At 70.7% G+C, this 909,990-nt stretch carries 823 protein-coding genes, 5 tRNA genes, 3 rRNA genes and 35 pseudogenes (2 of these 866 running past the window's edge); 378 read left to right on the top strand and 488 right to left on the bottom strand.

Going from position 1 to position 909,990, the window contains the following annotated elements; translation table 11 throughout:
* The 8 genes in view from nuoH to EDD90_RS23470 are tightly spaced (at most 13 nt apart) and all read right to left on the bottom strand, a layout consistent with a single transcriptional unit that may run on beyond the window.
* Positions 1-1,033: the 5' portion of an NADH-quinone oxidoreductase subunit NuoH gene (nuoH, locus tag EDD90_RS23435; RefSeq protein WP_123974911.1), read on the bottom strand. It extends 332 nt beyond the left edge of the window; the window shows 1,033 of its 1,365 coding nt (coding positions 1-1,033); the start codon lies at positions 1,031-1,033; the stop codon falls past the left edge of the window.
* Complete coding sequence (locus tag EDD90_RS23440) at positions 1,030-3,534, bottom strand: NADH-quinone oxidoreductase subunit G (protein ID WP_123974913.1); 2,505 nt, start codon at positions 3,532-3,534, stop codon at positions 1,030-1,032. The genes nuoH and EDD90_RS23440 overlap by 4 nt, the downstream gene beginning before the upstream one ends.
* Complete coding sequence (nuoF, locus tag EDD90_RS23445; RefSeq protein WP_123974915.1) at positions 3,531-4,877, bottom strand: NADH-quinone oxidoreductase subunit NuoF; 1,347 nt, start codon at positions 4,875-4,877, stop codon at positions 3,531-3,533. The genes EDD90_RS23440 and nuoF overlap by 4 nt, the downstream gene beginning before the upstream one ends.
* A complete protein-coding gene (gene nuoE, locus EDD90_RS23450; RefSeq protein ID WP_185149193.1) occupies positions 4,877-5,647 on the bottom strand; it encodes an NADH-quinone oxidoreductase subunit NuoE in 771 nt (256 codons plus the stop codon). Before nuoE ends, nuoF begins: the two co-directional genes overlap by 1 nt.
* On the bottom strand, positions 5,644-6,966 hold the full coding sequence (locus EDD90_RS23455) for an NADH-quinone oxidoreductase subunit D (RefSeq protein ID WP_123974919.1): 1,323 nt from the start codon (positions 6,964-6,966) through the stop codon (positions 5,644-5,646). The genes nuoE and EDD90_RS23455 overlap by 4 nt, the downstream gene beginning before the upstream one ends.
* Positions 6,963-7,706, bottom strand: a complete 744-nt coding sequence (locus EDD90_RS23460; RefSeq protein WP_123974921.1) for an NADH-quinone oxidoreductase subunit C — start codon at positions 7,704-7,706, stop codon at positions 6,963-6,965. The genes EDD90_RS23455 and EDD90_RS23460 overlap by 4 nt, the downstream gene beginning before the upstream one ends.
* A complete protein-coding gene (locus EDD90_RS23465; RefSeq protein WP_007383964.1) occupies positions 7,703-8,257 on the bottom strand; it encodes an NADH-quinone oxidoreductase subunit B family protein in 555 nt (184 codons plus the stop codon). Before EDD90_RS23465 ends, EDD90_RS23460 begins: the two co-directional genes overlap by 4 nt.
* 13 nt (positions 8,258-8,270) lie before the next feature.
* Entirely contained in the window at positions 8,271-8,630 is a 360-nt protein-coding gene (locus EDD90_RS23470; RefSeq protein ID WP_007383963.1) for an NADH-quinone oxidoreductase subunit A, read from the bottom strand.
* Between the two features lie 766 nt (positions 8,631-9,396).
* Between EDD90_RS23470 and EDD90_RS23475 the strand changes: the two genes are divergently transcribed.
* Together EDD90_RS23475 and def are read left to right on the top strand one after the other, a co-directional pair.
* Complete coding sequence (locus EDD90_RS23475) at positions 9,397-10,203, top strand: C40 family peptidase (protein WP_123974923.1); 807 nt, start codon at positions 9,397-9,399, stop codon at positions 10,201-10,203.
* Between the two features lie 268 nt (positions 10,204-10,471).
* Positions 10,472-11,098, top strand: coding sequence for a peptide deformylase (def, locus tag EDD90_RS23480; RefSeq protein WP_123974925.1), 627 nt, complete (start codon positions 10,472-10,474; stop codon positions 11,096-11,098).
* Positions 11,099-11,104: 6 nt separating this feature from the next.
* Here the strand turns inward: def and EDD90_RS23485 are convergent, their stop codons facing one another.
* Positions 11,105-12,439, bottom strand: a complete 1,335-nt coding sequence (locus EDD90_RS23485) for a geranylgeranyl reductase family protein (RefSeq protein WP_123974927.1) — start codon at positions 12,437-12,439, stop codon at positions 11,105-11,107.
* 48 nt (positions 12,440-12,487) lie between these two features.
* Here EDD90_RS23485 and EDD90_RS23490 point away from each other — a divergent pair, with 48 nt between their 5' ends.
* Positions 12,488-13,015, top strand: a complete 528-nt coding sequence (locus EDD90_RS23490; protein WP_123974929.1) for a GNAT family N-acetyltransferase — start codon at positions 12,488-12,490, stop codon at positions 13,013-13,015.
* 146 nt (positions 13,016-13,161) lie between these two features.
* Positions 13,162-13,482, top strand: a complete 321-nt coding sequence (locus EDD90_RS23495) for a PASTA domain-containing protein (protein ID WP_123974931.1) — start codon at positions 13,162-13,164, stop codon at positions 13,480-13,482.
* 15 nt (positions 13,483-13,497) lie between these two features.
* Here EDD90_RS23495 and EDD90_RS23500 read toward each other — a convergent pair whose 3' ends face one another.
* The 4 genes from EDD90_RS23500 to EDD90_RS23515 are packed head-to-tail and all read right to left on the bottom strand — an operon-like array spanning position 13,498 to position 18,399.
* Positions 13,498-14,193 carry a demethylmenaquinone methyltransferase gene (locus EDD90_RS23500; protein ID WP_123974933.1) on the bottom strand — a complete coding sequence of 232 codons (696 nt, stop codon included), beginning with the start codon at positions 14,191-14,193 and terminating at the stop codon, positions 13,498-13,500.
* 24 nt (positions 14,194-14,217) lie between these two features.
* Entirely contained in the window at positions 14,218-15,561 is a 1,344-nt protein-coding gene (locus tag EDD90_RS23505; RefSeq protein WP_123974935.1) for an acyltransferase, read from the bottom strand.
* The gene (locus tag EDD90_RS23510) at positions 15,561-17,999 is read right to left on the bottom strand and encodes a bifunctional polysaccharide deacetylase/glycosyltransferase family 2 protein (RefSeq protein ID WP_123974937.1); all 2,439 of its coding nucleotides are present in this window, start codon (positions 17,997-17,999) and stop codon (positions 15,561-15,563) included. The genes EDD90_RS23505 and EDD90_RS23510 overlap by 1 nt, the downstream gene beginning before the upstream one ends.
* Before the next feature lie 22 nt (positions 18,000-18,021).
* Positions 18,022-18,399 (bottom strand): hypothetical protein, encoded by a 378-nt coding sequence (locus EDD90_RS23515; RefSeq protein WP_123974939.1) that lies wholly within the window; start codon positions 18,397-18,399, stop codon positions 18,022-18,024.
* A gap of 305 nt (positions 18,400-18,704) precedes the next feature.
* On the opposite strand from EDD90_RS23515, the gene EDD90_RS23520 reads away from it, so the two are divergent.
* Complete coding sequence (locus EDD90_RS23520) at positions 18,705-19,742, top strand: chitinase (protein ID WP_123974940.1); 1,038 nt, start codon at positions 18,705-18,707, stop codon at positions 19,740-19,742.
* Between the two features lie 88 nt (positions 19,743-19,830).
* On the opposite strand, the gene EDD90_RS23525 is transcribed toward EDD90_RS23520, so the two are convergent.
* The 4 genes from EDD90_RS23525 to EDD90_RS23540 form a co-directional block, all read right to left on the bottom strand.
* Entirely contained in the window at positions 19,831-20,280 is a 450-nt protein-coding gene (locus tag EDD90_RS23525) for an imidazolonepropionase-like domain-containing protein (RefSeq protein ID WP_123974942.1), read from the bottom strand.
* Between the two features lie 7 nt (positions 20,281-20,287).
* Positions 20,288-21,487: a cyclic dehypoxanthinyl futalosine synthase gene (mqnC, locus tag EDD90_RS23530; RefSeq protein WP_123981534.1), complete on the bottom strand. Its 1,200-nt coding sequence runs from the start codon at positions 21,485-21,487 to the stop codon at positions 20,288-20,290.
* Positions 21,488-21,589: 102 nt separating this feature from the next.
* Positions 21,590-22,348, bottom strand: coding sequence for an A24 family peptidase (locus EDD90_RS23535; RefSeq protein ID WP_123974944.1), 759 nt, complete (start codon positions 22,346-22,348; stop codon positions 21,590-21,592).
* A complete protein-coding gene (locus EDD90_RS23540; RefSeq protein WP_123974946.1) occupies positions 22,345-25,365 on the bottom strand; it encodes a BTAD domain-containing putative transcriptional regulator in 3,021 nt (1,006 codons plus the stop codon). Before EDD90_RS23540 ends, EDD90_RS23535 begins: the two co-directional genes overlap by 4 nt.
* Positions 25,366-25,671: 306 nt before the next feature.
* On the opposite strand from EDD90_RS23540, the gene EDD90_RS23545 reads away from it, so the two are divergent.
* Positions 25,672-26,334 carry a hypothetical protein gene (locus EDD90_RS23545; RefSeq protein WP_123974948.1) on the top strand — a complete coding sequence of 221 codons (663 nt, stop codon included), beginning with the start codon at positions 25,672-25,674 and terminating at the stop codon, positions 26,332-26,334.
* Complete coding sequence (locus EDD90_RS23550; protein WP_123974950.1) at positions 26,331-27,389, top strand: hypothetical protein; 1,059 nt, start codon at positions 26,331-26,333, stop codon at positions 27,387-27,389. Before EDD90_RS23545 ends, EDD90_RS23550 begins: the two co-directional genes overlap by 4 nt.
* Here the strand turns inward: EDD90_RS23550 and EDD90_RS23555 are convergent.
* Positions 27,379-27,729: an SsgA family sporulation/cell division regulator gene (locus tag EDD90_RS23555; RefSeq protein WP_123974952.1), complete on the bottom strand. Its 351-nt coding sequence runs from the start codon at positions 27,727-27,729 to the stop codon at positions 27,379-27,381. The genes EDD90_RS23550 and EDD90_RS23555 overlap by 11 nt on opposite strands.
* 196 nt (positions 27,730-27,925) lie before the next feature.
* On the opposite strand from EDD90_RS23555, the gene EDD90_RS23560 reads away from it, so the two are divergent.
* Positions 27,926-29,452 (top strand): sigma-70 family RNA polymerase sigma factor, encoded by a 1,527-nt coding sequence (locus EDD90_RS23560; protein WP_123974954.1) that lies wholly within the window; start codon positions 27,926-27,928, stop codon positions 29,450-29,452.
* A 24-nt stretch (positions 29,453-29,476) separates the two neighbouring features.
* Here EDD90_RS23560 and EDD90_RS23565 read toward each other — a convergent pair whose 3' ends face one another.
* The 9 genes from EDD90_RS23565 to EDD90_RS23605 form a co-directional block, all read right to left on the bottom strand.
* Entirely contained in the window at positions 29,477-29,890 is a 414-nt protein-coding gene (locus tag EDD90_RS23565) for a pilus assembly protein TadG-related protein (RefSeq protein WP_123981536.1), read from the bottom strand.
* A gap of 44 nt (positions 29,891-29,934) precedes the next feature.
* Positions 29,935-30,363, bottom strand: a complete 429-nt coding sequence (locus EDD90_RS23570) for a TadE/TadG family type IV pilus assembly protein (protein WP_123974955.1) — start codon at positions 30,361-30,363, stop codon at positions 29,935-29,937.
* Positions 30,364-30,837, bottom strand: coding sequence for a TadE family protein (locus EDD90_RS23575; protein ID WP_398925217.1), 474 nt, complete (start codon positions 30,835-30,837; stop codon positions 30,364-30,366). It lies immediately after the preceding gene.
* Positions 30,838-30,889: 52 nt separating this feature from the next.
* Positions 30,890-31,141, bottom strand: coding sequence for a hypothetical protein (locus EDD90_RS23580; RefSeq protein ID WP_123974957.1), 252 nt, complete (start codon positions 31,139-31,141; stop codon positions 30,890-30,892).
* A 68-nt stretch (positions 31,142-31,209) separates the two neighbouring features.
* Positions 31,210-32,133, bottom strand: a complete 924-nt coding sequence (locus EDD90_RS23585) for a type II secretion system F family protein (RefSeq protein ID WP_185149194.1) — start codon at positions 32,131-32,133, stop codon at positions 31,210-31,212.
* Positions 32,130-33,137: a type II secretion system F family protein gene (locus EDD90_RS23590; protein ID WP_123974959.1), complete on the bottom strand. Its 1,008-nt coding sequence runs from the start codon at positions 33,135-33,137 to the stop codon at positions 32,130-32,132. The genes EDD90_RS23585 and EDD90_RS23590 overlap by 4 nt, the downstream gene beginning before the upstream one ends.
* Positions 33,138-33,143: 6 nt before the next feature.
* Positions 33,144-34,451 carry a CpaF family protein gene (locus EDD90_RS23595; protein ID WP_123974961.1) on the bottom strand — a complete coding sequence of 436 codons (1,308 nt, stop codon included), beginning with the start codon at positions 34,449-34,451 and terminating at the stop codon, positions 33,144-33,146.
* Positions 34,448-35,287 carry a hypothetical protein gene (locus EDD90_RS23600; protein ID WP_123974963.1) on the bottom strand — a complete coding sequence of 280 codons (840 nt, stop codon included), beginning with the start codon at positions 35,285-35,287 and terminating at the stop codon, positions 34,448-34,450. The genes EDD90_RS23595 and EDD90_RS23600 overlap by 4 nt, the downstream gene beginning before the upstream one ends.
* Before the next feature lie 17 nt (positions 35,288-35,304).
* On the bottom strand, positions 35,305-36,033 hold the full coding sequence (locus EDD90_RS23605; RefSeq protein ID WP_123974966.1) for a hypothetical protein: 729 nt from the start codon (positions 36,031-36,033) through the stop codon (positions 35,305-35,307).
* Between the two features lie 472 nt (positions 36,034-36,505).
* Here EDD90_RS23605 and EDD90_RS23610 point away from each other — a divergent pair, with 472 nt between their 5' ends.
* Positions 36,506-37,183 carry a hypothetical protein gene (locus tag EDD90_RS23610; protein ID WP_123974968.1) on the top strand — a complete coding sequence of 226 codons (678 nt, stop codon included), beginning with the start codon at positions 36,506-36,508 and terminating at the stop codon, positions 37,181-37,183.
* A gap of 11 nt (positions 37,184-37,194) precedes the next feature.
* Here EDD90_RS23610 and EDD90_RS23615 read toward each other — a convergent pair whose 3' ends face one another.
* The 5 genes from EDD90_RS23615 to EDD90_RS23635 are packed head-to-tail and all read right to left on the bottom strand — an operon-like array spanning position 37,195 to position 40,997.
* Positions 37,195-37,794, bottom strand: coding sequence for a hypothetical protein (locus tag EDD90_RS23615; protein ID WP_123974970.1), 600 nt, complete (start codon positions 37,792-37,794; stop codon positions 37,195-37,197).
* Positions 37,794-38,432, bottom strand: a complete 639-nt coding sequence (locus tag EDD90_RS23620) for a hypothetical protein (RefSeq protein WP_123974972.1) — start codon at positions 38,430-38,432, stop codon at positions 37,794-37,796. Before EDD90_RS23620 ends, EDD90_RS23615 begins: the two co-directional genes overlap by 1 nt.
* Positions 38,429-39,226, bottom strand: a complete 798-nt coding sequence (locus EDD90_RS23625) for a hypothetical protein (RefSeq protein WP_123974973.1) — start codon at positions 39,224-39,226, stop codon at positions 38,429-38,431. The genes EDD90_RS23620 and EDD90_RS23625 overlap by 4 nt, the downstream gene beginning before the upstream one ends.
* Positions 39,227-39,285: 59 nt before the next feature.
* Positions 39,286-40,698: a hypothetical protein gene (locus EDD90_RS23630; protein ID WP_123974975.1), complete on the bottom strand. Its 1,413-nt coding sequence runs from the start codon at positions 40,696-40,698 to the stop codon at positions 39,286-39,288.
* The gene (locus EDD90_RS23635) at positions 40,695-40,997 is read right to left on the bottom strand and encodes a hypothetical protein (RefSeq protein WP_185149195.1); all 303 of its coding nucleotides are present in this window, start codon (positions 40,995-40,997) and stop codon (positions 40,695-40,697) included. Before EDD90_RS23635 ends, EDD90_RS23630 begins: the two co-directional genes overlap by 4 nt.
* A 500-nt stretch (positions 40,998-41,497) precedes the next feature.
* Here EDD90_RS23635 and EDD90_RS23640 point away from each other — a divergent pair, with 500 nt between their 5' ends.
* From EDD90_RS23640 to EDD90_RS23655, 4 genes are read left to right on the top strand one after another with little or no spacing between them, the layout of a single operon-like run.
* Complete coding sequence (locus EDD90_RS23640) at positions 41,498-41,800, top strand: hypothetical protein (RefSeq protein WP_089099578.1); 303 nt, start codon at positions 41,498-41,500, stop codon at positions 41,798-41,800.
* 58 nt (positions 41,801-41,858) lie between these two features.
* Positions 41,859-43,001, top strand: coding sequence for an enoyl-CoA hydratase/isomerase family protein (locus tag EDD90_RS23645; protein WP_311737213.1), 1,143 nt, complete (start codon positions 41,859-41,861; stop codon positions 42,999-43,001).
* A gap of 9 nt (positions 43,002-43,010) precedes the next feature.
* Positions 43,011-43,679, top strand: coding sequence for a hypothetical protein (locus EDD90_RS23650; RefSeq protein WP_123974981.1), 669 nt, complete (start codon positions 43,011-43,013; stop codon positions 43,677-43,679).
* A gap of 36 nt (positions 43,680-43,715) precedes the next feature.
* Positions 43,716-44,606, top strand: coding sequence for a hypothetical protein (locus EDD90_RS23655; RefSeq protein ID WP_123974983.1), 891 nt, complete (start codon positions 43,716-43,718; stop codon positions 44,604-44,606).
* A gap of 179 nt (positions 44,607-44,785) precedes the next feature.
* Here the strand turns inward: EDD90_RS23655 and EDD90_RS23660 are convergent, their stop codons facing one another.
* Positions 44,786-45,082 (bottom strand): GntR family transcriptional regulator, encoded by a 297-nt coding sequence (locus tag EDD90_RS23660; protein WP_185149196.1) that lies wholly within the window; start codon positions 45,080-45,082, stop codon positions 44,786-44,788.
* A gap of 158 nt (positions 45,083-45,240) precedes the next feature.
* Here EDD90_RS23660 and EDD90_RS23665 point away from each other — a divergent pair, with 158 nt between their 5' ends.
* Together EDD90_RS23665 and EDD90_RS23670 are read left to right on the top strand one after the other, a co-directional pair.
* The gene (locus EDD90_RS23665) at positions 45,241-45,588 is read left to right on the top strand and encodes a hypothetical protein (RefSeq protein WP_123974985.1); all 348 of its coding nucleotides are present in this window, start codon (positions 45,241-45,243) and stop codon (positions 45,586-45,588) included.
* On the top strand, positions 45,588-46,022 hold the full coding sequence (locus EDD90_RS23670) for a hypothetical protein (RefSeq protein WP_123974986.1): 435 nt from the start codon (positions 45,588-45,590) through the stop codon (positions 46,020-46,022). Before EDD90_RS23665 ends, EDD90_RS23670 begins: the two co-directional genes overlap by 1 nt.
* Positions 46,023-46,236: 214 nt before the next feature.
* Here EDD90_RS23670 and EDD90_RS23675 read toward each other — a convergent pair whose 3' ends face one another.
* Positions 46,237-46,671 carry a cupin domain-containing protein gene (locus EDD90_RS23675; protein ID WP_123974988.1) on the bottom strand — a complete coding sequence of 145 codons (435 nt, stop codon included), beginning with the start codon at positions 46,669-46,671 and terminating at the stop codon, positions 46,237-46,239.
* 99 nt (positions 46,672-46,770) lie between these two features.
* Between EDD90_RS23675 and EDD90_RS23680 the strand changes: the two genes are divergently transcribed.
* On the top strand, positions 46,771-47,100 hold the full coding sequence (locus tag EDD90_RS23680) for a hypothetical protein (RefSeq protein WP_123974990.1): 330 nt from the start codon (positions 46,771-46,773) through the stop codon (positions 47,098-47,100).
* Here EDD90_RS23680 and EDD90_RS57510 read toward each other — a convergent pair.
* Positions 47,093-47,278, bottom strand: a pseudogene (locus EDD90_RS57510) (IS630 family transposase); the annotation flags it as partial. The gene EDD90_RS23680 and the pseudogene EDD90_RS57510 sit on opposite strands and share 8 nt — an antisense overlap.
* A 1,156-nt stretch (positions 47,279-48,434) precedes the next feature.
* On the bottom strand, positions 48,435-48,731 hold the full coding sequence (locus EDD90_RS23690) for a GntR family transcriptional regulator (protein WP_185149197.1): 297 nt from the start codon (positions 48,729-48,731) through the stop codon (positions 48,435-48,437).
* 158 nt (positions 48,732-48,889) lie between these two features.
* Between EDD90_RS23690 and EDD90_RS23695 the strand changes: the two genes are divergently transcribed.
* The 9 genes from EDD90_RS23695 to EDD90_RS23735 all read left to right on the top strand — a co-directional run bounded on the left by EDD90_RS23695 (position 48,890) and on the right by EDD90_RS23735 (position 55,100).
* Positions 48,890-49,237 carry a hypothetical protein gene (locus tag EDD90_RS23695; RefSeq protein WP_123974992.1) on the top strand — a complete coding sequence of 116 codons (348 nt, stop codon included), beginning with the start codon at positions 48,890-48,892 and terminating at the stop codon, positions 49,235-49,237.
* Positions 49,234-49,638 (top strand): hypothetical protein, encoded by a 405-nt coding sequence (locus EDD90_RS23700; protein WP_260328010.1) that lies wholly within the window; start codon positions 49,234-49,236, stop codon positions 49,636-49,638. Before EDD90_RS23695 ends, EDD90_RS23700 begins: the two co-directional genes overlap by 4 nt.
* 29 nt (positions 49,639-49,667) lie before the next feature.
* Positions 49,668-50,015, top strand: a complete 348-nt coding sequence (locus EDD90_RS23705) for a DUF6247 family protein (protein ID WP_123974994.1) — start codon at positions 49,668-49,670, stop codon at positions 50,013-50,015.
* On the top strand, positions 50,012-50,335 hold the full coding sequence (locus tag EDD90_RS23710) for a hypothetical protein (RefSeq protein ID WP_123974996.1): 324 nt from the start codon (positions 50,012-50,014) through the stop codon (positions 50,333-50,335). Before EDD90_RS23705 ends, EDD90_RS23710 begins: the two co-directional genes overlap by 4 nt.
* A gap of 626 nt (positions 50,336-50,961) precedes the next feature.
* Positions 50,962-51,609, top strand: a complete 648-nt coding sequence (locus EDD90_RS23715; RefSeq protein ID WP_123974998.1) for a hypothetical protein — start codon at positions 50,962-50,964, stop codon at positions 51,607-51,609.
* Positions 51,597-52,643 carry a hypothetical protein gene (locus EDD90_RS23720; RefSeq protein ID WP_260328011.1) on the top strand — a complete coding sequence of 349 codons (1,047 nt, stop codon included), beginning with the start codon at positions 51,597-51,599 and terminating at the stop codon, positions 52,641-52,643. Before EDD90_RS23715 ends, EDD90_RS23720 begins: the two co-directional genes overlap by 13 nt.
* A gap of 33 nt (positions 52,644-52,676) precedes the next feature.
* Positions 52,677-53,360, top strand: coding sequence for a hypothetical protein (locus tag EDD90_RS23725; protein WP_123975000.1), 684 nt, complete (start codon positions 52,677-52,679; stop codon positions 53,358-53,360).
* A 558-nt stretch (positions 53,361-53,918) separates the two neighbouring features.
* A complete protein-coding gene (locus EDD90_RS23730) occupies positions 53,919-54,584 on the top strand; it encodes a hypothetical protein (RefSeq protein ID WP_123975002.1) in 666 nt (221 codons plus the stop codon).
* A 6-nt stretch (positions 54,585-54,590) separates the two neighbouring features.
* On the top strand, positions 54,591-55,100 hold the full coding sequence (locus EDD90_RS23735; protein WP_123975004.1) for a hypothetical protein: 510 nt from the start codon (positions 54,591-54,593) through the stop codon (positions 55,098-55,100).
* Here EDD90_RS23735 and EDD90_RS23740 read toward each other — a convergent pair.
* From EDD90_RS23740 to EDD90_RS23755, 4 genes are all read right to left on the bottom strand, one after another.
* Entirely contained in the window at positions 55,078-56,553 is a 1,476-nt protein-coding gene (locus EDD90_RS23740; protein WP_123975006.1) for a DUF308 domain-containing protein, read from the bottom strand. The genes EDD90_RS23735 and EDD90_RS23740 overlap by 23 nt on opposite strands.
* 5 nt (positions 56,554-56,558) lie before the next feature.
* Positions 56,559-57,272, bottom strand: coding sequence for a hypothetical protein (locus EDD90_RS23745; protein ID WP_123975008.1), 714 nt, complete (start codon positions 57,270-57,272; stop codon positions 56,559-56,561).
* Positions 57,262-57,579, bottom strand: a complete 318-nt coding sequence (locus tag EDD90_RS23750; protein ID WP_123975010.1) for a hypothetical protein — start codon at positions 57,577-57,579, stop codon at positions 57,262-57,264. The genes EDD90_RS23745 and EDD90_RS23750 overlap by 11 nt, the downstream gene beginning before the upstream one ends.
* Before the next feature lie 412 nt (positions 57,580-57,991).
* Positions 57,992-58,294: a WXG100 family type VII secretion target gene (locus EDD90_RS23755; protein ID WP_123975012.1), complete on the bottom strand. Its 303-nt coding sequence runs from the start codon at positions 58,292-58,294 to the stop codon at positions 57,992-57,994.
* Positions 58,295-58,534: 240 nt separating this feature from the next.
* Here EDD90_RS23755 and EDD90_RS23760 point away from each other — a divergent pair, with 240 nt between their 5' ends.
* On the top strand, positions 58,535-63,100 hold the full coding sequence (locus EDD90_RS23760) for an FtsK/SpoIIIE domain-containing protein (protein WP_123975014.1): 4,566 nt from the start codon (positions 58,535-58,537) through the stop codon (positions 63,098-63,100).
* A 33-nt stretch (positions 63,101-63,133) separates the two neighbouring features.
* Here the strand turns inward: EDD90_RS23760 and EDD90_RS23765 are convergent, their stop codons facing one another.
* Together EDD90_RS23765 and EDD90_RS23770 are read right to left on the bottom strand one after the other, a co-directional pair.
* On the bottom strand, positions 63,134-65,005 hold the full coding sequence (locus EDD90_RS23765; protein WP_123975017.1) for a serine/threonine-protein kinase: 1,872 nt from the start codon (positions 65,003-65,005) through the stop codon (positions 63,134-63,136).
* 58 nt (positions 65,006-65,063) lie between these two features.
* Positions 65,064-65,912, bottom strand: a complete 849-nt coding sequence (locus EDD90_RS23770) for a menaquinone biosynthetic enzyme MqnA/MqnD family protein (RefSeq protein ID WP_123975019.1) — start codon at positions 65,910-65,912, stop codon at positions 65,064-65,066.
* Between the two features lie 338 nt (positions 65,913-66,250).
* Between EDD90_RS23770 and EDD90_RS23775 the strand changes: the two genes are divergently transcribed.
* Positions 66,251-66,454 carry a cold-shock protein gene (locus EDD90_RS23775; protein WP_007490911.1) on the top strand — a complete coding sequence of 68 codons (204 nt, stop codon included), beginning with the start codon at positions 66,251-66,253 and terminating at the stop codon, positions 66,452-66,454.
* 93 nt (positions 66,455-66,547) lie between these two features.
* Here the strand turns inward: EDD90_RS23775 and EDD90_RS23780 are convergent, their stop codons facing one another.
* Positions 66,548-67,111 carry a helix-turn-helix domain-containing protein gene (locus EDD90_RS23780; RefSeq protein WP_123975021.1) on the bottom strand — a complete coding sequence of 188 codons (564 nt, stop codon included), beginning with the start codon at positions 67,109-67,111 and terminating at the stop codon, positions 66,548-66,550.
* 72 nt (positions 67,112-67,183) lie between these two features.
* Here EDD90_RS23780 and EDD90_RS23785 point away from each other — a divergent pair, with 72 nt between their 5' ends.
* The 3 genes from EDD90_RS23785 to EDD90_RS23795 are packed head-to-tail and all read left to right on the top strand — an operon-like array spanning position 67,184 to position 68,869.
* Positions 67,184-67,882: an AzlC family ABC transporter permease gene (locus tag EDD90_RS23785; RefSeq protein ID WP_123975023.1), complete on the top strand. Its 699-nt coding sequence runs from the start codon at positions 67,184-67,186 to the stop codon at positions 67,880-67,882.
* A complete protein-coding gene (locus tag EDD90_RS23790; RefSeq protein ID WP_123975025.1) occupies positions 67,879-68,193 on the top strand; it encodes an AzlD domain-containing protein in 315 nt (104 codons plus the stop codon). Before EDD90_RS23785 ends, EDD90_RS23790 begins: the two co-directional genes overlap by 4 nt.
* A 37-nt stretch (positions 68,194-68,230) precedes the next feature.
* Positions 68,231-68,869 carry a class I SAM-dependent methyltransferase gene (locus tag EDD90_RS23795; RefSeq protein WP_123975026.1) on the top strand — a complete coding sequence of 213 codons (639 nt, stop codon included), beginning with the start codon at positions 68,231-68,233 and terminating at the stop codon, positions 68,867-68,869.
* 110 nt (positions 68,870-68,979) lie between these two features.
* On the opposite strand, the gene EDD90_RS23800 is transcribed toward EDD90_RS23795, so the two are convergent.
* Positions 68,980-69,822: an NAD(P)H-binding protein gene (locus EDD90_RS23800; protein WP_123981550.1), complete on the bottom strand. Its 843-nt coding sequence runs from the start codon at positions 69,820-69,822 to the stop codon at positions 68,980-68,982.
* Between the two features lie 103 nt (positions 69,823-69,925).
* On the opposite strand from EDD90_RS23800, the gene EDD90_RS23805 reads away from it, so the two are divergent.
* From EDD90_RS23805 to EDD90_RS23815, 3 genes are all read left to right on the top strand, one after another.
* The gene (locus EDD90_RS23805; RefSeq protein ID WP_123975028.1) at positions 69,926-70,624 is read left to right on the top strand and encodes a TetR/AcrR family transcriptional regulator; all 699 of its coding nucleotides are present in this window, start codon (positions 69,926-69,928) and stop codon (positions 70,622-70,624) included.
* A gap of 136 nt (positions 70,625-70,760) precedes the next feature.
* Entirely contained in the window at positions 70,761-70,964 is a 204-nt protein-coding gene (locus tag EDD90_RS23810; RefSeq protein ID WP_031161015.1) for a cold-shock protein, read from the top strand.
* Positions 70,965-71,051: 87 nt separating this feature from the next.
* The gene (locus EDD90_RS23815; protein WP_123975030.1) at positions 71,052-72,830 is read left to right on the top strand and encodes a DEAD/DEAH box helicase; all 1,779 of its coding nucleotides are present in this window, start codon (positions 71,052-71,054) and stop codon (positions 72,828-72,830) included.
* A 168-nt stretch (positions 72,831-72,998) separates the two neighbouring features.
* On the opposite strand, the gene EDD90_RS23820 is transcribed toward EDD90_RS23815, so the two are convergent.
* Complete coding sequence (locus EDD90_RS23820) at positions 72,999-74,870, bottom strand: long-chain fatty acid--CoA ligase (protein ID WP_260328749.1); 1,872 nt, start codon at positions 74,868-74,870, stop codon at positions 72,999-73,001.
* A 394-nt stretch (positions 74,871-75,264) separates the two neighbouring features.
* Here EDD90_RS23820 and EDD90_RS23825 point away from each other — a divergent pair, with 394 nt between their 5' ends.
* Positions 75,265-76,569: a 3-oxoacyl-ACP reductase gene (locus EDD90_RS23825; protein ID WP_123975034.1), complete on the top strand. Its 1,305-nt coding sequence runs from the start codon at positions 75,265-75,267 to the stop codon at positions 76,567-76,569.
* 82 nt (positions 76,570-76,651) lie between these two features.
* Positions 76,652-77,584, top strand: coding sequence for a MaoC/PaaZ C-terminal domain-containing protein (locus EDD90_RS23830; protein ID WP_185149622.1), 933 nt, complete (start codon positions 76,652-76,654; stop codon positions 77,582-77,584).
* Here EDD90_RS23830 and EDD90_RS23835 read toward each other — a convergent pair.
* The 9 genes from EDD90_RS23835 to EDD90_RS23875 all read right to left on the bottom strand — a co-directional run bounded on the left by EDD90_RS23835 (position 77,558) and on the right by EDD90_RS23875 (position 85,075).
* Positions 77,558-77,875 (bottom strand): hypothetical protein, encoded by a 318-nt coding sequence (locus EDD90_RS23835; protein ID WP_123975045.1) that lies wholly within the window; start codon positions 77,873-77,875, stop codon positions 77,558-77,560. The genes EDD90_RS23830 and EDD90_RS23835 overlap by 27 nt on opposite strands.
* A 361-nt stretch (positions 77,876-78,236) precedes the next feature.
* Positions 78,237-78,890, bottom strand: a complete 654-nt coding sequence (locus tag EDD90_RS23840; protein WP_123975047.1) for a TetR/AcrR family transcriptional regulator — start codon at positions 78,888-78,890, stop codon at positions 78,237-78,239.
* A gap of 40 nt (positions 78,891-78,930) precedes the next feature.
* Complete coding sequence (locus EDD90_RS23845) at positions 78,931-79,245, bottom strand: DUF4229 domain-containing protein (protein ID WP_123975048.1); 315 nt, start codon at positions 79,243-79,245, stop codon at positions 78,931-78,933.
* A 75-nt stretch (positions 79,246-79,320) separates the two neighbouring features.
* Positions 79,321-79,845, bottom strand: coding sequence for a GNAT family N-acetyltransferase (locus tag EDD90_RS23850; protein ID WP_123975050.1), 525 nt, complete (start codon positions 79,843-79,845; stop codon positions 79,321-79,323).
* Between the two features lie 212 nt (positions 79,846-80,057).
* Positions 80,058-81,221: an aminofutalosine synthase MqnE gene (gene mqnE, locus EDD90_RS23855; protein ID WP_123975052.1), complete on the bottom strand. Its 1,164-nt coding sequence runs from the start codon at positions 81,219-81,221 to the stop codon at positions 80,058-80,060.
* A 90-nt stretch (positions 81,222-81,311) separates the two neighbouring features.
* Positions 81,312-81,767, bottom strand: coding sequence for an Lrp/AsnC family transcriptional regulator (locus EDD90_RS23860; protein WP_123975054.1), 456 nt, complete (start codon positions 81,765-81,767; stop codon positions 81,312-81,314).
* Between the two features lie 79 nt (positions 81,768-81,846).
* On the bottom strand, positions 81,847-82,515 hold the full coding sequence (locus tag EDD90_RS23865; RefSeq protein ID WP_123975056.1) for a UbiX family flavin prenyltransferase: 669 nt from the start codon (positions 82,513-82,515) through the stop codon (positions 81,847-81,849).
* Between the two features lie 203 nt (positions 82,516-82,718).
* Positions 82,719-83,621 carry a menaquinone biosynthesis prenyltransferase MqnP gene (mqnP, locus tag EDD90_RS23870; protein ID WP_123975058.1) on the bottom strand — a complete coding sequence of 301 codons (903 nt, stop codon included), beginning with the start codon at positions 83,619-83,621 and terminating at the stop codon, positions 82,719-82,721.
* Positions 83,618-85,075: a menaquinone biosynthesis decarboxylase gene (locus tag EDD90_RS23875; RefSeq protein WP_123975060.1), complete on the bottom strand. Its 1,458-nt coding sequence runs from the start codon at positions 85,073-85,075 to the stop codon at positions 83,618-83,620. The genes mqnP and EDD90_RS23875 overlap by 4 nt, the downstream gene beginning before the upstream one ends.
* Positions 85,076-85,139: 64 nt before the next feature.
* On the opposite strand from EDD90_RS23875, the gene EDD90_RS23880 reads away from it, so the two are divergent.
* Entirely contained in the window at positions 85,140-85,703 is a 564-nt protein-coding gene (locus EDD90_RS23880; protein WP_260328014.1) for a TlpA disulfide reductase family protein, read from the top strand.
* Positions 85,704-85,727: 24 nt separating this feature from the next.
* Here EDD90_RS23880 and EDD90_RS23885 read toward each other — a convergent pair whose 3' ends face one another.
* Entirely contained in the window at positions 85,728-86,210 is a 483-nt protein-coding gene (locus EDD90_RS23885; protein WP_260328015.1) for a DUF3515 domain-containing protein, read from the bottom strand.
* Positions 86,211-86,320: 110 nt separating this feature from the next.
* On the opposite strand from EDD90_RS23885, the gene EDD90_RS23890 reads away from it, so the two are divergent.
* The gene (locus tag EDD90_RS23890) at positions 86,321-86,587 is read left to right on the top strand and encodes a PLD nuclease N-terminal domain-containing protein (protein WP_123975064.1); all 267 of its coding nucleotides are present in this window, start codon (positions 86,321-86,323) and stop codon (positions 86,585-86,587) included.
* A gap of 11 nt (positions 86,588-86,598) precedes the next feature.
* Here EDD90_RS23890 and EDD90_RS23895 read toward each other — a convergent pair whose 3' ends face one another.
* A complete protein-coding gene (locus EDD90_RS23895) occupies positions 86,599-87,543 on the bottom strand; it encodes an SDR family NAD(P)-dependent oxidoreductase (protein WP_123975066.1) in 945 nt (314 codons plus the stop codon).
* Between the two features lie 101 nt (positions 87,544-87,644).
* Here EDD90_RS23895 and EDD90_RS23900 point away from each other — a divergent pair, with 101 nt between their 5' ends.
* Complete coding sequence (locus EDD90_RS23900) at positions 87,645-88,490, top strand: helix-turn-helix transcriptional regulator (RefSeq protein ID WP_123975068.1); 846 nt, start codon at positions 87,645-87,647, stop codon at positions 88,488-88,490.
* 124 nt (positions 88,491-88,614) lie between these two features.
* Here the strand turns inward: EDD90_RS23900 and EDD90_RS23905 are convergent, their stop codons facing one another.
* The 4 genes from EDD90_RS23905 to EDD90_RS23920 all read right to left on the bottom strand — a co-directional run bounded on the left by EDD90_RS23905 (position 88,615) and on the right by EDD90_RS23920 (position 90,973).
* The gene (locus tag EDD90_RS23905) at positions 88,615-89,088 is read right to left on the bottom strand and encodes a LamG-like jellyroll fold domain-containing protein (RefSeq protein WP_123975070.1); all 474 of its coding nucleotides are present in this window, start codon (positions 89,086-89,088) and stop codon (positions 88,615-88,617) included.
* 278 nt (positions 89,089-89,366) lie between these two features.
* Complete coding sequence (locus EDD90_RS23910) at positions 89,367-89,897, bottom strand: hypothetical protein (RefSeq protein WP_260328016.1); 531 nt, start codon at positions 89,895-89,897, stop codon at positions 89,367-89,369.
* A 40-nt stretch (positions 89,898-89,937) separates the two neighbouring features.
* On the bottom strand, positions 89,938-90,114 hold the full coding sequence (locus tag EDD90_RS57515) for a DUF397 domain-containing protein (protein ID WP_260328750.1): 177 nt from the start codon (positions 90,112-90,114) through the stop codon (positions 89,938-89,940).
* Complete coding sequence (locus EDD90_RS23920) at positions 90,032-90,973, bottom strand: helix-turn-helix transcriptional regulator (RefSeq protein WP_123981554.1); 942 nt, start codon at positions 90,971-90,973, stop codon at positions 90,032-90,034. Before EDD90_RS23920 ends, EDD90_RS57515 begins: the two co-directional genes overlap by 83 nt.
* Before the next feature lie 91 nt (positions 90,974-91,064).
* Between EDD90_RS23920 and EDD90_RS58620 the strand changes: the two genes are divergently transcribed.
* Positions 91,065-91,706 carry a hypothetical protein gene (locus tag EDD90_RS58620; protein WP_185149199.1) on the top strand — a complete coding sequence of 214 codons (642 nt, stop codon included), beginning with the start codon at positions 91,065-91,067 and terminating at the stop codon, positions 91,704-91,706.
* Positions 91,707-91,712: 6 nt separating this feature from the next.
* On the opposite strand, the gene EDD90_RS23930 is transcribed toward EDD90_RS58620, so the two are convergent.
* Positions 91,713-92,063: a helix-turn-helix domain-containing protein gene (locus EDD90_RS23930; protein ID WP_123975074.1), complete on the bottom strand. Its 351-nt coding sequence runs from the start codon at positions 92,061-92,063 to the stop codon at positions 91,713-91,715.
* A gap of 139 nt (positions 92,064-92,202) precedes the next feature.
* On the opposite strand from EDD90_RS23930, the gene EDD90_RS23935 reads away from it, so the two are divergent.
* The 3 genes from EDD90_RS23935 to EDD90_RS23945 all read left to right on the top strand — a co-directional run bounded on the left by EDD90_RS23935 (position 92,203) and on the right by EDD90_RS23945 (position 94,768).
* Entirely contained in the window at positions 92,203-92,853 is a 651-nt protein-coding gene (locus EDD90_RS23935) for an FMN-dependent NADH-azoreductase (RefSeq protein WP_123975076.1), read from the top strand.
* A 120-nt stretch (positions 92,854-92,973) separates the two neighbouring features.
* Positions 92,974-93,225: a chaplin gene (locus tag EDD90_RS23940; RefSeq protein ID WP_123975078.1), complete on the top strand. Its 252-nt coding sequence runs from the start codon at positions 92,974-92,976 to the stop codon at positions 93,223-93,225.
* Positions 93,226-93,394: 169 nt separating this feature from the next.
* The gene (locus EDD90_RS23945) at positions 93,395-94,768 is read left to right on the top strand and encodes a cytosine permease (RefSeq protein WP_123975080.1); all 1,374 of its coding nucleotides are present in this window, start codon (positions 93,395-93,397) and stop codon (positions 94,766-94,768) included.
* 118 nt (positions 94,769-94,886) lie between these two features.
* On the opposite strand, the gene EDD90_RS23950 is transcribed toward EDD90_RS23945, so the two are convergent.
* Positions 94,887-95,966 (bottom strand): CorA family divalent cation transporter, encoded by a 1,080-nt coding sequence (locus tag EDD90_RS23950; RefSeq protein WP_260328017.1) that lies wholly within the window; start codon positions 95,964-95,966, stop codon positions 94,887-94,889.
* A gap of 43 nt (positions 95,967-96,009) precedes the next feature.
* Positions 96,010-97,389, bottom strand: a complete 1,380-nt coding sequence (locus tag EDD90_RS23955) for a PucR family transcriptional regulator (protein WP_123975082.1) — start codon at positions 97,387-97,389, stop codon at positions 96,010-96,012.
* Positions 97,390-97,500: 111 nt separating this feature from the next.
* Here EDD90_RS23955 and EDD90_RS23960 point away from each other — a divergent pair, with 111 nt between their 5' ends.
* From EDD90_RS23960 to EDD90_RS23980, 5 genes are all read left to right on the top strand, one after another.
* The gene (locus tag EDD90_RS23960; protein WP_123975084.1) at positions 97,501-97,950 is read left to right on the top strand and encodes a nucleoside deaminase; all 450 of its coding nucleotides are present in this window, start codon (positions 97,501-97,503) and stop codon (positions 97,948-97,950) included.
* Positions 97,943-98,923 (top strand): isopenicillin N synthase family oxygenase, encoded by a 981-nt coding sequence (locus EDD90_RS23965; protein ID WP_123975086.1) that lies wholly within the window; start codon positions 97,943-97,945, stop codon positions 98,921-98,923. Before EDD90_RS23960 ends, EDD90_RS23965 begins: the two co-directional genes overlap by 8 nt.
* Positions 98,924-99,068: 145 nt before the next feature.
* Positions 99,069-100,457: a condensation domain-containing protein gene (locus tag EDD90_RS23970; RefSeq protein WP_123975088.1), complete on the top strand. Its 1,389-nt coding sequence runs from the start codon at positions 99,069-99,071 to the stop codon at positions 100,455-100,457.
* A gap of 71 nt (positions 100,458-100,528) precedes the next feature.
* A complete protein-coding gene (locus tag EDD90_RS23975; protein ID WP_123975090.1) occupies positions 100,529-102,619 on the top strand; it encodes a hypothetical protein in 2,091 nt (696 codons plus the stop codon).
* Positions 102,619-104,166: a hypothetical protein gene (locus EDD90_RS23980; protein ID WP_123975092.1), complete on the top strand. Its 1,548-nt coding sequence runs from the start codon at positions 102,619-102,621 to the stop codon at positions 104,164-104,166. The genes EDD90_RS23975 and EDD90_RS23980 overlap by 1 nt, the downstream gene beginning before the upstream one ends.
* Before the next feature lie 97 nt (positions 104,167-104,263).
* On the opposite strand, the gene EDD90_RS23985 is transcribed toward EDD90_RS23980, so the two are convergent.
* The 8 genes from EDD90_RS23985 to hemL form a co-directional block, all read right to left on the bottom strand.
* Positions 104,264-104,614 carry an SRPBCC domain-containing protein gene (locus tag EDD90_RS23985; RefSeq protein WP_123975094.1) on the bottom strand — a complete coding sequence of 117 codons (351 nt, stop codon included), beginning with the start codon at positions 104,612-104,614 and terminating at the stop codon, positions 104,264-104,266.
* A 25-nt stretch (positions 104,615-104,639) separates the two neighbouring features.
* Positions 104,640-105,734: a c-type cytochrome biogenesis protein CcsB gene (gene ccsB / locus EDD90_RS23990; RefSeq protein WP_123975096.1), complete on the bottom strand. Its 1,095-nt coding sequence runs from the start codon at positions 105,732-105,734 to the stop codon at positions 104,640-104,642.
* Positions 105,731-107,446 (bottom strand): cytochrome c biogenesis protein ResB, encoded by a 1,716-nt coding sequence (locus EDD90_RS23995; protein ID WP_123975098.1) that lies wholly within the window; start codon positions 107,444-107,446, stop codon positions 105,731-105,733. Before EDD90_RS23995 ends, ccsB begins: the two co-directional genes overlap by 4 nt.
* A 3-nt stretch (positions 107,447-107,449) precedes the next feature.
* The gene (locus EDD90_RS24000) at positions 107,450-108,223 is read right to left on the bottom strand and encodes a cytochrome c biogenesis CcdA family protein (RefSeq protein ID WP_123975100.1); all 774 of its coding nucleotides are present in this window, start codon (positions 108,221-108,223) and stop codon (positions 107,450-107,452) included.
* A 1-nt stretch (position 108,224) separates the two neighbouring features.
* Entirely contained in the window at positions 108,225-108,815 is a 591-nt protein-coding gene (locus EDD90_RS24005) for a TlpA disulfide reductase family protein (protein WP_123975102.1), read from the bottom strand.
* Between the two features lie 77 nt (positions 108,816-108,892).
* The gene (locus EDD90_RS24010) at positions 108,893-110,146 is read right to left on the bottom strand and encodes a hypothetical protein (protein WP_123975103.1); all 1,254 of its coding nucleotides are present in this window, start codon (positions 110,144-110,146) and stop codon (positions 108,893-108,895) included.
* A gap of 133 nt (positions 110,147-110,279) precedes the next feature.
* Complete coding sequence (locus tag EDD90_RS24015) at positions 110,280-110,966, bottom strand: histidine phosphatase family protein (protein WP_123975105.1); 687 nt, start codon at positions 110,964-110,966, stop codon at positions 110,280-110,282.
* Positions 110,963-112,291: a glutamate-1-semialdehyde 2,1-aminomutase gene (hemL, locus tag EDD90_RS24020; RefSeq protein ID WP_123975107.1), complete on the bottom strand. Its 1,329-nt coding sequence runs from the start codon at positions 112,289-112,291 to the stop codon at positions 110,963-110,965. Before hemL ends, EDD90_RS24015 begins: the two co-directional genes overlap by 4 nt.
* A gap of 308 nt (positions 112,292-112,599) precedes the next feature.
* Between hemL and EDD90_RS24030 the strand changes: the two genes are divergently transcribed.
* A complete protein-coding gene (locus EDD90_RS24030) occupies positions 112,600-113,274 on the top strand; it encodes a hypothetical protein (RefSeq protein ID WP_185149200.1) in 675 nt (224 codons plus the stop codon).
* 77 nt (positions 113,275-113,351) lie between these two features.
* Here the strand turns inward: EDD90_RS24030 and EDD90_RS59060 are convergent.
* Positions 113,352-113,522: pseudogene (locus EDD90_RS59060) on the bottom strand (site-specific integrase); the annotation flags it as partial.
* Positions 113,523-113,780: 258 nt separating this feature from the next.
* Between EDD90_RS59060 and EDD90_RS24035 the strand changes: the two are divergent.
* Positions 113,781-114,419, top strand: a complete 639-nt coding sequence (locus EDD90_RS24035) for an MFS transporter (RefSeq protein WP_398928583.1) — start codon at positions 113,781-113,783, stop codon at positions 114,417-114,419.
* 87 nt (positions 114,420-114,506) lie between these two features.
* Here the strand turns inward: EDD90_RS24035 and EDD90_RS24040 are convergent, their stop codons facing one another.
* The 3 genes from EDD90_RS24040 to EDD90_RS24050 all read right to left on the bottom strand — a co-directional run bounded on the left by EDD90_RS24040 (position 114,507) and on the right by EDD90_RS24050 (position 117,430).
* Positions 114,507-115,754: an MFS transporter gene (locus EDD90_RS24040; RefSeq protein ID WP_123975113.1), complete on the bottom strand. Its 1,248-nt coding sequence runs from the start codon at positions 115,752-115,754 to the stop codon at positions 114,507-114,509.
* Complete coding sequence (locus tag EDD90_RS24045) at positions 115,751-116,875, bottom strand: PLP-dependent cysteine synthase family protein (protein WP_123975115.1); 1,125 nt, start codon at positions 116,873-116,875, stop codon at positions 115,751-115,753. Before EDD90_RS24045 ends, EDD90_RS24040 begins: the two co-directional genes overlap by 4 nt.
* 132 nt (positions 116,876-117,007) lie before the next feature.
* Complete coding sequence (locus tag EDD90_RS24050) at positions 117,008-117,430, bottom strand: hypothetical protein (protein WP_123975117.1); 423 nt, start codon at positions 117,428-117,430, stop codon at positions 117,008-117,010.
* Between the two features lie 438 nt (positions 117,431-117,868).
* On the opposite strand from EDD90_RS24050, the gene EDD90_RS24055 reads away from it, so the two are divergent.
* Positions 117,869-118,555, top strand: coding sequence for an alpha/beta hydrolase (locus EDD90_RS24055; protein WP_123975119.1), 687 nt, complete (start codon positions 117,869-117,871; stop codon positions 118,553-118,555).
* Positions 118,556-118,758: 203 nt separating this feature from the next.
* Here the strand turns inward: EDD90_RS24055 and EDD90_RS24060 are convergent, their stop codons facing one another.
* Positions 118,759-119,802: a hypothetical protein gene (locus tag EDD90_RS24060; RefSeq protein WP_123975121.1), complete on the bottom strand. Its 1,044-nt coding sequence runs from the start codon at positions 119,800-119,802 to the stop codon at positions 118,759-118,761.
* A gap of 82 nt (positions 119,803-119,884) precedes the next feature.
* Between EDD90_RS24060 and EDD90_RS24065 the strand changes: the two genes are divergently transcribed.
* Complete coding sequence (locus tag EDD90_RS24065; protein WP_123975122.1) at positions 119,885-120,196, top strand: helix-turn-helix transcriptional regulator; 312 nt, start codon at positions 119,885-119,887, stop codon at positions 120,194-120,196.
* On the top strand, positions 120,193-120,957 hold the full coding sequence (locus EDD90_RS24070; protein WP_123975124.1) for a hypothetical protein: 765 nt from the start codon (positions 120,193-120,195) through the stop codon (positions 120,955-120,957). Before EDD90_RS24065 ends, EDD90_RS24070 begins: the two co-directional genes overlap by 4 nt.
* A 391-nt stretch (positions 120,958-121,348) precedes the next feature.
* Here the strand turns inward: EDD90_RS24070 and EDD90_RS24075 are convergent, their stop codons facing one another.
* Genes EDD90_RS24075 through EDD90_RS24090 form a run of 4 tightly spaced genes read right to left on the bottom strand, consistent with a single transcriptional unit; the run spans position 121,349 to position 125,114 of the window.
* On the bottom strand, positions 121,349-122,017 hold the full coding sequence (locus EDD90_RS24075) for a response regulator transcription factor (protein WP_123975126.1): 669 nt from the start codon (positions 122,015-122,017) through the stop codon (positions 121,349-121,351).
* Complete coding sequence (locus EDD90_RS24080; RefSeq protein WP_260328018.1) at positions 122,014-123,303, bottom strand: sensor histidine kinase; 1,290 nt, start codon at positions 123,301-123,303, stop codon at positions 122,014-122,016. Before EDD90_RS24080 ends, EDD90_RS24075 begins: the two co-directional genes overlap by 4 nt.
* A 30-nt stretch (positions 123,304-123,333) precedes the next feature.
* The gene (locus tag EDD90_RS24085) at positions 123,334-124,173 is read right to left on the bottom strand and encodes an ABC transporter permease (RefSeq protein WP_123975129.1); all 840 of its coding nucleotides are present in this window, start codon (positions 124,171-124,173) and stop codon (positions 123,334-123,336) included.
* A complete protein-coding gene (locus EDD90_RS24090; RefSeq protein ID WP_123975131.1) occupies positions 124,170-125,114 on the bottom strand; it encodes an ATP-binding cassette domain-containing protein in 945 nt (314 codons plus the stop codon). Before EDD90_RS24090 ends, EDD90_RS24085 begins: the two co-directional genes overlap by 4 nt.
* Positions 125,115-125,435: 321 nt before the next feature.
* Between EDD90_RS24090 and EDD90_RS24095 the strand changes: the two genes are divergently transcribed.
* Together EDD90_RS24095 and EDD90_RS24100 are read left to right on the top strand one after the other, a co-directional pair.
* The gene (locus tag EDD90_RS24095) at positions 125,436-126,827 is read left to right on the top strand and encodes a glycosyltransferase (RefSeq protein ID WP_123975133.1); all 1,392 of its coding nucleotides are present in this window, start codon (positions 125,436-125,438) and stop codon (positions 126,825-126,827) included.
* Positions 126,824-127,558: a polysaccharide deacetylase family protein gene (locus tag EDD90_RS24100; protein WP_123975135.1), complete on the top strand. Its 735-nt coding sequence runs from the start codon at positions 126,824-126,826 to the stop codon at positions 127,556-127,558. Before EDD90_RS24095 ends, EDD90_RS24100 begins: the two co-directional genes overlap by 4 nt.
* Positions 127,559-127,611: 53 nt before the next feature.
* Here the strand turns inward: EDD90_RS24100 and EDD90_RS24105 are convergent, their stop codons facing one another.
* The 3 genes from EDD90_RS24105 to EDD90_RS24115 form a co-directional block, all read right to left on the bottom strand.
* On the bottom strand, positions 127,612-128,034 hold the full coding sequence (locus EDD90_RS24105; protein WP_123975137.1) for a nuclear transport factor 2 family protein: 423 nt from the start codon (positions 128,032-128,034) through the stop codon (positions 127,612-127,614).
* Positions 128,025-128,837: an MBL fold metallo-hydrolase gene (locus tag EDD90_RS24110; RefSeq protein WP_123975139.1), complete on the bottom strand. Its 813-nt coding sequence runs from the start codon at positions 128,835-128,837 to the stop codon at positions 128,025-128,027. Before EDD90_RS24110 ends, EDD90_RS24105 begins: the two co-directional genes overlap by 10 nt.
* Positions 128,838-128,942: 105 nt before the next feature.
* Positions 128,943-129,437, bottom strand: coding sequence for a MarR family winged helix-turn-helix transcriptional regulator (locus EDD90_RS24115; RefSeq protein WP_123975140.1), 495 nt, complete (start codon positions 129,435-129,437; stop codon positions 128,943-128,945).
* 144 nt (positions 129,438-129,581) lie between these two features.
* Between EDD90_RS24115 and EDD90_RS24120 the strand changes: the two genes are divergently transcribed.
* Entirely contained in the window at positions 129,582-130,001 is a 420-nt protein-coding gene (locus EDD90_RS24120) for a molybdopterin-binding protein (RefSeq protein ID WP_123975141.1), read from the top strand.
* A gap of 17 nt (positions 130,002-130,018) precedes the next feature.
* On the opposite strand, the gene EDD90_RS24125 is transcribed toward EDD90_RS24120, so the two are convergent.
* Positions 130,019-131,014 carry a cytochrome c oxidase assembly protein gene (locus EDD90_RS24125; protein WP_123981560.1) on the bottom strand — a complete coding sequence of 332 codons (996 nt, stop codon included), beginning with the start codon at positions 131,012-131,014 and terminating at the stop codon, positions 130,019-130,021.
* Positions 131,015-131,316: 302 nt separating this feature from the next.
* Here EDD90_RS24125 and EDD90_RS24130 point away from each other — a divergent pair, with 302 nt between their 5' ends.
* The 8 genes from EDD90_RS24130 to pstB all read left to right on the top strand — a co-directional run bounded on the left by EDD90_RS24130 (position 131,317) and on the right by pstB (position 142,842).
* Positions 131,317-131,979, top strand: coding sequence for a hypothetical protein (locus tag EDD90_RS24130; protein ID WP_260328019.1), 663 nt, complete (start codon positions 131,317-131,319; stop codon positions 131,977-131,979).
* 233 nt (positions 131,980-132,212) lie between these two features.
* A complete protein-coding gene (gene pstC / locus EDD90_RS24135) occupies positions 132,213-133,187 on the top strand; it encodes a phosphate ABC transporter permease subunit PstC (RefSeq protein ID WP_260328020.1) in 975 nt (324 codons plus the stop codon).
* A gap of 2 nt (positions 133,188-133,189) precedes the next feature.
* Positions 133,190-134,533, top strand: a complete 1,344-nt coding sequence (gene pstA, locus EDD90_RS24140; RefSeq protein WP_123975144.1) for a phosphate ABC transporter permease PstA — start codon at positions 133,190-133,192, stop codon at positions 134,531-134,533.
* A complete protein-coding gene (locus EDD90_RS24145) occupies positions 134,533-136,215 on the top strand; it encodes a substrate-binding domain-containing protein (protein WP_123975145.1) in 1,683 nt (560 codons plus the stop codon). Before pstA ends, EDD90_RS24145 begins: the two co-directional genes overlap by 1 nt.
* A complete protein-coding gene (locus tag EDD90_RS24150; RefSeq protein WP_123975146.1) occupies positions 136,212-138,827 on the top strand; it encodes a hypothetical protein in 2,616 nt (871 codons plus the stop codon). Before EDD90_RS24145 ends, EDD90_RS24150 begins: the two co-directional genes overlap by 4 nt.
* 177 nt (positions 138,828-139,004) lie before the next feature.
* Positions 139,005-140,996 carry an Ig-like domain repeat protein gene (locus EDD90_RS24155; protein ID WP_123975147.1) on the top strand — a complete coding sequence of 664 codons (1,992 nt, stop codon included), beginning with the start codon at positions 139,005-139,007 and terminating at the stop codon, positions 140,994-140,996.
* Positions 140,997-141,073: 77 nt separating this feature from the next.
* Positions 141,074-141,988, top strand: a complete 915-nt coding sequence (locus EDD90_RS24160) for a sortase (protein ID WP_123975148.1) — start codon at positions 141,074-141,076, stop codon at positions 141,986-141,988.
* A 32-nt stretch (positions 141,989-142,020) separates the two neighbouring features.
* Entirely contained in the window at positions 142,021-142,842 is an 822-nt protein-coding gene (gene pstB / locus EDD90_RS24165) for a phosphate ABC transporter ATP-binding protein PstB (RefSeq protein ID WP_123981562.1), read from the top strand.
* Between the two features lie 15 nt (positions 142,843-142,857).
* On the opposite strand, the gene EDD90_RS24170 is transcribed toward pstB, so the two are convergent.
* Positions 142,858-143,688, bottom strand: coding sequence for a M55 family metallopeptidase (locus EDD90_RS24170; protein WP_123975149.1), 831 nt, complete (start codon positions 143,686-143,688; stop codon positions 142,858-142,860).
* A 78-nt stretch (positions 143,689-143,766) separates the two neighbouring features.
* On the opposite strand from EDD90_RS24170, the gene EDD90_RS24175 reads away from it, so the two are divergent.
* Positions 143,767-144,030, top strand: a complete 264-nt coding sequence (locus EDD90_RS24175; protein WP_123975150.1) for a hypothetical protein — start codon at positions 143,767-143,769, stop codon at positions 144,028-144,030.
* Positions 144,031-144,198: 168 nt separating this feature from the next.
* Positions 144,199-146,010: a phosphatidylglycerol lysyltransferase domain-containing protein gene (locus tag EDD90_RS24180; protein WP_123975151.1), complete on the top strand. Its 1,812-nt coding sequence runs from the start codon at positions 144,199-144,201 to the stop codon at positions 146,008-146,010.
* An 88-nt stretch (positions 146,011-146,098) separates the two neighbouring features.
* Here EDD90_RS24180 and EDD90_RS24185 read toward each other — a convergent pair whose 3' ends face one another.
* The 7 genes from EDD90_RS24185 to EDD90_RS24210 form a co-directional block, all read right to left on the bottom strand.
* Positions 146,099-147,364: an ArgE/DapE family deacylase gene (locus tag EDD90_RS24185; protein WP_123975152.1), complete on the bottom strand. Its 1,266-nt coding sequence runs from the start codon at positions 147,362-147,364 to the stop codon at positions 146,099-146,101.
* Between the two features lie 35 nt (positions 147,365-147,399).
* A complete protein-coding gene (locus EDD90_RS57530; protein ID WP_260328022.1) occupies positions 147,400-147,585 on the bottom strand; it encodes a GNAT family N-acetyltransferase in 186 nt (61 codons plus the stop codon).
* On the bottom strand, positions 147,582-147,818 hold the full coding sequence (locus EDD90_RS57535; protein WP_260328023.1) for a hypothetical protein: 237 nt from the start codon (positions 147,816-147,818) through the stop codon (positions 147,582-147,584). Before EDD90_RS57535 ends, EDD90_RS57530 begins: the two co-directional genes overlap by 4 nt.
* Positions 147,815-149,236 carry a HAMP domain-containing sensor histidine kinase gene (locus tag EDD90_RS24195; protein ID WP_123981564.1) on the bottom strand — a complete coding sequence of 474 codons (1,422 nt, stop codon included), beginning with the start codon at positions 149,234-149,236 and terminating at the stop codon, positions 147,815-147,817. Before EDD90_RS24195 ends, EDD90_RS57535 begins: the two co-directional genes overlap by 4 nt.
* Positions 149,237-149,272: 36 nt before the next feature.
* Entirely contained in the window at positions 149,273-150,016 is a 744-nt protein-coding gene (locus tag EDD90_RS24200; RefSeq protein ID WP_123975154.1) for a response regulator transcription factor, read from the bottom strand.
* 198 nt (positions 150,017-150,214) lie between these two features.
* Positions 150,215-150,808, bottom strand: a complete 594-nt coding sequence (locus tag EDD90_RS24205; RefSeq protein WP_123975155.1) for an FMN reductase — start codon at positions 150,806-150,808, stop codon at positions 150,215-150,217.
* A complete protein-coding gene (locus EDD90_RS24210) occupies positions 150,805-151,911 on the bottom strand; it encodes an LLM class flavin-dependent oxidoreductase (protein WP_123975156.1) in 1,107 nt (368 codons plus the stop codon). Before EDD90_RS24210 ends, EDD90_RS24205 begins: the two co-directional genes overlap by 4 nt.
* Before the next feature lie 290 nt (positions 151,912-152,201).
* Between EDD90_RS24210 and EDD90_RS24215 the strand changes: the two genes are divergently transcribed.
* The gene (locus tag EDD90_RS24215) at positions 152,202-153,215 is read left to right on the top strand and encodes a thaumatin family protein (RefSeq protein WP_123975157.1); all 1,014 of its coding nucleotides are present in this window, start codon (positions 152,202-152,204) and stop codon (positions 153,213-153,215) included.
* Positions 153,216-153,259: 44 nt separating this feature from the next.
* Here the strand turns inward: EDD90_RS24215 and EDD90_RS24220 are convergent, their stop codons facing one another.
* Positions 153,260-155,152, bottom strand: a complete 1,893-nt coding sequence (locus tag EDD90_RS24220; protein WP_123975158.1) for a sigma-70 family RNA polymerase sigma factor — start codon at positions 155,150-155,152, stop codon at positions 153,260-153,262.
* A gap of 205 nt (positions 155,153-155,357) precedes the next feature.
* On the opposite strand from EDD90_RS24220, the gene EDD90_RS24225 reads away from it, so the two are divergent.
* Together EDD90_RS24225 and EDD90_RS24230 are read left to right on the top strand one after the other, a co-directional pair.
* Positions 155,358-156,383 carry a thaumatin family protein gene (locus EDD90_RS24225; protein WP_123975159.1) on the top strand — a complete coding sequence of 342 codons (1,026 nt, stop codon included), beginning with the start codon at positions 155,358-155,360 and terminating at the stop codon, positions 156,381-156,383.
* A gap of 118 nt (positions 156,384-156,501) precedes the next feature.
* Complete coding sequence (locus EDD90_RS24230) at positions 156,502-157,374, top strand: alpha/beta fold hydrolase (RefSeq protein ID WP_123975160.1); 873 nt, start codon at positions 156,502-156,504, stop codon at positions 157,372-157,374.
* A 35-nt stretch (positions 157,375-157,409) separates the two neighbouring features.
* Here EDD90_RS24230 and EDD90_RS24235 read toward each other — a convergent pair whose 3' ends face one another.
* A complete protein-coding gene (locus tag EDD90_RS24235) occupies positions 157,410-157,940 on the bottom strand; it encodes a YbhB/YbcL family Raf kinase inhibitor-like protein (RefSeq protein ID WP_123975161.1) in 531 nt (176 codons plus the stop codon).
* Between the two features lie 170 nt (positions 157,941-158,110).
* On the opposite strand from EDD90_RS24235, the gene EDD90_RS24240 reads away from it, so the two are divergent.
* The gene (locus tag EDD90_RS24240) at positions 158,111-158,806 is read left to right on the top strand and encodes a type 1 glutamine amidotransferase domain-containing protein (protein WP_123975162.1); all 696 of its coding nucleotides are present in this window, start codon (positions 158,111-158,113) and stop codon (positions 158,804-158,806) included.
* A 341-nt stretch (positions 158,807-159,147) separates the two neighbouring features.
* A complete protein-coding gene (locus EDD90_RS24250) occupies positions 159,148-159,945 on the top strand; it encodes a maleylpyruvate isomerase family mycothiol-dependent enzyme (RefSeq protein ID WP_123975163.1) in 798 nt (265 codons plus the stop codon).
* Between the two features lie 16 nt (positions 159,946-159,961).
* Here EDD90_RS24250 and EDD90_RS24255 read toward each other — a convergent pair whose 3' ends face one another.
* Positions 159,962-160,426, bottom strand: a complete 465-nt coding sequence (locus EDD90_RS24255) for a hypothetical protein (protein ID WP_123981566.1) — start codon at positions 160,424-160,426, stop codon at positions 159,962-159,964.
* Between the two features lie 120 nt (positions 160,427-160,546).
* On the opposite strand from EDD90_RS24255, the gene EDD90_RS24260 reads away from it, so the two are divergent.
* The 3 genes from EDD90_RS24260 to EDD90_RS24270 all read left to right on the top strand — a co-directional run bounded on the left by EDD90_RS24260 (position 160,547) and on the right by EDD90_RS24270 (position 161,887).
* Positions 160,547-160,879 carry a YnfA family protein gene (locus EDD90_RS24260; protein WP_123975164.1) on the top strand — a complete coding sequence of 111 codons (333 nt, stop codon included), beginning with the start codon at positions 160,547-160,549 and terminating at the stop codon, positions 160,877-160,879.
* Positions 160,880-160,949: 70 nt separating this feature from the next.
* A complete protein-coding gene (locus EDD90_RS24265; protein ID WP_123975165.1) occupies positions 160,950-161,708 on the top strand; it encodes an SDR family NAD(P)-dependent oxidoreductase in 759 nt (252 codons plus the stop codon).
* Positions 161,708-161,887, top strand: a complete 180-nt coding sequence (locus EDD90_RS24270; protein WP_123975166.1) for a hypothetical protein — start codon at positions 161,708-161,710, stop codon at positions 161,885-161,887. Before EDD90_RS24265 ends, EDD90_RS24270 begins: the two co-directional genes overlap by 1 nt.
* A gap of 433 nt (positions 161,888-162,320) precedes the next feature.
* Here EDD90_RS24270 and EDD90_RS24280 read toward each other — a convergent pair whose 3' ends face one another.
* Positions 162,321-163,514 (bottom strand): RtcB family protein, encoded by a 1,194-nt coding sequence (locus EDD90_RS24280; RefSeq protein WP_123975168.1) that lies wholly within the window; start codon positions 163,512-163,514, stop codon positions 162,321-162,323.
* 217 nt (positions 163,515-163,731) lie between these two features.
* Between EDD90_RS24280 and EDD90_RS24285 the strand changes: the two genes are divergently transcribed.
* From EDD90_RS24285 to EDD90_RS24295, 3 genes are all read left to right on the top strand, one after another.
* Entirely contained in the window at positions 163,732-164,643 is a 912-nt protein-coding gene (locus EDD90_RS24285; RefSeq protein ID WP_123975169.1) for a DUF3558 domain-containing protein, read from the top strand.
* Positions 164,644-164,775: 132 nt separating this feature from the next.
* Positions 164,776-165,663, top strand: a complete 888-nt coding sequence (locus EDD90_RS24290; protein ID WP_260328024.1) for a DUF3558 domain-containing protein — start codon at positions 164,776-164,778, stop codon at positions 165,661-165,663.
* Between the two features lie 99 nt (positions 165,664-165,762).
* Positions 165,763-167,064 carry a DUF2637 domain-containing protein gene (locus EDD90_RS24295; protein WP_123981568.1) on the top strand — a complete coding sequence of 434 codons (1,302 nt, stop codon included), beginning with the start codon at positions 165,763-165,765 and terminating at the stop codon, positions 167,062-167,064.
* Positions 167,065-167,121: 57 nt separating this feature from the next.
* Here the strand turns inward: EDD90_RS24295 and lysS are convergent, their stop codons facing one another.
* A complete protein-coding gene (gene lysS, locus EDD90_RS24300; protein ID WP_123981570.1) occupies positions 167,122-168,864 on the bottom strand; it encodes a lysine--tRNA ligase in 1,743 nt (580 codons plus the stop codon).
* 234 nt (positions 168,865-169,098) lie between these two features.
* Here lysS and argS point away from each other — a divergent pair, with 234 nt between their 5' ends.
* The gene (gene argS, locus EDD90_RS24305; protein ID WP_123975171.1) at positions 169,099-170,859 is read left to right on the top strand and encodes an arginine--tRNA ligase; all 1,761 of its coding nucleotides are present in this window, start codon (positions 169,099-169,101) and stop codon (positions 170,857-170,859) included.
* 91 nt (positions 170,860-170,950) lie between these two features.
* Here the strand turns inward: argS and EDD90_RS24310 are convergent, their stop codons facing one another.
* Positions 170,951-171,391, bottom strand: coding sequence for a peptidoglycan-binding protein (locus EDD90_RS24310; RefSeq protein ID WP_123975172.1), 441 nt, complete (start codon positions 171,389-171,391; stop codon positions 170,951-170,953).
* A gap of 262 nt (positions 171,392-171,653) precedes the next feature.
* Between EDD90_RS24310 and EDD90_RS24315 the strand changes: the two genes are divergently transcribed.
* The 3 genes from EDD90_RS24315 (at position 171,654) to EDD90_RS24325 (ending at position 174,201) form a co-directional block, all read left to right on the top strand.
* Positions 171,654-172,466 carry a peptidoglycan-binding protein gene (locus EDD90_RS24315; RefSeq protein WP_123975173.1) on the top strand — a complete coding sequence of 271 codons (813 nt, stop codon included), beginning with the start codon at positions 171,654-171,656 and terminating at the stop codon, positions 172,464-172,466.
* Entirely contained in the window at positions 172,463-173,362 is a 900-nt protein-coding gene (locus EDD90_RS24320; protein ID WP_123975174.1) for an XRE family transcriptional regulator, read from the top strand. The genes EDD90_RS24315 and EDD90_RS24320 overlap by 4 nt, the downstream gene beginning before the upstream one ends.
* A 65-nt stretch (positions 173,363-173,427) precedes the next feature.
* Entirely contained in the window at positions 173,428-174,201 is a 774-nt protein-coding gene (locus EDD90_RS24325; RefSeq protein ID WP_123975175.1) for a DUF4253 domain-containing protein, read from the top strand.
* 6 nt (positions 174,202-174,207) lie between these two features.
* On the opposite strand, the gene EDD90_RS24330 is transcribed toward EDD90_RS24325, so the two are convergent.
* Positions 174,208-175,401 carry a PLP-dependent aminotransferase family protein gene (locus EDD90_RS24330; RefSeq protein WP_123975176.1) on the bottom strand — a complete coding sequence of 398 codons (1,194 nt, stop codon included), beginning with the start codon at positions 175,399-175,401 and terminating at the stop codon, positions 174,208-174,210.
* A gap of 317 nt (positions 175,402-175,718) precedes the next feature.
* Here EDD90_RS24330 and EDD90_RS24335 point away from each other — a divergent pair, with 317 nt between their 5' ends.
* Positions 175,719-175,919: a hypothetical protein gene (locus EDD90_RS24335; protein ID WP_123975177.1), complete on the top strand. Its 201-nt coding sequence runs from the start codon at positions 175,719-175,721 to the stop codon at positions 175,917-175,919.
* On the opposite strand, the gene EDD90_RS24340 is transcribed toward EDD90_RS24335, so the two are convergent.
* A complete protein-coding gene (locus tag EDD90_RS24340; protein ID WP_260328026.1) occupies positions 175,865-177,160 on the bottom strand; it encodes a helix-turn-helix transcriptional regulator in 1,296 nt (431 codons plus the stop codon). The genes EDD90_RS24335 and EDD90_RS24340 overlap by 55 nt on opposite strands.
* A 178-nt stretch (positions 177,161-177,338) precedes the next feature.
* Between EDD90_RS24340 and EDD90_RS24345 the strand changes: the two genes are divergently transcribed.
* Positions 177,339-178,094 carry a DUF4232 domain-containing protein gene (locus EDD90_RS24345; protein ID WP_123975179.1) on the top strand — a complete coding sequence of 252 codons (756 nt, stop codon included), beginning with the start codon at positions 177,339-177,341 and terminating at the stop codon, positions 178,092-178,094.
* 7 nt (positions 178,095-178,101) lie between these two features.
* On the opposite strand, the gene EDD90_RS24350 is transcribed toward EDD90_RS24345, so the two are convergent.
* The gene (locus EDD90_RS24350) at positions 178,102-179,004 is read right to left on the bottom strand and encodes an SAM-dependent methyltransferase (RefSeq protein ID WP_123975180.1); all 903 of its coding nucleotides are present in this window, start codon (positions 179,002-179,004) and stop codon (positions 178,102-178,104) included.
* Positions 179,005-179,119: 115 nt separating this feature from the next.
* The gene (hemB, locus tag EDD90_RS24355; protein ID WP_123975181.1) at positions 179,120-180,112 is read right to left on the bottom strand and encodes a porphobilinogen synthase; all 993 of its coding nucleotides are present in this window, start codon (positions 180,110-180,112) and stop codon (positions 179,120-179,122) included.
* A gap of 99 nt (positions 180,113-180,211) precedes the next feature.
* Between hemB and EDD90_RS57540 the strand changes: the two genes are divergently transcribed.
* Positions 180,212-180,334, top strand: a complete 123-nt coding sequence (locus tag EDD90_RS57540; protein WP_260328027.1) for a hypothetical protein — start codon at positions 180,212-180,214, stop codon at positions 180,332-180,334.
* A gap of 121 nt (positions 180,335-180,455) precedes the next feature.
* Here the strand turns inward: EDD90_RS57540 and EDD90_RS24360 are convergent, their stop codons facing one another.
* The 7 genes from EDD90_RS24360 to EDD90_RS24390 form a co-directional block, all read right to left on the bottom strand.
* Complete coding sequence (locus EDD90_RS24360; RefSeq protein ID WP_123975182.1) at positions 180,456-181,166, bottom strand: hypothetical protein; 711 nt, start codon at positions 181,164-181,166, stop codon at positions 180,456-180,458.
* Between the two features lie 93 nt (positions 181,167-181,259).
* Complete coding sequence (locus EDD90_RS24365; RefSeq protein ID WP_123975183.1) at positions 181,260-181,838, bottom strand: suppressor of fused domain protein; 579 nt, start codon at positions 181,836-181,838, stop codon at positions 181,260-181,262.
* 100 nt (positions 181,839-181,938) lie between these two features.
* Positions 181,939-183,642 (bottom strand): uroporphyrinogen-III synthase, encoded by a 1,704-nt coding sequence (locus tag EDD90_RS24370; RefSeq protein ID WP_123975184.1) that lies wholly within the window; start codon positions 183,640-183,642, stop codon positions 181,939-181,941.
* On the bottom strand, positions 183,639-184,598 hold the full coding sequence (hemC, locus tag EDD90_RS24375) for a hydroxymethylbilane synthase (protein WP_123975185.1): 960 nt from the start codon (positions 184,596-184,598) through the stop codon (positions 183,639-183,641). The genes EDD90_RS24370 and hemC overlap by 4 nt, the downstream gene beginning before the upstream one ends.
* On the bottom strand, positions 184,595-186,307 hold the full coding sequence (locus tag EDD90_RS24380) for a glutamyl-tRNA reductase (protein WP_123975186.1): 1,713 nt from the start codon (positions 186,305-186,307) through the stop codon (positions 184,595-184,597). Before EDD90_RS24380 ends, hemC begins: the two co-directional genes overlap by 4 nt.
* On the bottom strand, positions 186,304-187,059 hold the full coding sequence (locus EDD90_RS24385) for a redox-sensing transcriptional repressor Rex (RefSeq protein ID WP_123975187.1): 756 nt from the start codon (positions 187,057-187,059) through the stop codon (positions 186,304-186,306). The genes EDD90_RS24380 and EDD90_RS24385 overlap by 4 nt, the downstream gene beginning before the upstream one ends.
* Positions 187,060-187,339: 280 nt before the next feature.
* Positions 187,340-187,615, bottom strand: coding sequence for a glutaredoxin family protein (locus tag EDD90_RS24390; RefSeq protein WP_123975188.1), 276 nt, complete (start codon positions 187,613-187,615; stop codon positions 187,340-187,342).
* A gap of 172 nt (positions 187,616-187,787) precedes the next feature.
* On the opposite strand from EDD90_RS24390, the gene EDD90_RS24395 reads away from it, so the two are divergent.
* From EDD90_RS24395 to EDD90_RS24405, 3 genes are all read left to right on the top strand, one after another.
* Entirely contained in the window at positions 187,788-188,717 is a 930-nt protein-coding gene (locus EDD90_RS24395) for an HAD family phosphatase (protein WP_123975189.1), read from the top strand.
* A 433-nt stretch (positions 188,718-189,150) separates the two neighbouring features.
* Positions 189,151-189,933, top strand: a complete 783-nt coding sequence (locus EDD90_RS24400; protein ID WP_123975190.1) for an ECF subfamily RNA polymerase sigma factor, BldN family — start codon at positions 189,151-189,153, stop codon at positions 189,931-189,933.
* A gap of 234 nt (positions 189,934-190,167) precedes the next feature.
* Positions 190,168-191,412, top strand: a complete 1,245-nt coding sequence (locus EDD90_RS24405; RefSeq protein WP_123975191.1) for a DUF5667 domain-containing protein — start codon at positions 190,168-190,170, stop codon at positions 191,410-191,412.
* 139 nt (positions 191,413-191,551) lie between these two features.
* On the opposite strand, the gene EDD90_RS24410 is transcribed toward EDD90_RS24405, so the two are convergent.
* The 12 genes from EDD90_RS24410 to EDD90_RS24470 all read right to left on the bottom strand — a co-directional run bounded on the left by EDD90_RS24410 (position 191,552) and on the right by EDD90_RS24470 (position 204,675).
* On the bottom strand, positions 191,552-192,631 hold the full coding sequence (locus tag EDD90_RS24410; protein ID WP_123975192.1) for a lysophospholipid acyltransferase family protein: 1,080 nt from the start codon (positions 192,629-192,631) through the stop codon (positions 191,552-191,554).
* A 14-nt stretch (positions 192,632-192,645) separates the two neighbouring features.
* On the bottom strand, positions 192,646-193,731 hold the full coding sequence (locus tag EDD90_RS24415) for an NAD-dependent epimerase/dehydratase family protein (protein WP_123975193.1): 1,086 nt from the start codon (positions 193,729-193,731) through the stop codon (positions 192,646-192,648).
* A gap of 170 nt (positions 193,732-193,901) precedes the next feature.
* Complete coding sequence (locus tag EDD90_RS24420; protein ID WP_003948845.1) at positions 193,902-194,000, bottom strand: 30S ribosomal protein bS22; 99 nt, start codon at positions 193,998-194,000, stop codon at positions 193,902-193,904.
* 129 nt (positions 194,001-194,129) lie between these two features.
* The gene (locus EDD90_RS24425; protein ID WP_123975194.1) at positions 194,130-194,339 is read right to left on the bottom strand and encodes a helix-turn-helix domain-containing protein; all 210 of its coding nucleotides are present in this window, start codon (positions 194,337-194,339) and stop codon (positions 194,130-194,132) included.
* Between the two features lie 130 nt (positions 194,340-194,469).
* Positions 194,470-195,285 carry a phosphatase gene (locus EDD90_RS24430; protein ID WP_123981572.1) on the bottom strand — a complete coding sequence of 272 codons (816 nt, stop codon included), beginning with the start codon at positions 195,283-195,285 and terminating at the stop codon, positions 194,470-194,472.
* Between the two features lie 320 nt (positions 195,286-195,605).
* The gene (locus tag EDD90_RS24440) at positions 195,606-196,778 is read right to left on the bottom strand and encodes an acetoin utilization protein AcuC (RefSeq protein WP_123975196.1); all 1,173 of its coding nucleotides are present in this window, start codon (positions 196,776-196,778) and stop codon (positions 195,606-195,608) included.
* The gene (locus tag EDD90_RS24445) at positions 196,729-197,946 is read right to left on the bottom strand and encodes an MFS transporter (RefSeq protein WP_123975197.1); all 1,218 of its coding nucleotides are present in this window, start codon (positions 197,944-197,946) and stop codon (positions 196,729-196,731) included. The genes EDD90_RS24440 and EDD90_RS24445 overlap by 50 nt, the downstream gene beginning before the upstream one ends.
* Positions 197,947-198,027: 81 nt before the next feature.
* On the bottom strand, positions 198,028-198,759 hold the full coding sequence (locus tag EDD90_RS24450) for a VC0807 family protein (protein WP_123975198.1): 732 nt from the start codon (positions 198,757-198,759) through the stop codon (positions 198,028-198,030).
* A gap of 93 nt (positions 198,760-198,852) precedes the next feature.
* The gene (locus EDD90_RS24455; RefSeq protein ID WP_123975199.1) at positions 198,853-199,497 is read right to left on the bottom strand and encodes an HAD family phosphatase; all 645 of its coding nucleotides are present in this window, start codon (positions 199,495-199,497) and stop codon (positions 198,853-198,855) included.
* 62 nt (positions 199,498-199,559) lie between these two features.
* Positions 199,560-199,676, bottom strand: a 5S ribosomal RNA gene (rrf, locus tag EDD90_RS24460).
* A 91-nt stretch (positions 199,677-199,767) separates the two neighbouring features.
* Positions 199,768-202,871 (bottom strand): 23S ribosomal RNA (locus EDD90_RS24465).
* A gap of 280 nt (positions 202,872-203,151) precedes the next feature.
* A 16S ribosomal RNA gene (locus EDD90_RS24470) occupies positions 203,152-204,675 on the bottom strand.
* The 16S, 23S and 5S rRNA genes sit together here, the layout of an rRNA operon.
* A gap of 823 nt (positions 204,676-205,498) precedes the next feature.
* On the opposite strand from EDD90_RS24470, the gene trpS reads away from it, so the two are divergent.
* Positions 205,499-206,545, top strand: coding sequence for a tryptophan--tRNA ligase (trpS, locus tag EDD90_RS24480; protein ID WP_123975200.1), 1,047 nt, complete (start codon positions 205,499-205,501; stop codon positions 206,543-206,545).
* 64 nt (positions 206,546-206,609) lie between these two features.
* On the opposite strand, the gene proC is transcribed toward trpS, so the two are convergent.
* The 8 genes from proC to EDD90_RS24520 all read right to left on the bottom strand — a co-directional run bounded on the left by proC (position 206,610) and on the right by EDD90_RS24520 (position 211,965).
* Positions 206,610-207,422, bottom strand: a complete 813-nt coding sequence (gene proC, locus EDD90_RS24485; protein WP_123975201.1) for a pyrroline-5-carboxylate reductase — start codon at positions 207,420-207,422, stop codon at positions 206,610-206,612.
* Between the two features lie 72 nt (positions 207,423-207,494).
* Entirely contained in the window at positions 207,495-208,292 is a 798-nt protein-coding gene (locus tag EDD90_RS24490) for an ABC transporter permease (protein WP_123975202.1), read from the bottom strand.
* The gene (locus tag EDD90_RS24495; protein ID WP_123975203.1) at positions 208,289-209,095 is read right to left on the bottom strand and encodes an ABC transporter ATP-binding protein; all 807 of its coding nucleotides are present in this window, start codon (positions 209,093-209,095) and stop codon (positions 208,289-208,291) included. Before EDD90_RS24495 ends, EDD90_RS24490 begins: the two co-directional genes overlap by 4 nt.
* A gap of 254 nt (positions 209,096-209,349) precedes the next feature.
* Entirely contained in the window at positions 209,350-210,147 is a 798-nt protein-coding gene (locus tag EDD90_RS24500) for a class I SAM-dependent methyltransferase (RefSeq protein WP_123975204.1), read from the bottom strand.
* A 209-nt stretch (positions 210,148-210,356) separates the two neighbouring features.
* Positions 210,357-210,863, bottom strand: coding sequence for an EamA/RhaT family transporter (locus EDD90_RS24505; protein WP_123975205.1), 507 nt, complete (start codon positions 210,861-210,863; stop codon positions 210,357-210,359).
* 55 nt (positions 210,864-210,918) lie between these two features.
* On the bottom strand, positions 210,919-211,257 hold the full coding sequence (locus EDD90_RS24510) for an SH3 domain-containing protein (protein ID WP_185149201.1): 339 nt from the start codon (positions 211,255-211,257) through the stop codon (positions 210,919-210,921).
* A 28-nt stretch (positions 211,258-211,285) separates the two neighbouring features.
* Positions 211,286-211,567 (bottom strand): SH3 domain-containing protein, encoded by a 282-nt coding sequence (locus tag EDD90_RS24515; RefSeq protein ID WP_260328028.1) that lies wholly within the window; start codon positions 211,565-211,567, stop codon positions 211,286-211,288.
* 77 nt (positions 211,568-211,644) lie between these two features.
* Entirely contained in the window at positions 211,645-211,965 is a 321-nt protein-coding gene (locus tag EDD90_RS24520; RefSeq protein WP_123975207.1) for an SH3 domain-containing protein, read from the bottom strand.
* A gap of 179 nt (positions 211,966-212,144) precedes the next feature.
* Here EDD90_RS24520 and EDD90_RS24525 point away from each other — a divergent pair, with 179 nt between their 5' ends.
* On the top strand, positions 212,145-214,274 hold the full coding sequence (locus EDD90_RS24525; protein ID WP_123975208.1) for a serine/threonine-protein kinase: 2,130 nt from the start codon (positions 212,145-212,147) through the stop codon (positions 214,272-214,274).
* A gap of 68 nt (positions 214,275-214,342) precedes the next feature.
* Here the strand turns inward: EDD90_RS24525 and ilvD are convergent, their stop codons facing one another.
* The 4 genes from ilvD to EDD90_RS24545 all read right to left on the bottom strand — a co-directional run bounded on the left by ilvD (position 214,343) and on the right by EDD90_RS24545 (position 218,899).
* A complete protein-coding gene (gene ilvD / locus EDD90_RS24530) occupies positions 214,343-216,196 on the bottom strand; it encodes a dihydroxy-acid dehydratase (RefSeq protein ID WP_123975209.1) in 1,854 nt (617 codons plus the stop codon).
* Between the two features lie 142 nt (positions 216,197-216,338).
* Positions 216,339-216,956, bottom strand: a complete 618-nt coding sequence (locus EDD90_RS24535) for a TetR/AcrR family transcriptional regulator (protein WP_123975210.1) — start codon at positions 216,954-216,956, stop codon at positions 216,339-216,341.
* Complete coding sequence (locus EDD90_RS24540) at positions 216,953-217,783, bottom strand: sugar phosphate isomerase/epimerase (protein ID WP_123975211.1); 831 nt, start codon at positions 217,781-217,783, stop codon at positions 216,953-216,955. Before EDD90_RS24540 ends, EDD90_RS24535 begins: the two co-directional genes overlap by 4 nt.
* A gap of 183 nt (positions 217,784-217,966) precedes the next feature.
* Entirely contained in the window at positions 217,967-218,899 is a 933-nt protein-coding gene (locus EDD90_RS24545; protein ID WP_123975212.1) for a Ppx/GppA phosphatase family protein, read from the bottom strand.
* 194 nt (positions 218,900-219,093) lie between these two features.
* Between EDD90_RS24545 and EDD90_RS24550 the strand changes: the two genes are divergently transcribed.
* On the top strand, positions 219,094-219,864 hold the full coding sequence (locus EDD90_RS24550) for a hypothetical protein (protein ID WP_394365655.1): 771 nt from the start codon (positions 219,094-219,096) through the stop codon (positions 219,862-219,864).
* Between the two features lie 275 nt (positions 219,865-220,139).
* Here EDD90_RS24550 and EDD90_RS24555 read toward each other — a convergent pair whose 3' ends face one another.
* Positions 220,140-221,846, bottom strand: coding sequence for a sigma-70 family RNA polymerase sigma factor (locus EDD90_RS24555; RefSeq protein ID WP_148098573.1), 1,707 nt, complete (start codon positions 221,844-221,846; stop codon positions 220,140-220,142).
* Positions 221,847-222,056: 210 nt separating this feature from the next.
* Between EDD90_RS24555 and radA the strand changes: the two genes are divergently transcribed.
* Positions 222,057-223,466 carry a DNA repair protein RadA gene (radA, locus tag EDD90_RS24560; protein ID WP_123975215.1) on the top strand — a complete coding sequence of 470 codons (1,410 nt, stop codon included), beginning with the start codon at positions 222,057-222,059 and terminating at the stop codon, positions 223,464-223,466.
* An 80-nt stretch (positions 223,467-223,546) separates the two neighbouring features.
* Entirely contained in the window at positions 223,547-224,671 is a 1,125-nt protein-coding gene (disA, locus tag EDD90_RS24565) for a DNA integrity scanning diadenylate cyclase DisA (protein WP_123975216.1), read from the top strand.
* A 116-nt stretch (positions 224,672-224,787) separates the two neighbouring features.
* On the opposite strand, the gene EDD90_RS24570 is transcribed toward disA, so the two are convergent.
* Positions 224,788-225,615 carry a hypothetical protein gene (locus EDD90_RS24570; RefSeq protein WP_185149202.1) on the bottom strand — a complete coding sequence of 276 codons (828 nt, stop codon included), beginning with the start codon at positions 225,613-225,615 and terminating at the stop codon, positions 224,788-224,790.
* Between the two features lie 214 nt (positions 225,616-225,829).
* On the opposite strand from EDD90_RS24570, the gene EDD90_RS24575 reads away from it, so the two are divergent.
* The 5 genes from EDD90_RS24575 (at position 225,830) to cseC (ending at position 230,287) form a co-directional block, all read left to right on the top strand.
* Positions 225,830-226,705: an A/G-specific adenine glycosylase gene (locus EDD90_RS24575; RefSeq protein ID WP_123975217.1), complete on the top strand. Its 876-nt coding sequence runs from the start codon at positions 225,830-225,832 to the stop codon at positions 226,703-226,705.
* Between the two features lie 270 nt (positions 226,706-226,975).
* Positions 226,976-227,515 (top strand): SigE family RNA polymerase sigma factor, encoded by a 540-nt coding sequence (locus EDD90_RS24580; RefSeq protein WP_123975218.1) that lies wholly within the window; start codon positions 226,976-226,978, stop codon positions 227,513-227,515.
* Positions 227,503-228,177 (top strand): hypothetical protein, encoded by a 675-nt coding sequence (locus EDD90_RS24585; protein ID WP_123975219.1) that lies wholly within the window; start codon positions 227,503-227,505, stop codon positions 228,175-228,177. Before EDD90_RS24580 ends, EDD90_RS24585 begins: the two co-directional genes overlap by 13 nt.
* Positions 228,178-228,206: 29 nt before the next feature.
* Positions 228,207-228,917, top strand: a complete 711-nt coding sequence (cseB, locus tag EDD90_RS24590; protein ID WP_123975220.1) for a two-component system response regulator CseB — start codon at positions 228,207-228,209, stop codon at positions 228,915-228,917.
* An 11-nt stretch (positions 228,918-228,928) separates the two neighbouring features.
* The gene (gene cseC, locus EDD90_RS24595; protein WP_123975221.1) at positions 228,929-230,287 is read left to right on the top strand and encodes a two-component system sensor histidine kinase CseC; all 1,359 of its coding nucleotides are present in this window, start codon (positions 228,929-228,931) and stop codon (positions 230,285-230,287) included.
* A gap of 16 nt (positions 230,288-230,303) precedes the next feature.
* Here the strand turns inward: cseC and EDD90_RS24600 are convergent, their stop codons facing one another.
* The 6 genes and pseudogenes from EDD90_RS24600 to EDD90_RS24625 all read right to left on the bottom strand — a co-directional run bounded on the left by EDD90_RS24600 (position 230,304) and on the right by EDD90_RS24625 (position 235,633).
* The gene (locus EDD90_RS24600; RefSeq protein ID WP_123975222.1) at positions 230,304-230,639 is read right to left on the bottom strand and encodes a hypothetical protein; all 336 of its coding nucleotides are present in this window, start codon (positions 230,637-230,639) and stop codon (positions 230,304-230,306) included.
* 11 nt (positions 230,640-230,650) lie between these two features.
* On the bottom strand, positions 230,651-232,246 hold the full coding sequence (locus EDD90_RS24605; RefSeq protein ID WP_260328752.1) for an IS200/IS605 family accessory protein TnpB-related protein: 1,596 nt from the start codon (positions 232,244-232,246) through the stop codon (positions 230,651-230,653).
* Positions 232,131-232,979 (bottom strand): class I SAM-dependent methyltransferase, encoded by an 849-nt coding sequence (locus EDD90_RS57545; RefSeq protein WP_260328030.1) that lies wholly within the window; start codon positions 232,977-232,979, stop codon positions 232,131-232,133. Before EDD90_RS57545 ends, EDD90_RS24605 begins: the two co-directional genes overlap by 116 nt.
* A 2-nt stretch (positions 232,980-232,981) precedes the next feature.
* Positions 232,982-233,415, bottom strand: a pseudogene (locus tag EDD90_RS24615) (VOC family protein).
* Complete coding sequence (locus EDD90_RS24620; RefSeq protein WP_123975224.1) at positions 233,412-233,903, bottom strand: helix-turn-helix transcriptional regulator; 492 nt, start codon at positions 233,901-233,903, stop codon at positions 233,412-233,414. Before EDD90_RS24620 ends, EDD90_RS24615 begins: the two are co-directional and overlap by 4 nt.
* Before the next feature lie 131 nt (positions 233,904-234,034).
* A complete protein-coding gene (locus EDD90_RS24625) occupies positions 234,035-235,633 on the bottom strand; it encodes an MDR family MFS transporter (RefSeq protein ID WP_123975225.1) in 1,599 nt (532 codons plus the stop codon).
* Between the two features lie 169 nt (positions 235,634-235,802).
* Here EDD90_RS24625 and EDD90_RS24630 point away from each other — a divergent pair, with 169 nt between their 5' ends.
* The gene (locus EDD90_RS24630) at positions 235,803-236,402 is read left to right on the top strand and encodes a TetR/AcrR family transcriptional regulator (protein WP_123975226.1); all 600 of its coding nucleotides are present in this window, start codon (positions 235,803-235,805) and stop codon (positions 236,400-236,402) included.
* Positions 236,403-236,441: 39 nt separating this feature from the next.
* On the opposite strand, the gene EDD90_RS24635 is transcribed toward EDD90_RS24630, so the two are convergent.
* Positions 236,442-236,993 carry a M23 family metallopeptidase gene (locus tag EDD90_RS24635; protein ID WP_123975227.1) on the bottom strand — a complete coding sequence of 184 codons (552 nt, stop codon included), beginning with the start codon at positions 236,991-236,993 and terminating at the stop codon, positions 236,442-236,444.
* Between the two features lie 456 nt (positions 236,994-237,449).
* Between EDD90_RS24635 and EDD90_RS24640 the strand changes: the two genes are divergently transcribed.
* Together EDD90_RS24640 and EDD90_RS24645 are read left to right on the top strand one after the other, a co-directional pair.
* On the top strand, positions 237,450-238,052 hold the full coding sequence (locus EDD90_RS24640) for an HAD family acid phosphatase (protein ID WP_123975228.1): 603 nt from the start codon (positions 237,450-237,452) through the stop codon (positions 238,050-238,052).
* 47 nt (positions 238,053-238,099) lie between these two features.
* A pseudogene (locus tag EDD90_RS24645) lies at positions 238,100-239,672 on the top strand (NACHT domain-containing protein); the annotation flags it as partial.
* 173 nt (positions 239,673-239,845) lie between these two features.
* On the opposite strand, the gene EDD90_RS24650 reads toward EDD90_RS24645, so the two are convergent.
* Complete coding sequence (locus EDD90_RS24650) at positions 239,846-242,371, bottom strand: ATP-dependent Clp protease ATP-binding subunit (protein WP_123975229.1); 2,526 nt, start codon at positions 242,369-242,371, stop codon at positions 239,846-239,848.
* 430 nt (positions 242,372-242,801) lie between these two features.
* On the opposite strand from EDD90_RS24650, the gene EDD90_RS24660 reads away from it, so the two are divergent.
* On the top strand, positions 242,802-243,494 hold the full coding sequence (locus EDD90_RS24660; RefSeq protein ID WP_123975230.1) for an SCO3374 family protein: 693 nt from the start codon (positions 242,802-242,804) through the stop codon (positions 243,492-243,494).
* On the opposite strand, the gene EDD90_RS24665 is transcribed toward EDD90_RS24660, so the two are convergent.
* The 10 genes from EDD90_RS24665 to EDD90_RS24710 all read right to left on the bottom strand — a co-directional run bounded on the left by EDD90_RS24665 (position 243,473) and on the right by EDD90_RS24710 (position 251,848).
* Positions 243,473-243,808: an Lsr2 family protein gene (locus tag EDD90_RS24665; protein WP_123975231.1), complete on the bottom strand. Its 336-nt coding sequence runs from the start codon at positions 243,806-243,808 to the stop codon at positions 243,473-243,475. The genes EDD90_RS24660 and EDD90_RS24665 overlap by 22 nt on opposite strands.
* Before the next feature lie 231 nt (positions 243,809-244,039).
* Positions 244,040-244,573 (bottom strand): amino-acid N-acetyltransferase, encoded by a 534-nt coding sequence (locus EDD90_RS24670; RefSeq protein ID WP_123975232.1) that lies wholly within the window; start codon positions 244,571-244,573, stop codon positions 244,040-244,042.
* A gap of 9 nt (positions 244,574-244,582) precedes the next feature.
* Positions 244,583-244,996, bottom strand: a complete 414-nt coding sequence (locus EDD90_RS24675; RefSeq protein WP_123975233.1) for a BlaI/MecI/CopY family transcriptional regulator — start codon at positions 244,994-244,996, stop codon at positions 244,583-244,585.
* Between the two features lie 182 nt (positions 244,997-245,178).
* Complete coding sequence (locus EDD90_RS24680) at positions 245,179-245,364, bottom strand: hypothetical protein (protein WP_123975234.1); 186 nt, start codon at positions 245,362-245,364, stop codon at positions 245,179-245,181.
* Between the two features lie 90 nt (positions 245,365-245,454).
* Positions 245,455-246,075, bottom strand: a complete 621-nt coding sequence (locus tag EDD90_RS24685; protein ID WP_123981580.1) for a hypothetical protein — start codon at positions 246,073-246,075, stop codon at positions 245,455-245,457.
* A 315-nt stretch (positions 246,076-246,390) separates the two neighbouring features.
* The gene (locus EDD90_RS24690; RefSeq protein ID WP_123975235.1) at positions 246,391-247,188 is read right to left on the bottom strand and encodes a type III pantothenate kinase; all 798 of its coding nucleotides are present in this window, start codon (positions 247,186-247,188) and stop codon (positions 246,391-246,393) included.
* 4 nt (positions 247,189-247,192) lie between these two features.
* Complete coding sequence (gene nadC / locus EDD90_RS24695; RefSeq protein ID WP_123975236.1) at positions 247,193-248,170, bottom strand: carboxylating nicotinate-nucleotide diphosphorylase; 978 nt, start codon at positions 248,168-248,170, stop codon at positions 247,193-247,195.
* A gap of 5 nt (positions 248,171-248,175) precedes the next feature.
* Positions 248,176-249,897 (bottom strand): L-aspartate oxidase, encoded by a 1,722-nt coding sequence (locus EDD90_RS24700; protein WP_123975237.1) that lies wholly within the window; start codon positions 249,895-249,897, stop codon positions 248,176-248,178.
* The gene (gene panC / locus EDD90_RS24705; RefSeq protein WP_123975238.1) at positions 249,894-250,895 is read right to left on the bottom strand and encodes a pantoate--beta-alanine ligase; all 1,002 of its coding nucleotides are present in this window, start codon (positions 250,893-250,895) and stop codon (positions 249,894-249,896) included. The genes EDD90_RS24700 and panC overlap by 4 nt, the downstream gene beginning before the upstream one ends.
* Entirely contained in the window at positions 250,892-251,848 is a 957-nt protein-coding gene (locus EDD90_RS24710) for a Rossmann-like and DUF2520 domain-containing protein (protein ID WP_123975239.1), read from the bottom strand. The genes panC and EDD90_RS24710 overlap by 4 nt, the downstream gene beginning before the upstream one ends.
* 185 nt (positions 251,849-252,033) lie before the next feature.
* Here EDD90_RS24710 and EDD90_RS24715 point away from each other — a divergent pair, with 185 nt between their 5' ends.
* Both EDD90_RS24715 and EDD90_RS24720 read left to right on the top strand, forming a co-directional pair.
* Complete coding sequence (locus EDD90_RS24715) at positions 252,034-253,230, top strand: low specificity L-threonine aldolase (protein ID WP_123975240.1); 1,197 nt, start codon at positions 252,034-252,036, stop codon at positions 253,228-253,230.
* 58 nt (positions 253,231-253,288) lie between these two features.
* The gene (locus EDD90_RS24720; protein WP_123975241.1) at positions 253,289-254,389 is read left to right on the top strand and encodes a DUF5937 family protein; all 1,101 of its coding nucleotides are present in this window, start codon (positions 253,289-253,291) and stop codon (positions 254,387-254,389) included.
* 63 nt (positions 254,390-254,452) lie between these two features.
* On the opposite strand, the gene EDD90_RS24725 is transcribed toward EDD90_RS24720, so the two are convergent.
* Together EDD90_RS24725 and EDD90_RS24730 are read right to left on the bottom strand one after the other, a co-directional pair.
* The gene (locus EDD90_RS24725) at positions 254,453-255,127 is read right to left on the bottom strand and encodes a response regulator transcription factor (protein ID WP_123975242.1); all 675 of its coding nucleotides are present in this window, start codon (positions 255,125-255,127) and stop codon (positions 254,453-254,455) included.
* A gap of 122 nt (positions 255,128-255,249) precedes the next feature.
* Positions 255,250-256,455 (bottom strand): sensor histidine kinase, encoded by a 1,206-nt coding sequence (locus EDD90_RS24730; protein WP_123975243.1) that lies wholly within the window; start codon positions 256,453-256,455, stop codon positions 255,250-255,252.
* A gap of 118 nt (positions 256,456-256,573) precedes the next feature.
* On the opposite strand from EDD90_RS24730, the gene EDD90_RS24735 reads away from it, so the two are divergent.
* Positions 256,574-257,596, top strand: a complete 1,023-nt coding sequence (locus EDD90_RS24735) for an SAM-dependent methyltransferase (RefSeq protein WP_123975244.1) — start codon at positions 256,574-256,576, stop codon at positions 257,594-257,596.
* A gap of 32 nt (positions 257,597-257,628) precedes the next feature.
* On the opposite strand, the gene EDD90_RS24740 is transcribed toward EDD90_RS24735, so the two are convergent.
* Positions 257,629-258,780, bottom strand: a complete 1,152-nt coding sequence (locus tag EDD90_RS24740; protein WP_123975245.1) for an NADH-quinone oxidoreductase subunit D — start codon at positions 258,778-258,780, stop codon at positions 257,629-257,631.
* A gap of 46 nt (positions 258,781-258,826) precedes the next feature.
* Between EDD90_RS24740 and EDD90_RS24745 the strand changes: the two genes are divergently transcribed.
* Both EDD90_RS24745 and EDD90_RS24750 read left to right on the top strand, forming a co-directional pair.
* Entirely contained in the window at positions 258,827-259,330 is a 504-nt protein-coding gene (locus EDD90_RS24745) for a PH domain-containing protein (protein WP_123975246.1), read from the top strand.
* Positions 259,327-260,655 carry a PH domain-containing protein gene (locus EDD90_RS24750; protein WP_123975247.1) on the top strand — a complete coding sequence of 443 codons (1,329 nt, stop codon included), beginning with the start codon at positions 259,327-259,329 and terminating at the stop codon, positions 260,653-260,655. The genes EDD90_RS24745 and EDD90_RS24750 overlap by 4 nt, the downstream gene beginning before the upstream one ends.
* A 289-nt stretch (positions 260,656-260,944) precedes the next feature.
* Here the strand turns inward: EDD90_RS24750 and EDD90_RS24755 are convergent, their stop codons facing one another.
* Positions 260,945-262,105 carry a hypothetical protein gene (locus tag EDD90_RS24755; RefSeq protein ID WP_398925335.1) on the bottom strand — a complete coding sequence of 387 codons (1,161 nt, stop codon included), beginning with the start codon at positions 262,103-262,105 and terminating at the stop codon, positions 260,945-260,947.
* Between the two features lie 130 nt (positions 262,106-262,235).
* Complete coding sequence (locus EDD90_RS24760; protein WP_123975249.1) at positions 262,236-263,363, bottom strand: esterase family protein; 1,128 nt, start codon at positions 263,361-263,363, stop codon at positions 262,236-262,238.
* 223 nt (positions 263,364-263,586) lie between these two features.
* Here EDD90_RS24760 and EDD90_RS24765 point away from each other — a divergent pair, with 223 nt between their 5' ends.
* The 6 genes from EDD90_RS24765 to EDD90_RS24790 all read left to right on the top strand — a co-directional run bounded on the left by EDD90_RS24765 (position 263,587) and on the right by EDD90_RS24790 (position 268,699).
* Positions 263,587-265,398, top strand: a complete 1,812-nt coding sequence (locus EDD90_RS24765) for a phosphatidylglycerol lysyltransferase domain-containing protein (protein ID WP_123975250.1) — start codon at positions 263,587-263,589, stop codon at positions 265,396-265,398.
* Positions 265,399-265,498: 100 nt separating this feature from the next.
* Complete coding sequence (folP, locus tag EDD90_RS24770; protein WP_123975251.1) at positions 265,499-266,413, top strand: dihydropteroate synthase; 915 nt, start codon at positions 265,499-265,501, stop codon at positions 266,411-266,413.
* Positions 266,410-266,913 (top strand): nuclear transport factor 2 family protein, encoded by a 504-nt coding sequence (locus EDD90_RS24775; protein WP_123975252.1) that lies wholly within the window; start codon positions 266,410-266,412, stop codon positions 266,911-266,913. The genes folP and EDD90_RS24775 overlap by 4 nt, the downstream gene beginning before the upstream one ends.
* 282 nt (positions 266,914-267,195) lie before the next feature.
* Positions 267,196-267,555 carry a dihydroneopterin aldolase gene (folB, locus tag EDD90_RS24780; protein ID WP_123975253.1) on the top strand — a complete coding sequence of 120 codons (360 nt, stop codon included), beginning with the start codon at positions 267,196-267,198 and terminating at the stop codon, positions 267,553-267,555.
* A complete protein-coding gene (folK, locus tag EDD90_RS24785) occupies positions 267,552-268,163 on the top strand; it encodes a 2-amino-4-hydroxy-6-hydroxymethyldihydropteridine diphosphokinase (RefSeq protein WP_123975254.1) in 612 nt (203 codons plus the stop codon). The genes folB and folK overlap by 4 nt, the downstream gene beginning before the upstream one ends.
* 50 nt (positions 268,164-268,213) lie before the next feature.
* A complete protein-coding gene (locus EDD90_RS24790; RefSeq protein ID WP_123975255.1) occupies positions 268,214-268,699 on the top strand; it encodes a DUF3180 domain-containing protein in 486 nt (161 codons plus the stop codon).
* Positions 268,700-268,711: 12 nt separating this feature from the next.
* Here EDD90_RS24790 and folE read toward each other — a convergent pair whose 3' ends face one another.
* The 6 genes from folE to dacB (EDD90_RS24820) all read right to left on the bottom strand — a co-directional run bounded on the left by folE (position 268,712) and on the right by dacB (EDD90_RS24820) (position 276,464).
* The gene (gene folE, locus EDD90_RS24795; RefSeq protein WP_123975256.1) at positions 268,712-269,317 is read right to left on the bottom strand and encodes a GTP cyclohydrolase I FolE; all 606 of its coding nucleotides are present in this window, start codon (positions 269,315-269,317) and stop codon (positions 268,712-268,714) included.
* Positions 269,318-269,451: 134 nt separating this feature from the next.
* On the bottom strand, positions 269,452-271,491 hold the full coding sequence (gene ftsH / locus EDD90_RS24800; RefSeq protein WP_185149203.1) for an ATP-dependent zinc metalloprotease FtsH: 2,040 nt from the start codon (positions 271,489-271,491) through the stop codon (positions 269,452-269,454).
* Between the two features lie 209 nt (positions 271,492-271,700).
* The gene (gene hpt, locus EDD90_RS24805; RefSeq protein ID WP_123981585.1) at positions 271,701-272,261 is read right to left on the bottom strand and encodes a hypoxanthine phosphoribosyltransferase; all 561 of its coding nucleotides are present in this window, start codon (positions 272,259-272,261) and stop codon (positions 271,701-271,703) included.
* A 66-nt stretch (positions 272,262-272,327) separates the two neighbouring features.
* Positions 272,328-273,422, bottom strand: a complete 1,095-nt coding sequence (gene tilS, locus EDD90_RS24810; RefSeq protein ID WP_123975257.1) for a tRNA lysidine(34) synthetase TilS — start codon at positions 273,420-273,422, stop codon at positions 272,328-272,330.
* Between the two features lie 192 nt (positions 273,423-273,614).
* Positions 273,615-274,748, bottom strand: a complete 1,134-nt coding sequence (locus tag EDD90_RS24815; protein WP_123975258.1) for a zinc-dependent metalloprotease — start codon at positions 274,746-274,748, stop codon at positions 273,615-273,617.
* 78 nt (positions 274,749-274,826) lie between these two features.
* Positions 274,827-276,464, bottom strand: coding sequence for a D-alanyl-D-alanine carboxypeptidase/D-alanyl-D-alanine-endopeptidase (gene dacB, locus EDD90_RS24820; RefSeq protein WP_123981587.1), 1,638 nt, complete (start codon positions 276,462-276,464; stop codon positions 274,827-274,829).
* 124 nt (positions 276,465-276,588) lie between these two features.
* Here dacB (EDD90_RS24820) and EDD90_RS24825 point away from each other — a divergent pair, with 124 nt between their 5' ends.
* On the top strand, positions 276,589-277,080 hold the full coding sequence (locus EDD90_RS24825; protein ID WP_046730908.1) for an inorganic diphosphatase: 492 nt from the start codon (positions 276,589-276,591) through the stop codon (positions 277,078-277,080).
* A gap of 129 nt (positions 277,081-277,209) precedes the next feature.
* Positions 277,210-278,865: a threonine/serine exporter ThrE family protein gene (locus EDD90_RS24830; protein WP_123975259.1), complete on the top strand. Its 1,656-nt coding sequence runs from the start codon at positions 277,210-277,212 to the stop codon at positions 278,863-278,865.
* Between the two features lie 123 nt (positions 278,866-278,988).
* Here the strand turns inward: EDD90_RS24830 and EDD90_RS24835 are convergent, their stop codons facing one another.
* Positions 278,989-279,903 (bottom strand): DedA family protein, encoded by a 915-nt coding sequence (locus EDD90_RS24835; protein ID WP_123981589.1) that lies wholly within the window; start codon positions 279,901-279,903, stop codon positions 278,989-278,991.
* Positions 279,904-280,059: 156 nt separating this feature from the next.
* Here EDD90_RS24835 and EDD90_RS24840 point away from each other — a divergent pair, with 156 nt between their 5' ends.
* A complete protein-coding gene (locus tag EDD90_RS24840) occupies positions 280,060-280,425 on the top strand; it encodes a YbjQ family protein (protein ID WP_123975260.1) in 366 nt (121 codons plus the stop codon).
* 12 nt (positions 280,426-280,437) lie between these two features.
* Here the strand turns inward: EDD90_RS24840 and EDD90_RS24845 are convergent, their stop codons facing one another.
* A complete protein-coding gene (locus EDD90_RS24845) occupies positions 280,438-281,199 on the bottom strand; it encodes a MerR family transcriptional regulator (RefSeq protein WP_123975261.1) in 762 nt (253 codons plus the stop codon).
* A gap of 113 nt (positions 281,200-281,312) precedes the next feature.
* Here EDD90_RS24845 and EDD90_RS24850 point away from each other — a divergent pair, with 113 nt between their 5' ends.
* A complete protein-coding gene (locus EDD90_RS24850) occupies positions 281,313-282,599 on the top strand; it encodes an ion channel protein (RefSeq protein WP_123975262.1) in 1,287 nt (428 codons plus the stop codon).
* 31 nt (positions 282,600-282,630) lie between these two features.
* Entirely contained in the window at positions 282,631-284,040 is a 1,410-nt protein-coding gene (locus EDD90_RS24855; RefSeq protein ID WP_123975263.1) for a glutamate decarboxylase, read from the top strand.
* 18 nt (positions 284,041-284,058) lie between these two features.
* Here EDD90_RS24855 and EDD90_RS24860 read toward each other — a convergent pair whose 3' ends face one another.
* The 3 genes from EDD90_RS24860 to EDD90_RS24870 form a co-directional block, all read right to left on the bottom strand.
* Complete coding sequence (locus EDD90_RS24860) at positions 284,059-284,595, bottom strand: DinB family protein (protein WP_123975264.1); 537 nt, start codon at positions 284,593-284,595, stop codon at positions 284,059-284,061.
* Between the two features lie 109 nt (positions 284,596-284,704).
* On the bottom strand, positions 284,705-286,165 hold the full coding sequence (locus EDD90_RS24865; RefSeq protein WP_123975265.1) for an aldehyde dehydrogenase family protein: 1,461 nt from the start codon (positions 286,163-286,165) through the stop codon (positions 284,705-284,707).
* A 155-nt stretch (positions 286,166-286,320) separates the two neighbouring features.
* On the bottom strand, positions 286,321-287,145 hold the full coding sequence (locus EDD90_RS24870) for a helix-turn-helix transcriptional regulator (RefSeq protein ID WP_123981591.1): 825 nt from the start codon (positions 287,143-287,145) through the stop codon (positions 286,321-286,323).
* Between the two features lie 354 nt (positions 287,146-287,499).
* Here EDD90_RS24870 and EDD90_RS24880 point away from each other — a divergent pair, with 354 nt between their 5' ends.
* Positions 287,500-287,979 (top strand): ATP-binding protein, encoded by a 480-nt coding sequence (locus EDD90_RS24880; RefSeq protein ID WP_123975267.1) that lies wholly within the window; start codon positions 287,500-287,502, stop codon positions 287,977-287,979.
* Between the two features lie 90 nt (positions 287,980-288,069).
* On the opposite strand, the gene EDD90_RS24885 is transcribed toward EDD90_RS24880, so the two are convergent.
* From EDD90_RS24885 to EDD90_RS24900, 4 genes are all read right to left on the bottom strand, one after another.
* Positions 288,070-288,339, bottom strand: a complete 270-nt coding sequence (locus EDD90_RS24885) for a DUF397 domain-containing protein (protein ID WP_185149204.1) — start codon at positions 288,337-288,339, stop codon at positions 288,070-288,072.
* 150 nt (positions 288,340-288,489) lie between these two features.
* Positions 288,490-288,993, bottom strand: a complete 504-nt coding sequence (locus tag EDD90_RS24890) for an SRPBCC domain-containing protein (RefSeq protein ID WP_123975268.1) — start codon at positions 288,991-288,993, stop codon at positions 288,490-288,492.
* Positions 288,990-289,343 carry a helix-turn-helix transcriptional regulator gene (locus tag EDD90_RS24895; protein ID WP_123975269.1) on the bottom strand — a complete coding sequence of 118 codons (354 nt, stop codon included), beginning with the start codon at positions 289,341-289,343 and terminating at the stop codon, positions 288,990-288,992. The genes EDD90_RS24890 and EDD90_RS24895 overlap by 4 nt, the downstream gene beginning before the upstream one ends.
* The gene (locus EDD90_RS24900) at positions 289,340-289,735 is read right to left on the bottom strand and encodes a VOC family protein (protein ID WP_123975270.1); all 396 of its coding nucleotides are present in this window, start codon (positions 289,733-289,735) and stop codon (positions 289,340-289,342) included. The genes EDD90_RS24895 and EDD90_RS24900 overlap by 4 nt, the downstream gene beginning before the upstream one ends.
* Before the next feature lie 218 nt (positions 289,736-289,953).
* On the opposite strand from EDD90_RS24900, the gene EDD90_RS24905 reads away from it, so the two are divergent.
* Together EDD90_RS24905 and EDD90_RS24910 are read left to right on the top strand one after the other, a co-directional pair.
* The gene (locus EDD90_RS24905; protein WP_311737215.1) at positions 289,954-290,535 is read left to right on the top strand and encodes a hypothetical protein; all 582 of its coding nucleotides are present in this window, start codon (positions 289,954-289,956) and stop codon (positions 290,533-290,535) included.
* Between the two features lie 153 nt (positions 290,536-290,688).
* Positions 290,689-291,222 carry a DUF4232 domain-containing protein gene (locus EDD90_RS24910; protein WP_123981597.1) on the top strand — a complete coding sequence of 178 codons (534 nt, stop codon included), beginning with the start codon at positions 290,689-290,691 and terminating at the stop codon, positions 291,220-291,222.
* Positions 291,223-291,307: 85 nt separating this feature from the next.
* Here the strand turns inward: EDD90_RS24910 and EDD90_RS24915 are convergent, their stop codons facing one another.
* Complete coding sequence (locus tag EDD90_RS24915) at positions 291,308-292,438, bottom strand: DUF2786 domain-containing protein (protein ID WP_123975271.1); 1,131 nt, start codon at positions 292,436-292,438, stop codon at positions 291,308-291,310.
* A gap of 134 nt (positions 292,439-292,572) precedes the next feature.
* Between EDD90_RS24915 and EDD90_RS24920 the strand changes: the two genes are divergently transcribed.
* The 3 genes from EDD90_RS24920 to EDD90_RS24930 all read left to right on the top strand — a co-directional run bounded on the left by EDD90_RS24920 (position 292,573) and on the right by EDD90_RS24930 (position 295,803).
* A complete protein-coding gene (locus tag EDD90_RS24920) occupies positions 292,573-293,199 on the top strand; it encodes a LysE family translocator (protein ID WP_123975272.1) in 627 nt (208 codons plus the stop codon).
* A gap of 51 nt (positions 293,200-293,250) precedes the next feature.
* Positions 293,251-294,015, top strand: a complete 765-nt coding sequence (locus EDD90_RS24925; RefSeq protein ID WP_123975273.1) for a Clp protease N-terminal domain-containing protein — start codon at positions 293,251-293,253, stop codon at positions 294,013-294,015.
* A gap of 99 nt (positions 294,016-294,114) precedes the next feature.
* Positions 294,115-295,803, top strand: coding sequence for a bifunctional 3'-5' exonuclease/DNA polymerase (locus EDD90_RS24930; protein WP_123975274.1), 1,689 nt, complete (start codon positions 294,115-294,117; stop codon positions 295,801-295,803).
* A gap of 59 nt (positions 295,804-295,862) precedes the next feature.
* Here the strand turns inward: EDD90_RS24930 and EDD90_RS24935 are convergent, their stop codons facing one another.
* The 3 genes from EDD90_RS24935 to EDD90_RS24945 form a co-directional block, all read right to left on the bottom strand.
* Positions 295,863-299,024, bottom strand: a complete 3,162-nt coding sequence (locus tag EDD90_RS24935) for a BTAD domain-containing putative transcriptional regulator (protein WP_260328034.1) — start codon at positions 299,022-299,024, stop codon at positions 295,863-295,865.
* Between the two features lie 423 nt (positions 299,025-299,447).
* Positions 299,448-300,341: a glycosyltransferase family 2 protein gene (locus EDD90_RS24940; RefSeq protein ID WP_123975276.1), complete on the bottom strand. Its 894-nt coding sequence runs from the start codon at positions 300,339-300,341 to the stop codon at positions 299,448-299,450.
* Positions 300,342-300,554: 213 nt separating this feature from the next.
* Complete coding sequence (locus EDD90_RS24945) at positions 300,555-302,219, bottom strand: phosphatidylglycerol lysyltransferase domain-containing protein (RefSeq protein ID WP_123975277.1); 1,665 nt, start codon at positions 302,217-302,219, stop codon at positions 300,555-300,557.
* A 388-nt stretch (positions 302,220-302,607) separates the two neighbouring features.
* Here EDD90_RS24945 and EDD90_RS24950 point away from each other — a divergent pair, with 388 nt between their 5' ends.
* The 7 genes from EDD90_RS24950 to EDD90_RS24980 all read left to right on the top strand — a co-directional run bounded on the left by EDD90_RS24950 (position 302,608) and on the right by EDD90_RS24980 (position 310,352).
* Positions 302,608-302,976, top strand: a complete 369-nt coding sequence (locus EDD90_RS24950) for a hypothetical protein (protein ID WP_123975278.1) — start codon at positions 302,608-302,610, stop codon at positions 302,974-302,976.
* 386 nt (positions 302,977-303,362) lie between these two features.
* Complete coding sequence (locus EDD90_RS24955; RefSeq protein WP_123975279.1) at positions 303,363-304,073, top strand: DUF5819 family protein; 711 nt, start codon at positions 303,363-303,365, stop codon at positions 304,071-304,073.
* Positions 304,070-305,119 (top strand): hypothetical protein, encoded by a 1,050-nt coding sequence (locus EDD90_RS24960; protein WP_123975280.1) that lies wholly within the window; start codon positions 304,070-304,072, stop codon positions 305,117-305,119. The genes EDD90_RS24955 and EDD90_RS24960 overlap by 4 nt, the downstream gene beginning before the upstream one ends.
* A complete protein-coding gene (locus tag EDD90_RS24965; protein WP_185149205.1) occupies positions 305,112-306,362 on the top strand; it encodes a M23 family metallopeptidase in 1,251 nt (416 codons plus the stop codon). Before EDD90_RS24960 ends, EDD90_RS24965 begins: the two co-directional genes overlap by 8 nt.
* A gap of 124 nt (positions 306,363-306,486) precedes the next feature.
* Entirely contained in the window at positions 306,487-308,475 is a 1,989-nt protein-coding gene (locus tag EDD90_RS24970) for a protease pro-enzyme activation domain-containing protein (protein WP_123975282.1), read from the top strand.
* Positions 308,472-309,920 (top strand): NAD(P)/FAD-dependent oxidoreductase, encoded by a 1,449-nt coding sequence (locus EDD90_RS24975; RefSeq protein WP_123975283.1) that lies wholly within the window; start codon positions 308,472-308,474, stop codon positions 309,918-309,920. The genes EDD90_RS24970 and EDD90_RS24975 overlap by 4 nt, the downstream gene beginning before the upstream one ends.
* 141 nt (positions 309,921-310,061) lie before the next feature.
* On the top strand, positions 310,062-310,352 hold the full coding sequence (locus EDD90_RS24980; protein WP_123975284.1) for a hypothetical protein: 291 nt from the start codon (positions 310,062-310,064) through the stop codon (positions 310,350-310,352).
* A 77-nt stretch (positions 310,353-310,429) separates the two neighbouring features.
* Here the strand turns inward: EDD90_RS24980 and EDD90_RS24985 are convergent, their stop codons facing one another.
* The 13 genes from EDD90_RS24985 to bldG form a co-directional block, all read right to left on the bottom strand.
* Positions 310,430-310,867 (bottom strand): ATP-binding protein, encoded by a 438-nt coding sequence (locus EDD90_RS24985; protein WP_260328035.1) that lies wholly within the window; start codon positions 310,865-310,867, stop codon positions 310,430-310,432.
* Positions 310,868-311,085: 218 nt separating this feature from the next.
* The gene (locus EDD90_RS56395) at positions 311,086-311,331 is read right to left on the bottom strand and encodes a hypothetical protein (protein WP_221305124.1); all 246 of its coding nucleotides are present in this window, start codon (positions 311,329-311,331) and stop codon (positions 311,086-311,088) included.
* Between the two features lie 481 nt (positions 311,332-311,812).
* A tRNA-Thr gene (locus EDD90_RS24995) sits at positions 311,813-311,889 on the bottom strand.
* A 107-nt stretch (positions 311,890-311,996) separates the two neighbouring features.
* Positions 311,997-313,610, bottom strand: a complete 1,614-nt coding sequence (locus EDD90_RS25000) for an alpha/beta hydrolase (protein WP_123975287.1) — start codon at positions 313,608-313,610, stop codon at positions 311,997-311,999.
* Between the two features lie 154 nt (positions 313,611-313,764).
* Positions 313,765-314,970, bottom strand: a complete 1,206-nt coding sequence (locus EDD90_RS25005) for a DNA polymerase III subunit delta' (RefSeq protein WP_123975288.1) — start codon at positions 314,968-314,970, stop codon at positions 313,765-313,767.
* 201 nt (positions 314,971-315,171) lie between these two features.
* A complete protein-coding gene (gene tmk / locus EDD90_RS25010; RefSeq protein ID WP_123975289.1) occupies positions 315,172-318,453 on the bottom strand; it encodes a dTMP kinase in 3,282 nt (1,093 codons plus the stop codon).
* A 223-nt stretch (positions 318,454-318,676) separates the two neighbouring features.
* A complete protein-coding gene (topA, locus tag EDD90_RS25015) occupies positions 318,677-321,508 on the bottom strand; it encodes a type I DNA topoisomerase (protein WP_123975290.1) in 2,832 nt (943 codons plus the stop codon).
* 255 nt (positions 321,509-321,763) lie between these two features.
* The gene (locus EDD90_RS25020; RefSeq protein WP_123975291.1) at positions 321,764-321,961 is read right to left on the bottom strand and encodes a hypothetical protein; all 198 of its coding nucleotides are present in this window, start codon (positions 321,959-321,961) and stop codon (positions 321,764-321,766) included.
* A gap of 226 nt (positions 321,962-322,187) precedes the next feature.
* Positions 322,188-323,717: a class I SAM-dependent methyltransferase gene (locus EDD90_RS25025; protein WP_185149206.1), complete on the bottom strand. Its 1,530-nt coding sequence runs from the start codon at positions 323,715-323,717 to the stop codon at positions 322,188-322,190.
* Positions 323,718-323,905: 188 nt separating this feature from the next.
* Positions 323,906-324,517, bottom strand: a complete 612-nt coding sequence (locus tag EDD90_RS25030) for a small secreted protein (protein WP_123975293.1) — start codon at positions 324,515-324,517, stop codon at positions 323,906-323,908.
* A gap of 321 nt (positions 324,518-324,838) precedes the next feature.
* A complete protein-coding gene (locus EDD90_RS25035; RefSeq protein ID WP_123975294.1) occupies positions 324,839-327,247 on the bottom strand; it encodes a sodium-translocating pyrophosphatase in 2,409 nt (802 codons plus the stop codon).
* Positions 327,248-327,571: 324 nt separating this feature from the next.
* Positions 327,572-328,006: an ATP-binding protein gene (locus EDD90_RS25040; RefSeq protein WP_123975295.1), complete on the bottom strand. Its 435-nt coding sequence runs from the start codon at positions 328,004-328,006 to the stop codon at positions 327,572-327,574.
* A gap of 242 nt (positions 328,007-328,248) precedes the next feature.
* Positions 328,249-328,590 carry an anti-sigma factor antagonist BldG gene (gene bldG, locus EDD90_RS25045; protein WP_010986038.1) on the bottom strand — a complete coding sequence of 114 codons (342 nt, stop codon included), beginning with the start codon at positions 328,588-328,590 and terminating at the stop codon, positions 328,249-328,251.
* A gap of 83 nt (positions 328,591-328,673) precedes the next feature.
* On the opposite strand from bldG, the gene EDD90_RS25050 reads away from it, so the two are divergent.
* Complete coding sequence (locus EDD90_RS25050) at positions 328,674-331,142, top strand: DEAD/DEAH box helicase (RefSeq protein ID WP_185149208.1); 2,469 nt, start codon at positions 328,674-328,676, stop codon at positions 331,140-331,142.
* Here the strand turns inward: EDD90_RS25050 and EDD90_RS25055 are convergent.
* The 7 genes from EDD90_RS25055 to ssd form a co-directional block, all read right to left on the bottom strand.
* Positions 331,093-331,644, bottom strand: coding sequence for an Rv3654c family TadE-like protein (locus EDD90_RS25055; RefSeq protein WP_123981599.1), 552 nt, complete (start codon positions 331,642-331,644; stop codon positions 331,093-331,095). The two genes, EDD90_RS25050 and EDD90_RS25055, sit on opposite strands and share 50 nt — an antisense overlap.
* Positions 331,645-331,658: 14 nt before the next feature.
* Complete coding sequence (locus tag EDD90_RS25060) at positions 331,659-332,015, bottom strand: TadE family type IV pilus minor pilin (protein WP_185149209.1); 357 nt, start codon at positions 332,013-332,015, stop codon at positions 331,659-331,661.
* Positions 332,002-332,190 (bottom strand): DUF4244 domain-containing protein, encoded by a 189-nt coding sequence (locus tag EDD90_RS25065; protein WP_123975297.1) that lies wholly within the window; start codon positions 332,188-332,190, stop codon positions 332,002-332,004. The genes EDD90_RS25060 and EDD90_RS25065 overlap by 14 nt, the downstream gene beginning before the upstream one ends.
* A gap of 59 nt (positions 332,191-332,249) precedes the next feature.
* Positions 332,250-333,029, bottom strand: coding sequence for a type II secretion system F family protein (locus tag EDD90_RS25070; protein WP_123975298.1), 780 nt, complete (start codon positions 333,027-333,029; stop codon positions 332,250-332,252).
* Entirely contained in the window at positions 333,026-333,886 is an 861-nt protein-coding gene (locus tag EDD90_RS25075) for a type II secretion system F family protein (protein ID WP_185149210.1), read from the bottom strand. The genes EDD90_RS25070 and EDD90_RS25075 overlap by 4 nt, the downstream gene beginning before the upstream one ends.
* A gap of 68 nt (positions 333,887-333,954) precedes the next feature.
* Positions 333,955-335,136: a TadA family conjugal transfer-associated ATPase gene (locus tag EDD90_RS25080; RefSeq protein ID WP_123975300.1), complete on the bottom strand. Its 1,182-nt coding sequence runs from the start codon at positions 335,134-335,136 to the stop codon at positions 333,955-333,957.
* Positions 335,133-336,230 (bottom strand): septum site-determining protein Ssd, encoded by a 1,098-nt coding sequence (gene ssd / locus EDD90_RS25085; RefSeq protein ID WP_123975301.1) that lies wholly within the window; start codon positions 336,228-336,230, stop codon positions 335,133-335,135. Before ssd ends, EDD90_RS25080 begins: the two co-directional genes overlap by 4 nt.
* A 570-nt stretch (positions 336,231-336,800) precedes the next feature.
* Between ssd and EDD90_RS25090 the strand changes: the two genes are divergently transcribed.
* A complete protein-coding gene (locus EDD90_RS25090; RefSeq protein WP_123975302.1) occupies positions 336,801-337,637 on the top strand; it encodes an HAD family phosphatase in 837 nt (278 codons plus the stop codon).
* 380 nt (positions 337,638-338,017) lie between these two features.
* Here the strand turns inward: EDD90_RS25090 and EDD90_RS25095 are convergent, their stop codons facing one another.
* Positions 338,018-338,842 carry an oxidoreductase gene (locus EDD90_RS25095; RefSeq protein ID WP_123975303.1) on the bottom strand — a complete coding sequence of 275 codons (825 nt, stop codon included), beginning with the start codon at positions 338,840-338,842 and terminating at the stop codon, positions 338,018-338,020.
* 76 nt (positions 338,843-338,918) lie between these two features.
* On the opposite strand from EDD90_RS25095, the gene EDD90_RS25100 reads away from it, so the two are divergent.
* Entirely contained in the window at positions 338,919-339,923 is a 1,005-nt protein-coding gene (locus EDD90_RS25100; RefSeq protein ID WP_185149211.1) for an ATP-binding protein, read from the top strand.
* A gap of 26 nt (positions 339,924-339,949) precedes the next feature.
* On the opposite strand, the gene EDD90_RS25105 is transcribed toward EDD90_RS25100, so the two are convergent.
* Entirely contained in the window at positions 339,950-341,212 is a 1,263-nt protein-coding gene (locus EDD90_RS25105; RefSeq protein WP_123975305.1) for a hypothetical protein, read from the bottom strand.
* 338 nt (positions 341,213-341,550) lie between these two features.
* On the opposite strand from EDD90_RS25105, the gene EDD90_RS25110 reads away from it, so the two are divergent.
* The 6 genes and pseudogenes from EDD90_RS25110 (at position 341,551) to EDD90_RS57555 (ending at position 349,541) form a co-directional block, all read left to right on the top strand.
* A complete protein-coding gene (locus EDD90_RS25110) occupies positions 341,551-343,962 on the top strand; it encodes a SulP family inorganic anion transporter (protein WP_123975306.1) in 2,412 nt (803 codons plus the stop codon).
* A 201-nt stretch (positions 343,963-344,163) separates the two neighbouring features.
* A complete protein-coding gene (gene acs / locus EDD90_RS25115; RefSeq protein WP_123975307.1) occupies positions 344,164-346,122 on the top strand; it encodes an acetate--CoA ligase in 1,959 nt (652 codons plus the stop codon).
* Between the two features lie 194 nt (positions 346,123-346,316).
* A pseudogene (nhaA, locus tag EDD90_RS25120) lies at positions 346,317-347,780 on the top strand (Na+/H+ antiporter NhaA).
* Between the two features lie 51 nt (positions 347,781-347,831).
* Positions 347,832-348,317, top strand: a complete 486-nt coding sequence (locus tag EDD90_RS25125; RefSeq protein WP_123975309.1) for a phage holin family protein — start codon at positions 347,832-347,834, stop codon at positions 348,315-348,317.
* On the top strand, positions 348,314-349,234 hold the full coding sequence (locus tag EDD90_RS25130; protein WP_123975310.1) for an alpha/beta fold hydrolase: 921 nt from the start codon (positions 348,314-348,316) through the stop codon (positions 349,232-349,234). Before EDD90_RS25125 ends, EDD90_RS25130 begins: the two co-directional genes overlap by 4 nt.
* A 127-nt stretch (positions 349,235-349,361) precedes the next feature.
* Positions 349,362-349,541, top strand: a complete 180-nt coding sequence (locus EDD90_RS57555; RefSeq protein ID WP_123975311.1) for a hypothetical protein — start codon at positions 349,362-349,364, stop codon at positions 349,539-349,541.
* A gap of 25 nt (positions 349,542-349,566) precedes the next feature.
* On the opposite strand, the gene EDD90_RS25140 is transcribed toward EDD90_RS57555, so the two are convergent.
* The 3 genes from EDD90_RS25140 to nth form a co-directional block, all read right to left on the bottom strand.
* Complete coding sequence (locus EDD90_RS25140; RefSeq protein ID WP_123975312.1) at positions 349,567-350,766, bottom strand: MarP family serine protease; 1,200 nt, start codon at positions 350,764-350,766, stop codon at positions 349,567-349,569.
* 13 nt (positions 350,767-350,779) lie between these two features.
* Complete coding sequence (locus tag EDD90_RS25145) at positions 350,780-351,487, bottom strand: CoA pyrophosphatase (protein ID WP_123975313.1); 708 nt, start codon at positions 351,485-351,487, stop codon at positions 350,780-350,782.
* 82 nt (positions 351,488-351,569) lie between these two features.
* Entirely contained in the window at positions 351,570-352,670 is a 1,101-nt protein-coding gene (nth, locus tag EDD90_RS25150) for an endonuclease III (protein WP_398925380.1), read from the bottom strand.
* A gap of 215 nt (positions 352,671-352,885) precedes the next feature.
* Between nth and EDD90_RS25155 the strand changes: the two genes are divergently transcribed.
* Positions 352,886-353,560, top strand: coding sequence for a Crp/Fnr family transcriptional regulator (locus EDD90_RS25155; protein WP_123975315.1), 675 nt, complete (start codon positions 352,886-352,888; stop codon positions 353,558-353,560).
* Positions 353,561-353,727: 167 nt separating this feature from the next.
* Positions 353,728-354,561: a nucleotidyltransferase domain-containing protein gene (locus EDD90_RS25160; protein ID WP_123975316.1), complete on the top strand. Its 834-nt coding sequence runs from the start codon at positions 353,728-353,730 to the stop codon at positions 354,559-354,561.
* On the opposite strand, the gene EDD90_RS25165 is transcribed toward EDD90_RS25160, so the two are convergent.
* The 5 genes from EDD90_RS25165 to EDD90_RS25185 are packed head-to-tail and all read right to left on the bottom strand — an operon-like array spanning position 354,558 to position 357,131.
* Entirely contained in the window at positions 354,558-355,388 is an 831-nt protein-coding gene (locus EDD90_RS25165) for an MBL fold metallo-hydrolase (protein ID WP_123975317.1), read from the bottom strand. The genes EDD90_RS25160 and EDD90_RS25165 overlap by 4 nt on opposite strands.
* The gene (locus EDD90_RS25170; RefSeq protein WP_123975318.1) at positions 355,385-355,570 is read right to left on the bottom strand and encodes a hypothetical protein; all 186 of its coding nucleotides are present in this window, start codon (positions 355,568-355,570) and stop codon (positions 355,385-355,387) included. The genes EDD90_RS25165 and EDD90_RS25170 overlap by 4 nt, the downstream gene beginning before the upstream one ends.
* 2 nt (positions 355,571-355,572) lie before the next feature.
* A complete protein-coding gene (locus EDD90_RS25175) occupies positions 355,573-356,460 on the bottom strand; it encodes an NUDIX hydrolase (RefSeq protein WP_123975319.1) in 888 nt (295 codons plus the stop codon).
* A 51-nt stretch (positions 356,461-356,511) separates the two neighbouring features.
* Positions 356,512-356,976, bottom strand: coding sequence for a RidA family protein (locus EDD90_RS25180; RefSeq protein WP_123975320.1), 465 nt, complete (start codon positions 356,974-356,976; stop codon positions 356,512-356,514).
* Positions 356,976-357,131 carry a DUF4177 domain-containing protein gene (locus tag EDD90_RS25185; protein ID WP_123975321.1) on the bottom strand — a complete coding sequence of 52 codons (156 nt, stop codon included), beginning with the start codon at positions 357,129-357,131 and terminating at the stop codon, positions 356,976-356,978. Before EDD90_RS25185 ends, EDD90_RS25180 begins: the two co-directional genes overlap by 1 nt.
* 107 nt (positions 357,132-357,238) lie before the next feature.
* Between EDD90_RS25185 and EDD90_RS25190 the strand changes: the two genes are divergently transcribed.
* Positions 357,239-358,216 carry an ArsA-related P-loop ATPase gene (locus tag EDD90_RS25190; protein WP_123975322.1) on the top strand — a complete coding sequence of 326 codons (978 nt, stop codon included), beginning with the start codon at positions 357,239-357,241 and terminating at the stop codon, positions 358,214-358,216.
* The gene (locus EDD90_RS25195) at positions 358,213-359,613 is read left to right on the top strand and encodes an ArsA family ATPase (protein WP_123975323.1); all 1,401 of its coding nucleotides are present in this window, start codon (positions 358,213-358,215) and stop codon (positions 359,611-359,613) included. Before EDD90_RS25190 ends, EDD90_RS25195 begins: the two co-directional genes overlap by 4 nt.
* Positions 359,614-359,634: 21 nt before the next feature.
* Here EDD90_RS25195 and wblA read toward each other — a convergent pair whose 3' ends face one another.
* On the bottom strand, positions 359,635-359,973 hold the full coding sequence (gene wblA / locus EDD90_RS25200) for a transcriptional regulator WblA (RefSeq protein WP_132856581.1): 339 nt from the start codon (positions 359,971-359,973) through the stop codon (positions 359,635-359,637).
* A 547-nt stretch (positions 359,974-360,520) separates the two neighbouring features.
* Here wblA and EDD90_RS25210 point away from each other — a divergent pair.
* A complete protein-coding gene (locus tag EDD90_RS25210; RefSeq protein ID WP_123975324.1) occupies positions 360,521-362,803 on the top strand; it encodes a transglycosylase domain-containing protein in 2,283 nt (760 codons plus the stop codon).
* 101 nt (positions 362,804-362,904) lie between these two features.
* On the opposite strand, the gene EDD90_RS25215 is transcribed toward EDD90_RS25210, so the two are convergent.
* Positions 362,905-363,372 (bottom strand): GatB/YqeY domain-containing protein, encoded by a 468-nt coding sequence (locus EDD90_RS25215; protein ID WP_123975325.1) that lies wholly within the window; start codon positions 363,370-363,372, stop codon positions 362,905-362,907.
* A gap of 149 nt (positions 363,373-363,521) precedes the next feature.
* Between EDD90_RS25215 and EDD90_RS25220 the strand changes: the two genes are divergently transcribed.
* From EDD90_RS25220 to EDD90_RS25230, 3 genes are all read left to right on the top strand, one after another.
* A complete protein-coding gene (locus EDD90_RS25220; protein ID WP_123975326.1) occupies positions 363,522-364,448 on the top strand; it encodes a metallophosphoesterase in 927 nt (308 codons plus the stop codon).
* Between the two features lie 110 nt (positions 364,449-364,558).
* Positions 364,559-365,317 (top strand): Pr6Pr family membrane protein, encoded by a 759-nt coding sequence (locus EDD90_RS25225; RefSeq protein WP_123975327.1) that lies wholly within the window; start codon positions 364,559-364,561, stop codon positions 365,315-365,317.
* A gap of 74 nt (positions 365,318-365,391) precedes the next feature.
* Positions 365,392-365,465 (top strand) — tRNA-Pro (locus tag EDD90_RS25230).
* A 116-nt stretch (positions 365,466-365,581) separates the two neighbouring features.
* On the opposite strand, the gene EDD90_RS25235 is transcribed toward EDD90_RS25230, so the two are convergent.
* The 18 genes from EDD90_RS25235 to EDD90_RS25320 form a co-directional block, all read right to left on the bottom strand.
* Positions 365,582-367,093: a LacI family DNA-binding transcriptional regulator gene (locus EDD90_RS25235; protein WP_123981603.1), complete on the bottom strand. Its 1,512-nt coding sequence runs from the start codon at positions 367,091-367,093 to the stop codon at positions 365,582-365,584.
* A 532-nt stretch (positions 367,094-367,625) separates the two neighbouring features.
* On the bottom strand, positions 367,626-368,891 hold the full coding sequence (locus EDD90_RS25245; RefSeq protein ID WP_123975329.1) for a DUF3631 domain-containing protein: 1,266 nt from the start codon (positions 368,889-368,891) through the stop codon (positions 367,626-367,628).
* Positions 368,888-369,070: a hypothetical protein gene (locus EDD90_RS25250; protein WP_123975330.1), complete on the bottom strand. Its 183-nt coding sequence runs from the start codon at positions 369,068-369,070 to the stop codon at positions 368,888-368,890. The genes EDD90_RS25245 and EDD90_RS25250 overlap by 4 nt, the downstream gene beginning before the upstream one ends.
* A gap of 191 nt (positions 369,071-369,261) precedes the next feature.
* Positions 369,262-370,164 (bottom strand): bifunctional DNA primase/polymerase, encoded by a 903-nt coding sequence (locus EDD90_RS25255; RefSeq protein WP_123975331.1) that lies wholly within the window; start codon positions 370,162-370,164, stop codon positions 369,262-369,264.
* A gap of 85 nt (positions 370,165-370,249) precedes the next feature.
* Complete coding sequence (locus EDD90_RS25260; RefSeq protein WP_123975332.1) at positions 370,250-371,044, bottom strand: hypothetical protein; 795 nt, start codon at positions 371,042-371,044, stop codon at positions 370,250-370,252.
* 82 nt (positions 371,045-371,126) lie between these two features.
* Positions 371,127-371,582 carry a single-stranded DNA-binding protein gene (ssb, locus tag EDD90_RS25265; protein WP_123975333.1) on the bottom strand — a complete coding sequence of 152 codons (456 nt, stop codon included), beginning with the start codon at positions 371,580-371,582 and terminating at the stop codon, positions 371,127-371,129.
* A 2-nt stretch (positions 371,583-371,584) separates the two neighbouring features.
* The gene (locus EDD90_RS55600; RefSeq protein WP_185149212.1) at positions 371,585-371,755 is read right to left on the bottom strand and encodes a hypothetical protein; all 171 of its coding nucleotides are present in this window, start codon (positions 371,753-371,755) and stop codon (positions 371,585-371,587) included.
* Positions 371,756-371,773: 18 nt separating this feature from the next.
* Positions 371,774-371,992: a hypothetical protein gene (locus tag EDD90_RS25270; RefSeq protein WP_185149213.1), complete on the bottom strand. Its 219-nt coding sequence runs from the start codon at positions 371,990-371,992 to the stop codon at positions 371,774-371,776.
* A gap of 172 nt (positions 371,993-372,164) precedes the next feature.
* A complete protein-coding gene (locus EDD90_RS25275) occupies positions 372,165-374,336 on the bottom strand; it encodes a hypothetical protein (RefSeq protein ID WP_123975334.1) in 2,172 nt (723 codons plus the stop codon).
* A complete protein-coding gene (locus EDD90_RS25280) occupies positions 374,333-375,406 on the bottom strand; it encodes a hypothetical protein (protein WP_123975335.1) in 1,074 nt (357 codons plus the stop codon). The genes EDD90_RS25275 and EDD90_RS25280 overlap by 4 nt, the downstream gene beginning before the upstream one ends.
* Positions 375,407-375,514: 108 nt before the next feature.
* The gene (locus tag EDD90_RS25285) at positions 375,515-376,792 is read right to left on the bottom strand and encodes a hypothetical protein (protein ID WP_123975336.1); all 1,278 of its coding nucleotides are present in this window, start codon (positions 376,790-376,792) and stop codon (positions 375,515-375,517) included.
* A gap of 6 nt (positions 376,793-376,798) precedes the next feature.
* Complete coding sequence (locus EDD90_RS25290; RefSeq protein ID WP_123975337.1) at positions 376,799-377,074, bottom strand: hypothetical protein; 276 nt, start codon at positions 377,072-377,074, stop codon at positions 376,799-376,801.
* Between the two features lie 3 nt (positions 377,075-377,077).
* Positions 377,078-378,070 carry a bifunctional lytic transglycosylase/C40 family peptidase gene (locus tag EDD90_RS25295; protein ID WP_123975338.1) on the bottom strand — a complete coding sequence of 331 codons (993 nt, stop codon included), beginning with the start codon at positions 378,068-378,070 and terminating at the stop codon, positions 377,078-377,080.
* 157 nt (positions 378,071-378,227) lie between these two features.
* Positions 378,228-379,931 carry an FtsK/SpoIIIE domain-containing protein gene (locus EDD90_RS25300; protein ID WP_185149214.1) on the bottom strand — a complete coding sequence of 568 codons (1,704 nt, stop codon included), beginning with the start codon at positions 379,929-379,931 and terminating at the stop codon, positions 378,228-378,230.
* A 206-nt stretch (positions 379,932-380,137) separates the two neighbouring features.
* Positions 380,138-381,163 (bottom strand): hypothetical protein, encoded by a 1,026-nt coding sequence (locus EDD90_RS25305; protein ID WP_123975340.1) that lies wholly within the window; start codon positions 381,161-381,163, stop codon positions 380,138-380,140.
* Positions 381,164-381,167: 4 nt separating this feature from the next.
* On the bottom strand, positions 381,168-381,551 hold the full coding sequence (locus tag EDD90_RS25310) for an RRQRL motif-containing zinc-binding protein (RefSeq protein ID WP_123975341.1): 384 nt from the start codon (positions 381,549-381,551) through the stop codon (positions 381,168-381,170).
* Complete coding sequence (locus EDD90_RS25315) at positions 381,551-381,883, bottom strand: hypothetical protein (RefSeq protein WP_123975342.1); 333 nt, start codon at positions 381,881-381,883, stop codon at positions 381,551-381,553. Before EDD90_RS25315 ends, EDD90_RS25310 begins: the two co-directional genes overlap by 1 nt.
* On the bottom strand, positions 381,880-382,173 hold the full coding sequence (locus EDD90_RS25320; RefSeq protein WP_123975343.1) for a hypothetical protein: 294 nt from the start codon (positions 382,171-382,173) through the stop codon (positions 381,880-381,882). Before EDD90_RS25320 ends, EDD90_RS25315 begins: the two co-directional genes overlap by 4 nt.
* Positions 382,174-383,353: 1,180 nt before the next feature.
* On the opposite strand from EDD90_RS25320, the gene EDD90_RS25325 reads away from it, so the two are divergent.
* Together EDD90_RS25325 and EDD90_RS25330 are read left to right on the top strand one after the other, a co-directional pair.
* Entirely contained in the window at positions 383,354-384,112 is a 759-nt protein-coding gene (locus EDD90_RS25325) for a helix-turn-helix domain-containing protein (RefSeq protein ID WP_260328040.1), read from the top strand.
* 2 nt (positions 384,113-384,114) lie between these two features.
* Complete coding sequence (locus EDD90_RS25330; RefSeq protein ID WP_123975344.1) at positions 384,115-384,588, top strand: NUDIX domain-containing protein; 474 nt, start codon at positions 384,115-384,117, stop codon at positions 384,586-384,588.
* Here EDD90_RS25330 and EDD90_RS25335 read toward each other — a convergent pair.
* Together EDD90_RS25335 and EDD90_RS25340 are read right to left on the bottom strand one after the other, a co-directional pair.
* On the bottom strand, positions 384,576-385,142 hold the full coding sequence (locus EDD90_RS25335) for an HD domain-containing protein (RefSeq protein WP_123975345.1): 567 nt from the start codon (positions 385,140-385,142) through the stop codon (positions 384,576-384,578). The two genes, EDD90_RS25330 and EDD90_RS25335, sit on opposite strands and share 13 nt — an antisense overlap.
* 1 nt (position 385,143) lies before the next feature.
* A complete protein-coding gene (locus tag EDD90_RS25340; protein WP_123975346.1) occupies positions 385,144-385,605 on the bottom strand; it encodes a GntR family transcriptional regulator in 462 nt (153 codons plus the stop codon).
* Positions 385,606-386,343: 738 nt separating this feature from the next.
* Between EDD90_RS25340 and EDD90_RS25345 the strand changes: the two genes are divergently transcribed.
* On the top strand, positions 386,344-387,129 hold the full coding sequence (locus EDD90_RS25345; protein ID WP_123975347.1) for a hypothetical protein: 786 nt from the start codon (positions 386,344-386,346) through the stop codon (positions 387,127-387,129).
* Between the two features lie 514 nt (positions 387,130-387,643).
* Here the strand turns inward: EDD90_RS25345 and EDD90_RS25350 are convergent.
* Positions 387,644-387,838 (bottom strand): hypothetical protein, encoded by a 195-nt coding sequence (locus EDD90_RS25350; RefSeq protein WP_123975348.1) that lies wholly within the window; start codon positions 387,836-387,838, stop codon positions 387,644-387,646.
* A gap of 82 nt (positions 387,839-387,920) precedes the next feature.
* On the opposite strand from EDD90_RS25350, the gene EDD90_RS25355 reads away from it, so the two are divergent.
* Entirely contained in the window at positions 387,921-388,469 is a 549-nt protein-coding gene (locus EDD90_RS25355) for an HIRAN domain-containing protein (RefSeq protein ID WP_123975349.1), read from the top strand.
* A gap of 597 nt (positions 388,470-389,066) precedes the next feature.
* On the opposite strand, the gene EDD90_RS55605 is transcribed toward EDD90_RS25355, so the two are convergent.
* Positions 389,067-389,213: a hypothetical protein gene (locus EDD90_RS55605; protein ID WP_185149215.1), complete on the bottom strand. Its 147-nt coding sequence runs from the start codon at positions 389,211-389,213 to the stop codon at positions 389,067-389,069.
* A gap of 207 nt (positions 389,214-389,420) precedes the next feature.
* Between EDD90_RS55605 and EDD90_RS25365 the strand changes: the two genes are divergently transcribed.
* Positions 389,421-391,283 (top strand): hypothetical protein, encoded by a 1,863-nt coding sequence (locus EDD90_RS25365; protein WP_123975350.1) that lies wholly within the window; start codon positions 389,421-389,423, stop codon positions 391,281-391,283.
* 377 nt (positions 391,284-391,660) lie between these two features.
* Here EDD90_RS25365 and EDD90_RS25370 read toward each other — a convergent pair whose 3' ends face one another.
* The 4 genes and pseudogenes from EDD90_RS25370 to EDD90_RS25390 all read right to left on the bottom strand — a co-directional run.
* Entirely contained in the window at positions 391,661-393,136 is a 1,476-nt protein-coding gene (locus EDD90_RS25370; RefSeq protein ID WP_123975351.1) for a sialidase family protein, read from the bottom strand.
* Positions 393,137-393,594: 458 nt separating this feature from the next.
* A complete protein-coding gene (locus tag EDD90_RS25375) occupies positions 393,595-393,870 on the bottom strand; it encodes a hypothetical protein (RefSeq protein ID WP_123975352.1) in 276 nt (91 codons plus the stop codon).
* 670 nt (positions 393,871-394,540) lie between these two features.
* The gene (locus EDD90_RS25385) at positions 394,541-394,888 is read right to left on the bottom strand and encodes a DUF1036 domain-containing protein (RefSeq protein ID WP_123975354.1); all 348 of its coding nucleotides are present in this window, start codon (positions 394,886-394,888) and stop codon (positions 394,541-394,543) included.
* A gap of 467 nt (positions 394,889-395,355) precedes the next feature.
* Positions 395,356-395,790 (bottom strand): annotated as a pseudogene (locus EDD90_RS25390) (sensor histidine kinase); the annotation flags it as partial.
* A 333-nt stretch (positions 395,791-396,123) separates the two neighbouring features.
* Between EDD90_RS25390 and EDD90_RS25395 the strand changes: the two are divergent.
* Together EDD90_RS25395 and EDD90_RS25400 are read left to right on the top strand one after the other, a co-directional pair.
* A complete protein-coding gene (locus tag EDD90_RS25395) occupies positions 396,124-397,047 on the top strand; it encodes an ABC transporter transmembrane domain-containing protein (RefSeq protein WP_260328041.1) in 924 nt (307 codons plus the stop codon).
* Positions 397,044-397,703, top strand: a complete 660-nt coding sequence (locus EDD90_RS25400) for a zinc ribbon domain-containing protein (RefSeq protein WP_123975356.1) — start codon at positions 397,044-397,046, stop codon at positions 397,701-397,703. The genes EDD90_RS25395 and EDD90_RS25400 overlap by 4 nt, the downstream gene beginning before the upstream one ends.
* Positions 397,704-397,738: 35 nt before the next feature.
* Here the strand turns inward: EDD90_RS25400 and EDD90_RS25405 are convergent, their stop codons facing one another.
* A complete protein-coding gene (locus EDD90_RS25405; protein ID WP_123981610.1) occupies positions 397,739-398,752 on the bottom strand; it encodes an ion transporter in 1,014 nt (337 codons plus the stop codon).
* Positions 398,753-398,978: 226 nt separating this feature from the next.
* Between EDD90_RS25405 and EDD90_RS25410 the strand changes: the two genes are divergently transcribed.
* Both EDD90_RS25410 and EDD90_RS25415 read left to right on the top strand, forming a co-directional pair.
* The gene (locus tag EDD90_RS25410; RefSeq protein ID WP_398928598.1) at positions 398,979-400,658 is read left to right on the top strand and encodes an adenosine deaminase; all 1,680 of its coding nucleotides are present in this window, start codon (positions 398,979-398,981) and stop codon (positions 400,656-400,658) included.
* A 9-nt stretch (positions 400,659-400,667) separates the two neighbouring features.
* On the top strand, positions 400,668-403,862 hold the full coding sequence (locus EDD90_RS25415; protein ID WP_123975357.1) for a BTAD domain-containing putative transcriptional regulator: 3,195 nt from the start codon (positions 400,668-400,670) through the stop codon (positions 403,860-403,862).
* Between the two features lie 7 nt (positions 403,863-403,869).
* On the opposite strand, the gene EDD90_RS25420 is transcribed toward EDD90_RS25415, so the two are convergent.
* Both EDD90_RS25420 and EDD90_RS25425 read right to left on the bottom strand, forming a co-directional pair.
* The gene (locus EDD90_RS25420) at positions 403,870-404,664 is read right to left on the bottom strand and encodes an ABC transporter permease (protein WP_123975358.1); all 795 of its coding nucleotides are present in this window, start codon (positions 404,662-404,664) and stop codon (positions 403,870-403,872) included.
* The gene (locus EDD90_RS25425) at positions 404,661-405,662 is read right to left on the bottom strand and encodes an ATP-binding cassette domain-containing protein (RefSeq protein WP_123975359.1); all 1,002 of its coding nucleotides are present in this window, start codon (positions 405,660-405,662) and stop codon (positions 404,661-404,663) included. The genes EDD90_RS25420 and EDD90_RS25425 overlap by 4 nt, the downstream gene beginning before the upstream one ends.
* 139 nt (positions 405,663-405,801) lie before the next feature.
* Here EDD90_RS25425 and EDD90_RS25430 point away from each other — a divergent pair.
* The 4 genes and pseudogenes from EDD90_RS25430 to EDD90_RS25445 all read left to right on the top strand — a co-directional run.
* Positions 405,802-406,200: pseudogene (locus tag EDD90_RS25430) on the top strand (sulfite exporter TauE/SafE family protein); the annotation flags it as partial.
* 35 nt (positions 406,201-406,235) lie between these two features.
* Positions 406,236-406,571: pseudogene (locus EDD90_RS25435) on the top strand (alkaline phosphatase); the annotation flags it as partial.
* A 258-nt stretch (positions 406,572-406,829) separates the two neighbouring features.
* Entirely contained in the window at positions 406,830-407,315 is a 486-nt protein-coding gene (locus EDD90_RS25440) for a cation:proton antiporter regulatory subunit (protein WP_260328042.1), read from the top strand.
* 4 nt (positions 407,316-407,319) lie between these two features.
* Positions 407,320-408,558, top strand: a complete 1,239-nt coding sequence (locus EDD90_RS25445) for a cation:proton antiporter (protein ID WP_123975360.1) — start codon at positions 407,320-407,322, stop codon at positions 408,556-408,558.
* Positions 408,559-408,806: 248 nt separating this feature from the next.
* Here EDD90_RS25445 and EDD90_RS25450 read toward each other — a convergent pair whose 3' ends face one another.
* The 3 genes from EDD90_RS25450 to EDD90_RS25460 form a co-directional block, all read right to left on the bottom strand.
* Entirely contained in the window at positions 408,807-410,252 is a 1,446-nt protein-coding gene (locus tag EDD90_RS25450; protein ID WP_123975361.1) for a hypothetical protein, read from the bottom strand.
* 121 nt (positions 410,253-410,373) lie between these two features.
* A complete protein-coding gene (locus EDD90_RS25455; RefSeq protein ID WP_123975362.1) occupies positions 410,374-411,093 on the bottom strand; it encodes a TIGR03943 family putative permease subunit in 720 nt (239 codons plus the stop codon).
* Positions 411,090-412,124 (bottom strand): permease, encoded by a 1,035-nt coding sequence (locus EDD90_RS25460; protein WP_123975363.1) that lies wholly within the window; start codon positions 412,122-412,124, stop codon positions 411,090-411,092. The genes EDD90_RS25455 and EDD90_RS25460 overlap by 4 nt, the downstream gene beginning before the upstream one ends.
* Before the next feature lie 171 nt (positions 412,125-412,295).
* On the opposite strand from EDD90_RS25460, the gene EDD90_RS25465 reads away from it, so the two are divergent.
* Positions 412,296-414,173, top strand: coding sequence for an NAD-binding protein (locus EDD90_RS25465; protein ID WP_123981615.1), 1,878 nt, complete (start codon positions 412,296-412,298; stop codon positions 414,171-414,173).
* 509 nt (positions 414,174-414,682) lie between these two features.
* On the opposite strand, the gene EDD90_RS25470 is transcribed toward EDD90_RS25465, so the two are convergent.
* Entirely contained in the window at positions 414,683-416,491 is a 1,809-nt protein-coding gene (locus tag EDD90_RS25470; protein ID WP_260328044.1) for a prolyl oligopeptidase family serine peptidase, read from the bottom strand.
* A gap of 146 nt (positions 416,492-416,637) precedes the next feature.
* Between EDD90_RS25470 and EDD90_RS25475 the strand changes: the two genes are divergently transcribed.
* Positions 416,638-417,423: an SURF1 family protein gene (locus tag EDD90_RS25475; RefSeq protein ID WP_123975365.1), complete on the top strand. Its 786-nt coding sequence runs from the start codon at positions 416,638-416,640 to the stop codon at positions 417,421-417,423.
* Between the two features lie 82 nt (positions 417,424-417,505).
* On the opposite strand, the gene EDD90_RS25480 is transcribed toward EDD90_RS25475, so the two are convergent.
* The 5 genes from EDD90_RS25480 to EDD90_RS55610 all read right to left on the bottom strand — a co-directional run bounded on the left by EDD90_RS25480 (position 417,506) and on the right by EDD90_RS55610 (position 422,730).
* Positions 417,506-418,582, bottom strand: a complete 1,077-nt coding sequence (locus tag EDD90_RS25480; RefSeq protein WP_123975366.1) for a hypothetical protein — start codon at positions 418,580-418,582, stop codon at positions 417,506-417,508.
* 185 nt (positions 418,583-418,767) lie between these two features.
* Positions 418,768-419,442, bottom strand: a complete 675-nt coding sequence (locus EDD90_RS25485; protein ID WP_123975367.1) for a SigE family RNA polymerase sigma factor — start codon at positions 419,440-419,442, stop codon at positions 418,768-418,770.
* Between the two features lie 523 nt (positions 419,443-419,965).
* Entirely contained in the window at positions 419,966-421,045 is a 1,080-nt protein-coding gene (locus tag EDD90_RS25490) for an aspartate-semialdehyde dehydrogenase (protein WP_123975368.1), read from the bottom strand.
* Positions 421,042-422,313 (bottom strand): aspartate kinase, encoded by a 1,272-nt coding sequence (locus EDD90_RS25495; RefSeq protein WP_123975369.1) that lies wholly within the window; start codon positions 422,311-422,313, stop codon positions 421,042-421,044. Before EDD90_RS25495 ends, EDD90_RS25490 begins: the two co-directional genes overlap by 4 nt.
* 249 nt (positions 422,314-422,562) lie before the next feature.
* The gene (locus tag EDD90_RS55610) at positions 422,563-422,730 is read right to left on the bottom strand and encodes a hypothetical protein (RefSeq protein WP_185149216.1); all 168 of its coding nucleotides are present in this window, start codon (positions 422,728-422,730) and stop codon (positions 422,563-422,565) included.
* A gap of 116 nt (positions 422,731-422,846) precedes the next feature.
* On the opposite strand from EDD90_RS55610, the gene EDD90_RS25500 reads away from it, so the two are divergent.
* Positions 422,847-423,569 (top strand): sulfite exporter TauE/SafE family protein, encoded by a 723-nt coding sequence (locus EDD90_RS25500; RefSeq protein ID WP_123975370.1) that lies wholly within the window; start codon positions 422,847-422,849, stop codon positions 423,567-423,569.
* Between the two features lie 39 nt (positions 423,570-423,608).
* On the top strand, positions 423,609-424,367 hold the full coding sequence (locus EDD90_RS25505; protein ID WP_123975371.1) for an SDR family NAD(P)-dependent oxidoreductase: 759 nt from the start codon (positions 423,609-423,611) through the stop codon (positions 424,365-424,367).
* 15 nt (positions 424,368-424,382) lie between these two features.
* Here EDD90_RS25505 and EDD90_RS25510 read toward each other — a convergent pair whose 3' ends face one another.
* From EDD90_RS25510 to EDD90_RS25525, 4 genes are all read right to left on the bottom strand, one after another.
* Positions 424,383-424,910: a VOC family protein gene (locus EDD90_RS25510; protein ID WP_123975372.1), complete on the bottom strand. Its 528-nt coding sequence runs from the start codon at positions 424,908-424,910 to the stop codon at positions 424,383-424,385.
* Between the two features lie 68 nt (positions 424,911-424,978).
* Positions 424,979-425,644 (bottom strand): DUF5063 domain-containing protein, encoded by a 666-nt coding sequence (locus EDD90_RS25515; RefSeq protein WP_123975373.1) that lies wholly within the window; start codon positions 425,642-425,644, stop codon positions 424,979-424,981.
* Positions 425,637-426,236: a recombination mediator RecR gene (recR, locus tag EDD90_RS25520; RefSeq protein ID WP_123975374.1), complete on the bottom strand. Its 600-nt coding sequence runs from the start codon at positions 426,234-426,236 to the stop codon at positions 425,637-425,639. Before recR ends, EDD90_RS25515 begins: the two co-directional genes overlap by 8 nt.
* Positions 426,237-426,329: 93 nt before the next feature.
* The gene (locus tag EDD90_RS25525; RefSeq protein ID WP_063777090.1) at positions 426,330-426,674 is read right to left on the bottom strand and encodes a YbaB/EbfC family nucleoid-associated protein; all 345 of its coding nucleotides are present in this window, start codon (positions 426,672-426,674) and stop codon (positions 426,330-426,332) included.
* A 271-nt stretch (positions 426,675-426,945) separates the two neighbouring features.
* On the opposite strand from EDD90_RS25525, the gene EDD90_RS25530 reads away from it, so the two are divergent.
* Entirely contained in the window at positions 426,946-427,698 is a 753-nt protein-coding gene (locus EDD90_RS25530) for an SLATT domain-containing protein (RefSeq protein ID WP_123975375.1), read from the top strand.
* Between the two features lie 134 nt (positions 427,699-427,832).
* Here EDD90_RS25530 and EDD90_RS25535 read toward each other — a convergent pair whose 3' ends face one another.
* Positions 427,833-428,840: a LacI family DNA-binding transcriptional regulator gene (locus EDD90_RS25535; protein ID WP_123975376.1), complete on the bottom strand. Its 1,008-nt coding sequence runs from the start codon at positions 428,838-428,840 to the stop codon at positions 427,833-427,835.
* A gap of 121 nt (positions 428,841-428,961) precedes the next feature.
* Here EDD90_RS25535 and EDD90_RS25540 point away from each other — a divergent pair, with 121 nt between their 5' ends.
* The 3 genes from EDD90_RS25540 (at position 428,962) to EDD90_RS25555 (ending at position 432,247) form a co-directional block, all read left to right on the top strand.
* On the top strand, positions 428,962-430,116 hold the full coding sequence (locus tag EDD90_RS25540) for a Gfo/Idh/MocA family protein (RefSeq protein ID WP_123975377.1): 1,155 nt from the start codon (positions 428,962-428,964) through the stop codon (positions 430,114-430,116).
* Complete coding sequence (locus EDD90_RS25545) at positions 430,113-431,102, top strand: Gfo/Idh/MocA family oxidoreductase (RefSeq protein WP_123975378.1); 990 nt, start codon at positions 430,113-430,115, stop codon at positions 431,100-431,102. Before EDD90_RS25540 ends, EDD90_RS25545 begins: the two co-directional genes overlap by 4 nt.
* 152 nt (positions 431,103-431,254) lie before the next feature.
* Positions 431,255-432,247 carry a transposase gene (locus EDD90_RS25555; protein ID WP_260328046.1) on the top strand — a complete coding sequence of 331 codons (993 nt, stop codon included), beginning with the start codon at positions 431,255-431,257 and terminating at the stop codon, positions 432,245-432,247.
* A gap of 105 nt (positions 432,248-432,352) precedes the next feature.
* Here the strand turns inward: EDD90_RS25555 and EDD90_RS25560 are convergent, their stop codons facing one another.
* A complete protein-coding gene (locus EDD90_RS25560; protein WP_123975379.1) occupies positions 432,353-434,161 on the bottom strand; it encodes a serine/threonine-protein kinase in 1,809 nt (602 codons plus the stop codon).
* 223 nt (positions 434,162-434,384) lie between these two features.
* Between EDD90_RS25560 and EDD90_RS25565 the strand changes: the two genes are divergently transcribed.
* The 4 genes from EDD90_RS25565 to EDD90_RS25580 all read left to right on the top strand — a co-directional run bounded on the left by EDD90_RS25565 (position 434,385) and on the right by EDD90_RS25580 (position 439,802).
* A complete protein-coding gene (locus EDD90_RS25565; protein ID WP_123975380.1) occupies positions 434,385-435,740 on the top strand; it encodes an aspartate aminotransferase family protein in 1,356 nt (451 codons plus the stop codon).
* Positions 435,741-435,924: 184 nt separating this feature from the next.
* A complete protein-coding gene (locus EDD90_RS25570; RefSeq protein WP_123981619.1) occupies positions 435,925-436,623 on the top strand; it encodes a GntR family transcriptional regulator in 699 nt (232 codons plus the stop codon).
* Positions 436,620-439,073 (top strand): dolichyl-phosphate beta-glucosyltransferase, encoded by a 2,454-nt coding sequence (locus EDD90_RS25575; RefSeq protein ID WP_123975381.1) that lies wholly within the window; start codon positions 436,620-436,622, stop codon positions 439,071-439,073. The genes EDD90_RS25570 and EDD90_RS25575 overlap by 4 nt, the downstream gene beginning before the upstream one ends.
* Positions 439,074-439,151: 78 nt before the next feature.
* Positions 439,152-439,802 (top strand): hypothetical protein, encoded by a 651-nt coding sequence (locus EDD90_RS25580; RefSeq protein WP_123975382.1) that lies wholly within the window; start codon positions 439,152-439,154, stop codon positions 439,800-439,802.
* 4 nt (positions 439,803-439,806) lie between these two features.
* Here EDD90_RS25580 and EDD90_RS25585 read toward each other — a convergent pair whose 3' ends face one another.
* From EDD90_RS25585 to EDD90_RS25595, 3 genes are all read right to left on the bottom strand, one after another.
* The gene (locus tag EDD90_RS25585) at positions 439,807-440,253 is read right to left on the bottom strand and encodes a hypothetical protein (protein ID WP_123975383.1); all 447 of its coding nucleotides are present in this window, start codon (positions 440,251-440,253) and stop codon (positions 439,807-439,809) included.
* Positions 440,250-440,516 (bottom strand): ribbon-helix-helix protein, CopG family, encoded by a 267-nt coding sequence (locus tag EDD90_RS25590; RefSeq protein WP_150133819.1) that lies wholly within the window; start codon positions 440,514-440,516, stop codon positions 440,250-440,252. The genes EDD90_RS25585 and EDD90_RS25590 overlap by 4 nt, the downstream gene beginning before the upstream one ends.
* 560 nt (positions 440,517-441,076) lie before the next feature.
* Positions 441,077-441,484, bottom strand: coding sequence for a hypothetical protein (locus EDD90_RS25595; RefSeq protein WP_123975385.1), 408 nt, complete (start codon positions 441,482-441,484; stop codon positions 441,077-441,079).
* Between the two features lie 124 nt (positions 441,485-441,608).
* Here EDD90_RS25595 and EDD90_RS25600 point away from each other — a divergent pair, with 124 nt between their 5' ends.
* From EDD90_RS25600 to EDD90_RS25610, 3 genes are all read left to right on the top strand, one after another.
* Positions 441,609-442,451, top strand: coding sequence for a helix-turn-helix transcriptional regulator (locus EDD90_RS25600; RefSeq protein ID WP_123975386.1), 843 nt, complete (start codon positions 441,609-441,611; stop codon positions 442,449-442,451).
* Positions 442,448-442,687: a DUF397 domain-containing protein gene (locus EDD90_RS25605; protein ID WP_123975387.1), complete on the top strand. Its 240-nt coding sequence runs from the start codon at positions 442,448-442,450 to the stop codon at positions 442,685-442,687. Before EDD90_RS25600 ends, EDD90_RS25605 begins: the two co-directional genes overlap by 4 nt.
* A 65-nt stretch (positions 442,688-442,752) precedes the next feature.
* Positions 442,753-443,052, top strand: a complete 300-nt coding sequence (locus EDD90_RS25610; protein WP_123975388.1) for a hypothetical protein — start codon at positions 442,753-442,755, stop codon at positions 443,050-443,052.
* Between the two features lie 65 nt (positions 443,053-443,117).
* Here the strand turns inward: EDD90_RS25610 and EDD90_RS25615 are convergent, their stop codons facing one another.
* Positions 443,118-443,510, bottom strand: a complete 393-nt coding sequence (locus EDD90_RS25615; RefSeq protein WP_123975389.1) for a hypothetical protein — start codon at positions 443,508-443,510, stop codon at positions 443,118-443,120.
* Between the two features lie 86 nt (positions 443,511-443,596).
* Positions 443,597-444,322: an SDR family oxidoreductase gene (locus EDD90_RS25620; protein WP_123975390.1), complete on the bottom strand. Its 726-nt coding sequence runs from the start codon at positions 444,320-444,322 to the stop codon at positions 443,597-443,599.
* A gap of 104 nt (positions 444,323-444,426) precedes the next feature.
* On the opposite strand from EDD90_RS25620, the gene EDD90_RS25625 reads away from it, so the two are divergent.
* From EDD90_RS25625 to EDD90_RS25635, 3 genes are all read left to right on the top strand, one after another.
* Positions 444,427-445,284, top strand: a complete 858-nt coding sequence (locus tag EDD90_RS25625) for a LysR family transcriptional regulator (protein WP_123981621.1) — start codon at positions 444,427-444,429, stop codon at positions 445,282-445,284.
* Between the two features lie 56 nt (positions 445,285-445,340).
* Positions 445,341-446,543 (top strand): FAD-binding oxidoreductase, encoded by a 1,203-nt coding sequence (locus EDD90_RS25630; protein ID WP_123975391.1) that lies wholly within the window; start codon positions 445,341-445,343, stop codon positions 446,541-446,543.
* A 144-nt stretch (positions 446,544-446,687) separates the two neighbouring features.
* Positions 446,688-446,999: an SCO4225 family membrane protein gene (locus tag EDD90_RS25635; protein WP_123975392.1), complete on the top strand. Its 312-nt coding sequence runs from the start codon at positions 446,688-446,690 to the stop codon at positions 446,997-446,999.
* Positions 447,000-447,010: 11 nt separating this feature from the next.
* Here EDD90_RS25635 and EDD90_RS25640 read toward each other — a convergent pair whose 3' ends face one another.
* Together EDD90_RS25640 and EDD90_RS25645 are read right to left on the bottom strand one after the other, a co-directional pair.
* On the bottom strand, positions 447,011-448,828 hold the full coding sequence (locus tag EDD90_RS25640; RefSeq protein WP_123975393.1) for a bifunctional UDP-sugar hydrolase/5'-nucleotidase: 1,818 nt from the start codon (positions 448,826-448,828) through the stop codon (positions 447,011-447,013).
* A 161-nt stretch (positions 448,829-448,989) separates the two neighbouring features.
* Positions 448,990-450,273, bottom strand: a complete 1,284-nt coding sequence (locus EDD90_RS25645) for an adenylosuccinate synthase (RefSeq protein WP_123975394.1) — start codon at positions 450,271-450,273, stop codon at positions 448,990-448,992.
* Positions 450,274-450,470: 197 nt separating this feature from the next.
* On the opposite strand from EDD90_RS25645, the gene EDD90_RS25650 reads away from it, so the two are divergent.
* Complete coding sequence (locus tag EDD90_RS25650; protein ID WP_123975395.1) at positions 450,471-451,310, top strand: diacylglycerol kinase family protein; 840 nt, start codon at positions 450,471-450,473, stop codon at positions 451,308-451,310.
* Here EDD90_RS25650 and EDD90_RS25655 read toward each other — a convergent pair.
* From EDD90_RS25655 to EDD90_RS25665, 3 genes are read right to left on the bottom strand one after another with little or no spacing between them, the layout of a single operon-like run.
* The gene (locus EDD90_RS25655) at positions 451,288-451,896 is read right to left on the bottom strand and encodes a Uma2 family endonuclease (RefSeq protein ID WP_185149217.1); all 609 of its coding nucleotides are present in this window, start codon (positions 451,894-451,896) and stop codon (positions 451,288-451,290) included. The two genes, EDD90_RS25650 and EDD90_RS25655, sit on opposite strands and share 23 nt — an antisense overlap.
* 35 nt (positions 451,897-451,931) lie before the next feature.
* The gene (eutC, locus tag EDD90_RS25660; RefSeq protein WP_123975397.1) at positions 451,932-452,690 is read right to left on the bottom strand and encodes an ethanolamine ammonia-lyase subunit EutC; all 759 of its coding nucleotides are present in this window, start codon (positions 452,688-452,690) and stop codon (positions 451,932-451,934) included.
* Positions 452,687-454,078, bottom strand: a complete 1,392-nt coding sequence (locus EDD90_RS25665; RefSeq protein WP_123975398.1) for an ethanolamine ammonia-lyase subunit EutB — start codon at positions 454,076-454,078, stop codon at positions 452,687-452,689. The genes eutC and EDD90_RS25665 overlap by 4 nt, the downstream gene beginning before the upstream one ends.
* A 150-nt stretch (positions 454,079-454,228) precedes the next feature.
* On the opposite strand from EDD90_RS25665, the gene EDD90_RS25670 reads away from it, so the two are divergent.
* The 3 genes from EDD90_RS25670 (at position 454,229) to EDD90_RS25680 (ending at position 459,476) form a co-directional block, all read left to right on the top strand.
* Complete coding sequence (locus EDD90_RS25670) at positions 454,229-455,740, top strand: APC family permease (RefSeq protein WP_123975399.1); 1,512 nt, start codon at positions 454,229-454,231, stop codon at positions 455,738-455,740.
* Positions 455,741-455,851: 111 nt separating this feature from the next.
* Positions 455,852-456,979, top strand: coding sequence for a DUF6801 domain-containing protein (locus EDD90_RS55615; RefSeq protein ID WP_185149218.1), 1,128 nt, complete (start codon positions 455,852-455,854; stop codon positions 456,977-456,979).
* A complete protein-coding gene (locus EDD90_RS25680) occupies positions 456,972-459,476 on the top strand; it encodes an NACHT domain-containing NTPase (RefSeq protein WP_123975400.1) in 2,505 nt (834 codons plus the stop codon). The genes EDD90_RS55615 and EDD90_RS25680 overlap by 8 nt, the downstream gene beginning before the upstream one ends.
* 34 nt (positions 459,477-459,510) lie before the next feature.
* Here the strand turns inward: EDD90_RS25680 and EDD90_RS25685 are convergent, their stop codons facing one another.
* On the bottom strand, positions 459,511-460,005 hold the full coding sequence (locus EDD90_RS25685; RefSeq protein WP_123975401.1) for a GbsR/MarR family transcriptional regulator: 495 nt from the start codon (positions 460,003-460,005) through the stop codon (positions 459,511-459,513).
* A 74-nt stretch (positions 460,006-460,079) separates the two neighbouring features.
* Between EDD90_RS25685 and EDD90_RS25690 the strand changes: the two genes are divergently transcribed.
* Positions 460,080-460,985: an ABC transporter ATP-binding protein gene (locus tag EDD90_RS25690; RefSeq protein WP_123975402.1), complete on the top strand. Its 906-nt coding sequence runs from the start codon at positions 460,080-460,082 to the stop codon at positions 460,983-460,985.
* On the top strand, positions 460,982-462,544 hold the full coding sequence (locus tag EDD90_RS25695; RefSeq protein ID WP_123975403.1) for an ABC transporter permease: 1,563 nt from the start codon (positions 460,982-460,984) through the stop codon (positions 462,542-462,544). Before EDD90_RS25690 ends, EDD90_RS25695 begins: the two co-directional genes overlap by 4 nt.
* Before the next feature lie 3 nt (positions 462,545-462,547).
* Here the strand turns inward: EDD90_RS25695 and EDD90_RS25700 are convergent, their stop codons facing one another.
* Positions 462,548-463,750, bottom strand: coding sequence for a cytochrome P450 (locus EDD90_RS25700; RefSeq protein ID WP_123975404.1), 1,203 nt, complete (start codon positions 463,748-463,750; stop codon positions 462,548-462,550).
* A gap of 146 nt (positions 463,751-463,896) precedes the next feature.
* Between EDD90_RS25700 and EDD90_RS25705 the strand changes: the two genes are divergently transcribed.
* Together EDD90_RS25705 and EDD90_RS25710 are read left to right on the top strand one after the other, a co-directional pair.
* Positions 463,897-464,637 (top strand): GntR family transcriptional regulator, encoded by a 741-nt coding sequence (locus tag EDD90_RS25705; RefSeq protein ID WP_123975405.1) that lies wholly within the window; start codon positions 463,897-463,899, stop codon positions 464,635-464,637.
* Between the two features lie 3 nt (positions 464,638-464,640).
* Positions 464,641-465,870 carry an MFS transporter gene (locus EDD90_RS25710; RefSeq protein WP_123975406.1) on the top strand — a complete coding sequence of 410 codons (1,230 nt, stop codon included), beginning with the start codon at positions 464,641-464,643 and terminating at the stop codon, positions 465,868-465,870.
* On the opposite strand, the gene EDD90_RS25715 is transcribed toward EDD90_RS25710, so the two are convergent.
* The 11 genes from EDD90_RS25715 to EDD90_RS57560 form a co-directional block, all read right to left on the bottom strand.
* On the bottom strand, positions 465,858-466,655 hold the full coding sequence (locus tag EDD90_RS25715; RefSeq protein ID WP_123975407.1) for an MHYT domain-containing protein: 798 nt from the start codon (positions 466,653-466,655) through the stop codon (positions 465,858-465,860). The two genes, EDD90_RS25710 and EDD90_RS25715, sit on opposite strands and share 13 nt — an antisense overlap.
* Positions 466,656-466,894: 239 nt before the next feature.
* Complete coding sequence (locus EDD90_RS25720; protein WP_123975408.1) at positions 466,895-467,560, bottom strand: response regulator transcription factor; 666 nt, start codon at positions 467,558-467,560, stop codon at positions 466,895-466,897.
* Positions 467,557-468,924, bottom strand: a complete 1,368-nt coding sequence (locus tag EDD90_RS25725) for a sensor histidine kinase (RefSeq protein ID WP_185149219.1) — start codon at positions 468,922-468,924, stop codon at positions 467,557-467,559. Before EDD90_RS25725 ends, EDD90_RS25720 begins: the two co-directional genes overlap by 4 nt.
* 131 nt (positions 468,925-469,055) lie before the next feature.
* A complete protein-coding gene (locus EDD90_RS25730) occupies positions 469,056-469,763 on the bottom strand; it encodes a response regulator transcription factor (protein WP_123975409.1) in 708 nt (235 codons plus the stop codon).
* The gene (locus EDD90_RS25735) at positions 469,744-471,216 is read right to left on the bottom strand and encodes a sensor histidine kinase (protein ID WP_123975410.1); all 1,473 of its coding nucleotides are present in this window, start codon (positions 471,214-471,216) and stop codon (positions 469,744-469,746) included. Before EDD90_RS25735 ends, EDD90_RS25730 begins: the two co-directional genes overlap by 20 nt.
* On the bottom strand, positions 471,209-472,426 hold the full coding sequence (locus EDD90_RS25740; RefSeq protein WP_123981625.1) for an acyltransferase: 1,218 nt from the start codon (positions 472,424-472,426) through the stop codon (positions 471,209-471,211). Before EDD90_RS25740 ends, EDD90_RS25735 begins: the two co-directional genes overlap by 8 nt.
* A 91-nt stretch (positions 472,427-472,517) precedes the next feature.
* Positions 472,518-473,435 carry an alpha/beta hydrolase family protein gene (locus EDD90_RS25745; protein WP_260328057.1) on the bottom strand — a complete coding sequence of 306 codons (918 nt, stop codon included), beginning with the start codon at positions 473,433-473,435 and terminating at the stop codon, positions 472,518-472,520.
* Positions 473,436-473,938: 503 nt separating this feature from the next.
* Entirely contained in the window at positions 473,939-474,814 is an 876-nt protein-coding gene (locus tag EDD90_RS25750) for an alpha/beta hydrolase (RefSeq protein ID WP_123975412.1), read from the bottom strand.
* A gap of 228 nt (positions 474,815-475,042) precedes the next feature.
* A complete protein-coding gene (kynU, locus tag EDD90_RS25755) occupies positions 475,043-476,239 on the bottom strand; it encodes a kynureninase (protein WP_123975413.1) in 1,197 nt (398 codons plus the stop codon).
* Entirely contained in the window at positions 476,232-477,071 is an 840-nt protein-coding gene (locus tag EDD90_RS25760; protein WP_123975414.1) for a tryptophan 2,3-dioxygenase family protein, read from the bottom strand. The genes kynU and EDD90_RS25760 overlap by 8 nt, the downstream gene beginning before the upstream one ends.
* A gap of 162 nt (positions 477,072-477,233) precedes the next feature.
* Positions 477,234-478,415, bottom strand: coding sequence for a M23 family metallopeptidase (locus EDD90_RS57560; RefSeq protein ID WP_123975415.1), 1,182 nt, complete (start codon positions 478,413-478,415; stop codon positions 477,234-477,236).
* Positions 478,416-478,656: 241 nt separating this feature from the next.
* On the opposite strand from EDD90_RS57560, the gene EDD90_RS25770 reads away from it, so the two are divergent.
* Both EDD90_RS25770 and EDD90_RS25775 read left to right on the top strand, forming a co-directional pair.
* Entirely contained in the window at positions 478,657-479,862 is a 1,206-nt protein-coding gene (locus tag EDD90_RS25770; protein ID WP_123971457.1) for an IS110 family transposase, read from the top strand.
* Positions 479,863-479,994: 132 nt separating this feature from the next.
* A complete protein-coding gene (locus EDD90_RS25775) occupies positions 479,995-480,414 on the top strand; it encodes a DUF3151 domain-containing protein (RefSeq protein ID WP_123975416.1) in 420 nt (139 codons plus the stop codon).
* Between the two features lie 136 nt (positions 480,415-480,550).
* On the opposite strand, the gene EDD90_RS25780 is transcribed toward EDD90_RS25775, so the two are convergent.
* The 4 genes from EDD90_RS25780 to EDD90_RS25795 form a co-directional block, all read right to left on the bottom strand.
* Entirely contained in the window at positions 480,551-481,012 is a 462-nt protein-coding gene (locus EDD90_RS25780) for a hypothetical protein (protein WP_260328058.1), read from the bottom strand.
* 181 nt (positions 481,013-481,193) lie between these two features.
* Positions 481,194-481,616 carry an ATP-binding protein gene (locus EDD90_RS25785; protein WP_398925449.1) on the bottom strand — a complete coding sequence of 141 codons (423 nt, stop codon included), beginning with the start codon at positions 481,614-481,616 and terminating at the stop codon, positions 481,194-481,196.
* 247 nt (positions 481,617-481,863) lie between these two features.
* Positions 481,864-482,652, bottom strand: coding sequence for a zf-HC2 domain-containing protein (locus EDD90_RS25790; RefSeq protein ID WP_123975418.1), 789 nt, complete (start codon positions 482,650-482,652; stop codon positions 481,864-481,866).
* A gap of 25 nt (positions 482,653-482,677) precedes the next feature.
* Positions 482,678-483,280 carry a sigma-70 family RNA polymerase sigma factor gene (locus tag EDD90_RS25795; RefSeq protein ID WP_123975419.1) on the bottom strand — a complete coding sequence of 201 codons (603 nt, stop codon included), beginning with the start codon at positions 483,278-483,280 and terminating at the stop codon, positions 482,678-482,680.
* Positions 483,281-483,464: 184 nt separating this feature from the next.
* On the opposite strand from EDD90_RS25795, the gene EDD90_RS25800 reads away from it, so the two are divergent.
* From EDD90_RS25800 to EDD90_RS25815, 4 genes are read left to right on the top strand one after another with little or no spacing between them, the layout of a single operon-like run.
* A complete protein-coding gene (locus EDD90_RS25800; protein WP_260328059.1) occupies positions 483,465-483,929 on the top strand; it encodes a plastocyanin/azurin family copper-binding protein in 465 nt (154 codons plus the stop codon).
* Positions 483,926-484,945, top strand: coding sequence for a metallophosphoesterase (locus EDD90_RS25805; RefSeq protein ID WP_123975420.1), 1,020 nt, complete (start codon positions 483,926-483,928; stop codon positions 484,943-484,945). Before EDD90_RS25800 ends, EDD90_RS25805 begins: the two co-directional genes overlap by 4 nt.
* Positions 484,942-485,346 carry a hypothetical protein gene (locus EDD90_RS25810; protein WP_123975421.1) on the top strand — a complete coding sequence of 135 codons (405 nt, stop codon included), beginning with the start codon at positions 484,942-484,944 and terminating at the stop codon, positions 485,344-485,346. Before EDD90_RS25805 ends, EDD90_RS25810 begins: the two co-directional genes overlap by 4 nt.
* A 17-nt stretch (positions 485,347-485,363) precedes the next feature.
* Positions 485,364-485,660 carry a hypothetical protein gene (locus EDD90_RS25815; protein WP_123975422.1) on the top strand — a complete coding sequence of 99 codons (297 nt, stop codon included), beginning with the start codon at positions 485,364-485,366 and terminating at the stop codon, positions 485,658-485,660.
* Here the strand turns inward: EDD90_RS25815 and EDD90_RS25820 are convergent.
* The 8 genes from EDD90_RS25820 to EDD90_RS25855 form a co-directional block, all read right to left on the bottom strand.
* Positions 485,657-487,126: an MFS transporter gene (locus EDD90_RS25820; protein WP_123975423.1), complete on the bottom strand. Its 1,470-nt coding sequence runs from the start codon at positions 487,124-487,126 to the stop codon at positions 485,657-485,659. The two genes, EDD90_RS25815 and EDD90_RS25820, sit on opposite strands and share 4 nt — an antisense overlap.
* Before the next feature lie 88 nt (positions 487,127-487,214).
* Entirely contained in the window at positions 487,215-488,237 is a 1,023-nt protein-coding gene (fbaA, locus tag EDD90_RS25825) for a class II fructose-bisphosphate aldolase (protein ID WP_089100088.1), read from the bottom strand.
* A gap of 161 nt (positions 488,238-488,398) precedes the next feature.
* On the bottom strand, positions 488,399-488,947 hold the full coding sequence (gene pyrE, locus EDD90_RS25830) for an orotate phosphoribosyltransferase (RefSeq protein ID WP_123975424.1): 549 nt from the start codon (positions 488,945-488,947) through the stop codon (positions 488,399-488,401).
* Positions 488,948-488,957: 10 nt separating this feature from the next.
* The gene (locus EDD90_RS25835) at positions 488,958-489,746 is read right to left on the bottom strand and encodes an aldose 1-epimerase (protein WP_123975425.1); all 789 of its coding nucleotides are present in this window, start codon (positions 489,744-489,746) and stop codon (positions 488,958-488,960) included.
* A 271-nt stretch (positions 489,747-490,017) separates the two neighbouring features.
* Positions 490,018-490,758: an SRPBCC domain-containing protein gene (locus EDD90_RS25840; protein ID WP_123975426.1), complete on the bottom strand. Its 741-nt coding sequence runs from the start codon at positions 490,756-490,758 to the stop codon at positions 490,018-490,020.
* A 41-nt stretch (positions 490,759-490,799) separates the two neighbouring features.
* The gene (locus EDD90_RS25845; RefSeq protein WP_123975427.1) at positions 490,800-492,434 is read right to left on the bottom strand and encodes a polyamine aminopropyltransferase; all 1,635 of its coding nucleotides are present in this window, start codon (positions 492,432-492,434) and stop codon (positions 490,800-490,802) included.
* 79 nt (positions 492,435-492,513) lie between these two features.
* On the bottom strand, positions 492,514-493,071 hold the full coding sequence (locus EDD90_RS25850; protein WP_123975428.1) for a DUF2617 family protein: 558 nt from the start codon (positions 493,069-493,071) through the stop codon (positions 492,514-492,516).
* A gap of 346 nt (positions 493,072-493,417) precedes the next feature.
* A complete protein-coding gene (locus tag EDD90_RS25855; RefSeq protein WP_185149220.1) occupies positions 493,418-493,711 on the bottom strand; it encodes a hypothetical protein in 294 nt (97 codons plus the stop codon).
* 332 nt (positions 493,712-494,043) lie between these two features.
* Between EDD90_RS25855 and EDD90_RS25860 the strand changes: the two genes are divergently transcribed.
* Positions 494,044-494,595 carry a hypothetical protein gene (locus EDD90_RS25860; RefSeq protein ID WP_123975429.1) on the top strand — a complete coding sequence of 184 codons (552 nt, stop codon included), beginning with the start codon at positions 494,044-494,046 and terminating at the stop codon, positions 494,593-494,595.
* Between the two features lie 191 nt (positions 494,596-494,786).
* On the top strand, positions 494,787-495,977 hold the full coding sequence (locus EDD90_RS25865; protein WP_123975430.1) for a pyridoxal phosphate-dependent aminotransferase: 1,191 nt from the start codon (positions 494,787-494,789) through the stop codon (positions 495,975-495,977).
* A gap of 364 nt (positions 495,978-496,341) precedes the next feature.
* On the opposite strand, the gene EDD90_RS25870 is transcribed toward EDD90_RS25865, so the two are convergent.
* Positions 496,342-496,896 (bottom strand): Uma2 family endonuclease, encoded by a 555-nt coding sequence (locus EDD90_RS25870; protein ID WP_123975431.1) that lies wholly within the window; start codon positions 496,894-496,896, stop codon positions 496,342-496,344.
* 199 nt (positions 496,897-497,095) lie between these two features.
* Between EDD90_RS25870 and EDD90_RS25875 the strand changes: the two are divergent.
* Positions 497,096-497,254, top strand: a pseudogene (locus tag EDD90_RS25875) (aminotransferase); the annotation flags it as partial.
* 26 nt (positions 497,255-497,280) lie between these two features.
* A complete protein-coding gene (locus EDD90_RS25880) occupies positions 497,281-497,496 on the top strand; it encodes a hypothetical protein (RefSeq protein ID WP_123975432.1) in 216 nt (71 codons plus the stop codon).
* Positions 497,497-497,648: 152 nt separating this feature from the next.
* Here the strand turns inward: EDD90_RS25880 and EDD90_RS25885 are convergent, their stop codons facing one another.
* Complete coding sequence (locus EDD90_RS25885) at positions 497,649-498,242, bottom strand: DUF402 domain-containing protein (protein WP_123975433.1); 594 nt, start codon at positions 498,240-498,242, stop codon at positions 497,649-497,651.
* 138 nt (positions 498,243-498,380) lie between these two features.
* On the opposite strand from EDD90_RS25885, the gene EDD90_RS25890 reads away from it, so the two are divergent.
* Positions 498,381-499,559: a hypothetical protein gene (locus tag EDD90_RS25890; RefSeq protein ID WP_394365551.1), complete on the top strand. Its 1,179-nt coding sequence runs from the start codon at positions 498,381-498,383 to the stop codon at positions 499,557-499,559.
* Positions 499,560-499,565: 6 nt separating this feature from the next.
* On the opposite strand, the gene EDD90_RS25895 is transcribed toward EDD90_RS25890, so the two are convergent.
* Both EDD90_RS25895 and clpB read right to left on the bottom strand, forming a co-directional pair.
* Complete coding sequence (locus EDD90_RS25895) at positions 499,566-500,108, bottom strand: YbjN domain-containing protein (protein ID WP_123975434.1); 543 nt, start codon at positions 500,106-500,108, stop codon at positions 499,566-499,568.
* A 217-nt stretch (positions 500,109-500,325) separates the two neighbouring features.
* Complete coding sequence (gene clpB / locus EDD90_RS25900; protein WP_123975435.1) at positions 500,326-502,935, bottom strand: ATP-dependent chaperone ClpB; 2,610 nt, start codon at positions 502,933-502,935, stop codon at positions 500,326-500,328.
* 113 nt (positions 502,936-503,048) lie between these two features.
* Here clpB and EDD90_RS25905 point away from each other — a divergent pair, with 113 nt between their 5' ends.
* Positions 503,049-503,462 (top strand): pyridoxamine 5'-phosphate oxidase family protein, encoded by a 414-nt coding sequence (locus EDD90_RS25905; RefSeq protein ID WP_123975436.1) that lies wholly within the window; start codon positions 503,049-503,051, stop codon positions 503,460-503,462.
* Between the two features lie 193 nt (positions 503,463-503,655).
* Here the strand turns inward: EDD90_RS25905 and EDD90_RS25910 are convergent, their stop codons facing one another.
* A complete protein-coding gene (locus tag EDD90_RS25910) occupies positions 503,656-503,952 on the bottom strand; it encodes a (2Fe-2S)-binding protein (protein ID WP_046730465.1) in 297 nt (98 codons plus the stop codon).
* 376 nt (positions 503,953-504,328) lie between these two features.
* Here EDD90_RS25910 and EDD90_RS25915 point away from each other — a divergent pair, with 376 nt between their 5' ends.
* The 3 genes from EDD90_RS25915 to EDD90_RS25925 are packed head-to-tail and all read left to right on the top strand — an operon-like array spanning position 504,329 to position 507,269.
* The gene (locus EDD90_RS25915) at positions 504,329-505,294 is read left to right on the top strand and encodes a helix-turn-helix transcriptional regulator (protein WP_123975437.1); all 966 of its coding nucleotides are present in this window, start codon (positions 504,329-504,331) and stop codon (positions 505,292-505,294) included.
* On the top strand, positions 505,291-506,289 hold the full coding sequence (locus tag EDD90_RS25920; RefSeq protein ID WP_123975438.1) for a helix-turn-helix transcriptional regulator: 999 nt from the start codon (positions 505,291-505,293) through the stop codon (positions 506,287-506,289). The genes EDD90_RS25915 and EDD90_RS25920 overlap by 4 nt, the downstream gene beginning before the upstream one ends.
* Positions 506,286-507,269, top strand: a complete 984-nt coding sequence (locus EDD90_RS25925; RefSeq protein ID WP_123975439.1) for a helix-turn-helix transcriptional regulator — start codon at positions 506,286-506,288, stop codon at positions 507,267-507,269. Before EDD90_RS25920 ends, EDD90_RS25925 begins: the two co-directional genes overlap by 4 nt.
* Here the strand turns inward: EDD90_RS25925 and EDD90_RS25930 are convergent.
* On the bottom strand, positions 507,223-508,284 hold the full coding sequence (locus EDD90_RS25930) for a helix-turn-helix transcriptional regulator (protein WP_123975440.1): 1,062 nt from the start codon (positions 508,282-508,284) through the stop codon (positions 507,223-507,225). The genes EDD90_RS25925 and EDD90_RS25930 overlap by 47 nt on opposite strands.
* Positions 508,285-508,677: 393 nt before the next feature.
* Between EDD90_RS25930 and EDD90_RS25935 the strand changes: the two genes are divergently transcribed.
* The 3 genes and pseudogenes from EDD90_RS25935 to EDD90_RS25945 all read left to right on the top strand — a co-directional run bounded on the left by EDD90_RS25935 (position 508,678) and on the right by EDD90_RS25945 (position 511,997).
* Complete coding sequence (locus tag EDD90_RS25935; protein WP_123975441.1) at positions 508,678-510,225, top strand: circularly permuted type 2 ATP-grasp protein; 1,548 nt, start codon at positions 508,678-508,680, stop codon at positions 510,223-510,225.
* Positions 510,222-511,154: an alpha-E domain-containing protein gene (locus tag EDD90_RS25940; RefSeq protein ID WP_123975442.1), complete on the top strand. Its 933-nt coding sequence runs from the start codon at positions 510,222-510,224 to the stop codon at positions 511,152-511,154. Before EDD90_RS25935 ends, EDD90_RS25940 begins: the two co-directional genes overlap by 4 nt.
* A gap of 1 nt (position 511,155) precedes the next feature.
* Positions 511,156-511,997: pseudogene (locus tag EDD90_RS25945) on the top strand (transglutaminase N-terminal domain-containing protein).
* A gap of 103 nt (positions 511,998-512,100) precedes the next feature.
* Here the strand turns inward: EDD90_RS25945 and EDD90_RS25950 are convergent.
* Positions 512,101-513,207: a sugar ABC transporter substrate-binding protein gene (locus EDD90_RS25950; protein WP_123975443.1), complete on the bottom strand. Its 1,107-nt coding sequence runs from the start codon at positions 513,205-513,207 to the stop codon at positions 512,101-512,103.
* Positions 513,208-513,500: 293 nt separating this feature from the next.
* On the opposite strand from EDD90_RS25950, the gene EDD90_RS59065 reads away from it, so the two are divergent.
* The 3 genes from EDD90_RS59065 to EDD90_RS25960 are packed head-to-tail and all read left to right on the top strand — an operon-like array spanning position 513,501 to position 515,010.
* Positions 513,501-513,755 carry a hypothetical protein gene (locus tag EDD90_RS59065; protein WP_398925470.1) on the top strand — a complete coding sequence of 85 codons (255 nt, stop codon included), beginning with the start codon at positions 513,501-513,503 and terminating at the stop codon, positions 513,753-513,755.
* A complete protein-coding gene (locus tag EDD90_RS59070) occupies positions 513,752-514,366 on the top strand; it encodes a hypothetical protein (protein WP_398925473.1) in 615 nt (204 codons plus the stop codon). Before EDD90_RS59065 ends, EDD90_RS59070 begins: the two co-directional genes overlap by 4 nt.
* A gap of 50 nt (positions 514,367-514,416) precedes the next feature.
* Positions 514,417-515,010, top strand: a complete 594-nt coding sequence (locus tag EDD90_RS25960; protein ID WP_123975444.1) for a hypothetical protein — start codon at positions 514,417-514,419, stop codon at positions 515,008-515,010.
* On the opposite strand, the gene EDD90_RS25965 is transcribed toward EDD90_RS25960, so the two are convergent.
* The 5 genes from EDD90_RS25965 to EDD90_RS25985 all read right to left on the bottom strand — a co-directional run bounded on the left by EDD90_RS25965 (position 515,007) and on the right by EDD90_RS25985 (position 520,276).
* Positions 515,007-515,453, bottom strand: a complete 447-nt coding sequence (locus EDD90_RS25965; protein ID WP_089100113.1) for a heat shock protein transcriptional repressor HspR — start codon at positions 515,451-515,453, stop codon at positions 515,007-515,009. The two genes, EDD90_RS25960 and EDD90_RS25965, sit on opposite strands and share 4 nt — an antisense overlap.
* Before the next feature lie 5 nt (positions 515,454-515,458).
* Positions 515,459-516,637 carry a molecular chaperone DnaJ gene (dnaJ, locus tag EDD90_RS25970; protein WP_123975445.1) on the bottom strand — a complete coding sequence of 393 codons (1,179 nt, stop codon included), beginning with the start codon at positions 516,635-516,637 and terminating at the stop codon, positions 515,459-515,461.
* 36 nt (positions 516,638-516,673) lie between these two features.
* A complete protein-coding gene (gene grpE, locus EDD90_RS25975) occupies positions 516,674-517,330 on the bottom strand; it encodes a nucleotide exchange factor GrpE (RefSeq protein WP_123975446.1) in 657 nt (218 codons plus the stop codon).
* Positions 517,327-519,162, bottom strand: a complete 1,836-nt coding sequence (gene dnaK / locus EDD90_RS25980; RefSeq protein ID WP_123975447.1) for a molecular chaperone DnaK — start codon at positions 519,160-519,162, stop codon at positions 517,327-517,329. The genes grpE and dnaK overlap by 4 nt, the downstream gene beginning before the upstream one ends.
* A 94-nt stretch (positions 519,163-519,256) precedes the next feature.
* The gene (locus EDD90_RS25985) at positions 519,257-520,276 is read right to left on the bottom strand and encodes an MraY family glycosyltransferase (protein WP_123975448.1); all 1,020 of its coding nucleotides are present in this window, start codon (positions 520,274-520,276) and stop codon (positions 519,257-519,259) included.
* 221 nt (positions 520,277-520,497) lie between these two features.
* Between EDD90_RS25985 and EDD90_RS25990 the strand changes: the two genes are divergently transcribed.
* The 3 genes from EDD90_RS25990 to EDD90_RS26000 all read left to right on the top strand — a co-directional run bounded on the left by EDD90_RS25990 (position 520,498) and on the right by EDD90_RS26000 (position 524,337).
* Entirely contained in the window at positions 520,498-522,780 is a 2,283-nt protein-coding gene (locus tag EDD90_RS25990) for a (Fe-S)-binding protein (protein WP_123975449.1), read from the top strand.
* Between the two features lie 130 nt (positions 522,781-522,910).
* Positions 522,911-524,131 carry a cytochrome P450 gene (locus EDD90_RS25995; RefSeq protein ID WP_123975450.1) on the top strand — a complete coding sequence of 407 codons (1,221 nt, stop codon included), beginning with the start codon at positions 522,911-522,913 and terminating at the stop codon, positions 524,129-524,131.
* A gap of 5 nt (positions 524,132-524,136) precedes the next feature.
* Positions 524,137-524,337, top strand: coding sequence for a ferredoxin (locus EDD90_RS26000; RefSeq protein ID WP_123981635.1), 201 nt, complete (start codon positions 524,137-524,139; stop codon positions 524,335-524,337).
* On the opposite strand, the gene EDD90_RS26005 is transcribed toward EDD90_RS26000, so the two are convergent.
* The gene (locus EDD90_RS26005; RefSeq protein WP_123975451.1) at positions 524,332-524,769 is read right to left on the bottom strand and encodes a MarR family winged helix-turn-helix transcriptional regulator; all 438 of its coding nucleotides are present in this window, start codon (positions 524,767-524,769) and stop codon (positions 524,332-524,334) included. The genes EDD90_RS26000 and EDD90_RS26005 overlap by 6 nt on opposite strands.
* A gap of 151 nt (positions 524,770-524,920) precedes the next feature.
* Here EDD90_RS26005 and EDD90_RS26010 point away from each other — a divergent pair, with 151 nt between their 5' ends.
* Positions 524,921-525,817: an NAD(P)H-binding protein gene (locus tag EDD90_RS26010; protein ID WP_123975452.1), complete on the top strand. Its 897-nt coding sequence runs from the start codon at positions 524,921-524,923 to the stop codon at positions 525,815-525,817.
* 15 nt (positions 525,818-525,832) lie between these two features.
* Here the strand turns inward: EDD90_RS26010 and EDD90_RS26015 are convergent, their stop codons facing one another.
* From EDD90_RS26015 to EDD90_RS26025, 3 genes are all read right to left on the bottom strand, one after another.
* Entirely contained in the window at positions 525,833-526,924 is a 1,092-nt protein-coding gene (locus EDD90_RS26015) for a sugar ABC transporter substrate-binding protein (RefSeq protein WP_123975453.1), read from the bottom strand.
* A gap of 355 nt (positions 526,925-527,279) precedes the next feature.
* Entirely contained in the window at positions 527,280-527,945 is a 666-nt protein-coding gene (locus tag EDD90_RS26020; protein WP_123975454.1) for a DUF402 domain-containing protein, read from the bottom strand.
* 174 nt (positions 527,946-528,119) lie between these two features.
* On the bottom strand, positions 528,120-529,118 hold the full coding sequence (locus tag EDD90_RS26025) for a LacI family DNA-binding transcriptional regulator (RefSeq protein ID WP_123975455.1): 999 nt from the start codon (positions 529,116-529,118) through the stop codon (positions 528,120-528,122).
* 201 nt (positions 529,119-529,319) lie between these two features.
* Between EDD90_RS26025 and EDD90_RS26030 the strand changes: the two genes are divergently transcribed.
* Positions 529,320-531,146: a hypothetical protein gene (locus EDD90_RS26030; protein ID WP_260328063.1), complete on the top strand. Its 1,827-nt coding sequence runs from the start codon at positions 529,320-529,322 to the stop codon at positions 531,144-531,146.
* 78 nt (positions 531,147-531,224) lie between these two features.
* Here the strand turns inward: EDD90_RS26030 and EDD90_RS26035 are convergent, their stop codons facing one another.
* A complete protein-coding gene (locus EDD90_RS26035) occupies positions 531,225-532,577 on the bottom strand; it encodes a S8 family serine peptidase (RefSeq protein WP_123975456.1) in 1,353 nt (450 codons plus the stop codon).
* 258 nt (positions 532,578-532,835) lie between these two features.
* Between EDD90_RS26035 and EDD90_RS26040 the strand changes: the two genes are divergently transcribed.
* Positions 532,836-534,161, top strand: coding sequence for a phosphatase PAP2 family protein (locus EDD90_RS26040; RefSeq protein WP_123975457.1), 1,326 nt, complete (start codon positions 532,836-532,838; stop codon positions 534,159-534,161).
* Positions 534,162-534,335: 174 nt separating this feature from the next.
* On the opposite strand, the gene EDD90_RS26045 is transcribed toward EDD90_RS26040, so the two are convergent.
* The gene (locus EDD90_RS26045) at positions 534,336-534,845 is read right to left on the bottom strand and encodes a DinB family protein (RefSeq protein WP_123975458.1); all 510 of its coding nucleotides are present in this window, start codon (positions 534,843-534,845) and stop codon (positions 534,336-534,338) included.
* 261 nt (positions 534,846-535,106) lie between these two features.
* Between EDD90_RS26045 and EDD90_RS26050 the strand changes: the two genes are divergently transcribed.
* Positions 535,107-538,184: an FG-GAP-like repeat-containing protein gene (locus tag EDD90_RS26050; protein WP_123975459.1), complete on the top strand. Its 3,078-nt coding sequence runs from the start codon at positions 535,107-535,109 to the stop codon at positions 538,182-538,184.
* A 205-nt stretch (positions 538,185-538,389) separates the two neighbouring features.
* Positions 538,390-539,067, top strand: coding sequence for a GAP family protein (locus EDD90_RS26055; RefSeq protein WP_123975460.1), 678 nt, complete (start codon positions 538,390-538,392; stop codon positions 539,065-539,067).
* 15 nt (positions 539,068-539,082) lie between these two features.
* Here the strand turns inward: EDD90_RS26055 and EDD90_RS26060 are convergent, their stop codons facing one another.
* The 3 genes from EDD90_RS26060 to EDD90_RS26070 are packed head-to-tail and all read right to left on the bottom strand — an operon-like array spanning position 539,083 to position 541,947.
* Positions 539,083-540,303, bottom strand: coding sequence for a cytochrome P450 (locus EDD90_RS26060; RefSeq protein WP_123975461.1), 1,221 nt, complete (start codon positions 540,301-540,303; stop codon positions 539,083-539,085).
* Between the two features lie 13 nt (positions 540,304-540,316).
* Positions 540,317-541,711, bottom strand: a complete 1,395-nt coding sequence (locus EDD90_RS26065; RefSeq protein WP_123975462.1) for an NAD(P)/FAD-dependent oxidoreductase — start codon at positions 541,709-541,711, stop codon at positions 540,317-540,319.
* Positions 541,708-541,947, bottom strand: coding sequence for a ferredoxin (locus EDD90_RS26070; RefSeq protein ID WP_123975463.1), 240 nt, complete (start codon positions 541,945-541,947; stop codon positions 541,708-541,710). Before EDD90_RS26070 ends, EDD90_RS26065 begins: the two co-directional genes overlap by 4 nt.
* A gap of 730 nt (positions 541,948-542,677) precedes the next feature.
* On the opposite strand from EDD90_RS26070, the pseudogene EDD90_RS58625 reads away from it, so the two are divergent.
* The 5 genes and pseudogenes from EDD90_RS58625 to EDD90_RS26095 all read left to right on the top strand — a co-directional run.
* Positions 542,678-543,103: pseudogene (locus tag EDD90_RS58625) on the top strand (cyclase family protein); the annotation flags it as partial.
* A gap of 161 nt (positions 543,104-543,264) precedes the next feature.
* Positions 543,265-544,004: pseudogene (locus EDD90_RS26080) on the top strand (GMC oxidoreductase); the annotation flags it as partial.
* Between the two features lie 164 nt (positions 544,005-544,168).
* On the top strand, positions 544,169-545,008 hold the full coding sequence (locus tag EDD90_RS26085) for an SDR family oxidoreductase (protein WP_260328064.1): 840 nt from the start codon (positions 544,169-544,171) through the stop codon (positions 545,006-545,008).
* Positions 545,009-545,044: 36 nt separating this feature from the next.
* Positions 545,045-546,487 carry a cytochrome ubiquinol oxidase subunit I gene (locus EDD90_RS26090; protein ID WP_123975464.1) on the top strand — a complete coding sequence of 481 codons (1,443 nt, stop codon included), beginning with the start codon at positions 545,045-545,047 and terminating at the stop codon, positions 546,485-546,487.
* Positions 546,484-547,524 (top strand): cytochrome d ubiquinol oxidase subunit II, encoded by a 1,041-nt coding sequence (locus EDD90_RS26095; protein ID WP_123975465.1) that lies wholly within the window; start codon positions 546,484-546,486, stop codon positions 547,522-547,524. Before EDD90_RS26090 ends, EDD90_RS26095 begins: the two co-directional genes overlap by 4 nt.
* Here EDD90_RS26095 and EDD90_RS26100 read toward each other — a convergent pair.
* From EDD90_RS26100 to EDD90_RS59075, 4 genes and pseudogenes are all read right to left on the bottom strand, one after another.
* Positions 547,521-549,380: a glycoside hydrolase family 15 protein gene (locus EDD90_RS26100; protein ID WP_123975466.1), complete on the bottom strand. Its 1,860-nt coding sequence runs from the start codon at positions 549,378-549,380 to the stop codon at positions 547,521-547,523. The genes EDD90_RS26095 and EDD90_RS26100 overlap by 4 nt on opposite strands.
* A gap of 107 nt (positions 549,381-549,487) precedes the next feature.
* Positions 549,488-549,982 carry a gluconokinase gene (locus EDD90_RS26105; RefSeq protein ID WP_123981640.1) on the bottom strand — a complete coding sequence of 165 codons (495 nt, stop codon included), beginning with the start codon at positions 549,980-549,982 and terminating at the stop codon, positions 549,488-549,490.
* A gap of 135 nt (positions 549,983-550,117) precedes the next feature.
* On the bottom strand, positions 550,118-550,309 hold the full coding sequence (locus tag EDD90_RS26110; protein WP_311737217.1) for a hypothetical protein: 192 nt from the start codon (positions 550,307-550,309) through the stop codon (positions 550,118-550,120).
* Positions 550,309-550,407: pseudogene (locus EDD90_RS59075) on the bottom strand (hypothetical protein); the annotation flags it as partial. The pseudogene EDD90_RS59075 and the gene EDD90_RS26110, both read right to left, overlap by 1 nt.
* A gap of 203 nt (positions 550,408-550,610) precedes the next feature.
* Between EDD90_RS59075 and EDD90_RS26120 the strand changes: the two are divergent.
* A complete protein-coding gene (locus EDD90_RS26120; RefSeq protein WP_221305125.1) occupies positions 550,611-550,805 on the top strand; it encodes a hypothetical protein in 195 nt (64 codons plus the stop codon).
* 122 nt (positions 550,806-550,927) lie between these two features.
* Here EDD90_RS26120 and EDD90_RS26125 read toward each other — a convergent pair whose 3' ends face one another.
* From EDD90_RS26125 to EDD90_RS26135, 3 genes are read right to left on the bottom strand one after another with little or no spacing between them, the layout of a single operon-like run.
* A complete protein-coding gene (locus tag EDD90_RS26125; protein ID WP_123975467.1) occupies positions 550,928-551,551 on the bottom strand; it encodes a DedA family protein in 624 nt (207 codons plus the stop codon).
* A 36-nt stretch (positions 551,552-551,587) separates the two neighbouring features.
* On the bottom strand, positions 551,588-552,964 hold the full coding sequence (locus EDD90_RS26130; protein ID WP_123975468.1) for an ATP-binding protein: 1,377 nt from the start codon (positions 552,962-552,964) through the stop codon (positions 551,588-551,590).
* 38 nt (positions 552,965-553,002) lie between these two features.
* Entirely contained in the window at positions 553,003-553,728 is a 726-nt protein-coding gene (locus EDD90_RS26135) for a response regulator transcription factor (RefSeq protein WP_260328065.1), read from the bottom strand.
* Positions 553,729-553,836: 108 nt separating this feature from the next.
* Here EDD90_RS26135 and EDD90_RS26140 point away from each other — a divergent pair, with 108 nt between their 5' ends.
* From EDD90_RS26140 to EDD90_RS26160, 5 genes are all read left to right on the top strand, one after another.
* The gene (locus EDD90_RS26140; RefSeq protein ID WP_260328066.1) at positions 553,837-554,490 is read left to right on the top strand and encodes a DUF4956 domain-containing protein; all 654 of its coding nucleotides are present in this window, start codon (positions 553,837-553,839) and stop codon (positions 554,488-554,490) included.
* Positions 554,487-555,320 (top strand): polyphosphate polymerase domain-containing protein, encoded by an 834-nt coding sequence (locus tag EDD90_RS26145; RefSeq protein ID WP_123975469.1) that lies wholly within the window; start codon positions 554,487-554,489, stop codon positions 555,318-555,320. The genes EDD90_RS26140 and EDD90_RS26145 overlap by 4 nt, the downstream gene beginning before the upstream one ends.
* Positions 555,317-556,165 (top strand): phosphatase PAP2 family protein, encoded by an 849-nt coding sequence (locus EDD90_RS26150; RefSeq protein ID WP_123975470.1) that lies wholly within the window; start codon positions 555,317-555,319, stop codon positions 556,163-556,165. Before EDD90_RS26145 ends, EDD90_RS26150 begins: the two co-directional genes overlap by 4 nt.
* Before the next feature lie 55 nt (positions 556,166-556,220).
* Positions 556,221-557,261 carry an FUSC family protein gene (locus tag EDD90_RS26155; protein ID WP_185149223.1) on the top strand — a complete coding sequence of 347 codons (1,041 nt, stop codon included), beginning with the start codon at positions 556,221-556,223 and terminating at the stop codon, positions 557,259-557,261.
* A gap of 132 nt (positions 557,262-557,393) precedes the next feature.
* Complete coding sequence (locus EDD90_RS26160) at positions 557,394-557,933, top strand: hypothetical protein (protein WP_123975472.1); 540 nt, start codon at positions 557,394-557,396, stop codon at positions 557,931-557,933.
* Between the two features lie 36 nt (positions 557,934-557,969).
* Here EDD90_RS26160 and EDD90_RS26165 read toward each other — a convergent pair whose 3' ends face one another.
* Positions 557,970-558,704, bottom strand: coding sequence for a DUF4239 domain-containing protein (locus EDD90_RS26165; protein WP_311737218.1), 735 nt, complete (start codon positions 558,702-558,704; stop codon positions 557,970-557,972).
* A gap of 192 nt (positions 558,705-558,896) precedes the next feature.
* Here EDD90_RS26165 and EDD90_RS26170 point away from each other — a divergent pair, with 192 nt between their 5' ends.
* Together EDD90_RS26170 and EDD90_RS26175 are read left to right on the top strand one after the other, a co-directional pair.
* A complete protein-coding gene (locus tag EDD90_RS26170) occupies positions 558,897-560,477 on the top strand; it encodes a hypothetical protein (RefSeq protein WP_123975473.1) in 1,581 nt (526 codons plus the stop codon).
* A gap of 89 nt (positions 560,478-560,566) precedes the next feature.
* Positions 560,567-561,214, top strand: a complete 648-nt coding sequence (locus EDD90_RS26175) for a GntR family transcriptional regulator (RefSeq protein ID WP_260328067.1) — start codon at positions 560,567-560,569, stop codon at positions 561,212-561,214.
* Here EDD90_RS26175 and EDD90_RS26180 read toward each other — a convergent pair.
* Complete coding sequence (locus EDD90_RS26180; protein WP_123975474.1) at positions 561,211-561,558, bottom strand: cupin domain-containing protein; 348 nt, start codon at positions 561,556-561,558, stop codon at positions 561,211-561,213. The two genes, EDD90_RS26175 and EDD90_RS26180, sit on opposite strands and share 4 nt — an antisense overlap.
* Before the next feature lie 113 nt (positions 561,559-561,671).
* Positions 561,672-561,881, bottom strand: a pseudogene (locus tag EDD90_RS59080) (acyltransferase); the annotation flags it as partial.
* 134 nt (positions 561,882-562,015) lie between these two features.
* Between EDD90_RS59080 and EDD90_RS26190 the strand changes: the two are divergent.
* Positions 562,016-562,702, top strand: coding sequence for a DUF2848 domain-containing protein (locus tag EDD90_RS26190; RefSeq protein ID WP_123975476.1), 687 nt, complete (start codon positions 562,016-562,018; stop codon positions 562,700-562,702).
* Between the two features lie 40 nt (positions 562,703-562,742).
* Here the strand turns inward: EDD90_RS26190 and EDD90_RS26195 are convergent, their stop codons facing one another.
* On the bottom strand, positions 562,743-563,105 hold the full coding sequence (locus EDD90_RS26195) for a carboxymuconolactone decarboxylase (protein WP_123975477.1): 363 nt from the start codon (positions 563,103-563,105) through the stop codon (positions 562,743-562,745).
* A 249-nt stretch (positions 563,106-563,354) separates the two neighbouring features.
* On the opposite strand from EDD90_RS26195, the gene EDD90_RS26200 reads away from it, so the two are divergent.
* Both EDD90_RS26200 and EDD90_RS55620 read left to right on the top strand, forming a co-directional pair.
* On the top strand, positions 563,355-564,542 hold the full coding sequence (locus EDD90_RS26200; protein ID WP_123975478.1) for a nitrous oxide reductase family maturation protein NosD: 1,188 nt from the start codon (positions 563,355-563,357) through the stop codon (positions 564,540-564,542).
* Between the two features lie 47 nt (positions 564,543-564,589).
* Positions 564,590-564,808 (top strand): hypothetical protein, encoded by a 219-nt coding sequence (locus tag EDD90_RS55620; RefSeq protein ID WP_221305126.1) that lies wholly within the window; start codon positions 564,590-564,592, stop codon positions 564,806-564,808.
* Here EDD90_RS55620 and EDD90_RS26210 read toward each other — a convergent pair.
* Complete coding sequence (locus tag EDD90_RS26210) at positions 564,779-566,173, bottom strand: hypothetical protein (protein WP_123975479.1); 1,395 nt, start codon at positions 566,171-566,173, stop codon at positions 564,779-564,781. The genes EDD90_RS55620 and EDD90_RS26210 overlap by 30 nt on opposite strands.
* A gap of 234 nt (positions 566,174-566,407) precedes the next feature.
* Between EDD90_RS26210 and EDD90_RS26215 the strand changes: the two genes are divergently transcribed.
* On the top strand, positions 566,408-567,541 hold the full coding sequence (locus tag EDD90_RS26215; RefSeq protein ID WP_123975480.1) for a hypothetical protein: 1,134 nt from the start codon (positions 566,408-566,410) through the stop codon (positions 567,539-567,541).
* Between the two features lie 83 nt (positions 567,542-567,624).
* On the opposite strand, the gene EDD90_RS26220 is transcribed toward EDD90_RS26215, so the two are convergent.
* Complete coding sequence (locus EDD90_RS26220; RefSeq protein WP_185149225.1) at positions 567,625-568,545, bottom strand: NADP-dependent oxidoreductase; 921 nt, start codon at positions 568,543-568,545, stop codon at positions 567,625-567,627.
* A 313-nt stretch (positions 568,546-568,858) separates the two neighbouring features.
* Between EDD90_RS26220 and EDD90_RS26225 the strand changes: the two genes are divergently transcribed.
* The 3 genes from EDD90_RS26225 (at position 568,859) to EDD90_RS26235 (ending at position 576,533) form a co-directional block, all read left to right on the top strand.
* Entirely contained in the window at positions 568,859-569,539 is a 681-nt protein-coding gene (locus EDD90_RS26225; protein ID WP_123975481.1) for a hypothetical protein, read from the top strand.
* An 81-nt stretch (positions 569,540-569,620) separates the two neighbouring features.
* Positions 569,621-571,633: an SPFH domain-containing protein gene (locus EDD90_RS26230; protein WP_221305127.1), complete on the top strand. Its 2,013-nt coding sequence runs from the start codon at positions 569,621-569,623 to the stop codon at positions 571,631-571,633.
* A gap of 130 nt (positions 571,634-571,763) precedes the next feature.
* A complete protein-coding gene (locus tag EDD90_RS26235) occupies positions 571,764-576,533 on the top strand; it encodes a DNA repair ATPase (protein WP_123975482.1) in 4,770 nt (1,589 codons plus the stop codon).
* Here the strand turns inward: EDD90_RS26235 and EDD90_RS26240 are convergent.
* Positions 576,515-577,561, bottom strand: coding sequence for a CdaR family transcriptional regulator (locus EDD90_RS26240; protein ID WP_123975483.1), 1,047 nt, complete (start codon positions 577,559-577,561; stop codon positions 576,515-576,517). The two genes, EDD90_RS26235 and EDD90_RS26240, sit on opposite strands and share 19 nt — an antisense overlap.
* A 130-nt stretch (positions 577,562-577,691) precedes the next feature.
* On the bottom strand, positions 577,692-578,126 hold the full coding sequence (locus EDD90_RS26245; protein ID WP_123975484.1) for a nuclear transport factor 2 family protein: 435 nt from the start codon (positions 578,124-578,126) through the stop codon (positions 577,692-577,694).
* Positions 578,127-578,284: 158 nt separating this feature from the next.
* On the opposite strand from EDD90_RS26245, the gene EDD90_RS26250 reads away from it, so the two are divergent.
* Positions 578,285-579,187 (top strand): helix-turn-helix transcriptional regulator, encoded by a 903-nt coding sequence (locus EDD90_RS26250; protein WP_123975485.1) that lies wholly within the window; start codon positions 578,285-578,287, stop codon positions 579,185-579,187.
* 9 nt (positions 579,188-579,196) lie between these two features.
* On the opposite strand, the gene EDD90_RS26255 is transcribed toward EDD90_RS26250, so the two are convergent.
* Both EDD90_RS26255 and EDD90_RS26260 read right to left on the bottom strand, forming a co-directional pair.
* Positions 579,197-581,860 carry a SpoIIE family protein phosphatase/ATP-binding protein gene (locus tag EDD90_RS26255; protein ID WP_123975486.1) on the bottom strand — a complete coding sequence of 888 codons (2,664 nt, stop codon included), beginning with the start codon at positions 581,858-581,860 and terminating at the stop codon, positions 579,197-579,199.
* Between the two features lie 130 nt (positions 581,861-581,990).
* Positions 581,991-582,614, bottom strand: coding sequence for a PadR family transcriptional regulator (locus tag EDD90_RS26260; RefSeq protein ID WP_123975487.1), 624 nt, complete (start codon positions 582,612-582,614; stop codon positions 581,991-581,993).
* Between the two features lie 33 nt (positions 582,615-582,647).
* Here EDD90_RS26260 and EDD90_RS26265 point away from each other — a divergent pair, with 33 nt between their 5' ends.
* A complete protein-coding gene (locus tag EDD90_RS26265; RefSeq protein WP_260328069.1) occupies positions 582,648-583,211 on the top strand; it encodes a hypothetical protein in 564 nt (187 codons plus the stop codon).
* A gap of 34 nt (positions 583,212-583,245) precedes the next feature.
* Positions 583,246-584,442 (top strand): NAD(P)/FAD-dependent oxidoreductase, encoded by a 1,197-nt coding sequence (locus tag EDD90_RS26270; protein WP_123975488.1) that lies wholly within the window; start codon positions 583,246-583,248, stop codon positions 584,440-584,442.
* An 11-nt stretch (positions 584,443-584,453) separates the two neighbouring features.
* Here EDD90_RS26270 and EDD90_RS26275 read toward each other — a convergent pair whose 3' ends face one another.
* The 5 genes from EDD90_RS26275 to EDD90_RS26295 all read right to left on the bottom strand — a co-directional run bounded on the left by EDD90_RS26275 (position 584,454) and on the right by EDD90_RS26295 (position 590,507).
* Positions 584,454-584,963, bottom strand: a complete 510-nt coding sequence (locus EDD90_RS26275) for a molybdenum cofactor biosysynthesis protein (protein ID WP_123975489.1) — start codon at positions 584,961-584,963, stop codon at positions 584,454-584,456.
* Between the two features lie 62 nt (positions 584,964-585,025).
* Positions 585,026-585,835: a DUF427 domain-containing protein gene (locus EDD90_RS26280; protein ID WP_123975490.1), complete on the bottom strand. Its 810-nt coding sequence runs from the start codon at positions 585,833-585,835 to the stop codon at positions 585,026-585,028.
* A gap of 171 nt (positions 585,836-586,006) precedes the next feature.
* Entirely contained in the window at positions 586,007-586,624 is a 618-nt protein-coding gene (locus EDD90_RS26285; protein ID WP_123975491.1) for a hypothetical protein, read from the bottom strand.
* Positions 586,521-587,258, bottom strand: a complete 738-nt coding sequence (locus tag EDD90_RS26290; RefSeq protein WP_123975492.1) for an RNA polymerase sigma factor — start codon at positions 587,256-587,258, stop codon at positions 586,521-586,523. Before EDD90_RS26290 ends, EDD90_RS26285 begins: the two co-directional genes overlap by 104 nt.
* Positions 587,259-587,402: 144 nt before the next feature.
* Positions 587,403-590,507: an FG-GAP-like repeat-containing protein gene (locus tag EDD90_RS26295; RefSeq protein ID WP_123975493.1), complete on the bottom strand. Its 3,105-nt coding sequence runs from the start codon at positions 590,505-590,507 to the stop codon at positions 587,403-587,405.
* 315 nt (positions 590,508-590,822) lie between these two features.
* On the opposite strand from EDD90_RS26295, the gene EDD90_RS26300 reads away from it, so the two are divergent.
* From EDD90_RS26300 to EDD90_RS26320, 5 genes are all read left to right on the top strand, one after another.
* Positions 590,823-593,687 (top strand): PKD domain-containing protein, encoded by a 2,865-nt coding sequence (locus EDD90_RS26300; RefSeq protein WP_123975494.1) that lies wholly within the window; start codon positions 590,823-590,825, stop codon positions 593,685-593,687.
* Between the two features lie 427 nt (positions 593,688-594,114).
* On the top strand, positions 594,115-594,879 hold the full coding sequence (gene snpA / locus EDD90_RS26305) for a snapalysin (protein WP_123975495.1): 765 nt from the start codon (positions 594,115-594,117) through the stop codon (positions 594,877-594,879).
* Positions 594,880-595,073: 194 nt separating this feature from the next.
* Positions 595,074-596,582 carry an FAD-binding oxidoreductase gene (locus EDD90_RS26310; RefSeq protein WP_123975496.1) on the top strand — a complete coding sequence of 503 codons (1,509 nt, stop codon included), beginning with the start codon at positions 595,074-595,076 and terminating at the stop codon, positions 596,580-596,582.
* A 234-nt stretch (positions 596,583-596,816) separates the two neighbouring features.
* Positions 596,817-598,238 (top strand): vanadium-dependent haloperoxidase, encoded by a 1,422-nt coding sequence (locus EDD90_RS26315; RefSeq protein WP_185149226.1) that lies wholly within the window; start codon positions 596,817-596,819, stop codon positions 598,236-598,238.
* Between the two features lie 239 nt (positions 598,239-598,477).
* Positions 598,478-600,067: an FAD-binding oxidoreductase gene (locus EDD90_RS26320; protein WP_123975498.1), complete on the top strand. Its 1,590-nt coding sequence runs from the start codon at positions 598,478-598,480 to the stop codon at positions 600,065-600,067.
* Between the two features lie 32 nt (positions 600,068-600,099).
* Here EDD90_RS26320 and EDD90_RS26325 read toward each other — a convergent pair whose 3' ends face one another.
* Both EDD90_RS26325 and EDD90_RS26330 read right to left on the bottom strand, forming a co-directional pair.
* Positions 600,100-601,161, bottom strand: coding sequence for a CU044_5270 family protein (locus tag EDD90_RS26325; RefSeq protein WP_123975499.1), 1,062 nt, complete (start codon positions 601,159-601,161; stop codon positions 600,100-600,102).
* Complete coding sequence (locus EDD90_RS26330; RefSeq protein WP_123981652.1) at positions 601,158-601,763, bottom strand: RNA polymerase sigma factor; 606 nt, start codon at positions 601,761-601,763, stop codon at positions 601,158-601,160. Before EDD90_RS26330 ends, EDD90_RS26325 begins: the two co-directional genes overlap by 4 nt.
* A gap of 254 nt (positions 601,764-602,017) precedes the next feature.
* Here EDD90_RS26330 and EDD90_RS26335 point away from each other — a divergent pair, with 254 nt between their 5' ends.
* The gene (locus tag EDD90_RS26335; RefSeq protein WP_185149227.1) at positions 602,018-603,364 is read left to right on the top strand and encodes a hypothetical protein; all 1,347 of its coding nucleotides are present in this window, start codon (positions 602,018-602,020) and stop codon (positions 603,362-603,364) included.
* A gap of 134 nt (positions 603,365-603,498) precedes the next feature.
* Positions 603,499-604,737: a D-alanyl-D-alanine carboxypeptidase/D-alanyl-D-alanine-endopeptidase gene (gene dacB, locus EDD90_RS26340; RefSeq protein WP_123975500.1), complete on the top strand. Its 1,239-nt coding sequence runs from the start codon at positions 603,499-603,501 to the stop codon at positions 604,735-604,737.
* Positions 604,738-604,750: 13 nt separating this feature from the next.
* On the opposite strand, the gene EDD90_RS26345 is transcribed toward dacB (EDD90_RS26340), so the two are convergent.
* From EDD90_RS26345 to EDD90_RS26355, 3 genes are all read right to left on the bottom strand, one after another.
* A complete protein-coding gene (locus tag EDD90_RS26345; RefSeq protein ID WP_260328071.1) occupies positions 604,751-606,337 on the bottom strand; it encodes a metallophosphoesterase in 1,587 nt (528 codons plus the stop codon).
* A 328-nt stretch (positions 606,338-606,665) separates the two neighbouring features.
* Positions 606,666-607,034, bottom strand: a complete 369-nt coding sequence (locus EDD90_RS26350; RefSeq protein WP_123975501.1) for a hypothetical protein — start codon at positions 607,032-607,034, stop codon at positions 606,666-606,668.
* Positions 607,035-607,091: 57 nt separating this feature from the next.
* Positions 607,092-607,610 carry a beta/gamma crystallin domain-containing protein gene (locus tag EDD90_RS26355; protein WP_260328072.1) on the bottom strand — a complete coding sequence of 173 codons (519 nt, stop codon included), beginning with the start codon at positions 607,608-607,610 and terminating at the stop codon, positions 607,092-607,094.
* A gap of 200 nt (positions 607,611-607,810) precedes the next feature.
* Between EDD90_RS26355 and EDD90_RS26360 the strand changes: the two genes are divergently transcribed.
* Together EDD90_RS26360 and EDD90_RS26365 are read left to right on the top strand one after the other, a co-directional pair.
* A complete protein-coding gene (locus tag EDD90_RS26360; protein ID WP_123975502.1) occupies positions 607,811-608,590 on the top strand; it encodes an inositol monophosphatase in 780 nt (259 codons plus the stop codon).
* Complete coding sequence (locus EDD90_RS26365) at positions 608,587-609,204, top strand: NAD(P)-dependent oxidoreductase (protein ID WP_123975503.1); 618 nt, start codon at positions 608,587-608,589, stop codon at positions 609,202-609,204. The genes EDD90_RS26360 and EDD90_RS26365 overlap by 4 nt, the downstream gene beginning before the upstream one ends.
* Positions 609,205-609,223: 19 nt before the next feature.
* Here EDD90_RS26365 and EDD90_RS26370 read toward each other — a convergent pair whose 3' ends face one another.
* A complete protein-coding gene (locus EDD90_RS26370) occupies positions 609,224-610,117 on the bottom strand; it encodes a LysR family transcriptional regulator (protein ID WP_311737219.1) in 894 nt (297 codons plus the stop codon).
* A 172-nt stretch (positions 610,118-610,289) separates the two neighbouring features.
* Between EDD90_RS26370 and EDD90_RS26375 the strand changes: the two are divergent.
* Positions 610,290-610,442, top strand: a pseudogene (locus tag EDD90_RS26375) (IS110 family transposase); the annotation flags it as partial.
* A gap of 100 nt (positions 610,443-610,542) precedes the next feature.
* Positions 610,543-610,695 carry a hypothetical protein gene (locus tag EDD90_RS55625; protein ID WP_185149705.1) on the top strand — a complete coding sequence of 51 codons (153 nt, stop codon included), beginning with the start codon at positions 610,543-610,545 and terminating at the stop codon, positions 610,693-610,695.
* A gap of 265 nt (positions 610,696-610,960) precedes the next feature.
* On the opposite strand, the gene EDD90_RS26385 is transcribed toward EDD90_RS55625, so the two are convergent.
* The gene (locus EDD90_RS26385; protein ID WP_123975504.1) at positions 610,961-611,503 is read right to left on the bottom strand and encodes a hypothetical protein; all 543 of its coding nucleotides are present in this window, start codon (positions 611,501-611,503) and stop codon (positions 610,961-610,963) included.
* Between the two features lie 840 nt (positions 611,504-612,343).
* Positions 612,344-613,699 carry a cytochrome P450 gene (locus tag EDD90_RS26390; protein WP_123975505.1) on the bottom strand — a complete coding sequence of 452 codons (1,356 nt, stop codon included), beginning with the start codon at positions 613,697-613,699 and terminating at the stop codon, positions 612,344-612,346.
* Positions 613,700-614,187: 488 nt separating this feature from the next.
* On the opposite strand from EDD90_RS26390, the gene EDD90_RS26395 reads away from it, so the two are divergent.
* Together EDD90_RS26395 and EDD90_RS26400 are read left to right on the top strand one after the other, a co-directional pair.
* Complete coding sequence (locus tag EDD90_RS26395; protein ID WP_123975506.1) at positions 614,188-614,445, top strand: hypothetical protein; 258 nt, start codon at positions 614,188-614,190, stop codon at positions 614,443-614,445.
* A gap of 107 nt (positions 614,446-614,552) precedes the next feature.
* A complete protein-coding gene (locus EDD90_RS26400; protein ID WP_123975507.1) occupies positions 614,553-615,464 on the top strand; it encodes an ADP-ribosylglycohydrolase family protein in 912 nt (303 codons plus the stop codon).
* 282 nt (positions 615,465-615,746) lie between these two features.
* Here the strand turns inward: EDD90_RS26400 and EDD90_RS26405 are convergent, their stop codons facing one another.
* From EDD90_RS26405 to EDD90_RS26450, 10 genes are all read right to left on the bottom strand, one after another.
* Complete coding sequence (locus tag EDD90_RS26405) at positions 615,747-616,034, bottom strand: SCO5918 family protein (RefSeq protein ID WP_123975508.1); 288 nt, start codon at positions 616,032-616,034, stop codon at positions 615,747-615,749.
* A 79-nt stretch (positions 616,035-616,113) separates the two neighbouring features.
* A complete protein-coding gene (locus EDD90_RS26410) occupies positions 616,114-616,524 on the bottom strand; it encodes a CBS domain-containing protein (protein ID WP_123975509.1) in 411 nt (136 codons plus the stop codon).
* 85 nt (positions 616,525-616,609) lie between these two features.
* Positions 616,610-616,975 carry a hypothetical protein gene (locus tag EDD90_RS26415; protein WP_123975510.1) on the bottom strand — a complete coding sequence of 122 codons (366 nt, stop codon included), beginning with the start codon at positions 616,973-616,975 and terminating at the stop codon, positions 616,610-616,612.
* Positions 616,976-617,249: 274 nt separating this feature from the next.
* Positions 617,250-617,456, bottom strand: coding sequence for a cold-shock protein (locus EDD90_RS26420; protein ID WP_123975511.1), 207 nt, complete (start codon positions 617,454-617,456; stop codon positions 617,250-617,252).
* A gap of 229 nt (positions 617,457-617,685) precedes the next feature.
* On the bottom strand, positions 617,686-618,030 hold the full coding sequence (locus tag EDD90_RS26425; RefSeq protein ID WP_123975512.1) for a helix-turn-helix domain-containing protein: 345 nt from the start codon (positions 618,028-618,030) through the stop codon (positions 617,686-617,688).
* A gap of 198 nt (positions 618,031-618,228) precedes the next feature.
* Complete coding sequence (locus tag EDD90_RS26430; RefSeq protein ID WP_260328073.1) at positions 618,229-618,705, bottom strand: STAS domain-containing protein; 477 nt, start codon at positions 618,703-618,705, stop codon at positions 618,229-618,231.
* Positions 618,702-619,196, bottom strand: coding sequence for a DUF5994 family protein (locus tag EDD90_RS26435; RefSeq protein WP_260328074.1), 495 nt, complete (start codon positions 619,194-619,196; stop codon positions 618,702-618,704). Before EDD90_RS26435 ends, EDD90_RS26430 begins: the two co-directional genes overlap by 4 nt.
* A gap of 144 nt (positions 619,197-619,340) precedes the next feature.
* Positions 619,341-619,637 (bottom strand): hypothetical protein, encoded by a 297-nt coding sequence (locus EDD90_RS26440; protein WP_123975513.1) that lies wholly within the window; start codon positions 619,635-619,637, stop codon positions 619,341-619,343.
* Positions 619,638-619,715: 78 nt separating this feature from the next.
* On the bottom strand, positions 619,716-619,976 hold the full coding sequence (locus EDD90_RS26445) for a hypothetical protein (protein ID WP_123975514.1): 261 nt from the start codon (positions 619,974-619,976) through the stop codon (positions 619,716-619,718).
* Positions 619,977-620,415: 439 nt separating this feature from the next.
* Positions 620,416-620,760: a hypothetical protein gene (locus EDD90_RS26450; protein WP_123975515.1), complete on the bottom strand. Its 345-nt coding sequence runs from the start codon at positions 620,758-620,760 to the stop codon at positions 620,416-620,418.
* A gap of 570 nt (positions 620,761-621,330) precedes the next feature.
* Between EDD90_RS26450 and EDD90_RS26455 the strand changes: the two genes are divergently transcribed.
* The 3 genes from EDD90_RS26455 to EDD90_RS26465 all read left to right on the top strand — a co-directional run bounded on the left by EDD90_RS26455 (position 621,331) and on the right by EDD90_RS26465 (position 622,965).
* Positions 621,331-621,735 (top strand): DUF5994 family protein, encoded by a 405-nt coding sequence (locus EDD90_RS26455; protein WP_123975516.1) that lies wholly within the window; start codon positions 621,331-621,333, stop codon positions 621,733-621,735.
* 229 nt (positions 621,736-621,964) lie between these two features.
* A complete protein-coding gene (locus EDD90_RS26460) occupies positions 621,965-622,645 on the top strand; it encodes a hypothetical protein (protein WP_185149228.1) in 681 nt (226 codons plus the stop codon).
* Complete coding sequence (locus tag EDD90_RS26465) at positions 622,642-622,965, top strand: hypothetical protein (protein ID WP_123975517.1); 324 nt, start codon at positions 622,642-622,644, stop codon at positions 622,963-622,965. Before EDD90_RS26460 ends, EDD90_RS26465 begins: the two co-directional genes overlap by 4 nt.
* Positions 622,966-623,520: 555 nt before the next feature.
* On the opposite strand, the gene EDD90_RS26470 is transcribed toward EDD90_RS26465, so the two are convergent.
* Positions 623,521-624,963, bottom strand: coding sequence for an aldehyde dehydrogenase (locus EDD90_RS26470; protein ID WP_123975518.1), 1,443 nt, complete (start codon positions 624,961-624,963; stop codon positions 623,521-623,523).
* A 124-nt stretch (positions 624,964-625,087) separates the two neighbouring features.
* Here EDD90_RS26470 and EDD90_RS59085 point away from each other — a divergent pair.
* A pseudogene (locus EDD90_RS59085) lies at positions 625,088-625,168 on the top strand (TetR family transcriptional regulator); the annotation flags it as partial.
* A gap of 123 nt (positions 625,169-625,291) precedes the next feature.
* On the opposite strand, the gene EDD90_RS26480 reads toward EDD90_RS59085, so the two are convergent.
* The gene (locus tag EDD90_RS26480) at positions 625,292-626,845 is read right to left on the bottom strand and encodes an MDR family MFS transporter (protein ID WP_123975519.1); all 1,554 of its coding nucleotides are present in this window, start codon (positions 626,843-626,845) and stop codon (positions 625,292-625,294) included.
* A 238-nt stretch (positions 626,846-627,083) separates the two neighbouring features.
* Here EDD90_RS26480 and EDD90_RS26485 point away from each other — a divergent pair, with 238 nt between their 5' ends.
* From EDD90_RS26485 to EDD90_RS26495, 3 genes and pseudogenes are all read left to right on the top strand, one after another.
* A complete protein-coding gene (locus tag EDD90_RS26485) occupies positions 627,084-627,572 on the top strand; it encodes a TetR/AcrR family transcriptional regulator (protein ID WP_123981668.1) in 489 nt (162 codons plus the stop codon).
* A gap of 50 nt (positions 627,573-627,622) precedes the next feature.
* Positions 627,623-627,742 (top strand): annotated as a pseudogene (locus tag EDD90_RS57570) (site-specific integrase); the annotation flags it as partial.
* Between the two features lie 84 nt (positions 627,743-627,826).
* Positions 627,827-628,081, top strand: coding sequence for a hypothetical protein (locus EDD90_RS26495; protein ID WP_123975520.1), 255 nt, complete (start codon positions 627,827-627,829; stop codon positions 628,079-628,081).
* A 188-nt stretch (positions 628,082-628,269) separates the two neighbouring features.
* Here EDD90_RS26495 and EDD90_RS26500 read toward each other — a convergent pair whose 3' ends face one another.
* Together EDD90_RS26500 and EDD90_RS26505 are read right to left on the bottom strand one after the other, a co-directional pair.
* Complete coding sequence (locus EDD90_RS26500; RefSeq protein ID WP_123975521.1) at positions 628,270-629,049, bottom strand: polysaccharide deacetylase family protein; 780 nt, start codon at positions 629,047-629,049, stop codon at positions 628,270-628,272.
* A gap of 242 nt (positions 629,050-629,291) precedes the next feature.
* Positions 629,292-633,137, bottom strand: coding sequence for a carboxypeptidase regulatory-like domain-containing protein (locus tag EDD90_RS26505; protein ID WP_123975522.1), 3,846 nt, complete (start codon positions 633,135-633,137; stop codon positions 629,292-629,294).
* 277 nt (positions 633,138-633,414) lie between these two features.
* Between EDD90_RS26505 and dacB (EDD90_RS26510) the strand changes: the two genes are divergently transcribed.
* On the top strand, positions 633,415-634,749 hold the full coding sequence (gene dacB, locus EDD90_RS26510; protein ID WP_123975523.1) for a D-alanyl-D-alanine carboxypeptidase/D-alanyl-D-alanine-endopeptidase: 1,335 nt from the start codon (positions 633,415-633,417) through the stop codon (positions 634,747-634,749).
* On the opposite strand, the pseudogene EDD90_RS57575 reads toward dacB (EDD90_RS26510), so the two are convergent.
* A pseudogene (locus EDD90_RS57575) lies at positions 634,730-635,415 on the bottom strand (cation:proton antiporter); the annotation flags it as partial. The gene dacB (EDD90_RS26510) and the pseudogene EDD90_RS57575 overlap by 20 nt on opposite strands.
* A gap of 177 nt (positions 635,416-635,592) precedes the next feature.
* On the opposite strand from EDD90_RS57575, the gene EDD90_RS26520 reads away from it, so the two are divergent.
* The 4 genes from EDD90_RS26520 (at position 635,593) to EDD90_RS26535 (ending at position 641,828) form a co-directional block, all read left to right on the top strand.
* The gene (locus tag EDD90_RS26520) at positions 635,593-636,672 is read left to right on the top strand and encodes a PEP/pyruvate-binding domain-containing protein (RefSeq protein ID WP_123975524.1); all 1,080 of its coding nucleotides are present in this window, start codon (positions 635,593-635,595) and stop codon (positions 636,670-636,672) included.
* 90 nt (positions 636,673-636,762) lie between these two features.
* A complete protein-coding gene (locus tag EDD90_RS26525; protein WP_095855686.1) occupies positions 636,763-638,577 on the top strand; it encodes a PEP-utilizing enzyme in 1,815 nt (604 codons plus the stop codon).
* 25 nt (positions 638,578-638,602) lie between these two features.
* Entirely contained in the window at positions 638,603-639,316 is a 714-nt protein-coding gene (locus tag EDD90_RS26530) for an HD domain-containing protein (protein ID WP_123975525.1), read from the top strand.
* 46 nt (positions 639,317-639,362) lie between these two features.
* Positions 639,363-641,828 carry a SpoIIE family protein phosphatase gene (locus EDD90_RS26535; RefSeq protein ID WP_123975526.1) on the top strand — a complete coding sequence of 822 codons (2,466 nt, stop codon included), beginning with the start codon at positions 639,363-639,365 and terminating at the stop codon, positions 641,826-641,828.
* 259 nt (positions 641,829-642,087) lie between these two features.
* Here EDD90_RS26535 and EDD90_RS26540 read toward each other — a convergent pair whose 3' ends face one another.
* Positions 642,088-643,863, bottom strand: a complete 1,776-nt coding sequence (locus EDD90_RS26540) for a sigma-70 family RNA polymerase sigma factor (RefSeq protein ID WP_123975527.1) — start codon at positions 643,861-643,863, stop codon at positions 642,088-642,090.
* Between the two features lie 174 nt (positions 643,864-644,037).
* On the bottom strand, positions 644,038-645,972 hold the full coding sequence (locus tag EDD90_RS26545) for an autotransporter (protein ID WP_123975528.1): 1,935 nt from the start codon (positions 645,970-645,972) through the stop codon (positions 644,038-644,040).
* Between the two features lie 359 nt (positions 645,973-646,331).
* On the opposite strand from EDD90_RS26545, the gene EDD90_RS55630 reads away from it, so the two are divergent.
* The 4 genes from EDD90_RS55630 (at position 646,332) to EDD90_RS26560 (ending at position 650,681) form a co-directional block, all read left to right on the top strand.
* The gene (locus EDD90_RS55630) at positions 646,332-646,502 is read left to right on the top strand and encodes a hypothetical protein (protein WP_185149229.1); all 171 of its coding nucleotides are present in this window, start codon (positions 646,332-646,334) and stop codon (positions 646,500-646,502) included.
* 143 nt (positions 646,503-646,645) lie between these two features.
* Positions 646,646-647,176, top strand: a complete 531-nt coding sequence (locus tag EDD90_RS26550) for a SigE family RNA polymerase sigma factor (RefSeq protein ID WP_095855682.1) — start codon at positions 646,646-646,648, stop codon at positions 647,174-647,176.
* Complete coding sequence (locus tag EDD90_RS26555) at positions 647,173-647,958, top strand: hypothetical protein (protein ID WP_123975529.1); 786 nt, start codon at positions 647,173-647,175, stop codon at positions 647,956-647,958. Before EDD90_RS26550 ends, EDD90_RS26555 begins: the two co-directional genes overlap by 4 nt.
* A gap of 302 nt (positions 647,959-648,260) precedes the next feature.
* Entirely contained in the window at positions 648,261-650,681 is a 2,421-nt protein-coding gene (locus EDD90_RS26560) for a non-reducing end alpha-L-arabinofuranosidase family hydrolase (protein ID WP_123981670.1), read from the top strand.
* 394 nt (positions 650,682-651,075) lie between these two features.
* On the opposite strand, the gene EDD90_RS26565 is transcribed toward EDD90_RS26560, so the two are convergent.
* Together EDD90_RS26565 and EDD90_RS26570 are read right to left on the bottom strand one after the other, a co-directional pair.
* Positions 651,076-652,773, bottom strand: coding sequence for an RICIN domain-containing protein (locus EDD90_RS26565; protein ID WP_123975530.1), 1,698 nt, complete (start codon positions 652,771-652,773; stop codon positions 651,076-651,078).
* A 526-nt stretch (positions 652,774-653,299) separates the two neighbouring features.
* Entirely contained in the window at positions 653,300-654,205 is a 906-nt protein-coding gene (locus EDD90_RS26570; RefSeq protein ID WP_123975531.1) for a LysR family transcriptional regulator, read from the bottom strand.
* A 146-nt stretch (positions 654,206-654,351) separates the two neighbouring features.
* On the opposite strand from EDD90_RS26570, the gene EDD90_RS26575 reads away from it, so the two are divergent.
* The 3 genes from EDD90_RS26575 (at position 654,352) to EDD90_RS26585 (ending at position 657,222) form a co-directional block, all read left to right on the top strand.
* Positions 654,352-655,470 carry a PrpF domain-containing protein gene (locus tag EDD90_RS26575; RefSeq protein ID WP_123975532.1) on the top strand — a complete coding sequence of 373 codons (1,119 nt, stop codon included), beginning with the start codon at positions 654,352-654,354 and terminating at the stop codon, positions 655,468-655,470.
* Entirely contained in the window at positions 655,467-656,864 is a 1,398-nt protein-coding gene (gene dctA / locus EDD90_RS26580) for a C4-dicarboxylate transporter DctA (RefSeq protein WP_095855677.1), read from the top strand. The genes EDD90_RS26575 and dctA overlap by 4 nt, the downstream gene beginning before the upstream one ends.
* A gap of 139 nt (positions 656,865-657,003) precedes the next feature.
* Entirely contained in the window at positions 657,004-657,222 is a 219-nt protein-coding gene (locus tag EDD90_RS26585) for a hypothetical protein (protein ID WP_123975533.1), read from the top strand.
* Between the two features lie 358 nt (positions 657,223-657,580).
* Here the strand turns inward: EDD90_RS26585 and EDD90_RS26590 are convergent, their stop codons facing one another.
* Together EDD90_RS26590 and EDD90_RS26595 are read right to left on the bottom strand one after the other, a co-directional pair.
* Complete coding sequence (locus tag EDD90_RS26590; RefSeq protein ID WP_123975534.1) at positions 657,581-657,883, bottom strand: hypothetical protein; 303 nt, start codon at positions 657,881-657,883, stop codon at positions 657,581-657,583.
* A 116-nt stretch (positions 657,884-657,999) separates the two neighbouring features.
* Positions 658,000-660,651 carry an RICIN domain-containing protein gene (locus EDD90_RS26595; RefSeq protein ID WP_123975535.1) on the bottom strand — a complete coding sequence of 884 codons (2,652 nt, stop codon included), beginning with the start codon at positions 660,649-660,651 and terminating at the stop codon, positions 658,000-658,002.
* Positions 660,652-660,904: 253 nt separating this feature from the next.
* On the opposite strand from EDD90_RS26595, the pseudogene EDD90_RS57580 reads away from it, so the two are divergent.
* A pseudogene (locus EDD90_RS57580) lies at positions 660,905-661,436 on the top strand (site-specific integrase); the annotation flags it as partial.
* Between the two features lie 401 nt (positions 661,437-661,837).
* On the opposite strand, the gene EDD90_RS26605 reads toward EDD90_RS57580, so the two are convergent.
* The 4 genes and pseudogenes from EDD90_RS26605 to EDD90_RS57585 form a co-directional block, all read right to left on the bottom strand.
* Entirely contained in the window at positions 661,838-663,445 is a 1,608-nt protein-coding gene (locus tag EDD90_RS26605; protein WP_123975536.1) for an alpha/beta hydrolase, read from the bottom strand.
* 233 nt (positions 663,446-663,678) lie between these two features.
* Positions 663,679-664,377 (bottom strand): response regulator transcription factor, encoded by a 699-nt coding sequence (locus tag EDD90_RS26610; protein WP_260328076.1) that lies wholly within the window; start codon positions 664,375-664,377, stop codon positions 663,679-663,681.
* On the bottom strand, positions 664,374-665,585 hold the full coding sequence (locus EDD90_RS26615) for a sensor histidine kinase (protein WP_260328077.1): 1,212 nt from the start codon (positions 665,583-665,585) through the stop codon (positions 664,374-664,376). The genes EDD90_RS26610 and EDD90_RS26615 overlap by 4 nt, the downstream gene beginning before the upstream one ends.
* Positions 665,586-665,939: 354 nt before the next feature.
* A pseudogene (locus tag EDD90_RS57585) lies at positions 665,940-666,182 on the bottom strand (IS30 family transposase); the annotation flags it as partial.
* 3 nt (positions 666,183-666,185) lie between these two features.
* On the opposite strand from EDD90_RS57585, the pseudogene EDD90_RS26625 reads away from it, so the two are divergent.
* A pseudogene (locus EDD90_RS26625) lies at positions 666,186-666,407 on the top strand (zinc-binding dehydrogenase); the annotation flags it as partial.
* 878 nt (positions 666,408-667,285) lie between these two features.
* Here EDD90_RS26625 and EDD90_RS26635 read toward each other — a convergent pair.
* Positions 667,286-667,630, bottom strand: coding sequence for a MerR family transcriptional regulator (locus tag EDD90_RS26635; protein ID WP_123975537.1), 345 nt, complete (start codon positions 667,628-667,630; stop codon positions 667,286-667,288).
* A 704-nt stretch (positions 667,631-668,334) separates the two neighbouring features.
* On the opposite strand from EDD90_RS26635, the gene EDD90_RS26640 reads away from it, so the two are divergent.
* A complete protein-coding gene (locus tag EDD90_RS26640; RefSeq protein WP_123975538.1) occupies positions 668,335-668,709 on the top strand; it encodes a hypothetical protein in 375 nt (124 codons plus the stop codon).
* 127 nt (positions 668,710-668,836) lie between these two features.
* On the opposite strand, the gene EDD90_RS26645 is transcribed toward EDD90_RS26640, so the two are convergent.
* The 5 genes from EDD90_RS26645 to EDD90_RS26665 form a co-directional block, all read right to left on the bottom strand.
* Positions 668,837-669,151 carry an SCO5918 family protein gene (locus tag EDD90_RS26645; RefSeq protein WP_123975539.1) on the bottom strand — a complete coding sequence of 105 codons (315 nt, stop codon included), beginning with the start codon at positions 669,149-669,151 and terminating at the stop codon, positions 668,837-668,839.
* Positions 669,152-669,198: 47 nt separating this feature from the next.
* The gene (locus EDD90_RS26650; RefSeq protein WP_059130431.1) at positions 669,199-669,468 is read right to left on the bottom strand and encodes a hypothetical protein; all 270 of its coding nucleotides are present in this window, start codon (positions 669,466-669,468) and stop codon (positions 669,199-669,201) included.
* Positions 669,469-669,579: 111 nt separating this feature from the next.
* Entirely contained in the window at positions 669,580-671,070 is a 1,491-nt protein-coding gene (locus EDD90_RS26655) for a DEAD/DEAH box helicase (protein WP_185149230.1), read from the bottom strand.
* 179 nt (positions 671,071-671,249) lie between these two features.
* Positions 671,250-671,453, bottom strand: coding sequence for a cold-shock protein (locus tag EDD90_RS26660; RefSeq protein ID WP_004986771.1), 204 nt, complete (start codon positions 671,451-671,453; stop codon positions 671,250-671,252).
* 493 nt (positions 671,454-671,946) lie between these two features.
* Positions 671,947-672,501: a PQQ-like beta-propeller repeat protein gene (locus EDD90_RS26665; protein WP_260328078.1), complete on the bottom strand. Its 555-nt coding sequence runs from the start codon at positions 672,499-672,501 to the stop codon at positions 671,947-671,949.
* 443 nt (positions 672,502-672,944) lie between these two features.
* Here EDD90_RS26665 and EDD90_RS26680 point away from each other — a divergent pair, with 443 nt between their 5' ends.
* Positions 672,945-674,909: a protein kinase domain-containing protein gene (locus EDD90_RS26680; protein ID WP_260328079.1), complete on the top strand. Its 1,965-nt coding sequence runs from the start codon at positions 672,945-672,947 to the stop codon at positions 674,907-674,909.
* A gap of 528 nt (positions 674,910-675,437) precedes the next feature.
* On the top strand, positions 675,438-676,154 hold the full coding sequence (locus EDD90_RS26685) for a DUF4232 domain-containing protein (RefSeq protein ID WP_123975541.1): 717 nt from the start codon (positions 675,438-675,440) through the stop codon (positions 676,152-676,154).
* Between the two features lie 160 nt (positions 676,155-676,314).
* Here EDD90_RS26685 and EDD90_RS26690 read toward each other — a convergent pair whose 3' ends face one another.
* On the bottom strand, positions 676,315-677,118 hold the full coding sequence (locus tag EDD90_RS26690) for an SDR family NAD(P)-dependent oxidoreductase (protein ID WP_123975542.1): 804 nt from the start codon (positions 677,116-677,118) through the stop codon (positions 676,315-676,317).
* A 139-nt stretch (positions 677,119-677,257) separates the two neighbouring features.
* Here EDD90_RS26690 and EDD90_RS26695 point away from each other — a divergent pair, with 139 nt between their 5' ends.
* Positions 677,258-678,166, top strand: coding sequence for a LysR family transcriptional regulator (locus tag EDD90_RS26695; protein ID WP_123975543.1), 909 nt, complete (start codon positions 677,258-677,260; stop codon positions 678,164-678,166).
* 95 nt (positions 678,167-678,261) lie between these two features.
* Here the strand turns inward: EDD90_RS26695 and EDD90_RS26700 are convergent.
* Positions 678,262-678,700, bottom strand: a pseudogene (locus EDD90_RS26700) (ATP-binding cassette domain-containing protein); the annotation flags it as partial.
* A 118-nt stretch (positions 678,701-678,818) separates the two neighbouring features.
* On the opposite strand from EDD90_RS26700, the gene EDD90_RS26705 reads away from it, so the two are divergent.
* A complete protein-coding gene (locus EDD90_RS26705; RefSeq protein WP_123975544.1) occupies positions 678,819-679,133 on the top strand; it encodes a hypothetical protein in 315 nt (104 codons plus the stop codon).
* Positions 679,134-679,377: 244 nt separating this feature from the next.
* On the opposite strand, the gene EDD90_RS26710 is transcribed toward EDD90_RS26705, so the two are convergent.
* From EDD90_RS26710 to EDD90_RS26720, 3 genes are all read right to left on the bottom strand, one after another.
* Positions 679,378-680,268 (bottom strand): glycoside hydrolase family protein, encoded by an 891-nt coding sequence (locus EDD90_RS26710; RefSeq protein WP_221305130.1) that lies wholly within the window; start codon positions 680,266-680,268, stop codon positions 679,378-679,380.
* Positions 680,269-680,670: 402 nt separating this feature from the next.
* Entirely contained in the window at positions 680,671-681,882 is a 1,212-nt protein-coding gene (locus EDD90_RS26715; RefSeq protein ID WP_221305131.1) for a DMT family transporter, read from the bottom strand.
* Positions 681,883-682,208: 326 nt separating this feature from the next.
* Positions 682,209-682,634 (bottom strand): organic hydroperoxide resistance protein, encoded by a 426-nt coding sequence (locus tag EDD90_RS26720; RefSeq protein WP_123975545.1) that lies wholly within the window; start codon positions 682,632-682,634, stop codon positions 682,209-682,211.
* Positions 682,635-682,935: 301 nt separating this feature from the next.
* Here EDD90_RS26720 and EDD90_RS26725 point away from each other — a divergent pair, with 301 nt between their 5' ends.
* Positions 682,936-683,871: a helix-turn-helix transcriptional regulator gene (locus EDD90_RS26725; RefSeq protein ID WP_123975546.1), complete on the top strand. Its 936-nt coding sequence runs from the start codon at positions 682,936-682,938 to the stop codon at positions 683,869-683,871.
* A gap of 253 nt (positions 683,872-684,124) precedes the next feature.
* Here the strand turns inward: EDD90_RS26725 and EDD90_RS26730 are convergent, their stop codons facing one another.
* Both EDD90_RS26730 and EDD90_RS26735 read right to left on the bottom strand, forming a co-directional pair.
* Positions 684,125-685,030 (bottom strand): helix-turn-helix domain-containing protein, encoded by a 906-nt coding sequence (locus EDD90_RS26730; RefSeq protein WP_123975547.1) that lies wholly within the window; start codon positions 685,028-685,030, stop codon positions 684,125-684,127.
* 113 nt (positions 685,031-685,143) lie between these two features.
* Complete coding sequence (locus EDD90_RS26735; protein ID WP_123975548.1) at positions 685,144-685,653, bottom strand: SRPBCC family protein; 510 nt, start codon at positions 685,651-685,653, stop codon at positions 685,144-685,146.
* Positions 685,654-685,928: 275 nt separating this feature from the next.
* On the opposite strand from EDD90_RS26735, the pseudogene EDD90_RS56410 reads away from it, so the two are divergent.
* Both EDD90_RS56410 and EDD90_RS59090 read left to right on the top strand, forming a co-directional pair.
* Positions 685,929-686,879, top strand: a pseudogene (locus tag EDD90_RS56410) (hypothetical protein); the annotation flags it as partial.
* A 17-nt stretch (positions 686,880-686,896) separates the two neighbouring features.
* Positions 686,897-686,956, top strand: a pseudogene (locus EDD90_RS59090) (hypothetical protein); the annotation flags it as partial.
* Positions 686,957-687,300: 344 nt separating this feature from the next.
* On the opposite strand, the gene EDD90_RS26745 reads toward EDD90_RS59090, so the two are convergent.
* Positions 687,301-688,128: a ZIP family metal transporter gene (locus tag EDD90_RS26745; protein WP_123975549.1), complete on the bottom strand. Its 828-nt coding sequence runs from the start codon at positions 688,126-688,128 to the stop codon at positions 687,301-687,303.
* Positions 688,129-688,621: 493 nt separating this feature from the next.
* Here EDD90_RS26745 and EDD90_RS26750 point away from each other — a divergent pair, with 493 nt between their 5' ends.
* The 5 genes and pseudogenes from EDD90_RS26750 to EDD90_RS26765 all read left to right on the top strand — a co-directional run bounded on the left by EDD90_RS26750 (position 688,622) and on the right by EDD90_RS26765 (position 692,348).
* Positions 688,622-688,753: a ferredoxin reductase gene (locus tag EDD90_RS26750; protein WP_260328081.1), complete on the top strand. Its 132-nt coding sequence runs from the start codon at positions 688,622-688,624 to the stop codon at positions 688,751-688,753.
* Positions 688,750-690,120: pseudogene (locus tag EDD90_RS55635) on the top strand (NAD(P)/FAD-dependent oxidoreductase); the annotation flags it as partial. The gene EDD90_RS26750 and the pseudogene EDD90_RS55635, both read left to right, overlap by 4 nt.
* Before the next feature lie 132 nt (positions 690,121-690,252).
* On the top strand, positions 690,253-691,380 hold the full coding sequence (locus EDD90_RS57590) for a cytochrome P450 (RefSeq protein WP_398928606.1): 1,128 nt from the start codon (positions 690,253-690,255) through the stop codon (positions 691,378-691,380).
* 39 nt (positions 691,381-691,419) lie between these two features.
* Positions 691,420-691,572 (top strand): annotated as a pseudogene (locus EDD90_RS57595) (flavoprotein); the annotation flags it as partial.
* 248 nt (positions 691,573-691,820) lie between these two features.
* A complete protein-coding gene (locus EDD90_RS26765; protein ID WP_123975551.1) occupies positions 691,821-692,348 on the top strand; it encodes a hypothetical protein in 528 nt (175 codons plus the stop codon).
* A 204-nt stretch (positions 692,349-692,552) separates the two neighbouring features.
* Here the strand turns inward: EDD90_RS26765 and EDD90_RS26770 are convergent.
* A tRNA-Gly gene (locus EDD90_RS26770) sits at positions 692,553-692,626 on the bottom strand.
* 525 nt (positions 692,627-693,151) lie between these two features.
* On the opposite strand from EDD90_RS26770, the gene dcd reads away from it, so the two are divergent.
* Together dcd and EDD90_RS26780 are read left to right on the top strand one after the other, a co-directional pair.
* On the top strand, positions 693,152-693,727 hold the full coding sequence (dcd, locus tag EDD90_RS26775; RefSeq protein ID WP_123975552.1) for a dCTP deaminase: 576 nt from the start codon (positions 693,152-693,154) through the stop codon (positions 693,725-693,727).
* Positions 693,728-693,737: 10 nt separating this feature from the next.
* Positions 693,738-694,244 (top strand): phosphoribosyltransferase, encoded by a 507-nt coding sequence (locus EDD90_RS26780; protein WP_123975553.1) that lies wholly within the window; start codon positions 693,738-693,740, stop codon positions 694,242-694,244.
* 96 nt (positions 694,245-694,340) lie between these two features.
* Here the strand turns inward: EDD90_RS26780 and EDD90_RS26785 are convergent, their stop codons facing one another.
* From EDD90_RS26785 to EDD90_RS26795, 3 genes are all read right to left on the bottom strand, one after another.
* Entirely contained in the window at positions 694,341-695,288 is a 948-nt protein-coding gene (locus tag EDD90_RS26785) for a Yip1 family protein (protein WP_123975554.1), read from the bottom strand.
* A gap of 137 nt (positions 695,289-695,425) precedes the next feature.
* Positions 695,426-696,901, bottom strand: a complete 1,476-nt coding sequence (locus EDD90_RS26790) for an FG-GAP-like repeat-containing protein (protein WP_185149232.1) — start codon at positions 696,899-696,901, stop codon at positions 695,426-695,428.
* A gap of 67 nt (positions 696,902-696,968) precedes the next feature.
* Positions 696,969-698,450, bottom strand: a complete 1,482-nt coding sequence (locus EDD90_RS26795; protein ID WP_123975555.1) for an FG-GAP and VCBS repeat-containing protein — start codon at positions 698,448-698,450, stop codon at positions 696,969-696,971.
* 337 nt (positions 698,451-698,787) lie between these two features.
* Between EDD90_RS26795 and EDD90_RS26800 the strand changes: the two genes are divergently transcribed.
* Entirely contained in the window at positions 698,788-699,744 is a 957-nt protein-coding gene (locus tag EDD90_RS26800) for a MerR family transcriptional regulator (RefSeq protein WP_123975556.1), read from the top strand.
* 15 nt (positions 699,745-699,759) lie between these two features.
* Here EDD90_RS26800 and EDD90_RS26805 read toward each other — a convergent pair whose 3' ends face one another.
* The 3 genes from EDD90_RS26805 to EDD90_RS26810 form a co-directional block, all read right to left on the bottom strand.
* Positions 699,760-700,383, bottom strand: coding sequence for a histidine phosphatase family protein (locus EDD90_RS26805; protein ID WP_123975557.1), 624 nt, complete (start codon positions 700,381-700,383; stop codon positions 699,760-699,762).
* 176 nt (positions 700,384-700,559) lie between these two features.
* Entirely contained in the window at positions 700,560-700,916 is a 357-nt protein-coding gene (locus tag EDD90_RS59095; RefSeq protein WP_398925555.1) for an alpha/beta fold hydrolase, read from the bottom strand.
* Between the two features lie 134 nt (positions 700,917-701,050).
* A complete protein-coding gene (locus EDD90_RS26810) occupies positions 701,051-701,584 on the bottom strand; it encodes an allene oxide cyclase barrel-like domain-containing protein (protein ID WP_123975558.1) in 534 nt (177 codons plus the stop codon).
* A 205-nt stretch (positions 701,585-701,789) separates the two neighbouring features.
* On the opposite strand from EDD90_RS26810, the pseudogene EDD90_RS26815 reads away from it, so the two are divergent.
* The 6 genes and pseudogenes from EDD90_RS26815 to EDD90_RS26840 form a co-directional block, all read left to right on the top strand.
* Positions 701,790-701,918, top strand: a pseudogene (locus tag EDD90_RS26815) (antibiotic biosynthesis monooxygenase); the annotation flags it as partial.
* A 178-nt stretch (positions 701,919-702,096) separates the two neighbouring features.
* Positions 702,097-702,747, top strand: coding sequence for a hypothetical protein (locus tag EDD90_RS26820; RefSeq protein WP_123975559.1), 651 nt, complete (start codon positions 702,097-702,099; stop codon positions 702,745-702,747).
* Between the two features lie 98 nt (positions 702,748-702,845).
* The gene (locus EDD90_RS26825; protein ID WP_221305132.1) at positions 702,846-703,577 is read left to right on the top strand and encodes a GNAT family N-acetyltransferase; all 732 of its coding nucleotides are present in this window, start codon (positions 702,846-702,848) and stop codon (positions 703,575-703,577) included.
* Between the two features lie 527 nt (positions 703,578-704,104).
* On the top strand, positions 704,105-705,520 hold the full coding sequence (locus tag EDD90_RS26835) for a hypothetical protein (RefSeq protein ID WP_123975560.1): 1,416 nt from the start codon (positions 704,105-704,107) through the stop codon (positions 705,518-705,520).
* Between the two features lie 250 nt (positions 705,521-705,770).
* Positions 705,771-706,004 (top strand): annotated as a pseudogene (locus tag EDD90_RS57600) (transposase); the annotation flags it as partial.
* Positions 706,005-706,057: 53 nt separating this feature from the next.
* Entirely contained in the window at positions 706,058-706,378 is a 321-nt protein-coding gene (locus EDD90_RS26840) for an antibiotic biosynthesis monooxygenase (RefSeq protein ID WP_123975561.1), read from the top strand.
* Between the two features lie 48 nt (positions 706,379-706,426).
* On the opposite strand, the gene EDD90_RS26845 is transcribed toward EDD90_RS26840, so the two are convergent.
* The 5 genes from EDD90_RS26845 to EDD90_RS26865 all read right to left on the bottom strand — a co-directional run bounded on the left by EDD90_RS26845 (position 706,427) and on the right by EDD90_RS26865 (position 713,361).
* A complete protein-coding gene (locus EDD90_RS26845) occupies positions 706,427-706,891 on the bottom strand; it encodes a DUF1877 family protein (protein WP_123975562.1) in 465 nt (154 codons plus the stop codon).
* Positions 706,892-707,099: 208 nt separating this feature from the next.
* Positions 707,100-708,305 (bottom strand): IS110 family transposase, encoded by a 1,206-nt coding sequence (locus tag EDD90_RS26850; protein ID WP_123971457.1) that lies wholly within the window; start codon positions 708,303-708,305, stop codon positions 707,100-707,102.
* Positions 708,306-708,795: 490 nt separating this feature from the next.
* Positions 708,796-709,995, bottom strand: coding sequence for an NAD(P)/FAD-dependent oxidoreductase (locus EDD90_RS26855; RefSeq protein WP_123975563.1), 1,200 nt, complete (start codon positions 709,993-709,995; stop codon positions 708,796-708,798).
* A gap of 114 nt (positions 709,996-710,109) precedes the next feature.
* Positions 710,110-711,054 (bottom strand): RNA polymerase sigma factor SigJ, encoded by a 945-nt coding sequence (gene sigJ, locus EDD90_RS26860; RefSeq protein ID WP_123975564.1) that lies wholly within the window; start codon positions 711,052-711,054, stop codon positions 710,110-710,112.
* 54 nt (positions 711,055-711,108) lie between these two features.
* Complete coding sequence (locus tag EDD90_RS26865; RefSeq protein ID WP_123975565.1) at positions 711,109-713,361, bottom strand: tetratricopeptide repeat protein; 2,253 nt, start codon at positions 713,359-713,361, stop codon at positions 711,109-711,111.
* Between the two features lie 161 nt (positions 713,362-713,522).
* Between EDD90_RS26865 and EDD90_RS26870 the strand changes: the two genes are divergently transcribed.
* Both EDD90_RS26870 and EDD90_RS26875 read left to right on the top strand, forming a co-directional pair.
* Complete coding sequence (locus EDD90_RS26870) at positions 713,523-714,935, top strand: hypothetical protein (RefSeq protein WP_123975566.1); 1,413 nt, start codon at positions 713,523-713,525, stop codon at positions 714,933-714,935.
* Positions 714,936-715,133: 198 nt separating this feature from the next.
* On the top strand, positions 715,134-715,559 hold the full coding sequence (locus tag EDD90_RS26875; protein ID WP_123975567.1) for an HIT family protein: 426 nt from the start codon (positions 715,134-715,136) through the stop codon (positions 715,557-715,559).
* Here EDD90_RS26875 and EDD90_RS26880 read toward each other — a convergent pair.
* Together EDD90_RS26880 and EDD90_RS26885 are read right to left on the bottom strand one after the other, a co-directional pair.
* A complete protein-coding gene (locus EDD90_RS26880) occupies positions 715,556-716,329 on the bottom strand; it encodes an SDR family oxidoreductase (protein ID WP_123975568.1) in 774 nt (257 codons plus the stop codon). The genes EDD90_RS26875 and EDD90_RS26880 overlap by 4 nt on opposite strands.
* 111 nt (positions 716,330-716,440) lie before the next feature.
* Positions 716,441-717,820, bottom strand: a complete 1,380-nt coding sequence (locus EDD90_RS26885; RefSeq protein ID WP_123975569.1) for an aminotransferase class I/II-fold pyridoxal phosphate-dependent enzyme — start codon at positions 717,818-717,820, stop codon at positions 716,441-716,443.
* Positions 717,821-717,974: 154 nt separating this feature from the next.
* Here EDD90_RS26885 and EDD90_RS26890 point away from each other — a divergent pair, with 154 nt between their 5' ends.
* From EDD90_RS26890 to EDD90_RS26920, 7 genes are all read left to right on the top strand, one after another.
* A complete protein-coding gene (locus EDD90_RS26890; RefSeq protein WP_123975570.1) occupies positions 717,975-718,463 on the top strand; it encodes a MarR family winged helix-turn-helix transcriptional regulator in 489 nt (162 codons plus the stop codon).
* Positions 718,464-718,530: 67 nt separating this feature from the next.
* Positions 718,531-719,646: a sugar ABC transporter substrate-binding protein gene (locus EDD90_RS26895; RefSeq protein ID WP_123975571.1), complete on the top strand. Its 1,116-nt coding sequence runs from the start codon at positions 718,531-718,533 to the stop codon at positions 719,644-719,646.
* Positions 719,647-719,676: 30 nt separating this feature from the next.
* Positions 719,677-720,453 carry an ATP-binding cassette domain-containing protein gene (locus tag EDD90_RS26900; protein WP_260328082.1) on the top strand — a complete coding sequence of 259 codons (777 nt, stop codon included), beginning with the start codon at positions 719,677-719,679 and terminating at the stop codon, positions 720,451-720,453.
* Positions 720,444-721,655 (top strand): sugar ABC transporter permease, encoded by a 1,212-nt coding sequence (locus EDD90_RS26905; RefSeq protein ID WP_123975572.1) that lies wholly within the window; start codon positions 720,444-720,446, stop codon positions 721,653-721,655. Before EDD90_RS26900 ends, EDD90_RS26905 begins: the two co-directional genes overlap by 10 nt.
* Positions 721,656-721,800: 145 nt before the next feature.
* Complete coding sequence (locus EDD90_RS26910) at positions 721,801-722,448, top strand: RNA polymerase sigma factor (protein WP_123981686.1); 648 nt, start codon at positions 721,801-721,803, stop codon at positions 722,446-722,448.
* Entirely contained in the window at positions 722,445-723,536 is a 1,092-nt protein-coding gene (locus tag EDD90_RS26915) for a CU044_5270 family protein (RefSeq protein ID WP_123975573.1), read from the top strand. Before EDD90_RS26910 ends, EDD90_RS26915 begins: the two co-directional genes overlap by 4 nt.
* A gap of 102 nt (positions 723,537-723,638) precedes the next feature.
* Entirely contained in the window at positions 723,639-726,035 is a 2,397-nt protein-coding gene (locus tag EDD90_RS26920) for a SpoIIE family protein phosphatase (protein WP_123975574.1), read from the top strand.
* 1 nt (position 726,036) lies between these two features.
* Here the strand turns inward: EDD90_RS26920 and EDD90_RS55640 are convergent, their stop codons facing one another.
* Positions 726,037-726,201, bottom strand: a complete 165-nt coding sequence (locus tag EDD90_RS55640) for a hypothetical protein (protein WP_185149233.1) — start codon at positions 726,199-726,201, stop codon at positions 726,037-726,039.
* A gap of 249 nt (positions 726,202-726,450) precedes the next feature.
* Here EDD90_RS55640 and EDD90_RS26925 point away from each other — a divergent pair, with 249 nt between their 5' ends.
* Together EDD90_RS26925 and EDD90_RS26930 are read left to right on the top strand one after the other, a co-directional pair.
* Positions 726,451-726,762 (top strand): hypothetical protein, encoded by a 312-nt coding sequence (locus EDD90_RS26925; protein ID WP_123975575.1) that lies wholly within the window; start codon positions 726,451-726,453, stop codon positions 726,760-726,762.
* Positions 726,763-726,793: 31 nt separating this feature from the next.
* The gene (locus EDD90_RS26930; RefSeq protein ID WP_123975576.1) at positions 726,794-726,973 is read left to right on the top strand and encodes a hypothetical protein; all 180 of its coding nucleotides are present in this window, start codon (positions 726,794-726,796) and stop codon (positions 726,971-726,973) included.
* A gap of 168 nt (positions 726,974-727,141) precedes the next feature.
* Here EDD90_RS26930 and EDD90_RS26940 read toward each other — a convergent pair whose 3' ends face one another.
* The 3 genes from EDD90_RS26940 to EDD90_RS26945 are packed head-to-tail and all read right to left on the bottom strand — an operon-like array spanning position 727,142 to position 729,373.
* The gene (locus EDD90_RS26940; RefSeq protein WP_123981688.1) at positions 727,142-728,284 is read right to left on the bottom strand and encodes an MFS transporter; all 1,143 of its coding nucleotides are present in this window, start codon (positions 728,282-728,284) and stop codon (positions 727,142-727,144) included.
* A gap of 38 nt (positions 728,285-728,322) precedes the next feature.
* Positions 728,323-728,493, bottom strand: a complete 171-nt coding sequence (locus EDD90_RS55645; RefSeq protein WP_185149234.1) for a hypothetical protein — start codon at positions 728,491-728,493, stop codon at positions 728,323-728,325.
* Between the two features lie 43 nt (positions 728,494-728,536).
* A complete protein-coding gene (locus EDD90_RS26945) occupies positions 728,537-729,373 on the bottom strand; it encodes an undecaprenyl-diphosphate phosphatase (RefSeq protein WP_123975577.1) in 837 nt (278 codons plus the stop codon).
* Between the two features lie 98 nt (positions 729,374-729,471).
* On the opposite strand from EDD90_RS26945, the gene EDD90_RS26950 reads away from it, so the two are divergent.
* The 7 genes from EDD90_RS26950 (at position 729,472) to EDD90_RS59105 (ending at position 734,285) form a co-directional block, all read left to right on the top strand.
* Positions 729,472-729,849, top strand: a complete 378-nt coding sequence (locus EDD90_RS26950; RefSeq protein ID WP_123975578.1) for a BlaI/MecI/CopY family transcriptional regulator — start codon at positions 729,472-729,474, stop codon at positions 729,847-729,849.
* Between the two features lie 22 nt (positions 729,850-729,871).
* Positions 729,872-730,822 (top strand): M56 family metallopeptidase, encoded by a 951-nt coding sequence (locus EDD90_RS26955; RefSeq protein WP_123975579.1) that lies wholly within the window; start codon positions 729,872-729,874, stop codon positions 730,820-730,822.
* A gap of 102 nt (positions 730,823-730,924) precedes the next feature.
* The gene (locus tag EDD90_RS26960; RefSeq protein WP_123975580.1) at positions 730,925-732,160 is read left to right on the top strand and encodes a permease; all 1,236 of its coding nucleotides are present in this window, start codon (positions 730,925-730,927) and stop codon (positions 732,158-732,160) included.
* A 169-nt stretch (positions 732,161-732,329) separates the two neighbouring features.
* Positions 732,330-732,770: a hypothetical protein gene (locus EDD90_RS26965; RefSeq protein WP_123975581.1), complete on the top strand. Its 441-nt coding sequence runs from the start codon at positions 732,330-732,332 to the stop codon at positions 732,768-732,770.
* A gap of 106 nt (positions 732,771-732,876) precedes the next feature.
* On the top strand, positions 732,877-733,806 hold the full coding sequence (locus EDD90_RS26970) for a hypothetical protein (protein ID WP_123975582.1): 930 nt from the start codon (positions 732,877-732,879) through the stop codon (positions 733,804-733,806).
* A gap of 108 nt (positions 733,807-733,914) precedes the next feature.
* Positions 733,915-734,118: a hypothetical protein gene (locus EDD90_RS59100; RefSeq protein WP_398925575.1), complete on the top strand. Its 204-nt coding sequence runs from the start codon at positions 733,915-733,917 to the stop codon at positions 734,116-734,118.
* Complete coding sequence (locus tag EDD90_RS59105) at positions 734,112-734,285, top strand: alpha/beta fold hydrolase (RefSeq protein WP_398925578.1); 174 nt, start codon at positions 734,112-734,114, stop codon at positions 734,283-734,285. Before EDD90_RS59100 ends, EDD90_RS59105 begins: the two co-directional genes overlap by 7 nt.
* Before the next feature lie 6 nt (positions 734,286-734,291).
* Here EDD90_RS59105 and EDD90_RS57605 read toward each other — a convergent pair.
* The 4 genes and pseudogenes from EDD90_RS57605 to EDD90_RS26995 all read right to left on the bottom strand — a co-directional run.
* Positions 734,292-734,481, bottom strand: a pseudogene (locus EDD90_RS57605) (LLM class flavin-dependent oxidoreductase); the annotation flags it as partial.
* 61 nt (positions 734,482-734,542) lie between these two features.
* Positions 734,543-735,768: pseudogene (locus EDD90_RS26985) on the bottom strand (RNA-guided endonuclease InsQ/TnpB family protein).
* A 175-nt stretch (positions 735,769-735,943) separates the two neighbouring features.
* Positions 735,944-736,609: pseudogene (locus tag EDD90_RS26990) on the bottom strand (LLM class flavin-dependent oxidoreductase); the annotation flags it as partial.
* Positions 736,610-736,642: 33 nt separating this feature from the next.
* Entirely contained in the window at positions 736,643-737,662 is a 1,020-nt protein-coding gene (locus EDD90_RS26995; protein ID WP_123975583.1) for an aldo/keto reductase, read from the bottom strand.
* A gap of 130 nt (positions 737,663-737,792) precedes the next feature.
* Here EDD90_RS26995 and EDD90_RS27000 point away from each other — a divergent pair, with 130 nt between their 5' ends.
* Positions 737,793-738,428 carry a TetR/AcrR family transcriptional regulator gene (locus EDD90_RS27000; RefSeq protein WP_123975584.1) on the top strand — a complete coding sequence of 212 codons (636 nt, stop codon included), beginning with the start codon at positions 737,793-737,795 and terminating at the stop codon, positions 738,426-738,428.
* 103 nt (positions 738,429-738,531) lie between these two features.
* Entirely contained in the window at positions 738,532-739,179 is a 648-nt protein-coding gene (locus EDD90_RS27005) for a hypothetical protein (RefSeq protein ID WP_123975585.1), read from the top strand.
* Positions 739,180-739,353: 174 nt separating this feature from the next.
* On the opposite strand, the gene EDD90_RS55650 is transcribed toward EDD90_RS27005, so the two are convergent.
* Positions 739,354-739,524, bottom strand: a complete 171-nt coding sequence (locus EDD90_RS55650; protein ID WP_185149235.1) for a hypothetical protein — start codon at positions 739,522-739,524, stop codon at positions 739,354-739,356.
* Between EDD90_RS55650 and EDD90_RS27010 the strand changes: the two genes are divergently transcribed.
* Entirely contained in the window at positions 739,523-740,140 is a 618-nt protein-coding gene (locus EDD90_RS27010; RefSeq protein WP_123975586.1) for a TOPRIM nucleotidyl transferase/hydrolase domain-containing protein, read from the top strand. The two genes, EDD90_RS55650 and EDD90_RS27010, sit on opposite strands and share 2 nt — an antisense overlap.
* A gap of 76 nt (positions 740,141-740,216) precedes the next feature.
* Here the strand turns inward: EDD90_RS27010 and EDD90_RS27015 are convergent, their stop codons facing one another.
* Complete coding sequence (locus EDD90_RS27015; RefSeq protein ID WP_123975587.1) at positions 740,217-741,074, bottom strand: LLM class F420-dependent oxidoreductase; 858 nt, start codon at positions 741,072-741,074, stop codon at positions 740,217-740,219.
* 229 nt (positions 741,075-741,303) lie between these two features.
* Here EDD90_RS27015 and EDD90_RS27020 point away from each other — a divergent pair, with 229 nt between their 5' ends.
* Positions 741,304-742,476: a right-handed parallel beta-helix repeat-containing protein gene (locus tag EDD90_RS27020; RefSeq protein WP_123975588.1), complete on the top strand. Its 1,173-nt coding sequence runs from the start codon at positions 741,304-741,306 to the stop codon at positions 742,474-742,476.
* A gap of 76 nt (positions 742,477-742,552) precedes the next feature.
* Here EDD90_RS27020 and EDD90_RS55655 read toward each other — a convergent pair whose 3' ends face one another.
* Positions 742,553-742,705 (bottom strand): hypothetical protein, encoded by a 153-nt coding sequence (locus tag EDD90_RS55655; RefSeq protein ID WP_185149706.1) that lies wholly within the window; start codon positions 742,703-742,705, stop codon positions 742,553-742,555.
* A 200-nt stretch (positions 742,706-742,905) separates the two neighbouring features.
* Positions 742,906-743,244 (bottom strand): annotated as a pseudogene (locus EDD90_RS27025) (helix-turn-helix domain-containing protein); the annotation flags it as partial.
* A 98-nt stretch (positions 743,245-743,342) separates the two neighbouring features.
* Between EDD90_RS27025 and EDD90_RS27030 the strand changes: the two are divergent.
* Positions 743,343-743,471: pseudogene (locus EDD90_RS27030) on the top strand (transposase); the annotation flags it as partial.
* Between the two features lie 31 nt (positions 743,472-743,502).
* Here EDD90_RS27030 and EDD90_RS27035 read toward each other — a convergent pair.
* The gene (locus EDD90_RS27035; protein WP_123975589.1) at positions 743,503-744,561 is read right to left on the bottom strand and encodes a glycosyl hydrolase family 18 protein; all 1,059 of its coding nucleotides are present in this window, start codon (positions 744,559-744,561) and stop codon (positions 743,503-743,505) included.
* 223 nt (positions 744,562-744,784) lie between these two features.
* Between EDD90_RS27035 and EDD90_RS27040 the strand changes: the two genes are divergently transcribed.
* Positions 744,785-745,825, top strand: coding sequence for a C40 family peptidase (locus tag EDD90_RS27040; RefSeq protein WP_123975590.1), 1,041 nt, complete (start codon positions 744,785-744,787; stop codon positions 745,823-745,825).
* Positions 745,826-745,899: 74 nt separating this feature from the next.
* Here EDD90_RS27040 and gndA read toward each other — a convergent pair whose 3' ends face one another.
* Positions 745,900-747,339, bottom strand: coding sequence for an NADP-dependent phosphogluconate dehydrogenase (gndA, locus tag EDD90_RS27045; RefSeq protein ID WP_123975591.1), 1,440 nt, complete (start codon positions 747,337-747,339; stop codon positions 745,900-745,902).
* A gap of 166 nt (positions 747,340-747,505) precedes the next feature.
* On the opposite strand from gndA, the gene EDD90_RS58630 reads away from it, so the two are divergent.
* Positions 747,506-748,270 (top strand): M23 family metallopeptidase, encoded by a 765-nt coding sequence (locus EDD90_RS58630; protein ID WP_311737220.1) that lies wholly within the window; start codon positions 747,506-747,508, stop codon positions 748,268-748,270.
* Positions 748,233-749,150 (top strand): glycoside hydrolase family 26 protein, encoded by a 918-nt coding sequence (locus EDD90_RS27055; protein WP_260328758.1) that lies wholly within the window; start codon positions 748,233-748,235, stop codon positions 749,148-749,150. Before EDD90_RS58630 ends, EDD90_RS27055 begins: the two co-directional genes overlap by 38 nt.
* A gap of 48 nt (positions 749,151-749,198) precedes the next feature.
* Here the strand turns inward: EDD90_RS27055 and EDD90_RS27060 are convergent, their stop codons facing one another.
* The 12 genes from EDD90_RS27060 to EDD90_RS27110 form a co-directional block, all read right to left on the bottom strand.
* Positions 749,199-750,302 (bottom strand): NADase-type glycan-binding domain-containing protein, encoded by a 1,104-nt coding sequence (locus tag EDD90_RS27060; protein ID WP_398925587.1) that lies wholly within the window; start codon positions 750,300-750,302, stop codon positions 749,199-749,201.
* Between the two features lie 374 nt (positions 750,303-750,676).
* The gene (locus EDD90_RS27065; RefSeq protein WP_185149236.1) at positions 750,677-751,246 is read right to left on the bottom strand and encodes a phage tail protein; all 570 of its coding nucleotides are present in this window, start codon (positions 751,244-751,246) and stop codon (positions 750,677-750,679) included.
* Between the two features lie 28 nt (positions 751,247-751,274).
* Entirely contained in the window at positions 751,275-753,236 is a 1,962-nt protein-coding gene (locus tag EDD90_RS27070; RefSeq protein WP_123975594.1) for a putative baseplate assembly protein, read from the bottom strand.
* A gap of 6 nt (positions 753,237-753,242) precedes the next feature.
* Positions 753,243-753,686 (bottom strand): GPW/gp25 family protein, encoded by a 444-nt coding sequence (locus EDD90_RS27075; protein ID WP_046734562.1) that lies wholly within the window; start codon positions 753,684-753,686, stop codon positions 753,243-753,245.
* A 40-nt stretch (positions 753,687-753,726) separates the two neighbouring features.
* The gene (locus EDD90_RS27080; RefSeq protein WP_123975595.1) at positions 753,727-755,640 is read right to left on the bottom strand and encodes a VgrG-related protein; all 1,914 of its coding nucleotides are present in this window, start codon (positions 755,638-755,640) and stop codon (positions 753,727-753,729) included.
* Positions 755,640-756,362, bottom strand: coding sequence for a LysM peptidoglycan-binding domain-containing protein (locus EDD90_RS27085; RefSeq protein ID WP_123975596.1), 723 nt, complete (start codon positions 756,360-756,362; stop codon positions 755,640-755,642). The genes EDD90_RS27080 and EDD90_RS27085 overlap by 1 nt, the downstream gene beginning before the upstream one ends.
* Positions 756,363-756,387: 25 nt before the next feature.
* Entirely contained in the window at positions 756,388-756,810 is a 423-nt protein-coding gene (locus EDD90_RS27090) for a phage tail protein (RefSeq protein WP_123975597.1), read from the bottom strand.
* A 59-nt stretch (positions 756,811-756,869) separates the two neighbouring features.
* Positions 756,870-757,586 carry a hypothetical protein gene (locus EDD90_RS27095; protein WP_123975598.1) on the bottom strand — a complete coding sequence of 239 codons (717 nt, stop codon included), beginning with the start codon at positions 757,584-757,586 and terminating at the stop codon, positions 756,870-756,872.
* Positions 757,587-760,190: 2,604 nt separating this feature from the next.
* Entirely contained in the window at positions 760,191-760,346 is a 156-nt protein-coding gene (locus EDD90_RS55660) for a DUF6760 family protein (protein WP_185149237.1), read from the bottom strand.
* Positions 760,343-760,810, bottom strand: coding sequence for a hypothetical protein (locus tag EDD90_RS27100; RefSeq protein WP_123975599.1), 468 nt, complete (start codon positions 760,808-760,810; stop codon positions 760,343-760,345). Before EDD90_RS27100 ends, EDD90_RS55660 begins: the two co-directional genes overlap by 4 nt.
* Complete coding sequence (locus EDD90_RS27105; protein ID WP_123975600.1) at positions 760,810-761,253, bottom strand: phage tail protein; 444 nt, start codon at positions 761,251-761,253, stop codon at positions 760,810-760,812. The genes EDD90_RS27100 and EDD90_RS27105 overlap by 1 nt, the downstream gene beginning before the upstream one ends.
* 63 nt (positions 761,254-761,316) lie before the next feature.
* Complete coding sequence (locus EDD90_RS27110) at positions 761,317-762,897, bottom strand: phage tail sheath subtilisin-like domain-containing protein (protein ID WP_123975601.1); 1,581 nt, start codon at positions 762,895-762,897, stop codon at positions 761,317-761,319.
* Between the two features lie 242 nt (positions 762,898-763,139).
* On the opposite strand from EDD90_RS27110, the gene EDD90_RS27115 reads away from it, so the two are divergent.
* From EDD90_RS27115 to EDD90_RS27125, 3 genes are all read left to right on the top strand, one after another.
* Positions 763,140-765,218, top strand: a complete 2,079-nt coding sequence (locus EDD90_RS27115; protein ID WP_123975602.1) for a DUF4157 domain-containing protein — start codon at positions 763,140-763,142, stop codon at positions 765,216-765,218.
* A gap of 119 nt (positions 765,219-765,337) precedes the next feature.
* Complete coding sequence (locus tag EDD90_RS55665) at positions 765,338-768,169, top strand: DUF4157 domain-containing protein (RefSeq protein WP_185149238.1); 2,832 nt, start codon at positions 765,338-765,340, stop codon at positions 768,167-768,169.
* A gap of 143 nt (positions 768,170-768,312) precedes the next feature.
* On the top strand, positions 768,313-769,749 hold the full coding sequence (locus EDD90_RS27125; RefSeq protein ID WP_123975603.1) for an RICIN domain-containing protein: 1,437 nt from the start codon (positions 768,313-768,315) through the stop codon (positions 769,747-769,749).
* 4 nt (positions 769,750-769,753) lie between these two features.
* Here the strand turns inward: EDD90_RS27125 and EDD90_RS27130 are convergent, their stop codons facing one another.
* From EDD90_RS27130 to EDD90_RS27140, 3 genes are all read right to left on the bottom strand, one after another.
* Positions 769,754-771,718, bottom strand: coding sequence for an ATP-binding protein (locus EDD90_RS27130; protein ID WP_123975604.1), 1,965 nt, complete (start codon positions 771,716-771,718; stop codon positions 769,754-769,756).
* The gene (locus EDD90_RS27135; RefSeq protein ID WP_123975605.1) at positions 771,715-772,377 is read right to left on the bottom strand and encodes a DUF4255 domain-containing protein; all 663 of its coding nucleotides are present in this window, start codon (positions 772,375-772,377) and stop codon (positions 771,715-771,717) included. The genes EDD90_RS27130 and EDD90_RS27135 overlap by 4 nt, the downstream gene beginning before the upstream one ends.
* A gap of 112 nt (positions 772,378-772,489) precedes the next feature.
* The gene (locus EDD90_RS27140) at positions 772,490-773,098 is read right to left on the bottom strand and encodes a response regulator transcription factor (protein ID WP_185149239.1); all 609 of its coding nucleotides are present in this window, start codon (positions 773,096-773,098) and stop codon (positions 772,490-772,492) included.
* 497 nt (positions 773,099-773,595) lie between these two features.
* Here EDD90_RS27140 and EDD90_RS27145 point away from each other — a divergent pair, with 497 nt between their 5' ends.
* Positions 773,596-776,328 carry a LuxR C-terminal-related transcriptional regulator gene (locus EDD90_RS27145; RefSeq protein WP_123975607.1) on the top strand — a complete coding sequence of 911 codons (2,733 nt, stop codon included), beginning with the start codon at positions 773,596-773,598 and terminating at the stop codon, positions 776,326-776,328.
* Between the two features lie 9 nt (positions 776,329-776,337).
* On the opposite strand, the gene EDD90_RS27150 is transcribed toward EDD90_RS27145, so the two are convergent.
* Positions 776,338-777,573 carry an amidohydrolase gene (locus EDD90_RS27150; RefSeq protein WP_123975608.1) on the bottom strand — a complete coding sequence of 412 codons (1,236 nt, stop codon included), beginning with the start codon at positions 777,571-777,573 and terminating at the stop codon, positions 776,338-776,340.
* Between the two features lie 110 nt (positions 777,574-777,683).
* On the opposite strand from EDD90_RS27150, the gene EDD90_RS27155 reads away from it, so the two are divergent.
* Both EDD90_RS27155 and EDD90_RS27160 read left to right on the top strand, forming a co-directional pair.
* The gene (locus tag EDD90_RS27155) at positions 777,684-778,712 is read left to right on the top strand and encodes an Lrp/AsnC family transcriptional regulator (protein ID WP_123975609.1); all 1,029 of its coding nucleotides are present in this window, start codon (positions 777,684-777,686) and stop codon (positions 778,710-778,712) included.
* Positions 778,713-778,793: 81 nt separating this feature from the next.
* Positions 778,794-779,027 carry an antitoxin gene (locus EDD90_RS27160; RefSeq protein WP_123975610.1) on the top strand — a complete coding sequence of 78 codons (234 nt, stop codon included), beginning with the start codon at positions 778,794-778,796 and terminating at the stop codon, positions 779,025-779,027.
* A gap of 2 nt (positions 779,028-779,029) precedes the next feature.
* Here EDD90_RS27160 and EDD90_RS27165 read toward each other — a convergent pair whose 3' ends face one another.
* From EDD90_RS27165 to EDD90_RS27185, 5 genes are all read right to left on the bottom strand, one after another.
* Complete coding sequence (locus EDD90_RS27165) at positions 779,030-779,968, bottom strand: MIP/aquaporin family protein (RefSeq protein ID WP_123975611.1); 939 nt, start codon at positions 779,966-779,968, stop codon at positions 779,030-779,032.
* Between the two features lie 95 nt (positions 779,969-780,063).
* Complete coding sequence (locus EDD90_RS27170; protein ID WP_123975612.1) at positions 780,064-780,729, bottom strand: SDR family oxidoreductase; 666 nt, start codon at positions 780,727-780,729, stop codon at positions 780,064-780,066.
* A 101-nt stretch (positions 780,730-780,830) separates the two neighbouring features.
* Positions 780,831-781,472: a DUF4328 domain-containing protein gene (locus EDD90_RS27175; RefSeq protein WP_123975613.1), complete on the bottom strand. Its 642-nt coding sequence runs from the start codon at positions 781,470-781,472 to the stop codon at positions 780,831-780,833.
* A 94-nt stretch (positions 781,473-781,566) separates the two neighbouring features.
* Positions 781,567-783,099, bottom strand: coding sequence for a hypothetical protein (locus tag EDD90_RS27180; protein WP_123975614.1), 1,533 nt, complete (start codon positions 783,097-783,099; stop codon positions 781,567-781,569).
* 105 nt (positions 783,100-783,204) lie between these two features.
* On the bottom strand, positions 783,205-783,873 hold the full coding sequence (locus EDD90_RS27185) for a hypothetical protein (RefSeq protein WP_123975615.1): 669 nt from the start codon (positions 783,871-783,873) through the stop codon (positions 783,205-783,207).
* Between the two features lie 179 nt (positions 783,874-784,052).
* On the opposite strand from EDD90_RS27185, the gene EDD90_RS27190 reads away from it, so the two are divergent.
* Positions 784,053-784,982 (top strand): formylglycine-generating enzyme family protein, encoded by a 930-nt coding sequence (locus tag EDD90_RS27190; protein ID WP_123975616.1) that lies wholly within the window; start codon positions 784,053-784,055, stop codon positions 784,980-784,982.
* 16 nt (positions 784,983-784,998) lie between these two features.
* On the opposite strand, the gene EDD90_RS27195 is transcribed toward EDD90_RS27190, so the two are convergent.
* Together EDD90_RS27195 and EDD90_RS27200 are read right to left on the bottom strand one after the other, a co-directional pair.
* Entirely contained in the window at positions 784,999-785,709 is a 711-nt protein-coding gene (locus EDD90_RS27195) for a DUF4232 domain-containing protein (RefSeq protein ID WP_123975617.1), read from the bottom strand.
* 160 nt (positions 785,710-785,869) lie between these two features.
* Positions 785,870-786,589: a DUF6445 family protein gene (locus tag EDD90_RS27200; protein ID WP_221305133.1), complete on the bottom strand. Its 720-nt coding sequence runs from the start codon at positions 786,587-786,589 to the stop codon at positions 785,870-785,872.
* Positions 786,590-786,837: 248 nt separating this feature from the next.
* Between EDD90_RS27200 and EDD90_RS27205 the strand changes: the two genes are divergently transcribed.
* Complete coding sequence (locus tag EDD90_RS27205) at positions 786,838-787,593, top strand: DUF4142 domain-containing protein (RefSeq protein ID WP_123981696.1); 756 nt, start codon at positions 786,838-786,840, stop codon at positions 787,591-787,593.
* Between the two features lie 21 nt (positions 787,594-787,614).
* On the opposite strand, the gene EDD90_RS27210 is transcribed toward EDD90_RS27205, so the two are convergent.
* Complete coding sequence (locus tag EDD90_RS27210) at positions 787,615-789,261, bottom strand: glycoside hydrolase family 13 protein (protein ID WP_260328088.1); 1,647 nt, start codon at positions 789,259-789,261, stop codon at positions 787,615-787,617.
* Between the two features lie 335 nt (positions 789,262-789,596).
* Between EDD90_RS27210 and EDD90_RS27215 the strand changes: the two genes are divergently transcribed.
* Positions 789,597-790,541, top strand: a complete 945-nt coding sequence (locus tag EDD90_RS27215) for an LAETG motif-containing sortase-dependent surface protein (RefSeq protein ID WP_123975619.1) — start codon at positions 789,597-789,599, stop codon at positions 790,539-790,541.
* Positions 790,542-790,645: 104 nt separating this feature from the next.
* Here the strand turns inward: EDD90_RS27215 and EDD90_RS27220 are convergent, their stop codons facing one another.
* The 3 genes from EDD90_RS27220 to EDD90_RS27230 form a co-directional block, all read right to left on the bottom strand.
* Entirely contained in the window at positions 790,646-791,641 is a 996-nt protein-coding gene (locus EDD90_RS27220) for a nucleoside hydrolase (RefSeq protein WP_123975620.1), read from the bottom strand.
* Positions 791,642-791,846: 205 nt separating this feature from the next.
* A complete protein-coding gene (gene thrS / locus EDD90_RS27225) occupies positions 791,847-793,064 on the bottom strand; it encodes a threonine--tRNA ligase (protein ID WP_123975621.1) in 1,218 nt (405 codons plus the stop codon).
* Positions 793,065-793,258: 194 nt separating this feature from the next.
* Positions 793,259-794,128, bottom strand: a complete 870-nt coding sequence (locus EDD90_RS27230) for an alpha/beta fold hydrolase (protein ID WP_221305134.1) — start codon at positions 794,126-794,128, stop codon at positions 793,259-793,261.
* Between the two features lie 128 nt (positions 794,129-794,256).
* Here EDD90_RS27230 and EDD90_RS27235 point away from each other — a divergent pair, with 128 nt between their 5' ends.
* Positions 794,257-794,436, top strand: coding sequence for a hypothetical protein (locus EDD90_RS27235; RefSeq protein ID WP_123975622.1), 180 nt, complete (start codon positions 794,257-794,259; stop codon positions 794,434-794,436).
* 114 nt (positions 794,437-794,550) lie between these two features.
* Positions 794,551-795,321 carry a hypothetical protein gene (locus EDD90_RS27240; RefSeq protein ID WP_123975623.1) on the top strand — a complete coding sequence of 257 codons (771 nt, stop codon included), beginning with the start codon at positions 794,551-794,553 and terminating at the stop codon, positions 795,319-795,321.
* 606 nt (positions 795,322-795,927) lie between these two features.
* Here the strand turns inward: EDD90_RS27240 and EDD90_RS27250 are convergent.
* On the bottom strand, positions 795,928-797,271 hold the full coding sequence (locus EDD90_RS27250; RefSeq protein WP_123975624.1) for a helix-turn-helix domain-containing protein: 1,344 nt from the start codon (positions 797,269-797,271) through the stop codon (positions 795,928-795,930).
* Between the two features lie 160 nt (positions 797,272-797,431).
* Here EDD90_RS27250 and EDD90_RS55670 point away from each other — a divergent pair, with 160 nt between their 5' ends.
* The 3 genes from EDD90_RS55670 to EDD90_RS27265 all read left to right on the top strand — a co-directional run bounded on the left by EDD90_RS55670 (position 797,432) and on the right by EDD90_RS27265 (position 801,014).
* Complete coding sequence (locus EDD90_RS55670; protein ID WP_185149240.1) at positions 797,432-797,596, top strand: hypothetical protein; 165 nt, start codon at positions 797,432-797,434, stop codon at positions 797,594-797,596.
* Positions 797,597-798,099: 503 nt separating this feature from the next.
* Positions 798,100-798,864, top strand: a complete 765-nt coding sequence (locus EDD90_RS27260; protein WP_185149241.1) for an NPP1 family protein — start codon at positions 798,100-798,102, stop codon at positions 798,862-798,864.
* Positions 798,865-799,037: 173 nt separating this feature from the next.
* Complete coding sequence (locus EDD90_RS27265) at positions 799,038-801,014, top strand: Ig-like domain repeat protein (RefSeq protein WP_123975626.1); 1,977 nt, start codon at positions 799,038-799,040, stop codon at positions 801,012-801,014.
* Between the two features lie 6 nt (positions 801,015-801,020).
* Here EDD90_RS27265 and EDD90_RS27270 read toward each other — a convergent pair whose 3' ends face one another.
* Positions 801,021-802,076, bottom strand: a complete 1,056-nt coding sequence (locus EDD90_RS27270; RefSeq protein WP_123975627.1) for a hypothetical protein — start codon at positions 802,074-802,076, stop codon at positions 801,021-801,023.
* A gap of 234 nt (positions 802,077-802,310) precedes the next feature.
* Complete coding sequence (locus EDD90_RS27275; protein WP_123975628.1) at positions 802,311-803,471, bottom strand: PP2C family protein-serine/threonine phosphatase; 1,161 nt, start codon at positions 803,469-803,471, stop codon at positions 802,311-802,313.
* Between the two features lie 106 nt (positions 803,472-803,577).
* Here EDD90_RS27275 and EDD90_RS27280 point away from each other — a divergent pair, with 106 nt between their 5' ends.
* The 3 genes from EDD90_RS27280 (at position 803,578) to EDD90_RS27290 (ending at position 806,134) form a co-directional block, all read left to right on the top strand.
* A complete protein-coding gene (locus EDD90_RS27280) occupies positions 803,578-804,018 on the top strand; it encodes a hypothetical protein (RefSeq protein WP_123975629.1) in 441 nt (146 codons plus the stop codon).
* 502 nt (positions 804,019-804,520) lie between these two features.
* The gene (locus tag EDD90_RS27285) at positions 804,521-805,426 is read left to right on the top strand and encodes a hypothetical protein (RefSeq protein ID WP_260328760.1); all 906 of its coding nucleotides are present in this window, start codon (positions 804,521-804,523) and stop codon (positions 805,424-805,426) included.
* 114 nt (positions 805,427-805,540) lie between these two features.
* Positions 805,541-806,134 (top strand): HAD family acid phosphatase, encoded by a 594-nt coding sequence (locus EDD90_RS27290; protein ID WP_123975630.1) that lies wholly within the window; start codon positions 805,541-805,543, stop codon positions 806,132-806,134.
* On the opposite strand, the gene EDD90_RS27295 is transcribed toward EDD90_RS27290, so the two are convergent.
* Positions 806,113-807,489: a PLP-dependent aminotransferase family protein gene (locus tag EDD90_RS27295; RefSeq protein WP_123975631.1), complete on the bottom strand. Its 1,377-nt coding sequence runs from the start codon at positions 807,487-807,489 to the stop codon at positions 806,113-806,115. The genes EDD90_RS27290 and EDD90_RS27295 overlap by 22 nt on opposite strands.
* A 72-nt stretch (positions 807,490-807,561) precedes the next feature.
* Here EDD90_RS27295 and EDD90_RS27300 point away from each other — a divergent pair, with 72 nt between their 5' ends.
* The 5 genes and pseudogenes from EDD90_RS27300 to EDD90_RS27320 all read left to right on the top strand — a co-directional run.
* Entirely contained in the window at positions 807,562-808,350 is a 789-nt protein-coding gene (locus tag EDD90_RS27300) for an alpha/beta fold hydrolase (RefSeq protein ID WP_123975632.1), read from the top strand.
* A 36-nt stretch (positions 808,351-808,386) separates the two neighbouring features.
* Complete coding sequence (locus EDD90_RS27305) at positions 808,387-810,354, top strand: FUSC family protein (protein WP_123975633.1); 1,968 nt, start codon at positions 808,387-808,389, stop codon at positions 810,352-810,354.
* Positions 810,355-810,508: 154 nt separating this feature from the next.
* The gene (locus EDD90_RS27310) at positions 810,509-812,308 is read left to right on the top strand and encodes a VWA domain-containing protein (RefSeq protein WP_123975634.1); all 1,800 of its coding nucleotides are present in this window, start codon (positions 810,509-810,511) and stop codon (positions 812,306-812,308) included.
* 145 nt (positions 812,309-812,453) lie between these two features.
* Positions 812,454-814,169: a methionine--tRNA ligase gene (gene metG, locus EDD90_RS27315; RefSeq protein ID WP_123975635.1), complete on the top strand. Its 1,716-nt coding sequence runs from the start codon at positions 812,454-812,456 to the stop codon at positions 814,167-814,169.
* A gap of 108 nt (positions 814,170-814,277) precedes the next feature.
* A pseudogene (locus tag EDD90_RS27320) lies at positions 814,278-814,922 on the top strand (zinc-binding dehydrogenase); the annotation flags it as partial.
* Positions 814,923-814,995: 73 nt separating this feature from the next.
* On the opposite strand, the gene EDD90_RS27325 reads toward EDD90_RS27320, so the two are convergent.
* Positions 814,996-816,345, bottom strand: coding sequence for a polysaccharide lyase family 1 protein (locus EDD90_RS27325; protein WP_123975636.1), 1,350 nt, complete (start codon positions 816,343-816,345; stop codon positions 814,996-814,998).
* Positions 816,346-816,578: 233 nt separating this feature from the next.
* On the opposite strand from EDD90_RS27325, the gene EDD90_RS27330 reads away from it, so the two are divergent.
* On the top strand, positions 816,579-817,055 hold the full coding sequence (locus EDD90_RS27330) for a hypothetical protein (RefSeq protein ID WP_123975637.1): 477 nt from the start codon (positions 816,579-816,581) through the stop codon (positions 817,053-817,055).
* A 98-nt stretch (positions 817,056-817,153) separates the two neighbouring features.
* Here EDD90_RS27330 and EDD90_RS27335 read toward each other — a convergent pair.
* Together EDD90_RS27335 and aspS are read right to left on the bottom strand one after the other, a co-directional pair.
* Positions 817,154-818,063: pseudogene (locus tag EDD90_RS27335) on the bottom strand (dioxygenase).
* 176 nt (positions 818,064-818,239) lie between these two features.
* Positions 818,240-820,003 (bottom strand): aspartate--tRNA ligase, encoded by a 1,764-nt coding sequence (aspS, locus tag EDD90_RS27340; RefSeq protein WP_123975638.1) that lies wholly within the window; start codon positions 820,001-820,003, stop codon positions 818,240-818,242.
* Between the two features lie 157 nt (positions 820,004-820,160).
* On the opposite strand from aspS, the gene EDD90_RS27345 reads away from it, so the two are divergent.
* The gene (locus EDD90_RS27345) at positions 820,161-822,317 is read left to right on the top strand and encodes a SpoIIE family protein phosphatase (protein WP_123975639.1); all 2,157 of its coding nucleotides are present in this window, start codon (positions 820,161-820,163) and stop codon (positions 822,315-822,317) included.
* Here EDD90_RS27345 and EDD90_RS27350 read toward each other — a convergent pair.
* The 4 genes from EDD90_RS27350 to EDD90_RS27365 form a co-directional block, all read right to left on the bottom strand.
* The gene (locus tag EDD90_RS27350) at positions 822,314-823,345 is read right to left on the bottom strand and encodes an AI-2E family transporter (protein ID WP_123975640.1); all 1,032 of its coding nucleotides are present in this window, start codon (positions 823,343-823,345) and stop codon (positions 822,314-822,316) included. The two genes, EDD90_RS27345 and EDD90_RS27350, sit on opposite strands and share 4 nt — an antisense overlap.
* Before the next feature lie 219 nt (positions 823,346-823,564).
* Positions 823,565-824,542, bottom strand: coding sequence for a pirin family protein (locus EDD90_RS27355; RefSeq protein ID WP_123975641.1), 978 nt, complete (start codon positions 824,540-824,542; stop codon positions 823,565-823,567).
* Between the two features lie 92 nt (positions 824,543-824,634).
* Positions 824,635-825,156, bottom strand: coding sequence for a hypothetical protein (locus EDD90_RS27360; protein ID WP_123975642.1), 522 nt, complete (start codon positions 825,154-825,156; stop codon positions 824,635-824,637).
* 387 nt (positions 825,157-825,543) lie between these two features.
* On the bottom strand, positions 825,544-826,026 hold the full coding sequence (locus tag EDD90_RS27365; protein WP_123975643.1) for an SseB family protein: 483 nt from the start codon (positions 826,024-826,026) through the stop codon (positions 825,544-825,546).
* A 176-nt stretch (positions 826,027-826,202) separates the two neighbouring features.
* On the opposite strand from EDD90_RS27365, the gene EDD90_RS27370 reads away from it, so the two are divergent.
* From EDD90_RS27370 to EDD90_RS27380, 3 genes are all read left to right on the top strand, one after another.
* Positions 826,203-828,029: an acyl-CoA dehydrogenase gene (locus EDD90_RS27370; protein ID WP_123975644.1), complete on the top strand. Its 1,827-nt coding sequence runs from the start codon at positions 826,203-826,205 to the stop codon at positions 828,027-828,029.
* Between the two features lie 92 nt (positions 828,030-828,121).
* Positions 828,122-829,432: a M18 family aminopeptidase gene (locus EDD90_RS27375; protein ID WP_123975645.1), complete on the top strand. Its 1,311-nt coding sequence runs from the start codon at positions 828,122-828,124 to the stop codon at positions 829,430-829,432.
* A gap of 86 nt (positions 829,433-829,518) precedes the next feature.
* On the top strand, positions 829,519-829,764 hold the full coding sequence (locus tag EDD90_RS27380; RefSeq protein WP_123975646.1) for a DUF6458 family protein: 246 nt from the start codon (positions 829,519-829,521) through the stop codon (positions 829,762-829,764).
* A gap of 346 nt (positions 829,765-830,110) precedes the next feature.
* Here the strand turns inward: EDD90_RS27380 and EDD90_RS27390 are convergent, their stop codons facing one another.
* A complete protein-coding gene (locus EDD90_RS27390; protein WP_123975647.1) occupies positions 830,111-831,946 on the bottom strand; it encodes a thioredoxin-like domain-containing protein in 1,836 nt (611 codons plus the stop codon).
* 65 nt (positions 831,947-832,011) lie between these two features.
* Positions 832,012-832,404 (bottom strand): cupin domain-containing protein, encoded by a 393-nt coding sequence (locus tag EDD90_RS27395; RefSeq protein WP_123975648.1) that lies wholly within the window; start codon positions 832,402-832,404, stop codon positions 832,012-832,014.
* A 53-nt stretch (positions 832,405-832,457) separates the two neighbouring features.
* Here EDD90_RS27395 and EDD90_RS27400 point away from each other — a divergent pair, with 53 nt between their 5' ends.
* Positions 832,458-833,465: a GlxA family transcriptional regulator gene (locus tag EDD90_RS27400; protein ID WP_123975649.1), complete on the top strand. Its 1,008-nt coding sequence runs from the start codon at positions 832,458-832,460 to the stop codon at positions 833,463-833,465.
* On the top strand, positions 833,462-833,956 hold the full coding sequence (locus tag EDD90_RS27405) for an LURP-one-related/scramblase family protein (protein ID WP_123975650.1): 495 nt from the start codon (positions 833,462-833,464) through the stop codon (positions 833,954-833,956). The genes EDD90_RS27400 and EDD90_RS27405 overlap by 4 nt, the downstream gene beginning before the upstream one ends.
* On the opposite strand, the gene EDD90_RS27410 is transcribed toward EDD90_RS27405, so the two are convergent.
* Positions 833,953-834,750 carry a carbon-nitrogen family hydrolase gene (locus EDD90_RS27410; RefSeq protein ID WP_123975651.1) on the bottom strand — a complete coding sequence of 266 codons (798 nt, stop codon included), beginning with the start codon at positions 834,748-834,750 and terminating at the stop codon, positions 833,953-833,955. The two genes, EDD90_RS27405 and EDD90_RS27410, sit on opposite strands and share 4 nt — an antisense overlap.
* Positions 834,751-834,932: 182 nt before the next feature.
* Between EDD90_RS27410 and EDD90_RS27415 the strand changes: the two genes are divergently transcribed.
* The gene (locus tag EDD90_RS27415; protein ID WP_123975652.1) at positions 834,933-835,757 is read left to right on the top strand and encodes a maleylpyruvate isomerase family mycothiol-dependent enzyme; all 825 of its coding nucleotides are present in this window, start codon (positions 834,933-834,935) and stop codon (positions 835,755-835,757) included.
* 74 nt (positions 835,758-835,831) lie between these two features.
* Positions 835,832-836,596: a cyclopropane-fatty-acyl-phospholipid synthase family protein gene (locus tag EDD90_RS27420; RefSeq protein WP_123975653.1), complete on the top strand. Its 765-nt coding sequence runs from the start codon at positions 835,832-835,834 to the stop codon at positions 836,594-836,596.
* A gap of 279 nt (positions 836,597-836,875) precedes the next feature.
* Here the strand turns inward: EDD90_RS27420 and EDD90_RS27425 are convergent, their stop codons facing one another.
* Both EDD90_RS27425 and EDD90_RS27430 read right to left on the bottom strand, forming a co-directional pair.
* Positions 836,876-838,177, bottom strand: a complete 1,302-nt coding sequence (locus tag EDD90_RS27425) for a nitrate/nitrite transporter (RefSeq protein WP_123975654.1) — start codon at positions 838,175-838,177, stop codon at positions 836,876-836,878.
* On the bottom strand, positions 838,174-838,824 hold the full coding sequence (locus EDD90_RS27430; protein WP_123975655.1) for a GntR family transcriptional regulator: 651 nt from the start codon (positions 838,822-838,824) through the stop codon (positions 838,174-838,176). The genes EDD90_RS27425 and EDD90_RS27430 overlap by 4 nt, the downstream gene beginning before the upstream one ends.
* Positions 838,825-839,017: 193 nt before the next feature.
* Here EDD90_RS27430 and EDD90_RS27435 point away from each other — a divergent pair, with 193 nt between their 5' ends.
* Both EDD90_RS27435 and EDD90_RS27440 read left to right on the top strand, forming a co-directional pair.
* Positions 839,018-839,917, top strand: coding sequence for a D-alanyl-D-alanine carboxypeptidase family protein (locus EDD90_RS27435; protein WP_123975656.1), 900 nt, complete (start codon positions 839,018-839,020; stop codon positions 839,915-839,917).
* 181 nt (positions 839,918-840,098) lie between these two features.
* Complete coding sequence (locus tag EDD90_RS27440; protein WP_123975657.1) at positions 840,099-841,055, top strand: Bro-N domain-containing protein; 957 nt, start codon at positions 840,099-840,101, stop codon at positions 841,053-841,055.
* A 196-nt stretch (positions 841,056-841,251) separates the two neighbouring features.
* Here the strand turns inward: EDD90_RS27440 and EDD90_RS27445 are convergent, their stop codons facing one another.
* The 3 genes from EDD90_RS27445 to pdhA (EDD90_RS27455) are packed head-to-tail and all read right to left on the bottom strand — an operon-like array spanning position 841,252 to position 844,862.
* The gene (locus EDD90_RS27445) at positions 841,252-842,643 is read right to left on the bottom strand and encodes a dihydrolipoamide acetyltransferase family protein (protein ID WP_123975658.1); all 1,392 of its coding nucleotides are present in this window, start codon (positions 842,641-842,643) and stop codon (positions 841,252-841,254) included.
* Positions 842,644-842,653: 10 nt separating this feature from the next.
* On the bottom strand, positions 842,654-843,631 hold the full coding sequence (locus EDD90_RS27450) for an alpha-ketoacid dehydrogenase subunit beta (protein ID WP_123975659.1): 978 nt from the start codon (positions 843,629-843,631) through the stop codon (positions 842,654-842,656).
* Between the two features lies 1 nt (position 843,632).
* On the bottom strand, positions 843,633-844,862 hold the full coding sequence (gene pdhA, locus EDD90_RS27455; protein ID WP_123975660.1) for a pyruvate dehydrogenase (acetyl-transferring) E1 component subunit alpha: 1,230 nt from the start codon (positions 844,860-844,862) through the stop codon (positions 843,633-843,635).
* Between the two features lie 646 nt (positions 844,863-845,508).
* Between pdhA (EDD90_RS27455) and EDD90_RS27460 the strand changes: the two genes are divergently transcribed.
* Entirely contained in the window at positions 845,509-846,525 is a 1,017-nt protein-coding gene (locus tag EDD90_RS27460) for a phosphotransferase (RefSeq protein ID WP_185149242.1), read from the top strand.
* Positions 846,526-846,627: 102 nt separating this feature from the next.
* Here the strand turns inward: EDD90_RS27460 and EDD90_RS27465 are convergent, their stop codons facing one another.
* On the bottom strand, positions 846,628-848,217 hold the full coding sequence (locus EDD90_RS27465) for a protein kinase domain-containing protein (protein ID WP_185149243.1): 1,590 nt from the start codon (positions 848,215-848,217) through the stop codon (positions 846,628-846,630).
* A gap of 318 nt (positions 848,218-848,535) precedes the next feature.
* On the opposite strand from EDD90_RS27465, the gene EDD90_RS27470 reads away from it, so the two are divergent.
* On the top strand, positions 848,536-850,173 hold the full coding sequence (locus EDD90_RS27470) for a protein kinase domain-containing protein (protein WP_123975661.1): 1,638 nt from the start codon (positions 848,536-848,538) through the stop codon (positions 850,171-850,173).
* A gap of 99 nt (positions 850,174-850,272) precedes the next feature.
* Here EDD90_RS27470 and EDD90_RS27475 read toward each other — a convergent pair whose 3' ends face one another.
* A complete protein-coding gene (locus EDD90_RS27475) occupies positions 850,273-850,812 on the bottom strand; it encodes a bacterial proteasome activator family protein (protein WP_123975662.1) in 540 nt (179 codons plus the stop codon).
* Between the two features lie 188 nt (positions 850,813-851,000).
* On the opposite strand from EDD90_RS27475, the gene EDD90_RS27480 reads away from it, so the two are divergent.
* Positions 851,001-851,540 (top strand): hypothetical protein, encoded by a 540-nt coding sequence (locus EDD90_RS27480; RefSeq protein ID WP_123975663.1) that lies wholly within the window; start codon positions 851,001-851,003, stop codon positions 851,538-851,540.
* Positions 851,541-851,568: 28 nt separating this feature from the next.
* Here the strand turns inward: EDD90_RS27480 and EDD90_RS27485 are convergent, their stop codons facing one another.
* Complete coding sequence (locus EDD90_RS27485) at positions 851,569-852,549, bottom strand: NAD(P)H-quinone oxidoreductase (protein ID WP_123975664.1); 981 nt, start codon at positions 852,547-852,549, stop codon at positions 851,569-851,571.
* Positions 852,550-852,761: 212 nt separating this feature from the next.
* On the opposite strand from EDD90_RS27485, the gene EDD90_RS55675 reads away from it, so the two are divergent.
* Complete coding sequence (locus tag EDD90_RS55675; protein WP_185149244.1) at positions 852,762-853,193, top strand: hypothetical protein; 432 nt, start codon at positions 852,762-852,764, stop codon at positions 853,191-853,193.
* Positions 853,194-853,259: 66 nt separating this feature from the next.
* On the opposite strand, the gene EDD90_RS55680 is transcribed toward EDD90_RS55675, so the two are convergent.
* Positions 853,260-853,871 (bottom strand): hypothetical protein, encoded by a 612-nt coding sequence (locus EDD90_RS55680; RefSeq protein ID WP_185149245.1) that lies wholly within the window; start codon positions 853,869-853,871, stop codon positions 853,260-853,262.
* Positions 853,872-854,118: 247 nt separating this feature from the next.
* On the opposite strand from EDD90_RS55680, the gene EDD90_RS27500 reads away from it, so the two are divergent.
* Positions 854,119-856,722, top strand: coding sequence for an AAA family ATPase (locus EDD90_RS27500; protein WP_123975665.1), 2,604 nt, complete (start codon positions 854,119-854,121; stop codon positions 856,720-856,722).
* Positions 856,723-857,025: 303 nt separating this feature from the next.
* Here EDD90_RS27500 and EDD90_RS27505 read toward each other — a convergent pair whose 3' ends face one another.
* The 5 genes from EDD90_RS27505 to pdhA (EDD90_RS27525) all read right to left on the bottom strand — a co-directional run bounded on the left by EDD90_RS27505 (position 857,026) and on the right by pdhA (EDD90_RS27525) (position 862,959).
* Positions 857,026-858,399 carry a molybdopterin molybdotransferase MoeA gene (locus EDD90_RS27505; RefSeq protein ID WP_123975666.1) on the bottom strand — a complete coding sequence of 458 codons (1,374 nt, stop codon included), beginning with the start codon at positions 858,397-858,399 and terminating at the stop codon, positions 857,026-857,028.
* Positions 858,396-859,337 (bottom strand): NTP transferase domain-containing protein, encoded by a 942-nt coding sequence (locus EDD90_RS27510; RefSeq protein ID WP_123975667.1) that lies wholly within the window; start codon positions 859,335-859,337, stop codon positions 858,396-858,398. The genes EDD90_RS27505 and EDD90_RS27510 overlap by 4 nt, the downstream gene beginning before the upstream one ends.
* Before the next feature lie 144 nt (positions 859,338-859,481).
* Entirely contained in the window at positions 859,482-860,810 is a 1,329-nt protein-coding gene (locus tag EDD90_RS27515) for a dihydrolipoamide acetyltransferase family protein (protein ID WP_123975668.1), read from the bottom strand.
* A complete protein-coding gene (locus EDD90_RS27520; RefSeq protein WP_123975669.1) occupies positions 860,810-861,814 on the bottom strand; it encodes an alpha-ketoacid dehydrogenase subunit beta in 1,005 nt (334 codons plus the stop codon). Before EDD90_RS27520 ends, EDD90_RS27515 begins: the two co-directional genes overlap by 1 nt.
* Positions 861,814-862,959: a pyruvate dehydrogenase (acetyl-transferring) E1 component subunit alpha gene (pdhA, locus tag EDD90_RS27525; protein ID WP_123975670.1), complete on the bottom strand. Its 1,146-nt coding sequence runs from the start codon at positions 862,957-862,959 to the stop codon at positions 861,814-861,816. The genes EDD90_RS27520 and pdhA (EDD90_RS27525) overlap by 1 nt, the downstream gene beginning before the upstream one ends.
* Positions 862,960-863,145: 186 nt before the next feature.
* Here pdhA (EDD90_RS27525) and EDD90_RS27530 point away from each other — a divergent pair, with 186 nt between their 5' ends.
* Positions 863,146-863,634, top strand: coding sequence for an Lrp/AsnC family transcriptional regulator (locus EDD90_RS27530; RefSeq protein WP_123981707.1), 489 nt, complete (start codon positions 863,146-863,148; stop codon positions 863,632-863,634).
* Between the two features lie 2 nt (positions 863,635-863,636).
* Here the strand turns inward: EDD90_RS27530 and EDD90_RS27535 are convergent, their stop codons facing one another.
* Both EDD90_RS27535 and EDD90_RS27540 read right to left on the bottom strand, forming a co-directional pair.
* Positions 863,637-864,224, bottom strand: a complete 588-nt coding sequence (locus EDD90_RS27535) for a TetR/AcrR family transcriptional regulator (protein WP_123975671.1) — start codon at positions 864,222-864,224, stop codon at positions 863,637-863,639.
* On the bottom strand, positions 864,221-865,735 hold the full coding sequence (locus EDD90_RS27540) for a 3-hydroxyacyl-CoA dehydrogenase (protein WP_123975672.1): 1,515 nt from the start codon (positions 865,733-865,735) through the stop codon (positions 864,221-864,223). The genes EDD90_RS27535 and EDD90_RS27540 overlap by 4 nt, the downstream gene beginning before the upstream one ends.
* A 148-nt stretch (positions 865,736-865,883) precedes the next feature.
* On the opposite strand from EDD90_RS27540, the gene paaN reads away from it, so the two are divergent.
* A complete protein-coding gene (gene paaN / locus EDD90_RS27545; protein ID WP_123975673.1) occupies positions 865,884-867,575 on the top strand; it encodes a phenylacetic acid degradation protein PaaN in 1,692 nt (563 codons plus the stop codon).
* Positions 867,576-867,673: 98 nt separating this feature from the next.
* Here the strand turns inward: paaN and EDD90_RS27550 are convergent, their stop codons facing one another.
* The 4 genes from EDD90_RS27550 to pepN form a co-directional block, all read right to left on the bottom strand.
* Positions 867,674-868,408 (bottom strand): RNA methyltransferase, encoded by a 735-nt coding sequence (locus tag EDD90_RS27550; RefSeq protein ID WP_123975674.1) that lies wholly within the window; start codon positions 868,406-868,408, stop codon positions 867,674-867,676.
* Complete coding sequence (locus EDD90_RS27555) at positions 868,405-869,616, bottom strand: HTTM domain-containing protein (RefSeq protein WP_123975675.1); 1,212 nt, start codon at positions 869,614-869,616, stop codon at positions 868,405-868,407. The genes EDD90_RS27550 and EDD90_RS27555 overlap by 4 nt, the downstream gene beginning before the upstream one ends.
* A complete protein-coding gene (locus tag EDD90_RS27560) occupies positions 869,613-870,389 on the bottom strand; it encodes a DUF5819 family protein (protein WP_123975676.1) in 777 nt (258 codons plus the stop codon). Before EDD90_RS27560 ends, EDD90_RS27555 begins: the two co-directional genes overlap by 4 nt.
* A gap of 376 nt (positions 870,390-870,765) precedes the next feature.
* Entirely contained in the window at positions 870,766-873,189 is a 2,424-nt protein-coding gene (gene pepN, locus EDD90_RS27565; RefSeq protein ID WP_123975677.1) for an aminopeptidase N, read from the bottom strand.
* A gap of 197 nt (positions 873,190-873,386) precedes the next feature.
* Between pepN and EDD90_RS27570 the strand changes: the two genes are divergently transcribed.
* Complete coding sequence (locus EDD90_RS27570) at positions 873,387-874,520, top strand: acyl-CoA dehydrogenase family protein (protein ID WP_123975678.1); 1,134 nt, start codon at positions 873,387-873,389, stop codon at positions 874,518-874,520.
* A 92-nt stretch (positions 874,521-874,612) separates the two neighbouring features.
* Here the strand turns inward: EDD90_RS27570 and EDD90_RS27575 are convergent, their stop codons facing one another.
* The 5 genes from EDD90_RS27575 to EDD90_RS27595 form a co-directional block, all read right to left on the bottom strand.
* On the bottom strand, positions 874,613-874,942 hold the full coding sequence (locus EDD90_RS27575; protein ID WP_123981709.1) for a rhodanese-like domain-containing protein: 330 nt from the start codon (positions 874,940-874,942) through the stop codon (positions 874,613-874,615).
* Between the two features lie 39 nt (positions 874,943-874,981).
* Positions 874,982-875,794 carry a hypothetical protein gene (locus tag EDD90_RS27580; protein ID WP_123975679.1) on the bottom strand — a complete coding sequence of 271 codons (813 nt, stop codon included), beginning with the start codon at positions 875,792-875,794 and terminating at the stop codon, positions 874,982-874,984.
* A 9-nt stretch (positions 875,795-875,803) separates the two neighbouring features.
* Complete coding sequence (locus tag EDD90_RS27585; protein ID WP_123975680.1) at positions 875,804-876,268, bottom strand: hypothetical protein; 465 nt, start codon at positions 876,266-876,268, stop codon at positions 875,804-875,806.
* Between the two features lie 44 nt (positions 876,269-876,312).
* Positions 876,313-877,776, bottom strand: coding sequence for a DUF2252 domain-containing protein (locus tag EDD90_RS27590; RefSeq protein ID WP_123975681.1), 1,464 nt, complete (start codon positions 877,774-877,776; stop codon positions 876,313-876,315).
* A gap of 109 nt (positions 877,777-877,885) precedes the next feature.
* Entirely contained in the window at positions 877,886-878,194 is a 309-nt protein-coding gene (locus tag EDD90_RS27595) for an ACP S-malonyltransferase (RefSeq protein ID WP_123975682.1), read from the bottom strand.
* 9 nt (positions 878,195-878,203) lie between these two features.
* On the opposite strand from EDD90_RS27595, the gene EDD90_RS58635 reads away from it, so the two are divergent.
* Complete coding sequence (locus tag EDD90_RS58635; RefSeq protein WP_311737221.1) at positions 878,204-878,944, top strand: AfsR/SARP family transcriptional regulator; 741 nt, start codon at positions 878,204-878,206, stop codon at positions 878,942-878,944.
* 32 nt (positions 878,945-878,976) lie between these two features.
* Here EDD90_RS58635 and EDD90_RS27605 read toward each other — a convergent pair whose 3' ends face one another.
* Positions 878,977-879,915, bottom strand: coding sequence for a LysR family transcriptional regulator (locus EDD90_RS27605; protein WP_185149246.1), 939 nt, complete (start codon positions 879,913-879,915; stop codon positions 878,977-878,979).
* A 142-nt stretch (positions 879,916-880,057) separates the two neighbouring features.
* On the opposite strand from EDD90_RS27605, the gene EDD90_RS27610 reads away from it, so the two are divergent.
* Entirely contained in the window at positions 880,058-881,554 is a 1,497-nt protein-coding gene (locus tag EDD90_RS27610) for an MFS transporter (protein ID WP_123975683.1), read from the top strand.
* Between the two features lie 145 nt (positions 881,555-881,699).
* Positions 881,700-882,527 (top strand): MBL fold metallo-hydrolase, encoded by an 828-nt coding sequence (locus tag EDD90_RS27615; protein WP_260328096.1) that lies wholly within the window; start codon positions 881,700-881,702, stop codon positions 882,525-882,527.
* A 146-nt stretch (positions 882,528-882,673) separates the two neighbouring features.
* Here EDD90_RS27615 and EDD90_RS27620 read toward each other — a convergent pair.
* A tRNA-Leu gene (locus tag EDD90_RS27620) sits at positions 882,674-882,757 on the bottom strand.
* 405 nt (positions 882,758-883,162) lie between these two features.
* Between EDD90_RS27620 and EDD90_RS27625 the strand changes: the two genes are divergently transcribed.
* The 7 genes from EDD90_RS27625 to EDD90_RS27660 all read left to right on the top strand — a co-directional run bounded on the left by EDD90_RS27625 (position 883,163) and on the right by EDD90_RS27660 (position 892,572).
* On the top strand, positions 883,163-884,044 hold the full coding sequence (locus tag EDD90_RS27625; RefSeq protein ID WP_123975684.1) for a DUF3662 and FHA domain-containing protein: 882 nt from the start codon (positions 883,163-883,165) through the stop codon (positions 884,042-884,044).
* 10 nt (positions 884,045-884,054) lie between these two features.
* On the top strand, positions 884,055-884,576 hold the full coding sequence (locus EDD90_RS27630) for an FHA domain-containing protein (protein WP_123975685.1): 522 nt from the start codon (positions 884,055-884,057) through the stop codon (positions 884,574-884,576).
* Between the two features lie 98 nt (positions 884,577-884,674).
* Positions 884,675-886,246, top strand: a complete 1,572-nt coding sequence (locus EDD90_RS27635) for a Stp1/IreP family PP2C-type Ser/Thr phosphatase (RefSeq protein ID WP_123981717.1) — start codon at positions 884,675-884,677, stop codon at positions 886,244-886,246.
* 27 nt (positions 886,247-886,273) lie between these two features.
* A complete protein-coding gene (locus tag EDD90_RS27640) occupies positions 886,274-887,713 on the top strand; it encodes an FtsW/RodA/SpoVE family cell cycle protein (protein WP_123975686.1) in 1,440 nt (479 codons plus the stop codon).
* The gene (locus tag EDD90_RS27645; RefSeq protein ID WP_123975687.1) at positions 887,710-889,194 is read left to right on the top strand and encodes a penicillin-binding protein 2; all 1,485 of its coding nucleotides are present in this window, start codon (positions 887,710-887,712) and stop codon (positions 889,192-889,194) included. Before EDD90_RS27640 ends, EDD90_RS27645 begins: the two co-directional genes overlap by 4 nt.
* A 169-nt stretch (positions 889,195-889,363) precedes the next feature.
* A complete protein-coding gene (gene pknB, locus EDD90_RS27655; protein WP_123975688.1) occupies positions 889,364-891,343 on the top strand; it encodes a Stk1 family PASTA domain-containing Ser/Thr kinase in 1,980 nt (659 codons plus the stop codon).
* 197 nt (positions 891,344-891,540) lie between these two features.
* Positions 891,541-892,572, top strand: coding sequence for a restriction endonuclease (locus EDD90_RS27660; protein WP_123975689.1), 1,032 nt, complete (start codon positions 891,541-891,543; stop codon positions 892,570-892,572).
* A 96-nt stretch (positions 892,573-892,668) separates the two neighbouring features.
* Here EDD90_RS27660 and EDD90_RS27665 read toward each other — a convergent pair whose 3' ends face one another.
* The 6 genes from EDD90_RS27665 to EDD90_RS27690 form a co-directional block, all read right to left on the bottom strand.
* A complete protein-coding gene (locus EDD90_RS27665; RefSeq protein ID WP_123975690.1) occupies positions 892,669-893,418 on the bottom strand; it encodes a class E sortase in 750 nt (249 codons plus the stop codon).
* 19 nt (positions 893,419-893,437) lie between these two features.
* Positions 893,438-894,496: a class E sortase gene (locus tag EDD90_RS27670; protein WP_123975691.1), complete on the bottom strand. Its 1,059-nt coding sequence runs from the start codon at positions 894,494-894,496 to the stop codon at positions 893,438-893,440.
* On the bottom strand, positions 894,493-895,131 hold the full coding sequence (locus tag EDD90_RS27675) for an aminodeoxychorismate/anthranilate synthase component II (RefSeq protein WP_123975692.1): 639 nt from the start codon (positions 895,129-895,131) through the stop codon (positions 894,493-894,495). Before EDD90_RS27675 ends, EDD90_RS27670 begins: the two co-directional genes overlap by 4 nt.
* A complete protein-coding gene (locus EDD90_RS27680; RefSeq protein ID WP_123975693.1) occupies positions 895,128-895,289 on the bottom strand; it encodes a hypothetical protein in 162 nt (53 codons plus the stop codon). The genes EDD90_RS27675 and EDD90_RS27680 overlap by 4 nt, the downstream gene beginning before the upstream one ends.
* 61 nt (positions 895,290-895,350) lie before the next feature.
* Positions 895,351-896,031 carry a class E sortase gene (locus EDD90_RS27685; RefSeq protein ID WP_123975694.1) on the bottom strand — a complete coding sequence of 227 codons (681 nt, stop codon included), beginning with the start codon at positions 896,029-896,031 and terminating at the stop codon, positions 895,351-895,353.
* A 27-nt stretch (positions 896,032-896,058) separates the two neighbouring features.
* Positions 896,059-896,847: a DUF881 domain-containing protein gene (locus EDD90_RS27690; RefSeq protein ID WP_123975695.1), complete on the bottom strand. Its 789-nt coding sequence runs from the start codon at positions 896,845-896,847 to the stop codon at positions 896,059-896,061.
* Positions 896,848-896,998: 151 nt separating this feature from the next.
* On the opposite strand from EDD90_RS27690, the gene crgA reads away from it, so the two are divergent.
* A complete protein-coding gene (crgA, locus tag EDD90_RS27695; protein WP_123975696.1) occupies positions 896,999-897,253 on the top strand; it encodes a cell division protein CrgA in 255 nt (84 codons plus the stop codon).
* A 287-nt stretch (positions 897,254-897,540) separates the two neighbouring features.
* Here crgA and EDD90_RS27700 read toward each other — a convergent pair whose 3' ends face one another.
* Both EDD90_RS27700 and EDD90_RS27705 read right to left on the bottom strand, forming a co-directional pair.
* The gene (locus EDD90_RS27700) at positions 897,541-898,440 is read right to left on the bottom strand and encodes a rhomboid family intramembrane serine protease (protein ID WP_123975697.1); all 900 of its coding nucleotides are present in this window, start codon (positions 898,438-898,440) and stop codon (positions 897,541-897,543) included.
* A gap of 105 nt (positions 898,441-898,545) precedes the next feature.
* Positions 898,546-899,079, bottom strand: a complete 534-nt coding sequence (locus EDD90_RS27705) for a peptidylprolyl isomerase (RefSeq protein WP_123975698.1) — start codon at positions 899,077-899,079, stop codon at positions 898,546-898,548.
* 290 nt (positions 899,080-899,369) lie between these two features.
* On the opposite strand from EDD90_RS27705, the gene EDD90_RS27710 reads away from it, so the two are divergent.
* On the top strand, positions 899,370-900,065 hold the full coding sequence (locus EDD90_RS27710; RefSeq protein WP_123975699.1) for a DUF5324 family protein: 696 nt from the start codon (positions 899,370-899,372) through the stop codon (positions 900,063-900,065).
* Positions 900,066-900,123: 58 nt separating this feature from the next.
* On the opposite strand, the gene EDD90_RS27715 is transcribed toward EDD90_RS27710, so the two are convergent.
* Positions 900,124-900,196: transfer RNA gene (locus tag EDD90_RS27715), tRNA-Ala, on the bottom strand.
* Positions 900,197-900,338: 142 nt separating this feature from the next.
* On the opposite strand from EDD90_RS27715, the gene EDD90_RS27720 reads away from it, so the two are divergent.
* Both EDD90_RS27720 and EDD90_RS27725 read left to right on the top strand, forming a co-directional pair.
* Positions 900,339-900,887, top strand: coding sequence for a DNA-binding protein (locus EDD90_RS27720; RefSeq protein WP_123975700.1), 549 nt, complete (start codon positions 900,339-900,341; stop codon positions 900,885-900,887).
* A gap of 182 nt (positions 900,888-901,069) precedes the next feature.
* Complete coding sequence (locus EDD90_RS27725; RefSeq protein WP_123975701.1) at positions 901,070-902,812, top strand: serine/threonine-protein kinase; 1,743 nt, start codon at positions 901,070-901,072, stop codon at positions 902,810-902,812.
* Here the strand turns inward: EDD90_RS27725 and EDD90_RS27730 are convergent.
* Entirely contained in the window at positions 902,776-904,077 is a 1,302-nt protein-coding gene (locus EDD90_RS27730) for a hypothetical protein (protein ID WP_260328098.1), read from the bottom strand. The genes EDD90_RS27725 and EDD90_RS27730 overlap by 37 nt on opposite strands.
* A 250-nt stretch (positions 904,078-904,327) precedes the next feature.
* Positions 904,328-904,456 carry a DLW-39 family protein gene (locus EDD90_RS56420; protein ID WP_003999697.1) on the bottom strand — a complete coding sequence of 43 codons (129 nt, stop codon included), beginning with the start codon at positions 904,454-904,456 and terminating at the stop codon, positions 904,328-904,330.
* A gap of 361 nt (positions 904,457-904,817) precedes the next feature.
* Between EDD90_RS56420 and EDD90_RS27740 the strand changes: the two genes are divergently transcribed.
* The 3 genes from EDD90_RS27740 (at position 904,818) to EDD90_RS27750 (ending at position 906,884) form a co-directional block, all read left to right on the top strand.
* The gene (locus EDD90_RS27740) at positions 904,818-905,159 is read left to right on the top strand and encodes a DUF6344 domain-containing protein (protein WP_123975702.1); all 342 of its coding nucleotides are present in this window, start codon (positions 904,818-904,820) and stop codon (positions 905,157-905,159) included.
* A gap of 169 nt (positions 905,160-905,328) precedes the next feature.
* Positions 905,329-906,117, top strand: coding sequence for a GntR family transcriptional regulator (locus tag EDD90_RS27745; RefSeq protein ID WP_123975703.1), 789 nt, complete (start codon positions 905,329-905,331; stop codon positions 906,115-906,117).
* 8 nt (positions 906,118-906,125) lie between these two features.
* The gene (locus tag EDD90_RS27750) at positions 906,126-906,884 is read left to right on the top strand and encodes a glycosyltransferase (protein ID WP_123975704.1); all 759 of its coding nucleotides are present in this window, start codon (positions 906,126-906,128) and stop codon (positions 906,882-906,884) included.
* 94 nt (positions 906,885-906,978) lie between these two features.
* Here the strand turns inward: EDD90_RS27750 and EDD90_RS27755 are convergent, their stop codons facing one another.
* Genes EDD90_RS27755 through EDD90_RS27765 form a run of 3 tightly spaced genes read right to left on the bottom strand, consistent with a single transcriptional unit; the run spans position 906,979 to position 909,362 of the window.
* Entirely contained in the window at positions 906,979-907,908 is a 930-nt protein-coding gene (locus EDD90_RS27755) for an FkbM family methyltransferase (RefSeq protein ID WP_123975705.1), read from the bottom strand.
* 3 nt (positions 907,909-907,911) lie between these two features.
* Positions 907,912-908,115, bottom strand: a complete 204-nt coding sequence (locus EDD90_RS27760) for a ferredoxin (RefSeq protein WP_123975706.1) — start codon at positions 908,113-908,115, stop codon at positions 907,912-907,914.
* A gap of 35 nt (positions 908,116-908,150) precedes the next feature.
* A complete protein-coding gene (locus EDD90_RS27765) occupies positions 908,151-909,362 on the bottom strand; it encodes an amidohydrolase family protein (protein ID WP_123975707.1) in 1,212 nt (403 codons plus the stop codon).
* Between the two features lie 183 nt (positions 909,363-909,545).
* On the opposite strand from EDD90_RS27765, the gene EDD90_RS27770 reads away from it, so the two are divergent.
* On the top strand, positions 909,546-909,990 hold the 5' portion of the coding sequence (locus tag EDD90_RS27770) for a DoxX family membrane protein (RefSeq protein WP_123975708.1). Its footprint extends 5 nt past the window's final position; 445 of the gene's 450 nt are visible here — the first part of the coding sequence; its start codon is at positions 909,546-909,548; its stop codon lies beyond the right edge, outside the window.

Genomic DNA, 909,990 nt, shown 5'->3' on the forward strand with positions numbered 1-909,990 from the left:
TCAGCCAGACGACGGAGACCGGGATGAGGACCTTCCAGCCGAGCTTCATCAGCTGGTCGTAACGCACGCGCGGGAGCGTGCCGCGCAGCCAGATGAAGAAGAACAGGAGCAGCTGGACCTTGATGACGAACCAGAGCAGCGGCCACCAGCCGTGGTTGGCGCCCTCCCAGAAGGCGCTGATCGGCCAGGGGGCGCGCCAGCCGCCGAGGAAGAGAGTGGTCGACACGGCGGAGACGGTGACCATGTTGACGTACTCGGCGAGCATGAACATCGCGAACTTGATCGACGAGTACTCGGTGTTGAAGCCGCCGACGAGGTCGCCCTCGGACTCGGGCATGTCGAAGGGGGCGCGGTTGGTCTCGCCGACCATGGTGACGACGTAGATGATGAAGGAGACCGGCAGCAGCAGGATGTACCAGCGGCCCTGCTGCTGTTCGACGATCGTCGATGTCGACATGGACCCCGAGTAGAGGAACACGGAGGCGAACGCGGCGCCCATGGCGATCTCGTAGGAGATCATCTGCGCGCAGGAGCGGAGGCCGCCGAGGAGCGGGTACGTCGATCCGGAGCTCCAGCCGGCCAGCACGATGCCGTAGATGCCGACGGAGGCGACCGCGAGGATGTAGAGCATCGCGATCGGCAGGTCGGTGAGCTGCATCGTGGTGCGCGTGCCGAAGATGGAGATCTCGTTGTCGGCCGGGCCGAAGGGGATCACCGCGATCGCCATGAAGGCCGGGATGGCCGCGACGATCGGTGCGAGGACGTAGACGACCTTGTCCGCGCGTTTGACGATGACGTCTTCCTTGAGCATCAGCTTGATGCCGTCGGCGAGCGACTGGAGCATGCCCCAGGGGCCGTGCCGGTTGGGGCCGATGCGCAGCTGCATCCAGGCGACGACCTTGCGCTCCCAGACGATGGAGAACAGGACCGTCACCATCAGGAAGGCGAAGCAGAACACCGCCTTGACGACGACCAGCCACCAGGGGTCGCGGCCGAACATCGAGAGGTCTTCTGCGGCAAGGTACGGGCTCATGCCTCCACCTCCTTGGGGGCCTCACCGGCGGTGGCCGCCGGGCCGATGCGGACGAGGGAGCCGGGCAGGGTCCCGGTGTCGGAGGCGACGCCGCCGCCCACGGAGTTCAGCGGGAGCCAGACCACGCGGTCGGGCATCTCGGTGATCCGGAGCGGGAGTTCGACCGTGCCCGAGCCTGCGGTGACGGCGATGAGGTCGCCGTCGGCGACGCCGGCCTCGGCGGCCGTCGCGGCGGACACGCGCGCGTGGGCCGCGTGCCGGGTGCCGGCCAGGGCCTCGTCGCCCTCCTGGAGGACGCCCTGGTCGAGGAGGAGCCGGTGCCCCGCGAGCACCGCCTCGCCGGCCGCGGGCCTGGGCAGCGACGCCGCCGTCTCCGTCGGTTCGGAGGCCTTCGGCCCGTCCCAGGCGCCGAGCCGGTCCAGCTCCGCGCGCGCGGTGCGCAGATCGGGCAGGCCCAGGTGGACGTCCATGGCGTCGGCGAGCATCTGCAGCACGCGCGCGTCGGTGGGTGCGAGCCGCCTGGTCATCTGGTCGGGCTTGAGCGCGGCCTCGAACATGCGCGCCCGGCCTTCCCAGTTGAGGAACGTGCCGGCCTTCTCTGCGACGGCGGCGACCGGGAGGACGACGTCGGCGTGCTCGGTGACCTCGCTGGGCCGCAGCTCCAGGCAGACCAGGAGGCCGACGGCTTCGAGTGCCGCACGCGCGCGTGCCGGGTCGGGCAGGTCGGCGACCTCGACGCCGGCGACCACCAGGGCGGACAGTTCGCCCCGGACGGCGGCCTCGACGATCTGGCCGGTGTCGCGGCCGTAGCGGAGCGGGAGTTCGGCCACGCCCCAGACGGCGGCAACCTCTTCACGCGCGCGTGGATCGGTGGCCGGGCGGCCGCCGGGCAGCAGCGACGGCAGCGCGCCCGCCTCGATCGCGCCGCGCTCCCCGGCCCGGCGCGGGATCCACACCAGCCGGGCTCCGGTGGCGGTGGCGGCCCGTACGGCAGCGGTGAGGCCGCCGGCGACCGACGCCAGCCTCTCCCCTACGACGATGACGGCGCCGTCGGCGCGCAGTGCCTCGGCGGCCAGGGTGCCGGGCTCCTCCAGGACGACGCCGCTCGCGAGGGCGTCCAGCCACTCGGTCTCGGTGCCGGGTGCGGCCGGCAGCAGGATGCCGCCGGTCTTCTCCAGACCGCGCGTCGCGTACGTGGCGAGCGAGAACACCTTCTGCTTGCGTTTGCGCCAGGCCCTGCGCAGCCGCAGGAAGACGCCGGGGGCCTCCTCCTCCGACTCGAACCCGACCAGGAGGACGGCGGGTGCCTTCTCCAGCGAGGTGTAGGTGACGCCCGTACCGTCGAGGTCGCGGCCGCGGCCGGCGATCCGGGCGGCCAGGAAGTCGGCCTCCTCGCTGCTGTGCACGCGCGCGCGGAAGTCGATGTCGTTGGTGTCGAGGGCCACGCGCGCGAACTTGCTGTACGCGTAGGCGTCCTCGACGGTGAGCCGGCCGCCGGTGAGGACGCCCGCCCGGGAGCGGGCGGCGGCCAGGCCCCGCGCGGCGGCGTCTAGGGCCTCCGGCCAGGAGGCGGGTTCGAGGACACCCTGGGCGTTGCGCACCAGCGGGGTCTCCAGGCGGTCCTTCTGCTGCGCGTACCGGAACGCGAAGCGCCCCTTGTCGCAGATCCACTCCTCGTTGACCTCGGGGTCGTTGGCGGCGAGCCGCCGCATGACCTTGCCGCGCCGGTGGTCCGTGCGGGTGGCGCAGCCGCCCGAGCAGTGCTCGCACACGGACGGCGAGGAGATCAGGTCGAAGGGGCGGGAGCGGAAGCGGTACGCCGCCGAGGTCAGCGCGCCGACCGGGCAGATCTGGATGGTGTTCCCGGAGAAGTACGACTGGAACGGGTCGCCCTCGCCGGTGCCGACCTGCTGGAGCGCGCCGCGTTCCAGGAGCTCGATCATCGGGTCGCCGGCGATCTGGTTGGAGAACCGGGTGCAGCGGGCGCAGAGCACGCACCGTTCGCGGTCGAGGAGCACCTGGGTGGAGATCGGGAGGGGCTTCTCGTAGGTGCGCTTGCGGCCGTCGAAGCGGGACTCGGCGTTGCCGTGCGACATGGCCTGGTTCTGCAGCGGGCACTCGCCGCCCTTGTCGCAGACCGGGCAGTCCAGGGGGTGGTTGATGAGCAGCAGCTCCATCACGCCGTGCTGGGCCTTCTCGGCGACGGGTGAGGTGAGGTGAGTCTTCACCACCATTCCGTCCGTACACGTGATCGTGCAGGACGCCATGGGCTTGCGCTGGCCCTCGACCTCGACGATGCACTGGCGGCAGGCGCCGACCGGGTCCAGCAGAGGGTGGTCGCAGAAGCGCGGGATCTCGATGCCGAGTTGTTCGGCGGCGCGGATGACCAGGGTGCCCTTGGGCACGCTGATCTCGGCGCCGTCGATCGTCAGCGTGACGAGGTCCTCCGGCGGGACCGCCGCCGTTCCCCCCGAGGAGGGGGAACTCGTGGTCACGGTCATGCGTTCACCTCCGGGCGGTCCGCCCAGGCCGTCGACTTGGCCGGGTCGAAGGGGCAGCCCCGGCCCGTGATGTGCTGCTCGTACTCCTCGCGGAAGTACTTCAGCGAGGAGAAGATCGGGGACGCTGCGCCGTCACCGAGGGCGCAGAAGGACTTGCCGTTGATGTTGTCGGCGATGTCGTTGAGCTTGTCGAGGTCGGACATGACGCCCTTGCCGGCCTCGATGTCGCGGAGCAACTGCACCAGCCAGTAGGTGCCTTCGCGGCAGGGGGTGCACTTGCCGCAGGACTCGTGGGCGTAGAACTCGGTCCAGCGGGTGACCGCGCGGACGACACACGTGGTCTCGTCGAAGCACTGCAGGGCCTTGGTGCCCAGCATGGAACCGGCGGCGCCCACCCCTTCGTAGTCGAGGGGGACGTCGAGGTGCTCGTCGGTGAACATGGGCGTCGAGGAGCCGCCGGGCGTCCAGAACTTCAGGCGGTGGCCGGAGCGCATTCCGCCGCTCATGTCGAGGAGCTGGCGCAGGGTGATGCCGAGCGGTGCCTCGTACTGGCCGGGGCTGGCGACATGGCCGCTGAGGGAGTAGAGCGTGAAGCCGGGCGACTTCTCGCTCCCCATCGCCCTGAACCATTCCTTGCCCTTTTGCAGGATGGCGGGAACCGAGGCGATGGACTCGACGTTGTTCACAACAGTCGGGCAGGCATAGAGCCCTTCAACAGCCGGGAAGGGGGGACGCAGCCGCGGTTGGCCGCGGCGGCCTTCGAGCGAGTCGAGCAGTGCGGTCTCCTCGCCGCAGATGTACGCGCCGGCGCCGGCGTGCACGGTGAGGGTGAGGTCCAGTCCGCTGCCGAGGATGTTCTCGCCGAGGTAGCCGGCCGCGTAGGCCTCGCGCACGGCCTCGTGCAACCGCCGCAGGACGGGGACGACTTCACCACGCAGATAGATGAAGGCATGCGACGACCGGATGGCGTAGCACGCGATCACGATGCCCTCGATGAGGCTGTGCGGGTTCGCGAAGAGGAGCGGGATGTCCTTGCAGGTCCCGGGCTCCGATTCGTCGGCGTTGACAACCAGATAGTGCGGTTTGCCGTCTCCCTGCGGGATGAACTGCCACTTCATCCCGGTCGGGAACCCTGCGCCGCCGCGGCCGCGCAGCCCGGACTCCTTCACATAGGCGATCAGGTCGTCCGGTGACATCGCGAGCGCCTTGCGGAGCCCCTCGTACCCCTCGTGCCTTCGGTAGACGTCCAGCATCCAGGACCGGTCCTCGTCCCAGAAGGCGGACAGCACGGGTGCGAGCAGCTTCTCGGGGCTGGTGTCCTTGAGGTCGGGTACCACCGTCATCACTCCCCCTCCTCTGCGGACGGCGCGTCCTGGGATCCCTGGGCGCGCGGATGGACCACGCGCGCGGGTGCGGTCTCTCCCTTGGCCAGGCGGAGGCCGACGAGCGAGGCGGGTCCCGCGCTGCCGCTCTCCTCGACGGCTCCCGGCCGTTCGTCGGGGAAGCCGGCGAGGATCCGCGCCGTTTCCTTGAACGTGCACAGTCGCGCCCCGCGGGTGGGCTCGACGTCCCGGCCCGCGCGCAGGTCGTCGACCAGGCGTGTGGCGCTCGCCGGGGTCTGGTTGTCGAAGAACTCCCAGTTGACCATCACGACCGGGGCGAAGTCGCAGGCCGCGTTGCACTCGATGTGCTCCAGGGTGACCTTGCCGTCGTCGGTGGTCCCGCCGTTGCCGACGCCCAGGTGCTCCTGGAGGGTTTCGAAGATCGCGTCGCCGCCCATGACCGCGCAGAGGGTGTTGGTGCAGACGCCCACCTGGTAGTCGCCGGAGGGCCTGCGCCGGTACATGGTGTAGAAGGTGGCGACGGCGGTGACCTCGGCCGTGGTCAGCTCCAGCATGTCCGCGCAGAACTGCATCCCGGTGCGCGTGACGTGCCCCTCCTCCGACTGCACGAGGTGCAGCAGCGGCAGCAGGGCGGACCGGGAGTCGGGGTAGCGCGCGATGACGTCGCGCGCGTCCGCTTCCAGACGGGCCCGGACGTCGTCCGGATACGCGGGTGCGGGCAGCTCGGGCATGCCCAGGCTGATACCGCGCTCCGAAGAAGAGGTGGTCACCGGTCGACGCCTCCCATCACGGGGTCGATGGACGCGACGGCGACGATGACGTCGGCGACCTGGCCGCCCTCGCACATCGCCGCCATGGCCTGCAGGTTGGTGAAGGACGGGTCGCGGAAGTGGACCCGGTAGGGGCGGGTGCCGCCGTCGGAGACGGCGTGCACGCCGAGCTCGCCCTTGGGTGACTCGACGGCCGCGTAGGCCTGGCCGGGCGGGACCCGGAAGCCTTCGGTGACGAGTTTGAAGTGGTGGATCAGGGCCTCCATGGAGGTGCCCATGATCTTCTTGATGTGGTCGAGGGAGTTGCCGAGCCCGTCGGGGCCCAGGGCGAGCTGGGCGGGCCAGGCGATCTTCTTGTCGGGGACCATGACCGGGCCGGGCTGCAGCCGGTCCAGGCACTGCTCGACGATCCTGAGCGACTGGCGCATCTCCTCCAGGCGGATCAGGAATCGGCCGTAGGAGTCGCAGGTGTCGGCGGTCGGGACGTCGAAGTCGTACGTCTCGTAGTCGCAGTAGGGCTGGGCCTTGCGCAGGTCGTGCGGGAGGCCGGTGGAGCGCAGGATCGGCCCGGTGGCGCCGAGGGCCATGCAGCCGGCCAGGTCGAGGTAGCCGATGTCCTGCATACGGGCCTTGAAGATGGGGTTCCCGGTGGCGAGCTTGTCGTACTCCGGGAGGTTCTTCTTCATCTTCTTCACGAACTCGCGGATCTGGTCGACCGCGCCGGGCGGCAGGTCCTGGGCGAGTCCGCCGGGGCGGATGTACGCGTGGTTCATGCGCAGGCCGGTGATGAGCTCGTAGAGGTCGAGGATCATCTCGCGGTCGCGGAAGCCGTAGATCATGATCGTGGTGGCGCCGAGCTCCATGCCGCCGGTGGCGATGCACACCAGGTGGGAGGACATCCGGTTCAGCTCCATCAGGAGCACCCGGATGATCTTGGCGCGTTCGGTGATCTGGTCCTCGATGCCGAGGAGTTTCTCGACGGCGAGACAGTAGGCGGTCTCGTTGAAGAACGACGTCAGGTAATCCATGCGGGTCACGAACGTGGTGCCCTGTGTCCACGTGCGGAACTCGATGTTCTTCTCGATGCCGGTGTGGAGGTAGCCGATGCCGCAGCGGGCCTCGGTGACCGTCTCGCCGTCGATCTCCAGGATGAGCCGGAGCACTCCATGGGTGGAGGGGTGCTGAGGCCCCATGTTGACGACGATGCGTTCGTCGTCCGCGCGGGCCGCGGACTGGACGACCTCGTCCCAGTCGCCACCGGTGACCGTGTATACGGTGCCCTCGGTGGTTTCGCGGGCGGCTGCTGACTGCGTGCTCACGAGTACGACCTCCGCTGGTCCGGAGCCGGGATCTGGGCGCCCTTGTACTCGACGGCGATGCCGCCGAGCGGGTAGTCCTTGCGCTGCGGATGGCCCTGCCAGTCGTCCGGCATCATGATCCGCGTCAGGGCCGGGTGACCGTCGAAGACGATCCCGAAGAAGTCGTAGGTCTCGCGCTCGTGCCAGTCGTTGGTCGGATAGACGGAGACCAGCGACGGGATGTGCGGGTCGGCGTCCGGGGCGCTGACCTCCAGACGGATCAGCCGGTTGTGGGTGATCGAGCGCAGGTGGTACACGGCGTGCAGCTCGCGGCCCTTGTCGTGGAGGTAGTGGACGCCGCTGACACCGGTGCACAGTTCGAAGCGCAGGGCGGGGTCGTCGCGCAGGGTGCGGGCGACGCGCGGCAGGTGCTCGCGCTCGATGTGGAAGGTGATCTCGCCGCGGTCGACGACCGTCTTCTCGATCGCGTTGTCCGGGAGGAGTCCTTGTTCCTCCAGGGCGCCCTCCAGCTCGTCGGCGACCTCGTCGAACCAGCCGCCGTAGGGGCGGGTCGCCGGTCCCGGGAGTCGGACCGAACGGACGAGGCCGCCGTAGCCGGAGGTGTCGCCGCCGTTGTCGGCGCCGAACATGCCGCGCTGGACGCGGATCTCCTCACCGCCCTGGCCGCGCTGGCCGGGGAGGTTGTCGGCGGCGAGGTCCTTCTCGGGGTTGACCCCGTTGTGGCCGTTCGCGTCGCTCACCGCAGCAGCCCCTTCATCTCGATCGTGGGCAGGGCCTTGAGCGCTGCCTCCTCCGCCTCGCGGGCCGCTTCCTCGGCGTTGACGCCGAGCTTGGAGGACTGGATCTTCTGGTGGAGCTTGAGGATCGCGTCCATCAGCATCTCGGGGCGGGGCGGGCAGCCGGGGAGATAGATGTCCACGGGGACGATGTGGTCGACGCCCTGGACGATCGCGTAGTTGTTGAACATGCCGCCCGAGGACGCGCAGACACCCATGGAGATCACCCACTTGGGATTGGGCATCTGGTCGTAGACCTGCCTGAGCACCGGTGCCATCTTCTGGCTGACCCGGCCGGCGACGATCATGAGGTCGGCCTGTCGGGGTGAGCCGCGGAAGACCTCCATGCCGAAGCGGGCCAGGTCGTAGCGGCCGGCGCCGGTGGTCATCATCTCGATGGCGCAGCAGGCGAGGCCGAAGGTGGCGGGGAAGACGGACGCCTTGCGCACCCAGCCCGCAGCCTGCTCGACGGTGGTCAGCAGGAATCCGCTCGGCAGCTTTTCTTCGAGTCCCATGTCAAAAAGCCCCTCAGTCCCATTCCAGGCCGCCGCGCCGCCATACGTACGCGTAGGCGACGAAGACGGTGAGCACGAAGAGCAGCATCTCCACGAGCCCGAAAACACCCAGGGCGTCGAAGGTGACGGCCCAGGGGTAGAGGAAGACGATCTCGATGTCGAAGACGATGAAGAGCATCGCCGTCAGGTAGTACTTGATCGGGAAACGCCCGCCGCCGGCCGGCGTGGGGGTCGGCTCGATTCCGCACTCGTAGGCTTCGAGTTTGGCGCGGTTGTACCGCTTCGGACCGATCAGCGTGGCCATGACCACGGAGAAGATCGCAAAGCCTGCCCCGAGGGCTCCCAGTACGAGGATGGGCGCATACGCGTTCACCGCTCCTCGCTCCTCTCAGTCGGCACTGACTGGTGGCGGTTCGGCTGGGCTCACCCGCCTCGTCCGTCGCACGAACCCCGCGCGTCCCGGGCGAAGATCGCGAACATGTGAAGCAGGTCACAAGCCCAACTGCCTCGCATCTTATGCCCGCCGCTCTGTGATCTGCGACACGGGGTATTACACAAGCTTTGTGATCTCCACCACCTGACGATCGATCATGAAGTCGGATGAGTGGTGATCTTCGCACGCGAAGCGTTCACCTGATCACCAGAAGTGACATTTTCGACCGTAGGTGCAGGCGGGAGGGGGTCCGGCGCGGGCGTCTCAATATCAAGAGAGTTCCCCTGCATGCAAATTGGCGATGGACGGGCTGCCCTGATAGAGGACCGCATTCACACGTCAGAGGGAGGCGAGGGAGGCGGTGTGGACGCGTGCACGCGTTCACGAACTCAGAGGGGCTCCACTTCTGCCCCGATCCCCGCGCGAGACGCACCCCTCACTGCGACCGTTCCGTGACCTCCGCCACATCCATGAGAGACGTCTGAGAACGGGGCTTGGCCACCGACCGCAAGCGATGGTAAGCGGAGGGCAATTCGGACGTAATAACGAAAGAGCGTGATCACGGGCGTGATCACGAACGTCCAGAATGTCCGTTACGGCGTCAATAAGGAACGACACGCACGGGATTTACGGTCTCGATTGAGCAACTGTGGCGCAGCACACGTTTCTTGTAGATATGAAGGAGCCCCTGATACCGGTTGTTCCCATGTCCCACACCGCTCACATACGCAGCCACCGGAAGCCCCGCCGCAGCGCGACGACAAACATCGCCGTGCGCGCCGGAGTTGCCAGTGGCGTCCTCGGCATGGCAGCGGCGGGCGCGGCCTCGGCGAGTGCCGCCGAACCCGTGACACAGACGCTCGAACTGCCCATCCTGACGGCCGATGTGGCCACCCAGGTGGCTCAGTCCGCCGACGCCACGCAGCAGGTCGCCGCGAACTACTCGCTCCAGGCCGAGCGCGACGCGGCAGCCGCCACGGCCGCGAAGCAGGCCAAGGCGGACCTCGCCGACGCGCAGAAGAAGGCCGAGGCCAAGAAGAAGGCCGAGGCGGCCCGCAAGGCCGCCGCGGAGCAGGCCACCTCGCGCAGCGCCGAGCGCACCGCTCTCAGCGCCACCTCGGCCGGCTCCAGCACCTCCACGAGCTCGTCCACGGCGACGGGTTCGGCCGCCGCGGTGGTGGCCTTCGTGAAGGCGCAGATCGGCGACGCCTACGTCTCCGGCGGCACGGGCCCCAACTCGTGGGACTGCTCGGGTCTCGTGCAGGCCGCCTTCAAGTCGGTTGGCGTCAGCCTGCCGCGCGTCTCCCAGGACCAGTCGACGCAGGGCACCCAGGTCTCGCTGAGCAACCTGCAGCCCGGCGACATCCTCTACTGGGGCAGCGCCGGCAGCGCGTACCACGTGGCGGTGTACGTGGGCGACGGCATGTTCGTCGGCGCGCAGAACCCCTCCAGCGGCGTCGGGGAGCACCCGCTGTCGTACGACCCGCCGACCGGCGCGGTGCGGGTGCTCTGACCAACCCGATCAATACCGATCAATCTGGTCAACCCGGATAACTCGGGCACCACGCAAGCACGGTAGGGCCGCAGCCGCTCGGGGGCAGCGGCCCTTCCGGCGTTCCACGGGCCTGTCGTGGACCTTTTCCACGGGCCCGCCGTGGATGTTTTCCACAGGCCCGCCCGGCACGTTTTCCACAGGCTTCCCACGCAGCCGGTGACTCCTGGGATCCTCGACGCAGGCCGCTCGCACGGAGCGGTCCGAGACCCACGAAGGAGACACCGCGATGCCACGCGTCTTCGTCCAGGGAAACCCCATGGACCACTACCCCCGGCACGCTCCCGAGGCCGGGCGCGGTTCGGTGCGCCGGATCACCGAGACCGGTGAGGACGTCCTGCACAAGCCCTGCCGGGACGTCACCGAGTTCGGCCCCGACCTCGCCGCGCTCATCGACGACATGTTCCTCACCATGTACATCGCCGAGGGAGCCGGCCTCGCGGCCAACCAGGTCGGAGTCGATCTGCGGCTGTTCGTGTACGACTGCCCCGACGACCGGGGTGTCCGACATGTCGGACACCTTGTCAATCCCGTGCTGGAGTCGCAGGATCCGGCCGAGCGTCGGCTGCTCGACGACATCGAGGGCTGCCTGTCGGTACCGGGTGCCGCCATGGACGTACCGCGACCGGACCGGGCGATCGTGCGCGGACAGGACAAGGAGGGCAATCCGCTCACCATCGAGGGAACGGGGTATTTCGCCCGCTGTCTCGCGCACGAGACCGACCATGTGAACGGACGCGTGTATCTCGACCGGCTCTCCAAGCGGGAGCGGAAGGAAGCGCTGCGGCAGGTGGCGGACCGGCGGGAGGACGTCTACGCCCGCCGGGCCGCCAACATCGAGGCGATCGGCTCCTAGGAGCGGTCAGGCCTTCGGGGCCACCTTGCTGAGCCCGTTGATGATGCGGTCCATCGCGTCGCCGCCGGTCGGGTCCGTGAGGTTCGCCAGGAGCTTCAGGGTGAACTTCATCAGCAGCGGGTGGGTCAGGCCGCGCTGGGACGCGATCTGCATGACCTTCGGGTTGCCGATGAGCTTCACGAAGGCGCGGCCCAGCGTGTAGTAGCCGCCGTAGGTGTCCTTGAGGACGCGCGGGTAGCGCTGCAGGGCCAGTTCGCGCCCGCTGGGCGTGGCCCGCGCGTGCGCCTGGACGATGACGTCGGCGGCGATCTGGCCGGACTCCATGGCGTAGGCGATGCCCTCGCCGTTGAAGGGGTTCACCAGTCCGCCGGCGTCGCCGACGAGCAGCAGGCCGCGCGTGTAGTGGGGCTGGCGGTTGAAGGCCATGGGGAGGGCGGCGCCGCGGATCGGGCCGGTCATGTTCTCGGGGGTGTAGCCCCAGTCCTCGGGCATGGAGGCGCACCAGGCTTTGAGGACCTCGCGCCAGTCCAGTTCCTTGAAGGAGTCGGAGGTGTTCAGGACGCCGAGGCCCACGTTGGAGGTGCCGTCGCCCATGCCGAAGATCCAGCCGTAGCCGGGAAGGAGGCGGTCCTGGGGGCCGCGGCGGTCCCAGAGTTCCAGCCAGGACTCCAGGTAGTCGTCCTCGTGGCGGGGGGAGGTGAAGTAGGTCCGCACGGCCACGCCCATCGGGCGGTCCTCGCGGCGGTGCAGGCCCATCGCGAGGGAGAGCCGGGTGGAGTTGCCGTCGGCGGCCACGACGAGCGGCGCATGGAAGGTGACCTCGCGCTTCTCCTCGCCGAGCTTGGCGTGCACGCCGGTGATCCGGCCGGTGCGGTCGTCGATGATCGGGGCGCCGACGTTGCAGCGCTCGAACAGCCGGGCGCCGGCCTTCTGCGCCTGGCGGGCGAGCTGTTCGTCGAAGTCGTCGCGCTTGCGGACCAGGCCGTAGTCGGGGAAGGAGGCGAGATCCGGCCAGTCCAGCTGGAGGCGGGTGCCGCCGCCGATGATGCGCAGGCCCTTGTTGCGCAGCCAGCCGGCCTCCTCGGAGATGTCGATGCCCATGGCGACCAGCTGCTTCACCGCGCGCGGGGTGAGTCCGTCGCCGCACACCTTCTCGCGGGGGAACTCCGTCTTCTCCAGCAGCAGTACGTCTAGTCCGGACTTGGCGAGGTGGTACGCCGTCGTGGAGCCGGCTGGCCCCGCGCCGACGACGATGACATCGGCGGTGTTTTCGGAGAGGGGCTCGGTCACGGCGGGGGCTCCCCAAGGCTCGAAATCTGCGTGCCGACCGGCACTGGACATGGGCAGTCTATTCAGCGGTACTGATCACCCGGCTGAAGGGCTGCCCCTGTGAACCGAGCTCTCCCCGCGGTACGACTGCGTGTGCCCACGCACGAGGACGCGTTCGCCTGGCATCGGGCCTTCGACGACCCGGAGGTCATGGAGTTCCACGGCGGCAGGTCCGCGGAGGTGTCCGTCTACGAGGAGCTCACCGCCCGCCAGCGCCGGCACGACGCGGAGCTCGGCTTCTGCCTGTGGACGATGGTCGACGACGCCGGGCGGGTCATCGGCTTCACCGGCGCCCAGCCGTGGCCGCACGAGTGGGGGCCCAGGGGCGAGGTGGAGATCGGCTGGCGGATCGCACGGGAGTGCTGGGGCAAGGGGTATGCGACGGCGGCGGCGCTGATGACGCTGGAGCGGCTGCGGGCGGCGGGCGTGCCGAAGGTGGTGGCGATGGTGCGGCCGGGGAACGAGCGGTCGGTCGCGGTCGCCCGGCGCCTCGGCATGGAGCAGGCGGAGACGTTCCCGCACCCGCGGTTCGCGGAGGACGCGCTCTGCTTCCGGCTCGACCTGCACGACGGCAGCACAGACCGGTAACGCAGACCGGCACCACAGATCGGTAACACAGAGTAACGATCTGTTACAGAAAGACACTTGGCGCTTCCGGTCGCCGTGCGTCGGGAGTTACCCTTCCAGTACCGCTGGGGGTGACATCTGTGCGTATAACACCCAAAACACCCGAAGTGCGCGTACCACGGCTGGTCGGACTGATGGCCGTGGACGCGCGTGAGACCGCCCACGCGCGAGGGCTGTCCCTCGACGCGCCGGACCGGCCGGACTTCCATCTCGCGGTCGTCGACTACGTCGTACGCCAGTTCCCGCAGCCCGGTGCCGAGGTGCCCCGGGACTCGATGGTGTACGTGTGGTTCGACTTCGGCGAGGGCGAGGGAGGCGGGGGCGTGCGCGAGCCACGCATCCCACGGCCGCCGAAGGGCGGGCTGCAACGGGAGCTGGACCGGCCCGGGGACCGGCCGGGGGACGCCTTCGAGGTGAGCAGCCTGTGAGTTCCCGGCCGGGGCTCAGGCCTCCTTGAAGCCCCGGTGCAGGGCGACGATCCCTCCGCTGAGGTTGCGCCAGGCCACCTTCGACCAGCCCGCCTCGCGCAGCCGTCCGGCCAGCGCGGGCTGGTCGGGCCAGGCGCGGATGGACTCGGCGAGATAGACGTAGGCGTCCGGGTTGGAGGAGACCGCACGGGCCACCGGCGGCAGCGCGCGCATCAGGTACTCGGTGTAGACGGTCCGGAAGGGCGCCCAGGTCGGGTGCGAGAACTCGCAGATCACCACCCGGCCGCCGGGCCGCGTCACCCGGTACATCTCGCGCAGGGCCGCGTCGGTGTCCTGGACGTTGCGCAGTCCGAAGGAGATCGTCACGGCGTCGAAGGTGTCGTCCTTGAACGGCAGCTTCGTCGCGTCCCCGGCGGTGAAGGGCATCCATGCGGTGCGCCGCTTGCCGACCTGGAGCATTCCGAGGGAGAAGTCGCAGGGCACGACGAAGGCGCCGGCCCGGGCGAACGGCTGGGAGGAGGTGCCCGTGCCGGCCGCCAGGTCCAGGATCTTCTGCGCGGGACGTGCGTCGACCGCCTTGGCGACCTCCTTCCGCCAGTGCCGGTCCTGGCCGAGCGACAGCACGTCGTTGGTCAGGTCGTACCGTTCCGCCACGTCGTCGAACATCGAGGCGACTTCGTGCGGCTGCTTGTTCAGGGAGGCGCGGGTCACGCCCGCCATTCTTGCAGCACGCCCTTACGGAAGAAGCTTGGGCTTCTTCTTCGCGGCCACGTCCTCCACCCAGCCGCACAGCACGACGAAGACCGCGATCAGGATCCAGCCGACGCCGAACATGAACCACTGGCTGTCGAGCGGGAGCCACTTCTCGAACGCGGGCACGTTCCACATCTGGTCGATCAGCGGGACCGCGAGGATCAGCGCGATCTCGTGCCAGAGGTAGATCGTCACCGCGCGCGCGTTGAAGATCGTGACCGCCCGGTCCAGCTTCTTGAACCGGGCCAGCCAGGCAAAGTCGATCTTGAAGTACGCCTTCGCCCACATCAGCAGCATCACGAACCCGGCCGACCAGAAGGCCTGGGCCAGGGGGTTCTCGTCCAGGTCGTACGTCCCGAAGTCGGCCTGGTGCGAGAAGGCGTACCAGCCGCCGTAGCCGAGCGCGGCGAGCGAGCCCACGACCACCAGGGCCGGCTTCATCCGCTGGAGCACGCCGTCGCGGTGCGCGAAGCCGAGGATCCAGCAGAAGAGGTACGTCGACAGGTCCCACAGGGCGCTGCCGAAGCGGTTGTCCGGACCCGACCAGACGAAGTTCAGGACCAGGATCGGGGCCAACGACGCCAGCAGCACCGGGACCGGGGCCTTGCGGAAGACCCACAGCAGGGCCGGGGACAGCAGGACGAACCACAGGTACGTCCTGAGGTACCAGAGGATCTCCCAGGCCTGCTCGCCCCACGCGTTGCCCGGCGGGTCGCCGAGCGGCACGACCCAGTAGACGATCTGCCAGCCGGGCAGCCAGTCGTGGATCAGCATCGCCATGACGACGAAGAAACCCCAGAACCAGAACGGGGGCAGCAGACGGCGCAGGCGGCTCTTCACGACCTTGAGCGCGGGGCGCTCCAGGGACTTCGCCATGAGCGTGCCGGCGAGGCCGAACATGATGCCCATGGAAGGGAACACCATCCCGCACCAGGCCCAGCCGAAGGTGTGGTAGGTGACGACCCGGATGAGGGCGACGGCACGGAGGGTGTCGAAGTACCGGTCGCGTCCGGCGGACCTGGGCTTGGGCTCGGACGGAGGCTCGGACTCGGACTCGGACTCGGACCGCGGGTCGGGGGCGGGCCTCGGCTCCTCGACGACGGCCACGGGCTCCCGCACGGGCTCCGGCTCCGGCTCCACCGGCGGGAGCGGGGCGGTCTGCTCGGGCGCCGGGGTGTAGCCGTAGTCGACGTACTGCTGCTGTTGCGGGTACTGCTGCTGTTGCGGATACGGATGCTGCGTGTACTGCTGCTGGCCGCCGTACGGGTTCTGGTCGTAGCCGTAGCCGTAGCCGTGCTGGTACGGGTTCTGCTGGTCCCAGGTCATCAGCCGCTCACCCCCGCCGGGGTGCCGACCTCGCCCGTGCGCTTGAGCTTCTGCCAGCGCAGGCGGCCGCCGGTGAGGGCGGTGATGCAGGAGTGGATGAGCACGAGGTACATCATCTGCCGGTAGGCCAGTTGCTGGAGCGGCATCATCAGCAGGTAGCGGTACTGCTCCTTGTCCAGCCGGAACGCATAGGCCGCGCAGGCGAGTTGGATGCCGAGCACGGCGAGCCAGGCCAGCAGGGCCGCCTCGAAGTCGACGAAGATCATGGAGTAGACCGTGAAGACGTCGATGAGGGGGGCGAAGACCGGGGTGACGATCTGGAAGAGGACCACCAGAGGCATGCCCACTCGGCCGAAGCGGCCCGAAGGGCCCTTGTCCGTAAGGGACTTGCGGTGCTTCCAGAGGGCCTGCATGGTGCCGTACGACCAGCGGTAGCGCTGGGACCACAGCTGCTTGAGCGAACCGGGCGCCTCCGTCCAGGCCTTGGCGTGCTCCTGGTAGACGACCCGCCAGCCCGCGCGGTGCATGGCGATGGTGATGTCGGTGTCCTCGGCAAGGGTGTCCTCGCTCATCCCGCCGACCTGGAGCACCGCGTCGCGGCGGAACGCTCCGATCGCGCCGGGGATGGTCGGCATGCAGCGCAGCAGGTCGTACATGCGGCGGTCCAGGTTGAAGCCCATCACGTACTCGATGTGCTGCCAGGCGCCGATGACCGTGTTGCGGTTGCCGACCTTCGCGTTGCCGGCGACCGCGCCGACCTCGGGGTCGGCGAAGGGCTGCACCAGCTGGTACACCGCGTCCGGCTCGAAGACGGTGTCGCCGTCCATCATGATGACGATGTCGTAACTGGCGTTGCGCACACCGTTGTTGAGGGCGGCCGGCTTTCCCGCGTTCTCCTGGCGGACGACCCGGACGTTGGACATGCCCAGCTTGTCCGCGGCGGCACGGGCGATCTCCGAGGTGCCGTCGGTCGACCCGTCGTCGACGACGATGATCTCGATCGGGTGGGTGCTCTGCGCCAGCGACTCCAGGGTGTTGGCGATGCACTCCTTCTCGTTGTACGCCGGGACGATCACGCTCACCGGCCGGGTGACCTCCGGCCCCCAGCTGAACCGGCGTTTGTTGCGCTGTCTGTAGTGGCGGCGGGCGATGAGCAGCATCATCCCGAAGCGGCTCATGACGGCGATGCCGACGACCAGCAGCAGGCAGGAGAGGATCGGTAGGGCCCATTCGGCGATCGCGACCGCCACGATGAGGGCCTTGCCCTCGTAGAGGGTCATGCCGGTGGCCGTGCGGTGGGCCGCCTGGAGACGCCGGACGGCGGTGACGGAGCCCTTCCCACCGCTGTTCGGGGCGGTGCCGCTCTCGCCGTTCGGAGCGTTCTCGCCGTTCGGGGCGGTGCCGCCGGGCTGGGAACCAGTGCCGGTACCGGCGGTGCTGCCACCGGCGGCACCGGTGAGCGTGCCGGCCTCCGTGACCCCGGTACCGGTCGTGCCGGTCGTAGCGCTCGAAGCGCTCGTGCCGTTGCTCGCGGCCGCGGCCTCCCTGTTCGCCGCGTTCCGCTTCTCGACGACGCCGCTGATCGTGGTGAAGGTGTAGCCCTTCGCCTTCATCTTCTCGATGTACTGCGGCAGCGCCTTGATCGTCTGCGAGCGCTCGCCACCGGCGTCGTGGAAGAGCACCGAGGCGCCCTTGTTCTTCTTCGGCGTGGCCCACTTGATGATCTTCGAGACACCCGGCTTCTTCCAGTCGTCGCTGTCGGTGTCCACGAAGACGCTGGTGTAGCCCTCCTTGCCGAGCTTCTCGTAGACCGGCCAGCTGTAGTTGTCGATGGCGTCCGTCTCGGAGGAGTACGGCGCGCGGAAGAGGGTCGTCGTGATCCCGGCCGCGCCGGCGAGCGCGAGCTGGGTCTGCTGCATCTCGCGGTTGATCCGGGCGTCGCTCTGGTACGACAGGTCGACGTGCGTGAAGGTGTGGATGCCGACCTCGTTGCCCTGCTCGACCATCGACTTCACGATGCTCGGGTAGCGCGACACCATCGAGCCGACCAGGAAGAACGTGCCGGGCACGTCGTACTGGTCGAGGATCTTGAGGACCTGTGGGGTCCAGGTCGGGTTCGGGCCGTCGTCGAAGGTGAGCGCGATGGTCTTGGAGGGGACGGAGACGGTGGTCGCCTGGCCGCCCCGGAAGGTCAGGATCGGCCCGCCGTCGAGGATCTTGTCGGGGACCTTGCTGGCGCTGGCGCCGGTGCGGACCCGGTTGTCGCCGCCGACCTCTGCGCGCAGATAGCCGTCGAGCAGCATCACGCAGGTCAGCGCCAGCAGGAACAGCAGGGCGAGGATGACACGTGGTTTCTGCAGCGCCGCGGCCCGGCCCGCCGCCCGCTCGATGCGGGAGGGGGCGCGCCTGCGGCCGCGCGAGGACGTCGGTGTAGTCATGGGGAGAGGCCTGCGTTTCCGGTCAGTTGGCGGTGGCGGATGCGAAGGCGGACGGGGTGGCGGTGGCCGAGGGCAGTGCCGACGGGCGCCCGCTGGGCCCGCCGATCTGCCGGCCGATGCCGCCCTGCGGGCGTTCGCCGCCGGGGGCGCTGCCCCCGCGTGCGAAGTCGGGGATCAACGAGGACGGGGTGAGCGAGGTGCCCCAGCCCATGAAGGCGGCGCCGAGCACTCCCGCGTAGGCGAGGCAGACGACGCCGAGAAGGACGCCGACGCGGCGCAGCACCTTGGACCGGCGTCCGGAGGAGTCGACGAAGACGGGCCCCTCGGCAGACCCGTTGCCTTGTTTGCGGCGGCGACCGCGCACGGTGGCGTGGCTTTCGATGGCAGGCTCGGATTGCATTGCACAGACATTAGGGAGTCTTTATGTGACCGCCTTCGGAGTTCATGTGAGGCCCCCGTGAGAAACGCCTTAACCTGTCTTTTCCCTGAGAGATTCTGTGAACACCTGCGGCGGTCATCGAGGGCGGTAATCTACCTGAATACCCCTTTCATGATGCCCGATTGGTCCGATTCGCAGCCTTCCTTCCATGAGTTTTCTATGTATCTGCTGGACCTTTGAACACCACGTCCGTGTGAGACGTTTTCCTTTCGAATCAGGCTTTGTTTCGAGGCTGAGACACAAATCACGAGAGCGGGTGCATCTTAATGCGGGGTTTCCTGAGGCCGACCGCTGGGCTTAGCTGCCTGTTTGCCATGGCAGTGACGGGGTGTTCCTCGGGCTCCGACGGCACGTCGGACGCGGCGCCCGCGCCGCCCGGGCGGGCCTCGTCCTCCCCCAGTGCGGCCGACGGATCGAACGGGTCGAACACGTCGTACGCGCCGTACGTCAGCGCGACGGAGGCCGCCGGCACAGACGACTCCGGCTCGCCGTCGACGTACAACCTGGCCTTCGTGATCGCGAGTGGCAGCAGCTGCACGCCGAAGTGGAACGGGACGGCCGCGATCGGGAGTTCGGCGGTGAAGTCGCGGCTCTCCAAGCTGAAGGCGGACGGTGCGACGGTCCGGGTGTCCTTCGGCGGGGCCTCCGGGAAGGAGCTGGCGACGACGTGCTCCAGCGCGTCGAAGCTGGCCGCCGCCTACGGTGCCGCGCTGGACGCCGCGGGCTCCACACAGGCCGACTTCGACATCGAGGGCGACACGCTGACCGACTCCGACTCGGTCGCCCTGCGGTCACAGGCGATCGCACAGCTCCAGAAGGAACGGTCCGGCCTGGAAGTCTCCTTCACGCTGCCCGTGATGCCGTCGGGGCTGGACTCCGACAGCCTCGCGCTGCTGGAGTCCGCGAACAAGTACGACGTGCAGGTCTCGACGGTCAACATCATGACCATGAACTACGGCGAGTCGTACGACGGGGACATGGGCGACTACGCGGTCACCGCGGCGAAGGCCACGCAGAAGCAGCTGAAGAAGGTGTTCGGGCTGTCGGACGCGGACGCGTGGGGCGGGATGGCACTGACCTCGATGATCGGGGTGAACGACGTCGACGGGGAGACGTTCTCGCTGTCGGACGCGGCCGATGTGCGTGCGTTCGCCGAGGAGAAGGACATCGCGTGGGTTTCGATGTGGTCGACGTTCCGGGATGTGCAGTGTGCGAGCGGGAGTTCGGGGACGGATGACGCCGCGACCGACTGCAGTGGGGTGAGTCAGAGTTCGGGGGCGTTCGGAAAGGCGTTCGCGGGGTGAGTGCCCAACCGCGGGCCGTATGTGGCTGGTCGCGCCCACGCGGCGGAGCCGCACATCGATACAGCCCCACGCCCCCGAGGGGCGCTCACTACTTGCGTCTATGAACCAGTCGCCCCGCGCACACCGTTGCGATGCACGCGCCTGTCTCGTCGAACACTGCCAGGTCGGCCCGGTCGCCTTCGGTGATCGCCGTCCGTCGGGCCGTCCCTGGGAGCACCGCCAGGTCATTGCGCTCCACGGCCGCCCGTAGTTCGGGCGAGTCGACGTACTGCTCCAGGACCGCCACCGCCCCCAGCTTCAGCACCGCGTGCACGCGCTCGCGCGGGCTGGGGGCGGCCGGGAGGGGGCCGTCGTGGATGTGGGCGGGACCCAGGTCGCCCGGCCAGGTGCGGACCCGTGCCCGGGGGAAGCGGGCGCGCAGGTCGTCGTACGGCCCCACCGCGCCGATCCGGTCCCCTCCGACCACCACGGCGCCGTGCTCCACCGGCTCGGCGTCCCAGGTGACGAAGACCCGGTCCGCCGTGTGAATCGTCTCCACGGCCGGGTCAGTTGGTGGTGAGGAGCTTCAACTCCGGGTGCGCCGTGCCGCCCTCGATCGCCGTCGAGGAGATGTGGGACATCACCCGCTCGTCGACGGGGTCGTTCGCCGGGTCGTCGTGGACGACGAGGTGCTCGTACGTCGTGGCGCGCTGCGCCGGGACGCGGCCCGCCTTGCGGATCAGGTCGATGATCTCCAGGCGGTTGGAGCGGTGCTTGGCGCCGGCCGAGGAGACGACGTTCTCCTCCAGCATGATCGAGCCGAGGTCGTCCGCGCCGTAGTGGAGGGAGAGCTGGCCGACCTCCTTGCCGGTGGTGAGCCAGGAGCCCTGGATGTGCTGGACGTTGTCGAGGAACAGACGGGCGATCGCGATCATCCGCAGGTACTCGAAGAGCGTGGCCTGCGTGCGGCCCTTCAGGTGGTTGTTCTCGGGCTGGTAGGTGTACGGGATGAAGGCCCGGAAGCCGCCCGTGCGGTCCTGGACGTCCCGGATCATGCGCAGGTGCTCGATGCGTTCGGCGTTGGTCTCGCCGGTGCCCATGAGCATCGTCGACGTGGACTCGACACCCAGCTTGTGCGCCGTCTCCATGATCTCCAGCCAGCGCTCGCCGCTCTCCTTGAGGGGCGCGATGGCCTTGCGGGGGCGCGCGGGGAGGAGCTCCGCGCCGGCGCCCGCGAAGGAGTCCAGGCCCGCCTCGTGGATGCGGGTGATGGCCTCCTCGACGGAGACGCCGGAGATCCGGGCCATGTGCTCGACCTCGGAGGCGCCGAGGGAGTGGATGACCAGCTGCGGGAACGCGTCCTTGATCGCCTTGAAGTGCTTCTCGTAGTACTCGACGCCGTAGTCCGGGTGGTGGCCGCCCTGGAACATGATCTGGGTGCCGCCCAGCTCGACCGTCTCCGCGCAGCGGCGCAGGATGTCGTCGAGGTCGCGGGTCCAGCCCTTGTCCTTGTCCTTGGGGGCCGCGTAGAACGCGCAGAACTTGCACGCCGTGACGCACACGTTCGTGTAGTTGATGTTCCGCTCGATGATGTACGTCGCGATGTGCTCGGTACCCGCGTACTTGCGGCGGCGTACGGCGTCGGCGGCGGCGCCCAGCGCGTGCAGCGGGGCGTCGCGGTAGAGGTCGAGCGCCTCTTCCGGGGTGATCCGCCCACCGGCAGCGGCACGGTCGAGGACGGACTGAAGGTCGGCCTTCTCGGTCACCGGCGCGTCCCTTTCATAATGGCTCGTCATGGCTCGGAGTGGCTCGTAATGGCTTGTGGGCGGACCGAACCAGCCTACGCCAGCCCTTCCGACGGCCCGACCTCAGGCTGTGTACGCGCCGACCAGCAGTCCCGCGAACGCCCCCGCGATCAGGAACGGGCCGAACGCGATCGCCGTCTTGCGCCCGGCCCGCCGTACGGCGACGAGCGCACCGCCGTACAGCGCGCCCAGCAGGAAACCGGCGAAGGTGCCGAGGAGCACGGTGGGCCAGCCGTACCAGCCGAGGACGGCGCCCGTGCCGAGGGCCAGTTTCACGTCGCCGAAGCCCATGCCGCCGGGGTTGACGAGGAAGAGGACGAAGTAGGCGGCACCGAGGGCGAGGGCCGCGTAGAGGGAGGTGAGCCAGTGACCGGCGTGCTCGGGGAGCAGCGCGGCCACGCCGAGCAGGGCGAGGGCCGCGGCGGCGAAGGGGAGGGTGAGGGGGTCGGGGAGCCGCTGGACGCGGAAGTCCACCACCGCGAGCAGCACGCCGACGGGGGCCAGGAGCAGCCAGACGGCCAGTTCGGGGCGGGTGCCGGTGGCGAGGGTGAGGGCCGCGCAGACGAGGGCGGTGGCCAGGGCCAGGGGGGTGGCGCGGGGGGTGCGGGGGGCAGGTGCGGGTTCGTCGCCGGGGGCGGTCGCGCAGTCGCCGCAGTGTGTGCGGCCCAGCCAGCCTCTGACGGGGTGGCCTGCCGGACACTCCTTCCGCCACTCCTCCCCCGCCGGTACCGAGAAGCGGTACGCGGCGCGGGGCAGCAGGGCGCCGGCCGCCGTGCCCCAGAGGGCGGCGGCGGCCGGCAGGGCGAGGTCCAGGGCGGTCATCCCGTCGCGGCGGCGCCGTCGCGCCAGGTCGGGAGGAGCTCGTCGAGCAGGGCCTCGGTGCGCGGGGGCAGGCCGCGCGCGCCGCTGCGGGCGATCAGGTCGGCGGCGAGGGCGCGGACCCGGTCCGGGTCGCCGGTGGCGTGGGTGGCCCGCAGCAGCTCGTTCCAGAGGCGCTCGTCGGCCGGGGCGGTCCGCAGCGCCGCGCCGAGCGCCTCGATCGCCTTCTCCGCGCGGTCCTTCTCCAGGTGGAACGCGGACAGGGCGAGACCGATGTCGGCGACCAGCAGCGGAAGCTGGGCGTCGATGATCTCGTGGGTGAGCCAGCGGTAGCGGCCTTCCGCGCGGTCGGCGAGCAGCGGGCCGCGGACGAGGACGAGTGCGTCGGTGAGGAGGCGGCCACGGACCGCGCGGCTCTCGGCACCCTTGCCCTGGGTGGCCTCGTAATAGAGGGAGCGCAGGACGTCCAGGTCGGAGACGACCGTCTTGGCGAGCACGAGCCGGCCGGTCCCGTCCGTCCGCAGACGCACGCTGCCGTCGGGGTCGGTGCCGAGCCAGCCGCGCAGCCGGTCCAGGAGGGCGTCACGGACGTCCTCCGTCACCCCGCGTGGCCACAGCGCGGACGACAGCACACGCGGGTGCACACCCTCGCGGTGCAGGAGCAGCAGGGCCAGGGCCTCGTGGAGAAGGGCGCTGCGGTCCCCGTCCGGGGTGTCCAGGCCGATGATCTCGTACGGCCCGACGAGCCGCGCATACACCGCGGGGCGGCCCTGCTCGCTGATGTCCACGAGGAACGGCGGGGTGTTGGTCGGCCCCTCCGGGTCGTGCTCGGGGTCGGCCTCCACGAACAGCTCGACGACCGCGCGCTGTTGCACGGCGGGCAGCAGCTGGGCCTGGAGTTCGAGGCCGAGGAGCGGGGCGAGCAGCCTGCCGTCCGGGGTGATCTCCATCGCCCAGGCGGCGCCGGGCAGGTCGTCGTTCTCGCTGCCGACCATGTAGCCGATGCCCAGCCGGGCGGCGTCGGCGGCGAGTTCGGCGAGTCGCAGCGCGTCCTCGGCGGACGGCTGGGTGGCGAGCAGCACCAGGTGCGGGGCCCACCGGGTGTGCTGGACCGGGCCGGTGCGGCCGGTGAGGACCGAGTCGTGCCCGGCGGCGCCCAACGCGCCGCGCCGCTGCCGGGTCTCGGCGGCCATCGTCTCGAACAGCGCCTCCACGTCGTCGAGATGGCGCAGCCGGTTGGGGGCGAGCGGGGTGAGGTCCGCGCCGAAGCCGACGAGGGTGATGGTCATCCGGTCCGACCAGCCGTTGGTGGCGAGTTCGGCGGCGACGGAGGCGAACACGGCGGCCCGGTCGGCCTCCCGGCCGCTCAGCGAGACGATGCCCGGCACGGCCTCCAGGTTGAGCAGCAGCCGCGAGTCGTCCATGGTGCCGAGGCTGACCAGACCGGGGTAGGGCGCGGCCGCGTCGGTCTCCTCGTACTGCTCGGCGTCCGTGCGGGACAGCGTCCAGAACGTCTGGTCCTGGCCCAGCTGCCAGGGCGCCGGGGGTTTGCCGGCCGGCTGGGCGAGTTGCAGATGCAGATCGCCGTGGCTGAGCCAGGCCGCGTAGACGACGGGCAGCGAGCGGGACTCTGCGGTCAGGGCGGCGGCCAGGGCGCGGAGCGAACGGTCGAGCAGTCGGACGCCCTCCGGGTCCGCGCCCACCAGCAGCGCGTCCTGCACGTCCTGGGCGTCGCCGGTCGGGGTCGGCGGCTCCATGCCGCGCCGGCCGCCGACGGCACCGAGCGCCGACTGCCACAGGGCCTGCCTGCGCCGGCGGCCGAGGGCGGCGAGCAGGCCGGCGGCGAGCAGGGGGGCGCCGAGGAGAGCCTCGGGCAGACCGAAGGAGTGGCCGGAGGAGTGGCCGGAGGAATGGCCGGAGGAATGGCCGGAGGCCTGGCTGGAGGAGTTGCCGCCGGACTCCTGCGCGTGCGTCGCGGGAGTGGCGGTGCCGCCGGCCGCGCGCTGGCTCGGCACGGTGATCTGGGCGGTCGCGCCGTCCTGGTCCGCGTGCTGCCCGCCGCCCTGCTCCTGGTGCTGCTGGTGCTGGGTGTGGTCGCCGGTCTTCGCGTAGTCGCCGATCTGCTGCCGGACCTCCGGGGAGACGCGTGCGTCGGGGTTCTCGACGAGTTCGCCGCCGTGCGCGTCGCCCGGCATCTCCATGATCCAGCCGGGGCGGATGAGGCTGGCCTCGGAGAGGCGGGAGCCGTCGGGCTGGATGCGGTCCTTGTTGAGCTCGTAGATCTCCTTGTAGCGGCGGCCGTCGCCGAGGTGGCGCTGCGCTATCTCCCACAGGGAGTCGTGGTGGCGGCCCTCGGGGGGCTGGATCCGGTAGTACTTCGTCGCCCCGTGGGTGGCGGTGGAGCCGTGTTCGGCCTGGGCCGCGGCGTGGCTGGCCTGCTCGGCGAGGGCGGCGGCGGTGCTCTTCGCCTGCTCCTGCTGCTGGGCGAGGATGCCGGGGGTGGCCTGGGCGGCGGCGACCGTGCCCTTCTGGTTGCCCTCCAGGCTGTGGCCGAGCTGCGAGAGGCCCGGGGTGAGGCTGGCGGCGGTGGCGCCGACGAGCAGCAGCGCGGCGACGAGCTGCCGTGCGAGCAGCTGGCTGGGGCCGGCGCCGGGGACGCGGCTGGGCAGGCCGACACCGGAGACGGCCGCCTTGACCTCGACCAGCACACAGGCCGTGAACTGGGCCCAGGCCAGCCAGACGACGGCCGTCAGGGCGTTCAGGAACGTATCGACGCCGATCGGCTGCGACAGCCACTCCATGCTGGGGGCGCTGTGCGGCAGCGGCCAGCCGACCGTCACGGCGAGGGCCCCGGGGACGCCGACGACGAGCACGAGCAGCGCGACGAAGGCGAGGAACGCCTTGACGAAGTCCCCGAACGTACGCCGACGTACCCGCACCGGCTGCGGGGTCCGGTTCCGCGGACCCGACGGATTCCCCGTCGGTCTTCCCGTCGAGCTTGATGTGCTGCGTCGCGCCATGGCGGGTGTCCTGGGTCGTCGTGTGTGGAAGGGGTGGGCCGGGGGCGCATCGAGCCTATCGAGGTCCCCTTGACGATCCTATTGACTGGCACCGACACCGTCGAAGGGGAGAACGGCGAACGGCCGCCCGGTTTCCACCGTTTCGTCAATCGAGGCCCAGTTGGCCGGAGTTACCGTCACCGCGCCCACACACCACCCCTCCACACACCCCACACATCCCCCCAGGAGCACCCGAGGGACTGTCACACCCCCCTGATAGCTTCGTTCCCAGCTGCACACATGACGAACTCCGGGGGAGACTCGACCGTGGCCCGCCGCACCCTGACCCTCACCGCACTGACGGCCACCACGGCCCTGCTGCTGACCGCCTGCGGCGGCAGCGGCGGTCACAGCGGTGGCGGGACGGACGACATCAAAGGCGCGAACACAGGGTCCGGCGGCCCGTCCGCGGCCGCGTCCGCCTCTGCGTCGTCGGCCGCGTCCGGTGCCAAGCGCCCGGCGATCACCCTGCCGGGCAGTTTCCGGTTGACGTTCGAGAACTGGACGAGCGGTGACGCGGTGAAGCAGGCGGTGCTCGACGACGCCAGGGAAGAACTCCGGGCAGGGTACGCGGCGATCATCGCGGACAACCCCGACAGCACGGCCGTCACCTTCTACGACAGCGCGGGCGTCGCCCCGCAGACCAGGGCGTGGATCAAGACGTACACGGACAAGGACCTCACCGTCATGGGCAGGCTGCCCGTCTTCGGCCCCAAGGTCGTCGTGGGGAGCGGCGGGAGGGGAGCGTCCGTCAGCTACTGCACGGACGAGAGCAAGGCGTACACGAAGAACCGCAAGACGGGCAAGGAAACGGGCAATCCCGCGGGCACGAACCCCTATGTCGTCTACACGGTCTCGATGGCGAAGAACGCCCAGGGCGTCTGGCAGAACACGTCCGTCCACTCGACGCGGGGCGGGTGCTCCCGGTGAGGCCGCACCGGCGCGGCATATCCGTACTCGCGGGGTCGCTCGTCGTGGCCCTGCTCGGCGCCACGCCCGCCGTCGCGATCGGGGACGAGGGCACCGGCACGCGTGGCGAGGCCGAGGGCAACCAGCTCTCTGCGTCCGCGGGTTACTCCCGTATCAAGGTCACCCGGATCAGCGGTCCCACGGGCGGCAGGCTGGGCACCGTCTCGTCCACGGACGTGAACTGGAAGCCGCCGCCGTGCTGGTACGAGCCGGTGTTCACCCCCGCCCAGCTCAAGGACTTCGCCGAGAACGACGGTGTCGGCGACGCCGGCATGCGCGACTGGTGGAGCGGAACGCAGCTCTGGACCGGCCACTTCAAGGACGGCAAGGACTCCGTCACCATCTTCACCGAGCCGCAGAGCGTCGCCGGCTACAAGAACTACAACCTCGGCAAGGACGGTTACTTCTGGCGCGGTGTCGCTCCGGACGGGATCAATTCCATCGCGAACACCTCGCGTTGCAGCAAGCTGATGTTCTGGGTCCCGGCCGGCCAGGTCCCCGACGACCCGGACGCGCCCACCCCCGAGACCCTCGCCGACTACGCCTACAACAGGATCAAGGTGCCCACCACCTCGGTCGAGCTGAAACCGGCGGCCAGGTCCACCGTCAACCTGCCGACCTGGGCCTGGCTGGACAAGGGCCGCTTCCAGGAGGTCAAGGTCCGCGCGGAGCTGCCCGGCACCGGACTGTGGGCGGAGACCACCGCCGAGCCCGTCGCCCTGCACCTCGACCCGGGCACGAGTGACGCCGAGACGTTCCCCGCCTCGGGCGACTGCACGATCGACGCCGACGGTTCGATCGGGGCGGAGTACCGGCCCGGCGACGGGGACGAGGACCCGCCCTGCGGCGTCCGCTACCTGCGGGCCACGCACGGCACGCCGTACCGGCTGACGGCCTCCGTCACCTGGCGGATCAGCTGGCGCGGTTCCGACGGCAGCGGCGGCGACCTCCCCGACGGTGTCTTCGGCGACACCCAGGAGATCACCGTCCAGGAGATCCAGTCCGTCAACCGCTGACCCGGAGCGACGACAGCAGGAAGCGGGTCAGGGCGGAGGTGGCGAAGCTGATCGCCGCCACGCCCTCCTCCGCGCGGAGTTCGACGACCGTGCGGGCGTCGCCGTACGGCCGCACCTGTACGTTGCCGAGCGCGGCCGGGCCCGCCAGGCCCTCCTCCAGCAGGGCTCGCGCGAAGGTCCAGGTGACCTCCTCGCCGTCCAGCGAGATCCACGGCGGGAAGACGAAGTGCACGGCCTGCGGGTCGGCCGAGGTGTAGCGGAGGGTCGCGGGCACCGCCACCTCCTGTTCGTCGGCGGTGAGCAGGCGGGCGCCGGTGGGCTGCTCGAGCGTGATGGGCACGGGTCTTCTCCGGGGGTGCGGTGGGGCCGTCGTAGAAGTGAGAGCAGTCGTCGGCGGCCTCATTACGCGGGAAACGCAGGCAACTTGAGTGACTTGTATCACTTTCTTATGCGCTTGAAACTGTGCTTGAAAGTTTTGCCATCTACCCTGACAAACCCTTTCCCCGCCCCACAGCCGGCAACTGGAGCGTTCCGCCATGCACGACGGTTCCTCTGCAGTGATCAGCACCACCGCGTACGCCCGGATCTACGAGGAACAGCAGCCGCGGCTCGTCGCGTACGCGCGTTCGCTCACCCGTAACACCTGGGTCGCCGAAGACCTGGTCGCCGAGGCGCACTTCCGGGTGTGGCGACGGCTGGCCGAGGGGCACGAGATCGACAACGTCTCCGCGTATCTGACGACGACCGTCCGGCATCTCGCGATCGCCGCGGCCAAGGGGGCCCGCGAGACGCCCAGGGACCCGCAGGGCGGCGACGATCCCGCCGAGCCCGGCCGCCACGGCGACGACCCCGCCGACCAGGTCTCCTCCGTCGACCTGCTGGTGCGCGTACTGGCCCAGTTGCCCGAACGGTGGGTCAAGGCCCTCTGGCTGGCCGAGGCCGAGGGACAGCCGCTCGCGCAGATCGGGCCGCAGCTGGGCACCAAGGAGGGCGCCACCGCCGTCCTGCTGCACCGCGCCCGGGAGGGCATGCGACAGGCCTTCCTCGGCACCCAGACCGGCGCCCCGGACGACCCCGCCTGCCAGGTCCATGTGAGCCGGATGCCGGCGTATGTGCGCGGCACCGCGACGGAACGTCAGTCCGACCGGCTGCTCGGCCATGTGGACACCTGCGACGACTGCCGGTCCCGGCTCGCCGCGCTGATGAGCGCCAACGACCGGCTCCCCGCGCTCGTCGGCCCGGCGCTGCTGGTGTTCGCGGTCGGCGGTACGGCCGGCAGGTTCCTGCTCACCCTGACCGCCGCCGGGGCCTCGGCCGGCGGCCACGGCAGCGGGCTGTTGCACGGGATGCGGCAGGCCACCACCGTCGGCGGGACGAAGACGCCTGTCGCGCTCGCGGCCGGCGCCGTGGTGGCGGGGGCGGCCGCGCTGGTGCTCGTCCTCGGCCCGGGTCACTCCCCCTCGGTACCGAGCCGGCGAGCTCCGGTCGCCGACGCACCGGTGGGCAGGGTGCCGGTGACCGGGACGCCGGTGGCGCCGGAGGAGTCGCCCGCCACGACGCCGGTGGCGGTGGCCGTCAAGGACGGGGAGGGCAGCGCCGAAGGGGCGGCCGCGGGCGGTTCCGGGGGTACGGGCGGCGGAGTCCGTACGGTCGTGTCGCAGCCGTCGGACGGAGCTCCGGCCACGCCGGATCCGGGCGGGACGGCCTCCGGAAGCAGGAACGGGGACGGGGATGGCAGCGGCAGCACCGCTCCGCCCGTGACGGCCGAGCCGTCACCGTCCGAACCGTCGCCGTCCCAGCCCGCGGACCCGGACCCCTCTCCCCCGGCGGAACCCACGCCCCCTGCCCCGTCGGAGGACCCCACTCCCCCCGCCGGGCCGACGGACCCGACTCCCGTGGACACCCCGCCGGCCGACGACCCCACCCCGGACCCGGTCACCCCGCCCGACGACGGCTGCCCGCCCCCGCACGGCATCACCGCCGACAAGGCGAACGGCAAGGCAAACGACGGGAACGGCAACGCAACCGGCAACCGCAACCGCCGAGTCCCGAAGCAGCGGTAGCAGCCGTCGGGCCGGTGGTGACCGTCAGCCGACCTCGTTCTCGGCGGTCGCCTCGCCGTGCACCACGATCGCACCGCCGTAGAACATGCCCGTGAAGACCGGCTCGTAGGTCAACTGGACCTCGACCTGGACCTGTTGGGCGTCGGCGGCGGTGCAGTGCGTGCCCGCGATGTCGGCGGTGGACATGTCCATCTCGCGGGCGAAGGTCTTCACCCGGGCGTCGCAGTCCTGGAAGTTGATCGGCGCAGCGCCCTGGTTCTCGTACAGCGCTTCCTTGTCGATGTCCTGGGCCGCGTAACGGGCCGCCTGCTCCGCGATGTCGGCGGCCCGTTCGCGCTTGGAGATGGACAGGCCGCCGTCGATGACGAAGGCGGACAACGAGAGGAAGACCAGGGCGAAGATGATGACCGCGCCCGCGCCCGAGCCCCGGTCGTCCATGCGGAGCCGGCGCGCGGCCCACCAGGTGCGCAGCAGTGCGATGCTCACGCCGACCTCCGGAACGGGTCGAGCGGCGAGGAGAAGCTCGCGGAGAGGGTGGTCGGGATGTCCAGGCCCAGCATGGCCAGGCCCCGGACCTCGCAGCTCACCTCGACCGTGAAGATGGTGTCGGGCGCGAAGCCCTCGCTGGTCTGTACGACGGAGACCGGGCCGGAGCAGACGTCCGACAGGTCGGCGTCGGCGGCCTTCTGGGCCTCCGACATGGCCGTGGCGTGGTCCTTCTGGATGGAACCGGCGCGGGCCGCGTCACGCGCGGCACCGTCGATCGCGCCCCGCCCGTCGACGAGTTGGCCGAAGGCGACGAGGACGAGGATGAAGAGGATCATCACCGGGGCGAGGATGACGACCTCGACGGTCGACAACCCCCGGTCGTCCAGGGCTGTCTCCTGAGCGGAGCACTGCGGGGAGGACATCTAGTTCGTATCCTCCACGAACCGCTCCACCGGCCCCGACGACTGCGCGTGCACCGTCAGGTCCAGGCCCGGGAACACCGTCGGGATACGGGCCGAGATCTCGACGCCGACCGTGTTCTGTTCCGGCTGGAGCATCTTCACATCGGGCGCCAGCACCAGCTGCGGCCCGAGTTGGCTGATGTAGGAGTCGACCACGTCCTGCGCCTCGCCGCGCCAGGCGCCGGGCTCCGCGTCGGCGGTGGCGCGGGCCTTGCGGGCGCCGGCCTGGGCCGCCGCCTGGGCCACGTGGTCCGCGAAGAAGTACAGCGCGAACTGCACGGTCGCGAAGATCATGAAGAAGAGGACGGGGGTGAGGAACACGAACTCGATGGCCGTCATGCCCGAGTCGCCCGAGTCGCCGCGCGCGGCGGCCACCCGGCGGCGCACCCAGCCGCGCAGGCCGCTGCCCACGACGCCCACGCCGCCCGAAGACATCCCCGTCGTCACCCCGTCACCCCCGTCGCCCCGTCGTCGTACGTCCGCCCGCTCAGCAGGTCTTGCTCGCGCTGGCGCCCTTGATGCAGTCGCCTACCTTGTTGGCGCCGTCGCTCAGCGCGGCGTTGATGATGGCGGCCACCACGCCGACGATCGCGACGACGACCGCGGAGATGATGACCCATTCGACGGCGGAGGCACCGCGGTCCAGTTCGCCGGAGCGGGCCCGCTGCACACGGCCCTGCAGGAAGGTGACCATGAAGTCCATCGCCGGGATCCCGGTGCTGAAGTTCCGTCGGTTCATGATGACTTGTCCTCTCGATACAGCAGTTGGCGAAGGTTCTCGAATCAGCTCGTCCGGAACACAGAACATCAGCCCACCTGGAACACCCGCATCGCCGCCGGGAAGATCAGGAAAACCAGGAAGCCGGCGCACAGCAGCAGCTGGGCGACGAGCATCGACTGGGACTTCTCGCCCGCGCTGCCCTCGATCTCGGCGAGTTCGCGGTGGCGCATGGTCTCGGCGCGGGAGGCGAGGGACTCACGGACCTTGGCGCCGTCGTCCGCGACCAGGGCGAGGGAGGCGGAGAGGTCCTTGAGCTCCTCCACGCCCAGTTCCTCGCCGAGCGCGCCCAGCGCCTGCCACTGGCTGACGCCGGTGATACGGGCGTCGGCGAGGGCGTTGCGGATGCGCTGGTTGGCCCAGCCGTCGGAGACCTCGGCGGCCGCCATCAGGGCCTCGGGCAGGCCGCGGCCGCCGGCGAGGCTCATCGACACCAGGTCGAGGTAGGCCCCGATGACCCGCCTGAGGTCGCGGCGCTTGTCGGCCGCGTCCCGTCGTACCTCCAGGTCGGGGAGGAAGAAGAACAGGGCCGCGCAGACCAGGGCCAGCCAGACCGGGATGACCGGGCTGCGGCCGAAGCCCATCGTGTAGACGACGGCGAACAGGAACGGACCGAAGATCAGGCCGGCCGCGGCGAGCAGCACCTTGGTCGCCAGGAACTTCTCCCAGCTGCGGTCCAGGACGGCGAGGTCGGCGCGGAGCGAACGCTGTTCCCAGCCCTGCTGCCGGTAGAAGTCGGCGACGCGCTCGCCGACTTCGGCGCGCAGCGAGCCGAACCTGCCGGTCTCCCGCGTCTGCCGGGCGGACTCGTACGCGGCACCGCGCGCCCGCATCGCGTCGATCCGGGCGACCTGGGCGACCGCGCTGCGCTTGGCGGGCATCAGGGCGCGGACCAGGGCGTAGACACCCAGGCCCAGGATCACGCCGACGACGATCGGCATCGTGAGACTCATCGGCGTGCCCCTTCCTCGGTGGGCAGCGTCTGCTGACCGGGCTGCCCCGGCTGTCCGGCCTGTCCCGGCTGTCCGGGCGCGGTGCGGGGCGGTCGTACGAACTGCACGGAGGACTGGTCGCGGACCAGGAACCGTTCCGGCGTCTCGATGGTGGACAGCTTGCGCAGCCACCAGAAGCCGAGCGCGAACAGACCGCAGACCAGGGCGAGTACGAGCTGGCCGACGGCGGTGCCGTACGGCGCCACGAACTCCCGGTTGAAGACGGAGAGGCCGAGGACGAACGCGATCGACACGGCGACGACGATCTGCACCGAGCGCCGTGTGGAGGCGCGTTGGGCCATCACGCGCTGGCGCATGTCGACCTCCTCGCGCGCCGACTTGGCCAGCGCGCCCAGTACCTGGCGCAGACCGGGGCCGCGGAGGCGGGCGTTGAGGATGAGCGCGGCCACGATGATGTCGGCCGAGGCGTCGTTGATCTCGTCGGCGAGGTGCTGGAGCGCGTCGGGCAGCGGGGTGCGGGAGCGCAGCCGGTCGACGAGGGCGTCGAGGTGCGGCCGCAGGATCGGTGCCGCGGCCCGTGCCGAGGCGGGGATGGCCTGCTCCAGGCCGACCGCTCCGGCGATCGTGTCGCGCAGCGACTCGGTCCAGGAGGCGAGGGCCTCCACCCGCTTCATCGCGGCGCGTTCCTCGGCGGCGCCGCCGAACAGCTTGTCCCAGAAGAAGACGAGGACACCGGCGGCGACACCGGCCACCGCCCAGCGGGTCAGCAGCAGTACGGCGAGGCCGATGATGGCCGCGAGGGAGCCGCGCTGGCCGGCGAACCGGATGAGCTCGGCGGCCCGTTCGTTGGCCTTCTGCTTCTCGTGGTCGGGCTTGGCGGGCAGGCCGCGGATCGCCAGGACCAGCAGCGCGAGTCCGCCGCCGACGGCGAGTCCGCAGCCGAGGGCGTAGAGGACCGAGGTGGAGAAGAGCCCGCCCATGGAGCCCAGGGAGTCCAGGTTCATGTCACGTCACCCCCAGGACCCGTGCGGCTGGTAGCCGTAGGCCATCAGGTCCTCCAGGCAGGCTATGGGCGCATGCGGTACGACCCGGCCGTCGTGTGCCTCCGCGAACACCTCGCTGGACAGCACCCGGCCGTCGACGCCGTTGACCTCGCGGACCGAGGTGACCACGCGCTGGAGACGGCCGCCGGTCTGGTAGTTGTTGCGCCGCTGGATGAAGACGACGAAGTTCACCGCGCCCGCGATCAGCATCTGGCTGGCCTCGATGGGCAGCCGCTCGGAGGCCTGGAGCGCGTAGGTGGAAATACGGTTGAACACTTCGCTGGAGCTGTTGGCGTGGATCGTGGACAGCGAACCGTCGTTGCCCTGCGACATCGCGTTCAGCATGGTCACGATCTCGTCGCCGAGGACCTCGCCGACGATGACCCGGGAGGGGTTCATGCGGAGCGACCGGCGGACCAACTCGGCCATGGCGATGGCGCCCTGGCCCTCCGAGTTGGGCAACCGCTCCTCGAACGCGACCACGTTGGGGTGCAGGTCGTGGAAGGTGTCGAGCCCGAGCTCCAGCGCCCGTTCGACGGTGATGAGCCGCTCGTGCGGCGGGATCTCGTTGGCGAGCGCACGGAGCAGGGTCGTCTTACCGGCGTTCGTCGCACCCGCGATCATGATGTTCTTGCGGGCGCGGACCGCGCAGGCCATGAAGTGCGCGACCTCGGGCGTCAGCGTGCCGTTGCCGACCAGGTCGGAGATGAAGACCTTGCCCATGCGGGCACGCCGGATGGAGAGCGCGGGGCGCCGGGTCACGTCCATGACGGCCGACAGCCGCGATCCGTCGGGCAGCCGCAGGTCGAGCTGCGGGTTGGCGGAGTCGAACGGGCGGGACGACAGTCCCGAGTACGCACCGAGCACCTGGATGAGCTCGATGAGCTCCTCGTCGGTCTCGGCGACGGGATCCCCCTTGACCTCCCGTCCGTCGCTGTAGCCGACGAAGACCTGGTCGCTCCCGTTGATGTCGATGTTCTCGACGTCCGGGTTGTCGAGCAGCGGCTGCAGCCGCCCCACGCCGAACAGCGCCGCGTGCACGGCGGCGGCGTACTGCTCCTCGGTCTCCGCGTCGAGCGGGGTGCGCCCGGCGTTGATCTCCGCGCGGGCGTACTCCTCCAGGATCTGGGCTATGACCGCGCGGGCGTACTGCCGTTCGTCCTCGGTGGACATCGGCGTCACACCGGACGCCTGGTCCTGCCGGCGCTGCTCGGCGATCCGGTCGCCGGCGTCCTGCCGGAACCGCTTGACCAACTGGTGGTCGACAGCCGTCATCGGCCGGCCCCCGCGTGGGGCGCCTGCGTGGGTACGGTCCAGGAGGCGCCGTACTGCTGGTGGAGGTCGGCGGTGACCTTGCGGGCCGAGCGGATGAGCAGGGACTTGTCGAGGCGCCCGCGCTTGCGGCCGGCCAACTGGTCGGCTCCGGCGGGGTCGTCGGCGATGGTGCCGACCACGCGGGCACCCGTCTGGGCATGTACGAGCATGTCGTTGACCTGGTTGACCAGCTTGCCGGAGCTCGACGGGTCGGCGATCAGGACGACACCGATCAGCGGGGTCGCGAGGGCGGCGGCACCGCGCGGACCGCCGTGCAGCTTCTGCGCGAGGGCACCGGCACGGTCCCGGACCCGGGCGAGCGCCTCCGGCTCGGTGCGCGAGACGAGGAGGACGAGCGCCGCGTGCGGGAACAGCTCCACGGCCGGGGTGTCGCCGCTGATCCGGCCGCAGTCGGCGATGACGTCGGCGGGGGCGTTCGGAGAGTCGGCGAGGGCCGCGAAGGCGTGCCCGAGGGTGGGCCACAGCCCCGCGAGACCGGCGGCGTGCTCGGCGATCCCGAGCCCGACCAGCACCTCGAGCCCGCCGCTCAACGGCTGGACGTGGTCCCAGAGTTGGTCGGGTACGAGCCCTCGCCGCGCCGTGGCGGCGATGGACAGCATGCCGGTGTTGGGGTTGAGCGGTCCGCCGTGCGCGGCGGCACTGCGGTAGACGAGGTCGCCGCCGGCCGGGTCGGCCTCGGCGAGCAGGACCCGGCGCGGCCAGACCGCGGCCAGCGCGACGGCCGCGGTGGTGACGCCGGGGGAACCCTTGTCGGCGGCGATTGCGATGAGCGCCATGGGGTGGAGGCCGCCTTCTAGTTGCCGTTGCCGGGTACGAGGACGAGGGCGACCGAGCCGGTCGCGGCGGCCTGGGCCAGCGCGGCGGCGGCGTCACTGTTCACGGTGAGTGTGACGGCCAGGTTGGTGCTGCTGACGAAGTCGCTGCTGCTCTTGCCGTCCGGCACATAGCTGACCTTGGCCTGGCCGACGATCGGGGAGTTGCCGCCGGACGAGGAGGTACCGGAGGAACTGCCGGTGGTCGTGGAGCCGTTGCTGCTGACGCGGTAGGCGGCGACGACGTCACCCACCTTCAGCCCGGCCGGGTACTGGCCCTCCTTGAGAGAGAGGCCGACGGTGGCCTTGCCGGCGGCGAGCGTGGAGCCGCTGCCGAACATCTCGCCGACGGCGACGGCACCGGCGGGGATGGTGCTGACCGCCTTCAGCTTCTTCAGGGCGTCCAGCTGGGACCACTTGATGTAGTGGATGCTGTCGTCGTCCGCGACCAGCACGGAGGTCACGTCGTCCTTGGTCACCGAGGCCCCGGCGGGGATCTCCTGGGTGATCTTGATGACCTCGATCCGGTTGCCGGCCTGCAGCACGAGCGTCGTCGCACCGAGCGCACCGAGCAGGATCAGCAGCACCGCGAGCGCCGCCAGCGCGGGCTTGCGCTCCCGGGGGGCGGTGGGAAGCCGGTCACCGGCCGAAGGCTGAGCCGGACCGGCGGAACGACCGGCGCCCGCCCCCGTACGCTCCTGGATCTTCACGCAACCGCTCCCCGTTACACCCAAGACATTGTCTGTCAAGAACTCTGAAACTCTGTCAACGCTTTGAAAGCGGACACTCCACACCAACCACCCCGACTCGGCCGAATACTCGGCCGTGGGGCGAGTGTCAAGCGATCGCACCGTATCAGCCGCACATAAGCCCCTCAAGGCGCGCCCGGACACCTTGACCTCACCGACATCGGCGTTGCGATCTGCAACGCCGGTGACCTGTGCGGCGGTTGGGGATACGGGGACGCGGCGGCGAGCCGGACTGTGCGGCGGCGAATCCCGAACTCCCCGCCCGCGCACGGTCCACGCCCGCGACCGTCACCATGCACCCATGAGGCCTGCACGAATTGCTCACGCCGTTCCGCCCGACACACGTCGCGGTCGTCGCCCGGCGCGCGCGAGCGCGCGATGACAGCGCCGGCTGAGTAGAATCACCCGGTCGGGTGAATGTTCATTGCCGTGAATGACGTGGGGGCGCCAGACCGTGATCGAGCCGTCGTACCGCCAGTACTGGAAGCCTCCCGAGAGCGAGGAGCTCGTGACGCGCGGCAGGGTGTCCTTCGCGACGGGGGCCGCGGGATGGGTCGAGGGCCGGCGCTGGTTCCGGGATCCGGAACGGCGGGACATTCAGGGGGAGTTGGCCGGATGGCCGGCGGGGCCGTCGTATCGTCGGCGCTCCTGGTTCGAACGGTTCGTGCGGGACGGCATGGTGGAAGTATTCGCCCTCCTGCTCACCCTCGTCTTCGGACTGCTCGGAGGCAGCCCGGGCCGGTCCGAGGAGCTCGGCAGGAGTGAGGACCCGGAAAACGAGGAGAAGGACTTCCCGGTGCTGTGGGCGGCCCCCGGCACGATCGCCCGCACGCTCCCCTGGCAACTGGACCCGGCCCGCTGTCCCGACACGGACGTGACGGAGCTGGTCCTGACCGACCGCCGGCTGCTGGTCGTCGGGGGGCTGAAGGATCCCAGGAACCCCTGGGAGGAGGTCCTCTGGGAGACGGACCGGAGCGCGGTCGCCGCGATCGAACGGCGCCCGTTCTCCAAGGGCGGGCACGACTTCACCGTCACCTTCACGGACGGCTCCTGGTGCCGTCTGACGTCGCTGGAGGGTGGGTCCCTGCTTCGCCGGCTGACGGCAGCCTGAAGAAGACACGGTTAGACCGTGACCCGGACGGTCTCCGCCAGTTCGTCGGTCAGCTCGCACAAGACGTCCGTGCCGGCCTGGGCCTGCCAGGACGTGAGCAGGACGAGCGCCCACTTCTCGTCGGCACGGATGCCGTACGCACAGGTCTCCAGCACCGTCCCCAGCCCGTCCCGGCCGACGTCCTGGACGTACGCGTGCCGCACTCGCACCGCCGGTCCCACGGGGAGGGTACGGAGTTCAGCCTCGGGCGGGCGGTAGGAGACGGGTGTGGGGGCGGCCAGATAGCGCTGGAGCAGTTCGACGGTCATCGTCGGATACGTGTCGTCGGTGAGCAGCGCGGAGAGCTCGATGCGGGCGAGTTCCCCGAGGCGCGGCTCGGGGACGTACGACAGCGCGGTGATCGGGCCGCGTTCACGGGAGTCGGCGGCGGCTTCGCGGAGTTCGGCGGCGAGGGCGCCGAGCAGCTTCGGCTCGTCGCCGTCATCCGGGCCGACGAGCCGCCGGGCGGCCTCCGCAGCCCAGGCGGCCAGGTCGACGGACGTTCGAACGGGCAGCGCGACGGCGTCCTCCGGGGTCCGCAGATGAACCGTGGCAGCGGCGAACTCGGGCATCAGGCCATCCATTGCAGGGTGCGGGCGACGGAGTCGAACAGCGTGACCAGGGCCTCCACAAGCGGCTCCAGCGGTGGCGCCGTCGGCGTGGAGAAGGAGAGCAGCAGCCGCTGATCGCTGTGCGGGACGGCGAGGTAGACGTCCAGATGAGCGACGGCGAGCTTGTTGCCGTCGGGGTCGTCGGGGGCGGGCCGACGCAAGTAGCGGTGGCGTACGGCGGGTCCGGCGGGGAGGTCGACGAGCGCGACGGCGTCGTTGTCGGCAGCGTGAAGGGCGAGGGAGCGGGCGATGTCGGCGAGGTCGCCGGGCTCGGTGCCGGGTGAGGGCCGCAGTACCGTCACGACCAGACCGGCGGAGACGGGGACCTGGCCGAGGACCTGCTGGACGAAGTACATCTCCACACCGCCGTTGGCCTGCGCGGCCTCGGCCTGCGCCCGCATCCGCTCCGCGAGCGCGGCCTCCAGCTGCGGCGTGGCCTGCGTACGCCGCAGCCCCCGCTTGACCAGCTTGTCGATGCGATGCGTCCAACGCTCCGGACTGTCGAGCACGATCCGCTCCCATCCGTCGGGGACGGCGAGGCGGTAGTCGGAGGGGGGTGGGGTGGGGGTGGTGGCGCGGGCTTTCGTGCCGTCGGTCATACGTCCACCCCGCCCGGCCCGCCGGCCCGGTTGCTCCGCCTCGAGCGCCAGGGGATCAGGGCGACAGCGGCCACTGGCGCGAGGACGAGAACGACGGCGGCCCCCAGGCAGAGATAGTCGATGACGCCGTTGTCGAGGTCCGACCTGTGTCCGAGGAACGGCCGGTAGTGTCCGGCGGGATCGACCACCGCCTGCGTCCTCGTGCCGACCATGGTTACGTCCGTGCACCACTTGTCGTTGTCGAACACCTGCCGGATCGCCCCGTCAGGGAGCTTGACGCGGCAGTACAGAGTGGTCACGCCGTGCGATCCCCGGTCGACGGCCTTGGCGTACGTGACGGTGGTCTCCTGGCCGCGGACCTGGAGATACCACCTGTCGGCTTGCTGGGATCCCAGCCAGACCAGCACGACGTAGGCGGCCACGACCAGCCCCCGTAGGACGGGACCACCACGCCGCAAAGGGGCGGACACTGCCGTCCAGATCACAGCCATGCCCCAGACCAGGCCGACGAACACCGCGTACCTGCCGATGAGATACGTGGACGCCAGGCAGACGGCAACACCCACGAGGGCGATCAGCGGCAGCCGGATCCAGGGCCAGGCACGGGCGGGATCATCCGACGGCTTTCCGCCGTCGATGTCCAGGATGCGCCGCACGCGCCGCGTATGGCCGTCCTCCTCGGCGATCCGCCGCAGCTCCGGCAGCCCCAGCCCGACTTCCTCAAAAGTGCGTTGCTTGGCCGGCGAAAGCCCGGCGAACAGTTCGTCGACGGTCCGACCGTCTTTGCCTGCCACGTTCTCTCTACTCTCCTCGCCCTCACGGGCCTCGCGGTGGTCCGGTCCCGTCCGGCGACTCAGCCTCCGGCGACCTTCAGGTGCCCGTTGTAGAAGGGGATTCCATTCGCACCCCAGCCGTCCGTGTGCTTCAGGCCGTCGAAGACGTTGGGCTCCAGCCAGGTCGGCTCCCAACTGTGCATGGGGGCCACGTTCAGGACGCCCGCGGCAGTCGGCAGGATCTGGCTCGTCTGGTAGAGGACGTTCCGTGCCTGGGCCACGGTCTTGAATTCGGAGCCGGCGAGACCGCCCAGTTTGGGAAGTGCGCCCTTGGCGAGGATCCCGTCGTCCGGAGCCGTCTTCGTGATGGCCTCGCGGATGTCGTTGTAGTACGCCTTGAAGTCGAGGGAGTCCTTGACGATCGACCGCATCTTGGGGAGGACGCTGTTCGGGCCCTTAGCCAGCGCCTCACCGATCTTGCCCGCTTTCACACCCGTGAGTGCCTCGGCGCTCTCACCGGCCAGTTTCGCGTCCACCCCCAGATCCCGCAGGGTGAGCAACTGCCGCAGGGCGGCCGATCCACGGGCGGCGGTGGCCGCCTCCTTCGCGGCCGTGCCCAGGATCCGCCCGGCGCCGAAGGACAGCACGCCGACCACATCGATGGCGACGTCCAGCCAGGTGCCCTTGCCGTCCAGGGCGGAGACGGTGTCGCAAACGAGGGCGACCACGGAAGCGATCAGGGCCAGCCCCACGATGAGCTCACCGAAGATAGGGACGGCGCCGAACACGAGCGCCAGGACGCAGAGCACGCCGGCGACCGCCCCCGCCCAGTGCCCGATCTCGGCAACCCAGTCCTTCCAGTTGTCCCACCAGTGGTGCTTGGGATCCTTCAGCCCGTCGTGGTCGACGGCGTCCCGGATGGCCTTGGCGGCGTAACCGGCCTGGGTGTCCCGGTAGTCGAGCGCGGCCCGCAACTCCCGCTTCGCGGCGTCGAGATCCCCGTCCGAGGCTTCCTTCTGCCGCTTCAGCTTCTGCTTGTCGGGGTGGTTGTCATCGCTGGAGGGATGCTGATCGATCTGCTTCTGGTAGTTGCTGCTGTCAGCGTCGGCCGCGGCGGCCTTCTTCAGCGCTGAACGAACCCGATTCTGGGCATGGTTGAGAGCGGTGGCCCAATTCTCACGCACCTGATCGGCGATGGGCTCGTACGGCACGGAGGAACCGAGCGCCGCCCCCGCCGCCGCGTACCGCTGATGCGACTGACTGAGCAGCTTGACGGTGTCCCCGGTCTTCGCGGTGAATGCCTTCCCGGCGTCCGATTCCCACCCGTTCCCGTCGACGAGGTTGTTCAGCTTCCCGGCCTGCTCCTCTATGAGCTTGGCGGTGTCGGAGATCCGCTTGCCGAGTCGGGCCACCTCGTACGGATCCCCCGGCGTGAACTCCTTGTCGTCGTACCGAGCCGTCTGCCAGTCGACCCCGGAGAAGTCGTCGCTCATTTGTCCCCCGGCTGCGCCTTGAGCAACGCGTCGGCGAGATGCTGATCGACCCCGTCGTAGGCCTTGGCCGCCTCGCCTGCGGTCTTCCCGAGAAACTCCAGCCCGTCGCAGAGCTGCTTGCGCTTCTTCTTCCAGTCGTCCGCGAAGTCGCCGAGCGCACCGGCCACATCACCGGACCCGATCTCGGAGCCGTACGAGTCGACGAGATCCTTCGCATGTTCAAAGTTGGACTTCAACTTCGCGACCGACCGGCTTATCTCCCGCAACTCGCTCGTGGACACCTTGACGTGATCCGCCACCACTACCCCCGTGAAACGCCTACCTACTCAGCCGCCCCGCGAGACATGGAGGGCCACGGTCACTGTGTGTCGAGGGTTTTGGGGGCTGCAACCAACGGACCGCAAAGGGAGCCCCAAGGAGGGGGCGGTACCCAGCAGGTCGTACAGGGCATCCACGCCATGCCCGCGCAATCTTCACAACGCCCGTGCGGCTGGCCCGGGGCGAGGGAAGGCTCCCCACCCACACCGGGGGTACCGCCCCTGAAGGACTCTCGGAATACCCCACAATCACCACATTCACAGCGAAGTCAGCGGTGGCGAAACCCGGGATCTCACGGATACCGTTTGCACTCTTGACCAACTTCATTCTCACGGGGGAGTCACAGTGAAGCGCCGCACCTTGCCCGTTTCCGACGAGCAGGACGTGACCGTGAAGGAAATCCAGGCGGTCAACCGCTGATGAGACGCGAGCGGCCCGCGGAGTCCCGGCTCCGGGCCGCCCAAGGAGACCGGAATCCGACATGAGTGACCTGCGCCTCGAAGACACGATCTTCCAGGACCTGAAGAAGACCTTCTCGTCCATCAGCGACCGCATGGAGACAACCCGCCGCACGCTCCGCAGCGCCGACGCTTCAGCAGTCGGCGAGAAGCAACTCGTCGAAGACGTCCAGGACTTCGCCGACGACTGGGGTTATGGCATCAAGCAACTCGGCAAGCACACCCAGGGTGCCGTAAAAATGATCAACAAGATCGGGGAGAGCTTCGGCAAGCTCGACCTGGACCTGGCCGAGTCGCTCAAGGCTCCGCAGCAGAAGGGCAAGTGACGTGGCTGGGCAACGGCCTGCCTTCCCCCACATAGGCTGGGATCCCACGCCGGGAAGCGTGGAGGACACCCGGGACCTCGCCAAGCAGCTCGGCAAGCTGGCCGGCGAGTTGGGTACGGCGCTCGGCGAGCTGGACCGCATCGAGACAGGTGCCTGGAAGGGCAAGACCGCGATCGCTTTCAGCGAGTACGTCGGCCAAGACGTCACCCCTCTCATCCGCAAGAGCCACGAGTCCTTCGACAAGGCATCCCGCGCGCTGCACCGCTGGGCCGACGACCTCCAGGGCTTCCAGGACAGGGCGGACCGGCTGGAGAAGACCGCCGGGGACAAACTCGATGCCAAGGCCGAGGCCGAAGGGAAGGCCGCCGGCAAAGGCAGCGACGAACTCGCCAAAGCCTCCAGCGCCGTGGACGGAGTCATCCAGAAGGTCCACGAGCTGGAGGAGGACTACCGGGTGGCCGCCCGCCAGGTCAGCAAGGAGCTGGACAAGGCCGGCGACATCGCTCCCGATGAGCCTGGCTTCTGGGACAAACTGGGCAATGGCATCGAGAATGCCTGGGACGCCACCGGCGACTGGATCAAGGATCACGCGGACGTCTTCAAGGCGATCGGCGACCTCCTCAGCCTGGCGAGCGGCGTGCTGGGACTCCTCGCCATCATCACCGCCCCCTTCGAACCCATCGGTGCCATTTTCGCCGCCGCAGCGATGATCACGAGCGGCGCAGCCCTGCTGACCCATCTCGTCGCCAAAGCAGCTGGCGCGGACGTCAGTTGGACCGAGATCGGATTCGACGCACTCGGTGTCCTGCCCGGCGTCAAGGGCCTCACAGGCAGCGCCGAACTCGCGAAGGGCGCCAACGCGGCCGCGCGGGCCGCCGAACTCGGCGAGGGCTACCGTGGCGTGACCAGCGTCGGGAAGGCACTCGTTCTCTTCGGCCCCATCAAAGCCGTGCCCATGGTGAAACTGGGTGAAGGCGGCAGCCGACTGACCTTGGCAGTCGAGAGCGGTTTGCAGAATATTCGCAAGGGACAGTGGCTCGGTACCCAGGGCATCAACATGGTATCGAATTTGAAGTTCATCAAGGGCGCCGACGCAATCGCCCCCATAGGTAAGGCAGGCCGTATCATCGACGGCTCGATCAAGGGCGCTCTCGATGCCTACAAGGTGCACACTGTCGCAAAAAATGACTTTGGGGGCTGAGTGCCGTTCATGGACACCCTCGAAACACTCCAGGACCTGACGATAGAGGGCGCTGTACTGCCCCCGATGGCCTTCCGACTGCCCCACGGCATGCACGCGATCGAGGTTTCACTCGACGCCGACGAGCGGACACAGGCGGCGCACCAACTTGTCCGCGAGATCTATCCGCGTGGCGAAGTGCCCCTGTGGGAAACCATGGGCTCGCTGTACAGCGCCATGGCCGATCAGATGCTCGCGAGCGGAGTCGGTTTCTTCGGTATCGGACTCTACGGACTCGAGGACGACGGAGGCGTGGCACACTGCTCGCTCACCATCGCGGTCTTGGAGTCGGGTGAGACGGATCAGGAGGTCGTCGCACACGGAATCCAGTCACTGTTGCTGCGGGACCCACTGCGTGAGGTGACCTGGCTGGACCTCCCGTGCGGGCCCGCGGTCTGCGGAGTCACCTTCCAGAAACTTGTCGTGGACGGCGGATACACGAAGTCCGGCCAGGACGAGGAACTCGTCATGGGGCAAATCCAGGTGCACGTCCCCTTCGCAACTGGTCCTTATACCGCTGTGTTTACCCTGGACACGGCTTCCATAGAACAGTGGGAGGAGTTCGCGCACGCCGTCGCGGGAATCGTCGGCTCGGTGGAATTCCCTCCCTCGACCGATGCCGCCGGTCTCCCTGACTGACCGAATTGTGTTCCTCCGTGGAGAGATGACGTACTGATGGACTGGTACCCCGAGGCCGACGAAGATCTACTGATCAGGACCGCGGCCAAATTCGCCACCGGCATCTCACCCGCAGTCGCCGGATCCCGCTGGTTCCGAGATCTCGATCGCAACGACATCCAGCAGGAGCTGCAGGACTGGCCTGTGGGTCCGAGCTACGCCCTGCGTACGACCGGGGACCGCGTCGCACGACGCACCGGCCGTGCCTTCGCGGTCGGGATTCCACTGATCGCCAACATCATCGCGAACATCGGCGGGGCCGCCGGCTCACCTTTCGGCGATGTACCCGTGCGAGGAAGGCCGGAGGAACCGGAGAACGAGGTCGAGGACTTTCCGGTCATGTGGGCCGCGCCCGACACCCTGGCGCGGACCGTGCCCTGGCAACTCGATCCAGCGCGCCGCCCCAAGGGCTACGCCACCGACCTCGCCCTCACGAGTCGGCGCCTGCTCTTCCTCGGCACCAAAACCGGCACACTGGACAAGGCCGATGTACTCGCGGAATTCCCTCGCGATTCACTCGCCGGAGCGAGGCGGATGACATACAGCGACGCTGAAGCAGACGTGCGGCTGAGCTTCGCGGACCAGTCCTGGATCCGCCTGTTCACCGGCAATCCCGACAGCGCCGAGCGCCTGTGCCAACTACTTTCCGGAACCGTCCACACCGTCTCCGAAAGCGAGTTGTCCCCCGGCCAGAGTGCCCGGCTGACGCGGTTCCTCACCGAACTCCCCGACCGATCCCAACCCCCGGTCATCACTCGGCTCCGGAGCGGGATTGTCATGGTGGAGGTGAGCGTCCCCTCGAAGGCAGCCAGGGACGTTCATGAGACCCACTCCATTCTCATGGGTCCCTCCGGAGAAGCAGCGGCACCTAAACCTGGCGATCTGTAGCAGAGAACATCCCCGAAGGCGCGACAGCAACGTCACTGAGCGCGCACATTGCGTTGCGTGAAGCAGGTGCTGCCGTTCCCCCGGGGGCACCCGACCGTACTGTGTCGTGCCCCGGCGGCGAGTGGCCGACGGGACTCAAAAACAGCCGAAGAGACCGTGCGACACAACGCGCGGCCTCTTCAGGTGTTCGATCCGTGCTCTTCCGGTGCGTCAACAGTTGGCCGTTCGACGACGAAGGATCCCTTGCCGCGCACTGTAACAATCAGGCCGCGCTCGCGCAGTTCCTGTGCGGCACGGCGTGCAGTCAGACGTGCCACGCCGTACTCGTCGGCAAGGTGGTTTTCGGAGGGGATGGGCCTGTCCGGCGCCAAGTCTCCAGATGCGATCTTCCCGGCGATGACGTCGGCCAGCTGAACGTAAAGCGGTCTGGCGCTCATCGGGTCCAGCGGGGTCATCGGCTCTTCCGTATCGCTCATACGTCCAACGTAGAGCGGTAGTGACCTGCACGATCGTGCGGATCCCTCTGCACTTGTATGTAGAGGGATGCATCCCGGTGTAGCGTCGAAGACGACAGACCCCGGCGAGGTGGCTAGACCTCCCGGGGCATGGCCAACGCTGCGCTAGGAGCGTCGACGTGCACGACCTTATCCCCCGCGCCCTCCAATGGCTGCGCCTCCTCTTCGCCCCCGGCACCGGGAAACGGCGCCGTCGGCCTCACCGGCCTCCATTCCCCCACCTGCACCTCACCCTCGTACGCTGCCCCCTCACCGCCGAGCCTCCGCGCCTCCCCAGCCACCGGTCGCCGTACGGCCTGGCCACCCTTCTCGACGGCGCCGAGTCCGCCCTTGCCCGCCCCTACCTCACCGCCCACGAGCGCGAGGCCGCTCTCCAGCAGCGCCGTCGCCTCGCCCTCGTACTCGCCGCCGACTTCGGTATCGACCTCGACCGGCACGTGATCGGCGCACCGGAGGTGACCGCGTGATGGAACAGGCAGACAGCCGCGCAAGCGGTACCGCAAGCAGCCATCCGCACGCCCCGGCCTTCCCCCGCCTCCTTCCCTGGCTCACCCCTGAAGGCAAGCCGTGCTACCTGGTCACGGACAGCAACGGCGGGCACCTCTCCCGCCTCGCCGACGACCTGGAGGCAGCCCAGCTCGCTGCTGGCACCGACGTCCTCGTCCGCGCCCGCCGGGTGCTGGACGACCCGATGTCGCCGTACACCGAGGTCCGCTACGCCGGCATCCGGCTCGCCGAGTGCCTCAATGACGTGCTGCGCGTCGCCGAGTCCCGAGGCATACGCTTGGTCGCACCGGACGATGAGGAGAACCACGAAGGCATGCACAGGCGGGCAACCCGGAACGCGGGAAGCGGACTTTGGTCGTCACCACGAGGCGTCGGAGGAGTGCCCCGGTCCTGACCACCCACGCCGCCGAACCGACACCCACCGTCCACCCCTGACTGCCGCACTCCAACTCCTCGCCCCTGTCCACTACCGCTCCCGCCCCACCCTGCGCGTCTTCAAGCTCGACGCGCAGGGCGGGTGGCCGGACACATACAGAGCGGACTCGGTGTCCCCGCCGAGTCCGCCGCGTGCTGCACGATCGGCCAAGCTCCCCACGTCGCGGGTGTGATCAGGCGCGAGGCGCGCGACGGTCCTTCCGCTCCTCGAGTTCCTCCGCGCTGACCGGGATGAGCATCGGCTGGCCGGGGGCGCAGAACATCGTCACGACGAACTGGGACTCAGCGTCGGTCAGGGCGTTGCCGTCCTGGTAGTGGATGACGTCGCCGCCCGGCTCCCAGAAGGTCTCGCCGGCCTTGAGGACGCGCGCCGGCTCGCCCTCCAGTTCGAAAACCATCGAGCCCTTGATGACATAGCCGTAAGCCGGGCCGGAGTGACGGTGCGGCGGGGCGCCCTCACAGCCCGGCGGGAGGGTGACGAGGAGGGTCATCGCCTCGGCGCCGTCGGGGATCTGCCGTGCGTTGGGTACGGAGCCGATCATTTCGATCTGGGGCGGCGGTGTGGTCGAGTTGGGGTTCTCGATGTGGTGCGAGTGTTCGGCACTCATGGGAAACCTCACCATTTGTAGATGGTCAAGAACTTCTTTCTTTGCTTGAGACAAAGTGGCGTCGCGATATGTGACAGCTCTCGCCACCGTCGGATGGAGATGACGGTCCGTGACGTGGACACCGGTCGTCGAACCCGACGGCTGGACCGGGCGGTCGTACCCGGCTGGCAGGCGGACCGGATCCTGGCGGTCGACCAGGACCTGGGCAGGTCGGGGTCGAGTGCGGTGGCCCGCACCGGCTTGCAGCAGCCGGACACCGAGATCGGGCTGGATCACGTCCGTCTCGTGGCGGGAATCGAGATGGCCCGTCCGCCCCGCCCCGGCAGGGACAGCCACCTGCACCTGAAAACGGGCACCCACCACCTCGACGGCACCACGACCCTTGCTCTCCCCGCACCCGACCTTGTTGGCGTGGTGTCGTCACAGTGAGGCCGGTCTCGGCGGGGCATCCGATGATGAGGTTGCTGCGGTACCGGATCTGGCGGAGGCCGTGTCGGAGTGTGCTGATGATGTGGTCGGGGTCGGTGAAGGCGGTGTTGGTCTGGCTGCTGCGTCGTAGCAGGGACCGGATGCCCTCGACGGGGTTGAGGTCTGGCGCGTAGGCCGGGTGCCGTCTGACCTCCTTGGAGGGTGAGGCCCTGCTTCACCGGCTGACGGCAGCCTGAAGGAGAGGGAGACACACCGGTGGGTGGATCGGCCAGGCCCAGACGCCCGAAGGCCGCGCCGGCCGCGTTGCGGTACCGGGAGGGCGACAAGAAGAAGGCGAAGAGGAGCATGGACGGATTCGTCGGCTGCCTCGGCTTTCTGGTGGTGGCGGGCGGAATCGTTCTGCTGGCCCTGATCGACGAGTACTGGGGCGACAACACCTGGCGCTGGGCGGCACGGAACTGGCCGGGCGGGGCGTACGCCTTCGCGGTGTGTCTCGGTTTGACGGCCCCGGTCCTGTTCGCCGTCTACCTCCGGGCGATGGACGGCACGGGTGGCAGGTCCTGGAAGGCCCGCCCGGTCCGCGCGCTGGACTCCACCGCGCTCGCCGTCCTGGCGGCGGCCCCGCTCGTCCCCTTCCTCTCCTCGCCTTCAACGCGGTCGACGACGGCAAGGGCAAGCACCGCTCGGGCCCGCCGAGTTGGGTGTTCGCCCACGACCACTGGTTGTGGTCGTCGGCGAATTCACCCAGTGCGCCGGCCACATCACCGGACCCGATCTCGGAGCCGTATGAGTCGACGAGATCCTTCGTATGTTCAAAGTTGGACTTCAACTTCGCGACAGACCGGCTTATCTCCCGCAACTCGCTCGTGGACACGATCCGCCACTGCTACCCCCGTGAAACGCCTACCTACTCAGGGGCCCCGCGAGACACGGAGGGCCACGGTCACTGTGTGTCGGGCGTTTTGGGGGCTACAACCAACGGACCGCAAAGGGAGCCCCAAGGAGGGGGGTGCCCAGCAGGCCGTACAGGGCATCCACGCTGTGCCCGCGCAATCTTCACAACGCCCGTGCGGGCCAGCCTGGAGCGGTGAAACGCCACCCCACCATCACAGTGCCCCCGCACGGGGACCTCAAATGCCCTCCACCGCGCAGGGCTGACGCGATTCCCAGCCAGCCTCCCCAACCGATCTCAGTCCCCAGTCACCACTCGACTGCGGAGCTGGATCGCCATGGCGGAGGTGAGTGTCCCCCTCGAAACAGCCAAGGACGCTCTTGAGACTCACTCCAACATCATGAATCCCTCCGGAGAAGGAGCGACACAGGGCGCGGCTTCTTCAGGTGTTCGGTTCACTCTCTCCCGGTGCACCAAAAGCTGGCTGTTCAACTACGAAGGATCCCTTGCCACGCACTGTGACGATCAAGCCGCGCTCGCGCAGTTCCTGTGCGGCACGGCGTGCAGTCAGACGTGCCACGCCGTACTCGTCGGCAAGGTGGTTTTCGGAGGGGATGGGCCTGTCGGGCGCCAGATCTCCAGACGCGATCTTCCCGGCGATGACGTCGGCCAGCTGAACGTAAAGCGGTCTGGCGCTCATCGGGTCCAGCGGGGTCATCGGTTCTTCCGTATCGCTCATACGTCCAACGTAGAGCGGTAGTGACCTGCACGATCGTGCGGATCCCTCTGCACTTGTATGTAGAGGGATGCATCCCGGTGTAGCGTCGAAGACGACAGACCCCGGCGAGGTGGCTAGACCTCCCGGGGCATGGCCAACGCTGCGCTAGGAGCGTCGACGTGCACGACCTTATCCCCCGCGCCCTCCAATGGCTGCGCCTCCTCTTCGCCCCCGGCACCGGGAAACGGCGCCGTCGGCCTCACCGGCCGCCCTTCCCTCACCTGCACCTCACCCTCCTGCGCTGCCCCCTCACCGCCGAGCGCCCACACCTCCCCAGCCACCGGTCGCCGTACGGCCTGGCCACCCTCCTCGACGGCGCCGAGTCCGCCCTCGCCCGCCCCTACCTCACCACCCACGAGCGCGAGGCCGCCCTCCAGCAGCGCCGCCGCCTCGCCCTCGTACTCGCCGCCGACTTCGGTATCGACCTCGACCGGCACGTGATCGGCGCGCCGGAGGTGGCCGCGTGACGGAACAGGCAGACGGCCACGCAAGCGGCACCGTGAACAGCCATCCGAACGCCCCAGCCGCCCTCCGTCTCCTTCCCTGGCCCACCCCCGAAGGCAAGCCCTGCTACTTGGTCACCGACAACAACGGCGGCTACCTCTCCCACCTCGCCGACGACCTGGAGGCCGCCCAGCTCGCAACCGGCGCCGACGTCCTCGACCGTGCCCGCCGGGTGCTGGACGACCCGATGTCGCCGCACGCCGAGGTCCGCTACGCCGGCATCCGCCTCGCCGAGTGCCTCACCGACGCGCTGCGCGTCGCCGAGTCCCGGGGCATGCGCCTGGTCGTACCGGACCGGGACGAGGAGGACGATGGCATCCACGGGCAGGCCGCGCGCAACGCAAGGAGCGGACTATGGTCGTAACCACGACGCGTCGAAGGAGTTCATCGGTCATGACCGCCCACGCCGCCGAACCGACACCGACCGTCCCGCCCATGCCGGAGCGCACCCCTAAGGCCCTGCGCGAGGCGATCGCGCGGCACGCCCCCCAGCTGCTTGCCGACTTCGACGCGCACTGGAAGAGGGCGATCGCCGACACCTATGACATCGGGCCCCTGCCCGCATTCCTGGCTCGCTGGTGGGTCGAATACGCGATCGCACGTGATCCGGAGCTGGACGCCCACGTGACCGACCTCCACCGCCGAGCGGAGGAGGCCACCGACCACTCCGTGGCCAAGGCACTCCTCGAAGAGGTGTCGGAGATCCGTCACGGCGCACGGGAGCTGGAGCCCGGTCGGTGACAGACGCGTTCATGGGGCCGCCCTGGCAGATGGACTGGCGGCTCGACGCTCTGGCACGCCTTGACGCGCTGCCCGAGCACGTACAGAAAAAGGTCGCCGAAGCCCGCGCCGAACTGGTCACCGCGAGGGATCCCTACTTCCGGGGGATCGATGCCGATGCCGGCCTTCCGGAGACCATGTACGTCGAACCCGTCAGGTCCACCGACCCCAAGGGGCCGCGGATTCTGTACTTCGACAACCACCGGGGCTGGTTGGTCTACGCCTTCATCCCGCGGGACGAGGACCCGCAGATCACTGTGGTGGAGGTCTTCTGGCAGTGAGCCGAAGCCGAGCACACCGGTGGCGGCAGAGGACCGCCGGGTGATGGGCGTGGAGCGGGCGGTCTCTCGAGGGCTCGCTCGCTCCACGCGTTTCTGCGGCCCGTTCGCGGTAGATCAAGACCAGCAAGGTACAGCGAACCGAGCCAAGCTGCGGTTCCGGTCGGTCGAGCGGGACTTCAGGCGGTTCCTTGGTACAGCCCCGGCGGGATACATACGCAGCGCTTCGTAGAGCTGCTCCTCCTGCCATTTCATGTGCTCGCCCGCGCCCTTCGGATGGTTCTCTGAGTGACGACCTGTCAGCCCGCACCGAGATGGGCGCCCCCAAGTCCGTCGGCCTGGGCGTTCGGCGTCTGAGACCGCATGCACGAGTCTCTCGGCTGTGACCGCCAGAAGCCCTCACGCTGATCCCCTACAACACTCGGCGGACACGACCGCCACACCTTGCCCCTTCGCCGCCGCGACAGCACGCCCCACGCAAGGACACAATCCGGACACAGAGCACAACAGTTGGCACACCTTGGGTCAGAATTTTCCCTCATGTCCCGCGGGTTCGCGCTGGCGAAACCGCGAACCTCACGGATAGCGTCTACATCCTTGACGAGCTTCATTCTCACGGGGAGTCCACAGTGAAGCGTCGCACCTTGCCCGCCGCTGCCGCACTCGCCGCCGCAGGTCTGCTACTGACGGCTTGCGGCGGCGGAGACGGGGACACCAAAGGCAACGACAAGATCGCCGGGGCCGGCGACGGAAACACGAAGGTGTCAGCTTCGCCGACAGCGAGCAGCGCAGCCGACAGGCCAAAAATCACGCTGCCAAATGATCTGACCGACACCTTCGACAGTTGGAAGACCGGGGACACGGCCAAGGACGCAGTCCTCGGAGACGTGGCTGAGCGGATCAACGCGACCAACTACGCCATCACACAGGGCGATCCCGAGGCCTCTGCACTCAACTTCTACTACCGCGGCGGTGCCCTGGCAGACGCCAAGGACTGGGTCGAGTCGATCGCGAAGGACGGCTACTCGATCACCGGCATCAACCGGTACTACAACGCAAAGATCGACGTTTTCGACTCGTCGTCGGCGGGTGTCGTTTACTGCGAGGACCAGAGCAAAGCCTTCGCCAAGGTTCGCAAGTCCGGCAAGATCCTCAAGACCGCAGTAACCAATGACTCTTACGTCATTTACACAACACGGCTCGAAAAGAACAAGCAAGGCGTATGGCAGACGACAAAGCTCACTTCGGAGAGGGGGAGCAAGTCGTGCACGCCGTAACAGGCAGCAGCCGATACATCATGGCGGGCCTGCTGGCAGGATCTCTTGTTCTGACCGCCGCAGGAACGGCGTCGGCGACATGGCCGCCGAGCGAAGGCTCTCAGGGCAACACCAAGCAGAGCGGGAGCAGTTCCAGCGCCGGCACGCTCGTTTCCAGGGTGACCTATTCCGGTTCGGTGCGCTCGCGCAACAGCAGTACTGCCGTGCAGCCCGTCACCGACTGGACCCCGCCCGCATGCTGGTACGAGCCCCGCTCGGCGGCGGAGTTCAAGGACTACGTCGAGACGATGTACACGGAGACGATCAACGCTCCGGGCCAAGCCAATTATGCCAAGGAATCCGTCGGTCAATTCCGTGACATCTACAAGGACGGCAAGTACAAGAACTACAACGAGGACAAGGCCGACGAGGGAAACTGGTGGGTCGCGGTCCAGAACCCCGACCGCGTGGACGACCCTGCCAGCTGGGAATGCAGCGACCTCCCCTTTTGGGTGGCAAACAACGACGACCCCGGAGTCCCTCAAGCCGTCACTCCCAAGATCCTGGCCGAAGCCGCTTACGACGCGATTCAGCTCCCCGACACGAAGGTGACGCTCGCCCCGGCAGACATCACCAAGGTCAACCTCGCCACCTGGGCCTGGCTGGACAAGGCCGAGTTCAAGAGCGTCTCGGTCACCGCGTCACTCAATGCCGGCGGCCTCAACATCCAGGCGACGACCACAGCCAAGCCCATCTCGCTGAGGCTCGAACCGGGCACTGATGACGCCGAAACCATTCCTGCTTCCGGCGTTTGCACCATGAATGCCGACGACTCCATCGGCGAGCCGTACGCCAAGGGCAAGTCCGATCAGACCCCGCCCTGCGGAATCAAGTACCTGCGCTCGTCCGGCAACGGCGCATACCACCTGAAGGCGACCATCACCTGGCAGATCAGCTGGTCGGGAACCGGGGGCGCGGGCGACGATCTGCCGGACGGCACCTTCGGGACGACCCAGGACATCAAGGTCCAGGAAGCCCAAGCCGTCAACCGCTGAGAGGATTCTTCTCCGCCCGTGCGCAGGAAGACCATGGCCGAGCGCGTAAAGCGCCATTTCGGCGTTCCCGCGGACGCTGCCGCATGGTGCAGGATCGGCAAGATCCCGACACCTCCTAAGGAGATACACCAGGCCGCAGGCGACGGGCCGCTACGGCCCGCCCTCATCCGCCCGCTGGGCGCGCTCGGCATGCTACTGGGCGGGCTCTTCTACCCTCTGCTGATGCTTCTCATCTACCTCTCGGTGCTGGAGGAGAAGATGGACCGGCTGCTGGGCCCGGACTCGGAGCGAGTCAGAGAGCGAGCCAAGGATCGCGCGACCAAGGAGGGAAGGGCCGCCCTCCGCGCTCACGGCCTCGACCAGGTATTCGACGGCAACTGGAGCGGGTCAGCCGGCCAGTTCCTGCTCCGCTGGTACAGCCGCTCGTCACACCACAACCGACTCCTCGTCCTGACTCAGGACCGCATCATCCTCGCGGCACCTCCCAAGCGCGTCTCCATACGGCAGGAGGCGCAGACACAGGTCGTCGCCGAAATTCCGTTCACGGAAGCGGCGGTCGAGGATCCCCTCGTCGGACAGTATGCAAGCGACCGGCTGCGCATCCGGTTCAGCGACGACTCTTGGCTCACAGTCATCACCGAGGAGACACCCAGTGAGGTGCACACGTATGTGATGCGGCACTCCAGGCTGGGCAGCCGACCGCACACCGGCCACTGACCAGGCAAGAAGCCTCGGGTTCCCATCCATCGCAACGAGTGGGCCATGGCGTCACTCAGGTACAGCAGAACACGGCCGCGGGTGCACTTCGCCCAGCCCCTCAGGTCTTTCGCGGGGCCTTGCCGTCCAACTCGCATCCTGCCGCGCGAGGCCGCTCGCGGAGTTCCGTCGCAGTGTTCTTCGCCCAGCTCTTGATGTCGTCCGACGGATCGAACGAAAGCGGAACCCAGTCCCTCAGACAGACGATGCCGCACGTCTCGATGTCACTCCTGGGTGCTGTCATCCTTCAGCCAGGTAAGCAAACCGGCCACCGCGTCGAAGAATTCGAATGGCGTCGGCGATCTACAGAAGTGGAGTGGAGAAGGTCAGCCGATGGTGCATGTCGCTGCCGGGAACGAACAGTTGGCAGCCCAACGTGACCGATGGCATCCAACCGTTCACCCCGCTGGCGGAACGGTACCACCCTGATACCGTCGGCCTGTCGCGCGAAAAGTCTGCGGGTTCCGCCAACCCCGGGACGGACAGAACAATTGACTAATTATGGGGAGGGTTCACTGCATGAGTGACGAAGTATCTCGTAACGCCTTCGATGATCCTGGCACTCTGCGCGCATGGCAGCGCGCGCGGCGACGGTCTATCACGGCTACCACTCTCTGGATACTGTCCCTACCAGGCTTCTTCGTGCTGGAGACAATTACCTGGGAGTCATTGACGGGTGGTTCGCTGCCGGTGTACATCATGGTCCTTCCCATTCTTATCTCGGCTGTCGGAGTCGGTGTGTCCGACTCCCGCCGGGTGCAGCTCAAGGAGATGCGCAGAATCCTGGCGGTCTACCCTTGGCAGGATCACCCCCCGCTCAAAAACGCTACTCCGGCAGATATCAACTATCTGAAACTCCCCGACCCCGACGACCGGGCGAAATACATCAGTGTCGTTGTCCGGCGATACGGGCTCACAGGCAAGCACTGGCGAAGCGCCCTGAGCAACGCCAGGACCCGGGGCTTCATGTTCGCGGGAGACCCGCGGTTCGCGGCCGTGGTCGCACTCCGGGGAGTGGATGAACTCGGCATGGCACGGCCCACGCATGTTCTCGCGCCGGCCAGGGGAGCCCGACCGGACGGGGTCAGCGAGCCGGCCTGGCTGCGCGCCCGAGCGGCCGGTATCTCTGGAGAATCGGCGTTCAGCGAAGAGGAGCTGAGGCAATTGGAGTCCGAGGGGAAGTGAGCTGCCGTGCCTGAGTTCATCTACACCCCGCTCAGTGACCAGGATGACATCGAGGACGGGCTCTTCCTCGGCCACCTCGACGTCATGGGAAAATCGGGCACTGCGACCACGCGCACCACACGCCGCCCGGATGGCGGCATGGGGATCATCCTTTTCCCGGCCGTGGTGGATCTGCTCGACGGCATGACAGGTCTGCTGCGCCGCGGGCGCGGCAGGTTCACGTCCTCCGGCATGGGGCCGCCTCTGACGTTCAAGCTGAACGGTCAGGTCATGTCGATCAGGCGCCGCTTGACGGTGATCGACGAGTCGTCACCCCAGGCTGTTGCCGACGCAGTGTGGGCCGCGGCACAGAAGTTGTCAAACGCCCTCCTGCCGCGGGTCACTGAAGCGACGGAATACACCGAAACCATGGAAGACGGCAGCATTGGGTATATCGACTACCGCGTTCAACTGCCTGCGGCTATGTCGAGGTTCCAGGAGGCACGTAAGTCGCTTACGTACCGTACTGCGCCCTAGCAGGCAGGATGCCGGGTTCGTAGCCGCCGCCGCCTGCGCCGCTCAAGCCGTCCAGAATGACGCTGTTGGTATCGAACTCCGCGCCGAAGAAAACTGAACTCACAGTGGCCCGAGTGAGGCTCTTCACGAGGCCTTCCGCGCCGCCGGTTATGATCTTGCCTCTGGGATTCTTCCCGGCAAAGGTCAAACCGAGCTGCATATACTCCCTGCGGGTCATATTGGTGTAGCTACTGTCATTGATGATCTTAGGAATCTTACTGAAGCCCTTATTCACCAGGGGTGTCATGCCAGCGCCGATGACGTTACCTACAAGGTTGCTTACAGCGTTCTTCTGGACCTCGTTCCAGCCGCCGTTCATAGCATCAGTGAGCGTGGTCTTGAGCTCTCCCGTCGCGAACGTGTAGGTAACCTTGCGGAGGCCCTTGAGGTCTTCCCCCATACGCCACATCTTAATGAGACGGCTGCACGCGACCTCGGCCTTCCTGACCCTGATCGCCGTCCTGAATCCACCAGCCAGCTTGCCGGCCTTTGCCAACATGCTCAACCTACCAACCACGGGAATGCAGTCCAGTATCGCGAAGACCAGGTCTCCCCACCCGGCCTTACCTTGTGCGAACTTGGCAATCGTATCCGCGAGAACCACGAGTGCCGCGGCCATGATGATGGCCACAAGCCATGGAGCAGCCACGAAGAGTGCCACAATGCCCGCAACCGCCACGATGATTTTGCAGGCCGTGACAAACCCATCCCAGTGGTCCGCCACCCAGTCGCCCAGCTTCTCATACCACTTCTTGTTGTGGATCCCGGCGTCGGAAGCACTGTGAATGTCCTGGACGAGTTTCGTGGCAGCCTTGTCCTGGTCCTTGCCAGCGTTCTCCGCCTTGGTCTTCAACTCAGCCAGCTGTGCGTTCAGGCTGCCGACCTGGCCCTGCGCCGCCTGCTGGTGCTCGTTGGCGTGTTGAGCGTCGCGGGTCGCCTTGCGAACCTTCGCCGGGTCAGGTGCGGGTGTGTCACCCGTGGGGTTGTTGACCTTGTCCTGCGCGGACTTGGCGGTGTTCGCTGCGGTGGTGGCGCTGGCCAGCCGGGACTGCGCCCGGGATAGGTCGCCGCGCAGCGTCCGGGCCTTGGCGAGAGCATGGTCCGCCGTCGCCTGGGCGTCCTCCAGCTTCCCGGCATAGGCCAGCAGGGCTCCTGCTACCAGGTCGTACGAGTCGTGCAGCTTCTGCAGTTGGCCGGGCAGCTTGCCGATCTGCTCCTTGAACGCGTCCATGGCCTTGCCGTCCGACTCCTTGAGGACGGAGTCCTTCGAAGCCGAGCGCATACCCCTGAGGACGGTGGAGACGTCTTCGACGAAGGTCTTGTAGCGCTGGGCCTGGAGTTTGACCTCGTGCGAATCGCCGGGCGTCGGGTCGTCATGCAGGTCGAGGTTGTGCCAGTCGGTGGGGCGAACCATGGAGCTCAGTTCTCCGTGTCGAGGTCGGCGCGGTATACGAAGCGGAACGTGCCGGCGATGGCGTCGAAGAGCTGCAACATCGGCTCGACCAAGGCGAGTTGGGGCGTGCTGGCGCTAATGACTGCGACTTTCGGGTTGCCGTCCGGGAAGGGCACGAGGGTCTGCATCATCACCGCGCGATAGCTACGGCTGTCGTCAGGGATCTCGATGTCCTCGATCCCCTCGGTACGGGCCGCCTGTCCGGCGTCGGGCAGTTCCACCATGCGCACCCGACGCCAGGGATCAGTCGGCCGACGCCCGGGAGCGATCGGTGTCAGGACCCGCATGAGAGTGTCGAGATCGGTGGGAGCAGTCTCTCCCGTGGTCTCGTTCACTGCTTCGCTCACGCTGACCGTGAGGCTGGCCACCATCGGTTCGTCGTCGACGATCTCGCACATGGAGCCGGAATAGACGACGTTGTTCTTCCTGACCTCGCGGGCTGTCTTCTTCAGCGTCCTGACCAGATCAGCTTGGTATTCGGCCAGTTCCGGCCTCTGTCTGATCCGCTCCGCCACCAACTCGCGGATCGAGCGATTCACCGTAGCGGGGTGAACGTCGAACTCATACCAGGTGCTGGGGACCTGGATGTTGATACCGATGACGTCCCCGGGGGCGGCTCCAGCGAAAAGGTCCGCGGTCAAGGGTCCCTCGGCCTCGGCGTGACTCTGTTCAGTTTCCACCCTTGCCCCCCTGCTCGTGCTTGCGGAGGGCGTTCCGGAGATCGGCATCAAGCTTCGTCATCTTATCGACGATCTCCTGCGCCATCTTGGCCACACTTTCAAGGCCGACGTCGATCTCCTTACGACCGTCTTTCCAGCCGTGCATAAAGTCTTCCATGGCGTCGAACGCCGTGCTGGAGCCCAACTCTCCGTTGCCGAGCTTCCGGTCTACCTGACCGGTGTCGTCCATTCGCTTCTTGATAGACCGCAGTTGCCCTGCCAAGGTGTCAAGCCCGGCAAGACTGAGTACGAGATCACCCTTGGGCATGTCCGGTTTCCCCCAATTAACCCAGAATCATTAATCACAGCTCAAGTCGCTTTCGTAATATGACTGCTGGCCCCAAGCGCTGCGTGCAAGTGCTACAGCCGCCGACCGACTCATCACGCCGCGCACGCTACAAGCAGCTGGCATCTGCACCATTCACCCATAGCGTCCGCCTGGCTCACAGGCGGCGCAGCTGTTGAGACTTCGGAAAGGATTCGTTCGGACGGAACGGGCTGCGTCAACGTTGAGCCTTCGATCTCGATCAAGATTTTCGGCTCTGCGCATGCTTTCTGGCGCGAGAAGCAGTAGATGAAACAGCCGGATGGGCCGAGTTCGGTAGCGGTGACCCCGGAGGCGACGTGCACCAAGCCGTGTATGCCTCGCCGCCTCCGAGTCACTCCGCGGACCCGATCGATCAGCCCTTGGCCTGCTTCGCCAGCTGCTCGTCCAGCTGCTCGTACGCTTCCTTGGCCTTCTTCAGGAAGTCCGAGAGGCCGTGCAGGCCCTGGATGGTCTTGGACGCGCCCTTCGTGAACTCCTTCATGGAGTCGTCGTACGCTCCCGAGGCCTTCTGGGTGGTGAAGCCGTTCTCCACCAGGGCGCTGACCCGCTTCTCCACGTTCTTGATCTTGTCCTCAAGCTCGTGCATGTCCTTGATCAGGTCGCCCGCGACCTTCTCCATCTCGGCATAAGTGAGATCCGTGTCTTTGCTGGCCATGACGGCTTCCTCCCGTTCGTGTGGCCGCAGGGCCTTCCCCCGTGGCATCGTTCGCGCGGATCGTGGCCATGACACGGCCGTCCGCACGAGCAAAGATCCTACGGGGGTGACGCGTGGGACCGCACGGCCCTTGTGCGGTGGAACTGTGAACCGTGCAGATCCCGTTGCACCCGGGAAAGAACGTGCGGCTAAGGTCACTTCCACTGTGTTGGGTGCTATCGGTGTGTTGGGGGACGGAACGTGCGCCTGAGTCTGACCGTCGTCGATCCGGTCGGCGGTGCCACCGCCGACGTGGTGCTCGACGCGGATCCCGAGTCCACGGTCGGTGACGTCGCCCGGGAGTTGGCCCGGCAGGTCGGTCTGGGGTTTCCCGACAGCAACGAAGGGGCCCAGGTCATACCCATCGGTGCGCACCGGCAACAGGCCGCCGTCGTCCAGGCATCCGGTCCGCACGCCTATGTCGACGGGTACGCCCTCGACCCCGCCGCCACCGTCGTCGGCTCGCCGCTGCGCGACGGTGTCGTCGTCTCCCTGCACGATCCCGCCGGGTGTCTGCTCGGCGAACCCACCGGTGTCGTGGAGTTCCGGGTCGCCGGCGGTCCGGCCGCGGGTTCCGTGCACCGGCTCGGTGTCGGGCGGTACGACATCGGTACCGGGGCCGCCTCGCACATCCGCGTCGAGGACCCGGAGCTCGCGGCCCGTGCCGCCACCCTCACCATCGCCATCGGCGGCACCTGCAAGGTTCAGGTGCACGGGGAAGGCGCGCGGTTGGACGGGGAGGAGTTCAAGGGCGACGGGGACTGGCCGCTCGGGTCCCAACTCGCACTCGGCAACACGCTGTTCGAGATCGCCGCCTACTCCCCGCCCAACGCCGCCCTCAAGTGGTCCGACGACGGTGCCGGGCTCGACTACAACCGGCCCCCTCGGCTGCGTCCCGCCGAACGGCAGACGCACTTCTCGCTGCCCAACCCGCCCGGCGACTACGAGGCCCGGCCGCTGCCCTGGCTGATGGCCCTGCTGCCGCTCGTCGGCGCCGTCGTGTCCGTGTTCATGTTCCATCGCTGGTACTACCTGGTGATGGCCGTGATGAGCCCGATCATGCTCTTCGGCAACTACTTCATGGACAAGAAGCACGGCAGGAAGTCCCACGCCAAGCAGCTCAAGGAGTACAAGGAGCACAAGGAGCGGATCGAGGGGGAGGCCCAGGAGGCGCTGGTCGCCGAGCGGTCGGAGCGGCGGGGTGCGGTGCCGGATCCGGGCGCCGTGCTGACGTACGGGACCGGGCCGCGTACCCGGCTCTGGGAGCGGCGGCGCACCGACGCCGACCACCTCCTCGTCCGCTTCGGCACCGGGCGCGTCCCCTCCGAGGTCGAGCTCGACGACCCCGAGCAGGACGAGCACAAGCGCAAGGTCCGCTGGTACATCGAGGACGCCCCGGTCGCGCTGTCGCTGCGCGATCTGGGGGTGATCGGGGTCGCCGGGCCGGGGGATTCGGCGCATGCGCTGGGGCGTTGGGCCGTCGCCCAGACCGCCGTGCTGCACAGCCCCATGGACGTGCAGTTCTACGTCCTCACCGACCACGACGCCGGTACCCGCTGGGACTGGGTGCGCTGGCTGCCGCACTCCCGCCCCGGCGGCGGCCAGGACGTGAACGTCCTCATCGGCACCGATTCCGAGACCGTCGCCACCCGCGTCGGCGAGCTCACCCAGCTCCTCGACGGCCGGCAGAAGGCCCTCCAGCAGGGCGGGCGGAGCAAGACCGACGGGCCCGCGTTCAGTGATCCGGACGTCGTGGTGGTGTGGGACGGGTCCCGGCGGCTGCGGTCCATGCCCGGTGTCGTACGGCTGTTGAAGGAAGGGCCGGGCGTCGCCATCCGCTCCATCTGCCTCGACGAGGAGGAGCGCTTCCTTCCCGGTGAGTGCCAGGGAGTCGTCGTCGCCGAGCCGGTCGCGTCCGCAGATGCTCCGGCAACGGCCGTCACGCAGCAGACCGTTGGCGGCTTCCCCTCGTTCCAGGCCTGGCATCCCGACCAGCAGGTCGAGGAACAGGCGCCCCAGGACCTGGAGTTGCGGCTGCGCGTCGAGCAGAGCGGGGCGCTGCGCAAGCGCAACGTACGGCCCGACTTCGTCACCCCCGCCTGGTGCGGCCGGCTCGCCCGCTCCCTCTCCCCGCTCCGGGACATCAGCGGCGAGACCGAGGACTCGGCACTGCCCGGCTCCAGCCGGCTGCTCGACGTGCTCCAGCTGGAGCCGCCGACGCGGGATGCCATCGCCGCCCGGTGGCGGATGGGCGGGCAGTCGACCATGGCCGTCATCGGGGAGTCGTACGACGGGCCGTTCGGCATCGATCTGCGGCGCGACGGGCCGCACGGCCTGATCGCCGGTACGACCGGTTCCGGCAAGTCCGAGCTGCTGCAGACCATCGTGGCCGCGCTGGCGGTGGCGAACACCCCGGAGAACATGACCTTCGTCCTCGTCGACTACAAGGGCGGCTCGGCGTTCAAGGACTGTGTGAAGCTGCCGCACACGGTGGGTATGGTCACCGACCTCGACGCCCACCTGGTGGAGCGGGCCCTGGAGTCGCTGGGTGCCGAGCTGAAGCGGCGCGAGCACATCCTGGCCGCCGCCGACGCCAAGGACATCGAGGACTACCAGGACCTGGTGAGAAGGGATCCGTCGCACGCTCCGGTTCCCCGACTGCTCATTGTCATCGACGAGTTCGCGTCCATGGTGCGCGATCTGCCCGACTTCGTCACGGGACTTGTCAATATCGCGCAGCGAGGGCGGTCCCTCGGCATTCATCTGCTGCTCGCCACGCAGCGGCCCTCCGGTGTCGTGTCCCCCGAGATCCGCGCCAACACCAACCTCCGGATTGCGCTGCGCGTGACCGACGCCGGCGAGTCGACCGACGTCATCGACGCACCCGACGCTGGGCACATCGCGAAGAGCACGCCGGGCCGGGCGTATGTGCGGCTGGGGCACGCCTCGCTGATCCCGTTCCAGTCGGGGCGGGTCGGCGGCCGGCGGCCGGGTGCGGCCGACCCGGCCACCCTCGCGCCCTGGGCCGGGGCGCTGTCCTGGCAGGACCTGGGGCGGGCCGCGCTGCGCAAGCCCAAGTCCGAGGCCCGGGAGGACGACGAGATCACCGACCTGAAGGTGCTCGTCGACGCCGTGCGCGAGGCCAACACCGCGCTCGGCGTCCCGGCCCAGCACTCACCGTGGCTGCCCGCCCTCGACGACACCCTGCTGCTCGACGACGTCCCGGCCGTCCAGGCGCAGGGCTCGCTGCCCGCCGCCCCGTACGGTGTCGAGGACCTGCCCGCCGAGCAGGCCCGCCGTGCGGTCGCCGTCGACTTCGCGACCTTCGGCCATCTGATCATCGCCGGTGCGCCGCGCACCGGGCGTTCGCAGGTGCTGCGCACCATCGCCGGTTCGCTGGCCCGCACCAACTCCTGCGCCGATGTGCACATGTACGGCATCGACTGCGGCAACGGCGCCCTCAACGCGCTGACCCGGCTGCCGCACTGCGGTGCCGTCGTCGGCCGTAACCAGACCGAGCGCGTAGAGCGCCTCATGGCGCGCCTGTCAGGTGAGTTGAGCCGTCGTCAGGAACTGCTCGCCGACCGGGGGTTCGCGGACATCGGCGAGCAGCGGGCCGCCGTGCCGGAGGCGGAGCGGCTGCCGCACATCGTGCTGCTCCTCGACCGCTGGGAAGGCTGGCTGCCCACCCTCGGCGAGCTGAACCACGGTGACCTCACCGACAAGATCATGGTGATGATGCGGGAGGGCGCCAGCGTCGGCATCCATCTCGTCCTCACCGGCGACCGGCAGATCCTGGCCGGCCGGATCTCCTCCCTCACCGAGGACAAGTACGGTCTCCGGCTCGCGGACCGCGCGGACTTCTCGATGCTGGACATCAACTCCCGCAAGGTTCCCGAGGAGATTCCGCCCGGCCGCGCCTTCCGGAGCGAGACCGCCGCGGAGACGCAGTTCGCGCTGCTCGCCGCGGACACCACCGGTCAGGGGCAGGCCGCCGCGATCGGAGCGATCGGTGAGGATGCCGACGTCCGGGACGCGCAGGTGCCGCGCTCGCGGCGCCCGTTCCGGGTCGACGTGCTGCCCGGCCGGATCTCCTTCGAGGAGGCCTGGGCGATGCGGGATCCGGCCGCCACCTCGTCCCGGCTGTGGGCGCTGGTGGGTGTCGGTGGCGACGAGCTGACCGCTTTCGGGCCCGACCTGTCGCAGGGCGTGCCCGCCTTCGTCATCGGCGGTCCCGCCAAGTCCGGCCGCTCCACGACCCTGTTGGGCTTCGCCCGCTCCTACCTCGCCAACGGCGTGCGGATCGTCGTGGCCGCGCCCCGGCAGTCCCCGCTGCGTGAACTCGAAGGCCAGGACGGTGTGGTGAAGGTCTTCACCGGTCGGGACGTGGACGAGGACGAGCTGGAGGAGATCGTGAACACCGCCACCCCGGCGGATCCGATCGTGGTCCTCGTCGACGACGCCGAGGTCCTGGACGACTGCGACGCCGAGGACGTCTTCAAGCGGATCGTCGAGCGTGGCGCCGAGGAGGGGCTCGCCGTCGTCATCGCCGGTGACGAGGACGAGATCTGCGACGGCTTCTCCGGCTGGCAGGTCGACGCCAAGAAGGCCCGCCGGGGCATCCTGCTCTCCCCGCAGGAGTCCGGCTCCGGCGAGCTGATCGGCATCCGGACCACCCGGGCCATGGTGGGCGGGCCGGTCCAGCCCGGCAAGGGCATGCTGCATCTGGGCAGCGGGGAACACATCACGGTGACCACCCCGCAGTAGCCGTACGGCGGGGGGCCGGACCGCGGAAGGTCCTCAGTCCCCCGTCTTCGACATCACCGCGACCGGATTCCCCTCCGCCGAACTGTCCGACGTGTACACCAGGTCGCCGTGGCTCGGCGTCAGGTACACCGTGTTCCGGTCGGGGTCGCAGCCGTCGTGGTTGCCCTCGACGCCCTCCGAGGACGCGACGATCTTCGTGGCCGTCACCGACTTCAGGGTGAGTACGTCGGTGCAGACCCCGCCCAGCTGGTCGGTCTGCCGCAGACGGCCCAGCTCCGCGCCGACCGCCGCCTGTTCCACGGTGATCCGGAAGGTGCCGATGGGCAGGTTGCCGGACAGGGCGGTGGCCGTGCCCTCCCAGGTGCCGAGGTAGGCGGCCGGGATCGCCCCCGAGGCGGGCGAGAACGCCGCGGACGGGGACACGGACGGGCCGGTGCCCGCGTTGGCGGACCCGCCGCTGCCGTCGTCACCCCCGACGATCCACGGTCGTACCAGAAAGCCCAGTCCGACCGTCACCGCCGCCAGCGCCCCGGCCACGGCCAGCGCGACCGTACAGCTCACCCGGCGGCCACGCCCGCCCTCGCCGGGTACGGCGGTCGCCGCGACGCTCACCGACACCTTCCCGGGCGGCACGGCATCCCGAGGCTCCGCCACGGTCGGCGAAGCCGAAGGCGTGGCGGGCGAAGCCGACGGCATCGCGGGCGGAGCCGACGGCATCGCGGGCAGAGCCACAGGCGTGGCGGGCGAAGCCGACGGCATGGCAGGCGAGCCCGCAGGCATGGCAGGCGCAGCCTCGGGAACCGCGGGCGGCACGGTCGGCGGCGGCCCGAACTCCCCCGCCACCGCAGCGCCGGCCACCGCGCCGGCCTCCACAGCGTCGGCCTCGGCAGCACCCACCCCCGAAGGTCCCACCCCCAAAGCGCCCACCCCCGAAGCGCCCACCGAAGGACTGCTGAACCCCACCGGCCCGGACGCGGGCACCGCCCCCTGCGCCGGCTCCACCCCCTGCGCCGCCTCAAGGTTCAGCGCCTGTACGGCGCTTCGGCTCACCCTCTCCACCAGCGCCCCCGGCAGCCACCCGCCCGTCACCAGCCGTGCGGCCCCCTGCGGGGCCAGCTGAGCGGCCACCTCCGCCGGGCCCGGTCGGGCCCCCGCCTCCTTCGCGAGGCACGCCTCGGCCACCGATCGCAGCTCACCGCTCAGCGTGCCGAGTTCGGGTTCCTCGTGGACGACCTTGTAGAGCAGGGCGGCGGAGGAGTCGCCGGGGAAGGGCGGTTCGCCGTTCGCCGCGTACGCCAGCACCGCGCCCAGGGAGAACATGTCCGCGGCGCCCGTGACGCCCTTGCCGAGGATCTGCTCCGGGGACATGTAGCCCGGCGAACCGATCGAGACCCCCGACGAGGTCAGGGACGCCGTACCGTCGATGGCCCGGGCGATACCGAAGTCGATGAGCAGCGGTCCGTCGAGGGTCAGCAGGACGTTGGACGGCTTCACGTCCCGGTGCACCAGCCCCAGTTCGTGCACCGCCGCCAGCGCCTCCGCGAGGCCCGCGCCCAGCGCCCGTACCGTGTGCGCGGGCAGCGGACCGCCGTCGGTCACGGCGGCGGCCAGGGACGGACCGGCGGCGTACGCCGTGGCGACCCACGGCACGGCCGCGTCCGGGTCGGCGTCCAGGACGGGGGCGGTCCAGGCGCCGCCGACCCGTCGGGCCGCCGCCACCTCGCGGCGGAAGCGGGCCCGGAACTCCTCGTCCAGCGCGAAGTGCGGGTGCACGATCTTCACGGCGACGGTCCGGCCGCCGGCCGAACGGCCCAGATAGACCCGGCCCATGCCGCCGGAGCCGAGGCGGCCGAGCAGCCGGTACGGTCCGACGACGGCCGGTTCGTCACCCGCGAGCGGCTGCATGCGCCCTCACCCCCCAGAGAGTCCGGCCCCCTGGGGAGCCCACGCAGCAGAGTAGGGGCTAGGGCGCCAGCAGATCGACCTTCACGTCCGCCGGGAATCCGGTGGTCGGGCCGACCCGCCGTGCGAACTCCGCGACCGCCGCCAGCTGCGGTGCGCCGAAGCTGAAGTCGAGGGTGGTGAAGTACTGGGCCAGGGTCGCCTCGTCGAACGCCTCCCAGCGGGCGGCCTGTTCGGCGACCTTGGCGACCTCCTCCAGGGAGAGGTCGCGGGATTCGAGGAAGGCGCCGTGCACCTCGCGGGTGATGTGCGGCTCGCGCTCCAGGTAGTCCCGGCGCGCCGCCCACACCGCGAAGACGAAGGGGAGGCCCGTCCACTCCTTCCACAGCGCGCCGAGGTCGTGGACCTCCAGGCCGTAGCGGGGGCCGTCCAGCAGATTCGCGCGCAGGGCCGCGTCGCCGATCAGCACCGCCGCGTCCGCCTCCTGCATCATCAGGCTGAGGTCGGGCGGGCAGGTGTAGTAGTCGGGCTGGACGCCGTAGCGGTCGGCGAGCAGCAGCTGGGCCAGCCGGACCGAGGTCCGGGAGGTGGAGCCGAGGGCGACCCGGCGGCCGTCCAGCTGGTCCAGCGGGACCTGCGAGACGATCACGCAGGACATCACCGGGCCGTCGCAGCCGACGGCGATGTCCGGGAAGGCGACCAGGTCGTCGGCGTTGCGCAGGAACTCGACGAGGGTGATGGGCCCGATGTCGAGGTCGCCGCGCACCAGTCGCTCGCTGAGCTTCTCCGGGGTGTCCTTGGTGAGCTCGAAGTCGAGGAGGGTGCCGGTTCTCGCGAGCCCCCAGTAGAGGGGCAGGCAGTTCAGGAACTGGATGTGGCCGACGCGCGGCCGGGTGCGAGAATTGTCCACATCGCGAGACTAGACCCCATGGGGTACGGTGCTGAGACCGCCCCCGCCGTCAGCACCGCGCAGTCAGCACCGCTGCAGGCACCCCTCAGGGCGTCAACCCACGCTTGAGGCCATTCAAACCTCCGGGTGACATGATCTTGGCCTCTGTTGCTTTCGGCTGCCCACATGCTAGGCTCGCCGCAAGTTGCAGTTTGGTTTCCCTTGCAGTACAGAGCCTGCGGAGCATGTAACCGTGGGCTCTCGTCGTTTTCAGACATATGCAGTTGTGCGGCACTTAGTTTGTTTTCACACTTGCAGGTTCTGGAGCAGGGCGACCCTTTTGAGCCCAAGGAGGGCTTATGGCTACCGGAACCGTGAAGTGGTTCAACGCCGAAAAGGGCTTTGGTTTCATCGCCCAGGAAGGCGGCGGCCCCGACGTCTTCGTCCACTACTCCGCGATCAACGCCAACGGGTTCCGCTCCCTGGAGGAGAACCAGCAGGTGAGCTTCGACGTCACGCAGGGCCCGAAGGGTCCGCAGGCGGAGAACGTCACCCCCGTCTGATCACGGAAATCCCAAGTCTGATCGCAGACTGAGTGCAGTACCCAAGGAGCCCCGCGCCGTCAGGCGACGGGGCTCCTGCCTTTTCTCCGCCGCCTAAATGTGCTGCATGACGAGGACGAACGTGGTGCCGGGCACCAGCGCCTCGTAGGAGTGCGGAACGTCCCCGCGGTACGTCAGGTAATCCCCGGGGTTCAATTCGACGGTTTCTCCGCGTGGCCCCGCCTTAACCTGCCCGCCGCATACGACAAGGTGCTCGACGGTCCCCGGAATGTGCGGCTCGGACTCGCGCGGCACGCCCGGCTCCATCCGCAGGTGGTAGATGTCCCGGCGGGTGCCGGGCGGGCAGGCCGAGAGCAGGGTGGCGGCGAAGTCGGCCCGTTCCGACGCGACGGTGGGCCCCCGCCCCGCACGGATCACCTGGACGGCGGACACCGGCGGCTCGACCAGCGCGCTGAACGGCACGCCCAGCGCGACCCCCAGCGACCACAGTGTCTCCACGCTCGGGTTTCCGCTGCCGGCCTCCAACTGGGACAGCGTGGACTTCGCGATGCCGGCCCGCTTGGCCAGCTCGGACAGCGAGAGCCCGGCCCGGGCCCGCTCCCGCTTCAGCGAACCGGCGATCCACTCCATCGGGAGCCGGTCGGGTGCCTCGGACATCTGATTCGTTCGCTCCATCGGTACGATCGTTCGCCTTGACGAACACCATTCTGCTTGTTCATTGTAGAGAACATGCGTTCGCCACACCGAACCACCCTTCCGCCGAGCACCGGAACACGGCGGACCTCCCTCGTCCGGGACAGTTCCCTCGTCTGGCTGGCAAGCGGCGTCGTCGGCGTCTCCTTCGGCGCGGTCAGCGTCGCCGGCGGCCTCCCCGTGTGGGTCCCGGTCCTGATGTCCCTCGTCGTCTACGCGGGCTCCGCGCAGTTCAGCGCGGTCGGCGTACTGCTCGCCGGCGGCGGTCCGCTGGCGGCCGCGGCCACCGGACTCCTCCTCAACACCCGTACGGCGGCCTTCAGCCTCGCCGTCGCCGACCTGCTCGGCCCCGGCCGCGCCACCCGGCTGCTCGGCGCGCACCTGGTGACCGACGAGACGGTCGCCTTCGCCCTGGCCCAGCCGGACCCGGCCCGCCGCCGCGCCGCGTTCTGGATCTCGGGGCTCGGCCTGTTCGCCGTGTGGAACGCGGGGGTGGTGATCGGCGCCCTCGCCGGCACGGCCCTCGGCGACACCTCCCGTTACGGCCTGGACGCGGCGTTCCCGGCGGTGCTGGTGGCCCTGGTCCTGCCGTCCCTCCGCAAGGACGCGGGGGTACGGCGCTCGGCCCTGCTCGGCGCGGCGATCGCCCTCGCGGTGACCCCGGCCGTCCCGGCCGGGATCCCGGTCCTCCTCGCCCTCCTGGGCCTGTTCGCACATCCGGGGGTACGGCGATGAACGCGACGGTGGTCATGATCCTGGTCCTCTCGCTCGGCACGTACGCCTTCCGCCTGGTGGGCCCGGCGCTGCACGGCCGGGTGGAGATCCCGGCGCGGGTCCAGGAGCTGGCGTCGGCGGGTGCGGTGGTCCTGCTGGTCGCACTCCTGGCGACCGGCGCGCTGACCGAGAACGGCGGCTTCGCGGGCTGGGCCCGCCCGGCCGGGGTGCTGGTGGGGGGCGTACTCGCCTGGCGCAAGGCGCCGTTCGTGGTGGTGGTCGTAGGGGCGGCGGCGGTCACGGCCGCACTGCGGGCGGTGGGGATCGGGTAAGGGGAGTTGTCAGTGGCGGCCGTTAGGGTCCGCAGGCATGACCGCCGACTTCCTCACCGCCACCCGTACCTTCTACGACGCGATCGCGTCCGACTACGCCGAGCGCTTCCGCTCGGAGTACGACAAAAGGCCGGTGGAAAGGGCCATGTTGGAGGTGTTCGTCGAGCGGGTGGGAGCAGGCGGCGAGGTGGCCGACCTGGGCTGCGGCCCCGGCCGGGTCACCGGCCGGCTGGCCGCGCTGGGCCTGTCGGTCTTCGGACTCGACCTCTCGGAGTCGATGCTCGCCATCGCCCGCCGCGAGAATCCCGGACTGCGCTTCGTGCAGGGCTCGATGCTGGAGCTGGAGGTGGCGGACGGCGCGCTGGACGGGGTGCTGTGCTGGTACTCGTCCATCCATACGCCGGACGACCGACTGCCGGACCTGTTCCGGGAGTTCAGGAGGGTGCTGAGGCCGGGCGGGCACCTGCTCCTGGCGTTCCAGGTGGGAGACGTGGCGCGTCGGCACGAGAACCCCTGGGGGCATCGGGTGACGCTGGACTTCCTGCGCCGGCGGCCGGAGGAGATGACGGCACTGCTGGCCGACGCCGGGTTCACCCTCTACTCCAGCACGGTACGGCAACCGGACGCGGAGCTCGATGAACTGAGCCCGCAGGCCTTTCTACTGGCCGCGCTCTAACGGGTTGGCGCAGACCCGCGACCAGACGATCAGCCCGTCCTCCCGGACCCGCACCCGCACCCGCACCCACGGCCAGGTCGGCACCGGTACCGGCCGAACCAGCCGACCGTTCAACTGGCCGCCCGGTCGCGCAGCACACTGCGCAGGGAGACGGGCTCGCGGCCGATCAGTTCCGCCAGGGTGGGGTCGACGGTCGCGAACTCGCCCTCGCGGGCGGCCAGGAAGACGCCCAGGAGGTGGTCGGCCGTGTCCGCGGGGACGCCGTCGGCCGCCAGTCGGTCGCGGAACGCCTGGTCGGGGGCGATGGTCCGGCTCGCACCGGCCAGGCCGGCGATGTCGGCGAAGGTCAGCGCCTCGGCCGCCGTCAGCGGAGGCGTCGGGCCCTCGAAGCGGCCCTCGTCCGCCAGGATCACGGCCGCCGCCTCCGCCAGGTCGTCGTGGTCCGTCCAGGAGACCGGGCCGTCGGCCGGGAGGGCCAGTTCGCCGGTGGCCAGGCCGTGGCCGGCGAACTGCAGCGCGCTCGCCGTGTAGAAGCCGTTGCGGAGGGAGGTGTAGGGGACACCCGAGGCGGCCAGGTACGCCTCCGTGGCCGCGTGGTCGCGGCAGGCCTGGAAGCGGGAGGTGGGACTGGCGCCCATGTGTGCGGTGTAGAGGATGCGGCGGGCACCGGCCGCCACGGCCGCGTCGATGGCGGTGCGGTGCTGTCGCACGCCCTCCTCGCCCAGCCGGTCGACGGAGACGATCAGTATCTGGGTGGCGCCCTCGAAGGCGTGCGCCAGGCCGCCCGGGTCGGTGAAGCCGCCCTCCCGAACCCGCACGCCCCGGTCCGCGAGGGGCTGTGCCTTCTTCGGGTCGCGGACGCTGACGCCGACGGTCTCGGCCGGTACCCGGGTCAGCAGCCGCTCCACGATCCGGCCGCCGAGCTGTCCGGTGGCTCCGGTCACGACGATCACGATGTCCTCCGGCACGATGCGATATCAGTGGAAACATCTTCACGATAACATCGATACTAACGATGGAAGCAAGAGGGCGATATCGTTGATATATCGTTGACGCATGGGCTCGGAAGCACGTGACACGGACACCCGGCAGCGCGTCGTCGACGCCGCCATCGGACTGCTGGAGCGGGAGGGGCGGGACGCCGTCACCACCCGGGCGGTCGCGGTCGCCGCGGGGCTGCAGCCCCCGGCCATCTACCGGCTGTTCGGCGACAAGGACGGGCTGCTGGAGGCCGTGGCGGAGCACGGGTTCGCCACGTTCCTCGCCGGCAAGCGGGTCGATCCGGACCCCGAGGACCTGATCGAGGACCTGCGGGGCAGCTGGGACCTCGCGGTCGAGTTCGGGCTGGAGAACCCCGCGCTGTACATGCTGATGTACAGCGACACCTCGCACAGCGGGTCGGCCGCCTTCCGGGCCGGGCTGGAGATCCTGCGGGGGCGGGTGCGGCGGCTCGCCGCCGGCGGGTGGCTGCGGGTCGGCGAGGACCTCGCCGTCGACGTCATCCACGCCACCGCCCGGGGCGCCGTCCTCACCTGGCTGTCCGCGCCCGAGACCGGCCGCGACCCGGCCCTGCTGACCACCCTCCGGGAGGCCATGGTCACGGCCGTCACCAGCGAGAAGCCCGCCGTACGGACCACCGGTCCCGCCGGTGCCGCCCGCGCGCTGCGCGCCGCCCTCCCCGACCAGACGGCCCTCAGCGGCGCGGAGCAGCACCTGCTGCGGGAGTGGCTGAATCGCCTTGCCGAGGACGCCTAGCGTGCTACGGTTGGAGTGTTGCAGTTGTGGTACCCATGAACCTGTGTGCGCCTGATGGGATTGCTTCTCCTTCAGGCGCATTATCTGTTTTCCGGCATCTCCGGATGGGGCCATTTGCCTACAGAAGGAGAAAGTCATGGCACAGGGAACCGTGAAGTGGTTCAACGCCGAAAAGGGTTTCGGCTTCATCGCGCAGGACGGCGGCGGCCCCGACGTCTTCGCCCACTACTCGAACATCGCGACGCAGGGCTTCCGTGAGCTCCAGGAGGGCCAGCGCGTGTCCTTCGACGTCACGCAGGGCCAGAAGGGCCCGCAGGCGGAGAACATCGTCCCCGCCTGATCGCCGGACGCCCATCCGCGCACCGGGGTCCGCACCGTCATGGTGCGGACCCCGGTTTGTGCTGTTTCCAGGAAGGCAGACCACCGCATGTCCCGCAGGCCCCAGAGATCGAACCGGCGCACCTCGTCAGCCCCGCCGCCGTCCACGTCGGCACCGACGGAGTTCCGGCTGCCGGAGAACACGACGCCCGCGCTTCCCGCCGTCGAGGACTTCGCCGCTCTGGACATGCCCGCGGGGCTGCTGAAGACGCTCACCGCGCAGGGCGTGACCACGCCGTTCCCCATCCAGGCCGCCACCCTGCCCAACTCGCTCGCGGGCCGCGACCTGCTGGGCCGGGGACGCACCGGCTCCGGGAAGACCCTCGCGTTCGGGCTGGCGCTGCTGGCCCGTACCGCCGGACTGCGGGCGCAGCCCAGGGCGCCCCTCGCCCTCGTGCTGGTGCCCACGCGTGAACTCGCGCAGCAGGTGACGGACGCGCTGACCCCCTACGCGACCGCCGTGAACCTCCGGCTGGCCACCGTGGTCGGCGGGCTGTCCATCACCAAGCAGGCCGCCACGCTCCGGCGCGGCGCGGAAGTGGTCGTGGCGAGTCCCGGCAGGCTCAACGACCTCGTGGAGCGCGGGGACTGTGTGCTCGACGACGTCCGCATCACGGTGCTGGACGAGGCCGACCAGATGACCGACATGGGGTTCCTGCCGCAGATCACCAAGCTGATCGAGAAGGTACGGCCGGACGGGCAGCGGATGCTCTTCTCGGCCACTCTCGACCGGAACATCGACCGTCTGGTGCAGCGGTTCCTGACCGACCCCGTGGTGCACTCCGTGGACCCGTCCGCGGGAGCGGTGACGACCATGGAGCACCACGTGCTCCACGTCCAGGACGAGACCGACAAGAAGGCCGTCACCACGCGCATCGCGGCCCGGGACGGCCGGGTCATCCTCTTCCTCGACACCAAGAGGTCCGCCGACCGGCTCGCCAAACGGCTGCTGGCCGTCGGCGTCCGCGCGGCGGCGCTGCACGGCGGCCGCTCCCAGCCGCAGCGCACCCGCACCCTGGAGCAGTTCAAGAACAACGAGGTCACCGCGCTGGTGGCGACGAACGTCGCGGCCCGGGGCATACACATCGACGACCTCGACCTCGTCGTGAACGTCGATCCGCCCACCGACCACAAGGACTACCTCCACCGGGGCGGCCGCACGGCCCGTGCCGGGGGCTCCGGCAGCGTGGTCACGCTGGTGCTGCCCGACCAGAAGCGGGACGTCAGCCGGCTCATGTCGGACGCGGGCATCCGCCCCCGGACCGCGAGCATCACGTCGAGCGACGCGGAACTGGCCGCCATCACCGGCGCCCGCGAGCCCTCCGGGGTGGCCGTCACCATCGCGATCCCCCAGCAGGCGGCACCGGCGGAGCCCCGGGACGGCAGCACCGGTGCCAAGCCCGGCAGACGCTCCGCCCGCCGCCGCGGAACCGGCGGCAGCCCCGACACGGCGACGGGCCGCCGAGCCACCAACCGCCGGTCCGGCTCGGGCTCCGGGACGCCGGCGCCCGACGGCACCACCGCATCCGGCAGGCGCGGCACCAACGGCCGAGCAGCAGCCGACACCGGATCAGGCACCCCAGCCGCCGGCCGCCGCGCCACGACCGCCGCCGGCACGGCCAAGGCCGCCCGGGGATCCGGACGCCGCTCGACGGCCGACGGCACGGGAGGCCCCGCCTCCGACCGCCGCACCACGGCCTCCGGCGCAGCCGCCGGCGGGTCCCGGCGCCGGACGGCGACCGATGGCACCTCCGGCGCGGCGGCCGAGAACAGCACCCGAGGCCGAGGCGGCGTCCGCCGAACCGGCCGCCGCTCCTCCGCCGCCTGAACCGCACCGAACGGCGCCCGACGGTTTCGGCACCGCCGGGCAACGCCGGTCAGCTGCCAGGCGGTGCCGGTCACCAGCAGAGCGGTGCCGGTCTCGCCCGTTCCTGCCGGGGGCATCGGTCCCGGCAGGGGGCGTGGTGTGGCGGAGGTTCGGTGGGGGCCGGGGTGGTTACTTCGTGTAGAGGCTTTCGATCTCTGTTGCGAAGTCCTTCATGATCTCCTCTCGGCGCAGCTTCATCGAGGGGGTCAGATGACCCGCCTCCTCGGTGAAGTCGACGGGGAGCATGGTGAAGCGGCGGATGGATTCGGGGCGGGAGACCAGTTTGTTGGCCTCGTCGATCGCCCGCTGCAGGATCGCCTGCAACTCGGCGTCGTCCAGGAGGAGTTCCGGCGGCACCGGGTGCTTGCCGTTCATCTGGCGCCAGTGGGTGAGGCCGTCCCGGTCGAGGGTGACCAGGGCGCTGACGTAGGGCAGTCCGTCGCCGACCAGCATCACCTGGGAGATGAGGGGGTGCGAGCGGAGCCAGTTCTCCAGCGGGGCGGGGGCCACCGACTTGCCGCCGGCCGTGATCAGCATCTCCTTCTTGCGGCCGGTGATGGTGAGGTAGCCCTCGTCGTCCAACTCGCCTATGTCGCCGGTGGCGAGCCAGCCGTCCCGGGTCGCCGGGACGACCCCGCCGGCCGCCGGATCCCAGTAGCCGCGCAGGACGTGGTCACCGGCGACCAGGATCTCGCCGTCGGCGGCTATGCGGACCTTCGTGCCGGGCATCGGCCAGCCCACCGTGCCCAGGCGGGGCTTGAGGGGCGGGGTGCAGGTGGTGGCGGCGGTGGTCTCGGTCAGGCCGTAGCCCTCGTAGATCTCGATGCCGGCTCCGGCGTAGAACGCGGCGAGGCGGCGGCCCAGCGGGGAGCCGCCGCAGATGATGTGGCGGACCTTGCCGCCCATGGCGGTGCGGATACGGCGGTAGACCAGCGGGTCGTAGAAGGAACGGGCGGTCTTCAGGGCGCGGCCGGGACCGCTGCCGGTGCCGGTCTGCTTGGCCTCCAGCGCCTCGCCGTAGCGCTGCGCGACCCCGGTGGCCCGGTCGAAGACGGTGACCCGGCCGCCCGACTCCGCCTTGGCCCGCGCGGTGTTGAAGACCTTCTCCAGCATGTAGGGGATGGTGAGCAGACAGGTCGGCTTGAACGCGGCGAGGTCCGGGAGCAGGTCCTCGGCCTTGAGGCTCGGGGCGTGGCCGAGGCGGACCCGGGCGCGGATGCAGGCGACCGCCACCATGCGCCCGAAGACATGGGACATGGGGAGGAAGAGGAGGATGGAGACCTCCTCGTCGTTGCGTGCCTTGAAGATCGGGTAGAGGAGTTCGATCGCGTTGTCGACCTCGGCGAAGAAGTTGCCGTGCGAGAGGGCGCAGCCCTTGGGGCGGCCGGTGGTGCCCGAGGTGTAGATGAGGGTGGCGAGGGTTTCGGGGCCCAACATGCCCCGCCGTACGCCCACTTCGGCGTCGTGGACGTTCGGGCCCGCCTCCGCGAGCCGGTCCACGTGCCCCTTCTCCATCACCCACAGGTGCCGCAGATCGGGCAGCCGGTCGAGTTCGGGGCCGAGCGCGGCGGCCTGCGCGGCGGTCTCGGTGACCAGGGCGACCGCGCCGGAGTCGTGCAGGATCCAGCGGGTCTGGAAGACGGACGAGGTCGGGTAGATGGGGACGGTCACCAGACCGGCCGCCCAGGCGCCGAAGTCGAGGAGCGTCCACTCGTACGTCGTCCGGGCCATGACCGCGATCCGGTCGCCCGGCATCAGCCCCTCCGCGATCAGGCCCTTCGCCACCGCCTGCACCTGCGCGGCGAACCCGTCCGCCGTCACGTCCTCCCAACGGCCCTCACCGTCCGCGGGTTTGCGGCTGAGCACGATCGCGCCGGGATCCCGCTCCGCGTTCTCGAACGGCAGGTCGGCGAGCGACCCATGCCGTACCGGCGGCGCGAACGGCGGTACGTACGCCTCCCGCACCACCCCGCTGAGCCGCTGCACGAGGGGCTCGACCAGGACCGGCTTGCCGTCGTAGTCCGTGGCGTTGACGGTGACACCGGAGGAGACCGGCGGGGCGTTCTGGAAAGAGGAAGTGGACACGGAGCGGCTCCTCGGGCGTGCAGCGGGTGAACTGCTTGCTGCATGACGTACGCGCCTCGCGCACCGAGGCGTTCACCGGGACCGGGCCTCAGAAAGGGGTTACCGGCAGTTAGACAGGAGAGCGTACGGGCCCGCTGTGGCGGGTTTGTGAGGTTTCCGGGTTGGTCCGGGGCCGGGCCTGTGCAATCCCGGAGCTTACGTGAGGGTCTCTCACCTTAGGCCCGACTCCTGAACCTTGACAGCTGTGACGTAGACTTACCTGCGGTAACCTTACTCGAAAGTCAGAAATCGGGCGAGCCTGAGGACGGACATGACGGACCGCTATCTGAGCTTCACCGCCACCGCGCCGGGCCGCTTCCTCACCCGACGGCTCGGGCTGCCGCAACCGGCGAAGCTGGTACGTCGGTCGCAAACGCCTTCCCTGCACGGCGAGTTGTTGCATCTCACGGCCGGCAAGTCCGATCTCGACCTGGCTCCGGTGCTCGCCCGTACGGGACTTGCGGCCGACCGATCGGGCACCCCCGTCGCCGTCGTCCTCGACGCCACCGGGGTGCGGGACGTCGGTGCGCTGGCCGAGGTGCACGCGGCCCTCCACCCCGTCGTACGGTCCGTCGCGGCGAGCGGGCGGGTGGTGGTGCTGGGCGCTCCGCTCGACCCCGCCGACCATCACCAGGCCGCCGCCCAGCAGGCGTTGGAGGGCTTCACCCGCTCCCTGGGCAAGGAGATCGGGCAGGGCCGGACCGTCAACCTCGTACGGCTCGGCGGGGATGCGGGGGCCGCCGAGTCCACGCTGCGGTTTCTGCTCTCGCCGCGGTCCGCGTACGTCAGCGGACAGGTCGTCGAGGTCGGGGCGGGCGGCTTCACCGTCCCGGACGACTGGGAACGACCGCTCGCGGGGCGCACCGCGCTGGTCACCGGGGCGGCCCGCGGGATCGGGGCCGCCGTCGCCGAGACGCTGGCGCGGGACGGGGCGCGGGTCGTCGTCCTCGATGTGCCGGCCGCGGAGGCGGAGGCGCGTGCGCTGGCCGAGCGGCTGGGCGGAAGCGCGGTGGCGCTGGACATCACCGAGGCGGACGCGGGGGCGCGGATCGCGGATGCGCTGCCGGAGGGGCTGGACGTCCTCGTCCACAACGCGGGGATCACCCGCGACCGGCGGTTGGTCAACATGCCCGCCGAGCGGTGGAGTTCGGTGCTGGAGGTGAATCTCGGGAGTGTGCTGCGCACGACGGACGCGCTGCTGGAGCGTGGGGCGCTGAAGGCCGGTGGGCGGATCGTCGGTACGGCGTCCATCGCCGGGATCGCCGGTAATGCGGGGCAGACGAATTACGGGGCGAGCAAGGCGGGGGTGGTGGGGCTGGTCCGGTGCCTGGCGCCGCGGGCGGCGAGTGAGTTCGGGGTGACCGTGAATGCGGTGGCACCCGGGTTCATCGAGACGAAGATGACCGCCGCGATTCCCTTGTTCATCCGGGAGGCGGGGCGGCGGATGAACTCGCTGGCGCAGGGTGGGGTGCCGGGGGATGTGGCGGAGACGGTGGGGTGGTTGGTGCAGCCGGGGTCGGGAGCCGTGAACGGGCAGGTCGTGCGGGTTTGCGGACAGAGCCTTTTGGGGGCCTGAGCACCATTTCAAGGTGCGGGTTGTGTGTGGCTGGTCGCGCAGTTCCTCCCCCAGCCTTCGGCCGGGGGTACCCTCAGCGCCCCTGAAGGGGCGCTTCCCTCAACGGTGTCGGAAGGCGAACCCTGTGATCGTCCTCAGTAGTGCCCCTTCCCTCGGGCCCCTCCTCGCCCTCGGCGCGCTGCGGTCCCCCTTCAAGAAGCCCTCCGCCGGCGCGGACTTCCCCCGCGCCCGGCTCGTGCTCGCCTCCCTCCGGCCCGATCTCCGGAAGCTCGCCGCCTACGAACGCGTCTGCGGTTTCGCCACCGGTGACGACGGGCTGCCCGTCACCTACCCCCATGTCCTCGGGTTTCCGCTGGCCATGCGGCTCATGAGCGGGCGGGACTTTCCGCTGCCGCTGCTGGGGCTGGTGCACACCTCCATCGAGATCGTGCGCCACGCCGAACTGCCCGGCGACGGGACGTACGAGATCTCCGTGCACATCGAGAAGTTGAGTCCGCATCGGCGCGGGACCGAGGCCACCGTCGTGACCGAGGTGCGGGTCGCGGACGACGTGGTGTGGGAGTCGCGGAGCACCTATCTGGCGCGGCACCGGACCGAAACGGCACCTGCGGACGGCCCCCGGGAGCAGGAGCGCGCTCCCCTGCCCGCCGTCGAGGAGTGGCGGATCGCCGGGGACGTCGGGCGGCGGTACGGTGCCGCCTCCGGGGACCGCAACCCCATCCATCTGCACCCGCTGACCGCCCGGCTCTTCGGCTTTCCCCGTGCCATCGCGCACGGCATGTGGACCGTGGCCCGGTGTCTCGCCGCTCACGGTGCGCCCGAACGGGCGCGGGTGACGGCGGAGTTCAGGGCGCCGGTGCTGTTGCCGGGGACGGTGACGTACGCGGAGGACGACGCCGGGCGGTTCGAGTTGCGGGACGGGGACCGTGTGCACGTCGAGGGACGGGTGGAACGGCTCGGCCCGGGGCCGCTCCAGGGCCGCCCGGGTTCAGTACCTCTTCCAGGCGATCAGTGAGTTCTTCTTCCCTCCCGGGTTGTACCCCAGGTCCAGGTAACCGGAGTTCGCGCGGGGGGTGGTGAAGCCGGTCGCCTCCGTGCTGAAGGTCAGGCCGCTGTCGCTCGGGGCGTCATAGACCGTCAGGCCGCTGACCGACCAGCTGACGAACTTGCCGCCGGTCAGCCACTCGGCCGGATACGGACCGGACAACGCCGGCTTGAGCAGTTTGCTGACCTGGCCGTGCCCGGCCCGGGTGCCGAGGGCCGTGAGCGCCCACTGACCGCTGCCGTCCGAAACAGCCTCCCCCATAAGGCCTTACGAAGCATTTCGCTTCCACCATGCAGCGGATCACGAAGATCCCGGCACCGAATAATTCCGATGTCGGGAGGGGACGTCAATCCTCTTATCAGCGGGGGCAGTTGAAGCCGCTGTCGCCACATCCGCGGGCCGTGCGGAGGGGAAAAAGGGCCCTTGCCCGCCTCCGCACCTTTCGGCCCACCCCGCCACGGCGGCCTCTTTGCTCAAACTCTTCGACACCCGGGGCACAGCATCAGGATCACTTAACCTAGGTGCCATCTGCGCATCGCAGGCCCGGACCGTCCGGCTTTCCCAGATTTATTTTCGATGTCAATTCACTGTGGGCGTTCTGTGCGCGGAAAACGCCGCGAAATCAATCAGAAGACACCGTCGGCTGGGACCAGGGCCGCCCCTCCATCAGGTTGCCCAGCCCGGCCCACGCGAAGTTCATCAGGGTCGCCGCCGCCTGCCTGGCCGTGACTCCGGGGGTCGCGTTGGCCCAGTCGGCGAGGGACTCGGCGGCGCCGACCAACGCCTCGGCGAGCCCCACGACCTCGCGTTCGGGCAGGTCGGGATCGCGGTGCGCCTCGCGCGCGGCCACGACGATCAACTGGGTCACGAACTCCACGATCTCCGTGCGCATTGCCGCCGCCTGGGAGGCGAACCGCTCGCCGTGCGTGCGCGCCTGGAGGTGCAGCACCGACCAGCCGTCGGGATGTTCGGCGGTGTGCGCGAAGAACGCCTGGAGCCCGTCCCAGAGTTGGCGGTCGGCGGGCAGCTCGCGGTGCACGCCGGCCCGGACCGCCTCGGTCAGCGCCTTCGCCTCACGGCGGATGCACGCCGCGAACAGGTCATCCTTCGAGTTGAGATACAGGTACACCAACGGCTTGGAGACACCGGCGAGTTCGGCGATCTCGTCCATCGACGCGGCCATGTAACCGCGCTGCCCGAAGGTCCGCACGGCGGCGTCCAGCATCTGCTGCTCACGTACCGCGCGCGGCATCCGCTTGGTCTTCACGGTCCCCATGGAGACCAAGCCTAGTTGGGTCCGCAGGCGCGGGCGTCGCTCAGGAAGAGGTCTGGGCCTGACCCTGGGCCTGGGCCTCCGCCTCGTCGACCGCGTCGTCCTCCTGGCTGCGGTTGGCCTCGATGTTGGCCTTCATCCGGTCGACCCGCTGCGAGACCTGCACGGAGGCGCGGTCCCGCTCCTTGCGCAGCACGACGAAACTGATCGGCGCGGACAGGACGAGGGAGAGCAGCAGGACCCACAGGAGATTGGAGTCGCCGAAGCCACGCGGGAACGCGCCGGCGTAGACGAGGCCCCAGACGACGAGGAGGCAGCCCGCGAAGATACCGAGGCGCATCAGCGTGTAGCGGAGCATCTCAATCCAGTCTTCCGATGACGAAAAGGGGCACCGTCCAGTGAAGCACGGCACGGGACCGATCTTGCACCGGGGTCAGGTGAGCGGAAACAGCATGGTGATGTCGTCGCGGTCGTCCCCAGGCGCGACCCGGATCGCGCCCGGGACCCGGCCGACCTCCTTGTAGCCGCACGAGCCGTAGAAGCGTTCCAGCCCCTGACCGCCACGGCAGGTGAGCCGTATCGCGTCCGTCCCGTCGAAGCGGCGGGCCTCGTCGGCGGCGGCCGCGAGCAGGTCCCGTCCGTACCCGCGCCCCTGGTGCTTCGGGTGCACCATCACCGTGTACAGCCATACCCAGTGCGTCATCAGCCGGTGGGTGTTGAAGGAGAAGAAGGCGGTGGCGGCGACGTCACCGGCCTCGTCCTGCCCGACGAGCAGCCGGTTGCGGCCTTCGGCCATGGCCACCATGTGCTTCACCAGCTCCGGACGGATCTCCTCCCGGGTCACGGGCGCGACGAAGCCGACGGCTCCGCCGGCGTTCGACACGTCCGTCCACAGGGTGAGGACACCGTCACGGAGGGCGGGAGTGACGGGGGGATCGAGGGTGAAGGTAAGGGGCATGGCCGAACCGTATCTATTACGCGAGGGCGTGTGCGACGACTATTCGCCATGCGGACCACGGTGCGTTTTCGGGAGCGGGTGCGTCGTGGCTTGTCGCGCAGTTCCCCGCGCACCTAAAGGGGCGCACTGCAGCGCCCCTTCTTTTAGGGGCGCGGGGAACTGCGCGATCAGCCCCCGCGCACCCGCACCCGACGTCGTACCGTCGGCCCTGCTCAGACCCGCATCGGCTGCGGGGACTCGCGGCGCGCCGGGTCCGGGCCGTCGTACTCGCGGATGATCTCGTAGCGCGTGTTCCGTTCCACCGGGCGGAAGCCCGCGTCGCGGATCAGGTCCAGGAGGTCCTCGCGGGTCAGCTTGTTCGGCGTGCCGTAGTTGTCCGCGTCGTGGGTGATCTTGTACTCGACCACCGAGCCGTCCATGTCGTCCGCGCCGTGCTGGAGGGCCAGCTGGGCCGTCTGAACGCCGTGCATGACCCAGAAGACCTTCACGTGCGGGACGTTGTCGAACAACAACCGGGAGACCGCGAAGGTCTTCAGGGCCTCCGCGCCGGTCGCCATCTGAGTGCGGGCCTGGAGGCGGTTGCGGACCTTGCCGTCCTTCATGTCCACGAAGTCGTGCTGATAGCGGAGCGGGATGAAGACCTGGAAGCCGTTCGTCTCGTCCTGGAGTTCACGCAGGCGCAGGACGTGGTCGACGCGGTGGCGGGGCTCCTCGATGTGGCCGTACAGCATGGTGCACGGGGTCTTCAGACCCTTCTCGTGCGCCAGGCGGTGGATCCGGGACCAGTCCTCCCAGTGGGTGCGGTGGTCCACGATGTGCTGGCGGACCTCCCAGTCGAAGATCTCCGCGCCACCGCCGGTCAGGGACTCCAGGCCCGCGTCGATCAGCTCGTCGAGGATCTCGGAGGCGGACAGACCGGAGATCGTCTCGAAGTGGTGGATCTCGGTGGCGGTGAAGGCCTTCAGCGAGACGTTCGGAAGGGCCGCCTTCAGCTCCCGCAGCGAACGCGGGTAGTAGCGCCACGGCAGGTTCGGGTGCAGGCCGTTGACGATGTGGAGCTCGGTGAGGTTCTCGTTCTCCATCGCCTTCGCGAGCTTCACCGCCTCCTCGATGCGCATCGTGTACGCGTCCTTCTCGCCCGGCTTGCGCTGGAACGAGCAGTACGCGCAGGACGCCGTGCACACGTTGGTCATGTTGAGGTGGCGGTTGACGTTGAAGTGGACGACATCGCCGTTCTTCCGCGTCCGCACCTCGTGGGCGAGGCCGCCCAGCCAGGCCAGGTCGTCCGACTCGTACAGCGCGATGCCGTCCTCGCGGGACAGCCGCTCGCCGGAGCGGACCTTCTCCTCCAGCTCACGCTTGAGCCCGACGTCCATACCTCAACCTTTCTACGACAGCTCGCCCCACCGTACTCCCCCACCCTTCGGGCGGGAGGTACCCCCATACGGCGCTCCGCGCCTACCGGCTCACGCTTCTTCGGGCAGCTCACCCACCCGGTTCTCCCACTTCGTGGAGAGAACGATCGTGGTACGGGTCCGGGACACGCCCTTCGTGCCGGACAGCCTCCGGATGGTCTTCTCCAGCCCGTCGACGTCCGTGGAGCGCACCTTGAGCATGAACGAGTCGTCGCCAGCGATGAACCAGCAGTCCTCGATCTCCGGCAGGTCCCGCAGCCGCTGTGCCACGTCCTCGTGGTCGGCCGCGTCGGAGAGGGAGATGCCGATCAGGGCGGTGACGCCGAGGCCGAGCGAGGCCGCGTCGACGGTCGCGCGGTAGCCGGTGATGACCCCGGCCGCCTCCAGCCGGTTGATGCGGTCGGTGACGCTCGGTCCCGACAGTCCGACGAGGCGCCCCAGCTCCGCGTACGAGGCCCGGCCGTTCTCCCTCAGGGCCTGGATGAGCTGCCTGTCCACGGCGTCCATGCGATCGAAGCCTTCCGCTGAAAGTTCCCGAAGTAGATGAGAGGTACTGCAGAGGTGGTGCCGGTGATGCCGAGTACTGCTACTTGCCGCCGCCTCCGAGGTCGCCCTCCCAGCGGCGGTAGAGCCGGTGCCGGACGCCCACCGCGTCCAGCGCCCGCCCGGCGACGAAGTCAACGAGGTCCTGGATATGGGTGGCGCCCGCGTAGAACGCCGGCGAGGTGGGGACGACGACCGCCCCCAGGTCGTCCAGGGTGACCAGATGGCGCAGCGTCTGGCCGTTGAGGGGGGTCTCCCGGACGGCGACGACGAGCGGGCGGCGCTCCTTCAGGGTGACACTGGCGGCCCGCTGGAGCAGGTCCTTGGAGAGCCCGAGCGCGACCCCGGCGACGGCCGCGGTGGACGCCGGCACGATCAGCATGCCCTTCGCCGGATACGACCCCGAGGACGGCCCCGCGGCCAGGTCCCCGGCGCTCCAGTACCGCACCCTCGTCAGGTCGGTCTCGAAGGTCCCCGGCTTGCCGTCGGCGCCCCTCGCCAGCCATTCCCCCAGGTCTTCCTGCCAGTGGGCGTCCCGGAAGGAGATCCCGGTCTCGTCCAGCAGGGTGAGCCGTGAGGCCCGGGAGACCACCAGGTCCACGCTCTCCCCGGCCGCCAGCAGGGCGCGCAGCACGGCGGCGGCATACGGCGTACCGGACGCCCCGGACACCCCCACGATCCAAGGCTCGCGCTGCGTTTCTCCTGCGTTCACACCACGAGCGTACCGGCGCGCCCCATCGTGTTCAGGACGGGGCGGCAGCCTGGGCGCGATCCCCGCGCAGACGGGGAGCAGTTGACCGTGAACGGATGCATGGGAATCGCCCTCGGATCGTCCCCGCCGCGGCGGGGACTTCGGACAACGTAGCCCGTGGAGGCCCCCGAGACCGGCCGTCCGATCGCCGCCACTCGAAGGGGCTAAACCGAGAGCCCTCGCACCAGCAGGTCGATCAGGGCGCAGACGAAGAGGCTGATGCCGATGAAACCGTTCGTCGAGAAGAACGCCCGGTTCAGGCGGGACAGGTCGTGGGGGCGGACGATCGTGTGTTCGTAGACGAACGCGCCGGCCACGATCAGCAGGCCCAGCCAGAAGAACGCGCCGGCGTGCGTGGCCAGGGCGTACCAGACGAACAGCGCCGTCGTCAGCGCGTGGCACACCCGCGCGCCCCAGATCGCCGCCGGGATGCCGAAGCGGGCCGGGACCGACAGCACGCCGATCTCGCGGTCGGTCTCGACGTCCTGGCAGGCGTAGATCAGGTCGAAGCCGCCGATCCAGATACCGACGGCGAGGCCGAGGATCACCGCGTCCCAGGACCACTCGCCGGTGATCGCCAGCCAGCCGCCGATCGGGCCCATGGCCTGGGCGAGGCCGAGGATGGCCTGGGGGAAGTTCGTGAACCGCTTGCCGTAGGGGTAGACGACCATCGGGATCACGGCGACGGGGGCGAGCGCCAGGCAGAGGGGGTTGAGCAGGGCCGCCGAGCCGAGGAAGACCGCCACCGCGATCAGCGCGCCGGTCCAGGCGTGCTTCACGCTCATCGCGCCGGTGACCAGCTCGCGGTGGGCCGTGCGCGGGTTCCGGGCGTCGATCTCGCGGTCGATGATCCGGTTCACCGCCATGGCGAAGGTGCGCAGGCCGACCATGCAGATGGTGACCAGGAGCAGCCGGCCCCAGTGGATGTTCTTGTCCAGCTCGAACATCGCGGTCAGCGCGGCGATGTACGCGAAGGGCAGCGCGAAGACCGAGTGCTCGATCATCACCAGACGGAGGAACGCCTTGGTGCGTCCCGGCTGCGGGAGTGCTGCGGAGGCGGAGCTCACAGGCCGTACTCCTTCCAGCGGCGGTCCACGAGAGCCGCCGTATCCGGGTCCGACAGGACCATGTCCGGCCAGCCCCCGTCCCTGGTGTAGCCCTCCTCGGGCCACTTCTTCGTCGCGTCGATGCCCGCCTTGCCGCCCCAGAACTGCTGGTAGGACGCGTGGTCGAGGTGGTCGACGGGGCCTTCCACGATGCTGAGGTCACGGGCGTAGTCAGTGTTGCCGAGGGCCCGCCACGCGACCTCGTGCAGGTCGTGGACGTCGCAGTCGGAGTCGACGACCACGATCAGCTTGGTGAGCGACATCATGTGCGCTCCCCAGATCGCGTGCATGACCTTCTGCGCGTGCTTCGGGTACTTCTTGTCGATCGAGACGATCGCACAGTTGTGGAAACCGCCGGCCTCGGGGAGGTGGTAGTCCACGATGTCCGGCACGATGATCTTCAGCAGCGGGAGGAAGAAGCGCTCCGTGGCGCGGCCGAGCGGGCCGTCCTCCGTCGGGGGGCGGCCGACGACGATCGACTGGAGCAGCGGCCGCTTCCGCATCGTCACGCAGTCGATGGTCAGCGCCGGGAACGGCTCCTGCGGGGTGTAGAAGCCGGTGTGGTCGCCGAAGGGGCCCTCGGGCAGCATCTCGCCCGGCTCCAGCCAGCCCTCCAGGACGACCTCCGCCTGCGCCGGGACCTGGAGCGGAACGGTCTTGCAGTCGACCATCTCGGTCCGCTTGCCCGCGATGAACCCGGCGAAGAGGTACTCGTCGATGTCACCGGGGAGCGGGGCCGTGGAGGCGTACGTCACGGCGGGCGGGCAGCCGAAGGCGATCGCGACCGGGAGGCGTTCGCCCCGCCGCGCCGCGACCTGGTAGTGGTTGCGGCTGTCCTTGTGGATCTGCCAGTGCATGCCGATGGTGCGCTTGTCGTGGCGCTGCAGCCGGTAGAGGCCCAGGTTCCGGATGCCGGTCTCCGGGTCCTTGGTGTGGGTCAGCCCCAGGTTGAAGAAGGAGCCGCCGTCCTGCGGCCAGGTGAACAGGGCCGGGAGCTGCTCCAGGTCGACCTCGTCACCGTGCAGGACGACCTCCTGCACCGGAGCGTTGTCGGACTTCACCTTCTTCGGCGGTACGTGCGTCATCGCGCCGAGCTTCCCGAACGCCTCGCGCACCCCGACGAACCCGTGCGGCAGCTCGGGGCGCAGCAGCCCGCCGATCTTCTCGGAGATCTCGCCGTACGACTTCAGGCCGAGGGCCTTGAGCAGCCGCCGGTCGGTGCCGAACACGTTCATCGCGAGGGGCATCGACGACCCCTTCACGTTCTCGAAGAGCAGCGCCGGTCCGCCGGACTTCTGGACCCGGTCGACGATCTCCCCGACCTCCAGGTACGGGTCGACCTCGGCCTTGACACGCTTGAGGTCTCCCTCGCGCTCCAGTGCCCTGAGCAGGGAGCGAAGATCGTCGTAAGCCATGTGTCCCAGTATCGGCCACCCGGGGTCCGGACCCGGTCACCGCCCCCTGCGATACTCGACGGCCGTGACACCTCACCGCCGGTTACCGCTGCTCGCCCTGCTGCTCACGTGCTCGCTCGCCGCCTGTGCACCGCGGCAGGAGACCGGCGGCTCCCCCGTCTCCCCGCTGACCCGCGTCCCGGCCGCCGACCGGAAGACGGCCCCCGACCTCACGGGCAGCAGCCTCGACGGCAGGGCGATACGGCTCGCCGACTACCGGGGCAAGGTCGTCGTCCTGAACGTCTGGGCGTCCTGGTGCGGCCCCTGCCGGGCCGAGGCGCCCGAACTCTCCAAGGTGCAGCAGGAGTTGGCCGCCAAGGGCGTCCAGGTGCTCGGCGTGGACACGGATGCGGAGCGCGCGAGGGGGCGGGCGTTCCAGGACGAGCACAAGCTGGTCTACCCGAGCCTGCACGACCCCGCGAGCCGTCAGCTCCTCCGGCTGCCCAGGGGCTACAAGGCGCCGGCGCTGCCGTACACCCTCTTCATCGACCGGGACGGGAAGATCGCCGCGAAGTACGTGAACCAGCTGACGGGGGCCCTGGTCCGTGCCATCACACGGCCGCTGCTGGCGGAGAAGGCGCCCGGCTGATGCCCGTCGCGCAATGTCCGGCGCTCAATGCCCGCCGCTCTCAAGGCACTTGTCGCCCTTCCTGATCGGCGCGACCAGGTTGCTCAGGTCCACCAGCACCGCGTCCAGGCGGGTCACCGAGTCCGCGACCGAGACCTCCACGGCCGGGCTGCGGCCGTAGGTGACCAGCTTCCTGCGGCCGTCCGTCGCCGACTCCCGCCACACCCAGTCCACCCCGTCCACGCTGACGCAGGCGTCCGTCGTCGGGCCGGGCGGGCTGACACCGCAGCGCAGTTCCACCTCGCCGTGACCCCACACCGCGAGGCCCTCGAAGGAGACCCGGTCGCGGTCGGCGCCGCCGAGGCGGTCGGGGTAGCGGTCGGCGAGCCGGGCGCACGCCGGGTCCCCGGCCAGCGGGCCCTGCGCCAGCCCGAACACCGGTGAGTCCAGTTCGCCCGCGACCAGTCCGGCGCCGACCGTCAAACCGGCCACCGCCACGCCCGTCGCGACCCGGCCCCTGCGCGACAACCCGCGTATCCCCACTGATCCCCCCTCCCGATCGAGGGTGACCATATCGAGGGAGACCATCATGCCCGCGCCCCCGGCACCGGCTTCGCCCACCCGCTACCCTGGCCGCCATGCTCAGGTATCTGCCCTACCTGCTGGTCCTCGCACTGTGGATCTACGCCTTCGTGGACTGCCTCAACACCCCCGAGGACGAGGTCCGCGCCCTGCCGAAGCTGGCGTGGGTGTTCGTCATCCTGCTCTTCGGCGAGGTCCTGGTCGGCCCGGTGGCCTGGCTGGTCGCGGGCAAGGCACGGCAGCCGCGCGAGCGGTGGGTCGCACCGGACGACAACCCGGAGTTCCTGAAGTCCCTGAAGCCGGACGATCCGCGCACCGACTGACACCGGCCGGCTCAGGCGCGCATGCCCGCCCGGTCGAGGAGTTCGGCGGTGGCGGCCCACAGCCGGCGCTCCCGCTCGCGGTCCCGGGCGACGGGCCGTACCTCCCGCTCCTTGTCGATGACGACGAACGCGCCGTCGCGCAGGTGCGCCCACTCGTCGTCGAGGGCGACCGAGGCCAGCTTCCTTCCGGAGCGTGCCGCGGTGGCCACCCCGGGCAGCCGCGCCAGGCCCCGCCCGATCGCCTGGAACGCCGCGGGTGCCGCCCGGCCCAGCGAGGTGCCGGGCATCCAGCCGGGCTCGTACACCGAGACGTTGACACCGGGTCCGGCCTGGCGCTGGAGCTCGTGGGCGTAGTACAGGATCGCCAGCTTGGCGTTGGAGTAGGCGACGCCCGTGGCCTTGAGGCTCGGTTTCCGGTCCGCGGTCGCGGGCCTGGCGATCTCCAGCGGGTCGCGCCAGTCCGCGCCGGGCACGCCGAGGATCCGCCGGGGGATGTTGGCGTGGTAGGTGTTCGAGCCGAGCAGCACGATCCGGGCGGGCGCGGTGAGGGAGCCGAGCAGGTCGCCGATGAGCTGGGCGTGAGCGAGGTGGTTCACGGCGAAGGTCAGCTCGTAGCCGTCGGCGGAGGCGACCCGGGTGTCGGCCGACATGGCGCCGGCGTTGGCGACCAGCGCGCGCAGCGGCCGAACGGCTCCGGTGTCGAGGAGGTCGCGCGCGGCCTCGGCGGCGGCCCGTACGTCGGCGAGCCGGGACAGGTCGCAGGCGATCGTGTGGACGTTCGCGCCGAGCGCCCGCGCCTCGTCGGCGACCTCGGTGAGTGCAGCTCCGCCCCGGCCCACCAGCAGCAGGTCGGGGCGGGCGCCGCCCCGGCGGCCGGCCATGGCGAGGGCGGCGGCCCGGCCCAGGCCTCGGGTCGGACCGGTGATGAGTACGGTTCCGTTGTCTGTGGTGGTCATGCTCCGAGCCTCGGAGAACACTGCGCGGTCAGCCAGCCGCCCCCTTGTCATAGGACTGCCGGGGCCAGGACAAGGGCCACGCCGCCCCGCACACTGAACATGTGGAGACGTGGGAGTTCGGCCGGATGGTGCGCCGCTGGCGCGACCGGGTCACGCCGGAGGCCGTCGGCGTCCCGGCCGGCCCGCGCCGCCGGGCGGCCGGGCTGCGGCGCGAGGAGCTGGCCCAGCTCGCCGGGATCTCCGCGGACTATCTGACCCGGCTCGAACAGGGGCGGTCGACCGCGCCCTCGGCGCAGGTGGTGGAGTCCCTCGCCCAGGCGCTCCGGCTGTCCGACCCGGAGCGTGACCTGCTCTTCCGGCTGGCCGGGCACACCACGCCCGGACCCGACGTCGTCCCGTCGCGCGTCACCCCGAGCGTGCACCGGCTGCTCGACCGGCTGTCGTACACCCCGGTCGTCGTGTACGACGCCACCTGGACGCTCGTCCTCGCCAACGCGCCGTTCGACGCGCTCATGGGCGAGACGTCCTCCTGGCACGGGATCGAACGCAACGCCGTCTGGCGCAACCTGGTCGGCCCCGGCACCCGCGTGGTGCACACCCCGCGGGAGCAGGCCGACCACGAGGCGCGGCTCGTCGCCGACCTGCGGCTGACCGCCTCCCGGTACCCCGCCGACCGGACGCTGCGCCGGCTCGTCGGCGAACTCAGGGACCTGAGCCCCCGGTTCGGCGAACTCTGGGACGCCGACACCCCGCCGCCGCCCCCCGACCCGTCGAAACACAAGGTCGTCGACCATCCCTCGGTCGGCCGGATCACCCTCGACTGCGACACGCTCTTCGTCGTGGGCGACGATCTGCGCATCTCGGTCTACACGGCCGAGCCCGGCACCGAGGACGCCGACCGCCTCGCACTCGCCATCGTGCTCGGCACGCAGTCGCTGGTCGAGTAACCCGGCGCCTACAGCAGCGCCTTGACCTGCGCCGCACCCAACGCCCACTCGAACACCTGCACCTGCTTGATCGAACCGGCGAACCAGTCGGAGGGACCGCTGCTGCCGGTGGCCCGGCCGACCGTCAGGGGACCATGGGCGGCGACGGGGTTGCTGTCATTGCTGCCGACCTCCTGAACTCCCCCACATACAGCAGGAGTTGGCCGCGCGCGCCGTCACAGACGCCCACCAGGTGGGTCCAGACGCCCGGCTTCGGGACGGTGTACGACAGGGCGCGCAGGCCGGGACGGGCGAAGGCCCAGCGGTTCTCGGCGGGCGAGTACTGCAGGTAGAAGCAGCTGACGTCACCGGCGTCCTGGCCGACGGCGGTGGCGAAGAACGCCGGCCGCCCGCTCAGGCTCACCCACGCGGAGACGGTGAAGCTACGGCCCTTGCCGGTGTGGAGCACCTGCCCCCGGGTCACGATCTGGCTGGACCCGCCGTCGAAGAGAGCGGCCCGGCCCATCCCGCCCGCGCCGAGCCGCCCCAGCAGCTGGTACTCCCCGACGGAGCGCGGATTCGCCCGGCTCCAGAGCTGCCACGATCCCTCCCGCGCCACCGGCCTCAGCAGACCCGGTCAGCATAGGATCGGCGACCCGCGCAGGACGGTCACTTCCCGCCCCTGCCAGGCAAGTTGCCCCCTGGTCTGCCCTTTCAGGGCGCCGCGTCAAACCCGGGCGGTACGGGGGCGTACGACGGTGGTTGGGTAGCCGCCCCCGGAATGATGAGCGAGGGGTGGATCTGTGCCACGGCTGAGGCGCATGGCCCCCTGCCGGAAGGCCTGGTCGTACTCGGGCCCGGCACAGATCCGCCGATCTCATCGGCAAGCGGCGGGGGTCAGATGAAGGTCACGTCCCAGTGGACGCCGCCGCGCTTGGGGGTCTCGTAGACATACTCGAGGGAGATGCGGTCGAGGGTGCCGTACCAGCGGGGGTCGTTGCCGCGCGACTTGCCCTTGTGCTGGGTGGTCTTGATCCACTTGGTGAGGCAGGCGCCCTCGTCACGGGTACGCAGGTCGAGCTTGTATCCGTTGGCGTGGGAGCGGGGGCCGGCACTGTGGCCGGACTCGGTACCGCCGGTGATGGTGATCGTGCAGCGGCTGGCCCTCTTCAGGGCGATGACACCCTGGATGGTGCGGGCACGCACACCTTCGAGGGAGGTGCGGCCGGCGGGGTGCTTGATGCCGGCGGCGGCGAGCTGTGCGAGGGCCTGCCGATTGGTCAGCCGGGCGTTGCCGGCCGGGGTGCTGGTGCCGGCGGAGTGCCACTGCACGGGGTTCGCCTGGGCGGACGCCGGCAGGGCTCCGGGCAGGATCGCGACGCCCGCGAGCGCCGCACCGAGCATCAGGCTCTTGATCGTATTTCGCATGACCCGCTTAACGACCTTGAGCACGGGCAGGTCACCGGGCCTACGCCTGATCCACCTCAACGGGGACCCCCGCGACGAAGACCGACCAGGCCGAGCGGCCGACGACGATGACCGGGCCGTCGGGGGTCTTGCTGTCACGGATGGGGACGACCGACATGAACTCGGGGGCGAATTCGAGGCAGTTGCCGCCGTCGTTGCCGCTGTAGCTGCTTTTGATCCACCTGGCTGCGCTGAGCTTGTGCCTGGTCATGGGTGCGCTCGTACCCTTCCATCGCCTCGCCGATCCAAGCGGCAGACTCGGGGGCCGCCAGGGCGTCGGCCCTGAGCACATCATAGGTCTGGCTGAGCCGGGTGAAGACTGCTGGATCGTCGGCGAAATGGCCCTGACTCAGCGATTCCGAGTACACCCAGCGGTGCCCATCGGGCAGCTCGATCAAGGACATTGACGTGGTCGGACGCACCACCCCCGGACGGTCGGCGGGTGCCAGCTGGACACGGATGTTGGGGCGCTGCCCGACCGCGAGCAGATGCGCGCACTGGTCACGCATGACGGCCGCCGTCCCCACCACCTGCCGCAGGCAGCTCTCGTCCAGCACGGCGGCGTACAACGGACCGCCCTCGGCCATGAAGCGCTGCTGTCGGCTCAGCCGCGCCCGCACCTTCTCCTCGACCTCCGTCCCGCTCATGGTCTGGGAAAGCAGGGCGCGGGCGTAGTCCTCGGTCTGCAACAGACCGGGCACCACCAGCACTTGATACTCACGCAGTGCGACGGCCTCCGCATCCATCTCCGCCCTCCGCCTGAACCAATCCGGGTGCTCCACCTGCGGATACCAGTCGACGAGCCCCCACAGCCGTCCCAACGCCCCACCCGTGCCGAGCACTGCGTCCGCCCTCTTCGCGAGCGTGTCCTGCGGTACCCGCGTCCCCGCCTCCACCCGCGCCACCAGGGACCGGTCGCAGGGGATCTGTCTGGCCAGCGCCTCCTGCGTCAGAAGCGCGGCCTCGCGGAAGTGCCGTAGCAGCTCCCCGAAAATGGCGGCGTTGGTGATCACCGTCCCAAGCCCCCTCCGTGACAAGTGCCCGGTGTCACGCGCCGGGCATTGATACCGCCCGTTCCCGTCCGCGACGCTCGATACACCCAGAGTCACGAAGTGGCGCGGAGAGCACATGAACGAGGACAGCGAGAGTCGGATCGAGGCGGGAACGGTCGTCTATGACCCCCGTTCGGACAAGGTCGGCGAGTACCGCGGCAACGCGGGCCCGTACGCCCTGCTGCGACCGGTCAGCGGCGGCCGGGAGTGGGAGGCGCGGCCGGAGTCGCTCCGGCCGGCGACGGCCGAGGAGCGGCTGAGTGCGGAGGTGCGGGCCGTCAACCGGCGTTCCAGTACGCCGGGTTACCCGGCCCTGGAGGCACCGGCGCCGGAACCTGTGCCCGGCTGCACCGCCTGCGCGGAGTTCGCGGCGCAGCGGGCGGGCGCCGAGGCGCGGTGCGACGCGAGTGCGGCGACCGACGCCCACGTACTGCTGCGCAGACATCTGCGGAGGGACCACTGGGGGACCCACCCCCGCCGGACCTTCCGGTTCGTGCCGTATCTGATCACGCAGGACGACACCGCCGAGCCGGAGTACGAGGCGTACTGCGTGTCCGGGGAGGAGGCGGACTGCGGGGCGGCGTCGGGGCCGTGTGCGTCGCCGGCGGCCGTGGAGGAGTGGCAGCGCGGGCACACCCGGGACACCCGGCATGTGCGCTACCGCCGCAGCTTCACCGACTACGCCGTCCTGGAGCCGGAGGGCACGCGGCGGTCCTGACGCCGGTCAGCACGGCCGGTCCGGCAGGTGTTCCTTCGCCCACTCGCCGAGTTCCTTGAGCGAGGGCTCCAGTGCGGCCCCCGCGGCGGTCAGGCGGTACGAGACCCGCAGCGGCGGGCCCTCGTCGACCTCGCGTACGACGAGTCCCGCGGCGGCGAGTTCGGCGAGGCGGTCGGAGAGCATGCGTTCGCTGATGCCGGGGATGGCGCGCCGCAGGTTGGCGAAGTGCGTCGGCTGGTCCAGCAGGACGGAGAGAATCGGGCCGTTCCAGCGCTTTCCGAGCACCTGGAAGACGCGCGTGATGCCGGCGTCCACGCCTTTGCACTGTTCCGGGTCATGGGCCTGCTCCAACGCCATGGGATCAGGGTACAGCCCCACCATGGGATGGCTGAAAAAAAGTAAGCACCTGTGTTATCTATAGCTGAGTACGAATTCTCAGCCCGCGCGACCCGCGCCGGGCTCGTTGTCCCGTTGTCCCGCTTGTCTGGAGCCCCCCATGGCTACCCTTCTTCACATCGACTCGTCGCTCCTCCCGGGCCAGGCCTCCGCCTCCCGCGCCGTCACCGACGCCTTCCGCAAGGCGTGGCAGGAGCAGCACCCCGACGGCACGGTGATCTACCGCGACCTGGCGGCGGAGCCGGTGCCGCACATCACCGCGGACGCCCACCTCGCCGGTTTCGTGGACCCCGCCGACCACACCCCCGGGCAGGCGGCCGCCTTCGCGGACCGGGTGAAGCTGATCGAGGAACTGGAGCAGGCGGACGCGGTGCTCATAGGCGCCCCGATGTACAACTTCACGATCCCGTCGACGCTGAAGGCGTGGCTGGACAACGTGGCGCTGTTCGGCCGCACGATGGGCGAGAACCCCTCCGCCAAGGGAACTCCGGTCACCGTCGTGGCCAGCCGCGGCGGCTCCTACGCGCCGGGCACCCCGCGGGAGCCGTTCGAGTACGTCCAGAACTACCTGTCCGCGGCTCTCGGCGACGGTCTCGGCCTCGACGTCGACTTCATCGTGCCGGAGCTGACCATGGCCCCGCAGAACCCGGCCATGTCCGAGCTCGTGCCGCTCTACGAGGCCTCTCGCGAGCGCGCCCTCCAGGAGGCGGCGACCAAGGGCAAGGACCTGGCGGAGCGTCTCGCCGCATAACCCCTGGTCCGGGCCTCGACCAGGCCGTGGATTGGGCCGAACGGCCCAGCAGGGTGTGCAGGTGCGGTGTCGGGCGGGATGTTCTGGGTCACACATCTCCCCGACACCAAGGAGGCTTTCATGCGCATCCGCGTTCTCGCCGCCACCGGCGCCCTCGCCACGGCCCTCGTCCTCACCGGCTCCACCGCCGCTTTCGCCGGCGACGACGACGGCGGCGCCAGCGCCCACGCCGCCGCGATCGGCAGCCCGGGCTTCCTGTCGGGCAACGTCGTCCAGTTCCCGATCGACATCTCGACCAACATCTGCGGCAACACCCTCAACCCCGCCGGCCTGCTCAACCCGGCGGGCGGCAACATCTGCGTCAACAAGTAACGGCCCCGTCGGTTCCCGACAGATCCGTTCGAGGGAGCTTCCGGAGGACACCGGTCCTCCGGAGCTCCCCGACCGCGTGCGGTGCGTGCAGGTTGTACGCCGGTGAGCCGTCCGAAGCGGACAGTGCGCCCCTGGGCCGGACCGGGCGCGATCCCGACACTTACCTCGTATGACGACTACCACCAGTGTCGCCCCCGAGTACGGCGACCGGGTCATCGCCGTGGAGGCGGCGGGCTCGGAACCGATCCCCGACGCCGAACGCCACGGCGGCCCGCTCCAGTTGCTGTGGACCTGGGCATCCCCCAACATCGAGTTCGCGACCGTCTACATCGGCGTGATCGCGGTCCTCTTCTTCGGCCTCGACTTCTGGACGGCGACCGCCGCGATCCTGCTGGGCTCCGCGATCGGCGCGGTCACCCAGGGCCTGCTGTCGCTGGACGGGCCCCGGTTCGGTGTCCCGCAGATGGTGATCGGCCGCTTCTCCTTCGGCTTCCTGGGCAACATCCTGCCTTCCGCCGCCAACGGCCTGCTCGCGGGCGTCGGCTGGTTCGCGGTGAACAGCGTGAGCGCGGCCTTCGCCCTGAACACGCTGACCGGACTGCGGCCGCTGCCCGCTCTCCTCCTGGTCGTGGTCGCCGAGATCCTGATCGGCTTCATCGGCCACAACTTCGTGCACACCTTCGAGAAGTACGCGTTCCCGGCGCTCGCGGTGATCTTCCTGCTGGCCGGGGTGTGGACGTTCAAGGACGCCGACCTCGGCGGTGGCGGCTCGGGCGGCGGCATCGGCGGCTTCCTGCTCGCGTTCAGCGCGGCCTGGGGGTACGCGGCCGGCTGGAACCCGTACGCCTCGGACTACTCGCGCTATCTGCCGCGCACGGCGAACAAGGCGAAGACGGCCCTGTGGCCGGCCGTCGGCCTGTTCGTGTCGGTGTCGATCGTCGCCGTCATCGGCGCGGCCTCGGCCACCATCGTCGCCCCGAAGGACGCCACCCCGACGGCGGCCTTCACCGGTCACCTGCCCGGCTGGCTCGGCGACCTGGTGCTGATCGCCATCATGCTCGGCGGGGTCTCCGCGAACGCGCTCAACGTGTACTCCGGTGCGATCTCGATCGCGTCCTTCGGACTGAAGCTCCCCACCTGGCTGAGCCGCGGCGCGCTGGTCGTGGTGTCGGGCGTCGCCGGTACGGCGGCGGCCTGGGCCTCGCTGGACGACGCGGGGGCGGCCTACGAGGGGTTCCTGCTGGTCATCGCGTACTGGGTGGCGCCCTGGCTGGGCGTGGTCCTGGTGGAGCGGTGGCTCCAGGGCCGTACCGCGACGGACGAGGACCTGGCCGCCCGGCTGACCGACCGCTCCTTCACCAACTGGCCGGGCCTGGCCGCCCTGTTGATGGGCGTGGCGGTGTCCGTCCCGCTCTTCTCCAACCAGGAGGACTACGTGGGATACGTCCCGAAGCACTGGACGTCCTTCGGTGACATCACCCCAGTGGTCGGCTTCGCGGTCAGCGCCCTGCTGTACGCGGCCCTGCGCAAGCGCCCTCGCTAGCAGCGCCCCGTCAGGGGCGCGGGGCTGTATCGACATGCGGCTGCGCCGCGTGGGCGCGACCAGCCCCCACCTGCCCGCACCCGACCGACGACCCGCCCCGGCCCTCCCAGCGGAGCGCCTAGTCGTCGTCCCGCAGCCGGCGCCAGATCCGGCTGCGGTGCAGCAGGAAGAGCGAGCCGACCACGGCGACCAGCTGGAGTCCGACGGCGAGCAGCCAGAACTCGTCCCTGGTCTCCAGCCGGTTCGTCAGGAACTCGAAGTTCATGCCGAAGAACCCGGTCAGGAACGACAGCGGCAGGAAGATCACCGACACGATGGCCAGCCGGTTGATCACACCGTTCTGTTCGCCCGCCACCAGCGAGCCGTAACTGGCGAAGGCCCGGCGGGTGGCGTCCTGGAGCGCCTCGATGTCCGCGAGGACCAGGCGCGCCGCGCGCTGGAACTCCTGGGCGAGCCGCTGCCGCTCCTCCGGGAAGTCGCGGCTCATCATCCTGCGGGTGATCACCTCGTCGACGCCCTGGAGGTAGGGCAGCAGCGCGTGGTGCAGGACGGCGGAGTGGCGGCGCAGCTGGGACAGCCGGTAGATCTGCTCGGGGCGCCGCCCCTGGAACATGTCGTCCTCCAGCTCCTCCACCTGGAGCAGCGCGTGCACCGCGGCACGGCGGAACGTCGTGAGCGCCTCCTGGAGCAGCAGGAACAGCGTGGCCACGGCGTCGTGCGGCCGCTCCCGCCGCACCAGTGCCCTGATGTCCCCCGCCAGGCCGGCCCGGCGGCCCCGGTGCGCGACCACCAGGTAGCGCTCGGAGGCCAGGGCGTGCACATGGACGACCTGGGCGTCATGGACGACCGGTACGACGAACCCGGCGATCTCGCCCAGGAAGTCCGCCCGCGGGGGCGCGTCCCGGGTGCCGAACCACTCCAGGTCCTCGTCGTCCAGTCCGAGCCGCCGGACCACCGGCTCCTCCGCCGGGCCTTCCTCGGCCGGGCCCTCCTCCGCCGGGCTCTCCTCCTCGGGCAGTTCGACACCGAGGAGCAGGAACGGATCCGTGGCCAGCCGCCGACGTGCCTCCGCCACGGAGATCCGCGCGGTGCCCCCGTCCGGCACCGACACCATCGTCACGATCATCGCCCTCACCGCCCGCGGCCCACGGTCCCAGCGTGCGGGCGCTCCGCGGCCCCCGCACTCGGGTGCGCTCATGTGCCGCGCGGTACGGCCCCGAACGGGTGAGGCCCCGGTGCCCTCAGGCCACCGTCCGCAGCCCGCCCGCCGCCGCTGTGCCCGTGCCCCGCACCACCCGGTGCGCGCAGGCCGCCGTGAGCAGTTCGCCCAGCAGGTCCGGGTCGTCGATCTCCAGGCCGAGCAGGGACTCGATGCGTTCCAGGCGCTGGTAGAGGGACTGACGGCCGATGTGGAGAAGGGCGGCCGTGCGGGTCGGGGAGCAGCCGTGGCGCAGATGGGTCTCCAGGGTGCGGACCAGGTCGCTGGCGTGGGCCGCCTCCCAGTCGAGCAGCGGGCCGAGGGTGTGCCGGACGAGGGCGGCGAGGCGTTCCCGGTTGGCCGCGACCCCGCCCCGGGTGAGCTCGCGCTCCAGGGCGAGGGCGCGGGCGGAGGTGACCAACGGGCCTTCGGGGGCGGCGGGTTCGGCGGGCGGCACGGTCAGCGCGAGTTCGAGGGTGGTCCGGGCCGCGCGCAGCGTCTCGCTCCAGTGCAGCCAGCCGCCGGCCGCCTCGACGGCATGGCCGACGGCAACGGTGAGCCCGGGCCCGGCGACCGCACGGAAGGCCTCCTGAACGGCACGGACGGAGTCACCGGAGCCGAGACCCCCGCCGACACCCGCGCCGACACCCGCACCCCTGCCACCCCGGCTGCCGCCGGCACGAGCACCGTCGGCAGCACCGCCCCGCCCGGCGCCCGTGCCGGCGCTGCCCCGGCCCCGCCCGCCCGGCAGCGCGACCAGTGCCAGGACGTCGCCGGGGAACGCCGCTCGCAGCACCGCCGTTCCGCCCAGCAGCCGTACCGCCCGGTCCACGGCCCCGGTCTCCCGTGTCCCGTGCACCGACACCCCGATCAGCCGTGCCCCGGGCCCCGGACGGAACCCGGCGAGCGCCGACCGGGCCTCCACCTCGGGCTGGTTCAGGGCGGCCCGGTCGGCCAGGTCGGCCAGCAGGGCCGCCGTGTGGTCGTCGCCCCAGGGCCGTAGCACCGACCGCCCGGACAGTCCGCGCGCGACGATCGCCCGGTTGGCGGCCTCGGCGATCCGGACGAAGGGCACCACCCGGTGCAGGGCCAGCAGGGGCAGGCCCAGCCGGCGGGCCTCGTCGGTCACCTCCGTGGGCATGGCCGGCAGCGAGCGGCCGACCTCCACCGCGAGCCCGGCCGCACCGCGCGCGGCCAGCTCCCGGACGTACCGGCGGCGGACCTCGTCACCGGCGTCGGTGAGCCCGAAGCCGTTGGTGAGCAGCAGTTCGCCGCCGTCGAGGAAGTTGGCGCCCTCGTAGACCTCGCTGGAGTGGACCCAGCGCACGGGGCGGTCCAACGCGCTCTCCCCGGCGAGCAGTTCGGGGCGGGCCGCCCGCACCGGATCAAGAGCGAGGACTTCACGGAGGGTGAGTGCGGGCACGGGGACCTCCAGGGTGCCGGTCGCGGCGCTGACATTTCGTCCGGCCGCGGGTTGCCCGGAGGGTACTTTCCGCACGTTGCCCTCGTGTTTCGACCACAGGAGAGTGGAGACATGGATCAGTCGCAAGCCCACACCTGGCTCGCCACCGCCGTCGCCGAGGCCCGCGCCGGACTCGCCGAGGGAGGCATCCCGATCGGCGCCGCGCTCTACGGCGCCGACGGCGCACTGCTCGGCCGCGGGCACAACCGGCGGGTGCAGGACGGCGACCCCTCGATGCACGCGGAGACGGCCGCCTTCCGCGCCGCGGGCCGGCAGCGGACGTACCGGGGCACCACCATGGTGACCACCCTGTCGCCGTGCTGGTACTGCTCCGGCCTGGTCCGCCAGTTCGGGATCTCCCGGGTCGTGATCGGCGAGGCGGCCACCTTCCACGGCGGCCACGACTGGCTCGCCGAGCACGGCGTGGAGGTCGTCCTGCTGGACGACCCGGAGTGCGTCGCGATGATGCGCGACTTCATCAAAGACAACCCGGCCCTGTGGAACGAGGACATCGGTGAGTGACACCAACAGCCCCAGCCCCCGTATCCCCACCGTCGACCTGCGCCCCTGGCTCGACGGTGACGAGGACGGCCGGCGGGAGATCGCCCGTACCGTCGACGCGGCCCTGCGGACCGCCGGCTTCCTGCTCGTCACCGGGCACGGGGTCGAGGACGAGCTGCGCAACGCCGTACGGGAGGCCGCCCGCGCGTTCTTCGCGCTGCCGGCCGAGGTGAAGGCGGCGTACGAGGTGAAGGTCGGCGGGCGGGGGTGGCTGGGCCCGAAGGCGGAGGCCAACGGCTACTCGGAGGGCACCGAGACCCCGCCGGACCTCAAGGAGTCGCTGACCTTCGCGACCCACGAGCCCTTCGACGACCCGGCCGTCAACGGCCAGTGGTACGCACCCAACGTGTGGCCGGCGGAGGTGCCGGAGCTGCGCACGCTCTGCGCGGAGTACCTGGAGCGGATGGCCGCGCTGGAGAAGGAGCTGCTGTCCCTGCTGGGGTACGCGCTCGGGCTCGAACCCGACTTCTTCTCCCGGCACATGGACCATCCGACGTACGGCTTCAACATCAACTGGTATCCGGGCACGGACGTCATCGGCGAGGCCGAGCCCGGCCAGTTCCGGATCGGGCCGCACACCGACTTCGGGACGGTGACCATCCTGGACCGGCAGGCCGGCAAGGGCGGGCTCCAGGTGTACACGGACGACGGCGGCTGGGAGGACGCGCCCTTCGACCCGGCCGCCTTCACCATCAACATCGGTGACCTGATGGCCCGTTGGACCGGCGACCGATGGCGGTCCGGACGGCACCGGGTGCTGCCGCCACCCACCGACGCCCCCGCCGAGGAGCTGATGTCCCTCGTCTACTTCGGCGAGTGCACCCCGGGCACGATCGTCGAGTCCGTACCGGCACCGGTCGGACGGGTCTCGTACCCGCCGGTCGACTCCCATGTCTATCTGCGGGAGAAGCTGGACTCCATCACCGTCGGCTGAGCGGCCGTCGCCTGATCGCTTCCGTGTTTGAGCCGCCATCCGTTCCGTTGAAAAGCGCGGACACGGCATGTCCCGGCCGGACCGCCGTCCTTCCCTAGTAAAGGGCCCACAGCTCCGTGGGCCCTTCACCGTGATCGGAGACGGCGTGCGCATCACCGACATCCAGCGCTGCGAGGTCCGCCCGGGACGGCTCGTCGAGTGGACGCTCAGCCCGGCGACCGTCGAGACCGCGCGGACGCTGCCGGACGACTCCCGGCCCCCGGCGTACATCCAGGAGTCGCACATCCGCACCGCCAGGTCCGTGCGCGAGGACGGGCTGTTCGTGCCGACCTGGCTCGGTACGGCCTTCGACCTGCCCTTCCGGGCCGACCTCGGCACCCTCCAGGAGGCCCTGCGCGCCTGGACGCTGCGGCACGAGACCCTGCGCAGCGGTTTCCGCTGGGCCGGGGACGAGCTGCGCCGGTTCACGCTCGATCCCGGCTCCGTGACGCTGCACCGCGAGGCGGTCGGCGACTTCACCGACGCGGACGCCCTGGTCCGCCGCCTCCAGCACCGCTTCGACGCCGTCGCCGACGCCCTGCGCTGGCCCAACCTCATCTACGCGGCCGTCGTCCGCCCCGACTCCACCAGCGTCTATCTGGCCTTCGACCACAGCAACGTCGACGCCTACTCGCTCCAGGCGCTCCCCGCCGAGATCCACGGCCTGTACACGGCCGGGTCCGGCTCGGCACACCGGCCGGCGGCCAGCTACGTCGACTTCTGCGAGATGGAACGGGCGGATGCGGACCGGCTCGACGACGGCCACGACATCGTCGCCCGCTGGCGGGAGTTCATCCGGCGCTGCGAGGGGACGCTGCCGCGCTTCCCCGTCGACCTCGGCCTGCGCCCCGGCGACCCGCTGCCTCCGCAGAAGATGCTGTGCGAGCCGCTCGTCGACGCGGTGACGGCCGCCGCCTTCGAGGCCTACTGCCGGCCCTACGGCGGCAGCCTCGTCGGCCTGCTCGCCGCCACCAGCCTGATCGTCGGGGAGATCGGCGGGCAGTCCGTGTACCGCACGGTCGTGCCGTTCCACACCCGGATGAAGTCCCGCTGGTCGGAGTCGGTCGGCTGGTACGTCGGCGGCGCGCCCCTGGAGGTCCCGGTGGCCGCCGACCTCCCGGCCGCGCTGCGCTCCGTACGCGCCGGGCTCCAGGCGGCCCGGCCGCTCGCCCGGATACCGCTGGCCCGGGTGCTGCAGCTGCTCGGCACCGACTTCCGGCCCACCTCGCCCGACCTGTACTCGATCGTCTCCTACGTCGACACCCGCGGCGTCCCGGGATCCGATCGGTGGGCCGAGCTGAAGACGTACGGACTGCTCCGGGTGTCGTACGGCGACCAGCTCTGCGCATGGGTGCAACGGCTGCACGAGGGGCTGTGGTTCGCGAGCCGCTTCCCGGACACCGACATCGCGTACAAGAACCTGCGGCTGTACGTCGAGCGGCTGCGCGACGTCATCGCCTCTGTCCCTGAGGCTGTTCCGGGGCCCGTTTCGTAACCATACGGACATCACTCGATCTGGCCCGAAGCAACTCCCCCTTCCTACACTGGCGTTGAGGGGGAGATGCCTTGCACAGACGGTTGCACGGGCGTGGGGCGTTGTTCGACGTCGAGCCGGCCGGGCTCGTTCCGAGAATCGTCGGGTTACGGCCGTACCAGCACCGTGCCCATCCCCTCGAACACCCCGGTGAGCTGCCCTTCGTGGTGCTGACCGGGGCGCGGGGACTCGGCAAGAGCGCGGTGCTCGGCGAGTTGCGGGAGGCCTACAAGGGGCACACCCCGGTCGCCCTGGTCGACTGCGCGGAGGCGCAGTTCGCGGGGCCGCCCGCGGAGCGGCCCGCCGAGTCCTGGTCGCCGGTCGCGCAGGCGCTGCTGGTCGTCGCCGAGCAGCTGGCGGAACCGGTGACCGGGGCTGGGCGGATCACGTTCCCGCGCCTCATGTCGGGCCTGGTCGCGGTGGCCGCCGGCGGCTGGGGCGACGCCGACTCGGAGCGGATCCGGCGCGAGGTGGAGCGGATCCTGCTGCTGAACGAGAGCGGCTCGTGGATCAGCGGGTTCGCGGGGCGCTGGGCCGGAAAGGTGACGGCGAAGGTCGTCGCCGCCGCGACCGGCACCGGCCCGCTGGTCTCCGGGGCCATCGAGGCCACCCTGGAGTCGATTGCCGAGGGCTTCGCCAGCCGCCGGCACCAGAAGGCGTCCGTCTGGTACCGGACCTACCCCAACGCGGGCGGTCACGCCCAGCGCGGACTGATCCTGCTCTCCGGGCACTTCCGCGCCGGCGGCACCTCCCGCGAGCACGCCGAGCGCTATCTCGTACGGGCCTTCCTCGCCGACCTGACGGAGGCGTACGCGGGCGTGCTGCCGCGTATGCAGCGCCTCGGCCGCCCGCTGGTGCTGGTCGACAACGTGCAGACCGGGCCGGGTCCGGGGCTGGTGGAGGCGGTGCTGCGGGACCGTGCCGACGGGGTCGCCGACCAGGTGGCGTTCGTCGCCGGGCTGCGCGGCGACGGCCGGGAGCTGCTGCGGGGCGGGGTACGACGGGAGCTGGCCGAGGTCGCCCGGCGCAGCGAGTGGACGCCGGACCCGGCCGTGCCGTCCTCACGGGCGCTGCTGGTTGCGCTCCGGCCGCTCTCCCCCGACGACACCCTGCACCTGGTCGCCACCCCGGCCGCACCCCAACTCCCCCACGCCGTACACCGGTTGACCGGCGGCAACCCGCTGGGCATCGCCCTGCTCGCGGAGGCGGCCGCGCAGCACCCGGACCGGACCGGCTCGCTGGGCGAGCTGCTCACGGCCGACGTACGGCTGGCCGAGGACGGTCCCGCCGCCCCCGTGTACGTCCAGCTCCTCGACCGGCTGGTCCCAAAGGACCGCCTCGACGAACTGACGGTCCTCGCCGCCGCCCACGACCACGACTCGGCGTGCGCGCTGGCCGCCGCGCTCCTCCCGGAGGACTTCGGCCCGGCGGACGTACGGGCGCTGCAGAGCCGGCTCGTCCGCGAGGGGCTGCCGGTCGTGCCCGGCCAGTTCGTGGGCGATCCCTTCGTACGGTCCCTGCTGCTGCTCCGGCTCCATCTGCGGGACGCCGACCACGGCGGCTGGCGCACCGTGCACGAGACGCTGATCGCGCACTACGCGGAACACCTGGGCACCGACCGGCTCGCCCGCTTCCGGCTGCACCACGAACTGGCCCTGGGCCGGTCCGAGTCCGCGGTCGCGCACCTCCGCGACGGCTTCGCGCTCCTGGACGCCCGCAGCTGGCTGGACACCCTGCGCTTCATCGCCTCGGCGCCCTACTTCCACGCCCATGACGCCGAGGGCCGCGACTTCACCGGCCACGGCGACCGGCGGGCGGCGGTGGCGCTGGGCCGCACGGACGCACAGCAGCGGGTGCCGGACGGCGTGGACGCCGTACTCCAGCTGCGGGTGCGGCGGTTGCTGCACGCGGTGTGGCAGCTCGCCGATCCGCTGGTCCTGCCCGACCCGCGGGTGGCCGACCGGCTGCGCTTCGAACTGGAGCAGCTGTCCAACCTGCGGCCGGCCGGCAACGCGCTGCTGTGGCGGGCCTCCCGGGACTGGCCGGCGGCGGCGCTCGCGGGACGGCCGCCGGCGGATCCGGACGACGACGAGGGTGACGACGAGCGGAGCGGGGTGGCGTGATGGCGCGACGGGGCGTGGGCACGTGGTTACGTGAGGGCGTCTGGGAGATCCCGCTGCGCCGCTATCTGGCCCTGCTGGTCACGATGGGGCTGCTGGCCGGCCTGTTCTTCGGGGTCCGCACCTTCACCCACGACGACCGCTCCTGCGCGCCGGGGGTGGCCCGGCCGGAGGGCAGCGACGAGTGCGTGGGCGTGGCGACGACGGCGTACGACTTCGGGCACCCGCAGCTGCGGGCCACCGTGCAGGCCATCGCCAAGGAGAACGCCCGTCTGAAAGCCGGGAGTTATGTGACGGTGGCGGTGATGCTGCCGTACACCTCGACGGCGGCGGCGAACCTCGCCGACATCCAGCACGAGCTCCAGGGCGCCTATCTGGCCCAGTACCAGGCCAACCACGCCTCCAACGGGCAGTCCCCGGCGATCCGGCTGGTGATGGCCAACCCCGGGGCGACCAGCCGGTACTGGCAGGAGATGGTCACCCGGCTCGCCGCGATGACCGGCGGCACCGACCGGCTGCGGGCGGTGGCGGGGGTCGGGCAGAGCACCGACGCCAACATGAAGGCCGTCAAGGAGCTGACCCGGCTGGGGATTCCGGTGATCGGCTCGTCGATCACGGCGGACGACCTCGCCAACGGGCAGCACGGCAAGGACTCTTACCCCGGCCTCGCGCGGGTGTCGCCGACGAACACCGACGAGGCCCACGCCCTCGCCTCCTTCGCCCAGGTCACCGCGGGCCGGGCGATGCTGGTGTACGACCGGCCGGGCGATCCGTACACGCGGACGCTGCAGACGTCGTTCGAGGCTCTCATCAAGGGCTCTCCGCACCTGTCCCAGCCGTTCACCCCGCCGGCCGACCGCAGCCAGGAGGGGACGACCGCGAACACCTTCCGGCAGATCACCCTGCTGATCTGCGGCACCCAGCGGTCGATCGACACGATCCTGTTCGCCGGACGCCACACCCAGCTGCGGCAGTTCATCAACGCGCTGGGCGCGCGGGGGTGCCAGGACCGGAAGTTCACGGTGCTGACCGGCGACGAGGGGTCGTACCTGACCGCGGAGAAGAGCCTGCACCGCGATGTGCTGGGGCCCACGCTCGCCGTCCGGTACACCGCGCTGGCCCATCCGGACGCGTGGGGCAAGGGCAGTCCGCGGACGGGCGGTACGGCGGCAGACATGGCGACGCTGACGGCGCTGCTGAAGAGCGCGGTGCGGGCGCCGGTGGGGCCGATCGGGCCGGTGGCCCTGGAGGACGGTCAGCTGATCATCGCGTACGACGCGATGCAGCTCGCGGTGCACGGGATCCGGGAGGCTGTGCCGGAGGGGAGGTCGGTGCCGACGCTGGCCGATGTGGGGTTGCAGTGGCCGCAGGTGAAGGGGCCGCTGCGGGTGGACGGGGCGAGTGGGTGGATCTGCCTCGATGTGCACGGGAATCCGTACGACAAGGCTGTGCCGATCGTGGAGTTGCGGCCGGGGGGCGGGTCGCGGTTCGTGACCATTGCGTGGCCGGAGGGGAAGCCGCCGAGTGCGGAGTGTCTGCCGCCGTCTTAGGCTGCGGGCCCGGTGGGGGCTGGTCGCGCCCACGCGGCGGAGCCGCAACTTGACACAGCCCCGCGCCCCTGAGAACTCGGCGCTCCGCGCCTTGTTTTCATGCCACGGATGCGACCAGACGTTCGAATCGGTGCCGCCAATCTCGCTCCGTCGCCGTCTCCCCCGGGAACTCGTGCGTGAAGCGCAGGACACTCGCCGTCTCGCCGTCCGGCTCCAGGTGGAAACGGATTCTGCCGCCGGGGTCGACCGTGTACTCGGCCATGCGGTCGACGTCCCATGCCGTGATCGTGCCGGTGCCCAGGTCGCCCAGGGTGACCGTGCCGCCCAGTCTCGGTTGCAGGACGTCCGTGGGGGTGAACCAGGTGGCCAGGCCCTCCGGGGTGGAGAGGCTGGGCCAGACCTGGTCCATCGGCCTCGGCAGTCGTATCAGCAGCTGAAGGACGGCCATGGGACCAGTGTGGCCCCTGGACGGGTCAGACGCCCGCGTAGGAGTGCTTGCCGGTGACGAAGATGTTGACGCCGTAGTAGTTGAAGAGCCAGCAGCCGAAGGCGATCATCGCCAGGTAGGCGGCCTTGCGGCCCTTCCAGCCGGCGGTGGCGCGGGCGTGCAGGTAGCAGGCGTAGGCGACCCAGGTGATGAAGGACCAGGTCTCCTTGGGGTCCCAGTTCCAGTAGCGGCCCCAGGCGCTGCCCGCCCAGATCGCGCCCGCGATGATCGTGAAGGTCCACAGGGGGAAGACGGCCGCGTTGACGCGGTAGGCGAACTTGTCGAGGGACGCCGAGGCGGGCAGGCGCTCCAGGACCGAGGTGGCGAAGTTGCCGGGCTTGCCGCCGTTCTCCAGCTTGCTCTCGTACGCGTCCTTGAAGAGGTACAGGATCGTGGCGACCGCGCCCACGTAGAAGACCGCGCCGCAGAAGATCGCCGTCGAGACGTGGATGTAGAGCCAGTACGAGTGCAGGGCCGGGACCAGCGGCTCGCTCGCCGTGTAGAGGACGGTGACCGCGAGGCCGAGGTCCAGCAGGACCGTGGTGATCAGGAAGAGGCCGAGCCAGCGGACGTTCTTCTTCAGGGCCAGCAGGGTCAGGTAGACGGCGACCGCGACCGTGGAGAACGTGATGTTGAACTCGTACATGTTGCCCCACGGCGCCCGCTGCACGGAGGCCGCGCGGGTGATCACGCCCGCCAGCTCCACCAGGAAGGCGAGGACCGTGAGGGAGATCGCGATCCGGCCGTAGAGGTCGCCCTGCTCGTCGCCGCCGTGGGCGCCGGGGCCGTCCGGGACGTCCCGCGCGCCCGCCGCGGACCGCACGACGACCTGCGGACGCTCCAGTACGGCGGTGCCGCCGGCCTTCTTGACCGTCACGGCGGGCGCCTTCTTCGCCGGCGCGTCGGTGGTGAGCGCGTTGGCGGTGCGCGCGACCCGGCTGCGGCTGCCGAGCAGCCACTCGAAGATGTAGGCGAAGAAGGCCAGCGTGTAGACGGCCATCGAGGAGTAGATGAGCGTGTTGCTCATGCTCGCGAGATGCTCGTTGGTCGCGGCGAGCGTGGTCACGGCTGGGGAAGTCATCGCTTCTCAGGCCCTTCGGCAGGTACGACTTCGGGGTTGGGGGAGGTGACGGATTCGTCGTCTTCGGCGTCGGGGGCCCCTGGCGCCTGGTCGTAGAGGATTCCCGCGAGGTCGCCCAGTTCCTCCGGCACCTTCGCGGACTCGCTGCGGCCCAGCCCGGCCATCTCGACGACGGTGACGCCGTCGGGGCCCTGGACCGCGCGCACCCAGACGCGGCGGCGCTGGATGAACAGCGAGGCGGCGAGGCCGAAGATCGCGGCGATCGCGCCGGCCAGCGCCCAGCCGCTGCCGGGCTCCTGGACGATCTCGAAGCCGGCCCATTCCCTGACGTCCTTCTCGAACGTCACGGATCCGGCGCCGTTCGGCAGCTGCATGGTCTGGCCGGGCTTCAGGTTGTCCCGGAGCTGGGCGCCCTTGGAGTCCTTGAACTCCTTCATATGGGTCTTGTCCAGCTGGTACACGCTCTGCGGGATGCCCGAGTCGATGCCGAGGTCGCCGTGGTACGGCGTCAGGTTCAGCACCGGGTTCTGCAGCGACGGGAAGGCGGAGAGCACCGAGGAGCCGCCGCCGTACGTCGGCAGGAAGAACAGGGAGATGCCGAGCTGTTCGCTGGTGCCCTGGGCGTTCTTGTAGCCGTCCAGCACCTTCACCACGCCCTGGGAGGTGATGTTGGCGTCGAGCGGGAGCAGCGGGACGGCGTCGCGGTAGACGATGTCGCCCTTGCCGTCGCGGACCGTGATGACAGGCGCGTAGCCGTGGCTGACGAGGTAGACCTTGGCGTCGTCGATCTGCAGCGGCTCGTTGACCTTGATGGTGGTCCGCTTCGGCTTGCCGTACGCGCCCTTGCGGTAGTCGATGTCCGCGTTGAAGGTGACCGGTGTGCCCTTGCTGGGGCCGCTGGTCTGGTAGCTGGCGCTGAAGTTCCTCAGGTTGAAGCTGAACGGCACCAGGTCGTCGGTGCTGAACATGGAGCCGGACTTGAAGTCGTCGTACTGGCTCAGGGTGTTGGCGAACCCGTCGCCCTCGACGACCAGCTTGGTGCCGTCCGACTTGTACATCTGGCCGGAGGCGAAGGCGACCAGCAGCACGATCAGCGCGATGTGGAAGATCAGGTTGCCGAACTCGCGGACGTAGCCCTTCTCGGCGGCGACCGCGTTCCCGGCGATGTGGGAGCGGAAGCGGCGCTTCTTCAGCAGCTTGAGGGCGGCCTCGCGGACTTCCTCGGGCGTCGCGGTCGTCCGCCAGGTCGTGTACGCGGGGAGGCGGTCGAGGCGCTTGGGGGCGCCCGGCGGGCGGCCGCGCAGCTGGCCCACGAACTGCCAGGCGCGGGGCACGATGCAGCCGATGAGGGAGACGAACAGCAGGATGTAGATCGCCGAGAACCACACCGAGCTGTAGACGTGGAACAGGCCGAGCTTGTCGTAGACCGGCGACAGCGTCTTGTGGGCCTTGCGGAAGTCGGCGACCTTGGAGATGTCGGCGCCGGTCTGCGGGATCAGCGAGCCGGGGATCGCGCCCAGCGACAGCAGCAGGAGCAGCAGCAGCGCGACCCGCATCGAGGTGAGCTGCCGCCAGAACCAGCGGGCCCAGCCGATCACCCCGAGGCCGGGGACGATCGACGGTTCCTCGACGGGGGCGGTGGAGAGCTGGGAGCCCGCCTCGCCGAGTTCCCGCCGGTCCTGCTCGGTGTTGTCGGTTTCGGTCTTGCTCATGGATCAGATCCCCACAGTGAAGCCGGCGGACCAGGACTGCATGTCCTGTACGAGGCGGTCCCAGGCACCCGTCAGGAGCAGCAGACCGGTCACGATCATCATCGTGCCGCCGATCCGCATCACCCAGACGTAGTGCCGCTTGACCCAGCCGAACGCGCCGAGCGCCTTGCGGAAGGCGACCGCCGCGACCACGAAGGGCACGCCGAGCCCCAGGCAGTAGGCGACGGTCAGTATGGCACCGCGCCCCGCGCTCGACTGCTGGGAGGAGAGGGCCAGCACGGAGGCGAGGGTCGGGCCGATGCACGGGGTCCAGCCGATGCCGAACAGCGCGCCGAGCAGCGGAGCCCCGGCCAGTCCGGCGGCGGGCTTGCGGTGGAAGCGGAACTCGCGCTGGGTCATCCAGGGCATCAGGCCCATGAAGAAGATCCCCATGAGGATCATGAGGACGCCCAGCACCTTGGAGAGCACAGGGCTGTTGGCCTGGAGCGTGTCCCCGAAGTAGCCGAACAGGGCCCCGCTGGAGACGAAGACGGCGGTGAAGCCGAGGACGAAGAGGGAGGCGCCGGCGACCATCCGGCCGCGCCGGGCCTCGCCCAGGTCGGTGCCGGTGACCCCGGTGACGTACGAGAGGTAGCCGGGGACCAGGGGCAGGACGCACGGGGAGAAGAAGGAGACGAGGCCGCCGAGCAGGGCGACGGGCAGGGCGACCAGCAGCGCGCCGTGCAGCACGGTCTGGTTCGGGTCGGTCCCCGCGGCGAGCGTGGTGAGCGCGCTCACGTCACTTCTCCGCGAGGACCGGGTCGATCATCTCGCGCAGCCGGTCCTCGCTGAGCGGGGAGAGCGAGCGTGCGGCGATCTTCCCTTCCCGGTCGAAGACCAGGGTGGAGGGCACCGTCTGGAGGTTGAGGGTGCCCTTCTTGAAGCGCAGCAGCATCCGGCCCGTCGGGTCGTACAGGCTCGGATAGGTGACGCCCTGCTGCTTCTCGAAGGCGACCGCGTTCTGGACGCTGGTGTCGCGGGTGTTGATGCCCACGAACTGCACGCCCTTGGCGCCCAGGTCCTGGTAGACCTTCTCGAAGTTGGGCGCCTCGGCACGGCAGGGGGCGCACCAGGAGCCCCAGACGTTCACCACGACGACCTTGCCCTTGTAGTCGGCGACGTCGAGCTGCTTGCCGTCGACGGTCTTGCCGGACAGGTCGGGTGCCGCGGCCCGCTCCCCCTTCTTCACGGTGGAGATGCCGTCCGAGCCCATGACGAAGTTGGTGTCACCGCCGCCGCCGGAGGTGCCGCCGTTGCCGCACGCGGACAGGGTCAGGGCCGCCGCGGCGGCCGTGGCGCCGAGCAGGACGGCGCGGCTACGGGTACTCATGTGAAAAGTTTCGCATGCCCGTTCTGGGGATCTTGCGCGCCCCCCTCGGTCCGGGAAAGGTCCGGGAATGCCGCCTTTCAGGCCGCGGCACCCTGCTTGAGGAAGGCCTTCCAGCCGCCCGCCGGCCGCTGCCCGACGTCCAGCGTGCGCAGCTTCGCCAGCACCGCCGGCTTCTGTACGTCCATCCAGTCCACGAACTGCCGGAAGGAGACCAGCCGGACGTCGGCGCCCTTCTCCTTCTCCCGGGCGATGTGCTTGAAGGCCGCCTCGACGGAGTCCATGTAGATGCCGCCGTTCCAGTGCTCGAAGTGGTTGCCTATGAAGAACGGCGCCCGGTTCGTCGTATATGCACGCTCGAATCCCGCTATGTACGCCCCTGTCGACTGCGTCCGCCAGCCCGGGTAGTTGTAGGCCGGGGCCTTCGTCGAGTTGACCGACTGGTTGGCGAGCATGTTGTAGTCCATGGAGAGGACCTCGAAGCGGCGGCCGGGGAACGGCACCTGCTGCAACGGCAGATCCCAGATGCCGAGCTTCTTGCCCGGCCACACCTGGCGGCCGCCGGGCGAGGAGGCGTCGTAACGCCAGCCGAGCGAGCGGGCGGTGGGGAGCAGGTTGTTCTGGCCGAGGAGGCAGGGGGTGCGGCCGCCGACCAGTTCCTTGTCGTAGTCGAAGGGGAGGGAGGGCAGGTCGGTCCAGCCGGTGTTGGTCCGCCACTCCTTCACGAACGCCTTGGCCTGCTGGATCTCGCTGCGCCACTGGGCCGGCGTCCAGTTGCCGACGGTGCCGTGGCCGGAGCAGAAGTGCCCGTTGAAGTGGGTGCCTATCTCGTGCCCTTCGAGCCAGGCGCGGCGGACGTTGGTGAGCGTCGACCTGATGTGCTCGTCGGTGAGGTAGCCGATGTCGGAGGCGCCGCGCGGGTTGTTCGGGGGGTCGTAGAGCCGCTTCTTCGACTCGGGCAGGAGGTACAGCCCCGAGAGGAAGAAGGTCATCGACGCGCCGTGCTCCTTGGCCAGGTCCAGGAAGCGTGGGAAAAGGCCGTTGCCGACCTCGCCGGCGCCGTCCCAGGAGAAGATCACGAACTGCGGCGGGGTCTGGCCGGGCTCCAGCGGCTCGGGGGCGGCGGGCTGGTGGGGCTGCTTGCCGCTGCGGGAGGTGGAGCCGTCGCCGAGGGGGTGGGCGGTGACGGTCGGCTTACTGCTCGACGGCTTGCCGGCACCCTTGGCATGGGCCGGTCCGTCGGACGGTGTGGCGGTGCCGCAGCCGGCGAGGCCGACTCCGGCCGCGGCCCCCGCACCGATGCCGAGCATTCCCCTTCGGGTGAAGGTCCCCATGGTTCCCCGATTCGTCACGTCCTCTGGTGGTCACCCAGTCAGAGGGCGTGACGATCGGATGGGTTCCTAGGCTTGTCAGATAAGCAGCGGGAACAGGCCGAAGGTGGCTGAAGTTCCGCAACTCGCTTGCGACTCAGGCGCCGAAGGCCTTGTCCTTGCCCTTCACGGGCTTGGCACCGGCGCGGAGATGGGCCGGCACGAGGTCGATGGCGGGCTCGCTGTAGCCGACGGAGACGATCTTGTCCCCCTGGTACGTGAACGTCGTCAGGGAGGCGAGCGTGCACTGCCGCTTGCGCGGGTCGTGCCAGAGCCGGCGGTTCTCGACGTACGACCGCAGGATCCAGATCGGCAGCTGATGGCTGACCAGCACGGCCTCGTGACCGCGCGCCTGGTCCTTGACCGTGTCCAGCGCGCCCTTCATCCGGACGACCTGGTCGACGTACGGCTCGCCCCAGGACGGCTTGAACGGGTTGACGAGGTACTTCCAGTTGGCGGGGTTCTTCAGCGCCCCGTCACCGACACCGAAGGTCTTGCCCTGGAAGATGTTCTCGGCCTCGATGAGCCGCTCGTCGGTGCCGAGGCCGAGCCCGTGCGCCTTGGCGATCGGGGTCGCGGTCTCCTGCGCGCGCTCCAGCGGGGAGGCGACGACATGGGTGACGTCCCGCCCGGAGAGGTGATCGGCGACCCGGTCGGCCATCTGCCGGCCGAGCTCGGAGAGGTGGTAGCCGGGAAGCCTGCCGTAGAGCACCCCCTGCGGGTTGGCGACCTCCCCGTGCCGCATCACATGCACGACGGTGATGTCCTGGCTCTTCTCAGTCATGCTGCCGTGGCCTCCGCGGCCGCTCGGGCCGCCGCCGGGAGGGCGTCGGCGATCTTCTGGATGGCCCGCTCGTCGTGGGCCGTGGAGACGAACCAGGACTCGAAGGACGACGGCGGCAGGTAGACGCCGTTCGCGAGGAGGGAGTGGAAGAACGCGGTGAAGCGGAAGGACTCCTGCTTCTTGGCGTCCTCGTAGTTCCGCACCGGGCGGTTGGTGAAGAAGACGGAGAACATGTTGGAGGCGGTCTGCAGCTGGTGCGCGACGCCCTCCTTGCTCAGCGCCTCGCCGACGAGCCCCTGGATCTGCTCGGAGACGGCGTTGACCTTGTCGTACGCCGCGTCGTCGAGCAGCCGCAGCTGGGCGAGGCCGGCGGCGGTGGCGACGGGGTTCCCGGAGAGGGTGCCGGCCTGGTAGACGGGCCCGGCGGGCGCGAGGTGCGCCATGACGTCCGCCCGGCCGCCGAAGGCCGCCGCCGGGAACCCGCCGCCCATCACCTTCCCGAAGGTCATCAGGTCGGGTACGACCCCGTCCACCCCGAACCACCCGGCCCGGCTGGTCCGGAACCCGGTCATGACCTCGTCGGAGATGTAGAGGGCGCCGTTCCTGGCGCAGGCGTCCTTGAGCCCCTGGTTGAAGCCGGGCCCCGGCGGCACGACCCCCATGTTCCCGGGCGAGGCCTCGGTGATCACACAGGCGATCTCCCCGGGGTGCCGGTGGAAGGCCTCCTGCACGGCTTCGAGGTCGTTGTACGGCAGCACGATCGTGTCCTGGGCCTGGGCACCGGTGACACCGGGGGTGTCGGGCAGCGCGAAGGTGGCGACGCCGGACCCGGCGGCGGCCAGCAGGCTGTCGACGTGCCCGTGATAGCACCCGGCGAACTTGATCACCTTGGTGCGCCGGGTGAACCCGCGGGCGAGCCGGATGGCGCTCATGGTGGCCTCGGTGCCGCTGCTGACGAGCCGCACCTGCTCCAGGGGCTCGATCCGGGCGACCATCTCCTCCGCGAGGGCGACCTCGCCCTCGCCGGGCGTACCGAAGGACGTACCGTGCGACACGGCCTCCTGGACGGCGGCGATGACCTCGGGGTGCGAGTGCCCCAGGATCATCGGCCCCCACGAGCAGACGAGGTCGACGTACTCGCGCCCGTCGGCGTCGGTGAGGTAGGCCCCCTTGCCGGAGACCATGAAACGGGGGGTGCCGCCGACGGCACGGAAGGCGCGCACCGGCGAGTTCACGCCCCCGGGCGTGACGGCGGAGGCGCGGTCGAAGAGCGCCTGTGACACGGGCGCGTCGTAGGGATAGGGCGTTTCGCTCTGGGCACTCATGACGTGCGCTTCTCCGACTTCTCGGACTCCGGTTGCTGGGTGACCTTCTCAGGGTAGGCGCAGCGGGGCGTGTCCCGGTCGGGGCCACCCTTCTCCTCGCAGTGCCTGAGGCATCCGTGCGGTATCTGCGAGACTGTGACCCGATACACGCAGCTCATCCGGCCCGTCGGCGGCCGGACGCTGTAAAGATCCTGCGGACTGATGTTTCGACGCACGTTTCGGCGGGCGGCCGTGGGGGAGGTCACTGACACGATGATCGGGTTGCGCGGCGGGGGCCACGCGTCCTAGAAAAGCAGTCGGGTGGAGATATGCATCGCGGTGGCGGACTGGGCGAGGGGACTGACGACCTGGGTCCTCGACGTGCCCGGCAGGGAAGGCACCGGCGCGACGCGGAGGAAGCGGCCGAAGCAGCACGTCATGAACAGAGCGGCGTACCGAGTGAGTCCGAGCGGCGCGACCGACGTATCGATCAGTGGGACCAGAGGGGCCGACGGATCGATCGCGGAATCGACCGTCTCGAGAGCGGTAGCAGGAATGGTGGTCGGGTGGGGGTGACGTACAAATACTTCGGCGCACCGGACGGCGCGACCGCGGCCCGTGTCCCGATCTCGATGCGTCCCGAGGAACTCGGCGGCGACGAGCTCGGCATGAACGGCATGTTCACCAAGATCAAGCCGGAGACGATGGCCGCGATGGTGCTGACGGGCATCGAAGGCGTGCCGCTGCACAAGGTGCCGCCGCTGGAGCTGGTCGTCCTGCACCCGGACTACGCGGTGGTGAAACTCCCCATGACGGTCGTCGACCCGCTGCGCGGCATAGGCGAGGAGGCGGTCGGCGCGGCGGCCTTCATCTGGTCGACGGTCCCGGACCGGGGCGGCCCGAGGGACGCGTTCAACGTGTACCAGCTGCTGCACGAGTGGCAGGACTTCTCGCACCGGCTGCATGAGGCGGGGCATCAGCCTTATTGCCTGGTGTGGCCCTGAGCTGGGGTTTTGTGCGGATCGGGCGGGGTCTTCGGGCCTCGCCCTTTTGGGTGCTGGGGAGGGGCCGTCAGGCGGCCAGGGCACATTGGTTTTGCTGGGTGTGCTGATGTGCCCTGGGCGACGGGCGGGGCGCCGTCGTCTTCCGGCTCGGATTCCGCATCCGTTTCTTCCGTGAAGGCGTCGTCGATCGCCTTGCGGGTGCGGGGCTCGCTGGACAGCAGGAGGTGCGTGTACGTCCGCAGCGTGAAGTCAAGCACTGCGCCGGGCCGCACGAGAGCTGGTCCACAGTGGCCCGGCGCGGGGACACGGCGAAGACGGCGCCACGGCACCAGCACGCCCAGCAGGCTGAGGCCGCTCGGCGGTGCTCCCGAAACCGGCCGCCCCCCGAGACGCCCCGCACGGCCGGCGTCTACGCCAAGGCGACCGCCGGCACCCGTCTCTTCTTCGGCACGCCGCAGCTGCGGGCCCTGCTCGCGCTCAACCTCGCGGTGGCGGCGGCCAGTGCCATGGTCACCGTCAACAGCGTGGTGTACGTCCGCGACCGGCTGGGACTGGACGCGGCGGACGTGTCACTGGCCCTGGGTGCGTACGGCGGCGGCTCCATGGCCGTGGCTCTGCTCCTGCCCCGTGTCCTCGACCGGGACTCCGACCGGACGGTGATGCTGCGGGGTGCCCTGCTGCTCACGCTCGTCTTCGCCGGACTGGGCGCGGTCACCGCGGCCGACAGCGGTGGCTGGCGCTGGCCCGCGCTGCTCCTCACCTGGGCGGCTTTCGGCGGTGCCTGCTCGATGGTGCTCACCCCGACCGGCCGGCTGATCCGCCGCGCGGCCCCGCCGGAAGAGCGGGCCCAGGCGTTCGCCGCCCAGTTCTCCCTCTCCCACAGCTGCTGGCTGCTGACGTATCCGCTGGCCGGCTGGCTCGGTGCCGAGGCGGGGCTCGGGGCCGCCGTGGCCGCACTCGGCGCGATCGCCCTGGCCGCCGGGCTGCTGGCGGTGCGAATGTGGCCGGCCCGGGAGCCCCTGGGCATGGAACACGAGCACACCGATCTGCACGACGGCCATCCTCACCTCACCGGTGCCGTACGCGTCCCGAGCGGATGGCGGCACAGCCACGACCGCCTCGCCGGCAGCCTGCACGCCCACTGACCCCCGGAAGCTGACGAACCGGACCGCCAGCGCCTCGCGCAGGCGGGCGCCCCGGCCGCCGTGGAGGCGGCCGGGGCCCGCTGAACCTCACGCAGGAACGGCCACCGCGTCCGGCGCCGAGGTGAGATGTCCGGCGCGGTGCAGCTGCGCCACCAGCGCGGCGCACACGAATCCCGTGGCGCCCAGCACCGCCCACGGCAGCCAGCGCACACCGGTGTCGAACAGCGCGCCGACAGCCAGGTTGCCGAGGGAGATCGCGATGCCGGAGGCGGTGTTGTAGGCGCCGTAGTACGTCGCGATCAGTCGGTCGCCGGACAGGCGTACCACGGTGTCCATCTCGAACGGATAGAGCAGTGCACCGCCCCAGGCCAGCAGCGCCGCGCACACCGCGAGGGCGCCCACATCGACCACGGCGTCCTGGGAACCGGGCAGCATCGGCAGGAAGGCCGCCCCCATCACCGCCAGCCCGCACACGATCGCCCTCGGTCCTGGCAGGGTCCTCTTCGCCCAGGCCGTCAGTTTCAGCTGGCCCGAGAGTGCGGCCAGTGCCGAGACGGCGAAGACCGCTCCGGTCACCACCCCGGTCCGCTCCCCGAAGAGTTCGCGGGCGCGGAGCGGGAGCGCCAGGTAGACCTGGAAGGCCAGGAGGTACGAGCCGCTCATCGCGGCGGCGAAGAGGAGGAACGGCCGGTTGGCAGCGACGGTACGCCAGTCGGCGGCCACCGTCCGCCAGGCGGGCTCGGCACCTCGGTCGGCCGGGGGGCGTGCGGGCAGGGCGCGGGCCTGGAGCACTGCCAGTGCGCCGAAGATGAGTGCGGCGACCGCGCACACCGCGCCGAAGTCCCAGGTCAGCAGGGCGAGTCCGGCGAGCGGGCCGACCAGGATGCCGGCCTGGTAGAAGACGTTGAAGGCAGCGAACGCCTCCACCCGCCGTTCCTCGCCCGCGTCCGCCGCCAGGTACGCCCGTACGGCGGGGTTGAACAGTGCGCCCGCCAGCCCCGTGAGCGCGGACGCCACGATCAGCGCGGGCAGGCTGCTCGCCACCGCGAGCAGTGCGAAGGCGACCGTCCGCAGCATGCACCCGGCCAGGATCATCGGCTTGCAGCCGTACCGGTCGGCGAGGGTGCCGCCGACCAGGAACATGCCCTGCTGGGAGAGGTTGCGCACGCCCAGCACCAGGCCGACGGCCCAGGCGGCCAGGCCGAGGCCGTGGGCGAGGTGGTCGGCGAGGTAGGGCATCAGCATGTAGAAGCCGAGGTTGATGGCGAACTGGTTCACCATCAACAGCCGGGCCGGCCGGTCGAAGGAGGCCACCTGGGCCCGCAGCCCCCTCATCGCACGCCCGCCTTCAGCACGTCGCGTCCGAGCGGATCACGGACCTGGCTGCACCGCGTCCACGCCGTCACCTCGCGCTCGTCCGGCTCGGCGATCTCGTCCGGCTCAGCCGGCGGCTCCTGGTCGAGCAGTTGGTGCTCGCGGCACCAGGCGTCGTTGTAGACGGTCTCCAGGTAGCGGTGCGGGCCGTCGGGGAAGATCGCGGCGATGCGCGTCCCGGCGGGGTACGTCCGTGCCGCCCACCCGGCCACCAGCGCCACCGCCCCGACACTCCAGCCTCCGGACGCGTAGTGGCGGCGGGCCAGCTGTCGGCAGGCCCATACCGCCTCGGCCGGGCCCACCCAGTGAACCTCGGCGAAGGCGCCGTAGTCGACGTTGGAGGGATGGATGCTGGAGCCGAGCCCGCGCATGAGACGCGCGCGTGCGGGCTGTCCGAAGATCGTCGAGCCGGTCGCGTCCACGCCGATGAGCCGCAGCTCGGGGAAGGACTCACGCAGCCCCGCCGCGACCCCGGCCGAGTGGCCGCCCGTTCCCACGGCGGCCACCAGGACGTCGATCCGGCCGATCTGGGCAATGAGCTCGGCGGCCAGCGGTCGGTAGGCGGCCCTGTTGTCGGGGTTGTGGTACTGGTCCGGGCAGTAGGCGTCGGGGGCCCTGTCCAGGAGCTCGGCCACGCGCTCGCGGCGGGCCCGCTGCCAGCCGCCGTCGGCATGCGGTGCGGCCACCTGGTCGACGTGCGCGCCCAGGGCGGTGAGCAGCCGGACCATCGACGGCTCCATGCCAGGGTCGGTGACGACGGTGACCGGATGACCGTAGGTCAGTCCGGCCAGGACGAGGCCCAGGCCGAGGGTGCCGCTGGACGACTCGACGACGGGAGCGCCGGGCAGGAGTTCGCCGCGCCGGCGCGCTTCACCCACCATGTGCAGGCCGGGGCGGTCCTTGATACCGCCGGGATTGGCGCCTTCCAGCTTGGCGTAGAAGCCGCGTCCCGGCGGGGCGAACGGCTTCTCGATCCACAGCACGGGTGTGTTGCCGACCAGGTCGGCGGGGCGGCGGGCGATGGGAGGGATAGGGGCGGTGGCCCTGATGGGCAGGGCGGATTCGAGCAGGGAGAGATCCATGGTCGTACGGCTCCTTCGCACCCGCCGCTCGGGCGGGCGCGGTGCAGGCGGTGCGGGGGCGCGCGGGCACGCCGAGCCGCGATCCGGCGCCTGCGGGGCGCGGAACCGATCGGAACGGCGTGCGGGGCGTGCCTATTGCCGCCAGAGGCAGTGCCGTACGCACGCGGATCTGCCGCCGTCCGGTGCGGAATCACCGTCCGCCGGACCTGCGCGGCCGAGCCAGGGGTGCGTGTCGGGGCGGTCGACGACCGGTTCGAGGAGTTGCGGGGCGTGGACCGGAAGGCCGGCGGAGTCCCGGACGCGGTCGACCGCGTGCTGCAAGGTGTCGTCGGAGGGGTCGCCGTGGTGGTGACCGTGATCGGTGCCGGACGCCACCTGCTCCTTCGCCGTCAACAGCTGGACGTGCGTGATGGTGATCGGCTGGTGCGGGCCGAGGAACGCAGGCCCGTGCAGGGCGCCCACCAAGTGGGACGCCACCAGCAGGATCAGCCCGAGGAGCAGGACGGTCGGCAGGGGGCGATGCTGAGCGCGCCTGCCGACCATCGTACGGATCACGTACGGATCGTAGTCGATTAATTACGTAGCGGCATCTTATGCCAGTGCCTACGCGAAGAGGCCGCCCACGACCAACTGAAGGACGTCTTCGCTCTCTCCGACGCGACCGACGTACGGTCCTTCGCCAAGGAGAAGGGCCTGGCCTGGGTGTCCATGTGGGCCACCTTCCGGGACCGGCAGTGCGACAAACGGTGATCGCCATCGCGCTGACCCTGCCGGCACTTCCCGCCGCAGACGCTTGAGTTCTTCCTTCTCGTCGGGGGCACGCCAGAACACCTCGTCCAGCGCATCCCACGCGGCCGGCGCCACATCCAGTACCGCGGCGACCTCATAGACAGCTGTCTCGCGGCAACACGCCTGGCCATCGCGCAAAAATAGGCACTAAATGTGCAGAATGGCGCAATGTTGCATATTTAATCTCTCGCAGGAGGAAATGCCATGGCGGGCAAGCCCAGCATTGTCTTCGCTCACGGACTCTGGGCGGATGGGTCGTGCTTCAACAAGCTCATCCCCACGCTCCAGGCTGAAGGGCACGAGGTGTTCGCGTCACAGCACGGCCTCGACTCGCTCGAAAGCGACGTCGCGTGCGTCAACTTCACGCTCAACCACGTCCCCGGCCCGATCGTGCTGGTCGGTCACTCCTACGGCGGGACCCTGATCACCAAAGCGGGCACCCACGACCGCGTCGGCGCTCTGGTGTACATCGCCGCGCTCGCCCCGGACGAGGACGAGACGTCGCAGGAACAGCAGGACAAATTCCCCCGCACGCCCATCTTCGAGCACGTGGAGGTCGCTGACGGCCGCGTGTGGCTCAAGCCCTCAGGCGTCCCGCACTTCTGCGGCGACCTCCCGGAAGCGGAGCAGAAGCTCGTCCTGGCGACGGGCGCAGTGCCCGTGGCGGACCTGTTCAACCAGCAGGTTCCCGGCACCGCCTGGCGGACGAAGCCAAGCTGGTACGTCGTCGCCAACAACGACCACACCGTGCACCCCGACCTGGAGCGGTCCGCCGCCGAGCGCATGGGCGCCAAAGTCCGTCCCGTGGACAGCAGCCACGTTCCCATGCTCTCGCACCCCGACTTCGTCCTCGATGTGATCCGTGAGGCCGCGAAGTCCCTCGACGCCTAGGCCAAGCCGACAACGACCGTTCCCCGTGAAATCCCAGGTCAGCACCCTCCCACCGCCAATCGCTGCCCGAGTGGCAGGACTTCTCGCATCGGCTGCATGAGGCGGGGCATCAGCCGTACTGCCGCCTGGTGTGGCCCTGAGCCGGGGTTTTGTGCGGATCGGGCGGGGTCTTCGGGCCTCGCCCTTTTGGGTGCCGGGGGTCGTCACGCCTTCCACCGGTGTGTGCCCGGTCGCCGAAGGCGGGCGGCTTCCGCGTCGTAGCCGCGGCGCGCTCCGGAGAGGGTGTGCGGGAGGCGGACGAGCAGGAGTGCGGCCGTCACGGCGGAGGTGGCCAGACCGGCCCCGAGCGTGAGGCCGGCCATGGCCGGCACGGAGGTGAGCGGCCCCGTCCCGAACACCGGCCACAGCGCGTCGCGGAACGCCGTCGCCACACTGATCGCGACGCATCCGGCGACCATCGACGCCTCGGCGATGCGGCGGGGCCGGGTGCGCGGCGGGCGGGCGATGAATCCGGCGACCGCGTTGCTGATCACGCAGAAGGCCAGGTAGGAGGTCGCCGCGACGATCAGGAACCAGGCGGTGAGCAGCGGATCCGTCCAGCCCTCCCCGATGGCCTGGGCACCGGTCACGGCCAGCGCCGCAAGTGTGCTCAGCACGGCGAAGACCGTCATCGCGCGGCGGCGCACCCAGACCGCGGCCTCCGGTCCGACCCGGTGCCGCAGCACGGGAGTCCTCTGGCAGAGATACAGGGCGTCGTCGAGCCAGTCGTGCCGCCGGCCGCGGAACGCGCCGCGCCGCCGGCTTTCGCGCACGAGCGGTACGGCCACCGCCGCGGTGAGTACGGAGCCGACGGCCAGCCCGCCGATCAGCACCCGGATCCACGTCCCCTCGAGCGAGGAAGGTGTCCGGGCGACTACCGCGGCCCACTCGGTCGCCAGCGTGAGCCCGACCAGCGTGGTCATCGCGCCCGCCGCACGCACCGTCTGCCGCGCCCGGTCCGCACCACCGGACGCCCGCCACGCGAGCAGCCGTAACGCGATCACCACCGCGAGCATCGGCACCGTGAACTGGGTCAGGGACACCACCACGTCGTACGGGTCGTCCTGCCACGGACTGGCCGCCCTTACCGTCTTGTCCTGGGTCTCCAGCACCGTCAACGCCTCGAAGACACCGGCGGCACCGAGGCTTGCCCAGACCACGGCCGCCGAAGCCCGGCCGTTCTCCTCATCGGGTTCCATGGGTTCCATGGGCCGCCATAGTACGCGTCTCGTAGTACGTGACAAGTAGTATCGCGGCTCGTATCATGCGAAGCCGGAGGCAAGGAGGCCCATGCACAGCAACGACGCCCAGATGCTCGTGCTCACCGTGCTCGCGGACGGCCCGCTGCACGGGTACGCCATCAACACCGCGATCGAAGAGCTCACCGGCAGCAGGCTCGGCCCCGGCAGCCTCTACGGAGCCCTGTCCCGGCTGGAGGCACGCGAGCTGATCCGGCCCGCGGACGAGACGGCCGAGGCCCAGGAGCGCCACCGCACCATGCAGATCACCGACACGGGCCGCGACCAACTGCGCGTCGAACTCCAGCAGATGGCCCGCATCTCCGCCGTCGGCCTGCGAGCGCTGGGGATCGCCCCGGCATGAGCGCGGCCACGCTCCTGACCCGGCTCTACCCACCGGCCGTTCGCGAGCGATGGGGCGAGGACATCGGTCACGAGGTGTCCGCATCGGGAATCCGGTCCTGGCCCGACGCCCTCGCGGGGGCCGCGCGACTCTGGCTCCACCCCGCCGACTGGCCCGAGACGTTCACCGGCCAGACCCGCCGCGTCCTGACCGTCGCCCTCTTCGCGCTCACCGCGGTCACCGGGCTGCTGCTGCGCTCGGCCGAACCGTCCGCCGCCGTGACGGCCGGCTTCCGCCACCCCGCCACCAGCCTGTGGCTCGTCCCGCTCCTGTTCGGCATCGGCCTCGCCGCACCGCTTCCACCGCTGAGCGGCGAGGCACTGCGCCGCGTGACCGCCGCGGCGGTCCGCACCCTGGCCGCCCCGGCCACCGCGGTCGCGGCCATGTGCCTGACCGCGTGGAGCGGCATCGCCGAACACCTCACAGGCCTCGCCGACGCCGCCATGGTCCTCTACTACTGGCTCACGCTCGGATTCGTCGCGTTCCGTCTGTGCACCCTCGTAGCCCACATCGCCCGGACCGCCGCCCTGCCGACGACGCGCCGACTGTCGACGGCCCTTCTGTACGTCGGAACGGGACTTGCCCTCGCCGCGAGCCAGAACCTCCTCGCCGCCGTCGGGACCGCTCCTCGCCCGGGCCCGCTCTCCGAGTCCCTGGCACTGGGTCTCCTGGCCGCCACGGCAATCAGCACCGGCCGCGATCTACGGCGCACGAGGGCATAGGCCCTGGCGCGACCCGCGCTCCGCGATCGCAGGGTGACCGGCACCGCCGAACCGTTCCCGACCGCTGCCCCGGGAGGGGCCGATGACCGTCGTATCCCCGAAGGTCGTTGTCGTCGTGCCGACCTGCAACGAGCGGGGCAACCTGCCCGTCCTGGCCGGCCTGCCCGCGAACCTGCCACACAGCCAAGGACGGACTCGGCCGCGCCTCAGGGCATCGCGGCCCGACGCCGTCCACGGCCTCTGCGACGCCTGCGGTCACCGCCTGCCGGCGGCCGCGGGCGACCGTGAACCCATAGAGACCAAAAGGGACCCATAGAGATGGCTCCCTTGTCTGAGAATTGCTGAGAATTACCGAGAATCGCCGGGCAACGCTGGGAAACGCTGGGAATTCTCAGTCCGAGTTGGGGCGGGCGAGACCGTGGTCGTAGGCGAAGATGACCGCCTGGATGCGGTCGCGGGCGCCGATCTTGGCCAGGACGCGGCCCACGTGGGTCTTCACGGTGGACTCGGACACCACGAACCGGGTGGCGATCTCGCCGTTGGTCCAGCCCCTGCCGATGGCGACGAGGATCTCGCGCTCGCGCTCGGTGAGGGAGCCCAGCCTCGGGTCCCGCACGGAGTCCCCGGGGTGGGCCGGGACGTAGCGGGTGAACTCGTCGAGGATGCGGCGGGTGAGGGCGGGTGCGATGACCGCGTCCCCGGCGGCCACGGCCCGGATGCCGGCGAGGAGTTCCTCGGGGCGCACGTCCTTGAGGAGGAAGCCGCTGGCACCGGCGCGCAGGGCCGCGTGGACGTACTCGTCGAGGTCGAAGGTGGTGAGCACGAGGACGCGCGAACGGTCACCGGCGGCGACGATACGGCGGGTGGCCTCGATGCCGTCCATGCCGGGCATCCGTACGTCCATCAGGACGACGTCGGGGCGCAGTTCGGCGGTCTTGCGGACGGCCTCGGCGCCGTGGGCGGCCTCGCCGACGACCTCGGTCTCGGGGACGGAGTCCAGGAGGATGCGGAAGCCGTAGCGTTGCAGCGGCTGGTCGTCCACGACGAGCACGGTGGTCACCGGACATCTCCTTGGGGGGTCAGGTCGAGGACGGCCTCGACGCTCCAGCCTCCGCCGCTCGCCGGTCCGGCGCTGACGGTCCCGCCGTAGAGGGCCGCCCGTTCCCGCATACCCACCAGGCCGTGTCCTTCCTCGTGCGGTCCCGGCGGGGCGGCCGGGCCGGTGTCCCGGACCTGGATGGTCAGCCGGGTGTCCTTCTCGACGACCGCCAGGTGCACACAGGCATCGGGGTCGGCGTGCTTCAGGGTGTTGGTGAGGGCTTCCTGGACGATCCGGTACGTCGTCAGCTGCACCCCGCTGTCCAGGGCGTCCACGTCTCCGGAGGTCCGGTAGACGATCTCGAGCCCGGCGGCGCGCACATTGGCGCACAGGGCGTCGATGTCCGCGATACCGGGCTGCGGGCTGAGTTCGGGCCCGCCAGGGGAGGCGCCCGCCGTCTCGCGCAGCACACCGAGCACGCGCCGCAGCTCGCCGAGGGCCTGCCGGCCGGTGTCGCCGATGAGCTGGAGGGCCTCCTTGCCGCGTTCGGGTGCGAGGTCGCTCGCGTAGGCGCCGGCGTCGGCGAGGGTGATGATGACGGAGAGGTTGTGGCCGACGATGTCGTGCATCTCGCGGGCGACCCGGGTGCGTTCGGTGGCGGCGGCGAGCCTGCTGCGCTGGTCGCGTTCTATCTCCAGCCGGGCCGCCCGGTCGCGCAGTCCGGCGAGCTGGGCCCGGCGGATGCGGACCACCAGGCCGAGTGCGAGGGCCGCGGTCGCCGTGCTCAGCAGGAAGAACAGTGCGTCCCAGACGGACACGGCCACGGACGCCCGTACGGCGACCAGCACCATGGCGGCCGCCGTGGCGGCGCAGGCCCACGGCAGCTGCCGGAGCCGTCCGTGCAGGGCCAGGCTGTACAGCGCGACGAACAGGGCGACGTCCGCGCGCAGCGCCGCGCCGAGGGACCACTGCAGGACGAACACCGCGGCGACGGCCGCGAAGGCCGCCGCGGGCCTGCGCCGCCGCCACAGCAGGGGCAGCACCAGGCCGGCCTGCAGGGCGAGCATGCCCGCGAGGGGCAGCCGGGCGAAGGCGAACCAGAAGGGGTGACTGCCGTGCCGGTCGCCGTCCCGGTCGCCGGCACCGCCGTGGACCAGGTCGGGCAGGCAGAACATCAGGAAGACCAGGATCACGACCGCGGTGTCCAGCACCCACGGATGTGTCCGGTCGGCCTGCCGCAACCGCCGGCCGCCCCGGGAGAGCCGGGCGACCAGCGGTCCCATCCCGCTGAGGTCATCGGTGGTCACGGACGTCACCTGTCCATGGTGCAGCAGAGGTCAGACGTCGCTGCGCGCGAGCCGGTACGCCGCGCCGCCCAGGGCCAGCGCCGTCCAGCCGAGGAAGACCAGCATTCCGGCGCCGGGCGACAGGGTGGTGCTGTCGTGGGTGAGGGCGAACATCGACTCGCCCGCGTTGCTCGGCAGGTAGGGGCTGATGTTGTCCTGCCAGGAGCTGGGCAGCAGGGAGATCAGTCCGGGGACCAGCATCAGAGAGGCGACCAGCACCGAGATGCCGCCGGCCACCGACCGGAGCAGGGCGCCCAGTGCGGTGCCGATGACGCCGACCAGGCCGAGGTAGAGTCCGGCGCCCAGCAGGCTGCGCACGACACCGGCGTGCGTCAGGCCCATGGCCGCGGCCGTACCCGAGACGATCCGGCTTCCGAACAGGAAGGCCACGAACGCCCCCAGTGTCCCGACCGCCAGGGCGACCAGACCGAACACCGCCGCCTTGGACCACAGCACGGGCAGCCGGCGGGGCACCGCCGCGAGCGTGGAGCGGATCATGCCGGTCGAGTACTCCCCCGCTGTGACCAGCACGCCGAGCACACCCAGGGCCAGCTGGGCGAAGTTCGTACCGAAGAGGGACAGGCTCAGGGCCGTCGCGGTGGCGAAGTCCCGGTCCCGGTGCGGGGAGCCGATGCCGGACTTGTAGTGGCTCGCGGCGATGAGTCCGAACGCCACCAGGAACAGCAGGCCGAGGCCCAGGGTGATCCAGGTCGAGCGAAGGGACCACAGCTTGGCCCACTCGGAGGACAGCACACGCCGTCCGGTCACCCGGTAGGCGGGGCGGGCGGGGGCGGTCCGGGTCTCTTCCGTGGTCGCGGTGAGGGTGGTCATGCGGGGCTCCCGACGGTCTCAAGGGTCTCGACGGCCGTGGAGCCGTGGTACTCCACGGAGTCCCTGGTCAGGTCCATGAACGCCTCCTCCAGGGACACCGTCCGCGAGGTCAGTTCGAACAGGGGGATCCCGTGCTCGGCCGCCTTCAGCCCGATCTGGCGGGCGGTCAGCCCGGTCACCTGCAGTTCCTCGGAGCCGACGCGTCCCGTGACGTCGACGCCCGGCCCGGCCAGCACGTCCCGGAGCCGTGCCGGGTCCTCGGTCGCGACCTTCACCGTGTCACCGCCGGCCTCGCGGATGAGGTCCCCGACGGTCGTGTCGGCCAGCAGCCGTCCCCGCCCCACGACGATCAGATGGTCCGCCACCAGGGCCATCTCGCTCATCAGGTGCGAGGACACGAACACCGTGCGGCCCTCGTCGGCGAGCGCCTTGAGCAGGTTGCGTATCCACAGCACGCCCTCCGGGTCCAGCCCGTTGACCGGCTCGTCCAGCATCACCGTCTGCGGATCGCCGAGGAGCGCCGCCGCGATGCCCAGCCGCTGGCCCATACCGAGGGAGAAGGCACCGGCCCGCTTCTTGGCCACGCTGTCCAGACCGGCGAGACCGATGACCTCGTCGACCCGGCGGCGCGGAATGCCGTGGGTCAGCGCGAGGGCCCTGAGGTGGTTGTAGGCCGAACGGCCCGGGTGGATCGACTTCGCCTCCAGGAGGGCGCCGACCTCCTGGAGCGGTGCCCGGTGCTCGGCGTAGTGGCGGCCGTTGACGGTGACGGAGCCGCTCGTCGGGGCGTCGAGCCCGACGATCATGCGCATGGTCGTGGACTTTCCCGCGCCGTTGGGCCCCAGGAAGCCGGTCACCGTGCCCGGCTTCACGGCGAAGTCCAGCCCGTCGACGGCCGTCTTCTCGCCATATCTCTTGGTCAACTGCCGTGCGTCGATCATGGGCGCTGTTCCCGTCTGCCGTTGGCACCGTCGGTTCCGGCGCCTCACAGCCACGCTAAGAGCCAAATCACCCGGATCCCTCGTACCGGAAGGCCGACCTGCGCCCGGCACGTCGTACCGCGGTACTACGACCGCACGGCTACCCGCGGCGCCATGAAAACGCGCAGGCCCACGGCGGTCGCGGCAGGCGTCCGGCGGCTGATGACGGTGCGGCAGGTCCCTCACCCACCCCCACCAGCAGATCTACTACATCTTGTACGAGCCTACCTACTACATGTTGTAGAGTGCGGCCGCCCACTCCACCTGCGGAGGAACGAGCCCATGCCCTACCTCGGAAGTTCGGTGCGTCTGCGCGCCCTGGCGACCGCCGCCCTGCGCCCCGAGCCGGTGCCGCCGACGGCGCGGGCCGAGCGGGTGGCGATCGTCTCGGCGAGTATCGGTGCCGGTCACGACGGCGCCGCCGCCGAACTGGACCGCCGGCTCGCGGCCCGGGGCCTCACCGTCGACCGGTTCGATCTGCTGGACCTGCTGCCGGCCCGCATCGGACGGCTCGTCCGGGACGGCTACCACCGCATGCTCGTCCAGGCTCCCTGGGCCTACCAGCGGATCTACCGCAGCACCGAACGCGCGGGGGGCGGCGGGCCGTTGGCGAGGGCGCTGCTGCGCACCGCGGAGCAGCGCATGCTCGGCGCGCTGCGCCCCGGCACCGGTGCGGTCGTCTCCACCTACCCGGGTGCCAGCCGTGTGCTGGGCGGCCTGCGCCGCGACGGACGGCTCACCGTGCCCGTCCTCACCTACCTCACCGACTTCTCCGTGCACCCGCTGTGGGTGGCCGACGGCGTGGACGTCCACCTAGCCGCCCACGCCGTGCCCGCCGCCCAGGCCCGGGCCGCCGGGGCGCGGGACGTCCGGGTGTGCGGACCGGTGGTGAATCCGCGCTTCCGTCCCGGTACCGAGCCGGAGCGGGCGGCGGCCCGGACCCGCTTCGGGCTTCCGGCGAACGCCCCGCTGGCCCTGCTGGTCGCGGGTTCGTGGGGCGTCGGACCGGTCCGGCAGGTCGCCATGGAACTGCGCGACTGCGGCGCCGCCGTCCCGGTCGTCGTCTGCGGCCGCAACACGGCGCTGGCCGAACGGCTGCGCGCCGACGGCATCGAGCACGCCTTCGGCTGGGTCGACGACATGCCCGCCCTGCTGCACGCCGCCGACGTCCTGGTCCAGAACGCGGGCGGGCTCAGCTCCCTGGAGGCGTTCGCCGCGGGGCTGCCCGTCGCGAGCTACCGGTGCATACCGGGCCACGGGCTGACCAACGCCGCCGCCCTGGAGGAGGCCGGCGCCGCGGTCTGGATCCGCGAACCGGCCCGGCTGAAGGCCGTGCTCCACGACCTGATCGACGGCCCGCCCGGACTGCGCCAACGCACGGCCGGGCTCGGCCTGTTCGCCGCCGAGCCCGACGGCGGGCCCGCCGCGGAGATCGCGCGCGTCCACGCCGCGGGCCCGCCACCGCCGCCTCCCCGCACCCCCGTCCGACGCCGCACCACGGGCCGGCTCGTCGCCACCACCGCCGCGGCGGGCGCCGTCTGGGCGAGCGCGGTCGGTACGGGGATCGGGACGGCGTACGACGGCCCGGACGTGCTGCACGCCATCGGACACGGCCTCGACCTGGAAGACCCCACCCCGGACCGGGCCCCCGGCACGGAAGGCCACCACTCGTGAACACCGCCCGGCTGATCCGTACCGCTGCCGCCGTCACCCTGCCCGTCCTCGCGGCCGCCCACGCCGCACCGGTGATCTCCACCCTGGGGCCATTGCGCAACCGGACCATGCCCCGCCTCTCGGGCCGCGGCCGCCCGGATCACATCGCCCTCACCTTCGACGACGGACCCGACCCCCTCTCCACCCCGTTCTTCCTGCGCCTCCTCGCCGAGCGCCGGGTGCACGCGACCTTCTTCCTGCTCGGGCGGGAGGCAGGGCGCTCGCCCGGCCTGGTCCGCGAGATCGCCGCGGCGGGCCACGAGATCGCCATCCACGGCTGGCTGCACCGCCCGCTGCTGCTGCGCGGCCCGCGCGCCACCTACGACGACCTGGCCCGCGCCCGCGACACCGTCGCCGACATCACGGGCCGGCGGCCCACCCTGTTCCGGCCCCCGTACGGGGTGATGTCGACCGCGGCCCACCTCACCGCCCGCCGCCTCACCCTCACTCCGGTGCTGTGGACCAGCTGGGGCGAGGACTGGACCGCCCGCGCCACACCGGAGTCGGTGCACCGCACGGTCACATCGGACCTGGACGGCGGTGGCACGGTCCTGCTCCACGACTCCGACTGCACATCCGCCCCGGCCGCCTGGCGCTCGACCCTCGGCGCCCTCCCCCGCATCCTGGACACCTGCGAGCAGCGGGGCTACGAAGTCGGCCCCCTGCGAGACCACGGCCGGCCCCGGCCCTGAGACGCCGAGCCGCACGGACCCCGGCGGTCACTCGGCGCACGGCCGCAGTGCGGTCAGCCGGTCATCGCCCGGCGGACCAGTGCCGTGTCCACGAACTGTTCGAAGCGGACGATCAGGCCGCCGCGTACGACGAAGTGGTGGGCGACGCGGACGTCGATCGGCTTCCCGGTGGCCTTGTTGACGGCCGTGTAGCGGGCCAGGACGACGACGTTCTCGCCGTCGACGACATAGGTGTCGTCGTGCGCGGTCCAGCCGTCCCAGTCCCGGCCGAGCCTCTCCATCACCTGGGAGGTGACACCCTCGGGCGTGCGGTAGGTGCCGGCCAGCGGGAAACCGGCCATCTCCGTCCACTCCACGTCGGGGGCGAGGGTGGCCCGCAGGGCGTCCAGGTCACCGGCCGCCGAGGCCAGGTACTGACGTCGTACGACGTCGGCGGGGGCGGTGGAGTCGGCGAACTCGGCCTGCTTCAGCCCCACTTCATCTCCCCCTTGGCGACCTTCGCACCGATCTGGGCGGCGATCTGCATGCCGTTGCCGGGGTAGCGGGCCACCAGCGCCTCGGTGAGCGCGGCACCGTCCGCGGCCTTGCCCAGCTCCTCCTCGAACGCGACCAGGTACTCGCGGGTGGCGGTCACGGCGGAGACGTCGGCCGGGGCGCCGGGCAGCCGGTGTCCGGGGACGACCAGGTCCGGCTCCAGGGCCGCCATCTCGTCCAGCAGCCCCAGCCAGGCGGAACGGTCCTCGGGGGTGGGGGTGTCGGCGACCCACACGTGCTCCTGCTGGAAGAGCAGGACGCCACCGAGGATCGCGCGCCGCTCGGCCTGCCACAGGTAGTGACGGTCGGGCAGCCCGGCCGGGCCGCCCCTGAGCTCGAAGCGGTGCTCTTCCAGGGCGAGTTCACCGGTGAGCGGCTGGAGGTCGACCAGACGTGTGGGGAGGTTCGGGCCGAGGGCCGCCCATGCCTTGAGCTTGCCCTCGTAGGAGTGCCGGATGTGCTCGACGGTGATCGGGGTGGCGACGAACCGGGCGTCGGGGAAGGCGTCGGCGAGGACTTCGGCGCCGAAGTAGAAGTCGGGGTCGCCGTGGCTGACGAAGACGGTGGTCAGCTTCTTGCCCGAGTCGAGGACCGCGGCGGCGAGGCGGTGGCCGTCGGCGCGGGTGAAACCGGCGTCGACGAGCAGGGCCTCGTGCTCGCCCGTGACCAGGGTGGCCGTCTTGTTCCTGACCCCCGCGGGGAAGTCCAGGTCGAGGACGGTGAAGGAGAGGGCGGGGCTGCTCATGGAGTGCTCCTGAAGAGAAGGGCGAGCGATTCACCTGACAGAACAGTAACTGACGAGTCAGATATTTCCTCGCGCGTGTGGCCCGCACCACATTCCCCTCCGGGCTCAGGGCAGCCGGGGCAGCACATCCCTTGCCGCATGGCTCAGGATCCGCAGATCCTCGGCGAACCGGTCACGGTCCTCCGGCGGCAGCGGCGCCAGGAAGAGGCGGCGGATGTTCTCCACATGCACACGGGTGGCGGCGACGGCGGTCTCCGCACCCTTGGGCGTCAGCCGTACGAGCCGTCCGCGCCGGTCGCCGGGGTCCTCGGTCCGCTCGACCAGCCCAGCCACCTCCATCCGGTCCACCAGGCGCGTCACACCCCCCGTGGTCAGCACCTGCTCCTGCGCGACGGCCCGCATCGACAGCCCCGGCTCACCGGCACGCCCCAGGATGAGCAGCACCTCGTACATGAGGTGGCTGATCCCGCACTCCTGTTCCAGGGACCGCCCGACGAGGTACTCCAGCCGGTTCGCGGCCCCCTGCAGCCGCCCGAAGGCCAGCACCAGCGGGTTGTTCGCGGCCTCCTGCGGTGTCGAGATCTCCGCCTGCTCGTCCACGGCCCCGGGACCCCTCTCGTCGTACCCGCACCCCATGCCGTCCGATCATCCCCGAGCGGGACCCGACCGGCTAACGTATGGAGTCACAGTCGTTGCAAAACAGGGCAATTCACCCTGTCCGCTCCTCCCGTGAGGCGGCCCGTCATGAGCCTGAGCATCCGCAACCAGATCCCCGGCACCGTCACCGCCGTCACCCCGGGCGAGGTGATGGCGACCGTGAAGGTGCGCCTGGACGGCGGGCAGGACCTCACGGCCGCGATCACCCTGGAGGCGGTCGAGGACCTGGGGCTCACCGCGGGCTCGGCCGTACGCGCGATGGTGAAGTCCACGGAGGTCGCGCTCGCCACCGGCCGGGTGGCGGGCGTCTCCATCCGCAACCAGCTGCCCGGCACGGTCAGCGAGGTGGCCACCGGCGGAGCGATGGCCACGGTCAAGATCGCGGTCGATGGCGGCGAACTGACGGCGGCGATCACCAAGGACGCGGCCACCGACCTCGGCCTGACCGCGGGTTCACCGGTCGTGGCACTGATCAAGTCGACGGAGGTCTCGCTGGCGACGGCCTGACCGGGAGCCGACGCCCCCTACTCGCCGTGCTGCCGGCGGATCCGCGCCGCCACCTCGTTCTCCTCCGTCTCCCACCAGGGGCGGACACGGTCGGCGGAGGCGGTGGTGGAGGCCGGGGCGGAGGCAGTGGGGGCGGAAACAGCAGGAGCAGGAACCGTGGCGGCCTGCTGGTCCAGGTGGCGGTCCAGGGCCGCCGTCTGGATCCGTTCCGCCCGCGCCCACTGGTACAGGATCGTCAGCAGGAACGGCAGGGCGATCAGCTCGGCGATGCTCAGCATCGCGCCGCCGCCGATCTGCTGGTCCTGCCGGACGTCGGGGGACCAGGACGGGTGGTGGTGCAGATACCAGGCGCCGGCGATCAGCGTGCCGTGCGTCATCACGACCACACCCGGGACCGCGTCGATCACGCCGTCCAGGAAAACCAGGCCCGCCCGGACCGGGTGGGTGCACCAGGCCGGCAGGGTCTCCTCACGCGTCAGCACCGGTACGACGAACAGCGAGCCCGCCGCCAGCAGGTGCAGGTACATCAGCTCGTGCAGCCAGCCCACCCGCAGCGCGGTGGCGAAGTACGGGGTGAAGTAGATCGTCAGCTCGGTGGCCAGCACCAGCGCCGTGCTCACCAGGGGGAAGGTCAGCAGGCGGATCAGGCGGCCGGTCATCGTCCGGCGGAGCCGCGCCGCCGCGGGCTCCGGCAGCGCCTCCACCGCGAGCCGGAGCGGGTCGCCCAGGGCGAGACCGAGGGGGGCCACCAGGTCGAGCAGGATGTTCTGTACGGCCGCGGGCCAGAAGAGGACATGGTCGTAGACGGCGAGGGCTGACATCGTCGCCACGACCAGCGTGCCCAGGCCGAGCAGCATGAAGGCGGCGGTGCGCAGCGGTGACCAGGGCTCGCCCCTGCGGCGCAGGCGCAGCACCCCCCAGCCGTACAGCCCGCCCAGGGCCACGACCAGCAGCAGCGCCGGCACGTCCGGCTGCCACGACGTCAGCAGCCGACCCGTGGTCAGCTCGGCCATCCGGCTCACGGCTCGCCCTCCTTCGGTCCGGGACGAATCGGTCAGGTCACGTCCACTGCGCGACGCTATACCTGCCCCGCCCCGGCCTCGCACCGGGGTCGCGTGGACAACCGCCGGGATCGTCGGCACGTCCACCGGATGGGGGAACACCCTGATCACCGCGGAGGCCACCGGAGCTGCTGCGTCACAGTTCTGTGCCGAGCCAAGGTGATCTTTGTTCACTTTCGTCGACCCGTACTTAAAGTGATCAACTCACAGAGGTCGTCTTCATCACGGGGGAACGAATGAGGGAACGATCCGGCATGCCCTGGCGCATACCGGCGCGGCCCGGCGCCGCACTGCTCGCCGCCGTCGGGATCGTCGCCGGGGTACTGGTCGGCGCACCCGGACTGGAGTCGGTGCCGGGGTGCGGGGCGTCGGGGGACGCCTATCCGTCACAGACCGCAGAGGACTGGGTGTCGTACGCCGATCACGTCGTCGTCGCCAGTCCGACGGGGGAGCGGGAGACCAACCGGCGCACCTACAAGAAGGGTTCGGTCGCGTACGCGATGGACCGGCTGGTGAGCTTCCGTACCGACAGCCGGCTGTGGTCGCGTACCGCACCCCGGCACGCCCTCGACGTCAACTTCGACATGGTCGCCCCCGGCTGGCAGGTCTACCGGTCCAGCGGCACCCGTGTCGCACAGATGGCCACCGACGCGCCACGCCTTGAGGTCGGCCACACCTATCTGCTCGCCCTGCGGTGGCAGGAGAGCGGGTGGGTGGTCCTCGGCGAGGGCGGGGCCGTGCCGTTCGACGACCACACCGGCGACCAGGGCGAGTGGTGCGGGCGCGTGCTGAGCAAGGAGGACGTCGCCGAGGGCGAGCGCTTCTCCCGGCACGACGACCACAGTCTGGAAAAGGCGGTACTGGGCCAGGACGAGCAGGCCGTCAAGCGCACCCTGGAACGCGCGAGCGGCAAGTAAGTTCGCCCCTTCGGACCCTCCAGTACACAGGCGCCCACATCTCCCCCACTGAAATGGCATGAGCAGTTCACCTGTTCTCCACATTTGAAGCTCTGGAGCGCAAGGAACCGGCCATTGACTCTCCGGCGCGGCACCCCGATTCGGAGCCGTGCAGGGGAGAAACGCTTCCGTATAGGGGGGGCACAGTGGTGTCCGCGCTCGAGGGTTCCGCCGGGGCGGAATCCGAAAGACCCGTGCCCAGGCGGCTGTCGACCGCCCGGGGGCTCGGGGACCGGATCTTCCGGTACCAGTTGACCGCCACCGGCGGCATCGTCCTCGCCATCATGGCCGCCGTAGGGCTGTTCCTGCTGCTCCGGGCCGGGCAGGCGCTGCGGACCCGGGGCGTCTGGGCCTTCCTCACCACCGCCGAATGGCAGCCGGACGTCCACCGGTTCGGCATCGCGGCCGTGCTCACCGGCACGCTGCTCATCGCCGCCGTGGCCGTCACGATCAGCGTGCCGCTGGCCGTCGGCACCGCGCTGTTCATCTCGGACGTGGCACCGCGGGGACTGCGCCGCACGCTCGTCACCATGGTCGACCTGATGGCCGCCGTGCCGTCCGTGGTCTACGGCCTGTGGGGGCTGTTCTTCCTCCAGGAGCACGTCATCGGGTTGTCCCGGTGGCTGTCGGACTGGTTCGGTTGGATCCCCTTCCTGCACGTCGACGGCACCCAGCCGGGCGAACCGCTCGCCTCCCAGAGCGTCTACACCGCCTCCACCTTCGTCGCGGGCATCGTCGTCGCGCTGATGGTCGCGCCGATCCAGTGCTCGGTGATGCGGGAGGTGTTCGCCCAGGCACCGGCCGGTGAACGCGAGGGCGCCTACGCGCTCGGCGCCACCCGCTGGGGCATGATCCGCGCGGTCGTCCTGCCGTACGGCATGGGCGGGATCATCGGCGGCACCATGCTGGGCCTCGGCCGGGCGCTCGGCGAGACCATCGCGGTCTACCTGATCATCTCGCCCGTCTTCACCATCCAGCCGCACATCCTGCAGACCGGCTCGAACTCCGTCTCCTCCCTGATCGCCCTGCACTACGGCGATGCCTCCACGTTCGGCATGTCGGCGCTGATGGCCGCGGGCCTCGCGCTGTTCCTGCTCACCCTGGCGGTCAACTTCACCGCCTCCTCGATCGTGGCCCGGTCACGGTCCGGCGCACAGAGCGAGGCGTGACGATGACCGTCGTAGACCTTGAGAAGGACGTTCCGCAGGACGTCCCCCAGGACGCTCCGGCGCCCGCCGCCGAGGCCGAGACCCCGGATGTGCCCCGCCGGATCGGCGGGCTCACCCGCTCGGGCGTGCTGTCCCTGTTCGGCGCCGCCGCCTCCGGCCTCTGCACGGCCATCCTGCTCTTCGGTGAACTCGCCCCGTTCTCGGGCACATTGGGGTTCTTCGTCACCGCCTACCTTTCATTCCTAGGTATCTACGCGGTGTTGACAGGCCTTGAGCAGGACGGACAGGCCGTACGGGACCGGGTGATGACCGTCGTCCTGTGGACCGCGGGCGGGCTGATGTTCTGCGCGCTCGCGATGGTCGTCGGCTTCACCCTGTGGCGCGGCCGCGAGGCCCTGCCGCACGGCAACTTCTTCGCCCAGGACATGCAGGCGGCGGGCCCCCTCGACCCGCTGACCAACGGCGGCATCGAGCACGCCATGCTCGGCACGCTCATCATGATCACCATCGCGCTGGCGATCACGGTCCCGCTGGGCCTGGCCTGCGCGGTGTACCTCAACCAGATCCCCGGCCGCTTCTCCCGGTTCGTCCGCACGATCGTCGAGGCGATGACCGCGCTGCCGTCGATCGTGGCCGGCCTGATGGTGTACGCCGTCTGGATCCTCGGCCTCGGCATGCAGAAGTCGGGTCTGGCGGCGGGCTTCGCGATCAGCGTGATGATGCTGCCGATCGTGATCCGCGCGTCGGACGTGGTGCTGCGCCTCGTACCCGGCACGCTCACCGAGGCGTCCGAGGCGCTGGGCGCCCCGCGCTGGCGCACGGTGTGGCACGTGGTCCTCCCCACCGCCCGCTCCGGTCTCGCGACCGCCGTCATCCTCGGCACCGCGCGCGGCATCGGCGAGACCTCTCCGGTCCTGCTCACCGCGGGCTTCACGGCGGCGCTGAACGCCGACCCGACGAGCGGCCCGATGATCTCCCTCCCGCTGGCCGTCTTCAACTTCGTCAAGTCACCCGAACCGACGATGATCGCCCGCGGCTTCGGCGCGGCGGCGGTCCTGATGGCCCTGGTCCTGGTCCTCTTCGCGATCGCCCGCGTGATCGGCGGCCGCGGCCCCGGCCACCAGAACAAGCGCCAGGCGAAGAGGGCGGCACGCGCTTCGCGCAGGGACGCGCAGAGGTTCGCCGAACTTCACACGCCGGGCCTCCAGCTCTTCGAGACCGGTTCTCCTGCGAGCAACGACGAGACCAACCCCCCTAGGGGCGCGGGGAACTGCGCGCCCAGCCACGACGAGCCCGCACCCACCGACGGCGAACAGCCCCCGTCCTCCACAGGAGACGTGCACTGATGTCCAGCCCTGTCATCAACGCCCTCAGACGGCTGGGCATCCTGGCCGTGCTGCTCAGCATCCTCAGCCCCCTCACCGTCCTCGGCATCGCACAGAGCGCGTCCGCGGACAGCTACACCCCCATCGCCGGCGCCGGCTCCACCTGGGCCGAGAACGCCGTCGACGAATGGCGCCGCGCCGTCAACCAGTACGGCATGCGCATCAGCTACGCCGGCAACGGTTCCTCCGACGGCCGCCGCCAGTTCCTCTCCGGCACCGTCGACTTCGCCGTCTCCGACATCCCGTTCCAGACGAACCCCACCGACGGCAGCGCGGCCGAGCGCCCCGCGTCCGGCTCCTACGCCTATATGCCGATCGTGGCCGGCGGCACGGTCTTCATGTACCACCTCACCGTCAACGGCAAGCGGGTCACCAACCTGCGCCTCTCCGGCGACGTGGTCACCAAGATCTTCACCGGGGCCGTCAAGACCTGGGACGACCCGGTGATCAAGGCCGACAACCCCGGAATCCAGCTGCCGCACCGCACCATCGTCCCGGTGGTCCGCTCCGACGGCTCCGGCTCCACCGCCCAGTTCACGATGTGGATGGCGAACCAGCACAAGGCGCTGTGGAACGCGTACTGCGCGAAGGTCGGCCGGTCGGGCGCGTGCGGGCAGACGTCGTACTACCCGACCGTCTCCGGCATGATCGCCCAGTCCGGTGACCTCGGTGTCGCCGGTTACATCGCCCAGAGCTACGGCGAGGGCGCGATCGGGTACGTCAACTACTCGTACGCGCTCAACGCGCACTACCCGGTCGCCAAGGTCCTGAACCACGCGGGCTACTACACCGAGCCCACCCCGCAGAACGTGGCGGTCTCGCTGCTCAAGGCGAAGATCAACACCAACAAGAGCTCGTCCGACTACCTCACCCAGCAGCTCGACGACGTCTACAACGACACCGACCGGCGCAACTACCCGCTGTCCAGCTACTCGTACATGATCCTGCCGCTGAAGGTGCAGGGCACCTTCACCGCGGCCAAGGGCAAGACGCTCGGCGCGTTCTCGTACTACTTCATGTGCCAGGGCCAGCAGCAGGCGCCGAAGCTGGGCTACTCGCCGCTCCCGATCAACCTGGTGCAGGCCGGCTTCGACCAGATCCGCCGGATCCCGGGTGTGCAGACGCAGAACATCAACATCAAGAACTGCAACAACCCGACCTTCACCGCGAGCGGCCAGAACAAGCTGGCGCAGACCGCGCCCTACCCGGCCGCCTGCGACAAGAAGGGCGCCGCACCCTGCACCAGCGGCAGCGGCGGCGCCACGACGGGTTCGGGCAGCGGCAGCGGCGGCTCCGGCACCGGCGGCACCTCGGGCGGCACCGGCGGCACGGACGCCTCGACCGGCGGTACCGGCGGCTCCGGCGGCAGCGCCCAGCCCTCCGTCGACCCCGACACCGGCCAGACCATCAGCCCCGGCGGCGGCACCGGCACGAGCGCCGGCGGCACCGGTACGGCAGCCGACAACACCGTCGCCCTCGCCCAGCCCGTCGCCGTGGCCACCGCGCACGGCTGGAGCGGCACCCAGACGCTGATGCTGCTGGCCGCGCTCCTGGTGTTCGGCCTGCTCCTGCTGCCGTCGGCGGTCTCCCGCCTGGTCGGCAGCAAGAGCGACGACCGCTCGAACGACGGGAGTTCGCGATGAGACGGGCCCGGATCCGCAACGCGCTGATACGCCTCCTCGCCGGCGCCACGGTCGGCGCCCTCGCCGGACTCGCGGTCGCCCAGACCGCGCCGACCGCCACCGCGGCCACCGGCGACGACTCCGCCGTGACCGTCTCCGGGCGCGGTGAGTTCAAGGACATGAAGTTCACGGTCAGCCAGACCAAGAACCTCACCAGCCAGGCCGTCACGGTGAGCTGGAGCGGCGGTACCCCGACCACCTTCGCGGGCACGCAGTTCAACACGGACTTCGTGCAGATCATGCAGTGCTGGGGGGACGACGACGGCACGGTCCCCTCCAACCCGGGCCCGGCGCGCACCCAGTGCCAGTACGGTGCCTCCCCGACCACCAGCCGCACCAGCTGGCCGGGCAACAGCCTGGACGACACCCGGCAGGTCTTCTACAACGCCGACCCGACCAACTACGGCCAGGACAACCGGTACGGCGCCGCCAACCCGAACGCCGGCGGCGAGGTCCCCTTCAAGTCGGTCGACGGCACCACGATCACCACGAACACCCAGAACAACCGGTTCTACAGCTACAACACCACCAACGAGATCGACTTCGGCCGCACCGGCGCCGACGGCTCCGGCAAGGAGTTCTTCGAGGTCCAGACCGCCAACGAGGCGCCCCACCTCGGCTGCGGCACCCCCGTCACCACGGACGGCGTGACCAAGCCCCGCTCCTGCTGGCTGGTGATCGTCCCGCAGGGCCATCTCGACCTGGACGGCAAGCCGTACGCGGACAAGAGCCAGGTCAACGCGGGCTCCCCGGTCTCCTCCACCAACTGGAGGAACCGGATCGCGGTCAAGCTGGACTTCAACAGCGTCGGCAACAACTGCGCCCTCGGCGCCGACGAACGCCCGACCACCGGCAGCGAGCTGGCGGCGGACGCGATGACCAGCTGGCAGGCCCAGCTCTGCTCGGTCGGCAAGGTGTTCGGCTACACCGAGCTCGGTGAGCCGGACACCCGGTCCCGGCTGATCGCGGACGGCACCTCCGGTCTCGCGTTCACCACCCGGAAGCTGGGCGCCGACACGGGCACGACAGCGCCCTCGGGTACGACGACGTACGCGCCGGTCGCACTCTCCGGAGCCGTCATCGGCTTCACGATCGAGCGCAGATCCGCGTCCGGGCCACCGGAATCCGTCGAGAAACTCGACGGCACCAAGATCGAGTCCATCAAGCTGAACGCCCGCCTGGTCGCCAAGCTGCTCACCGAGTCGTACCGCAGCTCGACCTGGGGTTCGGTCCTCAACGGCACGGCCGCCAAGGGGTACGGCTGGGCGAAGAAGAACCCGGCCGGGCTCGCCTCGGACCCGGAGTTCCTGGCGCTGAACCCGGAGTTCGCGTACCTGTCGGTCGCCGAGACCCCGGCCACCGACACCGACCTGATGACCTCGCTCGGCCACTCCGACACCGCCCGCGCGATCTGGCAGTGGATCTACGCCGACAAGGACGCCCGTCAGTTCCTGGCCGGAGTCCCCGACGACGACGGCATGCGGGTCAACCCGTACTACAGCACCAACGCGGACCTGAACCCGATGGGCGTCGCCTTCGGCCCGTCGAACACCGACGAATACCCGAAGAGCGACCCCTGGTGCACGGTCCCGCCCGGCTCGGACGCACCGGCCACGAACAAGCAGTGCATGATCGACTTCCACCCCTATGTGGAGGACATGCACGCCGGCGCGCTGCACACCCGCCGCGCCGACACCCTGTGGAAGTCCACCTGGGACGCGCTGGCCACCCCGCCGGTGTACAAGAGCTCCGGTCCGCAGATCGTCGGTTCGCGCTTCGTCATCACGATCACGGACGCGGCCTCCGCCGCCCGCTACGGCCTCCAGACGGCCGAGCTGAAGAACTCCGCGGGCACGTACGTGGCCCCGACCGCGGCCGGCCTCACCGCGGCCGCCGCGACCGCCACCGGCTCCGGCGTCGCCGAGATCACCCCGGCGAACGCCACGGCGAAGGGCGCCTACCCGCTGGCCGAGCTGGTGTACGCGGCGGTCCGGCCCGGCGAGGTGACCAAGGCGGCCCGCCAGGACTACGCGGCCCTGCTGCGGTACGCCTCGGCCACCGGCCAGACCCCGGGCGCCGACCCGGGCCGCCTGCCCGAGGGCTACGCCCCGCTCTCCACGAAGCTGCGCGCCCAGACGGTCAAGGCGGCGAACGCGCTCCTCGACTACACCGGCCCGACCTCCGCGGGCGGCGGCAACGGTTCGGCCGACGGCGGCGGCACCTCCACGGGCGGCGGCGGTGCCCCGGGTACCACCGGGGACACCGGTGGCACGACGGGCGGCGCCGGTACGGGTGCCGGGGGCGGCGGCGCCAGTGCCGCGCCCAGCGCCAAGCCGTCGTTCGACGGCGGCAAGGCGCTGCAGACCACCGCGGCCGGCAACACCCCGGCCGACCCGGCGAATCCGCTCCGCTATGCGGTGCCGGTCGGTGCCGCGCTCGGGGCGGTTGCGGGGGCCGGGGCGCCCTTTGCCGGTGGCCGGCAGCTGTCGATTGCTTCCGTTACGACGGCCGTACGTCGTCTGCGGGCGCGTCGTGGCTGGTCGCGCCCACGCGGCGGAGCCGCAAATCGATAACGTCCCGCGCCCCTGAAGGGGCGCCACACCTAGGGGCGTACAAGCCCCCACCGGAGCCAAGTGCTCCCCCTCAGACGGCCGCCCGCCCCGAAAGGCAGTCGGGGCGGACGGCCCGTACCACCCTGCCAGATCCTCTGGCAACACCCCAGCTAGCAAGCTCTCGTCAGGAGACTCTCGATGCGCAGACTGCGCTCTCAGGCGGCGTTCGTCGCCGCTGCCGTGGTGGCCGGCGGCATCGCCCTCGCCAGCCCGGCGGTCGCCGACCCGGACGCCGGTGCCTTCCGCCAGCTGGTCGGCGTGGGTTCGGACACCACCCAGGACGTCCTCAACGCCCTGGCCGGTGACACCATCAACGGCACCAGCTACTCCGCCACCGCCGTGAAGTCGACGAACGGCGCGGGCATCGCGTCGTACGACGCGATCCAGCCCGGCACCGGCGCCACCGGTACGAAGATCACCACCCGCTCCGGTGGCACGACCTTCCTGCGCCCGAACGGCTCCGGCGCCGGCCGCACCGCCCTGAGCGAGTCGCTGACCGGCGACCTGGACTCCTCCGGTGCCTCGGTCAAGGGCCAGGTCGACTTCGCCCGCTCCTCCGGTGGTCCGTCCAACTCCGGCACCGCGCTCACCTACATCCCGATGGCGCGTGACGCGGTCGGCGTCGCGGTCAAGGGCTCGGCTCTCGACACCCTGACCGTGAGTCAGCTGCACGACATCTACACGGGCACGCTGACCCAGGTGAACGGCCAGACCGTGCACCCGAAGATCCCGCAGACCAGCTCCGGCACCCGCAAGTTCTTCCTGAACGCGATCGGCGTCACCAACGACACGCTCTCCGCGAACGTCGCGGTCGTCCAGGAGAACCAGGCCAACTCGGCCCTCACCGAGGACGGCGCGCTCGTCCCGTTCTCCGTCGGTTCCTGGATCGCCCAGATCAACGGCGTCTCCCCCGACTACAGCCAGACGGCGGCCGCCGCCGGCGGTCACCTGGCCTCCGTCCAGCTGCCGGGCGACACGGGCGCCACCAGCCCGGTCACCACGGTGAACGGCAAGGTGACCCCGGTCAACGCCTACTACGAGAACTCGACCTTCGGCCGTGACGTGTACAACGTCGTGCCGAGCCGGGCCATCGACCCGACCAGCATCTTCTTCGACAAGGACCTGTACGACGTCTTCGTCACCAGCGGCAGCCACACGGCGCAGCTGGCGTCGGACGCCGCCGAGTCGGTCATCGCCAAGTTCGGCTTCGTCAACGAGTCCTACAACGGCTCCGTCTCCGTCGCCAAGCACGCCAAGCTCGGCGGCCTGGAGGAGTCCAGCTCCTTCGACAGCTCGGTGCCGAACGCGCCCGCCCTGAAGACCACGGTCGGCGACGCGAGCCTCAACCTCAGCTGGACCCCGAACAGCGCCGTTCCGGCCATGCCGGTCACCGACTACCGGATCACGCTGACCGACGCGGACGGCGGCGTCGTCGCCACGAAGGACGTCGCGACCACCACCACGTCGGCCTCCTTCACCGGCCTGGCCACCGGCACCTACACCGCCCAGGTCACCGCCAACAACGTCAACGGCACGGGTGCGGCCGCGACCTGGACCGGCGCGGTCCAGTACAAGAGCACCACGACCGCCACGGCCGCCACCACCGCCTACGGCAAGGTCCCGAAGGTCGTCGTCTCCGTCGCCGGCTCGCACGGCGTCACGGCGTCCGGCAAGGTCACCGTCAAGGAGGGCGCCACCACGCTCGGCACCGGCACCCTGGACGCGTCCGGCAAGGTCACCATCGGCCTGTCGAACCACCTCAAGGTCGCCACGCACTCCCTGACGGTGTCCTACGGCGGCAGCACCAAGCTGAACTCGTCCTCGGCGACCGTCTCCCTGAAGATCACCAAGGCGACGGCGTCCGTGGCCTCCTCGGCGCCCACCTCGGTGAGCCACACCGCCAAGGCCAAGGTCACCGTCAAGGTCACCGCGTCCGGCACCACCCCGACCGGCACCGTCCGTATCTACGAGGGCTCCAAGGTCATCGCCACCGGCACCCTGAGCGGCGGCAAGGTCGTCGTCACCCTGCCGAAGCTGGCCAAGGGCAAGCACACCCTGCACGCCTTCTACGCGGGTTCCACGACCGTGAACTCGAAGACCGGCGCCAACTTCACCATCAAGTCCACCTGACCGGCTGACGGGCCCGCCGGGAGCCTCGTACGGCTCCCGGCGGCCCTCATCTACCTTCCCGAAGGAGGCGGGCCGCCGTGACCGTCGCCGTACCCACTCCGAAAGCTCTGGCTCCGGCCGTGCCGCGCAGGCCCGTCCGCAGCCTCACCTTCGTCCGCCACCTCTCGCGCGGCGGACTGCTCAGCCTCGCCGCCCTGCTGCTCGGCATCACCGTGCAGCTGCTGGTGGTCAGCGGCGCCCAGCAACACTCCGCGCAGCACGCCGACTTCGACCAGCTGCGCGAGCAACTCGCCCTCGGCACCGCCCCGGTGGCCCAGACCGACCAGGACGGCAAGCTGCTGGCCCCGGGCACGCCGGTCGCGCTCATCGACGTACCGAAGCTGGGCCTGAGCCAGGTCGTCCTGGAGGGCACCGACTCCTCCGTGCTGACGGACGGCCCCGGGCACCGCCGGGACACCCCGATGCCCGGCCAGGCCGGCACCAGCGTGCTGATGGGCCGCGCGGCGGCGTACGGCGGTCCGTTCGGCAAGCTCTCCCAGCTCGCCACCGGCGACACGTTCACCGTGGTCACCGGGCAGGGCAAGGCCAGGTTCCAGGTGATCGACGTACGACGGGCCGGGGACCCGGCGCCGACCGCGCTCGCCTCCGGCAAGAGCCGGATCGTCCTGATCACGGCGACGGGCCCGAAGTTCATGCCTTCCGGCATCCTGCGCGTGGACGCCGACATGGTCTCCGCGCCGTTCCAGACCCCGTCGGCCGTGATCCGGGCCGGCACGCTGCCGTCCTCCGAGGAGCCGCTGGCCCGCCCCTCCGGGGTGCCGTGGCCGCTGGTGATGTGGCTGCAGGCGCTGCTGCTCTGCGCCGTGGCCGCCGTCTGGACGTGGCACCGCTGGGGCCGCCACCAGACCTGGATCGTCTTCGCCCCGGTCGTCGCGGTGCTCGGCCTCCAGGTCGCGACGCGCACCACCGAACTGCTGCCGAACCTGCTGTGACCGAGGTGACTGAAATGACCGAGACAGTTGAGATGACCGACACCGTCGTACTGCCCGCCGCCACGGTGGACGGCCCCGCCCCCGCCACCCTCGAAGCCCGTGCCGTCTCCGCGTGGTTCGGCTCCCACCAGGTGCTCAGCCGGGTGTCGCTGACCATGCCCGCGGGCGAGGTGACCGCGCTGATCGGCCCGTCCGGCTGCGGCAAGTCGACGTTCCTGCGCACCCTGAACCGGATGCACGAGATGATCCCGTCGGCCCAGTTCGGCGGCGAGGTGCTGTTCGAGGGCGAGGACATCTACGACGCGTCCTGGCGGCTGACCGATGCCCGCCGCAGGATCGGCATGGTCTTCCAGAAGCCGAACCCGTTCCCGGCGATGTCGATCTACGACAACGTGGTGGCGGGCCTGAAGCTGACCGGCACCAAGGTGGGCCGCCGGGAGAAGGACGAGCTGGTCGAGGAGTCCCTGACCCGCGCGGGTCTGTGGAAGGAAGTCCGCGACCGGCTCCGGCAGCCCGGCGGCGCCCTCTCCGGCGGACAGCAGCAGCGTCTGTGCATCGCGCGGGCGCTGGCCGTCCGCCCCCGGGTGCTGCTCATGGACGAGCCGTGCTCGGCCCTGGACCCCACCTCCACCCGCCGTGTGGAGGAGACGATCCACGACCTGGCCGGCCAGGTGACGATCGTGATCGTCACCCACAACATGCAGCAGGCCCACCGTGTCTCGCAGCAGTGCGCGTTCTTCCTGGCCGAGCAGGGCACCCCGGGCGGCATCGTCGAGCACGGCGCCACCGAGGACGTCTTCAACTCCCCGCAGGACCAGCGGACTGCCGACTACGTGGCCGGCCGCTTCGGCTGAGCAGGCCGCGGGCCGTCAGCAGTACGGCGGCTGGTTGGTCAGCGAGGAGGCGACCCGCATCCAGACGCCGAACTGGCGGTAGAGGGCGGGGAGCGGCCCCCGGGCCTGGACGGTACGGCTGTCGATCGCCGTCACTCCGGGGATGCCGAGGAGCACGGCGGGGACCGAGGCGGACTGCCAGCGCACGGCGAGGGCCGACTCCCCCTCGGGCGCGGCGGGCCGCTTCGGCGCGGGCGAGAGCGCCCCGGTGACGGCCTCCTCGATCGCCCGGCGGGCCTCCTCGGCGGGACGCAGCTCCGCGGCGAACCGGTCCCGGGCGTACTTCACGGGGACGGTGGCGACCGATTCGTCCCACGCCGTCATCTCGGCGCACGCCGCGTCGTCACCCGTGAGGGCCACGACGGGGACGCCGAGCGCGGCGGCGGTGGCGTGCGCGAGCCCGATCTCGCCGGCGGCCCTGCCGTCCAGCCAGATGTCCTCGATCTCGTGGCCCATGAAGCTGTGGCTGAGGACGCCGAGGGCACCGGCCCGGGAGTGATAGCCGACGCAAATCGCCGCGTCGTACTCCGCCGTGAGGCCCTCCAGCATGAGCATCTTCTTCGGCTTGCCGCGCACCAGACGGGCGGCGGGGTGCAGGGCCTCGGGGAGCAGGTTCCGCATCGGCCCGTGGGCGTCGTTGACGAGCACCTCGGTGGCCCCGGCGGCCACCGCCCCGCGTATCGCCGCGTTCACGTCCTCGGCCATCATCGACCGGCCGCGCTCGTAGTCCCGCCCGCCGGGCTGTACGTCGTCCCTGTCGACGAGCCCGGTGATGCCTTCCATATCCACGCTGATGTAAATACGCACGTCCTGAGGCTATCCGGACCCTACGTATTGTAGGTTCCCCATCGGCCACGGCGGCTTCGTCAGCTCACGGGGGTACTCATGCAGGGCACGGACACACAGGAGGCGCGGCGCAGCCTCGCCCCCACGGTGGCGGTGCTGGTGGCGAGCCTGCTGGTCGCGGCGGTGGGCGTGTACGAGCTGTCCGGCTTCGGTCTCCAGGCCCTGGACCGGCGTCCGCACCTGTTCAGCGACGGGCTGGCCACGGGCGGGGTGATCGTCGCGGCGGTGCTGGCGGGCGCGGCGATCGGCAACCTGGCGTGGATGCTGGTGGCGCGTCGGCGGGCCGAGCGGGAGCGGTCGTAGGCCGAGCGCGAGCGTCCCGTAAGGAGCGCACTCTGTTTCACACCTTTTTCCGTACCGCAGCAGATCTCCCCCGCGTCTCCCACAGCTAACCTACAGGCCGTAGGGTCAGCCCTTCTGCCATCATCCCGTCTCCGTCCCCGTCCCCTGTCCCCAAGGTGACCGCTCACCATGCCCCCACAGCAGTCGACACAGCCGTCGACCCTGAATCCCCCGCGGGCCTCCGCCGCCCGCCGCGCCCCCGGCACCGACCGCGGCGGCGCACTGCGCAGACGAGCCGCCGACGCCACCGTCTGGTACCTGCGTGTGATCGCCGTACTGAACATAGCGGCAGTGCTGTCGCTCCCGTTCCGCCAAGAGGTCGACGAACACAACAACGGCCGTATCACCCTGCACCTCCACCGGCAGCACGCGCACCACTCCGGCCAGTTCTTCACGCCGTACCTGGCGACCGCGGGCCTGGTCTCGGCCGCCCTCGCGATCTTCTTCGTCCTGGTGATGCGGCGCCGCAAGCGCGCGGCCTGGGTGGTCAACATCGCGCTGTCCACCCCGCTCTTCGCGCTCTACGTCCTCGCGCTCACCCAGCACGAGTACCGCGCCCACGTCTTCAACTGGGTCTCGGCGGCCCTGACCGGCCTCTTCGTCGCCGCGCTGCTGATCAGCCGCCGGGAGTTCAACGCGGTCGGCGACCCGTCGAACCCGAAGCTGGCCGCGGCGGTGGGCGTGGGCGGTGTACTGGTCACGGGCGGCCTGGGCACCCTCCTGGTGCACGCCACGAACAAGCTCCCCGGCGCCACCCTCCCCGACGAGATCGCGTACACCCTCCTGCGGGGCGTCAGCGTCGGCCCGCTCGCCGACCACGTCACCGCGGTCCACGCCCCGCGCTGGACCGACATCATCATCAACATCCTGCTCGCGGCCGCCTTCTGCCTGGTCCTGTACGCCGGCTTCCGCTCCCCGCGCGGCCGCCGCCTGCTCAGCCCGGAGGACGAGACCCGGCTGCGCGAGCTGCTGGACAAGCACGGCGCCCGTGACTCCCTGGGCTACTTCGCCCTGCGCCGCGACAAGGCGGCGATCTTCTCCCCGACCGGCAAGGCCGCGGTCACCTACCGGGTCGTCGGCGGCGTCAGCCTCGCCTCGGGCGACCCGATCGGCGACCCCGAGGCCTGGCCCGGCGCGATCGACGCATGGCTGACGGAGGCGCAGCGCCACGCGTGGACCCCCGCCGTCATGGGCGCGAGCGAGGAGGCGGGCACGGTCTACGCCCGCCACGGCCTGGACGCCCTGGAACTGGGCGACGAGGCGATCGTCGACATCGCCGACTTCACCCTCGAAGGCCGTGCGATGCGGGTCGTCCGCCAGGCCCACAACCGGGTCCGACGGGCCGGCTACACGGTCCGCGTCCGCCGCCACGAGGACATCCCGGACGACGAGATGGCCAAGCTCATGGAGAAGGCCGACCACTGGCGCGACGGCGCCACCGAGCGCGGCTTCTCCATGGCGCTCGGCCGCCTCGGCGACCCGGCGGACGGCCGCTGCATGATGCTGGAGTGCCGGGACGCGGACGACACCCCCCGCGCCCTCCTCAGCTTCGTGCCCTGGGGCGAGCACGGCCTCTCCCTGGACCTGATGCGCCGCGACCGCGACTCCGAGAACGGCCTGATGGAGTTCATGGTCGTGGAACTCCTGCTCCAGGCGGCCGAGTTGAAGATCGACCGGGTCTCCCTGAACTTCGCGATGTTCCGCTCGGTCTTCGAACGCGGCTCCCGCCTCGGCGCCGGCCCGGTCCTGCGCCTGTGGCACTGGATCCTGACGTTCTTCTCCCGCTGGTGGCAGATCGAGTCCTTGTACCGCGCGAACGCGAAGTACCGCCCGGTGTGGGAGCCCCGCTACCTGCTCTTCGCAAGGAGCAGCGACATCCCGCGGATCGGCCTGGCGAGCGCCCGGGCGGAGGGATTCCTCACGGTTCCCTGGGGAGCGTGACGAGGGCCGGGGACTTCCAAGCCCCGGCCCCCCATCACCGTCTTCGTAGCCCCGCAACGGGGTTACCGGCCTTCGGAGTTGGCACCGCCTACTCGCCCCCCACCGTCCGCAGCACCGTCAGCACCAGCGTCCGGGCCACCGCCACCACCTCCGCCACCGACACCCGCTCCTGCGCGCTGTGCGCCACCCGGACGTCCCCCGGCCCGTACTGCAGCGTCGGGATCCCGGCCCCCGCGTACAGCCGCAGATCGCTGCCGTAGGGCGCCCCGCGCTCCCGGGGCCGGGACGACCAGCCGTTGGCGTCCGCGCACGCGTCCCGCACCAGGCCCCGCAGCGGATGGCCTTCCTGGAGCCGCCCGCTCGCGAACTGCCCGCCCGGCCAGGTCACCGTCGCCGGATGCTCCCGCAGCCACGGGTCGGCGGCGCACACCTCGGCCACGCACCGCTCCAGCTCGGCCCGCGCCCCGGCCGGTTCCTCGTCCAGCCGGACGCCCAGCCGTCCCTCGGCGGTCAGCAGGTCCGGCACGCTGCTGGCCCAGTCCCCGGCACGCAGGGTCCCGACCGAGAGGGCGTACGGGATCGGGTACTCGGCCATCAGGGGAGAGGGCGCGTGGTTGCGGGCCCTCTCCAGTTCCGCCAGCGCCCGGTGGATCGCCAGGTATCCGTCGATCGCGCTCACACCCGCGTCCCGGGAGCTGGCGTGTGCCGCCTTGCCCGGCACGGACAGCCGGAAGGTCAGCGCCCCCGCGTTCGCCGTGATCAGCGTCCCCGCCGTCGGCTCGGTGATCACACAGGCGTCGCCTGTGTACCCACGCCGCAGGGTCCCGAAGGCGCCGAGCCCGCCGTCCTCCTCCCCCACCACGAAGTGCACCGCCGCCCGCCCCCGCAGCCGCACCCCGGCCGCCCGGACCGCGGCCAGGGCGGCGAGGTGCGCCGCCAGCCCCGCCTTCATGTCACACGCCCCGCGCCCGTGCACGACGTCGCCGGTCACCCGCGGCACGAACGGATCGCCCTCCCAGGCAGCCCGGTCTCCCGGCGGAACCACGTCCACATGCCCCTGAAGGATCAGCGTCGGCCCGTCACCCTCACCGGTCCGCCCCACCAGTCCCCACGCCTCGTCCCGCGCCGCCTCCATCCCCGGGAACTCCGGGTCGGCCAGCAGGGCGGGCAGATCCATGGACCACAGGTCCACGTCGAGGCCCAGCCGCTCCAGCCGCCCGGCCAGCAGGTGCTGAAGCTCCGACTCCGCCGGGCTCCCGGTCACGCTCGGGACGGCCATCAGCTCCAGCAAGGTCCTGCCGACCGCCGCCTCGTCGACGCACGCGAGGGCCGCGGCCTCCTGATCGGTCAGCATGACGTCCTCCCCAAGGTCACCCGGTGCCCCGATCATCACCCGACCCCGGCCGCCCCGAACAGGCACCCGCGCATTCCGACCCGCTCGTACACCGCGATCGCGGCCGGGTTGTCGGCGTCCACCATCAGCGCGGCCCGGCCGTGGTCCCGTACCAGCGCGTCCACGACGAACCGGGGGCCGGCCGCGGCCGGCCCCCGACCGCGGGCCTCGGGCCGGGTCACGACCCCGGCCGGAAAGCCACATCCGTCCACCGACCAGGCATCGGCGGCCACGGCGAGAAGAGGGCCGCAGTCATCGTGGACACGTCCCGTACGAGGGGCAGGGCGTCCGCCGCCTCCCCCGCCACCGCGATCCGGTCCCGGCCGGAGCGGGCAGGGGCGGCCACGGCGGTCGCGGTGCCGTGCCGGAAGACGCGGGCGCGGGGCCGGCCGGCGGCCCAGAGCACGTGGTTCACGTGCGCGGGAACCCGCCTCCCACGATCCCGCCGCCCACCGTGAAGCCGATCACCGAGCCGCCGCCCTCCCGCCGGAAGGCGAAGGGGGTGCCGCCGTGGGCCATGGCGACCTCGCGGACGATGGAGAGGCCGAGGCCGGAGCCGGGGAGGGACCGGGCGTCGGCGGCGCGGTAGAAGCGGTCGAAGATACGGATCAGGTCGCCGTCGGCGATACCGGGACCGCGGTCCAGGACCTCGACGCGGACCGTGCCCGGCCGGGCGGGGCCGGTGACGCTGATCTCGATGGGCGCCTTGCCGCCCCGGTCGAACTTGGCGGCGTTCTCGACGAGGTTGGAGATGGCCCGCTGCAGCATCCCGGGGCGGCCGTCGGTGCTCGTGTCGCCGCTGTAGCGGACCCTGATCTCACGCCCGGTACGGCGGCGGGCCAGCCCCGCCACGTCCTCCGCGATGTCGGCCAGGTCCACCTGCTGCGGGGGCTCCGTGTCGGACTGCCCGGCCGCGAGGTCGACCAGTTCGTTGACCAGGTCGGTCAGCTCGCGTGCCTCCTGGCCGAGGTCGGCGACGAGGTCGTCCCGGGTGGCGGGCGGCAGCTCGTCGATACGGCGCAGGAGGGAGATGTTCGTACGGAGGGAGGTCAGCGGGGTGCGGAGTTCGTGCCCGGCGTCCTGGACGAGCCGCCGCTGGTCCTCCTCCGACTGGGCGAGGCGGCCGAGCATACGGTCGAAGGCGCGGCCCAGCCGGCCCACCTCGTCGAGCCCGGTGACCGGGACCTCGATGCCCAGCTGCCGGGTGCGGGCCACGTCCTCCGCGGCCGAGGTGAGGATCACCAGCCGCCGGGTGATCCGGCGGGCCAGCCACCAGCCGAACAGTCCGGCGGCGACCACGACCGCCGCCATCAGCGCCAGGGTGCGCTGCTGGAGCGCCTTCAGCAGGTCCTCGGTGTCGCTGAACTCCTGCGCCACCTGCACCGCGCCCCGCCCGTCGCCGAGCGCGACCGTGGCGATCCGGAACAGGTCGTCGCCGACCCGGACGTCCTTGTGCTGGACCGTCCTCCCGGCGTGCCTGGCCATGGCGGCCGCCCGGTCCGCGACGGTGACGGGCAGCACCGGGTCGCCGTGGTCGACGATCTCGCCCTGCGCGCCGAGCACCTGGACGTCGGTACGGGCCGGGCGGACCAGATCGTGTCCGGGCCGGGAGGAGGAGAAGTCGTCCGGCACCATCTTGTGCGTCTTCACCTCGTCCTGGACGTCGGAGACGACCTGGGTGAACACCGACTGCTGGTCGACGCGGACCAGGCGGGCGGCGGCGTTGTAGGACAGGATGCCGACGACGATCGTGACGGCGGCGGTGACCGCCGCGAAGGAGACGACGAAGGTGGTGCGCAGGGAGACGAGTTTGGGCCGGCGCTGCACCAACATCCGCCTGAGCCGCTCCAGCCGCCCGAGGCGGCCCACTCAGTCCTCCCGCAGCACGTAACCCACGCCACGGACGGTGTGGATCAGCTGCGGCGCGCCCGGCTCGTCGAGCTTGCGCCGCAGGTAGCCGACGTAGACGGCGAGGTTCTTGGAGCCGGGTCCGAAGTCGTAGCCCCAGATCCGGTCGTAGATGGTGGAGTGGTCGAGGACGATCCCCGCGTTCCGGGCGAGCAGTTCCAGCAGCTCGAACTCGGTACGGGTCAGCTCCAGCTCGCGCCGGCCGCGCCAGGCCCGGCGGGCCTGGAGGTCCATGCGCAGTCCGGCGGCCTCCACCTGGCGGTCGGAGACCTGCGGTTCCCGGCCGGGGTCGGTGGCCAAGGAGCCGCCGCCGCCGCTGCCGCCGCCGGTGGTCACCGGGGAGGTACGGCGCAGCAGCGCGCGGAGCCGGGCGAAGACCTCTTCGACGTCGAAGGGCTTCACGACGTAGTCGTCGGCGCCGGCGTCCAGCCCGGCGATCCGGTCGGCGGTCTCGACGAGCGCGGTCAGCATCAGGATGGGGGTGCGGTCGCCTTCCGCGCGCAGGACACGGCAGACCTGGAGGCCGTCGATCCCGGGCATCATCACGTCGAGGACGAGGACGTCGGGCTTGTCGCGGTGGGCATGCGCCAAGGCTTCCACGCCGTCCGCGACCGCCGTCACCTCATAACCCTCCAGGGTGAGGGCACGCTCAAGGGCGTGGCGGATGGCGCGGTCGTCTTCGGCGAGCAGCACAGTCTGGGGCACGGACCCAGTCTGCCAAGGCCTCCGGCGGTTCCGCCGTGGTGAGCGGGCCTACGATCACCCTTTTTACCTGCCTCTCACCGTCACAGAGGCAACCGGGCGGTCGAATTTCGGCTGCCGCCCGGCGGGGGCCGGGCGCACAGTTCCTCCCCCAGCCTTCGGCCGGGGGTACCCCCAGCGCCCCTTACGGGGCGCTACAGCTCAGTTCGCTGCCAGCCTCGCCAGCTGCTCCGCGAACGGGATCACCTGCAGGTCGTCGTCGGACTTCCGGGGCTTGGCCACCGACAGGCCCGACATCAGCGTCGCCAGTTCCCCAGCCGCCCGCTCGATGCGGTCCTCCAGGCCCTCCGCACCCCAGTCCTCCGACGCCGCGTACACGCCCGTCGGTACGACCACCGCCCGCAGGTACGCGAACATCGGCCGCAGCGCGTGCTCCAGCACCAGCGAGTGCCGGGCCGTACCGCCGGTCGCCGCGATCAGCACCGGCTTTCCGACCAGCGCCTCCTTGTCGAGCACGTCGAAGAACGACTTGAACAGCCCGCTGTACGACGCCGTGAACACCGGGGTCACGGCGATCAGGCCGTCCGCCTCCGTCACCGCCTCCAGGGCGGCCGCCAGCTTCCGCCCGGGGAACCCGTTGGTGAAGTTGTGCGCGATCTCGACGGCGAGGTCGCGCAGCTCCACGACCTCGACCTGCACCTCGGTCTCCCGCCCCACCGCGGCGGCCAGCCGGTCCGCCAGCAGCCGCGTGGACGACGGCACGCTCAGCCCCGCCGACACGACGACGAGCTTCATGCCTGGACCTCCTTCGTCTCCGTCTTCTCAGCAGCGGCGGCGGCCAGCAGCGACGCGTGCGTGGGCGCCTCGGGAACGTCCGCCGGACGGCCGTTCGCGAACTCCTTGCGCAGCACCGGTACGACCTCCTCGCCCAGCATGTCGAGCTGCTCCAGGACTGTCTTCAGCGGCAGCCCCGCGTGGTCGACGAGGAACAGCTGACGCTGGTAGTCACCGGCGTACTCGCGGAAGGCCAGCGTCTTCTCGATGACCTGCTCGGGCGTGCCGACGGTCAGCGGGGTCTGGTCGGTGAAGTCCTCCAGGGAGGGCCCATGGCCGTAGACCGGCGCGTTGTCGAAGTACGGCCGGAACTCGCGCACCGCGTCCTGCGAGTTCTTCCGCATGAACACCTGGCCGCCGAGGCCGACGATCGCCTGCTCGGGCGTGCCGTGCCCGTAGTGGGCGTACCGGGCCCGGTACAGCTCGACCATCCGCTTGGTGTGGTCGGCGGGCCAGAAGATGTTGTTGTGGAAGAAGCCGTCGCCGTAGTAGGCGGCCTGCTCGGCGATCTCGGGCGAGCGGATGGAGCCGTGCCAGACGAACGGCGCTATCCCGTCCAGCGGGCGCGGGGTGGAGGTGAAGCCCTGCAGCGGGCTGCGGAACTTGCCCTCCCAGTTCACGACGTCCTCGCGCCACAGCCGGTGCAGCAGGGCGTAGTTCTCGATGGCGAGGTTGATGCCCTGCCGGATGTCCTGCCCGAACCAGGGGTAGACCGGGCCGGTGTTGCCGCGGCCCATCATCAGGTCCACCCGGCCGTCGGCCAGGTGCTGGAGCATCGCGAAGTCCTCGGCGATCTTCACCGGGTCGTTGGTGGTGATCAGGGTGGTGGAGGTGGAGAGCACGAGCCGCTCCGTCTGCGCGGCGATGTAGCCGAGCATGGTGGTCGGCGACGACGGCACGAACGGCGGGTTGTGGTGCTCGCCGGTCGCGAACACGTCCAGCCCGACCTCCTCGGCCTTGAGCGCGATCGCCACCATCGCCTTGATGCGCTCCCGCTCGGACGGCGTCCGCCCCGTGGTGGGGTCCGGCGTGACATCGCCGACCGTGAAGATCCCGAACTGCATGCTCGCTCACCCTCCAGGTTGTTTACGATTCAACTATACCCACAGAACGAGACCCCGCCGCCACCTATTCCCCTCGGGGGGCACAGGAGAACGCCCTCGCTGAAGCGCCCCGTCAGGGGCGCTGGGGGTACCCCCGGCCGAAGACTGGGGGAGGAACTGCGCGACCAGCCCCCACCGGCCCGCGGCCGAAGCACGGCCACCACGCCCCCCGTTTCCGTTATCCCGCACCAACCGTCCAGGTCTCCCCTACGACAGCCCACCCCCGTGGGAACGGACAGGAGCCCCGTGACATGCACCACCGCCGCAACCGCCGCCGCTCCGGCCTCGCCGCCACCGCCGCCGTACTCCTCACGTGCCTCGCCCTGGTGACCGGCGTGGTACTGGCCCGTATGCAGTCGGGCCCGGCGCCGAAACAGCACACCGTCGCCGCCGTGCCGGCTGCCACCCCTGATACGACGGCCACCACCGCCATGCCTCTCGCCGGCGCCTCCCCCAAGAGGTCACCGTCCCCTTCTGCATCCCCGCGCGTCACGAAGTCGGCTCCCGCCAAAACCTCCGCCACCTCCACCACGAAGCAGCCGGCAGCCGCCACCGGCCCCGTCGGCAAACGCACCATCACCCTGGTCAACCGCCTCCACGAGACCATCTGGCCGGCCATCGCCGCCGACCCCAAACACCCCGTGGCGGCCACGGGTTGGGTGCTCAGGCCCGGGCAGAGCCTGAGCTTCGCCATCCCCGACCACTGGGACGTCCGCCTCTGGGCCCGCACCGGCTGCTCCTTCGACGCCGCCGGCAACGGCACCTGCCTGAGCGGCGGCTGCGGGAAATTCCAGTGCGGCTCGACCTGGGGCGAATTCCCCTCCACCCTCGCCGAGTTCAACCTGAACGCCTGGAACGGCATGGACTTCTACGACGCCAGCCAGGTCGAGGGCTACAACCTGCCGATGTGGGTCAACAGTTACGGCGGCACGTCCAAGGACAAGATCGACGCCAACGGCTGCACCGCGGCGGGCTGCGTCAAGGACACCATCGCGACCTGCCCGAAGAAGCTGCAGCGCACCCGGGACGGCCGTGTCGTCGCCTGCCTGAGCGCCTGCCTGGTCTTCAACACGGACCAGACCTGCTGCACCGGCGCCTACGCCGCCCGCCCCCAGTGCGTGCCGTCCTCCTGGCCCATCGACTCCGCCACGGTGTTCAAGGCGGCCGACCCCAACGCCTACTCCTACGTCAACGACGACGCGACCAGCGTGTTCACCTGCTCCGGAGAGTGCGGCTACCGCGTCACCTGGGGCGTCAGCCCATGACCCGGAGGGGGCCGGTGCCGACGACCGCACCGGCCCCTCTCCCGTCAACGCGCCGCCTGGAACGCCCGGCCCGCCGCCGTGGCCGTCGTACCGTTCGTGAACAGCCCGCTGCTCGGCTTCGACGCATCCGCGCCGAGCCCGAACCACGAGTACCGATGGACGTAGGACAGACCGTCCAGCATCTTCGTGGACGCCGTGACGAACGCCGCCTGCTGCTGCGCCGAGGGGAAACGGGTCCCCTGCGAGAAGTCGATCAGCGCGTACTCGGTCAGCCAGATCGGCTTGTGGTAGCGCACATACACCGACGCCAGATACTCCCTCAGCTGCTCCACGGCCTGCGGGGTGCGGAAGTCCCCGCCGTACCAGTGCAGCGTGATGAAGTCGACCCGGTACCCCTTCCCCGAGGCCCCGGACATGAACCGGTCCAGCCAGCCGCCCGGAGTAGCCGCCCCCGTCGCCACCGCCGGACTGCCCAGCACCTTGCCCGCCGCCATCAACTTGGGCCACAGCCCCAGCGCCTGCTCCACGGTCATGTTCGACTGCTGCGCCATGTCGGGCTCGTTGAACCCCAGGAGATACGGCCCCGCCGCACGCGCCTGCGCCAGCGACGCGTCGGTCACGGACGACGCACCCCAGATCATCGGCACGAAGGAGGACGACCCCGGAGTCGTCACTCCCTGGTGCTGGGTGTTCCAGGTGTAGTACCAGCTCGCCCCGCTCTCGGCGAGCGCCTGGCTCACCCCGCCGAACGTCCACACCCCGACCCCCTTCTTCGCACCCGAGGCGACCTGCACGGGCGCCGCGGTGTGCTTCGAGGGAGTGGGCTTCGCCGACGCCTTCGGGGAAGGGGACTCACTGGGGCCCGGACTCGGACTCGCACTGGGACTCGGGGCGGCGGCGGACGAGGTGACGGCCACCGGAGTCGGCGGCGGGTCCGTCGCCGCGGCCGGGGCGGTCGGACCCGCCGTCATCCGGGCGGCGACCAACGCGGCCACCGCGACGACCGCGACCGCCGCCGACCCCCCGACGACGATCTGCTTGCGCGCCACCCGACGGGCCACCCGACGGGCCGTACGCCCGTGCCGCCCACGCGGCCCACGCGGCCCACCGCCGGACCCGGAACCCTCCGCGGCCAGCGCGACCACCCGCGCCGGATCGAGACTGACCGGCACGGCCAGCAGCGGCAGACCGCTCAGCAGCCGGTCCATCGGCAGCAGCCCGCGCTCCAGGCCCGCGCACACCCCACAGCCGCGTATATGACGGCCGAACCGCTTGCGCCACAGCGGACTCGGCATGCCGTCCCACGGCAGGGCGATCCCGTCCAGCTCCGCACAGCGCGGCTCGGCCCCCAGGCCCCGCACCACACACCGCGAGACCTCCATCTGCTTCTTCATCCGCTGCACCCGCACCGCGGCATGCCGGTCGGACAGCCCCAGCGCCCCGGCCAGCTCGGCACGCTCCAGCTCGCCCGTCTCCTCCAGCCACCACAGGGACAGCAGCTCCTGGTCGTCCGGATCGAGCCAGCGCGTCGCCTCGGCGACCTCCCGGCGCTGCTCCGTCAGCCCCAGCCGCAGAATGGTCAGCCCGGCGAAGTCGAGGGCCGGGTCGGTGATCGTCTCCGCGTCGTCCAGGTGGGCCCTGCGGTCCCGGTCCGTGGCCCGCGACTGCTCCCGGTTCCGGACCTGCCGGATCGTGATCGCCACCAGCCACGACCGGAACGCCGACGGATCCCGCAGCTTCGGCAGCCCCCGCACCATGCGCAACAGCGTCTCCTGTACGACGTCGTCGACATCGGCGTGACCGTTCAGGGCCCGGCCGACGATGTTGTAGACCAGCGGCAGGCACTGGTCCACCAGGCGCTCCAGAGCCGGTCTGTCGCCGGCGCGCGCCGCCGTCACCACGCCAGGGTCGGGCCCCCTCCGTCGGTTCTCGATCATGTGGCTCTGTTCCTCCGCGCAGGGGTCCGGCCATTGAGGTCCGGCTGTCGGAACGGAGACCCCCCGGCACACACGGGGACAACAGAAAAACGGGCGGGTCGACGTCGCTACGTGTCCGGCTACGCAATTTATGTTGTACGGCCCCCGCCACCGAGGTCACCGAAGGGCAGGCACACCGCCGGCACAGCCCGAGGAAGGCACGAGGATGGCACGAGGACGCAGGAGACACGGCGCGAGACCACCACGAAACCTCTGGTGGTACGCCGCGGCGGCCGCCCTCGCGACGGCCGCCACCGTCCTGGTCACCTACGGCGCATGGACACCGTCGTCCGGAACCGGCACCGCCCGCACGGTGGAGCGCCAGACGGCCGCCGCCCTCCCCTCCGGCACACCGACCACCTCGGCCCCCTCCCCCTCGCCGTCCCCCTCCCCGAGCCGCAGCGCCTCACCCTCCGCCTCGGCCAAGCCCAAGGCAGCACCGAAAACCACCCCGAAACCGGACGGGACAACACCCCAGGCCGCCGCCGCACAGCCCGCCACCGCGCCCGCCGGCAAACGCCTGATCACCGTCGTCAACAAGACCCCGAAGACGGTCTGGGCCGTCGTCACCAACACCTCCGTCTACCCGGCGGGCCGCAAACTGGCCCCGGGCCAGAGCATGTCGGTGACGGTGGCCAACAACTGGGGCGGCCGCATCTGGGGCCGTACCGGATGCACCGACGGCACCGCCGCCGGCCCCTGCGCCACCGGCGACTGCACCAGCGTCTGCAGCGGCGGCAACCCGCCCACCACCCTCGGCGAGTTCACCTTCGACGCCTACGCCGGCATGGACTTCTACGACGTCAGCATGGTCGACGGCGCCAACCTGCCGATGTGGATCAACATCTCCCACACCACGACCACCGACCCGGTCAGCTCCGCGGGCTGCTACAAGGGCACCTGCACCACGAACGTCAACTGCCCCAAGGCGATGCAGGCCCTCTCCGGCGGCCAGGAGACCGGCTGCAAACCGCCGTGCGCGGCGTTCGGCGGCGACACCTACTGCTGCCGCGGCGCCTGGGCGGGACGCGACAACTGCATCCCCTCCAAGTGGCCCGTCGACTACACCCAGGTCTTCAAACGCGCCGCTCCCTACGCCTACTCCTACGCCTTCGACGACGGCGCGACGATGCCCTGCAAGGGCGCCTGCTCCTACCGGATCACCTTCGGAACGACGAACGGCTCCACCTGACACCGGCCCTCGGGGTGCCGCGTTCACCCGGACGGCCCGCCCACGAGGCCGCACCGTCCGGGGACCTCGACGCTGGAATCCCGGGCGTCGCCCGACGCCCCCGCGCCGAAGGACCGGCATGCGCATATCCCGTGAGTCCCGCCGCACCGTCCACATCGCCCGCTGGGGCGCGGCACTTCTGGCCCTGTCCGGAGCCACCTCCGCCCTGGCACCCGATACCGCACAGGCCGGTGGCCCGAGCGGCGATCCCGGCCGGGCGAAGCCCACCATCGTGCTCGTGCACGGCGCCTTCGCCGACGCGTCGAGCTGGAACGGTGTCGTCGAACGGCTCCAGCAGAACGGCTACACGGTGGCCGCACCGGCCAACCCGCTCCGCGGCGTCGCCCAGGACTCGGCGTACCTCGCGAGTTTCCTGAAGTCCATCAAGGGACCGATCGTCCTGGCCGGCCATTCCTACGGCGGCGAGGTCATCTCCCAGGCCGCCGTCGGAAACGACAACGTCAAGGCCCTCGTCTACATCAACGCGATCATGCCCGACGCGGGAGAGTCGCAGGCCGTCCTCGCCGCGAAGTTCGCCCCCGCCCCGCTCACCCAGGCACTCAAGCAGGTGCCCTTCCGCAACGCCGACGGCACCACCGGCACGGACGTGTACATACAGCCGGACCGGCTGCGCCAGGTCTTCGCCGCGGACCTGCCCGCCGGCCAGACCGCCGTCATGGCAGTCACCCAGCGTCCGATCGCGATGTCGGCCTTCGCGGACAGACTCACCGGCGCCGCATGGCGGACCAAACCCGTGTACGCCCTCGTCGGCAAGCAGGACAAGGCGATCAACCCCAGCCTGGAGCGTTTCGAGGCGAAACGGGCCAACGCCCGCAGGACCGTCGAGATCGACTCCTCGCACGTCTCCCTCGTCTCCCACCCCCAGGCGGTCAAGGACCTGATCACCGAGGCCGCCGAGGACTACATGTGGGGCACGACGCAAAAGTCCTGAGCAGCGGGCACCGGCAGCGCCGGTGCCCGCTGTGTCTAGGCCCGCTCGAAGGTGCCGTACATCGTCGCCCGCGCGATCGCGTGGCGGAACAGCAGGAAGTCGAGGTAGGCAGGGGTCGTCGACTCCGACACCTCCAGTTCCTCGGTATCCACGGCATGCACCACGAGGAAGTAGCGGTCCGGGCCGTTGCCCGGCGGCGGCGCCGGACCGAGGTATCTCCGGTATCCGGCGTCGTTGGCCAGCGTCACCGCCGCGCCGGGCAGCTGCCTGCCGTCTCCCGCCCCGGCCGGAAGGTCGGTCACGGAGGCGGGCAGGTTGGCCACGGCCCAGTGCCAGAATCCTGAGGCGGTGGGCACATCGGGGTCGAACATCGCCACCGTGAAACTCCGCGTCTCCTCGGGGAAACCGGACCAGCTCAGCTGCGGTGAGATGTCCGACCCGCCGGCACCGAGAATGCCGCTCACCTGTTCGCGGGCCAGTTCCCCACCATTGGCCACGGATTCCGAGGCCACCGAGAAATCCCTGATCGACGGCAGGAAATCATAGGGACCGTAGGGTCTGATCATGGCAATCCCTCGACACCGCCGGTTTGCCGTACCTCAAAAAAACACGCCACAAGAATACCCGTAACGGGAATGGCCGGCGCATTTCCCGCACAGCGACCAACGGTTGCGGCCTCCGGGATACCCGCTCAGACTTGATGGGCACATTCGCACATGCCCCGGAGGAGCGTCCCATGGCCAGGATCCTGTGTGTGCTGACCGGCGCGAGTTACTGGACCCTCAAGGACGGGCACCGACATCCCACCGGCTACTGGGCCGAGGAGTTCGTGGCTCCCTACAGTGTGTTCACCGGCGCCGGGCACGAGGTCACCGTCGCAACTCCGCACGGGGTCGTACCCGTGGTGGACACGATGAGCCTGCGGCCCCGTATGGCGGGCGGCGAGGAGAACGCCCTCCGCGAGGAAGCCGTCATCGAGGAGGCGGAGCAGCTGCGGTACGCCGTCCCCCTCACCGACATCCGCCTTTCGGACTACGACGCGGTCTACTACCCCGGCGGCCACGGCCCGATGGAGGACCTCTCGGTCGACGCGGACTCCGGGGCGCTGCTGCGGGAGGCACTGGCCTCCGGCCGTCCGCTCGGCATCGTCTGCCACGCCCCCGCCGCCATCCTCGCGACCCGTGACGCGAACGGTGACACGCCCTTCGCGAACTACCGGCTGACGGGTTTCTGCAACGAGGAGGAGGCCGGTGTCGGTTTCGCAGACAAGGCCAAATGGCTGTTGGAGGACGAGCTGAAGAAGCTGCCCACCGAGTATTCGCGGGGCCCCGCCTGGGAGCCCTACACGGTCGTGGACCGCAACCTCTTCACCGGGCAGAACCCCGCGTCCTCCGGCCCTCTCGCCCAGGAAGTCGTAGAGGCCCTCGCATGACCTCGACGTAGCCGTTGAGCAGCTGGTAGTCGCTGCGGCACATGCCGGCCGCAGCGACCTTCGGGAGTATCTCGTCCGGGCCGGGGTCGGGCACCGGGACCTCTTCGATCCGAAGGAGTTCCTTGTATCCGCGCATCCGGGCTGCCTGCATCTGCTTCGTCATGGGTGTCTCGCAGTCACGCGCCCGCGCGTGCCATGCATCCGGTGATACCGCGCCCACCGATGGCCCGAATGGGCGAATTGGTCCGACCTCGGCATGCGGGAGTTCATGAACGCCAAGACCGTCTGGATCGGGCAGAACGCCGCCTGCCCGGACGGGCCGAACAGATGAGGGAGGCACGATGACCCGGGCCGGCCTGGCCGCCGCGCGATCCAGCACGGCGCAGCTCGCCGAGATCATCCCCCAGGTGGACGACGGCCAGTGGGAACTGCCGTCCGCCTGCGCCGGCTGGCGCGTCATCGACGTGCTGGCCCACCTCGCGGCGCTCGCCACCGAGGCCGTCGACCCGCCACCGCCCGACCCCACGCTGCCGAAGAACCGCGAGCGCTACCACGACCTGCGCGTCGACCAACGCCGCGGCCTCGCCCACATCGACGTCCTCGACGAGTGGCGGCACAGCACCCCACGCCAACTGGACCTCCTGGCGGCGGCCCAGGAACCCCCGGAGGCCGACGAACCCGTCGAGGTCCCCGGGCTCGGCACCTACCCCCGCCACCTCCTCGCCAACACCATGGCGTTCAACGTCTTCTGCCACCTCCGAAACGACCTGCTCGCCCCGGACGGCCCGCTCCCGCTCACCCTGCCGGAACCGACCGGCGACCAGGTGGCCCCCGCCATCGACTTCATGCTCGCCGGCCTCCCCCAGATGCAGGGAGCGGAACTCACCGCAACCGTCCGCCACCCCCTGGTCCTCGACCTGACCGGACCCGGCGCGACCACCGTCACCGTCCACCCCGCGACCGACCCGGACGGGCAGCTGACCGTGACCCCCGGCGCGGACGCCCCCACCCGGGTGCACAGCACGGCGCTCGCCTTCATCGCCTGGGCCACCACCCGCTCACCCTGGCGCGACCACTGCCGCATCACGGGCGACCCGGCCGTCGCGACCCCGTTCCTCGACCACCTCGACATCATCTGACCCGGAACCATCCGGCTCAGAAGACGTACGGGTCCCCGGTCGCCAGCACCAGCACCCGCTGCGTGTCGTTCGTACGGTCGTGGTCCACCACGCCCCCGCTCCAGGCCACATCCACCGACAGCGTCACCTCCGACGGCCGCTCCCGCAGCCGTACCGGAACCACCAGCTGCTCGCCGGGCTCGTCCACGGCCAGCGGCCCGGTGCCGCACACCACCTCCCGGTCACCGGTCCGCGCACACCCGGCGGGCAGCTGCTGAGCGTCCGCCAGCGCCGCCGACCAGCGCAGCCGCACACTCGCACCGGCCAAGGCGTCCGGCCCGTGATCGCGGGGGCTCAACCGCACCTCCATCAGCCCCCCGTCCAGCACGGCGGAACCGTGCACCTCGAGATCGGCCTCCCCGGCCCAGGCGGTACCGCCCGTCCCCAGCACCAGCGCACCCGCCGCCACCGCACCGACCGCCGCAAGCCCGTATCGCCGCATCGCCACGCCATCCGTCCCGTCCGACCCCGAGTCCGACATTCATACGGATGTATGCCACCCGGGCCCCACCCCAGGCACCTCCCAACAGGTGACACGGCACGACGTGACACGCTTGCAGCCATGCTCATCCTCCGCTCCGCCGCCCTCTTCGTCGTCGCCGCCCTCTTCGAGATCGGCGGCGCCTGGCTGGTCTGGCAGGGCGTACGGGAACACCGCGGCTGGCTCTGGATCGCCGGCGGCATCCTCTCCCTGGGCGCGTACGGATTCGTCGCCACGTTCCAGCCGGACGCCCACTTCGGCCGCATCCTGGCGGCCTACGGCGGCATCTTCGTGGCCGGCTCGATCCTGTGGGGCGCCGTCGCCGACGGCTACCGCCCGGACCGCTGGGACATCACGGGCGCGGCGATCTGCCTGGCGGGAATGGCGGTGATCATGTGGGCGCCGAGAAACTGACGGCTACCCCCCACCTATCCTTGCCACAGACAAGCCCGCACACGCACACCCCGCCGAGGAGCACACCCCCATGGCCCCCTCCCGCATCGCGGTAGTCACCGGCGCGAGCAGCGGCATCGGCGCCGCCACCGCCCGCAAGCTCGCCGCAGCCGGCTACCGCGTCGTCCTCACCGCCCGCCGAGAGGACCGCATCGAGGCGCTGGCCAAGGAGCTCACCGAGGCGGGCCACCAGGCCACGGCCTACCCGCTGGACGTGACCGACCGAGAGGCGGTCGACGAGTTCGCCACGGCCTTCAAAGCGATCTCCGTCCTCGTGAACAACGCCGGCGGAGCGCTCGGCGCCGACCCGGTGGCCACCGGCGACCCCGCCGACTGGCGCACGATGTACGAGACGAACGTCATCGGCACCCTGAACCTCACCCAGGCCCTGCTCCCCAAGCTGGAGGCGAGCGGCGACGGCACGGTGGTCGTCGTCTCCTCCACCGCAGGACTCGGCACCTACGAGGGCGGCGCCGGCTACGTCGCCGCGAAGCACGGCGCCCATGTCCTCGCCGAGACCCTCCGCCTGGAGATCGTCGGCAAGCCGGTGCGCGTGATCGAGATCGCCCCCGGCATGGTCAAGACGGACGAGTTCGCACTGACCCGCTTCGGCGGCGACACGGACAAGGCGGCGAAGGTCTACGCGGGCGTGGCCGAACCCCTCACCGCCGACGACGTGGCCGACACCATCACCTGGACGGTCACCCGCCCCAGCCACGTCAACATCGACCTCCTGGTCGTCCGCCCCCGCGCCCAGGCCTCCAACACCAAGGTCCACCGGGAACTGTGATGCCGGACAAGGACCCGGCCAAGGACCCGACGGCGGCCCTGGAAAAGGACCTGGAAAAGGCCCGCCTGAAACAGGAGACCAAGAACGAACGCCAGGTCTGGTACTTCCTCGGCTACTTCCTCTTCGGCATCCACATCATCGCGTTCGTGATGATCTACGCGGTCCGCCACGCGAAATGACGAAGGCACGCGGTCACTCACAGGGGTGAACATCATCGATCACCCGAGCAGCGCCTGAACAGGCGACCTAGGCTCGCGCCACACCATCGATGAGACGGCCCTCGGCGGGGATGCAGCCCAGCCGGGGGCCTGACCAGCATGGAAGTGGAGGCTTCCCTGTGGCCGAATGCGAGCTTAACGCCCACCGGTTCATGGACCTCATGCTCCCAGGAAAACGCGCAGGTGTTGGCAGCCGATCTCTATTACCCGGGCTGTCTCTCACTGGAGCGGAAACAAACAGCCGTCGGTTCACTCGGGACCTGGCTGCCTCCGGCAGGCATCGAGTGGACTCGCGAAATGGACCGGATTCTACTCACCGCACCCACCATCACCCGCTACCGGACTGAGCGGCACATGATGGGCGCGGCGCACGATCGTCGCGCCCATCACTGTCTTAGCCCTTCACACAGATGAACTGCTTCAGCTTCGCCACCACTTCAACAAGGTCGCGCTGCTGCTCCATCACCTGGTCGATGTTCTTGTAGGCACCCGGAATCTCGTCCAGCACCCCGGAGTCCTTGCGGCACTCGACACCCCGCGTCTGCTCCTCCAGGTCCTTGGTCGTGAAGCGACGCTTTGCCGCATTGCGGCTCATCCGCCGACCGGCCCCGTGCGACGCCGAGTTGAAGGCCTTCTCGTTCCCGAGCCCCTTCACGATGTACGAGCAAGTACCCATTGACCCGGGGATGATGCCGTACTCACCAGACCCTGCACGGATGGCACCCTTGCGCGTGACAAGCAGGTCCATGCCCTCGTAGCGCTCGCGGCTCACGTAATTGTGGTGGCAGCTCACTTCGGGCTCGAAGGTTACTTTGGCCTTCTTGAACTCCTTACGGATGACGTCCTTGAGGAGTGCCATCATGATAGACCGGTTGTACTTCGCGTACTCCTGAGCCCAGTAAAGGTCGTGTTCGTAAGCGATCATCTGCGGGGTGTCCGCGATGAAGACGGCAAGGTCCCGGTCGATCAGGCCATGGTTGTGCGGGAGCCTCTGGGCCACACCGATGTGGTACTCGGCCAGCTCCTTCCCAATGTTCCGAGATCCGGAGTGCAGCGTGATCCAGACCGAATTCGACTGATCAAGACCAAGTTCAAGGTAGTGATTTCCGGATCCGAGCGTTCCCATCTGCCGGTGCGCCCGTTCCTGACGGAATTTGACTGCATCCGCCACCCCCTCGAACCGCCCCCAGAACTCCCCCCATCCGGTCGTGGCCAGCCCGTGGAAGTCCCCCGGTTCCACCGGCTCCGCATGCATCCCCCGCCCCACCGGAATCGCCTGCTCGATCTTCGAGCGGAGTCGGGACAGATCGCCCGGCAGGTCGTTCGCCGTCAGGGACGTCTTCACCGCCGACATCCCGCAGCCGATGTCGACCCCGACCGCCGCCGGGCACACCGCGCCCCGCATGGCGATGACGGAGCCGACCGTCGCGCCCTTGCCGTAGTGGACGTCCGGCATGACCGCGAGGCCCTTGATCCACGGCAGCGTCGCGACGTTGCGCAGCTGCTGGAGGGCCACGTCCTCGACGGTCGCCGGGTCGGTCCACATCCGGATCGGTACCTTCGCCCCCGGTATCTCCACGTACGACATGTCTTCCTCATTCCCCCGTGAAACGTGACAAAAAGATTTAGCGCATCAGAATGCAAATGTGATGCCAAGAGCACCCAAATCAGACATGGGACCGGCGTTCACAGCAGTGCGTGCGATACACATTGTCTCCAGGGGGCGCCCCGCTGCGGCAAGCGATTAACCAGCGGGGACACTGGAGCAGGACCGAGCGACCCAGTGAACGGAAAGGAGCCTGACCGTGCAGCGGAAGGCGTACGTAGCCGGCACCGCCGCTCTCCTCGCGGCTCTGCTGGCCGGCTGCACGAGCGGTTCCAGCGGCGGGGACGACGCCGGCGACAAGAACGCGGACACCGGCACCTCCACCGCCGCCGCCCAGCCGGGCAAGTACCGCAACCTCCCCGAGGCCTGCGGTGCGGTCAGCCACGACACCCTCGACTCCCTGCTCCCCGGCATCGCCCAGATCACCGACGCGGACCAGCAGGAGAAGGCCTACGAGGGCGAGGCCACGCTCACCTACGACACCGACCGCAAGGTCGGCTGCCGCTGGAAGGTCGAGTCCACCGACGCCACGGACCGGCTGCACGTCGACTTCGAGCGCGTGGTGTCGTACGACAACGCGGTCAGCGACGACAGCGAGGCGCAGACCATCTACACGCGGCTGGAGACGGCGGCCGACATCCCCGCCGAGTCCGCGTCCCCGAGCCCGACGGAGTCGGAATCGGAGTCGCCGTCCGGGTCGGCGTCCGGATCCCCGTCCCTCTCCCCCTCCCCCTCCGCCTCGGCCTCGGCCTCGGCCTCCGCGTCCGCCTCGGCGTCCACGTCGGACTCCGCCGATGCCTCAGGCTCCGCGTCCGCCGACGCCTCCATCTCCGCTTCCTCCTCGGCCTCCCCCTCCACCCCCTCGGCCGACCTCCAGCCCCGTGTCCTCACCGATCTCGGTGACGAGGGCTATATCGACGACCAGCTCAGCGGCTCCGGTTCGACTTCCGAACAGCGGACGGTGACTGTGGTGTTCCGCACGTCCAACGTCGTGGTGACCATCGAGTACGAGGAGCAGCCGATGGCCACCGGGACCGTCCCGGACAGCGAGGAAATGCAGGACAGGGCCCAGAAACTGGCGGCCCAACTGGCCGAGGCGCTCAACGGCTGAGGGTGCGGACACGCCCTCTCCACCCGGCCCGCAAAGCACGTGAACCGAAACCGCACAGCTCCCTCACCGCGTACCGTGGCCCCTCGGACCCGATCAGACCGCAGGAACCCCGAACGTATGAGTGAAGGAACCATGCAGCGAGTAGCAGTCCAGCGAGACGACCAGCGCGCCCGGAACGAGCGGAACGCACAGCGACGGGCAGGGCGCCTGCGCCGCGGCCTCGTCTGCGCGGCCGCCGTCCCCGCGGTGGCCCTGTTCGCGGCCGCCTGCTCCTCGGGCTCCGACGACTCCGCGAAGGATGTCGGTGGCGGCTCGAACCCGGCCACCGCCCCCGCCGGATCCACCACGGCTCCCTCTTCGACCGTTCAGGCGGCCAAGTACCAGACGCTGCCCAAGCCGTGCGCGGCGCTGTCTAAGAAGACGCTCACCCAGCTCGTGCCGAAGGGTGTGACGTCCGGCAAGGACGGCGCTTCGGACGACACGGCGACGCGGAGCAGCTGCTCCTGGAGCAGCCTGGACAACAACGGTGTGAAGGGCTCCCAGTTCCGCTGGCTGAACATCTCCTTCCTCCGTTTCGACTCGGACGCCGGCCGCGGTACCGGTGACAAGCAGGCCGAGGCGTACTACACCACGCAGCTGCAGGACGCCCAGTCGGTGTCCGGTGCCAAGAACACCAAGTCGGTGCCGGTGACCGGGGCCGGCGACCAGGCGACCGTGGTGCGCTACGACCTGAAGAAGAAGGAAGGCGCCTTCAAGCAGCAGACGGTCGTGGCCCGGGTCGCGAACGTGGTGGTCACCGTCGACTACAACGGCGCGGGTCTGGCCGGCGAGAAGACGCCGGACGCCGACACCCTCACGAAGGCCGCGGAGGCGGCCGCCAAGGAGGCGGTGGCAGCGGTCTCGTCGAGCAACGGGTCGGCGCCTGCTACGAGTTCACCTGCGGCGACGCCGTCGAAGTCGGCCTCCGGGTCGCCCTCCGCGTCCGCGTCGCCTTCGAAGTCGTCAGCCAAGAAGGGCTGACCGGCAACACGGGCGCCGCACACATGTGCCACCCTGTTGCGCGCAACAACACGCAAGGGGAGGGGAGTACGGGTGGCCGCGCCAATGCAGCTGACTCGGATGCACCGCGTTCTCATCGGCGTCGTCGTGTCCGGAGCGATGATCATCGCCGGTATCGGCTTCACCGGTTCGTATGCGGCCGTCCGTGAGCTGGCCATCAAGAAGGGCTTCGGGAACTTCTCCTATGTCTTCCCGATCGGCATCGACGCGGGTATCTGCGTCCTGCTCGCCCTGGACCTGTTGCTGACCTGGATCCGCATCCCCTTCCCGCTGCTGCGGCAGACGGCCTGGCTGCTGACCGCCGCGACGATCGCGTTCAACGGCGCGGCGGCCTGGCCGGACCCGCTGGGTGTGGGCATGCACGCGGTGATCCCGATCCTGTTCGTGGTCGCCGTCGAGGCGGCCCGGCACGCGATCGGCCGTATCGCCGACATCACGGCGGACAAGCACATGGAGGGGGTCCGCCTCACCCGCTGGCTGCTCTCGCCGGTCCCGACGTTCCTTCTCTGGCGCCGTATGAAGCTGTGGGAGCTCCGCTCCTACGACCAGGTGATCAAGCTGGAGCAGGAACGTCTCGTCTATCAGGCGCGGCTGCGTTCCCGCTTCGGCCGGGCGTGGCGGAGGAAGGCTCCGGTGGAGTCCCTGATGCCGCTCCGCCTGGCTCGCTACGGCGTCCCGCTGGCGGAGACGGCTCCGGAGGGTCTGGCGGCGGCGGGGATAGAGGTCCCGGTGCTGCTGCCGGCTCCCGCGCCCGCAGCCGTGTCCGCCGCCGTGGCGGTTCCGCAGGGCGAGCAGCGCGCCGAGCTGATCCCCGCCCCGCGCACCGAGCAGCCCGCGGACGTGCCCCAGCAGGCGCCCGAGCAGGAGACGAACCCCTGGCTGCAGGCCAGAGACCCCCAGGAGATCGAGTACCAGGGCGGTTACGACCCGACGTACGACCCTCGGTACGCCGCCTGGCTGGCACAGCAGCAGCAGTACCAGCAGGAGCAACAGCAGTACCAGCAGCAGTTCCCGCAGGACCAGTTCCCGCAGGAGCAGTTCCCCCAGGGCCAGTTCCCGCAGGACGAGCAGCCCCTCCCCGAGGAATCCGCCTCGGAGACCACCGGCAGCTTCCCCATCCCCTCCGGACCGGGCCGGACCCGCGAGCTGGGTGAGGGCGGCGGCCCGCCGGAGCCGAACGAAGAAGACTTCTACCTGGTCTTCAAGAAGTCGATAGACGGCAGCTACCCCACCTCGGGCCAGCTCAGGGACGACGTGGAGGCGACGTACGGCGTGACGCTCGCGCAGCGCGACGCGGACCGTATGGTGAACCGCTTCACGAACCGCCACACGGCGGAACTGCAGGAAGACCACATCGCGTAGGACGCAGGACATGAAGAAGGGGCCCTCCTCGACGGAGGGCCCCTTCTTCATGTCGGGCTACTCCCCGAGCAGGCGCCGTACCCGCTCCTGCCCCACGGCGAGGAGCAGCGTGGGCAGCCGCGGCCCCGTGTCCCGTCCGACGAGCAGGTGGTACAGCAGCGCGAAGAACGTGCGCTGGGCCGTCTTGATCTCGGCCGGCAGTTCCTTGGGGGTCGCGTCGGCGGAGAATCCGGCCTGCACCTTGGGCACGCCGTACACGAGGTGGGTCAGTCCGTCGAGCGACCAGTGCTCGGCGAGGCCGTCGAGGAGCAGTCGTACGGATTGCTGGGAGGCCTCGTCGAGGGACTTCAGCAGTTCGGCGTCCGGCTCCTCGCGGACGATGGTGCGCTGGTCGGCGGGCACCTGGGTGTTGATCCAGGCCTCGGCCTTGTCGTACCGCGGCCGGGCCTCGTCCACCGACCCCAGCGGGTTGGCGGGGTCCAGTTCGCTGAGGATGCGCAGCGCCTGGTCCTCGTGTCCGGCGGTGATGTCGGCGACGGAGGCGAGCGTGCGGTACGGCAGCGGTCGCGGCGTGTGCGGCAGTTCACCGCCTGCCGTGCGCACCGCACGGGAGTGCGCGGCGACGTCGCCGGGGAGTGCGGAGCCGTCGGCGACCTTGGCGTCGAGCTTGTCCCACTCGTCGTAGAGCCGCTGGATCTCCTGGTCGAAGGCGATCTTGAAGGACTGGTTGGGGCGGCGGCGGGCGTACAGCCAGCGCAGGATCTGCGGTTCCATGATCTTCAGCGCGTCGGCCGGGGTGGGCACCCCGCCCCGCGACGAGGACATCTTGGCCATGCCGCTGATGCCGACGAAGGCGTACATGGGCCCGATGGGCTGCTTGCCGCCGAAGATCCCGACGATCTGCCCGCCGACCTGGAACGAGGAGCCCGGTGAGGAGTGGTCGACACCGCTCGGCTCGAAGACGACGCCCTCGTAGGCCCACCGCATCGGCCAGTCGACCTTCCAGACCAGCTTGCCGCGGTTGAACTCGGTCAGCCGGACGGTCTCGGAGAAGCCGCACTCGTTGCAGGTGTAGGTGAGCTCGGTGGTGTCGTCGTCGTACGCCGTGACGGTGGTCAGGTCCTTGCCGCAGCCGCCGCAGTACGGCTTGTACGGGAAGTACCCGGCGGAGCCGGAGGAGCCGTCGTCCTCGGCGGCCGCGCCCGAGCCCTCCTCGGCCTCCAGCTCGGCCTCGTCGACGGCCTTCTGCTGGGGCTTCTTGCCGGTCTTCGGCTTGGTCCGGTACTGGGCGAGGATCGCGTCGATGTCACCGCGGTGCTTCATGGCGTGCAGGATCTGCTCGCGGTAGACACCGGAGGTGTACTGGGCGGTCTGGCTGATCCCGTCGAACTCCACGCCGAGCTCGGCGAGCGACTCGGTCATCGCGGCCTTGAAGTGCTCGGCCCAGTTCGGGTACGCGGAGCCTGCCGGGGCGGGCACGGAGGTGAGGGGCTTGCCGATGTGCTCGGCCCAGGACTCGTCGATGCCGGCGATGCCGGCGGGCACCTTGCGGTACCGGTCGTAGTCGTCCCAGGAGATCAGGTGCCGGACCTGGTGCCCACGCCGCCGGACCTCGTCGGCGACCAGGTGCGGGGTCATCACCTCGCGCAGGTTGCCGAGGTGGATCGGCCCCGACGGCGAGAGCCCGGACGCGACGACGACCGGTTTGCCCGCGGCCCGACGCTCCGATTCCTCGATGACCTCATCCGCGAAACGGGAGACCCAGTCGGTGGTCTCGGTGCTCTGACCCACGATCGGCACGTCCTTCTTTCTGACATGGGGCAGCCGGTACGGTCGCACGGCTGACCGCTCCATTGTCCCAGGCGCCGCCGCCTCAACGAAAACGGCTTTACGAGAGCGCCGTAAGAGATGAGCTGTAAGAGATGAGGGGCCGTATCGGCGTGCGGTTCCGCCTGCGGCCGCAAAAACCCCTTTACCCCCCGTGAAATACTGGACCCGTCTACCTGAACCCACGAGGAGAACGGCTCCCACCCCATGGCCTCGGTCACGTCCCTCAGCGACTCCGTCAACCAGCAGCTCACCGACGCCCTCGCCGCCGCCCTGCCGGCAGCCGACGGAGTCGACCCCCTGCTGCGACGCAGCGACCGGGCGGACTACCAGGCGAACGGGATCCTGGCGCTCGCCAAGAAGGCCAAGGCCAACCCCAGAGAGCTGGCGACGCAGGTCGTCTCGCACATCACCACGGGTGCGGACCTGATCCAGGACGTCGAGGTCTCCGGCCCCGGCTTCCTCAACATCACCCTCGCCGACAAGGCGATCACCGAGAACCTGGCCGCGCGGTACGCGGACGGCGACCGTCTCGGTGTGGCGCCCAAGGAGCACCCGGGCATCTCGGTCGTCGACTACGCCCAGCCGAACGTGGCCAAGGAGATGCACGTCGGCCACCTGCGGTCCGCGGTGATCGGTGACGCTCTGCGGGGCATGCTGGACTTCACCGGCGAGAAGACGATCGGCCGGCACCACATCGGTGACTGGGGCACCCAGTTCGGCATGCTCATCCAGTACCTGATCGAGAACCCGGACGAGCTGTCCGCGGAGACCGACACGGACGGCGAGCAGGCCATGTCGAACCTGAACCGGGTCTACAAGGCGTCCCGGGCGGTCTTCGACGCGGACGAGGACTTCAAGGAGCGGGCCCGGAAGCGGGTGGTCGCCCTCCAGTCCGGCGACAAGGAGACCCTGGACCTGTGGCAGCGGTTCGTGGACGAGTCGAAGGTCTACTTCTACTCGGTCTTCGAGAAGCTGGACATGGAGATCCGGGACGACGAGATCGTGGGCGAGTCGGCGTACAACGACGGCATGCCCGAGACCGCCCGGCTCCTGGAGGAGATGGGCGTCGCGGTCCGTTCGGAGGGCGCGCTGGTCGTGTTCTTCGACGAGATCCGGGGCAAGGACGACCAGCCGGTCCCGCTGATCGTGCAGAAGGCGGACGGCGGCTTCGGCTACGCGGCCTCCGACCTGACGGCGATCCGCAACCGGGTCCAGGACCTGCACGCCACGTCCCTGATCTACGTCGTGGACGTCCGTCAGTCCCTGCACTTCAAGATGGTCTTCGAGACGGCGCGGCGGGCGGGCTGGCTCACCGACGACGTCACCGCGCACAACATGGGCTACGGCACGGTGCTGGGCGCGGACGGCAAGCCGTTCAAGACGCGTGAGGGCGAGACGGTACGGCTGGAGGACCTGCTGGACGAGGCGGTGCAGCGGGCCGCCGAGGTCGTCCGGGAGAAGGCGCAGGACCTCACGGAGGAGGAGATCCGGGAGCGGGCCCAGCAGGTCGGCATCGGTGCCGTGAAGTACGCGGACCTGTCGACGTCGCCCAGCCGGGACTACAAGTTCGACCTGGACCAGATGGTCTCGCTGAACGGCGACACGTCCGTGTACCTCCAGTACGCGTACGCCCGTATCCAGTCGATCCTCCGCAAGGCGGGAGAGGTACGGCCCGCCGCCCACCCGGAGCTGGAGCTGCACGCGGCGGAGCGGGCGCTGGGCCTGCACCTGGACGCGTTCGGTGACACGGTCTTCGAGGCGGCGGCGGAGTACGCCCCGCACAAGCTGGCCGCGTACCTGTACCAGCTGGCGTCGCTGTACACGTCGTTCTACGACAAGTGCCCGGTCCTCAAGGCCGACACCCCGGCCCAGGTGGAGAACCGCCTGTTCCTGTGCGACATGACGGCCCGCACCCTCCACCAGGGCATGTCCCTGCTGGGCATCAGGACGCCCGAGAAGCTCTGAGCGTCCTCACCGCGACAACGGCGTGTGTCCGCTCCTCCCCGGGGAGGAGCGGACACACGCCGTTGTACGGGTGTCGCGGGTACGGCGGCTGTCAGGCGGCGAAGCGCTTGAAGGCGGCGCGGGTGCCCGAGCCGGCGATGCCGTCGATGTCACCGGTGTAGCCGTAGTCGGCCTTCAGCAGGCGCTGGAGCGCCTTGATCGTGTTGGTGCCGGGGTCGCCGTCGATGTTACCGGTGTAGCCCCAGTACGTCTTGAGGCAGCGCTGGAACGCCTTCCAGCTGTTGGGGCCGAGCTGGCCGTCGATGCTGTCGGTGTAGCCCCAGTACTCCGCCAGGAAGTTCTGCACGTTCTTGGCCTCGGCGGTGGTCAGGCCGAAGTTCTCGTAGGAGGCCAGGGTGGCGGCCTGCACGCTCACCGCCGGCTGCGAGACCGGCGCGGCGAAGCTGGTGCCCGCGGTCGCCAGGGATCCGGCGGCGAGGCCGGCGACGGCGGTGATTCCGACGAGGGTCCGGACAACAACGTTCGGTCGCATGCGTTCCTCTTTCAGGTCGTGGGTCGGCGTCCGGTCCGTTCGGCGAGCCGGTGCCGCAACCACGGTGCGGCCCGCCCGGACGGCTCCGCCACGGCTGTCGGCGAAGTGGCGGCCTCCTGGGACGTCACCCCCTCTGACCTGCACTGACACCCTCCCGCGGGACCGAGTGGCGGGACGGCCGTACAGGGGTGGCCATGCTCATGCAGAATGCCGTCGGAGCGGGGGGCCGCTGACCACGGTTCATGACCGCATCGGGGGGAACATGTCGCGCTGGAAAGCACTGCCCGCTGAACTGGATCCGCGTGTACGGCAGTTGGTGGTGCGCTTACGCCGGCTGAAGGACCACAGCGGGCTGAGCATGCGGCAGCTCGCCGCGAGGACGGGGTACAGCCCCAAGTCGTGGGAACGGTATCTGGGCGGCCGGTCACTGCCGCCCGGGGAGGCCGTGGAGGCACTGGCCCGGATCGGCGGGGACGATCCGACCCGTCTGCTGACACTGCGCGAGGTGGCGGCGGAGGCCTGGGAGAACGGCAAGGACCGTGGGAGCACCGCCGCGCCGGCCGACCCACCGGCACCCGGGCCAGAGCCCGAGCCGGTGTCGCCGTCGCCGTCGGCCGATCCCGCCGCTGAGATACGGCTCTCCGTGCGGTCGTTGCGGATCGTGCTCGCGGCCGGGGCGGTGGTCCTGGTGCTGGCGGTGTCGTCGGCCGTGCTGATGACCTTGCGGCTCACCGGGCACTCCGGCGCCGACGACGGCCGGACGCCGCGGACGGCTCCGCTCGCCGCGTCGACACCGGTCACGACACCCTCGTACGGCTGCCGTCTGCAGCGGGTCGACGGCACCTGGTACGCGGGCAACAGCCGGACCCGGGACGCCACCGTGGGGTACGGCCAGGCGGGGCCGGACGTCGCGGAGGTGCAGTGCCTGCTGCGCCGGGCGGGCGTTTCGCCGGGCGGCATCGACGGCATGTTCGGCCCGCTGACGCGGGGCGCGGTGGTGCGGTTCCAGAAACGGGCGGGGCTGATCGGGGACGGCATCGTGGGCCCGCGCACCTGGAAGGCGCTGCGGGGATGACCCCGGAGCGGACCCGGCTGGCCGCCTCGCTGAGGGAGTTGAGAGCCCGCACCGGCCTGAGCCTGGCGGCCCTCGCGACGAAGACGGCGTTCAGCAAGTCGTCCTGGGAGCGCTATCTCAACGGCAAGTCCCTGCCCCCGCGCCAGGCGGTCAAGGAACTGTGCCGACTGGCCGGCGAGCCGGACGGACGCTGCCTGGCACTGTGGGAGATCGCGGAGTCGGAGTGGAGCGGTCGGGGGAAGGAGCCGGCGGCGGCTCCACCGGCGGCGACGCCATCCCCTACGGCTGCTACGACCACGACTGCGGGCCCGGCCACGGGTACGGGCCCGGGCACGACTACGGGGGCATCGGCTGCCGCAGCGCCTGCGCCCGCCTCCCGCCTCGCCGGGCACCGGAGTGTCGTCGCCGTGGCGGTGCTGGCGTCGGTGTGTGCCATGGCTGTGGGCGTGATGGCGGTGGCGGTCGCGCTGCTGCGGCCGTACGCCGACGGCGCCTCGCGAGCGTCCGAACAGGCGCCCCGGTACCCGGGCCCCTCCCCGTCCGACCCGCGTTGCCGGGGCGCGGCCTGCGAGGGCCGGGACCCGATGGGCATGCGGTGCGCCGTCTCGCCCGTCACGCTGGCCACCCGTCACACCGCCGGCGGCGCCTGGCTGGAGGTGCGCTACAGCAAGGAGTGCAGGACGAGTTGGGCGCGGATGTGGGGGACGCGGGTCGGTGACCGGCTGGAGGTGACGGCGGCCGGCCGGGTGCGCGGCGCCGAGATCAGGACGGCCGCCGACGCGGACGCGTTCGTGTACACCCCGATGACGGTGACCGCCCCCGGAACCACGATCCGGACCTGTTTCCGCCCTGCGGGGGCCGACGGGCTGGAGTGCTTCACCTCGGTGACGCGGTGACGGCGAGGGGCGCGTAGGACATCGCCGTCGCCGGGTTGTCAGAGGCTGCCTCTACAGTCATCGCCATGGCGACACTTCCCAACCCGCTGCCCAAGCTGGCGACCGATCCGAGCGGTCGTTCCCTGGGGCTCCAACTCCCGCCCGGGAGACTGCTGGACGCGACGATCTGCGGCCCGTGGCACGAGCCGTTGCTGTGGTACGCCGGGCAGCCCGCCGGGCCCGGGACCTGGGCCGCGCTGGGCGCGCCGGCCGCCCGTGCGGGGCTGCTGCCGGTGCTGATCGACGTGGCGGACGTCGACGACTGGGACTTCGCGCCCGGGGAGACCTCGTACCCCGGGGACCACGACGCCGACGAGGTGCTGGAGGACGCCTGGGAGGAGGACCCGCCGGAGGGCGAGGAGTGGCCGGGGCTGGCCCCCGCGCCGGCGCTGGTCGCCGACCCGGACGCGCGGGCCGCCGATGTCGCCAACGCGCTGAGCCAGGGTCGGCCCTGGCTGAAGGAGCCGCATCTGGCGCTGGTGTCGGCCCGGCGCAGCGCGGACATACCGGCGGCGGTCGGCTGGAGCGGGCCGGTGAACCACGAGGAGGACGTGGCCCGTTTGTGCGCGGTGCTGCGTTCCTGGGAGGACCGGTTCGGCATACGTGTGGTGGCGCTCGGCCTCGACCACCTCGCCGTCTCCGTGGCCGCCCCGCCCACCGACCTCGACGCGGCGGAGGGGGTCGCCGCCGAGCACTTCGCGTTCTGCCCGTACGCCGTGCTGCCCGGCGCCGACGACACCCTCTCGTCGTACGCCGAGCAGCTGGTCGGCGAGCGGCTGTGGCACTTCTGGTGGGACTGAACTCCGTCAGCCGTTGAGGCTCTTGGCGAGCCGGCGCAGGCCCTCGGCGATCTCCTGCGGGGTCTGGGTCACGAAGCACAGACGCAGGGTCGAACGGTCGGGGTCGGCGGCGTAGAAGGGCTCGCCGGGGACGTAGGCGACATCGTGGTCCACCGCCCGGCGGAGCAGGGCGGTGGTGTCGTACGACTCCGGGAGCCGGGCCCAGAGGAACATGCCGCCCTCGGGCCGGTCCCAGGCGGAGCCGGCCGGGAGGGCGTCGGGCAGGCCGGCGAGCATGGCGTCACGGCGTTCGCCGTACACCGTGCGGACCTTGGCGACATGGCCGTCCAGGACGTCCAGGTAGCGGGCCGCGGCGAGCTGGTTGACGGTGGGGGTGTGCAGGTCGGCCGCCTGTTTGGCGACCGCGCAGGCGCGGCGCAGTGCGGCCGGGGCGCGGAGCCAGCCGAGGCGCAGGCCGGGGGCCATGACCTTGGAGAAGGAGCCGAGCAGGACCGTGCGGTCCTCGCCGCCGGGGAAGGACGCTGTCCAGGGGACGCGCTCGCCGTCGTAGCGGAGTTCGCCGTAGGGGTCGTCCTCGACGATCCACAGGCCGTGCCGGGCGGCGGCCGTGGCGACGGCGGCGCGGCGGGCGGCGGGCATGGTGCGGCCGGTGGGGTTCTGGAAGGTCGGGACGAGGTAGAGGAGTTTGGGCCGTTCGGCGCGGATCAGCTCCTGGAGGGCGGCCGGGTCGACGCCGTCCGCGTCGCAGGGGACGGGCAGCACCCGCGCCCCGGCGAGCCCGAACACCTGAAGTGCCGCGAGATAGCAGGGGCTTTCGACGAGGACGGTGTCCCCGGGGTCTATGAGCGCGCTTGCGAGGAGGGAGAGGGCCTGCTGGGAGCCGGTGGTGATCAGGAGGTCGTCCGCGTCGGTGGGCAGGCCCTGGGCGTGGATGCGTGCCGCGAGTCCCTGCCGGAGCGCCGGCTCGCCCTCCGTCGTGGAGTACTGCAGCGCCCGTTCCGGCGCCTCCTCCAGGACCGCCCGGAAGGCGGCCGCGATGCCCTCCCGGTCGAAGAGTTCGGGGGCCGGCAGCCCGCCCGCGAAGTTGATCATCTCGGGGCGTGCGGTCACCGCGAGGATCTCCCGGACGGGCGAACCGCCGACGGTACGGGCACGGGCCGCGAGCGGCGGCAGGGCGGCGGGGGAACTGGTGACGGTCATGGACGGCTCCTGGGGCTGATCCTCGTCTTGGTGGGAGCCTAGAGAGGTACATGCCGCCTACACCTGTCATTTCGCGATGCGGACAAGTGCGAGCAGGGGCGGCTCGGGAACCCCTGCCCAGGTGCTCGAACGTCCCGTCCCGCCGTCCCACGGGCTGGTATCCGTGCAGTTCAGGTGGGTGGGTCGGGTTCACGCGTCCCGAATCCGCCGTGCGGTCTGGCGGCCGGGACGGGTCGGCCCACAGGCTGAGGGCACATCGAGATCGCCGACAGCACCGACGGCGCCGACCACGCCGAGACCGTCAAGGGAGCCCTCGTATGTCCGCCACGCACCCCGCCCCGGCCCCCGGCCGTCGCCGTTTCCTGGCGGCGGCCGCCCTGACGCTGGTCGCCGTGACGGCGCTCAGCGGATGCCGGGACGGTCAGGGCGTACGTGACGAGGGCCCGTCCGCCGCCTCCATGTCTCAGCCCGCCGGCGACGCGGTCCGCCAGGCCTCGCCGCCCAGCGGGAACTCGTAGACGGGCCGCCCGTTGTCGCCGCTCGTGCGGAACGGCCGCCCCTTGTCGTCGATCCGCAGCGTCCCGGACCGCGCCCCGCTGGACCAGGACAGCTCCAGGTACCAGCCCACGGAGTACGCCGAGGCGTCGGCTCTGACATGGATGACCTCGGGGTCCGAATCGCTCACCTTGAACGGGAAGTCCCGGTGCCCCGCCGCCGGCACGAGCGCCGGCCGCACCCCGTCCAGGGCGACGGTGAAGAAACGGGCGGGTACGTTCTCGCCGCAGCCGACGCCCGAGGTTCCCATCGCGTAGTCGTTCCAGGCGAGCGGTGAACCCCGTTCCACCGTGCGCACCGCGAGGCTCTCCAGCACCACCGACTCCGAGCCGGTGCCCTTCAGGGTCAGCGTGACGTACTGCTCGCCCGCGGAGACCGCCTGGTGCGCGGACACCCACGCGGTCGCGTCCGACTCCACGGGCGGCGGCGCCACCGCGGCCGGGGCCCGGTCGATCAGATAGCGCTGGGAGCAGGGGCTCTCCCAGGTGTAGGGCTGGGTGGTGACGGTGAACGGGGGCGGCGCGGCGTCGGTGGCCGAGGAGGACCGCGAGGACGACGACGGGGTGCCCGGTGGCGGCACCGCGGAGGTGTGCGGTGCACCGGTCGCCTGGGTGGCGGCGCCCGCGTTCTTGTCGTCGGTCCCGCCGGAGGACAGCCGTACGGCGAGCGCGGTGGCGCCAAGCAGTACGACGACCGCGATCCCGGCGAGGAGAGCGCGCCGCGGGACACGGCGACGACGCGGCGCTGTGACAGGCTCGCCGCCCGGCTCCTCCACCACCGCCCCGGCCGCCCGCTCCGACGGGCCCAACTGCTCCGGCGGTTCCGGCGGTTCTGGCGGCTCTGCCGCGACCGCCCCGGCGACGGCGCCGGCCGCCGCGGCTGCCGCGGTCGCCTCGGCTGGCTTCGCCGCTCCGGTCGGCTTCGCCGCCTTCTCCGACGCGTCCGTCTTCCGCCGCCGCCCCGCGTCCGCCAGTACCCACCGCCGGTGCAGCTCGACCAGTTCCTCGGGGCGGGCCTTGCAGAGCCGGGCGAGGCGTTCCACCGGGGCGTAGTCCGCCGGTACGGCGTCCCCGTTGCAGTAGCGGTGCAGGGTCGACGTACTCATGTGCAGCCGTTTGGCGAGCGTGCCGTAGCTCAGCCCCGAGCGGTCCTTCAGTTCCCGCAGCAGCTCCGCGAAACCGCTTCCCGCCGTGCCGTCCGACACCGTTCCTCCGTCCCCCCGCATCCCATTCACCCGTTCCAGGGAAGGGCTGTTCTCCCAGGTCAGAGCCGGTATGACCGTTCCAGTGTCCCTGATCGTCCGGCGGCTGTGGCGGACGGGACGGAGCAACCCACAGGCTGTGGCCATCCAAGCACGCCACCACTCGAAAGAGGATTCGCCCATGCGTACCGCCCGCCGTGTCCGTCTGCTCGCCGCCACCGGTGCCGCCGTCGCCGCCCTCGCCCTCTCGGCCTGCCAGAACGGCACGGGCACGAAGGACGAGGGCACGTCCGGGTCGGCGAACAGCACGTCGGCCTCCTCGACCCCGAAGGCGTCGGAGGACTCCACCGGCGCCACTTCCTCGGGCACCTCCGGCTCCTCCGGCTCCTCCGGCACGAACGCGTCCGGGACCGGCTCGACGGGGTCGGGCACCGGCGGGTCGACGCCCGCGCCCGCCGGCAACTCGGCCGCGAAGAAGCCGGGCAGCGGCGGCGGGAGCGGCACCACGGCCCGGGTCCTCTGCGACGGCTCCAACACCAAGGTCACCGCCCAGCCGGTCTCCCGCCCGCTGAACCACATGCTGCTCACGGTCACCAACACCGGCAGCAAGCTCTGCGACCTGACCTACTACCCCGTCGTCCGCTTCGACGAGATGCAGTGGGTCCCGCAGCCCGACGAGGACACCCACCCGCAGGCGGTCGTCTCCCTCGCGCCGGGTGAGTCCGGGTACGCGGGCGTGCTGCTGTCCGCGGCCGACGGCAGCGGCGACGGCGGCACCACCGGCCACCGGCTGACGATCGCCTTCCAGGGCAGGACGCCGAACAGCAGCGGCGGAGCCTCGGCGACACCGTCGCTGCCGACGAAGGGCATGTACTACGACAGCTCGCTGCGGGTGACGTACTGGCAGCAGAGCCGGGACGACATCAACGGCTGGTGAGCAAGGCTCAGGCCTTGGCGGCGACGCCCGCGTAGACGTTGATGTCGGCGTCGGTGACGTCGTTGATGTCGGCGTACCGGGACCGGTCGATGTCGTCGAGTCCGGCCAGCAGGGCGGGGTCGGGCTGCTCGAGGACGGGGGCCGCGTGGTCGGGGTGCCAGTGGTGGACGGGGACCACGCCCGGGTCGGCGAGGCCGAGGGAGTTCTCCGTGAAGAAACGCTCGACCTCGGCCCTGGACCGCAGCACGAAGGTCAGGCCCCGCTCGGTGTACGACCGCTGGACCCCTTGGATCTTCTCGGGGTTGAGGTCTTCGGTGAGGTGGCTGATGACCAGCCGGCTGCCGGAGGGCAGCGCCTCGACGAGCTCGCTGACGATCGGGTACGCCACCTCGTCCTCGATGAAGTGCAGGATCGCCACCAGGAACAGGGCCATCGGCTGGTCGAAGTCCAGTGTCTTGGCGGCCTGTTCGAGTATCTCCGCCGGGTTCTCGAAGTCGGCGTCGATGTAGTCGGTTCGGCCGTCGGGCCCGCTGGTGAGCAGGGCGCGGGCGTGGGCGAGGACGATCGGGTCGTTGTCCACGTAGACGACCCGGGAGTCGGGGAGGATCCGCTGGGCGATCTGGTGGACGTTCTCCGCGGTGGGCAGCCCGGTACCGATGTCGAGGAACTGGTGGATGCCGTCCTCCGCCGCGAGCCTGGTCACGGCGCGGCGCAGGAAGTCGCGGTTGTGCCTTACGTCGAGGTAGCCGCGCGGGTTGGCGGCGAGGGCGGCGGCAGCGGCGGCGCGGTCGGCGGGGTAGTTGTCCTTGCCGCCGAGGAAGACGTCGTAGATCCGGGCCGGGTGCGGCCTGGTGTTGTCGAACCTCTTTCTCAGCTCGGCGGGATCCTGGCTGAGGGCGTCACCGGACATGGGTGTCTCCCGGACGGTCGGCGAAGGGCGAAGTCGGTCAACAACCTAACGCCATCGGCGACTTGAAAGTGCCCCCGCCCGGATCCCACCGGCCGGGGGCACCGTACGTCCGTTCTCAGCCGAGCATCCGGGCGGCCTCGACGGCCCAGTAGGTGAGGATGTTCTGCGCGCCGGCCCGCTTGATGCCGGTCAGCGTCTCCAGGATGGCCCGGTCGCGGTCGATCCAGCCCTTCTCGGCGGCGGCCTCGACCATCGAGTACTCGCCGGAGATCTGGTAGGCGGCGACCGGTACGTCCACGGAGTCGGCGACGCGCGCGAGGATGTCGAGGTAGGGTCCGGCCGGCTTGACCATCACCATGTCGGCGCCCTCCTCCAGATCCAGGGCCAGCTCGCGCATCGACTCGCGCGCGTTGGCGGGGTCCTGCTGGTAGGTCTTGCGGTCGCCCTTGAGGGACGAGCCGACGGCTTCCCGGAAGGGGCCGTAGAAGGCGGAGGCGTACTTGGCGGTGTAGGCGAGGATCGCGACGTCCTCCCGCCCGATCTGGTCGAGGGCGTCGCGGATGACGCCGATCTGCCCGTCCATCATCCCGCTGGGGCCCACGACATGGGCTCCGGCGTCGGCCTGGACCTGGGCCATCTCGGCGTACCGCTCCAGGGTGGCGTCGTTGTCGACGCGCCCTTCCGAGTCCAGCACCCCGCAGTGTCCGTGGTCGATGGTCTCGTCGAGGCAGACGTCGGACATCACGAGCAGGTCGTCGCCGACCTCGGCGCGCACGTCCCGCAGAGCGACCTGGAGGATCCCGTCCGGGTCGGTGCCGGGGGTGCCGAGGGCGTCCTTCTTGCTCTCCTCCGGCACGCCGAACAGCATGATCCCGGAGATCCCGGCCTCGACGGCCTCCGCGGCGGCCTTCTTCAGACTGTCCCGGGTGTGCTGGACGACACCGGGCATGGCGGCGATCGGCACGGGCTCGGCGATGCCTTCGCGGACGAACGCCGGGAGGATGAAGTCCGCGGGGTGCAGCCGGGTCTCGGCGACCATGCGCCGCATGACGGGGGAGGTCCGCAGCCGACGCGGCCGCGTGCCGGGGAAGGATCCGTACTTCGTCATGCTCCCTACGCTACGCCCGTCACATGGGCGCGCTTGCCGACGCGGCGTCGGCGCCCCCGCACGTACGGAGGCGCCGGGGGCCACGTCATCGTCACGGCGGTGGGCACCCGGGCCCTCCTGGCAGTGGTCACGGACGAGGGCGTCGACGGCCTGGCCTTCGACCGCGAGATCCCGACAGTGGTCGCAGACCTGAAGAAGATCCTGGACAACGACACGGCGTAGGCAGGGGCCGGCCGTGCGCTCAGGAAGCGGGCGGCGGTGTCCCCACGCAGTCGACGGAGAGGCGCCGCCCGAGGACAAGGCACCCGCCCCCTGCCGGACCGCACCAGCACAGCCCTTGCCGTCAGGGGAAGTCCGGGCACTCCTCGGCAAAGCCCTGCGAGACGGGCTGCCATATGCCCTGGTCCTCGCGCACGCTCAGTCGATCCGCTTCCTGCGCGGTCTCGATCAGCTGAGCGGTGGTCAGGGGGACGGCCGCCGCGAAGACCCGTCCGACGTGGTGACAGTGCAGCACCGGGCGGAGTTCCTCCGAGTACGGTTCATCGGCGACCGCGAAGAGATCGGGCAGGGTCCAGCCCAGCGGACCTGCTACGGCAGACAGCTGCTGCCGGCGGTGCGGACTCGGGTCCCAACGCCACACCATCCCGTACAGCGTGCTGAGGGACAGGCCCATGAACGGCAGTTCGCGGATGCCGAAGCCGCGGTTTCGGATCAGTGCGCCGAGCACGGCGGCAAACCTGGTCTCGGCGGGACGCGGACTCGGCCACGCCGGCTGGACGAAGGGTTCTGGAGCGGCGACGCGGGGCAGTGAGCGGACGAATGCCTCCAGCGCGGCGAGCTCCGAGTGGTCGCAGTAACTGACGCGGTAGGCGAACTGCCTCATGACCCTGGCGTCACGCTCCGGGGGAAGGAGTTCCGCCGGCACCGGCCGGCCCGCGACGACGAGAAGGTCGGCGACCGGTATGTCGAGTTCGGCGGCGAGTTCGGTCAGTCGCTGCGGAGCGGTCTCGGTTCCGCTCGCGGCGAGGCCGCTCAGGATGGTGGCCCGTTCCATGCGAGGAAGGTACCGGGCCGGCTCCCCGGACGGCCGGGGCCGCATGAGTCCGCGGTCGGGACTCACCTTCGGTGACCGCCGGAGGCCGGAAACTCAGGCGACCGATGCCCTGAAGGGATCGGTGGGGATGATCTCCGCCTGGTCGAAGAGCCACTCCAGCGCCTCGTGTCCGTGATGCCTGCGGAACTCGATCTCGGCGGCCGTCACAGGCAGGGCCCACAGGATGCGGGCGTGGCCCCCGGGAACCGGACAGTGTTCGAGGTCGGGTCCGTGGAGGTAGGGCAGACTGATCAGCAGGTGATCGCAGGTCGAACCCGGCACCCACGGTTCACCGATGGGCATGCTGTGCTCCACATCGAGCCGATGCCCTCCGCAGTGGTAATAGGCGATCATCGCCATCAGCTCGATGAACCGCCGGTCGCGGGCATGGGCGGTCATGACGAACTCAGGACCGTGGCCGTCCTTCTCCATCGCGGCCCAGCACCCGGCGGTCACATAGGCCCAGCTGTCGCTGCGGGGGCCGGGCCCCACAACGAGAACGCGCAGGGCGGGCACCACCTCTCGCCGCCCCGGCCCGAGGTCGTGGTCGACGACCTCCACGGAGTGCCCCGCGAAGAACGCCCGGACATGCGACTCAACAGCCTCCGCGGCCGGCAGCCTCGCATCGATCACCCCGCGATCATCCCAGACCGCGCGACGGACCCCTGAGGCTCACTCATGCGCGTGGCCCGCACCCCATGTCAGGGGAACGGGCCACGCGGCCTCGCCTCACTCAGGTGGTACGCCGCCGCCGGGCTCCCGGCCGCCGTTCGCTCGGCCGTGTCACCGGGTCCCCGGCCTCCAGCGCGCTCGCGCGGCGCCGCAGGCCGAACTCGGCCAGGGCCTCCGCCAGCTTGCCCACGGACGGCTCCGGAGCCATCACGTCCACCCGCAACCCGTGCTCCTCGGCCGTCTTGGCCGTGGCCGGGCCGATGCACGCGATGACCGTCACGTTGTGCGGCTTCCCGGCGATGCCCACCAGGTTCCGCACGGTCGAGGACGACGTGAAGAGGACCGCGTCGAAGCCGCCGCCCTTGATCGCCTCGCGGGTCTCCGCCGCCGGCGGCGACGCCCGCACGGTGCGGTACGCCGTGACGTCGTCGACCTCCCAGCCCAGCTCGATCAGCCCGGCGACCAGCGTCTCCGTGGCGATGTCGGCGCGCGGCAGGAAGACGCGGTCGATCGGGTCGAAGACCGGGTCGTAGGGCGGCCAGTCCTCCAGCAGGCCCGCGGCCGACTGCTCGCCGCTCGGCACCAGGTCCGGCTTCACGCCGAAGGCGACCAGCGCCTTGGCGGTCTGCTCGCCGACCGCCGCGACCTTGATGCCCGCGAAGGCGCGCGCGTCCAGGCCGTACTCCTCGAACTTCTCCCGGACCGCCTTGACGGCGTTGACCGAGGTGAAGGCGATCCACTCGTACCGTCCGGTGACGAGCCCCTTGACCGCGCGCTCCATCTGCTGGGGCGTGCGGGGCGGCTCGACGGCGATCGTCGGCACCTCGTGCGGCACGGCGCCGTACGACCGCAGCTGGTCGGAGAGGGACACCGCCTGCTCCTTGGTGCGCGGCACGAGCACCTTCCAGCCGAACAGCGGCTTGGACTCGAACCACGACAGCTGGTCGCGCTGCGCGACGGAGGACCGCTCGCCGACCACGGCTATCACCGGCCGGCCGCCGTCCGGCGACGGCAGCACCTTCGCCTGCTTCAGCGTCTGCGCGATCGTGCCCAGGGTGGCGGTCCAGGTCCGCTGCCGGGTCGTCGTACCGGCAACGGTGACCGTCAGCGGGGTGTCCGGCTTGCGACCCGCGGCGACCAGCTCACCGGCGGCCGCGGCCACCGAGTCGAGCGAGGTCGACACGACGACCGTGCCGTCCGAGGCGCCGACCTCGGTCCAGCACCGGTCGGAGGCCGTCCGTGCGTCCACGAAGCGGACGTCGGCGCCCTGCGCGTCGCGCAGCGGCACACCGGCGTACGCGGGCACGCCCACGGCCGCCGCGACACCCGGCACGACCTCGAAGGGCACACCGGCGGCTGCGCAGGCGAGCATTTCCTCGGTCGCGTACGTATCAAGTCCCGGGTCCCCGGACACCGCACGGACGACCCGCCTGCCACCCCGCGCGGCCTCCATGACAAGATGAGCCGCATCCCGCACGGGCGGGAGGGAAGCGGTCGTTGACGCGCCGTCAACAACCGTGAGTTGAGGCGTGCCTGTGCCCTTGTACGGGTCCGACGCGGAATCCGGACTCGTGGGCACGACGGAGACGCCCTGCCTGGCGTGGGCCCTGATCACGTCGAGCACGTCGTGCTCGGCGACCAGGACGTCCGCGCTGGACAGTGCCTCCACGGCACGCAAGGTCAGCAGTCCCGGATCCCCGGGTCCGGCACCCAGGAAGGTGACGTGCCCGTGATCGAGGCCGACGGGAAGGTTGGTGGGGCTCACTGTGCTCGCTCCCCCATCAGACCGGCCGCGCCCTGGGCAAGCATCTCGGCGGCGAGTTCGCGACCGAGCGCCGTCGCCTGGTCGTATGTCTCGGGCACGGGACCGGTGGTGGACAACTGCACCATCCGTGTGCCGTCGGTCGTGCCGACGACTCCACGCAGGCGCATTTCCTTGACAATCTGCCCGTCGGCCAGAAGGTCGGCCAGCGCGCCCACAGGGGCGGAGCAGCCGGCCTCCAGGGCGGCGAGCAGTGATCGCTCGGCGGTCACGGCGACCCGCGTGAACGGGTCGTCGAGTTCCCCGAGCGCGGCGACCAGCGACGCGTTGTCCGCGACGCATTCGATCGCCAGTGCCCCCTGGCCGGGGGCGGGCAGAACCGTGTCGACCGACAGGAAGTCGGTCACCTCGTCGATGCGGCCGATGCGGCTGAGGCCGGCCGCGGCCAGCACCACCGCGTCGAGCTCGCCGTCGCGCACATATCCGATCCGGGTGTCGACGTTCCCCCGGATCGGGACGGTCTCGATGTCGAGCCCGTGGGTGCGGGCGTACGCGTTCAGCTGCGCCGTCCGGCGCGGTGAACCGGTGCCGATGCGCGCCCCGCGCGGCAGGTCGGTGAACTTCAGCGCGTCCCGGGCGACGATCACGTCCCTCGGGTCCTCGCGCAGCGGTATGGCGGCCAGCGCCAGCTCTTCGGGCTGGGTGGTCGGGAGGTCCTTGAGCGAGTGAACCGCGAAGTCGACCTCGCCGCGCAGCAGCGCGTCCCGCAGGGCGGTCACGAAGACCCCCGTGCCGCCGATCTGCGCGAGGTGCTCGCGGGAGGTGTCGCCGTAGGTGGTGATCTCGACGAGCTCGACGGGCCGTCCGGTCACCTGGCTCACGGCCTCGGCCACTTGCCCGGACTGGGCCATGGCGAGTCTGGATCGCCTGGTCCCCAGTCGCAGTGGATTGTCACTCATGCCGGTCGGTCCTTCTTGTCTGTGCTGTCCACGGCCCGGGAGACGGCGGCGACCGTCTCGGGGTCGAGGTCGAACAGGGTGCGCAGCGCGTCCGCGTACCCGGCGCCGCCGGGCTCGGCCGCGAGCTGCTTGACCCGTACGGTCGGCGCGTGCAGCAGCTTGTCGACGACCCGGTGCACGGCCTGCCGGATCTCCCCGCGCTGGCGTTCGTCCAGGTCGGGAAGGCGTCCGTCGAGCCGAGCGATCTCACCGGCCACCACATCGGCGGCCATGGTGCGCAGGGCGACCACGGTCGGCGTGATGTGCGCGGCCCGCTGCGCCGCCCCGAACGCGGCCACCTCGTCCGAAACGATACGGCGGACCTGGTCCACGTCGGCGGCCATCGGGGCGTCGGCCGACGCCTCCGCCAGCGACTCGATGTCGACCAGGCGCACACCGGCCAGCCGGTGCACGGCCGCGTCGATGTCGCGGGGCATGGCGAGGTCGAGGAGGAAGAGCGCGGGGGCGGGGCGTACGAACCCGGCGACCGGCTCCGGCCTGCGCCGCTCGGGGATCCGGCCGACACGGGCGGCGGCCCTGGCGAGCGCGCCGATCAGCTCGGCTTCGGCTTCGACTGCGGCTTCGGGGGTCTCGGCCGTACGACGGCCGGCCTCCCGGATGTCCACTGTCCCGTTGTCCACCCAGGCCGCGTGCTGCTCCAGCTCGGCGGCGGCCATCCCGGCGACCGCGGCCTCGCCCATCACGGAGAAACCGCTCTGCGCGGCGGTGAGGTCGAGCGGGCAGTTCTCGTCGGTGCCGAGGCTGGTGGCGGGCAGCGGCTTCGGCGTCGCCGGCAGGTCCGTGTCGATCTCGGCAACGGGCTCACCGGTCCGTCCCTCGATCGCCGCCGCGATCACCTCGGCGGTGAGGACCAGCCCCGTCGCCCCGGTACAGGAGACGGCGATGTCGGCACGTGTCAGCTCGCCCGGCACCGAGTCCATCGGTACCGCGCGGGCCGTCACGTGCGTGTCGTCGCCCTCGTTCAGGATCTGTGCGAGCCGCTCCGCGCGGTCCGGCGTCCGGTTGGCCACGACGATCTCCGTGACCCCCGCCCGGGCGAGCGTCGCGGCGGCCAGCGAGGACATCGAACCGGCGCCGATGACCAGCGCCTTCTTGCCCTTGGCCCAGCTCTGCACATCGCCGCCGGCGGCGAGCTGCTCAAGCCCGAAGGTGACCAGGGACTGTCCGGCCCGGTCGATCCCGGTCTCGGAGTGGGCGCGCTTGCCGACCCGCAGCCCCTGCTGGAACAGGTCGTTCATCAGCCGCCCGGCGCTGTGCAGCTCCTGCGCCTTGGCGAGCGAGTCCTTTATCTGGCCGAGGATCTGTCCCTCGCCGACGACCATCGAGTCCAGCCCGCAGGCCACCGAGAACAGATGGTGGACGGCCCGGTCCTCGTAGTGCACGTAGAGATACGGGGTGAGCTCGTCGAGCCCCACTCCGCTGTGCTGGGCGAGCAGCGTGGACAGCTCGGCGACCCCGGCGTGGAACTTGTCGACGTCGGCGTAGAGCTCGATGCGGTTGCAGGTGGCGAGCACCGCGGCCTCGGTGGCCGGTTCGGCCGCGACCGTGTCCTGGACCAGCTTGATCTGGGCGTCCGCGCCGAGCGCGGCCCGTTCCAGAACGCTGACCGGGGCGCTGCGGTGGCTCAGCCCGACGACGAGGAGACTCATGCCGGCATCACGGCGGGTACGTCCCCGTCGGGTCCCTGCTCGTCGGAGTCGTGGTGCGGGGCGGCGGGCGCAGCCGTGCCCTCGTGTTCCTCGCCGGCCTTGCGCTGCTCGTGGAAGGCGAGGATCTGCAGCTCGATGGAGAGGTCGACCTTGCGCACGTCGACGCCGTCCGGGACGGAGAGCACGGTCGGCGCGAAGTTCAGGATGGAGGTCACCCCGGCGGCCACCAGGCGGTCGCAGACCTGCTGGGCGACGCCCGGCGGGGTGGTGATCACGCCGATGGAGACGCCGTTGTCGGAGATGATCTTCTCCAGGTCGTCACTGTGCTGCACGGCGATCCCGGCGACCTGCCGTCCGGCCATCGCGGGATCGGCGTCGATCAGCGCGGCGACCCGGAAACCACGCGAGGCGAACCCGCCGTAGTTGGCCAGGGCGGCGCCGAGGTTACCGATACCGACGATCACAACCGGCCAGTCCTGCGTGAGGCCCAGCTCACGGGAGATCTGGTAGACGAGATACTCGACGTCGTAGCCGACACCGCGCGTTCCGTAAGAACCCAGGTAAGAGAAGTCCTTGCGCAGCTTGGCGGAGTTGACCCCCGCGGCCGCGGCCAGCTCTTCGGAGGAGACCGTGGGGACCGAGCGCTCCGACAGTGCGGTCAGAGCACGGAGGTACAGCGGAAGCCTGGCGACAGTGGCCTCGGGGATACCTCGGCTGCGGGTCGCCGGTCGGTGAGTTCGGCCAGTTGCCACGGTGCTCCAACGTGTTGAGCGGGGCTGCGGACGGTCACACGTACCCGGACCGCCCCGTCGACAGCAGGCTATGTCTTTGTGAACGCGTGCACAAAGATGGTGTCCGTTTTGCCCGGCCAACGTGACCGGGGTCACGCACCCTCTGCGCAGTCGCAGGGAACCGGCGCACACGCGCTCACGCTCCACCTCGGATGGGGGCAAAACCGTACACACTCCTTACAAATCCCGCCCCCGAGACCAAGCCGCCGTCGATCCTAAGCGACTTTCCGGCCTGTTTGGACTAGTCGGTCAGTGCCTTGCGGAGGCGCTCTTCGTTCACGCGCCAGAAGGTGTGCTGTTCACCGTCGACGAGTACGACCGGGATCTGCTCCCAGTACTTCTCGTGCAGGTGCGGATCCTGGGCGATGTCCTTCTGCTCCCAGGGAACGCCGAGGTCACCGCACACCTTCTCGACCACGACCTGTGCGTCATCACACAGATGACAGCCCGGCTTACGGATGAGGGTGACCAATTGCGCACGAGGCGCGGGCGCCTTCCGGCCAAAGAGGGGACTCATGACGTCCATTGTCCCGCCCCAGGCAGGGCATGTCCGCCGTCTTCTGCACGGCTTGCTCGCCCTGCTCCCGCACGGCTTCCTCACCTTGCTTAACGGCCCTGTCGCGGAGAGTTCACACCCATCCAACTCCCGTGACTCCGGAACCACCGAACAGACTGGCTATGCTCACGACATGGCCGCTCTCGGATGGCTCACTCCCCGTAGGCGCTCCGCCACGGCGCGGAGCGTGTTGGCAGGCGAGGCCTCGGCGGAGGCTGCGCGCAAGAACCAGGAAGCGTCGGCATCGGCTCCGGCCGGAGAGGCCGAGGAACCGGAGTTCCCGGTGCTCGGCGACGACAAGGCCGCCGCGTTCTTCGACCTGGACAACACGGTGATGCAGGGCGCCGCGATCTTCCACTTCGGCCGGGGGCTCTACAAGCGGAAGTTCTTCGAAACCCGCGACCTGGCCAGGTTCGCCTGGCAGCAGGCGTGGTTCCGGCTGGCCGGCGTCGAGGACCCCGAGCACATGCAGGACGCCCGCGACTCCGCGCTGTCGATCGTCAAGGGCCACCGGGTCGCCGAGCTCGAGACCATCGGCGAGGAGATCTACGACGAGTACATGGCCGAGCGCATCTGGCCCGGCACCCGCGCCCTCGCCCAGGCCCACCTGGACGCGGGCCAGAAGGTGTGGCTCGTCACGGCCGCGCCGGTGGAGATCGCCGGGGTGATCGCCCGCCGGCTGGGCCTGACCGGAGCGCTGGGCACGGTGGCGGAGTCGGTGGACGGCGTCTACACCGGCAAGCTCGTCGGCGAGCCCCTGCACGGCCCGGCGAAGGCGGAGGCGGTACGCGCCCTGGCCGCGGCCGAGGGCCTCGACCTCTCCCGCTGCGCGGCCTACAGCGACTCCCACAACGACATCCCGATGCTGTCGCTGGTCGGTCACCCGTATGCCATCAACCCGGACACGAAGCTGCGCAAGCACGCGCGCGAGATGGACTGGCGGCTCCGCGACTACCGGACGGGCCGGAAGGCCGCGAAGGTGGGGATCCCGGCGGCTGCGGGAGTCGGCGCGGTCGCCGGTGGCACGGCGGCGGCGATCGCTTTGAGCCGACGGCGGCGGTAGTCAGGGCGACCGGCGGAGTCTCGCCGTAGGGGCTGCGGGTCGTACACCGGCTGCGGCCGAGTGGGGTTTGCTCGCGCCCACGCGGCGGAGCCGCACACCGACAACGCCCCGCGCCCCTTACGGGGCGCTTCACAGCCGTGTCTTTTTTCGGCTGCGCCGCCCCCGCGCGCCCGAATTATCGCGCGCCTGCCCCAACACGCCCTCGACTCCGCCTGAACACGCACCTTTCTGATCAACAATCAGTCACTCTACGGCACTTGAACCATCTCAAATCGGTTAGAGAAGCGACGCAATCGATGATTTGAGCAACTCGGTGTAGCAGTGCCTGCACGAAGCGTTATTCTCCTCAGACGCAAACCGGTACCCCTCCGTCGCTACGACGGGTGAACGGTTCCGCACTGCACGTGATGAAAGCTCTGCCTCTGGGAGTCCCGTGTACCCACACGTCGGGGTTGACGCCTCGGGCCTGGCTACGCTGCGCGCAACGGTCGCGACGGCCAAAGAGACGCTGCGCGGCCTCGTCCCCACCGCGTACGCCGTCCCCGCCTTCGCCACGGCCGCCCCCGTGGGCCCGTGCTACGCACTGGCCGACGGCGGCGCCGCCGTCGGCAGACGCGGCCGTCCGACCGGCGGCTCCGCCACCACCCGCCGCCCGGCCGCGGACAGCGACAGCGCCCGGATGATGGATCTCGTGGAGCGCGCCCAGGCCGGCGAGGCCGACGCCTTCGGCCGCCTCTACGACCAATACAGCGACACCGTGTACCGCTACATCTACTACCGGGTCGGCGGCAAGGCGACCGCCGAGGACCTGACCAGCGAGACGTTCCTGCGCGCGCTGCGCAGGATCGGCACCTTCACCTGGCAGGGCCGCGACTTCGGCGCCTGGCTGGTGACCATCGCCCGCAACCTGGTCGCCGACCACTTCAAGTCGAGCCGCTTCCGCCTGGAGGTGACCACCGGCGAGATGCTCGACGCCAACGAGGTCGAGCGCTCCCCGGAGGACTCCGTCCTGGAGTCCCTCTCCAACGCGGCACTGCTCGACGCCGTACGGCGCCTCAACCCCCAGCAGCAGGAGTGCGTGACGCTCCGCTTCCTCCAGGGCCTCTCGGTGGCCGAGACCGCCCGGGTGATGGGCAAGAACGAAGGCGCCATCAAGACCCTCCAGTACCGGGCCGTGCGCACCCTCGCCCGGCTCCTCCCGGACGACGCACGCTGACGCGGGCACCCTGGGCGATCGTCAACTCACGTTGCGTGAAAGCGTGTTGCTATTCTCAGCCGATCACCGGCCGTCCGTAACCCAAGTGCCGAGCCGCTCGTTGTGCGGGATACAGGCTCCCTGTGGTCACGTCCAGCAAGACCCTGATCACACGATCGTGTGGACTGGTCGAGGGCGTGCAACCCTCAGGACCCCCTGGGGAGTCGACCGTCATGACGAGAGGAGGTGCCGCCAGTGATCGCGAACGTATCGGCACACCGGCGGGCGAACGCCTTCGCCCAGGCTCTGGAGGAGCAGCCCGACCGGGATCCGGCGGCCGAGCCGTCCGAGGGACCGGCGGGCGATCCACCTGCCGCAGCGGACCGGGCCGAACGGACCGAGCACGGCGAGCTGTTGGCCCTGGCCACAGGGCTGGCCGCACTGCCCAAGCCGGAGCTCGACCCGGAGGTCAAGGTCGTCCAGCGGGCCCAGCTGGTGGCCGCAATGGAGGCCATGCTGGCGGAGGGCACCCTGGGCGGGGCGGCGGACACGTCCGTGCCCGGACAAAGGTCGGGCAGGTCCAAGGGCGCGCATCGGGCGAGTCCGCTGGGCAAACTGCGACCGCGTTCCCGGCTCACCAAGGGGCTCGCCGCGGGCGGCCTGAGCGTCGGCGTGGCCGCCGGAGCCTTCGGCGGAGTCGCCGCCGCCAGCTCCGACGCCCTGCCCGGCGATTCGCTGTACGGCCTCAAACGGGGCATCGAGGACTTCAGGCTCAACTATCTGACCGACGGCGACGACCAGCGCGGCCAGACCTACCTCGACCAGGCCTCGACCCGGTTGATGGAGGCCCGCCGGCTGATGGACCGGGGCCGGGGCGGTCACCTCGACCACGAGTCGATCGGTGAGATCCGCCGCACCCTGTCCGGAATGCAGCAGGACGTCACCGAGGGCCACCGCCTGCTCCACGCGGCGTACGAGCGCGACCCGAACTCCCTGGGCCCCATCCAGGCCCTGTCCACCTTCGCCCAGTCCCACCGCGAGGCCTGGGGCGCCCTGAGCGCCACGCTCCCGCCCCAGCTGGGGGACGTCAGCCAGCAGGTGTCGTCGGTCTTCGCCGCCATAGACGAAGAGGTGGCCCCGCTGCAGTCCCTGCTCCCCCAGCCGCCCCAGAGCACCGGGAGCGGCTCCGGCAGACAGGGCTCCGGCACGGCGTCCACCGGCTCCTCCGGCAGCCACCGGTCGACGGCCCCGTCGTCCTCCGGCGGTTCCTCCTCGGGCCACGAGTCAGGCACCGGCAGCCCTAGCGGCTCGGCCTCCGGCAGCGCCGACGACGGTCTGATCGGCGGCACCACGGGCGGCCTCCTCGACCCCCCGAAGACCGGCACGAGCAGCCCGTCCCCGTCGAAGAGCGCATCCAGCGAACCGGACGTGACCTTGCCCCCGCTGCTGCCGGGCCTGCTGCCGGGCCTGGGCATCGACAGCGAGAACACCGGCAACTAGGCAAGGAGGGCGCACCCCCGCGCACCCAAGGCGGCGCAGCCGCCGTTTGGGGGCGCGGGGCTGTGTCTGATATGCGGCTCCGCCGCGCGGGCGCGACCAGCCCCCACTCACCCGCACCCAAAACTCAACGCATCGCAGCTCAGAAAAAGACCGACCGCCGCTGCACAAGCAACTTGTACAGCGTGTGCTGGATCTGCTCCCGCACCTGATCCGTCAGGTTGAACATCAGCATCGGATCCTCGGCCGCCTCCGGCGGATAGCCCTCCGTAGCGATCGGCTCCCCGAACTGGATCGTCCACTTCGTCGGCAGCGGCACCGCCCCCAACGGCCCCAGCCAGGGAAACGTCGGCGTCAACGGGAAGTACGGAATCCCGAGCACCCGAGCCAGCGTCTTCGCGTTGCCGATCATCGGATAGATCTCCTCGGCTCCCACGATGGAGCAGGGAATGATCGGCGCCCCCTTCCGCAGCGCGGTCGACACGAACCCACCCCGCCCGAACCGCTGCAGCTTGTACCGCTCGCCGAACGGCTTCCCGATGCCCTTGAACCCCTCCGGCATCACCCCGACCAGCTCGCCCTGCCCCAGCAGCCGTTCCGCGTCCTCCGCGCACGCGAGCGTGTGCCCCAGCTTCCGCGCCAGCTCGTTGACGACCGGCAGCACGAAGACCAGGTCCGCCGCGAGCAGCCTGAGGTGACGATTCGCCGGATGGTGGTCGTGCACGGCGACCTGCATCATCAGCCCGTCCAGCGGCAGCGTCCCGGAGTGGTTGGCGACGATCAGCGCACCGCCCTCGGCCGGGATGTTCTCGATGCCCTTCACATCGACCCGGAAGTATTTCTCGTACACCGGCCGCAGCAACGACATCAGGACCTGGTCGGTCAGCTCCGCGTCGTAGCCGAAGTCGTCGACCTCGTAGTCCCCGGTCAACCGCCGCCGCAGAAACGCGAGACCGCGCGCCACGCGCCGCTCCAGGTCGGCGTCGTCGTGCGGCTGCTCCGCGCCCGTCTCAGGGCTCTCCCGGGTCACATGCACATCTTCCTGCGCCGGGATCCGCCCGGCGAGAGGCTGGACCTCACGTACCGTCCCCACATCACGCGCCATCGCCTGCTCGCCGCCGCCCTTGCGCCGGCTCCCCGCACCCCGGCGCCGCGTCGGCCGCTGCACGGCAGCCCCGCGGGACCGGTCGTCGTCGAACGGAATGACCTTGGCGTCCGCCATTGTTGTTGCGCTCCTCAGTTGGCGCTCTGGGTCGGAGGATTCGTCGCGGTCCGCGCCGGCGTCTGCCCGCCGCTCAGGACGGGCAGCGCGGCGATCCGGTCGACGGCCGCGGCCACCGCCTGCGGCGGCAGCAGCCCCGGGGTCTGGGCGCGCACGAAGTCCGCGAACGTCTCCGCCGTCGTGTACTTCGGCTTGAATCCCAGCGTCTCGCGCATCTGGTCGGTGGACACCACCCGGCCGTGTGTCAGCAGCCGGATCTGTTCGGGCGAGAAGTCGCTCATGCCGAGCGTCCGCACCAGGGACCCGGCCCAGGTGACCGCCGGCAGCAGCAACGGCACGGTGGGCCGCCCCAGCCGCCGCGAGCACTGCGAGAGCAGCAGCACACCGTCACCGGCGATATTGAACGTGCCGCTGTTCAGCGTCCCCCGCTCCGGCTCGTGCGAGGCGATCCGCAGTACCTCGACGACATCGTCCTCGTGCACGAACTGCAGCCGCGGGTCGTACCCGAGGACGGTGGGCAGCACGGGCAGTGAGAAATAGGAGGCGAGCGGGGTATCGGCGGTCGGGCCGAGAATATTGGCGAACCGCAGCACGCACACGGCCACATCGGGCCGCCGGCGCGCGAACCCCCGCACATACCCCTCCACCTCCACCGTGTCCTTGGCGAACCCGCCGCTGGGCAGCGATTTCGGCGGCGTCGTCTCCGTGAACACGGCCGGATCCTTCGGCGCGGAGCCGTACACATTCGTACTGGACTTGATCACCAGCCGCTTCACGTTCGGCGACTTCTGACAGGCGCCGAGCAGTTGCATGGTGCCGATGACGTTGGTCTCTTTGACGGTGGCCCGGCTTCCGCTGCCGAGCGGTGTTCCGGTCACGTCCATGTGGACGACGGTGTCGGCACCGCTCTCGGCGAGAACCCGCGCGATACTCGGCTGCCGGATATCGGTCTGGATGAAGTCCGCCCCGCCCAGATGGTGCTCCGGCGCCACCGCGTCCACGGCGACGACCCGGTCCACCTCGGGGTCACGCTGAATGCGTCGTACGAACCGGCCCCCGAGCTGACGGGCCACTCCGGTCACGAGCACGACCTTCCCCAAGATCAGCGCCTTTCTTCCGTGTTCCCGTATGCGGGCCAACTTAGCGGGTCGGTGTTGCGCTGGCATGACCCCCAGCAGGCCACACCGCACCACTGCGGCCGGAAAACGCACGTGGCCCCCCACCGTACTGGTGGGGGGCCACACACAAGCTCTCGCGGCTCGTGCCGTAATTACTTCTTGTTACGACGCTGAACGCGCGTGCGCTTGAGCAGCTTGCGGTGCTTCTTCTTGGCCATCCGCTTGCGCCGCTTCTTGATAACAGAGCCCACGACTACCCTCGCTCACTTCTCATCACTCGGTGCTGGGCGCCATGGGCCCATACGACCTACGAGGGGCTAGCCTACCCGTCCGAGCGCTGAGGTCGTAATCGAGGTGCTCCGGGTATCCCGAAATAGCCGTCAGGCGGTCTCCACCCCCACATAGCTCTCGCGAAGGTACTCGTGTACCGCTTGCTCGGGGACGCGGAAGGACCGCCCCACCCGGATCGCGGGCAGATGACCGCTGTGCACCAGCCGGTACACGGTCATCTTCGACACTCGCATCACCGCGGCAACCTCCGCCACGGTAAGGAACACAACCTCGTTGAGAGGCCTCTGGTCTGCAGCCATGTCACACCCGAACCTTCCGCACTCGACGGGCCACCGGCTTCCCCTTCCGGTGACTCTTCGTCGTTGCGTGCTCACTCCCCAATGTAGGGGCGGGTGATGCGAGTGGGGAAGAGGTGCACCCATCGGCGGCCTACTGTGACAGACACGCCCGATTGAGTACGTAGCGGGTAAGCGGCGTGTAGTAATCAGACCGCACGCCGTCATCAACCGGAACGGCGACGGACACGGTCCCCTCTGCCTCCCCCACAAAGACCGCGGGGTCATCCGTATCCGCAAGACCAATGGCCTCAAACCCGAGCTGACCTGCACCGCAGACCCAGCCATGGTCCCCGACCACGAGCTCGGGCAACGGCCCGCCGGCGCCCGCCGCCGCATCCAGCGCCACCCGAACCGGCAGCGGCGAATGCGTGTGCGCACCCGGCGCACAACCGGGGCGTTCACGGCCCACTTCTCTCATGAACCCGATACCTCGTACGTAATCGAGGTTGCACGTACGTAGACCGAACCGGGTCGTTATGTCGACACAGCGACCCTGCGCAGGGGTGAGGACCTCACATCCCGCCGCCGACAACGCGTCCGCGAGACCGGCGTAGAACCCGATCAGCCGATGCGGATGCCCGGTCCCGAACAGCACGGGCGCACGACGCCGGGCAACGTCCCCCACTCGCTCGGCGAAGGCGTCCAGCGCGGCCACCGTGCGTCCGGGATCGATCACATCATGCCCTGAAACACACCGCGGATCGTCCGAAACCCCGCACTTGGCAGCCATCAACCGAACCAACTCCGCTTCCCCCCATCCCCCTTGTGGATCGATCCCGATCAACACCCGAGGATCCCGAGCGGCGAACAGCCGATAACTCCGAAGACTCCGCTCCCGGGAGGTGCCCACCACCCCGGCAAGCCGAACAGCCACCAGATACGCACGAAGCTCACCAACACTCAACACGGCTGAGATGGTGACGGACAAAGCCCCGGAAGAACCTGGAAACGGGGCAACACCGCACGGTTGGCCCAACGACCAGTCGCACTCCCAGCCGCATCAGCCACACCCCAGCCCGTCCGGGGGTACCCCCTCTGGGGGAGTTCGAGAACGAAGGCCGGTCCGCACCCCCTCCAGCCCGTCCGGCGCTTGAGGACGAGGCCGTTCAGGCCGAAGCGGGGGTCTGGGGGCGGCAGCCCCCAGGACGGGGCCCACCCGGCGGGGGTCGAAGGGGGCGCAGCCCCCTGGTGATGGGACGGGTAGGGGCGGCGGGGGCGAGAAAACCCCTACGCCAGCAGCCCCCGCAGCGGGAACACCGCCCGCCGGGTGGCCAGCACCGCCTGGTCCAGGCGATCGGCCGGGTCGTACCCCGACTCCCACGACGCCCACCCCACCGGCCACCGACCGTCCGTCATCCGCCCCGGTCCCAACTGCCGAGTCCGGGCGAACACTTCCTGCCGCCACCCCTCGGGAACCAGCGTCTCGGGCTCGATCTCCCGCCCCGCCGCGATCCCCACCAGATGCGTCCAGGACCGGGGCACGACATCCACCACCTCGTAGCCACCCCCGCCCAGCGCGACCCACTTCCCCCCGGCGTACTCGTGCGCCAGCTCATGACACGCCACCTGCGCGGCCCGCTGCGCGTCCAGCGACACGGCGAGATGCGCCAACGGATCCTCGAAGTGCGTGTCGGCCCCGTGCTGGGTGACCAGCACCTGCGGCCGGAAGTCGGCGACAAGCTCCGGCACGACCGCATGGAACGCCCGCAACCACCCCGCGTCCCCGGTCCCCGCCGGCAACGCCACATTCACGGCGGCCCCCTCCCCCGCCCCGGCCCCGACCTCCTGCGGCCACCCGGTCTGCGGGAACAACGTACGGGGATGCTCGTGCAGCGAGATCGTCAGAACCCGCGGATCCTCCCAGAACGCGGCCTGCACCCCGTCCCCGTGGTGCACGTCCACATCCACATAGGCGACCCGCTCGGCACCGAGCTCCAGCAGCCGGGCGATGGCGAGCGAGGCGTCGTTGTAGATGCAGAACCCGGAAGCCGCCCCGGGCATCGCATGGTGCAGCCCGCCCGAGAAGTTCACGGCGTGATCGGCATCCCCCCGCCACACCGCCTCGGCCGCCGCCACCGACTGCCCGGCGATCAGCGCGGACACCTCGTGCATCCCGGCGAAGGCGGGATCGTCCACCGTGCCCAGCCCGTACGACTGGTCGGCCGCCGCAGGGTCCGCCGAGGCCGCCTTCACGGCCTCGATGTAGTCCTCCCGGTGCACCAGCCGCAGCGTCGACTCCCCGGCCGGCTTCGCCGCGACGACCTCCACCGCCCGGTCCAGCCCGAAGGCACTGACCAGACTCCGGGTCAACGCCAGCCGGACCGGATCCATCGGATGACCCGGACCGAAGTCATAGCCCGTTACTTGCTCGTCCCACATCAGCTGTGCGCGGCCGCTCATGCCCGCCACCGTATCGGTCCGACCTGGTCGCGAACGAACGGGCGTACACCAACGTCACCAGCACCAACACCATCGGCACCAGCATCGCCCCGCGATAGCTCCACGCATCGCCCAGAGCACCCACCAACGGCGAACCGATCAGGAACCCGACGTAGTTGAAGATGTTCAGCCGGGCGATGGCCGCGTCCGAAGCCCCCGGGAAGAGCCGCCCCGCCGCCGCGAAGGTCTGCGGCACCAGCACACACAACCCCAGCCCCAGCAGAGTGAACCCGGCCATCCCGACCCACGCCCCGGGCGCGACCGCCACCACCACGAACCCCGCGGCCGCCACCAGCGCCCCGAGCCGTACGACGGTGACGGCCCCGAACCGCCGTACCCCGAAGTCCCCGATCGCCCGCCCGACCAGCGTGGTCACCATGTACACGTTGTACGGCACGGTGGCGAGCTGCTCACTGCTCCCCAGCACGTCCTTCAGGTACTTCGCACTCCAGTTGGAGACGGTCGAGTCCCCGATATAGGCGAAGGACATCACCAGACACAACGGGAGCAGCAGCTTGAAGACGACACCGCCCCCACCCGCGGCCGACTCCCCGTCCGCCACCGGAGCGGGCTCGCCGTCCACGTACCACCGGCTGCCCACCAGAGCCGCGGGCAGCAGCACCGCGACGACCGGCAGATACGACACCCACAGCGCGAGATGCCAGTGCGCCCCCACCCAGGCCAGCGAGGCCCCCAGAATCCCGCCCAGGCTGTACGCGGCATGGAAGCTCAGCATGATGCTGCGCCCGTACGTCCGCTGCAGACTCACCCCGAGCATGTTCATCGACGCGTCCAGCGCCCCGACGGCCAGGCCGAACACCGCGAGCGACACCGCCAGCCCGGCCATCTGCCCGCCGGCTCCGACCCCGAGGAGCGCCAGCATCACCACGGGCTGGGACCAGCGCAGCAGCCGGCTGGGCCGTATTCGCTTCACCAGCTGCTCGGTGGTGACACTGCCGACGCCGGCCAGGATGGGCACGGCAGCGAGAAAGACCGGCAGCAGCGCGTCGGAGACGCCGTACCGGTCCTGGATCGCGGGAATGCGCGTCACCAGCAGCGCGAAGGTGGCGCCCTGGGTGAAGAAGCTGAACGCCAACGAGGCCCTACCGCGCCGCAGCACATCTGTCATGGCGGCGAGCGTAGGGCCCCGGCGTACTCGTGGGTAGATCCGGCCAAAGATGAATTTCCTTCAGCTTTACTTTCGTGCCGCTCAGGCGGCGATCGCAAGCTCCTGTTCCTGCTCCTGCGCGGCTTCCCGGCGCTTCACCTCGTCGGTGATCAGGCGGGCCATCGGCTCGGCGGCGGCACCACCGCAGACCACCATCCCGAGGGTGATGGCGACGGCCATGAAGACCGAGCCCAGCCAGACCATGGTGTCCACGGGGATCGTGTAGGCGCCGACGACCCTGGCCACGCACTCCGCCGACAGCACCAGACCCCAGATCACGGAGAAGACCCGCTCCTTGCGCAGGAACTCCACCGAACCGGCCGCGGTCCCGGACGCCAGCCGCTCCCAGGCGGCCTCCCGGGCCGTGTCCCCCTTCACCAGGAAGGGCTTCAGCCCGGCCGTCATCATCGGCTTCCCCAGCGCCACCGACACCAGGATCCCGATCCCGACCGTGCTGCTGACCGCACCGTCCTTGGCGAGCATCAGCCGCGGGTCACCGGAGACGAAGCTCAGCGCCAGTCCGACCACGTTCACGACGAGGATCAGCGCCGCCAGCCCGTTGACCCGACGCTCCTTCACCACACTCCAGACCGTCCGCACGGCCGGCACCACGCTGCTCCAGGCGAGCGCCGCGAAGGTGCTCATCCCGAAGGCCCCCTTGAAGAAGTAGTACGACCCGAGGGGCACCGCCACATCCACGATCAGCGGCCGGAGGTTCTCCAGCACGCTGGGCTGCTGCTTGCTCCGGGACCCGGTGTTCGTCGTCTTCGTCATGCCCTCAGCTTCGCGTCCGGGCGGGGTCCCCCAGTAGAAACGAACGTCCGGAGCCCGGCATGACAATTGTCAGCCCCGCCGTGCTGCCCTCGGTCATTCCAGCAGGTCAGCCAACTGCCCGAGGTCGGCGAAGAGTTGGGTGGCATCCGACAGCCGGTCGGCCGGCGTCATCGCCGTGAACCCGTACACGTCCATCCCGGCCGCGACAGCCGCCCGCACCCCCAGCGGACTGTCCTCCACGACGGCACAACGCCCCGGCGCGACCCCCATCCGCTCGGCCGCGTACAGGAAGAGATCCGGCGCCGGCTTCCCCCGCCCCACATCCTGCGAACTGAAGACCCTCGACTCGTCGAACCACCGGTCCAGCCCGGTCGTCCGGTGCCCCACCCGAATCCGCTCATGACTCCCGGACGACGCCACGCAGTACGGCACCCCGTCCGCCGCCAGCCGCTCCAGCGCCTCCGCCGCCCCGGCAACGGGCTTCAACTCCCGCTCGAAGGCCGCGAACACCCGCGCATGGAAGACATCGTCGAAGTCGTCCGGCAGCCGCTTACCCGTGCGCTCCTGGACGAGCTCATGGACCCGGTGCATCGCGGACCCCATGTAGTCGCGTATGGAGTCCTCGTAGGAGGTCGGGTACCCCAGCTCGGTGAGATAAGCGGCCAGGAGCCGGTTGGAGATGGGCTCGCTGTCGACGAGGACGCCGTCGTTGTCGAAGATAACCAGGTCGTAGCGCATACCACCGAGCCTAAACGCAGAAAGCCCCCGCATCTTTCGATGCGGGGGCTTTCCCAATATTTGTTCGGCGGCGTCCTACTCTCCCACAGGGTCCCCCCTGCAGTACCATCGGCGCTGTGAGGCTTAGCTTCCGGGTTCGGAATGTAACCGGGCGTTTCCCTCACGCTATGACCACCGAAACACTATGAAACTGTGAATGCCGCACCATGCCGTGACCCTGGCATGGGGCTGTTCGTGGTTTCAGAACCAACACAGTGGACGCGAGCAACTGAGGACAAGCCCTCGGCCTATTAGTACCGGTCACCTCCACCAGTTACCTGGCTTCCAGATCCGGCCTATCAACCCAGTCGTCTACTGGGAGCCTTACCCTCTTATAGAGGTGGGAGTCCTCATCTCGAAGCAGGCTTCCCGCTTAGATGCTTTCAGCGGTTATCCCTCCCGAACGTAGCCAACCAGCCATGCCCTTGGCAGAACAACTGGCACACCAGAGGTTCGTCCGTCCCGGTCCTCTCGTACTAGGGACAGCCCTTCTCAAGACTCCTACGCGCACAGCGGATAGGGACCGAACTGTCTCACGACGTTCTAAACCCAGCTCGCGTACCGCTTTAATGGGCGAACAGCCCAACCCTTGGGACCGACTCCAGCCCCAGGATGCGACGAGCCGACATCGAGGTGCCAAACCATCCCGTCGATATGGACTCTTGGGGAAGATCAGCCTGTTATCCCCGGGGTACCTTTTATCCGTTGAGCGACGGCGCTTCCACAAGCCACCGCCGGATCACTAGTCCCGACTTTCGTCCCTGCTCGACCCGTCGGTCTCACAGTCAAGCTCCCTTGTGCACTTACACTCAACACCTGATTGCCAACCAGGCTGAGGGAACCTTTGGGCGCCTCCGTTACTCTTTAGGAGGCAACCGCCCCAGTTAAACTACCCATCAGACACTGTCCCTGATCCGGATCACGGACCCAGGTTAGACATCCAGCACGACCAGACTGGTATTTCAACGACGACTCCACCCGAACTGGCGTCCGAGTTTCAAAGTCTCCCAGCTATCCTACACAAGCCGAACCGAACACCAATATCAAACTGTAGTAAAGGTCCCGGGGTCTTTCCGTCCTGCTGCGCGAAACGAGCATCTTTACTCGTAGTGCAATTTCACCGGGCCTATGGTTGAGACAGTCGAGAAGTCGTTACGCCATTCGTGCAGGTCGGAACTTACCCGACAAGGAATTTCGCTACCTTAGGATGGTTATAGTTACCACCGCCGTTTACTGGCGCTTAAGTTCTCAGCTTCGCCCCGACGAATCAGAGCTAACCGGTCCCCTTAACGTTCCAGCACCGGGCAGGCGTCAGTCCGTATACATCGCCTTACGGCTTCGCACGGACCTGTGTTTTTAGTAAACAGTCGCTTCTCGCTGGTCTCTGCGGCCACCCCCAGCTCAAGAGGAAAACTCTCTCACCAGGTGTGGCCCCCCTTCTCCCGAAGTTACGGGGGCATTTTGCCGAGTTCCTTAACCATAGTTCACCCGAACGCCTCGGTATTCTCTACCTGACCACCTGAGTCGGTTTAGGGTACGGGCCGCCATGAAACTCGCTAGAGGCTTTTCTCGACAGCATAGGATCATCCACTTCACCACAATCGGCTCGGCATCAGGTCTCAGACTATGTGCTGTCCGGATTTGCCTAGACAGCGTCCTACACCCTTACCCCGGGACAACCACCGCCCGGGATGGACTACCTTCCTGCGTCACCCCATCACTCACCTACTACAAGTCTGGTCCGTCGGCTCCACCACTTTCCTTTCCCCGAAGGGTCCGGAACGGCTTCACGGACTTAGCATCGCCTGGTTCGATGTTTGACGCTTCACAGCGGGTACCGGAATATCAACCGGTTATCCATCGACTACGCCTGTCGGCCTCGCCTTAGGTCCCGACTTACCCTGGGCAGATCAGCTTGACCCAGGAACCCTTAGTCAATCGGCGCACACGTTTCTCACGTGTGAATCGCTACTCATGCCTGCATTCTCACTCGTCAACCGTCCACAACTACCTTCCGGTGCTGCTTCACCCGGCAGACGACGCTCCCCTACCCATCACAGCACCCGTTGGGGCTATATGCTGCAATGACACGACTTCGGCGGTACGCTTGAGCCCCGCTACATTGTCGGCGCGGAATCACTAGACCAGTGAGCTATTACGCACTCTTTCAAGGGTGGCTGCTTCTAAGCCAACCTCCTGGTTGTCTCTGCGACTCCACATCCTTTCCCACTTAGCGTACGCTTAGGGGCCTTAGTCGATGCTCTGGGCTGTTTCCCTCTCGACCATGGAGCTTATCCCCCACAGTCTCACTGCCGTGCTCTCACTTACCGGCATTCGGAGTTTGGCTAAGGTCAGTAACCCGGTAGGGCCCATCGCCTATCCAGTGCTCTACCTCCGGCAAGAAACACACGACGCTGCACCTAAATGCATTTCGGGGAGAACCAGCTATCACGGAGTTTGATTGGCCTTTCACCCCTAACCACAGGTCATCCCCCAGGTTTTCAACCCTGGTGGGTTCGGTCCTCCACGAAGTCTTACCTCCGCTTCAACCTGCCCATGGCTAGATCACTCCGCTTCGGGTCTTGAGCGTGCTACTCATACGCCCTATTCGGACTCGCTTTCGCTACGGCTACCCCACACGGGTTAACCTCGCAACACACCGCAAACTCGCAGGCTCATTCTTCAAAAGGCACGCAGTCACACCGAAGTGCTCCCACGGCTTGTAGGCACACGGTTTCAGGTACTATTTCACTCCCCTCCCGGGGTACTTTTCACCATTCCCTCACGGTACTATCCGCTATCGGTCACCAGGGAATATTTAGGCTTAGCGGGTGGTCCCGCCAGATTCACACGGGATTTCTCGGGCCCCGTGCTACTTGGGTGTCTCTCAAACGAGCCGCTGATGTTTCAGCTACGGGGGTCTTACCCTCTACGCCGGACCTTTCGCATGTCCTTCGCCTACATCAACGGTTTCTGACTCGTCTCACGGCCGGCAGACCGTGAAAGAGAGATCCCACAACCCCGTATACGCAACCCCTGCCGGGTCTCACACGCATACGGTTTGGCCTCATCCGGTTTCGCTCGCCACTACTCCCGGAATCACGGTTGTTTTCTCTTCCTGAGGGTACTGAGATGTTTCACTTCCCCTCGTTCCCTCCACACTGCCTATGTGTTCAGCAGTGGGTGACAGCCCATGACGACTGCCGGGTTTCCCCATTCGGAAACCCCCGGATCAAAGCCTGGTTGACGACTCCCCGGGGACTATCGCGGCCTCCCACGTCCTTCATCGGTTCCTGGTGCCAAGGCATCCACCGTGCGCCCTTAAAAACTTGGCCACAGATGCTCGCGTCCACTGTGCAGTTCTCAAACAACGACCAGCCACCCATCACCCCCAAGCCAGAGCCTGGAGTTCACTGGGGCCGGCGACTGAAGGAAGATCATTCCCTCAGACACCCAACAGCGTGCCCGGCCGAACCCCGCCCGAAGATCATGCGTTCCACGCTCCGAAGAGCAGTACTTGCAGCCTCCGACCCGAGAGTCAGACCGAATAATCAACGTTCCACCCATGAGCAACCGTGCAGGTCATTCGCCTGCAGTCGGCTATGTGCTCCTTAGAAAGGAGGTGATCCAGCCGCACCTTCCGGTACGGCTACCTTGTTACGACTTCGTCCCAATCGCCAGTCCCACCTTCGACAGCTCCCTCCACAAGGGTTGGGCCACCGGCTTCGGGTGTTACCGACTTTCGTGACGTGACGGGCGGTGTGTACAAGGCCCGGGAACGTATTCACCGCAGCAATGCTGATCTGCGATTACTAGCGACTCCGACTTCATGGGGTCGAGTTGCAGACCCCAATCCGAACTGAGACCGGCTTTTTGAGATTCGCTCCACCTCACGGTATCGCAGCTCATTGTACCGGCCATTGTAGCACGTGTGCAGCCCAAGACATAAGGGGCATGATGACTTGACGTCGTCCCCACCTTCCTCCGAGTTGACCCCGGCGGTCTCCTGTGAGTCCCCATCACCCCGAAGGGCATGCTGGCAACACAGAACAAGGGTTGCGCTCGTTGCGGGACTTAACCCAACATCTCACGACACGAGCTGACGACAGCCATGCACCACCTGTACACCGACCACAAGGGGGCGCCTGTCTCCAGACGTTTCCGGTGTATGTCAAGCCTTGGTAAGGTTCTTCGCGTTGCGTCGAATTAAGCCACATGCTCCGCCGCTTGTGCGGGCCCCCGTCAATTCCTTTGAGTTTTAGCCTTGCGGCCGTACTCCCCAGGCGGGGAACTTAATGCGTTAGCTGCGGCACCGACGACGTGGAATGTCGCCAACACCTAGTTCCCACCGTTTACGGCGTGGACTACCAGGGTATCTAATCCTGTTCGCTCCCCACGCTTTCGCTCCTCAGCGTCAGTAATGGCCCAGAGATCCGCCTTCGCCACCGGTGTTCCTCCTGATATCTGCGCATTTCACCGCTACACCAGGAATTCCGATCTCCCCTACCACACTCTAGCTAGCCCGTATCGACTGCAGACCCGAGGTTAAGCCTCGGGCTTTCACAATCGACGTGACAAGCCGCCTACGAGCTCTTTACGCCCAATAATTCCGGACAACGCTTGCGCCCTACGTATTACCGCGGCTGCTGGCACGTAGTTAGCCGGCGCTTCTTCTGCAGGTACCGTCACTCTCGCTTCTTCCCTGCTGAAAGAGGTTTACAACCCGAAGGCCGTCATCCCTCACGCGGCGTCGCTGCATCAGGCTTTCGCCCATTGTGCAATATTCCCCACTGCTGCCTCCCGTAGGAGTCTGGGCCGTGTCTCAGTCCCAGTGTGGCCGGTCGCCCTCTCAGGCCGGCTACCCGTCGTCGCCTTGGTGAGCCATTACCTCACCAACAAGCTGATAGGCCGCGGGCTCATCCTTCACCGCCGGAGCTTTTAACCCTCACAGATGCCCGTGAAAGTGTTATCCGGTATTAGACCCCGTTTCCAGGGCTTGTCCCAGAGTGAAGGGCAGATTGCCCACGTGTTACTCACCCGTTCGCCACTAATCCCCACCGAAGTGGTTCATCGTTCGACTTGCATGTGTTAAGCACGCCGCCAGCGTTCGTCCTGAGCCAGGATCAAACTCTCCGTGAATGTTTACCGGTAATCCGGTGCACACACACGAGAGCGGAACAGTCGGAGGAATGATCCGACCGTTCACAGCGTCCTCGCTGTGTTTTTTCAAAGGAACCTCGACCATCGGAATGTCCCGACGGACGGGGTATCAACATATCTGGCGTTGATTTTTGGCACGCTGTTGAGTTCTCAAGGAACGGTCGCTTCCTTTGTACTCACCCTCTCGGGCTTTCCTCCGGGCTTCCCTTCGGTGTTTCCGACTCTATCAGATCTTTTTCCGATCCGATTTCCTCGGTGCTTTCCAGGTTCTCGCTTTCGCGTTTCCCTTTCCGGCGGTTCCGACTCTATCAGATCCTTTCGGCGTCTGATTCCCAGTCAGAGGGGGTTGTCATCCCGGCCGCTGGGCCGTTCCGACGAGTGAGACTTTAGCGGATTCCCGGCCTCCGAGCTAATCGGGGGCCGCGTCCTTTCGAACGTGGATTCCTCATTTCGCAAATGCGCACACCGAAGCGCACGACGACGGATCGCCGATGGCTGGTAGGTACTTGCGGAATGGCTGTCCGGGGACCGACCGGAGTCGGCGCTCACGTCGGACAACTCGGAGAACTTTACGTATCGGGTTGGGGTGTGTCAACTCGCGGTGGCACGGCGCCCCACCGGCGTATGGTGAACGGCATGACTACGCGTACGTACACCCAGCAGTGGTGGGCCGCCTGACGGCGGCCGTGCTCACGTATGCGTTCAACGGCCGCCGCCTCGGCGGCCGTTCGCGTATCTCCCTCCAGAGCCACTGAGGGCCGGCCGCTCGGGACGGCGGCTCCGACCAGGAGGTGGAGAGGGAATGACACGGGTCTTCAGTGGGATCAAGCCGACCGGGCACCTGACGCTGGGGAACTATCTGGGCGCCATGCGGCAGTGGGCCGCGGTGGACCAGCACCAGGCCGACGCGCTGTTCTGCATCGTCGATCTGCACGGGATGACCGTGGACCACGATCCGGCCCGATTGCGCCGGCTGACCCGGCAGGCGGCGACGCTGCTGCTGGCCGCGGGGCTGGATCCCGAGCTGTGCACCGTGTTCGTACAGAGCCATGTCGACGAGCACACCCGGTTGTCGTACGTCATGGAGTGCGTGGCGACCGACGGGGAGATGCGGCGGATGATCCAGTACAGGGAGAAGGTCGCGAGCGAGGGGGCGCGGGGACGGGGTGTGCGGCTGTCCTTGCTGACGTACCCGGCACTGATGGCGGCGGACATCCTGGCTTACGGGGCGGACGAGGTGCCGGTCGGGGACGATCAGGCGCAGCACGTGGAGCTGACGCGGGATCTGGCGGTGCGGTTCAACCAGCGGTACGGGCACACGTTCGTGGTGCCGAAGGCGACCGTGCCGACGGTGGCGGCCCGGGTGATGAATCTGCAGGATCCGACGTCGAAGATGGGGAAGAGCGACGACTCGGGGCCGGGGATCGTCTATCTGCTGGACGAGCCGGACGTGATCCGGAAGAAGGTCATGCGGGCTGTGACCGACAGCGGGCGGGAGGTCGTGTACGACCGGGAGGAACGGCCCGGGGTCGCGAATCTGCTGGAGATTCTCGCTGCGTGCACGGGCGGGAACCCTGAGTCACTGGCAACCGTTCACGATTCGTACGGCGCTCTGAAGAAGGCCGCCGCGGAGGCGGTGGTGGAGGTACTCAGGCCCGTGCAGGCCAGGCACAAGGAGTTGTGTGCCGATCCGGGATATGTGGAGGGGGTGCTGCGGCATGGAGCGGAGAAGGCTCGGGCGATCGCCCGGCCGATTGTCGATACCGCTTACAGGGCGATCGGCTTGTTGCCGCCGGGCGCCTTCGCGGAGTCGGTGGCGCCCGAGCTCGCGTTGAACGCAATGCGGTAGGCGGGGTGGGCGTGGGGGCTGGTGGCGATGCGACAGCTCAGCCACCGCCCCCTTGAGGTGAGCGTCAGTCCTTCTTGCCCGAGGCGAGTTCGCGGCTGCGGTCGCGGGCGGCTTCGAGGGCGGCGATGAGGGCGGCCCGTACGCCGTGGTTCTCCAGTTCGCGGATGGCGTTGATGGTGGTGCCGGCGGGCGAGGTGACGTTCTCGCGGAGCTTGACGGGGTGTTCGCCGCTGTCGCGGAGCATCACGGCGGCTCCGATCGCGGACTGGACGATCAGGTCGTGGGCCTTGTCGCGGGGCAGGCCGAGCAGGATACCGGCGTCGGTCATGGCCTCGACCAGGTAGAAGAAGTACGCCGGGCCCGAGCCGGAGAGGGCGGTGCAGGCGTCCTGCTGGGACTCGGGGACCCGGAGGGTCTTGCCGACGGCGCCGAAGATCTCCTCGGCGTGGGCGAGGTGGGCGGCGGTGGCGTGGCTGCCGGCGGAGATGACCGACATCGCCTCGTCGACGAGGGCGGGGGTGTTGGTCATGACGCGGACGACCGGGGTGCCTGCGGCGAGGCGCTCCTCGAAGAAGGAGGTGGGGATGCCCGCGGCGCCGCTGATGATGAGGCGGTCGGCGGGGACGTGCGGGGCGAGCTCGTCGAGGAGGGTGCCCATGTCCTGCGGCTTGACCGTGAGGATCAGGGTGTCGGCGGTCTTCGCTGCCTCGGCGTTGGTGACCGGAGTGACTCCGTGGCGGGTGCGGAGTTCTTCGGCACGTTCGGGGCGGCGGGCGGTGACCAGGAGGTCGGCGGGTGCCCAGCCGGCGCGGATCATTCCGCTGAGCAGGGCTTCGCCGATCTTGCCGGTGCCGAGGACTGCGACTTTCTGACTCATGCGGTTCAGTCTGGCACCGGGGTCAGGGGAGCGGGGTGGTTGTCCGCCGGCCGGAACGCGGCCCTGCCCGGGTCACGCCGTGCGTCGCCGCAGGGTTGCCGCGCCGAGGGTCAGTACGAGCAGTGCGCAGCCGGCGACGATCGCGATGTCCCTGACGAAGGTCGCGGTCATGTCGGTGTGGTGGAGGACCTCGTTCATGCCGTCGACGGCGTAGGACATGGGCAGGACGTCGGAGATGGCTTCCAGGACGGGGTGCATCTCGGAGCGGGGGGTGAACAGGCCGCAGAGGAGGAGTTGGGGGAAGATCACCGCGGGCATGAACTGGACCGCCTGGAATTCCGAGGCCGCGAAGGCCGAGACGAAGAGACCGAGGGCTGTGCCGAGCAGGGCGTCGAGCAGGGCGACCAGGAGCAGTAGCCAGGGGGAGCCGGTGACGTCGAGGCCGAGGAACCAGACGGCGAGGCCGGTGGCGAGGGCCGACTGGATGATCGCGAGGGTGCCGAAGGCGAGGGCGTAGCCGGCGATGAGGTCGGCCTTGCCGAGGGGCATGGCGAGGAGGCGTTCGAGGGTGCCGGAGGTGCGTTCCCGGAGGGTGGCGATGGAGGTCACCAGGAACATCGTGATGAGCGGGAAGATCCCGAGGAGCGAGGCGCCGATGTTGTCGAAGGTGTGCGGGCTGCCGTCGAAGACGTAGCGGAGCAGCACCAGCATCAGGCAGGGGATGAGGAGCAGCAGCGCGATGGTGCGGGGGTCGTGCCGGAGCTGGCGCAGCACGCGGGCGGCGGTGGCGGTGGTTCGGGAGAGGCTGAGGGTGCGGACGGGAGCGGCCGTGGCGGTCGCCGTCCGAGTGGTCGCCGGCTGAGTGGTCATCGTGCCGTTTCCTTCGTGCGGGCGTTGGCGGCCGCTTCGTCGACGAGGTGGAGGAAGGCGGCTTCGACCGTGTCGGAGCCGGTGCGGGTGCGGAGGGCCTCGGGGGTGTCGTCGGCGAGGATCTCGCCGTCGCGCATGAGGAGGAGGCGGTGGCAGCGCTCGGCCTCGTCCATGACGTGGGAGGAGATGAGGAGGGTGGCGCCGCGGGCGGCGATGGCGTGGAAGAGGTGCCAGAGGTCGCGGCGCAGGACGGGGTCGAGGCCGACGGTGGGTTCGTCGAGGACGAGGAGTTCAGGGGTGCCGAGCAGGGCGACGGCGAGGGAGACGCGGCTGCGCTGTCCGCCGGAGAGGTTGCCGGCGAGGGAGTCGGCGTGGCTGGTGAGGTCGACTTCGCCGAGGACGCGTTCGACGTCGGCGCGGCGGTCGGGGGTGGGGCGGTTGGGGTCGAGGATCGAGCCGAAGTAGTCGAGGTTCTGGCGGATGGTCAGGTCGTCGTAGACGGAAGGGGCTTGGGTGACGTAGCCGATGCGGGTGCGGAGGGAGGGGTGGCCGGCGGGTCGGCCGAGGACGTCCAGAGTGCCGGAGACCTTGGCCTGGGTCCCGACGATCGACCGCATCAGCGTCGACTTTCCGCATCCGGAGGGGCCGAGCAGGCCGGTGATCTGACCGCGGGGGACGGTGAAGTCGAGGCCGCGGAGGACTGTGCGGGGGCCGCGGATCGCGGTGAGTCCGGCGGCCCGGACGGCATGCGGCAGGGCTGGGTTGCCGGGGGCCGCGGGCGGCTCCGGCGAGTAATTCATCATGTGATGAATAATGGGCCGGGGGGTGGGCGGCGTCAAGGGGCGGGGGTTGGGGCGGCCGTGCACGCTGGGGGATGCGCGGGGCGGGGGGCGCTCACCGGCGCCGGCGGGGTGCCGCGGCTGAATGAAAGACACGGCCGGACAGCGCCTCGTCAGGGGCGCTGGGGGTACCCCCAGCCTTCGGCTGGGGGAGGAACTGCGCGATCAACCCCCACCGGCCCGCAGCCGAAACACTGGAGCGGGCCGGTATCGGTTCCTCAGGAGTTGAGGGCTACCAGAAGGAGCACGTCGTAGGTCTCCTCGACGACTCCGTCCGGAAAGACCTTCAAGAGGTGGCCGCGTTCCTCTGCGAGGAAGGCGGTGCGGCGGTCCTGGGGGGTGACGAGGAACGCCGAGTGGCTGGAGATGTTGGCGAGGTGGGTGTCGAGGGGGACCCGACGGCTCCAGCGGACCTCGCGGCGGCTGAAGCGGAGCCGGCCGCTGGGGTCGGCGAGGTCCGTGCGGTCGGTTCCCTTGTTCTGCTCGGTCACGACGTCGATGCCGAAGAAGCGGCTGATGCGGGCGGAGGCGTCGGCGATCCACTCGACGTCGAGGGCGCTGGTGTTCCACCACAGCGCCAGCGCGCCGCCGGGACGCAGCACGCGCAGGGCCTCCGGCACGGAGTGGGCGGTGTCGGTCCAGTGCCAGGCCTGGGCGTAGGTGATGAAGTCGGCGGTGCCGTCGGCGAGGGGAAGGGCGTTGCCGTTGCCGCGGACGACGGGGACGTCGGGGAGCGTGGCCTGGAACTGCGCCGCCATGCCCTCCCCCGGCTCCACCGCGACCACGTCGGCGCCGCGCGCGTGCAGGAGGGCGGTCGCGATACCCGTACCCGCGCCGACGTCGGCCACCCGGGCGCCGGCGAGGGGGCGGCCGGCCTCCTCCTCGACCGCGTCGAGGAGGGCGGACGGGTAGGAGGGGCGGTTCGCGGCGTACTGGGCCGCTGCGGCGTTGAAGGACCGGGCGCGGGCGGCGCGGGAGGGGGCGGGGTTCGGGGGGCGCGACTGGCTTGTGGTCATAAGGCCATCGTCCCGAGGGTGGAGCAGGGGGCGACAGAGGTTTTCCACGGGCCCTGAGCATTCATCCGGCCACCGCCAGGCCGGGCGGCCTGGGCGACGGCGCATCCACCGCGCGTCTACGGTGCATCCGCTACGCCGCGTCGCCGAAGCGGCCGGGGACAGGGCGTCTCCCGGCAGTCAGGCCGGTCCGGCCGCCCCGGCGGGTGGTCTCAGCTCTTTCGCTTCTTCTTCGCCGGGTTGCCCGAGCGGCGCGTGGTGCGGTGTTCGTGCTCCTGGACCGCGGTGTCGTACTCGGTGCGGTGGAGTTTCTCGCCGGGGGCCTCCGTCAGGGAGCGGAAGAAGTAGGCGAGGAGGGAGCCGACGAAGCCGATGGCGAGGAGGCCGCGCAGGGAGGCCTGGCGTTCGGGGTCGGGGCGCTTGCCGAAGGACTCCCAGGTGTTACGGAAGGCGAGGGCGCTGCAGATGGCGAACATCGCGACGACGAGGACGGTCACGAAGGAGCCGGTCTCGGCGAGCTGCACGCCCTCGTAGGCGAGGCGGAGGACCAGGCAGGAGCCGACGGCGGCGGCGAGCGAGCCCACGGCCACGCCGATCCGGCGGGCGGTGTAGCCGTCGTCGTGGTTCGCCCAGGACGTGCCGAAGAAGCGGAGGGGCTCGGGGCGGGGGCCGCCGGTGGAGCCCGCGGGGGTGTCCGGGGTGCCTGGTTCGTCGCTCACGGGACGATTATGGCGCCGAGGGCCGCGGGCTCCGGGGCGGGGCCGGTGTGACCGGTCAGGAACAGCGGGCGGTGACGTAGCCGTCACTGCCCGTGTGGACGTAGGTGTCCGAGACGTACGCGCTGCCGCCGATGTTGTCCCAGATGTTCGAGGTGCCGTAGTAACCGGACACCGTCGTACCCGGCTTCTGGCAGAAGAGCTCCACCACGGAGCTCGCGGACAGGACGCGGACGATGCTGTAGGAGGTGCCCGGACCGCTCCGGACGTTCAGCTCGACCGGGGCGGTGGTGTAAGAGCTCGCGGCTGTCGCCGTCGTGGCCCAGCCCAGCACCATCATGGCGGACGTGGCGGCTGTGCCGGCGAGCATCAGCGCCCGGCGCCTCGGCGGGGTCATGGTTGTGGCCGTCCTTTCAAGGGTGCGGTCAGGCGCAGCGGTCGGCGACGTAGCCGTCGCTGCCTGTGTGGACGTAGGTGTCGGAGACGTATTCGCCGTTGTCGATGTTGTCCCAGATGTTCGACGTGCCGTAATACCCGGACACCGTTGAACCGGGCGTCTGGCAGAAGATCGGGACCTTGGTGCCCTCGGGGAGGGTCCGCGTGATGCTGTAGGTGGTGCCCGGGCCGCTGCGGACGTTGACGCGGACGCCCGGGGCGACCGAGTACAGCGATACGGCGGAGGCGACCGAAGCCGAGCCCAGGATCATGAGGAAGGCTCCTGCGGAGCCGGCGAGAAGGATGGAAGCGCGTCTTACGGGTGTCATCTCAGTCCCCCTGGACCGGATCAGGAGCAGCGGTCGGCCACGTAGCCGTCGCTGCCAGTGCTGACGTAGGCGTCTGCCACGAACTCGCCGTTGCTGATGTTGTCCCAGATGTTCGACGTGCCGTAATACCCGGACACCGTCGTACCAGGCGTCTGGCAGTAGATCGGGACCTTGGCGCCCTCGGGGAGGACGCGGGTGATGTCGTAACCGGTGCCGGGGCCGCTGCGGACGTTCAGGCGGACGCCCGGGGCGACCGAGTAGTAGCGCACGGATGCCGCCAGCGTCGTGACAGCCTCCTCCTCGCCCCCGCTCTCGGCCTTCTGCGTGTTTTCGACGGACATGTAGTGCTCCCCCACTGGACCCATGAGTGCCATGGAGTCCCGTTGATTCCCTGCGATCGAGCCACGAAACACATGTGCGTAACTCGCACGCGGACGCTAGCAAGCCGCCTCTGTGTCGCACGAGTTATCGACTAGGCTCCGTGCGTCGCGCTCCGCGGAAACAGCACGGAGGTGGTCCCTTGACGCCACAGCGCAACACCGGAGCGGGCGCGGAAGCGGAACTTCCCGAGTACGCCGGGCACTACCGCCTGGAGTCCTGCCTGGGTTCGGGTGGCATGGGTGTGGTGCACCTGGCGCGCAGCACCTCGGGGCTGAAGCTCGCCGTGAAGGTCGTGCACGCCGAGTTCGCCAAGGACCGCGAGTTCAGGGGGCGTTTCCGGCAGGAGGTGGCCGCCGCGCGCAAGGTCAGCGGCGCCTTCACCGCCCCTGTCGTGGACGCCGACCCCGAGGCCGAACGGCCTTGGATGGCCACCCTCTTCATCCCCGGACCGACGCTGTCCGAGCACGTGAAGCGGAACGGGCCCATGCCCCCTGCCCAGTTGCGACGGCTGATGGCCGGGCTAGCGGAGGCGCTGGGCGATATTCACAGGGTCGGGGTGGTGCACCGCGATCTCAAGCCGAGCAATGTGCTGCTCGCCGAAGACGGTCCGAAGGTCATCGACTTCGGCATTTCCCGGCCGAAGGACAGTGAACTTCGGACCGAGACCGGGAAGTTGATCGGTACGCCGCCGTTCATGGCGCCCGAGCAGTTCCGTCGCCCCCGGGAGGTCGGGCCCGCCGCCGACATCTTCGCGCTCGGGTCGGTGCTGGTGCACGCGGCGACCGGGCGGGGGCCGTTCGACTCCGACAGCCCCTATGTCGTCGCGTACCAGGTCGTGCATGACGAGCCCGACATCACGGGGATACCGGAGGAACTCGCTCCGCTGGTGCTGCGGTGCCTCGCCAAGGAGCCGGAGGACCGGCCGACGCCCGAAGAACTGATGCGTGGGCTGCGGTCGTTGTCGGCGTCGTACGACACGCAGGCGTTCATACCGGCACAGCGGACCACGGTCACCGACGAATCCGGTGACGCCCGTGAAACGCTGGATCCGGATCCGCCGAAGGCTAAGGAGCAGGAGCCGGGGCGACCGCGCAGGCCACGCCTCAGCCGACGGGTCATCCTGGCCACGGGCGCCGCCGTGCTCGCGTTGGGCACGGTCGCGGCTCTGGCCCTGTGGGCCGCGGGCAACAGCCCGCAGCCGCAGGAGAGCAACCCGAGGACAACGGCCGCTGCCTTCGCCGCCTGGCAGGCGAACCCGATCGCCAAGAACGTGACCACTCCCCAATGCGCGGACGGCGACGGGAGGTTGTTCTGCACCGAGGCATCCGTGGCCTTCGCCCTGAACCCGGTGACGGGTGCCGTGCTCTGGCGGCACTCCGTCCCGAACGCCCACTGGAGCAGGCCCCCGGCCTTCTCCGGCGGCCTCGTCCAGCTCATCACGGACGAGGGACATGTGTCAGCGCTCGATCCGGACTCGGGCAGGAGTCGATGGCAGCGGGACCTGCCCGCGAACGTGGGGATGAAGTACGCCGGCGACATGCTCCTGCTCGTACGCGCGGGCGGCACGGTCACCGGAGTGGACGGTGCGACCGGCACCACCAAGTGGAGTCGGCCGACAGGGGGTCACAGCACGCCCCGGATCAGCTTCTTCCCCTCGGACCCGTCGTCGGCGTATGTGACCAGTACGTCCGACAACGGGGCCAGCACCCGGGTCACCGCCATGGATCCGGCAACCGGAGACGTTCGCTGGGAAACACGGTTGCAGGGTCTGCTGACGCCGGTCGGCGCGCAGGACGGGGCCGTCTTCCTACTGGTCACGGATCCGGAGTACGGCGACACAGATGCCGTGGTCCGCTACGCGCCGGAGTCCGGGGCGACTCGCCGGGTCAAACTCCCCGTACCGCGTGCGGACGCACAGGCCGGCGTACACGGCGGGGTGGTCTACGTGCTGGCCGCCACCGGCTCACTCGATGCCGTCGACATGGATGCGGGCAAGCGCATCTGGCACCTGGAGACCTCGGTGAGCCGAGGCTCGGCACCCGTCGCCGACAACCGGCATGTGTACTTCTCGGCGGCCGACGGACGGCTCATGGCCGTTGACGCGGCCAGTGGAAAGGCCGCAGGACAGACCTCGTCCCGGTTCGGATCGGGCACGGGCGGAGTCGCCACCTCGGTGCCCGCCCCCCTGATCGTCGGCACCCACATCTACGCCACCGCCCCCGACGGCACCGTCTTCGCCGTGGACGCGGACGACCCCGGCGCCTGGTGACGTCGTACACAAAACGGTGAGGGGCCGCCCCCCATAAGGAAGGCGGCCCCTCAGTCGCTAGCCGCGGTTCAGCCCAGCTTTGTCACGTCGCGGACCGCGCCCTTGTCGGCGCTGGTGGCCATCGCGGCGTAGGCGCGCAGCGCCGCCGAGACCTTGCGCTCGCGGTTCTTCGGGGCGTACACGCCGTTCAGGGCCTGCTCGCGGCGGGACAGTTCGGCCTCGTCGACGAGAAGCTCGATCGTGCGGTTCGGGATGTCGATGCGGATGCGGTCGCCGTCCTCGACGAGGGCGATCGTGCCGCCGGACGCCGCCTCGGGGGAGGCGTGGCCGATGGAGAGGCCGGACGTGCCGCCGGAGAAACGGCCGTCGGTGATCAGCGCGCAGGTCTTGCCCAGACCGCGGCCCTTGAGGAAGGACGTGGGGTAGAGCATCTCCTGCATGCCGGGGCCGCCCTTGGGACCCTCGTAGCGGATCACGACGACATCGCCGTCCGTGACCTGCTTGTTGAGGATCTTCTCGACCGCTTCCTCCTGCGACTCGCAGACGACCGCGGGGCCCTCGAAGGTCCAGATCGACTCGTCGACGCCGGCCGTCTTCACCACGCAGCCGTCGACGGCGAGGTTGCCCTTGAGGACCGCGAGGCCGCCGTCCTTGGAGTACGCGTGCTCGACGCTGCGGATGCAGCCTTCCGCCGCGTCCTCGTCCAGCGCCTCCCAGCGCTCGGACTGGGAGAAGGCCTCGGCGGAGCGGACGCAGCCGGGGGCCGCGTGCCACAGCTCGACCGCCTCGGGGGACGGGGAGCCGCCGCGCACGTCCCACGTCTTCAGCCAGTCCGCCAGGGACGGGCTGTGGACGGAGTGGACGTCCTCGTTGAGGAGGCCGCCGCGGTGCAGCTCGCCGAGGAGGGCGGGGATGCCGCCGGCCCGGTGCACGTCCTCCATGTAGTACGTGCGGGTCTTCGCGACGTTCGGGGCGACCTTCGCCAGGCAGGGCACGCGGCGGGACACCTCGTTGATCTGCTCCAGGCCGAAGGGGACGCCCGCCTCCTGGGCGGCGGCCAGCAGGTGCAGGATCGTGTTCGTGGAGCCGCCCATCGCGATGTCGAGGGCCATGGCGTTCTCGAACGCGGCGAAGGTGGCGATGTTCAGGGGCAGGACCGTGTCGTCGTCCTGCTCGTAGTAGCGGCGGGTGATGTCCATGACCGTGGTGGCCGCGTCGACGTACAGCTGCTTACGGGCCGTGTGGGTGGCCAGGACCGAGCCGTTGCCGGGGAGGGAGAGGCCGATGGCCTCGGTCAGGCAGTTCATCGAGTTGGCGGTGAACATGCCGGAGCAGGAGCCGCAGGTCGGACAGGCGTTCTCCTCGATACGGAGGATGTCCTCGTCCGAGATCTTGTCGTTCACGGCGTCGGAGATCGCGTCCACCAGGTCGAGCGTGCGGACCGTGCCGTCGACCAGGGTCGCGCGGCCGGCCTCCATGGGGCCGCCGGAGACGAAGACCGTGGGGATGTTCAGGCGCAGGGCGGCCATCAGCATGCCCGGGGTGATCTTGTCGCAGTTGGAGATGCAGACCAGGGCGTCGGCGCAGTGCGCCTCGACCATGTACTCCACGCTGTCCGCGATCAGGTCGCGGGAGGGCAGGGAGTACAGCATGCCGCCGTGGCCCATCGCGATGCCGTCGTCGACGGCGATCGTGTTGAACTCGCGCGGGATGCCGCCCGCCTCCTTGATCGCCTCGGAGACGATCCGGCCGACCGGCTGCAGGTGGGTGTGGCCCGGGACGAACTCGGTGAAACTGTTGGCGACCGCGATGATCGGCTTGCGGCCGATGTCCGCGCCGGGTACACCGGAGGCGCGCATAAGGGCGCGGGCGCCCGCCATGTTGCGGCCGTGGGTGACTGTGCGGGACCTCAGCTCGGGCATCGCGCTCGCTCCTTCAGACAAGTAGGGCCGCTAACGAGCGTACGCCCGTTGTTCAGGCCTCGGGACGAGGCGTCCGGAATGCGGGACGAATATCTCAGCGAATGCCTCAGAGAATGTCTCAGCGGCGCTGGTCACTGCCTGGTCACGGCCCGGTGAGATGCCCCTGCACCACCGGAGCGACCCGCCGCACGATCTGCTCCAGATCCGCCGACGCCAACGGCTCCACCTTGATCACATAGCGGAGCATCGCGCAGCCCACCAGCTGCGCGGCCGCCAGCTCGGCGCGCAGCTCCGCGTCCGGGAGGTCCAGCTGTTCGGCGATACGGCGCAGCAGCTGGGAGGCGATCAGCCGGCGGAAGACGGCGGCGGCCGTGTCGTTGTTGACGGCGGAGCGGACGATCGCCAGCAACGGCTTGCGGGTGGTGGTGTTCTCCCAGATGCCGAGGACGAAACGGGTCAGGCGCTCGCCCACGCCGTCCAGCGGGCCGTCGGCGATCGCGATGGGCGCGTTGAGCGCCGGCGCGAAGGCGACCGAGATGGCGGTCTCGAAGATCTGTTCCTTGGTGCCGAAGTAGTGGTGGACCAGGGCCGAGTCCACGCCGGCGGCCTTGGCGATCCCCCGCACGGACGTCTTCTCGTACCCGCGTTCGGAGAACTCCTCGCGGGCGGCGTCGAGGATACGGTCCCGGGTGTCGGCCGCCTCGGTACGCGGGGGGCGGCCGCGGCGCCGGGTGCCGGCGCTGTGGTCGGCGTCCGTCATCGGCGGGGCACCCGTACGGCCGAGGCCAGGTGGAGGCGGGTGAAGGCGAGGGCCTCCGCGAGGTCGGCCTCGCGCTCCGCGCCGGACATCGCGCGCCGGGTGTTGACCTCGATGACGACATGCCCGTCGAAACCGGTGAGCGCGAGCCGCTCCAGGAGCTCGGCGCAGGGCTGGGTGCCGCGGCCGGGCACCAGGTGCTCGTCCTTGGCGGAGCCGCGGCCGTCGGCGAGGTGGACGTGGCCGAGCCGGTCGCCCATCCGGTCGACCATGGCGAGGGCGTCGGTACGGGACGTCGCGGCGTGGCTGAGGTCGATCGTGAAGTGCCGGTAGTCGTCCTTGGTGACGTCCCAGTCGGGGGCGTACGCGAGCATCTCGCGGTCGCGGTAGCGCCAGGGGTACATGTTCTCCACCGCGAACCGCACGTCCGTCTCGTTCGCCATGCGCCAGATCCCCTCGACGAAGTCGCGGGCGTACTGGCGCTGCCAGCGGAACGGGGGGTGCACCACGACAGTGCTCGCGCCCAGCTTCTCGGCGGCGGCCCGGGCCCGCTGGAGCTTGACCCAGGGGTCGGTGGACCAGACCCGCTGGGTGATCAGCAGACAGGGGGCGTGGACGGCGAGGATCGGGACACGGTGGTAGTCGCTCAGTCTGCGCAGGGCCTCGATGTCCTGGCTGACCGGGTCGGTCCACACCATGACCTCGACCCCGTCGTAGCCGAGGCGCGCGGCGATCTCGAAGGCCGTCGCCGTCGACTCCGGGTACACGGAGGCCGTGGAGAGCGCGACCTTCGCATCCGGGATGCGGACGACGTCCCTTGGTTCTGCCACGAGGGACAGGTTACGGGGTGGGACCGGGTGGGCAGGGGGCGCCTACTCGCCGTTGTGACCAGGGTCGCGTCGGGAGGAGGTGCTCGGACCGAACCCATGCGGCTCGGACCGGCCCCCCGTGCCTCAGGCCCAACCCGCGTGCCTTAGACCCAACCCCTGCGCCTCAGGCCGAGCCCTCGTGCCTCAGGCCGAGCCCATGTGATCGAGTCGCCTCAGGATCACGCCCTCCCGCAGGGCCCACGGGCAGACCTCCAGGTTCTCCACCTCGAAGAGGTCCATCGCGGCCTCCGCCACCAGCGCACCCGCCACCAGCTGGCCCGCCCGGCCGTCCGACACGCCCGGGAGCGCGGAGCGCTGGGCCGTGGACATCGCCGCCAGCCTCGGGACCCAGGTCGTCAGGGAGCCCCGCTTGAGCTCCCGCTGGACGTAGAGGCCGTCGGCGGAGCGGGCCGCGCCGGCGATCCGGGCCAGCTGCTTGAACGTCTTCGACGTGGCCACCACGTGGTCGGGGGCGCCGAAGCGGCTGAACTCGCCGACCGTACGGGCGATCTCGGCGCGTACATGGCGGCGCAGCGCCCGTATGTCGTCGGAGGCCGGCGGGTCGCCGGGCAGCCAGCCCGCGGTGAGCCGGCCCGCGCCGAGCGGCAGCGAGACGGCCGCGTCCGGCTCCTCGTCGATGCCGTACGCGACCTCCAGGGAACCGCCGCCGATGTCCAGGACCAGCAGCTTTCCGGCGGACCAGCCGAACCAACGGCGTACCGCGAGGAAGGTCAGCCGGGCCTCCTCGGCGCCCGAGAGGACCTGGAGCTCGACACCGGTCTCGGCCTGCACGCGCGCGAGGACGTCGTCGGCGTTGCTGGCCTCCCGCACGGCGGAGGTGGCGAACGGCAGCAGGTTCTCGACGCCCTTGTCCTCGGCGGCCTGCAAGGCGTCCTGGACGACAGCGACCAGTTTCTCGACCCCGCCGGGGCCGATCGCGCCGTTGCCGTCGAGCAGTTCGGCAAGGCGCAATTCCGCCTTGTGCGAGTGCGCCGGCAGCGGGCGCGCGCCGGGGTGTGCATCCACCACCAGCAGATGCACCGTGTTAGATCCCACGTCGAGGACACCGAGTCTCATGTACGGAACGCTACTGCCACCTGGGACATAACCGGTGCTCGGAGACGTCCCCGATGCTGCCTCGGGCGTCATACCCTGGACGGGTGCCAAAGACGAAAAAGACGAAGGACCACAAGGGCGCCAAATCTGCCGACGGTTCTTCGCCGGTGAAGCCACCGAAGACGCCGGCGACATCGCCGTCGACGTCCCCCGTGATGTCGAAGAAGGCCCTGGCAGCGGACGAGAAGGGCCTCGACTTCGCGCGGGCATGGGTGGAATTCCCTGATCCGGCGGACGACGAGCAGGTTTTCCGCTGCGATCTGACCTGGCTCACCTCCCGCTGGAACTGCATCTTCGGCAGCGGCTGCCAGGGCATCCAGGCGGGCCGCGCGGACGACGGCTGCTGCTCGCTCGGCGCGCACTTCTCCGACGAGGACGACGAGAAGCGGGTCGCCGAGCATGTGGCGAGGCTCACGCCGGAGATCTGGCAGCACCATGCCGAGGGCACCGAGCACGGCTGGATCTCGGAGGACGACGAGGGCTCCCGCCAGACCCGCCCCTTCAACGGCTCCTGCATCTTCCAGAACCGTCCCGGTTTCGCGGGCGGCGCGGGCTGCTCGCTGCACATCCTGGCGCTGAAGGAGGGCCGCGAGCCGCTGGAGACCAAGCCGGACGTCTGCTGGCAGCTCCCGATCCGCCGGACGTACGACTGGATCGACCGCCCCGACGACACGCGCGTCCTCCAGGTCTCGATCGGCGAGTACGACCGCAGGGGCTGGGGTCCGGGCGGCCACGACCTGCACTGGTGGTGCACGTCGGCGACGTCGGCACACGGCGCGGGCGACCCGGTGTACGTCTCGTACCGCCCGGAACTGACCGAACTGATGGGCAAAGCGGGCTACGACCGCCTGGCGCAGCTCTGCGAGGAGCGCCTCGCATCACAGCTCCCCCTACTGGCCCCCCACCCGGCGGACCCTCGGGACTGACGCCCCCTGCAGCGCCCCTTCAGGGACGCAGGACCGACAGATCCTCTGAACCGACGCCTCGTACAGCGCCCCGAAAGGGGCGCTGGGGGTACCCCCGGCCGAAGGCTGGGGGAGGAACTGCGCGACCGGCCACGGCGGCGCCGCACCCGCCGACTCACCGCGACCCGCCACGGCGGGCACCGCCCAGCCCGGCACCGCCGAACTCCACCGCCGTGGCTGAGCACCGTCGCAGCGGGAAGAGGAGACCGGCGAGAAAGGTAAGCAACACACGGATCTCACGGGCCTGCCGGCGCGACCGCGCTCTCGGTCGCCGTCGGTGAAGCCGGCCCCGTCGGGCCGGCGGTGTCCGAGTCGGTGGGTGTGGGGGTCGGTGTCGGGCCGTTCGATGTCGGCGGGTCGGTGACCGGCGGTGTCGGCCCTGCGGATGTCGACTCGGTGGCCGTCGGCCCGGGCGCCCCCGTGGGCGGGGGTTTCGGTCCCCGGCGTGTCGGCGGAGCCGCCCCGTACCCGTCGATCGACACCACCGCCCCCGCCGGCGCCACCGCCACCCGCGCCCCCCAGCGCCCGGCCGGCTCCCGCAGCTGATCGACGTACACCTTGATCGTGAACGACTCGCCCGGCTGGAGCGTTCCCGCGGACCGGGAGAAGTACAGCCAGTCCGCCGGCGTGGTCACCGACCACCGCACCGCCGAGTCCCCGGACGCCGCGAGCGTGATCAGCGTCGTGTCGCCCTCGTTGGCGGCGGTGACCGCGAGGTGCCCCGCACCGGCCGTCCTGGCGGTGCCCCCGACCACACTGATCACCTCCACCGACACATCGGCCCTGCCGTCCTTCCCGACGCGCGGGCCCGGTCTGGAGCCGGCGCTGCCTGCGTTGCCGGCGTTCTGGTAGCCCCGGGCGTCGCCGTCGTCGAGTGCGTCGGGGCCGGCGGCCTCCTGCGCGGTCGCGGACGGGCCCTCGTGGGCATCCGCCGGCGAGCCCCGGTACGCGGCCCACAGGGCGAGCACCGGCGCCGCCACCACCGTGGCGACGACGGTCGTCGTGACGGCACGCGCGCGTAGCCGGTCGCGCCGGGCCGCGCGGTCCTTGGGGTCCATCGGGAAACCACGCCGGTCGAAGCGCGGCACGGCGGCGCCACGCGCGCGTGGCTGGTGCGCCAGCACCATGTGCAGGGCCGCGCGGGGCGCCTCCAGGACGGGCAGCTCGGCGGGTGTGGTCATCGCGCCGGGCCACCGCCCGGGGGCCACGCGTTCGGCGGTACGGCGGCAACGCGGGCAGTCGTCGACGTGCCGGACCAGCTCGCGGCGCAGGGCGCTGCTGAGCACCAGCTGGCTGTCCCCGGTGAGGTGGGACACGCTCGGGCAGCCGCCGGTCTCGACGACGGCGAGGGCCGCGCGGGTGCGCTCGACCTCGCAGGCGGCGGAGGAGAGCAGTTCACGGGCGGCGGCCAGGTCCATGCCGAGGACGGCGGCGACCTCGTGGGCGGCGAGGTGGTGGCGTACGGCGAGTTCGAGCGCCTCGCGCTGCTCGGGGGTGGTGCCGGCGGCCTCGGGCCAGGCGAGCAGGGCGAGTTCACCGCGCCGCTGCTCCTCGATCTCGGTGGCGACCAGCGGGTCCGGGTCGATGCGGCGGCCCGCCGCGTGGGTGGCCTGACGTTTCTGCTTGGCCTGGACCAAGCCGCGCAGACAGGCCCAGCGGGCCAGCGCGTACAGCCAGGCCCGGCGGTCGTCGGCCGCCTCCGGGGCGCGCTGACCACGCCGCTCGGCGAGTGCGAGGACGTCCCCGAGGGCGGCGGTGGCCGCGTCGTGGTCGCACAGCACCGACAGGCAGTAGGTGAACAGACCGTCCAGGTACGGCTCGTAGCGCGCCGGCGACCGCTGCGCCAGCGTGCGCGCCGCGTTGCGATCGCGCGCCGCGCGCGCCTCCCGGTGCGCCCGGTGTGCGCCGGTCATGCGGGTCGAGGTCTCCGGAGTGCTGCTCATCACCCGTGCGACCGTAGGCGGCGGCGTATCGCCCCTTCTTGCGGCTTGAGCACTTTTAATCCGTACGGGTGAAACGATCCCTCATAAGGGGACAGGAACCCGTTGTTCCGCGGCTCGTCCCTCGTATCCCGTGGCCGAGACCGGTCCGCCCACACCCGTCACGGGGGCCACCGTGGTCCCGTTGTCGGTGGCGGGGACTACGGTTTCCGCATGGCCACCCGTACCAAGACCGCCAAGGACCGACCGTCGTACCGCTGCACCGAGTGCGGCTGGCAGACGGCCAAGTGGCTCGGCCGCTGCGCCGAGTGCCAGGCCTGGGGGACGATCGAGGAGTACGGCACGCCCGCGGTCCGTACGACGGCACCCGGCCGTGTCACCACGTCCGCGGTGCCCATCGGGCAGGTCGACGGCAGCCAGGCCACCGCACGGACGACCGGCGTGCCCGAGTTGGACCGGGTCCTCGGCGGCGGCCTTGTCCCCGGCGCGGTCGTGCTGCTCGCGGGCGAGCCCGGCGTCGGCAAGTCCACCCTCCTGCTCGACGTGGCGGCCAAGTCGGCGAGCGACGAGCACCGCACCCTCTATGTCACCGGCGAGGAGTCCGCGAGCCAGGTCCGGCTGCGCGCCGACCGCATCGGCGCCCTCGACGACCACCTCTATCTCGCCGCCGAGACCGACCTGTCCGCCGTCCTCGGCCACCTGGACGCGGTGAAGCCGTCGCTGCTCATCCTCGACTCGGTGCAGACCGTCGCCTCCCCCGAGATCGACGGTGCGCCGGGCGGTATGGCCCAGGTCAGGGAGGTGGCCGGGGCGCTCATCCGGGCCTCCAAGGAGCGGGGCATGTCGACGCTCCTCGTGGGCCATGTCACCAAGGACGGCGCGATCGCCGGCCCACGGCTCCTCGAGCACCTCGTGGATGTCGTCCTCCACTTCGAGGGCGACCGGCATGCCCGCCTCCGTCTGGTCCGGGGCGTGAAGAACCGCTACGGCGCCACCGACGAGGTGGGCTGCTTCGAACTGCACGACGAGGGCATCACCGGTCTCGCCGACCCGAGCGGACTCTTCCTGACGCGGCGCGCCGAACCGGTCCCGGGTACCTGCCTGACCGTGACCCTGGAGGGCCGCCGCCCGCTGGTCGCCGAGGTCCAGGCGCTGACCGTGGACTCCCAGATCCCCTCCCCCCGCCGGACCACCTCGGGCCTGGAGACCTCCCGGGTGTCGATGATGCTGGCGGTGCTGGAGCAGCGGGGGCGCATCAGCGCGCTCGGCAAGCGGGACATCTACTCCGCGACGGTCGGCGGGGTGAAGCTCTCCGAGCCCGCCGCCGACCTGGCCATCGCCCTCGCCCTGGCCTCCGCCGCCAGCGACACCCCCCTCCCGAAGAACCTGGTCGCGATCGGCGAGGTCGGCCTCGCGGGCGAGGTCAGACGGGTCACCGGCGTCCAGCGCAGGCTCTCGGAGGCGCACCGTCTCGGCTTCACGCACGCGCTCGTACCGGGCGATCCGGGCAAGATCCCGCCGGGCATGAAGGTCCTGGAAGTCGCGGACATGGGGGACGCGCTGCGGGTGCTGCCGCGCTCCCGTCGCCGAGAGGCCCCACGGGAGGCTGAGGAGCGCCGGTAGACTTTGCCCTGGTCTCGCCCGTCCGTACGAACCGAGTGCGGGTGCGGGAGCGCCTCAGAACCTGCGACCGGAGGAATGCAGTGGCAGCCAACGACCGGGCATCGGCTCCCGGAAAGTCCGGTGGGAGTGCCGGTTCGGATGGCCTGATGCGCGCCTCGCTGAGCGCCGTGGCTCCGGGTACGTCCATGCGGGACGGCCTGGAGCGGGTCCTCCGCGGCAACACGGGCGGACTCATCGTCCTCGGCTTCGACAAGTCGGTCGAGACGATGTGCACCGGCGGTTTCGTGCTCGATGTCGAGTTCACGGCAACCCGGCTGCGCGAGCTGTGCAAGCTCGACGGCGGCATCGTGATCTCGTCCGATCTGTCGAAGATCCTCCGGGCGGGTGTCCAGTTCGTACCGGACGCAACGATCCCGACAGAGGAGACGGGCACCCGGCACCGGACTGCGGACCGTATCTCCAAGCAGGTCGGGTACCCGGTGGTCTCGGTCTCCCAGTCGATGCGGCTGATCGCGCTGTACGTCGGCGGTCAGCGCCGTGTCCTGGAGGACTCCGCGGCGATCCTGTCCCGCGCGAACCAGGCGCTCGCGACCCTGGAGCGTTACAAGCTCCGGCTGGACGAGGTCGCGGGAACGTTGTCGGCGCTGGAGATCGAGGACCTGGTGACGGTCCGCGATGTGTCGGCCGTCGCCCAGCGACTGGAGATGGTGCGCCGGATCGCCACGGAGATCGCCGAGTACGTCGTCGAGCTCGGCACCGACGGGCGGCTGCTCGCGCTCCAGCTCGACGAGTTGATCGCCGGTGTCGAGCCCGAGCGGGAACTGGTCGTACGGGACTATGTGCCGGAGCCCACGGCGAAGCGTTCCCGCACGGTCGACGAGGCGCTCGCCGAGCTGGACGCGCTGAGCCATGCGGAGCTGCTCGAACTGCCGACGGTGGCACGGGCTCTCGGGTACACGGGTTCGCCGGAGGCGCTGGACTCGGCGGTGTCGCCGCGCGGGTTCCGGCTGCTGGCGAAGGTTCCGCGGCTGCCGGGGGCCATCATCGACCGGCTGGTGGAGCATTTCGGCGGCCTGCAGAAGCTGCTCGCCGCGAGCGTGGACGATCTGCAGACCGTGGACGGGGTCGGCGAGGCTCGGGCGCGGAGTGTGCGCGAGGGGCTGTCGCGGCTGGCCGAGTCTTCGATTCTTGAGCGGTATGTCTGATTGCGCCTGATGGCTCGGCGAGTTGCGTCGTGAGGCGGGTGCGGCCCGGTGGGGGCTGATCGCGCCCACGCGGCGGAGCCGCATATCGACAAGGCCCCGCGCCCCTACGGGGCGCTTCAGTCCGCCGACAGCACGAACGACGCCTGTGCCTTCGTGAAGCCCGGGGCCTGTGCCTGCAGCAGGTACGTGCCCGCTGTGGCCGAACCCACCGGGGGCGTCGCGCAGTTCGCCGCGCTGGGCTTGCGGTCCCACTTGAGCGTGTACGTGATGCTGCTCCCGGCCGGCACCCGGTACCACTGGCTCCCCGCCGTCTTCGGGCAGTCCGCCGACGACCAGTAGCTGTCGTCCGCGTTGGCCGCCGTGATCGTCAACACCGCGCTCTTCGGCCCGAGGTCGACCTTGCAGTCGCTGGACGACGTGTTCTTCGCGGTGAGTTCGAAGGTCGGCGTCTGCTCCGGCGAGTAGGAATTGTGCAGGCTCTTCAGGCTCAACGCCACGGCTCCGGCCGTGCAGTTGGGGAGGGAGGACGTGCCAGGCAGCGAGGCGACCGTACCGCCGGAGCCGGAGACGACGTTTCCCGCTCCCGACGAGGAACCGCCGGAACCGGACGACGAGTCGCCGTTCGATCCGTCCGAACTCCCGTCGTCGGAACCGGAAGTGGACCCCGAACCGGAAGTGGATCCCGAACCGCCCCCGCTGGACTCGTCCCGCCCGCCGGGCGCCTGGCTGATCGCCGGCCCGCTGCCGGACGGCCCCGGGGTGATCGTGGACACGGGACCCTTGCCGTCCGCCCCGCCGGCGGTCTTCTTGCCGCCCCCGCCACTCGACGTCACGATCCAGGTGATCAGCAGCGCCAGCACGGCGGCCACGGACACCATGACGACCCTCCGCCGCCAGTAGATGGAGGAGGGAAGCGGCCCGACCGGATTGCGCAGAGATCCCACGGCGCAAACTGTACGAGAGATCCGTGCACTTCCTCGCCTCACCCGCCGCCCAAACCTCAACTTTTCCGGATCATCATTCCGGCAACTCCCTTCGGCGCGGCCCCTCTTCGCGCGCCAGGCCCGGAAGACGGGCCGTCCGCCGGCGTCAACCCCGGCCCCGCCGCGAACCACGTCCACCCCAGCGGTCGCGGGACGTGGCAGGATCGGAAGGGCCATGATTGAGAAGCTCCACGCCCCCGTGATCGCCTGGTTCGACGCCCATGCCCGTGACCTCCCCTGGCGCCGCCCGGAGGCGGGCCCATGGGGGGTGATGGTCAGCGAGTTCATGCTGCAGCAGACACCGGTGAGCCGGGTGCTGCCCGTCTACGAGCAGTGGCTGGCCCGCTGGCCGCGCCCCGCCGACCTGGCTGCGGAGGCGCCCGGCGAGGCGGTCCGCGCCTGGGGCCGGCTCGGCTACCCGCGCCGCGCCCTGCGGCTGCACGGCGCCGCGGTCGCCATAACGGAACGGCACGGCGGGGACGTACCGACGGATCACGCACAACTGCTCGCGCTGCCGGGCATCGGCGAGTACACGGCCGCGGCCGTCGCCTCCTTCGCCTACGGGCAGCGGCACGCCGTGCTCGACACCAATGTGCGGCGGGTGTTCGCGCGGGCCGTGACCGGTGTGCAGTACCCGCCGAACGCCACCACCGCCGCCGAACGCAAGCTCGCCCGCGAACTGCTCCCCGAGGACGAGAAGACCGCCGCCCGCTGGGCCGCCGCCTCCATGGAGCTGGGCGCGCTGGTGTGCACGGCGAAGAACGAGACATGCGTGCGGTGCCCGATCGCCGGGGAGTGCGCCTGGCGGCTGGCCGGCAAGCCGGAGCACGAGGGGCCGCCCCGGCGCGGGCAGACGTACGCCGGTACGGACCGGCAGGTGCGGGGCAAGCTGCTCGCCGTGCTGCGCGAGGCGCACGCCCCCGTGCCGCAGGCGGCGCTCGACCGGGTGTGGCACGAGCCGGTGCAACGCGCACGCGCACTGGACGGGCTGGTCTCGGACGGGCTGGTGGAGCCGCTCGCCGGCGGTCTGTACCGGCTTCCGCTGGGCTGACACACAGCCACATCACAGCGGACGAGGCCGTGTTACGACCCTGACCACACGACAAATGCATCCATAATCAGACATAAGGCCGCGATCGCTTACCCCGAACTCATCTCCGTTACACAACCGACGGACAGCCGATTGCTACCCGCAGGCTGCTCCGCACAGCCCCGTGACAACGAGTCCGTAGCTTCGTTTCTGTGCCCGCCACGACCGGGCGGGACAGCAGGAACTCAGGGCCGAGGGCCGGGGAAAACGGGGATCGGGAGGCGGTTGATCATGGCGCAGGGCGAGGTGCTCGAATTCGAGGAGTACGTCCGCACCCGGCAGGACGCGCTGCTGCGCAGCGCCCGCCGACTGGTCCCGGACCCGACGGACGCCCAGGACCTGCTCCAGACCGCGCTGGTACGGACCTACGGCCGCTGGGACGGCATCGCCGACAAGAAGCTCGCCGACGCCTACCTCCGCCGGGTCATGATCAACACGCGGACCGAGTGGTGGCGGGCCCGCAAACTGGAGGAGGTCCCCACCGAGCAGCTGCCCGACGCCTGCGTGGAGGACTCCACCGAGCAGCACGCGGACCGCGCGCTCCTTATGGACATCATGAAGGTTCTGGCTCCGAAGCAGCGCAGTGTCGTGGTGCTGCGACACTGGGAGCAGATGTCCACGGAGGAGACGGCCGCCGCCCTCGGCATGTCGGCCGGAACGGTCAAGAGCACGCTGCACCGGGCGCTCGCCCGGCTCCGCGAGGAGCTGGAGGCACGCGACCTCGACGCACGCGCGCTGGAGCGTGAGGAGCGGGAGCGTTGCGCGGCCTGACCGACGCCGGCCCCAGCCGGGGCCCGGCGAGTGCACAGGCGGTGATCACGGCGGCGGCCGTGCTCGCCGCCCTCGCCCTTTTCGCCGTCGCCTGCGGCACTGGCGGCACCGGTGCCCGTGACGAGGGCCCGGCACACGCCGACTCGGTCGGGAACGCCCCGGCCGCCAAGGTTCCCGCACCCAATCCCTCGCAGTCGTACGACAAGATCAACGCGGTCGCCCTGGTGAAGGCCGACCCGGCGGTCTCGGCCACGGTGAAGCGGGACCTGAAGCCGTGCTCGGGGAACGCGTACCCGGTCGACGTGACATACGGCAATCTGACCGGTGGCACGGTGGACGACGTGGTCGTCAACGTGCTGACCTGTGGGGACGCGGGCGGTCCGGGTTTCGGAGTCGGGGCGTATGTGTACCGCAACGAGAGCGGCGCGTACTTGAATGTCTTCAAGGCGGAGGAGTCCCCGGTCTACGCGGAGATCGACAAGGGCGACCTGAGCGTGACCAAGCAGGTGTACGAGAAGGGCGACCCGGTGTCGAGCCCTTCTGGCGAGAACGTGATCACGTACAGCTGGGCCGCGGGACACTTCGTCCAGCAGGACTTCCACCACACCGACTACGGCAACGCGGCCGGCGGCGACACCCAGGACCCCTCCGGCACCAGCTGACCCCCCACCGACAACACGAGAGAGCCGGGATGGCAGACCAGACCCACGTCCTGTTCGTCGAGGACGACGATGTCATCCGCGAGGCCACCCAGCTCGCCCTGGAGCGGGACGGCTTCGCGGTCACCGCCATGCCCGACGGGCTGTCCGGACTGGAGGCCTTCCGCGCCGACCGGCCCGACATCGCCCTGCTGGACGTGATGGTCCCGGGTCTGGACGGGGTGAGCCTGTGCCGACGCATCCGCGACGAGTCCACCGTGCCCGTGATCATGCTGTCGGCGCGCGCCGACTCGATCGACGTGGTGCTGGGCCTGGAGGCGGGCGCCGACGACTACGTCACCAAGCCGTTCGACGGCGCCGTGCTGGTCGCCCGGATCCGGGCGGTGCTGCGGCGCTTCGGGCACGCGAGCGGCGGCGCCCACGCCGAGGACCCCGCCCCGTCGGTGAACGGCGGCCCGCTGATCTTCGGCGACGGCGAGCTGGAGATCGACACGGAGGGCATGGAGGTGCGCCGGGCCGGGCAGCCGGTCGCGCTGACGCCCACCGAGATGCGGCTGCTCCTGGAGTTCTCCTCGGCACCGGGGACCGTACTCTCCCGCGACAAGCTGCTCGAACGCGTCTGGGACTATGGCTGGGGCGGGGACACCCGGGTCGTCGACGTCCATGTGCAGCGGCTGCGCACCAAGATCGGCCAGGACCGGATCGAGACGGTCCGCGGTTTCGGCTACAAGTTGAAGGCCTGAGCGGGGCGGTCATGCGGGGGATCACGAGATTCGTCCGGTACCGGGGTCCGGGTCTGCGCACCGGGCTCCGGTGGAAGCTGAGCGCGGCGATCGCACTGGTCGGCGCGCTGGTCGCGATCGCGCTGAGCCTGGTGGTGCACAACGCCGCCCGGGTCTCGATGCTGGACAACGCCCGTGAGCTGGCCAACCAGCGGCTCCAGATCGGCCAGCGCAACTACGAGTCGTACGGACGGGCGAACTTCCCGGACGTCAAGGTCAACGACCCGCAGCTGCCGGACGCCCTGCGCGACCGGGTCGACGCGGGCCGCCGGGCGACCGACGTCATCGACCACGGCAGCGGTGCGCCGGACATCTGGGCGGCGGTGCAGGCCAAGGACGGGCGGGTGCTGTCCCTGCACGGCACCTTCCCGAACCGCAGCAGCAACGTACTGAAGGACCTCGACCAGGCCCTGGTCATCGGCTCCATCGCGGTGGTGCTCGGCGGCAGCGCGCTCGGCGTGCTGATCGGCGGACAGCTCTCGCGCCGGCTGCGCAAGGCGGCGGCCGCGGCCAACCAGGTCGCCCAGGGCGAGCCGGACGTACGGGTGCGGGAGGCGATCGGCGGAGTCGTCCGGGACGAGACCGACGACCTGGCGCGCGCGGTAGACGCCATGGCGGACGCGCTGCAGCAGCGGCTGGAGGCCGAGCGGCGGGTGACCGCCGACATCGCGCACGAGCTGCGGACGCCGGTGACAGGGCTGCTCACGGCGGCCGAACTCCTTCCGCCCGGCCGTCCGACCGAACTGGTCCTGGACCGGGCGAAGGCGATGCGCACCCTCGTCGAGGACGTCCTGGAGGTGGCCCGCCTCGACAGCGCCTCCGAGCGCGCCGAGCTGCAGGACATCATGCTGGGCGAGTTCGTCGCCCGGAGGGTGGCCGCGAAGGACCCCGGGATCGAGGTGCGGGTGGTGCACGAGTCGGAGGTCACCACCGACCCGCGCCGTCTGGAGCGGGTGCTGTTCAACCTGCTCGCCAACGCGGCCCGGCACGGCAAGCCGCCCATCGAGGTGACCGTCGAGGGCCGGGTCATCCGGGTTCGCGACCACGGCCCCGGCTTCCCCGAGGAACTGCTCGTCGAGGGCCCGAGCCGGTTCCGCACCGGCAGCGCCGACCGCGCGGGCCAGGGCCACGGTCTGGGACTGACCATCGCGGCCGGACAGGCCCGGGTGCTGGGCGCCCGACTGACCTTCCGCAACATCCGTCCGGCGGGCGCACCCGACCACATCCCGGCGGAGGGCGCGGTGGCGGTGCTGTGGCTGCCCGAGCACGCGCCGACGGCCACGGGGAGCTACCCGATACTGCCGGGACCGGCGCAGGCCGGGAGCCGCTGAGGAGCGGTCGTGGCCGTCAGGTGACGGCCACGAGGATCTCCTCACCCCGTGACGGGAGCAGACCGTCCGTGCGCCCGGTGAAGTAACGGCCGGCGAGTTCCCCGGCGGACACATGCCGGATCTCACGGAAGCCGGCCGCCGCGGCCAGGGCCGTCATCCGCTCGGGCGAGTAGAAGCTCAGGAAGGGCGTGCCGGAGGCCCGGGCGCCCCGCTCTGCCACCCTCAGCTGCTCCTGCTGGTCGGGCTCGACGTCCTCGATCGGCCGCAGGAACGTCGTGACCAGCGTCGACCCGGAGGCCAGCTCGGCGATGTGCCGGAGGGTGGCGGCGATGGCGTCCTCGGTGAGGTACATGGTGACCGTTCCTAGAGACTGAGCGGGCGTGAGTCCTGTTGCCAGGACTCGTGCTCAGCCGAACGCCCCGGACGGTGTTGGGCGTTCTGGTCGACCGCGTTCGCTCCGCGTCCGGCGCCGACGGATCGTGTCCGTGGTCCGGGGATGCGGGGGCGGTTTCCCTCACGCTCCGGGGTGCCCGCTCCGGCCTGGACGGTCCGATGCCCATGCACATCGCTCTGGTGTGCACGGGGCGGTGCCGTCCGTCGCCGGACCGGGTGTCCCAGGGCGCGTCGTCCGATCGCCACGGCTGCCGCGTCGTGGCGGGTGGTCTTCCTGGTCTTGGTGATGAGGGGTTTCTGCCAGTGTTGGGCACCCCACCGGGACGTGTAGGCGGGGTCGACGGCGATGACGGGGATGCCGGGTTCGGCCGCCATGGACACCAGCCGGGCCCGCAGCCTGGCTACCGGCATGCCGGAGATCAGCTTGCGGAACTTCTTGCGGCGGCCGTGCTTCTCACGGGTCTTCTCCGCCTGAAAGTCGAGGTCCTCGACCGCGATCGCCAGGCTGTGGCGCCTGGCCCAGTGCAGCAGGCGGATCAGGGCATGCCGGACCTGCGCGTCACGATGAGAAGCCGTGCCGGTCAGCTCGTGGGCGAAGCGCAGTGGTTGGCCGGTGGGGTTGCCGTGCGCGTCAAGGCGCCAGGCCGCCAGATGATCGGCATTGGTGTCCACGCCGATCAGGCCGTTCGCGCGGGCCGCCTCCAGCGGCACCGTCGAGGTGGGTGGGATGGTCCAGGACGCGGTCAGGTACCAGCGGCCGCGCTGCACGTCTTCGTGGATGCGGTAGGCCACGGCCCGGTGGGCGGTGACGCGGTCGGCCCACTGCTCGGCCCGGTGCGCGAACGACACCTTCCCGGCGAGGACGTACCGGCCGTGCGGCGCGTTGGCCAGATGCGCCAGCGGTGCGGGGAGCTTGAGGGAGACCTCGCCGTCGGGCGTGACGCGGATGGTCTCGTTGCCGTGGCGCTTGCCGGACTCGCCGTCGGCCTCAAGGAACCGGCGTTCGGCGTGCCACCGGTGCCGCCACTGCTCGTGGGTGAGGTGGGCGGTCTCCAGTTGGTGGCGGGTCTTCAGCAGTCGCTTGCCGCCGCGCACCATGTGCATGACCCCGGCCTGCCAGTCGGCCTGCGCCGAGCGGAGCCGGTCTTCGAGGACGTGCAGGCGGCGTGACTTGGCGAACCACTCATGCCTGCTGTGATATCCGCCAGGAGCTCGTTTGGACCCCTTCTCGCCGATCGGCAGGGACAGCCGATGCCTGATGGTGCGCACCCCCGCCTGGAGGCTGTGGATGTGCGCGAGCCGGCCGCGGCGGGCGAGGGCCCACTGGTCGTGGGTGGCCTTCGTGATGGACCCGGCCCAGCGCGAGGAGGACTCCCCAGTCAGGACACGCTTGTGCTGTGCCCACTGCTCGCTGTCGTGCTGCAGCCCGGCCGCACACCGCGCCTTCAGATCACGGGAAGCCAGTGTGCCGAGAAGGTCGCCGACCATGCCGAGCACTTTCTCGTCCCCGGCGGTCAGGCCCTTGAGCCGGGTACGGACCGCGACGCCCGAGGGGCCGGGCACCACGAACGACGCCACCATCTCCCGCAGTCCACCCACCCCATGTCACCCCCGGTCCGGCATCGCAGAACTCCGTCACCACACCCAACGACCACCATCGCCGAAGGTCACGCATTCGATGCGAGAACTCCCGTTCCCCACCGGCGCAAGTGCGCCTGCCACCGCCGGGAGGCTCACTCCCGTGTGCCAGAACGCACTCAAATGCCGTCAACCCCCACCTGTTCACAACCCCGGCGGAGGCGACCACGGCCGGCCGCTCCGGATCGAACCCGGCGGCCGCCAGCTGTCCCCACCAGTCCCCCTCGAAGTCCACCGGCACCAGCCGCAGCCAGCCGGGTATGCCGTACCCCAGCTCGGCCAGCCGCCCCCGCTTCCACTCCACCGCCCCGGCGCGGTCGGCCTCGAACACCCGCAGCCCCGCGGCCTCCGCGGCGGCCGCCCGGCGCTGCGCGAACGTGTCGAGCCCGGCCCCGAGGACGAGGTACTGGTCCACCCCGCGCCCGGCCTCCGCCTCCACCAGGTCCTCGACGAACCGGGCCCGGGCCACGATGGACGCCCGGGTCCGCCGGGTTGCCTCGACGTCCATGTCCGACCGGGCCCGCCAGTCGTCGCCGGCGCCGGACAGCCGTAGCCCCACCTCGTCCTCGATGACGTGGGGCGGTGCGTCGGCGTGCAGATGCAGCGCCCGCCACAGGGCGGTGCGGACGGCGGTGTGGTCGGGCCCTGTCCGCGTGGTCATGCTCAGAACTCCTTGGAGAAGTCGAGCTCCTCGCTGCGCTGGGTCAGCGAGTACCAGTTGCCGTTGTCGTCGCGGAAGATCGCCTCGATGCCGTACGGCCGTTCCTTGGGCTCCTGGACGAACTCGACGCCCCGGGCGCTGAAGGTCTCGTAGTCCCCCCCCGGCAGTCGTCGGTGCGGAACGCCCCCGCGCCCATCACCCCCTTGGCGACCAGCTTGCGCAGCGCCTCCGCGGACTCGGGGTCGAGGCCGGGTCCGTCCAGGCGCATCAGGGTGAGCCGGACGTCCGGCTGGCCCTTGGCACCGACGGTGACCCAGCGCATGTCCCCCATCGCGATGTCGTCGCGCACCTCGAAGCCGAGTTTCTCGGTGAAGAAGGCCTTGGTGCGCTGCTGGTCGAAGGTCCACACGGTGGTGATGGCCAGGCCCTGGATCATGGCTCTGCTCTCCTGCTTCTCCGGACGGAAGGTGGCTGTTCCTGTCCGCCACGGTAGGCAGGCTGGTCCGGGCCGCGCTTCTCGGAAGTTGCGCTCCTGCCGGGGAAGCCGCCGGCCCAGAGCAGGGCGTAGCAGCCGGGGATGAGGGAGGCGCCGCGGCCGACGTGCGCGGTCCGGTACTCGGTGGGGCTGAGCCCCGTACGGCTCTTGAACTTCGCCGAGAAGGTGCCGAGGCTGCTGAAGCCGACCAGGTGGCAGATCTCGGTGACGGTGAGGTCCGCGCTCCGGAGCAGCTCCTCCGCCCGCTCGATCCTGCGGTGCGTCAGATACTGGCCGGGCGTCTCGCCGTACGCCTCCTTGAAGGCGCGGAGGAAGTGATACCGCGAGTACCCGGCGTGCGCGGCGACCGCGTCGAGGTCCAGGCCCGGGTCGGCCCAGTCCCGGTCCATGGCGTCCTTGGCACGCCGTAGCTGACGCAGTTTGTCCATGAGGCCGATGGTGACACGCGGCACTGACAACGCCGGCCGCCGCAGCGCGGCCGCGGGACAACGGCGGGACAACCGAAAGCGGGTGGTTCCGGGGATGCGGTCCCCGGAACCACCCGCTCCTGGCTCGTTTCTCAGACGGCCTCGACCATCGGCATCGGCGCCGCCTCGTCGGAGCCCGCCTTCTGGGCCCCGCCCTTCAGCGGGACCTCCTTGACGAACACCGCCGCGACCAGCACCGCCACGGCGATCCCGGCGCCGAGCAGGAACGCCGAGTGCGTGCCGGCCGACACCGCGTGCTGGTAAGCCTCGCGGGCCACCGCCGGCAGCTTCGCCAGGCTCTTCGCGTCCAGCTGCGCCGACTGCTCGGTGATCTTGGAGCCGATCGAACCGGCCCGCTCGGCCATGACGTCCTTGACCCGGTTGTTGAAGATCGCGCCCATGATGGCGACACCGAAGGAGGAGCCGAGGGTACGGAACAGGGTGGTCGAGGAGGACGCGACGCCCATGTCCTTCATCTCCACGCTGTTCTGCGCGACCAGCATGGTGATCTGCATCAGGCAGCCCATACCGAGTCCGACGACGGCCATGAACACGCCGGAGGTGAGGCGGGAGGTGTCCGTGTCCATGGTGGACAGCAGGTACATCCCGACGGCCAGCAGCACACCGCCGGCGATCGGGAAGACCTTGTAGCGGCCGCTGTTGGTGGTGACCCGCCCGGCGACCATCGAGGTCACCAGCATCGCGCCGAGCATCGGAAGGAGCAGCAGACCGGAGTTGGTCGCGGACGCACCCTGCACGGACTGCTGGTACAGCGGCAGGAACAGCGTGGCGCCGAACATCACGAAGCCCACGATGAAGCCGATGATCGACATCAGGGTGAAGTTGCGGCTGCGGAAGATGTGCAGCGGCAGGACCGGCTCGGCGGCCTTGGTCTGCCAGAAGACGAACCCGACGAGGGCGGCGACACCGATGGCGATCAGTTCCATGATCCGCGCGGACGTCCAGGCGTACTCGGAACCGCCCCAGGTGGTGACCAGCACGATCGAGGTGATGCCGAGGGTCAGCAGGCCGGCGCCGAGGTAGTCGATACGGGCCTTGTTCCGCTTCTTCGGCAGGTGCAGTACGGCGCTGATGGCGATCAGCGCGACGACGCCGAGCGGCAGGTTGATGTAGAAGGCCCAGCGCCAGCCCCAGTTGTCGGTGATGGTGCCGCCGACCAGCGGGCCGCCGATCATCGCGAGCGCCATGACGCCGGCCATCATGCCCTGGTACTTGCCGCGCTCACGGGGCGGGATCAGGTCACCGATGATCGCCATGACGCCGACCATCAGACCACCGGCGCCGAGCCCCTGAACGGCCCGGAACCCGATCAGCTCGCCCATGTTCTGGGCCATGCCGCTGAGCGCGGAGCCGATCAGGAAGATGACTATGGAGGTCATGAAGGCGCCCTTGCGCCCGTACATGTCGCCGATCTTGCCCCAGAGCGGAGTCGACGCGGCGGTCGCCAGGGTGTAGCCGGTCACGACCCACGACAGGTGTTCGAGGCCGCCCAGCTCGCCCACGATCGTCGGCATCGCGGTGCCCACGATCATGTTGTCGAGCATGGCGAGCATCATCGCGATCATGAGGGCCAGCAGCACGACCCGTACGCTCTTGGGCTGTTTCTCCGGCTGGTCCGCCGTGTCCTGTGGCTGCTCCTGGCCGGTGCCGGCCGCCTGGGTGTCCGCCATCTCTCCCACTCCCCCTGGCGACAGCTACTTACTTGCCGCCCGGCTAGTTCGTTACACTAGGAAGGTAGACCTGTCACTAGCCGGGCGTCAAGTAAGTTACGGGGCCGGGCGTCCGGGTCCGCCTGCCGGCCGGCAGGCGAGTTTTCGCGGGAGTGCGAGGAGTAAGAGGATGGGCGTCACCATGGACGGCACCAAGCAGCAGCGTCGCGGGAACACCCGCCAGCGCATCCAGGACGTGGCCCTCGAACTCTTCGCCGAGCAGGGCTACGAGAAGACCTCCCTGCGGGAGATCGCCGAGCGCCTCGACGTGACCAAGGCCGCCCTGTACTACCACTTCAAGACCAAGGAAGAGATCCTGGTCAGCGTCTTCGAGGACCTGACACAGCCGATCCAGGACCTCATCGAGTGGGGCAAGGGCCAGCCGCACACCCTGGAGACCAAGCAGGAGATCGTACGGCGCTACAGCCAGGCGCTCGCCGAGGCCGAACCGCTGTTCCGCTTCATGCAGGAGAACCAGGCGACGGTCCGGGAACTGAGGATCGGCGACACCTTCAAGGACCGGATGCGCGGTCTGCGGAACATCCTCATGGACCCGGACGCACCCCTGACCGACCAGGTCCGCTGCGTCAGCGCGATCTTCACGCTGCACGCCGGGATGTTCATCATGCAGGACATCGAAGGCGACCCCCAGAAGAAGCGCGAGGCCGCTCTGGAGGTCGCGGTGGACCTGGTGACCCAGGCCCACAGGGGTTCTTCCGACGCCCGCTAGTCCGGCCGGACTCCGGTCGGACGGCGGCCGGACTTCGGGTCAGACCTTGAGGCCCTTGGCGCGCAGGAAGGCGACCGGGTCGACGGCGGAGCCGTAGTTCGGGGTCGTACGGATCTCGAAGTGCAGGTGCGGCCCGGTGGAGTTGCCGGTGTTGCCGGACCGGCCGATGTGCTGACCGGTCTTCACGGTCTGCCCGATCCTGACGTCGACGCGCGAGAGATGCGCGTACTGCGAGTACTGGCCGCTCGCGTGCTTGATGACGATGGCGTTGCCGTACGCGGGACCGTCACCGGCGCCGTTGCCGCCGGCCTTGACGACGGTGCCGTCGTGCGCGGCGACGACGTCGGTGCCGCTCGGCACCGCGAAGTCCTGGCCGCTGTGCTTGGCGGCCCACATGCCGCCGGCCTGGTTGAAGGTCGCGGAGAGGGTGTACTTCTTCACCGGGTCGACCCAGGCGGCGGCACTGGAGGTGGTGGCCGACGCGACCCCCGACCCCACCACGGCCGCGACCCCGACACCGGCGGCCAGAACGGCGGCCCGGTTGCGGAGCGAGGACGTACGGGGGGCACGGAAAGCGGCGCGCAGGGACATCGGAACCTCATGGGATAGGCAACAGGGACTCCCGCCCGGCACCGGCTCACACCGGCAGCCGCCGAACGGGTCATCCCTTGGTAACCCGAACACCAGGAATCACCCAAACCCCCCGGTCTACGACGCCTCCTAGTATCCAGGCGGAAACTTGACTCTTTTTTGACAGAGCACCCATGACCGGACAAACCCGACCCAGCACCGGCACTGCAGTCCGAGCCTCAGGGACCTTCGGAGGAAAAGTCCCCTTTCACTCAGGCAGCAGGTCGCACTATCCCCGTTAGTAACGGACATTTCGTCCGTGCGGTATGTCACCGGCCCACGCGATCCGCGCCCACCGAAACATGCTGCACACCTCTGGCCACCTACCCGCCGGTAACCCTACGGTTCCCCTCGCGCCATCTGCCCCACTCACCATGCCCCTGACATAGCCATGGACGCGAGAGGACACCCCCACCGATGACCACAGGCACCTGGACCCGCCGCATATCCGTCACCGTCGTCTCCCTGGCCGCGCTCGCCGGGGCGGCCGCGCCGGCCCAGGCCGCGACGGAGAGCAGCTCCACCACGGTCGACTACGCCACCTGGCAGCAGGACTGCCAGTCCGTGATGGACCAGGCCCTGCCCTACCTGAAGAGCCGGATCGCCGCCGCGAAGCCGGGCGAGAAGCAGGCGATCGTCTTCGACATCGACAACACCACGCTGGAGACCGACTTCGGCTTCAGCTACCCGCAGCCGGCCAACAAGCCGGTGCTGAACGTGGCCAGGTACGCCCAGGAGCACGGCGTCTCCCTGTTCTTCGTGACGGCCCGCCCCGGGATCATCTACCTGCCCACCGAGTACAACCTCGAGTACGACGGCTACCAGGTCTCCGGCTTGTACGTCCGCGGCTTCCTCGACCTCTTCAAGGACGTCGCCGCCTACAAGACCGCCCAGCGTGTCGACATCGAGAACAAGGGCTACGACATCATCGCGAACATCGGCAACAGCGCCTCCGACCTCTCGGGCGGCCACGCCGACAAGACGTTCAAGCTGCCGGACTACAACGGCCAGCTGTCGTAACTCACCGCTAGGCTCCATCCGTTCGCAGGAATCACGGGGGTGGGCGGATGGAGCCGGCGGTACTGGGTGGCAAGCTGGCGTCGAGCCTGATGGGCCCGCTGCTGAAGAGGCTCTTCGTGGCGGACGGGCCGGGCGCGGGGCTGGTGGACAGGCCGGTACGGCTGAGGAGCCTGGTGTCCTTCCGCGGCGAGAAACGTGCGCTGGTCGAGAAGGACGTGCACAAGCTCGCCGAGCACCTGGTCCGGCAGGCGGTCGACTCACCGGGTGAGCCGCCCTTCCGGGCCGGGGAACAGATCGCCGTGGCCGACGCGCTGGCCCGCAGACTGCTCGCCCTCGGCGATCTGGACATGGACGACGTCCAGGCCGTACGGCTGGGCCACCGCGAACTGGCCGCGAAGCTGGCGCACGCGGCAGCCGCGCCCGACGGCCTTTCCCCCGACGCCCGCCACTTCCTCGACTCCGCGACGGAATGGGCCTGCCTGCAGATCCTGGAGTTCTTCACCCGCCGCTCCACCTTTGTGGCCCGCACCCTGGTGGAACAGACCCGTTCCCAGGCCGAACTGATCGCCAAGATCGACGCGTTGCTCGCCCGTGCACCGCGCCCCGACGCACGTGACACGGGGTTCGAGCGCCGCTACCGCTCGTACGTCGCCCAGCACCACAACCACCTCACCATCTACGGCATCGATCTGCGGGACTCCCCCGACCACTGGCCGCTCGAAGTCGCCTATCTGAGCCTGGAGGCCACCGCCGACGAGGAGCGTTCCCTCCCCGGGGACGGCTCCGGCCCGGCCCCCGCCACCCTCCGGCTGCCCGCCGAGGAGGCCCTCCACGCCCACGACCGCGTCCTGCTGCGCGGCGACGCGGGTTCGGGCAAGACGACGCTGGTGCAGTGGCTCGCGGTGACGGCCGCGCAGGAGGGCGCGCGCATCCCGTACGTCCTGCCGTTGCGCACCCTGATCCGCGGCGGCGCCCTCCCCGCCCCCGAGGCCTTCCTGACCGCGGTGAGCTGCCCGCTGTCCGCCCCCCAGGGCTGGGCGGAACGCGTCCTGGCGGCGGGCCGCGGCCTGGTCCTCGTCGACGGCCTGGACGAGATCCCCGACGCCGACCGCCACGGCACCCGCGCCTGGCTGCTCTCCCTCATCCACGCCTTCCCGGGCAACCGCTGGCTCCTGACCTCACGCCCCTCCGCGGTCCGCCCCGACTGGCTCGCCGCGGAGGGCTTCCGCGAACTGACCCTGGCCCCCATGCGCCGCACCGACGTGGCGACCTTCGTCCGCCGCTGGCACACGGCGGCCCGGGCCCCGGAGTTCGAGGGCCCGCTCCTCGACTCCCTCCGCACCAAACGCGACCTCGCCCGGCTCGCCACCAACCCCCTGATGTGCGGGCTGATCTGCGCCCTGCACCGGGAGCGGCGCGGCTATCTCCCCACCGGCCGCAAGGAGTTGTACGAGGCCGCCCTCACGATGCTGCTGGCCCGCCGCGACCGGGAGCGGGGCATGGGGTCCGTGGACGAGGTGGAACTGGGCGAGGAGACCCAGCTGGAACTCCTGCAACGCCTCGCCTACGCGCTGGTGCTGAGCGGCCGCATCGAGATGGACCTGGAGACGGCCGAGGCGCCGCTGACTTCCAGACCCGGGCCCGACTTCCGTACCCGGGCCCGACTTCCGGACACGGGGACGGGCCCGACTTCCGGACACGGGATGGGCCGGCTTCCGGACACGGGAAAGGGGCCGGTGCTGGAAAGCACCGGCCCCTTCCTCATGGGGCTTTCGGCCTCTCGGCCGTGAGGCTTACGCCTCCTTGCTCAGGTTCGGCCCGGCACCGCCGGCCGCCTGCTCGATCGGCGGGACGTCGGGGAGTGCCGACTTCTCCTCGCCGCGGAAGGTGAAGGTCGCGGAGTCGCCCTCGCCCTCCGTGTCGACGACCACGATGTGACCGGGGCGCAGCTCGCCGAAGAGGATCTTCTCCGAGAGCGTGTCCTCGACCTCGCGCTGGATCGTGCGACGCAGCGGACGCGCGCCCAGCACCGGGTCGTAACCCTTCTTGGACAGCAGCTCCTTGGCGGACTGGGAGAGCTCGATGCCCATGTCCCGGTCCTTCAGGCGCTCGTCCACCTTGCCGATCATCAGGTCGACGATCCGCAGGATGTCCTCCTGCGTCAGCTGCGGGAAGACGACCACGTCGTCGACGCGGTTGAGGAACTCGGGCCGGAAGTGCTGCTTGAGCTCGTCCTGGACCTTGTTCTTCATGCGCTCGTAGTTGGTCTTCGAGTCACCCGAGGCCGCGAAGCCCAGGTTGAAGCCCTTGGAGATGTCCCGGGTGCCGAGGTTGGTCGTCATGATGATGACCGTGTTCTTGAAGTCCACGACCCGGCCCTGGGAGTCGGTCAGCCGACCGTCCTCCAGGATCTGCAGCAGCGAGTTGAAGATGTCCGGGTGGGCCTTCTCCACCTCGTCGAACAGGACGACGGAGAACGGCTTGCGGCGGACCTTCTCGGTCAGCTGGCCGCCCTCTTCGTAGCCCACGTAGCCGGGGGGCGAACCGAAGAGACGGGAGACCGTGTGCTTCTCGCTGAACTCCGACATGTCGAGGGAGATCAGCGCGTCCTCGTCGCCGAAGAGGAACTCGGCGAGGGCCTTGGACAGCTCGGTCTTACCGACACCGGACGGGCCGGCGAAGATGAACGAACCACCGGGGCGCTTCGGGTCCTTCAGACCGGCACGCGTACGGCGGATCGCCTTCGACAGCGCCTTGACGGCGTCGACCTGGCCGATGACCCGCTTGTGGAGCTCGTCCTCCATGCGGAGCAGTCGGCTGGACTCCTCCTCGGTGAGCTTGAAGACCGGGATGCCGGTGGCCGTGGCGAGGACCTCGGCGATCAGCTCGCCGTCGACCTCGGCGACGACGTCCATGTCGCCGGCCTTCCACTCCTTCTCCCGCTTGGCCTTCGCGGCCAGGAGCTGCTTCTCCTTGTCGCGGAGGGAGGCGGCCTTCTCGAAGTCCTGCGAGTCGATCGCGGACTCCTTGTCCCGGCGCACGGCGGCGATCTTCTCGTCGAACTCGCGCAGGTCCGGCGGAGCGGTCATCCGGCGGATGCGCATCCGGGAACCGGCCTCGTCGATCAGGTCGATCGCCTTGTCCGGCAGGAAGCGGTCGGAGATGTAGCGGTCGGCCAGGGTGGCGGCCTGGACCAGTGCCTCGTCCGTGATGGAGACCCGGTGGTGGGCCTCGTACCGGTCACGCAGACCCTTGAGGATCTCGATCGTGTGCGGCAGGGACGGCTCGGCGACCTGGATGGGCTGGAAACGGCGCTCCAGGGCCGCGTCCTTCTCCAGGTGCTTGCGGTACTCGTCCAGGGTGGTGGCACCGATGGTCTGCAGCTCACCGCGGGCCAGCATCGGCTTCAGGATCGAAGCGGCGTCGATGGCGCCCTCGGCGGCACCCGCACCGACCAGCGTGTGCAGCTCGTCGATGAACAGGATGATGTCGCCGCGGGTGCGGATCTCCTTGAGCACCTTCTTCAGGCGCTCCTCGAAGTCACCGCGGTAGCGGGAGCCGGCGACCAGGGCGCCGAGGTCCAGGGTGTAGAGGTGCTTGTCCTTGAGGGTCTCGGGCACCTCGCCCTTGACGATGGCCTGGGCGAGGCCCTCGACGACGGCGGTCTTGCCGACGCCGGGCTCACCGATCAGGACCGGGTTGTTCTTGGTACGGCGGGACAGCACCTGCATGACCCGCTCGATCTCCTTCTCGCGCCCGATGACCGGGTCGAGCTTGGACTCACGAGCGGCCTGGGTGAGGTTCCGGCCGAACTGGTCGAGGACCAGGGACGTCGAGGGGGTGCCCTCGGCAGGGCCGCCGGCGGTGGCGGTCTCCTTGCCCTGGTAACCGGAGAGCAGCTGGATGACCTGCTGCCGCACCCGGTTGAGATCAGCGCCCAGCTTGACCAGGACCTGGGCGGCGACGCCCTCGCCCTCACGGATCAGGCCGAGCAGGATGTGCTCCGTGCCGATGTAGTTGTGGCCCAGCTGAAGAGCCTCGCGGAGCGACAGCTCCAGGACCTTCTTGGCACGGGGGGTGAAGGGGATGTGCCCGGACGGGGCCTGCTGGCCCTGGCCGATGATCTCCTCCACCTGCTGGCGGACCGCCTCGAGCGAAATCCCGAGGCTCTCAAGGGCCTTGGCGGCGACACCCTCACCCTCGTGGATCAGGCCCAGGAGGATGTGCTCGGTGCCGATGTAGTTGTGGTTGAGCATCCGGGCTTCTTCCTGAGCCAGGACGACAACCCGCCGCGCGCGGTCGGTGAACCTCTCGAACATCGTTAATCGCTCCTCAGAGCGGTCAGGCAGTGGGGGGAACTTCCCCTCTCTGTCCTTCCGCAGCTTAGTCCCGCAAGCGGGGACCGCTCATTCCAACTGCCGACACCGTCGATGGCCTCCTGACCCCGAACGCCGACATCTGCTCCAACCCGATGGTGCGAGACGATGTTCCCGCAGGCCAGGCAGTTACCCCTTCCCTCAGTACGCCGATGGCGAACGTGAGACGGCCTCGCATGCGTGTCGCCCCCCTCCCACTAGGGATGTCTTACCCGTTCGGACTGACAGTCCATGCCGTGGGCCCCCGGTCCCTCCGCTACGGGCGAACAACCTTGCGTCCCTCCGGACCCCCGGGACCTCCCCGCGCGACACTCTGCGCATTCCCTCGCGCACCCAGCGTAACTCGGGTGGGGTCGGGACTGTTGGACTCGGCATGGCTGGCACAGTCCCTCCGACTGCTCCCACGGTCCCTCACCCCCGTCGTCCGCTCGGTTCCGGTTCCGGTGCTGGTTCCGGTGCTGCCGTGGCGCCGGACGGGCGGGCGGCCCGACTCCGGCACTGGTACGAGAACGATCTGGGCTGGGCAACAGTGCCCGCGCCGCCCGGAGAGCCGTTGCGGCTGGTCACGGGCGTGCGTTTCGATGTGCTGGACGTGCCTGCGGAGGCGGGCGCGAAGGCGCTCAGGCATCTTGGGCCGGGCTCTCCGGTGGCCCTACAGGGCGGCCGGATGCGGCTGCTGGTGGCCACGGGCGGCGCGGAGGAGCTGCCGGGGCTGCTGGAGTGGCTGGAGTGGGGCGCGCTGGCCCTGGACCTGCGGGCGCTGGGCGATCGGGGCCGGATGGACGCTCCGGCGCGGCCCGAGCCGGCTTCCACCGGAGTCCGGCTGCCTCCCGGCCCTGCGGAAGGCCGCGGTGAACCCGTGCAGGGGGCCGCCCTCTGGTTGCGGCCCCCCGAGTCGGGGTGCGAGGTCGAGGCCTCGCTGCCGACGCTGTCGGCCATGGGGGGCGTCGGAGGCGCCCCCGATCTCGTACGGCTGCTGGACACGGTGGCCACCGAGTGCCACCGCATCCGGCTGCGGCGCGCGGGCCGCGGGTCGGAGAACAGTCAGCTGTTGGCGTCCTCGTAGGCCTGGCGAATCGTCGCCGGAACACGGCCGCGGTCATTGACCTCGTAGCCGTTCTCCTTGGCCCACGCGCGAATCTGCGCGGTGTCCTGGCTGCCGCCGGAAGCCGCACGGGTCTTTCCGCGTCCGCCCGAAGCACGGCCACCGGTACGACGACCGCCCTTGACGTAGGCGTCGAGAAGGCCGCGCAGCTTGTCCGCATTGGCGGTCGTGAGGTCGATCTCGTATGTCTTGCCGTCCAGCGCGAACGTCACGGTCTCGTCCGCCTCGCCGCCGTCGAGGTCGTCGACAAGAAGGACCTGAACCTTCTGTGCCACCGGATTTCCTTTCATCGATAACTTGAGGGCCGGGGGTGTGCGGCGTCCGCCGTTTCGCCGCCCCCTGTTATATGCAGTACTGCAGTACGTCGGAAAGCAAACCGCTTTTGCGGGGAAAACACAAACCCCTGGGAGAGACCAAGGCGCCCGCTCCCGTCCGGAAACATACGCGTTTCGGACATAGGGCACCTGGGCAAGGCGGGACGCCCGGAATAGCGACCCCCTTGGCGATCACAGATGCAGAAGCATCCGGCTGTTGCCCAAGGTGTTCGGTTTCACTCGTTCGAGTCCGAGGAACTCCGCGACACCCTCGTCATAGGAGCGCAACAGCTCCGCGTACACATCGGTGTCGACGGGCGTCTCGCCGATCTCCACGAAGCCGTGCTTCCCGAAGAACTCGACTTCGAAGGTCAGACAGAAAACGCGGCGAACACCAAGCCAACGTGCGGTCTCCAGCAACTTCTCCAGCAACTGATGACCGACACCGGCACCCTTGAGACCCGGCTTCACCGCGAGAGTGCGCACTTCCGCGAGGTCCTCCCACATCACGTGCAGCGCACCGCAGCCGACCACCTCGGCGTTGTCGTCGCGTTCGGCGACCCAGAACTCCTGGATGTCCTCGTAAAGGGTCACCATGGCTTTGTCGAGCAGGATGCGGTCACGGACGTACGCGTCAAGGAGGTGGCGTACGGCCGCGACATCGCCGGTCCGGGCCCGCCGGACGGTGATGGCTTTTGCGGTGACTTCGGGGCGCATCGCTGACATGAGCGGACGCTATCGCCCGCCGTGGTCCGCCACGGAGCCGGGGTTCTCCTCTTGGCGGGCTTCCCGGCCTTCGCGTTCTTCGTGCCGTTCCGCGGTATCGGGGCCCTGCACGATGCGTACGGCGTCCCGCAGGGCCTGCCGCTGTTCGTCGCTCATCATCCCGAAGAAGGCGACGAGAGCGGCCGCCGGGTTGTCACTCTGCGACCAGGCGTCGTTCATCAGGGCGGCGGCGTAGGCGGCCCTCGTGGAGACGGCCTCATATCGATAGGCGCGCCCTTCGGCCTCCCGCCGCACCCAGCCCTTCTGATGGAGATTGTCCAAAACGGTCATCACCGTGGTGTACGCGATGGACCGTTCCTGCTGAAGGTCTTCCAGGACTTCTCGAACGGTCACCGGGCGGTTCCACTTCCACACCCGCGTCATGACCGCGTCTTCGAGTTCTCCCAATGGGCGAGGCACAGCTCAGAACAATAGTGGGAGATCCCGCCAATGGCGTGCCGGACGTGCGCTTTCGCCAACAAAGGCGAACAAAAAGGGCGTACGACTCGGAAAGCACGGGTAGGACCGTGCGGCAAGTCGTACGCCCGTGGCGGCGCTCTTCGCGGTCAGGCGTCGCCGTTGGGGGCGGCTGCGGCCTGGCGGGCGCCGGCCGCGCGCTCGAGGGCGGCGTCGACGGCTGCGTCCTCCTTGGCCTTGGCGGCCCCGCCCTGGGTCTTCACGATCACCCGGACCAGACCGATGAAGAAGACGGCCATGACGACCGGAGGCAGGAGCGCGGAGACGTATTCCATGTGTCCAGAGTAGCCATCAGGGATCGGGCGAAAGGGGCGGGGTGGGCGAAGCGTCGCGCAACGTCCGCGAGCTGCGCCTTCTCGGCCGGCTCAGCCGGCGGCGAGCTGCTGCGGAGGCTGCGCGGCGGGCGGTGGGGCGGGCCGGCGCCGGGGGAAGACCTCCCCCGGGGTCGGAATGGGGCGCTTGGGCGCGGCGGGCTCGGGGGCCGCCGGCTGCGGGGCGGGCCGCTCGGCGGGCTTCTCCTTCGGCTTCTTCTCCGGCTCCTTGGCCACACCGCCCGGCAGGGCCGTCAGGCGGGCCCTGGAGGCCGGAACGGCGGGCGCCGGTACCTTCCGGGCCCCCTGTGCGAAGCGGGCCCGCACATCGCGCTCGGCGAGATCCTGGCACCGGTCGAGCAGCGCGGCGGCGCCGGGGTTGCCCCGCAGCGCCCGCAGCGCCGCGAGATCGTCCGGGGTCGGACGGTGTCCGGCGCCCAGCGCCTCCTCCAGAAGGGTGAGGTAACCGGCGACGGTACCCGGCAGGGCGGCACGGTACCGGGCGAGATCGGCCACCAGGAAGGCACGCAGCCGGGCCCCCTCGCACATCGCCTCGTCGAGCGACTCGGCGAGCCGATGACAGTCCTTGACGTCCTCGGCGGAGGCGGGACCGGGGTGAAGGGCGAGGGCGAGAGCACGGCGGAGCACACGCAGCTCCTCCGCACCGAACGCCATGCCGCCGCGGGATCCGTATGGCGTGGGCATGGACCGAAGATACGCGTAAATCAGACAAACTCGACATAGGGGGCAGGTGTGGCGCGACAGGGCCACCCACCTGGCGGCGACCACGAACAACAATGGCCGGCGCTCAGCCACATCCAGCCCGTCCGGCGTCCGAGGACGAGGCCGTTCGGGCCGAAGCGGGGGTCCGGGGGCGGCAGCCCTCAGGACGGGACCGACCCGGCGGGGGGCGAAGGGGGCGCGGCCCTCTGGTGATGGGCCGGGTAGGGGCGGCGGGGGCGCAGTCCCCCGGCCCGCCCCCACCCGGCCCTACATCCGTGACACGTTCCGCTCGTACACCAGCCGCAGCCCCACCAGCGTCAGCCACGGCTCGTGCTCGTCGATCACCGAGGACTCCCCCAGCACCATCGGCGCCAGCCCGCCCGTCGCGATCACCGTCACATCGTCCGGATCCTCCGCCAGCTCCCGGGCCATCCGGCCGACCACCCCGTCGACCTGCCCGGCGAAGCCGTACACGATGCCCGCCTGCATGGCCTCGACCGTGTTCTTCCCGATCACGCTCCGCGGCCGCGCCACCTCGATCTTCCGCAGCTGCGCGCCCTTGACGCCCAGTGCCTCCACGGAGATCTCGATACCGGGCGCGATCACACCACCGACGTACTCCCCGCGCGCGGACACCGCGTCGAAGGTGGTGGCCGTACCGAAGTCGACGACGATCGCGGGCCCCCCGAACAGTTCGACCGCGGCGACCGCGTTGATGATCCGGTCCGCGCCGACCTCCTTGGGGTTGTCGGTCAGGATCGGCACGCCGGTCTTCACGCCGGGCTCTACCAGCACCGCCGGGACATCGCCGTAGTAGCGCCGCGTCACCTCGCGCAGCTCGTGCAGCACGGACGGCACGGTCGCGCAGATCGCGATGCCGTCGATGCCGTCGCCGAGCTCGTCACCCAGGAGCGGGTGCATGCCCATCAGGCCCTGGAGGAGCACCGCCAGTTCGTCGGCCGTACGGCGGGCGTCCGTGGAGATGCGCCAGTGCTCGACGATGTCCTCGCCGTCGAAGAGGCCGAGGACGGTGTGTGTGTTGCCGACGTCGATCGTGAGGAGCATGGGTTCACTCCGCCTCGCGCAGATCCAGGCCGATGTCCAGGATCGGCGAGGAGTGGGTCAGGGCGCCGACGGCCAGGAAGTCCACGCCCGTGTCGGCGTACGCCCGCGCGTTCTCCAGCGTGAGCCGCCCGGACGCCTCCAGGAGCGCGCGACCGGCGACGATCGCGACGGCCTCCTCGCACTCCATGGGCGTGAAGTTGTCCAGCAGGATCAGGTCGGCGCCCGCGTCGACGACCTCGCGCAGCTGGTGGAGGGTGTCGACCTCGACCTCGATCGCCAGGTCCGGGAACGCCTCGCGCACGGCCTTGAAGGCCTGGGCGACACCGCCGGCGGCGACCACGTGGTTGTCCTTGACCAGAGCCGCGTCGGAGAGCGACATCCGGTGGTTGACGCCGCCGCCGCTGCGCACGGCGAACTTCTCCAGGGAACGCAGCCCCGGGGTGGTCTTCCGGGTGTCACGCACGCGTGCCTGCGTGCCCTCCAGCGCGTCCGCCCACGCGCGCGTGGCCGTCGCGATGCCGGACAGGCGGCACAGGATGTTCAGCGCGCTGCGCTCGGCGGTGAGCAGGTCGCGGGTGCGCGTGGTGATCGACAGCAGCTTCGTCCCGGCCTCGACCCGATCGCCGTCCTCGACGTGCCGTTCGACCTCGAACTCGTCGGTGCAGACCACGGAGACCACGGCTTCGGCGACCCTGAGCCCCGCGACGACGCCCGCCTCACGCGCGACGAAGTCGGCGGTCGCCACGGCCTCCTCGGGGATCGTCGCGATGGTCGTCACGTCCACGCCGCCCGCCAGGTCCTCCTGGACGGCCACGTTGGCGATGTCCTCGACCTCGATGGGGTCGAGTCCGGCGGCGGCGAGGAGTTCGGCGAGCGCGGGGTCGAGCCCGCACTCCAGGTACTCCTCGTCGCCCTCGGCGCCACATGCACAGCCGTCGCCGCAGCCGCCGCCGTCGGCGAGGGGAAGGTCGTTGGTGCTCACGTCTGTCACTGCTCCTGGGATGGCTGGTGCGGCCGGGTAGGGGGGAAGTCTGCGGTGTCGGTGGTGCCTACGGCCAGCGAACGGTCCGGATTCAGCCGTACGACGATGTGCCGCCGCCAGGTGGCGTCGTCGCGGTCGGCGTGGTCCTCGCGCCAGTGGCAGCCGCGGGTCTCCTCGCGCCGCCTGGCCGCCTCGACGAGCACGCGTGCGACGCACAGGAGGTTGGTGGCCTCCCAGGTGTCGACGCCGGGCTCGGCGGTCTTGCCATTCTCGTCCAGGGCGTCGCGGGCCTCGGTGTGCAGACGCTGGAGCTGCTCGGCGGCTTTTGTGAGGGACTCGTCGGAGCGCAGGACGCCGGCGCCCTCGGTCATGATCCGCTGGATCGCGAACCGCGCCTCGGCGGCCTGCAGCGGGTGCGCGGGCTTCTGGGGGTGTGGGACCGGCTCGGGCACGCGCGCGTGCAGGCGGTCCGCCGCGTGCCGTTCCACGATGTCGGCGACGATCCGCTCGGCGTAGACCAGGCCCTCCAGGAGGGAGTTGGACGCGAGCCGGTTCGCGCCGTGCACGCCGGTGCACGCGACCTCGCCGCACGCGTACAGCCCGCGTACGGTGGTGCGCCCGCGCGCGTCGGTGCGCACGCCCCCGGAGGCGTAGTGGGCGGCCGGCGCTATCGGGATCGGCTCGGTGACCGGGTCGATGCCGTGTGCCCGGCAGGCGGCCAGGATGGTCGGGAAACGGTGTTCCCACATGTCGGCGCCGAAGTGCCGAGCGTCCAGGAACATGTGCTCGGCGTCCTGCTCCTGCATGCGCCGCATGATGCCCTTGGCGACGATGTCCCGGGGCGCGAGCTCGGCCAGCTCGTGCTGCCCGACCATGAAGCGCACGCCGTCGGCGTCGACCAGGTGCGCTCCCTCGCCGCGCACCGCCTCGGAGACCAGCGGCTGCTGTCCCTCCGCGTCGGCGCCGAGGAACAGCACGGTCGGGTGGAACTGGACGAACTCGAGGTCGGAGACCTCCGCGCCGGCGCGGAGCGCAAGCGCCACGCCGTCTCCGGTGGACACCGACGGGTTGGTGGTCGCGGAGAACACCTGGCCCATGCCACCGGTCGCGAGGACGACCGCGGGGGCGTGCACGGCGCCCACGCCGTCGTGCTGGCCCTCCCCCATCACATGCAGGGTCACGCCCGCCGTACGCCCCTCGGCGTCCGTGAGCAGGTCCAGCACCAGCGCGTTCTCGATCATCCGCACGCCCCGCGCGCGAGCCGCTTCCACCAGCGCGCGCGAGATCTCCGCGCCGGTCGCGTCGCCGCCCGCGTGCGCGATCCGGCGCCGGTGGTGGCCGCCCTCGCGCGTGAGCTCGATGTCGCCGTCGGCGTCGGTGTCGAAGTGGGCGCCGGTCGAGATCAGCCGCCGCACCGCGTCCGGCCCCTCGGTGACGAGGATCCGGACGGCGTCCTCGTCGCACAGGCCCGCGCCCGCGACCAGGGTGTCGTCCAGGTGCTGCTCGGGGGTGTCGCCCTCACCCAGGGCCGCGGCGACACCGCCCTGCGCCCAGCGCGTGGAGCCGTCGTCGAGGAGCGCCTTGGTGACGACGACCGTGGTCAGTCCCGCGGCCTCGCAGCGCAGGGCGGCGGTCAGCCCGGCCACGCCGGAGCCGACGACCACCACGTCGGCGGCGATGGACCACCCGGGGGCGGGCGCGTGCAGTCGTATGCCTGTGCTGGTCACGAGGCGGCTCCGGTGGCGGCGAAGGTGAGGGGGATGTTGTCGATCAGCCGGGTCGTCCCGACCCGGGCGGCGACGGCGAGGACGGCTTCTCCGGTGAAGTCGTCGTCGATCTCGGTGAAGTCGGAGGGGTCGACCAGGACGAGGTAGTCCAGCGCGAGCGGCGGGTCGTAGTGGACGGCCTCGTCCAGGACGGTCCGCGCGGCCGCGCGGACGGCGGCAGCCGCGTTCGGCACGGCCTTGGCGACGGCGTGCGCGTCGGCGGCCGCACGGGACTCCCCTATGGCGCTGAGCGCCTCGGCGCGCGCCCGCGTGGACGGCACCTCGCGGGCCCGCGCGCGCAGCGCCTCCTGTGCCGCGTGCCGGTCGCCCCCGGCGAACAGCGCGCGGGACAACGCGAGCGCGGTGCGCCGCTCGTCGGCCGACAGATAGCGGTTGCGGCTGGACAGCGCGAGCCCGTCGGCCTCGCGCACGGTCGGTACGCCGACGATCTCGATGCCGAAGTTGAGGTCCCGCACCATACGCCGGATCACGGCCAGCTGCTGAGCGTCCTTCTGCCCGAACAGGGCCACGTCGGGGCGGGTGAGGTGGAGCAGCTTGGCGACGACCGTGAGGACGCCGTCGAAGTGCCCGGGCCGGGAGGCGCCCTCCAGGAGGGTGCCCATGGGGCCCGCGGTGACGCGGACCTGGGGCTGCCCGCCCGGGTAGACCTCGTCGACGGAGGGGGCGAACACGGCGTCCGCGCCCGCCTGCTCGGCGATCTTCAGGTCGGCTTCCAGGGTGCGCGGATAGCGGTCGAGGTCCTCTCCGGCGCCGAACTGGAGCGGGTTGACGAAGACCGTGACGACGACCTCGCCGTCCGGGCCGGCGATCTCGCGCGCGGTGCGGATCAGCGTGGCGTGGCCCTCGTGCAGGGCGCCCATGGTCATCACGACGGCGCGGCGGCCGCGGCGCACGCGCGCGTGCAGTTCGTCGGCGGTGCTCAGCAGGGCGGTCGTCATCGGGCGTTCCCCTCGGTGCCGTTGGTGCCATTGGTGCCGTCGGTGCCGTCGGCGCCGTTCGCGAGAACGCCCAGGAGGTCCTCGGCGAGTTCCGGCTTCAGCAGGCCGTGCGCGAGCGCCCGGTCGGCCGTCGCGCGGGCCATCGCCAGGTAGCCGTCGACGGCCTGCGGGGCGTGCCGGCGCAGCTCCGTGACGTGCGCGGCGACGGTGCCCGCGTCCCCGCGCATGACCGGCCCGGTCAGTGCCGCGTCACCGGAGCGCAGGGCGTTGTCGAGGGCGGCGCCGAGCAGCGGGCCGAGCATCCGGTCGGGGGCCTCGACGCCGGCGGTACGCAGCAGCTCCATGGACTGGGCGACCAGGGTGACCAGGTGGTTGGCGCCGAGAGCGAGGGCCGCGTGGTAGAGCGGGCGGTTCTCCTCGGAGATCCACTCCGGCTCGCCGCCCATCTCGATGACGAGCGCCTCGGCGGCCAGCCGCAGCTCCTCGGGCGCGGTGACCCCGAACGAGCAGCCCGCCAGCCTCTGCACGTCCACCGGCGTCCCGGTGAACGTCATCGCCGGGTGCAGGGCCAGCGGCAGCGCACCCGCGCGCAGGGCCGGGTCCAGGACCTTGGCGCCGTACCGTCCGGAGGTGTGCACGAGCAGCTGGCCCGGCCGTACGGCACCGGTCTCGGCGAGGCCGGTGACCAGGCCGGGCAGGGCGTCGTCGGGGACGGTCAGCAGGACCAGGTCGGCGCGCTGGAGGACCTCGGCGGGGGGTACCAGCGGAATGCCGGGGAGCATCGCCTCGGCGCGCCGCCGGGAGGTGTCGGAGACCCCGGAGACGGCCACCGGGCGGTGCCCGGCGAGCTGCAGGGACGCGGCCAGCGCGGGGCCGACGCGGCCGGCGCCGACGACGCCGACGGCGAGCCGCGCGGGGCGGTCGCCGGGTTCTGGCTGTTGGACTGTACTCACGCGAGGGTGGCCTTCCCGTTCCAGTCCGCTCTGGGTACCGGACGATTTCTCGTCATGTTAACGCTATCGGGTTCGGCCCCAGTTGGTTGTCCACAGGCTGTGGGTGACCGGTCACATCCGCCGGGCGACGGCCCCGAACGGAAAATGCGAGGCCTCCGCCCCGCCGCCACGGCATCATCCACGGCATGAGCGATACGGTGACACCCACCCAGGACGAGCAGTCGGACGAACCCCGGCCGGCCGAACAGCGGATGCGGGAGCGGCGCGCGGCCGCCTACCGGAAGGCCGACCGCGTCCTCGCGCGCGTGGGCATGCGCGCCTCTCTCCGCGAACGGCTCGTGCGGCTCCAGGAAGCGGCACCCGACGTCTACGACCTGGACGAACCCGCGGACGTCTACGGCAACGGGATCGTCGAGTCCCTGGAGGAGCGGGTGGCGGCCCTGCTGGGCACGGAGGCCGCCGCGTTCTTCCCGACCGGCACGATGGCGCAGCAGGTGGCGCTGCGCTGCTGGGCGGCCCGGGCCGGCAACCCCACGGTCGCCCTGCACGCCCTCGCCCACCCCGAGCTGCACGAACGCAGCGCCTTCCGCGAGGTCGCCGGTCTGCGCACGGTCCGTGTCACCGGCGAGCCCCGGCTCCCCACCGCCCAGGAGATACGCGACTTCGAGGAGCCCTTCGGGGCGCTGATGCTGGAACTGCCTCTCAGGGACGCCGGTTTCGTACTGCCCTCCTGGGAGGAGCTGACGGAGGTGGTGGAGGCGGCGCGGGAGCGCGACGCGGTGGTGCACTTCGACGGCGCGCGCCTGTGGGAGACCACCGTCCATTTCGGCCGCCCCCTGCACGAGATCGCGGACCTCGCGGACAGCGTCTACGTGTCGTTCTACAAGTCGCTCGACGGTTTCGGCGGCGCCGCACTGGCCGGCCCGAAACACCTGATCGAGGAGGCGAAGACCTGGCGCCACCGCTACGGCGGCATGGTCTTCCAGCAGTTCCCGACGGCCCTGGCGGCCCTGACCGGCCTGGAGCGCGAACTGCCCCGCCTCCCGGACTACGTCCGCCACGCGCGCGTGGTCGCCGCGGCCCTGCGCGAGGGCTTCTCCGCGGCGGGGCTCCCGTGGACCCGCGTGCACCCCGAGGAGCCGCACACCCACCAGTTCCAGGTCTGGCTGCCGTACGACCCCGAGGTGCTGTTGGAAGCGGCGGTACGTCAGGCCGAGGAGACCGGCACCTACCTCTTCGCCGGCTACTGGGAGGCGAAGGGCCCGGGTCTGGCCATGCACGAGGTGACGGTGGCACAGACGGGCCTGGAGTGGACGGCCGAGGATGTACGGGCGGCGGTCGCGGACTTCGTGACGCGGTTGCCCGGGAGGCCTCTGTCCTGATCGACGGCGGCCGTCGATCGGCGGGGGCGTTGTCGGTGGCGGGGTGCACGATGGGGACATGAGCGTACGTATCGACATCGCGGGGCTGCGGCCGGAGAGGGTCTCCGTCGTGCCCTCGCCGCTGGCCGAGCTCGGCATGGCGCTGCACGCGCTGTCCGAGCCGGGTCACCATCCGGGGCTCCAGGCCTGGGTGACCGGGGTGACCGCCCGGCTGGAGCCGCATCTGGCCGACCGGATGTGCGAGGCGGACTTCCTGTGGCGGACGACGTTCTCGGACCTGTTCCTGCCGTACGCGGCCGTGCCGGGCGCCGTCCCTGGCGGCACGCTCGCCGAGGAGCTCGACCAGCTGGACAAGCTGACGGACGACCAGTTCGTGGACGCGGCCCTGGAGTTCACGTGCGCGCTGTCGTACGGCACCGAGGCGCCGGCTCTCCTGTCGGACCCGGCCGCACGTCGGCGGGCGCTGGAGCTGGCCGTCTCGCGGGGGCCGCAGCAGGTCCGGTTCGCCCAGCGGCTGCTCGACGATCCGCCGGGCGTGCGCGCGTGGCTGCGCCGGTTCCTGGAGGACTGCGCGGAGGCGTTCTTCGACGAGGCCTGGTCGCGGCTGCGCCACCAGCTGGCGGCCGACGCCCGGCACAAGACGGAACTGCTGCGGCACAAGGGGCTGGCCGAGGCGCTCGCGGCGGTCTCGCCGGCCGTGACGCTCGACGAGGCGGGCGCGCGGATCACCGTGGACAAGCTCACCGACGGTCACGCCGTCGTCGACGCCGACGGCCTCCTGCTGGTGCCCACGAGCCTCGGCCGGCCGCATCTGATGGTGCTGCACCGGTACGGCTGGCAGCCGGTGCTGCACTATCCCGTCGGCTCGCCGGAGCTCGCCGCACCCGCGTCGGTGGAGGAACTCACGCTGCGGATGGCCGCGCTGTCCCATCCCGTCCGGATGCGGCTGTGCCGGCATCTGGCGCGCAGCGCGTACACCACCGGCGAGCTGGCGCAGGCGCACGGTCTGTCGGCGCCCGAGGTGTCCCGGCACCTGGGCGTGCTCAAGAAGGCGGGCCTGGTCACGACACGCCGCCGCGGGCGGTACGTACTGCACCAGCTGGACGTCACGGTCGTCGCCCGGCTGGGCAGCGACTTCCTGGAGGGGATACTCCGCTAGCCGCCACCGGCCGCCGTCTCCCGAGCCGGCCGTACATGCCGTGAATACTGCGGAGGCCTTGCGTCAGCCGTGGCCGCCGCCCGCGCGCACCAGCCCCGTCTCGTAGGCCAGCACGACCACCTGCACGCGGTCCCGCAGCCCGAGCTTGGTGAGTATGCGGCCCACATGGGTCTTCACGGTCGCCTCGGAGAGCACCAGCCGACTCGCGATCTCGCCGTTCGACAGCCCCTGGGCGACCAGCACCATGACCTCGCGCTCACGGTCCGTGAGCCGTTCCAGCTCCTGGTGCTGGGGCCCCTTTCCGGCCGAGGGCAGCATCGGTGCGAAGCGGTCGAGCAGCCGCCGGGTGGTGGAGGGGGCGACGACGGCGTCGCCGCTGTGCACGGAGCGGATGGCGGCCAGCAGCTCGCCCGGCGGCACGTCCTTGAGCATGAAGCCGGAGGCGCCCGCCTTCAGCCCCGAGAAGGCGTACTCGTCGAGGTCGAAGGTGGTCAGGATGAGCACCTTGGGCGCGTCGGGCTCCATGCAGATACGGCGGGTGGTCTCCACACCGTCCAGCTTGGGCATGCGCACGTCCATCAGCACCACGTCCACTTCGGTGGATCTCAGCACCTGGAGGGCCTCGACGCCGTCGCCCGCTTCCGCGACGACCTCCATGTCCGGCTGCGCCGCGAGCACCATCCGGAACCCGGTGCGCAGCAGCACCTGGTCGTCGACGAGCATCACGCGGATCGTCATCGGGTCCTCTTCCGTTTCCGTTCGTCCGTTTGCCTGTTGCGGGTCGTACCGGTCCTCTGTCCCGGGTCGTCCCGGTCCGTTTCGGGGGCGTGACAGGTGTCAACCGGGGGCGTGCGTCTCCGTCAGTGCGCCGGTTTGAGCGGCAGCAGGGCACTGATGCGGAATCCTCCGCCGGGCCGGGGCCCGGCGTCGAGCGTGCCGCCGACCATACCGACCCGCTCGCGCATGCCGATCAGGCCGTGCCCCTGGCCGTCGGCGCCGCCCTCCTCGTACATCTCGTGCGGGGCGCCCTTGCCGTCGTCCTCGACCAGCAGGCCGAGTCCGTCGTCGAAGTAGACCAGCCGCACGCTGGCGCCCGCGTTGGGGCCGCCGTGCTTGCGGGTGTTGGTGAGCGCCTCCTGCACGATCCGGTACGCCGTGAGCTCGACGCCGCTCGGCAGCGGGCGCGGGGTGCCCTCGACCTTGAAGTCGACGGGCAGGCCGGAGGTACGGCACTGCTCGATGAGCTCGTCGATCTGCTCGACGTCGGGCTGCGGAACGTACTCGCCGACCTCCTTGTGCTCGCCGGTGCGCAGCACGCCCAGCAGGCGGCGCATCTCGGCGAGGGCCTGGCGGCCGGTGGAGGAGATCGTCTCCAGGGCCTTCTTCGCCTGGTCGGGGGCGGCGTCGAGAACGTAGGCGGCGCCGTCGGCCTGGACCACCATCACCGACACGTTGTGCGCGACGACGTCGTGCAGCTCGCGTGCGATCCGGGCGCGTTCCGCGGCGACCGCGACCTTGGCCTGGGCCTCGCGTTCCTTCTCCAGCCTGGCGGCGCGCTCCTCCAGCTGCGCGAAGTAGGCGCGGCGGGTGCGCATGGAGTCGCCGAGGACCCAGGCGAGCACGAACGGCACCGCCTGGAACAGCACGATCGCGACGTGCCCCGCGAAACCCGCCTCGCCGACCGGCCACCGGATCTGCGCCAGGGGCGCCGCGCACAGTCCGCCGTAGAGGGCGAACCGGGACGCCCAGCGGGCGCCGATCGCGGCCACCGTACAGACGATCACGAGCATGGCGAAGTTGGCGACGGTCGTCTCCACGTCCAGCACCAGCTGGGCCAGGCCGGTGGCCGCGGCCAGCAGCAGCATCGGCTCCGGAAAGCGACGGCGCAGCGCGACCACGACGCTCATGACGACCGCCACGGCCATCATGGCGGCGGTGGAGCCGTGTACGTCGCCGCCCCGGCTGAGCCTCCAGGCGCTCACGCCGGAGAGCCCGAACAGGACGACGGCCCAGAAGCTGTCGACCCATGTCGGGTGCCTGCGGAGGAAGTCATAGAGGCGCTGCACGTAACCCAGCGTAGGGAAGCGTGATAGGTGCAGGGGTCAACCGGAGGGCCGATCCCTGTTCCGCACGTGTACTCCGCAAGGTGGAGAAGGTGATCACCTGTGCGCCTAGTCTGGCCCGGTGACGGATGAGGCGACGCGAGAGACGGCCGACGACGCCAGTGGCTGGCGTACGGCCACCGAGGCGGCCCTGTACGGCCCCGGCGGCTTCTACCGCCGCCCGGAGGGGCCGGCCGGGCACTTCCGTACGTCGGTGCACGCCTCGGGGCTGTTCGCCGAGGCGGTCGCCGAGCTGCTGTGCCGGGTCGACGAGGCCCTGGGGCGTCCGGAGACGCTGGACTTCGTCGACATGGGCGCCGGCCGGGGCGAGCTGGTCACCGGTGTGCTGGCCGCGCTGCCCGCCGACGTGGCGGCACGCGCGCGTGCCTACGCCGTCGATCTCGCCGACCGCCCGCCGGGCCTCCCCGACCGCATCACCTGGCTGACCGAGGTCCCGCGCACGGTGACCGGCCTGCTCTTCGCCAACGAGTGGCTCGACAACGTCCCGGTCGACGTCGCCGAGGTGGACCCGGCCGGTGTGCACCGCCTGGTGCACGTCCTACGGGACGGCACCGAACTGCTCGGGGAGCGGGTCTGGGGCGCGGACGCCGAGTGGCTCGCGCGGTGGTGGCCGCTGGGCACCGAGCCGGGGCTGCGCGCCGAGATCGGACTGCCCCGGGACCGGGCCTGGGCCTCCGCCGTCACCAGTATCCAGCGGGGGCTCGCGGTGGCCGTGGACTACGCGCACACCGCGGCCACACGCCCCCCGTTCGGGACGCTCACCGGCTTCCGCGAGGGGCGCCCGACGGCGCCCGTGCCGGACGGGTCGTGCGACATCACGGCGCATGTCGCACTGGACGCGTGCGCGGCGCTGGACCCGGCGCTCAGGCTGCCCGAGCCGCTCCTGTGCACACAGCGCGACGCCCTGCGCGCCCTGGGCCTGATCAGCGCACGCCCCCCGCTCACGCTCGCCTCCACACACCCCGCGGCCTACGTACGCGCCCTCGCGACCGCCGGAGAGGCCGCCGAACTCGTCGCCCCCGGCGGACTCGGCGACTTCGGCTGGCTGCTCCAGCCGGTGGGCGTCAAGGACGCGCTGCTCTGACCACACACGCGACCCGCTCGCCCCTGCTCGCCCTACTTGTCGATGTCTCCCACGACGAAGAACATCGACCCCAGGATCGCCACCATGTCCGCCACCAGCGTCCCCGGCAGCAACTCGGTGAGCGCCTGGATGTTGTTGTACGACGCCGAGCGCAGCTTCAGCCGGTACGGGGTCTTCTCGCCCTTGCTGACGAGGTAGTAGCCGTTGATGCCGAGGGGGTTCTCGGTCCAGGCGTAGGTGTGGCCCTCGGGTGCCTTGAGGACCTTGGGGAGCCGCTGGTTGATCGGTCCCGGCGGCAGGTCGGCGAACCGGTCCAGGCAGGCGTCGGCCAGGTCCAGGGCGTTGTGCGTCTGCTCCAGGAGGCATTCGAAGCGGGCCAGGCAGTCGCCCTCGGTGCGGGACACCACCTTGAGGGTGTCCTGGAGCTCGCCGTAGGCCAGGTAGGGCTCGTCGCGGCGCAGGTCGAAGTCGACGCCCGAGGCGCGCGCGATGGGCCCGCTGACGCCGTACGAGTGCACGGCCTCCGGCGCGAGGACGCCCACGTCCCGGGTACGGCCCCGGAAGATCTCGTTGCCGAGGACCAGGTCGTCGAAGACGTCCATACGGGAGCGCACCGCGGAGACGGCGGCACGCGCGCGTGCGGTCCAGCCGGCCGGGAGGTCCTCCTTGAGGCCGCCGACGCGGTTGAACATGTAGTGCATACGCCCGCCGGAGACTTCCTCCATGACGTTCTGGAGCACCTCGCGCTCGCGGAACGCGTAGAAGACCGGGGTGATCCCGCCCAGCTCCAGCGGGTAGGAGCCGAGGAACATCAGGTGGTTGAGCACCCGGTTCAGCTCGGCGAGGAGCGTGCGCGTCCACACCGCGCGGGCGGGCACCTCCATGCCGAGCATGCGCTCGACGGCGAGGACCACGCCCAGCTCGTTCGAGAAGGCCGACAGCCAGTCGTGGCGGTTGGCGAGCATGATGATCTGCCGGTAGTCGCGGGCCTCGAAGAGCTTCTCCGCGCCGCGGTGCATATAGCCGATCACCGGCTCCGCCGAGACGATCCGCTCGCCGTCCAGCACGAGCCGCAGCCGCAGCACGCCGTGCGTGGAGGGGTGCTGGGGGCCGATGTTGAGCACCATGTCGGTGCTCTCCGCGGCGCCGCCGATCCCGACCGTGGTCTCCGTCGTAGGAGTCATGGACACAGTCTCTCCTACCTGCACCGGCCCTACGTACGCTGGCCGTATGGAAACGGGGAGCGCGGCCGGCGCCGAGACCATGGGGACCGAGCCGATCTGGACGGGGCTGCCGCCCGGACTGCTGCGGATGCGCCGGCTGCTGCTGGTGGTGTGGCTGGGGCTGCTCGCCCTCGCCCTGGGGTTGCTGCTCGGCCTGCTGGGGGGGCCGGTGTGGGCGGCGTTCGCGCTGCTGCCGCTGGCCGCGCTGGCCTGGGGCTGGGTGCTGCTGGGCCGTAACTGGCGGTCCTGGCGGTACGCCGAGCGCGCCGACGACCTGCTGATCAGCCGCGGTGTGCTGTGGCGCGAGGAGACCGTGGTGCCGTACGGGCGGATGCAGCTGGTGGAGGTGACCTCGGGACCCGTCGAGCGGCACTTCGGGCTGGCCAGCGTGCAGCTGCACACCGCGGCCGCGGCCACCGACGCAACCATCCCCGGCCTCGACCCGGCCGAGGCGGAACGGCTGCGCGACCGGCTCACCGAGCTCGGCGAGGCCCGATCGGCGGGCCTGTGACCGCGCCTGGCGTCGACGACGCCCTGCGCGAGGGCAAGGCCGTGGCCGAGCGGCGGCTGCACCCGGTCACGCCGTTCCGGCGGGCGTGGGCGCCGGTCGCGGTGATCACCGGCTGGGCCGTCCACGACCCGGACCAGGCCCAGGAACAGCTGACGAAGCTGACCACCACCATGCTCCTGGGCGGACTCGCCGTCCTGGTCACCGCGGGCGTCCTGTACGGCTTCCTCACCTGGTGGTTCACCCACTTCGCGGTGACCGACAGCGAACTGCGCATACGCACCGGCCTGTTGTTCCGGCGCACCGCGCACATCCGGCTGGAGCGGATCCAGGCCGTCGACGTCACCCAGCCGCTCCTCGCGCGCGTGGCGGGCGTCGCCAAGCTGCGCATAGACGTGGTCGGCACCGACAAGAAGGACGAACTCGCCTTCCTGGGCGAGGGCGAGGCGCGGGCGCTGCGTGCGGAACTGCTCGCGCGCGCCGCCGGTTTCGCCCCCGAGACGGCGCACGAGGTCGGCGAGGCACCGGCGCACGAGCTGATGCGGGTGCCCCCGAGCAAGCTGGCGCTCTCCCTCGTGCTGACGGGCGCCACCTGGGCCTCCCTGGCCGCCGCCCTCGTCGTACCGCCGGTGCTGTGGCTGGCCACCCACAGTGTGTGGACGGTCCTCGCCACCGCCCTGCCGCTGCTCGGCGCGGCGGCCACGACCAGCGTGGGGCGGTTCGTCGCCGAGTACGACTGGACGCTCGCGGAGTCCCCGGACGGGCTGCGCATCGACCACGGGCTCCTGGACCGCACCCACGAGACCGTGCCGCCCGGGCGGGTGCAGACCGTGCGGATAGTGGAGCCGCTGATGTGGCGGCCGCTGCGCTGGGTGCGGGTGGAGCTGGACGTGGCCGGGTCCGAGAACTCCGTGCTGGTGCCGGTCGCCCCGCGCGCGGTCGCCGAATCGGTCGTCGCGCGCGTGCTGCCCGGGGTGACCGTGCCGGCCGATTTGTCGCGACCGCAGCGGCGGGCCGGTTGGTGTGTGCCGCTGTGGTGGCGCGGGTACGGCCTCGCGGTCACGGACGGGGTGTTCGCCGCGCGGCACGGTCTGCTGCGCCGGAAGCTGTCGCTGGTCCCGCACGCCAAGGTCCAGAGCGTGCGGCTGACGCAGGGGCCCTGGGAGCGGTTGTGGCGGCTCGCGGACGTTCATGTGGACACGGGGGCCGACAAGACCGTCACGGCCCGTCTGCGGGGCGCGGAGGAGGCCGCGGCGCTGCTGCGGGAGCAGGCCGAGCGGTCGCGGACGGGGCGCCGGTCGGCACGGCCGGACCGCTGGATGGCCTGACGGCCGACGCGGCGACGCCCCCCGGCCACGGGTTCGGGGGCCGTCAGGTCGTCGGTCCGGTGCGGCTGCGCGGGGGCTGGTCGCGCAGTTCCCCGCGCCCCTGAAGGGGCGCTTCACGCACCGCCCGCCGAAGGGGCGCGGGGAACTACGCGCCGGCCCCGTGCGGCCGGCCCGGACGGCGACCCGCCGGTCCCGGAACGGCCTGAGCCGGGGCACCCCGTGAGGTGCCCCGGCTCAGGATCGCCGCGTGTTCAGGAGGCGGCGCTGCTTCAGGACTCGCGCCGCTGCTTCAGGACGCCGCGCTGCGCAGGCCGCCGAGGTTGATCTGCTCGGTCTCGTCGTGCGCGGTCAGGTCGATGACCTGGCCGGTGCCCCGGGAGCCCGGGTCGGCGGGCTTGAACTCGGACTCGGACTCGGCCTTGTGGAGCGCGAGCGCCTCCTGGCCGACGACGTCCGCGAGGTCCTCGTTGTGCATGGAGTCCAGGCCGCCGGACGAAGCGCCCTTCTGCGTGCCGAAGAAGTCGAACCCGCCGGTGACCAGCGGACGCGGGATGGGCGCGGCCGGCAGCACGGCCACCGCGGTCGGCACCGTGAAGTGCCCCGTGGGCTGGACGGAGTTGGCGGACGGTGCCGTCATGGGGTGGGTGTCCTGCTCGGCCGGCACCGGGTCGCTGTCCTCCGGGGCCGTGTCCGCAGGCTCGTCCGTGGTGACGGCGGCCGCGTGCGCATGCTCGTCGGCCGCCTCGGGCTGCCCCTGTTCCTCGTCCTCCGGCGCGGTCTCGCCCTTGGGCGCCTCGGACTCGACGGCCGTCTCCGTCACGCCCTCGGTCTCGGTCTGGGCGTCGGCCTCCGGGACGTCGCCTTCGTCGAACCGGGCCAATGCCACCTTGGCCCTCAGGAACAGCTTGGAACCCTCCGGGGAGAAGACCGCGGGAGTCGTCTCCTCGACCGTCAGCTCCTCCACGGCCTCTTCGGCCTCGTCGACCCTGTCCGCGGCCGGGGCGGCCGGCAGCGCGTTCGACGGCTCGGCGGCCTCGATCTCCAGCAGGCGGCGGCCCTCAAGGGCGCTCGCCCGCTCGGTCTCGGCGGTGGCGTAGCGGCGCAGCAGGGACGCGTGCTCGTTGCGCAGCCCCGCCAGCTCCGTACGCTTCGCGCGCAGCCGCTGCTCCAGCTTGGTGCGCAGTTCCCGCGACTCCTCGAGGTCGGTCTCCAGCTCGGCGATCCGCTCCTCGTGACGCCACTCGTCGCTCGCACGCGCGCGTGACATGTCGGCCACCTGCTTGCCCGCGTCGGTGTCCCAGCGGCGCATGACGGCGGCACCGACGGCGGCGGTGGCCGCGGCTATCGCGGCCAGGGTGCGCAGCACCGTCGGTTGGGAGAACAACCAGGGGCCGAGAGCGCAGACGAGGGAGACACCGGCGATCGCCGAAGGAGGCAACAGCCTGTGCAAGGGCGGGGAATGACGGTGACGTCCACGTGGCATGGCCAGAAACTTACCGCGCGTAGGCGAATCGTGGTGCCCCGGGCCGTAAAAACACAGCGACGACGAAGTCTTCGTATGGCATCGACGGTTCCGGGGTTCAGTGATCGCCCAGCCGGTCACTGATCCACTGGAGCGTCGCGGGGATCTCGCGGCGCCAGGTATTGAAGTTGTGGCCGCCGCTGTCGAGGATGATCGACGAGATCCGGGTGACGTTCGTGGCCTGCACACGCGCTATGAATTTCAGTGTGTCCTTGTAGTTCTTTTCTCCGACCTTGCTGCTGCTGACCAGCAGGGACGTGTTCGGAGCGGGTTCGTGCCCGAGGAACCACCACAGGTTCGCGCGGTTCTTGAGTTTCTGGTCGCCCTGGAAGAGGTCGCCGGTCGTCGGATCGAGGGGCGCCTTGTACGACGGGGAGAGTCCGGCACCGGCCGCGTACACGTCGGGGTGGTGCATCGCGAGTTTGAGCGCGCAGTACCCGCCCGTCGAGTCGCCGACGATCCCCATACGGCCCGGTCTCCCACCGACCCGGTAGTGGGCGCGCACCGCGTCGGGCAGGTCCTTGGCGAAGAAGGTCTCGGTCTGCGGGCCGTGCGGGACGTCCACGCACTCGGTGTCCCGGGGCGGGGCGACCGTGGGCCGCAGCATCACCAGGATCATCGGCTGCATCCGCCCGGCCTTGACCAGGTGCTGCGCGGTACGCGGGTAGTGCAGCTTGTCGACCAGGGCCATCGCGGTGCCGGGATAGCCGCTGAGGACGACCGTCACCGGGAACGTACGCGTGCGGTACTGCGGCTGGAAGTACTCCGGCGGCAGGTACACGTACGCGGGCGTGGCGATGTGGGTGGTACGGCCGGCGATGTCGACCTGCTGGATCTGACCGGCCGTCCGGGGCAGCGAGCCGCCCATGCCGTGCACCTCGGACGTGGAGACCAGCCGGACGGGGCCGCTGTGCGGGCCGCCCAGCGTGTGGTCGACGACGACGCCCTGGTCGGTCTCCGTACCGAGCAGGTCACCCCAGCTCGCATAGAAACCGAAGGCCTGGTTGACCGCTATCCCCACGCACGCGAAGAGCGCCAGTTGGGTGGCCAGCAAAAGACCGACACGGCCGCTGACGGCCCGCCAGCCCCTGCGGGCCAGTCGGGGCCACAGCCACACCGTGCCGACGAACAGCAGTGCGGCGAACAACATCGCCAACGCCAGCATTTTATTGCTCGTGAGACCCATGAGGTGCTTCCTGCCTGCGCTTCCATCCGTGGCGAGCACCGCTTTCAGCGAGACTTGCCCCGAGCTTTTCCTGGCCTTTGACCCGGCTTTCCGGTGGGGAGTGAACCTCTCCCCCCAAGACACCGTCCTAGAGGGCGCAATGTCGCCGGATGCCCGATCGGCACCGGATTCAAGGTCTCTCGCAGAACTACGGGATGCGATGTCTGTCAGGATAGATGGGGAAATGTCGAGCGAGGTTCCGAGCCGATCAGGCCGGGCGCGGCGCATAGTCCGCGGGCCGCGGCCGGAGGCCGTTCCCGCTCTGGTCAGCCGGGCATGCGCCGTCGTGGGCGTCCTGGACATCGCAGCGGGTGTGTTCCCGCGCTTCCGTCACAGCCGTATGCACGCCCTGGCCGAGGTACTGCCCGGCTCGCTCGGGCCGTTCGCCGCGGCGCTCTCGCTCAGCGTCGGGGTGCTGTTGCTGCTGCTCGCGCACGGGCTCAAGCGGCGCAAGCGCCGGGCGTGGCGGGCCGCGGTCGCGCTCCTGCCGGCCGGTGCGGTGTCGCAGTTCGTGTACCGGCACTCGGTCGTGGGAGCACTCATCTCGCTGGCGCTGTTCGTGCCGCTCGTGCTCCACCGCAATGAGTTCAAGGCCCTGCCCGACCCGCGCAGCCGGTGGCGCGCGCTCGCCAACTTCGTGCTCATGAGCGCCGGTTCGCTCGCGCTCGGACTGGTGATCGTCAGCGCCCACCCGAAGCGCACGATCGGCGACCCGAGCCTGGCCGACCGCCTCACGCACGTGCTGTACGGCCTGTTCGGCTTCGAAGGCCCCGTGGACTACGAGGGCTCCACCTCCTGGACGGTCGCCTTCTCGCTCGGCGCACTCGGCCTGATCACCGCGATCACCACCATCTACCTCGCGTTCCGCCCCGAACACCCCGCCGCGCACCTCACCGAGGAGGACGAGGCCCAGCTGCGCGCCCTGCTGGAGAAGCACGGCGCCCGCGACTCCCTCGGCCACTTCGCGCTCCGCCGCGACAAGGCGGTCGTCTTCTCGCCCAGCGGCAAGGCGGCGGTCACCTACCGCGTCGTCTCCGGCGTGATGCTCGCCAGCGGCGACCCCATCGGTGACGTCGAGGCCTGGCCCGGCGCCATCGAACGCTTCATGGACGAGGCCAAGGCCCACTCCTGGACCCCCGCCGTCATGGGCTGCTCGGAGACGGGCGGCGAGGTGTGGACCCGCGAGACCGGCCTGGACGCCCTCGAACTGGGCGACGAGGCGGTGGTGGACGTAGCGGATTTCTCACTCGCCGGACGCGCGATGCGCAACGTGCGCCAGATGGTCAAGCGCATCGAGCGGGCCGGCTACGAAACCCGGGTACGGCGTATCCGTGACCTCGGGGAGGCCGAGCTGGAGCGCATCCGGCGGGCCGCCGAGGACTGGCGCGGCACCGACACCGAGCGCGGCTTCTCGATGGCCCTGGGCCGCATAGGGGACGCCGCCGACGGCGACTGCCTGATCGCCACCGCCCACAAGGCCGACGACCAGCCCGGCCCCTACGGCGACCTCAAGGCGATCCTGCACTTCGTCCCCTGGGGCACCGACGGTGTCTCCCTGGACCTGATGCGGCGGGACCGCTCAGCTGACCCCGGCATGAACGAACTGCTCATCGTGGCCGCCCTCCAGGCGTCCCCGAAGCTCGGCATCACCAAGGTCTCCCTCAACTTCGCGATGTTCCGCTCGGCGCTCGCACGGGGCGAGAAGATCGGCGCGGGCCCGGTGCTGCGCGCCTGGCGCGGACTGCTGGTCTTCCTGTCCCGCTGGTTCCAGATCGAGTCTTTGTACAAGTTCAACGCCAAGTTCCAGCCCCGCTGGGAGCCGCGCTTCGTGGTCTACCGGGCCTCCGGCGACCTCCCGCGCATCGGCCTGGCCGCCATGCAGGCCGAGGGCTTCGTCAACCTCGCCCTTCCGCTGCCGCGCTTCCTGCGCCGCAACGCCCCGGCCCCCCGCCCCTGCCCGCACCAAGTGGCCGAACACGAGGTACGGGCGGCCTGACCCCGCCGACGGGCCCGAGCGGACGCCCTCCCCCTCCAGCCCGGGGGCTCCGCTCGGGCCGCACGACCGCGGCCCCCGGCCCGGGGCCTACGCTGAACGTATGAGCAACCACAGCGGACGTGGCCAGGTGACAGGGCTTCCGGGATGGGACCGGTGCGCGGTCATGGGGGTCGTGAACGTCACCCCCGACTCCTTCTCCGACGGCGGCCGCTGGTTCGACACGACGATCGCCGTCAAGCACGGCCTCGACCTCGTCGCCGAGGGCGCCGACCTGGTCGACGTCGGCGGCGAGTCCACCCGTCCCGGCGCCACCCGCGTCGACGCGGACGAGGAACTGCGCCGTGTCATCCCCGTCGTGCGCGGCCTCGCCTCCGAAGGCGTCGTCGTCTCCGTCGACACCATGCGCGCCTCTGTCGCCGCACAGGCCCTCGCCGCCGGGGCCGCCCTCGTCAACGACGTCAGCGGCGGCCTCGCCGACTCCGACATGATCCCCGTCGTCGCCGAGTCGGGCGCCCCCTTCGTCGTCATGCACTGGCGCGGCTTCCTGGAGGGCGGCAACGTCAAGGGCGTGTACGACGACGTCGTCGCCGAGGTCCTCGACGAACTGCACGCGCGCGTGGACGCCGTCCTCGCCGGCGGCATCGCCCCCGACCGGATAGTCGTCGACCCCGGTCTCGGCTTCTCCAAGGACTCCGAGCACGACCTCACCCTCCTCTCCCACCTCGACCGGCTGCACGCCCTGGGCCACCCGCTGCTCGTCGCCGCCTCCCGGAAACGGTTCCTCGGCCGGGTCCTGGCCGGGCCCGAGGGGGCACCCCCGCCCGCCCGGGAGCGCGACGCGGCGACGGCCGCCGTCTCCGCGCTCGCGGCGCACGCCGGAGCGTGGGCGGTGCGCGTGCACGAGGTGCGCGCCACGGCGGACGCGGTACGGGTCGCGCGTGCCATAGAGGGGGCGCGTGAGAAGAGTGCCGCGCCGGGCGCGCGGACCCCGAACGGCGCAGAAGGAGCCCGGTGAGCGCCCCACACACCGACGTCGAGCAGGTCGAGGCCGCCAACACCGCCTTCTACGAGGCGCTGGAGCGCGGCGACTTCGAGGCGGTGTCCGGCCTCTGGCTCACACCCGCCGACCTGGGCGTCGACGAGGAGTACCACGATCCGGCGGACGCCGGGGTGATCTCGTGTGTGCACCCGGGCTGGCCGGTGCTGACCGGCCGCGGCGAGGTCCTGAGGTCGTACGCGCTGATCATGGCGAACACCGACTACATCCAGTTCTTCCTCACCGATGTGCATGTCTCCGTCACCGGTGACACCGCCCTGGTGACCTGCACGGAGAACATCCTGAGCGGCGGCCCGGCCCCCGAGGGCGGCCAGGAGCTCGGCCCGCTCGTGGGGCAGCTGGTCGTCGCCACGAACGTGTTCCGGCGCACCCCGGACGGCTGGAAGCTCTGGTCCCACCACGCCTCCCCCGTACTGTCCGAGACCGGCGAGGACGAGGACGAGGACACGCCTTCCTGAGCACTTCCTCCTGAGCCCCTCCTGCCTCCTCCTGCCACCTCCGGCCCACTCGCGGAGCAAGGAGTGGTTGGAATCACGAACTGACGGGTAGGTCCGGCTACCAGCCCATGAAGCCGCCGGGTTCTCCGGGGAAAACGCGCGATGAACCCTGCCGACCCCGGCCGGGGGCCGCGCCTCGTGACCCGGCTCTGTCAGTGCCCGCAGGTAGATTCGTCTGTGGCCGGTCCATCGCCCGCACGCGGTGCGACCCCGCCGTTACCGACGATTGCAGGAGTGATTCGCGTGGATCGTGTCGCGCTGCGCGGCCTGAGGGCCCGCGGGCACCACGGTGTCTTCCCCAAGGAACGCGAGGAGGGCCAGACCTTCATCGTGGACCTCTCCCTTGGCCTGGACACCCGTCCGGCGGCGGCCGACGACGACCTCACGAAGACCGTGCACTACGGCATCGTGGCCGAAGAGGTCGTGGCCGTGGTCGAGGGGGAGCCGGTGAACCTGATCGAGACGCTCGCCGAGCGGATCGCCCAGGTCTGCCTGAAGCACGAGGGGGTACAAGAGGTCGAGGTCTGCGTCCACAAGCCCGACGCGCCCATCACCGTCCCCTTCGACGACGTCACCGTCACCATCACCCGGAGCCGAGTATGACCGCATCCTCCCTGCGGGGTCCCAGCGACCCGACCGTACAGCCGGTGCCCGCCTCCGTCGTCGAGCAGGTCGACGCCGCCGACACCACCCTGTCCAACCCCAAACGCGCCGTGGTCGCCCTCGGCTCCAACCTCGGCAACCGCCTGGAGACCCTCCAGGGCGCCGTCGACGCCCTGGAGGACACCCCGGGCGTCCGCATCAAGGCCGTGTCGCCGGTGTACGAGACGGAGCCGTGGGGCGTCGAGCCCGGCAGCCAGCCGACGTACTACAACGCGGTCGTGGTGCTGAAGACCACCCTCCCGCCGTCCTCGCTGCTGGAGCGGGCACATGCGGTCGAGGAGGCCTTCAACCGGGTGCGGGACGAGCACTGGGGCCCGCGCACCCTCGACGTCGACATCGTCGCGTACGCCAACGTGGTCTCCGACGACCCGCAGCTCACCCTCCCGCACCCGCGCGCCCACGAACGTGCCTTCGTGCTCGCCCCCTGGTACGACGTCGACCCCGAGGCCCAGCTGCCCGGCCGCGGCTCGGTGGCGGAGTTGCTGGCGTTCGTCACCCGGCACGGTGTGGAGCCGCGCACGGACCTGGAACTCCGACTGCCCGAGTAGTCGTTAAGGTCGACACGACCACATCGCTGCGGGGGAGCTGAAGGAACACAGTGAAAGAGCTGCGGATCAGGGTGCTGGCCGGCGTGTTCGTCGTGGCCGGGGTGCTGTCCTGGGCGGCCGCCCGCCTGTGGAACTCGGTGGGAACCCTGCCCAATGTGCCGGTGGCCGCCCCCATCGTGCTGGCCCTGATCGCCGTGGTCCTGCTCTCCACGGCGCTCTCGCTGCGCGCCCGCCTCAAGGCCCAGCGCGAGCGCCGCCCGGGAGCAAAAGGCGTCGACCCTCTGATGGCCGCCCGCGCAGTGGTCTTCGGCCAGGCCAGCGCCCTGGTCGCGGCCCTGGTCGCCGGCATGTACGGCGGCACGGGCGTCTTCCTCCTGGAACTCCTCGACCTCCCCACCCGCCGCGACCAGGCCCTCTACGCCGCGTTCTCGGTCGTGGCCGGCATCGGCGTCATAGCGGCGGCGATGTTCCTGGAGCGGGTCTGCAAGCTCCCGGAGGACGACGACAACCACAGCGGGGCCGAGCCGGTCGCCTGACCCCCTGGGACCTCAGCGGGCCAGTATCAGGCTCATCGCCTCGGCCCGGGTCGTGGCATCCCGGAGCTGGCCGCGTACCGCCGACGTCGTCGTCTTGGCGCCCGGCTTGCGGATCCCGCGCACCGACATGCACATGTGCTCCGCCTCGATGACGACGATCACGCCCCGGGCCTCGAGGATCCGCATGAGCGAGTCGGCGACCTGGGTAGTGAGACGTTCCTGCACCTGAAGACGGCGGGCGAACACCTCGACCAGGCGCGCGAGCTTCGACAGGCCCGTGATCTTGCCGGTCTCCGCGGGGATGTAGCCGACGTGGGCCACACCATGGAACGGCAACATGTGGTGCTCGCACAGACTTACGATCTCGATGTCCTTCACCAGGACCATCTCGTCATGACCGAGATCGAACGTCGTCGTCAGGACCTCTTCGGGTTCCTGGTAGTTCCCGGCCAACAGCTCGCGATACGCCCGGGCCACCCGCGCCGGAGTCTCCCGGAGCCCCTCGCGGTCCGGGTCCTCGCCGACCGCGATCAGGAGTTCGCGTACGGCGTTCTCGGCGCGCTTCTCGTCGAACTCGCCGATGGTGCCTTCGCCGTCCAGGGTCACGGGGTCGGTCATCTGGGTGCCTCGTTCCTTCGGATGGGCGCGTGTGGGCCACGTGCCTCATGTGCGGGCATACCGAAATGCCGCGCCCCCCAGGCTAGATCCTGGGGGGCGCGGCATCCATTCCGGGCCTGGTGAGGCCGGTGGGATCAGCTCTCGGGACGGTCCTCGGGGGCCGTCTCGGTCGCCGGGGCGGACTCGGCCGCCGTCGACTTCACCGTGCTGATCGCCGACGTCGAGCCGTTCGCCCCGTTGGTCAGTGCGAGCTCCCTGGGGGAGAGCACCGGCGGGCGGGTGGACGGCGTACGGCGGGAGGAGCCGGTCCAGGCGGGCCGTGCGGGCCGCTTGTGGAGCGCCGAGAAGATCTCGGCGATCTCCTCCTTGCCCAGGGTCTCCTTCTCCAGGAGCTGGAGCACCAGGTTGTCGAGGACGTCGCGGTTCTCGACCAGGATCTCCCAGGCTTCGTTGTGCGCGTTCTCGATGAGTTTCTTGACTTCCTCGTCCACCAGGGCGGCGACCTCTTCCGAGTAGTCGCGCTGGTGGGACATCTCACGGCCGAGGAAGGGCTCGGTGTTGTCGCCGCCGAACTTGATCGCGCCGAGACGCTCGGTCATGCCGTACTGCGTGACCATCGCGCGAGCGGTGGCCGTGGCCTTCTCGATGTCGTTCGCGGCACCCGTGGTCGGGTCGTGGAAGACCAGTTCCTCGGCCGCGCGGCCGCCCAGCATGTAAGCGAGCTGGTCGAGCATCTCGTTGCGCGTGGTCGAGTACTTGTCCTCGTCCGGCAGGACCATCGTGTAGCCGAGGGCACGGCCGCGGGACAGGATCGTGATCTTGTGGACCGGGTCGGAGTTCGGGGAGGCCGCCGCGACCAGGGCGTGTCCGCCCTCGTGGTACGCGGTGATCTTCTTTTCCTTGTCCGACATGATCCGGGTCCGCTTCTGCGGGCCCGCGACCACGCGGTCGATCGCCTCGTCGAGCATCTGGTTGTCGATGAGCTTGCGGTCGCTGCGGGCCGTGAGCAGCGCCGCCTCGTTCAGCACGTTCGACAGGTCCGCGCCGGTGAAGCCCGGCGTGCGACGGGCGACCGCCGCGAGGTCGACGTCGGGCGCGACCGGCTTGCCCTTCTGGTGGACCTTGAGGATCTCCAGACGGCCCTGCAGGTCCGGCGGGTCGACCGCGATCTGGCGGTCGAAGCGGCCGGGCCGCAGAAGGGCCGGGTCGAGGATGTCGGGCCGGTTCGTCGCGGCGATGAGGATCACGCCGCCCTTGACGTCGAAGCCGTCCATCTCGACGAGCAGCTGGTTCAGCGTCTGCTCGCGCTCGTCGTGACCGCCGCCGAGGCCGGCGCCGCGGTGGCGGCCGACCGCGTCGATCTCGTCGACGAAGACGATCGCCGGGGCGTTCGCCTTGGCCTGCTCGAAGAGGTCGCGGACACGGGAGGCACCGACACCGACGAACATCTCGACGAAGTCGGAACCGGAGATCGAGTAGAAGGGGACCCCGGCCTCGCCGGCGACGGCACGCGCGAGGAGCGTCTTGCCGGTACCGGGACGGCCGTAGAGGAGCACGCCCTTGGGGATCTTGGCGCCGACGGCCTGGAACTTCGCCGGCTCCTGGAGGAATTCCTTGATCTCGTGGAGCTCCTCGACGGCCTCGTCACAGCCCGCGACGTCCGCGAAGGTCGTCTTCGGGGTGTCCTTGGTGATGAGCTTCGCCTTGGACTTGCCGAAGTTCATGACCCGGGAGCCGCCACCCTGCATCTGATTCATCAGGAACAGGAAGACGACCACGATGAGGACGAAGGGGAGCAGGGAGAGCAGGACACCGACGAAAGCGTTCTGCTTGGTCGGTGAGACGGTGTAACCGTCGGGGATCTGCTTGTCCTGGAACTTGCCCTGCAGCGTGTTGGCGATGGCCACGCCCTGGTCGCCGATGTAGCTCGCCTGGATCTTCGAGCTGCCGTCGACCTTCTCGCCGCTCTTGAGCGTGACCTTGATGGTCTGCTCGTCACCGGTGGTCAGCTTCGCCGATGCCACCCTGTTGTCATTGATCGCCGCCACGACCTGGCCGGTGTCCACCGTCTTGTAGCCGCCGGACGAGCCGACGACCTGCATCAACACGACCACGGCAAGGACGGCCAGCACGATCCACATGACCGGCCCACGGAAGTATCGCTTCACGTCCATCCATACGGAGCGGTGTCGCCCCGTCCCTCCTGCCATAGTGAGTTTGATAAGACAGTTCTTCTGACGGTACCCCAGCTTTGTTACCCAAAGCCGCACGGAGCGGCTCGGACGGCTGGCAAAACCCGTCTCTGCATGCTCCAACGGCGCGAAACCCGCTGGGGTTCCCGATCGTCTTACGTAAGTGGAGCCTCCGGCGTATCAGCCGGGGTTCAGCCGCCGTAGACGTGAGGCGCGAGCGTACCGACGAACGGGAGATTGCGGTACTTCTCCGCGTAGTCGAGGCCGTAGCCGACGACAAACTCGTTGGGGATGTCGAAGCCGACCCACTCGACGTCGATGGCCACCTTGGCCGCGTCAGGCTTGCGCAGCAGGGTGCAGATCTTCAGGGACTCGGGCTCACGGGAGCCGAGGTTGTTGATCAGCCAGGACAGCGTCAGGCCGGAGTCGATGATGTCCTCGACGATCAGGACGTGCCGGCCCTTGATGTCGGTGTCCAGGTCCTTGAGGATCCGCACCACACCGGAGGACTGGGTGCCCGCGCCGTAGGAGGACACGGCCATCCAGTCCATGGTGACGGGGGTGGACAGCGCCCGGGCGAGGTCCGCCATGACCATCACGGCGCCCTTGAGGACGCCGACGATGAGCAGGTCCTTGCCCGCGTACTCCGCGTCGATCTTCGCGGCCAGCTCGACCAGCTTCGCGTCGATCTCTTCCTTGGTGATGAGTACCGCCTGGAGGTCGGCACCCATGTCTTTCGCGTCCACCCGCATCACTTTCGGTCGGTCGTCCCACCGGCCTACCCACCTCGTCGGAGGAACCCTCCGGGAGGTCGGGATTCAGCCTTGCCGAATCACCAGTCTGCCACCCTGACGCTGGGCGACGACTTTGCCCGGGAGATTGATGGCTCCCTGGCCGCGCCAGCCGGTGATCAGCCGGTCGACTTCCTCGATGTGCCGGGCGAACAGGGAACCGGCCGGTGCGCCCGCCTCGATGGCGGCGCGGCGCAGGATCCGGCGGCGCACGGCCGGGGGCAGGGCGTAGAGCTTGGCGCACTCCAGCAGGCCCGCGGCGTCCCGTACGGAGGCCTCGGCCTGGCTGGCCCAGGTGTCGAGGGCGTCGGCGTCGTCGCGGGAGAGCTGGGCGGTGCGGGCGAGGGCCTCGACGACGCCCTTGCCCAGGGCCTTCTCCAGGGCGGGCAGGCCCTCGTGGCGGAGCCGGGAGCGGGTGTAGGCCGGGTCCGCGTTGTGAGGATCGTCCCAAACGGGGAGGGACTGGACCATGCAGGCCTTGCGGGCGGTCTGCCGGTCCAGCTGGAGGAAGGGGCGGCGGTAACGGCCGCCGGCCCCCGAGACCGCGGCCATTCCGGACAGGGAGCGGATGCCGGAGCCGCGGGCGAGGCCGAGCAGGACGGTCTCGGCCTGGTCGTCCCTGGTGTGGCCGAGCAGGATCGCGGCGCCGCCGTGCCGCTCGAGGGCGGCGTCCAGGGCGGCGTAGCGGGCGTCGCGGGCGGCCGCCTCGGGTCCACCGTCGCGGCCGACGGTCACGGTGATCGACTCGACCGGATCGAGACCCAGTTCGCGCAGCCGCACGGCGACCTCCTCGGCGCGCAGGTCGGAACCGGCCTGCAGCCCGTGGTCGACGGTGATGCCGCCCGCACGGATGCCGAGCTTGGGGGCCTCGAAGGCGAGGGCGGAGGCGAGCGCCATGGAGTCGGCGCCGCCCGAGCACGCCACGAGGACGAGCGGGGAGGGGGTCCGCTCGTTCGGGGTCTGCTCCGGGATGTCTCCGACGGGGCGTGCGAGGCGCGCGCCGATGCGTCCACCGGCGCGTTCACCGGTGGTGCGGCTGTGGCGGTGGTGGTCGGTGAGGATGTCGTGGAGTACGCGGCGGACCGCCAGGCGTATCGCCGCGACCGCAGGATGGGGACCCATGTCCGGTTCCCTTCATGAAGTTTTCGGGGGGTGAGCCCGATGTCGGTCACTCAGAGTGTGTCGATGGTGACAGAAACGGGCCGTTCCCCGAGCATTGCACGCCTACCCATCGCCCACGGTCCCTCGGACGGGTGATTGGCGGGGCGTTCGCCTGCCGTAGGCCGAATTACGTTCCACCACGGCTCGAACGGTTCACGACTCGGCCTTGCGGTGCACCCTCGCGACCCAGTCCGCCGGTTTGGCGATCTCCGCCTTGGTCGGCAGGGTGTTCGGGGAGGTCCACACCCGGTTGAAGCCGTCCATGCCGACCTGGTCGACGACGGCCCGCACGAAGCGTTCCCCGTCGCGGTACTGCCGGAGTTTGGCGTCCAGGCCGAGCAGTTTGCGCAGGGTCATGTCCAGCCGGGAGGCGCCCTTGGCGCGCCGCTGCTGGAACTTCTCGCGGATCTCGGCGACGGTCGGCACGACCGCGGGTCCCACGCCGTCCATGACGAAGTCGGCGTGGCCCTCCAGGAGGGACATGACGGCGGTGAGCCGGCCGAGGATCTCGCGCTGGACGGGGGTCTGCACCAGTTCGACGAACGACCGTCCGCCGTCGTCCTCCTCGGCCTCGGGGCGGCTCCCGGCGAGGGACTGGGCGGCGTCGCGGACGCGTTCCAGGACGGTCATCGGGTCGACGTCGGTCTCCTGGAGGAACGACTGGATCTCGCCCTCCAGGTGGGCGCGCAGCCAGGGCACCGCCGAGAACTGGGTGCGGTGCGTCTCCTCGTGCAGGCACACCCACAGGCGGAAGTCGTGGGGCTTGACGTCGAGTTCGCGCTCCACGTGGACGATGTTCGGGGCGACGAGCAGCAGTCGGCCGCCGCCGTGCTCGTCCGCCGGGAGGTCGCGGGAGGCGGGGGCGAAGGTCTCGTACTGGCCGAGGACCCGGGAGGACAGGAACGACAGCAGCATGCCGAGTTCCACGCCGGTGACCTTGCCGCCGACCGCGCCGAGTACCGCGCCGCCCGGGGTGCCGGCCCGCCGCTCCTGCATCTTGTCGAGCAGCGGTTTGAGGAGTTCCCGGAACCCGGCGACGTTCGCCTTCACCCAGCCGGGCCTGTCCACCACCAGGACGGGTGTGTCGTGGACGTCGTCGGTCCCCATCCGGGTGAAACCCCGGACGTGCTCCTCCGACGCCTTCGCGTGCCGCCGCAGCTCCGCGACGATGGCCCTGGCCTCGTCGCGACTCACCTCGGGGCCCGGCCGCACGAGCCGGGTCGCGGTCGCCACCGCGAGATTCCAGTCGACCATCCCTGAAGAAGCAGCGCCACCGATGCTCGTCATGCGTCAACCGTACGTGAGCGGTCCCACTTGGGGCAGGCCATGGGGATGTGCGGTGCGGGAGGGGCGCGTGGCGGTGCGTCAGCCGCAGCCGCAGCCCGCCAGGGCCGTCGCCGTCCGGTCCAGTGCCTCCTGGGCCTCCTCCGGGTTCGTCGTGTTGGACGTCAGGAAGGCGAAGGCCAGCAGTCGGCCGTCCTTGTCGACGACGGTGCCCGCAAGGGTGTTGACGCCGGTCAGGGTGCCGGTCTTGGCGCGTACGACGCCTGCCCCGCCGTTCGTGTAGCGGCTGGTCAGGGTGCCCGTGAAGCCGGCCACGGGGAGGCCGGTGAGGACCGGGCGCAGGCCCGGCCGGTCCGCGTCGGCGGCCTTGGCGAGGAGGGCGGTGAGGAGGTCCGCCGTGAGCCGGTCGTCGCGGTTGAGGCCGCTGCCGTCGTGGAAGGAGGCTCCGGTCATCGGCAGCCCCAGCCTGGTCAGCTGGGCGGCGACGGCGGCCGCTCCGCCGTCGAAGCTCGCCGGCCGGCCGCTGGCCAGCGCGGTCTGGCGGGCCAGGGCCTCGGCGATGTCGTTGTCGCTGTTGGTCAGCATGCGTTCGACGATCGAGGACAGCGGCGGCGAGGAGACGGTGGCGAGGGTGGCGGCCCGGCCGCTCGCCTTGGAGGTGCCGGGGGACGAGGTCTTGATGCCGGCGTCCGCGAGGAAGCCCGCGAACTTCTGCGCCGCGTCGGCCGCCGGGTCGCTCACCCGGGCCGCCGGGCCGTTGCTGGAGCCGTCGGTGCGGCCCTCGTCGGCCATGAGGGGGCTCACGCGCGCGAGGTTGTCGTTGACGCCGATGGGGTGCAGGTCGGGGCCGGTGTAGAGCGTGGTGTCGTACGAGAGCGTGATCTGCCTGATGCCGCGCGCGGTCAGCGCTTTGGCCGTCTGGGCGGCCAGGGTGCGCAGGCCGGCCCAGCCGTCCGCGTTCTGGCGGGCGGTGAGGGTGGGGTCGCCGCCGCCGACCAGGACGACCTCCCTGGTGCCGGGTTCGAGGGCCACGCGCGTGGTGAAGCGGTGGTCGGGGCCGAGGGCGGAGAGGGCGGCGACGGCGGTGGCGATCTTGGTGGTGGAGGCGGGCGTGAGGGGCGTGTCGGCGCCGGTGCCGTAGAGGCGCCTGCCGGTGGCCACGTCGACGACCACGGCGGTGCGGGTGGTGCCGAGCGCCGAGGCACCCAGCAGGGGCCCCAGGACGCCCGTGAGGGCCGTTCCGGAGGTTCCGGCGGCCTTTCCGGTGGGCGCCGACTTCACGGTGTTCATGGCCGCGCCCAGGCCCGTCAGGACGGATCCGGCACTGGGGGCGGGGCTGGGCTCGCCGTCGGCTGTGACGGAGTCCGCACCGGAGCCGTGATCTGCGCCACCCGTCCGCTCCAGGGCGGCGGCCCGGTCCCGCTCGGCCGTACGCTGGCCGTCGGCGTCCCAGGGGCCCGCCGCGGTCACCACACCGGCGGCCAGCGCGAGCCCGGCCGTGGCGGCGCCCGCGGTGTACTGCCAGGTCCTGAGGGTCCGAAGCCGAGGAGGGCGAGGGGCACGAGGGAGGCGGACCAGGGTGGCCAGCCGGGGTCCGGTCGCGCGCGTGACGCGTGCGAACTGCGGCCCCACTGCCCCACTCAGCCGTTTGACCTGCGGTTTCGTGGCGGTCGCAAGGCGTGCCAGACGCGGTCGCACGGCACCCGCGATCTTCCGCACATGCGGTTTCGCGGACTGCCACGGCCTCAGCTCTGGCACGACCACCAGCCCCTTTCGCGATCACACACCAGCGTGAGGGACACTTAACCACCAGAACTATGTGTTGATCATGGAGGAGCCACCGGTGGAGTTCGACGTCACGATCGAGATCCCGAAGGGTTCGCGGAACAAGTACGAGGTGGACCACGAGACCGGTCGGATCCGCCTCGACCGTCGTCTCTTCACCTCGACCGCCTACCCGACCGACTACGGCTTCGTCGAGAACACTCTCGGCGAGGACGGCGACCCGCTGGACGCGCTGGTCATCCTGGACGAGCCGACGTTCCCGGGCTGCCTGATCAAGTGCCGCGCCATCGGCATGTTCCGGATGACGGACGAGGCCGGCGGCGACGACAAGCTGCTGTGCGTCCCGGCCACCGACCCGCGGGTGGAGCACCTGCGCGACATCCACCACGTGTCGGAGTTCGACCGCCTGGAGATCCAGCACTTCTTCGAGGTCTACAAGGACCTGGAGCCCGGCAAGTCCGTCGAGGGCGCCAACTGGGTGGGCCGCACCGACGCCGAGGTCGAGATCGAGCGGTCGTACAAGCGCTTCAAGGAGCAGGGCGGTCACTGAGACCACCCCGGTATGCCGTAACCGGGAAACGGGCCGCACGCACGCGTGGGGCCCGTTTTTCGTGTCCGCCGGGCGGCCATGCGCATACTGAGCCCTACGTAGAGATGTCGTTCAGGGAGCGTTACGACGGTGACGGAGGCGGAGGACCGCAAGCCCCGGTCGGACGAGGCGCGGTACGACCCGGAGATCACGTCCGAGTTCGCCGTTCCGGAGGGCATCGCGGTCCCCGAGGGCGGCGCCGAGCCGGACACCACGTCCGAGTTCGCCGTGCCGAAGGGCCTGGCGGCGCCGCAGCCGGTCGAGGGCGAACCGGAGGGGTCGGCGTTCAGCGTGCCGAGCACCTACAGCGCCCACGACGCCCCGCCCGTCTTCACGCCCGCCTCCGGGTTTCCCGCCGTCAGTCTGGTCAAGGACGCGCCCTGGCAGGACCGGATGCGCACGATGCTGCGCATGCCGGTGACCGAACGGCCGGCGCCGGAGCCGGTGCAGAAGGCCGAGGAAGGCGGTCCCGCCGTCCCGCGCGTGCTCGACCTGACGTTGCGTATCGGTGAGTTGCTGCTGGCGGGCGGCGAGGGCGCGGAGGACGTGGAGGCCGCGATGTTCGCGGTCTGCCGCTCCTACGGCCTCGACCGGTGCGAGCCGAACGTCACCTTCACGCTGCTCGCCATCTCCTACCAGCCTTCGCTCGTCGAAGACCCCGTGACCGCGTCCCGGACGGTGCGGCGGCGCGGGACCGACTACACGCGCCTCGCGGCCGTCTTCCGGCTCGTGGACGACCTCACCGACCCCGAGACCCATGTCTCCCTGGAGGAGGCCTACCGGCGGCTCGCGGTGATCCGCCGCAACCGGCACCCGTACCCCGGCTGGGCGCTGACCGCCGCGAGCGGGCTGCTCGCCGGGGCCGCCTCCGTGCTGGTCGGCGGTGACTTCCTCGTGTTCGTCGCGGCCGCGATCGGCGCGATGCTCGGCGACCGGCTGGCGTGGCTGTGCGCGGGGCGGGGGCTGCCGGAGTTCTACCAGTTCATGATCGCCGCGATGCCGCCGGCCGCGATCGGGGTCGGGTTCTCGCTCGCCCACGTCGACGTCGCGGCGTCCGCCGTCGTCACCGGTGGGCTGTTCGCGCTGCTGCCCGGCCGCGCGCTGGTGGCGGGCGTCCAGGACGGGCTGACCGGCTTCTACATCACCGCGTCCGCGCGGCTGCTGGAGGTCATGTACTTCTTCGTCGGCATCGTCATCGGGGTGCTGACGATCCTTTACTTCGGTGTGAAGCTCGGCGGCAGCCTCAACCCCGATGTGGCGCTCGGCGTCTCCAAGCGGCCGCTGATCCAGATCGCCGCGTCCATGGTGCTGTCGCTGACCTTCGCGGTCCTGCTCCAGCAGGAACGATCCACCGTGCTGGCCGTCACCCTCAACGGGGGTGTGGCGTGGTCGGTCTACGGTGCGATGCACTACGCCGGGGGCATCTCACCGGTCGCCTCCACGGCCGTCGCGGCGGGGCTGGTGGGGTTGTTCGGGCAGTTGCTGTCCCGGTACCGGTTCGCTTCCGCGTTGCCGTACACGACGGCGGCGATCGGACCGCTGCTGCCGGGGTCCGCGACGTATTTCGGGCTGCTGTCGATGGCTCAGAACGAGGTCGACAAGGGGCTGGTGTCGCTGGCCAAGGCGGCGTCGCTCGCCATGGCCATCGCGATCGGGGTCAATCTGGGGTCGGAGATCTCCCGGCTGACCCTGCGGGTGGGGTCGGCGGGGAAGCGGCGCGCCGCGAAGCGGACGAGGGGGTTCTAGCGCCTAAGAGGGACCGGGTGCGGTGCGTCGGCGAGTGCGAGTTCGTCGTGGCTTGTCGCGCCCACGCGGCGGTAGCCGCACATTCAATACAGCCCCGCGCCCCCAAAAGCAGGGCGTTGCCGCTTACGGCGCTCGGTAGTGGTCCTCGTTGTACGGGTACTGCTGCTGGCCGTAGCCGTTCTGGCTGTAGCCGCCCTGGTCGTAACCGTTCTGGCCGTAGTACGGCTGCTGCTGGCCGTACTGCTGCTGGGGCTGGGGCTGGCCGTACTGCTGCTGGGGCTGGGGTTGTTGCGGGACGTACTGCTGCTGCGGCTGCTCGTAGGTCGGCTCGATCCTGCGGAGCTGGGTCGTCGCGTCGTCCATCACCGGGGGCGCCGGGTGCGTCGGGTGCTGCTGGAGCGGTTCCTGCGCCGCCGCCTTCTTGTTCTTCGCGCGGGCCCGCAGGAACTCGATGGCGATCGGGACGACCGAGACGAGGACGATCAGTATCAGGATCGCCTCGATGTTGTTCTTGACGAAGTCGATCTTGCCGAGCCAGGAGCCGAGCAGGGTGACGCCGGCGCCCCAGAGGACACCGCCGATGACGTTGAAGGTCAGGAACGAGCGGTACTTCATGCCGCTGACGCCGGCGATGATCGGCGTGAACGTGCGGATCACGGGCACGAAACGGGCCAGGACCAGGGACTTCGGGCCGTACTTCTCGAAGAACTCGTGCGCTTTTTCGACGTTCTCCTGCTTGAAGAGGCGGGAGTCCGGGCGGTTGAAGAGCGACGGGCCGACCTTCTTGCCGAACATGAAGCCCGCCTGGTCGCCGAGGACCGCTGCGACGCAGATCAGGGCGACGGCGCCCCACAGGGGGAAGTCCAGCTGGTTCGAGGTGATCAGCAGGCCGCAGGTGAACAGGAGGGAGTCACCCGGGAGGAAGAAACCGATCAGGAGTCCGGACTCGGCGAAGACGACCAGGAGCAGGCCCCAGATGCCGAACGAGTCGAGAAGGTTGTTCGGATCCATCCAGCTCGGGCCGAGGGCGAGCGTCATCGCGGTTCCGGTCGTCACGGTTCCGGGCTCCTGAGGGGTGAGGGCACTACGCGTTCCTTGTGCGGGCGCACAAAGCTATCAACGGAATGTGTCCGTCCCAGGTTCCACCGGTGGATCCAGGATGCACTGTGGCCGGCCTGGGGAAAGGCTGTGGACATGGGCATCGAGGAGTACGGCGGCGGTCAGGGACCCCAGTCCGATGTGCTGGTGGTCACCACGAACGACGTTCCCGGGTACCGGGTGCGGGAGGTCATCGGCGAGGTCTTCGGGCTGACCGTGCGCTCCCGGCACCTGGGCAGTCAGATCGGCGCGGGCCTGAAGTCGATGATCGGCGGTGAGCTGAGGGGCCTGACGAAAACGCTCGTGCAGACCCGCAACCAGGCCATGGAGCGGCTGGTCGAGCAGGCACGCGCGCGTGGTGCCAACGCCGTGCTGGCCTTCCGGTTCGACGTGACCGAGGCGGCGGACGTGGGGACCGAGGTGTGCGCGTACGGCACCGCCGTCGTCATCGACAAGCTGTAGCCGAGGGCCCGGTCAGGCGGTGTGCCGTGCGGCGTTCGCGTCGATGGCCTCCTTCAGGTGCTCGGCCAGGCCCGGTGCCATCGCGTCGTAGAAGGCCTTGAAACGCTCGTCGGCGATGTACATCTCGCCGAGGCCGCGGTGCATGTCGTACGGGCAGTCGTAGAACCATGTCGAGATGTGCAGGCGGTGTTCCTCGGCCATGTCCATGGCCCGTTCGCCGGCCGGCGGCTCGGCCTCCGCCACCAGGGCGGCGTAACGCTCGCTCCAGTCGTCGACCTCGGCCTTCATGCGCTGCCAGTCGGCCTTGGTGTAGCGGGCCGCGCGGCGCTGCGACTCGGCGTAGGCCTCGGTGCCGCCCCAGCGCTGCTCGGCCTCCTCGGCGTACTGGTCCGGGTCCTTGTCGCCGAAGACCTCGAAGCGCTCCTCGGGGGTGAGGTTGATGCCCATTCTGCGTGCCTCCATGGCGTGCTCCACGGCCTCGGCCATCTTCTGCAGCTTCTCGATCCGGGCGGTCAGCAGGTCGTGCTGGCGGCGCAGGTGCGCGCGCGGATCCGCGTCCGGGTCGTCGAGCAGGACCGCGACCTCGTCGAGCGGGAAGCCGAGCTCCCGGTAGAACAGGATCCGCTGGAGCCGGTCGAGGTCGGCGTCGCCGTAGCGCCGGTGCCCGGCGGTGCTGCGCCCGCCCGGGACCAGCAGGCCGATCTCGTCGTAGTGGTGCAGGGTGCGCACGGTGACCCCGGCGAATCCGGCGACCTGTCCTATGGGGTAGCTCACTTCCGCTCCTTTCCGTGCTCCACCCTGGGGCCTCACGCCGCGTGAGGTGCAAGCCCGTTCCACTCGGTATCTTTCAGGATGTTGTGTCTGTTTTGCCCGCTTATGGTGGGCCCGTGGCCCAGGACACCGCGCAGCAGGCGCTCCCCACCCCGCCCGCGGCCCCCGCGCGTGCCCTGCTGCCGCTGATCCTGCCCTCCCTGGTCGTCGGTGTCGGCAGCAGCCTGCTGTTCGTGCTGGTGAGCTCGCTGGCCGGGCGATTGCAGAACGTGCTGTGGCACAACCTGCCGGACGCGCTGGGCATCGGGCGGTACTCGGTGCTGTGGATGCTGGTGATGCTGACCGCGACCGGGATCGCGGTGGGGCTGGTGGTGTGGAAGGTGCCGGGGCACGCGGGACCCGATCCGGCCACCCTGGGCCTGGAGGCGGTGGCGCTGCCGCCGGCCGTGCTGCCCGGTCTGGTGCTGGCGACCGTACTGATGCTGGCGGGCGGGCCGAGCCTCGGTCCCGAGAATCCGCTGATCGCCGTCAACGTCGGGCTCGCGCTGTGGCTGGGGCGCCTCGCGATGCCCCGGCTGCCGGGCTCGCTGTGGCCCGCGCTGGCCGACGCGGCGACGCTGGGCGCGCTGTTCGGGACACCGGTGGGGGCGGCCCTGGTGATCTCCGAGGCACTGGCCGGGAAGCCCCTGAAGGGAGCGCTGTGGGACAACCTCTTCGGGCCGCTGGCGGCGGCCGGAGCGGGCTCGATGACGACCGCCCTGGTGGCCCGTCCGTCCCTCGACATCGGTCTGCCCGCGCTCACCCGGACCCGCTGGCCCGACCTGCTGTCGGCCGTGGCGATCGCCCCCGTGGCCGCGCTGCTCGGCATGTGCGCGGTCTACGCCTTCCCGTACGTCCACGCGGCCTTCGGGCGCCTCAGGCACCCCGTGCTGATCCTTCCGGCCGGCGGGGTCGTCCTCGGCCTTCTGGGGGCGCTGGGCGGTCCCCTGACGCTCTTCAAGGGGCTGGACGAGGTCGGGGACCTGGCGAAGAACCCGGAGGGCTGGACGGCCGGGCAGTTCGCCGTGATGACGGTCGTCAAACTGACCGCGCTGCTGGTGGCCGCCGCCTGCGGTTTCCGCGGCGGCCGGATCTTTCCCTCGGTTTTCGTCGGCGCCGCCCTCGGGCTGTGCGCCCACGCCCTGGTGCCCGCCGTCCAGCCCTCGGTGGGCGTGGCGGCGGGTGTACTGGGCATGCTGTTGGCCGTCACCCGGCAGGGCTGGGTGAGCCTGTTCACGGCCGCGGTGCTCGTGGCCTCGCCGGTGATCCTCGCCCTGCTGTGCACAGCGTCGCTCCCGGCCTGGCTGCTGGTGACCGGTCGGCCGAAGATGCAGTTGCGGGCGGACGGTACGGCCCTGCGCTGACCCTTGTGAAATCTCCCAGGAGGCACCACTCATGCCGCTCCACAAAGGCTCCGAGAAGCACCGAGAACGACCGATGTCCGTCAACCCGTTCTTCGGTGAGGCGAACCCGGTCGGCGGCATGGCCGAGGCCCCGCCCACGCACCGGCTGCCGGACACCCCGCTGCCGCCCACGACCGCGTATCAACTGGTCCATGACGAGCTGATGCTGGACGGCAACGCCCGGCTGAATCTGGCCACGTTCGTCACCACCTGGATGGAGCCGCAGGCGGGGCTCCTGATGGCGGAGTGCACGGACAAGAACATGATCGACAAGGACGAGTACCCGCGCACCGCCGAACTGGAGCGGCGCTGTGTGGTGATGCTCGCCGACCTGTGGAACGCGCCGGACCCGGCCGCCGCCATCGGCTGTTCGACGACCGGCTCCAGCGAGGCCTGCATGCTGGCCGGGATGGCCCTGAAGCGCCGCTGGATGCAGCGCAACGCCGACCGCTATCCGGGCTCCGCGCGCCCGAACCTGATCATGGGCATCAACGTCCAGGTCTGCTGGGAGAAGTTCTGCAACTTCTGGGAGGTGGAGGCCCGGTACATCCCCATGGACGGCGACCGCTACCACCTGGACCCGCAGGCCGCCGCCGACCTGTGCGACGAGAACACCATCGGGGTCGTCGGCATCCTCGGCTCCACCTTCGACGGGTCGTACGAGCCGATCGCCGACCTCTGCGCGGCCCTGGACGCCCTCCAGGAGCGCACCGGGATCGACGTCCCGGTCCATGTGGACGGCGCCTCGGGCGGGATGATCGCACCCTTCCTCGACGAGGACCTGGTGTGGGACTTCCGCCTCCCGCGCGTGTCGTCGATCAACACCTCGGGGCACAAGTACGGCCTGGTCTACCCGGGCGTCGGCTGGGCGCTGTGGCGGGACAAGGAGGCGCTGCCCGAGGAACTCGTCTTCCGGGTCAACTACCTGGGCGGCGACATGCCCACCTTCGCCCTCAACTTCTCCCGCCCCGGCGCCCAGGTGGTCGCGCAGTACTACACGTTCCTGCGCCTCGGCCGGGACGGCTACCGTGCGGTGCAGCAGTGCTCGCGGGACGTGGCCACCGGGCTCGCCGAACGCATCGAGGCGCTCGGCGACTTCCGGCTGCTGACCAGGGGCGACGAGCTGCCCGTGTTCGCCTTCACCACCGCCGACCACGTGACGTCGTACGACGTCTTCGACGTCTCCCGGCGGCTGCGCGAGAGCGGCTGGCTGGTGCCCGCGTACACCTTCCCGGCAAACCGGGAGGACCTGTCCGTACTGCGGGTGGTGTGCCGCAACGGCTTCTCGAAGGACCTGGCCGAGCTGTTCATGGAGGACCTGACCCGGCTGCTCCCCGAACTGCGCCGCCAGCCGCATCCGTTGATCCGGGACAAGGAGGCGGCGACCAGTTTCCACCACTAGCCGGCAGCGGCGAAGCGGCTAGGAGGCCCGCTCCAGTTCCACCAGTTCGAAGGCCGTCTTGCCGTCCAGGGACTCGCGGATGATGTCGGCGTGGCCCGCGTGCCGGGCGGTCTCGCGGATCAGGTGGAGGCAGACCCAGCGCATGGAGACGCTGCCCTTCGGGAACCAGGGGGCCTCGGGGAGCGGGAAGGTGTCGTCGAGGCTGGGGACCGAGCGGATGAACTTCTCGGTCTCGGCGGCGACCTGCTCCCAGTAGGCGAGTTGGGAGGCCACCGTCTCGTCGCCGACCAGCTGGAAGGTCTCGTGCCAGTTCGACTGGTCGCGCTCGATGGCCGGCGGTTCCTGCCTGGCGCGGGCGATCCAGCTCTGCTCGACCTCGGCGACATGCTTGAGCAGGCCGGACAGGGACAGCTCGCTCGCGCTGGGCTTGCTCGCCGCCTGCTCGTCGGTCAGGCCGAGCAGCGCCCGGCGGATGCCGCCGCGCTGTTCCTCGATGAAGGAGAGCAGTGCTCCGCGCTCGTCGCCCTGTGCTTCCGCGGGAACGTGGGTGACCATGGTCGGCCGCCTTTCCTCGGGTCGTGTTTCCCTGACACGACCGAAGCTACGGGCCCTTTAGGACAGGTCGCGTCCTAAAGGGCCCGGGCCGCCGAACCGGGTTTCCCGGTCAGAACGGGAAGCCGCTCCGGCCGTGCTGTACCGAGATCCACTTCAGGGTGGTGAAGGCCTCCAGGGTCGTCTCGCCGTTCAGGCGGCCGATGCCGGAGTGCTTCTCGCCGCCGAAGGGGACGAGGGGCTCGTCGTGGACGGTGCCGTCGTTGACGTGGAACATGCCGGTGTCGATCTGCTTGGCGAAGGCCACGCCCCGCTCGATGTCCCCGGTGTGGACCGCGCCGCTGAGGCCGTACGGGGTGTCGTTGACGATGCGTACGGCCTCCTCCTCGCCGTCGAAGGGGATGAGGAACGCAACCGGGCCGAAGATCTCCTGCCGGAGCAGGTCGGAGTCGGCCGGGACGCCGGTGAGGACCGAGGGCTCGACCAGGTTGTCGGTGGTGGTGCCGTGCAGCAGGGCCGTGCCGCCCTCGGCGACGGCCTGCTCGACCGTGGCCGAAATCGACTCCGCCTGCTGGGAGTTGATCACCGGACCGATGATGGTCTGCGGGTCGCGCGGGTCGCCGGACTTGAGGGTCCGCACCTTGGCCACGAACTTCTCGGTGAAGACGTCCGCGATCGAGCGGTCCACCAGCACGCGGTTGGCGGCCATGCAGACCTGGCCCTGGTGGACGTACCGGCTGAAGACCGCCGCGTCGACCGCATAGTCGATGTCGGCGTCGTCGAGGACCACGATCGCGCTGTTGCCGCCCAGTTCGAGCACCGAGCGCTTGAAGAGCGAGGCGCAGACGGTGGCCACGTGCCGGCCGACCTTGTCGGAGCCGGTGAAGGAGATGACCTTGGGGATCGGGTGCTCGATGAAGGCGTCGCCGATCTCCGCGATGTCGGTGACGACCACGTTGAGCAGTCCGCCCGGCAGGCCCGCGTCCTCGAAGATCTTCGCTACCAGGGTGCCGCCCACGATCGGGGTGTTCTGGTGCGGCTTGAGGACCACGGCGTTGCCGACCGCGAGCGCCGGGGCGACCGACTTGATCGACAGCAGGAAGGGGAAGTTGAAGGGGCTGATCACACCCACGACACCGACCGGCACGCGGTAGACGCGGTTCTCCTTGCCGTCCACCGGCGAGGGCAGGATCCGGCCCTCGGGGCGCAGCGCCCACTGGATCGACTCGCGCAGGAACTCCTTGGCGAGGTGGAGTTCGAAGCCGGCCTTCAGATGGGTGCCGCCGAGCTCCGCGATGATCGCCTCGGTGATCTCCGCCTCGTGCTCCTCGATGAGGCGCAGGGCCTTCTCGAAGACGGCACGGCGGGCGTACGGGTTGGTGGCGGCCCACTCCTTCTGGGCGCGCGCGGCGGCCTGGTAGGCCTGATCTATCTCCTCGACCGCGGCTATGGTGATCGAGGCCAGCTTCTCGCCGTCGTACGGGTTGAAGTCGATGATGTCCCAGGAACCGGTCCCCGGGCGCCACTCACCGTCGATGTACTGCTGGGCCAGGTCGGTGAAATAGGACGACATTGTGATCCCTCGATCCCCTGCTGCGACGGCAGTCGATGCGGACACCCGGTCCACATCCACATCACGGTCTGATCACGCGTCATGCTACTGGCGTCACAAGGGAGTTGGGGCATCAGTTCGATGATCTAGGGGAATCCCCAGGTTCATCGATATATCTACGACAGCTGCAACAGCCCCCGCAGCAGGTCCCGGCTCTCGTCCGGTCCCGGGCTGTCCTGCTGGAGCTCCTTCAGTGCCTGCTCGTACTGGGCGACGTCCTCGCGCTTGTCCAGGTAGAGGGCGCTGGTGAGCTGCTCCAGGTAGACCACGTCGGAGAGGTCCGACTCCGGGAAGCTCAGGATCGTGAAGGCGCCGCCCTCCCCGGAGTGGCCGCCGAAGCTGAACGGCATGATCTGGAGCCGTACGTTGGACCGCTCGGAGATCTCGACGAGGTGCTGGAGCTGGCCGCGCATCACCTCGCGGTCCCCGTAGGGCCGGCGCAGCGCGGCCTCGTCGAGGACGATGTGGAAGTCGGGCGCGTTTTCGGCCACCAGGTACTTCTGCCGCTCCATGCGCAGCGTGACCCGGCGTTCGACATCGGCCTCGCTGGCACCCTTCATACCGCGGCGCACCACCGCTCGCGCGTAGTCCTCGGTCTGGAGGAGGCCGTGGACGAACTGCACCTCGTAGGCCCGGATCAGATGCGCCGCGCCCTCCAGGCCGACATAAGTGGGGAACCAGCTCGGCAGGACGTCCGAGTAACTGTGCCACCAGCCCGCCACGTTGGCCTCCCGGGCGAGGGAGAGGAGCTGCTCGCGCTCCGCCTCGTCGGTGATGCCGTACAGCGTCAGCAGGTCTTCCACGTCCCTGGTCTTGAAGCTCACCCGGCCCAGCTCCATGCGGCTGATCTTCGACTCGGAGGCGCGGATCGAGTACCCCGCGGCTTCGCGGGTGATCCCCCGGGCCTCGCGCAGCCGCCTGAGTTGCGAGCCGAGCAGCATTCGCCGCACCACCGATCCGGGCTCTCCCGCGCTCACGTTCGCCAGCCTCCCCAACCGTCTTCAGGGCCCGCAGTCTGCCACTAAAACACTTCGAGCAGTACTCGTCCGGTTACGGAAACGGAAAGAGGCCAAAGTCTAAGCACAGGAACTTGCAAGCAGGTAGTAAGCCAAGGACGCAAAGTTGGCGGAAAAAATGGCCAACAAGCGGTACGGGAGGGTCCAATTCGGTCGCGTGCACGTGCATCTGCCCTTGCATCTGCTGTGCGCATCCGAAACCATGGTCTCGCGCCACCGCTGCATCGCAACGACCGCGAATTCCCGGGAGTGCCTCGCATGGGGACGAATGGATCGACCATGCTCAAGCCGTTACGGCAGGGCCTTCCGCCGCTTGATCCCGCGGCCGTGTCCAACGCCGCCTCCTGCGCCCTGCCCGCCCGCTACGAAGCGGTGCGCGAAGCCCGGTCGTTCACCCGCAGAACCCTCGACCAGTGGGACGTCGGCGACCGCTTCGACGACGTCTGCCTCGTCGTGTCGGAGCTCGTCACCAACGCCCTGCGGCACGCGGTGCCCGGTGAGACCGACCGCCTCGCCACGCCGCAGGCACCGGCTGTGCGGCTGCACCTGATGCGGTGGACGGAGCGGCTGGTGTGCGCGGTGCGCGACCCCAGCCACGAGACCCCGGCCCCCGGCGACTCGGACGACTTCTCGGCGGAGTCGGGCCGCGGGCTGTTCCTGGTCGAGTCCTTCAGCGACAGCTGGGGTTGGCATCCGCTCGCCGGCACCCTCAACGGCAAGGTCGTGTGGGCGCTGTTCCGGCTCCAGCCCGGCGAGTAGCCGACCCGGCGTCTTGGGACGCCGGGTTTCTACGCGCGTTACCGTGCATTGTGCGGCGAATGCACCGTGTTGCCCGGAGTATGGCCGCCGTCAGCTCACGATCAGGTGGTCGAACTCGCCGTCCTTGACGCCGAGCAGCATCGCCTCGATCTCGGCACGCGTGTAGACGAGCGCCGGCCCCTCCGGGAAGCGCGAGTTGCGGACCGCCACGTCACCGCCCGGCAGCCGGGCGAACTCGACGCAGGAACCCTGCGAGTTGCTGTGCCTGCTCTTCTGCCAGGCGACTCCGTCCAGCTGCGTGGCAGCCATGCCGTTGTACACGTCAAACCCCTCGTACACGCCGTCAACGTCGAGGTCCACAGGTCGCTCCCCGGTGGTGCACTAACTGGCTGATGTGACCAGTGATGCCGTGGTCAACTGACCCGGATCATAACCCTGTTCATGTGCAGATGCATGAGCAGATGCACGTGCACGCGGGGTGTTCCTGCGGTTACAGCTTTGACGTCCGCTTTACTCAACCCGTTCCAGCGTCTGCCCCAGAGCTCGCATGACATGCGATCGCCAGCCCCCGCCCATGATCTTGCGCGCGATCATCTGCGCAGGATCGTCCGGATCGAACCCCTCATGCACTAGGAACAGACGCGTACCGCGGCCCTCGTGTTCCAGCGTCCATGTGATGGTCCAGTGAGCGAGATTGGCCGGATCGGGATCGGACCACTGGACGGACAGCGTCCGCTCCGGGTCGTAGGCGAGAACCTGCACGTCGATGACGCCGGAGAAGCGGGTGCCCGGACGCGGGACCGAGGTCATCCGGTACCGGTGGCCGACCTCCAGACGGAAGTTCTCGGCACCCGGCATCTGCCACTGCACGAGCAGTTCCGGTTCGGTGAGGGCACGCCAGACCTTCGCGGGCGGATGCGGAAGGAACTGGTCCACGCGGATGGTGGTCAGGTCGTCGTCACCAAGGCCGCCATCGCCGGTGCCGTCACCGTAGGGGATGCGCTCGTTCGTCATGGCTGCTCATCGTCCGGCATCCGGTCGAGCAGCGTGCCGAGGTCCTTCAACCGGTCGCGCCAGAACCGCTCGTACGGGTGGAGCCAGTCCTGCAGGTCGGCGAGGGGCGCCGCCTCCAGGCGGTAGATGCGCTGCCGGCCGGAGCGCTGCTCGGAGACGAGACCGGCCTCCCGGAGCACCTTGAGGTGTTCCGAGAGGCTGGGACGGCGCATGTCGAAGTGGTCGGCCAGGGCCTGGACCGGCTGGGGCCCGCCGTCGCGCAGCAGTCGCAGCACCTCACGCCGGGTGGCGTTGGCGAGCGCGGCGAAGACCCGGTCCTCGACCTCCTCGGCGGCGCCGGTCGCGGTCATGCCAGGTCCCTCCCCTGTCGCCGGTCCTCCGTGAGCAGCATCAGACCGTTGCCGTCCGGATCCCGGAAGGAGGCCATCCGGCCCCACGGGAACTCGTCCGGGCCCTGTACGTCGGTGCCCGCCTCGGCGAGCCGTGCGCAGTCGGCGTCGACATCGGTCGTCATCAACATGATCCCCCGCGCCGAACCGGGCTCGAAATCGCCCATCCCCGGACCGGAGAGCGTGAAGACGGTCTGCGCACCCCTGGGCGCGACCTGGAGCCAGCGCCCCGGGGGCGTTTCCAGGTCCGCGGCGACCTCGAAACCGAGGACGTCCCGGTAGAAGCGCAGGGCGCGGTCCTGGTCGGTGACGGGGAGGGTGATGAAGGAGGCGTGCGTGATGTGCGTGGACATGCACGGGAGAATAGGTAGGTTTTTACCTACCAGTCAAGCGTAGGAGAACACCTACGCATCCGGCGTGTGAGCACCAGGCCCACAGCGGATGCCTACCTGACGTACGCAGATCCTCCTGGGGAGTCCTGGTAGCTTGCCGCTGTCGTTCGGCGGCCGGGCGACCGACCGGCTAGGGCTGGCTAGAGCTTGGGAGCGTTGCGGTGACTACGGCTACGGCTATGGCGAGTACGGCTACGACACGTACGAAGACGGCTTCGACCGAGGCGCGCGGCGCGTCGGCCACGGCGCCCGCGGGGCCGCCCGTACGGCCGTACGGGCGTATGCCCGTACGGATCGGAGCCGCCGTGGCGGGGCTGGTGGGCGCGCTCGCACTGACCGCGTGCAGCGGCGGCGGCTCCGACAGCGGCTCCTCGGCGAACCCGTCGGGCACGACGTCCGCCGCCGCGACCGCCAGTGCCGAGTCGGAGAGCGCCACGACCTCGGCCGATGTGCTGCAGGGCAGCTGGATCACCACGAGCGGCGGCAAGATCGTCGCGCTGGTGGTCACCGGCAAGTCCGCCGGGCTCTTCGAGACCGGCGGCGCCGTGTGCAGCGGTACCGCAGGCGAGGAGGCCGGGATGCGGATGATCCACCTCAGCTGCACGGACGGCAACAAGAACCGGGCCACCGGAATGGTCGACTCGGTCAACAAGAGCGGTATGAAGGTCACCTGGTCCGGAAAGACGGGCGAGGAGACCTACACCAAGGCGGATGGCGGCAAGCTGCCGTCGGGGCTGCCGACGGCGGGCCTTGGGCAATAGGGCCGATCGGTGATCGGCGCCCGCTCCCGCCGGCGCGCACGAAGCGTCGAGAACACGCCGTGAAGCGGTCAAGAACGGGGGCGGGCGAGCGGGACCCGGGCGGGGGCGTGATGATGCTGGGATACCGTCACGACCTCGATGGGGATCTATCTCATGCGCGCCATTCCGCTCACCGTCACGGCCCTCGCCGCCGCTCTCGCCCTGACCGCCTGCAGCAACAGCAGCAGCGGCGGCAGTAACAGCAGCAGCTCCAGCAGCAAGAACGGCTCGACCTGCGAGATCGGCAAGGTCTCCGTCCAGGTCGGCCCTGCGAGCGTCGCGCCGACCGCAGGCGACAGCGGCGAGGTGCCCGTGAGCATCACGAACCAGAGCGCGCCGTGCACGCTGGACGGTTTCGCCGGCGTCACGCTGAAGGCGGGCGGCACGTCCGCCTCCCTCTCCTCGCTGTCCGGCGCGAAGAACCAGAAGCTCAAGCTCGCCAAGGGTGACTCCGCGACGTTCTCGATCAGCTACGTGCGGGGCAAGGACGGGGACACGGCGAGCCTCGCGGCCACGTCGATGACGGTGTCCCTGCCGGGGAGCGACGCGACGCAGAGCTTCCCGTGGAAGTACGGGCCGGTGGTGGGGAAGGGTTCGGCGGAGAAGCCGAACGCGTCGGTGGGGGCGTTCCAGCAGGCCGGCGACTGATGCAGAGGCGGTTCGGGCGGGTTCAGGGGCGGTTCGGTCGGGATTCGGCTGACCGGACGTCGGCGGCGGCCTGGCGCGGGGAACCTCAGGACAGTTGGGTGCGGGACCGGACCTGCGCCTGATCCGCCGCCCTGGTCCCCTCCGTCCAGCCCGCCTCGTCGGTCACCCCGCGCAGACGGGTCGTGGTCGTCTCCGGAAACATCTGCTCCATGCGGCCGGTCACGGCCACCTCCCTGCTCGCCAGCACCGGGAGCAGGTCCGCCGCCGCCCCGGTCTCGGCCACGGCCGACTCCGCGGCGGCGGCCAGCCGGTCGCCGACGCGGTGGGCGTAGGCCGCCAGGAAGGACTGGCGGAAGGTCTTCGTCCGTCTGCGGCCGCCCGCGCGCTGCGCCGCCTCCGCCTTCGTCATCGCGTGCGTGGCCTGCACCAGCAGAGAGGTGTAGAGCAGCTCGACCGCCTCCAGGTCCGCCTCGAAGCCGACGACCGTGGAGAAGGCCAGTGGCTCGTTCCACACCGCCCGGCAGTGGTTGGCCGTGGCGACCGCGTCCAGCAGCACCGCCTTGGCCTGCTCGTACGGCGGCTCGACCCCCAGCCGGCAGGCTCCGGGCGCGTCCGGCGCGGGCGCCCCGGCGGCGAGCAGCGCCTCGTCGACGCTGTGCCGGGCCATCAGCTCCTGCGCCTTGGCGCTGAGCGCCTCCGCCTCCTCCGGGTAGCCGGTCGCCTCGGCCTTGGCGAGCAGCGCGCGTATCCGGGTCAGCGTGCGGGACTCCGGCCGGTGCGCGTCCGCACGGGGTCCGGGCTCGTCGAGGGGCTCCAGGACGGGCAGCCGCAGCAGCAGCCGGTACAGCTCCAGGACTGCGGTGGCGTGCGAGAAACGGTCGCCCACGCGCGCGTGACCGTCCGGCAGCGTGTCGAGCTGGGCCTTCCATCGCGGGCCGCGCGGCCGGTCGTCCGGCACCTGCGCCCGGATCAGCCCTGCGGCGAGGCCCACATGCGGATCGTCCAGCTCGCGCCGCACCAGCCGTACGACGTCGGCGGGCTGCCAGCCACGCCGCCAGGCCGCCGCGACGAACTCCCGGCCCCGGCGCGCGAGTTCCGCGTCCGCGCCGGAGTCGGCCGCGAGCAGGGAGGCGCCCGTGTCGAGGCCGGAGTCGGTGTCGTCGTACAGGGCCGCCCGGAAGGCCCGGTCGACGGTGCTGGGATCGGTGCTGGTCACACGTCGATCGTGCCATGCGCCACCGGCAACGTGCGGCGGCCGTCCACACCCTGTGGACAACTGTCCGACGCCACTCCGTCTCAGGTGCCGGAATCCGTTCGCACGCGCGCGAGGCGGCACCAAGCATGGCGGGCATGGTGGACACGTCTCTCTACGCGGCCTTTCTTGTCGCCGCCCTCGCGCTCTGCGTCACCCCCGGCCCCGACATGATGTTCATCGTGGCGGTGGGCGCCCGGGGCGGCCCGCTGACCGGGGTGACCGCCGCCGTGGGGGTCGCGTGCGCGATGTTCGTGCACTCGGTCGCCGCCGCGCTCGGTCTGTCGACTCTGTTCCTGACCCTGCCGACGCTGTACCACGTGCTGCGCTGGGCGGGCGCGGCCTATCTGCTGTACCTCGCGGTCAAGGCGTTCCGCAGCGGCGGCGGCCCGGTCGAGGCGGACGCCACGGCGGACCCGGGGCGGCGGCGGGCCTTCTGGCGGGGCGCGGTCACCAATCTCCTCAACCCGAAGGTGATCCTTTTCAACGTCTCCTTCCTCCCGCAGTTCGTGAACCCCGAACTGGGTCACATACGCGAGCAGTTCCTCATCCTGGGCAGCACGATCACGGTCATGGGCGTGTTCGTCGACGGCTCGGTCGGACTCCTCTCCGGGAAGCTCGGCGCGCTCCTGGCCCGCAGCCGGCGCGTGTCCAGGGGGCTGGACTACTTCAGCGGGACGGTCTTCGCGGGCCTGGCGGTACGGCTGGCGGCGACCCCGAAGTAGACGTGTCAACCCGAGGTTGACACTGCGGAGGTGTCAACTTACGGTTGACACATGGCGACCAACCCGGACATCACGGCATCCGTACGCCTCGACGACCTGATCGCGGCGATCAAGCAGGTGCACCCCGAACCCCTCGACCAGCTCCAGGACGCGGTGATCGCCGCCGACCACCTGGGCGACGTGGCCGACCATCTGATCGGGCACTTCGTCGACCAGGCCCGGCGCTCGGGCGCGTCCTGGACCGACATCGGCAAGAGCATGGGCGTGACCCGGCAGGCGGCGCAGAAGCGGTTCGTGCCGAAGGAGTCGGCCGACCTCGACCCCAACCAGGGCTTCAGCCGCTACACCCCCCGCGCGCGGAACGTGGTCATGGCGGCCCACAACGAGGCGCTCGCGGCGCGCAACCCGGAGGGCCGCCCCGAACACCTGGTCCTCGGGCTGCTGGCCGAGCCGGATGGCATCGCGGCGAAGGCGATCCTCGCGCAGGGCGTTCTGCTGGACACCGTGCGCCAGGCGGCGACGGCCGCGCTCCCGCCGGCCGCGGACGACGTCCCCGACCTCATCCCCTACGGCCCCGAGGCCAAGAAGGCCCTCGAACTCACCTTCCGCGAGGCACTGCGCCTCGGTCACAACTATGTCGGCACCGAGCACCTGCTGCTGGCCCTCCTGGAACACGAGAACGGCGAAGGCGTCCTGAACGGCCTCGGCATCACCAAGCCCGCGACCGAGGATTGCATCGCCAAGGTGCTGGCCCTGTGGGTGGACCAGCAGAAGGCCGCGACGGAAGCCGCGGGCGCGGCCGAGGACCCGAAGTAGCCGGACAGGTCCGGGCCCGCCCGGCCCGTACCTGTCCCGCCCGAAACGGCAAACTCGCAGGTCAAGGCCATTGTCAGTGGTGCCTGCCAGACTCGCTGCATGACCGACCGGTGGGCTCTCGCTCCGGCCGAGGACGGCGGCGTGGATGTCGCCCCCCTCGGTCCGGACGGGCTGCCCGTCGGGCCGGTGCGGCGGGAGCCCGATCTCGCCGGGGCGGTCAGGGGCCGCCCGGAGGTGACGCGCTGGGTGTGGCGGTCGACCGCCGAGGTCTATCCGCGTCTGCTCGCCACGGGGGTGCGAGTGGAGCGGTGTTACGACATCGAGGACGCCGAGACACTTCTGCTGGGCCACGAGGGACGGTTGGGTGAGCCACGCTCGGCCGCCGCCGCCCTGGCCCGCCTCCGCGGCGGCCCCGTACCACCCGATCCACCACAGCGGGCGGCCGAGCCGGGCGCACAGTCCCCGCTCTTCGAGCCGGAGGGCGGCGCCCGTCTGACGCTCGACGAACTCCTGGCGGTCTACGCCGAACAGCAGCGCCGCCACGACCGGGCCGAACACCCGGACCGGATGCGGCTGCTGACCGCGTCGGAGTCGGCGGGGATGCTGGTCGCCGCCGAGATGAACCGCGCGGGGCTACCGTGGAGCGCCGAGGTCCACCGAGAGCTGCTGCGCGAACTGCTCGGCGAGCGGTACGCGGGTGGTGGTGAACCGCGCCGGCTGGCCGAGCTGGCGGACGAGGTGTCGGCCGCGTTCGGCAGGCGGGTGCGCCCGGACCTGCCGGCCGATGTGATCAAGGCCTTCGCCCAGGCCGGGATCAAGGTGAAGTCCACCCGCCGCTGGGAGCTCTCCGGCATCGACCACCCGGCCGTGAAACCGCTCCTCGAATACAAGAAGCTGTACCGGATCTGGGTGGCCCACGGCTGGACCTGGCTCCAGGACTGGGTGCGGGACGGCAGGTTCCGGCCCGAGTTCCACGCCGGCGGCACGGTCACCGGGCGCTGGGTGACCAACGGCGGCGGCGCCCTGCAGATCCCCAAGGTCATCCGGCGGGCCGCGGTCGCCGACCCCGGCTGGCGGCTGGTCGTCGCCGACGCCGACCAGATGGAACCGCGCGTGCTCGCGGCGATCTCCCGCGACCCCGGGCTGATGGAGGTCGCGGGGCGGGAGACCGACCTCTACCAGTCCGTCTCCGACCGCGCGTTCTCCGGCGACCGTGCACAGGCGAAGCTCGCCGTCCTCGGCGCGGTCTACGGCCAGACCTCCGGCGACGGCCTGAAGAACCTGGCCGCACTCAGACGCCGCTTTCCCCGGGCGGTGGCGTACGTCGACGACGCGGCGCGGGCCGGCGAGGAGGGCCGGCTGGTGCGCACCTGGCTGGGCCGGACCTGTCCGCCGGCGGCCGGGGCCGGTGACGGCACCGAGGAGGCGGGGATGCCCCAGGAGGAGCCGGAGGAGCAGACCGCCGACGGCTGGGTGCCGGGGTACGCCTCCACCAACTCCCGTGCCAGAGGCCGCTTCGCGCGCAACTTCGTCGTCCAGGGCAGCGCCGCCGACTGGGCTCTGCTGATGCTCGCGGCACTTCGCCGGACCTGCGCGGACATGGCCGCCGAGCTGGTCTTCTTCCAGCACGACGAGGTGATCGTGCACTGTCCCGAGGAGGAGACCGAGGCGATCGTGGCGGCGATCCGGGAGGCGGCCGACCTGGCGGGACTGCTGACGTTCGGGAAGACCCCGGTCAGATTCCCGTTCACGACGGCGGTGGTGGAGTGCTACGCCGACGCGAAGTGACCGGCCGTGGCCGGCCGCTCCGCCGAGGCTGCCGGGCCGGCACCCAACGGCACCACGTGTCAGTCGTCGAGGGACAGCAGCTCTCGCAGCTCCGCGAGGACGTCGGGCTCGTCCGTGCCGTCCAGGGAGGCCAGGGCCGCGCGCCAGACGTCGTACGCCTCGCCCGTACGCCCCTGTTCCCGCAGGAGCAGACCGAGTTGATGGCGGGCGAGGCCGCCGGCGTGGCGGTCCGCGCGGGCGTCGGCGCGCTGCAGGAGCTCGGCGCACTCGTGGTGGGCGCGGTCGGTGCGGCCGAGGCCACGCAGCGCGCGCACCAGGCCGAGCCGGGTCTGGGACTCGCCGTGCCAGTCGCCGTGGCGGCCGAGGATGCGCAGGCTCTCCTCGAAGTGCCCGACGGCGGCGGCCGGTTCGCCGAGGGTGAGCTGGGCGTAGCCGATGTTGCAGTGCGCGGCGTGCTGCACGATGACGGCACCGATCGCGTCCCCGATCGCCAGTGAGCGCCGGTGCTGCTCGATGGCGGCGCGCGGGTCGGTGTGCTCGTACAGGTTGCCGAGGTGGCTGTGGGTGACGGCCTCGCCGTAGGGGTCGTTCAGCTGCCGGGAGTAGTCCAGGCTCTGCCGCAGCGCCTCACCGGACTCGTCGTAACGGCCCAGCCCTTCCAGCAGCAGCCCCCGGTTGTTCAGGCTGCGCCGGATCCAGGACGCCACGTCCAGCCGCCGCCAGATGGCGTGGGCCCGGTCGGTCAGGGCGAGGGCCTCCCGCTGCCGGCCGGTCAGGAAGCGCAGCCCGGAGAGGTCGCCCAGAGCGTAGGCCTCGGCGGGCTCGTCGCCGAGGCGCCGGGCGGCGGCCAGGGCGGCGGTGCCGAGCACCTCCATCTCGGCGACCCGCCCCCTGCGCAGGACGTACGGGAAGAGGAGCCGGACGAGGGTGGAGAGATAGGCGCTGATCCGCCGGTCGGCCGTGTCGGTGTACCGGTCCACCAGGGCGACGATGTTCTCCAGCTCCACATCGCCCCAGGCGAAAGCGTGCTCGGCGCACTCGAAGGAGGGCAACGCGGCCGCGTACGCCTGGTGTTCGGGGGGCTGGGCGGCGGTGGGACGGCGGCGGTCGCCCTGGTCGAGGCCGGGTTCGACGATGGCGACGAGAGCGCGTTCGGCGACGGCGGCGAACCAGCGCAGGGCGGTGAGGGCGGCCTCGGCGTGGTCGGCGGGGCCGGTGCCCTGGGCCAGCTCCCGCGCGAAGTCGCGTACCAGGTCGTGCGGGGTGTAGCGGCCGTACGCGGTCTCCTCCAGGAGGGCCACCTCGACCAGCCGGTCCAGGGCGGCCTCGGCACGGCGCTCGTCGGTGCCGGTGAGCCGCGCGATCAACGGGGCGCCGTAGGTGGGCAGATCGAGCGCGCCGAGGTGGCGGAGAGCGAGGGCGGCGTCGCGGTCGGGGGCGCGCGCGGAGGCGGCGAGGGCGTCATGGGCGACGGCGAGGGAACGGCGGACGCTCAGGTCGTCGTACTCGAGGTGGTGCAGTCTGCTGGCCGCGGCGGCCAGTTGACCGGCCAGCGTCTCGGGGGTGAGGACACGGCGGGCGGCCAGCCGGGCGGCGACCACGCGCAGGGCGAGCGGGAGCCGGCCGGTGAGGCCGACGAGCGGGTGCCCGGCACCGATCTCCTCCCGCCCGCTGACCGCACGGAGCAGTGCCGCGCTGTCCTCACCGGTCAGCGGCCCGAGCGGAAAACGGTGGGCGCCGTCGAGCGCGGTGAGCGGCGACCGGCTGGTGACGATCACCGCACAGCCGGGCCCGCCGGGGAGCAACTGCCGTACCTGGGCGGCGTTCTCGGCATCGTCGAGCAGCAGCAGGGTGCGGGTGGGCGCGAGCAGGGAGCGCAGCAACGCGGCGGCTGCATCCGGGTGTTCGGGGATGTGCCGAGGGTCGGCGCCGAGGTCCCGCAGCAGCGCGGCGAGCGCCTGCGCGGCGGCGAGCGGGGGCACGCCGGGGGTGGAACCATGCAGGTTGACGTAGAGCTGACCGTCGGGGAAACGTTCCCGCAGCTGATGGGCGGCATACAGCGCGAGCGCGCTCTTGCCGACCCCGGCCATCCCGCTGACCACGGCGACGGCGGGAGCGGCCTCCGCAGGGGTCAGGGCACGGTGCAGCGCTTCGCGCACGGCGGTGCGGCCGGTGAAGTGGGCCGGGATCGGGGGGAGTTGGGCGGGACGGGGCGTCCGGGGGTCGTCGCGCGCAGAACGGGGGCGGACGGGCTGATCCGTGACGGGGACGCCGTCCGCAGCCACATCAACGCCTTCACCTTCCGGCCGACGGTCGGTCGACGCCCCCTCTGGGGGCGCGGGGAGCTGCGCGACAAGCCCCGATGCACCCGCACTCACCCCACCGCCTTCACCCACCACCTCGTCCGGCGCACCCTCATCCGGCACATGCCCTTCCGGCGCAGCCTCCGCCACCGCGCCACTCGCCCGCAGCACCTCCACATGTGCGTCGCGGACCGCCGGGCCCGGGTCGATGCCCAGTTCCTCTCGCAGGCGGTCCCGCAGGTCACGGTGGACCGCGAGGGCCTCGGCCTGCCGGCCCGTGCGGTGCAGGGCCAGCATCAGCTGGCGGTGGTAGGCCTCGCGCAGCGGGTGCTCGGCGACGAGCGCCGCCAACTCCGGCACCAGGCCGCCGGTTCGGGGTCCGCCGAGGGCGAGCTCCGCGTCGTAGCGCCACTCCAGCAGAAGCAGCCGGGCCTCCTCCAGACGCTGCACGAAGGCGTAACCGCCGAAGTCGGCGGGGAGGCCGCCGAGCGGGGTGCCGCGCCAGAGGGTGAGCGCGTCGGCGCAGGCACGCAGCACCGGCGCCCACTCCCGCCGCCCGTGCGCCGTACGCGCCTGCGCCACCCGGGCGTCGAACACATCGACGTCCAGCTCACCGTCGTCGACCCGCAGCACATACCCGGGCGGTACGGCCCGAAGCCGCTCGGGGTCGTCGAGGAGCCGGCGCAGCCGGGTCACGTGGTTGTGCAGCGAGGCCTGCGCCGACACCGGGGGCGCTCCGCCCCACAGTGCCTCCTTGAGGGACTCGACGGAGACGACCCGCCCGGCCTCCAGCAGCAACTCGGCCAGCAGCACACGCACCTTGGGGCTGCCGATCGGGCGCACGTCGCCCGCGCCGTAGAGGACCGGAGGGCCCAGCAGTCCGAACCGCAGCTCGTACCGCCGCATCGCTCCGCCCATCGCCTTCCCGCACGGTCACGGCGACCGCGCCGCGCGGCGGGTCCGCCCGCCGGTACATGTCATGACTGCTGGCGGAATCCCACCCCGTCGGGGACGGATTCCCGCCATCTTCTCTGTGCCGGTCAGAGCCGGGAACCGCAGGGTTTCCGGCCTGCTCCCGGAGACGTACGACCACTTCACGCCAACCGGTTGGTGCCCTCCGGGAGAACCACTGGCCACATGTTAGCGATCCGTTGGCGAGCCTTGATGTGATCTTCGCATCGGACCGGGCCCGACGGCGCGCGCGTATGTCGCGTAACTCGGGGGAGTGTCGCCGCAGGCCTGGCTCCGGGGACGCGAGAGGGTTCCGGCCGTCGGAGGTGAACGACCGGAACCCTCGTCCCGCTTTCCGCACCTGCTGGGCGAATTGCCGTTTCCCGCAGGTCAGATGACAGGCGGGCGTCCGAGCCGGGTGAGCCGCCAGACCGTGCGCCAGCGCATGGGCCGACGCTCGCCGGCGGGTTCGCGTATCCCCTCCACGAAACCCCCGAACCAGGCCCGCAGCCCGCCCGTCGAACGGGTGCGCAGCAGCGTGATCGCCGTCCACACGGCCAGATGCACCGGGATCAGCGGCAGCGGCAGCCGACGGCGGGTCAGCCAGACCCGGTTGCGGGCGGTGACCCGGAAGTAGACGGCGTGCCGCGCGGGCGAGGTCCGGGGGTGCTGGAGGAGCAGTTCGGGCGCGTAGCGGATCTTCCAGTCGGCATCGGCGGCCCGCCAGGCGAGGTCGGTCTCCTCGTGGGCGAAGAAGAACCGGGCGGGCCAGTCGCCGATCTCGGCGAGCATGGTCATGCGCAGGGCGTGCCCGCCGCCGAGGAAGTTGGTGACGTAACCCCCGCGCATCGGGTCGGCGTTGCCGACGCGCGGCACGTGCCGCTGCTGGGTCTCGCCGTGCTCGTCCGCGATCCGGAAGCCGACGATGCCGAGACGGGGTTCGGCCGCGAACAGGTCGCGGACGTGCCGGAGCACCTCGACGTCGACGAGCACCCCGTCGTCGTCCAGTTCGACAACGACGTCCACGTCGCCGTACTCACGCAGCCTGGCGAGGGCGACATTGCGGCCGCCGGGACAGCCGAGGTTCTCCTCGACGTCGATGACGGTGACCTCGCCGGGAAGGTCGAGGCGGCGGGCGTACTCGGGCAGCGGGCAGCCGTTGCCGACGATCACGATGCGGGCCGGGGCGAGGTCCTGTTTGGCGACGGACCTGAGCAGGGCGTCGACTTCGTCGGGCCGGTTCCCCATGGTCACCACGGCAACCGCGAGCCTCGGCTCCGCCATCTCCCTCACCTCATCCGGCCGACGGCGGTGCCCGCGCCCTGACCGCGCGACACTCGTCGTTCACCAAGATGTTGCCCCAGGTGCGCCGGTACTCCTGACTTCGATTTAGTTTGCAGCCCTTTTACGGTGATTTTCCTTGTGCCGGACGAACAGCTCGCGGGCGATCCGGCGGTTGGTCAGCCCGGTCGCCGCGAGCTGAGCCACGGCGTGCTCCTACGGGGTGAGCCCGTCCGGCGCACGCACCCCAACATCGCCGCAACTTCGGCCGAGCAGCCCGGGCAGGTCGGCCGCGTGGTCCTGGTCGCAGGCGGGCAGCGGCCGTAACGCGGCAACGGCCTCGGCGGACCGGCCGCGCACGGTTGCCAGGAACGCCCGGGCGCACGCGGTATGACAGTGCGCCGCGCCGATGGGTTCCGTATGGTCCGGCGCGGTCACCGCGCAGCGCAGCATGCGGACGGCGGGAGCGGTGCTCGAATGCCGTAGCGCCGCCTCCGCCCACTGGCGGGCCGCCTCCCCGCGCCCATCCAGCGAGATGCCCTCGGGCCCCCAGGGCACGAAGTGCAGGAGCGCCTTCAGGTCGTCACCGGACGGGTCCTGCCCGGCTGCCTCGTCGGGTGCCCTGTGGGCGGTGACGACGACGCACTCGCCGTCCGCGGGATCGCCGAACCGGCCCAGCGCGGTGGAGAATCCGCGTTCCACGGTGGTGCCCCGCCACTGTGCCGCAGCGTTGCCGATCCGCTGCCGCTCCGTCGCGTCCAGTTCGGCGACCCGGCGCACCCGGCAGACGTAGCCGGCACGTTCGATCCTCTTCACCATCTGCCGGACGTTGCGCATGGCCCGGCCCGACAGCGAGAAGTCGGACGTGTCGACCACCGCCTCGTCGCCCAGCTCCAGCGCGTCGAGTCCGGCCTCCCTGGCCCAGATCTCCCCGCCAGTCTCACTGCAGCCCACGACGGCGGGCACCCAGGCGTGCTCGCGGGCCTCGGCCATGAAGGCATGGATGGCGCCCGGCCATGCCTCGACGTCGCCGAGCGGGTCGCCGGAGGCCAGCATGACCCCCGAGACCACCCGGTAGGCGATCGCGGCCTTCCCCGAGGGGGAGAACACCACGCTCTTGTCGTGCCGCAGCGCGAAGTAGCCCAGGGAGTCGCGGGCACCGTAACGATCGAGCAGCGCTCGCACCCGCGACTCGTCCTCCGCCGTCAACTCCGGTTTCGGCGTCTCCGGGCGCAGCGCGAGCCAGACGGTGGTCAGCGCCGTCAGCAGGCCGAGGGCACCCAGCGAGTAGCCCACCAGCTCGGCGATCCGGGCCGAGGTGTACCGGACCGGCCCCTCGAAGCCGAACAGCCCGTACAGCACGTGCTCCAGCCGCTGCGGGAAGCCGTACGGCCGGCGCTCGCTCGACGGGTGGACGCTGACGATGAGCAGGCCGAGCAGGACGCTGACACCGCCGAGACCGAGCAGGCCGACGAGCGCTCGTAGCCGGGTGCGCGGGTCGGCCTTGGCGTAGAACTCACGCCGGTGGACCACGATCGCCCCCAGCAGCACCAGCGCGATCACCGCCGTGACCAGCTGGTGGCGGTGCAGCAGGTGAAGCGCCGCGCTCACCGGAAGCAGCACGACCACCGCGCGCCAGGCCCGGCGCTTGCGGCGGCGCAGCGCGTGGGCCAGCAGGATCAGCAGCAGTCCGCTGGTCAGCTGGCCCACCGTGGCCAGGGTGGTCACCCCGCCCGGAAGCTCACCGAGCCAGCCGTGCACCCGGGAGTGCCGGAAGCCGGGGAAGAGGGCACTCACCAGATCCAGGACACCGATCAGCCGGCAGACATGGCCCGCCACCGACGGAACCCATGGCCGTCCGTTCCGATAACGCTCGTTCATAGTGCAACCCTAGAGGCCGGAAAGGACGAAAAGCCCCTCTCTTGTCTGCCCATTTCAAGATGCGTTAGCGCGGGTTTAGTTTCCTCTCGAAAATCCCACCTGAAGGTAAAGGTTTCGTGATCCGAAGTGGGCACCTGAACGCCAATGACCTGCATGAACCATCAGTAACCCCCCTGGATTTGAGCTTTAACTGAGCTTGGAGCATGCAGCTCCGTTTGATGGGTGCGAAATCCGTTGAGCATCCCGTGAAGTCATGGTTAGAGTGAAGCCACTCCCCGGATACACAAGGCATTAAACGTGCCATGCCGCACCCCGGGAGAAAGTGCGCACTTGTCTGCGAATCGATTCGCACATCCTCTTTAATTCTCACCACTCGAAGGGAACCACCATGAACGGCAAGCGTGCCGTCGCCGGTGCGGTCATCGCGGCTCTCGCCGCGGTCGGCACCGCGGGTCTCACCACGTCCAGCGCGTCGGCTGCCTCCCTGCCGCAGCACAAGGCCGCCGCCCAGCACTCGGTCGCCACCGCCCACGTCCTGGGCAAGGGTGTGCAGCCGCAGTTCTGGCACGGGATCGCCCAGAGCGTCGCCGCGGCGACGGTCGTCAAGGCGACCGAATTTGTCACGACGAAGCTCCCCAAGTCGAGCGACTCCTCGTCGTCCAGCGAGTCCTCGTCGTCCTCCAGCGGTGGCCCGGCTCTCAGCGCCAAGTCGCTGCATGGCGTCATCCCGGGCGACACCGCCTACGACGCCAACTGACCGTCAGGCCCCGAGTTCCACCACGCCGCACGATGTGCGGCAGCGCGACGCCCACCAGCGCCGGCCGACCACCGGCGCCGCGCGACATGTGGCGCCGGCGGACGTCCAGCCCAGGCGGAGCACGGCACCGCCGGGGTGGCGGGGTCGTACACCATCCGGTATCGAACGGCCATCGATGCCGGATGGCATGACCACCGCATGACCGGTGGTGCGAGTGACATGCGGTGCCGGGTGACCACACACACCGCCTGGCCCCCGGTGCCGGGGCGGGGCGCCCCGCCCCGGCACACAGTGTCGCCCGAACCTACCGCCCCTTTTTTCGAACTTTTCGATCTTTCCCGAATCGACCGACCTGGATGTCGGCCCCACCTGGAGTGTGGACAGCGATGAGAGTTCTCGCGCGCTCGCGCGAATCGGAGGGAGCACCCCGGACGGCGAGCGGGCCGCTCCCGCTCAGGGTACGGATCAGTGCGCTGACCGCCCTCGCGGCCGCAGCGGTGTACTGCCTGTGCTGCCTGGCGTACAACGCCCCCGACTCCCCGGCGAAGGACCGTGTCAAGGGCCCGGTCACGGCTCTCATGAACCCGGTCTTCTGGCAGGACTGGCAGTTGTTCGGACCCACCCCGGGAAACAGTGACGACCTCATATACCTACGTGTCCGGATGACGCTTCCCGGCTCCGGACAGACCGTGGAGTCGAGTCCCGTCGAGATCGAGCAGGCCATCGACAGATCACCACGCGACTTCCGCCTGAACCCGACGAAACTGCCCGGCGTGCTGCTCGCGTTCGATGCCGACGCCAACCGGTACGCGGGGATCGCGAACAAGCTCCAGAAACTGCCCGCGGCCGAGCGTGAGGCAGCCCGCAAACGTCTCGACGAACAGTTCAAGCCGAACTTCGAGGAGATGCAGCGGTTCTTCTCCGTACAGGCGAAGACGCTCTACCCCGGCGCGCGGATCGGCGCCGTCCAGGCGACCTTCAAGACCCGGCCCATCGTTCCGTTCTCGGCGCGGTACGCGGTACCCAAGCCGTCGCAGCACGAGCACGGGGTCCTGGCGACGTCGTGGCTGACCTACATACCGGGGGTGGCGGAGTGACCGGCGTGTTCACCCTGCTGGGCAGGATGTGGCAGGACGGCACGGCTCGGCTGGACGCGGTGCTGCTGCGCCTCGCGACCAGGAGGCACCGGCTGATCGGCGTGGCCATTCTCCGTGTCGCCGTCGGCTTCGCCACCGTTCTGTACTGCCTGTCCGACTACTCGAAGCGGCGCTTCCTGTGGGGACCGGACTCCTACGACTCGATCTCCACGGCGAAGGCCGCCCTGCCGCGATGGAACTTCTCGATCTTCCTGTGGAGTCATTCCACGCTCTGGTTCGAGATCGTCTTCCACGCCGCGATCCTGGTCGCCCTGGCCTTCATGATCTTCGGCGGCCGGGCGCTCACCCTGGTGCAGGCCGTGATGATGTGGTCGCTGCACAACCGCAACCAGGACATCCTGGAGGGCGGTGACAACCTCGCCCAGATCCTCATCCTGTTCATGGTCTTCACCGTCTCCAACGCCTACTTCGCGCCCGGCGCGAAGCAGCGGCGCGCACGGATGCGGGAGCAGGAACAGCCGACGGTCCCCACCGTGCTGCACAACCTGGCCGCCTTTCTCATCGTCTTCCAGACCGCGGTGCTGTACTTCGCCGCCGGCTACTGGAAGATCACGGGGAAGATGTGGCAGGACGGCGTGGCCATGTACTACATCAGCCGGATCACCGGCTTCGAGATGTCGTCGGCCTATGCGCATCTCATGAACAACGCCTTCGTGGGCACCGCCGTCTGCTACTTCACGATCTTCATCGAACTCGCGCTGCCCTTCGCCATCCTGTCCGCCCGCCCGTGGGTCCGGAAGGCCAACACCGTGGCCCTGGAGTGCCTGCACCTGGGCATCATGGCCTTCATGGGCCTCATATGCTTCGGCCTGCTGATGATCGGCGCGGACTGCACCTGCCTGCGTGACGACGACTACCGGTCGCTTGCCCGGCGCTTCCGGTCCGTCAAGGGCCGGCTGTCGCAACGTCGTTGGGCACCGCTGCCCACAGGCGGAATGACCCCCGTGGCCATGGTGGCCGGACAGGATGGTGCGGCCAATGCGTGACACGACCGGGGAATCGGCGACGCCCCGCCAGGCGGGGCGGCCGGACCCCCGGCCGGCAGGTGCCGCGGCGCAAGCCCTGTACCGCTTCCTCACCGCCGAGGCCGCCGACCGGGAGCGTCTCGCGCCGCGCGTGGTCGCCGCCGTGGGCCGCGCACGGCTCGACGAGATCGTGGACGTCACGCTCGCGCGCATCGGAGACGTCACCGGCATACGCGACAGCCGCGACGGCCTGGTGATCGAGGGCACCACCGGCCGAACCCTCGCCTTCGCCGTCAGCCAGGACGGCCTGCGACTCGACGAGTTCCTGATCCAGCCGGGGGCGTACCGGCCACCGCGCCTGCGCATCCCGCCGGAGGTGCGCGGAGCGTTCGGGTGGATCGTCCTGGCACTGTTGCTCGTCCTGCGCATCGAAGCGTGCTGGGAGGCACCCTCCCGCATCGTCTGGTGCGGGAGGGTGCTCATGGTGGTGGCCGGCTACGTGGTCCTGGAGGGCCGGTTCACCCCCGCTCGGCTCCCGTGGTGGATCCGCCGGCCCGTGGAGGCCGGGGCGCTCGTCGCTCTTGCCTCCGCGTGGCGTCTGCCCGGGCTGCCCGTCTCCGGTGGCAATGCCGCCGAACCCGTCGTGGGCCTCGTCCTGGTCGGCGTCTTCGGCGCGTTGCTCGTCCGGGCACGACGCCACCGCTGGGGAACGGTCGTCTCCCGCCCTCTCGTGTTCCCCCTGCGGGGCGGCAGTTGGTACATCGCGCAGGGCGGAGGACGCGGCCTCAACCACCATTTCGCCTTCCCCGAACAGCGGGGTGCCCTGGACATCCTCCAGGTCGGCCCCGGCGGTGCACGGGCGCGCCACCGCGCCCGACGCGACCGCGCGGGCGGAAAGAACACGAGCTATCTCGTGTACGGGCAGCCCGTGCACGCCCCCTGCGACGGTACGGTCGTCTCCGCCGCCGACCACATCGACGACCAGGAACCCGGCCTCATCCGCTACCAGCCCCGTTACGGCAACCACGTGTGGATCGACACGGGCGCCGAGATCGTCAAGCTGGTCCATCTGCGCCCCGGCACCGTGACCGTGGCCAAGGGCGACACCGTGCGCGCCGGGCAGGTGCTCGGCGAGGTCGGCAACTCGGGCAACAGCACCGAGCCGCACCTGCACATCCACGCCGAACGCGACGGCGTCGGCCTCGACCTGGAGTTCGAGGGGGTCTCGGGCCCGCTGTGCCGGGGCCGGACCGTCCGCTCGTAGACCACGCCACGCCCTTCATCACGGCAGGCAGCCCTCCGGCCCGCACGGACGACGTGCCCGGGCCCGGGCCGCCTCGTCACGTCCTGCGCATCCTCGGCACCCCCTCACCAGAAGGTCTTCACCCGTGCCCCTCCACGCCCCCATACGCCCGCTGCGCCGTCTGCGCGGCTCGGTGGTCGCGGCTTCCTGCGCCGCCCTGCTGTGCACCGCCGGATTCCTGCCCACCGCCCACGCCGCCGACCGGCATCCGCTCATGGGATCCCGGCCCGCCTACGCGGCGCCGGCCGCCGACGCGGGACCAGTGCCCGGCGACCGGCGCGTCAGCGCACGGCTCTACCTCAACTCCCGTGATCCGCAAGGCCTGGCGGCGTTCCTGCGCGATGTCACCGACCCCCGCAGCCCGCACTACCGGCACTTCCTCACGCCCGCGCAGTACCAGCGCCGCTTCGGCCCGGCCGACCGTCAGATCCAGACCGTCACGGCATGGCTGGCCAGGTCCGGGTTCACCGTCACCGGCCGCAACGCCCACTATCTGCGGATCGGGGGCCCCGCCCGCGCCGTCCGGCAGGCCTTCGGCACGAGCCTGCATCGCTACCGCACCGGACGCGACACCATCGACGCCCCCTCGGCCGACCTCAGCGTGCCCGCCTCCCTCGGCTCCGCCGTGCTCGGTGTCACCGGCCTGTCCCTCCCCGGCGCGGCCCGCCCGCTGTCCACCCCGGCGCCCGCCCTCGACGTACCCGCCGACGGTGCCGTCTGCTCCGGCCACTTCGGGCAGAAGCCCGCCACGAACTTGCCTGAGGCGTACGGCAGGACCTCCACCTACGCGCCCTGCCCCTACACCCCCGCCCAGCTGCGTCACGCCTACGGCGCGGGCGGCAGAGGCAGCGCCACCGGCCGCGGCGCCACCGTCGCCGTCGTCGACGCCTACGGATCGCCGGACATGGCCGCCGACACGGCCCGCTACGCCCGCGCCACCGGCGACCGTCCTTTCCGGCCGGGCCAGTACCGCGAGCAGGTCACCCCCTCCCAGTGGCAGATCGGCGACGCGTGCGCGCCTCCGCGCACCTGGGCCGGCGAGCAGGCTCTCGACATCGACCTCGCCCACGGCCTCGCCCCGGACGCGAACGTCCTCTACGTCGGCGCGAACTCCTGCCTCGACGACGACCTGATGAACGCCGAGTCGTATGTCATCGACGGCCGCCGGGCGGACGTCATCTCGAACTCCTGGGCCGAGATCATCCACTCCGACCCGGGGCACCTCACCCCTACCCTGGTCGCCGCGTGGAACCTGCTCTTCCAACAGGCCGCCGCCGAAGGCATCGGGGTCTACTTCGCGGCGGGTGACTGCGGCGACTCCTCGCCCCAGGCAGCTCTGACCGGGGTCAACTGCGACCCGAAGACCACCCGCGCCCAGGCCGACTTCCCCAGCGGCTCCCCGTGGGTCACCTCGGTCGGCGGCACCACCCTCGCCTTGGACCGGCACGGCGACTACGCCTGGGAGACCAGCATGGGCGACGAGTTGTCCATCCGCACCGACAAGGGCAAGGGACCCTGGGGACCCGTCCCCGGCGTCTTCGCCTTCGGCGGCGGAGGAGGAGCGAGCGACTTCCCGCAGCCCTGGTACCAGCGCGACCGCGGCACCGGCGACACCGGGCACCGCACGACTCCCGACGTCGCGATGGAGGGTGACGGAGCACTGCCCGTACTGGTCGGGTTCACCGACGCCGGAACCTTCCACCTCATCGGATTCGGCGGCACATCGGCGGCGACCCCCGCCTTCGCCGCCCTGCAGGCCGACGCGGAACAAGCCTCCGGGCACCGGATCGGCTTCGCCAACCCGCTCCTGTACGCACTCTCCGGTTCCCGCACCCAGGTCTTCCACGACGTCACCGACCGGCCCGCGAACGCCGGATCCTCGCCCCTCACCGTGGTCCGCGACGAGGGCCCCGACACCGACACCTCCACCGGCGCCCAGCGCTACATCCTCTACACGCTCGGCCATGACTTCGGCCTGCCCGCGCACCGCGGCTACGACGACGCCACGGGCCTGGGCTCCCCCGCCCCGGGATACCTGCGCTGGTTCCAGCACACCAAGGGCGCCCTGCGGTGACCGCCGACGCCATCGTCGTGGGAGCGGGGCCCAACGGTCTCGCGGGCGCCGTCACGCTCGCCCAGGCGGGCCTTTCCGTGACCGTCCTGGAAGCCGCCGCCACCATCGGCGGCGGGACACGCAGCGGCGAGGTCACCGTGCCCGGCCTGCTCCACGACCACTGCGCCGCGGTGCATCCCATGGCCGTCGCATCGCCCTACCTGCGCACTCTCGGCCTCGAACGCCACGGACTGCGCTGGGAGCACGCCGAGACCGCCCTCGCCCACCCCCTCGACGGCGGCCACGCTGCCGTACTCCAGCGCGATCTGGCCGCGACCGTGCGGGGTCTCGGCGTCGACGGCCCGGCCTGGCGTCGTCTGTTCTCACCCCTGACCGCCCACTACGACGCCCTGAGCGAAGACCTCATGCGCCCCTTGGCGCGTCTGCCCCGTCACCCCGTCCTGACGGGCAGGTTCGGGCTTCTGGCGGCTCAACCTACGCAGTGGACCCTGCGCCGATGGCGGGGCCAAGCGGCCCGCGCCCTGTTCGCAGGGATCGCCGCCCACGCGCTGCAGCCGCTCGCCGCCCCAGGCAGCTCCGCCATCGGACTCGTGCTCACCGCCGCCGCGCACCGGCACGGCTGGCCCGTCGCCCGTGGGGGCTCTCAGGCCATCGCCCACGCGCTCGCCGCCCGTCTCGTTGAACTCGGCGGCACCATCGAAACGGGCACCCCCGTTCGTTCCCTGCGAGACCTTCCCCCCGCCCGCACGATCCTGCTCGACCTGGCTCCCCGCGCGGCAGCGCGGGTGTGCGGTCCGCGTCTTCCCGCCCGCATCCGGCGCGCCTACACCTGCTACCGGCACGGGCTCGCCGCGTACAAGGTCGACCTGGCGGTGGAGGGAGGCGTGCCATGGCATGCCGAGGTGTGCCGCAAGGCGGGCACCGTCCACCTCGGCGGAACCGCGGAGGAGATCGCGGAGGCCGAACAGGCCGCGTCCCGCGGGCGGATGCCCCGGCGTCCCTTCGTTCTGGTCGCCCAGCAGTACCTCGCTGACCCCAGGCGTTCGGCCGGCGACATCCACCCCGTCTGGGCATATGCGCACGTCCCGCACGGCTACGACGGCGACGCGACGGCCGCCGTCCTGGACCGGATCGAGCAGTACGCCCCAGGACTGCGCGACCGCGTCGTCGGCCTGTCCACCCGCTCCCCGGCCCAACTGGAGGCGTACAACCCCAACTACGTCGGCGGAGACATCCTCACCGGCGCCAACTCCCTCGCCTCGCTCGCATTCCGCCCACGCCCTGCCCTCGACCCGTACGCAACGGGCATCCCCGGCGTCTACCTGTGCTCGGCGGCGACGCCACCGGGCGCGGGCGTGCACGGCATGTGCGGCCACAACGCCGCGAGATCGGCACTGCGAGAACTTGGCCTGACCGTGGCCGCGCCCGCCTGCCCGTCACCCTGAGGGCCCGATTCGCCGCACTGAGCGACTCTGAAGGTGATCGGAAAATCGATCTTCGGCAGGGCAGGCGGCAGCATCCGGGCCGCTTGCGGACCGGATGTCGGGGTGGGTCGATCAGGCGGCGGCGGGTTCGAGGGTGACCTGGTGGCCGAGAGCCTGAAGCCGGCGGACGAGGTCGCGGGTCTTGCGGGCGGGGTTGAGATGGCGCTGGTGCCAGTCGGCCCCGAGTTCCTGGTAGGAGGCGTCCGGTTCGTTGATCAGGTGCCAGGCGATGACGAGTATCGAGCGGGCGAGGGCGACCAGGGCTTTGGCATGTCCTCGGCGTTTGACGATGCGCCGGTAGCGGGCGCCGAGGAAGGTGTCGGTGCGGGCGGCGGCAGTGGAACCCGGGGCCTACCCGAGGCGACACTCGGGCCACCGTCCTGCCCACCCTGAGCCGCAGAACGCGAAGTGGTCCGCCAACTCCGTCGGCGGACCATCACGAAAGATCGAGGTTAGTGATCAATGGCTTCCTAGTGGGGGACGGGGGCGTGTGCGTGTGAGGCTGTAGAGGACAGGTCTTGGTCGACCCAGACGAGCTTGCCGCCCGTTGCGGAGCGGAAGCCCCACCTGCTGGACAACTGGGCAACCATCATCAGGCCTCGGCCGTGCTCGGCGACGGTGCAGGCATGGCGCGGGCGCGGGTAGGAGCCTCCGCTGTCAAAGACTTCGCAGGTCAGGACTTGGTGGTGGATGAGCCGGAGCCGGATCGGGCCGGCGCCGTGGCGGATGGCGTTGGTGACCAGTTCGCTGACGACCAGTTCTGTGGTGGGCACGAGAGGCTCCAGCCCCCAGTCACTGAGTTGACGGGCGGTCAGGTGCCGGGCGGTGTGGACGGCGGTCGGCTCAGGCGGCAGTTCCCAGGAGGCGATTTGGGTCGCGTTGAGTGTGCGGATCCGGACAAGGAGCAAGGTGACATCGTCGGATGCTGCCTGAGTCGGCACGGTTTCCATCACTGAGGAGCACAAGTCTTCCACAGGGCGTCCACGAGTTCCGGGACTTCGGCCTTCGCCGACTTCGCCGCGTCGTCGCGAGCGGAGCAAGGCCTCGAGGGTGAAGGTCGAGCGCGAGAGCCTTGCGCAGCCCGACCACCGCAGCGGACGCACGCCCCGGGAGGACAGACGAAGCCTCACGAGAGGAGAGACCTGCTTGACCGAGACGGGCCCTCGTCGGTGTCGGCGGGCAGTCCCGCCACCAGTGCCTCGATGGTCCCTCTGGTGCTCGCCACGTCGGACAGCGTCGCGGCCGCCCCATAGGCGCGTGTGACGAGCTCGCCAGGATCGCTGACCGCTGGATCAAGCACCATCTCTCCGGCGGACCGGAGCAGGAACTGCGCGCCGCCGCAGCGGACAGCCGACTTCGGGCGGAGAGCCATCGTCCGTACCCCGGATCTGCCGCCTGCGGCCCGGACCCATGTGCTGCCCAGCCTGTGCCGTATCGCCCTGGAGAACGCCTTCTTGGAAGCCGCGGCGGACCCGCGCCGTCTGGTCGCACCTGTGCCTGGGGTGCCACTACCACCAGTACGAGATCGGCCCCACCTATGAGCAGGTCCACGCCTGGCGCAAGGAGGTCGGCGAGCTCGTCCGGACGCTGGGCGTTTCCTGATCATTTGGCTCATCGAGGTCACCTGCGGCCCACCGTTCACCACCGCCCAAGGTCCGGCCTCCTTTGCCCTCATCAGGACATGTCGAATACGTAAGACAAAAGATACGAAGAGGCGATAGGACGGACTCGCGCTGGACCCAGATCGGGACCCATCTGGCCACTTCGAGGCCCGATCGCAAGTGGTTTAGACCAGGGTCCATACAAGAGAATGACAAAAGACCAGGTCACGGGCTACATGACCTGGTCTCCAGTGGAGCCGCTTTCGGGATTCGAACCCGAGACCTACGCATTACGAGTGCGTTGCTCTGGCCATCTGAGCTAAAGCGGCGTGTCGTCCGCACTATGGTGCGATCAGCGACGTCGGTAAGTCTACACAGTTTCCGGGGGTGCTCCGTACACGCCCCGGAGCGGGTGGCTCCGGGGCGGGTGGCAGGGCTATGAGCAGCGCTTTCCGTTCGCCGGCGGGGTGCCGTGGAGGAGGTATGTGTCGATCGCCGAGTCGATGCAGGCGCTGCCGCGGCCGTACGCGGTGTGACCGTCGCCGACGTAGGTGAGGAGGCGGCCCGAGGAGAGCTGGCTCGCCAGGGACCGGGCCCAGGGGTAGGGGGTCGCAGGGTCGCGGGTGGTGCCGACCACGACGATCGGGGCGGCGCCCTTCGCCGTGATGCGGTGCGGCTCGCCCGTCGCCTTCACCGGCCAGTACGCGCAGTTCAGCGAGGCCCACGCCATGTTCGGGCCGAACACCGGGGACGCCTTCTCGAACGCGGGCAGCGACTTCTCGACCTGCTCCGGGCTGGTGAAGGCGGGCGGCAGGTCCAGGCAGTTCACCGCGGCGTTGGCGGACATCAGGTTCGAGTAGCGCCCGTCGGGGTCGCGCTCGTAGTAGCTGTCGGAGAGGGCGAGCAGTCCGGCGCCGTCGTTCTCCGTCATCGCCGCGTGCAGCGCGTCGCGCAGCTGCTCCCACTCCGCCTGGTCGTACATCGCCGCGATCACACCGGTCGTACCGAGGGACTCGGTGAGCTTGCGGCCGTCCGCGTCACCGGTGGGGAGGGGGTGCGCGTCGAGCTTCAGGAAGAACGTCCTGAGGTTGTCGGCGATCTCCGCCGGTGTGCTGCCCTTCGCACCGAGCGGGCAGCCGGTGCGCTTCGCGCAGTCCTTCGCGAAGGACTGGAACGCCGTCTCGAACCCGGCCGTCTGCTCCAGGTTCAGCTGGCGCGCGGAGAGGGAGGGGTCCATCGCGCCGTCCAGGACCATCCGGCCCACCCGGTCCGGGAACAGGCCCGCGTAGGTCGCGCCCAGGAACGTGCCGTACGACGCCCCCACGTAGTTCAGCTTCTGGTCGCCGAGGACCGCCCTGGCGATGTCCATGTCCCGCGCCGAGTCGGCCGTGGACACATGGCGCAGCAGCTGCGCGGAGTGCGTCCCGCAGGCCTCCGCGAACTTCTTGTACGCCCCGACCAGGGCGTCCGTCTCCCTATGGTCGTCGGGCGTCACATCGGTCTCGGTGTACGCGTCCATCTGCCGGCCGTTCAGGCACTCGACGGGCTCGCTGCGGGCGACGCCCCGCGGGTCCACCGCGACCATGTCGTAACGCGCCCGCACCTCGGCGGGGTAGCCGATGCCGGCGTACTGCTGGAGGTAGTCCACCGCCGAGCCGCCCGGCCCTCCCGGGTTGACCAGCAGCGAACCGAGCGGCTTCGCCTTGCCGGTCGCCTTCTTCCGGGCGACCGCCAGCCGGACGTCACCCGCGCCGGGGTTGGCGTAGTCGAGCGGGGCCTTCATCGTCGCGCACTGGAAGCCGGGGACACCGCAGCTGCGCCAGGTGAGCTTCTGGTCGTAGTACGGCGCCAGTGAGGACGGTGTCGAGTGGGGCAGCGCGGCCAGCTGGGCGGTTTCGGCCGAGGCCGCCGCCGTCGTCGTCGACGTGTTGCCCGAGGAGCATGCGGACACGAGCAGGGTGGCGGCCGAGAGCAGGGCGGCAGCCGCCACGGTCCGGGTGCGGGTCCGGGGCCGAGTCGGGGTCCGGCGGGCGATTCGCCTGATATGCATCAATCGAGCGTAACGCCGAGAGATGATCTTTGTGCTGTGCCAGTTGACTGTGGCTCGTACGGGTGACCCCGTCAACGCGGGGCCCCGCCCATGTCCGGGCGGCGGCTCAGCCCGCCCTCCGGGCGCCCTCGTCAGCCCGCCCTGAGCACCGTCGTCAGCCCGCTCTGAGCGCCATCGTCATCGCCTCCACCGCCAGCAGCGGCGCCACATTGCGGTCCAGGGCCTCCCGGCAGGCGGAAATCGCCTCGATCCGGCGCAGTGTGGACTCGGGCGAGCCGGCGCGGGCCAGCCGCTCCAGGGCGTCCTCGGCGTCCGCGTTGGCGATCGCCGTGCGGGAGCCGAGCTGGAGGGCGAGGACGTCGCGGTAGAAGCCGGTGAGGTCGGTGAGGGCGACGTCGAGGCTGTCGCGCTGGGTCCTGGTCCGGCGGCGCTTCTGCATGTCCTCCAGGTCCTTCATCACGCCCGCCGTGCCGCGCGGCATCCGCCCGCCCTGGGCCGCGCCGAGCGCCGCCTTCAGCTCCTCGGTCTCCTTGCCGTCCATCTCCTCGGCGAGCTGCTTGGCATCCTCCGCGGCCGCGTCCACCAGCTCCTGGGCGGCCTTCAGACATGCGCCGACCTCGTCCAGCCGCAGCGGCAGCTTCAGCACGGCCGCGCGGCGCTCTCGGGCGGCCGGGTCGGTGGCCAGCCGGCGGGCCCGGTCGACATGCCCCTGGGTGGCGCGGGCGGCGTTCGCGGCGGCCTCGGGCTCGATGCCCTCGCGCCGTACGAGCATGTCGGCGACCGCCTCCACCGAGGGCGTGCGCAGGTTCAGGTGGCGGCAGCGGGAGCGGATCGTGGGCAGCACGTCCTCCAGCGAGGGCGCGCAGAGCAGCCAGACCGTACGGGGGGCGGGCTCCTCTACGGCCTTGAGGACGGCGTTGGCCGACTTCTCGTTCAGCCGCTCGGCGTCCTCGACGAGGATGATCTGCCAGCGGCCGTTCGCCGGGGACGTGTACGACTTGCGGACCGTGTCACGCATGTCCTTGACCAGGATCTCGGCGCCGACGGCGGCGACCGTGGTGACATCCGCGTGGGTGCCGATCAGCGCGGTGTGGCAGCCGTCGCAGAAGCCGCAGCCGGGAGCTCCGCCGAGGGCGCGGTCGGGGCTCACGCACTGGAGGGCGGCGGCGAAGGCCCGCGCCGTCTGGTTGCGGCCGGCGCCGGGCGGGCCGGTGAACAGCCAGGCATGCGTCATCTTCGACGTCTCCGGCAGGGGCTGGTCGGCCGCGGCGGCGGTGACCAGGGCGTCGGCGTCCCGGGCGGCGGCGGTGAGCACCTCGCTCACCCGCTCCTGCCCGACGAGGTCGTCCCATACGGTCATGGGTCACGCCGCCCTTTCGTCTTCGTCCAACGTCCTGATCGATCCGCGTCCCGATCGACGCATGTTCCATCGATCCGCGTTCCATCGATCCGCGTTCCATTGTGCGGGCGCCCACTGACAACGCGGTCCACACCGCGAGCGACGACGCGACGGGGCGGCACCGGCCGGAACCCCGGCCCGCACCGCCCCGCACACACACCCTCAGCCGCGCCGCCCGCGACCCCGGCGGCCCTGCTCGTCGTCGTGCCCCTGCTCCTCGTACGACCCCAGCAGCTCGTCCGCCAGCGACGGCAGGTCGTCCAGCGGCGTCTCCTCGGCCCAGTCGGGCCGGGGGCGCTGCCGCCGGGCCGTCGCACCCTCCGCGTCGACCTGCGGCATCTCACGCGTACGGTCCTCGGAACCGTCGGGGTCCCTGCCGGGCCGCTCGTCCCGGAAGAAACCGCGCGGCATCCGGTCCGCCGGGGCATCGGCGGGAGCCTGGGCTTCATCGCGTACGGGAGGCAGCACGGCGGTCTCGTCGGCCGCACCGGACGGCACCGGGGGCAGTACGGCCGTCTCGTCGGCCGCGCCCACGGGAGGCAGCACCGCGGTCTCGTCGGCCGCCCCCGCCCCTGCGTCCGGGACCGGCGGCTGCGGCAGCTTCGCCGTCACCTCGGACTCGGACTCCCGGGCCGCGGGCGCCCGGTCCTCACGCACCGGACGCAGCACCGTCGTCTCGTCCACCGCGCGCTGCGCCGCCGAGGACCCGCCCGCGCCCGAAGCTGCCGGAGGCCTGTCGTCCGGCTTCACCACCGGCGTCGGCACGGTCATCGCCTCCGGCGTGACACCGGGCGCCGTCGGCTGCGGCGCCGACGACTCCCGGGCGGCCACGTCGGCCGCTGCCGCCGCCTCCGCCGCCGCGCGACGCGCCTGCTCGGCCTTGACCAGGGCTTCCTCGGCCTTGCGCTGCTTCTCCAGGCGCAGTTCCTCGGCCTCGGCGCGCAGCCGGGCCTCCTCCGCGGCCTGCTTGCGGCGCTGCTCCTCCTCGGCCTTGCGGCGGGCCTCGTCCTCCGCACGGGCCTTCTCCTCGGCGAGCAGCCTGGCCTGCTCCTCCTCGGCCCGCTTACGCGCTTCCTCGGCCCGCTGCCGGGCCTCCTCCGCCTGCCGTTCGGCCTCGCGGCGCTGCGCCTCCTCCAGCTCGCGGCGCTTGCGCTCCTCCTCCTCGGCGCGCAGTTTGGCGAGCTGCTCCTGGCGCTCGCGCTCCAGGCGCTCCTCCTCGGCCTTGCGCGCGGCCTCTTCCTCGGCCTTGCGGCGGGCCTCCTCCTCGGCCTTCTTCCGGGCCTCCTCCGCGGCCTTGATCTCGGCCTCGGAGAGCGGCAGCACGGTGTCGAGGCGGGCCCTGATGACGGTCGTGACCGCCTCGGACTCCTGGCCGGCGTCCACCACCAGGTAGCGGCCGGGGTCGGCGGCGGCCAGCGTCAGGAATCCGGCCCGCACGCGCGCGTGGAACTCGGCGGGCTCCGACTCCAGCCGGTCGGGGGCCTCGGTGAACCGCTCGCGGGCGATCTCCGGCACCACGTCCAGCAGGACGGTCAGATGCGGGACCAGCCCGTCGGTGGCCCAGCGGTTGATGCGGGCGACCTCGGTCGGGGACAGGTCGCGACCCGCGCCCTGGTAGGCGACCGAGGAGTCGATGTAGCGGTCGGAGATGACGACCGCGCCGCGCTCCAGGGCGGGCCGGACGACGGTGTCGACGTGCTCCGCGCGGTCGGCGGCGTACAGCAGTGCCTCCGCGCGGTGCGACAGACCGGCCGACGAGACGTCCAGGAGGATCGAGCGCAGCCGCTTGCCGACCGGAGTGGCGCCCGGCTCGCGCGTGAGCACGACCTCGTGGCCCTTGGCGCGGATCCATTCGGCGAGGGCCTCGGCCTGGGTGGACTTGCCGGCGCCGTCGCCGCCCTCCAGGGCGATGAAGAAACCGTTGGTCGCGGGCGCCTGGGCCGGGTCGTCGCCGCCGAGCAGCGCGTCCCGCAGGTCGTGGCGGAGCGGTACGCCCGCGCGGTCGTCGACCTTGGCCAGCACCAGCGCGGCCACCGGCAGCAGCAGCGCGCCGACCAGCATCAGCGTGAACGCGGCGCCGCCGTGGGCGAACACGAACTTGCCGTTCTCCAGCCGGTGCGGTCCGATCAGCGCGGCGACCAGGGGCGCGATCACCGCGCCGAGCGCTATGGCGACCCGGACCACCGCGTGCAGGTGCTCGGTGGTGCGCGCCCGGCGGAAGTCCTCGGTCTCCTGGTCGAGCAGGGTGTGCCCGGTGTTGGCGGCGACGCCCGCGCCGATACCGGCCAGCGCGGCGATCAGCAGCACGCTGGTGACGTCCGGGACCAGACCGGCGGCCAGGAGCGCGACGCCGGTGAAGGCGATCGCCAGCGACAGGAGCCGGCGCCGCGAGAGCGTCGGCAGCAGCGAGGGCGCCGTACGGACGCCGACAGCGACCCCGCCGGTCAGGGCGAGCACCAGCAGGCCGAAGAGCACCGGGCCGCCGTGCAGGTCCCTGGCGTGCAGCACGGAGACGGAGACGGCGACGGAGATCGCCCCGGCTACGGCGGCGCAGGCCAGCACCAGCAGCGGGATGGCGCCGGTACGGCCCGCGTCGGCGCCGGTACCGGTCCTGGGGCGGCGCAGGCCCTCCAGCGGCGACCGCGCGCGCGGGGTGCGCGTGCCGGGCACCTCCAGGTACACCAGCACCGAGAGGGAGGCCGCGAACAGGCCGGCCGCCACGTACGACCCGAGGGCCACCTGGTGCTGGGCGAACCATGCGATGCCGGTGCCCAGCAGGTTGTTGACCAGCGAGGCGACGACGAGCGCGGCGGCCGCGAGGGGGATCGCCAGGAACGTCGTCCGCAGCGACAGCCGGCGCAGCGCGTCCAGGTGGTCGGGCAGCGGTCGTACCGTCGCGCCCTCCGGAGGCGGGGCGGGCAGCAGCGCGGGGGCCGCGCTCTCCCGGCACACCGTCCACAGACGCTCGGCGACTCCGATGACGAAGACGGTCACCAGCAGCAGGGTCGGCGCGTTCTGCGGGGTCCAGTCGATCCACAGGGGCGCGATGAGCAGCAGGACGGCACGCAGACCGTCGGCGCCGGCCATGGTCCAGCGGCGGTCCAGCGGTCCGTCCTGCGCGGTCAGCGTGGTGAGCGGGCCCAGCAGGACCGCGCCGAAGAGCAGGGTGGCCAGAATGCGCACCCCGAAGACGATCGCCACCGCGAACGCCACGCCCCGGTACCCGCCGCCGAACGAACCCTCGGCGACGGCCGCCTGGAGGGTGAGCACGACCAGTACCAATAGGGCCAGGGTGTCGCCCACACCGCTCACCAGCTGGGCGCTCCACAAGCGCCTCAACTCGGGTCGGCGCAGCAGCGAGCGGACGGCGCGCTCGCGGGAATCCGCTACCAGCGCGTCGTCCGGGTCTGTCTGGGGGGCCGTTGGCTGCTCGGCTCGCGTCATGCTTTCAGCCTATCGGCAGCCACCGACGGCCCGGTGCGGCCGTCCACAGGTACGCACGCCCCGACACCAAGTTGATGCCGGGGCGTTTGCTTTGCGAAGCCGATGTGACCAATACGTGGACGGGCCCGACCGATGCGCGGACCGGCGCGAGCCCGGCCCGGCCCGTGCGAACCAGTCCGACCGGCACTGACCGGCCCGGCCCGTACGCGTGCCCGGGACCAGGTCAGTCCTCCGCGGCCGCCTTGGTGGCCGTCGCCTTCTTGGCGACCGTCTTCTTCGCGGTGGCCGTCTTCTTGGCGGCCGTCGTCGTCTTCTTGGCCGCGGTCTTCTTGGCCGCAGCCGTCTTCTTCGCCGGAGCGGCCTTCTTCGCGGCGGCCTTCTTGGCCGTCGTCTTCTTGGCCGGCGCCTTCGCCCGCTTCTCGGCGAGCAGCTCGTAGCCGCGCTCCGGGGTGATCGTCTCGACGCTGTCGCCGGAGCGCAGGGTCGCGTTGGTCTCCCCGTCGGTGACGTACGGCCCGAAGCGGCCGTCCTTGACCACGACCGGCTTCTCGCTGACCGGGTCGGTGCCCAGCTCCTTCAGCGGCGGCTTGGCGGCGGCCCGGCCGCGCTGCTTGGGCTGGGAGTAGATCTGCAGCGCCTCTTCGAGGGTGATCGTGAAGAGCTGGTCCTCGGAGGTGAGCGAACGCGAGTCCGTGCCCTTCTTCAGATACGGCCCGTAGCGCCCGTTCTGCGCGGTGATCTCCTGGCCCTCGGCGTCGGCGCCGACTACGCGCGGCAGCGACATCAGCTTGAGGGCGTCCGCCAGGGTGACCGTGTCCAGGGACATGGTCTTGAAGAGCGACGCGGTGCGCGGCTTGACCGCGTTCTTGCCGGTCTTCGGGGTGCCCTCGGGGAGCACCTCGGTGACGTACGGGCCGTAGCGGCCGGCCCGGGCGATGATCTGGTGGCCCGTCTCGGGGTCGGCGCCCAGCTCGAAGTCGCCGCTCGGCTTGGCGAGCAGTTCCTCCGCGAGTTCGACGGACAGCTCGTCGGGGGCCAGGTCCTCCGGCACGTCCGCGCGCTGGTGGCCCTCGGAGTCCTTCTCGCCGCGCTCGATGTACGGGCCGTAGCGGCCGACCCGGAGCACGATGTCGTTGCCCACCGGGAACGACGACACCTCGCGCGCGTCGATCGCGCCCAGGTCGGTCACCAGCTCCTTGAGGCCGCCAAGGTGGTCCCCGTCGCCGTTGCCCGCGTCGGCCGCGCCGCCCGTGGCAGTGCCCTCACCGAAGTAGAAGCGCTTCAGCCACGGCACGGCCTTGGCCTGACCTGCGGCGATGCGGTCGAGATCGTCCTCCATCCGGGCGGTGAAGTCGTAGTCGACCAGTCGGCCGAAGTGCTTCTCCAGGAGGTTGACCACGGCGAAGCTCAGGAAGGAGGGCACCAGGGCCGTCCCCTTCTTGAACACGTAGCCGCGGTCGAGGATCGTGCCGATGATCGACGCGTACGTCGACGGGCGGCCGATCTCGCGCTCTTCGAGCTCCTTGACCAGCGAGGCCTCGGTGTAACGGGCCGGGGGCTTGGTGGAGTGCCCGTCGACCGTGATCTCCTCGGCGGACAGCGGGTCGCCCTCGCTGACCTGGGGCAGCCGGCGCTCGCGGTCGTCCAGCTCGGCGTTCGGGTCGTCGGCGCCCTCGACGTAGGCCTTCAGGAAGCCGTGGAAGGTGATCGTCTTGCCGGAGGCGCTGAACTCGACGTCCCGGCCGTCGGCGGCGGTGCCGGCGATCTTCACGGTGACGCTGTTGCCGGTCGCGTCCTTCATCTGGGAGGCGACCGTGCGCTTCCAGATCAGCTCGTAGAGCCTGAACTGGTCACCGGTCAGACCGGTCTCCGCCGGGGTGCGGAAACGATCACCCGAGGGCCGGATCGCCTCGTGCGCCTCCTGCGCGTTCTTGACCTTGGCGGCGTACGTACGCGGGGCCGAGGGCAGGTAGTCGGCCCCGTACAGCTGCGTGACCTGGGCGCGGGCGGCCGCGATCGCGGTGTCGCTCAGCGTCGTCGAGTCCGTACGCATATAGGTGATGTAGCCGTTCTCGTACAGCTTCTGCGCGACCTGCATGGTGGCCTTCGCGCCGAAGCCGAGCTTGCGCGAGGCCTCCTGCTGGAGGGTCGTCGTACGGAACGGGGCGTACGGCGAGCGGCGGTACGGCTTGGACTCGACCGAGCGGACCGAGAACCGGGTGTTCTCCAGGGCGGCGGCCAGGGCGCGGGCGTTCGCCTCGTCGAGGTGGAGGGTGTTCGCGGTCTTGAGCTGCCCGAGCGAGTCGAAGTCACGGCCCTGGGCGACGCGCCTGCCGTCGACGGCCTGCAGCCGGGCGACCAGGGACGACGGGTCACTCGGGTCACCGGCGCGGCCGGTCCCGAAGGTGCCCGTCAGGTCCCAGTAGTCGGCGGAACGGAACGCGATGCGCTCGCGTTCCCGCTCGACCACGAGCCGGGTCGCGACGGACTGGACACGGCCGGCCGACAGGCGCGGCATGACCTTCTTCCACAGGACCGGCGAGACCTCGTAGCCGTAGAGGCGGTCGAGGATACGGCGGGTCTCCTGGGCGTCGACGAGCTTCTGGTTGAGGTCGCGCGGGTTGGCGACGGCCTCGCGGATCGCGTCCTTGGTGATCTCGTGGAAGACCATCCGCTTGACGGGGATCTTCGGCTTGAGGACCTCCTGGAGGTGCCAGGCGATCGCCTCGCCCTCCCGGTCCTCATCGGTGGCGAGGAAGAGCTCGTCGGATTCCTTCAGCAGGTCCTTGAGCTTCTTGACCTGCGCCCTTTTGTCGGCGTTGATCACATAGATGGGCTGGAAGTCGTGTTCGACGTCCACACCGAGGCGCCGGACCTCGCCGGTGTACTGCTCGGGCACCTCCGCGGCGCCGTTGGGAAGGTCACGGATGTGCCCGACGCTCGCTTCGACGACGTATCCGGGGCCCAGATAGCCCTTGATCGTCTTCGCCTTGGCAGGCGACTCGACGATGACGAGTCGGCGGCCGCCCTGTGCGGTCTCGCTGGTCGGGGACAACTTCGCTCTTCTCTCCGGTCGACGCTGGGGCCTCCCCAGGGCTTGCTCCCGGGGGCGCTGCACGGGCACGGACGCCCGCTCACTTGGTGACGCTGCGGAGTGTGACGGTACATCCCGCCCCCGTGTCAAACGGGAAAAGCCCACAACGGCCACTCGAACGGTAACCCGACTACCGCCATTCCTGCCGCCCGGAGTCCCCGGTCACCCTCTCGGCCCTGTCCGGAGCGTGACGCTCCAATTACCGGAGCGGTTCTTTCAGAGGCGGGTCAGACAGTAGGCCCCGAGACCCAGCGAGACCATCGCGGCAAGGCTCGCGAGGGTCACCGACGCGAGCTGGCTCACCCCCTGGGCGACGGGTTCACCGCGCCGGACCCGGATGCCGGTCCACACCAGCAGCACGCCTCCGAACAGGGCGAACACCGCCCCTGCGAAGATCGCCGGTCCGCTCTCCATGACCCGCGCACCCCTTCCCTGCCGCCCATGAGTGCCCAGCGCCCGGAGAGTGACACGCACGGACGGCGGGCGGGAGGCCGCCGGGCGAACTCGGAGTGAACGAGACGCCCCGAGATTCTCGAACATTCGATCGACGGACGACGGGGCGAACGTTCCGGCCACATTTTTCCGGCCTTTTTCTTTTTCCGGCGTGTCCCGCGGGTCCGCAAGCCCCCTGGACGCCCTGTCAGCCCGCCGGCTCCAGGAACCCCTGCTCCACCAGCAGCCGGATCTGCGCTGGCGTGCGGTCGCGCAGCAACACCGGGTCCTCGCCCATCAGTTGGGCGATGGCGTCGAGAATCCGCCCCGCACTCAGCGTGCCGTCGCACACCCCTGCGAACCCGGCGCCGACCGTGTCCACCTTGGTCGCGCGGCGCATTCCACGGTGCTGACGCAGCACCACATGCTCCGGATCCTCGGCGCCGGGCAGTCCCACCTGCTCCTGAACCACCTCGACGGCGAGCTTGAAGTGGCCTTCGAGGAGATCCGCGTCGTCGTGGTCCCGGAGGTAGTCGAGCCGGTCGAAGTGCGCCCGGATCGTGTCACCGAGCGGCTGTTCGATCGAATGCGGCCACTCCTCCACGGTGACCGACGGCACGGCGGCCCCCGTCTTCCGCAGCGTGATCCAGCCGAACCCCACCCCCTTCACCTTGCGCGCCTCGAACTCGTCGAGCCATGCGTCGTAGCGCGCCTGGTACTCCACCGGGTCCCCGCGGTGGTCGCCGGAGTCCCTGAGCCACAACTCGGCATACTGATTGACGTCCTGCATCTCGCGCTGCACGATCCACGCGTCGCACCCGCGCGGCACCCATGACCTGACCCTGTCCTGCCAGTCCTCCCCTGCCACGTGCTGCCAGTTGGCGAGGAACTGCGCGAACCCGCCCTCGTTCAGGCGCTCCCCGGCCTGTTGAACGAGCGAGCGGCACAGATCGTCCCCGCTCATCCCGCCGTCCCTGTAGGTGAGTCGGGCGCCCGGCGAGATGACGAACGGCGGGTTGGACACGATCAGGTCGTACGTCTCCTCTTCCTTCACCGGCTCGAACAGCGAGCCCTCGCGCAGGTCGGCCGCCGGGGCGCCGGAGAGCGCGAGCGTGAGCGCCGTGATGTGCAGCGCGCGCGGATTGAGGTCGGTCGCCGTCACGCGTGTGGCGTGCTGGGCGGCGTGCAGCGCCTGGATCCCGGAGCCGGTGCCGAGGTCGAGGGCGGCGGCGACGGGCGTACGGACGGTGATGCCGGCGAGGGTCGTGGACGCGCCGCCGACACCCAGGACGACGCCCGCGTGGCGCTGCCCGATGCCACCGGCGCCGCCGACCGCGCAGCCGAGGTCGGACACGATGAACCAGTCCTCGCCGTCCGGCCCGCCGTACGGCCGTACGTCCACGGTGGCCGCGACCTCGTCGCCGCCCGCGCGGGTCAGCCAGCCGCTCTCCAGGAGGTCGTCCACGGGCAGGAAGTCCGCCACGCGCGCGTGCGGCACGGGCTGCTGGAGCAGGAGCAGCCGGACGAGCGTCTCCAGCGGTGTGTCCCCGCGGGTCGCCCGGAGCGCGGGCACCGTCTCGCTGCGGGCGAGCGCCGCGTACGCGGGCGCGCCGAGCAGTTCCAGGAGCCCGTCGGCAGTGAAGGAGGCGCCCAGCAGGGCGGTACGCAGCCGGGCGGCGACGTCGGGGCGGTCGGAGGCGGGCAGGATGGCGAGGCCGGAGTCAGTCACGTCCTCCATTGTGGCCCGCGGCCACCTTTGGACGCGGGCTCAGCACACCAGGCGCCACCCGGCTCGGCACACGCCCTCAGCACACGGGACCGGCACGGGTGACCCTGAACGCACACGGGACCGGCACACGGCGCCGACGCCGGCCTCGATGCGGGCCCTCAGCACATCGGCGTGCTGCCGTCGGCCCGTCAGCCCCGTCAGCCCGCGGTCGACGAGCCCGATGCCGCAGACGTCGCCGTCGTGGCGACCTTCTTGCAGCTGGCCTGCTCGGCGATCGCGTCCTTGACCTCGCCCTGTTCCAGGGCCTGCAGAGCCGCGGTGCCGCTCTTGTTCTGCGTCTCCAGGTTCGCCATCTGCGAGGCGACATCGTGCAGACCGGAGGCGAACTTCGCCTGGTCCTTGGTGTCCAGCGCGTCGACCTTCTTCTTCAGGTCCGCATAGGACGCGGAGAGGCTGTCGAGGTTCTTGACGACGTCCTGCTGGCGCTTGGCGCCGTCGTCGACCCCGGGAGGCGCGCCGGCGCCGCTGATGGCGGCGGCGAGCGCCTTGTAGCCGTCGGACATGTCCTGGAAGGCCTGGGAGTCGGTCTTCTGGATGGTCGCGGGCGAGCTCGTGGTGTCCGAGGCGGTCTGCGCGATCGCCGCGTTGGCGGCCTTGATCTTCGCGTCCTGCGTCGGCACCGCGTCACACACGTTCTTGGCCCAGGCGATCAGCTTCGGGTCGGTGCCCTTGCTGCCGCTGCTGCACCCGGTCAGCGCCACTACCAGTACCGCACCGCCGGACAGTGCGGCCGCGAGCTTCTTGTTCACCGGATCGGTCCCTTCCACGGCTCTCGGCCCCCGGAATCTACACGGCAGACGGACAGCACCCCCATGACCCGCACCCGGTAAGTACGTTTTTATACATTTTGCCCCTAGGAGAGAAGGCTCACGACGAAACGGCGCACACAGGAGGCTTATGGTATGAAACGGACGCCAGCGTGTGCATGACGAGGTGGGCACCGGCGCATGTGTGACGAGGCCGCGTGGGCGCAGGGACGCGAAACGGGCGGACGGCGTGTCAACACACGCCATCCGCCCGCTCGTTGGCCGGCCCCCTCGCGAGGGCCATGGTGGCCGTCGTAAGACCGCCTACGAAACCACCGCAGGATCGGCCGACTTGGCCACGCGCTCGGAGCTGTCCTCGTCGTCGCCGACGGCGATGCCGCGCCGCTTGGAGACGTACACCGCCCCGACGATCACGATCAGTGCGAGGACCGCGACCAGGATCCGGACGCCGATGCTCTTGTCATGGCCGTAGGAGAACTTGATCACCGCGGGCGCGATGAGCAGTGAGACCAGGTTCATGACCTTGAGCAGCGGGTTGATCGCGGGACCCGCGGTGTCCTTGAAGGGGTCGCCGACCGTGTCGCCGATGACCGTGGCGGCATGGGCCTCGCTGCCCTTGCCGCCGTGGTGGCCGTCCTCGACGAGTTTCTTGGCGTTGTCCCAGGCACCACCGGAGTTGGCCAGGAACACCGCCATCAGGGTGCCCGTGCCGATCGCACCCGCGAGGTAGGAACCGAGGGCTCCGACGCCGAGGGTGAAACCGATGAAGATGGGCGCCATCACGGCAAGCAGTCCCGGCGTGGTCAGCTCGCGCAGGGCGTCCTTGGTGCAGATGTCGACGACCTTGCCGTACTCGGGCGTCTCCGTGTAGTCCATGATCCCGGGCTTCTCGCGGAACTGCCGCCGCACCTCGTAGACCACCGCGCCCGCCGAACGCGACACGGCGTTGATGGCGAGTCCGGAGAAGAGGAAGACGACCGCCGCGCCGGCGATGAGGCCGACGAGGTTGTTGGGCTGCGAGATGTCCATGGACAGGGTCAGCGGGGAGCCCGCACCGGTCAGTTTGGCGCCCACGTCCTGCACGTTCGTGGTGATGGCGTCCCGGTACGACCCGAAGAGCGCCGACGCCGCGAGGACGGCGGTGGCGATCGCGATGCCCTTGGTGATGGCCTTGGTGGTGTTGCCGACGGCGTCCAGGTTGGTGAGCACCTGCGCGCCCGCACCCACGACGTCGCCGGACATCTCGGCGATGCCCTGGGCGTTGTCGGAGACCGGCCCGAAGGTGTCCATGGCGACGATCACGCCGACCGTGGTGAGCAGACCGGTGCCGGCCAGCGCGACCGCGAACAGCGCGAGCATGATGGACGTACCGCCCAGCAGGAACGCGCCGTAGACGCTCAGACCGATCAACAGGGCGGTGTAGACGGCCGATTCAAGGCCGACCGAGATACCAGCGAGAATGACGGTGGCCGGGCCGGTCAGCGAGGTCTTGCCGATGTCCATGACCGGACGCCGGTTGGTCTCGGTGAAGTAGCCGGTCAGCTGCTGGATGACGGCCGCGAGCAGGATGCCGATGGCGACCGCGACGAGCGCGAGGATCCGCGGATCGCCGTTCTTGCTCCTGATGGCCGCGTCCGTGATGCCGTTGAGGTCGGAGTACTTCCCCGGCAGATAGACGAAGACCGCGATCGCGACCAGCGCGAGGGAGATCACCGCGGAAATGAAGAAGCCGCGGTTGATGGCGGTCATGCCGCTGCGGTCGCTGCGGCGCGGGGCGACCGCGAAGATGCCGATCATCGCGGTGACCACGCCGATCGCCGGCACCAGGAGCGGGAAGGCCAGTCCGGAGTCGCCGAAGGCGGCCTTGCCGAGGATCAGCGCGGCGACCAGGGTCACGGCGTACGACTCGAAGAGGTCGGCCGCCATGCCCGCGCAGTCGCCGACGTTGTCGCCCACGTTGTCGGCGATGGTCGCGGCATTGCGCGGGTCGTCCTCCGGAATGCCCTGTTCGACCTTGCCGACCAGGTCGGCGCCGACGTCGGCGGCCTTGGTGAAGATGCCGCCGCCGACACGCATGAACATGGCGATGAGGGCGGCTCCGAGGCCGAAGCCTTCGAGCACCTTCGGCGCGCCGGCCGCGTAGACCAGCACCACACAGGAGGCGCCGAGCAGGCCGAGCCCCACCGTGAACATGCCGACGACGCCGCCCGTGCGGAAAGCGATCTTCATGGCTTTGTGTGCGACGACGGTGAGATCCTTTTCCGGTTCTCCTTCCGCCGGAGTGGCTTCCCGGGCCGCCGCGGCGACCCGGACATTGCTGCGTACGGCGAGCCACATGCCGATATAGCCGGTGGTCGCCGAGAAGGCCGCGCCGATCAGGAAGAAGATCGATCGGCCGGCGCGCTGATTCCAGTCGTCCGCGGGCAGCAGCAGGAGCAGGAAGAACACCACGACGGCGAATACGCCGAGAGTGCGCAACTGCCGGGCCAGATAGGCGTTCGCGCCTTCCTGGACCGCCGCCGCGATCTTCTTCATGCTGTCGGTGCCTTCGCCCGCGGCGAGCACCTGACGCACCAGGATCCAGGCGACCACGAGCGCGGCCAGCGCCACGGCGGCGATCACCGCCACCAGGACCCGGTTGCCGTCGGTCAGGACCGCGGCCGCGAGGGTTGAGGGGTGGCCCAACTGTTGAGGGGTAGAAAGCCCCGCCATTCGTCCTCCTTGACGCTTGGGCTGAGCTCAAGATGTGGACGGATTCTAGGTACCCCGGAGTGATCTCAACAGGGGACGGTAAACGGAATTGGCCTTCTCGTGCTCTTCAGCAAATGATCGAGGTCATGCCATCGAACCCGAAAGTGGTAACGCCTTAAAAGCATTGACGATCACAACTGGCGCAATCGGCGCTTGATCAAATTATCGGGCGATCTACCGGGCATTGATCGTGAATTCCTTCACGAATTCGGCGACCGGATGACATCCGACGGAAAATAACAAGAAGGGCCCTGCTCAGCAGGGCCCTTCTTGTTCAGGTGACTCTCAGGCGAGCGCGATCCCCGGTGAGGTGGTCGGCCAGGTCATGCGGATCAGCCCGCCGTTCTCCCCGGCGGTGACCTCCACGTCGTCGACGAGGCCGCTGATGACCGCGAGGCCCATCTCGTCCTCCTCGGCCTCCGCGTCCGCGTCCGCCGCGCCACCGACCGCCCGGTCACCCGGAGCGGAACGGGGTGCATCGTCGCCGACCTCGATGGAGAACTGTTTCTCCTCCTCGATCAGCGCTACCCGCACCGGCTCGATGATGCCGGCGTTCTGGTGCAGACCTACGGCGCGGGAACAGGCCTCGCCGACGGCCAGCCGGACTTCGTCCAGAACGGCCTCGTCCACTCCGGCCCTGCGTGCCACCGCCGCCGCCACCAGTCGGGCGGTGCGGACGTGCTCGGGCAGCGCGCTGAAGCGGAGTTCAACGGTGGCCATACGTCCCCCTCGGAACTACGGGCGTGCGATGGGGGGGCCGGGCCGCCGAGAACCCGGACCCCCCGATGAATTGCGTCCGCCACAGGCACTGTGACCCGTGAACGGCTGTCGGCACGGGCACGCGGGCCCGAGCGGGCGGGGGCGACACTGGCGGGCGCACAGCTCTGTACGGGCCCGTGTCGGAGGCCGGCCGGAGCGGCGCGGACCGATCGGCGGTCCGGGTGCCGTCGGCCGGCCCGAGGTCAGTCGGTGGCCGCCACCGCTTCCTCGACCGAGGTGTGGATCGGGAACACCTTGGTGAGGCCGGTGATGCGGAAGATCTTCAGAATGCGCTCCTGGTTGCACACCAGGCGCAGCGAACCCTCATGGGCACGCACCCGCTTCAGGCCGCCGACCAGCACGCCGAGCCCGGTGGAGTCGAGGAAGTCCACGCCCTCCATGTCGACGACGAGGTGGAAATTCCCGTCGTTCACCAGCTCGACCAGCTGCTCGCGCAACTTGGGCGCGGTATATACGTCGATTTCGCCACCGACCTCGACGACCGTACGATCGCCGACTGTACGGGTCGACAGGGACAGGTCCACGGATCCTCCAGCACCTTGCTATCGAGCGGGTCGCCCCTTGGGACTCTTCGGCTTGCGGCCCCCGGGACGGTTCGCCAGCCGCGATGGCATTCAATCACTTACCGGCAGGCGTGCACGACGCCTTGGCCCCATTGTCCGTCACTCCAGTGACACACTCGGTCCCGATGGCCATAAATCACCGATCCGATCGGCCCTCGGTTCCGGCCGCGTCCGGGTTCTCTCCGGGCACGGTCCTGGACCGGCTCGCCTCCGGGCCGAGCCGGGCTTCGCGCATCACTCATACGGAGCACTTGCCCCCGCGCGCCGGTCGGCATGCCGTCTGGCCTGACCGGATTCGTGCGGAGGTCGTCGCGGCCGTACAGGAGTGCGGCATCGAGCATCCCTGGGAGCACCAGGCCCTGGCCGCCGAGCACGCCCTGGACGGCGACTCGGTGGTGGTCGCCACGGGCACCGCCTCCGGCAAGTCCCTGGCGTACCTCGTGCCCGTCCTCTCCACCCTCCTGGAAGGCTCCGAGGCCCCCAACGGCCGGGGCGCCACCGCCCTCTACCTCGCGCCCACCAAGGCCCTCGCGGCGGATCAGTGCCGTTCGGTGAAGGAACTTTCACAACCGCTCGGCACCGCCGTCCGCCCGGCCGTGTACGACGGCGACACGCCGTACGAGGAACGCGAGTGGGTCCGCCAGTACGCCAACTACGTGCTCACCAACCCGGACATGCTGCACCGCGGGATACTCCCCGGGCACCCGCGCTGGTCCTCCTTCCTGAAGTCGCTGAAGTACGTCGTCGTCGACGAATGCCACACCTACCGGGGCGTCTTCGGCTCGCACGTCGCCCAGGTGCTGCGCCGGCTGCGCCGCCTGTGCGCCCGCTACGGCGCCTCCCCGGTCTTCCTGCTGGCCTCCGCCACCGCCGCCGAACCGGCCGTCGCCGCCCGCCGCCTCACCGGCCTGCCGGTCGTGGAGATCTCCGACGACGCCTCCCCGCGCGGCGAGCTGGTCTTCGCCCTCTGGGAGCCGCCGCTGACCGAGCTGCACGGCGAAAAGGGCGCCCCCGTCCGCCGTACCGCCACCGCCGAGACCGCCGACCTGCTGACCGACCTCACCGTGCAGGGCGTGCGGTCGGTCGCCTTCGTGCGCTCCCGGCGCGGCGCGGAGCTGATCTCCGTCATCACCCAGGAACGGCTGGCCGAGGTCGACCGTTCCCTCGCCCGGCGTGTCGCGGCCTACCGCGGCGGCTACCTCCCCGAGGAGCGGCGCGCCCTGGAACGCGCGCTGCACTCCGGGGAACTCCTCGGGCTTGCCGCCACAACGGCCCTGGAGCTGGGCGTGGACGTCTCCGGACTCGACGCCGTACTGATCGCCGGGTACCCGGGTACGAGGGCCTCTGTGTGGCAGCAGGCGGGCCGCGCGGGCCGCTCCGGCCAGGGCGCCCTCGCCGTCCTGGTCGCGCGCGACGACCCGCTGGACACCTTCCTCGTCCACCATCCCGAGGCGTTGTTCGACCAACCGGTGGAATCGACGGTCCTCGACCCCGACAACCCGTACGTCCTCGCCCCGCACCTGTGCGCGGCCGCGGCCGAGATCCCGCTCACCGACGAGGACCTCGACCTGTTCGGGCCCGCCTGCGAGGAGCTGCTGCCGCAGCTGGAGGCCGCGAAGCTGCTGCGCCGTCGCACCAAGGCCTGGCACTGGACCCGCCGGGAGCGGGCCGCCGAGCTGACCGACATCCGCGGCGAGGGCGGCCGCCCGGTGCAGGTGGTCGAGGAGGGCACCGGACGCCTGCTCGGCACGGTGGACGCGAGCGCCGCGCACTCCACCGTCCACGAGGGCGCGGTCCATCTCCACCAGGGCCGCACCTACCTCGTGCGCCACCTCGACCTGGAGGACTCGGTGGCCCTGGTCGAACAGGCCGAGCCGCCGTACTCCACGGTCGCCCGCGACACGACCGCGATCTCCGTGCTGGAGACCGACATCGAGGTCCCCTGGGGCGACGGCCGCCTCTGCTACGGCTCCGTCGAAGTCACCAACCAGGTGGTCTCCTTCCTCCGCCGCCGGCTCATCACCGGCGAGGTCCTGGGCGAGACGAAACTCGACCTCCCTCCCCGTACGCTGCGCACCCGCGCGGTGTGGTGGACGGTCACCGAGGACCAGCTCGACGAGGCCCGGATCAACCCGGAGATCCTCGGCGGCGCCCTGCACGCCGCCGAGCACGCCTCCATCGGACTGCTCCCGCTCTTCGCGACCTGCGACCGCTGGGACATCGGCGGCGTGTCGATCCCGCTGCACCCCGACACGCTGCTCCCGACGGTCTTCGTCTACGACGGCCACCCGGGCGGCGCGGGCTTCGCGGAACGCGCGTTCCACACGGCCCGCACCTGGCTCTCGGCCACGCGTGACGCCATCGCCGCGTGCGAGTGCGACGCGGGGTGCCCTTCCTGCATCCAGTCGCCCAAGTGCGGGAACGGCAACGATCCGTTGCACAAGCGGGGGGCGGTGCGGCTGCTCACGGTCCTGCTGAAGGGGGCGCCGGAGGAGAAGCCGACGGAGGGCTAGGCACCGTCGGGGCCTGGGGTTGTCGGCCGACTGCAGGCTGGTGGGGGCTGGCCGCGCAGTGCCCCGCGCCCCTTCGGAGCGCGTCGCAGGCGTCGCCGGCTGGAGCCGCTCTGGCCCTGACCTCTGCCGTGAACGGCCCCTTTCCCGACGCCGCCGTCACATCCGAGACGTCCCCCACGACCACGCACCGCGTCAGCCTCGCGCCCTGCGCCCGCGCCACCTGGTCGGCCCGGTCACAGGCCGCCGCAGTCCCCTCGGCCCAGTGGTCCGCCGCCGCGAGCGCGGCCATGTCGGCGCCACCGGCCGCGCGGTGCCGTGCGACCACGGCATGCGCCAGGCCGAGCACGACGCCGAACACGACACACAGGACGGCGATCGCCCCCACGCTCCAGACCGTGGCAGAGCCTCGGTCCAGCGCCCCGTAGGGGCGCGGGGCCGTGACATTTGCGGCTCCGCCGCGTGGGCGCGACCGGCCCCCACGCAGCCGCAGCGTCAGAACCATCCCCTGCCGCCCCGTCACGGCCCCTCCGCCAGCGCCACCGCCGACTCCCGCACCTCGAACGGCAACGCTCCCAGCACCGGCGGCTTCGCCACCACCGTCACCCGGACCAGGTCACCTTCCCGGCCCACAGTCACCGCCGCTCCCGCCGGCGCCGCCTCCTTCGTCACCGCGACCACCGCGTCCTCGGCGTCCTGCCGCGCAGCGGCCCGCGCCCCGGTGCGGGCGGCATCCACGCACCGGATCTGGGCGGCCACCACCAGCAGCCCCCACACCAGCGCCATCGTGAATGCCACCAGCACCGGCAGCACCACGGCCGCCTCCGCCGTCACGAACCCCCGGTCCGCGGCACGCCCCCGCTCACATCCGCGCACTGAGCGCTCGTTTCACGATGTCCTGGAGCTCCGCACTGACCTCACCGCTCGTCACGACCGCGTAGAGAACCGCCGCGAACCCGACGGCGGCGATGATCCCCATCGCGTACTCGGACGTGACCATGCCCTCGTCCCGGCGAAGCACATTCCGCATCCTCTGGATCTTCTGGTGCATCTCGACTCCTTCGACTCTCCTGAAATCACTTCCTGTTGTCGGCCCTGCTGTCGCCGCTCTCATCCACCACCCCCTCGCAGCACCCCGCCCGCCAGCCCGATCACCACGGGCAGCACCCCGACCGCGATGAACGCGGGCAGAAAGCACAGCCCCACCGGCGCGGAGATCAGCACCGCCGCCCGGCGCGCCCGCGCGGTCGCGCTCCGGGCCCACTCCGCGCGGGCGTCCGAGGCGAGCCGGGCGACCGGGGCGGCCGCCGGCAGCCCGGACTCGTCCGCGCGCTCCAGCAACCGGGCCAGGGCGTCCGCACCCGGCAGTGCCGCCAGCCGCCGCCAGGCATCCGCTGGTTCACCGCCCAGCCGTACCTCCGCCGCGCCCCGCGCCAGTCCTTCGCCGACGGGTCCGCCGAGGGCCTCGCCGACGGCCTGGGCGGCGACCACCGGACCGGCCCCGGCGGCGATGCAGGCGGCCAGGAGGTCCGAGGCGAGGGGGAGTTGGCGAGCGGCCTCGGCCGCCTCCGCCTCAGTCGCCCGCTCCTCATCCCCGTTCCGGCGCCGCCACCGCCACAGCCCCGCGGCGGCGCCCAGCCCCAGCAGCGCGCCGACGACTCCGCCGACCAGCACCCAGCCGCCGCACACCACACCGACGACCGGCAACCACCTGCGGACGGCACCCCTGACGTCGGAGTGCTTCTCCGTCCGCTCCAGGGCCAGCAGTTCGGCCACCCTGCGCCTGGCCCAGCGCCTGCGCCGGGCCGACTCCAGTCGCCACACCGCCCAGCCCAGGGCCGACAGCACCGCGACCGTCACCCCCAGCCTGTGGACAACCTCCGCGCTCATGCCGCCTCAGCTCCCCGTACGATCCGGGCCGCCCACCACATCCCGGCGGCCTCGAACACCGCGCCGACGGCCAGGCAGCCCAGCCCGGCCCCGGTGTGCAGCAGTACGCGCAGCGGATCGGCGCCCATGGCCGAACCGAGCAGAAGGCCGAGGGCGGGCAGGGCGGCGAGCATCACGGCGGTGGCGCGGGCTCCCGACAACTGGGCGCGCAGGTCGGCACGTTGGTCCCGCTCGGCGCGCAGGGCCGCATCCAGGCGGTCGAGGCCGGCAGCAAGTCCCGCACCCTGGTCGACGGCCACCCGCCAGCAGGCCGCGAGACCCAGCAGACCGTCGGCGCCCCGCCGGCGCGCCGCCACCGCGAGCGCGCCGGGCACGTCCCCGCCGAACCGCGCGGCCGCGACCACGGCCGCCTGCGCCTCGCCGAGCCCTCCGGAGTCCCTTGCGGCCCGCAGCAGCGCCTCACCGGGCTGCCGTCCCGCGCGCACCTCGCCGGCGAGCGCTCCGCACAGCGCGATCACCGCGTCGGCCCGCGCCTCCCGGACCCGCCGCGCCTGACGTGCCAGCCGCACCCGGCGCAGGACCGGCACCCCGGCCGCTCCCGCGAGGACCGGAATCACCGAGGCGGCAAGGAGAGCCAGCACGACACCGACGGCCGGCGCCCACCACTCACCCCGCCACCGGCCGCACAGCCGCCGGAGTTCCCCGACCGTCCGCTCCCAGGAAGGCGGCCCGTCGGCCACCACCCCGCCACCGGCGAGCAGCAGCCGCGTCCGCCGCACCTCGCGCTGCCGCTCGGCCAGGAGCCACGCCATGACCCCACCGCACACCACGACCGCGCCGAACGTCGTCTCACCCATCACCCACGCCCTTTCCTCTCATGCATCACTCAGGCCACTTCAGAACGGAGCACTCGACCGCCTCGGACTCACGGATCGCCGCCATCGCTGCGCAGCAGTTCCCGCAGCCGCTCCCACCCGCGCTCCCGTGCGAACGCCTCCGCGCCCCAGCGCAGCGCCGGTACCGTCCGCACCAGCCCCGAGGAATCCCGCTCCAGCACATGCACCTCGGCGATCCGCCGCCGGCCCGCGCGGTCCCGCACGAGGTGCAGCACCACCGACAGCGCGGCCGCCAACTGGCTGTGCAGGGCGGCCCGGTCGAGACCGGCGGCCGTGCCGAGGGCCTCCAGGCGGGCCGGTACGTCCGCGGCCGCGTTGGCATGCACCGTGCCGCAGCCGCCTTCGTGTCCGGTGTTCAGCGCGGCCAGCAGGTGCACCACCTCGGGCCCGCGCACCTCGCCGACGACGAGCCGGTCGGGCCGCATCCGCAGCGCCTGCCGGACCAGGTCCTCCAGGGTGACCAGACCGGCGCCCTCCTGGTTGGCGGGTCTGGTCTCCAGCCGTACGACATGCGGGTGTTCGGGCCGGAGCTCGGCGGAGTCCTCGGCGAGCACGATCCGCTCCCCCGCCCCGACCAGGCCGAGCAAGGCGCTCAGCAGGGTCGTCTTGCCGGTACCGGTGCCGCCGCTGACGAGGAAGGAGAGCCGGGCCGCCATGAGCGCGCGCAGGATCCGGTCGCCGCCCGGTGGCACGGTCCCGGCCGCCACCAGTTCGCCGAGCGTGAAGGCCCTGGGTCGCACGACCCGCAGCGACAGGCAGGTGCAGCCGACCGCCACCGGAGGCAGGACCGCGTGCAGCCGGGTGCCGTCGGGCAGCCGGGCGTCCGCCCAGGGCCGTGCGTCGTCCAGGCGTCGCCCGGCCACCGCGGCCAGCCGCTGCGCGAGGCGTCGTACGGCCGCCGCGTCCGGGAAGGCGACCGGGGTCAGTTCCAGGCCGCCGCCGCGGTCCACCCAGACCCGGTCCGGGGCCGACACCAGGACGTCGGTGACCGTGGGGTCGGCGAGCAGGGGTTCCAGCGGGCCGCTGCCGACGAGTTCGGAGCGCAGTTGCTCGGCCGCGCCGAGGACCTCGGCGTCGCCGAGCACGCGCCCCTGTTCGCGCAGCGCCTGTGCCACGCGCGCGGGGGTCGGTTCGGCGCCGCTCTCGGCGAGCCAGCGCCGTACGCCGTCGAGGAGGGCCGGGCCGCCCGCGCCCGCGGTGCCGGGCTTCATACGCCACCCGCCTCGACCAGCGTCCGCTCCCAGAAGTCCTTGCAGAAGCGGGCCAGTGGTCCGCGGGCGGCGGAACCGGGTGGTTTGCGGTGGGGGCGGGACAGACCCGGTTCGACGGGGACTTCGCCGGCCAGCGGCAGTCCGAGCAGCCGGGCCACCTCGTGGTCGTCCAGCCCGGGCGCGTACGGCCCGCGTACCGCCGCCCGCAGATCGCGCACGACCATGCCGACGGTGGCCGCCACCCGGCCGGCGGCCGCGACCGCGCGGAGTTCGGCGGGGACCACCAGGACACAGAGGTCGAGCTGCGCGAGGACCTCCCTGACCTCGTCGTCCAGCCGGCGGGGCAGGTCGACGACGACGGTGCCGCCGCGCCGTCGGGCGGCCGCCAGCACCGCGCGGACGGCGGGCGGCGGGATCGCCACGCTGTCCCCGCGGTCCCAGCTGAGGATCCGCAGCGAGTGCAGTTCGGGCAGCGACTCCTCCAGGGCGCCGCTGCCGAGCCGGCCGCGCGAGGCGGCGAAGGCGGGCCAGCGCAGGCCCTCGGCCGTCTCGCCGCCGAGGAGTACATCGAGTCCGCCGCCCAGCGGATCCGCGTCCACGAGCAGGGTGCGCAGTCCCTCCCGCGCGGAGGTGACGGCGAGCGCGCAGGCCAGCGTGGAGGCACCGGCCCCGCCCCGGCCGCCGATCACCCCGACGGTGAGGGCCGGGCGGCCGACCCCCTCGACGACGTCGGCGATCCGGTCCACCAGCCACTGCTCGCCGTCGGGCAGCATCAGGACGTGATCGGCGCCGATCTCCACGGCCCGTTTCCACACATCGGGGTCGTCCTGGTCGAGGCCGACCAGGACCACTCCCCGGCGGCGCGCGGCCCCGCGCAGCCGCCGCGCGGCGTCGTCGCCGACCAGGACGAGCGGGGCGGACTCCCAGCCGCCGCCGCGTTCGGGTACGCCGTGATGGACCTCGGGTTTGGCGCCGGCTGCGGCGCACAGACGCAACAGGTCGTCGAGGAGTTCGGCGTCCTCGGTGACGATCATCGGACGTCCGGGCCGTCCCGAGGCGGCGTACGGCGGTTCGTGGGTGACAGTTCCGGCCACGTGAGCTTCCCCCTTGGCTGCGTTCTTGCGCGCGGCCACTGCGGCCACGCGATTCCCAAACGTGTGAAGAACCGGCAAGCGGCCTCCATATGCACGGCCGACAGAAACCGGCCAATGGCGCCCGACAATCGGAACCGGCCATGAACTCGCCGCCGCCGGAGCGCGCTGGAATCACGGTGCAGCGAACCGGGAAATCGTGTGGATCTTGGTCCAGAACTGTGGACAACTCGATGGTTGTGAATATCGCTGTCACCCATACCGGTGAGGCCCGTTCTGTGCCCTGTGCGAGTTCCGCAGAGCAGCGCTGCGACTACCCAGGGTGACGGATCACGGGCATGAGAGAAGGACGGCCGAAGCCGCCCGATCAGGGCCGCACGGCCCGCGAGAGAGGCGAAAAACCCACCCGGACATGCGACGACCCCCACCGGGGGGGAGAGTGGGGGTCGTCTCCACGGCCGACTCGGGGGGGGAGGAGCCGGACCGGGTTAGCACGGTCGCGAACGATCCGTGACTTCCATGGTGTACCCGAGAGACCTCTCAGGCAAACCCACACGCCCCACCTTACGCCGAATGGTGGGCGCCTATGCTCGGGTCGTGGAAAACCACTCCTTGCCCCGCACAGCGGCCTTCTTTGACCTGGACAAGACGGTCATTGCGAAGTCGAGCACGCTCACGTTCAGCAAGTCGTTCTACCAAGGCGGTCTGATCAACCGCAGGGCGGCGCTGCGCTCCGCGTACTCCCAGTTCGTCTTCATGGTCGGCGGTATGGACCATGACCAGATGGAGCGCACCCGCGCATACCTGTCCGGTCTCGTCCGTGGCTGGAATGTCCAGCAGGTCAAGGAGATCGTCGCCGAGACCCTGCACGACCTGATCGACCCGATCATCTACGACGAGGCCGCCTCCCTCATCGAGGAGCACCACCGGGCCGGCCGGGACGTCGTCATCGTGTCCACCTCGGGCGCCGAGGTGGTCGAGCCGATCGGCGAACTCCTGGGCGCCGACCGGGTGGTGGCCACCCGCATGGTCGTCGGCGACGACGGCTGCTACACCGGCGAGGTCGAGTACTACGCGTACGGCCCGACGAAGGCGGAGGCCATCCGTGAACTGGCCGCGTCCGAGGGGTACGACCTCGACCGCTGCTTCGCCTACAGCGACTCGGCGACCGACGTGCCGATGCTTCAGGCAGTCGGGCATCCGCACGCCGTGAACCCGGACCGCGCGCTGCGCCGCGAGGCACTCGCGCGCGGCTGGCCGATTCTGGACTTCCACCGTCCGGTACGGCTCAAGCAGCGGATCTCCGCACCGCCGCGCCCCGCCCTGGTCGCCGCTGCCGCCATAGGGGCGGCGGCCGCCACCGCGGGCCTGGTCTGGTACGCGAGCCGGCGCCGAAGCACGGTCGCCTGACCCCGCACCCTCCCCCTCTTTCACCCGTTCGGCCTATCGACACCCCTTTAGTCCGTCTTTGAAGCTAAAAGTAAAGAACTGTAGGCAGGGCTTCCGCTTGCTCCAGGCTTGCAGTACAAAGGGGTTAGCGGCCCGCGAGACCAAAGGACATCCGAGAGGATCACCTTTAAAACGCATTTGGCCCCACGGACCCCGCATGAACACCGAGCACCCACGCGACGTCGACCCGTCGATTACGGGCCAGCCGCACCAGGTGACGGGCAAAGTACCCGACCTGATGGGCGACATATCGAGGACGCTTGGTAACCCGGTGAACATGCCAGCGGCGGTACGAGGACTCGTACCGCCGCAACCCTTTTCGGCCGCCTACCGGGACACCTTCACGCCGCTCCGCGCTGCAGCGCCTCGCACACCGCCGTCGACTCGCGCACACCCAGCTCGACCGCGCGCCCGCAGTGCGCGATCCAGGCCGCCATGCCCTCCGGAGTGCCGGAGACATAGCCGTCCAGGGCCGCCAGATAGGAGGCGCGGCCCAGTTCGGCGTGGCCGACCTCGGCGGGGCAGATCGCCTTGGGGTCGAGACCGCTGCCGATCAGCACGATCCGCTCGGCCGTACGGGCGACCAGCCCGTTGTACGACGTGAAGGGCCGCAGCGCGAGCAGTTCGCCGTGCACCACGGCGGCCGTCACCAGCGCGGGCGCCTGTGTCCCCGCGATGATCATCTCGGAGAGCCCGTCCAGGCGCCCGGACACCTCGTCGGCGTCCGGCAGCGGCAGCTCGACCAGCGGCTCGTCGGCGCCTTCCCCTGCCCGGCGCGGCCGGCCGACCTCGTCACCGCCCGTCGCGGCCGCCACCAGATGCAGCCGGGCCAGCACCCGCAACGGCGACTGCCGCCAGATGGACAGCAGTTGGCCCGCCTCGGCGGTCAGCCGCAGGGCCGCGCCCACCACGCGCGCGTCGTCGTCGACACCGAAGTCGGAGCGCCGCCGCACCTCCTCCAGCGCCCAGTCGGCACCGGACAGTGCGGCACTGCCCCGGGCGCCGCGCAGCGCGGCCTCGGAGGTGACGGCGTTGCTGCGGCGCCGCATGACCCGGTGCCCGTAGACCCGGTCCACGGCCTTGCGCACGGACTCCACGGACTCGGCCACACCGGGCAGCGAGCCCAGCACCGCGAGCGGATCGGCGCTCGCACCTGTCGTACTCATGAGTACGACAGTACGCACCCCTCCCTTCCACTCCACGAAGGAGTGGTCTTCTTCACTCCACTCGACACATACAGCTATGTGCCGACTACCCTTCGTGAACATGAAAATTGCTTTCGTCGGGAAGGGCGGCAGCGGCAAGACCACGCTCTCCTCCCTGTTCATCCGCCACCTGGCGGCCGCCGGCGCGCCGGTCGTCGCCGTCGACGCCGACATCAACCAGCACCTGGGTCCCGCGCTCGGCCTCGACGACGCGGAGTCGGCAGCACTGCCCGCGATGGGCGAGCGGCTCTCCCTGATCAAGGACTACCTGCGCGGCAACAACCCGCGCATCACCTCCGCCGCGACGATGATCAAGACCACCCCGCCCGGCGAGGGGTCGCGGCTGGTCCGGGTGCGGGAGCCCAACCCGGTGTACGACGCCTGCGCGCGGCCGGTGGAACTCGACGGTGGCGCCGTCCGTTTGATGGTCACCGGGCCCTTCACGGACGCCGACCTGGGGGTCTCCTGCTACCACTCCAAGACGGGTGCGGTGGAGCTGTTCCTGAACCACCTCGCCGACGGCCCCGACGAATACGTCGTGGTCGACATGACCGCGGGTTCGGACTCCTTCGCCTCCGGCATGTTCACCCGCTTCGACATCACGTTCCTCGTCGCCGAGCCGACCCGGAAGGGGGTCTCCGTCTATCGCCAGTACAAGGAGTACGCCCGGGACTTCGGCGTCGTGCTGAAGGTCGTCGGCAACAAGGTGCAGGGACAGGACGACATCGACTTCCTCCGCGCGGAGGTCGGGGGCGACCTGCTGGTCACGGTCGGGCACTCGGACTGGGTACGCGCCATGGAGAAGGGCCGTCCGCCCCGGTTCGAGCTCCTGGAGGACGCCAACTCCCGCGCCCTGCACACCCTCAAGGTGGCCGCCGACGCGACGTACGAGCTGCGGGACTGGGAGCGCTACACCCGGCAGATGGTCCACTTCCATCTCAAGAACGCCCTCTCCTGGGGCAATGAGCGCACCGGGACCGACCTGGCGGCACAGATCGACCCCGGCTTCATGCTCGGCGAGGGACTGGCGGCGCCCGCCTGACGGAGCCGCCGACCCCCGCCCGTCGCCTACTGCCTGACCGCCGGCGCCCCGGGCACCCCCTTCGGCGCCGGGGCGGGACGGCCGGACAGGAAGGACGCCCAGCCCTGCCGTGGGGCCTCGCCCACGTTCAGGGTGCGCAGCCTCGCCAGGACCTGCGGATCCTGGGCGTCCAGCCAGTCGGCGAGCTGGTGGAAGGAGACACAGCGCACCTCGGGCTTGTTGCACACGTTCTCGACGACCGAGTCGATGGCGCGCATATAGGTGCCGCCGTTCCAGGACTCGAAGTGGTTGCCGATGACGAGCGGCGCCCGGTTGCCGTTGTAGGCCCGGTTGAAGCCCTGGAGCAGCCCGTCACGCATCTGGTCGCCCCAGTAGTCGTACTTGTCGGGGTCACCCTGGGTCGAGGTGCCGGACTGGTTGACCATGAAGTTGTAGTCCATGGTCAACTGCTCGAAGGTGTGGCCGGGGAAGGGGACGAGCTGCATCGACAGATCCCACAGCCCCTCCTTCTTCTTGGGCCAGACCTGGTCGTTGACACCACTGGTGTCATAGCGGAAGCCCAACTCCCGGGCCGCCTGCGTGAAGTTCTTCTGCCCCTCCAGGCAGGGGGTGCGGGCGCCGATGAGCTCCTTGTCGTAGTCGAAGGGCAGCGGTGCGGCGTCCTTCATGCCCGTGTTGGTCTTCCAGGTCTTCACGAACTGCTTGGCCTGGGCGATCTCGCTCTTCCACTCCGCCACCGACCACTCGCCGACCCCACCGTCGGGGCCGCAGAAGTGCCCGTTGAAGTGGGTGCCGATCTCGTTGCCCTCCAGCCAGGCCAGCCGGAGCTGCTTGACCGTGTCGGCGATGCCCTGTTCGTCGTTGAAGCCGATCTCGGAGCGGCCGGGTGAGTGCTGCGGAGGCCGGTAGAGGTCCCTCTTCTCCTCGGGCAGCATGTAGACGCCGCTGAGGAAGTACGTCATGGTCGCGTTGTTCTCCTTGGCGACCTTGCGGAAGTGCGAGAACAGCTTCTGGCTGTCCTCACCCGAGCCGTCCCACGAGAACACCACGAACTGCGGGGGCTTCTCACCGGGCTTGAGTCGCTCGGGCACGGGCAGATGCGGCTGGGCCCCGGTGTACGCGGTGGAGCCGTCGCCGATCAGACGGACCACGCTCTGGGGCGCCGGTGCTCCTTTCTGCGGCCCGGACGCCCCTTCCTTGGAGTTGGTGCCGGTCGCGCAGCTGGCGAGCGACGCGGCACAGGCCGCGGCGGCCACGGCGCCGACGGCGATCCTCTGGGTGGCGGCCAATTCCGCCCACCTTCTTCCTTCTCTCGGCGAACGCCGGTGACGGCGTTTTATGGCGATGTGCCGGGTATGTGCCGACAGCGCCGCCAAGGTCGCATAGGACCGAGAGAGGGATTAATACGACAAGCCGATGAACTGCTCACTTCACCCAGCGAGGTGAACTGATGCCCCATTTGCGTAGAAAATTCATGCCCGACCTTTACTCTGCATTACGATTCATTTACTGAGTGTTGATTTATCCCGCCACTGCACGCCGTGACCCACGGCCGCGTCCGAGCCCCGCCCCCGGGCGAGGGGACCCCCAGATCCGCGACCGCGCCGCCCCGGAGGAGACGGGAAACATGTCGTCAGCCTGCGTACCCACCCACCCCGAGCCACTGAGCCCCGCCCGAACCGGGGCCCCGACTCCCCGCAGCACCAGCCGTGCCGACCGCCCGCTGCACCCGGCCACACCCCCGCGCCACGGCTTTCCCCCCGACGGCGCCGACCTCTCCGCGTCCGTCGCGGTGTTCCTGATCGCCCTGCCGCTGTCCCTCGGCATCGCCCTCGCCACCGGCGCCCCGCTCCAGGCCGGCCTCGTCGCAGCGGCCGTCGGCGGTCTGGTCGCCGGGCGGCTCGGCGGCTGCCCGCTCCAGGTCAGCGGCCCGGCCGCCGGGCTCACCGTGGTCACCGCCGACCTGATCCACCGCTACGGCTGGCGGGCCACCTGCGGCATCACCGTCCTGGCCGGACTCGCCCAACTGGGCCTGGGCTGCCTGCGCGTGGCCCGCACCGCACTCGCCGTCAGCCCCGCCGTGGTGCACGGCATGCTCTCCGGTATCGGCATCACCATCGCCGTCGCCCAGCTGCACATCGTCCTCGGCGGCAGTCCACAGAGCTCGGTCCTCGCCAACGTCCGTGCGCTGCCCGCACAGTTGGCGCACCTGCACCCGGCCTCCGTGTCGATGAGCGCACTCGCCCTGGCCCTGCTCCTCGGCTGGCCCCGGATCCCCGGCAGACCGGGCGAGCTGCTGCGCAGGGTCCCGGCCGCCCTGGTCGCCGTCGCCGGTGCCACCGCGACCGCCTCGCTCACGGGGCTCACCCTGCCCCGGGTCGACCTGCCGTCCTGGAGCAGCCATGCCCTGGCGGGACTGCCAAAGGGGCCGGTCCTCGGCATCGCCGCCGCCGTGCTCACCACCACCCTGGTGTGCAGCGTGCAGTCGCTCCTCGGCGCGGTCGCCGTGGACAAGCTGGTGGCCGGCCGCTCCGGCCCCCAGTCCCGGATCTGCCGCTCCGATCTGGACCGGGAGCTGCTCGGTCAGGGCGCGGCCAACATCGTCTCCGGCGCGCTCGGCGGACTGCCGGTCGCGGGGGTGGCGGTGCGGAGTTCGGCGAATGTGCGATCCGGGGCCGTCAGCCGGAACTCCACGATGCTGCACGGCGTTCTCGTAGTAGTCGCCGCGCTGCTGATGGTCCCGGTCCTGGATCTCATTCCGCTCGCCTCGCTCGCCGCCCTGGTGATGGCCGTCGGCATCCAGATGGTGTCCCTGCACCACATCCGCACGGTGACCCGCCACCGTGAAGTGCTGGTGTATGCCGTCACCACACTCGGGGTGGTTCTCCTCGGCGTCCTGGAGGGCGTGGTCCTCGGGGTCGCCGTGGCCGTCGGCCTCGCCCTGCACCGCCTCGCCCGCACCCGCATCACCCACGAACAGAAGGGAGGAGTCCATCACGTACACGTGACAGGACAGCTGACGTTCCTCGCGGTGCCCCGGCTCAGCAGAGCCCTGCATCTCGTACCCCAAGGCGCCGACGCCGTGGTGGAGCTGGACGGTTCGTTCATGGACCACGCGGCGTACGAGTCACTGCAGGACTGGCGGAAGGCCCACACCGCGCAGGGCGGCTCCGCCGAACTGACCGGCTGCCGCACGGGCGTCCGCTCGGCGGAGTACGGCCACCGCCCGGAGCACGACCGCGGGCCCGCGTACGGCCACCGGTCCGAGCCCGGGAGCCGCGCCGTGCACCGCCATGGTCCGGAGCCCAGCGGGAGTCACGGTCCCGGACCCCGGCTCGGCGGATCGGCCGACGCCGGTCATGAACTCGCCCGTGGGATCAGCGCGTTCCAGCGCGACACCGCGCCCCTGGTGCGGGAGGAGCTGGCCCGGCTGGCGCGCGAGGGGCAGCGGCCGTCGCAGCTCTTCCTGACCTGCGCCGACTCCCGGCTCGTCACCTCGATGATCACCTCCAGTGGTCCGGGTGACCTGTTCGTGGTCCGCAACGTCGGCAACCTGGTCCCCCTTCCGGGTGAGGAGAGCGGCGACGACTCGGTGGCGGCCGCGATCGAGTACGCGGTGGACGTACTGAAGGTGCGGTCCATCACGGTCTGCGGGCACTCCGGGTGCGGGGCGATGCAGGCCCTGCTGACCGCCGGGTCCGGGGCCGGCACGACCCCGCTCGGACGGTGGCTGCGGCACGGGCAGCCGAGCCTGGCGCGGCTGGCCGACGACGGCCGTCCCTGGGTTCGGCTGGCCGGGCGGGCACCGGCGGACAAGGTGGAACAGCTCTGTCTGACCAATGTGGTCCAGCAGTTGGAGCACCTGCGGGCGCACGACTCGGTGGTTCGGGCGCTGGCGGCGGGCTCGCTGGAGCTGCACGGGATGTACTTCCATGTGGGCGAGGCGCAGGCGTATCTGCTGGGCCGGTCCGAAGGCGACGAAGAGGGGGAGGTGTTCGAGGGGGTGCCGGGCGCGGAGGAGCTGCACAGCCCGGCCTGAGGAAGGGGCGGCGAGGCCCGTCGGCGCCGGGTCGGTGAGGGCTTGCCGGCGTGGTCCGGGCGCTCTCCGGCGAGGGCCCGCTGTGCCATGCCACACTCAACAGGTCTAAACCACTTTCGGACGGCCCTTGTCACCGGACCCCTGGGTCTGATGAGCTGTGTGGTCTGGGACACAACGGACACCCTTCGAAAGGGAGATGTCGTGAGCAACGAAAGCCTGGCCAACCTCTTGAGGGAGGAGCGACGCTTCGCGCCGCCCGCTGACCTGGCCGAGAACGCCAATGTCACGGCCGAGGCGTACGAACAGGCCAAGGCTGACAGGCTCGGCTTCTGGGCCGCGCAGGCCCGTCGGCTGACCTGGGCCAAGGAGCCGACGGAGACGCTGGACTGGTCCAACCCGCCGTTCGCGAAGTGGTTCAAGGACGGCGAGCTCAACGTCGCGTACAACTGCGTGGACCGGCATGTGGAGGCCGGGAACGGCGACCGTGTCGCCATCCACTTCGAGGGCGAGCCCGGCGACAGCCGCGCGATCACCTACGCCGAGCTGAAGGACGAGGTCTCCAGGGCGGCGAACGCCCTGCTGGAGCTCGGAGTTCAGAAGGGCGACCGGGTCGCGGTCTACATGCCGATGATCCCGGAGACGGCGATCGCGATGCTCGCCTGTGCCCGGATCGGCGCCGCGCACTCGGTGGTCTTCGGCGGCTTCTCGGCGGACGCGCTCGCCACCCGTATCGCCGACGCGGACGCCAAGGTCGTCATCACCTCCGACGGCGGCTACCGGCGCGGCAAGCCGTCCGCGCTCAAGCCGGCCGTGGACGAGGCGATCGGCAAGGTGGACAACGTCGAGCACGTGCTGGTCGTGCAGCGCACCGGTCAGGAGGTGGCCTGGGACGACACGAGGGACGTGTGGTGGCACGAGATCGTCGGGCGGCAGTCGGCCGAGCACACCCCGGAGGCCTTCGACGCCGAGCACCCGCTGTTCATCCTCTACACGTCCGGGACGACGGGTAAGCCGAAGGGCATCCTGCACACCTCGGGCGGCTACCTGACGCAGGCGTCGTACACCCACTGGGCGGTGTTCGACCTCAAGCCGGAGACGGACGTGTACTGGTGCACGGCCGACGTCGGCTGGGTGACCGGCCACTCGTACATCGTGTACGGGCCGCTGGCCAACGGCGCGACGCAGGTCATGTACGAGGGCACCCCGGACACCCCGCACCAGGGCCGGTTCTGGGAGATCGTGCAGAAGTACGGGGTGACGATCCTGTACACGGCGCCCACCGCGATCCGCACGTTCATGAAGTGGGGCGACGACATCCCCGCGAAGTTCGACCTCAGCAGCCTGCGGGTGCTCGGTTCGGTGGGCGAGCCCATCAACCCCGAGGCCTGGATCTGGTACCGCAAGCACATCGGGGCCGACCGGACTCCGATCGTGGACACCTGGTGGCAGACCGAGACCGGCGCGATGATGATCTCGCCGCTGCCGGGCGTCACCGCGACCAAGCCCGGTTCCGCGCAGACCCCGCTGCCCGGCATCTCGGCCACGGTCGTCGACGACGAGGCGAACGAGGTGCCCAACGGCGGTGGCGGCTACCTGGTCCTGACCGAGCCGTGGCCGTCGATGCTGCGCACCATCTGGGGCGACGACCAGCGGTTCCTGGACACGTACTGGTCGCGGTTCGAGGGCAAGTACTTCGCCGGTGACGGTGCGAAGAAGGACGACGACGGCGACATCTGGCTGCTCGGCCGGGTCGACGACGTCATGCTCGTCTCCGGGCACAACATCTCGACGACCGAGGTGGAGTCGGCGCTGGTGTCCCACCCGTCGGTCGCCGAGGCGGCCGTGGTCGGAGCGGCGGACGAGACGACCGGGCAGGCGATCGTCGCCTTCGTGATCCTGCGCGGCACGGCCAACGCGGAGGACGAGGGGCTGGTCAACGACCTGCGCAACCATGTCGGCGCCACCCTCGGCCCGATCGCCAAGCCCAAGCGGGTCCTGCCGGTGGCGGAGTTGCCGAAGACCCGCTCCGGCAAGATCATGCGCCGGCTGCTCCGCGATGTCGCCGAGAACCGCCAGCTCGGTGACGTGACGACGCTGACGGACTCGACGGTCATGGACCTCATCCAGGCGAAGCTGCCGGCGGCGCCCAGCGAGGACTGACCCAGGACGCGTAGTCCCGAGAGGGCGCCCGGAGCCGAACGCGCCGGGCGCCCTTTTTGCACCTACCGTGAGACACATCTGACAACCCCCGGCACACCTTAGGTAAACTAAGCAAAGTATCGTGATCCTCAAGGTGTGCCGGGAAGTCTGGTCGGCAAGTAGTTCCGTCCTGCCCACCGACCGGAGGTCTCCCCGTGTCCGCGCTCCGCACCGCTCCCGCCCGCAAGGTCCTCGGCCGGCTCTCGCTGCCCGAGCGGACGTTCGTCGCGGACGCGCTGCGGACCGAGACCGTCGGCGGCGTGCTGCTGCTGATCGCCGCGATAGCCGCACTGATCTGGGCGAACATACCGGCGCTGCACCACAGCTACGAGACCGTCAGCCACTTCCACCTCGGCCCCGAGGCCCTCGGCCTGAACCTCTCCGTCGCCCACTGGGCCGCCGACGGCCTGCTGGCGGTCTTCTTCTTCGTCGCCGGCATCGAGCTCAAGCGCGAGCTGGTGGCCGGCGATCTGAAAGACCCCAGGACGGCCGTCCTGCCGGTCGTCGCCGCCCTGTGCGGGATGGCCGTACCGGCGCTCGTCTACACCCTCACCAACCTCACCGGCGGCGGCTCCATCCACGGCTGGGCGGTGCCGACCGCCACCGACATCGCCTTCGCGCTGGCCGTGCTGGCCGTCATCGGCACCTCGCTGCCCAGCGCCCTGCGTGCCTTCCTGCTCACCCTCGCGGTCGTCGACGACCTGTTCGCGATCTTGATCATCGCCGTCTTCTTCACCGAGCGGATCGACTTCGCCGCGCTCGGCGGCGCGGTCCTCGGCCTCGCGGTCTTCTGGCTGCTGCTGCGCAAGGGCGTGCGCGGCTGGTACGTGTACGTCCCGCTCGCGGTGGTCGTCTGGGCGCTGATGTACAACAGCGGCGTGCACGCGACCATCGCCGGTGTCGCCATGGGCCTGATGCTGCGCTGCACCACCCGAACGGGCGAGGAGCACTCCCCCGGCGAGCACATCGAGCATCTGGTGCGGCCGCTGTCGGCGGGGCTGGCCGTGCCCCTGTTCGCGCTCTTCAGCGCCGGCGTGAAGGTGTCCGGAGGGGCGCTCGGGGACGTGTTCAGCAGGCCGGAGACGCTCGGGGTCGTCCTCGGGCTGGTCGTCGGCAAGACGGTCGGGATATTCGGCGGGACCTGGCTGACCGCCCGCTTCACCCGGGCATCCCTCAGCGAGGACCTCGCATGGGCCGACCTCTTCGCGGTCGCCTCGCTCGCCGGCATCGGCTTCACCGTGTCGCTGCTCATCGGCGAACTGGCCTTCGCGGGCGACGCCGTACTCACCGACGAGGTCAAGGCCGCCGTACTGACCGGATCGCTGATCGCGGCCGTGTGCGCCACCGCGCTGCTGAAGATGCGCAACACCCGCTACCGCAGACTGGTCGAGGCCGAGGAGCGGGACGACGACCTCGACGGCATCCCGGACGTCTACGAGCAGGACGACCCGGCGTACCACCTGCGGATGGCGGAGATCTACGACCGCAAAGCCGCCGAGCACCGCCGGATGGCCGCCGAGAAGGCCGCGCGGTAGGGGCCCGGCGGGCGAACCCGTAGGCATGACTCGCTTGCCGAAGTACCGGGCGGGGCAGGCGAGCAGGGCGACCGTCCGGCATGATCTGACGAGACGGTACAAAAGACGATGACAAGTACGCAGAGGGAGACCGCGATGAGCGCACCCGACGGCAGCCCGGTCGGTGCCGAACGCAGCATCGGCCAGCTGTTCGCCTCGGCCACGGCCGAGATGTCGGCGCTGGTGCACGACGAGATCGCGCTGGCCAAGGCCCAGCTGAAGCAGGACGTCAAGCGGGGCGCGACGAGCGGCGGCGCGTTCTCGGCCGCCGGTGTGCTGCTGCTGTTCTCCCTGCCGATGCTCAACTTCGCGCTGGCGTACGGCATTCGGACCTGGAGCCACTGGAATCTCGCGATCTGCTTCCTGCTCTCCTTCGCCGCGAACGTCCTGGTGGCCGTCGTCCTCGTGCTGATCGGCGTGGTCTTCGCGAAGAAGGCCAAGAAGGGCCAGGGCCCGCAGAAGGTGGCCGCGTCGATGAAGGAGACGGCGGGCGTGCTGCAGAACGCCAAACCGCATCCCCGTCCGGAGCTCCCCCGGGACGAGGTGCCGGCCATCGAGGCTGTGGGACGCTCGACCTCATGACGGATCCCGCTCCCTCGGCCGTACGGCCGGAGGGCCCCTGGACGCACCGGGACGTCGCCGCCAACGGCGCCCGCTTCCACGTCGCCGAGCTCGGCGACGGACCCCTGGTCATGCTGGTGCACGGCTTCCCCCAGTTCTGGTGGGCCTGGCGGCACCAGCTGGTCGCGCTCGCCGACGCGGGCTTCCGGGCCGTCGCCATGGACCTGCGGGGCGTCGGCGGCAGCGACCGCACCCCGCGCGGCTACGACCCGGCCAACCTCGCGCTCGACATCACCGGTGTGATCCGCTCCCTGGGCGAGCCGGACGCCGCGCTGGTCGGCCACGACCTGGGCGGTTACCTGGCGTGGACGGCGGCCGCGATGCGCCCCAAGCTGGTACGACGGCTCGCGGTCGTGTCCATGCCGCACCCGCGGCGCTGGCGCTCGGCGATGCTCCGGGACCGCCGGCAGTCCGCCGCCGCCTCCTACATCTGGGGCTTCCAGCGGCCCTGGATCCCCGAGCGGCAGCTCACCGCCGACGACGGCGCCCTGGTGGGCCGGCTGATCCGGGACTGGTCCGGGCCGCGGCTGCCGGAGGACGAGGCGGTGGAGACCTACCAGCGGGCGATGTGCATCCCGTCCACGGCGCACTGCTCGATCGAGCCGTACCGCTGGCTGGTGCGCTCGCTCGCACGTCCTGACGGCATCCAGTTCAACCGGCGGATGAAGCGCCCCGTGCGCGTCCCCACGCTGCATCTGCACGGTTCCCTGGACCCGGTGACCCGCACCCGCAGCGCGGCCGGCTCCGGCGAGTACGTCGAAGCGCCGTACCGCTGGCGGCTGTTCGACGGGCTCGGGCATTTTCCCCACGAGGAGGATCCCGTGGCCTTCTCCACCGAGCTGATCAACTGGCTGAAAGACCCCGAACCCGATCGGTGACCGCGCCGATGCGCCCGGTATCCGAACTCGCACACCTGTCCTACGAACGGCCACATGCCCGGCGCATAGGCCGATTGAGGGGCGCGGGGGAGGTTATCGACCTTGGGGCAGGGGCAGACGTCGGGGTATGGGCTGGACGCACGACTACAGTGACGCACCCCGCAACCGCCGCACGACGGGCGGTCCGAGCTCCCACCGAGGAGCCGCCCCGCAGCTGCCGGGCACGGATCTCAGGGTGGGGATTCCGCACATCCTGCGCCGCCGGGCCCGCTGGGTCTCGGTACGTCTGCGCCACACCCGCGGCTGACCCCCTCACGGGGCCCCGAAGGCCTCTAGAGGGCGCAGCTGTCGGTACCCACCTGCTGGTTCGCGGTACGGCCCCGGGCGATGTCGGCCTGGATCTCGTCGGCCGTGAGGGCGTACCCGGTGTCGGCGTCGTCCAGTGACTTCGCGAAGACCACCCCGTACACCCTGCCCTGCGGTGTGAGCAGCGGGCCGCCGGAGTTGCCCTGGCGGACGGTCGCGTACAGCGAGTAGACGTCGCGGCGGACGGTGCCGCGGTGGTAGATGTCCGGGCCGTTGGCCGTGATACGGCCGCGCACCCGGGCGGCACGGACGTCGTACGACCCGTTCTCCGGGAACCCGGCGACGATCGCGCTGTCGCTGGTCGCGGCGTCCTTGGCCGAGAACTTCAGGGCCTTGGCCGGCAGGTTCGGCACGTCCAGTACGGCGATGTCGCGCTGCCAGTCGTAGAGGACGACCTTCGCGTCGTACTTGCGGCCCTCGCCTCCGATCTGGACGGTGGGCTCGTCGACGCCGCCGACCACGTGCGCGTTGGTCATGACGCGGCGGTCGGCGAAGACGAAGCCGGTGCCCTCCAGGATCTTGCCGCAGCTCTGGGCGGTGCCCGTCACCTTCACGATGGACCGCTTCGCGGTGGTGGCGACCGCGCTGTTCACGAGGGCGGGGTCGGGCGGCTTGACGTCGGTGATCGGCTCGTTGGCGAAGGGGCTGAAGACCTGCGGGAAGCCGTTCTGCGCGAGGACCGAGGAGAAGTCCGCGAACCAGGTGTCGGCCTGGTTGGGCAGCGCTCTGGACACCCCGAGCAGCACCTTGGAGTTGCGGACCTCCTTCCCGAGCGTCGGCAGGGTGGTGCCCGCGAGGGCGGAGCCGATCAGCCAGGCGACCAGCAGCATCGCCACCACGTTGACGAGCGCGCCGCCGGTGGCGTCCAGGGCGCGGGCCGGGGACCAGGTGATGTACCGGCGGAGCTTGTTGCCCAGGTGCGTGGTCAGGGCCTGGCCGACGGAGGCGCAGACGATGACGACGACCACGGCGACCACCGCGGCGGTCGTGCTCACCTCCGCGTTGTCGGTCACCGCGTCCCAGATGACGGGGAGGGTGTAGACGGCGACGAGTCCGCCGCCCAGGAAGCCGATCACCGACAGGATGCCGACGACGAACCCCTGGCGGTAGCCGACGATCGCGAACCACACGGCGGCGACCAGCAACAGGATGTCCAGCACATTCACGAACGACACCCTGTCATGACCGCCAGTCGAGCGGGACCAGCTTCTCGCGGTCCCAGGAGCGCTCCCATCCCGCGTAGTGCAGCAAGCGGTCGATCACCCCGGCCGTGAACCCCCACACCAAGGCCGATTCGACCAGGAATGCCGGACCTCGGTGGCCGCTGGGGTGCACGGTGGTGGCCCGGTTGGCCGGATTCGTGAGATCCGCCACGGGGACCGTGAAGACCCGCGCCGTCTCGTTCGGATCGACCACCCCCACCGGGCTCGGCTCGCGCCACCAGCCCAGCACCGGTGTGACCACGAACTCGCTCACCGGGATGTACAGCTTGGGCAGCACCCCGAACAGCTGGACCCCGGCCGGATCCAGCCCGGTCTCCTCCTCGGCCTCGCGGAGAGCGGCCCGCAGCGGCCCGTCGGCTTTCGGGTCGCCGTCCTCGGGGTCGAGGGCGCCACCGGGAAAGGAGGGCTGCCCGGCATGCGAGCGCAGCGAACCGGCCCGCTCCATCAGCAGCAGCTCGGGACCGGTCTCGCCCTCCCCGAACAGGATCAGCACGGCCGACTGCCGTCCCGCGCCGTTCTCCGGTGGCAGGAACCGGCTCAGCTGGAGCGGTTCCACCGTCTCGGCGGCCCGCACCACCGGGTCCAGCCAGTCCGGCAGGCCCTCCTTGCTGAGCACGGCGCTCGCGCGCGGCTCTCCGGTGTGCGCGTTGCCGGTGTGTGTCATGGCATCCCCCGTCGTCCTGCCCGGTCCAACGCCCGAAGCCCTTCTGTTCGTTCCGTCACCAGACCCCCACAAGACCCCTGGGTCACGTCCCTGATGCGGCGCCCAGCGGCGGAGCCGGCTGCCCGCCCGCGTCCAGATAAGCCTGCGGAGGGTTGAGTCGCTGGCCCGGGAAGCCGCCCTTCTCGTACTTGAGGAGCTTCTTCGCCTTCTCCGGGTCGGTCTCCCCCTCGCCGTAGGCCGGGCAGAGCGGGGCGATGGGACAGACACCGCAGGCGGGCTTGCGGGCGTGGCACATCCGGCGGCCGTGCCAGATGACGTGGTGCGAGAGGTCGGTCCAGTCGCTCTTGGGGAACAGTGCGCCGACGGCCGCCTCGATCTTGTCGGGATCGGTCTCCTCGGTCCACTGCCAGCGGCGGACCAGGCGCTGGAAGTGCGTGTCCACGGTGATGCCGGGGCGCCCGAAGGCGTTGCCGAGCACGACGAACGCGGTCTTGCGGCCGACGCCGGGCAGCTTGACGAGGTCCTCCAGCCGGCCCGGGACCTCGCCGCCGAACTGCTCCACCAGGCCCTTGGAGAGACCTATCACCGACTTGGTCTTGGCCCGGAAGAACCCGCAGGGCCGCAGGATCTCCTCGACCTCCTCCGGGTTGGCGGCGGCCAGGTCCTCCGGGGTGGGGTACTTGGCGAAGAGCGTCGGGGTGGTCTGGTTGACGCGCAGGTCGGTGGTCTGGGCGGACAGCACCGTGGCGACCAGGAGCTGGAAGGGGTTCACGAAGTCCAGCTCGGGGTGGGCGTACGGATACACCTCGCCGAGCTCGCGGTTGATCCGGCGGGCACGGCGGACGAGGGCGGTCTGCGACTCGGGCTTCCGGGCAGCGGCCTTCGCGGGGGTGGCGGCCTTCGCCGGCGCGGCCTTCTTCGCAGCGGCGGCGACCTTCTCGGGCGCCGCTTTCCTCGCCGCCGCCTTCTTGGCCGCTGCAGGCTTGGCCGCTGCCTTCTTCACCGCCGCCTTCTTGGCTGTCGCAGCCGGGGTCTTCGCGGCGGCAACCTTCTTCACCGCTTCTGCTGCTTTTGTCGCCTTCTTCCGTTCACTCGGGCCAGTATCGGACCCTTGTTCGCCCACAGCGGAATCACGACGTACAACCACCCGCGCAGCCCCCTTGGCCTGTGCTCTCACCGGCATTTGGACACCCGGCCACCCTAAAGCCCGGCACCGACATCCGCCCCGGACCCGGAAGATCAGCCCCCGATTGGACCCCTGCCGCTTACCTCGGGACACCTGTGCGGCATCCTTGTGACAGATCACACTGTTTGGACCGTCCGGCAAAATGGGGAGCACGGTCCCCTGGTACCAAGGGGGAGCAAGATCCCCTGAGCAGGTCGACAAGGAGAGAACTCGTGGACGACCCTCTGCGGCGCAACCCGCTCTTCGCGGCTCTCGACGACGAGCAGGCCGCGGAGCTTCGCGCCTCCATGAGCGAGGTGACCCTGGCGCGCGGCGACTCCCTCTTCCACGAGGGCGACCCGGGCGACCGGCTCTACGTGGTCACCGAGGGCAAGGTCAAGCTGCACCGCACCTCCCCCGACGGGCGCGAGAACATGCTCGCCGTCGTCGGCCCCGGCGAGCTGATCGGCGAGCTGTCGCTGTTCGACCCGGGCCCGCGGACGGCGACCGCCACCGCACTGACCGAGGTCAAGCTGCTCGGCCTCGGCCACGGTGACCTGCAGCCCTGGCTGAACGCGCGCCCGGAGGTGGCCGGCGCCCTGCTGCGCGCCGTCGCCCGCCGGCTGCGCAAGACCAACGACCAGATGTCCGACCTGGTCTTCTCCGACGTGCCGGGCCGTGTCGCGCGCGCCCTGCTGGACCTCTCCCGCCGCTTCGGCGTGCAGTCCGAGGAGGGCATCCACGTCGTCCACGACCTCACGCAGGAGGAGCTGGCCCAGCTGGTCGGCGCGTCCCGCGAGACCGTGAACAAGGCGCTGGCGGACTTCGCGCAGCGCGGCTGGCTCCGTCTGGAGGCGCGGGCCGTGATCCTGCTGGACGTCGAGCGGCTGGCCAAGCGCTCGCGCTGACGCCGAACCCCGACCGCATGACATCAGGGTTCCGTCTCCTGAGAGACGGAACCCTGAGTCGTGATCGAGCCCTGAGGCGTGATCGGCCCCTGAGTGGTGAGCGGCCCCCTGAGGCGTGATCGGTCCATCGGCCCCTGAGTCGTGATCGAAGTTGGCACAGTTGCCCCATGGCTGAATCGGCTGCACCTTCCCGAGGGCTCGACCCCCTGGGCTTCATCGAGCGCGAGGGCTCCCTCGCGCGCGTGCCGCACGTTTTCCGTCCCGTGGTCGCCGCCGCCCGTCACCGCGTTCTGGACGCCTTCGGGGCCCGGCTGGACAGCGCCTACCTCTACGGGTCCGTCCCGCGCGGCACCGCGCGCGTGGGCCGCAGCGACCTGGATCTGGTGATCGTCCTCCGGGCGGAGCCGGCCGACGCCGACCGGGAGGCGGCACGTGCCCTCGGCGCGGCCGTCGACAAGGAGTTCCCGGAGATCGACGGGGTCGGAGCCCTGCTCTACTCACGCGCGCGGGTGCTCAGCGAGTTGGAGCGGTACGACATCGGCTGGTTCGTGGCCTGTCTGTGCACCCCGCTGCTCGGCGAGGACCTCGCCGAGTTCCTGCCCCGCTACCGCCCCGACTCCCTGCTCGCCCGGGAGACGAACGGCGACCTGGCCGAGCTTTTGCCGCGCCTGCGGAAGCGGATCGCTGTCGCCGAAGACACCGAGGAGGCCCTGCGACCCCTGGTGCGCTCCATGTCACGGCATCTGGTCCGCACCGGCTTCACGCTGGTCATGCCCCGCTGGAACGGCTGGACCAGCGATCTGCGGGAGATGGCGGAGGCGTTCGCCGGCTACTACCCGGAGCGGGCCGGACAGCTGCGCCGAGCGGCCGAGTCCGGGTACGAGCCCGTCGGCGACCTCGCCGTACTGCGGTCGTACGTTGACGACCTCGGCCCCTGGCTCGCGGACGAGTACGCGCGCGTGCACGGCGTGAAGGCGCCCAGGCCCGAAGGCTGGAACTAGATCAGCCCGTGGTCACTCAGGTAGTCCAGCTGGGCGCGGACCGACAGTTCTGCCGCTGGCCACAGGGAGCGGTCCACGTCGGCGTAGACGTGGGCGACGACCTCGGCGGGCGCGCGATGGCCGTTCTCGACGGCCGTCTCGACCTGGGCGAGCCGGTGGGCGCGGTGGGCCAGGTAGAACTCGACGGCGCCTTGGGCGTCCTCCAGGACGGGTCCGTGGCCCGGCAGCACCGTGTGCACGCCGTCGTCGACCGTCAGCGAGCGCAGCCGTCGTAGCGAGTCCAGGTAGTCGCCCAGGCGGCCGTCCGGGTGCGCCACGACCGTCGTACCGCGTCCCAGGATGGTGTCGCCGGTCAGGACTGCACGGTCGGCCGGGAGGTGGAAGCAGAGCGAGTCGGCGGTGTGGCCGGGGGTCGGTACGACGCGCAGTTCCAGGCCACCGGTCGTGATCACGTCACCGGCCGCCAGGCCCTCGTCGCCCAGACGCAGTGCCGGGTCGAGGGCACGCACGCGCGTGCCGGTCAGTTCCGCGAACCGGACGGCGCCCTCGGCGTGGTCCGGGTGGCCGTGGGTGAGGAGGGTGAGCGCGACGCGCCGGCCGGCCTTCTCCGCCGTGTCGATGACCGCGCGAAGGTGGTCGTCGTCCAGCGGCCCCGGATCGATCACCACGGCCAGGCCGGAGTCGGGCTCGGCGACTATCCAGGTGTTGGTGCCGTCCAGGGTCATCGCGGAGGCGTTGGGCGCCAGCACGTTGACGGCCCGCGCGGTGGCGGGCCCGGAGAGGACTCCGCCACGGGGCTGGCCGGGCAGGGCTGCGGCCTCGGTCATGCGAGGGCTCCTTCCGGCAGCGCCGTCGATGCGCCGAGCCGTCGGCCCGAGGCCGGTACGGCGTTGCCCCGGCCGGAGGTCGGCACAGCGCCCCACGGCCCGCGCACCGGTGGTGCGAAGGGCGCGCGGGGAACCGGAACTCCGCCGGGGAGCCGGTCGGGCAGGGCAGCTGCGTCCGTCATGGTCAGGCTCCACCGGTCGGGAGGTCGGTCGGGAGGTCGGTCGGTATGTGCTTGGTGAACTCGTCGTGGCCCGGCCAGGTCAGGACAATCTCGCCGTCCGCCAGGCGGGCGCGTGCCAGCACCGGCGTCATGTCCCGCGCGGGCGCCGCCGCCAGCGTCTCGGCGGCCGAGGCGTACGGCAGGAGCTGGCGCAGGGTCGCGATGGTGGGCGGCATCATCAGCAGCTCGCCCTTGTCGTAGCCGGCGGCGGCCTGTGCCGGGCGGATCCACACCGTGCGGTCGGCCTCCGTGGAGGCGTTGCGGGTGCGCTGGCCGGCGGGGAGGGCGGCGACGAAGAACCAGGTGTCGTAGCGGCGGGTCTCGAACTCAGGGGTGATCCAGCGCGTCCAGGCGCCGAGGAGGTCCGAGCGCAGGACCAGGCCCCGCCGGTCCAGGAACTCCGCGAAGGACAGGTCACGGGCGACCAGGGCGGCCCGGTCGGCCTCCCAGTCGTCCCCGGTGGTGTCCCCGACCACGGCGTCGGCGGCCGGGCCCGCGAGAAGCACGCCGGCCTCCTCGTAGGTCTCCCGCACGGCCGCGCAGACGATCGCCTGGGCGCCCGCCTCGTCGACGCCGAGCCGCTCGGCCCACCACGCGCGCGTGGGACCCGCCCAGCGCACCTGGTGGTCGTCGTCGCGCGGGTCGACACCGCCGCCCGGATACGCGTACGCGCCTCCGGCGAAGGCCATGGAGGCGCGTCTGCGCAGCATGTGGACGACGGGACCGTCCGGGGTGTCCTTCAGGAGCAGCACGGTGGCCGCGCGCTTCGGGGACACCGGCACGAGGGTGCCCTCCGCGTGCGCGCGGATCCGGTCCGGCCACTCGGGGGGATACCACTGTCCATCGGCCATTACCGGAGGCTATCCCGTGGGGAGCGAATGTTCGAGAGGGGCTTCGGCAGGCTACGGCAGCAGCTCGACCTGGACCTCGACCTCGACCGGTGCGTCCAGCGGCAGCACCGCGACGCCCACCGCGCTGCGCGCGTGCACGCCCTTGTCGCCGAGGACCTCGCCGAGCAGTTCGCTGGCGCCGTTGATCACGCCGGGCTGGCCGGTGAAGTCGCTCGCGGAGGCGACGAAACCGACGACCTTCACCACGCGCGCGATGCGGTCCAGGTCACCCGTGACGGACTTCACGGCGGCCAGGGCGTTCAGCGCGCAGGTGCGGGCCAGTTCCTTGGCCTCCTCCGCGGTGACCTCGGCGCCGACCTTGCCGGTGACCGGGAGCTTGCCGTCCACCATCGGCAGCTGGCCGGAGGTGTAGACGTACGCACCGGACCGCACGGCGGGCTGGTAGGCGGCGAGCGGCGGGACGACCGCGGGCAGCGAGAGACCGAGTTCGGCCAGCTTGGCCTCGACCGCGCTCACTACGCCTTCTCCCGCTTCATGTAGGCGACGAGCTGCTCCGGGTTGGGCCCGGGCACGACCTGGACGAGCTCCCAGCCGTCCTGGCCCCAGTTGTCCAGAATCTGCTTCGTCGCGTGGACGAGCAGCGGTACGGTCACGTATTCCCACTTGGTCATGCGGCCGACTTTATCCGCTGTGACGCACGGGACAGTCGTACGACCGGGAGCACGGTTATCCACAGCCTCCCGCGTGAGTGTCCGGCCGACTGGTTAGTCTCGAAGACGTGAGCAGGCTCCAGGTCGTCAGCGGCAAGGGCGGGACCGGAAAGACGACGGTCGCCGCCGCACTCGCGCTGGCCCTCGCGACCGAGGGGAAGCGGACGCTTCTCGTGGAGGTCGAGGGCCGGCAGGGCATCGCCCAGCTCTTCGAGACGGAGGCGTTGCCGTACGAGGAGCGGAAGATCGCCGTAGCGCAGGGAGGCGGTGAGGTCTACGCGCTGGCCATCGATCCCGAACTGGCCCTTCTGGACTACCTCCAGATGTTCTACAAGCTCGGCGGGGCGGGGCGGGCGCTGAAGAAGCTCGGCGCGATCGACTTCGCCACCACCGTCGCGCCCGGTCTGAGGGACGTGCTCCTCACCGGCAAGGCGTGCGAGGCGGTGCGCCGCAAGGACAAGGCGGGACGGTTCATCTACGACTACGTGGTGATGGACGCGCCCCCGACCGGCCGCATCACCCGCTTCCTGAACGTGAACGACGAGGTGGCCGGGCTGGCGAAGATCGGCCCGATACACAATCAGGCGCAGGCCGTGATGCGGGTGCTGAAGTCCGAGGAGACGGCCGTGCACCTGGTCACGCTGCTGGAGGAGATGCCGGTCCAGGAGACCGCCGACGGCATCGCCGAACTGCGCGCCGCGCGGCTGCCGGTGGGCCGGGTCATCGTGAACATGGTCCGGCCGGAGATGCTGGACGCGGCCGACCTGGACCTCGTACGGACCGTGCCGCGCACCGCCGTGGCGCAGTCGCTGTCGGCCGCGGGCCTGGGCGGAGCGCGCCGCGGCGGGAAGGCCGAGCAGCTGGTGAACCCGCTGCTCGCACAGGCCGCCGAGTACGCCGAGCGGCACGCGCTGGAGCACGAGCAGCGCGCGGTCCTCGCCGAGCTGGACCTGCCGCGGCACGAACTGCCGCTGCTCGCCGAGGGGATGGACCTGGCGGGCCTGTACGAACTCGCCAATGAGCTGCGGGAACAGGGGATGTCATGACTCCGGATCCGGACCCGGTACAGGAACCGGCGCAGGACGGCACGCGGCGCCTCGCCCACGCGCCCGCGCTCGACGTCGACCCGCTGCTGGACGATCCGAAGACCAGGATCGTGGTCTGCTGCGGCTCGGGCGGGGTCGGGAAGACCACCACCGCGGCGGCGCTGGGGCTGCGGGCGGCCGAGCGCGGCCGCAAGGTGGTCGTGCTGACCATCGACCCGGCCAGGCGGCTGGCGCAGTCCATGGGCATCGACTCGCTCGACAACGTGCCGCGGAAGGTGAAGGGCACCGAGGGCGGCGGCGAACTGCACGCCATGATGCTGGACATGAAGCGCACCTTCGACGAGGTCGTCGAGGCGCACGCGGACGCCGAGCGGGCGGCCGCCATCCTGGCCAACCCCTTCTACCAGTCGCTCTCGGCGGGCTTCGCGGGCACGCAGGAGTACATGGCGATGGAGAAGCTGGGCCAGTTGCGGGCCCGGGACGAGTGGGACCTGATCATCGTCGACACCCCGCCCTCCCGTTCCGCGCTGGACTTCCTCGATGCGCCGAAGCGCCTCGGTTCCTTCCTGGACGGCAAGCTGATCCGGCTGCTGACCGCACCGGCGAAGCTGGGCGGCCGCGCGGGCATGGCCTTCCTGAACGTCGGCATGTCGATGATGACCGGCACGCTCGGCAAGCTGCTCGGCGGTCAACTACTGAAGGACGTCCAGACGTTCGTGGCCGCGATGGACACGACGTTCGGCGGGTTCCGTACGCGCGCGGACGCGACGTACAAGCTGCTCCAGGCGCCCGGTACGGCATTCCTGGTGGTGGCGGCTCCGGAGCGGGACGCGCTGCGGGAGGCCGCGTACTTCGTGGAGCGGCTGGCCGCGGAGGACATGCCGCTGGTGGGGCTCGTCCTCAACCGTGTCCACGGCAGCGGCGCCGACCGGCTGTCGGCCGAACGCGCGCTCGCCGCCGCGGAAAATCTCGAGACCGCGTATGCCGAGACTGCGGAAAATCTTGAAGAGCCCCGCATTGTCGATCAGGGTGGCGGGAAAGCTGGACTTCGTAACTCTCCCGACACGTACGGCAGTTCTGAATCACCCGCGCCCGCGCCGTCCGGGTCCCGGCCCGACGAATCCCCCTCGTCGAGGCCCGAGGACATGACTGACGAATCCCCCTCGTCAGACGACCCGGACCGCACCGTCGACCAGCTCACCGCAGGTCTGCTGAGGCTGCATGCCGAGCGCATGCAGCTGCTCTCCCGCGAGCAGCGCACACGTGACCGCTTCACCGCGCGCCACCCCGAGGTGGCTGTGGTGGAAGTGGCCGCGCTGCCCGGCGATGTGCACGACCTCACAGGGCTGCGGGACATCGGCGACCGGCTCGCGGCCGGCCGACCGGAGCTGCCGTAGACCTGCGTGGACCTGCTCGGCCTAGCTCACCGCCGCGTAGTTCTCGTACACCTCGTCGCTGTCGAGGGGGACGATGCCGGTCCCCCGCTCGTACTCCGAGCGCGCTGTCTCCAGGAGCCTGCGCCAGGAGGTCACGGTGGGCCGCCTGCGCAGCAGTGCGCGACGCTCCCGCTCGGTCATTCCTCCCCACACGCCGAACTCGACGCGATTGTCCAGCGCATCGGCCAGGCATTCCGTGCGTACCGGACACCCGGTGCACACCGCCTTGGCCCTGTTCTGCGCTGCTCCTTGAACGAACAGTTCATCCGGATCGGTAGTGCGGCAGGCAGCCTGCGCACTCCAGTCGGTTACCCAGCCCATACCGGCGCCGTCCTCTCCCGAATCGAGGCTCCCCCACGGCGGCAGCGGCATATTCACCGCCGCCAGTTGAGGACGTTACGGAAGGTGGGCACAGCGCAACACCCCCTTCGGGCCCAATCTTGAATGGCCCGAACGGACTATGGGTAAGCGGCAGATCACCCGCGGGAGTGAGCTGACGACATGCGCGAACATCCCGGCAAACCGGGACAGGTACGGTGCGACACAACGGACGCCGGATGACACACGAGGCGGATTCGGACACGTCGCCAACACATGGCCCGAAAAAAGTGGGCTGGTTCCGGAACGATTCGGGGTCGCCGGACGTATTGATACGTGGCCGCACTGCTGTGACAGTTGAGAGCAGCTTAGGCCAAGGCCTGTACGCGTGTCCGGCGAATGGCAAGGTAGACCGTCCATGTCGTCGTGCCGTCAGACAGACTCGGCGGTGCCGCCCTCTGTCTCCCCCTATGTCACGATCCAGCACTCGAACATCCCGAGAGCCGCCCGCTCACCCGGAATGCTCAGTCCTACGGATTAGGCTGCCCCCATGCCAAAGAAGCGCTCGGGCGGTGGTCTGTCGGCCACGCAGCAGGCCGCCAAGTTCCTCGGTGTCAGTGTGCTCGCGGGAGCCGTCATGGCGGGCATCGCACTGCCCGCGGCCGGCGCCCTGGGCCTCGCGGCCAAGGGCTCGGTCCAGGGCTTCGACGAGATCCCGGCCAACCTGAAGAGCCCGCAGCTCAGCCAGCGGACCCGGATCCTCGACAGCCAGGGCAACCAGATCGCCCAGGTCTACTCCCGTGACCGCACGGTGGTGGACCTCAAGGACATCTCGCCGTACATGCAGAAGGCGATCGTCGCGATCGAGGACTCGCGCTACTACCAGCACGGCGCCATCGACCTGAAGGGCGTGCTGCGCGCGCTGAACAAGAACGCGCAGAGCGGCGGGGTCTCCCAGGGCGCCTCCACGCTCACCCAGCAGCTGGTGAAGAACTACTTCATCGAGGAGGCCGGCGACGACCCGACGAAGGTCGCCCAGGCCACCCAGCAGACCCTCGGCCGCAAGGTCAAGGAGCTGAAGTACGCGATCCAGCTGGAGGAGAAGCTCGGCAAGAAGAAGATCCTCGAGAACTACCTGAACATCACCTTCTTCGGCGAGCAGGCCTACGGTGTCGAGGCCGCCTCCCAGCGCTACTTCTCCCAGCACGCCAAGGACCTCAACCTCCAGCAGGCGGCGCTCCTGGCCGGCATCGTCCAGTCGCCGAGCCGCTACGACCCGGTCAACGACGAGGCCGAGGCCACCAAGCGGCGCAACGTGGTGCTGGAGCGCATGGCCCAGCTCGGCGACATCTCCCAGGCGGAGGCCGACAAGGCCAAGGAGGCACCGCTCGGGCTGAAGGTCACCCAGCCGAAGAACGGCTGCATCACCGCCACCAAGGGCGCCGGGTTCTTCTGCAAGTACGTCGAGAACGTCTTCCTCACCGACCCGGTCTTCGGCAAGACCCGTGAAGCGCGCGCCAAGCTCTGGAACCAGGGCGGTCTGACCGTCCGTACGACGCTGGACCCGCAGGCCCAGGACTCGGTTCAGTCCTCGATCAAGGACCACGTCTACAAGTCCGACGCGGTCGCCGCGGCCGCCACCCTCGTGGAGCCCGGCTCCGGCAAGATCCTGGCGATGGGCCAGTCGAAGCCGTACGGCTACAACAAGAACGAGACCGAGTACAACTTCTCGGTCGACCGGGACTACGGCGGCTCCAACTACGGCTTCCCGACGGGTTCGACGTTCAAGCCGTTCGTGGCCGCGGCCGCCATCGAGGGCGGCAAGTCGGCGACGCAGGAGTACTCGTCGCCGTACAAGATGAACTACCCGAGCCCGGTCCAGGCCTGCGACGGCAAGCAGTGGGTCAACACGACGGGCGAGCAGGTCGAGAACGAGAACGAGTCCGAGGTCGGGCCGTACCAGATGAAGAAGGCGATGGCGAAGTCCATCAACACCTACTTCGTCCAGCTGATCTCCGACATCGGCCTGTGCCCGGTGGTCAAGATGACCGACGCGCTCCACGTCCACCAGGGCGACGGCTCGAAGCTCCCGCAGACCCCGGCCATTGCGCTCGGCGCGATCGGCCTCTCCCCGCTGACCATGGCGAGCGCATACGCCACGTTCGCCGACCGCGGTATGTACTGCACGCCGGTGGCCATCGAGTCGATCACCCAGAAGGTCGGCAACGAGCAGAAGTCCCTGGCCGTGCCCAAGTCGACCTGCTCGCGCGCGATGAGCGAGAAGACCGCGGACACGATCAACACCCTGCTGCGCGGTGTGATCGACTCCGGTACCGGTCAGCAGGCCGGCCTGGACGACCGGGAGAGCGCGGGCAAGACCGGTACCACGGACTCCCGCAAGAACGCCTGGTTCGTCGGCTACACGCCGAACATGGCGGGTGCGGTCTGGGTCGGCAGCGCCAAGCAGAACATCGAGATGACCAACATCACCATCGGCGGCGTCTACCACTCCGAGGTCTTCGGCGCCGACACGCCCGGCCCGATCTGGAAGGACGCCATGACCGGCGCCCTGGAGGGCAAGCCCTCCGAGTCGTTCAACCTGATCGACATCCCGGACGAGAACGACAAGGGCAAGGGACACGGCGACGGCAACGGCAACGGCAACGGTGACAACACCGGTGGCCTGATCGGCGGTCTCATCGGCGACACGAGCGACGGCGGTACGACGAACGGCTCGACCGGCGGCGGCACCAACCCGACCCCGACCTTCTCCTTCCCCGACGGCTTCATCCAGGGGAACGGGAACGGCGGGAACGGCAGGGGCCGAAACTGACCTTCCGGTACGACGGCGGGGCCGCACCTCTGAGAAAGAGGTGCGGCCCCGCCGTCGTACTGCCTGTCCTGAGCTCTGTCCCGGAGCTCTGCCCCGCTCCCTCAGCCCTGAAGGTGCTTCTTCACCGCGGCGGCGACGCGGCCGCCCTCGGCCAGGCCGGCCACCTTCGGGTTCACGATCTTCATCACGGCGCCCATCGCCCGCGGCCCCTCGGCACCCGCCGCCTTCGCCTCCGCGACGGCCTGGGCGACGACCGCGTCCAGCTCCTCGTCACTGAGCTGCTTCGGCAGGTACTCGGCGAGGACCCCGCCCTCCGCCTTCTCCCGCTCGGCGCTCTCGGCACGGCCACCCTGCGCGAAGGCATCGGCGGCCTCCCGGCGCTTCTTCGCCTCCTTGGCGATCACCTTGAGCACCTCGTCGTCGGAGAGCTCGCGCTTCTGCTTGCCCGCGACCTCCTCGGTGGTGATCGCGGCGAGCGTCATCCGGAGCGTGGACGAGCGGAGCTCGTCGCGCCCCTTGATCGCGGCGTTGAGGTCGTCCTGCAGCTTCGACTTGAGCGTGGTGGTCATGAATCCGATTGTCGCAGGTGCCGCAAGCCGGACGCCCGCAGTTTTCCCCACCCCCTACTTCCCGCTCTCCTCCCCCCGTCTCACTCCCCTGTCGCGCCTGTCGCGCCGGCCGGTCTCGGGTGCCTCTCTCCGTCTGACACGATGGTCGTATGCGCGCTCGATACGGAGTACCCCTGGGAATCGCGGCGTTCGGCGCCGCGGGTGTGTTGTACTCGGCCGGGTTCGAGGCCCGTTCCTTCCGCCTGCGCCGAGTGACGGTCCCGGTCCTCCCGCCGGGCGTGCGCCCGCTGCGCGTGCTCCAGGTCTCCGACATCCACATGGTCAGCGGCCAGCGCAAGAAGCAGCGCTGGCTGCGGTCGCTGGCGGGCCTGCGCCCGGACTTCGTGATCAACACGGGCGACAACCTGTCCGACCCCGAGGGCGTCCCCGAGGTGCTGGACGCGCTGGGCCCCCTGATGGAGTTCCCGGGCGCGTACGTCTTCGGCTCCAACGACTACTACGGCCCCCGGCCCCGCAACCCCGCCCGCTACCTGCTGGAGAAAGCGAGCGGCAAGCACGGCCTGAACGGCAACCCGCCGGCCGTCGGCGTGATCCACAACCCGTGGGAGGACCTGCGGGACGGCTTCGACGGGGCGGGCTGGCTGAACCTGACGAACACGAGGAGTGTCCTGAAGGTCGAGGGCGTCTCCGTGGAGCTGACGGGACTGGACGACCCGCACATCAAGCGCGACCGCTATCCGCAGGTGGCGGGCGGCCCGTCCGGTACGGCGGACTTCTCGATGGGCGTCGTCCATGCGCCGTACCTGCGCGTACTGGACTCGTTCACGGCGGACGCCTACCCCCTGATCCTGGCCGGCCACACCCACGGCGGCCAGCTGTGCATCCCCTTCTACGGCGCCCTGGTCACCAACTGCGACCTGGACACGGACCGGGTGAAGGGCCTGTCCACGCACACGGCGGAGGGCCGCACCTCCTACCTCCACGTCTCGGCGGGCTGCGGCACCAACCGCTACACCCCGGTCCGTTTCGCGTGCCCGCCGGAGGCGACACTGCTGACGCTGGTGGGCCGGGAGTGACCCAGCAGCTCGGGTTGTCCGGGTAACCACCCAGGTAACCCAGGCAACCGGATAACCCACCCGGAGTACGACGACATGCCGGAATTGCCCTCTCTTTCTATGTTGAGGGCATGACGGCTCCGATACCCAGGGACATCCCGGACCTCCCCGCGGTCCCGGGCACGCCCATCCTGCTGCACGCACCCGTTCCGGCGACGGCGGTGGTGGCCCCCGTCCGCCGCCCCGCGATCGCGGTGTTCCGCCTGGTGACAGCCGTACTCGCGGCGGCGGGCGTCGCCCTGGAGCTGCTGCTCGGCAGCCCGGGCCGGATCCTGAGCTACTTCGGAGTTCAGGCGGCGATCATCCTGACCCTGGTCAGCCTCGCCTCGGCCCGCCGGGCCTGGCGGGCGGGCCGCCCCGTGCCCTCGTCCCTCACGGGCGCCGCGACGCTCTACGCGCTGATCTCGGCCCTGGTCTACCACCTGCTCCTGGGCCACACGACCCCACCGTTCCTGATGACGGGCCCGGCACACCCTCCGGTGACCTGGCACCCGCAATGGCTGGCCCTGCAGCTCCTCTACGTGGCGGCACCGGTGGCAGCGCTCATCGACTGGCTCTTCCTCACGCCCCCCGGTCGCCTGCACCTCCGCCAGACAGCGGGCTGGATGCTCTACCCCCTCGCCTACCTGGCCTTCTCCCTCACCCGGGCGGAACTCCCCCTCCCCGGCACCCCGGCCCGCTACCTCTACCCCTTCCTGGACGCCGAGCAGCACAGCTACCGCGGCATCCTCGCCAACGCCCTCCTCCTGGGCCTCTCCTTCTATGCCCTGGCGGTCCTCATGGTCGCCCTGGACCACACCCGCCCGAACGCCGTCGGCCGCCACCCCTAAACCGGATTTCGTCTCCGGCCACCAGTGGGCTAAAGTAAACGACGTCGCCGCGACAAGCAGAACAGCAGCGACATCGGGGTGTAGCGCAGCTTGGCAGCGCGCTTCGTTCGGGACGAAGAGGTCGTGGGTTCAAATCCCGCCACCCCGACAGCCGAAGTACCAGGTCAGGACCGGTTTCCCTTCACGGGAAACCGGTCCTGACTCGTTCTACAGGGTCCCTGGGGAGTGAACGGGGAGTGGATCAAGGAAATCCACTCCCCAACGTCACTCCTGACTCGCCCTCAGCAGCACGTCGAGCGCGCGCACCGGTGACCGCGGGTGCATGGCAGACCGTGCCGCCAACGCCCCCTCCCACTGCTCGGTCAGTTCGTCCATGAGCCGGTTCCTCATCCGCGCGGTGATGTGCGAGTAGCGGGCCTGCACCGAGCCGTCCTCGTGCCCCATCCGTTCATCCATGAGTTTGGGCGGGGTCCCGAGCTCCTCCATGACTGTCTTATGGGAGTGCCTGAGCCCGTGTGGAGTGAGCCCCCGTGCGATCGGCAGCCAGCACGCGTCGGCACGGCCCGAGGCATTCCGGCCCCGCGCCGGCACCCCTGGCCACGGATGCGCCATCACGGGTACGGGGTGCGCCTCCTGCGGGGCCTTCTTCGGGTACCACCCCGTCGCGGCCGGATGGAACAGCCAGGTCGCGAAACCGGTGCGGCGCCAGTGCGCGGCCGTCTCTCCCGTCTGGCCCGCACGGACGTAGCCAAGTTCCGCTATGGCTGTCTCCACCCTGATCCGCGTTCGCTCCGCGACCATGTCCGGACGGTTCAGCACGTTCGAGACCGTTGCCGCAGAGACCTCGGCGCGGCGGGCGACGTCGACCAGCTTTGCGCCGACCTGGCGGGCAGCGCCGTTGGCGGGGCCGTGGCCGCGGAACACATAGATGTGCTCGTGGCACGGGCAGGGTGCCGACTCCGTCCGGGCGATATGGCCGGCGACCAAGGCAGACAGCCACTTCGGAGTGTCGACGGTGCGGTAAGAGTCGTCCTTGGGCGGGCAGCGCTCAAACTCCCCCGAGTCGAGTTCGTAAAGCTGCCACTCCACCCGGACCGATGCGGGGCGGACGAACTTGCGCTCCAGGCCGACAATTTCGCCCCACCGCATGCCGGTGTAGCCCTTCAGGACCACGGCTACGAATTCATCGTCACGGCCAGACAGCAGTGAAGCGCGCTCGGCTGTCAGCAGGATTCCGAGAGCGTCGGTCACCACCTTCTCGGGGCCCCGGTTGCGAGAACGTCCAGCGCGCTTGCCTCGGCCGCGCCGCTTGGCCGCCGGGTTGGAATCGCGAAGTCCTTCATCCACGGCGTCGGCGAGGATGAGGTGCAGCGTGCCGTGCCAGGTCTTCACGCTGGACGCGGCGTAGAGCTGCCGTTCCTCCTTCTCCCAGGCGCCGACGTCCGTGGGCTGGATATCGGCGATGGCCTTGTCCTCGAAGGCAGGGAGGAGGTGCTCCTCTATGTGCCGCTTGTAGTTCTGCATGGTCGATGCGGCCAACTCCTGTGCCGCATACCAGCGGTTCACGTACTCGCCGAAGGTCTCCTTCCCGGCATTCGGGTCGCGGTAGCCGACCTCTCGGACCTTGGCCTCCGCATCGTTCGCTGCCTTCGCGGCCTCGCGCTTGGTGGCGAATCGGATCGTGGCACCGTTGGCGTCCACCACGGTGCGGAGCACACCGGGTGCAATCCAGTACCGGCCTCGGTAGTAGTCGGCGCGCTTCTCGCCGTAACCCATGGTTACCTCTCGCAACAAGCGAGGGGTGGAGACCATGGCTGGCCTCCACCCCTCGTGATCAGCTCTTCTGTCAAGCGGCGTTCCGCGCGCGACGCGGACGGCGCGCACGGAGACTCGCTACTGGCCGTACCGGCTGCGCCGCAGTCCGGCGCCGGGATATGGCTTCACCTTCGACGGCGTTCGCCGAGCTGGGCCGCTCTTCGAGAATGTGGAAGATCTCTCGGACGTGATCGCTGGTAAAGCGGTACCCGCCACCGCTCCTCAGGAATGGGATGCGTCGTCGGCGGACCTGTTCCTTCACCCACCACTCCGAGCACCCCAGTGACGTCGCTACCTCCGCCGCCGAATAGCTCAGGGGAAGTCCGCTCTCCTTCGGCACCTTCGTGGCTCCTCTCTGCCTTCCGGGGAATCCGCAACATCCGCCACGCCGCAACCTTGCTGGTCAGCGGCCTGTATTTGTGGCGGACATCGGTTGTGTTGCGGATAGGTGCCGCCACGTGGATACGTGGCGGCACCTATCGGGCGCGGCTGGTCAGCCGGCGATGCGGAGTTGGCGTGTGTCGGTTTCCGCGAACATGTGGCGGCTCTCAGGAGGGTCTTCCGCCACAGATTCACCCTCGCTGACCTGCGTTGTTGCGGCTGTGGCGGATGTTGCGGACTTCTCGGGGAGAGGGGGGCAGTAGCGGTTCCAGGCGTCGCTGAGGTCTTCCGCGTAGTAGCCCTTCGGGGTGCCACTGCCGACCCGGATGCCGCGGGGCTTGATGGGGGTGTTGTCAGGGCGTACGTACTGACTCAGGAGCTTGGACAGGCCGCGTGCGGTGAGTGGCTTGAGGGTCTGTCCGTCCTCGCTCAGGTCGGCCCACGGAGCGTCATCGAGCCCCAAGAGGACTTCGAGAATGGCGGCGGTGGGCATGCGATCGGCGCCGCAGAACACTCGGTCACGCAGGTCCGTCAGCAGCCGCACCCCAAGGGATGCCTCGTCGCCCTGCGTGGCGGCCTTGATGAGCGCGACGCAGGCGGCTCGGGCCCGCTCAGGCCAGTGCCCCCCGGCCGCGTCGGCGACCGCCAGGAGCGGTTCCCATACGTCGGCGGGGCGGTCGGAGACTCCCTCGGGCATCTCCGGCCAGGCCTGTGCGATCTCGTCGTGGATGGTGGTTGCCCAGTCGGCGAGCCGGTCCCGCAGCGCGTGGCCCTGCTTCTCGTGAACGCGGCGCCGGTAGGGTTCGGCCTTCTCGTTGGGGGCCTTCTTGCGCATGCGGATGATGACCGAGCGGGTCAGGATCGTGTCCGGCAGCGAGCCGAGCCCGGCCATGGCGACCGCACAGAACGAAGAGAACCATTCGGCGTCTTGTTTGGAGCCGTCGCCGACGCAGCGCAGGGACTTGGCGCCGCGCCGGTAGCCGGAGTTGAGGAACCCGCGGACCTCTTCGTTGCCGCCGGCTTTGGGGCCGAACACGGTGTCGATCTCGTCGAAGAGGAGCGTGGGGGTTCCTCCATCGGCCTCCACCAGCCGGAACAGGGCGTTGGCGGAGGCGTTGACCGTGGTCGCCGCGCGGGGGGTGAGGGTCTCCACGATCTCCAGCGCGCGGGACTTGCCCGATCCGGGCTCGGGAGACAGGAAGGCCAGTCGGGCGGTGCCGTCGAACGCGTCGATCAGGTGGGCGTGCGCGTCCCAGAGCGTGACGGCGACGTACGCGGCTTCGGTGGGGAAGACGTTGAAGCGGCGGTGGAACGCTTCGACCTCATCGAGCAGGGCCGCGCCGTCGATCGGCGGTGCGGGGGTGTTGGTGCTGGTCATGCGGCGTTCCTCCTTTCCTGGGTGGTGCGGAGCGGGCAGAGGTAACGGTGGGTGTCGTGGTCGGCGATCAGGGCGAGCACCTTGCGATGGCCTACGGCGCCGCGGTCCCTGCCGCACAGGCATGTCGACGTGGCCGTCGGGGTGGCGCCGCGGGTCGCGCGGATGGTGAGCCAGGCCACCGGGAACCGTCCGTCGCCAGCAAGCGGGGCGCTGGGGTTCTGGTCGGAGGGAAGGGCTGAAAGGACGGCCTGTCGGCCGTCGTCCTTCGTGCCACAGCTCCCGTCGGAGTCGGCCGCTGTCGGGCGCGAGGGGGCCGGTACGGCGGGCGGGAGAGGCTTTTCAGTGGCGGATGGGGGGCGGGCCGTCCGGGTCACTGCGCCTCCCGGGGTCGGGCGGTGCGGATGGACCAGTTCAGGGCGCTGCGCAGGGTGGAGCGGCACTCGTACGCCTTGAGTCCGGCCGCCTCCCCCGCTACCTGAAAAGCCTCCTCGACCACGTGGCGGGCGATGTCGCCCCAGGCCACGAAGCGCCCCATGGACCGTGCGGCCTTGAACAGGGTCTCTTCCCGCTTCCCCTCCGGTGCCGCCTCGATGGCCGCCCGCTCGCGCTCCAGCGCCACCTGTGCGCGGCGGGAGGCGTTGCGGGGCGGGGCGATCGCCGACGGCGCGCCGCTCTTCGGTGTCTCCGCGAGCGCCCCGCGCAGCCATGCGGGGAGTTCCGCGACGCGCCACGGGGCGGTGACCTCGTAGGCGGCGCTGTCGATGAGACTGCCGGCGGCGACGACGTAGCCGCCCCAGGCACGGGTGTCGACCAGCGGCGCGAGCTTGCCCGCGGTGTTGGTCAGATGGGTGCCGGGCGGGGCGGTGAAGTACAGGTGCATGCCGCCGCTGGGCGTCCGCACCGTGTAGGTGTCCGGCCAGGGCTGTCCGGCGCGCTCGCAGAGCGCCAGAAAGAAGGTCACGCCGTCAGGCGTGCCCGAACTGCCTTTCTCCTTCGCAACGTCCAGGTCGACGACGACCAGACCGGAGGGGCCAGTGGCGATGGCGACGTTGGCGGCGCCGGTCTCCCAGCACGGCACGATGCGCCGCGGGTCGGTGGTGGCCCGCTGCTCCCACTTTCGGTGCCCGTCGGAGCAGTCGCCGGTGTTGCGGCACCGGTCGGCGCCGTGCAGGGCGGGTTGCTTGCTGCCGGGGCGCAGGGGGAAGACGTGCCAGCCGCGTGCGGCGGCGTCCAGGGCTGCGTGGAGCAGCGTGCCGGCGTTGAGTTGGTGCATGCTGGAGGTTCTCCTGTTCTGTGGTCAGGACAAGGGAGCCGGGGCGGCCACGGACTTTGGCGAGACGGTGGCCGCCCCGGGGTGATCAGGCCGCGTCCAGGGCGGGTTGCTGCCAGGTGGGCAGCGCGTCAAGGACGCGGGAGCGCCAGCGCAGCGCGTAGGGCAGGCAGTTGGCGCAGTTCTTGTGCGGATGGTCTGCCAGGGGCGGTCTGCGGCGGGCATGGTAGCTCCAGGCCGCGGAGTCGGCGGAGGCCAGTAGATGGCCGACGCGCTCCAGCCCCAGAGTCTTGAAGCCGAAGCCGTGCAGCTTCAGCCCGTGTGCGGCCATGGCGGTGACGATCGCGGCACCCTCGCGGGTGGACTGCAACCGGCACACCGAGCCCAGCCCCACGGTGGGTTCCCGGGCCAGGTCGACGCCGGCGCGGTCGTAGAGGCTCACGCACCGCTCGTAGTCGGCGAGCGTGCGCCCCTGAAGGACCGGCACGATCGGCAACGCGGGGGCCAGGGAGCGCAGGTCCAGGTAGTTGGCCACGGTGCGGCGCTGGTGTTCGCCCACGCTGAGGTGGGTGCCGACGAAGCGCTGTCCGCCGATGGTGCCGCCGTGGATGATGGCGTCCTCGCACATCCAGTCCTGCGGCGCGGCCCAGTCGAACGGGCCGACATGCTCCCAGATGCGGCGAAGGTCGCCGATGTACTGCTGCGGGGTGCGCGTCCAGCGGCCGTGGCGCTGGAGCTCCGAGAACCCGCCGGAGTCGACCGCGTAGCGGCCCAGCGCCACGGGCAGCGTGCGCGCCGTGGCGAAGTGCTCGGACTTGAGGAACAGCGGCACCTTCGTGAGTTTCACCCAGTGCCGTTTGTGGGTGGTCAGGTAGAACAGCACCGGCTCTCCTGCTTCTGTGGTCAGGACAAGGGAGCCGGGGCGGCCACGGACTTTGGCGAGACGATGGCCGCCCCGGGCCGACCTAGAACGGAGGCTCTTGGCTGGACTGGGCACCGGCCGCGGCACTGGTCTTGTCCCACAGGCTGTCGCTGGCTGGGCCGTTGGCGGCGGGGCGCTTGCCGTTGATCGTCACGGTGGTGAAGCGCAGGGACGCGCCGATCTCGTCGACCTCCACGGCTAGCATCGAGCGGTTGTCGCCCTCCGGGGTCTTCCAGTCGTGCTGACGGATGCGGCCGGACAGCACCACGCGCGAGCCCTTGCCCAGGGATTCGGCGACGTGTTCGGCCAGGGCGCGCCAGGCGGCGCAGCGGAAGAACGTGGAGGTGCCGTCCTTCCACTGGTTCGACTCGCGGTCGAAGGTGCGCGGGGTGGAAGCGACGGTGAACTTGGCCAGGGCCTGGCCGGAGTCGGTGAACTTCAGCTCCGGGTCGGCGGTCAGGTTGCCAATGATGGTGATCGGGGTCTCTCCGAAGGACATGGTCACTCGCTTTCGGGGGAGGCGGGCCGGTGGTCGGCGGTGAAGTAGAGGCGGGTGCGCTTGCCGTCGCGGGTGGGGTACTGGCGTGCGGGACCGGTGTCGAACGCGGCGGCCAGGGTCTGTTTGACGCGGTCGGCGTCGTCCGGCTCGCAGATGACGCGGATCTCGATCACGGCGCTCCTTCTGCAGGGTCAGCGCTTGGAGCTGAAGAGTTTGACGGTGATGCCGCCGACGCCTATGGGTCCGGCGGCGTGTGTGATGACGGTCGCGGTGTGGGCGGCGATGTTGAGCAGCCAGACCAGAGCGGCGGCCAGTCCCCAGCCGCCGACGACGACCGCGCCGGCGATGGCGAACGGGTACAGGAAGCGCCGTAGCGGGAAGCTGCTGCCGGTGCCGTTGATGTGCGCCATAACGGGATCTCCTTGTCTCTCGGGTTTGTGTGGGTGGGGCGGCCGGGCGGCCTGTTCAGCGCTCGCTCACTGCGCCGGGGCGGGTGGGCGAGGGCAGGACGGAGCGTCCGGAGGCGAGCACGCGTGAGGGCCCGCACCCTCGGGGGTGCGGGCCCTCAGTGACGGGCGTGCGTCAGAGGTCGGAGGGGAGCTTTTCTCCGGTCTGCGCGTCGTAGGCGATCCCGGTCGGGGACAGCCGGATGGTCTGGGAGGCTGCGCGGGATCCGTCCTTCCAGGTGCGTCCGCCGATCGCGATGTGGACCGTCACGTCGGCAAGGGGGTCGGTCACCGGCAGCTTGATCTCTGGGGTCTTGGGGAACCATCGGTCGTTTCCCAGAGTGCTTTGAGCGCTCTTGCCGGCTCCGTCGATCTGCAGGTACCTGGCGTTCTTGTCGAAGTACGAGCGCAGTTCAACGATGACGTTGTCCCTGTCTGTGGTCCACTGCGCCACGACGTCAGCTTTGACGCCGTCGAGGGTGAGCGCCGCGCCGGACCGGCCCTTGTAGGCGGCGGCTTTCTGCTGGCGTTCCTGGGTGTGGTGTTCGTTCTGGGCGTGTGTCCACACTCCGGCTGCCGCGATGGACAGGGTGGCGACCGCGGCGACGTAGGGCCAGGTGCGCCGGCGTTCTCGCGCCGGTCGTTCGTCGTCCAGTGTCGGTGTGGGGGTAGGCGGCGGGGGCGCGCTGTGCCAGGCCGGGGACGTGCTGTCGCCGTTCTTCTCGAACCATTCAGCGTCGTCGTTGCCCATGCGGGCGACGGTAGCGCGCAGCCTCATCGCCTGTCCGGGGTCACCGTGCAGATCCGCCACCTGCGCACGGGTCTCCAACCAGGCAAGCGCCTGGGGGGAGTTGATGCCGTGGGTGTTGATGTCCTCGCGCTCAAGAAGAGCGGCCAGCTGAGCGGCCTCGTCGAACCGGCCGTCCATCGCGGCCTGGAGAACGCTCTCGTGGCGGGCAAGGTCGAAGTGCTCCGGCACGCCGATGACGTTCGGCGGCAGCGTCTCCCAGTCCCAGGCGTCGTCGGCTGCCATGAACGGGGCATGCAGGTCCTCGCTCGGGTCGGCATCGACGCCGGTGCCCTCGCTCGTCACCGTGACCGGCTCCTCCGAGACGGTGGTGTCCTGTTCGACCGCCAGGGCCTGTTGCGCCTTGCGGCGGCGTGAGGAGGTGTCGGTGAGCGCGGCTTCCTCTTCACTGATGACGGTCTGGACGATGTCGACGTAGTCCGGGCCGACCTTCCACACCGCCTGTCCCGGATCGAGTGTCGGGATCTTCTCGACTGCCCAGGCGGGCAGACCGAGCAGAGCGCCGACGATGGCCGCCTCTTCCCGGTTCAACCGGCCAACGTGGGCGATCTCGCACAGCCGGGCCAGGTCGCGGGCCTTGCCGTCGCCCAGGTCGGACAGCGTGTGCATCAGCACGTCCAGCGACAGCCCGGCTTTGCGGGAGTTCTTCAGCAGCCGCTGGATCATTTCGGCGGTGGCTGGGGCGAGCAGGATCTGCCACGCCTCCTCCAGCACCAGGTGCTTGTGCACGGCGGTCGACTGGCGCAGCCATACGTGCTCTGCCCAGCAGCTGACCGCGGCCATGAGCGAGGGGATCGCCGGGGAGTTGCGGTCCAGGTGGGAGAAGTCGAAGGAGAGGATCGGGAGATCCGTCTCCGGCAGGCTCGCGTCCTGGCCGTCGAAGAGGCCGCGCAGGCTGCCTTCGGTGTAGCGGGACAGGCCGATCGCGGCGCCCTCGCCCCACTCGGTCAGCTTGGCGGCCGGCCAGCGGCCGTCTTCCGGGCTGACCAGCACGTCCACCAGGCCGTTGAGTGAGGTGGCCTTGGGGTGGTTCAGCGCGTGTTGCAGGGCGTGGGTGGCCTGGTGGGTGAGCGCGCCGGGTTCGACCGCCAGGATCAGCGAGCGGACCAGCTGCTCGCGCACCTCGGGCGGGAACAGCTCACTGACCGGGTTCAGCGTGAACGTGCCCGCCTCGATGACCCGGCCACCCAGGGAGCGCACCAGTGGCGCCCACTCACCCGCGTTGTCCTCCCCGAAGCTGTCGATGACCACGGCCTGATGGCCGTGGTCGAGGATCTCGCGACGGATGCGCGTCTTCGCGGTCGTGCTCTTGCCGGAGCCGAGTCCCCCGAGGGCGAGGCTGTTGGTCGACGGCAGCAGCGCGGCCGAGGTCTGGACGGGAGAGAGGTGGAAGGGCCGTCCGTCCAGCAGGGACCGGCCGATCGCGATGCCGGGGAAGGTGGTGTTGGAGGCGACCAGCGGCGCTGTGATCGCGGCGTGGGTGGTGGGCAGACGAATCACAGGATCGCCCCCTTCCTGGTAGAGGCTCCATGCGGGGTGGTCATCACGTGCGCGCGGTGCTGCTGGCCGGCGAGCCAGTCCAGACGGATGCGGTGTCGGTCGGCCGAAAGACAGGCCTGCCAGCGAGCCTCGGTGACCGACTCGGGGCTGTCGCCCCACACCGTGAGGTAGGCGTCCAGATCCACGAGGGTGGCGCCCTGGACGAGCGCGCCGTGCGTCGTCCCGCTCGCGATGTCGTGCGTGTCGGCCTTCACCTTGTCGGCGGTGAACGCCTCGCTCGCGGCGCGCTGCCACTTCGCCGACCGGCGGGACAGTCCCGCCGACAGCGGCCGGTACAGCACGGCAAGCGACCGGTCCGTGCCCGGACCGAGCAGCAGGTTCGGCATGAGATCGCCGTCCGTCTCCTCCGGCCAGGCGGTGATCCGGGCGGTCGCCGCGTAGCGGCCATCGTCCAGGCCTGCCCAGCCGGAGCCGCGTTCGGCCACGGCGGGCAGCGGCTCCGGTTCCACCGGGGTCAGCGCCCCGAGACCGGCGAACTCGGCTTCCAGACTGTCGATGACCCGTGCGGGGTGGGCTATCAGCCCCTTGGGGATGTGCACGGTGATCGTCTGGGTGTGGTCGGTGTAGTCGCGGGCGGTGGTGTGGTGGGTGACGTGGACCTGGACACCCGCACTGCGGGCCTGCCCGCCGGCGAACACCAGGGCGCGGGCGAACGCGTCGTGAAACGCGGTCCGGCGCTGCGGGTCCTGCATGGTGCCGTGCTCCGGGTACAGCGCCCACGTTGTGGTCACGCCCGGGTGGGCCGTGATCGTGTCCGGGGCGCTGCGCTCGCGCAGATGCCGGTAACCGACCGTCGCCCACCGGGCGATGGAGCGCGGCCCCGGGGCGAGATTCAGCACGGCGGCCGTCGCCCCCACGGCAGCGAACGTCCACACCGGAGGCGGGGCGATCATCGCCGACATCAGCGCGGCACTCCCGAGCCCGGCGTTCACCTTGGTCAGCAGGGTTTCGGCGCGGCTGAGTCCGCGCTGCAGAGCGGGGATGCGGTAACCGGGGGTCAGGGAGTACACGGGAGCAACCTCCTGAAGTCTGTGAGGGAGTGAGAACCCCTGGCCCCGGCGCCGCTCCTGGCGCCTGATGGCGGCGGAAGGAGCGGACGCCGGAGCCAGGAACCGGCTCTACGGGGTGGGCGGCTGGCCCGGGGCCCGCCGTGGAGTCGTCGCCGGGCGTCGGGGGCCCGGCGGCGGGGTGGGGGGATTGGCCGGCTGGCCTGCGGGGGCCGTGGCCTGCGGCCGGGTGGTCCGGTACCGCTCGCGCACTTCCCGCAGTTGCTGACGACGGGCCGCGCTTTCACGGCCGTCCCGCGTCTCCTTGGCGACGGCCGATGTGGTGGTCAGCCGTCCGGACCGCTCGGGCTTGTTGAGGCCGTAGGCGGCGAACAGGACACCGCGGTCCTGGGACAGGGCGCGGCCCGGGGTGTTCAGGGTCCGGGGGCCGCGCGGGGTGTTCTCCTTCTCGTAGAAGTCCGGGACACCGGCCCGTACGACCGCGTGGGCCAGAGGGCTGGGGGTCCGACCTTCCACCCAGGTCCGGGCGGCGCGGGCCACCCTGGGCCCGAAGTACGGCACTCCGTGGAAGATCATGCGGAGCATGAGGACGTCCGCGGCGACCAGCAGGACGGCGTCCACCACCAGGGAGCCCTTGGCGAGTTCGACGAAGGGACTGACCAGCAGCAGCGCGAACGGGGCGAACATCAGCCCCAGCAGCCGCATCGCCCACGTCTTGACCGCCGACGTGTCGCCCCCTCGGGCCAGCGATGCCAGCACCAGCGGGGCCATGCACACGAAGGCAAGGATGCCGAGCTGGCGGGTCATGAACACCAGCGCGGCAAAGGCGAGGGCGACGACCAGAGCACTGACGATGATCAGGATGGCGAGCGGGTTACCCGAGTCCGCTCCGTGCTGCATGTCGTCGCTGATCGCGCCGAACAGCGTCGACTCGTTGCTGCTGAACGCAGCCGTGAACGCGCCGCTCACAGCCTTGTTCAGCAGCATGACGGCCCCGGGGACCGACGCCATGCCGGCGACGGCCACCAGGGTCCATCCGGTCGACGCGCCCATCTGCTTCAGGCGGGGCATGCCCTGCCAGGCAGTCAGGGCGCACACGACGACGACACACACGAAGATCGCGACCGCCAGGTGCTGCCCGAGCCACAGAAACGGCTCGTACAACCCGCTGTCGGATCGAGACGGCGCCCACGCATCCTTCGGCGCGATCAGATCATCGATCTTCTTGATCAAGTTGTTGGCCAGGGCACGGACGTGGTCGGAGGCGCCACCGGTGATGCCGCCTCCGCTGCCCGTTCCGGGGGGACCGTCTGAGCCGGAGTGATCCCCCGTGCAGTAGTCGTAGCCCGGCGTGCCTTTCAGGAGGGCACACGGATCTTTGTCCGCCACGACGTATCAGCCCTTGGCCTGGGTGACGGTGGCGAACAGCGTGTCCCCGTACAGCGCAAGCACGACGGCGACGAACAGCGTGCCGATCGCCATCGACCCCTTGCGCAGGGCGCCCTTGGGGTCGCCGGACAGCTGCAGCAGCATGCGCAGCGCGATGATCGCGACGACGGCGGCGACGCCCTTGGTGACCAGGCCACCACCGGTCAGGCCGATGGTGCCGAAGAAGTCCTTGAACCCGCCGGACATGTCGACGGGCTTGGCGAGCACGGTGAACTTGGACATGGATCAGATCTCCTTGTTGCCGTGGGAGGTAGGGCGGGCGACGGCGATCAGGTCCGTCATGACGTCCAGGGGGTCGTAGCGGACCTGTGTGCCGGGGCGGGGGGCGTCGATCATCCAGCCGCCGCCGAGGTAGATGCCGACGTGGTGGATGCCCGTCAAACTGGAGCCGTAGAAGACGAGATCCCCGGGGCGTACGTCACCGGGCTTGACGGGCTCCGAGGCCGCGTACTGCTCGACTGCCGTGCGGGGCAGGGAAATACCCGCCTTCGCGTAGGCGTAGAGCGTGAGCCCGGAACAGTCGAACCCGGAAATGCCTGTCCCGGAACGGCCCTTGGGAGAGCAGCAGGTTCCCGTACTGGGTCCGTCGGCGTTTCCGCCGCCCCACGAATACGGCTGGCCGATCATTGCTTTTGCCGCGCTGATCGCGGTTTCGGCCTGCGTCGTGGTCGCGGTCTTACCGCTGGACGGCTGCTGAGCGAGTGCCTGAATGGATTTGACGTAGTTCTGTGTCTCCTTGTACGGGGGGATGCCTCCGTATTTGCGGACGGCGGCGCTTCCCGCGTTGTAGGCGGCGAGCATGTTGCTCTGCGCGTTGCCGGGTACGTCCTGGACTTCCTTGGCTATACCGCAGAGGTATGCGGCTGCCGAGGGGATCGCGTCGGCGGGATTCCACACGTCGCGTTTTCCGTCTCCGTTGCCGTCGATTCCGTGGGTCTCCCACGTGGACGGCATGAACTGTGCGATGCCTTCCGCTCCGACCTGGGACTGAGCTTTCGGGTTGAAGCCGGATTCCTGGGTCAAAAGTGCGGCGAGCAGGTTCGGGGTGACCTCGGAGCAGGTATGTCCCGCGTCCTCGATCAGGGATTTGTACTGGCTGGGGACGGACAGGCTGAGCGCCGTCGACACGGGGTCGTCGCCGGCGCTCTGGACGAGCGCGGCCACGAGGACGGCCGCGGTCGCTCCGACGCCGACCGTGACGGCTGTAGAGGCATGCAACGAGCCTCCTCCCTCCTTCCTGGTCTATTGATCGTCTGTGCTGGTCAGCACCGCCATGGCGGACCGCCAGACCACCGCCACGAGACGGGCTGTGACCGCCACGGCACCGCCACAGTGGCGGTGCCGTGGCGGTGGTGCTGGCGGTGCGGGGTGGCGGTCACGGACCGGACATAGCGGCCGCGGTGAGATCGGCCAGTCGGTAGCCCCGGCCTTGCGCGGTCTTCACCGCGGGAACACCGAGCAGCCGGTTCAGTTGCTTTCCGCGCTCTGCCGGATCGCTTTCGTCGATCCCGAGAGCCGGGGCCAGTTCGGGCGTGGCCATGAAGTCCACACCGATTTCCCGCAACAGGCCGATCGCCTGCTTCAGCGGAGAATCAGGGATCGCCGCTTCACGCCGGGCATGGACTTCGTCGACCACACCCCAGATGAACTCATCCGAGAAATTGAAACCCCGGATCAGAGTTGACGAGCCGTTCGCGAACAGCACGCTCTGACCCTTGACGTCCGGATCGAGAAGCGCCGGGTGGATCGGGGCGACCGTATCGAAGTACGAATCCCCGAGGGCGACCTTCGCACTGCCCTCGGACGCCACGTATAGGCACATCCGGTACAGGAACTGATCCCGCACCTTCACCGGGATCGCATCGTTGGCCGGGCGCTGTGTCAGCATCACCGTGGAAATCCCGGATTCCAGGGATTTCGCGACCAGGGAACGCGACTTGTCCGTTACCCGACGAACCTGTTCCCTTCCTTCCTTGGTTCCGTCGTCGGTGTAGAAGTCGGCTGCCTCGTCGATGATGAAGAACACCGGCTTGAACACAGGTGCGGGCTGCCGGTTGCGGATGGCGTCCTGCAACTGCGTGTACCGGTCGTCCACGCGACCGAGCAGCTCATCGAGCATGCTCTCCATGACGGCCGGGTCGTCGGATGCCTCATAGCGCACGGCGAGCTTCTCGAACCTGGTCAGCCCGCACAGCTTGCCGTCGAGCAGGTACAGGTCGAAGTCGCCGTACGCGATCAGCAGGCACGTGATGAGCCCGTTGACCAGCGTCGTCTTGCCCATCTGGGTCATGCCGCCGACCAGCAGGGAGGCCTTGTCGAAGGTGGGCACTCCGGCGAGCCGGCCGGTGACCTCGTGTCCGAGGGGAACCCCCGCGAACGTCTGGATCTCCTGCCGGGTCGGTGCCGGGAAGGGCTGGCTGAACGGGGGTTCGTTCAGCACCAGAAGCCGCACACGGCGCTCGGTCTTCCTGCTCGTCTCCAGCTTCAGGTGCAGGCGGGTGACGCCGAACATCGACGCGATGGGACCGAGCCGCTTGGCCACGTCGTCGTGGGTACGGCCCTCCGGCACCAGGAAGTCGTAGACGGTGCCGATACCGGGCAGCGTCTCGATCGTGACGTCACCGGCACGGACTTGCTCGCCCCGGCCGATGGCCCCAACCCTGCTGAGCACCATGGTCAGTTGCGGGTGGCTCTCATCGCCGCTCGGCAAGGCCTCGGCAGGCACCTGTGCTTCGCCTACGGGCCCACCGGGCGCCTGCGCCTCAACGGCTTGGACAGAGGATTCCTGTTTCAGGGCCGTCTGTTGGGTCGCAGGGGAGGTTCCCGGTTGGCGCGCCCACAGGCGCGGGACGCCCCAACGGATCCTCCAGGCCAGGTAGCCGAGTGCGACCAGCGCCCCGACGGTGAGCAGGACCGTGGCCGGCCAGGACAGGCCCAACTTGTCCTTGATGGTGGCGAGGACGCCGAAAGCGATGGCCAGAACGCCGATTCCGCCTGCCATCTGCCCGTACGTGTCCTCGCCCGGACCTTGCTGTTTCTTCCTTGCCACACCCCCTCCGTTCTTGGTGATCGTGGGCACGCGGGCATGGCTCGCGCGTCCCGTCGGATTCATGGGATTTGGTTTCTGTGGTGCTCGCCGGGTCTGCTCGCCGGGTCTGCGAACGTGCCGCTCGCCGGGGCTCACCGGGTCTGCTTCACTGGTGCGGTCGACTGCTTCCGGCAGTCGCGACGAAGGCCAGCCCATTAGCCCTGGGCTGGCCTTCATTGCGTCGTGCCGGACGCCGGTTACGGCTGCGCGTCCTCCGCGTCGATCAGCGCGGCGTACGCCTTGCGCACCCGCTCTTCCTTCGCGGAGAATCCCGCCGCGCGGTACGCGGCCAGGGCCTTGCGGTAGGACAGCGGGGGGTTCTCCGAGTGGCGCAGCCACCGCAGGACGACCGTGAGCTGTTCCTCGGTCAGCGGCTCGCCCGGCTCGGGTGTCTCGACACCCGCCACGGCTGCCACCTGCGCAAGCCCCGGCCAGTCGAGCGGGGTGTGTCCCTCGCCCTGCGACGCGGGGAGTTCCGGCACTGGGGACACGGGGCCGACCTGCGGGGACACAGGGGACACACCCGGGGACACACCCTCCTGTGTCCACTGGCCCAGCACCTGAGCCAGGTCCTCATCCGAGAACAGCGCCGGAACCTCCTGCGGGACGTCGGCCGCGGCCGTCACCGGGTGCTTCTTGTTGACCTTCTCCAGCTTCTTGGCCGCCTGGTGGCGCTCCTTCTGCGCCCGCCCCAGCGCCTTGCGCTCCTCGCGCTCCAGCACGGCGGCCGTCCTCTGTCGGTCGGCCTTGGCCCCGGTGACGGCACGGCCGATGGCCACTTGATCCCGGGTGGCGCTGCGTACGGCGTCGATCTGCTGCTGTGCCGCCGGGGAGATCCGGGTGGAATCCCGGTCGACTGCCATGATGAGCGTGGCCTTGGCGGCGGCCGGGACCACCGCGCCGATGACCGCGACGACCGCCGTGGCGTACAGCAGACCGTGGGTGAACAGCACGCCGACCGAGGTGACCAGGAACAGCCAGCCGAGCGAGGCGGGCAGCTTCCCGGACGATCCCTGTCGGCGGTGGGCGGTCTCCATGGCCAGCGCGTACAGCCATACCGCGTCGTAGATCCCGGCCACGGTGTAGGCGAGCGGCGCCGGGGCCTGGTGGGCGAGGATCTCCCCCACCGCGTAGACCGTCCAGCCCAGTGAAAGGCCGGTCAGGCCGACCGGCAGACTCCAGTGCACCGCCCTGCGGGCGGCTTCCTTCCACTCCATGTCCATGTGATCACTTCCTTTCGTGTTCGTCGGGGTAGGCGCACAGCACGCACATCCCGAGCGACGTCGGGAGGCAGTAGCTGTAGGTGAGCCAGCACTTCGGGCACGTGCGGCGGGCGAGCATCGCCAGCGCGAGCGCACCCCACTTGCGGGAGGTCATCGGCCGCACCGGAAGCGCGCGGTCGACGTGGTAGAGGTAGGCGACCCTGGGAGTCCCGGTGCGCCGGTTCATGCGCATGGCCTGAGCCGCTACCGGCTGGCCACCCGGGCGCAGGCCACGGGCCCGTAACTGGCGGCGCGTCGCGAGCCCGTCGGGGGCGAGCTTCCAGGGGTAGGTGGGAACGCCGTAGCGGGCGCCGGACGGGTCGAAGCACTTGCCCCACGCGGCGGACATCAGGCCGCCGCTCCGGTCGGTGCCGGGTCAGTGATGTCGGCGTAGGCCACCAGCTCAAGCACCGCGCCCGCATACGCGGCGGATGCCTTGAGTACGCGCGTCCCGCCGTCCGGACCCTGCGTACCGTGCTTCACGGCGTCCGGGTCGATGCCCAGCGCTTCACGCCACGCCTCGAAGTCGGCCAGGTCATCGTGGAAAGCCAGCTTGAGCCGGTCCGGGTAGATGGTGGTCACGTCCAGCATCGGTGCCGGAAGGTGCCCGAAGTCCACAGTGAGCAGCCGTAGCGCCCGCAGCGGCACGGACATGTCGTCCAGCGTCAGCCCCCTGCTCATGCGGCAACCCCCCGGCGCGCGGTGCGGCGGCGGGCGGGGCGGGCCAGCGGGACCACGTTGAACAGGTCCGGGTGCTCCTCGACGACCCGCGCGGCCAGGCGGATCAGGTCGTCGGGCAGGGTGCGGTACTCGGGGTCGGCGAGGATGTCACGGGCCGCGTCCAGCCGCGCCGCGCGCTCTTCGGCGCTCTCGCCGTCGACCCCGAGCCAGAGTTCGGTGGGGGTGCCGAGGGCGAGTTCGGCGAAGTCCTGTGGGGTATCGGCCCGATGGCCGCAAACGTAATTGAGCATGGGAGCTCCCATGTCGAAGGGATAGGAGAAGAACCGGAAGCCGCGAGAGAGCGCCCACCACAGGGCGGCGGTCAGTCCGGGAGTGCGGCCAGCACCGCGTGAGGCGGCGGGCCGGAGTGCCCCGGCCGGGAGTCGAACCCGGCCGGGGCCATCGGGGCGGTTGGGACGTCAGTACGGGTGCGGACCGCGCGGACGCTGCGGCAGCGGATCCTTCGTCTTCTCGTGCTCCGAGCCAGCCATCAACGGCCGCCCCGGGCACGCGCGTTGTCCTCGCTGCGCTTGTTCGCCGCAGCAGCCTTCCGGGCCAGTTCCGCCCGTTCCTCGTCTGTCAAACTGGTGACCACAGGTGCCTCCACATCAGGTGCCTGTCCGCGGTCCCTCGGGTCGCACCCCGGGGGACCGCTCAGGGCCGGACTGTCCGGCTCCCCCCGCCCCGCCCGTACAGCCGGCGCACCCAGGTGCGGGCCGGACGGGCGAGGAGAGGCAACCGGCCGCAGCGCAAGCCGCTGCGATGCCAGGAAGAGGCGGACCGGGAAGTCGTTCAGGCGCCGCCGGCCGGTCCCACACGGCGGCGCCCGGGTATGTCGTCGGCCCACGCCGACCTCCCGCAGGTAGCAGGAACACGGCTTCACCGGCGCTCCGTTGCCACGGATCACCGGTCCCGAGCCGGGAAATTCGGGTGCGTCATCGTCGCTGCTCTGACGCCAGCAGGCGGCTTGCACGAATCGGTGCAGGTTGGCGTGCCGCCGACGACATCACCCGGTCGCCGCGGGGGCGGTCTCACTCTTGCCGCCACGTGCGTTGGGGCCCCGCTGTACTTCCCCACACCCGGGATCGGGTGGCGCCGGCCAGGCGCGTAGGGGAGAGCAGACGTTCATCACGGCGGTTTGCCCCCGGACCCTCGCCCTAGGCACCTACCGCGACCGCCGACTCGCGTCAGCCCCGCACGATCACTGTTCAGTTCTCAAAGAACGGACTGCGTCTTGCAGTACCTGTTTTACAGGTACTGCAAGGGGGGCCGTCAAGTACCGTCACGGAACCCACTGGTGTTTGCGCCGGGATGTCTTGGCGCACCATCAGAATCGCCCCAGGTCAGGGGAGTTGGTCACCCCACCCATGGACAGCTCAGGTTGAGCTCGCTACCGTCAAGAGCTCCCTAGATGTCCAACGGAGGGGGCAGATGTCCAACGAGCGCTTGCGATCGGCCCTGTTGGCGCGAGGCATGACCATTCAGAGCCTTGCTGAGGAGATCCAGGTCAATCCGAAGACCATTGAGCGCTGGATCACGCAAGGCAAGGCCCCGTATCGGCGGCATCAGTACGCAACGGCGGCAGCTCTCAAGGTCGACGTGACGACGCTCTGGGACGACGACCGCAATGCCGAGAGTGCCTCGGACCTGACGAAGGCCGAGATCGTCACCGCCTACCCGCATCGCCACACGGTGCCGTCAGACCTCTGGCGTGAGATGTGCGAGCGCGCCACGGAGTGCATAGACATCCTTGTGTATGCCGGCATCTACCTGGCGGAGGACCCTCTCTTCTTCTCAACGCTGAAGAAGAAGTCCGAGAGCGGCGTCCGTATCCGAGTGCTCATGGGTGATCCGGAGTGCGAAGCCGTCATCCGGCGCGGCGTCGACGAGGGGCATCGCATCATGGATGGCAAGATCCGTAACGCGCTGGTGAACTACCGACCGCTGTTCACCAGCCACCCCGAGATTGCCTTTCGCTTGCACGACACGGTGCTCTACAACTCGATCTACCGCGCAGATGACGAGATGTTGGCAAACACCCACGTGTACGGCATCGGCGCGTACCTGGCGCCTGTGTTCCACTTGCGGCGGCTCCCCGGCGGTGGGCTGTTCGACACCTTTGCCAATAGTGTTCAGCAGACCTGGGAAGGCGCCAGGCCAGTAACCGAACGCGACATCACGGGAGCTTGAGCATGGGACGCATCGACTACTTGCACGATCCGGACGCCCCGCCGGCCAACTCGGTCGTGCCCTCGGTCGTGGCGTTCGTCCAGAACGACGCTGGGCAAGTGCTCATGATTCAGCGATCCGACAATGGACGTTGGGCACTACCCGGCGGCGGCCACGACGTGGGCGAGTCCATCAGCGACACAGTGGTCCGTGAGGTCTGGGAAGAGACGGGCATCAAGGCGGAAGTCGTCGATATGTCGGGGATCTACACAGACCCTGGCCACGTCATGCAGTACGACGACGGCGAAGTCCGGCAGCAGTTCAGCATCTGCTTCCGCGCACAGCCCGTCGGCGGCGAGTTGCGTACGAGCAATGAGACGACGCAGGTCCGTTGGGTCGACCCAACGGACCTGCGAGAGTTGGACGTCCACCCCACGATGCGGCTCCGCATCGAGCACGCCATGGACCGAACGCGTACCGCTCCCTACATCGGCTGACGCTTGGCGGTAGCAACGCGTTCGAGGACGCGAGACGTGCACCCATGGATCTCGGGCTCCGCACGGCGGATGAACTTTCCGATGAGGCTGTCGGGCCCGTAGCGTCCAGCGATCTCGTTGATCCGGTCGATCGGGTTCGTGGGTGTGCCGTCCGGCGTGGTGTTCATGTCGCAGTAGCAGAGCGCGTCATTCAGGTATGCGCTCTCGCGGGGGAACTCGCCCTCCAATTCCTCACGCAGACCGCGCGCTTCCGCCTCCAGCCAGGAGCAGGAGTGATGGGCGACCAGGTTGATGACACGTTCGTCTGCATTGGCCACGTCCCGGAGGTAGCGGGCACCGTCCAGTGGGTGGAAGCCCGTCTTGGCCAGGTCCGGTGCATAGCCGATGTCGTGCAGTACCGCCGCGGCCTCCAACAGGTCCGCGTCCTGGCCGAGGACAAGAGCGATCGTACGTGCTCTCTCGGCGACCCCTAGGCAGTGCTTCCACCGCCGGGGCAGCGGCTCAGCGAGCAGGGACTCAGCCAGGGGATAGGCCCACTCCGTCAACGTCGGCAAGCTACGAACGCTCCTCTCGCGTCGGCACGGCGCGGACTGTCCGCACCCTGCCCTGTCCTCCCCCCGCCAGCAAGCCGGCGGTCTCCAGCTTGTCCAGAGCTTTGGTCACCGTGGGACGGGAGACCCCGAACCGTTCGGCCAGCACGGAGGCACTTGGGAACGCTTCCCCGGTCTTGAGTCCGTCAGCCGTGATGATGTCTGCGATCCGCTGATCGAGCGGGCGCCGATCGACTCGATCACCCGAGCGCACGACGCGCCACCGCTCGCCTGGCGCAGGTTCGGCCAAGCCTTCCTGCCGCAGTACGCCGTACGCGCGGATGGCGACACCGCGTGAGACGCCGTGTTCGCGCATGACCTCAGTCAAGGACGGCAGCTCTGTCATCTCCGGGTCGCCCTCGATCAGCACCTTCACTGAGTCGGCAATCTTCAGGAAGGTTCCCCGAGGGCTGGCCTGCTGCGACACTCGCTCTCCCTCTCCGTTCGCCCGTCGTCACCCCCCAAGAATCCCACGGCTCGCGCCCGCTGCGGTGGAGCCCGGACGGCGGCGCACATGCGCGGGGCCGAACGAAGCGCGTCCGAGTCGCGGTCTTGAAAACCGACGCTGCACGAGCAGTAGAACCTTCTCTACTTCCGTCAAGGCGGCTCGCACAGCTCGCCGGGCGCGCCCCGGCCCCCGGCCGAGCCTGCGCTCCTGTCTCCGCCCCGCTCCAGCCCGGCCAGCGCCCGTGCCGCGCGCACAGCAATCAGCCGCCAGATGCCAGAGAAAAAGTACGTCGTGGCTGGGGCGGTCGGCTCCACGGCTTTCGCCCCCCCAGCCCGCGTCTCGCGTCGAACAACACCAGGGGCCACTGGTGCGCATCGCGGTCAGGCTTGGCGCCCGCCCGAGTTGCGAGCCAGCGTACGGCCTCTGATCATTCTTGACTGCAAAACTTGCGGGGGTCGATCCGCTGAGTCACCCTAATTAAGAGGCTTGTTACTCAAGAGCGCACACTGAATGGCATATTAGCGCTTCAGACCTCAGGCTACCACCAGTATAGCGCTGACGGAGGTTCGGCCGTGTCTGGTTGGGTGACAGCCGCAAAGTGGCAACCGCCGTGATTACTCACGTTAAATCCGCTCTAGGTCGAAGAAACGTAGCGGCCCTATTTAAGTGACGTATGGGGGGACAGAGGCTTGGTGGCAGTCATGGAGGGCCAAGAGGATGCAGCCCCTAACAGGCCTGCATCTGCCTGTCGAGCACAAAGGAGGACACGTAATGGGCTGCTCTTGCACCGGGGAAGACATCGTATTGAGGAGTCAAGGCGAAGCCCTGTTTCGACGCGCAGGGTTGACGGATATTGCCCAGCACGTCATGCAAATTGACGCGGAAATTTCCGGCGGCCACAAACGACTGAGGTATGAGGAGCGAGCTGCAGCCCTTGGCTTCCCCTTCAATCGTGGAGCCGCAGTACCCCCGGAAGTTTTCTTCCAGCGGGCGAAGCGTCACGCCCAACAAGCCCGATTGGGACTGAGGAGTGCGTTCGCTTCAGATGAGTGGACAGCGATTCGCAACAGTTTCTCCCACGACGGTGATGAATTCGCGCAGTCACTAGGTGAACTTCGCGGCGCCTTCCTCGAAGCCGTCAACAACGCCGACGTACCTGTGGCCGACAGTCGCGAAATTGCGAACGCCTTCGACCGCGTAGCCGATATTTCTCGCCAGGGTGGAATTGACGGGCTCTTGCCATTCTTCGATGAGCAGTTCAGTCAGTTCGACGAGATCCTCACAACGGAACGTAACTGGGGCCGCGAAGGTCACTCGCCGCTCGAATGGTGGCAATGGCTCATCATCATCGGTGTTCTGGTCATCTCCGTTGCAGCATTGATTGCCTGTCTTTTGTGGTTCGGGTGCTCTTGGATATCTGCCATCTGGGTCGCCTTCTGTTCGGGCACATCGGCCGCTGCCGGCGGCTTTTGGGCTGGTATCTGTATAGGCTTCGGCTTCTAGGCTCGGTCATCCCGCACGGTCATCAGCAGCGAGTCCACGAGTGTCCAGCGTCCCTACCTCTCTCGTAGCCGACCGTCAACGGCAGTCAATGGTCAACTGACCACCGAGGAATCGCGGGGCACACCGGGCAGGCATCAAATCGGCGACCGCCGTCAGCTCTGGGCCGTGAAGCTGTCATCGCGGGTCTGCCGTCGCGGCTCGTTCTGGTCGATGACTCACCCCATCAGCGTGGCTGAGGCCGGTGGGGGTGCAGTGAGGCATACGCGTGCGTGATCGGTCGACGCACCCGCCATCGTGGCTGACTGTCGTCGGCTGAGGTTCGTGTCACAATCGTGCCAGATGCGGAGGTCAGCCACGGTCAACGGCGGTGTCTTGCAGTCGAGTTGCCAGCCGCCCCGCCATGTGCCGAAGCCGCTGGTCACCCAGTAGGCAGTCGCGCCTCTCTCCTAATGCGGTGTTCCTCCGCGGTTCCATCGAGCGACCGTTCCTGGTGACGAAGTCCTCGCGGCGGTGCCTAGTCCGCTGGCTCGTAGCCCTCGTCCTCCTCCATGTCGCCACCACCGTCGTGCCAGGCCTCGATCTGCGCTTCAAGCATGCGCTGCCCCATCTCCCTCAGGAGCGACACCATAGGCGTGATCGCGACGATGCAGTGTCTGGGTAGGCCAAACCCCGTGGAGCCGGCCCCTCTGGAAACGGTGAGCCAGGTCAAGATGCAGGGTTCCTCGCCGAGGGGGACCCAGCCTTCGTGTGTCCGCAGTAGGTTGGCCGACTAACGGGGAGAAAGGATTCCCATGGACGCGCGGGCCACAGAGAGCTTCTACGTTCCGTCCGACGGGTCCAAGGACCGGTTCGTGCCTCCTCCGGGCAGGATGCCCCGGCTGCACCTGATCGAGTACCAGGGAGACCTCCGCCTCTGCGAGGACGAAACGGGCCTCCTGGTGGGACCGACGGACCAACGCCTCCACCTGGCGGGCCTATATGCCACGAACCTCCGGGGTGAGCGGTATTACGCGAAGGCGGCCCGGGAGGCCGACCTTCGGCCCGGTCGACTGGTGCGCCTTGTCCCCGAGCCCGACAACCCGAACGATCCCAACGCCCTCGCGGTCTACCCCGAGCAGGGGCCTGGCCCGGTCGGGTACGTGAACAAGGCGAAGGCCCGCTCATGGTCGAAGGTCCTGGCCCAGGGAGTCCGGCTCCGAACCATCACTCTCCGAGGGACCGGCCCGGGAAAACCTTGCGATGCAGTCGCGGTGCTCGCAGCTGATCCGAGGGTCATCGACCACATGCTTTCCCCACGGCCCATCGGACTGCCCACCCCAGTTTTCCTGCGGAGCCACTGACCGCGGCCCGGGCTGGTACCTCGCGCTCGCGAGGGCTGTTCCTTTTCCCGCGGACAGTATGGGGAACGGCTACCAGCGGACCGTTCCTTAGAGGGGACGCCCTGGGGAGTGAACGGGGAGTGGATCAAGAAAATAATGATTCGCTGCACCCGCGCCAACCAACGCACACCAAGGCTCTGACCTGCCCATATACTCAACGATCCTGGTCAGCAGTCTTTCCGCACATTATTCGGGACGAAGAGGTCGTGGGTTCAAATCCCGCCACCCCGACGCTGGTCAAAGGCCAGGGAGTATTAATACTCCCTGGCCTTTGTCGTGCCCAGGGGGCCAAACGAATTGGATCAGGCTCCCGCGGCGCCCTCTTCCGAGGCGGACGTCTGCTCCCCTTCCGGATCTTCGGCGAAGATGTCGTCCATGGCTTCGGCTGTGGCCGACCACACGCTTCGGCAGAGCGATGGTCCACCGGCTCTTCCGGGTCTTCGTCTCGCCGTGCTTGCGCACCGAGCGCCACACCGCGACGTGGGCGGGATGCCGTCCTTCGTCTCCAGGGAAACGTGATCCCAGGTGACGGGCGCGCCTCCTTCGCGCTGACACCGCTCAGCAGCGAGACCACGAGGCAGCGCGGTGCCGCTGATCGATCACCGTGTTGCAGGCCGAGCGGGCCTCGTCGTTCGCCATGTTCTCGGCGGTGACGGCCGGTACGCGCAGCGCCGTTCGTATCCCCTGCCGCGTCGTGCCGTCCATGGCGAAGATCCCGACTACGTACGGGACGCGCCCCCAGGAGCAGGCGGGATCCTCGCCGGTTCCACAAACCCGTTGGTCCCGTGTCGGAGGCAGGCACTAGAGTTCGATCCGTTGCGTGATGTTCACAGCAACCGTACAAAGAGCGCGGCCGGCCTCCGGACATCCGGGGCAGCGTGGCTGCGCCATTCCCGTGGGGGGAATCCAGCAGTGAGAACACGCTCTTTGGTGTCGGCGGCCGTTTCCGCCGCACTGGGCGCCGCGCTCCTCGCCGCGCCGACGCTGGCGTACGCGGACGGCGGCCCCGGGCAGGACCCGGCGGCCACCGCGACCACGAACCCGACGACCGGTCCCACGCCGACGGACACGCCCACCAGCACCCCGTCCGACACTCCTTCGGACACCCCGCTCCCGTCCGACCCGTCCATCGGCGAACCGTCGGACACCCCGACCTCCGCCGGTCCGACCCCGTCCGACACGCCCTCCGGCGACCCGACGCCCGACCCGAGCAGCCACGCGCCTGCCGACGGCACCGGCGCCCCGGTGTTCGGCAACGTCGGCTCCGACCCTTCCGACGCCGGCTTCCTGACGGTCGCCGTTTCCTCCGATTCGGCGGTCACCGAGGTGTCCGCCGACCTGACGGAGCTGCACGGATCGGCCCCGGCAACCGTCGCGGTCACCGGCTTCACGCTTGTCTCCGGCACGCCGCAGGACGGCGTCTGGCGCTCGCCGCGCATGTCACAACTGCCGTCCTACGGCAGCTACGACGTGACGGTCAGCGCCCAGGACAGCGACGGCGACAACACCACGTCGGCGCACGCCACCACCGTGGACGTCGAGCCGAAGCCGGTCTTCGCCGACCGCAGCATCAGCCCCGCCGTGCTCGACGTGGAGCACACGCACGTCACGCTCAGCGGCCGGATCTCGCTCTTCGACCCGATCACCGGCGACACCTCGCCGCTGGCCGGCCAGGCGCTGAGTGTGGTGGCCGAGTACTCCTACAGCGCCGTCACCGCCGCCGACGGCAGTTACGCGATCGACGTGGCACCGAAGTTGAACGGCGAGAACGCCACGTCCGTGCCGGTCTCCCTCTCCTTCTGGATCGTCAACCCCGACGGCACGAACACCTATGTGCTCGTCGACAGCAAGACCCTGCCGGTCGTGGTCAGCCCGAGCCGGATCCGGCTGGATCACTCCAGCGTCCAGATCAAGTTCGGCGCCAAGGCGTCCTCGTCCGGTGTCGTGGAGTACCTGTACGACGGCACCTGGCGCCCGGCCAAGGGCGTCGCACTCGACATGGGTTACTACGCCACGACGACCAGCGGTGACGGCGGGCGCTTCACGCTCACCGACCCGTACATCCCGTACGACGACGCCACGTTCACGGTCGAGACCAGCTCCGACAGCTACCTGGCCGACCCGTATCTGACCGCCTCGCACGCGCAGTTCAAGGTCGACGTCATCAACAAGACGAGCATCTGCTTCTGTTCGAGCTGGATCGACGAATACTCCGACCTGCACATCCAGGGCAGCATGACCGCCAGCAACGGCAAGGTGCCGCCGAACCGGAAGCTGTACCTCCAGCAGTCGGCCGACGGCAAGACCGGCTGGAAGTCGCTCGGCTGGTTCACCACGAAGTCCGACGGCACCTTCAACCTCGACGGGTACGTGGCCGTGCCGAAGGGCTACTGGCGGCTGTACTCGGCGGGCTCGTCGGACTACCAGCCCGGCTACTCCAACTCCGTGCACTTCAATCGCACCGCCACCCGGATCACCGGTTTCAACGCCGGGCCCGAGCCGGTGCGCAAGGGCCACACCGTGACCACCACCGGCACCTTGCAACGGCTGAGCGGCACGAAGTGGGTGGCGTTCGGCAAGCAGCGCGTCTACATCCTCTTCCAGGCCAAGGGCAAGAAGTCCTGGACGCAGTTGGGCTCCGTCAAGGCCGACTCGCACGGCCACTTCACCGCCCGCTTCACCGCGAAGCAGGACGGCACCTGGGTCGGGGTCTACCTCGCGTCCGGCTCCTACGTGGACGCCGAGAGCTACCACGACTACGTGGACGTGCGCTGAACAGCCTCTTGTGACGACCATCACGAAGGGCGCCCCGGGAACCTCCGGGGCGCCCTTCCCCTTTACGGCCGCGTGACTGCGCGGCACCAGGAGCTCCGCCTCCGTCCGGCCCGCATCCAGGTGAACGGGGAACACGTCGCCCAGCCGAAGGGCCTGGTGGTGCCGGTGTTGCGCCCTGCGGTGGAGCCGATGCCGGCGCAGACGTCCAAGGTCACACCAGGACAGAAGGTTCTGCCAGCGGCGTCAGCGCCTGAACCGCTCCCGCATGACCGCAACTTCCCAAGCCGGCGGTGTGCGGCGGGAGAGGCGAGGAAGACTGGGGCCGAGGCCTGTCTGCAGCCGTCGGCGGTAGGGACGGCCGGCGGCGGTCGCGGCGGTCAGGGGGTGCGGAGACTGGTGGTGTACACGTCCGTACGGTTCTGTGGTGCGCCGGAGTTGGTCTCGGTGAGCACCGGCCGTACTCCCTTGCCGTCTGCCGCCAGACCTTGGTAGTCACCGAGGAAGTAGCCCCCGGAGAACGGCGCCTGCAGCCAGTCGAAGATCCGCGAGATCCGTCGTTCGGTCCGGAGCTTCGGGTTTCCCTGTTGCAGCGTGGCCAGTTGGTAGGCGGTGGGCAGGGTGGTGGTGTTGCCGGGCTTGAGGAAGCGCAGGTCGTAGTAGGTGAGCGCGATCGTGCCCCGCTCGGCGACCGCGATCGACGGTGAGAAGGCCGGAACGCCCTTGGGGCTGATCAGCTCCGGGGTCCCCCAGGTGCGTCCGCCGTCGGTGGACCGCACAAGCTGGACGGCGTCGAACTTTCCGCCGGAGAAGTCCGAGCCCTCGTAGGCCATGTACAGCGTGCCCGACTTGGGGTCCACGGCCGGGCTCGGCAGAGTGGTCCCGTCGCGCAGCAGTTTGGTGGGGTCGTTCGGATCGACCTCCGGTACGGAGGTGTCCCGGGCCACGGCGACCGGGGCGCTCCAGGTCTCGCCGGCGTCGGTCGAGGTGACCATCTCGAAGTGGGCTTCGACGACGGTGCTCAGGTCGTCGGACTGGGTGATCCGGTCGAAGAAGTCGTACAGGGTGCCGGTGCGCCGGTCGACGACGACCACATGGCCGATGGTCTGGGTGTTGGGCACTGCGCTGGTGTCGACGAACGGTCGGGCCTTGCTCCAGGTGCGGCCGCCGTCGCGGGTGAGGGAGAGGTAGCCGGGACCGTCGAGGGAGCTGGGGCCGGGCGGGTCGTTGTCGAGGCGGTCCCAGACCTGGTAGGCGGTGCCCTTGCGGATCGGGTCGGCAGTGAGTGAGGGCTTGTCGTTGAAGAACGGCTGCTCGTCGACGTGCGTGGTGGTGAGGTTCCGCCAAGTACGGCCGCCGTCGCGGGAGGTGACTGCCAGAATGGCGGTGCGCGTGCTCTTCGTGAAGTCGACGCCCTCCCCGCCGGCGTAGACCGTGCCGTCCGGTCCGGTGCTCACCCAGGGGTCGGTGGCCCGTTCGTAGTCCGCGCCGCCGGGGGCGCACAGGCTGAACGGCAGCGTGCTCTGGTGGAAGGTGCGGCCGTCCGTGGTCCAGCCGGCCGCCAGGCCACGGGCACCGCCGTCGCTCCAGCGGTCCTGCTGGAACACGGTGACCACGCGCCTGGAGTCGCGCGGATCGACGGACAGGTACGGCTCGACCTCGGTGCCCGGGTAGACGATGCTGTCGGGGGACCTCGCTCCGATGGTGCACTTCGCGTACGGGTCGCCGTGGGACACCTTGACCAGCAGTGGTGTGGCGTCGGGGTGCTGTTCCGCTGCGGCGGGAGTCGTGCCGGTGACCGTGACGAGCAGGAGCGCGGCGGTGGTGACGGCGGTCAGGGGCAGGACTACGCGCATGCGGGATCTCCTCCGGGCCTGTCGGCCGGTGCCGGGGTACGGGACCGCCGTCATCGGGGCGGCCCGGGGCACGGAGGCGTACCGGAACGCGGGGGTGGGGCGACTCCGCTTGGTCCTTTTCGGCGGTGCGGCCGGTGCCCTTGATGGGCCGAACGGCGGAGTCAATCCCCGGGGTCATCCCCAAGGGCGTCGAGGAGCACGGCGGAGCCGGCCGGCGGGTGCACCGTGCCGGTCGGCGATGCCGGCGGATCTGCTCGTTTCCCGCGCCTGTTCAAGACCTGCCGAGTGTCGACGACGGTCGTGATCCATGGGGATGAGAAATGCGAACGACGTCGTCGGTCACTGTCGGCCTCCCCACCGGGGCCGCGTTGTGTCGGGGCGGGCCGGGGAGGGCGAGGAGGAGACGGGCCGTACGTGTCTCCGACCGGTGCCGGTGGGCGGCTGTCGCGCGCGGTCCTCTAGCGCGGTTCGTGGGCCGCCGCACGGCAGGCAGCGGTCGCGGCGCCGCCCGCCACTCCGGCCCCGTTCAGCCCGGTCACACAACTCTGCAGGTCTCCGACCACGCCTCGGCCGCAGGCCGCTGTGACGGAGCCGGAAGCGGTGGCACCGGCCAGTTCGGCCATCTTTGTGCAGGCGGGGATGTCCGCCCGGGCCGCGGGAGCGGCGAGGACCGCTCCACCGAGGGTGAGGGTCAGGCCGGTGAGGGCACCGGCGATACGGGTCGACGTGCGCATGGGACGCACCTGCCTTCCGGGTCGGCCGCGCGGTCCTGGTCCCAGTGGGCCGGACCCACGCGGTAAGGCCGCCTGGCGACGCTCGGTGAGTGGTGCCCCGGCCGAAGGAGAGGGCCCCGGACCGGATGAGACGCACTCGGACCTCCACTCACGGGCCCCTCACTCCAGCGTCGCATCCTCTCCCCCGCCCGTCCTGAGCACCCGTCTCCAGGCAACCGGCTTCGGTCGCTCCGTCAAGCGTCGGAGGGGTTACGGCGCCCGCCTGCCACGACTCGCGCGTCTGCTCACCGTCACCCATTCTGAGTAATAGGCCGTCCCTGGCACAGCCCGGTCGTCCCGAAGCACCGAACTACCGAACCAGGGACACGCGAGAGGAGAACGGCATGCGCACACGACGACTGCTTGGGCTCGCCCTCGCCACTGCCACCCTCGTCGGCATGAGTGCCGTCGGCGCCGCCACCGCTCAGGCAGCGACGCACCCTTCCATATCATCCGATGAGTGCACGGCCCAGGGCGGAACGGTCAGCGGGGGCGGCCCATACCTCCCGCCCTCGTGCAAGTTCCCCGACGGGCACTCGGAACGCATCACCTGAGCGCGCCGGACCGACTTGCAGACCCACAGGACCCGCCCGCCCCGCCCCCTCCGGGGCGGGGCGGGCGGGGCGGGCTGCTACGGGTTGAAGTTGAACGTGAAGTCCGGGGCGGTCACGGTGAACTCCAGCATGAGGATCGTCCGTGAGTTCGAGTCCGAGACGTTCGAACACCACTCGAAGGCGGTGTGCGGGACCGTCTCCTGGAATTTGTCCCGCCACTCGGTGCCGTTGCCCGCGAAGGCGTAGCAGTACCAGATCGGGTTGACGGCCTGTGCGTCACCGCCGTAGACGACGGCGGTCTCGCCGGGGCCGATCTTCCACCAGCCCTGCTTCCGCCAGTTGCTGCTGGCCGAGCAGTTGGGCAGGTACTGCTCGACCATCGTCCAGATTTCGCGCTCGTAGTTGTTCTTGAACCTCAGCGGCACGGCGCGCCTCCTACTCCCCGCCCGGCTGCCTGCGGGCAGCCGGGCTTCCGTCGGACCGGGTCAGGGCGTTGTGCGGGCTCGAATTGTCCGTCCCGCCGGGGCGAGCGCCGGATCGGCCGGCTGTGATGGCACGTTCCAGTGCCTCTTCGTCCGCGTCGGTTCTCGGATCGACCGCCTCGGCAGCCTCCTGTGACATGGGACCTCCTGTCTCCGTCGGTCAGATGCGGAGGAGAGGTTCCCCGGGGAAGGTTCGGCGTATCGCAGCGGGTGGGGAGGTGCCCCGTACGGGGGTCATAAACTCGTGGCGTCGACGCGGTCGGTGTTCGCCGGTGCGGCGGCCGACGGGTGGAGGGGAGGCACGCCGGTGTGCACGGTGGATCACGAGGCCGCGGCGGTGACCGCGACAGCAGCTCTGACCGCGGCCTACCCGCACCGTTGTGACCCCGCGCAACCGCGCAGCCGCAGAGTCAGCCGGACAGAGCTGTGCGGTCACCCCCGAGGGCGCATGCATGCGAAGTCCCGGGAGAAGTCGCGGGAATTGTCAGAGGGGAAGTCGGAGCAGAAGTCGGAGGGGGCTCGGCGGGCAGGCGGATTCGGAACAGGGCGCCCCGGCCGGGGGCGGTCTCCAGTTCCACGCGGCCTCCATGGGCGGTCACCAGGGCTGAGGCGATGGCCAGTCCCAGGCCGGCGCCGCCGCCTTCCTGGCGGCTGCGGGAGGTATCGACCCGGTAGAAACGTTCGAACACCCGCGCCGCTTGTGTCGGTGTCAGTCCTGGGCCGGAGTCGGCGATCTCGATCACGCAGCTGCCGTCGGCGGTGGTGCCGACCCCGATCCGTACCGGGGTCCCGGGCGGCGTGTGCGCGACGGCGTTGCCGATGAGGTTGGCGACCACCTGGCGCAGCGGGCAAGAAGGCCAAGAAGAAGGTCAAGGAGCACGACGAGAAGCACCACAAGCACGGCCACCACCATCACCACCACAAGCACGGTGCCAAGAAGCACGAGAAGTAGTCGCACAGGCCCACAGGTCGACGCCGGCGTGCGTCCATCGCGGCCCCAGGTGCGTGGACGCACGCCGGACCTTTCCGGCTCGGAAGGGGTGAGGGAAACGGAGCGCCGGCAGTACGTGCACACGCCAGGGGACACGCCTGCGGCCGGGCAGGTCCGTCACGCGCGGATGTCGCCCGCCGCGGCATTCCGCGCCTTCTGGCCGCCGGCGCGGACGAACCGTTCCACCGTGACGGCGTCGGTTCTCCTGCTGGTCGTCTCCGCCGGGTGCGACACCGCGGCCATCGGCATCGTCTCGTACCTCACCGACGACGTGCTGGCCACCGGCGACCTGGCGCGCTTCTGGCGGCCCGCCGAACTGTGGCTCGCGCTCGCCGGGTTGGGCGCCCTGGCGTCGTTCGGCGGCGGCTACCTCGCGAGTTGGGCCGGCCAGCACTTCCTGCTGGGCCTGCGCGACCGCAACTTCCGGCACATTCAGCAGCTTCCGCCGGACTTCTTCGACCGGAGCGGGAACGGTGACCTTGTCAGCCGGCTGACCGGTGACATCGGGGCCGTGGAGTCCCTGGTCACCGGCGCCCCCGTGGAATTCATGGCCTCGGCCGCCGGCGCCGCCTTCTTGGCCGCCGCCGTGTGGACCAACTGGCTGCTGGCCCTGGTGGCCTTCTCCGCGGCACCGGTGATCTGGCTCGTCACCGGCGCCTTCGCCGTCCGGGCCCGCACGGCCGGCCGGGCGGAGCGGGACAGCAACGGCGAGCTCGCCTCACTGCTGGAGGAGAGCCTGGCCAACATGCCGGTCGTGCAGGCCTACAACCAATGGAGCCCCTGCGCCGCCTGGCGGCCGGCCGGACCACGTTCCTCTCACCCACGACCTGCGGCTGACCGCCGATGCCGACCTGGTCCTCGAACTCGGCCACGGCTCCTTGCACACCCTCACACCGCGGGCCCCGGCCCGTGTCCTCGCCCACGCCGAGACGCCTCGACCGAAGCCGCGGGACACCGAATCGGACGGGGTTGCCAGGGCACCTGCCCACAGCGGGAGTTGTCGTCGTGCGGGCATGGCCTGAATATGGCGGTCTTGGCCAGAACCAGTACCGTTTCCCCAGCGTCGTACGGCTTGTGTGCCGACGGCCTGAACTGTGGGGGGACCACATGAGCGGCGAGATCTACTTCAGCAACAACTACCGGGACCTGTGCGTGCGTGACGGGACCGGTGCGGGCTTCCAGTTCGAGTTCTCCTGCTCGCGCTGCTACGACACCTGGCGCTCGCCGTTCGAGCCGTACGCCGGGGAGCGGGCCGCCACCTGGCTACGGAAGGGGGTCGACGTGGCCTGGGGGCTGCTCGGCCGTACCGGTACCGGGCTGACGTCGGCGGCCGACGGGCTGGCGGGGGCCGGCTACGGACGCGCCCGCGACCAGGCGTTCGAGCGGGCCATCGGTAACGCCCAGGGGCACTTCAACCGCTGCGCACGCTGCACGGACTACGTGTGCGGCCGCTGCTGGAACGCCGCCCAGGGCCTGTGCCTGCGCTGCGCGCCGGACACGGCGGCCGAGGCGATGGCGGCCCAGCAGCGCGGCCTCAACGACATGGCCTCGCAACGGGCCTACGCCGCCGGGCAGCAGGCCGGGCAGGGTTACGACCCCAACACGCCCCGGCAGCTGGTCTGCCCGCACTGCCGTACCGAGACCCACGGCGCCGCCTTCTGCTCCGGCTGCGGCCATCAACTGGCCCAGTCCGACCGGTGTTCCTCCTGTTCCGCCGCCGTGCCGGACGGGGCGGCCTTCTGCCCGGGGTGCGGTACGCGCAGGTAGCGTCCACCGGCGGCGGCCGCCGCCGGACTACCGGGCTACCGGGCCTCCCCGGCGGGCGCGGCCGGTGCGTCCGCCGTCCGGGCGGCCAGACGCGTCGGCGTCGGCGTCGGCGCCGATCGGATCAGATCGCGTTCGAGGGCGTCGAGGGCCTGGCGGGCGGCGGTGATGCGGGCGAGGAGGAGCGGGTGGTCGTCGGGCGGTCCGACGGCCGGGCGGGGTACCTCCTCCGCGCTCGCACCCGGCTCCGTGCCCGCACCCGCTCCCGGCTCCGCGCCCGCACCCGCTCCCGGCTCCGTGCCCGCCCCTGCCTCCGCCGCCTTCTCCATCTCCCGTGCCTCGTCGAGGGATGTGATGACCACGCCTATCAGGACGTTGACCAGAACGAAGGAGGCGATCAGGACGTACGAGGCGTAGTAGACGAGGCTCCAGCGGGAGAGCTCCAGGCCCGTGTGGACCGCGTCGCCGATGCCGTCCAGGGGCGTCAGGAGGAACAGGGTGAGGACGGCGCGGCCGATGGAGCCGTAGTGCCCGGGGTCGTGGTGGCCGAAGAAGACCCAGCCCACCATGGCGTACACGTACAGCAGCAGCGCGCCGACCAGCAGGAAGCTCAGTGTGCCGGGCGGGCTGCGGGCGACCGCGACCAGCACGATCCGCAGTTGCGGCAGGAAGCGCGCCGTCCGCAGGACCCTGGCCAGGCGCAGCAGTCGCAGCACGGTGGTGTTCTCGCGGACGACCGGCAGGAAAGCGCAGAGGACCACGGCGAGGTCGAACAGGTTCCAGGGGTCCTTGAAGAAGTCGCGCGGGCGCTCGGCGTGGGCGCCCAGGCGCAGCAGGATCTCGGCGGTGAACGCGGCCAGACAGGCGTGCTCGTCCAGCCATAACCAGCCGTGCCACTCCGCGACGACGCCGGAGTAGGTCTCCACGCCCAGCAGCGCGGCGTTCAGGAGGATCACGGCGAAGACGGTCAGGGCGAACCAGCGCGCCTCCGTGACGTCTCGGCACCAGCGGGCCTGGACCGTTTCCTCTCCGGCATCGACCTGCCCGTGCAGTGGCCGCGCAACTTCCTGCCGGCCTATCGCGACGGCCTGCTGGACTACTACGTCGTCACGGCGGAGCGTCCGCCGACGCTGCACGCCTGACCTGTACCGGGGGCGTGACGGTCACTCCCCCTCGGGCGTCGGCCCGCCGCTGCGCCCGCTCGGGTGGCGCGGGCGCGCGTGCCGCGTGGCTGTCCCGGCGTGGCCGAGCCGCCTTGATGATCATCGGTGGGTGACGATCCACGACGGCACTCGCAACGGGAAACCCGCGCACCGCACGCCGGTCGCCCGCGGGCCGGCCGCCCTGTCCCTGCTCTGCCTCCTGACGTCCCTGACGTCCCTGACATTCCTGTCGGCCGCACCGGCCGTTGCCGCCGCCGCGCCGACCGTCGCCGCCGCGCACGCCGAAGGCGCCCCGCCGCCCGGGCCGTTGACCGCGGCCGAGGCGGGCACGGCCGCGTACCTGGACTCGGTCCGGAGCGATCCCCGGTTGCTGCGCCACTTCTTCCTGCGGCTGCCCAAGGGCGGTGACCTGCACAACCACCTCTTCGGCGCGGTCAGGACCGAGTATCTGATCGAGCTCGCCGGCGAGGACGGGCTGTGTGTCGACGCGGCGACGCTGACCGCCGTCGTACCGCCCTGCGGTCCCGGTACCCGCCCGGCCGCCGATGCCCGTACCGACCTCGGCTTCCGCGAGGCGATCCTCCGCGCCTGGTCGATGTACGACTTCCCGCCGGACCAGAGCGGACATGACCATTTCTTCGCCACGTTCGACAAGTTCGGTCTGGTCCCCTCACTGAACCAGGGCAGGGTGCTCGCCGAGGTAGCCGACTCGGTCGCCGCACAGCACCAGTTCTATCTGGAGACCATGGTCAACCCGGCCTCCGACGGTGCCGAGCGGCTGGGGGACGAGGTCGGCTGGGACCCCGACCTGGCCGCGCTCCACGCCAGGCTCGTCGCCGGCGGCAGGCTCGACCGGCTCGTGGCCGACGCGCGCCAGGAGACGGACGGCGTCGACGCCGGGTTCCGGAGCGCCGCCCGCTGTGACGCCGGCCGTCCCCGGCCCGGCTGCCGGCTGACCGTGCGCCGGATCTACCAGGCCTTCCGCGGCGAGTCCCCCCAACGCGTCTTCACCGAACTGGCCCTGGGCATGCGGCTCGCCGAGCGTGACCCGCGGTTCGTCGCGGTCAACCTCGTCCAGCCCGAGGACGGGGAGAGCGCGCTCGAGAACTACAGCCTGCAGATGCGGATGGTGCGGTACCTGCGCACGGTCTACCCGCGCGCCCATGTCACCCTGCACGCGGGCGAGTTGCGGCCGGGACTGGTCAAGCCCGAGGACCTGCGGTTCCACATCAGGGAGGCGGTGGACGTGGCCGGCGCCGAACGCATCGGCCACGGTGTCGACCTCGTCCACGAGGATGACTGGCCGCGGACGGCCACCACGATGGCCGACCGGCAGATCGCCGTCGAGGTCCCCTTCACCAGCAACGCTCAGATCCTCGGCGTCCGCGGGGCCGAGCACCCCTTCGACACCTACCGTGCCTTCGGCGTGCCCGTCGTCCTCGCCACCGACGACCCGGGGGTGTCCCGCACCGACATCAGCCACGAGTACCAGTACGCCGCCGAGACCTACGGGCTGTCGTACCCGGAGCTGAAGGACCTGGCCCGCGCCTCCCTGCAGTACGCCTTCCTGCCCGGCCGGAGTCTGTGGCGGGGCAACCCGACCCGCGAGGGCTACCGTTCCGTGGCCGTCTGCGCCGGACAGCTCCCGGGCGGCGGGCGCCCGCCGGGCGCGGAGTGCCGCCGTCTGATCGCGACGAGCCCGAAGGCCGCCGTCCAGTGGCGCCAGGAGGTCGCCTTCGCGGCCTTCGAAAGTCCCTTCGAAAGTCCCTTCGTCCAGGGACGGCACCCCCACTAATCTGCACGCGTGACCACTGAGTTGACGCTGCTGCCCCGAGTCGCCTGCCGTGGACGGGAGATCACCGCGCCCCGGTTGCGCGGGCTGCTTGCGCTGCTCGCGGAGGATCTGCACGCCGGCTGCAGTACGGGCAGGCTGGTGGAGGGGCTGTGGACGGAGGAGCTGCCCGAGCGGCCCGGCAAGGCGGTGCAGATCCTGGTGTCGCGGCTCAGGTCGCAGCTGGGTGCCGAGCTGATCGTGAGTACGCCGACGGGATACCGGCTGGCCCTGGACGAGACACAGGTCGACAGTTCCGCGCTGCTGCTGCACGAGGCGGCGAGCGCCGAGCGGGCGCGGGCCGGGGATCACGACGGCGCCCTGGCACAGGCCGAGGCGGGGCTGGCGCTGTGGGACGGGAGCGTGGGCGCCGGGACGGGCGAGGAACTGCACGACCCCGTGGTGGCGCTGCGCGCCGACCGGGCCCGGGCGTTCCGTTCGCTGGTCCGGGCGCGGGCGCTCGCGCTCGCCCGGGTCGGGCGCCGGGAGGAGGCCGCCGCGCCCCTGGCGGAACTGGGCCGGGAGCTGCCGCGGGACGAGGAGGTGCTCGCCGAACTGCTGCGCTGCGAGGCCGCCACCGCGGGCCGGGCCGCGGCGCTGAACCGGTACGACGCCTACCGCCGCCGGCTGCGTGACGAGCTGGGCACCGACCCCGGGTCCCAGCTGAAGGCCGTGTACCAGGAGTTGCTGCGCGCGGAGGTGCCGCCCGCCCGCCACGGCGTGCCGCACGAGCCGAACCCGCTGCTGGGGCGGGACGCCGACATCGCCGCCGTGGCCGGGCTGCTGCGCGGCGCCCGGGTGGTCACCGTCATGGGCCCGGGCGGCCTGGGCAAGACCCGGCTCTCGCACGCGGTGAGCCGGGCGGCCGAGCAGCCCGTGGTGCACTTCGTGACCCTGGCCGGTGTCATCGCCGACGAGGACGTGACCGACGAGGTGGCCTCGGCCGTCGGCGGCGGGGACGGCCGGCAGCTTCCGGTCGGCAAGGACGCGGTGAGCGGGATCGTCGCGGCGCTGGGCCCCGGGCCGGCGCTGCTGGTCCTTGACAACTGCGAGCATGTGGTCGCCGGCGCGTCCGCTCTCGTACAGGCGCTGGTGTCGCGGTCGAAGGAGCTGCGCGTCCTGGCCACCAGCCGGGCTCCGCTGGGGCTGACCTCGGAGGTCGTGTACGCGCTGCCGGAGCTGTCCCTGGCGACCTCCGTCGAGCTCTTCGAGCAGCGGGCGCGGGCGGCCAGGCCCGGCGTGGACCTGCCGGCCGGGCAGGTGGCCGAGATCTGCCGGCACCTGGACGGGCTGCCGCTGGCCGTGGAGCTGGCCGCGGCCCGGGTGCGGGTGCTGTCGGTGGCGGACATCGCGCACCGGCTCCGGGACCGTTTCGCGCTGCTGCGCGGCGGTGCCCGGGACGCTCCCGAGCGGCATCGCACGCTGCGGGCCGTGGTCGAGTGGAGCTGGAACCTGCTGGAACCCGAGGGGCGGGCGGCGCTGCGCGCGTTGTCGGTGTTCCCCGGCGGCTTCGACGCGGACGCGGCGGAGTACGTGCTCGGCGGGAGTGGGAGCGGGAGTGGGAGCGAGAGTGGGAGCGACGGCGGGGGCGGGGCCGGGGGTGCGCTGGATCTGCTGGAGCAGTTGGCCGCCCAGTCCCTGATCAAGGTGGGGGAGAGCCCTTCCGGGGTGCGTTTCCACATGCTGGAGACGCTGCGGGAGTTCGGCGCCGCGCGGCGGGCGGAGGCGGGAGAGGAGGAAGCGGTGACGGGCCGGTTCCTCTCCTGGGCCCGGGACTTCGGCCGGGTGCACCATGACGGGATGTACGGCGCCGACGCGTTGGCCTCCTTCGAGCGGGTCCGTGTCGAGCAGGACAACCTCGTCCTGGCGTTGCGGCACGCCCTGGCCGGTGCCGACGGCCCGGCCATCGCCGCCGTCACCGCCGTCCTGGCCTCGCTGTGGTCCATCGGCAACAGCTACACCCGGTTCGTCGCCCTCGCCGCCGAGACCGGCGGGCCGCTGTCGCACTTCCACCCGGGGCCGGAGCACCCCGAGGACGTGGAGGCGGCCCGCAGCGCGGCGGTGCTGTGCGCGGCCGGCCTCTTCATGGGCTACGGCCCGCACGCCGTACGCCAGCTGGTCACGCTGCGCCGTCTGCCGGCCGCCCCGCCGGACACCGTGCCGCGGGCCCTGGCCGTCGTGCTGGGTGCCGTCCCGGACATCCACCCGCCGCGGTACGCGGAGCTGCAGGAGCTGTGCGAGGCCGACGAGCCGCTGCTGGCGGGCATCGCCGCGGGCGTCGCCAGCTACCTGTGGGAGGCGTCGTACGAGACGGAGCGGGCGCTGGAGTACGCACGCCGGATGCTCGCCGCGGTGGCGCCGCTCGGCAATCCGATCATGGCGCTGCTCGCGCACGGGCGGATCAGCGAGTTGTGTCTCAAGACGGAGCGCGGCGCGGAGGCGTACGACCATCTGCGGGCCGCGGAGGCGCTCGGGGACATCGGCGCCTGGTCGGACGCGATCGGCATCCGCTACGGGCTGGTGTCCGCCTGTCTGCAGCGCGGGGACGTCGACGAGGCGGAATACTGGCTGGGCCTCGCCGCCCCGGACCGGCAGCCGGAGTCCGCCCAGGCCTTCACCCCGGAACTGCTGCAGGCCCGGGCGGAGATCGCCCTGGCCCGGGGGCTGACCGAGGTCGGCCTCGGCCTGTGGCGGCAGGCGGCGACCGGGATACGGGAGTACAGCCTGCTCCAGGCCGGCGATCCCTTCCTGGACTCGTGGTCGCTCCAGATACAGGCGGCCGCGCTCGCCGCGCACGCGCAGCACGGCCGGCTGGAGCCGGTGGCCCAGCTGGCCGAGCACCTGCGGAAGCGGCTGCTCGGGATGCTGTCCGGCGCCCCCGGTGCCGGGGATCTGCCGGAACAGCCGGTGTACGGCTCGGTGTTGCTGGCGCTCGGCTTCACCGGGCTGGCCCGGGGCGACACGGCGGCGGTACGGCTGCTGGCGCTGGCGGAGCGGATGCCGGTGATGCGGGACCTCCCCACCGTGTCCTCGGCGCGGTCCCGGCAGGCGGCCGAGAACGCCGACAGGGCGGCTTACGCCGAGGCGATGTCGGCGTACGCCACCCTGGGGCAGGAGGAGCTGCGGGCCGCGGCCCTGCGTGAACTCACCGCCGCGGCTCGGGGTTGACGCGAGGTCACTGGCGCGGCTCACGGTTGAACTGCGCCTTGGACCAGAGGTAGCCCAGCACGCTCAGCGCCAGGCACCAGCCGACCGCCAGCACCGCGTTCTTCGTGCCGATCCCGCTGCCCAGCAGCAGACCGCGCAGGGTCTCGATGGCCGGCGAGAAGGGCTGGTACTCGGCGAACCAGCGGAACCCGCCCGGCATCGCGTTCACCGGCACGAACGCGCTGGACAGCAGCGGCAGCATGGTCAGCGGCATACCGAGGTTGCTGGCGCCCTCGGCGTTCGGGCTGGCCAGGCCGATGCCGACCGCGATCCAGGCCAGGGCGAGGCTGACCAGGGCCATCAGGCCGGCCGCCGCGAGCCACTCCAGCGGTGTGGCGTTCGGCCGGAAGCCCATGGCCACCCCGATGCCCAGGATCAGCGTCAGGGCCAGCATGGTCTGGATCACGGTGCCGATCACATGGCCGGTGAGCACGGAGGCGCGGGAGATGGCCATGGTGCGGAACCGGGCGATGATGCCCTCGGTCATGTCGGTGGCCACGGACACGGCGAGGCCGAGCGAGGTCATGCCCACGGTCATCAGGAGGATGCCGGGGACGATGTAGGCGATGTACTCGGAGCGGTCCGCGTGGCCGCCGGCCATGCCCGCGCTCATCACGTTGCCGAAGACGTAGACGAAGAGCAGGAGCAGCATCACCGGGGTGAGCAGCAGGTTGAGGGTGAGGGAGGGGTAGCGGCGGGCGTGCAGGAGGCTGCGCCGCAGCATGGTGAGGTTGTCGCGGAGGGCGGTGGCGGGGGCACTCATCGGGCGGTCTCCTTGTCGGTGGCGGTGACCGGGGCGGTGCCGGTGACCGGGGCGGGGGCCGGGTCGGACGTACCGGTCAGGGCGAAGAACACGTCGTCCAGGTCCGGGGTGTGCACGGACAGCTCGTCCGCCTCGATGCCGGCGGCGTCGAGCCAGTCGAGGATGGCGCGCAGCTCGCGCTGGCTGCCGCCGCTGGGGATCTGCAGGGTGAGGGACTCGTCGTCCCGGGACGCCTCGCGCAGCGCGGTCGCGGCCCGTTCGTACGACGCCGGGTCGGAGAACCGCAGCCGGACGTGGCCGCCGGGGACGAGCCGCTTGAGCTCTTCGGCGGTGCCCTCGGCGACGATCCTGCCGCCGTTCAGCACCGCGATGCGGTCGGCGAGTTCGTCGGCCTCCTCCAGGTACTGGGTGGTGAGGAAGACGGTGACGCCGTCGGTGACGAGCTCGCGGATGATCTGCCACATGGTGTGGCGGGCGCGCGGGTCGAGGCCGGTGGTGGGCTCGTCGAGGAAGATGATCCGCGGGCTGCCGACCAGGGTCATCGCGATGTCGAGGCGGCGCTTCATTCCGCCGGAGTAGGTGGAGGCGGGCTTCTTCGCGGCCTCGGTGAGGTCGAACCGCTCCAGCAGTTCGGCGGCGACCCGCCGTCCCTCGCTCCTGGGGAGGTGGTGCAGGTCGGCCATCAGGAGCATGTTCTCCTCGCCGGTGATCAGTCCGTCCACGGCGGAGAACTGTCCGGTGACCCCGATCCCGGCCCGTACCGCCTGGGCCTCGGCGGTGAGGTCGTGCCCGGCGACCCGGGCCTGGCCGCCGTCCGCGGAGATCAGGGTGGAGAGGATCTTCACGGCGGTGGTCTTGCCGGCGCCGTTCGGGCCGAGGAGCGAGTAGATCGTGCCGGCCGGCACCCGGATGTCGATGCCGTCGAGGACGGTCTTGTCGCCGTAGGACTTGCGCAACCCGGTGGCTGCGATGGCGGGTTCGTGGTCTGTCGTCGTCATGCCGCAGAGCTTGCGGCCGCGGCGGTTCAGAACGGCTTCAGCCCGGTTTCAGCCGCTGATACCGGCCGTCACACCGCTGAAACGGCAACGGGGCCCTTTCCATACCTTTCCCATAGGAATAGTGGTTTAGGTGCCCGCCATGGATTCCACCGGCCCGATCGTCATCGCGGGAGCCCTGGTCGGCTTCGCCGTAGGACTCACCGGCATGGGCGGCGGAGCCCTCATGACCCCGATCATGGTCATGGTGTTCGGGGTGAACCCCACGGCGGCCATCGGCAGCGACCTGGCCGCGTCCGTGTTCATGAAGCCCTTCGGCGCGCTGGTGCACCAGCGCGCGGGCACCGTCCGCTGGGACATCGTGCGCTGGCTGCTGCCCACCGCCGTCCCGGCCGCCGTCGGCGGCGTCTTCCTGCTCCGCGCCCTCGGCGACGGCGCCGAACTGCAGCAGCGCGTCAAGTACGTCGTCGGTACGGCGCTGATGCTGGCCGTCGCCGGGATGCTCGCCCGCCTCTGGCTCGACCGCCGCCGCGCCGGCAGCGACACCGAGGACGCCCATGTTCCCGTGCGGCCCGTGGCGACGCTGCTGCGTTCGACAAGGCCGTCAAGGTCGCCCGCGCCTACGCGGCCAAGCACCCCGACACCCTGGTCGTCACCACCGCCGACCACGGCCACACCAGCCAGATCGTCCCGCTGGAGGCCACCCCGCCCGGCCTGTCCTCGACCCTGGTCACCGACGAGGGCCAGCAGCTGAAGGTCAACTACTCGACCAACACCCCGGGGCAGTCGCAGGAGCACACCGGCACCCAGGTCCGTATCGCCGCGCAGGGGCCGTTGGCCTACCGGGTCCTCGGTGTCACCAACCAGACCGACCTGTTCACCACGATCCGCGAGGCCCTGCGCCTGCGCTGACCGGCCGCACGGGCCGGGGGAGGACGGCCGCCACCGACCTCCCCCGGCAACCGCCCCCCATCGCGGCCCTCCTCTGCCATCACCCGATCCCCCCACCACGCCCGCCCCCCACCACGCCCAGCCTCCCCACCACGCCCGGCCTCCTCGGCGTCGCCCTCCGCAGCCGCCCTCAGCTCCGTCGGCGCGGCACGGTAAAGTATCTTTAAAGAAATAGCAAAGGACCAGTCGGACGAGACAGACGAGACAAGGGAGGAAGCCTTGGGTGCGCCACGCCTGAGCAGGACGCCATTGCCGGGAATCGGGGTCCGCTACGACCTCACCACACGGGAGCAGGGCAGGGTGTCCGTGGTCGCGCACCGGGACGGCTCCCGGATCCTGAGCGCCTACCGCCAGGAGGACCCCGACGCCTGCGCCCTGTCGGTACGGCTGTCCTCGGGAGAGACCGCGGCGCTCATCGACGCGCTGATGCCGACGCACCACAGCCCGAACCTGCTCTCCACCACCGACCTGGGGCTGGTGGCCGAGCGGATCGAGCTCACCGCCACGTCGTACTGGAACGGCCGGCTGCTCGCCGAGACGCGGATGCGTACCGAGACGGGCGTCTCCATCGTGGCCGTGCTGCGCCGCGCCGAGGCGGTCCCCTCCCCCACGCCCGACTTCCGGCTGGCCGGCGGGGACACGCTCATCGTCATCGGCACCCGCGAGGGCGTCGACGCGGCCGCCGCGATACTCGGGCGGGAGTGAGCGCGTGCACGACTCCTCCGTGTTCCTCATCGAGTTCGGAGCGATCATCCTCGGCCTGGGCCTGCTCGGCCGGCTCGCCGGACGCTTCCGGTTCTCGCCGATACCCCTCTATCTGCTGGCCGGGCTCGCGTTCGGCGAGGGCGGGCTCTATCCCCTCGGCACCAGCGAGGAGTTCGTGGCGATCGGCGCCGAGATCGGCGTCATCCTGCTGCTCCTCATGCTGGGCCTGGAGTACACCGCCAGCGATCTCGTCTCCAACCTCAGGACCCAGTACCGGGCGGGCCTGGTCGACGCCGCGCTCAACGCGCTGCCCGGCGCCGCGATGGCGCTGCTGCTGGGCTGGGGACCGGTGGCGGCCGTGGTGCTGGCCGGTGTCACCTGGATCTCCTCCTCCGGGGTGATCGCCAAGGTCCTGGGCGACCTGGGACGGCTCGGCAACCGGGAGACCCCGGTGATCCTGAGCATCCTGGTGCTGGAGGACCTCTCCATGGCGGTCTACCTGCCGATCATCACCGCGCTGCTGGCCGGCGTCGGCCTGGCCGCGGGCAGCCTGACCCTCGCGATCGCGCTAGGAGTCGCCGGGCTGGTCCTGCTGATCGCCGTCCGCTACGGCAGGCACATCTCCCGGTTCGTCTCCAGCGACGACTCCGAGAAGCTACTGCTGGTGGTCCTGGGCCTGACCCTGCTCGTCGCGGGCATCGCCCAGAAGCTCCAGGTCTCCGCCGCGGTGGGCGCGTTCCTCGTCGGCATCGCGCTCTCCGGTGAGGTGGCGGAGGGCGCCCACCACCTCCTCGCGCCCCTCCGCGATCTGTTCGCCGCCGTGTTCTTCGTCTTCTTCGGCCTGCACACCGACCCGGCGAGCATCCCGCCGGTGCTGGTGCCCGCGCTCGCGCTCGCGGTCGTCACCGCGCTGACGAAGATCGCGACCGGGTACTGGGCCGCGAAACGCGCCGGCATCTCGGCGAAGGGCCGCTGGCGGGCGGGCGGCACGCTGGTGGCCCGCGGCGAGTTCTCCATCGTCATCGCCGGCCTCGCGGTCACCGCCGGCATCGAACCCTCCCTGGGCCCCCTGGCCACGGCCTACGTCCTGATCCTCGTCATCCTCGGCCCCCTCACGGCCCGCTACACGGAACCGGTGGCCCGCCGCCTGACCCGCCGGGCCAGGCCGACCGATCCCCATCCGACCAACGCCCCGGTCCCAGAGACCAAGGTGACCGACCAGGACGCGGTGGGCCAGGTCTGACCCTCAAGGGACGACGGACACCTCGGCCCACACCGTCTTGCCCACGGGGTGACGAGGTGCCGTTCCCCAGCACAGGGACGCCGACGGGCCGCTTAACTCGGCTCGCTGTCGCGCCTGCTGCAGCCACGGCAGCAAGGAGGAGGATCCACCAGTGAGCCAACAGCCATTGCACGTTGAGCCGCCCGCCGCACCGGGCGACGCCGGCTCATCGGACCGCCCCGCGGACAACTTCTTCTCCAAGTGGGTGGTCACTGACGCACGGCGTAGTGCTGCCAAGCACCCCATGTGCCGAGGTTCCCGGTGTCCTGGCCGCTCGGGACGTACTCGGCCCGGATCCGGAACCGGCTCCCCGTCGACCTGGTCAGCGTCACGCTCGTGGCGGTGGTGCTCCGGGACGTCAGCGCATGGCACGCGGAGGTGGACTCGGTGTGCCAGGCGCCGGACGTGTAGCGCTGGATCTGGAAGCGGACGCACTGGCTCGGCTTGGCCGGGGCGACCGTGACGTCCAGCTTCGCCTTGGCCGTGTGGTGGTAGACGCGGTAGAGGGTGCTGCCGTAGTGGGTGGTCGTGTAGGAGCCGGTCAGGGACTCCGCGACCCGGGCCCGTGCCGTCACCGTCCTGGCCGCCGTGGCGGGGGCGTTGTGGTCGTCGCCGGCGAACTCCGCGGTGAACGTGGTCTTTCGGGTGACCTTGTACGTCGCCTTCAGATCACCGTTGGCGTCCACCTGTCCCGTCGTGACCAGGGTCTTCTTGCCGTCGTACGGCTGGGCGTAGAGCGAGACGGTGCGGTCGGCGTCCGTCGGGCCGAGGTGGGCGGTGAGCTTCGTCGTCGCGCCGTAGTCGTACGACGACGTGTTCGTGGCGAGGGTCAGATCGGTGGCCGCGGGCGGGAGCTGGTACGGGACGGTGAACGTGTACGCGGCGGTGGGGGAGTGGTTGCCCGCCGCGTCCACCGCTTGGATGTACAGGGTGTGAACGCCCCAGGACAGTGCGCCCGTCAGGCTCGCTCGGCCCGCCGCGTCGGCCGGCAGCTGGGCGGCGCCGTTGCCGGGCTCCTGGTCCAGGCCGTAGACGAAGTGGTCCAGGCCGCTGGCCGCGCAGTCCGGGGTGCCGGCCGCCGCGCAGCCCGCGGGCAGGGACTCGGCGGAGGAGATGCTGAACGTGGTGGGCTGACCGGCCGCCTTCTTCGGTGTCCCGGTCCCCACCGGCGGGAAGTCGGGGTTGGCGACGGTCGGGGTGGCCGGCGCGCTGCCGTCCACGCGGAAGTAGCAGGCGTCGGTCGGGTTCGAGTAGGACGTGCCGTCGTACGTCGAGGCGTCCCAGCCGTAGGTGTGACCATCCGTCAGAGGCAGCGGGACGTAGACGGACTGGGAGGAGACCACCGGCACACGGTCCACCGAACCGTCCGCCGACTGGCCGCCGTCCGCATCCCAGGCGTGTACGACGCCCTGGTACGACACCCCGTTCACCGTCGGCCGCGGGATGCCGATCGTCTCGTAGAAGCCCGCGGGCGGCGGGGTGGAGACGGTCTCCCAGACCGGGCTGCCTTGGCTGCCGCAGCTCGTGCCGGCCGGCACGGTGGGCGTCGGGAGTGCCGGGTCGACCGGAGTGCCGTCGGCTGCCGCGACCGCGGGCAGTGCCGTCACCAACGCGCCTGCCAGCAGAAGGGCGAGCCCGTTCCTGCGTCTGTTCACCGTGTTGTCCTCCCCCTGTACTGCGGTCCCCAGCCGCAGAGCAGGCGGAGCGTAACACCGGCTTCGAATGATCCCGGTAATTCTTGATCAAGCGTTTACGGGAGTCCGTCAGTTCCGGTCCTCAGTTGTTCCAGCTCTCGTCGTACGGGTCGGACGGTACCGGGATCGGCTTGGCATCGGTGACGTTCAGGTAGGGGATCGGGCCGTTGTTCACCGGGTCGTGGGTGACGCGGGCGGTGTACGTGCCCGTCACCTGGAGCCAGGCGTCCGGCTGGAGGACCGGGGGGATCTTGCCGGTGAGGGCCACCTTCACCGGCTGGGCGTCCGCCGCGCAGCAGTTGAGGGCCATGCGGACCAGATACGGGCTGCCCTTGGCGTCCAGGGCCACGAAGCCGGCGATGCTGACGCTGCGGCCGTGGAACGAGCGGCCGTGGTCGTACACTGCACGGCCCGCGTAGTCGACCAGGTTGAGGGGGATCGGGTCGCCCTTCGGCAACTTCATGTAGCCGTACGGCTGTTGCAGGGCGGTGCCGGCGCGCACCGCGCTGTAGGAGCCGAGCGCGGGCGGGGCGACGAGGATCAGGGCCAGGAGGGGGAGGACCAGGAGCCAGGAGATGCGGGGTTCGGGGTGGGCGTGGTCCTGGTCGGACTTGGCGCGGTTGCGGGCGCGCCACTCGTACCAGGCCGTCGTCAGCGCCGAGACGATCAGGACCGCGCCGGCCGCGAGGATCAGCGGCTGCAGGCCGGCCTTCACATAGCGCAGGTAGAGGTTGGTCGTGCCAGCGTGCAGCAGGGCCGCCCCCACCAGGAACATCACCGCCGCCTGGGCCTGCCGGTTCACAGCAGCACCGCCCCGGTCAGGAGCGCGCCCGCGATCGCGGCGACGAAGGTGGCCGGGGCGAAGCGCAGGGCGAAGCCGCGGCCGAAGGTGCCCGCCTGCATCGCGAAGAGTTTGAGGTCGATCATCGGGCCCACGATCAGGAACGCCAGCTTGGCGGTGAGGGAGAACTGCGTCAGCGACGCCGCCACGAACGCGTCCGCCTCCGAGCAGATGGACAGCAGCACGGCCAGGATCGACAGGGCCAGGATCGCGACCACCGGGTTGGCGGCCGCGGTGCGCAGCCATTCCGCCGGGGCCACCGCCTTCAGGGTCGCCGCCGCCATCGCGCCCAGGACCAGGAAACCGCCCGCGTGCATGGTGTCGTGGCGGACCGAGGACCAGAACGCCTCGCCCTTGGTCTCGCCGTGGTGGTGCGCGTGCGCCGGCAGGCGCAGCCAGTCGGTACGGCCGAGGCGCTGCCACAGCCAGCCCATCGCGCACGCCACCAGCAGGCTGCCGCCGAACCGGGCCAGCACCATCTCGGGGTTGCGCGGGAACGCCACCGCGGTCGCCGTCAGCACGATCGGGTTGATCGCGGGGGCGGAGAGGAGGAAGGCGATGGCCGCGGCAGGGGTGACACCCCGGCGGACCAGGGCGCCCGCCACCGGGACCGACGCGCACTCGCAGCCCGGGAGCACCACACCGGCCAGACCCGCGACCGGGACCGCGAGCGCCGGGCGGCTGGGCAGGGCGCGGGCGAAGAAGGCCGGCGGGACGAAGACCGCGATCGCCGCGGAGAGCAGCACGCCGAGGACGAGGAAGGGGAGCGCCTGGACGACCACGGCCACGAACACCGTCATCCAGCTCTGCATCACCGGCGTCGACAGCGCGCCGCGCACCGGACCCTGGAAGACCACGACCAGGAGCAGCAACAGGGTCAGGGTCAGGGGGGAGTTGAGATGCCAGCCCTCCTGGTCGGGGCGGTTGCCACGGCCGGGATGCTCCTGGTGCGGTGCCGGCCCGGGCGGGGCGGCTTTCTCGGTGACGGCCACGGGACGGATACCTCCGGCACTTCGGTCAGATCCGGGATTATGCTCCCTTCCCTTCCCTACGGGTGGTCAGGGGGCGCTGTTCACTCCGTTGCTGGAACCATGCGTCCTGTTGAGGCACTCTTTTCCCTCGTGGGGAGCGTTCCGAATCAGGGTGGTGGCGGCCGGGCGCCGATGGTGGTGTGCGGGGACGACGGACTCGCGCACCGGCTGGCGGCGGAGTTGCGCGGTGTCTACGGCGAGCAGGTCACCCTTGTCGTGCCGCCGGACGTGCGGATCGCCCGGCCGCCGGTCGTCGGACGGGCCCGGGCCGCGTCGGCAGCACTGCTCGACCGGGTGGTCAGCGCCGCCGTCGGGCGGGCCAACGGCAGCGGTGGGAACGGCGGTGCCGCCGTCGCCGGTGAAGGGCCCCGCGGGGAGCGGGTGCTGGAGGCCGAGGAGGCCACCGAGGCCGTGCTCGCCGAGGCGGGCGTGGACCGGGCCGCCGCGCTCGCCCTCGTCTACGACGACGACGAGACCAACATCCGTGCCGCCCTCACCGCCCGTCGGCTGAACCCGCGCCTGCGGCTCGTACTGCGGCTCTACAACCGGCGGTTGGGGCAGCACATCGAGGAACTCCTCGACCAGGCTGCCGCGTTGGCGATCGGGGACCCGGACGGCGGGGCGAGTGACGCCTCCACCATCGTGCTGTCCGACGCCGACACGGCCGCGCCCGCGCTCGCCGCCACCGCGCTCGCCGGGACCGGCAAGGTCGTCCAGACGGACGGGCTGGTGCTGCGGGCCGTGGAACGCCCGCCGGGTGCCGTGCCGCGGCAGGACGCCGGCCGGGGACTGTGCACGCTCGCGCTGCTCTCCACGAACCCAAGCGGTCCCGACCTGGTCGAGGGCGTCGGGGAGCAGCGGCCGCAACTGCTCCCCGACGACGAGGAGGTGCGGGCCGCGGGCGAGCGGGGCGTGCTGGTGCTGGAGCAGGTGTCGTCCGCCGCGGACGCGGCTTCGCCGGCGGGCCGTGGGGCCGGGGTGGGGGGCGGGGTCGTACCGGCGCTCTCCTCGCTGTTCTCGCGGCGGCTGCGGTGGTCGCTGGCCGGGCTGGTGGGGTGTGTGGTCGCGCTCGCGGTCGCGTTGTCGGTGGTCACGGGGATGCATCCGGTACGGGCCTTCTACTACACGCTTCTCGACATGTTCGCCATCGACAATCCCGCGATCGGGCAGTCGCTCGGGCGGCAGATCCTCCAGCTGCTGTCCGGGTTGATGGGACTGCTGTTGCTGCCGGTGCTGCTGGCTGCCGTGCTGGAGGCGCTCGGGACCTTCCGGACGGGGTCCGCGCTGCGGAAGCCGCCGCGGGGGCTCAGTGGGCATGTCGTGCTGCTCGGGCTGGGGAAGATCGGTACGCGCGTGCTGACGCGGCTGCGTGAGCTGCACGTCCCTGTCGTGTGCGTCGAGTCCGACCCCGACGCCCGGGGGCTGGCGGTGGCGCGGCGGCTGCGGGTGCCGGTGGTGTTCGGGGACGTGACCCAGGAGGGCGTCCTGGAGGCCGCCAAGATCCATCGGGCGCAGGCGCTGCTCGCGGTGACCAGCGCGGACACGACGAATCTGGAGGCCGTGCTGTACGCGCGGGCCGTGCGGCCGGATCTGAAGGCAGTGCTGCGGCTGTACGACGACGACTTCGCGACGGCCGTGTATCGGACGCTGCGGGCCGCGCATCCGCGGGCGATCACCCGGAGCCGGAGTGTGTCGTATCTGGCGGCGCCGTCCTTCGCGGGGGCGATGCTGGGGCGGCAGATCCTCGGGGCGATTCCGGTGGGGCGGAAGGTGTTGCTGGTGGCCGCGCTGGATGTGGCCGGGCATCCGCAGTTGGAGGGGCGGAGTGTGGAGGGGGCGTTTCGGGCGGGGGCGTGGCGGGTGCTGGCGATCGAGGGCCGGCAGGGGGTTGCCGCGGGGGAGTATGTGCTGCGGGGTGGGGATCGGGTGGTGGTCGCCGCGACTCGGAGGGGGCTGGCGGAGTTGTCGGGCCGGGTGCCGCCCACCCACCCACCCGACTCGCTGAGTTGAGAGGTGGGGGTGGGTGGGTTGCGGGTCGTGGAGTGCGTGCGGGTGGGTGGGGGGCTGGTCGCGCCCACGCGGCGGAGCCGCATATGGATACAGCCCCGCGCCCCTAAAGGGGCGCTTCAGTCCCGCGCGCCCAGAGCTTCGCCCCGCACCCGGCGCCCAGAGCTTCCCAGCACATCCAGCACATCCAGCACTTCCCCGCGCACCCGGCACCCAGAGCTTCCCCTCGCACCCCACACCCAGAGCTTCCCCGCACGTCCAGCACCCAGAGCTTCGCCCCGCACCCGGCGCCCAGAGCTTCCCCGGACGTCCAGCACCCAGAGCTTCGCCCCGCACCCCACACCCAGAGCTTCCCCGCACGTCCAGCACCCAGAGCTTCGCCCCGCACCCGGCGCCCAGAGCTTCCCCGGACGTCCGGCGGCCAGTGGTTCGCCGGACGTCCGGCGGCCGGAGGTTTCGCCGCGTGTCTGGAAGCGAGGTGCCGGGCCTCGGCTTCGTTCGAGGGGCTCGCCTCAGTCCGTCGGTACTGTCGCCGTAGGCGCGAGGTGCCGCTCCGCGAACTCCATCTCCAGGCGGAGTTGTTTGATGCGTTCGTCGACCACCAGGGAGCCGTGGCCCGCGTCGTAGCGGTAGACCTCGTGCGGGGCCGAGCGGGCTGCCAGGCGGTTGACGTAGTTGTCGATCTGGCGGATGGGGCAGCGGGGGTCGTTGACGCCGGCCGAGATGTAGACGGGGGCCTTCACGTCGTCGACGTAGGTGAGGGGTGACGAGGCCGCGAAGCGGTCGGGGACCTCTTCCGGTGTGCCGCCCAGCAGCGTGCGGTCCATCGCCTTCAGGGACTCCATCTCGTCGTGGTACGCCGTGACGTAGTCGGCGACCGGGACGACCGCGATGCCCACCGCCCAGGACGCGGGCTGGGTGCCCAGGCCGAGGAGTGTGAGGTAGCCGCCCCAGGAGCCGCCGGTCAGGATCAGCCGGTCGGGGTCGGCGAGGCCGGACTCGACCGCCCAGTCCCGGACCGCGGCGACGTCCTCCAGCTCGATCAGGCCGATGCGGTGCTTCAGCGCGTCCGTCCAGGCCCGGCCGTAGCCCGTGGAGCCCCGGTAGTTGATGCGGACCACCGCGTAGCCGTGGTCGACCCAGGCCGCCGGGCCCGCCGCGAAGCTGTCGCTGTCGTGCCAGGTCGGGCCGCCGTGCAGGTCGAAGACGGTGGGGAGGGGGCCGGTGGCGCCGGCCGGCTTCTGGATCAGGGCGTGGATGCGGCCGCCGGGTCCCTCCACCCACGCGTCCGAGACCGGGACCGACGGCGGGCACCTCATCCCGGGCGGGTCGAGGACGATCTCGCCCGTCGTCGAGCGGACCACCGGCGGCTCGGCCGCGGACGACCAGAGGTATTCGACGGTCCCGTCCGGGCGGGCCGTGGCCCCGGAGACGGTGCCCGGCGGGGTCGGAACGGGCTCCAGCTCGCGCGTGGCCAGGTCGTAGCGGAAGAGTTCGCTGCGCGCCTCGAAGCTGTGCACGATCAGCAGCGCGCCGCCGTCCGGGAACCACTCCGCGCTCACGTCACCCGGCAGGTCGAGGGCCAGGTCGGTCTGCCCGCCGGTGGCGACGTCCCAGACCAGCGGCTCCCAGCGGCCCCGCCGCTGATGGCCGATGAGCAGCCGCAGGTCGCCCTCGACCGGGGCGAAGCCCAGCACCTCCAGGCCCAGCTCCTCGGTGCCGCCCTTCGTGTCGTCCAGCTCCGCCAGCGTCGTGCCGTCCGGACGGACCACGCGGAGCGCCGAGTGCATCGCGTCACCGTGCTCGGTGTGCTCCAGCGCGATCACCGAGCCGTCGTGGGAGAGGTCGCCGACGCCCGCGGACTCGGGGTGCCGGTAGATCTCCAGCGGCTCCTCCCCCGCTCTGACCAGGTAGATCGTCGTGCCCTCGTCGTCCGTGGAGCGGCCCACGACCGCCGTGCGGCCGTCCCGGCCCAGCGCCAGGCCCGAGGGGTAGGACGGCTCCAGGCCCGGCGCCGCCTCCTCGTCCGCGCCGCCCGCGAAGGGCTGGCGGCGCCAGACGCCGAACTCGTCGCCGTCCTTGTCGTCGAACCACCAGATCCACGCGCCGTCCGGGGAGAGCAGCCCGTCCGTCGTGCCGTTCGGCCGGTTCGTCGCCTGGCGCTGCTCCCCGCTCGCGCGGTCCCAGGCGTACAGCTCGTACGTCCCCGTCGCGTTCGACACGAACAGGGAACGGTCGGGGGCGTCCTCCGCCCAGTCCGGCAGGGAGACCCGAGGGGCGCGGAAGCGCTTCTCCCAGTCCGGCATGTCGCTCTCACTCATGGCCGCAGTCATGGCCCCATAGTGCCTGTACCCGCCCACAATGTGCTCAGGAGTACCCGCAGCCTGTGGATAACTTTGCGCGCGGTCGGGCGACGCGCGCCCACCCCACCCCCAACCCCCCGCAAAGCGCCCCGTACCGTGGAAGCGTGTACCGCTTCCTGCTGACACCCCGCTGGTGGGGCATCAACGTTTTCGTGCTGCTCGCCATCCCGTTCTGCATCTTCATGGGGTCCTGGCAGCTGAGCCGTTTCGAGGCGCGGGTACAGGCCCACCACAGCGCCGACGAACAGGTGGAGACGGCCAAGAAGGAAGCGGCCCGGCCGCTGGCCGACCTGCTCCCCGTCGACCAGGCGACCTCGGGCAAGCGGGCCGCCGTCAGCGGTCGGTACGGCAAGCAGCTGCTGGTGCCGGACCGTCAGCTCGGCGACAAGAACGGCTTCTACGTCCTGACCCTGCTGCGCACCGACTCCGGCCAAGCCCTGCCCGTCGTGCGCGGCTGGCTGCCCGGCAAGGCCGACGCGGCCAAGGCGCCCGCCGCGCCCACCGGCGAGGTCACCGTCACCGGCGCGCTGCAGGCCTCCGAGGCACCGGGGGACAACGGCGTCGGCGCCCAGAGCGGGCTGCCGTCGGGACAGACGGCGGCGATCAGCGCGGCCACGCTGGTGAACCTGGTGCCGTACAAGGTGTACGACGCCTGGATCACCCTGGACAAGGCCGACTCGGGGATGACGGCCGTGCCGGCGACCGTGCCGGACAACTCGGGGCTCGATCTGAAGGCGTTCCAGAACCTCGGCTACACCGGTGAGTGGTTCGTGTTCGCGGGGTTCGTGGTGTTCATGTGGTTCCGGCTGCTGCGCCGCGAGGTGGAGTTCGCGCGGGACGCGGCACTGGGGATCGTGCCGGAGGAAGAGCCCGTCGGCGTCAGGGCCTGAACGTCATAGGCGTCAGGGCCTGAGCGTCGTCGGCGTCAGGCTCTGAACGTCATCGGCATCCGGCATGGGGGTCCGCGCGCCGTCAGACGGACGGTGCCAGCACCCCGGTCCAGTACACCGTGCCGGCGCAGGCGTTCGTCACCGTTGCGGAGCCGGTGGGGGACCCGGCCTCGGGCGTGTACGAGACCGCGATGCTGCCGTCGGCCGTGCTGTCCTCGGTGAGGAGCTGGGTGGAGGTGCCGTCGGACCCGGCCGTGGTCGTACCGGCGCTGGTGCTCGCCGAGGGGCTCGGGGAGGCCGTGGTGCCGCCGGTGTCGGTGGAGCCGCTGCCGCCGCCGGTGGTCGGGCAGGTCGCCGACGGGACGAAGGCGAACTTCTCCTGGTAGGCCGCGCCGGGTGCCAGGACCAGCCCGGTGAGCTCGGTCGTCGGGTCGGGCAGCCCGGCCGCCGCGTCGCCGGAGGTGTGCCGGGCGGTGCTGATCTTGGTGGTGTCGGCCGCGCCCTGCGCGAGGAAACCGATACTGCCGGGGCCGCCGACGGTACAGCTCGTCTTCGAGACGTTCACGACGTGGAAGGTGCCGTAGACGACGCCCGTCGAGTCGGCGGCGGCGACGGTGGAGGTCGGGGTGGAGAGCTGGGCCGAGGTGCAGACCGGGGCCGCGGTGTCGGCGCTGGCCGTGGGGACGACCTTGGTGCCGGTGGCACCCGAGCTGCTCGCGGTCTTGCCGCCGCTCTTGGGGCCGCCCGGGCTCTGGCCGGTGGCCTGGCCGCTGGAGCCGCCCGCGGTGCTGGCGCCGCCGTCCGGGTTCTTGCCGCCGGTGGAGCCGCCCTGGGCCTGGGAGGACTCGCCGGCGATGGAGGTGTTGGGGTCGATGCCGCCGGACTGGGAGACGTGCACGAGGGCGGGGATCGCGGTGCCGATGAACAGGGCGGCGGCCGCCATGCCGACGGTGGCCTGGCGCTTGCGGGCCCGGCGGGCGGGCACCGCGCGGCGCAGGTGGTCGAGGGAGCCGTCGCGCGGTGTGAGGTCGTCGACCGCGGAGTGCAGCAGCCGGCGCAGCGCCAGCTCGTCCGCCGCGAGCCCGTCGGGGCCGGGGCGGGGCCCGTCAAAGCCCTGCCCGAGCTCCTCGGGGCCCTTGTCGTCGGGGCCGTGGTTCACAGTTCCGTTCCCAGCGTGCGATTGCGTGTGCTCTTGCTCGTGGCCTCGCGCCGGCTCCCCCGAACCGCGCCGCCCGTGATTCCGTGCCGGCTCCCCCGAACCGTCGGACTCGTCCTCCCCCATCGGCTCATGCCAAGCGTAGGGCTCGTGGCGATCATGTGAGTCGCCTCCCTCGGGGCTGTCGGTCATGCCGTCGACTCCATCGCCACCCGCAGGGCCGCGATGCCGCGCGAGCCGTACGCCTTCACCGAGCCCAGCGAGATGCCGAGCGTCTCGGCGACCTGGGCCTCGGTCATGTCGGCGAAGTAGCGCAGCACGAGGACCTCGCGCTGGCGGCGCTGCAGGCCCTTCATCGCCTTGATCAGGTCGCGCCGCTCCAGCTGGTCGTAGGCGCCCTCCTCGGCACTCGCCATGTCGGGCATCGGCTTGGAGAGGAGCTTGAGGCCGAGGATGCGGCGGCGCAGCGCGGAGCGGGAGAGGTTGACGACCGTCTGGCGCAGGTAGGCCAGGGTCTTCTCCGGGTCACGGACGCGTTTGCGGGCGGAGTGGACACGGATGAACGCCTCCTGGACGACGTCCTCGCAGGAGGCCGTGTCGTCGAGGAGGAGGGCGGCGAGGCCGAGGAGCGAGCGGTAGTGCGCCCGGTAGGTCTCCGTGAGGTGGTCGACGGTGGTACCGGCCGCCGCCGTGTCCTCGGCGCCGTCGCGCTGGCTGGGTATGCGGGTGGGCCGCGCTGCGGGCATGGGCGCGATCACCGGCATGCCGCCGGGCGCACCGGGCCCGCGGGGGCGCAGGCCGGCGCGGGGCGGCCGTAGAGCCGTCGCGCCGAGGGGCGCACTGAGTTCGAGTACCTCTGCCACGCCAGTTGGACACGCTGACCCCCGGCGGGGTTGTACGTGCCGGGCATCACTTTTGCCTCGGGCGTGCCGGGCGGGTCCGCTTCAGGTGTTCCGGGCGGGTCCGCTTCAGGTGTACCGGGTATGCCGGGATGGCCGGCCGGCCCGGTCGTCACCGTTCTTCGCGCGTCCGGCAGCACATCAGACGGTGCCTCAAATGCCGTCATGCGTCCCGCTCTTCCCCTATGTTCCATTATGAACGGGCGTCCCCACGCCCCGATCACAGCGTCCCCACGCCAGGATCATGCGTCCCCACGGCCCGGAGACCCGAAGATCCGAGGGCCGGCCGCGTAAGCGCCCCGTAAGAGGGCGACCGCAAAGACGCTCCCCGCCGCCCGCGTGGTTGCGGAGGACGGGGAGGAAAATCTTCGAACGCCGAGGGGTCGGGATTCAAGAGGTCCGGACCATGCTCATGGCCACATTTCTTACGGAGATCCTACTCGTGGGCGCGCTCCCACCCGGAACGTTTCCCGTGGTCACCGACTGTTCACGCAATCTCCGCCGTACCTGAACGGCCGGTCAGTTCCGCGGCCACCAGCTCGGCGATCTGCGCGGTGTTCAGGGCCGCGCCTTTGCGAAGGTTGTCCCCGCACACGAACAGTTCGAGCGCGGTCGGGTCGTCGAGGGACCGCCTTACCCGCCCGACCCAGGTCGGATCGGTGCCGACCACGTCGGCGGGCGTCGGGAACTCCCCGGCGGCCGGATTGTCGAAGAGGACGACACCCGGGGCCGTGTCGAGGATCTCCCGGGCCTTGTCGACGGTGACCTCGCCCTGGAACCGGGCGTGCACGGTCAGGGAGTGCGTGGTGACCACCGGGACCCGGACACACGTCACCGCGACCGGCAGCTTCGGCAGCCCGAGGATCTTGCGGGACTCGTCCCGCACCTTCATCTCCTCCGAGGACCAGCCGTCCTCCCGCAGCGACCCGGCCCACGGTACGACGTTGAGCGCGACCGGCTCCGGGAACGGCCCGGTGAGGTCCCCGACCGCCCGCCGTACGTCACCGGGCTTGGTGCCCAGCTCCGTACCGGCGACCAGGGACAGCTGGGCCCGCAGCGTCTCCACACCGGCCCGCCCGGCCCCGCTCACCGCCTGGTACGACGACACCACCAGCTCGCGCAGCCCGAACTCGGCGTGCAGCGCGCCGAGGGCGACGATCATCGACAGGGTGGTGCAGTTGGGGTTGGCGACGATCCCGCGCGGCCTGATGTGGGAGCAGTGCGGATTGACCTCGGGGACCACGAGGGGCACCTGGGGGTCCATCCGGAAGGCCCCGGAGTTGTCCACCACGACGACACCCTTGGCCGCGGCGATCGGCGCCCAGCGCGCGGACACCTCGTCGGGCACGTCGAACATGGCCACGTCGATCCCGTCGAAGGCCTCCTCCGACAGCGCGACGACCTCGACCTCCTCACCGCGCACGGCCAGCTTGCGGCCGGCCGAGCGCGGTGAGGCGATCAGGCGGATCTCGCCCCAGACGTCCGCCCGCTGGGACAAAATCTGGAGCATGACCGAGCCGACGGCACCGGTCGCACCCACGACCGCGAGCGCCGGCTTGCCGGTCATCGGCCGGTGCCTCCGTAGACGACGGCCTCGTCGGTGTCGGAGTCCAGCCCGAAGGCGGTGTGCACGGCGCGCACGGCCTCCGGCACGTCGTCGGCACGCGTGACGACCGAGATACGGATCTCGGAGGTCGAGATCAGCTCGATGTTCACACCGGCGTCGGACAGCGCCTCGAAGAACGAGGCGGTGACGCCCGGGTTGGTCTTCATACCCGCGCCGACCAGCGAGATCTTCCCGATCTGGTCGTCGTAGCGCAGCGAGTCGAAGCCGATGCCCGGACGGTTCTTCTCCAGCGCGTCGATGGCCTTGCGGCCCTCGGTCTTCGGCAGCGTGAAGGAGATGTCCGTCAGGCCGGTGGCCGCGGCGGACACGTTCTGCACGACCATGTCGATGTTGATCTCGGCATCGGCGATGGTCCGGAAGATGGCGGCGGCCTCACCGGGCTTGTCGGGCACACCGACGACCGTGATCTTGGCCTCGGAGGTGTCGTGCGCGACACCGGAGATGATGGCCTGCTCCACCTTCTTGTCCCCAATCGGCTTGCTGCTGACCCACGTGCCCTGCAGTCCGCTGAAGCTGGACCGGACGTGGATCGGGATGTTGTAGCGGCGCGCGTACTCCACACAGCGGTGGAGCAGCACCTTGGAACCGGAGGCGGCGAGCTCCAGCATGTCCTCGAAGGAGATCCAGTCGATCTTCCGCGCCTTCTTCACCACGCGCGGGTCGGCGGTGAACACACCGTCGACATCGGTGTAGATCTCACAGACCTCGGCGTCGAGGGCGGCGGCGAGCGCCACGGCGGTCGTGTCGGAACCGCCGCGCCCCAGCGTGGTGATGTCCTTCTTGTCCGCGCTGACGCCCTGGAACCCGGCGACGATGGCGATGTTGCCCTCGTCCAGCGCCACCCGGATCCGCCCCGGCGTGACGTCGATGATCCGGGCTTTGTTGTGGACCGAGTCGGTGATGACGCCTGCCTGGCTGCCGGTGAACGACTGGGCCTCGTGGCCCAGGTTTTTGATCGCCATGGCCAGCAGTGCCATGGAGATACGCTCTCCGGCGGTCAGCAGCATGTCGAACTCACGCCCGGCAGGCATCGGGGATACCTGCTCGGCGAGATCGATCAGCTCGTCCGTCGTGTCGCCCATCGCGGAAACGACGACAACCACCTGGTTGCCGTTCTTCTTCGCTTCCACGATCCGCTTGGCGACGCGCTTGATGCCCTCGGCATCGGCAACGGAGGAGCCTCCGTACTTCTGCACGACAAGGCCCACGTGCGCTCCTCGCTCGGTTCGTTTGTGTCGGCTCAGTCTAACGAGCGTCCGAATTCCACCAGCCTGCTCCCGCATGGTGAGACGTCGTGGCGGGGGTGTCCGGCCGCTCGCTTCCGGAACGGAACCTGCCCAGCGCACGGCACACCACGCGGAAAGTGCCCTGGCTCACAGTGGCGGCCGTGAGCCGGGACCACTGTGAATTAACAGCCCGGCCAGCGGACGTGCAGGGCGGATCCAATTCGCGTTCGCTCAGCTCCGCAGCAGACTGACGCCGGCACCGAGCGACACGACCCCCATCCCGACGGCGGTCATCACCCCCTGCGCGCCGTCGACGACGAAGGGGGCGACGGCGGCGACGACGAGGTTGAAGAGAAAGAGGAACCAGAGGACGGGACGGGAGGAGAGCAGGGCCTTCATGGGAGGAGTCCTCGCTGTGTGATGGGCTGGCTGACCTGGCGAGATCAACGATTCCGTCTCCCGGAGCCCGAAACGAGGGAGCGCACTCCCGAACCGATGGTGTAGCCAGTTGCACCATGACGACGACCTTGCTCCCGCTCTCCGGCATAGTGCTGCTGGGCGCGAGCGTGCAGTGGCTGACCGGAATGGGCTTCGCACTGGTCGCCGTACCGGCGCTGATCCTGCTGCTCGGCCCGGCGCAGGGAGTCGCCCTGGCGAACTGCGCGGCGGGTGCGATCAGCGTGGTGGGGCTGGCGGGCGGCTGGCGCCGGGTCCGCCCGGCGGCGATGGTCCCGCTGTGCGCGGCGGCGGCCTGCACGGTCCCGGCGGGCACCTGGCTGACCCGTCAACTCCCGCCGCCGTGGCTGTTGCTGACGATGGGCGCCCTGGTGACGGTGGCGGTCCTGCTGGTGATGCGGGGCGCCCGGCTCCCCGCCCTGCACGGCCGGGCCGGCGCGCTGACGGCGGGCGCGGTGGGCGGCTTCATGAACTCGGCGGCGGGCGTGGGCGGCCCCCCGGTCTCCCTCTACGCGCTCAACGCGGGCTGGACAGTACGGGAGTTCGTCCCCAACGCGCAGTTCTACGGCGTCGTCGTCAACGCGTTCTCGGTGACGGCGAACGGGGTGCCGGGGCTGACCGCGGCGGAGTGGACGGCGGTGGGTGCGGCGATGCTGGCGGGCGGCCTGATCGGAAGGACGGTGGGCGACCGCCTCCCCGAACACCACGCCCGCCGCCTGGTCCTCCTCCTGGCCCTGACGGGCGGGGTCACGGCGGTGGCGAAGGGATGGTGGACGCTGTGACGGGTTGATGGCGCCGGCGTCTGCTGACAGGCTGCCCCCGTGGATCTGGGACTTGCGGGGAAGTCGGCTTTCATCACCGGGGGCAGCAGCGGCATCGGCCTGGCCATCGGCCGGGCGCTGCAGGCGGAGGGGGCGGCGGTCACCGTCTGCGGACGGGATCCGGAGCGGCTGAAGGAGTCGGGACTACCCGGCGTCCAGGCGGACGTCACGGACCCGGACGCGCTCGCCCGGGCCGTCGACGAGGCGGCGCAGCAGATGGGCGGACTCGACCTGCTGGTGGCCAACGCGGGCGGTGTGTACGGGGGCGGGCTGCTGGACTCGACGCCCGAGGACTGGCTGCGGACCTACGAGTTGAACGTGCTGCACGCCGCCCACGCCATCCGCACCGCGGTGCCGCACTTCGAGCGGGCCGGCGGCGGCAGTGCGCTCGTCGTGGCGTCGATCACGGGGTGGAAGCCCGGTCCCAGGTCGTCGTACGCCTCGGCGAAGGCGGCGGAGATCCACCTCGCCGCCACACTGGGCCAGGAACTGGGACCGCGCAACATCCGGGTGAACGCGCTCAGTCCGGGTTCGGTCATGTTCGAGGGCGGGGGCTGGGCCTGGTTCCGGGACAACCGCCCGGAACAGTACGAAGCCTTCGCCCGCGACGACTTCCCCCGCGGCCGGCTGGTCGAACTGCAGGAGGTCGCGGACGTGGCGTGCTTCCTCCTGTCCCCCCGCGCCGCCGGGGTCAACGGCACCAACATCTGCGTGGACGGCGCTCAGGACCACCCGAGCGCGGGCCGGTTCTTTCCCTAGCCCCCTGACCGGGAATCAGCCGGTCGTCCTCACGGGTGCGCTGCTGCGGCCCCGGCCGCCGAGTTCGGCGTCGAAGGTCTCCTGGGCGACGCGCATGGCCTCGGCGTACGCCGGATCCCGCAGCCGTTTCCACATCTCCTCCTCGGAGACGTCCTCGACATGGGCGACCACCCACCAGATGTTGCCGAACGGGTCCTTGATGCGCCCGCCGCGTTGTCCGAAGGCGTCGTCGGCGAGAGAAGTGACGACCTGGCCACCGGCCTCGACGGCACGCGCGAACGTGTCGTCCGCGTCGGCGACGAACACCCGCAGCAGGCTGGGCATGACGGGCCAGTCCGCGCTCCGGTCGAAGGCCAGGACGACGGTGTCGCCGATCCGGATCTCGGCGTGCCCGATCGCACCGGCCTCGGTGGGGACCCGCCCCAGCTCCTCACCCCCGAACGCCTGGGCGACGAAGTCCAGAAACGCCCCGGTGTCATCGGTGACTACCCAGGGCGCGACGGTGGTGTATCCCTCGGGTGTGGTGCCGGGCTGCGCGGGCATGGCGGTCCCCTCAGCGGTGCCGGAATGGTCACCGGCGACCCTAGGGACCGCTTGGGACGGCGGCTGTCCTATTTGGACGAGGTGCGCATCCCCAGCGCGCCGCCGATCTCCTGTTGCATGACCTGGCCCGCCTCGAACTCCAGCGTCTCGTCGCCGACGGTCGCCTGGTCCGTGTCCAGGCCGTCCAGTTCCTCCAGGGGCTGGTTGAGGCGGACGTGGATCAGGATGGACTGGAGGGCGCGGAGTACGGCGGACGCGGTCGAGCCCCAGTTGGAGAAGTAGGAGAACTGCCACCACCACAGGGCCTCCGTGGTGCGGCCCGCGCGGTAGTGGGCCATGCCGTGGCGGAGGTCGGTGACGATGTCGGCCAGGTCGTCCGAGAGGCGGGCCGGGACGGGCGCCTTGCGGGGCTCGTACGGGTCGAAGACCTCGGAGTAGACGTCGATGGGCTCCAGGAGGCGCGCGAAGTTCTCACGGAGCTGGTCGACGTCCGGCTCCGGGCCCAGGTCCGGCTCGTAACGCTCGTCGGGGACGATGTCCTCGTGCGCGCCGAGGCGGCCGCCGGCCAGCAGGAGCTGGGAGACCTCCAGGAGGAGGAAGGGGACCGCCGAGTCCGGCTCGTCGCCCTTCGCGACCTCCGTGACGGCCACCAGGAAGCTCTCCACCTGGTCCGCGATCTGGACCGCGAAGTCGTCCGGGTTCTGCGCAGTCGCGTGCAGCGTGGCGTCAGACATCTAGGAGTCGTCTCCCCTCGAAGGCGCGGCCGAGGGTGACCTCGTCCGCGTATTCCAGGTCGCCGCCCACCGGGAGGCCGCTGGCCAGGCGGGTGACCTTCAGGCCCATGGGTTTGATCATGCGGGCGAGGTACGTGGCCGTCGCCTCGCCTTCGAGATTGGGGTCCGTGGCCAGGATGAGTTCGGTGACCGCACCGTCGGCCAGGCGGGCGAGCAGTTCCCTGATGCGCAGGTCGTCGGGGCCGACGCCCTCGATCGGGCTGATCGCGCCGCCCAGGACGTGGTAGCGGCCCCGGAACTCCCGGGTGCGCTCGATGGCGACGACGTCCTTCGGCTCCTCCACCACGCAGATGACCGTCGGGTCGCGGCGGGCGTCGCGGCAGATGTTGCACAGCTCCTCCTGTGCCACGTTGCCGCAGGTCGCGCAGAAGCGGACCTTCGCCTTCACCTCCAGGAGGGCCTGCGCCAGACGCCGTACGTCCGTGGGCTCCGCCTGGAGGATGTGGAAGGCGATCCGCTGCGCGCTCTTCGGACCGACGCCGGGCAACCGCCCCAGCTCGTCGATGAGGTCCTGGACCACGCCTTCGTACAACGGACTGCCCTTCCTGGAGTCTTTCGGTACGTACCGTAGTTGGCTGCCGCCTGTCCTAGGAAGGCGGTACGGGTGTCGCGTGGGCGACGAACATCAGAACGGCAGACCGGGGATGCCGCTGCCGCCGCCCAGGCCCTGTGCCAGCGGGCCCAGCTTCTGCTGCTGGAGCGTCTGGGCGTTCTCGTTGGCCGCCTGGACGGCCGCGACAATCAGGTCGGCGAGGGTCTCGGTGTCCTCCGGGTCCACCGCCTTCGGGTCGATCTTGAGCGCGCGCAGCTCGCCGGAGCCGGTCACGGTGGCCCGCACCAGGCCGCCACCCGCCTGCCCGTCGACCTCCGTGTTCGCCAGTTCCTCCTGGGCCCGTGCCAGGTCCTGCTGCATCTTCTGGGCCTGCTGGAGCAGCTGCTGCATGTTGGGCTGGCCACCACCGGGGATCACGATCAGCTCCTGGATACGGGTCCGGATTTTCTCTGCTGTGCATGAGCCTACGTGGTCGACGCAGCCATCGCCCCGCCACTCTTTCGAGTGAGAATCCCGGCGGGCCTATACCTGATTAAGCACCACTTCTGGGCGGAAAAGCGGCCAAAGCAAAGCCTTCGCCACCCATTGAGCGGTAGGAAGGGTGCCCGTCGTCAACATCCATTGTCGCGTCCAATGCCATGTCCGAGGTCACGGAACGTGACCGGTTGTGATCAGTAGGGAGTGCCGGGTGGCTCAGCCGGAGATGCAGCCCGAGGGACCGCCTCAGGACGGGCGGGGCGAGGGTGCGGCCGGACTGCGGCCGGGTGATCTGACCGGGCGGGCGTTCCCGCACGGGGACTGGGGCGAGCCGGCCGAGCGGCTCGACGAGCTCTACCGGTGGGTGGAGCGCGGGGCTCTGGAGACGGCCGCGTGGTATCTGACGGACCGGGTGTGGAAACGGCGGGGGGCGCGGGCGCTGCGGTCGGGGGCCGCCGTGGGGGCGACGCTCGGCGCGGCGCTGCCGCTCCTCGACGTCACCGGGGCGATCGGCGGGGTCGCGCCTTGGGGGTATCTCGCGCTGCTGCTGGCGGTGGCGTGCATCGGCATCGACCGGTTCTTCGGCGTGACCTCCGGCTGGATAAGGGACATGGCCACGGCCCAGGCCGTGCAGCGGCGGCTCCAGGTGCTCCAGTTCGAGTGGGCCGCGGAGAGCGTCCGCGAGGTGCTGGGACCGGCGGAGGGGACGGCGAGCGAGGCGGCGGAGCGGTGCCTGGGGGTGCTGCGGCGGTTCTCGGAGGACGTGACCGAGCTGGTCCGCACGGAGACGGCGGACTGGATGGTGGAGTTCCGGACGGGGTCGGCGCCGCTGGGTATCCAGGCGGCGGTGGCGGCGGGGCCGCGGGGGGATGCGGGGCACTGGAACGGACGCTTCCCCTTGCCGCCGGGCCCTAACGGGGCTCGGCCGAACATGCCGAGGCAGCGACCGCCGGAACCGCGGTGAGGTGAGGGGGCGTGCGTCATCGGTCGGCCGCGGGTGACGCGCCCCAAAGGGGCGCGGGGAACTGCGCGACCAGCCACAACGGCGCGACACACGACCCACGACGCTCAGCCGCCCGATGGCGCCTCCCGTCGCGCTCAACCCCCCGACGGTGGTGGCCCCGTCGTCCCCCGCACCTCAAGGAACGGTGTCACCAAGTCCACCGCGGCCGCCCTCCCCGGCTCCGCGATCCTCTCCAGGAGGCGCTGCGCGGCCCTGCGGCCCACCTCCTCGCTCGCGTTGTCCACCGTCGTGAGCCACAGGTGCCGCAGCCGGGAGAGGTACGTGTTGTCGTAGCCGACCAGGGACAGATCCCGGGGGACGGTCAGTCCCGTCTCCTCCGCCGCCGAGAGCGCGCCCACGCAGGTCATGTCGTTGGCGGCGAAGACCGCCGTCGGGCGGTGCACGCGGCTCAGCAGGCGGACCGTGGCCCGGTAGCCGCCCTCCTCCGTCAGGTCGCCCTGTTCCACCACCGCCGAGTCGGCCAGCCCGTGCGCCCGCATCGTCGCCTCGAAGCTGCGCCGGCGCAGCTCGCCGACCGCACCCTGCCCCGCGATGTGCGCGATGTCCCGGTGGCCGAGCCCGATGAGGTGCTCGGTGGCCAGCCGGGCGCCGATCACGTCGTCGTTCGCGACGATGTCCACGGCGGGCAGCACCGGCTCCCGAGCGCTGGCCACGACCGTCGGGACCCGGCCCGCGGCCCTGCGCAGCACCCCCGGGTCCGGCAGCGTGCCGACTGCGATAAGACCGTCCACGTGCAGTTCGGTGAAGGTGTGGGCGAGGTCCTCGCCGAGGTGCCGGTTCAGGTGGCCGTCCGCCAGCAGCATCCGCAGCCCGGCGTCGTACAGCCGCCGGTTCAGGCCGTCGAGGAGCTCCACGAACCAGGGGTTGCGCATGTCGTTCAGAAGGACGCCCACCGTGCGGGTGCGCCGCTCGCTGAGGCTGCGCGCGGCCGCGTTGGGCTGGTAGCCGAGTTCCTCGACCGCAGCGAGGACCGCCCGGCGCTTGTCCTCGCGGACGCCGTCCGCACCGCGCAGCACCAGCGAGACCAGCGACTTCGACACACCGGCGCGCGCGGCGACGTCACGGATGGTCGGGGCGCTCATGCCATGGACCGTTCCACACCCACCCGGTCCTTGTAAAGACGGCCGAATGTCTTGACATCAGTGGAAGCGCCCCCGCATCGTGGGCGGGCAGTCTCTGGAACGGTCCAAAGAAGGGCAGCCCATGGTGAGCACGCTCGGCGTCGCCGTCGTCGGATTCGGCTGGATGGGACGGGTGCACACCCAGGCCTACCAGCGGATCCCCCACCACTTCCCGCAGCTGTCCGTACGGCCCGAGCTGGTGGCCGTCGCCGAGGAGGTGCCGGGCCGGGCCGAGGAGGCGGCCGCGCAGTTCGGGTTCGCCTCGACCACCCGGGACTGGCGTGAGGTCGCCAGGGACCCCCGGGTGCAGGCCGTCAGCATCACCGCGCCGAACTTCCTGCACCGCGAGATCGGCGTCGCGATGGCGGAGGCCGGCAAGCACATCTGGATCGAGAAGCCGGTCGGTCTTACGGCCGAGGACGCCCGCGCCGTCGCGGACGCCGTGGCCGCGGCCGGTGTGCAGAGCACCGTCGGCTTCAACTACCGCAACGCGCCCGCCGTCGCCTACGCCAGCGAACTGATCGCCTCGGGCGAGCTCGGCACGATCACCCATGTCCGCGTCCGGCTCTTCAGCGACTACGCGGCCCACCCGGACGGCGCCCTGACCTGGCGGTACGAGCGGGCCCGCGGCGGCGGAGGCGTCCTCGGCGACCTGGCCTCGCACGGTGTCGACCTGGCCCGCTTCCTGCTCGGTGACATCGCCTCCCTCGCCGCCGACACCGCCGTCTTCATCCCCGAGCGGGCCCGGCCCACCGGCGCCACCGCCGGCCACACCCTGGCCACCGGCGGCGAACTGGGCCCCGTCGAGAACGAGGACTACGTCAGCTGCCTGCTCCGCTTCGCCTCCGGCGCCCGCGGTGTGCTGGAGGCCTCCCGGGTCTCGGTCGGCGAGCAGAACAACTACGGCTTCGAGGTGCACGGCACCAAGGGCGCCGTCTTCTGGGACTACCGGCGGATGGGCGAGCTGGGCGTCAGCCGCGGCACCTCCTACCAGGACCAGCCCGTCAGCACGGTCTACGTCGGCCCCGGCCACGGCGAGTACGGCGCCTTCCAGCCCGGCTCGGCCAACGCCATGGGCTACGACGACCTCAAGGTCATCGAGGCCCGCAACTTCCTGCGCTCCATCGCCGAGGGCACGTCCTACGGCGCCACCCTGGAGGACGCCGTGCACAGCGCCACCGCCCTCGACGCGATGAGCCGCTCCGCCGAGCAGGGGACGTGGGTGAGCCTGGGATGAGCGGCGTGCGGATCGGGGTCGTCGGCGCCGGGAACATGGGCGCGGACCATGTGAACACCCTGCACCGCTGGGTCTCCGGCGCCGAGGTCGTCCTCGTCGCCGACCTCGACAAGGGGCGGGCCACCGAGGTGGCGGCGGCCCTGCCGGGCGCGCGGGCCACCGACGACCCCTACGCGCTGATCGCCGACCCCGAGGTCGACGCGGTCGTCATCGCCTCCCACGACAGCACCCACGCGGACCTCGCGATCGCCGCCGCCCGCGCGGGCAAGCCGGTCATGTGCGAGAAGCCGCTCGCGCCGACCACCGCGGAGTGCGTACGGGTCCTCCGGGAGGAGCGGGCGGACCTCGTCTCCCTCGGTTTCATGCGCCGCTTCGACCCCGGGTACGCCGATCTCAGGGCCGCCCTCGCCGCCGGCACGGCCGGTGTGCCCCTCCTCGTGCACTGCAGGAGCCGTGGGGTGTCCTCCGCACCGGGCGCCACCGACGAGTTCAGCGTCACCGGCTCCGCCATCCACGAGTTCGACACCGTGCCCTGGCTGCTGGACTCCCCTATCATGGAGGTGAGTTGGCATGCGGCCCGCCCCACCTCCACCGTGACCGGGCTGCGCGACCCCCAGCTGATGCTGCTGCGCACGGCCGACGGTGCGCTGACCACCGTGGAGACGTTCCTCAACGCCGGGTACGGCTACGACATCCGCTGCGAGGTCGTCGGCGAGCACGGCACCCTCGCACTGACCGACCCGGCCCGGATGGTGTCCGACACCGCCCGCACCCGGGCCACCGGCTACCCGGCCGACTGGCGGCCGCGGTTCGCCGACGCCTACCGCCTGGAGCTGCAGGCGTGGATCGACGCCGTCGCCGAGGGACGCCCCGCGCCGCTGGCCACCGCGTACGACGGGCTGGTGGCCTCCGCGGTCGCCGAGGCGGTCATCGCGTCCATGCACGCCGACGGCCGCACGGTCGCCGTCCAGGTCCCGGAGGTCTGAGGTGCCCACGCCCCCCGCCTTCCCCGCCGCGCTGCCCGCCCCGCGCACCCCGGACCCGATGACGGCGCCCGTCCTGCGCTGGGGTGTGCTCGGCACGGGGTGGATCGCCGAGCCTTGACCGCAACGGGCTGCAGAAACTGCTGTACGGGGATGTGAAGGCCACGTTCGGGCTGTCGGCTCAGCCCACGGTACGGGTGATCAAGAAGGTCGTGGACGCCTACAGCACGCTGGCCACGCAAGCCAGGGCCGGGCTGCTGGGCAACACCACTTCCCGGCGCTACCGCAAGGCCATGGGCAGTCCGGTCGCCTTCCGGCCAGAGGCGGCGCAGCCGTTCGACGACCGATGCCTGTCCTGGCAGACTGATACTCGCACGGTGTCGATCTGGACGGTGGACGGCCGGATGCGTGGCGTCCGCTATACCGGTGCCGCTGATCAGCTGAAGCTACTGGCCGAATACCGCAAGGGCGAGTCCGATCTCGTACAACGGGGCGGGAAATGGTTTCTGTTCGCCACCTGCGAGGTGCCCGAACCGGAAGCGTCCGAGCCGGTCGACTTCATTGGTGTGGACCGCGGCATCGTCAACCTCGCCCCCACCTCCGACGGCATGAACTATCAGGGCCGGGGCCTGGCCCGCTACCGCAGCTGGTGTGCCCGCAAGCGTGCCGAGCTGCAGAAGAGACAGACCCGCTCAGCCACCCGCCGTCTGTCCCGCCGCGCCAAGAAGGAACACCGCCACGCCACCCACGTGAACCACAAGATCAGCAAGGAGATCGTGTCCAACGCGCAACGCACCGGTCGCGGAATCGCCGTCGAGGAACTCGGCGGCATCGGCGAGCGGGTACGGCTTCGACGCAACCAGCGGGGCACGCTCTCCTCCTGGCCCTTCCACCAGCTCGGGCAGCACCTCGCCTACAAAGCCAGACAGGCTGGGGTGGCTTTCCTGGAGGTGGACGCGGCCTACACCTCGCAGCGTTGTCCAGGCTGCGGGCACACCGCGAAGGCCAACCGGCCGACTCGGGACCGTTTCTGTTGTCGTCGGTGCGGCCTCGCTGGACCCGCCGATGTCGTCGCCGGGGTCAACGTGCGCGACCGCACACGCTCGGCGTGGGTATTCGTCACCATGCCCGTCCCCGCCCCGGCCTGAGCACATCAGACCCGGGCGGGAAGATGCGACCCGTGACCGTCCTGTCGTAGGGGACAGCCGGGAGCGCGACGAGGTGTGAACGATCGAGCGAACAAGCTCGGCCGTTCACGGCCGAGAAGGTGACTGCTTGCTGTAGGTCAGGCTCTCGTTGCCGTCCTTCGTCGCCCGCTTCAGCTTGCCGCCCGACAGCAAGGTCACCTCGGTTGCCTCTCCGGCGGTGCAGGCCGAACGAGGTTTGCCCGTCGTGACCTTGGACGGACCGATCGCCAACGGGCCTGCTGAGCCCGGCTTTCCGGTGAGCTTCGCCGTGAACTCGCAGTGGTAGCCGGGGCCGTCGGCGACGAGGGTGAGCACCGAGTCGCCCACCGCGCCCTGGCGGATGGTCAGTTCGCGCGTGTTGTGACCGGTGGAGTTGTCGATCGCGGTGCTCCAGGTGCCGAGGAAGCCGGCCGGAACGGTACCGGCGGGGGTGGCCGACGAGGAGTCCGACTGGGTGGGCGAGGGCTCCCCGGAGGTGGCGGGGGCGGATGCCGACGGGGAGCGGGACACGTTGCCGTTGGCGTTGTCGTCGCTGCCGCCGCCGTTGTTCATGAGCGCGTACACCGAGCCGCCCGCGGCCAGCAGCACGACCAGGGCGATGGTGACGAGGAGGGCGGTGGAACGGCCGGTACGGCTCGAATCGTCGGCGGGGGTGGGGTCGTAGGGCGGGGGCGGCGGGGCGTGGACCGGGGTCGGGTCCGGGGCGGCGGCGGTGTAGGGGTTGTACGGCTGCGGCTGCGGGTGCTGCTGAGGCTGGTTCGGGTAGCCGTATGCGGGGTGGGCGGGGGCGTGTTCGGGGGACGGGCTGTCGAACGTCGGCTGCGGATGGACCGTGGTCGGCCGCACCCCCGCGGTGGTGGCCGCGGATTCGGCACCGCCCCGTGTCCCGGGGTCGGCACCGCCCCGCGCCCCGGAGCCGGCCGCCCCTGAGCCCTCGGTCAGGACCCCGTACACCGTCGGGTCCTCCACCTCCAGCAACTCCACCGCGTGGCGCCCCAGTTGGGCCAGCAGTTCCCCGGGCAGCCAGGGCTCCCTGGCCCGGCCCTCCCAGACCGTGGTGCCCGCCCCGGTCCGCGCCAGGATCGCGCTCAGTGACGGACGGGCCTCCGGGTCCTTCCGCAGGCAGTCGTGGACCACGTCGGCGATGCCCTCGGGGATCGAGGACAGGTCCGGCTCCTCCTGCGCTATGCGGAAGAGCACGGCGTGTTCGCCGCCCTCGGTGGAACCGAAGGGCAGCCGGCCGGTGGCCGCGTAGGCGAGGACCGAGCCGAGGCAGAAGACGTCGCTGGCCGGGGTGATCCGGTCGCCGCGCACCTGCTCGGGGGCCATGAAGCCGGGCGAGCCGATCAGCGAGCCGGTCTGGGTGATCCCCTCGCCGGGCAGGGTCTCCAGCGCCCGCGCGATGCCGAAGTCGATGACCCGGGGGCCCTCTATCGTGAGCATCACGTTGGACGGCTTGAGGTCGCGGTGGACGATCCCGGCCGCATGGATGTTGGTGAGGGCGTGCGCCAGCCCGGCGGCGAGGATGCGCACCGACCGCTCGGGCAGCGGGCCGTGGTCGTGCTCGACGACCCGCTGGAGGCTCGGCCCGGCGACATAGCCGGTGGCCACCCAGGGCACGGCGGCCTCGGTGTCGGCGTCGAGGACGGGGGCGGTCCAGAACCCGCCGACCCGCTGGGCGTTGCGCACCTCCTGCCGGAAGCGCTCCCGGAACTCCTCGCGCGCGGCCAGCTCCGCCCGCACGAGCTTCACGGCGACGGTGCGGCCGCGCTCCGACCGGGCGAGATAGACGTGCCCCATCCCGCCCGCGCCCAGCCGCGCCAGCAGCCGGTACTTCCCGATGTGCTGCGGATCCCCCGGCCCCAGCTTCTCCATGGCAGATCCGCTCCTCGCTCACACTTGTGATCGAACCGAGAATAATGCGGCCGTTCCGGGAGACGGGTAGCGCCATGTCTACGGTTACGTAACAGGCACACGAGTCCGGAACAATTGACCGGACAATCGGACAGCTGGTTCGACAGACTGTCGCGTCCACCCCCCGACCACGGAACAATTCGCCGATACCGCGCCCGTGCCGGCCGCTCCTACGCTCCCCGCCATGACCCCTCAGCCCAGCCCCGAGGCCGGTGCCGCCGTCAAGGCCGCCGACCGTGCGCATGTGTTCCACTCCTGGTCCGCGCAGGACCTCATCGACCCGCTCGCCGTGGCCGGCGCCGAGGGGTCGTACTTCTGGGACTACGAAGGCCGGCGGTACCTGGACTTCACCAGCGGGCTCGTCTTCACCAACATCGGGTACCAGCACCCGAAGGTCGTCGCCGCCATCCAGGAGCAGGCCGCGAGGATGACGACCTTCGCGCCCGCCTTCGCCGTCGAGGCCCGTTCGGAGGCGGCGCGGCTGATCGCCGAACGGACGCCCGGCGACCTGGACAAGATCTTCTTCACCAACGGCGGCGCGGACGCGATCGAGCACGCCGTGCGCATGGCCCGGCTGCACACGGGCCGCCCGAAGGTGCTGTCCGCCTACCGCTCGTACCACGGCGGCACCCAGCAGGCCGTCAACATCACCGGCGACCCGCGCCGCTGGCCCTCCGACAGCGGCGCCGCCGGGGTCGTGCACTTCTGGGCGCCCTTCCTCTACCGCTCCCGCTTCTACGCGGAGACGGAGGAGCAGGAGACCGCGCGGGCGCTGGAGCACCTGGAGACCACGATCGCGTTCGAGGGGCCGGGGACGATCGCCGCGATCATCCTGGAGACCGTTCCCGGCACCGCCGGGATCATGGTGCCGCCGGCCGGGTATCTGGCCGGTGTCCGTGAGATCTGCGACAGGTACGGGATCGTGTTCGTCCTCGACGAGGTCATGGCCGGGTTCGGGCGGACCGGTGAGTGGTTCGCCGCCGACCTGTTCGGGGTCGTACCGGACCTGATGACCTTCGCCAAGGGCGTGAACAGCGGTTATGTGCCGCTCGGCGGTGTCGCGATCAGCTCGGAGATCGCCGAGACCTTCGCGAAGCGGGCCTACCCGGGCGGGCTGACGTACTCCGGGCATCCGCTGGCCTGTGCCGCCGCCGTCGCCACCATCGGCGTGATGGCGGAGGAGGGGGTCGTCGAGAACGCGAAGCGGCTCGGCGCCGACGTGGTCGGGCCCGCCCTCGCGGCGCTCGCCGAGCGGCACCCGAGCGTCGGCGAGGTCCGCGGTGTCGGCATGTTCTGGGCGCTCGAACTGGTGAAGGACCGGGAGACGCGGGAACCGCTCGTGCCGTACAACGCCGCCGGTGAGGCGAACGCGCCGATGGCCGCCTTCGCCGCCGCCGCCAAGAAGAACGGCCTGTGGCCCTTCGTGAACATGAACCGGACCCACGTGGTGCCGCCGTGCAACGTCTCCGAGGCCGAACTGAAGGAGGGCCTCGCCGCGCTGGACGCCGCGCTGAGCGTGGCCGACGAACACACGGTCTGAGACGGGCCAGAGCCGGCCGGACACGGTCCGTAATCCGCCATACGGTACGACGTAATCGGCCGCGCGGGTACGGGAAAGGCAACTGAAGGATTACGGGAGCAACCCGAACGCGTAAGGTGGCGTGCTCGTAGATGTACATGTAAGCGAGCACGTCACCCGTATGCGTGAGGAGATGCACCCGACGATGCCCGGCAACGGCGCTGTGACCCGCAGTACCCTGCGCCAGCAGATCGCGGACGCGCTCCGTGACGAGGTGCTCGCCGGGCGGCTCCAGCCGGGCCGGGAGTTCACGGTCAAGGAGATCGCCGAGCAGTACGGGGTCTCCGCCACGCCGGTCCGCGAGGCCCTGGTCGACCTGTCCGCGCAGGGCATCCTCGACGCCGACCAGCATCGCGGCTTCCGGGTCCCGGAGTACTCCTTCGCCGACTACCGGGGCATGATCGAGGCCCGCAGCCTGGTCACGGACGGCATGTTCCAGGCCCTCGTCGACGGCCACCACCCCGCCTTCAAGGACCCCCAGGAGCCGCGCGTCGCCGCCGCCCTGGCGACGGTCCGCCGGCGCGGCGAGGAGGCGCAGCGCGCCGCGACCGCCGGTGTCCTGACGATCCTCATCGGCTACGACCTCCGCTTCTGGCGTGAGCTGTCCGCCCTGTTCGGCAACCCCTACCTCAGCGACTTCCTGCACCGGCTGCGCGTGCAGTCCTGGGTGTGCGCGGTGCAGCACCTACGGCGGCTGCCCGATCTACGCGGGTATCTGTGGTCCCGGCACACGGAGTTGGTCGACGCGCTGTCCCACCGGGACGCGGAGGCCGCCCGTGGGATCGTCGCCGCGTACAACACACACTCCCTCGCCCTGATCGAGCGACTGGCGGAGAACGGATGACCGCGCCCACGGAACGGGCCGACACGGAGCGGGCCGACACGGAGCGGGTCGACCTCTCCGTCGTCATACCCGCGTACAACGAGGAGGAACGGCTCGGTCCGACGCTCGACGCCGTCACCCGCTACCTCGCCGACAACGAGAGCCGCTTCGGCTCGTGGGAAGTGATCGTCTCCGACGACGGTTCGACGGACGGGACGCGCGAGGTCGCCGCCTTACAGCACCCGCGTGTCCGCCTGGTCGCCGCCGACCGCAACCGGGGCAAGGGCAACGCCCTGCGCCTCGGTGTCGCCGCGAGCAGCGGCGGCCGGGTGCTGGTCACCGACGCCGACCTCGCCGCCCCGATCGAGGAGCTGGAGCGCCTCGACAAGGCGCTCAGCGAGGGCAGCGCGGCGGCGATCGGCTCGCGCGCGGTGCCGGGCGCGGAGATAGCCGACCACCAGAGCCTGCTGCGCGAGCTGCTCGGCCGGGCCGGGAACCTCCTCATACGCGCGACCGCCGTGCCCGGCATCCGGGACACCCAGTGCGGCTTCAAGCTGTTCGACGGCGACCAGGCCCGCGCGGCCTTCGCCGACTCCCGTCTGGACGGCTGGGGCATCGACGTCGAGGTCCTCCAGCACCTGCACCGGAACGGCCTCCCGATCGCCGAGGTCCCGGTCCGCTGGAGCCACCGGCCCGGCTCCAAGGTCGGCCCGCTGGCGTACCCGAAGGTCCTCGCCGACCTCGCCCGCCTCCGGCTGCGCCGCCTGCGCCCGGCCGACGTCCTGGTCGCCGTCCTCTTCCTCGCCCTCTCCATAACCCTCTACTCGGGCCGCTTCTTCGACCCGGACCACCGCTATCTCACCGACTCCCTCCAGGACCAGAACCAGTGGGAGTGGTTCTTCGCGGTGACCGCGGACAGCGTCGCGCACCTGCGCAACCCGCTCTTCTCCGACCTCCAGGGCTTCCCCGACGGCGTCAACCTGATGGCCAACACGGCCATGCTGGGCGTCTCCGTCCCCTTCGCCCCGCTGACCCTGCTGGCCGGCCCCGCCGTCTCGCTCAGCGTCTGCATGGCGCTCGGCCTCGCCGCGACCGCCGTCGCCTGGTACTGGCTGATCGTGAAGCGGGTGGTACGGCACCTGGGTGCCGCCTTCGTCGGCGCGGCCCTCGCGGCCTTCGCGCCGCCGATGGTCAGCCACGCCAACGCGCATCCCAACTTCGTGATCCTGTTCATGATCCCGCTGATCATCGACCGCGCCCTGCGGCTCGCCACCGGCACCAGGGTGCGTCGGGACGGGATCGTGCTCGGGCTGATGGCGGCGTACCAGGTGTTCCTGGGCGAGGAGCCGTTCCTGCTGGCGGCGCTGGGGATGACGCTGTTCGCCCTGGCGTACGCGGCCGTACGACCGGAGGAGGCGAAGGAGGCCTGGCGCCCCCTCGGCAAGGGCCTGCTGATCGCCGGGGCGGTCTGCCTCCCGCTGGTCGCCGTCCCCCTCTACTGGCAGTTCAAGGGCCCGCAGAGCTACCACAGCGTCCTGCACGGCGACAACGCCGGAAACAGCCCCCTGTCCCTGCTCGCCTTCGCCGAGCGCTCGCTGCTCTTCGGGAACGCGGGCCGCGCCAACGAGCTCGCCCTCAACCCCACCGAACAGAACGCGTTCTACGGCTGGCCGCTGATCCTCGTGGCCTTCGGGATCGTCGTACGACTGTGGGAACGGCCGCTGGTCAAGGCGCTGGCGTTCACCTCGGTGACGGCGGCGGTGCTGTCGATGGGCCCGAAGATCCGGATCCCGCTGACGGAGGCGGTGTATCCGGGCCCCTGGGCGCTGGTGCGGAAGCTGCCCCTCTTCGAGTCGGTGATCGAGGGCCGGGTGGCGATGGTCTGCGCACCGGTGCTGGGGATCCTGCTGGCCGTCTTCCTGGAGAAGGTGCTGGCCACACAGCGGATCGGCACCGTGTACTTCGGCCTGCTCGCGGTCGCGCTCGCCCTGCTCCCGATCCTCCCGGCGCCGCTGAAGGCACAGCAGCGGGAGGCGGTCCCGGACTTCATCACGAGCGGGATGTGGAAGTCGTACGTCGGCAAGGGCGAGTCCCTGGTCCCCGTCCCGCTCCCCGATCCCGGCTACGCCGAGGCGCTGCACTGGCAGACCACCGCGGATCTCGGCTTCAGGCTCCCCGGCGGATACTTCAACGGCCCCTACGGCGACAACCGCATAGGCATCTACGGTGCCGCCCCCCGCTACACCTCCGACATGCTGCGGGACGTCCGCTACACCGGGAAGGTGCCGGTGATCGGCAAGAACTGGCGGGCGCAGGCCAAGCAGGACTTCGCGTACTGGAAGGCGGGCGTCCTGGTGGTCGCCCCGCAGCCCAACGATGACAAACTGCGAGAGGCGGTCGACGCCCTGACCGGAAAATCCGGTAAGTGGACGGGCGGGGTCTGGGTATGGGACCTGCACGGGGGGAGCTGACCGGCGCCGCACCGATTACTCTTCCCTGACCACCTAGCTGAGCACTTACTGTGAACTCGCTGATACGAGGAGCCTTCTTTGGCCTGTGACCTCTGGCTGGTACCGCTCGTCGACGTGTTGTGCCACACCCCCGACAACCCTTTCGCCGAGGAACTCGCGCAATACAACAAGGTGCTGGCCGAGGCAGGGCTGCCGCCGGTGCCTGTGTACCAGTACATGCCGGGCCTGTCCGGCGAGGTCGCACCCGTGGCCGGCTTCGACTACGACGCGCTGCACTTCCTGCGCCGCGCGTATCTCCTCCAGGTCTGCGGCCTCCCGGTGTCCCCCGTGGACGCCCTCGGCGGCGACTACGAGCAGCTCCTGGAGATGTTCGAGTCCACGGCCCAGCAGTCGCACCTCGTCTGGCACTACGACCACGCGGGCGCATACGTCCCGGTCGACTTCCCGAACCCGCTCTCCAGCGACGAACTCCTCGCGAGCGGCGGCCCGCTGGGCTCCTCGCAGAGCCTGCTGCGCGAGCTGGAGTACGTCGCCCCGTCGATCGGCATCGACCCGGCGAACCCCCCGGCCGCGCCGCAACCGCCTTCGGCCCCCACCGACTTGGAGGAGCCGGCCGTTCCGGCCCCGTACGACCCGAGCCCCTTCGCGCGCGAACGGCACGTGTGGCTGGGCCTGCACGCGGCGGCGACGCGGAGCCTGGCGCAGGGGTCGATGATCGTGTTCAGCTGAGCCGTCAGTTCTGCTCGACGATACGGATCGTCCGGATGCCCGTGCCCCGGTACCGCATCGGGGTCCTGGTCAGCACCGGACGGCCGCGCGGCCACTCGACGGTCGGCAGGGCGAGGCGCAGCACATGCGCGCCGCTCCAGTCGGCCTCGTCCTTGTCACGATCCGATGCGCCCTGCGCGGCCCGCAGCCGCTTGCCCACGGCGGTGGCCGCCGCGAAGTCGAGCCCTTCGATGTTGACGGACGGCAGCGCACCGACATGCTCGGCGACACCGGCCCGCTCCCGCTCGGCGGCGGCGAGGCTCACCGCCGGGATGTAGACGCGCAGCGAGGGGTCCTTCTCGGCCTCGACGACCAGCCGCGAGGCCATGCTGTCACCGGCGCCGAGCGCCAGTGCCGCCGTGTCGTCGAAGATCACGGCCCGCGGCAGCGGGTAACGCTCGTCCTCGGTCACTGGACCTCCCCGATCCGACCCGACTCGATGTCGGCCCACAGCTGCTCGCCGGCCTTCTCGTCCTCTTCGGTGTAAGGCCGGCCCAGGAAGTGCTCCTCGACGTACGCCCTGGTCTCCTCGTACCGCTTGCGCAGCTCCTCCTTGGTGGGCGTGGCCCCGGCCAGCTCCGCCACGAAGTCCCGCATGCTCATACCGCGTTCCCGGGCGAGCTCCTGGAGGCGGTCGCGGACGGCGGGGTCGACCTTGATCGTGGTGTCAGCCATGAGAACAGTATACTGGTGGTATACTACCTCGGGGCGCACAAGTGTGACAGTCAACGACGTTCCTTTCTCTGCTTTCTAAGCCGCCGCGAGGCGAACTTTTTGCATTTCACCCATCGGTGACCGGGATTCGCACGGCCTCTCGAATACCTCGCAGACCGTCGAGTACTGCCGGGTCACCGGGTCCCGGCTCACCACCCGCCGCAGATACCGCCGTTCCTCCAGCTCACACAGGGAGGCGACGACCGACATGCACCCTTCCCGGCGCCGCTCGGCAATGATGCGCTCCGTGATCCAGGAGCCGTTGGGAAGGCACAAGAGGTACGCCAGTACGCCTACCGCGCCCCAGGACAGACGTCGGTCCCGGGAAAGGGATTTGGCGAGGGCTGCGAAGGCGCGCAGGGGCGCCGTACGATGAACGCGCATCGGAGTGGTAGCTCCCGGTGTCGAGCCCCCGGGTGTTGGCCCACCGCGGGGGCAATCTGTTGATCGTGACTTTAGGGCCACGCAAAGCGCCGCACGCAAGCCGGAATCCCTTTTTCCTGGCTGCTTGTTGACACATTTCACTCCGCCGAGTGAAGCGCGGTCCGCAGCAGTCGCGTGTGCACGAAACGGCCGGGAGCGGTCGGCCGGTACCGCCACGACAGCGGCCACGTCATGTCGTCCAGCGCGGGGATCGGGATGTACGACACGCACGCCGGGACGGCGGTCAGTCTGGTCACCTCCGCAGGCCAGGGCAGGTGATCCGTACTCCCGGCCGCGACGAGGAAATACACACACCGACGCCCGCTGGCGACCTCGACGACCGGCCCCGGGTCACCCCCGGTCATCTCCGCGAGCCGATCGGCGAGCCGCCGCCCCCAGTCGCCGTCGTCCACCCGCACGGCGTCGAACTGGACGCCGGCCTTGCGGAGTTGGACGCCGGAGGGTGGTAGCCAGCCGAGGTTTAACTGGTCACTTTGCGTGTTCATGGGACCAGTGTCGGCAGGCGGGGCTACCTTCGCCATAACTCAGAGTCAAGAGCAACAGACTCTGGGAATTCAAGGTCCGGTGGTTGTGACCGGTTGAGTTCGGTTGAGTTCGGGGGTGACCGCAATGGCGCGGGCTGAGAACAAGGCGGAGGCGGGCAGCACGGCACAGCTCCTGGCCGCCCTGGCAAAGGCGTTTCGCGAGCAACAGGAGCTGACACAGGAGGAGTTGGGGAAGAGGATCGGCTATACCGGGTCCGCGATCAGCGCGATGGAGACGGGGGCGCAGCCCCCCAGCGACAAGATGCTCGCCAAGCTGGAGGAGGCGATCGGGGGCGGGCTGGGGATCTTCGAGAAGGCACGCCGGTTCGTGCTGCTGGACAAGTATCCGCCGCAGTTCAAGAACTTCGCGCTGGTGGAGCAGGAGGCGGTGTCGCTGTCGTCGTACCAGACGTTCGTGGTCGACGGTCTGTTCCAGACACCGGAGTACGCACGGGCATTGATCGGCGGCGGCTTCCCGAAGCTGCCGGAGGAGAAGGTGGAGGAGCTGGTAGAGGCGCGGGTGGCACGGCGGACATTGTTCGACCGGGCGGAGCCGACGGCCATGATCGAGCTGATCCTGGAGGAGTCGGTGCTGCGGAGGCCGTTCGGGAACTGGGAGGTGCTGCGCGACCAATTGCGCTCGCTCGCGGAGGACGCGGAGAGGGACAATGTAAGCGTCCAAGTGATCCCGCAGGAGCGGGGGTTGAGGAGCGGGCATGCGGGTGCGCACGGCGAGATGAAATTGGTGAAGACCAAGGACCACTACGACGTCGTCCACCTCGAAGTCCAGGACGAAAGCCTCCTGGTCAGCGATCCCTCGAAGGTCGCTCTCCTCGCCCACCGCTATGCAAAGATCCGGACTCAGGCACTGAGCCCGGACGACTCACTGAGCCTCATCCGTAAGTTGGCAGGAGAAGAGCGGACATGACGAGCACCCTGCGTTGGTTCAAGTCGAGCCACAGCAACGCCAGCGGCGGCGACTGCGTCGAGACCGCCTACACCTGGCGCAAGTCCTCCTACAGCGACAGCGGCGGCGGGAACTGCCTCGAAATATCCCCCTGCCCCCACACCGTCCACATCCGCGACTCCAAGACGGCCCCCGACGGCCCCCACCTCACCCTCTCCCCCACCGCCTGGGCCGCTTTCCTGACGGCGGCCGGGTGAGGGTGCGTGGCCCGGTGGGCGGAAGCCCCTGGCACGGCTGGCGTACGCGAGAGGATCGGCGGCCCGTGGACCCTTCCGTGGACGCCGCCGTCCTGGCGGTGGTCGACGCCGTCAGGCGACGCGCCTCGGCCCGGGGCGAGACCGTCCGGGCCCTCGACTCGGTGCGCGACCTCGTGGTCAACGACGAGGCGGAGATCGCCATCGGCCACCTCGTCCACACGGCCGACGCGTTCGGGCTCGCGGTGCGGCGGGACGAGTACGAGCGGCTTATGGCGGCAGCCACCGCGCTGGGGTATGCCGACGCCGTGACCGACCTCGGTCCCCGGCTGCTCCTCCCGGCCGATGACGACAGCGCGGCCCGTTGAGCGGCTTCGATGAAGTCCGGTGCGGTTCGGCCGCGCCCTGAAGGGTCGCACCTCCCGCGGAGCGCTTAGCCGAAGACCGTGAACAGGGCGAGCGCCGGTCCGGTCGCGTAGACGAGCACGCCCACGGCCAGGGCGGTCCACGGCCGCCGGGCCAGCACCGCCCCGAGCACGACCGTGACCACCGCGGCGGCCAGCGCGACCCACGGCCCGAACATCGCCACGAGCATCCACCCGCCGGAGCCGTCGCAGAACCGCGCTGTCCCGGCCGAGGTGCCACAACTGTCACCGGCGAAGAGCATGCCGAAGGACAACAACCCGTTGACCGCGACCGCGGCGGCGAGCAGCAGGCCGGTCACCACGGCGAAGACCACCCGGAGGGGCGCGCCCGCCGAGGGGCGCGGCGGTGGGAACCCGGGCCCGTACGACGGCGGGTACGGGGGCGGCGGCGGAAGGCTCATGCTCCCCATCTCACCCCCGCCCGCGCGTCCGCGCCTGAGTCCGGCTACTCAACCGGGATGAGCACGGACGCCGGCGGGAAAGCGCGTCACCAGGGCACCACCCCGTCCTCGTCGAAGAAGCCGCCGGTCGGGCCGTCGTCGGGGAGGGTCGCGAGGCGGATCGCGACGGTCGCGCCCTGTTCGGGGGTGCGGTGGCCCCGGAAGCCGTTGAGGTCGGTCGCGCAGTAGCCGGGGCAGGCCGCGTTGATCAGGATGTTGGTGTCCTGGAGCTCCTTGGCGTACTGGACGGTGACGGCGTTCAGGAACGTCTTCGACGGTGAGTAGGCGACGGCGATCGGGCCCGTCTCGGCGCCGGGGGTGGTCTGCAGGGTGAGGGAGCCGACGCTGCTGGAGACGTTGACGATGCGCGGCGACGGCGACCGGCGCAGCAGCGGCAGCATCGCGTTGGTGACGCGGATGACGCCGATGACGTTGGTCTCGACGGCCGTCCGGACCGTCGCGACGTCGACGGTGGTGGGCAGCTGCGGTGCGCTGCCGGTGACGCCGGCGTTGTTGACGAGGACGTCGAGGCGTCCGGCGCGGTCCTCGATCAGCCGGGCCGCGGCCGTCACGCTCGCGTCGTCGGTGACGTCGAGCGGTACGCCGAACGCGTCGGCGCCGTCCGCCCGCAGCTTCGCCACGGCGGCCTCCCGGCGTTCCTCGTCCCGGGCTCCGACGCCGACGCTCCAGCCGAGGGCGCCCAGGCCCGCCGCGATCTCGTATCCGATGCCCTTGTTCGCGCCGGTCACCAGCGCGGTCTTGTTTTCGCTCATGTCTCCGATCCTGTCCGGGGCAGGGCCGGGTCGGCCAACACCGATCGGGTGGGGATCGATACCGCACGGGTATCGATCCCGGTCGGGTCGGTAGCATGGACGGCGTGGAGACGCGGGAGTTGCGGTACTTCGTGGCCGTCGCCGAGGAACTGCACTTCGGGAGGGCCGCGCAGCGGCTCGGGATGGCGCAGCCGCCGCTGTCGCGGGCGATCAGCCTGCTCGAACGGCGGCTCGGGACGACGCTGCTGGAGCGCACCAGCCGGGCGGTCACCCTGACCGGGGCCGGTTCGGTGCTGCTGCGGGAGGCCCGGGCGGCGCTGGATGCCGTGGAGGCCGCCGAGCGCCGCACCCGCCGCGCCGCACTCGCCGAGACCGGCCGCCCGGGCGTGGTCCTCGCCACGAAGGCCGGCGCGTCCGGCGAACTGCTGGCGAAGATGCTCGACGCCTACGCCGCCGAACCCGACGCGGTCGCCGTCGATCTGCTGCTGTGCGGGATCGGCGAGCAGGAACGCATGCTGCGCGACGGCCGGGCCGACGTGGCGCTGCTGCACCTGCCGTTCGACAGCACGGCAGGCTTCGACACCGAGGAACTGGTCACGGAGAGCCAGGTCGTGGTGCTGCCCGCCGGGCATCCCCTCACCACCCGCGACCAGGTACGGATGTCCGAGGTCACCGCGCTGCCCGGCCTGCCGTTGCCGCGCTGGCCGGGCCCCGACGGCACGTACCCGGACGGGCCCGGTCCGCAGGCCCGGGATCATGCGCAGCTGTACCAGCTGATCGCGCTCGGCCGCGCCTGCTGGATCGCGCCGGAGTCCTGCCGGGCCCAACTGCGCGAGGAACTCGCCGCCGTACCGGTGCCGGACGCACCGACGGTCACGACCGTGATCGCCTGGCCGCCGCACAGCCGCTCCCGCGCCGTCGCCGGCCTGGTCCGGGCCGCCGTACGTCACTGTACGTCCTGAATATCCCTAATAGTCTGAGCCGGACGGACACGGACGGACGATGGGAGACAGCGTTCATGACTGCGGCTGACGTCTTGGTGGTCGGCGCCGGCGTGGTGGGGGCCTCCGTGGCCTATCACCTCACCCGGCTCGGGCACGACCGGGTGACCGTCGTCGACGCCCGGGAGCGTGGGGTACTGCCCGGCTCGACCGGCCTGGCCCCCGGCCTCGTCGGACAGCTCAGCGCCACCCCGGAACTCGCCGTCCTCGCCAAGGACAGCGTCGCCACCTACCGCGCCCTCCCGCAGACCCCGCCGGTGTTCTGGCAGGTCGGCTGTCTGGAGGTCGCCACCAGCCCCGGCCGGCTGGAGCAGGCGCACCACGATGTCGAACACGGCCGCACCCTCGGTATCGAGGCCCGGGTGGTCGACGCGGCGGAAGCAGTCGCGCTGGCCCCCGCCCTCGTCGACGCCGAACGGGCGCTGGGCGGGCTGCACATCCCCTCCGACGGCGCCGCCGATCCCGTCGCCCTCACGCACACCCTGGTGGCCGCGGCGGAACGGGGCGGGGCGGCCTTCCGCTGGAACACGCCCGTGCGCGCGCTGGAGAGCGAGCGGGGGCGGGTGCTCGGAGCCCGGGCTGGCGAGGAACTCATCAAGGCCGGTGCCGTCGTACTGGCCACGGGGATCTGGGGCCCGGTGCTGGCGGCCGAAGCCGGCGTCCGCCTGCCTCTGGTGGCCGTTCAGCATCCGTATGTGTTCACGGCCGAGGTGGACGGTCTGGACGACACCCCCATCGACACCCCGATCGTGCGCTATCCCGAGCACGCGGTCTACTCCCGTCGCCACGGCCGCCGTTACGGCCTCGGCACCTACGCGCACGCCCCGCTCCCGCTGACCCCCACATCCGCGCTGACGACGGCGGAAGCCCCTTTCCGGGAGAGCGACTTCGGGACGGGCCTCATGGAAGCGACCGCGCTCGTACCGGCGTTCCGGAACGCACCCCTGGAAGGCCGGGTCAACGGCGCGTTCGCCCTCACCCCCGACGAACTCCCCTTCGTCGGCCGGGCCGCCGCGGCGCCCGGTCTGTGGTTCGCGGAGGCGTCCTGGGTCACCCACGCCGGAGGTGTCGGCCGGCAGCTCGCGCACCTGCTCCTGGAGACGGGTGATCCGCTGGTCGACCCGGAGCGCCTCGCCCCCGACCGCTTCGCCGACTGGACCGACGCCAGGATCCGGGAGACCTCGCTGGCCCACTACCAGGGGATCTACGACATGCACTGACCGGCCTGGGTACCCGCCGCGGCAGAGGTGAGTACCGCTACTCAGGCAGCCGTTGACGGGTGAACGGCATCGTGGGGATCACACAGGGGTGAGTTCCAGAACCCCGCAACCCCGGAAATCCCAGACCCCAGAAGGCAGGCACCCATGAACAGCATCCGCGCTCTCCTCTCGGCGCTGCGCACCCCTGTCGCCCTCGGCTATCTCGCTCTCGTGGCGGCCGTCGTGGTCTGGGTCGGCGTGGACACCCTGTTCGTCGAGCACGCCGACGCGAGCCTGGCCGGGGTGTGGGCCTTCCTGGTCACCGCCCCGACCTCCCTGCTCTTCGTGATGCTCCCCGGCCCGCTGGCGTGGGCCGGGGTGGTGGTAGGCGCGGTGGTCCAGGCGGCGGTGCTCGGTGTGCTGTACCGCAAGGTCAGCGGCCGTTTCGGCCACCACACGGGCCCAAGCAACGCCTGACGGCACCGGTGTCAGAACACGGGCGTACCGTCCTGCGTCAGCTTCCAGTTGGTGGCCGCGAACGTCGACGGGTCGATGGTGCCCTTGGCCGTGGCGTAGGCGATCATCAGGTCGCGGACCTGGTTGGTGGAGCTGTAGGCGGCCTCCGCGGCGGCGATGTGCGGGTAGCCGCTGCCGCCGTTGGCGCGGTAGTTGTTGACGGCGACGACGAAGACCTGGTCGTCGGGGATCGCCGCGCCGTTGTAGGTGAGGTTCTTGATGCGCGAACCCTCGGCCGCGGCGATGTCGATCTCGTACGAGACACCGGCCGCGGTGTCGTACATGTAGTCCCAGAAGCTGTTGGCGTTGGTGAGGGTGGCGGTGTCCACCGCCGTGCCGGACGGCACCTGGTGGTAGTACTTCGCCGCGTACTCCAGGTAGTCCTTGAGCTGGGCGCCGGTGAGCTTCTTGCCGTACAGCGTGTTCTCGTAGATGTAGAGGCCGGCGACGTCGCGGATGGTCACGTCGCCCTTCGGGATGTCGGCGGTACGGCTGAAGCAGGCCGCCACCGAGATCAGCGGGAGAGCCGCGTCCGCCGCCGACAGGCCCGCCTTCACCGTCTCCATCTGGACCTCGTGGATGAAGTCGATGGCGGGTACGTCCTTCCAGCAGGCCTCCGCCGTCGACATGTCCACCGTGCTCGTGCCGATCGCCGTGTTGACGTACTTCACGACCAACTCGTGGTCGGCGGTGAGGAGTTCGGTGATCTTGTCGTCCTCGGCGACCGTGTTGCTGTTGAGCGTGGTAGCCGTCTTGCTGGTGATCTTCCAGCAGCCGTGGACGAGTTCGAGCTCGAAGTCGAAGACGGACAGGCGGTAGCCGTAGCAGTACGGCTCGGACAGGAGGACGTCCTCGCCGGTCTCCTCGTTCTTCACCGTGTACGTGGGGACGTCGACGTGCGTGTGGCCGACGAGGATCGCGTCGATACCGGGAACCTGTTCGGCGACCAGGTTCGACGCGTTCTCCACGTAGGGGAGTTCGTCACCCCACGACGTCGAGCCGTCCAGGCCCGAGTGGTCGGTGAGGAAGACGACGTCACAGCCGAGCGCGCGCAGTCTGGGCACGTACTTCTTCGCCTGCTCGACCAGGCCGGGGAAGACCATCTTGCCGCTGACGTTGTCCTTGTCCCACAGGGCGATGCCCGGGTTGGTCAGGCCGAGGATGCCAACCTTGATGTCGGGCGCGCCGGGCACCTTGATGCGCTTGACCGTGTAGGGCGGGAAGGCGGGCTTGAGCGTCTTCGCGTCCAGGGCGTTGGCGCCGAGCAGCGGGAAGTGACACTGCCGCTCGAAGGCGCGCAGCACGTCCACGCCGTAGTTGAACTCGTGGTTGCCGAGGGCGGCGGCGTCGTACCGCATCTCGTTCATGGCGACCGCCATGGGGTGCTTGGGGCCCCGCTTGCCGTCCTTGCCCGTGATGGGGTCAACGTTGGCGTAGTAGTACGCGAGGGACGTGCCCTGGATGATGTCGCCGGCGTCGACGAGTAGCACCCGGTCCTCGCCCTTCTGCTCGCGCAGCTGCTTGACGAGGGTGGCGATGCGCGCGATGCCGTACGTGTTGCCCTTGCTGTCCTTGTAGGCAGCGTTGGTGTAGTAGTCCCAGTCGAAGACGTGGCTGTGCAGGTCAGTGGTGCCCAGGATGGAGAACGACCAGGTGCGGGGCTTGCACTCGGGCTTCGCCGGGGCGGCCTCGGCGGTGCCGGTGCCGAGCGTGCCGGCGACGGCGACCGCCGCTCCGGTCACGGCCGACTTCTGCACGAACTCACGGCGGTTCATGGGATTGACGGGCATTCAGTGCTCCTGGAAGGGCATGGACGACGGATGTGGCGGGCGCAGCGGCGGACTACCCGCGTAGATGCTGGCCTTCACCCGTTACCGGCGATACCTCCGTCAGCCCAAGGGCCGGTCAAGGATTCCCAAGACCGGCCCAAAACGAGCTGTGAACTCATGCTCTACAGGAACGAGTTGATTTCGATCGTCTCGTCCCGGCCCGGCCCCACGCCGATCGCGGAGATCGGGGCGCCGGACATCTCCTCCAGCGCCTTGACGTAGTTCTGGGCGTTCTTGGGGAGGTCCGCGAAGGACTTGGCCTTGGTGATGTCCTCGGACCAGCCGGGCAGGGTCTCGTAGACCGGCTTCGCGTGGTGGAAGTCGGTCTGGGAGTAGGGGAGCTCCTCGACCCGCTTGCCGTCGATCTCGTACGCGACACAGACCGGGATCTGCTCCCAGCCGGTGAGGACGTCGAGCTTGGTGAGAAAGAAGTCGGTCAGGCCGTTCACGCGGGTCGCGTAGCGGGCGATGACCGCGTCGAACCAGCCGCAGCGGCGGTCACGGCCGGTGGTGACACCCCGCTCGCCGCCGATGCGGCGCAGCGCGTCGCCGTCCGCGTCGAAGAGCTCGGTCGGGAACGGGCCCGCGCCGACCCGGGTCGTGTACGCCTTGAGGATGCCGATGACCCGGCTGATCTTCGTCGGGCCGACACCGGAGCCGGTGCAGGCGCCGCCGGCGGTCGGGTTCGACGAGGTCACGAAGGGGTACGTGCCGTGGTCGATGTCGAGGAGCGTGCCCTGGCCGCCCTCGAAGAGCACGACCTTGTCGTCCTCCAGGGCCTGGTTGAGGACGAGGACCGTGTCGGCGACGTACGGAGCGAGCTTCTCCGCGTAGCCCAGCAGTTCCTCGACGACCTGGTCCACGGCGATCGCGCGCCGGTTGTACAGCTTGGTGAGGAGCTGGTTCTTGACGTCGAGGGCCGCCTCGACCTTCTGGGTCAGGATCGACTCGTCGTAGAGGTCCTGGACCCGGATACCCACGCGGTTGATCTTGTCCGCGTAGGTCGGGCCGATACCGCGCCCCGTCGTACCGATCTTCCGCTTCCCGAGGAAGCGTTCCGTCACCTTGTCGACGGTCACGTGGTACGGCGTGATGATGTGCGCGTTACCGCTGATCATGAGCTTGGACGTGTCGACGCCACGCTCGTTCAGACCGCTCAGCTCGGAGAGCAGGACCGACGGGTCGACGACGACGCCGTTGCCGATGACCGGGACACATGTGGGCGAGAGGATTCCGGAAGGGAGGAGGTGGAGCGCATACTTCTGGTCGCCCACGACGACCGTGTGGCCGGCGTTGTTGCCGCCCTGGTAACGCACCACGTAGTCGACGGAGCCGCCTAGCAGGTCCGTCGCCTTTCCCTTGCCTTCGTCACCCCACTGAGCACCGAGCAGCACAAGTGCGGGCACGCGCGTACACCCCTTCCGGGCGGGGCATGTCCAAGGTCAGGGGCGTACGCGTAAGGTTCGTCGCCGCGTACCACCGCGACCGTCTTTGGTCGCACAACCGTCGGACCGGATGCCCCGGAATAGACGAAGCCCCTGGCGCAATAGCGCAAGGGGCTCTTGCACAGTGATGCTACCCGAGGAAGCGAGGCACGACCGAGGTGGCGACATTCGCGACGTCCGATCAGCTGCTGGTGATCATCGATCCGGCGGCACGGCAGACGGACGGTGAATCCGTCCGGATCGCGAAAGACGTGCTCAGCGCGGGTGCGACGGCGAAGGTATGCATGCCGGACAGCCCCGAGGAATTCACCCGCGCACTGGCCCGCAGGGGCTCGCGCCGACCGGTGGTCGTCGGCGACGACGGGGCGCTGGTCCGCGCCGTGACCTTTCTGCACCGGCAGCGGGAGCTGGCCGGATGTGCGCTGTCGGTGGTCCCGGTGGGCGGCGCCCTGAGCGTCGCGCACGCCCTGGGGGTGCCCACGGGTGCGGTGGCGGCGGCCCGGACCGTCCTGGACGGCGTGGAACGGCGCCTGGACCTGCTGGTCGACGACAGCGACGGGGTGGTGCTGGGCGCGCTGCGGATCCCGCCGGTGGCGGCCGCGGCGTCGGTCGAGGAGTCGGTGGCGGCACGCGGCTGGCTCCGGCCGTACCAGCACCTCGTCCGCACCCTCTCCACCCGCCCGGCCCCGACCGTGCCCCGCCCCGGGCCCGCGCGGCTGCGCGTCGAGGTCGACGGGGAGACGGTGGTGGACCTGGACCAGCCGGTGGAGGGGGTGTCCGTGACCCCGGGCGGGCTTGGCGGCCTCGCCGAGGTGGAGGTGCGCCCCCTGTCGGTCGGCGCGGAGGCGACCCCGGTACGGGCCGCCGGACGGACGGTGACGGTGCTGGGGGCCGATTTCCGCTACCGGGCCGACGGTGGGGTGGCGGGGCCGGTACGGCGGCGGACGTGGCGGGTGGTGGAGGGGGCTTGGGGGCTTACGGTGCCGGGGGGTTCGTAGGCGGGGCGTGGAAGCCGGTGGTGTCGAGGGGGCAGTCGAAGGGGGCCGGGATAGAGAGCTTTTCTCCGAACGGCCTCGTGTCTCGTGACTCGTACCCCTTCGCCGAGGGGTTCCAGAACACGGTGGCCAGCTCCTCCTGCATGTCGAGAAGCAGGTAAACCGGAACTCCCGCCCTTCCGTAGACCGTGACCTTGTCCGTCAGGTCATCGTCCCGGGTGGAGCTGGAGGTCAGCTCACACGCCAGAAGCAGGGCCTCGCCGTCTCGGCGGTTACTGGTCGTCCGAGAGATTCGTCGGGGCGTTACGTGGATATCCGGTCCGTATGCGCGTTCGTCCCCTGGGAAGACGTAGAGAAACGGGCCAATGCTGATGCGGTGGTCTTCGGGGAGATGGGACCGCAACTGATCACAGACCAGCTCCATGACGTCCTCGTAGTAGGACTTCGACCACGGCGACAAGACGATGCTCCCCCTGATGATCTCGGCCCTGTAGCCGGGCACATCCAACTCGTCGAGGGTGTTCAGCAGATCCTCGAAACTGTGGGGCTCGGTGCCGCTTATCGTCGGTCGCTCAGTCATCAACGTCATGATGCGCCCTCCCCGTGATGCAGACCAGGCACCACTCAGCGTAGCCGGTCGAGCACATCTGCGTGATCGCTTTCGTCCTTCAGCTCCACCCCCGTCCGCCCCAACTCCCGCCCCCTCCCCATCAACCCCGCCAGCTTCCCCGCCGCCACCTCGTACGTCAGCCCCAACGGCGGCCGGATGTTGGACAGACAGTTCCGGTCCGCGTCCGTCGTCACCCCCGGCACCGGCCGGTACGTCAGATACGCGCCCAGGGAGTCCGCCGCCGACATGCCGGGGCGTTCGCCGATCAGGACGACCACCAGCGCCGTACCCATCGCGTGGGCGATGTCGTCGCCGAGGGCCACCCGGGCCTGTTCGGCCAGTACCACCGGGGCGATCCGCCAGCCCGGCAGCCGCGCCGTCGTCGCCCGGACCAGCGCCGCCGCGTGCTCGTGGACCGCCCGGCTGGAGAGCCCGTCGGCGACGACGAACACCACGTCCCAGTCGCCGGCCGGGAGGTGCGCGCGGTCCACGGGGTCGAGGCGGCGGCCCAGGTCGGGGCGCTGGAGGTACGTCGGCCGGTCACCGGCCGCGCTGCGGACCCGTACCGTCGGCATGCCCTGCAGCCCGGCCGTCACGGTGTCCGGGGCGAACGGCGAGTGCACCGCGTCCCGGGCCGCCGCGTGCGCGGCCTGGAGGCCCAGGCGGTGGCGGGTGGGGAGGGCGGAGCCGGCGCGGCCGAGGCCGATCCTGGCCTGGGTGTGGCGGCGGAGCAGCGGCCACAGTTCGTCGTTCCTGACAGCCGTCTCGGTCATGCGGCCAGTTCCCTTCCGATGGCGGTCAGCGGGTGGCCCGTGCCGGTGTCGCGGAGGCCCCCGCGTTCGTCCAGCAGGCCGATGCCGGCGAGCCAGGCCTCGAACTCCGGAGCCGGGCGCAGGCCGAGCACCTCGCGCAGGTAGAGCGCGTCGTGGTACGAGGCGGACTGGTAGTTGAGCATGATGTCGTCGCCGCCCGGGGTGCAGATCACGAAGGAGGCGCCGGCCACGCCGAGCATCGTGAGCATGGTGGCGATGTCGTCGTCGTCCGCGTCGGCGTGGTTGGTGTAGCAGATGTCCAGGCCCATGGGCAGGCCGAGGAGCTTGCCGCAGAAGTGGTCCTCCAGGGCGGCGCGGAGGATCTGGCGGCCGTCGTAGAGGTACTCCGGGCCGATGAAGCCGACGACGGTGTTGACGAGGAGCGGGTCGTAGCGGCGGGCGACCGCGTAGGCGCGTGCCTCCACGGTCTGCTGGTCGACGCCGTGGTGCGCGTCGGCCGACAGGGCGCTGCCCTGGCCGGTCTCGAAGTACATGACGTTGTCGCCGACCGTCCCCCGGCCGAGCGCCCGGGCCGCCTCGTACGCCTCGTCGAGCAGGGCGAGCGTCACGCCGAAGGAGGCGTTCGCGGCCTGGGTGCCGGCGATCGACTGGAAGACCAGGTCGACCGGGGCACCGCGCTCCATCAGGTCCAGGCTCGTCGTGACATGGCACAGCACGCAGGACTGGGTGGGGATGGCGTAGCGGCTGATCACGCCGTCCAGGAGGTCCAGCAGGTCGCGGACGGCGCGGGGACTGTCGGTCGCCGGGTTGATGCCGATCACCGCGTCGCCGGAGCCGAGGAGGAGGCCGTCGAGGAGGGCGGCGGCGACACCGGCCGGGTCGTCGGTGGGGTGGTTGGGCTGGAGGCGGGTGGCGAGCCGGCCCGGGAGGCCGATGGTGGAGCGGAAGGCGGTGACGACCCGGACCTTGCGGGCGACGGCCACCAGGTCGGCGTTGCCCATCAGCTTGGACACCGCCGCCGCCATCTCGGGGGTGAGCCCGGGCGCGAGGGCGGCGAGCGCGGTCGCGTCCGCCGCCTCCGAGAGCAGCCACTCGCGGAACTCGCCGACCGTCAGCCCGGCGACCGGCGCGAACGCGACGGGGTCGTGGGTGTCCACGATCAGCCGGGTCACGTCGTCGTCCTCGTACGGGATCACCTGCTCGGCCAGGAACCGGGTGAGCGGCACCTCGGCCAGCGCCCAGCGGGCCGCGACCCGCTCCTGGGCGGACGCGGCGGCGAGACCGGCCAGCCGGTCGCCGGAACGTTCCGGGCTCGCGGCGGCCAGCAGCCGGGCGAGCGAGCCGAACCGGTAGCGGTGGCCGCCGAGGGTGGCGGTGTACGTGCTCATGGCGGCGACCGTACGAGGGGCGTGTTGCCGCCAGATTTCTAAAGGTCTGGTTGACAAACATTTAACGCACCGAGACCCTTGGCCGACTCATTCGGACTACAGAGTTCCCGTCCAGTACCGCACCGGATCACCAGGAGAGGGGCCATCCCGATGGCAGTGGACGAGGGAGTCGCCCCAGCGGCGAACACCAGCGAGGACAACGCCGTTCACCGGCTCAAGCCCAACGCCATCGGCCTGCTGGGCGTGGTCTTCATGGCCGTCGCGACGGCCGCGCCGATCACCGCGATGACGGGCAACGTGCCCTTCATGGTCTCGTCGGGCAACGGCATCGGCGCCCCGGCCAGCTATCTGGTCGCAATGGTCGTCCTGGCAATCTTTTCGGTCGGCTTCACCTCGATGGCCAAGCACATCACCTCGACCGGCGCCTTCTACGGCTTCATCTCCTACGGCCTCGGCCGCACCGTCGGCCTCGCCTCCGGGCTCCTCGCGACCTTCGCGTACGTCGTCTTCGAGCCGGCCCTGATCGGCATCTTCTCGGTCTTCGCCAACACCACGCTCAAGGACCAGACCGGCCTCGACACCCCGTGGTGGGCCTTCGCGATCCTGATGCTCGCCATCAACGCGACCGGCACCTGGTTCGGGGTCTCGGTCGCCGAGAAGCTCCTCGTCGTACTCCTCGGCACCGAGGTCACCGTCCTCGCGGCGATGGCCGTCTCGGTCGCCCTGCACGGCGGCGGCCCGCACGGCTTCACCTTCGGGCCGGTCAACCCGGTCAACGCCTTCAAGGGCACATCCGCCGGTCTCGGACTCTTCTTCGCCTTCTGGTCCTGGGTCGGCTTCGAGTCGACGGCGATGTACGGCGAGGAGTCCCGCGACCCGAAGAAGATCATCCCCAAGGCGACGATGATCTCGGTCCTCGGCGTCGGCGTCTTCTACGTCTTCGTCTCCTGGATGGCCATCATCGGCAACGGCGAGACGGAGGCCGTGAAGGCGGCCTCCTCCGCGAACCCGCTCGCCCTCTTCTTCAACCCGACCGAGCACTACGTCGGCCACTGGGCGGTCGTCGTCATGCAGTGGCTGATGATCACCGGTTCACTGGCCTGCGGCATGGCCTTCCACAACTGCGCCGCCCGCTACATGTACGCGCTGGGCCGCGAGGGTGTCCTCCCGAAGCTCCAGAACACGATCGGCCGTACGCACGCCGAGCACGGCTCCCCGCACATCGCGGGCCTGGTGCAGACCGTCGTCTCCGCCGTCCTGATCGCCGCGTTCTGGATCGCGGGCAAGGACCCGTACAACGCCCTCTACGTCCTGCTCGCCATCCTCGGCACGATGGCGATCCTGGTCGTGCAGGCGGTCTGCTCCTTCGCGGTCCTCGCCTACTTCCGCAAGAACCACCCCGAGAGCCGGCACTGGTTCAGGACCTTCGCCGCCCCGCTGATCGGCGGTGTCGCGATGCTCGCCGTCGTCGTCCTGCTGGTGTCCAACATGGGCGTCGCGGCGGGCGCGGAGTCCGGGTCACTGCTGCTGAAGGCGACCCCCTGGCTGGTGGCCCTGGTCGCGGCGACGGGCATCGGCTACGCGCAGTACCTCAAGCGCCGCTCGCCGGAGCGGTACGCGCTGCTGGGACGGACCGTACTGGAGGAGACCAAGGAACGGTAGGGCTGCGACAGCAGGGGCGCCTGGGACGCCAGGGGCGGCCGGTCATGGAAGTGCGGTGAATCTTCCTCCGTATCTCCGGCCGCCTCCGGCGCGCGTCCTTAAGGTGCGCCCATGTCGGATGAACCGCCAACGGGTCTTACCAGCCCCGCAGTTGGCTTACGCAGGACCGCCGGCCGGCACCGGGCGGCCGCACTCGTCGTCGCGCTTGCCGCCACCTTCGGCGGTGTCGGCGGCGTCATCGTGGCGGGTGCCGGGAGCGCGGGCGCGGCTTCCGCGACGGTCCGGTTCGCCTGTACGTTCACGAACATCGGCGGGGCACCGATGACCGCGTCGATCGTGTGGAACGCCTCGGACACCTACACCGTCGGCCGTCCCACCCCGCGCGTGCCGATCGAGGCCACGACCGCGGTCGACCCCCAGATCCCGCAGTGGCTCCGCGCCATCGGGGCGACCAGCATCCAGGGCTCGGCCGAGGCGGCCACCGTCGTGTCCGCGCCCGACGGGGACATCGACAGGACCCTGTCACTGGACATCCCGGTGACCCAGCTCCCGTCGTCCGGCCCGCTGACGCTGAAGGCGGACGGGGCCATGCCGCCGCTGCGCTTCGCCCGGGCGGGCACGGCGAAGGTCTCCGTCGGCGACGTGACCCTGCACCTCACCGCACGGATGGCGGACGGCAGCCCGACCCCGTTCGGTACGGTGAACGGGTCCTGCGCGGTGGCCGCCGGGCAGAGCGGCACGGTGACGACGCTGCGGATCAGGCAGGAGGCTTCGCAACAGCCGACGCCGACCGGGACGGGATCGGGATCGGGATCGGGGGCTGGTGCCGGATCTGGTTCTGGCTCTGGGGCTGGTTCTGGGTCGGGTTCGGGCTCCGGGGCGGGTTCCGGTTCCGGCTCCGGGGCGGGTTCCGGCTCCGGGGCGGGTTCCGGTTCCGGCTCCGGGGCGGGTACAGCGGCCGGGGACGCCGGATCCGGATCGAGCGGGGGTTCCTCCCGCAGTCCCGACCCGAGCGGCTCGGTCACGGCGAGCGGTACGCCGAAGGAGTCGAAGCCGGCCGTACCCCGCGGCGCCCCGACGGTGGGCGTCCCCGAGGCCACCTCCGACCTCCGCACCTCCGCCCGGGACCGGACCGTCTTACCGGTCTCGCTGCGGGCGGCGCTCGGGGTGCTGGCCGTGGCCGGAGTCGCGTTCGGGAGCGCGATGTGGTTCAGACGGCGCCGGGGCGAGGATGGCTGAGGACGGGGAGAAGCGGCCCACGGACGGCAGGCAGGCGCCCCCCGGCATGCACGTCGAACAGCACGGCGACGGAACGATGGTGGTCGCCGGAGTCGTCCACGAGCTGAAGCTCAGCCTTCCCCCGAAGGGGCCACTGGACGAACTCGTCGCAACGACCCGTGGACTGGTCGGGCTGGCAAACGGGCTGGTCGTCAGGGCACACGCGCTGACCGGACGGACCCGCGAACTGACCGCGGCGGTGACCGAGTTCACTCAGGCGATCGACCGGTTGACCTGGGAGATCGACGAGTTCGTCCTGGTGCCCGACGATCTGGCCAGGGTGGCCGACAAGTTGGCCGGCGCGCTCCACGGCCGCTGGCAGGCCGAGGGGAAGCAGCGCGGGATCCAGGACGCCGACCCGCTGCCCGTGCGCTGGCATTCCGTGCACGCGGATCAGCTGGAACTGGACCACCCGGAACGCATCTGGGGGGATCAGGCGGAGGACGACCTCAGCGGGCGTCTGGACGAGATCGCCGAGGTCCACCGACGTCTGCCGTACCGCCGTCTCGTGGTGCTGGGCCCGGGCGGTTCGGGAAAGAGCGTGCTGGGCGTGCGGTTCGTGCTGCGGCGGCTGGAGCACCGGCGCCCCGGCAAACCCGTCGCGGAGATCTTCGGCCTCGGTTCCTGGAACCTGGCCGAGGACTCGCTGGAGGACTGGCTGAGCCGCCAGTTGAGACGCGACCAGCCGTGGCTGGCCGAGGTCACCGCCGACGGCCGGACGACACTGGCCGAGGAGCTGGTGAACTGGCGGCTGATCCTGCCCGTCCTGGACGGATTCGACGAGATTCCCGGGCCCCTGCGCGCCAGAGCCCGGGAGTTGCTCTCCGAGAGCTCGCTGCCGTACGTCCTGACCAGCCGCCGCGAGGAGTACCGGACGGCCGTGGCGGACAGCAGGGGGCTGCATCGCGCCGCCGTGGTCGAACTGGCCGAGCTGTCCCCGGACGACGCGGTGGAGTATCTGCGGTTGCGCAGTTCCCGGCACGCCAGGCCCGACTGGGACCGGGTGCAGGCCGAGATGGAGGGCAACCCCGACGGCCCGCTGGGGCGGGCGCTGTCCACGCCCCTGATGGTCGACCTGGCCGCGATCGTCCACGGCGAGCGGGGCACGAGCGGGGCCGGCAAGGCGGCACGCGGACCGGCGAAACTGCTGGACGAGGAGCGTTTCGACACCCGCGAGGCGATCGAGGACGACCTGCTGGGCGGTTTTCTGCACGCCGTCTACCGGGACCGGCCCGCCGAACACCGCGAACGTGTCCAGGAGTGGTACGGCTACCTCGCTCACCACCTCGGCGACTCGTCCGACCTCAAGTGGTGGGAACTGGGCGGCAGAACGGTGAGCCGTCCGGTGCGCATGGTCGTGGTTGGATCGGTGACCGGACTCGCCTTCGCATTCCTCGACATGCTCGTGCTCTGGTCTCTGATGCCGTTCGTGGTGCCCAAACCCCCGTACTGGATCGCAGCCGTGCCCCTGAACGGAGCCTTCCTCGGGGTGCTGACGGGCACCGGGTTCGGGCTGGTGTACGCGCTCACGGACGGGGGCAGGGCTCGTAGACCGTCCGGCGTCAGCGTGCGGATCCTCGGCGGAACAAGGCCGACCCGCAGGACGTTAGGCCGCCGGCTGGTGGTCGGGCTCACCGGCGGATTCGGGTTCGGGTTCGTCACCTGGTTCGCGACCGGGCTCGTGGCCGACGCCCTGACGGGAACGGCGCTCGTGCCGGCTCTGCTGTCCGGGCTGCGCTACGGGCTCGCGGGCGGACTGGGGTCCGGGCTGGCCCTCGGGCTCGCCTACGGCGGCGGCGGCGCGGGCAGGCGGGCGGAGAAACGCCTGCGGCTCAAGGGCGTGATCGGTCACTTCCGGCGACGGGTCGGACCGCGGCTGGCGATCGGATACGCGGCCGGGTTCTCGGCCGGGCTGGTGTTCTCGATCGTGGGCCCGCTGGTGACCGACCTGGCGACGGGAGGCGGGACCGGACTGGGGACCGTGCTGGCGTCCGCGGTCGTCAGCGCCCTCAGCTACGGGTCCGTGATCGGGCTTCCGTACGCCCTGACGGCGGCGCTCGCCACCCCGATCCCCGCCGGCTCCGTGAACGACCCCGCCAGCCTCCTGCGGACCAGCCGCACGGCGGTACTCCAGCAGTCGCTCGCGAACACGCTGGTCTTCGCGGTGGTGGGCTGGCCGTTCTCCGGGAGGGTCGGTCACATCCCCGACTGGGCGTACTTCACGCTCGTTCTCGGGCTCGGACTCGGCCTCGCCTACGGGCTCGCACTGACCGCCTGGGGTCACTGGATGGTCCTGTCCCGCGTCTGGCTGCCGCTGACCGGCCGGCTGCCGTGGGGGGTGGACGCCTTCCTCAAGGACGCCCACCGCAGAGGCGTCCTGCGCCACTCGGGCGCTGTGTACCAGTTCCGCCATGCCCGGCTCAAGGAACACCTGGCGCGGACGTACGAGGAGGAATGACGAGGGAGGAATGTCCAGCTAGGAACGACGAGGGTCAGTCCGCGCCGAAGAGTTCCTCCCGGCGCACCCGCCACCGCTCCATCATCTGTGCGATCTCCCCGTCCACGAACTCGAAGAACGCCAGCGTCTCGGCCATCCGCCGCCCCGCCGGGGTCTGCGGGCCGAGGCTGTTCACGCCCTCGCGCAGGGCGTGCTCCCACCGCTTGATCACGGCCTCCCTGTTGGTGAGCGCCTCGTACCACTGGTTGCTGTGCACCCGGTACCGCTCCCGCCGCGACCCCGGCTCGCGCTCCCGCGCCACCATGTGCTGCTGCGCCAGATAGCGCACCCCGCCGGACACCGCCGCCGGGCTGACCTGGAGCTGCTCCCCCAGTTCCGCCGAGGTCAGGGTGCCCGAGTCGGAGGAGAGCAGGGCCGCGAAGATACGTGCCGGCATGCGCTGCATCCCGGCCTCGACGAGCTGCGCCGCGAAGCTCTCCACGAACTGGGAGACCGCCTCGTGGTCCCGCCCCACCGCATCCGTAGTCATGGTCACCAGCCTAGCGACGGTTTCCACACTTCCTTAACTTCACAAGTTTCTGAAAGAAGCGTACGTTCTGAACCATGACGAAGGCAATCACGGTCGCCGGGCTCCACAAGTCCTTCGGCCGCACCCACGCCCTGGACGGTCTCGACCTGACCGTCGAGGCCGGCGAGGTGCACGGCTTCCTCGGCCCCAACGGAGCCGGCAAGTCCACCACCATCCGGGTCCTGCTCGGTCTGCTGCGCGCCGACTCGGGCGCCGCGCAGATCCTGGGCCGCGACCCCTGGACGGACGCCGTGGAGGTGCACCGCAGGATCGCCTACGTCCCCGGGGACGTGACCCTCTGGCGCAACCTCTCGGGCGGCGAGGTCATCGACCTGTACGGCCGGCTGCGCGGGGGGCTGGACGCCCGCCGCCGGACCGATCTCATCGACCGCTTCGAGCTCGACCCGACGAAAAAGGGCCGTACGTATTCGAAGGGCAACCGGCAGAAGGTCGCCCTGGTCGCCGCGTTCGCCTCCGACGTGGACCTGCTGATCCTCGACGAACCGACCTCGGGCCTCGACCCCCTCATGGAGGAGGTCTTCCAGCGCTGTGTGGAGGAGGAGCGCGACCGCGGCCGTACCGTCCTGCTCTCCTCCCACATCCTGAGCGAGGTCGAGGAGCTCTGCGACCGCGTCAGCATCATCCGGGGCGGCCGTACCGTCGAGAGCGGTTCGCTCGCCGACCTGCGCCACCTCACCCGCACCAGCGTGACCGCCGAACTCGCCGGTCCGCCCAACGGGTTGGCGCACCTGCCCGGCGTCCACGACCTCGACGTCCAGGGCCACCGCGTCCGCCTCCAGGTCGACAGCGACCACCTCACGGCGGTGCTCCGCTCGTTGAGCGAGACGGGGGTGCGTTCCCTGACCTCCACACCTCCGACCCTGGAGGAGCTCTTCCTGCGCCACTACCAGGACGAGACCGAGCAGGTGGCGGCGCGATGACCACCCTCACGGGCACCGGCACCCTGCTGCGTTTCGCGCTCCGCCGCGACCGCGTGACGACCCCGGTCTGGATCGCGGTGAACGCGCTGATGGTCCTCTCCATGCCGAACACCCTGCAGAGCCTCTACGGCACCGAGGCCGAACGCGCCGATCTGGTCCGGCAGTTGGAGACGAACGCCTCCTTCCGTGCCCTGATCGGCCCGATCCACGACACCTCGCTCGGCGGTCTCACCGCCTGGCGGGTGGGGGTGTACGCCGGTCTCCTCGCGGCCGTGACCGGCCTGCTCGTCGTCGTACGGCACACCCGCGACGAGGAGGCCGGCCGAGCGGAGCTGCTGGCGTCCGGCGCGGTGGGCCGCCGGGCGTCGCTGACCGCGGCCCTGCTGGCGGCGGGGGTCGCCAACGGCGTCCTCGCGCTGCTGATCACGGCGGGCCTCGCGAACCAGGGAGCGGCCGGCGCACTGGCCCTCGGTGTCGGCGTCGGCGCCGTCGGCATGGTCTTCGCGACGATGGCGGCGATCGTGGCACAGCTGACGGAGAGCGCGCGGCTGGCGCGGGGGCTGACGTCGGCGGTGCTGGGCGCGGCCTTCGTACTCCGGGCGGCGGGCGACTCCGCGAAGAGCGACGGCTCGTCGGTGTGGACCTGGCTCTCCCCGCTGGGCTGGCTGGAGAACCTGCGTCCCTTCGCCGCCGAACGCTGGTGGGTGCTGCTGCTGTTCACGGCGGCGGTGTCGGCGCAGGCCGCGGTGGCCTACGTCCTGGCCGGGCGCCGGGACCTGGGCATGAGCTTCTTCCCGGCCCGTCCCGGCCCGGCCGCCGGCCGCCTCGGCTCCGCCGCCGCTCTCGCCTGGCGGCTGCAGCGGGGCGGTGTGCTCGGCTGGTCGCTCGGTTTCTTCCTGGCCGGTGTGGTCTACGGCGGCCTGACGGAGGGCGCGGCCGACCTGGTCGGCGACAACGAGAACGCCCGCGAGATCTTCGAGCGGATGGGCGGCCGGGGCGGGCTCACCGACGCGTTCCTCGCCTCGATGGTCGGCATGCTGGGCCTGGTCGCCGCGCTGTATGTCGTGGCGTCGGTCCTCCGTCTGCACGGCGAGGAGACCTCGGGCCGCGCCGAACCCCTCCTCGCCGGCCCGGTGGGCCGGCTGCGCTGGGCGGCCGGCCATCTGACGATCGCCTTCGGCGGCTCGGCCCTGATCATGCTGCTGGCCGCGGCGGGCTTCGCGGTCGGCTACGGCAGGCAGGCGGGCCCGATCCTGGCCGCCTGCCTGGTCCAGCTTCCGGCGGTGTGGGTGATCGGCGGGTTGGCGGTGGTGTTGTACGGCCTCGCGCCCCGCCTGGCCCCGGCGGCCTGGGGTGTCGCGGTGGCGGTGCTTCTGATCGGCTGGGTGGGTCCGGCCCTGAACGCCCCGCAGCTCGTCCTCGACCTGTCCCCGTTCGGCCATCTGCCGAAGCTGCCGGGCGGGGAGATGGCGTGGACGCCGGTGCTGACGCTGCTGGCGCTGGCGGCGGTGCTGACGGCGTCGGGGCTGGCGGGGTTGCGGCGGCGGGATGTGACGTGACCGTCACAGCGCCACGCGCAGCCCCTCCAGCCCGCGGATCACGAAGTTCGGCTTGCGCTCCGGCTCCGCCGCCAGGCTCAGCGTCGGGGCCCGTTCCAGCAACGCCGTCATGGAGGCGGCCAGTTCGATACGGGCGAGCGGGGCGCCGATGCAGTAGTGGATGCCGGCGCTGAAGGAGATGTGCGGGTTGTCGCCGCGGGTGAGGTCGAGGTGTCCGGGATCGCGGAAGACGGCCGGGTCGTGGTTGGCGGAGCCGAAGAGCATGGCGATCTCGGCACCGCGCGGGATCGTCGTCCCGTCGATCTCGACCTCGTCCAGCACCCAGCGTTCGAAGAGCTGGAGCGGGGTGTCGTAGCGCATCAGCTCCTCGATCGCGGTGGGGACCAGGGAGTGGTCGGCGCGCAGGGCGGCGAGCTGGGCGGGGTTGCGGAAGAGGGCGTACCAGCCGTTGACCGTGGCGTTGACGGTCGCCTCGTGGCCGGCGTTGAGGAGCAGGACGGCGGTGGAGATCATCTCCTGCTCGGTGAGCCGGTCGCCCTCGTCGTGCGCTTCGATGAGCCCGGAGACCAGGTCGTCGCCCGGCTCCGCGCGCCGCTCGGCAATCAGCTCCAGCAGGTACTCGGAGAACTCGACGCTCGCGCGCACCGCCCGCGCGGCCGTCTCCTCGGACGGGTTCAGCTCGTACATCCCGCAGATGTCCGCCGACCAGGGGCGCAGCGGGGCCCGGTCCGCCTCCGGGATGCCCAGCATCTCGGCGATGACGGCGACGGGGAGGGGTTCGGCGACGTCCTTGAGAAGATCCCCGCCGCCCGCTTCGACCAGGCCGTCCACCAGCTCACCGGCGAGTTTCGCCACGTACGGCTTGAGCCGCTCGACCGTGCGCGGGGTGAACGCCTTCGACACCAGGCGGCGGATGCGGGTGTGGTCCGGGGGTTCGAGGTCGAGCATGCCGTGGTCGTTGAGCGTGTGGAACGGCTCGTGCTCCGGCGGGGGTGCGGTCCGCCCGAAGTCCTCGTGCGTGAACCTGTGCTGGTACGTCCGCCCCAGCCGCCGGTCCCGCAGCAGCGCCGAGACGTCGGCGTGGTGCGGGACGAGCCACTGGTTCGTGGGCTCGAAGTACTGCACCCGGCCCCCGGCGCGGAGCTCGGCGTAGGCGGGGTACGGGTCGGCGAGGAAGTCCGGGTCCCAGGGGTCGAAGGCTGCCATGGACGGACGTTAGACCGCCGGTCCCCCTTCTGACCAGGGGTGACCGTCCTACGGAACGTATTGCTGCTGCATCAGCTTTCCGCGGGCGCAGTAACTTGCCGACTCCGTCCGAAGCGAGAGAGCAGCGAGAGAGCGGAGCGCCGCGCATGTCCCGAGAGGCCCCCTATCTGACCGTGGCCGGGGTGCTGCGTGCGCGGATCGGCGCGGGCGAGTGGCGGGTCGGGGGGCGGCTGCCGTCCCGGGCCCGGCTCGCCGAGGAGTACGGCGTCGGCCGCAACGTCGTACAGCGGGCCGTGGACCTGCTGGTCGCCGAAGGGCTGCTCGAAGGGCGGGCGGGCTCGGGTACGTATGTCCGGGTCCCGCGCGAGCGGCTGCGGATGGTCCGTTCCCGGCGCCGCGAAGGCTCGCTCGCCGCCCTGACCGAGCGGGGCCGGGCGGGTGCCTGGGACGCCCACAGCGAGGTGCGGGTCCCGGCTCCGGAGGACATCGCCGAACGGCTCGGCGTCTCCCCCGGAGACCTCTGCGTCCGCACGCACTACGAGTTCCTCGCGGGCGGTCAGCCGGTGCAGCTCTCCGAGTCCTGGGAGCCGTTGGCCATCACCGGCGGCACCCCGATCGTGCTGCCCGAGCGCGGGCCGCTGGCCGGAAAGGGGGTCGTCGAGCGCATGCGCTCCATCGGCGTGCACGTCGGGACGGTGGTCGAACTGCCCCGCCCGGCCCGCGCCACGCGGGCACAGGCGAACCTGCTGGGTATCCCGGTCGGGGACCTCGTGCTCCGGATCGAGCGGACCATTCACGACACCGGCGGGCGTCCCGTCGAGACCGCCGACATCGTCATTCCGGACGTCCGCCGGGAGGTCGTCTACGAGTTCGCGGTGGAGCGGTAGCCGATGAGCCGCCCTCCCCTGTCCTCCGGCCTCCTGCGCGACCCGGACTTCGGCCGTCTCTTCGCCGCCACGGCACTCGGCCAGCTCGGCGACCGCATCATCTTCCTGGCGTTGCCGCTGGTCGCGATCGTGTCGCTCGACGCCGACGCGTTCCAGGTCGGTCTGCTGACCGCACTGACCACGGCCGGCTCCCTCCTGGTGGGGCTGCCGGCGGGCGCCTGGGTGGACCGCCTGCGGAAGCGGCCGGTGATGATCGCCGCCGACCTCGCCAGGGCACTGTTCCTGGTGACGGTGCCGGTGGCCTGGCGGGCGGGCCTGCTCACCCTGCGATGGCTCTACGCCGTGGCCCTGGCGCACGGCGTGCTGACCGTCTTCTTCGATGTCGCCTACGTCAGTTATCTGCCGCACCTGGTGGGCCGCGGCCGTCTGGTCGAGGGCAACGCGAAACTCTCGGCGATCCGCTCGGTGACCAGCATCGGCGGCCCGGCGCTGGCGGGACCGCTGGTGGGCGGGGTCGGCGCCCCCGCCACACTCCTGGCGAGTTCGCTGGGGATGGCCCTGTCGGCTCTGCTCGCCATCAGCATCCGCGGAGGGGAGGAGAAGCCGGAGCCGGGCGGACACAGCCGACTGGGCCGGGACATCGCGGAAGGCCTGAGATTCGCCCTCGGGCATCCCGCCCTGCGCGCGATGATCCTGGGCGACGCGATGTTCAACCTCTCCCTCGTCATGTACCAGACCATGCTGCTGGTCCACCTGGAGCGGGCGATGGGGCTTTCGCCCTTCGGTATCGGCCTCGTCCTGTCGGGGATGGGGTGCGGTGCGCTGCTGGGGGCACTGCTGGCTGTCAGGGTCTCCGCGTGGCTCGGGCAGGGGCCGGTCATCTGGCTGGCCCCGCTGGTCACTTGCCCGCTGACCGCACTGATGCCGTTGGCGCGGCCGGGGTGGACCATGGTCGTGGCCGCGACCGGCCTCGCTGCGCTCTCCCTGGGCGGGGTGGTCCGGGTGGTCGCGCAGTCGAGCCTTCAGCAGGCCCTCACCCCGGACCGGCTCCTCGGCCGGACGAACGCCACGGCCCGCTTCGTCTCCTGGGGCGGCATCCCGCTCGGCGGACTCCTCGGCGGCGCCTCGGGCTCGGCGTTCGGTGTGGCGGCCACGCTGTGGATCGGCGCGGCCGGAATGACACTGAGCGTCCTGCCGAACGCCCTGTCAGCGCTGCGCGGTCACGACGTGTAAGGCCGGCTTCCCACAGGCTCGGGGTGGTCCGTGGGGTGCCAGTCGCGTTGGCCGCCCACCACCTCGGGGTCGAACATGACGATCGCGCCCGCCAGGATCAGGGCCGCCACCGGGCCGGCCAGCATGACCAGGAGGAAGGACAGCAGGCTCGTCGAGGACTGGCCGCCGGTCTGCATCTGGGCCACGTGGACGCTCACCGCGGCCATGCCGGTGTAGTGCATGGTCGAGACGGCCGCACCCATCACCAGGGCGGCTCCGATGGTCGCCCACACCGCGCTGATCGACACCGCCGCCCAGAGCGCGGCGGTCGCGGCGACCACGGCGATCACCACGGAGAGGACGACGACCGTGGTGTCGTAGTGCACGGCGCCGGCGGTGTGCACCGCGGCCATGCCGAGGTAGTGCATCGCCGCCACCCCGAGGCCGGTGATGACGCCCGCGGTGCCCAGGGTGACGGGGCCCGAACCCCGGTAGCCGACCAGGAAGACGCCGACGGCGACCACCGCGATGCAGACGAAGAGGCTCAGCAGCGTCCGGCCGGCGTCGTAGCTCACCGACGCGCCGTCCACGCTGAACCCGATCATCGCGATGAAGTGCATGGTCCAGATGCCGCAGCCGAGGGAGACCGCGCCCAGGGCGAGCCAGCCCAGTTTCCTCTCACCGCGCCCGCGGCCTATCGAACGGGTCGTGCAGCGCAGGGCCAGCACGGAACCCAGAAACGCCATCAGATACGCGGCTATCGGGGTGATCAGGCCGTAGTGGAACTCGGACACCTCAGCGGTCATCGCGGCAACTTTCTTCACGCGAAACGGGGACGACAGCGGCGCCCGTGGGGAAGCGGGCGCCGTGGGGACGGGGGTGATCAAAAAAGGACGAAAGCCGGGTGAAAGGGGAGCCGACAGATGGGTGAAACAAGCCATCTGGCTGATTCCTTCACCATTCAAACACAACCAGAGCACACCGTGTCCACACCTGTACCGCTCGCGACCGAAACGCAACAACGACTGTGCTCTGGGCATGTGCGCTACCCCGGCGTCACCAGCCGTGCCTCGTACGCGAACACCGCCGCCTGGGTGCGGTCCCGTAGGCCGAGCTTCACCAGGATCCGGCTGACATGGGTCTTGATCGTCGACTCGGCCACCACCAGACGCTCGGCCATCTCCGCGTTGGAGAGGCCGTGGGCGATGAGGATCAGGACCTCCGTCTCGCGGTCGGTGAGGTCGCCGTAGGCCGCGTGGGCCGTGGACATCAGGCGCGGTGTGTCGGAGAGCTTCGAGAACTCCGTGATCAGGCGCTTGGTGACCGACGGGGCCAGCAGGGCCTCACCCGAGGCCACCACCCGTACGCCGTCCGCCAGTTGGCGGGCCGAGGCATCCTTGAGGAGGAAGCCGGAGGCTCCCGCGCGCAGGGCCTGGTAGACGTACTCGTCCAGGTCGAAGGTGGTGAGGACCAGGACCTTCGCCGTGCTGTCGGCGGCCACGATCTCCCGGGTCGCCTCGATGCCGTTCAGCTCGGGCATACGGATGTCCATCAGGACCACGTCGGGGCTCAGTTCACGGACGCGGTCCACCGCCTCACGGCCGTTGACCGCCTCACCGACGACCTCGATGCCCGGCATCGCGTTCAGCAGCACCGAGAAGCCCTCGCGCACCATCATCTGGTCGTCCGCGATCAGTACACGGATGGTCATGCGTCACCTTCGGCCGCGGTGACGGCCGGCAGGAACACCGTCACCTCATAGCCCCCCTCGGCCGTCGGGGCCGCCGTCATCTCACCGTTCAGCATCGAGACCCGCTCCCGCATGCCCGTGATGCCGTGACCGGCGCCGGGGGACGGCTTGAGCAGCGCGGTCCTGGGCGGCGGATCGTTGACTATGCGCAGGCCCAGGCCGCCGATGACATAGCCGATCTCGACTCTGGCGCTCGCGCCCGGCGCATGACGCAGGGTGTTGCTCAGCGCCTCCTGGACGATGCGGTACGCCGACAGCTCCACGCCCTGCGGGAGTTCACGGACCGCGCCGGTCATCCCCTTGTCGACGGTCAGGCCCGCCTCCCGCACATTGGCGAGCAGGGCGTCCAGGTCGGCGAGGGTGGGCTGCGGGGCGTCCGGGGCCTCGTAGTCCTCGGCCCGGACCACACCCAGGACACGGCGCAGCTCGGTGAGCGCCGCCACCGCGTTCTCGCGGATCGTGACGAACGCCTTCTCCAGCTCCGGCGGCGGGTTCTCGACCCGGTAGGGGGCCGCCTCCGCCTGGATGGCGACCACCGACATGTGGTGGGCCACCACGTCGTGCAGTTCACGGGCGATCGTCGTGCGCTCCTCCAGCAGGGTGCGCCGGGAACGCTCGTGCGCGGTCACCGTCTGCTGGGCGGTCACCTCCTGCCGGGCCTCGCTGCGGATGTGCCGGACGGTCACGCCGAGCAGGGACAGCGCCGAGAGGAAGAGCAGCTCCATGGTGTCGGAGCCGAAGTAGTGGCCGCCGCGGAAGACCGTCTCCGCCGCGACGCCGTACACCGCAGTCAGCACCCACATCCATGCCGCCGTGCGCGGCCTGGTGCGTATCGCCACGACGGTGAGCACGATCAGGTGGCAGGCCAAGCTGCCGGGCAGCCAGGGCCACTCGGTGTCCCATTCGCTCCCCAGGGCGGCCGCGACCGGGGTCGCCGCCATCGACAGCCAGAACGCGCCGACGGGCCGCACCATGGTCAGCAGGACCGGGACCAGGGCGAGCAGGCCGAGCACCAGGTTCACCGCGGCGCCGTTGAAGCTGTCCGAGGCGATGAGCATCGCGACAAGGCCGGCCGCGCCGATCAGGGCGTGCGGTCCCCAGGCCGCGTACTCCCTCAGCGGGCCGGGGAGCCGGCGGGCGAACCGGCCGTCGGTGCTCGCCCGGGGCAGCGGACGGTAGGCGAAGGCGTCGTGGAACAGCTCCTGCCGCAGGCCGCGCAGGGCGTCCATCGCCGCCCGGAACTCCGGACTGCGCGGCTTGTACGGCTCGAACGCGCCGTCCGGTGGCTCCGGTGGCATCGACTGCGTGTGGGTCGTCTCGGTCACGTACACGACCGTAGGCGGAGGGCCGGGTCACCGTCGTCACCTGTGAGAAGGGTCCTTGGGCATCCCTCTCAGGTACTACGGGGACGAAGGGACGAGCGGACGAGCGGACGAGCGGACGAGCGGACGGCCGGTCAGTAACCGGAGGGCCGTACCAGCCCCGACTCGTACGCGAACACCGCCGCCTGGGTGCGGTCCCGGAGGCCCAGCTTCACCAGGATGCGGCCCACATGGGTCTTCACGGTCTGCTCAGCGACCACCAGCCGCTCGGCGATCTCCGCGTTCGACAGGCCCTGCGCGATCAGCGCGAGGACCTCCGTCTCCCGCTCGGTCAGCTCGCCGACGCGCGTCTTCAGCGGAGCGCGCACCCTGCCGCCGTCCAGCTGGGAGAACTGGGCGATCAGCCGCCGGGTGATACCGGGCGCCAGCAGCGCGTCGCCGGCCGCCACCACCCGGACCGCCTCGGCGAGCTTGTCCGCGGACGCGTCCTTGAGCAGGAATCCGGACGCGCCGGCCCGCAACGCCTCGTACACGTACTCGTCCAGGTCGAAGGTGGTGAGCACCAGCACCTTGATGTCCGGGTGCTCGCCGACGATGCGGCGGGTGGCCTCGATGCCGCCGAGCTCGGGCATGCGGATGTCCATGAGAACGACGTCCGGGGTGAGTTCGGCGACCTGGACCACCGCGTCCAGCCCGTCCACCGCCTGGCCGACCACCTCGATGCCCGGCTGGGCGTTCAGCAGCACGGTGAAGCCCTGCCGGACCATCTGCTGGTCGTCGGCGATGACCACGCGGACGGGGCTGCCGCTGATCCTGCTGTTGTCACTGCTGATGCTCGTCATGCGGGGCGTCCTTCGGGTCGATCACGTCGGGGGCGTCAGGGTCGTCGGTCCCGTCGGTGGCACCGGGGCCGGAGCCGGTGCGGGCGGTTCGGGCGGTGGGAGCGGTGGCCCGGAGGGTGTCCAGGCCGGTGGCCGGGACGGTCACGGGGAGGCGTGCGAAGACCCGGTAGCCGCCGTCCGGCCCGGACTCCGCCGTCAGCGCGCCGCCGAGCATCGCCGCACGCTCCCGCATGCCGAGCAGACCGTGCCCGGCACCCGGCGACGCCGGGGCGGGCCGGGTCGGCCGCGAGTTCCTGACGGACACCAGCAGCCCGTAGGGGACGTACTCGATCGCGACATGGGCGGTGGCACCCGGCGCGTGCCGCAGGACGTTGCTCAGCGCCTCCTGGACGATCCGGTACGCCGACAGCTCCACACCGGAGGGCAGTTGGCGGCGGTCCCCGTCGATCCGGGTGGTCACGGTCAGACCGGCCGCCCTGGTGTTCTCGACCAGCGCGTCCAGCCGGTCCAGGGTCGGCTGCGGGCTGTGCGGGCCGGCGCCGGCGTCCTCGGACGCGTCCGCGTCGGGGCTCTCCGAGCGCAGCACGCCCAGCACTCTGCGCAGTTCGGTGAGCGCCTCCAGCGCGTTCTGCCGGATGCCGTCCAGGTTCTCCTTGAGCTCGTCCGACGGGTTTTCCACAAGGTGTGGAGCGACCTGGGCCTGGATGGAGATGACCGACATGTGGTGGGCGACCACGTCGTGCAGTTCGCGGGCGATCCGGCTGCGCTCCTCCAGGAGGGTGCGCCGGGCCCGCTCCTCCTCGGTGAGCGAGGCCTGACGGCCGAGTTCCATGCGCGCCTCGCGGCGGCCGCGCAGCGCGGTACCGAGCGCCACGACGATCGTGGCCAGGACGATGGTGACCACCGAGGTGGACTCGTGCGGCGGCGCACCCCAGACGCCGTCGAGGAGCCAGGTGACCAGTACGGTCACGGCCAGTGCCGCCACGGCCGCGCGAGCGCGGACCCGCAGCGTGAGCAGCAGCAGGACCAGCAGGTGCGCGAAGATCCCGGCGACGGTCCAGGGCCAGGTGAAGGGGGCGTCAGCCGTCATGCCCAGCCGGCCGTGCAGAGCGATGGCGCCCACCAGCATGGCCCCGGTCGAGAGCCACCATGCCGGGACGGGCCGCCACATCGCGAGGACCACGGCGCCGCCCGGCGCGCACCCGAGCGGCAAGCCGAGCCCGGAACCGAGATGCCCGTTGTCCAGGAGCTGGGCGATGCCGCCGATCGTGATGACGAACGCCGCCAGGCAGAGCACTCCGTGCGGCAGCCAGCGCAGCCAGACGGAGGGGGGCAGCGGGTCGGAACGGACGGTCCACAGGTCGTCGCGGAGTATCCGCAGCACGCGCGGCACGCGGTCGGACCACTCCGCCCGCCGGGTCCCCGTCTCCGTCACATCGATCAGCCTAGACATGGCGGGCTCCCGTCGGTGTCGCCCGATCGGACGAGCGGTGCGTTCTGACGATGCGTGAACGTCCGGCGCGGGACCGGGTGTGCGTGCGCGTACGGGTGCGGGTGCGGGTGCGGGTGCGGGAGCGGGAGCGGCGTGGGGTGCCGGGGTGCTCGTAGGTGTGGAACGCAGCCCAGCAGACGGCGAGGGTCAGGGCGAAGGCCGGGAGCCAGAGCAGGCGGGCAGCGGCCCAGCCGATGTGGTCGGGGGAGGTGTGGAGGCCGGGGAGGCGGCCGAGCAGGAGGCCGGTGGCCGTGGTCGCCATCAGGGCCGTCTGGTGCCAGAGGAAGATCGTCATGGCGGAGAGGTTCACGAAGGCCACCGCCGCCCAGGCCATGGGCCGTCGCATGGTGCGGCGCAGCCGCTCGCGCAGCAGCAGGGCCAGGCCGCACTGCGCAAGGCCGAAGGTGACGGCGGCCAGGGTGGGCGGGTTGAGGTTGGAGACGGACGCGCCCGGGACGCCGACCATCGAGGCCGGGTAACCCGCGCAGGCTATGAGCCCGGCCGTCGCCGCCGTACCGCCGGTGAACAGGACCCAGCCGACGCGTGGGCCGTCCAGTTCGCCACGGGTCCAGGCGGCGCCCAGGGTGTACGGCACCAGCCAGCCCGCCGCCAGGTTCACCCAGCCGATGGCGGGCGGGGCGCCGAAGCCGAAACGGAGAAGGTCCACGTGGAGGACGACGGCCAGCGGCCACAGGGGGTTGAGCCGGGTGACAAGAGGGGTCGCCGCCGTCAGCGCCGCGAAGACCAGCAGGAACCAGAGGGGGGACAGGGCGAGTTTGGCGAGGGTGTGGACGGTGGTGACATCGGTGCCGGAGAGCAGCAGGGCGGTGGTCGCGATCGTCCAGAGGGTGAGGAGTGCGGCCACCGGTTTGAAAAGGCGGGACAGCCGGGCCGTCAGCCAGCGGCGGTAGGGGATGCCCTTGGCCTGGGCCGCGGTGTAACCGCGGGTTGCCACATGGCCGCCGACCAGGAAGAACACGGCGAGGGTCTGGAACACCCAGGAGATCGGGGCCAGCCGGGGCAGGTGCTGGAGGGGGCTGTCGGTGTGCAGCCTGCCGCCGTCCGCCACCAGCGCCGTGACCAGCCAGTGGCCGAGGACCACGCCGAGGATGGCGAACGCACGGAGGGCGTCCACGGCACGGTCGCGGTCGGGCGGGGTGGCGGTGTCCATGCGGCGGGCGAGATGCCGGGTGCGGTCGGGGAGGTGCCGTACGGGGTCAAAGAGGTGTCGTATGCGGTCGGAGAGACGAAGCGGAGGCGGCTTACGCACGGCTGACCTCCGTCGTCTCGCCGAGGACGATCCGGGCGAGGTTGGCCAGGGACACCGAGCCCGGGGTGAAGTAGTCGCTGTGGCCGCCGGGGCCTGCCGCGAAGACGCGGGCGCCGAAGCGCGGGGACACGGGGTCGGGCCCGAAGCCGACGGTCGTGCCGAAGAGATCCGCCTCGATGTGCGGGACATCGGCTATCCAGTCGCCAGCTCCTCGGGCCGCCCAGAGGCGGGCGGATGTGTGCAGGGCGGCGGCCGAGGCGGCGCCGGTGCCGGGGCTGCCGACCAGGGCGATGTCGGTGACACCGAGGCCGGTGAGGGTGGGGGCGGTGCCGGCGCAGACGACCGTGCCGTAGGAATGGCAGAGGAGGGAGATCGCCGCCGGCTCGGGGGCGGTGAGGGTGCGGAGTTCGCGGATCAACTCCCTCAGGTGTGGGGCCGCTTGGCCGGCGCGGCCCGGGGTGAGGACCGTGGTGCTGATCGTCGCCGGGGTCTTGTAGCCGAGCCAGGCGACGACGGCGGTCGGTGTGTGTGGCCGGTCGTGGGTGAGGCGTCGGTACAGGGCCTCGGCCGCGGTGTGGAAGCGGGCGTAGGTGTCGAGGGTGGTGTCCGAGCCGGGGACGAGGACGGCGACGCGGGTGGCTTGCGCCAGGTCGCCCAGGACCTCGGTGGCCTGGCCGGTGCCGCGGGCGTCGAAGTGGAGCAGGCGGCGGGCGGGGGACGCGAGGGTGCGGTCGGCGGCGGCGCGCGAAACATCGCCGTGGGCGGCGGCCATGCGGGCGGCTTCGGCGGCGTTCTCGCGGTTGGCCCGGTAGGCGGTGGTGAGGGTGGCCGCGGTGAGCGGGGCGGGGAGGCGGGCAGGGGGCGGGGCGGGGATCTGGGGCCGGGTGGCTGCGGAGAGGGGGAGGACCACGGCGGCGGTGAGAAGGGCGGCGAGGGCGGTGCGGCGCCAGCGGTGGCGGGGTGGGGGTGCCGGTGCTTGGAACGCGGGGTTCGCGTCAGTGGGGTGGGGGTCGCTCGGCGGCGCTGGTGCTGCGAGGCCGGTGCGGCCGGCGCAGGGGGTTTCGCTCGCCCGCGCCGGCGGGGTGCCGCTGCGCCCGTCCGTGCCGTCACTGGGGGCACCTCCCGGGCCCTTAAGGCACTGGGCGAGGCACGATTGCCCGCAGCCACCGTGCTTCCGGGGAACCCGCCGCCCCAAGCCGCCCGTCCCGTCCGGCCCCCCGGCAGTCCTCTCCCGCTCCCCCGTCGCACCCGCCATGGCGGCCCTCCCCGTTCAGTTCGCCCGGCCATCGGGCTTGTCTGATCGGGAAAATTACGGAGCGGGCCGTGTCGTTCGCGTCCCGCCAGGGGACTCACCTGGGAGGTAGCTCTCAGGTACTACGGGTATGCCGGGGCGGGAGGCTCAGGGGCGGGTCCTCACCACGCCAGCTGCGCGATCTCCTCCGCCGCCACCGCGCACGCGTCCGCCGCCGGGTCGATCAGGGGGAAGTGGCCGACCTCCTCCAGCAGGGTCAGGCCCACCACCTCGCCCGCCTTGGCCGCCGCGTCCGCGTAGGCCTCGGCGACCGCCTGCGGGACGACCTCGTCCGCGCGGCCCTGGACCAAGGTGGTCGCGATGCCCGTGGGGAGCAGGAGCGCGGGGTCCGCGTAGCGCTGGCGTTCGGTGAACTTGGCTTCTCCACCCAGGAGTTGGAGCGCCGCGTTGCCGCAGACGTCCAGCTTCTCCGCCATCGCGAAGTCCGCGATCGGGGCCAGCGCCACGACACCGCGCAACTGCGCCGGGGCGGGGATGCGCCACGCGGCGTCGGCGGGCAGGACATGCCGTGCCGCCGCCCACAGGGCCAGGTGGCCGCCCGCCGAGTGGCCGGTGAGGACCATGCGGCGGAGGTCCGCCTGGGGCAGTGCCTCGCGGGCCAGACCCGGCAGCGCGTCCAGCGCGGCCGCCACGTCGTCGAAGGTGTCCGGCCAGCGGCCCGCCACAGGTGCCGTACCGCCCTGTGCGGGCAGCGTCGCGCCGCGCCGGTACTCCACGTTGGCCACCGCGAAACCGCGCCGGGCCAGGTAGTCGGCGAAGGGGGTGATGTGACCGCGGTCGTACGGCGCACGCCACGCCCCGCCGTGCAGGACCACCACGAGCGGAGCCAGCGGCTCCTCGATGCGCGGGGCGTAGAAGTCGATCACCTGGTCGGGATGGTCGCCGTAGGCCGCCGTGGCGTCGGGCGCGACATGCGGGTGCGAGAAGGCCGACTCCTCCTCGGCGGCGGCCCGTGCTGCTGCGGCGTCGTCCGGCATGCTCCAACCTCTCAACGGCGATGGGGGTACCTCCCAGGCTTTCGGCACTGGGGGAGACTTTGGCGGACCAGGTGGGGAACACGGCCGTTGGCCGGGACGGTATCAGGCCGGTGACGTGCGGGGACACGCGGATGTCACGCACGGTGAGGATTAAACGGTTCTGTACCGTCCCGGCCCCCACACTGGGATCGCTATGTCGTCATGTCGCCCGTCGTTTCCGCCGGTTGACTAGGCGACGGACGCTCCCGCCACCTCCCCCAGCACCCGCGCCGCCCGCTCCACGTCCGCGAAACCGACGTACAGCGGAGTGAAGCCGAAGCGGAGGACGTCGGGGTGCCGGAAGTCCCCGACCACGCCCCGCTCGATCAGCCGTTTCATCACGTCCCCGGCATCGGGGCAGCGCAGCGCGATCTGGCTGCCGCGCTCCTCGTGCGCCACCGGGGTCACCGACCGGACGCGGCCCTCCGGGAGGTACGCCTCGACGCACTCCAGGAAGAAGTCCGTCAGCGCAAGGGACTTGGTGCGTACGGCCGCCACCGGCACCCCGTCCCAGACCTCCAGCGCCGCCTCCAGGGCCAGCATGGAGAGGATGTCCGGGGTGCCGACGCGGCCGCGCACCGATCCTTCGGCCGGTTCGTACGCCGAACGCATCCCGAAGGGCTCGGCGTGCGAGTTCCAGCCGGGAAGCGGGGAGTCGAAGCGGTCCTGCAGATCGCGGCGGACGTACAGGTACGCGGGTGAACCCGGGCCGCCGTTCAGGTACTTGTACGTGCAGCCGACCGCCAGGTCGACCCTGTGCTCGTCCAGGTCCACCGGCAGTGCGCCCGCGCTGTGGCACAGGTCCCAGACGGACACGGCCCCGGCCGCGTGGATCGCGGCGGTGAGGGAGGGGAGATCGTGCAGCCGCCCGGTGCGGTAGTCGACGTGGTTGAGCAGGACGGCCGCGGTGCGGTCGCCGAGCGCGTCAGGCACCTCGGCCGGTGCCAGGGGACGCGGCACACAGCCCGTCAGCCGGGCCGCGGACTCGGCGATGTACCCGTCCGTGGGGAAGGTCGTCGCGTCGACGAGGATCTCGTCCCGGCCCTCCCCCGCGAGCCGTACCGCGCCGACGAGTGCCTTGAACACGTTGACACTCGTGGAGTCGCCGACCACGATCTGGCCGGCCGCCGCGCCGACCAGCGGGGCGATCCGGTCGCCGATCCGCTCGGGCGCCGTCCACCAGCCGCTCTCGTCCCAGGACCGGATCCGCAGCTCGCCCCACTGCCGGCGGACGACGTCCTCGACATGGCCGGGGACGTTCGCCGGCAGGGCGCCCAGCGAGTTGCCGTCCAGGTAGACGACCTCGTCGAGGACGAAGCGGGACCGGAGCCCGGCCAGGTCGTCCGACGCGTCCAGCTTCTCTGCCCTCAGGGCCAGTTCAGACATGGGACCTCGCCGTCCACAGCTCCGGGAACACGTTCTTGCGGGCGCGCTTCTCCAGCCAGGCGACCCCGGCCGAGCCGCCGGTGCCGGGCTTGGATCCCATGGAGCGGCGGGTGGCGACCAGGTGGTCGTTGCGCCAGCGCCAGACGAGTTCGGCGACATCGGTCAGCGCCTCGCCGAGCCGGGCGAGCTCGGCGTCCTCGGCGCCGGAGTAGACGGCGGTCCAGGCGGCCTCGACGGCGTCGAAAGGCTCGTACCGCAGCGATATGTCGCGCTGCAGCACCGCGTCCGGGATCGCGTACCCGCGCCGCGCCAGCACCCGCACCACCTCGTCGTACAGACTTGGCTCGTACAGCGCCTTCTCCAGTTCCGCGTGGACGCGGGGCGCGCCGCGGTGCGGTACGAGCATGGACGCGGACTTCTCGCCGAGCAGGAACTCCATCCGGCGGTACATCGCCGACTGGAAGCCGGAGCCCTCGCCGAGGGCGGAGCGGTAGGAGTTGAACTGGGCGGGGGTGAGCTGGCCGAGCGGCTTCCAGGAGGCGTTCAGCGCCTCCAGTTCACGGGTGGAGCGCTTCAGCGCGGCGATCGCGACGGGGATGTCGTCGCTGCGCAGGGCCGCCGCCGCGGTCTCCCACTCGTGGACGATGACGGTGAACCACAGCTCCATCACCTGGGTCGTGACCAGGAAGACCATCTCTCCGGGATCGTCGGAGAGGGTGTGCTGGAGGTGGGTGAGCACGTCCGCCTTGACGTAGTCCTCGTACGGCGTCGTGCCTGCGAAGTCGAGATGCGGGGTCTCGGGCTCGTGGTTTTCGAGAGCCTCTTGGGACATCGCTGTCTCCTGTAGTACTCCGGGTAGCGGTCCGCCCCTGCCGATGCCGACACGGGGGCCCCGGTCCCCACCAGCATCTTCCGCAACGTAACCGGACACGGCAAGGCCCGCCTGTCGGGAATCGCCGTCCGGCCCCGGACCCGGCCTCGGATCCGCCCCGGCTCAGGCGCGGATCGTCCGTCCCCGGTGCAGCCGGCCGGGCACGCCGGTGAACTGCAGGTCCAGGCCGGCCCCGTCGCGTTCGGCGTGGATGTGCAGATGGGGTTCGGTGCTGTTGCCGGTGTTGCCGACCTCGCCGAGGAGCTGCCCGGCCCGGACCGTGTCGCCCTCGGACACCGTCACCGAACCTGGGCGCAGATGGGCCATCTTGACTATCTCCCGGCCGGTGTCGAGGAAGACGTGGTTGCCGTACGGCGGCTGGTAGCGGATCTCCCCGGGCCGCTGGTCCGGAACGGTGCCTGCGGCGGAGATCACCCGGCCGTCGCAGGGGGAGCGGACCGGGCGCCCGTAGGCGGCGTACGCGGCCGGTTCGCGGCCGGGCCGGGTACGGGTGCCGTACGGGCCGAGTGCGACCAGGTCGAGGGCGCCGCGCTGTTCCGCCATCCGGGCGTGGTGGTTCACCGCCGGGCCGCCGCCCTGTACGACGTACCAGGCGCCCTCCAGCGGGAAGAGCAGCGGCCGGGACAGCGGGGCCCGCCAGCGGTGCAGCCGGGCGGTGACGACCAGGGAACCGGCCGCCGCGAGCAGTACGGCGCCGGCGGTGAGGCCGAGCACGCCGTGGCCGGCCGGCAGTCCCGGCAGCCGCCAGGCCGAGGCGAGGGCGGCGACGGCACCCGCCTCGACCGTGTGCCGCAGCGGGCGGGGCTGCATCGCCGGTGCGCCGCAGCCCTCGACGACCACGTAGAAGGCGGCGAGGGTCGCCATGTCGGCGAGCCAGGTGGTGCGGTCGCCGGCCGTCCACACGGTCAGGACGTTCCAGAGGACGACCAGGCCCAGGTAGACCATCCAGGTGAGGGCGGCGGACCGGCGGGGGCGTCGGCGGGGCGGTGTGTAACGGGCGCCTTCGATGCGCAGCGCGGTGAGTTCGCCGTCGGGGGCCACCTGGGCCCAGGCCCGCACCCGGCCCGTGCTGCCGGACACGATCAGCCCGTCCGGGCTGTCGGTGACGGTGGCGAACTCGCCGATACGGGCGGCCGTGGCATGCACGATCCGCTCCAGTGTCGCCACCCCGACCGCTTCCGTCACCCGTGGGGCGAGCCGGGGCCACTGGTCCGGGTCCGCGGTCAGGAACCGTGCCAGGGCGTCGGCCTCCGGAGGCTGTTGGGCCGATCTCGGATCTCGCACGTCTGCTCCCGTTACCTTCTAGACGGCCCCGATCTTGGGGCTCCCGGCCTTCTGGCCCGGCATGACTTTTGCCCCCTGTCGACCATGACCCGGGGGGTGGTGTCACCGGGTCGGGAGGCGCCGGTAGATCGCTAATAGGGGCAGGAGCGCCGGCCCGCCGGCAACGCTCTTCGTAACGTGGTTGCCGGATGTCGGCGCCGTGCCTTGGCCGGGAAGACAAGACCCTCCCAGGAGGAGTGAAGTGATCGACATCCGCGACGTGGCCGTCTTCCTCGGCCTCGACGTCGGCAAGGGCGAACACCACGCCACGGGTCTCATGCCGGACGGTAGGAGCGTCGTCGACAAGCCGCTGCCGAACAGCGAGCCGAAGATACGGGCCATGCTCGACAAGCTCACGGCCAAGTACGGCCGGGTCCTGGTCGTCGTGGACCAGCCCGCCTCGATCGGTGCTCTGCCACTGGCCATCGCCCGCGACGCGGGCTGCGAGGTGGCGTATCTGCCGGGCCTGACGATGCGGCGGATCGCGGACCTCTATCCCGGTGAGGGCAAGACCGACGCCCGCGACGCGGCGATCATCGCGGACGCCGCCCGCACCATGCCCCACACGCTCCGATCGATCGAGCTCACGGACGAAACCATCGCCGAACTCCACATGATCGTCGGGTTCGACGACGACCTCGCGGGCGAGGTCACCCGGGTCGCGAACCGGCTCCGCGGCCTGCTCACCCAGATCCACCCGCACCTCGAACGGGTCCTGGGGCCACGCATCCAGCACCCGGCCGTGCTCACGCTGCTGGAACAGTTCGGCTCGCCCAAGGCGATCCGCAAGGCCGGAGGACGGCGCCTGATCACGCTGCTGCGGCCGAAGGCGCCCAGGATGGCCCAGCGGCTGGTCGAGGACATCTTCACCGCACTCGACGAGCAGACCGTCGTCGTCACGGGCACCGACGCGGCCGCGGTGATCGTGCCTAAGCTCGCGAAGAACCTGGCCGGCCTGCTCGACCAGCGCAAGGAACTGGCCTCGGACATCGAGGAGTTGCTCAAATCGCACCCTCTTTCCGAGCTCCTGACGTCGATGCCGGGGATAGGCGTCAGGACCGGAGCCAGGATCCTCATCGATGTCGGTGACGGCACCGCCTTCCCGACCGCGGGCCACCTCGCCGCCTATGCCGGGCTCGCTCCGGTGACCAGGCGGTCGGGGTCCTCGATCCGTGGCGAGAGCCCGTCCCGCAGAGGCAACAAGCACCTGAAACGGGCCTTCTTCCTCGCCGCGTTCGCCTCGCTGTCCGACCCGTCCTCCCGGGCCTACTACGAGCGGAAGAAGGCCGAGGGCAAGCGGCACAAGCAGGCCCTGATGTGTCTCGCACGCCGTCGCGTCGACGTGCTCTTCGCAATGCTCCGCGACGGCACGTTCTTCGAACCTCAAGCCACCCCCCAAGCCGCCTGAAACATCACCAATCAACCGACGCGCCCCTTGACGAAAGAGATAGGGGCACCCCCCCTGCCGTCACGTGAGGGACGGCGTTCTGGAAGACGACGGGACGCGTGGTCGGGTTCTGTGCGGTGGCAGACTGGCGCCATGACGACGCACAAGAACCTGCTCGGTGGTCCGGAGCCGACCTATCTGCCGGAGAACGAAGAGGCGTACCGCCTGCTGGACGACGAGGCACTGGCTCCCGTCGAGGTCGCGGCGAAATTCCCGACCTTCTCGCCGGCCTGGGCGCTGCTCGCCGAGGAGGCGTTCGGGCGCGGCGCGGTCGTCGAGTCGTACGCCTACGCCCGTACCGGCTACCACCGTGGTCTGGACGCCCTGCGCCGGGCCGGCTGGAAGGGGCACGGCCCGATCCCCTGGGAGCACCGGGCCAACCAGGGCTTCCTGCGCTGCCTCGCCGCGCTCGCCCGCGCCGCCGGTGAGATCGGCGAGAAGGACGAGAACGAGCGCTGCTGGCAGTTCCTGAAGGACAGCAGCGCGGAGGCGTACGCCGAGCTGCACGCGTAGTACGGGCCGGTCTCGCTCTTCAGGTCCCGGCTTCGGATTCCGGCTTCAGGTCCCGGCTTCAGATTCCGGCTTCAGGTCCCGGCTTCAGGGCCCGGCTTCAGGGCCCGGCTTCAGGGCCCGGCTTCAGGGCCCGGCTTCAGATTCCGGGGCGCCCGGCGGCCGTCCAGGCGGCGTACTCCTGGCGGACGTAGCGCCGGGGTCCGGGGGCCGGCGTGACCGCTTCGGGGTGGACCGGGCCGGCCACCAGGCCGGGATGGCGGCGGTCGTGCCGGACGAGTTGCTCGGCGGTTTCCGCCGCGGCCGCGGCCGGGCCGGGGTCGCCGCCCTGGGCCATCCGGTCCATGAGGGCCGCCCGGCGCAGCAGCCAGGCCCGTTCGGCGGCCGTCGGGTCGGCCGGGGAGCCGGTGGCGGGCCCGGCCTGGCGGCCGTCGCGTTCGGCGCCGAGGGCGAGCAGTCCGTGCATCTCGCGGCGCAGGTCGGGCGCGTTCGTGTAGGCCTCGTACGCGGACGGGGCGCCGCTGTCCGGGTGGTTGTCCGGGGTGGCGTCCACGGTCACCACTCCGCCGGTGCGCAGGGGCCGGCGCCACAGCGGTGACACGGCGCCGTGTCGTGTTCGGGGGCGCCGTGGCCGAGGGCCGATGGATGCGTCGCGGACCGCTCGGGAACGCGGGCCGGTCCGGGGCAGCCGTCGACGGGGCACGGCTTGTGGGTCGCGAGAGCCCCGTCGCGAGGTCGTCCGGTGACCCGGTGCCGCGGCTCGCCCGGAACGCCCTGGCCGGTCATGCCGAGCACCTCAGGCAGGCGCGGACTTCGCGGCCGCCGCGGGTCTGGCGGACCTCGGTCGACTGGGCGAGGTACTGGACGATGCCGGTGCCGCGGCCGTGTTCGTCGGGAGCCATGTCGCGGTGCCGGCGCTCCACGGTCATGCCGGAGTCGATGACCACGATGTGCAGAGTGCCGTGGTCGAGGACGAGCGAGAGGGTCATGTGCTCGCGGCCGTAGCGGGCCGCGTTGGCGGCGAGTTCGTCGACGATGAGGACGGCGGAGTCCCGCTCGCTCGCGGGCACGCTCCAGGTCTCCAGCAGATCGGCCGCGAAGTGACGGGCGGCGGAGACATGCGCCTCCTGCGCGGGCAGGGTGAGCAGCGCCTGGTGGCGGCAGGGCCGGCCGGGCAGTGGACTCGGGCGGGGCGAATCGGTCACGAACATGGTCTTCTGACTCTTCCGTGGAGGTGCGGAGACCGGAATGAGGGAGACCGCCGACGGTGTCGGGACGGTCGGTGCACCGGTCGTGCAAGGGCGCGCTCACTCAGTCACACGGACGGCGCATGCCGAACGGTTCGAGATTTTCGCACCTTTTGGTCAGATTCTCGAAGATCGCGTCACGGCGGCCCTCGGCGCACTCGCGCATCAAGTCCGCGGAAAGCCGGGCAGGTTGGCGGTCAACGCCTCACGCCCGGATGGTGACCAGCTTCTGGCCGTCGCCCGCGAGGATCTCGAAGTGCTCGATGTCCCCGGGGGACATGGCGACCGCCCCTGGGACCGTGGTGCCGGGAGGGTACTCGCCCGCCCGCCAGGTGGCGCCGTCCGCCCTGGTGCCGCCGGACCCGACGGCCTGCAGCCGGCAGGTGATTCCGGCGGGCGCGCCCTTGGCGTGGACCTGAAGAACGCTGCCCCAGGCGGACGGGTAGACCTTCACCGAGGCGGTGACGCCGGTGGCGGGATCGCTTCCGGAGAACGTGCGCCAGGCGGTCGGCGCGGTCGCCCCGGGCGGCGTCGCCTCACTGCTCACGGACCCGACCGCCGCCAGCCAGGTGCCGCCGACCGCCGCCGCGACGAACGTCAGGGAGGCGGCGGCGCCCGCCAGTTGCAGGCGCCAGGTCCTGCGCCGCCGGGCCGCGGCCTGCTGCAGCATCCTCTCCAGCACACCCGCCTGTGCCGTCGGCGGCGCCGCCGACACCACGGGCCGTGCGGGCGCGGGGCCCTGCGTGCTCTCGGCCGCCTGAGCCACCAGCCGGTCGGCCAGCTCCCCGTCGGCCGTCGGCACCGGCAGGCCCGCGACTTCGGCCGCGGTCACCGTCGCCAGCAGCGCGGGCAGTCCCGCCAGCCGGATGTGTTCGGCCCGGCACTCGTCGCACTCCACGAGGTGGACGCGCATCTGTTCCATCTCCGCCGCGGGCAGTGTGCCCAGGACGTATCCGCCCAGCGCCAGCCGGAGGGCTTCGTGCTCCGTGCTCACGGTCGCCACCTCCCGCACACCACGGTCATGGCTCGATCCCCCGCTCCTGGAGCGCCAGCCGCAGGGCGTGCAGGGCGTAGTACGTCCGTGACTTCACGGTGCCCAGCGGGATGCCCAGCACCTGTGCGGCCTCCGCCATGGTCCGTCCCCGGTAGTAGGTCTCCAGCAGCACCGCGCGGTGGTCCGGGGACAGCGCCCGTACGGCGTCGGCGACCGCCCAGCTCTGCAGCGCCTGCTCGATCTCGTCCTCGCCCGGCGTCTGCTCGGCGGCCCGCTCCAGCGCTTCGCCACCGGCCTCGGCCGGCCTGGCCTGCCGGGCCCGATGGGCGTCGATGACCAGATGCCGGGCGACCGTGCACAGCCATGCCCGGGCCGGGCCGCGGGCAGGCTCGAACGCGGCGGGGTGCTGCCACGCCCGCAGCAGCGTCTCCTGCACCACATCCTCCGCCCATTGCCGATCTCCCGATGTCAGTCGCAGCACGTAGTGGAACAGGGGCCCTGCGTGCTCCGCGTACAGAGTGCGCAGCAGTTCCTCATCCGCGGTCGAAAGGGTTCCTCTACCAGAGACACGGCGCGCGGAGCGATCCGGATCGGCCCTTGGATCACGTTTTCGGAAACTCCGGGGCATAAGTCGATGATCGCGCATATGCACTTCTTTGTCCTGTAACGCACGGCACGGTACAGGTGACACTCCGCGTCGCCGCGAGGAAATCTCACAAAAGCGTATATATGCCGAACCGTATGCCCCTCCCCGTCCGTGAAGCCGGGCAGGAACCGCAGATCTCCCTCACGGCAAAGGACGAACGGACGCCATGCACCCGAACTTCCACACCCCAGGCCGACGATCACGTACAGCGGCCGGGCTGGCCCTCGCCACCCTCGCCACCGCCGGCACGCTGGGGCTCCTCAGCTCATGCGGCCCGTCGCACTCCTCACCCAGCGGCGCCGGTGCCTCGCCGATGCCCGGCATGAGCATGCCCGCGAGTCACTCGGCCACGGGTGCGCAGGCCGCGCCGGTGGCCGGGGACGCCGTCGCGATCAAGAACTTCGCGTTCGCCCCGGCCACGCTGAAGGTGACGGTGGGTACGACGGTGACCTGGACCAACCAGGACACCGACGCCCACACCGTCACCAGCGACGGATCGGGCGGTCCGCTGAAGTCCGCCGCGCTGGCCACCGGCGCCACCTACAGCTACACGTTCACCAAGCCCGGCACCTATGCCTACCTCTGCACCATCCATCCGTTCATGACCGCCACCGTGGAGGTGACCCGATGACCGGCTACGACGGCTACTACGACAGTCACGACGGAGCGCCGGCCGGTGAGTCCGGCCGACCCGATGAGCCTGCTGCGGAACACGGTATGACGCGTCGCCAGCTCATGCGGCACGCGGGGTGGTTCGGCGGCGCGGTGGTGCTGACCGTGGCCAGTGGCGAGGTGATCAGCCATATCGCCGGCGCCCGCGACGCCACCGCCGAGGCCGCCACCGCGGGCGCCGCGGCGGGAAGCGGCGAGCTGCGGTTCGTGCAGGTCTCCGACAGCCATATCGGGTTCCAGGGCCCGGCGAACATGGATGTGGCCGGCTCGTTCAGGGAAGCGATCCACCAGGTCAACTCGCTCGGGTTCAGGCCCGACTTCGTCATGCACAGCGGCGACCTGACCCATCTGTCGACGGCCGGACAGTTCGACCAGGTCAAGCAGATGATGACCGGCATGAAGACAGACCGCGTCTTCACCGTACCGGGCGAGCACGACTCCATCGGCGACGCGGGCCGCGCCTACCGGCGGGCCTTCGGCACGGGCACGCTCGGCGACGGCTGGTACAGCTTCGACACCCACGGCGTGCACTTCATCGCCCTGGTCAACACCCTGAGCCTGGAGAAGCTCGGCCACCTCGGCAACGACCAGATCGACTTCGTCCGCAAGGACGTCGCCGGACTGTCGTCGGACACCCCCGTCGTGGTCTTCAGCCACATCCCGCTGTTCGCCATGTACCCGAAGTGGGGCTGGAGCACCGACGACGCCCTCAAGGTCATCGCCCTGCTGCGCCGCTTCTCCTCCGTGACCTGTCTCAACGGGCACGTCCACCAGCTCTTCACCAAGACCGACGGCAACATCACCTTCCACTCCGCCACCACCACCGCCTACCCCCTGCCCAAACCGGGCCGTGCCCCCGCCCCCACCCCGCAGGTCGTCCCCGCCCGACAGCTCAAGGACGCACTCGGCATCCGCAGCGTCGGCTACCGCCGGGGCAACCGCGAACTGGCCGTCACGGATGAGAGGCTGGCATGAACGGCCGAAGACTCCCCACCACCGCCCTGCGGTGGGCGACCGCCGCAGCACTGGCGGCCGGCGGATACATCCACGCCCAGCTCTACGTCGACGACTACCGTTTCATCCCCGTCGTCGGCCCCCTGTTCCTCCTCCAGGCCAGTGCTTCCTTCGCCCTCGCCGTCCTGCTGCTGACGGGGACACCGCCCCTGCTGCTGAGGGCCGCCGCGGCCGGTGTCGCGCTCGGCGCCCTCGGCGGCTTCGCGGCCTCGCGCACGGTAGGCGTGTTCGGATTCACCGAGCGCGGTCTGCAGCCCGCGCCCCAGGCCGTCCTCAGCCTCGTCGCCGAAATCGGCACGCTGCTGCTCCTCGCGACCTGGCAGCTGGCCGTGGTCGCGGCCACGACCGCCACGGCCGACTGAACCAGGAGGTATCTCCCATGCGTCTGGAACCACGCCTGGAACCACGCCCAGGAATCGCCTGGCCGAGCCCGCGCCTTCGCGAACTGAGGGACGCCGTGCGCGTCCTGCTCGGCCTGGACGACGACACCGCCGTCGTGATCCGCCAGCTCGGCTGTGGCGGACCCGGCCACCCACCGCTGGAGACCGTGGTCGAAGTGCTGCCCATGGACGGCGGCGAGACTCACCGCTGGACCCTCCACCGCCCCGCCGACCGGATCACCGGGCACGAACTGCGGTCCGCTCTGTCCACTGGGCGCACGAAACACCGCGGCTAGGGCCGGCCCTCCGCCTCGATCGGTGGTGTCGTCACGTTCCCGTGCCGGCGGCACTCCGGGCGTACGCAGCCCGGTGCCGGTCTGCGGACCAGGGCGAAGGCCAGGGCCGCGCCCACCACCAGCACCCCGGCGCAGATCGGCATCGCCCTGCGGAACGCCGCGTCGAAGGCGGCGGCCGAGCGGTAGGCCTCCGGGCCCATTCCCGCGAGCAGTGGCAGTCCCGCCACCGCGATGAGGCTGGCCGCGCGGGCCGCCGCGTTGTTGATACCGCTGGCGATGCCTGCCCGTGCCGTGTCCACGGAGGCGAGGACCGAGGCGGTGAGTGGAGCCACCAGGGTGACCATGCCGACGCCCATGACCAGGACCGCCGGGAGGACGTCCGTCAGGTAGTTCGCGTGCTCGCCCACCCGCAGCATCAACAGCATCGCCGCCGCGCAGAGCAGCGGGCCGACGGTGAGGGGGATGCGGGGACCGATGGTGTCGGCGAGGGCGCCCGAGCGGGCCGAGAACAGGAGCATCAGGGCGGTGGTGGGGAGCAGGGCCGTGCCGGCGGCGAGCGCCGAGTAGCCCGCCACCACCTGGAGTTGCAGCGCGGTGAGGAAGAAGTAGCCGCCGAACGCGCCGTACACGCACAGGGTGACGATGTTCAGTGCCGTGAACTGGCGGGAGGCGAAGATGTCCAGCGGGAGCATCGGGTCCGGGCGGTGCTTCTCGACGTACACGAAGGCCACCCCGGCCGCGACGCCCGCCACGGCGAGCAGCGCCAGGGTCCCGGCCTCGATCAGCGCGTACGTCACCAGGCCCAGCGCCAGCGCGCCCAGCACCGCGCCGAGGACGTCGAAGCGGCCGTGGGCGCGTTCTCCCCCACTCTCCGAGCGGGAGGTGCCCCCAGAGGACTCCGGGACATGGCGCAGGGCGACCGGGACGCAGACCAGGGCCAGCGGGACGTTGAGGAGGAACACCCAGCGCCAGCCCGGGCCGTCCACCAGCCAGCCGCCCAGGAACGGGCCGACGGCCGCGCCGATACCGCCGAAGCCGGACCAGAGACCGACCGCGCGGGCCCGGTCGTCGGGGTGGAAGGAGGCCTGGATCAGGGCCAGGGAGCCCGGGGTGAGAAGCGCGCCGCCGATGCCCTGGAGGGCGCGGGCGCCGATCAGCACGGCGTCCGTCGGGGCCAGGCCGCACAGCAGGGACGCGGCCGCGAACCAGACGACACCCGTGACGAAGACCTTCCGGCGGCCGTACTGGTCGCCGAGCGAACCGCCCAGCAGGATCAGGCCGGCCAGCGTCAGCATGTACGCGTTGACCGTCCACTGGAGGGCGGACAGGCTCGCGTTCAGGTCCTCCCCGATGCGGGGCAGGGCGACGTTGACGACGGTCGAGTCCAGCATCGCCATGCTGGAACCGAGGACGGTGGTGAGCAGGATCCACTTGCCCTGGGACGAGGCCAGCCGGACATCGGGCATGGTCCAGGTATACAGCGGACCCGGCGCTGTCGACAGACGAAGACAGACGCCGGGTCCGGACCGTAATACGGATTACTCGTAATGCGGCTTACTTGATCTTGTTGCCCGCCGAGCGCAGGTTCTGCGTGGCCTCGACGACGCGCGCGGCCATGCCCGCCTCGGCCAGCTTGCCCCAGGTGCGCGGGTCGTAGGTCTTCTTGGAGCCGACCTCGCCGTCGACCTTCAGGACGCCGTCGTAGTTCCTGAACATGTGGTCGGCGACCGGACGGGTGAAGGCGTACTGGGTGTCCGTGTCGAGGTTCATCTTCACGACGCCGTTCTCCAGCGCGGTGCGGATCTCCTGCTCGGTGGAGCCGGAGCCGCCGTGGAAGACGAAGTCGAACGGGGACTGCTTGCCGAACTTGGCGGCGACGCCGTCGCTCAGCTCCTTCAGCAGGTCGGGGCGGAGCACCACGTTGCCCGGCTTGTACACGCCGTGCACGTTGCCGAAGGAGGCGGCGAGCAGGTAGCGGCCCTTCTCGCCCAGGCCCAGGGCCTCGGCGGTACGGATCGCGTCGTCGACCGTCGTGTACAGGGAGTCGTTGATCTCGTGGGAGACGCCGTCCTCCTCGCCACCGGTCGGGGTGATCTCGACCTCGAGGATGATGTTGGCGCGGCGGGCCTGCTCCAGGAGCTCCTGGGCGATGGCCAGGTTGTCGGCGAGGGTCTCGGCGGAGCCGTCCCACATGTGCGACTGGAAGAGCGGGTTGCGGCCGTTCTTCACACGCTCCTCGGAGATCGCGAGCAGCGGACGTACGTACCCGTCGAGCTTGTCCTTCGGGCAGTGGTCCGTGTGCAGCGCGATGTTGACCGGGTACTTCTCGGCGACGATGTGCGCGAACTCGGCGAGCGCGACCGAACCGGTGACCATGTCCTTCTTGTACTGGCCGCCCAGGAACTCGGCGCCGCCGGTCGAGATCTGGACGATGCCGTCGCTCTCCGCCTCCGCGAAGCCGCGCAGCGCCGCGTGCAGGGTCTGGGTCGAGGTGACGTTGATGGCCGGGTAGGCGAACTTGCCTGCCTTCGCCCGGTCGAGCATCTCGTTGTAGACCTCGGGGGTTGCGATGGGCATCTGTCCGCTCCTTGAGTGTGCGGGTCGGCGTACTGCTGTTTTCTTACGGCCCTGACCTAGACCTATGGATGCGACGTCATCGTCGTCCCCATCTTTCCAGACCTGAACCGATGCTCCACGCACCGGTCAAATCCGGGTCAATCCCACCCGTCAACCGGGCGTCAGTCCAGCCCCAGTTCATCCTTCGAGAAGGCGAACACATACGGCACGCCGGCCTGCTCCGCGATCGCCTCGGCCGCGCCCGTCGCCCGGTCCACGATCGTCGCGACGGCGACGACCTCGGCGCCGGCCTCGCGCAGCGCCTCCACCGCGGTCAGCACGGAGCCGCCGGTGGTGGAGGTGTCCTCGACGGCGAGGACGCGACGGCCCTTGACCTCCGCGCCCTCGATACGGCGCTGGAGGCCGTGCGCCTTGCCCGCCTTGCGCACCACGAAGGCATCCAGCGTCTTTCCGCGCGCGTGGGAGGCGTGCAGCATCGCGGTGGCCACCGGGTCAGCGCCCAGGGTGAGCCCGCCGACAGCCTCGAAGTCCAGCTCGGCGGTCAGGTCGAGCATGACCTGACCGACCAGCGGGGCAGCCTGGCCGTCCAGCGTGATCCGGCGAAGGTCGATGTAGTAGTCGGCTTCCTTGCCCGACGACAGGGTCACCTTGCCGTGCACCACGGCCTTGTCCTTGATCTGTTGCAGCAGCTCAGCACGTACGTCGCTCATGCCGACCAGCTTAGAGGCGGCGCCAGGTCCAGGTGGTGGTGGCTTCGAGGGGCTCGATGGGCGTGACGAGCCGGGGCAGTGTGTTCAGCCCGTTGGGCGGGCCGGTCTGCGGCTCCACGCAGACGGCCTCCGCCTGCTCGTCGTAGACCACGACCCACTGCTCGCGGCTGGTGACCTTCAGCTCCAGCTGCTCCGGCCAGGTGAGGGTGACGTCGACTCCGTCGGGCATGCCGAAGCAGTCGTCCCAGGGGCCGGGCTTGGGGTCGATGCGGTTGCCGGTGGGCAGGTGGTCGTCGCCGCGCTCCTCCTGCCAGGCGGGGTCGAAGGCGACCTGGACGTCCTGGCCGCCGAGGTTGCGGTTGAACCACGGGTGCCAGCCGATCTGCGCCGGGAAGGAGTTGTCGTACGCCTCCACGCTCATCGTCAGCGTCAACGAGTCCTCGGCGAGCTGCACGACGTGGGTGACGCGGCCGGGGTGCGGCCAGGGGTCGCCGAGTTCGCACGTGATCACGGCCTCGCTCGCCGAGACGCGCGCGGTGCGCCAGGCGCCGTCGCGGGCGGTGCCATGGATGGCGTGCGGCGGGGAGTTGAGGGGCATCTGGACGACGGTGGCACCGTCGCGGAAGCGGCCGTCCCGGATCCGGCCGCACCAGGGAACCATCGGGAAGCAGCCGAACCGGTCACCTTGCCGGAGCAGTTCGAGGGATCCGACCTCGAGTCCGGCGATCCGGCCGCCGTTGCCGGGGTGCAGGTGGAGGGTCGCGTCGCCTGCGGTCAGCGTGATGTCTGCGTTACTCACGGGATGACAGTACTGGGAGAGTGACCGCGGTACTTCGGCTGCGGGTGAGTGGGGGCTGATCGCGCAGTTCCTCCCCCAGCCTTCGGCCGGGGGTACCCCCAGCGCCCCTGACGGGGCGCTGCAGCCGCGGCGCCTTGCGAGCCACCGTAGCTGCGGGCATGCGTGCCGCTAGGGACGGCACGGGTGGGCTGGGGGTCCCCCCTCTGGGGGAGGCACCCGGCAAGCGCCGGTAGGCGAAACCCCCGCCTTCAGCCCCACCGGCCCGCACACATCACCGCCGTTTGCGCAACGCCCTCGTCACCACGATCGCCGATGCCAATGCCAACGCCACCGCCGGTGCCGCCCAGCGCAGGGCCGATGCCGCCGCGACCGTCTGGGGGGCCGGGACCGGGGCGTAGCGGCCGCGAGGGGGCGCGTGGTCGACCTCCTCCGCGCTGCGGCCGATCATCGTGCGGCGGGCGTGGGCCGCCTCGGCAAAGATCTCGGGGAGCGGTTCCTCCTCCGGTTCGGGCGCCAGGGACGGTGGCGGGACCTCCGTCTCGAAGACCGACGCCGGTTCGTCCGGGGCCGTCTCCGGCATCTCCTCCGGTGTCTCCTCCGCCAGCGCCTCCACGAAGCGGTTCAGCAGCCTCGTCGCCGCCGACGCCACCGCCTCCACCGGAAGTTCCGCGACCCGCCCGCCGGCGGAGGCCGTACCGGTCACCGTGACCGTGCAGCCGCCCTCGTCGGTGTCGGCGAGGCGGACGGCGAGCGCCAGCTTGACCGTGCCGGTGCCGCGCGCCTCGGTCGCGTCGCCGTCGACCTCGTACGTACCATTGTCACGGGCGGTGACGCGCAGGGAGCCCCGGTAGGTGATGGAGTGGCTGCCGATACGGACCTTGAGGCGGCCGGTGCCGGGGTCGGCGCCCGCGTCCTGCTGGAGGCCGGGAACCGCCCGGGCGACCCGCGCGGGGTCGGCCAGCGCCTGCCTGAGCCGCGCGCTCGGGGCGGGGACGTACACCTGGTGCTCCATGCCGGATGAGCCTACCCACGAGTCGGTCCGTCACACCCTCCTCAGTAGCGCGGATGCACCAACGTGGACGGCGGCAGCCCGGCCGCCGGCACCTCCAGCTCGTCCCACTCCAACGCCCGCCCGGTCAGCGTCCGCAGCCGCGGCCCGTCCGCCGCCAGCCACAGGGGCGGCCGGCCGGGGCCCGCGGTCGCCAGGACGAAGCCCCAGTCGTGCGGGGCTCTGGACTCGCCGGCCGCGCGGTCGGGGCCGGGGGCGAAGCCGACGTCGTGGCCGAGGACCCGGTAGGCGGTCGTGGCCAGACCGGCGGCGCGCATGGTGGCCGCGACCGTCCAGAAGGCACGGGGGCGGGCCTTCACCGGGCCGGCGTGCACGACCAGCCGGCCGCCGGGGGCGAGGACACGGCGGGCCAGGCCGTAGAACTCCTGGGAGTACAGCTTGGTGCTGGCCGTGATGCCGGGGTCGGGCAGATCGGCGATGACGACGTCGTACGCGGCGCGCGGCGCCGTCCGGCGCAGCCAGCAGAAGGCGTCGGCGGTGTGCACATGGACGCGGGTGCTGTCGTAGACGTGGCCGTTGAGTGCGGCGAGGGCGGGGTCGTGGCGGGCGAGGCGGACCAGGCCCGCGTCGAGTTCCACGAGGTCGACCCGGTCGACGCCGGGCTCGCGGAGCACCTCGCGCGCGGCCATGCCGTCGCCGCCGCCGAGGATGAGCACGCGCGCGTGCGGGCCGCTCATCGCGGGGTGGACGAGGGCTTCGTGGTAGCGGCGTTCGTCGCGGCCGCCGACCCGGAGCCGGCCGTCGAGGAAGAGGTCGAGGGGGCGGCCGCGGGTGCCGCCGGTGAGGACGATCTCCTGGACGTCTGTCTGGAGGGCGACCCGGACGTCGTCGCCGTAGACCGCGTGCCGGGCGGCCCGTTCGAAGTCGTCGACGAGGGCGGCGGCGGAGGCGAGCAGGCCGAGGACGGTGACGTTGACGACGAGGAGGGTCCAGCGGGCCCGCCGGGAGAGGTCGCGACGGAACAGGCCGAGGACCAGGGCGCCCCCGGCCACCACGTTGACGGTGCCGGTGAGCAGGGTGCCGGTCAGCTGGCCCAGGACCGGCAGCAGCAGGAAGGGGAAGGCCAGGCCGCCGACGAGCGCGCCGACGTAGTCCGCCGCGAACAGGTCGGCCACCGCGCCGCCCGCGTCCTGGCGGCGGATGCGCTGGATGAGCTCCATCAGCAGCGGCACCTCGGCGCCGATGAGCAGGCCGATGGCGAGCGAGAAGGCGACCAGGAGGCAGCGCGGGCCGGCCGCCCACAGGCCGCCCCAGTCGCCGGTCCAGGCGAAGACGGCGTACAGGGCCATCGCGCTGCAGCCGCCGACCAGCGCCAACGCGGCCTCCACCGCGCCGAATCCGACCGCCGCATGCCAGCGCAGCCGCTTCGCGCCGAGCGAGCCGACGCCCATCGCGAAGACCATGACGGACAGCACCACGGAGGCCTGGGTGACCGAGTCGCCGATCAAGTACGAGGCGAGGGCGACGAGTTCGAGTTCGTACACCAGGCCGCAGGCCGCGCAGACGAAGACGCACGCGAGGACCAGGAACCGTCCCGTCCCCGGCCGCACAGGAAGCGGCGCGGGGGCGCCCCAGGGCGGCGGTGTGCCGGGACGGGCGGGTGCGTGCGGATCGATCACTCTGCGACGTTACGTCACTCAGTCGGTACGCTTCGTCACCCACACGTGTGGATCTGGACCGCCTCGACGGGCCCGGGGTTTATGTCGTCCGGTTGCCGTCCGGTTGTCGTCCGGCCATGGACCGGCGTACCGGGACCCGTACGCCCACCCTGGTCCGTGTGGCCACCAACTGCCCGTCCTGCGGGTACGCGTGCCAGGTCCGCCAGTGCACCTGACCCTCGTGCCGCTGGGCCAGCATCGCCGTGAACGCGTGCGGGATGCCCGGGAAGACACCGGCGAGACCGTGCGGATGCTCGGCGACCAGGGCGAGCAACTCCTGGGCGCGGCCGGCGAAGGAGCCCGGCGACAGGACCTCGACGCGGGCCGCGAACTCGTACTCCCAGTCGCCGTTGCGCTTGGCGACTCCGAGCGGCAGGGGGGTGCTGGAGCCGGGGATGCACGCCACCGTCTCCGAACAGCCGCCCCGCTCCTCCTCCAGGAGCACCTGGTGGGACGCGCCGAGCAGTCTCAACTGCAGCTTCGCCCCGGTCAGTTCCAGGTCGAGGGTGGCCAGGGCGGGCAACGGCTCGCGCCCGAGGGCCCAGGCGAGGTCAGCCGCGCGCGTATCGGTGTAGGAGGTGTGAAGGGTCGTGAGCATGGATCGGCTCCGCTAACACGCAAAGGGGAGAGTGTGGTCCGGCGCGCCTCGGTCGACACCGGGAGATCGGCCCGGCCGGCCCAGCCGGGGAAAGGTGTCGTCAGGACGTCCGAGGCTTTGGCGATTTAGAGGGAATCATGAACGGTGGTGCCGCCACAGCGTTTTTACCCAACTTCGTGGGGTTTCCATCCCTCAGAGGGCTCCACAGCTCAACTGTTCAACCACACCGTGCGCCGTACTCCGCCCGGCGTGCGCCGGGGCGCCGGGCCGGAGAGCTCCCCCGCTCTCCGCCCAGCGCCCCGGTCCCCCTTCCCCCTGTCTCCCCCTGCCCCCGGGTCCCTCGGGTTCAGTTGCCCCCGCCGCAGCCGCCGCCGCACGACGAGCCACCGCCACAGGACGAGCCACCGCAGGACGAGTGCCCGCCACCGCAGGAGTGCCCCCCATGACCTCCGTGCCCGCTGTGTCCGCCGTGCGAGGACGACGAGCCCGAGTCCCCGGTCCACCAGCTGCCGGAGCTGTCGTAGCCGGAGGACCCGCCCCGGCCGGACGCCCCCTTGACCCGTCCGCCCCTGCGGACCGCGGTCCCGACGATCACGAAACAGACGATCGCGGCCGCCGCCACGATGAAGACGATGCCCATGGCGCCACCTTCTTTCCCTTCCCCCGCGGGCGACCCCCCGTGGGCGCCCCGGCCGCCGCGTGAGCGCGACGTGAACGGGGGATGCCCGGCCGTCTCAGCGCCCAAAGCAGAGTTGAGGAACTTCAGAGGGTTCCCTCGGGGCAGCGGCCCCTGACCTGCACGGAAGGGCAGTTCAGGGGCCGTCCTCAGATCACCGGACCGTCTGCGGGCCGAGCTCCTCCCCGGCTGTAGGTACGGGATTCAGTGTTTTCCCCGATGCCCCCGGAACTGCGGTTGGCGACGGTGGTGGCCCCGTCTGGCCACAGGCGGGCCGGCACTGATGGAGAGAGAACATGACCTTGCCCCAGAGACGGGGTGCTGCCGTGCAGAAGCGCGCGGACGAACTCGGGCTCGGCCGGTCGCGCCGGACCTACGCCATCACGGGCGTGATGGGCAGTCTTGGGCAACTCGCCCGGCGGGGCCTCATGCTCGTGCTGACTCTCAGTCTCGTCGCACTGGTCTGCTTCAGACCCCCCTCGGTGCTGCTCAAGGTCGCTGTCGTCACAGCCCTGCTGCTCGCCGCGTGGGGTATCGGGCCGGCATGGCGCCGCGTATCCGCCGACCTTCAGATGAACAGATGCCACCTCTATCCCGGCGGTGTGGTCGTCACCGACCTGTTCGGTCAGGTACGGGACGCGGTGACGTGGGCCGAGGTGTCCACGCTGAAGCGTTCGTACGGAGCCGTGCTGCTGACGGTCATCAACCGGGTCGAACTCACGCGGCACGGTGCGGCCCCCATGGCGCTCGTGGCTCTGGGGGCCGAACCCGATCTGGTCAAGGCTCTTCAGGAGCAAGCGACCCGGCACGGAATCCCACAGCGCAACGTCCGCTTCCAGGTCTCCTAGCCTCGATCGTCCATGAAGGTCCGCCGGCAAGCCGACGGACCATTTTCCGCGCGCCGTCCGACACCGGCCGGCGACGACCGATGACGACGGTTGACGGCAGATCTCCCCCAGCTCAGAGGGGCTCTACGAGGCATCGTCGCAGGTCCCATCCCTCGAACGTGAGTTGAGGAACTCCGGAGCTTGGGCGCAGGATGTCCGGCATGACCTCCAGCGAACGCCCTTTTCTCAATCGCCGGCTCGCCGAGTTCGGGACCACGATCTTCGCCGAGATGTCGGCGCTCGCCCTCAGCACCGGGTCCATCAACCTGGGGCAGGGCTTCCCGGACACCGACGGCCCCGAGGAGGTCAGGGAGGCCGCCGTGCGCGCGCTGCGCGAGGGGCGCGGCAACCAGTACCCGCCGGGGCCGGGCGTCCCCGAGCTGCGTACCGCGATCGCCGCGCACCAGGAGCGCCGGTACGGGCTGTCGTACGACCCGGACGCCGAGGTCCTGGTCACGGCGGGCGCCACGGAGGCCATCGCGGCCGCCCTGCTGGCCCTGGTGGAGCCCGGTGACGAGGTCGTCGCCCTGGAGCCGTACTACGACTCCTACGCGGCCTGCATCGCGATGGCCGGCGGCACCCGCGTCCCGGTCACCCTGCGCCCGGACGGCGGTGCGTTCCGCCTCGACCTCGACGAACTGCGCGCCGCGGTCACCCCGCGCACCCGTCTCCTGCTGATCAACACACCGCACAACCCGACCGGCACGGTCCTCACCCGCGCCGAGCTGACCGCGATCGCGGAGCTGGCGGTGGAGCGGGACCTGCTGGTCGTCACGGACGAGGTGTACGAGCACCTGGTCTACGACGCGGCGGAGCACGTGCCCCTCGCGACCCTCCCTGGCATGCGCGGGCGCACGGTCACCATCGGCTCGGCCGGCAAGACCTTCTCGTTCACGGGCTGGAAGGTCGGCTGGGTGACGTCCACGCCGGAGCTGGTCACGGCGGTGCGCTCGGCGAAGCAGTTCCTGACGTACGTCTCCTCGGGTCCCTTCCAGTACGCGGTCGCCGAAGCGCTGCGCCTGCCGGACGCGTACTTCGACAACTTCCGCACCGATCTCCAGCGCAAGCGCGACCTGCTCGGCGACGGCCTGCGCGCGGCCGGGTTCGAGGTCTACCAGCCGCAGGGCACGTACTTCATCACCACCGACATCACCCCCCTCGGCGAGAAGGACGCCCACGCCTTCTGCCGAGCCCTCCCCGAACGCTGCGGCGTCGTCGCCATCCCCAACTCCGTCTTCTACGACGACCCCGACGCCGGCCGCAGCCAGGTCCGCTTCGCCTTCTGCAAGAAGGACGAGGTGCTCACCGAGGCAGCCAGCCGGCTGCGACGGCTCGCACCCTGAGTTCTCGGCGCATCACGCGGTCCTGCCGGACGGCAGCATCGGTATGCGCCGGGCCCGCTACCGCGGGCCGCCGAAAGTCCGCCTCCAACACGCCTTCTCCACCGCCGCACCGAACGTGTGATCGCACAGGTCCAGCCGGAACGGGGCGTCACGGACGCCGCGGGCCAGGTGCTGCGAGCCGCCCGCCCGGAGGCGGCCGGATCCCATGGGCGCGGCCATACCGCTGCACGCCCGCGCCCGTATGGCGGTCGCCGACGGGGACCCGGCGACCGCGCTGACCGCCTCCCGCGAGGCGGGTGTGCGCGGGCAGTTCGAGTACGTCCGACGACGGTGTCGACGGCACGGCCACAGCGGGAGCCCTTCGTCAGCGGGCGTCCGCCTCGGGCTCCGGGCGCGGGAGCTCGTCGAGGTCGAGGGTGAAGGTGCGGCCGTCGGCCAGGGGGATGGGGAGCTTGCCCGTGCCGTACTTGTGGGTGTGTGCCGCGATGTAACCGGTGGCCGTCGGCTGGGTGTGCAGGACGACTTCCTGGGCATAGGGGTCCACGACCAGGTAGACGGGGATGCCGTAGCGGCCGTACTTCGCGGTGCAGTCGTCGTAGTCCTTGCGCGCTGAGGAGGTCGAGACGACCTCGGAGATCAGCAGGACGTCCTCGAAGCCGTAGCGCTTGCCCTCCCTGCGGGCGTCCTCGCGCAGGATCGCCAGATCGGGGGCGGAGTTCTCGTCGGCAGGGAAGTCGATGTAGACGTCGGAGGCGGTCTTCGCATGGCGCCCGAGGGACACGATCGTGTCGTACTGCATCGACTTGATCGTGCTGGAGTGCTCGAAGCTCTGCGGGGTCATGATCACCTTTCCGTCGGCCCCGAACAGGACCGTGTACCCCTTGGGGAACTCGGTGTGCATGATCGCGTCGACGCTCATGAACGGCTCCTTCCCGTGTCTGCTCAGGATACGGCGGACGGCGCCGCTCACCGAGCCCGTACAGCGACCGGCTCACCGGGAGTCCTGGAGATACCTCTGGTGAGCCTGTTGCACGACACCCGAATGAGTGCACGAACGAGGTGTCGCCTGGGTGACGTCCACGCCGGAGCTGGTCACGGCGGTGCGCTCGGCGAAGCAGTTCTGCCGTTCGCTGCCACAGCGGGCGGGGGTCGTCGCCATCCCGAACGCGGTCTTCTACGACCACCGGGAGGCGGGGGCGCCGTTCGTGCGGTTCGCGTTCTGCAAGCGCACGGAGGTCCTGAAGGAGGCGGCGGAGCGGCTGCGGAAGCTGTCGTAGGAGCCGGAGAAGTCCTGCTGCCGCGGGTGCGCGAGGCCCGGCTGGACTGGGAGCGGGTGGCACGCGAGACAGTCGGCAACCTGCGCGCCGGCCTCGCCCGGCACCCCGACGACCACGACCACCTGGCCACCCCGGACGACTCCGACCGGTGCCTGGTCGCGGTCACCCCGGCGGACCGGGCCACCGAGGACGCCCTGCGCAGACTCATGACCGGCCCCGGGCTGCCCGCCGTGGGGGCCTGAGGCGGCACACAGCCGACGTCCGAAGCGGCACGCCGCACGGGCCCAAGTCGGTACGCCGTCGGCGACCCGAAGCCGCACGTCGCCGGAGCCGCACGCCGCAAGCCCTCGGAGCCGCACGCCTCAGGCGGCACGCAGCCGGAGCCTGAAGCGCGTTACGTGCCGAGCGGCACCGCCTCCGGTACCTGCCATCCCTCCGGCGCCCGCCAGCCCCGCCATTCCTCCCACCACCCGGCGCCCCGCTCCACCAGCTCCACGACGGAGGCGGCGGCCGCGCGCACGGCCGCCGCCTCCTCGTCCGTGAAGCCGCCGGAGCGGTGCCGTTCGGCGAAGTGGTCCTCGTCCTTCCAGCGGTACGGCGATCCGTCCGCCGGCAGCAGCAGCAGGTCCAGCTCCTGGTCGAGGGTGTCGAAGCCGCGCTCGGTACGGCGCATCGGCTCCTGGAAGTTGACGTACCAGCCGGTGAACTCACCGCCCGAGTGGCGCGCCCACACCGAGTAGCCGTCGCCGGGCCGCTGGAGCTGCAGCACACCCTCCGACTGCCAGTAGGGCTCGAAGGCGGTCCACGGGTGCGGTCCCCAGCGGAACGGCCCGGGGCCGAAGGTGAGCGGGGTGCCCTGGGCGAGGTGGACGGCCAGCAGGTCGCCGGTGTCCTCGACCACGCGCACCGGGTAGACCATCCACTCACGCCCGTCCAGGATCTCGCGGCGGACGATCACTTCCTGCGCGTCGAACAAGCGGCTTCCCATGATCGCGACCGTAACAGCCGCCCCGGTCGGCACCCGCAGGCCCGTCGGCGGTCCGCACGACGCCGGGAACCGTGCCCGGCTACCCCATCTGCCGCACATTTCTCGCACATCACCGCGATCCCCCTGCACTGTGCGAATGTGAGCCACGCCAGTACCGCCCTCGCCCCGTCCGTCGCAGAGCAACCCGGCACCCGGCTGTCCCTCGTCTCGGCGGGCGGGGTCGCCATGGGGCTGTTCGCCACGGCCCGGCTCACCGGCATGGCCGCGCTCGCGCTGCTCGCCTGGGCGGGCGGCGGGCATCCGCTGACCCTGCTCGGCCGGTCCTGGGACTCGGCCTGGTACCTCGGCATCGCCGCACACGGCTATGGCCGCACCCTGTACTTCGGTCCCGGCATCGTCCACAGCGACCTGGCGTTCTTCCCGCTCTACCCGGCCCTGATCCGCATCCTCACGGCCCTGACCCCGCTGAGCGGCGCGGGCGCGGGCCTGCTGGTGTCCTGGACCGCCGCCGGGGTCGCCGCCGCCGGCATCTACGCGGTGGGCGCCCGGCTGCACGGCCGGGCGGTGGCCACCGCCCTGGTGCTGTTGTGGGGTCTGCTCCCGCACTCCGTCGTGCTGTCCATGGCGTACACGGAACCGGTCCTGACCGCCTTCGCCGCCTGGTCCCTGTACGCGGTGCTGGCCGGGAACTGGCTGTGGGCGGGCACCCTGGCCGCTCTCGCGGGCCTGTCCCGCCCGAACGGCTTCGCCGTCGCGCTGGCCGTGCTCGCCGCCGCCGTCCACGAACTCGTCCGCTCCCGCGGCCGGGTTGCCCACAGGCTGTGGACGGGCGCGGCGCTCGCCCCGCTCGGCTGGACGGCGTACGTCCTGTGGGTGGGCCGGCGCAGCGGGAACTGGCTGGGCGGCTACTTCGACGTGCAGCGTCTGTGGGGCTCGCGCTTCGACCTCGGCCGGGGCTCGCTCGGTTTCGCCCGCCGTCTGCTCCTGCACGGCGACCGCTTCGTCTTCCCGATGACCCTGGTGATCGTGGCGGCGGCCGTGGTCCTGTGCGCCCTGCTGGTCCTGGACCGCGCCCCGCTCCCGCTCCTCGTCTACACCGCCGTGCTCCTGCTGATCACGCTCGGCGGCTCGGGCTTCTTCGAGTCCAAGCCCCGCTTCCTGCTCCCGGCCTTCCCGCTGCTGCTCCCGCTGGCCCGGGCGCTGGTCCGCACGGCGAGAGCCCGGCCCTGGCACGCGACCGTGGTGGTCGCGGCCCTGGCCGGGCTCTCGTTCAGCTATGGCGCGTACCTGGTGGTCGTCGCGCACACGCCGCTGTAGGACCGGTTACTCGCCGTCCTCGGGCTGGTCGTCCTCGGGCTTGTCGGCCTCGTTGACGGCCTCCTCCAGGCCGAGCTGCTCGACGAGCCACTTGTCGAACTCGATCGCGGCCCGCACCCAGCTGACCGTGGACGACACGAAGTGGTTGATGTCGACGCCCATGCCGATCAGCATCTGCGCCTCACCGATGAGACGGACGGTGCCGTCGTCGTGGGTGTGGCTGTAGACCTTGGGCCACAGGGTCCGACGGTTCCAGTCGTCGATGGACTCGAGCAGCTGCGGCTTCTCGTCGATCTTGTGGGGGCGGTCGTAGAACGTCCGTACCGAGAAGACCGCCTGCTCGTCCTCTCCGCGGAACATGAAGTACGTACGGAACGTCTCCCACGGCGCCGCGAGGTCACCCTCGTCGTCGACGACGTACTTGAGCTCCATCTGGTCGAGGAGCTGCTTCACAAGATCCTGATCCGGGATGACGGGGCCCGCCGGTCCTTGGGGCTGCGGCTCGGGCTGGCCCCCGAAGTTCGGAATCGAGGACGGGTCGATGGACATCAGTGGGACTCTCCTGCGGTCGTCTGGTTCGTCCGGTCATCACTGAGACCCGACGCAAGGTCCACCCTCTCTCTCTTGGACCGTGACGGGCAACCGACTCAGCCCCCGCGCCGCCACTTCCTGCCGGATCAGCGGGTCGAGCAGCCGAATCCCGGTGCCCGGCCCTTGGTGATCCGGCGGCGGTCCGCCGGGTTCCGCAAGGGCCGGGCACCGCTCGTCACAGCGTCTTTCCGGTGTCCCCGGCCGTCACCGGGCCCACGATCAGGCCGTCTCCGAACGCGTCCACGCGGATGGTGTCGCCGTCCTTGACCTCGCCGGCCAGGATCTCCTTGGCCAGGCGGTCGCCGATGGCGGTCTGGACCAGACGGCGCAGCGGGCGGGCGCCGTACGCCGGGTCGTTGCCCTCCTCGGCCAGCCATGCCAGCGCCTCCGGAGTGATCTCCAGGGCGAGGCGGCGGTCGGCGAGGCGCCCCGCCAGCCGGTCGATCTGGAGGCGGGCGATCCGGGCCAGTTCGTCCTTGGCCAGGGCGGAGAAGACGACCAGGTCGTCGAGCCGGTTGAGGAACTCCGGCTTGAAGGACTGCCGGACCGTCTCCAGGACCTGCCGCTTCTTCTCCTCCTCGCCGAGGACCGGGTCGACCAGGTACTGGCTGCCCAGGTTCGAGGTGAGGACCAGGATCGTGTTGCGGAAGTCGACCGTGCGGCCCTGGCCGTCGGTGAGGCGGCCGTCGTCCAGCACCTGGAGGAGGATGTCGAAGACCTCGGGGTGGGCCTTCTCCACCTCGTCCAGGAGGACCACGGTGTACGGCCTGCGGCGGACCGCCTCAGTGAGCTGGCCGCCCTCCTCGTAGCCGACGTATCCGGGCGGGGCGCCGACCAGCCGGGCCACGCTGTGCTTCTCGCTGTACTCCGACATGTCGATCCGGACCATCGCCCGCTCGTCGTCGAAGAGGAAGTCGGCGAGGGCCTTGGCGAGTTCCGTCTTGCCGACACCGGTCGGGCCGAGGAAGAGGAAGGAGCCGGTGGGGCGGTCCGGGTCGGCGATCCCGGCGCGGGACCGTCGTACGGCGTCCGACACCGCTCGTACGGCCTCGGTCTGACCGATCAGCCGGCGGCCCAGCTCGTCCTCCATCCGGAGCAGCTTCTGGGTCTCGCCCTCCATCAGACGGCCGGCCGGGATGCCGGTCCAGGCGGCCACCACGTCGGCGATGTCGTCGGAGCCGACCTCGTCCTTGACCATGGTGTCCCGGGCCGTCTCCTCCTCGGCCTCGGAGGCGGCCTCCAACTCCTTCTCCAGCTGCGGGATCTCGCCGTACAGCAGCTTGGAGGCGGTGTCGAAGTCGCCGTCGCGCTGGGCGCGTTCGGCGGTCCCGCGCAGTTCGTCGAGCTTCTCCTTCAGCTCGCCGACCCGGTTCAGGGACTGCTTCTCGCGCTCCCAGCGGGCGTTGAGGCCGCGCAGGTCCTCCTCCTTGTCGGCGAGGTCGCGGCGCAGCTTCTCCAGGCGCTCCCGGGAGGCCGGGTCGGTCTCCTTCTCCAGCGCCAGCTCCTCCATCTTCAACCGGTCGACGGCGCGCTGGAGTTCGTCGATCTCGACGGGGGACGAGTCGATCTCCATGCGCAGCCGGGAGGCCGCCTCGTCGACCAGGTCGATGGCCTTGTCGGGCAGGAAGCGGGAGGTGATGTAGCGGTCCGAGAGGGTCGCGGAGGCGACCAGCGCGCTGTCGGCGATCTGGACCTTGTGGTGGGCCTCGTAACGGCCCTTCAGGCCACGGAGGATGGCGATGGTGTCCTCGACCGTCGGCTCGGCGACCAGTACTTGCTGGAAGCGCCGCTCCAACGCCGGGTCCTTCTCGATGCGTTCGCGGTACTCGTCGAGGGTCGTGGCGCCGACCATGCGCAGTTCGCCGCGGGCCAGCATCGGCTTCAGCATGTTGCCGGCGTCCATGGCGGAGTCGCCGCCGGCGCCCGCGCCGACGACCGTGTGCAGCTCGTCGATGAAGGTGATGATCTGCCCGTCGGAGTCCTTGATCTCCGCGAGGACGGTCTTGAGCCGCTCCTCGAACTCACCGCGGTACTTGGCCCCGGCGACCATGGCTCCGAGGTCCAGCGAGACGAGCCGCTTGTTCTTCAGCGACTCGGGGACGTCCCCTTTGACGATCCGCTGCGCGAGCCCCTCGACCACGGCGGTCTTGCCGACGCCCGGCTCACCGATGAGCACGGGGTTGTTCTTGGTGCGGCGGGACAGCACCTGCACGACCCGGCGGATCTCCTGGTCCCGTCCGATGACGGGGTCGAGCTTGCCGTCCCGGGCGGCGGCGGTGAAGTCGGTGCCGAACTTCTCCAGCGCCTTGTACTGGCCCTCGGGGTCGGCGGTGGTCACCCGGCGTCCGCCGCGCGCCTTCTGGAAGGCCTCCACCAGCTTCTTCGCGGTGGCCCCCTGCCGGTCGAGCACCTCGCCGGCCGGGCCGCCCTTCGCGGCGATGCCGATGAGCAGGTGCTCGGTGGAGAGGTAGTCGTCGCCCAGGTCCTTGGCGCGCTCGCCGGCGTCGGCGAGGACCGCGAGCAGGTCGCGGTTGGGCTGCGGGGGCGCGACCGTGGAGCCGGTCACGCTGGGCAGCGCGGCCAGCGCCCGCTCGGCGCCCTGGCGTACGGCGGCCTGGTCGGCGTCGACGGCCGCGAGCAGGTCGGTGATGTTCTCGTTGTCCTGCCCCTGGAGCAGAGCCAGCAGCAGGTGGGCAGGCGTGAGGTCCGCATGCCCCATGGTCACGGCACGGTTGCTGGCCGCGTTGATCGCGTCCCGGCTCCTGTTGGTCAGCTCGGCGTCCACGTTCGCGTTCTCCTCCTCGGCGTCGTACGACTGACTCCGTCAACGTACATAAAGTTGAGTCTATTCCACTCAAGGTGGAGTCGGGAGTCCTTCCGGCGACTAGCTTTCAGGCCATGAGTACATACCGCGTGAACCCGTCCGCACCGGACGAGGCCTACGTCAGCTTCTGGCAGGAACGCCACCTGTGCACCCTCACGACACTGCGGCCCGACGGCAGCCCGCATGTCGTTCCCGTCGGGGTGACATACGACCCGGAGGCGCGGCTGGCTCGGGTGATCACCAACAAGACGAGCACGAAGGTGTCCCATGTGCTGGGCGCCGGGCCGGACGGGGCCCGGGTGGCGGTGTGCCAGGTGGCCGGGCGGCGGTGGGCGACGCTGGAGGGGCGGGCGTACGTCCGGACCGAGCCGGGACGGGTGGCGGAGGCCGAGCGGCGGTACGCGGAGCGGTACGGGAGAACCCCCGGGGAGAACCCGTCCCGGGTGGTCATCGAGATCGAGGTGGAGGGCGCACTGGGGCGGGGGTGAGCGGAGCGGGCCGGCACCTCGGGGCGACCACCCCGTTCTACCGGCGGGTTTCGGCCACCGTGAACGTTGACCGGAAACGGTCGATACCTCGAAATGTCCCCCGAAAACTGCAGCGGCGTCACCGTGTTCAGGTCACGGTGACGCCGCTGCTGGGGGAAGCACCTGAGCGATCTTTTACGACGGGGGAATCGCGTCAGGCACTGCGGGGGGTGGCCGAGATGGTCCTCACGTCCGGCACCTCCGGCTCAGCCAGCCGGTGGTCCCGTTGGTCCAGGTTCACAAAGATCATTCCGTACCGGACGGCACAGCGGACGGGCTGTGGCGCGCCCCGGGGCTTGCGCAGACACCGGTAGGCCCGTACGTCCTCGTCCTCGTCCCGCGTGACGACGACCGGCTCACCGAAGACGGTCACCATCAACGAGTCACCACTGTGGGGGATGGCGGTGACCAGGTCGATGAAGTGCCAGCCCGAGCGGTAGGCGGTGGCCATTTCGCGGCGGAAGGATCGGTCGTCCGGTGGGGTGGTCACGTCAGCTCCCAGCTCAGTCTGCCGTACTGGCGTTCACAGCTACCGCAGGCCATTCGGTGATCGCCTGCACTTCGCCTTTCTTGTCGGACACTCCACGGAGACCTCCCACGACCACCAGGACGGAGAAGGCGGCGACGAGCACCGAGCGAAGCAGTCTGTTACGCATTGTCGGCTTCGTTCCTCACTTGAAGGTCCCCTTTTCCCCCGCCAGGTACGACGATGGCTCATTCGGGCACGTCGTGGCCACAGGATCAGTGCATCATGTTCCTGCATGTTCAGGACCCTGGGGGGTGGAGATTTGGCAACCAATCGGGCGAAAGCGGCACATCCTCATCCGATGACCGAGCTGTGTGACGAAGGCCGCCGTCTTTACGCCATCTCCCTGCGCTCAGGACGCGTCGCCCGCAAGGACGCGGAAGCCGCTCCCTGTCTGATGGAGTTCGCGCTTCTCCATCCGGATCCGGACGACGCCGACTGGTTGCGGCCGGTCCCGCCGGCCATCGCACTGGCCCGCCGGCTGAACCCGATCGAGCGCGAGATCACCGAGCGCAGACAACTGTCGGTCGAGCTCTCCCAGATATTCGAGCCCTTCATGTCGATCGGCGCGGAGGTGAACACCCCCAGCGACTCCATCACCGTCCTGGAAGGCGGCGACCGGATCAACGCGGCCCTCAACCTCGCCACTTCGCAGGTCCGCACCGAACTCGTCACGGTACAGCCGTCCGACCGCATCTCGGAGAGCAGCCTGCTGAAGAGCCTTGAACGCGACCGGGCCCTGATCGAACGCGGTGTGAAGATCCGGAGCCTGTACCAGCACACGGCCCGCTACAACCCGGAGAAGCTGGCGTACTCGGCCCAGCTCTCGGACGGCAAGGTCGAGTACCGCACCATCGACGAACTGGTGGAACGGCTGATAATCGTCGACGGAGCGATCGCGTTCATCCCCGCCCGCGACGACCAGAAGATCGCCCTGGAACTGCGCCACCCCGGCCTGATCCGCTACCTCATGAAGGTCTTCGAGTACCTGTGGGACCGGGCCGTGCCGATGAGCGCCGGCGGGCCGTACTCGGCCGACTCCGACGGCATCACCGAGATCCAGTACTCCATCGCCAAGCTTCTCGTGGAGGGCCACGTCGACGAGGCCATCGCCCGCAGGCTGGGGATGAACGTACGCACCTGCCGCGCCCATATCGCCAAGCTGGCCCAGGCCCTCGGCAGCGGCAGCCGCGCCCAACTCGGCTATCTCATCGCCCAGTCCGGCCTCCTGGAACAGACGCTCCCGGGGGAGGGTGACACCCGGTGACGTACACCCCGCACATCGAACACGGCATCGAGGACCTGTGCGACGCGGGGACGAAACTCTACGAACACGCCCTGCGCCAGGGGCGGCTGTCCGCCGAGGACGTCGCCGAGGCCCCCTGCCTCGTCGACCTCGGCCTGCTCCACCCGGCGCTGGACGACGTCGACCGGCTGGAGCCCGTCGCCCCGGACATCGCCCTGAACCGGCTCCTGCGCGGATCCCGCGCCCGCATCGCCGAGGAATGGCGGCTGGAGGAGCGCCTGCTGGAACTCCTCGGACCGCTGACGACCATCCAGGGCATGCCCGGCACGACGACGGACTCCCCGGCCCTACGGCTGCTGAGCGGCACCCGGCGGATCAACCAGGCGCTCGACGAGGCCATGGCCGAGGCCCGGCTGGAAGTCCTCTGCGTCCAGCCGCACGCCGGCCTGGTCGGTGAACGCGGCGAGGCGGCCCTCCCGGCCGCCCACGAGCGCGACCAGACGTTCCTCGACCGCGGCGGCCGCATTCGCACGCTCTACCAGCACACCCTGCGCCATCTGCCGAACGTGTACACCTACGCCGAGGACCTGAAGGGCGACAATGAGGCCCGCGGCCTCGACGAGGTGCCCGACCGGCTCGTGCTCATCGACCAGACGGTCGCCTTCGTCCCTGCCAACGCCGACGGCACCCTTGCCCTGGAAGTCCGCCACCCCGCCCTGGTCAAGTACCTGACCACCACCTTCGAACGGCTCTGGCGCCTGGCCACCCCGATGTTCCCCAAGACCGAGCAGCGCCCCACCGTCAACGGCATCACCCCCCGCCAGCAGGCCATCGCCGCCCTCCTCGTCGAGGGCCACACCGACGCCGTCATCGCCGAACGCCTCGGCATGAACGTGCGCACCGCCCGCGTCCACATCGCCAAGCTCGCCGCCACCCTCGGCAGCGAGAGCCGCGCCCAACTCGGCTTTCTGATAGGTCAGTCGGGGATCCTCGACGAACCGGCGCCCGTGCGATGAGCCGCTGCGAGCACGGCGTCGACGAGCTGTGCCCGGCCGGCGCCGCACTCTACGAACGCGCCCTGCGCACCGGACACATCACCGCCGAGGACGCCGCCGACACACCCTGCCTCACCGACTTCGGCCTCCTCCACCCCGCACTGGACGACGTCACCCGGCTGCAACCCGTGACCCCCGCAGCAGCCCTGCACCGGCTCCTGCGCGCGGCCCGCAGCCGCGTCGCCGCCGAACGGCACCGCGAGAACCGGCTGGTGGACCTGTTCGAACCACTGACGCAGATCAACGGGCGGGCGGCTCCGGACATCGCGCCCCTGCACCTGCTCAGCGGTACCCAGCAGATCAACCGGGCCATTTCGCAGGCACTGGCGGAGGCGACCACGGAGGTCATCGGCATCCAGCCGCGTGTCGGCCTCGTCGGCCCGCGCGGCGCAGCCGCCCAGCAGATCGCCCTCGCCCGGGACCAGGCCTTCCTGGACGGCGGCGGCCGCATTCGCACCCTCTACCAGCACTCGCTGCGCCATGTGCCGAGCGTCTACACCTATGTCGAGCACCTGAAGGGCGACAGCACCGGCCGCAGCCTCGACGAGGTCCCCGACCGCCTCATCGTCATCGACCAGACGGTCGCCTTCGTCCCCGCCGACGCCGAAGGCACCCTCGCCCTGGAAGTCCGCCACCCCGCCCTGGTCGGCTACCTGGTCACCACCTTCAACCGGCTCTGGCAGCTCGCCACACCCATGTTCCCCAAACCGGAACGCCGCCCCACCGTCAACGGCATCACCCCCCGCCAGCAGGCCATCGCCGCCCTCCTCGTCGAGGGCCACACCGACGCCGTCATCGCCGAACGCCTCGGCATGAACATCCGCACCGCCCGCGACCACATCGCCAAGCTCGCCGCGACCCTCGGCAGCGAGAGCCGCGCCCAACTCGGCTATCTCATCGGACGCTCGGGGATCCTTGCCCAGGAAGATCAGGAAGGCTGACCACGGCCGGCGGACCGCTCGTCCCGCCGGGCGGCCGGTCCAGCCCCACCTGCGCTATCCGCACACCCAGTTGGGTACGGCTGGCCGCGCCCAGGGTCTCCGAGAGGCGCGCGATATGGGCGCGGCAGGTACGCACGCTGATGCCCAGGCGCTCGGCGATCACCGCGTCCTGGTGGCCCTCCGCAAGGAGCGCCGCAATGGATTGCTCCCTATGTGAGATGCCCTCGATACCGGTGTCGGGGAGAGGGGCGGTGAGCGGGATCGCCAGCCGCCAGAGCCGTTCGAAGACGGTGACCAGGTACCCGACCAGAGCGGGATGGCGCAGCTCCAGGGCCATCGTGCGGTCGGCGTTCGCGGGGATGAACGCCACCGTGCGGTCGAAGAGGATCAGGCGGTCGATGACCTCGTCGAGGGTGCGGGCCTCCACCGCGTCGCCCATCAGCTCCAGGTAGTTGAGCAGCCCCTGGCCGTGCCGGGCGACATGCGTGTACAGGTCGCGCATCCGCACGCCCCGGCCGCGCAGGGCGACGGCCCGGTGCAGGCCCTCGGTCAGCTCGGACTCGCGGCGGATGCCGCCCGGCTGCACGGTCAGCACCTCGGTCGTGCACGCCTGGGTCGCCTCGTCCATGGCCGCCTGGATCCGCGACAGCCCGTCAAGGACCCGGATCGCCGCCGTGCCCTCGGCGGAGGCCGACGCGGCCCGCAACTGCCGTCCCAGACCGGCGTACCAGTCGAACGCCGCCACCGCCGAGCCCATCCGCCGCTGGCTGTCCGTGACCTCGTCGTAGACCCCGCGCAGCAGCCGGGTCATGACCTCCTGCGGGGAGGTCGGCACCAGCCAGTCCATGTCGTCGGGGTCCGGGTGCAGCAGCGCCAGCTCCAGCAGACAGGGCACCGCGTCGGCGTCCGTGCGCGGCACCCGGCCCCGGCGCACGGCCCGGGAGTAGACACGGTCCCCGGCGGCGCACAGCCGGTCGGCACCGTGTGGATGCTCCTCCGCCCCGTGCCCGGTCATCGCCCATTCCACCCCCGGTTTGCTGCCTCTTCCGCAGCGCAACTATGAGCGGTCCGGACCGGCTCCGCAACACGGCTCCCCTCGCACCGGGCGCCGTAATGCACCGGTACGACGGGGTATCGTCCGGCCTCCGCAGCCCGCGTTGCAACAAGATGACGGTGGTGCGCATGGGGTGCGGAAGGCAAGGTGGGAACCGCTTCCCACGGGCGTTGCCGGACGCCCGGTGGGTGCTCCGGCCGGCATCCCCCGCGGGCCGGAGCACCCGCGCAACGCGTCCACGGGGGAGTTGCGTTGCGGGGAGGGCCGCTCGCGGGCACGTGACGTGGAGGACCAGGCGGATCCCCGAAATCCGCCAGTGATCGCCGCGTTACGTGCCCGCTCTAACGTCCCCTCATGGCGGACATATTTGACGCGTACGCGTTGGCCGACGCGTGGGACGAGATGTTTGTGCGGCCGGGTGAGGTCAGGACCGCCTATGAGCCGGTGCTGGCGGCACTTCAGCCGATCGAGCCGAGTGAACTGCGCTTCCGGGCCGACCAGATGGCCCGTGCCTTCACCGACCGGGGCGTGACCTACGCCTTCGCGGGCGAGGAGCGGCCCTGGCCGCTGGACCTGGTGCCCAGGATCCTCGACGCCCTGGAATGGGATCTCATACGAAGAGGCGTCGCCCAGCGGGTACGGGCCCTGGAGGCCTATCTCGCCGACGCCTACGGACATGCCCGCGCCTTCGAGGACGGTGTGGTCCCCTGGCGGCTGCTGCTGGGCTCACCGCACTTCCACCGGGCGGCGCACGCGGTGGAGCCGCCCGGCGGGGTGCGCATCCATGTGGCCGGGATCGACCTGGTCCGGGACGAGGCCGGCGCCTTCCGGGTGCTGGAGGACAACGTGCGGGTGCCGAGCGGGGTGTCGTACGTCATCGAGAACCGCAGGGCCATGACCCGGGTCTTTCCCTCCCTCTTCGCCGAACAGCACGTGCTGCCGGTCGACGGGTACCCACAGCGGCTGCTGGCCGCGCTGCGGGCCGCGGCGCCCGGCGGGGCGGCGAGCGACCCCCGGGTCGTCGTCCTCACCCCCGGCCCCAGCAACGCGGCCTACTTCGAACACGCCCTGCTCGCCCGGCTGATGGGCGTGCAGCTGGTGGAGGGCCACGACCTGGTGTGCCGCAGCAACCGGGTGTGGATGCGGACGACCCGGGGCGAGGTGCCCGTGCACGTCGTGTACCGGCGGCTCGACGACGACTTCCTCGACCCGCTGCACTTCCGCCCCGACTCGGTGATCGGCTGCCCCGGCATCCTGAGCGCCGCCGTCGCCGGGAACGTCACACTCGCGAACGCCGTCGGCAACGGCATCGCCGACGACAAGCTCCTCTACACCTACGTCCCGGACCTCATCCGCTACTACCTCGGCGAGGAACCGGTTCTCCCCAATGTGGAGTCCTACCGGCCCGATGAACCGGGCCAGTTGGAGGCGGTCCTCGACCAGCTGGACCAGCTCGTGGTGAAGCCCGTGGACGGGGCCGGCGGGCAGGGGATCGTCATCGGCCCGAAGGCCGACCGGGACACCCTGGAACGCACTCGCAAAGCGGTCGCCGCCGACCCGCGCGGCTTCATCGCGCAGCGCCCGGTCGCCCTCTCCACCTCTCCCACCCTCGCGGGTGACCGCATGGCCCCGCGCCACATCGACCTGCGCCCGTTCGCCGTGAACGACGGCGACGACATCTGGGTGCTGCCCGGCGGCCTCACCCGGGTCGCCCTCCAGGAGGGCAACCTGATCGTCAACTCCAGCCAGGGCGGCGGCTCCAAGGACACCTGGGTACTCGCCGAGGGCCCCGCCGAGCGCCCGGCGCCGGCCGGCACGGGCCCGATCCCCGCGATCGCCCCGCGCCGCCTGGGCCCCGACGGCACCCGTGCCGTCGTACCGGAAGGAGCGCAGCAGCAGTGAACGACGTGATCCTCTCCCGTATCGCCGAGTCGCTGACCTGGACCGGACGGTATGTCGAACGGGCCGATGCCACCGGCCGCATCCTCGACGCCTATCTGCACCGGATGCTGGAGGACCCCTGGCGCGACGAGGACGCCGCCTGCCGCTCGCTGTATGCGATCCTCGGCGTGGACGCCGGCGCGCAGCGGGTGGACATGCAGCAGGTCCTGGACCAGCTCGCCTTCGACGCCCGCTCCACGTGCTCCATCGAGGGCGCCCTGAGCGCGGCCCGGCTGAACGCGCGCAGCGCCCGCGAGGCCGTCTCCTCCGAGATGTGGGAGTGCCTCAACTCCACCTGGCACGCGCTCGCCGACCAGCGACGGGCGGCCCGCCGCACCGGCCCGTACGCCTACCTGGAGCTGGTCCGCAGCCGGGCCGCCCTGTTCTTCGGGCTCGCCGACTCCACCATGAGCCGGGACGACAGCTGGCGGTTCGTGGTCCTCGGACGCAGCCTGGAACGGGTCGACATGACCGTACGGCTGCTGTCGGTGCGCGTACTGGACGCGGCGCACGCGCCGGACTGGCCGACGCTGCTCAGCGCCAGCGGGGCCGACGAGGCCTACGCGCGGGTGCACAGCGGGTTCGGGGACACCCCGCGGGTGGCCGAGTACCTGCTCCTGGACCGGGACTTCCCGCGCTCGGCCCTGCACGCGCTGAGCACGGCGGAGGAGTGCCTGGCCGCGCTCGGCCGGCCCCGTCAGGATCCGGCGCGCTCCCCCATCGGCCGGGCCCGCACCCGCCTCGAATACCTGGACACCGCCTCCCTGGAAGAACAGCTGCCGGTCCTGCTCCGGGACCTGCAACAGGCCTGCATGGCCTCCGCCGACGCGGTCGCGGAGCGGTTCTTCCCGTACCAGGGGCCCGTGGAGTGGGCCCAGGAAGGAGCCTGACATGGCTCGTCGCCTCCGCATCCGGCACACCACCCGGGTCTCCTACGCCCAGCCCGCCTCCTCCTCGCACAACGAGGTCCGGATGACCCCGCTCACCCTGCCGGGACAGACGACCCTGGACGCACGGGTCACGGTCAGTCCCGCGACCTCGGTGTGGTCGTACTGGGACTACTGGGGCACCCAGGTCACCGGCTTCGACCTGATGGATCCGCACGAGGATCTGACGATCACGGCGTCCAGCCTGGTGGAGACCTCGGCGCCGGGGCCGTTGCCCACCGCGCCCACCTGGGGTGAGCTGTCCGAACGGGCGGCCGGCTCACGCCTCCTGGAGTTCATCGGCCCCACGGAGCGTACGACGGTACCGAAGAAGCTGGTCAGGAAGGCGCGGGGCGCCGCCGCCGGGCTGGCGCCGCACGAGGCCGCGGCGGCCGTCTCCGAGATGGTCGCCGACCGGGTGGCGTACCTTCCGGGGGCGACCGGGGTGAACACGTCCCCCGCGGAGGCATGGGCCCAGCGGGCGGGGGTGTGCCAGGACATCACGCATCTGACGATCGCGCTGCTGCGCGGGGTGGGGCTGCCGACCCGGTACGTCTCGGGCTATCTGCACCCGGAGCGGGAGGCGGAGCTGCACCGGCCCGTCGCCGGGCAGAGCCACGCGTGGATCGAGTACTGGGCGGGCGAGTGGTGCGGGTACGACCCCACGAACCGGGTACGGGCGGACGAGTCGCATGTGGTGGTGGCCCGGGGCCGGGACTACGACGACGTGACTCCGCACAAGGGGTCTACCGGGGGGTTCCCGGAGGGGCCCCGGAGGTGAGTGTGGAGTTCACAAGGGTCGCGTAGTCGGCTGCGGGACGGTGGGGGCCGGTCGCGCCCACGCGGCGACAGCCGCCGCACATCGACACGGCCCGCGTCCCTTTGGGGCGCGGGCTCCCGCCGCGTGGGCCTACTTGAGACCCACCGCCGCGCACGCCGACTTGTACTCGGCCGTGCAGATCTGCGAGACCTTGTAGATGCCGTCGGCGACGACGGTGTCCTTGATCTTGCTCTTGGTCACGGCGTTGACCTGCACCAGCTGGGACGGGATGTTCTTGGTGGTCGGGCTGTCGACCTGGTCCTGGGTGAGCGCGTCGAACTGGATGTCCTTGCCCTGCACCTTGTAGACGGCCATCTCGGCGGCGGCCTCGGCCTCGTCCGGGTAGGGCTTGTAGACGGTCATGTACTGCTCGCCCGCGAGGATCCGCTGGATCGCGTCGAGGTCGGCGTCCTGGCCGGTGATCGGCGGCATGTTCGTGACGCCGTCCGCCTTGAGGGCCTTGATGATGCCGCCCGCCATGGCGTCGTTCGCGGAGTAGACCGCGGCGACGTTGTCCTTGCCGATCGCGGCGACCGCCTTGGCTGTCTCCTTCTGGGCGATCACCGGGTCCCACTTGTCGGTGTCGTACGACGCCGCGATCGTCACCTTGCCGCTCAGCTCGGACAGGGCGCCCGTCTTGAACTGCTTGGCGTTCGGGTCGGTCGGCGAGCCGTTGACCATGATGACCTTGTCGGAGGTGTCGACGTTCGACCCGAGGCCTTCGAGGAGGGTACGGGCCTGCACCTCGCCCACCAGCTCGTTGTCGAAGGAGACGTAGGAGTCGATCGGGCCCTCGGCGAGACGGTCGTAGGCGATGACCGGGATGCCCGCGTCCTTGGCCTTCTTCACCGAGCTCGCGATGCCGTGCGCGTCGACGGCGTCCAGGATGATCACGTCGACCTTGTCGTCGATCATCTTCTGCATCTGCGTCACCTGCTTGGAGGCGGAGGACGCGGCGTTCGCGTAGGTGACGTGACCCTGCTTGTTCGTGAGCTCCGCGATCTTGGACGCCATGATCGGGTAGTCGAAGTTCGTGTACCGGGTGTTGATGGTGTCCGGCATCAGCACACCCACGGTGATGTCGTTGCCCTTGGTCGGTGTCGCGGAGGTCGATGAACCCGTCGCGTCGAGCATGCCGCAACCGGCGAGCGAGAGGGTCATCGTGGACGCGGCCACGAACATGGCTATACGACGCATACGGGGGCTCACTTCAGGTGCGTTCCGAACGTGGGGCTGCTTTGCGACCCAGATGTCTGAAAAGCCAACGCGGAGGCCGTACCCGGCGTCAAGCGGAATCACTTAACGAGTGCGCAACACCACGCTCCGCCGATCGTGTGAAGAGTCAGCGGAACCATCTCCAAACGCCCTTTACGGACCGTCCATCCAAAGGGAGTTCATGGGGAGGCAAAGACCAGTACAACCAAGTCCTTTCCTCATGAGTCGACATCGACACGGCCGTCCCCGCCGTGTCGATCCGATCAGAGGAACGAATGAACCCAGCCAGAAGCGCCTCGGCCGCCGCCGTGGTGCTCGCCACCGCCGGCACCCTGCTCGGCGGTACGGCCGCCACCGCCTCGGCGGCCACGACCTGCTCCACTCCGGTCTTCAAGCGGCAGTTCTTCGCGAACACCACCTTCAAGGGCACCCCGAAGAAGACCGACTGCGACTCCGCGGTCAGCGAAAGCTGGAGCGGTGCCCCCGCGTCCGGGCTGCCGAAGGACAACTTCGGGTGCGGTGGAGCGTGACCCGTGACTTCGGCTCCGGCGGGCCCTTCGCCCTCGCCGCCTCCGGGCTCGACGGGATCCGGGTGTACGTGGACGGCGTCCGCAAGGTCGACCTGTGGAAGAACACCACGAAGACGGTGAGCAGGACCGTCAACGTGACCGTCCCCAAGGGCAAGCACACCCTGCGCGTCGACCACGTCAACTGGACCGGCGCCGCCAAGGTCAAGTTCACGTACACGCCTCGCACTTCGGCGACCGTCGACAAGATCGGGCCGCTGACGCCGATCGACCCGCTGGTGTCGTACGACACGGCGGGCAACAAGGCGAAGCTCAGCTGGGGCCGGAACGCGGAGATGGACCTCGCGGGCTACCGGGTCTACCGGCGGCTGCGGGGCAGCACGAGCTGGACCCGGCTGGCGGCCACCGCCACGACCTCGTACACCGACACCCCGCCGGCGACCGGCGCCGTCTACTACTACGAGGCGCGTGCCTACGACAAGGCCGGCAACGAGTCGGCGGGTACCGCCGACCAGCCGGTCACCAGCATCACGCTGGCCGCGCCGGGCGGGCTCGACTCGTCGGTCACGGACACCACGGCCGAGCTGTCCTGGAAGGCGGTGCCGGCGCGGTGAAGTACCGGGTGGTGCGCACCGGTCCGAGAGGCGGCGAGACGGTCACGGACGTGACCGGGAACCACCTCAGCGACGAGACGGTCAACCGCAGCTACACGTACAAGTACAAGGTCGCCGCGGTGGACGGCACCGGTCACCTGTCACCGTACAGCGACACGGTGAGCGCCCACCGGCCGCCGGCCGCGCCCCGCGACCTCACGGCGACCGCGGACGTCGGCGCGGCCCTGCTGTCCTGGACGGTCAAGCCCGGGGACGGCACGGTGTACGCCTTCCACGTGTACCGGTCCACCACCCTGCCCGTGCGCACGACGGGCGAGCCGGTGTCCTGCACCACGACCTACACCGAACTCTCCGACGGGTCACGGAAGTACAGCTGCACCGACGACTCGGCGGCGGAGGGCACCACGTACCACTACGTGGTGACGACGCAGGACCAGGCGTCCGCCGTCTCGCTCCCCTCCGGGACGGTCACCGTCATCACCTCGGAGTCGGACCGGCCGCCCGCCCAGGTGACCGGGCTGACCGCGACGGCCACCGAGTACGGCATCGAGCTGGACTGGGACGACAACACCGAGCCCGACCTGAAGCGGCCACGAGAAGGGCCCCGGCCTGCGGCCGGGGCCCTGCCACGCGCGTGCTGCTAGTCCTTGGCCTTCTTCGGCCGCCACACCACCAGTGCGCTGGTCTGCTGGACCTCCTGGTACGGGACCAGATCGCGGCGGTACGAGGCGTGCACCGCCGCCTCCCGCTGCTGCATCGCGGCCGCCGCGCCGTCGACCGCCGCCTGGAGTTCGGCGACGCGCTGCTGGAGCGCGATGACCTGGTTCTCCAGTTCGATGATGCGCTTGATGCCGGCCAGGTTGATGCCCTCGTCCTGCGACAACGCCTGCACCTGGCGGAGCAGTTCGATGTCGCGGGCCGAGTAGCGGCGGCCCCGCCCGGCCGTGCGGTCCGGGGAGACCAGGCCGAGGCGGTCGTACTGGCGTAGCGTCTGCGGGTGCAGTCCGGAGAGCTGGGCCGCCACCGAGATGACGTAGACCGGGGTCTCCTCGGTCAGTTCATACGGGTTACGTCGACGGCCGTCCATCTCTGTCATGCTCCCTTCGCGGCCTCGAACAGCTCGGCCCGCGGGTCCTCGCCCGCGGTCGCCTCGCGATACGCCTCAAGTGCGTCACGAGCCTTCCCCGACAGGTCCTTGGGGACACTCACCTCGACGGTGACCAGGAGGTCGCCGCGGGTGCCGTCCTTGCGGACCGCGCCCTTGCCACGGGCGCGCATGGTGCGGCCGTTGGGCGTGCCCGGGGGCAGCTTCAGGGTGACCGGCGGTCCGCCCAGGGTGGGGACCCTGACCTCGCCGCCGAGGGTGGCCTCGGTGAAGGTCACCGGGACGGTCACCGTGAGGTTGTCGTCCTTGCGGCCGAAGACCGGGTGGGTGTCCACGTGGACCATCACATAGAGGTCGCCGGCCGGGCCGCCGCGCTCGCCCGGCGCGCCCTTGCCGCGCAGCCGGATGCGCTGGCCGTCCGTCACCCCGGCGGGGATGCGGACCTGCATGGTCCGGGACGACTTGGCGCGGCCGCTGCCCTTGCAGTCCGGGCAGGGGTTCTCCGCGATCAGGCCGCGGCCCTTGCAGTCGGGGCAGGGGTCGGTGAGCGAGAAGCCGCCGCCGGATCCCCGTGCCACCTGGCCGGTGCCGACGCAGGTCGGGCACACCCGGGGTGTGCCGTTGGCGTCGCCGGTGCCCGAACAGGCCTTGCAGGGGGCCTGCGAGGACATCCGCAGCGGGACCGTGGCGCCCTCGATGGCCTCCGTGAAGCTGAGCGTGACCTCGGACTCGATGTCCTGGCCACGCCGGGGCTGGGTGCGCGCACCCGCGCCGCCGCCCCGGTTGAACAGGCCCCCCAGGACGTCACTGAAGCCGCCGCCGCCCCCGCCGAAGCCGCCCCCGCCCTGAGCGGTGCCCCCGAAGAGGTCGCCCAGGTCGAAGTTGAAGTTGCCGCCGCCCGCGCCCGGCCCGGGGCGGAAGCCGCCGTTGCCGAAGAGGGCGCGTGCCTCGTCGTACTCCTTGCGCTTCTTGGGGTCGCCGAGTATGTCGTTCGCCTCGGAGATCTCCTTGAAGCGATCCTCGGCCTTGGCGTTGCCCTTGTTGGCGTCCGGGTGGAACTCGCGGGCGAGCTTCCGGTACGCCTTCTTGATCTCGGCCTCGGTGGCGTCCTTGGGGACGCCGAGGACCTTGTAGTAGTCCTTCTCGATGAAGTCCTTGGTGCTCATCCCCGACGCCCCTCCTTCCGCGTGTTACCTACGACTTCAGCCCTCCTCAGGGCCGTTGTCCTTGTCGTCCCCGGCCGCGGAGGCCTCTTCGGCACCCTCGGCCTTCACCGGGGTGGCCCCCGGCTGCGGTTCGGCGACCGCCACCCGCGCGGGGCGGATGGTGCGCTCCCCGATGCGATACCCGGGCTGCAGAATCGCCACGCACGTCGTCTCGGTGACGTCCGGCGCGTAGCTGTGCATCAGCGCCTCGTGGATCGTCGGGTCGAAGGGCTCGCCCTCCTTGCCGAACTGCTGCAGGCCCATCTTCGCCGCGACCGTCTCCAGCGACTCGGCCACCGACTTGAAACCGCCGACCAGTTCGCCGTGTTCCCGGGCGCGGCCGATGTCGTCGAGCACGGGCAGGAGTTCGGTCAGGAGGTTCGCGATGGCGATCTCCCGGACCGTGATCCGGTCGCGCTCCACCCGGCGGCGGTAGTTCTGGTACTCGGCCTGAAGGCGCTGGAGGTCCGCGGTGCGCTCGCCGAGCGCCGTGCGTACCTGGTCCAGCTGGGCCGTCAGACCGGCGACCTGTGCGCTTGCGTCCCCGGCCGGGGCCGCCCCCTGAGCGGGAGCGGCCTTCGGCTCGGCGTCGTCGGGGGTGGCGCCGGAGGGGACGTCGGGCTTCTCTTCGAAGCCCGGGGTCTCCTCCGTCACGCGGCACCGTCCTTGCGCTCGTCGTCGACGATCTCGGCGTCCACCACGTCGTCGGCGGCGTCACTGGCGGGGGCACCGCCGGCGGCGGCACCGGAGGCCTGGGCGTCGGCGTACATGGCCTGGCCCAGCTTCTGGGAGACGGCCGCGACCTTCTCGGTGGCGGTGCGGATCTCGGCGGTGTCCTCGCCCTTGAGCTTCTCCTTCAGCTCCTCGAGCGAGGCCTCGACCTCGGTCTTGATCTCGCCGGGGACCTTGTCCTCGTTGTCCTTGAGGAACTTCTCGGTCTGGTAGACGAGCTGCTCGCCCTGGTTGCGGGTCTCGGCGGCCTCGCGGCGGCGGTGGTCCTCCTCCGCGTACTGCTCGGCCTCCTGGCGCATCCGGTCGACCTCGTCCTTAGGCAGCGAGGAGCCGCCGGTGACGGTCATCTTCTGCTCCTTGCCCGTGCCCAGGTCCTTCGCGGTCACGTGCATGATGCCGTTGGCGTCGATGTCGAAGGAGACCTCGATCTGCGGGACACCGCGCGGGGCCGGCGGCAGACCGGTCAGCTCGAACATGCCGAGCTTCTTGTTGTACGCCGCGATCTCGCGCTCGCCCTGGTAGACCTGGATCTGGACGGAGGGCTGGTTGTCCTCGGCGGTGGTGAAGATCTCGGACCGCTTGGTCGGGATCGTCGTGTTCCGCTCGATGAGCTTGGTCATGATGCCGCCCTTGGTCTCGATACCGAGGGACAGCGGGGTCACGTCGAGGAGCAGGACGTCCTTGACCTCACCCTTGAGGACACCGGCCTGGAGCGAGGCGCCGATGGCGACGACCTCGTCCGGGTTCACACCCTTGTTGGCCTCCTTGCCGCCGGTCAGCTCCTTGACGAGCTCGGCGACGGCGGGCATACGGGTGGAGCCGCCGACGAGGACGACGTGGTCGATCTCGCCGAGCTGGATGCCGGCGTCCTTGATGACGTTGTGGAACGGCGTCTTGCAGCGCTCCAGCAGGTCCGCGGTCAGCTGCTGGAACTGGGCGCGGGTGAGCTTCTCGTCGAGGTGCAGGGGGCCCTCGGCGGAGGCGGTGATGTAGGGCAGGTTGATCGAGGTCTCCGTGGAGGAGGACAGCTCGATCTTGGCCTTCTCGGCGGCCTCGCGGAGGCGCTGGAGGGCCATCTTGTCCTTGCCGAGGTCCACGCCGTGGCCGGCCGCGAACTGCTTGACCAGGTAGTCGACGACGCGCTGGTCCCAGTCGTCACCGCCGAGGTGGTTGTCGCCGTTGGTGGCCTTCACCTCGACGACGCCGTCGCCGATCTCCAGGAGGGACACGTCGAAGGTGCCGCCACCGAGGTCGAAGACGAGGATCGTCTGGTCGTCCTTGTCGAGGCCGTAGGCGAGCGCGGCCGCGGTGGGCTCGTTGACGATGCGCAGGACGTTCAGACCGGCGATCTCGCCGGCCTCCTTCGTCGCCTGGCGCTCGGAGTCGTTGAAGTAGGCCGGGACGGTGATGACCGCGTCGGTCACCTTCTCGCCCAGGTAGGCCTCGGCGTCGCGCTTGAGCTTCTGCAGGATGAACGCGGAGATCTGCTGGGGGTTGAAGTCCTTCCCGTCCAGCTGGATCTTCCAGTCGGTGCCCATGTGGCGCTTCACGGACCGGATCGTCCGGTCGACGTTGGTGACCGCCTGACGCTTGGCGACCTCGCCGACGAGGACTTCGCCGTTCTTCGCGAAGGCGACGACGGACGGCGTGGTCCGGGCACCCTCGGCGTTGGTGATGACGGTGGGCTCGCCGCCTTCAAGAACGCTGACGACGGAGTTAGTCGTGCCCAGGTCGATGCCGACCGCACGTGCCATGGTGATTTCCTCCAGCTGACTTGAGTGGAACGGACTCAAGTGTGCATCAAGCCTGCCCCTGGGTCAACAGACCTGAGTGGAGCAGACTCAAGTCTTATCCGTTCCTTACACGCAAGTGGCCGCTGACCTGCACAGTCTCCGGCATCCGGGAGCCGTAGACAGGGATCCGAAGGAGTACGAGTACGGCGATCAGGGTGACGCCGGCGACCCAGGCGACGGTTGCGGAGGCGATCCAGCCGCCCTGCGCGAGCACCGCGACGAGCACCCCGGCGAAGGATCCGGCACCGAGGACGATCGTCGCCCCCGGCGAGCTGAGCCCCAGTCGCCGCAGCCGGTGCGCGAGATGGTCGGGCCCGCGCCGCAGCACCGGCCGCCCGGCGAGCAGCCGCGACAGGAGTACGACCACCACATCGGCGCTCGCGACGGCGGTGAGCGCGAACAGCACGCCCGCGCCGGCGACGGGGTCGTGCCCGGTCCGGGTGAACAGCGCGGCCGCGGCCAGCACGAACCCGGCGAACAGCGAACCGGTGGCGCCGAGGGCGATCCGCGCGGGATACCAGTTGTGCATCAGGAACCCGGTGAGCGCGGCCGCCAGCACGCTCAGCAGTACGGCGAGCCCGTCCATGACCTCGACGGTGGCACAGGCACCGACCCCGAAGGCGGTGACCACGCCGACGGTCCCGGCGAGGCCGTCCGCATGGTCGAGCCCCTTGAAGGCGACGGCGACGAAGGCGATCCACCCGACGGCGAGCACCCCGCCCCCGGCGCCGAACTCCCCGTACGGCACGACGCACGCGGCCGCCACGGCCGTACCGAACAGCAGGAACCGCGTCTTGAGCCGCCACACGTCGGCGACCACCCCGAGCAGCGCCACGGCTCCCCCGGCGACCAGCAGCTCACCGACCCCGGTGCCGAGCGGGGCGACCCCGCTCCAGTCGCCGACGCCCGCGACCAGACAGGTGGCGCCGACGACGGCGAGCCCGCCCAGCGCCGGCACCGGCCGCACCCGCCTGCGGTCGACCAGCCCCAGCCGCAGGGCCGCCGGCCGGATCAGCGCGGAGAGGACGGCGGCTAGCAGCAGGGCGGTGGTGGCGGCGGCGATCCCATAGAGCACAGGTCCAAATTAGACCTTAATGTAACAATTCTGTACGAATAACACGATCGGGTTGGGAGGGAGCGCAGGCGGACCTCAGCGATCCAGATCACCCTGCCCCTGACTACAGTGCGAGTAAAGATGCGGGTAGTCTCAGAGGACTGCATAAGTTACCGCTTAGTAATTTCGGGAACCCTCGCGAAGAGACCCGAAGAGACCCCTCGCAGGCCCGAGGAGCCCCCATGCAACTCGCCGCGATCATCGTGTCGCTGGTTCTGATCGTGGTCGGCGTGGCGTTGTTCGCCCGCGCCCTCCTGCAGATCTTCAACTTCATGCGGCTCGGTCAGAACGTACCCGCCGGCACCCGTACCGACGAACCCGTCCAGCGGACCGTCACCGTGGTCAGGGAGTTCCTCGGCCACACCCGGATGAACCGCTGGGGCATCGTCGGCGTGGCGCACTGGTTCGTCGCGGTCGGCTTCTTCTCCCTCCTGCTGACGATCGTCAACGCCATCGGCCAGCTGTTCCAGGCCGACTGGATCCTGCCGGTCATCGGCGACTGGGCGCCGTACAACGTCTTCGTCGAGTTCATCGGCACGATGACGGTCCTCGGCATCCTCACGCTGATCGTCATCCGCCAGCTGAGCAAGCCGAACCGGCCGGGCCGCAAGTCCCGCTTCGCCGGCTCCAACTTCGGCCAGGCGTACTTCGTCGAGACGGTCATCCTGATCGTCGGCGTCTGCATCTTCACGCTGCACGCCCTGGAGGGCGCCCAGCACCACGTGGACTCCTACGAGGCGTCGTTCTTCATCTCGTACCCGGTGGTCTCCTGGTTCCGGGGCATGGACGTCTCCACGCTCCAGAACCTCACCTACTTCTTCGCCGCCCTGAAGATCGCGACTTCCTTCATCTGGATGATCGTGGTCGCCCTGAAGACCGACATGGGTGTCGCCTGGCACCGCTTCCTGGCCTTCCCGAACATCTGGTTCAAGCGGAACGCGACGGGTGAGACCTCGCTGGGCGCCCTGCTCCCGATGACCTCCGGCGGCAAGCCGATCAACTTCGAGGACCCGGGCGAGGACGACGTCTTCGGCGTCTCCCAGGTCGAGCAGTTCTCCTGGAAGGGCCTGCTGGACTTCTCCACCTGCACCGAGTGCGGCCGCTGCCAGTCGCAGTGCCCCGCCTGGAACACCGGCAAGCCGCTCTCCCCCAAGCTGCTGATCATGTCCCTGCGGGACAACGCGCACGCCAAGGCGCCGTACCTGCTGGCCGGCGGCGGCAAGACCGCCGAGGGCGAGGAGAAGGGCTCCGAGGAGCAGCTCGCCGGGGTGCCCGCGGCCGCTCTCGCGGAGGCCGAGCGCCCGCTGATCGGCACCGCCGAGGAGAACGGCGTCATCGACCCGGACGTGCTGTGGTCCTGCACCACCTGCGGCGCCTGTGTCGAGCAGTGCCCGGTGGACATCGAGCACGTCGACCACATCGTGGACATGCGCCGCTACCAGGTGATGATCGAGTCCGCGTTCCCGTCCGAGGCGGGCACGATGCTCAAGAACCTGGAGAAGAAGGGCAACCCCTGGGGCCTGGCGAAGAAGCAGCGCCTGGAGTGGCTCAAGGAGGTCGACTTCGAGGTCCCGGTCGTCGGCAAGGACATCGAGGACCTCACCGAGGTCGAGTACCTCTACTGGGTCGGCTGCGCGGGCTCCCTGGAGGACCGCGCCAAGAAGACCACCAAGGCCTTCGCCGAGCTGCTGCACATCGCGGGCGTCAAGTTCGCGATCATGGGCGGCGACGAGAAGTGCACCGGCGACTCCGCCCGCCGCCTCGGCAACGAGCCCCTGTTCCAGGAGCTCGGCATGGAGAACGTGATGGCGCTGAACACGGCGTTCGGCGAGGAGCTGGACGACGACGGCAAGGTCACGGCGGAGTCGAAGAAGCCGAAGTCGGCGAAGAAGATCGTCGCCACCTGCCCGCACTGCCTCAACACCATCGGCAACGAGTACCCGCAGCTCGGCGGCGACTACGAGGTCATCCACCACACCCAGCTGCTGCAGCACCTGGTGGACGAGGGCAAGCTGGTCCCGGTCACCCCGGTCGAGGGCATCATCACCTACCACGACCCCTGCTACCTGGGTCGCCACAACAAGATCTACACGCCTCCGCGCGAGATCATCGCCAGCGTCCCGGGCCTCAGGAACGAGGAGATGCACCGCCACAAGGAGCGCGGCTTCTGCTGTGGCGCCGGTGGTGCGCGGATGTGGATGGAAGAGCGGATCGGCAAGCGCATCAACAACGAGCGCGTCGACGAGGCCCTGTCGGTCAACCCCGACATCGTCTCCACCGCCTGCCCGTTCTGCCTGGTCATGCTCACCGACTCGGTCAACGGCAAGAAGAACGATGGCAAGGCCAAGGAGTCCATCCAGGTGGTGGACGTGGCCCAGCTGCTCCTCGACTCCGTCAGGACGCCGGTGGACCCGGCGGGCGCGGCGGAGGCGGAGAGCACGCCGGAGCCGGAGCCGGTGAAGTAACCCGTCCGTACGCACGGAACGCCCCCGACCCACTGCGGGTCGGGGGCGTTCTGGTTTCTTCGGGGGCCTGCGGGGATAAGAGATTGCTTGACTAAAGCAACACACGGAAATAGTCCCCCGAGGAGCCCCCATGGCCGCGAACCAGCAGGACGAACCCCTGCGCTACCCCCTCCCCTCCCCCGGCCCGCTGACACCGCCCGCCGAGTGGCCGGAGTTACGGCAGAAGTGCCCCGTCGCCCCGGTGACGCTCCCCAGCGGCGACCGGGCGACCCTGCTCACCCGCTACGCGGACGTCAGGCTCGCCCTGTCCGACCCGCGGCTGAGCCGGGAGGGCCTGGCCCGGCCCGACGCGGCCCGGATCACCGCCAGCGAGTCGGGCAGCGTCTTCGACAGCCCGATGGCCCGCGCGCTCAACGCCGAGGGGCACGAGCGCTGGCGGCGGATGGTCGGCCGGTGGTTCACCGCCAAACGCATGCGGGCGCTGATCCCGAAGATCGAGGCGACGGCCGACCGGCTCGTCGACGACATGGTGGCGCACGGACAGCCCGCCGACCTGGTGCCGTGGCTGGCCTTCCCGCTGCCCGTGTTCGTCATCTGCGACATGCTCGGCGTCCCGGAGCGCGACCGGGACGACTTCAAGCGGTGGTCGGACGCGTTCCTGAGCATCTCCAAGTACCCGACGGACGAGGTGAGGTCGGCGCAGACCCGGTTCGCCGAGTACATGTCCGGCCTGATCGAGGAGAAGCGACGGGATCCGCAGGACGACCTGATCAGCGAGCTGCTCGCGGCCACCGACGCCGAGGGCCGGCCGATGTCCGACCTCGCCCTGGCCGCCACCGGCCAGGCGCTGCTGCTCGCCGGGCACGAGACCACGGCCGGCTTCATCACCTCGATGACCGCCACCCTGCTGGCCGACCGGACGCGGTGGGAACGGCTGCTGAACGACCCCTCGCTGATCCGCTCCGCAGTGGAGGAGGTGCTCCGCCATGAGCCGCACGGCGGCTTCGGGATGCTCCGTTACGTCCATGAGGACACCGAGGTGCCGAGCGGTGCGATGCTGCCCGGGGGCACCACGGTGGTGTGCAGCATGGCCGCGGCCAACCGGGACGCCGACGCCTTCGAGGACGCCGAGGACATGGACCTGGGCCGCTCCCCCAACGCGCACCTGACCTTCGGTGTGGGACCGCACTCCTGCCTGGGCCAGCCGCTCGCCCGCACCGAGATGCAGACGGTGCTCGGTGTGCTGCTGCGCCGCCTGCCCACCCTCGAACACGCCGTGGACCCCGCCGGCCTGCGCCGCCTAGAAGGCCAGCTCACCACACCGCTGGTTGAGCTCCCGGTGCGGTGGTGAGCGCCGTGGAGGTGACCGTCGACGAGGCGAAGTGCTGCGGTGCCGGGCAGTGCGTACTGATCGCGCCGGAGGTGTTCGACCAGCGGGACGAGGACGGCATCGTCGTCCTGCTGGCCGCCCAACCCGCCGAGCAGTGGCACCCGGCCGTGCGTGAGGCCGCGAGCGTCTGTCCGGCCGCCGCGATCCGGCTCACCGGGGGGTCATGACCCCGCGGGGTTGTCCAGGAGGCCGCTCGCGGTGCGGTGGATCTTCGCCAGCGCGCCGAGGAGGTGCTGCCGTTCGGTGTCGGTGAGGTCCGCGGTCACCGCTTCCTCCATCCGCCGGCGCTCCTCCTCGACCGGTCCCTGCAGCGCCCGTCCGGCGTCGGTGAGCCACAGCCTGACGAGACGGCTGTCGCGGTCGTCGGGGCGCCGGGTGAGCAGTCCGGCGGCCGCCATCCGGGTGGCCATCTTGGTCACCGTGGGCGTGGTGACGTGGACCGCCGCCGCGATCTCGCCGGGGGTACGGCCGTCCTTCTCCCAGAGCGCCGCGAGCAGGTGGTTCTGGCCGAGGTGGAGGCCGTACTCCCGCATGCCGCGGTCGGCCAGGGCCCGAAGGGCCTTGGACGTCTTGCTGTGCAGGTCCAGGAACTCGGACATCGCGGCCTTTCGGAAAGACGGCGTACGACGGCCGGGCACGGCCGCCGTACGCCGCACAACCGGCGCCGTCCACCGATCGATTGACGGCTAATCATTTCCCGGCTAACGTCCCGTCCCGCAAAGTCGTTAACCGGCAAATGACAGGGGTGTCATGTTACTGGTCACCGGAGCCACCGGAAACATCGGCCGTGAACTCGTCCGCCAACTCGACGCGCAGGGCGCCGAGTTCCGCATCCTCGTCCGTGATCCCGACCGCGCCGCCGGCCTGCCGGGCCGGGCCGAACGCATCGTCGGCGACCTGGGCGAACCGGCGACCCTCCCGCCCGCCTTCGACGGGGCCGACCGGCTGTTCCTGCTCCCCGCGGGCATCGGCATCGACCACACCAGGCATGCCCTCGCCGCCGCCCTGGCCGCGGGAGTGCGCCACATCGTGCACCTGTCGTCCTGCAACGTCCTCGGCGACCCCATGCCGGCGATGGGCCGCTGGCACCACGAACGCGAGACCCTCGTCCGCGCCTGCGGCATCCCCGCGACCTTCCTGCGGCCCGGCGGCTTCATGACCAACGCGCTCGACTGGCTGCCCACCCTCCGCGAGGCGGGTTACGTCCTCGACCCGGCCGGCCCGGGCCGCTACGCGCCGATCGACCCCGCGGACATCGCCGCGGTGGCCGCGCTCGCCCTGACCGAGGACGGCCACCGGGGCGCGGAGTACACCCTGACCGGCGCGGAGACGTTCACCCTCGCCGAGCAGGTCGGCGTCCTCGCGGCGGCGGTCGGGGCCGGCATCGAGGTGCGTCCGGTGACCACCCCCGCGGAGGCCGTGCGGTTCCGCTTCCCCGGCGGAGCGCCGCCCGCCCTCGCCGAGGCTCTCGTCGAGGGGTTCACGCGGATGCGCGCCGACACGGTCGGCCTGCGCACGGACACCGTGGAGCGGCTGCTGGCCCGCAAGCCGCGCACCTTCGCCGACTGGTGCACGGCACACGCGGACGTGTTCCGGCGGGCGCTCGGCATCCGGCCGGGGACGAGCGGGCCGGAATCCTCGGGCTGAAGCCCGGAGAGCACGTCAGTTCAGGCCGATCGCCGCGCAGGCCGCCTTGTACTTCGCGGTGCAGATGTCGCCGACGGTGTAGACGCCGTCCGCGATCACCGTGTCCTTGATGTTGTTCCTGGTGAGGGCGACCACCGGCACGAGCGTCGCGGGGATGTCCTTCTCGGTCGGGCTGTCGACCTTGTCCTGGGTCAGCGCGTCGTACTGGATGTCCTTGCCCTGCACCTTGTACACCGCCATCTCCGCGGCGTCGGTGGCCTCTTCCAGGAACGACTTGTACACCGTCATGTACTGCTCGCCCGAGACGACCCGCTGCACCGCGTCCAGGTTCGCGTCCTGCCCGGTGACCGGCGGGATCTTGGTGGCCCCCGCCTGCTTCATCGCGTCGATGACGGCGCCGGCCATGCCGTCGTTGGCGGAGTAGACGGCGGCGATGTTGCCGAGGCCGACGGCCTGGATCGCCTTCCTCATGTTGGCCTCGGCGACCGCGGGCGACCACTTGTCGGTGTCGTACTCCTTGGCGATCTGGACCTTGCCCTTGAGCTCACCGAGGGCGCCGTCCTTGAACTTCCCCGTGTTCGGGTCCGCCGGATCGCCGTTCATCATGACGATCTTGCTGGTGGCGGCCTTGCTGCCGAGCGCCTCGACGATGGCGCGGGCCTGTACCTCGCCGACGAGTTCGTTGTCGTGCGAGACATAGGCGTCGATGGGGCCCTGGGCGAGCCGGTCGTAGGCGATGACGGGGATCCCGCCGTCCTTCGCCTTCTGCACGTCCGGCGCGATCGCCTTGGCGTCCAGCGCGTCCACCACGATGATGTCGACCTTCTTGGACACCATCGCCTGGAACTGCCGGCTCTGCTTGTCCTGGCTCGCCTCGGCGTTGGCGTAGTCGACCTTGGCCTTGCCGTGCGTGAGGGAGGCGACCTCCTTCTTGAAGATGGGGTAGTCGAAGGCCTCGAACCGGGCGGTGTCCTTGTCGGGCAGGAGCAGTCCCACCGTGATGTCGTCGCCCTTGCCCGGGGACGCGGAGCCGCTGCTGCCGCCGATGCCGTCGACGACACCGCACGCGGTGAGCGACAAGGCGGAGGCGGAGGCGGCCAGGGCCATCGCGAAACGAGGCAAGGGGGTGCCACAGAAAGCAGGAGCGCTCACATCAGCGCCTTCCGGGTGGGGCGAGCATCATGCGCCGGCGGATGATGTGAACGAAGCAAACGGGTAACTACCGAGTAGGTCAAGACGTAAGGACATTAAGGCTGTTGGGGAATTCTGTGCGCATCGATGGGAGATGCTGTGACCGGATGAGAATTCCGCAGTTCAGAGGCGGTTCACCGGTAAGTCGCCGCGCATTTCGGCGTGTTCGTGATGTCGGCCCGCCTCGGAAATTTGGACGATCGGGCAACGGCCCCGCACTGTCCGGCACTTCGCTGCTGCAAGATCCGACCCGCCGGACGGGTCCTGTATCTCAGAGGAGTCCGGCGGTCAGGGCGTCGGCGGGCAGCGCGGGGGCCGGCCGGCCGGGCTCGGGGCACCAGTCGCGATGGCCGGCATCGTCGGCGAACGGTCCCGCCCCTTGCGCGATCATCGCCACCGCTTCCTCGCGGGCCCGCTCCACCGCCCGGTGATCGGCCTCGCTCACCACGCCCAGCCGGCGGCCGTGCTCGTACTCGTCCTCGTCCTTCCAGTCCCATCGCGACAGGTCGGGGGCGATCACCAGGTCCAGGAGGAGGTCGAAGGTATCGAAGCCGATGGCCGTGCGCCGCATGGGCCGTTGGAAGTTGACGTACCAGTGGGCCAACCGCTGGCCGTCGGAGGCGTCGTAGAACGCGTTCACGCTGAACCAGGTGCCCGGCGGCACCCATTGCAGATGGGCCGTGTCCCGCCACGACCAGCGGCCGAGCCGCCAGCTCCCCTGGGCCAGGTTCGGCAGCGCCCGGACCCGCGCGGTGTGGTCACCCGTCAACAGCCACTCGATCCAGGAGGTCGGCACCAGGAGCTCGGCGCCGGGCCGGCAGCCGAGGACGAGCGCCTCGGCGGAGTCCTCGACGACCCGGAACGCGTGGGCGCTCCACACCCTGCGCCGGAACACATCACGCCGGACGGCGGTCTCACCCGGCCGGAACGTTCGCACGGAGCGCCTCCTGACGGCCGGACCCCCAGTCGGCCTCGGTCGTGAGCGTCTAACGGGAACGCCATTCTGGCCCGGCCCACCCTTCGCCGGAAGCACTGCCCGAGCGGTGGTTCGTGCAGGGGGTGGCCAGCTCGGCGGTCAAGGGCTGAGCCTCCCCGAGGGGCACCGCGGGGGTCACTCCGCCTTCGGCGGTGCGGTGCTCGCGCGGATCACCAGTTCCGGGTCGAAGAGGAGCTCGCCGACGGGGACCTCGCGGTTGCCCAGCAGGGCCAGGACGCTGCGAGCCACCTCGGGGGCCAGCCGGTCGGCGGGCTGGCGGACCGTGGTGAGCGGGGGGTCGACGAAGTCCATGATCATGGAGCCGTCGTAGCCGACCACCGAGACCTCGCCCGGGACGTCGTAACCCTGCCGGCGCGCGCCGCGGATCGCGCCGAGGGCCATGTAGTCGCTGGCGGCGACGACGGCCGTGGCACCGCGGCCGAGGAGGGAGACCGCGGCCGACTGGCCGCCCTCCACGGTGTAGGACTGCCGGACCACCCACTGCTCCGGGTCCGCGATCCCGCGCCGGGCGAGCGAGGCGACGAAGCCGCTGACCCGGCGGTCCGCCGGGCGGTTGCCGACGGGACCCGAGGCCATGCCGATCCTGCGGTGCCCGAGCCGGTACAGGTGGTCGACGGCGAGCTCGGCGGCCAGCAGGTCGTCGGTGGAGAAGACGGGGGCCTCGCAGCCGCCCTCGAACTGGCCGTTGACCCCGACGAACGGGATCCGGCGGGAGCGCAGCAGTTCGTACGCCTCCGGGTCCGCGCCCTCGATGGTGTTGCTGGCGGAGAGGAAGACGACCGCGGCGATGCCCCGGTCGGCCAGCGAGGTCACGTAGTCCAGCTCCTGCACCCCGCCGGGGAAGCACGGGCACAGGATGGTCTTCAGGCCGTGCGGGGCGAGGGTGGCCTCGATGCGTTCGCAGACGTCGGCGAAGAACGGGTTGGAGACCAGCTCGGTGACGACCGCGACGAGCTGTCCCTGCGTCTGCCGCTCGTAGCCGAGGTCGGCCATCGCCTGCTCGACCGCCTCGCGGGTCTTGCGGGACACGCCCTGGCGCCGGTTGATGACCCGGCTGACCGTGGCCTCGCTCACCTGCGCCCGGTCCGCGACCTCGGTGATGCCGACCTTCATGCGGTTTCCTCCGTCCCCCGTCGTGCGGACCTCCACACATTACTTTGCCCGGCACCCGCCCACTTGCAAGATTTCGATGAAGACTTTCAGTCCTGTTGCAGGATTTCTATGCATGACCATTGAACGGCCTCTTCCGCCCCTGTTAGCTTTCCGCCACGACTCGGCCGCCCCGCCCGCCGTAGCTGAAGACCGGGAGAACCGATGAAGCCCTCAAGGTTCATGCTGCTCACCGCCGTTGCCCTGCTCACGCCGCTCGTCCCCGCCGCCTCCGCGACCGCGGGACCGCGTGCCGCCGCCGACTCCCGACCCCAACTCGCCCTGCCCGACCCGGGTTTCGAGAACGGCGGGGTGGGCTGGACCTTCAGCGCCGGCGCCGGGGTCGGCGAAGGGAACGTCCACAGCGGTTCCCGCTTCCTCTACCTCGACGCCGGCACGGGCAAGTGGGCCGCCCAGACCATCACCGCGCCCCGGGACGGCAGTTACGACTTCTCGGCGTGGATAGGCAGCGCCGGCACCGGCGGTACGTACACGATCCGGCGCAACGGCGAGACCGTCGGCACGGTCGACCTGCCGCAGCGCCCCACCTACGCCCGGTACACCATCAGCCGCGTCGATCTGAAGGCCGGCGACCGGCTGGAGATCGTCTTCGGCTCGGGCAGCGCCTGGGTCAACGCCGACGAGTACCACACCAGCGGCACCGGCACCGCGCCGTACGGGCCCACCTACTGGGCCGGATACGCCAACCGCAGCGCGTACTACTCCCGGGACATGACCCACCAGCTGGCCGGCGCCCATCTCATCGGCCTCGACACCGAGAACGAGACGATGCTCCGCTCGTACGCGGCGTCGGCCACCGCCGGGGACGAGTACTTCCCGGTGTGGTCCCTCAACTTCGACGCCAAGACGTACCTGAGCATCGACTACCACAGCCCGGACGACTACGTGCGCGAGGTGCCTGCCGTCTTCGAACTCGTCGAGAAGGCCGCCCAGGCGTACCTCTGGACCGGCGACCGCAGATACGTCGACGACCCGGTGCTGTGGGACTACTACCGGCACACCACCGAACAGTTCATCGACCTGCACAACAGCACCGTTCCCAACGGCAAGGTGAAGGTCGCCGAGGGCACCGGCAACGGCATCTTCGCCGGCGCCGCCAGCTACAACGAGCAGGACGGCGACAACCTAGCCGAGGCCGGGGACACCATCGCCTCGGAGTACCAGGCGTATCTGGCGATGGACGTGCTCGCGCGCGGCAAGGGCGACACCGCGCTGGCGAAGAAGTACGACCGCAAGGCCGCCGATCTGAAGGCGTACTTCAACGACACCTGGAGCGGCACCGGCAGCGGCGCCGGCATGGTCCGCGCGTACACCACCTCCGGCACCCCGGTCACCGGCTGGGGCAAGGAGAACAGCGTGTTCATGCCGATGAAGCAGATCATCGACCCCGGCCCGCGCAACGACGCCTACCTCGACTACATCCAGACCGAGGAGCTGGGGCCGAACGGCTCGCCCAACATCGAGTCGACGACGTACCTGCCCGACATGTTCTTCAGGAACAACCGCGCCGATACCGCGTGGTGGTGGATGAAGAAGATCTACGGCGAGCGGGATCTGCAGCACGTCAACTCCGGCCAGGGCCCCGACGGCGACTACCCCGAGGTGTCGTTCACCCTGGTCAGCCAGACGGTCCAGGGCCTGATGGGCATCACCCCGAACGCGGCGGCCCACCAGGTGACCACCGAGTCACGGCTGCCGTCCGGCATGAAGTGGCTCCGGGTCGCGGACATCCCGGTCGGCAAGGACACCATCACCGTGCGGCACGACGGCGCGACCAGGACCACCCTGACGAACAACGCCCGGCACGGCTCCTACATCTGGGAGGCCCGCTTCCCCGGCGTCCACAAGAGGATCACCGTCGACGGCGTCCCGCAGCGGGCGCGCACCAAGACGGTCGACGGTGTGACGTACACGTACGCGACACCGGTGGTGCCGGCGGGGGCGACGGCGATGGTGCAGGTGACGGGCTGACACGGGCCCCGGACGTTCTTGCACGCGTACGGCCCGGGTGCGGAACCCGGGCCGTACGCGCGTGCCGTACCGACGACGTCAGTGCCGCGCGCCCTCCTTGGCGAGGGCCGAGACGAAGCGCAGGGCGTCCACGGTGCCCACGCCGGTGGCGAGGTCGTAGCCCTTGACGGCCTTGTAGCCGGTCACGCCCTGGTAGCTGTTGTTCGTGCCGTCCTTGACATCGACGATGCCGGTGCCGTTGGAGTGGTACGAGTAGAGGTCGTACAGGGCCTTCTGGATGTTGCCCAGCCGCTGGCCCGCCAGCTGGTCGGCGAGGGCCACGATGCCCGAGAAGAGCGGGGTGGCCTCGCTGGTGCCGCCGCTGACGTCCCAGCCGACGGCGGTCGGGTCGAAGCTGGAGTAGATCCAGGCACCGCCGTTGACCGCGGCGGACATCGAGATGTCCGGGGTGCCGCGGCGGGTGCCGACGACGTTCTTCACCCCGTTCTGGAAGGCCGGGCGGGTGAACACGTGGGACTGGCCGCCACCGCCGGAGCCGTAGTCGTTGTAGACGCTGTCCGGCTTGACGCGCCGGCCCTTGTCGTCCAGGTGGAGCTGGGTGCCGCCGATCGAGGTGACCAGCGGGTCCGAGGACGGCCAGGAGTTGACGCGCTTCTTGTAGTACGTCTTGCCGTCGGCCTGGAGGTCGGTGGCGCCGCCGTCACCGGAGGCGGCGAGCACGGTGACGTGCTTGCGGTTGGCGTCCTGGAAGGCGTAGCGCAGCTTCTTGATGCTGGAGAAGTCGCCCTTGGCGAAGCCGGGGAAGGTGTTCTCCGTGGCGCCGAAGCTCTGGCTGATGACGTCGCCGACACCGTGGTCGATCATGTACTTCTCGGCGTCCATCATCTCCGGCAGACCGGTGGTGCCCTCGGTCTCGGAGACCGCCGTCTCCACCACGACGATCTTCGCGGCGGGCGCGACCGCGTGCGCCATCTCGACGTCCAGGGTGGTCTCGCCGGCCCAGCCCGTCATGTCGGAGTTCTTGGGGTCGAAGGCGGGCACGTGCCCCCACTTGACGACCTTCACCTTGGTGCTGGGCAGCCCGAACTGCTTGCTGTAGACGTCGAGGTCGTGCTGGACGGTCGGGGAACCGTACGAGTCGACGATGACGATGGTGCGCCCCTTGCCCGTGACACCGTCGCGGTAGAGGGCGTTGAGGTCGTACGCGGTGCGGTACTGGAGCGGCGTGTAGCAGTTGATGTGCCACTTGGTCTGGCACTGCTCGCTGGTCAGCGGGCTGCTCACGCCATGGACCAGGGTGTGTCCGGCGACGGCGGGTACCGCGAGGGTGTGCGGTACGGAAGTGGGCGCGGCGGCCGTCAGCGCGGTGGCCGCGAGGGCGGCGACGGACGTGGCGGCCGCGACGCGCAGCCCGGTACGGGCTATGTGCATGGATCCCCCAGAGATCTCGGCATGGTCTCCGCGCATCCCATCGAATGGGTCATGCACAGTTCAAGACCGTTGAACCGACGATGCCGAACCCTTTACCCGGCGATGGCCACCGGAGCCTCGCTCTGAACTTCAGGAGAACGAGGACGCAACCCTGGAGGCGTCTTTAGGGTCTATCCCTCACGTACAGGCTTTTCTTAACAAGGAAATATCTAACAAATCGGCCAAACGTTGAAAAAGACACCCCTGAGAATCTGGGCCGTGGCGGCCGCCACGGCCCTCGCGTTCCTCGTCGCGCTGGAGATCACCGCACGCCACTACGGCCTGCCGGGACCGATCACCACCCAGGCGCGCGAAGTGGTATTCGCGCCCAAGTCGGGCTTTCTGCTGTACGCCGGCATGGCGCTGATGATGGTGGTGCTCACCTGGCGGCAGCGGTTCATCGCCTTCGGTGCAGCGGTCGGTATCGACCTCGTCTTCTGGGTCGTCCGGTGGGCGACAGGCAACGAGGTGACCGAGGGCCATCCCTTCGGGAACGGCGCGCTGTGGGTACTGATCGGCTGCGCGGTCATCGCCGTGACGCGCCGCACCGGCCGGGAACGGACCCTGCTGCTCAAGGGTGTCGGGCTGGGCCTGCTGCTGGTGACCGGCCGCAAGACCGGCGACACCTGGCTGCTCATCACCTCGAAGACCCGCCCGATGGTGCTCGACCAGTACGTGGCCACCGCCGACCACGCGCTGGGCAACCCGTCGTGGGTGGTGGGCCGGATCGTCACGGCCTCCGGCCCGGTCGGCTTCAACGTCCTCGAAATCGTCTACGGCCAGCTCGCCGTGGCCGCGGTCGTCGTCGCGCTGTACCAACTGCGGCACGTGGCGGCCGAACGCCGCTTCCCGCGCCATCACCTGGTGCGCACCTTCCTGGTGATAGGCCTCGTCGGGCCCGCCATCTACATGATCTTCCCGGTGGTCGGCCCGGTCTTCGCCTACGGCACCGGCGCCGAACACTGGGCCTCGGTAAGCCTCTGGCCGGAACAACCGCCACTGACCGGCGGCGGCCACTGGGAGGTGGCCGACCTGTGGCCGCGCACCCCGTCCCCGCTCGGCCCCCCGCACCACATGGCGTTCGACGGATTCACCCCGCGCAACTGCATGCCCAGCCTGCACACGGCATGGGCCACCGCGATCTTCATCCACTCCCGGAAGGGTCCCCGGACACTGCAGTTCGCCGGCGCCTTCTGGCTGGTCGCCACGCTCACCGCGACGCTGGGCTTCGGCTACCACTACGGCGCGGACCTCATAGCCGGCGTGGTGTTCACGCTCACCATCGAGACGGCCCTGCGCACCTACGACCGCGGCTGGGACCGATCCGGGATCCGGCTGGTCGCCTACGGTACGACGGTCTTCACCGCGCTCCTGCTGTCCTATCGCTGGCTGCCGTCGGAGATGGCCGGCCATCCGTGGGTGGCCGGACCGCTTCTCCTGCTGGCGATGGCCTCGGTGATCTACGGCTATGTACAGACCGTCGCGCGCTGGGAACCCGCGCCCGTGTCGACGCCACAACGGGAGCCGCAACCCGAACTGATCTGATCCGGACGCGGATCGGACAGTCGATCGCCCCTGGTGGACGGTTGTCCGGTCAACTCCCGCGGCGGCGGGTCCCGTTGCCGGACAGCCAGGCCGCCCCGGACACGGCAGCACCTCGCCTTCGCCGTCCGGAACCCGGGACCGCGGAGCTGTCCCCGGCCGCTGAGAGCCCGGGGCTCACGCTCCCACGGTCCCGTCGACGCCCTCCCGCAGGAAGTCGGCGTGCCCGTTGTGGCGGCCGTACTCCAGGAGGACGTGCACCATCACCATCCGCAGCGACACCTCCCCCTCCCACCTCGGCTGATATCCGGCCAGGTCCAGCGAGCCGGCCGCACGCTCGATCCGGCGCGAGGTCTCCACCTCGGCCTCCCAGGCCGTGAACGCCTCGTCCCGGGTCGACCCGCTCGCGTCGTACGCCGCCTGGAAGTCGATCTCGTCGGACCAGACCATCGGCGCGTCATGGTCCTCGAAGACCCGGCGGAACCAGGCCCGTTCCACCTCCGCCAGGTGCCGCACCAGACCGAGCAGCGAGAGCGTCGACGGCGGCATCGACCGCTGCCGCAACTCCTCGTCGGTGAGCCCTTCGCACTTCATGGCGAGGGTGGCGCGGTGGTAGTCGAGGAACGCCCGCAGCATCTCGCGTTCACTGCCGAAAGCGGGCGGTCCTATGCGGTTGTCGCTGTTCACTGACGCTGCTCCTGATCCGTTCCGACGTCCGGGGGACAGCAGCAGTATCCGGTCCGGCGCGGTGGCCAGGCCGGTGAGGACGCCGGTCTCGGTCCACTGGACGCTCCAGTAGCGACAACTGGGCCTGCTGTTACTCTCGTTGTGCTGTGCACGGGGGGGCAGCCGGGGGGCTGGTGCTTTCGCAGCATCCGTCGACGCGCGCTTGATCGGCCGCCGCCGTCCCGTCACGCCTTTTCTGCCGAGAGGCCCCAGGAGGCGACGATGGCCCGTCGTACCACCGCCCGTACCACCGCCCGTGGCGTCGTCGCCGCGTTGGCGGTGCTCGCCGCGACCGCCGGTCCCGGCCCGCTCGCCGGCACGGCCGACGCGGACAACGGTGCCGGGAGCACCGCCCCCGCGGCGGAGAAGGTCTTCCAGGCGGACCGCTACACACCGCGCAGGGACCGGATCTACAGTGCCGGCCCCACCGGTTATCTGCATGCCCAGGAGGGGCGTTCCGGCTACCTGTGGACCTCGTACGACACCGGTACCACGACCGGGCTGGGCAACCTGGCCCGGCTTGAGCTCCCCGGGTACCTGGGGTCGTCGTCCGACGTCGTGACCGATGTCGTCTCGCCCACCCGGAAGGTCGTCCTCAGGGACCTGTCCGCCGGCACCGCCACGGACGTCGCCCTCACCCACGGCGCCTACGAGGCCACCTTCGGCGCCCATGTGCTGACCCAGGCCCGGAACACCGACAGCAGCCGCGTGCTGCGGCTGTACGGCGGCGGCGCGCCCGCCGACGGCACCCTCGTCGACGGCTGGCCGACCGGAATCACCACCAACTTCAGCGTGCTGGGCGGCGACAGCTCCACCGCCGTCATCGGCTACGGGCTGCCGAACGGCGAGCACCACCTGGCGCTGGTGGACCTGGCCGCCGCGAGGGTCACCGGCGACGTCGTCGTACCCGCCGTCCCGGCCGGCGTCGCGCTGAGCGCCGACCGGCTGGTCTGGTGGTCCGACATCAGGACGGCGCACGTCCTGGACCGCGCCGACCTCTCCGCCGCCGGAACGACGGTGCCGCTGCCCGGCACGGAAGGCATCCCGTACATGGGCATCGCCGGGCGCTGGCTGGTGGTGGCCCGTTCCGTGCCGTCGAGCCCGAGCGACCAGGTCGACACGTCCGGCGAGCGGCTGATGGCCGTCCCGCTCACGGGCGGTGACCCGGTCACCCTGCTCCGGCACGCGAACACTTCCCTCGTCACGGCACCGGACGGCAGTCTGCTGGCCGTCGGCGGCGCCGACTCCGGGCACTGGGCGGTGCGCAGGGTCACCGACACGGGCGCGGACGCCCCGACGCTGACCGAGCTGACCGCCGTACCGCCGGCCGCAGCGAAGATCGCCCGGCTCTCGCTGCAGAACGGCACCCTGGCCACCGACGAGGCCGACAGCAGTTTCCTGGGCGCCTACTACACCCGGCGGATCGCCGCCGACGGAACACCGGGCGCGCCGGCCTGGCAGGCCTGGGACGGCCGCGGGGCGGGCCCCTACGCCACCGGCGACGGACAGGTGGTGACGTTCACCGACTCGCCCGACCCCAGCATCGGATCGTACGTCCAGTCCCTCGACGGCCAGGCAGGCTTCTACCTGGCCTCGGCCTCCGGAACGGTCCTCGACATCACCGGCCGCTACGCGATCGTCAACGGCTCCTCCCCCGCCAGGCAGTACGTCGGCGATCTCGGCGTCTACTCCGACCTGCAGCCCGTCGTCACCCGCTCCGTCACGGCCGCCTCCGTCTGGGGGACCAGCCTGTGGACGCCGGGTTCCGGCACCGGTGTCGTCACCGCCAAGGACCTCAAGACCGGCAGGACCACCGACACCGTCAGCACCGGCGCCCCCTGCGTCCCCAAGGAGCTGCAGGTGGTGGGCCGCTGGATCTACTGGTCCTGCGGTCCGACCGCGACGGCCGGCGTCTGGGACCGTACGGCGAAGAAGAACATCCCCGTCCCCTCCGGCGAGGCGCTGCTCGGCGACGGCTACCTCGTCCGGCACGACACCTCGGCCGGGGCGCTCCTCCTCACCGCCTTCGCCGACGGCACCGCGACCGCCCGCACCATCGGCGACCTCGCGACGGGCGGCTCCGGTCTGCGCGGGGTGACCTGGACCGTGGACAAGTTCGGCGGTCCCGCGGCCTACGTGGACGCGGATCAGCGGATCCATCTGGTGCCCAGCGGGGTCGCCACCCAGCGGCTCGCCGTCGCCGAGTCAGAGGTGACCAGCAGCGTGGGGGAGAGCCGTTCGGCCGACAACCCGTGGTGGCAGTGGCGCGGACTGCTCTCCAAGCCCGCCGCCTCCTGGACGGCGACGCTCACCAGCAGGACCGCCGGCGCCGTGGTCCGTACGCTCTCCGGTGGGGCGGTGTCCGGCAACCTGACCACGCGCTGGGACGAGCGCGACAGCAAGGGCGCGCTGGTCCCCGACGGCACGTACACCCTCAAGCTGACGGCCCCGCCCGCCGACGGTTCGGGACCGGCCCTGACGGTGTCGCAGACGGTCAGGGTGTCCCAGGGAGCCGCCGTGCGCCGCGACTTCACCAACAACAGCTCGTGGGCGCCCGACGGCATCGGCGACGCCCTCACCCTCACCTCGTCCGGCGTCGTCAGCTACCGCCCCGGCGACGGCACAGGCGGCTTCGGCAAGGCCATGTCGGCCTCGGGCTGGCCCTCCTCCGTCACCCTGGTCCCGTTCGGCGACCTCGACGGCGACCGCCGCAACGACGTCCTCGTCCGGTTCGGCAGCGGCGAGTTGCGGGTGTACCGGACCATGCTCGGACAGGCCTTCACCACGACCACCCCGCACACCTCGCTCGGCAAGGGCTGGAACCAGTACGACGTGCTGACCTCGCCGGGGGACCTCACAGGGGACGGCCGCCCCGACCTGATCGCCCGCAAGGCGTCGACGGGAGAACTGTTCCTGTACAAGGGCACCAGCGCGGGGAAGCTGTCGGCCCGGGTCCGGATCGCGGGGAACTGGTCGGGCTACAAGAAGATCGTGGGCGTCGGCGACCTCAACGGCGACGGCCGCGGGGACCTGCTGGCCCAGGACCGCTCCAACACGCTGTGGCGGTACGACGGCAACGGCTCCGGCGGCTTCGGATCCCGTGTGAAGGTGGCCTCCGGCTGGGGCTCGTCGTACAACGTCGTCGTGGGCGTCGGCGACATCACCGGCGACGGCAGGGCGGACATCGTCTCCCGCGACACCTCCGGCAACCTGTGGCGCAACAACGGCAACGGCTCGGGATCGTTCGGCCCCCGCACGAAGATCGCCTCGGGCTGGCAGACGTACAAGGGCGTGTACTGACGGGCGGTTCCCGTACGGCGAGGTGACCGGCCTCCTGGCGCCGCCGGTCTTCCACACCCTGTGGACAGGGCGGAGCGCCGGCCGTCACCCGTTCGCCGGTGGCCGATGGCCGACGGCCCCGGGGGCCTCCACGATGGCGGAGAGGGCTGCGCGCGGCGCCCGTGGCCAGGCCGGATCATCCGACCCTCTTCCCCCGGAGGCCGCAGTGGGACACGCTGTCGGTGATGTGCTGGGGCTGGCCGCGGGCGTCGCGGTCAGTCCGCTGCCGATCGTGGCGATCATCCTCATCCTGGCCACCCCCCAGGGGCGCCTGAACGGACTGCTGTTCGCCCTCGGATGGGTGCTCGGGCTCGCGGCGCTCGGCGCGATCATGCTGGCCGTGGGCGGGTCGGGCGGCGCCTCCGCCCACAAGCACCCCGCCACCTGGGTCGGAGCCCTCAAACTCGCACTGGGCGCGCTCCTCGCCCTCTTCGGCGCCCTGCAGTGGCGCCGCCGCCCCAGGGACCCCTCCCAGGCGCAGCTCCCGAAGTGGATGGCGGCGATCGACCGCTTCGGCCCCGGCAAGGTCCTCGGCCTGGGGCTGCTGCTCTCGGCGGGCAACCTCAAGAACGCGCCCCTGACCATCGCCGCGGCCGCCTCGATCAGCTCCGCCGGGATCTCGGTGCCCCAGCAGATCGGCACCCTCGCGATCTTCGTGGTGATCGCGTCCCTCGGGGTGCTCGCGCCGCTCGCCGTCTACCTGGTCATGGGCGAACGCGCCAAGTCCATCCTCGGGAACTGGCGGGACTGGGCGGCGCAGCACAACGTCGCCGTCCTGGCCGTCCTGTTCTTCGTGCTCGGCCTCAAACTCCTCGGCGACGGCATCAGCATCCTCGCCGGCTGAGGCTGAGCAGCCCCGCTAACCGCCGTTCTGCTCGACCTGCAGATGGATCGGCCCGCGCAGCACCGGGCTGCGCCGGTACGGCGGCGGGTCGGCGACCAGGCTGGGGTGGTCGAGCCGGCGTGCCAGCTCGGTCAGCGCGATCTGGGCCTCCCGCCGGGCCAGCGGTCCGCCGAAGCAGAGGTGGATACCGCTGCCGAAGCCGAGGTGCTGGTTGTCGGTCCGGTCGGGGTCGAAGCGGTCGGGATCGTGGAAGCGGTCCGGATCGCGGCTGCCCGAGGCCAGCATCAGCATGATCTGCGAGCCCTGCGGGATGACGGTGTCGCCGACGGTGATCTCGCTGTACGCCGCCCGCCAGGGAATGATGTGCACGGGCGGTTCGTAGCGCAGCAGTTCCTCGACCAGCGGTACGGCCAGATCCGGGTCCTCGCGCAGCCGTTGCAGCACCTGCGGGTACCGCAGCAGCGTCAGCATGCCGTTGGTGATGAGGTTGACGGTGGTCTCGTGGCCGGCGATCAGCAGCAGGTTGGCGGTGCTGATGATCTCCTCGTCGGTCATCCGGCCGTCCGGCCCGTCGTCGTTGGCCAGCCGTGACAGCAGGTCGGCGCCCGGCCGGCCGTGCCGCTCGGCCAGCAGCCCGCCGAGGTACTCGCGCAGGTCGGCGCGGGCCTGCACACCCTTGTCGAGCTTCTCCTTCGGATCGGTTCTGGCGTCGTAGTCGATCGAGTTGATGATGTCGTTCACCCACAGGCTGAACCTCGGCTCGTCCTCGCGCGGCACGCCGAGCAGACGGCAGATCACCGTGACGGGGAACGGGTAGGCGAGGTCGTCGACGATGTCGATCCGCTCCTTGCCCGCGAAGTCGTCGATCAGACCGTCGACGGCGGCGGACAGGGCGGGTTCCATGCCGGTCACCAGCCCCGGGGTGTGCGGGGGCCCGAAGTGGCGCATCGCCATGCGCCGCAGGCGGTCGTGTTCGGGCGGGTCGAGGTTGATGAACGCCGGCGTGGTCTCCCCCTCGTGCGAGGGCATCGGATGCGACAGATTGCGCACGTCGGAGCTCAGGTGCGGATTGTGCAGGATGTCGGCGAGCTCGCGATACGTGCTGATGACGTAGCTGCCGTCCTCCTGCCGGGCCACCGGTGTCCTGCGCAGCTCCGCGTAGAGCGGGTACGGGTCGGACCGGGAGGAGTAGTCGAGGATCCGGTGCAGCGTGTCGGGCATCTCGGTCGTGGTCATCTGGCGCTCCCTCCTACCGGTGGTGCTGGTACGCGGCCGTGACGCGTCGCTCGCTCGGGTTGTGTCCGGTGACGACCACGGTGGCTCCCTGCGCGAGCAGGACCGGGCCGGGGAAGTCGACGGGCACCGGTTTCGAGTCGACGGGCTGGTCGGGCGTGGGGCAGGACGGCGGGAAGTGCGCGGCCGTCTCGATGAGACGCCGGTAGTGGTCCAGCCACTTGGCGTTGTTGAAGCTCACCGCGGCGGTGACCCGGCCCTGGTAGCCGTAGGCGGCGACGAAGCGGTGCTCGGACACCGAACCCTGGGTGACGACCACCTCGTCGGCGAAGGTCGGCACACCGACGGACTTGATGTTGACGCCGAACTGGATCGACCAGAACGTCGGGATGGACAGGTGGGGCCAGCGGTCCGCCTGGCCGTTGACCATGTTGTGGGCGGCGACCTCGGCCTGCTCCACGGCGTTGGCCCAGTGCTCCAGCGAGATGAGCCGGTACTCGTAGACGGGGTTCGGGCAGCGTGCCACGTCTCCGGCGACGAAGACGTCGTCGGTGACCAGGCCGTTGAGGTCGAGGGCGCGGCAGCCCGTGTCGCAGGCGATGCCCCAGACACCCGCCGCCAGTCCGGAGCCCTGCAGCCACTCGGTGTTGCGGATGCCGCCGAGCGCGACCACCGCCACGTCGACGTCGAGGGTGCTGCCGTCGTCGAAGTGGGCGCGACGGAGCTTCCCCTGGCTGTCGCCCTCCAGCTGGGTGACCTTGACACCGCACCGCAGGTCGACGCCGTGCGCGCGCTGCAGGTCCGAGGCCACCTCGCCGATCATGGCGCCGAGCGCCCCGACCAGCGGGGCCGGCGCGAGTTCGGCAACGGTCACCGGGATGTCCCGTTCACGGCAGATGGAGGCGATCTCGGAGCCGGTGAACCCCGCGCCGATGACCAGCACCCGGGAGGGCCCGGCGGCCAGCGCCCGCTGCAGGCCTTCGGCATGCTCGCGCGTGCGGACGACGAACACCCCGTCCAGCTCCGCCTCGCTCTCCACGAACCAGGGCCGGGCCCGTACCCCGGTGGCGATCAGCACCCGGTCGAAGGGGACCTCTCGTCCGTCGGCGAGACGTACGTTGTCGGTGGCCAGGTCCAGCCCGGCGGCGGGTACGCCGAGCAGCCACTCCGCGTCGATCTCACGGCGTCGCGGCAGCATGGTGCCGTCGGCGGGCACCCACCCCGTCAGTACCTGCTTGGACAAGGGGGGACGGTCGTAGGGCTCGCCCGTCTCGTCGCCGATCATCGTCAGCGATCCGGTGAAACCCTCGTCGCGCAGGTACTCCGCGGCCCGCAGTCCCGCCAGTGACGCCCCGACGATCACGATGCGGCCGTCGCGCTTGAACGCGCGCAGGTTGTCGGCGCTGGTCATGACCTCGACGCCTCCACCGGTACGCCCCGCTCCTCCGACCGCCCTTCCAGCCGGTCGACCAGGATCGCCTGGACCGGGCAGGCCGCAGCGGCACGCAGCACCCGGTCGCGCTGGGCGTCGTCCGGGTTCGGGTCGTACATCAGCGCTTCCTCGCCGTGCATCCGGAACGCGTCCGGAGCGAGGAACGCGCACTGCGCGTACCCTTCGCATCGGGAAAGATCCACGACAACTCTCATCCCGACCTCCACAGGGACTGCGAGACGGATTGCAGGACAGACTGGACGGACTGCAGACGGGCCGGACGGACTGCAGACGGACCGCGGGACGCGGGCCCTGGAGCCGGCGCCGCTCCGGCGCGCGAAGCGCGGGACAGGCCGGACGGGAAGGGGTCGCGCTCGTCGGGTCCGCGCGGAAGGAATCGGTCATCGCCGGCAGGGCGACGAGCGTCTGCAAGACCGCCTAGAAATCCTGGAATTCCACCTGATCAGCCTAGGCCGCACACCCGGCGCCCGCACCCCGGGAGGGCGTGTGCCCAAGGCCCGGCAGGGTTCGGCCCTTCTGCCGATCGGCGCAATCCGCCCGCCCCCGGCGGGTGGCCCGGCCTTCCCGGTGGTTCGGTGTCGAGAGAAGCGTCGGCAGAAGCAGGCGGCAGGCGCAGTCGCCGGGAGCAGTCGGCCGCAGCAGTCAGCAGGAGCAGGAGGTGTCCCGATGGCCTCGGACCAGCCCGTCCCCTCCCGTCCCACGGCACCGCGGCCCCTCACCGAAGCGGCGTTCCGCGATCTGTACCGCCGGCTGCGAGGCCGGCCCCGGGGCGGTGGGGAGGAACTCCGCGGCGCTCTGAACCTGCTGACACCGGAGCGGGTAGTGGCGGTCGTGGCCGAGGTCCGGTCGGGGCGCACCGTGTCGCTGGCCGCGACTGTGGAGACCCGGTCCGGCCCGGACAGTCCGGAGCCCGCCTCCCACCGGATGACGGCTCCCGCCCACCCGGAGACCGCCGCCCCCGGCCTCGCGTTCGCCCGCGCCCGGTTCGCCACGAACGTCCACAACGACGTCGACGGCCACCTCGACGCGCTCTGCCATGTGATCTTCGACGGCGAGCTGTACGGCGGTGTCCCGTCGAGCACCGTGACCCCGGACGGCGCGGGCGCGCTCACCCTCGATCTGGTGCGGGACGGAATCGTCGGCCGCGGTGTCCTCCTGGACGTCCCCCGGCTGCGCGAGGTGCCCTGGCTCGAACCCGGCGGGCAGGTGACCGCCGAGGACCTCGCCGCGGCCGAGGCCGCCCAGGGGGCCACGGTCGGACCGGGTGACCTGCTGTTCGTGCGGGTGGGGCACCGGCTGCGGCGCCGCAGCCTCGGCCCCTGGGACGTGACGCGGGCCCGGGCCGGCCTGCATCCGACGGCGATGGACTTCCTGGCCGAGCGGGGCGTGTCCGTCCTGGGCTCGGACGGCAACAGCGACGCCGCGCCGAGCGCGGTCGCCGAGGTCGGGTTCCCCGTACAAGTGCCGGCCGTCAACGCCATGGGGCTGCATCTGCTGGACTGGCTGGACTTCGAGCGCTGCTGCTGGCTTCGGCGAACGACCGGCACCGCCCGGCCTGGCGAACAGCTCGGACGTGGTCGGCAGGCACTACATGCGCCACAACAACCTGGCGCTGATGGCCGTTTCGGAGGAGCCCAACGACACCCGGTTCCAGAAAACCCTCGCCCTGCACGACTGGTACCTGGGCGCGGACGACTGGGAGTACCCGCTGGGCGGGATCCAGATGCTCGGCAAGTCGGACGCCGAGCAGATCCACGGCGAGGCCCCGCGCTGGGCCGGGGCGGTCGCGCCGGACATGCCGTTCGAGGTGCTGGCCCATCACGCCGTCGGCTTCTGGCTGTGCGGCGAGGACCTGCCGCGGCCCGACAACCGGGTGACCCTGGAGGACGACGGCCGGATCCGGCTCACCCTCGACGAGGGCAACAACATCGAAGGCCTGCAGCGTCTGCGGCACAGACTGCAGCACATGCTCGACCATCTGGGCATGCGCGAGAACCGTCTGCTGTCCCACAGCATCTACCTGCACAAGGGCATGCCGATCGGGGCCACCGCACACCAGGCCGGCACGGTGCGCTTCGGCACCGACCCGGCGTCCTCGGCCCTGGACGTCAACTGCACGGCGCACGACCTGGACAACCTGTACGTCGTCGACACCGGCTTCTTCCCGAGCATCGGCGCGGTGAACCCGTCCCTGACGGCCATCGCGAACGCCCTCCGGGTCGGCGACCACCTGCTGGAGCGACTGGCCTGAGCCCGCGCGGGAACCCGGACCCCGACCGGGCGAACATCCTGCGCCGGGCAGCGCAACGCGGTCCGCCGTGCCATGCCGCCGTCCCCGCCCGGTGCTTGTCTGAGGCCTGACCTCCGGGCGACGGGCCCGGCGGAGGCGGGCACGCAGTGGAGGGGCAGGACATCGTGAGTTCCACCGAGGGCGCACCCCGGGACGTGATCCCCGCGCACCTGCTGAGGGGCCAGAAGGCGCTGGTCACCGGCGCGAACTCCGGGATCGGCAGGGCGACGGCGGTCGCCCTGGGCCGGGCGGGCGCCGATGTCGTGGTCAACTACGTGGCCGGTGGCGACGAGGCCGAGAAGGTGGTCGAGGAGATCACCGGCTTCGGGGTCAGGGCGGCCGCCTACGAGGCGGACGTCTCCGACGAGCAGCAGGTCGTCGCCATGATGGACCGGATGGTGCAGGAGTTCGGCACGATCGACATCCTGGTCGCCAACGCCGGACTCCAGCGGGACGCCCCGTTCACCGAGATGACCCTGGCCCAGTGGCAGAAGGTCCTGGATGTCAACCTCACCGGCCAGTTCCTCTGCGCCCGTGAGGCGACGAAGGAGTTCCTGCGGCGCGGAGTCGTCCCCGAGGTCTCCCGCGCGGCCGGGAAGATCATCTGCATGAGCTCGGTGCACCAGATCATCCCGTGGGCCGGGCACGTCAACTACGCCTCCTCCAAGGGCGGGGTGCAGATGATGATGGAGACGCTGGCCCAGGAGCTCGCCCCGAAGAAGATCCGCGTGAACGCGATCGCCCCCGGCGCCATCAGGACCCCCATCAACCGCAGCGCCTGGGACACGCCCGAGGCCCTGGAGGACCTGCTGCGGCTGATCCCCTACGACCGTGTCGGCGACCCCGAGGACATCGGCTACGCGGCCGTCGGCCTGGCCTCCGACCTCATGGACTACGTCGTGGGCGCCACCCTGTACGTCGACGGCGGAATGACCCTCTTCCCCGGCTTCGCCACCGGCGGCTGACCCGCACCCCGCCCGCGCCGGCCCCGGAGACGACAGATGCACACGGTCCTGCTGCTGGCGGACGTACCGGCGCAGACGCTGCCCGCCAGATCGATGATGGCCTTCACCCTGGTCACGCACATCATCCTGGTGCCGCTGGGCGTGGCGCTGCCGCTGATCACGCTGATCATGCACGGCTACGGGCTGCGCCACGGCGATGCGACCGCTCTGCTGCTGGCCCGGCGCTGGTCGGCGGTGATGGCCGTCCAGTTCGCCATCGGCGTCGTCACCGGCACCGTCCTCTCCTTCGAGTTCGGCTTGCTGTGGCCGGGCATGATGGGCCGGTGGGGCGATGTCTTCGGCCTCGGGTTCGGGGTGGAGGGCTGGGGCTTCTTCCTGGAGGCCGTCCTCATCGCCGTCTACCTGTACGGCTGGCGGCGGCTTCCCGCCCGGACCCACTTCCTGGTCGCCCTGCCGCTGCCCTTCGCGGCCCTCCTTGGCGCCTTCGGGATCATCGCCGCCAACTCGTGGATGAACACGCCCCGGGGCTTCACCCTCGACGCCGCGGGCAACCCCGTGGACGTGGACGTCCGCAGGGCGATCTTCACCCCCATCTTCGGCCCGGAGTACTGGCACTTCGTCGTGGCGATGTTCGTCACCGCGGGCTATGTCACGGCGGGCGTCTACGCCAAGGGCTGGCTGCGCGGCCGCCGCGACCGGTACCACCGGCTCGGCTTCACGGTCCCCTTCACGTTCGCCGCCGTGTTCACGCCGGTGCAGTTCGTGCTGGGCGACTCCATCGCCCGGCAGGTCTTCCACAAGCAGCCGGTGAAGTTCGCCGCCATGGAGATCGTCTGGAAGACCAATACCCATATGCCGGAGTACCTGCTCGGCCGGCTGCATCCGGACGGGACCGTCTCCGGCGGCATCAAGATCCCGCAGCTCGACTCCATCCTGGCCGGCTTCCGCCCGGACACCAAGGTCACCGGGCTCACCGCGGTCCCCGCGAGCGACCGGCCGACGACCGCCCAGGCCACCCTCGTCCACTGGACCTTCGACATCATGGTCGGGATCGGCTCCCTGCTGCTCCTGCTCGCCCTCTGGTACGGCGTCCTGTGGCTCTGGCGCCGCCGGCTTCCCGTCTCCCCGTGGTTCTTCCGCGGCGCGGCGTGCGCGGGCGTGGCCTCCGTGCTCGCCGTCGAGTGCGGCTGGATCACCACCGAGGTGGGCCGCCAGCCGTGGATCGTGTACCAGAACATGCGGGTCGCCGAGGCGGTGACGGCGACCCGCTCCGCCAGCCTGTGGATCATGTTCGCGCTGGTCATCGTCGTGTACGTGTTCGTCTTCGGGTCGTTCCTCGTGGTGCTGCTGAAGATGCGGTCACGCTGGCGGCTCGCCGACGCCAAGGGCGGACCGCGGCCGCCGGAGGAGACACCCCAGGCGGAGCTGCCGGAGACGGACACCCCGTACGGACCCCGCTCCACCGGGAGCCGGCCGTGATCGCCGGGGTCGTCGCCGTCGTCCTGCTGCTGGCGATCGCCGCCTACGCCTGCGGCGGGGGCACCGACTACGGCGCCGGCTTCTGGGACCTGACCGCGGGCGGAGCCGAGCGCGGCAAGCGCCCACGATGGCTGATCGACCACGCGATGGAGCCCGTCTGGGAGGTCAACAACGTCTGGCTGATCTTCGCGCTGGTCATCATGTGGACCGGGTTCCCCGTCCTCTTCCAGCAGGTCTTCACCACCATGTGGCTGCCGCTGGCGCTGGCCGCCGTGGGCATCGTGCTGCGCGGCGCCGGTTTCGCCCTGCGCGAGCCCGTGCGGCGGCTTTCCGGTCGCCGCCTGTACGGGGCGGTGTTCGCCGTCTCCTCGCTGCTGACGCCGTTCTTCTTCGGCGCCGCGATCGGCGGGGTGGCCTCGGGCCGGGTCACCGCCACGACGACCGCGTCCACGGACGCCTGGGCCAACCCCACCTCCCTGCTGTTCGGCCTGCTCTCCATCGCGGCCACGGCGACGCTCGGCGCCGTCTTCCTCGCCGCGGACGCCCGCCGCTTCGGCGCCCCGGACCTGGACCGCTACTTCCGCCGGCGGGCCTTCGGCGCCCTGGCCGCCGTCGCCGTACTCGCCGTCGTCGCCCTGTTCGTCACCCACGGGGACGCACCCCATGTCTGGCACGGCCTCACCCACGGCGTCGGGCTCGTCTTCGTGATCGTGGCGGCGCTGGCCACGCTCGCCACCGTATGGCTGCTGACCCGCCCCTCGGGGCACTGGTCCCGGGTCACGGCGGTCGGCGTGGTCGCCTCGGCGATCATCGCCTGGGGCATGGCGCAGCGCCCCTATCTCATCCCGGCCTCGCTGACCGTCGCCGAGGGCGCGGGCGCCCACACCACCCTGCGCTGGCTGGTGCTCGTCACCGTCGTCGCCCTCGTGCTCGTCTTTCCCGCGGTCGCCCTGCTGTACTGGATGGACACCCACGGCGAACTGGAGGGCCTCACCGACGCCGAGCTGCGGCGGGACGCCCCCTCGGACCCTTCCTAGTACGGAAGGGGCTGGACCTGCCGTCTGTCGAGAGCGTCGTTCAGAGTGATGGCCGAGTCGATGAGGGCCAGGTGGGTGAACGCCTGGGGGAAGTTGCCGAGCTGACGGCCCGTCGGGTCGATCTCCTCGGAGTACAGGCCCAGATGGTTGGCGTACCCCATCATCTTCTCGAACACCAGCCGTGCCCGGTTCGTCCGTCCCGCGCGTGCCAGCGCGTCGACGTACATGAACGTGCACAGGGAGAAGGTGCCCTCCGAGCCGCGCAGGCCGTCGGGCGAGGCACTGGGGTTGTAGCGGTAGACCAGGCTGTCGCTGACCAGTTCCTCCTCCATGGCGTCCAGGGTCGACGCCCACATCGGATCCCCCGGGGTGAGGAACCCGACCGTCGCCATCCGCAGCAGCGAGGAGTCCAGGACCTCACTGCCGTAGTGCTGGACGAAGGCCCGCCGGTCCTCGCTCCACCCCTTCGCCATGACCTGCTCGTAGACGGTGTCCCGCTCAGCCCTCCAGCGGTCGGCCGCGGACGGCCACCCCTTCAACTCGGCGAGCCGAACCGCGCGGTCGAACGCCACCCACGACATCACCCGGCCGTAGGTGAAGTCCTGGCGGCCGCCGCGGGTCTCCCAGATGCCCTCCTCCGCCTGGTCCCAGTGGTCGGCCAGCCACTCCAGGTCCGTCCGCAGCGAGGTCCAGCCCCCATGCGCGACCTCGAAGCCGTGCTGGTGCGCGAAGTAGATGCTGTCCAACGCCTCGCCGTAGATGTCCAGTTGGAGCTGGGTGGCGGCGCCGTTGCCGATCCGCACCGGGGCCGAACCCTCGTAGCCCTCCCATTGGCCGAGGATCAGCTCGGTCAGGTCGGAGGAGCCGTCGACCTTGTACATGATGTTGAGCGGGCCCGTGCTCCCCTCGCGGCCGGCCCGCTCCTTGACCCGGTTGCCCAGCCAGACGATGAACGCCCTGGCCTCCTGAGTGAAGCCCAGTCCCAGAAGCGCGTACACGGAGAAGGAGGCGTCCCGGATCCAGGTGAAGCGGTAGTCCCAGTTGCGTTCGCCGCCCAGTTGCTCCGGGAGGGCCGCCGTCGGAGCGGCCACCACGGCGCCGCTGGGGGCGAAGGTCATGAGCTTCAGCGTGATCGCGGACCGCTCGACGACCTCCCGCCAGCGCCCGGCGTAACGCGACTGCGCCAGCCAGGACCGCCAGAACCCCGCCGCGCCCTCGAAGAGCTGTTCGTGTTCGTCGCGCCGGATCTCCCTGGGCGGGCCGTCGGCCCCCATCTCCAGGATCAGCCCGCGCTGCTCGCCGGCCTCCAGGGTCAGTGAGACCTGAAGGTCGGCGTCCCGGTGCGTCAGGATGTCCGTGAGCGGCTCGTCCTCCGGCTCCCGGATGGGGTGCACGGTGAGTTCCGTGCCGTCCTCCGCGACGAAGACCGCTCCGTGCGGGGTGAGGTGCAACTCGTGTTTGCTGCGCCCGTAGTCGAACCGCGGGGCGATCTCCACGTCGAACGTCATGGTGCCGCGCACACAGCGGACCAGGCGGACCAGGCGGTGGCGGCGCGTGGTCGTCGTACCGGTCACGGGCATGAAGTCGATCACCTCGCCGGCGCCCGCCTCGGTCATGAACCGGGTCACCAGGATCGCCGTGTCGGGCAGGTACAACTGCTTGGTCGAATGGGTCGGGTGGGCCGGCCTGACCGTGCAGTGGCCGCCCTTCTCCTGGTCCAGAAGCGCCCCGAACACACTCGGTGAGTCGAACCTCGGGGAGCAGAACCAGTCGACCGCCCCCTCGGTGGTCACCAGCGCCGCGGTCTGCAGATCGCCGATCAGCCCGTGGTTCTCGATCAGCGGGTAGCCGTCCATCGGGGCGTCCCTTCCGGTGCGCGATTCACCCGAATGCACCCCCTCGATCAGCGTATGCCGGAGCTTCTGCACCGGCTCGTCGGGCGAGGCCCCGGGCTGCCGACGGTTCACCGGTCCGGCGCGGACACCGCCCGCACCACGGCCGCCAGAACCTGCCCCGGGCGCTCCGAGGCGTTGATGTCGATGGTGACGCCGGGTTCGTCGGGGTGCAGCGGATCCAGCGTGGCGTACTGGGAGTCGAGCAGCCCCGCCGGCATGAAGTGGCCCCTGCGCCGTGCCATGCGCCGCTCGGCCACCTCGCGGTCGAGGGCCAGATACACGAACCACACGTCCGCTCCCGTGCGCCGGAACCAGTCGCGGTATGCGCGCTTGAGCGCGGAACAGGCGACGACGCCTCCGTGTCCACCGGACGCGGTGACCCGGATCCACTCCGTGATCGCCGCCAGCCAGGGCCGCCGGTCGGCGTCGTCCAGCGGGTGCCCGGACGCCATCTTGACGCGGTTCGACGCGGGATGGAGGTCGTCACCCTCCAGGAACGGCACACCGAGCAGATCCGCGAGCCGGGCTCCCACGGTGGACTTGCCGGACCCGGACACACCCATGACGACCACCACGCGCGAACCGCCGACCACCTCGGCCAACGGTCCTCCCGGAACTGCCGCCGGAATGCGTGACTCCACCTCCACTATCGCCCGCACTCCCGGGTCGGGGCATGTGCGGCACGGCTCGCCGGGAGGTCACGTCCAGGCGGGCAGGTGCTCGCTGATCTTCTCCCGCATGAACAGGGAGGACTCCTCGGCCTTCTCCTCCCAGGCGAACACGCAGGCGGTGAGGGTGCCGCCGAAGCCGTTCGCCCGCAGTTCGCGGAAGAGCTCACCGACGCGTGCTGCTCGACAGCCAGATTCCAGACGTACCGGGCGTGCGCGCAATGCAGGAGCATCTGCTCCGCCTGCGCGGGCGTCGGGCACATCCGGAAACGAGACATGCCACGAAACCAGCCATTTTGTCCCCTACCCGCGCACACCATCGATCAACATCACCTGTGTGAGTGACCACTCCTGGCTGCCGCCCCGGACGGCCACCGGCCACCGGCCTCCGGATGTTCAACTCCCCGTCACCACCGCCTGTGCGTGGCCACCCTCAGCGCCATGGACAAAGAAGCCTCATCGCCCTGACGGCGATTCGGCTCCCTCTGCACCGCTCCGCGGGAACGGGGCATTCCTCCTGGCCATGAAGGACCGGGCCCTGACCCAGAGCACGATGGTCGGCGATCACTTCGCCGTCCTGATCCGTGGCCAGACGGCCGACGACTTCCGCAAGGGCGAACGCACCCGCGAGGAGATCACCGACCTCATGGCCGGTGGCGAGACCATGGCCCACCTCGAAGCCGGACTCGCCCAACTCCAGGCGGACGCAGACGCCTGAGCCTACGTCTTCCCCGCAACGCGCGCGGTCCCTTGACGACGCGTCACCGGGGCTCGTGCCGAGCGAGCCGCTCAGTGCCGGTCCGGCCCAAGCGGCTCGCTCGCGTGCTATGGCCCGCCGGTTCAGTCCTGGTGCCGGCGGCGCCATACGTGCCGGAGGACGAGTGCGGCGACCAGGGCGCCGAGGGCGATGAGGGCGTAGAGCTGGTAGCGGCTGATCTCGTCGTAGATGGCGGTGATGTGGGTGCCCGCCACATAGGCGAGGCTCGCCCACAGGCCGACCCACAGCGCGGCGCCGATGGCGTTGAAGACGAGGAAGCGGCGCCAGTGCATACCGCTGGTGCCCGCGATGATGCCGTTGACCTGGCGCAGTCCTTCGACGAAACGGGCGACGACGACGATCTTGCCGCCGTGGCGGGTGAAGAACTCCTCGGCCTTCTGGAAGCGCTCCGGGGTGATGAACACATAGCGGCCCCAGCGGTGCACGAAGGCCCGTCCGCCGGTGTGGCCGATCAGGTAGCCGATGTTGTCCCCGATGACGGCGGCGGTGAACGCGATGGCCGCCACGGCCACGATGTTGAGCTGTCCCGCCCCGGCGTAGATCCCGGCGGCGATCAGGATGGTCTCTCCGGGGGCGGGGACGCCGAAGTCCTCCAGGAGGACCACAGCGCCGACGGCCCAGTAGCCGTAGTGGGCGAGCAGCGGGGCCAGGTGCGCCAGCGGGCCCGGAAGCGGCGGGGCGGCCATGCCCCCACCGTACCCGGCCATCGGGCCCGGGAGCCGTCAGCAGGGCAGGGTGAGGACCACGCAGGCCCCGCGCCCGGTGTTCTCGGCATGCGCGGTGCCGCCGTGGGCGGTGGCCACCGCCTGGACGAAGGCGAGCCCCAGGCCGGATCCCTCACCGGTGCGGCTGGCCTCGGCGCGGGCGAAGCGGTCGAACGCCCGGGGCAGGAACTCCGGCGGGAAGCCGGTCCCCTCGTCCGTGACGCACAGCCGCAGGCCGCCCTCATGGACGGTGGCGGTGACGCCGACGCGACCGCTCCCGTGGCGGAGGGCGTTGTCGAGCAGGTTGGCGATCGCGGGCCGCAGCCACCGGACGTCGACGTCGACGGTCGCGGGGGCGGCGGCCACGGTCACGGCCCGCCCCGCCCGTTCGGCGGTGCGCAGATGGGGGGCGACGGCGGTGTCGACGAGGTCGGCGAGATCGTCGGGGGCCCGGCTGAGGTGCTGGGTGGTGCCGAGTTCCTCCAGGTCGAGGAGTGCGTTGGAGAGGTCGATCAGGCGCTGGACCTCGGTGTCCACGGAGCGCAGGGTCTCGGTGAGTTCGCCGGCGGAGCGCGGGCGGTGCAGGGCGACGTCGAGTTCGGCGCGCATCAGGGTGAGCGGGGTGCGCAGTTCGTGGCTGGCGTCCGCGACGAACCGGCGCTCGCGTTCGGCGGACGCCGCCAGCCGGTCGAGCATGTGGTTGAGGGTGTGGCCGAGCCGGGTGATCTCGTCGTCGCGGTCGGCGGGCACGTCCAGGCGCAGGTGCTGGGCGCCGTCGGCGAGACCGGCGGCGCCGGCGCGGTAGCGCTCGACGGGGCGAAGGGCGGCGCGGGCCGTGCGGTAGCCGACGTACGAGGCAGCGATCAGGGTCAGGCCGGAGGCGAGGGCCAGTTGGGCGAGGAGTTCGCGCAGCGCCTCGTCGCGGTGGCCGCGCCTGACGGCGGCGATGACGATCCGGCCCTCGCCGCCGACGGTGACGCGTGCGGCCTGCAGACGCAGGGTGTCCGAGGTGATCGGCAGGAGGGAGCCGACGTCACGCCGGACGGTGGCGCCGCGCACGGCGGCACCCAGCTCGGCCGGAGTCAGCAGCGACTGGGTGCGCAGGGCGGCGCTGGAGACCAGAACCCGGCCCTGTGCGTCCAGGACCTGCTGGAGGCTGCCGCTGGGGCCCGGCGGGAGTTCCTGCCCGGTGCGCACGGCGCGGTCGAGGCTGTGCCGGTACGTGGTCAGGTCGTCGTTCAGCTGCCGGTCCAGGGCGGTCTGGACCCGCCAGTAGACCAGGCCGGCCGTACCCGCCAGGACCAGGGACATGGTGACGGCGACGGCCAGCACCAGGCGGGCCACGACGGGCAGCCGCCGGAACCACGGTCGCAGCCGGCCGGGAAGGCGGCTCACGGGACGGTCTCCAGGCGGTAGCCCGCCGGGAAGGCGGCTCACGGGGTGGTCTCCAGGCGGTAGCCGCGTCCGCGCAGGGTCGTGATCGTCGTACGGCCGAAGGCCCGGTCGGCCTTGGCGCGCACCTTGGAGACGTGCACGTCGATGGCGTTGCTGCGCAGGTCGGTCTCGCCGTCCCAGACCTCGTCGAGCAGCTGGAGGCGGGTGACCACGCACCCGGCGTTCTCCATGAGCACCCGCAGTACGCCGAACTCCCGCCGGGACAGCTCCAGTTCGGTGTCGGCCCGCCAGGCCCGCTGCTGCTCCGGGTCGAGGACGAGGTCGCCGACCGTCAGGCGCCCGGAGGGCTCGGGGCGCCGCCGGGATATCGCCCGCAGCCGGGCCAGCAGTTCCTCCATCGCGAACGGCTTGACCACGTAGTCGTCGGCACCGGCGTCCAGCCCTGCCACCCGCTCGCTGATCGCACCGCGTGCGGTCAGCAGGATCACGGGAACGTCGATGCCCTCGCCGCGCAGGGTCCGGCACACCTCCACGCCGTCCATGCCCGGCAGCATCACGTCCAGCAGTACGGCGTCCAGGCGGGGGTCACGGGCGGCGGCGAGACCGGACGGACCGTCGTAGCGGCCCTCGGCGGTGTGTCCGGACTCGGTCAGGTAGCGGACGACCAGATCGGTCAGGCGGGTCTCGTCGTCGACGACCAGGCAGTGCATACCGGCCAGGCTAACCAGCCGCGGGGCGCGTCCGGTCCACCGGGAAGGCTTCATGGTCTGTTCATGTGACATCCCTACCGTCCTTCAGGTCGCGGTGCTCCGCGGACCGCGACCGGTCCGCCGTCCGACGCCGTCCGGCGTGCCGTGACGGAAGGGACCCCCATGCTCGCATCGGTGCTCGCCGCCAAGGGCATCACCGACCACCTCACGGTCACCGACCTGATGACCCGCGGCGGTCTGGACGTCATCGCCCTGCTGATCCTGGTCGGCTGGCTGTACCGGCGCCGGCCCAGCGTGCCCGCGATGCCGCTGGTGCTGGCCGCGCTCAACATCGGCCTGTTCGCCGCGATGACCACGATCAGTGCCGGCAAGTTCCCGGCCGGGGTCGGCTTCGGCCTGTTCGGCATCCTCTCCCTGGTCCGCCTGCGCAGCGCCGCGTTCACCCTCCGGGACGTCGCTTACACCTTCGTCACCCTGGTGATTGCCCTGTGCACGGGCCTGCCGCACCGGCAGACCTGGCTCGTGGTCGCGCTGGACGTCGTGGTTCTCATCGCCGTGCTCGTGGTCGACGACCCCACGTCGTACGAGCCGCCGACCCGGACGGTGAAGCTCACCCTCGACCGGGTCTACCCGGACCCCTCCGTGATCGCCGCGGACGTGGCGTTCCGCTTCGGTCAGGCGCCGCTGTCGGTGGTCGTGGACGAGGTCGACTACGTCCGTGAGACCACCCGGGTCTCCGCCCGTTACCCCGCCGAGCCGCAGGAGCCCGCCGTCGCCCCGGACTTCGAGCCGCGTGAGCCGGTGACTGCGCCATGACCCTCGCGGCCCGGCTGGGCCTGGCGGAGCTGCGCGGCGCGACCCTCGCCGAGGTGGACGCGGCGGCGGCGCTCCAGCACCGCGTCGACCGCAAATACCTGGTCCCGCTCGACCGGGCCCGCCACCTCGTCACCCGCCTCGCCGACAGCCACCACGTCCTCGACCTCGGCACGGGCCGTCGTACGACGAGCTACCTCAGTACGTACTTCGACACCCCGGAGCTGAGCGCCTGGCGCGCCCACGTCCAGCAGCGGCGGCGGCGCTGGAAGGTCCGCACCCGCCTGTACGCCGAGGACGGCCTGTGCCGGGTGGAGGTGAAGACGAAGGACGGCCGCGGCGCCACGGTCAAGCACGCCCTGCAAGTCCCGGCCGCCGAGTACGGCGAACTGTCCGGCCCCGCGGCCGAGTTCGTCGAGTCGGTGCTGGAGCAGGCCGCTGTCCCGGTCACGGCCAAGGAACTGTCCGCCGCCGTGGAGGTCCGTTACGTCCGCGCGGCCCTCGCCGACCTCGGCCACGGCAGCCGCGTCACCCTCGACGGCACCCTCGGCTGCCGCCTCGACGACCGCACCGCCACGCTCGACCCCGGGCACGTCCTGATCGAGACCAAGGGCGTAGCGCGCCCCGCCCCCGCCGACCGGCTGCTGCTCGGCATGGGGGTCCGGCCGGTCTCGCTCAGCAAATACGTCATCGGGCAAGCCCTGCTCACCCCCGGCCTGCCCGACCACGACGTACGCCGCCTCGCCCGCGCCCACTTCACCACCGAGGCGCACCAGGCACCGCACCCGGCACCGCTCCCGGCACCGCTTCCCGAAAGGACCCCCGCCGCATGAACGTCCTGCGCGGCATCAAATGGCGCTACCCGCTGATCGCACTGCTCGCCGTCGCGGCGGTCGCCGTCAGCACCTTGCAACCGCAGCTGGTCACGGCGGTCACCGCCAAGAAGCCCGGCGCGACGGAACGGATCAAGCAGGCCCCGCCGCCCACGCTCTTCACCGACGCCGAAATCGCAGCGATCGGCAAGGCGGCGGACGCCCAGCGCACGAAGGCCGACGCCCTGTTCGCCGAGTGGCGCAAGACCCACGGCACCGCCCGCGACGACAAGGCGTTCTCCGCCTGGGCGTCGCAGCAGGTCCCGGCCCCGCCGTCGGCGAAGCAGCGCGCCACCGAACTCCGTGAGGACCAGGCCCTCGCCAAGACCCGCACCGCGGCCGGGAAGAAGGCCGCGACCTGGCTGGAGCTGCACGGCAAGAAGGACATCTGGCAGGTCTACCTCCACGACCAGCGTGAGCTGGTCCCGGCTGCGCGGGGCAAGGCCGAGAAGGCGGAGCTGAAGGCGGCCCTGAAGCTGGCCAAGACCATCAGCGACCAGCTGGCGGCCAAGGACAAACAGCCGGCTCCGTTCGTCCTCGACCCGACCCTGCGCCCCGACAAGCACATCCAGCCCGGTGCGAAGGGCCCGTACTCCTATCCGTCCCGGCACGCGACCCGTTCCGCCGCGGCGGTCACCTTCCTCAGCGTCCTCTCCCCGCACCGCGCCGCGGACTACGAGTGGATGCGCGCCGAAGTCCTCTACTCCCGCCTCTACATGGCAGGCCACGTCACCAGCGACCTCACCGCCGGCACCCTGCTGGGCGACCTGATCGGCGACTACGAACTCGCCGTCGGCGGCCACTGACGTCCCTGGGCGTCGCCGGAGGGCGGCGGGCCGGGGTGTGTGCCATGGTGGGCGGGTGACGGGCGCTTCCCCGTGGACGCAGGTGCGCCGCAGGCTCCGGGTGCAGGGGCCGTCGGCGGCCCGGATTCTGGTGATCGCGGTGTTGTGCTGGCAGGCGGCGCTGTGGGCCGGGGCCGATCAGCCGCCGGTGTTCGCCGCCATCGTTCCCCTCCTGTGCCTGCGCGGTGACTCCGCCTCCTCCCTGGCGGCACTGCTGCTGAGGATCCTCGGTGTGATGGCCGGGGTGGCCCTGGGCATCACGGTGGTCAGTCTCTTCAGGCCGACCACGGTCGTCCTCGCCGTCGTGCTGGGGCTGGCCCTGCTGTGCGGGACCGTCGTCAGTTCCGGGACGACGCTGAACGTGCAGGTCGCGGTGACCTCGCTGCTGGTCTTCGCCAACCCTTCGCCCGACTCGTACGGCCTTGCGCGGCTGTGGGAGAACGCGCTGGGGGGCGCGGTCACCGCTGTCCTCGGTCCGTTGCTCTGGCCGCGGAACCCCCGTCGGGAGGCGGAGACGCTGGCGCGGGAGTGCGCGGACGGTCTGGCGGAGGGTCTGGTGCGCAGCACGCGGGCGATCGGGACGCCGGACGCGGCGTGCGCGAACCGGGCGTCGGCGCAGGCAGCGGCGGACCGACTGCGCGGGTACGGGGCCCAGGCGCGGGAGGCCGAACAGGCCATGCGGTTCAATCCGCTGCGGCGGCGCCACCGGGACGAAGTGACCGAACTGGGCGACCGGATCGACCGCGCGGTCCGGGCGGCGACCCATCTCGTGACCCTGGCCGTCGAGGTCGAGATCTGCACGGTGCGCCACGGACCCACCCCGACCCTCTCCCGGGCCCGGACCCAGCTCCTCCCGGTCGCCGAGGCCACCGCGCGTGCCCTGGAGGCTCTCCTCGCGGGGCGGGATCCCCGCGCGGACACGGACGTCGCGCGAGCCGGACTGGCCCGGTACGCGAGGGGCGACACCGCCCCGGTGGCCGTGGTGCTGCGCAGGCCGTTCGGCAAGATCCTGGACATCTGTGACGATTCCCGGCCGGGAGCGGGGTCGGGTTCCTGACATCGTTGCCCGGGCGGTTCCGCGGTGCGGCGCAGACGCCGTTTTCACGATGGACAGCGCGCCTCCGGTCCGCCATGCTGCCTTGGCGGTACTGGGCCCGTGTGGGCCGTGTTGTCCTAGGGGCGGGGAGCGATGGAGCAATCGCAGGTCGGGGCTGTGCCGCCGGAGCGCATCCGTTTCCGGTTGACACCCCTCCAACGCCTGCTGTCCGCGATGCCCGCCATCGTCATCACGCTCCTACAGGGCTTGTCCTGGTTGGGCAGGAATCCGTACCGTCCTCGGCCCGTCCTGCTGCTCGTGTGGGGGGTCCTGCTGGTCGTGGTGCTGATCGCCTCGCGGTCCACCGGGGTCACTCTCACGCCGTCCGCGGCCATCGTGCACAACTTCCCCCGCAGGACCATCCTGTGGTCGGACGTCCAGGCCATCCAGATCGAGCCGCTCATGGGAAACCGGGCCGTCGTGATCTTCGAGGCAGGCGGCCGCCGGACCCGCCTGCGGGCGCCGAGCACCGGGTTCCTCAGCTGGGATCACGGCTTCGAGGAGAAGTTCCACACCATCGGCAGGTGGTGGCTGGATCACCGCGGCCCGGGCTGGACCCCGGTCCCGCCGCCGGCGACGCCGTGGGGTGGCCCGCTGGGGCCCGACGGAAACCCCTACGCCCCTCCCGCGTAGTCGGCAACCGTCACCTGCCGCCGTGCGCAGCGCCGCTCACTTCGCCCAGTACTGGGCGAGGGCCCCTTCCCGATACGGGGCGGGGCTGACGCTGAGGTCGCCGGCGAAGGGGCGGTCCAGGACGAAGACCAGGAGCAGGCTGAAGCCGACGAGTCCGGCGACCGAGGCGACGAACAGGATCTGGACCCTCAGTTTGCCCATGCCGTAGAGGAAGGTGAGCGGGACCAGGACGAGGGCACCGCCGATGGCCAACGCTTTGAGCAGCGGCGGCAGTTCCTGGCGGGCCATGGTGATACGGGCGCGGCGCTGGGAGGCCACGTCGTCGAGATGGCCGACGGCCTGTTGGTAGAAGACCTGCTCCTGCCGGCTTTTCGGGTCGTAGGTCTGGAGCACGTGGAAGGCGGCCTGGAGATGGGTCTCCGTGGCGCCGTAGCTGGGGTGCCCCGCACGCATCCGGGGCCACTGGTCCTCGACCACGGCGTGGACGTAGCCGCTCATGGCGGAGTCGAGGCGGGTCTGCACCGACGCCGGGAACGCGGCCGCGTCGCGGGTGATGAGCGCCGCGTCGGTGGCCTCGGAGGCGACGATGGTCTGGGTGTCCTCCAGTTGCGTCCACAGGGTGACGATGACGAACGCGAGGATGATCCCGCAGACTGCCGGCGACGGCCGCGAGAACGGTCCCGCCGACGGTGAGGACGGCCAGTGTGAAGGTGCTGAAGTGGTTGAGCAGCCATAGCGACATGTACGCGGAGTCCAGGTCGGACACAACACCCCAAAACCATTGCTTCCCCAGGTCACCGCGGGCGTACGGGAAGAGGTTCACACCACCGAGTGAGAGCCCGATGCTGGCGGATCGCCCGGAGGGCGCGAGTGCGCCGCCCGCCCCCCTCGCCTCGGATCTGCCATGTCCGTGACACGGCTAGGATTGGCCGACTTCGGGGTTTCAAGGGGGAGTTGATGATGATGGTGCGACGAAGATCGCTCGCTTTCGTCGGCGTGGCGGCACTGGTACCGCTGATCGCGTCCGCCGCCTCCGCCACTTCCGCGCATGCGGCGTCGGCCTCACTGACCGTCACCACGCTGGGGCGGCACGGCGGCAAGGTCGCGACGACGGTCACCGTCGTCGCCGTACCGTCCGGTGAGAGGTACAGCGTCAAGTCCGGCAAGCGGATCAGCCTGCCGTCGGGGCGCTACATCGCGATGACCGACATCTACGAGAGCACCACGGACGGCCTGGGCACCGACACCGTCGGCGCGACGGTCGTCCAGGTGTCGGGCAGCAAGTCGGTGACGCTCGACGCGCGCAAGGGCAAGGCCGTCAAGGTCTCGCTCGACACCCCCGCCGACGTGACCGGCCCGCCGCGGATCAGCGCTCAGGTGTGCGCCGCCACCGGCGACATGCCCTCCGCCGACAGCGCTGGCGGCTGGAACAACGAGGGGGCGCTCTACGCCATCCCGAACTCGTCCAAGCTGCTGCAGTTCGGGTACCTGGCGCAGTGGTCGGGCAACGACGGCTACGTGGCCGTGAAGAACACCAAGGGCATCCCGGCCGCGCCCGGCGGGTCGTTCAAGCGGTCGAAGCTGGCGACGATGCGCTTCTCGGTGCGCGGCGGTACGCAGATGGGCACTCTGATCGACACCGCGCTCCAGGCACATCCGAAGACCGACGACTGCACGACCGACCTGATGGCCGATGTCGGCGAGGGCGACGCGCCGTACAGCGCCACCCTCCATGTGACTCCCGGGACCTGGCAGCCGCGCGCCGACATCTTCGCGGACAACGGCGACGACGTCGGCGGCGGTTTCCCGAAGGTCCGGACGCTGAAGGCGGGGCAGAGCTTCACCCAGTCCTTCGGCCGGGCCGTGTGGAGCCCGCTGCACTACCTGCCGCTGCTCGGAGGGAAGTCCGTCACCTTCATTCCGGACTCCCTGATCGGCGACCCCGACATCGGCGGCGGCTGGGGGGACCCGACGAAGGAGACGGTGGTCCTGTCCAAGGGCGGCACCACCGTCAAGAAGAAGACCCTGACCAACTGGGGCAACGGCGACGCCGAGTTCTCCGCCGGCATCCGCTCGGCCGGCTGGTACCGCCTGACCGTCGACGCCCACCGCTACCGGCCGGGCATCACCTTCCCCGCCGGCATGCTGTCGTCGCGCACCACCCTCGACTGGTACTTCAAGGTGGCCGACCCGGCCAGGGCGATCGTCGCGCCCGTCTTCCTGACCCGCTTCCTGCCCACCGGGCTGAACAGCCACAACCAGGCCGCGCCGAACAGCACCACCACGGTCGACGTGACCGCGGGGCGTGACTCCCAGAACCCGGACGAGAAGCTGACCAAGGTGACCGCCAAGACCGTCAAGGTCTGGTCGTCCGCCGACGGCGGCAAGACCTGGAAGGCGGCGACCGTCAAGCATTCCGGCTCGACCTGGCAGGCGTCCGTCCGCAACCCGGCCTCCGGCGCCGTCACCCTGCGCTCCGAGGTGACCGGCTCCGCCGGGGACCGCTCGGTGGAGACGGTGTACCGGGCGTACGCCATCGGCTGACGCCGTGGCGGGAAAGGGCGGCCGTGCACCGGGGTGAGCGGCCGCCGAAGCCTCCGGAAGGTGCGTGGTAGCGTCCGTATACAGGCTGTATGCGATACCTGGGGGTTGCCGTGACGTCCGGTCGGGACAAGGCGTACGCGTACCTCAAGGACACCGTGCTGACGGATCCCGGGATGCAGGGCGCCTTCCTGTCGGAGCAGGAGCTCGCGGACCGGATCGGCGTCTCGCGCACCCCGGTCCGGGAGGCGCTGCTGCAGCTCGCGGCCGAGGATCTGGTCGAGCTGGTGCCCAAGCGGGGCGCCCGGGTCTCGCCCCTGACGGGGCGGGAGATCCGCGAGCTCATGGAGCTGCGGGGCATCGTCGAGCGGTACGCCGCCCAGCAGCTCGTCTCCGGGGGCTCGGCGCCGGTGGCGGAGCTCCGCTCCCTGCTGGCACGGCAGCGCGAGCTCACCGGCGCCGACCAGGCACGGGAGTTCATCGCCGTGGACCACCGCTTCCATGCCGCCCTGGTGTCCGCCGTGGGCAACGCCCTCCTGGACCGTCACTACGACGGCCTGCGCAGCCGCCAGGTCCGTGCCGGAGTGGTCGCCCTCTTCAACCGGCAGGGACGCCAGGCAGCGGTACTGGAGGAACACGAGGCCATCCTGGACGCCCTGGCGGCCGGTGACGCAGAGGCCGCGTGTACCGCCATCGACCACCACCTGGAGTCGACGCTCAGGGTGCTGCTCGCGGGTTAGGGCGTGTCCGGGTAGGTGATCACCAGCATGGTGACGCCTTCCTGGGAGGTCCGGGGGCCGTGTGGCATGCCGGGCGGGCGGCAGGCGTACATGCCTGCGGTGAAGGTCCGGCCGAGGGTCAGGTCGTGCAGCGCGCCCTCGACCAGGTAGACCTCCTCCCAGAAGTCGTGGCGTGTCACGCCGTCCGCCGAGGTGTCGGTGCCCGGCGCCCAGCGGACGAGCGCCGTACGGGATCCGCGCCCGGGGTCGTCGGCCAGGACGCGCTCCTCGACGCCCGGTCCGGCACCGGCCGGGGTCCGCCATGGTCCGTCGGGGAAGTGGAACTCCAGCTCGGGCTTGCTCATCGCCACACCTCCGGGCGCCTGTTCGCCAGTACGGAGGTGCGCCGCCGGACCGCGGCGACCTCGTCGATGTCCAGGTCGGCCACCGGCAGCTCGGGGCCGGCGCCCAGAGCGTGCCGGGCGATGCGCCGCACGCCGTCGGCCCACGGACCGTCGAGGGGCTCGGCGAGCGGTGACAGCGGGGTGCCGAAGCAGGCCATCGACGCCTCCGGGAAGACGACGACGCGGGCTCCGGCGTCCGCCGCGCGCCGGGTCCACTCCTCGACGAGCGGGAGGTTCCTGCCGGGGCCGGGGCCGGTGATGAGCTGACTCAGGGCGATCCGCACAGGGCGGTCCTCCTTCGCACGTCGAACGTCCGGGGCCGCACATCGACCTTCCGGCATACTTCTTGTATACAGGCAGTATGCGCAAGCCCCCGCGTGAGAGCTTCACCGCGGACCCGAGCTCTGGGAGTGCCCTCATGGCCGTGCTGACCTTCGAACTGCCCGACGGATCGACCTGCGAGGTCGACGTCGTCCAGGTCCTCAACGCCGGGTACGCCGGGCGCAGCCAGGAGGATGTCGCCGCGCATGTCGCGGAGCTCGCCGAGCTGGGCGTGCCCGGTCCGTCCGTGACGCCCGCCCTCTACCCGGTCTCCCCCTACCTCGCCCAGCAGACCGACCGGGTCCACGCGCAGCACGGGCACACCTCCGGCGAGGCGGAGTGGGCGCTCGTCGTGTCCGGCGGCGGCGAGCTGCTGCTGACCGCCGCCAGCGACCACACGGACCGCGACCTGGAGGTGCACGGCGTGGCCTGGAGCAAGAACGCGGGCCCCGACGTCCTGGCCCGCCGCGCCTGGCGCCTGGCCGATGTGGAGTCCCGCCTCGACGACCTCGTGCTGCGCGCCTGGGTCACCCACGGCGACACGTCGACGGAGATCCAGCACGGCACCCTCGCCGAACTCCTCGCCCCCGCCTACTGGATCGGCGTCCTGCGCTCACGCGGCGCGCTCACGCCCGGCACCGTCCTCTTCTCCGGCACCCTCCCCATGGCCCCCGGCGTCGACCAGTTCGCCGACGGCTGGACCGTGGAACTGGCGGACCCCGCCACCGGCGACACGATCCGCCTCCACTACGACATCCGGCCCATGCCGGCGCCGATCGGCTGACGCGACGGCCCGGGCCGGGGGCCGATCGCGACAACGCCCTTCAGATACCGGTGCGGCTGTCCGCCTCGGCCCGCGCTATGGCCTCGGCCTCGCTGTCGGCCAGTTCGAGTGCGACACCGAAGGCCTGGGCGATGTGGCCGGCCGCGGACATGACGCGTGCCGTCCCCACGACGGGTGCGATCGCCACGAGGAGATCCTGCAGCTGCTCGACGGTGAACTGGGCCTTGATCGCGGGGTTGACGTGGGCCAGGTAGGAGATCGCGGGTGCGTCCATGGCCACGAGGGCGGCGATACGGCTGAGGATGAGCGTGCGCTCCTCCATGTGGCAATGCTCGATGGAGTCGATCGTCATCGCGGCGATCGTGTCGAGAACGGGGGTGTCGAACTCAGGTGCAGTAGCCATGACGAGACTGCCTTCCGGTTCCGGTGCTGCAGGGAGTCGGACCGCCGCCCGCTTCACGCGGGGTCCCCCCGCCCATGCCCGGCGGTGACCAGTCAAGCGTAGGCACGGTCAAGCGGTGCCGCGCGGCGAGGCGGACGTGCGACCAGACAGGCGACCCTCGTTTGAATCACAGGACGCATCGCCACATATCCCTATGAACGGATATCCACACTTTTGCCTGGTTCGCCCATGTGATGAGCGAGGAGTTCCATGAAGCGCGCTTCGAAGAGGTCGCAAACACCGGGTGCGCGGGGCTTCCTCGCGGTCCTGTCGGTCCTGACGGCGCTGGGCGCCCTGGTGGCAATCGCACCCGCCGCCCACGCTGCGTCGACGCTGGTCGTACCGCGCGATTACCGCACCATCCAGGCGGCGGTGGACGCGGCCGCCTCGGGTGACACGATCCTCGTCCAACCGCGTACGTACCGGGAGGAGGTCGTCGTCAGCGGCAAGGACCTCACGCTCAAGGCCGCCGGCAAGGGCTCGCCGGTCATCAAGGCGCCGGCGACGCTGACCCCCTTCGCCCAGGACGTGCGCCACAGTGTGCCGGTGACGTCCGTCGTGCGGATCGCCCATGGCGCCCACGTCCGTATGTCCGGCTTCACCGTGACCGGGCCGGTGCCGTGCAATCAACTGGTCAGCGGCATCACCGCGCTCCAGTCCTCCGTTCTCGACCTGTCACGGACGCGCGTCGTCGACATGCTGCCCGCCCCGCCCTGTCCGGCCGATCAGGCGTTCGGCCGGGGCGTGACCGTCGGACTGCCGGACTTCGTCCAGGTGGACGGCGCGTCCGGCAGCGCCGCTTCCGGACGGATCACCCATGTCACGGTCACCCGCTACCAGACCGACGGCATCAATCTGAACGGCCCGAGCCAGGGCACGCCCTCCCGGGTGGTCGCGGAGAACAACGTCGTCACCGGCGGTGCCCAGATCCCGGCCGCCCAGGCCGGCATCGTCGTCGGAAGCGCGGTGGCCACCGTGACCGGCAACCGGGTCTCCCATGCCGTATGCACCCTCCCCGGTTGCGGCGGGGATCCGATCAGCGAGTTCCAGTCCCCCGGCATCGCCGCCATCGGCACCCCGTCGGGCACGGAGATCTCCCGCAACCAAGTCTCCGACACCGACATCGGCATCTACCAGATCTTCAGCCCCGACTGCTGCCGGATCAGCCACAACCGGCTGACCGGCAACCGGTTCTTCGGGATCGTCATCCAGGACGGCAACGGCACGACCGACCACAACGAGATCACCGGCGGCCGGGTGGGCATCGGCGTCGTCGCCGACACGGTCGACACGACCGGCACCCTGCGCGGCGACCGGATCCGCAAGACGTCCGTCGCACCCGTCCGTGAGATCCAGTGCTGCGGATTCAAGGCGACGGCCGTCGTCAAGTCCGACTGACGCGACATCGCCTCCCGGGCCCCCCGACGGCTGCGGTGGGCCCGGGCATGACCGACGAGCGGCCGATGAGCGGCCGGTTCACGGGTCAGTTCACGGGTCGGTTCGCGGAGTTCGCGGAGTTCGCGGAGTTCGCGGAGTTCGCGGAGTTCGCGGAGTTCGCGGAGTTCGCGGAGTTCGCGGAGTTCGCGGAGTTCGCGGAGTTCGCGGAGTTCGCGGAGTTCGCGGAGTTCGCGGATTCAGTCCACGGTGAAGTCGTATGCGTATAGGGCCAGTTGGATGCCGGTACGGGTCGTCGCGTAGACCTGGACTCCGTGGGAGCCCTTCGAGTCCGGGGTCCAGTCGACGCTCGCGGTACCGTCGGCTCCCGCGGCGACCGTGACCTCCGGTTCCGTGTCGAAGGTGTACGTGTAGCTCACGACGCCCTTCACCTTCGGCGTGAAGGTGAAGGTGCCAGGGACGCCCGCACCGCCGCCGGAACCGTTCTCGGGATAGACCTCGGAGGCGACGGTGGGAGTCGTGTCGTAGTCGATGTCCCAGAATGCCGCGTCACTGAGCCAGCCGTTCGCGCTCCTGCTGGTCACGGAGAGATGCTCGCCGATGATGCCGTCGATCGTGAGCTCTGTCGTCGCCGTGCCGTCCGCCGTCGCCGGGACGTCGAAGGTCTTGTCTCCGTCCGGGCCGTTGATGGTGTGCACGGAGTAACTGACGACCGGGCTCCTCGACTGGAGGGCGGCGTCGGGCCGGAGCGTGAACGTGGTCGTGTCGCCGAACTCGGGTGAGGGGTCGGCCGGGGTGATGGTGGGCGGCGTGGGGCTGACGTAGAACCTGTAGCTGGTGGTTTCCGACGGGCTGAAGGCCCGGTCGAGGCTGCGCACCCACAGGGTCGCGGCGCCACCGTAGGGCGGAACCAGGCTGACCGTGGCCGAACCGCCCAGGGCGTCGGCGCGCACGAAGTGTGTCTGGTCCGCGTACGGGTCGCGGGGCTGCGGGATGCCGTGGTCGCCGAAGTCCGCGAGAACGATGGACTCAAGCGACCCTGTCCAGGAGTACTGGAACCCGGCGACGTCGTCGGCGCCGTTGGCGCTCAACGTGAACCTGACCGGGTCGCCGCCCTGGTTCCACTGGTTCGGCGGGTAGTTCGGCGAGGTGATGGTCGGCGTGCTCGCAGGGGAAGTGTCGTCGATCGTGACGTAACAGGGGACGGACCAGTCCGAGGCCGCGTCCCCGGCCACGGTCTGCGCCCGCCACGCGTAGGTCTGCCCGTCGGCGAGCATGTCGTTGGGCAGGAGGCTCCTGGCCTCGTCCTCGGGGGTGGCGCGGTCATGGGTGACCGTCTCGGTGTGCGACGGGTCGGCGACCGGCCAGACCTGGTACCGGACGCCGACCAGAGAGTTGTCGTCGGGGTCGGCGGTCCCGGGGATGCCCTCGACGACAACGTTGTTGCGGGCCCAGAGGTATGTGGGCCGGTCCGCGTCGGTGGAGCAGTTCCGGTTGCCGTTGAAGAGCTGGGTGGGCGTGGTGGGCGTGCCGCCGGCCGCGCTCGCGGGCGACACGGCGGCGGCCAGCGACAGGCCGAGGGTTCCCAGCAGTGCGAGGACGGCACGCGGGCGCGCACCGAAGGACTTGGTCAAGTGGTCCCTCCCGTTTGGATGCCCGCACCCGGTGCCCGAATGCGCACCAGTGTGCGGGCGGCGAAGGGATCGTATGAGGCGCCGTGACAACATGCTTGAGAATTAAGGGGAGTTGAGCAGGTGGCCGCTTCTTACCTCGCGCCGAGAACCCGCCTTGCCTTCCGTCCATCTCTACAAGGGGCGCACGACGTGCGGGGGACCGAGCGAGGCGACAAGAACCGGAAGTGAGAAAGCGTGTCGGCCATCAGCCAGCGGGTACACCTGGTGCTGCTCACCGCCTGGACCGTCCTCTGGTTCGCCGTGGTCCAGCCGCACGGAGGGTTCTCCTGGCACTATCTGCGTTTCGGTGGTCAGTTGCTCTACTCGGGCTCGGGCAGGGCGGACGGCGGCCTGAATCTGTACGCCCACCACCCCGAGCTCCAGATGGGGCCCGTCAGCTTCCTGACGGCGGGGCTGTTCAACCCTTTTCCCGAGCCCGTCGGGCAGTTCCTGGCCGCCGCTGTGATGTCGCTGCTGGGGCTGCTGATCCTGGTGGTGGTCGGACGCAGCGCCGCCTGGCATCTGCTGGGCACGGGCACCAACCACCAGCGGCTGCGGCAGCGGGTGCTGGTCGCGGGCCTGGCCTTCATCCCGATGTGGATCGAGGTCGCCGTCCGCTTCGGCCACCTCGACGACGTACTGGCACTCTTCTTCACAGCCCTTGCCGTACGCGCTCTCACCCTCGGCAACCCCGCCGCCACGGGCGTCTTCCTGGCCCTCGCCATGGATTCCAAACCGACCGCGCTGGCCTTCCTGCCGCTGCTGCTCGCACTGCCGAGGGGACAGTGGCTGCGCGCGGGGCTGTGGTGCACGGCTCTGGTCGCGCTCGCCTGGCTGCCGTTCCTCCTCAGTGACCCGCAGTCGTTGACCGCGGCCCGGTTCACCATCCCCAACCAGCCCGCGTCGGCGCTGCACTGGCTCGGCGTGGACGATCCACGAACCCCTCCCTGGGACCGGCCCGCACAGGCCGCGATGGGGCTGGCGCTGGGCTGCCTCGCGGTCTGGCGAGGCCGCTGGCCCGCCGTCGTCCTGCTCGGCGCCAACGCCCGCATCGCCCTGGACCCCAGCGTCTACACCTACTACACCGCCTCCGTCCTGCTGGGCACACTGCTGTGGGATGTGATCGGACAGCGGGCCCTGGTGCCCTGGTGGAGCTGGATCGGCCTGACCACCCTGTACGGCGCGGTCTTCGCCGTTCCCGGTGACGCGGCCCGCGGGCTGATCCGCCTGGCCTTCGTCATCGTCTCCACCGCATATGTGCTGTTCTGGCCGGTACGGGATCGGCGTCGGCGGGCCACCCGCGCACCCGCCCCGGCGATCGTGAACTGACGGCCCTGGCAGGCCGCGGTCACTGTCACAGCGGCGGCCGCAAGCCCTCCGGCGATCCGCGTTCCGATCGTGGCGGTCCTCCTTCAGTCCTCCGTGACGCGGATGATCGTCTTGCCCGGGGTTCGCGGGCCGGGGCCGAACGCCGCGGGGGCTTCGGCGAGCGGCCGCACGGCACCGACGGCCGGCTTGAGCCGGCCGTCCCTCAGCCGGGCGGCCAGGTCGGCGAGGCGGGCGCGGTCGGGTTCGACGACGAAGAAGACCGCGCGCCCGTCCTTGGGCCGGACCCTGGGCGGCATGACGATGGTGACGAGCGTGCCACCGGCCCGGACCAGCGTCGCCGAGCGGTCGAGGATGTCGCCACCGATCACGTCGAGGACGACGTCGGCCTCGCCGGCGTCCTCCAGCTTCTCGGTCTCCAGGTCCAGGAAGGTGTCGACGCCCAGGGCGAGTACCCGCTCCCGGTCGGCGGTCCGGCCGGTGCCGGTCACCTGGGCGCCGGCCTCACGGGCGAGTTGCACGGCGATCGAGCCGACGCTCCCCGCGGCCCCGTGGACGAGGACGGTCTGGCCGGTGGCCAGTCGGCCGTGGTCGAAGAGGGCCTGCCAGGCGGTCAGGCCGGAGATCGGCAGAGCGGCGGCCGTGGTGTGATCGATGTCCGCGGGCAGCGGTGCGAGGTTGCGGGCCTCCACCGCGGTGTACTCGGCGAGCGATCCGTCGCGGGTCCAGTCGGTCAGGCCGAACACCCGCTGACCGAGGCTCAGGCCGGTGGTGCCGTACCCCAACCCCACCACGACACCCGACAGTTCGTGGCCCGGCACGCTCGGCGTCCGATCGCGGCCGGCGCGGTCGGTCCAGGTGCCCGGCCAGTCCAGCTCGCCAGGGGTGAAGCCCGCGGCGTGCACCCTCACGATGACGTCGTTCTCGGCCGCGTGGGGGTAGGGCAGGTCCGTCAGGGACAGCCCTGCCGGACCGGCGTCACGGTCTCGAACGGTGATGGCTTTCATAGGTGTCCGTTCCTTACGAGGGCGGACGACCGGAGCGGACTGCCCGTCCGGCCCCGGGCCCGTCGCCCATGCGGATCGCGGCCTCCGCCGGCTCGCGCAGCCAGCGTAGCCATCCGGACCCGGGGCTCGGTGTTCCCGCGCCTGCCACGCCGGGACCTGCGGAGATCCGGCGGTGTGTGAGCTGATCCGGGACATGAAAGGGGCACCGAGACTTCCGGGATCACGCAGTGCGTGACCGTTGGCGCGATGTCACCCTTGCGCATGCGGCACACGGAGCGTGGCCGTCGGGGGATCGCGGAGGCGGGCGAGCGCAGTGGGGGACTTTCTGGGGGCGGTCACGGCGTATCCGACCGTGGTCTTCACCTTCGCCCTGGTCGTGGTGGCGGCCTACTGGCTGCTGGTGCTCCTGGGAGGCGCACATTTTCCCGTGGCACGCGCGGGACATCACGGCCATGGAGCCGGCGCAGGACATCACGGGCACGGACATGGGCACGGGCACGGGCACGGCGGGGGACGCCATGGCCACGGGGGGTTGCAGCGGGTGCTGGGCCTCGGCGGGGTGCCGATCACCGTGGCGGTGTCGCTCGTGGTCGCCTTCGCCTGGTTCAGCGCGCTGACCGGCCGGGTGCTGCTCGGCAGTGGGGATCACGGGGCCCTGCTGCCGGCCGCCCTGGTCGGCGGGTGGGCGGGCGCCCGCCTGCTGGCGTGGCCACTGCGACGGCTGACGCCCGCCCCCGTCCCGCCTCCGTCCCGCCGCGACTTCGTCGGCCTCGGCTGCGTGATCCGCACCGGACGCGTCGGCCCCGACTTCGGGCAGGCCGAGGTGCACGCCGTCGACGGATCCTCCGCGACCGTGCAGGTCCGGCAGAGCCTCGACGACGCGGCCGGACCGGACGGCGCGGCACTGCGCGCCGGGTCGTCGGCGCTCATCTACGACTACGACGCCGAGGGCGAGTTCTTCTGGGTCATGCCCGCCCCGCCGGCCACCGGCTGACGCAGCCGGCCCCCGTCGTTCGTTTCACCCACTCATCCACTCATCCACTCATCCGCGGCAAGGCCGTCCAAGGGATCCGCCATGTCTGTCGTCACCATCGGAATCGGTGTGCTCGTCGCCGTCCTGCTGCTCATCGGCCTGGGCACGCTGCTGCTCTTCGGCCGGCTGTTCCGCAAGGTGGTCCAGGGCGAGGCCCTGATCGTCTCCCGGCCCAAGAGCGTCGACGTCACCTTCACCGGGGCCCTGGTCCTGCCCATGCTGCACCGCGCGGAGGTCATGGACATCTCGGTGAAGACCATCGAGATCGTCCGCACCGGCCGCGAGGGCATGATCTGCAAGGACAACATCCGCGCCGACATCCAGATCACGTTCTTCGTCCGGGTCAACAAGACGGTCGAGGACGTCATCAAGGTGGCCCAGGCCATCGGGACCGAGCGGGCCAGCCACCAGGAGACCCTGCAGAACCTGTTCAGCGCGAAGTTCGCCGAGGCGCTGCGGACGGTCGGCAAGCAGCTCGACTTCGCCGACCTCTACACCAAGCGCGAGGAGTTCAGGGACCGGATCGTCGCGGCCATCGGCACCGATCTGAACGGCTACCACCTGGAGGACGCGGCGATCGACCATCTGGAGCAGACCCCGCTGGAGCAGCTCGACTCCTCCAACATCCTGGACGCCCAGGGCATCCGGAAGATCACCGAGCTCACCGCGCTGGAGCACATCCGCACCAACGACTTCCAGCGCAACGAGGAGATGGAGATCACCCGCCAGAACGTGGACGCGCGCGAGGCCGTCCTGGAGCTGGAACGGCGGCGCGCGGAGGCGGAGATCCGGCAGCGCAAGGGCATCGAGACCCTGCGGGCCCAGGAGGAGGCGGCCACCGCGCAGGTCCAGGAGGAGGAGCGGCTCAAGGCGCACAGCGCGCTGCTGCGGACCGAGGAACTCCTCGGCGTCCAGCGGGAGAACCAGCAGCGGGAGATCGCGGTCGCCGAGAAGAACCGGGAGCGGGTCCTCGCGGTGGAGGGCGAGCGCATCGAGAAGGACCGGCTGCTGGAGGTCGTCAACCGGGAGCGGGAGGTGGAGCTCGCCCGGGCGGAGAAGGAGAAGCAGGTCGAGGTCGAGCGCCGGGGCGTGGCCGACGTGGTGCGCGAGCGGGTCGCGGTGGAGCGCACGGTCGCGGAGCAGGAGGAGGAGATCAAGCGGGTCCGGGTGGTCCAGGAGGCCGAGCGCACCCGGCAGACGGTCATCATCGCCGCAGAGGCGGAGGCGCAGGAACAGCTCGTCAAGGACATCAAGGCGGCCGAGGCCGCCGAGCAGGCCGCGCACCTGCGGGCCAAGGAGCAGCTGGTGCTGGCCGAGGCCGGGCAGAAGAGCGCGGAGCTGGAGGCCGCCGCCAAGGTGCGCCGGGCGGAGGGCGAGCGCGCCATGGCCGGAGCGGCCGGTCTGGCCCAGGCCGAGGTGGCGGAGCGCCAGGCCATGGCCGAGGCGGCCGGTGTACGGGCCCGGCTGGAGGGCGAGGCGGCCGGCCTGAAGGAGAAGGCGGACGCCATCGAGAAGGTCGGGCTGGCCGAGGCCGCCGTGGCCGAGAGCAAGGCGAACGCGGAGGCGGCGGGCATCCGGGAACGGCTGCTGGGCGAGGCCGCCGGTCTGAAGGAGAAGGCCGCGGCGATGGCCGCGCTGGACGAGGTGTCCCGGGCGCACGAGGAGTTCCGGCTGCGGCTGGCCGCCGACAAGGAGGTCCGGATGGCCGCGCTGGAGGTCCAGCGGACGGTGGCCGAGGCCCAGGCGGCGGTGCTGGCCGCCGGACTGGAGAGCGCGGACATCGACATCGTGGGCGGCGACAGCGTGTTCCTGGAGCGGCTGGTCGGCGCGGTGTCCTTCGGCAAGTCGATCGACGGCGCGGTACAGGGCTCGGAGACGGTACAGGCCCTCGGCGCGGAGTGGCTCAGCGGAGAGAAGAGCTTCAGCGCCGACGCGACGGAGGTACTGCGCGGCTTCGCAGCGGGCGGCCCGTGGAACCTGGCCCTGCTGCTGAAGCTGCTCGGCGACCAGCAGACCGCAGACCCCGTACAGCTGGCCAACGGCACTTCCAAGTAGCACGACCACAACAGCGCCCCGCAAGGGGCGCTGGGGGTACCCCCGGCCGAAGGCTGGGGGAGGAACCGCGCGACCAGCCACAACGCCGCCGCAGCCGAAAGACGGCGGCAAGGGGGAACGGAAAACAGCCATGGGCGTCGAGGACGGCACCTACCAGATCCTGCGGGCAAGGCTCGCCGACCGCGCTACGGAACTAGGCCGACGGGCCGCCGAGCTGAACTCCCGTCGGCAGCAGGCCTTCGGCTCACGCCCCCTGGAGCTGGTCGGCTCGGCCCGCCCCCGCACCGCCGGGGAAGGCACAGCCCGCGGCATCGTCGCCGTACGCCCCGACGTCCTCCTCCTGGGGACCTCTGCGCCCAGCCTCGACGCGGGGCTGCTGTCGCTGCACGCCCTGGACGGCTCGGCGCTGGGCCCGGAGCGGGTGCCCGGCCTGCTCGACGACGAGCGTTTCCGCCGTGACCTGGCCGAACTGCTGCGCTACTACCGCGACGCCCGCCTCGCCGACCTGGTGCACACGGCGTCGGGGCGGTTGCTCGCGGTGTTCCGCACCGGTGAGAACGACGGTGATCTCCGGGTCCTGAGCTGGCAGTTAGGGGCGGACCGGGTCGAGTACCTGGGCAACCACGGGGAACGCGACCTGCCGCAGCCGTCCGCCTCCGAGCTGCCGTGGCGGACGACGGGCCGCGAGGACCACACCGACGGGCGGATCCTGATCGAGGGCGGCGAGGGCGCGGTCTCGGTCGCCACCACCGGCGGCAGCCTCACCGTCCACGCCGTGCCCGGCGACCGGCCGCTGTTCCGGGAGCCGGTCGACGAGCCGCTGCAGAGTCTGGCGGACGCCACGGTCGGCTACGCGGTGACCGGCCCCCTGCTGCTCCTGCGGATCCGCCCCTACAACGAACCGGCCGACCGCTACCTGGTCGTCAACACCCGTACCGGCTCGGTGCGCCGCCAGGACTCGCTCGGCCGCGGCGCCCGGCTGCTCCCCGCCGAGCAGGGCCTGATCTTCCCCGGCGGCTACGAGCTGGCGGACGGCAGCCACCGGACCTTCCGCATCGACGGCGGCATCGACGGCGACAGCGGTACGACGGCCGGTGCGGGAGCCGTTACCGCCGCGGACGGCGGCCTGTACTTCGACGCCGTCCTCCCCGCCCCCAACGGCGAGGACCTCCTCTACGTCCTGCGCCGCCCCGGCCGCGCCCAGGTCCTGCTGCTGCCCTGGAACACCGTCCGCCGCGAGGCCGCGAGCGCCCTGCACGCCGCCGCGCACACCCTCCTCCCCGACGGCACGCTCGTCCTGCTCAGAGCGGACCGCGAGCCGGTGCGCACCCATGAACTCCAGCTGTGGCAGACCCCTTTCCAGTCCGCCGAGTACGCCGCCGCCCAGGCGGTCGGCGACGGCCCGCTGGAACGGATCGGCAACGCCGACCTGGTGCACGGCATCGCCGAATGCCTCGACGTGGTCCGTACGGCGACGGCCGCCGCGCCGGAGAACCCGGCCGCGGCCGCCCCGGAGCTGATCCTCGACGTCTGCGCCAAGGCGGCGGACCGCCACTACTGGCTCGCCGACACCGGCCTGCTCGAACCGCTCGCCGAACTGCGCGATGCCGCAGAGCAGTTGGTTGCCGAGCAGACCAGGATCCGGCAGCTCGCCGCCCGTGCGGCGCGCGAGCTGGACCGGGCGCGCGAGGAGGCCGCCGGGCTGATCCGCCGTTCCCACGGCGAACCGCCCGCCGACGCGGACGGCTGGACCGCGCTGCTCGCCGAACTCCGCCGGGCCCAGGGCCGTACCCGCACCCTGCGCGAACTGCCCCAGCTCGACCCGGCCGCGCTGGACCGCGTCGAGGCGGACCTGGCCGACGAGCTCACGGCCGCGACCGAGCGGGCTTTCGCGTTCTTCGCCGGTCCCGACGCCTTCGCCGCCCCCCTGGCCGCCGCCCTGCGCGCCGCCGAGGACGCCGCCTCGGTGGCCACCGCCGCCGAGGCCGAGCGGCTCACCGATGGTCTCACCGAGCAGGCGGACGCCCTGGCCACCGTCACCGACCTGGTCACCGGCGCGGTCACCGCCGATCCGGGCGCTACGACGGCCGTACTGCTGGCCATCGGCGAGGTGCTGGCGGCGGTCAACCGGGCCCGTGCGGTCCTCGCGAACCGCCGCCGGGTCCTGCTGGACGCCGAACACCGCGCCGCCCACGCCGCCGAGTCGGCGCTGCTCGCCCAGGCGACGACCGCCGCCCTGGCCGCCGCCGGCTCCTCTGCCGCCTGCGACGACCAACTCGCCCGGCTGCTGCTGCGGTTGGACGCACTGGAGGCCCGTTTCGCCGAGGCCGAGGACCTCGCCGCCGACCTGGCGCTGCGCCGCGAGGAGATCCGGCAGGCGTTCGCCGCCCGGCGCCAGACCCTGCTGGACGAGGCCGCCGCCCGCGCCGACCGGGTGGCCGCCTCCGCGCTGCGGGCCCTGGAGGCATTGCGCCGCAGGCTCGCCGGGCTCGGGTCGGCGGCCGACATCCACGCCGCGCAGGCCGCCGACCCGATGGCGTCGTGGGTCCGTGCCGCCGCCGGGGAACTGCGCGGCCTCGACGACCAGGTGCGCGCCCAGGAGCTGGAGGACGGCCTGCTCGACGCCGTCCGCACCGCCCTGCGCGAGCTGCGCGACCGGGCCGATCTGACCGAGGACGGCGGGGCCGCCGTACGGCTGGGCCGGCACCGGTTCGCCGTCCGCCGCGAGCCGGTGGAACTCACCCTGCAGCCGGACGGCGACGGGCTGGCCTTCGCCGTCACCGGCACCGGCTACCGCCGGCCCGCCCACCTCCCCGAGCTGCTGACCGGACGCGAGTTCTGGACGCAGCCCCTGGTCAGCGAGTCACCGGCGCTCTACCGCGCCGAGTACCTGGCCGCCGCGCTGCTGCCCACCGCCACCGCCGGCGAGCCGCTGCTCGACCAGGTCCGGCGCGCGGCCGAGAGCGCCTACGACGAGGGCTACGAGCGCGGCGTCCACGACCACGACGCCACCGTCATCCTCGGCGCGCTGCTCCGGCTGCGGGCCGGTGCCGGGCTGCTGGAGCACTCCGCCGAGGTGCGCGCCACCGCCCAGCTGTTCTGGGCCCATGCCGCGACCGACGACCGACGGGCCGCCTGGCAGCGACGCGCCCGCTCCCTGGCGCTGGCCCGCGCCCACTTCGGACCCGACGGCGCCGCACCGGTCACGGCCTGGTCCGAGCTGGCGGCCGAACTCTCGGACGCGGTGGCCGCGTTCGCCGCCTTGGCCGGGCTGCCTCCGGTACCGCGGGCGGGCGAGTACCTGGTGGCCGAACTCGCCGATCCGCACGAGGGTTTCGCCACCGGCCCCGCCGTACGCACCCTTCTCGACGGCTTCCGCCACACGGACGCCGCTCCCGCCCTCACCGCGGACCTGGCCGCGCTCGGCACCGACCTGCCCGCGTGCCGTCAGCTCGCCGCCGCCTGGCTGGGGTCGTACGCGGCCGTCCACTCGGAGGGTGAGGGGGTGCCGGAGGCCGTGGCCCACCTGTGCGCACCCGGCCTGCCGCGCTACGAGATCGCCGGTGCCGTCCAGGAGACCGTCGACGGACTGCTCGGCGTCCACCCCCGGGTCCGCGACGGCCGGTTGACCGTACGCCTCGACGAACTTCCGCACCGCGCACAGGAGTTCCGGGAGGAGCGGGCCCCCGCGTTCCGGGCCTTCCAGCGGCGGCGCGCGGAGGTCCTGGCCGCCGAGCGGGCCCGGCTGCGCCTGGACGACCACCGTCCCCGCCCGCTCGCCGGCTTCGTCCGCAACCAGCTCATCGACCGGGTCTACCTCCCCCTGGTCGGCGACAACCTGGCCAGGCAGCTGGGCACCCTCGACCCCACGGGACCGGCCGACCGCAGCGGACTGCTGCTGCTCCTGTCCCCGCCCGGCTACGGCAAGACGACCCTGCTGGAGTACGTCGCCGACCGGCTCGGTCTGCTCATGGTCCGCGTCGACGGCCCCGCACTCGGCACCGGCACCACCTCGCTCGACCCCGACCGCGCCCCTGACGCGGCCGCCCGGCGGGAGGTCGAGAAGATCGTGTTCGCCCTGGAGGCGGGCAGCAACGTCCTGCTGTACCTGGACGACATCCAGCACGTCGGCGCCGAACTCCTGCAGAAGTTCATCCCGTTGTGCGACGCGCAGCGCCGGATCGAGGCCGTCGCCGACGGTGTCGCCCGCAGCTTCGACCTGCGCGGACGCCGCTTCGCCGTCTGCCTCGCGGGAAACCCGTACACCGCGAACGGGCAGCGCTTCCAGATCCCCGACATGCTCGCCAACCGTGCCGACGTCTGGAACCTCGGCGAGGTGCTCAGCGGCCACGACGACCTGTTCGCGCTCTCCTTCCTGGAGAACGCCCTCGCCGCCAACCCGGTCCTGGCCCCGCTCGCCGGAGCCGACCCGGCCGACCTGCGCCTGCTGGTCGCCCTCGCCGACGGCGACCCGACCGCCCAGGCCGACCAACTCGCCCACCCTGTCCTGGACCTGGACCGCGTGCTGGCCACGCTCACCCGGCTGCGCGGCGTCCAGCGGACCGTCCTCGCCGTCAACCGCGCCTACATCGCCTCCGCCGCCCAGGAGGACGCCGGCCGCCGGGAACCGCCGTTCCTGCTCCAGGGCTCGTACCGCACCATGGCGCAGCTCGCCGCACGGATCGACCCCGTCCAGAGCGAGGCCGAGGTCGAGACCCTGCTCGACGACCACTACCTCGCCGAGGCACGGACCCTCGGCAGCGCCGCGGAGGCCAACCTGCTCGCACTCGCCCGGCTCCGCGGCCGGTCCACCCCCGAACAGACCGCCCGCTGGAGCGCGTTGTGCGCGGCCTACGCGTCCGACGGCTCTCCTTCCGCGGCCTACCCGTCCAACGGCTGATCCTGGCCCGGCCACCCCAGCAGCCGTGCGCCGAACACCGCCGTCTCCAGGGTGTAGCGCTGCAACGCGTCGTCGGGATCCAGGCCCGTCAGCCGTACGACGTGGGCGATGCGGTACGCCAACGCGCGCACGCTCACCCCGAGCCGCCGCGCCGCCTCGGCCGCGACGTACCGCGAATCGGCGTAGGCGATCAGCGTCTCAAGGAGCGGCCGGGCCCCGCCGCGCGCCGTCCGCAACGGGCCCAGCACCCCGTGCACCAGATCCTCCAGCGCCTCCCGGTCCCGCAGCAGCACCGGCAGGACCAGCAGGTCGGCCGCGTACAACAGCGGTTCGCGTAGCTCCAGTTGGGTCGCCTGCTCCAGCGCCGACCGGGCCTCCTCGTAGGAGTGCACGACCCCGCCGGGCCCGCTGTGCGGACGGCCCACCACGACCCGCCGGCCCTGGGTCAGCTCCGCGAACGCCTTGAGCGCCGCTGCCTCGCCCGGTCCGGACGGCACGATGCACACCAGCCGCCCGTGCTTCACGGCGAGCAGGATCTCCTGCTCGCCGAACCGGCCGAGCAGCCGCCGCTCCAGCGCCCGTACCAGCGGATCCTCCAGGTCGTAGCCGTCGCCCTCGGCGACCGCGACGACATGCGCGCAGGCCAGGTTGAGCCCGAACCGCTCGGCGTGCTCGGCCAGTCGGCCCAGGTCGCTGCGGCTGCTCAGCAGGTCCGCCACGAACTCCCGGCGCCCGGCCTCCTCCCGGCGCAGCCGCTCCCGGTACGCCCGCCCGTGCCCGTCGGCGAGCGCGGCCATCGCCGCCCGCAGTGCCGTCATCGACGCGGCGTCGACCGGCTGCCCCTCCCAGACCCTGCCGGTCACGGCCAGCCGCTCGTCGACCAGTTCGGCGAGCCCCCGCCCCTGCTCGGCGGCCCGGTCGCCGTACTCGCGCAGCGAGTCCAGCTCGGCGCGCCGCAGCCGCCGCCCGCTCCTCGCAACGTCCTCCAGCAGCCGCGCCCAGGCATCGTCGTCGGACGACGCAGACATACCCGTGGCCGCTCCGGCAGTAGCCAACTCCCGTTTCCTCCCCCGCACACCGCACCTGCGACCCGCCAGCGTACGACGAGCCGCGCGCACCCGACATGGGAGGTCGCGTTTCATCTGCGGCGAGCCACGGTCAGCGGCTGCCGGCCTCGGCGCGCGCGTAGAACGCGGCGAGGTCGTCGGGGTTCTTCGTGTAGACGTCGATCCTCCGCACCGTGCCGCCCTGGACCTGGTGGATCTCGACCATGGTCAGCGGGAACTCCTCACCGGTGGTGTGGGCCGTGAGCGTTCCGGTGAGCTTTCCGACGACGCCGGCCGGGCCCTCGAACACCTGGGCATCGGCGAGGGCGACGGCTGCGTAGCTCATCATCGCGCCCAGGACCGACTCCACGAACACCTCACGGCCGTGGTGCACACCCCCGTAGGGAAGCCGGTCCGGCTCGTCGACGATCACCTCGGGGTCCAGCTTCGCCAGGACACCCGGCACGTCCCCCTTGCCCAGCGCGTCGTACAGGCCGCGCACGACGTCCGCGGGGTTCTCCGTCACCGTCTCGGCAGCGTTGCTCATCTCGTCTGTCCCTCCGGTCCAGTTCACGTGGTCGCGCCCTGCCGTGGAGGCCGGGGCACGCACCATGCAACGGGAAGCGGCCGGGCCGGGGGAGTCTCCGCCGTGAGGGGTACCGGCAGGGACCCCCACCCACCGCACGGGCTGCCTACCCTGACCGTATGGACAACCGGGACGCAGTCGGCGCCTTCCTCCGCTCCAGACGCGACAGGATCACCCCCGAGCAGGCGGGCCTGCCGACGTACGGTCAGCGGCGGGTACCCGGACTGCGCCGGGGCGAGGTCGCGACGCTCGCCGGAGTGAGCGTCGAGTACTACACCCGCCTGGAACGCGGCAACCTGCGCGGTGTCTCCGACAGCGTGCTGGACGCCCTCGCCCGGGCCCTGCGGCTGGACGACACCGAGCGCATGTACCTGTACGACCTCGCCCGCGCCGCGGGACCGGCGCCCGGGACACGTCCCGGGCAGCGAGCGGCCCGGCCGCCGACGGTGCGGCCGAGCGTCACACGGATCCTCGACGGCATGCCGCAACTGCCGGCCTACGTGATGAACAACCGCCTCGACACCCTGGCCGCCAACCCGCTGGGCCGGGCCCTGTACTCACCCATGTTCGCCGATGCGACCAGCGGTGCGAACGTCGCCCGGTTCGCGTTCCTCAACCCCGCGGCCGGCCGCTTCTACACCGACTGGGAGCGCATGGCCCGCTTCGCCGTGGGCGCGCTGCGCATCGAGGCGGGAAAGCACCCCTACGACCGGGAGTTGTCGAACCTGATCGGTGAACTCTCCACCCGCAGCGACCGCTTCCGCGTCCTGTGGGGCTCCCACGACGTGCACGTCTTCCGGGAGAGCAGGAAACGCCTCCACCATCCGCTCGTCGGCGACCTGGAGCTCGACCAGGAGACCATGAACCTGCCGGACGAGAGCGGCCTGAGTGTGGTCGTCTACAGCTCGCCTCCCGGGAGTCCCGCCGAGGACGGTCTGAAACTGCTCGCCGGCTGGACCGCCACGACCGGGCGGGAGCAGCAGCCGGAACCCGCGGGCGAACGGTTGCCCGAGCAACCCTGAAGCGGCGGGTCAAGGCTGTGAGGCGAGCCGTTGCTCGGTCCAGATGACCTTTCCCTCGGAGGTGTAGCGAGTCCCCCACCGGTCGGCGAACTGGGCCACCAGGAAGAGGCCGCGGCCGCCCTCCTCCATGGTGGTGGCCCGGCGCAGGTGCGGCGAGACGCTGCTGCCGTCGGAGACCTCGCAGATGAGGCTGCGGTCGTGGATCAGGCGCACCCCGATGGGGCCGGTCGCGTACCGGATGGCGTTGGTGACCAGCTCGCTGAGGATCAGCTCCAGGGTGAACGCCTCCTCTTCCAGACCCCAGTCCCGCAGCAGATCCGCGGCGGCGGCACGGACTCCGGCGACCGCCGCGGGGTCGGACGGCACGTCCCAGGACGCGGTGTGCTTGTCGTCGAGCAGCCGGGTACGGGCCACGACCAGGGCCACGTCGTCGCGCGGCGGCCCGGGCAGCAGGGTGTCCATCGCCGCCTGGCACATCTGGTCCGGTGTGCGCCCCGCCGGCTCGACGGCACGGCGCAGACGTTCGATGCGCTCGTCGATGTCGTGGTGCCGGTCCTCGACCAGACCGTCGGTGTAGAGCACGATGCTGCTGCCTTCGGGCAGGATCACCTCGGTCTTCTCGTATGGCAGCCCGCCCAGCCCCAGCGGTGGGCCGGCCGGAACTCCGGGCAGCCGGGCGTGGCCGTCCGGGTGCACGAGGATGGGCTCCAGGTGGCCCGCCCTGGCCATGGTGCACCGGCGCGAGACCGGGTCGTAGATCGCGTACAGGCAGGTGGCGCCCGTGAGCGTCGGTGTTCCGCCCTCCCCGTCCCGGTCCTGGTCGATGCACGTGACCAGCTCGTCCAGGTGCCAGAGGAGTTCGTCGGGCGGTAGGTCGAGCGTGGAGAGGTTGTGGACGGCGGTACGCAGCTGGCCCATGGTGGCGGCCGCGTGCAGCCCGTGTCCCACGACGTCGCCCACCACGACGGCGACCCGCGCCCCGGGCAGGGGTATTACGTCGAACCAGTCGCCGCCGACGCCGCCGAGCCCCGCCTCCGCCGGAACGTAGCGGTGCGCCACGTCGACCGCGTTCTGCTCCGGCAGGAGGTGCGGCAGAAGGCTGCGCTGCAGCGTGACCGCCATGGTGTGCTCCCGCGTGAAGCGGCGCGCGTTGTCGATGCTCACCGCCGCACGGGCGACCAGCTCCTCCGCGAGCGAGAGGTCTTCATGGGTGAAGGGGGTCGGCTCCTTGGAACGCCAGAAGGTCGCCACGCCGAGGTTCGCTCCGCGGGCCCGCAGCGGAGCGGTGATCATGGAGTGGACGCCGTGTGCCACCAGTCTGCGAGCGCGCTCCGGGTCCTGTGCCTGCCAGCCGGAGAAAGCCGCCAGGTCGGCCTCCAGCACCATCCGCCCGGAAGCGAAACCCGCCGCCTGCGGGGTCGCGGGGTCGAAGCGGATGAGCGTTCCGGCCGGGTAGAACGGCACACACAGCCGGATGCCGCGCAACGCGACACGGCGCAGTTCCGCGGCGCTCAGGGGGTGGGGTTCCTCGCCGAGCAGCACGGCGTCGGCCAGGTCGACGGTGACGTAGTCGGCGAACCTGGGCACGGCGAACTCCGCCAGTTCCTCGGCGGTGCGTGTCACGTCGAGGGTGGTGCCGATGCCTATTCCGGCGTCGTAGAGCAGCCTGAGCCGTTCCTGGACCACCTCCACCCGGCCCATCAGTGCGCTGAGTTCGGTCGTGTCCCGCAGCGTGGCGACCCAGCCGCCCGGTCCCGGCCGCACCGTGGGGCGCTGGCTGATGGCCAGCAGCCGGTCGCCGACCTCGATCACCTCGTCCGTGGTCGCCCGGCCCGACAGGAGGAGCCGTTCGGCCTCCGGGGCGAGTCCCAGGTCCGTGACGGGCCGGCCTTCCATGTCGGCGCCGAGCCCCAGCAGGCGCCTCGCCTCGTCGTTGGCCAGGAGCAGCCGGCCTCGCGGATCGACGATGAGGACGCCTTCGCGTACCGAGTGCAGCACGGCGTCGTGGTGCTCGTACATGCGGGTCATCTGGATCGGTCCGAGACCGTGTGTCTGACGGCTCAGCCGCCTCCCGATCAGGGCGCTTCCCCCGGTGGCCGCCGTGAGCACCACTCCGGCGGCCGTCAGGACGAGCGGCATCTCCCGTCCGGCCGCCAGGCTCACCTGGCTGATGGCGATACCCGCGGACACCAGCCCGATGACCTTCCCCTGCGAGTCGGTCACGGGGACCACGGTCCGGACGGAGGGACCCAGCGTTCCGACGGTCGTCTCGGTGACGATGCCGCCGTGCTGCGCCGCCGCGATGTTGCCGATGTAGTGCTGCCCGATCTGGGCGGGGTTCGGGTGGGTGTAGCGGATGCCCGTGGGGCTCATCACGACGACGAAGTCCACGCCGGAGCGTTTGCGGGTCTCCTCGGCCTGCTGCTGGAGCACGGCGCTCGGATGAGCCTCCGTCAGGGCCCGCTGCACCGTGGGGTCCGAGGCGACGGAGGCCGCCACGGCGAGTGAGCGCTTCTGTGCCTCACGCTCGGCGTCGTTCCGCGACTCCAGCAGGAGGGCGGCGACCGCCGCCGCCACGAGAACCAGGACGACCACGACCTGCAGAACGAACATCTGACCGGCAACGCTGCGTATCCCACGCCGGGACCACACCCGCAGGAGCAGTTGGTGCATACGGCTCATATAACACCAAAGGGGTACGACAACATCACCCCTCGGGCGGTACACCTTCACTCCACGGGCGCACCGCGCGTTCGTACATGTACGTTCAGTGACGAGAATCCCGCAGATCCCGGGACGGCGCTCAGGTCGCGTCCTGCCGTCCCGCGCTCTGGGCCAGAGCGGTCAGCTCCTCGACGGTCCAGCCGAGCCGGCCGCTGCGCAGATCGTCCGTGACACCCCGGAGCCAGTCCAGTTCCGCCGCGGTGACCGCCCGCAGATACTCCTCTTCGAGCGTGATCACTCGCGGCAGGCCCTGGACCTCCGTCTGCTCCGCCAAGGACCTGTCGTGCGCCTCGAGGGTCTGCGCAAGGGTCGCGGCACGCTGTTCCAGCACAGCGAGGGCCTCCTCCGGGGCGAGCATGAGGACGAACGACAGCGCGGCGGGGAACTGCGGGAACTCCTGCTTCGGCGCGGCCAGCATCTCGTCGAGCCAGACGCGCAGGGTCGAGCGCCCCTCATCGGTGAGCTCGTACACCGTCCGCTCGGGGTACTGCTGGTCGCGGCCGGTCTCCCGGACCGCGACCAGGCCCGTCGCGAGCAGCCGGTCGATCGTGCGGTAGAGGCTCGCGCGCTGGCCGACGTTGACGACCCGGTCCTTCCCCCACTGCTTGATCAGCCTCTGGATTCCGTACGGGTGCAGCGGCTGGAAGTGCAGCAGGGCCAGCACGGTCAGGGCCAGCGGGGAGCTGCGGGACGGGGTGCTCATGTCCGCATACTACCCACAGCGAAACTAGTTGACATGATACTAGTTGCACTGCAACTATCGACCAACGGAAAGCGCAGCGACCGCGAGCGGACGGAGACCGCAGAAATGACCGTCATCACCACCGAGAAGACCGCCACCACCGAGCGCATCCACGCCGACCACGCCGTGACCAAACGGCTGGGCAACTGGACCCGCGCCGGACACATCCAGGTGCGCGCCCGCCGGGGCCTGGCCGTGCTCGACCTGCGCTCCCCCGACCTGCCCGACGACATCGAACTGCCCCTGGAACTCCAGCACGCCACGGTCAAGCTGCTGGTGCCGGACGACGCCGTCGTCGAGTACTGGGACCTGCGCTGGACCGCCCGCGGCAAGGTCAAGGACGCTCAGGGCCGGACCGCCGGGGAACCGGCCCCCGCCGGCGCCCGCCGGATCCGCCTGACCGGTGCCGCCTCCGACAGCGAGGTCCGCGTGCAGCGCGGCGGCGTCGCGGTCCTCAGCGCCATGTGCTCCCGCGCCTACCTGGAGGACCTGCGGCTCGCCCACCGGACGGGCACCCACCCGACGGTCGACGACCCGGCACGCGGGCACGGCCACTGACCATCCGGCCCGGACACGGGAGAGAGGCGGACCCATGAGTGCGATCAAGACGGCGGCCGTCGTCGGAGGCGGCATAGCCGGACCGGTGACGGCCCTCGCCCTGCGCAGGGCGGGCATCGAGGCGACCGTCTACGAGGCCTACGAGAACACGGCGGACGGCCGCGGCGCCATGCTGATGGTCGCCCCGAACGGGCTCAGCGCCCTCGAAGTCGTCGGTGTGGACCAGGGGTTGGCCGGTCAGCCGATCCACCGCATGGCCATGACCGACGGACGAGGCCGGCGCATGGGCGAGTTCGGCGGGCTGACGGGCCTGCCGCCCAGCCAGGTGATGTGGCGCGCCGACCTGTACGGGGCGGTGCGCGAGCGGGCCGCCGCGGCGGGCGTGCGGACCGTGTACGGCAAGCGGCTGGCCGGGGTCGAGGAGACCCCGGCGGGCGTCACCGCCGAGTTCGCCGACGGGACCCGGGTGACCGCGGACGTGCTGGTCGGGGCCGACGGCATCCGGTCGACGGTCCGCCGGCTGATCGACCCGGCGGCACCCGGCCCCCGGTACACCGGCCTGCTCGGTTTCGGCGCCTTCTCGAAGGCGGAGGTCCCCCGGGCACGGACGGACACCATGTACTTCGCCTTCGGCGAGCACGGCTTCCTCGGCTACTGGCCGGTGCCCGGCCAGGGCACCGCCTGGTTCGGCAACCTGCCGTACGACGAACCGCTCAGCGCGGAGCAGGCCCGTGCGACACCGTCGGCCGCGTGGATGCGGATCCTGCGGGAGAAGTTCGCCGGGGACGTGCCCGGCCGCGATCTGCTCCGGGGCACCGATGACGACGAACTCCTCACCTTCGGAGGGCTGGAGATCCTGCCCTCGGTGCCGACGTGGCACCGGGGGCGGATGGTCCTGGTCGGCGACGCGGCCCACGCGCCGTCCTCCAGCTCCGGGCAGGGCGCGTCCCTCGCGGCGGAGAGCGCGGTGCAGCTGGCGCGGTGCCTACGGGACATCCCCGACCCGGACACGGCGTTCGCGACATACGAGCGGCTGAGGCGGGGCAGGGTCGAGAAGGTCGCGGCCCAGGCCGCGAAGACCAACAGCCAGAAGTCGATGGGGCCGGTCGCGACGAAGATCATGGCCCTGCTGATGCCGCTGGCGACGCGGACGTTCCTGACGCCGGAGAAGGTGTTCGGCTGGACGCACCGGTACCGGATCGACTGGGGCGCGCCCGTGGTGCCCGGCTGACGCCGTGGCCGTCAGGACGGGCGCGGCTCCTGCTCCACGACCGCGAACTCGGCCTTTCCCACGGTGAGTACGCCGTCCGTCAGCGGCGTGCAGCGTACGCCGCCCTTGCCTCGCAGAGCCCGCTGCGCGCCCGGACCGATGACGGCGTCCATCCATGCGCAGGGCCGGGCGGGGCGCCGTACGGCCAGCAGGACGGGGCCCGCGCCGGTGTCCAGCGACACGGTCGAGCCCACGTGCGCGTCGATGTCGACGCCACGGAGCAGGATGTTCCTGCGGGTGAGCGTGAGATCGGTCTGCGGGTCGATGTCCAGCGGCAGGTTCTCGGCCGACATGAGCGTGACGGCGGCGTCGCGGTGTGCCGGGCGCGCGTAGTAGCGGTCGCCCACGATGCCCAGGTTCCGCCGCACCTCGACGCTCCGGACCAGCTCCTCCCCGACCGCGGCCGAGGGCCCCTCGGACGGCCGCCCCAGGTACCGGTGCGCAGGCGACACCAGCAGCTGGACGACCTCCACCACGTACATGCCGTCCACTCTATTGCGTGGGCGCGCGGCCCCGATTCCGTGGGCGCGCGACGGCGAGCGCCTCAGGAACCCGCCCGCTGCCCCTTGTCCCACTGCGCCCGCGACAGGGCGGTGGGCCGCGGGAGCAGGACACCGTCCACGTACAGGTCGACGTACTCGTTGTAGAAGGCGACCATCCCCGCGACGGCGGCGCACGACACCGTGGGGAAGTCGTACGCCCAGGCCAGATCCTCATGGACGACCGGCCCGCGCGCGAACGACCAGTACTCGCTGGTCCTGCCCTTGTACGGGCATGCCGTCACCGTGTCCGAGCGGCGCAGCAGGGTCCAGTCGACATGGGTGCGTTCCACGTAGTAGCGGGTCGGCAGGCCGGTCTCGAAGAGCTTCACGGAGGACGGCGCGTCCGCCAGGACCGTGCCGTCCACCTCGACGCGCACCCGGCTGGACGAGCGCAGCGCGTCCACCCGGGTGTACGGGCTCCGCGGGTGCACGAAGACCTGTTCCTCCTCCTCGTACCACGCGTCGAGCGCGTCCCACCGGAAACGGGCGGTGCCGATGAGTTCCGCCGGGGCTCCCTCGTCCCAGACCCACGCCGCACCCTCACGGACCTCGGAGCCGATCCGCAGCGAGTGCCGCCGTGCGGGGCCGGGGCCCAGCCGGCCGACGCGGCCGTCGTCGGTCAGGACGCCCTCGGCCAGATCCCGCAGCGGAATGCTGTACTGCGGGTAGCCGGGCCACTCCCACACGTACCGCGCGCGCCGGGTGTCGAACACCCACCGGCCGCCGACCTGCGCGCGGATCCGCCGTGGCACCGGCTCGACATGCCCGACCGGGACGATCAGCCCCGGATGGTCCACACCCTCGTCCGCCATTCGCGATCACCTCGGTCTGCTGGATCGGCGCGCGGTACAACACCGTACGGGCACGGACCGAAAAGCAGCGCGCGCCTCGGCGGCCGCCCTCGGCACATCACCGGTACCGAGGGCATCGCCGCTGATCCACGAGGTCAGGAATCGATACAAGTCGCCGGCAGGGGCGACGGGTCACGCGGCATCGCACGGTTCGACCGGGCCCTTGATGAACGATGGCTTGAAGTAGTGGGCGTACCGCACGGCGGACCCCTTCCGAGTGGGACCGGGCAGGTGCTCTTCGACCAGAAACGCGTCTGCGTGTGTCATGACGTACGTGTAGCTCCCCTTGCCGTCGCCCGGCCTCTGCGGGTTCAGAGGCTCCCCCCGATCAGGCCGGCAGAGCTTGCCCGGGGGAATCTTGTCGATGACCGCCGTGAAGCCGGCCGCCCGGATCCTGTCCGCCAGTTGCCGGAACTGCTGAGGGCCACCCGACCAGTCGAGGTCGCGGACGGAGACGGTCAGGGTGCCGTCCGGGTTCTTCTCCACCGCATAGGCGGGTGTCTGCGTCCCGCCCGGCACCGCCACCGTCACGCCTGCCGCGATCGCCGCCGCCGCCAGCCCCCACGCGAACCGCTTCTGCACGCGGCGCCTGCGCCCACCGGTGCGTTCCTCTTCCATCGTCCGCCAACTGCGCATCAGGTGTTCCTCACGCTGGATCCGCCGGCCGACGGGAAAGCCCCGCTCGTCCGGCACGGCCAGCAGCCGGCGCAGTTCCTCTACGTCGCTGTCCCGACTCCGTTCCCGGCTCACCACGGTCCCCTTCCGTTCCTTCGCTCGGCCGGACCGCCTCGTGGCGGGCACCTGTCTGCTGCCGTCCTGCGGCCGTGGGTTCCGCGTTCCGGTCGAGATTTTTCTGCGCCACTCCTTCCAGCCGGCGACGCGCCCGGGCCAGCCGGGAGCGGACGGTGCCCACCGGCACCCCCAGCGCCTCCGCGGTCGCGGCGTAGTTCAGTCCGGCCCATACGCTCAGCGCCAGCACCTCACGGTCCTGCCGCGACAACTGGCTCAGCGCCTCGACCACCGCGGCGATCCGCTGCTGATCCTCCAGCCGTCCGACCACCTCCTCGGCGAAGTCCGACAGCGGTTCGGGCGGAGGCATGCGTTCCATCAGGGCGCGGTGCCGCCGAGCCGCACGTCTGCGGTGGTGCACCACGTTCGTGGCGATCCCGAGCAGCCACGGCAGCAGGCTTCCGCCGTGCGTGTCGACCTTCTCCCGCAGCCGCCAGGCTTCGAGGAACACCAGCGAGACGCAGTCCTCGGCAACCGACCAGTCGCCTGTCAGGCGGAAACAGTGGTTGTAGACCGCCCGCCCGTGTTCGCGGAAGAGCACCCTGAAGGAGTCCTCGTCGCCCGCTCGGACGCGGGCCCTGAATAGTGGCTCCATGCCTGGCTCTGCCAAGAGGCCACCCACCAGTTCCATGTGACGTGCATCACCGGCCCGGGAGCGAACCGCGGTGCTCCGCCCGAAAATCGAAGGCGCCCGGTGAGACCAAGTCTCCGGGCGCCTTCGGCGGACTGGACTCGCCCCCTACATAAGGGACTTGTATCCGCTCCAGCCGGTCGCGATCCGAACCCGCGCGCCGAACGAGCCCTTTCCGTCCCCGCTGTTGCGCCACACGTTGCCGCTGGAGTCGCGGGAGACCAGGTCCGGCCTGCCATCGTCCGTGATGTCGCCGACCCCGACGACCGCGTTGTAGGAACCGCCCCAGTTCGACAGCACCTTGACGCGGGCCGCGAACGTGCCGTCGCCCTTGCCGTTGTAGCGGTAGACGTTGTTGGACGTGTCCTGGACCAGCAGATCGGCCTTGCCGTCGCCGGTGATGTCACCGGTGCCGACGATCTTCTTGTAGCCCTTCCAGTTGTCGTAGAGCTTCACGCGGGCGGCGAGCTTGCCGGTGCTCGTCCCCTTGTAGAGGTAGACCGCTCCGGTGGACGCGTTCCGCGCGATCAGGTCCGGGCGTCCGTCACCGCTCACGTCGCCGGGCGAGGTGAGCACGTTGTACTGCGTCCAGCCGCTGGTCCCGAGGGTGGTGTACGACGTCGTCGGCTTGACCGCCGCCCCGCAGCGGGGCTTGTACAGCCGCAGCGCGCCGCTGCTGTAGCGGACGAGGACGTCGTTGCAGCGGTCGCCGCTGAGGTCGCCGAAGGGGACTGCCATGATGCTCGTGGGCCAGCCGGTGCCCGTGTACCTGTCGCCGAACTTCCCCGTCCCCGTGCCGCTGTGGAGGGTCAGTCCGCCCGAGGAGTTCAGGGTGAGCAGATCGCCGCGGCCGTCCGGGCCGTCGGGGCTGACGAAGTCGCGGCGCACCGGGGCTCCGCCCTGCAGGAAGCCCTGGCCGGCGGTCACCGTGTCCGGCGTGGCGGTGCCGGGACCGGTCGCCTTGAGCGTCCAGGTGTAGTGGCCGTTGGGGAAGTAACTCCCGCTCGCCGTCTTGCCGTTCCAGGTCGCCGTCACCCAGGCCGCGGTCGCGCCGCCAGTGAGGGTGCGGGTGGCCTTGCCGTTCGCGCCGCTCTGGAGCGAGATGAAGGTGAGCGACCAGGAGGTGGCCGGGCGGGACAGCACCCAGGTGCCCTCGAAGGGCGCCCCCGGGGCCACGTAGTCGCCGACCGACGTATCGAAGGCCGTCACGGCGGACGGGGCGATGCCCGTGGTGGTGACGTGGGTGCGCTCGTAGTCGTCGAACCAGGCGACCAGACCGGTGTACTCGTCGACCGTCCAGCGGTAACGGCGGTCCGCGGTCAGTCCCTTGTCGGCCAGGCGGGAGGCGATCGTGCGGGTGGTGCCGGTGGCCGCCTCGGTGAGGACCAGCGTGTCCGCGCCGTGGTCGTGGCGGACGGTGAAGCCGTCACCGAGCAGCACATCGCCGGGGGTGACCGCCCTCGCCGTACCGGCCTTGGTGTCGTACACGCCCGCCGAGTCCGTGCCGCAGGCCCAGTACACCCAGCGGCCCGCCGCCTGGAGTTCGCTCGGCACGCAGGCCAGCCCCGGGACGGTCACCGTGGTGAGCGTCTTCGCCAACGGGATGCTGTACGAGGTCAGCTTGCCGGCGGTGCCGGCGCTCCACAGGGTGGAACCGTTCAGGGCGGCGGCGCGCACGGACCGCTTCAGCTTCTGGCCCTGGCCGAACTCGCCGACGTACTGCGCCGGGCTGGTGCCGCCGGAGTCGAAGACGGCGTAGTCGTCGGAGACATCGACGATATGGCCGCCCTGGCCGCCGAAGTCCAGGTAGTGGCCGTCGATCGCCACCAGCCGGTCGTCGCCGAGGCCCTCGCCCTCGTCGGTGCCGCCGTTCGAGTCGAGGTAGACGTCCTGGGCGTCGAGGTTCCCCCACAGCGCCGAGCACGTGGTGCCCTCGTAGGGGCAGAGGGCGGAGTAGACCGAGCGGCCCGCCGTGGCCTCGGACGCCGTCAGCATGGCAGAGCCGTCGGTGGTGAGGGTGCGCACGGAGGTGGTGTCGTCGGTGGACTTCGGGTCGTCCTCGGCGACCCGAAGGCTGCCGCGGCTGAGCGCGATGCCCGTCTTGGCGTTCTCCACCGCCGGGGACTGCTGGACCTTCGCCAGGTTCAGCGTGCCGTCCCCGGCCTGGCTCACCCGCCGCACCCACCAGTCGGTGGCGTCGGCGCCGCCGGTGACCAGGGCGGTGCCGTCGCCGGCCGCCAGCGTGTACTCGCCGGCGCTCTCCAGCAGGGTCTGCTGCACCGAGGGATCGTCCACATTCACCGCGAGCAGCCGGGAGCCGAGCGAGGTGGAGGACAGCGGCAGCAGCAGCCAGTCGCCGACCAGGACCGGGTCGCCGTCGAGCGTGCCCGGGTGCGAGGGCAGGGTGACGACCCGGTCGGCGGCGGTGAGGTCGGAGCGGGACTTCAGATGCAGGGTGAAGGTGCTGGTGTCGTACCAGCCGACACGGTCATCGCTCATCACATAGTGGTCGGCGTCGTCGGCGTCGGCGAAGGCGACCGCGTTCACGGCCGACTCGACGTCGATGTAGTCGACGGTCCCGCTCCGCTCCCACAGCACACCGTCGGAGTCCGCGGCGACGACTTCCTGGTCCTGGATGTTCGTCCATTCACCGGTCACCTTGCGGGTGCGCCACGCGCCGTCGGCCTTGTCGATCAGGGAGTAGCCGGTGACGACCGTGTCGCCGGCCAGGCCCCGGTAGTTGCCGTGGCTGGAGACCGCCCAGCTCAGGCTCTCGGACGTGGCCGTGGCCGGGTCCCAGAGGGTGACGGACGGGGTGCTCAGGGCCGTCGGCAGGGCGACCAGGTCGCTGTCCGACCCGTACCAGGCCGTACGGCACTCGGAGCCGATGCCGGTGCAGCCGGTGCCCGGGGTGTAGACGCCGGCCGCGTTCTCCACGGTCACGGTCCTGCCGGTCGTGTAGTCGGTCCACAGCAGTCCGGCCTTGCCGGTCTGCCGGTGCAGGAAGCCGGTGTCGCCCGCGACGTACGGGCGGTCGGTGCGTGGTGTGGTGGAGCCGGGGTCGACCAGTGTGATCGCGGTGGTGTCGGCCTCGGTCGCTTCCGCGGAGCCGCCGCCCTCCGACAGGACGACGACGGACGCGGCCACGACGGCGAGCGCGAGCGAGGAGACGACGGCGGCCGGACCGCCCCGTCTCAGGGCGTGTCTGCCCACGTGATGTTCCCTCCCCTACGAGGGTCCGACCCCTCGCACAAGTGGCCGCATCTTACGCGACTCTTACCCAGCCCTTACCAAGGGGACGGTCGGGGGCGCCGGGTAATGAAGGAATCAACAGTCCGTAGTGCGTAGCCCTTGGATCGATCAAGATTCGTCCCGGACGGCTCACCGGCGGCACGGAAGCCGTGACTCGAAGATCAACCGGTACCTGATCTGCCGTATCGTTCCGCCAACTCCAGCGGACAACTGACTGGATTTCAGTGGTCGCGCGCGCCGACGTCCGGTGTCCCGCGGCCCGGGGGGAACACATCCATGAGCCGCAGGCGACTGCTCGCGACATCTGCCGCCGTCCTCTCCGTCCTGGTCGGCGGTCTCGGTACCGGCCTCGCCCAGGCCAGCCCGAGCACGGCCCTGTACGTCGACGACGACGCCACCGGCTGCAGCGACACCGGACCCGGCACGCAGGCGGAACCCTTCTGCCAGCTCCAGCCGGCCGCGGACGCGGCGGCGCCCGGGGACACCGTGTACGTGGCGCGGAACAAGACCCGGTACGCCCCCGTGACCATCAGGTCGGCCGGCACGGCGGACGCGCCCGTCACCTTCGTCGCGATTCCCGGCGACAACTCCGCGGCCACCGCCGCCGCCGTCGTCGTGGGCGACACCTCGACGCCGCCCATGACGTTCTCGGGTGCCCGGTACGTCGATGTGACCGGGTTCAACCTCTCGGCGCCCGATACGAGCGCCCTGGTGGTTTCCCGGTCCCAGCACATCACCTACGACACAGGCTGGTTGACGACGGGGCAGGCGGCCCCCGGCACCAACGGGACAGTCACCGTCGACGGCTCGTCCGCCGGCGTCTCGCTCACCCGTCTGCGGATCGCCCCCGAGTCCGGCGGCCCGGCCTTCGCCGGGGCGGCCGGAGCACAGGACATCACGCTGGCCGACGACCTCATCCACTTCGGCGGAGGCATCTCGGCCGCCGGCACCACGGGTATCCACCTGGCCGGCGACACCGTCCAGACGGTCTGCGGCGACGCCGTCAGCCTGACCGACGGCAGCTCCGGGTCCGTGGAGAACACCGTCGCGCTCCCCGACACCTCGGCATCCTGCTCCGACACCGGTACCCCCGCCGAGATCACGGTGGACGCGAGTTCCGCACCGCAGGTCACCGCGGACTACAACGCGGTCAACCCCCTGTCGACGGGGACCGACTACGACTGGGCGGGCCAGGCGTACGCCACCGGCGCGGCGTTCCTGACCGGCACCGGTCAGGGAAGCCATGACCTGGACCAGACGGACGTGGCGCTCTCCGCCTCGGCCGGACTGCCCGCGGAGCACTCGCCGCTGATCGATTCGGCGGACGCCGGGGCGCCCGGTGCGCTCTCCACCGACCTCCACGGAGCACGGCGGGTCGACGACCCGCTGGTCGCCGACACCGGCACGGGGGCCGGCGCCTACGACCGGGGCGCGGTCGAGTTCCAGGACCCGTTGGCCCTCGGGACAGCCAATCGCTCGCCCCAGACCGTGTACGTCGGTATACCGGTCACCTTCCGGGCCTCCTTCGTCAACCCGTGGTCGGACACCCTCGACGGCTACAGCTACACCTTCGCCTTCGGGGACGGCACCACGGCCACGTCCGCCACCGGTTCGGCCGCGCACACGTTCACGCAGCCCACCACGGGCACCAACATCTACCCCACGGTCACGGTGTACCGGCCGGACGGCACCAAGCTGGGCACCGAGGTCGGCAGCTACTTCCCCGTCAAACCGCTGCCGCTGCCGACCGGGCACCTCGATTGCCAGACCAGCCCCGACCTGCCGGACACCACGGTCTGCTACTTCGACGCCTCCGGATACAGCGGCTACCCGATCACCGGCGACCGGATCACCTTCGGCGACGGCTCGGCGGCCGTCTCCGTGACGGGTGCCAAGGGCTACGTCCGGCACACGTACGCCGCCTCCGGCACGTACACCGTCACCCAGCAGCTCACCGACTCCGACGCCCGTACGGCCACCGACACCACCGGGGCCACCGTCGGCCCGGCCTACGTCGCCGTCGGCCCGAAGCGCATCCTGGACACCCGCAACGGCACCGGCGCCGCCAAGCGGAAGGTGGGTCCCGGGAGCGTGGTCCGCCTCAAGGTCCTCGGCGTGGGCGGCGTCCCGGCCTCCGGGGTGACCGCGGTGACCATGAACGTCACCGACGCCGACGCCACCGCGAGCAGCTACGTCACGGTGTACCCGGGAGGCACCAGCCGCCCGACCGCGTCCAACCTGGACTTCACCGAGGGCCGGACCAACCCGAACCTGGTCACCGTCCGGGTGGGCGCGGGCGGCTACGTCGACCTCTACAACGCCCACGGCTCCGTCGACCTCATCGCCGACGTGCAGGGCTACTTCACGGCCAAGTCCATCACCGCCGGCGACCAGATGGGCAACCTCGCACCCGTCTACCCCGCCCGCGTCCTGGACACCCGCGACGGCACCGGCGCCGCCAAGGGCAAGGTCGCGTCCGGCAGCACGACGACCCTCACCCTGCCGAAGGGCGAACAGGGGATCGGCGTCATCGGCGCCGTCCTCGACATCACCGCGACCGGAGGCACCGGCAGCGGCGTGGTCACCGTCTACTGCGGAAGCCGCCCCAGCACGTCGAACCTCAACTACCGCGCCGGGCAGACCGTCTCCAACCTGGTCGTCACGCAGGTGTGCCCCGGCGGCAAGATCAAGGTCTACAACAGCGGCGGACACGTCCATCTGATCGCCGACCTCCAGGGCCTCTACACCAACTACAACGCCGACGGCGACACCGCCCCCATCGGCAGCCCCTTCGTACCGGCCGACCCCACCCGCATCCTCGACACCCGCAACGGCACCGGCGCCGCCAAGCCGCTCGGTGCCAACGGCACCCTCACCGTGAAGGTCGCCGGAGTCCACGGCGTCCCGACCGACGCGGCCGCCGTCCTGGTCAACCTCACCGGTGTCGCCCCGACCACCGCCACCCACCTGACCGCGTACGGCGCGGACAGCCTGCCCGACGTGTACGACGACAGCCTCGACGCCGGCGAGACCCGCCCGGTGCTGGCCGTGATCCCGGTCGACGCCGACGGCGACATCCATCTCCACAACGCGGCCGGCTCGGTCCATGTCGTCGCCGATCTAGAGGGCTACATCGGCTGACGGGGCGGAGCCGTCGCGATCGTTATGACCTCGGTCACAGCGTTCCGCCAATCAACCGGCGCGCTTAGTAGACACAGCGAGATGGACATTTGCCCATTTGTCCACCTTGGCCGGGATATGAACCACGGCGTGCGCCCCGGATTTCCGCCCGACCGGTACGCGCGCCCACTACCCCGCGTCGCAAGGTTTCTGACGTAGCGTCAGCCATCCCTCCCGTCGCCGTACGCGGACCGGAGACCCGCACCCCGCTCCGGCGGGGTGCCGGGACCTACGAGGCGACGTAGTTGCGGGGACCCTTTGCGCTCCCTGTGGAGCCGTTCTAAGAATGTCGACCCACAGGACGTCGCCGCAGTTCGGAACCGGTGTTCCCACAGATTCGACCGCACACCGGGCGCTCGGCGTCACCGAGTGAGTAGGAGCCCCCCACATGAAGTCGTCCCGAACCTCCGCGAGACTCCTCGCTCTCGCCCTCGGCCTGGGACTGCCCGCCGGCGTGCTGGGCGCGACGGTGCCGGCGAGCGCCCAAACGGCCGCCGCCCCGTCCGCCTCCGCCGGTACCTCCGTGGCGGGGTACGACGGGTCGACCGAGGAGGCCGCGAACAACAAGGCGTTCTTCGAGGCCGTGCTCAGGTCGGTCGCCGCGAAGCGCGCCGCCCAGCCCGGCGCGCAGGCGGTGACCGTCTACTACGACGACTCCCAGGCACCGAGTTTCCGTTCGCAGATAGCGAGCGCGGCCTCGATCTGGAACAGCTCCGAGTCCCACGTGAAGCTCAAGGAGGCGTCGAGCGGTGCCGACTTCTCCTACCGCGAGGGAAACGACTCGCGCGGGTCCTACGCCTCCACCAACGGCCACGGAAGCGGCTACGTCTTCCTCGACTACACCCAGACCCGGCAGTACGACTCGATCCGCGTCGCCACCCACGAGACCGGGCACGTGCTGGGCCTGCCGGACGACTACGGCGGGCCGTGCAGCGAGCTGATGTCGGGCGGCACCGCGGGCACGTCCTGCACCAACCGCTACCCGAGCGCCGCCGAGCGTTCGCGTGTCGACCAGCTGTGGACCACCGGACTCGCACAGACCCAGGGCACGGCGAACCAGACCACCGACCAGCCGGGCACCACGGCGCAGCTGCCGACCCTGACGCCGGGCCAGGGCCCGTGGAGTCCGCTCCTGGGCATGCCCTGGAGTTGACCGCGTTTCACCCACCGCCACAGCTGACAGAGCACCCCCAGGTCCAAGGCCTGGGGGTTTCTGCTGGACCGGGCGACGAGAGTCGCGAGCGAGTCGAGACGGTCCATCGACTTTGCTTTTGTTACCGTCCTCTTCGAATAAATCGTCCACAAAAGACCGATTCGCGCCCGCTGGCGGCCGAGAGGACACGGACCATGAACGACTTTTCCCGTCGCAGACTGCTGAAGACGACGGCGGTCGCCGGCGCCGGTGCGGTCGTCGTGCCGGGGGCCGCGGCCGCCGCGGCGCCCGACGCGAGTGCCATGACCGGTGCCGCCGAGAGCGAGGCGAACGGGGCGCACTGCGGGCCGGCACAGCTGACCGGTCGGATCGTCCGCCCCGAAGACCCCGGGTACACGGACGCGCGCCTCGGCTGGGACCAGCTCTTCTCCCACTATCCGCTGGTGATCGTCTTCGCCCAGAACACCCAGGACGTGGTCAACGCCCTGACGTGGGCGCGCCAGAACAACACCGCGCTGCGGATCCGCAGCGGCCGCCACAGCCTGGAGGGCTGGTCGAACGTCGACGCCGGCCTGGTGATCGACATCAGCGAGCTGAAGTCGGTCCACATCGACGCCGGCGCTCGCATCGCGACCGTCGGTGCCGGTCTCAACCAGCTGGAGGCGGTGACCACACTCGCGAAGCAGAACTTCGCGGTGACGACCGGGACCGAAGGCAGCGTGGGTCTGTCCGGGGCGACGCTCGGCGGCGGGTTCGGCTTCCTCACCCGCTGGCTCGGCATGGCCTGTGACAGCCTGATCGGCGCCGAGATCGTCGTCGCGGAGGACGGCGAGTGCGCCAGGGTGCTCAACGTCGATCTGAACCACGACGCGGATCTGCTGTGGGCGCTGCGCGGAGCGGGCAACGGCAACTTCGGAATCGTCACCTCGCTCACCTACAAGCTGGCCCCGCTGAAGAGCGTCACGTATCTGACGGCCACCTGGGACGGGATCAGCGACCTGCGCAGGATCTTCGAGACCTACCAGCGCATCGCGCCGTACACCGACAGCCGCCTCGGCACCCAGCTCGAAGCCCACCGCAACCAGATCCTGCTGTTCGCGGTCCTCCCGGAAGGGACACCCGCGGAGGCGAAGAGGCTGCTGGCCCCGCTCCTGTCGATCGACAGCCCCCAGGTGACGACGCAGGTGGGAAACTGGGGCGACGTGTACGCGGGATTCCAGGTCCCGATCGAGAACGAACCCGCGAACTGGAAGTTCTACTCGCAGTTCGCCAAGAAGCCGCTCCCGCCCAAGGCGATCGACATCGTCGCCTCGTTCGTCAAGATCGCCCCCACGGACGACAGCAACTACTTCGTCCAGGCGTTCGGCGGGAACGTCAGGAAGTCCCCGCGCGGCGGCACCTCTTTCCCGCACCGCGACGCGCTCTTCTACGCCGAGCCCGGCGTCGGCTGGGGCAAGCGCAGTGACCAGCCGGGCATCTGCGACCCGCTCACCCCGCAGGCCCAGGCCTGGATCGCCGAGTTCAGCCAGGCAATGCGCCCCTTCGTGGACGGCGCCTACGTCAACGTGCCGAACATCGGCACGCAGGACTGGGAGACCGCCTACTGGGAGTCCAACTTCGACCGGCTGCGCCGGATCAAGGCGAAGTACGACCCGCACAACGTCTTCCAGTACGACCAGAGCATCCCGCCCGCGGTCTGCTGACCGAGCGGCACCCGAGCCCCCTCCCCGACCGGCGAGGGGGCTCAGCCGTGTGTACCTGCCCTGAGCCTCAGCCGTATCCCATGACAGGCATAACGGCGTGTTTATCGTCTATACCGGCATATCTGACATTACGCTGCCGCTGTTGATCAGCGACGCCAAAGGAATGCCATGCCTCTCGAACCCGAAAAAACCGGTCATCGCCGTCGGCCGGCCGCGAAGTCCGTGCTCTCACGCTTGAAGTCCGGTGTCGGAGGGCGCTTCGGACGGCTACGGGCCGCCGCCGTGGCCGGTGCCCTGCTCGCCGGACTGAGTCCGGTGGCGGCCGGTGCGCCACCGGCCGCCGCCGCGACAGGACACCGAGACGATCCGACGCAGTACTGGAACAACGTCCTGCTCCAGACGTTCCGCAATGCCCAGGGCTGGGACGCCTCGCCCGGCAAACTCTCCAGGTCCGGGGCGATGGTCTTCGCGGCGATCTACAACGCGGAGAGCGCCTATCAGTACACGTACGGGACCCTGAAGTACGAGCCGTACCTCAACCAGCCGCTGAAGTACGCCGACAGACACTCGCGGCCGAGTCCGGACGAGGAAGAGCGGCTGATCGACCGCACGGCGTACCGGATGATCTCGCAGCTGTACCCGGGCGATCAGGCGTACATCGACGCCCGGTACCGGGCCCGGACCGGCAAGTCCCCGCACTCCTACGATCCGCTCGACCGTCTGGTGGTCGACCCCGTGGTGAGGCAGATCAACAAGTCCCGGGCGGGCGACGGTTCGAACAACCCGGACGTCTACAGCGGCGACACCACCACGCCTGGAGCCTGGCGGCCGACGGGTGAAGCGGACTGCAAGAAGCCGAGCGACGCGGTGACCCCGAACTGGGGCAAGGTCAGGCCGTTCGTGCTCCGTTCCGGCTCGCAGTTCCGGCCTCCCACCCTGCGCGGCTTCACGTCCTACGCCGATCTGGTGGCCAGCCCGCAGTACGCGGCCCAGCGCGACGAGGTGCGACGGGTCGGTGCCGTCGACTCCACCGAGCGCACCTTCGAGCAGACCGTCATCGCCTGGTTCTGGGACCATGACGTGAACGGCACCTACCACCCCCCGGGGCAGATGCTCGACCTGACCGGGATCGTCGCCAGGAAGTTCAAGCTCGACACGTACGAGACCACCCGCTTGTTCGCACTGTCGGCGCTGTCGTTGGCGGATGCCGGCATCGCGGCCTGGGACACCAAGTTCGACACCCCGATCAAGCTCTGGCGCCCGGTGACCGCGATCCAGGCGACGGGCGGCGCGAACGCGACCTGGGAGCCTCTCGGCGCGGACCGCGCAGGGGCACCGCTCACGCCGTGCTTCCCCGCCTGGACCTCCGGGCACGCCAACTTCACGGCCGCGTGGGCAGGTGCGATGAAGCACTACTTCGGTCGTGACGACGCCTCGTTCGTCGCGCACTCCGAGGACCCGCACACCATCGAGGCGTACCGCCAGATGAGGAGCTTCAGCCAGGTCGCCCAGGAGGGCGAGTTCAGCCGACTCTGGCTGGGCATGCACTTCCGCTGGGACGCCGAGGACGGAAGGGCGATCGGAACCAACGTCGCCGACTACGTGTACGCCAACGCGCTGCAGCCGACACGGCAGGGCCATACGTACGAGCACTGAGACGACACCGCGGCCCAGGCCCGCGCAGGCAGAGCCGGGCCTGGCCGCCGCGCCGGCCGAAGCCCTGGGGAAGCGGCCCCCGGGTGTCTGTGCGCTGCTTGGCGGTGTGTGTCTCGCCCTTTCGTGTGGCGGGTCCGGCGCGTGGGCGGCCGACGGGGAAGGCACCGGCCGACGATCGGTCGACTGGCCGATCGGATCGCAGGAGGAGCCTGCGAACCGCTGCGTGAGGGTAGGGCACTGTGATCGACAGGCGGAACGTGCTGCGGGCGGGTGTGCTGGGCGGCGTCGGCGGGGCGTTGGGGCTGCAGGCACCGGGGAGCGCGGCGGCGGCCGGGGAAGCGGGGCCGGTCAGCGCCCGGGACTGGAAGCGGCTGGCCGACGCGCTGTCCCCCGGGGCCGACCTCTACCGGCCGTCCGGCTCCGTGTACGAGTCGCTGGCCCTGCCGTTCAACCACAGGTACGCCGGAATCCGGCCCGCCGGCATCGTCACCTGCGCGACCGCCGAGGACGTGTCCGTCTCGATCCGCTGGGCCCGTGAGGTGGGACTGCCCGCCGTACCGCGCTCCGGGCTGGGACACAACTACGCCGGGTACTCGGCCACCACGGGCCTGCTGCTGAACATGGCCCGTATGAAGAGCATCGTCTCCACCCCGGCGCCGGGCCGTGCCCACTCCCGGGTCTACGGGCCGATGAAGGTCGTGCACGACGCCGGCACCGTCACCGTGGGGGCAGGCGTCACCAACGGCGACCTGCATCCGCTGCTGGAGGACCAGGGCATGTTCGTGCCGACCGGTCGTTGCCCCAGCGTCGGCGTCGCGGGACTGGTGCTCGGCGGCGGTATCGGCTTCAGCGACAAGATGTTCGGCCTGACCTGCGACCGGCTCGTCTCCACGACCGTCGTCCTCGCCGACGGACGCACGGTCAAGGCCGACAAGGACTCGCACCCCGACCTGTACTGGGGCTGCCGCGGCGGGGCCGGCAACAACTTCGGTGTCAACACCTCGTTCACCTTCCAGTACGAGCAGTTCGAGGGCACCGTGGGCTTCTACCAGTTCCGCTGGAGCCTCGACTCCGTTGTGCCGGTGGTCGCCACCGCGCAGCACATCGCCCAGGAGACCGAGGGCGACAGGCGGTTCCATATGCGCATGGGCATCGGGACCAACGGGACGACCAGGGCGCAGATCCGTGCGAACGCCAACGTCAACGCCATCGGCCAGTTCTACGGCACGGTCCAGGAACTGCGTGCCATCCTCGCTCCGCTGCTGAAGATCGGCACGCCCGAGGAACGCGCCCGCAACAGCGCGTCGGTCCGTCAGGTCACGCCCGGTGAGGCAAGCGTACTGCTGAGCGCCACCACACCGATCGATCGCTTCGCCACCAAGTCGGCGATCCTGGACTCCCGCACCCTTCTGTCCGATCAGCAGGTCGGCGCGGCGGCCGAGCGCCTGCTGGACTGGCCCGGCAGCAACAACGAGGACGGCGCCGGGTTCGCGATGTTCGCCCTCGGCGGTGAGATCAACCAGGTTCCGCCGGACGCGACCGCGTTCGTCCACCGAAGCGACCTCTTCGTCTTCGCCGCCGAGACCTCGTGGGCGGACTACGACACCGCCGCCGTCGCCGAGGCCAACCTCCGCTGGCTCCAGCAGTTCTACGACGACATCTTCCCCGGCAAGGCGCCCGACCAGGCGTACCAGAACTTCCCCGACCCGACGCTGAAGAACTGGCGAGAGGCCTACTACGGCGCGAACTACCCCCGCCTGGTCGACGTGAAGCGGAAGTACGACCCGACCGGCTTCTTCGACTACCCGCAGGCGATCGGCACGCGCTGAGCCCGAACGGCGCCGATCCCTGAGGCGGAGTGTCAGCTCCGGGGCTCGGTCCGGGTGCGGTCCGCGTCCGCGGGCCGCTGTCCGGCCCTGTCCACGACGGCGAGTTCCAGCTCCGCCTCGCTGGACAGCAGCGTTCCGGCCTTTCCGTACGAGGTGTCCTTGGTCAGATAGCTGCGGGAGCCGAGGAAGGCGAAGTCCTTCCCGTCGAAGACCCACTCGGTCCTGATGCCGTAACGCGTGTCGTCGCGGGCGACACCGAGGCCCCGGCGGCCGATCGCGTCGCGCGCCTGCGGGGCCGCCGTGACGCCGGGGATCCTCGCCGCGGCCCGGTAGAGGGCGGCGGCCGTACGCGGTGGCATCATCCCGCCGAGCAGGGACCCGATCTGCTCGAACACCGCCTGGTCCCGTCCCCGCCCCTCGGCGTGCGGGGTGTTGGCATACAGGTACGCCAGCAGCTTGTCGGGGTCGGTGGGCAGCGTGCTGAGCCAGCTGTAGGTGGGCCGGCTGAGACCGGCCGGGGTGCCGCCGGTGTCACCGAACTCGGCGTTGACCGGCAGGGTCTCGCCGTCCTCCCGGACCAGCCCGAGCTTGTGCAGGGGCCCCGGTTCCTGGGCGGACCACGCCTCCCGTTCCTTCAGCGGGTCGAGGACAGCCTTCCCGCTGGTCAGATCGGCCCCCTGGGCCTTCTCCCGGGTGTAGACGAACTGGTCGTCCCGCACGCGGGGCGTGCTGCGCTCCTCGGCGGCGTCGGAGATCCGGCCCAGGATCGCGGCGGCGGGCTGCATGTCGGTGGCCGGACGGTGCGAAGCGGTGCCGGAGGGCGTCCCGCCGTTGCCGTGCAGGGCGACTCCCGCGGCCAGCGCGCAGGCCAGGGTCAGGGCGGTCGCCGGCACCAGGAGCGCGGGCCGCAGCAGTCGGCCGGCGGGGCGGGTACGGGGCGCCTGGTCTCGGTCGATGTGGTGCATCAGCAGTTCCTTGTGACGAAGGTGCTGCTCGCGCGGAAGGTCCCAGTCGGCCGGGGCCGGCAGCAGGCGGGCGATCTCCTCGCGGTCGCCGCTGCGCTCCGGGGAAGCGCCGGTGGTCCTGTCGTTCATGTGAGCTCCTCCCGTACGGGCAGGGCCGCGATCGCGGCCGCACTTGTCATCTCTCCGCGGGTGGCGGGTGGTTCCCGGTCTTCTTCCGCGAACCGGGCAAGCTTCTTGCGGGCACGCGAGAGGCGGGAGCGTACGGTGCCGACGGCGATGCCCAGGGCTTCGGCCGTCTGCTGGTAGTCCAGGCCGGACCACACGCACAGAGCCAGTACCTCCCGTTCCTGGCGCCGCAGCCGGCCCAGCGCGGCATGCACGGCGCGCAGCCGCCGTGCGTCGTCGATGCGCCCCACCGTCCGGGCGGCGAAGTCCTCCTCCGCGCCCGGCTGCGGCTGACGCGCCAGGAACAGCTGGCGTCTGCGCTGTCCCCGGCGGGCGTTGTCCGCCTTGTGGGTGGCGATGCCCAGCAGCCAGGGCAGCAGCGAACCGCCGTCCTCGAGCACCCGTGCGCGGGTCCGCCACGCGGTCAGGAACGTCTCGGACATGACCTCTTCGGCCGTCGACCAGTCGCCGGTCAACCGCAACCCGTGGTTGTACACGGCGCGGGCGAACTCCTCGTACAGCTGGGCGAACGCCTCGCGGTCCCCTTCGCGCACACGGCGGCGCACATCGTTTTCTGAGTCCCTCACGACCACTTCTCTCCGCGACACCGGAGGAGTTCCAGTGGCCTGTGTCACGCACGGTACGGCTGCCCCTGGGGGCGACGGCGGACCCGGGCGGCCTCAGCCGGAGCGATCAAGAAAACGGTAAGAACCACTCACCTCACGCCCCTCCGCTGCAACCCTCCGTTTCGGCCGAACGTCCAACTCCCGTCCGGTGCATGTCACTTGCCGGGTCACTTCGGTCTCATCTGGGGGATGTCATGACTTCTGTCTCCATCAGGCGTGTGCTGCACAGCGGGGCCTGTGCCGCAGCCGTGGGGGCGTTGGTCGTCGCCGGCCTCGGGGGCGGAACCGCCTTCGCCGACGACGCGCAGACCGATCAGCTGTGGATCCAGGCGCCGTACGACCAGTCGGTCACCGTCGCCCCGGAGGGCGGTACGGCACCGTACCGGTCGCTGGCGCTCGGCCTGTACCACGACAACGCCAACTTCACCGTGACCGCAGGGAAGTTGACCGTCGACGTCTCCGGGCTCGCCGGCGTCGCCGAGGTGGCCTGGCCCGACAACTGCACACCGAACGACGCCGGTACCGTCGCCGTGTGCGACACCGGGGACGTGCCGACCCGCTACAGCGCGCAGGTGCGGCTGCAGGTCCGGGCCGCCGCCGGCGCCGCCGTGGGAGCACAGGGCACGATCGAGTACTCCGCCGAGGCCACCGGCGGACCCGACGGCACCCTCACCGCCCCGCAGGGCTCCGCGGAGACCTCCGTCACCGTCGGCTCCGGTCCGGACCTCGGCATCAGCGCCCCGCAGGACGTCACCGACGTCGCGACCGGCACCAGCCTCACCGTGCCGTTCTCCGTCACCAACACCGGCAACGAGACCGCCCACGGCTTCAGCGTGAAGATGTGGGCGACATACGGCCTCGACGTCGCCACCCGCTACCCGCAGTGCACCTACACCGGGCCGGACGACAGCGGCCAGTACACACCCATGACGGACGTGACCTGCTCCTTCGACACCGACATCGCGCCCGGCGCCACCGTGGAACTGCCGGAGCCGCTGCGGCTGAACGTCACCGGCCACGCGCTGTACGAGCGGTTCGACTACGAGGTCCAGCCGGGCGCCGACGCCACCGACCTCGACGGCTCGGACAACGGCCGCTCCTGGCACGTCGACGCCGACAACACCGCCGACTTCGCCGTGCACGGCACCGAGGTGAGCGGCGCGGCCGGCGACACCGTCACCACCGCCTTCCGCTTCGACAACCTCGGCCCGGCCTGGGTCGGCAACGTCAGCTCCGGCGACCCGGTCGCCGTGATCGACTACTACCTCCCGGAGGGCACCACCGCCACGTCCGTACCCGACACCTGCCACCCCGCCCGGACGTCCGGCGACGACCCGGCCATCGGCCACTACGCCTGCACCCTGCCGATGTGGGCCAAGCCGGACCTGCAGGTCGGCTTCCCGTTCCAGCTCCACATCGACCGGGTCGTCCCCGACGCGACGGGCCACGTCGTCGTCCACCCTCAGTCCGACACGTCCCGCACCTTCGACCCGGACAGCGAGAACAACACGGCCACGGTGGTCGTCAACCCGTCCGCCTGACGGCGACGAGGCGGTGCGCCCAAGGGCCCACCGGTCAGGCGGGGCCAGTTTTGTTTCACGGCCGGTGGCGAACCGGCCAAGGCGAAGGAGAGAACGCTTTGGGCAGGCATGCGCTTCCGCGTGACAGGAACTGGATGAACGGGAGGAACGGCCGGCGAGTGGCCGTGATCGCTGTTCCGGTGGCCGCCGCGATGGCGATGACCGCCACCTCCGCGTCCGCGGCGAACGGGCTGACGGCGGCCGACAAGGCGATGGCCGGGAAGCTGGACCAGCGCGTGGACGTCGCCCAGTCGGGCAGCAATGTGGTGGGCGAGGTCCGGGACGTCGCCTCGGGACAGACGGTGTGGTCCAAGGACCGCACCACGGGGGTGATGCCCGCGTCCACCAACAAGCTGGCGACCGCGGTCGCCGCGCTCACCGTGCTGGGTCCGGGCCACACCGTCCAGACCAAGGCCGTCTACCGGTCCGGCACGGTGTACCTGGTCGGCGGCGGCGATCAGCAGCTCGGCTCCGCCGACCTGAAGAGTCTCGCCACCGCCGCCGCCAAGGCCCTGAAGACCGAGGGCCACCACTCGGTGCGGCTGATGTTCGACGACCACCTCTTCGCCGCCCCCAGCCTCGCCACCGGCTGGAACAGCGGCTACTACCCCGACACCGTCGCTCCCGTCCGGGCCCTGCGGATCGAGGGGGACAACACCCAGGACACCGCGCTCACCGCCACCCGGTACTTCGCCCAGCAGCTCACCGCCCAGGGCATCACGGTGGGCAAGCCCGCACGCGCCAGGACGCCCTCGGGCAGCACGGTTCTGGCGACCCACAAGTCCAAGCCGCTGTCGACGACCGTGGAATACATGCTCAAGCACAGCGACAACGACATCGCCGAGGGCCTGCTGCGGCTCACCGCACTCGGCCAGGGCCGGGCCGCTACCTTCGCGGGCGGCACCGCCGCGGTCCACGCCGTGCTCGTCCAGTACGGCATACCGCTCACCGGCGTACAGGAGTACGACGGCAGCGGCCTGTCCCGCAGCGACCGGATGACCGCCGACGCGCTCTCCGCCATCGCCGGGCTCGCCGTCGACACCCGCTACCAGGCCACACTGTGGCCGATCATGAAAGGCCTGCCGGTCGCGGGCGTCGACGGCACCCTCAGCACCTCCTACGGCCGTTTCACCAGCGCGCCCGCCTCCTGCGCCGTGGGAAAGGTCGATGCCAAGACCGGCACCCTGAGCGATGTGTCCGCCCTGGCCGGAGTCACCAAGGGCGAGGACGGCCGCTGGAAGAGCTTCGCGTTCGTCGAGAACGGCTCGGCGCCCACCGCCACCGTCACCCAGGGCCTGGACGGCCTCGCCGCCACGGTCGAGGGCTGCTGGTAGCACCGGCCGCAGTTCATCGGGCCCCCGTGGGCTTGCCGGGCCGGTCGGCTCCCCGGCCGATCGCGGTGCCTGGACTGCACAGGAATGACTTGTTGTCGAGGCTCGACCCCAGCCTGCACACGGGGCCGCGTACAACACCGCTCGTGTTGCGGAAGGCGAGGTCCCAGGTATTGCCCGTGGAGCGGAGGTCCGCGTACCCGAAGATGCCCCGGCCTCCCGCAGTGCTCAGGGTCTGGGTGATCGACTGGTGGACGGGCTGCGTCGGGGTGCCGACCGGCTGACTGACGACCAGGCGGTCGTCCGGGCCGTCGTCCAGTGGTCCGCCTGAGGAACCCACGGTCACCTGCGGCGGGCGGACGGTGTTGAAATCGATCATCTGGTAGAGGTGGACGTGCCCCGACAGCACCAGTCGGACATTGGACGCCAGCCTGTGCAGCCCGGTGTCGGCGACCGCGTCGCTGAGGACCCTGGTCAGCCATGTCACCGCGCCGGTCGTCCGGCCGGCCGATTTCACCATCCACAGCGGCTTGTGCGTGAACAGGAAGTAGTCGTTGCCGGGATGCTGTTGCGCATCCTGGTTCACCTGGTTGAGCTGCGCGGTGAAGACGGCCTTCTCGGCCGTGCTTCCCGTGTCCCCGGGGTCGGCGAAGGAAGAGTCCAGAGAGACGAGGTTCAGGGTGCCGGCGCGGATCGCCGCCGGATCGCTGTGGCGGCTGCACGATCCGTCCGCACGGAGCTCGTCGGCGAGGTAGCGGAACCATGCGCCGCCCGCACCACCGTGGAAGGTCGCGTTGCAGTCTTCGTGATTGCCCCGGGCCAACGCGACCGGGGCCGTGGCCAGCAGCGTTTCTGCGGGCCTGAAGAAGTCGGCGACGACACAGGCCCAGCTGGCCGCCTCGGCGGACATCGTGCAGCCGGGATTCCGCGGCTTGTCGTCCTCCTTGGCGGGGTCTTCCCGGTAGAGGTAGTCGCCGACATGGATCACGAGATCCGGCCGCGTCACGGAGGCGACGCTGTTCGCGATCAACGGAAAGGGCCAGCCGGTCCGGCAGCTCTGGACCGTACCGGTCGTCGGGACCTCGCAGCCGGTGTCACCGATGACACCGATCCTGCCGGGACGTGTCGCCGCGGTCCAGTCGGGCAGGGGAAGCCGGCCGTTGCCGGGATGCAGTACGGCCGCGGTGACCTGTACGAGCTGCGCACCGGACGCGGTGAGGGGCACACCCAGTTCGCAGACCTTGGTCGGGAACTGTGCTCCATCGGGGGTGCTCACCAGGTGCATCACGACCGTGTTCGTGGCCGCCCCCAGGGTGTAGCGCACCGAGGGACACGTCTGGCCCGTGTCGGTGGACACGTAACGGATCTGCGTACCGCGGCTGGTGAGCTGAGTCCATGCCCAGGCCTCGCCGTTGACCGCACCCGGCGGGGGCGTCGGCCGGGGAGGACGTCCCGGTCCGGGGGGACGTGTCGGCCCCGGGGGCCGTGGCCCCGCGCTCCGCGACACGGCCCGTAGCTGAGTCGGGCCGGCCGAGACCGCCGTGGCGGAGGCCGCGATGCTCAGCACGCCCACCAGGAGGAGCAGGACCATCCGGTACTTCATGTTCGGGTTCCTTCGTTCCTGCGGCCGATGGGCGCCACGGATCGCCGCCGATGGCACATGCCGAGAACATCCCGTGTCACTTCGCCCTGCACACCGGCCGAAAGCCGAATGGCCCACGCACCGCCGGAACAGCGCGTGGGCATCAATCGGCCACGGCTTCTCCACCACTCGTGCCGGGGGACGTCCACGATGCCCACGAACGCCTGCCGTGAGCGGGTCACGACAGCCGCCCCATCAGCACCTGAGGCTGGTACCCCCGTCGCGCCGGGGAGCACGCCGATCGAGGGGAGGCCGGGTGCGGGGCCGGCCTCCCTTTGGGGTTACGGGATCACTCGACGGTGGCCTTGCTCTGTACGAGATACCCCGAGCCCGATGCGGGCTTGACGGTGTTCTTCTCGATCGGCGTGGCAGGCTGCCATCTTCCGTCGCCGTACCACTGGACGAGGTTGTTGCCGGTCGAGATCCGGTGGAGCCACATATGGGCACCCGTCATGTCCCAGGTTCCGGCGTTGGCGAGACACCAGTCGTAGGGGCCACCGGAGTCGGTTGTATGGACCGTGATCTGCAGGAAGTCGCTACGGCCGCACGACACCGTATCGATCGCGAACGCGTCCGTCGCCGTGACGGCGGTCAGTGACGCCGTCACCGCCAAGGTCGTCATAGCGGCCAGGGCCGCCCGCTTGGCGATTTGTTTCATGGAAATTCCCCCTCTTCCAGGGGTACGGTCCTGCCCTTTCGGGCAACTGCCGATGGTTCAGAGAATCCTGATCCAGGATGCGCTCACTCCACCGGGGTGGTTCGGCCAGGTCATTACGGTCCACTTGTTGATCCCGTCGGCGGGCTGCCACGCCGCGTCGCCGAACCACTGGACGCGGTTGTCGCCGGTCGAGATCCGGGTGATCCACGAGTTGCCCGGCAGGGAGATGGTTCCGGCGTTGGCGAAGCACAGGTCGGTGTCGGAGTGGCCGGCCTGGTGGGACGTGACCTGCACGAAGTCACTCCGGCCGCAGTCGACCTGATTCGTCGCGAACGCGTCCGTCGCCGTGACGGCGGTCAGTGACGCCGTCACCGCCAAGGTCGTCATAGCGGCCAGGGCCGCCCGCTTGGCGATTTGTTTCATGGAAATTCTCCCTCTTCCAGAAGTCGGCAAAAACGAATCGGTCGACTGTTGATACGAACCGCCGTTGGAGCAGGTTGCTTCGCCGCAGCAGCGTTTTTCGAGCCTGCCCTTCAAGGCAGGCTCGAAGGCAGAAAGGGCATTGGCCTCGGTCATTCATGATTGCCCGTCGGCCTGTTGCATCGCGCACTGCACAAGTTCAGGCGGGTGGGCACGCAGGCAGGACCCCCGCAGCAATGAATGCGTCTGAGTAAATCTTTGATTGAAGAGAGTGCATTTGATTCATGTGGCTGCAGACCTTTGACTGTGGCTGTCGGCGCGACGCGACGATGACTTTCGAGGCGAGGGGAAAGACCATGACTGCATACGGCGAGCTGCTGGCCCCTGTGGTGGAGGCGGCGAACCGGGGAGCCGACTTCCTGAAGGCCAGGTTCGACCCGCAGACGAGGCCCGCGGACCGGGCCGCCATGTACCACCTGGGTGCCGGTCTGGAGGAGGCCTCGGTGGCCGCCGTACGCGAGGTATTGGACGGGGTCCTGCCGGGCGCCGGGTGGTTCGACGACGAAGAGGAGCGGAACCTGCCGCCCGGGGAGTGGTGGATCGTGGACGGCGCGGAGGGCGGCGTCAATCACGTTCACGGCCTGCCGGAGTGGGCCGTGACGATCGCGCTGGTCAAGGACGGCATCCCGCAGCTCAGCGTCGTACGGCAGCCGGTCGACGACCTGACCTACACAGCGGTCAGGGGCACGGGCGCCTGGCGCAACGGCGAGCCGCTGCGCGTGTCCGCCAAGACCAGCCTGGACTCGGCCATCGCCAGTACCAGCCAGGCCGGCAACAGCCCCGGGACGCACGCCAGGTTCGGCCGGGCGGTCGCGGCGATGTCGGACCGCGCGCTGCTGGTGCGCAACACCATCCCGACGACGTTCCCGCTGCTCAGGGTCGCGTCCGGGCAGTCCGACGTGTTCTGGCAGTACGAGCCCGACCTGCCGGGCACAGCCGCGGGCACCCTGCTGGCCACCGAGGCCGGCGCCCTCGTCAGCGACCTGTCCGGGAAGCCGTGGGACCTGAACAGCCCGGACATCCTGGTCGCGGCCCCCGGCGTGCACTCCACCGCACTCGAGGTGCTGTCGTCATGACGCTGACCATCCTGGGCGCCTCCGGCGGCGTCGGTACCGAGCTCACCCGGCAGGCCCTCGACCGCGGCGAGGCGGTCGTGGCGATCTGCCGGCACCCCGACCGCATCGCGCTCCCGGACTCACCCCAACTGACCCGCGTGGCCGCCGACGTCCTCGACGCGGAGGCGATCGCCCAGGCACTGGACGGCCGCGACACGGTGCTGTCCGCCCTCGGGACGGGCGACGGGGAGAAGCCCGGCGTACTCACCGCCGGTGCCCGCGCGATCGTTGCGGCCGCACCGGCTCGGGTCGTGTCCGTCGGCGCCCTCGGCACCGGCCGGTCGGCGAAGGCCGCAGGCTGGCTGACCCGCACACTGCTCGGCGTGTTCCTCCGCACCGAACTCGACGACAAGGTCGTCGCGGACGAGACGATCCTGACCGCGGGCGGCACCGTCCTGCACGTCGGCCCGATGTCCGACGGACCGGTCAGCGCCACCTGGCGGAGCGTGTCTCTCGACGGGGTACCGCGGCGGATCTTCCCGGCCGGCGTCAGCAAGGCCACCGTGGCCGCCGCGATGCTCGACGCCGCGGACACGGGCCCGCACGGACGGATCCTGGTCCCGCTCGCACGCTGAGCGCGCCGCCTGACCCTCCCTACTGCGCCAGCGCCTCCGCCAGCGCCGTACGGCAGTGCCCGCGCAGCCACGTGTGCTCGGGGTCCGTGTCGTACCGGCTGTGCCAGGCGAGCACCACCGGCGCGGCAGGCAGGTCCAGGTCGAGGTCGCGGGTGCGCAGCCCGAGATCGTCCCGGGTCCGCGCGCACAGATGGCGGGCGACCACCACGACGGTGTCGCTGTGCGCGGCGGCCTGCAGCGCGAGCGCGGCCGTGGGCAGTGCCGCGACAACCCTGCGCTCCAGTCCGCGCTCGGCGAGCAGTTCGTCGAGACCGTCCCGCAGCCGGCCGCGCCGCGAGACGATGACATGTGACGCGGCGGCGAACCGTTCGAGGGTGAAGTCCTCTTCCAGCGGGTGGCCGGCCCGGAACACCGCGACGAGCCGGTCGTGTCCGACGGTCTCGTGGCTGATCTCCGGTGACGCGGGCACCGTCGCCCCCACCTCGAGGTCGACGTGCCCGCGCGCCAGGTCAGGGGTGTCCACCGCCGGCTCGGGCAGGAACCGCAGGTTCAGCCCCGGCGCCTCGACGGCGGCCTGGGTGAGCAGCGCCGGGTACAGCGCGCCGATCAGCGCGTCGTGCCCCTGGACGGTGAACGTCCGCCGCAGCGCGGCCAGGTCCAACTCCTGTGCGGGCCCGAGTAGTTCGTTCGCGCGCTGCACCAGAGCCCGCACCTCGTCGCGCATGGCCACGGCCCGTGGCGTGGGAGTCATCGTGCGCCCCGTGCGGACCAGGATGTCGTCCCCGGTCGACCGCCTGATCCTGGTCAGCGCCCGGCTCAGAGCGGGCGCGGACAGGTGGAGGCGGTCGGCCGCCGCCTGCACGCTGTTCTCTTCCAGCAGGGCGTCGAGCGCGGTCAGCAGGTTCAGGTCCACCTGCGCCAGGGTAATCGCACGCTTCTGACGAATGCGTCCCGCTCAACTGCCTCAAAACGGGACCGGGCGGCAGACAGCCCCCGGACCACTGACCTGAGGTCTCCCTCTGGAGCGGGTGCCGAGCAAGAGGGCCGCCGGCCTCCGGGCTCGGCATTGCTGTTCCCCCCTGACGGTCGCCCGGGACGCCCGCCTCGCCCCGACAACAAGGTCACCGGGGACCTCCGGCCACGGCGAACACGCACCCAGAGGCGGCAACCGGCAGCTCGAACGCGCGATGTTCCTGTCCGCGTTCGCCGCCCTGCACGATCCCGCCTCCCGCACCTGGAGGGTTACTCCGGCTGAGGTCTTCGAGGGGCTTTGCCGGTCGGCTGCGGCTGCGGTGGTTGCCGCACTCCGTTGCTGTACAGCAACCACCCGCCGGCGAGGTGAGAACCGACATCATTCACTTCGGCAGCACCTCCCCACGCCATCCCGGTCCGGTGCCGGAACTCGTCAGCCCGCCCCGCGCGATCGTGGAGAGCGGAAGCGTCGACGTCGTCGTGCAGGACAGCCACTACAACCTATGGGGCCGCCGGTGACGACCTCGCCGAGTCGTGGTCACTCCTGACGGATCTCGCCCGTGCCCGGCCCGGCGGCCCACCTGGTGATCCCGGGCGAACCCGGCGCCGGCACGAGCGTGCTGCTGATCCGGCTGCTGCAGGACCTGATCGCACGCCGTACCGCAGACCGCCCCCGTGCCGGTGCTGTTCTCCCTGGGGGAGCGACTGCGGACGCGCGAGAGCCTTGGCCGGATGGGCCTGTGACCGGTAGTTGACGACCGACACCGCTCCGAGGGGGATGCCGTCAGAAGCCGACCCGCTCGTATCGGAGCGAGGTGTAGCCGGCACCGTCGGAGTAGATCTGTGCAATGCTGGCGGCCCCGACGGCGTCGACCCGTTGAGCCTGCAGCCGGATCGTCGTCGGCCCGCTGACTCTGATCAGCTCGCTGATCGGTGCGGTCTGGTTGCCGCCGGCCTCGGCCTGGCCCACGTTCAGGTTGATGATCTGGTACACGAGCCGCTCGCTCTGCGGCACCTCGGTGCCGGAGTTGACGTTCCACAGCCGCGCGGTGATGTACGTGTTGAGGGCCGGAGTGCCTGAGAGGCGCCCGCGGACGTCCGCGTCGAGTGCGTATGTGCCGGCCTTGGGGAGGGTGACCTCGAGCGGGGTGTCAGTCCAGGCTCCGTTCGGCAGGTTGACAATCGTGTTCAGCGTTGCGATCCCAGCCTTCGCCGGGTGTGCGACCGATGCCGTACTCGCGTTGCTCGGCGCAGTGAACGCGGTCGTGGTGCCGATGAGCATCGTTGCGGCGATGGCGGCGAGGCCGGTACGCAGGACTGGTTTCATGGTTCCTCCCGGACGATGGCGATTCGGACATGCCTCCGATAAGGTACGAAACCTGACAGAATATGAATGTATTGAACATGCCGGTTGAATGGGTGACAGCGGTTCGTGCGGGTGTCTCTTCAGAACGACGACGGGACGTTCGCGCCCGACGGCGGCGATCCGCTCCTGCCGGCATTCGGGCACGGCGAGCAGACCGGCGGCGGGCTCGTCGCTCGTCGACAAGCACCCCCGCTTCCCTGTCCACACCACCGGCGACGGCGGCCCAAAACCGGCTGCCCGGCATCGGCCGGTTCGGCTGTCGTCCTCGTCGTGCAGGTGCGCAGGCTGCGGATACTTCGCCTTCCAAGCGGGTAACGAGGGTTCGAATCCCGCCGTCGGCCCGGCCGGTGTCGTCCAGCGGCCCAGGACTCCTTGTGTCTCCGCCGCCGATCCGGCACCAGGCTGATCACGTGCACGGGCGTTCGGCGGGCCCACGTCTGAACCTCAACCGACGAAAGCCGGCCACGACGACGGGTGCGCAGACCGATCAGGCGCGCGTATGTCTCGCTGTACCCCCGCCGGCCTGAGCCACGCTGCCGGCCATCGACCAGAGCAAGTCCCGGCGGCGGAAGCGCGTGGGTGGCAGCGGGACGGCGCCGTCGGCGTGCTTGAGGGCCATGCGACGACGACCAACTCGGTGCCCTTGACGCCTTCCTGGTCGCGTGTCTCTGGCGGGCCGCTGTGCTCCCTGCCCCGTTCGGCAGCTCGGCGGCCTTGCGCAAGAACGCGCGCTCCCTGCTCACCAGCGCCCAGGCCGTCTTGGACGCGCACCACCGGCCGGGGTGCCGCAAGAGACACGCGCTAGAGGCCGGCCCCGGCTCGGGGGCGGACGGTCATCCGCAGGTTGCGCGGCCGTACTGTGAGCCGGGCGACCTGGCGGACGACCTGGCCCTCGGCGAGTTCCAACCGTACCGAACGCAGCATCGTCGCGAGCGCCGTGACCATCTCGGTGAGGGAGAAACGGTCCCCCATGCACTTGTGCTTGCCGTCCCCGAAGGGTACGAACGCGCCCGGCGGAGGCTCCTGAGCGGCGTCGGTCCACCGGTCCGGGTCGAAGGTGAGCGGGTCGGGGAAGCGCTCGGGGTCGCGGTGCAGGGCGTGTTGGCAGTAGGCCAGCTCGGTGCCGGCGGGCAGCGTCCACTCGCCGAGCCGGGTCTCCTCGGTGGTGCGGCGGGTGACCAGCCAGCCGGGGTGGTGCAGCCGCAGGGTCTCGGTGATCACCCGGCCCAGGTACGGCAGCCGGATCATGTCCTCGAAGGCGACCGGCCGTTCGCCGAGGACCTCGTCCAGCTCGGCCAGGACCCGGGCCTCGATGCCGGGGTTGCGGGCGAGCTCGTACAGGGTCCAGGCCAGCAAGGACGCGGTCGTCTCGGTGCCCGCCACGGCCAGAAGGAAGATCTCGGAGCAGATCTGATGCCCGGTCAGCGGCTCGCCGGTCTCCTCGTCGATGGCGCGCAGCAGCATGGAGAGCATGTCCCCGGAGTCGTGTCCGGAGGCGTGCAGTTCGTCGACGGCGGTGCTGATGGTGGCGCGCACCTCGGCCCGGGCCCGGTCGAAGCGGCGGTTGAAGGGCAGCGGCAGGCGCTCGGCCCAGTCGGGCAGCATGATGCGCAGACCGACGCCGCTCATCACCACCGACACGTTGCTGCGCAGCCGGCGGAAGACGGCGTCATCGAGGCTGCCGGCGAACACCGTCTTGGCCAGCATGTCGAGACTGAGCCCGACCATCGCCTCGTGTACGTCGAGGGGCCGCCCGCGCTCCCAGGCGGCGACGGTGGCCGTCACCTCGCCGCGCATGAGGTCGACGTACCGGCTGATCTCGGTGTGGGCGAACGCGGGTTGAAGCTGGCGGCGTCTGCGTACGTGGTCGCGGCCGGTGGCGGTGACCACGCTGTCGCCCAGCAGCTGGCCCAGCTTGTCGTAGAGCCGGCCCTTGTCGAGGCTGGGTCCCAGGCCCTTGAGCATCTGGTGGATCAGTGCCGGGTCCTGGACCACGATCGTGCGCGTCCCGGGTTGCAGGACGATCTCGACAAGTGGTTCCCGTGTCTCACGCAGCGAGTCGATGAAGCCGAGGTTGTCGCGCATCTTCAGCGCGTGGCCGATGAGCGGAAACGATCCTGCGGCTCGGGGTATGGGGGGAGGCGCAGTGGACGTCACGGGTCACCCCTTCAGGGCAGTCATGGGCGCCTCCATCACTGCCCTGAACCTTCCCAGCGCAATCCTTGTCATGAACGTGTCCTGCGCCACGTGGGGCAAGCTGGTTGGTCACCTGCGGCGCCGGGCATCAGTGCGGTCACCCCAGCGAACTGCTCCAGCTCCGCATTCCTCACCGGCCAGCCGTAGCCGTCGGCGTCGCGGCCGCGTCCTCCAAGAACGCGCGATCGCCTCGGCCCGCCGGACCAATGCCCCGAAGTTCCGCGGCCCGTACGTCGACTGGACCGACACCGGCGCCCTGCTGGAGCCCGACACTGTGGGCGAGAGCGAGGCCCGACGGATGGTCACCACCGTCACCACTGCACTCGCCCAGGCCGGCCCCCGACAGCACCGTTTCGTCATCGTTGCCGGCACTCGCTCGCGCTGGTCGGCCTATCTGTCACCGGGACCAAGGTGTCAGCAGGTCAACGACCCCGCGCAAGATCGGCGACATGCTGCCCGACGCCACGCTCCTGCCCGAACTGGACGCCGCTCTCTATCGCACGGCCGCGAAGATCCCGGGCGTCTCGGTCGTCGCCGACGCCAAGGACTTCACCGGCCGCTCCGGCATCGGCCTGAGTTTCAGGGAACGCGACGGCCGCACCGTCTGGGTCTTCGACAGGAAATCCCTCGACTTCCTGGGCTCGGCGGACGAAGCGCTGCTGGCTGTCGGCGTCGCGGACAAGGCGGGCGGGACGTCGGCCACCTGAACACCTGTCACCGGCGCATGGGTACCCAGCAGGGCACGGCGGGCCAGAAGAACGGCCGTGCCGAAATCAGAGTGCCGGGGACGCCGTCGCCCGGTGATACTGATCCGATGATCAACCCGCCCGCCGCCGCGCTGGACTCGTTGTCCGGGCTCGCCTTCGGTGATGCCTTCGGTGACCGCTGGTTCGGCATCCTGCGCCACGAAGGCCCGGCAGCCTTGGAGGCACGGACCCTGCCTCCGGAGCCGCTGTGGCGGTGGAGCGACGACACCGCCCAGGCGCTCGTTCTCCTCCGGGAACTCGCCGCCGGCTGCGGCATCATCGACCAGGACCGCCTCGCCCTGCGCTTCGCCGAGGCCTACGCCGACGACACGCACCGCGGCTACGGAGCCTCGATGCACGACGTGCTCCGCCGGATCGGCGCGGGTGAGCCCTGGCAGGAGGTGGTCACCGGACAATTCGGCGGCCAGGGCTCCTGGGGCAACGGCGCGGCCATGCGCGTCGCCCCGCTGGGCGCCTGGCACGCCGCCGACCTCGACGCCGTCGCCGAGCAGGCCGCCCGCCAGAGCGCGGTCTCGCATCACCACCCGGAGGCGGTCGCCGGGGCGGTGGCGGTAGCCCTCGCCGCGGCGCTGGCAACCCGCAGCCGGGGCGGGCCCGCGCCGGCACGCCCGGACTTCCTCCAGGCGGTCGCCGCACAACTCCCCGACAGCGACGTCCGGTCGGGAGTGCGGGTCGCGGCCCGGATGCCGGCACGTACCTCGGTTCGGCACGCCGCGGAGGTCCTGGGCTCCGGCTACCGGATGTCCGGGCCCGACACCGTCCCCTACGCCCTTTGGTGCGCGGCAGGACACCTTGACGACCTGCAGGAGGGCCTGTGGTTCACGGTCGCCGGGCGCGGCGACATCGACACCACCTGCGCCATCGCGGGCGGGGTGATCGCCGCCCGCACGGGCGTCGCCGCTCTCCCGCCCGCCTGGCACGCAGCCCGTGAACCGCTGCCTCCGACCCCGGTCCGGTAGCCGAACCGCTCCAGGACCCGGCCGCTCGGCGCCGCGCCGTCGCGCCCGGTCCGACCTGCGTCGATGCTTGACCTGCGCCCTCGCCGGCGCCCCGCCCGCCGGTCTGGACAGCAGAGCATCCCCGGGCCCATGACCTGGGGGTTTCTGTTGGAGCATGGTGACGCGACGAGAATGGTGCGAGGCGTACGCGGCCCTTGCCGGGGTGCGGCCGGCGGTTCTGGCGATGCCCAACCCCATGAACGGTTGCGCTCTCACATCTCGCCGAACCAGCGCCGGAAACCGTCACCAGCCGAACGTGTCCTCGTCGTCTCGCGCGTCCCGGGGCGGCATGACCGGGCGCGCGTCGTGGCAGGTGAAGCCGAGCCGGGTCAGCGCCCGGCGCATCTCCTGTGTCGTGAAGTCCCGGCGGTTCTGCCTGGTGATCACTTCTCCGACCTGCAGCACGGGGAAGATCCGGCCGTCGATGGTCACGGACACACCGGTGACGGGTTCGGGGATGACGCCGCTCATCGACTCCTCGACCTCGATCTTGGTCAGCTCAAAGGGGAAACGGGCGATGACACAGCGCATGGATGCCTCCGCGGGGATGGGGGAGAACGCCGGGGAACGACTCTGGAGAGGCCGGACGCGCGACGACGGCCGGACGCGGTCAGGGTGTGAGAGCGAGGACGCCCAAGGCGTAGCCGTGCTCGTCGACCACGGGGGAAACGTTCAATATCCGTACCCGCATGGCGGCTTCCGCCTCGCCGAGTGCGGCCGTCGACGCGGTGAACGGTCCGCGGTCGAGCGGGATGTCCCGCAGCCGGGTCCGGTCGCTGAACCACGAGCCGCCGCGGTGCGCGGCGAGCTGGGCCCGGGTGACCAGTCCCGCGCACCGCCCGTCCTCGTCCTGGAGGAGCAGGTGCGGGACCCGGGCACCGATGAGCACGGACAGGGCCACGTCTACCGCCATGTGGTCGTCGACCTGCGGTCCGGGGGCGTGCAGCATGGCGTCGCGGGCGGTCAGACCGGTGCCGTGGGCGCTGTCGGACCGGTGTGCTCGGGGCGGAATCGGCGTCAAGGGCTTCTCCTCTTCGTCGAGGCGGGCAGGAGGGCGGTGTCTCGGCCTGACTGCTGGGAGCGACGGCGCATCACCCGTGCCCGGCCTACGTGGTGGGCCCGGGGGCGGAGCGACGCGCTCGGCCTGCGGCCCGGCCGTTCCCGCCCTGTCCGGCGGCCCGGCCCCGGCGGTGACGGCCGTCGGATCCCCCGCCCTCGCGTTGTCCGGTGACCGGTCCGGGGATGGTGACCGGCACGCCGGAGGGGGTCCGGGCGCCGGTGACGCGACGCAGTTCGGCCGCGCCGGGGCGAATCCGCGCGGTACGCGCGGTGATGCCGGCGTCGGCCATCAGCCGGTCCACCGTGCGGCGCTGGTGCGGCAGGACGGTGCCAGGACGAGGGCCCTGGTGCAGGGCACTCCTGTTCACGTGGGAGCGACCGGAGGTGCCGCTGGTGCGACGGGTGCGGTTCAAGGGGGAACCCTCCTCGATACGGCGTATCGAGGAATTCCGTCCAACGGCTGGCAGCCGCACGAGGAATCGCAAGAATGAGCCGAAGAAAAAGCGATAAGCCGGGTCTCTCGATACCGAAGCCGGGGCCGTCAATAATTCGAGAGTTCCGGAAGGCCCGGGAGACCCGGGAGATCTGAAAAATCTCGTAACGCAATGGCTGGGGCCCGCACCCCAAGAGTGCGGGCCCCAGCCACATGATGCGCGAACCGCTGGCTAGCGACGATGCACGTCAGCCTCAGGCGGCGACGATGTTCTCGGCCTGCGGGCCCTTCTGGCCCTGCGTGACGTCGAAGCTTACCTTCTGGCCTTCCCGAAGCTCGCGGAAACCACCGTTGCTGATGATGTTCGAGTAGTGGGCGAAGACGTCAGCGCCGCCGCCCTCCTGCTCGATGAAGCCGAAGCCCTTTTCCGCGTTGAACCACTTCACGGTGCCAGATGCCATATTGAATCTCCCTTGGGGCAGTACCGGACTCCGTGTTTTACGGAGCCGAGTCGCCGCGATGATCACCCTTCCGGAAAGACACGGAAAGCTCTGCAAAGAAAAAATCTCTGGCAACCAAAACTGCAACTGCTATCAAGTTAACACAGCCCGGAAGGGAGCGGCCAGGTCGTTTTTGTATTCGCCCGGTAATCCTCACTCCGCCGACGCCCGTATTTCTGTACTGGCGGGACTAGGTATTCACGCCGCCCTCGTCCAGCTTCCGGCGCATTTCCCGGTTCATGCGGAGGGCGACTTCGAGCTGGTCCTCGAGAGAGATGATGCGGCACGCGGCCTCGATGGGGGTGCCCTGACCGACGAGCTCCCGGGCGCGGGCGGCGACGCGCAACTGGCGGCGGGAGTACCGGCGATGACCGCCTTCCGAACGCAGCGGAGTGACCAGTCCGGCTTCACCGACGGCCCTGAGGAAGGCGGGGGTGGTGCCGAGGACATCGGCAGCCCGTCCCATGGTGTAGGCGGGATAGTCGTCGTCGTCGAGGTTGCCGGCGGCGGGGACGGGGGCGTTCTCGGCGGGCATGGCACCTTCGTTCCGGGAGCGATACGGGGAGACCCAGGCGTTCGTGGCACCCCGTGCCCCGATGGAATCAGCACCATCTGCCTCGTCCGACCACCCTAACTCCGGCAGGCACGGACAGCTGGCCTCGCCGTGACAGATTTCCTTCCCTGAACACCCCGACGTCCCTGCGCGTACCGCAGGGGGAGCCGCCGCACGTCGTCAACACCCGTCGATGAAGGCACCGCTCAGGTCACGGCGCGCCGTCGCGTCGGCCGTTCGCCCCTCCCAGGCGTCCTGCGCGTTCGCGTGGGCGGGGAAGCGGCCCAGCAGGCCGGTGCAGCGGAAGACCAGGTCGGTCGTGTGGTTGTCGTAGACGACGCGCAGCCAGCCGCCCCGGGCGCGGCAGTCGGACCACGCCTCGCACAGCGGCGGCAGGATGCTGCAGTCGGCGAAGGTCACCTTGGTGAGGTCCACGATGATCAGGAGCCGACCGGGCCTGGCCGCGCGGGCCTCGGCCAGAGTTCGAACCAGCGGTGCCACGGTCTGCGCGTCCAGGTCACCGTACGCGCGGACGATGCGGCACTCCTCGAAGAGCGCGGGCGCCTCGCCCGAAGCGGCCGACGGACCGCGCGGTGAGGGGGATCGGGGCGGGACCGCCTGCTCCGATACGACCTCCACCGGGGCCGTGGCCCTCATTCCCTCTCCCCTGCCATGCCCCCGAGGCGAGCGGTGCGGGCGAGCGCCAGCATCCGCGCGGCGGTCAGCCGGTTCTCGGGATCGTCGACCGCGGCCAGCAGCCGGGCGGCCGTTCCCGCGGACTCCTCGGGCGGGACCACCAGAAGCACCCAGCGTCCCACGGTGTCGCAGTCCAGGGTGATGACGTGCGCCTCGCCTCCGGGACCAGCCGGCTCCACGGTGATCGCCCGGCCGGGCGCCATGACCGCGTGCGGGGCGCCGGGCCATTCGGCGGGGTCGACGGTGACCCGAACCTCGGCGTCCAGGTCCGGTTCCAACGCGGCGACGAGCGAGGGCAGTTCGAGTTCCAGGGCGTCGCAGCGCGGCCACCACGCCCCGTCCAGCGGGCCGTGGCTGACATCCCGGGTGAGGGTCAGGCGGGGCATGGGCATGCGATACGTGTGCGCGTCGGCCGCGGACTCGCCTGCGCCCGGCGTTCTGCTGGTTCCCATCGTGCGGTCCCGTCCCGGGCCCCGCGGGAACGGCCGCCCGTCGCGTCACTCGCCGGGAACGGCACCGCCGAACGCGCTGCGCGAAAAGCTCTCGGTGTGCTCAGGCTACTCCTGATCGCGGAGCAGCAGACGGGGCCGATCCTCCTACTCCTGTATCTCTCGTTCCTCCCCCTCCTCTCCCTCCTCCTCCCGTTCCTCCATCAGGCGAATGCCGTCGTGTGTCAGCGAGACAGCGGCCGGGGTCCGGTGCGAGGTCCATTCCACGTTGATCAGGCCGTCGTCGGCCAGATAGACGCAGGCGGCGAAGAGGTCCTCGTCGGGCAGCCCCAGCTCGGCGCGGAGCGCCGATCCGCTGACCTCGGGACGGTTGTGCTCCACAGCCCCGTACAGGAATCGCAGGACCGCCTTCCGGTTGTTCTTGCGTTCGCGGAGTTTCGTCATGTCTGTCGTTCTCCGAGGTGTTGACAGCCGCGTGGGGACGGCCGGGACGACGGACCCTCCTGGCCGCACGGACCCGGGTCACACCTCATCGGCGTGTGCCGACGCCTGCTCCGTCGACTCGCTGGTCGCGAGCCACGACCGTGCGGGTTCCGCGGTCTGGGCGGTGTCCAGGGTGAGATGGAGCCGGGTCCCTCCGCCATGTCCGGCGGGGTAGCTGCGCTGCTCGGTCGAGGCGAAGCAGCGGCGGAGGACCTCGGCCACGCGCCGGGCGACCTCCGGGGTCGCCGCGACGATGCGCACCTCTGCGTGGCCCCGGGAGGGCAGGGGGTCGTTCTCCATGGGGACCTCCTGGTGGGCGACCGGCAGAACGCGGACGCGTCGCTGCCCGATACGCCGGGACAAGGTGTGGGGGGCGGCTGCGGCAGATCCACGCGGGTCTGTCCGAATTTCCCAGCAGTCCCCTTTTCTGAAGGGTATGCCGGGAAGGACCGCCCGTGCGTGCCACGGCCGCACCGTGGTCCGGACAGGGTCCGGACAGTGGTCCGGCCCGTCACGGGTTGCCCGCCCCCGGTGACCGAACGGAGCCGGGCCGGTCGGACCGCGCCTGACAGCAGAGACCGTTCAAGACGCCGGCTGCCGCTCTCGGCCGGGAGTACGGTGTACACACCGGGGCATACCGTGCACCGATTCGGATGCCGGCGCCACTCTCGGTGATCGACGACGCCGGGCAAGGCGTGGCATGAGCCCCCAGCGTTCTCCGACGGGAGCCTGCCGCCGCCTACGTGCGCAGCAGCCGTTGGGTGAGTTCCCGGTACTGCCGCAACGCGCCCCGCAGTTCGGCGGAGTCTGGTTCGGGGTCCCGGTCCTGCCACCCGGCGCGGAGCACCCGTCGCATCTCCGAAAGGGCGCTCGCCAGCCGGGCGGCGGCTTCGTCGAAGGCGCCCTCGGCCTCCTCCAGCGCCTCGCGAGGGGTGTCCGCGAAGGTGTTGACGGCGTGTCCGAGGCGGCGCACGATCTCGTCCCGTTCGTCCGGGGGAAGCAGCGGCTCCGGGCCCGTGGTGCGGCGTCCGCCCGGACCCGGGGTCCGGTCCGGCGGCTGCTGGGCGCGTGTCTGGTCGTACATCGTCGTGTGTACCGCTTCCGTTTGCGCGATGGGAGGCACCGCCTGAAGGCACCCTTCGCCTTCTCGACGGCCTGCTTCAGGTATCCGGAGACCGATCGACCCTGCCCTTCCTGGCCCTCAGCCGTCCCGCCAGTCAACGTCCGACGACGATAGGTGTCAACGCGACGCCGCGGCCTGAGTGCATCCGGCCGAAGGCCGCTGATCAGCGGAATCCGGGCATTCCCCGGCCCGAGGAGTACGGTGGGCGGAACGAGGGTGCGTCGTGCCTGTCCGACAGGTCGTCACCAGCACGCCACCCATCCCCCAGGGGCAGTCCGTGACCCCGGCCGCACCTCCGCCCAGCGGCCTTCGCCGAGGCCAAGGACCCCTTCATGCAGACCGGTCCCCTTCACACCCGCCCCGCCGGACACCGCTCGCGGGTCCGTGGCCACGGCGGCGGCTTCCTTGCATACGGCCTGACCGCCCTGCTGCGGGCGGGACTTGCCCGCAGGCCCCGCACCCCGCTCTCCGTCCGGGAAAGCCGGGACGGCCTCCACCACGCATCCAGCTACGGAAGTTGGCAGCAGCCTCATGACCAGCGCACTGCAACCACCGCTTCCCTCCCACCCCGCCCTCCGTCTGCGGCTCGCGCCCCGCAGCGACCTGACCCGGTCCATCGACGGAGCATGGTGGCCGCGCTCCTACGACCTTCTCGTGGAACTCCCGCGCCTGCTGGCCGGGTTGCCGCGCGAGTGGGGTGATATCACCAGTGTCACCGTCAGCGGGGCGGTGTGGTCCGCGGCGCCCGGCCGGATACTCGTCTCCAACCAGGTCGTACGACTACGCAGAGCCCTGGCGGCGAACGCCCCGCACACCGTCGTCCTGGTCGCCCCCGGCCGAGGGCGCTGGGACCTTGTGGTCGTGCCTCCGGACACCACCGAGACCGCCGCCGAACCGCTCATGGCGGCCGCGGCGGACGCCCTCGGGGAGAGCTGACCCCGGCGTCCGTGACATCCCCGCCGCCTTTCCCGCCCTGATCACCCCACACGCACCCGCCCTGTTCCCGGCAACCGCCGGGCCGCGGGGGCGGGCCTCGCCAGGAGTACGGTGGAGAGACCGAGGGCATACCGCGCACCGCCTCCGACGCCGGTGCCGTTCTCGGGGATCGACGACGCCGGGGCGGCCTCCGCCCGTGCCCGGGGCAGGGTTGCTCATGCCCGCGCACATGTCCCTCCCGACGACCTTGACCCTCCCGGCGCTCCAACCCGCACGGGGCAGGCCGCGCACTCGCCTCCCGGACCCGGCGAAGGCGGAGCGCCGCTCCTCGCCCGAGGTCGCGGAACGCGTCCGTGCACTGACCCGTGGTCAGGTCTCGGACCGCCTGCAGGAACTGGGCGACCTGTATGCGGAGACCTCCGGTGGCGACGCGTGGGCGTGGAACCAGGCGCGTGCGACCTTCCTGCTCCATCTCGTGGCCGACACCCGACGACCGGGGTTCTCGCTGCTGATCGCGGAGACCACCACCCTGGCCGGATACGCCTACGGCTTCCCCACGGCCGGCGCGGGTCCGTGGTGGGCGGGGTCCCGCGGACACGTCGGGGGAAGTCTGCTTCACTGCGCGGCCGCCGGCGGGCTCTTCGTCGTCTCCGGAATCGTGGTGCCGCCTCGCGTGCGCCGGGAGTACAAGGACCAGGTGTGGAACCTCGCCCGGCGCCTGCAGCGGCGACTGCTCGCCGGCCACGGCGCCGCGCTCGGCGTCACGCTGGTGGACGCCCGGGACGACAGGACGGTCGAAACCATGCGGTCCTGGGGCTGGCGGTACCCAGGAGCCGACACCCTCCCCGGCATGCCACTGGCCGTGCCGCCCGGCCCGTTCCGCATCCTGGTACTGACTCCGGGGACGTGAGCGACCACCTCCTCGTGCATCACATCTCGGCCCCGGTCAGGGGCACCGGCAAGCGCAGGGCGGGGTTCGTGGCCGAGTGTGAGTACATGGCTGCGCAGTCGGCCGAGTTCAACTCGGACCCCGACTGCATCACGGCTTGGGTCAGTAGATTCCCCATCAAGGGAACCACCGTCTGGCACTGCCACATGGCCATTCACGAAGACGGCCTCAACTCGAACGGCGCCATCGAGATGATGCGCCCCCTCGTCATCGGACGAAAAGAACAAAAACAACTGCCCTGGGTCCAGACGTTGAAACGGCTCAACCAGCTCGTAGGCTGACTCTGAACCGGCTTCTGCGGGACCGAGCCACACCGACGGACGCGGGCACGAGCAGACAGCACGTGCCCGCACTCCCATGGCTGCCTCGCGGCGACGGCGCAGCGCAGAGTGACGGCAGGTCCGACAGCAGCAACAGCACACAGACGCGCCCGATTGCCGACCTGAGCTGTCGGGGTTGCAAGCCGGCGGCACTGGTCATGGCGCGGTGCCCGACCCTCAACCGGTCAGGAACTCACCACAATAAACAAACCCCAGGCCACCGACCTGGGGTTTCTCTCTGAAGCTGAGAGCGCGAGTTCGATTCTCGTCACCCGCTTGGGAAGCGATCTTGGAGCCACTGTTGACCGTGGTTGTCCCGTCTTATGGGCACGCTCTGGGCCGCAAGCCGGAGCCTCGGAGCGGAGTCGTCCGCGAGACCTGCCAGGCACTGGGGTCGAGGGCCGGTCCCGGTGACGCGTGGTCGCCGGGACCGGCTGCTCGTCCGCTCGGGCTGCGGCGGGCCACGGCCATGCGGAGCTTCGGATCGACGACGCCCTGTGATTCACCGTTGCCGGGTCAGACGGTGATGGTCTTGTACTCGGTGTAGGTGCCGAGGCCGACCGCTCCGTACTCGCGGCCGATGCCGCTGGCCTTGAAGCCGCCGAACGGGCCGTCGAAGGCGACGGAGGCGCCGTTGACGGTGATGGTGCCGGTGCGGATGCGGCGGGCGATGGCCTGGGCGTGGGCCTCGTCGGCTGACCAGACGCCGCCGGAGAGGCCGTACTCGGAGTCGTTGGCGATGCGGACGGCGTCGTCCTCGTCGTCGTAGGCGATGACGACCAGGACCGGTCCGAAGATCTCCTCCTGGGCGATCCGCATGGAGTTGTCGACGTCGGCGAAGACGGTGGGCGTGACGTAGTTGCCCTTCTCCAGGCCCTCGGGGATCTGCGGGCCGCCGGTGACCAGGCGGGCGCCCTCGTCGATACCGAGCTGGATGTAACCACGCACGCGCTCCTGCTGGTCGGGGCGGATCATCGGGCCGATGAAGGTGTCGGGGTCGTTCGGGTCCCCCACCTTCAGCGACTCCACCAGCTTCTTCAGCGCGGTCACGACCTCCTCGTACGTTTCGCGCGGGGCCAGGATGCGGGTCTGCGCGATGCACGACTCGCCGTTGTTGAGCAGGGAGCCGAACTTCAGGCCCGCGACCGCTTTCTCGATGTCGGCGTCCGGCAGGATGACGGCCGCGGACTTGCCCCCCAGCTCCAGACTGACGCGCTTGAGCTGCTCGCCCGCGATCGAGGCGATACGGCGGCCGGCGCCCGTCGAGCCGGTGAAGGCGATCTTGTCGACGTCCTTGTGCGAGACCAGGTACTCGCTGGTCTCGCGGTCGGCGGGCAGGACGCTGATCACACCCTCGGGCAGGCCCACCCGCTCCAGCAGCTCGGACAGGAAGCCCATGCTCAGCGAGTTCTCCGGAGACACCTTGAGGACCACGGAGTTGCCGGCGACCAGGGCCGGGATGATCTTCGAGGTGGCCGAGGAGAACGGCGAGTTCCACGGGATCACCGCGGCCACGACGCCGACCGCCTCCCGGCGCACCACGCTGCGGACGGGGGAGGCGGGGTCGGAGGGTGCCAGGGTCTCCTCCCAGCCGAACTCCTCCGCCGCCTTCAGGTAGGCGTTCGCCTGACGGGTCAGGCCGGGCTGTCCGGCGCGGGTGAACCATCCGGCCGAGCCGTTCTCCAGCGAGATCAGGTGCGCGATCTTCTCCGCGTTCTCCTCACGCAGCGCGTTGAACCTGCGCAGGACCGCGATCCGCTCCTCGGGCGGGGTCAGGCGCCACTCGCCCGCCTCGAAGGACGCCCGTGCCGCGGCCACCGCGCGGTCGATGTCCGCGGGCCGTGCCTGGGCGGCGCGGCCGACCACCGACCGGTCGTGCGGCGAGGCGATGTCGAGCAGTTCAGGATCGCTCGGCTCGGCCCAGGAACCTCCGATGAAAAGCCGGTCGTAGGTGATCATGTGCGTTCTCTCTTCCTGTGTCGGATCGTCCGGACGCACGGTCCATCTGTCACTTCAATGTAGCAGTTATATTCATTAGATACACACTTAAGAAGCTTTATATATATTATTCTCCTCAGATTCGATGCGTTTGAGGGTGCTCGCCGCCGAGGTCGGCGTGGACCGCCGCACCGTCTACCGACGCTTCGCCTCCCGCGAGGAACTCCTCGCGGCCATCGAGAGGGCGCTTCGAAGAGGGGCGGCCGGACAGAGCCCGGCGTCCGGGAACACACCGACGGCCGGCGGCTGCCGAGAGCGTCGGCCGTTCGAGGGAGCGCCGCCGGAAGGGTCAGGCCGCGGTGACGGTGCCCTCGGCGGTGGCGGGAACACCGTCGGCCGCGGTGGTGGGGGCGCCCGCGGTCCCCCCGGCCTTCCGGGCCGGCCGGAGGAACAGGGCGAGGACGATGCCGGCGGCGAGGGCCGGGGCCATCCAGAGGTAACCCATGGCCGTGGCGTGGGCGAAGGCGTCCAGTGCGGTGTCGCGCAGGGCAGCGGGCAGTTGCCCGATGGTGTCCGGGCGGCCCGCGTCGAATCCGCCGGCGGTCGGCAGGGCGTGGGTGCGGCCGACGAATCCGGTGTTGAGCAGGGTGCCGAAGACGGCGACTCCGAAGGCCGCTCCGATGGAGCGGGCGAAGGTCACGACGGCGCTGGCGGCGCCGAGGTCGGCGGCGGGCACGCTGTTCTGGACGGTGGTCAGCACGACCATGGGGACCATGCCGATGCCGATACCGGTGATCAGGAAGTAGACGCTCAGCACGAGGGTGCCGGTGGCGGCGCCGATGGTGCCCAGCAGGAGCAGTCCGGCGAGGTTGACGGCCAGACCGGCCAGCAGGATCGTCCGCAACCGCTCGACGTGCGCGGCCCAGCGTCCGGCCAGGGACTGGCTGACGACCAGACCCGCGACCAGCGGCAGCATGGAGATGCCGGACAGGGTGGCCGAGACGCCGCGGACGATCTGGAGGTAGGTCGGCAGGTAGACCAGCACGGCGAACATCGCGGCGTTGGCGAAGAAGCCGATCAGCGAGGAGAAGACCACGGTCCGGGAGCCGAGCATGGCCGGCGGCAGGACGGGGGCGGCGGCCCGGCGCTCGACGGGCGCCAGCAGTACGGCGAACACGACGACGGCGACGGTCAGTCCGACGATGCCCGGAGATCCCCAGCCCCAGCGCCCGCCGAAGGACGTGACCAGGACCAGGCCGGTGGCGATGGCGGCCAGGACGGTGGCGCCGAGGTAGTCGATACGGGCCTTGGCACCCCGGGCGGCCGCGGGCAGCGAGCGGGCGGCGATGGCCAGCGCGACGATGCCGAAGGGCAGGTTGACCAGGAAGGCCCACCGCCAGGACAGCTGGTCGGTGAAGACGCCCCCCAGCAAGGGGCCGACGATGCTGGCGACGCCGTAGACCGATCCGAACATGCCCTGGTACCGGCCCCGCTCACTCGGTGCGACGATGTCGCCGACCAGGGCGAAGGTCAGCACGATCATGCCGCCGCCGCCCACGCCCTGGAGCACCCGGGCGCCGATCAGCTCGGGCAGGTTCCGGGCCAGGCCGCAGGCTACCGAGGCGCTCAGGAAGATCGAGGTCGAAGCCAGGTAGAGCCGCTTGCGGCCGAACATGTCGCCGAGCTTGCCCCACAGCGGGGTGACCGCCGTGGACGCCAGGAGATACGCGGCGCTGACCCAGGCGATGTCGTCGAACCCGTTCAGGTCCTCCGCCATCCGGGGCAGGGCGGTGGAGACGATCGTCTGGTCCAGAGCCGCCAGCAGGACGGCGAGGACCAGGGCGCTCATCGCGGCGGCGACCCCGCCCGACCGGGGTGATGGGGACTGCTGTGTCTTCGGCATCGAACTCGGCCTCTCTCCAAGGGGCGGCAACCGCGGTGAGCTGCCGCAATACGGCGTTGAGTCTCAATAGATAGGCGATATCAGCCATATCTGTCACTTGAATGTAGCACTTAATGGCCATGGGTACACGGATGCGAGGCGATAGACGTCTCAGGTTTCACAATCGGCGGTTAGAATCGACGCCGTGAGAGCCGACGCAGCGCGCAACCTGGAAGCCGTCCTGACCACCGGAGCCCGCATGCTCGCCGCCGATCCCGGCGCGAGCATCGCGGGCATCGCCGCCGAGGCCGGCGTGGACCGGCGCACCGTCTACCGACGCTTCGCCTCCCGCGAGGAACTCCTCGCGGCCATCTACGACTCCCGCCTCACGGCCATCGAGCAGGCCATCGAGGACGCCCGGCTGCGCGAGGCCCCCGTCACCGTCGCACTGCACCGCTACGTCGAGAACATCATCACCGTCAACCGCACCTGGCCCGTCGACCTCACCCGCATGCTCACCGACGACAACGTCCACGACCGCCGCGACGCAGCCGTCCGCGAAGTCGACGCCTTCCTCGAACGAGCCACCGACGAAGGCCTGCTACGCCCCGGACTGCCGAAAGGGTGGGCGAGCGCACTACTGCCCCAGCTGATGCACCTGGTGTCCCGGCAACTGCCGGAGCTGAGCCCCGGACAGGCCGCCGACGTCGTCGTCGACACCCTGCTGCACGGCCTCGGAGCGCCCTGACACACCGGTGACCCCCTGGGTGCCGCCGCCGCTCACCGCGCCGAAGGCACCTCTCGACCCGTTCGGGCGCCACTCTCAAGGACACGATGGTCCGCACGGGCCGGCCCTCGGAGAAAGCCGCGATGATCTGCCAACACCCGGACCATGAGCGACAACGGGAGGTCGCCGCCGCGAGGACCTGGCCACCCGGCGCTTCGACCGCGCGTTCACCAGCGTCTACCGGAACCCCTGACCCGTTCCCGGGGCGTTTCGTGGTGAGCGACGCGATCGCCTCGGGGTTCCGGACCGGTTCGCAGTGGGTCCGTCTGCCGGAGGGGTACGACAACTGGCGAGGCGTCTGCAAGCGGCTGCCGATGGCCCAGGCCGATGTCGAAGAGGGCCTGACCCGGGCCGGCTGGGTGGACTCCATGATCGTGTGCGCTCACCGGCACGTGGCCGGGGCCCGCAGACGGGGGCGCCGGGCCGGCGAACCGGCGACCGCGCCGTCGGCCGGTCCCGCGGCGGGCTGAGACCAGGTCTTGCGGCGCGCCCACTCTTCTCCGCCGCCTGGACGTGGCACAGGGCTCCGTCGGTCGTGACGTCAGGGATCGGACGGCCGATGACGACGCCGAGTTCCCCCTCCGAGTCGGCCCGGGCGATGGTGGCCGACTGCGTCGCGGCTCTCCAGATCTGACGCGGTGTGACGTGCGCGAAGGGCTCAGCGTACCGGGAAGCCGAAAGAGTACCCCTGCTCCTTGAGGCGGGGGAGGATCCGGCGCAGGGCGGCCACGGTCTCGGAGCGGTCGCCGCCCGCGTCGTGGAAGAGAACGGTCGGCCCGTTGGGCAGTTCCCGCTCCACGGTGGCGACGATGGCGTCCGTGCCCGGCTGCTCGAAGTCCTTGGTGTCCACGTTCCAGCCCAGCGGACGCATGCCCCGGGAGGCGGCCAGCTTGCGGCTGTAGGGAGTGAAAGCACCGCCGGGCGCCCGGTAGTACATCGGCGCCACTCCCCCGGACGCTTCGGTGATCATGCGTTCGGCGTCGAGTATCTCCCGCGACTGGTAGGCCTCGGACTTCTTGTCCATGGTGGTGTCGTGCGACACCGAGTGGTCGCACGGCCGGTGCCCGGCCGCGACCACCTTCTTCACGAGGTCCGGGTGGGCCTGCGCCTGCGTCCCCACCATGCAGAACGTGGCCTTCACCCCGTACTCCCGCAGCACGTCGAGCACTTGAGGGGTCCACACGGGGTCGGGGCCGTCGTCGATGGTGATGTTCACACCGCGCGCTCCCTGGTCCGAGGCGTGCGCGATGGTCACCGAGACCGGCTTGACGGCACTGCGCAGCGTGGCGGACGCGGTCGTCCTCGCCTTCGGCGACGCGACGCCGACGACACCGGCCTGCGCGGTCCATATCGAGGCACCGGCGGCCAACACCGTCACACCGAGCGCCGCACCGAGCACCTTGCCGTACCAGCCCCGCCCGCCGCCGTGCCGTGCCATGTCCGCCCCGCCCTTCCGCAGTTCCTCACCGGTCCTTGGTCATCTTGCGACCACATGACAGGACGAGGGGCGGCGGCCTGGCGATGCGTCCGTTACCGATCACGGACAATCCCGGGGGAGTTCGCGGACAACTCGGCGAGCGGCGGCCGGGAGCGTCGGGAGGAGCCGTCCGGACACGCTCGTTCGGAGCGCGGCCGGACGGCGTGTGCAGGACCGACGTCAGCGCATGGGTCGGGGCACGGTCAGCCCACGGTCATCCGTACCGGGACCACCGGGTAGGTGTACGGCGTGTCCGTGCCGACGGCCAGCGCGGCCGTGTAAGTCCCGGTCCGGTCGACCGCGGTGACGGACGCGTCGAGGCGGACGCTCACGGTCACGTGTGCGCCCGGGCGCAGCCGCAGGGTGACGGGGGCGGCGGTGAGCCAGGACACGTCGGCGGCCGGGACGCAGTCGTCGAGGCCCGGCAGCCGTTCGACGGCCGGGGTGGCGTCGAAGACGCTGCGGGCCCCGCCGACGTGGAAGAAGCCGCACGCGCTGCCGCCCCGGTAGAGGGCGTTGGCGGAGGGCGGCAGGCCGGTCCAGGTGCGGGCGGCGGGGTCGTAGGCGAAGCCGCCGTCGGTACGGCCGCCCATCAGGTCGCTGGTACCGCCGGAGACGAGGAACCGGCCGTCGACGGCGGTGTAGGCGGAGCCCCACAGGTCGGTCGGCAGGTCCGGGATCCGGGTCCAGGCTGCGGAGGCGGGGTCGTAGGTGTAGGCGTGCCGGGTGCCGCCGGTCGCCGTGTAGCCGCCCGCGCAGTACAACTGGCCGCCGACGGCCCCGCAGCCGAGCCAGGAGACGGGCTCCGGGTACGGCGTCGTGGTGCCCCACGTGTCGGTGGCCGGGTCGTAGACCTGGACCGTGGTGGTGCCGCAGCCGGACGAGGCGCAGCCGCCGACCAGGTACCACTTGCCGTCCAGCGTCGCCGAGCCGGCGGCGGCGTACGCTGTGGCCGCTTGGGCGACGCTGGACCAGGTGTGGTGTTGCGGGTCGTAGACCTCGGTGGCGGCGACGGGGGTGCCCGTCGCGTCCCAGCCGCCGCTGACGTAGAGCCGCCCGCCGAGGAAGGCGGCCTCGGGAGCCTCACGCGGGGTGGCCGGGCCGCCGGGGATCGCCGTCCAGGCGGCGGTGGCCGGGTCGTAGACGTTCCCGCCGTCCAGCAGGGAGGTGCCGTCGATGCCGCCGACCGAGTAGACCCGGCCGTCCGGGCCGGTCGCGACCGCGTTGTCCATGACGGCCGTCGGGTAGTCGGTGACCTCGGTCCAGGCGGAGGCCGCTGGAGCCACCGCCTCGGTGCCGGATGCGGTGGTGGTGGACTTGGCCGCGGTCAGCGGCAGGGGGCTGTAGTCGCCGGGCACGTACTGCGCGGCGGGGTCGGCGACCGTCGCGGCCGGGATGTCACCGGACCGCTCGGTGAGCGTCACGGTCAGCGGTGCCGAGCCGGTGTTGCGCAGGGTGAGCCGTGCCGTCGCCGTCCGTCCCCGGTGCACGGTCCTGGTGACGGACGCCGGGCCGACCGCCAACCGGCCGGCGCGCAGCACCGGTTGGAGGCGGCTCGCATGGTCGGCCCGGACCCGGACCGTCCTGGTCGTCGTGGTGTAGTGGCCGGCGGCCGTGGTGATCCGCTGCCGGCCGGTCCCGGGGACGAAGAGCGCGTACGTGCCGTCCCCGGCCGCCGTCGCCGATGCGCCGCCGGGAGCGGTGACCGAGGCTCCGGGCACCGCCGCGCCGGTGTTCCGGTCCGTCACCGTGCCGTACAGCAGCCCGCCCCGGACCGGCGCGCACCGCACGCCGCCGAAGGTGACGTCGTCGACCTGCCAGTAGTAGGCGTTGTGCGCGGTGTAGCGGAACCGCAGCCGTACGGCGGACTTCCCTGCCGCGTCCGGCAGGCTCAGCGCCTGGACGCCGGGTCCGGCGTCGACCGTGTCCCGGTGCCAGACCGTGGACCAGCTCCGGCCGCCGTCCGTGCTGAGGTCGACGTCCGCTCGGGAGTCGTCGTCGAACTTCTTGTAGAAGGTGGCGAAGCGGACCGCGGCCGTGTCGTAGCCGGTCAGGTCGAGTACGGGTGAGAGAAGCGAGGTGTTCTCGTCGTCGCCGTAGTGGTCGCTGTCGGCGATGGCGAAGCCGCCCGAGCCCCCGGTGAGGTTGTCACGTGCGCCCGGGTCGTCGAAGACCCAGGTGTGTCCGGCGCCGGCGCCGGTGACGGTCCAGCCGTCCGGCGCCGCCGCGCCGTCGAAGGTCTGGCCGGGGGCGCTGAACGTCTGCCGGTAGCCGGGCGCCACGCAGGACGCGGCGTCGACCTGGACGGCGAAGTCCCGGTGGCCTGCTCCGGTCCCGGTCGTCACGTCGGCCGTCGTCACCTGGTAGCCGGTGTAGACGGGGTCGACCTGGAGGGTGAAGGCGCTGTTGGCCGGCAGCCGCAGGGTGTAGCGGCCGGTCGCCGGGTCGGTGTATGTCCGGGTCGACGGCTCGCCCGCGACCTGGACGCCCGCGGAGAGCGGCCAGTCGTGCCCGGAGCCGTCCCGGATCCGCCCGGTGTAGGTGACCAGCGGCTGCTCGGTGAGCGTGAAGTCGCGGCTCGCGGTCCGGCCGTCGCCGATCTCGACGCCTGCCGAGACGGCGCTGCCGTAGCCGAACCGCGCGGCCGTCACGTCGTACGTCCCCGCCGGCAGCGTCATGTCGTACGTGCCGTCGGCGGCGGTCGTCGTGGCGTTGGCGCCCGCCGTGACGCGGACGCCGGCGAGCCCGGTGCCGGTGTCCGGGTCGGTGACCTTGCCGGTCAGCTCGCCGTACGGGCCGGTGGTGAAGGCGGTGGTGCCGTCGGGGGTGCCGAGGCCGGTCGGGCCGTCCCAGCCGGTGCCGGAGGTGCACAGATAGGCGGTGTCGCAGGTGCCGTTGGTGCCGGTGGCCACGTCGTGGAGGGCGCCGGTGTGGGCGTACGGGTAGGCGTTGGGGTACGTCTTCGCACCCGGCTTCCCGGCGAGGGCGTAGGTGGCGGCGATGAGCGGGGCGGACGCGCTGGTGCCGCCGTACACGCCCCAGCCGCCGTCCTCGTACGTGTTGTAGACGCTGACGCCGGTCGCCGGGTCGGCCACCGCCGACACGTCGGCGACGGCGCGGTTCGCGCAGCCCCGGTCGGTCTGGAAGGAGGGCTTGGCCTGGTAGGCCGAACAGCCGCTTCCCGCGCCGGTCCAGGCGGACTCGCTCCAGCCGCGGGTCGTGGAGGTGTCCCGGGCGAGCGAGGTGCCGCCGACCGCGGTGACATAGGGGAGGGAGGCCGGGTAGCTGGTGCCGTAGCCGTTGTCGCCGGTGCTGAACGTGATGGCCACACCCGGGTGCCTGTAGTAGGCGTCGCCGGGCAGGTCGCCGATCGTGCTCTCGCTCGCGCCCCAGCTGTTGGAGACGTACGCGGCGCCGAGCGCGACCGCCGTGTTCTCGGCCTCGCCGAGGCTGTCGATGCTCGCGTCGTCGGCCTCGACCAGCAGGATGGAGCACTGTGGGCAGGCGGCGCTGACCATGTCGAGGTCGAGGGCGATCTCCCCGGCCCAGCCCCCGTCGGGCTGCGGGTAGTCGGTGCCACCGCGCTGGTCGGCCTTGCGGAAGCAGCCGTTGGCAGTGGTGCAGGGCGACAGGCCGAACTGACTGCGGTAGACGGCCAGATCGGCCTCGGCGTTCGGGTTGTCGTAGGCGTCGACGATCGCCACCGTGGCGCCGGCCCCGGCCGTGCCGGAGGGCAGGTCGTAGGCGCTCTGGAGGTCGGCGGGGCCCAGCCCCGCCGGTGCCGCGAGGGGCTGCAGGCCCTTGGCCTGCCGCCCCATGTCATCACGGGCGAGCGCGAAGCACGACGTCTCGCCGGGGCGACTCGGGCGCGCGCAGAGGGCGCGGGTGCCGGGCGCTGCGGTCGTGTTCGTTGCCGATGGCGATGGCGACGGCGACGGCGACGGAGGGGTGCCGGTGTCGGCCGCGGCGGACGGTGCCGCCAGGGTCAACGCCAGCAGGCTGGCCAGAAGGGCGGGCAGTACCGCCGACCGCGCTCTGGGCTTTCTCATCCGGTCCGCTCTGGTCATCCGCGTTTCCCAGACCTTCCGTGGGGGAGAAGGAGCAAGGCCGACCCAGCGTAGGGCATGTGCATGTCATGTGTGTTTCTCGTGAACGACGAGGACCCGTTCCTGTGGCCGGAGTGTTGCATGTCCTCTTCACAAGAAGCTGACCAGTGAAGGGGCTTGGCGCTGTAACTTTCACCTTCGAAACCCCGTCGGCGGCCTCGCCCGCCCTCACTTGTCCTCACCGGCCCACGCCCCCACGAACATTGGTTACGAGACCCCCGTGCTCATTTCTTCCTCGGCCCTCCGCCCGAGCGGCCGCCACCGCAAGACCAGGCCGGTACCCGCGCCCCTCCGCCGGGCAGCCGTGTTAGCGGTCGCCGTTCCCGTCGCCGGAACCATCCTGGCCGCTCCGTCCGCCTTCGCCGCCGACAAGGTCGTCTCCAAGACCGCCGCCACCGTGCTCGACCCGGCCGAGCAGCAGATCGCGGACAACCTGAACACGCGCAGCCAGGACACGCGCCTGGGCAGCACGCTCAGCGGTGTCGTCATCGACGCAGCGTCCGACAAGCAAGTCTGGGGCCATGACGCGACGACCGCGCTGATGCCCGCCTCCAACACCAAACTCGGCACCGCGACCGCCGCGTTGACCGTCCTCGGCCCCGACCACCGCTTCACCACGAAGGCCGTCTACGGCGACGGCACACTCACCCTCGTCGGCGGCGGCGACCGCACCCTGACCACCGAAGACCTCACCGAGATGGCCAAAACCGCCGTCGCCGGGCTGAAGAACGCGGGTCTCACCTCGGTGCAGGTCCATGTCGACGACAGCCTCTTCCCCGAGCCCACCCTCGCGACCGGCTGGAACGACGGCTACTACCCCGACTCCATCGCGCCGGTACGGGCTCTTGTGGTCGACGGCGACCACGTGACCGACACCGCCCTGGACGCGGGACAGGTCTTCGCCAAGGCCCTCACCGACCAGGGCGTCACCGTCACCGGGGATGTCACCCACGGAGTGGTCGGCACGGGCGACGTCCCCGTTGCCGTGCACCAGTCCGACCCGCTCTCCACCATCGTGAAGCAGATGCTCAAGGTGAGCGACAACGACATCGCCGAGACACTCCTGCGGATGACCGCGCTCGGGGCCGGCCGCTCGGCCACCTTCGAGGACGGCACAGCGGTCGTGCGCGAGGTGCTCGGCCGATACGGCATCTCGCTCGACAACTACGAGATCCACGACGGCAGCGGGCTGTCCCGCGCCAACCGCATCCCGGCGCAGACCATCGCCGACATCCTTGACCTGGCCGCCGACCCACGCCACGCCCAGACCCTGAAGTACATCATCGACGGCCTGCCCGTCGCGGGCGAGGCGGGCTCCACGCTGGGCCCCGAGTGGGGCCGGTTCGACACCGCGGACTCACAGTGCGCCGTCGGCAAGGTCAAGGCCAAGACCGGCACCCTCACCGGCGCGATCGCCCTGAGTGGACTGACGAAGGCCCAGGACGGACAGTGGAAGATCTTCTCCTTCATCGAGAACAACTCCACCGCCGCCCCGGCGGACATCAAGGACGCCCTCGACGGCCTCGCGGCCACGGTCAACGGCTGCTGGGCCTGACGCATCCGACACATCCACCGGCGTACTGCGTGGAGTTCGTGCGCACGGTGGCGTTGCGGACCTGGTGAGGGGCCATGCGCAACACCCCTCGCCGGCACGCAAGTTCGCCCATCTCATGGGCCGCATACGCGGCGGTCCGGCCATCCTGGTCCGCGACCATTGGGCGGTGCGCCGTCCGGGCTCCTACGACGCGGTCTGGGAGGGCGCCTTCTCCGCACCACCGCTGTGCCACGGCCGAAGACACGGCGGTGGAGTTGTGACGCCGGCCGGTCAACCAGGTGGCGACCGGCTCGGTGTACCGGGCGGTGAGCGGACCCAGCACAACCAGGATCAGGACGTAAGCGGTGGCCAGGGGACCGAGGGAGTACTCGATGCCGACAGAGACGGCCAGACCGGCGATCACGATGGAGAACTCCCCGCGTGCGACCGGCGTGCCGCCGACCCGCCGGCGGCCTTTGCTGGAGATCCTGGCGCGCCGGGCGGCCCAGTAGCCGGTGGCAATCTTCGTGGTGGTGACGGCGGCGAGGGCGAGCGCCGGGAGCAGGACCGGGGGATGCCGGCGGGGTCGGTGTTCAAGCCGAAGAAGACGAAGAAGATCGCGGCGAACAGGTCCCTCAGTGGAGAGAACAGGGTGTGGGCGCCCTCCGCGACCTTACGTCGCAGCGCCGCCCGCAGTTACGACGCCGGCCGCACCGCGGCACCCGCCGGGCGCCATGACCTGCTGCGGGAGGGCACTGGGCGTCATAGGCTGACCTTCAGGGCGCTGTGCCTTCGCGGAACGGGGCACGGCCGGAATGGCCTGGCGGCCATGCGGTGAAGTCCGTGGCAGGGAGTGAGAGGCCCGTGAACTCTCCGTACACCCTCGCGTTCGACAACTCTGCCGAGGCCGGGACGAGCAGGCTCGGCGGCAAGTGCGCCGCCCTCATCGTGATGACCCGGGCCGGTGCTCCGGTGCCGCCCGGGTTCGTGGTGACCATGGATGCCTTCGAGGCGCTGCTCGACCGCGGCGGGTTGCGCCGGGCCGTCGACGCCGCCCTTGCCGGGCTCGTCGCCGATCCGGGTGCTGTGGCGGCGCGCGGCGCCGAGATCCGCTGCATGGTGATTGACCAGCCCGTGCCCTCACCGGTCGCGTCGGCGGTGACGGCGGCGTACGAGGAGCTCTGCCGGGCCGTCGACTGCCCTGATGTCGCGGTGGCCGTCCGGTCGAGCGCCGAAGTGGAGGACCTGACCGAGGCGAGTTGCGCCGGGCAGTACGACACGTTTTTGTGGATCCGGGGTGCCGATGCCGTGCTCGGGGCCGTCCGGCGTTGCTGGGCGAGCCTGTGGACCGACCGCGCAATCATCTACCGCGTGGCCCGGGGGCTGCCGCAGCGGGGGCTGCGCATGGCGGTCGCAGTGCAGCAGATGGTCGATGCCCGTACCTCCGGCGCCGCCGTGACCGTCAACCCGGCTGACGGCGACCCTTCCAAGATACGGGTGGAGGCGATCTGGGGACTGGGGCAGCTCATGGTGTCCGGCGAGGTGACCCCGGACGCCTACCTGGTGGACAAGGTACTGCTCAGCACGGTGCGGACGACGGTGTCGCCGAAGCACCAGGAACTGGTTCCCGCCCCCGGCGGGCACGGGCTCGCACGGCGGGCAGTCGAGGAGGGCCGTCAGCAGGTCCCCTGCCTGGACCAGGGGGAGGTCGTGGAGATCGCCCGCCTGGCCAAGACCGCCGAGCGGCAATACGGCTGCCCGCAGGACATCGAGTGGGCCGTCGACAAGCACCCGGACGGCTCCACGGGTACGGGGGCCTCCGTGAGACTGCTCCAGACGCGGCCCGAGACGGTCTGGAGCAGTCGGCCGAGGACACCTGCCCGGGCCAGCCACGGCGCGGGCGTCTCCAGCATCCTCGACACCCTCCTTCGCCCTGGGAGGTAGCCGATATGCCCCCTCGGCTCGGTCGCCGTCGAAGGACTCGCCCACGCCGAGTCGGCGTCGCCCGCCTGCCCCTGTAAGGAGCACGTCAAGATGACGGTCTCGCGCACAGCCTTCCCGAGCCCCTACGAGATGACCTCCCCCGCGGCCGCGGAGGGGTGGGAACGGCTGTACCCGTACTACATGCTCTTCCAGCCCTGGCGGCGCTCGGCCGAGGAGGAGCGCTTCTGGTTCCGCGACAGCCAGCACTGGCCCACCGTGGTCAAGCCGTTCGAGACGGTCATCCCCGAGCTCGCGTTCAAGTGCCTGGGTCAGTTCAACACCCGGTACTTCGTCGTACCGCCCGCGTACGGCGTCATGTTCCGCATCCACCAGGGCCATGTCTACCTGAGCCCGGTGGCCGCGCCGGACAGCCGGATCCCTGCCCGAGCACAGCAGTTCCTGGAACGCGCCGGGTACTACTACGCGAACTGGGACAGGCTGCTGGAGAACTGGAAGGGCAAGGTCCTCGGCACCATCCGTGAACTGGAGTCGATCAGCTTCAGCGAACTGCCGGAGGTCCAGCCGTACGAGGACGTCGAAGCGGGGACCGGCCTGGGGGCCGCCGATGACCTGCTCGGCGGGTACGACCGGCTCCTCTCCCTGTGCCATCGCGCCTGGCAGTACCACTTCGAGTTCCTGAACCTCGGCTACGCGGCCTACCTGGACTTCTTCGACTTCTGCAAGCAATGGTTCCCGGACATCCCGGACCAGGGCATCGCGGCGATGGTCACGGGCGTGGACATGGAGCTGTTCCGTCCGGACGAGGAGCTCAGGAAACTGGCAAGGCTCGCTGTCGAACTGGGCGTCGACAGGGCACTGACCGTGCCCGACCCAGGCGAGCACACCCTGACCGCCCTCAGCCGCGAGCCATGGGGCCGCGACTGGCTCGACGCCTGGAACGCCGCCCGCGATCCCTGGTTCAACTTCACCTCGGGCAATGGCCTCTACAGCGACGACCGGTACTGGAGGGACACTCCCTCGCTTCCCCTGGGGTATGTCCGCGACTACATCCTGCGCCTGCGGCGGGGTGAGGCCATCGACCGGCGCCTCGCCGAACTCGCCGCCGAGCGCGAGCGGATCACCTGCGAGTACGCCGCGCTGCTCGACGCCCCGGCACGTGCCGACTTCGAGGCGAAGCTGGGCCTCGCCCGCCAGGTCTACCCGTATGTGGAGAACCACAACTTCTACATCGAGCACTGGACGATGGGTGTCTTCTGGCGCAAGGCCAGGGAACTGTCCGCCCTGCTGCACCGGGCGGGGTTCTGGCCCGGTGCGAACGACATGTTCTACCTCACGCGGGACGAAGTCCGGGCCGCGCTGTTCGACCAGGTGTCCGGCTGGGCGATCGGCGTCGAGCCGGCCGGCCCCGGTCACTGGCCGGCGGAGGTGGAACGGCGGCGCCGGATCGTGGCCGCGCTCGCCCGGCAGCGTCCGGAACCGGCGCTGAACGAGCCGCCGCGCGCCATCACCGAGCCGTTCAGCGTCATGCTGTGGGGCATCACCGGCGAGCGGATCCGGTCGTGGCTGGCAGCCCCCGGCGACCTGGGCGACCTGACCGGCATGGCCGCCTCGCCGGGCGTCGCCGAAGGCACGGCCCGGGTGATCCGCAGCCCCGACGAGCTGGACCTCCTCCAGGAGGGCGACATCCTGGTCGCCCCGGTCACCGCGCCCAGCTGGACGCCGGCCTTCGGGAAGGTCCGCGCGACCGTCACCGACATCGGGGGAGTCATGTCCCACGCCGCCATCGTCTGCCGTGAGTACTCCCTGCCCGCCGTCACCGGGACGGGCTCGGCGTCCACCCGCATCAGGTCCGGCCGTCGGATCCGTGTGGACGGCACGGCCGGCACGGTCACCCTTCTCGACTGACCGGCCCCGTACGACAGGAGACGTCATGACGTTCGACCGGGCGGCCCGCGAGTCGCTGCCGGCCCTCCCCCTGGCAGCCTCGGAGATTCCCCTGAGCGACCCCCTTCCTTCGCCCGTGCCATTGACCGGCGCCCGGCGGGAGATCTGGGAGCGCGCCCTCCCTTACCTGGACGTGCGCGACAACGACGCCCATTCGCTGTATGCCTTCGCGCTGGCGACCGCACTGCTGCACACCCTGCCAGGAGCACGGGAGGACGTCGTGCTGCCCGCCGTCCTCCTGCACGACACCGGCTGGAAGACGGTCGACCCTGCGGACATCCTGCCCGCCATCGCGGGGCGGGCCGGACCTGCCGGGCAGGAGACGATACGCAGGCACGAGACCGAGGGCGCCGCCATCGCCGCCCGCATCCTCGCCGAAGTCGGCTACCCCGCGCGGGACACCGAGCGGATCGTCACCATCATCGACGGGCACGACACCCGCAGGGACGCCCTCGACCTGGACGACGCCGTGGTGAAGGACGCCGACAAGCTGTGGCGGCTGACCCCGCACGGCCTGCGGACCGTCGGTGCGTGGTTCGCCCTGGACCCGGACCGGACACTGCGGTTCCTGGCGGCACGTACCTACGACCGGCTGCTCACCGAACCCGCCCGTGCCGTCGGTGCCGCACTCACCGTGCTGGCCCGCACCGATCTCAGCGTGCGGCGAAGCGGCCTGAACGCACCATCACCTAGAGAATGACTCATTCCGGTTGATTATGGATATTTCCGGCGCAAGCCTTGACTGCATGGACGCCTATCCGCCACTCGGAGTGGTCGTGACCGACCGGCAGGGTCTGGTCATCGGGTGGACGCCCGGAGCGGAACGCCTGCTCGGTCACACCAGCGCCGAGGCCCGCGGCCGGTCCGTGGCGGAGTTGCTGGACGCCCCCGTACTCCCGGGCGGGGAGCCTGCTCGAGGTGAAGGGGCTGCCGAGCACGGTGAGTGGCAGCCGGACCTGAGCGTACGCCACAAGGACGGGCACCGGCTGGCCGTGGCCGTCTCCCGCTACCGGCTCGCCCCGGGGGCGGACAGCACCGGAGGAGGACCCGGCACCGTCCTGCTCATCGCCCCGCCGTCCGGGCCGGCGGCGGAACGACTTCGGCAGTCGCTGTCCGGCTGGGTTCTGCAGGACTCGCCCCTGGCCCTGACGGTGCACGACACCGAGCTGCGCAGCGTGTGGCAGAGCGCCGCGATGCACCGCCTCAGCGGCCTGCCGGACGAGGAGCGATGCGGACGCCGGCTGCCGGAGATCTTCGCCGGCCCCGACGCGGTGGAGTGGGAGGAGGCGATGCGGCTGGCCATGGCCACGGGCGAAGAGCAGGTCAGCGAGCTCAAGGGCACCGGCCTGGCCGGCCTCGGATCCCGTGTCTTCAGTCTCTCGGCGACGCCGCTGCGGGACGCGGAGGGCGGTACGCTCGGAGTCTGTGCTCTCGTGGGTGATGTGACCGAGAGGCGCCGTGCCCGCGAGCGGCTCTCTCTGCTGAACGACGCGAGCCTGCACATCGGCAGCACCCTCGACATGGTGCAGACCGCACGGGAGCTCACCGAGGTGGCCGTACCCAGGTTCACCGACTTCGCCCGCGTGGACCTGCTGGACGTCATCCTCCAGGGCGACGAACCCCCTCCTGGGCCGCTGGTCGGCCCCGTGCGGCTGCGGCGCATCGCGGAACTGTTCCTGTGCGAGGGGGTCACCACGGCACAGCACACCGTCGGCGAGGCGGACGTCTACCTCGCGAACTCGCCGGCCGCCCTGTGCCTGGCCACCGGCCGGCCGACGCTGTACCGGGACAACACCGCCCCGCCGATCCGCACCTACTACGAGATCGACGCGACCCCCGAGCGGCGGGCTAGGGTCCGGCGGATGGGCCCGCACTCATGGATCATCGTGCCGGTGATAGCCAGGGGCACGACCCTCGGCGTGGTGTGGTTCACCCGCATGCGGGAGACTCCGGAGAGCTTCGACGAGGATGACCTTCCCCTCGCCGAGGACCTGGTGGCAAGGGCGGCGGTCTGCCTGGACAACGCCCGGCGCTTCACCCGCGAACGCGCCGCGGCTCTCACTCTGCAGCGCAGCCTGCTGCCGCAGCGGATGCCGGAGCAGTCGGCGGTGGAAGCCGCCTTCCGCTACCTCCCCGCCGAACAGCGTTCCGGGGTGGGCGGCGACTGGTTCGACGTGATCCCGCTCTCCGGAGCCAGGGTCGCGCTGGTGGTCGGCGACGTGGTCGGGCACGGCATCCACGCGGCCGCCACGATGGGCCGGCTGCGCGCCGCCGTACAAACCCTCGCCGATGTCGACCTCGCTCCCGACGAACTGCTCACCCGCCTCGACGACCTGGTCCTCCGGCTGTCGGCGGAGTCCGGGGCCGACACGGAGCCGCCGGAGGCGGAGGCCGCCGGGGACATCGGGGCCACCTGCCTGTACGCGGTGTACGACCCGGTCTCCAGGCGCTGCTCCATGGCGCTTGCCGGCCACCCGCCGCCCGCCGTCGTCGGTCCGGACGGCACCGCTGAGTTCCTGGACGTCCCCGTGGGACCGCCACTCGGACTGGGCGGGCTGCCGTTCGAATCGATGGACGTCACCCTCCAGGAAGGCAGCCTGCTCGCCCTTTACACCGACGGCTTGATCCATTCCGGCCACCGCGACCTCGAGGAGGGGCTTGAGGCCCTGCGGGAGGCGCTGGCCGTTCCGACGGGCACGCTGGACTCCCTGTGCGACCACGTCGTACACAAGCTGCTGCCCGAGGGCCCCGCCGACGATGCGGCCCTGCTCCTGGTGCGGCCCCGGGCCCTGGACGCGCGCAGGGTCGCCGTGTGGGACGTGGAGGCCGACCCCGCCGAGGTGGCGCGGATACGGTCGAACGCCGTCCGTGCCCTGGCCGAGTGGGGGCTGGAAGAAGCCGCGTTCGTCACCGAACTGGTGGTCAGTGAACTGGTCACCAACGCCATCAGGTATGGCGACACGCCGATCCAGTTGCGGCTCATCCATGACCGCGGGCTGATCTGCGAGGTCTCCGACTCCAGCAGCACCGCCCCGCATCTGCGCCGGGCTCGGGTGTTCGACGAGGGCGGTCGGGGGCTGTTGCTGGTCGCGCAGCTCACGGAGCGCTGGGGCGCCCGGCAGACGGCGGCCGGCAAGACGATCTGGTGTGAGCAATCCCTGGCCGCGGCCGGCGGCCCGCTCCTCTCCCTGGAGGGAACTGCCGCCATATGACCGCGCTGTACGCGGCGCGCGACGACGACACGGAGGGGTCGGCCCAGATCGCCGACTGGAGAAGGCGGCCGACGAGAAGGCGCCACTGCCGGACATCGAGGCGACCCGCTGGCGTCTCAGTCACGGCCTGGACTGACGAGCCGTCTCACCGTCGGCGATGGGTGCAAGCGGCCGCGGTCGCCGAACTGCACACCGGCTCCCACCAGGGCGGATTAAGGTTTCGGCAAGGGCACCGCCCCGCCTGGGCAACCGTCCATGGTCAGGACACGACGGAGCGCTGGGGCACGGTGCCCGCCTCGGTCGGCGTGGAGCGGGTGGTGTACTGCGGTACGGGGGCGTCGTCGCGGCCGGTGTCGCGCACGAGTCCGTACCGTTCGCGGTCGGCGGAGTGCGGGGCCGGGGGACTGGCGATGTCGTCGGCTGTCTCCTGCCAGGAGGAGGGCAGGACGTCGAGGTTGTAGTCGGCCTGGGTTTCGTTGAGGTGGAGTGTGACGCTGCCGTCGAGGTAGTAGTACTCGTTCTGCCACATCTGCTGGGCTCCCGGCGGCAGGATGATCAGTCCTTGCTGCCGGTTGCCCATCCAGGTGCCGCCGGCGGTCGCGCCCGGCTGACGGTCGTCCATGCGGTGGCCGCCGCCCGAGGCCACGTGGAACAGCCTTCCTCGCAGTCCGGTCCACGAGGGCATGGTCAGCAGCCCGGGGCGCAGCCCGTACATCACGTCCCAGTGGACGGTGAAGTAGCCCTTCCCGCGCAGTACCACCGTGTCCCCGCGGTGGACGAGCTGGTAGCCGTCCAGGTGACTCTTCAGCCCCGTCATCGTCACCGTGGTCTGCGGGCGGTGGGGCAATGCGGCGGGCGGCCGGTCCGCCGGTGGCGCGCTGTCCACGATGTCGACCACGGACCCGTACCGCGGCCGGGGCGAGGGACGCGAGACGGCCGAGCCCAGTACCGGTGCCGGCCGTGACGGTGATGCGGATGCGGATGCGGTGAGCGAGGGCGCGGGTGCCGGGCCGGAAGCCGTCGGGGCGGCGGTGGCCGGACGCGCCGACGGGCTGGACCATGGGGCCGCGTACACGAGCACGCCACCGCCCACGGCGAGCAGCGCACTCGCCGCCACCACGGCCTTCGCGGTGAGGCTCGTTCCTGCGGTCCCTGCCGTCCCCGCCGTCGCGGAACCCCCGCTGCCTGAAGTGACCGTGGTGCCGGCCTGGCCGGCCGCCGCGGCGTGCGTTCCCGCGGACAGCCACGGTCGCCAGGCCAGCAGTGCCACCGGCACGGGCAGGAGGGCCAGGGACGCCAGCAGTCCTTCCGGGGCCAGCATGCCTTCCTCGTGGCGCACGCACCGCGGGCACTGCCGCACATGGCGGCTGAGGCGTTTGCGCCACAGGCCGCTGGGGGCCCCGTTCCAGTCCAGGGTCAGCCGGGTCAGTTCCCCGCATGCGGGCCTGGCCGCGAGGGCTCGGACGATGACGCGGGAGGTGTGCAGGCGCTCCTTCATGCGTTGCACCCGTACAGCCGCTTGATGGCCGGTCATGTCCAGAGCGGAGGCGAGCTCGGGCCGAGCGAGCCGGCCGGCCGTCTCCAGCCACCACAGTGACAGCAGCTCCCGGTCGTCCTCGTCGAGCCAACGGGTCGCGCGCACGGACTCCTCGCGCTGCCCGGACAGCCGCAGGTCGAGGATGACCCCCTCGGCGAAGTCGGCGGCCGGGTCGGGCCGGTGCTCAGCCGCGTCGAACGCCGCTCCCGTCGTCTCCCTCCTGCCGCGCCTGCGGATGTGGTCGCGGACCTCGTTCACGGTGATGGTGATCACCCAGGACCGGAACGCCTCCGGGCGCTCCAGTCCCCCGATGCCGCGCAGGATGCGCATCATCGTCTCCTGGACGACGTCGTCGACGTCGTCGCGGTACGGGTGCGCACGCGCCGCGACGCTGTAGACCAGCGGAAGCGTCCGGGAGCTGAGCTCTTCCAGGGCGCCGCGATCGCCGGCCCGAGCCGCGGCAATCACGTCGGCCGCGGGCGCGGCATGCCTGGGCATCGGGTCTCCCTTCGACCTGACGCGGGTACGAAGCCCCGCTCGCGCCGACCGAGCCGGGTTGCAGGGCCCGCGGGCCATCGCCGTCGGTATCACACACACGTGGCAGCGGAGTCATCGTAAGGGGTGAGCGCTGACAGCCATGGGCGGGCCGGTGGAATCCGTGGCGGCCGGGGATCAGCGGGAGTGACGCGGGGACGTACGCGGACGCGAGCGGACGCGCACGAAGACGAAGACCGCGGCGACGCCGGCGAGAACGACGCCCGCCAGTCCTGTGAGGGCCCACAGAGCACCGAAGTTGCTGCCGGTGTCCGCCATGGTGCCGGTGTCCGCCATGGTGCCGGTGGAGGCGCCCAGGGGGGTGGCCGCTCGGCCGGTCCGGGCCGGGGAGGGCGCCGGTGTCGTCGCGGCGGAGGAGGGGAGAGCGGTGAGCACGGTGTGGGCGCCGGCCCGGCTGGCGGAGAAGCGCGCCCCGCCGATGGCGAGACCGGTACCGGAGACTTTTGCGGTCGTCGAACCGACGGTCAGCTCACGGGAGTTCCGGGAAAGAAGGATCTTCGCGCCTGTGACGACCTTCAGCCTGCGCAGGGTCGTGTCGCGTGCCTTGCTGAGATCCAGGACGGCCGAGGAACCGGTCAGAGCGACCGCGCTGGATGTCCGCAGAGAGGTCCCGGAGACGATCAGGCTGCCTTTGGCCACGGTGGTGGGTCCGGTGTAGGCGGCGCTGGTGACGGTGGTGGCCGCGGCTCCGCTCTGCGTCACCGATCCGGCACCGGTCACCGCCGGGAGGGAGGTGGGTGTCCCGGTGTTGCGGAGCACGAGTGAACCGTTGTCGATCACTTTGTCGAGGGCTCCGCCGGTGTGGAGGCGCCCGTCGCCGCCCGCGGTCCCGGAGCCGAGACGGAGGGTCGCATTCCTGTCGATGGTGGTGGATCCGTCGTAGTACTGCGCTGCTGCGAAGGTCACGTCGTTGCCGCTGGTGCCGGCGATGACGACGTCCCCGGCGCCGGGAGCGCTGAGGGTGTCGTGATACATGCCGCCGCCGATGGGCGCGCCCAGGGTCACCGGTCCGTTGTAGTCGAAGGTGAGCCGGGAGCGCTGCCGTCTGGCGTGCAGGTTGATGTAGACCGTCTGCGCCGTGCCGGGCATGAAGATCTGGTGCGTGGTCCCGTCGCCCCACTGGACGTCGGCGCCCTCGATGTTGGTGCCGCGCTTGTTCAGTTTGTGGGCCACGGGCCGCCAGTTCAGTCCGGGGTCGCTCAGCGACGGCGCCGCCCCGTCGCCGCTGTCGCTCCAGCTGTAGACGCCGGTGAGGATCACCTTGCTGCCCGGGCGGGAGTGCACATTGACGTCGTTGCCGTACTCGTGGCTGTAGAAGTTCTGCCGCTGTACGACAGTGTGGTTGAGCGGGGTGTCGATGATCCATGAACCGCGGTTGACGACGGAGCGGGCGTTGGGCAGTTCGGCGGCACAGGTGGTGCTCGCGAAGTTGACGCCCGTGCCGTTGTCGAAGATGCCGGAGAACGGGTTGGTGCCACAGATCTGGAGCGTTCCCCACATGTTCCGGGGCTGGGTGACCAGGCCGGAGCCGCTGATGATGCCCAGGTTGAACAGCCGGGTCAGCGACAGACGCAGGGTGCCGTCCACCCGGATGTTGTCCTGGTTCTGCTGGTAACCGGGCGTGTTGTACGGGAAGGACCCGATCAGGCCGGTCGTACCGCCGGTGCCGTACTGGAGGGTCGCCCCCGCGTCCACGGTGACCGCGGGCTCGTCAGCACTGGCGACCACGACGTACGGATGGTTACCGCCCGGTATCCGGACCCTCTGGTGCTGCCGGGAGTGCGGCAGGGTGAAGGTGCTGTCCTTGGCGAGGACCAGCGTGCCGCTGCCGGACACGCGAAGGGCTCCTTCACCGCTGATCACACCGGTGTACGTGTGGGTTCCCTGCGGGACGCGCACGACCGCGTCACCGGTCAGGACGACATCACGGTTCGCCAGGACGGCCGAGGTGATGTCGCCGTCTGCGGCGACCGCGCTGCCCACCGCGACCACCGGTGTGACGGCTCCCGCGACGAGAGCCGACGCCAGGACAAGGTGCCAAGATCGATTCATCGAGTCAGGGTGCTTCCTGAAGTGCTGGTGATCCTTACGGACGTGAAGACCGGTGGCCGGCCACCGGGATCTCAAAAACCCGGAGAAGTTCTCCATTCCACCTACGCCGCCCGTCGGGCAGGACGAGGCGCCAGGGGCATTGAGGCCTTGCCCACCTGGCACACGGAAGGCATCGGGTCCTGGGGAACGGTTCCCTTTCGTGCCGTGCACCGGTCGCCGGGAAAACAGCGTCGGGGCGGCAACCTTCTCGTCCTCTGCGGCAACTGGGAGCCGGAAGGCCGAGTCGAACTACCGGATGGACGGGCATGAGGGCAACGAAGCACGCCGCGCCGCAACCGTGGCGCGGGCGCGGACTGGTCATGGGCATTCCCTTGGCGCTGCTGGACGTCGGTGTGCCGGCGTCCCGTCCCCCGGGGAGCGGAACCGGTGTCAAGGTCACCGACATCTACGGGGAGCGGCTGACCGCCGACGGCACCGCCGTGCAGCCGGACGTCGCGCAGCCGACCGGCGTCCGGTTCGCCCGGCAGTGACCAGCCCGCCGGTCAGCCTTCACCACCCCGCAACCGAGCACGACCGCTGTTCGAATCCCGGGCTGGGCACTGTTAGGCTGCGCTCCCCGTTGTTAAACGCGCAACCAACGCACACATCATTGCCAGGAGAGGGCGACCGGGGGATGGTCCTCGATAACGCGTCCGCGGAGTTCCACGAATTCTTCGAACGCCACTATGCCGAACTCGCCCGTCTGGCATACCTCCTGACCGGGGAGACCGACGCGGCGGACGACCTCGCGGCGGATGCCCTGGTCGCCCTGTGGCAGCGCTGGGACCGGTTGCGGCAGGCCGACCACCCGCTCGCCTACGCCCGCGGTGTGGTGGCCAACCTGGCGCGGGGACGGATCCGCAGCGCGGTGCGCGAGCGACGCCGGATCACGCTGTTCTGGTCCCGCAGCCCCGAGAAAGTGGAGGGGCCGGACATGGCGGCCGTGCTGGACGTCCGCGCGGCGCTCGCCCGGCTGCCGTTCCGCAAGCGCGCCTGCGTGGTGCTGCGGCACGCCTTCGACCTGTCGGAGAAGGACACGGCGGTGGCGCTGGGCATCTCGGTCGGCACGGTGAAGAGCCAGACCTCGAAGGGAATGGCCGAGCTGGAAAGGATACTGGGCGCACGAGCGGCCGCGGACCTGGTGCCAGGGAGGAGGAACCGGTGAACGAGGAGATCGACCGTCGGCTGCGCGAGGCCGCCGAGGCCCACCGGCCCGACCGTGCGAGGATGCTGGCCCGGGTGCAACGCGGCATGGCCGGCCCCGCCGTCCGTCACCGCGCGCGGCCGTTCGCGAGGTCTGGGACCAGGGTCGCGCTGGCCGGGCTCGCAGCCGCCGGCATCCTGGCGACCGGCGGCCTGGCCGTCGCCGCCATCGTCGCCACCCCGTCGCCGTCGCCCACCGTGACCACGCCTGCCACCCCGTCCCCGACCGTCAGCTCCCCGCACCCGACACCGGCCCGCCCCACCCCTGTCGCGCCGGCCCCGGCCACCACCCCGGGCAGCGCGCGCCCGACTCCGCCGGCCACCAGTCCATCGCCGGCCGCCGGCGAGAGCCAGAACGGGCCGCTGTGGTCGGCCGGCTCGCTGGATCCGAAGAGCACCGTCTACTGGACGGGTAGCAACCTCGTCCTCAAGACGACCCAGCCGCTCACCTCGCTCACGGTCGAGATGCGGATCGTGCAGACCGGCGGGGTGAAGAACACCGGCACCTGGCAGACCCTGCCGAGTGGTGACTTCACCGTCACCGTCCAGGAGGCCGGCGGCACGCTGGTCTACCGCTGGGTCCTCAAGCCTGGCCTGACCGTGCCGGCCGGGAGCCATGAGTTCGCCGCGCAGTTCAACAACGGCACCAGTGTCCGCAGTGCCGCGGGCGACGGCTACCGCGTCGACGGGCAGGGTTCGGGCGGCTCCGCGTCGGTCCGGGGAGGGTTCGTCCCGACCCGGTGAACGCCGCTGTGCGGCAAGGGGACGAGCCTCCTTGCCGTACAGCTCGATGGTCGAGCAGACCTCGGTGAGGCGCTCCCGGTCGCCCCGGGTGCCCAGGCGCACCGGTGCACCCGTGCGGACCGGCAGGTCGTTGGGGAAGGTGACGGCGGCCGTGAAAACCCTCCCTCGATCGCGGCAACCTTTCTGTGCGTGGCGGCGACTGACAGGAAACAGGGGGCCGAGACCAAGGTCCACTTCGCCAGAAGGACAAGCCGTTGCCAGATCAGAACCCCTCTCATCGCCGCCGTCCGGCAACCCGCCGCCTGATCGTCGCCGCCGTGGTGCTCGCCGCCGTGGGTGCTGCCGTACCGCTGGTCGCCCAGGCCGCATTGACGTCGAACGCCGGCACGCCGACCGTGCTCGCAGATGCGGCGGCCGGCAGCGGCCGCTACTTCGGCACGGCCGTGCCCTCGGGCAGGCTCGGTGACTCGACGTACTCCACGATTCTCGACCGGGAGTTCAACATGATCACCCCGGAGAACGAGATGAAGTGGGACACCACCGAACCCTCCCGCGGCAGCTTCAACTTCGGGCCCGCCGACCAGATCGTCGGCCACGCCACCGCCCACGGCCAGCGCATGCGCGGCCACACCCTGGTGTGGCACTCCCAACTGCCCGGCTGGGTCAAGTCCATCACCGACGCCAACACCCTGCGCAGTGTGATGGACAACCACATCACCCAGGAGATGACCCACTACAAGGGCAAGATCTACTCCTGGGACGTGGTCAACGAGGCGTTCTCCGACGACGGCAGCGGCCGGCACCGCAGCTCGGTCTTCCAGGACGTGCTGGGCAACGGCTTCATCGAGGAAGCCTTCCGCACGGCCCGGGCCGCCGACCCCGCGGCCAAGCTCTGCTACAACGACTACAACATCGAGAACTGGTCCGACGCCAAGACCCAGGGCGTCTACAACATGGTCAAGGACTTCAAGTCGCGCGGCGTGCCCATCGACTGCGTCGGCTTCCAGAGCCACTTCGGCACCGGCGGCCCACCGGCCAGCTTCCAGACCACCCTGTCCAACTTCGCCGCGCTCGGCGTGGACGTCCAGATCACCGAGCTCGACATCGCCCAGGCGTCCGCCACCGCGTACGCCAACACCGTCCAGGACTGCCTCAACGTCGCCCGCTGCACCGGCATCACCGTGTGGGGCATCCGCGACAGCGACTCCTGGCGCACCGGCGAGAACCCGCTGCTGTTCGACAACAACGGCAACAAGAAGCCCGCCTACGACGCGGTACTCACCACCCTGGGCGGCGCCGGCCGCACCACGTCGGGCGGCGACATCGCCTCCGGCACTGTCTACACGCTCTCCGACGTGGCTGCCGGACGTGTTCTCGACGAGCCCGCCGGCCAGATCGGCAACGGCACCCCGCTCCAGGTGTGGGACGCAAGCGGCGCCGCCAACCAGCAGTGGCGGGCCACCAAGAACGGCGACGGCTCCTACACGCTGACCAACGTCGCCAGCGGCCGGGTCCTGGACGAGCCGGGCCACCAGACCGGCAACGGCACGAAACTGCTGGTCTGGGACTCCAACGGCGGCGCCAACCAGCACTGGAAGGCCGCCCGGAACAGCGACGGCTCCTACACCCTGACCAACGTCGCCAGCGGCCGAGTCCTGGAGACCCCCGGCGGCCAGACCGCCAACGGCACCACCGTCCAGATCTGGGACTCCAACGGCGGCGCCAACCAACACTGGAACTTCAGGTCGGCCACGTCCACGTCCACGCCGACGCCGACGCCGACGCCGGTATCGACATCGACGGGCGGCACCTGCGCTCTTCCGTCGACGTACCGGTGGACGTCGACGGGTGCGTTGGCGCAGCCGGCGAACGGGTGGGACGCGGTGAAGGACTTCACCACCGTGACGTACAACGGCAAGCACCTGGTCTACGCGTCGGACGTGGCGGGATCGTCGTACGGCTCGATGATGTTCAAGCCCTTCACGAACTGGTCGGACATGGCCTCGGCCGGCCAGACCGGCATGAGCCAGAAAGCGGTGGCGCCCACACTGTTCTACTTCGCGCCCAAGAACATCTGGGTGCTGGCATCCCAGTGGGGCGCGTCGACCTTCGTCTACCGCACGTCGAGCGACCCCACCAACCCCAATGGCTGGTCCGCGCCGCAGCCGCTGTTCACCGGCAGCATCCCCAGCACCGAATCCGCCACCGGACCGATCGACCAGACCCTGATCGCCGACGACAAGAACATGTACCTGTTCTTCGCCGGCGACAACGGCAAGATCTACCGGGCGAGCATGCCGATCGGGAACTTCCCGGGCAGCTTCGGCTCCTCGTACACGACGGTCATGAGCGACACGGTCAAGAACCTGTTCGAGGCGCCGCAGGTCTACAAGGTCCAGGGCCAGAACCAGTACCTCATGATCGTCGAGGCACGGGGGGCGAACGAGCAGCGCTACTTCCGCTCGTTCACCGCCACCAGCCTGAGCGGTTCCTGGACCCCGCAGGCGGCCACTGAGAGCAACCCCTTCGCGGGCAAGGCCAACAGCGGTGCCACCTGGACCAACGACATCAGCCATGGTGACCTGGTCCGCAACAACCCCGACCAGACCATGACCGTCGACCCCTGCAACCTGCAGTTCCTCTACCAGGGCAAGTCCCCTGCGGCAAGCGGCCCCTACGACCGACTGCCGTGGCGGCCGGGCGTCCTCACCCTGCAGCGCTGACCGCTACTCACCGCCTCGTCGAGGAACCCCAGCCGTGTGCCGGCTGGGGTTCCCGTCGTTCGGGGATCAGACGGAGGCTCGGCGAGGCTTGTCGGGCTGATGGGTGTGCTCCTGGTCCTGCGCGGCGTGGGCGCCGGCGTCCCGGGCCGCATTCACCTTCCGCCGCAGCGACGCATTCATCGACCGGGACGGCCCGCACTCCCCCGGCCTCGCGGTCGAACTCGGCTTCCCCGCCGTCACCTGTCAGCACGGTCATCCCCTTCGCCGAGGCCGTCTCGATCGGCGCCCGCACCGACGGCGGCATGGCCGGCGCCGCCCGGAGAAGTCCTCAGCCCGGCGAAGACGACGAAATGCGCCCCCATCGAAGCGATGGGGGCGCATTCGTCAACTTCACCTACTTGAGTGCTGTACCGCCCGAGTTGTGGTACGCGATCGTCTTGTTGATCAGGTTTCCGCCGTCGGTTTCGACCGAGGTCTGTTCCTGCTGTCCTGGACCGAAGAGCAGGCCGGCGACATGGGCGTTCGCGACCTGGTCCATGTGCCCGAAGAACCAGTCCACCTTGTCGTCCTTGTAATGGTTGAGGGTGTTGTTCTGCGCCATGTTGCCCACGGGGATCTGCCACAGGACCACCGGCTTGCCCACGGACTCGGCCATCGTCTTGTAGAACTGCAGCGCGGCGGCGGCCTTCTGGTCGGTCCAGAAGTGGTCACTGCCGCCGTGGGCCGGCTGTGCGTACCAGCCCGCGTCGCGGTCCGACACATCGGTGGCCAGGAAGTCGGCGTTCTGCGCCCCGAGGCTCGCGTAGTCCTTGACGCATCCCTGGGTGTTGTTCTGCCAGTCCCAGCAGGTGAGGTGGAGCCCCGCGGCGGTGTTCGGCGCGTACTTGTGCGCCATCGAGATCAGGCAGCGGGAAAGTCCGGCGGCGCTGTTCTCCTGCGATCCGCAGTCCGTCGGATTCGCGGCCGCGACCTGTGCGGGAACCTGGTGCGGATCGCCGAGCGACCGGACGTAGCCCCAGAAGTCGGGCTCGAGGTCGATCGCGTCGTGCGACGTGCCGATCTTCTGGAGGAAGAACCGGTAGTCGTTCAGGTACCGGGTGAGCAGGTCGAGCCGGTTGATGGCCTTGACCTCGCCCGGACCGTCGCCCTGGCCTGCCGCGTCCCCGAGGTCGCGCAACGAGTACCAGGTCCAGAGCATCTTCTGCGGACGTGGGCTCCCCTTGTACGTCGCCTGGGCCGCCACGGAGTCCCGCCAGGTCACGTAAGTGCCGGGCGCCGTGGTGCTGCCGTTCCAGCAGCCCCACCAGCCCGACCAGTCGTCGTGGCAGCGCGCTGCCGTGTAGTAGTCCGACGAGGGTGCGGGCTGGCTGTGCACATAGGCGTACCGCACGTCGAACGGCGCGGCGGCCGCCGAGGCGTCGGACATCGAGCCGCCGATGAGCACCGTGCCGCTGCCCATGAAGCGTTTCGTCGAGCTGCCGCCACCGGCCACGGGAGACGGCGTCGACGACGGCGTCGACGACGGGTGCGAGCTGCTCGGAGCCGGGCTGGCGGGAACGCTGCTGCTCGGCGCGGAGGGCGTACCGGAGCTGCCGACACTCCCGGCCGGGACGAGTTGCCACTGCTGATCGGCGCCGCCCCGGTCGCGGTTCTGGACGACGTGGCCCCCGTCGGCCTTGGCGGCGTTGTGGACATCGACGGCCATGCCACTGAAGCGATTGACCAAACGCACATAGCCGTCCGACGACTTCGCCAGTTTGAACTGCTGGTTGGTGCCGTTCAGGTCTTTCCACTGCACGAGGGCGGAGCCGGCCGTCTTCGACCAGCCGAGGTCGTCCAGCACCTTGCCGGAGTTCCGGTTCTGCAGCCGGTAGTACCCGTCACCCGCGTCGATGAAGCGCCACTGCTGGTTGGCCCCGCCGTGACGGCTCCACTGCACCACCGCCGCGCCGTCGTTCTTGGCGGAGGCGCGGTCGTCCAGCACCTTGCCGCTGTTGCGGTTGACCAGCACGTACCACTTCTTCAGATCCAGGGTCTTCGGCTGCGCCGAAGCCTGGCTGACCACGACAGCCGAGCCGGTCACGACCACCATGGCGAGACCCGCCCAGAGACCCCGACGCGCGAGCAACCGACGGCCACGATGCTTCGGACGACCACCGCGCGCGCCGCCGTCGGCACGGTGGCCGCCGACGGGGGACGCCACCGATGACGTGGGTGGGCCGGGGACATGTCTGTGCTCTCGTTCCAGGGACACGCCTGTGCTCTCTTTCAGCCGTTGCATCTGACCGACCACCTGGCCGGACAACACCGAGTGGTCCCAGGGGCCGAAAAGGTTGCCGCGAAGAGCCACAGAATTTTTTTCGCCTCGCCCAAGGGGTCCGGGGTGCGGTGGCGGAAGAACAGGGCCGATCCCAGGGTCACCCCGCGTGCCCGCAGCGGCACTGCCATGACGGAGTGGATTCCGACGCGGTGCGTCAGATACAGGCCGAGGGCCCCAACGTATGGCCAGGTTGCTTGCCGCCGACGGTGGCCCACGTCCAACACCGAAGTGCGGGGCCTGGGTTCCCCGCGGTGAGCGCGACGGTTCCGTGACCGGTGGGCGTGGTCCGGTGTCAGCGTCAGGGGGTTCGGGCCTCGGCGGCGTCGCGGAGGAGTCCGGCGAAGGTCAGGGCGGCGGGGGTGAGGGAGTGGTCGGCCATGCGAACCAGGAGGATGCGGCGGATGGGAGCTGGCGGTTGGAGGGGCAGGGCGTTTACGCCGGGTCGGATGCCCTCCAGGGCCAGGGTGGGGGCGAGGGCGACGCCGATGCCGGCGGCGACCATGGCCTGGGCTTCCTGGTAGTCGTGGGCCTCGTAGGCGATGTGGGGCTCGAAGCCGACGGCGCGACAGCCGCGGACGAGGGCTTCGGCCACCGGGTGATGGTCGGCGCGGGTGATCCAGGGGTCGTGTGCGAAGTCGGCGAGTGAGGCGGCGTCGCGGCCGGCGAGTGGATGGTGGTCGCTGACGAGAAGGGCAGGCGGGTCATCGAGAAGTGGGGTGATGACAATGTCCTCCCGGTCGATTCGGCTCCAGTCGTAGTCCCACATGAGGGACATCTCGATCTCCCGGTTCTCCAGCATCGTCCAGAGCCCGGCGATGCGGGCGCTGCGGACGGTCAGCCGTACGTCGGGGTGGGCGTCCCGGAAGGCGATCACGGCCTGTGGGAGGAGCGAGGCGCCGACGGTGGGGAAGGTGCCGATGCGCAGGGTGCCCGCGCGCAGGCCGGCGTAGTCGGCGAGTTCGTTTTCCGCGGCCCGCAGTTCGCGTTCGATCCGGTGCCCTCGTTCGGCCAGCGCCCGTCCGGCGTCGGTGAGGGAGACACCCCGGGCGTGGCGTTCCAGCAGGGGCTGTCCTGCCTCCGCTTCCAGGCGGCTGACCTGCTGCGATACCGCTGACGGGGTGTAGTTCAGGGCGCGGGCTGTCGCGGTCACCGAGCCGCGCCGGGCGACCTCCGTGAACAGCAGGATGCGCCGGACATCGAGCATGCCGCCACCTCCAGCGTTCACTTCACCTTAATAGCCATACACATTTCCGAGATTGTACTTCACGCTGCCGTAACCCACCGTGGAGGACACCACGCACGGCGAGACCGTCGGCGGGCTTCCCCTTCCCTGGCTGTGAGGAGTCGGTTGTGCTGCGTCTGCAGGGCGAGATGATCCGCGGAGGAACCAGCAAGTGCTGGATCTTCGACCACCGCGACGTGGCCGCCACGGGCGTGGACGTCGATGCCCTCCTGCTCGCCGCCTTCAACGCCGCCGACCCCCGCCAGATCGACGGCGTGGGCGGAGCCTCCTCCACCACCTCCAAGGCCGCCGTCGTACAGGCGTCGACCCAGGCCGGCGTGGATGTCGAGTACGCCTTCGCACAGGTCGGGATCGGCGACGAGCACGTGGAGTGGGCCAGCAACTGCGGCAACTGTGCCACCGCCGTGGCCCTGTACGCCGTCCACCACCATCTCGTGCCGATCACGTCGGACACCACCACCGTCCGCATGCTCAACGTCAACACCGGGGCCCGCCTCACCGGCACGATCCCCACCCCCGCGGGCGTGGCCCCGGAGGAGGGCACGGCCGTGGTCCCGGGTACCTCGGCGCCGGGCGTGCCGGTCCTGCTCGGGTTTCAGGACCCGGCGGGCTCGACGACCGGCCGCGCACTGCCGACCGGCCGGGCACTGGACGAGCTGACCGGCCCGGACGGCCTTGTCGAGGCATCCCTGGTGGACGCCGGCGCGCCGGCCGCGCTGTTCGAGGCCAAGGCGTTCGGCCTCGACGGCACGGAATCCCTCACCGCGTTCGCCACCGCAGTACCCGCGCTGACCCTGCTGCGCCGCCAGGCAGCGCTGGCCATGGGCCTGGCCCGCGAGGGCGATCCGGTCAGCCACGCGGTACCGAAGGTGGGCATCGTCGCCCGACCCGCCCCTTATCGCACCACACAGGGCATACTCGTCAACCAGGACGAGTACGACCTGGCCGTGCGCATGGTCTCCATGCACGCCCCGCACCCGGCGATCGGCCTGACCTCCGCCGTGGCCCTGGCCACAGCCGCCACCACCCCTGGCACCCTCGCCCACCGCGTAGCCCGGCAGACCGCCGACGGCACGCTGCGCCTGGGCACCCCCGCCGGCGTGGTCACCACCCAAGCCGTCCCCGCACCGGACGGCGCGTCCCCCACGGTGCTGCTGCACCGCGCCGCCCGCCGCATCGCCCGAGCCGAACTCCTCGTTCCCGTCCTGGAAGGACGCCCCGCATGAGCCGCAACGACGCCGCCCCGGGTACCGTCACCGCACCACCGGGCCGCATCCGCCGGATGCTGTCCCACCTCTACATCCAGTGCCTGATCGCCGTCCTCCTCGGCGCCGCCGTGGGCGGGTTGTGGCCGTCCGTCGGCGCTGACCTCAAACCGCTCGGCGACGGCTTCATCGCGCTGGTGAAGATGTTCATCGCACCGATCATCTTCTGCACGGTCGTCCACGGCATCGCCTCCATGGGCAACGCCCGCGCGGTCGGCCGCGTGAGCCTGAAGGCTCTGGTCTACTTCGAGGTGCTGACCACCGTGGCCATGGTGATCGGCCTGGTCGTCGTCAACGTCGTCAAACCGGGCAGCGGTCTGCACATCGACCTCTCGACCCTGTCCACCAAGGGCCTGCCGCCGGAGGCGACCACGGCCCACGAGGGCTTCGCCGCCTTCCTTCTCGCCATCGTCCCGGCCACCCTGGTCAGCGCCCTGACCGGCAACGAGATCCTGCCCGTGCTGCTGGTGTCGGTGCTGTTCGGCTTCGGCCTGCACGCCAGCGGAGAGGCCGGCCTGAGTATCGCCCGGGGCGTCGAGAAGTTCTCCACGGTCCTGTTCACGCTCATCCGCTGGATCATGCGACTGGCCCCCATCGGCGCGTTCGGCTCAATGGCCTTCACCATCGGCCACTACGGCCTGGGCACCCTGCGCCACCTGGCGCTGCTCGTCGGCTCGTTCTGGCTGACCGCCCTCTTCTTCGTCCTGGTCGTCCTCGGAACCGTGATGCGCCTGAACGGACTGCGGCTGCTGCCCTTCCTGCGCTACATCAAGGAAGAACTGCTGATCGTCCTGGGCACCTCCTCCACCGAGCCCGTCCTGCCGCGCATGATGGCCAAGCTCCAGCACGCCGGCGCCTCGAAACCCGTCGTCGGCATCACGCTGCCCGCCGGGTACTCCTTCAACCTCGACGGCACCGCCATCTACCTGACCATGGGCTCGGTCTTCCTCGCCCAGGCCCTCGGCATCCACCTCAGCCTCACCCAGCAGCTGGCCATGCTCGCCGTCATGCTGCTCACCTCCAAGGGCGCCGCAGGCGTCACCGGCTCCGGCTTCATCGCCCTGGCCGCCACCCTCAGCGCCGTCCCGCACGTCCCGCCCGCCGCCCTGGCACTGATCTTCGGCGTCGACCGGTTCATGTCCGAAGCCCGCGCCCTGACCAGCCTGGTCGGCAACGGCGTCGCCACCCTGGCCGTCGCCCGCTGGGAGGGCGAGCTCGACGAGGACCGCGCCAAGGCCGTCCTGCGCGGAGAGATCCCCTACGCCCCCGCCCCCGTTCCCTCCGCGGTGACAGCCGAGCCCGATCCGACGGAGACACCAGTACCAACCCACGCCCCCGTCCCCGCCGCAGGCTGACGTCGCGGTCCTGACCGATCTCGCCGCCGAGGCGGATGCCATCAGCGTGGGCTGCGACAAGTGCGTGCCAGTCAGCGTGCGTGCGGGACAGCGCGGGCCCCGCCCCGTCTACCAGGTCCTCGCCGGCAGTACACCCGTCATGGTCACGACTCAGAAGGTGCTCGTCGCCCGGCTGGGCGACGAGCAGTGGAGTCAGCTGCTGACCTGCTCCGCCGGCGGGCGCAGCAGCATCGTCAAGCAGACGGCCGTCCGCACCGGGACGGTGGTCGTCGCGGTCTCCGGCCGCCCCGGCCTTGTCGATGCCCGCGTGCACGAGGCAGTCGCCAAGGCCACGGGGGCGAGGTCCACGGAGCGATGAGGCGGGCCCGGCGGGCAGACAGCTCGGGCTCGTCCGCCGCGCGCCGCTTCTGGTGGCTGCTTCCGTCCTGTCGCAACGGCGGCCCACTGTGTGGGCCGCCGTTGGCGTGCGCCGGGTTGGTTCTCTTCGAACTTGTAGCGGTATCGGAAGGGGTCTCGCGCGCGGAGGGCTTCGACCAGGCGCCCGCATTCGGCGTAGTCCTCGTCGGTCATGAGGGCGTAGACGTTGCTGGGCATGGTGCTGTCGGGGAGCGGGTCGACGTACTTCAGGCACAGGTTGACGAGGACTGCCACTGATACGTCTCGGCCGTCCCGGGCGCTCTCCCCAAGGAACTGGAGGGCTTCGCACTGGGAGCGAATCAGCGCAAGAACGTCTTCGGACACGGTCCCGTCGTCAGCACGAGCGACTGCGTCGGCCGTGATGCCCTCGGCGACGAGGCTTCGGTCACTCCCCAGTCGACCTCATACAGGCGCTCGATGATGCCGGTCTCGATCGCGTGGCGCCGCAATGAGCGCCTGCGGGCTTCCTGGAAGGCCGGATCGTTCGCCTTGACGACCTCCTGCCACGCCCTTTGCAGGGAGTCGACCGACTCCAGCACGGGCAAGAGGTCACCGTTGACATGAGGCAACGGCTCTACCTCAACCCATTGAAGATCCGGCATCCTGTTGACGTTGGCAGCTTAGTCGGATCAACGGCTGAAGGGTGCCGTCGCGAGTGCACAGCCGCACGGCGGGGCCGCAGGCCGTTGTGGCTGCGGCCCCGCTCAGGTGATTGGGGTCAGGACGGGTCGCCGTACTGGAGGCCGCGTCCGTTGGTGCCGATGTAGACGCGGCCGTAGGTGTCGGGATCGCCGGTGATGATGCCGAGGCTGCCGATGGCGCCCCACTGGTGGGCGTCGTCGTTGACGCGGAGCCAGGTGGCGCCCTTGTCGGTGGAGCGGAAGACTCCGGTGACGTCGTTGACGGTGCCGATCAGGTACAGGGCCTGATAGTTGGCGCCGGGTGCGGCCTTGCCGAAGCCGAGGGCGGAGGCGGACTGCACCGTCTTGAGCGTGGTGAAGGTGCGGCCGCCGTCGGTGGAGTGCAGCAGCCCCTTGTCACCGCCGGCGATCCACAGGTCCCCGTTGATGCCGGGGACGGCGGTGAGCCGGCCGGCGGGCAGGCTGGTGGCGCGGGGGGTGAAGGTCGCGCCGCCGTCGGTGCTGGCGTGGAGCGTGCCGCCCGTGAGTGAGTAGAAGGTGTTGGCCGAGGAGCGGTCGGCGACGACCACGGCGTCGGTGCCCAGGCCGCTGACCTTCGACCAGCTCGCTCCCTTGTCGGTCGAGCGGTACGGGGCCTGGCCGGCCTCGGTCCACACGATGGTGGAGCCGTCCGCCGCGAGCGCGACATGGCCGCTGTTCGCACTGCCCACCGGCTCTGCCGTGAAGCCGTTCCAGCTGCTGCCGCCGTCGGTGGAGTAGGCGCCGTCCTGCGCGCCGCCAGTCCCGACGCGGACCATCATCGCGGGGGCCGACTGGGCGAAATCGATGTCGGTGCTGCTGCTCATCAGCGGGTTCTTCAGCCGTCCGGCGGGCACCTCGGTCAGGGAGTCGTGGCGGAAACCGCCTTGGTCGCCCATGGAGGTGATGACGGTGGCGCCGCCGGGAGGGGCGATCGCGTCCGCCAGCGAGGTCTCCTCCAGCCCGCGGGCCCCGGAGGTCCAGTGGCTGGTGCCGCCGCTGTCGGAGGCGCTCGCGTCCTTGCTGCGCCAGATGCCGTTGCCGGTGCCGTACAGCACGTGCCCGGAGTCGAAGGGATCGATGGCCAGCGCGGTCATCCAGTGCCCGATGCCGGTACCGACGTAAGGAGCGGCGGAGGCGTCCCGCACCGACTTGTCGGCCAGCGCCTTCCAGGTCGTGCCGCCGTCGGTGGTCCGGTAGAGCTCGTCCTGGGGCCACCAGCGGTCGAGGGTGGTGACCATCACCGTGGACGGCTTCTGCGGGTCGACGGCCAGACCGGAGAACCCGTAACTACCCTGGGACGGGGAGATGTTCTTCCACGCGCCGCTGGTCGGGGTGTACTTCCACACCGAGCCCGTCGTCGCGTCCATGGGGCCGATGCTGTTGCTGTAGGACAGGTACAGCGACCCGTCACCGGAGACCACACCGTGCTGCGGCATCTGGCCGGTGGGCTGCCCGGAAACAGCCTGCCAGCTGCTGCCGCCGTCGGTGGAGCGGTACAGGGGCGTGGACGTGTCGTTGACGCCGACGTAGACCGTGTTGCTGCCGGCCGGGCCGTACGTCACGAAGGAGATGCCCGCGCCGCTGCCCGCCCCGTCCTTGACGGGGAACGACGAAACCTGACGCCATGTCACACCGTAGTCGGTGCTGCGCCACAGGCCGTTCTTGCGGGTGCCCAGCAGCAGGGTGCCGTGGTTCGCGGGGTCGATCACGAGCCGCTCGCCCGCCCCCCGGCCGGGTTCGTTGCCGCCCACCTTGAACGGCAGATCGGTCCGCTGGAAGGTACGGCCCCGGTCGGTGGAACGCAGGATCGCGCCGTTGCCCGCCCACTCGTTGGTGTAGGTGCCCGTCGAGAGGTAGAGCCGGCCCGGGTCGACGGGGTCGGTGGCCAGCGCGTCGATGCCCAGCAGGTTCCAGTCCTTCTCACCGAGCCAGTCGGTCAGCGGGATCCACTGCTCGGCCGCGGTGTCCCAGCGGTAGGCGCCGCCCATGTCCGTGCGCGCGTACAGCAGACCCTTCTCCCGCTGGTTGAACACCAGCCCGGTGACGTAACCGCCGCCCGCCACCTGGGCGTTCTTCCACACATACGGTCCGGCCGCGGCCGTGGTCTGAGTGCTGCCGGTCCCGGACGCCTGGGTCTCGGCCGTTTGCACCAGCTTCCACTGCTGGTTGGCGCTGCCCCTGCCGGGATACTGGATGATCGGCGCGCCCTCGGCCGTGGAGCCTCCGGAGACGTCCAGGACCTGGCCGCTCCTGCGGGAGGTGAAAGTGACGGCGTCGGAACCGCTCACATCGTCGATCCGCCACTCCTGGGAAGTGGAGGAGCTGTCGGTCTGCTGCTCGGCGGCGGCCGCCTGGGCGGTCGAACCGCCCGTTATGCCCAGCACCTTGCCGCTGTTGCGGTTCACCAGCTCGTAGTACCCGTCCCCGGCAGGTCTCAGCTTCCACTGCTGGTTGGCGGTGTTCTGGTCGGTCCACTGCTGGATGCGGGTGCCGTCGGCGGTGGAGAAGGCGTTGACGTCCATCACCTTGCCACTGCGTACGGAAACCAGCCGGTAGTAGGCATTGCCGTCGATCGTCGCGGCCTGCGAGTCCTCCTGCGCGAACAGGAGATACGGCACGACGATGGCAGGCACGCCGAGCAGCAGAGCGGTGGCGGTCCAGCGACGGCGGTGACGCCCGCGGCGTCCGCCGGTCGTGGGGTTGTTCATGGGGAGGTGTTCTCCTTGCATGCCGTTCACCAGAAGAGGAGTGAATCCAGGCACGGGGGATGACCGGATCCGACTCCTAGTGGTCACAGACTCCGCACAGGGTTGCCGCGAGCCGGGAACTTTTTCCGTTCACCTCGTGGTGCGGTAGGCGTTGATCAGCGTCCAGGGTGGCGTTGGTGCCCTGGGCATCGACGGCCTTGGCCCGGAAGGACACCGAGCCTGGCGTCCCGGGCTGGTCCAGCGTCACGGACCGCTTGGCGTCCTCAGGATCCGGGTTCGTCTCGCCGAATGGGAGCGGATGAACGGGCGACACGTCCAGGGCGACAAAAGAGCGAGGCAGGAGGGCGGACTGTGATTCTTCCCGCGTTCCTCCGCCGGGAGCTCCGCTGGCACTTGGAGTCGTACGCCGAGCCTGCCCTTGACGGGTTGCTCCTCGTGGGGGAGAAGGGGGCGCCCTTCCGGCGCAGCACCTTCGGCCGGAGGTGGCGGAAGGCCCGTGAGATCGTCGGCATGCCTGAGGGCTTCCGGTTCCACGACCACCTCCGCCACACCGGACACACCCTGTCCATCCGATCCGGTGCCACCCTCAAGGCACGATGGCCCGCGCCGGCCAGTCCTCCGAGAAAGCCACGCTGATCTATCAGCACCCCCAAGACGACGGAGAGTAGGAAGTCGCAGCCGGCCTCGACGCCACAGTACGGAAGGCATGCCAGGATGCTGCGGCCGTGCCAGAACAGCAGACGGTCGTCCCCGACGATCACCGTTCTGGCGCGAATCTGGCACGCGGCAATAGATCACCGCGCACAGCAAAGAGGCCCGGGTCGATGACCTGGGCCTTCTTTATGGAGCGAGTGACGGGAATCGAACTCGCGCTCTCAGCTTGGGAAGCGACGGCGCTTGGGGACGTGGGTACCTGTTGACCTGGCCTCATACGCCTGGCACGGTGCCTGACGAGGCATACTCGCACCGCTGTTGACCCGCGTCGACCGTTCTTATGGGCACGCTATGGGCACGCCCTCGGTTCGGAGGAGTGAGAGAGCGCCGCTCCAGGCTCGATCCCGGCCGCGTCATGGAAGTCGGCAGCAGACGGAAGGCTCCCTGAGACTCGGCAGGCCCTACCTGAGGGGCAGCTGGTCGGAGAGGGATCCTGTCCGGCCCGCTATCGGGAACACCGCGCCCCGGCGGGTCACTTCCGTATGACGTCGGTGCAGTAGAGATCCTTGTCCGGCAGGTGGCCGGTGGCCAGGAAGCCGACGGTGGCCTTGTCGGCGCAGGCGGAGCCTTCGTTGTAGGCGTAGTGCCCGCCGTTGTCGACGCCGACGAAGACGGAGCCGTCGCCGAGGGCCTTGTGCAGCCCGACGCCGCCTTCCCACGGAGTGGCGTTGTCCCGGCGGTTCTGCAGGATCAGGGTGTTGCGCGGGCCGCCGGCCACGACCTTGACAGTCGCCTCAGCCGGCTTGTTCCAGAAGGCGCACGCCCAGATGTTGGCGGGCATGCCCGCGGTCAGCGGCCACTTCTTGCGGTCGGCGGCGGTGCGGGTGGCGTAGCCGTCGACGTCGTGCGGCCATTCGGCGTCACCGCAGGTGAGAGCCATGAACATGGTGGCCTGATTGTCCGCTGGGACGCCCGGAGACGACGGTGAGTCGGCGAACACCTCCTTGAGAACCGCGGCGTCGGCGGCCGTGGTGCTGCCGTGGGACAGGTCTTCGGCGGCCTTCCAGAACTGGGCGAGCACGGGAAGGGTGTTGTTGTGCAGAAGCAGGGCGTAGGTCATGTTCCGCAGCAGCGGCCCGTCCATCGACACCGATGCGCCGGGAATCGCCGCGGGCGTGTGGTCGAGCCGGTCGGCGAGGGTGAGGTAGGTATGGGTCACCTGCGCGACGTTCGTGCCCAACTTGAGGGTGCTGTGCTGCGCCGCGGCGACGCGGGCGGCGTCGGGGAACCGGTCGGCCATGCCCTTGCCCCAGGTGTCCGCGACCTGGTCGGCCCATACCTTGGCGGGGTCGACGTTGCCTTCCAGGATCAGCCGGTCGGTGTGGTTCTGGAAGAGAGACCGGTAGACGGCGCCGAGGTAGGTGCCGTAGGACTGGCCCCAGTAGGAGATCTTCTTCTCACCGAGCGCCTGGCGGATGCGGTCCATGTCGCGGGCGGTGTTGGCGGTGGTGTAGTACCGCAGGTTCTCGCCCACGGTGTCGGCGCACTGCTTGGCGGCGGCCTTGGCGATGGCCACGTTCTTGGTGATCGAGCCGTCCGCGGCGGGATAGGGGAAAAGCCCGGTCACGGTGGGGTCCTTTAGACCGCAGCTCTGCGGGGTGCTGTGCTCGACGCCACGCGGGTCGAAGCCGATCAGGTCGTAGCGGTCCAGCACGGACTTCGGCAGGGTGGGCGCCATGGTTCCCGGCGTGTCGAGACCGCCCAGGGCCGGCCCGCCGGGGTTCAGCAGCAGGACGCCATGCCGCTTCCCGGGTTTGGCGGTGGACAGCCGCGAGACCGCCACATCGATCTTCGTACCGCCCGGGTGCTGATAGTCCAGGGGGACTTTCAATGTCCCGCAGGTCAGGTGGGGGCTACGGGTTTGTCCCTCGGCCAGGGCCGGGCACTTGCCCCAGGTGATCTTGGCGTTCCCTGCGGTCTCGGCGACCCTCCTACCGGCGGCCTGGGCCGGTTGCGCGCCCTGGGCATCGGCACCGCACGCGATCAGTGCGGTCCCTGCCACCGTGGAGACCAGCAGAGCCGCGGCGAGTCGGCGGCCTCCGGGGAAACCGTACTTCGCGGAACTGCGCGTCGTGGTCATGGCGTTGTCCTTAGCTACTCGGCTGCTCGAACCTGCCTGGTCAGGCCGTCGTGTTGACGGTTCGAGTCAACAAGGGACCACCAGTCGCGCGCGTCACCGTGGAGAGGACACTTCAGGTAGCTCGCTCGGGGGATGCCGGGCCGAACCCGGGCAGGGATGAGCGGCCCCAGCGAATCGAGGGGGCGAACGCGGCCGGGACGCGCTCGCCCGACCCGGCCGGCATCACGGGGCCGTCAGGCGCGGTCGCCGTCCCCCGTCAACCCCGCCCGATATGCCAGGACCACCGCCTGGACGCGGTCGCGGAGGTCCAGCTTGGTGAGGATGCGAGAGACGTAGGTCTTCACGGTCTCGTGGCTGATGACCAGCTCGGTGGCGATCTCGGCGTTCGACAGGCCCTCGCTGATGAGGAGGAGGACCTCGTGCTCGCGGGGGGTGAGGACCTTGAGGCGCTCGCGCTCGGGGGACGCGGGGGCGGCGGAGGGGCGTACGCGTTCGGCGAAGCGGCCGATCAGGGTGCGGGTCACGGCGGGGGCCAGGAGGGACTCGCCGCGGGCGACGACGCGTACCGCGTTGATCAGTTCGGGCGGCGGGGCGTCCTTCAGCAGGAAGCCGCTGGCGCCGGCGCGGAGGGCCTCGTACACGTACTCGTCGACGTTGAAGGTGGTGACGATGAGGATCCTGGCTGGGCTGAGGGAGTCGGGGCCTGCCAGGCGGCGGGTGGCCTCGATTCCGTCGAGGAGGGGCATGCGGATGTCCATGACGACGACGTCCGGCTTCAGCTCCTGCGCGCTTCGGATCGCCGCTCGGCCGTCCACGGCCTCCCCCACGACCTCCATGTCGGGCTGGGCGGAGAGGATCGTGACGAAGCCGGCGCGCACGAGGGCCTGGTCCTCGCAGACCAGCACCCTGATCTCAGCGGGCGGAACACTCACGCGGCACCTCCCGAGGGGATCCGTGCGTGCACGCGGAAACCGCCCTGCGGGCGGGGCCCTGCCGCGAACTCGCCTCCCAGCATCTCCACCCGTTCCCGCAGCCCGGTCAGGCCCCGGCCTCCCGAGACGTACGGGCCATCACCCGGCAGGGCGGCGGACACGGGAGCGCCGTCGGCCAGCCCGGCAGTGGTGACCTCCACGTCCGTCCAGCCGGGGGTGTGCGCAAGCCGTACCAGCGTCGGCCGGCCCGCGGCATACTTCACGGCGTTCGTCAGGGATTCCTGCACGACGCGATACGCCGTGAGCTGGGCACCTACGGCCATGGCCGACTGCTCTCCGTCCTCGACCAGCTCGACCGGCTGGCCGCCCGCTCGTGTCTGCTCCACCAGATCAGGCACCCGGCCCGGCAGCGGCGTCCGCTCCCGGCGCGCCGAATCACCGGTCGCCTCCAGCACACCGAGCAGGAACCGGAGCTCGGCCAGCGCGCGACGGCCGGTGCCGTTGATCGCGTCGAGGGCCTCGTGGAGGCGGTCCGGCGACTCGGTGAGGTACTGGGCCGCGCCCGCCTGTACCACCATCGCGGTCACATGATGGGTCACCACGTCGTGCAACTCCCGAGCCAGGCGGCTGCGTTCCGCCGCGATGGCCACCTGCGCGGAAAGGCGCCGTCGCTCGGCCTCCTGCTCCCGCCGCCCGCGGACCAGGACTCCCAGGCCCCACACCACCGCTAGGACCATGTAATAGAGCAGGTAGTCGGTCAGGCCCTCGGGCGAATCCAGCGCGTACAGGGCGATGCCGAAGACCACGTACCCGCCCGTCGCCGCCAGCGGTACGACTTGTCGGAAGCGGTCCTGGTGGGCACCCACGGAGTACAGCGCGATGTACAGCCCCAGGCTGCCGAAGGTCGGCGGCAGGCCCAGGCACTCGTACACCGCGAACGAGGCCCCCGTCACCGCGAGGCAGGCGGCCGGCCACCGGGTGCGCACCGCAAGCGGCAGGGTCTGCCCCAGGGTCAGCAGCACACCCGCGACGAAGGTGCCATGGACGGGAAGCCTGCCGAACTGCGCCCCGATCCGCGACAGCGGCGCCACGAACGACAGCACCGTGAAGACAAGCGCGAACTCGCGGTCCCTGGCGGCGGCAGGGCGTGATCCCCACCAGCGCGTCAGCACGCGGAGCCGAGCGGCTTCGGCGACGACCGGCTTCACTCGTGGGGAGAGGTTCCCGCCCTGCGCACGCGCGGTTGGCGCGGGGGATGCCGAGCCCGCTGGTTCACGCGCTGCTTGGTCTTCCGTCATCATCTTCCACGATCCCGTAGGTCCGGCGCTGAGCGGTACGAGGACCCAGCCGCGGTCCGCGACCCGTCCACCCGTTCGGTACGACTTGTCCGGCATCTGCACCACACGGTACCGCGGCCGGTGATCGACGCATCCGCCGGCCGTTCACGCCTTCGTCGCCGAGCCGCGTTCAGGGTGCCGGACGCACCGCATGCCGCAGCGGCCGCGTTCTCCCCCCTCCCCCCCCGGGAGCCGGAAGAGCCCCCGGAACTGCGGCTCCGCGGGTTCCGGGAAGTACTCGCGCAGCAGCCCGTTCGTGTTCTCGTTCGTGCCTCGCTGCCAGGGCGAGTGCGGGTCGCAGAAGTAGATCCGGAAGCCGGTGAAGTCCTCTATCTCCTCGTGGAGATAGAGTTCGCGGCCCTGGTCCCAGGTGAGGGTGCGGCGCAGCGCCGCCGGCAGGTGCGCAGTCTGCTCGGCGAGTGCGTCACGCACCTGCGGGGCCTTCCAGCCGTCGGGCAGGTGGATGAGGTCTTCCGGATCCGGCGAAGCGCTCGGCGCCGCAACGTGAGGTACTCCTTCCTGTTCATGAAGGCCAGCGGGGACCAGCTGCGCGAGCTCACCCATCTCATCGAGGCCGGCAGGATCCGACCCGTCGTCGACACGGTGTTCCCGTTCGAGTCGACCCGAGAAGCGTTGGAGTACGTCGAAGCAGGGCGTGCGAAGTCCGGCAAGGTCGTCGTCAAGATGACGTGAGGGAACGGTACTGCCGACCGGTCAAGGTCCTCCGCGAGCGTCGGAACGACGCCGTCTGCGGCAACGAGAAGTGCCCTGGCGGCCCGGACGCCGGCATCGGCGCCCGCGAGCTGCACGCGCAGGCTCTCGGAGAAGGAGTGCAGTGCGGCCTTGGTCGCGTTGTAGGTGGGGGTGGTCGGCAGCGGTACGGAACGGATCGGAATCTGGTGGGGACCCCCGAAATACATAAACCCCAGGTCACTGACCTGGGGCTTCTTTTGGAGCGGGTGACGAGAATCGAACTCGCGCTCTCAGCTCGGGAAGCGACGGCGCTTGCGCGGACTCACACGCCCCGAGCTGGACGTACGCGCTGATCGGAGTTCCTCACGAGTGCGGGATCGCGCCGTGATTGACCGCAGTTGCCCGCTCTCATGGGCACGGCCGGGGCACGCCGTCATGGAACGTCGGATGCATCGTCGTGCGAACGCCTCGGTGCTCCTGGCGGTGTTCTGGCCCGAGAGGAACTGCCGCTCGGGGAGGGTGGCCCTCCGCCGGAACTGATCCGCGGTTTCGACAGACCGCTTGAGCAGTGGGTCGAGCATCGGGAGCGACCACAGCCCGCTGGGGCATCGATCTGGGCGTCGGCTGCACTATGTGATCGCAGCACGGCGGTGGGGGTCGCCGTACCCGAACCGCGGCATCGGTGCACAGCCCTCCTGATGCCCACCCTTGAGGTCGGCCCGGTGAGGGTCGGGTGCGCCGGACGGGCGGGAACCGGCCCAGCTCCATCCCGTCGCTCCCACGACAGCCGACGCTGTCGTCACCCCGACCGCGGGACTTCCGGCCCGTACTCTCATGTGGCCACCACAAGGCGCTCCGGGTGGCCCGCGCCCACGCGATCAGCTGGAACCGGAGCTGCCAGCCGCCTCGTCCGCGGCACGACGGTACTCGGCGTTGATGCGCTGAGCTTCCTCGAGCTGGTCCTCGAGGATGACGATGCGGCAGGCGGCCTCGATCGGGGTGCCCTTGTCGACGAGCTCGCGGGCGCGAGCGGCGATCCGCAATTGATAGCGGGAGTACCGGCGATGCCCGCCCTCCGAGCGGAGCGGAGTGATCAGACGAGCCTCGCCGATGGCCCGAAGGAAGCCCGGGGTGGTGCCGAGCATCTCGGCTGCCCGGCCCATCGTGTAGGCGGGGTAGTCATCGTCATCCAGAAAATCACTAAGAGGGTTGTCCGCTGTCATGTCACCTCGCTGTGCAACGCGTCGAGGGGCCTTGGTGCCGTACGGCACCAAGGCCCCGAAGGAAATTCAACACCATCTGTCGGCCCTACTGCTGTGCCGACCTTCTGTTTCCGCTACCCGGCCCGGCAGAGGGCGGGGTAGCGGGGGATCGCAGCTGCTTGACCGGGGACCACCATCCATTCCGGGGTCTTGCGGTACCCGGGCCGAGTGCTTCTCGGGCCGGGCGATCCTGATGGCGTCTGCTCCTCCGTTCCTCTCTGAACCAACCACTGGATGAATCGGCACTGCGGTACTGCTGCGGCAGCTCCTCGACATGCGAGCCGCCCAGTGCGGCTCCCAGCGCCGTCGCCGTTCTGGGAAACCTTGGCTTCGAGGCTCGAGAGCCGCACTGACCTGGGAACTTCGTGTACAGCTACCCGCCAGTTCGTTTCTGCCGGGTCTCGTTCGACCGTGTTCTACGACAGGAAGCATAACCACACCGCGAGGCAATGTCTACTCTGGCAAGAGTAGATTTCACCCCTATGGCAGAGGAGGAATCCTGCCACCTGCGACGATGGCCTCCCCCTAGGTCGTCGCGCGCGGCGCCACGACGGACGGGGCCCGCCCCTCGCCGCTCGGTCAAGAACCGCCTCCCGCCGTCCGCGAAGCTGCTTCACCTCCCACGGGGCGGGCCCGAGACAGGCAACTGAATAGGATCTGCTCTCATGTCGAACCCTGATGAACTGCTTGTCGCTCTCTCCGCCGCGGTGGAGTCCGAGCGAAGCAATCAGATGTCGCTGACCGTGGTCGTCGGTGGCGCCGTCATCACCGGCCGGCTGGCTCCCGAGGCCGTGTGGAGGGAGCGGGTGGCGGAGGTCCTGAAGGGATCGGACCGCCTCGGCCCGTTCTCCGACGTCTTCACCGGCGGCCCGCGAGGGGGACGGCCCGGCCGCGGCGGAGATCCCACGCATCTGCACTTCCATCTCGCGCGGATCCTGCAGGGCAGCCTCGGTATCCCGGAGACGGGCGGCATGTACCGAGTCGCGATCAAGGACGTCAGCGCATGGACCGTGGGTGATTTCAGCTACTTCGACCGGTGAGATGCTGTCCCCGCCCCGCTGCTCGGCCAAGAGTCTCCGAGCGGACGAGGACACAGCGGTGGGGGCTATGTCGACGCGCGTCGACATAGCCCCCACCGGGATCCTGAGGGCGGTTACCCGCCCGTCCTCACACGTCCACAGGGCAGGTGCCGTCGACCAGTGCCGACGTGGTCCGGAGCGGAAGGGGAACGCTCATGGGCGCGGCCCCGGGGCCGTCGTGGCAGGTGAAGCCGAGGCGCGCCATGGCCCGGGTGACTTCGCCGACGGTGAAGTCACGGCGGTCCTGTCCCGTGGTGACCTGGCCCACCTGCTTGACGGGGTAGCGGCGGCGGCCGATGGTCACGGACGCGCCCGTGACCAGCTCGGGCTTGACGCCCTTCATCGAGGCCAGCACCCCGATCTTGGTCAGGTCGAACGGGTACTGGGCGATGACACAACGCATGATGCCTCCCAGGCATGACGGAAAGGAACTGACCCGGGCGGGGTGGATCAGCCGCGGACGGGAACAGGCCGGAGCCGGCTGCCGAGGACGTCCCGCAGACGGATGCGGTCCGTGTACGTGGAACTGGCACGGAGAACGGCGAGCCGGGCCAGAGTGATCGAACCCGTGCTCTGGTCGTCGCCGTCGCACACAGTCAGGTACTCGACACGTGCACCCGCCATGACGGCCAGAGCCACCTCGACGGTCATGTCGTCACAGACCCGAGGCCCGTACGCTTCCATGCCGTCGACCACGGTCGTCGATGCGGGGTCCGCCACGCGGCACTGCGTCTGAGTGGGCGTCAAAAAAGCCTCCTGCGGTGAGGGTTGGTCGGCTTGGTGGCCATTGCGGCCTGGGGAGACCGCTGCGGCTCCGGGGTCGTGCAGGGCCTAGGCCGCCGAGTCGACGGCGGTGCGCCGCTGTGCCCTGCGGCGCACCGCCGCGCCGGCGGGCCGCCCCTGGCCGGTGCGGCCCTGACGGCCACGGGACGGGGAAGACGTGCGGCGGGGACGCTCCACGGCCGGAGCGGTGATGACGACCGGGACACCGGACGGCGCCTGGGCGCCGGTGATACGGCTCAGCTCCGCCTCACCCGAGCGCACCGGAGTGATGCGCGGGGTGATGCCGGCCGAGGCCATCAGTCGGCTCATGCCGCGGCGCTGGCCGGGTGTCACCAGGGTGACGACGCTGCCGGACTCCCCCGCACGGGCCGTACGACCGCCACGGTGCAGGTAGTCCTTGTGGTCGCCGGGCGGATCCACGTTGACGACCAGGTCGAGGTTGTCGACGTGGATGCCGCGGGCCGCGACGTTGGTGGCGACCAGCACCGTGACGTGACCGTCCTTGAACTGAGCCAGGGTCCGGGTGCGCTGCGGCTGGGACCTGCCACCGTGCAGGGCGGCGGCGCGGACGCCGCTGCTGAGGAGGTGCTCGGTCAACCGGTCCACGGCGTGCTTGGTGTCCAGGAACATGATGACCCGGCCGTCCCGTGCCGCGATCTCGGTGGTCGTCCGGCGCTTGTCCGCGTCGTGCACGTGGAGTACGTGGTGCTCCATCGTGGTGACGGCACCGGCCGACGGGTCGACGGAGTGGACCACCGGGTCGGTCAGGTAGCGACGGACCAGCAGGTCCACGTTACGGTCCAGGGTCGCCGAGAAGAGCATCCGCTGGCCCTCCGGCCGCACCTGGTCGAGCAGGGCGGTGACCTGGGGCATGAAGCCCATGTCGGTCATCTGGTCGGCCTCGTCCAGGACAGTGACCGCGACGTCCCGCAGTCGGCAGTCGCCCCGGTCGATCAGGTCCTTGAGCCGCCCCGGTGTCGCGACGACGACCTCGGCCCCGGCCCGCAGCGCACTCGCCTGTCTGCCGATCGACATTCCGCCGACAACGGTGGCCAGCCGCAGCCGGACGGCGCGGGCATACGGGGTGAGCGCGTCGGTGACCTGCTGGGCGAGTTCACGGGTGGGTACGAGGATCAGGGCCAGCGGCTCCCGTGGTTCGGCGCGCCGGCCTGCCGTACGGGCCATTACCGCGAGGCCGAAGGCGAGCGTCTTGCCCGACCCGGTACGGCCACGACCGAGTACGTCACGGCCGGCCAGGGAGTTCGGCAGGGTCGCCGCCTGGATGGGGAACGGTACGGTCACGCCCTCGTGGCCGAGCGCGACCAGCAACGGCGTCGGCATGGCGAGATCGGCGAACGTCTCGACGGCGGGCAACGCCGGCGTGGTCGTCTTCGGCGGTGCGAACTCACCTTGTGCGGCCCGCCGGTTTCCGTTGCCATTGGAGCGGCTCTGAACACCGGAGCGGCCGACGGCAGCGCTTCCTCCGAAGCGGTCGTATGCGCGAGTCGTGCGTGTGCGAGTCGTGCGTGCACGGTTCATGTGGAACCTTCCTCGACGTGGGCGCGTATCAAGGAATTTCCGCAGCAAAACGAACGGCGCAGAGAATCGCGAGAACGAGCCGAAAAAACAGGGATGAATCGCCCTGAAAATGAAGCGAGCTGGGGCCCGCACCCCAAGGTGCGGGCCCCAGCTGCGAAGTATGCGTCAGTGCCGACGCGTCAGGCGGGAACGATGTTCTCGGCCGTCGGGCCCTTCTGGCCCTGCGCGATGTCGAACGAAACCTTCTGACCTTCCAGCAGCTCACGGAAGCCCTGGGCGGCGATGTTGGAGTAGTGGGCGAAGACGTCGGCGCCGCCGCCGTCCTGCTCGATGAAACCGAAGCCCTTTTCCGCGTTGAACCACTTCACGGTGCCAGTAGCCATTTTGTTTCCCCTTCGGAGACGGTGTCAGGAATACGCTCTGTGCGCTTTCCGTGTCGCCGTGATGATCAGCCGCCGGAAAAACCATTCTGGCAACCACACCTGCAACTGATACTGACAGTAGCACGTCGTGAGCGACCCCACACGGTGAACAATTCCTGGCCGTCTCCCGCCTCAGGAATATTTCTCGTGCGCCGTGTCGATTTCTCACTTCCCGACCACAGGAATTGCTCTTCCGGGCCGCACTGTTGCCGTCGAAACTGTCCGGTCGCAGCGCCGTGACCTCCTTCGACGGCTTGGGCGCGGCTGCCGTCGCCATCAGCTGACGACATGCCGACGAACGCGCCGAGACCCCAGCAGCGAGAGGAAGGCCACACGGCGGTTCCGGCGGGGCGACCGCGGCGGTCTTGCGGCCCGCGGGCCGATCGAGCTCCGCATGAGGGCGTAGGCGGTCTGCGGGCTGATCCACACGGTGCGCGGCGATTGCCTCGGCCGGTCAGGCGGGCCTGTTCGGGCTCCGGGGGAAGGCCGTGTCGCCGGCCAGCGCCACGATCGCGTCCTTGACGAGCAGCACGCGCGGCGGGTAGTCCTGCGCTTTGTCCCCGGGGGCGTCCAGGGCGGAGGTGCGCCAGACCTCTGCTCCGGTGCGGCTGTCCAGTGCCAGCAGACGGCCGAAGCGGTTGGAGAAGTGGACCCGCTTGTACGCCGCTGACACCGCGGGCACGGACAGACTCTCCATGTCCGTTGTCTTCTGCCAGAGTTGTCTGCCGCTGCGGGCCGACACCGCGGTGACCGTCCCGTCGGACCGGACGAAGTAGACGACGCCGTCCACGAGGGTGGCCGCGCCGGTCAGTGGATGTGCCAGCGGTATCCGTCTGACCTGTCCGGTGTCCGGGGCCACCTGCAGCAGCGCGTTGTACGGTCGTTCGTATCCGGCTTCGTACACGTCCTTCGCGGTCTGGGGGGCGAGGAACAGGGGTTGCCCGCCGACTGCGCCGAGCGCTTCCGCCTTCTTGGGCAGCGTGGCGGGGAGCGGACTGGCCGCGACCAAGCGCTGTCCGATCTGCTCGACAGCGCTGCCACCGACGGCCGGTTGACCGTCGGGAGATTCAGCGTCGCCGAGGGCGAAGCCCCGCCGTATCACCTGTACACCCCAGAGGACGAGGTGTACTACTACGCCGGCCGCGCCACGGTCCTGGAGGCGGCCCGCGGCTTCGATTCGGGCGCGGACACCAAGAGCAGATCCACGGCGGAGCGGGCTGTATGCGCGGGGTGGCCTTCGAGTGTTTCTAGCGCGACGCACGGCTGTTCCGTATCTACGAGGGCGCCAGCCAGATCCAGCAGGTGTTCATCGCCCAGGCGCTGCCGGGCGACGCGGCACGCAGTTGACTCGAACGCCAACTCGCCCTTATCGAAAGCATGTTGCGCTAGTCTCCACGCTGACCGACACCAGTCGCGCACGTCGCACATGTCACGCGAGAGACCGGGATTCCCATGTCTGTCCCTCACCACAGCCGGTCCAGCGCGCTCGCCTACGAGGCGGCCGGCATGGAGCCCCCGCCTCCGGTCCCGCTCAAGAAGACCGACCCCACTCGGGTCGGCCCGTATGCCCTGATGTCGGTGCTCGGCAGCGGGGGGATGGGCCGGGTCTATCTGGGCCAGGACACGACCGGCGGGTCGGGCCTGGCGGCGGTCAAGGTGATCCGGCCCGAATACGCGGAGGACCCCCAGTTCCGGAAGCGTTTCGAGCGGGAGGTCGGCGCGCTTGACCGCGTCCAGGGGGCGCACATCGTGCGGCTGCTGGGCAGCGGTTGCGACGAGGACCTGGTGTGGGTCGCCACCGAGTACGTCCCCGGGCCGACACTCGCCGAACTCGTCGACGCGCGGGGGCCGATGGACCCGCACGCCGCCTGGCGGCTGCTGGCCGACATGGGGCGTGCGGTCGAGGCCATCTGGCGCGCGGGGATCGTCCACCGTGACCTCAAGCCGTCCAATGTGATCCTGGCGTCCGACGGCGCCCGCGTCATCGACTTCGGAGTCGTCCAGGCCACCGACGGCACCTCGATCACCGTCACCGGCCAGAACGTGGGAACCCCCGCCTTCATGTCCCCGGAACAGGTCAGGGGCATGGAGGTGACCGCTGCCTCCGACATCTTCGCGCTGGCCTCCGCCCTCGCCTACGCCGTCACGGGGCAGGCGCCGTTCGGTGACGGCACCGGTGTCGACGTCCTGCACCGGGTCGCCTTCGAACCGCCGAAGGAGGAAGTCCTTGAGAAGGCGGCGGCCGTCGACGCGGAACTGGCCGCGTTCATCCGTACCTGCCTGGACAAGGAACCCGAATCGCGCCCTTCACCGGAGACGGTGTTCCGGACCGCCATCGGGCACCAGTTCCCCGCGCCGGCCGAGCGGTCGGTACGGGCCGCGCCGAAAGCACCCCTGCTCGATGGACGACCCACCGCCGCCCCCGCGCCACCCGCGGCCCCTCCCGCCGGCTCCGTCGCCTCCGACCACCCTGTCACCCCCGCTCCCGGGAGGCGCAGGAAACTGATCGTGGGCGCAGCCGCCACGGTGGGTGTCGCGGTCGCCGCGGCCGTCACCGTGGCACTGTTGCCGCAGAGCCACTCCGCCGCGACGGCCTCCCCCGGGCCGGACACGTCGGCGACCGTGTCCGATACCAACTCGGCCTCCAAGCCCAGCAGTTCACATAAGGCGCCGACGTCGTCCCCGTCGCAGGCGGACCAGGCGGTGAAACAGTCGCCGAGTGCGGCGGCAACGAAGGACCCCACCACGCAGGGTTCCGGGACACCGGACCTCCGCACCGCCGCGTGCTCCGCCGAGCTCGCGTCAGGAACCACCGGCGCCTGCGTCAAGGCCCTGCAACTCCTCCTCGACAGCCATGGCCTCTACGTCCCGGTCAGCGGGGACTTCGACGCCCCGACCGTCGCCGCGGTCAGGGCCTTCCAGACCGAGGCCGGCCTCACCGTCGACGGAAAGGTCGACGCGCAGACCAAGAAGCTTCTGTACGCCCTGCCCCGAGGCACCGTCCGGGCCGGCTCGGTCACGGTGACCGAGAGTGTCAACGCCATCTCGGTCGCCCGGTGTCTCGACAATCGCGGCTCGGACGTCCAGGTGTGGGGGTGCAACGGCACGGACGCCCAGAAGTGGGCCCTGTACCGTGTGGCCGGCCAGGGCTCTCAGTACCGCGTCGTCAATCGGGGCAGCCATCTCTGCCTGGACGCCGACGCCGGCACGACCGGGCAGAACGGCCAGGAGGTACAGGCCACGAGCTGCGACGGGCTGAGCGCCCAGACGTGGCAGCTGGGTGGCGGCGGAACGCTGGTCAGCGTCCCGGACGGCTTCTGCCTGGACGCGCAAGCCTCCACCTCCGGGCAGGACGGTCAACGGGTCCAGGGCTTCGGATGCGCGGGCAGCACCAACCAGGTGTGGCACTGGTCCTGACGGCCCCGCCGAGGGGTGGACACGACGTCGCCCCTCCCCTCACAGTCGCGTCATGGCGCGGGCATGCCCGCCCGCGTGGATCGTGAGGGGAGGCTTCCTCAACTCGGCAGCCGACACCGGCGCTCAACTGCTGGTCCGACTCGACCCTGGGCGGCGCCCCGCAGTGCCGGCCACCCTGTCGACGGATCTTTGCTCAGTTCGGCCGGTCTGCCGGTACTCCTCCACGGGAGTCTGGTGGCTTGGTCCCCTAACGCCCCTCGGCAGGATGCAAAAACCGGCGAGAAGGGCCGGGTGGTTACGCGGTCGACTTCACCGGGTGTGCCTTCAGGGCCCGGTAGCCGTCGCGATGGGCCCGCTCTGTCCGTGTTTCTCCGCTATCCCGTAACGGCGCGTCAACTCGCTTGTCACAGCGGTGTCTTGGTGCAACTCCTACGGCAACGCATGGCCCGGCACCGGCCTCCTATGAAGCGACCGAGGCCGCTCAGCCGGAGCGAGCGACCGATACGACACCGCTTCCCAGGAGTACCGATGCGCGTCAAGAAGATGCCCGCCCTCGCCCTCATCGTCGCTGCTGCCGGCCTCTCGCTGACCGCGTGCGGCAGCAGCGACGGATCGAGCGCTTCCGCCAATGCCAACGCGTCCACCACCGCTAGCAGCTCCACCACCGGCGGCACCTCCACCGGCGGCCAGGGCTCGACCTCAGGTTCCTCCTCGTCCGGCTCCAGCGGCTCCAGCGGCTCCAGCGGCTCCAGCGGCTCCAGCGGCTCCAGCGGCTCCAGCAAGGGCAGCGTACTCTCCGCCAAGACCCAGTCCTCGACGTCGAGCTCCATGTGCAAGACCGACAATCTCGCCCTCAGCGCCACCGCCAGCGGGACCAAGGACGAGATAGTCGTCAACCTGAAGAACACCGGTTCCAGCAAGTGCAGCATGCACGGCTTCCCGGGCGTTCAACTCGTGGGCCCCGATGGGCTGGGCGACACCGGGCCGGACGCCGCCCGCACCGAAGCCCCCCCGTCCACCGTCACCATCGGACCCGGCGAGGAGACCCGCTTCCTGCTCCGCTACATCCCGGACACCAGCGGCTCCGGCAAGAAGTACACCCGGCTCTTGGTCACCCCGCCCAACGAGAGGGTCGGGGAGATCGTGAATCTCAACAAGCTGGCCTTCACCATCTCCGCCTCCAGCGGCAATGCTCCGGACGTCTACGTCGACCCGGTCGGCTACCACGTCGGCTCCGGCAAATAGGCCCAGCAGCCACATACAAAGGCGTACCTGCCGGCCGGCCTGTGCCGTGCTGTTGGGGATCGTCTGAGCGCGTCGTGCGGACGCCAACCTGTCCATGCGCGAAAGCGCCGGGCAGGCCCTGGCGCGTATGACCGCCCCCACTGAAAGTCGGCGCTTCCGCTCAGCCGAACGCAGCCAGGGAGACCGGCTGCCACTGGCGCCAGGTGCTCAGACGTTCCTTGTAGAGACCAGCGACATCGGTGAAGGACTTGCCGAGGAAGATCCTCAGCGGGGGTTCGTCCGCATCGACGATCCGAAGAATCGCGTCGCGGGTCGCGCGCGGGTCGCCCACCTCGAAATCCTGCGCAGTGGCCGCATGGACTTCGGTGTAGTCCGGGTGCCGCTCGCTGTGCCGTGCCCCGCGAGCCAGCCAGTCGGTGGCATAGGGGCCGGGCTCGACGTTGGTGATGTGGATGCCGAAAGCCGCCACTTCCTGCGCCAGGGACTCCGACAGCCCCTCAAGTGCCCATTTGGAGGCGTGGTACGCGCCGATGCCGGGGAATGCACGTACGCCTCCCTCGCTGGTCACCTGCAGGATCCTTCCCGAGCGTTGCGACCGCATGAAGGGCAGCACGGCCTGCGTGACCCACATCGCGCCGAAGAAGTTGGTCTCCATCTGAGCCCGGAGGTCGTCCTCGTTCACCTCCTCGACCATGCCGAAATGCCCGTAGCCGGCGTTGTTGACCGCGATATCCAGCGAACCGAAATGCGCATGGGCGAGCTGCACCGCCTCATGCACCGCGGCGCGGTCGGTGACGTCGAGCCGGACCGGCAGTACCGCGTCCCCGTACCGCTCGGCCAACGGGGTCAGCAGGCTGATGTCCCGAGCCGTCGCCGCGACGTGATCGCCGCGTTCGAGCGCCGCTTCTGCCCACTCGCGGCCGAACCCCCTCGAACTGCCCGTGATGAACCAGGTCTTCGCCATGACTGGTGCTCCCCTTGCATGAATTGCTGTGCGTGAATTGCTTGCTGTTGCTCCTCCATCGTGCTGCCGATACAGGTATTCCACCAGCGAAGGTCTTTCATGGAAGACATGCGGTTTTGGAATGTGTCAGGATGACGGCATGGCCGACTTCACCCTCACCGGTCTCCGCGTCGTCCAGGCAGTGGTCGACACCGGATCGTTCACCGCTGCGGCCGACGCACTCGGATACACGCAGTCGGCGGTGTCACGTCAGGTGGCGGCGATGGAAGCCGCCGCGGGCGCAGCGCTGTTCGTCCGGGGCGCCCGCGGGGTCGCTCCTTCCCCCGCGGGCATGATGCTCGCCCGCCGAGCCGCGACGGCCCTCAACGAGATCGACGCCGTCAGCACAGACCTCGCCGGACTGCAGGACCACGTCACCGGACGAGTCGCCATCGCGGCGTTCCCCTCGGCCGCCGCCGTGCTCGTCCCCAGGACTTTGGCCCGCCTGGGAAACGACCACCCGGGTCTGATCGTCGAGTTCGGCGAGGCGTCCTCGCCCACGCAGCTTCGCCAGCTCCGCGCTCACCGCATCGACATCGCGGTGATCGGCGTGGGACCGGACCTGCCCGCCTACGATTTCGAGGGACTGCGCCGCGACCTGCTCCTCGACGGCGGCCTTCTGCTCGCCGTCCCTGCCGACCACCGGTTCGCCGGCCGCGGAACCATCCCGGTGACCGAGCTGAGGGACGAACCCTGGATCGTCGGCAAGGGCCTGCGTGACGATCCCCAGTTCGGCGCCTGGCCGACCCTCGACCATCCGCGGATCGCCTACGCCGCCCGCGAATGGCCCACTCGCTTCGGCCTTGTCGCCACCGGTCTCGGCATCGCCGTACTCCCCGAAGTGGCGGCCGCCGCGATCCCCGCCGGCGTCCGCACGGTCCGCGTCGACGACCCTGCCTGGCTCGGCCGAGCCGTCGTCGCCGTCACGGTCCGCGACCGCTCTCCCGAAGTGACGGCCACCGTGGGGGCACTGCGCCACGAGGCGGCACAGCTTCGTGCGGCGCCATGACGTTCACTCCTCATGGGAGTGAGCGGTCTTGTGCCGCAGGTGTCTGTCCAGGGTGGCAAACATGTCCGTGCTGTAGTACGGGTCCTGTCGGTACATTGCCCGTAAAGCCGAGGCTCCTTGACCTCCAGGCCCAGCGGCGCGAACCACCGACGCGCGCGGCGCTCCGCGTAGCGGCGCGAGGTACCGCCGAGCGTCAGCGGGAGCGCCACGTTCTCCACCGCCGGCGGTTCGGGCAGCAACTGCCCGAACTGGAAGACGAAGCCGAAGCGGGTACGGCGCAGCTCGCTGCGGTCCGGCTCGCGCAACTGGTCGATGCGCTCGCCGTTCAGCAGCACCTGGCCGCTGTCCGGGCGCTCGATGTTCGCCAGGCAGTGCAGCAAGGTCGACTTGCCGGACCCGGAGGGGCCCATCACGGCCAGCGACTCGCCCGTTCGCACGGCGATGTCCACGCCGTCGAGTGCGGGTGGACCCGAAGGACTTGGACAGTCCGATGCCGCTCAACACGTGCGGCTGAGAGGAGGTGTTGTTGGCCATGTGCCCCAACATCCGTTCTGCGGCTGCCCTTCACCTCGGCCGGCCGGCCGGTTCGGAGCCACCGCGTCGTCCTTTTGGCCGAGGCTGCACGGCGGGGACGCCGCCTACGCTGCGGGATGTGCGAGACGCGAGAGACACAGACGATCACACCCGGGATTCCCCGCTGCCCCACCGCACCGCCCTCACCGCACTGGGGGTGGTCATGGCGCTCTTGTGGGTGGTCTACGTGTCCGGCGTCGCGGCCGACGCCGGACTCGAAGGCGGCAGCGCATGGTGGGGGCTGGACCCGGGCCTCGCGGCGGCCCTCGCGCTGCTGCTGCCCGACAGACATCTCGCGTCGGCCTGGGACGCGGGCGCCGCGGTGCTCCACTGGACGGTGACACTGGCCCTCTTCACGTCCGTGAAGCCGTGGAAGTCCGGGTGGACACCATGAGGCCCCCAGTCGCCGCCAGCGGCATGGGGGCCTCCGCGCGTTCCCGCCCGGTACGGGATGTGCAGCTCCCGGCCCGCAGCATGGCCACGCTGACCTGGGTAGGCCGTGTAGACGGCGACCTGGGTTCGGACATCCGGGTCAGCCGGCGGTCTTGAGGTGCCGGCAGGTCACATCCGATGCCCCGTCATATGCCGCTGACGCCAACTCCACCTGCGATGTCCGGGCTGCTTCGGTTCGATGCGGCTCAGCGTCCCGCTGCCGCGTAGGCCGATCCGATCTCGTTCGGTGTGCCGCCGGGCTGGTACAGGCCCGTCGCTCCGGACTGGGTCGCCGGGAGTGTGAACCAGGCGTAGCGCTGGACGTACGGCAGGCTCTGCAGCATCGTGGTGGAGGCCGTGACGAAGGCGGCCTGCTGCTGGGTGGTCGGGTACGCCGGGCCGGGGCCGTAGTTGTGCAAAGCGTACTCGGTGAGCCAGATGGGCAGTTGGTAGCGCAGATGGATGGCCTGCAGGTAATTCTGCAGCTGGTTGACCGCGTCAGGGGTGGTGAAGTCCCCGCCGTACCAGTGGACGGAGATGAAGTCCACCCGGTAGCCGAGGCTGCGTGCGCCCTGCATGAACTGGTCCAGCCAACTGCCGGAGATGTCGGCGTTCTTGGCGACGGCCGGGCTGCCCAGGGCAAGCCCGGTGGCCATCAGCCTCGGCCACAGGCTGAGGGCCTCCTGCGGCGACATGTTGGATTGGCCCGCCTGGTCGGGTTCGTTGAAACCGAGCAGGCTGCTGCTGCCCTGGCTCTTGGCCTCGTCGAGGGAGCCGTCGAAGACTGCCGAGGATCCCGAGATCATCGGGACGAAATCCACGCCGCACGGGCTGGTGATACTGGGGTGGTCGGCACCCCAGTTGTAGTACCAGGAGACACCGGAATCCGCGAGCGCCGGGGTGACCCCGTCGAAGCTCCAGGTGGAGACCCCCTTCTTGGCCACCGTAGTCGGACAGGCCGATGGTGACGGGGAGTTGAGGGCCGACGCGTGCGAGGCGCCGGTGGAGGCGACCAGGCCGACGAAGGAGAGGGCCACTGTGGCCAGGCAGGCGGTCAGCCCCCGGCCAAGTCGGCGACAAGCATGCAGAGCAGGCAAAACGAACTCCCTTGTTCACTGATGGGGCTCACCAAGCCGCGTCCGAATCATCTGCGGTGGACGGGACACGGGGTAGACGTGGGCAGGCAGACCCGTTGGCGAAGCCTGCCGAATGCTGGGACTGACAATCTGCGGCGAAACAGCCTTCCCTTGATGGTTCTGCTTCGGCGATCACTCTGAAGGGCATGCCAGAGTCCGATCAAGTCCCCGTTCGTTCTGTGAAGTTGAGCGGGACGGGGGGCTTCGCCCGGTCACCGCGCTGGACGACAGCCCGCGTCGCCTCGGCGACGACCACGTCGATCTCTACTATCCACGGGGGGCGGTTGGGCACCAGCGGGACTCCCTGTGATCCGGTCCTGAAGCGCAGCGCGACCTTCAGGCCAAGGCTCCGCGGTGGGCGGTCTACCGCCGCCGACCGTGGTCCGCCACTGCCTCAGCGGGACGGTCGAGGTTCGTCTCCTCTTCCCCCATGCGCGGCATGCGCAAGATCAGGGTGTCGAACGCCCCTGCACCGTGGTAGGTGGTGAGGGTGACCGTCGGGCTCTCGTCCCCTGCGTACCTTGCCCAGTCCACTCTGGGGTCCTGTCTGGCGAAATCCGGGAACGTCGGGTGCCGCGGTGCGGGCGGAGGCTGGGGTGGGCCGGGGGCGTAGGCCGGGTACGGCGGTATTCCTGCACTGAGGTGTCTGCCCTGCTGGGCCGTGGCTTGTTCCGCGACGCCGCTCGTGACCACGATCGTGACGCCTACGATGATCAACAGGAGTCCGGGCACGGCCGCGGGCTGGATGCCCTGCCCCATGAACCACCACGCGGCGAGCGCCGCCACGGGGGTCTCCAGCAGGAGCAGGACGCTCATCGTCGTCGCCGATGTCCTGCCGAGGGCGAAGTTCAGTGAGCCGAGTCCCAGGATCTGGGGAAGGATGAGCAGCCCGAGCAGCGACAGTTGCGTGGATCTGTCGAAGCCCGTCAGCGGGATGTGGGCCAGCCGGCAGACGGCAAGGAGTTCCACACCGCAGACCAACGAGGTGAACGTCGAATACAGCGGTGTGCTCACATCCGCGCGCGACCGTTCGCTCAGCGCGGTGTACCCGGCCTGGGCGATGGCCCCGACGAGGGCAAGCAGGTCCCCTAGCAGTGCTGTACCGCCGGACCTGATGTCGAGACCGCCCGCAGCGGCCGCTCCGAGCACGGCGAGCGCGAGACCCGCCCAGGTCCGGCGGGGCGTCCGGACGCCCTGGCCCGCGGCGATGAGTGCCTGCCAGACGGGCTGGGTGGCGACGAGTGCCGTGGACATGGCGACCGAGGTCAGTCGGGTGCTCGACATGAAGGCCGCGAAGTGGAGGGCGAGTGCCGTGGCCGCGAGGAAGCCGAAGACCAGCGGCCGCCACTGCTCCCGGCGCAGGATGCCGCGCTCGCCCCGAGCGACGCGCACCACCTCGCGACGGCGCAGTAACAGCAGGAGAGGCCCGAGCACGGCGAAGCCCAGGCAGTTGCGCCAGAAGGCCATGGCGAGCGGCGAGGCGGAGGCGGCGGCGGTGAGCGGGGCGGTGGCCGAGACGGAGACCACGGTGACCGCCATCGCCGCCATGGACAGCGGATCGAGCCTGGACTTCACGCGTTCGTACCGCCGTCCGCGGTATGTCCGATATTGGTCACTGGGCACGCGGTTTCTGGGAAGTGGGGGCGCCGGTTCAGGACTTCGCCGGCGGAAGTGAGACTGTTCGGCGCCGACGTGTCCTCGTCGATCAGGCAGGCTGCAGGCGCCAGGAGCACAGCAAGGAGTGTGAAGCCGGGGTTGCCGGGCGGCCCGGCGGGGAGAGTCCCACCGGCCGAACAGCCCCCCGGGTGTCGTGGCCCACGGGCATGGTGGGCACGGCTGCCGCCACCACGCGGTGGCGACAGCCGCTGAGTCTCTTCGGGGCATCAGCCGCCCGAAGTCCCCTACTGGACCGTGGCCGTGAGGGTCACCTCGATGTTCCCCCGGGTGGCGTTGGAGTACGGGCACACTTCATGAGTGGCCTTCATCAACTGGTCGGCGGTGGACTGCTCCAGGCCCGGCAGGTGCGCGGTCAGCGACACGGCCAGGGTGAAACCGCCGGCCTCCCGTGCCAGCAGACTCACCTTCGACTGCACGGTCGAGGCCGACAGTTCGACCCCCTGCCCGCGCGCGATCAGGCGCAGTCCGTTGTGGAAGCAGGCGGCGTATCCGGCGGCGAAGAGCTGCTCCGGGTTGGTCCTGTCGCCGCCGGGGCCGCCCATCTCCTTCGGGACCGCCAGGACTTCGTCCAGGACGCCGTCGAGGGACCGGACTTCGCCATTGCGACCGTCACCGGTCGACAGGGCCTCGGTGGTGTACAGCGCAGACATGTTGTTTCCCTTTCGTGAGACGCGGTCCGGCCGGTACGCCGGACATCGCGTCCGGGACGCGGTGGGCGGGGATGCCGTGGCCAAGTGAGTCGGGCCGAGCCGAAGCCGGGACCGCATGGACGGCGAAACCGCCGTACCGGGGTTCCGGGCCGGTGACGCCGGTCGTCCACCCCCGCCCGTGTTCCGTTGCGGGGCGGACCTGCGTCCTGCTCGTGGCTCCGAGTGTGCTGGCGCTGGCTGCTCGCAGCCTGCCCCTGCCAGGGGCAGGCTGCCTGGCGTCCCGGTGATCGATACTCGGTGTATGGACAAGAAGCCGCGGTTGGGGGAGTTCCTCAAGACCCGCCGGTCGCAGTTGCAGCCGGCGGACGTGGGACTCCCGGATTTCGGAGAACGCCGTCGCGTGCCGGGTCTGCGCCGCGACGAGCTGGCACAGCTCGCCGGGGTGGGACTGTCCTACTACACGCGGCTGGAGCAGGGGCTCTCGCTCAACGCCTCACCGGAGGTGCTGGACGCGCTGGCTCGTGCCCTCGGGCTGGACGAGGTGGAGCGGGCCCATCTGCACGACCTGGCCCGCGCCTCGCGCCGCACCGGTACCCGGCGCAGGCCCGCGCCGGAGCGGGCGGGCGACACGACCCAGCAGTTGCTCGGCGCGTTCGGCGACGCACCCGCGGTCGTGCTCGGGCGCCGCAGCGACGTACTGGCCTGGAACCGCACGGGACACGCCCTGTTCGCCGGGCATCTGGACCCGCACATCCCCGATCAGCCCGACCGGCGCCCGAATACGGCACGGCTGGTCTTCCTGGACGCACACACCCGGGACCTCTACGACGTGGACTGGCCGAAGAAGGCCAGGGACGTGGTAGGAAAGCTGCGGCTCGCCGTCGGGCAGCATCCGGACGATCCTCGGCTGGCCGCGCTGATCGGTGAACTGGCCATGAAGAGCGCGGAGTTCAGCACGATGTGGTCCGAACACCGGGTCAGGAAGTGGGACCTTGCGACGTACCGCATGCACCATCCGCTCGTAGGCCGCATGCAGCTCAACCTCCAGACCCTGAACGTCCCGCAGGAGGAGGGCCAGCGCATAGTCGTGGCGACCGCCGACGCCGGCACCACGTCAGCGGCAGCGCTGTGCCTCCTCGCCCAGGCCGGTGTTCCGACTGCCCTTCCGGCCGCGGGGCAGGCGGGACGCACCGAGACTCCGGGATCCCCACGGGACGGGGCGGACAGCCGGAGCTAGGCGCCTCTTGCGGAAGCGATGACCGCGCCGCGCCATCCAACGAGACCACCAGCACGCGCTTGGTAGCGGTCCTGGCCAGGTGCGTCCACGAGATGTCCGCCGACCGCTCGGACTGCCCGTCAGCGTTTACGACGGCTTGACTATGCCGTGCAGGGCCAGGTGGATCGCACGTTCGGCGGCGGCACGCGCCTCAGCCCTCGTGGTACCGGCATGGACTTCGCCGGTGAAAAGGGGAGGGGGTGCCGGGAGCCCGCTACTCGGGCAGCGGCACCGCGCGGGATTCCTCGATGGCCGGCTCGGAGCGGTCCGGGCTGGTGGCCGCGGTGTGGACCAGGAGTGTCATCGCGGCCCGCGATGGCGAGCCGGCCTCGGTGGTCGCGATGACGACGTGCTGGTCCTGTTCGGTACGCAGGGCCTGCTGGGTGACGGTCATGGCGCCGACCAGCGGGTGACGCATCTGGTAGAGCGCCGTGTCGCCGGCCTTGACCCGGTGGTCGGCCCACAGGCCCGCGAACTCGGCGCTGTTCACTGACAGCTCTCCGACCAGCGCGGCCAGCGCCGGGTCGTTCGGGAACCGACCGGAGGCCAGGCGCAGCGTCCCGACCACGGCCCGGGCCTTGGCCTGCCAGTCCTCGTACAGTTCGCGGGTGTGCCCGTCCAGGAATACCAGGCGGGCCATGTTCGGCCGCTGCCAGGGGCGGTTGGGGCCGCCCGTGTCCAAATGTCCGGCGAACAGCGCGTGCCCGGCGCGGTTCCACGCCAGGACATCGCTGTACCGGCCGAGCACGAGGGCCGGGACGTCCGCCAGGGTGTCCAGCAGCTGCCGCACCGCCGGGCCTGCCTTCTCCGGTGCCGGTCGGCGTCCGGTCGGCTGTGTCTTCGCGCCGTCGGCCAGGGCGTGCAGGTGCCGGCGCTCGGCGTCGTTCAGGCGCAGGGCCTGGGCGATCGCGCCCAGGACCTGCGGGGAGGCGTTGGACGACAGGCCCTGTTCCAGCCGGGAGTAGTACGAGGCGCTGACCCCGGCCAGCAGTGCGAGTTCCTCGCGCCGCAGCCCCGGGACCCGGCGCTGATCGCCGAACACCCGCAGGCCGATGTCTTCCGGTCGCAGCTGTGCACGGCGGGTCTGCAGGAACTCGCCGAGCTGTCGTCGTCTGTCCATGGCCCCAAGCATGGGCAGCCGTCGGGCAGCCGACCACTCCCTGCCAGTGTCAGGCACCGCCGCCTGGTCGGTTCCTCGTGGACGCGCCGGCGGCGGAGTGGCCGGCCCGGTGTTCATGGCTGGTGTTCTTCGGCGATCCACTGGGCGAGGGAGAGCAGGGTGATGTCGACGCTGTCGGCCATGAAGTCGCGCAGGCGGTCCAGGTCGGCGCGGTCGGTGCCGAGTACCGGGTCGAGGCGCAGCAGTCGCCAGGACTGCTCGACGACGGTTCCGCGCCCCGCTGGGTGGAAGGTCCAGCTCCAGTGCACGATGCCGTCGGCGGCGCCGCCGACCACGAACGCGAACGCGGCGCCGGGGACGGCCGTCACGATCTGGGACCGGGTGGTCCATTGCTTGTCGTCACGGTGGTTTGTGCCGCTGAACCAGGCGCCGGTCTCGGGTCCGGCGCCGGGGTCGAAGGCGACGTCGCTTGCCGTCGGGCTCCACCGGCCGATCGCGGAGACGTTGCTGACCAGGCCGTAGACCCGGTCGGGTGCGGCATCGACCCACACCCGGCGGGTGAAGGCGAACTCTGACGCGTCCAGGACTTCGAAGGGGTCGGATTCTCTGACGCTGGTGCTCAAAGGGTCCTCCTGGGGGCAGTGCTGTGTTGCGGATCGCCGGTGCGGCGACGTCCATTCCAGCGCCGGCCTCACCGGGCGGCCAGCCCCCGCGGCGCGTATCCCCGCCAGGGAGTGGTTGCGCCTTCCACCCCGACCGAATACTCGGAGCAGTCCCTGCGGGGGACGGCCCGGTAGCGGCCGCTGCCTGCCGTGGCCCCTGGCGTCCGGGGCGGGACCCATCCATTTCCTGTGCGTCGGCATCGGGCCGCCGCATGCCCGGAACCTGTGAAGGAACTATGTTCACCAAGCTCTCCAAGATCGCCGTGTCGGTCGCCGCTGTGGCCACGGGCCTGGTCGCGACCATCGGCGCGACCCAGGCGTCGTCCGCGTCCGCCCCGCTGGGCCACCCGCGGACCGCCGTGCACTTCAACCTGGCCGCGGGCCAGACGCCTGAGAACATCGCCCTGGCCCGCCACGGCAACCAGTACGTCACCTTCGCCAAGGCCCGCCAGGTCGCCGAGGTCACCCGCGGCGGCGCCGTCCGGATCCTTGCCACCATGCCCCTGCCGGCCGACGGCGGCGTGCACACCCCGGCGCTGGGCTTCCCGCTGACCGTGGGCATCACCCGGGACCACGACGGGACCCTGTACTTCCTGTACGCCACCGGCACCACCGACCTCACCGGCGTGTGGCGCATGCACCCCGGCGGCCGGCCCGAGCGGATCGCCGCGATGCCCGCGAACAGCCTGCCCAACGGCCTGGCGCTGGACGCTCGCACCCACACCCTCTACATCACCGACTCCGAGGGCGCCGTCTGGAGCGTGCCCGCCACCGGCGGCACCGCCACCGCTTGGTCCACCGACCCCGCACTGGCCCCGGCCGGATTCCTCGGCGCCAACGGCCTGAAGGTCCACAACGGCGCGATCTGGGCCACCAACCTGGACAAGGGCACCATCGCGCGCATCCCGATCCTCCCCGACGGGACCGCCGGCCCGGCCCAGATCACCGCCACCGGCCTGACCGGCATCGACGACTTCGCCTTCACCGGCCACGGCGACCAGATCCTGGCCGCCCTCGACACCGTCGACCAGGTCGCCCTCGTTCAGCCCGATGGCACCCACACCACCGTCCTGACCGCCGCCGACGGGCTGCAGGGCCCGACCTCCATCGCCCTGCGCGGCGACACCGCCTACATCATGAGCGCCGCCTACCTCACCGGAAAGGACCCGAACGAGATCACCGTGAGATCCGCGACATCCTGGCGATCCGCGACGGCGGCCGGCCACCCTGCGGCCACGTCACCGAGCTCCTCGACGGGCACCTTGCCGACGTCGAGCAGCGGATCGCCGACCTGGAGGCAACCCGCGGCATGCTGCACGAGCTGACCCGCACCGCCTCCGCAACCGACCCCGCCACCTGCACCGAGGGCGACATCTGCCGCATCCTCAGCGCCGGTTGAGACCAGGCTCCGCGGCGCCCACGAGTTCCTCCGCTGAAACGCCCACATCGTCCGCAAGCTGCTCCAACGGCATTGGCAGCAGTCCTTGCACGCGGACCTCCACATCCCGAAGCAACTCGGGCGGGGGCGCCGCCACGCCCAGCAAGACACCACCGGTAAGGCACAAGCCGATGCTCCCGTGTTCACCGGGCTCGGCCGAACTTCGCGCCTCAGGCGCCTGCGGCCGTGACGATCGCGTCGGTGGCGAAGCCGAGCAGGAGGCCGAGGAGGATGCACCAGGTGGTGAGCGTCTTGAGGCCGGTCTTGCGGGCGACGGCCAGCAGCTCGATGACGACGTAGAGGATGGAGCCCGCGGCAAGGCCGAGGAAGGCAATCGAGAGCGTGTCGTTGACCAGATGCTGGCCGACGAGGGTGCCCAGGAAGGTGGGACCGCCGCCGATCAGGCCGAGCAACAGCAGGCTGACCCAGGACGGGCGTTCGCCCTCGGCGGCCAGCGGAGCGACGATGCCGAAGCCCTCGGTGGCGTTGTGCAGGCCGAAGCCGATGATCAGCAGCAGGGCGAGGGAGAGTTCCCCCTGAGCGGCGGAGTTGCCGATGGCGAGGCCCTCGGCGAAGTTGTGCAGGCCGATGCCGGTGGCGATCATCAGCGCGAGCGATGCCGCTTGACTGCGAGGCTTCGGCGCCGGCTCGGCGGAGGCGGCGGCACCGGGACCTGCGGGCCGGGCGGCGGCTTCGCGGCGGCGGGCGATCCAGCCGTCGTAGTGAACCAGCCCGGCGAGTCCGATGGTCAGACCCGCCACCAGGGTGGAGCCCCCCGACGCCACGGTTCCCCAGACGTGCTTGCCCAGGGCCTCGTCGATGGGCTCCCAGGCGTGGGTCAGTACGTCCCAGACGAGGAAGATCAGGATGCCGATGGCGACGGCGTTGAGGCCGGCCTTGAGCCGCGGGGTGGGTGTGCGGAGGCGCCCGAGAGGGAGGCCGAGGTAGATGGTGAAGCCTGCGATGGCTCCGAGCAGGGCGATGTTGCCGCTGGACATGGGGACTCCGGTCTGACGTGCACAGGAAGCGCCCAGAACTTAAGACAGGCAAGCCTTACCTAACAAGCCATGTAGGTCGACTTGGGTGAACCTTGATGAGGTCATTACATGTTCCTGCCCGTGGCGGGATGCAATCCCATCGAGCGTCGCGTTCGTACCACTTCACGCTCTTACATCGGTTGCGGCAGGTCACGCAGCCAGAACGCGGCGCAATGCGCTACATGGTTTCCTCGCAACCGCAATCCGAAAGAGTGCCGCTTACGTAACCTAGATGCAGCCCCGACCAGGGTTACGTCCCTGGGCAGGCGCCGATCACCTTGGCCGCGATGATCAATATCGTGCCCCGGAGTAGCGCCGGCTTGAGGGTCTGCAGCTTCCGCTCTCTGCGGAGGCCGAGATGAAAGTTGTCGTTGAACTTTCCCAACGTGAGCGGTAGGTGCAGTACGGATGCCTGGCTCCGGAGACGTTCCGGATGCACGGTGAGGAAGCGCTCATGTACGACCCGAATCCCAGGAACGCTCGACACGACCAGGTTCTGCGTGCCGCGGCGACCTGCCTGGTCCAGGCGATCCTGGTCGACCGGCTGGAGTCGCAGCACGCAACGGCGGAGGCATCGCCGCCATGACCAATGCCGACAACCTGCGCGCGTTCAGGCGCGAGGGTCGCATCGTGATCGTCGGGGCGTCACTGGCGGGACTGCGGGCGGCGGAGTTCCTGCGCGACGAGGGTTTCACCGGGTCGCTGACGATGATCGGTGACGAGCGGGGCGAGCCCTACGACCGGCCTCCCCTGTCCAAGCAGGTACTGACGGGGTGGGTGCCCGCCAGCGGCACCATGCTGCCGCGACGCCGTGAGATCGATGCGGAGTGGCTGCTGGGTGTGCCCGCCAGCGGGCTGGACCTCGCGACGAACCATGTGCGGCTGGCCGATGGACGGGCGGTTCCCTTCGACCGGGTGCTGATCTCCACCGGGGTACGGGCCCGGCCCTGGTTCGTCGAGTCTGAAGGAACCCTGGACGGGGTGTTCGTAGTACGTACGCGCCAGCATGCCGAGAGCCTGCAGCAAGCCCTCGCCGCCGGGCCTTCCCGCGTTCTGGTCATCGGCGCGGGGTTCACCGGCTCCGAGATCGCCTCCGTCTGCCGTGAGCGGGACATTCCGGTGACCGTCGCCGAACTCGGGGCGGCTCCGCTGGTCGGGGCGCTGGGCGCCGTGATCGGTGAGGTCGCGGCGGACCTGCAACGCGCGCACGGCGTCGACCTGCGGTGCGATGTCAAGGTCACCCGTCTTGAGGGCGACGCGCAGGGCCGGTTTCGCCGTGCTCACTTCGACGACGGCAACAGCATCAACGCCGACGTGGCGGTGGTGGCACTCGGGAGCATCCGCAACACCGAGTGGCTGCGGGAGTCGGGACTGGCGGCAGGCGGGTGGGGCATCACCTGCGACACGGGCTGCCGCGCCCTCGACATCCATGGCCGCGTCACCGACGACGTCTTCGCCGCGGGCGACGTGGCACGTTGCCCCAACCCGGTCTACGGGTACCGGCTCATCTCGCTGGAGCACTGGGCCAACGCCGTGGAGCAGGCCGAGGTCGCCGCCCACAACATGGTCAACGGCCAGGCGGACCTCCGGCTCCACCTGTCCATCCCGGTGTTCTGGTCGATCCAGTTCGGCGTCAACATCAAGTCCGTCGGCGTGCCGACCTTCGCCGACGAGGTGGTCGTCACCCAAGGATCGCTGCACGACCACCGCTTCGTCACCGCATACGGCTATCGGGGCCGCGTCACGGCTGCCGTGAGCTTCGACAACGCCAAGTGGCTGAACCACTACCGGCGACTCATCGAGACGGCCGCACCCTTCCCGCCCCCCTGCCCCACGCCTGACCGGTCGGCCGACATGAAACCGGTGCGCGTCGACTTCCCCGACCCCACCGTGCTCGCCCAGGGTGCCACCGCGGTCGTCACAGGCTATGACCCGGGTGAGCACCGCGTCACGGCTGCGCACCAGCATCGGCGGGAGGAAGGCCGGATACCCCCGACCGGGCTGCCCGGCACGTTGCAGCGGATATACGACTACTCCTCCCGGGCCGACCCGTACCCGCTCTATGCGGAGCTGCGCCGGACACCGGTGGCCAGGCAGGAGGACGGCAGCTATGTCATCAGCACCTATCGCGCGATCACCGACGTACTGAATGACCCGCATCTGAGTTCCGACGTGCGCAATCTGTCGCGTCCGATGCCCTCCGGGGAGGGAGGGGTCCCATTGTCGTTCATCCATATGGACCCGCCCGAGCACGACCGCCTGCGGCGCATGGCCATGCGCCACTTCGGCCCTCCGCACACCCCGGGACTGGTGACCGGCCTGGAAGGCGACCTGACTGCCACCGTCGGCAGCGTGATCGACGGTTTCACGGGCAAGGAGCGGATCGACGTCGTCGACGATTTCGCCTCCCCGCTCCCGGTGACGGTGATCTGCCACCTGCTCGGCGTGCCACGCGAGGACGGACCGAGGTTCCACCTCTGGGTGAACGACATCATGAACTCGATCGACTACGACCCCAGGACCGACCCGAAGGAGAGGCTGGAGAAGGGGGTACAGGCCCGCAAGGACTTGCGCCAGTGCCTCGGTGAGCTGGTGCAGCGGCGCCACGGCCGGCCGGGCGACGGCCTGTTGAGCCGGCTGGCCAACGACGACGAGCCCGACGTCGACGGTCGGATGACCGACGCCGAAATCGTCGCCACCGCCAAACTGCTGCTGATCGCCGGACACGAGACCACCGTCAACCTCATCACCAACGGCATGCTGACGCTGCTGCGCCACCCACAGGTGCTGCGGCGACTGCGCGACGAACCGGACCTGGTCGTGCCGCTGGTCGAGGAACTGCTGCGCTACGAGCCCCCCGTGCAGATCATTCCCTGGCGCGCCGCGTACAGCGACATCACCGTCGGCGACACCGTCATCCCCAAGGGCTCGCGGATCACGCTCATGCTGGCCTCGGGCAGCCGCGATCCGGACCGCTTCCACGACCCCGACCGCTTCGACCCCGACCGGACCGACAACCAGCACCTCGGCTTCGGCAGCGGCATCCACGCGTGCTTCGGCGGACCGCTGGCCCGGCGGGAAACCCAGATCGCGCTGACCGAGCTGGCACGCCGCCTCGACCACCCCCGGCTGGTCACGGACCCCCCGCCGTACCGGCCCAGCCCCGTTCTTCGGGGGCCGATCCATCTGGAGATCGAGCAGGGTGACAGTTGACGCGGCAGCCGCGGGCAGTTGCAAGGTCGCGCCGCGCGCGCTGCCGCCTACCGGCAGAGCCTGCAACGGCTGCGTGAGATGGATGTCCTGATCGGCTCGTACGAGCCGCACAAGCCCAAGACAGGCGGAGGCGCCGACCGCTTCCAGTGGGAGGAAGCGCTGGAACTGTTGGTACCCGGGGTGAGCCAGAAGTTTCCTCGGCACGGCAGGCGGTCGGCGTCGCTCAGCGGCGAGGACGAAACTTGCCCGCCTGCGGTGGCCTTGTGGCACCACCCCGTGGCGGAGAGGTACCCCTGTCCGGGCAGGCGCTTTCCCTCAAGACATCCTCGGCCGGCCCGGCATGGTGGCCGAAAGGCGGCTCTTGCCAAGACTTGCGCGCATACCAGCACAAGACTGGCGGGCAGAGTCGTCCAATACACCAGCCGTTGGGGGGAAGATGCATGTCACCGGACTGGGCAACAACCATCACCACTGTGGGCGGGGTGGCCGCCGCCTTGATCGGCGTGGTGGCCGGCTCATTACTCACCAGCCGCAGCGAACGCACACATTGGGCACGTGACAAGCAGATCGCCGCCTGCTCTGCGATCGTCGCCGAGTCCACCCGGATCCAACTCGCGCTACGTCGCGCCTGGAAGCTCGGCGACCCCGTGGACTGGGTGCCTTGGAACGTGGCCTTGGGAACGATCTGGCTGGTCGGCAGTCCTGCAGTCGTCGATGCCGCAGCTCGGGTCGACGAAGTGTTCTGGGACTGCAGCGATCAGTTCATCCGGCAAGTCGCACCCGATGAACAGTCCTGGGGCGAGGCGCGCGACCGAATGGAAACCGCGCGGCTCCACTTCATCAACACCGCACGTCTTCATATCGATCCCCAGCGCTCACGGCTCACCCAGGTGCCTGTCAGCCGACCGCCCCAACCGCGTCTTGCAGGACCGGAACCAGAAGGGGCCGGGGCGCCCGACGCCGCATAAACCCCATCCACTTGGCGCGCGACGCGGGTCACAGAAAATGCGTCTCGGCATTCGAGATGATCCGCGGCTACAGCTACCGGAGTGGCGCTTCGGGACCCCTGAGGCGACCTCCGGGTGCCGACTTAGGGCGCACGAAGGGCACGGAACCCCCGAATTGGACTAGACAAAAAACAAACCCCAGGCCACCGACCTGGGGTTTCAATCTGGAGCGGGTGACGAGAATCGAACTCGCGCTCTCAGCTTGGGAAGCTGATGTTCTACCATTAAACTACACCCGCGTAAGACGCCGAGCTTGTCGGTGTCTGAATGCTCGCTCACTGTACCCCATCGCGGACCTCCGGCGCTCAGAGCCTGGGGTTCGTGTGCGTTTCAGGGGCCGACAGGGGGCGGGATCCGGCTGCGGGCGGCCGGAGTTGGGGCGTACGGTGGGGGTGTGGGAGAGGGTCCGGGCGGGACGGAGTGCCGCCTGGAGAGCCGTCCCTTTGATCCCGTAATGTGGCTTTCCGTCGTCACGGCAGTAAGCCCGACGCGGCTCCTGGGGAAGGGACTTAAGGGACTTGATGGAACGCACCGTCGTCCGCTGTGCCGAAGGGCACGTGTTCAGCACCGCTTCGTTCCCGATGCAGCAGGCCGAGCGGCTCGGCCCCGGCCGGCTCGTCCGGTGTCCTAAGTGCGCCCGGTTGCGCAGCGCCGTACCGGTCACGCTCGAAAGGCAGTAGCGGCACAGGAAGAACTGCAGTAACACAGGCGCGTGGACTCGTGGTGGTTTTCACGGGTCCGCGCGCCTTGCGTATCCTCGGGACGTGCTTCTCTCAGACAAGGACATCCGGGCCGAGATCGATGCCGGGCGGGTACGGATCGATCCCTACGACGAAACCATGGTGCAACCGTCGAGCATCGACGTACGGCTGGACCGGTTCTTCCGGGTGTTCGAGAACCACCGGTACCCGCATATCGACCCCTCCGTCGAGCAGCCGGACCTCACCCGGCTCGTGGAGCCCGAGGGCGACGAGCCCTTCATCCTCCACCCCGGTGAGTTCGTGCTCGCCTCGACGTACGAGGTCATCACCCTGCCCGATGATCTTGCGTCGCGGCTGGAGGGGAAGTCCTCGCTGGGGCGGCTCGGGCTCGTCACCCACTCCACCGCCGGGTTCATCGACCCGGGGTTCAGCGGGCACGTCACCCTGGAGCTGTCCAACCTCGCGACCCTCCCGATCAAGCTGTGGCCGGGTATGAAGATCGGGCAGCTGTGCATGTTCCGGCTCTCCTCCCCCGCCGAGCACTCCTACGGCAGCGAGCGCTACGGCTCCCGTTACCAGGGGCAGCGCGGTCCCACCGCCTCCCGCTCCTACCTCAATTTCCATCGGACGCAGGTGTGAGGCGCCGGGTATGAGCAGCGGAAGTGACGCTCGGGAGAACCTCACCTACGAGCAGTTCGGCGTGGCCGTGCGCGAGCTCGCCCAGACCATCGCCGACGACGGGTTCGAGCCCGACATAGTGCTGAGCATCGCCCGTGGCGGGGTCTTCGTCGCCGGTGGGCTCGCCTATGCCCTCGACTGCAAGAACCTGCATCTGGTCAACGTGGAGTTCTATACGGGGGTGGGGACGACCCTCGAGATGCCCGTCATGCTCGCCCCCGTCCCCAACGCCATCGACTTCAGCGACAAGAAGGTCCTGATCACGGACGACGTCGCCGACACCGGCAAGACGCTGAAGCTGGTCCGCGACTTCTGCCTCGACACCGTCGCCGAGGTCCGCTCCGCAGTGATCTACGAGAAGTCCCACTCCCTCGTGAAGTGCGAGTACGTGTGGAAGCGGACGGACGACTGGATCAACTTCCCGTGGAGCGTCGAGCAGCCCGTGGTGAAGAGGGCCGGGCAGGTTCTGGACGCGTGAGGTGTGCGGGCGGCGAAGGTCCGTGCTGATCGGAGAAGGGCCCCCGGCTGTCTCGCCGGGGGCCCTTCTCGTACGGACCGTGTGTGCCGGTGGCCTCTAGAACGTGCCGAGCTTCACGATCGACAGCAGTGCGATCAGCTGGATCGCCGACGCGCCCAGGGCCTTCGGCCACGGCAGGTCGTGGGACCTGCTCACCATCAGGGTGAGCAGCGCGCCCGCGCCGACCCAGGTGGCCCAGCCGAGGAGCTGGACGAAGCCCGCGTCGCCGCCGAAGAACATCGCGAACAGGAGGCGGGGGGCGTCGGTGACCGACATGATCAGCATGGAGAGGCCGACCGTCGGCTGCCAGGCGCCGTCGCCGCCCAGCTGGCGGGCCAGGGTGTGGGTCACCACGCCGAGGACGAAGGACATGACCACCACCGCGACCGCGGTCACCAGGACGATCGGGACCGCGTTGGAGAGTGTGGCGTTTATCGCGTCCGAGCGGGCGCCGTCGAAGCCGAAGACCGCGAGCAGGCCGTAGAGGAAGGTCACGATGAGGGCGGGGGCCCACATCGAGTAGTCCCGCATCTGGAGGAAGGTCTGGTTGGGGGCCAGGACGATGCCCCGCAGCAGGTCCTTCCAGTGCAGACGCGGGCCGATCGGGCCGGACGGCGCCGCCGAACCGGCGTGGTAGGTCGCGCCCTGCGTGTAGGCGCCGGCCTCGTCGACCGAGAAGGCCTGGGTGTGGCCCGGCTGGTTCGCCGCGTACGGGTCGGGGGCGGCACCGTAGCCGCCGTAGCCGTTGTCGTCGCCGAAGTACTCCGGGCCGTCGCCGCCGGGCTGTGTCCGGCCCTGGTGTCCGCCGCGCACCTGCGCCTGCGGCCAGCCGGGCCCGCCCCCGTTCTGCGGGTACGGCCGCGGAGCCGACGGGTGTCCGTACGACGGCCCCGGCTGCCCCCCGTAGCTCTGGGGCGGCGCCTGCTGCCCGTACGCGGGTTGTTGCGGTCGCGCTTGCGGGGCACGGTTGTCCCGGCCGCCGCGTCCGATCCTGAATCCAGCCACGTCCTCGAACGTACCCGGTCCGGAAGAAGCGTGTGCGGGCTCGGCCGTCGGAGCCCGCCATTGCGGCAGAGCTGTGACATCCCCTAAGGGAGGCCCAGGGGGAGAAATCCAGGAGGTTCCGGGGGGTCCGGACGGGCCTACTGCCCGAACGCGGAACCCAGCAGCGCTCCCGTCCCCGACACGCCCACCGACGTGGCTCCGAAGCTCACCACGCCCGTCGTCGTCAGGCCCGAGGACGAGCCGCGCAGGCTCCATACGGCGCCCCGCCCGCCGTTCTCATGCTGCGCGCCGACCGCCAGATCGGCCCGGTGGTCGCCGTTGAGGTCGGCCAGCCGGACGGCGGAGCCGAAGAGGTCGGTGTTTTCGTCGCTGTCGGGGACGCCGGGCGTGTTCTGGGTGTAACGCGTCGCGCCCACGCCCGTCAGACCGGCGGCGGAGCCGCGCAGCAGCGTCACGGTGCCGGCCTGCCGGACGGCGCCGACCGCCTCGTGGGGCGCACCGACCGCCACGTCCGCGTATCCGTCACCGTTGACGTCGGCGACGGAGAGGGAGTCGCCGAACCAGTTTTGCCCCACGCTGCTGCCGGGGACGCCCGGGCTGTCCTGGGTGATCGTCGCCTGGGGTGTGGTGCTCACGCCGTCCGGGCCGCCCAGGTAGGCGCGGACCGAGCCGCCGTCGGCGCCGGTGACGTCTCCCGGGGTGACGGACACGATGAGGTCGTCGTGTCCGTCGCCGTTCACATCGCCCACGGCGACCTGGTGCCGGCCGCCGGTGGGCAGCACCCGCTCGAACTCGGGCGTGGGGGACGCACCCTGGTAGACGATGTTCCCGGAGACCGTCGGCGACGAGTTCCACGAGTCGTACGTGCCGTTGATCACCAGGTCGTCGATGCCGTCGCCGTTGAAGTCGCCGGCGGCCAGGGAACAGGCGCCGCCGCCGCAGGCGACGCCGGACACGCCGCCGTCCTCCAGATCGGTGTCGAGCCAGGTGCGGGATGCGGCCCCCCCGGTCCTGGTGAAGCCGCCCCTGAAGATCTGTACGTCCGAACCGGTGCTGCCGACGGCCAGGTCGGCCCGGCCGTCCCCGGTGAAGTCGCCGACGGCCAGGGAGCGGCCGAAGTAGTCGTGGGACGTGCGGTCCGGGTCGGCGACGGCACGGCCTCCGCTCAGGCCGTTCTTGCCGCCCCAGACGATCACCACGGCACCGCCGTAGGCGTCGTCGCCGTGGCGCTCGGCGCTGACGACCAGGTCGGCGTACCCGTCCCGGTTGAGGTCCCCGAAGGCGAGCGCCGAGCCGAACCCTCCGTCGGTCTGCGCCGTGCCCGGGATCCCCGCCGAGTCCTGAGTGACGACCGTACGGTTCGACGCCTTGATGCCGGACTTGGAGCCGTAGCTGACGACCACCGCACCGGCCCGCGCCTTGCCGCCGACTGTGGCGCCCGGCGCCGCGGTGACGAGGTCGCGGTAGCCGTCGCCGTTGAAGTCGTCGGCGTACTTGGCGGGGGCGGCGGACGCGGCGGAGGCGGTGGTGACGGGCAGGGCGGTGAGCAGGCCGGTGGTGAGGGCCGCGGCGAGGAGCAGGGTGCAGGGGCGAAGGCGAGTGCGGGTGCGCAAGGCGGTGACTCCTTTGACGGGCCGGGCGCGTGCGGGACGCGCCCGGCCGGTTGCGTTCAGATACCCGTCAGCTGCCGAAGACCGAGCCGAACTGCGGGGTGCCCGTCGTCGACACGCCCACGTTGTTCGGGGCGATGGCCCGGGAACCGGTCGCGGTGATCTTCGAGCCGTTGGACGGCAGGTAGGTCACCGAGCCGTCGCCGCCGTTCTCGTACGAGCCGACGACCAGGTCGGCCTTGCCGTCGCCGTTGACGTCGTCGAGCTTGACGTCGGTGCCGAAGAGGTCGTTCTTCTCGTCGTCGCCGGGGACGCCGGCCGTGCTCTGGGCGAAGGACTGGGCGCCGGAGGCGAGGTTGATGCCGGTCTTGGAGCCGTAGAGGACGGTGACCTGGCCGGTGTTGGTGTGGCTGCCGATGTCCTCGCCGGGCGTGGAGACGACCAGGTCGGCGTAGCCGTCGCCGTTGACGTCACCGAGGTCGAGGTCCCAGCCGAAGCCGTCGCCCGTCTCCGAGGCGCCGGGGACGTTGGAGGTGTTCTGGTTGAACATGGTGACCTTGGCCGGGCCGGAGGCGCTGCCGTAGGTGACGGCCACCCGGCCGCCCTTGGCGGAGTCCGGGACGGTGGTGCCGTTGGAGGTGTTGTCCCAGTCGGCGCCGCTGACGATGTCGCCGAAGCCGTCGCCGTTGATGTCGCCGATACCCGTGACGATGCCGCTCTTCAGCGTCTTCACGCCGGTGGCGGTCAGGCCGTTCGCGGTGCCCGGCAGCCAGTAGTTGGTGTTCCACTGGTAGCTGGTCTTCGTCTCGAACCCGTCGACGACCAGGTCGCTGCGGCCGTCGCCGTTGACGTCACCGGCGGTGAGGTGCAGCGGGCCGTACGCCGACGAGCTGTTGCCCGCACGGATCGGCGCCTTGACGGTGTACCGGCCGCCGGGCGTGCCGTTGCTCGCGATGCCGCCCTTGAGCACCCACAGCGTGGCGGAGGAGCTGCCGACGGCCAGGTCGGCCTTGCCGTCGCCGTCGAAGTCACCGGCGGCCAGGCTCAGCCCCCAGTTGTCGTGCGAGGACGGGGCCGGGTCCTTGAGATCGACGCCCTTCCCGGTGAGGCCGCTCTTGGAACCCCAGAGCAGCGTGACGGTGCCGCCGTCGGTGTCGGTGCCGACCTTGTCGTACGGCGCGGAGACCGCGAGGTCGTCGTAGCCGTCGCCGTTGAAGTCGGCGTACGCCATGTCGTAGCCGAACTCGTCGCCGGCCGCGGCGGTGCCGGGGACGCCGGCGCTGTTCTGGCTGAGGGCGGTGTGCTTGGCGGCGGTGAGGCCGGTGGCCTTCGAGCCGTAGAGGGCGACGATCTGGCCGGCGTTCTTGTGGCCGCTGACGTAGGCGGTGGCCGCCGAGGTGGCGATGTCGCCGATGCCGTCGCCGTTGAAGTCGGCCTGAGCGACCTTGACGGAGTCCGCGGCCGACGCCGAGGCGGCCGAGAACGTGAGCAGCCCGCCCGTCAGCGCGGCCGCGGTGGCCGTCGCGAGAGCGAGTCGCGGGAACGTGTGCATGCGGGTGGTCTCCTGCGGCATGCGGGGGGCCGTCCGCACCGGGCGGACGTCCGGAGTCATTGGATGTCCGGCGATCAAGAGACCAACGTCAACCGGTAAAGGTTGTACGTGAGTTCGAGAATTCGATGAGATCACCGGGGTATGCGGCTGCGACTCGCCGGGGCCTCGGGCGCCGCCGGTGCAGGGCGGGCCCATGAGGTGACGGGTCCATGAGGGCGACGGGCCCATGAGGGCGACGGGTCCATGAGCGCCGTGAAGATCTATGCAGCGACCGTGCCCGCGGAGCGCTTGACCTTACCCTTGAGGGCAAGGTTTAGCGTTCTTCGAGGTGAGGGGTATGCGGATCGGGGAGCTGGCTCGGCGAGCCGGTGTGACGACCAAGGCGGTGCGCTACTACGAGTCGCTCGGGCTGCTCGCTCCGGCGCGGCTGGGCAACGGCTATCGGGACTACGACGAGCACGACGTACGGCTGACCCAGGAGATCCGGGCGCTGGGCCGCCTCGGCATCCCTGTCGAGGCGACGCGGCCGTTCCTGGAATGCCTGGCCCTGGGACACCGGCACGCGGACGACTGCCCGGCCGCGCTGGCCGGGTACCGGGACGCCATCAACGAGCTCACGCAGCGGATCGAGGGCCTCACCGCCCGCCGGGCGGTGCTCGTGGCGCACCTGCACGAGGCCGCCCACCGCAACAGCCACCGCTCACCGGCCGCCGAAGGAGAGGAACCGATGACCGACTACACGAGCCTGCCTGCCGACCTGCCCGTTCCCGAGGACGACGGCGCCGCCGCCCACCTGCCCGGAACCGGAATGCCGCAGCTGGAACTCCGGGCCACCGACGGCGCGACGGTCGGCCTCGATGCGCTGGGTGCAGGTCGCACGGTGCTCTACATCTACCCGCTGACGGGCCGTCCCGGCGTCGATCTGCCCGAGGGCTGGGACGCCATCCCCGGCGCCCGTGGCTGCACCCCCGAGACATGCGGCTTCCGCGACCACCACCAGGATCTGCTCGCGGCCGGCGCGGCCCGGGTGTACGGCCTCTCCAGCCAGGACAGCGACTACCAGCGTGAGGTCACCGAGCGGCTCCGCCTGCCGTTCCGGATGCTTTCCGACCCGGCCCGAAGCGTGGCTCGGGCACTGGAACTGCCCACGTTCACCGTCGGCGGGCTGACGCTGTACAAACGGCTCACGCTGATCGTCAGGAACAACGTGATCGAGCACGTGTTCTACCCGATCTTCCCGCCGGACAGGCACGCCGGCCAGGTCCTGGCCTGGCTGGGGGACAACGCCCTGTAACCCTGTAGAGCGGCCTCAGACGTGGAGCTCCTGTGGAAAGCCGGTCCAGCGGAGCTCGGTGGGGAGGTGGCCGGTGTCGTTGAAGAGGAGGAGCGCCGGCGGGCGGTCGGGTGCGTAGCGGATGACGGTCAGGGCCGCGTTGGCGTGATTGATACCCAGCCATCGCCACTTCGGCGCGGCGAGGGCGGCTCGGACGAGCCAGCCGACGAGGAAGTTGTGGGTGACGACAAGCTCGTGGCGCGGTTCGTCGCCGGCGACGGGTCCGGTGAAATCCGCGAGCGCCGCCGCCGCGAGCCCGGGGCCCTGTTCGCGTTCCTCGGCCGTGAACTGGTCCAGGAACTTGATCCAGGCGTCGGCCGCCTCCGGCGGCAGTTCCTCGCGTGCCGGCAGGTAGGGGATGTAGTCGCCGGCCGCTTCAGAGTGATGGCGCGGGACACCGTCGAGCTGTTCACCGATCAGCCGGGCGGTCTGTTCGGCACGGGCGAGCGGACCGTGGTGGATCGCCGCCAGCGGGACCCCACGGAGCCGCTCCCCCAGCAGGACGGCCTGGCGGCGGCCCGCAGCGGTCAGTTCGCTCTCGTCCGGCGACGCCTCGGCGTGACGGGCGAGATAGAGATAGCGGGCGGCCGTACCGGTCATGGGCGCGTCCTTCAGTGGAGTCGAGGTTGCGGACTCATGGAGGGACACCGACCCGCGCGGACCGGTTCCGCGAAGGATGGAGTCGTACGACCACGGTTCCATCGATGCCCGGGCCGACCGCGAGAGGGCGGCCGTTCCTGTCGGCCGGCCGGAACAGTCGGCCGAACTCCCGCTTCTCATCGGTGAGTTGCGCGGGCGTCACACCCTCTCGGCCCAACCGCAAGGCGCTGCAGCGCCCGGCCCGTCTCCGGCGGACGCCGTTCGAACCGGACACCCGGGTTGAGGCCGGTCAGGGACCGGCTGGGAGCCGGGTCGTACGGGCCCGGCGTGCCGCCGAACCCCGGCAGATCGGGGGCGACGATGTGCAAGTCGTCGGACAGGGCTGTCAGTTGATGCCGACACATCCGGCCGCCTTGCCCGGCACCGTGCACCAGGACCAGCGCCGGATGCTCTGTGCTGCCGGCCTTCAGAACATGCGTCCTCACGGTCACAAGATGGCAGCCGCACACGCGCCGGACCAGCCGACAGCACATGCCATCAGTCGAACACGGCCACGGGGGCTACGGCAGTGTCCCGAAAACCCGGTCACCCGTGCCCATGGGGCCGATCGAGCCGGTGGGCCGTGCCGTGGACGGCCCAGCCTTCTCACCGGGCGGGGGAGGGCCGGTCAGCGGTAGAGGTCGATCGTGAAGCGCCGCGTACCCGTACCGATCGTGACGGCGTGGACCGAGCCACGGGCCCGGTTGAACACCCCGGTGCCACCGGTGATCGCGTTGTCGAACGAAGGGGGAGGGCCCGGGTTGAGGATGCCGAAGACCATTCCCTGCACGGTGAGTTGACCGCCCGGGAGGTTGTAGTTCACGACGCACTCCTCCGCTCCGCCGCTGTCGACCCGGGTGGTGGTGCAGGTGCCGCCGGTGTCACCGGCCTTGTTGCCGCGCTGGTCGAAGAGTTCCGAGCGGAAGACGGTCCGATCGCCCTGGGCGGGGCTGCCGCCGGGGTTGACGGGGAAGCGTGTCTGCTGCACGAGGTGGCCGATGAGTGTGATGACCTGGTGTCCGCCCCTGGCATGGGCGAAATCGGTGTCCGCCGCGGCGCCCGCGACGGGGGCGCAGGCGAGAAGGGTGACCAGCGCAGTGGCCGTGCCGAGACAGGCTGCCCTGATGGGGCGCATCATGTGGCTCCCGAGGTCGATGTTCATGAACGGTCAGGTGCCGCATTCATAACCTCGGCGCTGTCCCCGCCCGGAACGCCCCGGCACGACCCACCGTCAGATCCGACCAGTCGGACCAACCCGGGACGAGAGATGCCCCGACCGACCGCGCACCACAGAGATCGCTATCCACAGCAGGCGTGCCAACTGACCGCTCACGCCCTCCTGATCACCCTTGCGGCGGGACGAGCCCATGAGCGGAGTGAAGATCGACGTGCTGACTGTCGCCGCCGAGCAGCGGGAGGTTCCGGAGAAGCGGTTCGCCTCCCGGGCCCACTCCGTGGAGAGCTCGGACGGATTCGAGTGGTGCGAGTTGCTGCAGTCGCAACGGGTGCGTTGATGTAGCACTGGCCGCGCTTCCGTGAGGAGCCCGTCCGAGGGTTGGTCAAAACGCCGGAAAGTGGCTCCTGACCTGCAACGGCAGGACTGAAGTCGGCGAATTTCGTTGGCCTCACGGCATCACCGCTGCGTAGGGTCACCGCGTCCCAGGAGGTGAGGCCGTGACCACGTACGGCACGATGTTGATTCCCGCGCCGCTCGAACAGGCCGCCCCCGTCCTGCGCGCGGTCTGCGCGGCCGGCTACGCGACCACCGCCGGGCCGGAATTCTGCCTCGCCCACCCGGACCGGTCCGTCGAGGAGAACAGCGTCTTCGCGCTCGCCGGGCCGATCAGCGCCGAACTGGGTGCTCCGGTACTGGCCGCCTTCCAGTACGACGGTGACCGGCTGGAGTTGGAGGTCTGGCGTGACGGAGTTCTCGCCCACCGCTACGACTCCTGGCCGGGACGGGACGACGAGGACGCCGACGAGGTACCCGTGGGCGCGGACCCTGCCGCTTTCCTGGACTTCGCCGCCGGGCCCGTGGACAGCCACCGCCTGGCCTCCGCGCTCGCGGACATCCCGATCGACGCGGAGGACAAGGACGTCGACGGCGACCCGGGGTACGTCTGGGCCCAGTCCCTGCACTGGGACGTGCTGAGTGCGCTCGGCCACCCGGACCAGACAATCCGCCGCGCGCAGTGGGACTACTTCCACATGCGCGGCGCGCCGCAGGCACTCTCGGAGGTGCCGGCCGGCACCGAACTCGTCGTCCTGGGCACGGCCGAGCACCCGTTCCAAAGCCTCACCCGCGCGCCGCAACAGGTGCGCTGACGTACCACTACGACCCGCACAGGGGAAGAACCGCAGAGTCGTCCCGGTCTGCCTGACAGACATGCTCAGCAGCGCGACCAAGCTTCCCCCGGCAGGAAGTGGGGCAGGTCTTCCCCCCAGGATCAACCGTCGGCGTCTGGAGAAAACCGGATGCGGCGGCCGGCGAGGCTGGCTACCGTCCGGGCGTGGCCCACACCTATCCCCCGCTGAACGTCGAAGTCCGCACGCCACGCCTGACGCTGGCCGGCGCCTCCGACGAACTGCTGGAACGTCTCGTGCCGCTCGTGCGGGCCGGGGTCGCCGACGCCGAGCCGTGGCCGTTCGACGACCCGATCTCGTTCTACGCCGACAGCCCCGAACGGGAATGGCAATGGCTGCGCGCCATCTGGGCCGGCCGCGCCCGCGTGAGCCCGGACTCGTGGCGGCTGTACTTGGCCGTCCTCGTCGACGGCGAACCGGTTGGCATGCAAGACCTCATCGGCACGAACTTCACCCGGTTCGGCACGGTGTCCAGTTTCTCGTGGCTGGCCCCCGGCAGCCGCGGACAGGGACTCGGCAAGGAAATGCGGGCGGCGGTCCTGCAGTTGGCCTTCGCCGGGCTGGGCGCACGCGAAGCCGGCAGCGACGCCTTCATCGACAACGAAGCATCCAACCGCGTCTCCCGTGGCCTGGGCTACGAACCGAACGGCACGGACTGGGACACCCGCCGCGGCGAACCCGCGCTGATCCAGCGGTGGCGGCTCGCTCGGGACGCGTGGGAACGGATCCGCCGGGACGACATCGAGCTGACCGGCATCGGGGAATGCCTGCCCGTCCTCGGCATCGACTAGTGCCGTGACCGCGTAGGTCCGCCGTGTCGGTGGTCGTGGCGGTTGGACGTAGGGGATGTCCGATCCGACCGCTGGAGGCGCGGTAGCTGAGCCTGTCCGTGTGCGCAGACTGACTGACCAGGAGGGGCAGAAGCGGCCGCGCAGCCAGGCGGGCCGTTCGCATCGCTGTGCACGGCGTCCGTCCCCGGCGGCTGGTGGGACGGGTCGTCACCGGTGTCGGTGAGTACCCGGCTGACATCGCTGGTGGCGAGCCGACGGGACCCCGCGGAGATCTGGTGCTTCATGCGGGCCGGGGCGTTCCGAGGGAATTGGCGGGGCGTTTGTCATACCGGTGATCTAAGGTCGTGCTGTTCGTCACCGCCGGGGGCGTGTCTGGCTTGCCGGCGTAAAGCTTCAGCAGCTGTGAAGGAGACGGACCGGTGCCCGCGCGGGATCGCCCAGTGGTCGGCGAGGTGCGGCCAGGGACCGACGTTCCACCCGGTCCGTTCAGTGAGTCCATGCAGACCTCTTCAAACACAAGGACGTTGATGAGACGCAATTCCCTCACCGGCTTAGCCGCCGTGTTCGCTTCGGCCGCGGGTCTGACCGCATCGTTGCTGATCGCGAGTCCGGCGGGTGCCGTTTCCGGCCAGCCGGTGATCACCATGGATGCGCCGACTCCGGCGGCCCTGCCGACCGCTCCTGCCGCGGCAGGCGTGTACTTCGACTTCCACACCCAGACCAAGAACCTCACGGCCGACGATGCCACTCTGACCGTGGACGCCCGGGGTCTGTCGAAGATCGCCAAGGTGGCGTTCTCGAGCAACTGCACCGCCCATGGCCTGGTCGCCACATGCTCGGAGTCGTTCGAGTCGGGCTCCAATCCGAAGATCGGCCTCGGGTCCATGACTCAGCTGACCCTGACCGCACTCAGAGGCAGCCGGCTGGGCGCCACGGGAACGTACAAGATCACCGGCCGGTCCGCGCACGCGCAGATCGTGGGTGGCACGGGATCGGTCACCGTGGGAGGGCCGTCCTTCGGCCTGAACCGCCTCGCCGATCACACCAACCTGAAGGTCGGCAGCAACGTCACGGAACCGGTCCGGTTCACCAACGTCGGCAACCGTCCCGCTCGCGGCGTGCAGACCGTCCTGGCAGCCTCACCCGGCCTGGACTTCGCCGACCACTACTCGAACTGCCAGTACGGGTCCAACGGAGCGGCCCACTTCGCCAAGTGCTACCCCAAGGGTGCCATCAACATCGCGGAGACGGCTGCCCTGTCCGCCCCGGTGCGCCTGCACGTGAACTCCAGCGCCCTGTTCACCTACCTCGACGTCCTCACCGCGCCTCTCGGCCAGCCCGGCTGGCCGGACGGCCAGGGCATCAAGTGGACGTGGGGCAAAGACTCGGCGCCCGCGCTCAAACTCAAGGTGATCAAGGCAGGCCGACACTCTTCGGCCCCGGCGGGATCCGTCTCCCTGCCGCAGACCGGCACCGTCACCGACTACGGGATCGCTTCCCTCAGGGCCCGCAACACAGCCGACTTCGCAGTATCCGGCGCGAGTGCTCAAGCCGGTGTGGGCACGACCGCGACCCTCCGCTTCCACCTGGCCGCCAACGGTCCGGCGACCCTGTACGACCGCAGCGGCGGTGACGGAGTGCCCACCGTCTGGGTGACGCTCCCGCCCGGCACCACCGCTGTCGGCCACTCGGCCAACTGCGCCCCGTGGCAGGAGAACAATCCGACCGCCACGGCCAAGGGACCCTACGTCTGCATGCTGCCGGGCTACATCGTGCCCAAGGGACAGGTCACCGACTTCGCCCTGACCCTGCGGGTCGACGACGTCGTCACCCATGCCGCAGGCAGCGTCCAACTGGTCTGGGGCCCGGATCCGGCCGACTCCCACCGGCCCGACTTCGATCCGGACAGCCGCAACGACTCCGCCGTCCTCACCGTGAACTGAGCCACAGCCCACAGGCAAGCAGCGGCCCCTCCGCCCAGTCACGGCCCGACGACCACTCCACCGCTCTCGCCGACACGCAGGCCGGTGCCGGGCAACGCCTGCTCGGCACCGGCGGGCGAGGCGTCACAGAACCCGAGGCACGCCAATGGCCAACGCGTCGGCGTGGGCGACCGGCCGCATGCCGCTACCGGCGAGAGGGCGACCGCCGCAGTCCTCGCCGCGCATCGCCCGGGCGTCGCCGACGCGATACCCCGCGCCCGAGGGTTGCCGCGGACGTCCCCGCAACCGACCCGGACGGCCCTTCGCCGACCGGGGCTACGACTACGGCAAGTACCGCCAACTTGCCGCGGAAACGCGGTATCTGCCGCCTGGTCGACCGACGTGCCGCTGCCCACGGCTCTGGTCTCGGCCGCACCCGCTGGGTCGTCGAGCGGACCGAACCGCCTGGCTCCGTCGGTCCAGACGACTCCGTGTCCGCTACGAATGATCAGTTGGTCGCTCACGCCCTCCTGATCACCTCTGCGGCAGGATGGGCCCATGAGCGTAGTGAAGATCAACGTGCTGACCGTGCCCGCAGAGCAGCGGGAGGTCCTGGAGAAGCGGTTCGCGTCCCGGGCCCACGCCGTGGAGAACTCGGACGGGTTCGAGTGGTTCGAGCTTCTCCGGCCCGTCGAGGGGACCGACCAGTACCTGGTGTACACGCGGTGGCGGGACGAGGAGTCCTTTCAGGCGTGGATGGAGGGGCCGATGAAGGCGGCGCACCAGGGCGGGGCCGAGGGCGAGCGGCCGAAGCCGGCGGCGTCCGGTTCGACGCTGTGGTCCTTCGAGGTGGTCCAGTCGGCGGGGCCGAAGGGCTGACACCCGGACGGTCCCGCCGGAGGCTCGGCGCGGGCGGGTGAGGGCGGCTCACGGCTCGGACAGGCACTTCACCACCGCGTCGCCGGACTCGGCCGTCTGCGCGTAGAAGGTTCTGAGCTCCTGGTGGGCCGCGGCGAACTCGCCCCAGGTCTCGGGCTCCGCGGGCGTGCCGCCGTAGTGCGGCATCAGGGTGTCGCGGGCGAGATCCCACAGGGCGTCGAAGTCGGCCGCCGTCAGGAACCCGGCCACCTGACGGGCCTGGGCGGCGGTCAGTACCAGCAGGGGCGGCTTGTGGCGGTCGGGGCGGACCACGGGGCGGCCGCCCAGCAGCACCTGGGTCTCGGGACGGGTTGTGGAACCGAGCGGGCAGGCGCCGGCGTAGATGCGCTCCTGGTCCAGATAGCGCCGGTGCCGGACGGTCTCCGAGTCGCTCTCGAAGAGCCGTTCCAGCCAGGTCGGGCTGTTGCGCAGCGCCGGGGCCGGCACCGCGCGCAGACGGAGGTACTCGTTCATGTCAGAAGGAGCGCACGCGGGTCTCGATCCATCACGCTGCCGGGTGGGAACGGGGCGGATCGGCCGCTGACCTCGTGCGCCGTGCCGCCGTGATGGATAGGTGGGCCGCCGCGACGGAAGGGCCGGCCGCCCCGCCGGCTCCGCGCCGTTCACGGGGGGGTGCCCCTATCTCTTTCGTCAAGGGGCGCGTCGGTTGATTGGTGATGTTTCAGGCGGCTTGGGGGGTGGCTTGAGGTTCGAAGAACGTGCCGTCGCGGAGCATTGCGAAGAGCACGTCGACGCGACGGCGTGCGAGACACATCAGGGCCTGCTTGTGCCGCTTGCCCTCGGCCTTCTTCCGCTCGTAGTAGGCCCGGGAGGACGGGTCGGACAGCGAGGCGAACGCGGCGAGGAAGAAGGCCCGTTTCAGGTGCTTGTTGCCTCTGCGGGACGGGCTCTCGCCACGGATCGAGGACCCCGACCGCCTGGTCACCGGAGCGAGCCCGGCATAGGCGGCGAGGTGGCCCGCGGTCGGGAAGGCGGTGCCGTCACCGACATCGATGAGGATCCTGGCTCCGGTCCTGACGCCTATCCCCGGCATCGACGTCAGGAGCTCGGAAAGAGGGTGCGATTTGAGCAACTCCTCGATGTCCGAGGCCAGTTCCTTGCGCTGGTCGAGCAGGCCGGCCAGGTTCTTCGCGAGCTTAGGCACGATCACCGCGGCCGCGTCGGTGCCCGTGACGACGACGGTCTGCTCGTCGAGTGCGGTGAAGATGTCCTCGACCAGCCGCTGGGCCATCCTGGGCGCCTTCGGCCGCAGCAGCGTGATCAGGCGCCGTCCTCCGGCCTTGCGGATCGCCTTGGGCGAGCCGAACTGTTCCAGCAGCGTGAGCACGGCCGGGTGCTGGATGCGTGGCCCCAGGACCCGTTCGAGGTGCGGGTGGATCTGGGTGAGCAGGCCGCGGAGCCGGTTCGCGACCCGGGTGACCTCGCCCGCGAGGTCGTCGTCGAACCCGACGATCATGTGGAGTTCGGCGATGGTTTCGTCCGTGAGCTCGATCGATCGGAGCGTGTGGGGCATGGTGCGGGCGGCGTCCGCGATGATCGCCGCGTCGCGGGCGTCGGTCTTGCCCTCACCGGGATAGAGGTCCGCGATCCGCCGCATCGTCAGGCCCGGCAGATACGCCACCTCGCAGCCCGCGTCGCGGGCGATGGCCAGTGGCAGAGCACCGATCGAGGCGGGCTGGTCCACGACGACCAGGACCCGGCCGTACTTGGCCGTGAGCTTGTCGAGCATGGCCCGTATCTTCGGCTCGCTGTTCGGCAGCGGCTTGTCGACGACGCTCCTACCGTCCGGCATGAGACCCGTGGCGTGGTGTTCGCCCTTGCCGACGTCGAGGCCGAGGAAGACGGCCACGTCGCGGATGTCGATCACTTCACTCCTCCTGGGAGGGTCTTGTCTTCCCGGCCAAGGCACGGCGCCGACATCCGGCAACCACGTTACGAAGAGCGTTGCCGGCGGGCCGGCGCTCCTGCCCCTATTAGCGATCTACCGGCGCCTCCCGACCCGGTGACACCACCCCCCGGGTCATGGTCGACAGGGGGCAAAAGTCATGCCGGGCCAGAAGGCCGGGAGCCCCAAGATCGGGGCCGTCTAGAAGGTAACGGGGGAGAGACACGAACGGCGTGGAGAAGTCCGGGGAGCGACCGGCTTACTCCCCCAGCGCACGGTCGCCGGGAAGCGTCACCCCGGCCGGGGCGCGGCGCGGGTGCCAGGCGCCGGTCAGGCCGGGGGCCGGCCGTAGGGGCCGTGGGGCCCGCGAGGCCCGTGACAGCCATGAGGGCCATAGGGGCGGGCCGTGGCCGGGGCGCCGGTCCGGCCGGTGCGGCGGTCGGTGCGGCCGAGTGCCGGGGGCAGGTGGCCGTCAGGCCGGTGTGACGGTGGGTTCGGCTGCCGGGGTCGGCTGCGGTACGACGTGGCGGCGCCTGGTCGGGATGCCGAGCAGCGGGTTGGCGACGCCCCAGGCCGCGCCCTTGCAGACGAGTTCCTTGTAGACGGCGGCGGTCCGGCCGGTCAGGGCCGCCCGTACGGCGCGGTCGTCGGCTGTGACGTACTGGATCAGGCCTTCCCTGCGGCCCAGCGAGATGCACTGGTTGAAGTAGCGGATCGGGGTGTTCGGGAGCTTGCCGCCGGTGAGGCGGGCCGCGATGGTGTCCGCGGCCTGCCAGGCCATCGGGACGCCCGAGGCGCAGGACATCCGGAGCGGCTTGTCGCCAGGGCCCGCCGCGAGGGCCGCGTCACCGATGGCGTAGACGTCGGGGTGTGAGACCGAACGCATGGTCCCGTCGACGACGATCCGGCCGGTGTCGGTGACCTCCAGGGCGGTGGCCCGGGGGATGGGGTGGACGGCGAAGCCGGTGGTCCACAGGGTGACGGCGGCGGGGATCGTGCCGCCCTCGGCGGTGGTGACATGGCCGGCCGTCACTGCCGTGACGGCAGTGTGCTCGTGCACGGTGACGCCGAGCCGGTCGACGACCTTCCGCAGGTGCCGGCGCCCCTTGGCCGAGAGCCAGTCGCCGAGGCCGCCGCGGGCGGCGAGGGCGACCCGGAGGTCCGGGCGGACCTCGGCGATCTCGGTCGCGGCCTCCAGGCCGGTGAGGCCGCCGCCGACCACGACCACGGGCTGCCCGGCGGCGAGACCGGCGAGGCGCTCACGCAGCCGGAGCGCGCCGGGGCGGCTCGCGATCTGGTGGGCGTGCTCGGCAACGCCGGGGACGCCCTGGTCGTTCCAGGCACTGCCGAGGGCGTAGACGAGGGTGTCGTACGCGATCTCCTCCGCGGCGCCGTCCGCCTCGACAGCGGTGACCGTCTTCCGGTCGACGTCCACGGCGGTGACGGTCGCGAGCTTCAGGGCGACTCCGGTGCCCGCGAACATCTCGGCGAAGGGCCGGGGCCTGAGCTCCTGGCCGACCGCGAGCTGATGCATCCGGACGCGCTCGACGAAGTCGGGTTCGGCGTTGACGAGGGTGATGGCGACGTCCTCGCGGTGCAGCCGCCGGGCGAGGCGGCCGGCGGCGACGGCTCCGGTGTATCCGGCTCCGAGGACGACGATGCGGTGCTGCATGTCCGTGCTCCTGTCATCCAGCTCTTCAGCGGGTCGCCCCTTGAACCGGGCGGCCCGCCGATTCCTGACAGGAAGACGGTGTGAAGCAGCTCACATGGGGACAGGGGAGAGGGATCAGAAGAGCGTGAGCATGGGGTCGCCGTGGTCGCCGGCCGACCACTGCCTGGTCGCGCGTTCGAGTTTGTCGGGGTTGGCCTGGCTGCGGAACGCGGCGATGCCCTCCGGAGTGATCTCCAGGCACATGATCCCGAAGACCCGGCCGTCGACGACCGCCACGAGGGCGGGGCCGCCGTTGGCGGTCGTGAAGTGGAACTCGGCCGAGCCGCCGACCAGGGCACGCTGGGCGGGGCCGGGTTTGAACAGGCCCCGCATGAACTTCGCGACGGCGAGGGCGCCCTCGAACGCCTTGGCCCGGGCCGGGACCTTTCCGCCGCCGTCGCCCATCGCGACCGCGTCCTGGGTGAGCAGCCGGACGAGCGGCTCGGTACGGCCGCTGGTGGCGGCCGCGAGGAACTCCTCGACGATCCGCCGGGCGGCGGCCTCGTCGACCTCGGTACGGGTCCTGCCCTCGGCGACGTGCTTCCTGGCCCGGTGGAAGATCTGCTGGCTGGCGGCCTCGGTGAGGTCGAGGATCGCGGCGATCTCCCGGTGCGGGTAGTCGAAGGCCTCCCGCAGCACGTACACCGCGCGCTCGCCGGGGGTGAGGCGCTCCAGCAGGGTCAGGACGGCGTACGACACGGACTCGCGCCGTTCGGCGGTGTCGGCGGGGCCGAGCATCGGATCACCGGCGAGCAGCGGCTCGGGAAGCCACTGGCCGACGTAGGTCTCGCGGCGGGCGCGGGCCGAGGTGAGCTGGTTGAGGCACAGGTTGGTCAGCACCTTGGTCAGCCAGGCCTCGGGGACCCCGATACGGCCGACGTCGGCCGCCTGCCAGCGCAGATACGTCTCCTGTACGACGTCCTCGGCCTCGCTCGCGGAACCGAGGAGCCGGTAGGCGATGGCCCCCAGCCGGGGCCTGGACGCCTCGAACCGGTCCACCTCGCTCGTCGTCAGGGCCATGGCCCGGATCCTAGCCCGCGGCACGCTCCCGGCGGGTGCCGGTGCGCAGGGCGCTCAGTGGTGGTGGCCGTACCTCGTGTCCGTGGTGCCGGCGCGGGTGGCCGCCTCGGCGGCGCGGATCCGGGCGTGGGCGGCCTCCGGGGCGCGGCCGGCGCTGTCCAGGACCCGGGCGAGGTTGTTCCAGGTCAGGCTGTTGGCGTACCAGTTGTCGGAGTCGTGGCGGATGCGGAGGGACTCCTGCAGGGCGGCGACGGCCGCATCGGTGCGGCCCGCCGCGTGCAGGACACAGCCGAGGCTGTTGAGCGAATCTCCGTGCAGGAAACGGTTGTGGGTCTCGCGGTGCAGAACGCAGGCCCGTTGCAGCACGAGCGCCGCCTCGCCGTGCCGGCCCAGGGCGTCCAGCACCAGACCGAGGTTGTGCCAGGCCCGGCCCTCGTGGGAACGCTCGCCGATGTCACGGAAGCGGTCCCGGGCCCGCCGGTGGGTGACGACGGACTCGTGCAGCAGGCCGCATCTGCGCTGGGCGAGACCGAGGTTGTTCCACGCCATGCCCTCGCCGGCCGGATCGCCGAGCCGGCGGAACAGGTCCGCCGCGTGGACGAGGGGTTCGATGGCCTCGTCGGACCGCTCGGCACGCAGCAGCGCGTTGCCGAGGTGGTTGCAGACGGTCGCCTCCGCGTGCTGGTCCGCCGACCGGCGCGCCCGCTCCCCGGCCCTGCGGCTGACACTGACCCAGTCCTCGAAGTAGCGCCGCCTGCGCAGGAATTCGGCCAGGTGGAGCGCGAGCGCCACGGTGCAGTCCGGGTCCTGTTCGTCGGGCCACTGGACGGCGGCGACGAGGTTGACGCGCTCGGCGTGGAACCAGGAGAGCGCCTCCGCCCGCCCCTTGAACAGATCGGGCGGCGGGCCGTCGGAGGGCGCCCGCAGCTGACGGTCGGCGGCCGCCGCCTTCGTCCGGTAGTGGTCCCGTATCTCCCGGCGCGCCCGGCGGCCCTCCTCGCCGAGTACGGGGTCGTCGGCGGCCAGCGCGCTCGCATAGCCGCGGACCAGATCGTGGATGCGCCAGCGCTCGGGGAGTTCGTCGCCGCGCCCCTCGCCGGTGATCAGATGGGCGCCCACGAGGTCGTCGAGGAGATCCAGTGCCAGGGGCCGGGGCCGTCCGGTGGCCACCACCGCCGTTTCGGTGCTGAAGTCCTGGAAGGGCACCTGGGCCAGCCGGCACAGCGCCCGGGTCCGGTCCGGGGGCAGCCGGCGGAAGGACATGTCGAACACGGGGGCCAGCGCCAGGGCCCGGCCGTATTCGTCGACGCCCCTGCTGGTCAGGACCCGGGTGCGGTCGACGGCCGCTCTCAGCTCCTCGACCAGTGACGCGAGCGGGTTGCGGACATAACGCCGGTGCAGGAGGGAGGTGGCGATCCGCAGGGCGAGCGGCATACGGTCGCACAGCCGGGTCAGCTCGCGCACCGACTCGGCCTCCTCCGGCGTCCACTCGTCCGCGCCGCCGGCCCGCCGGCGTAACGCCGGGGCGATCAGGCGGACGGAGTCGTCGGGGGTGAGAGGTCCCAGGGGCAACTCGACGGCCGTCAGCGACTCATGGCATTCGCGCGAGGTGATGAGCACGCAGTGCAGACCGCTGGCGGGCAGCAGCGGTGAGATCTGCGCCGAGTCGGAGACGTTGTCGAGCACCAGCAGGACCCGCCGGCCGGCGTCGGCGAGCGCCGCGAGGTGGCTGCGGTAGGCGTCGAGCTGGTGGCCCTCCTCGCCGTAGTGGCCGACCAGGTCGGAGCGGAGGTCGAGGTCGCCGGTGGCGAGGGCGTGCAGCAACGAGGTCACCGCCTGGGTGGGGGTGACGGGGTTGTCGTCGTAGCCCGCGAGGTCGAGGAAGAGGGCTCCTCCGGTGAACCAGCCCTCGTTCCGGGCCCGGTGCGCGGCCTTGAGCGCGAGCGCGGTCTTGCCCATGCCGCCGAGGCCGGTGACGACACAGACGAGCGGCGCGTCCGGGGCCGGACCGACGGGCGGCCCCAACCGTGCTGCCAGCGCGGCCAGTTCGCCGACCCGTCCGGTGAAACCGCCCTGCGCCATCGGCAGCGTGCACGGAGCGGGCCGGTCGGGACGGCGACGGTTGTGGTTCACGATCATCTTTCCGACGACCTGCCCCCGGAAGACACCCTGCCGGAAGTCGACGTGGTCGTCGGCATCGGGGGCTGAGTCGCCGCCGGGGTCCGGCGTCCGGCCGTCACCTGCCTGCACCTGTGGCTCCCCCTCGACCCGCAACCGCCAGGCTCGCACCGCTTTGAGGGGCTTCACGGTAGAGCATCCCCGCCATCCGGGGGACGGGTTCGGCCAACCCCACCCGCGCCCGTAATTCTCATGCGTCCCGCCGCGGCACCCCCGTACGATCCTCCCGCCGCCCGTACACCAGTGCGCATCGAGCCACCGGCTTCGGGCATCCAAACGGGAGGGACCACTTGACCACACCCTTCGGCACACGCACCCGCACTCACACCCGCACTCTCACCCGCGCACGTGCCGTCCTCGCGGTCCTCGGCACCCTGGGACTGGCGCTGGCCGCCGCCGCGGCACCCGCGAGCGCGGCCGGCCCGACGCCCGTCACGCCCACTCAGCTGTTCAACGCCTACCAGAACTGCTCGACCGACGCGGACCGGCCCACGTACGTCTGGGCCGGTACCGGCCTTGTCGTCGAGGGCATCCCCGCGACCACCGACGCCACCGACAACCCCTCGCTCACCGTGCGGTACCAGGTCTGGCCGGTCGCCGACCCGACGCAGACCACGACGGTCACCCGCATCGGCTCCGTCTCCGGTTTCGAGGCCCCCTCCAGCCTGCCCGCGGACGCCCTCGCCGACGGGCACACCTACGCGTGGCAGGCCCAGACCGTGGCCGGGGGAACGCCCTCGGACTGGTCGGCGCCCTGCTACGTCACGATCGACAACACCCGCCCGGCGAAGGCCCCCACCGTCTCCTCGCCGAACTACCCGCCGGACACCTGGAACCAGGGCGGCGAACCGGTCGAGTTCAAGCTCGACGCCGACGGCGACAAGGACGTCACCGGCTTCGAGTTCTCCTGGCAGCAGGCCCTCCCGGTCATCGGCACGAACATCGGCGACCACGGCATCCCGCAGCCCCAGGACCCGTACGCGGACACGAGATACTTCGCGCGCGCCGACGCCCCCGGCGGTTCGGCCACGATCCACCTCGTCCCGCCGACCGGCTCCGGTCCGATGACCCTGTGGGTACGCAGCCTGGACCGGGCGTACAACGGATCCGAGGACACCGAATACATGTTCCTCGTCCGTTCCACGGCGCCCACCGTCACCCCGGACAACCCGTCCCCCGGGTTCGGCGACACGGTCACGTTCACGCTCCGGCCCGACCCGGGCGTCCAGGCGGTCAGCCCGGTCGTCGGCTACTCGGTGAAGACGCTCGACGGCAGCACCGTCGACGTCGCGGCCGGGGCGGACGGCACCGCCCGGGCCGACCTCACGCTGGACGGCATCGCCGGCGAGCGCGTCGACGTGACCAGCAAGAGCGCGAACGGCTGGGTGAGCGACGCGGGGTCCTGGAGCATCGGCTACGACACCACTCCCACAATCACCTCGGACGTCTACCCGGAGAACGGCTCGGGCGGCGGCGCGGGTGTCCCCGGCACCTTCACGTTCACGCCGAAGGCGAAGGGTGTGGCGAGCTACACGTACTCCTTCAACGGCGACCCGGAGGCCACGGTCGACGCGGGAGCCGACCACACGGCGAGCATCGACTGGACCCCGCCGGCCGCAGGCGACTACTGCGCCACGGTCTACGCGACGAGCGCCTCCGGCATCCAACTGCAGCCGTACTACTACTGTTTCACGGTGAACTGACACCACCGACAGTCACGCCCGAGCCCGCCCGGGCCCGTCGGAACCGCCGGCGGGCCCGGGCGCCGGTGCGCTTCTTCTTCGCCGCTGCGTCCGTCGCCCCCGACGACGGCAGCAATCGACGACGGCAGCACTCGACGACGGCAGCACTCGACGGAACTCACCTGGTGAGCCTCACTCGTTGAGGGGATACTCGCCCTCATGCCCACGCTCTTTTCCCGGATCCTCGCCGGTGAACTGCCCGCCCGGTTCGTCTGGCAGGACCCCGAGGTCGCCGCGTTCCTCAGCATCGCCCCGCTGACCCCCGGCCACACGCTGGTGGTGCCCCGGCGGGAGGTGGACCAGTGGACCGACGCGGACGGTGAACTGCTGGCCCGCTGTGTCACCGTGGCGCAGGCGATCGGCCGCGGGGTGCGGCGCGCCTGGGACGCGCCCCGGGCCGGACTGGTCATCGCCGGTTTCGAGGTGCCTCATATGCACATCCATGTCGCGCCCGCCTGGGGCATGGCCGACTTCGACTTCTCCAGGGCCGAGGTCGAGAAGGACGAGGCCGCGCTGGACGAGGCGGCGACCCGGCTGCGCACCGCGCTGCGCGAACTCGGTTTCGCGGAGAACGTGGCGGGCTAGCCGACCGAGGCCAGTCGGCGCAGTACGGCGGCGGAGACCGGTGTGGGCAGGGCCCGCAGGGTGCGCACCAGTGCCGCCGTGGGCCACGGGAAGTACGCCTGCGCCGGCTCCTTCTCCAGGGCGCGTACGACGTACCGGGCAGCCCGCTCCTGGCTGATCTGGAAGGGCTTGGGCAGGCCGTCGCCGCCGACGCGCTCGGTGGCGACGAAGCCCGGGTGGATCGTGGTGAACCGGACGCCGTGCGGCGCGAGTTCGATGCGCGCGGTGTCGACGAGGGTGCGCACGGCCGCCTTCGCCGCCGAGTACGGCCCCTGCCGGGGGATGCCCATCAGCCCGGCCAGGGAGTTGGTGTGGGCGATCAGGCCGCCGCCGGGCTGCCCGCGCAGCTGCCCGATCAGCGGGACCAGGTAGTTGACCACCACGTCGTAGTTCAGCGCCATGATCCGCGAGACGTCCGTGACGCTCACCCGGTCCATGGCCATGTCCGGCCCCTGCCCGGCGTTGAGGAGCGCGACGTCGACGGAGCCGTACTCCGCGACGGCGGCCGCCACCACCCCGGCGGCGGCCTCGGGGTCCAGGGCGTCCGCGGGCAGGTCCAGGCAGGCGCTGCCCGCGGCCCGTATCTCCGCGGCCACGGCGGCGAGTTCGGCGGTGCGCCGGGCCGTGATGACGAACCGGTTGCCGCCGTGGGCGAGTTGCCGGGCCGCCTCGGCGCCGATGCCCGACGAGGCGCCGACGATCAGAACGGTCCGGTCGGTGATGCGTGCCATGGCGTCCCTCGGTGTCCCCCGGTTTCCCCGGTGTCCCTTCGTCCGGCGCCAGCGTAGGCCGGGCGAGCAGGCCGGCGGGCGAGGAGTGCCCGACGTGTGACCTCGGGGCGGTCAGGGACCGGGCGTCCGCCCGGCGACGACCAGTTGCTCCACCCTGCCGTGCAGGTGCTCCACATGGTCCTCCGACTCCGGCTTCATGAGGACGCTGCGCAGCACCCGGGCGCCGTCCGCGTCCGCCGTGATCTTGGGGTGGCGGGCGGCGAAGGCCTCGCGGTCCGCCCTGAGGGTGCTGAGGAAGACCGGGTCGGGGCCGGTCATGCCGTCCGTCAGGATCCGGGCGGAGGCCGCGTCGATCGCGGAGAGGGCCGCCGGGTCGGTGGCCGGGAAGTAGCTGACGATGTCGAGCTGGGGCCGCTGGTAGAGCTCCAGGTACTCGGACGCCTCGATCAGGTCCGCCCAGCGCAGCGCAGCCCGCCGCCCGGCCGCCAGGACCTGGCCGAGGCCCTCGGGGGTGGGCGGGAGAAGCCGGAAGGTGAGCCACAGGGCGGCCGCGGCGGCGCCGGCCCGGGAGCACTCCAGGCTGATCTCGCCCAGGTGGAGCTCGGTGGAGGTGAAGTAGGTGTACGGCGAGTCGTGCAGGTAGAAGCGGCCCACCTCGGGGTCGCGGAAGAGGACGGCTCCGCAGCCGTACGGCTGGAGTCCGTGCTTGTGCGGGTCGACGACGATCGAGTCGGCCCGGGCGAGGGCCCGCCAGGGCTCGGGCGGCAGCCCCTCGGGGCCGTCGGCGCCGGCGAGGAGCGTGAAGAAGCCGCCGTAGGCCGCGTCGACGTGGACGCGGACGCCGTACCGCTCGGCGAGCGGCAGGATCTCGTGGACGGGGTCGACGGCGCCCAGTCCGGTGGTGCCGGTGGTGAGGACGACGGTGCCCACGTCACCGGTCTCCAGCACCTCCGCCAGCGCGTCGGGGTCCATCCGGCCCTGGCCGTCGGTGCGGACGGGGTGGCTCGTCATGCCCAGGACGTGGCACATCCGGCCGTGGGTGTAGTGGGCGTCGGCGCTGTGCGCGATGCCCCGGCCGGGGTGCAGCTCACGGGCGACGAAGAGGGCTTCGAGGTTGGCGATCGTGCCGCTGGTGGTGAGGTGGCCGAGGTGGCTGTCGTACCCGAACATCGCGGCGAGCCGGGCCACGGCCTCGCGTTCCATCGCGGCCGTGGCGGGGCCGCCGTCCAAGGCGTGGTTGTTGGGGTTGATGAGCATCGCGGTGAGGTGGCCGACCACCGCGGCGGGGTGCGGGGGCTTGAGCATCTGGCCCGCGTAGTGCGGATGGAAGAAGGGGTAGTTGTCCTTCAGCCGGTCCGTGAACTCCTCGAAGACCGGTGCGAAGCGGTCGTCGGTCACGTCGAGGGACGGGTGCGGCCGGTAGGGGCCGAAGGTGTCGGCCCACTCCTGTATCGCGTCGGTGGCTCGGCCGAGCCAGTGCTGCAGATCCACTGGTCTTCCTCTCGCTCGCGGGTCCGTGCTCCGTGCTCCCACCGTACGATTTCATTGACTACTCAGCAATTGACTACTCAGCAATTGAGACAGCAGCAGGTGATGTGACAGTGAGTGACACCGCAGTAAGTGATCCGGCAGTAAAGTCGCCCGGATGAACGCCTCGCCCCCGCACGACGACGAAGCCGCCCGCGCCGCCAACAGCCCGCTCGTCCGCGACTTCGGGCTGCTGATCAAGTCCGCCACCCGTCTGGAGCAGCGGATCGACAGCGCGCTGCGCCGGGAGTGCGGGATCAGCCACACCATGCTGGAGGTGCTGATACGGCTCTGCCGCCGGCCCGGCGAGGAGGTCTCCCAGCGGCAGCTGGCCGACGACCTCACGCTCACCAGCAGCGGCACCACCCGGCTGATCGACCGTATGGAGGAGGCCGGACTGGTCCGCCGTGTCCCGTCGCCCGGGGACCGTCGGGTGGCCCTGGTGGAACCGACCGACAAGGGGCGTACGGCGTTCCTGGGCGCGGCGGCCGTCCATGCCCGGGTGGTGGAGGAGTTCTTCGTCAGACCGCTGTCGGCCGGCGACTACGCACAGCTGACCGGCGCGCTGTCCGCGATCGACCGGGCACTTCGCGACGAGACCCGGTGACGGCTTGACTACCCTGATATCGGACAACCGCCGATAAAAGCCTGTAATCGACCCTAAGGAACCGGTCATGGGTCTCACTGTCGGGCTTCCGGGCGGGAAGCGCGGATCCCTCGCCCATGCATGGGTGGCGGCCGCGGTCGGTGCCGGGCTGGCGCTGAGCGCGGCCTGCGGCGGGGGCGGCGGGAGTGGGAGCGGGAGCGACCACCTCAGCGTCGGTGTGCTGCTGCCGGGCGGCGGGGCCTCGCGGTTCGGGCAGTTCGACCGGCCGCTCATCGAGCAGCGGCTGAAGCAGCTGTGCCCGCACTGCCCGGCCCCGATCGTCGCCGCCACCCCCGACGCGGACGTCCAGCAACAACAGCTCACCGCCCTGATCACCCGGGGCGTGGACGTCCTGATCCTCGCCGCCATCGACCCCGAGTCGCTGCGCTCGTCCGTCGAGGCCGCGCACCGGGCCGGCATCCCGGTCGTCGCCTACGACCGGCTCGCACAGGGCCCGGTCTCCGGGTACGTCACCTTCGACGGCGCGACCGTCGGCAGGCTCCAGGGCGAGGCGCTGCTGAAGGCGATGGGCCCGAAGGCGCACGGCGGCCAGATCGTCATGATGAACGGCGCCGCGAACGACCCGAACGCCGGCTGGTTCAAACGCGGGGCGCTCTCGGTCCTCGACGGCAAGGTGCGGATCGGCAAGTCCTACGACACCGCTGGCTGGCGGCCGGAGAACGCCTACACCAACATGGCCGGCGCCATCGCCGCCCTGGGCGCGGGCCGTATCGACGGCGTCCTGGCCGCCAACGACAGTCTCGCCGGTGCCGTGATCTCCGCGTTCGACGCGAGCGCGGTCCGGCCGGTGCCCCCGGTCACCGGCCAGGACGCCGACCTGGTGGCCGTGCAGCGCATCGTCGCGGGCCGGCAGTACATGACCGTCTACAAGTCCTACCGGGCCGAGGCGGACGCGGCCGCCGAGATGGCCGTGGCTCTGGGGCGCGGCGAGCCGGCCGGGTCCGTCGCCACCGGCACCGTCGACAGTGTGACGACGAAGAAGATCCCCTCGGTTCTGCTGCCGTCGTACTCGGTGACGGTCGGCACGATCAAGGACACTCTGGTAAAGGACGGTATATACACCATCGACCAGATATGCACCCCGAAACTCCGGTCCGCCTGCGACAGGGCCGGACTCACCTGACACCCCGACGGCGGGGAAGGAGGTCGCCCCGTGGTTCAGCCCCTGTTGGCGCTGCGCGGTGTCTCCAAGCGTTTCGCCGCCGTCCAGGCGCTGGTGGACGTCGACCTGGAGATCCGGGCCGGGGAGGTGGTCGCCCTGGTCGGTGCCAACGCCGCCGGCAAGTCCACGCTGGTCAAGGTGATCTCGGGCGTCGTCGTCCCCGAAAGGGGTGTCATCGAGTGGGAGGGCCGCCCGGTCCAGATCAAACGCCCCCACGACGCCCGGGACCTCGGCATCGCGACCGTCTACCAGGACCTGTCGATGTGCGGGAACCTCGACGTCGTCGGCAATCTCTTCCTCGGCCGGGAGATCCACCGGTTCGGCATCCTCGACGAGGTCGAGATGGAGCGCCGGGCCCGCGAGCTGCTGCGGACCCTGCCCATCCACATCCCCGACGTACGGGCGCCGCTCGCCACGCTGACCGGTGGCCAGCGGCAGGTCGTCGCGATCACCCGCTCCTTCCTCAGCGCCCCCCGGCTGCTGCTCCTCGACGAGCCCACCGCCTCCCTGGGCCTCGAACAGACCAACCAGCTCCTCGACCTGATCGAGGAGATCCGCGACCGGGGCACCGGGGTACTCCTGATCAGCCACAACATGGGCGACATCAAGGCCGTCGCCGACCGGGTCGCGGTGCTGCGCCTGGGCCGCAACAACGGGGTCTTCAAGGTCGGCACCACCTCCCAGGAGGAGATCATCGCCTCCATCACCGGCGCGGCCGACCACGCCAGACGGCATCCCCCGGCCGGCTCGGAGGAGACATGGCCGTGAGGGGGCGGCGGTACGGCGAACGGCTCAAGGAGCGCGCGGGCGCGGCGCGCCACAGACTGCACGAGGGCGGCCTCGGCCCGGCCCCGGTCCTGCTGACCGTCGCCGTGATCTGGGCGGTCTTCCAGGCGCTCAACGCCAACTTCCTCTCGCCGCGCAACCTGTCCGTGCTGAGCGTGGACATCGTCGGCACCGGAATCGTCGCCGTCGGTGTCGTCTTCGTGCTGGTCATCGGCGAGCTCGACCTGTCGGTGGGCTCGCTGGCCGGTCTGTCGGGCGCCCTGTTCGCGACGCTGAACGTGAACCACGGGATGCCGGAGTGGCTCGCCGTGCTGGTGGCGGTGGCGGCGGGCGCGGCCGCCGGGGCCTTCCACGGGTTCGTGTTCACCAGGACCGGGGTCCCCGCGTTCGTCATCACCCTCGCGGGGCTGCTGGCCTGGAACGGGCTGATGCTCTACCTGCTGGGCCCGGAGGGCACCATCAGTTTCAGCGGCGACGGTCTGGTCGCCATGCTGACCGCCCGCCACTTCGGCGTCCCCGTCGCCGGCTACGGCGTGGCGGCGCTCGGCACGGCCGCGTACCTGGCCGTCTCCTTCCACGACCGCGCCCGCCGCGGCGCCACCGGCATGCCGTGCCGCCCGGCGGCCGGGATCTGGGTCCGTACGGCTCTGCTCACCGTGGTGACGTTCGCGACCGTCCACGTACTGGGCCGCTTCGAGGGCGTCCCGCTCGCGCTCCTGGTCTTCCTCGCCGTCCTCGTCGCCTCCGACCTGCTCCTGCGCCGCACCACCTACGGCAGGCGGGTCCTCGCCCTGGGCGGCGGCGCGGAGGCCGCGCTGCGGGCCGGGGTCGGGGTGGCGTGGGTACAGGTCTCGGTGTTCCTGGTGTCGGGCGCGCTGGCCGCGGTCGGCGGTCTGTTCTTCGCCTCCCGGCTCACCTCCGCGACCCAGGTGCCGGGCTCCGGCATGCTGCTGATCAACGCGATCGCCGCCGCCGTCATCGGCGGCACCAGCCTCTTCGGCGGCCGCGGCTCGACCTGGTCGGCCCTGCTGGGGGTGCTGGTCATCCAGTCGATCGCGTCGGGCATGGCCCTGCTCGGCGTCCAGCCCGCCGTCCAGTTCATGATCACCGGCGGGGTGCTGCTGATCGCGGTGGTCTTCGACGCCCTGACCCGACGGGCGGCCGTCTCCCACGGGCGGGCTTAGGCCCTGCCAGCGGCGCGTGCCGCAGACTCGGAGGGCGGGCCCCTCGGTGAGCGAGGGGGAGGGCTCAGCAGAGGGAGTCGGGTGTGACCCAAGTCACTAGAAGTCGGTGTGGGGTGCCGGACAGCTCATTGACGTGAGCACACATATGCGTACCCGGGTGCGGGCCGGGGATCCGAGCGCGTTCGCCGAGCTGTTCGACAGTTACGCCAACGCCGTCTACAACCACGCCTTCCGGCTCACCGCCGACTGGTCGGTCGCCGAGGACGTGATGGCGGCCGCCTTCCTGGAGGCATGGCGGCTGCGCGAACGGGTCGACCCCGAGGGCGGTTCGCTCCGGCCGTGGCTGCTGGGCATCGCCACCAACACCGCCCGCAACCAGTACCGGAGCAACAGGCGCTACCGAGCCGCCGTGGACGCCGCCGCGGCCGCCGAGCTGTCGGTGCCCGACCACGCGGACGAGGTGGCCGACCGCATCGACGGCCGGCACCGCCTCGCCACGGCCCTCACCGCCCTCGCCAGGCTGCGCAGACCGGAGCGCGAGGTCGTCACGCTCTGCCTGGGCGAGGGCCTGGACTACGAGGCCGCAGCGAAGGCGCTCGGCATCCCCGTCGGCACGGTCGCCTCCCGGCTCTCCCGCGCCCGCAGAAAGCTGCGAGACCTCACCGGTACGCCGCCGGCCGACGGCGCGCCGCCGAAAAAAGTTCGCGGTCATCGGGAAGGCACCGGCCTCCCCCGACAGACAAGAGGTGATCACACCCATGTGATCCGGCCCGCACAGGAAGGAAAACGATGACCGCGAACACCTCCCGGAACCGCCCGGCCGAGGAGGACGGCAGCGCCGAGCTGCTGTCCGGCACGGCGCGGGACCTGCCACCGGGCCGCCACCAGTTCCACAAGGAGCGACTGATGGCCCAGATCCACGACCTGCAGCAGGCGGAGCACACGGCGGCGGCCCCCATGCGGGAGCGGCGCCGCCGGCTCCTCCGCCCGGCGATCGCGCTGCCCCTGACGGCGGTGGCGCTGGCGGCCGCGGTCGTCGTCGGACTGACCCGGTCCGACGACGGCAACGGGGTGCGGGACTACAGCCCGGCCCTCACCACCACCATCGGCGCGGCGAGCAGCAAGGGCGTGCCCCAGCTGCTCGACCAGATCTCGCTTGCGGCCGCCAGGTCCTCGTCCTCCCGCCCGGACGTCGAGCCCGGCCAGTACATCTACATCAAGTCCGAGTCGGCCGACTCCTACGTCAGCAACACCGACTCCGGGACCTCCCTGGCCGGCCACCCGCTGCACACCCGGCAGACCTGGATGTCCCCGGACGGCACCAAGGGCTGGCTGATCGACCCTGCCGTCAACAAGAGCCCCGAGGGCGAGACCCTGTCCCTCCCCGACGAGCAGGGCAACACCCCGAAGCCGTCCCTGAACGGCCCGTCGTACGACTACCTCACCAAGCTCACCACCGACCCCGACAAGCTGCTGGCCAAGATCTACGCGGAGACGAAGGGTCAGGGGAACTCCCCCGACCAGGAGGCGTTCAGCACCATCGGCGACCTGCTCGTCGAGAGCTACCCGCCGGCGGAGCTGTACCCGGCGCTGTTCAAGGCCGCCGAGAAGATCCCCGGTGTCGTCGTGGTCGACGACGCGACCGACGCGGCGGGCCGGCACGGTGTCGCGGTGGCCCGGCTCGACGAGACCAGCGGGGAGCGCGACGAGTGGATCTTCGACAGCAAGAGCCATGTGTTCCTCGGCGTGCGCACGGTCCAGGTCCGCAAGGACAGCGAGGACGGCGCCCTGATCCCCCCCGGCACCATCCTCTTCACCAACGCCATCCTCGAGCGCACCGTCGTGGACGGCATCAGGCAGACGCCCTCGGCGAAGTCCTGAGCGGTGTGCTTCGCGCGCTGCTCCCCGGCCGCCGGTTGAGCGGGGCGGGGCACGGCGCGATCCTGGAAAGCGGGTGCGGGTAGCCGGACAGGCGGAGGCACCATGCAGGGACGCGTACCGGAGGACCTGGCGGTCGTCGTCGACACCGGCGGGGCGATCCTGGTGTGGAGTGCCGGTGCCCGGCGGCTGCTCGGTTACGAGCCCGCCGAGGTCGTCGGCCGCCCCGCCCGGACCCTGCTCGCCACCGACCTGCCCGCCTCCGCCCGCCGCCACCTGGCCGATGGGCACCGGTGGTCCAGCGAGGTGGCGCTGCGACATCGCAACGGCGACCGGGTCGTCGTACAGCTGCAGGGAATCCCGCTGGCCGACGCGGGCGGCGGGTCGCTCTGGCTGGTGACCGGGGCCGCGCAGGCGCCCCTGTCCGGGCGCCGCCAGCCCGGGGCGGCGGCCCTGTGGGACCTCACCCTCGCGCAGCTGCCCATGCCGGTGGCGATCTACGACCGCGAGGGCCGGTTCGTGGCCGCCAACGAGGTCATGACCCGGATCATGGGCCTGCCCGTGGAGGAGATGCGGGGTCTGACCCTGCCGGAGATCGAGCCCAACCCGCCCTTCGACGAGTACGACCGCCTCCAGCGGCAGGTCCTGCGGACCGGGGAGAGGGTCTTCCACGAGCAGCACGGCAAGGCGCCCGGTGAGACCCGGGAGCACTCCTGGTCGATGTACTTCTCCCCGCTGAGGGACGAGACCGGCGCGGTGCAGGGCCTGTCCGCGGTCGTCTTCGACACCACGGAGCAGTACTGGGCCCGCCGCCACCTGGCCGTTCTCAACGACGCCAGCATGCGCATCGGCACCACCCTGGACGTGGTCCGGACCGCCGAGGAGCTCGCCGAGGTGGCCGTCGGCGGGTTCGCGGACTATGTCACCGTCGACCTCCTGGAGTCCGTCGCCCTCGGAGACGAGCCGCGACCGATACCGCCGAACCAGCCGGTCACCGTGAGCCGTACGGCACAGCGGTCGATCCTGGAGGGCTGCCCGGAGGCGGCGTTCGCCCCCGGCGACCCCGTCCTCTACCCGGTCGGCACACCGCCCCAGCGGGCACTGGTGGCCGGCCGGGCCGCCCGGCACACCCCGGGCGACCCCGGGATGCGGGAGTGGATCACCGCCACCCAGGCCCGCGCCGACTCCGTCGCCCGGTACATGATCCACGCGGTGATGCTGGTGCCGTTGCGCGCCCGCGGCGTCACCCTCGGCCTGGTGCACTTCCTCAGACACCGCACGCCCGAGTCGTTCAGCGAGGACGACCAGCGGCTCGCGGAGGAGATCGTCGCCAGGGCCGCGGTCAGCGTGGACAACGCCCGCCGCTACACCCGTGAGCGCCGTACCGCCCTGGCCCTCCAGCGCAGTCTCCTGCCGGGCCGTCCGCCCGGCCTGGCGGCGACCGAGGTGGCCTACCGCTACCTGCCCACCGGTGCCGGCGGGGAGGTCGGGGGCGACTGGTTCGACGTGATCCCGCTGTCCGGAGCCCGGGTCGCCCTGGTCGTCGGGGACGTCGTCGGCCACGGCATCCGCGCCTCGGCGACGATGGGCCGCCTCCGCACGGCGGTACGGACACTGGCGGACGTCGACCTGGCCCCCGACGAGCTGCTCACCCAGCTGGACGACCTGGTCATCCGACTCGACCGGGAGGAGGGTCCGGAGGTACGCGGCCCGGTGGTGGAACCGTCCGGCGAGGTCGGCGCGACCTGCCTCTACGCCATCTACGACCCGGTGACCCGCCGCTGCGCGATGGCCCGCGCCGGCCATCCGCCGCCCGCTCTGGTCACCCCCGACGGCGATGTCCGCTTCCTCGACCTCCCGGCCGGCCCGCCCCTCGGCCTCGGCGGTCTCCCCTTCGAGTCCGCCGAGGTGGAACTGCCGGAGGGCAGTCTGCTCGCCCTCTACACGGACGGCCTGGTGGAGACGGCGGACCACGACATCGAGGTGGGCCTGGACCTGCTCCGCCAAGCCCTCGCGGGCCCGCCCATGCCCCTGGAGGAGATGTGCGACCAGGTGCTGCACACGGTCCTCACCGACCGGCCGGCCGACGACATCGCCCTTCTGCTCGCCCGCACGTCTGCCCTCGACACCTCGCAGGTCCGCACCTGGCAGCTCCCCCAGCACCCGGCCGCGGTCGCCGGGGCCCGCAAGATGGCGTGCCACCAGCTGGAGGCCTGGGGTCTGACGGACGCGGCCTTCGGCACGGAACTGATCGTCAGCGAGCTGGTCACGAACGCCGTCCGCTACGGCGACGGCCCCATCTCCCTGCGCCTCATCCGCGACGCCTCCCTCATCTGCGAGGTCTCCGACGGCAGCAGTACGGCCCCGCATCTGCGCCGGGCCCGTGTCTACGACGAGGGCGGCCGGGGCCTGCTCCTGGTGGCCCAGATCTCGGAACGCTGGGGCAGCCGCCAGACACCCACCGGCAAGACCATCTGGGCGGAGCAGCCCTTGCCCACATGACTCAGTGAGCGAGCGGCCGGTCGAGCGGCCGGTCCGGCCGCAGCGTGTCGATCACGGCGGCCACGACAGCGCCGGCGACGAAGCTCCCCACCATCACCAGCGCCACCCCGACCATGAACAGCCCGCTACGCGCCCGGATGGAAGCATCGGGGTGACGACTCGTCAAGTTCGTGGGACGGTTCGACGGACTGCACGGCCGCGGACTCGTCTTTTGCCCGGAAACGGTTGCACAAGGCTCCGGCGGCCGCCGGGCCTGCACCCTCCATGTACCGCCCCGGCCGAACATTTCGGCAAGTGCGCGAATAGGCGGGCATAAACAGGGCAGCGGGAATTGAGGTGTAACACGGACGCTGCCGCCGTACGCAGAAAGTCCGAGAAGGAGAGACACCCGGTTCGCCGACAGAACGGAATTGCCGTGAGCAACACAGAGCCCATTCACATTCACCGCCAGGACGGCGGCCGTCGGGCCTCACTGACGGTCTGCACGATCGTCGACACCGCCGCCGGCCTGCTGGTCCTGTGGATCCTGCTGTATCTGCTCGACGCGAATCGGGTGAACATATTCGTGAAGTTCGTGCATGGCACGGCGGACTGGCTCGCCTGGTGGTCACAGGACATTTTCACGATGGACACAGAAGGATTGCGGGTCATTCTCAATTACGGACTTCCCGCGGTTCTGTATGTGCTGATCGGCCACGGAATCGCCGCCCGTCTCAACCGGGCCTGACGGTCCGACGGCCTGACACGGAGGAGCGACAGTGGCACCGGACACCACCGAACCCGGCCGACTGCCCATCTACGAGGACCTGGTGCGTGAACGCGGTGACGTCGTCGCGGAGGCCCGGCTGGCGGCGGCCCACACACAGCACCGGGCGGCGGAACTGCTGGGCGGGCAGTACGTGTTCGGCGATCCGGTGCGCCATCCGCCCGCCCACTGAAGCGGAAGCGGTGGGTTCATCCGACTGCGGGATCGTCCGTCCCGTGACCGCTCCCGCCAGCCCGTCCCCGGGCGGTTCCCCCGCCGGACCCACCGCCAAGTCCCCCGGTTTCGCAGGTGAGTTCAAGGACGCCATCACCTTCCGGGCCTTCGGGCTCGCGCTCGGCGGCTACGCGGTGGGCGGCACCCTGCGGCGGTGCAGCAGCCCGAGGAGCGGGCCGGTGGCGATGAGCACGGCGAGGGCCGCGTAGCCATGCGTGAGGGTGGTGGCGGTCGCAACGCCCGCGACCAGCAACGGGCCGCCCGCGTCCCCGAGTTCACGGCCGAGTTCGGCGGCGCCCATGGTCTGGCCGAAGCGTTCCGGCGGGGTCGCCGAGGCCAGGGCCGCGAAGCCGAGAGGAGTGATCAGGCCGGTGCCGGCGCCGGTCAGGACGGCGGCGGTGAGAATGCCGGCCAGACCGGGCAGCATGGCGCAGGCGAGCCCGGCCGCGGTGAGCAGCAGTCCGGCGGTGAGGCCGGTGCGGGTCGTCAGGCGTCCCTCGTCCAGCGCGCGTCCGGCACGCGGCTGGACCAGCGCGGCGCTCGCGGCGAGCAGCGACACCGCGGCACCGGTGGCGACCGTGCCGAGCCCCGCCGTACGGCCGGAGACGGGCAGGAAGCCGACCCCGACCGACAGCGCCGCGGTGGCGGCGGCCAGCGCGGCCGTCGGGGAGAGGAAGGCCGGGTCGGCCAGCCGCCGGGCGAGGTCGAGGACCGTCTGCCTGGCCTTGGGCAGCGGCGGTACGACGGGCACGGCGACCACGGCCCACACCGCGACCACCACACCGAGCACCGCGAGGACCGCGAACAGCAGCCGCAGTCCCCCGGCCCACACCAGGACCCCGCCGAGCAGCGGGCCGAGGGTGTAGCCGACGGACTTGTAGAAGCCGTAACTCCCGAAGGCCCGGCCGTGTCTGGCGGCCGGATTGAGCCGGGCGACCAGCGCGGAAGCGGACGGGGAGAAGGCGGAGGCGGCCGCGCCCTGGCCGAGACGGGCGGCCCACAGCCAGCCGGGGCGGTCGGCGACGACGTACAGCGCGGAGGCGGCGGCGAAGGCCGCCAGACCGCCGAGCAGGACGGGACGCGCTCCGATCCGGTCGGCGAGGGTGCCGAACACCGGCTTCAGCACGACCTCGGCGCCGTCGTACAGAGCGAGCAGGCCGCCCAGCACCAGCAGGGACGTGACCGCCCCCGTGCCGTGGCCGCCGAGGTTGGCGGCGATGCCGTGCGCGCCGAAGGCGGTGGTGAAGCCCGCCGCGTACAGCGGCCACATCTGCCGGGCCGGCGCCGGTCGGGTCGTGGTCACGGAGGTCACGGGGTGCCCGCCGGAGCCTGCTTCTGGTCCTGGTCCTGGTCCTGGTCCTGGTCCTGGTCCTGGTGCAGGGTCGTGAACACCCGCTCCGCGCAGCCTCGCCGGGACCGCTCCGAGGGTGCCTTGGGCAGGAGCGCGAGCCGGCGGCCCGTCGAGTCGTCGTTCCTCATCGCATGGACGAATGTAGCAATCGTCACATTTCTCTCTGTATCGCTATGCGTTGAGCACGCCCGTGGCCAGCAGCCCGAGCAGCCCCGCCCCGATGACGATCCGGTAGATCACGAAGGCGTTGAAGGAGTGCTTGGCCACGAACTTCAGCAGCCAGGCGATGGAGGCGTAGGCGACCACGAAGGAGACGGCCGTACCCACGGCCAGCGGTACGGCCCCGACCCCGGCGCCCACCGCGTCCTTCAGTTCGTACAGGCCGGCGCCGGTCAGGGCCGGGATGCCGAGGAAGAAGGAGAGGCGGGTGGCGGCGACGCGGTCCAGGTCGAGGACGAGCGCGGTGGACATGGTGGCGCCGGAACGGGAGAAGCCCGGGAAGAGCAGGGCCAGGATCTGCGCACTTCCCACCAGCATCGCGTCCTTGAAGGTGGTGTCGTCCTCGCCGCGCTTGTGCCGGCCCATCTGATCGGCGGCCCACATCACACCGGAGCCGACTATCAGCGAAGCGGCCACCACCCACAGCGACCCCAGCGGCCCCTCGACGAGCTTCTTGGCGGCGAGGCCGACCACGACGATCGGGATGGTGGCGTAGATGACCCACCAGGCGAACTTGTAGTCGTGGTGGTGACGCTCCTCCTTGTTGGTCAGACCACGGCCCCAGGCGGAGACGATCCGCTTGATGTCCTTGAAGAAGTACACGAGCACGGCGGCGATGGCGCCGACCTGGATGACCGCGGTGAAGCCGACGACGGACGGGTCGTCGACCGGGATCTTCATCAGTCCCTCGGTGATCTTCAGATGCCCGGTGGAGGACACCGGCAGGAACTCGGTCACCCCCTCGACGACTCCGAGGACGGCGGCCTGGCCGATGCTGATAGCACTCATGGGCGGTCCAATGGCAGACTCGGGGAGCGGAGTATCTTTTACACGCACGTAAAAGGTCTACGTGACTGTAGACGGTGGTTGGGAGTACGACAAACCCCATGGCAGACGACGTACAGGCACGCGGCCCGAAACGGGCCAACGGCGTCCGCGAGGCCGAGATCCTGGGCATCCTCCAGCACGCCGACCGGGCGCTCACCCCCGGGGACGTGACAGAACGGCTCACCGACGGGCTGACGTACAACAGCGTGGTGACGATCCTCACCCGGATGCACACCAAAGGGCTGCTCACCCGCACCCCGCGGGGCCGCGCCTACGCCTACGCCCCCGTCACCGACGACGCCGGCTTCGCCGCCCGCCGGATGCGCACCGTCCTGGAGGAGCGGCCCGACCGCGAGGCCGTGCTCGCCCGCTTCGCCGACGGACTCTCCGACACGGACGCCGACCTGCTGCGCCAACTGCTCGGCCCCCAGCAGTAGAGCGGGAGCGAGGACCCTCCGGATGCGTATCGCCGTCTACATACCGTTCCTGCTCGCGGTGCTGGCCCCGCTCGGCGCCCGGCCGGTCTCCGAACGCTGCGAACCCCGCCTGGCGACCTGGCTGCTCACCGCCTCGTCCCTGGTGCTGGGCACCGCCACCACGATCTCCCTCGGTCTGCTGGCGGCCACCGGACTGATCGGCGTCCCGCAGCTCGCCGCCCTCGGCCACTGGTCGGCGACCTCCGCCCAGCGCGTCGACCCGACCGAACTGTCCGTCTCCCTCCTCGCGGGGCTGCTGCTCGGCGGCGCGGTCGTCGCCGCCGCCCGCATGCTGTGGCGCCGGGCCCGCACACTGGCCGGCGCCGCCGTCGACGCGGCCTGCATGCCCGCGCGCGACGGCCTGGTGGTGACCGAGGACGACGCCCCCGACGCCTACGCGCTGCCCGGCCTGCCCGGCCGGATCGTCGTCTCCACCGGCATGCTGCACACCCTCGACGAGACCGAGCACGGCATCCTGCTCGCCCACGAACGCGCCCATCTGACCGCCCACCACTACGCGTTCGTCGCCCTGGCCCAACTCGGCGCCGCCGCCAACCCGCTGCTGCGCCCCCTGGCGACCGGCGTCACCTACACCATCGAGCGCTGGGCCGACGAGAACGCGGCCGCCTCGACCGGCGACCGCCGACGGGTCGCCCGCACCGTCGGCAAGGTCGCCCTCGCCGCCCACCGCACCCCGGGCGCAACACGGACGGGCGCGGCGGCACTCGGCATCCTCGGCTTCCTGGGCCGGCGCGGCCCGCTCGCCAAGGCCGGCCCGGTACCGCGCCGGGTCGCCGCCCTGCTCGCCCCGCCGCTGCGCCGCCATCCCACCCTCACCTCCCTCACCGCAGCCGTCCTGGCGGCGGCGACCCTCGCCACCGCCGAGGCCACCCACGATCTCCACGTCCTACTGGCGGCCGTGGGCGCCCACTAGGGCCTCCCACGCGCCGTGGGCCACGAGCCGGGGGCCGCGCCCGGGCTGGGCCACGATCGCGAAGTCCGTACATGACACCCGCTCCGGCGGCAGACTTTGCCCATGCATGCCATCGGACACGCGCTGTCCATCGCCGGCTCGATGACCTGGGAGATCACCTGGGCCCTTGTGCTCGGGTTCACGCTGTCGGCCGTGGTACAGGCGGTGGTACGCAGGGCGACGGTCGTACGGCTGCTCGGGGACGACCGGCCGCGGACCCTCACCCTCGCGGCCGGACTCGGCGCGGCCTCCTCGTCCTGTTCCTATGCGGCCGTCGCCCTCGCCCGCTCCCTGTTCCGCAAGGGCGCGAACTTCACGGCGGCGATGGCGTTCGAGATCGCCTCGACCAACCTCGTCATCGAACTCGGAGTGATCCTGGCCCTGTTGATGGGCTGGCAGTTCACCGCCGCGGAGTTCGTCGGCGGCCCGATCATGATCGTCGTACTCGCCGTGCTGTTCCGGCTCCTGCTGCGCGAGCGGCTGTTGCGGCAGGCGCGGGAGCAGGCGGACCGGGGGCTCGCCGGGTCCATGGAGGGGCACGCGGCGATGGACATGTCCGTGCGCGGCGAGGGCGGTTTCGTGCGACGGCTGCTCTCCCGTGACGGCTTCACCTCCGTTTCGCACATCTTCGTCATGGAGTGGGCGGCGATCCTGCGCGACCTGGTGGCCGGGCTGCTGATCGCGGGCGCGATCGCCGCCTGGGTACCGGACGAGTTCTGGCAGTCGTTCTTCCTGGCCGGCCATCCGGCCGCGGCGAAGGCGGTCGGACCGCTCATCGGCCCACTGGTGGCGATCGCGAGCTTCGTCTGCTCCATCGGCAACGTGCCCCTCGCCGTCGTCCTCTGGAAAGGCGGCATCAGCTTCGGCGGCGTGATCGCGTTCATCTTCGCGGACCTGCTGATCCTCCCCATCCTGAACATCTACCGGAAGTACTACGGGGCACGGACCGCTGTCTTCCTCCTCCTCACCTTCTACGCCGCGATGGCCGTCGCCGGCTACGTCGTCGAGTTCACCTTCGGCGGCCTCGGCCTCATCCCCGACCAGGCCGACGCGACGATCCCGGAGGAGGGCATCAGCTGGAACTACACGACCTGGCTCAACATCGCCTTCCTGCTGCTCGCCGCGGCCCTCGTCGTACGCTTCCTGCGCACCGGAGGCCCGGCGATGCTCCGGATGATGGGCGGGACACCCGATTCCTCCGAGCACGACGAGCACGGCGAGCACTCCGGCGACGGGGAGCACTCCGAACACGGTGGGCACGGCGGGCACTCCGGGCAGGGCGGGCACGTGGAGCACTGAGTCCGCAGTCGGGGCGGTCATCGCCACTGGCCCGGGCCGCCGTGGAGCCGGAGGCTGTGAGGTTTATCCCTGGGAGCTGTGCGGATTCCGGGGGGGCGGTGGGTACCCCCGCCGGGTATGGTCGTAGCCTACGGATCACGACCTCGGGCAGCCGAACGGAGGACAGGCCATGGCGGGCTTCGAGCGTATGCGCGGCCCGGGCGGCGCCCGGCTGCTCGCGCTGTGCGCGGTCCTGTTCGGCCTGTTCCTCATGCACGGCTCCCCGGCCACGGTCGTCGGCGGCTGCCACGGCGAGGTGGGCTCCACCCCTGTCGTGCGGCATATGGAGCACGGCTCCCCGATGACGGTGACGGCCGAGGTCACGCAGGTTCGCACGGACACCGTGGCGATCCAGTCCATGGACGGTATGGCCGGCCACGGCAACCTCTGCCTCGCCACTCCCGCCCAGAACAAGATCCCGCTGCCCGCCGCCCCGTTCGCCGCTCTCTTCGTCTTCGCCGCTCTCGCGGCCTGGGCGCTGTGCCGCGCCTGGAACCCCGGCGGGACCGGGCGACGCGGACCACCGGGCGGTCGGGGTCTTCTCCTCCACGTGTGCGTCGCGCGGACGTGACAGGAACCGCACCGGAACACGCCCGTTCGGGCTGTGCGCCGGTCACGGTGTCCTGCTCATCCGCGCACCACCGGTGTGGTGCGCCACCCGGAAAGACCTCACCAGCATGTTCTTCCCTGCCCGTCCCACCGTCCGCCGTCGCGCCCTCATGGCGGCCGGCACCGCGGCCGTCCTCTCCCTGACGCTCGCCGCCTGCGGCTCCTCGAACGACTCCGGCGGCTCCGCCATGCCCGGCATGAACCACGGCTCGATGTCGTCGTCGGCCTCCCCGACGAGCGACGCGATGGCCGGCATGCCCGGCATGGGCGGCACCGAGGCCGGCGGCAACGGCCTGGCCGACGCCGTGGCCGGCTACCGCCTCACCAGCCCCGACAGCACCCTGAAGGCCGGCCGGCCGGCCGCCTACCGGTTCACCGTCCACGGTCCCGACGGCAAGCCGGTGACCGGGTTCGCGCTCGACCAGACCAAGCGGATGCACTTCTACGCCGTCCGCTCCGACCTCACCGGCTTCCAGCACATCCACCCCACCATGGCCTCCGACGGCACCTGGACCGCCGACCTGTCCGCCCTGACGGCCGGCTCCTGGCGGATGTTCGCCTCGTTCACCCCGGACAGCGGGAGCGGCAAGGGCAAGGACTTCGTGCTGAGCCGGACCGTCACCGTCCCCGGCAAGGCCACCCGTACGCCGCTGCCCGCCGCGACGAACAGCACCACGGCCGACGGCTACACCGTCACCGTGAAGGGCGAGCCCATGGCCGGCATGGCGCACCCGCTGACCGTCCGCATCACCAAGGACGACAAGCCCGTCACCGACCTGCAGCCCTACCTGGACACCTACGCCCATCTGACCGCCTTCCACGAGGGCGACTCCGCCTTCGCCCATCTCCACCCCACCACCAAGGTCGACGGCGACCACGGCGGACCGGACCTGTCCTTCCACGCCGAACTCCCCACCTCTGGCAACTGGCGTCTGTTCCTGCAGTTCCAGACCGGCGGCACCCTTCACACCGCCGCCCTGACCCTGCGCGTCGGCTGACCCAGGGGCCACTTCCGCCCAGGTGACTCACTCCCCCCAGGTGCCCGGGATGTGCCCGTCCCGGACACCTGGGAGGCTCCCCCGCCTCCGGACCAAGCCGGGCTCCAAATGGCGCGTGCCTGGGTCACCTGGGAGGACGCCGTCATCGCCCACGAGGCACTGGGCAGTCCCGGCGCCTACAGCGACCGGCCCGACGACTCCCTGATGGCCTTCGTGCGCATCTGTGCCCCCTACTTCGCCCAGGACGCCTTTCTGGAGGACGGCCACTGCTCCGGGACGCACACCGGCTGGCCGGGATCCCGGGGGTGCTGATCCGCGGCCGGCTCGACCTGGGCAGCCCTCTGAAGACTCCGTGGGAGTTGGCGAAGGCCTGGCCCGACGCGGAACTGAAGGTGATCGACGACTCGGGCCACACCGGCAGTCCCACGATGCAGGTGACGATCCTGACGGCGATCGCACGGTTCGGCGAAAGCGGGTGACCGCAGCTAGGCCGCCTTGGCTATGAGCTCGTGGGCCACCCATCGCGCGGCCTTGTCCGGATAGGGCGCCGGCAGGCCGAGGACGATGTGCCGGAAGCCCGCGTCGAGGGCCTGGGTGATCGCGGTCCGGGTGGTCGTAGGAGACGGGGAGGTGCAGGGAACGGGTGATCGCGGCGGGGTGGCCGATCTCCGCGCATTGACATGCTCCTCGCCCTGAAGGGCGAGGATTCTGGCCTTCCCGACTGGTTGCTGTGCCGCTACGCGGCACGGTTTCCGGTCGTCGGGAATCCGTGGCTTCCTGCTTCTTCGCGCTGTGCCAGAACGGGTTCTGGTCTTACCGGCGCTCCGCAGGCCGATGCCGCCAGTCCGGCGGCCGTCTTGATGTTGAGTGAGGCGTTGTGGTCCCGGTCGTGGGTCGTGCCGCAGGCGGCACAGGTCCACTCCCGGACGGACAGTGCTTTGGGCCCGTCCACCACGCCACAGGTCGAGCAGCTCTGGGAGGTCGGCTCGAAACGGCCGATCTTCACCAGAGTGCGTCCATACCGTGCCGCCTTGTACTCCAGCATGGCCACGAACTGCGACCAGCCGGCGTCGTGCACGGACTTCGCCGGCCGAGTGCGTGCCAGCCCCGTCACCGACAGGTCCTCCACGGCGATCCCCTGGTTCTCGGAGATCAGCCGGGTGGAGAGCTGGTGGTGGAACTCATGACGGGCGTCGGTGACCTTGGCGTGGGCGCGGGCGACCTTCAGGCGGGCCTTCTCGCGGTTCCTGGATCCCTTCTGTCTGCGGGACAGCCCGCGCTGGGCCTTCTTCAGCTTCTTCTCCGCCCGGCGCAGGAACCGGGGGGAGCCGATCTTCTCGCCGGTGGACAGCACGGCGAAGTGGGCGAGTCCGAGGTCGACGCCGATGACCTGGCCGGTGTCGGGCATCGCTGCCGCGTCGGCGGCGGGGCCGGTATCGATGACGAACGAGGCGAAGAATCTGCCCGCGGCGTCCTTGATCACGGTGACGGAGGTGGGAGCGGCAGGCAGGGTGCGGGACCATTTCACCTTCACCGCGCCGATCTTCGGCAGGTCCAGCCGTCCGCTGTCGGTGATCTTCCAGCGTGCGTTCGCGGTGAACCGGATCGCCTGGCGGTTGTCCTTGCGGGACTTGAAGCGGGGCGGGCCCAGTCCCGGGCCCTTGCGGGTGCCCTTGAGGGAGGCGAAGAAGTTCTTGCAGGCGGTCTCGGCGTCGCGCAGGGACTGCTGGAGGACGACCGAGGAGACCTCACCCAGCCAGGACCGCTCCACGGTCTGTTTCGCCTGCGTGATCAGCTTCTTCGACAGCTCGCCGGCCTTCGGGAAGACATCGCCCGCCTTCCGGGGTCCTCGCGGGCGCGCACGCAGTCGTTGAACACGACGCGCGCGCACCCGAACGCCTTCGCCAGCGCGATCCGCTGACCGGCCTCCGGGTACAACCTGAAGGCGTACCGGAGCTGCATGACGATCACAGCAGGCATACCGAACAAGCGCCGTCACCGAGAACATACGAGCGAAGCGTCACCGTCACCGAGCAGGGTCCGGCTCCGCCGGAACGACACCGCGACGCTCCCCGTCGCACCCACCTGATTCGCTTCACCCCCGGCGTGAACGCCGGAGCACTGCGAATGAATCCCGGTAGCGGTCGAGGAGGGCGCTGCGACGGACGCAGTCCTCGATGTCGTCGCCCGGGATGTTCCAGAGGTCGGCGTGTTCGGCGACCACGCGCAATGTGGCCGAGGAGCGGCCGCCGATCAGGATCGGGGGATGCGGGCGCTGGACGGGTTTGGGGTTGGCGAACGCTCCGGTGAGGTGGTGGTGGGTGCCGTGGAAGTCGAAGGGTTCGGTCGCCGTCCACAGCCGGCGGATCAGCACACAGGACTCGGCGAGGCTTTCCACCGCCTGCGCGGGAGTGGTGAAGGGGAGACCGTGGGCCGGGTATTCGCGGTGTGCCTCGGGCGGGTGCGGGCGTGAGCCGACACCGATGCCGAAGTCGAGCCGGCCGCCGGAGACGACATCGACGGTCGTGGCGATCTTGGCGAGTGTCGCGGGCGGCCGGAAGCGGTTGCTGGTCACCAGGATGCCCAGCCGCAGGCGTTGGGTCTGGGCGGCCAGGGCGGAGAGCAGCGTCCAGCCTTCGTGGACAGGCCCGTCGGGATCGCCGCCGATCGGCATGAGGTGGTCGAACAGCCACGCGTGCTCGATCTCGGGGATCGCGTCCGCTTCCCGCCAGACCCGCAGGACATCGTCGTACGACACCTGCATGGGGGCGGTCATGATCCCGAAGCGGGGTTCGGTGGTCATCGGTTCGGTGGTCATCGTGTTTCTGCCCGAGGGTCAGCGGCGACGCAGGGCCGGGTCGAGCAGGGCGGGCGGGGTGTCGTACTTCTCGTGGGCGGCCAGGTCGGTTCCGGGGGCGACGATCTCGTCGATCGCGTCGAGGACGTCGGCGGGGAGCACGGTGTCGGCGGCGGTGAGCTGGGAGCGCAGGTGGTCCAGCGTGCGGGGGCCGACGAGGGCGCTGGTGACGGCCGGGTGCGCGGTGACGAAGCCGAGCGCGAGCTGGATCAGGGTCAGTCCGGCCTCGTCGGCGACAGCGGCCAGTCGCTCCACGGCGTCGAGCCGGGCCTGGTTGGCGGGCAGGGTGAGGTCGAAGCGGTCGGGGAGGAGCTTGGCCCGGCTGGTGGTGATGGACCGGCCCCTGCGTACGGCGCCCGAGAGCCAGCCCGAGGCCAGCGGGCTCCACACCAGCACGCCCATCCCGTACTCCTCGGTCACCGGCAGCACATGGGCCTCGACACCGCGCTGAAGGATGGAATAGCTGGGCTGTTCGGTGACGTGACGGCTCAAGTGGCGCTCGTGGGCGGCCCATTGGGACTGCACGATCCGGTACGCGGGGTATGTCGAGGAGCCGAAGTAGCGGATCTTTCCGGCGCGTTGCAGATCGGTCAGCGCCGACAACGTCTCCTCGTCACTCGTGGCCGGGTCCCAGCGGTGTATCTGATAGAGATCCACGTGGTCGACGCCGAGCCGGCGCAGGCTGCTCTCCAGCTCGGTGACCAGCCACCGCCGTGAACCGCCCCGGTGGTTGCGCTCGTCCCCCATCGGCATGCCGGCCTTCGTGGCCAGCACGATGTCGTCACGGCGGCCGGCGATGGCCTTGCCGACCATCTCCTCCGACTCGCCGACGCCGTACATGTCGGCCGTGTCGATGAGGTTGATCCCTGCGGCGAGCGCGGCATCGACGATCGCGTTCGCCTCGTCCTGGGTGGTGTGCCCGATCGCGCCGAAGTTCATCGCGCCGAGCGCCAGCGCGCTGACCTGCACTCCGGTGCGGCCCAAGGTGCGGTACTGCATGACTTCTCTCCTCAGACGACATAAGCGGGACGACGTCCCGTTTCACGTCTCCGACGATACGGAACGCTGTCCCGTTTAGCAACGCCCCGATAGAGTGACGGCGGACGGAGCACCCGATGAAGGACGCACGATGAAGGACGAGGAACAGGCCGCCCGGCCCCGGCGGGCGGACGCCCGGCGCAACGAGGTGACCCTGCTGGAAGCGGCCGCGGCGGCGTTCGTCGCGTCGGGCGTGGAGGCGCCGGTGCGCGACATCGCGGCCCGGGCGGGCGTCGGTACGGCGACGATCTACCGGCACTTCCCGACCCGCGCCGACCTGATCATCGCCGTCTACCGCCACCAGGTGGAGGCCTGCGCCGAGGCCGGCCCCGCCCTGCTGGCCACCGCCCCGAGCCCGTACGACGCCCTGCGTCAGTGGATCGACCTCTTCGTGGACTTCCTGGTCACCAAACACGGCCTGGCCGCCGCCCTGCACTCCGACCAGGCCGGCTTCGACACCCTCCACACCCACTTCCTCGACCGCCTCGTCCCCGTCTGCACCAAGCTCCTCGACGCGGCGACCGAGTCCGGTGAGATCCGCTCCGACCTGGCGGCTTACGAGCTGATGCGCGGCGTCGGCAACCTGTGCATCGGCGCGGAGAACGATCCTCGCTACGACGCACGCCGACTGGTCGGCCTGCTGATCGCCGGGCTCGGACGGGGGCGGGCGAGTGGGACCAGTCCGTCGGGGCGATCAGCAGCGGTGGAAAACCCGGCTCGCCAGTGACGCGGTTGCGGCGGACGAGCGACTGACAGCAGGGCGTTTCGCCGGAGTTGACGTGTGAGTACGCTCGCGGCACACGCGGTGTCCACGTGAAGAGGGGGCGGCGATGAACGACGGGGAAAGAGCCGTACCCGGCCATGAACCCGGTGCGCCGGCCCAGGACACCGCGCCCGACGACGTGGGCGGTCCGTCCTCGGCAGCCTCGCCCGGGTGCGGAACCGTCGTGTTGTCACGGGTACGGGGAAGCTATCGCGACGCGCTTCGCGGCTATGCCGTGCTCATCGACGACACCCAAGTGGGCATCATCGGCCGAGGGCAGACACTCCGCTTCGAGGTGTCGCCGGGAGCACATCGACTCCAGTTGAAGATCGCCTGGTGTACCAGCCGGTCCCTCACCGCCTCGGTCGAAGAGGGCAGGACAGCCTGGTTCATCTGCTCTCCGGGCGGCGACGCATCCGAAGGGCTCGACGCCGTCGGCGCCAACAGGGAGGACTACATCACCCTGCAGCAGACGTCGGGACCGATCGTCATGGCCAAGACCTCAATGGACCGGGGCACGCGCCTGCTGGTAGCCACGGCCTTCGGCTCCTTCGCGGGAGGCATCGCGCTCATCGGAGCCTTGATCTGGCACTACACGGGCCTGGCGCCCAAGGCGGCCAACGCGTTCGCCGGCGCGAGCCTGGCCGTCGCTCTCACCTCCGTGATCGCCTTCAGGCTCGGACGCCGGAAGGCCGGACGACACCCTCACAAGTAACCACACGCACTCAGCCGGCCGCGGCCGTCACGCCGACTCACCGGAGGAGGCGTGGCCGGTGACCACGCCCACCCGGCCTCGCTGCGGGCGGCCGTCGGGCTGCCGTACCGTCGTCGGCCGGACGCTCCGGCGGTACGGCCGGCCAGCCGCAAGTGCCCCGGCGGGCGGGACCCGTCAGGCCGTCGGGCCGGGCAGCGCGGCGCTGATCAGTGTCTCCAGCTGCCGCGCCACCCGGTCCAGCGGCTCCATGTCCCGGCGGACCCGGCACCTCGTCCGCCAGGCGCGGTATGTCGTGGCGGATATTCCCTGGCATCGGCACCGGGCCCGGGCGGAGACTCGTCCCATGGCTGACATGGGGGCGTTCCACGAGGCAGTCGTCACCTGGGCGGCCGGTGGGGACGGGGAGGCCGCGCGGGAGCTGGCCGAGCGGCTGGGTGTGCGGGTCGTCGTGCTCGTGGAAGGGCCCAGTGACGTCGCCGCCGTCGGTGCGCTCGCCGAGCGGCGGGGGCGGGACCTGGCGGGCGACGGCGTCTGTGTGCTGTCGATGGGCGGGGCGATGAACGTCGGGCGGTTCGCCCGGCTGCTCGGGCCGCCCGGACTGGGGCTGCGTCTCACGGGGCTGTGCGACGAGAGGGAGCGGCGCTACTACGACCGTGGCCTGGAGCGGGCCGGTGCGGCGCAGCACGGGTTCTTCGTGTGCGCCGCCGATCTGGAGGACGAGCTGATCCGCGCGCTCGGCCCGGACCGGGTCGCGGAACTGATCCGGGCCGAGGGCGACGAACGCCCCCTGCGTACCTTCCTGAACCAGCCCGCCCAGCAGGGCCGCACCGCACAGCAGCAGCTACGGCGTTTCTTCGGCACGACGGCGGGACGGAAGATCCATTACGGCCGGGTCCTGGTCGAGGCGCTGGATCCGGATCGCGTACCCGCACCGCTCGACGGCCTGCTCACCGGCCTCTGACCGGGGCGGGGCCGGGCCACCTCACCGACAGCCCCGGGCCGGCAGCCCCGGCCCCGCAACACCGGGAAGGACTCCCCTAGCCCGCGATCCCCAGCTCCTCCGCCAGCGCCCGGTACCCCGGGAGCGGGTCCGGGTCGTCCCCGGTGCCGCCCAGCAGTTGCAGGGTCACATGGTCGGCGCCCGCCTCCAGATGGGCCCGCAGGCCCTCGGCCACCTCCGCCGTCCCGCCGTGCAGGATCAGCGCGTCGAAGAGGCGGCCGCTGCCGCCGTCCGCGAAGTCGGTGTCGTCGAAGCCGAGGCGCCGGAGGTTGGCGACGTAGTTGCTCAAGCCCAGGTAGAGGGCGAGCGTGCCGTCGCCCTTCGCGCGGGCCCGGGAGCGGTCGGTCTCCAGGACCACCTTCTGCTCGGGGGCCAGGAGCGTGCCCGCGCCGATGATCTCGCGGGCCTTGCGGGTGTGTTCCGGGGTGACGAGGTAGGGGTGTGCGGCCGCCGAGCGGTCGGCGGCCAGGCGCAGGACGCGGGGGCCGAGCGCGGCCAGGGCCCGGCGGGCCACCGGCACACCGCCGGCGTCGAGGGCGTCCAGGTAGTCGTTGAGGGCCTGGTACGGCCGGACGAACTCCTGTGTCATCTCGCGATGGCCGGCGCCGATGCCCAGCAGGAACCGGTCCGCGTGGCGTTCGGCGATGCGCCGGTACGAGCGGACGATGTCCTCGGCCGGGTTGGACCAGATGTTCACGATGCCGGTGGCGAGGACCAGGCGCTCGGTCGCGTCGAGCAGCCGCTCCACCTCGGTCAGCTCCGGATCGGTCACGTTGCCCAGCCAGAGGGTGCCGTAGCCCAGTCCCTCCAGTGCGACCGCCAGCTCAGGGTCGGTCTTCTCGTGGCGCCACACACCGACGGCACCCAGGTCGATCTTGTCCGTGATCTCAGCCATGACAGGGGCAACGGGAGTCCGGTGCCCCCTATTCCGATCCCCGTCGAAATAATCCGGATGGCGCAATCCCGCCCCCACCCGGATCACCGCACCCCTTCGCGATCACATGTACGAACAGCCTTTACATACATGACTATTGACGACCCAGCGCCACCCTCCCTAGCTTCGCAGAGAAAGCGCTTTCCACACCCCTCCGCCACGTCGCCATGAACCCGAACGGAGACGAACGATGCACGTGAGACCAGTTATCGCGGCCGTCGGCCTGCTCGCCGGCTCGCTCGTCGCACTGGCCGGCACCCCCGCGCAGGCCGCGTCCACGGTGTTGTACGTGTCGCCGAGCGGCACCGACAGCGCGGCCGGCACCCAGTCGGCGCCGACCACGCTCACCGCGGCGATCAGCCGGATCGCCGCCGGCGGCACGATCTACCTGCGCGGCGGGACGTACGCCTACTCGTCCACGGTGACCATCCCGGCCGGCTCCAACGGCACGTCCGGCGCGCTCACCACCCTGTCCGCCTACCCGGGCGAGACGCCGGTGCTCGACTTCTCGGCGCAGAGCGAGAGTTCGTCGAACCGCGGTGTCCAGCTCTTCGCCAACTACTGGCATCTGTACGGCCTCACGGTCGAGCACGCGGGTGACAACGGCATCTACGTCGGCGGCAGCAACAACGTCGTCGAGCGCGTCGTGACCGCGTACAACCGGGACACCGGGCTGCAGCTCGGCCGGATCTCCTCCAGCACGTCGAGCAGCGCCTGGCCGTCCAACAACCTGGTCGTCAGCTCCGAGTCGCACGACAACGAGGACAGCGGCGGCGAGAACGCCGACGGTTTCGCGTCCAAGCTGACCACCGGCACCGGGAACGTCTTCCGGTACGACGTCTCGCACAACAACATCGACGACGGCTGGGACCTCTACACCAAGACCGACACCGGTGCCATCGGGCCGGTCACCATCGAGTACTCCCTCTCCTACGGTAACGGCACCCTGACCGACGGCACCCAGAACGCGAACGGCGACCGCAACGGCTACAAGCTCGGCGGCGACGCCATCGCCGTCAACCACGTCGTCCAGCACGACATCGCCTACGACAACGGGCACCACGGGTTCACCTACAACAGCAACCCGGGCACGATGACAATCTCGAACAACGTGAGCATCGACAACACCGAGCGCAACTTCTCCTTCGACAAGGGCACTTCGGTGTTCCGCACCGACACCTCGTGCCGGTTCGCCGTCGACGGGTCGAACGACAAGACCGTCGGTGACGCGGACAGTTCCAACCAGTTCTGGACGGGCACCAACGGCTCCCGGTGCTCCTCCTACTCCGGTTCCCTCGGCTGGTCCTTCGCGTCGAGCGGCAAGCTGAACGTCACCTTCGGCGGGACGGTCGTCAACCCGTAGCCCCCACCCCCGCACACGACTCGGCCCGGACATCCACAGGGTGTGGACGCCCGGGCCGAAGCGCCGGGCCGGGCGGTCAGTTCCGTACCGTCAAGTACAGTCGGCCGCCCCATGTGCTCGCGTTGCTCGTGTCCTTGGGCCCGGCGACGTACTCCGTCCGCACCCGGAACCTCTGGCCCACCGCGTGGGTGAGGACCAGATGGGTCACGCCGGTGCTGCCCGGGGCCATGGAGAAAGCAGGACGACGTGCCGATGGTGTGCCAGGCGCCGCTGTAGTACTCCTGGGCCTGGAACTTCATGCACTGCCCGGACTTGTCGGGCGTGACCGTGCCGACCACCTGCGGCTGTGCGGTGTGGTGGTAGACGCGGTAGGTGGTCCCGCCGTAGGTCGTGCTGGTGTATTGACGTGCTCCCTGGCCTGAAGTCCAGGGATTCCGGCCTGGGTCGTCTGACCCTTCCGGGGGCTTGCCGCGTGCCGTTGAGGCTGTCGAAGAAGTTCTTGTAGGCGGTGTCGAGGTCCCGGAGGGACTGTTGCAGGACGACCGCCGACACGCCGGCAAGCCAGGCGCGTTCCCCGGTGCGCTTGGCCTGGGTGATACGAAGCCGGGACAACTCCGCCGACTTCACATACGGCAGCCCCGCGGCGTGGGCTTCCTTGCGGTCGCGCAGGCAGTCGTTCCACACCACGCGGGCACACCCGAATGCACTCGCCAGCGCACGGCGCTGGGCGGCATCCGGGTGGGCCCGGTAGTTGTAGCGAAACTGCATGATCATGAACGTACACACAGTTGTTCTCATAAATCGGCAGAACAACTATGAAGTCGCATAAGACAGTTTTTCATACTTCAAATGCATTGGCCCTAGTGGCAGGGCTGAAGGAGTTGAACGGCGAACGCGATCATGTTCACCTCCTGGTGCACCACCCGCCCGAGGTCGCCGTCTCCAAGCTGGTCAACAGCCTCAAGGGCGCCTCCGCCCGCCGGATACGGCTGGAGTCCACCGGCCGGGCCAACTGCGCCGAAACGGCTACCGCCGCGGGCCGGTGAACCGGGCGAAGGTGTGGCTGAAGTACCAGGTGTCCTGGGCGATCCCGGAGCAGGAGTCGGAGCCGCCGGTGCCGACGCAGCCGCCGTTGTCGCGCTGGAGGGCCCAGAAGGAGAGGGTGTCGATGCCCTGGGCGGCGGCCCAGCTCGCTACGGCGGTGGCGTTCTGGGTGGTGAAGGTCTCCGCGGGGCCGTAGTCGTCGATGCCGGGCATCTCGGTGACGCCGACCATGCCCCACAGCTGCTTCGGGCTCTTGTGCGGGTAGAGGGCGTGGAGCTGGCCGTACAGGCCGCTCGCCGCGGCCTTCGTGCCGGCGGCCATGTCGTGGGTGGCGCCGTCGTAGTAGTCGAAGGTCATGAGGTTGACGACGTCCACGCGCGCGTGGTCGGCGACGGCGTTGCGGAGGACGGCCAGGGCGTTGTCCTCCAGGCCCTTGGTCGTCGTCGGCAGGGTGTAGGAGAACTGGAGCGGCCGGCCGGTGTGTTCGGCCCAGCGCTCGGCCTCGGCGATCGCCTTGTTGCGGCGGTCGATGCCGGCCGTGTCGGCGAGGGAGTCCGCCTCGACGTCGAGGTCGATGCGGGAGATGCCGTACGTCGTGGCGAGCTTCTCGTACACGCCCGCGATGGCGTGCACGTCGGTACAGCTGTCGGCGAGTTCGGTGCCGGTGGTGTCGGCGCTGTAGCCGCCGAAGGAAGGGATCGCGTCGCCGCCGCGGGCCTGGAGGGCGGCGATGTCGGCGCCGAAGCTCGACGGGGAGACCGGCTGGGTGGCGTCGCCGTTCCAGTCCGCGGTGCAGGAGCCCGCGGCGGGGGTCTGGAGGAAGGCCAGGGTGAGGTACTTGTTGCCGGACGCGGCGGCGAGTGCGGCCGGGCTCTGGCCGGTCCACGCCTCGAAGTAGGGCGCGGCGACATGCGCGGGCAGGGGCTTCGCGGTGTGCGGGGCGGTGTCCGAGGAGGCGTGCGCGGCCCCCGATCCGAGGGCAACGAGCGCGGCGGACAGGGCGGTTGCGGTCAGGGCGTGCAGGGCACGGGTGTGTCTCATGGACGCATATATTTGGACTAGACCAATTAACTGTCAAGGTTCTTAACAATCAACGGCCCGACACCCCGCCACCCACTGGGCGGAGAAGGCCTGTTGACGGCCGGTGGCCGAATTTTTTCCATGGAGAGATTTGAACTGACCATAAGAGAGTCATTAATGTCTGCTACTCGTACCTCTAGTTGACCCAATGCTCGACTCTTTCGTTCGAAAGGAGGCCGCCTCCGTGGCGTCCCACCGTCGTCCCAAGCAGCCGAGCCGCGCTCGCGTCACCGTGCTCACCACCGCCGCCGCTGCCGCCGTGGTCCTCTCCGCCCAGGCGGCCGACGCCGCACCCACGGCCAAGCCGAAGAAGGACGAGGTCAAGTCCCGGGTCGACAAGCTCTACGAGGAGGCCGAGCAGGCCACCGAGAAGCTCAACGGGGCCAAGGAGAAGCAGGAGAAGCTCCAGAAGCAGATCTCCGCGCTGCAGGACTCGGTCGCCCGCGGCCAGGACGAGCTCAACGAACTGCGGGACGGCATCGGCAGCATGGCCACCGCCCAGTACCGCAGCGGCGGCATCGACCCGTCCCTCCAGCTCTTCCTCTCCTCCGACCCGGACAGCTACCTGGACAAGGCGTCCACGCTCGACCAGTTGAGCGGCCAGCAGGTCGAGGCGCTGCAGAAGATCCAGGCCAAGCAGCGCGAGCTGGCGCAGGAGCGGGCCGAGGCGACCGGCAAGCTCAAGGACCTGGCCGCCACCCGTACCGAACTGGCCAAAAACAAGAAGGAAGTCCAGGGCAAGCTCGCTGCGGCGCAGAGGCTGCTCAACAGCCTCACCGCCGCCGAGAAGGCCGCGCTGGCCGCCGAGCAGGACCGCGCCAGCCGCTCCTCCAGCGCCCGCGTGGACCTCGGCAACGACACCTCCGCCACCGGCAGGGCCGCCGCCGCGTTCGCCGCCGCCAAGACCAGGCTCGGCAGCCCGTACGTCTTCGGCGACACCGGCCCGTCCACCTTCGACTGCTCGGGCCTGACCTCCTGGGCCTACGCGCAGGCCGGCGTCTCCATACCCCGCACCTCCGAGTCCCAGGCGACCATCGGCACCAGGATCTACTCGGCCTCGCAGCTCCAGGTCGGCGACCTGGTCTTCTTCTTCAACGACCTGCACCACGTGGGCCTGTACGCGGGCAACGGGCAGATCCTGCACGCCCCGCGCACCGGCACGGTCGTCCGCTACGAGTCGATGAGCACCATCGGCGGTCCGTTCATGTTCGGCGTCCGCGTCTGACCTGCGGTCGGCCTGACCGAGAGGGTCCCTCCCCAGCGCCCTTGCCTGCAGCGCCCCGTCAGGGGCGGGGGCGCTCAGCTCTCCGTTTCGGGGCGGCCCTCTGTCGCCCAGTGGGTGTGGAAGGCGCCGGTGCGGTCGGTGCGGCCGTACGTGTGGGCACCGAAGTAGTCGCGCTGGCCCTGGAGAAGGGCCGCCGGGAGGCGGTCGGCGCGCAGGGTGTCGTAGTGGGCGAGGGCCGCCGAGAACGCCGGGACCGGGATGCCCCGGCGGGCCGCCGACGCCACCGTCTCCCGCCACGGCACCTGCGCGTCGGCGATCTCCTTGGCGAACTCCTCCTGGGCCAGCAGGCTCACCAGGTCCGGGTCGGCCCGGTAGGCCGCGCGGATCCGGTCCAGGAAGGACGCGCGGATGATGCAGCCGCCCCGCCAGATCCGGGCCACCGCGCCGAGGTCGATCTTCCAGCCGTACTCGGCGGCCGCGTCCTGGATCATCGTCCAGCCCTGGTCGTAGGCGATGACCTTGGACGCGTACAGGGCGTGTTCGACGCGGGAGGCGAAGCGGTCGGCCTCGGTCGCGCTGAGCGGGGGCGTGGTGCCGCCGGGCAACCCGGCGTACGTGGCGCGCAGTTCGCGGCGGCCGGACGCGGCGCGGGCGAACGTCGCCTGGGCGATCGCGGTGACCGGCGAGGACAGGTCCAGCGCGGTCTGCACGGTCCAGCGCCCGGTGCCCTTCTGGCCGGCCGCGTCGGTGACGATGTCGACGAAGGGGGCGCCGGTGGCGGCGTCGACGTGCGCGAGGACGTCGGCCGTGATCTCGATGAGGTAGGAGCCGAGCCGGCCGCGGTTCCACTCGCGGAAGATGTCCGCGATCTCGGCCGGCGCGTAGCCGCCGACCTGGCGCAGCAGGTCGTACGCCTCGGCGATGAGCTGCATGTCGGCGTACTCGATGCCGTTGTGGACCATCTTCACGAAGTGCCCGGCACCGTCGGCGCCGACGTGTGTGGCGCAGGGTTCGCCGCCCACCTTCGCGCTGATGTCCTCGAACATCGGCCCGAGCACGGTGTACGACTCGGCGGAGCCGCCCGGCATGATGGACGGTCCGTTGAGCGCGCCCTCCTCGCCGCCGGAGACACCGACCCCGACGAAGTGCAGCCCCTTCTCGCGCAGGGCGGCCTCGCGGCGGCGGGTGTCGGCGAAGTGGGCGTTGCCGCCGTCGATGACGATGTCACCGGGTTCGAGGAGCGGGACGAACTCGTCGATGACGGCGTCGGTGGCGGCACCGGCCTGCACCATGATCATGATGCGGCGGGGGCGTTCGAGGGCGGCGACGAAGTCCGCGGCGGTCTCGGCTCCGACGAACGTGCCCTCCTGCCCGTACTCCTCGATCAGCGCACGGGTGCGGGCGGGAGTGCGGTTGTGGACGGCGACCGGGTAACCGTGCCGGGCGAAGTTCCGGGCCAGGTTGCGGCCCATCACGCCCAGGCCGGTCACGCCGATGGCTGCGGATGCGTTCACGGGGGGACTCCGATCTGCGGTCGAACGCTGACGTGCCCGGATGTACGGGCGGACGGTGGGCGTCCGTTCAGAGCGTGACCGACCGCGGGATCCGAACGGGCGAAAGTCACGGCGTCGGGGCGTGTGAGACCACCCCGGACCCGGCCGATCGTCCGAGGATCCGAAGATGCGAAAGGATGATCTACGACTCCTCACCGCCGCGCTCGTCCTCCTCCTCACCGGCGCGTTCCTCACCACGCCCGCCAAGGCCGACGCCGGCCTCGGACCCTGCGGCTTCGGCACTCCCAGCACCCCGCCGCCCGACAGCGCCACCGCCACCGACAGCGCAGGCGCAGGCGCAGGCGCCGGCGACAACGGCACCAACAGCGACGCCCCGGCCTGGACCGCGCCGACCGTCGGCTACCGGCTCTCCGCCGGCTACGCCGCCGAGGGCCCCCACTGGAGGCACCGGCACACCGGCCAGGACTTCGCGGTCGACTCCGGTACGCCCGTGTACGCCGTCGGACCCGGCCGGATCGTGACCGCGTCCTGCGGCGACGCCTTCGGCAACCAGGTCGTCATACAGCACCCGGACGGCTACTACACGCAGTACGCCCATCTGTCCGTCATCAACGTCCGGCCCGGCCAGGAGGTCCTGACGGGCCAGCGCATCGGCGCCGCCGGTGCGACCGGCAACGCGGACGGCCCCCACCTCCACTTCGAGGTCCGCACCACCCCGTTCATGGGGTCCGCGGTGCCGCCGCTGCCGTGGCTGCGCGGGCACGGGGTGGCGATCCTCGGCGACCCGGCGGGCCTCGCACAAAGTTCGAAGATCCCCGCACAGCCCGCACCGGCGCCCGGGAGCGACCAGACTGCCACCCATGGCATGCCCGAGGTTCGTCCTCCTCATCACGATGGTCGTCCTCCTGTCGCTACCGGCCTCCAGGCCTGAGATCCCGCGACCCGCCGCCCCCGGGCCCTTCGGGGCGTACCTCGGCTTCGGCGCCGACGGGGTGCGGCGGGTGGGCGCGCTCGGCGCCTGGCTCGGTCATGACGAACCTCGGGTCGGGCACACCTACCTGCCGGGCGATGTGTGGCAGAACATCGAGGGCGCCCCGGACTTCGTACGGCTGTGGGCACACTGGCGGCGGGCCGTGCCGGACCGGCTCCTCGTCCTGAACGTGCCGATGCTGGAACGCACGGAGGACCATGTGCCCGACGCCGAGGTGCGGCGCCAGCTCCGGCTGGGGGCGGGCGGGGCGTACGACGGCCACTTCCGGGCGCTGGCCCGGCGGCTGGTCGCGGTCGGCGCGCCGGACACCGTCGTCGTCCTCGGCTGGGAGATGAACGGGGTGACGTACACCCATCGCTGCGGTCCCGACCCGGCCGCCTGGAAGGCGTACTGGGTGCGGATCGTCACGGCGATGCGGTCGGTGCCCGGCGCCCGGTTCCGGTTCGACTTCGCGCCCAACCGGGGGCGGGACGCGATCCCGTGGACCGAGTGCTATCCCGGGGACCTGTTCGTGGACGTGATCGGGATGGACGCCTACGACTCCCCTCGCGGGCTGTCCTTCCGGGAGCAGGTCATGGAGCCGTACGGGCTGCGGGCCCAGGTCGACTTCGCCCGGGCCCACGGCAAACCGGTCTCGTATCCCGAGTGGGGGCTCTACGAGAACGGGGACGATCCGGCGTATCTGCGGGGCATGCTGGAGTGGTTCGCGGACAGCCGGCCGCTGTACCAGACCCTCACCGACTACTGCCCGCACGGCGTCTGGGGCTGCCGCAGCAACCCGAGGTCCAGGGCCGTCTACCGGTCCCTGATGAGGAGTTAGCCCCGCCCTTCCCCGGTCGGATCGGCCGGATCGGTCGGATCGGCCGGATCAGGAGGAGCCGGCGCTCGACGGGCCGAAGAACTCGATCTCGGCGATGGCCACCTGGGTCTTCGCGGAGGCCTGGTACGACGACTCGATCGTGAAGCGGACGGAGACGACGTCCGACGCGCGGAAGTCCCGGGTCTGGCCGCCGGCCGCCTGGTCGAGGACCAGTTCACGGGTCTCCGTCTTCCCGTCGGACGTCTTGATGGTCGCCTTCATCCGGTGCGGCAGGGCCGACTTCTTGAGCTGGTCGTAGTGGGTCGACTCGCCGGACGTGACGATCACGTTCAGCAGCCGGGTCGGTTCGTCGAAGCGGGCCTCGATCCACTCGCCCTCGCCGCCCTGCACCACGCCCGGGCCCCACCAGGTGTTGCTCAGCTTGTCGAAGACGAGGTCGGGCTTGTGGCCGGCGTAGGAGCGGGACGCGGCGAAGCGGTCCGGGGAGACCTGGGCGCGTTTGGCGAAGTGGTCGCGGGTGGCGCTGATCGCCTTCGGCGTGTTGACCGCCAGGACCGTGACACCGGTGAGGACGACGGCGGCGACGATCCAGGTCAGCACGCGGTCGAAGGTGCGGCGCAGGCGGGGGCGGTCGCCCGCCCAGGGGGTTTCGCGGTTGCGGAAGTCGAAGAGGCGGCGCCACCAGGGGCGGGGGGCCGCGGGGGAGGTGTCGCCGTGGCCGGCCATGGGCATGGCGCAGCGGGTGCAGAAGTGGCGGTCGGGGCGGTTGGGGGTGGCGCACCAGGGGCAGGGGGTGCCGCCGTGGGCGCCGAGGTCTGCGCCGGGGGCGCGGACGGACTGGGGGCGTTGGGGGGTGGGGCGGCCGGGGAGGACGGGGGTGACGGACGGGGGTGCGGGGGCCGGTTCCGGGTCCTGTACGGGGATGAGGAGGCGGCGGGCTCGGTCGTGGGCGTCCTCGCCGTCGCCTTCGGCGTATGCGTTCCCGCCCGCTCCACCCGTGCGGCCGTCGTGGTCGGGTGCGGGTGGCCCCTGCGGGGGCCGGGCGCCGTCGGCGGCTTCCGGGTCGGGGGTGGTGGGGATGGGGGTGGTTTCGGCCGTCGCAGCGGTACCGGCCGGTGGGGGCTGGTCGCGCCCACGCGGCGGTAGCCGCACATCAGATTCAGCCCCGCGCCCCTGACGAGGCGCTGTCGTCGCCGTTCCCGGCAAGTCCTCCCGCGTCTGACGGGGCGTTGTCGTGGCCGTTGCCGACAAGTCCTCCCGTCCCTGAAGGGGCGCTGTCGTCGCCGTTCCTGACGCCGTCGCCGTGCCCAGCACGTTGCTGCGTTGGGCGCGGGGGAGGCCGGTGCCGCCTTCTCTGGGGGCGAAGGCGTCCCAGGCGGGGGGCGCCGGGGAGCCTTCGGGGGCCGGGGTCTCCTGTCTGCCCTCCTCCCTGTTTCCCGTCCAGCTCAGGACTGCTCCGCACGCGTCGCAGAAGGACTGGCCCGGTTCTGCGACCGTGCCGCACTCCGTGCAGTTCTGGGTGGTCGTCATCGCTGCGGGGTCCTTTCGGCGGACGGAGAAGAAGCGGTCACCTGGACCGTGTAGGGCATGTGGGCGGGGCGGGCGGCGGCCACGAGGTGTTCCAGTCGGACCTCGTCGGCGGGGGTGGGGGACGGGAGCGTGAGGTGGACGTGGAGGCGGGGGCGGGGTGTGCCGGGGAAGCGGCCCAGCGGGCGGGCGCTCCAGTCGGCGCCGCCGCTCTCCGTGATCTCCGGTGCGACGCCGAACGCCAGCCGGACCGCCTCGGAGAGGCCGCGGCGGGTGCCCCGGATGCGGTGCAGGTAGGCGGCCGCGGCCACGGCGGCCCGGAGCAGGGGTTCCGGTTCCGTGCCGTCGGTCTCCGCGCCGACCCAGGTGCCCAGCCACTCCGCGAAGTCCAGGGAGGTCAGGGCCGGGTCGAAGTAGCTGGGGAGGCAGTCGAGGACGTTGGGGATGGGGGCGATCACATCGTCCAGGCCGGCGACGAAGCGCAGGGCGAGATCGTCGTCGGCGAAGACGGCGGGGAGCATCGGGCCGATGGGCGTGGAGGAGCCCAGGCCGTCGATCGAGCCTCTCAACGGATGCCTCCGGAGACGTCGTCGGGGGTCATTCGCCGATCACCCGGACCCGGTGGTCGTAGGAGAAGACGAGCGAGGGGGCGGCGAGGTCGATACGGTCCGTCGGGTCGCCGCGCTTGCCGGTGAGGGGGTCGGCGGGGTGCAGGACGACCTCGTCGACGAGTTCGACGCCGGGGACGCGTTGCAGCACCGCGAAGACCTCGCCGGACTGGACCGGGCGCCCGAACGGCCACCCCTTGCCGTCCGCCCCGCCGGTCAGCGGGTCGAGGTGGCGGTAGAGGGCGTCATGGGCCTGGCGGCGGACCCGGTCGACGTCCACCCCGCGGAAGGCATGGAGGGTGGCGACCACGGTGACGCCCTGGTAGAAGGGCGGGCCGACCGCCAACCGGGTTCCGATCAGGCGCCGTTCGTCCAGGTGGCGGGTGATGCGGTCCAGGAGGGCGTCCCCGGGGACGAGTTGCTCGAAGCGGAGCCGGCCGCCGGGGTCGGGTACCGCCTGCGGGACGACCAACACCCGTACCGCGTAGGCCCCGTACTCGCCCTCCTCGCCCTCCAGACAGGTGATCCGGGCCGTCTCGGGGGCGGCCCGGCGGGCCAGCTCCTCGTAGTCGCGCAGGGTCACCGCCCGTTCCTGGGCGCGCAGGGTGATGGGGGCGCGGACCTTCGCCTCGGCCACCGTCTCGCCGTCCACTCCCCCGCGCGCCGCCTCCCGGTTGACGACCTCCGAGACGTACGGGATGGAGGAGCGCAGGATCTGTACTGCGCCCCGGGCCACGTTGCCGTCCCGGCCGCCGCCCGTGCGGTAGCGGCGGGCCCGGATGACCGCGCCCTTGGGGGCCACCGTGCCGTACTGGCGCAGCGAGCCGTCGGGTTCGCGGACCGCCGGGCCGAAGGCGATCTCGCCGGTGGTGGCGTCGAGGGTGATGTGGCGGTCGTACGGGCCGGAGGCCGCGAAGTGCGGGACCACCTGCCAGTCCAGCCAGCCGCCCTCGCCGTCGTGCTCGGCGGTCTGGAGGAGCAGCGGCGGGGTGTCGCCGACGACGGGGGCGTGGGCGAGGCCCAGGCGCTGGCCGGGCAGGCCGGTGGACTCGCCGAGCGCCTCGTCCTCGACGGTCTCCGCGTGCACCGCGCCGGTCGTGCCGCCGATCGTGCAGGCCTCGGCGAACCGGACCGTCGGGGACGTGGTGTAGAAGGGCTGGTCGGAACGGGGTTCGGTGACCCGGCAGCGCAGCCAGCCCGCCTCCCGGCCGCCGTTGCGGGACAGCACATGCCCGGCGGGGACGTGCAGGACGACCTCGCCGGGGCGGTTGAGACCGCCGGTGCCGTCCCGGTCGACCTCGCACTCCCGCCAGCCGTCCTCCGTCCACGCCTCCCACACCAGCGGGGGCTGCCGCGGGTCCACGCCGACACCGTCGACCCGGCTGTCCAGATCCAGCGCGACCGCGCAGTGCGGGACGGCCGCGGACAGGCCGAGCAGCATGCAGTCACCGGGGTTAGGGGCCTCGGTGAAGCACAACAGGTCCTTGCCCTCCGCGAGTTCGTGGGTGAGGTCCACGACGGCCGAGCCGCGCTCCTGCCGCATCAGGTGCCGCAGCTCGCTCGGCACGATGGCCAGGTCGCGCTCGGTCGCGAAGACCACCGCCTCCTGGGTCTCGGTACGGCGGGTCGCCACCTCCGTGCCGACCGGCACCGCGACCGCGTCCTCCTGGGCCGCCGACAGCCAGAACGTGACGTCCGTACGGGCCGCCGACGGCGGGAACAGCGTGATGCCGACCAGGTCCAGGAAGGCCAGGTGGTTCTTCTCCGGGACCCGGTTGAGCCGGTACACGATCTGGTCGGCCATGTGCGCGACCGTCTCCACCAGCGTGATGCCGGGGTCGGAGACGTTGTGGTCGGTCCACTCCGGTGCGCGCTGCTGGATGTAACGCTTGGCGTCGTCGACGAACTGCTGGAAACGCCGGTCGTCGAGGTTCGGGGAGGGCAGGGCCATCGGGGATCAGCGGTCGCTTTCCGAGGAGTCCGAGGAGGCGGGCGGCAGGTCCGGCTCGTCGTGGGAGGGGATGACGTAGAAGGGGAAGACCAGGCTGCGCGGGTTGTTGGTGCCGCGGATCGAGTAGCGGACGTCGATCATCAGCACGCTCGGGTCGGCGCCGGTGGTGACCTCGACGTCCTCGACCTCGATCCGCGGCTCCCAGCGGTCCAGGCTGGCGTACACCTCGTGCTGGATCCGGCCGGCGGTCTGCTCGTTGACCGGCGCGAAGACCAGGTCGTGGATGGCACAGCCGAACTCCGGGCGCATCGGGCGTTCGCCGGGGGCCGTGGACAGGACGAGGCGGATGGCCTCCTCCACCTCCTTCTCGCCGCTGACCAGAGCGATACCGCCGGTGGGGCCGATCCGCAGCGGGAAGGACCAGCCCGATCCCACGAACTGCTCCGCCATCAGCTCCGCACCCGCCCCTCGGGGAAGACCTCGCGCGCGCTCATGCCGGGATCACCATCACGGTCAGTCCGCCCATCATCAGGTTGCCCAGGACCGGCACCTGGGGAGCCTGGATCCCCACGGTGACCAGGGAGCTGATCGCGACGGCGGCGTTGCCGCGCAGCGACAGGGCCGCGTTCGCCATCAGGTTCACGGCGGCGGCGTTCACGGAGACCGCGCCCGTGGGTGCCTTGATGTCGACGAGTTCCGCGCTCTGGAGCGACAGCGGTCCGCCGCTCCTGATACTGAGCGCACCCCCCGCCTTCAGGGACAGGTTGGCGCCGGCCTCGACCGACACCGACCTGGTGCCCTTGATGGAGACGCTGCCCTTGCTGTCCACGGTGATCTCGGTGTTCTGCCGGTCCAGGTAGACGGTCAGCTTGTCGTCGCCGCTGGCCAGCCGGACGCCCTGTTTGCGGCCCCGCTGGTCGAGCAGGTCCATCCGGTTGCCGACGCGGTCGGAGACGGTGTGCCGGGTGGCGCGGCCGCGCAGGCCGTCGTGCAACGGGACGTCCCTGACCTTGGTCGGCTTGTCCTTGCCGTTGTAGAGGCCGCCGATGACGTACGCGTGGTCGAGGGCACCGCGGTCGAAGGCGACCAGCACCTCGTCGCCGACGTCCATCGGGAACACCCCGCCGCCGCGAACCCCGCCCATCTGCACGGTCCGCGTCCAGTCGCTGACGTAGGTGTCGTCCAGCCAGGGGAACTTGATCTTCACCCGGCCCTGCTGGAGCGGGTCCTGTACGTCGGTGACGAGCGCCGGGGCCACACTGAGCTGCCGTTCGGAACCGGCGCCCGAGGCGCCGCCGCCCGAGGCCACGCCGTACAGCGACCGCCACTGCCGGCCGCTGACCGTCACCCAGGTCTCGTAGTGCTTGTCGTCGCCGAAGACATGCCGTACCGAGGTGACCGTGTACTTGCCGGCGAAGGGCGTGCCGACGTCCTTGAGCGCCACCGGCACCCCCGGCCGCAGCTGCGGATTGCCCCGGACGATCACCTCGACCTCGGCGAACCCGGACGTCACGTCGTCGGAGAGGGCGTCGGCCGCGAACTTCACCTCGGACTGCTTGTCGTAGGGGGTACGGGTCTCGACCAGCTTGGCCGCCGGGAACCTGGCGTAGGCGTCGCCGGGGGTGGCGCCGATGCTGTACCCCTTGTTGCTGTTGGCCTTGGAGGTCGCGGTGAGCGTCTTCTTCGTCGTCACGTCCCAGCCGCGGGACTCGACGTCGGCGACCTGGTCGGCGGCGGTGACGGCGGAACGCAGCCTCAGGATGTCGTGCCCGGCCTCCAGGACGAAGGGGCTCTTGTCGCCGTCCGTGCTCGTCGAGGGCGCCCCGGAGGCGTCCTTCGGCTTCACGAACTGGAACTTGCCCTTCGCGTCGACCGACATCACCATCTCGTTCTCGTCGGCGAGCCGCGCGAGGAACTCCCAGTCGGTGACGTTGCTCTGGCTGATGAACTCGTAGACGGTCTTCGTCGCGTCGATCCGGCCGATCGGCACCCCGTCCTGACCGGCCAGCTTGCGGGCGATGTCGGAGGCCGTCTGGTTGCGGTAGGCGACCACCCGGCGCTGCCGCATCAGCCGGAAACCGCGGTCGTAGCCGCGGATCACGGCGTAGCTGCCGGTGCCGTCGTACTCGGCCTCCATCGCGGTGACCTCGCCGGTCAGCAGCGGGCCCGCGGTGTCCTGGCCGTCGGACATCGGGGTGAGCACCACCTCGCTGCCGAACTTGACGCCCAGGTCGCCGAAGAGCTTGCGGTCCTTGTCCCGGAAGGTCAGGTGGAAGGCGGCGGGCACCCCGACGCCCTGGTCGACGTGGGCCTCGACCAGCGCCGACCCCCACACCGGGTCGGACTTCAGGTCCTTCCCGTCGATGGTCACCTTGATGATGTTCGAATAGGCGTACTTCACCATCAGCGCCGCACCTCCTCGGCGGCAGGCAGCACCAGTTCCGTCCCGGTGGGCAGCCGGTTCGGGTCGTCGATCCCGTTGGCGTCGGCGATCGACCGCCAGGCCGACGCGTCGCCGTACTCCCGCCAGGCCAGCGCCTGGAGCGAGTCCCCGGCGACCACCCGGTGCACACGCTGTGCGGTGAGGGCGCCGGAGGTGGGGTTCTGCCCGGGGGTCTTGCTCGGGATCTCCTGGAGCTGCAGCCGGCAGGTGGCCCGGATGGGCATCCCGCTGGTCCCGAACAGGGTGTAGGAGGCGTCGACGGAGCCGACGTACGCCGTGAAGCGGGCCGTCGAGAACGACCCCCACTCGAAGACCACCCACGGCGGCGAGGGCCGCTTGTTCGCGATGCTCTGGCTGGTGACCTCGCAGCAGTTCAGCAGCGACTCGACCTTCTTGAGCACCGTGTTGTCGCCCGGGTCGTCGGAGGAGTCCAGGAAGATCTCCACGCTCATCTGCCGCGGGTACGCGCCGAGGAACTCCGGGAGCGGGCCGTCGCGTTCGACGGGCGCGTAGGAGGACTTCCAGTCGGCGCGGCGGCCGATGCTGAGCTGCGCCGGGTTGAAGTCGAAGTGGAAGGACTTGATGAGAGCGCCCGGGGTGCGGCTGCCGCTCGGCGGGGGCTGGTGGATCTCCAGGGTGGCGCGCACGAGGCTCTTGCCGGCGCCCCGGCTGCTGCTGGCCATGTCTTCCTCTGCCCTCTCGTCTCGCTCAGTCCGTGAATCCGTGGTGGGTGATCTCCAGGACCTCGGTGGCCACGGCGGGGCTCGCCGGGTCGAGGGAGGGGCCCCGCCAGCTCACGGGCAGGACGTCGAGCAGACCCCAGCGGGCGACCTCCGAGCCGTCCGCCCGCAACGCCGTGATCTGGGCGGTGGGGCGCTTGATGCCGGTCTGCACGGAGGAGATCCACTTGGCGACCTTGGAGGTGTCCGGGGTGAGCGGACGGGTCAGCCGGATGGTGGAGAAGGTGACGCGGGTGGGCAGTTGCCACACGAAGCCGTTGTTGCCGCCCTCCTGCCGGCGCTCGACCTCCACCTGCGACGACAGCCCCTCGCACCCGTTGAAGTAGCCGAGGCTCTCACCATCGATGGAGAGGCTGAACCAGATCGTGGTTCCCGGGTCCTGGCGAGCCATCGGGGGCCTTTCTGTGGAGGGGGTGGTGGGCGGGCGGTGGGCGAGAGCGGCCGGTGGGTTCAAGGTCGGAAGTCGCGCAGCTTGCCCACGCGCTCACGGTCCCGGCGGAGTTCGGTGCGGACATGCCGGGTGATCCGGTCGATGATCCGGTGGACCAGGGCGTCCACCTGGTACTCGGTGAGGGCCCGGGGGTCGAAGCCGCCCTCCTCGATCGCCGTGTACCCGGGCGGTTCGTCCTCCTCGCCGACGGCCGAGGCCGAGGCGGAGTACGACGGCGGCGGGTCGTCCGGCGGCGGGGTCGAGGGCGGCGGCGGGGGTGGCGGCGGCGTCTCGGACTTGGTGAGCGGGGCCTCGGGGTGGGTGGGGGCGGAACCGGTGACCGGGACCTTCTTCACGGAGTGCGGGGCAAGGACCGGCGGCGGGGAGGCGGTGACGGCGTCGCGCTGAACGGTGGGGAGGTTGAGAGGGGCTACGGGGAGGGGGATGGTGTGCCGGGCGGTGGAGGCGCTCTTGCTCCGGAGGGGGACCGGCTGCGCGGCCTGGGGAGCTGCGGCGGCTCGCTGTACGGAAACAGCACGGGAGGAGGCCGCCGTCCCGGTGACGACCGACGGAGGCGGCAACGGCCTGTCCGAGCGGGTTGCCGGGCTCGCCTGTCGCTGCACGGACGCCGGCGCACTGGGGAGGGCGAGGTCTGGGGCTCCGGTCAGGAAGGGGGGAGTGGCGGGAACGGGGACGGGGACGGGCTGGTGGAGGCCGCCGGGCGGTATCGACGGCATCGGTGGCAACGTCGGCGACGCCGGACGCGCCAGGCTGTCCGAGCGGGTCGCCGGGCTCGCCTGTCGCTGCACGGACGGCACGGGTGACTTGCGGCCGGCCGGCGCGGGGGCTCCGCCCGAGAGAGGGGCGCCGAGACCGAGACGCGGGGTGCCGGGGGCACCTGGACTACTGACGGCACGCTGGACCGGTGCGGGAGCCGCGGGCGCCGTGGCAGGACCCGTCGACGAAGCGTGTGCGTGTGCATCCGGCACAGCCGCGGAGGAACGAGCCTCAGTACGCGCCGCCTCCGCCGTCGGCGAGGAGACGGGGGCCCCGAGGCCGGGGCGAGGGGTGGCGGGGGACGCCGCGGCGCGCTGCACGGAAAGAGAGGGGGAAACAGGCCGATCCCGGTGCGGCGCCGAAGTACGGCTCGCGGCGGCCCTGCGCTGCACGGACGTGTCGTGGCCACCGCTGGCGACCTGGGCGTCCAAGGTGGTGGTGGGTTCGGTGACGGCCGGTGGGGGCTGGTCGCGCCCACGCGGCGGTAGCCGCACATCAGATTCAGCCCCGCGCCCCTGACGAGGCGCTGTCGTCGGCGTTCCTGCCGAGTTCCCGTGCCCCTGAGGGGGACCTGTCGTCGCCGGTGTCGTATGACCGCCGTCCGAGACAGCACTTTTCGCCTGCCGCTGCACAACAGGACCGGTGACCGGCGACGCCGTGGACACGGAAGCAGCAGGAGACGTCGGTGAAACCGGAGCCGTGCGGGCCCTGACTCCCGGCAGCGGCGACGCCGCCGACGTCGTACGGCCGCCGCCCGGTGCACCGCTCTCCGCCTGCCGCTGCACAACAGCCGCATCCCCGCCCGAGGCGGAACCGCCAGGCGACGCGGCCGCAGCCGAACCCGAACCACCACCCGACGCAGCACCCTCCACCCGCCGTTGCACAACCCCCGCAACCCCACCGGAGGTTGAAGGCCTAGTCGGCGCGGGAGCCGCCGGCGACGCGGCCGCAGCCGAACCCGAACCACCACCACCCGACACAGCACCCTCCACCCGCCGCTGCACAACCCCCGCAACCCCACCGGAGGTTGAAGGCCTAGAAGGCGCGGAACCGGCAGGCGACGCAGCCGCAGCCGAACCCGAACCACCACCCGACACAGCACCCTCCACCCACCGCTGCACAACCCCCGCAACCCCACCGGAGGTTGAAGGCCTAGTCGGCGCGGAACCGGCAGGCGACGCAGCCGGAGTCAAATCCGGATGACTGCCGCCCGACGCAGCATCCTCCGCTCGCCGCTGCACAGCTCCCACATCCGCAACGGAGGTTGCAGCGACAGGCGGCGTGGCCGGAGTTGATGCCGTACGGCTGCCGGTCGAAGGAGTATCCGCTGTCCGCCGCTGCACCACGGGCCCGGCTTCATGAGGCGTCGAAGGCGCGACCGGGGCGGACGCAGCCGGGGAAGCGGGCGAAGCCGGTGTCGTACGGCCACCGCCCGCCGCGCCTTGCTTGCTCGGCCGGGTGGACGGTTCGCTCGCGGACGCGGATCGTTGTACGACGGCAGGTGCCGGACCCCGTCCGGAAGCAGCGCCTTGTCCGGCGGAGCGTGGAGTCGCCTCGGGCGTACCCGTACCTCCGGACGGACTCGGCCGATCTCCGCTCACCGGCACGGACGTCACACCCCCGGCCGCGCGTCGTACCACCGCGTCCCCGGCCGGTTCGCTCCCTGCTCGATCGCCTTCGCCCACCGCCACCGTCCGCGGCGCCGACGGCAGCGTACGCCGCTGCACCGCCATGGCCGACGTGCCCGCCGGCGCCTGCGTCAGCGCGCTGCGCCGGGGCGGGACAGGAGGCGCCGGTGTGACCCGCGGACCGGTGGCCGGAGCCGTAACAGCCGGAGCCGCCTGGGGCGCCCACGCCACCGGCACCGCAGCCGAAGCGGAGGCCGTGGCCGAGGTCGAGGCCGAGGTCGGCAGCGTCGACGGCCGCTGGGCAGCAGGCGTCGCGCCCTTGACCGGCGCGGCCGACGGAGTCTGCGGCGTCTGCGCGCCGCCCCCGTTCCGTACCGCTCCCGCCGACGCCGAGTGCTGCGCGACCGCGCCACCACCGCGCCGCCCCGCCAACGGCACCCGCTGCACCGCAGGCGCCCCCACCGAACCGGCCGAACCCGCAGCCCCGGACGAACCGCCCCCGACCGCCCGCAACGGCACCACCGGAACCACCGGAACCGCCGTGCTCCGACCGCCCGTCGGCCCCGTCGGCCCCGCCGGTCCTGCCAACGGCAGTGACTGCAGCGGGCGTTCGAGGCCCGGCGCCGTTCCCGAGTACGCCCCCGTCATCCCCGTGAGGCCGCCCCCGGTCAGACCCGCGCTCGACTCACCGTCCAGTACCGCGTGCGAGCGCATGCCCATGAACGACGGGTTCTGCCATGTCGGCAGGCGGCCGGCGAACCCCGGGTCCGCGACCGGCCCGCCCGCCCCCAGCGCACGCTGGATCGGCGGCAGCCCCGGCCAGGCGGCCGCCACCACAGGACGACGTGGCGTCCCGCCGCCGGACACCTCGGCAGAGGTCTCGGCAGCGGCGTCGGCGGCCCCGCGCCCCCGTATTCGATCCCACAGCCCCACAGCTCAGCCCTCCGCCGCCCGGGTCACCAGGGACGCGATCTCGGCCGTGAAGCGGCGGCGGTCCGCGTGCTCCAGGTCCAGGATGTCCTCCAGGCTCCAGTGGAAGTGGTAGGCGACGTACGCGATCTCCTCGTGCAGCCGGTCGGTCGCGTACGTCACGATTCCCCCAGGCGGCTCCCGCCGAGTTCCACCTCGAAGGGCTCCGAGCAGTGCGGGCAGTTGACCGCGGCCCGGGTGTGGCCCTCCGCGTTGATCTGGCGGTAGAAGTCCTGCAGGAACGCCAGGTCGGAGGCGAACATGTTCTCCACGATCCCGTCGTGTATGAGCGGCAGCGTGCCGAGGCGGGTGATGACCCGGCCCAGCAGCACCACCGACAGGAACGCGGGGTTCTCCTGGACCCGGACGTCCCGGAGGGGGATCAGCTCGTCCCTCGCCGTGGACAGGCGCATCACGCCGTCCCGGTGGACGGTGCCCTGCTCGTCGACGTACCCGCGCGGGAGCTGGAACGGGAACTCCGTACGCAGCGCCTCGCGGGGCGCCTCCGGTTGCGGGGAGACCGGGGGCGCCGCCACCTCCGGTGCAGGCGCCACCACGCTCCCCGCCCGGCCGGCCGAACGCCTCATTACTCGATGACCAGTTCTTCGAACGTGATGGTCACCGACTCGGTCAGCGCGGACGCCTCGCCCGCCTTGACCGTGCTGGTGTCGATCTTGCTGCACCAGGCGTTGCGCAGGTTGTAGCGCTTCACCGGGTTGTTCTCGAAGTCCATCATGATGATGGTCGCGTTCTTGCGGGCCGTGGCCATCTGGCCGTTGATGGACTCGTTGATCCACTGGGTGAACGACGAGGACTGGGTCATACCGCGGATGACCGTGCAGGTGCCGTTCTTCTTCACGCCCGGCAGGTTGCGGACGTGGTTCTTCCCGTCCGGCGTGTTCTGCTGGTAGGTGATGACGTCCTGTTCCATCGACAGGCCGCTGACCTCGGCGAGGTACTCGACCATCACGCCGTCGATCTGCAGGCCGAAATTGTGTGATGTGAGGGCGTCACCCGGCTGGAGACTCATGTCTTACTGCCCGTTCTTCTCAAGATGCCTGTGGAACAAGGGGGTTGAGGGCACGAAGGCCCACTACTCCTGGAGCTCGCCGCTGCCGCTGGAGAACTGGGCCAGCCGGAAGATCACGAACTCGGCGGGCTTGACCGGTGCGATGCCGATCTCGCAGATCACGCGGCCGACGTCGACCGACTCCGGCGGGTTGGTCTCCTCGTCGCACTTGACGTAGTACGCCTCCTCGGGCCGCTGCCCGAACAGGGCGCCGCTGCGCCACTCGTTGACCAGGAACGCGGAGATGTTGCGCCGGATCCGGGCCCAGAGGTTGTGGTCGTTGGGCTCGAAGACCACCCACTGGGTGCCGATCAGGATCGACTCCTCCAGGTAGTTGAAGTACCGGCGGATGTTGAGGTAGCGCCAGGCCGGGTCGGAGGAGAGGGTGCGGGCGCCCCAGATGCGGATGCCGCGGCCCGGGAAGGCGCGGATGCAGTTCACGCCGATCGGGTTGAGCAGGTCCTGCTCGCCGCGGGTGATCTGGAGCTCCAGGTCGACCGCGCCGCGGATCACCTCGTTCGCCGGGGCCTTGTGGACACCGCGCTCGGCGTCGTTGCGGGCCCAGACGCCGGCCACATGGCCGGACGGCGGGATCAGCCGCGACGTGCCGGACGCCGGGTCGAAGGTCTTGATCCAGGGGTAGTACAGGGCCGCGTACTTGGAGTCGTAGCCGGCCGTCTCCTGGCGCCAGACCCGGATCTGGCGGGCGTTGAGGCTCGGCGGCGGGTCGATGACCGCGACCCGGTCGCCCATCAGCTCGCAGTGCGCGATCAGGCCGAGCTGGACGGCCTTGACCTGCTCCAGGTCGATCGCGCCGCGCTGGTAGGCGGCCATCAGGTCGGGCACGGCCACCATGGACACCTCGTCGACGGCCTCCAGGCCGCCGAAGCCGGTGCGGTCGGCCGAGTCGCCGAGGTACTCGGCGGGGCCGGGGTGGGAACCGGCGTCCGCGACGGGGGGCGCGGACGCCGGGGCAGGGGCGGGGGCCACGAGGGCCACCGTCTGGTTGTCCGGCCGGGCCAGCTGCGCGGCGGGCGCGGCCTCGGTCACGGTGATGAGCTTGGAGCGCTCCTTGACCTGGGTGACCACGTAGTTGCGGCCGCCCTTCTTCGCGGTCACGTCGAAGGTCTCGACGGGCTTGCCGCCGTCCTTGACGACCAGCTTGAAGCGTTCGGCGGGCCCCTCGCCCTCCGCGTCGGCGACCTCGACGGAGAGGTCGCCGGAGGCCACCGCGCTCACGCTGAAGGTGCCGAGCTGCCTGGCCTCGCCGGCCGGCAGCGCGGCCGGAGCGGCCGAACCACGCAGAGCGGCGGGCGAGTCGGCGGTCTCGGCGCCCTCCGCCGTACCGCCGACGCGGACGACGTACGCGGCCGTGCCGCCGTTGTTGAAGAAGCCGTAGACGGAGTGCGCGAGGTAGTACCCGTCGGTGAACTCACCGAAGGACGCCACGTACTGCGTCCAGTTGGTCACCAGGGTCGGCTCGTTCAGCGGACCGGTCGGGGCCAGGCCCACGAAGGCCGCCACCGACGTGCCCACGCCCTCGATGGGGCGGGAGCCGCTGGCCACCTCCTCGACGTAGACGCCGGGCGACAGGTAGGACGGCATGCTCTGCTCTCCTCGGGGTACGAGACAGGAACATTCCCACCTTCACGCGCGAAGCGCGCGCGCCGAAACGGCCTCCGGTGCCGTACCGGGGGCAACTCACTTGCCCGCAAGGGCAGTCCCGGCGCCCCCGGTGACCCCTCGGCCGCAAGGCCTGCCCCCGGTGTTGCCCCCGCGGTCCTCCCGCCCTCGGGTGGCGACGGGGTACGAGGTTGGGGTCCCTTGTCGACCGAACGGGAATCCGTATGCGCACTCAGGCAGAGAACCGCTCGACCGCCGGCCGGGACGACACCCGCCCTCGGTCACGGCCCGCCGTCGCCCCGTCGCCGTTGGCCGCCCTCCAGGGGACCGCGGGGAACGCCGCGGTGGCCCGGGCGATCCAGCGGGTCCGGGCGGAGAGCGAGCCCGAGGCGCAGCAGGCCGACGGGGCGGTGCCCGTGCAGCGGCGGTCCTCGGTCCCCGAGGCCGTCAGCTCACCCGGGTCGCCGCTGGAACCCCGTATTCAGCAGCGGGCGGAGCAGGCCTACGGCATGCCCTTCGGCCATGTGCGCGTGCACAACGACGCCGTCGCCCAGCGTTCGGCCGCGGAACTCGGGGCGCTGGCCTACACCAGCGGCCCGCACATCGTGCTCGGCGGGAAGCGGGTCAGCGACGAGACGATGTTCGAGGAGGTCGACCACGTCCGCCAGCAGGCCATGGGGCCGGTGCCCGGCACCCCCAACGGCCATGGCGAGAGGGTCTCCCACCCGGACGACCCGTTCGAGAAGAGCGCCTCCTCCAACGGCCGGAAGCTGGCCCGGGGCGCCATGCCCGACCTCGCCCTGCCCGGGTCCTCGGCACCGCCGGCCGAGGCGGTGCAGCGCAGCGCGGACGAGGACGTACCGGTCCAGCGGGTGGACGCGGACCGGCCCGGCCCCTCGGCCGCGGACACCGGCTCGCCCGCACCCTCGTCCGGGAGTTCCACCCCGCCGTCGGCCGCGATCCCGGCCATCGCCCAGCTGGCCCGGCTCCTCGTCGGCGGCGACGCGGTGATCAAGAACAAGCATGTGCGGGCAGCGCTGCACAGGCGTGTCCGAGGCGGCCCGAGCTTCACGGACGCGGAACTCCGGGCGATCAAGGCGGTGGAGACCGAGGACCCCAAGTGGCTGAAGACGGTGGGCATCGGCACCCACGCGGAGGCCGAGGCCTACATCAAGGCGGGTGACTTCCACAGCTGGCTGGAGCAGCCCGAGGGCAAGCGCCTGCTCGTGGCCACCCTGCGGTGGCACCAGGCGGCCGGCGACCGGGCCGAGGGGATGCCGGTGGCCAAGCAGGGCCGGCCGGACTACCAGATGGGCCGGCACATGGCCATGCACGACGCCGGCACGCCATCGGCCGAGCGGGAGGCGCTCAAGGGGGAGCGCGACGAACAGATCTTCCAGACCTTCGTCAAGACGATGCTGCCGCCCGGCGTCAGCGACGACGTACCGGACGCCAAGAAGCACAACGAGCGCGTGAAGCGCGGCACCGAGCTGCTGACCAAGATCTTCCTGATCCTGAAGGAGGGGCTCAAGGTCTTCAACCCGGAGACCGGCTTCCACGAGGACTTCGAGGACGATGTCGCCCACGCCCTGGCCTACGGCGGACGCGTCAACATCCGCATCCCGCAGCTGGCCGACGGCGAGCACGGCTACGAACTGCCCCGGTGGCTCCACATCACCAAGGAGGACCGCAAGTTCTGGGAGCCCAGGTCGACGCCCGAGAAACCGGTGTACCGGCGCCCGTTCGGCACCCACCACATGGACATCGGCGCGAACGCGGAGGACGCGCGCGGCGACTTCGTGGAGAAGGGCGGGCTGAAGGCCACCGGACAGAACTGGCTCGATCCCCACAGCCACCTCTACGGCCTGCCGCTGGCCATCGGAGGCATGGGCAACAACGACTACCACGGCGACACCATCCTCCCGAACGAGTCCTACGGACACATGTTCATGGGGTACAAGCCCCCGTCCGACAAGCGCGACGGGGCGCTCCAGGTCGGTATCGAGACCGCCGGACCGGGCGGCCGGACCCCCGACGGCTACAAGCACGGCATCACCAGCAGCGAGAAGAACAACAACCCGGTGAGCCAGGTCGGCGGCCACAAGGACGACAAGATCGGCAACAACGCCCCGCTCAGCGCGAGCCAGCGTCTCGTCGACATGAAGGACTTCGGCGACTGGGTGGCGAAGCTGAACGAGCTGGAGCGGAACTGGAAGGCCGCGATCGCCGAGGCGAGGACGCATGAGGAGAAGGCGGCCCTGTACCGGGACCTGATCGGCAAGCGCACCAACATCGGTTCCTGAGGTCCGCACCGTACGCCTGCCCGCAGGTCTGCCCCGGCGGCCCTTCCCGTGGGCGGCCGGGGCGGGCTAGGACGGAGTCACCGGACGGTTCTGCCCGACCGAGTGAACGGGACGCTTGGATGCACGCACACGAGGACGACAGCGCACGGCAGCGGGAGGCGGGTGCGCCGGGCACCGCACGACGCACGGGCGAAGGCCCCGCTGCCGCGCCCCGGCCGGGCGCCGTGGCCTCGGCGCTGCTCGCGCTGCAACGCGCGGCGGGGAACGCGGCGGTCACCCGGGCCGTCGAGGCCGACCGCCACCGACACGGCCCGCACTGCGGCCACGGGGAGCAGCCGACGGTCCAGCGCCGTTCCTCGGTGTTCGACGCCGTGGCCACGCCGGGCGACCGGCTGGACGCGGGCGTCCGGCGCAAGGCGGAGCAGGCCTATCGCATGAGCTTCGACCATGTGCGGGTGCATTCCGGCATCGTGGCGCAGCGGTCGGCGCGGGAGTACGGCGCGCACGCCTACACCGTCGGCCACGACATCGTCCTCAGCCGTCGCAGCGTGGACGACGAGACGATGTTCCACGAGCTGGACCATGTGCGCCAGCAGTCGGCGGGTGCCGTCGCCGGCACCCCGGACGGCACCGGCGTCGCGGTCTCCCACCGGGACGACCCCTTCGAGCAGGCCTCCGCGGCCAACGGCCGCCGGGTGGCCCAGGGGCAGGCGCCCGACCTCGGCCGTCCGACGGGCGGCTCGGCCGGTGCCGCCGTGCAGCGTGCCCCGGCGACGGCGGTCCCGCAGATGCAGCGGGCCGGCGAGCCGAAGGGCAAGGGCAGGGCCACCGAGCCGGCCAAACGCAGTTCCGAGACCCAGTGGGAGCGGCACGCCAAGGCGATCGGCGAACTGGTCAAGGCGTGCACCTGTGAGCAGCCGATGAAGCAGTGGGGCCGGGTCGACGAGGAGGTGTTGGTCCACTATCCGCGCAGTTACGCGGGCCACCGGTCCGCGCAGAGTCTGCGCCACGCCGCCCGCCGGCTGTACCGCGCGGTGACCTTCCTGGAGGAGCAGGAGAAGGCGAGGGCCGCGAAGGACGAGAAGGAGCAGAAGGACAAGGACGCCAAGGGCGCGGCGAAGCCGAAGCAGGAGGAGGAGATCGAGGCGATGCTCTTCAACGGGCATCTGGTCTTCGCCGGGAACCTGAACCAGACGGTCGAAAGGCTGCACGCCTATCTGCTCCACCAGGGCGACCAGGACGCGTCGGAGGAGGACGCCAAGGGCCAGACTCTGCGCGACGCCCTGTACACCGACTTCGACAACCTGGACTACGACGGGGACGACGAGCGGAACGTGACGTCGTCCCGGCCGGGCAAGCGCCGGGCACCCGCGGGTGACTCCCAGGGCGCCAAGCGCGCCAGGACCGGCAAGGCGTCCGGTGCCGCCGAGAGCACCGAGGACGAGGGCGCGATCCTGGGCAACGTGGCCGAGCAGCAGCGCCGGGACCGCTCGGCCCGGGCGAAGATCGGCGAGGGGCTGCGCCCCCGCCCGGTCGCGCAGCCGCTCCCCTCGATGTCGCTGGACGTGGACGGGAGCCCGGTGAGCGAGTCCGACAAGCGGGACAACGCCACCACCCGGGCCCTGCGGAGGATGACCTACATCCGCAAGGTGGACATCTCGGCCAAGGCCGCGCAACACCCGTCGTACCGCGCCTACCTGGCGCAGCTGCTCGCGAAGGACGACACCGACTTCGCGGACTACGCGTATCTGCTGCACAACGGCGACAGCGACGAAGTACTGCACGCCGAGCAGCAGTTGCTGATGTTCCTGCACCATGCTGGCGTCACCGGGGACACCTCGCACGACGTGGCCCTCGTCCGCGGCCGGAAACGTCCGTGCAAGGCCTGCCTGGCGCTGCTCGACTACTTCCGCACCCGGCTGGGGATCAAGCTCGCCTACAACCCGAACGGCAACCACTTCTTCCAGAACGCCCTCGGCTCCATCGCCCAGAACTTCCCCGACTTCGCCGCCGACACGACCGAGTCCGACACCACCGGGTCCCACACCAACTGGTTCGGCGCCCACATGACCACCGGCCGGATGTACGTCTCCACGATCGGCGGCGCACGGCCCACCGACGAGAACATCGCGAGCGGAAAGGCCACGAAGAGCGCGCAGGGCGGCTGGGAGCAGGAGCTGCGGCTGGAGCGCACGGAGGACGGCAAGGTGCGCTATCCGAGAGGCATCGGGCTCGTGCCCATGAACGACACCCCGTCCAACAGCGACCCCGAGGAGTCGCAGGCCGAGTCGGACGCCGACCTGGTGTCGGCCACCAGGCAGCTCACCCTGAAGCCCGCCCCCAGGGCCCCCTCCGCTCCCCGGCTCGACCCGGCGGAGCTGGAGCGGATGCGGGAGGAGCAGTTCGTCGGGAACGTCGTCCCGCTGCTGGAAGAGGCCATGACCCCCGAGTTCCGCAGGGAGCTGGCGGAGCGGACCGCGTCCAAGGGCAGCGGCAAGTTCGGCGTCCCCTTCCCCGAGGCACTGCTGCCCGTGATCAGGGATCTGCTGGCCCGGGAAGCCGCCAGCAGGAAGCGCATCGCCGATCACCTCATGATGACCAGCGCGGCCCTGGACAAACGGCTCAAGAAGATGGGCTCGGCCGGCAAGCAGGCGAAGGACATCAAGCTCTACGCGGCGAAGCAGCAGCGGGTCGAGCAGGCCATGACCGCCGCCGGGTTGTCCGACGGGTGGCGGGCGGTCTCGGACGGCGCCACCTGGAACCCGGACCTCCCGGAGGGTCTCCAGCGGACGCTGTTCGAGATCATGAACGGAGACGACGTCCGGATCTCCTGGACCTCCGTCGCCAGGTTCCTGAAGATCTCGTCGTCCACGTTCAAACGCCACGTGGACCGGTGGAACGCCCGCTGGGGCGAGCCCGGCGACGACGCCGGCGAGGGCCCGGCCGCCTGAGCCGACGGCGCGGGCGCCGGATCGGCCCGGAGCCCCGAAGGGCAACCCCGGACGTCCCCCCGGCCCCCCGGTCTGCCCTCGTACCACCGCGGCCTGCCCGGCGTTCCCTCCTCCGTCCCGTGCGTCGCCGTTAGCGTCCTGACGTGAGCCTGTGGACTTCCCTGGAACCCGCCTCCGCGACCGTCGACCCGGGCGCTTCGACACGCGTACGCCTGCGGCTGCGCAACACCGGAGACGTCGTCGACGAGTACCGCTTCGAACCGGTGGGCCCCATCGCCCCCTGGACGACCGTCGAACCACAGACGCTCCGCCTCTACCCGGGGACCACGGGCACGGTGGAGCTCACCTTCACCCCGCCCCGCACCCCCGACGCCACGGCGGGACCCAACCCCTACGCCGTCCGCATCACGCCCACCGAACACCCCGAGGCCGTCACCGTCCCCGAGGGCAACCTCACCATCACCCCCTTCACCGAACTGCGCGCGGAACTCGTCCCGCCCACGGTCAAGGGCCGCTTCCGGGGCCGCCCACAACTGGCCATCGACAACCTCGGCAACACCAAACTCACCGCCTCCGTCAGCGGCAGCGACAACGGCGACCAGCTCGCCTACGACCTCCGCCCGAGCAACGTCCAGATCGAACCGGGCCGCGCCGCCTTCGTCACCGCCACCCTCAAACCCCGGAAGATCATCTGGTTCGGGCCCAAGGAACAGCGGCCGTACGCCCTCACCGTCCAACGCTCGGGCGTCGATCCACAGCCTGTGGACGGCACTTACATCCAGCGCGGCTTCCTGCCCCGCTGGCTCGCCACCCTCTTCGGCACCCTGATGGCCCTCGCCATCACCTTCGCCCTGATCTGGATCTCCTACAAACCGCCGGTCACAAGCCAGGCGAGGGAAGTCCAGGAGGCGGCCGTGAGCTCCCTCGCTCCCAGCCCCTCGGCCAGTGCCCCGCTGGCCGCCGCCCCGGCGCCCTCGCAGTCTCCGGTCGCGCAGCAACCGGAGAACGACGCCCCCGCCACACCGGACACCGGGTCGGGCGGCGGAGGCGGCCAGGCCCAGTCGTCGCCCAAACCGAAGAAGACCGCGAAACCGGTCGTACCGGCCACAAACGTCCTGCTCCGCAATACGACGACGAAGAAGTGCGCGGACATCCCCGGCTACGGCGACGGCAGCAGCAACGGCCCGGTGCGGGAGTACACCTGCGACGAGACCACCGCCGACAACCAACTGTGGAACCTCGAGGTGCGGTACGAGAAGGACGGCCCCGGCGGCGCGGCCCTCTTCCAGATCCGCAACGCCAAGGACCAGCTCTGCATGGACCTGCCCAACTACGGCTCGGCAGCGCTCTCCTCACCGATCACCGAGTACAAGTGCGACGGTACGAAGGCCGACAACCAGCTCTGGTGGATCGACAAGCAGCCCAGCGGCGCCTACTGGATCCGCAACTTCGCCAGCGACAACCTCTGCCTGGACGTGGCCGGCTACAGCACCGGCGGCAACGACACCAACCTGACCCTGTACACCTGCTCGGACTCCGACGACCAGGAATGGCAGATCGTCCGCCCGTCGGGCGACTAGCCGGTCACCAGGTGCCCGGCACCAGCCGTCCCGCCTTGCGGTACTCGCGTCGGGCGCCTTCCAGCAGGTCCGCCGCGGTGACCTGCTGCCCGCGTCCGGCGGCCAGATACGCGGCCGTCACCACCGCGCTCCGGATGGAACCGCCCGCGAGTTCGAACTCCCCCGCCAGTGGCCGGAGTTCGACCGCCTCCTCGGTCGGCACATGGGCCAGTCCGTGCCGCCAGAGCGCGAGCCGCTGCTCCTCGTCCGGGAACGGGAAGTCGACCACCAGGTCGAGGCGGCGGGTGAAGGCCTCGTCGATGTTGGCGCGGAGGTTGGTGGTGAGCAGCGCGATGCCGTCGAAGGCCTCCAGGCGCTGCAGGAGGTAGGCCGACTCCAGGTTGGCGTACCGGTCGTGGGCGTCCTTGACCTCGGAGCGCTTGCCGAAGACCGCGTCGGCCTCGTCGAAGAGGAGCACGGCGTCGGTGCGGTCGGCCTCGGTGAAGATGCGTTCCAGGTTCTTCTCGGTCTCGCCGACGTACTTGTCGACGACCGAGGACAGCTGGACCACGTACAGGTCCAGCCCCAGCTCGGCGGCCACCACCTCCGCCGACAGGGTCTTTCCGGTGCCCGACTCGCCGGCGAACAGGCCCAGCACCCCGCGGCCCCGGCCGCCGCCCGCGCTCAGCCGCCAGTCGCCGAGGACGCGGTCGCGGTGGCGGGCCCGCAGGGCCAGTTCGCGCAGCTCGGTGAGCGGGCGTTCGGGGAGCACCAGGTCCCGCCAGTCGACGGCGGGCCGGATGCGGCGGGCGTGCTGTTCGAGGCCGGAGGCCGACTGCTGACGGGCGGCCAGTCGCAGGTGGGCGGCGGTCAGCGGGGTTCCGTCGAAGGCCGCGAGGTCCTGCGCCGCCCGGGCGGCCCGGGCGAGACGGTCCCCGCCGAGGTGGTAAGGGGCGACGGTGGCCGCGAGGTCGAAGCCGGGGTCGTCGGGCAGGACGGCCGCCCAGGCGTCCGGGGCGGCGGCACGGCGGGAGGGGACATCCAGGACGAGGGGGTCGCGGTGGTCGCACCAGTCGGGGTCGTACGGGCGGGGGGTCGCGACCAGCACCGTGACATCGGTGGCCGCTGCGCTCAACGCCGATACCAGTGGCCCGGGTTGCCCGGTGTCGACGACCACCGCGCGCCCGCTCAGCCGGGCCTCCCGCAGCACCTCCGGGACCCGCTCCTCGGGTCCGGTGAAGTGCCAGGCCGCCAGGCCCGCCAGGCGCATCGCGGCGGCCGCGCAGCCGAGCCCCTCACCCTCCCGGCGCTCCCGCAGACAGGCGAAGAGCGGCCCGGCGGCGATCCGGGCGGCCAGCCGGCCCACGAACTCCTCGTCGACGACTTCGCCGCCGTCGTACGACAGCGGGCGCAGGCTTCCGGTCAGCGCCGCGTCCGGGGTGTCGTCGCCGAGGAGGTGGGCCAGGACCCGGTCAGGGACCCGCAACGAGCGGCTGAGGAAGGGGCGTTCGGGCTCCTCGACGGTGAGCAGGCCGAGTGCGGTGAGCGGGGCGGTGGGGTGGAAGCGGGCGCGGGCCGCGGCGAGGTGGGCGGGGAGGCCGTACAGGTCGAGGGCGAGGCCGACGGTGGCGCGGCGGCGGCCGACGTCGTCGTTCAGGTAGCCGTAGAGGGGCTCGAAGGTGCGGTCGAGGTCCGGGGCGAGGGCGATGAGGAGGATCGTGGTGTCGAGGGGGGTGAGGGCGAGACGGACGGCGAGGTCGGTGAGACGGTCGGGGAAGTCCTCGGCCAGGGCGGGGAGTTCGTCCGGTGCCGGCTGCGGGCTCAGGAGGTGACGTACCGCCTCTTCGGAGAGGTAGAGGCCGCGCAGCGGGTCGGTGGCCGTGGGGTCGTCGGTGGCGCGGTGCTCGGCCAGGGCGGCGACCCGGTCGCGCAGGGCGGACAGCCGGGCCAGGAGCGGGGCGGCCGGCTCCGGGGAGAGGGAGAGGGTCACGCCCGGGGACCCCGGGCGGCCGCCTTGGCCTGAGCGACCTGGCCTGGCCGGTGGGCGCGTTCCTCCAGCACCGGGGCGGTGTCGTCGAGTCCGTCGCGTACCCGGACGGCGGCGCCCTCGGTGACGGGCGGACCGGCGTCGTACTCCGGGTAGGCCGGGAAGGGCGCCGTGACCACCACGTCCAGGGAGGGCTTGAGCTCACCGCCGAGCGCCGACCAGATCTCGGCGAGGGAGCGGGCCTCGGTCTGGATACCGGCCACCGAGAGGGGGACGGTCAGCCCCAACGCGCCGAGCGAGCCGGGCAGTTCGGAGGGATGGATCAGCTCTCTCGGGATCAGGGTCGCCAGCACGGCGCTGATCAGCCGGTGTTCGTCCTCCGGCCGCTTGGTCCACGACGTCACCAGGTACGACAGCCGGAACCACCGGGGCGGCTGGCGGCGCTTGACGACGACGTCCCGCTCGTCACGGATGTCGATGTGCCCGCGCTGGCGCCGTTTCACGTCCTCACGGATGTCGTACAGATAGCTGTTGATCACGGGGCCGTTGCGGCGGGCCGCCCAGTCGCGGGTCGGGGCGTCGAAGGAGACGTCGATGCCGGAGCCGGCCAGCGCACCGCCGGTCAGCAGGTTCCGCAGCACCTGGTCCACCTCGTGGATCACGCCGTACTCCCCATCCCTTGCCCGTCTTCATCCTGCCGCCCGCCGCGCGCGCCCCGCAGGACCGGCCGGGCAGACCGCGCTGCCCCGCGGTCGGTGCCAGCTGCCCGTCCGGTCAGATGTAGCCTTCCCGCAGGGCATGGGCCACGGCGTGGGCCCTGTTGCGCAGATGCAGCCGGGTGGTCAGCCCGTGCATGACGTTCTTGACGGTGCGCTCGGAGTAGGACAGCTTGCTGGCGATCTCACCGGTGTCGAGCCCCTCGGCCACCAGTCGCAGGACGTCCACCTCACGGGCGGACAGTCCGGAGGCCGGGGCGCCCGGACGCCCGGCGGCGTTACGGTGCAGGGTGCCGACCTGGTCGATGAGCCGGCCGAGCAGATCGGCGGGCAGGTCCCCGTCGCCCCGCGCGGCCGCCAACACGGCCTGGACCAGGCGGTGTTCGGTGGCCTCCTGGCGCCATACGATGGCCCCGACCCCGCACTCGATCACATCGAGCAACTCGGTCTCGCGCAGCGTCCCGACCACGAGCACGGCCTGTGCACCCTCGCTGCGCACCACCCGGCGCAGCCGGGTCAGCTCCGGCTCGTCGAGACTGTCGCTGATGAGCAGCGCCACCGTGCCGGGCCCGGTCTCGGACTCCTCGCGCAACTCGATCTCCGGGTGCCGCCGCAGCTGGCTGAGCGCGCCCTCCCGGGAGATCGGGTCCGGTGCGTACACGGTCACTGGCGTGCGCCCGACCGACTCGAATGAGCTGTGGCTGACCAACCGCTTCCCCTATGTACATGTGCCCGTCACCCCTGAGGGAACGGTGACGGGCGGGATGACCCCAGCCTGCCGGGGCCGAAGGGGCAGGACAATCGTGGAGCACCACGAGATGGACCACGAGATATGGGATCAGGGGTGCCTGAGGTCGCGTGTTCGCCGCGGGCCGGTGGGGGTTGTTCGCGCAGTTCCCCGCGCCCCCAAGAAGGTGGGTCCACTGGTCCCGCCTAAAGGGGCGCGGGGCTGTATCGATATGCGGCTCCGCCGCGTGGGCGCGACCAGCCACAACGCACCCGCGCCGGACCCGCAGCCCCAAGCCCCCCACCCAGATCCACAGCCCCGTATCAAATGTGCCACCCATGCAACAAACGCCCGCCCACCCTCACCACCCCACAACCTCTCCCGCCCCCACCCGCTCTAACCCCCCGAACCCACCAGCGCACCGCGAGGAGCCAGGAATGACCCACCCGTCCCCTGAACTCGCCGACGCCACAGCCCTGTTGGCGGCGGAAGCCGAGCGCACGCGAACCGGCGGCGGTCGGCTCGTGCTGCTCCGGGGCGCCACCGGAACCGGACGGACCACCGTCCTGGAAGCCGCGGCCGAGCAGGCGGCCGCCCTCGGTCTGAAGACCCTCCGCGCCCGCTGCTCCCCCGCCGACACCGCCATCTCCTTCTCGACGGTGCTCCAACTCCTCGGCCCGGTACCGGAGTTCGCAGACCTCGCGGTGGACGGCGACGAGCGGGCCACCGCCGCCGGACTCTGGCGGGTGCTGCGCGCCTACGCCGAGGCCTCCCCCCTCCTCGTCGCCGTGGACGACGTCCACCTCGCCGACACCCCCTCGCACCGCTGGCTCGTGGAGTCCGCCCGCCACATAGACCGCTTACCGATCCTGCTCGTGATCGGCGAGCGCAGCCAGTACGACCTCGATCCGCCCACCCCCGGCTTCGCGCACACCCTGCCCCCGGCCCTGGTCCGCACCCACACCCTCGCCCCCCTCACCCCCGAGGCCGCGGCGGGCCGGGTGCGCCGCGCCTTCCCCGCCGCGGACCGGCCCTGGATCGACGCCTGTGTCCGGGCCGCCGCCGGCAGCCCGCTGCTGCTGCGCGCCCTCCTGGACGACCTGGACGAGACCCGGCATCCCACCGTGCCCACCAGCACGGCCGCGCTGTACCCCGGCTCGTACCCGGCCGCCGTGCGGTGGTGGCTGGACAGCGCGGGCCCGGCCACCACCGAGGTCGCCCGCGCCCTCGCCGTACTCGACGAGGGCACCGGCACCGGCCTGCCCGAGCACGACATCACCCCCCTCCTCGCCGAACTCGCCGGCGCCGACCCCACCCGGGTGGCCGGCTGGCTCACCGCCATGACCAACCTCGGCCTGCTCACCCCGGGTCCCGACGGCCACGCCCACTACCCGCACCCCCTGCTGCGCGACGCGGTCCTCACCGGAGTCCCCGCGTCCCGCCGCCGCGCCGTGCACCGGGCGGTCGCGGAGGCGATGCTGCGTCAGGACGCCCCCGCCGAGGCGGTGGCCCGCCAGTTACTCGCGTCCGGCCCGGTGGACGCCGCCTGGGCACCGCCCCTGCTGAAGGACGCGGCCGCACTCGCCCTCTGCGACGACCGCAGCGAGGACGCGGTCGCCTATCTGCGGCGCGCCCTGGAGGAACCCCTCTCCGACGACCACCGGCAGCGGCTGCTGACCGAGCTGGGCTCACTGGAGTTCGCGGCGCCCCGTTCCTCCGCCGCGATCCCGCGCCTCGCCGAGGCGGTCCGGCTGCCCGCGGCCCCGCAGGACCGGGTGCGGGCGGTCGTCGCGCTCGGCACCGCGCTGACCGGCCGGGGCCGTACCCGCAAGGCCGTCGAGGTGCTGCACTCCGTGGACGGCGAACTGGACGGCCACCCCGACCTGGTACGCACCCTGCACACCGCCTCGGTCCTCCTCTCCGACCAGGACCAGGAGGTACGCCAGGAGGTCTACCGCCGGCTGTCCGAGACCGCCGACCGCTCCCCGGAGCAGGTCGGCACGGCCGGCCAGGCGCTGCTCGTACGGCACGCCGCCTCCGCGGGCCTCACCTCGGCCCGGGACGCCATGCGGCAGCTGCGCACCCTGCTCGCCGAACCCGCCGACCCGCTCACCGAACCGTTCCTCGTCGGTACGGCGGCCGCCGTGGCCCAGTGGGCGGACGAACTCGACGAGGCCGACCGGCTGGTGGACCGCGGCCTGGCCGGGCAGCGCCCCGATCTGCTGCACCCCATGCGCGAGGCGCTGCTCAACAGCCGTACGGACATCGCGGCGGCCCGCGCCGACTACGCGCACCTGACCGGATTCCCCGAGTCGGTCGCGCCCGGCAACACCCATGCGCACACCCTGATCGCCCTCGTGGAGACGGGCCGAACCGCTCGGGCCGAGAGCCTGGTCGCCGGGATCGACCTGCGGGTGGCGCCGGACACCTGGGAGCTGAACCGGTTCCTGTACGCGCGGGGCGTGGTGCGGGCGGCGGCCGGTGATCCGGCGGGGGCGCTGCACGACTTCCTGGAGTGCGGCCGCCGCCAGTCCGCCCGTGAGGTGGTCAGCCCGGTGGTCACCCCCTGGCGTACGGCCGCCGCCGAGTGCCGGCTGGCCCTCGGCCGCCCGCTGGAGGCCATCGCCCTGGCCGAGGAGGAGCTGCGGCTGGCCCGGATCTGGGGCACTCCGCGCACGGTGGCCCGGGCCCTGCGCGTCCTCGGTACGGCGACCGGCGGCCACCGCGGACTGGACCTCACCGAGGAGGCCGTACGACTGCTGCGGGACGCCCCGGTCGCCGGCACCGAACCGGCGGAGGCCCTGATCGCGCTGGGCCGCCGGCTGACCGCCGCCGGTGAGGCGGCCCGGGCCCGCGACTGTCTGCGGGAGGCCGCGGAGCACGCCGAACGGCTGGGCGCCGTACGGCTGGTGGAGCTGGCCGAGCAGGTGCTGCGGCAGGGCGGCGCCCGCTCTCCCAGACGCCGTACCGGCGCCGCGTCCCTCACCGGCAGCGAGCGCCGGATAGCCGAGCTCGCCGCCGAGGGCCGCACCAACGTGGAGATCGCGGCCCTGCTCCATCTGGCCCGCCGCACCGTGGAGACCCATCTCACCCATACGTACAAGAAGCTGGGCATCCGCCGGCGGACCGATCTGCGCCCCGCCCTGGACCGGGGTGTCCCGCTCCCGTAGGGGCCGCGGTCAGGGGGCCAGCCAGTGGCCCGCCGTCGCCAGCAGGGCCCGTATGCCCGTCTCCAGCGTCGGTTCCAGGGTCGGCGCGAAGCGCGGGGAGTGGTTGGAGGGGATCTGCGGCGGGATGCCGTCGCGGACCAGGGCCTCCAGGTCGACGCCCTCGTACAGCTTCCAGTCGGCGCCGCCGACGAACCAGAAGACCGAGGGCACCCCCAGGGCGGTGCCGAAGGCGCCGAAGTCCTCGCTGTTGGGGACCGGTGAGGTCAACTCGAAGGTGAGGCCGGGGAATTCACCGGCCAGTGCGGCCTGTACGGCCTCGGTCGCCGCCGGGTCGTTGTGGGTGACCGGGAAGGAGTCGATGGGGACGATCTCCGGCTCCCTCGGCGCGGCGGAGGCGGCGGCCTCGGCCCGGACGATCCGCTCGATCGCCGCCAGCACCCGCTCCCGTACCGCCTCGGTGGTGGACCGCACGTTGAGCTTCAGCTCGACGCTGTCCGGGATGATGTTCTCCTTCGTCCCGCCGTGGATCGAGCCGACCGTGACGACGGCCTGCTGGTTCGCGCCCACCTCCCGGGAGACGACGGTCTGCAGCCGCAGCACCACGGCGGCGGCCAGCACCACCGGGTCGACGGTCGCCTCCGGCGTGGACCCGTGCCCGCCCCGCCCGAACAACGTGACCCGCAGGCTGTCCGCGCCCGCCATCAGCGCCCCCGCCCGGGTCCCCACCAACCCCGCCGGAGCGGCCGCCACATGCTGGGCCAGGCACACGTCCGGCCGCGGGAACCGCTCGGCGAACCCGTCCGCGAGCACCTTCGGCGCCCCGCCGACCTCCTCGCCGGGCTGGAACACGGCCACCACGGTCCCCCGCCAGCCGTCCCGGGTGGCGGCCAGCTGCCCGGTCGCCCCCAGCAGCCACGCCACATGCATGTCGTGCCCGCAGGCATGCATCACCCCGTCGTTCTTCGAGGAGTACGCCAGCCCGGTCTCCTCCGTGACCGGCAGTGCGTCCATGTCGGCCCGCAGCAGTACGACGGGCCCGTCGCCGTTGGCCAGCACCCCGACCACCCCGGTGCCGCCGACGCCCTCGGTGACCTCCCAGCCCTGCTCCCGCAGCCGTCCCGCGACGAGGGACGCGGTCCGCTCCTCCGCGAAGGACAGCTCCGGATGCGCGTGCAGGTCCTCGTAGAGCGCCCGCAACTCGGGGAGCTTTGCGCTCAGGCCGGTGAGGAGGGGGCTGGTGCTCATGGCGTGGTCTCCCGGGGTGTGTGCGTTGCGTGCCTGCCGAGTCAAGGATCAGGATCGACCTCGTGACCGAACTTCGCGCGGAAACGCAGGAAAACGACGCCAGGAGAGCCTTGCTGCCGGAATCCCGCGCCTTCTCCGAGCTGGACCTGGCCCTCGTCGACGCCCTCCAGACCGCCCCGCGCGCCCCCTGGACCCGGATCGGGCGGGCCCTGGGCGTGGACGCGACCACCGTGGCCCGCCGCTGGGAGCGCCTGCGGGACTCCGGCCTGGCCTGGATCACCGGCTACGACGCGGCCCGCACCGCCACCGTCGGCTACGTCGAGGTGCGCTGCCGCCCCCGCTCGGCAGCCGCGGTGAGCGCGGCCGTGGCCCGGCTGCCATGGGTGTTCAGCGTCGAGGAGACGGACGGCGCCCACGACCTGTTCCTCAGCGTCGTCGCCACCGACCTGCCCACGCTCGGCCGGTCGGTCCGCGAGGCGATCGGGGCGCTGCCCGGCGTCCGGGCCGTCCGCACCCGCCTCGGCATCACCCAGTACGGCGAGGGCAGCGACTGGCGCACCCGGGCCCTGGAACCGGCCGACCGGGCCGCACTCGGGGAACGCGGCCGGCACGGCCGTACCACCGAATACAGCACGCACATGTACGACCGCCCCGCACCCGAGGACCAGGCGCTGCTCGCGGCGCTCGCCGAGGACGGCCGGCTCGGCTGGACCGAACTGGCCGCGCGGACCGGCGTCGGAGAGCATGCGGCCCGCCGCCGGCTGGGCCGGATGCTCCGCGAGGGCGCGGTGACCATCCGCTGCGACCTGGCCCGCCCGCTGGCCGGCCTGTCCGCCGCGCTGGTCTACCGCGCCCGTGTCCCGCACGGCGAACTGGAGCGCACGGGCGCCGCACTGGCCCGGCTGGAACAGGTCCGGCTGTGCGCCTCGGTGAGCGGACCGCACAACCTGCTGCTGGGCGTGTGGCTGCCCGGCCTGGCGGCGGTGGCGGTGTTCGAGTCCCATCTCGCGGACCGCTTCCCGGCGCTGGAGATCGGGGACCGGGCGGTGGTGCTCAACTCGCCGAAGCGGATGGGCCGGTTGCTGGACGAACGGGGCCGCGCGATCGGCCGGATCCCGTTCGGGCTCCCCGGTGCCTGAGCCGGTCGCCCCTTTCACGCCCCGCCGGGTGCCCCGGGCGCCGTCTTGTCAGCGACCGCTCCCGCTGGCGACGATTCCGGCATGTTCGATGGAATCGACGGGCTGAAGAATCTGGCGGCGAAGGCGAAGGACAAGGCCGAGGACATCGCCCGGGAACACGGCGACGTCCTCGACAGCGGCCTGGAGAAGGCCGGCGACCTGATCGACGAGCGGACCGACGGCAAGTACACCGACCAGATCGACACGGGGGTCACGAAGGCTCGGCAACTGGTGGAGCGCCTGGGCAGGCAGGCGGAGCCGCCGAAGGGGACCTGACGTCAGTCCTCGTCCGCCGTGGGCCGGGTGCGCCCCGGCTCCGGCAGCTCGCCCAACTGGAGCCGGGCGTGCAGGATGTCGCCGATGAACAGGTCGTAGACCAGGACCCCGATCACACCGCCGATCAGCGGACCGACGATCGGGATCCAGAAGTAGTTGCTGAACCACGCCCCGTCCCCCGGGAACGCGAGGCTCTGCCACCCGGCGAACCAGGTGAGCAGCCGCGGTCCGAAGTCGCGGGCGGGGTTGATGGCGTAGCCGGCGTTCGCGCCGTAGGACATGCCGATCGCGGCGACGGCGAGGCCGATGACGAACGGTCCCATGTTGGACCCCACGGCCGTGTTGCGCAGGTCGACGACCGCGACGACGAACATGACGAGGAAGGCCGTACCGACGATCTGGTCGATCAGCGGTCCCCAGTTCCCGCCGTGGTAGTACGGCGCCGGGAACGTGGCGAAGATCGAGAAGGTCGCCTCGGTGTGCCCGCCGACCTTCGGCGGTTTCGACGCGGCGTCGAACGCGTTGATCGCGTCGTGGTAGACGAGATAGACCAGCGCCGCCCCGGCCAGGGCGCCTAGCACCTGTGACAGCCAGAAGGGCAGCACCTTCACCCACGGGAACTTGCGGCGCACGGCGAACGCCAGCGTCACCGCCGGGTTCAGATGGGCGCCGCTGACCCCGCCGGCCACATAGATGCCGAAGGTGACGGCCAGGGCCCAGCCCCAGGTGATCAGGAGCCAGTCGCCGGCGGCGAGGAAGATCGTCGTGGGCGTCGCCGCGCGCCCGGACCCGGGCAGCGCCGCCACGGCCATCGCCACGACACCGCAGCCGAACGAGATGAGGACGAAGGTCCCGAGAAACTCTGCCAGGCACTCACCGAGCAGGCCTCCGCGCCTTCTGAGCTTGGAGGGCTTGAGGAGAGGAGTTATTTCCACAGCCATCGCTGGCCCCCTTTGAGGAGCAATCAGGCCGAACACCATTTTGGCCCACACATGATGTTCGCGCAGGGCGGCCCGAGCGGGGCCGCGGCGAGTGGTCAGCTCTCCAGATCGTCGGCATAATGCCGGAACCCGTGCCGGTCCCGGTGCATCCCCCACAGGGTGTCGGCGAGCACGGCGGGATCCTTGCGGGGATGCCCGGCGACGATCGCCCCCGGAATGACCAGCTGGGCCACGTGGATCCCCTCCCCGGCGAGCCGGTCGTGCAGCAGATGCCCGTACGCGCTCTCGGCGGCGAAGGCGATGGAGGTCCCGGCCCGGTCGGGATGCGGAATGACGGCGGTGCCGCCGTTGACGAACAAGATGGTCCCCCGTCCCAGCTCCCGCATCCCCGGGAGCACCTGCTGCACGGCGGCGACGGGCCCGTACACGGAGAACTCGACGGGGCCCAGCAGGTCCGCGTAACCGGTCTCCAGCACGGGCCGCATGAAGTCCCGGTGCGGTACCGGGCTGTACTGCAGCACCTCGACGGTGCCGACCTCCTCGGCCGCCCGGGCCAGGGCGGCGACGAGGGCCAGCGGGTCCCGCACGTCGGCCGAGAACCCACGGGCGCGCACGCCCTCCCCGGCCAGCTCGTCGACGAGGGCGCCGAGCCGCTCCTCGTCCCGCGCGAGGAGCGCGACGCCGTATCCCTCCCGCCCGAACCGCCGGGCGACGGCGGCCCCCAGCCCGGGCCCGGCCCCCACGATGGCGATGGTGCTCACGACGTGACTCCTGACGGCTGAGGCGGCGGGCTTGCACCTAGGTCCGTACCGCGCCGCCCCGGACTTCACACGTGCGCGTCGGCCTCCGCGCGGGCGAGAACCTAGCCCGCCCGCTCCACCTGCACACGGGTGACGGCCCGTACGACCGTCGCGCCCGCGACGGCCGCCCCGACGAGCGCGAGGTCGGACAGCACGAGCGGCCAGACGTTGTCGTAGGCGCGGGCGATGAGTTCGTCGGTGGAGTCGCTGTAGACGAGCCCGGTCCCGCTCAGGAGACCGACCAGCCAGAGCCCCCACCACACGTTGACGACCCGTGGCAGCCGCCGCTCCGGCGCGCTGTCCCGGTACACGTCGGCGACGATCCCCCGCGGGATCCAGAGGTTCGCTATGGGGATGACCCACCCGAGGAGCACCCAGAACCCGTTGTAGCGGGGTGCCTGCCCGGAAACGACCCGCGCGTTGCCGCGCACGCGCCCCAGCCACACCAGGAAGGCGATGACGCACACGGCGGTGACCACGCCCCCGGCGGAGCTGACGAGGTGGTACCCGTTCTCCAGCGAGGTCAACGCCCGGTGCCGCCCGTCCCCCTGGTCCGGCGGCCCGCCCGCGGGCTCCCCGGCCCCGGCCAGCCGCAGCTCCCACCCGGCCCGCACGGCCCAGGCGGCACCGGCGAGCAGCAACGCGGAGGAGGCGACGGCACCGGCCGCCCGGACAGGGCTCAAGGCGACTATGTCTTCACTCACGGGACGATCCTGTCGCACGGACGGCGACAAGATCCATGGCTGTTACGGGCCTGGGACAGCGCCGTTTCCCGGCCCTGCCCGGCCCTTCCTCCCGTCAGCTCACGGCGTACGCGTTGTACACCGTGGTCGTCGAGCTGTCGCCGTGGGTGTCGGTGACCGTCGAGCGCAGCCCGACCCGGCCGCCGGAGGCCGGGTTGTGGACGGCGATGGTCCACTTGCCGCCGGACAGCTTCGCGGTGGCGGCCTTCCAGTGGGCGCCGTTGTCGGTGGTGTACCAGGCCCGGACGGACTTCACGCTGTCCGACAGCCGGCCGATCGTGCCGTCGTCCGTGCCGTTGCGCTGCATGCCCAGGTCGACGGTGGTGGTCGATCCGGGGGACGCCTGGTTCCTGTTGTTCAGCGCCTCCGGCCAGAACCGGGTGATGTAGTCCCGGATCTGCTGGTTCCTGCCCGCGTCCGCGTAGAAGTGCAGGGAGAGGCTGGCGGAGGTCGACAGCGAGCCGGCCGGCAGGCCGCTGCGGTGACCGGTCTCGGTGATCGTGTACCAGCCCGACCCGGGGATCCGCGGCTGCGCGTCGAGCTCCTGAGAGGGGCTGAACGCGTGCGAGTAGAGCGTCTTGCCCGCGTGGGTCAGCTTCACGGTGCCGGAGGCTGTGCCCCCGCCCACCTGGAGCTCGGGGTCGGCGAACAGGTTGTCGTTCCCGAAGTACAGCTGGTGGTACCAGGTGTAGGGCAGCTGCCCGCCGGGTCCCCAGACCGCGTGGCCGATGGTCAGCGAGGTCGTCCTGCCGGCCGCGTACGTGTGGAACCCGCCGTCGATGAGGTCTTGGCCCTCCTGGCCCACGTCCCACCGGCCGGCCTGGACGTGGACGCTGAAGGAGGCGGGCAGGTCTCGCTGGAAGTCGAGGAGGTCCATGGACGCCGAGCAGTCGTAGCCGGTCGTCGGCTCGCCGTCGAACAAGAACCGCACCTGCCCGCTGTCGGGACCGGAACGGGCGGACACCTTGAGCGTGGTCAGCCCGGACCGCTTGAGCGTCGCGGACACCCCGGACGGCACACCGCGGCTGTGCGCGGCGGACGCCTGCCAGAAGTCCCCGCCGCTCGTCGACTGCGGCTGGTACGTGGTGCCGTAGGCCAGCTCGTACGCGCTGCTGCTGTTCGGGATGGCGTACAGGTCGCCCGCCGAAGCCGAGATGCTCATCGTGGCCGGGCTGTTGTCGGTGGCGCAGACGGCCGCGCTGACCGTGTGGTCGTAGCCGCTGCCCGGGCTGGGACTGAGCGAGACCTTGACCGCACGTCCCTGGCGGCCGTCGAAGGTGGTCGTCGTGGCCCCGGAGACCCGCACGCTGTGGCCGCCGACGACGGCCTCCTCGTTGTTGCCGACGAAGGACGTGGCGAGCTCGTAACTGCCGTTGGGCAGCGATGTCTTCTTGTTGCCCTCGATGAAGCGGAAGTCATTGGTCTTCGTGTTGTAGACCGCCACCTGTGCGTAGACCGGCTTGCCGCTGCGGTCCAGCGTCCTGACGGTGAGCGACCCCTTGGTCGCGGCCGACGCGGTCGAGGCGCCGGCGAGGAGAAGCGGCACGAGGACGGTCACGGCACTCGCTGCCACTGTGGTTCGTCGCATCAGACCCCCCATAGGTACGCGACAAAAGCGAGTCACCATAGCCCACCGCGGACACCCTCCTCACTGCCGCCCCCCTCATCGGTTCGGCCGGTCCCGGTCCTCGGGTCAGTCCTCCGGGGGCTGAGCCTCCATCAGGCGTTCCGCGATGTCGTCCGCCCAGGTCTGGGCCCACTGGCGGAGCCCGGTGACCGCCTGCTCGTCGAGGCCGTACGCGGCGAACTCCCTGTCGTCGATCCACTCCGTGCCCGTCAGACGGGACTGCAGGTCGGTGAGGTCGAAGGTGTCGCGGGCGTGGCGGCGGCCCAGGTCCTCCAGGTCGGGGAGGGTCCAGCGGTCCGCCGCCGCGTGGACGATCAGGAGGTCGCGGGGCAGACCGCGGTCGGTCAGGGTCCAGACCCTCATGCCGACCACGTCTTCCAGGGCGAGGGTCAGGCCGAGTCCGGTCCGCACCGGCGGGTGCCACAGGGCTTCCTTGAGGATGTCGACCTCGCCCTCGTCCCCCGAGACCGCGTCGGTGACGACGAGTTGGGCCGACAGGGGGTCCGTCTCCCGTGTGCCGACGCGCCAGCCGTGTTCGCGCAGACCCGTCGCGACCCTTTCGGCCACCATCCGCATGGGCGCCGCGTGCTGCGTGGCCACCTCCAGGGTCCGGCCGGGGCGGTCGAACAGGCCGTGGGCCTGGGCCGCGTAGTCGCCGGCCAGGGCCAGGGGGTAGGCGGCGCCTGCCGAGAGCAGGTCGGGCAGCAGGCGGCGGTGCAACTCGGTCAGGTTCACGTGGCGGCCGGGGTCCCGTGCGGGAGTCCGGAGGCCGTGGGGGGTGCCATGGGGCGATTATCGCCGGTCGGGGGGAGCGGTGCGGGCGGAGACATCAGGGTGGTGGTCAGGACGGTTCCGCCGGCCGCGGCGGTGGCACGTCCTCACGCCGTCACAGGTGGCTGCGGCAGACTCCGCCCATGGAGTCCATCCGTCCGCCGTCCGCCTGCTGCGCGCCCGCCGCCCCCGCGGACCACTCGATACGGCCTCTCCCCGCCCCCGCCGACACCCCGGAGACCACCCGTATGGTCGCCCTCCCCGGCGGTGAGTTCCTGATGGGCGCCGAGGACGCCGACGGCTTCCCGGCGGACGGCGAGGGCCCGGTCCGGGCCGTGCGGGTGTCGCCGTTCCTCGTCGACGCCTGCGCCGTGCGCAACGACGAGTACGCCGCGTTCGTCGCCGGCACCGGGTACGTCACCGACACCGAGCGGCTGGGCTGGTCGTACGTCTTCGCCGGGTTCCTGCCCGCCGCGCTGCGCCGGGATGCGCCGCGGCCGCCGGAGACGCCCTGGTGGTGTGCGGTCGCGGGAGCCGCCTGGAACCGGCCGGCCGGGCCCGGCAGCGATCTCGACGGGCTCGGGGACCATCCCGTCGTCCACGTCTCCTGGTACGACGCCGCCGCCTACGCCTCCTGGGCCGGCAAGCGGCTGCCCACCGAGGCGGAGTGGGAGTACGCGGCCCGGGGCGGTCTGGAGCAGGCCCGTTACCCGTGGGGGGACGAGCTGGATCCGGACGGGGAGTACCGGTGCAACATCTGGCGGGGCACCTTCCCCACCCGCAACACCGCCGCCGACGGCTACCGGGGCACCGCCCCCGTCGACGCCTTCGCGCCCAACGGGTACGGCCTGTACAACACGTCCGGCAACGTGTGGGAGTGGTGCGCCGACCGGTGGAGGACCGAGCACGGCACGGACGCCGGCCCCGCCGGCCCCGCCCGCGTCATCCGCGGCGGCTCCCACCTCTGCCACGCCTCCTACTGCAACCGCTACCGGGTCGCCGCCCGTACCGCCAACACCCCCGACAGCTCCACCGGCCACACCGGCTTCCGCTGCGTGCGCGACGCGGGGTGAACCGAGGGGCCCCTGGTCACTCACCGACGGGGCCGATGAACGTACCCGGGTGGGTGGCGCCGTCCTGGAGCAGCACGGCACCGCCGTGCCAGGACAGGTCGAACGACGTGCGCTGGTTCGGCGCCGTGACGACGACCGTGGTCGGGGTGAACGTGGTGGAGTCGCCCTGCGCCGGCACCAGGAAGGTGATCGCGAAGTTGGTGGAGGCGCCGTTCGCCAGGGTGACCCGCTTCGGGGTGGCGTTCGTGCGCTGCAGCGACCACTTCTGACCGCTGTTGACCAGGTCGACGCCCGGGAAGCCGTACATCGTGCAGGAGTGGCCGCTCTTGTTGGTGAACGCCACGACCGCGTGCTTCTGCTGGCCGGTGCCGCTGCCCGGGTCGGCCCAGGAGTAGCCGAGCTGGGAGGCCTGGCAGGAGGGCACCGAAGTGCCGGCGGCGGAACCGCCGGAGGAGGAGCCCCCGGAGGAGGAGCCACCGGAAGCGGAGCCGCCGGAGGTCGATGAACCCGACGTGTTGCCGCCCCCGCTGGTGCCGCCGTTCGACGTGGTCCCGGTGCCGGAGGAGCCGGAGCCGCTCGTGGAGTTGCCCGCGGCCGGCGCGGCCGCACCGTTGTCGGTCTTGACGGAGCCGGTCGCGGTGCCGTTGCACGCGGTGAGCAGGGCCATCAGCGCGGCGGCGCCGGTCAGGGCGGCGGCGGTCTTGCGGCGGTTGCGAAGGTTCGACATGGGGTCCCCCAGCGGTGGCGATCTCCCCGGCTCTCTGCCGGACACCCCTTTCGATGCGGCCCCTGGAGAGGAAGTTCGGAGATCGCCGTCACGGGCCCGTCGTGGTCGTGTCACGCCCGCCGTTACAGAACCCGGGACGTGACCGACGTACCGCGGCCGCTCACGCCATCCAGAAGAACACCGCCGTCATCCGCTTCTCCGCCAGCGTCTTCCCGGCGTAACCGGTCGCGCTGTGCACCAGGTTGGCGTTGTAGAGGAGCAGCCGGTTGTACTTGTGCGGGACCCGCACGTCCTCCTCGAAGTGGTCGGCCGGGACGAACCGCGTCCCCAGCGCCTCGACGAGGTTGTTGTGCGGGGCCTGGACGATGTTGCCACCGAGCCGGCCGCCAGGCAGCGACTGGCGGTAGAACGCGGTGCCGCAGTCCTTGGCGACCCCGGGGTTGAGGTACAGCACCGCCGCGTACCGGCACAGCGCCCGCGAGTCCGTGTGCGGGCGCGGCTCGCTCTCGCCCTCGCCGACGACCTGCACGCAGTTGTGGTTGAGGGTGCCGCCGCCGGGCGCCTGCTGCACCCACAGTTCCTTGGCGCCGGTCGCCTGCTTCACCAGCTTTTCCACGACGGCCAGTTCGCCGGGTTCGAGACCGGGCATGGTGCGCAGTCCGGGCCAGGTCTCCGAGGTGTACGGGTATCCCTGGACCCAGTCGTCCTTGGCCAGACAGCGTTCCCGTACGGCGTCCACGTCCGGCAGGACGTCGTCGAACACCCAGTAGTCACGGCCCTTGGAGGGCTTGCGGTAGGGCAGCACGGGGAGCGCGGCGGGACCCCGGGGAGCCGCTCCGTTGGGCAGCCGGGGGACGCGGGGGAATGGCTGTGGGGGCATACGGCGAAGCTAGTCCGTTTCTTTGTCATGGCCACTCTCAGCAGGGCAAATCATCACCACCCCCTGGGCAAGACATGGCAAGACGGCTCCCCGACAGAACAAGGCCTCACAAGTTCTTTGCCAAATCAAAAGGTTCGCGGCGCTTCCCCATCCGTACTTCCCTGCGTCAGACCCCGCCCCTGCGCGGGACCCCGACCGAGCAGGAGGCATCGGTGCGCTTTTCGCGGAACGCAACGGGAACGCTCTTCGTGGGCGGTGCCCTGAGCATCACTCTCGCGGCACTCGCCTACCCGAGCATGTTGGGCGTCACCACCACGTCCAGCGCCACCACCAGAGTCATCGCCAACACTCAGTGGGGGCCCCTGACCGAGGGCGACCGCGACTTCGTGGTGAAGGTGCGCGCGGCCGGGCTCTGGGAGTACCCCGTGGGCCAGCTCGGCCTGAAGAAGGGCACGAGCCCGGCGGTCATCACCGCGAGCAAGCACCTGATCGACGGTCACGCGGCGCTGGACAGCAGCTGCCGCAAGATCAGCCAGATGCTCAACATCGCCATCCCGAACGTGGCCTCCCCGCAGCAGCAGGGGTTCGTCAACACGCTGTCCGCCGACAGCGGGAAGAAGTTCGACACCGACTTCGCCAACATCCTGCGCGTGACGCACGGTTCGATCTTCAACACCATCGCGAAGATCCGTTCCACCACCGAGAACACCCTGGTGCGCACCCTCGCCGACCAGGCCAACGCCACGGTCCTCGACCACATCACGGTGATGGAGCAGACCGGCCTGGTCGACTTCCCGTCGGTCCTCTTCCAGGAGACGACCGCGCCGAAGCTGCCCGCCAGCGACCTGACCCCGCCGCCGCCGGACCCGGGCCAGCCGCAGGTCGTGCTCACCCCGCCGGTCAACAGCACGACCAGTCCGCCGGCGCTTCCGGGTGAGCCGGGCTTCACGGGCAGCGGTGCCGGTGTCGGCAACGGCGGGACCCCCAGCCCCAACGCCGGCTGACACCGGCCGCACAGAGCCGCGTCAAGCGCCCAGCCACACCGTGGTGTCGGGCGGGAGCGTGCCGTCATGCGGCAACGGCACGCTCACCAGCAGCACTTCGCCCGGCGGCAACGACACCGGCGCGTGCGACACGTTCGTGACGCACCGCCAGCCCTCCGACCGGGCGAAGTGCAGCACCCCCTCGGGCGCCTCGGCCCAGGTCAGCGTCTCGCCGTCGAGGAGCTTGCGGCGCAGCCGCAGCGCGGTGCGGTAGAGCTCCAGGGTGGAGCCCTCCCGGCCGGCCTGCGTCTCGACGGCGCACGACGCGAACCACCGGGGCTGCGGCAGCCAGGCACCGCCGGCCCCGAAGCCGTACGACGGACCGCCCGCCGTCCACGGCAGCGGCACCCGGCAGCCGTCGCGGCCCTTGCGGACATGGCCCGTCTGCTCCCAGACCGGGTCCTGGAGGACCTGGACGGGCAGGTCGGCGACCTCGGGCAGACCGAGTTCCTCCCCCTGGTAGAGGTACGACGATCCGGGCAGCGCCAGCATCAGGAGCGTGGCGGCGCGGGCGCGGCGCAGGCCCTGGGCGGCGTCGACCTCCGGCGTACGGCCGCCGGACAGCAGCCAGGCGTTGTCGTCCGAGCCCGCCGGCAGCATCAGCCGGGAGGCGTGCCGTACGACGTCGTGGTTGGAGAGCACCCAGGTCGCGGAGGCACCGGCCGTGCGGGCGGTGGCGAGGGAGCGGGTAATGGCCTCCCGGAGTGCGGCCGCGTCCCAGGAGGTCTGGAGATACTCGAAGTTGAAGGCCTGGCCGAGTTCGTCCGGGCGGGCGTACAGGGCGCGGCGGGCATCCGGGACCCAGGCCTCGGCGACGGCCGTACGGGGCGGGCTGTAGGCGTCGAAGATCTTGCGCCAGTCCCGGTAGATCTCGTGCACCTCGTCGCGGTCCCAGTACGGATGGGTGCCCGGCCCCACCCGCTCCAGCGCCTCCTCTCCGGTCGCACCCAGCCCCGCCACGTCCCGCAGCGGCTCGGCGAGGTCCTTCACCAGGGCGTGGGCCACGTCGATCCGGAAGCCGTCGACGCCCCGGTCGGACCAGAAACGCAGGGTGGTGCGGAAGTCGGCGCGGACGTCGTCGTGCTCCCAGTTCAGGTCGGGCTGCTCGGGGGCGAAGAGGTGGAGGTACCACTCGCCGTCCGGGACCCGGCGCCAGGCGCTGCCACCGAACACCGACTGCCAGTCGGAGGGCGGGAGTTCGCCCTGGGTGCCGCGCCCCGGCCGGAAGACGTACCGCTCCCGCGCGGCGGAGCCGGGGCCGGCCCGCAGGGCCTCCTGGAACCAGGGGTGGAGGTGCGAGGTGTGGTTCGGGACGATGTCGACGATCAGCTTCAGGCCCAGCCGGTGCGCCTCGGCGGCCATCGCGTCGAAGTCGTCCAGGGTGCCCAGGCGCGGGTCGACGTCACGGTAGTCGGCCACGTCGTAGCCGCCGTCGGCGAGTTCGGACGGGTAGAAGGGGCTGAGCCACAGGGCGTCCACGCCGAGCGCGGCCAGATGGGACAGCCGCTCGGTGATGCCCCTGAGGTCACCGAGCCCGTCGCCGTCCGCGTCGGCGAAGCTGCGCGGATACACCTGGTAGATCACGGCCTGACGCCACCAGTCGGGGTTCCTGGACGAGAGGTCGACCACGCGCGTTCCTTTCGGACGGGGGAACTCGGACGGGGAAGCACACGGACGGGGAAACCCGGGCGGGGAAACACCGACAACAAGCCTGTCCATATTGCCGCGAAAGCGAACCTTCACACCGCCCGGAGGGAATCCTTCCCTGTGTGAGGGAGTTGTGATGACTCCCGAACGAACCCTGCTTCAGGGCAGGTTGACAGGGTTCGCCAGGGCGAACCACCATGGGCCGCACACCGTGGCGCATGTGACCAATGGGCCCGGTGTTTCTCTGCTTCCGGCTGCCTTGCCGCTGCCCATGACCAGCATCGATCCATATCGATGAGCATCACGATGGGATATCCATGTCCATAGCCAGACATGTCACCGCGCGCCGCCTGCTGGGAACGGGCGTCGCGTCGTTCGCCCTGTGTGCCGTCTCCGTCGCCGGGGCGTCCGGCGCCTGGGCGCACGGCGGTGCCCCCGGCGGTGACGGCTGGAAGTCCGGCGGCCACTACAGCCCCGGCACCGGCGCCGGCACGGAGACCGGCACGGACAAGTGCCAGTTCTCGATCGACGGCTCGAACTTCTTCGACTCGGTGAAGGTCGACGACCAGAACCTGAAGGTCACCGACGACGGCAAGGTCCACCTCAAGGTCCGCGCCGCCGGTGACGCCGCGAGCTGCACCGCCTCGCTCGCCTCCTACATCGCCCACGGCCCCACCTTCGCCACCTCGGGCCAGCAGATCTTCGTCGACTTCGACACGGTGACGGTCAAGCAGGGCCAGACCGACTCCCTCGACATCGCGGTCCCGGACGCCGGCTGCTTCGCGCAGATCGACCTCTACCGGGGCGCGGTCAAGTTCGACGGGAACAAGGACGCGGGCGACGGCTTCGAACATGGTGACCTGCCGGCCGGCCCGGACCACACGGTCATCAAGGACAAGCTGATCGCGTCCTGGAACGGCGGTACGAAGGACTGCTCGAAGACCGAGTCGTCCTCGCCGTCCCCCTCGGAGTCCGCCCCGGCCCAGCCGTCCATCCCGGCCACGGAGACCACGACCCCGGCGCCCTCGGAGAGCTCGGCGACCGGGACGGCCACCGCGTCCGCGTCCCCGTCCACGTCCGAGTCGGAGTCGACGCCCACCCCGGCGTCGCTCCCGAGCACCGACTCCGGCAGCGGCGGCGACCTCGCCCACACCGGCGCCAGCTCCAGCACGGGCTACCTCGCCGGCGGCGCTGCGGTGCTGCTGGCCGGCGGTGCGGCGATCGTCGTCGCGACCCGCCGTCGTAAGGCGTCCCGCGCCTGATCCCCTCAGATACGCGTACGCCCCAGCCGCCACGGACGGCTGAGGCGTACGTACGGGTGGGTCCAGGTGACCTGCCGGAGCGGGCGTCACCCTTGTCGCCGGTCCTACCGCCGCTCGACGGTGTCCAGGTACAGCTTCACGTAGCGCGCCACGTCCACGTCCAGGCCCACGTCCACCATGGCCTGTTCGCGGTGGCCGCCGTGGATCTCGGCCTCGCCGGGGCGGGCGCGCCGGTCGACGATCGTCTGGCCGCGGGTCGGCCCCGGGGCCAGCGAGACCTCGACGGGCAGCAGCCGGGTGGTCAGACCCTCCGGATCGGCGACGGCACAGACCGCGCCCGCGTCACCGAGACCGCCGTCCGAGTCGCCACCGTCCAGGGCGTCGCCGTCCGGGGCGTCGCGGTCCGGATCCGGAGCGGCGGGCCGGTGCGCGAGCAGCTCGCCGGCGAGCCGGGCGCCCGGTTCCGCGCTCGCGCGCAGCCGTCGTACCTGCGCACCCGGCACCACGACCCGCTGGAAGACGTCCAGGCCGTACATGGTGATCGGCACCCCGGCGGTGAGCAGTACCGCGGCGGCCTCGGGGTCGTGCCAGACGTTGAACTCGGCGACCGGGGTGGCGTTCCCGGTCGCGACGGCGCCGCCCATGAACACGATCCGCTCGATGTTCCACGTCACCTCCGGGTGGGTGCGCAGCAGCAGGGCGATGTTGGTGAGCGGCGCGGTGGGAATGAGGGTGACCGGGCGGGGCGAGGCGAGGATCTCGCGGCGCAGCAGGGTGACGGCGTCGGCATCGACAGGGCGCCGGGCCGGCGCGGGCAGTCCCAGGTCGCCCATCCCGTCCGCACCGTGCACATGCCGGGCCGACCGCGCCGCCTCGATCAACGGCCGCTCGGCACCCCGGGCGACGGGAACGTCCCCGGCGCCGGCCTGCTCCAGCACGGTCAGGGTGTTGCGGACCACCCCGTCGACGTCGGTGTTCCCGGCGACACAGGTGACGGCCCGCAGATCGAGCCCCGGGTGCCGTACGGCGAAGAGCAGGGCGAGAGCGTCGTCGACACCGGTGTCACAGTCGATGATCACGGGGATGGGCTGACCGGTCACGTGGAGCTCCTTCCGTCAGCCCGACCCTACGTCGCCGACGGAACCTTTCGGCGGGCAGCCCGGCTGAGCACCGTGCGCAGGTGACGACACCCGCGGGTACCGCCACCTGCCAGTCGGTGCACCCGTCACTCGGTCCACAGGTCAGTCGGTGCACCCGTCACTCGGTCCACAGGTCAGTCGGTGCACCCATCAGTCGGTCCACAGGTCAGTCGGTCCACAAGGTGGTCCCCCGCCCCGCCACCCGCTCCCCGATCCGCCGCACCAGCTCCGCCTCCGGCAACGCGCCGGGCCGCCGCCCGTCCCGCAGCCGTACGGCCACGACCCCCGCCTCGGCCTCCCGCGCACCGATCACCGCCTGGTAGGGCACGAGCCGCCCGGCACGCACCCGTGCCCCGAGACTCCCCTCCTCGGGCCCGGCGACCTCGGCCCGCAACCCGCCCGCGACCGCCGCCGCGACCAGCGCCTCCGCCTCCGCCAGCTGCTCCTCCCCGACCGGCAGGACGAGCAGCTGCACCGGCGCCAGCCAGGCCGGAAACGCCCCGCCGTGCACCTCGACGAGATGCGCGACGGCCCGCTCGACGCTCCCCACGACGCTCCGGTGCACCATCACAGGCCGGTGCTTACGGCCGTCCGCCCCGACGTACTGCAGCCCGAACCGCTCCGGCTGGTGGAAGTCGATCTGCACGGTGGACAGGGTCGACTCCCGCCCCGCGGGGTCCGCGATCTGCACATCGATCTTCGGCCCGTAGAACGCGGCCTCGCCCTCGGCCTCCTCGTAAGTCACCCCCGCCCCGTCCAGCACCTCCCGCAGCAGCGCGGTGGCCCGCCGCCACAACTCCGGGTCGGCGACGTACTTCCCGCCTTCACCGGGCAGCGACAGCCGATGCCGTACGGCGCTGATCCCGAGGTCGGCATAGGCGCGGCCGATCAGCTCCAGTGCCGCGCGAGCCTCTTCGACGGCCTGGTCCAGGGTGCAGAAGACATGCGCGTCGTTGAGCTGGATGGCCCGGACGCGGGTGAGCCCACCCAGCACACCGGACAGCTCGGACCGGTACATGGCGCCCAACTCGGCGATCCGCAACGGCAGTTCGCGATAACTCCGGGCACGGGACCGGTAGATCAGCGCGTGATGCGGACACAGGCTGGGCCGCAGCACCACCTCCTCCGCCCCCACCCGCATCGCCGGGTACATGTCCTCGCTGTAGTGCGCCCAGTGCCCGGAGAGCTCGTACAGCTCTCGCTTGCCGAGCACGGGCGAGTACACGTGCCGGTATCCGGCGCGGCGCTCCGCGTCCCGGACGTACTCCTCCAGGGTGTGCCGTACGACCGCCCCGTCGGGCAGCCAGTACGGCAGGCCGGCGCCCATCAGCGGGTCGGTGTCGAACAGGCCGAGTTCACGGCCGAGTCGGCGGTGGTCGTGCATGGCGGGTCTCCTCCCTCAGGAGGGCGAACGACCCGCGACACGACGAAGCCCCGGGGCATTCGCCCCGGGGCTTCGGACTGATCAGGTGTCAGCGCGCCGGGACGTACTCCGGCGTCGTCGTGCGGAACGGACACGGCAGGGCGCGCTTCATACCTCCGACGGTAGCAACGGCCACGACGGGACACGAACGGTTTTCAAGGCCGCTCACCGAGACGGCTTCCGGGCTGCGCGCTACGGGAAGGGGTGTGGGGCAGTTCTGCGATGAAGTGGTCCAGGAGCGCCGTGAGTTCGTCCGGTGTCTCCTCCTGCAGCGCGTGTCCGGCGCCCTGGACGGTCTGGACGGCGCCGCGCCACAGCGTGGGGGCCTGGAGCTTCTGGAGATAGACCGGGTTGACCAGCTGTTCGCCCGCGCCCTGGAGGATGGCCAGCGGCTTGTCGAGACCGCGGACGATCTCCACCTCGTCGGCGGTCGGCCCGGCCAGGCTGGCGCCCAGGTCGCTGCGGGCGGTGCCGTCCGTGGCCAGGATGTCGGCGACCAGGTCGGCCGTCGGGAGCACTGAACCGGGGGCGAGGAAGGACCGGGCGTAGGCGAGGGCGGCGTCACGGTCCACGTCCGCCGTGAAGCCGGTCTGCACCGCCGGGTTGGGGAGGAACGCCTCTGCCAGGTCGGCGGGGCCGCCGATCGGCGGGGTGCCGTAGACGGCGTAGCCGGCCGCGTCCGGGAGGAGGGGGGACGCCTCCAGGGCGATATGGCCGCCGAGGCTCCAGCCGACGATCACCGCGTCCCGTGCGTCCAGCGCCTCGGCGAAGCCGGCCAGGACCGTGGCGTAGCCGGGCACCGAGTACACGCCCGATCCGGGCCGGGCCGCCGGGGACGCGCCGTGTCCGGGAAGGTCGATGGCCAGACACCGGTGGCGACCGCCGAACGAACCGTCCAGGAGATGACGCCAGGTCCTGGAGGACGAGGAGTTGCCGTGCACCAGGATCACCGGCCGCCCCTGCCCGGAACTGCGGCGATAGGCGATGTCCCGCCCCGACACATGCACGAACTCGTGGGCCATCATGTCTCCTGCGCGCTGCGGACCGGGCCGTCCGATCGTAGGTGACGTGGGCGGCGACCGACCAGGTCGGCGTCGGGACCCCGCCCGGCAGTAGCCCGCCGAGGATCAGCTTTCCGCGGCCGAACCGGCCGATGCTCGGCGATGTCGCCGAGCGGCTGCTGCCCCGGTACGCGCCCGAGCAACTCGACCTGATCGCCGACTATCCGACCCGCAGCCGTGACGTCCAGCAGGAGCACACCGAACGCCTCCGGCAGATTCGCGCCTCGGGGACGGCCCGTACGGGCGGCCGCCAGCCGACCGGCCCCAGGTGATCCCCCTCCGCCCGGGGACTCACCCGGACGGACCCGAGCGGTGGTAGGCGGGCGCCGGCGGTGATGGCGTGTGATCACGCGTCCGCTGCTCCAGCCCCCGGGGAGGACCCCGCCATGAGAGTCATCGCCGCCGGTCTCGCCGTGGCCGGCCTGCTCGCCGCCTCCGCCTGCACGGCCGCCCAGCCGCCGCGGGCGTCCGCCGCCGGCTCCTCCCCGACCGCCGCCGAGCGCCCCGCCCCGGCCAGCCCCGGCGCCCCCGCCGGCACCCCGCCGCTCACCGCAGGGCAGGCGCAGTCCGCGCTGATCAGCGAGGCCGACCTCGGGGTGCCGTGGACGGCGAGCGAGTCCACCGCCACCTGGCACGACGGTCTGCTCAAGGCGGCCGCCGGGCAGCCCGGCTGCCAGACCCTCCTCGACGCCCTGTACGCCGAGGAACTCCTGGAGCCGGCCGGCCCGCACGCCGTCACCGCCCTCGACGACGGCGACGACGGGGCCCAGCTCCGCTATCAGGTGGTCGCCAGCCACTCCGCCGACGTGGACCGGACGCTGACCTGGCTGCGGTCCCTGCCCGGCAGCTGCGGGCAGTTCGCAGCGCAGACGACCCGGGCCGGGGTCGAGACCGTCCAGGTCACCGACGCCGGGCTGCCGCCCCTCGGCGACGCGCGGCAGGGTCTGCGGGTCGTCCTCACCGGGCAGCGCACCGCGAACGGCGACGACCCCACCACCCTCACCCTCGACGTCGCCGTCGTCCGTGTCGGCGACGACGCGATCGTCCTCACCGCCGGCGCCCTCGGCACGCTTCCGGCGCGCACCACCGAACAGGCCCTCGACCTCGGCGTCCGACGACTCGCGCAGGTGCGGGAACAGGGGCGGGCGCAGGCCTAGTCGGCGACGGGGGCCGAGGCGGTGGCGGTGGCGGTGCCGTTGAGGCTTGTGGGTCGGGTGCGGGCCGGTGGGGGCTGGTCGCGCAGTTCCCCGCGCCCCTATCGAGGAACTCGGGGATGTTCCGGGCCCGGTGGACGGGGACGTCGTGGGCGCCGAGCCCGGCGAGGATCAGATGGGTGTGGGTGTCGTCGAAGGCGGGCAGCACGGTGGCGCCGGGCAGGTCGTGGACCTCGGTCTTCTCGGTCACCAGGTGGTCGAGGCCGTGCAGGTCCGCGGACACGGCGGCGATCCGGTCGCCGCGCACCGCCAGCGCCCGCTGCGGGGCCTGGCCGGGCATAAGGGTGTGCACCGCGCCGACGCGGATCAGCAGGTCGGCTCCGTGGCCGGTCATCGTCTTCTCCCTCAGCTCGAAGCGATTCGAAGGACGCGAGGATCACGAAGATCGCGAAGGTCGCGAAGGTCGCGAAGGTTTCGCTGACGAGACTGTTGTAGAAGCCGTTCGGTGATTCACCGCCATACCGAGGGCGCTGGCGCATGAAACACGACAGCAGGCCGTCCTTCCTTGCAGATCATGCGCCAACTACCGGAGAGTACGGTTTGCCGCCCCTACAGCGGCGGCTGTGCCGGTGCCGGGCCGAGGGTCGTGGTGCCCGGTGCCGTGCGGTGGCCGAGTCCGGTCCGGTACGCGTCCAGTGCCGCCTCCACCCGGCCGGTGCGGCGCAGCAGGTCGCCCAGCAGACGGCACAGGTCGGCGAGGTCGCCCGCCGCGCCCGCCCGTTCCAGCAGGCTCAGCGCCCGTACGTAGTGCTCCTCGGCCGCCTCCGTGTCCCGGGCGTCCTCGGCGATGATGCCGAGGAGGCGGTGCGCGGCGGCCGAATGGACCGCGCCACGCTCGGAGTTGAGGTCACCGAGCACATCGTGGAGCAGTTCGGCGGCCTCGTCGGACTTGCCCCGGCGGTGCAGGACGTCGGCCAGCTCCACGGCGGCCTGGCTGCGGTACAAGGCGGCGCGGGTCTCCGAGAGCATCGCGAGGGCCTCCCGCAACTCCCCTTCGGCGCGCTCCAGTTCGCCGTTCTGGGCGTAGACGTAGCCGCGCATCCAGTGGCAGTTGGCGAGTTCGGTGCGGAGCTGGAGCTGGCGGTACAGCTCGGCCGCCTTGGCCAGCGAGGCGTCGGCCTCGGCGACCCGGCCCTCGGCGATCAGGGTGCGGGCGACGGAGCGGTGCATCCGGGCGATCAGCGCGGGGTCGCCGGCCTGCGGGGCGAGGGCGAGGGCGAGTTCGGCGGACTGTGCGGCGCGGGCGTGCGCGCCCATGTCCATGTACGGGCCGATGGCGGAGGCGTACAGGAGCAGGAGGGCGTCGGGGTCGTGCAGACCGCTGCGGTTCAGCTCGTCGAGGGTGGTCTCCAGGAGGTAGACGGCGTACCGGAGTTCGCCCGCGAGGTAGTGGCTGACCGCCCGGCCGCGGATCGCCGGGACGCGCACCGGCAGCGGTTCGTCGGCCGTCCACAGCTCGGCCCGCTCGAAGAACTCCCTTGCCTGCCCCAACTCGCCGGTGTCCAGGGCGCATTCGCCGAGACCGAGGAGTGCGGTGGCCTGTTCCACGGCGAGCCCGTGCGCCTCGGCCTCCTCGAACAACGCCATGTACAGGGCGGCGGCCTCCTCGGCCGCACCCGTGGCCAGGGTGCGCTGTGCCTCGGTGAGCCGCAGCCTGAGGTCGGTGGCGAGATGGGCGGGGCGCCCGCTGGCCAGCTCCTCGAAGCCGACGCCCAGCCGTCCGGCGATGTGCCGCAGCGCCTCGTCGGAGGCCCGCACCCGGCCCGCCTCCAGCGTGGAGATATAGGCGGGCGTGTAGGCCGGTTCGGCCAACTGCCGCTGGGTGAGACCTCGCTCGGTGCGCAGCTGCTGCACCCGGCGCCCTATGGTCTCCGGATCGTCCCGTTCCGACATCCTGCCACTCCCCCCAACTCCCCCTGAACCCCTTGCCGTTGCACTCTTACAACCCCTAGGTTAAACGGCGGATTAAACGTGCTTAACCCGCCCCTGTCGTTGCGAGGTCGCCGTGCTCGGACGCACATCCGCACGCCCCACCGCACGCCCCCACTCCCGCATGCGCTCGATCGGGGGGACCCCCACCGCCCGTAGCGTCGCCGCCGCCGTCATAGCGGTGGCCGCGCTGATCACCGCCGCGAACGCCGGCCCGGCCAGAGCGACGGACGGCTCCCCGGGCTCATCGACCCCGGCCACGGCCCAGCACGCAGCCGGCCCCCGCTAGAAGTTCTCCCGGCGTCGCCGCTCAGAACTCCACCGCGTCGACAGGCCGGCTCACCCGCACACCGCTCGGTACCCCACGTCCGACAGCTACGTCCGCCACAGCTCCCGGGTCGGCCCGCTGCCGCCCGCCCTGGCGCACACCCTACTCTCCGCGTGCCCGGAGTCGATGTCGTACCGCTGGAGGGGGACATGGGCGCTGCAGCCGGCCGTCCGCGCTCCGGCGCAGTTCGCGTGCGAGCCACTGAACGGGACCATCCTCCGGGTCCGCCGGTCTCTCTGGACGCCCCATGTGCGCATACGACGTCCGGAGCGGTTCACCTCATGGTTACAAGTTTCAATCAAGGGTTCCGGCGACCCCCGAACCTGTGGACGCCCGTTGATCAATTCGGCGAAATGCCGCCCCCTGTTTGACAGAAAGCCCTTCCATCGCACGCCCGGGACCGCCAGCCTCTCCCCAACCGGATGTCATGTCCGGAACGAATCGTGGACCGACTGGAGCCCCCGATGTCCCGAACCAGAACCCACCGCCTCGGCCGAGCGGCCGCCGTCGTGGGCAGCGCCGCCGCGCTCACCATCGCCCTGCCGTTCAGCGCCTCCGCGGGCGTGCTGCAGAACCTGCCCGAGAACGCGACGACGTTCCAGAAGTTCTTCGAGCCGCTGTACGACTACGACACGGACAGCTGCTACCCCGCCGCCGCCATCGACCCCGACGGCAACCTCAACGGCGGCCTGAAGCCCACCGGTTCGATCACCGGCAGCTGCCGCACCGGCCACCTCGACCGCGCCAACACCTACTCGCGGGCCAAGTGCAACAACGGCTGGTGCGGGATCATCTACGCCAGCTACTTCGAGAAGGACGAGGCGTCCCCGGGCATCGGCCACCGCCACGACTGGGAGTGCATCGTCGTCTGGGTCAAGCAGGGCGCCGACTACCCGTCGTACCTGTCCGCCTCCCAGCACGGCGACTTCGAGACCGAGGCGGTCGCCGACGTCCCGATGAGCAGCCAGCGCGTCCAGGTCGTCTACCACAAGGACGGCCTGAGCACCCACGACTTCCGGTTCGCCAAGTGGGGCGAGACCCCGGAGAACGACGACGCCGCCTGGCACCAGGAGAACCTGCTCACCTGGGACAACATGGCGTCCAACCTGCGCGACATCCTCAACGCCTCCGACTGGGGCGACGCCAACTTCCCGCTCCAGGACGCGAAGTTCGACGACCACCTCAACAAGGCCAAGCCGAGCGCGATCACGTTCGACGCGTACGCCTGACCAACTCCCGTCCTCCGCAAGGGAATCCGGATGTCGATTGTCAGTGGCATGACCTAGTGTTCGTTGCATCCGCCACACGCGGCCCACAGAGAACTCACATACGAGAACTCACAGACTCGTGGGCCGCGTTCCGTGGCGCCCACTTACATTCGATCCGGGGGGTTCGAATCAGCGTGCGTATGCGCACCGTCACGGCCGCCACCACCCTGGCGGTCCTCTTCAGCTCCGCGGCCCTGGCCGCCACTCCGGCCTTCGCCGACACCAGCGCCCCGCTGCCGGTCAAGTCGCTGGGCGACATCGTCGTCGACGGCGCTCACCAACAGGTCTTCATCAGCGACCCGAGCAACGGCAAGATCGTCGTCACCGACTACTCGGGCAATGTGCTCAAGCAGCTCACCACCAACCTCTCCGGGGTCAACGGCCTCGAGCTGTCCGCCGACTCCGGCACCCTCTACGCGGCCGTGCGGGACCTGGACGCCATCGCCGTCATCGACACCGCGACGGACACCGAGACCACCAGCTACACGGTCGGCGACAAGCCGCGGAGCGTCGCCCTCGCGGGCGGCAGGCTGTGGTTCGGCTACGGCGGTGACGCGGCCGGCAACATCGGCTCGGTCGACCTGACCGACGCCCAGCACACGGTCACCTTGAACCAGGACAACAGCTGGTACTCCGCGCCCGTCCTGGACGCGGCGCCGGGCACCGACATCCTGGTCGCCGGCGACCACGACACCAGCCCCGCCTCCCTGACCTCGTACGACGTCTCGTCGGGCAGCGCGACCCAGCTGGCCCACATCCGCACCGACGGCGGCGACGTCAGCGACCTCCAGGTCACCCCCGACGGCAAGGACGTCGTGGTGGCGAGCGGAGCCCCGTACTACCACCAGGTGTACAAGACGTCCGACCTCAACGAGGACGGCAAGTACACCACCACCGCCTACCCGAACTCCGTCGCCATCGCGCCCGACGGCACGGTCGCGGCCGGCAGCAACGCTTCCTACGACAAGGACATCTACGTCTTCAACCCGGGCAGCAGCGAGGCCGTCCGCAGCTACGACCTGCCGAACACCGGCGGCGGCAGCGGCTCCGACCTCGTCGCCGCCGCGGGCCTGGCCTGGGCGCCGGACGGCTCCCGCCTGTTCGCGGTGACCTCCAACAGCCAGGGCGCGTACTCCCTGCGCGAGTACGACAGCCCGGCCAAGGCCGCCAGCACCGTCACGGTCGACGCCCCGGCGTCGGCGACGCGCGCCAAGAAACTCACCGTCACCGGCACGGTCTCCTCGACGGTCCCGATCCCGGCGGATGAGCAGCTCACGGTCACCCGCACCGACCTGGAGTCCCCGAACGGCAAGGCGCTGCCCGCCGTCACCCTCAAGGGGGACGGCACCTACTCCTTCACCGACACCCCGCCGGCCGGCGGCAAGGTGACGTACAAGGTCTCCTACGCGGGCGACGCCGGACACGCGGCGGCCGCCGGCAAGGACACCGTCGACGTCTCCCGTGCGAAGCCCACGCTGACGCTGAACAACAACGGCAAGGTGTACGCGTACGGGAAGGACGTGAAGTTCACGGCCCATCTCGGCACGACGTACAAGAACCGCACGGTGGAGATCTGGGCCGACCCGTTCGGCTCGGACAAGCCCGCCAAGAAGGTGAAGTCCGGCAAGGTCGACGCGCACGGCAACCTGTCCGTCACCCTCGACCTCAAGCGCGACACCAAGGTCACCGCGAAGTTCTCGGGCGACGCGCGCTGGCAGCCGCGGTCGGTGTCCAGCACGGTGGGCGCCAAGGTCAGCGTGTCGATGTCGGTCAGCCGCCAGTACAAGACGAAGTCCGCCTGGGGCCAGACGTACTACGTCTTCCACCAGACCAAGAACCCGCTGTTCACGACCAAGATGCCGTACTACGACGGCCGTTCGCAGCGGTTCGACTTCCAGGTCTACTACCAGGGCAAGTGGTACTCGGGCGGCGACTCCGCGTACTTCCGGCTCGCCACCAGCGGCCTCTCCTCGGTCGAGTTCACGGGCAACCACAAGGAGGACGTCGGCTGGCGCTTCCGCGTCCGCTCCGACTACATCAACGGCGGCTCGGGCGACACGGTCAACTCGACCACGTACGGCGCGTGGAAGTACTTCATGTTCACCGGCTGAGCCGCGTCACTGGGTCTGCAACTGCCGGAGGTGCTGCTGGACATGGTCCAGGGCACCCTCCCGGCGGCCCGGCACCCTCAGTCTCAACTCCGCGAGCGCGGGCCCGAGTTCACGGGCCCGCGCCGCGTCCTTGATGGCACCCCACTGGTGATGGGCACGGTCCACGGCGGCCTCGACCTGCGGTGCGTCGGCGGGCTGCCCCGCGCCCAGCCGGGCGCTCGCCACCGTCAGCCAGGTACGGCAACTGCGCGCCGCGTCCCCCGCGAACATCGCGAGATCGGCCCGTACCTCGGACCAGTGCAGCGCGTCCTCGGACGACGGTCCGTGCGCCCGTGCGGCGGCCTGCTCCCACCGCGCCGCCAGCTCGTCCGCCTCCGCGTACCGACCGTCCCGCGCGGCGGCGCTGATGACGTCGTGCGGATCCCCGCTGTCGGCCGTGTACGTACTGAACAGCACATTGCCCGCGACCTCGGCCCCGATCCGGGCCAGCACCTGCTGGTGCAACTGCCCCATCGCCGGCCGGTGCCCACTCCGCAACACGGTCGCCACGGCCTTCATGTACGACGGTGCGGCGACCTCCCGCCGGGCGGGCCGGGGCGCGATACGCCCGTACACGGCGTTGTTCCGCCCTGAGTCGAGGGGGACGGTGCGCAGTTGCTCCCAGGTCTCGGGATCCGCGTGCAGATCGAGGACGAGAGTCGTCGCCCCGGCGGGCCGCAGCCGCAGCTCCTCCCGGATCCAGTGCCAGGGGAGCCCTGTGTAGCGGACGGTGGCCGACGTGGTCCGCGCTAGCGCGAGATGCGGCAGCCGCTGCCTGCGGTCCAGATGCAACTGCCCCGTGACGAACACGGTCAGCGGGCCGGGGGCGGCCGCGGCGGCCCGCAGCCGGGTGAGGACGGCCTGCGGCTCCAGGGGGTCGGCGAGTTCGACGACGTTGGCGGTGTCGGTGCCGGAGAGTATCGCCGGGGGTACGGCCGCGAGCACGGGGAGCACGGAGGCGGCGTCCACCAGACGCGCTTTGCCCACCGGCGAGACCGCGAGCAGCAACACGGTTCCGGGCATCGGGCCCTCCCCTTTGTTCCCCAGGTTCACTTACGTCAGCACGTTAACCGCTGCGCTTGCAAAGCGGGGGGCGCGGGAGGAGTTTGGGCCGGGATGGGGGTGTTACGGGGTACACCCAAAACGAAAAGCCCACGCCACCCCACCCGCACCCTCTTGCCGCACCCCCCTTTGTCCGCCGCAACGGCGCTCAGCCACGACGGTGGTCTCCGGCGAATGCCCGATCGGCCCGTGCCGCTAGTGGGGCGCTGTGGCTCGGTGCACTGCGAAGATCGTGGTGTCGTCCGAGAGGTGACCCTGGGTGTGACGGAGTACTCCGTCGCGGACCTGGGCGACCAGGAGGCGCGGGTCGGAGGTGGGGGACCGGGCGAGGTCGTCGGAGAGGGCGTAGAACTCGCCGTCGCCGTCTCTCGCTTCTGTCACGCCGTCCGTCGTGATGAGGAGGGTCTCGTCGGGGGAGAGGGTAACCGTGAGGGTCGGCGGGGGACCGGCAACCGACGCCAACTCGCCTATGCCCAGCGGTAGTCCGTGCCCCGGCGGCAGGGAGCGGACCCCTGTCGGGCCCACCGCCAGCGGCGGCTCGTGGCCGAAGTTGACGATCTCCACGACGTCGGGGGCGCCCGGCGGAAAGCCCAGGAGGACCGCCGTAGCGAAGCGGTCGCCGTCGTCGCGGCCCAGGGCGACCGTGTGGCTCCGGTGGCGGACCATCCGGGTCTCCAGACGGTCGGCCACCGTCGCCAGGTCCTTCTCGTGATAACCGGCCTCCCGGAATGTGCCGAGCAGCGCCGCCGCCGTCTCCACCGCGCCCAGGCCCTTCCCCTGGACGTCCCCCACCAGCACCCGCGTCCCGTGCGGCCCCGGCTGAATGTCGTAGAAGTCGCCGCCCACCCGAGCCTCCGTGTCGGCGGCGAGATAGACCGCCGCGTGCTCCAGCCCCGCCCACCCCGACGGCAGCGGACGCAGCACGGTGCGCCGGGTCGTCTCGGCGATGTCCCGCATGTGCAGCATCCGCCGTTCGCCGTTCAGCCGGAACGCGCAGGCGAGGGTGGCCAGCAGCCCGGCGAGGGCGACCAGGACGAAGTCGGGCAGCCCGGCCTGGTACCGGCGGGGCCAGAAGTTGTCCACGACGACGTAGTCGAGGACCGAGAGCACCGCGAAGGCGGCCGTCGTCCAGAGCCCGCAGATCGCCGCCGCGATACCGGGCACCAGCACGATCCAGAAGATGATCCGGAGGTGCTCCGCGGTGTTGAGGTCGACCAGCGTGATCCCCGCCAGCAGCAGGAACGGCGGCACCCAGGCGATGCTCCTACCCCGGACCCGCAGCAGATCCCTCCGCTGCCACAGGGCCCGGTGGTCGGTCACGAGAGACAGGGAAACACGCGCCGGGACGGGCCGCATGTCGTACGGGACCGGACGGGTTCGACGGGATCGGACGGCCGACTTGCCACGGGGTACCCGCAGGTGTGCCCTGGAAGGTGGGGGGCGAGGAGAGAGGAGAGCTCTCATGGCTCAAGCGGCACCCACGTCCGGCGGTATGGCCCGGGGCGGCCGTACACCCGACATCTTCAGCACCCGGACCCATGCGAGGGCCCGGGTGGCGATACCCGTGGTGACCGGCCTCATCTACGGCTACTGGGCCGCCGCCAACCGTCGCGCCGGCGGGCCCATCACCGGCTGGAACCTGCTGTCCGGCTTCATCAGCGCGTTCGTGTTCGCGGTCGTGCTGTGGGCCGTCATGACCTTCGCCCCGCGGCTGCGCCGGGAGCTGCACGCGGCGGTGTGGGCGGCGTTCGCCGGCATCGCGTTCGGCTTCCTGTACAGCTCGTCCGGCGAGGCGATCCTGCGGTCCATCGGCATGTCGCTCGCCGTCGCGGCCGTCGTCCTCATCCTCACGTTCTACCGCTTCTACACGCACGAGGACGCGGCCGGGCATCGCATCCGGTAGCGCGCCGCGACGTCGTTTACAGCGTCACAGGCGTCGTACGACGCCTGTGACGCTGTACGCGTGGGCCCCGGCCCCGGCATGCCACGGCCGGGGCCCACGCATTCCCCTTTACCCCTCACCAGTCGTCGAGGCCACTCGGGGGGCTCGACGACGTCCATGCGAAGCCGCTCCGGTCGTTCCAGCGGGGAGGAGATCTCCGGAGATCCCCTCGAATCCAGGAAACACCCGTTCGGGTCAACCCTCCACCGGAGCGCGGCGCCCCAAGGGTTTCCGGTGCCTTCGCCGCCGTACCGTCCGTTCGGCTCGACTTGGGTCTCCCGATGCCCCGGATGCAGTCCTCCCGCTCGCCTGACCGGCCCTCAGCGGCTTGCCTGGAAGCGTGCCCCCAGTGCCCCCAGCGCCCCCAGGGCCGCCGGCACCCCCAGGGCCCGCGCGGCCACCGCGGCTCACCCGGCCCGCCCGGCCCGCCCGGCCTGCCCGGCCCGCGTCCCTCCAGCGTGCCCTGTCGGCCCTGCTGATCGCGCTGTCCTGCCTGCTGCTGCCGTTCGGCGCGCTGGCGGCCTGGGCGGCGTACGGGTTGGCGGACACCGGACAGTACGTCAGCACGATGGCACCGCTGGCCGACGACCCGGACGTCCGGGACGCCGTGGCGGACACGGTCGGCGACGGCATCATGCGCGAGGTGGACGTCGGCCGGCCGATGCGCGGCACGGTGGCGCCGTTCGTGCGCGAGGCGGTCCGCTCGTTCACCCAGACCCGGGCGTTCCGGCTGGCCTGGGACGCGGGCAACCGGGCCACCCACGACGCCGTCCTGAGCGCGCTCCAGGACGAGCGCGAGGAGTCCGTGACCGTCGATCTCGCCCCGGTCACCGCCCAGGTCAGGGACCAGCTCGCCGAGAACCATGTGCCGTTCGCGGCCCGTATCCCGGTCCAGCACACGGCCGTCGCGGTCCTCCCGGCCGCCGAACTCGACCAGCTCCGGAAGGGGTTCCACGTGCTCGAAGTCGCCGGCTTCTGGCTTCCCGTCGCGGCCGTCGTCTTCGCGGTCTGCGGTATCGCCCTCGCCGTCCACCGCCGTCGTGCCGTCACGGCGACCGCGCTGGGCACGGCCCTGGGCGGCGCCCTGCTGGGCCTGGCCCTCACCGTGGGCCGCCGGCTCACCCTGGCCGACCTGCCGTCCGACGTCCCGCACCCGGCGGCCGCCGCGGTCTACGACGCCCTGACGTCCACCCTGCGCACGGTCTCCTGGCTGCTGCTCGCCCTCGGCCTCACGGTCGCGGCCCTGGCCTGGCTCAGCCGCTACGCCCGCCGCCCTTCCCCGGTGCACGAACCGGCCTCCGACACGCCCGATTCCCCGTCTCTCAGTGCGGATTCACAGAATTCTGACCAGAACATGCCAGTCACGTAACCAGCTGCTCCGCCAGGAGTCATGTGGCGGGCGCCCTGGCCGAGCACTGTGGCGCAACGACGGCCGCCGGTACGGAACACCGGCGGCCGACGTGAGCTGAGGAGCCCCCACCCGATGAACCGTCTCACCGCGCGCCGTGCCGCCGTCACCGTGACGGCCGGCCTCGCCCTGTCGTTCGCCGCCGCCCTGCCCGCGCAGGCCGCCGACTCGACCGTCACCGAGGCCCAGTGGCTGTCCGACGTCGCCGCCGTCACCGGCCCCGCGCAGACCTACATCGACTCCCGCGCCGCCGCCAACACCTCCGGCGCCAGGCTGGCGATCGTCCTCGACATCGACAACACCTCGCTGGCGAGCTACTTCCAGGGCGGCTACCCCACCCCCGCCACCGCCCCGGTGCTGGCCCTCGCCCAGGACGCGCACGCCAAGGGCGTCAGCGTGTTCTTCGTGAGCGCCCGCACCAACCTGATCGACCTGGCCACCAAGTACAACCTGACCCACGTCGGTTACACGGTCGACGGCCTCTACACCCGCACGCTCGCCGAGATCGCGAGCGAGAGCGTCGCCGACTTCAAGACCTCCCAGCGCAAGGCGATCGAGACCGACGGCTACGACATCGTCGCCAACATCGGCAACAACACCACGGACCTGTCCGGTGGTTACGCCGACACCACCTACAAGCTGCCGGACTACGACGGCCTGCTGGACTGACCGTCCGGAAGGGGGTGCTGCGGGCCGCCCGCCGCGAGTGCGGCCAGCGTCCGCAGCGCCCCGGCCAGTTCCGTCTCACCCGCCGACGCGAGCCCGATCCGCACCGCGTCCGGCGTCCGCTTCGGATCGACGCGGAAGGCGGTGCCGGGCGTGATCCCGATCCCGTGCGCCGCCGCGGCCGCCGTGAAACCGTCCCCCCGCCACGGCGCGGGCAGCTCCCACCAGGCGAAGTACCCGCACGGATCCGCCCGCACGGCGAACCCGTCGAGCAGCTCACGGACCAGCCCCTGCCGCCGCCGGGCCTGCTCCCGCTTGGCCCCGACGAGCCGCGCCACGGTCCCGTCCCCGATCCACCGCACGGCCGCCTCCAGCGCGAACGCCTGCGCACTCCACCCCCCGGACCGCACGGCGGCCGCCACCGCGCCCACCCGGTCCTCGGGTACGACGACGAAGCCGACGGTGAGCCCGGGCGCGACCCGCTTGGAGAGCGAGTCGACGACATGCACGAGGCCGGGCGCGAGGGCGGCCAGCGGCGGCTCGACACCGGAGTGCAGGAACGCCCAGACCCGGTCCTCCACGACGGGAAGACCCACGTCGGTGACCGCCCGGGCCAGTTGCAGGCGCCGCCCGGTCGTGACCGTCACCGACGTCGGGTTGTGCAGGGTCGGCTGGAGGTAGAGGGCGGAGAGCGGCGCGGACCGGTGAGCGGCGAGTACGGACTCGACGACGGGCCCCTCCGCATCCGACTCGACCGGCACGAGCGTGACGGACAGCCGCCCGGCGATCTCCCTGACCAGCGGATACGTCAACGCCTCCACCCCGAGTCGGCCGCCCGGCCGTACCAGGGAAGCCAGGGTGGCGGCGATGGCCTGCCGGGCGTTGCCGGTGAAGAGGACACGTCCGGGGCCGGGCCGCCAGTCGCCGGTGGCGAGCAGCTCGGCGGCGGTCTCCCGGGCCTGCGGGGTGCCGCCGGCGGGGCCCGGCCGCAGGGCGTCGGTGAGCACATCCGGTCGCAGCAGGGGCGCGAGCGCGAGTGCCAGCAACTCCGGCTGACCGGCCACGGACGGGTAGTTGAGCTCCAGGTTCACCCTCACCCGCACCGGCGAGGGGTCCGCCTCCACGAGCGCCCGCCCCTGCGGTGCGGCCTCCGTCGCCCGGACGAAGGTCCCCCGCCCGACCTCGCCCACCACCAGCCCGCGCCGTACGAGTTCGGTGTACACGCGCCCGGCGGTGGACGCGGCGATCCCGTGCCGCCGCGCGAACGCCCGCTGCGGAGGCAGCCGTTGCCCCGCCCGCAACCGCCCCCGCGCGATGTCCAGCGCGATCCGGTCGGCGATCCCCCGAAAGTCGGCCATGCCCCCTCCATATTGCACCGAGGGCAAAGATCTTATTGCACCGAGGAGTTGGGGGAATCTAGGGTCGACCACATGCCCCCTTTCCTCGCACATACCGACAACTCACCCCAGACCACCCGCACCCCCCTCCTCCTCATCCACGGCCACCCCTTCGACCGCACGATGTGGCACCCCCAGCTGACGGCCTTCGCCGCCGACCGCCGGATCATCGCCCCCGACCTGCGCGGCTACGGCGCCTCCCCGGTCACCCCCGGCATCACCCCGCTCTCCCGCTTCGCCGCGGACCTGGCGGAGCTCCTCGACGAGCTGGGCGTGCGGACCTGCGTCCTCGCGGGCCTCTCCATGGGCGGCCAGATCGCCATGGAGTGCTACGACCGCCTCGGCGCCGAGCGCGTCCGGGGCCTGGTCCTGGCGGACACGTTCCCCACGCCGGAGACACCGGAGGGCAGACGGAGCAGGAACGCCATGGCCGACCGCCTCCTGCGCGAGGGCATGCGGGGCTACGCCGACGAGGTCCTGGAGAAGATGGTCGCCCCCTACGCCCACCCGGACGTGAAGGCCCACGTCCTCCGCATGATGACGGCCACCGACCCCGAGGGCGCCGCGGCGGCCCTGCGCGGCCGCGCCGAACGCCCCGACTACCGCCCTCTGCTGACGAAGGTCACGGTCCCGGCGCTGGTGGTGGTCGGCGCGGACGACGAGTACACCCCCGTATCCGACGCCGAGGCGATGCACGCCCTCCTCCCCGACTCCGCCCTCCACGTCATCGACGCGGCGGCCCATATGCCGAACCTGGAACGCCCCGAGGAGTTCAACAGGGTGCTGGGGGAGTTCCTGGCGCGGGTGGACGAACGGCCGTGACCGAATACCTCTGCGACCGGCCCCGATAATGGGCACATGTCCCGCGAGTTCCCCATCGGCCTCACGCCTCCCGACTGGCTGGTAAGGAACCTCCGGCCCCAGCAGGCCCCGCCCCTCAACCGGTCCGCCCTCGTCCGCGCCGCCCTCGGCCTGGCGCTCCCGCTCGCCGCCGGGCTCGCGGTCGGACAGGCCGCGTACGGCGCGCTCGCCTCGATGGGCGCCCTGTCCGGGGTCATCGGCGACACCGCCGACGCCTACCGCATGCGGATCCTCAACATCGCGGTCCCCCAGCTCTTCGGCGCCGTCGGCGTCACCCTCGGCTCCCTGGCCTACGGCCAGGGCTGGGTCACCGTCGCCACCGTCACCGGCATCGCCCTGCTCTCCGGGATGATCTCGACGATCGGCGCGGTGTCCTCCGTCTCCGGGCTCCTCCTCCTGCTCAACTCCGTGATCGGCGCGGGCCTGCCGCTGCCCGGTGCCTGGTGGCTCACCCCGGTGCTGATGACCGGCGGCGGCCTGTGGGTCCTGCTGCTCGCCCTGCTGGCCTGGCCACTGCGCTCGGGCGTGCCGGAACGCTCGGCGGTCGCGGACACCTACCGCACCGTCGCCGACCTGCTCGCCCTGAGCGGCGCGGACCACCACGACAGGGACGCCGAGCACAAGGACGCGTACGACAGCGCCCGGCACGCCGTCACCCTGTCCCTGAACCAGTCGTACGACCTGATCCTCGCCCGGCGCGCCCGGTTCCACGGCCGCAACCGCGAGCTGACCCGCATGCTGGCCCAGCTGAACGCGATCACCCCGGTCGTCGAGGCCGCCCCCGCCATCCACCTGAGCGGGAAGCCGCTCCCGGAGGAGTTCCCGGCGGCGGTACGGCACATCGCCGACGCGATCGAGACCGGCTACACCGGCCCGATAGGGCTGCAGCTGCCCGAGCCGCGCAACGAGACCGGCCGGGCCGCCGACCACGCCCTACGCCACGCCGCCGAGGTCGCCACCTCCCCCGACGTCGACCCCCGGGGCATCGACGACCGCCTCGGCCGCCCCGCCGCCCTCGGCATCCGCACCGCCCGCGCCACCCGCAACATGGTCCTGTCCGCCAACTCCTGGCGCTACGGCATCCGCCTGGCCCTGTGCATCGGCATCGCCCAGGCCCTGGTCTCCCTCGTCCCGGTCCCGCGCTCCTACTGGGTCGCGCTCACCATCACGTTCGTCCTCAAGCCCGACTTCGGCTCGGTCTTCTCCCGCGCCCTGCTGCGCGCGCTCGGCACGGTGGCCGGCCTGCTGGTGGCGGCAGCGGTCCTCGCACTGGTGCCGCTCGGCTGGTGGGACGTGGCGGTGCTGCTGGTCCTGGCCCCTCTGATCCCGGCCCTGACCCCCCGCGGCTACGGCTTCCAGACCGCCGCCATCACCCCGGTGATCCTGCTCCTCTCCGACGTCCTGAACCACCAGGGCACGGCACTTCTCCTCCCCCGCCTGCTGGACTCCCTGATGGGCTGCGCGATCGCGCTGGTCGCCGGCTATCTGCTCTGGCCGGAGAGCTGGCGCACCCGCGTCGGCGACCGCCTCGCCGACGCGGTGGCGGACATGGCGTCCTATGTCGAGCTGGCCTTCAAGGACGGCGCGGACCCGGCCGCGCGCGCCCGGATGCGCCGCCGCCTCTACCGCGACCTGTCGGTCATCCGCACGGAGTTCCAGCGCGCCCTGACCGAGCCCCCGCCCACCGGCCGCCGGGCCGCCGCGTGGTGGCCCCTCGTCGTCGCCGTGGAACGCATCGTCGACGCGACGACGGCGGCCCGGGTGCGGGTACGGCACGGAGCGCCGCCCCCGGCCGCGGCCGAGGTGGACCAGGTGGCCCTCCAGCTCCGCGAGTTGGCGGACGGTGTCCGGGAGGCGGAGACCCTGATCGCGGTCCGCACGGACCTCACGGGCCCGCCGGACAGCGTTCTGGAGCCCCTGCGCCAGGAGGTGGCGGCGGCCAGAGCGATCGCGTCCCCGCACTGACGAGAGCACTGGAACCCGCCCTCGTTGGACCAACGGGCTGCCGACGATTGCACGACACCGCCCCTCCCCAAGATCGCAACCTGGGGCCGCTAACCTTACGTGTCCGTCCTGGCCAGGGATTGACGGGAATCAACTCACTCGAAGGGTTGCGCACATGGGCATTCTCACTCTCCTGCGGAACGCATTCGGCCGGTCGCGAAAGCCGCGCCCCGCCGAAGCAGAGGGTGCGGACCAGCTCCCTTCGCAGCCGACGCCGACGCCGGAAACGTCGGCACCGGCATCGACGGTGGTCCCGGAACCCCGCCCGGCGACGTCCGAGGAACACGACCTGGTGTCGGCCGCTTTCGACAACGTGACGGTGCCGAAGCAGGCGTCCCGCACGGTCGAGCCGACGGCAGAGACCGAGACTGAGCCGGTGGCCGAGCCGACCGCAGAGGCGGAGGCTGAGCCGGAGGCCGAGGCCGAGACCGCCGCAGAGCCGGTCGCAGAGGCGGAGGCCGAAGCAGAGCCGGCGGCGGAAGCAGAGGCAGAGGCTGAGACGACCGCTGAGGCCGAGGTCGTGGTGACCCTCGTGGTCGAGACCGAGCCGGAAGCAGAACCGACGGCAGCAGCGGCCCCGGAGCCGGAGGCCGAAGCGGTGGCTGAGCCGGAGACCGAGGTCACGGCCGAGGCGGAGCCCGTGGCCGAGCCGGTCACGGAGGCAGTTGCCGAACCGACGGCGGACGCCGAGCCGGAGGCCGAAGCAACCATCGAACCCGAGCCGGAAGCCGAGGTCGCCCCACTCGCGGAGCCGGAGCCCACCGCCACCGCCGAGCCCGAGACCACAACGCCGGAACCGGTCGCGGAGACGGACACGAAGCCCGAGCCGGAGACCGAGGTCGCCCCGGCCGCGGAGCCGGAGCCCAGCGCGACCGCCGAGCCCGAGACCACCCCGGCCGACGAGCCCGCCCCCGCCGCGGCCGAGACCACGACGCCGGAACCGGACCCGCAGCCGGAGGCCGAAGCGGCGCCCGAGCCGCAGGCCGAAGCCGTCGCCGAGGCCACCGTCGAGGCCGAGGCCGAGGCCGAGCCGGAGGCCGAGGCCGCCCCGGTCGCGGAGACTGCGCCCGTGGCCGAGATCGTCGTGGAGCCCGCCCCCGAGGCGGCTCCTGAGCCGGTCGAGGCGGCAGCCGAGACCGACACCCCGGAACCCGCCGCAGCCGCCGACGGCGAATCCGCCCCGCAGGGGCCACCCGCACCCGACAACGAACCCGCCACGGGTGGTGCGGGCGGGGACGACCAGGCCGAAGGCGAAGCCGAGGCCAAGGCCGAAGCCGCCGTCGGCAGCGACGCCGCCGCCACCGCCCTCGCCAAGGCCGGCCTCACCGGCACCCGCGCCGCCACCTACCTCGTCCTCGACCGCTCCGCGAGCATGCGCGCGTACTACAAGGACGGCTCCGCCGCGGCCCTCGCCGACCAGACCCTCGCCCTCGCCACCCACCTCACCCCGGACGGCGACACCCCCACCGTCCACGTCGTCTTCTTCTCCACCGAGGTCGACGGCACCACCGACCTCACCCCCGCCTCCCCCGAGAACGCGATCGACGAGGCGCACGCCGGCCTCGGCCGGATGGGCCGTACGAGCTACCACGCCGCCGTGGAAGCCGTACTCGCCCACTACGACAAGCACCACGACAAGAACGCCACCCCGGCCACCCCCGCCCTGGTCGTCTTCCAGACGGACGGCGCCCCGGACGCGAAGACCCCGGCCACCCAGTCCCTCACGGACGCTGCGAAGTCCCACCCCGCCCTCTTCTTCTCGTTCGTCGCGTTCGGCGAGCACGAGAACAAGGCCTTCGACTACCTCCGCAAGCTGAAGACCGACAACACGGCCTTCTTCCACGCGGGCCCGACCCCCCTGGAGCTCACGGACGCGGAGCTCTACGACGGCCTGCTGATCGACTGGCGCCCGTAGCCCCACCGGCACAACCGCACCGCACCCGCACCCTGATGCCGCCCGCTTCTCACCCAATAAAACGGGAAGCGGGCGGCATACACATGTCGGCTACGATTTCAAGGTTCGCAATAGCAGCAACAGACCGACCTGGGAGCAGCCCCCGATGGCTCGACACCTCATCACCAGCGCCCTTCCGTACATCAACGGGATCAAGCACCTGGGCAACATGGTGGGGTCCATGCTCCCGGCGGACGTGTACTCCCGGTACCTCCGCCAGCGCGGCCACGACGTCCTCTACATCTGCGCGACGGACGAGCACGGCACCCCCGCCGAGCTGGCCGCGAAGGAGCAGGGTCTCCCGGTCGACGAGTTCTGCGCGCAGGCGCACGACGCGCAGAAGGCGGTCTACGACGGCTTCGCACTCGCGTTCGACTACTTCGGCCGGAGCTCCTCCCCCGAGAACCGCGAGATCACCCAGCACTTCGCCCGCCGCCTCAACGAGAACGGCTTCATCGAGGAGCGGGCGATCCGCCAGGTGTACAGCCCGGTGGACGGCCGCTTCCTCCCGGACCGCTATGTCGAGGGCACCTGCCCGCACTGCGGCTACGACAAGGCCCGCGGCGACCAGTGCGAGAACTGCACCCGCGTCCTGGACCCGACCGACCTGATCAACCCGCGTTCCGCGATCTCCGGCTCCACCGACCTGGAGATCCGCGAGACCAAGCACCTCTTCCTCCTCCAGTCCAAGCTGGAGAACGAGGTCCGCGAATGGGTCGCCAAGCACGACAAGGACTGGCCGCAGCTGGCCTCCTCCATCGCCCACAAGTGGCTGACGGAGGGCCTGCACGACCGCGCGATCACCCGTGACCTCGACTGGGGCGTGCCCGTCCCGGCCGACACCTGGCCGGAGCTGGCGGCGGAGGGCAAGGTCTTCTACGTCTGGTTCGACGCCCCGATCGAGTACATCGGCGCGACGAAGGAGTGGTCGGACCAGGACCCGTCGACCCGCGACTGGAAGTCGTGGTGGTACGACGTCGACACCGACGTCCGCTACACGGAGTTCATGGCGAAGGACAACGTCCCCTTCCACACCGTCATGTTCCCGGCCACCGAGCTCGGCGTGCGCGAGCCGTGGAAGAAGGTCGACTACGTCAAGGCCTTCAACTGGCTGACGTACTACGGCGGCAAGTTCTCCACGTCCCAGAAGCGCGGTGTCTTCACCGACCAGGCGCTGGACATCCTGCCCGCCGACTACTGGCGCTACTTCCTCATCGCCAACGCCCCGGAGTCGGACGACTCGTCCTTCACCTGGGAGCACTTCACGGCGACGGTGAACAAGGACCTGGCCGACACCCTCGGCAACTTCGTCAACCGCGTCCTGTCCTTCTCCCGCAAGCGCTTCGGCGACGACGTCCCCGCGGGCGGCGAGCCCGGCGAGGCGGAGGCGAAGCTGGGCGAGCAGATCGCGGAGCTCCTCGCCGAGTACGAGGCGCAGATGGAGGCCCTCCAGTTCCGCAAGGCCGCGGCCGCGCTCCGCGCCCTGTGGTCGGCCGGCAACTCCTACCTGGAGGAGAAGGCCCCCTGGCTGGAGATCAAGACGAACAAGGACGGCGCGGCGCTCACCCTGCGCACGGCGATGAACCTGATCCACCTCTACTCGGTGGTCTCGGAGCCCTTCATCCCGGCGACGGCGAAGACGATGCGCGAGGCGTTCGCCCTGACCGAGGACACCGCGACCTGGGTCACCGCCGACGAGGCCCGCGCCCTCACCGCCGTCCCGGCCGGCACGCCCTTCACCGTCCCCCCGGTCCTGTTCGCCAAGCTGACGGACGAGGACCTGGAGACGTACAAGGAGCGCTTCGGCGGCACGGGCGCCTGACGCCCGCCGTACCCCCACGCACAGCCGTCGGCCCTCCGGATCCACTGCCCAGCGGATCCGGAGGGCCGACGCACGAACCGGCAACCAACCACCCGCAGCTCATCAGGGGTGGTGGCGCTGGACCCGGGCATGGTGCGGCCGCTCGGCACCCACGCCGAGTACGTAGTGGTGGAGACGGACGCGGTGGCGAAGGCGCCGGCCACGGTGGACGCGGCGCATGCGTCGACGCTGCCGCTGAACGGGCTGACCGCCGTACAGGCCCTGGACCTGCTGGAGTTGACCGAGGGGCAGACCCTGCTGGTCACCGGTGCGGCGGGCGCGGTGGGCGGCTTCGCCGTCCAACTGGCCGCCCGTCGGGGGGTGTCGGTGACCGCACTGGCCCGGGAGGCCGACGAGGAGCTCGTACGGTCGCTGGGCGCCGCGCACTTCACCGCGGGCGCCGTCGAGGCCGGAAGCTTCGACGCCGTACTGGACGCGGCGGTCCTCGGCTCGACGGCCCTGGAGTGGGTGCGTGACGGGGGCGCCTACGTCGGTGTCCGGCCCGGCGGCGAGCCGGCCCCGGTGCGCGGGATACTGACGGCCTCCGTCGCGGTGACCCCCGACGGTGCGCGTCTGGCGGAGCTGTCGGCACTCGTGGACGAGGGCGCGCTGACGCTCCGGGTGGCCGGGACCTACCCCCTGAACGAAGCCGCCAAGGCCCACGCCCGCCTCTCGGAGGGCGGGGTGCGCGGGCGACTGGTGCTGGTCCCGTAGCCGTGTCCGGGCGCTGTTACCGGGGGAAGGGCGTACCGCCTGACGCGCGCCGCTTCCCCCGGTACCGGGCGGCTCAGTTCGCGGTCAGGACGCTCGCTCCCGCCGTCTTCGCCAGCTCCGCCGGCAGGTTCTTCGCGCTGGACTCCAGGCCCGCCGTCAGGGTCGGTGTCCAGTTGACCGTCGTCCTGATCTTCTTGGAGTTCGCGGCGTTGTAGGCGGCGACCAGGTCGGTCGTAGTGCCGTTGACGAGGTTGCCGCTGCCCGCGATCGAGCCGGTGCCGTCGCCGCTGAGCAGCTTGGAGACCTTGACGGAGCCGGGCACGGTCCAGAAGTTGTTCTGGGCCACGACCTGGGCCTTGGCGCGCGAGTTGATGCTGTACTGGAGCGTGTAGCCGTTCAGGGGCGTGACGTCGTAGACGTTGTTGAAGATGTGCACCTGGCCGACACGGGTCAGCGGGGCGCGCTGGACGATGCCCTTCCAGACGTTGTGGTGCAGGGTGACGCGCAGCTTGCCGCTGGGCTCGCTGTCGCTGCTGCCGATCAGCATCGTCTTGTCGTGGCTGTTGAACTGGTTCCGCTCCACGGTCACCAGGTCCGAGCTCTTGGTGATGTCGAGGGCGCCGTCGTGGACCTGGTACTCCCGGCCGAAGTACTTCGGGTTGAGGCTGTCGAAGTGACCCGCGTCGGTGAACGTGTTGTGGTCGGCCCAGACATGGGTGGCACCGCGCAGGGTGACCAGGTCGTACTGCGAGTTCCAGTTGCCGCTGTCGCCGTCGGTCGGGTCCCACTGCGGGAAGCAGTCCTCGGCGTCGGCGAACGTCAGGTTGCGGACGATGACGTTGTCGACCTTCTGGATCTGCAGATCGCCGCCGGTAATGCCGGCCTTGGTGCCGGGGATGCCGACGATCGTGGTGTTGGCGGGCACCTTGAAGACGACGTTCTTCGCCTGCTTCGCCTGGGCGGCGGCGCGGGCGGTCTCCTGGGTGCCGGAGGGCAGCTTGGAGCGGCCGAACGTCGACGGGGCGAAGGCCTTCAGGTACGCGGACAGCGAGTACCCCGTGCCCGCCGCGTAGTCCGCGCAGGTCAGCTTCTTGCCGGAGTCGTCGGTGTTGGCGTCGATGGTGCCCTTGATCTTGATGATGCGCGGGGTGGTGTCGCTCGCCGACCCCAGCGCCTTCACCAGCTGGGCGCGGGTGGAGACGGTGAAGGTGTGCGCGGCGTCGGCCTTCGAGCCGCCGGTCGTACCGGAACCGGAGGACGCCCAGCCGTCCTTGGCCGCAAGGGTCCGGTGGTAGAGGTCGGTACCGGAGGCGTTCGCGTTCAGCACGAGCGCACCGGCACCGACACCGGCGGCCACGACGGCGGCGGAGACGACGAGGGTACGGCGGGTGCGGAGGGACCGACGGTGAGAGGCAGTGGCCACAGGGGAGTCCTTATGTGCTTCCGGGTGCTTGGGCGGGCCCGCTCCAGCGGGCTTCACTCCTCTGTGGTTGTGGAGATCGAAAAGGTTGCCGTGTTTTTTTGTGCGATACGGCGGCCTTCTCGCGTACGGGCAGCGAAAGTTGACCCGGGCAGCCGTTTCCCGGCCGGACGGACCGGCGGGCACCGGCCCACCCCAATACCCGCATGTCCACAACACATCCGTATGGTTTCGCCATGGCACCCCCTGAGCTCATCCCGATCGCCTACGAGCCTCACGGCCGTACCGAGGCGATCGGCCGTTACGCCGACGGACAGTTCCTGGCGTCGGTCACCTACGCGTTCCCCGAGGGGTTCCGGCTCGACGAGGGCTGGGAGGAGCAGAAACGGCTCTACTCGGTGGTCCATCTCTTCGACGCCGAGGGCCGCTACCGGGACTCGCAGATCTGGTGTGCGGGCAGCTGGGCCGAGCAGCAGCAGGACCCGGACGGCGCCGGCTCGGTGCTGTCCCGGGCCCGCGCCCACCTCGCGACCATGCTGCGCAGCCTGCCGAGGCGGACGTACACGGACATCGCGATACGCCCGTTCCAGCTCACCGTCGACGGCGTGTTCTTCGGCCTGGTCGCCAAGGAGGACGACGACGGCCCTTGGGCCGAGCTCTACCCGGACCATCTGGGCTTCAGCGAGCCGTGGGACGGCCGGTACGACACCTGACGCGGTACGGCGGCACGAACGGGCGCCCGGGACTCTCCTTCCTGAGTCCCGGGCGCCCTCTCGTGCATACGGCGGTCACCCGACGCCGACGCGCTCCGCTAGACGGTCAGCGAGGTGTTGTCGTGCGTCTCGTCCGGCGCGACGCCCATGGTCAGATGGGTGCACACCCTTGGCGACGCGCTTCCTGTCGTACTTCAGGTAGAGCAGGCCGCCCTCGTGCCCGTTGCCCGGGTAGATCGTGTCCTCGTCGAGGGTGGTCCGGGTCGTGGTGTTCGTGGAGTACGGCTCGACCTCGGCGGTCAGCAGGACCGACTTCTCGTCGAAGAAGAGCTGGCCGGTGTGGCAGGTGTGGCCGCCCTCGTAGCCGGCGTCCGTCCACTCGCCGTCGACGTGCACCTTGACGTGGATGTGCACACACCGGCCGCGGTACCAGCCGGGGAAGACGGTCTTGAAGGTGACGTGCCCGTGCCGGTCGGTGTGCCAGGTGCCCCGCAGGTAGCGGGTGTCGTCGGTCGGGTCCTGGTGGCCGCCGCCACCGCCGGGCGGAGGTCCGGTGGGGGCGTCGGTCGGGACGTCGGTAGGGGTGGCCGGCGGCGACTCGGTGGGCGCGTCGGTCGGAGGGGTGCCGCCACCGCCACCGCCACCGCCGCTGCCCATCGCCTCGTACCCCGAGTAGATGCCCGACGCGTTGCAGTGCCAGATGTCCACGGCCGCGTTCCTGAGCGGCCTGCAGGTCTCCGCGTCGATCACCTTGAGGGTGAGCAGCAGGGGGATGCCCTCCTGGTCCTCGGTGACGTCCCGGCGGAGCTTGTCGGCGTCGATGTAGTACGGCCCCTCCACGAGCTCGGAGGTGAGCTTGTAGCAGGCGCCCTCCGAGGCCGAGGCGGTCGAGTCCAGGGCTCCGGCGCCGTCCTCCGCGACGGCGGGGCCGCTCTCGGCGAAGGCGCTGCCGACGCCCACCGCGGTCACGGCCACACTGCCCGCCGCGAGGACCGTGCGACGGGCCATCTTCCTTTTCTCTTCCAGGGATTGAGTATCTGTGGGGGTCTCAATGTCTGTCATGGTCAGCGACCGTAGACAAGGCAAAGTCTGTGGGAACATCGGAAAGAGCCGTGAATCGCCGTGTACAGCCGAAAGGCTCGAAACCGATGCCGGTTTCGAGCCTTTCTCTCTTACTTCATGCCTTACTTCGGCTGCGGCTTCCGGATGGTCAGGTGCAGCTCGCGCAGACGGGTCTCCTCCAGCTCGGTCGGTGCGCCCATCATCAGGTCCTGGGCGTTGCCGTTGAGCGGGAAGGCGATGGTCTCGCGGATGTTGGGCTCGTCGGCGAGGAGCATCACGATGCGGTCCACGCCCGGGGCGATACCGCCGTGCGGCGGGGCGCCGAAGCGGAACGCGCGCAGCATGCCGGCGAACTTGTCCTCGACGGTCTCCCGGTCGTAGCCCGCGATCTCGAAGGCCTTGAGCATGATCTCGGGCTCGTGGTTCCGGATCGCGCCGGAGGAGAGCTCGACGCCGTTGCAGACGATGTCGTACTGCCAGCCCAGGATGTCCAGCGGGTCCTGGGTCTCCAGGGCCTCCAGACCGCCCTGCGGCATGGAAAACGGGTTGTGCGAGAAGTCGATCGCGCCGGTGTCCTCGTCCTTCTCGTACATCGGGAAGTCGACGATCCAGCAGAACCGGAACACGCCCTCCTCGAAGTGCCCGGCACGCTTGGCCGCCTCGACCCGGACCGCGCCCATGATCTTCGAGACCTCGTCGAACTCGCCCGCGCCGAAGAACACGGCGTGACCGGCGGCCAGCTGGAGCCGCTTGGTCAGCTCGGCGACGTTGTCCTCGGTGAGGAACTTGGCGATCGGGCCGGACAGCGAGCCGTCCTCGGCGACGCGGACCCAGGCCAGGCCCTTGGCGCCCTGCGAGACCGCGAAGTCACCGAGCTGGTCGAAGAACTTGCGGGGCTGCGCGGAGACGTCCGGGACCGGAAGGGCGCGCACATGCTTGCCGGCGAAGGCCTTGAACTCCGAGCCCTCGAAGATGTCGGTGATGTCGACGAGCTCCAGCTGGGCGCGGAGGTCCGGCTTGTCGGAGCCGTACTTCAGCATCGCCTCGCGGAACGGGATCCGCGGGAACGGCGAGGTGACATGGCGGCCGCCGCCGAACTCCTCGAACAGCTCGGTCATCAGCTGCTCGATGGGCCGGAAGACGTCCTCCTGCTCGACGAAGCTCATCTCGACGTCGAGCTGGTAGAACTCGCCCGGCGAGCGGTCGGCGCGGGCGTCCTCGTCGCGGAAGCAGGGCGCGATCTGGAAGTAGCGGTCGAAGCCGGAGATCATCAGCAGCTGCTTGAACTGCTGCGGGGCCTGCGGCAGGGCGTAGAACTTGCCCGGGTTCAGTCGGGAGGGAACGACGAAGTCGCGGGCGCCCTCGGGGGAGGTCGCCGACAGGATCGGCGTCGCCATCTCGTTGAAGCCCAGCGCCGTCATCTTGTGGCGGATGGCCGAGATCACGGCCGTACGCAGCATGATGTTGCGGTGCATGCGCTCGCGGCGCAGGTCCAGGAAGCGGTACTCCAGACGCCGCTCCTCGTTCACCCCGTCCTCGGCGTTGATCGTGAACGGCAGCGGGGCGGCCGCGCCGAGCAGCTCGACCTCGCCGACCTCGACCTCGACCTCGCCGGTGGGCAGGTCGGGGTTGATGTTCTCGCTGCCGCGGGAGACGACCTTGCCGTCAACCCGTACGGTCGACTCCTTGCTCACCTTGTCCAGGGCCTCGTAGGCGGGCGTGCCCGGACGGGCCACGAGCTGGGTGATGCCGTAGTGATCGCGCAGATCGATGAAGAGGATGCCGCCCAGGTCGCGCCGATTGTGCAGCCAGCCACTCAGCCGGACGTCGGTGCCGACGTCAGAGGAGCGGAGCTCGCCGCAGGTGTGGGACCTGTACCGATGCATCGTGGTTCATCCAGCCTTCGCGGATCGGGGTGGGATTTCAGCCTGGTGTTTCACGTGAAACACCACCCAGCGTACCGGGCCCCTCAGGGCCACCTCCCCCGATTACCCACTCGGTGATCGGTAGCATTTTCCGATCCGGTCTTCTTAAAGTGGGGCAATGCGAACTGGCGAGCCCCTGCCCGCCGTGGAGGACGTCCTCGCCGCCCTCGCGACCGGGCTGTGGCACTGGGACACTGCCACCGGGCTGGTCACCGCGGACGCGGAGGCGGCCCGGCTCATCGGGCTGCCACCCGAGCCGGGCATCCTCTCGGAGGCCCTGGTCAGGTCCCGTTTCCACCCCGTCGACTGGAACGAGAACACCAGCATCACCCGGCTGGCCGCCATCGAGGGCACGCTCGGCGAGGTACGGCTGCGGGTCATGGACGAGCGGGGCCGGCTGATCCGGACCGTGCGCAGCCGTTTCAGACCGGTGTACGACTCCGAGGAACGCGTCTACCGGGTCACGGGCACCATCCAGGAGGTCACCGAGCCGTCCCCCGGCGCCGCCGCCCAGCATCCGGTCACCGGTGACTGGCGGCGCTCCCGGGAGGCGTTCCTGCTGGACGCCGGACGGGCGCTGGCGGAGGCACGGTCCACCGAGGAGGTGCTGCGGGTCGCGGCGGGCCTGTCGATGCCGGGGTTCTCCCCGGACGGGCTGGTCCTGTACGGCGCCAAGGGCGACCGGCTGACGATGCTCGGCCACCACGGCCAGCACATCGGCGAGGACAGCCCCTTCAGCAGCATGCCGCTGGAGACCGACTACCCGGCGGCGGAGGTGGTGCGGACCGGCCGGGCCGTCTATCTCTCCTCCCCCGAGCAGTACAAGTCCCGCTATCCGGTGACCTGGCCGCTGGCCGAGCGGTTCGGCCGCAAGTCCTGGGCCTTCCTGCCGCTGACGGTGGCCGGACGGACCATGGGCGCCTGGATGGCGGGCTTCGCCTATCAGGTGTCGTTCACCCCCGACGAGCGCTCCGTGCTCACCACGGTGGCCCGGATGCTGGCGCAGGCCCTGTCCCGGGCCGGCATCGCCGACTCGGAGCGGGAGCTGACGGACGGGCTCCAGCGCTCCATGCTGCCGACGCTGGGCCCCGAGATCCCCGGTATGGAGGTGGCCGCCCGCTACATACCGACCGGTGGCGGGCTCCAGGTGGGCGGCGACTGGTACGACATGATCCCGCTGCCCTCCGGCCGCTACGCCCTTGTCATCGGCGACGTCCAGGGCCATGACGTCCGCGCGGCGGGTCTGATGGGCCAGCTGCGGATCGCGCTGCGCGCCTATGCCTCCGAGGGCCACCGCCCGGACGCGGTGCTCTCCCGGGCCTCGCGCTTCCTGCACGGGATCACCTACGACGAAGAGATCGCCGACCCGCGCTTCGCGACCTGCCTGTACGTCGAGGCGGACCCGGTGACCGGAGTGCTGGAGATCGCCCGCGCGGGGCATCTGGACCCGGCGATCCGGATCGCCGACGGCACGATGCTGGGACGGCCGACGGCGGGCGGACTGCCGCTCGGCATCGACCCCGACGCCGACTATCCGACCACGCGGTTCGTCCTCGAACCCGGCGAGACCATGATGATGTGCACCGACGGCCTGATCGAGACCGGTGGCCACGACATCGAGAGCGGCTGGCGGCGGATCCGGGCGACCATGGAGGAGCACGACGGCGACCTGGAGAAACTGGCCGACGCGCTGGTCCAGGCCGTGCACGGACCCTCCTCGCACCACACCACCGGGCCGCTGACCGACCGCCGCGAGGACGACATCGCGGTCCTGCTGCTGTCCCGGCCGGGCACTGACCGCGGCGACGAGCCCTTCGCGGTACGGCCCCGGGTCCGCCGCACGCTCCTCTCGGTGGCCCAGGACGAGCCCGAGCGGGTCGCCGAGGCCCGCCAGCAGCTGCGTGAGCTGCTGCACGACTGGGGCTCGCCGGACCAGCTCGACTCGGCGGTGCTGCTGGTCTCCGAGATGCTCACCAACGTGCTGGTCCACACCGACGTCGATGCGCTGCTGCTCGCCGAGGTCTCCGGGCAGGTCCCCGAGCGCCGGCTCCGCGTCGAGGTCACCGACGCCGGCGACGACCTCCCGCACAAGCGCCGGCCCGGCGAACTGGCCTCCTCCGGCCGTGGTCTGGTGCTGATCGAACTCCTCGCGGACGCGTGGGGCGTCGCCCCGCGCGGGGAGGGCAAGAGCATCTGGTTCGAGCTGTACGAGGGCAACGAGGGGAAGGAGAGCGAGGACGGGGAGGGGGAGGGGCTCCGGGGCGAAGGCGTCTAGGCGGCGGCGTAGCGGGCGTGCAGTTCGTGGACGACCCCGAAGGCGGCCGCGGTGAGCGGTACGGCCAGCAGCATCCCCAGGATGCCGGCGACGGAGGCTCCGGCCGTGATCGCCAGCATCACCACCGCCGGGTGCATCTGCACGGTGCGGCTCTGGATCATGGGCTGCAGCACATGCCCCTCCAGCACCTGCACGGCGAGGACGACACCGAGCGTCCACAGGGCGATGACGAAGCCGCGGTCGGCGAGGGCGACCAGCACGGCGACGGCGCCGGAGAGGAAGGCGCCGAGGTAGGGGATGTAGGCGCCGACGAAGACGAGCGCGCCGAGCCCGACGGCCCCCGGCACCCGGAGGATCAGCAGGCCGATGGTGATGCAGGTGGCGTCGATGAGGGCGATGACGGTGGTGCCGCGCATGAACCCCTCGATGCCCTCGAAGGCACGGCGGGCCATGGCCTCCAGGATGTCGGCGCTGCCGCCGGGTGCCACGGCCCGCAGAGTACCGACGAAGAGGTGCGAGTCGCGCAGGAAGAAGAAGACGAGCAGCAGCGCGAGCACCGCCATGGCGATGGACTCGCCGACCACGCTCACGCCGCTGATGACGTTGGAGGCCGCCGTCCCGCCGAACTTGCCCAGCAGTTCCCTGGCGCTGCCCGCCAGGTCGCCGAGCGAGGTCCCGGCGGCCCCGAAGTGCTCGGCGACCGACTTCGCCGCGTGCTTCAGCGAGGCGACGATCTCGTCGCCGGTCTCCACGAGCGCAGCGACGACGATGTAGACGGCACCGCCGACGACCGCGACCACCGCGACACACGTGAGGCCGGCGGCGAGGGACCGCTGCACCCCGGCCCGTACGAGCCGTCGGTACAGCGGCCCGAGCAGCGCGGTGCCGAGCAGTGCGAGCAGTACGGGCGTCACCGCGGTGCGCAACTCCGAGCAGAGCCGGATCCCGACCCAGCCGACGCCGGAGGCCAGCAGCAGCACGGCACACCAGGCCGCGAACCGGCGCACGGACTCGGGCAGCAGCGACACGGGACCAGCGGATCACGCGGGGCCGACGGCTGTCCTGCCGTACACCTCCCGGCGGGTGAACCAGCGCTCCGGGCCCCGTACCAGGGGGCTCCGCCCCCCGGACCCCCGAGACCTGTGCCCACCCGCCACCCGACTCGGTCTTCCGAGAAGCGAGGCCGGGGGGCAGGGAAGGAAAGAGGCCTGACGCGACTGCCGCATCAGGCCTCTGTCGTTGTCCGGTTACGCCTGCGGGCCGGTCTCCGTCATTCCGTGCACCGCCGGGATCGTCCCCAGGCGGCCCTTCTGGAAGTCCTCGAAGGCCTGCATCAGCTCGTCCTTGGTGTTCATGACGAACGGGCCGTAGTGGGCCATCGGCTCCCGGATCGGCTGTCCGCCGAGGAGCACGACCTCCAGGTCCGGCGTGTGCGAGTCCTGCTTCTCGTCCGCGCGGACGGTGAGGGAGGAGCCCGCGCCGAAGACCGCCGTCTGACCGAGCTGGATCGGGCGGCGCTCGGCGCCCACCGACCCCTTGCCGGCCATGACATACGCCAGGCCGTTGAAGTCCTCGCGCCACGGGAGCGTGATCTCCGCGCCCGGGGCGAGCGTCGCGTGGATCATCGTGATCGGCGTGTGGGTGATCCCGGGGCCGGCGTGGCCGTCCAGCTCGCCCGCGATGACCCGCAGCAGCGCACCGCCGTCGGGGGACGTCAGCAGCTGGACCTGGCCGCCGCGGATGTCCTGGTACCTCGGCGCCATCATCTTGTCCTTGGCCGGGAGGTTCACCCACAGCTGGAGGCCGTGGAAGAGACCGCCGGACACGACCAGCGACTCCGGCGGAGCCTCGATGTGCAGCAGGCCCGAGCCCGCCGTCATCCACTGGGTGTCGCCGTTGGTGATGGTGCCGCCACCGCCCTGGGAGTCCTGGTGGTCGAAGATGCCGTCGATGATGTAGGTGACGGTCTCGAAGCCACGGTGCGGGTGCCACGGCGTGCCCTTGGGCTCGCCCGGCGCGTACTCCACCTCACCCATCTGGTCCATCATGATGAACGGGTCGAGGTGGCGGTAGTTGATCCCCGCGAACGCCCGGCGCACCGGGAAGCCCTCACCCTCGAAACCGCTCGGCGCGGTCGTGACGGCGAGCACGGGACGGGCCACGGCGTCGGCGGGTGCGGCCACTCGGGGCAGGGTCAACGGGTTCTCGACGGTCACTGCAGGCATGTTGGCTCCTCCTTGTGCGCCCACTTTAGTTGAGCGTTGAACTTTCTGCCACCCCTAACGGAGCGCAGCCGGCGAACATTCCCGGATCACCGTCAGACGCGCAGGGCAGCCGGCGCGCTCGCCGCCATGCCGAGGCCGACGGGGGTCATGGGCAGTCCGGGCAGCACCGCGACAAGCACGCCGCCGGTCAGTTGCCACCCGGCCCTGCACCCGACCTTGGTGGTGCCCTCCGGATCCTCGGGGTCGTACACGATCTCGACCTCCTGGGCACCGCACTCCGTACCGCTGCGGCTGCGCCGTACCCCGTGAGGGTCGACGTAGGAGTAGACGTGGTGCCTGACCGTGTCCTCGCCGGAGCCGGTCCCGTACGAGTACTCCAGCCGCCCCTCGACCGCGATCCCCCGGGCGCGCAGCACGGCGGCGTCACGCGCGTATCGCACAGCGCCCACCAGGGCGGCCACGCCCGGCGCGAGCACCGTGGGGACGCCGACCAGCCAGGAGACGACGGCCTGCTCCCCCGCGCCCCGCGCCACCAGCGCGACCGTGATCATCGCATAGCCGACCCCGAGCGCCGCCAACGCCACCTGCCGGGGTTCCAGCCCCGGGCGCTCCATCGTCCACGGACACCGGCGAGGCGCCCTCCGGGCGCGGCTCGGCGGCGTCCCGCACGGGCAGCGCACGACGCAGGGCCTCCGCGAACTCCCGTACGACCGGGGCACTTCGGGAGACGAGGGAGTGTCCGGGCGCGGCCGGACACTGATCGTTCGAGGTCAGAACGACGGCGAACTCTCGCCCCTCCCGGCCGCAAACTTCCACGCGTTCGATCGCGGCCACGGGTGTCCGGCGCCGCACCCCGCCCTGTTCCAGCAGCAGTACGCCGGACCGCAGCCGGGCAGCAGAACGCCGCCGGCCGTGCAGGACCGGCGGCGACGAGTCGATCTCGGTCACGCGGGCACAGTAGGCGAGCCCGACGAGCGGAAGGGGATATTCAGGAGTACGGCTCAGCCGTACATCCGGCGCATCGCGAACTCGACCATCTGCTCGACGGCCTTGGCGTCGAAGACCATCCGGTGCTCGCCCTCCATGTCGAGGACGAAGCCGTAGCCGGTCGGGAGGAGGTCGATGACCTCGGCGCCGGTGATGACGAAGTACTTGGACTCCTTGCCCGCGTACCGGCGCAGTTCCTTCAGCGAGGTGAACATCGGGATCACCGGCTGCTGGGTGTTGTGCAGGGCGAGGAAGCCGGGGTTGTCACCGCGCGGGCAGTAGACCTTCGACGTGGCGAAGACCTGCTGGAAGTCCTCGGCGGTCACCTGACCGGTGGTGAAGGCCCGCACCGCGTCCGCGAGGGACGGCGGAGACGGCTCGGGGTAGAGCGGTGGCTGCTGGCCGTATCCGCCATGGCCGCCCGGCATCTGCTGCTGCGGCTGGGCGTACTGCTGCTGAGCAGCCCCACCGTCCATGGGCTGGCCGTATCCATACATGCGCGTAAGCCTACCGAGACACGCGGTGCACGCGAGAAGGTAGACCCATCTCACACTTCACCGGATGGGGGTTGCGCCTTATTACCGGCGGGTAGCATCATCGGAGCTACTCGTTGGTATGTGAAAGCTTGCGCGAGGATTCAGTGCCTCGCCGATCCGGATACGGAGCCGTCACCATGGGGCACTACAAGTCCAACCTGCGCGACATCGAATTCAACCTGTTCGAAGTGCTCGGTCGCGACAAGCTGTACGGCACCGGTCCGTTCGGCGAGATGGACACCGACACCGCGAAGAGCGTCCTGGAGGAGCTGACCCGGCTCGCCGAGAACGAGCTCGCGGAGTCCTTCGCCGACGCCGACCGCAACCCGCCGGTCTTCGACCCGGAGACCAACACCGCGCCGGTCCCGGCGTCCTTCAAGAAGAGCTACAAGGCCTTCATGGACTCCGAGTACTGGCGTCTCGGCCTGCCCGAGGAGATCGGCGGCACGACCGCTCCCCCGTCGCTGATCTGGGCGTACGCGGAGCTGATCCTCGGCGCCAACCCGGCCGTGTGGATGTACTCCTCCGGCCCGGCGTTCGCGCGCATCCTCTTCGAGGAGGGCACCGAGGAGCAGAAGAAGTGGGCGCAGCTCGCCGTGGACCGCACCTGGGGTTCGACCATGGTGCTCACCGAGCCCGACGCGGGCTCGGACGTGGGCGCCGGCCGTACCAAGGCGATCCAGCAGGAGGACGGCTCCTGGCACATCGAGGGTGTGAAGCGCTTCATCACCTCCGGTGAGCACGACATGGAGGAGAACATCCTCCACTACGTGCTGGCGCGCCCCGAGGGTGCCGGCCCCGGCACCAAGGGCCTCTCCCTCTTCCTCGTCCCGAAGTACCTGTTCGACGGCGAGTCCGGCGAACTGGGCGAGCGCAACGGCGTCTACGCGACCAACGTCGAGCACAAGATGGGCCTGAAGGCCTCCAACACCTGCGAGATGACCTTCGGTGACCGTCACCCGGCCAAGGGCTGGCTGATCGGTGACAAGCACGAGGGCATCCGCCAGATGTTCCGGATCATCGAGTTCGCCCGGATGATGGTCGGCACGAAGGCCATCTCGACGCTGTCGACCGGTTACCTCAACGCCCTCGAGTACGCCAAGGAGCGCGTCCAGGGTCCGGACCTCGCGAACTTCCTGGACAAGACCGCGCCCAAGGTCACCATCACCCACCACCCCGACGTGCGCCGCTCGCTGATCACGCAGAAGGCCTACGCCGAGGGCATGCGCGCCCTCGTCCTCTACACCGCCTCGATCCAGGACGCCATCGCCGTCAAGGAGGCGAACGGCGAGGACCCGAAGGCCGAGCACGCGCTCAACGACCTGCTCCTGCCGATCGTCAAGGGCTACGGCTCCGAGAAGGGCTATGAGCAGCTCGCCCAGTCGCTGCAGACCTTCGGCGGCTCCGGCTTCCTGCAGGAGTACCCGATCGAGCAGTACATCCGCGACGCCAAGATCGACACCCTGTACGAGGGCACCACCGCGATCCAGGGCCAGGACTTCTTCTTCCGGAAGATCGTCCGCAACCAGGGCGCGGCCCTGAACTCCCTCGCCGAGGACATCAAGAAGTTCCTCGCGCTCGGCACCGGCGGCGAGGAGCTGGCGGGCGCCCGCGAGCACCTCGCGAAGGCGGCCGTCGAGCTGGAGGCGATCGTCGGCCTGATGCTGACCGACCTCGCGGCCACCGAGCAGGACGTCAAGAACATCTACAAGGTGGGCCTGAACACCTCCCGCCTGCTGCTCGCCTCCGGTGACGTGATCGTCGGCTACCTGCTGCTCAAGGGTGCCGCGATCGCCGCCGAGAAGCTGGAGACGGCGTCGAACAAGGACAAGCCGTTCTACACCGGCAAGATCGCGGCGGCGAAGTTCTTCGCGGCCAACGTGCTGCCGGGCGTCACCCTGGCCCGCAAGGTCGCGGCCGACGTGGACCTCGACCTGATGGAGCTGGACGAGGCGGCTTTCTGACCGTCCCGGTCCACTGATCCTCTGATCCGCCGCCGGAGGCCCGGTCCCCTGTCCAGGGGAGCGGGCCTCCGTACGTCGTTAAGGTGAGGCACATGAGCGCATCCGCACCCTCTCGCTTCGACCGCGGGCACACCGACGACCTGATGTCCTTCCTCGCGGCGAGCCCGACGCCGTACCACGCCGCGGCGAACGCCGGTGAACGGCTGGAGAAGGCCGGTTTCCGGCAGGTCGCCGAGACGGACGCCTGGGACGGCACGGCCGGCGGCAAGTACGTGCTGCGCGGCGGCGCGATCATCGCCTGGTACGTCCCGGAGGGCGCCGCGCCCCACACACCGTTCCGGATCGTCGGCGCGCACACCGACTCCCCGAACCTGCGGGTGAAGCCGCGGCCCGACACCGGGGCGCACGGCTTCCGCCAGGTGGCCGTGGAGATCTACGGCGGACCGCTGATGAACTCCTGGCTCGACCGGGACCTGGGCCTGGCCGGCCGGCTGAGCCTGCGGGACGGCACCACCCGCCTGGTCGACGTGCACCGGCCGCTGCTGCGCGTGCCCCAGCTCGCCATCCACCTGGACCGTGCGGTCAGCAGCGAGGGGCTCAAACTCGACAAGCAGCGCCACCTCCAGCCCATCTGGGGCCTCGGCGACGACGTCCGCGACGGCGACCTGATCGCCTTCCTGGAGCACGAGTCGGGCCTGCCGGCCGGCTCGGTCACCGGCTGGGACCTGATGACCTACGCCGTCGAACCCCCGGCATACCTGGGCCGCGACCAGGAGCTGCTGGCCGGGCCCCGGATGGACAACCTGCTGTCCGTGCACGCCGGTACGGCGGCACTGGCGGCCACGGCCACGGCGGCGGGCGGCTCCGAGCTCCCCTGCATCCCGGTCCTTGCCGCCTTCGACCACGAGGAGACCGGCTCCCAGTCGGACACCGGTGCGGACGGGCCGCTGCTCGGCAACGTGCTGGAGCGCTCGGTGCTGGCGCGCGGCGGATCGTACGAGGACCGGGCGCGGGCCTTCGCGGCCACCGTCTGTCTCTCCTCCGACACCGGCCACGCCGTCCACCCCAACTACGCGGAGCGGCACGACCCGACGCACCACCCCCGCGTCAACGGCGGACCGATCCTCAAGGTCAACGTCAACAACCGCTACGCGACGGACGGTTCGGGCCGCGCGCTCTTCGCCGCCGCCTGCGAGAAGGCCGGGGTCCCCTACCAGACCTTCGTCTCCAACAACTCGATGCCCTGCGGCACCACGATCGGCCCGATCACCGCGGCCCGCCACGGGATCCGGACCGTCGACATCGGCGCGGCCATCCTCTCCATGCACAGCGCCCGCGAACTGTGCGGCGCCGACGACCCGTTCCTGCTGGCGAACGCGCTGGTGGCCTTCCTGGAAGGGTAGTTGCACGGGGAGACGCACATGACCCGCCCGCCCTTGGGTACCCGGTGCGGACCGGAACCACCGGACCTGAAGGGGAGGCAACACTCATGGGGCTCGGCGGGTGCATCATCCTCATCGCCGTGGGGGCCATCCTCACGTTCGCGACCGACTGGCACATGCAGGGAGTCAACCTCGACGTCGTCGGCCTGATCCTGATGGCCGTCGGGATCATCGGCGTCGCCACGTTCAGCAGCATCGCCCGCCGCCGGCGGGTCATGGTGCCGCCGACGGCCGTCGTCGAGGAGGACCGGCACCGTCACCGTGACGGCTACACCGACGGGTATGGCATGTAACGGACACACCGTCAGACCCGGTAGGCCAGCTGTTCGTCCTTGCCGCCGACAACTGCACCGACAGCACGGGCGACCTCGCCCGGGTACTGCCACACGTGGACGACTGCAGCCTGCTCTTCATGCAGGACACGGACACCGTCCTCAACCGTTCCTGGGGACTGAGCAGGCCTGAGCCACATCAGCCGCACGCCCCGAACGGTCTTGGGCGCACTGGTCCTCGGCGTACTCAACCCCGGGGCAGAGACACGGATCCCGTCCGTGGTCCGATCCCGGGAGGCCGACTCCCTTCAGACGAGACCGCGCTCGCAACCGATACAGCCCCGCGCCCTTTTCAGGGGCGCTGAAGCTAGGCGTCTTGATCCATGCCGGCCAGGACCAGGGGCAGTCGGTCCGCCCCGCCCTCTGTCAGTCGCACCGGCACCCCCCAGTCCTGCTGGTGCACGTGGCACGCGGGGTACTGGTTGGCCGGGTCGTCGTCGCAGCTCGCCGCCATCGCCGAGACGTGCAGGACGCCTTCGCTCACCGCCGGGTTCAGGTCCAGCTCCCGCGTCAGGTCCGTGTCCGCGCCCTCGCCCTTGAGCAGCAGTTCCGGCGGGGTCGAGGAGACCAGCAGTCGGGTCGACGGGCCGTACCGGGTGTCCAGTTTCTGGCCCGCGGGGGGCTGGAAGATCACGTCCAGGCGGAGGCGGCCGGGGGCCACCTCGGTCGCCGCCCGCTGGGTGCGGTGGGCGACCGACTCCACCCGGACCGCCTCCTCGGGCAGCCGCAGCCGGGTCAGGCGGTGGCGGGCCGACTCGACCACCACGATGTCGTCGCCGACCAGCACCGCATCGCTCGGCTCTCTCAGGTCCGTGGCCAGTGTGGTGACTTCCCCGGTCGCGGGGTCGTAGCGGCGCAGTGCGTGGTTGTAGGTGTCGGACACCGCCACCGAGCCGTCGGGGAGGGCTGTCACGCCCAGCGGGTGCTGGAACAGGGCCTGTTCGGCCGCGCCGTCACGATGCCCGAAGTCGAACAGCCCCGTCCCCACGGCGGTGTGTACGTGTCCCTCCGGGTCGACCCAGCGCAGGGCGCTGGTCTCGGAGTCGGCGAGCCAGAGCCGGTCGGCGGTGGCCGCGAGCCCGGACGGCTGAGCGAACCACGCCTCGGCCGCCGGGCCGTCCACCAGCCCCTCGTTGGTGGTACCTGCGGCGACGGCGACCGTCCGGCTCTCCGGGTCGTACGCCCACAGCTGGTGCACGCCCGCCATCGCGATCCACACCCTGCCGCCGAAGACCGCCACGTCCCAGGGAGAGGACAGGTCGATCTCACGGGCCGGGCCGGAGGTCGGGGAGCCCTGCCACCACTGGCGGCCGGTGCCGGCGAGCGTGGTGACCTCACCGGTGGTCGGGTCCAGGCGCCGTAGCGCGTGGTTGACGGTGTCGGCGACGACCACCGAGCCGTCGTCGAGAAGCGCCAGCCCCTGCGGCTCGCTGAAGGAGGCCTCGGCCGCCGGGCCGTCCGCGAAGCCGCGCGTCCCGGAGCCGATCCGCCGCACGACCGTCTCCGCGTCCTGCGCCAGCTCCACCAACTGGTGCCGGGTGGTGTCGCTGACCAGGAAGTTCCCGGAGGGGAGCAGCAGCGCCTTGCCGGGGAAGCGCAGGGCGGTGGGCTCGGGCTCCGGCGGCACGTAAGGGCCGTCGCCGCGGCGCAGGGTGCCCTTCGCCTCGTGCTCCGCCTCCAGCTCCTCGACCAGCCGCGCGATCGCGTGCGCGTGTCCCTCGCCGGCGTGCTGCGCGACGACGTACCCCTCGGGGTCGATCACCACCAGCGTCGGCCAGGCCCGCACCGCGTACTGCTTCCAGGTGGCGAGCTCCGGGTCGTCGAGCACCGGGTGCTCCACGCCGTACCGCTCCACGGCGTCGACGACCGCCTGGTGCTCCGCCTCGTGCACGAACTTCGGCGAGTGCACCCCGATGATCACCACCGTGTCCCGGTGCCGCTCCTCCAGCTCGCGCAGCTCGTCCAGGACATGCAGGCAGTTGATACAACAAAATGTCCAGAAATCGAGGACCACAATGCGTCCTCGCAGGTCAGCGAGGGTGTACTGCTTGTCGCCTGTGTTCAGCCAGCCGCCCTTGCCGATCAGCTCGGGGGCACGGACGCGGGCACGGCGCGGGGTGCGGGCCGGGGATGTCTCGCTCATGGATCAAGAGTGCCACTCCCCGCCGACAGACGATTCCGCCTGTGGACAACTCGAATCGTCCCTGGTCAGGACAGTGTGTGGCCCGTCGTCGCATCCACGTGGTCCGGGATGTCGTCGTGGCGGTCGCCGACCGTGGACGTGCCGGTCGGTTCGAAGAGGAGGATCGACGCTCCGGCCGGGGCGGCGGGCTTGTGCTCGGTACCCCGGGGGACGGTGAAGACCGAGCCCTTGAGGAGGACGACCGTGCGCTCGCCGGCCGGCTCGCGCAGGGCGATGCGCAGTTCGCCCTCCAGGACCAGGAAGAACTCGTCGGTGTGGTCGTGGACGTGCCAGAGGTGCTCGCCCTCCACCTTGGCGACACGGACGTCGTAGTCGTTGACGGCGGTGACGATGCGGGGACTCCACAGGTCGTCGAAGGAGGCGAGGGCGCGGGCGAGGGAGACGGGTTCGCTGGTCATGACGATCATCCTGGGGCGTCGACCGGCCTCCGCGTGAGTGCTAGAAATCGCATATGACGCAAGGATCCTCTCAAGCGAACGGGTCGACCCATCGCGTCGCCGTGATCGTCGACGCGGGCACCAATCCGTTCGAGGTCGGGGTCGCCACCGAGCTGTTCGGGCTGCCGCGGCCCGAGCTGGGGCTGCCCGTGCCGCCGTACGAGGTGACGGTGTGCGCGCCCACGCGCGAGGTGCGCATGAACCACGGCTTCTTCACCCTCAGCGGGGTGGCGGGGCTGACGGCCGTGGACGAGGCGGACACGGTCGTCGTGCCGGGACGGCCCGACAACGTCGTACCGCGCGGTGCCGACGTCCTCGACGCCGTCCGGCGCGCACACGCGCGGGGGGTGCGGATCGTGAGTTTCTGCACCGGGACCTTCGCGCTCGCCGAGGCCGGGCTGCTGGACGGACGGCCGGCCACCACACACTGGCGCTGGGCGGACGCCTTCCGGGAACTGCATCCCCGGGTGCTGCTCCGGCCGGACGTGCTCTTCGTCGACGACGGCGACCTGCTCACCGCCTCGGGCAGCGCGGCCGCGCTCGACCTGGGGCTGCACATCTGGCGGCAGGACCACGGCGCCGAGATCGCCAACGCGGTGTCCCGGCGGCTGGTGTTCGCCTCGCACCGCGACGGCGGGCAGCGGCAGTTCGTGGAACGGCCGGTGCCCGAGGTGCCGGACGAGTCGCTCGGCCCGCTGCTGGCCTGGGCACAGGAGCGGCTCGGGCAGCCGCTGACCGTGGCGGACCTGGCCGCGCGGGCCGCCGTCTCCCCCGCCACCCTGCACCGCCGGTTCCGCGCCCAGCTGGGCACCACCCCGCTGGCCTGGCTCACCGGGGAACGAGTGGCCCTCGCCTGCCGTCTGATCGAGCGCGGGGAGGAACGGCTGGACGTGGTGGCGGCGCGCAGCGGACTCGGTACGGCGGCCAATCTGCGCGCGCGGCTGCGGCGCGAGACGGGACTCAGCCCGTCGGACTACCGCCGGCGTTTCGGGCCGGTGGCCCGGGAAGGGGTACAGGTATGAGATTCCTGGTACGCGACCGGCTCCTCGGCTTCGGCGAGGACTACTGGATCGAGGACGAGCACGGCGACAAGGTGTTCCTCGTCGACGGCAAGGCCATGCGGCTGCGGGACACGTTCGAGCTGAAGGACCGGCACGGGCGCGTGCTCGTCGACTTCCACCAGAAGATGTTCGCCCTGCGCGACACGATGGTGATCGAACGCGAGGGCGAGCCGCTGGCCACCATCAGACGCAAGCGGCTCTCGCTGCTGCGCAACCACTACCGGGTGCGCCTGGCGGAGGGCACCGAACTGGACGTCAGCGGCAAGATCCTCGACCGCGAGTTCGCCGTCGAGTACGACGGCGAACTGCTCGCCGTGATCTCCCGGCGCTGGCTGCATGTACGGGAGACCTACGGCGTCGACATCGTGCGGAACGACGCGGACCCGGCACTGCTGATCGCGGTGGCGGTGTGCGTGATCCATCTCGCGGAGAAGGAGCGGGAAGAGGACTAGCGGTGAGTCGGGGGCTCCAGGCCCAGCAGGCGGTCCTTGAGGGCCGGGAACTGTTCGCGGGTCGTGGCGACCCTGGCCGGGTCGAAGTCGACGGTGAGGATCTCCTCACCGGCGCCCGCCTCGGCCAGTACCTCGCCCCAGGGATCGACCACGATCGAGTGACCCGCCTGCGGAACTCCGGCGTGTGTCCCGGCCGTTCCACACGCGAGCACGAACGCCTGGTTCTCGACCGCCCGCGCCTGGGCCAGCAGCGTCCAGTGCGCGCGTCGCCGCTCGGGCCAGCCCGCCGAGAGCACCATCGTCTCGGCGCCGGCGTCGACGAGTCCGCGGAAGAGTTCGGGGAATCGGAGGTCGTAGCAGGTGGCCACGCCCAGCGTGGTCTCCGGGAGCCGGACGGTCACCAGTTCCCGCCCGGCGCCCATCAGCACCGCCTCGCCCTTGTCGAAACCGAAGCGGTGGATCTTGCGATAGGCCGCGGCCAGCTCACCGGTGGGGGAGAAGACGAGAGACGTGTTGTAGAGGGGGCCGTCAGGGTCCCGCTCGGGGATCGAGCCGGCGTGCAGCCAGACGCCCGCGTCGCTCGCCGCCTTCGCCATCGCCTCGTACGTCGGGCCTTCGAGCGGCTCGGCCTCCGTGGCGAACTCCTCGTAGGCGAACGCACCCGTCGTCCACAGCTCGGGCAGTACGACAAGATCGGCACCGGCCTGCTCGCGTACCAGCGCGGTCACACGCCGCCGACGAGATTCGACCGATTCGCCCTCGTTTACATCGATCTGGATGAGCGAGGCGCGCACACTACCACCGTCCTGGCATTCGAGCCGTCCACACGGGCCTACGATCGTCACACGAAAGCACTGCCGGGGTGCCTCACAGCAGCGTAACTTAGCGTCTCAAGACACCCGCCGACAGCAGCCACCTCCCACTGGCAGCGCCGCCACAACCTGCCCGAGTACCGACCGCCGAGGGGTCCCGTTCCGTGAGTCTGCATCCCACCCTCCAGCCCTACGCCGACGCCTGGACCCACTCCATCGAAGCGATATCCGAGCTGGTGACGCCTCTGGTCGAGGGCGAGTGGAACCGGCGGACGCCATGCCCGGGCTGGTCGGTGCGGGACGTGGTCTCCCATGTGATCGGCCTGGACTGCGAGATGCTCGGCGACCCTCGGCCCATCCACACCCTGCCGCGCGACCTCTTCCACATCACCAACGAGCACCAGCGCTACATGGAGATGCAGGTCGACGCCCGCCGCCACCACACGGCGCCCGAGATGACCTCCGAGCTGGAGTACACGGTCATCCGTCGCAACCGCCAGCTGCGCAACGAGTCGCGGGAGCCGGGGGCGACCGTGCGCGGGCCGATGGGCAAGGAGATCACCCTCGAGGCGGCCATGCGCAACCGCGCGTTCGACGTGTGGGTGCACGAGCAGGACCTGCGGGCGGCACTCGGGCGGCCCGGCAACCTCGACTCGCCGGGCGCGCAGATCGCCCGGGACGTGCTGCTCGGCGAACTGCCCCGGGTGGTCGCCAACGACGCCAACGCGCCGCGCAGTTCGGCGGTCATCTTCGATGTGCACGGACCGGTGGAGTTCCTGCGCACCATCCGCATCGACATCCAGGGCCGCGGCACCCTGGAAGCCACCCCCGCCCTCGGTCCCGCCGCCATCTTCACCCTCGACTGGGAGACCTACGTCCGTCTGGCCTGCGGCCGTACGACCCCGGAGGCGGTCGCGGACCGGGTGAAGGCGGAGGGCGACCCGGAACTGACGGCGGCGATCCTGCGGAACTTCGCGGTCACGCAGTAACGGCGGCCACCGAATCGATCGGTACCCGATTAATTCGGTGTCCCCCAGCGGCCGGGGGATCTACCTTGCCCGGCATGACAGCTGACACCGCGCCGCACACCGATCTCCCGCCCCGCCTCACCCGGCTGACCTTCCACGGCCCGCTCTCCGAGACCCGCGCGACGGGGATGGTGAGGCGTCTCGCCGCGACCCGTCCTGCCACCGTGCTCGACATCGGCTGCGGCTGGGGCGAGCTGATGCTCCGGCTGCTGGAGGCCGTGCCGGGGGCGGGTGGGGTCGGAGTGGATCTACGCGCGGCGGATCTGGAGCGGGGGCGGCGGGGCGCCGAGGCGCGGGGGCTGGCCGACCGGGTGGAGTTCGCGGAGGAGTCGGCGGTGGGCACCGGGCGCGGCCCGGCCGACGTGGTGCTGTGCCTCGGGGCGAGCCAGGCGCTGAGCGACGACCTGGTGACCGCCCTGCGGGAGCTGCGGCGGCTGGTGGCCGACGGCGGGCGGGTCCTGCTGGGCGAGGGCTTCTGGCAGCGCACCCCGACGGAAGCCGAGCTCACCCGGATGTGGCCGGGCGCGTCGGTCGACGACCACCACGACCTGGCGACCCTCACCAGCCTCGCGGTGGCCGCCGGCTTCCGCCCGGAGTGGACCGAGACGGCGAGCCTGGACGAGTGGGAGGAGTTCGAGTCGGCGTACCAGGCGGACACGGAGGTATGGCTGGCGGCCAACCCCGACCACCCCCTGGCAGCAGAAACCCGCGACCGCCTCGACACCCACCGCACGGCCTGGCTGGCATACCGCGGCGTACTGGGCCTCGCCTACCTGACCCTCGTCCCGACGACCGGATGACCACACCCTTCGTCTCGTCCCGACGACGCGGTGACCGCCCCGCTCCCACCGGCAGCCGCCGGGTCACCGCTCCAGTGGCTGCCGGGCACCGCACCGGTGGTCCCGGGCACCGCACCAGCGACTGCCCGGTCATCGCCCGAAGCGGCCGCGTGATCGCCGCGCACCAGCAGCTGCCCGATCGCGTCGCACGCGCGGAAAGCCGCCGCCGGCGTTCGCCCCGGCGGGTCGCCCAGCCTCTCTGCCCACCTGAACGGGCGGTGCGCGGGTGGGAGACGGAATTCACGCAGGCACGTGCACCGTCTCCACCCGGCTCGCCACCAACCGCTCCCGCTCCCGCCGAGCCGCCCGCCCCCGCAACCGCAGGATCTGACTCACCCCCAGCGCCTGCAGCACAAACACACACGAGAACGCCACCGAGTAGTTGTCATCGGTCGCATCCAGCAGCACACCGACCACGAACAACGTCGTCATCGAGGCCACGAAACCACCCATGTTGGTGATTCCCGACGCGGTCCCCTGCCGCTCCGGCGGATTCGCGGGGCGCGCGAAGTCGAAGCCGAGCATCGACGCCGGCCCACACGCCCCCAGCACCGCACACAACACCACCAGCAGCCACATGGGCGCATGCTCGGCCGGATAGACCAGCGTCGCCGCCCAGACCACGGCGGTCGCGGCGACCGTGCCCAGCGCCAGCGGCAGCCGCGCCGTGTGGTGCCGGGCGACGATCTGGCCGTAGACCAGCCCGATCAGCATGTTGGAGAGGACGACCAGGGTCAGCAGTTCACCGGCCGTGGCGCGGGACAGCCCCTGCGCCTGGACCAGGAACGGCAGCCCCCACAACAGCAGGAACACCATCGCCGGGAACTGGGTGGTGAAGTGCACCCACAGGCCGAGCCGTGTCCCGGGCTCCCGCCAGGACGCGACGATCTGCCTGCGCACGTATGCCGCACCCTGGTGCGGGAAGGGCTCCGGCTCGTACCCCTCGGGGTGGTCCTTCAGGAACGAGAACACGAGGACCAGTACGACCACGCCGGCCAGCGCGCTGCCCGCGAACGCGGGGGTCCAGCCGACGCCGTGCAGCAGCCGGGCCAGGACCAGCGTGGAGACGAGGTTGCCCGCCATGCCGACCAGACCGGCGAGCTGGGCTATCAGCGGCCCGCGCCGCACCGGGAACCAGCGGGTGCCGAGCCGCAGCACGCTGATGAACGTCATCGCGTCGCCGCAGCCGAGCAGCGCGCGGGAGGCGAGCGCGGTGCCGTACGAGGGGGAGAAGGCGAAGCCCAGCTGCCCGGCGGTGAACAGCAGCGCGCCGATGCTCAGCACCTTCTTCGTGCCGAGCCGGTCGACCAGTAGGCCGACGGGTATCTGCATGCCTGCGTAGACCAGCAGCTGGAGGATGGAGAAGGTGGACAAGGCCGAGGCGCCGACGTGGAAGCGGTCGGCCGCGTCGAGGCCGGCGACACCCAGGGACGTACGGAAGATGACGGCGACGAAGTAGACCGAGACGCCCGTGCACCACACCGCGACGGCCCGTCGGCCGCCCGGAGGATCACCGGGCAGGCTGGTGGCGGCGCGGTTCATCGGACCTCACCCCGCGCCAGGTGCGAGAACCAGTCGACGTGCCGGTGCACCAGATCGACCGCGCGCTCGGCGTCCCCGGCGCGCAGCGCGTCCAGGATCTCCTCGTGCTCGGTCAGCGACTTGGCGATGCGGTCGGGGTGCGCGTGCATGATCGCGACGCCCATCCGCAGCTGACGGTCGCGCAGTTGGTCGTAGAGGCGGGAGAGGATCGCGTTGCCGCCGTCGCGGACGATCTCGGCGTGGAAGCAGCGGTCCGTGACGGCCGCGGCGGCCAGGTCACCGGCGGCGGCCTCGGCCTTCTGCCGGGTGAGCAGTTCCTCGAGCCGGGCCACGAGCGCCGGCGACGGGGGCACGGCCTTGCGTACCGCGTGCTCCTCGACCAGCATCCGGGTCTCCACCACGTCCGCGATCTCCTGCGCGGAGACGGGCAGCACCATGGCGCCCTTCTTGGGGTAGAGCTTGATCAGGCCCTCGGCCTCCAGGCGCAGCAGCGCCTCGCGCACGGGGGTGCGGGAGACCCCCACGGCCTCGGCCAGCTCGCCCTCGGTGAGAAGCGTGCCGCCCTCGTAACGACGGTCCAGGACGCCTTGTTTGACATGGGAGTAGACACGGTCGGCGGCGGGGGGCTGCTTGACGGCCAGGCTCATGACCACAGCTTAGATACAACACGTACGCAAGGGACTTCGGCGTCCACCATGCGGACGTGACGTAGATCGCACTCAGCGACCGCACAACCATCTGTGCTACTTACGTGTCACACACGTGCGGCCCCACCCGCTTTGGCACCCCCAACTCGGCCGCACTCTCAGGGGCATTACGACTCGACTCGGGGTATTTCACTTGATTACCGGCATTAAGGGCACCCGCCTCCGCAAGGCCGTCGCCGTCGCCGTCACGTCCGGCGCGATGCTCGCGACCGGGGCCCTCACCGCGGCACCCGCGCAGGCCGTCACCGCGCCCTCGATCGTGGCCAAGGGTGGCTACGTCATGAACAACGGGACCGCCAAGACTCTGTACACGAAGGCGGCGGACACCAAGCTGTCCACCGGCTCCACCACGAAGGTCATGACCGCCAAGGTCGTGCTCGCACAGTCGAACCTGAACCTCGACAAGAAGGTCACGATCCAGAAGGCGTACAGCGACTACGTCGTCGCGAACAACGCCTCCCAGGCGCACCTGATCGTCGGCGACAAGGTCACCGTCCGCCAGCTCCTCTACGGGCTGATGCTGCCCTCCGGCTGCGACGCCGCCTACGCGCTCGCGGACACCTACGGCTCGGGCACCACCCGCGCCGCGCGTGTCTCCAACTTCATCGCCAAGATGAACTCCGCCGCGAAGAGCCTGGGTCTGACGCACACCCACTTCGACTCCTTCGACGGCATCGGCAACGGCAACAACTACTCGACGCCGCGCGACCTGACGAAGATCGCCAGCAGCGCGATGAAGAACTCCACGTTCCGCACGGTCGTCAAGACGAAGAGCTACACGGCGAAGACGATCACCAAGACCGGCTCCACCCGCACCATGTCGGCCTGGACCAACACCAACACGCTGCTCAGCAGCTACAGCGGTGCGATCGGCATCAAGACCGGCTCCGGCCCCGAGGCCAAGTACTGCCTGGTCTTCGCCGCGACCCGCAACGGCAAGACGGTCATCGGCACCGTCCTCGCCTCCACGTCGATCACCCAGCGCGCGACGGACGCCACGAAGCTCCTGAACTACGGCTTCGCGACCAGCTGACCCACCTCGCACCACTCCGACAAAGGCCCACCGCAACGCTTGTCCGCGGCGGGCCTTTGCCATGCCCGGATGACCCGACGCAGCAGAACGCGGGTTCTTCCCTCGCATTCATGAACATCGAGGTATTTGACTGGCATATTCGATTTTCTCCGCCCTAGGTTCCGCGGCGGAGGTGGTTCACATGAACGAGCCCAGCAAGAAGGCGAAACCCGCCGGCCGCCACGAGGCCATCGACATCAGCGACTTCGTGTACGCGGCGACCGGAGCCCGGGTACGACGGCTGACCATGCCGGACGGGAGGCACTGGTTTCCGGCTGTGGATGTATGCAAGGAACTCGGGCACACCAACTCTCGGCAAGCTCTCGCCGATCATGTTCCCGAAGCACATCGAGAGTGTCTTGAGACCGTAACTGGAGCTTACGGTCTCAGCGTTCCCGCAGGTCGGGAGTGGCGGCGAGACACGAATCTGCTCGACCTCCAAGGCCTCATCCTTCTCGTCAACGCCTGTACGAAGCCTGACTGCGCCCCCTTCAAACAGTGGGTCGCCGAAGTGATCGAGACTGTGCAGCGAGAGGGTTCCTACACTCTCGAAGAGGCGGAGGTGCAGCCGACCGAACCGGGCGCGCCCATCGCGTACGCCATGCCGGAGCAGGTCGCCGAGGCCATCGTCCGCTTGGAGGCGCACAACCTTCAACTGGAGGAGCAATGGGCGAACGGGCAACGCGAATCGAACGAGTTGCAAAGGGAGATGCTCGCCACGCAGAAAGCCACCCTCGCCGTGCAACAAGCCATGGTGCGCGCGATGGAACGCATCGCGGACCGGCTCGACACACTCGCCCTCGAACGTCGTACGCCCTACAGCCAGCCCCTGGTCCTGCCGACCATCGAGTCCGTCCTCGCCGACTGGCGTCAACGGCTGTCCGTGACGGATGACGTCTGGTCGGTGGCTGTCGTCATCGCCCCCGTCCTCGTCGAGCAGGGCGAACTGCGCGAGCCGCTCGCATCGATCGCCGCCCGTACCGGCCTCACCGTGCATCGGGTCAACGAGTGTCTCCGCCTACTGCGCAAGCACGCCTGCATCCATGCACGGGGTGGGTCGGAGGACGGAGCGCCGGTCTACGTGCTCAACCAGCCCTGAGAGTTGTGAAGGTAAGGGAGTGGGCGGTCGCAATCCGACGTTGCGGCCGCCCGCTCTCAGCCTATTCTCCTCAGGCCGAGAGTGTCCGTGAGCCCGTAACGAGAAGTTACTGTCTCAGCGTTCGACCAGGTCAGAGAGGGGCGAGAGAGTGACTGGAAGTCACTCTCTCGCCCCTTTTCCCCTTTCCCGGTAGGGGTCACCCCCAGGTGATCAACCGCTTCGGCTGCTCCAGGATCGCCGCGATGTCCGCCAGCACCTTCGAGCCCAGCTCGCCGTCGACCAATCGGTGGTCGAAGCTCAGCGCCAGGGTGGTCACCTGACGTGGCTTCACCTTGCCCTTGTGGACCCAGGGCTGGAGCTTGATCGCGCCGACCGCGAGGATCGCCGCCTCGCCCGGGTTGAGGATCGGCGTGCCCGTGTCGATGCCGAAGACGCCGACGTTGGTGATGGTCACCGTGCCGCCCTGCATCGCGGCGGGCGAGGTCTTGCCGTCCCGGGCGGTCGTGACCAGCTCACCCAGCGACTCCGCCAGCTGCGGCAGCGTCTTCGCGTGGGCGTCCTTGATGTTCGGGACGATCAGGCCGCGCGGGGTGGCCGCGGCGATGCCCAGGTTGACGTAGTGCTTGAGCACGATCTCCTGGTTCGCCTCGTCCCAGGACGCGTTGATGTCCGGGTTGCGCCTGATGGCGACCAGCAGGGCCTTGGCGATGAGGAGGAGCGGGTTCACCCGGAGGCCTTGCAGGTCCTTGTCCTGCTTCAGCTCCTCCACCAGCTTCATCGTGCGCGTCACGTCCACCGTCACGAACTCCGTGACATGCGGCGCCGTGAACGCAGACCCGACCATCGCCGCCGCCGTCGCCTTGCGGACGCCCTTGACGGGGACACGGGTCTCGCGGGCGGTGTCGTACGGGGCGGCGGGGGCCACCGGAGCGGCGGGAGCGACCGGGGCCGGCGCCGTCGGCTCGGGCGTGGCCACCGCCGCGTGCACGTCCTCGCGCGTGATGACGCCGTCGGGGCCGGACGGGGTCACCGTGGCCAGGTCGACGCCCAGGTCCTTCGCCAGCTTGCGCACCGGCGGCTTGGCCAGCGGACGGGGGAGTTCCGCCAGGGCTTCCGCGGGGGCGGGCGCGTGGCTGTGGCCGTTCAGTTCGGTCTGGATCGACGCCTGGACCGCCACCTCGGTGACCGTGACCTCCGGGCCCTTGCGCGGACGGCGCTTGGTGGAGGAGGCCGCCACTCCGTAGCCGACGAGGACCGGCTGGCGGCCCTCCGGCTTCTTCTCCGGCTCCGGCTCCGGGGCTGCGGCCGGCTCTTCGCCCGGGGCACCGCCCGCCACGGCCACCGTGATGATCGCCGTGCCCACGTCGACCGTGGTGCCCTCGGCGAAGCGGAGTTCGCGGACCACACCGTCGTAGGGGATGGGGAGCTCGACGGCCGCCTTCGCCGTCTCGACCTCGCACACCACCTGGCCGTCGGTGACCCTGTCGCCGGGCTGGACGTACCACTTGAGGATCTCTGCCTCGGTGAGTCCCTCGCCCACGTCCGGCATCTTGAACTCGCGTACGGACGCTTCCGTCATCGTCGTCACGACCCTCTCCTCAGTACGCCAGGGCACGGTCGACGGTGTCGAGCACCCGGTCCAGGCCCGGAAGGTACTCCTCCTCCAGGCGGGCCGGCGGATAGGGGGCGTGGTAGCCGCCCACCCGGAGTACCGGGGCCTCCAGGTGGTAGAAGCAGCGCTCGGTGATGCGGGCGGCGATCTCCGCGCCCGAGCCGAAGAACACCGGCGCCTCGTGGACCACGACCAGGCGGCGGGTCTTCTCGACCGAGGCCTGGATGGAGTCGAAGTCGAGCGGGCTGACCGAGCGCAGGTCCAGGACCTCCAGGGACTTGCCCTCCTCGGCGGCCGCGTCGGCGGCCTCCTGGCACAGCTTCACCATCGGGCCGTAGGCGGCCAGGGTGAGGTCGGTGCCCTCGCGGACCACGCGTGCCTTGTGCAGCGGGCCGGGAATGGCCTCGGTGTTGACCTCGCCCTTGTCCCAGTAGCGGCGCTTGGGCTCGAAGAAGATCACCGGGTCGTCGCTCTGGATGGCCTGCTGCATCATCCAGTACGCGTCGGAGGCGTTGGAGGGACTGACGATCTTCAGGCCGGCCACGTGCGCGAAGAGCGCCTCGGGGGACTCGGAGTGGTGCTCGACCGCGCCGATGCCACCGCCGTAGGGGATGCGGACGACGACCGGCATCTTGACCTTGCCCAGCGAGCGGGCGTGCATCTTCGCGAGCTGGGTGACGATCTGGTCGTAGGCCGGGAAGACGAAGCCGTCGAACTGGATCTCCACCACCGGGCGGTAGCCGCGCAGGGCGAGGCCGATCGCGGTGCCGACGATGCCGGACTCCGCGAGGGGGGTGTCGATGACGCGGCTGTCGCCGAAGTCCTTCTGGAGGCCGTCGGTGACCCGGAAGACGCCGCCGAGCTTGCCGACGTCCTCGCCCATGACGAGGACCTTGGGGTCCGTCTCCAGGGCGCGGCGCAGCGACTCGTTGATCGCCTTGGCGAGTGCCATCTTCTCCGTCATCTCAGTTACCCCCCTCTACGTCCGCGAACGTCGCCTGGTAGGCGGCGAACTGGGCTCGTTCCTCGTCGACGAGCGCGTGCCCGTCCGCGTACACGTTCTCGAAGATGGCGAAGTTGTCCGGGTCCGGCATGGCCCGGACCGCTTCGCGCACTCGCCTGCCCAACGCCTCGGACTCGATCTCGAGTTCCGCGAAAAATCCCTCTTCCGCGTGGTTTGAGGCCTCCAGGTAGCGGCGAAGGCGCAGGATCGGGTCCTTGGCCTCCCAGGCCAGCCGCTCCTCGTCGCCCCGGTAGCGGGTGGGGTCGTCGGAGGTGGTGTGGGCGCCCATCCGGTAGGTGTACGCCTCGACGAGCGTCGGGCCCTCGCCGCTGCGGGCGCGCTCCAGCGCCCACTTGGTGACCGCGAGGCAGGCCAGCACGTCGTTGCCGTCGACACGCACGCCGGGGAAGCCGAAGCCCTGGGCGCGCTGGTAGAGCGGGACGCGGGTCTGCTTCTCGGTCGGCTCGGAGATCGCCCACTGGTTGTTCTGGCAGAAGAACACGACCGGGGCGTTGTAGACCGCGGAGAAGGTGAACGACTCGGCGACGTCGCCCTGGCTGGACGCGCCGTCGCCGAAGTAGGCGATCACCGCGCTGTCCGCGCCGTCCTTGGCGACGCCCATCGCGTAGCCGGTGGCGTGCAGCGTCTGGGAGCCGATGACGATCGTGTAGAGGTGGAAGTTGTTGCTGTTGGGGTCCCAGCCGCCGTGGTTGACGCCGCGGAACATGCCCAGCAGGTTGGTCGGGTCGACCCCGCGGCACCAGGCGACGCCGTGCTCGCGGTAGGTCGGGAAGACGTAGTCGTCCTCGCGGGTGGCGCGCCCGGAACCGATCTGGGCGGCCTCCTGGCCGAGCAGGGACGCCCACAGGCCCAGTTCGCCCTGGCGCTGCAGGGCGGTGGCCTCGGCGTCGAAGCGGCGGGTGAGCACCATGTCGCGGTACAGGCCGCGCAGTTCCTCGGGGGTGATCCCGGCGACGTACGCGTCGTACTCGGCGTTCTTGACCCGCTTGCCCTCGGGGGTCAGCAACTGCACGAGCTCGGGATCGGCGCTCTTCTTCGAGGTGGTGCGCGCGGTGGTACGAGTGGTGGTGCGGCTGGTGGTGCGCTTGGTGCCGGTCTTGCTGCCGGTGGTACCGGCCTTGCCTGCGGCGCTGCGTCGCGGTTCGCTCGCGGCACTGCTGTCCACGGTCACGTGTGCTCCTCCGTCGGTCCGGCCCCCGGGGTTGCCGGGTGAACCAGTGCGGCTCACCTGCTTCCGACACCCGTGGCACGGGGTGTGTGCCACTCGGCCGGGAACAGGCGTGACAGGTGCCCCGGCGAGCGCCCTGCAACAAGCACGTTACCCAGTGCCCCACATTTCTGTGAAACCCCTCCTGACCTGCGTTTTTGCTTGGAAATCCAAGTATTTTTTGCTTGGGTTTCCTAGTAAATCGGCGCGGGTCGGAAGCTAGCTGGTCAGAGCCTTGCAGGAGGCCGGAGCAACGGCACGTTATCCCGCCGGACCGGGCGACGGGAAGACTTCGCATGCGAGACCGACGTCGCCCACGGTGAAGGAAAAATCATCGCATTCCCGCTCGACGGCCATGAGGCCGCCCGCCGGGGCGCCCGCGCATTCCGGCCACCCGGCCCGGCATCGGGACCCGGGGTGCGCCGAGCGCTCCGCCGCGACCCTACGCCCGGGGGCGCACCACCGGGTGCGCCTTCCACACTTGCGCACGCCACGGACCACCGCGTGACCGAAAGCGACCATCGACGACTGCCTGTGACAACGCCCAGCTCACAGGCCCGCCGCTTGCCCTAGCATCTGGCGCGTGCCGCGCTCTTGTGTACTACCCCTCGTGCCTCACGCGCCCCCTCTGGGCGCTCTGCTCCGGCTGTACGCCGCCGGTTCCGCGCTCGCCTGCGAGCCCGTAGAGCAGGGCCTGCTCAACCGCGGCTACCGCCTCTGCACGACCCGTGGCAGCTACTTCCTCAAGCACCACTTCGACCCGGACACCGCCGACCCCGCCGCCATCGAACGCCGCCACCGGGCCACCGAGCGGCTGGCCGCCCTCGGCGTCCCGGTCGCCCCGCCGCTGGCCCACCGCGAGGGCCGTACGGTCGCCGTGGTCGGCGGCCACGCCTACGCCCTGCACCCCTGGATCGACGGCCGGCACCGGCACGGCGGACAGCTCACGCGCGGGGAGTGCGCGCGGCTCGGCGCGCTCCTGGGTGCCGTGCACGCCTGTCTGGAGCGTGTGATGCCACCCAAGGGGCGCACCCGGCCCGCCACCAGCCCCCATCCCGTCGAGAGCGCCGACCCCGCCGACACCTTCGCGCTCATCGACGACCTGCTCGCCCACGTCAGCCGCCATCGCCCCGCCGACGCCTTCGACGAACTGGCCCGCCACCGGCTCCTCGAACGCCGTGCGCTCCTGGAGCAGCACACCGGACGCCGCCCCCCGCCGGGTGGTTCGGTGGGCTGGGTGCACGGCGACTTCCACCCGTTCAACCTGCTCTACAAGGACGACGCGCCCGCCGCGATCGTCGACTGGGACCGGCTCGGTGTGCAGCCCCGCGCCGAGGAGGCCGTACGCGCCGCCGCGATCTTCTTCGTCCGCCCGGCGGGCGCGCTCGACCTGCGCAAGGTGCGGGCGTACGCGCGCGCGTACCGGCGCGCGGCCGGGGCCACACCCTCCGAGCTCGCGGCGGCCGTGCACCGCGTGTGGTGGGAGCGGCTCAACGACTTCTGGATGCTGCGCTGGCACTACGAGCGCGGCGACACCCGCGCGGACTGCCAGTTCCCGGCCGCCTCGGCGCTCGCCGTGTGGTGGACCAGGGAGTACGACGCGGTGTGCGACGCGTTCACGGCCTGACACCGGCAGGCAAAAAGGCAAGCAAGAGGGAAGGAAGAAGGCGCCCCCCGAAGACCGGAGGGCGCCGTCTCAGTTGCCGAGGGGCGTGGTCGTCGGTGTCCTTCAACCGCCGCCCAGGCCGGTGTTGCCGGCGATCGTGCCGGCGTTGTCCCCGCCGCCGTCACCCGTGCCCGTCGGGTCGGAGGGCTGCGTGTCGGGCGAGCTCTCGGTGTCGGTGGGCTGCGAGACGCTCGCCGTGTCGCTCGGCTCGTCGCTCGGCTCGCTGCTCTGCGCCTGGGTGTGGCTGTACGTCGGGGTCGGCGACGACGTGTACCCGCCGTTGTTGTTGGTGTCCGAGCCGCTCGTGTCGGTCTCGGTGTCCGTGGCCGTGTTGCTCGCCTCGTCGGACGGGCTCGCGCTGGGCGTCTCGTTCTTGGCGGTCTTCGAGACCGTCGGCGACGGTTTCGTACCCGTACCGCCGCCTCCGCCGCCACCGGTCTGGTTCAGCGCCAGCGCGACACCCGCCGCGATGGCGATCACCGCGAGGACGGCCAGGATCCACAGCTTGCCGCGGCCGCTGCCCGTGTTGCCGTGTCCCTCGAAGCCGCCGTCGTCGCCGCTCCCGTAGCCGGTCGGCAGTATCGGCTGCGGGATCTGCGTGGTCCCGGCGGGGTTCATCGGGCTGGCCATCACGGTCGTACCGGCGAAGCCGCCCGACGGGGTGTGCCGGCCGTCGTGCACGGTGACCGGGCCGGTGTTCCAGGTGCCGGTGTGGCTGCCCTGCTCGTACAGCATCTGCAGGCCGTACTGGACCAGGCCGCGCATCTCCTCGGCGGTCTGGAAACGGTCGTCCGGCTCCTTGGCGAGCGAGCGCATGACCAGGCCGTCCAGCTCCGGCGGGGCCGCGCCCTCGGAGGTCTGGGACGGCGGCACCGGGATGTCCTGGACGTGCTGGTAGACCACCGACAGCGGGGTCTCGCCGATGAACGGCGGACGCAGCGAGAGGAGTTCGTAGAGCAGACAGCCGGTGGCGTACAGGTCGGAGCGGTGGTCGACGGCCTTGCCGAGCGCCTGCTCCGGGGAGAGGTACTGGGGTGTGCCCATGACCATGCCGGTCTGCGTCATCGTCGTGGACGCGCCGTGCAGGGCGCGCGCGATGCCGAAGTCCATCACCTTGACGGAACCGGTCTGGGTGATGATCACGTTGGCCGGTTTGATGTCGCGGTGCACGATGCCGTGCTGGTGCGAGTAGGCGAGCGCCTCCAGCACCCCGGAGACGATGGTCAGGGCCTGCTCCGGGCCCGGCGCCTCCGCGTTGATCAGCAGGTCGCGGATGGTGTGGCCCTCGACCAGCTCCATCACGATGTACGGCACCGACTGACCGCCGACGACGTCCTCGCCGGAGTCGTACACCGCCACGATCGCATGATGGTTGAGCCCGGCGACCGACTGTGCCTCGCGGGTGAAGCGGGCCTTGGAGACCGGGTCCTCGGCGAGGTCGGCACGCAGCAGCTTGACGGCCACGGTCCGGCCCAGCCGGATGTCCTCGGCCGCGAACACCTCGGCCATGCCGCCCCGGCCGAGCCGGTGGGTCAGCCGGTACCGGCCGTCGCCGACCAGCCCTCCGTTGCCCCACATCTCCGGCGTGTCTGACATGCCGCCGCCAGTCGCCTCGGGGTCGGACGGGCCCTGGGCGCTGTGCGTCTGTGCCATCGGTCCTCGCCGTCGTTTCTGCCCGCGGTGCGCGCGGTGTTGTCACGGTCTCCGTCGGCCACGCTACAGCCTCCGCGCAACCCGCAGGTCCGGGATCCGGCCCGTGGACGGACCGGCCATCAAACCCGTACCACTCGCCGCCGTGCAAATTCTGTGCACCGGAGGTACGGCGGCTGTAACGCTTCCGCGAGTCTTCTTTCGCGTACGGTCACGGAACGGGCACCGCGCTTGACGTGTCAGTGCCCTGGGGCAGACTTGGCCGGGAATGAGACATTCGATCAACAAGGGTGCCTGAATGCCGGGCGGGGGACGGGGAAAATGAGCCAGGACGGCACACACGGCCGTTACACGGGGCGGGCTCTGGCCGGTGGCCGCTACCAGCTGCGCGACCTGCTCGGCGAGGGCGGCATGGCCTCCGTGCACCTGGCGTACGACACGGTCCTGGACCGTCAGGTCGCGATCAAGACCCTGCACACCGAACTCGGCCGGGAACAGGCCTTCCGCGAGCGCTTCCGCCGCGAGGCCCAGGCAGTGGCCAAGCTCACGCACACCAATATCGTCTCCGTCTTCGACACGGGCGAGGACGAGCTGGACGGCTCGACGATGCCGTACATCGTCATGGAGTACGTCGAGGGCCGCCCGCTCGGCTCGGTGCTGGAGGAGGACATACGGCAGTTCGGCGCGATGCCCGCCGACAAGGCTCTGAAGATCACCGCCGATGTGCTGGCCGCGCTGGAGATCAGCCACGAGATGGGCCTGGTCCACCGCGACATCAAGCCCGGCAACGTGATGACGACCAAGCGCGGGGTCGTCAAGGTCATGGACTTCGGCATCGCCCGGGCCATGCAGTCCGGGGTCACCTCGATGACCCAGACCGGCATGGTCGTCGGCACCCCGCAGTACCTGTCGCCGGAGCAGGCGCTGGGCCGGGGCGTGGACGCCCGCTCCGACCTCTACTCGGTCGGTATCATGCTGTTCCAGCTGGTCACCGGGCGGCTGCCGTTCGACGCGGACTCGCCGCTGGCGATCGCCTACGCGCATGTCCAGGAGGAGCCGGTGGCCCCCTCCTCGATCAACCGTTCGCTTCCCCCGGCCGTGGACGCGCTGGTCGCCCGCGCCCTGAAGAAGAACCCGAACGAGCGCTTCCCGACCGCCGAGTCCATGCGCGACGAGTGCCTGCGGGTGGCCGCCTCCCTGCAGCCGGCCCCGCCGAGCATCGTCCCGGGCGTCCCTCGGACGCAGAGCGGCTCCGGGGTCGGCTCCGCGGTGTTCCCGCCGGTCGGCCAGGCAACGCCGGCGCCTCCCGGACCGGTACAGACGCCGTACCAGCCGACTCCGGCCCCGAATCCGTACGGCACCCCGGCTCCTTCACCCGCGTACGGCTATCCGCAGCAGGCGGGCTACCAGACACCGGCCGGATACGCCCAGCCCGCGCCGTCCACCCCGCCGCCGTACACCATCGCCGCGCAGTCGCCGTCCTTGGGCGGAGGCGGGAAGAGCAACCGGCCGGTGGTCGTCGGGTCGATCGCGGTGTCACTGGTCGCGGTGATCGGACTGATCGTCGCTCTGGCGATCAACAACGGCGGCGATGACGACACCGGGAGCAGCGGCGGCGGTGGCGGCGGCACCGCGAGCGCCTCGGCCTCGCACGCGTCGGGCTACCGCGGGCCCGACACCTCGAAGACCGTCGAGACGACCGAGTGCACCGAGCCCGAGGAGTCCTACAACGACCCGGCCAAGGTGCGGGTCCCGGACTTCAAGTTCAAGTACATCAAGTCGGTCAAGGCGTGCTTCCAGGCCGCCGGATGGCGGATGAAGATCACTTACGAGGACGAGAACACATACGGCGACGGCACGATCATGGACGAGTTCCCGTCCGCCGGCACGGACGTCGACCCGAAGAACGTGCCGACCATCGAACTCAAGGTGTCGACGGGCAACCCGCCGACCGGCTGAGACGCGCGGACGTGAGCGGACGTGACAAGGGCCCGGCGGTTCGCGCCGGGCCCTTTCGCCTTCTACGAGTCCTGGAGGCCCTGGAGGCCCTACAAGGTCCTAGAGGTACGGTCCGCCGGAGCGGCCGGCCGGGCCGTGCTCGTCGCCCTCGTGGCCGACGCCCGGCGGCAGCGCACGGCGCATCTGCTCCAGCTGGGCGCGGGCGGCCATCTGCTGGGCGAACAGGGTCGTCTGGATCCCGTGGAAGAGCCCCTCGAGCCAGCCCACCAACTGGGCCTGCGCGATGCGCAGTTCCGCGTCGGACGGAGTCGAGTTCTCGGTGAAGGGCAGCGAGAGCCGCTCCAGCTCCTCCACCAGCTCCGGCGCCAGACCGTCCTCCAGCTCCTTGACCGAGCTGGCGTGGATCTCCTTGAGCCGGACCCGGCTGGCCTCGTCGAGGGGAGCCGCTCGCACCTCCTCCAGGAGCTGCTTGATCATGCTGCCGATCCGCATGACCTTGGCGGGCTGTTCCACCATCTCCGTCACCGGGATCTCGCGGGAGTCCTCGTCCCCGTTGCCGCCACCGAGCGCCATCCCGTCCTGGCCCACGACCAGGATCTGGGGATTCTCGGGCGACCGTTCGTTCCTCGGCATCTCCATGCCGCCATTCTCTCGCACGCGTACACCTCACCACCGTGGTGCCCCCCGTTGGAGCTGATCCACCTTTCCAGGCTGCCCCGGACCGGTCGTACACCCATCGGACTAACGAGAAATGACGGTTTTGCCATCGAATGTGAGGCTGGTGGGCGTCGGCCCTGACGACAACCGTGCTCCAGGAGGTCACCGACGTGACTCCAAGGCTGCAATTCCCTCTCGACGGCGTACGGCTCACGCCGGTCCGTCTGCTGCTCGTGCTCGCGGCGATCCTGCTGCCGTGCGACACGGCCGTCGCATACGGTCCCGATCCCCAGCCCTCGGACTCCGCCCGCGCCTCGGCCACCCCCGCTCCGTCCCGGGCCGGGACCCTGGCAGGTGAGGGCCGGACACGGCCGGGACGGCCCCAGGGACCGGCGGTGAAGATCGAGGGACAGGACCCGGACGGGGACGAGGACGGGGACCGGGACGGCACCGACGAGGAGACGGCGACGGAGCCGGCGGAGATCGGTGCCGAGAGCCCGGGCGCCGCCTCCGCGCAGCCGCCCCGGGAGGCCGACCTGGTGCCGCCCACCCAGTCCCAGCAGGCACGGCCCGCCCAGCAGGCCGTCACGCACACCGAGGACGGCGACACCGAGCCCGTGCTGCAGATCCTTCCGCTGGGCAGCGGCCTGGTCCTGATCGGCCTCGGACTCGGTCTGGCCTTCATCGGTCTGCGGGTGCGGCGGAGCTAGGGGCCGACGGCCTGCGGCTGCGGCGGGGCTATGGGGCGACGAGGAGGACCTTGCCGATGTGTTCGCTCGCCTCCACCACCCGCTGTGCCTGTGCCGCCTCCGCCATCGGCAGCTCCCGGTCGACGACCGGACGGACATGGCCCTGGGCGATCAGCGGCCACACATGCTCCCGCGCGGCCGCGACGATGGCCGCCTTCTCGGCGAGCGGACGGGCGCGCAGCGAGGTCGCGCTGACCGCGGCCCGCTTGCCGAGCAGCGCACCGATGTTCAGCTCGCCCTTGGCACCACCCTGCAGACCGATGATCGCGAGCCGCCCGTTGACGGCGAGGGCCTGCACGTTCCGGTCCAGGTACTTGGCGCCCATGTTGTCGAGGATGACGTCGGCACCCGCGCCGGCCGTGGCCTGCTTCACCTCGGCGACGAAGTCCTGCTCGCGGTAGTTGACCAGGATGTCCGCGCCGAGCTCGGCACAGAAGTCCAGCTTCTCCTTCGTACCCGCGGTGACCGCGACCTTGGCCCCGATCGCGCGCCCCAGCTGGATCGCCATGGTGCCGATACCGCTGGAGCCGCCATGCACGAGCAGCGTCTCGCCCGGGCGCAGATGGGAGATCATGAAGACGTTCGACCAGACCGTGCAGACCACCTCGGGGAGCGCGGCGGCCTGTCTGAGGTCCAGCCCCTCCGGCACCGGCAGCAGCTGCCCGGCCGGGACGGCGACCTTCTGGGCGTAGCCGCCGCCCGCGAGCAGCGCGCACACCTCGTCGCCGACCGACCAGCCGGAGACACCGGGCCCGAGCGCGGCGATGCGCCCGGAGCACTCCAGACCGGGATAGGGAGACGCGCCCGGCGGCGGGTCGTAGAAGCCCTGCCGTTGCATGATGTCGGCGCGGTTGACCGCACTGGCCACCACCTCGACCAGCACCTCGCCCTCGCCGGGTACGGGATCGGGGACCTCGTCCCACACCAGCGCCTCGGGCCCACCAGGTTCGGGAATCGTGATCGCATGCATACGGCGACGCTACTCTCCGTCCGGCGGCCGCGGCTCCCTCGACCGCTCCCTCGGCTCTTCTCACACCCGCTCATGGTCGCGTCACGGATTCTGAGGCTGTACGGGGGAAAAGGCGGCGGCTGCCGCGTGCCTAGTAATCATTCAAAGCCTGCCGTCGCCATCCTGTTCATTAAAGCCAAGATTCCACACAGGGACGACGAAAGGTCGATCGAGTGAAGCTCACCAAGCGGCTTGCCACCATCAGCACCGCTGCGACGGCGGCGATTCTCATCAGCGCCGGTGGCGCCCAGGCGCAAAGCGCCGGCGGATCGATCCCGCTTCTGGACAGCATTCCACTCCTGCGGGTCTTCCAACCGACGGGACTCGCCGGACTGGGCGACGCGGCGACCGGAACCCAAAGCACCAACAATAACAACAATAACAACGCCACCGGCGGCCCGAACAACAACAATAACAACAACTCGGGCAGGACGAACAACAACAATAACAACAACAACGGCGACACACCGACCCAAGGCGACGGGGGGATCGTCCCGCTTCTGGGTAAGTCACTTTTCAACTTCCAGGTCTGCTATCCGACAGGCCAGGCCGGAACCGGGCACAAGTTCCGCGGAAATCAGAACATCAACTGCCACCAAAGCTGAGGTCCGTACGCCGAACCAGTCCGGCGGCCGCGTGGATCTGCACCACCGGCCGCCAGACTCTGAACTTCACCCGTTGTTGTTATTGTTGTTGTTCGCGCCCCCGCCGCCGTTGTTGTTATTGTTGTTGTTGTTCCCGCCCCCGCCGCCGTTGTTGTTGTTATTGTTGTTGTTCGCGCCCCCGCCGCCGTTGTTGTTATTGTTGTTGTTGTTCGCGCCCCCGCCGCCGTTGTTGTTATTGTTGTTGTTGTTCGCGCCCCCGCCGCCGTTGTTGTTATTGTTGTTGTTGTTCGCGCCCCCGCCGCCGTTGTTGTTGTTATTGTTGTTGTTCGCGCCCCTGCCGCCGTTGTTGTTGTTATTGTTGTTGTTGTTCCGGCCTCCGTTGTTGTTGTTATTGTTGTTGTTGTTCCCGCCTCCGCCGTTGTTGTTGTTATTGTTGTTGTTGTTCCCGCCTCCGCCGTTGTTGTTGTTATTGTTGTTGTTCCGGCCTCCGTTGTTGTTGTTATTGTTGTTGTTGTGGTGCTTGTTGCCGTGGCCTCCACCGTTGTCACTCGGCACCACGGCGTGAACGCCGGTGGGCGTCGGGGCGGCGAAGGCGGTGGAAGGCGCCAGGGCGCCTCCTGCGGCCAGTGCGGCCGATGCCGTCAGTACCGCTGTGCGTTTTGCGATCTTCTTGATCATGGCAATTCCTTCTCGATGTGAGGGACCGTTTCGATTTGCGGCCCAATTCGGACGGCGGAGGACAGCTTTACGTGTCTCATTCGCGAAACACGGGCCTCCGCAATCTCTCCTGGAATCGTGCCCTGCCGTGGACGGGGGCACATCGGGCGGAGACCCCAAATTGCACTCGGCGTACCCCACATCTCAGCCTCGGAACCCCGGCCGGATCTTTTGCGCAGCTCCGGCCACAGGCGGAAACTGGCTGGTAATGAACCTGCTAGAGCGAGAGGCTTTGCTCCAGGACCTCACCAGCCACCTGCAGGATGCCGTGAGCGGCCCTGGACGTCTGGCCCTTGTGCGCGGCGAGGCCGGTATCGGGAAGACCACCGTGGTCAACCGTCTGGCCCAGCTGGCCGATCCCCACATCCGGATCCTGGTCGGCGCCTGCGACCCGCTGGCCGTACCCCGCCCCCTGGGCCCCCTGATGGATCTGGCCCCTCGCCTGGGCCAGGCGGCACGCACCGTCGTTGCCGGGGCCCTGGCGGGTACCTGCCGTCCCGACGAGGTCTTCGACTGCCTGCTGGCCGACCTGAACGCCTACCCCAGCCTGCTCGTCGTGGAGGACGTTCACTGGGCCGATGAGGCCACGATGGACCTGCTGCGACACCTGGCCCGGCGGCTGCCCAGCGTTCCGGCGTTGGTGGTGGCCACCTACCGGGACGACGAGATCGGCCGCACCCACGACCTGACCGCTCTCCTCGGCACCCTGGCCGCCTATCCCTGGGTGTGCCGCCACGACCTGGCCCCGCTGAGCCGTCGGGCCGTGGGCCGGCTGGCTGCCGGACACGCCGTGGACGCCGAGCAGGTGTACCGCGTCTCCGGCGGCAACCCGTTCATCGTCACCCAGATCCTGGCCGCCCCCGCCGAGTTCATCCCGGCCACCGTGCGCGAGGCCGTCGCCGGCCGCCTGGCCGGTCTGACGGCCACGGCTCGCCGGGCCGTCGACGTGCTGGCCGTCCTGGGGCGCCGGGTCGCGCTGCCGTTGTTGGCCAGCATGCTGCCGGGCCTGGAGGAGACGCTCGACGAGGCCGTGGCCGCTGGAATCGTGCGAACCGACGGTCAGGTGACCGAGTTCCGCCACGAGCTGACCCGGCTGGCGGTGCTCGAGTCCGTTCCCGCCGCTCACCGTCTGCAGGTGCACCGGCAGGTGCTGGCGGCGATGCGGTCCCGCCCGATCGCCGCGGATGATCTGGCGCTGCTGGCCGATCATGCCGAAGGTGCCGGGGATCCGGTTGCCGTCCTGGAGTACGCGCCCGACGCGGCCACCCACGCTGCCGCGTCGGGTGCGCACCGGGAGGCGGCCGCGCAGTACGCCCGCGCCCTGCGGTACGCCGACCGTCTGCCGACCGACCGACGGACCGACCTGCTGGAGGGCCATTCGCAGGCATGTCTCCTGTCCAGTCAGTTGGATGAGGGGATCGCTTCCGGCCGCAGGGCGGTCAAGCTGCGCCGTGCCCTGGGCGACCGGCGGCACGAGGGGGACGACCTGCGCTGGCTGTCGTGCTGGCTGTGGCTGATCGGGCGGACTGTCGAGGCCAGACGCACCGGCCAGGCTGCCGTGCGGGTGCTCGAAGGCCTGGAGCCGGGCCGGGAACTGGCCAGGGCATACCTGAACCTCTGCCAACTGGCCTGCTACGAACATGAGCCGGTGGCGGTGACCGCCGCCTACGCCGAGAAGACGATCGCTCTGGGCGAGCGCTTCGGCGATGCGGGGGCCGTCGTACAGGCCCGCTTCCATGCCTCGGCGGCACGCATGTTGGACCAGGGAGCCGGCTGGGAGAACTGCGAAAAGGCGGTGTCCAGCGCGATGGCACAGGATCTGCCGGAGGACGCGGGTCTTCTGGCGCTCATCATGTCCTGGTTCACGGTGCTGCAGGGTGATACCGACCGGACCGCGGCGGCCGTGGACCGGGCGGAGGCGTATTGCCTGGATCACGGACTGCTGTCCTACCTGCTGTGCACAAGGGCCTGGAACAGCTGGGGCCTGCTGAACCGGGGCCTGTGCGCCGAGGCCGCCGAGGCCGCGCAGAACGTCTTGTCCCACCCCGGCTCGCCACCGGTGGTCCGGTCCCTGGCCCTGACCGTGCTGGGTCTGGTGCGGGCCCGCCAGGGCAAGGCTCAGGTCTGGCCGCTGCTGGAGCAGGCGGCGAGCCTCGTCGACTCCGACTGTCTGCTGGACACAGGCCTGGGGTGGGAGGCCCGCGTCGAGACGGCCTGGCTGCTCGGTGACCACGAGCTGGTGCAGGCAGAGGCACAACGCGGTCTGGACGCGTTGGCGAATCGTGGCCACCCCTGGTTGTCCGGGCCCCTGGCCTGCTGGGTCCGCCGCGTCGGAGGAGTGCCGCCGCCCGTGGCCGCGGCAGGACCCTACGCGCTGGAGCTGGCCGGCGACTGGGCCGGCGCCGCGGCCCAGTGGGACGGACTCGGCCGCCCGTACCATGCCGCGCTGGTCCGCCTGTCCGGCGACGCGTCCGCGCTGCACCAGGCGTTGGCCACCTTCGAGGCCCTCGGGGCCCGGGCGGCCGTGGGGCGCACCCGCGCCATGATGCGTTCCCGCGGTGTCCGCCCGATCCGGCGCGGCCCGCGGGCGGCCACCCGGTCCAACCCGTACGGGCTGACCATCCGGGAAATGGACGTCCTCAAGCTGCTGCACGAGGGCTTGTCGGACGCCGAGATCGCCGCCCGTCTCTATATCGCCCCCAAGACCGCTGGGCATCACGTGGGCGCGGTACTGGCCAAACTCGGCGTCCACACACGCCAGGAAGCCGCCCGGAAAGTCCACGATTCCGATCACACGCAACCGCACGGGTGATGAGAATGCAGAGATCAGCATTCCGCAGCATCAGCCTCATAGCCGCACTCACCTGCTGTGCGGTGTTTGGCGCACAGGGCGCGTCAAGCGCCGGGGCATCCCCGAAGTCGGCCCTTCAGTGTTATGCGACACACCACAGCCCGCACACGATCGTGTGCTACCGGAACTCCTGGAAGGCCGAGTTCAGACACGGCGACATGGTCTACGTCCCCATTCTCATCCAGGTGCCGACACCTTCACGTCCGCCGTCCGTGGTGATCGTCGGCAGTCTGGACGACATTCACCCGTGACGGCTCGGACGTTTCACGTGAAACACACCCCGATACCCGCGGTCGCCCACGGCAGGTCAAGGAGTTCCGTCTCCTCACCCCGTTGTGCCCCGCCCGGCGGTACGACCGCGAGCCCGTCGGCTGCGGCGATGCCACGGAGCATCGCCGGGCCGTTGTAGTGCAGCGGGACGGCGGCGTCACCACGCAGGACAACCGGGATGAGCCGGGTGTCGTACGGGTGGCCGTGCGTCGTCTCCGCCAGCGGCACTGCGTACGGCTCGGGGGCCGGGTGGGCGGCGAGGGTGCGCAGCAGGGGTTCGGCGAGGGTGAGCAGGCCGGAGACGGCGGCGAGGGGGTTGCCGGGGAGGCCGACGAGGTGCTGGTTCTGCTTGATACGGGCCAGCAGCATGGGGTGACCGGGCCGCACCTGGACGCCGTCGACGAGGAGTTCGGCGCCGATGCGCTCCAGCGTGGGGTGGACATGGTCCACCGGACCGGAGGCGGTGCCGCCCGTGGTGACGACGAGATCGGCCTTGGACGAGGTGATCGCCCGGTGCAGGGCCTTGGCGTCGTCGCCGATCCGGCGTACGGCGGTCACCTCGGCGCCGAGCGCCCGCAGCCAGGGCGGCAGCATCGGGCCGAGCGCATCCCGGATGAGCCCTTCGCGCGGAAGCCCCTCGGTCAGCAACTCGTCGCCCAGGACTAGGACTTCGGCGCGGGGCCGGGGGACGGCGGTGACGGTGTCGTACCCGGCCGCCGCGGCGAGGCCGAGAACTGCCGGGGTGACCAGGGTGCCGACGGGCAGCAACTGGTCGCCGGTACGGCATTCCTGGCCGCGCGGGCGGATGTCCTGGCCGTGGGCGGTCTCGCGGGTGGGATGCAGCCGTCCCTGGGTGTCGATGCGGCCGTGCTCGCTGCGGAGCACGGCGGTGGTGTCCGCCGGGACCCGGGCGCCGGTCGCGATCCGGACCGCCTCGCCGTCGGTGAGCGGCTCGGGCTGCGCATGCCCGGCCAGTACGCCCTGCTCGCGCACCTGCCAGGGGCCAGGGCCCGCGACCGCCCAGCCGTCCATCGCGGAGGTGTCGAAGGAGGGCAGGTCGGTGAGTGCGTCCAGCGGGGCGGCGAGGGTCAGTCCGAGGGCGCCCGTGAGCGGCACGGAGACGGGGGCCCGGCGGGCGCCGGAGCGGGCGGCGCGGGCGGCGATCTCGCGGGCCCGGGGCCAGGGGGTGGCGCGGTGACGGTACGCCGACCGGCCGCCGGAGGCGTGCTCGCCGTGGGAGGCGGACGCGGGGGGCGCGCCCTCTCGGGGTTGTCGGGGCTCTCTCACGAGGGCGAGCGCCTCCTCGACGTCGAGATCGTCGTCGGTGTCCGTGGGGGTCGCGCCGGCCCGGATCCCGGGGGCCGTCACCGGCCGGGCCCGGGGGCGGGGGTGTCGGAGGCCGGCTCGGCGGAGCCGGATTCACCGGAAGCGGGCTGCTCCGGAGCCGGCTGCTGCTCGGGAGAGTTCGCCTCTTCCTCCCAGCGCAGGGCCAGCGCGACGGCCTTGCGGGCCGCGTCGGCGACCGCCTCGGGTCCGCCCTTGCCCTGCGCTGCCGCGTAGCCGACGAGGAACGTGGTCAGCGGAGCGGCCGGGCGGGCCACACCGTGCGCGGCGTCCCGGGCCAGATCGAGCAGGACGCGGGTGTCGACGTCCAGGTCGATGCCCAGCTCGTCCTTGACTGCGGAGATCCATTCATCCAACACGTGCCCATGCTCCCTGATGCGTGCCCTGGCGTCGGCGATGTCGTCCCAGGTGTCGCAGTCGAAGGACGCGAGCGGGTCCGGGACGCGGGTGATGTTCAGTACGGCGGTCAGGCGCCGAAGGGGGAGGCCGGTGAGGCCGCGGTCGCCTTCGGCCAGGGCCGACAGTGCGTGGCGCAGCGCCGGCGTGCGGTAGGCCGCCACGAGGGGTTGGTCCCTGCCGTCGGCGTCGGTGAGCAGCGCCGCGTCCGCGCCGGAGGTGTGCAGGGCGGACAACAGGCGCCCCACCGTCGCCTCTTCGAGGAACGGGAGGTCGGCGGAGAGGACGACCGCGCAGCCGGCGGCGGTGTGACGCAGGCCGGCGTCGAGGGCGGCGACCGGGCCGCCGCCCGGGGGGTCCTCGCGGGTCCAGTGAACCGGGCGCGAGGTGGGGCGGGGGGTGGCCACGACGACGGTCCGCCGCGCGCCGGCGCAGGCCGCGAGGACACGGTCGAGCAGGGGGCGGCCGCCTACTCGGACGGAAGGTTTGTCGGCCCCGCCGAGCCGCTTCGCGGCGCCGCCGGCCAGCACGATCGCGTCGTGGGGCTGCGGCTCGGTGTCGGTCACCTTTCGAGTATGGGGTGCGTTCTGATCACGGGGAACAGGTGGTGGTGTGGCGCCCAAGGGGGCGGGGCTGTGTGTGCGTGCGCGAGTGCGGGTGCGTCGTGGCTGGTCGCGCAGTTCCCCGCGCCCCTGAGGGGCGCGCTGCAGTCAGACCGTTCTGAGAAGTACCGCCGGGTTTTCCACGCAGTCGGCCACGAAGCGCAGGAAGCCGCCTGCTGTGCCGCCGTCGCAGACCCGGTGGTCGAAGGTGAGGGAAAGCTGGACGACTTGGCGGACCGCCAGCTCGCCCTCGTGGACCCATGGCTTCGGGACGATGCGGCCCACTCCCAGCATCGCCGCCTCGGGGTGGTTGATGATCGGGGTGGAGCCGTCGACGCCGAAGACGCCGTAGTTGTTCAACGTGAAGGTGCCGCCGGTGAGTTCCGCCGGGGTCAGGGCTCCGGCGTGGGCGGACTCGGTGAGGCGGGCGAACTCCGCCGTGAGGGACTCGGCGTCGCGGGTGTGGGCGTCCCGGACCACCGGGACGACCAGGCCCCGCTCGGTCTGGGCGGCGAAGCCCAGGTGGACCTGGTCGAGCTGGACGATCTCGCGGGCCTCGACGTCGACGTAGGAGTTCAGCTCGGGGTGACGGGCCAGGGCGGCGGTGCAGATCCGGGCGAGGAGCGCGAGGAGGGAGATCTTCGGGCCCGCCGTCGCGTTCATCGCGGTCCGCGCGCGCATCAGCTCCGTCGCGTCGGCGTCCACCCAGCAGGTCGCGTCGGGGATCTCCCGGCGGCTGCGGGAGAGTTTGTCGGCGACCACGCCCCGGATGCCCTTGAGGGGTGTGCGGGTGCCCGCGGACTCGGGCGGTGCGGTCCTGGCGCCCGCGCGGGCCGCGTTGGCGCGCAGGGCGTCCTCGACGTCGGCGCGGAGGATGAGCCCTTCGGGGCCCGAGCCCTCCAGCCGGCGCAGGTCGAGGCCGTTGTCGCGGGCCAGGCGGCGCACCAGCGGGGAGATCACCGGGGCAGGGCCGTCGGTGAGCGCGGCGGGCGGTACGGGCACGCGCGGGTGGGCCGCTGCTTCCGGCGCGGCGACCTGGTGCGGCCGTTCCGGGTCGGTGCTCCGGCCGGTCGTGCCGTTGGCCCGCTCCGGGGCGGACGTACGGACTCGTCGGCGGCGCTCCGGAGGCGTCCCCGTGCCGTAGCCCACCAGGACGTTGCCGGAGCCCTCCGCCTCGGGGACCGTGGCCGCCTCGCCGACGGCGACCGTCAGCAGCGGGGCGCCGACGGGCAGTTCGGTGCCCTCCTCGCCGAAGCGGGCGGTGACCACACCGCCGTAGGGGCAGGGAACCTCGACCATCGCCTTGGCCGTCTCGACCTCGACGACCGGCTGGTCGATCGCGACGACCTCGCCGACCTGGACCAGCCAGGTGACGATCACCGCCTCGGTGAGCCCCTCCCCGAGGTCGGGCAGTTTGAACTCCAGCACCTGTGCCATCAGCCCTCGGCCTCCCACTGCAGACGCGCCACCGCGTCCAGGATGCGGTCCACACCGGGCAGGTGGTGACGCTCCAGCATCGGGGGCGGGTAGGGAATGTCGAACCCGGCCACGCGCAGCACCGGCGCCTCCAGGTGGTGGAAGCAGCGCTCCGTGACCCGGGCCGCGATCTCCCCTCCCGGTCCGCCGAACCCGCCCGACTCGTGTACGACGACCGCTCGCCCGGTGCGCCGTACCGAGGCGCAGACCGTCTCGTCGTCGAACGGCACCAGGGAGCGCAGGTCGACGACTTCCAGGTCCCAGCCCTCCGCCTGGCCGGCCTCGGCGGCTTCGAGACAGACCGGTACTGACGGGCCGTAGGTGATGAGCGTGGCGCTGCGCCCTGTGCGGCGCACCACCGCGCGGCCGATGGGTTCAACGTCCGTCGGGTGCTCGGGGTTCCAGGAGTCCTTGGACCAGTACAGCCGCTTGGGTTCGAGGAAGACGACCGGGTCGTCGGAGGCGATGGACCTGCGCAGCAGGCCGTAGGCGTCGGCGACGGTGGCCGGGGTGACGACGTGCAGGCCGGGGGTGGCCATGTAGTAGGCCTCGGAGGAGTCGCTGTGGTGCTCCACGCCGCCGATGCCGCCGCCGTAGGGCACACGGACGGTGATCGGGAGGGGCATCCTGCCGCGGGTGCGGTTGCGCATCCGGGAGACATGGCTGATGAGCTGCTCGAAGGCGGGGTAGGCGAAGGCGTCGAACTGCATCTCAACGACCGGGCGCAGTCCGTACATCGCCATGCCCACCGCCGTGCCGAGGATGCCGGCCTCCGCGAGAGGGGTGTCGGTGCAGCGGGTCTCGCCGAACTCCTTGGCGAGGCCGTCGGTGACCCGGAAGACTCCGCCGAGGGCGCCGACGTCCTCGCCCATGACGTGCACGGACGGGTCGGCGGCCATCGCGTCGCGCAGCGCGCGGGTGAGGGCCTGGGCCATGGTGGCGGGCTTGACGGCGACGGTGGTCATCAGTGGCCGCCTTCCCGCTGGTCGTTCTGCGCGGCTTCCAGCTCGGCCCGCAACATGGCGCGCTGTTCGCGCAGTTGCCCGGTGGTCTCGGCGTAGACCTGGTCGAAGAGGTCCATGGGGTCGAGTTCCGGGTCGCGGTTCATGCGATCGCGCAGGTCCGCGGCCATGGTCTCGGCGTCCTCGCGCGCCCGGCGCACGATGTCCTCGTCCAGGAGCCCGCGGTCGGTCAGCTCGCGCTCAAGCAGCAGGATCGGGTCGTGGTCCCGCCAGGCGTCGACCTCGGCGTCACCCCGGTAGCGGGTGGCGTCGTCGGCGTTGGTGTGGGCCTCGATGCGGTAGGTCACCGCCTCGACCAGGGTGGGTCCGCCGCCCTCGCGCGCGTGCCGTACGGCGTCGGAGAGGACTTCGTGCACGGCGGCCGCGTCGTTGCCGTCGACCAGGCGGCCCGGCATGCCGTAGCCGACGGCCTTGTGGGCCAGGGAGGGGGCGGCGGTCTGCTTGGCGAGCGGGACGGAGATGGCGAAGCCGTTGTTCTGGACCAGGAAGACGACCGGGGCCTGCCAGACGGCGGCGAAGTTCAGCGCCTCGTGGAAGTCACCCTCGCTGGTGCCGCCGTCGCCGACCATGGCGAGCGCGACCACGTCGTCCCCTTTGAGGCGGGCCGCATGGGCGAGGCCCACGGCGTGCGGGAGCTGGGTGGCGAGCGGGGTGGAGAGCGGGGCCACACGGTGGGCGTGGGGGTCGTAGCCGGTGTGCCAGTCGCCGCGCAGCAGGGTGAGCGCCTCGACGGGGTCCACGCCCCGGGCGATCACCGCGAGGGTGTCGCGGTAGCTGGGGAAGAGCCAGTCCCGCTCCTGAAGGGCGAGGGCGGCGGCGACCTCGCAGGCCTCCTGGCCGGTGCTGGAGGGGTAGACGGCGAGCCGGCCCTGTTTGGTGAGGGCGGTGGCCTGTGCGTTGTACCTGCGGCCGCGCACGAGCTGGGTGTACAGCCGGCGCAGCAGCTCGGGGTCGGCCTTGGCGGCCGCCTCCGTGCCGAGGACACGGTACGGACGCTCGTCGGGCAGCAGCGGCGCGGGGTCCGTCCGGGGCTGCCAGGCGGGCGGCGGCGACGGACGGTACGCGCCGCGCTGCTCCATGACCGTCATGACGGCACCTCCTCATGGGGGTACGGGAGACGGATCGGCTGTGACCCGTCCCACCTACCGATTGTTCGGTCGTCGGCACATTTTGGCTACAGGCACCTTCAGGCTGTGGACAAACGGTTCTCCACAACCTGGAATGAACGCAGTACGTCCACGGCAGGAAGGCGGGGGGACATGGCTCCTGAACAAATGGCCGAGAGCCCGCAGGATCGCACAGCCCTGCCCCCCGCGCGCCCGCTGGACGCCATCGATCAGGACATCCTGCAGATCCTCCAGGCGGACGGCCGCGCGTCGATACGGTCGGTCGCCGAACGCGTCCATGTCTCGCGCGCCAACGCCTACGCGCGTATCAACCGTCTCATCGAGGACGGGGTGATCCGCGGTTTCGGGGCCCGGGTGGACCACGAGCGGGCGGGCCAGGGCACCTCGGCCTACATCACGCTGAAGATCGTCCAGAACACCTGGCGCACGGTCCGGGAGCAGCTGCGCCAGCTGCCCGGCGCCTCCCACATCGCCCTGGTGGGCGGAGACTTCGACGTCCTGCTGCTCGTGCACACGCCCGACAACAAGGCGCTGCGCGAGCTGGTGCTGACCCGGCTCCAGGCCATCCCCGAGGTGCTCAGCACCCGCACGCTGCTGGTGTTCGAGGAGGAGGACCTGGAGCCGGACGACGGCTGACGTCAGTGTGCGCGCAGGCCCGTGAAGGCCAGCCGCACCACGGCGTCGGCGACCTCGCGCTCGCTCGCGCCGCGCCCGTCCGGGCGGTACCACTCGACGACCGAGTTGACCATGCCGAAGACCAGCCGGGTCGCGAGCCGCACTTCGACGTCGCCGCGTATGTCCCCCTCGGCGGCCGCCGCCTTCAGCAGCTCGGCCACCCGGTGGTCGAAGTCCCGGCGCCGCTCCAGCGCCCACCGCTCGGTGTCGGTGTTGCCGCGCACCCGCAGCAGCAGCGTCACATAGGGCAGTTCGGTGACCAGCACCTCGACCATGCGCCGTACGACGTGCTCCAGGCGGTCGGCGGCGGGGCCCACGCGCCCGTGCTCCTCGTCGAGGATCCCGAACAGACCGTCCAGCGCCCGGCTGACCGCACGGCGCAGCAGCTCCTCCTTGCCGGAGACGTGGTGGTAGATCGACGACTTGGAGATGCCGGCCGCCTTGGAGAGGTGCTCCATGGAGGTGCCGTCGTAGCCGCGCTCGTTGAAGACCTGGACGGCCACCGAGAGCAGGGTCTCGGGGGTGTAGGTGTCACGCTTGGCGGTGGTCATGAGGCGCCCTCCCGCTTCTCGGTGGCGTAGGCGTGCCGGTAGAGCGCGAGGGAGGGCGCGTAGCGGCCGCTGGGATCACGAAGATGCAGGTCGTCGAGGAGGTCGTAGGCGAAGTCGCGGCCGAGGCGGCGGCTCCACTCGAAGGGCCCGAGCGGGTAGTTGACGCCCAGGCGCATCGCGGTGTCGATGTCCTCCTCGGTGGCCACACCCTTGGCGACGGCGTCGTGCGCCAGGTCGACGATCCGGGCGACCGTCCGGGCGACGATCATGCCGGGCACGTCACCGATGACGCTGACCTGCTTGCCGAGCGCCTGGAAGAGGCCGATGGCCTCGCTGAGCGTCTGGGGCAGGGTGTCGTGTCCCGCGGACAGGGCGATACGGGTGGCGCGGCGGTAGTCGAGGGCGAGGTCGAAGTAGACGACGTCCCGGAACTCCACCGACGTCTGGCCGTCGGTGAGCACCAGCTGGCCGCCGCTGGGCAGGACGAGGCGGGTGCCGTGGTCCTCGTCCTCCTCGCGGACCTGGATGCCCGCCTCGCGGATCATCGGGAGCAGCTCGGCCGCCGGGCCCAGACCGCCCTCGGCGACGACATAGGCGGGCGGCCGGGCCGGCTCGGCGGTGTGCGGTTCGGAGCGCTCCTCGCCGTCCGCGTAGTCGTACCAGCCGTGCCCGGTCTTGCGGCCGAGCCGGCCGGACTCGACCAGCCGGCGCTGGGCGAGGGAGGGCGTGAAGCGTACGTCCTGGAAGAAGGCCTGCCACACGGATTGCGTGACCGACTCGTTGACGTCCTGGCCGATCAGGTCGGTCAGCTCGAAGGCGCCCATCCGGAAGCCGCCGCTCTCCCGCAGCACCGCGTCGATGGTGGCCGGGTCGGCGGCCTGCGCCTCGTAGACCGCGAACGCCTCGGCGTAGAAGGGCCGCGCGATGCGGTTCACGATGAAGCCCGGGGTGTCCGCGCTGGCGACCGGCGTCTTGCCCCAGGCGCGGGCGGTTTCGTACGCGCGCGTGGCCGACGTGACGTCGGTGGCGAACCCGGAGACCACCTCGACCAGCGGCATCAGCGGAGCCGGGTTGAAGAAGTGCAGGCCCACCAGCCGGGCGGCGCCCCGCAGGCCTCCGCCGATGGCCGTCACCGACAGGGAGGACGTGTTGGTGGCGAACAGACAGTCCTCGCCGACGATGTCCTCCAGGGCGCGGAACAGCTCCTGCTTGACGTCCAGGCGCTCCAGGACGGCCTCCACGACCAGGGCGCAGTCCGCGAACTCCGTGAGCTCTTCGGCGGGGAGCAGCCGCTCGCGGGCCGCGTCCCTGGCGGCAGCCGTCATCCGGTCCTTCTCGACGAGCCGGTCGAGGCGGGCGCCGATCGCCGCGGCCGCGTCTCGGGCCCGCCCGGGGACGGCGTCGTACAGCCGTACGGCATGGCCCGCGACGAGTGCGACCTGGGCGATGCCCTGGCCCATGGTGCCGGTGCCGACGACTCCCACGGGGCTGCTGAGGTCGAGTGCTGTCATGTGCGCGATCCTCCCGCACGGGGTTTTCCACAGATGCGGCAGGCCCCCTTGTCCCGACCGATCGTTCGGTTACTCTAACTCTGTCCGGCTGTTTCTGCCCAGGTCATGAGCTCGAAGGGGAGCTCATCAGACGAGGAGTTGGTCCCACATGACCGCCGAACTCACCGTGCACGAGCTGATCGCCAAGCACCGGCCCACGCTTGACCAGGCGCTGGAGGCGATCCGCACGCGCGCGTACTGGTCCCCCCACCCCGAGCACCCCAAGGCCTACGGCGAGCACGGCAGCCTGGACGCGGCGGCCGGCAAGGCCGCCTTCGACGCCCTGCTCGGCGGCCGGATCGACCTCGGCCAGCCCGGCACCGACGACTGGGTCGGCGGCGAGGTCTCGCCGTACGGCATCGACCTGGACGTGACCTACCCGCACACCGACGTCGACACGCTCCTTCCCGCCATGCAGGCCGGGCAGCGCGCGTGGCGCGACGCGGGCGCGGAGGCGCGCGCGGTGGTGTGTCTGGAGATCCTCAAGCGGATCAGCGACCGGACGCACGAGTTCGCGCACGCGGTCATGCACACCAGCGGCCAGGCGTTCATGATGGCGTTCCAGGCGGGCGGCCCGCACGCCCAGGACCGCGGCCTGGAGGCGGTGGCGTACGCGTACGTGGAGCAGGTCCGCACCCCCGACACGGCCGAGTGGACCAAGCCCCAGGGCAAGCGCGACCCCCTCGCGCTGACGAAGACGTTCAAGCCGGTCCCGCGCGGGATCGCCCTGGTCATCGGCTGCAACACGTTCCCGACGTGGAACGGCTACCCGGGCCTGTTCGCCTCCCTCGCCACCGGCAACGCGGTCCTGGTCAAGCCGCACCCCCGCGCGGTGCTCCCGCTCGCCCTCACCGTCCAGGTCGCCCGCCAGGTCCTCGCCGAGGCCGGCTACGACCCGAACCTGGTGGCCCTGACGGCGGAGCGCCCCGGCGAGGGCATCGCGAAGACGCTCGCCACCCGCCCGGAGATCAGGATCATCGACTACACGGGTTCCACCGCCTTCGGCGACTGGCTGGAGACCAACGCCCGGCAGGCGCAGGTCTACACGGAGAAGGCCGGCGTCAACACGGTGCTGGTCGAGTCCACCGACAACTACAAGGGGATGCTCTCCAACCTGGCGTTCTCGCTGTCCCTGTACAGCGGCCAGATGTGCACGACCCCGCAGAACCTGCTGATCCCCCGCGACGGCATCCGCACCGACGAGGGACCCAGGACCTACGACGAGGTGGTCGCCGACCTCGCCCGCGCGGTCGACGGTCTGCTCGGCGACGACGCCCGCGCGAACGCGCTCCTCGGCGCGATCGTCAACCCCGACGTCAAGGCCCGTCTGGAGGCCGCGGCCGGCCTCGGCGAGGTCGCCCTGGCCTCCCGGGAGATCGCCAACCCGGAATTCCCGGACGCGGTCGTCCGCACACCGGTGATCGTCAAGCTGGACGGGGCCAAGCCGGACGACGAGGCGGCCTACATGAGCGAGTGCTTCGGGCCGGTGTCCTTCGCCGTCGCCGTGGACTCGGCCGCCGACGCGGTGGACCTGCTGCGACGGACGGTGCGGGACAAGGGCGCGATGACGGTCGGGGCGTACACGGTCGACGCGGACGTGGAGAGCGCCGTGGAGGAGGTCTGCCTGGAGGAGGCGGCCCAGCTGTCGCTGAACCTGGTGGGCGGGGTGTATGTGAACCAGACGGCGGCGTTCTCGGACTTCCACGGGTCCGGGGGCAATGCGGCGGCGAACGCGGCCCTGACGGACGGCGCGTTCGTGGCGAACCGGTTCCGGGTGATCGAGGTGCGCAGGGAGGCGTAGCCGTTGGGGTGGCCGGTCGTCTTGGGGAGCTGCGGGTCCGTTGTGGCTGGTCGCGCCCACGCGGCGGTAGCCGCATATCCGGCACGGCCCCGCGCCCCTTACGGGGCACTCCAGTGGAACAGGGTCATGGCGACACTCGTCGCCAGGTTGTAGCTGCTCACCTGGGGACGCATCGGCAGCCGCAGGAGATGGTCGGCCCTCGCTCGCAGTTCCGGTGAAAGACCCGTCCGCTCCGAGCCGAAGGCGAGGATGGCATCGTCCGGGAGCTTCGTGCCCCGGACGTCCTCGCCCTCCGGGTCCAGGGCGAACAGCGGGCCCTGCGGCAGCTCCGCCACCGTCAGCCGTTCCACCGCCGTCGCGAAGTGGAGCCCCGCACCGCCCCGCACGACCGTCGGATGCCAAGGATCGAGCGTGCCGGTCGTGATCACTCCCGTCGCTCCGAAGCCCGCCGCCAGGCGGATCACCGCGCCCGCGTTGCCGAGGTTGCGGGGCTCGTCGAGGACCACGATCGGGGCCGTGCGCGGGACGCGGGCCAGCGCACGGAGGTTGGCCTCGCGGGAGGGTCGTACGGCCAACGCGGCGACGCCCGTCGGATGGGGGCGCGCGACCAGCTTGGCGTACGACTCCGCAGTCACCTCGGTCAGCAGCGCGGCCAGCGCGTCCCGGACGTCGGGTGCGAGGTCGGCCGCGAGGGCCAGGGTCGCCTCCCGGTCCGTCGTGACCGCCACCGGCACCTCCGCGCCGAAGCGCAGGGCGTGCTTGAGGGCGTGGAAGCCGTCGAGCAGCACGGCGGAGCCCGCCAGCTGTGCCCAGCGGTCAAGGGGGTCGGTCATGCCCCGAAGCCTACGCGGGGCTGTTCGTCGGCCTCCGGGGAGCGAGGACGGGGCAGTGACGGGGCGCCCCGCCGGAAAACGCGGGCACGCGCGCGTACCGCCCAGCCGCCGAGCCCGAGCAGGAAGGACGTCGGCAGGAAGACCGAGTCCGCCGCGATCATGGCGAGGGAGAAGAAAGGCAGGCCGAGGACGACCGCGATCACCGCATGCTCGGTCATCATCGCGGCCAGCAGCACGTTCTTGACCCGCCGGTTGAACAGCGTGAACGGGAAGGCGACCTGGACGATGACCGTCCCGTAGGTCACCAGCATCACCATCGTGCCGTTGGCGGACAGCAGGTCGGCGAGGGCCGGCCAGGGTGAGAAGTAGTCCAGGTGGAGCGGGTAGTAGACGGCGGTGCCGTCCTGCCAGCGGGAACCCTGGATCTTGTACCAGCCGGCGGTGGCGTAGATGAGGCAGGCCTCGGCCATGATCACGAACAGGGCGCCGTTGTGCAGGATGTTCGCGATGACGTCCAGCAGGATCCGGGGCTCGGCTGTGCGTGCCCAGCGGCCCACCGCCCACCACAGGGCGGCGCCCGCCCAGGTAGCCCACATGAGGGCCGGCACCAGCCAGCCGCCTCCGGTACGGCCGGTGAGGGCCGCCGCGACCAGCAGCAGACCGGAGACCGCCCACAGGGCCGGGCCCACCCGGTCGGGGGCGACGAACTCGCCACGCGCGCGTGCGGCGCTCGCGCGGACCGCCCGGCGGGCGTCCAGGGACCAGACCTGGCCGCAGCGGGTGAACACCAGGTAGAAGGACATCAGGTGCAGCACGTTGTCGCCGCCGTCGCCCACGAACACGCTGCGGTTCTGCAGGGACAGCACCCCGACCATGAACAGCAGTGATGTGGTTCGGGTGCGCCAGCCCAGCAGCAGCAGAGCACTGGTGAGCACGGCCAGGAAGTAGAAGACCTCGAAGAAGAGCCGGCTGTCGGAGGACAGCAGCGCCGTGAAGGCGTGGTTGTCGGAGGTCAGCTGCTGGGCGAGGCCGAAGCTCCAGGGGCCGTCGGGGCCGTACAGCTCCTGGCGGTGCGGGTACTCGCGCAACAGGAAGAGCAGCCAGGTGGCGGCGAACCCGATACGGACGACGGCCGTCTGGTACGGGCCGAAGGCCGACCCGGTGACCCGGGCGATGGCGCGGGACAGACACAGGGCGAGACGGCTCACCGCACACCCCCGTTCGCCTCGTCCGCCGTCACCCTCCACCAGGGCAGCACCCGGTAGACGGGGTTGTCGGAGACCTTCTCGCCTCTCCAGTCCGGCGGGGGCACGTCGGTGGTGCTGGAGCGCACCTGGACGCGCTCGATGGTGCCCTTCTCACTGGTCGCGTCCCCCCGGTACATGCGCATCACGACGATCCGGCGCAGGTACTGCTCGGAGAGGGAGCCGCGCAGGCCGATGGGACGGTTGTCGTTGCCGTGCGTGGTGACGAAGAAGTCCCAGGCCCGGCGCAGCTCGTTCTGCACGGTGTGGCTCGGCAGCAGACTGCCGTCGATGGCCTTGCCGTCCTGGACCGACAGGTCGTTCCAGCCGGTGGTGGTCGTGGTGCCGTCCTGCATCAGCACGTCGGCGCGCACCTGCACCGCGATGTTCTGCTGCAGCGGGTTGGGCGCGAAGAGCTTCCAGTTCTGCTCGAACTCCGGATACACCCATTCCTCGATCGCCTTGCCGTGCTGCTTGGTGACCGTGTTCGCCGGCGCCACGCTCAGGAACACCATCCCGAGGTGCACACAGGCGGCGACCGCGACCAGGGCCAGGGCGAGGGCCGCGCCGACCTGGTAGCGGGGGGAGAGGGCGGCGACGCCGGTGCGGGGGACGGACGGCGGTGGTCCCGCGGGCGCGGCGGGGTCACCGGGCCGCACCGCACGCGCCCCGCTCGGACCTTCTGCCCCCTGCGGGGCGGCCGCGTCCTCGTCGTACGCGTCGTACGCGTCGTCCATTCCGCCCCGTTCCCCGATCCCGCCGCCCGATCCCGCTGTCCGATCCGGACGGCCGGTCCGGGACCGCCCGGTGTGCCGCTGCCCGGCACTCGCACGGAACGGTACTCAGCACCGGCCGCCGGGCGCAGCCCCGTGGCGGAGCCCGGGAGCGTGTCCATCGCCACTCCGAGCGGGACCGGCGGCGCACCGCCGGTGCCTACCCGCCGATGTCATCGCAGGTCACACGGCCTCCAGGGACCATCTACGGGCCCCCGGCCGACGAGTTGTCCACAGGCTGGGCCGAAGGTTTTCCACACCGGTGACTCCTCACATCACAACCACATCTCACATCACAGCCACACCTCGCACCTCACGCCGGCCGGGCGGCCCGGGAGGGTCACCCGCGGGCCCGCAGCATGCGGCTGATCGCGTCCGAGCGTTCCAGGAGGGTCTTGCGGACCACGGGGGCCGCGTCCTGGGCCGACTGCCGGGCCTTCTCGATGTACGCCGGGTCGACGGCGTACGGCGGGAAGAGCTGGGAGGTATAGACCATCGCCAGGATCATGCCGCCCTGGTGCAGCTGCGGGATCGTGTCCAGATAGCGCTCGGCGTAGGGGGCGAGCAGGTCGTTCTGGCCGGGGCGCCAGAAGGCCACCGCCACCGGGTTGACCGACCCGACGGGCACCGCGCGGTCCACCGCCAGCCGCTGCCAGACCTCGGCCTTCGCCGCCGGGTCGGGAAGGGCGGCCCTGACGGTGAGGGCGCGGACCCAGGCGTCGGGGTCGGGGTCGCGTTCGAGGAGGGCGGTGGACTCGGCGGCGACGTCGGCGCCGAGTTCGGCCTCGCGGACGAGGGCCCGCCAGCGCAGGTCGATGTCGTCGCCGGCCCGGTCGCGGAGCCAGCCGAGGTCGTCGGCGCCGCCCACGCGGGCCAGTCCGCGCAGGGCGACCTGGCGGCGGCCCGGGTCGGCGGCGAGCTGCCGGCAGACCGCGGCCACGGCCTGCGACAGCGCGGGGCGTTCGGCCGTCGGGGCCCAGAGTTCGGCGATGTTCGTGACGAGGTTCAGATAGGGCTCGATCACGGCGTCGGACGTCTCGGCGGCGAGGACCGCGGTGAGGCAGTGCCCGGCCTCGGCCGCCGTGGCCTCACCGGCCGTGAGCATGTCCCAGACGGTGGCGGCGGCCGCACCCCGGGAGATGGCCGTGGGCAGCTGGGCCGCGGCGCGCAGGAGGGTGTCCCGGGTGCCGGGGGCCGGGCGCGAGGTGGCGAAGGTGAGGTCGTCGTCGTTGATCAGCAGGAGGTCTGCGGTGGCGGGGAGCCCGGTGACCGGGGTGCGCGGCTCGGTCACCTCGACGCGGACCAGGGCGGTGCGTGCGAGGGCGTCGCCGTCGCGGCCGTACGCGCCGACCGCCAGGACCTGGGGACGCGGGGTACCGTCGGCGACCAGGGTGACGGTGTCACCGTCGTGCTCCAGGGTGAAGCGGTCGGTGCCGGCGGTCTCCAGCCAGGTTTTCCGCCAGGTGGCCAGGTCGCGGCCGCTGGCCTCGGCGAGCGCGTCGATCAGGTCCTGGAGGGTGGTGGTGCCCCAGGCGTGGCGGGCGAAGTAGGCGGCCATGCCGGTCCGGAAACGGTCCTCGCCGACATAGGTCATCAGCTGCTGGAGGACGGAGGCGCCCTTGGGGTAGGTGATGTTGTCGAAGATCGACGCGGCCTGGGCGACATCGTGGATGGGCTGGTGGATCGGGTGGGACACCGGGCCCTGGTCGGAGAGGTAGGCCTTGAGCTTGCCGTCGGCGAGGTGGCCGGCCCAGGCGTCGGTGTAGCGGGTGGCGCCCTCGGCGGCCCAGTGGCAGGCGAACTCGGCGAAGGCCTCGTTCAGCCAGAGGTCGTCCCACCAGCGCATGGTGACGATGTTGCCGAACCACATGTGCGCCATCTCGTGCAGCAGCACGAGCGCGAGCAGCTCGCGTTCGGCGGGCGTCGGCACGGCCCGCCGCAGGAACGCGTCCGACCAGGTCACACAGCCGTAGTTCTCCATCGCGCCGCCGAACTCGGGCATGAACACCTGGTCGTACCTGCGCTGCGGGAACGGCATCGCGAAGGCCTCGGCGAAGAAGGCGAGGCCCTGGCTGGTGAGGGTGAAGATCTCGTCCGCGTCGCGTTCCAGGACCTCGGCGAGCGAGCGGCGGGCGTAGATGCCGAGGTCGTGGCCGCCGGCCTCGCGGCGGATCCCGTGGAAGGGGCCCGCGTTGACGACGGTGTTGTACACCGACAGCGGCGGGGTGTCCGGGAAGGTCCAGCGGCGGGCCGCGCCCTGCTCCTCGACGCTCGGGTCGCCGGAGTTGCTGAGGACGGTCCAGGCGGCCGGGGCCGTGACGGTGAAGGCGTGCGGGGCCTTGAGGTCGGGCTGGTCGAAGCAGGCCCAGACAAAGCGGGCCTCGTCCGGTTCGAAGCTGGTCCACACATAGGCCTCGCCGTCGGCGGGGTCGACGGCCTTGTGCACGCCCGGACTGGCGGTGGTGTCGACCTGGACGCTCTCCACGCACAGCACGTTGTGCGCGGCCAGGCCGGGCAGCGCGATACGGCCGTCGCCGGAGGGGGTGAGGGGGGTGCCGTTCAGGGTGGCGGCGCGGACCTCGGCCGCGCAGTCGACGAAGGTCTCCGCGCCGGGCTCCCGGCAGGTGAAGGCGATGGTGGAGACACAGCGGATCTCCGGTCCGTCGGGCAGGGCGGTGAGGTCGATGTCCACGTCGTACCGCTCGACCGAGATCAGCGCGGCGCGGTGCTCGGCCTCGGTGCGGGTCAGGCTTCGGATCCCCATTGAGTCCTCCCTAGGGTGTCCGTCCCCCATTGGCGGACACACGGGCGCCAGCCTACGACGCAAGGAGCCGGAGATCGCAGGGCTTTTCGGTTCCCTTCTTCTAGAACCTGTCCTATCTTGACGGACCGTCAGATCGCGTCGTCGGATCACGCCGACAGGCACTTTCCGATCACCGGATCCGCCGGGAGGACAGAACCGTGGACTTCACCTTCACCGAGGAGCAGTTGGCGGCGGCCGAGGCTGCACGGGGGGTGCTCGCCGCGGTGGCACCGGACGGGGTGCCGAGCCCGGCGCTGACCACCGGTGCCATCGCCGAGGGCTTCGACCGGGAGCTGTGGGACAGGCTGGCGGGCGCGGACCTGCTGAGCCTGCCGCTGGACGAGGAGTACGGCGGGGCCGGGCTCGACGCGATCGCGCTGTGCCTGGTGCTGCGGGAGTCGGCGAAGGTGCTGGCACGGGTGCCGCTGCTGGAGAACAGCGCGGCCGTGGCGGCTCTGCAGACCTACGGGGACAAGGAGCTGGGGACGCGGCTGCTGGCGCCGGCCGGGCGCGGGGAGCTGGTGCTGACCGTCGCCGCGAGCGGGCGCACCGGGCACGACCCGGCCGAACTGGCCGTGACCGCCCGGCCGGACGGGGAGACCTGGGTGCTGGACGGGGTGCAGACGGCGGTGCCATGGGCGTACGACGCCGATCTCGTCGTCGTACCGGCGCACACCGACGGCGACCGGAGCGTGCTGGCGCTGGTGGCGCCGACGGGTGCCGGGGTCGCGCTCGCCGAGCAGGTGTCGACCAGCGGGGAACGCCTCGGCGAGCTGCGGCTGGAGTCGGCGCGGGTCGCGGGGCGGGACGTGGTGACGGCGGCCGGGGCCTGGGAGTGGCTGCGGGAGCTGCTGGCGACCGGGACGTGCGCGCTGGCGCTCGGGCTCGGTGAACGGGTGCTGCGGATGACCAGTGAGTACACCGGGAAGCGGGAGCAGTTCGGGCATCCGATCGCCACGTTCCAGGCGGTGGCCGTGCAGGCCGCCGACCGGTACATCGACCTGCGGGCCATGGAGGCGACGCTCTGGCAGGCGGCCTGGCGGATCGCTTCAGGGGCGCCGGGAGCGCTGCCCCTGGCCGGGGACGTGGCGGTGGCGAAGATCTGGGCGGCCGAGGGTGTGCGGCGGGTGGTGCAGACCGCGCAGCATCTGCACGGGGGGTTCGGGGCCGACACGGATTATGTGCTGCACCGGTATCACGCGTGGGCCAAGCAGCTTGAGCTGGCGCTCGGGGGTGCGGGGGCGCATGAGGAGGCGCTGGGGGATCTGCTGGCCGCGCATCCATTGGGATAGGTGGGATGAGGGATCGGGGGGGCGTTCGGTCGTGCGTTCGATGCCGGCCGGTGGGGCTGGTCGCGCAGTTCCCCGCGCCCCTACGGGACGCTTCAGACCACGAACCCCGGCTCGCCCGTGTCCGTCACGATCTCTCGGCCCGCTGCCTGCCATACCTGCATGCCGCCGTCCACGTTCACCGCGTCGATGCCCTGCTGGACCAGGTACATCGTGACCTGGGCCGAGCGGCCGCCGGAGCGGCAGATGACGTTGACGCGGCCGTCCTGGGGCGCGGCCTCGGTGAGCTCGCCGTAGCGGGCCACGAACTCGCTGATCGGGATGTGCAGGGCACCGGCGGCGTGGCCCGCCTGCCACTCGTCGTCCTCGCGGACGTCCAGCAGGAAGTCGCCGTCCTTGAGGTCCGCGACCTCGACCGTGGGCACACGCGCTGCGAAGTTCATGGCTACGACGCTACCGGACCGCTACTCCTGCATGAGCAGCGCGGCCAGCTCCGCCTCCCGCTCGGCGACGTCCTTGTGGAGCTTCTCGGCGATCTCGTCGAGAAGCCTGTCGGGGTCCTCGGGAGCCAGCCGGAGCAGACCTGCGATGGGCCCCTCCTCCAGTTCCCTGGCCACGAGGGTGAGCAGTTCCTTGCGCTGGGCGAGCCATTCGAGGCGGGCGTACAGCTCCTCGGCGCGGCTCGGCTTGCGCTCCGGCGGGACCGGGCCGGCCGCCCATTCCTCGGCGAGTTCCCGCAGCAGGGCCTCGTCGCCGCGGGCGTAGGCCGCGTTGACCCGGGTGAGGAATTCCTCACGCCGCTCCTGCTCGGCCCCCTCCTGCACCAGGTCGGGGTGGGCCTTGCGGGCCAGCTCCCGGTAGAGGCGGCGGGCCTCCTCGCTGGGCCGCACCCGCTGCGGGGGCCGTACCTCCTGCTCGGTGAGCATGGCGGCGGCCTCCGGGAACAGGCCGTGGCCGTCCATCCAGCCGTGCAGCAGTTCCTCGACGCCGGGGATGGGCATGACCCGGGCCCGGGCCTCCTCGGCGGCGCGGATGTCCTCGGGGTCGCCGGTGCGGGCGGCCTTCGCCTCGGCGATCCGCGCGTCCAGCTCTTCGAGGCGGAGGTAGACGGGGCCGAGTTTCTGTTCGTGCAGCCGGGAGAAATTCTCGACCTCGACGCGGAAGGTCTCCACCGCGATCTCGTACTCGATCAACGCCTGCTCGGCGGCCCGTACGGCCCGCTCCAGGCGTTCCTCGGGCCGCGGTGCCTGGGACTGCTCAGCTTCCGGGGTCGTCACCCGACCAGCCTAGGGCCTGTCGTCGTCATCGGTGGCCGGGACCCACTGTGCGACCAGGTCCGTGCAGGCCACGACCAGGGTGCCGGGGCGGCAGGCCAGCTCGTGGGTGCAGCCGTCGGGGTGCGGGAGGATCTCGTCGAGGATGACCTCGCCGAGCGAGGTGAGGTCGCAGGAGCCCAGGATGTCCGTCTGGAAACGGGAGACGCCCGAGTAGCGCACGATCAGGTCCTCGTCGTGCTTGAAGCAGTTGTGGCCGAAGCGGATCTCGATGTCGGCGGGGGCCGTGCGGCGCATGTCCAGCGGGCGCAGGTCCTTCACACAGCGACGGCCGCCGAACTCGTAGTGGCGCGGGTCGGTGGCGAAGGCGCGGGCACCGGGTGGCAGGCCTCCGGCGAGTTCCGGCAGCCGCGCCAGGTAGGGCCCGGGGTCGATGGAGACCGCGGCCCCGCCCTCGTCGATCTCGACGTACTTCACCTCGGCACCTCATCCGCTTCGACGTACGTCACCATCTGCGGGGCTCACACCCCGAGCTCCGCCGCGATCCGCCCCGCGCGCACCGCGGCCACCAGGTCCCCGTGGTCCGCCTCCGTGCGGTCGGCGTAGGTCACCGCGAAGTCCGCCATCGCCTCGTCCAGCTCCTCGCTCTTGCCGCAGTAGCCGGCGATCAGGCGCGGGTCGGCGCTGTGGGAGTGGGCGCGGGCCAGCAGGGCGCCGGTCATCCGGCCGTAGTCGTCGATCTGGCCGGGGGACAGGGCGGCCGGGTCGACGCTGCCCTTGCGGTTGCGGAACTGGCGGACCTGGAAGGGGCGGCCGTCCACCGTGGTCCAGCCCAGCAGGATGTCGCTGACCACCTGCATCCGCTTCTGGCCCAGCACCACCCGGCGGCCCTCGTGGTCGACGGCCGGCGCGTCGAAGCCCGCCGTGACCAGATGCGGGACGAGCGCGGACGGGCGGGCCTCCTTGACCTGGAGGATCAGCGGCTCGCCGCGGTGGTCGAGGAGGAGGACGACATAGGACCGGGTGCCGACGCTGCCGGTGCCGACTATGCGGAAGGCGACATCGTGCGGGGTGTGCCGGGACAGGAGGGGGTGGCGGTCCTCGGAGAGCGTGCCGATGTAGTGCTCCAGGGCCTCGGTGACCGCCTCCGCCTCCGCGTCCGGGACCCGGCGCAGCACCGGTGCGGCGTCGACGAAGCGGCGGCCGCCGTCCTCGGTGAGCTCGGTGGAACGGGCCGCGAACCGGCCGCTGGTGTTGGCCCGGGCCTTCTCCGAGACCCGGCGCAGGGTGCCGACCATGTCGTGGGCGTCGGAGTGGGAGACCAGCTCCTCGTCCGCTATCGCGTTCCACGCGTCCAGGACCGGAAGCCTGGCCAGCAGCCGCATGGTGCGGCGGTAGGCGCCGGCCGCGTCGCCCGCCGCCTTGCGGCACGTCTCCTCGTCGGCGCCCGCCTCCCGGCCGGCCAGCACCAGGGAGGCGGCGAGCCGCTTGAGGTCCCACTCCCAGGGGCCGGACACCGTCTCGTCGAAGTCGTTCAGGTCGATGACGAGGTCGCCGCGCGGGTCGCCGTACAGACCGAAGTTGGCCGCGTGGGCGTCGCCGCATATCTGGGTGGCGATCCTGGTCATCGGGGTGCGGGCCAGGTCGTGCGCCATCAGCCCGGCCGAACCGCGCAGGAACGCGAACGGGCTCGCCGCCATCCTGCCGACCCGTATCGGGACGAGCTCCGGGATACGGTCCCGGTTGGACTCCTCGACCGCGCTCACCGCGTCCGGACGGGAGCCGTCCAGGTCGAGGGCGTGATGGCTGCCGCGCGGGACCGCCGAACGCAGCGCCTTGCCCTCCTGCTTGGGGGAGCCCTTCGGGGGCCACTGCGCAAAGCCCTTCGGCGAGGGCAGCTTGCGCGCCCCGGCCGTCGCCGGCTCTTCCCGTCCGGTCACGCCGACCGCCTCCCCCGTACGCCACGCACGCACACTCTCGAACATCAACTCGTGGAGACGGTACAGGTGGGGGCCGGAAGACGTCAGACCCTGTGGACAACTTCGGGACGGTCCGGGCGAATCGGGGCGGTCGCCCCCGTCGCGCACCTGCGGGTCAGGCCGGCTGGGCGGCCGGGGCAGCGAAGCGGTGGGCCGGGACCTCCGGCAGGGTGCGCCTGGCCAGGCCGGCGAGGGTGGCGCCGGGGCCGATGTCCAGGAACGCGGTGGCGTCCAGCTCCTCGTTCAGGACGCGCAGGGTGTCCGCCCAGCCGACCGGACCGACCAGTTGACGGGCGCTCAGTTCCCGCCAGTGGCCACCGCCCTGGTGAGCACGGGCGTCGACGTTGGCGACCACCGGGACCGACCCGGTCGCGAAGTCCGTCAGCTCCGGAGCCCGGCGCAGCGCCGTGCCGGCCGGCGCCATACAGGGGCTGTGGCAGGCGGCGGTGACCGGCAGGACGCTGTAAGCGCAGGCCGGCCTCGGCCGCGCGGGCGGCGGTGGCCGCCACGGCCGTACGGCTGCCGGCGATCACCGTCTGCACGAGTCTGTTGTGGTTGGCCACCCACAGCTCGGCGCCGTCCGCGCGGGCCGCCTCCACCATGGCCGTGGCCTGCGCCGGATCACCGCCCATCACGGCCGCCTCCACCATGGCCGTGGCCTGCGCCGGATCACCGCCCATCACGGCCGCCATCGCCCCCGGCCGCTGCCGGGCCGCCGCGGCCATGGCCCGGCCCCGCTCGCCCACCAGCCAGGCGCCGTCGGCCGCCGACAGCACCCCGGCGGCCACCAGGGCCGAGTACTCGCCGAGGCTGTGCCCGGCGACCGCCACCACGCGGGCCTGCGGACCGTTCCGGCGGGGCGGTCCCCCATCCGGCCCCGGAACCCGCACGCACCCTGCTGTGCCGGCGCTTCCAGGAGGCGGTCGGCGAGGCCGTCGCCCTGGTCGGCGACCACCCCTACCACGAGAACCCGCACGCCCAGTTGATGCGCGCGCTCTACGCCTCGGGACGCCGTGCCGCGGCCCTGGAGGTCTACCAGTCGCTGCGCCGCCGGATGACCGACGGCCTGGGCATCCCTCCCTCGCCGTCCACCACGACCTTGCACCATGTGATGCTCCAGGACCGCCCCGACCAGCGGTACCTCGCCGCCGTCGGGGCCGGGGCGCTGTCCTGACCCGGAGTCACCGAACGGCCCCGGACGGCCCCTCAGGCGCCGTCGCCCTCCCACAGACTCTCCACGGCGTGCGACGGGCCGCCCAACGCACGGACGTGCCCCATCGCCGCCTGGACGAAAGCACGTAGCCGGGCCGTCTCGTGTCCGGTGGGCCAGATGAACGCGTAGTCGATGCGCGGGGCGTCCGAGAACGGCTTGAAGACCAGGCCGGGCCGGCTGTAGTAGTGCGCGCCCGCGGCCGCCACCGGCGTCACGCCCTTGCCGGCGAGGACGAGGGAGAGCGCGTCCTCCCAGTGCGTGATCGCCTGCCCGTGCGGAATGGGCCGTCCCGACGGCGTCTGCCGCGGGAAATGGTGGTCCAGCCATTGCGCCGACACGTTCCCGCCGACCGTCAGCAGCGTCGCCTCCGCCAGGTCCTCCACGCTCACCGACTCGCGCCGCGCGAACGGGTGCGCCGACGACATCAACAGCACCCTGGGCTGCGACACCAGTACCGGACCCAGCGTCAGATCAGGCTCGGCCACCGGTGGTTCGGTGACCTGGAGCTCCACGTCCCCGGCGCGCAGCGGACCATAGGGGTCCGAGATCTGCACCTGCCGAATCTGCACGTCCACGCCCGGATGCCGGCGGCCGAACACCTCGGCGACGCTGTGCAGCAGATGGCCCGTGAACGCGCCGGAGAAACCGATCCGCAGTGCGCCGGTGACACCGCGGCCCGCCGCCATGGCCTTCGCGACGGCTTCCTCGATCCCCTGCCAGGCCGGCGCGATGTCGTCCCTGAGCTGTTCCCCGATGGCGGTCAGCGTGACATGGCGGCTGGTGCGCTCGAACAGTCTGGCGCCGAGCCGGCGCTCCAGCCGGGCGATGGTCTGGCTGACCCTGCTCTGCGACACCCCCACGCGGTCGGCGGTACGGCCGAAGTGCAGCTCCTCGCCGAGAGTCAGGAAGATCTCGATCTCCTGACGTTCCATGACCGAATTCCCGCGCCCCTCATTTCCGCGACCTTGGACGATGAGCCCAGCGAATCGATCGTTGCACAGATCGTTCTTGTTGCGCAGGTCCCCCGATTCGAAGCTGGTCAGGCCATACGGATCGTCAGGAAGGACCCCGCTCATGGCCGTCACCGCATCCTCGCCACCCACCTCACCCGCCCGCGACGTACGCGCACCGGCCGGTCCCGCCGCCGAGGCCGCCGCCGCGCCGGCCGCGGCGGCGACCGCCTTCTCGTCGCGCGAGTGGCTGGTGCTCCTCACCCTCTGCTGCGCCACCTTCATGTGCGGCCTGGACTTCTCCATCGTCACCGTCGCCCTGCCCGACATCGGCAGCGGCCTCGGCTTCTCCTCCGCCGGCACTCTGCAGTGGGTGGCCACCGCCAGCCTGCTGCCCTCGGCGAGCCTGCTGCCGCTGTTCGCCCGGGTCGCCGACCTGATCGGCCGCAAGCGGCTGTTCACGCTCGGCGTCGCCGTGTTCACCCTGTTCTCGCTCGGTGCCGCCGTCGCGAACAGCCCCGGCGTGCTGATCGCCACCCGCATCGGCCAGGGCACCGCCGCCGCGATGATCGCCCCGGCCGCCATCGCCCTGATGACCGGCTACTTCACCGAGGGCCCCAAGCGCGCCCGCGCCCTGGGTCTCAACGGGGCCGTCATGTCGCTGGGCTTCGTGCTCGGCGCACTCGGCGGCGGCATCATCACCAGCGGCTTCAGCTGGCGCTGGACCATGGTCGCGCTGTGCGTGATGGGCCTCCTGGCACTGGCCGGCGCGGTGACCCTGCCGGCGATCCGCGAGTCCGGTGCCGCGAAGCGGATGGACATCCCCGGCGCGATCCTGGCCACGGCCGGTCTGTTCGGACTGGTCTACGGCATCTCCAACGGCGGCGACCAGGGCTGGGCCCGCCCGGCGGCCTTCTGGCCGATCGTCGGCGGCCTGGTGCTGCTGGCCGCGTTCCTGCTGGTCGAGCGGCGCCACCCGGAACCGCTCGTGCCGCTGTCCGTGCTGAACCGGCCGACCGTGAAGTGGTCGGGACTGTTCGGCGTCATCACCTTCGGCATGTGCGCCGGTCCGACCGTGCTGCTGAGCCTGTACATGCAGGACGTGCTCGGCTTCACCGCCCTGCAGGCGGGTCTGAGCTACCTCGGCGAGGGCGCGGCCGCGACCCTCGGCGGCGTGTACGTCGCGAAGCTGCTGGGCCGGTTCGGCGGGGTGAAGGTGCTGAGCGCCGGCCTGCTCATCCAGGGCGTCGGCACGGTCGCGATGTTCGCCCTGCCGGTCCATGTCAACCTGGCCGCCCTGCTCGTCACTTCCTCGGTCATGGGCCTCGGCCACGTCTTCAGCGTGGTGTCCTTCATCACCATCATGACCTCGGGGGTCAGCGAGCAGGACCAGGGCGTCGTCGGCGGCCTGTCGCAGCTGCCGCAGTACGTGGCCGCGATCGGCGTCTCCGGGCTCAGCGCCATCGCCGCCGCCCGCACCAACGCCCTCGCCTCGGGCGCCTCCCCGTCCCGCGCCGACATCCTGGGCGGACTGCACGCGGGCATGGTCACGGCCGGTGTCGTCGTCCTCACCGGTGCCCTGCTCGTCGGCGCCACGCTCCGCAAGCGGACCGCGGCGTAGGCCGTCCCGTGCCCGGCACCCGGCGCCGCCCACCGGCGCCGTCCGCGCACCCGGCGCGTCCGTCCGCCCCGATCCGGCGGACGGACGCGCCGCCCCCGTATCCGAGCCGCGCCGGGCGCCGTCGCCGCCCGGGAGGAGACCAACCGTGAACGACAGCCGACTGCGCAGGCCCTCCGCGGTGCGCACCCTGCGCGTGGGAGAGCTGAAGGTCAGCTATGTGCCCGACGGGGCCATGCTGCTGAAGCCGGCCGGCTCTCTGCCCACTGACCCGGACCGGCACCGGGCCGGGTACGGCGCCTACCTCAACGACACCCGCCGACTGGTCGCCAACACCGGCGGCCTGCTCGTCGAGCACGGCGGCCGGGCCCTGCTGATCGACGCCGGGTTCGGCCCGCGCGCGGTGCCGGAGGAACCCGGCCACCCCCACCGGGGCGCGGTGCACGGCGGCGCGCTGCCGGGCAACCTGGCCCTGCTCGGACGGCCGCCGCAGGACATCGAGACCGTGGCCTTCACCCACCTGCACCCCGACCACATCGGTTGGGCCCGCGTCGAGCCGACCCTCTTCACCCGGGCCGCCTTCATGGTCCCCAAGGGCGAGTGGGACCACCGCGGCCCCGCGGCGACGGCCATGGAATCCCGGACGCGGCTGGTGCTGCCCGGCGAGGAGATCTTTCCCGGCGTCCACGCGCTGGCGCTGCCCGGCCATACCGCGGGCCACACCGGCTTCGTCATCGCCTCCCGCGGCACCCGCCTGCTCGCCTTCGGCGACGCCCTGCTCTCCCCCCTCCAGGTACGCCACCCCGAGTGGTCCGCCGGCCACGACGACGACCCCGCCCAGTCCGAACGCCACCGCCGCCGCCTGATCGCCGAACTCGGGCGCCCGGACACCCTGGGCTTCGGCATCCACTTCGCGGACGTGGTCTTCGGCCGGGTACGACCGCACGTCGAAGGGGCGGCCTGGCAACCGCTGTGACGAGTCGCGTCCGTGACATCGCTCACTGACGCGACCAGCCGCGTCCGGCCTCGGGCTGTGCGATCCCTCACAACCCGACCACAACGAGAAACGGGCCCCTGCCGTGACTTCCGTCACTGGCAGAGACCCGTTCATCGGTATCTCTGTGCGCGAGGGGGGAGTTGAACCCCCACGCCCTTGCGGGCACTGGAACCTGAATCCAGCGCGTCTGCCTATTCCGCCACCCGCGCATTGGGTGTGTCCTCCGGTCCCGGCCCCGTTTTTTGCGGGCTGGCCCCTTCCGACATCGAGAACACTAGCACGTGGGACAGGGTGGGTTCACATCCCCTTTTCCTGGGCAGCGGCCACCCTGCGCCCACGTACCGGGCAGCCGTCGTTCACGTATCAACCTCGTACCGGTCCTGCCCATCTGCCCCGGAGACGGATCGGGTCCACAGTCAGGTGCGGGACACTGGTCGTGGGCCACCTCTACGATCCTGTGCAGAAGACACGCGGATCCTTGACAGGAGAAGCGCGCGGAGGAGTTCGAAGGGGAGCCACTCGGGGAACCGGCTGATTGCCGGGCGCGTAGATACGATCAGTGAGCGGTAACGGAAGCAGCAGCAGTACGGGCAAGGCGACAGAGGAGGTGCCCTGTGGGAGTCCTGAAGAAGTTCGAGCAGCGTCTCGAAGGTCTGGTCAACGGCACCTTCGCCAAGGTGTTCAAGTCCGAGGTCCAGCCCGTGGAGATCGCCGGCGCACTGCAGCGCGAATGCGACAACAACGCGACCATCTGGAACCGCGACCGGACCGTCGTACCCAATGACTTCATCGTGGAGCTGAGCGCCCCCGACTTCGAGCGCCTGAGCCCCTACTCCGGGCAACTCGGCGACGAGCTCGCCGGAATGGTCCGCGACTACGCCAAGCAGCAGCGCTACACCTTCATGGGGCCGATCAAGGTCAACCTGGAGAAGGCCGAGGACCTCGACACCGGCCTGTACCGGGTGCGCAGCCGCACGCTCGCCTCCTCCAGCAACCAGCAGGCCCCGGAGCGCGCCCCCGCGGGCGGCGCCCCGCAGCGGCCGGCCGGCTACGGCTACCCGCAGCCGGGCTCCGGCGCCCCGCCGATGCCGAGCGCACCACCGCCCGGCGCCCCGCAGCGCCCTGGCGGCTACGGCTACCCACAGCCGACCCAGCCCGCCGGCCAGCGGCCCGCCGGCCCCTCCGGACCGGTGGGCGCCCCGGCGCCCGGCTCCCGTACCCGCTACTGGATCGAGATCAACGGCACCCGCCACCAGATCTCCCGCGCGACACTCGTGCTGGGCCGCAGCACCGAGGCCGACGTGCGGATCGACGACCCCGGCGTCTCCCGCCGGCACTGCGAGATCCGGACCGGAACGCCCTCGACGATCCAGGATCTCGGATCCACCAACGGCATCGTGGTGGACGGGCAGCACACCACCCGCGCTACGCTCCGCGACGGCTCGCGGATCGTCGTGGGCAGCACCACCATCATTTACCGGCAAGCCGAAGGGTGAAGCGGGGGCAATGTCAGAGCTGACCCTCACGGTCATGCGGCTGGGTTTCCTGGCCGTACTGTGGCTGTTCGTGATCGTGGCCGTGCAGGTCATCCGCAGCGACCTGTTCGGTACGCGCGTCACCCAGCGCGGATCGCGTAGGGAAGAAGGACGCCGGCAGCAGCCCGCCGCCCGACAGCAGGCCGCACCCCCGCAGCAGCGCGCCCAGCAGCCCGCGAGCGGCGGACGCCGGCGCAACGCCCCCAGCAAGCTGGTCGTCAGCGAGGGCACCCTGACCGGGACGACCGTCGCGCTCCAGGGCCAGACCATCACCCTGGGCCGCGCCCACGACTCCACGATCGTGCTGGACGACGACTACGCCTCCAGCCGCCATGCCAGGATCTACCCGGACCGCGACGGCCAGTGGATCGTCGAGGACCTCGGGTCGACCAACGGCACGTACCTGGACCGGTCCCGGCTGACGACACCCACACCGATCCCGCTGGGCGCGCCGATCCGCATCGGCAAAACCGTCATCGAGCTGCGGAAGTAGTGCTACATCATGAGTAGGCGCGAGCGGAGCGAGCACGCAGCGGCGGACCGGACACCGGTCCTTTGCGCGCTCCCGACCGGAGGGTGGGCACCGTGCGGATGTATCCGGAGCCGACGGGCGAGGTGCGCATGAGTCTGTCACTGCGCTTCGCCGCCGGATCGCACAAAGGCATGATCCGGGAGGGCAACGAGGACTCCGGTTACGCCGGTCCCCGCCTGCTCGCCATCGCCGACGGCATGGGCGGCCAGGCCGCCGGTGAGGTCGCCTCCTCCGAGGTGATCTCCACCCTGGTCACGCTCGACGACGACGTGCCCGGCTCCGACATCCTCACCTCCCTCGGCCACGCCGTGCAGCGCGCCAACGACCAGCTGCGCGCCATGGTCGAGGAGGACCCGCAGCTGGAAGGCATGGGGACCACCCTCACCGCCCTGCTGTGGACCGGGCAGCGGCTCGGACTCGTGCACGTCGGCGACTCACGGGCGTATCTGCTGCGTGACGGTGTGCTCACGCAGATCACCCAGGACCACACCTGGGTGCAGCGGCTCGTCGACGAGGGCCGCATCACCGAGGAAGAGGCCACCACCCACCCGCAGCGCTCCCTGCTGATGCGCGCGCTGGGCAGCGGCGAGCACGTCGAACCCGACCTCTCCATCCGCGAGGTCCGCGCCGGCGACCGTTACCTCATCTGCTCCGACGGACTCTCCGGGGTCGTCTCCCACCAGACCCTGGAGGAGACCCTCGCCAGCTACCAGGGCCCGCAGGAGACCGTTCAGGAGCTGATCCAGCTCGCCCTGCGCGGCGGCGGCCCCGACAACATCACCGTGATCATCGCCGACGTCCTCGACCTGGACACCGGCGACACCCTCGCCGGACAGCTCTCCGACACCCCGGTCGTGGTCGGTGCCGTCGCCGAGAACCAGCAGCACCTGCACGACAACGGCTTCATGCAGACCCCCGCGGGCCGTGCCGCGAGCCTCGGCCGCCCGGTCCCCGGCCAGGGCGGAGGCGGCGAGTTCGGCCCGCCCGGCTCCGACGACACCACCGGATACGTCCCGGCCGGCAGCTACGGCGACTACACCGACGACGACTTCATCAAGCCCCGCAAGGGGCGGAAGTGGCTGAAGAGATCCTTCTACAGCGTGCTCGCCCTCGCCGTCATCGGCGGGGGCGTGTACGGCGGCTGGCGCTGGACGCAGACGCAGTACTACGTCGGCGCCAACGGCGAGCACGTCGCGCTGTACCAGGGCATCAGCCAGGACCTGGCCTGGGTCTCGCTTTCGAAGGTGCAGCAGGACCACCCCGAGATCGAACTCAAGTACCTGCCGCCGTACCAGCAGAAGCAGGTCAAGGCCACCATCGCCGAGGGCGGTCTCACCGACGCCCAGTCGAAGGTCCAAGAGCTGGCCGTGCAGGCCTCCGCCTGCCAGAAGGAGTCGGAACGCACCGCGTCCGAGTCCAAGGCCAACTCCAAGACGGGCCAGGGCGAGGCCGGAGGCACCACGGGAACCACCAAGACCTCTCTCACGTCCAAGGCCTCGCCCACACCGTCGAAATCGGCGTCCTCCACGGCGTCACCGTCCCCGTCCACCTCAGCGACCGCCACCCCCAGCCCCGGCCCCACTCTCTCGGAGGATGAGCAGAAGGTCGTCTCGCTGTGCGGTAAGCAGTAGGCAAGCCGTGAGAGGCCCCGTCACACGATGAGCAGTACTACCAACACGTCGACGAACCAGACGTCCACGATCGGCTCCATCGGCACACCGAGCCGCCGCAACACCGAGCTCGCGCTCCTGGTGTTCGCCGTCGCCATCCCGGTGTTCGCCTACGCCAACGTGGGCCTGGCCATCAACGACAAGGTCCCCGCGGGACTGCTGAGCTACGGACTGGGCCTCGGCCTCCTGGCCGGCGTCGCCCACCTCGCCGTCCGCAAGTTCGCCCCCTACGCGGACCCCCTGCTGCTGCCGCTGGCCACCCTGCTCAACGGCCTCGGCCTGGTCGTCATCTGGAGACTCGACCAGTCCAAACTGCTGCAGACGATCAAACAGGCGGGCACCGCGGCACCACGGCAGCTGCTGTACACCGCGATGGGCATCGCGCTGTTCATCGTCGTGCTGATCTTCCTCAAGGACCACCGCGTCCTGCAGCGCTACACCTACATCTCCATGGTCGGCGCGCTCTTCCTGCTGCTGCTGCCGCTCGTACCGGGCCTCGGCCAGAACATCTACGGCGCCAAGATCTGGATCTCCGTCGCGGGCTTCTCCATCCAGCCCGGCGAGTTCGCCAAGATCGTCCTCGCGATCTTCTTCGCCGGCTACCTGATGGTCAAACGGGACGCCCTCGCACTCGCCAGCCGCCGCTTCATGGGCCTGTACCTGCCGCGCGGCCGCGACCTCGGACCGATCCTGGTCGTCTGGTTCATGTCGATCCTCATCCTGGTGTTCGAGACCGACCTCGGTACCTCGCTGCTGTTCTTCGGAATGTTCGTCATCATGCTGTACGTCGCCACCGAGCGGACCAGCTGGATCGTCTTCGGTCTGCTGATGGCCGCGGCCGGCGCGGTCGGCGTGGCCAGCTTCGAACCGCACGTCCAGCAGCGCGTCCAGGCCTGGCTCAGCCCGATGAACGAGTACAAGCTCTCCCAGAAGGGCGTCGTCGGCCACTCCGAGCAGGCGATGCAGGCCCTGTGGGCGTTCGGCTCCGGCGGCACCCTCGGCACCGGCCTCGGCCAGGGCCACTCCGACCTCATCCGGTTCGCCGCCAACTCCGACTTCATCCTCGCCACCTTCGGCGAGGAGCTCGGCCTGGCCGGCATCATGGCGTTCCTGCTGCTCTACGGCCTGATCGTGGAGCGTGGCGTACGCACCGCCCTCGCCGCCCGCGACCCATTCGGCAAGCTGCTCGCCATCGGCCTCTCCGGCGCCTTCGCCCTCCAGGTCTTCGTCGTCGCCGGCGGTGTCATGGGCCTCATCCCGCTCACCGGTATGACGATGCCGTTCGTGGCGTACGGCGGTTCCTCCGTCATCGCCAACTGGGCACTGATCGGCATCCTCATCCGCATCAGCGACACCGCCCGCCGCCCGGCCCCGGCCCCAGCAGCCAACCCCGACGCCGAGATGACCCAGGTGGTCCGCCCGTCATGAACAAGCCCCTACGCCGGATCGCGATCTTCTGCGGCCTCCTGGTCCTCACCCTGCTGCTGCGCGACAACTGGCTCCAGTACGTCAAGGCCGACAGCCTCCGCGAGGACACGGCCAACCGCCGCGTCACGATCGCCCGTTACTCCACACCGCGTGGCGACATCATCGTCGACGGCAGCCCCATCACCGGCTCCACCGCGTCGAGTTCCTCCGGTCTCAACGACCTGAAGTACAAGCGCACGTACAAGAACGGTCCCATGTGGGCCCCGGTCACCGGCTTCGCCTCCCAGGCCTTCGGCGCCACCCAGCTGGAGAACCTGGAAGACGGCATCCTCACCGGCAACGACGACCGGCTCTTCTTCCGCAACACCCTCGACATGATCACGGGCAAGCAGAAGTCGGGCGGCAACGTCGTCACCACGCTCAACGCGGCCGCCCAGAAGGCCGCGTACAACGGCCTGAAGACACAGGGCGGCAAGGGCGCGGTCGTCGCCCTCGACCCCTCCACGGGCAAGATCCTGGCCCTCGCCTCCTACCCGTCGTACGACCCCTCGGCCTTCGCCGGCACCTCGGACACCGACGCCACGGCCTGGAAGAAGCTGCAGAAGACATACAACCCGAACGACCCGATGCTGAACCGGGCGCTGCGCGAGACCTACCCGCCGGGCTCCACCTTCAAGGTGGTCACCGCCTCGGCCGCGCTGGAGAACGGGCTGTACAACTCGGCCGACCAGGCCACCAACTCGCCACTGCCGTACGTCATGCCCGGCACCACCACCGAGCTGAAGAACGAGGGCAACATCCCCTGCAAGAACGCGACCATGCGGATCGCGCTGCAGTTCTCCTGCAACACCGTCTTCGGCAAGATCGGCGCCGACCTCGGCAACGACAAGATGCTCGCCGAGGCCAAGAAGTTCGGCTTCGACGCCCAGCAGTTCACCCCGGTCCGCTCCAGCGCCTCGGTCTTCTCCGACAACATGAACCAGTCGCAGACCGCGCTGTCCTCGATCGGCCAGTACAACACCGCCGCGACCCCGCTGCAGATGGCCATGGTCGCCTCCGCGGTCGCCAACGACGGCAAGCTGATGAAGCCGTACATGATCGATAAGCTTCAGTCGCCGGGCCTCGACACCATCTCGCAGACCGACCCCCAGGAACTGAGCCAGCCGCTGACCTCCTCCAACGCCCAGATCCTCCAGTCGATGATGGAGACGGTCGTCAAGGACGGCACCGGCAAGAACGCGCAGATCAACGGCGTCACCGTCGGCGGCAAGACCGGCACCGCCCAGCACGGTGTGGAGAACAGCGAGAACCCGTACGCCTGGTTCATCTCCTACGCCAAGCTCCCCGACGGCAGCAAGCCGGTCGCCGTCGCCGTGGTGATCGAGGACGACCAGGCCAACCGTGACGACATCTCCGGCGGCGGCCTCGCGGCCCCGATCGCGAAGAGTGTGATGGAGGCGGTCATCAACTCCAAGAAGTGACCCCGCTCACGTTCCCTTCACATCGGTGCACGTTGCGATACCGGTCCTGTATCGGGTTACGGGCTTGGCCAGGTCACACAAACACAGCCGGGTACGGTAGGCCCGGACGGCAGCCTCCGACCGCACACCCGTGCCGGTCGGGACCCACGGAGAGGGCTGGTAGGTAGCTATGGAAGAGCCGCGTCGCCTCGGCGGCCGGTACGAGCTGGGCCACGTGCTCGGCCGTGGTGGCATGGCGGAGGTCTACCTCGCGCATGACACCCGGCTCGGCCGCGCGGTGGCGGTGAAGACGCTGCGCGTGGACCTCGCGCGTGATCCGTCCTTCCAAGCCCGGTTCCGCCGGGAGGCCCAGTCTGCCGCCTCGCTCAACCACCCCGCGATCGTCGCGGTCTACGACACGGGCGAGGACTACATCGACGGGGTCTCGATCCCGTACATCGTCATGGAGTACGTGGAGGGCTCGACCCTGCGCGAGCTGCTCCACTCCGGACGCAAACTCCTCCCCGAGCGCGCGATGGAAATGACCATCGGCATCCTCCAGGGCCTGGAGTACGCGCACCGCAGCGGCATCGTCCACCGGGACATCAAGCCGGCGAACGTCATGCTGACGCGCAACGGCCAGGTCAAGGTGATGGACTTCGGCATCGCCCGCGCCATGGGCGACTCCGGCATGACCATGACCCAGACGGCCGCGGTCATCGGCACCGCCCAGTACCTGTCTCCCGAGCAGGCCAAGGGCGAGCAGGTCGACGCCCGCTCGGACCTCTACTCGACAGGCTGCCTGCTCTACGAGCTGCTGACGGTACGGCCGCCGTTCGTGGGCGACAGCCCGGTGGCGGTGGCCTACCAGCACGTACGGGAGGAACCGCAGCCCCCGTCGGTCTTCGACCCCGAGATCACCCCGGAGATGGACGCGATCGTCCTCCGGGCCCTGGTCAAGGACCCGAACTACCGCTATCAGTCGGCCGACGAGATGCGCGCCGACATCGAGGCCTGCCTGGACGGCCAGCCGGTCGCCGCCACCGCGGCGATGGGCTCCGTGGGCTACGGCGGCTACCCGGACGACCAGGCGACCACCGCACTGCGCGCGGACGCCGGCGCGACCACCATGCTCCCGCCCATGAACCCGGACGACGGCGGCTACGGCTACGACGACCGCCCGGACCGCCGCCGCCAGCAGAAGAAGAGCAACACATCCACGATCCTGCTCGTGGTCGCCGGCATCCTGGTGCTGGTCGGCTCCGTCCTGATCGGAAAATGGGTGGTCAGCGGCAACGGCGGGGACAAACCCTTCGCCGCCCCGAACTTCGTGGGTTCCACGTACTCGGACGCACAGAAGATGGCCGTGAATTCGGGCCTGAAGCTGGCGGCACCGACACGAAAGACCTGCGCCGACCAGCCCAAGGGCAGCGTCTGCTCCCAGGACCCGGCACCGAACTCGAACGTCAAGAAGGGCGACACCATCAGCCTGGTGGTGTCGACGGGGGCGCCGAAGGTCGCCGTGGACAACGTGATCGGCAAGAGCATCGACGACGCCACCACGCAACTGGAGAACAAGGGCTTCAAGGTCAAGGTCACCAAGACCGTCTCCACCCAGACCGAGGGCACGGTCCTGAGCCAGAACCCCGACCCGGGCACCGAGAAGGAGAAGGGCTCGACCGTCACCCTGGAGGTCGCCAAGGCCCCGGACAAGGTCGCCATCCCCTCCGACATCGCCGGCAAGTCCTGCGATGACGCGAAGAGCGAGCTGCAGTCCCTGGGCCTGGTCCCGACCTGTGCCGACACTCCCGTCACCGACGCCACCCAGGACGGCAAGGTCATCTCGACCAACCCGGCGGTCGGCCAGCAGGTCCAGAAGAACACTGCGGTGACGATCAACGTCGGCAAGGTCCAAGAGAACCAGCAGGTGCAGATTCCACAGGACATTTCGGGCAAGACTTTGAAGGACGCCCGGAACGAGCTCCAGAACCTCGGCCTCCAGGTCAACGTCCAGGGTTCTCAGGACGACAACGCCACCGTCGTCACCTCGTCGCCCTCCCCCGGCAGCACCGCCAACAAGGGCGACACGATCACCCTGTTCGCCACCGCCCAGAACAACAACGGCGGCAACAACGGCGGTACCAACATCTTCGGCGGTACCAGCGGCTGACGGCCCGATCACGACAGCGGAGCCCCGGCGTCCTCGTGAGAGGACGCCGGGGCTCCGTTTTTGGCGACACGCACAGGTCCCGAACGTGAGTTCTCTCCTCGATCGTGTCCTCGTACATCCCGCCTCGTTGACCGGGTGGGGTGGGGAATCTGTTCACTGCCCCGGCCGTACGGCCACAACGAACAAGGGGGCAGAACATGATCGACCAAACAGCTCTGCTGGAGTCCCAGGCCCTGCGCAGCAGCGTGCTGGATCGCACTGACGTGCTCGACAGAGTGAAGGCACTGTCACTGCTGCCGGACGGGATGCATGTGACTACGGCGATGGTGGCGGCGTACTTCGAGGTCACCGTGAAGACGCTTGAGTCCGTTGTGGAAGACCATCGGCATGAACTGGAGGCCAGTGGCTACCAAGTTCTGACAGGCGAGCGACTGGCCCTCTTCAAGGGGGCCAGTGGGATCCACTCGCGCTCAAAGGCACTTGCCCTGTTCTCGCGCCGGGCCATCCTCAACGTCGCCATGCTCCTCCGCGACAGCGAAGTCGCACGTCAGGTACGTGTCTACCTCCTCGACATGGAGTACCTGGCCCGGACCCAGCCTGTGGAAAACCCGGCGCCAACAGACCTCCTGGCTCTTGACGACTGCATCGACCAGCGCATCACCCACATCCTCGGCAAGACCGTGGTACCGATGTTCAACGCCCTGATCGAGACATCGGGCGAGCATCGGCAAGAGCTGATCGCCCTGCGGGCAGGAGTCCAGCGCATCGAGCGGCGGCTCCACCAGCACCACGCACGGCTCAAGAGGCTCGAAGGGATCCGGGACGACCGCCCCGCCATCGGAGTCATGGCCGCCATGGACGCCATGAACGGCCGCACGTTCGAGCGCCATATCGCCAAGCTGCTGATCCGCGACGGTTGCACCAACGTCGTCGTACAGGGCGGTCACGGCGACCGGGGCGTCGACATCATCGGACTCACGGCCGACGGGCGGCGCCTCGTCGTCCAGTGCAAGAGGTTCGCGCCCTACCTCAACATCACCAGCCCCGACGTCCAGAAGTTCATCGGGGCCGCGAAGGTCCTGTACAGCGCGGACGTGGCGCTCTACGTGGCAACGTGCCCCTTCACAGCGGCAGCCCTGGACATCGCCGCCGAAGCCGGGATCATCGCCGTACACCGTGGGAAGCTGGAGGACTGGAGCGCCGGGGAACCGCTGAAGGTTCTGGAGTAGGCAGGATGTGACACACAGAGGCCCGAAGTCGCAAATCGTAGTTGCGGCTTCGGGCCTTCGCCATGCTAGGTGACTGAGCTCCTTGCAGGAGCTCAGTCAGCGCAGTTCCTTCGGCAGTGTCCGCTTGCTGTCCACCTTCTGCACCCGCACCAGCTCCCCCCACACCACATACCGGTACCGGCTCGTGTACACCGGCGTGCATGTCGTCAGGGTGATGTAGTGGCCCGGCTTCGTCTTGCCGGACTCCTTGGGGACCTGGGAGAGGACCTTGACGTTGTACTTCGAGGTCTCCGGGAGGATGTCGTAGACCTTGTAGACGTACCAGTCGTCCCGAGTCTCGAAGACGACCGGGTCGCCGACCTTCACCTTGTCGATGTTGTGGAACTTGGCACCGTGACCGTCCCGGTGGGCGGCGAGGGTGAAGTTGCCGGTCTTGCCCGTGGTCGGGAGCGCGGCCTTGACCGGATCCGTGTAGTAGCCGGCCACACCGCCGTTGAGGACATCCGTCGACGTGCCCTTCTCGACCAGGACCTCGCCGTTCTTCATCGACGGCACATGCAGGAAGCCGATGCCGTCCTTCGTGTCCAGCGCCCCCGGACCGGTGTCCGGCTGGGCCCAGGTGTCACGGACCTTGTCACCCTCCCGGTCCGCCTTGCGGTCCGCTATGACGTTCGTCCACCAGAGCGAGTAGACGACGAACAGGCCGAGCACCAGGCCCGCCGTGATGAGGAGTTCACCCAGGACGCTGACCGCCATCGCGATCCGGCCGATCGGCCGACGGCCCGGGACGGGCACCGCGTCCGGCGCGTCGGTCTGCTCTTCGGTGTCGTCGGCGGTCGCTGCCACTGTTCCTCTGCCTCTGCCCTTACTCGACGAGCGCGTCCGGCTTGCCCTTGCTGCGCGGGCGTTCCTCGACCATCTTGCCCCACACGATCAACCGGTACTTGCTGGTGAACTCCGGTGTGCAGGTGGTGAGAGTGATGTAGCGGCCCGGCTTGGTGAAACCCGAACCCTTCGGGACCGGATCCAGCACACTCACGTTGCTCGGCGCCGTCACCGGCAGCATCGACGTCACCTTGTACACGAAGTACTCGTCCTGCGTCTCGACGACGACCGCGTCACCGGCCACCAGTCTGTTGATGTACCGGAACGGCTCGCCGTGCGTGTTGCGGTGCGCGGCCAGACCGAAGTTACCGGTCTTGTCCTGAGGCATCGCGGTCTTCAGCGCACCCTCGCCGTAGTGACCGACCATGCCCTTGTCGAGGACCTTCTTGTTGCTGACGCCCTCGGCGATCGGCGCCACCACGTCCAGCTTGGGGATGTGAAGGATGGCGAAACCCTGCCCCGGCGCGAAGACACCGGGCGCCCGCTTGCCGCTCGCCCAGTCCTTCTGCAGGGCGCTCGCCTCACTGCCCGCCTGGGCATGGGCACGGACGTTCGTCCACCACAGCTGATAGGTGACGAACAACAGCATCAGCACACCGGTGGTGATGAACACCTCGCCTATCGCCCGGCTCGCCACGACGGCCGGACTGGGCTTGCGCAGCCGCTCCCGGCGACGCGCCTCGACCCGGGACAACGGACGTCCCGAGGCGCTGTTCCCGCTCGGCGGTGCCTCCGCCGCCTCCGGTGCGCCACCGTGCCGCCCGCCACGCCGTCTGGCTGCCTTTCTACGGGCCGCTCGGCCGCCCCCTGGTGTCCCAGGGGCAGAAGAGGCTGCCGTGCCCGCAGACGCCGACATAGGCGGCGGATCGGGGATCCGCAGGGCGACGGTCTCCTCGTCGATCGGCGGGAGATAGACCGCCGCCGGCTCCTCGGCCGTGACCGGAGGCAGATACGCCGTCTCCCCGAGCGCGCTCGACCCCCCGTACGGCTGAACCCCGTACGAGGTATCGGTCTCGCGCTCGGGGCGCAGCGCGGTCACGCCGTGGCCCTGCCCACCACCGGGGCGAGCCCCGCCGACCTCGCCACGGCCCCCTGGTCACCGCACTCCACCAGCCAGTTGGCCAGCATCCGGTGCCCGTGCTCGGTCAGCACCGACTCGGGGTGGAACTGCACACCCTCCACCGGGAGTTCACGGTGCCGCAGCCCCATGATGATCCCGTCGTGGGTGCGGGCGGTCACCTCCAGCTCGACCGGAACCGTGTCCGGCTCGGCCGCGAGCGAGTGGTAGCGGGTCGCGGTGAACGGGGTCGGCAGGCCGGCGAAGACCCCCTTGCCCTCATGCTCCACCAGCGAGGTCTTGCCGTGCAGCAGCTCCGGCGCCCGGTCCACCACACCGCCGTACGCCACCTGCATCGACTGCATGCCGAGACAGACACCGAAGACCGGGACACCGGTGGCCGCACAGTGCCGGACCATCTCCACACACACCCCGGCCTCCTCCGGCGTACCGGGGCCCGGCGACAGCAGCACACCGTCGAAACCGTCCTGGGCATGCGCCGTCGACACCTCGTCGTTGCGCAGCACCTCGCACTCGGCGCCCAGCTGGTACAGGTACTGGACCAGGTTGAAGACGAAGCTGTCGTAGTTGTCGACGACGAGAATCCGCGCGCTCACTGGTTGTCCACCGTCACATCGTTGAAGGGCAGCAGCGGTTCGGCCCAGGGGAAGACGTACTGGAAGAGGACGTAGACCACGGCCAGGACGAGCACGAGTGAGATCAGCGACTTCACCCATACGTTCCCCGGCAGATGCCGCCAGATGTAGCCGTACATGCCGTCCCTGCCGTCCCTTCCGTTCCAACACGGCACCAGAATCCCGCCGTACTGCACCAGACTAACGGCGCAGCGCCGCGGGTTTGCCTGCCTCCACAGGCTGTGTGGAGTCCAGATGCGCCCAGACGATCAGCCGATGACTGTGCCCCCATTCCGGATCGCACGTGGTCAGCGTGAGATAGCGCCCCGGACGCGTATACCCCGACTTACGTGGCACAGGGTCGATCACTTCAACGTCCGTCGGAACTGTTTTGTAAGGGCCTTTGTCGATCCGATACGTGAACCAGGTGGTCCCGTCCGTCAGCACGATCGCATCGCCCTTGCGCAGCTCCGGGAAGTCCAGGAACGGGTCGCCGTACGTGCGGCGATGGCCGGCGACCGCGAAGTTACCCTCCTGGCCGAGCCGCGCGGTCCGGGCGTAGTGGGCCAGGCCCTTCTTCAGCACATCGGTCCCCGTGCCCTCCAGGACCGGCTTGTTCCACGTGAAACCGAACCGCGGGATGTACATGATCGCGAAAGGCCTGCCGTAGTGGTAGGCCGCGGGAGTGGCGGGAGCGGACGCCTTGGCCGTCGGGTGCACCGCGGCGTCGGCCGACCACTGCCGCTGTAACCGGTCGATCTGGTCGTGCATCACGCTGTCGGCCTTCACCCCGGTCCAGAACAGCACATAGACCACGAAGAGGACGATGAGCGTGCCGACGGTGATGCAGAACTCGCTCACGGTCCTGACGATCACACGCACCGGCGGCTCCAGAAGGTGACGAGCTGCTTACTCCACGGGCTTCGCGTAGTGCAGATCCACTGTGCCCGAGTAACCCGGCAGAGTCACCGTCCCGTCCTCGGTGACTTTCCAGCCGAGGCCGTAGACGTTCACGTACACCATGTAGTTCTGGATCGCCTCGGAGTCCGCGAGCCCCTGCTGCATCTTCGCCGGGTCCCCGACCGCCTGGATCTTGTACGGCGGTGAGTAGACCCGGCCCTGGAGGATCAGCGTGTTGCCGACGCAGCGCACCGCACTGGTGGAGATCAGCCGCTGGTCCATGACCTTGATGCCCTGGGCGCCGCTCTTCCAGAGAGCGTTCACCACGGCCTGCAGATCCTGCTGGTGGATGACCAGATAGTCGGGCTGCGGCTCGGGATAGCCGGGCAGCTTGGCCGTCGCGTTCGGCGGAGCGTCGTTCAGCGTGACGGTGATCGCCTTGCCGCTGAGCTTCCGGGTGCCCGCGTCCTTCTCCAGCCCCGTGAGCTTGTCGTCCTGGGCCCTGGTGGAACCGTCGTCGCGTTCGGCGAGCTTCTCGTTCTGATCGCGCGAGCTCGCGTTGGCCTCGTCCAGCTCCTTGTTCTTGCGGCTGCGCTCCTGGATCAGGTCGGACAGCTTCAGCAGATTGTCGTCCGAGCGGATGTCGGTGCCCTTGGCCGTGTTGAAGCTGGTGAAGAAGAGAAGGCCGGCGAGGGCGAAGACTCCCACGGTAAGAACCCGCACCGGACGGAAGCCGCCCTTACGGGCCGGGTCGGAACCCGTTGATCCGGTCGCGTTGGAGTCGGCAGAATTGCTCAACGTACCCTTATCTCCTTCGGCGCCGTAGAAGCACTACGCTAACGGACGCCCGGGGGAGCGCTCAGTGCGCCCTTGCTGCCCCTTGTACGCTGCCCCGAGCCCGACCCAGTTACCTGCGCGGCCACGCAGCGCATCGACAGGAGAGACCCTCGTGCCGAAGTCACGTATCCGCAAGAAGGCCGACTACACGCCGCCCCCGGCGAAGCAGACGACCGCCATCAAGTTGAACAACCGGGCCTGGGTCGCGCCGGTGATGCTGGCCATGTTCCTCATCGGGCTGGCCTGGATCGTCGTCTTCTACGTGACCGACGGCTCACTGCCCATCGACAGCCTCGACAACTGGAACATCGTCGTGGGCTTCGGCTTCATCGCCGCCGGCTTCGGTGTCTCCACGCAGTGGAAGTAACCCCGGCCGACAGCTCTGCCCAGGGCTGTTCGCTGAGTTATCCACAGGCCTGACCTGCTATCCACACCCCTCCTGGGGAAAAGACGACGATCTGTGGATAACCCGTCGGGCGTTGACACCGGTACGACTACCACAACACCCCTCGTGTAACTGTTCGCCCCCTGCCTGAGCTGCGGAAACGCAAGTGAGGTACAGGGGGCACAGTTGTGCGCACACGTTGTGTATAAGATCGTCACCGTCTGTGGACAACGGTTCGGTATCGGTGCGGTGAGCCGCCGTGAACAGGCTCAGGTGAGCTGCGCGGTCCTGACGACCGTGAGGACGACGGTCACCACCAGGACCAGCGCACAGGTGCCGTACTGGATGAGGTTCCGCCGCTCGCGCGGGGCGTGCACCATCGCGTAGCCGGTGACGACACCGGCGACCAGGCCGCCGATATGGGCCTGCCAGGCGATACCGCCGCTGAAGGTGAAGATGAGGTTGATCACCAGCAGGGCGATGATCGGCCGCATGTCGTAGTTGAGCCGGCGGATGAGCACCGCGGTCGCGCCGAAGAGGCCGAAGATCGCGCCGGAGGCGCCGAGCGAGGGCTGGTTCTGGGCGGCGAGCAGATAGGTGAGGGCGCTGCCGGCCAGGCCGGAGACGAAGTAGAGCGTGATGTAGCGGGCGCGGCCGAGGGCGGCTTCCAGGGGGCCGCCGATCCACCACAGGCTGAGCATGTTGAACGCGATGTGCATGGGGTTGCCGGGATCGTGCAGGAACATCGCGGTCAGCATGCGGTAGTACTGGCCTTGCGCCACTCCTTCGAGCGGGCTGACCTGGGAGTACTGGGCCTGGCCGATCATCTCGAAGTGGTTGGTGAAGCTGTTCCCGACCGAGACCTGGATCAGGAAGACGGCGATGTTGATGCCGATCAGGATCTTGGTGACCAGCCGCGGATCCATGGTGACCGTGCCGCCGGCGATGGTGCGCGGGCGGGAGGCGGCCGGGGGCGGGCCGCTGTGGCCGGCGGTGGCGCCGCGCACGCACTCGGGGCACTGGAAGCCCACGGAGGCGCTGACCATGCACTCGGGGCAGATGGGGCGCTCGCAGCGGGTGCAGCGCACGCCGGTCTCCCGGTCCGGGTGCCGGTAGCACTTGGGCAGGCTGTGTGCGTCGCGCGCGCTGCCTGCCGCCTGGTCCTCCATGGGGTCCCCTCGCTCGTCGTGGGCAACATTGTGCCCCGCACATCCTTACGGACGAGCGGGGCGTTTGGTTCCCTTCGGACGGTCTCCTTCGGATTCGGGGCCGTCTCAGCTGTCGCGCTTCTCGACGGCGACCGTCTTGATCACGACGTTGTTCTCGGGCCGCTTGTTCGGTCCGCTGACGGCGACGGCGGCGATCTTGTCCACGACCTTCTGGCTGTCCGGGTCGACGACCTCGCCGAAGATGGTGTGCTTGCGGTTGAGGTGGGGGGCGGGATTGACCGTGATGAAGAACTGGGAGCCGTTGGTGCGGGGGCCGGCGTTGGCCATGGCGAGCAGGTAGGGCCGGTCGAAGCGCAGGTCGGGGTGGAACTCGTCCTCGAACTTGTAGCCGGGGCCGCCGATGCCGGTGCCGAGGGGGTCGCCGCCCTGGATCATGAAGCCGCTGATCACCCGGTGGAAGACCGTGCCGTCGTAGAGCGGGTCGGTGGAGACCGTGCCGGTGGCCGGGTGGGTCCACTCTCGCTCGCCCTGCGCCAGTTCGACGAAGTTCCTGACCGTCTTCGGCGCGTGGTTCGGGAAGAGCCGGACCACGATGTCGCCGAGGCTGGTCTTCAGGGTGGCGTAGAGCTGCTCGGCCACGGTCCACCTTCCGTTGTGCTCGGGTTCAGTGCCCAGATCCTCGCACGGTACGGCGGGTCCGTCGCCCGTCGCGGGTCTGTGGACGTGGATCCTCACGAATCACTTGCCGAACCCCTTCTGTCATGCGGGGGCGCGCGGCGCCGATCCGTGGCATTGTCGTCGACAAGCCCCTCTTAGCTCTGGTTGCACCCGTATGCCCGTCCTCGCGCGCCGCTCGGCCCGTTGGCAGGCATGATCCATAAAAGGGTGGAAAGTCGAATTACCGTACGCCACCGAGGAGGAGGAAACCCGTGACCCGCAACGACAGCGTGCGCGCCGCGACCAGTTCGGCGAAGGACAGCGTGCGTCACGCCGCGGAAGTGGTGGCGCCCTACGCCGACACGGCCAAGGAGCGTGCCGCGTACTACGCGCAGGAGGCACGCGTACGGCTCGCGCCCGTGGTGTCGCAGGCCGCCGAACAGGCCCGCGTCCAGTACGACGCCCGTCTCGTGCCGCGGCTGGAACTGGCCCGGGCGCATGTGCCGCCGAAGGTGGACCAGGCCGCGCACGATGCCGCCGATCTGACCCGTAAGGCGGCCCGGCAGGCCGCCGACTACTCACGTCCGAGGATCGAGCAGGCGGTGGCGGCGGCCGGGCCGGTCCGTGACGAGGCCGCGACGCGGGGTGCCGCGGCGCTGGCCGCGCTGCGGGGCAATGTCTCGGCCGAGGACATCCAGAAGCTGGCTCGCCGGAACCAGCGGCGTTCGGCGTGCGGCCGGGTGTTCAAGGCGTTCGTGGTGGCCGGTGTGCTGGCCGGTGCCGGCGTCGCCGCCTGGAAGTGGTGGGACAAGCAGGCCAACCCGGACTGGCTGGTCGAGCCGCCCGCGGCGACGGAGGTGCCCGAGTCGGGCCGTCTCGGTTCGGTGGACGGCACTTCCCCGCTCGACCCCGAGGTTCAGGCCAAGGAGGCCGAGGAGCGGGCGAACCGGGACGGCAAGAAGCACTGACCCACGGCTCAAAAAACAACCCCTCTGACCGCATTTATGCTGGTCAGAGGGGTTTTTGTGGAGCCTAGGGGAGTCGAACCCCTGACATCTGCCATGCAAAGACAGCGCTCTACCAACTGAGCTAAGGCCCCGGCGCAGACCAGAGTACCGGGTCACCCCCCGTACCTCGCAAAAAGATTGGGGGTCCCCGCGGATGACCACGCTCCGTAAGATGCTCGACGAGGTTCGCTGTAGCGAACCGTGGATTTTTTGGGGAAGCGATGGGGAGACGCAATGGACGCCGCACAGCAGGAAGCCACCGCCAGAGCGCGGGAGCTGCAGCGGAACTGGTACGGGGAGCCGTTGGGGGCGCTCTTCCGTAAGCTCATCGACGATCTGGGGCTCAACCAGGCTCGTCTGGCGGCGGTCCTCGGACTGTCCGCGCCCATGTTGTCGCAGCTGATGAGCGGCCAGCGGGCGAAGATCGGCAACCCGGCCGTGGTCCAGCGGGTGCAGCAGCTCCAGGACCTGGCCGCACTGGTCGCGGACGGCAGCGTGAGCGCGGCCGAGGCGACCGAGCGCATGGACGAGATCAAGAAGTCCCAGGGGGGCTCGGTGCTCAGCAACAGCACACAGACGACGAGCGGTTCGGGAGCGCCGACGGTCAAGCGGGTGGTCCGCGAGATCCAGTCGCTGCTGCGTTCGGTGGCCGCGGCGGGCGACATCATCGACGCGGCCGACACCCTGGCCCCGTCCCATCCGGAGCTCGCGGAGTTCCTCCGGGTGTACGGCGCCGGCCGTACCTCGGACGCGGTCACGCACTACCAGTCGCACCAGAGCTGAGCCGCGGCCCGGTACACCGGAGGGGGTCCGGTGAACCGGGCGGGGCCGGGCTCCTGGCGCGGGGGTCGCGCGAGAGGGGTCGTATCTCTCATCCGGGGGAAGCAAGGGGGGTAACAGGCACAAGGGGGTAACAGGCAAGGGGAGTGGCAGGGGGGCTTCGAGGGGGAGGGCTGCGGGCAGTCATGGGTGAGGTCTTCGCGGGCCGGTACGAACTGGCCGACCCGATCGGTCATGGCGGGGTGGGTGCCGTCTGGCGCGCCTGGGACCACCGGCGGAAACGCTATGTGGCGGCCAAGGTGCTCCAGCAGAGCGACGCCCACGCGCTGCTGCGCTTCGTGCGGGAGCAGGCGCTGCGCATCGATCACCCTCATGTCCTCGCTCCGGCCAGCTGGGCCGCCGACGACGACAAGGTCCTGTTCACGATGGACCTGGTCGCCGGCGGTTCGCTGGTCCATCTCGTCGGGGACTACGGCCCGCTTCCCCCTGCGTTCGTCTGCACGCTTCTCGACCAGCTGCTCTCCGGTCTCGCCGCCGTGCACGCGGAGGGCGTGGTCCACCGGGACATCAAGCCCGCCAACATCCTGCTGGAGGCGTCCGGTACCGCCCGTCCCCGGCTGCGCCTGTCCGACTTCGGTATCGCCATGCGGTTCGGCGAGGCCCGGCTGACCGAGACCAACCTCGTGGTGGGTACGCCGGGTTACATCGCCCCCGAGCAACTCCTGGGTGCCGAGCCCGACTTCGCGGCCGACCTGTATGCCGTCGGGCTGGTCGCGCTCTACCTCCTGGAAGGTGCCAAGCCTGACGCCAAGGCGCTCGTCCAGTACTTCGCCGAGCACGGCACCCCGGGAGCTCCCAAGGGTGTCCCGGAGCCCCTCTGGCAGGTCGTCGCCACTCTCGTCCAGCCGGACCCCCAGTCCCGCTTCCGCACGGCCACGGGAGCCCGCAAGGCCCTCGCCCAGGCCAGGGAGCTCCTTCCCGAGCCGGACATCGACGACGAGACGATCGAGATCTTCGACCAACTGGGGCCGTTACCGCCGGGGTTCGAACCAGAGGGGCCGGTGCGGGTCGCGTCGGGGGTCGATACGGCGAGGGTGACGCCGGGAGATTCCGGCACGACGGCAACGGCGGGTACGGGTACACCGACTGCGGCGGCAGCGCGTCAGGCGGGAGTGCAGGCAGCAGGAGCGGCGGACGCGCGGGCAGGAGTGCAGGGCGCGGGCGGGCAGGCGGTGGCGCCGGGAACGGCGGCAGGGGCGGCAGGCGGCCCGGGGATGCCCGGGGGGCCGGCCGCGGCGGCGGCGACGGGTTCAGGTCCGGCCGTGGCCGCGGGGCCGGAAGCGGGTTCGGGCATGGCGGCCGGGGCCGGTTCCGGTACGGCGACAGGTGCGGGCCGCGCTTCGGCGTCGTCCCCGGTCCGGCCGGGGCACGCGGACGCTCCCCCGTCCACCGGCACCGACCGCGCCGGATCCTCCTCGGCCCCCGTCTCCATGTCCGACACCGGCAGCTTCCGGCTCCCCCCGCCCCAGACGCCGACGCCCGGCACGCCGTACGCGGAGCACCCCGGGCCGACACCGCCGTACCCGCCGTACACCCAGCAACAGCCGCAACCACTGCCCCAGCCCCAGCAAGCCACCCCCACCCCCACCCCCACCCCGCAGCCCCAGACCCCCTGGCCCCCCGCGCAGCCTCTCCCCCCTGTTCAGGAGGTCCGGCCGGACGCCGACACCACCACGACCGCCACCTACACCGCCCGCGACCCGCGGACCCCGCAGGCCGCGCAGAGCCAGTTGTCGGCGGTCCGTACCCACGGCCGGCGTCGGCGGCGGGCGCGTCGGGCCGGACCTCCCGCGAAGGCGGCCGTGCCGATCCTTCTCCTCGCGCTGGCCTGTTACGCCGTGGGTTTCTGGGCGTTGACCCGGATCTGAGAGCGCCGGGCGGACAGGGTCCATACGCCCAGGAACAGGAGCAGGGCGGTCCCCGCCCCGATCCCTCCCACGGCGAGCGCCCTCATCGCCGTGTGGTCGTCGCCGGTCGTGGTCAGGACGCCGTTCTGGTCCGACGACGCGTCGAAGACGCCCTTCGGGACGGCCGTACCGGCGTAGTCCGGGCCGGAGTTCGGGGTGCCGTCGATGAGGACCCGGAGCGTGACGCCGTACGGCCCCTTCCCGAACGTGTCCGCGGTCTGCCCGGTGAGGTGGACGACGAGGTAGTAGGCGCCGGCGAAGCGGAGGGAGTTCTGCGCGGTGGGGATGGCGTACCGGTTGGCGTAGGCCACGGGCGGCAGGGGTTGGAGGGAGGACGACTTCTGGGTGCCGTCGTAGCCGAGGGAGACGTCGTCGACGTAGCCGCGGACCGGGTTGTAGAGGGAGAGGTTGAGCGCGGCGCTGACATAGCCGTGGGGGTCGCCGCCGGTGCTGCCGAGGTCGACGGTGGCGTGCAGTTGCCGGCCCCAGTCGAGGGGGACCGCGTAGAAGAGGGTCTGGCCGGGGGTGATGTCGGTCTGCCAGACGCCCTGGCCCAGTGCGCGGGCCGTGTCGAAGCCGGCACCCCCGGGGCGGTGGTGGGGTTCTCCGGTGAGCGGCTCGGGGGACGCGGAGTTCCAGGTCTCGGGGGCGGTGGTGGCCCCGGTCCTGGCCAGGGCCGGTTCGGAGACGGGGGCGATCTCCAGGTCCCAGTTTCCGGGGGTCGTGGTCCGTGAGCCGGTCACGAGCCGCTGAACGGCCACGTAGTAGGTGCCCGCGTCCTGGCACAGCGCTTTGCCGGCGTCCCGCCGCCCCAGCGCGGTGATGGGCCGGGGGCTCAGCCCGGCGCCGAAACGGGCACTGTCGTAGGCGCAGGGGACACCGTTGGCGTCCTCGACCGAGACTGCGATGCCGTCGCTCGCGGAGACGGTGGCGCCGGCCGGCGGGACGGCGGTGACGGGGACGTAGGCCGTGGTGGTGGCGGCGAGTTCGAGGCGGAAGTACCGCTCGCCCTTCTCCGGGAGGGAGCTGCGGTAGGTGGTGCCGGGCTCCAGCGGTACGGCGTCCGCGGTGCCCTTGGCTGCGGTGACGGTGCGGGCGTCCGGAGCGAAGGCATAGCCGGTGCCGCTGTCCGCCGCAACCGGAGTGGCGGGCAGCAGTGCCGTCAGTGCGAGGGCGGCGACCGCGCCGACGCCCCGCCATCCCGCCGTACGCCACCGCCGTATCACGCGCGCCCCCAGCCGTAGCTCGCCAGCCGCCGAAGTCCCGGACCGGCCCCATACTGCCCCGCGCGCCTGCACGCCACCCGGCAATCCGTACGACCGGCCGAAACACCCGCCCCACAGGACGGTCCCGTGAGACGGTCCGAGCCGGATCGGTCCGGATCGGTCCGGATCGGTCCGGATCGGTCCGGTCCGGGCAACGCAAAACCCCGACCGCGAGGGCGGCCGGGGTCTCAGTGTCGTCTGTTGTCGGTACTCACGAACCCGTGGGCACGGAGTCAGTCGCCTCCGTCCACAGATCCTGCTCGGCGCGATCCGCCTGGATCTGGCGGTACACGAGGAGCCCGCCGATGGCGGCCAGTGCGACCAGGAGAAGCTTCTTCACCGTGCGACCTCGTCTCTTCCTTGACGTAGGGGACCTCTGGCGCCCGACTATACACACCGACCGATATCGATCGGTGACCTGGCGTCCGGCCCCGCATCCGGCCCCAACTCCGGTCCGCCGCAAGGTGTTGCACGAGGTCGGACCGTTCCGATCGGAGGGTGATCACACCTCCACGGACGGTGACTTTGCTCCCGCTCGCCCCCTTCGGAAGCCTTTCTGTGGATTTTTCCTGATCAGTACGTCCATCCGTGTGGTGTTGATCTGAACTTCGACGCGCCACGAGTCGACGTCCCCCACTTCGCGACGCCCATACACATCATGAGGAAAGTACGCAAATCGCCCGACCCGAAAGTGAGGGGCCATGGCCAGGAACGCCAAGGTCATGAAGCTGTGGACCGCCATCGTCACCGCATTCCTCGCGCTGTTCACGGCGCTCGGACTCGCCACCGCCACCACCGCCGCCGCGGTACCGCAGACCGAGACCCCGCGCAACAGCAGCAGTGACGACCACATCGCCGACCATCAGCTGGTCCCGGCGAGTGCCCACTGGCTCCGGTCCCACGCCAGGTCCCTGCCGCCCACGATGAAACAGCGCATCCGGGCCGAGGCCCACGGCAAGACCCCCAGCTGCCGGCGCCGCCCCCTGGACAGCACCGAGTCGGAGACCCCGGACGAGCCGCAGACCGCGCCCCTCGACTGCTGAGACCCTGAGTCGGACCAGACGCAACGGCGCAAGGGCGACTTGCGTACGTACCAGCGCCTACTGCGACTCAGACCCGCGACCGGGAACCGGCCGCGGGTCTTCGCACACCAGCCCCTCCGCAGAACCGCTCGACTCATCAACTCCTCTTGAGGAGTCGTAGGCTGAGTCCGTGCCCAAGGCCTACGAGGAGATCGCCGACGACCTCCGCCGCTCCATAAGGAACGGCGAGCGCAAGCCCGGTGCCCGGCTGCCCTCCGAGGCTGAGCTGGCCCGGCACTACGGCCGGAGCGTGCCGACGATCCAGAACGCGCTGCGCCTGCTGAGCGCCGAGGGCCTGATCGACAAGCTGCACGGCAGCGGCACCTTCGTGCGCCGCCCGCGTACCCGCGCGATCCGTGACAACAAGCGGCATCAGTGGGAGAAGAACCGGGCCCGGATGCCGGAGGCCGCCCGGGCCGAGACGGGCGCGACCGAACACGACACCGGCCTGGTCCTCGACGACCTGGTCTTCTTCGCCCGCTACCGCGAGCTGACCGCGCCCAGCGACCTCGCCGACGCGTTCGGGGTGCCGGAGGGCACCGTGCTCCTGGAGCGCACCTACCGGACCCGGCACTCGGCCGAGACGGCCCCCTTCAACCTGGTGACCTCGTATCTCGTCCGCGACATGATCGCGGCGAACCCGGAGCTGCTGGACGAGACCAGGGAACCCTGGCCGGGCGGCACCCAGAACCAGCTGCACACCGTCGGCATCGAGGTCGACCGTGTCGAGGAACGCTTCACCGCGCGCCCGCCGACGCCCGAGGAGGCCCGGGAGCTGGACCTGCCGGCCGGCACCTCGGTGATCCTGCTCCACAAGAAGTCGTACGACGTCCGCAACCGCATCGTGGACATCTCCGTCGTCACGCTCCCCGGCGACCGCACGGAGCTGCTCTTCACCACGCACCTGGAAAGGTGGTGAGCGCTGCCGTGAGCCGGCGCATCACTGTCGTCACCGCGGTCCACGCCCCTTCGGCCTGTTTCCTGCCGGAGGCGTACAAGTCGCTGCGCGAGCAGCGGCTGCCGGACGGCTGGGAGTGGCAGTGGCTGATCCAGGAGGACGGGTACGGCGAGGAGGTCCGCCCGTATGTCCCCGACGACGCCCGGGTGTCGTTCCGGCAGGGCCGCAGCGGCGGTCCCGGGGTCGCCCGCACCATCGCGCTGGCCCGGGCCGACGGCGCGTATGTCAAGATCCTCGACGCCGACGACCAGCTTCCGCCGGGTGCGCTGGCCCGCGATCTGGCCGTGCTGGAGGCCGATCCGGCCGTCGGCTGGGCCACCTCACGCGTCCTCGACCTGCTGCCCGACGGCTCCACGGCCGGCTTCCCCGGCGACCCGGAGGAGGGCCCCATCCGGCGCGGGGCGGTGCTCGACTTCTGGACGGCGAACGGCTTCCGTGCCCAGGTCCACCCGGCCACCCTCTTCGTCCGCCGCGAGCTGCTGCTCGCCCTCGGCGGCTGGATGGCGCTGCCCGCCTCCGAGGACACCGGTCTGCTGCTCGCGCTGAACGCGGTGAGCCGGGGCTGGTTCTCGGCGGAGGTCGGGCTGCTGTACCGCAAGTGGGAGGGCCAGGTCACCGGCCAGTCCGCGCACACCGACCCGGCGGAGCGGGAGGCCCGGATGGCCGTCGTGGCGGCGCGGGCGCGGGCGCTGGCGGACTACGAGTGGCAGTACCCGCCGGCGTACTAGCCGACCGCGTACTAGACGACCGCGTACTGGTCTGCCGCGTACTGGTCGGCCGCGTACTGCCCCACTGCGTACTGGCCGACTGCGTACTGGCCGCCTACGGCAGGGTCGCCGCGTCCACCCTGGAGAAGACCAGGTCGCTCTCCTCGGTCACCGGCCGGTCCCAGCGGACCGGGACCACCGGCTCGCCGTGCAGGGCGCGGGGGTAGCTGTCTGCCGCGTAGCTGTTGGCGAGCCGGTAGACGTGGTAGCCGGCGTCGGTCATGGTGCGCAGCAGTTCGTCCGCCGAGTCGCCGAGCTGTGCCATGCGGTCGGGGGTGACCTCGACGGTGATCTCGCAGTCGGGGCGCAGTTTCTCCAGCAGCGGGGCGAGTCCGCGCACGACCGCGCCCTCGGCGCCCTCCACGTCGATCTTGACGACCCGCGCGGTCTCGATCTCCTCCGGCAGCAGCAGTTCGGGCAGCGGCACGGCCTCGATGTCGAAGCTGGACTCGGCCGGGCCGTCCCACGGGACGATGCTGTTGGCGCCCATGTTGCGGGAGCTGGCGAGCACGAAGGTCAGGGTGCGGTGGGCGTCGGAGACCGCGGCGTTGAGGGCGCGGATGTTCCGGCAGCCGTTGAGCGCGCTCTGCTGTTCGAGCCGGCGGTGGAAGTCGGGGGAGGCCTCGACGGCCACGACCCGGCCCCGCGGGCCGACCAGCCGGGAGGCGAGGACGCTGAAGACGCCGATGTTGGCGCCGACGTCGACGAAGCAGTCCCCCGGCCCGAGCCGGCCGCGCAGCCAGTGGGTCATGTGCGGCTCCCACACCCCGAAGAGGTAGAGGTAGCGCTGGATGAGGTCCTGGGTGTCCACCGCGAACCGGGCGCCGGAGAGCGTCCCGACGACGCGCTTGCGGGGGTGGTCGCGCAGGTAGGGGTTGAGGGCGCGGGCCGCGACGGTCTTGCCCCACGGGGCCGGGAAGTCGCGGACGTAGCGGCGGCCGAGGGTGGCCAGGAGTTCGGTGAGTTCTGTGCCGGTGCTGCTCATCCGCTAGTCAGTGACCTTCTTGCCGTCGATCCGTATCGCCTGGGACGGGCAGCGCTCGGCGATGTCCCGGATCAGCTCGTCGTCCCCGGACTCCGCACGTCCGGGCAGGACGAAACCGTACCCCTCCTCGAAGCCGAACACAGCGGGTGCCCGGAAGGCGCACTCGCCCGACCCGTAACAGACGTCGGCGTCCACGGAGACCTTCATGCCGGATCCCCTGCCCAGCAGGGGACCCGCCGAATCTAGGTGAAGGGCAGCTCGAGCATCCGGATCGCGTTCCCGCGCAGCAGCTTGTAGGCCACCTCCGGCGCCAGTCCGCCCACGTGTTCCTGGGCGACCCGCTTGGTCTCCGGCCAGGTCGAGTCGACGTGCGGGTAGTCCGTCTCGAAGGTCGCGTTGTCCACACCCACGGTCTCGATCGCCTCGATGCCGTGCCGGTCGCGGAAGAAGCAGCAGAAGATCTGCCGGTAGTAGTACGTCGAGGGCGGCTCCGGGATCAGGTCCTTGACCCCGCCCCAGGCGCGGTGCTCCTCCCAGACGTCGTCGGCGCGTTCCAGGGCGTACGGGATCCAGCCCATCTGGCCCTCGCTGTACGCCAGTTTCAGCCGGGGGAACCGCACCAGGACCCCGGAGAAGAGGAAGTCCATCATCGAGGCCATGGCGTTGTTGAAGCTCAGCGAGGCCTGCACGGCGGGTGGCGCGTCCGGGGAGGCGGCGGGCATCTGCGAACTGCTGCCGATGTGCATGTTCACGACCGTCCCGGTCTCCTCGCAGATGGCGAAGAACGGATCCCAGTAGCCGGAGTGGATGGACGGCAGGCCCAGGTAGGTGGGGATCTCGCTGAAGGTGACCGCGCGGACGCCCCGGGCCGCGTTGCGGCGGATCTCGGCGACGGCGAGGTCGATGTCCCAGAGCGGGATCAGGCAGAGCGGGATCAGCCGGCCGCCGCTGTCGCCGCACCACTCCTCGACCATCCAGTCGTTGTAGGCGCGCACGCAGGCCAGCGCGACCTCCTTGTCCTCGGCCTCGGCGAAGGTCTGTCCGCAGAAGCGCGGGAAGGTGGGGAAGCACAGGGAGGCCTCGACATGGTTGATGTCCATGTCCTTGAGCCGTTCCTTGGGGTCCCAGCAGCCGGGCCGCATCTGCTCCCGGGTGATGCCGTCGAGCGTCATCTCGTCCCGGGAGAAGCCGACGGCCGCGATGATCCGCTTGTAGGGGAAGAGCAGGCCCTCGTACTCCCACCAGTCGGTGATCTGGCCCTCGGGGTCGGTGGTGAACCGGTACTTGCCGCCGACGTAGGCGAGTTCGCCGATGCCCGCGGTGAACGGCTTGGGTCCCTTGTCGCGGTACTTGCCCGGCAGCCACTTCTCGAAGAGGTGCGCGGGCTCGATCACGTGGTCGTCCACGCTCACGACCCTGGGCAGATCCTGGGTGCCGGTCGCGTTCTCTGCCATGCCTACCCCCTGCTGCCTGCTTGAACTCTCGATCAACTGACGGACCATCAGATTTCGGTTCGGCATTCAGGCTAGGCCCCGGAGCCGGTGCCAGCAAGGGCCGCCGGACCTCTTGCGACCCGCGCCACCTTCCGCTGAACTGACGGATCGTCAGACGAGTTCGGGATCCGGGAGGGGTGCGGGATGCGAACAGCCTTGCTGAGCGGTGCCGAGTGGTTCGCGGTGCTCCGTATCGGGCTCGGTCTGTGGTGGCTGGAGAGCTGGCGGCACAAGGACAAGAAGCAGTGGTTCGGCGGCGGTGGCATCAGGTGGGCCGCCGGTGTCGCGGAGAAGCACCGCTGGCCGGTGGTCCGGCGGGGCTTCGACACCGTCGTGGCGCCACGGCCCCGGCTGATGGCCTACGTGGTGGCGTACGCGGAACTCGCCCTGGGCCTCGGCCTGGTCTCCGGCTTCCTCACACCGATCGCGCTGGTGGCCGGGTTCCTGCTCAACCTGATCTACCTGGTCCTCATGATCCACGACTGGGCGGAGCAGGGGCAGAACCTGATGATGGCCCTGATCTCCCTGGTCGGCCTGTTCGCGATCTGCTGGCAGAGCTGGTCGCTGGACTCGGCGCTGGGGCTGTTCG

The sequence above is a fragment of the Streptomyces sp. Ag109_O5-1 genome (assembly GCF_003814875.1).
Lineage (GTDB): Bacteria > Actinomycetota > Actinomycetes > Streptomycetales > Streptomycetaceae > Streptomyces > Streptomyces sasae.

Coding starts and splice junctions, on each gene's coding strand:
- EDD90_RS24670 (WP_123975232.1), bottom strand. CDS start 244,573: ATGTCAGCGATGCGCCCCGAAGTCACCGCAAAAGCCATCACCGTCCGG.
- EDD90_RS25905 (WP_123975436.1), top strand. CDS start 503,049: ATGAGTACATACCGCGTGAACCCGTCCGCACCGGACGAGGCCTACGTC.
- EDD90_RS25355 (WP_123975349.1), top strand. CDS start 387,921: ATGGACGCGCGGGCCACAGAGAGCTTCTACGTTCCGTCCGACGGGTCC.
- EDD90_RS26090 (WP_123975464.1), top strand. CDS start 545,045: ATGCACACGGTCCTGCTGCTGGCGGACGTACCGGCGCAGACGCTGCCC.
- EDD90_RS26260 (WP_123975487.1), bottom strand. CDS start 582,614: ATGAGCACCCCGTCCCGCAGCTCCCCGCTGGCCCTGACCGTGCTGGCC.
- EDD90_RS27195 (WP_123975617.1), bottom strand. CDS start 785,709: ATGTCGAACCTTCGCAACCGCCGCAAGACCGCCGCCGCCCTGACCGGC.
- EDD90_RS25695 (WP_123975403.1), top strand. CDS start 460,982: ATGACCACCCTCACGGGCACCGGCACCCTGCTGCGTTTCGCGCTCCGC.
- EDD90_RS55630 (WP_185149229.1), top strand. CDS start 646,332: ATGGGCATTCCCTTGGCGCTGCTGGACGTCGGTGTGCCGGCGTCCCGT.
- EDD90_RS24860 (WP_123975264.1), bottom strand. CDS start 284,595: ATGGTCACCCACGTTCCCGCGGAAGCACAGGGCGACGAGCGCGGAGCA.
- EDD90_RS24095 (WP_123975133.1), top strand. CDS start 125,436: ATGCCCTACCTCGGAAGTTCGGTGCGTCTGCGCGCCCTGGCGACCGCC.
- EDD90_RS27055 (WP_260328758.1), top strand. CDS start 748,233: ATGGTCGTCCTCCTGTCGCTACCGGCCTCCAGGCCTGAGATCCCGCGA.
- EDD90_RS27365 (WP_123975643.1), bottom strand. CDS start 826,026: ATGTATGGATACGGCCAGCCCATGGACGGTGGGGCTGCTCAGCAGCAG.
- EDD90_RS26180 (WP_123975474.1), bottom strand. CDS start 561,558: ATGAGCAAGCCCGAGCTGGAGTTCCACTTCCCCGACGGACCATGGCGG.
- EDD90_RS27390 (WP_123975647.1), bottom strand. CDS start 831,946: ATGAGCGAGACATCCCCGGCCCGCACCCCGCGCCGTGCCCGCGTCCGT.
- mqnE (WP_123975052.1), bottom strand. CDS start 81,221: ATGGACGTCGGGCTCAAGCGTGAGCTGGAGGAGAAGGTCCGCTCCGGC.
- EDD90_RS58620 (WP_185149199.1), top strand. CDS start 91,065: ATGAACGAGGACAGCGAGAGTCGGATCGAGGCGGGAACGGTCGTCTAT.
- EDD90_RS26995 (WP_123975583.1), bottom strand. CDS start 737,662: ATGCAGTACCGCACCTTGGGCCGCACCGGAGTGCAGGTCAGCGCGCTG.
- EDD90_RS25590 (WP_150133819.1), bottom strand. CDS start 440,516: ATGGCTGACACCACGATCAAGGTCGACCCCGCCGTCCGCGACCGCCTC.
- EDD90_RS59095 (WP_398925555.1), bottom strand. CDS start 700,916: ATGTGCTGTCGGCTGGTCCGGCGCGTGTGCGGCTGCCATCTTGTGACC.
- EDD90_RS25575 (WP_123975381.1), top strand. CDS start 436,620: ATGACCGCGCCCACGGAACGGGCCGACACGGAGCGGGCCGACACGGAG.
- EDD90_RS24945 (WP_123975277.1), bottom strand. CDS start 302,219: ATGAACGAGCGTTATCGGAACGGACGGCCATGGGTTCCGTCGGTGGCG.
- EDD90_RS23980 (WP_123975092.1), top strand. CDS start 102,619: ATGGCGCGACGGGGCGTGGGCACGTGGTTACGTGAGGGCGTCTGGGAG.
- EDD90_RS26945 (WP_123975577.1), bottom strand. CDS start 729,373: ATGAGTGCTATCAGCATCGGCCAGGCCGCCGTCCTCGGAGTCGTCGAG.
- EDD90_RS24925 (WP_123975273.1), top strand. CDS start 293,251: ATGGCGACCAACCCGGACATCACGGCATCCGTACGCCTCGACGACCTG.
- EDD90_RS27215 (WP_123975619.1), top strand. CDS start 789,597: ATGTCCATAGCCAGACATGTCACCGCGCGCCGCCTGCTGGGAACGGGC.
- proC (WP_123975201.1), bottom strand. CDS start 207,422: ATGAGTCAGAAAGTCGCAGTCCTCGGCACCGGCAAGATCGGCGAAGCC.
- EDD90_RS27230 (WP_221305134.1), bottom strand. CDS start 794,128: ATGATGGCCCACGAGTTCGTGCATGTGTCGGGGCGGGACATCGCCTAT.
- EDD90_RS26845 (WP_123975562.1), bottom strand. CDS start 706,891: ATGAACGAGTACCTCCGTCTGCGCGCGGTGCCGGCCCCGGCGCTGCGC.
- EDD90_RS23985 (WP_123975094.1), bottom strand. CDS start 104,614: ATGGCCGTCCTTCAGCTGCTGATACGACTGCCGAGGCCGATGGACCAG.
- EDD90_RS24635 (WP_123975227.1), bottom strand. CDS start 236,993: ATGTCCCTGCGCGCCGCTTTCCGTGCCCCCCGTACGTCCTCGCTCCGC.
- EDD90_RS25500 (WP_123975370.1), top strand. CDS start 422,847: ATGACGACGACCTTGCTCCCGCTCTCCGGCATAGTGCTGCTGGGCGCG.
- EDD90_RS26245 (WP_123975484.1), bottom strand. CDS start 578,126: ATGAGCAACGCTGCCGAGACGGTGACGGAGAACCCCGCGGACGTCGTG.
- EDD90_RS26440 (WP_123975513.1), bottom strand. CDS start 619,637: ATGACGAAACTCCGCGAACGCAAGAACAACCGGAAGGCGGTCCTGCGA.
- EDD90_RS27530 (WP_123981707.1), top strand. CDS start 863,146: ATGGCCGAGAGCCCGCAGGATCGCACAGCCCTGCCCCCCGCGCGCCCG.
- EDD90_RS23730 (WP_123975002.1), top strand. CDS start 53,919: ATGAGTGACGAAGTATCTCGTAACGCCTTCGATGATCCTGGCACTCTG.
- EDD90_RS27150 (WP_123975608.1), bottom strand. CDS start 777,573: ATGAGCACCAGCCCCCTCCTCACCGGCCTGAGCGCAAAGCTCCCCGAG.
- EDD90_RS26875 (WP_123975567.1), top strand. CDS start 715,134: ATGCCCACGCTCTTTTCCCGGATCCTCGCCGGTGAACTGCCCGCCCGG.
- EDD90_RS25175 (WP_123975319.1), bottom strand. CDS start 356,460: ATGGCCGATGGACAGTGGTATCCCCCCGAGTGGCCGGACCGGATCCGC.
- EDD90_RS24515 (WP_260328028.1), bottom strand. CDS start 211,567: ATGATCCTGGGCTCGGCTTCGGTCGCCTCCGCCGTATCGCTGTACTCG.
- EDD90_RS26590 (WP_123975534.1), bottom strand. CDS start 657,883: ATGCCGGATCTTCAATGGGTTGAGGTAGAGCCGTTGCCTCATGTCAAC.
- EDD90_RS26250 (WP_123975485.1), top strand. CDS start 578,285: ATGGACAACCGGGACGCAGTCGGCGCCTTCCTCCGCTCCAGACGCGAC.
- EDD90_RS24040 (WP_123975113.1), bottom strand. CDS start 115,754: ATGAGGGGGCTGCGGGCCCAGGTGGCCTCCTTCGACCGGCCGGCCCGG.
- EDD90_RS25965 (WP_089100113.1), bottom strand. CDS start 515,453: ATGGACGGCCGTCGACGTAACCCGTATGAACTGACCGAGGAGACCCCG.
- EDD90_RS24045 (WP_123975115.1), bottom strand. CDS start 116,875: ATGGATCTCTCCCTGCTCGAATCCGCCCTGCCCATCAGGGCCACCGCC.
- EDD90_RS55670 (WP_185149240.1), top strand. CDS start 797,432: ATGCGCTCGATCGGGGGGACCCCCACCGCCCGTAGCGTCGCCGCCGCC.
- EDD90_RS26240 (WP_123975483.1), bottom strand. CDS start 577,561: ATGTCTGCGTCGTCCGACGACGATGCCTGGGCGCGGCTGCTGGAGGAC.
- EDD90_RS25805 (WP_123975420.1), top strand. CDS start 483,926: ATGACCGGCTACGACGGCTACTACGACAGTCACGACGGAGCGCCGGCC.
- EDD90_RS24260 (WP_123975164.1), top strand. CDS start 160,547: ATGCTCATCCTCCGCTCCGCCGCCCTCTTCGTCGTCGCCGCCCTCTTC.
- EDD90_RS55620 (WP_221305126.1), top strand. CDS start 564,590: ATGACCGACGAGCGGCCGATGAGCGGCCGGTTCACGGGTCAGTTCACG.
- EDD90_RS24390 (WP_123975188.1), bottom strand. CDS start 187,615: ATGAGTCCCCTCTTTGGCCGGAAGGCGCCCGCGCCTCGTGCGCAATTG.
- EDD90_RS26895 (WP_123975571.1), top strand. CDS start 718,531: ATGGGTCTCACTGTCGGGCTTCCGGGCGGGAAGCGCGGATCCCTCGCC.
- EDD90_RS26065 (WP_123975462.1), bottom strand. CDS start 541,711: ATGACCAGCGCCGACAACCTGCGCGCGTTCAAGCGCGACGGCCGCATC.
- EDD90_RS25935 (WP_123975441.1), top strand. CDS start 508,678: ATGGCGGACATATTTGACGCGTACGCGTTGGCCGACGCGTGGGACGAG.
- EDD90_RS24870 (WP_123981591.1), bottom strand. CDS start 287,145: ATGCTGCTCGGCTCGCAACTCAGGCGGCTGCGCGAGGCCCGGGGGATC.
- EDD90_RS25090 (WP_123975302.1), top strand. CDS start 336,801: ATGGTGGGCGCCTATGCTCGGGTCGTGGAAAACCACTCCTTGCCCCGC.
- EDD90_RS24320 (WP_123975174.1), top strand. CDS start 172,463: ATGACCCCGGAGCGGACCCGGCTGGCCGCCTCGCTGAGGGAGTTGAGA.
- EDD90_RS26425 (WP_123975512.1), bottom strand. CDS start 618,030: ATGCCCGCCGAGAACGCCCCCGTCCCCGCCGCCGGCAACCTCGACGAC.
- EDD90_RS24295 (WP_123981568.1), top strand. CDS start 165,763: ATGCACCGCGTTCTCATCGGCGTCGTCGTGTCCGGAGCGATGATCATC.
- EDD90_RS26960 (WP_123975580.1), top strand. CDS start 730,925: ATGCATGCCATCGGACACGCGCTGTCCATCGCCGGCTCGATGACCTGG.
- EDD90_RS24450 (WP_123975198.1), bottom strand. CDS start 198,759: ATGACGAAGACGACGAACACCGGGTCCCGGAGCAAGCAGCAGCCCAGC.
- EDD90_RS23950 (WP_260328017.1), bottom strand. CDS start 95,966: ATGAGCGCACCCGAGTGCGGGGGCCGCGGAGCGCCCGCACGCTGGGAC.
- EDD90_RS27720 (WP_123975700.1), top strand. CDS start 900,339: ATGGACGCCGCACAGCAGGAAGCCACCGCCAGAGCGCGGGAGCTGCAG.
- EDD90_RS23680 (WP_123974990.1), top strand. CDS start 46,771: ATGACGGTCCGTGACGTGGACACCGGTCGTCGAACCCGACGGCTGGAC.
- EDD90_RS27240 (WP_123975623.1), top strand. CDS start 794,551: ATGAGAGTCATCGCCGCCGGTCTCGCCGTGGCCGGCCTGCTCGCCGCC.
- EDD90_RS27590 (WP_123975681.1), bottom strand. CDS start 877,776: ATGTTCGAGAGTGTGCGTGCGTGGCGTACGGGGGAGGCGGTCGGCGTG.
- EDD90_RS27700 (WP_123975697.1), bottom strand. CDS start 898,440: ATGGAGGACCAGGCGGCAGGCAGCGCGCGCGACGCACACAGCCTGCCC.
- EDD90_RS26200 (WP_123975478.1), top strand. CDS start 563,355: ATGAAGCGCGCTTCGAAGAGGTCGCAAACACCGGGTGCGCGGGGCTTC.
- EDD90_RS23560 (WP_123974954.1), top strand. CDS start 27,926: ATGCACGACGGTTCCTCTGCAGTGATCAGCACCACCGCGTACGCCCGG.
- EDD90_RS26030 (WP_260328063.1), top strand. CDS start 529,320: ATGAAGCCCTCAAGGTTCATGCTGCTCACCGCCGTTGCCCTGCTCACG.
- EDD90_RS27520 (WP_123975669.1), bottom strand. CDS start 861,814: ATGACCACCGTCGCCGTCAAGCCCGCCACCATGGCCCAGGCCCTCACC.
- EDD90_RS24110 (WP_123975139.1), bottom strand. CDS start 128,837: ATGAGCAGCCCCGCCCTCTCCTTCACCGTCCTCGACCTGGACTTCCCC.
- EDD90_RS26145 (WP_123975469.1), top strand. CDS start 554,487: ATGACCCTCGCGGCCCGGCTGGGCCTGGCGGAGCTGCGCGGCGCGACC.
- EDD90_RS23690 (WP_185149197.1), bottom strand. CDS start 48,731: ATGAGCGATACGGAAGAACCGATGACCCCGCTGGACCCGATGAGCGCC.
- EDD90_RS27430 (WP_123975655.1), bottom strand. CDS start 838,824: ATGAGCCTGGCCGTCAAGCAGCCCCCCGCCGCCGACCGTGTCTACTCC.
- EDD90_RS26810 (WP_123975558.1), bottom strand. CDS start 701,584: ATGAACATCGACCTCGGGAGCCACATGATGCGCCCCATCAGGGCAGCC.
- EDD90_RS24255 (WP_123981566.1), bottom strand. CDS start 160,426: ATGCGGCGATACGGGCTTGCGGCGGTCGGTGCGGTGGCGGCGGGTGCG.
- EDD90_RS26955 (WP_123975579.1), top strand. CDS start 729,872: ATGCGTATCGCCGTCTACATACCGTTCCTGCTCGCGGTGCTGGCCCCG.
- EDD90_RS26150 (WP_123975470.1), top strand. CDS start 555,317: ATGAACGTCCTGCGCGGCATCAAATGGCGCTACCCGCTGATCGCACTG.
- EDD90_RS24185 (WP_123975152.1), bottom strand. CDS start 147,364: ATGCTGACCGATCAGGAGGCCGCGGCCCTCGCGTGCGTCGACGAGGCG.
- EDD90_RS23590 (WP_123974959.1), bottom strand. CDS start 33,137: ATGAACCTGGACTCCCTGGGCTCCATGGGCGGGCTCTTCTCCACCTCG.
- EDD90_RS26940 (WP_123981688.1), bottom strand. CDS start 728,284: ATGTGGCCGCTGTACGCGGCGGGCTTCACCACCGCCTTCGGCGCGCAC.
- EDD90_RS27260 (WP_185149241.1), top strand. CDS start 798,100: ATGTCCCGAACCAGAACCCACCGCCTCGGCCGAGCGGCCGCCGTCGTG.
- EDD90_RS26025 (WP_123975455.1), bottom strand. CDS start 529,118: ATGAAGGTCGGCATCACCGAGGTCGCGGACCGGGCGCAGGTGAGCGAG.
- EDD90_RS27075 (WP_046734562.1), bottom strand. CDS start 753,686: ATGGCGGAGCAGTTCGTGGGATCGGGCTGGTCCTTCCCGCTGCGGATC.
- EDD90_RS26120 (WP_221305125.1), top strand. CDS start 550,611: ATGAAGGACCGGGCCCTGACCCAGAGCACGATGGTCGGCGATCACTTC.
- ilvD (WP_123975209.1), bottom strand. CDS start 216,196: ATGCCCGAGCTGAGGTCCCGCACAGTCACCCACGGCCGCAACATGGCG.
- EDD90_RS27380 (WP_123975646.1), top strand. CDS start 829,519: ATGGGGCTCGGCGGGTGCATCATCCTCATCGCCGTGGGGGCCATCCTC.
- EDD90_RS27305 (WP_123975633.1), top strand. CDS start 808,387: ATGTCCCGCGAGTTCCCCATCGGCCTCACGCCTCCCGACTGGCTGGTA.
- EDD90_RS27295 (WP_123975631.1), bottom strand. CDS start 807,489: ATGGCCGACTTTCGGGGGATCGCCGACCGGATCGCGCTGGACATCGCG.
- EDD90_RS24330 (WP_123975176.1), bottom strand. CDS start 175,401: ATGACCGTCACCAGTTCCCCCGCCGCCCTGCCGCCGCTCGCGGCCCGT.
- EDD90_RS23475 (WP_123974923.1), top strand. CDS start 9,397: ATGTCCCACACCGCTCACATACGCAGCCACCGGAAGCCCCGCCGCAGC.
- EDD90_RS24410 (WP_123975192.1), bottom strand. CDS start 192,631: ATGGCGGACGCCAAGGTCATTCCGTTCGACGACGACCGGTCCCGCGGG.
- EDD90_RS27165 (WP_123975611.1), bottom strand. CDS start 779,968: ATGGCTGTGGAAATAACTCCTCTCCTCAAGCCCTCCAAGCTCAGAAGG.
- EDD90_RS25235 (WP_123981603.1), bottom strand. CDS start 367,093: ATGGGTTACGGCGAGAAGCGCGCCGACTACTACCGAGGCCGGTACTGG.
- EDD90_RS24495 (WP_123975203.1), bottom strand. CDS start 209,095: ATGATGAATTACTCGCCGGAGCCGCCCGCGGCCCCCGGCAACCCAGCC.
- EDD90_RS27400 (WP_123975649.1), top strand. CDS start 832,458: ATGACGCAAGGATCCTCTCAAGCGAACGGGTCGACCCATCGCGTCGCC.
- EDD90_RS26695 (WP_123975543.1), top strand. CDS start 677,258: ATGGCCGACTTCACCCTCACCGGTCTCCGCGTCGTCCAGGCAGTGGTC.
- metG (WP_123975635.1), top strand. CDS start 812,454: ATGGCTCGACACCTCATCACCAGCGCCCTTCCGTACATCAACGGGATC.
- EDD90_RS26300 (WP_123975494.1), top strand. CDS start 590,823: ATGAGCCGCAGGCGACTGCTCGCGACATCTGCCGCCGTCCTCTCCGTC.
- EDD90_RS27370 (WP_123975644.1), top strand. CDS start 826,203: ATGGGGCACTACAAGTCCAACCTGCGCGACATCGAATTCAACCTGTTC.
- EDD90_RS26140 (WP_260328066.1), top strand. CDS start 553,837: ATGCTCGCATCGGTGCTCGCCGCCAAGGGCATCACCGACCACCTCACG.
- EDD90_RS23630 (WP_123974975.1), bottom strand. CDS start 40,698: ATGAGCGACGACTTCTCCGGGGTCGACTGGCAGACGGCTCGGTACGAC.
- EDD90_RS25305 (WP_123975340.1), bottom strand. CDS start 381,163: ATGGACATGGAGTGGAAGGAAGCCGCCCGCAGGGCGGTGCACTGGAGT.
- def (WP_123974925.1), top strand. CDS start 10,472: ATGCCACGCGTCTTCGTCCAGGGAAACCCCATGGACCACTACCCCCGG.
- EDD90_RS24015 (WP_123975105.1), bottom strand. CDS start 110,966: ATGACTGAGAAGAGCCAGGACATCACCGTCGTGCATGTGATGCGGCAC.
- EDD90_RS25925 (WP_123975439.1), top strand. CDS start 506,286: ATGAGCCGCTGCGAGCACGGCGTCGACGAGCTGTGCCCGGCCGGCGCC.
- EDD90_RS24940 (WP_123975276.1), bottom strand. CDS start 300,341: ATGGCGGAGCCGAGGCTCGCGGTTGCCGTGGTGACCATGGGGAACCGG.
- EDD90_RS25690 (WP_123975402.1), top strand. CDS start 460,080: ATGACGAAGGCAATCACGGTCGCCGGGCTCCACAAGTCCTTCGGCCGC.
- EDD90_RS24685 (WP_123981580.1), bottom strand. CDS start 246,075: ATGGCGTTCGGTGCGGAGGAGCTGCGTGTGCTCCGCCGTGCTCTCGCC.
- EDD90_RS25210 (WP_123975324.1), top strand. CDS start 360,521: ATGCCAAAGAAGCGCTCGGGCGGTGGTCTGTCGGCCACGCAGCAGGCC.
- EDD90_RS24240 (WP_123975162.1), top strand. CDS start 158,111: ATGGCCAGGATCCTGTGTGTGCTGACCGGCGCGAGTTACTGGACCCTC.
- EDD90_RS25165 (WP_123975317.1), bottom strand. CDS start 355,388: ATGACCGAGGCCGCAGCCCTGCCCGGCCAGCCCCGTGGCGGAGTCCTC.
- EDD90_RS24055 (WP_123975119.1), top strand. CDS start 117,869: ATGGCGGGCAAGCCCAGCATTGTCTTCGCTCACGGACTCTGGGCGGAT.
- EDD90_RS25865 (WP_123975430.1), top strand. CDS start 494,787: ATGTCCGGCATGACCTCCAGCGAACGCCCTTTTCTCAATCGCCGGCTC.
- EDD90_RS25885 (WP_123975433.1), bottom strand. CDS start 498,242: ATGGGAAGCCGCTTGTTCGACGCGCAGGAAGTGATCGTCCGCCGCGAG.
- EDD90_RS24350 (WP_123975180.1), bottom strand. CDS start 179,004: ATGTCCGGTGACGCCCTCAGCCAGGATCCCGCCGAGCTGAGAAAGAGG.
- EDD90_RS23755 (WP_123975012.1), bottom strand. CDS start 58,294: ATGGCCAGCAAAGACACGGATCTCACTTATGCCGAGATGGAGAAGGTC.
- EDD90_RS26890 (WP_123975570.1), top strand. CDS start 717,975: ATGAACGCCTCGCCCCCGCACGACGACGAAGCCGCCCGCGCCGCCAAC.
- nth (WP_398925380.1), bottom strand. CDS start 352,670: ATGCCGGTGAGAGCACAGGCCAAGGGGGCTGCGCGGGTGGTTGTACGT.
- EDD90_RS27080 (WP_123975595.1), bottom strand. CDS start 755,640: ATGGTGAAGTACGCCTATTCGAACATCATCAAGGTGACCATCGACGGG.
- EDD90_RS24155 (WP_123975147.1), top strand. CDS start 139,005: ATGCGCAGACTGCGCTCTCAGGCGGCGTTCGTCGCCGCTGCCGTGGTG.
- EDD90_RS27610 (WP_123975683.1), top strand. CDS start 880,058: ATGGCCGTCACCGCATCCTCGCCACCCACCTCACCCGCCCGCGACGTA.
- EDD90_RS27300 (WP_123975632.1), top strand. CDS start 807,562: ATGCCCCCTTTCCTCGCACATACCGACAACTCACCCCAGACCACCCGC.
- EDD90_RS24535 (WP_123975210.1), bottom strand. CDS start 216,956: ATGACGGACGCCGACCACAGCGCCGGCACCCGGCGCCGCGGCCGCCCC.
- EDD90_RS25510 (WP_123975372.1), bottom strand. CDS start 424,910: ATGCCCGCGCAGCCCGGCACCACACCCGAGGGATACACCACCGTCGCG.
- EDD90_RS27660 (WP_123975689.1), top strand. CDS start 891,541: ATGATCGACCAAACAGCTCTGCTGGAGTCCCAGGCCCTGCGCAGCAGC.
- EDD90_RS24835 (WP_123981589.1), bottom strand. CDS start 279,903: ATGACGCTCGCCCTCGGCCCGAGCTGGATGGATCCGAACAACCTTCTC.
- EDD90_RS25705 (WP_123975405.1), top strand. CDS start 463,897: ATGTCCCGAGAGGCCCCCTATCTGACCGTGGCCGGGGTGCTGCGTGCG.
- EDD90_RS24315 (WP_123975173.1), top strand. CDS start 171,654: ATGTCGCGCTGGAAAGCACTGCCCGCTGAACTGGATCCGCGTGTACGG.
- EDD90_RS23655 (WP_123974983.1), top strand. CDS start 43,716: ATGGACTGGTACCCCGAGGCCGACGAAGATCTACTGATCAGGACCGCG.
- EDD90_RS24725 (WP_123975242.1), bottom strand. CDS start 255,127: ATGACGATCCGCGTGATGCTCGTCGACGACCAGGTGCTGCTGCGCACC.
- EDD90_RS25665 (WP_123975398.1), bottom strand. CDS start 454,078: ATGAGCACGTACACCGCCACCCTCGGCGGCCACCGCTACCGGTTCGGC.
- pstA (WP_123975144.1), top strand. CDS start 133,190: ATGACCGTCGTAGACCTTGAGAAGGACGTTCCGCAGGACGTCCCCCAG.
- EDD90_RS27425 (WP_123975654.1), bottom strand. CDS start 838,177: ATGAACCGCGCCGCCACCAGCCTGCCCGGTGATCCTCCGGGCGGCCGA.
- hemC (WP_123975185.1), bottom strand. CDS start 184,598: ATGAGTGACAATCCACTGCGACTGGGGACCAGGCGATCCAGACTCGCC.
- EDD90_RS27005 (WP_123975585.1), top strand. CDS start 738,532: ATGAACGACGGGGAAAGAGCCGTACCCGGCCATGAACCCGGTGCGCCG.
- kynU (WP_123975413.1), bottom strand. CDS start 476,239: ATGTCTGAACTGGCCCTGAGGGCAGAGAAGCTGGACGCGTCGGACGAC.
- EDD90_RS25345 (WP_123975347.1), top strand. CDS start 386,344: ATGCAGCCCCTAACAGGCCTGCATCTGCCTGTCGAGCACAAAGGAGGA.
- EDD90_RS25800 (WP_260328059.1), top strand. CDS start 483,465: ATGCACCCGAACTTCCACACCCCAGGCCGACGATCACGTACAGCGGCC.
- EDD90_RS26420 (WP_123975511.1), bottom strand. CDS start 617,456: ATGGCATCTGGCACCGTGAAGTGGTTCAACGCGGAAAAGGGCTTCGGC.
- EDD90_RS24130 (WP_260328019.1), top strand. CDS start 131,317: ATGCCCTGGCGCATACCGGCGCGGCCCGGCGCCGCACTGCTCGCCGCC.
- EDD90_RS25855 (WP_185149220.1), bottom strand. CDS start 493,711: ATGGGCATCGTCTTCATCGTGGCGGCGGCCGCGATCGTCTGTTTCGTG.
- EDD90_RS26965 (WP_123975581.1), top strand. CDS start 732,330: ATGGCGGGCTTCGAGCGTATGCGCGGCCCGGGCGGCGCCCGGCTGCTC.
- EDD90_RS26750 (WP_260328081.1), top strand. CDS start 688,622: ATGTACGACCCGAATCCCAGGAACGCTCGACACGACCAGGTTCTGCGT.
- EDD90_RS27020 (WP_123975588.1), top strand. CDS start 741,304: ATGCACGTGAGACCAGTTATCGCGGCCGTCGGCCTGCTCGCCGGCTCG.
- hemB (WP_123975181.1), bottom strand. CDS start 180,112: ATGACGAAGTACGGATCCTTCCCCGGCACGCGGCCGCGTCGGCTGCGG.
- EDD90_RS24900 (WP_123975270.1), bottom strand. CDS start 289,735: ATGTCCACGCACATCACGCACGCCTCCTTCATCACCCTCCCCGTCACC.
- EDD90_RS26395 (WP_123975506.1), top strand. CDS start 614,188: ATGCTGCCCGACGCCACGCTCCTGCCCGAACTGGACGCCGCTCTCTAT.
- EDD90_RS25315 (WP_123975342.1), bottom strand. CDS start 381,883: ATGAGCAGGGGGCTGACGCTGGACGACATGTCCGTGCCGCTGCGGGCG.
- EDD90_RS25850 (WP_123975428.1), bottom strand. CDS start 493,071: ATGCTCACGACCCTTCACACCTCCTACACCGATACGCGCGCGGCTGAC.
- EDD90_RS24280 (WP_123975168.1), bottom strand. CDS start 163,514: ATGTCGTACGTGGAGATACCGGGGGCGAAGGTACCGATCCGGATGTGG.
- EDD90_RS27330 (WP_123975637.1), top strand. CDS start 816,579: ATGGCACCCCCTGAGCTCATCCCGATCGCCTACGAGCCTCACGGCCGT.
- EDD90_RS23815 (WP_123975030.1), top strand. CDS start 71,052: ATGTCCCGCAGGCCCCAGAGATCGAACCGGCGCACCTCGTCAGCCCCG.
- EDD90_RS24425 (WP_123975194.1), bottom strand. CDS start 194,339: ATGGCTGCAGACCAGAGGCCTCTCAACGAGGTTGTGTTCCTTACCGTG.
- EDD90_RS25220 (WP_123975326.1), top strand. CDS start 363,522: ATGCGCGCTCGATACGGAGTACCCCTGGGAATCGCGGCGTTCGGCGCC.
- EDD90_RS55650 (WP_185149235.1), bottom strand. CDS start 739,524: ATGGGACGAGTCTCCGCCCGGGCCCGGTGCCGATGCCAGGGAATATCC.
- EDD90_RS26505 (WP_123975522.1), bottom strand. CDS start 633,137: ATGAGAAAGCCCAGAGCGCGGTCGGCGGTACTGCCCGCCCTTCTGGCC.
- pknB (WP_123975688.1), top strand. CDS start 889,364: ATGGAAGAGCCGCGTCGCCTCGGCGGCCGGTACGAGCTGGGCCACGTG.
- EDD90_RS26800 (WP_123975556.1), top strand. CDS start 698,788: ATGCGGATCGGGGAGCTGGCTCGGCGAGCCGGTGTGACGACCAAGGCG.
- EDD90_RS24930 (WP_123975274.1), top strand. CDS start 294,115: ATGACCGACCGGTGGGCTCTCGCTCCGGCCGAGGACGGCGGCGTGGAT.
- EDD90_RS24065 (WP_123975122.1), top strand. CDS start 119,885: ATGCACAGCAACGACGCCCAGATGCTCGTGCTCACCGTGCTCGCGGAC.
- EDD90_RS25370 (WP_123975351.1), bottom strand. CDS start 393,136: ATGCGCGTAGTCCTGCCCCTGACCGCCGTCACCACCGCCGCGCTCCTG.
- EDD90_RS26680 (WP_260328079.1), top strand. CDS start 672,945: ATGTCTGTCCCTCACCACAGCCGGTCCAGCGCGCTCGCCTACGAGGCG.
- EDD90_RS25620 (WP_123975390.1), bottom strand. CDS start 444,322: ATGAGCGAAAACAAGACCGCGCTGGTGACCGGCGCGAACAAGGGCATC.
- EDD90_RS25730 (WP_123975409.1), bottom strand. CDS start 469,763: ATGACGAGCATCAGCAGTGACAACAGCAGGATCAGCGGCAGCCCCGTC.
- EDD90_RS24740 (WP_123975245.1), bottom strand. CDS start 258,780: ATGACTCCTACGACGGAGACCACGGTCGGGATCGGCGGCGCCGCGGAG.
- EDD90_RS26635 (WP_123975537.1), bottom strand. CDS start 667,630: ATGACAGCGGACAACCCTCTTAGTGATTTTCTGGATGACGATGACTAC.
- EDD90_RS24910 (WP_123981597.1), top strand. CDS start 290,689: ATGCGCGCCATTCCGCTCACCGTCACGGCCCTCGCCGCCGCTCTCGCC.
- EDD90_RS25595 (WP_123975385.1), bottom strand. CDS start 441,484: ATGAACACGCAAAGTGACCAGTTAAACCTCGGCTGGCTACCACCCTCC.
- EDD90_RS26460 (WP_185149228.1), top strand. CDS start 621,965: ATGTCCCTCCCGACGACCTTGACCCTCCCGGCGCTCCAACCCGCACGG.
- EDD90_RS55665 (WP_185149238.1), top strand. CDS start 765,338: ATGCACGCACACGAGGACGACAGCGCACGGCAGCGGGAGGCGGGTGCG.
- EDD90_RS24145 (WP_123975145.1), top strand. CDS start 134,533: ATGTCCAGCCCTGTCATCAACGCCCTCAGACGGCTGGGCATCCTGGCC.
- EDD90_RS23565 (WP_123981536.1), bottom strand. CDS start 29,890: ATGGACGACCGGGGCTCGGGCGCGGGCGCGGTCATCATCTTCGCCCTG.
- EDD90_RS24955 (WP_123975279.1), top strand. CDS start 303,363: ATGAGAGTTCTCGCGCGCTCGCGCGAATCGGAGGGAGCACCCCGGACG.
- EDD90_RS26335 (WP_185149227.1), top strand. CDS start 602,018: ATGACTTCTGTCTCCATCAGGCGTGTGCTGCACAGCGGGGCCTGTGCC.
- EDD90_RS23890 (WP_123975064.1), top strand. CDS start 86,321: ATGCTCAGGTATCTGCCCTACCTGCTGGTCCTCGCACTGTGGATCTAC.
- EDD90_RS24690 (WP_123975235.1), bottom strand. CDS start 247,188: ATGCTCCTCACGATCGACGTCGGCAACACACACACCGTCCTCGGCCTC.
- EDD90_RS26685 (WP_123975541.1), top strand. CDS start 675,438: ATGCGCGTCAAGAAGATGCCCGCCCTCGCCCTCATCGTCGCTGCTGCC.
- EDD90_RS24580 (WP_123975218.1), top strand. CDS start 226,976: ATGGCGCAGGGCGAGGTGCTCGAATTCGAGGAGTACGTCCGCACCCGG.
- EDD90_RS26565 (WP_123975530.1), bottom strand. CDS start 652,773: ATGGTGGTCGTGACCGGCTCGGCTGTCGTGGTCAGCCAGGCTTCGGCG.
- pdhA (WP_123975670.1), bottom strand. CDS start 862,959: ATGACGGTCATGGAGCAGCGCGGCGCGTACCGTCCGTCGCCGCCGCCC.
- hpt (WP_123981585.1), bottom strand. CDS start 272,261: ATGCGGGTGGACGCGAAAGACATGGGTGCCGACCTCCAGGCGGTACTC.
- EDD90_RS26645 (WP_123975539.1), bottom strand. CDS start 669,151: ATGCGTTGTGTCATCGCCCAGTACCCGTTCGACCTGACCAAGATCGGG.
- EDD90_RS26325 (WP_123975499.1), bottom strand. CDS start 601,161: ATGAACGACAGGACCACCGGCGCTTCCCCGGAGCGCAGCGGCGACCGC.
- EDD90_RS24865 (WP_123975265.1), bottom strand. CDS start 286,165: ATGTCGTCCTATTTCACCGACCTGGCCCAGCAGTACATCGACGGTGAG.
- EDD90_RS24675 (WP_123975233.1), bottom strand. CDS start 244,996: ATGACGCGGGTGTGGAAGTGGAACCGCCCGGTGACCGTTCGAGAAGTC.
- EDD90_RS26100 (WP_123975466.1), bottom strand. CDS start 549,380: ATGGACGGCTACCCGCTGATCGAGAACCACGGGCTGATCGGCGATCTG.
- EDD90_RS27000 (WP_123975584.1), top strand. CDS start 737,793: ATGAAGGACGAGGAACAGGCCGCCCGGCCCCGGCGGGCGGACGCCCGG.
- EDD90_RS25070 (WP_123975298.1), bottom strand. CDS start 333,029: ATGAGCGCGGAGGTTGTCCACAGGCTGGGGGTGACGGTCGCGGTGCTG.
- EDD90_RS25545 (WP_123975378.1), top strand. CDS start 430,113: ATGAGCGGCGTGCGGATCGGGGTCGTCGGCGCCGGGAACATGGGCGCG.
- EDD90_RS25870 (WP_123975431.1), bottom strand. CDS start 496,896: ATGAGCGTCGACGCGATCATGCACACCGAGTTCCCCAAGGGGTACACG.
- EDD90_RS26530 (WP_123975525.1), top strand. CDS start 638,603: ATGACGTTCGACCGGGCGGCCCGCGAGTCGCTGCCGGCCCTCCCCCTG.
- EDD90_RS27010 (WP_123975586.1), top strand. CDS start 739,523: ATGGCTGACATGGGGGCGTTCCACGAGGCAGTCGTCACCTGGGCGGCC.
- EDD90_RS23840 (WP_123975047.1), bottom strand. CDS start 78,890: ATGGGGACCGTGAAGACCAAGCGGATGCCGCGCGCGGTACGTGAGCAG.
- EDD90_RS25195 (WP_123975323.1), top strand. CDS start 358,213: ATGACTCCGGATCCGGACCCGGTACAGGAACCGGCGCAGGACGGCACG.
- EDD90_RS25715 (WP_123975407.1), bottom strand. CDS start 466,655: ATGACCGCTGAGGTGTCCGAGTTCCACTACGGCCTGATCACCCCGATA.
- EDD90_RS27475 (WP_123975662.1), bottom strand. CDS start 850,812: ATGGAGATGCCGAGGAACGAACGGTCGCCCGAGAATCCCCAGATCCTG.
- folE (WP_123975256.1), bottom strand. CDS start 269,317: ATGACCGACCCCGTGACCCTGGACGGCGAAGGCACCATCGGCGAGTTC.
- EDD90_RS23850 (WP_123975050.1), bottom strand. CDS start 79,845: ATGCCCCTTACCTTCACCCTCGATCCCCCCGTCACTCCCGCCCTCCGT.
- EDD90_RS24620 (WP_123975224.1), bottom strand. CDS start 233,903: ATGGACAAACTGCGTCAGCTACGGCGTGCCAAGGACGCCATGGACCGG.
- EDD90_RS25775 (WP_123975416.1), top strand. CDS start 479,995: ATGACGACGCACAAGAACCTGCTCGGTGGTCCGGAGCCGACCTATCTG.
- snpA (WP_123975495.1), top strand. CDS start 594,115: ATGAAGTCGTCCCGAACCTCCGCGAGACTCCTCGCTCTCGCCCTCGGC.
- EDD90_RS27535 (WP_123975671.1), bottom strand. CDS start 864,224: ATGACCACCGCCAAGCGTGACACCTACACCCCCGAGACCCTGCTCTCG.
- EDD90_RS25605 (WP_123975387.1), top strand. CDS start 442,448: ATGACGAGCACCCTGCGTTGGTTCAAGTCGAGCCACAGCAACGCCAGC.
- EDD90_RS26480 (WP_123975519.1), bottom strand. CDS start 626,845: ATGCCGAAGACACAGCAGTCCCCATCACCCCGGTCGGGCGGGGTCGCC.
- EDD90_RS27200 (WP_221305133.1), bottom strand. CDS start 786,589: ATGCCCCCACAGCCATTCCCCCGCGTCCCCCGGCTGCCCAACGGAGCG.
- EDD90_RS25000 (WP_123975287.1), bottom strand. CDS start 313,610: ATGCATATCAGGCGAATCGCCCGCCGGACCCCGACTCGGCCCCGGACC.
- EDD90_RS26500 (WP_123975521.1), bottom strand. CDS start 629,049: ATGGCACGGCACGGCGGCGGGCGGGGCTGGTACGGCAAGGTGCTCGGT.
- EDD90_RS25515 (WP_123975373.1), bottom strand. CDS start 425,644: ATGTCTGACGCCACGCTGCACGCGACTGCGCAGAACCCGGACGACTTC.
- EDD90_RS25630 (WP_123975391.1), top strand. CDS start 445,341: ATGACTGCGGCTGACGTCTTGGTGGTCGGCGCCGGCGTGGTGGGGGCC.
- EDD90_RS24840 (WP_123975260.1), top strand. CDS start 280,060: ATGGGCATCGAGGAGTACGGCGGCGGTCAGGGACCCCAGTCCGATGTG.
- EDD90_RS26235 (WP_123975482.1), top strand. CDS start 571,764: ATGGGCGTCGAGGACGGCACCTACCAGATCCTGCGGGCAAGGCTCGCC.
- EDD90_RS23945 (WP_123975080.1), top strand. CDS start 93,395: ATGACGACTACCACCAGTGTCGCCCCCGAGTACGGCGACCGGGTCATC.
- EDD90_RS26175 (WP_260328067.1), top strand. CDS start 560,567: ATGCGATACCTGGGGGTTGCCGTGACGTCCGGTCGGGACAAGGCGTAC.
- trpS (WP_123975200.1), top strand. CDS start 205,499: ATGACACGGGTCTTCAGTGGGATCAAGCCGACCGGGCACCTGACGCTG.
- EDD90_RS26355 (WP_260328072.1), bottom strand. CDS start 607,610: ATGACCGAGGCCAATGCCCTTTCTGCCTTCGAGCCTGCCTTGAAGGGC.
- EDD90_RS25055 (WP_123981599.1), bottom strand. CDS start 331,644: ATGGTTCTGACGCTGCGGCTGCGTGGGGGCCGGTCGCGCCCACGCGGC.
- EDD90_RS26655 (WP_185149230.1), bottom strand. CDS start 671,070: ATGAACCGTGCACGCACGACTCGCACACGCACGACTCGCGCATACGAC.
- EDD90_RS23640 (WP_089099578.1), top strand. CDS start 41,498: ATGAGTGACCTGCGCCTCGAAGACACGATCTTCCAGGACCTGAAGAAG.
- EDD90_RS26795 (WP_123975555.1), bottom strand. CDS start 698,450: ATGCACACGTTCCCGCGACTCGCTCTCGCGACGGCCACCGCGGCCGCG.
- EDD90_RS27740 (WP_123975702.1), top strand. CDS start 904,818: ATGGCCAGGAACGCCAAGGTCATGAAGCTGTGGACCGCCATCGTCACC.
- EDD90_RS25815 (WP_123975422.1), top strand. CDS start 485,364: ATGCGTCTGGAACCACGCCTGGAACCACGCCCAGGAATCGCCTGGCCG.
- EDD90_RS25820 (WP_123975423.1), bottom strand. CDS start 487,126: ATGCCCGATGTCCGGCTGGCCTCGTCCCAGGGCAAGTGGATCCTGCTC.
- EDD90_RS27345 (WP_123975639.1), top strand. CDS start 820,161: ATGCGAACTGGCGAGCCCCTGCCCGCCGTGGAGGACGTCCTCGCCGCC.
- EDD90_RS23600 (WP_123974963.1), bottom strand. CDS start 35,287: ATGGCGCTCATCGCAATCGCCGCCGACAAGGGTTCCCCCGGCGTCACC.
- pepN (WP_123975677.1), bottom strand. CDS start 873,189: ATGGGGATCCGAAGCCTGACCCGCACCGAGGCCGAGCACCGCGCCGCG.
- nuoF (WP_123974915.1), bottom strand. CDS start 4,877: ATGACGGTGGTACCCGACCTCAAGGACACCAGCCCCGAGAAGCTGCTC.
- EDD90_RS23895 (WP_123975066.1), bottom strand. CDS start 87,543: ATGACCACCACAGACAACGGAACCGTACTCATCACCGGTCCGACCCGA.
- EDD90_RS23940 (WP_123975078.1), top strand. CDS start 92,974: ATGCGCATCCGCGTTCTCGCCGCCACCGGCGCCCTCGCCACGGCCCTC.
- EDD90_RS25110 (WP_123975306.1), top strand. CDS start 341,551: ATGTCGTCAGCCTGCGTACCCACCCACCCCGAGCCACTGAGCCCCGCC.
- ftsH (WP_185149203.1), bottom strand. CDS start 271,491: ATGGACGTGAAGCGATACTTCCGTGGGCCGGTCATGTGGATCGTGCTG.
- EDD90_RS23795 (WP_123975026.1), top strand. CDS start 68,231: ATGACCGCCGACTTCCTCACCGCCACCCGTACCTTCTACGACGCGATC.
- EDD90_RS27405 (WP_123975650.1), top strand. CDS start 833,462: ATGAGATTCCTGGTACGCGACCGGCTCCTCGGCTTCGGCGAGGACTAC.
- EDD90_RS25640 (WP_123975393.1), bottom strand. CDS start 448,828: ATGCCCGTCAATCCCATGAACCGCCGTGAGTTCGTGCAGAAGTCGGCC.
- EDD90_RS25950 (WP_123975443.1), bottom strand. CDS start 513,207: ATGCGTCGTATAGCCATGTTCGTGGCCGCGTCCACGATGACCCTCTCG.
- EDD90_RS27280 (WP_123975629.1), top strand. CDS start 803,578: ATGGCTCAAGCGGCACCCACGTCCGGCGGTATGGCCCGGGGCGGCCGT.
- EDD90_RS23485 (WP_123974927.1), bottom strand. CDS start 12,439: ATGTCCAGTGCCGGTCGGCACGCAGATTTCGAGCCTTGGGGAGCCCCC.
- EDD90_RS24510 (WP_185149201.1), bottom strand. CDS start 211,257: ATGACCCCGCCGAGGCGCCGGGCGCTGATGCTCGCCGGCACAGCCGCC.
- paaN (WP_123975673.1), top strand. CDS start 865,884: ATGACCGCCGAACTCACCGTGCACGAGCTGATCGCCAAGCACCGGCCC.
- EDD90_RS23675 (WP_123974988.1), bottom strand. CDS start 46,671: ATGAGTGCCGAACACTCGCACCACATCGAGAACCCCAACTCGACCACA.
- EDD90_RS23910 (WP_260328016.1), bottom strand. CDS start 89,897: ATGCGAAATACGATCAAGAGCCTGATGCTCGGTGCGGCGCTCGCGGGC.
- EDD90_RS26545 (WP_123975528.1), bottom strand. CDS start 645,972: ATGAATCGATCTTGGCACCTTGTCCTGGCGTCGGCTCTCGTCGCGGGA.
- EDD90_RS23780 (WP_123975021.1), bottom strand. CDS start 67,111: ATGTCCGAGGCACCCGACCGGCTCCCGATGGAGTGGATCGCCGGTTCG.
- EDD90_RS26170 (WP_123975473.1), top strand. CDS start 558,897: ATGGTGCGACGAAGATCGCTCGCTTTCGTCGGCGTGGCGGCACTGGTA.
- EDD90_RS24195 (WP_123981564.1), bottom strand. CDS start 149,236: ATGTTGGTGCAGCGCCGGCCCAAACTCGTCTCCCTGCGCACCACCTTC.
- EDD90_RS23960 (WP_123975084.1), top strand. CDS start 97,501: ATGGATCAGTCGCAAGCCCACACCTGGCTCGCCACCGCCGTCGCCGAG.
- EDD90_RS25810 (WP_123975421.1), top strand. CDS start 484,942: ATGAACGGCCGAAGACTCCCCACCACCGCCCTGCGGTGGGCGACCGCC.
- cseB (WP_123975220.1), top strand. CDS start 228,207: ATGGCAGACCAGACCCACGTCCTGTTCGTCGAGGACGACGATGTCATC.
- EDD90_RS26550 (WP_095855682.1), top strand. CDS start 646,646: ATGGTCCTCGATAACGCGTCCGCGGAGTTCCACGAATTCTTCGAACGC.
- ccsB (WP_123975096.1), bottom strand. CDS start 105,734: ATGACTTCCCCAGCCGTGACCACGCTCGCCGCGACCAACGAGCATCTC.
- EDD90_RS23725 (WP_123975000.1), top strand. CDS start 52,677: ATGGCCGAGCGCGTAAAGCGCCATTTCGGCGTTCCCGCGGACGCTGCC.
- EDD90_RS26135 (WP_260328065.1), bottom strand. CDS start 553,728: ATGAAGCCTTCCCGGTGGACCGGACGCGCCCCGCGGCTGGTTAGCCTG.
- EDD90_RS55645 (WP_185149234.1), bottom strand. CDS start 728,493: ATGAGGAACGACGACTCGACGGGCCGCCGGCTCGCGCTCCTGCCCAAG.
- EDD90_RS23805 (WP_123975028.1), top strand. CDS start 69,926: ATGGGCTCGGAAGCACGTGACACGGACACCCGGCAGCGCGTCGTCGAC.
- EDD90_RS26275 (WP_123975489.1), bottom strand. CDS start 584,963: ATGTACGTGGTGGAGGTCGTCCAGCTGCTGGTGTCGCCTGCGCACCGG.
- EDD90_RS25020 (WP_123975291.1), bottom strand. CDS start 321,961: ATGGAGAGCGGACCGGCGATCTTCGCAGGGGCGGTGTTCGCCCTGTTC.
- EDD90_RS26525 (WP_095855686.1), top strand. CDS start 636,763: ATGACGGTCTCGCGCACAGCCTTCCCGAGCCCCTACGAGATGACCTCC.
- EDD90_RS23705 (WP_123974994.1), top strand. CDS start 49,668: ATGACCGCCCACGCCGCCGAACCGACACCGACCGTCCCGCCCATGCCG.
- EDD90_RS26910 (WP_123981686.1), top strand. CDS start 721,801: ATGCGTACCCGGGTGCGGGCCGGGGATCCGAGCGCGTTCGCCGAGCTG.
- EDD90_RS24520 (WP_123975207.1), bottom strand. CDS start 211,965: ATGTCCGTCGAAAACACGCAGAAGGCCGAGAGCGGGGGCGAGGAGGAG.
- EDD90_RS24600 (WP_123975222.1), bottom strand. CDS start 230,639: ATGTACCTCACCGAGGACGCCATCGCCGCCACCCTCCGGCACATCGCC.
- EDD90_RS23520 (WP_123974940.1), top strand. CDS start 18,705: ATGCGGGGTTTCCTGAGGCCGACCGCTGGGCTTAGCTGCCTGTTTGCC.
- EDD90_RS25320 (WP_123975343.1), bottom strand. CDS start 382,173: ATGCTCAATTACGTTTGCGGCCATCGGGCCGATACCCCACAGGACTTC.
- EDD90_RS27355 (WP_123975641.1), bottom strand. CDS start 824,542: ATGCCTGCAGTGACCGTCGAGAACCCGTTGACCCTGCCCCGAGTGGCC.
- hemL (WP_123975107.1), bottom strand. CDS start 112,291: ATGAGTGCCCAGAGCGAAACGCCCTATCCCTACGACGCGCCCGTGTCA.
- EDD90_RS24035 (WP_398928583.1), top strand. CDS start 113,781: ATGGTCACCGTCAACAGCGTGGTGTACGTCCGCGACCGGCTGGGACTG.
- EDD90_RS24765 (WP_123975250.1), top strand. CDS start 263,587: ATGTCGAGCGAGGTTCCGAGCCGATCAGGCCGGGCGCGGCGCATAGTC.
- EDD90_RS59100 (WP_398925575.1), top strand. CDS start 733,915: ATGGCGCGTGCCTGGGTCACCTGGGAGGACGCCGTCATCGCCCACGAG.
- EDD90_RS27485 (WP_123975664.1), bottom strand. CDS start 852,549: ATGCATGCGATCACGATTCCCGAACCTGGTGGGCCCGAGGCGCTGGTG.
- EDD90_RS26535 (WP_123975526.1), top strand. CDS start 639,363: ATGGACGCCTATCCGCCACTCGGAGTGGTCGTGACCGACCGGCAGGGT.
- EDD90_RS26540 (WP_123975527.1), bottom strand. CDS start 643,863: ATGCCCAGGCATGCCGCGCCCGCGGCCGACGTGATTGCCGCGGCTCGG.
- EDD90_RS26595 (WP_123975535.1), bottom strand. CDS start 660,651: ATGAACAACCCCACGACCGGCGGACGCCGCGGGCGTCACCGCCGTCGC.
- EDD90_RS25760 (WP_123975414.1), bottom strand. CDS start 477,071: ATGTCCCAAGAGGCTCTCGAAAACCACGAGCCCGAGACCCCGCATCTC.
- EDD90_RS27605 (WP_185149246.1), bottom strand. CDS start 879,915: ATGGAACGTCAGGAGATCGAGATCTTCCTGACTCTCGGCGAGGAGCTG.
- EDD90_RS27115 (WP_123975602.1), top strand. CDS start 763,140: ATGCGCACTCAGGCAGAGAACCGCTCGACCGCCGGCCGGGACGACACC.
- eutC (WP_123975397.1), bottom strand. CDS start 452,690: ATGACCGAGACGGCTGTCAGGAACGACGAACTGTGGCCGCTGCTCCGC.
- EDD90_RS27640 (WP_123975686.1), top strand. CDS start 886,274: ATGAGCAGTACTACCAACACGTCGACGAACCAGACGTCCACGATCGGC.
- EDD90_RS27550 (WP_123975674.1), bottom strand. CDS start 868,408: ATGACCGACCCCCTTGACCGCTGGGCACAGCTGGCGGGCTCCGCCGTG.
- EDD90_RS26905 (WP_123975572.1), top strand. CDS start 720,444: ATGGCCGTGAGGGGGCGGCGGTACGGCGAACGGCTCAAGGAGCGCGCG.
- EDD90_RS24265 (WP_123975165.1), top strand. CDS start 160,950: ATGGCCCCCTCCCGCATCGCGGTAGTCACCGGCGCGAGCAGCGGCATC.
- ssb (WP_123975333.1), bottom strand. CDS start 371,582: ATGTCCTTCGGAGAGACCCCGATCACCATCATTGGCAACCTGACCGCC.
- EDD90_RS55610 (WP_185149216.1), bottom strand. CDS start 422,730: ATGAAGGCCCTGCTCTCCTCCCGTCCCGTCCTCTGGTTCCTCTTTCTC.
- EDD90_RS24760 (WP_123975249.1), bottom strand. CDS start 263,363: ATGGGTCTCACGAGCAATAAAATGCTGGCGTTGGCGATGTTGTTCGCC.
- EDD90_RS55605 (WP_185149215.1), bottom strand. CDS start 389,213: ATGGACGGCACGACGCGGCAGGGGATACGAACGGCGCTGCGCGTACCG.
- EDD90_RS23650 (WP_123974981.1), top strand. CDS start 43,011: ATGGACACCCTCGAAACACTCCAGGACCTGACGATAGAGGGCGCTGTA.
- EDD90_RS25270 (WP_185149213.1), bottom strand. CDS start 371,992: ATGGCGCACATCAACGGCACCGGCAGCAGCTTCCCGCTACGGCGCTTC.
- EDD90_RS26105 (WP_123981640.1), bottom strand. CDS start 549,982: ATGGGTGTGTCCGGGTCCGGCAAGTCCACCGTGGGAGCCCGGCTCGCG.
- EDD90_RS26350 (WP_123975501.1), bottom strand. CDS start 607,034: ATGAAACAAATCGCCAAGCGGGCGGCCCTGGCCGCTATGACGACCTTG.
- EDD90_RS27450 (WP_123975659.1), bottom strand. CDS start 843,631: ATGACGGAGAAGATGGCACTCGCCAAGGCGATCAACGAGTCGCTGCGC.
- EDD90_RS27290 (WP_123975630.1), top strand. CDS start 805,541: ATGAACCGTCTCACCGCGCGCCGTGCCGCCGTCACCGTGACGGCCGGC.
- EDD90_RS24360 (WP_123975182.1), bottom strand. CDS start 181,166: ATGGAACGGGCCACCATCCTGAGCGGCCTCGCCGCGAGCGGAACCGAG.
- EDD90_RS25535 (WP_123975376.1), bottom strand. CDS start 428,840: ATGAGCGCCCCGACCATCCGTGACGTCGCCGCGCGCGCCGGTGTGTCG.
- EDD90_RS23845 (WP_123975048.1), bottom strand. CDS start 79,245: ATGCTCCGCTACACGCTGATGCGCCTCGGTATCTTCGCGGGCTGCCTC.
- EDD90_RS25400 (WP_123975356.1), top strand. CDS start 397,044: ATGAGCGGCGAGATCTACTTCAGCAACAACTACCGGGACCTGTGCGTG.
- EDD90_RS24490 (WP_123975202.1), bottom strand. CDS start 208,292: ATGACCACTCAGCCGGCGACCACTCGGACGGCGACCGCCACGGCCGCT.
- EDD90_RS25125 (WP_123975309.1), top strand. CDS start 347,832: ATGAGCGCACCCGACGGCAGCCCGGTCGGTGCCGAACGCAGCATCGGC.
- EDD90_RS25130 (WP_123975310.1), top strand. CDS start 348,314: ATGACGGATCCCGCTCCCTCGGCCGTACGGCCGGAGGGCCCCTGGACG.
- EDD90_RS24890 (WP_123975268.1), bottom strand. CDS start 288,993: ATGACGAACGAGCGCATCCCCTACGGTGACGGCACCGGCGATGGCGGC.
- EDD90_RS24175 (WP_123975150.1), top strand. CDS start 143,767: ATGCAGGGCACGGACACACAGGAGGCGCGGCGCAGCCTCGCCCCCACG.
- EDD90_RS24950 (WP_123975278.1), top strand. CDS start 302,608: ATGAACGGCAAGCGTGCCGTCGCCGGTGCGGTCATCGCGGCTCTCGCC.
- EDD90_RS25225 (WP_123975327.1), top strand. CDS start 364,559: ATGACGGCTCCGATACCCAGGGACATCCCGGACCTCCCCGCGGTCCCG.
- EDD90_RS26455 (WP_123975516.1), top strand. CDS start 621,331: ATGACCAGCGCACTGCAACCACCGCTTCCCTCCCACCCCGCCCTCCGT.
- EDD90_RS24965 (WP_185149205.1), top strand. CDS start 305,112: ATGCGTGACACGACCGGGGAATCGGCGACGCCCCGCCAGGCGGGGCGG.
- EDD90_RS23810 (WP_031161015.1), top strand. CDS start 70,761: ATGGCACAGGGAACCGTGAAGTGGTTCAACGCCGAAAAGGGTTTCGGC.
- EDD90_RS24545 (WP_123975212.1), bottom strand. CDS start 218,899: ATGAGACTCGGTGTCCTCGACGTGGGATCTAACACGGTGCATCTGCTG.
- pyrE (WP_123975424.1), bottom strand. CDS start 488,947: ATGAGCGACGTACGTGCTGAGCTGCTGCAACAGATCAAGGACAAGGCC.
- EDD90_RS24555 (WP_148098573.1), bottom strand. CDS start 221,846: ATGAGCAGCACTCCGGAGACCTCGACCCGCATGACCGGCGCACACCGG.
- EDD90_RS25685 (WP_123975401.1), bottom strand. CDS start 460,005: ATGACTACGGATGCGGTGGGGCGGGACCACGAGGCGGTCTCCCAGTTC.
- EDD90_RS24335 (WP_123975177.1), top strand. CDS start 175,719: ATGTCCGCCACGCACCCCGCCCCGGCCCCCGGCCGTCGCCGTTTCCTG.
- EDD90_RS24060 (WP_123975121.1), bottom strand. CDS start 119,802: ATGGAACCCATGGAACCCGATGAGGAGAACGGCCGGGCTTCGGCGGCC.
- EDD90_RS24010 (WP_123975103.1), bottom strand. CDS start 110,146: ATGGGGACCTTCACCCGAAGGGGAATGCTCGGCATCGGTGCGGGGGCC.
- EDD90_RS27725 (WP_123975701.1), top strand. CDS start 901,070: ATGGGTGAGGTCTTCGCGGGCCGGTACGAACTGGCCGACCCGATCGGT.
- EDD90_RS26435 (WP_260328074.1), bottom strand. CDS start 619,196: ATGGGAACCAGCAGAACGCCGGGCGCAGGCGAGTCCGCGGCCGACGCG.
- EDD90_RS27680 (WP_123975693.1), bottom strand. CDS start 895,289: ATGTACGGCTACATCTGGCGGCATCTGCCGGGGAACGTATGGGTGAAG.
- EDD90_RS25420 (WP_123975358.1), bottom strand. CDS start 404,664: ATGAGTGCCCCCGCCACCGCCCTCCGCGACAACCTCACCATGCTGCGG.
- EDD90_RS26745 (WP_123975549.1), bottom strand. CDS start 688,128: ATGTCCAGCGGCAACATCGCCCTGCTCGGAGCCATCGCAGGCTTCACC.
- EDD90_RS23765 (WP_123975017.1), bottom strand. CDS start 65,005: ATGCAGCCGCTCGCGGGTGACGAACCGGCCGTCGTCGGACCGTACCGG.
- EDD90_RS23775 (WP_007490911.1), top strand. CDS start 66,251: ATGGCTACCGGAACCGTGAAGTGGTTCAACGCCGAAAAGGGCTTTGGT.
- EDD90_RS24905 (WP_311737215.1), top strand. CDS start 289,954: ATGGCGAGTACGGCTACGACACGTACGAAGACGGCTTCGACCGAGGCG.
- EDD90_RS23995 (WP_123975098.1), bottom strand. CDS start 107,446: ATGAGCAAGACCGAAACCGACAACACCGAGCAGGACCGGCGGGAACTC.
- EDD90_RS25720 (WP_123975408.1), bottom strand. CDS start 467,560: ATGACCATCCGTGTACTGATCGCGGACGACCAGATGATGGTGCGCGAG.
- EDD90_RS23825 (WP_123975034.1), top strand. CDS start 75,265: ATGACGGACCGCTATCTGAGCTTCACCGCCACCGCGCCGGGCCGCTTC.
- wblA (WP_132856581.1), bottom strand. CDS start 359,973: ATGGGCTGGGTAACCGACTGGAGTGCGCAGGCTGCCTGCCGCACTACC.
- EDD90_RS24310 (WP_123975172.1), bottom strand. CDS start 171,391: ATGCGACCGAACGTTGTTGTCCGGACCCTCGTCGGAATCACCGCCGTC.
- dacB (WP_123975500.1), top strand. CDS start 603,499: ATGAACGGGAGGAACGGCCGGCGAGTGGCCGTGATCGCTGTTCCGGTG.
- EDD90_RS27595 (WP_123975682.1), bottom strand. CDS start 878,194: ATGGCGCCGGCCGGCACGGCGCTGCGCCGGGCTCCGGAGCTGACGGAC.
- EDD90_RS25670 (WP_123975399.1), top strand. CDS start 454,229: ATGGCAGTGGACGAGGGAGTCGCCCCAGCGGCGAACACCAGCGAGGAC.
- EDD90_RS26160 (WP_123975472.1), top strand. CDS start 557,394: ATGGAGCAATCGCAGGTCGGGGCTGTGCCGCCGGAGCGCATCCGTTTC.
- EDD90_RS25040 (WP_123975295.1), bottom strand. CDS start 328,006: ATGGCCACCGTTGAACTCCGCTTCAGCGCGCTGCCCGAGCACGTCCGC.
- EDD90_RS25615 (WP_123975389.1), bottom strand. CDS start 443,510: ATGAGCCTTCCGCCGCCGCCCCCGTACCCGCCGTCGTACGGGCCCGGG.
- pstB (WP_123981562.1), top strand. CDS start 142,021: ATGACCGACACCGTCGTACTGCCCGCCGCCACGGTGGACGGCCCCGCC.
- EDD90_RS26010 (WP_123975452.1), top strand. CDS start 524,921: ATGTTACTGGTCACCGGAGCCACCGGAAACATCGGCCGTGAACTCGTC.
- EDD90_RS55655 (WP_185149706.1), bottom strand. CDS start 742,705: ATGGCCCCGGGCAGCACCGGCGTGACCCATCTGGTCCTCACCCACGCG.
- EDD90_RS23860 (WP_123975054.1), bottom strand. CDS start 81,767: ATGGACGCCGTGGACAGGCAGCTCATCCAGGCCCTGAGGGAGAACGGC.
- EDD90_RS26690 (WP_123975542.1), bottom strand. CDS start 677,118: ATGGCGAAGACCTGGTTCATCACGGGCAGTTCGAGGGGGTTCGGCCGC.
- EDD90_RS24290 (WP_260328024.1), top strand. CDS start 164,776: ATGCAGCGAGTAGCAGTCCAGCGAGACGACCAGCGCGCCCGGAACGAG.
- EDD90_RS26970 (WP_123975582.1), top strand. CDS start 732,877: ATGTTCTTCCCTGCCCGTCCCACCGTCCGCCGTCGCGCCCTCATGGCG.
- EDD90_RS25065 (WP_123975297.1), bottom strand. CDS start 332,190: ATGCACCAGAAGATCCAGAGGATGCGGAATGTGCTTCGCCGGGACGAG.
- EDD90_RS25700 (WP_123975404.1), bottom strand. CDS start 463,750: ATGGCAGCCTTCGACCCCTGGGACCCGGACTTCCTCGCCGACCCGTAC.
- EDD90_RS26430 (WP_260328073.1), bottom strand. CDS start 618,705: ATGAGGGCCACGGCCCCGGTGGAGGTCGTATCGGAGCAGGCGGTCCCG.
- EDD90_RS26765 (WP_123975551.1), top strand. CDS start 691,821: ATGTCACCGGACTGGGCAACAACCATCACCACTGTGGGCGGGGTGGCC.
- EDD90_RS25680 (WP_123975400.1), top strand. CDS start 456,972: ATGGCTGAGGACGGGGAGAAGCGGCCCACGGACGGCAGGCAGGCGCCC.
- EDD90_RS24895 (WP_123975269.1), bottom strand. CDS start 289,343: ATGACCGCGACCGGCGCCGCCGAGGAGGTCGAGGACCGGGTCTTCGCC.
- EDD90_RS25145 (WP_123975313.1), bottom strand. CDS start 351,487: ATGACACACACCGGCAACGCGCACACCGGAGAGCCGCGCGCGAGCGCC.
- cseC (WP_123975221.1), top strand. CDS start 228,929: ATGCGGGGGATCACGAGATTCGTCCGGTACCGGGGTCCGGGTCTGCGC.
- EDD90_RS24640 (WP_123975228.1), top strand. CDS start 237,450: ATGACCACAGGCACCTGGACCCGCCGCATATCCGTCACCGTCGTCTCC.
- EDD90_RS24445 (WP_123975197.1), bottom strand. CDS start 197,946: ATGACAGATGTGCTGCGGCGCGGTAGGGCCTCGTTGGCGTTCAGCTTC.
- EDD90_RS26005 (WP_123975451.1), bottom strand. CDS start 524,769: ATGTCCGAGTTCCTGGACCTGCACAGCAAGACGTCCAAGGCCCTTCGG.
- EDD90_RS25080 (WP_123975300.1), bottom strand. CDS start 335,136: ATGAAGCCCGGCACCGCGGGCGCGGGCGGCCCGGCCCTCCTCGACGGC.
- EDD90_RS25635 (WP_123975392.1), top strand. CDS start 446,688: ATGAACAGCATCCGCGCTCTCCTCTCGGCGCTGCGCACCCCTGTCGCC.
- EDD90_RS27375 (WP_123975645.1), top strand. CDS start 828,122: ATGAGCGCATCCGCACCCTCTCGCTTCGACCGCGGGCACACCGACGAC.
- fbaA (WP_089100088.1), bottom strand. CDS start 488,237: ATGCCCATCGCAACCCCCGAGGTCTACAACGAGATGCTCGACCGGGCG.
- EDD90_RS24125 (WP_123981560.1), bottom strand. CDS start 131,014: ATGGCCGAGCTGACCACGGGTCGGCTGCTGACGTCGTGGCAGCCGGAC.
- EDD90_RS26195 (WP_123975477.1), bottom strand. CDS start 563,105: ATGGCTACTGCACCTGAGTTCGACACCCCCGTTCTCGACACGATCGCC.
- EDD90_RS55615 (WP_185149218.1), top strand. CDS start 455,852: ATGTCGGATGAACCGCCAACGGGTCTTACCAGCCCCGCAGTTGGCTTA.
- EDD90_RS24120 (WP_123975141.1), top strand. CDS start 129,582: ATGAGCCTGAGCATCCGCAACCAGATCCCCGGCACCGTCACCGCCGTC.
- EDD90_RS25325 (WP_260328040.1), top strand. CDS start 383,354: ATGTCCAACGAGCGCTTGCGATCGGCCCTGTTGGCGCGAGGCATGACC.
- EDD90_RS27235 (WP_123975622.1), top strand. CDS start 794,257: ATGCTCGGCGATGTCGCCGAGCGGCTGCTGCCCCGGTACGCGCCCGAG.
- EDD90_RS23540 (WP_123974946.1), bottom strand. CDS start 25,365: ATGGCGCGACGCAGCACATCAAGCTCGACGGGAAGACCGACGGGGAAT.
- EDD90_RS23935 (WP_123975076.1), top strand. CDS start 92,203: ATGGCTACCCTTCTTCACATCGACTCGTCGCTCCTCCCGGGCCAGGCC.
- dnaK (WP_123975447.1), bottom strand. CDS start 519,162: ATGGCACGTGCGGTCGGCATCGACCTGGGCACGACTAACTCCGTCGTC.
- EDD90_RS26640 (WP_123975538.1), top strand. CDS start 668,335: ATGTCGAACCCTGATGAACTGCTTGTCGCTCTCTCCGCCGCGGTGGAG.
- EDD90_RS24455 (WP_123975199.1), bottom strand. CDS start 199,497: ATGCGCTACGACCTGGTTATCTTCGACAACGACGGCGTCCTCGTCGAC.
- EDD90_RS25330 (WP_123975344.1), top strand. CDS start 384,115: ATGGGACGCATCGACTACTTGCACGATCCGGACGCCCCGCCGGCCAAC.
- EDD90_RS57555 (WP_123975311.1), top strand. CDS start 349,362: ATGGGCTGGACGCACGACTACAGTGACGCACCCCGCAACCGCCGCACG.
- EDD90_RS26070 (WP_123975463.1), bottom strand. CDS start 541,947: ATGAGAGTTGTCGTGGATCTTTCCCGATGCGAAGGGTACGCGCAGTGC.
- EDD90_RS24935 (WP_260328034.1), bottom strand. CDS start 299,024: ATGGGCGGAGCGATGCGGCGGTACGAGCTGCGGTTCGGACTGCTGGGC.
- EDD90_RS25895 (WP_123975434.1), bottom strand. CDS start 500,108: ATGTCCATCGACCCGTCCTCGATTCCGAACTTCGGGGGCCAGCCCGAG.
- EDD90_RS24220 (WP_123975158.1), bottom strand. CDS start 155,152: ATGATCGAGAACCGACGGAGGGGGCCCGACCCTGGCGTGGTGACGGCG.
- EDD90_RS26485 (WP_123981668.1), top strand. CDS start 627,084: ATGCTCGCCGCCGATCCCGGCGCGAGCATCGCGGGCATCGCCGCCGAG.
- EDD90_RS23930 (WP_123975074.1), bottom strand. CDS start 92,063: ATGGCGTTGGAGCAGGCCCATGACCCGGAACAGTGCAAAGGCGTGGAC.
- EDD90_RS23585 (WP_185149194.1), bottom strand. CDS start 32,133: ATGAGTCTCACGATGCCGATCGTCGTCGGCGTGATCCTGGGCCTGGGT.
- EDD90_RS24235 (WP_123975161.1), bottom strand. CDS start 157,940: ATGATCAGACCCTACGGTCCCTATGATTTCCTGCCGTCGATCAGGGAT.
- EDD90_RS23615 (WP_123974970.1), bottom strand. CDS start 37,794: ATGCCCGAGTTCGCCGCTGCCACGGTTCATCTGCGGACCCCGGAGGAC.
- EDD90_RS25075 (WP_185149210.1), bottom strand. CDS start 333,886: ATGGGTGAGACGACGTTCGGCGCGGTCGTGGTGTGCGGTGGGGTCATG.
- EDD90_RS26280 (WP_123975490.1), bottom strand. CDS start 585,835: ATGGCGGACGAGGGTGTGGACCATCCGGGGCTGATCGTCCCGGTCGGG.
- EDD90_RS24920 (WP_123975272.1), top strand. CDS start 292,573: ATGGTGGACACGTCTCTCTACGCGGCCTTTCTTGTCGCCGCCCTCGCG.
- EDD90_RS26050 (WP_123975459.1), top strand. CDS start 535,107: ATGGCCCGTCGTACCACCGCCCGTACCACCGCCCGTGGCGTCGTCGCC.
- EDD90_RS24005 (WP_123975102.1), bottom strand. CDS start 108,815: ATGAGTACCCGTAGCCGCGCCGTCCTGCTCGGCGCCACGGCCGCCGCG.
- EDD90_RS27755 (WP_123975705.1), bottom strand. CDS start 907,908: ATGAGCAGCACCGGCACAGAACTCACCGAACTCCTGGCCACCCTCGGC.
- EDD90_RS26915 (WP_123975573.1), top strand. CDS start 722,445: ATGACCGCGAACACCTCCCGGAACCGCCCGGCCGAGGAGGACGGCAGC.
- EDD90_RS23790 (WP_123975025.1), top strand. CDS start 67,879: ATGAACGCGACGGTGGTCATGATCCTGGTCCTCTCGCTCGGCACGTAC.
- EDD90_RS26345 (WP_260328071.1), bottom strand. CDS start 606,337: ATGAAGTACCGGATGGTCCTGCTCCTCCTGGTGGGCGTGCTGAGCATC.
- EDD90_RS26605 (WP_123975536.1), bottom strand. CDS start 663,445: ATGACCACGACGCGCAGTTCCGCGAAGTACGGTTTCCCCGGAGGCCGC.
- EDD90_RS25100 (WP_185149211.1), top strand. CDS start 338,919: ATGTGCCGACTACCCTTCGTGAACATGAAAATTGCTTTCGTCGGGAAG.
- EDD90_RS24550 (WP_394365655.1), top strand. CDS start 219,094: ATGTCGAAGAAGGCCCTGGCAGCGGACGAGAAGGGCCTCGACTTCGCG.
- EDD90_RS24855 (WP_123975263.1), top strand. CDS start 282,631: ATGCCGCTCCACAAAGGCTCCGAGAAGCACCGAGAACGACCGATGTCC.
- EDD90_RS27470 (WP_123975661.1), top strand. CDS start 848,536: ATGAGCCAGGACGGCACACACGGCCGTTACACGGGGCGGGCTCTGGCC.
- EDD90_RS24500 (WP_123975204.1), bottom strand. CDS start 210,147: ATGACCACAAGCCAGTCGCGCCCCCCGAACCCCGCCCCCTCCCGCGCC.
- EDD90_RS24745 (WP_123975246.1), top strand. CDS start 258,827: ATGGAAACGGGGAGCGCGGCCGGCGCCGAGACCATGGGGACCGAGCCG.
- EDD90_RS25255 (WP_123975331.1), bottom strand. CDS start 370,164: ATGCACCAACTCAACGCCGGCACGCTGCTCCACGCAGCCCTGGACGCC.
- EDD90_RS26660 (WP_004986771.1), bottom strand. CDS start 671,453: ATGGCTACTGGCACCGTGAAGTGGTTCAACGCGGAAAAGGGCTTCGGT.
- EDD90_RS24575 (WP_123975217.1), top strand. CDS start 225,830: ATGATTGAGAAGCTCCACGCCCCCGTGATCGCCTGGTTCGACGCCCAT.
- EDD90_RS27110 (WP_123975601.1), bottom strand. CDS start 762,897: ATGCCGTCCTACCTGTCGCCCGGCGTCTACGTCGAGGAGGTGGCCAGC.
- EDD90_RS27760 (WP_123975706.1), bottom strand. CDS start 908,115: ATGAAGGTCTCCGTGGACGCCGACGTCTGTTACGGGTCGGGCGAGTGC.
- EDD90_RS26855 (WP_123975563.1), bottom strand. CDS start 709,995: ATGCAGCACCGCATCGTCGTCCTCGGAGCCGGATACACCGGAGCCGTC.
- EDD90_RS24380 (WP_123975186.1), bottom strand. CDS start 186,307: ATGAGTCTCCTCGTCGTCGGGCTGAGCCACCGCAGCGCCCCGGTCAGC.
- EDD90_RS27630 (WP_123975685.1), top strand. CDS start 884,055: ATGTCAGAGCTGACCCTCACGGTCATGCGGCTGGGTTTCCTGGCCGTA.
- folK (WP_123975254.1), top strand. CDS start 267,552: ATGACCGCATCCTCCCTGCGGGGTCCCAGCGACCCGACCGTACAGCCG.
- EDD90_RS24325 (WP_123975175.1), top strand. CDS start 173,428: ATGGCGACACTTCCCAACCCGCTGCCCAAGCTGGCGACCGATCCGAGC.
- EDD90_RS26255 (WP_123975486.1), bottom strand. CDS start 581,860: ATGCACCAACTGCTCCTGCGGGTGTGGTCCCGGCGTGGGATACGCAGC.
- EDD90_RS23440 (WP_123974913.1), bottom strand. CDS start 3,534: ATGACCGTGACCACGAGTTCCCCCTCCTCGGGGGGAACGGCGGCGGTC.
- EDD90_RS24030 (WP_185149200.1), top strand. CDS start 112,600: ATGCATCGCGGTGGCGGACTGGGCGAGGGGACTGACGACCTGGGTCCT.
- EDD90_RS27035 (WP_123975589.1), bottom strand. CDS start 744,561: ATGAGACACACCCGTGCCCTGCACGCCCTGACCGCAACCGCCCTGTCC.
- EDD90_RS24345 (WP_123975179.1), top strand. CDS start 177,339: ATGCGTACCGCCCGCCGTGTCCGTCTGCTCGCCGCCACCGGTGCCGCC.
- EDD90_RS23740 (WP_123975006.1), bottom strand. CDS start 56,553: ATGGTTCGCCCCACCGACTGGCACAACCTCGACCTGCATGACGACCCG.
- EDD90_RS27070 (WP_123975594.1), bottom strand. CDS start 753,236: ATGGCCCTGCCCTCCCCGAACCTCGACGACCGGCGTTTCCAGCAGTTC.
- EDD90_RS26270 (WP_123975488.1), top strand. CDS start 583,246: ATGAGTGCGATCAAGACGGCGGCCGTCGTCGGAGGCGGCATAGCCGGA.
- EDD90_RS25910 (WP_046730465.1), bottom strand. CDS start 503,952: ATGGCCACCGCCTACCGCTCGGGCTGGCACTTCATCGACCTGGTCACC.
- EDD90_RS26405 (WP_123975508.1), bottom strand. CDS start 616,034: ATGCGCTGTGTCATCGCCCGTTTCCCCTTTGAGCTGACCAAGATCGAG.
- EDD90_RS27560 (WP_123975676.1), bottom strand. CDS start 870,389: ATGGACGACGCGTACGACGCGTACGACGAGGACGCGGCCGCCCCGCAG.
- EDD90_RS59065 (WP_398925470.1), top strand. CDS start 513,501: ATGAACCCAGCCAGAAGCGCCTCGGCCGCCGCCGTGGTGCTCGCCACC.
- EDD90_RS27310 (WP_123975634.1), top strand. CDS start 810,509: ATGGGCATTCTCACTCTCCTGCGGAACGCATTCGGCCGGTCGCGAAAG.
- EDD90_RS26840 (WP_123975561.1), top strand. CDS start 706,058: ATGAGCGTAGTGAAGATCAACGTGCTGACCGTGCCCGCAGAGCAGCGG.
- EDD90_RS24630 (WP_123975226.1), top strand. CDS start 235,803: ATGGGCGTCACCATGGACGGCACCAAGCAGCAGCGTCGCGGGAACACC.
- EDD90_RS25025 (WP_185149206.1), bottom strand. CDS start 323,717: ATGGAGGACGTGACTGACTCCGGCCTCGCCATCCTGCCCGCCTCCGAC.
- EDD90_RS26720 (WP_123975545.1), bottom strand. CDS start 682,634: ATGTCTGCGCTGTACACCACCGAGGCCCTGTCGACCGGTGACGGTCGC.
- EDD90_RS27500 (WP_123975665.1), top strand. CDS start 854,119: ATGAACCTGCTAGAGCGAGAGGCTTTGCTCCAGGACCTCACCAGCCAC.
- EDD90_RS23610 (WP_123974968.1), top strand. CDS start 36,506: ATGACGTGGGGGCGCCAGACCGTGATCGAGCCGTCGTACCGCCAGTAC.
- EDD90_RS27250 (WP_123975624.1), bottom strand. CDS start 797,271: ATGTCGGAACGGGACGATCCGGAGACCATAGGGCGCCGGGTGCAGCAG.
- EDD90_RS23575 (WP_398925217.1), bottom strand. CDS start 30,837: ATGTCTTCGGGCGGCGTGGGCGTCGTGGGCAGCGGCCTGCGCGGCTGG.
- EDD90_RS25915 (WP_123975437.1), top strand. CDS start 504,329: ATGACCGAGCTGTGTGACGAAGGCCGCCGTCTTTACGCCATCTCCCTG.
- EDD90_RS26780 (WP_123975553.1), top strand. CDS start 693,738: ATGAGCAGCGGAAGTGACGCTCGGGAGAACCTCACCTACGAGCAGTTC.
- EDD90_RS25425 (WP_123975359.1), bottom strand. CDS start 405,662: ATGACGACGACAGACCACGAACCCGCCATCGCAGCCACCGGGTTGCGC.
- EDD90_RS25750 (WP_123975412.1), bottom strand. CDS start 474,814: ATGCCGGACGACGCCGCAGCAGCACGGGCCGCCGCCGAGGAGGAGTCG.
- EDD90_RS23505 (WP_123974935.1), bottom strand. CDS start 15,561: ATGACCTGGGACCAGCAGAACCCGTACCAGCACGGCTACGGCTACGGC.
- EDD90_RS26585 (WP_123975533.1), top strand. CDS start 657,004: ATGGTCACGACTCAGAAGGTGCTCGTCGCCCGGCTGGGCGACGAGCAG.
- EDD90_RS23785 (WP_123975023.1), top strand. CDS start 67,184: ATGCGTTCGCCACACCGAACCACCCTTCCGCCGAGCACCGGAACACGG.
- EDD90_RS26220 (WP_185149225.1), bottom strand. CDS start 568,545: ATGAAAGCCATCACCGTTCGAGACCGTGACGCCGGTCCGGCAGGGCTG.
- panC (WP_123975238.1), bottom strand. CDS start 250,895: ATGACGACCGCCCTGCTGAGCACCGCCGACGAACTGCACGCGCGCGTG.
- EDD90_RS26805 (WP_123975557.1), bottom strand. CDS start 700,383: ATGACCGGTACGGCCGCCCGCTATCTCTATCTCGCCCGTCACGCCGAG.
- tmk (WP_123975289.1), bottom strand. CDS start 318,453: ATGACGCGAGCCGAGCAGCCAACGGCCCCCCAGACAGACCCGGACGAC.
- EDD90_RS24090 (WP_123975131.1), bottom strand. CDS start 125,114: ATGATCGACGCACGGCAGTTGACCAAGAGATATGGCGAGAAGACGGCC.
- EDD90_RS27440 (WP_123975657.1), top strand. CDS start 840,099: ATGAACGAGCCCAGCAAGAAGGCGAAACCCGCCGGCCGCCACGAGGCC.
- EDD90_RS24395 (WP_123975189.1), top strand. CDS start 187,788: ATGGCCGCTCTCGGATGGCTCACTCCCCGTAGGCGCTCCGCCACGGCG.
- EDD90_RS27015 (WP_123975587.1), bottom strand. CDS start 741,074: ATGGCTGAGATCACGGACAAGATCGACCTGGGTGCCGTCGGTGTGTGG.
- EDD90_RS26385 (WP_123975504.1), bottom strand. CDS start 611,503: ATGAAACCAGTCCTGCGTACCGGCCTCGCCGCCATCGCCGCAACGATG.
- EDD90_RS27160 (WP_123975610.1), top strand. CDS start 778,794: ATGTTCGATGGAATCGACGGGCTGAAGAATCTGGCGGCGAAGGCGAAG.
- EDD90_RS57545 (WP_260328030.1), bottom strand. CDS start 232,979: ATGACCACGCGGACAGGGCCCGACCACACCGCCGTCCGCACCGCCCTG.
- EDD90_RS23535 (WP_123974944.1), bottom strand. CDS start 22,348: ATGACCGCCCTGGACCTCGCCCTGCCGGCCGCCGCCGCCCTCTGGGGC.
- EDD90_RS25995 (WP_123975450.1), top strand. CDS start 522,911: ATGGCCGCGAACCAGCAGGACGAACCCCTGCGCTACCCCCTCCCCTCC.
- EDD90_RS25840 (WP_123975426.1), bottom strand. CDS start 490,758: ATGGAGCACCAGGTGTACGTCCCCGCCCCGAGCGCGCGGCTCAGGCAG.
- EDD90_RS26835 (WP_123975560.1), top strand. CDS start 704,105: ATGAGACGCAATTCCCTCACCGGCTTAGCCGCCGTGTTCGCTTCGGCC.
- EDD90_RS25160 (WP_123975316.1), top strand. CDS start 353,728: ATGGCTGAATCGGCTGCACCTTCCCGAGGGCTCGACCCCCTGGGCTTC.
- EDD90_RS26470 (WP_123975518.1), bottom strand. CDS start 624,963: ATGATCACCTACGACCGGCTTTTCATCGGAGGTTCCTGGGCCGAGCCG.
- EDD90_RS26035 (WP_123975456.1), bottom strand. CDS start 532,577: ATGCACATAGCCCGTACCGGGCTGCGCGTCGCGGCCGCCACGTCCGTC.
- EDD90_RS26125 (WP_123975467.1), bottom strand. CDS start 551,551: ATGGCCGCCCCGCCGCTTCCGGGCCCGCTGGCGCACCTGGCCCCGCTG.
- EDD90_RS25560 (WP_123975379.1), bottom strand. CDS start 434,161: ATGGAGAAGCTGGGGCCGGGGGATCCGCAGCACATCGGGAAGTACCGG.
- folP (WP_123975251.1), top strand. CDS start 265,499: ATGAGCAACCACAGCGGACGTGGCCAGGTGACAGGGCTTCCGGGATGG.
- EDD90_RS25095 (WP_123975303.1), bottom strand. CDS start 338,842: ATGAGTACGACAGGTGCGAGCGCCGATCCGCTCGCGGTGCTGGGCTCG.
- EDD90_RS24230 (WP_123975160.1), top strand. CDS start 156,502: ATGCGCATATCCCGTGAGTCCCGCCGCACCGTCCACATCGCCCGCTGG.
- EDD90_RS26365 (WP_123975503.1), top strand. CDS start 608,587: ATGACGCTGACCATCCTGGGCGCCTCCGGCGGCGTCGGTACCGAGCTC.
- EDD90_RS27360 (WP_123975642.1), bottom strand. CDS start 825,156: ATGGAGCGCCCGGGGCTGGAACCCCGGCAGGTGGCGTTGGCGGCGCTC.
- EDD90_RS25930 (WP_123975440.1), bottom strand. CDS start 508,284: ATGACCGGGCACGGGGCGGAGGAGCATCCACACGGTGCCGACCGGCTG.
- EDD90_RS23510 (WP_123974937.1), bottom strand. CDS start 17,999: ATGACTACACCGACGTCCTCGCGCGGCCGCAGGCGCGCCCCCTCCCGC.
- EDD90_RS25735 (WP_123975410.1), bottom strand. CDS start 471,216: ATGTCTAGGCTGATCGATGTGACGGAGACGGGGACCCGGCGGGCGGAG.
- EDD90_RS23595 (WP_123974961.1), bottom strand. CDS start 34,451: ATGACGGCTGTCGACCACCAGTTGGTCAAGCGGTTCCGGCAGGACGCC.
- EDD90_RS25540 (WP_123975377.1), top strand. CDS start 428,962: ATGGTGAGCACGCTCGGCGTCGCCGTCGTCGGATTCGGCTGGATGGGA.
- EDD90_RS25185 (WP_123975321.1), bottom strand. CDS start 357,131: ATGACCAAGTGGGAATACGTGACCGTACCGCTGCTCGTCCACGCGACG.
- EDD90_RS26725 (WP_123975546.1), top strand. CDS start 682,936: ATGGACAAGAAGCCGCGGTTGGGGGAGTTCCTCAAGACCCGCCGGTCG.
- EDD90_RS23580 (WP_123974957.1), bottom strand. CDS start 31,141: ATGAACCGACGGAACTTCAGCACCGGGATCCCGGCGATGGACTTCATG.
- EDD90_RS27270 (WP_123975627.1), bottom strand. CDS start 802,076: ATGCCCGGAACCGTGTTGCTGCTCGCGGTCTCGCCGGTGGGCAAAGCG.
- EDD90_RS23660 (WP_185149196.1), bottom strand. CDS start 45,082: ATGAGCGATACGGAAGAGCCGATGACCCCGCTGGACCCGATGAGCGCC.
- EDD90_RS26015 (WP_123975453.1), bottom strand. CDS start 526,924: ATGGCCCTGGCCGCCTCCGCCTCCGCCTTGTCGCTCACCGCGTGCGGT.
- EDD90_RS25795 (WP_123975419.1), bottom strand. CDS start 483,280: ATGCCCCGGAGTTTCCGAAAACGTGATCCAAGGGCCGATCCGGATCGC.
- EDD90_RS25215 (WP_123975325.1), bottom strand. CDS start 363,372: ATGACCACCACGCTCAAGTCGAAGCTGCAGGACGACCTCAACGCCGCG.
- EDD90_RS23875 (WP_123975060.1), bottom strand. CDS start 85,075: ATGGCTTACGACGATCTTCGCTCCCTGCTCAGGGCACTGGAGCGCGAG.
- EDD90_RS25375 (WP_123975352.1), bottom strand. CDS start 393,870: ATGCGCACGTCGACCCGTATCGCCGGTGCCCTCACCGGCCTGACCCTC.
- EDD90_RS26360 (WP_123975502.1), top strand. CDS start 607,811: ATGACTGCATACGGCGAGCTGCTGGCCCCTGTGGTGGAGGCGGCGAAC.
- EDD90_RS24720 (WP_123975241.1), top strand. CDS start 253,289: ATGAGCGTACGTATCGACATCGCGGGGCTGCGGCCGGAGAGGGTCTCC.
- EDD90_RS25990 (WP_123975449.1), top strand. CDS start 520,498: ATGCAACTCGCCGCGATCATCGTGTCGCTGGTTCTGATCGTGGTCGGC.
- argS (WP_123975171.1), top strand. CDS start 169,099: ATGGCCTCGGTCACGTCCCTCAGCGACTCCGTCAACCAGCAGCTCACC.
- EDD90_RS26190 (WP_123975476.1), top strand. CDS start 562,016: ATGGCCGTGCTGACCTTCGAACTGCCCGACGGATCGACCTGCGAGGTC.
- EDD90_RS25740 (WP_123981625.1), bottom strand. CDS start 472,426: ATGGACACCGCCACCCCGCCCGACCGCGACCGTGCCGTGGACGCCCTC.
- EDD90_RS25465 (WP_123981615.1), top strand. CDS start 412,296: ATGGTGGTGTGCGGGGACGACGGACTCGCGCACCGGCTGGCGGCGGAG.
- EDD90_RS55680 (WP_185149245.1), bottom strand. CDS start 853,871: ATGATCAAGAAGATCGCAAAACGCACAGCGGTACTGACGGCATCGGCC.
- EDD90_RS25470 (WP_260328044.1), bottom strand. CDS start 416,491: ATGAGTGAGAGCGACATGCCGGACTGGGAGAAGCGCTTCCGCGCCCCT.
- EDD90_RS24660 (WP_123975230.1), top strand. CDS start 242,802: ATGGCTGGCACAGTCCCTCCGACTGCTCCCACGGTCCCTCACCCCCGT.
- dnaJ (WP_123975445.1), bottom strand. CDS start 516,637: ATGAGCACCAAGGACTTCATCGAGAAGGACTACTACAAGGTCCTCGGC.
- sigJ (WP_123975564.1), bottom strand. CDS start 711,054: ATGGCCCTGACGACGAGCGAGGTGGACCGGTTCGAGGCGTCCAGGCCC.
- EDD90_RS26920 (WP_123975574.1), top strand. CDS start 723,639: ATGCAGGGACGCGTACCGGAGGACCTGGCGGTCGTCGTCGACACCGGC.
- EDD90_RS26730 (WP_123975547.1), bottom strand. CDS start 685,030: ATGGACAGACGACGACAGCTCGGCGAGTTCCTGCAGACCCGCCGTGCA.
- EDD90_RS27190 (WP_123975616.1), top strand. CDS start 784,053: ATGGAGTCCATCCGTCCGCCGTCCGCCTGCTGCGCGCCCGCCGCCCCC.
- EDD90_RS24715 (WP_123975240.1), top strand. CDS start 252,034: ATGAGCGATACGGTGACACCCACCCAGGACGAGCAGTCGGACGAACCC.
- EDD90_RS24085 (WP_123975129.1), bottom strand. CDS start 124,173: ATGACCACCCTCACCGCGACCACGGAAGAGACCCGGACCGCCCCCGCC.
- EDD90_RS26310 (WP_123975496.1), top strand. CDS start 595,074: ATGAACGACTTTTCCCGTCGCAGACTGCTGAAGACGACGGCGGTCGCC.
- EDD90_RS25290 (WP_123975337.1), bottom strand. CDS start 377,074: ATGTCCAAGTTCACCGTGCTCGCCAAGCCCGTCGACATGTCCGGCGGG.
- EDD90_RS27090 (WP_123975597.1), bottom strand. CDS start 756,810: ATGGCTCGCCAGGACCCGGGAACCACGATCTGGTTCAGCCTCTCCATC.
- EDD90_RS24250 (WP_123975163.1), top strand. CDS start 159,148: ATGACCCGGGCCGGCCTGGCCGCCGCGCGATCCAGCACGGCGCAGCTC.
- EDD90_RS27465 (WP_185149243.1), bottom strand. CDS start 848,217: ATGGCACAGACGCACAGCGCCCAGGGCCCGTCCGACCCCGAGGCGACT.
- EDD90_RS26060 (WP_123975461.1), bottom strand. CDS start 540,303: ATGACCACGACCGAGATGCCCGACACGCTGCACCGGATCCTCGACTAC.
- dctA (WP_095855677.1), top strand. CDS start 655,467: ATGAGCCGCAACGACGCCGCCCCGGGTACCGTCACCGCACCACCGGGC.
- EDD90_RS25655 (WP_185149217.1), bottom strand. CDS start 451,896: ATGACGTTGATGACTGAGCGACCGACGATAAGCGGCACCGAGCCCCAC.
- tilS (WP_123975257.1), bottom strand. CDS start 273,422: ATGGGTCCCCATCCTGCGGTCGCGGCGATACGCCTGGCGGTCCGCCGC.
- thrS (WP_123975621.1), bottom strand. CDS start 793,064: ATGCACGACCACCGCCGACTCGGCCGTGAACTCGGCCTGTTCGACACC.
- EDD90_RS23670 (WP_123974986.1), top strand. CDS start 45,588: ATGGAACAGGCAGACAGCCGCGCAAGCGGTACCGCAAGCAGCCATCCG.
- EDD90_RS26450 (WP_123975515.1), bottom strand. CDS start 620,760: ATGTACGACCAGACACGCGCCCAGCAGCCGCCGGACCGGACCCCGGGT.
- EDD90_RS24180 (WP_123975151.1), top strand. CDS start 144,199: ATGCCCCCACAGCAGTCGACACAGCCGTCGACCCTGAATCCCCCGCGG.
- EDD90_RS27095 (WP_123975598.1), bottom strand. CDS start 757,586: ATGCCGTCGATACCGCCCGGCGGCCTCCACCAGCCCGTCCCCGTCCCC.
- EDD90_RS26445 (WP_123975514.1), bottom strand. CDS start 619,976: ATGGAGAACGACCCCCTGCCCTCCCGGGGCCACGCAGAGGTGCGCATC.
- EDD90_RS23835 (WP_123975045.1), bottom strand. CDS start 77,875: ATGGGGGAGGCTGTTTCGGACGGCAGCGGTCAGTGGGCGCTCACGGCC.
- EDD90_RS27145 (WP_123975607.1), top strand. CDS start 773,596: ATGACCCACCCGTCCCCTGAACTCGCCGACGCCACAGCCCTGTTGGCG.
- EDD90_RS24625 (WP_123975225.1), bottom strand. CDS start 235,633: ATGGCGGACACCCAGGCGGCCGGCACCGGCCAGGAGCAGCCACAGGAC.
- EDD90_RS27765 (WP_123975707.1), bottom strand. CDS start 909,362: ATGGCAGAGAACGCGACCGGCACCCAGGATCTGCCCAGGGTCGTGAGC.
- radA (WP_123975215.1), top strand. CDS start 222,057: ATGGCCACCCGTACCAAGACCGCCAAGGACCGACCGTCGTACCGCTGC.
- EDD90_RS24070 (WP_123975124.1), top strand. CDS start 120,193: ATGAGCGCGGCCACGCTCCTGACCCGGCTCTACCCACCGGCCGTTCGC.
- EDD90_RS23750 (WP_123975010.1), bottom strand. CDS start 57,579: ATGCCCAAGGGTGATCTCGTACTCAGTCTTGCCGGGCTTGACACCTTG.
- EDD90_RS27180 (WP_123975614.1), bottom strand. CDS start 783,099: ATGCGACGAACCACAGTGGCAGCGAGTGCCGTGACCGTCCTCGTGCCG.
- EDD90_RS24150 (WP_123975146.1), top strand. CDS start 136,212: ATGAGACGGGCCCGGATCCGCAACGCGCTGATACGCCTCCTCGCCGGC.
- EDD90_RS24880 (WP_123975267.1), top strand. CDS start 287,500: ATGCTCAAGCCGTTACGGCAGGGCCTTCCGCCGCTTGATCCCGCGGCC.
- EDD90_RS26290 (WP_123975492.1), bottom strand. CDS start 587,258: ATGGAGCCACTATTCAGGGCCCGCGTCCGAGCGGGCGACGAGGACTCC.
- EDD90_RS26950 (WP_123975578.1), top strand. CDS start 729,472: ATGGCAGACGACGTACAGGCACGCGGCCCGAAACGGGCCAACGGCGTC.
- EDD90_RS27515 (WP_123975668.1), bottom strand. CDS start 860,810: ATGGCACAGGTGCTGGAGTTCAAACTGCCCGACCTCGGGGAGGGGCTC.
- EDD90_RS25565 (WP_123975380.1), top strand. CDS start 434,385: ATGACCCCTCAGCCCAGCCCCGAGGCCGGTGCCGCCGTCAAGGCCGCC.
- EDD90_RS26230 (WP_221305127.1), top strand. CDS start 569,621: ATGTCTGTCGTCACCATCGGAATCGGTGTGCTCGTCGCCGTCCTGCTG.
- EDD90_RS56395 (WP_221305124.1), bottom strand. CDS start 311,331: ATGGCTCTCCGCCCGAAGTCGGCTGTCCGCTGCGGCGGCGCGCAGTTC.
- EDD90_RS27105 (WP_123975600.1), bottom strand. CDS start 761,253: ATGAGTCTCCAGCCGGGTGACGCCCTCACATCACACAATTTCGGCCTG.
- EDD90_RS25860 (WP_123975429.1), top strand. CDS start 494,044: ATGACCTTGCCCCAGAGACGGGGTGCTGCCGTGCAGAAGCGCGCGGAC.
- aspS (WP_123975638.1), bottom strand. CDS start 820,003: ATGCATCGGTACAGGTCCCACACCTGCGGCGAGCTCCGCTCCTCTGAC.
- EDD90_RS24225 (WP_123975159.1), top strand. CDS start 155,358: ATGGCACGAGGACGCAGGAGACACGGCGCGAGACCACCACGAAACCTC.
- EDD90_RS24210 (WP_123975156.1), bottom strand. CDS start 151,911: ATGCAGTTCGGGATCTTCACGGTCGGCGATGTCACGCCGGACCCCACC.
- EDD90_RS26880 (WP_123975568.1), bottom strand. CDS start 716,329: ATGGCACGCATCACCGACCGGACCGTTCTGATCGTCGGCGCCTCGTCG.
- EDD90_RS27420 (WP_123975653.1), top strand. CDS start 835,832: ATGACAGCTGACACCGCGCCGCACACCGATCTCCCGCCCCGCCTCACC.
- EDD90_RS25310 (WP_123975341.1), bottom strand. CDS start 381,551: ATGTCCGCCGCGTGGGGCAAGTGCTTCGACCCGTCCGGCGCCCGCTAC.
- EDD90_RS25600 (WP_123975386.1), top strand. CDS start 441,609: ATGGCGCGGGCTGAGAACAAGGCGGAGGCGGGCAGCACGGCACAGCTC.
- EDD90_RS24205 (WP_123975155.1), bottom strand. CDS start 150,808: ATGAAGCTCGTCGTCGTGTCGGCGGGGCTGAGCGTGCCGTCGTCCACG.
- EDD90_RS27635 (WP_123981717.1), top strand. CDS start 884,675: ATGTATCCGGAGCCGACGGGCGAGGTGCGCATGAGTCTGTCACTGCGC.
- EDD90_RS25490 (WP_123975368.1), bottom strand. CDS start 421,045: ATGACCGGCAAGCCGGCGCTCGCGGTCGTGGGTGCGACCGGTGCCGTC.
- EDD90_RS25035 (WP_123975294.1), bottom strand. CDS start 327,247: ATGGCGGGGCTTTCTACCCCTCAACAGTTGGGCCACCCCTCAACCCTC.
- EDD90_RS24270 (WP_123975166.1), top strand. CDS start 161,708: ATGCCGGACAAGGACCCGGCCAAGGACCCGACGGCGGCCCTGGAAAAG.
- EDD90_RS25710 (WP_123975406.1), top strand. CDS start 464,641: ATGAGCCGCCCTCCCCTGTCCTCCGGCCTCCTGCGCGACCCGGACTTC.
- EDD90_RS24680 (WP_123975234.1), bottom strand. CDS start 245,364: ATGGAATACGTCTCCGCGCTCCTGCCTCCGGTCGTCATGGCCGTCTTC.
- EDD90_RS26570 (WP_123975531.1), bottom strand. CDS start 654,205: ATGCTCGATGTCCGGCGCATCCTGCTGTTCACGGAGGTCGCCCGGCGC.
- EDD90_RS24215 (WP_123975157.1), top strand. CDS start 152,202: ATGCACCACCGCCGCAACCGCCGCCGCTCCGGCCTCGCCGCCACCGCC.
- EDD90_RS24815 (WP_123975258.1), bottom strand. CDS start 274,748: ATGACGAGCATCGGTGGCGCTGCTTCTTCAGGGATGGTCGACTGGAAT.
- EDD90_RS25570 (WP_123981619.1), top strand. CDS start 435,925: ATGCCCGGCAACGGCGCTGTGACCCGCAGTACCCTGCGCCAGCAGATC.
- EDD90_RS27085 (WP_123975596.1), bottom strand. CDS start 756,362: ATGGCCAGCAGCAGCCGGGGCGCCGGCAAGAGCCTCGTGCGCGCCACC.
- EDD90_RS26265 (WP_260328069.1), top strand. CDS start 582,648: ATGATACTAGTTGCACTGCAACTATCGACCAACGGAAAGCGCAGCGAC.
- EDD90_RS26400 (WP_123975507.1), top strand. CDS start 614,553: ATGATCAACCCGCCCGCCGCCGCGCTGGACTCGTTGTCCGGGCTCGCC.
- EDD90_RS23620 (WP_123974972.1), bottom strand. CDS start 38,432: ATGACCGACGGCACGAAAGCCCGCGCCACCACCCCCACCCCACCCCCC.
- EDD90_RS24650 (WP_123975229.1), bottom strand. CDS start 242,371: ATGTTCGAGAGGTTCACCGACCGCGCGCGGCGGGTTGTCGTCCTGGCT.
- EDD90_RS27395 (WP_123975648.1), bottom strand. CDS start 832,404: ATGACCAGCGAACCCGTCTCCCTCGCCCGCGCCCTCGCCTCCTTCGAC.
- EDD90_RS58630 (WP_311737220.1), top strand. CDS start 747,506: ATGCGAAAGGATGATCTACGACTCCTCACCGCCGCGCTCGTCCTCCTC.
- EDD90_RS27645 (WP_123975687.1), top strand. CDS start 887,710: ATGAACAAGCCCCTACGCCGGATCGCGATCTTCTGCGGCCTCCTGGTC.
- EDD90_RS23515 (WP_123974939.1), bottom strand. CDS start 18,399: ATGCAATCCGAGCCTGCCATCGAAAGCCACGCCACCGTGCGCGGTCGC.
- EDD90_RS23465 (WP_007383964.1), bottom strand. CDS start 8,257: ATGGGACTCGAAGAAAAGCTGCCGAGCGGATTCCTGCTGACCACCGTC.
- EDD90_RS25005 (WP_123975288.1), bottom strand. CDS start 314,970: ATGACCGTATGGGACGACCTCGTCGGGCAGGAGCGGGTGAGCGAGGTG.
- EDD90_RS27100 (WP_123975599.1), bottom strand. CDS start 760,810: ATGAGGCGTTCGGCCGGCCGGGCGGGGAGCGTGGTGGCGCCTGCACCG.
- EDD90_RS27275 (WP_123975628.1), bottom strand. CDS start 803,471: ATGCGGCCCGTCCCGGCGCGTGTTTCCCTGTCTCTCGTGACCGACCAC.
- EDD90_RS24440 (WP_123975196.1), bottom strand. CDS start 196,778: ATGAGCGGCCGCGCACAGCTGATGTGGGACGAGCAAGTAACGGGCTAT.
- EDD90_RS25050 (WP_185149208.1), top strand. CDS start 328,674: ATGGCATTCAATCACTTACCGGCAGGCGTGCACGACGCCTTGGCCCCA.
- EDD90_RS27540 (WP_123975672.1), bottom strand. CDS start 865,735: ATGACAGCACTCGACCTCAGCAGCCCCGTGGGAGTCGTCGGCACCGGC.
- EDD90_RS23570 (WP_123974955.1), bottom strand. CDS start 30,363: ATGTCCTCCCCGCAGTGCTCCGCTCAGGAGACAGCCCTGGACGACCGG.
- EDD90_RS25245 (WP_123975329.1), bottom strand. CDS start 368,891: ATGACCAGCACCAACACCCCCGCACCGCCGATCGACGGCGCGGCCCTG.
- EDD90_RS25170 (WP_123975318.1), bottom strand. CDS start 355,570: ATGACGGACGCAGCTGCCCTGCCCGACCGGCTCCCCGGCGGAGTTCCG.